This is a genomic window from Rahnella sp. 2050 (assembly GCF_040544515.1).
In the GTDB taxonomy this organism is placed as follows: Bacteria; Pseudomonadota; Gammaproteobacteria; order Enterobacterales; family Enterobacteriaceae; genus Rahnella; species Rahnella aceris.
Genome location: NZ_JBEPKE010000001.1, coordinates 1 through 922,746, shown reverse-complemented (window position 1 = coordinate 922,746; position 922,746 = coordinate 1). Strand labels below are relative to the sequence as shown.

General features: G+C 52.7%; 806 protein-coding genes, 6 tRNA genes, 19 pseudogenes and 1 other annotated feature (1 of these 832 only partly in view). Of the genes and pseudogenes, 458 read left to right on the top strand and 373 right to left on the bottom strand.

Features of this window, described 5'->3' with window-relative positions; genetic code table 11:
• A protein-coding gene (gene pyrD, locus ABIC79_RS04140) for a quinone-dependent dihydroorotate dehydrogenase (protein WP_013574863.1) crosses the window boundary here: on the top strand, nucleotides 1-478 show its 3' end. 533 nt of this gene lie to the left of the window's left edge; 478 of the gene's 1,011 nt are visible here — the last part of the coding sequence; the start codon falls outside the window, past its left edge; the stop codon is at nucleotides 476-478.
• A 184-nt stretch (nucleotides 479-662) separates the two neighbouring features.
• Nucleotides 663-1,211, top strand: a complete 549-nt coding sequence (locus ABIC79_RS04135) for a cell division protein ZapC (protein WP_013574864.1) — start codon at nucleotides 663-665, stop codon at nucleotides 1,209-1,211.
• A 30-nt stretch (nucleotides 1,212-1,241) separates the two neighbouring features.
• Here ABIC79_RS04135 and ABIC79_RS04130 read toward each other — a convergent pair whose 3' ends face one another.
• Nucleotides 1,242-2,345 carry a YcbX family protein gene (locus ABIC79_RS04130; protein ID WP_112197637.1) on the bottom strand — a complete coding sequence of 368 codons (1,104 nt, stop codon included), beginning with the start codon at nucleotides 2,343-2,345 and terminating at the stop codon, nucleotides 1,242-1,244.
• 110 nt (nucleotides 2,346-2,455) lie between these two features.
• Between ABIC79_RS04130 and rlmKL the strand changes: the two genes are divergently transcribed.
• From rlmKL to rmf, 6 genes are all read left to right on the top strand, one after another.
• A complete protein-coding gene (gene rlmKL / locus ABIC79_RS04125) occupies nucleotides 2,456-4,576 on the top strand; it encodes a bifunctional 23S rRNA (guanine(2069)-N(7))-methyltransferase RlmK/23S rRNA (guanine(2445)-N(2))-methyltransferase RlmL (RefSeq protein WP_013574866.1) in 2,121 nt (706 codons plus the stop codon).
• A gap of 5 nt (nucleotides 4,577-4,581) precedes the next feature.
• Nucleotides 4,582-6,486 carry an ABC transporter ATP-binding protein gene (locus tag ABIC79_RS04120; RefSeq protein ID WP_013574867.1) on the top strand — a complete coding sequence of 635 codons (1,905 nt, stop codon included), beginning with the start codon at nucleotides 4,582-4,584 and terminating at the stop codon, nucleotides 6,484-6,486.
• 78 nt (nucleotides 6,487-6,564) lie between these two features.
• Entirely contained in the window at nucleotides 6,565-7,839 is a 1,275-nt protein-coding gene (pqiA, locus tag ABIC79_RS04115) for a membrane integrity-associated transporter subunit PqiA (protein ID WP_369794817.1), read from the top strand.
• Complete coding sequence (pqiB, locus tag ABIC79_RS04110; protein ID WP_112197638.1) at nucleotides 7,826-9,478, top strand: intermembrane transport protein PqiB; 1,653 nt, start codon at nucleotides 7,826-7,828, stop codon at nucleotides 9,476-9,478. The genes pqiA and pqiB overlap by 14 nt, the downstream gene beginning before the upstream one ends.
• Complete coding sequence (pqiC, locus tag ABIC79_RS04105; RefSeq protein WP_354566583.1) at nucleotides 9,478-10,044, top strand: membrane integrity-associated transporter subunit PqiC; 567 nt, start codon at nucleotides 9,478-9,480, stop codon at nucleotides 10,042-10,044. The genes pqiB and pqiC overlap by 1 nt, the downstream gene beginning before the upstream one ends.
• A 275-nt stretch (nucleotides 10,045-10,319) precedes the next feature.
• Nucleotides 10,320-10,487, top strand: coding sequence for a ribosome modulation factor (gene rmf / locus ABIC79_RS04100; protein ID WP_013574871.1), 168 nt, complete (start codon nucleotides 10,320-10,322; stop codon nucleotides 10,485-10,487).
• A gap of 150 nt (nucleotides 10,488-10,637) precedes the next feature.
• On the opposite strand, the gene fabA is transcribed toward rmf, so the two are convergent.
• Both fabA and ABIC79_RS04090 read right to left on the bottom strand, forming a co-directional pair.
• Complete coding sequence (gene fabA / locus ABIC79_RS04095) at nucleotides 10,638-11,156, bottom strand: bifunctional 3-hydroxydecanoyl-ACP dehydratase/trans-2-decenoyl-ACP isomerase (protein ID WP_119261438.1); 519 nt, start codon at nucleotides 11,154-11,156, stop codon at nucleotides 10,638-10,640.
• A gap of 68 nt (nucleotides 11,157-11,224) precedes the next feature.
• On the bottom strand, nucleotides 11,225-12,991 hold the full coding sequence (locus tag ABIC79_RS04090) for an AAA family ATPase (protein WP_121019477.1): 1,767 nt from the start codon (nucleotides 12,989-12,991) through the stop codon (nucleotides 11,225-11,227).
• Nucleotides 12,992-13,201: 210 nt separating this feature from the next.
• Between ABIC79_RS04090 and matP the strand changes: the two genes are divergently transcribed.
• The gene (matP, locus tag ABIC79_RS04085) at nucleotides 13,202-13,663 is read left to right on the top strand and encodes a macrodomain Ter protein MatP (protein WP_037035996.1); all 462 of its coding nucleotides are present in this window, start codon (nucleotides 13,202-13,204) and stop codon (nucleotides 13,661-13,663) included.
• 109 nt (nucleotides 13,664-13,772) lie between these two features.
• Here the strand turns inward: matP and ompA are convergent, their stop codons facing one another.
• The gene (ompA, locus tag ABIC79_RS04080) at nucleotides 13,773-14,849 is read right to left on the bottom strand and encodes a porin OmpA (protein ID WP_013574875.1); all 1,077 of its coding nucleotides are present in this window, start codon (nucleotides 14,847-14,849) and stop codon (nucleotides 13,773-13,775) included.
• Between the two features lie 357 nt (nucleotides 14,850-15,206).
• Nucleotides 15,207-15,713 (bottom strand): SOS-induced cell division inhibitor SulA, encoded by a 507-nt coding sequence (gene sulA, locus ABIC79_RS04075; protein ID WP_013574876.1) that lies wholly within the window; start codon nucleotides 15,711-15,713, stop codon nucleotides 15,207-15,209.
• A gap of 216 nt (nucleotides 15,714-15,929) precedes the next feature.
• Between sulA and ABIC79_RS04070 the strand changes: the two genes are divergently transcribed.
• Nucleotides 15,930-16,562 (top strand): TfoX/Sxy family DNA transformation protein, encoded by a 633-nt coding sequence (locus ABIC79_RS04070; protein ID WP_119261440.1) that lies wholly within the window; start codon nucleotides 15,930-15,932, stop codon nucleotides 16,560-16,562.
• A gap of 21 nt (nucleotides 16,563-16,583) precedes the next feature.
• Here ABIC79_RS04070 and yccS read toward each other — a convergent pair whose 3' ends face one another.
• The gene (gene yccS, locus ABIC79_RS04065; protein ID WP_013574878.1) at nucleotides 16,584-18,725 is read right to left on the bottom strand and encodes a YccS family putative transporter; all 2,142 of its coding nucleotides are present in this window, start codon (nucleotides 18,723-18,725) and stop codon (nucleotides 16,584-16,586) included.
• A gap of 42 nt (nucleotides 18,726-18,767) precedes the next feature.
• A complete protein-coding gene (locus tag ABIC79_RS04060; RefSeq protein WP_013574879.1) occupies nucleotides 18,768-19,229 on the bottom strand; it encodes a YccF domain-containing protein in 462 nt (153 codons plus the stop codon).
• A gap of 176 nt (nucleotides 19,230-19,405) precedes the next feature.
• Here ABIC79_RS04060 and helD point away from each other — a divergent pair, with 176 nt between their 5' ends.
• Nucleotides 19,406-21,460, top strand: a complete 2,055-nt coding sequence (gene helD / locus ABIC79_RS04055; protein ID WP_013574880.1) for a DNA helicase IV — start codon at nucleotides 19,406-19,408, stop codon at nucleotides 21,458-21,460.
• A 66-nt stretch (nucleotides 21,461-21,526) separates the two neighbouring features.
• Here the strand turns inward: helD and mgsA are convergent, their stop codons facing one another.
• Both mgsA and ABIC79_RS04045 read right to left on the bottom strand, forming a co-directional pair.
• Nucleotides 21,527-21,988, bottom strand: coding sequence for a methylglyoxal synthase (mgsA, locus tag ABIC79_RS04050; RefSeq protein ID WP_013574881.1), 462 nt, complete (start codon nucleotides 21,986-21,988; stop codon nucleotides 21,527-21,529).
• A gap of 119 nt (nucleotides 21,989-22,107) precedes the next feature.
• A complete protein-coding gene (locus tag ABIC79_RS04045) occupies nucleotides 22,108-22,767 on the bottom strand; it encodes a DUF2057 family protein (RefSeq protein ID WP_119261441.1) in 660 nt (219 codons plus the stop codon).
• 188 nt (nucleotides 22,768-22,955) lie between these two features.
• Between ABIC79_RS04045 and ABIC79_RS04040 the strand changes: the two genes are divergently transcribed.
• Complete coding sequence (locus ABIC79_RS04040; protein WP_013574883.1) at nucleotides 22,956-23,369, top strand: CoA-binding protein; 414 nt, start codon at nucleotides 22,956-22,958, stop codon at nucleotides 23,367-23,369.
• Nucleotides 23,370-23,451: 82 nt separating this feature from the next.
• Here the strand turns inward: ABIC79_RS04040 and hspQ are convergent, their stop codons facing one another.
• Nucleotides 23,452-23,769 (bottom strand): heat shock protein HspQ, encoded by a 318-nt coding sequence (hspQ, locus tag ABIC79_RS04035; RefSeq protein WP_013574884.1) that lies wholly within the window; start codon nucleotides 23,767-23,769, stop codon nucleotides 23,452-23,454.
• A 127-nt stretch (nucleotides 23,770-23,896) separates the two neighbouring features.
• Nucleotides 23,897-25,090, bottom strand: a complete 1,194-nt coding sequence (gene rlmI / locus ABIC79_RS04030) for a 23S rRNA (cytosine(1962)-C(5))-methyltransferase RlmI (protein WP_015689626.1) — start codon at nucleotides 25,088-25,090, stop codon at nucleotides 23,897-23,899.
• A gap of 98 nt (nucleotides 25,091-25,188) precedes the next feature.
• On the opposite strand from rlmI, the gene yccX reads away from it, so the two are divergent.
• On the top strand, nucleotides 25,189-25,467 hold the full coding sequence (yccX, locus tag ABIC79_RS04025; RefSeq protein WP_013574886.1) for an acylphosphatase: 279 nt from the start codon (nucleotides 25,189-25,191) through the stop codon (nucleotides 25,465-25,467).
• Nucleotides 25,468-25,473: 6 nt separating this feature from the next.
• Here yccX and tusE read toward each other — a convergent pair whose 3' ends face one another.
• Both tusE and yccA read right to left on the bottom strand, forming a co-directional pair.
• Nucleotides 25,474-25,803, bottom strand: coding sequence for a sulfurtransferase TusE (gene tusE / locus ABIC79_RS04020; protein WP_013574887.1), 330 nt, complete (start codon nucleotides 25,801-25,803; stop codon nucleotides 25,474-25,476).
• A gap of 107 nt (nucleotides 25,804-25,910) precedes the next feature.
• Nucleotides 25,911-26,576, bottom strand: coding sequence for an FtsH protease modulator YccA (yccA, locus tag ABIC79_RS04015; RefSeq protein ID WP_015689627.1), 666 nt, complete (start codon nucleotides 26,574-26,576; stop codon nucleotides 25,911-25,913).
• A gap of 389 nt (nucleotides 26,577-26,965) precedes the next feature.
• Here yccA and ABIC79_RS04010 point away from each other — a divergent pair.
• Nucleotides 26,966-27,053 (top strand) — tRNA-Ser (locus ABIC79_RS04010).
• Nucleotides 27,054-27,248: 195 nt separating this feature from the next.
• Nucleotides 27,249-27,336: transfer RNA gene (locus tag ABIC79_RS04005), tRNA-Ser, on the top strand.
• Between the two features lie 80 nt (nucleotides 27,337-27,416).
• Here the strand turns inward: ABIC79_RS04005 and ABIC79_RS04000 are convergent.
• Entirely contained in the window at nucleotides 27,417-28,334 is a 918-nt protein-coding gene (locus ABIC79_RS04000; RefSeq protein WP_013574889.1) for an AraC family transcriptional regulator, read from the bottom strand.
• Nucleotides 28,335-28,471: 137 nt separating this feature from the next.
• On the opposite strand from ABIC79_RS04000, the gene ABIC79_RS03995 reads away from it, so the two are divergent.
• The 5 genes from ABIC79_RS03995 (at nucleotide 28,472) to ABIC79_RS03975 (ending at nucleotide 35,292) form a co-directional block, all read left to right on the top strand.
• Entirely contained in the window at nucleotides 28,472-29,362 is an 891-nt protein-coding gene (locus ABIC79_RS03995) for an SDR family oxidoreductase (RefSeq protein ID WP_013574890.1), read from the top strand.
• Nucleotides 29,363-29,560: 198 nt separating this feature from the next.
• The gene (locus ABIC79_RS03990) at nucleotides 29,561-30,649 is read left to right on the top strand and encodes an ABC transporter substrate-binding protein (RefSeq protein ID WP_013574891.1); all 1,089 of its coding nucleotides are present in this window, start codon (nucleotides 29,561-29,563) and stop codon (nucleotides 30,647-30,649) included.
• 87 nt (nucleotides 30,650-30,736) lie between these two features.
• Entirely contained in the window at nucleotides 30,737-32,506 is a 1,770-nt protein-coding gene (locus tag ABIC79_RS03985; protein WP_013574892.1) for an ABC transporter permease, read from the top strand.
• Complete coding sequence (locus ABIC79_RS03980; protein WP_013574893.1) at nucleotides 32,499-33,569, top strand: ABC transporter ATP-binding protein; 1,071 nt, start codon at nucleotides 32,499-32,501, stop codon at nucleotides 33,567-33,569. The genes ABIC79_RS03985 and ABIC79_RS03980 overlap by 8 nt, the downstream gene beginning before the upstream one ends.
• Nucleotides 33,570-33,666: 97 nt before the next feature.
• Nucleotides 33,667-35,292, top strand: coding sequence for a methyl-accepting chemotaxis protein (locus tag ABIC79_RS03975; protein ID WP_354566582.1), 1,626 nt, complete (start codon nucleotides 33,667-33,669; stop codon nucleotides 35,290-35,292).
• Between the two features lie 7 nt (nucleotides 35,293-35,299).
• Here the strand turns inward: ABIC79_RS03975 and ABIC79_RS03970 are convergent, their stop codons facing one another.
• Nucleotides 35,300-35,899, bottom strand: coding sequence for a cupin (locus ABIC79_RS03970; protein ID WP_379671846.1), 600 nt, complete (start codon nucleotides 35,897-35,899; stop codon nucleotides 35,300-35,302).
• Between the two features lie 241 nt (nucleotides 35,900-36,140).
• On the opposite strand from ABIC79_RS03970, the gene osmE reads away from it, so the two are divergent.
• Nucleotides 36,141-36,473, top strand: coding sequence for an osmotically-inducible lipoprotein OsmE (osmE, locus tag ABIC79_RS03965; RefSeq protein ID WP_013574896.1), 333 nt, complete (start codon nucleotides 36,141-36,143; stop codon nucleotides 36,471-36,473).
• Nucleotides 36,474-36,514: 41 nt separating this feature from the next.
• On the opposite strand, the gene ABIC79_RS03960 is transcribed toward osmE, so the two are convergent.
• On the bottom strand, nucleotides 36,515-38,242 hold the full coding sequence (locus ABIC79_RS03960; RefSeq protein ID WP_013574897.1) for a potassium/proton antiporter: 1,728 nt from the start codon (nucleotides 38,240-38,242) through the stop codon (nucleotides 36,515-36,517).
• Between the two features lie 194 nt (nucleotides 38,243-38,436).
• Here ABIC79_RS03960 and ABIC79_RS03955 point away from each other — a divergent pair, with 194 nt between their 5' ends.
• Entirely contained in the window at nucleotides 38,437-38,631 is a 195-nt protein-coding gene (locus ABIC79_RS03955; protein ID WP_037036572.1) for a hypothetical protein, read from the top strand.
• 50 nt (nucleotides 38,632-38,681) lie between these two features.
• Here the strand turns inward: ABIC79_RS03955 and ABIC79_RS03950 are convergent, their stop codons facing one another.
• Genes ABIC79_RS03950 through puuD form a run of 3 tightly spaced genes read right to left on the bottom strand, consistent with a single transcriptional unit; the run spans nucleotide 38,682 to nucleotide 41,411 of the window.
• Nucleotides 38,682-39,995, bottom strand: coding sequence for an NAD(P)/FAD-dependent oxidoreductase (locus tag ABIC79_RS03950; RefSeq protein WP_051931096.1), 1,314 nt, complete (start codon nucleotides 39,993-39,995; stop codon nucleotides 38,682-38,684).
• 50 nt (nucleotides 39,996-40,045) lie between these two features.
• Nucleotides 40,046-40,603, bottom strand: coding sequence for an HTH-type transcriptional regulator PuuR (gene puuR, locus ABIC79_RS03945; protein ID WP_013574900.1), 558 nt, complete (start codon nucleotides 40,601-40,603; stop codon nucleotides 40,046-40,048).
• 4 nt (nucleotides 40,604-40,607) lie between these two features.
• On the bottom strand, nucleotides 40,608-41,411 hold the full coding sequence (gene puuD, locus ABIC79_RS03940) for a gamma-glutamyl-gamma-aminobutyrate hydrolase (protein WP_015689631.1): 804 nt from the start codon (nucleotides 41,409-41,411) through the stop codon (nucleotides 40,608-40,610).
• A 373-nt stretch (nucleotides 41,412-41,784) separates the two neighbouring features.
• Between puuD and ABIC79_RS03935 the strand changes: the two genes are divergently transcribed.
• Nucleotides 41,785-43,209, top strand: coding sequence for a glutamine synthetase family protein (locus ABIC79_RS03935; protein ID WP_051931116.1), 1,425 nt, complete (start codon nucleotides 41,785-41,787; stop codon nucleotides 43,207-43,209).
• Nucleotides 43,210-43,670: 461 nt separating this feature from the next.
• Nucleotides 43,671-45,047: an APC family permease gene (locus ABIC79_RS03930; RefSeq protein ID WP_013574904.1), complete on the top strand. Its 1,377-nt coding sequence runs from the start codon at nucleotides 43,671-43,673 to the stop codon at nucleotides 45,045-45,047.
• Between the two features lie 683 nt (nucleotides 45,048-45,730).
• On the opposite strand, the gene sbcB is transcribed toward ABIC79_RS03930, so the two are convergent.
• Complete coding sequence (gene sbcB, locus ABIC79_RS03925; protein WP_015689632.1) at nucleotides 45,731-47,158, bottom strand: exodeoxyribonuclease I; 1,428 nt, start codon at nucleotides 47,156-47,158, stop codon at nucleotides 45,731-45,733.
• A 237-nt stretch (nucleotides 47,159-47,395) separates the two neighbouring features.
• Between sbcB and ABIC79_RS03920 the strand changes: the two genes are divergently transcribed.
• Nucleotides 47,396-48,493 carry an FUSC family protein gene (locus ABIC79_RS03920; protein WP_013574906.1) on the top strand — a complete coding sequence of 366 codons (1,098 nt, stop codon included), beginning with the start codon at nucleotides 47,396-47,398 and terminating at the stop codon, nucleotides 48,491-48,493.
• Nucleotides 48,494-48,660: 167 nt separating this feature from the next.
• Nucleotides 48,661-48,993: a DUF496 family protein gene (locus ABIC79_RS03915; RefSeq protein ID WP_013574907.1), complete on the top strand. Its 333-nt coding sequence runs from the start codon at nucleotides 48,661-48,663 to the stop codon at nucleotides 48,991-48,993.
• A 63-nt stretch (nucleotides 48,994-49,056) separates the two neighbouring features.
• Here the strand turns inward: ABIC79_RS03915 and ABIC79_RS03910 are convergent, their stop codons facing one another.
• Together ABIC79_RS03910 and ABIC79_RS03905 are read right to left on the bottom strand one after the other, a co-directional pair.
• Entirely contained in the window at nucleotides 49,057-50,016 is a 960-nt protein-coding gene (locus tag ABIC79_RS03910; RefSeq protein WP_037035969.1) for a D-2-hydroxyacid dehydrogenase family protein, read from the bottom strand.
• 202 nt (nucleotides 50,017-50,218) lie between these two features.
• On the bottom strand, nucleotides 50,219-51,322 hold the full coding sequence (locus tag ABIC79_RS03905; RefSeq protein WP_126124735.1) for an ABC transporter ATP-binding protein: 1,104 nt from the start codon (nucleotides 51,320-51,322) through the stop codon (nucleotides 50,219-50,221).
• 276 nt (nucleotides 51,323-51,598) lie between these two features.
• Here ABIC79_RS03905 and ABIC79_RS03900 point away from each other — a divergent pair, with 276 nt between their 5' ends.
• The 6 genes from ABIC79_RS03900 (at nucleotide 51,599) to ABIC79_RS03875 (ending at nucleotide 58,827) form a co-directional block, all read left to right on the top strand.
• The gene (locus ABIC79_RS03900) at nucleotides 51,599-52,825 is read left to right on the top strand and encodes an extracellular solute-binding protein (RefSeq protein ID WP_013574910.1); all 1,227 of its coding nucleotides are present in this window, start codon (nucleotides 51,599-51,601) and stop codon (nucleotides 52,823-52,825) included.
• 86 nt (nucleotides 52,826-52,911) lie between these two features.
• Nucleotides 52,912-54,213: a carbohydrate ABC transporter permease gene (locus ABIC79_RS03895; RefSeq protein WP_015689635.1), complete on the top strand. Its 1,302-nt coding sequence runs from the start codon at nucleotides 52,912-52,914 to the stop codon at nucleotides 54,211-54,213.
• 13 nt (nucleotides 54,214-54,226) lie between these two features.
• The gene (locus ABIC79_RS03890; RefSeq protein WP_013574912.1) at nucleotides 54,227-55,078 is read left to right on the top strand and encodes a sugar ABC transporter permease; all 852 of its coding nucleotides are present in this window, start codon (nucleotides 54,227-54,229) and stop codon (nucleotides 55,076-55,078) included.
• 4 nt (nucleotides 55,079-55,082) lie between these two features.
• Nucleotides 55,083-56,294: a glycoside hydrolase family 53 protein gene (locus tag ABIC79_RS03885; RefSeq protein WP_013574913.1), complete on the top strand. Its 1,212-nt coding sequence runs from the start codon at nucleotides 55,083-55,085 to the stop codon at nucleotides 56,292-56,294.
• A gap of 65 nt (nucleotides 56,295-56,359) precedes the next feature.
• Nucleotides 56,360-58,429 carry a beta-galactosidase gene (locus ABIC79_RS03880; RefSeq protein ID WP_015689636.1) on the top strand — a complete coding sequence of 690 codons (2,070 nt, stop codon included), beginning with the start codon at nucleotides 56,360-56,362 and terminating at the stop codon, nucleotides 58,427-58,429.
• Nucleotides 58,430-58,509: 80 nt separating this feature from the next.
• Nucleotides 58,510-58,827 carry a PTS sugar transporter subunit IIB gene (locus tag ABIC79_RS03875; RefSeq protein ID WP_013574915.1) on the top strand — a complete coding sequence of 106 codons (318 nt, stop codon included), beginning with the start codon at nucleotides 58,510-58,512 and terminating at the stop codon, nucleotides 58,825-58,827.
• Nucleotides 58,828-59,146: 319 nt separating this feature from the next.
• On the opposite strand, the gene ABIC79_RS03870 is transcribed toward ABIC79_RS03875, so the two are convergent.
• Nucleotides 59,147-60,403, bottom strand: a complete 1,257-nt coding sequence (locus tag ABIC79_RS03870; protein WP_013574916.1) for a maltoporin — start codon at nucleotides 60,401-60,403, stop codon at nucleotides 59,147-59,149.
• Nucleotides 60,404-60,680: 277 nt separating this feature from the next.
• Here ABIC79_RS03870 and ABIC79_RS03865 point away from each other — a divergent pair, with 277 nt between their 5' ends.
• Nucleotides 60,681-61,751 carry a LacI family DNA-binding transcriptional regulator gene (locus ABIC79_RS03865; protein ID WP_013574917.1) on the top strand — a complete coding sequence of 357 codons (1,071 nt, stop codon included), beginning with the start codon at nucleotides 60,681-60,683 and terminating at the stop codon, nucleotides 61,749-61,751.
• Nucleotides 61,752-61,837: 86 nt separating this feature from the next.
• Nucleotides 61,838-62,314 (top strand): DUF805 domain-containing protein, encoded by a 477-nt coding sequence (locus ABIC79_RS03860; RefSeq protein ID WP_013574918.1) that lies wholly within the window; start codon nucleotides 61,838-61,840, stop codon nucleotides 62,312-62,314.
• 27 nt (nucleotides 62,315-62,341) lie between these two features.
• On the opposite strand, the gene ABIC79_RS03855 is transcribed toward ABIC79_RS03860, so the two are convergent.
• From ABIC79_RS03855 to ABIC79_RS03815, 9 genes are all read right to left on the bottom strand, one after another.
• Complete coding sequence (locus ABIC79_RS03855; protein WP_013574919.1) at nucleotides 62,342-62,890, bottom strand: RBBP9/YdeN family alpha/beta hydrolase; 549 nt, start codon at nucleotides 62,888-62,890, stop codon at nucleotides 62,342-62,344.
• Nucleotides 62,887-63,726, bottom strand: a complete 840-nt coding sequence (citG, locus tag ABIC79_RS03850; RefSeq protein ID WP_013574920.1) for a triphosphoribosyl-dephospho-CoA synthase CitG — start codon at nucleotides 63,724-63,726, stop codon at nucleotides 62,887-62,889. Before citG ends, ABIC79_RS03855 begins: the two co-directional genes overlap by 4 nt.
• The gene (gene citX / locus ABIC79_RS03845; RefSeq protein WP_013574921.1) at nucleotides 63,704-64,243 is read right to left on the bottom strand and encodes a citrate lyase holo-[acyl-carrier protein] synthase; all 540 of its coding nucleotides are present in this window, start codon (nucleotides 64,241-64,243) and stop codon (nucleotides 63,704-63,706) included. Before citX ends, citG begins: the two co-directional genes overlap by 23 nt.
• Nucleotides 64,243-65,769, bottom strand: coding sequence for a citrate lyase subunit alpha (gene citF, locus ABIC79_RS03840; protein WP_013574922.1), 1,527 nt, complete (start codon nucleotides 65,767-65,769; stop codon nucleotides 64,243-64,245). Before citF ends, citX begins: the two co-directional genes overlap by 1 nt.
• A gap of 30 nt (nucleotides 65,770-65,799) precedes the next feature.
• A complete protein-coding gene (gene citE, locus ABIC79_RS03835) occupies nucleotides 65,800-66,675 on the bottom strand; it encodes a citrate (pro-3S)-lyase subunit beta (protein ID WP_013574923.1) in 876 nt (291 codons plus the stop codon).
• Complete coding sequence (gene citD / locus ABIC79_RS03830) at nucleotides 66,672-66,962, bottom strand: citrate lyase acyl carrier protein (protein WP_013574924.1); 291 nt, start codon at nucleotides 66,960-66,962, stop codon at nucleotides 66,672-66,674. Before citD ends, citE begins: the two co-directional genes overlap by 4 nt.
• 15 nt (nucleotides 66,963-66,977) lie before the next feature.
• Entirely contained in the window at nucleotides 66,978-68,072 is a 1,095-nt protein-coding gene (gene citC, locus ABIC79_RS03825; protein ID WP_013574925.1) for a [citrate (pro-3S)-lyase] ligase, read from the bottom strand.
• A gap of 86 nt (nucleotides 68,073-68,158) precedes the next feature.
• On the bottom strand, nucleotides 68,159-69,046 hold the full coding sequence (locus ABIC79_RS03820) for a fumarylacetoacetate hydrolase family protein (protein WP_013574926.1): 888 nt from the start codon (nucleotides 69,044-69,046) through the stop codon (nucleotides 68,159-68,161).
• A gap of 36 nt (nucleotides 69,047-69,082) precedes the next feature.
• A complete protein-coding gene (locus tag ABIC79_RS03815; RefSeq protein ID WP_013574927.1) occupies nucleotides 69,083-70,447 on the bottom strand; it encodes a 2-hydroxycarboxylate transporter family protein in 1,365 nt (454 codons plus the stop codon).
• Nucleotides 70,448-70,818: 371 nt separating this feature from the next.
• On the opposite strand from ABIC79_RS03815, the gene ABIC79_RS03810 reads away from it, so the two are divergent.
• Both ABIC79_RS03810 and ABIC79_RS03805 read left to right on the top strand, forming a co-directional pair.
• Entirely contained in the window at nucleotides 70,819-72,486 is a 1,668-nt protein-coding gene (locus ABIC79_RS03810) for an ATP-binding protein (RefSeq protein ID WP_354566581.1), read from the top strand.
• Nucleotides 72,476-73,162, top strand: a complete 687-nt coding sequence (locus tag ABIC79_RS03805; RefSeq protein ID WP_015689638.1) for a response regulator — start codon at nucleotides 72,476-72,478, stop codon at nucleotides 73,160-73,162. Before ABIC79_RS03810 ends, ABIC79_RS03805 begins: the two co-directional genes overlap by 11 nt.
• Before the next feature lie 10 nt (nucleotides 73,163-73,172).
• On the opposite strand, the gene ABIC79_RS03800 is transcribed toward ABIC79_RS03805, so the two are convergent.
• On the bottom strand, nucleotides 73,173-74,603 hold the full coding sequence (locus ABIC79_RS03800; RefSeq protein WP_013574930.1) for an EmmdR/YeeO family multidrug/toxin efflux MATE transporter: 1,431 nt from the start codon (nucleotides 74,601-74,603) through the stop codon (nucleotides 73,173-73,175).
• 233 nt (nucleotides 74,604-74,836) lie between these two features.
• Nucleotides 74,837-76,285: an AMP nucleosidase gene (locus tag ABIC79_RS03795; protein ID WP_037035937.1), complete on the bottom strand. Its 1,449-nt coding sequence runs from the start codon at nucleotides 76,283-76,285 to the stop codon at nucleotides 74,837-74,839.
• 127 nt (nucleotides 76,286-76,412) lie between these two features.
• On the opposite strand from ABIC79_RS03795, the gene ABIC79_RS03790 reads away from it, so the two are divergent.
• Entirely contained in the window at nucleotides 76,413-77,054 is a 642-nt protein-coding gene (locus ABIC79_RS03790) for a glutathione S-transferase family protein (protein ID WP_037035935.1), read from the top strand.
• Between the two features lie 66 nt (nucleotides 77,055-77,120).
• On the opposite strand, the gene shiA is transcribed toward ABIC79_RS03790, so the two are convergent.
• The 5 genes from shiA to ABIC79_RS03765 all read right to left on the bottom strand — a co-directional run bounded on the left by shiA (nucleotide 77,121) and on the right by ABIC79_RS03765 (nucleotide 82,517).
• The gene (gene shiA, locus ABIC79_RS03785) at nucleotides 77,121-78,440 is read right to left on the bottom strand and encodes a shikimate transporter (protein WP_013574933.1); all 1,320 of its coding nucleotides are present in this window, start codon (nucleotides 78,438-78,440) and stop codon (nucleotides 77,121-77,123) included.
• A 204-nt stretch (nucleotides 78,441-78,644) separates the two neighbouring features.
• The gene (locus tag ABIC79_RS03780; RefSeq protein ID WP_119261449.1) at nucleotides 78,645-79,343 is read right to left on the bottom strand and encodes an RluA family pseudouridine synthase; all 699 of its coding nucleotides are present in this window, start codon (nucleotides 79,341-79,343) and stop codon (nucleotides 78,645-78,647) included.
• A gap of 150 nt (nucleotides 79,344-79,493) precedes the next feature.
• Nucleotides 79,494-80,402, bottom strand: coding sequence for a LysR family transcriptional regulator (locus ABIC79_RS03775; RefSeq protein ID WP_354566580.1), 909 nt, complete (start codon nucleotides 80,400-80,402; stop codon nucleotides 79,494-79,496).
• Between the two features lie 133 nt (nucleotides 80,403-80,535).
• Entirely contained in the window at nucleotides 80,536-81,309 is a 774-nt protein-coding gene (locus ABIC79_RS03770; RefSeq protein ID WP_217244266.1) for an SDR family oxidoreductase, read from the bottom strand.
• Between the two features lie 191 nt (nucleotides 81,310-81,500).
• The gene (locus tag ABIC79_RS03765) at nucleotides 81,501-82,517 is read right to left on the bottom strand and encodes a LacI family DNA-binding transcriptional regulator (RefSeq protein WP_013574937.1); all 1,017 of its coding nucleotides are present in this window, start codon (nucleotides 82,515-82,517) and stop codon (nucleotides 81,501-81,503) included.
• A 244-nt stretch (nucleotides 82,518-82,761) separates the two neighbouring features.
• Between ABIC79_RS03765 and ABIC79_RS03760 the strand changes: the two genes are divergently transcribed.
• The 3 genes from ABIC79_RS03760 to ABIC79_RS03750 all read left to right on the top strand — a co-directional run bounded on the left by ABIC79_RS03760 (nucleotide 82,762) and on the right by ABIC79_RS03750 (nucleotide 86,931).
• On the top strand, nucleotides 82,762-84,003 hold the full coding sequence (locus tag ABIC79_RS03760) for an MFS transporter (protein ID WP_354566579.1): 1,242 nt from the start codon (nucleotides 82,762-82,764) through the stop codon (nucleotides 84,001-84,003).
• Nucleotides 84,004-84,021: 18 nt separating this feature from the next.
• Entirely contained in the window at nucleotides 84,022-85,455 is a 1,434-nt protein-coding gene (locus tag ABIC79_RS03755; RefSeq protein WP_314523098.1) for a glycoside hydrolase family 32 protein, read from the top strand.
• 123 nt (nucleotides 85,456-85,578) lie between these two features.
• On the top strand, nucleotides 85,579-86,931 hold the full coding sequence (locus ABIC79_RS03750; RefSeq protein WP_354566578.1) for a carbohydrate porin: 1,353 nt from the start codon (nucleotides 85,579-85,581) through the stop codon (nucleotides 86,929-86,931).
• A 291-nt stretch (nucleotides 86,932-87,222) separates the two neighbouring features.
• Here ABIC79_RS03750 and ABIC79_RS03745 read toward each other — a convergent pair whose 3' ends face one another.
• Nucleotides 87,223-88,008, bottom strand: a complete 786-nt coding sequence (locus ABIC79_RS03745; RefSeq protein ID WP_112151765.1) for a MipA/OmpV family protein — start codon at nucleotides 88,006-88,008, stop codon at nucleotides 87,223-87,225.
• 140 nt (nucleotides 88,009-88,148) lie between these two features.
• Here ABIC79_RS03745 and ABIC79_RS03740 point away from each other — a divergent pair, with 140 nt between their 5' ends.
• The 4 genes from ABIC79_RS03740 to ABIC79_RS03725 all read left to right on the top strand — a co-directional run bounded on the left by ABIC79_RS03740 (nucleotide 88,149) and on the right by ABIC79_RS03725 (nucleotide 93,453).
• Nucleotides 88,149-88,313, top strand: a complete 165-nt coding sequence (locus ABIC79_RS03740; protein ID WP_013574943.1) for a hypothetical protein — start codon at nucleotides 88,149-88,151, stop codon at nucleotides 88,311-88,313.
• Between the two features lie 26 nt (nucleotides 88,314-88,339).
• Nucleotides 88,340-89,482: an efflux RND transporter periplasmic adaptor subunit gene (locus ABIC79_RS03735; RefSeq protein ID WP_250980725.1), complete on the top strand. Its 1,143-nt coding sequence runs from the start codon at nucleotides 88,340-88,342 to the stop codon at nucleotides 89,480-89,482.
• Nucleotides 89,479-92,553, top strand: coding sequence for an efflux RND transporter permease subunit (locus ABIC79_RS03730; protein ID WP_354566577.1), 3,075 nt, complete (start codon nucleotides 89,479-89,481; stop codon nucleotides 92,551-92,553). The genes ABIC79_RS03735 and ABIC79_RS03730 overlap by 4 nt, the downstream gene beginning before the upstream one ends.
• Before the next feature lie 111 nt (nucleotides 92,554-92,664).
• Nucleotides 92,665-93,453 carry an alpha/beta fold hydrolase gene (locus tag ABIC79_RS03725; RefSeq protein ID WP_166860110.1) on the top strand — a complete coding sequence of 263 codons (789 nt, stop codon included), beginning with the start codon at nucleotides 92,665-92,667 and terminating at the stop codon, nucleotides 93,451-93,453.
• A 94-nt stretch (nucleotides 93,454-93,547) separates the two neighbouring features.
• Here ABIC79_RS03725 and sacB read toward each other — a convergent pair whose 3' ends face one another.
• Nucleotides 93,548-94,795: a levansucrase gene (gene sacB / locus ABIC79_RS03720; protein WP_153375041.1), complete on the bottom strand. Its 1,248-nt coding sequence runs from the start codon at nucleotides 94,793-94,795 to the stop codon at nucleotides 93,548-93,550.
• 299 nt (nucleotides 94,796-95,094) lie between these two features.
• The gene (locus ABIC79_RS03715) at nucleotides 95,095-96,357 is read right to left on the bottom strand and encodes a multidrug effflux MFS transporter (protein ID WP_166860114.1); all 1,263 of its coding nucleotides are present in this window, start codon (nucleotides 96,355-96,357) and stop codon (nucleotides 95,095-95,097) included.
• A gap of 36 nt (nucleotides 96,358-96,393) precedes the next feature.
• On the opposite strand from ABIC79_RS03715, the gene ABIC79_RS03710 reads away from it, so the two are divergent.
• Both ABIC79_RS03710 and ABIC79_RS03705 read left to right on the top strand, forming a co-directional pair.
• Nucleotides 96,394-97,266: a LysR family transcriptional regulator gene (locus ABIC79_RS03710; RefSeq protein ID WP_037035909.1), complete on the top strand. Its 873-nt coding sequence runs from the start codon at nucleotides 96,394-96,396 to the stop codon at nucleotides 97,264-97,266.
• Between the two features lie 54 nt (nucleotides 97,267-97,320).
• Nucleotides 97,321-97,833, top strand: a complete 513-nt coding sequence (locus ABIC79_RS03705; RefSeq protein ID WP_112151772.1) for a GNAT family N-acetyltransferase — start codon at nucleotides 97,321-97,323, stop codon at nucleotides 97,831-97,833.
• An 86-nt stretch (nucleotides 97,834-97,919) separates the two neighbouring features.
• On the opposite strand, the gene ABIC79_RS03700 is transcribed toward ABIC79_RS03705, so the two are convergent.
• Nucleotides 97,920-98,810 (bottom strand): LysR family transcriptional regulator, encoded by an 891-nt coding sequence (locus tag ABIC79_RS03700; protein ID WP_112197735.1) that lies wholly within the window; start codon nucleotides 98,808-98,810, stop codon nucleotides 97,920-97,922.
• A gap of 229 nt (nucleotides 98,811-99,039) precedes the next feature.
• On the opposite strand from ABIC79_RS03700, the gene ABIC79_RS03695 reads away from it, so the two are divergent.
• The 3 genes from ABIC79_RS03695 to ABIC79_RS03685 are packed head-to-tail and all read left to right on the top strand — an operon-like array spanning nucleotide 99,040 to nucleotide 101,752.
• Nucleotides 99,040-100,236 (top strand): MFS transporter, encoded by a 1,197-nt coding sequence (locus ABIC79_RS03695; protein WP_013574952.1) that lies wholly within the window; start codon nucleotides 99,040-99,042, stop codon nucleotides 100,234-100,236.
• A 10-nt stretch (nucleotides 100,237-100,246) separates the two neighbouring features.
• Nucleotides 100,247-101,275, top strand: coding sequence for an alpha/beta hydrolase (locus tag ABIC79_RS03690; RefSeq protein WP_013574953.1), 1,029 nt, complete (start codon nucleotides 100,247-100,249; stop codon nucleotides 101,273-101,275).
• Between the two features lie 48 nt (nucleotides 101,276-101,323).
• Nucleotides 101,324-101,752: a cyclophilin-like fold protein gene (locus ABIC79_RS03685; RefSeq protein ID WP_013574954.1), complete on the top strand. Its 429-nt coding sequence runs from the start codon at nucleotides 101,324-101,326 to the stop codon at nucleotides 101,750-101,752.
• 325 nt (nucleotides 101,753-102,077) lie between these two features.
• Here ABIC79_RS03685 and ABIC79_RS03680 read toward each other — a convergent pair whose 3' ends face one another.
• Nucleotides 102,078-102,974: a LysR family transcriptional regulator gene (locus tag ABIC79_RS03680; protein WP_119261457.1), complete on the bottom strand. Its 897-nt coding sequence runs from the start codon at nucleotides 102,972-102,974 to the stop codon at nucleotides 102,078-102,080.
• A 97-nt stretch (nucleotides 102,975-103,071) separates the two neighbouring features.
• Here ABIC79_RS03680 and ABIC79_RS03675 point away from each other — a divergent pair, with 97 nt between their 5' ends.
• Nucleotides 103,072-104,127, top strand: a complete 1,056-nt coding sequence (locus ABIC79_RS03675; protein WP_013574956.1) for an SDR family oxidoreductase — start codon at nucleotides 103,072-103,074, stop codon at nucleotides 104,125-104,127.
• Between the two features lie 21 nt (nucleotides 104,128-104,148).
• On the opposite strand, the gene ABIC79_RS03670 is transcribed toward ABIC79_RS03675, so the two are convergent.
• Nucleotides 104,149-104,352 (bottom strand): hypothetical protein, encoded by a 204-nt coding sequence (locus ABIC79_RS03670; protein WP_015689645.1) that lies wholly within the window; start codon nucleotides 104,350-104,352, stop codon nucleotides 104,149-104,151.
• A 42-nt stretch (nucleotides 104,353-104,394) separates the two neighbouring features.
• Between ABIC79_RS03670 and ABIC79_RS03665 the strand changes: the two are divergent.
• Nucleotides 104,395-104,538: pseudogene (locus tag ABIC79_RS03665) on the top strand (TolC family protein); the annotation flags it as partial.
• Between the two features lie 98 nt (nucleotides 104,539-104,636).
• Here the strand turns inward: ABIC79_RS03665 and ABIC79_RS03660 are convergent.
• On the bottom strand, nucleotides 104,637-105,119 hold the full coding sequence (locus ABIC79_RS03660; protein WP_013574957.1) for a MarR family winged helix-turn-helix transcriptional regulator: 483 nt from the start codon (nucleotides 105,117-105,119) through the stop codon (nucleotides 104,637-104,639).
• A gap of 70 nt (nucleotides 105,120-105,189) precedes the next feature.
• Between ABIC79_RS03660 and ABIC79_RS03655 the strand changes: the two genes are divergently transcribed.
• The gene (locus ABIC79_RS03655) at nucleotides 105,190-106,125 is read left to right on the top strand and encodes a quinone oxidoreductase family protein (protein WP_013574958.1); all 936 of its coding nucleotides are present in this window, start codon (nucleotides 105,190-105,192) and stop codon (nucleotides 106,123-106,125) included.
• A 488-nt stretch (nucleotides 106,126-106,613) separates the two neighbouring features.
• On the opposite strand, the gene ABIC79_RS03650 is transcribed toward ABIC79_RS03655, so the two are convergent.
• On the bottom strand, nucleotides 106,614-107,513 hold the full coding sequence (locus tag ABIC79_RS03650) for a LysR family transcriptional regulator (RefSeq protein WP_013574959.1): 900 nt from the start codon (nucleotides 107,511-107,513) through the stop codon (nucleotides 106,614-106,616).
• Between the two features lie 140 nt (nucleotides 107,514-107,653).
• On the opposite strand from ABIC79_RS03650, the gene ABIC79_RS03645 reads away from it, so the two are divergent.
• Genes ABIC79_RS03645 through ABIC79_RS03635 form a run of 3 tightly spaced genes read left to right on the top strand, consistent with a single transcriptional unit; the run spans nucleotide 107,654 to nucleotide 109,626 of the window.
• Nucleotides 107,654-108,229 (top strand): NAD(P)H-dependent oxidoreductase, encoded by a 576-nt coding sequence (locus tag ABIC79_RS03645; RefSeq protein WP_112151778.1) that lies wholly within the window; start codon nucleotides 107,654-107,656, stop codon nucleotides 108,227-108,229.
• 15 nt (nucleotides 108,230-108,244) lie between these two features.
• The gene (locus ABIC79_RS03640; protein ID WP_013574961.1) at nucleotides 108,245-108,523 is read left to right on the top strand and encodes a YciI family protein; all 279 of its coding nucleotides are present in this window, start codon (nucleotides 108,245-108,247) and stop codon (nucleotides 108,521-108,523) included.
• A gap of 44 nt (nucleotides 108,524-108,567) precedes the next feature.
• Complete coding sequence (locus ABIC79_RS03635; protein WP_354566576.1) at nucleotides 108,568-109,626, top strand: aldo/keto reductase; 1,059 nt, start codon at nucleotides 108,568-108,570, stop codon at nucleotides 109,624-109,626.
• A gap of 347 nt (nucleotides 109,627-109,973) precedes the next feature.
• On the opposite strand, the gene ABIC79_RS03630 is transcribed toward ABIC79_RS03635, so the two are convergent.
• The 3 genes from ABIC79_RS03630 to ABIC79_RS03620 form a co-directional block, all read right to left on the bottom strand.
• Nucleotides 109,974-110,597: a pyridoxamine 5'-phosphate oxidase family protein gene (locus ABIC79_RS03630; protein ID WP_013574963.1), complete on the bottom strand. Its 624-nt coding sequence runs from the start codon at nucleotides 110,595-110,597 to the stop codon at nucleotides 109,974-109,976.
• A gap of 228 nt (nucleotides 110,598-110,825) precedes the next feature.
• Nucleotides 110,826-111,365, bottom strand: coding sequence for a LysE family translocator (locus ABIC79_RS03625; RefSeq protein WP_013574965.1), 540 nt, complete (start codon nucleotides 111,363-111,365; stop codon nucleotides 110,826-110,828).
• Nucleotides 111,366-111,369: 4 nt separating this feature from the next.
• On the bottom strand, nucleotides 111,370-111,666 hold the full coding sequence (locus ABIC79_RS03620) for a chorismate mutase (RefSeq protein ID WP_013574966.1): 297 nt from the start codon (nucleotides 111,664-111,666) through the stop codon (nucleotides 111,370-111,372).
• A 337-nt stretch (nucleotides 111,667-112,003) separates the two neighbouring features.
• Between ABIC79_RS03620 and ABIC79_RS03615 the strand changes: the two genes are divergently transcribed.
• The gene (locus ABIC79_RS03615; protein WP_013574967.1) at nucleotides 112,004-112,621 is read left to right on the top strand and encodes a dTMP kinase; all 618 of its coding nucleotides are present in this window, start codon (nucleotides 112,004-112,006) and stop codon (nucleotides 112,619-112,621) included.
• Nucleotides 112,622-112,758: 137 nt separating this feature from the next.
• Nucleotides 112,759-113,241, top strand: a complete 483-nt coding sequence (locus ABIC79_RS03610) for a glutathione peroxidase (RefSeq protein ID WP_013574968.1) — start codon at nucleotides 112,759-112,761, stop codon at nucleotides 113,239-113,241.
• Here the strand turns inward: ABIC79_RS03610 and ABIC79_RS03605 are convergent.
• From ABIC79_RS03605 to ABIC79_RS03585, 5 genes are all read right to left on the bottom strand, one after another.
• On the bottom strand, nucleotides 113,238-113,933 hold the full coding sequence (locus ABIC79_RS03605; protein WP_015689650.1) for an ABC transporter ATP-binding protein: 696 nt from the start codon (nucleotides 113,931-113,933) through the stop codon (nucleotides 113,238-113,240). The two genes, ABIC79_RS03610 and ABIC79_RS03605, sit on opposite strands and share 4 nt — an antisense overlap.
• A 10-nt stretch (nucleotides 113,934-113,943) precedes the next feature.
• Nucleotides 113,944-115,632, bottom strand: coding sequence for an ABC transporter permease (locus ABIC79_RS03600; protein WP_013574970.1), 1,689 nt, complete (start codon nucleotides 115,630-115,632; stop codon nucleotides 113,944-113,946).
• Nucleotides 115,616-116,653: an extracellular solute-binding protein gene (locus ABIC79_RS03595; protein ID WP_013574971.1), complete on the bottom strand. Its 1,038-nt coding sequence runs from the start codon at nucleotides 116,651-116,653 to the stop codon at nucleotides 115,616-115,618. Before ABIC79_RS03595 ends, ABIC79_RS03600 begins: the two co-directional genes overlap by 17 nt.
• 213 nt (nucleotides 116,654-116,866) lie before the next feature.
• Complete coding sequence (locus ABIC79_RS03590; protein ID WP_013574972.1) at nucleotides 116,867-117,781, bottom strand: GGDEF domain-containing protein; 915 nt, start codon at nucleotides 117,779-117,781, stop codon at nucleotides 116,867-116,869.
• Between the two features lie 338 nt (nucleotides 117,782-118,119).
• Nucleotides 118,120-118,716, bottom strand: coding sequence for a helix-turn-helix domain-containing protein (locus ABIC79_RS03585; protein WP_241917194.1), 597 nt, complete (start codon nucleotides 118,714-118,716; stop codon nucleotides 118,120-118,122).
• Nucleotides 118,717-118,759: 43 nt separating this feature from the next.
• Here ABIC79_RS03585 and ABIC79_RS03580 point away from each other — a divergent pair, with 43 nt between their 5' ends.
• Nucleotides 118,760-119,464, top strand: coding sequence for a B3/B4 domain-containing protein (locus ABIC79_RS03580; RefSeq protein WP_013574974.1), 705 nt, complete (start codon nucleotides 118,760-118,762; stop codon nucleotides 119,462-119,464).
• A gap of 276 nt (nucleotides 119,465-119,740) precedes the next feature.
• Here the strand turns inward: ABIC79_RS03580 and ABIC79_RS03575 are convergent, their stop codons facing one another.
• Genes ABIC79_RS03575 through ABIC79_RS03555 form a run of 5 tightly spaced genes read right to left on the bottom strand, consistent with a single transcriptional unit; the run spans nucleotide 119,741 to nucleotide 125,642 of the window.
• A complete protein-coding gene (locus ABIC79_RS03575; protein WP_013574975.1) occupies nucleotides 119,741-120,514 on the bottom strand; it encodes a FadR/GntR family transcriptional regulator in 774 nt (257 codons plus the stop codon).
• Nucleotides 120,515-120,530: 16 nt separating this feature from the next.
• Nucleotides 120,531-121,316, bottom strand: coding sequence for an ATP-binding cassette domain-containing protein (locus tag ABIC79_RS03570; RefSeq protein WP_013574976.1), 786 nt, complete (start codon nucleotides 121,314-121,316; stop codon nucleotides 120,531-120,533).
• Nucleotides 121,313-123,109 (bottom strand): dipeptide/oligopeptide/nickel ABC transporter permease/ATP-binding protein, encoded by a 1,797-nt coding sequence (locus ABIC79_RS03565; protein ID WP_121019459.1) that lies wholly within the window; start codon nucleotides 123,107-123,109, stop codon nucleotides 121,313-121,315. The genes ABIC79_RS03570 and ABIC79_RS03565 overlap by 4 nt, the downstream gene beginning before the upstream one ends.
• Nucleotides 123,106-124,053: an ABC transporter permease gene (locus ABIC79_RS03560; RefSeq protein WP_013574978.1), complete on the bottom strand. Its 948-nt coding sequence runs from the start codon at nucleotides 124,051-124,053 to the stop codon at nucleotides 123,106-123,108. The genes ABIC79_RS03565 and ABIC79_RS03560 overlap by 4 nt, the downstream gene beginning before the upstream one ends.
• 14 nt (nucleotides 124,054-124,067) lie before the next feature.
• Entirely contained in the window at nucleotides 124,068-125,642 is a 1,575-nt protein-coding gene (locus ABIC79_RS03555) for an ABC transporter substrate-binding protein (protein ID WP_112151785.1), read from the bottom strand.
• 143 nt (nucleotides 125,643-125,785) lie between these two features.
• Between ABIC79_RS03555 and ABIC79_RS03550 the strand changes: the two genes are divergently transcribed.
• Nucleotides 125,786-126,436: a DUF1028 domain-containing protein gene (locus tag ABIC79_RS03550; RefSeq protein WP_112151786.1), complete on the top strand. Its 651-nt coding sequence runs from the start codon at nucleotides 125,786-125,788 to the stop codon at nucleotides 126,434-126,436.
• A gap of 297 nt (nucleotides 126,437-126,733) precedes the next feature.
• On the opposite strand, the gene ABIC79_RS03545 is transcribed toward ABIC79_RS03550, so the two are convergent.
• A tRNA-Asn gene (locus ABIC79_RS03545) sits at nucleotides 126,734-126,809 on the bottom strand.
• 151 nt (nucleotides 126,810-126,960) lie between these two features.
• Nucleotides 126,961-128,169 carry a pyridoxal phosphate-dependent aminotransferase gene (locus tag ABIC79_RS03540; RefSeq protein WP_354566575.1) on the bottom strand — a complete coding sequence of 403 codons (1,209 nt, stop codon included), beginning with the start codon at nucleotides 128,167-128,169 and terminating at the stop codon, nucleotides 126,961-126,963.
• A 203-nt stretch (nucleotides 128,170-128,372) separates the two neighbouring features.
• Between ABIC79_RS03540 and ABIC79_RS03535 the strand changes: the two genes are divergently transcribed.
• The gene (locus ABIC79_RS03535) at nucleotides 128,373-129,575 is read left to right on the top strand and encodes a glutamine amidotransferase-related protein (RefSeq protein ID WP_126124755.1); all 1,203 of its coding nucleotides are present in this window, start codon (nucleotides 128,373-128,375) and stop codon (nucleotides 129,573-129,575) included.
• Between the two features lie 59 nt (nucleotides 129,576-129,634).
• Here ABIC79_RS03535 and ABIC79_RS03530 read toward each other — a convergent pair whose 3' ends face one another.
• From ABIC79_RS03530 to ABIC79_RS03500, 7 genes are all read right to left on the bottom strand, one after another.
• Nucleotides 129,635-130,555, bottom strand: coding sequence for a dihydrodipicolinate synthase family protein (locus ABIC79_RS03530; RefSeq protein ID WP_013574984.1), 921 nt, complete (start codon nucleotides 130,553-130,555; stop codon nucleotides 129,635-129,637).
• 34 nt (nucleotides 130,556-130,589) lie between these two features.
• Nucleotides 130,590-131,774 carry a M24 family metallopeptidase gene (locus ABIC79_RS03525; RefSeq protein ID WP_126124756.1) on the bottom strand — a complete coding sequence of 395 codons (1,185 nt, stop codon included), beginning with the start codon at nucleotides 131,772-131,774 and terminating at the stop codon, nucleotides 130,590-130,592.
• Nucleotides 131,771-132,868 (bottom strand): mandelate racemase/muconate lactonizing enzyme family protein, encoded by a 1,098-nt coding sequence (locus ABIC79_RS03520; protein ID WP_354566574.1) that lies wholly within the window; start codon nucleotides 132,866-132,868, stop codon nucleotides 131,771-131,773. Before ABIC79_RS03520 ends, ABIC79_RS03525 begins: the two co-directional genes overlap by 4 nt.
• Nucleotides 132,869-132,878: 10 nt before the next feature.
• Nucleotides 132,879-134,042 carry a M20 family metallopeptidase gene (locus tag ABIC79_RS03515; RefSeq protein WP_112197726.1) on the bottom strand — a complete coding sequence of 388 codons (1,164 nt, stop codon included), beginning with the start codon at nucleotides 134,040-134,042 and terminating at the stop codon, nucleotides 132,879-132,881.
• An 83-nt stretch (nucleotides 134,043-134,125) separates the two neighbouring features.
• On the bottom strand, nucleotides 134,126-134,869 hold the full coding sequence (locus tag ABIC79_RS03510) for an amino acid ABC transporter ATP-binding protein (protein WP_013574988.1): 744 nt from the start codon (nucleotides 134,867-134,869) through the stop codon (nucleotides 134,126-134,128).
• 10 nt (nucleotides 134,870-134,879) lie between these two features.
• Nucleotides 134,880-135,593, bottom strand: a complete 714-nt coding sequence (locus tag ABIC79_RS03505) for an amino acid ABC transporter permease (protein ID WP_013574989.1) — start codon at nucleotides 135,591-135,593, stop codon at nucleotides 134,880-134,882.
• A gap of 46 nt (nucleotides 135,594-135,639) precedes the next feature.
• A complete protein-coding gene (locus ABIC79_RS03500; RefSeq protein ID WP_013574990.1) occupies nucleotides 135,640-136,458 on the bottom strand; it encodes an ABC transporter substrate-binding protein in 819 nt (272 codons plus the stop codon).
• A gap of 192 nt (nucleotides 136,459-136,650) precedes the next feature.
• Here ABIC79_RS03500 and ABIC79_RS03495 point away from each other — a divergent pair, with 192 nt between their 5' ends.
• The 3 genes from ABIC79_RS03495 (at nucleotide 136,651) to nac (ending at nucleotide 139,651) form a co-directional block, all read left to right on the top strand.
• Nucleotides 136,651-137,550, top strand: a complete 900-nt coding sequence (locus ABIC79_RS03495) for a GntR family transcriptional regulator (protein WP_013574991.1) — start codon at nucleotides 136,651-136,653, stop codon at nucleotides 137,548-137,550.
• Nucleotides 137,551-137,589: 39 nt separating this feature from the next.
• Nucleotides 137,590-138,375, top strand: a complete 786-nt coding sequence (locus tag ABIC79_RS03490; protein WP_166860130.1) for an SDR family oxidoreductase — start codon at nucleotides 137,590-137,592, stop codon at nucleotides 138,373-138,375.
• Nucleotides 138,376-138,724: 349 nt separating this feature from the next.
• Complete coding sequence (gene nac / locus ABIC79_RS03485; RefSeq protein WP_013574993.1) at nucleotides 138,725-139,651, top strand: nitrogen assimilation transcriptional regulator NAC; 927 nt, start codon at nucleotides 138,725-138,727, stop codon at nucleotides 139,649-139,651.
• Nucleotides 139,652-139,734: 83 nt separating this feature from the next.
• Here nac and ABIC79_RS03480 read toward each other — a convergent pair whose 3' ends face one another.
• From ABIC79_RS03480 to spy, 4 genes are all read right to left on the bottom strand, one after another.
• Nucleotides 139,735-140,070 (bottom strand): phage holin family protein, encoded by a 336-nt coding sequence (locus tag ABIC79_RS03480; RefSeq protein WP_013574994.1) that lies wholly within the window; start codon nucleotides 140,068-140,070, stop codon nucleotides 139,735-139,737.
• A 246-nt stretch (nucleotides 140,071-140,316) separates the two neighbouring features.
• A complete protein-coding gene (locus ABIC79_RS03475; RefSeq protein WP_013574995.1) occupies nucleotides 140,317-140,622 on the bottom strand; it encodes a YbdD/YjiX family protein in 306 nt (101 codons plus the stop codon).
• Nucleotides 140,615-142,681 carry a carbon starvation CstA family protein gene (locus ABIC79_RS03470; protein WP_013574996.1) on the bottom strand — a complete coding sequence of 689 codons (2,067 nt, stop codon included), beginning with the start codon at nucleotides 142,679-142,681 and terminating at the stop codon, nucleotides 140,615-140,617. Before ABIC79_RS03470 ends, ABIC79_RS03475 begins: the two co-directional genes overlap by 8 nt.
• 286 nt (nucleotides 142,682-142,967) lie before the next feature.
• Complete coding sequence (gene spy / locus ABIC79_RS03465) at nucleotides 142,968-143,477, bottom strand: ATP-independent periplasmic protein-refolding chaperone Spy (protein WP_013574997.1); 510 nt, start codon at nucleotides 143,475-143,477, stop codon at nucleotides 142,968-142,970.
• 367 nt (nucleotides 143,478-143,844) lie between these two features.
• On the opposite strand from spy, the gene ABIC79_RS03460 reads away from it, so the two are divergent.
• Nucleotides 143,845-145,278, top strand: a complete 1,434-nt coding sequence (locus tag ABIC79_RS03460) for an aminotransferase-like domain-containing protein (RefSeq protein ID WP_015689659.1) — start codon at nucleotides 143,845-143,847, stop codon at nucleotides 145,276-145,278.
• Between the two features lie 9 nt (nucleotides 145,279-145,287).
• Here ABIC79_RS03460 and ABIC79_RS03455 read toward each other — a convergent pair whose 3' ends face one another.
• The 6 genes from ABIC79_RS03455 to ABIC79_RS03430 all read right to left on the bottom strand — a co-directional run bounded on the left by ABIC79_RS03455 (nucleotide 145,288) and on the right by ABIC79_RS03430 (nucleotide 152,305).
• Entirely contained in the window at nucleotides 145,288-145,896 is a 609-nt protein-coding gene (locus tag ABIC79_RS03455; protein WP_013574999.1) for a KpsF/GutQ family sugar-phosphate isomerase, read from the bottom strand.
• Nucleotides 145,893-147,533, bottom strand: a complete 1,641-nt coding sequence (locus ABIC79_RS03450) for an FGGY-family carbohydrate kinase (RefSeq protein WP_013575000.1) — start codon at nucleotides 147,531-147,533, stop codon at nucleotides 145,893-145,895. The genes ABIC79_RS03455 and ABIC79_RS03450 overlap by 4 nt, the downstream gene beginning before the upstream one ends.
• 29 nt (nucleotides 147,534-147,562) lie before the next feature.
• Nucleotides 147,563-148,516 carry an ABC transporter permease gene (locus ABIC79_RS03445; protein ID WP_013575001.1) on the bottom strand — a complete coding sequence of 318 codons (954 nt, stop codon included), beginning with the start codon at nucleotides 148,514-148,516 and terminating at the stop codon, nucleotides 147,563-147,565.
• A 1-nt stretch (nucleotide 148,517) separates the two neighbouring features.
• Nucleotides 148,518-149,507 carry an ABC transporter permease gene (locus tag ABIC79_RS03440; RefSeq protein WP_013575002.1) on the bottom strand — a complete coding sequence of 330 codons (990 nt, stop codon included), beginning with the start codon at nucleotides 149,505-149,507 and terminating at the stop codon, nucleotides 148,518-148,520.
• Nucleotides 149,500-151,038 (bottom strand): sugar ABC transporter ATP-binding protein, encoded by a 1,539-nt coding sequence (locus ABIC79_RS03435; RefSeq protein WP_051931094.1) that lies wholly within the window; start codon nucleotides 151,036-151,038, stop codon nucleotides 149,500-149,502. The genes ABIC79_RS03440 and ABIC79_RS03435 overlap by 8 nt, the downstream gene beginning before the upstream one ends.
• 280 nt (nucleotides 151,039-151,318) lie before the next feature.
• A complete protein-coding gene (locus tag ABIC79_RS03430) occupies nucleotides 151,319-152,305 on the bottom strand; it encodes an autoinducer 2 ABC transporter substrate-binding protein (protein ID WP_013575004.1) in 987 nt (328 codons plus the stop codon).
• 816 nt (nucleotides 152,306-153,121) lie between these two features.
• Here ABIC79_RS03430 and ABIC79_RS03425 point away from each other — a divergent pair.
• Genes ABIC79_RS03425 through astE form a run of 5 tightly spaced genes read left to right on the top strand, consistent with a single transcriptional unit; the run spans nucleotide 153,122 to nucleotide 159,274 of the window.
• Nucleotides 153,122-154,342 (top strand): aspartate aminotransferase family protein, encoded by a 1,221-nt coding sequence (locus tag ABIC79_RS03425; protein ID WP_013575005.1) that lies wholly within the window; start codon nucleotides 153,122-153,124, stop codon nucleotides 154,340-154,342.
• A 28-nt stretch (nucleotides 154,343-154,370) separates the two neighbouring features.
• Complete coding sequence (gene astA / locus ABIC79_RS03420; RefSeq protein WP_013575006.1) at nucleotides 154,371-155,444, top strand: arginine N-succinyltransferase; 1,074 nt, start codon at nucleotides 154,371-154,373, stop codon at nucleotides 155,442-155,444.
• Nucleotides 155,441-156,919, top strand: a complete 1,479-nt coding sequence (gene astD / locus ABIC79_RS03415) for a succinylglutamate-semialdehyde dehydrogenase (protein ID WP_013575007.1) — start codon at nucleotides 155,441-155,443, stop codon at nucleotides 156,917-156,919. The genes astA and astD overlap by 4 nt, the downstream gene beginning before the upstream one ends.
• A 10-nt stretch (nucleotides 156,920-156,929) precedes the next feature.
• On the top strand, nucleotides 156,930-158,273 hold the full coding sequence (astB, locus tag ABIC79_RS03410; RefSeq protein WP_013575008.1) for an N-succinylarginine dihydrolase: 1,344 nt from the start codon (nucleotides 156,930-156,932) through the stop codon (nucleotides 158,271-158,273).
• Between the two features lie 20 nt (nucleotides 158,274-158,293).
• Nucleotides 158,294-159,274 (top strand): succinylglutamate desuccinylase, encoded by a 981-nt coding sequence (gene astE / locus ABIC79_RS03405; RefSeq protein ID WP_013575009.1) that lies wholly within the window; start codon nucleotides 158,294-158,296, stop codon nucleotides 159,272-159,274.
• Nucleotides 159,275-159,520: 246 nt separating this feature from the next.
• Here astE and ABIC79_RS03400 read toward each other — a convergent pair.
• The 3 genes from ABIC79_RS03400 to ABIC79_RS03390 form a co-directional block, all read right to left on the bottom strand.
• Nucleotides 159,521-159,610 (bottom strand) — tRNA-Ser (locus tag ABIC79_RS03400).
• 94 nt (nucleotides 159,611-159,704) lie between these two features.
• Nucleotides 159,705-159,848, bottom strand: coding sequence for a hypothetical protein (locus ABIC79_RS03395; RefSeq protein ID WP_153375011.1), 144 nt, complete (start codon nucleotides 159,846-159,848; stop codon nucleotides 159,705-159,707).
• Nucleotides 159,806-159,895: transfer RNA gene (locus tag ABIC79_RS03390), tRNA-Ser, on the bottom strand. The genes ABIC79_RS03395 and ABIC79_RS03390 overlap by 43 nt, the downstream gene beginning before the upstream one ends.
• A 395-nt stretch (nucleotides 159,896-160,290) precedes the next feature.
• Between ABIC79_RS03390 and ABIC79_RS03385 the strand changes: the two genes are divergently transcribed.
• From ABIC79_RS03385 to ABIC79_RS03370, 4 genes are all read left to right on the top strand, one after another.
• Nucleotides 160,291-161,772, top strand: a complete 1,482-nt coding sequence (locus ABIC79_RS03385; RefSeq protein WP_013575010.1) for a peptide MFS transporter — start codon at nucleotides 160,291-160,293, stop codon at nucleotides 161,770-161,772.
• Between the two features lie 125 nt (nucleotides 161,773-161,897).
• Entirely contained in the window at nucleotides 161,898-162,839 is a 942-nt protein-coding gene (ghrA, locus tag ABIC79_RS03380; protein WP_013575011.1) for a glyoxylate/hydroxypyruvate reductase GhrA, read from the top strand.
• Between the two features lie 68 nt (nucleotides 162,840-162,907).
• Nucleotides 162,908-163,648 (top strand): phosphatase, encoded by a 741-nt coding sequence (locus ABIC79_RS03375; RefSeq protein ID WP_013575012.1) that lies wholly within the window; start codon nucleotides 162,908-162,910, stop codon nucleotides 163,646-163,648.
• Nucleotides 163,649-163,708: 60 nt separating this feature from the next.
• Nucleotides 163,709-164,293: a TorD/DmsD family molecular chaperone gene (locus ABIC79_RS03370; protein ID WP_013575013.1), complete on the top strand. Its 585-nt coding sequence runs from the start codon at nucleotides 163,709-163,711 to the stop codon at nucleotides 164,291-164,293.
• Nucleotides 164,294-164,366: 73 nt separating this feature from the next.
• Here ABIC79_RS03370 and ABIC79_RS03365 read toward each other — a convergent pair whose 3' ends face one another.
• From ABIC79_RS03365 to mdtH, 3 genes are all read right to left on the bottom strand, one after another.
• Nucleotides 164,367-164,930 (bottom strand): lipoprotein, encoded by a 564-nt coding sequence (locus ABIC79_RS03365; protein ID WP_354566573.1) that lies wholly within the window; start codon nucleotides 164,928-164,930, stop codon nucleotides 164,367-164,369.
• A gap of 150 nt (nucleotides 164,931-165,080) precedes the next feature.
• On the bottom strand, nucleotides 165,081-165,728 hold the full coding sequence (grxB, locus tag ABIC79_RS03360; protein ID WP_013575015.1) for a glutaredoxin 2: 648 nt from the start codon (nucleotides 165,726-165,728) through the stop codon (nucleotides 165,081-165,083).
• Nucleotides 165,729-165,905: 177 nt separating this feature from the next.
• Complete coding sequence (mdtH, locus tag ABIC79_RS03355; protein WP_013575016.1) at nucleotides 165,906-167,111, bottom strand: multidrug efflux MFS transporter MdtH; 1,206 nt, start codon at nucleotides 167,109-167,111, stop codon at nucleotides 165,906-165,908.
• Between the two features lie 212 nt (nucleotides 167,112-167,323).
• On the opposite strand from mdtH, the gene rimJ reads away from it, so the two are divergent.
• The 4 genes from rimJ (at nucleotide 167,324) to murJ (ending at nucleotide 171,234) form a co-directional block, all read left to right on the top strand.
• Nucleotides 167,324-167,911: a ribosomal protein S5-alanine N-acetyltransferase gene (rimJ, locus tag ABIC79_RS03350; protein ID WP_013575017.1), complete on the top strand. Its 588-nt coding sequence runs from the start codon at nucleotides 167,324-167,326 to the stop codon at nucleotides 167,909-167,911.
• 10 nt (nucleotides 167,912-167,921) lie between these two features.
• On the top strand, nucleotides 167,922-168,581 hold the full coding sequence (locus ABIC79_RS03345) for a DUF480 domain-containing protein (protein ID WP_013575018.1): 660 nt from the start codon (nucleotides 167,922-167,924) through the stop codon (nucleotides 168,579-168,581).
• Nucleotides 168,582-168,593: 12 nt separating this feature from the next.
• On the top strand, nucleotides 168,594-169,505 hold the full coding sequence (locus ABIC79_RS03340; protein ID WP_013575019.1) for a Gfo/Idh/MocA family protein: 912 nt from the start codon (nucleotides 168,594-168,596) through the stop codon (nucleotides 169,503-169,505).
• Between the two features lie 193 nt (nucleotides 169,506-169,698).
• On the top strand, nucleotides 169,699-171,234 hold the full coding sequence (murJ, locus tag ABIC79_RS03335; protein ID WP_013575020.1) for a murein biosynthesis integral membrane protein MurJ: 1,536 nt from the start codon (nucleotides 169,699-169,701) through the stop codon (nucleotides 171,232-171,234).
• Nucleotides 171,235-171,296: 62 nt separating this feature from the next.
• Here the strand turns inward: murJ and argS are convergent, their stop codons facing one another.
• A complete protein-coding gene (argS, locus tag ABIC79_RS03330; RefSeq protein ID WP_112198648.1) occupies nucleotides 171,297-173,030 on the bottom strand; it encodes an arginine--tRNA ligase in 1,734 nt (577 codons plus the stop codon).
• Nucleotides 173,031-173,247: 217 nt separating this feature from the next.
• On the opposite strand from argS, the gene ABIC79_RS03325 reads away from it, so the two are divergent.
• Nucleotides 173,248-173,817 (top strand): VOC family protein, encoded by a 570-nt coding sequence (locus ABIC79_RS03325; protein WP_354566572.1) that lies wholly within the window; start codon nucleotides 173,248-173,250, stop codon nucleotides 173,815-173,817.
• On the opposite strand, the gene ABIC79_RS03320 is transcribed toward ABIC79_RS03325, so the two are convergent.
• Nucleotides 173,814-174,962: a MalY/PatB family protein gene (locus ABIC79_RS03320; protein WP_013575023.1), complete on the bottom strand. Its 1,149-nt coding sequence runs from the start codon at nucleotides 174,960-174,962 to the stop codon at nucleotides 173,814-173,816. The two genes, ABIC79_RS03325 and ABIC79_RS03320, sit on opposite strands and share 4 nt — an antisense overlap.
• A 113-nt stretch (nucleotides 174,963-175,075) precedes the next feature.
• Between ABIC79_RS03320 and cutC the strand changes: the two genes are divergently transcribed.
• Both cutC and ABIC79_RS03310 read left to right on the top strand, forming a co-directional pair.
• Nucleotides 175,076-175,834, top strand: a complete 759-nt coding sequence (gene cutC / locus ABIC79_RS03315) for a copper homeostasis protein CutC (protein WP_013575024.1) — start codon at nucleotides 175,076-175,078, stop codon at nucleotides 175,832-175,834.
• A gap of 168 nt (nucleotides 175,835-176,002) precedes the next feature.
• Nucleotides 176,003-176,506 (top strand): lysozyme inhibitor LprI family protein, encoded by a 504-nt coding sequence (locus ABIC79_RS03310; protein ID WP_013575025.1) that lies wholly within the window; start codon nucleotides 176,003-176,005, stop codon nucleotides 176,504-176,506.
• Between the two features lie 310 nt (nucleotides 176,507-176,816).
• Here ABIC79_RS03310 and ABIC79_RS03305 read toward each other — a convergent pair whose 3' ends face one another.
• The 6 genes from ABIC79_RS03305 to ABIC79_RS03280 all read right to left on the bottom strand — a co-directional run bounded on the left by ABIC79_RS03305 (nucleotide 176,817) and on the right by ABIC79_RS03280 (nucleotide 181,024).
• Complete coding sequence (locus ABIC79_RS03305; RefSeq protein ID WP_013575027.1) at nucleotides 176,817-177,020, bottom strand: hypothetical protein; 204 nt, start codon at nucleotides 177,018-177,020, stop codon at nucleotides 176,817-176,819.
• A 171-nt stretch (nucleotides 177,021-177,191) separates the two neighbouring features.
• Nucleotides 177,192-178,163, bottom strand: coding sequence for a tRNA 5-methoxyuridine(34)/uridine 5-oxyacetic acid(34) synthase CmoB (cmoB, locus tag ABIC79_RS03300; protein ID WP_013575028.1), 972 nt, complete (start codon nucleotides 178,161-178,163; stop codon nucleotides 177,192-177,194).
• Entirely contained in the window at nucleotides 178,160-178,903 is a 744-nt protein-coding gene (cmoA, locus tag ABIC79_RS03295; protein ID WP_013575029.1) for a carboxy-S-adenosyl-L-methionine synthase CmoA, read from the bottom strand. The genes cmoB and cmoA overlap by 4 nt, the downstream gene beginning before the upstream one ends.
• 136 nt (nucleotides 178,904-179,039) lie before the next feature.
• Complete coding sequence (locus tag ABIC79_RS03290) at nucleotides 179,040-179,435, bottom strand: MAPEG family protein (RefSeq protein WP_013575030.1); 396 nt, start codon at nucleotides 179,433-179,435, stop codon at nucleotides 179,040-179,042.
• A 111-nt stretch (nucleotides 179,436-179,546) separates the two neighbouring features.
• Nucleotides 179,547-180,365, bottom strand: a complete 819-nt coding sequence (locus ABIC79_RS03285; RefSeq protein ID WP_131638808.1) for a DUF72 domain-containing protein — start codon at nucleotides 180,363-180,365, stop codon at nucleotides 179,547-179,549.
• An 83-nt stretch (nucleotides 180,366-180,448) separates the two neighbouring features.
• Nucleotides 180,449-181,024, bottom strand: coding sequence for a hydrolase (locus ABIC79_RS03280; protein ID WP_354566571.1), 576 nt, complete (start codon nucleotides 181,022-181,024; stop codon nucleotides 180,449-180,451).
• A gap of 335 nt (nucleotides 181,025-181,359) precedes the next feature.
• Between ABIC79_RS03280 and aspS the strand changes: the two genes are divergently transcribed.
• The 6 genes from aspS (at nucleotide 181,360) to ruvB (ending at nucleotide 186,719) form a co-directional block, all read left to right on the top strand.
• Entirely contained in the window at nucleotides 181,360-183,156 is a 1,797-nt protein-coding gene (gene aspS, locus ABIC79_RS03275) for an aspartate--tRNA ligase (protein WP_112151804.1), read from the top strand.
• The gene (gene nudB / locus ABIC79_RS03270) at nucleotides 183,156-183,602 is read left to right on the top strand and encodes a dihydroneopterin triphosphate diphosphatase (RefSeq protein ID WP_013575034.1); all 447 of its coding nucleotides are present in this window, start codon (nucleotides 183,156-183,158) and stop codon (nucleotides 183,600-183,602) included. The genes aspS and nudB overlap by 1 nt, the downstream gene beginning before the upstream one ends.
• Before the next feature lie 25 nt (nucleotides 183,603-183,627).
• On the top strand, nucleotides 183,628-184,371 hold the full coding sequence (locus tag ABIC79_RS03265) for a YebC/PmpR family DNA-binding transcriptional regulator (RefSeq protein ID WP_013575035.1): 744 nt from the start codon (nucleotides 183,628-183,630) through the stop codon (nucleotides 184,369-184,371).
• Nucleotides 184,372-184,479: 108 nt separating this feature from the next.
• Nucleotides 184,480-185,001 carry a crossover junction endodeoxyribonuclease RuvC gene (gene ruvC, locus ABIC79_RS03260; RefSeq protein ID WP_013575036.1) on the top strand — a complete coding sequence of 174 codons (522 nt, stop codon included), beginning with the start codon at nucleotides 184,480-184,482 and terminating at the stop codon, nucleotides 184,999-185,001.
• A gap of 87 nt (nucleotides 185,002-185,088) precedes the next feature.
• Entirely contained in the window at nucleotides 185,089-185,703 is a 615-nt protein-coding gene (gene ruvA / locus ABIC79_RS03255) for a Holliday junction branch migration protein RuvA (RefSeq protein WP_013575037.1), read from the top strand.
• 8 nt (nucleotides 185,704-185,711) lie between these two features.
• The gene (gene ruvB / locus ABIC79_RS03250; protein WP_037034899.1) at nucleotides 185,712-186,719 is read left to right on the top strand and encodes a Holliday junction branch migration DNA helicase RuvB; all 1,008 of its coding nucleotides are present in this window, start codon (nucleotides 185,712-185,714) and stop codon (nucleotides 186,717-186,719) included.
• 64 nt (nucleotides 186,720-186,783) lie between these two features.
• On the opposite strand, the gene ABIC79_RS03245 is transcribed toward ruvB, so the two are convergent.
• The 3 genes from ABIC79_RS03245 to ABIC79_RS03235 all read right to left on the bottom strand — a co-directional run bounded on the left by ABIC79_RS03245 (nucleotide 186,784) and on the right by ABIC79_RS03235 (nucleotide 191,769).
• Entirely contained in the window at nucleotides 186,784-189,162 is a 2,379-nt protein-coding gene (locus ABIC79_RS03245) for a glycoside hydrolase family 3 N-terminal domain-containing protein (protein ID WP_354566570.1), read from the bottom strand.
• Nucleotides 189,159-190,571: an MFS transporter gene (locus tag ABIC79_RS03240; RefSeq protein ID WP_354566569.1), complete on the bottom strand. Its 1,413-nt coding sequence runs from the start codon at nucleotides 190,569-190,571 to the stop codon at nucleotides 189,159-189,161. Before ABIC79_RS03240 ends, ABIC79_RS03245 begins: the two co-directional genes overlap by 4 nt.
• 298 nt (nucleotides 190,572-190,869) lie before the next feature.
• Nucleotides 190,870-191,769 carry a LysR family transcriptional regulator gene (locus ABIC79_RS03235; protein ID WP_354566568.1) on the bottom strand — a complete coding sequence of 300 codons (900 nt, stop codon included), beginning with the start codon at nucleotides 191,767-191,769 and terminating at the stop codon, nucleotides 190,870-190,872.
• 118 nt (nucleotides 191,770-191,887) lie between these two features.
• On the opposite strand from ABIC79_RS03235, the gene ABIC79_RS03230 reads away from it, so the two are divergent.
• The 7 genes from ABIC79_RS03230 to ABIC79_RS03200 all read left to right on the top strand — a co-directional run bounded on the left by ABIC79_RS03230 (nucleotide 191,888) and on the right by ABIC79_RS03200 (nucleotide 200,128).
• Entirely contained in the window at nucleotides 191,888-192,661 is a 774-nt protein-coding gene (locus tag ABIC79_RS03230; RefSeq protein WP_013575043.1) for an SDR family NAD(P)-dependent oxidoreductase, read from the top strand.
• A 305-nt stretch (nucleotides 192,662-192,966) separates the two neighbouring features.
• A complete protein-coding gene (gene bglF, locus ABIC79_RS03225) occupies nucleotides 192,967-194,841 on the top strand; it encodes a PTS beta-glucoside transporter subunit IIABC (protein WP_013575044.1) in 1,875 nt (624 codons plus the stop codon).
• 22 nt (nucleotides 194,842-194,863) lie between these two features.
• Nucleotides 194,864-196,261 carry a glycoside hydrolase family 1 protein gene (locus ABIC79_RS03220; RefSeq protein ID WP_015689682.1) on the top strand — a complete coding sequence of 466 codons (1,398 nt, stop codon included), beginning with the start codon at nucleotides 194,864-194,866 and terminating at the stop codon, nucleotides 196,259-196,261.
• A gap of 168 nt (nucleotides 196,262-196,429) precedes the next feature.
• Nucleotides 196,430-197,278 (top strand): transcriptional antiterminator BglG, encoded by an 849-nt coding sequence (gene bglG / locus ABIC79_RS03215; RefSeq protein WP_121019434.1) that lies wholly within the window; start codon nucleotides 196,430-196,432, stop codon nucleotides 197,276-197,278.
• Between the two features lie 230 nt (nucleotides 197,279-197,508).
• Nucleotides 197,509-198,990, top strand: coding sequence for an L-asparagine permease (gene ansP, locus ABIC79_RS03210; protein WP_013575047.1), 1,482 nt, complete (start codon nucleotides 197,509-197,511; stop codon nucleotides 198,988-198,990).
• 134 nt (nucleotides 198,991-199,124) lie between these two features.
• Complete coding sequence (locus tag ABIC79_RS03205) at nucleotides 199,125-199,322, top strand: hypothetical protein (protein WP_013575048.1); 198 nt, start codon at nucleotides 199,125-199,127, stop codon at nucleotides 199,320-199,322.
• Nucleotides 199,322-200,128: a hypothetical protein gene (locus tag ABIC79_RS03200; RefSeq protein ID WP_015689685.1), complete on the top strand. Its 807-nt coding sequence runs from the start codon at nucleotides 199,322-199,324 to the stop codon at nucleotides 200,126-200,128. Before ABIC79_RS03205 ends, ABIC79_RS03200 begins: the two co-directional genes overlap by 1 nt.
• A gap of 20 nt (nucleotides 200,129-200,148) precedes the next feature.
• Here ABIC79_RS03200 and ABIC79_RS03195 read toward each other — a convergent pair whose 3' ends face one another.
• Entirely contained in the window at nucleotides 200,149-200,838 is a 690-nt protein-coding gene (locus tag ABIC79_RS03195; protein WP_013575050.1) for a fumarylacetoacetate hydrolase family protein, read from the bottom strand.
• Nucleotides 200,839-200,930: 92 nt separating this feature from the next.
• Nucleotides 200,931-201,725: an SDR family NAD(P)-dependent oxidoreductase gene (locus tag ABIC79_RS03190; RefSeq protein ID WP_015689686.1), complete on the bottom strand. Its 795-nt coding sequence runs from the start codon at nucleotides 201,723-201,725 to the stop codon at nucleotides 200,931-200,933.
• Between the two features lie 113 nt (nucleotides 201,726-201,838).
• Here ABIC79_RS03190 and ABIC79_RS03185 point away from each other — a divergent pair, with 113 nt between their 5' ends.
• Nucleotides 201,839-202,285: a winged helix-turn-helix transcriptional regulator gene (locus tag ABIC79_RS03185; RefSeq protein ID WP_013575052.1), complete on the top strand. Its 447-nt coding sequence runs from the start codon at nucleotides 201,839-201,841 to the stop codon at nucleotides 202,283-202,285.
• 179 nt (nucleotides 202,286-202,464) lie between these two features.
• Here ABIC79_RS03185 and ABIC79_RS03180 read toward each other — a convergent pair whose 3' ends face one another.
• Genes ABIC79_RS03180 through ABIC79_RS03160 form a run of 5 tightly spaced genes read right to left on the bottom strand, consistent with a single transcriptional unit; the run spans nucleotide 202,465 to nucleotide 209,498 of the window.
• A complete protein-coding gene (locus ABIC79_RS03180) occupies nucleotides 202,465-204,492 on the bottom strand; it encodes a CocE/NonD family hydrolase (RefSeq protein ID WP_217147247.1) in 2,028 nt (675 codons plus the stop codon).
• A complete protein-coding gene (locus tag ABIC79_RS03175; protein WP_112198090.1) occupies nucleotides 204,489-206,132 on the bottom strand; it encodes an ABC transporter ATP-binding protein in 1,644 nt (547 codons plus the stop codon). Before ABIC79_RS03175 ends, ABIC79_RS03180 begins: the two co-directional genes overlap by 4 nt.
• Complete coding sequence (locus tag ABIC79_RS03170) at nucleotides 206,129-206,956, bottom strand: ABC transporter permease (protein WP_013575055.1); 828 nt, start codon at nucleotides 206,954-206,956, stop codon at nucleotides 206,129-206,131. Before ABIC79_RS03170 ends, ABIC79_RS03175 begins: the two co-directional genes overlap by 4 nt.
• Nucleotides 206,957-206,967: 11 nt before the next feature.
• Entirely contained in the window at nucleotides 206,968-207,915 is a 948-nt protein-coding gene (locus ABIC79_RS03165) for an ABC transporter permease (protein ID WP_013575056.1), read from the bottom strand.
• Nucleotides 207,915-209,498, bottom strand: coding sequence for an ABC transporter substrate-binding protein (locus ABIC79_RS03160; RefSeq protein ID WP_013575057.1), 1,584 nt, complete (start codon nucleotides 209,496-209,498; stop codon nucleotides 207,915-207,917). The genes ABIC79_RS03165 and ABIC79_RS03160 overlap by 1 nt, the downstream gene beginning before the upstream one ends.
• Before the next feature lie 219 nt (nucleotides 209,499-209,717).
• Between ABIC79_RS03160 and ABIC79_RS03155 the strand changes: the two genes are divergently transcribed.
• The gene (locus ABIC79_RS03155) at nucleotides 209,718-209,999 is read left to right on the top strand and encodes a CBU_0592 family membrane protein (RefSeq protein ID WP_013575058.1); all 282 of its coding nucleotides are present in this window, start codon (nucleotides 209,718-209,720) and stop codon (nucleotides 209,997-209,999) included.
• Nucleotides 210,000-210,118: 119 nt separating this feature from the next.
• On the opposite strand, the gene ABIC79_RS03150 is transcribed toward ABIC79_RS03155, so the two are convergent.
• Together ABIC79_RS03150 and ABIC79_RS03145 are read right to left on the bottom strand one after the other, a co-directional pair.
• Nucleotides 210,119-211,009 carry a LysR substrate-binding domain-containing protein gene (locus tag ABIC79_RS03150; RefSeq protein ID WP_013575059.1) on the bottom strand — a complete coding sequence of 297 codons (891 nt, stop codon included), beginning with the start codon at nucleotides 211,007-211,009 and terminating at the stop codon, nucleotides 210,119-210,121.
• Nucleotides 211,010-211,034: 25 nt separating this feature from the next.
• Nucleotides 211,035-212,453: an aminotransferase-like domain-containing protein gene (locus ABIC79_RS03145; protein ID WP_013575060.1), complete on the bottom strand. Its 1,419-nt coding sequence runs from the start codon at nucleotides 212,451-212,453 to the stop codon at nucleotides 211,035-211,037.
• Nucleotides 212,454-212,621: 168 nt separating this feature from the next.
• On the opposite strand from ABIC79_RS03145, the gene ABIC79_RS03140 reads away from it, so the two are divergent.
• A complete protein-coding gene (locus ABIC79_RS03140; protein WP_013575061.1) occupies nucleotides 212,622-212,894 on the top strand; it encodes a DUF1127 domain-containing protein in 273 nt (90 codons plus the stop codon).
• A gap of 143 nt (nucleotides 212,895-213,037) precedes the next feature.
• Here ABIC79_RS03140 and metG read toward each other — a convergent pair whose 3' ends face one another.
• Entirely contained in the window at nucleotides 213,038-215,227 is a 2,190-nt protein-coding gene (gene metG / locus ABIC79_RS03135) for a methionine--tRNA ligase (RefSeq protein ID WP_259463057.1), read from the bottom strand.
• On the opposite strand from metG, the gene apbC reads away from it, so the two are divergent.
• The 4 genes from apbC to asmA all read left to right on the top strand — a co-directional run bounded on the left by apbC (nucleotide 215,221) and on the right by asmA (nucleotide 219,634).
• The gene (apbC, locus tag ABIC79_RS03130) at nucleotides 215,221-216,333 is read left to right on the top strand and encodes an iron-sulfur cluster carrier protein ApbC (protein WP_013575063.1); all 1,113 of its coding nucleotides are present in this window, start codon (nucleotides 215,221-215,223) and stop codon (nucleotides 216,331-216,333) included. The two genes, metG and apbC, sit on opposite strands and share 7 nt — an antisense overlap.
• Nucleotides 216,334-216,479: 146 nt before the next feature.
• The gene (gene udk / locus ABIC79_RS03125) at nucleotides 216,480-217,121 is read left to right on the top strand and encodes a uridine kinase (protein WP_013575064.1); all 642 of its coding nucleotides are present in this window, start codon (nucleotides 216,480-216,482) and stop codon (nucleotides 217,119-217,121) included.
• Between the two features lie 37 nt (nucleotides 217,122-217,158).
• A complete protein-coding gene (gene dcd, locus ABIC79_RS03120) occupies nucleotides 217,159-217,740 on the top strand; it encodes a dCTP deaminase (protein WP_013575065.1) in 582 nt (193 codons plus the stop codon).
• Nucleotides 217,741-217,783: 43 nt separating this feature from the next.
• Nucleotides 217,784-219,634: an outer membrane assembly protein AsmA gene (gene asmA / locus ABIC79_RS03115; RefSeq protein WP_119261472.1), complete on the top strand. Its 1,851-nt coding sequence runs from the start codon at nucleotides 217,784-217,786 to the stop codon at nucleotides 219,632-219,634.
• Between the two features lie 78 nt (nucleotides 219,635-219,712).
• Here asmA and ABIC79_RS03110 read toward each other — a convergent pair whose 3' ends face one another.
• Nucleotides 219,713-221,302, bottom strand: a complete 1,590-nt coding sequence (locus tag ABIC79_RS03110) for a TerC family protein (RefSeq protein WP_013575067.1) — start codon at nucleotides 221,300-221,302, stop codon at nucleotides 219,713-219,715.
• Nucleotides 221,303-221,764: 462 nt separating this feature from the next.
• Here ABIC79_RS03110 and galU point away from each other — a divergent pair, with 462 nt between their 5' ends.
• Nucleotides 221,765-222,652, top strand: coding sequence for a UTP--glucose-1-phosphate uridylyltransferase GalU (galU, locus tag ABIC79_RS03105; protein WP_013575068.1), 888 nt, complete (start codon nucleotides 221,765-221,767; stop codon nucleotides 222,650-222,652).
• A gap of 114 nt (nucleotides 222,653-222,766) precedes the next feature.
• On the opposite strand, the gene rfbA is transcribed toward galU, so the two are convergent.
• The gene (gene rfbA, locus ABIC79_RS03100; protein ID WP_037034876.1) at nucleotides 222,767-223,639 is read right to left on the bottom strand and encodes a glucose-1-phosphate thymidylyltransferase RfbA; all 873 of its coding nucleotides are present in this window, start codon (nucleotides 223,637-223,639) and stop codon (nucleotides 222,767-222,769) included.
• Nucleotides 223,640-223,658: 19 nt separating this feature from the next.
• The gene (gene rfbB, locus ABIC79_RS03095) at nucleotides 223,659-224,723 is read right to left on the bottom strand and encodes a dTDP-glucose 4,6-dehydratase (RefSeq protein ID WP_119261473.1); all 1,065 of its coding nucleotides are present in this window, start codon (nucleotides 224,721-224,723) and stop codon (nucleotides 223,659-223,661) included.
• Nucleotides 224,724-225,334: 611 nt separating this feature from the next.
• On the opposite strand from rfbB, the gene rfbC reads away from it, so the two are divergent.
• From rfbC to ABIC79_RS03075, 4 genes are all read left to right on the top strand, one after another.
• The gene (gene rfbC / locus ABIC79_RS03090; RefSeq protein ID WP_037034871.1) at nucleotides 225,335-225,871 is read left to right on the top strand and encodes a dTDP-4-dehydrorhamnose 3,5-epimerase; all 537 of its coding nucleotides are present in this window, start codon (nucleotides 225,335-225,337) and stop codon (nucleotides 225,869-225,871) included.
• Nucleotides 225,868-226,740, top strand: coding sequence for a dTDP-4-dehydrorhamnose reductase (gene rfbD / locus ABIC79_RS03085; protein ID WP_119261474.1), 873 nt, complete (start codon nucleotides 225,868-225,870; stop codon nucleotides 226,738-226,740). The genes rfbC and rfbD overlap by 4 nt, the downstream gene beginning before the upstream one ends.
• A gap of 123 nt (nucleotides 226,741-226,863) precedes the next feature.
• The gene (locus ABIC79_RS03080) at nucleotides 226,864-227,697 is read left to right on the top strand and encodes a glycosyltransferase (protein WP_037034867.1); all 834 of its coding nucleotides are present in this window, start codon (nucleotides 226,864-226,866) and stop codon (nucleotides 227,695-227,697) included.
• Nucleotides 227,698-227,747: 50 nt separating this feature from the next.
• Nucleotides 227,748-228,644, top strand: coding sequence for a glycosyltransferase family 2 protein (locus tag ABIC79_RS03075; RefSeq protein ID WP_037034865.1), 897 nt, complete (start codon nucleotides 227,748-227,750; stop codon nucleotides 228,642-228,644).
• Between the two features lie 69 nt (nucleotides 228,645-228,713).
• Here the strand turns inward: ABIC79_RS03075 and ABIC79_RS03070 are convergent, their stop codons facing one another.
• Genes ABIC79_RS03070 through ABIC79_RS03060 form a run of 3 tightly spaced genes read right to left on the bottom strand, consistent with a single transcriptional unit; the run spans nucleotide 228,714 to nucleotide 234,512 of the window.
• Nucleotides 228,714-232,349, bottom strand: a complete 3,636-nt coding sequence (locus ABIC79_RS03070; RefSeq protein ID WP_037034863.1) for a glycosyltransferase — start codon at nucleotides 232,347-232,349, stop codon at nucleotides 228,714-228,716.
• The gene (locus tag ABIC79_RS03065; protein WP_119261475.1) at nucleotides 232,346-233,737 is read right to left on the bottom strand and encodes an ABC transporter ATP-binding protein; all 1,392 of its coding nucleotides are present in this window, start codon (nucleotides 233,735-233,737) and stop codon (nucleotides 232,346-232,348) included. The genes ABIC79_RS03070 and ABIC79_RS03065 overlap by 4 nt, the downstream gene beginning before the upstream one ends.
• Nucleotides 233,727-234,512 carry an ABC transporter permease gene (locus ABIC79_RS03060; RefSeq protein ID WP_321187225.1) on the bottom strand — a complete coding sequence of 262 codons (786 nt, stop codon included), beginning with the start codon at nucleotides 234,510-234,512 and terminating at the stop codon, nucleotides 233,727-233,729. The genes ABIC79_RS03065 and ABIC79_RS03060 overlap by 11 nt, the downstream gene beginning before the upstream one ends.
• A 536-nt stretch (nucleotides 234,513-235,048) precedes the next feature.
• On the opposite strand from ABIC79_RS03060, the gene gnd reads away from it, so the two are divergent.
• Nucleotides 235,049-236,458 (top strand): NADP-dependent phosphogluconate dehydrogenase, encoded by a 1,410-nt coding sequence (gnd, locus tag ABIC79_RS03055; protein WP_013575079.1) that lies wholly within the window; start codon nucleotides 235,049-235,051, stop codon nucleotides 236,456-236,458.
• A gap of 119 nt (nucleotides 236,459-236,577) precedes the next feature.
• Here gnd and hisIE read toward each other — a convergent pair whose 3' ends face one another.
• The 8 genes from hisIE to hisG are packed head-to-tail and all read right to left on the bottom strand — an operon-like array spanning nucleotide 236,578 to nucleotide 243,732.
• A complete protein-coding gene (hisIE, locus tag ABIC79_RS03050) occupies nucleotides 236,578-237,192 on the bottom strand; it encodes a bifunctional phosphoribosyl-AMP cyclohydrolase/phosphoribosyl-ATP diphosphatase HisIE (RefSeq protein ID WP_037034927.1) in 615 nt (204 codons plus the stop codon).
• Between the two features lie 23 nt (nucleotides 237,193-237,215).
• A complete protein-coding gene (hisF, locus tag ABIC79_RS03045; protein ID WP_015689708.1) occupies nucleotides 237,216-237,989 on the bottom strand; it encodes an imidazole glycerol phosphate synthase subunit HisF in 774 nt (257 codons plus the stop codon).
• On the bottom strand, nucleotides 237,971-238,708 hold the full coding sequence (gene hisA / locus ABIC79_RS03040; RefSeq protein ID WP_013575082.1) for a 1-(5-phosphoribosyl)-5-[(5-phosphoribosylamino)methylideneamino]imidazole-4-carboxamide isomerase: 738 nt from the start codon (nucleotides 238,706-238,708) through the stop codon (nucleotides 237,971-237,973). Before hisA ends, hisF begins: the two co-directional genes overlap by 19 nt.
• Before the next feature lie 5 nt (nucleotides 238,709-238,713).
• A complete protein-coding gene (gene hisH / locus ABIC79_RS03035; RefSeq protein ID WP_013575083.1) occupies nucleotides 238,714-239,304 on the bottom strand; it encodes an imidazole glycerol phosphate synthase subunit HisH in 591 nt (196 codons plus the stop codon).
• Nucleotides 239,304-240,368, bottom strand: a complete 1,065-nt coding sequence (hisB, locus tag ABIC79_RS03030; protein WP_015689709.1) for a bifunctional histidinol-phosphatase/imidazoleglycerol-phosphate dehydratase HisB — start codon at nucleotides 240,366-240,368, stop codon at nucleotides 239,304-239,306. The genes hisH and hisB overlap by 1 nt, the downstream gene beginning before the upstream one ends.
• Before the next feature lie 14 nt (nucleotides 240,369-240,382).
• Nucleotides 240,383-241,516, bottom strand: coding sequence for a histidinol-phosphate transaminase (gene hisC / locus ABIC79_RS03025; RefSeq protein ID WP_121019428.1), 1,134 nt, complete (start codon nucleotides 241,514-241,516; stop codon nucleotides 240,383-240,385).
• Nucleotides 241,516-242,829 carry a histidinol dehydrogenase gene (hisD, locus tag ABIC79_RS03020; protein WP_126124767.1) on the bottom strand — a complete coding sequence of 438 codons (1,314 nt, stop codon included), beginning with the start codon at nucleotides 242,827-242,829 and terminating at the stop codon, nucleotides 241,516-241,518. Before hisD (ABIC79_RS03020) ends, hisC (ABIC79_RS03025) begins: the two co-directional genes overlap by 1 nt.
• A 3-nt stretch (nucleotides 242,830-242,832) precedes the next feature.
• Nucleotides 242,833-243,732, bottom strand: coding sequence for an ATP phosphoribosyltransferase (gene hisG / locus ABIC79_RS03015; RefSeq protein ID WP_013575087.1), 900 nt, complete (start codon nucleotides 243,730-243,732; stop codon nucleotides 242,833-242,835).
• Between the two features lie 74 nt (nucleotides 243,733-243,806).
• Nucleotides 243,807-243,928, bottom strand: a sequence feature (His leader region).
• Between the two features lie 329 nt (nucleotides 243,929-244,257).
• Here hisG and ABIC79_RS03010 point away from each other — a divergent pair.
• The 7 genes from ABIC79_RS03010 (at nucleotide 244,258) to cheW (ending at nucleotide 252,120) form a co-directional block, all read left to right on the top strand.
• Nucleotides 244,258-245,082 (top strand): SDR family oxidoreductase, encoded by an 825-nt coding sequence (locus tag ABIC79_RS03010; protein WP_112198259.1) that lies wholly within the window; start codon nucleotides 244,258-244,260, stop codon nucleotides 245,080-245,082.
• A 1,262-nt stretch (nucleotides 245,083-246,344) separates the two neighbouring features.
• Nucleotides 246,345-246,689, top strand: a complete 345-nt coding sequence (gene flhD / locus ABIC79_RS03005; RefSeq protein WP_013575090.1) for a flagellar transcriptional regulator FlhD — start codon at nucleotides 246,345-246,347, stop codon at nucleotides 246,687-246,689.
• 2 nt (nucleotides 246,690-246,691) lie between these two features.
• Nucleotides 246,692-247,300, top strand: coding sequence for a flagellar transcriptional regulator FlhC (flhC, locus tag ABIC79_RS03000; RefSeq protein ID WP_013575091.1), 609 nt, complete (start codon nucleotides 246,692-246,694; stop codon nucleotides 247,298-247,300).
• 176 nt (nucleotides 247,301-247,476) lie between these two features.
• On the top strand, nucleotides 247,477-248,367 hold the full coding sequence (gene motA / locus ABIC79_RS02995; RefSeq protein WP_112151826.1) for a flagellar motor stator protein MotA: 891 nt from the start codon (nucleotides 247,477-247,479) through the stop codon (nucleotides 248,365-248,367).
• Complete coding sequence (gene motB / locus ABIC79_RS02990) at nucleotides 248,364-249,467, top strand: flagellar motor protein MotB (protein WP_013575093.1); 1,104 nt, start codon at nucleotides 248,364-248,366, stop codon at nucleotides 249,465-249,467. Before motA ends, motB begins: the two co-directional genes overlap by 4 nt.
• A gap of 36 nt (nucleotides 249,468-249,503) precedes the next feature.
• The gene (cheA, locus tag ABIC79_RS02985) at nucleotides 249,504-251,540 is read left to right on the top strand and encodes a chemotaxis protein CheA (RefSeq protein ID WP_183065332.1); all 2,037 of its coding nucleotides are present in this window, start codon (nucleotides 249,504-249,506) and stop codon (nucleotides 251,538-251,540) included.
• An 82-nt stretch (nucleotides 251,541-251,622) separates the two neighbouring features.
• Nucleotides 251,623-252,120 (top strand): chemotaxis protein CheW, encoded by a 498-nt coding sequence (gene cheW, locus ABIC79_RS02980; protein WP_013575095.1) that lies wholly within the window; start codon nucleotides 251,623-251,625, stop codon nucleotides 252,118-252,120.
• Between the two features lie 732 nt (nucleotides 252,121-252,852).
• On the opposite strand, the gene ABIC79_RS02975 is transcribed toward cheW, so the two are convergent.
• The 4 genes from ABIC79_RS02975 to ABIC79_RS02960 form a co-directional block, all read right to left on the bottom strand.
• Nucleotides 252,853-253,998 carry a phage integrase Arm DNA-binding domain-containing protein gene (locus ABIC79_RS02975; RefSeq protein WP_354566567.1) on the bottom strand — a complete coding sequence of 382 codons (1,146 nt, stop codon included), beginning with the start codon at nucleotides 253,996-253,998 and terminating at the stop codon, nucleotides 252,853-252,855.
• Nucleotides 253,979-254,236: an excisionase gene (locus ABIC79_RS02970; protein ID WP_015689711.1), complete on the bottom strand. Its 258-nt coding sequence runs from the start codon at nucleotides 254,234-254,236 to the stop codon at nucleotides 253,979-253,981. Before ABIC79_RS02970 ends, ABIC79_RS02975 begins: the two co-directional genes overlap by 20 nt.
• A 43-nt stretch (nucleotides 254,237-254,279) precedes the next feature.
• Entirely contained in the window at nucleotides 254,280-254,444 is a 165-nt protein-coding gene (locus ABIC79_RS02965) for a hypothetical protein (protein ID WP_354566566.1), read from the bottom strand.
• Nucleotides 254,445-255,064: 620 nt separating this feature from the next.
• The gene (locus ABIC79_RS02960; RefSeq protein WP_013575102.1) at nucleotides 255,065-255,733 is read right to left on the bottom strand and encodes a LexA family protein; all 669 of its coding nucleotides are present in this window, start codon (nucleotides 255,731-255,733) and stop codon (nucleotides 255,065-255,067) included.
• 88 nt (nucleotides 255,734-255,821) lie between these two features.
• On the opposite strand from ABIC79_RS02960, the gene ABIC79_RS02955 reads away from it, so the two are divergent.
• The 39 genes and pseudogenes from ABIC79_RS02955 (at nucleotide 255,822) to ABIC79_RS02770 (ending at nucleotide 283,322) form a co-directional block, all read left to right on the top strand.
• On the top strand, nucleotides 255,822-256,037 hold the full coding sequence (locus ABIC79_RS02955) for a transcriptional regulator (protein WP_354566661.1): 216 nt from the start codon (nucleotides 255,822-255,824) through the stop codon (nucleotides 256,035-256,037).
• Between the two features lie 28 nt (nucleotides 256,038-256,065).
• Complete coding sequence (locus ABIC79_RS02950) at nucleotides 256,066-256,599, top strand: YmfL family putative regulatory protein (RefSeq protein WP_354566565.1); 534 nt, start codon at nucleotides 256,066-256,068, stop codon at nucleotides 256,597-256,599.
• A gap of 205 nt (nucleotides 256,600-256,804) precedes the next feature.
• Nucleotides 256,805-257,722, top strand: coding sequence for a helix-turn-helix domain-containing protein (locus ABIC79_RS02945; protein WP_354566564.1), 918 nt, complete (start codon nucleotides 256,805-256,807; stop codon nucleotides 257,720-257,722).
• A complete protein-coding gene (locus ABIC79_RS02940) occupies nucleotides 257,704-258,408 on the top strand; it encodes a replication protein P (protein WP_354566563.1) in 705 nt (234 codons plus the stop codon). Before ABIC79_RS02945 ends, ABIC79_RS02940 begins: the two co-directional genes overlap by 19 nt.
• A complete protein-coding gene (locus tag ABIC79_RS02935) occupies nucleotides 258,405-258,947 on the top strand; it encodes a phage N-6-adenine-methyltransferase (protein ID WP_354566562.1) in 543 nt (180 codons plus the stop codon). The genes ABIC79_RS02940 and ABIC79_RS02935 overlap by 4 nt, the downstream gene beginning before the upstream one ends.
• Nucleotides 258,944-259,276 carry a BrxR family helix-turn-helix transcriptional regulator gene (locus tag ABIC79_RS02930; RefSeq protein ID WP_354566561.1) on the top strand — a complete coding sequence of 111 codons (333 nt, stop codon included), beginning with the start codon at nucleotides 258,944-258,946 and terminating at the stop codon, nucleotides 259,274-259,276. The genes ABIC79_RS02935 and ABIC79_RS02930 overlap by 4 nt, the downstream gene beginning before the upstream one ends.
• On the top strand, nucleotides 259,269-259,430 hold the full coding sequence (locus ABIC79_RS02925; RefSeq protein WP_354566560.1) for a hypothetical protein: 162 nt from the start codon (nucleotides 259,269-259,271) through the stop codon (nucleotides 259,428-259,430). The genes ABIC79_RS02930 and ABIC79_RS02925 overlap by 8 nt, the downstream gene beginning before the upstream one ends.
• On the top strand, nucleotides 259,423-259,887 hold the full coding sequence (locus ABIC79_RS02920; RefSeq protein WP_223509443.1) for a hypothetical protein: 465 nt from the start codon (nucleotides 259,423-259,425) through the stop codon (nucleotides 259,885-259,887). Before ABIC79_RS02925 ends, ABIC79_RS02920 begins: the two co-directional genes overlap by 8 nt.
• On the top strand, nucleotides 259,887-260,261 hold the full coding sequence (locus ABIC79_RS02915) for a RusA family crossover junction endodeoxyribonuclease (protein ID WP_354566660.1): 375 nt from the start codon (nucleotides 259,887-259,889) through the stop codon (nucleotides 260,259-260,261). Before ABIC79_RS02920 ends, ABIC79_RS02915 begins: the two co-directional genes overlap by 1 nt.
• Before the next feature lie 14 nt (nucleotides 260,262-260,275).
• Nucleotides 260,276-260,971 (top strand): phage antirepressor KilAC domain-containing protein, encoded by a 696-nt coding sequence (locus tag ABIC79_RS02910; protein WP_354566559.1) that lies wholly within the window; start codon nucleotides 260,276-260,278, stop codon nucleotides 260,969-260,971.
• A complete protein-coding gene (locus tag ABIC79_RS02905; protein ID WP_354566558.1) occupies nucleotides 260,968-261,981 on the top strand; it encodes a DUF968 domain-containing protein in 1,014 nt (337 codons plus the stop codon). The genes ABIC79_RS02910 and ABIC79_RS02905 overlap by 4 nt, the downstream gene beginning before the upstream one ends.
• Before the next feature lie 16 nt (nucleotides 261,982-261,997).
• Nucleotides 261,998-262,396 carry an antiterminator Q family protein gene (locus ABIC79_RS02900; RefSeq protein WP_354566557.1) on the top strand — a complete coding sequence of 133 codons (399 nt, stop codon included), beginning with the start codon at nucleotides 261,998-262,000 and terminating at the stop codon, nucleotides 262,394-262,396.
• A gap of 97 nt (nucleotides 262,397-262,493) precedes the next feature.
• Nucleotides 262,494-262,886, top strand: coding sequence for a cell envelope integrity protein TolA (gene tolA, locus ABIC79_RS02895; RefSeq protein ID WP_354566556.1), 393 nt, complete (start codon nucleotides 262,494-262,496; stop codon nucleotides 262,884-262,886).
• Between the two features lie 302 nt (nucleotides 262,887-263,188).
• The gene (locus tag ABIC79_RS02890; RefSeq protein ID WP_354566555.1) at nucleotides 263,189-264,232 is read left to right on the top strand and encodes a DNA-methyltransferase; all 1,044 of its coding nucleotides are present in this window, start codon (nucleotides 263,189-263,191) and stop codon (nucleotides 264,230-264,232) included.
• Nucleotides 264,233-264,531: 299 nt separating this feature from the next.
• The gene (locus ABIC79_RS02885; RefSeq protein WP_354566554.1) at nucleotides 264,532-264,837 is read left to right on the top strand and encodes a hypothetical protein; all 306 of its coding nucleotides are present in this window, start codon (nucleotides 264,532-264,534) and stop codon (nucleotides 264,835-264,837) included.
• Nucleotide 264,838: 1 nt separating this feature from the next.
• The gene (locus ABIC79_RS02880; protein WP_354566553.1) at nucleotides 264,839-265,369 is read left to right on the top strand and encodes a lysozyme; all 531 of its coding nucleotides are present in this window, start codon (nucleotides 264,839-264,841) and stop codon (nucleotides 265,367-265,369) included.
• Nucleotides 265,362-265,868, top strand: a complete 507-nt coding sequence (locus ABIC79_RS02875) for a lysis system i-spanin subunit Rz (protein ID WP_354566552.1) — start codon at nucleotides 265,362-265,364, stop codon at nucleotides 265,866-265,868. The genes ABIC79_RS02880 and ABIC79_RS02875 overlap by 8 nt, the downstream gene beginning before the upstream one ends.
• 12 nt (nucleotides 265,869-265,880) lie before the next feature.
• Entirely contained in the window at nucleotides 265,881-266,105 is a 225-nt protein-coding gene (locus ABIC79_RS02870) for a type 2 periplasmic-binding domain-containing protein (protein ID WP_354566551.1), read from the top strand.
• Between the two features lie 77 nt (nucleotides 266,106-266,182).
• On the top strand, nucleotides 266,183-266,686 hold the full coding sequence (locus ABIC79_RS02865; RefSeq protein WP_354566550.1) for a hypothetical protein: 504 nt from the start codon (nucleotides 266,183-266,185) through the stop codon (nucleotides 266,684-266,686).
• A 617-nt stretch (nucleotides 266,687-267,303) separates the two neighbouring features.
• A complete protein-coding gene (locus ABIC79_RS02860) occupies nucleotides 267,304-267,843 on the top strand; it encodes a DUF1441 family protein (protein WP_354566549.1) in 540 nt (179 codons plus the stop codon).
• Nucleotides 267,843-269,942 carry a phage terminase large subunit family protein gene (locus tag ABIC79_RS02855; RefSeq protein WP_354566548.1) on the top strand — a complete coding sequence of 700 codons (2,100 nt, stop codon included), beginning with the start codon at nucleotides 267,843-267,845 and terminating at the stop codon, nucleotides 269,940-269,942. Before ABIC79_RS02860 ends, ABIC79_RS02855 begins: the two co-directional genes overlap by 1 nt.
• The gene (locus ABIC79_RS02850) at nucleotides 269,939-270,157 is read left to right on the top strand and encodes a DUF6148 family protein (RefSeq protein WP_354566547.1); all 219 of its coding nucleotides are present in this window, start codon (nucleotides 269,939-269,941) and stop codon (nucleotides 270,155-270,157) included. The genes ABIC79_RS02855 and ABIC79_RS02850 overlap by 4 nt, the downstream gene beginning before the upstream one ends.
• Complete coding sequence (locus tag ABIC79_RS02845; RefSeq protein WP_354566546.1) at nucleotides 270,154-271,632, top strand: phage portal protein; 1,479 nt, start codon at nucleotides 270,154-270,156, stop codon at nucleotides 271,630-271,632. The genes ABIC79_RS02850 and ABIC79_RS02845 overlap by 4 nt, the downstream gene beginning before the upstream one ends.
• 49 nt (nucleotides 271,633-271,681) lie before the next feature.
• The gene (locus ABIC79_RS02840; RefSeq protein WP_354566659.1) at nucleotides 271,682-273,640 is read left to right on the top strand and encodes a ClpP-like prohead protease/major capsid protein fusion protein; all 1,959 of its coding nucleotides are present in this window, start codon (nucleotides 271,682-271,684) and stop codon (nucleotides 273,638-273,640) included.
• Between the two features lie 85 nt (nucleotides 273,641-273,725).
• Nucleotides 273,726-274,052, top strand: coding sequence for a DUF2190 family protein (locus tag ABIC79_RS02835; RefSeq protein WP_223509616.1), 327 nt, complete (start codon nucleotides 273,726-273,728; stop codon nucleotides 274,050-274,052).
• Entirely contained in the window at nucleotides 274,045-274,320 is a 276-nt protein-coding gene (locus ABIC79_RS02830) for a DNA breaking-rejoining protein (RefSeq protein WP_354566545.1), read from the top strand. Before ABIC79_RS02835 ends, ABIC79_RS02830 begins: the two co-directional genes overlap by 8 nt.
• 11 nt (nucleotides 274,321-274,331) lie before the next feature.
• A complete protein-coding gene (locus ABIC79_RS02825) occupies nucleotides 274,332-274,886 on the top strand; it encodes a phage tail protein (protein ID WP_354566544.1) in 555 nt (184 codons plus the stop codon).
• Nucleotides 274,883-275,287, top strand: coding sequence for a phage minor tail U family protein (locus ABIC79_RS02820; RefSeq protein WP_354566543.1), 405 nt, complete (start codon nucleotides 274,883-274,885; stop codon nucleotides 275,285-275,287). The genes ABIC79_RS02825 and ABIC79_RS02820 overlap by 4 nt, the downstream gene beginning before the upstream one ends.
• Before the next feature lie 7 nt (nucleotides 275,288-275,294).
• Nucleotides 275,295-276,032, top strand: coding sequence for a phage tail protein (locus ABIC79_RS02815; RefSeq protein WP_354566542.1), 738 nt, complete (start codon nucleotides 275,295-275,297; stop codon nucleotides 276,030-276,032).
• 10 nt (nucleotides 276,033-276,042) lie between these two features.
• A complete protein-coding gene (gpG, locus tag ABIC79_RS02810) occupies nucleotides 276,043-276,459 on the top strand; it encodes a phage tail assembly chaperone G (RefSeq protein ID WP_223509610.1) in 417 nt (138 codons plus the stop codon).
• Nucleotides 276,460-276,479: 20 nt separating this feature from the next.
• Entirely contained in the window at nucleotides 276,480-276,794 is a 315-nt protein-coding gene (locus ABIC79_RS02805; RefSeq protein WP_354566541.1) for a phage tail assembly protein T, read from the top strand.
• Entirely contained in the window at nucleotides 276,775-279,126 is a 2,352-nt protein-coding gene (locus ABIC79_RS02800; protein WP_354566540.1) for a phage tail tape measure protein, read from the top strand. The genes ABIC79_RS02805 and ABIC79_RS02800 overlap by 20 nt, the downstream gene beginning before the upstream one ends.
• Nucleotides 279,127-279,144: 18 nt before the next feature.
• On the top strand, nucleotides 279,145-279,501 hold the full coding sequence (locus tag ABIC79_RS02795; protein ID WP_354566539.1) for a phage tail protein: 357 nt from the start codon (nucleotides 279,145-279,147) through the stop codon (nucleotides 279,499-279,501).
• Nucleotides 279,501-279,647, top strand: a pseudogene (locus tag ABIC79_RS02790) (phage minor tail protein L); the annotation flags it as partial. The gene ABIC79_RS02795 and the pseudogene ABIC79_RS02790, both read left to right, overlap by 1 nt.
• A 48-nt stretch (nucleotides 279,648-279,695) precedes the next feature.
• Nucleotides 279,696-280,316 (top strand): annotated as a pseudogene (locus ABIC79_RS25615) (phage head spike fiber domain-containing protein); the annotation flags it as partial.
• A gap of 237 nt (nucleotides 280,317-280,553) precedes the next feature.
• Nucleotides 280,554-281,159: pseudogene (locus tag ABIC79_RS02785) on the top strand (phage minor tail protein L); the annotation flags it as partial.
• Between the two features lie 2 nt (nucleotides 281,160-281,161).
• Nucleotides 281,162-281,872 (top strand): C40 family peptidase, encoded by a 711-nt coding sequence (locus ABIC79_RS02780; protein WP_354566538.1) that lies wholly within the window; start codon nucleotides 281,162-281,164, stop codon nucleotides 281,870-281,872.
• A gap of 63 nt (nucleotides 281,873-281,935) precedes the next feature.
• On the top strand, nucleotides 281,936-282,343 hold the full coding sequence (locus ABIC79_RS02775) for a hypothetical protein (protein WP_354566537.1): 408 nt from the start codon (nucleotides 281,936-281,938) through the stop codon (nucleotides 282,341-282,343).
• Between the two features lie 166 nt (nucleotides 282,344-282,509).
• Complete coding sequence (locus ABIC79_RS02770; RefSeq protein ID WP_354566536.1) at nucleotides 282,510-283,322, top strand: lipid II-degrading bacteriocin; 813 nt, start codon at nucleotides 282,510-282,512, stop codon at nucleotides 283,320-283,322.
• A 27-nt stretch (nucleotides 283,323-283,349) separates the two neighbouring features.
• Here the strand turns inward: ABIC79_RS02770 and ABIC79_RS02765 are convergent, their stop codons facing one another.
• The gene (locus ABIC79_RS02765; RefSeq protein WP_354566535.1) at nucleotides 283,350-283,685 is read right to left on the bottom strand and encodes a YebF family protein; all 336 of its coding nucleotides are present in this window, start codon (nucleotides 283,683-283,685) and stop codon (nucleotides 283,350-283,352) included.
• A gap of 155 nt (nucleotides 283,686-283,840) precedes the next feature.
• Here ABIC79_RS02765 and ABIC79_RS02760 point away from each other — a divergent pair, with 155 nt between their 5' ends.
• The 8 genes from ABIC79_RS02760 (at nucleotide 283,841) to ABIC79_RS02725 (ending at nucleotide 291,523) form a co-directional block, all read left to right on the top strand.
• Complete coding sequence (locus ABIC79_RS02760; RefSeq protein ID WP_354566534.1) at nucleotides 283,841-284,254, top strand: putative periplasmic lipoprotein; 414 nt, start codon at nucleotides 283,841-283,843, stop codon at nucleotides 284,252-284,254.
• A 57-nt stretch (nucleotides 284,255-284,311) separates the two neighbouring features.
• On the top strand, nucleotides 284,312-284,902 hold the full coding sequence (locus tag ABIC79_RS02755) for a tail assembly protein (protein WP_354566533.1): 591 nt from the start codon (nucleotides 284,312-284,314) through the stop codon (nucleotides 284,900-284,902).
• Between the two features lie 60 nt (nucleotides 284,903-284,962).
• Nucleotides 284,963-288,148 (top strand): TipJ family phage tail tip protein, encoded by a 3,186-nt coding sequence (locus ABIC79_RS02750; RefSeq protein WP_354566532.1) that lies wholly within the window; start codon nucleotides 284,963-284,965, stop codon nucleotides 288,146-288,148.
• A complete protein-coding gene (locus ABIC79_RS02745) occupies nucleotides 288,149-288,463 on the top strand; it encodes a hypothetical protein (RefSeq protein ID WP_354566531.1) in 315 nt (104 codons plus the stop codon).
• Between the two features lies 1 nt (nucleotide 288,464).
• The gene (locus ABIC79_RS02740; protein ID WP_354566530.1) at nucleotides 288,465-289,139 is read left to right on the top strand and encodes a hypothetical protein; all 675 of its coding nucleotides are present in this window, start codon (nucleotides 288,465-288,467) and stop codon (nucleotides 289,137-289,139) included.
• Between the two features lie 124 nt (nucleotides 289,140-289,263).
• On the top strand, nucleotides 289,264-289,500 hold the full coding sequence (gene cor / locus ABIC79_RS02735) for a phage exclusion lipoprotein Cor (RefSeq protein WP_354566529.1): 237 nt from the start codon (nucleotides 289,264-289,266) through the stop codon (nucleotides 289,498-289,500).
• A gap of 58 nt (nucleotides 289,501-289,558) precedes the next feature.
• A complete protein-coding gene (locus tag ABIC79_RS02730; protein WP_354566528.1) occupies nucleotides 289,559-291,070 on the top strand; it encodes a pyocin knob domain-containing S74 family peptidase in 1,512 nt (503 codons plus the stop codon).
• Nucleotides 291,071-291,133: 63 nt separating this feature from the next.
• Complete coding sequence (locus ABIC79_RS02725; protein WP_354566527.1) at nucleotides 291,134-291,523, top strand: SEN1984 family lipoprotein; 390 nt, start codon at nucleotides 291,134-291,136, stop codon at nucleotides 291,521-291,523.
• Between the two features lie 1,204 nt (nucleotides 291,524-292,727).
• On the opposite strand, the gene ABIC79_RS02720 is transcribed toward ABIC79_RS02725, so the two are convergent.
• Nucleotides 292,728-292,826 carry a YoaK family small membrane protein gene (locus tag ABIC79_RS02720; protein ID WP_148267121.1) on the bottom strand — a complete coding sequence of 33 codons (99 nt, stop codon included), beginning with the start codon at nucleotides 292,824-292,826 and terminating at the stop codon, nucleotides 292,728-292,730.
• A gap of 599 nt (nucleotides 292,827-293,425) precedes the next feature.
• Between ABIC79_RS02720 and umuD the strand changes: the two genes are divergently transcribed.
• Nucleotides 293,426-293,848 carry a translesion error-prone DNA polymerase V autoproteolytic subunit gene (gene umuD, locus ABIC79_RS02715; RefSeq protein WP_354566526.1) on the top strand — a complete coding sequence of 141 codons (423 nt, stop codon included), beginning with the start codon at nucleotides 293,426-293,428 and terminating at the stop codon, nucleotides 293,846-293,848.
• Nucleotides 293,848-295,113, top strand: a complete 1,266-nt coding sequence (gene umuC, locus ABIC79_RS02710; protein ID WP_354566525.1) for a translesion error-prone DNA polymerase V subunit UmuC — start codon at nucleotides 293,848-293,850, stop codon at nucleotides 295,111-295,113. Before umuD ends, umuC begins: the two co-directional genes overlap by 1 nt.
• Before the next feature lie 204 nt (nucleotides 295,114-295,317).
• Here umuC and ABIC79_RS02705 read toward each other — a convergent pair whose 3' ends face one another.
• The 3 genes from ABIC79_RS02705 to ftrA form a co-directional block, all read right to left on the bottom strand.
• Nucleotides 295,318-296,103: a DUF2971 domain-containing protein gene (locus ABIC79_RS02705; RefSeq protein ID WP_354566524.1), complete on the bottom strand. Its 786-nt coding sequence runs from the start codon at nucleotides 296,101-296,103 to the stop codon at nucleotides 295,318-295,320.
• Nucleotides 296,104-296,360: 257 nt separating this feature from the next.
• The gene (locus tag ABIC79_RS02700; protein WP_354566523.1) at nucleotides 296,361-297,389 is read right to left on the bottom strand and encodes a hypothetical protein; all 1,029 of its coding nucleotides are present in this window, start codon (nucleotides 297,387-297,389) and stop codon (nucleotides 296,361-296,363) included.
• A gap of 1,047 nt (nucleotides 297,390-298,436) precedes the next feature.
• Nucleotides 298,437-299,450, bottom strand: coding sequence for a transcriptional regulator FtrA (ftrA, locus tag ABIC79_RS02695; protein ID WP_354566522.1), 1,014 nt, complete (start codon nucleotides 299,448-299,450; stop codon nucleotides 298,437-298,439).
• A 114-nt stretch (nucleotides 299,451-299,564) separates the two neighbouring features.
• Between ftrA and ABIC79_RS02690 the strand changes: the two genes are divergently transcribed.
• From ABIC79_RS02690 to ABIC79_RS02635, 12 genes are all read left to right on the top strand, one after another.
• Entirely contained in the window at nucleotides 299,565-301,040 is a 1,476-nt protein-coding gene (locus ABIC79_RS02690) for an MFS transporter (protein ID WP_354566521.1), read from the top strand.
• A gap of 198 nt (nucleotides 301,041-301,238) precedes the next feature.
• Nucleotides 301,239-301,535, top strand: a complete 297-nt coding sequence (locus tag ABIC79_RS02685) for a hypothetical protein (protein ID WP_013575148.1) — start codon at nucleotides 301,239-301,241, stop codon at nucleotides 301,533-301,535.
• Nucleotides 301,536-301,543: 8 nt separating this feature from the next.
• On the top strand, nucleotides 301,544-302,137 hold the full coding sequence (locus tag ABIC79_RS02680) for a hypothetical protein (protein ID WP_037034841.1): 594 nt from the start codon (nucleotides 301,544-301,546) through the stop codon (nucleotides 302,135-302,137).
• A gap of 96 nt (nucleotides 302,138-302,233) precedes the next feature.
• On the top strand, nucleotides 302,234-303,928 hold the full coding sequence (locus ABIC79_RS02675) for a methyl-accepting chemotaxis protein (RefSeq protein ID WP_013575150.1): 1,695 nt from the start codon (nucleotides 302,234-302,236) through the stop codon (nucleotides 303,926-303,928).
• A 121-nt stretch (nucleotides 303,929-304,049) separates the two neighbouring features.
• Entirely contained in the window at nucleotides 304,050-305,720 is a 1,671-nt protein-coding gene (locus ABIC79_RS02670) for a methyl-accepting chemotaxis protein (protein WP_354566520.1), read from the top strand.
• A 62-nt stretch (nucleotides 305,721-305,782) separates the two neighbouring features.
• Nucleotides 305,783-306,655 (top strand): protein-glutamate O-methyltransferase CheR, encoded by an 873-nt coding sequence (gene cheR / locus ABIC79_RS02665; RefSeq protein WP_013575152.1) that lies wholly within the window; start codon nucleotides 305,783-305,785, stop codon nucleotides 306,653-306,655.
• Nucleotides 306,655-307,704: a protein-glutamate methylesterase/protein-glutamine glutaminase gene (locus tag ABIC79_RS02660; RefSeq protein WP_013575153.1), complete on the top strand. Its 1,050-nt coding sequence runs from the start codon at nucleotides 306,655-306,657 to the stop codon at nucleotides 307,702-307,704. The genes cheR and ABIC79_RS02660 overlap by 1 nt, the downstream gene beginning before the upstream one ends.
• 46 nt (nucleotides 307,705-307,750) lie before the next feature.
• Complete coding sequence (gene cheY / locus ABIC79_RS02655; RefSeq protein WP_013575154.1) at nucleotides 307,751-308,140, top strand: chemotaxis response regulator CheY; 390 nt, start codon at nucleotides 307,751-307,753, stop codon at nucleotides 308,138-308,140.
• Between the two features lie 10 nt (nucleotides 308,141-308,150).
• Nucleotides 308,151-308,795, top strand: a complete 645-nt coding sequence (gene cheZ / locus ABIC79_RS02650; RefSeq protein WP_013575155.1) for a protein phosphatase CheZ — start codon at nucleotides 308,151-308,153, stop codon at nucleotides 308,793-308,795.
• Between the two features lie 325 nt (nucleotides 308,796-309,120).
• On the top strand, nucleotides 309,121-310,275 hold the full coding sequence (flhB, locus tag ABIC79_RS02645; protein WP_013575156.1) for a flagellar biosynthesis protein FlhB: 1,155 nt from the start codon (nucleotides 309,121-309,123) through the stop codon (nucleotides 310,273-310,275).
• Nucleotides 310,268-312,352 (top strand): flagellar biosynthesis protein FlhA, encoded by a 2,085-nt coding sequence (gene flhA / locus ABIC79_RS02640; RefSeq protein WP_015689760.1) that lies wholly within the window; start codon nucleotides 310,268-310,270, stop codon nucleotides 312,350-312,352. The genes flhB and flhA overlap by 8 nt, the downstream gene beginning before the upstream one ends.
• 1 nt (nucleotide 312,353) lies before the next feature.
• Nucleotides 312,354-312,770 (top strand): flagellar protein FlhE, encoded by a 417-nt coding sequence (locus tag ABIC79_RS02635; protein ID WP_015689761.1) that lies wholly within the window; start codon nucleotides 312,354-312,356, stop codon nucleotides 312,768-312,770.
• Between the two features lie 476 nt (nucleotides 312,771-313,246).
• On the opposite strand, the gene ABIC79_RS02630 is transcribed toward ABIC79_RS02635, so the two are convergent.
• From ABIC79_RS02630 to flgA, 3 genes are all read right to left on the bottom strand, one after another.
• The gene (locus tag ABIC79_RS02630; protein WP_013575160.1) at nucleotides 313,247-313,699 is read right to left on the bottom strand and encodes a flagella synthesis protein FlgN; all 453 of its coding nucleotides are present in this window, start codon (nucleotides 313,697-313,699) and stop codon (nucleotides 313,247-313,249) included.
• Between the two features lie 49 nt (nucleotides 313,700-313,748).
• Nucleotides 313,749-314,051, bottom strand: a complete 303-nt coding sequence (flgM, locus tag ABIC79_RS02625) for a flagellar biosynthesis anti-sigma factor FlgM (protein WP_013575161.1) — start codon at nucleotides 314,049-314,051, stop codon at nucleotides 313,749-313,751.
• Between the two features lie 159 nt (nucleotides 314,052-314,210).
• A complete protein-coding gene (flgA, locus tag ABIC79_RS02620; RefSeq protein ID WP_015689767.1) occupies nucleotides 314,211-314,942 on the bottom strand; it encodes a flagellar basal body P-ring formation chaperone FlgA in 732 nt (243 codons plus the stop codon).
• A gap of 164 nt (nucleotides 314,943-315,106) precedes the next feature.
• Between flgA and flgB the strand changes: the two genes are divergently transcribed.
• From flgB to flgL, 11 genes are all read left to right on the top strand, one after another.
• Entirely contained in the window at nucleotides 315,107-315,517 is a 411-nt protein-coding gene (gene flgB / locus ABIC79_RS02615) for a flagellar basal body rod protein FlgB (protein ID WP_013575163.1), read from the top strand.
• Nucleotides 315,518-315,523: 6 nt separating this feature from the next.
• Nucleotides 315,524-315,928: a flagellar basal body rod protein FlgC gene (gene flgC / locus ABIC79_RS02610; RefSeq protein ID WP_013575164.1), complete on the top strand. Its 405-nt coding sequence runs from the start codon at nucleotides 315,524-315,526 to the stop codon at nucleotides 315,926-315,928.
• 11 nt (nucleotides 315,929-315,939) lie between these two features.
• On the top strand, nucleotides 315,940-316,644 hold the full coding sequence (flgD, locus tag ABIC79_RS02605) for a flagellar hook assembly protein FlgD (RefSeq protein ID WP_013575165.1): 705 nt from the start codon (nucleotides 315,940-315,942) through the stop codon (nucleotides 316,642-316,644).
• A 77-nt stretch (nucleotides 316,645-316,721) separates the two neighbouring features.
• Nucleotides 316,722-317,966, top strand: coding sequence for a flagellar hook protein FlgE (flgE, locus tag ABIC79_RS02600; RefSeq protein WP_013575166.1), 1,245 nt, complete (start codon nucleotides 316,722-316,724; stop codon nucleotides 317,964-317,966).
• A 34-nt stretch (nucleotides 317,967-318,000) separates the two neighbouring features.
• Nucleotides 318,001-318,756 carry a flagellar basal body rod protein FlgF gene (locus ABIC79_RS02595; protein ID WP_013575167.1) on the top strand — a complete coding sequence of 252 codons (756 nt, stop codon included), beginning with the start codon at nucleotides 318,001-318,003 and terminating at the stop codon, nucleotides 318,754-318,756.
• 21 nt (nucleotides 318,757-318,777) lie between these two features.
• Nucleotides 318,778-319,560, top strand: coding sequence for a flagellar basal-body rod protein FlgG (flgG, locus tag ABIC79_RS02590; RefSeq protein ID WP_013575168.1), 783 nt, complete (start codon nucleotides 318,778-318,780; stop codon nucleotides 319,558-319,560).
• Between the two features lie 127 nt (nucleotides 319,561-319,687).
• Nucleotides 319,688-320,392 carry a flagellar basal body L-ring protein FlgH gene (locus tag ABIC79_RS02585; protein ID WP_071823641.1) on the top strand — a complete coding sequence of 235 codons (705 nt, stop codon included), beginning with the start codon at nucleotides 319,688-319,690 and terminating at the stop codon, nucleotides 320,390-320,392.
• Between the two features lie 10 nt (nucleotides 320,393-320,402).
• Complete coding sequence (locus tag ABIC79_RS02580; RefSeq protein WP_013575170.1) at nucleotides 320,403-321,509, top strand: flagellar basal body P-ring protein FlgI; 1,107 nt, start codon at nucleotides 320,403-320,405, stop codon at nucleotides 321,507-321,509.
• The gene (gene flgJ, locus ABIC79_RS02575; RefSeq protein ID WP_013575171.1) at nucleotides 321,509-322,459 is read left to right on the top strand and encodes a flagellar assembly peptidoglycan hydrolase FlgJ; all 951 of its coding nucleotides are present in this window, start codon (nucleotides 321,509-321,511) and stop codon (nucleotides 322,457-322,459) included. The genes ABIC79_RS02580 and flgJ overlap by 1 nt, the downstream gene beginning before the upstream one ends.
• Nucleotides 322,460-322,599: 140 nt before the next feature.
• Nucleotides 322,600-324,252 (top strand): flagellar hook-associated protein FlgK, encoded by a 1,653-nt coding sequence (gene flgK, locus ABIC79_RS02570; protein ID WP_013575172.1) that lies wholly within the window; start codon nucleotides 322,600-322,602, stop codon nucleotides 324,250-324,252.
• A 27-nt stretch (nucleotides 324,253-324,279) separates the two neighbouring features.
• Nucleotides 324,280-325,242, top strand: a complete 963-nt coding sequence (flgL, locus tag ABIC79_RS02565; RefSeq protein WP_013575173.1) for a flagellar hook-associated protein FlgL — start codon at nucleotides 324,280-324,282, stop codon at nucleotides 325,240-325,242.
• A 304-nt stretch (nucleotides 325,243-325,546) separates the two neighbouring features.
• Here flgL and ABIC79_RS02560 read toward each other — a convergent pair whose 3' ends face one another.
• The 7 genes from ABIC79_RS02560 to ABIC79_RS02530 form a co-directional block, all read right to left on the bottom strand.
• Complete coding sequence (locus ABIC79_RS02560; protein ID WP_013575174.1) at nucleotides 325,547-326,242, bottom strand: CidB/LrgB family autolysis modulator; 696 nt, start codon at nucleotides 326,240-326,242, stop codon at nucleotides 325,547-325,549.
• The gene (locus ABIC79_RS02555) at nucleotides 326,235-326,639 is read right to left on the bottom strand and encodes a CidA/LrgA family protein (protein WP_013575175.1); all 405 of its coding nucleotides are present in this window, start codon (nucleotides 326,637-326,639) and stop codon (nucleotides 326,235-326,237) included. The genes ABIC79_RS02560 and ABIC79_RS02555 overlap by 8 nt, the downstream gene beginning before the upstream one ends.
• Before the next feature lie 359 nt (nucleotides 326,640-326,998).
• Nucleotides 326,999-327,844: an amino acid ABC transporter ATP-binding protein gene (locus ABIC79_RS02550; RefSeq protein ID WP_037034826.1), complete on the bottom strand. Its 846-nt coding sequence runs from the start codon at nucleotides 327,842-327,844 to the stop codon at nucleotides 326,999-327,001.
• Nucleotides 327,845-327,859: 15 nt separating this feature from the next.
• Nucleotides 327,860-328,774: an amino acid ABC transporter permease gene (locus ABIC79_RS02545; protein ID WP_013575177.1), complete on the bottom strand. Its 915-nt coding sequence runs from the start codon at nucleotides 328,772-328,774 to the stop codon at nucleotides 327,860-327,862.
• A 15-nt stretch (nucleotides 328,775-328,789) separates the two neighbouring features.
• Nucleotides 328,790-329,305, bottom strand: coding sequence for a GNAT family N-acetyltransferase (locus ABIC79_RS02540; RefSeq protein WP_131638827.1), 516 nt, complete (start codon nucleotides 329,303-329,305; stop codon nucleotides 328,790-328,792).
• Nucleotides 329,306-329,320: 15 nt separating this feature from the next.
• Nucleotides 329,321-330,253 carry an ABC transporter substrate-binding protein gene (locus ABIC79_RS02535; RefSeq protein ID WP_013575179.1) on the bottom strand — a complete coding sequence of 311 codons (933 nt, stop codon included), beginning with the start codon at nucleotides 330,251-330,253 and terminating at the stop codon, nucleotides 329,321-329,323.
• A gap of 201 nt (nucleotides 330,254-330,454) precedes the next feature.
• A complete protein-coding gene (locus ABIC79_RS02530) occupies nucleotides 330,455-331,639 on the bottom strand; it encodes an amidohydrolase (RefSeq protein ID WP_354566519.1) in 1,185 nt (394 codons plus the stop codon).
• A gap of 229 nt (nucleotides 331,640-331,868) precedes the next feature.
• Between ABIC79_RS02530 and ABIC79_RS02525 the strand changes: the two genes are divergently transcribed.
• The 10 genes from ABIC79_RS02525 (at nucleotide 331,869) to ABIC79_RS02480 (ending at nucleotide 341,811) form a co-directional block, all read left to right on the top strand.
• Nucleotides 331,869-332,855 carry an MsnO8 family LLM class oxidoreductase gene (locus tag ABIC79_RS02525; protein WP_015689769.1) on the top strand — a complete coding sequence of 329 codons (987 nt, stop codon included), beginning with the start codon at nucleotides 331,869-331,871 and terminating at the stop codon, nucleotides 332,853-332,855.
• A gap of 9 nt (nucleotides 332,856-332,864) precedes the next feature.
• On the top strand, nucleotides 332,865-334,202 hold the full coding sequence (locus ABIC79_RS02520; protein ID WP_121019420.1) for an LLM class flavin-dependent oxidoreductase: 1,338 nt from the start codon (nucleotides 332,865-332,867) through the stop codon (nucleotides 334,200-334,202).
• Between the two features lie 170 nt (nucleotides 334,203-334,372).
• Nucleotides 334,373-335,041, top strand: a complete 669-nt coding sequence (gene acuR / locus ABIC79_RS02515) for an acrylate utilization transcriptional regulator AcuR (RefSeq protein ID WP_119261480.1) — start codon at nucleotides 334,373-334,375, stop codon at nucleotides 335,039-335,041.
• A gap of 105 nt (nucleotides 335,042-335,146) precedes the next feature.
• Nucleotides 335,147-336,124, top strand: coding sequence for an acrylyl-CoA reductase (NADPH) (gene acuI, locus ABIC79_RS02510; RefSeq protein WP_013575184.1), 978 nt, complete (start codon nucleotides 335,147-335,149; stop codon nucleotides 336,122-336,124).
• A 192-nt stretch (nucleotides 336,125-336,316) separates the two neighbouring features.
• Complete coding sequence (locus tag ABIC79_RS02505; RefSeq protein WP_013575185.1) at nucleotides 336,317-337,288, top strand: chemotaxis protein; 972 nt, start codon at nucleotides 336,317-336,319, stop codon at nucleotides 337,286-337,288.
• 448 nt (nucleotides 337,289-337,736) lie between these two features.
• Nucleotides 337,737-338,519, top strand: coding sequence for an alpha/beta fold hydrolase (locus tag ABIC79_RS02500; protein WP_112198312.1), 783 nt, complete (start codon nucleotides 337,737-337,739; stop codon nucleotides 338,517-338,519).
• A gap of 107 nt (nucleotides 338,520-338,626) precedes the next feature.
• Nucleotides 338,627-339,190 carry a peptidylprolyl isomerase gene (locus ABIC79_RS02495; protein ID WP_013575188.1) on the top strand — a complete coding sequence of 188 codons (564 nt, stop codon included), beginning with the start codon at nucleotides 338,627-338,629 and terminating at the stop codon, nucleotides 339,188-339,190.
• 41 nt (nucleotides 339,191-339,231) lie between these two features.
• A complete protein-coding gene (locus tag ABIC79_RS02490) occupies nucleotides 339,232-339,558 on the top strand; it encodes a hypothetical protein (protein WP_013575189.1) in 327 nt (108 codons plus the stop codon).
• 10 nt (nucleotides 339,559-339,568) lie between these two features.
• Nucleotides 339,569-340,405 carry an MBL fold metallo-hydrolase gene (locus ABIC79_RS02485; RefSeq protein WP_037034806.1) on the top strand — a complete coding sequence of 279 codons (837 nt, stop codon included), beginning with the start codon at nucleotides 339,569-339,571 and terminating at the stop codon, nucleotides 340,403-340,405.
• Nucleotides 340,406-340,596: 191 nt separating this feature from the next.
• A complete protein-coding gene (locus ABIC79_RS02480; RefSeq protein ID WP_112151842.1) occupies nucleotides 340,597-341,811 on the top strand; it encodes an acyltransferase family protein in 1,215 nt (404 codons plus the stop codon).
• A 162-nt stretch (nucleotides 341,812-341,973) separates the two neighbouring features.
• Here the strand turns inward: ABIC79_RS02480 and ABIC79_RS02475 are convergent, their stop codons facing one another.
• On the bottom strand, nucleotides 341,974-342,861 hold the full coding sequence (locus tag ABIC79_RS02475; protein WP_013575192.1) for a LysR family transcriptional regulator: 888 nt from the start codon (nucleotides 342,859-342,861) through the stop codon (nucleotides 341,974-341,976).
• A gap of 467 nt (nucleotides 342,862-343,328) precedes the next feature.
• Between ABIC79_RS02475 and ABIC79_RS02470 the strand changes: the two genes are divergently transcribed.
• From ABIC79_RS02470 to ABIC79_RS02455, 4 genes are read left to right on the top strand one after another with little or no spacing between them, the layout of a single operon-like run.
• On the top strand, nucleotides 343,329-344,756 hold the full coding sequence (locus ABIC79_RS02470; protein ID WP_013575193.1) for a bifunctional 2-methylcitrate dehydratase/aconitate hydratase: 1,428 nt from the start codon (nucleotides 343,329-343,331) through the stop codon (nucleotides 344,754-344,756).
• A 48-nt stretch (nucleotides 344,757-344,804) separates the two neighbouring features.
• Nucleotides 344,805-345,947, top strand: coding sequence for a hypothetical protein (locus ABIC79_RS02465; RefSeq protein WP_013575194.1), 1,143 nt, complete (start codon nucleotides 344,805-344,807; stop codon nucleotides 345,945-345,947).
• Between the two features lie 53 nt (nucleotides 345,948-346,000).
• Nucleotides 346,001-346,924, top strand: a complete 924-nt coding sequence (locus ABIC79_RS02460) for an aminoglycoside phosphotransferase family protein (RefSeq protein WP_223509396.1) — start codon at nucleotides 346,001-346,003, stop codon at nucleotides 346,922-346,924.
• Nucleotides 346,925-346,952: 28 nt separating this feature from the next.
• Complete coding sequence (locus ABIC79_RS02455; RefSeq protein ID WP_013575196.1) at nucleotides 346,953-348,335, top strand: DHA2 family efflux MFS transporter permease subunit; 1,383 nt, start codon at nucleotides 346,953-346,955, stop codon at nucleotides 348,333-348,335.
• Between the two features lie 79 nt (nucleotides 348,336-348,414).
• On the opposite strand, the gene ABIC79_RS02450 is transcribed toward ABIC79_RS02455, so the two are convergent.
• The 3 genes from ABIC79_RS02450 to ABIC79_RS02440 are packed head-to-tail and all read right to left on the bottom strand — an operon-like array spanning nucleotide 348,415 to nucleotide 351,561.
• Nucleotides 348,415-349,332, bottom strand: a complete 918-nt coding sequence (locus ABIC79_RS02450; protein ID WP_354566518.1) for an HlyD family secretion protein — start codon at nucleotides 349,330-349,332, stop codon at nucleotides 348,415-348,417.
• A complete protein-coding gene (locus ABIC79_RS02445) occupies nucleotides 349,329-349,544 on the bottom strand; it encodes a DUF1656 domain-containing protein (protein WP_013575198.1) in 216 nt (71 codons plus the stop codon). The genes ABIC79_RS02450 and ABIC79_RS02445 overlap by 4 nt, the downstream gene beginning before the upstream one ends.
• A complete protein-coding gene (locus ABIC79_RS02440; RefSeq protein WP_354566517.1) occupies nucleotides 349,534-351,561 on the bottom strand; it encodes an FUSC family protein in 2,028 nt (675 codons plus the stop codon). Before ABIC79_RS02440 ends, ABIC79_RS02445 begins: the two co-directional genes overlap by 11 nt.
• 125 nt (nucleotides 351,562-351,686) lie before the next feature.
• On the opposite strand from ABIC79_RS02440, the gene ABIC79_RS02435 reads away from it, so the two are divergent.
• The 3 genes from ABIC79_RS02435 (at nucleotide 351,687) to katG (ending at nucleotide 356,194) form a co-directional block, all read left to right on the top strand.
• A complete protein-coding gene (locus ABIC79_RS02435) occupies nucleotides 351,687-352,472 on the top strand; it encodes an AraC family transcriptional regulator (protein WP_013575200.1) in 786 nt (261 codons plus the stop codon).
• 223 nt (nucleotides 352,473-352,695) lie between these two features.
• Nucleotides 352,696-353,721, top strand: coding sequence for an LLM class flavin-dependent oxidoreductase (locus ABIC79_RS02430; protein ID WP_013575201.1), 1,026 nt, complete (start codon nucleotides 352,696-352,698; stop codon nucleotides 353,719-353,721).
• A gap of 262 nt (nucleotides 353,722-353,983) precedes the next feature.
• Nucleotides 353,984-356,194 carry a catalase/peroxidase HPI gene (gene katG, locus ABIC79_RS02425; RefSeq protein WP_153375885.1) on the top strand — a complete coding sequence of 737 codons (2,211 nt, stop codon included), beginning with the start codon at nucleotides 353,984-353,986 and terminating at the stop codon, nucleotides 356,192-356,194.
• 59 nt (nucleotides 356,195-356,253) lie between these two features.
• Here the strand turns inward: katG and ABIC79_RS02420 are convergent, their stop codons facing one another.
• From ABIC79_RS02420 to ABIC79_RS02385, 8 genes are read right to left on the bottom strand one after another with little or no spacing between them, the layout of a single operon-like run.
• Nucleotides 356,254-357,654: an FAD-binding oxidoreductase gene (locus ABIC79_RS02420; protein ID WP_013575203.1), complete on the bottom strand. Its 1,401-nt coding sequence runs from the start codon at nucleotides 357,652-357,654 to the stop codon at nucleotides 356,254-356,256.
• 26 nt (nucleotides 357,655-357,680) lie between these two features.
• Entirely contained in the window at nucleotides 357,681-358,496 is an 816-nt protein-coding gene (locus ABIC79_RS02415; protein ID WP_013575204.1) for an ABC transporter permease, read from the bottom strand.
• Between the two features lie 4 nt (nucleotides 358,497-358,500).
• Nucleotides 358,501-359,328 (bottom strand): ABC transporter ATP-binding protein, encoded by an 828-nt coding sequence (locus tag ABIC79_RS02410; protein WP_013575205.1) that lies wholly within the window; start codon nucleotides 359,326-359,328, stop codon nucleotides 358,501-358,503.
• A complete protein-coding gene (locus ABIC79_RS02405; RefSeq protein WP_112151847.1) occupies nucleotides 359,325-360,308 on the bottom strand; it encodes an ABC transporter substrate-binding protein in 984 nt (327 codons plus the stop codon). Before ABIC79_RS02405 ends, ABIC79_RS02410 begins: the two co-directional genes overlap by 4 nt.
• 13 nt (nucleotides 360,309-360,321) lie before the next feature.
• Nucleotides 360,322-361,203 (bottom strand): creatininase family protein, encoded by an 882-nt coding sequence (locus ABIC79_RS02400; protein ID WP_112151848.1) that lies wholly within the window; start codon nucleotides 361,201-361,203, stop codon nucleotides 360,322-360,324.
• A 29-nt stretch (nucleotides 361,204-361,232) separates the two neighbouring features.
• Nucleotides 361,233-361,694 (bottom strand): RidA family protein, encoded by a 462-nt coding sequence (locus ABIC79_RS02395; RefSeq protein ID WP_013575208.1) that lies wholly within the window; start codon nucleotides 361,692-361,694, stop codon nucleotides 361,233-361,235.
• Nucleotides 361,684-362,964: an amidohydrolase family protein gene (locus ABIC79_RS02390; RefSeq protein WP_354566516.1), complete on the bottom strand. Its 1,281-nt coding sequence runs from the start codon at nucleotides 362,962-362,964 to the stop codon at nucleotides 361,684-361,686. The genes ABIC79_RS02395 and ABIC79_RS02390 overlap by 11 nt, the downstream gene beginning before the upstream one ends.
• A gap of 20 nt (nucleotides 362,965-362,984) precedes the next feature.
• On the bottom strand, nucleotides 362,985-363,959 hold the full coding sequence (locus tag ABIC79_RS02385) for a PDR/VanB family oxidoreductase (protein WP_354566515.1): 975 nt from the start codon (nucleotides 363,957-363,959) through the stop codon (nucleotides 362,985-362,987).
• A gap of 214 nt (nucleotides 363,960-364,173) precedes the next feature.
• Between ABIC79_RS02385 and ABIC79_RS02380 the strand changes: the two genes are divergently transcribed.
• The 4 genes from ABIC79_RS02380 to ABIC79_RS02365 all read left to right on the top strand — a co-directional run bounded on the left by ABIC79_RS02380 (nucleotide 364,174) and on the right by ABIC79_RS02365 (nucleotide 368,818).
• Entirely contained in the window at nucleotides 364,174-365,097 is a 924-nt protein-coding gene (locus ABIC79_RS02380) for a LysR family transcriptional regulator (protein ID WP_354566514.1), read from the top strand.
• Between the two features lie 261 nt (nucleotides 365,098-365,358).
• The gene (locus ABIC79_RS02375) at nucleotides 365,359-366,348 is read left to right on the top strand and encodes an ABC transporter substrate-binding protein (RefSeq protein ID WP_119261492.1); all 990 of its coding nucleotides are present in this window, start codon (nucleotides 365,359-365,361) and stop codon (nucleotides 366,346-366,348) included.
• A gap of 11 nt (nucleotides 366,349-366,359) precedes the next feature.
• On the top strand, nucleotides 366,360-367,796 hold the full coding sequence (locus ABIC79_RS02370; RefSeq protein ID WP_013575213.1) for an amidohydrolase family protein: 1,437 nt from the start codon (nucleotides 366,360-366,362) through the stop codon (nucleotides 367,794-367,796).
• A 17-nt stretch (nucleotides 367,797-367,813) separates the two neighbouring features.
• Nucleotides 367,814-368,818 (top strand): isopenicillin N synthase family dioxygenase, encoded by a 1,005-nt coding sequence (locus ABIC79_RS02365; protein WP_112198360.1) that lies wholly within the window; start codon nucleotides 367,814-367,816, stop codon nucleotides 368,816-368,818.
• Between the two features lie 58 nt (nucleotides 368,819-368,876).
• Here the strand turns inward: ABIC79_RS02365 and ABIC79_RS02360 are convergent, their stop codons facing one another.
• A complete protein-coding gene (locus tag ABIC79_RS02360) occupies nucleotides 368,877-369,065 on the bottom strand; it encodes a YjfB family protein (RefSeq protein WP_037034781.1) in 189 nt (62 codons plus the stop codon).
• 224 nt (nucleotides 369,066-369,289) lie between these two features.
• On the opposite strand from ABIC79_RS02360, the gene ABIC79_RS02355 reads away from it, so the two are divergent.
• Nucleotides 369,290-369,829 (top strand): DUF2058 domain-containing protein, encoded by a 540-nt coding sequence (locus ABIC79_RS02355; protein ID WP_013575216.1) that lies wholly within the window; start codon nucleotides 369,290-369,292, stop codon nucleotides 369,827-369,829.
• Between the two features lie 119 nt (nucleotides 369,830-369,948).
• Here the strand turns inward: ABIC79_RS02355 and ABIC79_RS02350 are convergent, their stop codons facing one another.
• Genes ABIC79_RS02350 through ABIC79_RS02340 form a run of 3 tightly spaced genes read right to left on the bottom strand, consistent with a single transcriptional unit; the run spans nucleotide 369,949 to nucleotide 372,533 of the window.
• Nucleotides 369,949-370,761: a PfkB family carbohydrate kinase gene (locus ABIC79_RS02350; protein ID WP_013575217.1), complete on the bottom strand. Its 813-nt coding sequence runs from the start codon at nucleotides 370,759-370,761 to the stop codon at nucleotides 369,949-369,951.
• A gap of 11 nt (nucleotides 370,762-370,772) precedes the next feature.
• Entirely contained in the window at nucleotides 370,773-371,750 is a 978-nt protein-coding gene (locus ABIC79_RS02345; RefSeq protein WP_354566513.1) for an SIS domain-containing protein, read from the bottom strand.
• Between the two features lie 3 nt (nucleotides 371,751-371,753).
• On the bottom strand, nucleotides 371,754-372,533 hold the full coding sequence (locus ABIC79_RS02340; protein WP_354566658.1) for an ABC transporter substrate-binding protein: 780 nt from the start codon (nucleotides 372,531-372,533) through the stop codon (nucleotides 371,754-371,756).
• A 234-nt stretch (nucleotides 372,534-372,767) separates the two neighbouring features.
• Between ABIC79_RS02340 and ABIC79_RS02335 the strand changes: the two genes are divergently transcribed.
• Nucleotides 372,768-373,511, top strand: coding sequence for a GntR family transcriptional regulator (locus ABIC79_RS02335; protein WP_013575220.1), 744 nt, complete (start codon nucleotides 372,768-372,770; stop codon nucleotides 373,509-373,511).
• A 14-nt stretch (nucleotides 373,512-373,525) separates the two neighbouring features.
• On the opposite strand, the gene ABIC79_RS02330 is transcribed toward ABIC79_RS02335, so the two are convergent.
• Complete coding sequence (locus tag ABIC79_RS02330; protein WP_015689776.1) at nucleotides 373,526-374,089, bottom strand: TetR/AcrR family transcriptional regulator; 564 nt, start codon at nucleotides 374,087-374,089, stop codon at nucleotides 373,526-373,528.
• 133 nt (nucleotides 374,090-374,222) lie between these two features.
• On the opposite strand from ABIC79_RS02330, the gene ABIC79_RS02325 reads away from it, so the two are divergent.
• The 3 genes from ABIC79_RS02325 to ABIC79_RS02315 all read left to right on the top strand — a co-directional run bounded on the left by ABIC79_RS02325 (nucleotide 374,223) and on the right by ABIC79_RS02315 (nucleotide 377,108).
• Complete coding sequence (locus tag ABIC79_RS02325; protein WP_354566512.1) at nucleotides 374,223-375,314, top strand: alkene reductase; 1,092 nt, start codon at nucleotides 374,223-374,225, stop codon at nucleotides 375,312-375,314.
• A gap of 60 nt (nucleotides 375,315-375,374) precedes the next feature.
• A complete protein-coding gene (locus ABIC79_RS02320) occupies nucleotides 375,375-376,157 on the top strand; it encodes an SDR family NAD(P)-dependent oxidoreductase (protein ID WP_131638839.1) in 783 nt (260 codons plus the stop codon).
• A 132-nt stretch (nucleotides 376,158-376,289) separates the two neighbouring features.
• Nucleotides 376,290-377,108 carry an oxidoreductase gene (locus ABIC79_RS02315; RefSeq protein ID WP_354566511.1) on the top strand — a complete coding sequence of 273 codons (819 nt, stop codon included), beginning with the start codon at nucleotides 376,290-376,292 and terminating at the stop codon, nucleotides 377,106-377,108.
• Nucleotides 377,109-377,307: 199 nt separating this feature from the next.
• On the opposite strand, the gene ABIC79_RS02310 is transcribed toward ABIC79_RS02315, so the two are convergent.
• Together ABIC79_RS02310 and ABIC79_RS02305 are read right to left on the bottom strand one after the other, a co-directional pair.
• Nucleotides 377,308-378,093, bottom strand: coding sequence for an NAD(P)-binding domain-containing protein (locus tag ABIC79_RS02310; RefSeq protein WP_013575225.1), 786 nt, complete (start codon nucleotides 378,091-378,093; stop codon nucleotides 377,308-377,310).
• A 92-nt stretch (nucleotides 378,094-378,185) separates the two neighbouring features.
• Nucleotides 378,186-379,637, bottom strand: coding sequence for an efflux transporter outer membrane subunit (locus ABIC79_RS02305; RefSeq protein WP_119261499.1), 1,452 nt, complete (start codon nucleotides 379,635-379,637; stop codon nucleotides 378,186-378,188).
• 89 nt (nucleotides 379,638-379,726) lie between these two features.
• Here ABIC79_RS02305 and ABIC79_RS02300 point away from each other — a divergent pair, with 89 nt between their 5' ends.
• From ABIC79_RS02300 to ABIC79_RS02285, 4 genes are all read left to right on the top strand, one after another.
• Entirely contained in the window at nucleotides 379,727-380,341 is a 615-nt protein-coding gene (locus ABIC79_RS02300; RefSeq protein ID WP_013575227.1) for a TetR/AcrR family transcriptional regulator, read from the top strand.
• Nucleotides 380,342-380,416: 75 nt separating this feature from the next.
• Nucleotides 380,417-381,526 (top strand): efflux RND transporter periplasmic adaptor subunit, encoded by a 1,110-nt coding sequence (locus ABIC79_RS02295; RefSeq protein WP_013575228.1) that lies wholly within the window; start codon nucleotides 380,417-380,419, stop codon nucleotides 381,524-381,526.
• The gene (locus ABIC79_RS02290; RefSeq protein ID WP_354566510.1) at nucleotides 381,523-384,612 is read left to right on the top strand and encodes an efflux RND transporter permease subunit; all 3,090 of its coding nucleotides are present in this window, start codon (nucleotides 381,523-381,525) and stop codon (nucleotides 384,610-384,612) included. The genes ABIC79_RS02295 and ABIC79_RS02290 overlap by 4 nt, the downstream gene beginning before the upstream one ends.
• Nucleotides 384,613-385,066: 454 nt before the next feature.
• Complete coding sequence (locus ABIC79_RS02285; RefSeq protein WP_223509380.1) at nucleotides 385,067-385,807, top strand: SDR family oxidoreductase; 741 nt, start codon at nucleotides 385,067-385,069, stop codon at nucleotides 385,805-385,807.
• 330 nt (nucleotides 385,808-386,137) lie between these two features.
• Here ABIC79_RS02285 and ABIC79_RS02280 read toward each other — a convergent pair.
• The 3 genes from ABIC79_RS02280 to ABIC79_RS02270 form a co-directional block, all read right to left on the bottom strand.
• Nucleotides 386,138-386,213: transfer RNA gene (locus tag ABIC79_RS02280), tRNA-Asn, on the bottom strand.
• A 143-nt stretch (nucleotides 386,214-386,356) separates the two neighbouring features.
• Nucleotides 386,357-387,133, bottom strand: coding sequence for a DgsA anti-repressor MtfA (gene mtfA, locus ABIC79_RS02275; RefSeq protein WP_013575231.1), 777 nt, complete (start codon nucleotides 387,131-387,133; stop codon nucleotides 386,357-386,359).
• A 247-nt stretch (nucleotides 387,134-387,380) separates the two neighbouring features.
• Nucleotides 387,381-388,904 carry an EAL domain-containing protein gene (locus ABIC79_RS02270; protein ID WP_013575232.1) on the bottom strand — a complete coding sequence of 508 codons (1,524 nt, stop codon included), beginning with the start codon at nucleotides 388,902-388,904 and terminating at the stop codon, nucleotides 387,381-387,383.
• Between the two features lie 529 nt (nucleotides 388,905-389,433).
• Between ABIC79_RS02270 and ABIC79_RS02265 the strand changes: the two genes are divergently transcribed.
• Nucleotides 389,434-390,447: an alpha/beta fold hydrolase gene (locus ABIC79_RS02265; protein ID WP_013575233.1), complete on the top strand. Its 1,014-nt coding sequence runs from the start codon at nucleotides 389,434-389,436 to the stop codon at nucleotides 390,445-390,447.
• A gap of 84 nt (nucleotides 390,448-390,531) precedes the next feature.
• On the opposite strand, the gene ABIC79_RS02260 is transcribed toward ABIC79_RS02265, so the two are convergent.
• Nucleotides 390,532-391,038 (bottom strand): phenolic acid decarboxylase, encoded by a 507-nt coding sequence (locus ABIC79_RS02260; RefSeq protein ID WP_013575234.1) that lies wholly within the window; start codon nucleotides 391,036-391,038, stop codon nucleotides 390,532-390,534.
• Between the two features lie 145 nt (nucleotides 391,039-391,183).
• Here ABIC79_RS02260 and ABIC79_RS02255 point away from each other — a divergent pair, with 145 nt between their 5' ends.
• Entirely contained in the window at nucleotides 391,184-392,080 is an 897-nt protein-coding gene (locus ABIC79_RS02255) for a LysR family transcriptional regulator (RefSeq protein ID WP_112197703.1), read from the top strand.
• 35 nt (nucleotides 392,081-392,115) lie between these two features.
• On the opposite strand, the gene ABIC79_RS02250 is transcribed toward ABIC79_RS02255, so the two are convergent.
• Entirely contained in the window at nucleotides 392,116-393,750 is a 1,635-nt protein-coding gene (locus ABIC79_RS02250) for a phosphoethanolamine transferase (protein ID WP_121019404.1), read from the bottom strand.
• Between the two features lie 361 nt (nucleotides 393,751-394,111).
• Between ABIC79_RS02250 and lpxA the strand changes: the two genes are divergently transcribed.
• Nucleotides 394,112-394,900: an acyl-ACP--UDP-N-acetylglucosamine O-acyltransferase gene (lpxA, locus tag ABIC79_RS02245; protein ID WP_041673215.1), complete on the top strand. Its 789-nt coding sequence runs from the start codon at nucleotides 394,112-394,114 to the stop codon at nucleotides 394,898-394,900.
• A gap of 43 nt (nucleotides 394,901-394,943) precedes the next feature.
• Here the strand turns inward: lpxA and ABIC79_RS02240 are convergent, their stop codons facing one another.
• The 4 genes from ABIC79_RS02240 to ABIC79_RS02225 all read right to left on the bottom strand — a co-directional run bounded on the left by ABIC79_RS02240 (nucleotide 394,944) and on the right by ABIC79_RS02225 (nucleotide 398,610).
• The gene (locus tag ABIC79_RS02240) at nucleotides 394,944-395,966 is read right to left on the bottom strand and encodes a DUF2891 domain-containing protein (protein WP_112197701.1); all 1,023 of its coding nucleotides are present in this window, start codon (nucleotides 395,964-395,966) and stop codon (nucleotides 394,944-394,946) included.
• A gap of 12 nt (nucleotides 395,967-395,978) precedes the next feature.
• Nucleotides 395,979-396,926 (bottom strand): DUF979 domain-containing protein, encoded by a 948-nt coding sequence (locus ABIC79_RS02235; protein WP_373689693.1) that lies wholly within the window; start codon nucleotides 396,924-396,926, stop codon nucleotides 395,979-395,981.
• On the bottom strand, nucleotides 396,926-397,615 hold the full coding sequence (locus tag ABIC79_RS02230) for a DUF969 domain-containing protein (protein ID WP_112197699.1): 690 nt from the start codon (nucleotides 397,613-397,615) through the stop codon (nucleotides 396,926-396,928). Before ABIC79_RS02230 ends, ABIC79_RS02235 begins: the two co-directional genes overlap by 1 nt.
• Nucleotides 397,616-397,950: 335 nt before the next feature.
• Nucleotides 397,951-398,610 carry an epoxyqueuosine reductase QueH gene (locus tag ABIC79_RS02225; RefSeq protein ID WP_112197698.1) on the bottom strand — a complete coding sequence of 220 codons (660 nt, stop codon included), beginning with the start codon at nucleotides 398,608-398,610 and terminating at the stop codon, nucleotides 397,951-397,953.
• A gap of 183 nt (nucleotides 398,611-398,793) precedes the next feature.
• On the opposite strand from ABIC79_RS02225, the gene ABIC79_RS02220 reads away from it, so the two are divergent.
• From ABIC79_RS02220 to dsrB, 6 genes are all read left to right on the top strand, one after another.
• Nucleotides 398,794-399,804 (top strand): AI-2E family transporter, encoded by a 1,011-nt coding sequence (locus ABIC79_RS02220; RefSeq protein WP_013575242.1) that lies wholly within the window; start codon nucleotides 398,794-398,796, stop codon nucleotides 399,802-399,804.
• A gap of 206 nt (nucleotides 399,805-400,010) precedes the next feature.
• A complete protein-coding gene (locus ABIC79_RS02215) occupies nucleotides 400,011-401,069 on the top strand; it encodes an NAD(P)-dependent alcohol dehydrogenase (RefSeq protein ID WP_015689853.1) in 1,059 nt (352 codons plus the stop codon).
• 200 nt (nucleotides 401,070-401,269) lie between these two features.
• Entirely contained in the window at nucleotides 401,270-401,608 is a 339-nt protein-coding gene (locus ABIC79_RS02210) for a hypothetical protein (protein ID WP_013575244.1), read from the top strand.
• Between the two features lie 99 nt (nucleotides 401,609-401,707).
• Nucleotides 401,708-402,631, top strand: a complete 924-nt coding sequence (locus ABIC79_RS02205; protein WP_013575245.1) for a potassium channel family protein — start codon at nucleotides 401,708-401,710, stop codon at nucleotides 402,629-402,631.
• 298 nt (nucleotides 402,632-402,929) lie between these two features.
• A complete protein-coding gene (gene cspE / locus ABIC79_RS02200; protein ID WP_013575246.1) occupies nucleotides 402,930-403,139 on the top strand; it encodes a transcription antiterminator/RNA stability regulator CspE in 210 nt (69 codons plus the stop codon).
• Between the two features lie 426 nt (nucleotides 403,140-403,565).
• A complete protein-coding gene (gene dsrB / locus ABIC79_RS02195) occupies nucleotides 403,566-403,763 on the top strand; it encodes a protein DsrB (protein WP_013575248.1) in 198 nt (65 codons plus the stop codon).
• 103 nt (nucleotides 403,764-403,866) lie between these two features.
• Here the strand turns inward: dsrB and ABIC79_RS02190 are convergent, their stop codons facing one another.
• The 5 genes from ABIC79_RS02190 to ABIC79_RS02170 form a co-directional block, all read right to left on the bottom strand.
• Entirely contained in the window at nucleotides 403,867-405,567 is a 1,701-nt protein-coding gene (locus ABIC79_RS02190; RefSeq protein WP_013575249.1) for a methyl-accepting chemotaxis protein, read from the bottom strand.
• A 249-nt stretch (nucleotides 405,568-405,816) separates the two neighbouring features.
• Complete coding sequence (gene rcsA / locus ABIC79_RS02185) at nucleotides 405,817-406,431, bottom strand: transcriptional regulator RcsA (protein WP_015689856.1); 615 nt, start codon at nucleotides 406,429-406,431, stop codon at nucleotides 405,817-405,819.
• A 389-nt stretch (nucleotides 406,432-406,820) separates the two neighbouring features.
• Entirely contained in the window at nucleotides 406,821-408,011 is a 1,191-nt protein-coding gene (locus ABIC79_RS02180; protein ID WP_015689857.1) for a glycoside hydrolase family 88 protein, read from the bottom strand.
• Nucleotides 408,008-409,297, bottom strand: a complete 1,290-nt coding sequence (locus ABIC79_RS02175; RefSeq protein WP_013575252.1) for an oligosaccharide MFS transporter — start codon at nucleotides 409,295-409,297, stop codon at nucleotides 408,008-408,010. The genes ABIC79_RS02180 and ABIC79_RS02175 overlap by 4 nt, the downstream gene beginning before the upstream one ends.
• 27 nt (nucleotides 409,298-409,324) lie before the next feature.
• Nucleotides 409,325-411,163, bottom strand: coding sequence for a DUF2264 domain-containing protein (locus ABIC79_RS02170; RefSeq protein ID WP_354566509.1), 1,839 nt, complete (start codon nucleotides 411,161-411,163; stop codon nucleotides 409,325-409,327).
• A 260-nt stretch (nucleotides 411,164-411,423) separates the two neighbouring features.
• On the opposite strand from ABIC79_RS02170, the gene ABIC79_RS02165 reads away from it, so the two are divergent.
• Nucleotides 411,424-412,275 carry an AraC family transcriptional regulator gene (locus ABIC79_RS02165; protein WP_112151875.1) on the top strand — a complete coding sequence of 284 codons (852 nt, stop codon included), beginning with the start codon at nucleotides 411,424-411,426 and terminating at the stop codon, nucleotides 412,273-412,275.
• Here the strand turns inward: ABIC79_RS02165 and ABIC79_RS02160 are convergent.
• Nucleotides 412,272-413,654 carry a CoA transferase gene (locus tag ABIC79_RS02160; RefSeq protein ID WP_354566508.1) on the bottom strand — a complete coding sequence of 461 codons (1,383 nt, stop codon included), beginning with the start codon at nucleotides 413,652-413,654 and terminating at the stop codon, nucleotides 412,272-412,274. The two genes, ABIC79_RS02165 and ABIC79_RS02160, sit on opposite strands and share 4 nt — an antisense overlap.
• Before the next feature lie 418 nt (nucleotides 413,655-414,072).
• Between ABIC79_RS02160 and ABIC79_RS02155 the strand changes: the two genes are divergently transcribed.
• Complete coding sequence (locus ABIC79_RS02155) at nucleotides 414,073-415,731, top strand: glucan biosynthesis protein D (RefSeq protein ID WP_013575256.1); 1,659 nt, start codon at nucleotides 414,073-414,075, stop codon at nucleotides 415,729-415,731.
• A gap of 283 nt (nucleotides 415,732-416,014) precedes the next feature.
• Here the strand turns inward: ABIC79_RS02155 and ABIC79_RS02150 are convergent, their stop codons facing one another.
• On the bottom strand, nucleotides 416,015-416,197 hold the full coding sequence (locus tag ABIC79_RS02150) for a hypothetical protein (protein ID WP_013575257.1): 183 nt from the start codon (nucleotides 416,195-416,197) through the stop codon (nucleotides 416,015-416,017).
• A 390-nt stretch (nucleotides 416,198-416,587) separates the two neighbouring features.
• On the opposite strand from ABIC79_RS02150, the gene ABIC79_RS02145 reads away from it, so the two are divergent.
• Nucleotides 416,588-417,685, top strand: coding sequence for a glycerol dehydrogenase (locus tag ABIC79_RS02145; protein WP_013575258.1), 1,098 nt, complete (start codon nucleotides 416,588-416,590; stop codon nucleotides 417,683-417,685).
• A gap of 224 nt (nucleotides 417,686-417,909) precedes the next feature.
• On the opposite strand, the gene ABIC79_RS02140 is transcribed toward ABIC79_RS02145, so the two are convergent.
• Together ABIC79_RS02140 and ABIC79_RS02135 are read right to left on the bottom strand one after the other, a co-directional pair.
• Nucleotides 417,910-419,196, bottom strand: coding sequence for a DUF445 domain-containing protein (locus tag ABIC79_RS02140; protein WP_354566507.1), 1,287 nt, complete (start codon nucleotides 419,194-419,196; stop codon nucleotides 417,910-417,912).
• Nucleotides 419,196-419,873, bottom strand: coding sequence for a LysR substrate-binding domain-containing protein (locus ABIC79_RS02135; RefSeq protein WP_354566506.1), 678 nt, complete (start codon nucleotides 419,871-419,873; stop codon nucleotides 419,196-419,198). Before ABIC79_RS02135 ends, ABIC79_RS02140 begins: the two co-directional genes overlap by 1 nt.
• Between ABIC79_RS02135 and ABIC79_RS02130 the strand changes: the two genes are divergently transcribed.
• The 4 genes from ABIC79_RS02130 (at nucleotide 419,867) to ABIC79_RS02115 (ending at nucleotide 425,397) form a co-directional block, all read left to right on the top strand.
• Nucleotides 419,867-420,157, top strand: a complete 291-nt coding sequence (locus ABIC79_RS02130) for an MFS transporter (protein WP_126124826.1) — start codon at nucleotides 419,867-419,869, stop codon at nucleotides 420,155-420,157. The genes ABIC79_RS02135 and ABIC79_RS02130 overlap by 7 nt on opposite strands.
• Before the next feature lie 79 nt (nucleotides 420,158-420,236).
• Nucleotides 420,237-421,898 carry a multidrug ABC transporter permease/ATP-binding protein gene (locus tag ABIC79_RS02125; RefSeq protein WP_037034745.1) on the top strand — a complete coding sequence of 554 codons (1,662 nt, stop codon included), beginning with the start codon at nucleotides 420,237-420,239 and terminating at the stop codon, nucleotides 421,896-421,898.
• A gap of 24 nt (nucleotides 421,899-421,922) precedes the next feature.
• Entirely contained in the window at nucleotides 421,923-422,738 is an 816-nt protein-coding gene (locus ABIC79_RS02120) for a hypothetical protein (protein ID WP_119261564.1), read from the top strand.
• Nucleotides 422,739-422,970: 232 nt separating this feature from the next.
• Nucleotides 422,971-425,397, top strand: coding sequence for a DUF3772 domain-containing protein (locus ABIC79_RS02115; RefSeq protein WP_013575264.1), 2,427 nt, complete (start codon nucleotides 422,971-422,973; stop codon nucleotides 425,395-425,397).
• A gap of 212 nt (nucleotides 425,398-425,609) precedes the next feature.
• On the opposite strand, the gene ABIC79_RS02110 is transcribed toward ABIC79_RS02115, so the two are convergent.
• The 7 genes from ABIC79_RS02110 to ABIC79_RS02080 form a co-directional block, all read right to left on the bottom strand.
• Nucleotides 425,610-428,741 carry an efflux RND transporter permease subunit gene (locus ABIC79_RS02110; protein ID WP_121019400.1) on the bottom strand — a complete coding sequence of 1,044 codons (3,132 nt, stop codon included), beginning with the start codon at nucleotides 428,739-428,741 and terminating at the stop codon, nucleotides 425,610-425,612.
• The gene (locus ABIC79_RS02105; protein WP_354566505.1) at nucleotides 428,738-429,982 is read right to left on the bottom strand and encodes an efflux RND transporter periplasmic adaptor subunit; all 1,245 of its coding nucleotides are present in this window, start codon (nucleotides 429,980-429,982) and stop codon (nucleotides 428,738-428,740) included. The genes ABIC79_RS02110 and ABIC79_RS02105 overlap by 4 nt, the downstream gene beginning before the upstream one ends.
• Nucleotides 429,982-431,235: a TolC family protein gene (locus ABIC79_RS02100; protein WP_112151881.1), complete on the bottom strand. Its 1,254-nt coding sequence runs from the start codon at nucleotides 431,233-431,235 to the stop codon at nucleotides 429,982-429,984. Before ABIC79_RS02100 ends, ABIC79_RS02105 begins: the two co-directional genes overlap by 1 nt.
• Nucleotides 431,236-431,249: 14 nt before the next feature.
• A complete protein-coding gene (locus ABIC79_RS02095) occupies nucleotides 431,250-431,585 on the bottom strand; it encodes a copper-binding protein (RefSeq protein ID WP_112151882.1) in 336 nt (111 codons plus the stop codon).
• 102 nt (nucleotides 431,586-431,687) lie between these two features.
• A complete protein-coding gene (locus ABIC79_RS02090; protein WP_015689866.1) occupies nucleotides 431,688-432,107 on the bottom strand; it encodes a hypothetical protein in 420 nt (139 codons plus the stop codon).
• 177 nt (nucleotides 432,108-432,284) lie between these two features.
• On the bottom strand, nucleotides 432,285-433,292 hold the full coding sequence (gene corA / locus ABIC79_RS02085) for a magnesium/cobalt transporter CorA (protein WP_013575270.1): 1,008 nt from the start codon (nucleotides 433,290-433,292) through the stop codon (nucleotides 432,285-432,287).
• Between the two features lie 118 nt (nucleotides 433,293-433,410).
• Entirely contained in the window at nucleotides 433,411-434,244 is an 834-nt protein-coding gene (locus tag ABIC79_RS02080) for an oxidoreductase (RefSeq protein WP_013575271.1), read from the bottom strand.
• Between the two features lie 163 nt (nucleotides 434,245-434,407).
• Between ABIC79_RS02080 and ABIC79_RS02075 the strand changes: the two genes are divergently transcribed.
• Nucleotides 434,408-435,349, top strand: a complete 942-nt coding sequence (locus ABIC79_RS02075) for an AraC family transcriptional regulator (RefSeq protein WP_119261567.1) — start codon at nucleotides 434,408-434,410, stop codon at nucleotides 435,347-435,349.
• A gap of 7 nt (nucleotides 435,350-435,356) precedes the next feature.
• On the opposite strand, the gene ABIC79_RS02070 is transcribed toward ABIC79_RS02075, so the two are convergent.
• The 3 genes from ABIC79_RS02070 to ABIC79_RS02060 are packed head-to-tail and all read right to left on the bottom strand — an operon-like array spanning nucleotide 435,357 to nucleotide 439,778.
• Nucleotides 435,357-437,039 (bottom strand): efflux transporter outer membrane subunit, encoded by a 1,683-nt coding sequence (locus ABIC79_RS02070; RefSeq protein WP_250981311.1) that lies wholly within the window; start codon nucleotides 437,037-437,039, stop codon nucleotides 435,357-435,359.
• Nucleotides 437,023-438,591: a DHA2 family efflux MFS transporter permease subunit gene (locus tag ABIC79_RS02065; RefSeq protein ID WP_013575274.1), complete on the bottom strand. Its 1,569-nt coding sequence runs from the start codon at nucleotides 438,589-438,591 to the stop codon at nucleotides 437,023-437,025. Before ABIC79_RS02065 ends, ABIC79_RS02070 begins: the two co-directional genes overlap by 17 nt.
• Nucleotides 438,588-439,778, bottom strand: coding sequence for an HlyD family secretion protein (locus ABIC79_RS02060; protein ID WP_015689869.1), 1,191 nt, complete (start codon nucleotides 439,776-439,778; stop codon nucleotides 438,588-438,590). The genes ABIC79_RS02065 and ABIC79_RS02060 overlap by 4 nt, the downstream gene beginning before the upstream one ends.
• Before the next feature lie 279 nt (nucleotides 439,779-440,057).
• On the opposite strand from ABIC79_RS02060, the gene ABIC79_RS02055 reads away from it, so the two are divergent.
• Complete coding sequence (locus tag ABIC79_RS02055) at nucleotides 440,058-440,969, top strand: cation diffusion facilitator family transporter (protein ID WP_119261569.1); 912 nt, start codon at nucleotides 440,058-440,060, stop codon at nucleotides 440,967-440,969.
• A 170-nt stretch (nucleotides 440,970-441,139) separates the two neighbouring features.
• Here ABIC79_RS02055 and phoA read toward each other — a convergent pair whose 3' ends face one another.
• From phoA to ABIC79_RS02040, 3 genes are all read right to left on the bottom strand, one after another.
• On the bottom strand, nucleotides 441,140-442,570 hold the full coding sequence (gene phoA, locus ABIC79_RS02050) for an alkaline phosphatase (RefSeq protein WP_223509329.1): 1,431 nt from the start codon (nucleotides 442,568-442,570) through the stop codon (nucleotides 441,140-441,142).
• Between the two features lie 797 nt (nucleotides 442,571-443,367).
• Complete coding sequence (locus ABIC79_RS02045; protein ID WP_015689872.1) at nucleotides 443,368-444,288, bottom strand: L,D-transpeptidase family protein; 921 nt, start codon at nucleotides 444,286-444,288, stop codon at nucleotides 443,368-443,370.
• Nucleotides 444,289-444,549: 261 nt separating this feature from the next.
• Complete coding sequence (locus ABIC79_RS02040; protein WP_013575279.1) at nucleotides 444,550-446,103, bottom strand: DHA2 family efflux MFS transporter permease subunit; 1,554 nt, start codon at nucleotides 446,101-446,103, stop codon at nucleotides 444,550-444,552.
• A gap of 81 nt (nucleotides 446,104-446,184) precedes the next feature.
• On the opposite strand from ABIC79_RS02040, the gene ABIC79_RS02035 reads away from it, so the two are divergent.
• Both ABIC79_RS02035 and ABIC79_RS02030 read left to right on the top strand, forming a co-directional pair.
• On the top strand, nucleotides 446,185-447,309 hold the full coding sequence (locus ABIC79_RS02035; protein WP_354566504.1) for an HlyD family secretion protein: 1,125 nt from the start codon (nucleotides 446,185-446,187) through the stop codon (nucleotides 447,307-447,309).
• 37 nt (nucleotides 447,310-447,346) lie between these two features.
• Entirely contained in the window at nucleotides 447,347-447,937 is a 591-nt protein-coding gene (locus ABIC79_RS02030; protein WP_217217459.1) for a TetR/AcrR family transcriptional regulator, read from the top strand.
• 59 nt (nucleotides 447,938-447,996) lie between these two features.
• Here the strand turns inward: ABIC79_RS02030 and ABIC79_RS02025 are convergent, their stop codons facing one another.
• The gene (locus tag ABIC79_RS02025; RefSeq protein WP_119262236.1) at nucleotides 447,997-450,108 is read right to left on the bottom strand and encodes a TonB-dependent siderophore receptor; all 2,112 of its coding nucleotides are present in this window, start codon (nucleotides 450,106-450,108) and stop codon (nucleotides 447,997-447,999) included.
• A 351-nt stretch (nucleotides 450,109-450,459) separates the two neighbouring features.
• Between ABIC79_RS02025 and ABIC79_RS02020 the strand changes: the two genes are divergently transcribed.
• Nucleotides 450,460-451,143 (top strand): O-methyltransferase, encoded by a 684-nt coding sequence (locus tag ABIC79_RS02020; protein ID WP_013575283.1) that lies wholly within the window; start codon nucleotides 450,460-450,462, stop codon nucleotides 451,141-451,143.
• A 6-nt stretch (nucleotides 451,144-451,149) separates the two neighbouring features.
• Here the strand turns inward: ABIC79_RS02020 and ABIC79_RS02015 are convergent, their stop codons facing one another.
• The 3 genes from ABIC79_RS02015 to ABIC79_RS02005 form a co-directional block, all read right to left on the bottom strand.
• A complete protein-coding gene (locus ABIC79_RS02015; protein ID WP_354566503.1) occupies nucleotides 451,150-453,111 on the bottom strand; it encodes a glycoside hydrolase family 3 protein in 1,962 nt (653 codons plus the stop codon).
• Between the two features lie 94 nt (nucleotides 453,112-453,205).
• Nucleotides 453,206-453,724, bottom strand: a complete 519-nt coding sequence (locus ABIC79_RS02010; protein ID WP_126124835.1) for a chromate transporter — start codon at nucleotides 453,722-453,724, stop codon at nucleotides 453,206-453,208.
• Nucleotides 453,724-454,281, bottom strand: coding sequence for a chromate transporter (locus ABIC79_RS02005; protein ID WP_173362069.1), 558 nt, complete (start codon nucleotides 454,279-454,281; stop codon nucleotides 453,724-453,726). Before ABIC79_RS02005 ends, ABIC79_RS02010 begins: the two co-directional genes overlap by 1 nt.
• Before the next feature lie 150 nt (nucleotides 454,282-454,431).
• Here ABIC79_RS02005 and ABIC79_RS02000 point away from each other — a divergent pair, with 150 nt between their 5' ends.
• Nucleotides 454,432-455,349, top strand: a complete 918-nt coding sequence (locus tag ABIC79_RS02000; protein WP_354566502.1) for a LysR family transcriptional regulator — start codon at nucleotides 454,432-454,434, stop codon at nucleotides 455,347-455,349.
• Here the strand turns inward: ABIC79_RS02000 and ABIC79_RS01995 are convergent.
• Nucleotides 455,346-455,699, bottom strand: a complete 354-nt coding sequence (locus ABIC79_RS01995) for an ArsR/SmtB family transcription factor (protein WP_013575288.1) — start codon at nucleotides 455,697-455,699, stop codon at nucleotides 455,346-455,348. The genes ABIC79_RS02000 and ABIC79_RS01995 overlap by 4 nt on opposite strands.
• Nucleotides 455,700-455,936: 237 nt before the next feature.
• Between ABIC79_RS01995 and fusA the strand changes: the two genes are divergently transcribed.
• Together fusA and ABIC79_RS01985 are read left to right on the top strand one after the other, a co-directional pair.
• Nucleotides 455,937-458,042: an elongation factor G gene (fusA, locus tag ABIC79_RS01990; protein ID WP_354566501.1), complete on the top strand. Its 2,106-nt coding sequence runs from the start codon at nucleotides 455,937-455,939 to the stop codon at nucleotides 458,040-458,042.
• A 98-nt stretch (nucleotides 458,043-458,140) separates the two neighbouring features.
• Complete coding sequence (locus tag ABIC79_RS01985; RefSeq protein ID WP_013575291.1) at nucleotides 458,141-458,329, top strand: type II toxin-antitoxin system CcdA family antitoxin; 189 nt, start codon at nucleotides 458,141-458,143, stop codon at nucleotides 458,327-458,329.
• 55 nt (nucleotides 458,330-458,384) lie between these two features.
• Here ABIC79_RS01985 and wrbA read toward each other — a convergent pair whose 3' ends face one another.
• Together wrbA and ABIC79_RS01975 are read right to left on the bottom strand one after the other, a co-directional pair.
• Complete coding sequence (gene wrbA / locus ABIC79_RS01980) at nucleotides 458,385-458,984, bottom strand: NAD(P)H:quinone oxidoreductase (RefSeq protein WP_015689874.1); 600 nt, start codon at nucleotides 458,982-458,984, stop codon at nucleotides 458,385-458,387.
• A gap of 216 nt (nucleotides 458,985-459,200) precedes the next feature.
• Nucleotides 459,201-459,628 (bottom strand): annotated as a pseudogene (locus ABIC79_RS01975) (integrase); the annotation flags it as partial.
• 246 nt (nucleotides 459,629-459,874) lie between these two features.
• Between ABIC79_RS01975 and ABIC79_RS25610 the strand changes: the two are divergent.
• The 3 genes and pseudogenes from ABIC79_RS25610 to ABIC79_RS01960 all read left to right on the top strand — a co-directional run.
• A pseudogene (locus ABIC79_RS25610) lies at nucleotides 459,875-459,976 on the top strand (DNA polymerase V); the annotation flags it as partial.
• 64 nt (nucleotides 459,977-460,040) lie between these two features.
• Nucleotides 460,041-460,490, top strand: a complete 450-nt coding sequence (locus ABIC79_RS01965) for an STM2901 family protein (RefSeq protein WP_354566500.1) — start codon at nucleotides 460,041-460,043, stop codon at nucleotides 460,488-460,490.
• Nucleotides 460,490-460,804: a DUF1493 family protein gene (locus tag ABIC79_RS01960; RefSeq protein ID WP_013575295.1), complete on the top strand. Its 315-nt coding sequence runs from the start codon at nucleotides 460,490-460,492 to the stop codon at nucleotides 460,802-460,804. The genes ABIC79_RS01965 and ABIC79_RS01960 overlap by 1 nt, the downstream gene beginning before the upstream one ends.
• A gap of 25 nt (nucleotides 460,805-460,829) precedes the next feature.
• Here ABIC79_RS01960 and ABIC79_RS01955 read toward each other — a convergent pair whose 3' ends face one another.
• From ABIC79_RS01955 to ABIC79_RS01935, 5 genes are all read right to left on the bottom strand, one after another.
• Nucleotides 460,830-461,312, bottom strand: coding sequence for an Hcp family type VI secretion system effector (locus tag ABIC79_RS01955; protein ID WP_013575296.1), 483 nt, complete (start codon nucleotides 461,310-461,312; stop codon nucleotides 460,830-460,832).
• A 301-nt stretch (nucleotides 461,313-461,613) separates the two neighbouring features.
• Complete coding sequence (locus ABIC79_RS01950; protein WP_223509326.1) at nucleotides 461,614-461,766, bottom strand: hypothetical protein; 153 nt, start codon at nucleotides 461,764-461,766, stop codon at nucleotides 461,614-461,616.
• Nucleotides 461,767-461,981: 215 nt separating this feature from the next.
• Nucleotides 461,982-462,206 (bottom strand): hypothetical protein, encoded by a 225-nt coding sequence (locus ABIC79_RS01945; RefSeq protein ID WP_013575298.1) that lies wholly within the window; start codon nucleotides 462,204-462,206, stop codon nucleotides 461,982-461,984.
• Nucleotides 462,203-462,619 (bottom strand): hypothetical protein, encoded by a 417-nt coding sequence (locus ABIC79_RS01940; protein ID WP_013575299.1) that lies wholly within the window; start codon nucleotides 462,617-462,619, stop codon nucleotides 462,203-462,205. The genes ABIC79_RS01945 and ABIC79_RS01940 overlap by 4 nt, the downstream gene beginning before the upstream one ends.
• Nucleotides 462,620-462,668: 49 nt before the next feature.
• A complete protein-coding gene (locus ABIC79_RS01935) occupies nucleotides 462,669-463,805 on the bottom strand; it encodes a YadA C-terminal domain-containing protein (protein WP_354566499.1) in 1,137 nt (378 codons plus the stop codon).
• Nucleotides 463,806-464,135: 330 nt separating this feature from the next.
• Here ABIC79_RS01935 and ABIC79_RS01930 point away from each other — a divergent pair, with 330 nt between their 5' ends.
• Nucleotides 464,136-464,462: a hypothetical protein gene (locus ABIC79_RS01930; protein ID WP_013575301.1), complete on the top strand. Its 327-nt coding sequence runs from the start codon at nucleotides 464,136-464,138 to the stop codon at nucleotides 464,460-464,462.
• A gap of 101 nt (nucleotides 464,463-464,563) precedes the next feature.
• On the opposite strand, the gene ABIC79_RS01925 is transcribed toward ABIC79_RS01930, so the two are convergent.
• Nucleotides 464,564-464,869, bottom strand: coding sequence for an EthD family reductase (locus ABIC79_RS01925; RefSeq protein ID WP_013575302.1), 306 nt, complete (start codon nucleotides 464,867-464,869; stop codon nucleotides 464,564-464,566).
• A gap of 153 nt (nucleotides 464,870-465,022) precedes the next feature.
• Here ABIC79_RS01925 and ABIC79_RS01920 point away from each other — a divergent pair, with 153 nt between their 5' ends.
• Entirely contained in the window at nucleotides 465,023-466,402 is a 1,380-nt protein-coding gene (locus ABIC79_RS01920) for a cation:proton antiporter (protein ID WP_354566498.1), read from the top strand.
• Between the two features lie 44 nt (nucleotides 466,403-466,446).
• Here the strand turns inward: ABIC79_RS01920 and znuB are convergent, their stop codons facing one another.
• Nucleotides 466,447-467,232, bottom strand: a complete 786-nt coding sequence (gene znuB / locus ABIC79_RS01915) for a zinc ABC transporter permease subunit ZnuB (protein ID WP_013575304.1) — start codon at nucleotides 467,230-467,232, stop codon at nucleotides 466,447-466,449.
• Nucleotides 467,229-467,987: a zinc ABC transporter ATP-binding protein ZnuC gene (gene znuC / locus ABIC79_RS01910; protein ID WP_013575305.1), complete on the bottom strand. Its 759-nt coding sequence runs from the start codon at nucleotides 467,985-467,987 to the stop codon at nucleotides 467,229-467,231. The genes znuB and znuC overlap by 4 nt, the downstream gene beginning before the upstream one ends.
• A 95-nt stretch (nucleotides 467,988-468,082) precedes the next feature.
• Between znuC and znuA the strand changes: the two genes are divergently transcribed.
• The 3 genes from znuA to lpxM all read left to right on the top strand — a co-directional run bounded on the left by znuA (nucleotide 468,083) and on the right by lpxM (nucleotide 471,456).
• Nucleotides 468,083-469,015: a zinc ABC transporter substrate-binding protein ZnuA gene (znuA, locus tag ABIC79_RS01905; protein WP_015689879.1), complete on the top strand. Its 933-nt coding sequence runs from the start codon at nucleotides 468,083-468,085 to the stop codon at nucleotides 469,013-469,015.
• Between the two features lie 20 nt (nucleotides 469,016-469,035).
• Complete coding sequence (gene mepM, locus ABIC79_RS01900) at nucleotides 469,036-470,370, top strand: murein DD-endopeptidase MepM (RefSeq protein ID WP_013575307.1); 1,335 nt, start codon at nucleotides 469,036-469,038, stop codon at nucleotides 470,368-470,370.
• Between the two features lie 105 nt (nucleotides 470,371-470,475).
• Nucleotides 470,476-471,456, top strand: coding sequence for a lauroyl-Kdo(2)-lipid IV(A) myristoyltransferase (gene lpxM / locus ABIC79_RS01895; protein WP_037034697.1), 981 nt, complete (start codon nucleotides 470,476-470,478; stop codon nucleotides 471,454-471,456).
• Nucleotides 471,457-471,502: 46 nt separating this feature from the next.
• Here the strand turns inward: lpxM and ABIC79_RS01890 are convergent, their stop codons facing one another.
• The 6 genes from ABIC79_RS01890 to ABIC79_RS01865 form a co-directional block, all read right to left on the bottom strand.
• Complete coding sequence (locus ABIC79_RS01890; protein ID WP_013575309.1) at nucleotides 471,503-472,723, bottom strand: MFS transporter; 1,221 nt, start codon at nucleotides 472,721-472,723, stop codon at nucleotides 471,503-471,505.
• A 98-nt stretch (nucleotides 472,724-472,821) separates the two neighbouring features.
• The gene (locus tag ABIC79_RS01885) at nucleotides 472,822-475,206 is read right to left on the bottom strand and encodes a GNAT family N-acetyltransferase (protein ID WP_354566497.1); all 2,385 of its coding nucleotides are present in this window, start codon (nucleotides 475,204-475,206) and stop codon (nucleotides 472,822-472,824) included.
• Nucleotides 475,207-475,220: 14 nt separating this feature from the next.
• Nucleotides 475,221-476,531 carry a lysine N(6)-hydroxylase/L-ornithine N(5)-oxygenase family protein gene (locus ABIC79_RS01880; protein ID WP_354566496.1) on the bottom strand — a complete coding sequence of 437 codons (1,311 nt, stop codon included), beginning with the start codon at nucleotides 476,529-476,531 and terminating at the stop codon, nucleotides 475,221-475,223.
• A gap of 13 nt (nucleotides 476,532-476,544) precedes the next feature.
• Nucleotides 476,545-478,113 (bottom strand): pyridoxal phosphate-dependent decarboxylase family protein, encoded by a 1,569-nt coding sequence (locus ABIC79_RS01875; protein ID WP_013575312.1) that lies wholly within the window; start codon nucleotides 478,111-478,113, stop codon nucleotides 476,545-476,547.
• A 633-nt stretch (nucleotides 478,114-478,746) separates the two neighbouring features.
• Entirely contained in the window at nucleotides 478,747-480,189 is a 1,443-nt protein-coding gene (pyk, locus tag ABIC79_RS01870; protein WP_013575313.1) for a pyruvate kinase, read from the bottom strand.
• Between the two features lie 234 nt (nucleotides 480,190-480,423).
• Nucleotides 480,424-481,293 carry a MurR/RpiR family transcriptional regulator gene (locus ABIC79_RS01865; protein WP_013575314.1) on the bottom strand — a complete coding sequence of 290 codons (870 nt, stop codon included), beginning with the start codon at nucleotides 481,291-481,293 and terminating at the stop codon, nucleotides 480,424-480,426.
• A gap of 407 nt (nucleotides 481,294-481,700) precedes the next feature.
• On the opposite strand from ABIC79_RS01865, the gene zwf reads away from it, so the two are divergent.
• Complete coding sequence (zwf, locus tag ABIC79_RS01860) at nucleotides 481,701-483,176, top strand: glucose-6-phosphate dehydrogenase (protein WP_013575315.1); 1,476 nt, start codon at nucleotides 481,701-481,703, stop codon at nucleotides 483,174-483,176.
• Nucleotides 483,177-483,441: 265 nt separating this feature from the next.
• Entirely contained in the window at nucleotides 483,442-484,083 is a 642-nt protein-coding gene (locus ABIC79_RS01855) for a bifunctional 4-hydroxy-2-oxoglutarate aldolase/2-dehydro-3-deoxy-phosphogluconate aldolase (protein ID WP_013575316.1), read from the top strand.
• 65 nt (nucleotides 484,084-484,148) lie between these two features.
• Here the strand turns inward: ABIC79_RS01855 and ABIC79_RS01850 are convergent, their stop codons facing one another.
• A complete protein-coding gene (locus ABIC79_RS01850; protein ID WP_013575317.1) occupies nucleotides 484,149-484,493 on the bottom strand; it encodes a RidA family protein in 345 nt (114 codons plus the stop codon).
• Nucleotides 484,494-484,635: 142 nt separating this feature from the next.
• Here ABIC79_RS01850 and yoaA point away from each other — a divergent pair, with 142 nt between their 5' ends.
• From yoaA to rnd, 5 genes are all read left to right on the top strand, one after another.
• Nucleotides 484,636-486,549 carry a DNA repair helicase YoaA gene (gene yoaA, locus ABIC79_RS01845; protein WP_013575318.1) on the top strand — a complete coding sequence of 638 codons (1,914 nt, stop codon included), beginning with the start codon at nucleotides 484,636-484,638 and terminating at the stop codon, nucleotides 486,547-486,549.
• 129 nt (nucleotides 486,550-486,678) lie between these two features.
• Nucleotides 486,679-487,380 (top strand): tRNA (adenosine(37)-N6)-threonylcarbamoyltransferase complex dimerization subunit type 1 TsaB, encoded by a 702-nt coding sequence (tsaB, locus tag ABIC79_RS01840; RefSeq protein ID WP_013575319.1) that lies wholly within the window; start codon nucleotides 486,679-486,681, stop codon nucleotides 487,378-487,380.
• Nucleotides 487,381-487,442: 62 nt separating this feature from the next.
• On the top strand, nucleotides 487,443-488,075 hold the full coding sequence (locus ABIC79_RS01835; protein ID WP_013575320.1) for a Slp family lipoprotein: 633 nt from the start codon (nucleotides 487,443-487,445) through the stop codon (nucleotides 488,073-488,075).
• A gap of 317 nt (nucleotides 488,076-488,392) precedes the next feature.
• A complete protein-coding gene (gene fadD, locus ABIC79_RS01830; RefSeq protein ID WP_354566495.1) occupies nucleotides 488,393-490,090 on the top strand; it encodes a long-chain-fatty-acid--CoA ligase FadD in 1,698 nt (565 codons plus the stop codon).
• Between the two features lie 97 nt (nucleotides 490,091-490,187).
• Nucleotides 490,188-491,309, top strand: a complete 1,122-nt coding sequence (gene rnd / locus ABIC79_RS01825) for a ribonuclease D (protein ID WP_013575322.1) — start codon at nucleotides 490,188-490,190, stop codon at nucleotides 491,307-491,309.
• Between the two features lie 347 nt (nucleotides 491,310-491,656).
• On the opposite strand, the gene minE is transcribed toward rnd, so the two are convergent.
• Genes minE through minC form a run of 3 tightly spaced genes read right to left on the bottom strand, consistent with a single transcriptional unit; the run spans nucleotide 491,657 to nucleotide 493,456 of the window.
• Nucleotides 491,657-491,926 carry a cell division topological specificity factor MinE gene (gene minE, locus ABIC79_RS01820; RefSeq protein WP_013575323.1) on the bottom strand — a complete coding sequence of 90 codons (270 nt, stop codon included), beginning with the start codon at nucleotides 491,924-491,926 and terminating at the stop codon, nucleotides 491,657-491,659.
• A gap of 3 nt (nucleotides 491,927-491,929) precedes the next feature.
• Nucleotides 491,930-492,742: a septum site-determining protein MinD gene (gene minD / locus ABIC79_RS01815; protein ID WP_013575324.1), complete on the bottom strand. Its 813-nt coding sequence runs from the start codon at nucleotides 492,740-492,742 to the stop codon at nucleotides 491,930-491,932.
• Nucleotides 492,743-492,766: 24 nt separating this feature from the next.
• Nucleotides 492,767-493,456 (bottom strand): septum site-determining protein MinC, encoded by a 690-nt coding sequence (minC, locus tag ABIC79_RS01810; RefSeq protein WP_013575325.1) that lies wholly within the window; start codon nucleotides 493,454-493,456, stop codon nucleotides 492,767-492,769.
• Between the two features lie 136 nt (nucleotides 493,457-493,592).
• Between minC and ABIC79_RS01805 the strand changes: the two genes are divergently transcribed.
• The 5 genes from ABIC79_RS01805 (at nucleotide 493,593) to ABIC79_RS01785 (ending at nucleotide 497,661) form a co-directional block, all read left to right on the top strand.
• Nucleotides 493,593-493,865 carry a YcgL domain-containing protein gene (locus tag ABIC79_RS01805; RefSeq protein ID WP_013575326.1) on the top strand — a complete coding sequence of 91 codons (273 nt, stop codon included), beginning with the start codon at nucleotides 493,593-493,595 and terminating at the stop codon, nucleotides 493,863-493,865.
• 122 nt (nucleotides 493,866-493,987) lie between these two features.
• The gene (locus tag ABIC79_RS01800; protein ID WP_126124842.1) at nucleotides 493,988-495,163 is read left to right on the top strand and encodes a lytic murein transglycosylase; all 1,176 of its coding nucleotides are present in this window, start codon (nucleotides 493,988-493,990) and stop codon (nucleotides 495,161-495,163) included.
• 26 nt (nucleotides 495,164-495,189) lie between these two features.
• A complete protein-coding gene (locus tag ABIC79_RS01795; RefSeq protein ID WP_013575328.1) occupies nucleotides 495,190-495,846 on the top strand; it encodes a fumarylacetoacetate hydrolase family protein in 657 nt (218 codons plus the stop codon).
• 107 nt (nucleotides 495,847-495,953) lie between these two features.
• Entirely contained in the window at nucleotides 495,954-496,403 is a 450-nt protein-coding gene (locus tag ABIC79_RS01790) for a YcgN family cysteine cluster protein (protein ID WP_126124843.1), read from the top strand.
• Nucleotides 496,404-496,564: 161 nt separating this feature from the next.
• A protein-coding gene (locus ABIC79_RS01785) for an IS3 family transposase (protein ID WP_126124844.1) occupies nucleotides 496,565-497,661 on the top strand; the annotation gives its coding sequence in 2 pieces (ribosomal slippage) (nucleotides 496,565-496,817 and nucleotides 496,817-497,661; 1,098 coding nt in all).
• Between the two features lie 273 nt (nucleotides 497,662-497,934).
• Here ABIC79_RS01785 and ABIC79_RS01780 read toward each other — a convergent pair.
• From ABIC79_RS01780 to nhaB, 8 genes are all read right to left on the bottom strand, one after another.
• Nucleotides 497,935-499,188, bottom strand: coding sequence for a glucosyl transferase (locus ABIC79_RS01780; protein ID WP_126124845.1), 1,254 nt, complete (start codon nucleotides 499,186-499,188; stop codon nucleotides 497,935-497,937).
• Nucleotide 499,189: 1 nt separating this feature from the next.
• Nucleotides 499,190-500,107 (bottom strand): glycosyltransferase family 2 protein, encoded by a 918-nt coding sequence (locus tag ABIC79_RS01775; RefSeq protein WP_037034667.1) that lies wholly within the window; start codon nucleotides 500,105-500,107, stop codon nucleotides 499,190-499,192.
• Complete coding sequence (locus tag ABIC79_RS01770; RefSeq protein ID WP_126124846.1) at nucleotides 500,107-500,466, bottom strand: GtrA family protein; 360 nt, start codon at nucleotides 500,464-500,466, stop codon at nucleotides 500,107-500,109. The genes ABIC79_RS01775 and ABIC79_RS01770 overlap by 1 nt, the downstream gene beginning before the upstream one ends.
• Nucleotides 500,467-501,210: 744 nt before the next feature.
• On the bottom strand, nucleotides 501,211-501,552 hold the full coding sequence (gene iraP, locus ABIC79_RS01765) for an anti-adapter protein IraP (protein WP_013575330.1): 342 nt from the start codon (nucleotides 501,550-501,552) through the stop codon (nucleotides 501,211-501,213).
• Between the two features lie 114 nt (nucleotides 501,553-501,666).
• Nucleotides 501,667-502,776 carry an AI-2E family transporter gene (locus tag ABIC79_RS01760; RefSeq protein WP_354566494.1) on the bottom strand — a complete coding sequence of 370 codons (1,110 nt, stop codon included), beginning with the start codon at nucleotides 502,774-502,776 and terminating at the stop codon, nucleotides 501,667-501,669.
• Nucleotides 502,777-503,012: 236 nt separating this feature from the next.
• Nucleotides 503,013-503,210: a hypothetical protein gene (locus ABIC79_RS01755; RefSeq protein WP_013575332.1), complete on the bottom strand. Its 198-nt coding sequence runs from the start codon at nucleotides 503,208-503,210 to the stop codon at nucleotides 503,013-503,015.
• A gap of 65 nt (nucleotides 503,211-503,275) precedes the next feature.
• Nucleotides 503,276-503,806 (bottom strand): disulfide bond formation protein DsbB, encoded by a 531-nt coding sequence (gene dsbB, locus ABIC79_RS01750; RefSeq protein ID WP_013575333.1) that lies wholly within the window; start codon nucleotides 503,804-503,806, stop codon nucleotides 503,276-503,278.
• Between the two features lie 181 nt (nucleotides 503,807-503,987).
• Nucleotides 503,988-505,565: a sodium/proton antiporter NhaB gene (gene nhaB, locus ABIC79_RS01745; RefSeq protein WP_013575334.1), complete on the bottom strand. Its 1,578-nt coding sequence runs from the start codon at nucleotides 505,563-505,565 to the stop codon at nucleotides 503,988-503,990.
• A gap of 244 nt (nucleotides 505,566-505,809) precedes the next feature.
• Between nhaB and fadR the strand changes: the two genes are divergently transcribed.
• The gene (gene fadR / locus ABIC79_RS01740; RefSeq protein ID WP_013575335.1) at nucleotides 505,810-506,532 is read left to right on the top strand and encodes a fatty acid metabolism transcriptional regulator FadR; all 723 of its coding nucleotides are present in this window, start codon (nucleotides 505,810-505,812) and stop codon (nucleotides 506,530-506,532) included.
• Nucleotides 506,533-506,653: 121 nt separating this feature from the next.
• On the opposite strand, the gene ABIC79_RS01735 is transcribed toward fadR, so the two are convergent.
• Together ABIC79_RS01735 and ABIC79_RS01730 are read right to left on the bottom strand one after the other, a co-directional pair.
• On the bottom strand, nucleotides 506,654-508,189 hold the full coding sequence (locus ABIC79_RS01735; protein ID WP_013575336.1) for a SpoVR family protein: 1,536 nt from the start codon (nucleotides 508,187-508,189) through the stop codon (nucleotides 506,654-506,656).
• A gap of 254 nt (nucleotides 508,190-508,443) precedes the next feature.
• The gene (locus ABIC79_RS01730) at nucleotides 508,444-509,274 is read right to left on the bottom strand and encodes an alpha/beta fold hydrolase (RefSeq protein ID WP_013575337.1); all 831 of its coding nucleotides are present in this window, start codon (nucleotides 509,272-509,274) and stop codon (nucleotides 508,444-508,446) included.
• 240 nt (nucleotides 509,275-509,514) lie between these two features.
• Between ABIC79_RS01730 and ydfZ the strand changes: the two genes are divergently transcribed.
• From ydfZ to dadX, 3 genes are all read left to right on the top strand, one after another.
• Nucleotides 509,515-509,733, top strand: coding sequence for a putative selenium delivery protein YdfZ (ydfZ, locus tag ABIC79_RS01725; RefSeq protein ID WP_013575338.1), 219 nt, complete (start codon nucleotides 509,515-509,517; stop codon nucleotides 509,731-509,733).
• Nucleotides 509,734-510,213: 480 nt separating this feature from the next.
• Nucleotides 510,214-511,515 carry a D-amino acid dehydrogenase gene (locus ABIC79_RS01720; protein ID WP_112151907.1) on the top strand — a complete coding sequence of 434 codons (1,302 nt, stop codon included), beginning with the start codon at nucleotides 510,214-510,216 and terminating at the stop codon, nucleotides 511,513-511,515.
• Nucleotides 511,516-511,587: 72 nt separating this feature from the next.
• Nucleotides 511,588-512,661 (top strand): catabolic alanine racemase DadX, encoded by a 1,074-nt coding sequence (gene dadX, locus ABIC79_RS01715; RefSeq protein ID WP_112198670.1) that lies wholly within the window; start codon nucleotides 511,588-511,590, stop codon nucleotides 512,659-512,661.
• A gap of 8 nt (nucleotides 512,662-512,669) precedes the next feature.
• Here the strand turns inward: dadX and ABIC79_RS01710 are convergent, their stop codons facing one another.
• Both ABIC79_RS01710 and nadE read right to left on the bottom strand, forming a co-directional pair.
• Nucleotides 512,670-513,866 carry a multidrug effflux MFS transporter gene (locus tag ABIC79_RS01710; RefSeq protein WP_037034912.1) on the bottom strand — a complete coding sequence of 399 codons (1,197 nt, stop codon included), beginning with the start codon at nucleotides 513,864-513,866 and terminating at the stop codon, nucleotides 512,670-512,672.
• 150 nt (nucleotides 513,867-514,016) lie between these two features.
• Nucleotides 514,017-514,847, bottom strand: coding sequence for an NAD(+) synthase (gene nadE, locus ABIC79_RS01705; protein WP_354566493.1), 831 nt, complete (start codon nucleotides 514,845-514,847; stop codon nucleotides 514,017-514,019).
• 467 nt (nucleotides 514,848-515,314) lie between these two features.
• Between nadE and ABIC79_RS01700 the strand changes: the two genes are divergently transcribed.
• The 8 genes and pseudogenes from ABIC79_RS01700 to ABIC79_RS01670 all read left to right on the top strand — a co-directional run bounded on the left by ABIC79_RS01700 (nucleotide 515,315) and on the right by ABIC79_RS01670 (nucleotide 532,032).
• Nucleotides 515,315-516,079 carry a DUF481 domain-containing protein gene (locus tag ABIC79_RS01700; protein WP_013575345.1) on the top strand — a complete coding sequence of 255 codons (765 nt, stop codon included), beginning with the start codon at nucleotides 515,315-515,317 and terminating at the stop codon, nucleotides 516,077-516,079.
• Between the two features lie 509 nt (nucleotides 516,080-516,588).
• Complete coding sequence (locus ABIC79_RS01695) at nucleotides 516,589-518,211, top strand: ShlB/FhaC/HecB family hemolysin secretion/activation protein (RefSeq protein ID WP_354566492.1); 1,623 nt, start codon at nucleotides 516,589-516,591, stop codon at nucleotides 518,209-518,211.
• A 36-nt stretch (nucleotides 518,212-518,247) separates the two neighbouring features.
• Nucleotides 518,248-529,191, top strand: coding sequence for a hemagglutinin repeat-containing protein (locus tag ABIC79_RS01690; RefSeq protein WP_354566491.1), 10,944 nt, complete (start codon nucleotides 518,248-518,250; stop codon nucleotides 529,189-529,191).
• 9 nt (nucleotides 529,192-529,200) lie between these two features.
• Nucleotides 529,201-529,596: a hypothetical protein gene (locus ABIC79_RS01685; RefSeq protein WP_112151910.1), complete on the top strand. Its 396-nt coding sequence runs from the start codon at nucleotides 529,201-529,203 to the stop codon at nucleotides 529,594-529,596.
• Nucleotides 529,597-529,819: 223 nt separating this feature from the next.
• A pseudogene (locus ABIC79_RS25605) lies at nucleotides 529,820-529,943 on the top strand (VENN motif pre-toxin domain-containing protein); the annotation flags it as partial.
• Between the two features lie 50 nt (nucleotides 529,944-529,993).
• A complete protein-coding gene (locus tag ABIC79_RS01680; protein WP_223510312.1) occupies nucleotides 529,994-530,362 on the top strand; it encodes a VENN motif pre-toxin domain-containing protein in 369 nt (122 codons plus the stop codon).
• Between the two features lie 111 nt (nucleotides 530,363-530,473).
• Nucleotides 530,474-531,598 carry a hypothetical protein gene (locus ABIC79_RS01675; protein WP_276524757.1) on the top strand — a complete coding sequence of 375 codons (1,125 nt, stop codon included), beginning with the start codon at nucleotides 530,474-530,476 and terminating at the stop codon, nucleotides 531,596-531,598.
• Entirely contained in the window at nucleotides 531,598-532,032 is a 435-nt protein-coding gene (locus ABIC79_RS01670) for a hypothetical protein (protein WP_013575348.1), read from the top strand. Before ABIC79_RS01675 ends, ABIC79_RS01670 begins: the two co-directional genes overlap by 1 nt.
• On the opposite strand, the gene ABIC79_RS01665 is transcribed toward ABIC79_RS01670, so the two are convergent.
• Entirely contained in the window at nucleotides 532,023-532,571 is a 549-nt protein-coding gene (locus ABIC79_RS01665; protein ID WP_013575349.1) for an RNA 2'-phosphotransferase, read from the bottom strand. The two genes, ABIC79_RS01670 and ABIC79_RS01665, sit on opposite strands and share 10 nt — an antisense overlap.
• A gap of 247 nt (nucleotides 532,572-532,818) precedes the next feature.
• On the opposite strand from ABIC79_RS01665, the gene ABIC79_RS01660 reads away from it, so the two are divergent.
• The 11 genes and pseudogenes from ABIC79_RS01660 to ABIC79_RS01610 all read left to right on the top strand — a co-directional run bounded on the left by ABIC79_RS01660 (nucleotide 532,819) and on the right by ABIC79_RS01610 (nucleotide 541,211).
• Complete coding sequence (locus tag ABIC79_RS01660) at nucleotides 532,819-533,577, top strand: hemagglutinin repeat-containing protein (protein WP_240966961.1); 759 nt, start codon at nucleotides 532,819-532,821, stop codon at nucleotides 533,575-533,577.
• The gene (locus tag ABIC79_RS01655) at nucleotides 533,550-536,246 is read left to right on the top strand and encodes a hemagglutinin repeat-containing protein (RefSeq protein ID WP_354566490.1); all 2,697 of its coding nucleotides are present in this window, start codon (nucleotides 533,550-533,552) and stop codon (nucleotides 536,244-536,246) included. Before ABIC79_RS01660 ends, ABIC79_RS01655 begins: the two co-directional genes overlap by 28 nt.
• 444 nt (nucleotides 536,247-536,690) lie before the next feature.
• Nucleotides 536,691-537,098 carry a hypothetical protein gene (locus tag ABIC79_RS01650; protein ID WP_013575352.1) on the top strand — a complete coding sequence of 136 codons (408 nt, stop codon included), beginning with the start codon at nucleotides 536,691-536,693 and terminating at the stop codon, nucleotides 537,096-537,098.
• 377 nt (nucleotides 537,099-537,475) lie between these two features.
• The gene (locus tag ABIC79_RS01645) at nucleotides 537,476-537,649 is read left to right on the top strand and encodes a hypothetical protein (RefSeq protein WP_158307032.1); all 174 of its coding nucleotides are present in this window, start codon (nucleotides 537,476-537,478) and stop codon (nucleotides 537,647-537,649) included.
• Nucleotides 537,650-537,833: 184 nt separating this feature from the next.
• Nucleotides 537,834-538,808: a VENN motif pre-toxin domain-containing protein gene (locus ABIC79_RS01640; protein WP_119261585.1), complete on the top strand. Its 975-nt coding sequence runs from the start codon at nucleotides 537,834-537,836 to the stop codon at nucleotides 538,806-538,808.
• Between the two features lie 12 nt (nucleotides 538,809-538,820).
• Nucleotides 538,821-539,069 (top strand): hypothetical protein, encoded by a 249-nt coding sequence (locus tag ABIC79_RS01635; protein ID WP_013575353.1) that lies wholly within the window; start codon nucleotides 538,821-538,823, stop codon nucleotides 539,067-539,069.
• Between the two features lie 421 nt (nucleotides 539,070-539,490).
• Nucleotides 539,491-539,727, top strand: a pseudogene (nrfD, locus tag ABIC79_RS01630) (NrfD/PsrC family molybdoenzyme membrane anchor subunit); the annotation flags it as partial.
• Nucleotides 539,723-539,869 (top strand): annotated as a pseudogene (locus tag ABIC79_RS01625) (hypothetical protein); the annotation flags it as partial. The pseudogenes nrfD and ABIC79_RS01625, both read left to right, overlap by 5 nt.
• A 238-nt stretch (nucleotides 539,870-540,107) precedes the next feature.
• A complete protein-coding gene (locus ABIC79_RS01620; protein ID WP_013575354.1) occupies nucleotides 540,108-540,407 on the top strand; it encodes a hypothetical protein in 300 nt (99 codons plus the stop codon).
• Between the two features lie 33 nt (nucleotides 540,408-540,440).
• A pseudogene (locus ABIC79_RS01615) lies at nucleotides 540,441-540,770 on the top strand (IS3 family transposase); the annotation flags it as partial.
• Nucleotides 540,771-540,986: 216 nt separating this feature from the next.
• On the top strand, nucleotides 540,987-541,211 hold the full coding sequence (locus ABIC79_RS01610) for a hypothetical protein (RefSeq protein WP_173362071.1): 225 nt from the start codon (nucleotides 540,987-540,989) through the stop codon (nucleotides 541,209-541,211).
• Nucleotides 541,212-541,420: 209 nt separating this feature from the next.
• On the opposite strand, the pseudogene ABIC79_RS01605 reads toward ABIC79_RS01610, so the two are convergent.
• The 3 genes and pseudogenes from ABIC79_RS01605 to yeaG form a co-directional block, all read right to left on the bottom strand.
• Nucleotides 541,421-541,629 (bottom strand): annotated as a pseudogene (locus ABIC79_RS01605) (integrase core domain-containing protein); the annotation flags it as partial.
• A 285-nt stretch (nucleotides 541,630-541,914) separates the two neighbouring features.
• Nucleotides 541,915-543,189 (bottom strand): YeaH/YhbH family protein, encoded by a 1,275-nt coding sequence (locus ABIC79_RS01600; protein ID WP_013575357.1) that lies wholly within the window; start codon nucleotides 543,187-543,189, stop codon nucleotides 541,915-541,917.
• A gap of 34 nt (nucleotides 543,190-543,223) precedes the next feature.
• Nucleotides 543,224-545,158: a protein kinase YeaG gene (gene yeaG / locus ABIC79_RS01595; RefSeq protein WP_013575358.1), complete on the bottom strand. Its 1,935-nt coding sequence runs from the start codon at nucleotides 545,156-545,158 to the stop codon at nucleotides 543,224-543,226.
• Nucleotides 545,159-545,763: 605 nt separating this feature from the next.
• Between yeaG and ABIC79_RS01590 the strand changes: the two genes are divergently transcribed.
• Together ABIC79_RS01590 and ABIC79_RS01585 are read left to right on the top strand one after the other, a co-directional pair.
• A complete protein-coding gene (locus ABIC79_RS01590) occupies nucleotides 545,764-546,513 on the top strand; it encodes a MipA/OmpV family protein (protein ID WP_013575359.1) in 750 nt (249 codons plus the stop codon).
• Between the two features lie 130 nt (nucleotides 546,514-546,643).
• Nucleotides 546,644-547,498 carry an aldo/keto reductase gene (locus tag ABIC79_RS01585; protein WP_112152625.1) on the top strand — a complete coding sequence of 285 codons (855 nt, stop codon included), beginning with the start codon at nucleotides 546,644-546,646 and terminating at the stop codon, nucleotides 547,496-547,498.
• 82 nt (nucleotides 547,499-547,580) lie between these two features.
• Here ABIC79_RS01585 and ABIC79_RS01580 read toward each other — a convergent pair whose 3' ends face one another.
• Together ABIC79_RS01580 and gapA are read right to left on the bottom strand one after the other, a co-directional pair.
• Nucleotides 547,581-548,450 (bottom strand): D-hexose-6-phosphate mutarotase, encoded by an 870-nt coding sequence (locus ABIC79_RS01580; RefSeq protein ID WP_119261589.1) that lies wholly within the window; start codon nucleotides 548,448-548,450, stop codon nucleotides 547,581-547,583.
• A gap of 166 nt (nucleotides 548,451-548,616) precedes the next feature.
• On the bottom strand, nucleotides 548,617-549,615 hold the full coding sequence (gapA, locus tag ABIC79_RS01575; protein ID WP_013575362.1) for a glyceraldehyde-3-phosphate dehydrogenase: 999 nt from the start codon (nucleotides 549,613-549,615) through the stop codon (nucleotides 548,617-548,619).
• A 349-nt stretch (nucleotides 549,616-549,964) separates the two neighbouring features.
• On the opposite strand from gapA, the gene msrB reads away from it, so the two are divergent.
• Together msrB and ABIC79_RS01565 are read left to right on the top strand one after the other, a co-directional pair.
• On the top strand, nucleotides 549,965-550,378 hold the full coding sequence (gene msrB / locus ABIC79_RS01570) for a peptide-methionine (R)-S-oxide reductase MsrB (RefSeq protein ID WP_119261590.1): 414 nt from the start codon (nucleotides 549,965-549,967) through the stop codon (nucleotides 550,376-550,378).
• A gap of 95 nt (nucleotides 550,379-550,473) precedes the next feature.
• Nucleotides 550,474-550,746, top strand: coding sequence for a YeaC family protein (locus ABIC79_RS01565; RefSeq protein WP_015689892.1), 273 nt, complete (start codon nucleotides 550,474-550,476; stop codon nucleotides 550,744-550,746).
• A gap of 76 nt (nucleotides 550,747-550,822) precedes the next feature.
• Here ABIC79_RS01565 and pncA read toward each other — a convergent pair whose 3' ends face one another.
• The 3 genes from pncA to sppA all read right to left on the bottom strand — a co-directional run bounded on the left by pncA (nucleotide 550,823) and on the right by sppA (nucleotide 554,490).
• Nucleotides 550,823-551,452 (bottom strand): bifunctional nicotinamidase/pyrazinamidase, encoded by a 630-nt coding sequence (gene pncA / locus ABIC79_RS01560; protein ID WP_013575365.1) that lies wholly within the window; start codon nucleotides 551,450-551,452, stop codon nucleotides 550,823-550,825.
• A 13-nt stretch (nucleotides 551,453-551,465) separates the two neighbouring features.
• The gene (gene ansA, locus ABIC79_RS01555) at nucleotides 551,466-552,479 is read right to left on the bottom strand and encodes an asparaginase (protein WP_013575366.1); all 1,014 of its coding nucleotides are present in this window, start codon (nucleotides 552,477-552,479) and stop codon (nucleotides 551,466-551,468) included.
• Between the two features lie 157 nt (nucleotides 552,480-552,636).
• Complete coding sequence (gene sppA / locus ABIC79_RS01550) at nucleotides 552,637-554,490, bottom strand: signal peptide peptidase SppA (protein ID WP_013575367.1); 1,854 nt, start codon at nucleotides 554,488-554,490, stop codon at nucleotides 552,637-552,639.
• Nucleotides 554,491-554,669: 179 nt separating this feature from the next.
• Here sppA and ABIC79_RS01545 point away from each other — a divergent pair, with 179 nt between their 5' ends.
• The 3 genes from ABIC79_RS01545 to ABIC79_RS01535 all read left to right on the top strand — a co-directional run bounded on the left by ABIC79_RS01545 (nucleotide 554,670) and on the right by ABIC79_RS01535 (nucleotide 557,701).
• Entirely contained in the window at nucleotides 554,670-555,221 is a 552-nt protein-coding gene (locus tag ABIC79_RS01545) for an NAD(P)H nitroreductase (protein ID WP_013575368.1), read from the top strand.
• A 223-nt stretch (nucleotides 555,222-555,444) separates the two neighbouring features.
• Nucleotides 555,445-557,394, top strand: a complete 1,950-nt coding sequence (locus ABIC79_RS01540; protein ID WP_183065299.1) for a DNA topoisomerase III — start codon at nucleotides 555,445-555,447, stop codon at nucleotides 557,392-557,394.
• Complete coding sequence (locus ABIC79_RS01535) at nucleotides 557,387-557,701, top strand: DUF1496 domain-containing protein (RefSeq protein ID WP_013575370.1); 315 nt, start codon at nucleotides 557,387-557,389, stop codon at nucleotides 557,699-557,701. The genes ABIC79_RS01540 and ABIC79_RS01535 overlap by 8 nt, the downstream gene beginning before the upstream one ends.
• Nucleotides 557,702-557,775: 74 nt before the next feature.
• Here ABIC79_RS01535 and ABIC79_RS01530 read toward each other — a convergent pair whose 3' ends face one another.
• Both ABIC79_RS01530 and xthA read right to left on the bottom strand, forming a co-directional pair.
• Nucleotides 557,776-558,177: a pyrimidine (deoxy)nucleoside triphosphate diphosphatase gene (locus tag ABIC79_RS01530; RefSeq protein WP_013575371.1), complete on the bottom strand. Its 402-nt coding sequence runs from the start codon at nucleotides 558,175-558,177 to the stop codon at nucleotides 557,776-557,778.
• A complete protein-coding gene (gene xthA, locus ABIC79_RS01525) occupies nucleotides 558,177-558,986 on the bottom strand; it encodes an exodeoxyribonuclease III (RefSeq protein WP_013575372.1) in 810 nt (269 codons plus the stop codon). Before xthA ends, ABIC79_RS01530 begins: the two co-directional genes overlap by 1 nt.
• Nucleotides 558,987-559,241: 255 nt before the next feature.
• On the opposite strand from xthA, the gene tyrR reads away from it, so the two are divergent.
• A complete protein-coding gene (tyrR, locus tag ABIC79_RS01520) occupies nucleotides 559,242-560,816 on the top strand; it encodes a transcriptional regulator TyrR (RefSeq protein WP_015689897.1) in 1,575 nt (524 codons plus the stop codon).
• A gap of 77 nt (nucleotides 560,817-560,893) precedes the next feature.
• On the opposite strand, the gene tpx is transcribed toward tyrR, so the two are convergent.
• Entirely contained in the window at nucleotides 560,894-561,397 is a 504-nt protein-coding gene (tpx, locus tag ABIC79_RS01515; RefSeq protein WP_013575374.1) for a thiol peroxidase, read from the bottom strand.
• A gap of 136 nt (nucleotides 561,398-561,533) precedes the next feature.
• Here tpx and ycjG point away from each other — a divergent pair, with 136 nt between their 5' ends.
• Together ycjG and ABIC79_RS01505 are read left to right on the top strand one after the other, a co-directional pair.
• The gene (gene ycjG, locus ABIC79_RS01510; protein WP_013575375.1) at nucleotides 561,534-562,511 is read left to right on the top strand and encodes an L-Ala-D/L-Glu epimerase; all 978 of its coding nucleotides are present in this window, start codon (nucleotides 561,534-561,536) and stop codon (nucleotides 562,509-562,511) included.
• Between the two features lie 145 nt (nucleotides 562,512-562,656).
• Complete coding sequence (locus ABIC79_RS01505) at nucleotides 562,657-564,291, top strand: ABC transporter substrate-binding protein (protein ID WP_112152467.1); 1,635 nt, start codon at nucleotides 562,657-562,659, stop codon at nucleotides 564,289-564,291.
• A 64-nt stretch (nucleotides 564,292-564,355) separates the two neighbouring features.
• Here ABIC79_RS01505 and ABIC79_RS01500 read toward each other — a convergent pair whose 3' ends face one another.
• The gene (locus ABIC79_RS01500) at nucleotides 564,356-565,558 is read right to left on the bottom strand and encodes an MFS transporter (RefSeq protein WP_013575377.1); all 1,203 of its coding nucleotides are present in this window, start codon (nucleotides 565,556-565,558) and stop codon (nucleotides 564,356-564,358) included.
• Between the two features lie 113 nt (nucleotides 565,559-565,671).
• Between ABIC79_RS01500 and ABIC79_RS01495 the strand changes: the two genes are divergently transcribed.
• The 3 genes from ABIC79_RS01495 to ABIC79_RS01485 all read left to right on the top strand — a co-directional run bounded on the left by ABIC79_RS01495 (nucleotide 565,672) and on the right by ABIC79_RS01485 (nucleotide 568,631).
• A complete protein-coding gene (locus tag ABIC79_RS01495) occupies nucleotides 565,672-566,607 on the top strand; it encodes a LysR family transcriptional regulator (RefSeq protein WP_013575378.1) in 936 nt (311 codons plus the stop codon).
• A gap of 79 nt (nucleotides 566,608-566,686) precedes the next feature.
• Nucleotides 566,687-567,670, top strand: a complete 984-nt coding sequence (gene zntB, locus ABIC79_RS01490; RefSeq protein ID WP_013575379.1) for a zinc transporter ZntB — start codon at nucleotides 566,687-566,689, stop codon at nucleotides 567,668-567,670.
• 283 nt (nucleotides 567,671-567,953) lie between these two features.
• Nucleotides 567,954-568,631 (top strand): hypothetical protein, encoded by a 678-nt coding sequence (locus ABIC79_RS01485; RefSeq protein WP_013575380.1) that lies wholly within the window; start codon nucleotides 567,954-567,956, stop codon nucleotides 568,629-568,631.
• 59 nt (nucleotides 568,632-568,690) lie between these two features.
• Here the strand turns inward: ABIC79_RS01485 and ttcA are convergent, their stop codons facing one another.
• Nucleotides 568,691-569,626 carry a tRNA 2-thiocytidine(32) synthetase TtcA gene (ttcA, locus tag ABIC79_RS01480; protein WP_013575381.1) on the bottom strand — a complete coding sequence of 312 codons (936 nt, stop codon included), beginning with the start codon at nucleotides 569,624-569,626 and terminating at the stop codon, nucleotides 568,691-568,693.
• Between the two features lie 103 nt (nucleotides 569,627-569,729).
• A pseudogene (locus ABIC79_RS01475) lies at nucleotides 569,730-569,906 on the bottom strand (site-specific integrase); the annotation flags it as partial.
• Between the two features lie 261 nt (nucleotides 569,907-570,167).
• On the opposite strand from ABIC79_RS01475, the gene ABIC79_RS01470 reads away from it, so the two are divergent.
• Together ABIC79_RS01470 and ABIC79_RS01465 are read left to right on the top strand one after the other, a co-directional pair.
• Nucleotides 570,168-570,401 (top strand): YgdI/YgdR family lipoprotein, encoded by a 234-nt coding sequence (locus ABIC79_RS01470; RefSeq protein ID WP_015689902.1) that lies wholly within the window; start codon nucleotides 570,168-570,170, stop codon nucleotides 570,399-570,401.
• Between the two features lie 32 nt (nucleotides 570,402-570,433).
• Nucleotides 570,434-570,676 (top strand): YgdI/YgdR family lipoprotein, encoded by a 243-nt coding sequence (locus tag ABIC79_RS01465; protein ID WP_013575383.1) that lies wholly within the window; start codon nucleotides 570,434-570,436, stop codon nucleotides 570,674-570,676.
• Nucleotides 570,677-570,792: 116 nt separating this feature from the next.
• Here the strand turns inward: ABIC79_RS01465 and ABIC79_RS01460 are convergent, their stop codons facing one another.
• The gene (locus tag ABIC79_RS01460; protein ID WP_112152469.1) at nucleotides 570,793-572,592 is read right to left on the bottom strand and encodes a sodium:solute symporter family transporter; all 1,800 of its coding nucleotides are present in this window, start codon (nucleotides 572,590-572,592) and stop codon (nucleotides 570,793-570,795) included.
• A 257-nt stretch (nucleotides 572,593-572,849) separates the two neighbouring features.
• Between ABIC79_RS01460 and ABIC79_RS01455 the strand changes: the two genes are divergently transcribed.
• The 7 genes from ABIC79_RS01455 (at nucleotide 572,850) to ABIC79_RS01425 (ending at nucleotide 583,151) form a co-directional block, all read left to right on the top strand.
• Entirely contained in the window at nucleotides 572,850-574,193 is a 1,344-nt protein-coding gene (locus ABIC79_RS01455) for an alginate lyase family protein (protein ID WP_250981163.1), read from the top strand.
• Nucleotides 574,190-576,328 carry a heparinase II/III domain-containing protein gene (locus ABIC79_RS01450; protein ID WP_217243677.1) on the top strand — a complete coding sequence of 713 codons (2,139 nt, stop codon included), beginning with the start codon at nucleotides 574,190-574,192 and terminating at the stop codon, nucleotides 576,326-576,328. Before ABIC79_RS01455 ends, ABIC79_RS01450 begins: the two co-directional genes overlap by 4 nt.
• Nucleotides 576,329-576,338: 10 nt before the next feature.
• Nucleotides 576,339-577,115 carry an SDR family NAD(P)-dependent oxidoreductase gene (locus ABIC79_RS01445; protein ID WP_354566488.1) on the top strand — a complete coding sequence of 259 codons (777 nt, stop codon included), beginning with the start codon at nucleotides 576,339-576,341 and terminating at the stop codon, nucleotides 577,113-577,115.
• A 94-nt stretch (nucleotides 577,116-577,209) separates the two neighbouring features.
• Nucleotides 577,210-577,920, top strand: coding sequence for a FadR/GntR family transcriptional regulator (locus ABIC79_RS01440; RefSeq protein WP_013575388.1), 711 nt, complete (start codon nucleotides 577,210-577,212; stop codon nucleotides 577,918-577,920).
• 252 nt (nucleotides 577,921-578,172) lie between these two features.
• Complete coding sequence (locus ABIC79_RS01435) at nucleotides 578,173-579,039, top strand: helix-turn-helix domain-containing protein (RefSeq protein ID WP_121019376.1); 867 nt, start codon at nucleotides 578,173-578,175, stop codon at nucleotides 579,037-579,039.
• Nucleotides 579,040-579,147: 108 nt separating this feature from the next.
• Nucleotides 579,148-580,446 (top strand): MFS transporter, encoded by a 1,299-nt coding sequence (locus ABIC79_RS01430; RefSeq protein WP_354566487.1) that lies wholly within the window; start codon nucleotides 579,148-579,150, stop codon nucleotides 580,444-580,446.
• Between the two features lie 47 nt (nucleotides 580,447-580,493).
• Entirely contained in the window at nucleotides 580,494-583,151 is a 2,658-nt protein-coding gene (locus tag ABIC79_RS01425) for a family 78 glycoside hydrolase catalytic domain (RefSeq protein ID WP_354566486.1), read from the top strand.
• A gap of 180 nt (nucleotides 583,152-583,331) precedes the next feature.
• Here ABIC79_RS01425 and nifJ read toward each other — a convergent pair whose 3' ends face one another.
• Nucleotides 583,332-586,862: a pyruvate:ferredoxin (flavodoxin) oxidoreductase gene (nifJ, locus tag ABIC79_RS01420; RefSeq protein WP_119261595.1), complete on the bottom strand. Its 3,531-nt coding sequence runs from the start codon at nucleotides 586,860-586,862 to the stop codon at nucleotides 583,332-583,334.
• A 514-nt stretch (nucleotides 586,863-587,376) separates the two neighbouring features.
• Between nifJ and ABIC79_RS01415 the strand changes: the two genes are divergently transcribed.
• Complete coding sequence (locus tag ABIC79_RS01415; protein ID WP_013575393.1) at nucleotides 587,377-587,658, top strand: putative hemolysin; 282 nt, start codon at nucleotides 587,377-587,379, stop codon at nucleotides 587,656-587,658.
• A gap of 50 nt (nucleotides 587,659-587,708) precedes the next feature.
• Here the strand turns inward: ABIC79_RS01415 and hslJ are convergent, their stop codons facing one another.
• Nucleotides 587,709-588,131: a heat shock protein HslJ gene (gene hslJ / locus ABIC79_RS01410; protein ID WP_013575394.1), complete on the bottom strand. Its 423-nt coding sequence runs from the start codon at nucleotides 588,129-588,131 to the stop codon at nucleotides 587,709-587,711.
• A 244-nt stretch (nucleotides 588,132-588,375) separates the two neighbouring features.
• Between hslJ and ABIC79_RS01405 the strand changes: the two genes are divergently transcribed.
• The 5 genes from ABIC79_RS01405 (at nucleotide 588,376) to ABIC79_RS01385 (ending at nucleotide 593,515) form a co-directional block, all read left to right on the top strand.
• Nucleotides 588,376-589,479, top strand: coding sequence for an ABC transporter ATP-binding protein (locus tag ABIC79_RS01405; RefSeq protein ID WP_013575395.1), 1,104 nt, complete (start codon nucleotides 588,376-588,378; stop codon nucleotides 589,477-589,479).
• Nucleotides 589,480-589,544: 65 nt separating this feature from the next.
• The gene (locus ABIC79_RS01400; protein WP_112152478.1) at nucleotides 589,545-590,825 is read left to right on the top strand and encodes an ABC transporter substrate-binding protein; all 1,281 of its coding nucleotides are present in this window, start codon (nucleotides 589,545-589,547) and stop codon (nucleotides 590,823-590,825) included.
• Between the two features lie 16 nt (nucleotides 590,826-590,841).
• Entirely contained in the window at nucleotides 590,842-591,753 is a 912-nt protein-coding gene (locus tag ABIC79_RS01395; protein ID WP_037033939.1) for a carbohydrate ABC transporter permease, read from the top strand.
• Complete coding sequence (locus ABIC79_RS01390) at nucleotides 591,750-592,565, top strand: carbohydrate ABC transporter permease (RefSeq protein ID WP_037033941.1); 816 nt, start codon at nucleotides 591,750-591,752, stop codon at nucleotides 592,563-592,565. Before ABIC79_RS01395 ends, ABIC79_RS01390 begins: the two co-directional genes overlap by 4 nt.
• Before the next feature lie 20 nt (nucleotides 592,566-592,585).
• A complete protein-coding gene (locus tag ABIC79_RS01385; RefSeq protein WP_354566485.1) occupies nucleotides 592,586-593,515 on the top strand; it encodes a metallophosphoesterase in 930 nt (309 codons plus the stop codon).
• 76 nt (nucleotides 593,516-593,591) lie between these two features.
• On the opposite strand, the gene ABIC79_RS01380 is transcribed toward ABIC79_RS01385, so the two are convergent.
• The gene (locus tag ABIC79_RS01380) at nucleotides 593,592-594,578 is read right to left on the bottom strand and encodes a 2-hydroxyacid dehydrogenase (protein WP_119262238.1); all 987 of its coding nucleotides are present in this window, start codon (nucleotides 594,576-594,578) and stop codon (nucleotides 593,592-593,594) included.
• Between the two features lie 242 nt (nucleotides 594,579-594,820).
• Here ABIC79_RS01380 and ABIC79_RS01375 point away from each other — a divergent pair, with 242 nt between their 5' ends.
• Genes ABIC79_RS01375 through ABIC79_RS01365 form a run of 3 tightly spaced genes read left to right on the top strand, consistent with a single transcriptional unit; the run spans nucleotide 594,821 to nucleotide 598,100 of the window.
• Nucleotides 594,821-597,547: a YdbH family protein gene (locus tag ABIC79_RS01375; protein WP_354566484.1), complete on the top strand. Its 2,727-nt coding sequence runs from the start codon at nucleotides 594,821-594,823 to the stop codon at nucleotides 597,545-597,547.
• A complete protein-coding gene (locus ABIC79_RS01370) occupies nucleotides 597,544-597,738 on the top strand; it encodes a YnbE family lipoprotein (RefSeq protein WP_013575402.1) in 195 nt (64 codons plus the stop codon). Before ABIC79_RS01375 ends, ABIC79_RS01370 begins: the two co-directional genes overlap by 4 nt.
• A gap of 8 nt (nucleotides 597,739-597,746) precedes the next feature.
• Nucleotides 597,747-598,100 carry a YdbL family probable chaperone protein gene (locus ABIC79_RS01365; RefSeq protein ID WP_354566483.1) on the top strand — a complete coding sequence of 118 codons (354 nt, stop codon included), beginning with the start codon at nucleotides 597,747-597,749 and terminating at the stop codon, nucleotides 598,098-598,100.
• 121 nt (nucleotides 598,101-598,221) lie between these two features.
• On the opposite strand, the gene ABIC79_RS01360 is transcribed toward ABIC79_RS01365, so the two are convergent.
• Nucleotides 598,222-598,839 carry an FMN-dependent NADH-azoreductase gene (locus ABIC79_RS01360; protein ID WP_013575404.1) on the bottom strand — a complete coding sequence of 206 codons (618 nt, stop codon included), beginning with the start codon at nucleotides 598,837-598,839 and terminating at the stop codon, nucleotides 598,222-598,224.
• A gap of 301 nt (nucleotides 598,840-599,140) precedes the next feature.
• Between ABIC79_RS01360 and hrpA the strand changes: the two genes are divergently transcribed.
• Complete coding sequence (gene hrpA / locus ABIC79_RS01355; protein WP_112152481.1) at nucleotides 599,141-603,016, top strand: ATP-dependent RNA helicase HrpA; 3,876 nt, start codon at nucleotides 599,141-599,143, stop codon at nucleotides 603,014-603,016.
• 75 nt (nucleotides 603,017-603,091) lie between these two features.
• Here hrpA and ABIC79_RS01350 read toward each other — a convergent pair whose 3' ends face one another.
• From ABIC79_RS01350 to rstA, 6 genes are all read right to left on the bottom strand, one after another.
• Nucleotides 603,092-603,973: a trypsin-like serine peptidase gene (locus tag ABIC79_RS01350; RefSeq protein WP_217216574.1), complete on the bottom strand. Its 882-nt coding sequence runs from the start codon at nucleotides 603,971-603,973 to the stop codon at nucleotides 603,092-603,094.
• A 139-nt stretch (nucleotides 603,974-604,112) separates the two neighbouring features.
• Nucleotides 604,113-604,193, bottom strand: a complete 81-nt coding sequence (ydgU, locus tag ABIC79_RS25600; protein WP_455567028.1) for a small membrane protein YdgU — start codon at nucleotides 604,191-604,193, stop codon at nucleotides 604,113-604,115.
• Between the two features lie 118 nt (nucleotides 604,194-604,311).
• On the bottom strand, nucleotides 604,312-604,680 hold the full coding sequence (gene asr, locus ABIC79_RS01345; protein ID WP_015697278.1) for an acid resistance repetitive basic protein Asr: 369 nt from the start codon (nucleotides 604,678-604,680) through the stop codon (nucleotides 604,312-604,314).
• Nucleotides 604,681-605,098: 418 nt separating this feature from the next.
• Complete coding sequence (locus tag ABIC79_RS01340) at nucleotides 605,099-606,580, bottom strand: carboxypeptidase M32 (RefSeq protein WP_131637634.1); 1,482 nt, start codon at nucleotides 606,578-606,580, stop codon at nucleotides 605,099-605,101.
• Entirely contained in the window at nucleotides 606,564-607,907 is a 1,344-nt protein-coding gene (gene rstB / locus ABIC79_RS01335) for a two-component system sensor histidine kinase RstB (protein ID WP_013575409.1), read from the bottom strand. The genes ABIC79_RS01340 and rstB overlap by 17 nt, the downstream gene beginning before the upstream one ends.
• Nucleotides 607,904-608,635, bottom strand: coding sequence for a two-component system response regulator RstA (gene rstA / locus ABIC79_RS01330; protein ID WP_013575410.1), 732 nt, complete (start codon nucleotides 608,633-608,635; stop codon nucleotides 607,904-607,906). Before rstA ends, rstB begins: the two co-directional genes overlap by 4 nt.
• Nucleotides 608,636-608,852: 217 nt before the next feature.
• Between rstA and ABIC79_RS01325 the strand changes: the two genes are divergently transcribed.
• A complete protein-coding gene (locus tag ABIC79_RS01325; protein WP_013575411.1) occupies nucleotides 608,853-609,272 on the top strand; it encodes a hypothetical protein in 420 nt (139 codons plus the stop codon).
• A gap of 66 nt (nucleotides 609,273-609,338) precedes the next feature.
• Here the strand turns inward: ABIC79_RS01325 and ABIC79_RS01320 are convergent, their stop codons facing one another.
• The 3 genes from ABIC79_RS01320 to ABIC79_RS01310 are packed head-to-tail and all read right to left on the bottom strand — an operon-like array spanning nucleotide 609,339 to nucleotide 613,099.
• Nucleotides 609,339-610,574: a c-type cytochrome gene (locus ABIC79_RS01320; protein ID WP_037033954.1), complete on the bottom strand. Its 1,236-nt coding sequence runs from the start codon at nucleotides 610,572-610,574 to the stop codon at nucleotides 609,339-609,341.
• Nucleotides 610,571-612,334 (bottom strand): GMC family oxidoreductase, encoded by a 1,764-nt coding sequence (locus ABIC79_RS01315; RefSeq protein ID WP_013575413.1) that lies wholly within the window; start codon nucleotides 612,332-612,334, stop codon nucleotides 610,571-610,573. The genes ABIC79_RS01320 and ABIC79_RS01315 overlap by 4 nt, the downstream gene beginning before the upstream one ends.
• Nucleotides 612,335-612,349: 15 nt before the next feature.
• Nucleotides 612,350-613,099 carry a gluconate 2-dehydrogenase subunit 3 family protein gene (locus tag ABIC79_RS01310; RefSeq protein ID WP_013575414.1) on the bottom strand — a complete coding sequence of 250 codons (750 nt, stop codon included), beginning with the start codon at nucleotides 613,097-613,099 and terminating at the stop codon, nucleotides 612,350-612,352.
• 347 nt (nucleotides 613,100-613,446) lie between these two features.
• Between ABIC79_RS01310 and ABIC79_RS01305 the strand changes: the two genes are divergently transcribed.
• Nucleotides 613,447-614,955, top strand: a complete 1,509-nt coding sequence (locus ABIC79_RS01305; protein WP_354566482.1) for a YchO/YchP family invasin — start codon at nucleotides 613,447-613,449, stop codon at nucleotides 614,953-614,955.
• 87 nt (nucleotides 614,956-615,042) lie between these two features.
• Here the strand turns inward: ABIC79_RS01305 and narL are convergent, their stop codons facing one another.
• Complete coding sequence (gene narL, locus ABIC79_RS01300) at nucleotides 615,043-615,693, bottom strand: two-component system response regulator NarL (RefSeq protein WP_013575416.1); 651 nt, start codon at nucleotides 615,691-615,693, stop codon at nucleotides 615,043-615,045.
• Nucleotides 615,690-617,480, bottom strand: a complete 1,791-nt coding sequence (narX, locus tag ABIC79_RS01295) for a nitrate/nitrite two-component system sensor histidine kinase NarX (protein WP_013575417.1) — start codon at nucleotides 617,478-617,480, stop codon at nucleotides 615,690-615,692. Before narX ends, narL begins: the two co-directional genes overlap by 4 nt.
• A gap of 363 nt (nucleotides 617,481-617,843) precedes the next feature.
• On the opposite strand from narX, the gene ABIC79_RS01290 reads away from it, so the two are divergent.
• Nucleotides 617,844-619,262: a NarK family nitrate/nitrite MFS transporter gene (locus tag ABIC79_RS01290; protein ID WP_354566481.1), complete on the top strand. Its 1,419-nt coding sequence runs from the start codon at nucleotides 617,844-617,846 to the stop codon at nucleotides 619,260-619,262.
• Nucleotides 619,263-619,339: 77 nt separating this feature from the next.
• Here ABIC79_RS01290 and rcnR read toward each other — a convergent pair whose 3' ends face one another.
• Entirely contained in the window at nucleotides 619,340-619,612 is a 273-nt protein-coding gene (gene rcnR / locus ABIC79_RS01285) for a Ni(II)/Co(II)-binding transcriptional repressor RcnR (protein ID WP_013575420.1), read from the bottom strand.
• A 120-nt stretch (nucleotides 619,613-619,732) separates the two neighbouring features.
• On the opposite strand from rcnR, the gene ABIC79_RS01280 reads away from it, so the two are divergent.
• The 4 genes from ABIC79_RS01280 to ABIC79_RS01265 all read left to right on the top strand — a co-directional run bounded on the left by ABIC79_RS01280 (nucleotide 619,733) and on the right by ABIC79_RS01265 (nucleotide 623,259).
• Nucleotides 619,733-620,608, top strand: coding sequence for a nickel/cobalt efflux protein RcnA (locus ABIC79_RS01280; RefSeq protein WP_013575421.1), 876 nt, complete (start codon nucleotides 619,733-619,735; stop codon nucleotides 620,606-620,608).
• Between the two features lie 105 nt (nucleotides 620,609-620,713).
• Complete coding sequence (locus ABIC79_RS01275; RefSeq protein ID WP_314523004.1) at nucleotides 620,714-621,694, top strand: alpha/beta hydrolase; 981 nt, start codon at nucleotides 620,714-620,716, stop codon at nucleotides 621,692-621,694.
• 48 nt (nucleotides 621,695-621,742) lie between these two features.
• On the top strand, nucleotides 621,743-622,672 hold the full coding sequence (locus ABIC79_RS01270) for a LysR family transcriptional regulator (RefSeq protein WP_013575423.1): 930 nt from the start codon (nucleotides 621,743-621,745) through the stop codon (nucleotides 622,670-622,672).
• 89 nt (nucleotides 622,673-622,761) lie between these two features.
• Nucleotides 622,762-623,259, top strand: a complete 498-nt coding sequence (locus ABIC79_RS01265; RefSeq protein WP_037033961.1) for a YjjA family protein — start codon at nucleotides 622,762-622,764, stop codon at nucleotides 623,257-623,259.
• Between the two features lie 620 nt (nucleotides 623,260-623,879).
• Here the strand turns inward: ABIC79_RS01265 and nth are convergent.
• The 10 genes from nth to ABIC79_RS01215 form a co-directional block, all read right to left on the bottom strand.
• Complete coding sequence (nth, locus tag ABIC79_RS01260; RefSeq protein WP_013575425.1) at nucleotides 623,880-624,518, bottom strand: endonuclease III; 639 nt, start codon at nucleotides 624,516-624,518, stop codon at nucleotides 623,880-623,882.
• Nucleotides 624,511-625,209: an electron transport complex subunit E gene (locus ABIC79_RS01255; protein WP_112152219.1), complete on the bottom strand. Its 699-nt coding sequence runs from the start codon at nucleotides 625,207-625,209 to the stop codon at nucleotides 624,511-624,513. Before ABIC79_RS01255 ends, nth begins: the two co-directional genes overlap by 8 nt.
• Entirely contained in the window at nucleotides 625,202-625,834 is a 633-nt protein-coding gene (gene rsxG / locus ABIC79_RS01250; RefSeq protein ID WP_013575427.1) for an electron transport complex subunit RsxG, read from the bottom strand. The genes ABIC79_RS01255 and rsxG overlap by 8 nt, the downstream gene beginning before the upstream one ends.
• A 9-nt stretch (nucleotides 625,835-625,843) precedes the next feature.
• Nucleotides 625,844-626,896, bottom strand: a complete 1,053-nt coding sequence (gene rsxD / locus ABIC79_RS01245; protein ID WP_013575428.1) for an electron transport complex subunit RsxD — start codon at nucleotides 626,894-626,896, stop codon at nucleotides 625,844-625,846.
• Entirely contained in the window at nucleotides 626,897-629,002 is a 2,106-nt protein-coding gene (gene rsxC / locus ABIC79_RS01240; RefSeq protein ID WP_354566480.1) for an electron transport complex subunit RsxC, read from the bottom strand.
• 1 nt (nucleotide 629,003) lies between these two features.
• Nucleotides 629,004-629,570 (bottom strand): electron transport complex subunit RsxB, encoded by a 567-nt coding sequence (rsxB, locus tag ABIC79_RS01235; protein ID WP_013575430.1) that lies wholly within the window; start codon nucleotides 629,568-629,570, stop codon nucleotides 629,004-629,006.
• Complete coding sequence (gene rsxA / locus ABIC79_RS01230; RefSeq protein ID WP_013575431.1) at nucleotides 629,570-630,151, bottom strand: electron transport complex subunit RsxA; 582 nt, start codon at nucleotides 630,149-630,151, stop codon at nucleotides 629,570-629,572. The genes rsxB and rsxA overlap by 1 nt, the downstream gene beginning before the upstream one ends.
• Before the next feature lie 40 nt (nucleotides 630,152-630,191).
• Nucleotides 630,192-630,632, bottom strand: coding sequence for a DUF2569 domain-containing protein (locus ABIC79_RS01225; RefSeq protein WP_013575432.1), 441 nt, complete (start codon nucleotides 630,630-630,632; stop codon nucleotides 630,192-630,194).
• Between the two features lie 159 nt (nucleotides 630,633-630,791).
• Nucleotides 630,792-632,159 carry an anaerobic C4-dicarboxylate transporter DcuC gene (gene dcuC, locus ABIC79_RS01220; protein ID WP_013575433.1) on the bottom strand — a complete coding sequence of 456 codons (1,368 nt, stop codon included), beginning with the start codon at nucleotides 632,157-632,159 and terminating at the stop codon, nucleotides 630,792-630,794.
• A 316-nt stretch (nucleotides 632,160-632,475) separates the two neighbouring features.
• A complete protein-coding gene (locus ABIC79_RS01215; RefSeq protein WP_354566479.1) occupies nucleotides 632,476-633,684 on the bottom strand; it encodes an FAD-dependent oxidoreductase in 1,209 nt (402 codons plus the stop codon).
• 307 nt (nucleotides 633,685-633,991) lie between these two features.
• Between ABIC79_RS01215 and ABIC79_RS01210 the strand changes: the two genes are divergently transcribed.
• From ABIC79_RS01210 to ABIC79_RS01185, 6 genes are all read left to right on the top strand, one after another.
• On the top strand, nucleotides 633,992-634,705 hold the full coding sequence (locus ABIC79_RS01210) for a FadR/GntR family transcriptional regulator (RefSeq protein ID WP_013575435.1): 714 nt from the start codon (nucleotides 633,992-633,994) through the stop codon (nucleotides 634,703-634,705).
• Nucleotides 634,692-635,870 (top strand): aminotransferase class I/II-fold pyridoxal phosphate-dependent enzyme, encoded by a 1,179-nt coding sequence (locus tag ABIC79_RS01205; protein ID WP_013575436.1) that lies wholly within the window; start codon nucleotides 634,692-634,694, stop codon nucleotides 635,868-635,870. The genes ABIC79_RS01210 and ABIC79_RS01205 overlap by 14 nt, the downstream gene beginning before the upstream one ends.
• A gap of 60 nt (nucleotides 635,871-635,930) precedes the next feature.
• Entirely contained in the window at nucleotides 635,931-637,211 is a 1,281-nt protein-coding gene (locus ABIC79_RS01200) for an ABC transporter substrate-binding protein (RefSeq protein WP_354566478.1), read from the top strand.
• A 63-nt stretch (nucleotides 637,212-637,274) separates the two neighbouring features.
• Nucleotides 637,275-638,198 (top strand): carbohydrate ABC transporter permease, encoded by a 924-nt coding sequence (locus ABIC79_RS01195; protein WP_013575438.1) that lies wholly within the window; start codon nucleotides 637,275-637,277, stop codon nucleotides 638,196-638,198.
• A gap of 10 nt (nucleotides 638,199-638,208) precedes the next feature.
• On the top strand, nucleotides 638,209-639,051 hold the full coding sequence (locus ABIC79_RS01190) for a carbohydrate ABC transporter permease (RefSeq protein WP_013575439.1): 843 nt from the start codon (nucleotides 638,209-638,211) through the stop codon (nucleotides 639,049-639,051).
• 4 nt (nucleotides 639,052-639,055) lie between these two features.
• Complete coding sequence (locus tag ABIC79_RS01185; RefSeq protein ID WP_013575440.1) at nucleotides 639,056-640,150, top strand: ABC transporter ATP-binding protein; 1,095 nt, start codon at nucleotides 639,056-639,058, stop codon at nucleotides 640,148-640,150.
• 46 nt (nucleotides 640,151-640,196) lie between these two features.
• Here ABIC79_RS01185 and ABIC79_RS01180 read toward each other — a convergent pair whose 3' ends face one another.
• On the bottom strand, nucleotides 640,197-641,489 hold the full coding sequence (locus tag ABIC79_RS01180) for an MFS transporter (RefSeq protein WP_013575441.1): 1,293 nt from the start codon (nucleotides 641,487-641,489) through the stop codon (nucleotides 640,197-640,199).
• Between the two features lie 140 nt (nucleotides 641,490-641,629).
• Between ABIC79_RS01180 and ABIC79_RS01175 the strand changes: the two genes are divergently transcribed.
• From ABIC79_RS01175 to ABIC79_RS01155, 5 genes are all read left to right on the top strand, one after another.
• Complete coding sequence (locus ABIC79_RS01175) at nucleotides 641,630-642,529, top strand: LysR family transcriptional regulator (RefSeq protein WP_013575442.1); 900 nt, start codon at nucleotides 641,630-641,632, stop codon at nucleotides 642,527-642,529.
• A gap of 167 nt (nucleotides 642,530-642,696) precedes the next feature.
• Nucleotides 642,697-643,920 carry a sugar metabolism global transcriptional regulator Mlc gene (mlc, locus tag ABIC79_RS01170; RefSeq protein WP_013575443.1) on the top strand — a complete coding sequence of 408 codons (1,224 nt, stop codon included), beginning with the start codon at nucleotides 642,697-642,699 and terminating at the stop codon, nucleotides 643,918-643,920.
• 323 nt (nucleotides 643,921-644,243) lie between these two features.
• The gene (bioD, locus tag ABIC79_RS01165; protein ID WP_119261607.1) at nucleotides 644,244-644,930 is read left to right on the top strand and encodes a dethiobiotin synthase; all 687 of its coding nucleotides are present in this window, start codon (nucleotides 644,244-644,246) and stop codon (nucleotides 644,928-644,930) included.
• Nucleotides 644,931-644,969: 39 nt separating this feature from the next.
• Nucleotides 644,970-645,473, top strand: coding sequence for a hypothetical protein (locus tag ABIC79_RS01160; RefSeq protein WP_119261608.1), 504 nt, complete (start codon nucleotides 644,970-644,972; stop codon nucleotides 645,471-645,473).
• Nucleotides 645,474-645,641: 168 nt separating this feature from the next.
• Entirely contained in the window at nucleotides 645,642-647,135 is a 1,494-nt protein-coding gene (locus tag ABIC79_RS01155; RefSeq protein WP_126124870.1) for an MDR family MFS transporter, read from the top strand.
• On the opposite strand, the gene ABIC79_RS01150 is transcribed toward ABIC79_RS01155, so the two are convergent.
• From ABIC79_RS01150 to ABIC79_RS01130, 5 genes are all read right to left on the bottom strand, one after another.
• Nucleotides 647,132-648,790, bottom strand: coding sequence for an ABC transporter permease (locus tag ABIC79_RS01150; RefSeq protein ID WP_112152227.1), 1,659 nt, complete (start codon nucleotides 648,788-648,790; stop codon nucleotides 647,132-647,134). The two genes, ABIC79_RS01155 and ABIC79_RS01150, sit on opposite strands and share 4 nt — an antisense overlap.
• Nucleotides 648,791-648,839: 49 nt before the next feature.
• Nucleotides 648,840-649,781, bottom strand: coding sequence for an ABC transporter substrate-binding protein (locus tag ABIC79_RS01145; RefSeq protein ID WP_173362096.1), 942 nt, complete (start codon nucleotides 649,779-649,781; stop codon nucleotides 648,840-648,842).
• A 77-nt stretch (nucleotides 649,782-649,858) separates the two neighbouring features.
• Nucleotides 649,859-650,608: an ABC transporter ATP-binding protein gene (locus ABIC79_RS01140; protein WP_013575449.1), complete on the bottom strand. Its 750-nt coding sequence runs from the start codon at nucleotides 650,606-650,608 to the stop codon at nucleotides 649,859-649,861.
• Nucleotides 650,609-651,295: 687 nt separating this feature from the next.
• Nucleotides 651,296-652,801 (bottom strand): L-arabinose isomerase, encoded by a 1,506-nt coding sequence (gene araA / locus ABIC79_RS01135; RefSeq protein ID WP_121019363.1) that lies wholly within the window; start codon nucleotides 652,799-652,801, stop codon nucleotides 651,296-651,298.
• Nucleotides 652,802-652,837: 36 nt separating this feature from the next.
• Nucleotides 652,838-654,517 (bottom strand): ribulokinase, encoded by a 1,680-nt coding sequence (locus tag ABIC79_RS01130; RefSeq protein ID WP_013575451.1) that lies wholly within the window; start codon nucleotides 654,515-654,517, stop codon nucleotides 652,838-652,840.
• Between the two features lie 416 nt (nucleotides 654,518-654,933).
• On the opposite strand from ABIC79_RS01130, the gene ABIC79_RS01125 reads away from it, so the two are divergent.
• The 4 genes from ABIC79_RS01125 to araC all read left to right on the top strand — a co-directional run bounded on the left by ABIC79_RS01125 (nucleotide 654,934) and on the right by araC (nucleotide 659,893).
• Nucleotides 654,934-655,920, top strand: coding sequence for an arabinose ABC transporter substrate-binding protein (locus ABIC79_RS01125; protein WP_314522999.1), 987 nt, complete (start codon nucleotides 654,934-654,936; stop codon nucleotides 655,918-655,920).
• 251 nt (nucleotides 655,921-656,171) lie between these two features.
• Nucleotides 656,172-657,758, top strand: a complete 1,587-nt coding sequence (araG, locus tag ABIC79_RS01120; protein WP_354566477.1) for an L-arabinose ABC transporter ATP-binding protein AraG — start codon at nucleotides 656,172-656,174, stop codon at nucleotides 657,756-657,758.
• An 18-nt stretch (nucleotides 657,759-657,776) separates the two neighbouring features.
• Nucleotides 657,777-658,781: an L-arabinose ABC transporter permease AraH gene (gene araH, locus ABIC79_RS01115; protein ID WP_013575455.1), complete on the top strand. Its 1,005-nt coding sequence runs from the start codon at nucleotides 657,777-657,779 to the stop codon at nucleotides 658,779-658,781.
• 176 nt (nucleotides 658,782-658,957) lie between these two features.
• Nucleotides 658,958-659,893, top strand: coding sequence for an arabinose operon transcriptional regulator AraC (gene araC, locus ABIC79_RS01110; protein ID WP_013575456.1), 936 nt, complete (start codon nucleotides 658,958-658,960; stop codon nucleotides 659,891-659,893).
• A gap of 185 nt (nucleotides 659,894-660,078) precedes the next feature.
• Here araC and uxuA read toward each other — a convergent pair whose 3' ends face one another.
• Complete coding sequence (uxuA, locus tag ABIC79_RS01105; protein WP_013575457.1) at nucleotides 660,079-661,263, bottom strand: mannonate dehydratase; 1,185 nt, start codon at nucleotides 661,261-661,263, stop codon at nucleotides 660,079-660,081.
• A 197-nt stretch (nucleotides 661,264-661,460) separates the two neighbouring features.
• Between uxuA and ABIC79_RS01100 the strand changes: the two genes are divergently transcribed.
• A complete protein-coding gene (locus tag ABIC79_RS01100; protein WP_037033972.1) occupies nucleotides 661,461-662,159 on the top strand; it encodes a FadR/GntR family transcriptional regulator in 699 nt (232 codons plus the stop codon).
• A gap of 174 nt (nucleotides 662,160-662,333) precedes the next feature.
• On the opposite strand, the gene bcsG is transcribed toward ABIC79_RS01100, so the two are convergent.
• Genes bcsG through bcsE form a run of 3 tightly spaced genes read right to left on the bottom strand, consistent with a single transcriptional unit; the run spans nucleotide 662,334 to nucleotide 665,814 of the window.
• Nucleotides 662,334-663,980, bottom strand: a complete 1,647-nt coding sequence (gene bcsG, locus ABIC79_RS01095; protein ID WP_166860295.1) for a cellulose biosynthesis protein BcsG — start codon at nucleotides 663,978-663,980, stop codon at nucleotides 662,334-662,336.
• Entirely contained in the window at nucleotides 663,977-664,210 is a 234-nt protein-coding gene (gene bcsF, locus ABIC79_RS01090; protein ID WP_013575460.1) for a cellulose biosynthesis protein BcsF, read from the bottom strand. The genes bcsG and bcsF overlap by 4 nt, the downstream gene beginning before the upstream one ends.
• Nucleotides 664,211-664,215: 5 nt before the next feature.
• Nucleotides 664,216-665,814 carry a cellulose biosynthesis protein BcsE gene (gene bcsE, locus ABIC79_RS01085; protein WP_338049983.1) on the bottom strand — a complete coding sequence of 533 codons (1,599 nt, stop codon included), beginning with the start codon at nucleotides 665,812-665,814 and terminating at the stop codon, nucleotides 664,216-664,218.
• Nucleotides 665,815-666,016: 202 nt separating this feature from the next.
• Between bcsE and bcsR the strand changes: the two genes are divergently transcribed.
• From bcsR to ABIC79_RS01060, 5 genes are read left to right on the top strand one after another with little or no spacing between them, the layout of a single operon-like run.
• On the top strand, nucleotides 666,017-666,217 hold the full coding sequence (bcsR, locus tag ABIC79_RS01080) for a cellulose biosynthesis protein BcsR (protein WP_013575462.1): 201 nt from the start codon (nucleotides 666,017-666,019) through the stop codon (nucleotides 666,215-666,217).
• A gap of 1 nt (nucleotide 666,218) precedes the next feature.
• The gene (gene bcsQ, locus ABIC79_RS01075; protein WP_013575463.1) at nucleotides 666,219-666,962 is read left to right on the top strand and encodes a cellulose biosynthesis protein BcsQ; all 744 of its coding nucleotides are present in this window, start codon (nucleotides 666,219-666,221) and stop codon (nucleotides 666,960-666,962) included.
• Complete coding sequence (gene bcsA / locus ABIC79_RS01070; protein WP_013575464.1) at nucleotides 666,959-669,574, top strand: UDP-forming cellulose synthase catalytic subunit; 2,616 nt, start codon at nucleotides 666,959-666,961, stop codon at nucleotides 669,572-669,574. Before bcsQ ends, bcsA begins: the two co-directional genes overlap by 4 nt.
• Nucleotides 669,571-671,910, top strand: a complete 2,340-nt coding sequence (gene bcsB / locus ABIC79_RS01065; RefSeq protein ID WP_354566476.1) for a cellulose biosynthesis cyclic di-GMP-binding regulatory protein BcsB — start codon at nucleotides 669,571-669,573, stop codon at nucleotides 671,908-671,910. The genes bcsA and bcsB overlap by 4 nt, the downstream gene beginning before the upstream one ends.
• A gap of 4 nt (nucleotides 671,911-671,914) precedes the next feature.
• Nucleotides 671,915-675,205 carry a cellulose synthase subunit BcsC-related outer membrane protein gene (locus ABIC79_RS01060; RefSeq protein WP_126124873.1) on the top strand — a complete coding sequence of 1,097 codons (3,291 nt, stop codon included), beginning with the start codon at nucleotides 671,915-671,917 and terminating at the stop codon, nucleotides 675,203-675,205.
• Between the two features lie 418 nt (nucleotides 675,206-675,623).
• On the opposite strand, the gene hutG is transcribed toward ABIC79_RS01060, so the two are convergent.
• The 3 genes from hutG to hutC all read right to left on the bottom strand — a co-directional run bounded on the left by hutG (nucleotide 675,624) and on the right by hutC (nucleotide 678,708).
• Nucleotides 675,624-676,463, bottom strand: coding sequence for an N-formylglutamate deformylase (gene hutG, locus ABIC79_RS01055; protein WP_112152233.1), 840 nt, complete (start codon nucleotides 676,461-676,463; stop codon nucleotides 675,624-675,626).
• Nucleotides 676,460-677,719 (bottom strand): imidazolonepropionase, encoded by a 1,260-nt coding sequence (gene hutI / locus ABIC79_RS01050; protein WP_112197382.1) that lies wholly within the window; start codon nucleotides 677,717-677,719, stop codon nucleotides 676,460-676,462. Before hutI ends, hutG begins: the two co-directional genes overlap by 4 nt.
• A 170-nt stretch (nucleotides 677,720-677,889) precedes the next feature.
• Nucleotides 677,890-678,708, bottom strand: coding sequence for a histidine utilization transcriptional repressor HutC (hutC, locus tag ABIC79_RS01045; protein ID WP_013575469.1), 819 nt, complete (start codon nucleotides 678,706-678,708; stop codon nucleotides 677,890-677,892).
• 248 nt (nucleotides 678,709-678,956) lie between these two features.
• Between hutC and ABIC79_RS01040 the strand changes: the two genes are divergently transcribed.
• The 10 genes from ABIC79_RS01040 to ABIC79_RS00995 all read left to right on the top strand — a co-directional run bounded on the left by ABIC79_RS01040 (nucleotide 678,957) and on the right by ABIC79_RS00995 (nucleotide 690,890).
• Nucleotides 678,957-680,330: a formimidoylglutamate deiminase gene (locus ABIC79_RS01040; RefSeq protein WP_354566475.1), complete on the top strand. Its 1,374-nt coding sequence runs from the start codon at nucleotides 678,957-678,959 to the stop codon at nucleotides 680,328-680,330.
• Complete coding sequence (locus tag ABIC79_RS01035) at nucleotides 680,327-680,908, top strand: HutD/Ves family protein (RefSeq protein WP_013575471.1); 582 nt, start codon at nucleotides 680,327-680,329, stop codon at nucleotides 680,906-680,908. The genes ABIC79_RS01040 and ABIC79_RS01035 overlap by 4 nt, the downstream gene beginning before the upstream one ends.
• A gap of 247 nt (nucleotides 680,909-681,155) precedes the next feature.
• The gene (locus ABIC79_RS01030) at nucleotides 681,156-682,136 is read left to right on the top strand and encodes an ABC transporter substrate-binding protein (RefSeq protein WP_013575472.1); all 981 of its coding nucleotides are present in this window, start codon (nucleotides 681,156-681,158) and stop codon (nucleotides 682,134-682,136) included.
• Between the two features lie 17 nt (nucleotides 682,137-682,153).
• Nucleotides 682,154-683,035: an ABC transporter permease gene (locus tag ABIC79_RS01025; RefSeq protein ID WP_013575473.1), complete on the top strand. Its 882-nt coding sequence runs from the start codon at nucleotides 682,154-682,156 to the stop codon at nucleotides 683,033-683,035.
• Nucleotides 683,035-683,820, top strand: coding sequence for an ABC transporter ATP-binding protein (locus ABIC79_RS01020; RefSeq protein ID WP_013575474.1), 786 nt, complete (start codon nucleotides 683,035-683,037; stop codon nucleotides 683,818-683,820). Before ABIC79_RS01025 ends, ABIC79_RS01020 begins: the two co-directional genes overlap by 1 nt.
• Nucleotides 683,821-683,943: 123 nt before the next feature.
• Nucleotides 683,944-685,494 carry a histidine ammonia-lyase gene (hutH, locus tag ABIC79_RS01015; protein WP_354566474.1) on the top strand — a complete coding sequence of 517 codons (1,551 nt, stop codon included), beginning with the start codon at nucleotides 683,944-683,946 and terminating at the stop codon, nucleotides 685,492-685,494.
• A gap of 57 nt (nucleotides 685,495-685,551) precedes the next feature.
• Nucleotides 685,552-687,240 (top strand): urocanate hydratase, encoded by a 1,689-nt coding sequence (hutU, locus tag ABIC79_RS01010; RefSeq protein ID WP_015689922.1) that lies wholly within the window; start codon nucleotides 685,552-685,554, stop codon nucleotides 687,238-687,240.
• A 173-nt stretch (nucleotides 687,241-687,413) separates the two neighbouring features.
• On the top strand, nucleotides 687,414-688,580 hold the full coding sequence (gene hisC / locus ABIC79_RS01005) for a histidinol-phosphate transaminase (RefSeq protein WP_354566473.1): 1,167 nt from the start codon (nucleotides 687,414-687,416) through the stop codon (nucleotides 688,578-688,580).
• Entirely contained in the window at nucleotides 688,577-689,728 is a 1,152-nt protein-coding gene (locus ABIC79_RS01000) for an alpha-hydroxy acid oxidase (protein WP_354566472.1), read from the top strand. The genes hisC (ABIC79_RS01005) and ABIC79_RS01000 overlap by 4 nt, the downstream gene beginning before the upstream one ends.
• A 76-nt stretch (nucleotides 689,729-689,804) precedes the next feature.
• Entirely contained in the window at nucleotides 689,805-690,890 is a 1,086-nt protein-coding gene (locus tag ABIC79_RS00995; RefSeq protein WP_241917136.1) for an iron-containing alcohol dehydrogenase family protein, read from the top strand.
• 242 nt (nucleotides 690,891-691,132) lie between these two features.
• Here the strand turns inward: ABIC79_RS00995 and ABIC79_RS00990 are convergent, their stop codons facing one another.
• The 7 genes from ABIC79_RS00990 to ABIC79_RS00960 all read right to left on the bottom strand — a co-directional run bounded on the left by ABIC79_RS00990 (nucleotide 691,133) and on the right by ABIC79_RS00960 (nucleotide 698,423).
• On the bottom strand, nucleotides 691,133-691,903 hold the full coding sequence (locus tag ABIC79_RS00990) for an SDR family NAD(P)-dependent oxidoreductase (protein ID WP_121019351.1): 771 nt from the start codon (nucleotides 691,901-691,903) through the stop codon (nucleotides 691,133-691,135).
• Nucleotides 691,903-693,225, bottom strand: coding sequence for a hypothetical protein (locus ABIC79_RS00985; protein ID WP_013575481.1), 1,323 nt, complete (start codon nucleotides 693,223-693,225; stop codon nucleotides 691,903-691,905). Before ABIC79_RS00985 ends, ABIC79_RS00990 begins: the two co-directional genes overlap by 1 nt.
• A 2-nt stretch (nucleotides 693,226-693,227) precedes the next feature.
• Nucleotides 693,228-694,568 carry a histidinol dehydrogenase gene (gene hisD / locus ABIC79_RS00980; RefSeq protein ID WP_013575482.1) on the bottom strand — a complete coding sequence of 447 codons (1,341 nt, stop codon included), beginning with the start codon at nucleotides 694,566-694,568 and terminating at the stop codon, nucleotides 693,228-693,230.
• 16 nt (nucleotides 694,569-694,584) lie between these two features.
• The gene (locus ABIC79_RS00975; protein ID WP_013575483.1) at nucleotides 694,585-695,355 is read right to left on the bottom strand and encodes an ABC transporter ATP-binding protein; all 771 of its coding nucleotides are present in this window, start codon (nucleotides 695,353-695,355) and stop codon (nucleotides 694,585-694,587) included.
• On the bottom strand, nucleotides 695,355-696,164 hold the full coding sequence (locus ABIC79_RS00970; protein WP_013575484.1) for an ABC transporter permease: 810 nt from the start codon (nucleotides 696,162-696,164) through the stop codon (nucleotides 695,355-695,357). Before ABIC79_RS00970 ends, ABIC79_RS00975 begins: the two co-directional genes overlap by 1 nt.
• On the bottom strand, nucleotides 696,161-697,168 hold the full coding sequence (locus ABIC79_RS00965; RefSeq protein ID WP_013575485.1) for an ABC transporter substrate-binding protein: 1,008 nt from the start codon (nucleotides 697,166-697,168) through the stop codon (nucleotides 696,161-696,163). Before ABIC79_RS00965 ends, ABIC79_RS00970 begins: the two co-directional genes overlap by 4 nt.
• A gap of 274 nt (nucleotides 697,169-697,442) precedes the next feature.
• Nucleotides 697,443-698,423, bottom strand: coding sequence for a LysR family transcriptional regulator (locus ABIC79_RS00960; RefSeq protein ID WP_013575486.1), 981 nt, complete (start codon nucleotides 698,421-698,423; stop codon nucleotides 697,443-697,445).
• Between the two features lie 189 nt (nucleotides 698,424-698,612).
• On the opposite strand from ABIC79_RS00960, the gene argH reads away from it, so the two are divergent.
• From argH to ABIC79_RS00915, 9 genes are all read left to right on the top strand, one after another.
• Nucleotides 698,613-700,040 carry an argininosuccinate lyase gene (gene argH, locus ABIC79_RS00955; protein ID WP_121019348.1) on the top strand — a complete coding sequence of 476 codons (1,428 nt, stop codon included), beginning with the start codon at nucleotides 698,613-698,615 and terminating at the stop codon, nucleotides 700,038-700,040.
• Between the two features lie 18 nt (nucleotides 700,041-700,058).
• Complete coding sequence (locus tag ABIC79_RS00950) at nucleotides 700,059-700,931, top strand: amino acid ABC transporter permease (protein WP_013575488.1); 873 nt, start codon at nucleotides 700,059-700,061, stop codon at nucleotides 700,929-700,931.
• Nucleotides 700,932-700,944: 13 nt separating this feature from the next.
• Complete coding sequence (locus tag ABIC79_RS00945; RefSeq protein WP_013575489.1) at nucleotides 700,945-701,709, top strand: amino acid ABC transporter ATP-binding protein; 765 nt, start codon at nucleotides 700,945-700,947, stop codon at nucleotides 701,707-701,709.
• A 38-nt stretch (nucleotides 701,710-701,747) separates the two neighbouring features.
• The gene (locus ABIC79_RS00940) at nucleotides 701,748-702,569 is read left to right on the top strand and encodes an ABC transporter substrate-binding protein (protein ID WP_013575490.1); all 822 of its coding nucleotides are present in this window, start codon (nucleotides 701,748-701,750) and stop codon (nucleotides 702,567-702,569) included.
• A 21-nt stretch (nucleotides 702,570-702,590) separates the two neighbouring features.
• Entirely contained in the window at nucleotides 702,591-703,445 is an 855-nt protein-coding gene (locus tag ABIC79_RS00935) for a polysaccharide deacetylase family protein (RefSeq protein ID WP_037033995.1), read from the top strand.
• Nucleotides 703,438-704,340, top strand: a complete 903-nt coding sequence (locus ABIC79_RS00930; RefSeq protein WP_166860311.1) for a polysaccharide deacetylase family protein — start codon at nucleotides 703,438-703,440, stop codon at nucleotides 704,338-704,340. Before ABIC79_RS00935 ends, ABIC79_RS00930 begins: the two co-directional genes overlap by 8 nt.
• Nucleotides 704,333-705,688, top strand: coding sequence for an MmgE/PrpD family protein (locus ABIC79_RS00925; RefSeq protein WP_354566471.1), 1,356 nt, complete (start codon nucleotides 704,333-704,335; stop codon nucleotides 705,686-705,688). The genes ABIC79_RS00930 and ABIC79_RS00925 overlap by 8 nt, the downstream gene beginning before the upstream one ends.
• Nucleotides 705,689-705,817: 129 nt before the next feature.
• Nucleotides 705,818-706,864: an oxidoreductase gene (locus tag ABIC79_RS00920; RefSeq protein WP_119261626.1), complete on the top strand. Its 1,047-nt coding sequence runs from the start codon at nucleotides 705,818-705,820 to the stop codon at nucleotides 706,862-706,864.
• Between the two features lie 79 nt (nucleotides 706,865-706,943).
• On the top strand, nucleotides 706,944-707,963 hold the full coding sequence (locus ABIC79_RS00915; RefSeq protein WP_013575495.1) for a bile acid:sodium symporter family protein: 1,020 nt from the start codon (nucleotides 706,944-706,946) through the stop codon (nucleotides 707,961-707,963).
• Between the two features lie 64 nt (nucleotides 707,964-708,027).
• On the opposite strand, the gene add is transcribed toward ABIC79_RS00915, so the two are convergent.
• From add to malX, 3 genes are all read right to left on the bottom strand, one after another.
• On the bottom strand, nucleotides 708,028-709,026 hold the full coding sequence (gene add / locus ABIC79_RS00910) for an adenosine deaminase (RefSeq protein ID WP_112198760.1): 999 nt from the start codon (nucleotides 709,024-709,026) through the stop codon (nucleotides 708,028-708,030).
• A gap of 207 nt (nucleotides 709,027-709,233) precedes the next feature.
• The gene (locus tag ABIC79_RS00905; RefSeq protein WP_354566470.1) at nucleotides 709,234-710,409 is read right to left on the bottom strand and encodes a MalY/PatB family protein; all 1,176 of its coding nucleotides are present in this window, start codon (nucleotides 710,407-710,409) and stop codon (nucleotides 709,234-709,236) included.
• 58 nt (nucleotides 710,410-710,467) lie between these two features.
• Entirely contained in the window at nucleotides 710,468-712,081 is a 1,614-nt protein-coding gene (gene malX / locus ABIC79_RS00900; RefSeq protein ID WP_013575498.1) for a maltose/glucose-specific PTS transporter subunit IIBC, read from the bottom strand.
• A 254-nt stretch (nucleotides 712,082-712,335) separates the two neighbouring features.
• Between malX and malI the strand changes: the two genes are divergently transcribed.
• Nucleotides 712,336-713,367 carry a Mal regulon transcriptional regulator MalI gene (gene malI / locus ABIC79_RS00895; protein WP_037034005.1) on the top strand — a complete coding sequence of 344 codons (1,032 nt, stop codon included), beginning with the start codon at nucleotides 712,336-712,338 and terminating at the stop codon, nucleotides 713,365-713,367.
• A gap of 197 nt (nucleotides 713,368-713,564) precedes the next feature.
• Here the strand turns inward: malI and ABIC79_RS00890 are convergent, their stop codons facing one another.
• A complete protein-coding gene (locus ABIC79_RS00890) occupies nucleotides 713,565-713,936 on the bottom strand; it encodes a YebF family protein (RefSeq protein ID WP_037034006.1) in 372 nt (123 codons plus the stop codon).
• Between the two features lie 221 nt (nucleotides 713,937-714,157).
• Here ABIC79_RS00890 and ABIC79_RS00885 point away from each other — a divergent pair, with 221 nt between their 5' ends.
• The gene (locus ABIC79_RS00885) at nucleotides 714,158-715,039 is read left to right on the top strand and encodes an NAD(P)-dependent oxidoreductase (RefSeq protein ID WP_354566469.1); all 882 of its coding nucleotides are present in this window, start codon (nucleotides 714,158-714,160) and stop codon (nucleotides 715,037-715,039) included.
• 158 nt (nucleotides 715,040-715,197) lie between these two features.
• Nucleotides 715,198-716,226: an isopenicillin N synthase family dioxygenase gene (locus ABIC79_RS00880; protein ID WP_354566468.1), complete on the top strand. Its 1,029-nt coding sequence runs from the start codon at nucleotides 715,198-715,200 to the stop codon at nucleotides 716,224-716,226.
• Here the strand turns inward: ABIC79_RS00880 and ABIC79_RS00875 are convergent.
• Together ABIC79_RS00875 and ABIC79_RS00870 are read right to left on the bottom strand one after the other, a co-directional pair.
• Nucleotides 716,210-716,386, bottom strand: a pseudogene (locus ABIC79_RS00875) (hypothetical protein); the annotation flags it as partial. The gene ABIC79_RS00880 and the pseudogene ABIC79_RS00875 overlap by 17 nt on opposite strands.
• Nucleotides 716,387-716,498: 112 nt before the next feature.
• A complete protein-coding gene (locus tag ABIC79_RS00870) occupies nucleotides 716,499-716,957 on the bottom strand; it encodes a MarR family winged helix-turn-helix transcriptional regulator (RefSeq protein ID WP_112152251.1) in 459 nt (152 codons plus the stop codon).
• A 201-nt stretch (nucleotides 716,958-717,158) separates the two neighbouring features.
• On the opposite strand from ABIC79_RS00870, the gene ABIC79_RS00865 reads away from it, so the two are divergent.
• Nucleotides 717,159-717,572, top strand: a complete 414-nt coding sequence (locus ABIC79_RS00865) for a VOC family protein (RefSeq protein ID WP_112152252.1) — start codon at nucleotides 717,159-717,161, stop codon at nucleotides 717,570-717,572.
• A gap of 138 nt (nucleotides 717,573-717,710) precedes the next feature.
• Here ABIC79_RS00865 and gap read toward each other — a convergent pair whose 3' ends face one another.
• Both gap and ABIC79_RS00855 read right to left on the bottom strand, forming a co-directional pair.
• On the bottom strand, nucleotides 717,711-718,721 hold the full coding sequence (gene gap, locus ABIC79_RS00860; RefSeq protein ID WP_013575505.1) for a type I glyceraldehyde-3-phosphate dehydrogenase: 1,011 nt from the start codon (nucleotides 718,719-718,721) through the stop codon (nucleotides 717,711-717,713).
• 78 nt (nucleotides 718,722-718,799) lie between these two features.
• Entirely contained in the window at nucleotides 718,800-719,789 is a 990-nt protein-coding gene (locus ABIC79_RS00855) for a GlxA family transcriptional regulator (RefSeq protein ID WP_037034011.1), read from the bottom strand.
• A 218-nt stretch (nucleotides 719,790-720,007) separates the two neighbouring features.
• Here ABIC79_RS00855 and ABIC79_RS00850 point away from each other — a divergent pair, with 218 nt between their 5' ends.
• From ABIC79_RS00850 to yqfB, 4 genes are all read left to right on the top strand, one after another.
• A complete protein-coding gene (locus ABIC79_RS00850; RefSeq protein WP_013575507.1) occupies nucleotides 720,008-720,613 on the top strand; it encodes a transglycosylase SLT domain-containing protein in 606 nt (201 codons plus the stop codon).
• Nucleotides 720,614-720,737: 124 nt separating this feature from the next.
• Nucleotides 720,738-721,100: a cupin domain-containing protein gene (locus ABIC79_RS00845; RefSeq protein ID WP_112198082.1), complete on the top strand. Its 363-nt coding sequence runs from the start codon at nucleotides 720,738-720,740 to the stop codon at nucleotides 721,098-721,100.
• Nucleotides 721,101-721,234: 134 nt separating this feature from the next.
• Entirely contained in the window at nucleotides 721,235-721,972 is a 738-nt protein-coding gene (locus ABIC79_RS00840) for a metallophosphoesterase (protein WP_354566467.1), read from the top strand.
• Between the two features lie 69 nt (nucleotides 721,973-722,041).
• On the top strand, nucleotides 722,042-722,347 hold the full coding sequence (yqfB, locus tag ABIC79_RS00835) for a N(4)-acetylcytidine aminohydrolase (protein WP_013575510.1): 306 nt from the start codon (nucleotides 722,042-722,044) through the stop codon (nucleotides 722,345-722,347).
• Nucleotides 722,348-722,396: 49 nt separating this feature from the next.
• Here the strand turns inward: yqfB and ABIC79_RS00830 are convergent, their stop codons facing one another.
• Nucleotides 722,397-723,038, bottom strand: coding sequence for an HD domain-containing protein (locus ABIC79_RS00830; RefSeq protein WP_013575511.1), 642 nt, complete (start codon nucleotides 723,036-723,038; stop codon nucleotides 722,397-722,399).
• Nucleotides 723,039-723,154: 116 nt separating this feature from the next.
• Here ABIC79_RS00830 and ABIC79_RS00825 point away from each other — a divergent pair, with 116 nt between their 5' ends.
• The gene (locus tag ABIC79_RS00825) at nucleotides 723,155-724,117 is read left to right on the top strand and encodes a GlxA family transcriptional regulator (protein ID WP_354566466.1); all 963 of its coding nucleotides are present in this window, start codon (nucleotides 723,155-723,157) and stop codon (nucleotides 724,115-724,117) included.
• Nucleotides 724,118-724,133: 16 nt separating this feature from the next.
• Here ABIC79_RS00825 and ABIC79_RS00820 read toward each other — a convergent pair whose 3' ends face one another.
• Nucleotides 724,134-724,700: a DNA-3-methyladenine glycosylase I gene (locus ABIC79_RS00820; protein WP_013575513.1), complete on the bottom strand. Its 567-nt coding sequence runs from the start codon at nucleotides 724,698-724,700 to the stop codon at nucleotides 724,134-724,136.
• A gap of 299 nt (nucleotides 724,701-724,999) precedes the next feature.
• On the opposite strand from ABIC79_RS00820, the gene ABIC79_RS00815 reads away from it, so the two are divergent.
• Together ABIC79_RS00815 and tus are read left to right on the top strand one after the other, a co-directional pair.
• Complete coding sequence (locus tag ABIC79_RS00815) at nucleotides 725,000-725,548, top strand: hypothetical protein (RefSeq protein WP_112152258.1); 549 nt, start codon at nucleotides 725,000-725,002, stop codon at nucleotides 725,546-725,548.
• A 163-nt stretch (nucleotides 725,549-725,711) separates the two neighbouring features.
• Nucleotides 725,712-726,647, top strand: a complete 936-nt coding sequence (gene tus, locus ABIC79_RS00810; protein WP_112152259.1) for a DNA replication terminus site-binding protein — start codon at nucleotides 725,712-725,714, stop codon at nucleotides 726,645-726,647.
• A gap of 64 nt (nucleotides 726,648-726,711) precedes the next feature.
• Here the strand turns inward: tus and fumC are convergent, their stop codons facing one another.
• A complete protein-coding gene (gene fumC, locus ABIC79_RS00805; RefSeq protein WP_112152260.1) occupies nucleotides 726,712-728,109 on the bottom strand; it encodes a class II fumarate hydratase in 1,398 nt (465 codons plus the stop codon).
• A gap of 246 nt (nucleotides 728,110-728,355) precedes the next feature.
• Here fumC and manA point away from each other — a divergent pair, with 246 nt between their 5' ends.
• The 4 genes from manA to fetB all read left to right on the top strand — a co-directional run bounded on the left by manA (nucleotide 728,356) and on the right by fetB (nucleotide 732,794).
• Entirely contained in the window at nucleotides 728,356-729,537 is a 1,182-nt protein-coding gene (gene manA, locus ABIC79_RS00800) for a mannose-6-phosphate isomerase (RefSeq protein WP_037034016.1), read from the top strand.
• Between the two features lie 134 nt (nucleotides 729,538-729,671).
• Nucleotides 729,672-731,213, top strand: coding sequence for a YdgA family protein (locus ABIC79_RS00795; protein WP_314522983.1), 1,542 nt, complete (start codon nucleotides 729,672-729,674; stop codon nucleotides 731,211-731,213).
• Between the two features lie 149 nt (nucleotides 731,214-731,362).
• Nucleotides 731,363-732,034, top strand: a complete 672-nt coding sequence (gene fetA, locus ABIC79_RS00790) for an iron efflux ABC transporter ATP-binding subunit FetA (protein WP_166860321.1) — start codon at nucleotides 731,363-731,365, stop codon at nucleotides 732,032-732,034.
• Nucleotides 732,021-732,794, top strand: coding sequence for an iron efflux ABC transporter permease subunit FetB (gene fetB, locus ABIC79_RS00785; protein WP_013575520.1), 774 nt, complete (start codon nucleotides 732,021-732,023; stop codon nucleotides 732,792-732,794). Before fetA ends, fetB begins: the two co-directional genes overlap by 14 nt.
• Nucleotides 732,795-732,844: 50 nt before the next feature.
• Here fetB and ABIC79_RS00780 read toward each other — a convergent pair whose 3' ends face one another.
• A complete protein-coding gene (locus ABIC79_RS00780) occupies nucleotides 732,845-733,540 on the bottom strand; it encodes a GntR family transcriptional regulator (protein ID WP_037034019.1) in 696 nt (231 codons plus the stop codon).
• A gap of 265 nt (nucleotides 733,541-733,805) precedes the next feature.
• Here ABIC79_RS00780 and ABIC79_RS00775 point away from each other — a divergent pair, with 265 nt between their 5' ends.
• Entirely contained in the window at nucleotides 733,806-734,414 is a 609-nt protein-coding gene (locus ABIC79_RS00775; protein ID WP_112152262.1) for a hypothetical protein, read from the top strand.
• A gap of 38 nt (nucleotides 734,415-734,452) precedes the next feature.
• Here ABIC79_RS00775 and ABIC79_RS00770 read toward each other — a convergent pair whose 3' ends face one another.
• The 8 genes from ABIC79_RS00770 to guaD all read right to left on the bottom strand — a co-directional run bounded on the left by ABIC79_RS00770 (nucleotide 734,453) and on the right by guaD (nucleotide 745,247).
• Complete coding sequence (locus ABIC79_RS00770) at nucleotides 734,453-736,183, bottom strand: ABC transporter permease (RefSeq protein WP_354566462.1); 1,731 nt, start codon at nucleotides 736,181-736,183, stop codon at nucleotides 734,453-734,455.
• Nucleotides 736,184-736,202: 19 nt separating this feature from the next.
• Nucleotides 736,203-737,201 carry an ABC transporter substrate-binding protein gene (locus tag ABIC79_RS00765; RefSeq protein WP_013575524.1) on the bottom strand — a complete coding sequence of 333 codons (999 nt, stop codon included), beginning with the start codon at nucleotides 737,199-737,201 and terminating at the stop codon, nucleotides 736,203-736,205.
• 24 nt (nucleotides 737,202-737,225) lie between these two features.
• The gene (locus ABIC79_RS00760; protein WP_354566460.1) at nucleotides 737,226-738,293 is read right to left on the bottom strand and encodes an ABC transporter ATP-binding protein; all 1,068 of its coding nucleotides are present in this window, start codon (nucleotides 738,291-738,293) and stop codon (nucleotides 737,226-737,228) included.
• 243 nt (nucleotides 738,294-738,536) lie between these two features.
• Complete coding sequence (gene xdhC / locus ABIC79_RS00755) at nucleotides 738,537-739,307, bottom strand: xanthine dehydrogenase accessory protein XdhC (RefSeq protein ID WP_121019338.1); 771 nt, start codon at nucleotides 739,305-739,307, stop codon at nucleotides 738,537-738,539.
• An 11-nt stretch (nucleotides 739,308-739,318) separates the two neighbouring features.
• Nucleotides 739,319-741,718 carry a xanthine dehydrogenase molybdopterin binding subunit gene (gene xdhB / locus ABIC79_RS00750; RefSeq protein ID WP_354566457.1) on the bottom strand — a complete coding sequence of 800 codons (2,400 nt, stop codon included), beginning with the start codon at nucleotides 741,716-741,718 and terminating at the stop codon, nucleotides 739,319-739,321.
• Nucleotides 741,711-743,114: a xanthine dehydrogenase small subunit gene (gene xdhA / locus ABIC79_RS00745; RefSeq protein ID WP_013575528.1), complete on the bottom strand. Its 1,404-nt coding sequence runs from the start codon at nucleotides 743,112-743,114 to the stop codon at nucleotides 741,711-741,713. The genes xdhB and xdhA overlap by 8 nt, the downstream gene beginning before the upstream one ends.
• A gap of 115 nt (nucleotides 743,115-743,229) precedes the next feature.
• Complete coding sequence (locus ABIC79_RS00740) at nucleotides 743,230-743,898, bottom strand: TetR family transcriptional regulator C-terminal domain-containing protein (protein ID WP_013575529.1); 669 nt, start codon at nucleotides 743,896-743,898, stop codon at nucleotides 743,230-743,232.
• On the bottom strand, nucleotides 743,895-745,247 hold the full coding sequence (gene guaD / locus ABIC79_RS00735) for a guanine deaminase (protein ID WP_112152268.1): 1,353 nt from the start codon (nucleotides 745,245-745,247) through the stop codon (nucleotides 743,895-743,897). Before guaD ends, ABIC79_RS00740 begins: the two co-directional genes overlap by 4 nt.
• Nucleotides 745,248-745,513: 266 nt before the next feature.
• Here guaD and ABIC79_RS00730 point away from each other — a divergent pair, with 266 nt between their 5' ends.
• Nucleotides 745,514-746,062: a YopT-type cysteine protease domain-containing protein gene (locus ABIC79_RS00730; protein WP_157962106.1), complete on the top strand. Its 549-nt coding sequence runs from the start codon at nucleotides 745,514-745,516 to the stop codon at nucleotides 746,060-746,062.
• On the opposite strand, the gene ABIC79_RS00725 is transcribed toward ABIC79_RS00730, so the two are convergent.
• On the bottom strand, nucleotides 746,031-747,203 hold the full coding sequence (locus tag ABIC79_RS00725) for an ROK family transcriptional regulator (protein ID WP_173362098.1): 1,173 nt from the start codon (nucleotides 747,201-747,203) through the stop codon (nucleotides 746,031-746,033). The two genes, ABIC79_RS00730 and ABIC79_RS00725, sit on opposite strands and share 32 nt — an antisense overlap.
• Before the next feature lie 499 nt (nucleotides 747,204-747,702).
• Between ABIC79_RS00725 and ABIC79_RS00720 the strand changes: the two genes are divergently transcribed.
• The 7 genes from ABIC79_RS00720 (at nucleotide 747,703) to ydfG (ending at nucleotide 754,784) form a co-directional block, all read left to right on the top strand.
• Entirely contained in the window at nucleotides 747,703-748,953 is a 1,251-nt protein-coding gene (locus ABIC79_RS00720) for an extracellular solute-binding protein (RefSeq protein WP_013575532.1), read from the top strand.
• A 60-nt stretch (nucleotides 748,954-749,013) separates the two neighbouring features.
• Nucleotides 749,014-749,916, top strand: a complete 903-nt coding sequence (locus ABIC79_RS00715; RefSeq protein ID WP_354566453.1) for a carbohydrate ABC transporter permease — start codon at nucleotides 749,014-749,016, stop codon at nucleotides 749,914-749,916.
• Complete coding sequence (locus ABIC79_RS00710) at nucleotides 749,913-750,752, top strand: carbohydrate ABC transporter permease (RefSeq protein ID WP_037034031.1); 840 nt, start codon at nucleotides 749,913-749,915, stop codon at nucleotides 750,750-750,752. The genes ABIC79_RS00715 and ABIC79_RS00710 overlap by 4 nt, the downstream gene beginning before the upstream one ends.
• Before the next feature lie 26 nt (nucleotides 750,753-750,778).
• The gene (locus ABIC79_RS00705) at nucleotides 750,779-751,732 is read left to right on the top strand and encodes a carbohydrate kinase family protein (RefSeq protein WP_354566451.1); all 954 of its coding nucleotides are present in this window, start codon (nucleotides 750,779-750,781) and stop codon (nucleotides 751,730-751,732) included.
• A complete protein-coding gene (locus ABIC79_RS00700) occupies nucleotides 751,733-752,827 on the top strand; it encodes an ABC transporter ATP-binding protein (RefSeq protein ID WP_354566449.1) in 1,095 nt (364 codons plus the stop codon).
• A 25-nt stretch (nucleotides 752,828-752,852) separates the two neighbouring features.
• On the top strand, nucleotides 752,853-753,908 hold the full coding sequence (locus ABIC79_RS00695) for an aldo/keto reductase (protein ID WP_013575537.1): 1,056 nt from the start codon (nucleotides 752,853-752,855) through the stop codon (nucleotides 753,906-753,908).
• Between the two features lie 126 nt (nucleotides 753,909-754,034).
• Nucleotides 754,035-754,784 carry a bifunctional NADP-dependent 3-hydroxy acid dehydrogenase/3-hydroxypropionate dehydrogenase YdfG gene (ydfG, locus tag ABIC79_RS00690; protein WP_112152274.1) on the top strand — a complete coding sequence of 250 codons (750 nt, stop codon included), beginning with the start codon at nucleotides 754,035-754,037 and terminating at the stop codon, nucleotides 754,782-754,784.
• Between the two features lie 127 nt (nucleotides 754,785-754,911).
• On the opposite strand, the gene ABIC79_RS00685 is transcribed toward ydfG, so the two are convergent.
• On the bottom strand, nucleotides 754,912-756,207 hold the full coding sequence (locus ABIC79_RS00685) for an NCS2 family permease (RefSeq protein WP_013575539.1): 1,296 nt from the start codon (nucleotides 756,205-756,207) through the stop codon (nucleotides 754,912-754,914).
• A 312-nt stretch (nucleotides 756,208-756,519) separates the two neighbouring features.
• Here ABIC79_RS00685 and ABIC79_RS00680 point away from each other — a divergent pair, with 312 nt between their 5' ends.
• Nucleotides 756,520-757,425 (top strand): LysR family transcriptional regulator, encoded by a 906-nt coding sequence (locus ABIC79_RS00680; RefSeq protein WP_013575540.1) that lies wholly within the window; start codon nucleotides 756,520-756,522, stop codon nucleotides 757,423-757,425.
• A gap of 4 nt (nucleotides 757,426-757,429) precedes the next feature.
• On the opposite strand, the gene ABIC79_RS00675 is transcribed toward ABIC79_RS00680, so the two are convergent.
• Complete coding sequence (locus ABIC79_RS00675) at nucleotides 757,430-757,756, bottom strand: YnfA family protein (RefSeq protein ID WP_121019333.1); 327 nt, start codon at nucleotides 757,754-757,756, stop codon at nucleotides 757,430-757,432.
• 132 nt (nucleotides 757,757-757,888) lie between these two features.
• Between ABIC79_RS00675 and ABIC79_RS00670 the strand changes: the two genes are divergently transcribed.
• The 3 genes from ABIC79_RS00670 to ABIC79_RS00660 all read left to right on the top strand — a co-directional run bounded on the left by ABIC79_RS00670 (nucleotide 757,889) and on the right by ABIC79_RS00660 (nucleotide 759,189).
• Complete coding sequence (locus ABIC79_RS00670) at nucleotides 757,889-758,257, top strand: DUF1283 family protein (RefSeq protein ID WP_037034037.1); 369 nt, start codon at nucleotides 757,889-757,891, stop codon at nucleotides 758,255-758,257.
• A 52-nt stretch (nucleotides 758,258-758,309) separates the two neighbouring features.
• A complete protein-coding gene (locus tag ABIC79_RS00665) occupies nucleotides 758,310-758,603 on the top strand; it encodes a DUF1161 domain-containing protein (RefSeq protein ID WP_013575543.1) in 294 nt (97 codons plus the stop codon).
• Between the two features lie 319 nt (nucleotides 758,604-758,922).
• Nucleotides 758,923-759,189, top strand: coding sequence for a YjbD family protein (locus tag ABIC79_RS00660; RefSeq protein WP_013575544.1), 267 nt, complete (start codon nucleotides 758,923-758,925; stop codon nucleotides 759,187-759,189).
• 44 nt (nucleotides 759,190-759,233) lie between these two features.
• Here the strand turns inward: ABIC79_RS00660 and ABIC79_RS00655 are convergent, their stop codons facing one another.
• Nucleotides 759,234-760,853, bottom strand: a complete 1,620-nt coding sequence (locus ABIC79_RS00655; RefSeq protein WP_013575545.1) for a rhodanese-like domain-containing protein — start codon at nucleotides 760,851-760,853, stop codon at nucleotides 759,234-759,236.
• Entirely contained in the window at nucleotides 760,846-761,451 is a 606-nt protein-coding gene (locus tag ABIC79_RS00650; protein ID WP_126124895.1) for a cysteine dioxygenase family protein, read from the bottom strand. Before ABIC79_RS00650 ends, ABIC79_RS00655 begins: the two co-directional genes overlap by 8 nt.
• Nucleotides 761,452-761,638: 187 nt before the next feature.
• Here ABIC79_RS00650 and ABIC79_RS00645 point away from each other — a divergent pair, with 187 nt between their 5' ends.
• The 5 genes from ABIC79_RS00645 (at nucleotide 761,639) to ABIC79_RS00625 (ending at nucleotide 765,984) form a co-directional block, all read left to right on the top strand.
• A complete protein-coding gene (locus tag ABIC79_RS00645; RefSeq protein WP_013575547.1) occupies nucleotides 761,639-762,532 on the top strand; it encodes a LysR family transcriptional regulator in 894 nt (297 codons plus the stop codon).
• 200 nt (nucleotides 762,533-762,732) lie between these two features.
• Nucleotides 762,733-763,830, top strand: coding sequence for an LLM class flavin-dependent oxidoreductase (locus ABIC79_RS00640; RefSeq protein WP_013575548.1), 1,098 nt, complete (start codon nucleotides 762,733-762,735; stop codon nucleotides 763,828-763,830).
• 9 nt (nucleotides 763,831-763,839) lie between these two features.
• Nucleotides 763,840-764,778, top strand: coding sequence for an ABC transporter substrate-binding protein (locus ABIC79_RS00635; RefSeq protein WP_013575549.1), 939 nt, complete (start codon nucleotides 763,840-763,842; stop codon nucleotides 764,776-764,778).
• 148 nt (nucleotides 764,779-764,926) lie between these two features.
• Nucleotides 764,927-765,649, top strand: coding sequence for a DJ-1/PfpI family protein (locus tag ABIC79_RS00630; protein ID WP_013575550.1), 723 nt, complete (start codon nucleotides 764,927-764,929; stop codon nucleotides 765,647-765,649).
• 107 nt (nucleotides 765,650-765,756) lie between these two features.
• A complete protein-coding gene (locus ABIC79_RS00625) occupies nucleotides 765,757-765,984 on the top strand; it encodes a hypothetical protein (protein WP_013575551.1) in 228 nt (75 codons plus the stop codon).
• Between the two features lie 107 nt (nucleotides 765,985-766,091).
• On the opposite strand, the gene oxlT is transcribed toward ABIC79_RS00625, so the two are convergent.
• The gene (gene oxlT, locus ABIC79_RS00620) at nucleotides 766,092-767,351 is read right to left on the bottom strand and encodes an oxalate/formate MFS antiporter (protein ID WP_013575552.1); all 1,260 of its coding nucleotides are present in this window, start codon (nucleotides 767,349-767,351) and stop codon (nucleotides 766,092-766,094) included.
• 254 nt (nucleotides 767,352-767,605) lie between these two features.
• Nucleotides 767,606-768,775, bottom strand: a complete 1,170-nt coding sequence (locus tag ABIC79_RS00615) for a serine hydrolase (protein WP_037034044.1) — start codon at nucleotides 768,773-768,775, stop codon at nucleotides 767,606-767,608.
• Nucleotides 768,776-769,233: 458 nt separating this feature from the next.
• Between ABIC79_RS00615 and ABIC79_RS00610 the strand changes: the two genes are divergently transcribed.
• Both ABIC79_RS00610 and ABIC79_RS00605 read left to right on the top strand, forming a co-directional pair.
• Nucleotides 769,234-771,540 (top strand): FdhF/YdeP family oxidoreductase, encoded by a 2,307-nt coding sequence (locus ABIC79_RS00610; protein ID WP_354566441.1) that lies wholly within the window; start codon nucleotides 769,234-769,236, stop codon nucleotides 771,538-771,540.
• Nucleotides 771,541-771,689: 149 nt separating this feature from the next.
• Nucleotides 771,690-773,633: an exoribonuclease II gene (locus tag ABIC79_RS00605; protein WP_126124896.1), complete on the top strand. Its 1,944-nt coding sequence runs from the start codon at nucleotides 771,690-771,692 to the stop codon at nucleotides 773,631-773,633.
• Nucleotides 773,634-773,760: 127 nt separating this feature from the next.
• Here the strand turns inward: ABIC79_RS00605 and cbl are convergent, their stop codons facing one another.
• Both cbl and ABIC79_RS00595 read right to left on the bottom strand, forming a co-directional pair.
• Nucleotides 773,761-774,714, bottom strand: a complete 954-nt coding sequence (gene cbl, locus ABIC79_RS00600; RefSeq protein WP_013575556.1) for an HTH-type transcriptional regulator Cbl — start codon at nucleotides 774,712-774,714, stop codon at nucleotides 773,761-773,763.
• A gap of 192 nt (nucleotides 774,715-774,906) precedes the next feature.
• Nucleotides 774,907-775,851 (bottom strand): 2-hydroxyacid dehydrogenase, encoded by a 945-nt coding sequence (locus tag ABIC79_RS00595; protein WP_354566438.1) that lies wholly within the window; start codon nucleotides 775,849-775,851, stop codon nucleotides 774,907-774,909.
• Nucleotides 775,852-776,063: 212 nt separating this feature from the next.
• Here ABIC79_RS00595 and glgX point away from each other — a divergent pair, with 212 nt between their 5' ends.
• Nucleotides 776,064-778,346: a glycogen debranching protein GlgX gene (glgX, locus tag ABIC79_RS00590; protein ID WP_013575558.1), complete on the top strand. Its 2,283-nt coding sequence runs from the start codon at nucleotides 776,064-776,066 to the stop codon at nucleotides 778,344-778,346.
• Between the two features lie 46 nt (nucleotides 778,347-778,392).
• Here the strand turns inward: glgX and apbE are convergent, their stop codons facing one another.
• Complete coding sequence (apbE, locus tag ABIC79_RS00585) at nucleotides 778,393-779,433, bottom strand: FAD:protein FMN transferase ApbE (RefSeq protein ID WP_013575559.1); 1,041 nt, start codon at nucleotides 779,431-779,433, stop codon at nucleotides 778,393-778,395.
• Nucleotides 779,434-779,547: 114 nt separating this feature from the next.
• Nucleotides 779,548-780,114 (bottom strand): DNA endonuclease SmrA, encoded by a 567-nt coding sequence (gene smrA, locus ABIC79_RS00580; protein WP_015689944.1) that lies wholly within the window; start codon nucleotides 780,112-780,114, stop codon nucleotides 779,548-779,550.
• A gap of 214 nt (nucleotides 780,115-780,328) precedes the next feature.
• On the opposite strand from smrA, the gene ABIC79_RS00575 reads away from it, so the two are divergent.
• Together ABIC79_RS00575 and ABIC79_RS00570 are read left to right on the top strand one after the other, a co-directional pair.
• The gene (locus tag ABIC79_RS00575) at nucleotides 780,329-781,144 is read left to right on the top strand and encodes a mannosyl-3-phosphoglycerate phosphatase-related protein (protein WP_112152280.1); all 816 of its coding nucleotides are present in this window, start codon (nucleotides 780,329-780,331) and stop codon (nucleotides 781,142-781,144) included.
• A 119-nt stretch (nucleotides 781,145-781,263) separates the two neighbouring features.
• Entirely contained in the window at nucleotides 781,264-782,484 is a 1,221-nt protein-coding gene (locus ABIC79_RS00570; protein ID WP_013575562.1) for a glycosyltransferase family protein, read from the top strand.
• A gap of 79 nt (nucleotides 782,485-782,563) precedes the next feature.
• Here the strand turns inward: ABIC79_RS00570 and ABIC79_RS00565 are convergent, their stop codons facing one another.
• Nucleotides 782,564-783,589, bottom strand: a complete 1,026-nt coding sequence (locus tag ABIC79_RS00565) for a TerC/Alx family metal homeostasis membrane protein (RefSeq protein ID WP_121019328.1) — start codon at nucleotides 783,587-783,589, stop codon at nucleotides 782,564-782,566.
• Nucleotides 783,590-784,029: 440 nt separating this feature from the next.
• On the opposite strand from ABIC79_RS00565, the gene fnr reads away from it, so the two are divergent.
• Nucleotides 784,030-784,785 carry a fumarate/nitrate reduction transcriptional regulator Fnr gene (gene fnr, locus ABIC79_RS00560; protein WP_013575564.1) on the top strand — a complete coding sequence of 252 codons (756 nt, stop codon included), beginning with the start codon at nucleotides 784,030-784,032 and terminating at the stop codon, nucleotides 784,783-784,785.
• A gap of 135 nt (nucleotides 784,786-784,920) precedes the next feature.
• A complete protein-coding gene (gene uspE / locus ABIC79_RS00555) occupies nucleotides 784,921-785,880 on the top strand; it encodes a universal stress protein UspE (protein ID WP_013575565.1) in 960 nt (319 codons plus the stop codon).
• 68 nt (nucleotides 785,881-785,948) lie between these two features.
• Here uspE and pntB read toward each other — a convergent pair whose 3' ends face one another.
• Both pntB and pntA read right to left on the bottom strand, forming a co-directional pair.
• On the bottom strand, nucleotides 785,949-787,340 hold the full coding sequence (gene pntB / locus ABIC79_RS00550) for a Re/Si-specific NAD(P)(+) transhydrogenase subunit beta (RefSeq protein ID WP_013575566.1): 1,392 nt from the start codon (nucleotides 787,338-787,340) through the stop codon (nucleotides 785,949-785,951).
• Nucleotides 787,341-787,349: 9 nt separating this feature from the next.
• Nucleotides 787,350-788,879 carry a Re/Si-specific NAD(P)(+) transhydrogenase subunit alpha gene (pntA, locus tag ABIC79_RS00545; protein WP_119261653.1) on the bottom strand — a complete coding sequence of 510 codons (1,530 nt, stop codon included), beginning with the start codon at nucleotides 788,877-788,879 and terminating at the stop codon, nucleotides 787,350-787,352.
• Nucleotides 788,880-789,414: 535 nt separating this feature from the next.
• Between pntA and ydgH the strand changes: the two genes are divergently transcribed.
• Nucleotides 789,415-790,368, top strand: coding sequence for a DUF1471 family protein YdgH (gene ydgH / locus ABIC79_RS00540; protein WP_013575568.1), 954 nt, complete (start codon nucleotides 789,415-789,417; stop codon nucleotides 790,366-790,368).
• Nucleotides 790,369-790,598: 230 nt separating this feature from the next.
• Here ydgH and ABIC79_RS00535 read toward each other — a convergent pair whose 3' ends face one another.
• Complete coding sequence (locus ABIC79_RS00535) at nucleotides 790,599-791,711, bottom strand: dipeptidase (RefSeq protein ID WP_119261654.1); 1,113 nt, start codon at nucleotides 791,709-791,711, stop codon at nucleotides 790,599-790,601.
• Nucleotides 791,712-791,961: 250 nt separating this feature from the next.
• On the opposite strand from ABIC79_RS00535, the gene ABIC79_RS00530 reads away from it, so the two are divergent.
• The 13 genes from ABIC79_RS00530 to dauA all read left to right on the top strand — a co-directional run bounded on the left by ABIC79_RS00530 (nucleotide 791,962) and on the right by dauA (nucleotide 809,086).
• Nucleotides 791,962-793,557 carry an ABC transporter substrate-binding protein gene (locus ABIC79_RS00530; RefSeq protein ID WP_013575570.1) on the top strand — a complete coding sequence of 532 codons (1,596 nt, stop codon included), beginning with the start codon at nucleotides 791,962-791,964 and terminating at the stop codon, nucleotides 793,555-793,557.
• On the top strand, nucleotides 793,554-794,567 hold the full coding sequence (locus ABIC79_RS00525) for an ABC transporter permease (protein WP_013575571.1): 1,014 nt from the start codon (nucleotides 793,554-793,556) through the stop codon (nucleotides 794,565-794,567). Before ABIC79_RS00530 ends, ABIC79_RS00525 begins: the two co-directional genes overlap by 4 nt.
• Nucleotides 794,564-795,490 carry an ABC transporter permease gene (locus ABIC79_RS00520; protein WP_013575572.1) on the top strand — a complete coding sequence of 309 codons (927 nt, stop codon included), beginning with the start codon at nucleotides 794,564-794,566 and terminating at the stop codon, nucleotides 795,488-795,490. Before ABIC79_RS00525 ends, ABIC79_RS00520 begins: the two co-directional genes overlap by 4 nt.
• On the top strand, nucleotides 795,490-796,320 hold the full coding sequence (locus ABIC79_RS00515; protein WP_013575573.1) for an ABC transporter ATP-binding protein: 831 nt from the start codon (nucleotides 795,490-795,492) through the stop codon (nucleotides 796,318-796,320). Before ABIC79_RS00520 ends, ABIC79_RS00515 begins: the two co-directional genes overlap by 1 nt.
• Nucleotides 796,317-797,090: an ABC transporter ATP-binding protein gene (locus ABIC79_RS00510; protein ID WP_013575574.1), complete on the top strand. Its 774-nt coding sequence runs from the start codon at nucleotides 796,317-796,319 to the stop codon at nucleotides 797,088-797,090. Before ABIC79_RS00515 ends, ABIC79_RS00510 begins: the two co-directional genes overlap by 4 nt.
• Before the next feature lie 83 nt (nucleotides 797,091-797,173).
• Nucleotides 797,174-798,727 (top strand): serine hydrolase domain-containing protein, encoded by a 1,554-nt coding sequence (locus tag ABIC79_RS00505; RefSeq protein WP_013575575.1) that lies wholly within the window; start codon nucleotides 797,174-797,176, stop codon nucleotides 798,725-798,727.
• A gap of 209 nt (nucleotides 798,728-798,936) precedes the next feature.
• Nucleotides 798,937-800,916, top strand: a complete 1,980-nt coding sequence (gene aegA, locus ABIC79_RS00500) for a formate-dependent uric acid utilization protein AegA (RefSeq protein ID WP_013575576.1) — start codon at nucleotides 798,937-798,939, stop codon at nucleotides 800,914-800,916.
• Nucleotides 800,917-801,333: 417 nt separating this feature from the next.
• Nucleotides 801,334-801,810, top strand: coding sequence for a GlcG/HbpS family heme-binding protein (locus tag ABIC79_RS00495; RefSeq protein WP_013575577.1), 477 nt, complete (start codon nucleotides 801,334-801,336; stop codon nucleotides 801,808-801,810).
• Nucleotides 801,811-801,888: 78 nt separating this feature from the next.
• Nucleotides 801,889-802,458 carry a sugar dehydrogenase complex small subunit gene (locus ABIC79_RS00490; RefSeq protein ID WP_013575578.1) on the top strand — a complete coding sequence of 190 codons (570 nt, stop codon included), beginning with the start codon at nucleotides 801,889-801,891 and terminating at the stop codon, nucleotides 802,456-802,458.
• Nucleotides 802,451-804,055, top strand: a complete 1,605-nt coding sequence (locus ABIC79_RS00485) for a GMC family oxidoreductase (protein WP_013575579.1) — start codon at nucleotides 802,451-802,453, stop codon at nucleotides 804,053-804,055. Before ABIC79_RS00490 ends, ABIC79_RS00485 begins: the two co-directional genes overlap by 8 nt.
• Before the next feature lie 22 nt (nucleotides 804,056-804,077).
• Complete coding sequence (locus ABIC79_RS00480) at nucleotides 804,078-805,400, top strand: c-type cytochrome (protein WP_354566429.1); 1,323 nt, start codon at nucleotides 804,078-804,080, stop codon at nucleotides 805,398-805,400.
• 889 nt (nucleotides 805,401-806,289) lie between these two features.
• A complete protein-coding gene (locus ABIC79_RS00475; RefSeq protein WP_013575581.1) occupies nucleotides 806,290-806,997 on the top strand; it encodes a GNAT family N-acetyltransferase in 708 nt (235 codons plus the stop codon).
• Nucleotides 806,998-807,418: 421 nt separating this feature from the next.
• The gene (gene dauA, locus ABIC79_RS00470; protein WP_037034063.1) at nucleotides 807,419-809,086 is read left to right on the top strand and encodes a C4-dicarboxylic acid transporter DauA; all 1,668 of its coding nucleotides are present in this window, start codon (nucleotides 807,419-807,421) and stop codon (nucleotides 809,084-809,086) included.
• Between the two features lie 63 nt (nucleotides 809,087-809,149).
• On the opposite strand, the gene kdsA is transcribed toward dauA, so the two are convergent.
• The 6 genes from kdsA to hemA all read right to left on the bottom strand — a co-directional run bounded on the left by kdsA (nucleotide 809,150) and on the right by hemA (nucleotide 814,567).
• On the bottom strand, nucleotides 809,150-810,004 hold the full coding sequence (gene kdsA / locus ABIC79_RS00465) for a 3-deoxy-8-phosphooctulonate synthase (protein ID WP_015689950.1): 855 nt from the start codon (nucleotides 810,002-810,004) through the stop codon (nucleotides 809,150-809,152).
• A 95-nt stretch (nucleotides 810,005-810,099) separates the two neighbouring features.
• Complete coding sequence (sirB1, locus tag ABIC79_RS00460) at nucleotides 810,100-810,909, bottom strand: invasion regulator SirB1 (protein WP_013575584.1); 810 nt, start codon at nucleotides 810,907-810,909, stop codon at nucleotides 810,100-810,102.
• A gap of 2 nt (nucleotides 810,910-810,911) precedes the next feature.
• On the bottom strand, nucleotides 810,912-811,301 hold the full coding sequence (locus tag ABIC79_RS00455; RefSeq protein ID WP_037034064.1) for a SirB2 family protein: 390 nt from the start codon (nucleotides 811,299-811,301) through the stop codon (nucleotides 810,912-810,914).
• Between the two features lie 19 nt (nucleotides 811,302-811,320).
• Nucleotides 811,321-812,190: a peptide chain release factor N(5)-glutamine methyltransferase gene (prmC, locus tag ABIC79_RS00450; protein ID WP_013575586.1), complete on the bottom strand. Its 870-nt coding sequence runs from the start codon at nucleotides 812,188-812,190 to the stop codon at nucleotides 811,321-811,323.
• Nucleotides 812,190-813,272 carry a peptide chain release factor 1 gene (prfA, locus tag ABIC79_RS00445; RefSeq protein WP_013575587.1) on the bottom strand — a complete coding sequence of 361 codons (1,083 nt, stop codon included), beginning with the start codon at nucleotides 813,270-813,272 and terminating at the stop codon, nucleotides 812,190-812,192. The genes prmC and prfA overlap by 1 nt, the downstream gene beginning before the upstream one ends.
• 32 nt (nucleotides 813,273-813,304) lie before the next feature.
• Nucleotides 813,305-814,567, bottom strand: coding sequence for a glutamyl-tRNA reductase (gene hemA / locus ABIC79_RS00440; RefSeq protein WP_013575588.1), 1,263 nt, complete (start codon nucleotides 814,565-814,567; stop codon nucleotides 813,305-813,307).
• A 262-nt stretch (nucleotides 814,568-814,829) separates the two neighbouring features.
• Between hemA and lolB the strand changes: the two genes are divergently transcribed.
• The 3 genes from lolB (at nucleotide 814,830) to prs (ending at nucleotide 817,428) form a co-directional block, all read left to right on the top strand.
• Nucleotides 814,830-815,453, top strand: coding sequence for a lipoprotein insertase outer membrane protein LolB (gene lolB, locus ABIC79_RS00435; protein ID WP_013575589.1), 624 nt, complete (start codon nucleotides 814,830-814,832; stop codon nucleotides 815,451-815,453).
• Nucleotide 815,454: 1 nt separating this feature from the next.
• On the top strand, nucleotides 815,455-816,318 hold the full coding sequence (gene ispE, locus ABIC79_RS00430; protein ID WP_013575590.1) for a 4-(cytidine 5'-diphospho)-2-C-methyl-D-erythritol kinase: 864 nt from the start codon (nucleotides 815,455-815,457) through the stop codon (nucleotides 816,316-816,318).
• A 162-nt stretch (nucleotides 816,319-816,480) separates the two neighbouring features.
• Entirely contained in the window at nucleotides 816,481-817,428 is a 948-nt protein-coding gene (gene prs / locus ABIC79_RS00425; RefSeq protein ID WP_013575591.1) for a ribose-phosphate diphosphokinase, read from the top strand.
• A 122-nt stretch (nucleotides 817,429-817,550) separates the two neighbouring features.
• Here the strand turns inward: prs and ychH are convergent, their stop codons facing one another.
• Complete coding sequence (ychH, locus tag ABIC79_RS00420; protein WP_013575592.1) at nucleotides 817,551-817,829, bottom strand: stress-induced protein YchH; 279 nt, start codon at nucleotides 817,827-817,829, stop codon at nucleotides 817,551-817,553.
• 292 nt (nucleotides 817,830-818,121) lie between these two features.
• On the opposite strand from ychH, the gene pth reads away from it, so the two are divergent.
• Nucleotides 818,122-818,712, top strand: coding sequence for an aminoacyl-tRNA hydrolase (pth, locus tag ABIC79_RS00415; protein ID WP_037034067.1), 591 nt, complete (start codon nucleotides 818,122-818,124; stop codon nucleotides 818,710-818,712).
• Nucleotides 818,713-818,803: 91 nt separating this feature from the next.
• Here pth and ABIC79_RS00410 read toward each other — a convergent pair whose 3' ends face one another.
• The 5 genes from ABIC79_RS00410 to ABIC79_RS00390 form a co-directional block, all read right to left on the bottom strand.
• A complete protein-coding gene (locus ABIC79_RS00410) occupies nucleotides 818,804-820,708 on the bottom strand; it encodes a heavy metal translocating P-type ATPase (protein WP_121019324.1) in 1,905 nt (634 codons plus the stop codon).
• 11 nt (nucleotides 820,709-820,719) lie between these two features.
• Entirely contained in the window at nucleotides 820,720-821,763 is a 1,044-nt protein-coding gene (hflK, locus tag ABIC79_RS00405) for a protease modulator HflK (protein ID WP_037034069.1), read from the bottom strand.
• Nucleotides 821,760-822,794, bottom strand: a complete 1,035-nt coding sequence (gene hflC, locus ABIC79_RS00400; RefSeq protein WP_112198688.1) for a protease modulator HflC — start codon at nucleotides 822,792-822,794, stop codon at nucleotides 821,760-821,762. The genes hflK and hflC overlap by 4 nt, the downstream gene beginning before the upstream one ends.
• Nucleotides 822,791-824,749, bottom strand: coding sequence for an SPFH domain-containing protein (locus ABIC79_RS00395; RefSeq protein WP_354566418.1), 1,959 nt, complete (start codon nucleotides 824,747-824,749; stop codon nucleotides 822,791-822,793). The genes hflC and ABIC79_RS00395 overlap by 4 nt, the downstream gene beginning before the upstream one ends.
• Nucleotides 824,750-824,961: 212 nt before the next feature.
• Nucleotides 824,962-826,443, bottom strand: coding sequence for a SulP family inorganic anion transporter (locus ABIC79_RS00390; RefSeq protein ID WP_013575598.1), 1,482 nt, complete (start codon nucleotides 826,441-826,443; stop codon nucleotides 824,962-824,964).
• 218 nt (nucleotides 826,444-826,661) lie between these two features.
• Between ABIC79_RS00390 and ychF the strand changes: the two genes are divergently transcribed.
• On the top strand, nucleotides 826,662-827,753 hold the full coding sequence (ychF, locus tag ABIC79_RS00385; RefSeq protein ID WP_112198685.1) for a redox-regulated ATPase YchF: 1,092 nt from the start codon (nucleotides 826,662-826,664) through the stop codon (nucleotides 827,751-827,753).
• A 214-nt stretch (nucleotides 827,754-827,967) separates the two neighbouring features.
• On the top strand, nucleotides 827,968-829,161 hold the full coding sequence (locus tag ABIC79_RS00380) for a tyrosine-type recombinase/integrase (RefSeq protein WP_354566415.1): 1,194 nt from the start codon (nucleotides 827,968-827,970) through the stop codon (nucleotides 829,159-829,161).
• Nucleotides 829,162-829,626: 465 nt separating this feature from the next.
• Here ABIC79_RS00380 and ABIC79_RS00375 read toward each other — a convergent pair whose 3' ends face one another.
• The 6 genes from ABIC79_RS00375 to ABIC79_RS00350 are packed head-to-tail and all read right to left on the bottom strand — an operon-like array spanning nucleotide 829,627 to nucleotide 842,329.
• A complete protein-coding gene (locus tag ABIC79_RS00375; protein ID WP_354566413.1) occupies nucleotides 829,627-832,698 on the bottom strand; it encodes a type III restriction-modification system endonuclease in 3,072 nt (1,023 codons plus the stop codon).
• A gap of 10 nt (nucleotides 832,699-832,708) precedes the next feature.
• Nucleotides 832,709-834,727, bottom strand: a complete 2,019-nt coding sequence (locus ABIC79_RS00370) for a site-specific DNA-methyltransferase (protein ID WP_354566411.1) — start codon at nucleotides 834,725-834,727, stop codon at nucleotides 832,709-832,711.
• A gap of 60 nt (nucleotides 834,728-834,787) precedes the next feature.
• Nucleotides 834,788-837,490: an ATP-binding domain-containing protein gene (locus ABIC79_RS00365; RefSeq protein ID WP_354566409.1), complete on the bottom strand. Its 2,703-nt coding sequence runs from the start codon at nucleotides 837,488-837,490 to the stop codon at nucleotides 834,788-834,790.
• The gene (locus tag ABIC79_RS00360; RefSeq protein WP_354566407.1) at nucleotides 837,487-838,188 is read right to left on the bottom strand and encodes a DUF4391 domain-containing protein; all 702 of its coding nucleotides are present in this window, start codon (nucleotides 838,186-838,188) and stop codon (nucleotides 837,487-837,489) included. The genes ABIC79_RS00365 and ABIC79_RS00360 overlap by 4 nt, the downstream gene beginning before the upstream one ends.
• Nucleotides 838,185-841,463, bottom strand: coding sequence for a helicase-related protein (locus tag ABIC79_RS00355; RefSeq protein ID WP_354566405.1), 3,279 nt, complete (start codon nucleotides 841,461-841,463; stop codon nucleotides 838,185-838,187). Before ABIC79_RS00355 ends, ABIC79_RS00360 begins: the two co-directional genes overlap by 4 nt.
• Nucleotides 841,463-842,329 carry a helix-turn-helix transcriptional regulator gene (locus ABIC79_RS00350; protein WP_502947752.1) on the bottom strand — a complete coding sequence of 289 codons (867 nt, stop codon included), beginning with the start codon at nucleotides 842,327-842,329 and terminating at the stop codon, nucleotides 841,463-841,465. The genes ABIC79_RS00355 and ABIC79_RS00350 overlap by 1 nt, the downstream gene beginning before the upstream one ends.
• A 162-nt stretch (nucleotides 842,330-842,491) precedes the next feature.
• On the opposite strand from ABIC79_RS00350, the pseudogene ABIC79_RS00345 reads away from it, so the two are divergent.
• Nucleotides 842,492-842,653 (top strand): annotated as a pseudogene (locus tag ABIC79_RS00345) (IS3 family transposase); the annotation flags it as partial.
• A gap of 17 nt (nucleotides 842,654-842,670) precedes the next feature.
• On the opposite strand, the pseudogene ABIC79_RS00340 reads toward ABIC79_RS00345, so the two are convergent.
• Nucleotides 842,671-842,790 (bottom strand): annotated as a pseudogene (locus ABIC79_RS00340) (transposase); the annotation flags it as partial.
• Nucleotides 842,791-843,050: 260 nt separating this feature from the next.
• Here ABIC79_RS00340 and ABIC79_RS00335 point away from each other — a divergent pair.
• Nucleotides 843,051-844,940, top strand: a complete 1,890-nt coding sequence (locus tag ABIC79_RS00335) for a DUF262 domain-containing protein (RefSeq protein WP_354566401.1) — start codon at nucleotides 843,051-843,053, stop codon at nucleotides 844,938-844,940.
• Between the two features lie 231 nt (nucleotides 844,941-845,171).
• Here the strand turns inward: ABIC79_RS00335 and ABIC79_RS00330 are convergent, their stop codons facing one another.
• The 3 genes from ABIC79_RS00330 to ABIC79_RS00320 form a co-directional block, all read right to left on the bottom strand.
• Nucleotides 845,172-846,644 carry a hypothetical protein gene (locus tag ABIC79_RS00330; protein ID WP_354566399.1) on the bottom strand — a complete coding sequence of 491 codons (1,473 nt, stop codon included), beginning with the start codon at nucleotides 846,642-846,644 and terminating at the stop codon, nucleotides 845,172-845,174.
• A 660-nt stretch (nucleotides 846,645-847,304) separates the two neighbouring features.
• Complete coding sequence (locus ABIC79_RS00325) at nucleotides 847,305-848,525, bottom strand: hypothetical protein (protein WP_354566397.1); 1,221 nt, start codon at nucleotides 848,523-848,525, stop codon at nucleotides 847,305-847,307.
• Nucleotides 848,526-848,704: 179 nt separating this feature from the next.
• Complete coding sequence (locus tag ABIC79_RS00320; RefSeq protein WP_122458723.1) at nucleotides 848,705-848,890, bottom strand: helix-turn-helix transcriptional regulator; 186 nt, start codon at nucleotides 848,888-848,890, stop codon at nucleotides 848,705-848,707.
• A 219-nt stretch (nucleotides 848,891-849,109) separates the two neighbouring features.
• Here ABIC79_RS00320 and ABIC79_RS00315 point away from each other — a divergent pair, with 219 nt between their 5' ends.
• Together ABIC79_RS00315 and ABIC79_RS00310 are read left to right on the top strand one after the other, a co-directional pair.
• On the top strand, nucleotides 849,110-849,625 hold the full coding sequence (locus ABIC79_RS00315; RefSeq protein WP_354566395.1) for a hypothetical protein: 516 nt from the start codon (nucleotides 849,110-849,112) through the stop codon (nucleotides 849,623-849,625).
• Between the two features lie 12 nt (nucleotides 849,626-849,637).
• A complete protein-coding gene (locus ABIC79_RS00310) occupies nucleotides 849,638-850,366 on the top strand; it encodes a hypothetical protein (RefSeq protein WP_354566393.1) in 729 nt (242 codons plus the stop codon).
• 9 nt (nucleotides 850,367-850,375) lie between these two features.
• Here the strand turns inward: ABIC79_RS00310 and ABIC79_RS00305 are convergent, their stop codons facing one another.
• The 6 genes from ABIC79_RS00305 to ABIC79_RS00280 form a co-directional block, all read right to left on the bottom strand.
• Complete coding sequence (locus ABIC79_RS00305; RefSeq protein WP_354566391.1) at nucleotides 850,376-851,302, bottom strand: tyrosine-type recombinase/integrase; 927 nt, start codon at nucleotides 851,300-851,302, stop codon at nucleotides 850,376-850,378.
• A gap of 46 nt (nucleotides 851,303-851,348) precedes the next feature.
• On the bottom strand, nucleotides 851,349-851,801 hold the full coding sequence (gene radC / locus ABIC79_RS00300; protein WP_037430720.1) for a RadC family protein: 453 nt from the start codon (nucleotides 851,799-851,801) through the stop codon (nucleotides 851,349-851,351).
• A gap of 1 nt (nucleotide 851,802) precedes the next feature.
• Nucleotides 851,803-852,264 carry a hypothetical protein gene (locus ABIC79_RS00295; protein ID WP_006324790.1) on the bottom strand — a complete coding sequence of 154 codons (462 nt, stop codon included), beginning with the start codon at nucleotides 852,262-852,264 and terminating at the stop codon, nucleotides 851,803-851,805.
• A 120-nt stretch (nucleotides 852,265-852,384) separates the two neighbouring features.
• Nucleotides 852,385-852,777 (bottom strand): DUF2787 family protein, encoded by a 393-nt coding sequence (locus ABIC79_RS00290; protein WP_286583375.1) that lies wholly within the window; start codon nucleotides 852,775-852,777, stop codon nucleotides 852,385-852,387.
• Between the two features lie 606 nt (nucleotides 852,778-853,383).
• Nucleotides 853,384-853,872, bottom strand: a complete 489-nt coding sequence (locus ABIC79_RS00285) for a hypothetical protein (protein ID WP_037430717.1) — start codon at nucleotides 853,870-853,872, stop codon at nucleotides 853,384-853,386.
• A 113-nt stretch (nucleotides 853,873-853,985) separates the two neighbouring features.
• Nucleotides 853,986-854,138: a hypothetical protein gene (locus tag ABIC79_RS00280; protein WP_006324787.1), complete on the bottom strand. Its 153-nt coding sequence runs from the start codon at nucleotides 854,136-854,138 to the stop codon at nucleotides 853,986-853,988.
• Between ABIC79_RS00280 and ABIC79_RS00275 the strand changes: the two genes are divergently transcribed.
• From ABIC79_RS00275 to ABIC79_RS00260, 4 genes are read left to right on the top strand one after another with little or no spacing between them, the layout of a single operon-like run.
• On the top strand, nucleotides 854,066-854,263 hold the full coding sequence (locus tag ABIC79_RS00275; protein ID WP_236936170.1) for a helix-turn-helix domain-containing protein: 198 nt from the start codon (nucleotides 854,066-854,068) through the stop codon (nucleotides 854,261-854,263). The two genes, ABIC79_RS00280 and ABIC79_RS00275, sit on opposite strands and share 73 nt — an antisense overlap.
• 11 nt (nucleotides 854,264-854,274) lie before the next feature.
• Nucleotides 854,275-854,802 carry a hypothetical protein gene (locus ABIC79_RS00270; RefSeq protein WP_006324786.1) on the top strand — a complete coding sequence of 176 codons (528 nt, stop codon included), beginning with the start codon at nucleotides 854,275-854,277 and terminating at the stop codon, nucleotides 854,800-854,802.
• A 14-nt stretch (nucleotides 854,803-854,816) separates the two neighbouring features.
• Complete coding sequence (locus ABIC79_RS00265; RefSeq protein ID WP_023277089.1) at nucleotides 854,817-855,176, top strand: hypothetical protein; 360 nt, start codon at nucleotides 854,817-854,819, stop codon at nucleotides 855,174-855,176.
• Nucleotides 855,177-855,206: 30 nt separating this feature from the next.
• Complete coding sequence (locus ABIC79_RS00260) at nucleotides 855,207-855,542, top strand: hypothetical protein (RefSeq protein ID WP_354566387.1); 336 nt, start codon at nucleotides 855,207-855,209, stop codon at nucleotides 855,540-855,542.
• 592 nt (nucleotides 855,543-856,134) lie between these two features.
• Here the strand turns inward: ABIC79_RS00260 and ABIC79_RS00255 are convergent.
• Nucleotides 856,135-857,463 carry a hypothetical protein gene (locus ABIC79_RS00255; RefSeq protein ID WP_354566385.1) on the bottom strand — a complete coding sequence of 443 codons (1,329 nt, stop codon included), beginning with the start codon at nucleotides 857,461-857,463 and terminating at the stop codon, nucleotides 856,135-856,137.
• 128 nt (nucleotides 857,464-857,591) lie between these two features.
• Nucleotides 857,592-858,090 (bottom strand): annotated as a pseudogene (locus tag ABIC79_RS00250) (tyrosine-type recombinase/integrase); the annotation flags it as partial.
• 113 nt (nucleotides 858,091-858,203) lie between these two features.
• Between ABIC79_RS00250 and ABIC79_RS00245 the strand changes: the two are divergent.
• On the top strand, nucleotides 858,204-861,833 hold the full coding sequence (locus ABIC79_RS00245; RefSeq protein WP_354566383.1) for a DEAD/DEAH box helicase: 3,630 nt from the start codon (nucleotides 858,204-858,206) through the stop codon (nucleotides 861,831-861,833).
• Nucleotides 861,834-862,515: 682 nt separating this feature from the next.
• Here the strand turns inward: ABIC79_RS00245 and avs5 are convergent.
• The 5 genes and pseudogenes from avs5 to ABIC79_RS00220 all read right to left on the bottom strand — a co-directional run.
• A complete protein-coding gene (gene avs5 / locus ABIC79_RS00240) occupies nucleotides 862,516-864,834 on the bottom strand; it encodes an AVAST type 5 anti-phage protein Avs5 (RefSeq protein ID WP_354566381.1) in 2,319 nt (772 codons plus the stop codon).
• A 419-nt stretch (nucleotides 864,835-865,253) separates the two neighbouring features.
• A complete protein-coding gene (locus tag ABIC79_RS00235) occupies nucleotides 865,254-867,452 on the bottom strand; it encodes a DEAD/DEAH box helicase (protein WP_354566379.1) in 2,199 nt (732 codons plus the stop codon).
• Nucleotides 867,449-868,765, bottom strand: coding sequence for an ATP-binding protein (locus ABIC79_RS00230; RefSeq protein WP_001515184.1), 1,317 nt, complete (start codon nucleotides 868,763-868,765; stop codon nucleotides 867,449-867,451). The genes ABIC79_RS00235 and ABIC79_RS00230 overlap by 4 nt, the downstream gene beginning before the upstream one ends.
• Before the next feature lie 3 nt (nucleotides 868,766-868,768).
• Nucleotides 868,769-871,078, bottom strand: coding sequence for a TerB N-terminal domain-containing protein (locus ABIC79_RS00225; protein ID WP_354566377.1), 2,310 nt, complete (start codon nucleotides 871,076-871,078; stop codon nucleotides 868,769-868,771).
• Nucleotides 871,079-871,622: 544 nt separating this feature from the next.
• Nucleotides 871,623-871,878, bottom strand: a pseudogene (locus tag ABIC79_RS00220) (Arm DNA-binding domain-containing protein); the annotation flags it as partial.
• Between the two features lie 488 nt (nucleotides 871,879-872,366).
• Here ABIC79_RS00220 and yajD point away from each other — a divergent pair.
• Together yajD and ABIC79_RS00210 are read left to right on the top strand one after the other, a co-directional pair.
• Nucleotides 872,367-872,714 (top strand): HNH nuclease YajD, encoded by a 348-nt coding sequence (yajD, locus tag ABIC79_RS00215; RefSeq protein WP_013575600.1) that lies wholly within the window; start codon nucleotides 872,367-872,369, stop codon nucleotides 872,712-872,714.
• 210 nt (nucleotides 872,715-872,924) lie between these two features.
• A complete protein-coding gene (locus ABIC79_RS00210; protein ID WP_354566374.1) occupies nucleotides 872,925-875,132 on the top strand; it encodes a TonB-dependent receptor in 2,208 nt (735 codons plus the stop codon).
• Between the two features lie 58 nt (nucleotides 875,133-875,190).
• On the opposite strand, the gene ABIC79_RS00205 is transcribed toward ABIC79_RS00210, so the two are convergent.
• The 3 genes from ABIC79_RS00205 to ABIC79_RS00195 all read right to left on the bottom strand — a co-directional run bounded on the left by ABIC79_RS00205 (nucleotide 875,191) and on the right by ABIC79_RS00195 (nucleotide 885,781).
• Nucleotides 875,191-876,375 (bottom strand): sensor histidine kinase, encoded by a 1,185-nt coding sequence (locus ABIC79_RS00205; protein WP_112198683.1) that lies wholly within the window; start codon nucleotides 876,373-876,375, stop codon nucleotides 875,191-875,193.
• A complete protein-coding gene (locus ABIC79_RS00200; protein ID WP_013575603.1) occupies nucleotides 876,372-877,070 on the bottom strand; it encodes a response regulator in 699 nt (232 codons plus the stop codon). Before ABIC79_RS00200 ends, ABIC79_RS00205 begins: the two co-directional genes overlap by 4 nt.
• 161 nt (nucleotides 877,071-877,231) lie before the next feature.
• Nucleotides 877,232-885,781: a GH36-type glycosyl hydrolase domain-containing protein gene (locus ABIC79_RS00195; RefSeq protein WP_354566371.1), complete on the bottom strand. Its 8,550-nt coding sequence runs from the start codon at nucleotides 885,779-885,781 to the stop codon at nucleotides 877,232-877,234.
• A gap of 343 nt (nucleotides 885,782-886,124) precedes the next feature.
• Between ABIC79_RS00195 and ABIC79_RS00190 the strand changes: the two genes are divergently transcribed.
• Both ABIC79_RS00190 and ABIC79_RS00185 read left to right on the top strand, forming a co-directional pair.
• On the top strand, nucleotides 886,125-886,808 hold the full coding sequence (locus ABIC79_RS00190) for an NAD(P)H-dependent oxidoreductase (RefSeq protein ID WP_354566369.1): 684 nt from the start codon (nucleotides 886,125-886,127) through the stop codon (nucleotides 886,806-886,808).
• Between the two features lie 258 nt (nucleotides 886,809-887,066).
• Nucleotides 887,067-888,617 carry a putative bifunctional diguanylate cyclase/phosphodiesterase gene (locus tag ABIC79_RS00185; protein WP_354566367.1) on the top strand — a complete coding sequence of 517 codons (1,551 nt, stop codon included), beginning with the start codon at nucleotides 887,067-887,069 and terminating at the stop codon, nucleotides 888,615-888,617.
• Here ABIC79_RS00185 and ABIC79_RS00180 read toward each other — a convergent pair.
• Nucleotides 888,563-889,564 (bottom strand): bifunctional helix-turn-helix transcriptional regulator/GNAT family N-acetyltransferase, encoded by a 1,002-nt coding sequence (locus ABIC79_RS00180; protein WP_013575607.1) that lies wholly within the window; start codon nucleotides 889,562-889,564, stop codon nucleotides 888,563-888,565. The genes ABIC79_RS00185 and ABIC79_RS00180 overlap by 55 nt on opposite strands.
• 139 nt (nucleotides 889,565-889,703) lie before the next feature.
• Between ABIC79_RS00180 and ABIC79_RS00175 the strand changes: the two genes are divergently transcribed.
• From ABIC79_RS00175 to ABIC79_RS00145, 7 genes are all read left to right on the top strand, one after another.
• Nucleotides 889,704-890,555, top strand: coding sequence for a MurR/RpiR family transcriptional regulator (locus ABIC79_RS00175; RefSeq protein ID WP_013575608.1), 852 nt, complete (start codon nucleotides 889,704-889,706; stop codon nucleotides 890,553-890,555).
• Between the two features lie 250 nt (nucleotides 890,556-890,805).
• Nucleotides 890,806-891,642 carry a transporter substrate-binding domain-containing protein gene (locus tag ABIC79_RS00170; protein ID WP_354566364.1) on the top strand — a complete coding sequence of 279 codons (837 nt, stop codon included), beginning with the start codon at nucleotides 890,806-890,808 and terminating at the stop codon, nucleotides 891,640-891,642.
• A gap of 3 nt (nucleotides 891,643-891,645) precedes the next feature.
• Complete coding sequence (locus tag ABIC79_RS00165; protein WP_119261670.1) at nucleotides 891,646-892,275, top strand: DUF1989 domain-containing protein; 630 nt, start codon at nucleotides 891,646-891,648, stop codon at nucleotides 892,273-892,275.
• The gene (locus ABIC79_RS00160) at nucleotides 892,259-892,906 is read left to right on the top strand and encodes an urea carboxylase-associated family protein (RefSeq protein WP_112152448.1); all 648 of its coding nucleotides are present in this window, start codon (nucleotides 892,259-892,261) and stop codon (nucleotides 892,904-892,906) included. Before ABIC79_RS00165 ends, ABIC79_RS00160 begins: the two co-directional genes overlap by 17 nt.
• Nucleotides 892,907-892,909: 3 nt before the next feature.
• Nucleotides 892,910-893,563, top strand: coding sequence for an amino acid ABC transporter permease (locus ABIC79_RS00155; RefSeq protein ID WP_013575612.1), 654 nt, complete (start codon nucleotides 892,910-892,912; stop codon nucleotides 893,561-893,563).
• Nucleotides 893,563-894,228, top strand: coding sequence for an amino acid ABC transporter permease (locus tag ABIC79_RS00150; protein WP_354566361.1), 666 nt, complete (start codon nucleotides 893,563-893,565; stop codon nucleotides 894,226-894,228). Before ABIC79_RS00155 ends, ABIC79_RS00150 begins: the two co-directional genes overlap by 1 nt.
• Nucleotides 894,229-894,241: 13 nt before the next feature.
• A complete protein-coding gene (locus tag ABIC79_RS00145) occupies nucleotides 894,242-894,919 on the top strand; it encodes a DUF1989 domain-containing protein (protein ID WP_354566359.1) in 678 nt (225 codons plus the stop codon).
• Between the two features lie 133 nt (nucleotides 894,920-895,052).
• Here ABIC79_RS00145 and ABIC79_RS00140 read toward each other — a convergent pair whose 3' ends face one another.
• Nucleotides 895,053-895,697, bottom strand: coding sequence for an NADPH-dependent F420 reductase (locus tag ABIC79_RS00140; RefSeq protein WP_354566357.1), 645 nt, complete (start codon nucleotides 895,695-895,697; stop codon nucleotides 895,053-895,055).
• A 105-nt stretch (nucleotides 895,698-895,802) separates the two neighbouring features.
• Here ABIC79_RS00140 and ABIC79_RS00135 point away from each other — a divergent pair, with 105 nt between their 5' ends.
• Nucleotides 895,803-896,690 (top strand): LysR family transcriptional regulator, encoded by an 888-nt coding sequence (locus ABIC79_RS00135; RefSeq protein WP_200225241.1) that lies wholly within the window; start codon nucleotides 895,803-895,805, stop codon nucleotides 896,688-896,690.
• A 73-nt stretch (nucleotides 896,691-896,763) separates the two neighbouring features.
• Here ABIC79_RS00135 and ABIC79_RS00130 read toward each other — a convergent pair whose 3' ends face one another.
• Entirely contained in the window at nucleotides 896,764-899,541 is a 2,778-nt protein-coding gene (locus ABIC79_RS00130; RefSeq protein WP_217216381.1) for a flavocytochrome c, read from the bottom strand.
• 39 nt (nucleotides 899,542-899,580) lie between these two features.
• On the opposite strand from ABIC79_RS00130, the gene ABIC79_RS00125 reads away from it, so the two are divergent.
• Both ABIC79_RS00125 and ABIC79_RS00120 read left to right on the top strand, forming a co-directional pair.
• Entirely contained in the window at nucleotides 899,581-899,760 is a 180-nt protein-coding gene (locus tag ABIC79_RS00125) for a hypothetical protein (protein ID WP_126124183.1), read from the top strand.
• Between the two features lie 359 nt (nucleotides 899,761-900,119).
• On the top strand, nucleotides 900,120-901,631 hold the full coding sequence (locus tag ABIC79_RS00120) for an anion permease (protein WP_013575620.1): 1,512 nt from the start codon (nucleotides 900,120-900,122) through the stop codon (nucleotides 901,629-901,631).
• A gap of 65 nt (nucleotides 901,632-901,696) precedes the next feature.
• On the opposite strand, the gene ABIC79_RS00115 is transcribed toward ABIC79_RS00120, so the two are convergent.
• A complete protein-coding gene (locus tag ABIC79_RS00115) occupies nucleotides 901,697-902,362 on the bottom strand; it encodes a GntR family transcriptional regulator (RefSeq protein ID WP_112152444.1) in 666 nt (221 codons plus the stop codon).
• A 187-nt stretch (nucleotides 902,363-902,549) separates the two neighbouring features.
• Between ABIC79_RS00115 and ABIC79_RS00110 the strand changes: the two genes are divergently transcribed.
• The 7 genes from ABIC79_RS00110 (at nucleotide 902,550) to ABIC79_RS00080 (ending at nucleotide 910,104) form a co-directional block, all read left to right on the top strand.
• Nucleotides 902,550-904,043, top strand: coding sequence for an ABC transporter substrate-binding protein (locus ABIC79_RS00110; protein WP_015689958.1), 1,494 nt, complete (start codon nucleotides 902,550-902,552; stop codon nucleotides 904,041-904,043).
• Nucleotides 904,040-904,885, top strand: a complete 846-nt coding sequence (locus ABIC79_RS00105; protein WP_112152443.1) for an ABC transporter permease — start codon at nucleotides 904,040-904,042, stop codon at nucleotides 904,883-904,885. The genes ABIC79_RS00110 and ABIC79_RS00105 overlap by 4 nt, the downstream gene beginning before the upstream one ends.
• A 1-nt stretch (nucleotide 904,886) precedes the next feature.
• Nucleotides 904,887-905,801: an ABC transporter permease gene (locus tag ABIC79_RS00100; protein WP_013575624.1), complete on the top strand. Its 915-nt coding sequence runs from the start codon at nucleotides 904,887-904,889 to the stop codon at nucleotides 905,799-905,801.
• On the top strand, nucleotides 905,798-907,180 hold the full coding sequence (locus ABIC79_RS00095) for a M20 family metallopeptidase (RefSeq protein ID WP_354566352.1): 1,383 nt from the start codon (nucleotides 905,798-905,800) through the stop codon (nucleotides 907,178-907,180). Before ABIC79_RS00100 ends, ABIC79_RS00095 begins: the two co-directional genes overlap by 4 nt.
• A 63-nt stretch (nucleotides 907,181-907,243) precedes the next feature.
• Nucleotides 907,244-908,242, top strand: coding sequence for a 1-aminocyclopropane-1-carboxylate deaminase/D-cysteine desulfhydrase (locus ABIC79_RS00090; protein ID WP_354566657.1), 999 nt, complete (start codon nucleotides 907,244-907,246; stop codon nucleotides 908,240-908,242).
• 1 nt (nucleotide 908,243) lies between these two features.
• A complete protein-coding gene (locus tag ABIC79_RS00085; RefSeq protein ID WP_112152441.1) occupies nucleotides 908,244-909,242 on the top strand; it encodes an ornithine cyclodeaminase in 999 nt (332 codons plus the stop codon).
• Nucleotides 909,235-910,104, top strand: a complete 870-nt coding sequence (locus ABIC79_RS00080) for a sulfurtransferase (protein ID WP_112152440.1) — start codon at nucleotides 909,235-909,237, stop codon at nucleotides 910,102-910,104. The genes ABIC79_RS00085 and ABIC79_RS00080 overlap by 8 nt, the downstream gene beginning before the upstream one ends.
• Here ABIC79_RS00080 and ABIC79_RS00075 read toward each other — a convergent pair.
• Nucleotides 910,097-911,725 carry a dipeptide ABC transporter ATP-binding protein gene (locus ABIC79_RS00075; RefSeq protein WP_126124907.1) on the bottom strand — a complete coding sequence of 543 codons (1,629 nt, stop codon included), beginning with the start codon at nucleotides 911,723-911,725 and terminating at the stop codon, nucleotides 910,097-910,099. The two genes, ABIC79_RS00080 and ABIC79_RS00075, sit on opposite strands and share 8 nt — an antisense overlap.
• 460 nt (nucleotides 911,726-912,185) lie before the next feature.
• On the opposite strand from ABIC79_RS00075, the gene ABIC79_RS00070 reads away from it, so the two are divergent.
• A complete protein-coding gene (locus tag ABIC79_RS00070; RefSeq protein WP_013575630.1) occupies nucleotides 912,186-912,758 on the top strand; it encodes a cytochrome b/b6 domain-containing protein in 573 nt (190 codons plus the stop codon).
• Nucleotides 912,759-913,317: 559 nt separating this feature from the next.
• Here ABIC79_RS00070 and gstA read toward each other — a convergent pair.
• Nucleotides 913,318-913,923: a glutathione transferase GstA gene (gene gstA / locus ABIC79_RS00065; protein WP_112152438.1), complete on the bottom strand. Its 606-nt coding sequence runs from the start codon at nucleotides 913,921-913,923 to the stop codon at nucleotides 913,318-913,320.
• Between the two features lie 130 nt (nucleotides 913,924-914,053).
• Between gstA and ABIC79_RS00060 the strand changes: the two genes are divergently transcribed.
• Both ABIC79_RS00060 and ABIC79_RS00055 read left to right on the top strand, forming a co-directional pair.
• The gene (locus ABIC79_RS00060) at nucleotides 914,054-914,962 is read left to right on the top strand and encodes a LysR family transcriptional regulator (RefSeq protein WP_217244073.1); all 909 of its coding nucleotides are present in this window, start codon (nucleotides 914,054-914,056) and stop codon (nucleotides 914,960-914,962) included.
• Nucleotides 914,963-915,075: 113 nt separating this feature from the next.
• Nucleotides 915,076-915,543: a GNAT family N-acetyltransferase gene (locus ABIC79_RS00055; RefSeq protein WP_112152436.1), complete on the top strand. Its 468-nt coding sequence runs from the start codon at nucleotides 915,076-915,078 to the stop codon at nucleotides 915,541-915,543.
• A gap of 188 nt (nucleotides 915,544-915,731) precedes the next feature.
• Here ABIC79_RS00055 and ABIC79_RS00050 read toward each other — a convergent pair whose 3' ends face one another.
• The 5 genes from ABIC79_RS00050 to ABIC79_RS00030 all read right to left on the bottom strand — a co-directional run bounded on the left by ABIC79_RS00050 (nucleotide 915,732) and on the right by ABIC79_RS00030 (nucleotide 919,809).
• A complete protein-coding gene (locus tag ABIC79_RS00050; protein WP_354566347.1) occupies nucleotides 915,732-916,049 on the bottom strand; it encodes a hypothetical protein in 318 nt (105 codons plus the stop codon).
• 28 nt (nucleotides 916,050-916,077) lie between these two features.
• Nucleotides 916,078-916,944, bottom strand: a complete 867-nt coding sequence (locus ABIC79_RS00045; RefSeq protein WP_354566345.1) for a hypothetical protein — start codon at nucleotides 916,942-916,944, stop codon at nucleotides 916,078-916,080.
• Nucleotides 916,945-917,255: 311 nt separating this feature from the next.
• Nucleotides 917,256-917,693: a hypothetical protein gene (locus tag ABIC79_RS00040; RefSeq protein WP_173362073.1), complete on the bottom strand. Its 438-nt coding sequence runs from the start codon at nucleotides 917,691-917,693 to the stop codon at nucleotides 917,256-917,258.
• Between the two features lie 50 nt (nucleotides 917,694-917,743).
• A complete protein-coding gene (locus ABIC79_RS00035; protein ID WP_112152427.1) occupies nucleotides 917,744-919,132 on the bottom strand; it encodes a sensor histidine kinase in 1,389 nt (462 codons plus the stop codon).
• Nucleotides 919,132-919,809, bottom strand: a complete 678-nt coding sequence (locus ABIC79_RS00030) for a response regulator (RefSeq protein WP_013575641.1) — start codon at nucleotides 919,807-919,809, stop codon at nucleotides 919,132-919,134. Before ABIC79_RS00030 ends, ABIC79_RS00035 begins: the two co-directional genes overlap by 1 nt.
• 206 nt (nucleotides 919,810-920,015) lie before the next feature.
• Between ABIC79_RS00030 and ABIC79_RS00025 the strand changes: the two genes are divergently transcribed.
• A complete protein-coding gene (locus tag ABIC79_RS00025) occupies nucleotides 920,016-920,852 on the top strand; it encodes a MipA/OmpV family protein (RefSeq protein WP_015689968.1) in 837 nt (278 codons plus the stop codon).
• A gap of 122 nt (nucleotides 920,853-920,974) precedes the next feature.
• On the opposite strand, the gene ABIC79_RS00020 is transcribed toward ABIC79_RS00025, so the two are convergent.
• Entirely contained in the window at nucleotides 920,975-921,724 is a 750-nt protein-coding gene (locus ABIC79_RS00020) for a hypothetical protein (protein WP_119261681.1), read from the bottom strand.
• A gap of 218 nt (nucleotides 921,725-921,942) precedes the next feature.
• On the opposite strand from ABIC79_RS00020, the pseudogene ABIC79_RS00015 reads away from it, so the two are divergent.
• From ABIC79_RS00015 to ABIC79_RS00005, 3 genes and pseudogenes are all read left to right on the top strand, one after another.
• Nucleotides 921,943-922,017: pseudogene (locus tag ABIC79_RS00015) on the top strand (glyoxalase); the annotation flags it as partial.
• Between the two features lie 271 nt (nucleotides 922,018-922,288).
• Nucleotides 922,289-922,600, top strand: coding sequence for a PTS sugar transporter subunit IIB (locus tag ABIC79_RS00010; RefSeq protein WP_119261682.1), 312 nt, complete (start codon nucleotides 922,289-922,291; stop codon nucleotides 922,598-922,600).
• Nucleotides 922,579-922,746: pseudogene (locus ABIC79_RS00005) on the top strand (NUDIX hydrolase); the annotation flags it as partial. The gene ABIC79_RS00010 and the pseudogene ABIC79_RS00005, both read left to right, overlap by 22 nt.

Genomic DNA, 922,746 nt, shown 5'->3' with positions numbered 1-922,746 from the left:
GCCGGGATTACGTTCACTGCAATACGGTGAAGCGCTGGATGATTTGCTGGCAGCGATTAAGAATAAGCAGCTTGAGTTACAGCAACGCCATCAGAAATATGTGCCTGTTGCGGTGAAGATCGCACCGGATCTTTCTGAGGAAGAATTGATCCAAATAGCCGACAGTTTAGTGCGCCATAATATGGATGGCGTGATTGCGACCAATACCACACTCGATCGTAAACTGGTTCAGGGGCTAAATTATTGCGAACAGGTTGGTGGTCTGAGCGGGCGCCCGTTGCAGCTGCGCAGCACAGAAATTATCCGTATGCTCTCTCATGAATTACAAGGGCGTCTGCCGGTTATTGGTGTTGGCGGTATTGATTCATTAACGGCGGCCCGTGAGAAAATGGCCGCAGGCGCTTCCTTAATTCAAATCTATTCCGGCTTTATCTTTAAAGGTCCGGGTCTGATCAAAGATATTGTTACCCATATCTAATATTTTTCATCCTGAAGACGAGTCAGGGGTTTATTTATTAACCCGGCTCGTCTATATTTTGTCCACTGACCGTAATTCAGGCTCAGGATTTGTCTGATATCGTTTCGTTACTGAAAAATCTATTCTTACAGATTAGCCGGTAATGAAGTCAGGCAGAGGGCATGAGGGTAAACAGGATGACGAAATGAAAATTAAACCAGATGATAATTGGCGTTGGTATTTTGATACAGAACATGACCGGCTTATGCTGGACCTCGCCAATGGCATGATTTTCCGTTCCCGTTTTCCCGCCAAAATGTTAACTCCTGATGCTTTCGGAAATATGTCATTTTGTGTCGATGATGCGGCGCTGTATTTTGATTTTGAAGAACAGTGCAAACATATTCGTCTCGCAGCTGAACAACGCGCTGAATTAGTTCTGAATGCCTTAGTCGCTTATCGTTTTTTAAAACCGCTGATGCCGAAGAGCTGGCATTTCAGTCAGCAGATGCGTCCTTTCCAGCCTGCTAATGGTCAGCTTGCTCAGGTGCAGGTGATGGAAAGCGGTGAACAGGCGACATTACTGGTGGTAGAATCCGGTGATAATGCCAGTCTGTGCCTGCTGGCGCAGGAACGGCTGACGGTCGCAGGGCGCGGCATGGTGCTGGGGGATGCTATTAAAGTGATGCATGACCGGCTAATGCCAGCAGCATTCCGCGTTGACAGGGATGATGTTTACGATCAGGCAGTTTAGTTTCCTGCCTGATCCTCATTAAATACACCTCTAGCCGAGCACGATATCCGTAGCCGGAATACAACTACACGCTAATATCGTTCCATCTTTTCCCACTGCACTCTCTTTCAGCGGTGCCACTTTTCCTTCTTTCAATATCATCCTGCACGCGCCACAAATTCCTGCACGACAGGAATAGGGGATACGTAATCCCTGCAATTCCAGCTGCTCGAGCAAAATCTGCTGATTGTTGCCGGTAAACTGCGTTCCCTGATAATTAATGCTGACGTCCTGCGCGGTGCTTTTTGGCGCTTCCACATTTTCAATGATATCGCCCGCGCAGTAAGGCCGTGGTGGCCTGGTTGCCAGCACCTGAACGCTGTCGCCTGCGCGGATCACGCCGCTGTTGCGGGCAATCATGTTCTGACCGAAATCGACATCGCCGTCGCTGGCGGTACGATAGCCCTGCAATGTTTTCAACGGTTCGCCACGCGGATGTTTGCGACCTTTTTCGATACTGACTGTGGTAAAAATACAGCGGCTGCAAGGTTTCACCAGATCGAAAATCACCTCCCCGATGCGGATCGTCTGCCAGCTGTCTTCGGCATAGGCTTGTGCGCCGCTGACCACGATGTTCGGCCTGAATTGCTCAATCCTGACACCGCCCGGACAGCGGCGCTGTAAATCCTGCATTGAGGCTTCATTGATCAGCAGATACGGGAATCCGTCAGCAAACGACAGCGGCACTTCCGGATGTTTTTTTACCCGGCGCGTCGGTTCATCGCCAACCCAGCGCAGTTGAACGTCACGCTTTAAATAGCCACTTAACCAGCGATTTACGGGTTCCGGCGCGATGAGTGAGGTAAACTGATTGCCCCAGACTTCCGTCGGCGAGTGAACGCCTGCGAAATCACGAAATTTGACTGTGATGCTTTCGCCTTCGGGCGCGGAGATCATCAGACCATCGGGCAGCAAAACCGGCGTGAACAGAACGAGGTTCGGATACTGGCGGGCTGTAATGAACATGCCTTGCGGATCGGTAATCATAAACTGGCGATCGAACGCCAGGCCGGTTGCTGTCACCAGCGAGTATGAAACCTGCAGGCCGCGCATGGATTTGACCGGGTGAACAAATAAACGTGAAAGAATGGGCACTGAAGACTGCCTCTCAGAGTGTAAAGTCTTAAGAAGAACCAGAGACTTTATGACAAGAGGCGGGGATTAGCTATAATGCGCAACAATTTTATTTTTGGTGATATGTCGATATGAACTCTTTGTTTGCCAGCACGGCGCGTGGACTGGAAGAACTGTTAAAAAGCGAACTGGAAACGCTGGGTGCGCAAGCCTGTAAAGTTGTGCAGGGAGGGGTGCATTTTGAAGGTGACGATCGCCTGCTGTACCGCAGCTTATTGTGGAGCCGTCTGGCTTCGCGCATCCTGTTGCCGCTGAACGAATTCAAAGTTCACAGCGATCTGGATCTTTATCTTGGCGTGATGGCGATCGACTGGCCGGCCGTTTTTGGCGTGGAAAAAACCTTCGCTGTGCATTTCAGCGGCCTGAATGACGAAATCCGTAACAGCCAGTACGGTGCACTGAAAGTGAAAGACGCCATCGTCGACAGCTTTACCCGCAAAATGGACGAACGCCCGAATGTGGCGAAACAGCAGCCCGACATCCGCGTAAACGTCTTCCTGCAACGTGATACCGCCAGCGTCGCGCTGGATCTCAGCGGCGAAGGCCTGCATCAGCGCGGCTACCGCGATCTGACCGGTCAGGCGCCGCTGAAAGAAAACCTGGCAGCAGCGATTGTAATGCGCTCCGGCTGGCAGGCGGGCACACCGATGGTCGATCCGATGTGTGGTTCCGGGACATTGCTGATTGAAGCGGCAATGATCGCTGCCGATCGCGCGCCTGGCTTACATCGTCAGCACTGGGGCTTTACAGGCTGGAATAAATTTGACGCTGAACTGTGGCGCGAACTGACCGCAGAAGCGCAGGTTCGTACCCGCCGTGCGGTGCAGGAAACCACGTCCCGTTTCTTCGGTTCTGATATCGACCGTCGCGTGATTGAGATGGCGCGTGCGAACGCCCGTCGCGCTGGTGTTGCGGAACTGATCAGCTTTGAAGCCTCAGAAGTTGGGAAACTGGTGAATCCGCTGCCGGAAGGCCCGGTGGGTACGGTCATCAGCAACCCGCCATACGGCGAGCGTCTGGAAAGCGAACCGGCATTGATTGCGCTGCATAACATGCTCGGCCGCATCATGAAGACCAAATTTGGTGGCTGGCAGTTGTCGCTGTTCAGTGCGTCACCGGAATTGCTGAGCTGCCTGCAACTGCGTGCTGAGCGCCAGTTCAAAGCTAAAAACGGCCCGCTGGAATGTGTGCAGAAAAACTATCAGCTGGCAGAAAACCCGACGGGTGCGGCCGGTACGCAAATGGCGGAAGATTACGCTAACCGCCTGCGTAAAAACGTCAAAAAACTGGAAAAATGGGCCAAACAGCAGGGCATTGAATGCTATCGCCTGTATGATGCCGATTTGCCGGATTATAACGTTGCGGTTGACCGCTATGGCAGCAAAGTGGTGGTGCAGGAATATGCGCCGCCAAAAACGGTTGATGCACAAAAAGCCCGTCAGCGCTTGTTTGACGTCATTAATGCCACCCTGTCTGTACTGGATATTTCATCCAGCCAGTTGATCCTGAAAACCCGTGAGCGCCAGAAAGGCACCAGTCAGTACGAGAAACTAGCGCAGAAAGGTGAGTTCCTGCTGGTTGAGGAATTCAACGCTAAACTGTGGGTTAACCTGACGGATTATCTCGATACCGGCTTGTTCCTTGATCACCGCATCGCCCGCAAAATGCTGGGTGAAATGAGCAAAGGTAAAGACTTCCTTAACCTGTTTGCTTACACCGGTACCGCCAGTGTTCATGCTGGCCTGGGCGGCGCGCGCAGCACGACCACGGTAGATATGTCCCGCACATATCTGGAATGGGCGGAAAAGAACCTGCGTGCCAACGATCTGACCGGCCGTCAGCATCGACTTATCCAGGCGGATTGCCTGTCTTATCTGGGCATGTGTGACGAACAGTTTGATGTGATCTTTATCGATCCACCGACGTTCTCCAACTCGAAACGTATGGCCGAAAGTTTTGACGTACAGCGTGATCATCTGGCTCTGATGAAAGATCTGAAACGCATTTTACGTCGCAACGGCACCATTATGTTCTCCAACAACAAGCGCGGTTTCCAGATGGATCTCGACGGACTGAGTAAACTGGGGCTGAGCGCGAAAGAAATCACCAGCCAAACCCTGTCACAGGATTTCGCCCGTAATCGTCAGATTCATAACTGCTGGCTGCTGTCCCATGCCGGCGAGGAAAAATAAAGTTTATGTCGTTAATTAGTATGTCAGGTGCCTGGCTGTCATTCAGTGACTCGCCGCTGTTGGATAACACCGAATTACACATCGAGCCGAATGAGCGTGTCTGTCTGGTTGGCCGTAACGGTGCCGGTAAATCGACGCTGATGAAGATCCTGAACCGCGAAGTGCCGCTCGATGACGGGCGTATCGTGTATGAGCAGGATTTGATTGTTGCGCGTCTGCAACAGGATCCGCCGCGCAATGTCGAAGGTACGGTGTTTGATTTCGTCTCCGAAGGTGTGTTCGAGCAGGCTGAACATCTGAAGGCGTATCACGCGATTTCGCATCTGGTTGAAACCGACCCGAGCGAAAAGAACATGAACAAACTGGCTCAGGTGATGGAGATCCTCGATCATCAGGGCCTGTGGCAGCTCGACAGCCGTATCAACGAAGTATTGCTGAAGCTGGGTCTGGATGCAGATACAGAGCTGAAATCCCTGTCCGGCGGCTGGCTGCGTAAAGCGGCGCTGGGCCGTGCTCTGGTCAGCGCGCCTCATATTCTGCTGCTCGATGAACCGACGAACCATCTGGATATCGAAAGTATCGCGTGGCTGGAAGATTTCCTGAAGGAATTCCAGGGCAGCATTATCTTCATTTCCCATGACCGTTCTTTCATCCGCAATATGGCGACGCGCATTGTCGATCTTGATCGCGGCAAACTGGTGTCTTATCCAGGTAATTACGAAGCCTATCTGCTGGCAAAAGAAGAAGCCTTACGCGTTGAAGAACTGCAGAACGCCGAGTTTGATAAAAAACTGGCGCAGGAAGAAGTGTGGATCCGTCAGGGTATCAAAGCCCGCCGTACCCGCAACGAAGGCCGCGTACGCGCTCTGAAAGCCCTGCGTAAAGAGCGTTCCGATCGCCGGGAAGTGATGGGCACCGCCAAAATGCAGGTGGTCGAAGCCGCGAGTTCAGGCAAGATTGTCTTTGAAATGGAAGACGTTTATTACAGCATTGCCGGAAAACAACTGGTGAGCAACTTCTCTGCGCAAGTCATGCGTGGTGATAAAATTGCGCTGATTGGCCCGAACGGTTGTGGTAAAACGACGTTGCTGAAACTGATGTTAAGTAAGATTCAGGCAGACAGCGGCCGTGTTCACTGCGGTACTAAACTGGAAGTGGCGTACTTCGACCAGCACCGTGCTGAGCTGGATCCTGAGCGTACGGTGATGGATAACCTGGCCGAAGGTAAGCAGGAAGTGATGGTCAATGGCCGTGCACGCCATGTACTGGGCTACCTGCAGGATTTCCTGTTCCACCCGAAACGTGCCATGACACCGGTGAAAGCGCTGTCAGGTGGCGAACGTAACCGCCTTCTGCTGGCAAAATTATTCCTGCGCCCAAGCAACCTGTTGATCCTCGATGAACCGACCAACGACCTGGATGTGGAAACTCTTGAACTCCTGGAAGAGATGATCGACAGCTATCAGGGCACGGTACTGCTGGTGAGTCATGATCGTGAATTCGTTGATAACTCGGCAACCGAATGCTGGATTTATGAAGGCGATGGCGTGATCAACAGCTATGTCGGTGGTTACCATGATGCACAGCATCAGCGCCGCAACCAGAAGCCAATCCGTCAGGCGGTGACCACGGAAAATAAACCCGCTGCACAACCTAAAGCAGAACCGGCCAAACGCACCGCGAATAAGCTCAGCTATAATCAGCAACGTGAGCTGGAACAATTGCCTTCGCAAATCAGCACTCTGGAAGAAAAAATCAGTGCCTTGCAACAGCAAATGAGCGATGCGAATTTCTTCACCCTTCCTCATGAAGAAACGCAGCAGGTGCTCACCGCTTTCGCTGCCGCAGAGCTTGAGTTAGAGCAGGCGTTTGAACGTTGGGAAGCGCTGGAAGCGCAGAAGAACGCTTAACACTGCCTCATGATTGGCAACCGGATAAAGGGAAGGCCGGTTGCCGATATTCGTAGTCTTTCCGCTGTTGAGGAGTCGATAGTGTGTTCTGACGCCCATGATCATGACCCGCACATATTATGTCCCCAATGCGATATGCTGGTGGCAATACCCGGCCTGCACATCGGGCAAAAAGCGGTGTGTCCCCGTTGCCACACTACGCTAACCTCCCGCTGGAATGAGCCTCGAAGACGTCCTGTCGGTTATGCCATCAGTGCGTTGTTCATGCTGTTGCTGGCCAATCTCTTTCCTTTCGTCAATATGAATGTTGCCGGGCTGAGCAGCGAAGTCACGCTGGTGCAAATCCCTCAGGTTCTGGTTTCAGAAGACTATGCCAGCATGGCGTCGTTATTCATGATCGTGGTGCAACTGCTCCCGGCCATCTGCATGCTGTCCATTATCATCCTCTGCCAGAGTTTCAATATTCCCGTTCGCTGGAAAGTTGTCATTGCCCGGACCTTATTCCAACTGAAAGCCTGGTGTATGGTCGAGATTTTCCTTGCCGGGGTACTGGTCAGCTTCGTGAAACTCATGGCTTATGGCGACGTGGGCGTGGGCAGCAGTTTTTATCCCTATGTCCTGTTTTGCCTTCTGCAATTGCGTGCCTTTCAATGCACTGACCGTCTTTGGATATGGCAGCACATCGAACCTGCTCCGGCGGTAGATCAGCCACTGCGCATGGGAGAAAGCGGTCTGCGTCAGGGTCTGCGATCCTGTCATTGCTGCATGGCAATTTTACCGGTTGATCAGAAAGAATGCGGCCGTTGCAAAACCCATGGTCATGCACGGCGTAAAAATAGTCTGCAATGGACAATGGCTCTGCTGGTGACCTCCGTTCTGCTGTATATCCCGGCAAATCTGTTGCCTATCATGATCACTCAGGTACTGGGTAATCCGATACCGTCTACGATTATGGCCGGGGTGGCGCTGTTATGGAGCGAAGGTTCCTATCCCGTGGCTCTGGTTATTTTGATCGCCAGTATTATGGTACCGACGCTCAAAATGATCGCTATTGGCTGGCTATGCTGGGATGCGAACAGTAATAAAGAGATCGACAGGGAACGATTACATGTCATTTACGAGGTGGTTGAGTTCGTTGGCCGCTGGTCAATGATCGACGTGTTTGTTATTGCGGTACTGGCGGCGCTGGTGAGAATGGGGCAACTGATGAGTATTTATCCGGATATTGGCGCGCTGCTGTTCGCCGGCGTAGTTATCCTCACCATGTTTGCCGCAACGACATTTGACCCAAGGCTCATTTGGGATCGTGCTGGAATGAAGTCTACAAAGGAGCCACAAGATGGCGGGAAATAACATGGCAGAGCATGACGGAACTGCCAAAGTAGAGAAAATTAAACGCTGGTCGCCAGTGTGGATCGTACCGATCGTCACTGCGCTGATTGGCGCGTGGATCCTGTTTTATCACTACAGCCATCAGGGCCCGGAAGTCACGCTGATCACTACCACTGCTGAGGGTATCGAAGGTGGCAAAACCACCATCAAAAGCCGTAACGTCGATGTCGGTAAAGTAGAGTCCGTTACGCTTAGCGATGATTTACAACAAGTTATCATCAAAGCACGACTGAACACCGGCATGGAAAAAATGCTGCGCGGGGACTCTGTTTTTTGGGTAGTGAAACCGCAAATCGGACGTGAAGGCATCTCCGGTCTGGGCACATTATTGTCCGGCGCTTATATTCAGCTGCAGCCGGGTAACAAGGGGGGAGAAAAATCAGAATATAAACTGGATGACTCCCCCCCGCTGGCTTCACCTGATGCGAAAGGGATCCGCGTGAGTCTGGAAAGTGAGCGTTCCGGTCAGCTGAGTCCAGGCGACCCGGTGTTGTTCCGGGGTTTCCAGGTCGGTACGGTGGAAACCAGTCACTTTGATCCGAAAGCACGTAACATCAAATACCAGCTTTTCATCCGTGCGCCTTACGACACACTGGTAACTGATAACGTGCGTTTCTGGAAAGACAGCGGCGTGAACTTCGATATGTCTGCCGCCGGTATGCGTGTCGAAATGGGGTCACTGACCACGTTATTTAGTGGTGGTGTCAGCTTTGATATTCCGAATGGCTGGACGCAGGGCAACGAAGCCAAAAATGGTGACAGTTATAAGCTCTTTGATGATCAGAAAAGCATTCAGGAATCGCTGTATACCCGTCACACGGATTACGTGATGTTCTTCTCGGATTCTATTCGCGGTCTGCAACCTGGCGCACCTGTTGAATTCCGTGGTATTCGTCTGGGTACTGTGGCCGAAGTGCCTTATCCGATGAATGTGGTGAAACAGCAGATGTCGGACGATTATCGTATTCCTGTGCTGATCCGCATTGAACCCGATCGCTTCGTTCAACTGCTGGGCAGTAATTTCAATATTGAAGATCATATCCGTGACGGTATTGCTCAGGGTCTGCGTGCTTCGATGAAATCCGCCAACCTGTTAACAGGGGCGATGTATATCGATCTGGATTTCTATCCGAATGAAAAACCGTGGAAAGGGCCGCTGGAAATTGGCGGGCATAAATTGTTGCCGACGGTGAGCGGAGGCTTTGCACAGATTCAGCAAAAACTGATGACAACCCTCGATAAGATCAACAATTTGCCAATCGAACCGATGATGCGCGAAGCGACAAGTACGCTGGCTGAAAGTCAGAGGACGATGAAGTCAACGCAGAAAACGATTGAGTCTCTGAACGCGATTGTCAGCAGTAAAGAGATGAAAAATCTGCCTCAGGATATGCAGCAGACGCTGATTCAGTTGAACCGCAGCCTGAAAGGCTTCCAGCCTGGTTCGCCAGCGTACGGCAATCTGGTCGGCGATATGCAGAGTCTGGATAAAACCCTGCGTGAGCTGCAACCGGTATTGAAAACGCTGAATCAGAAAAGTAACGCACTGATTTTCGCTGCCCCAGGGCAAGATGATCCTCAGCCGAAGAAGGCCAAATAATGATGAAATGGATACCTGTCGTCTTAGCATTATTCCTGACTGCCTGTAGCAGCAGTGATCAGAAAACCTACTACCAGTTGCCTGTGCTGAGCAGCACCGTAACAACAGGTAGCGTGATGTCTGCAGGTGCCGTACAGCGGCATCTGTGGGTTGAGCGGGTGAGTGTTGCTGATTATCTGGCAGGGTCAGGGCTGGTATATCAGACCAATGATGTGCAGTACACGCTGACCCAGAATAATCTCTGGGCCAGTCCGTTGGATCAGCAACTACAGCAAGCACTGGTCACCTATTTACGCCGGGACTTGCCGGGCTCGCTGGTTTCCACTCAGGCGGCGAATACCGACGATCAGGATGTGCTGAACGTTAATGTCACCGGTTTCCATGGCCGCTATGACGGTATTGTGATCGTCAGTGGCAGCTGGAGCCTGACACGCAACGGGCAGATGATTCAGCGTGATTTCACCCTGAATCTCAAGCAAAACGAAGATGGTTATGACGCGCTGGTCAGAACGTTGGCTACCGGCTGGCAGCAAGAAGCGGGCCAGATTACTGCGCAGATAAGATGACGTTTTTTTAAGCTTAATATTTTTTAAGTTAAAGATAAAAAATCCCGGTTTCTGACCTGACAGACACCGGGATTTTTTTATGGGGATCAGCCAGATGAGGGATTAACTGGCGCGATTATTTTGTGCACAATCCAATAATATAGCTCACGAATGTGACATTGGCGTGAATTTTGCGCATTGACCTCTCCTCATATTGCAGCTATTTGTTAGATGTGGACGCAGAAGCGGGCCACTGTTTTCTTTCCACCTGACCTGAATAATGAGGGATACAAGGCATGAAGAGACAAAAACGCGATCGCCTGGAACGGGCACAATCACGTGGATATCAAGCAGGTATTGGCGGACGCTCAAAAGAGATTTGTCCGTACCAATCATTAGATGCCCGATCACACTGGCTCGGGGGTTGGCGACAAGCCATGGAGGACAGGGCTGTTACCGCTTAAGCGGCTACCCTGTCAGAATAAGGAACAACCTCCGCTGTGCGCGGAGGTTTTTGTTTGTGGCAAATACCATCCCTGTTCGCTGAAAAACACGCATAAAAAACGGCGAGCCCATCAGACTCACCGTTTTATCAGACTCAGCAACAGGCTCTCTTAGAAAGCAGCCGCGTCTTTGAACAAACCCACTTTCAGATCAGTTGCGGTGTAAATCACCACACCATCAACCAGCACTTCACCATCAGCTACGCCCATGATCAGTTTACGGTTGATAACACGTTTGAAATTCAGGCGGTAGGTGACCAGTTTTGCGGTTGGCAGAACCTGACCAGTGAATTTAACTTCACCCACACCCAGTGCGCGGCCTTTGCCTTCGCCACCGAGCCAGCCCAGATAGAAGCCCACTAACTGCCACATGGCATCCAGACCCAGACAACCAGGCATTACCGGATCGCCAATAAAGTGACAACCAAAGAACCACAGATCAGGGTTGATATCTAATTCAGCTTCAACATAGCCTTTGCCATGGGTGCCGCCGTCTTCTTGCATCTTAACGATACGATCCATCATCAGCATATTGCCTGATGGTAACGGAGGGCCACCAGCGCCGAACAGTTCACTGCGGCCAGAAGCTATGAGGTCTTCTTTCGTATAGGAATCGCGTTTATCTACCATGTTCTATGTAAGCCTTATTTTAATGAAGGGCGAAGTTTAGCGAACAGCTGTAAGCTGAACAACTCCGATCAGCTGCGATTGAACCAGTTCAACCAGCGAAGAGGCCACGGATAACGCGGGCTGCCTTGCGATGTCGCCAGCGCAATACGCTGCTGAATTAATCCCAGCAGACTCGGACGCTCTTCTTCAGCTTCTTCTTCGTTTGTGTAAATCAATCCGGTCAGGATAGGTAGCGCTTCGGCTGCGTTATCAACTGCCCATAAATGAAACTGGCCTTCGCGAACGGCGTCCAGAACCTGCTGATGCAGGCACAGGTTGCGCACGTTGCTGGTTGGCAGAATGACCCCTTGTTTACCGGTCAAACCGCGACGTTGACAAACTTCGAAGAAACCTTCGATTTTCTCGTTTACGCCACCAATAGGTTGCACATTCCCAAACTGATCGACAGAGCCGGTGACCGCAATTTGCTGGTTGATCGGCTGCATCGACAACGCACTGATCAGTGCGCAGAGTTCAGCAAGTGAAGCGCTGTCGCCGTCCACTTCTCCGTAAGACTGCTCAAATACAATCGAGGCGGAAAAGGGCAGAGGCTGGTCGAGTTCTAACTCGGAAATCAGAAAGGCCTGCATAATCATCATGCCTTTGGCATGCAGATTACCACCTAACTCGGCTTTACGTTCGACGTCTGTAAATTCGCCGTCGCCGGCATGTACGACACAACTAATTCGGGAAGGTTCACCCAACGCTCGCGGATGCCCCGGATATTCCAGTACAGACAGGCCATTAATCTGCCCGACAACTTCGCCTTCTGTTTCAATGCGAATTTGTCCAAGTTCGATTTCATCCTGCATACGCTCCTGGAGATAACTCTCACGCCATGCACGTGCACCGGATGCCGCTTCAAGAGACTTAACGCTCAGCAACTCGTCTTCATTATAGAGTGCAGCTTCGCTAAGTTGGGTGTTAAGCCATACCGGATCGAGTGTCAGACTGCCCTGATCGGTGCTGTGACGAATGGCCATTTTCAGAAACTCGGGCCATGCATCAGCGGCCAGGCGTGGGATCTCAAGCTCATCAGCCAGCGTATTGACATAACCACACCAGGTTTCCATATCGCTTTCTTCCGTCAGCGGCAGGTCGGCTTCAAATTCACCATAAATGGAAGAATCCACCAACTCTGGCTCCATATCACTGAGGTCACCAAGCGATAAGCGGTCACCGACCAGAATCAGGCGAATATCCAAAGGCATCGGAGGGACTGTCACAGGTAAAGGTGTCGTCTCATCTGGTGAGACCCAATGATATTGACCTTCGGTGATCATCTGTTTCAGACGCAACCACATCAGAGGCTGCGCAATGAGGGTACGGATGGAAAGTACCAGCACACCGCCATTCACCTGGTGTACCAATCCCGGCTCCAGCTGGATCTGGTCTTTGTAAATGCGCACGCACCCGAACAGCTGTTCAGGTTCAACCCATTCACGATACTGGCAGGTCGATTTCGCCGCGAATGCATCTTCCGCTGTCTTCGCCGCCAGCAGCGTTACCTTATTGCCTTCAATATGGTAACGATTACCCGTGACTTCCGCCGGTTCAGGTAGTAAGTCGCTGACCACCTGCGTAATGCGTGACAAGTATTCGCGATTTTCCTGCGCCTTGAGCGTCATAAAACGCACACGTGAGCGGGGATGACAAAACAGCGTTAAACCATTTTCCAGCCGGGGCTGAATTCCTGCAAAATCGACAGGGGCTAACTGGGCAGCCGTTGCAAAGATTGCCTCGTAAGGCGCGGAGTCGGGCAGTAAAAGCTGCCAGTCAAGTCGGTTATTGGTCAATGTGTTAGCTGTTTTCTATAAAAAGGGAAAGTGCGATTATACAAGAATAAATCCGGCTGCATACAATGAGAGTCGTAGCGGAATTGGTCTTAGTGCACATTGCTGTACAGGTGGGCAAAAAACAACCAAAATAAGCGGTTTTATTTGGGGTGAAAATTGAATTAAAGCTGTTATGCTTAGTAAAGTTACGTGGTCACCGAAGAGTTCACGATGAAATATCAGCAACTGGAAAATCTCGAAAGTGGTTGGAAATGGAAGTATCTGGTGAAAAAACACCGGGAAGGTGAGCGGATCACCCGCCATTTGGAAAACAGCGCTGCCCAGGAATCCGTGAATCAACTTCTCAACCTGGAAAACGAGCCGGTCAAAGTGTCAGACTGGATTGTTAATAATATGAATCCGGCGCTGGAAAATCGTCTTAAGCAAACGATTCGTGCACGCCGTAAGCGTCACTTCAATGCCGAGCATCAGCACACTCGCAAAAAATCTATCGATTTAGAATTTCTGGTTTGGCAGCGTTTAGCGGGATTGGCACAAAGGCGTGGTGTCACGCTTTCTGACACGATCATTCAACTGCTTGAAGATGCCGAGCGTAAAGAGAAATACGCGAATCAGATGTCTTCATTGAAAGAAGATTTAGAACAAATACTCGGCAAGAAAGATATTGGATAGATTTGCTTTCGCGTCTCAGGGAGTCAGCTATTTGCTCTGACCGAAGGCATAAAAAAAACCCCGCCATGGCGGGGTTTTTAGTATCTGTAGCAAAAGCTAAAGCGTGTTATTAAGCCTGTGGCTGAGTAACAGTATCTTTGTAGCCTTTAACTTCGATTTCTACACGACGGTCTGGTGCCAGGCAGTCGATCAGAGCAGCACGGCCTTTAACGGAGTCACAGGTAGAACCGGTAACTGGGTTAGATTTACCTTGGCCTTGTGCAGAGATCTTGTTAGCAGGGATACCTTTAGATACCAGGTAATCTACTACGCTCTGAGCACGTTGCTCAGACAGTTTCTGGTTGTATTGTTCTGAACCGATACGGTCGGTGTAACCCAGAACGATAACAGAACCGTCTTTAGGATCGATAGAGCTCAACTGGCTGTACAGCTGATCCAGAGCCTGTTGGCCTTCTGGTTTCAGAGTCGCTTTGTTGAAGTTGAAGAGAACGTCAGATTTCAGAGTGAATTTCTTAGTCTCTACAACTGGAGCTGGAGCTGGTGCTGGAGCAACAACTGGAGCAGCTGCTTCATCTTGACCGAAACGGTAAGAAACACCTACAGACAGCATTGCGTTATCAGGACGTGCACCAACGGTAGCCGCGTCACCAATGTTGTTAACCCACTGGTAATCCAGACGGGTAGCCCAGTTTTTGGTTACTGCGTATTCAACACCAACTGCTGCCAGTGGAGAAACACCAGTGTCATGATCACTTACGCGACCATTAGCACCGTTGTTGAAGTTACCTTTAGCATCTGCACGCCAAACCATACCACCCAGACGGGTGTACAGGTCCAGATCGTCAGTCAGCGGGTAGCTCAGTTTAGCAGCCAGCTGAACGCCTTGTGCTTTGAACGCGCCGTTATTTACGCTGCCTTTGTAAGGCATACGGCCAAGCCAGTCATATCCCATTTCAAAGCCCAGGTATTGGTTCGCTTGGTAACCCAAGAACGCACCTGCACCCAGTTGGCTTTCGTGGGTAGGGCCGTTGCCGATACCGTTGTAAGCGTTTGCGAAACCAGTGTCATGGTATTGGGACCAGCCCAATTTACCACCGGTATACCAGGTGTTATCTTTAGGGGCGGCTTGCGCTACGGTAGCGAAACCTGCCAGTGCCACTGCTAATGCGATAGCTGTCTTTTTCATTTTGCGCCTCGTTATCATCCAAATAGGCAATTGAGCTTTAAGCTTTTTAAGCCCTTGGTTAAAATCCTTACGCCAAGATTATTGCTTCATTTCAGAACTTGCCACTTTACGTTGGCATTATCGAGCAACCTTGGCGTTGTAAAGTCTACAACGTGGCGCGAAACTTACAAGCTTGATGTGTTAACACCGTGGAAAAAAAGGGAAAAACGGACACATTTCTTAACGGCTTTGGCAATTTGCTGACAAAATCTGGCACTAATCTGCATTCCGGAAGCCCGTTTTTACTGGCTTGCAGGCATTATTCAGCACAAATCACTAAGTTCCGCATTATTTTCATAGGAAGATTCCTATTTTGAACTAATGGTATACGGAAGAGTGAATTTTTACTGTGGAATGATGTCCACAAGCTGAATTCTGTTCATTTGTCGGTCTCATTATGAAGCCGTAAGCACCACCCTGGCGTGCTGCAATTTGCAATCTTTCCCTCTCAGTATCACTCAAATCCGGAAGCCATCCCAACACGACACTGTAGTTACCCGTCTGCAAGGCTTTCTCCATCGCATCTACCGTCGACATCGCCGTAATTTGATTAACTTGCACCATCTTATCCACCGGCAGACCTGACTGAGATAACCAATGACGGCTCAGTTTTTGTTGAGGTGTGAGCCACAACAACCAGCGAGACTGCATACCCAGGTGTTGCAGTAAGGGCAGTAATAACTGCGCAAAAGCAGGTTGGCTCGCACTATAGACGAACTCAGTGATCAGACCATTATTCAAGGATGCAGACGTATTTACCTGTGACGGAGTGACGGGCAAAGCAAGCTGACTAAAATGATGATTTGTATGGTGTTGAGTTCGCATAATGATGTACTCCAGTGAGTTACTGTATGTATGTACAGTACTCTGGCGGTGAGCAAAGATCAACCCAATTTTTCCAAGATATCTCGCAAATTTTGAAGGCAACAGGCTGTAACGGCATTTTATGTTTGTTGGAGTTCATAAGATTGCGTATTTTGCTTTTAGCTGTTTTGGTAACTCAAAATGGAAGCAAGGGATTAACGTGAAAAGGATAACGCAATGATAAACAAATCAAAAAAACGAGTGCTTGAGTGTCTGGATATTTTTGCCCCGTTGGGTAATATTCGTTCCCGCACCCAATTTGGGGGGATGAGCTTGTCCGCTGACCGCGTCATGTTCGCCCTGGTTTCTGATGGTGAACTCTATCTGCGAGCGACCGGAGAAACCGAAACTCATTTTCGCCGCAAAAAGATGGAGAGGCTGACCTATCGCAAGCGAGGCATGGATGTGCAGTTGCGTTATTTCAAAGTGAGTGCCCGGCAATGGAGTGATCACCAGGCACTGTGCGAGCTGGGCAGATTATCGTTGCAAGGGATGTTGCGGGATATAGAGCTGAAAAAAAACAACGAAGCGGTCCGATTGAAAGATTTACCCAATCTCTCGCTGGCGCTAGAAAGGATGCTCTGGCAAGTCGGCATTGAGAACTCGGGGGACTTGCGGTTACAGGGGGCCTGCCATACCTACCTCAAACTGTGTGCCATTAAAAAAAAGAATTTAGGGATTAATTTACTGATGGCACTCGAAGGGGCAATTTTGGGCTTCCATGAAGCCGCTTTGCCGATGGAATCCAGAGAGTCATTAACTCACTGGTTTAACCATCACCAAGAGCAGCTATCAACGGTTGTGCACTAAGTTTGCGTAAGTTATCTGCAACTAGAGCCGATTTTGTGCCGGCAGGATCTTAGTATTAAGACTGGTGAGCTCAGGCAAATGAGCCACCAGTAATCCAATTTGCTGAAGCACGAGCTGCTCTTTACTGTCGATATCCGTTGTACGCATCTGAATACGTGCAGTGAGTTCACCGAGCGCGTGTTGGATGCGTTCTGCTTCAGAAGGCAGATGATGCAAAGCGCCGTCAACGCAGCATGCTGCATCATCCAGCAACCTCAGGGTTTCGGCATCATTGAGTTTTTCGCGATGGGCACCCAGCGCTGAAATGTAGCTCAGCATAGTATGATTGAGGCATAACAGGCGAAACGCCGCTTCGAGTGTCGCCGGTTCGTTATTTCTCTCAGAGCTCATGTTCGACACCACGGACGCCAGTTCGGCATCGCAATTATGCGCATCACGGCGGGCCAGACGGTACTCGAGACTGTTGTCTTTCCCCTGATGGTACTGCACCAGAATAGCATCAAGATAACGGCAATTAGCATCGAACGTTTTTCTGACCACCTTATCAAGTTGCCTGAATTTCCAGTCGGGCCATATAAAGGTCACTGCCGCCCAGGCGATACCACAACCAATCAGCGTATCGATTACTCTCGGGATAGCGACTTCAAATCCTTCGCCTAACAAATTGAAGCATAACAACACCAGAAGGGTGATGAACATTGTGGCCTGCGCGTATTGCACTGTGCGGAACGCAAAGAACAATAACCCGCTGATGACGATCAGAATCATTTGCCCGTCAACGGACGGAACGAAATACAAGATAGGGATCCCGAGAGCAATACCGGCGAGTGTTCCGATTATCCTCAGAGCTAACCTCCGGCGGGTCGCACTGTAGTTTGGTTGACAGACAAAAAGACTGGTGAGCAAGATCCAGTAGCCGTGATTTAAGCCGCTGACCTGAATGAAAACGTAGCCTACAAAGAGCACGACAGACATACGAATTGCGTGACGGAACAACACCGATTGCGGCGTAAAATGGCGGGAAATGCGCAGCCAGATATCATCAAGGCCAGTCAGACGGTCTTCCGCAAACGGGCTTTTGCCGGTCTGGTTTTCCGGCAGAGACTGCTCCGACTCGATATTTGCCAGTTGCGCGTCAATCGCATGCAGATTGCGTAAAAGATGGCGTAACGCCTGTAATGTCTCACGGTGTTCGTGATGAGATTCCAGACGTTTGAGGGCTTCTTCCAGCCGGGAAAACGCCCGTTCGAACTGGCTGTTGTGGGTATATTGCTGGCGATAAAGAATGCATTGTGACAGCTGTAAACAGGCCCGCGCCTGCATGCTCATCAGGCGCTGAAAGCGGAACAGAATATCACTGTGATGAAATTGTTCACTGAGTTTGAGGTACTGCACGTGGGACGAGCTGGCGCGCTCATGAATATCCTGCACCACAAAATAATAATGTAATGTCCGGCGGGTCCCTTTCTGGCCACGATCTCCTTTCAGCCGGGTCTGTAGCGTATTTTTTGTTTGGTTCAGTGTGGAGACCAGTTGACCGTTGGCCATGGCCAGCTCGACCAGTTGCTGGTTGTTATCTTCCTGATCGGGATCAAACAACGTTGCTTTGGCTTCAAGATAAGCCGCCAGTTGCGTGAAACAGCGTGAGATCTGATCCTGTAACGGACGGATGGGGAAAATAATATGGCCAGCCAGCGTCAGCAGGTTATACCAGATAGCACCCGCAAGCAGGATCAGCGGTTGCTGATACCAGATGTGATACATGCTGGTGCCAAGCATCGTATATATGGCGATCAGCAACGCGCCGAAGGCAATCGTGGCATAACGCTGCCCCAGGGCCCCCAGCAGGATGAATCCGCAGGTTGAAATCATCAGCCCGGGCGCAAAAAGCCACGGATAGGGGAAGAGTAATTCTATGGATGCTGAAGCAATAAAAAAACAGACCAGAGTAATCAGCAAATTGCGCAGACGGCCAGCGAGACGATCATCAAGATCGGCAAGAGCCGCAGCAACCACACCGAGTGTAAGGGGGATTGTCAGCGTGAACTGACCCAACCACCATGGCAATGCCGCAGCCCCTGTCAGCGCAATGAAAATCCTGATGTGATAAAGAATATTGCTGTTATAGGCATAGCGCCGTAAACCGGGTGCAATAGAAAGCACGAAAAACCCACCTTAAAATTCAAAAATGTTGAAACATCGCAATCAGCGAATGCGTCCGTTTTCTCTCTGACGGCTTGCATTAGCTTCACGAACTTGCTTTGCCAGCTCGACGGAAACGACCCTGCGTCCTACCGGCCAGAGTGCAATGGCAGCAATTTTAAAGTTCGCAATGCCCACCGGAATACCGATTATGCTGATACATTGCGCGATACCGGCAACGATATGCGACAAGCATAACCACCAGCCGAAAAAAATAAACCAGAAGATATTCAACAGAGTACCTCCGCCGGACAGCAACGCGCTGCGTTTTTCCGGATACAGGTCATCGACATGTACGGCTTCATTGCCAAATGGCAGCAGTGAAAGACGGGTGATTTCCCAGCAAGAACGGGTGAGTGGCAGAGTAAAGATCAGCACGATACTGACCAGCGTAGCAAGCAGCCAGGCAAGCGTGGTGAAAAAACCACCTAAAACAAAGTTAAGAATATTGAGTACGGTACGCATGGCAGCTCTTCCCGAAGAGGTTAAAAAGTTGATAAATTTCGTGTTCACATAACGCAAACATACCTCTTATTCTACTCTGTTTTGGAGCGTGGATCGCCTGCGCTTATCAAAGGTAAACTCTTAAATGCTCTTGCATGTAAAATGTCAGGAATTAAAGAAAAACACGGTGTGATGATATGGAACTGAAATCGACCTCATTCGGGAAACATCTGGCGCAGCACCCTTATAACCGGGTGCGTCTGCTTAATGCCGGCGTGGAAGTCAGCGGCGATAAACATCACTATCTGATCCCTTTTAATCAGCTTATTCAGATTCGCTGCAAACGTGGCATCGTCTGGGGGGAGCTTGAATTTGAATTGCCGGAGCAAAAAGTGGTCCGGCTGCACGGCACCGAATGGCAGGAAACACAGCGTTTTTATCAATACCTGCTCAATATCTGGCAGACCTGGAGTCTCGAGATGAGCGAGGTCAGCGCCGGAGTATTGCGCGGGCAGGTTGAAAAAATTACCCAGATTGAACAGCAAGACAAATGGTTCAAACGCATTGATCTGGCGGATGTGCAGAAAGACATTACTGAGGCATTTTCTGCGATCCCGGTGCCTGTTGAACGTCTTACTGAATTTAATAATTGTCGGGAAGATTATCAGACCTGTCTGCGCTGGCTTGAGCAGGGTAAACGCAGTGTCGACCGGCGCAATCTGGCTTGGACTGACAGGGTGATTGCTGATAACCGTGACTTTTTTGATACCGTTGAAGTGTCACCGCTCAATGACAGCCAATGCCGCGCTGTCGTGAACGGTGAAGACGCGGTGCTGGTGCTGGCTGGCGCGGGCAGTGGTAAAACGTCGGTGCTGGTGGCGCGCGCGGGCTGGCTGTTGCGCCGTCAGGAAGCGCATCCTGAACAAATTCTGTTGCTGGCCTTTGGTCGTCAGGCAGCGGATGAAATGAACGGGCGTATCAAAGAGCGTTTGCATACTGAAGGCATCAAGGCCAAGACATTTCATGCGCTCGCTTTGCAGATTATCCAGGAAGGCAGCAAAAAAGCCCCCAAAATCAGCAAACTTGAAACCGATTCGAAAGCCCGGCGCAGCTTACTGATTAAGACATGGCAGCAGCAGTGTGCAGAGAAAAAAGTGCAGGCCAGCGGCTGGCGGCAATGGATGACAGACGAACTGGAATGGACCGTTCCTGAGGGTGATTACTGGAAAAATAAATCGCTGGCGGAGCGCCTCGGAAGCCGCCTTGAACGCTGGCTCAGCCTGATGCGTATGCACGGTGGCAGTCAGGCGGAGATGATCGAAAGCGCGCCGGAAGACGTCAAAGATCTGTTTACAAAGCGTATTCGTCTGATGGCACCGCTGATGAAAGCCTGGAAAACGGCACTGAAAGAAGAGGGCGCAGTGGACTTTTCCGGGCTTATCCATCAGGCAGTCAATATTCTGGAAAAAGGGCGTTTTGTCAGCCCGTGGAAGCATATTCTGGTGGATGAATTCCAGGACATTTCCCCCCAGCGTGCACTGCTGCTTTCTGCCTTGCGTAAACTTAACAAACATACCAGTTTGTTTGCTGTGGGGGACGACTGGCAGGCGATTTACCGTTTCAGCGGTGCGGAGTTGTCCCTGACCACGGCGTTTGCTGACAATTTTGGCGAAGGAGCGCAATGCGCACTGGATACGACTTACCGGTTCAATGACCGCATCGGTGAAATTGCCAATAAGTTTGTGCAGCAAAACCCTTATCAGTTGAAGAAGCCGCTGAACAGTCTGACCAAAGGCAACAAGAAAAATGTCGTGATACTGCCTGAGGACCAGATGGAAAAATTGCTGGATAAACTTAGCGGCTATGTCACCGTTGATGAACATATTCTGGTGCTGGCGCGTTATCACCATCTTCGACCGCAAATTCTGGAGAAAGCCGCGACCCGCTGGCCAAAGCTTAATCTTGATTTCATGACGATTCATGCCAGTAAAGGACAACAGGCTGAATACGTGATTATCGTCGGATTGCATGATGGCAATGACGGTTTCCCTGCGCCCGCGCGGGAATCTTTGCTGGAGGAAGTGTTATTGCCTGAACCGGAAAACTTTCTGGATGCCGAAGAGCGGCGTTTATTGTATGTGGCGATGACGCGTGCGAAGCATCAGGTCTGGTTGCTGCAGGATAAAGAACGTCCTTCCGTCTTCGTAGAACAGCTTGAAGATATCGGTGTACCGGTCCAGCGAAAACCATAGATAAGATCAATAAAAAGCCCGGCAATCGCCGGGCTTTTTACTTTTAAAAATCAGCCTATTGAATCATTATTCTTTCAGGCGTGACCACAGATAGCGCTGGTAGTCAGGAATAGTGATTTCGACTTCAGACTGGAACAACGGAGACTGGATCAGGAAGTCAGCAGTAGACAGATTGGTTGCCACCGGGATGTTCCATACGGTCGCCAGGCGCAGCAGGGCTTTCACATCCGGATCATGCGGAACGGCATTGAGCGGATCCCAGAGGAAAATCAGCATATCGATTTTGCCTTCGGCAATCAGCGCGCCCACTTGCTGGTCGCCGCCCATCGGCCCGCTTAGCATGCTTTTGACATTAATCCCGGTATTACGCTGAACCAGGTTACCCGTCGTGCCGGTGGCATACAGGATATGCTGCGAAAGCTCAGCAACGTTTTTATCAACCCATTTCAGCAGGGTACTTTTGCAGTGGTCATGCGCGACCAGGGCTATATGTTTTTGTTTTGCGATCGTGCGGGTCGTGTATTCCATCTAATTCCCTTCAACGCGAAAGTAAAAGTGGATCACAGAATACTGAAACTCCGTTTTACTGCATAGCTCAGGGGGAATAATTCGCCGTTAAGAAGGAGGAATGCGTGATGCAGATTAAGTTATGACGCGCGTTCCTGATTATCCGGCAGTTTTAACCAGAGTAACAACCGCTCAAAGCCAGCATTCGCGGCCAGACGTGTCCACAACGGATGAAGATAAACGATAGAAATTTGAGATGTTGCGTCGGTGGCTAACGCAGATTTTTTATCCGCGCTGCCTTTGGCGAATGAAGGAACCGCCGCACGTGCGCCCGACAAATTATAAGTCATCATTAATTTTTCAGCGTCGGCAGTATGCCCGGGATTAAACATATTCAGGACGTCACGTTGTGTCGGTATCTGACGGCCTTGTTCATCAATGAGCTGATAATTCATCTGCTGGCTAAATTGTGTCGTTTCATTGTCGTTGCTCAGTTTTGGCAGAACGAAAGAAACGGAACGATTACTTTTAGCATTGAAGGTCACGATAAGGGCAGGCGAATGGTAGATTATCGGTGCCTGTTGAGTGACGGAACGGACATTTTTGCTGACCTGAAACAGAATCTGGTGCTGACCGCCATCGAGTTCGAGGCTGTCTGCACCTTTAAGGATTGCGCCAGACATCTGTTTGCCATCGATTACCAGAACATCGACATCGGGGGACAATTTAAGTGAGGTCGCTGAAGCTGACACCATCAGGCTGAGACTCGCTAATGCGACCAGCGCATGACAGATTTTCATTCCTCTCTCCTCAGATACAACGTTGCTCATCCTCTATTATTCAGGAATGACGATTGTGTGTCAAAGTTTTACAAAATGTTTTAATTTCCCACCGACGTGATCCTGCAACGGCTCTTTTTCACGTACAGACTGTCGAAATGGTCAGGCTGCGTTACACTTAATGCATACAGGCCAAAGGAGATAAACCCGTGCAAGACAACGATATCCGCAAGATTCTTGAAGAAGTGAAAACCATCGCGCTGGTGGGGGCCAGTGATAATCCCGGCCGACCAAGTTACGGCGTCATGGCGTATTTACTTTCTCAGGGCTTTGAGGTGATCCCGGTCAGTCCGAAGCTGGCGGGGCAGGAACTGCTCGGCCAGAAAGCTTATGGTTCTCTGGCAGAAATCCCCCATCCGGTAGATATGGTGGACGTGTTCCGTAATGCGGATGCCGCTTATGGCGTGGCGCAGGAAGCGATTGCGATTAAGGCGAACGTGCTGTGGCTGCAACTGGGCGTCATTAATGAACAGGCTGCTGTGCTGGCAAAAGAGGCTGGGCTGAAGGTGGTGATGGATCGCTGCCCGAAAATTGAAATTCCGCGACTGGGCATGGAAAAGTAAACGTCTGTGGATCCTGCCCGTAAAAAAACCGGCTACTGCGCCGGTTTTTATCTTTCATCTTGTCAGGAAAAAGCCATCATGCTCAGTTACGCAGTCGCGGTGCCTGTAACTGGTTACGGATTGAGGCTGCCAGGTCATCCAGCGAGGCTTGTTCAGGATGTGAACGTGCCGCTTCATGATCGATCTGAATTTCAGCCAGGTAAGTGTGAACCGGCTGACCTTCTTCATCTTCCATCACGACATGGTACCAGGGAGCGGTACGCATTGAATCATCAGCAACGACATCATTGACGTCAGGCTTATCGAGCGAATATTGTGCATCAACATCAATAACCACACCCAGATAACCTAACATTCTGTGGCGGACCTGCTGTCCGATACCGTATTTACTGGCAATCATAGTCACCTCCCAAAAATAATTCATTAATCTCTATATGGAGATAAAACGGGCTATTTCAAGTTTTGACCACGTAATCTGCTTAAAATTCGCGGGCGTGCCGCCGCAACAGCACACCGTGCTTATTTTGTCAGTTCATTACCAGGCAGGCGAACCCTTTCAGATATAGGCCTTCAGGGTAAGCGCCGGTCACCGGATGGTCGGCTGCCTGACGGAACTGCTCGACGAACTGGATCTCACGACCGGCATCCAGCGCCGCATCAGCCAGAATTTTCTGGAATAAATCCGTTGGCAACAATCCGGAGCAGGAGAAACTCAGCAGAATCCCCCCCGGACGTAACAGTTGCAACGCCAGCATATTAATGTCTTTGTAACCACGGCAGGCGCTTGCCAGCTGGTTTTTGTTCTCAACGAATTTCGGCGGATCCATCACGATCATATCGAACTGCTGGCCTTCGGTGCGGTATTTGCGCAGCAACTGGAACACGTCTTCACGCACGAATTCTGCTTTCGAGAGATCCAGTTTATTCAGTTCAACGTTCTGACGGGCCACGTCGAGCGCTGCCTGGGAGGTATCCACGTTGGTGACTTTTGTACAGCCGCCCATCAGCGCAGACACCGCGAAAGCGCCGGTATAAGAGAAACAGTTCAGAACGTTGCGGCCTGCGGCATAATTACGTGCGGCAAGGCGGCTGTCACGCTGGTCAAGATAGAAACCGGTTTTGTGACCTTCTTTAATATCCACCAGCAGGCTCATTCCGTGTTCCTGAATCGGCAACAAGGCAGGAGGCTCGTCGCCAAATACGTGTCCCTGAGCCAGTTCCAGCCCTTCTTTTTTACGCACGGCCACGTCGGAACGATCCCAGATTGCACATTCCGGATAGCAATGTTGCAGTGCAGCAATCAGCGGGGCACGCTGATATTCCGCACCGGCTGACAGCAATTGCAGCACCAGGAAATTCTGGAAGCGGTCGATAGTGATACCTGGCAGGCAGTCGGATTCCCCAGCAATCAGGCGGTAACCGTCCAGTCCGTCGCGCTTAGCGATATAATCGCGCCAGCTCTGCGCCTGTTGTAAACGGCGGATGAAGAACGCGATATCAATGTCTTCATCTTGTTTGAATGTCCAGACGCGCGCACGGATCTGCGAGGACGGCGAATAGGCGCCGCGCGCCAGCCATTTTCCCTGACTGTCTACAATATCTATAGTCTCGCCGGAATTGGCTTTACCTTCGATGCGCGAAACCGCGCCGGAAAACACCCACGGGTGGCGACGAAGAAGTGATTTTTCACGGCCTTTGGCCAGAATTAAACGTGCAGTCATAAAATTAGGTTCTGTCGGTTCGGAGACAAAAAAGAGCGACATTGTCCGGTCATGCAGGTCAAATTGCAACGAACCATACCGCTAACGGAGAGAATATTATGGCAACAGTCAGTATAGCCGCCTATGTGTACGGCATGGTGCAGGGCGTCGGTTTTCGTTTTGCGACCCAGCATCAGGCCACCGGTCTCGGTCTGACCGGTTACGCGAAAAATCTTGAGGATGGCAGCGTCGAAGTGGTGGCGTGCGGAGAGCAGGAGAAAGTAGATCAGTTGCTAGCCTGGCTAAAGCAGGGCGGGCCGAAACATGCACGTGTTGATCGCGTACTGAGTGAACCGACCGCGCCTGGCAATTACAGCGATTTTAAAATCAAATACTGAAATCTTTCACAAGCACTTCACCGGTTTCGGCAGGCCCGCAATTTTGGTTGCCTGTTTGGCCGGACCTTTCGGGAACAGCCGGAACAGATAGCGGCTGTTGCCTTTCTCTTCGCCATATTTCTGCGCCATTGCTTTCACCAGCATGCGTACGGCGGGAGAAGTATTGAATTCGAGGTAAAACTCGCGCACAAACCGCACGACTTCCCAGTGGGCGTCAGTCAGAACGATCCCTTCTTCTTCCGCCAGCAGCGGCGCCATGCCTTCCTGCCACTCCTGACTGTTTTTCAGGTAACCCTGAGCGTCGGTTTCAATAACCTGACCTTCAAACTCCAGCATACAACCTCAAACCTGTAAAAATGCGGCAGTTAGTTTAGCAAAAACGCCGGTCAGACAAAATAAAAAGCCCCGCACGCAGGCGGGGCTTCGATCCACTTCAGGCTTTATCAGTTACGTGATGACAGGCCCAGAATGCTCAGCAGGCTGACAAAAATGTTGTACAGCGAGACATACAGGCTGACGGTCGCCCGAATATAGTTGGTTTCGCCGCCATGAATAATATTGCTGGTTTCCCACAGGATTGCGCCTGCGGAGAACAAAATAAACAGGCAACTGATCGCCAGTGACAGCGCAGGAATTTGCAGGAACAGGTTAGCGATAACCGCCACCAGTAGCACCACAAAACCAGCCATCATCATCCCGGACAGGAACGACATATCTTTGCGCGTGGTCAGCACATAGGCTGAACAGCAGAAGAACACCAGCGCAGTGCCGCCCAGTGCCAGCATAATAATGTCACCGGCACCGACGGAAAGCAGCGAACTCAGCAGTGGCCCCAGCGTATACCCCATAAAACCGGTCAGCGCGAAGGCAGATAAAATACCCGCCGGGCTGTTGGCTGTGCGGTAGGTCAGGAACATCAGGCCATAGAAGCCAACGATGGTCAGCAGAAAACCGGGGGACGGCAATCTCAGAACCGTACTTGCTGTCGCAGTAATCGCGGATACGCCCAAAGTCAGTGCTAACAGGAAATAAGTATTACGCAGCACCCGGTGCGTGCTTAGCAACGAGCCAGCGCGTGATGATGACGAAGATGCAACGATACGATCCATGCGGTTCATAATAAAATTCTCACTTAAGCCCTTCATACTTTGTGTCGCAGATGCGTTGGCTTCGCCCGGTCACCCAAATCACTTACCTGTGTAAGCTCATCGGGACTCCCTCTCTTGCCGCCTTCCTGCGACCCAAATTATTTTGGGTATCTAATTGGAGTCGGTGAAAATACAAACAGGTTGCAGTGTAAGTAGTTGCGGTGCGTCATTAAAGACGTTTTACCCTTCTTTACCTGCCCGGAGCGGGGCACGGCGCGGTATCCTGACGTCAAAATCACCGAAATGATGCTTAAATCGCCGCTTGCGAACCGAATGCCTGTTTTTCAGGCAATCAGAACAGAATCAGGCTTTACAAGCGGATCGGCACTGTTTATAGTTCGCTTCGTTGCGGAGGGGTGGCCGAGCGGCTGAAGGCACCGGTCTTGAAAACCGGCGATGGGAAACCATTCGAGAGTTCGAATCTCTCCTCCTCCGCCATAAACAACACAAGAAAGCTGCTAAGCAATTAGCGGCTTTTTTTGTCTCTGTTATTTATGCCCGACTTTGTGTACGCGGTTTAAATGCTCATAAAATCAACAAACTAGACTGAAAATAATATTTGCATCTTTTTTCCGGTCTTGTATACTACGCCCCGTACTGAACGACTGAGGTCGTAAGGTACTTGTTGTTTACGGAGGGGTGGCCGAGCGGCTGAAGGCACCGGTCTTGAAAACCGGCGATGGGAAACCATTCGAGAGTTCGAATCTCTCCTCCTCCGCCATAAACAACACAATAAAGCTGCTAAGTGATTAGCGGCTTTTTTTGTATCTGAAATTCCCCCTTTGCCCCTCCACTTATTCTTCAGACGGCTTCTTTCTGCCCGTATTGCCTTGGCGAACATCCCAGTGTGCGTTTGAACGCCGTACTGAAAGCACTTTCTGATTCGTACCCAAGCGAAAGCGCCACGGCTGATACCGGTTCTTTAGTATTCGCCAGCCGGTCGCCAGCCAGCAACATCCGCCAGCGCGTCAGGTATTCCAGCGGCGCACTGCCCACAGCCTGTTTGAATTTTTGAGAAAATACAGAACGCGACATACCCGCCCGTTCTGCCAGCGTTTGCACCGTCCAGCGCTGCGCCGGGTTTTCATGCATTGCATTCAGCGCTTTGGATAACTGCTTATCGGCCAGTGCGGCAAACCAGCCGCTGGTTTCACCTTCCGGCGCGTTATCGACGTGCATCCGCAGCGCCTGTACCAGCATCATGTGCGCCATATGCTGCGCAATAAGCAACCCGCCGGGACGCTGGTCACGCAGTTCCTGCATCATCCGTTCAACCGCCCAGCGCAGGCTGGCTCTGTCGGATTCTTTTGAGATATGCACCACCGGCGGCAGCATCGCCAGCAGGGTAGAGGCGTTTGCGCCGCTGACCGCAAACCGGCTGCCGGTGAGGAAGAAATCCTGGCCGCCGTTACAGGAAACCGTTCCGCCATCCTGCGCCTGCTGGAAAATGGGCCCGGCATCGACGGACGGAAGGCTAAGATCGCTGGCCAGCCGGAACGGGCGTCCGCTGGGTAACACAAAGCAGTCTCCGGCTTTCAGATGCACTGCGCCTGGCACGGAATCGACTGCCAGCCAGCATTCACCGCGAATAATCGCGTTACATTTAATCGACTGATAATGGTCGGGAAATTGCACCGACCAGGCGCCTCCGGCTTCAAAACCTTTGGACATATAACTGCGCGGCTTCAGCAGTGATAACACATCAGAAAGAGGGTCCATCAGCGACTCCGGACGATTGCAAAGATAATGCGGACATTAGCGCATAGATCGTCTTTCCTCCAGCCCCTATATTTTATGACGTAAGTTCTGGGCTTTTGTAGCCACGACAGGTTTAGCCAACAACGGGGAAATTCGCAATGCGTGTATTTGTGACAGGTGCAACAGGTTTTGTCGGTTCTGCGGTGGTTCAGGAATTGCTGCGGGCCGGTCATCAGGTGCTGGGGCTGGCCCGTTCGGATGCCTCGGCGCAGGCGCTGACCGACGCGGGTGCCGGTGTTCATCGCGGCAGTATTGAAGATCTTGAGAGCCTCGCATCCGGCGCCGCGCAGGCCGACGGGGTGATCCACACCGCGTTTATCCATGACTTTTCGAAGTTTCTGGAAAATTGTGAAAAAGACCGGCTGGCGATTGGCGCATTAGGCGCTGCGCTGAAGGGCACCCATAAACCGCTGATCGTCACCTCCGGCACGGCGCTGGTGAACAATGGCCGTCTGGCTACGGAAAATGATTTACCCGATCCGTACGGGCAAAATCCTCGCGTGGCGTCCGATCTTGCCGTCGCTAAACTGGCAGAGCAGGGCGTGCGGGTGTCACTGGTGCGTCTCCCGCCATCGGTGCATGGCGCGGGCGATCATGGATTTGTGCCGCTGCTCATTGCGCTGGCGCGGGAAAAGGGGGAATCAGCGTATCCGGGGGATGGCGAAAACCGCTGGCCGGCGGTGAACCGTTTTGATGCCGCGCAAGTGTTTGTGCTGGCACTGGAGAAGGGCGCGCAGAATGCGATTTATCACGCGAATGCAGAAGAAGGTGTGCCATTCCGTGAGATTGCCACCCTCATCGGTAAGCACCTGAACCTGCCGGTGGTGAGTAAAAACGGGCCAGATCTGGCGGCACATTTTGGCTGGTTTACCCATTTTGCCTCATTAAATAATCCGACCTCAAGTCAGATCACCCGCGATATTTTGGGCTGGAAACCCGTACATCAGGATTTACTGACCGATATTGATACCGCCGGATATTTTAAATAATCCCCGTTTTCTGTCCTTAAAAACAGGCCATTCAGAGGGCCTGTTTTGCGTTTTCCACCGTGGTTTTTATGGTGTTAATTGCTTAAAAAACGCCACGAATCACAAATCGGGAAGATAAAAACGTTACCCTATTGCCTGTCCGATGTTATGCGTTATGTTGATTTTTAGTTTCCCAAATGTAACTAGAGGTTAACAATAATGTCGAATAAATTACGTATCTCTCTGATTGCTCTGGCTGTAATGATGTCTTCCTCTGCAATGTCTGCATTACCTCAAGGCTACCCGGCTGACTATCAAAAAATCGTCGATGCGGCGACTAAAGAAGGCAAAGTCGTGGTCTATTCCACGACTGACACCAAAGCCGCTGGCCCGCTGATCCAGGGCTTCGAGGCGACGTATCCGGGCATTAAAGTCGAATACAACGACATGAACAGCACCGAGCTGTACAACCGTTATATCAGCGAACAGGCGGCGGGCGGCACCAGCGGCGACGTGGTCTGGAGTTCCTCGATGGATACCGCGCTGAAACTGGCGACCGACTACGCGCAGGAATATAAATCCCCTGAACAGGGGCAACTGCCAAAATGGGCAGTGTGGAAAGACAAAGCCTACGGCACGACGTATGAACCGGTAGTGTTTATCTATAACAAACGCCTGATCCCGGCCGGTGATGTGCCTGATTCCCATGCGGCACTGGCAAAACTGATCGCCAGCCAGACCGAAAAGTTCAACAAAAAAGTCACGACTTACGATATTGAGAAATCCGGTCTCGGCTTCATGCTGTCCGTACAGGATTTCAAAGCCGATCCGAATTATTTCAAAACGCTGGCTGACGTGGCCAAAGGCGGCTTAGCAGTGCAATCCTCTACCGGCACCATGATGGAACGTGTCTCTTCCGGCGAAAACCTGATCGGCTTTAACATCCTGGGTTCCTACGCCGAAGCCCGCGCTAAAACTGACCCGTCACTGGGGATTTCTTATCCGAAGGATTACACCCTGGTGCTTTCCCGCGTTTCCTTCATCAGTCAGGAATCGAAAAACAGCAACGCGGCCAAACTGTGGCTGGACTATGTCTTGTCCGAGAAGGGGCAGAGCATTCTGGCCAATCAGGCTGACATTCCCTCCATCCGTAACGATATCGAAGGCAAAAATGATATCGATGGTATGACCAAAATGCTGGGCAACGCGCTCAAACCCATCCCGGTGGATGAAACCCTGCTGGAATACCTGCAACAGAAAAAACGCCTGGATTACATCAAACAGTGGCGTACCGCTGCTGCCAAGTAGTGACATATCGAAGCGCGTCACTTTCCGCCGCGCTTCCTTTTTCCTGCCTGATTTCGCTCTCCTTGTTTCTAACCGAAGGGAAGTAACATGAATGCATTGCGCAGAAAGTGGCAGAGCCTGCCGCGCGGCATTGTGGTGTTGATAACGGCGCTGGTTATCTACATTCCGTTGTCGTTCATCGTGATACAGAGTTTCCTCTCCGCGCCGTTCTTTTCGCCGTCGAAAGAATGGAGCCTCGAATCCTTTGGATTCATCTTTACTGATCCGGATTTCTACAAGGCCCTGAAAAGCGGCTTTATTCTGGCCTTCGGGCTGGTGGTCATCGCCATCCCGCTTGGCGGTATTCTGGCGTTCCTGATGGTGCGTACGGATTTGCCGGGCAGACGCGTGATTGAACCGCTGATCCTGGTGCCGATTTTTGTGTCGCCGATGGTATTAGGTTTCGGTTACGTGGTGGCCGCCGGACCGGTCGGGTTCTTTTCACTGTGGGCACAGGCGATCCTCGGTTTCGTGCCGTGGAACATCTACGACATGTCGAGCATCGTGGTGATTGCCGGTCTGACGCATGTTCCTCACGCCTATCTGTATATCTCCTCGGCGTTGCGCAGCGTCGGGTCGGATGTTGAGGAAGCCGCGCGAACCGCAGGCGCCTCGCCGTTACAGGTGATGACGGCGGTCAGTCTGCCGATGGTGCGCCCGTCGATTCTGTACGCCACCGTTTTGCTGTTCTTCCTCGGGCTGGAAGTGTTCGGCCTGATGCTGGTACTGGGTGACCCGGAAGGCAACATGGTGCTGGCGACCTATCTTTATCAGCTGACCAACAAACTTGGTACGCCGTCTTATCATCTGATGGCTGCGGTTGCCGTGGTGCTGATTTGTATCACTATTCCGCTGGTGATGTTGCAGCGCCGCCTGATGCGTACCGCCAACCGCTTCGTGACGGTGAAAGGTAAAGCGTCGCAGGCGCGTGCTTTACCGCTTGGAAAATGGCGCTGGGTGGCCGGGGCTGTGGTGGCGTTCTGGCTGACGGTGACCATCGGCGTTCCGCTGATTGGTGTGATGCTGCGTGCATTTATCTCTAACTGGGGCGTCGGGGTTTCCATCTGGGATGAACTCTCGCTCAACACGTTCCGCACTATCTGGGAACAGCCGAACCTGCTGCGCGCTATCGTCAACTCGATGGCCATTGGCGTCATTGGCGGTGCGCTGGCAGTGGCCTGTTATCTGTTTATCGGTATTGCGATGCACCGTAAACCCGACGGCGTCACCCGTTTCCTTGATTACAGCGTACTGGTGCCGCGTGCGGTGCCGGGGCTGCTGGCCGGTCTGGCTTTCCTGTGGGTGTTCCTGTTCCTGCCGATGTGGCTCGATAACGCGCTCAAATCCGGCTGGCTTTCCGGCATGCCGTGGTCACAGTGGTTGCGCGATAACCTGGTGGTCTGGTTGCGATCGTTGCGCAGTACGATTTTCAGCGTCTGGCTGGCCTATACCGTGGTGTGGATGGCGTATGGTCTGCGGCTGATTTCCTCGACACTGTTGCAGGTCGGGCCGGAGCTGGAAGAGGCGGCGCGCAGTACCGGGGCGACCCGCGGGCAGATCACCCGTCACGTTACCATTCCGCTGTCGCGTTACGGCCTGATTGGCTCGTGGCTGCTGATGTTCCTGATTTTCGAGCGTGAATATTCCACTGGTGTCTATCTTCTTTCGCCGGGTACGGAAACCATCGGCTCGATGCTGGTTTCCCTGTGGGCGGCGGGCGCCATTGATATTGTTGCCGCGCTCTCCTTTATTAACATCCTGCTGGTGGTGTTAGGTCTGGGTATTGCCCTTCGTTTCGGAGTGAAATTACATGATTGAATTATCTGTCGACAATCTGCACCTGACTTATGGTGATAATCCGGTGCTGAAGGGCGTTTCCATGGATCTGAAACGCGGCGAAGTGGTGTCATTGCTCGGGCCTTCCGGCAGCGGAAAAACCACCTTGCTGCGTGCCGTCGCCGGGCTGGAAAAGCCGGTGAAAGGCACTATCGTCATTGGCAAAAACAAAGTTTATGACGGCACACCGCGCAGCGAAATTCCGGCCGAAGAGCGCAATCTCGGGCTGGTGTTTCAGTCTTACGCCCTGTGGCCGCATAAAACCGTGTTTGAGAACGTGGCGTATCCGCTGAAATTACGTAAGGTTTCGGCGGGTGAAATTACCCGGCGCGTACAGGATGTGCTGAATCAGCTGGGCCTCGGGCATCTGGGCAAGCGCCACCCGCATCAGCTTTCCGGCGGCCAGCAGCAGCGCGTGGCGATTGGCCGTGCGCTGGTCTACAACCCGCCGGTGATTTTGCTCGATGAGCCGCTGTCAAACCTGGATGCCAAACTGCGTGAAGAGGCGCGGGTGTTCCTGCGCGAACTGATCATTAAACTCGGACTGTCGGCGCTGATGGTGACGCATGACCAGAATGAAGCGATGGCGATTTCTGACCGTATTCTTTTGCTCAACAACGGCAAAATTGAACAGCAGGGTACGCCGCAGGAAATGTACGGTTCGCCGAAAACCCTGTTTACCGCAGAATTTATGGGCAGCAACAATCGTCTGCACGGCAAAGTCACCGAAGTGCGTGAGGGTAAAGCGCGTATCGAAGGCAGCGACTGGGTGCTGTGGGGGCTGGCGGGTGAGGGGGTGCAGGCCGGGCAAGAAGGGACGGCGGTGATCCGCGTCGAACGCGTGGTGCTGGCCGACGGGCCGGGCGAGAATCAGCTGGAATTACCGCTTCTGACCAGCATGTATCTCGGTGACCGCTGGGAATATCTGTTCCGCACAACCGGCGATGATTTTGTGATCCGTGCTTACGGCACCGATGTGCGCGACCCGCAGCATTGCCGTCTGGCACTTCCCGAAAACCATGTGTGGATCTTCCCGAAACAATAAGTAATCGCAGGGAGCGGTTCAGCGCCGCTCCCTGAAATACTTCTGTCATTTCCCGCGAGTAAAATTCTGTTTCTTCTCTAAATAATGCAGAATAATCATGAATTTAACTTCTCGTTCACTTATTGGTAAAATACCATTCAACAGATTGTTTCGATCGGGTTTCATCAAACGTCCACGGGGGATCCTTTTCGGGGTAATTTGCGTTATCGCCCTGTTTTCTGCTTTGCAAATCTTCTCCACCGTGGTGCTCACCAAAATCCTGCAGGATGCACATAACAACGTTATTGCGACCGAAAGTCTGCGTCAGCAGCAAGCCGTCATGGATAAAGCCCGTATGGAACTGCTGATGGCCAGCGACAAACTGAACCGTGCCGGTATTTATTACATGCAGGATAAAGAAACCGGCTCGGTCGGGAGCTGGAACAGCCTGATGGAAGAATCGCTGGGTTCGCTTGCCGCGTCGCAAAAAGCGTTTGCACAATTCGAAGGTATGACGAAAAACGCCGATACGGCTGCCACCGAGCTGAAATCCAGCTATCAGATGTTCTACGACGGCTTGCGGGAACAGGCGAACGGTCTGCAAAAGAACAACAATATTGATTCCTTCTTTGAAGTGCCGATCCAGGCGTTTCAGGATGACTTCAGCCAGAAATATTATGCTTATCTGGCGGTTAATGAGCACACAGCGGTGTCCCTGAGCGACCGCTTACTCAACGCGCTGACGCAGGCGAAAACGCTGTTTATGGGCGCGCTGGTCATTCTGGCGGTGATTGCGGTGCTGGTCTGGCGCGGTGTGTCTGCGTGGATTATCCGTCCGTTGCAACGCATGATCGGGCACATCAGCGTGCTGGCCGCCGGGGATTTATCGCGCGATGTCGAAGATGACCACGCGCGGGTGATTGAAGTCCGCGAGCTGGGTGTCAGCCTGCGCAACATGCAGCACGGCCTGCAAAAACTGGTCAGTGAAGTGCGCGATGCCTCCTCGCATATCATGATCAATATCAATCAGATGGCAAAGGGTAACGAGGAATTATCGGCACAGGCCGCCATTCAGAGCGAAGAACTCAGCGCTGCCACTGAACACATCACCCATCTTAATGAACGTGTGAAAGAAAACGCCGCCTATGCGTTGCAGGCCAGTCAACGCGCCGAGCAGGCGAAAGGCGTGGCGACGCGCGGCGGGGAAGTGATGGGACAGGTGGATACCGCGATGAAAGAGATTGTCAGCCAGTCTTCAGAAATGAGCAGTATTGTCTCAATGATCGACAGCGTGGCGTTTCAGACCAATATTCTGGCGCTGAATGCGGCGATTGAAGCGGCGCATGCCGGACAGCACGGACGCGGGTTTGCGGTGGTGGCGAAAGAAATCGGTCTGCTGGCGCAAAAGAGCAGCCATTCGACGCGTGGCATTCACCAGCTGATTGATGATTCCGTGCAGCAAATTGATCGCGGTTCGGCATCCGTTACGGTGCTGGGGCAAAGTCTGGAAGAGATAATTCATATCTTCAACGGCCTGAGCACGTTAGTCAGTGAGATTTCGGCAGCGACGTTGTATCAGGGGCAAAGTGTTCACGATGTCTCCGAACGCATTACCGCGCTTAATCATGTGACGCTGCAAAACGGCAAACTGGCGGATCATGCGGCGGCATCTTCCCAGCAGTTGCTGGACCAGTCGCAGCGTCTGGAAAAAGCCGTGGCGCGGTTTGCCCTGACCGCCGCGTGATGCCCGGTTATTTCTGATGCCACACCAGCATGCTGCCTTCGCTGTGTCCGGTCACCGGATCCGTCGCGGGCAGCGGGACGGCGTTCACCGCTTTGGTGCGAGCCGCCAGTTGCGGCAATTCGTCATGGCATAAATCGGCTTTGATGCCCGGCGGATACGCGCCGACCAGCATAAAATCGTCATCGGCAGAAATCTGTTTATGGCCGATTCCGGCCGGAAGCAGTAACACATCGCCGACTTTCACTTCGATAATATTGCCGTGCTCGCCGCCCAGTTGCAGCTTCGCCGTACCGGCAAAAACACCCAGCACTTCAGGTGTGTTGGAATGAAAATGCGTAAAGGTATAGACGGGATAACGCCACTGCGGCGGCCAGCCGTTGGCGCGGAAAAGGTGTTCGAGATAGTCGGCATTATCGGCGGTATCAGGCGGAATGACGCGGTGATAAATCAGCACCGGTAACGTATTATTCGGCACACCGCCGTCGGGTTTATCAATCCGCAGAGTATCCATGACAACCTCCCGGGGAGTCGCGAAGCCCGTTTGGGGTATCGGCATCAGGGCTATAACACCCAGCAAAGTCACAAACCGGCGTCGATCCAAATGCATCAGTAATAGCTCCTTGTCGAGCAATCAATGGCTTACCTCTTTCATGTATAGATCAAAAAGCCCTGAATATCTTCTTTTTGCACACATAAAAATGCATGTCAGGCCGCGCTAAAAATCTCCATTCCGGTTATCAGAAAAAACTTAAAATATGGTGCAATTAATAAATAGAAGTCATATCGGCTGGCTAAATCCCTTATGTCTTCTATGCTTAACAATACAAAAATACTCAGGAGGAGAAGTTATGAACAAGAAAATGTTACTTGTGGTTGCTACAGCAGTTTCGGTACTGGCAGGGTGTCAGACTTATGACCGTGCGGCGAGTTACGTTAAAGAACCGGTAGTCAGCGATGTTAAAGTCGGGATGACGAAATCGCAGGTTCGTGCCATTGCAGGGCCACCGTCAACGGAAGCGACGCTGATCCACGCCAAAGGGACTTGTCAGACTTATGCGGTCGCCCCGCGTGATGGTAAAGCACAGACCTACTTCGTCAGCTTTAACGACACCGGTCATGTCATGAACAAAGGTTATCAGTCCTGTTCAGACTACGACAAAGACCCGCAGGCTGCTCAGTAATACGTTTTCCTTCCCCTCGTGAGAGGGGAAGGAGCCGGAATTCAAGCCTTCTGCGTCACAATCCTCACGCCGACCTTACTCACCCGATTTCCTTCCATTTCCGCAATCGTCCACGTCAGTCCGTCCCATTCGATATGGTCACCGATCACCGGTTCGCCTCCGAGCAGCTTAATGACGAAATGTCCCAGGGTTTGCGACTGATCCACGGTGTCTTCCAGATTCAGACCATATAACTGAGAAATCGCATCCAGCGGGGCATCGGCCTGCAGAATGAAATCACCGAAGAAACGATCATCAAGCACCACTTTATTGCTGTCACTGAACAGCTTGCCCAGCTCCGGTAAATCTTTTTCCTGTCCGATGACACACAGAATATCGCCTTCCTTCAGCCGTGTACTGCCGGTCGGATGCAGCATCTCTTTGCCACGGAACAGCGCTGCAATCCGTGTCGCCTGCGGCATTTGCAGATCACGCAGTGCCGCGCCGACGCACCATTTATCGGAGCCGAGCTGATACACGAACTGCTCCCAGTCGTTATACACATCGATATCCAGACCGACGCGGGAAATCGGCGTCGGTTGCGGCGGCACCAGCACTTTGGCTTTTTTGGCCGCAAAGCCTAATGACGTCCCCTGAAGCAGCAAGGAGACCAGCACGATAAAGAAGGCGACATTAAAATACAGCGTGGCATTAGGCAGTCCGGCCATCATCGGGAATACCGCCAGAATGATCGGTACCGCACCGCGCAAGCCAACCCACGAGATAAAGAAGCGTTCGCGCAGGGTAAAGTTTTTGAACGGGATCAGGCTGACAAACACCGACAGCGGGCGTGCCAGCAGGATCATCCACAATGACAGCGCCAGCGCCGCGATGGCAATCGGCAACAGATCGCTGGGCGTCAGCAGCAAACCGAGCACCAGGAACATACCAATCTGGCTGAGCCATGCCAGCCCGTCGAAGGTTTGCAAAATACCGTGACGGTTGCGGATGGGCATATTGCCGAGCATCAGGCCGCACAGATACACCGCCAGAATGCCGCTGCCTTCCAGTGACATGGTTGCCGCGTACACCAGCAAACCACCGCTGAACGCCAGCAGCGGATACAGCCCGGCCGCCAGCGTGATCTTATTAATCAGCTTGTGCAGCAGCCAGCCGCCGCCGACACCAAACACAATGCCGAGGCCAAACTGGCGCACCACATCCACCACAAACATCAGGCTCAGGCCGTGTTCACCTTTGGAAATCATGTCGATCAGGGTGATGGTCAGGAATACCGCCATCGGGTCGTTGCTGCCGGATTCAATTTCCAGCGTGGCGCTGACACGTTCGTTCAGACCTTTACCGCCAATCAGCGAGAAGACGGCTGCCGCATCGGTTGAACCGATAATCGCGCCAATCAGTAAACCCTGCATCAGGTTGATATTGAATAACCACGCGGCGGCCAGCCCGGTCAGACCGGCGGTAATCAGAACGCCGACCGTCGCCAGCGACAGCGCGGGCCACAGGGCCACACGAAAGGAAGAGGCGCGGGTACGCATGCCGCCGTCGAGCAAAATCACCGCCAGCGCCAGGTTGCTGACCAGATAGGCGGCGGGGTAATTATCAAACGCAATGCCGCCAATTCCGTCGATGCCTGCCAGCATGCCGATCGCCAGGAAAATGACTAAAATAGGGATGCCAAGCTTAGAAGAGAACGAACTGAGCAAAATGCTCGCTGCGACTAACAGGGCGCCAATAAAGAAAAGAGTATTAATCGTGCTGGCGTCCAAGAGCGTTCTCCTTGTAAGGCATGAGTGGTGCGGGGGCGTGCGGTGTCGTCATCAGTGACAATACCTCTAATTTATCAGGAAAATGAGCGCGTTGCTGAGGTCATTTAGGATTTTTATTAGTTGCACTTAAGAATAAAAAACTATGCTTAAAGATGAGCGATGTCTACGTGCAGTTCATCAAAAAGGAAACCACAATGAGTGAATTTACCGGTGTACACCGTGAGGTGATGAAAGATGGCGCGATCAAACATGTGCTTATCCGCGACGCACAAGGCAATGAACAGTCGATTGCGGCAAAAGATTACATTTCGCAAGGGATCGAGCCAGATCTGAATGAGTTGCCCGAAGTCGGCACTGACAGCGAATTTCCGGTGGCGGGTAAAGGCTGACACAGGGATTTCCCCGCAGTTAAACTGCGGGGCTTTGCAGGATGAAAGGATTACACGCCCAGGCGGTCGCGCAGGGAATAATACGCTGCGCCCAGCATGGTAAATGGCACCTGGAAATTGCGGCCACCGAAGAACGGCATATGCGGTAAACGGGCGAACGCATCAAAACGTTCGGCGTCTCCGCGCAGCATTTCGGTGATGAGTTTCCCGGCCAGATGCGTCAGCGTCACGCCATGCCCGCTGTCACCCTGCATGTAATAGATGTTATTTTCCAGCCGGCCAAATTGCGGCAGGCGCGATAACGTCAGCAGGAAATTGCCGCCCCAGCGGTAATCAATCTTGACGCCTTTAAGCTGCGGAAAGGTGCGGTTAAGTTTGGGCAGGATCACCGAATCGATATTCGGCGGATTTTTACCGCCGTAGGTCACACCGCCGCCGTACAGCATCCGGTTGTCAGCGGTGAGACGGAAATAATCGAGCAGATAATTGCAGTCTTCCACGCAGTAATTGTTGGGCAACAGTGAGAGTGCCATGTCATCCGACAGCGGTTCTGTGGCGACAATCTGCGAGCCACACGGCATGCTGAGACGCGTGAGGCGCGGCGCAAGCTGCTGACTCAGATAGGCGTTGCCCGCCAGAATCACATATTTGGCGCTGACCTGACCTTTGGCCGTGTGCACTAACGCTGGTTCGCCGTGGTCAATGCGCGTGACTGCCGATCCTTCAAATATACGCCCACCATGACGCCGCACCGCTTCGGCTTCGCCCAGCACCAGATTCAGCGGATGAAGGTGGCCGCCATTTTTATCCAGCAGCCCGCCGACGTAACGGTCGGTGGCGATTTCGCGCCGCACGGCGGTTTCATCCAGCAGGGTCAGTTCAGTATGGCCGTAACGGTTCCACAGCTTTTGCTGGTCGCGCAGTTTCGAAAGCTGGCGTGCACTCAGCGCGGCAAAAATACAGCCGGGGCGATAGTCACAGTCGATGGCATACTGATCGATGCGCTGACGGATGATGTTCGCCCCTTCAAACATCATGCTGCCGAGCATATCAGCGGTCTGCCGTCCGTAGCGGTCTTCAATCACATCAATATCGCGGCTGTAAGAGTTGACCACCTGCCCGCCGTTACGCCCGCTGGCGCCCCAGCCGACCCGTGCGGCCTCAAGCACCACCACATCGTAACCGGCTTCACACAGATATAAAGCAGAAGAAATGCCGGTAAAACCGGCACCGACAATGCAGACATCGCACTCAATATTGTCTGTCAGTTCCGGCCACGGGGCGTGGTCGTTGACAGAACCGGCGTAATAGCTGTCGGTGTGCGGCACACCGGCAGCGCGGGGACTTCCTGTTTGAGCAGTCATGATGACATCCTTCTTCGGGTTCCCGTTGCCACGCCCGGAGCCGATGACAACTAGAAGGTATTAGGGGTATGCGCGCTGACAATCCTGCAAATCCGCGTCGAAATATTACTGAAACTATGAGGGTTCGCGGTGTTAATGGCATAACTTTGCCCCGCACGCAGCGGGTAACTCTGACCGTTGACGGTTAAGATGATTTCTCCTTCTAACAGGGTGCCGACTTCCTCACCCTGATGTTTGATTTTGTCACCTGTGGTGCTGCCGGGCTGATAGGTTTCCAGCAACATGGCAACGGTATGGTTTGGCGTGCCGTTGTGGACCATGCGCATGGACACGCCGCGGCTGCCGATTTCAATTAAATCCGCCGCATTAATCACGATACGCGGCGCGTTACTTTTATGTTCTTCGGCGAAAAACTCCGAAAGTGACAGCCCGTAAACCCTCAATAACTTTTGCAACGTACTGACGGCGGGGCTGACTTTATCCTGTTCGATGGTGCTGATGGCGCTGTGTGTCAGGCCAGACAACTCGGCGGCTTTGCGCTGTGACATCCCGAGTTGCTGGCGAATTTCAGAAAGCCGGCGACCAGGCGCCAGACTGACTTCGCTCATCCGTTTATTCCTCTCGTGCGCTCCGGGCCTGATGGCCCTTGCGACAGGCAGCGATAAAAGCGTTAAACAGCTGACGCGACACCGGGTCGGTCAGACTGTGCCATTCCGGATGCCACTGCACACCAAGGGCAAACGGATGATTGCGGACACTCACGGCTTCCACCAGATTGTCCGGTGCGCGTGCTTCCACGGTCAGTATGTCACCCAGACGGTTGGCTCCCTGACCGTGAAGGGAGTTCACCTGAAACTGCTGATAATCGGGTAATAATTCCGAAAGTAAGCCGCCCGGTTCGATATGTACCGGATGCACGAGATCATACTGATTGTCGTGCGGCAAGGTGGTGTCTTCGCGGTGATCCATATAGCCCGGCACGTCCTGCACTTTACGGTGCAAACTGCCGCCGGTGGCAACCACCAGTTCCTGCAATCCGCGACAGGCGGCGAACAACGGGATTTTTTTATCCAGCGTCGCGCGGATCAACTGCAAACTCAGGCGGTCACGGCCGGGATCGGCCTGCTCCTCGACACCTTCTTCACCGTACTGATGAGGCTCAATATTGCTGGGGCTGCCGGTGAGGAAGATGCCGTCGAGACCGCGCAGAATCTGGTCTATCGCGCCTTCGCGCGCTGCCAGTTCATGTGGCAGACAAACGGGAAGGGCATCGGCGTTGAAAATGGCGTCCAGATACTTTTCGTGGACAGTCAGGGCAGGATTTTCATCAACGATGTTTTTACACATGACTACCCCAATGACCGGTCTGTAGCGCGTCTCTTTTCCCGCAGATGCCGTGGAAAATATATTGCCCATAATACCGCCTCGTTGAGTAGATGAATTGGCTGACAGTACGTGCCTCCCCGCACGTTACTGCTCAGAATATTGACCTTATATTGACCAATTTAGCAGCGCTCAGGTCGCTTTTCAAACTGATATGTTGCGGTAATGTACATGTTGCAAATAATTAATGTTAAGGCTAGGGTTAATGATATGGCCGTTATTTTGAGCAATAAACGGTTTGAGCATAAAAGAGCTTTGAGTAAAAAACTGAGAGGATCCCCACTCCATGAGAGCACAGCGTTGAACAAAGTGATGACCCGGTAAAGATAACCGGCTGGCACCCTGTTGGAGCCTGATATGCCGGAAACCAGCAAATGGCGGAAAACCTATGCAAGCGACTGAACTGATGAATGAAATTAAGAAAGAGATTAGCGGGACCGAGCCCCTCGCTAAGCACGTTGAAGAGCGAAGTAGCGCGTTCCAGGATGAAGTATCCCAATACCTGGAGCGTCACCCGCAAACCCTTCACGTCGACGTCCTGCTCACCGATCTCAATGGCTCCTTCCGCGGCAAACGCATTCCCGTCTCAGCACTCCGTAAACTCGAAAAAGGTTGTTATTTCCCGGCATCGGTCTTCGCCATGGACATTCTCGGTAATGTTGTGGAAGAAGCCGGACTAGGCCAGGAACTGGGCGAACCCGACCGCACCTGTGTGCCGGTTCCCGGAACCTTAACGCCATCGGCTTCCGACCCTGAACATACCGGCCAGTTGCTTCTGACCATGCTTGACGAAGATGGCACTCCCTTTAACGTTGAACCACGCAATGTGCTTAATCATATCTGGCAAACATTGCGCCAGCGGGGCCTGTTCCCGGTGGTAGCGGTAGAGCTGGAGTTCTATCTGCTCGACAGGCAGCGTGATGCGGAAGGCTATATTCAGCCACCCTGCACCCCGGGGACGCAGGAACGCAGCATGCATACTCAGGTTTACTCCGTCGATAATCTCGATCACTTTGCGGATGTGCTCAGTGACATTGATCGTCTGGCGCACATTCAGGGGTTACCTGCGGATGGCGCGGTGGCGGAATCCTCACCGGGCCAGTTCGAAATCAATCTGCACCACAGCGAAAATATTCTGCGCGCCTGTGATTACGCCCTGATGCTCAAACGTCTGGTGCGTCTGGTGGCGGAAAATCACGATATGGACGCCACCTTTATGGCGAAACCTTACGATGAATATGCGGGCAGCGGGATGCACATCCATCTCAGCGTGCTCGACGACAACGGTAAAAACCTGTTTGCCAATGCCAGTGGCGAAGATTCTGAACTGATGAAACGCGCGCTCGCTGGCATGATTGCACTGATGCCGGCCTCTATGGCGGTGCTGGCGCCAAACGTCAATTCCTTCCGCCGCTTCCAGCCGGGCATGTATGTGCCGACGCAGGCGTCGTGGGGGCACAATAACCGTACCGTTGCCCTGCGTGTTCCTTGCAGCGGAACCGCCGATCACCGCGTGGAATATCGCGTGGCCGGTGCCGATGCTAACCCGTATTTAGTGGTCGCCACCGTACTGGCGGGCATGCTGTATGGTCTGGACAACGATTTGCCGTTACCCGAACCGGTCACCGGTAACGGTCTGGAACAGGAAGGTATTCCGCTGCCTATCCGCCAGAGCGATGCGCTGTATGATTTTGACGATCAGCCCGCGCTGAAGAAAATCCTCGGCGAACGTTTCTCACACGTCTATCACACCTGTAAATCCGATGAACTGTTGCAGTTCGAGAGAAGGGTGACGGAAACGGAGATAGACTGGATGCTCCGCAACGCGTAGCACGGTTAACGAATACGCGCATTATGTTCAATACTGGAAAAGAATTTGTAACGCAACGCCTGTGAATGTTGTCATTCATGCGTGATTTGTGCAAAATACGCCGCACTGCAGATAACCGACGCTTAAAGGCGCCGGTTATTTTTTTTGTATATGCAGTACCCAAACTAATTCAACAGAGGCCGGACCCAGATCCGGATAGATAACAAGGTTCGTGTGCGATCCCAAATTAAAAACGGTCGCCACTATGAGGAAATGTAATATGGGGCAATACTTCAAACCTGTACCGGTGCCTGCCGGTGCTTCTGTCAGTTGCGGTCACATTCGCACAGCCTTCACCTCCGCGTTCAGCGACGTGAAGATCTACCCCCCGTTTACTGGTAATAACTCCCGAAGTTTTCCCTGTACGTTGCTTTCAGAGGCGTTTAAGCGCCCGGTGTCTGCAATCCAGGGAGGGCTGAACCATGTCTGCTAATGCATCTGCCGCTCCGGCCACTCAGCGTGTACAACTGCGTAAAACCCTGACACTGGTTCAGGTTGTCATGATGGGGCTTGCCTATCTGCAACCGATGACCATTTTCGATACGTTCGGCATTGTTTCCGGCCTGACCGATGGTCACGTCGCGACAGCGTACATCTTCGCGCTGATCGCCGTTCTGTTTACTGCCGTGAGCTACGGCAAACTGGTGCAGCGTTTCCCGTCTGCCGGTTCTGCTTACACTTACGCGCAAAAAGCTATCAGCCCGCACGTCGGCTTTATGGTCGGCTGGTCATCACTGCTGGACTACCTGTTCATGCCGATGATCAACATCCTGCTGGCGAAAATCTATCTGGAAGCCATTTTCCCTGGCGTGCCGTCATGGATATTTGTGGTGGCGCTGGTCGGCATGATGACCGCCTTCAACCTGCGCGGCATCAAGATTGTGGCGAACCTGAACAGCATTATCGTTGTGGTGCAGGTGGCGATCATGGTGGTGTTCCTGGGTCTGTTAGTCCGTGGCGTTTATATGGGCGAGGGGATGGGTACGCTGGCAACCACTAAGCCGTTCTTCAGTGAAAATGCGCATGTAGTGCCGATGATTACCGGTGCGACCATTCTGTGCTTCTCATTCCTGGGATTTGACGGTATCAGTTCACTGTCAGAAGAAACGCCAAACGCAGGCAAAGTCATTCCGAAAGCGATTTTCCTGACCGCGCTGATTGGCGGCATCATCTTCGTGGTGGTGTCTTACTTCCTGCAACTGTATTTCCCGGACATCTCGCGCTTTAAAGATCCGGACGCGTCTCAGCCTGAAATCATGCTGTACGTGGCAGGTAAGTTCTTCCAGTCCGTCATTCTGTGCTTCAGTTGTGTAACCGTTCTGGCATCAGGCATGGCCGCACATGCGGGTGTTTCCCGTCTGCTGTACGTAATGGGCCGCGATGGCGTGTTCCCGGAAAAACTGTTCGGTTACGTGCATCCGAAATGGCGTACCCCGACGTTCAACGTATTGCTGGTCGGTGTTGTGGCGATGTCTGCGATAACCTTTGATCTGGTGACAGCGACCGCGCTGATTAACTTCGGTGCGCTGGTGGCGTTCACCTTCGTGAACCTGTCGGTAATTTCACAGTTCTACATCCGTGAAAAACGTAACCGTACGCTGAAAGATCACATCAGTTACCTGATCCTGCCGGTGATTGGTGCGCTGACCGTCGGTGCGTTGTGGCTGAATCTGGAATCGAGTTCGATGACTCTGGGCTTAGTCTGGGGCGCGATTGGCCTCGGATATCTGGCGTTCATCACCAATGCGTTTCGTAAGCAGCCACCGCAGATGAGCGGTGAGATTGCGCCGGAAGCGTAATTTTTGCCCTTTGAAAAGGGCAGGAAACTTTCTTTGCAGAAAGGCCGCTGCAATGGCGGCTCTACTTTGCAGAGGTTGCTGTGATTGCGACTTTTCAAATCTGATCGAGAATATTTCGGTTTCTCACGAACGGTGATTATTGAATGTGTCGCGCCGAAACCGAACAAAGGGGGAAGTGCTTTCCCCCTTTGCAGTCCCCCCGCTTTTTTCAACACGCGCTACCGCAGGCATGACGGACATATTTCCCGGCAACAGTGAGTGGCGTAAAATGTCATCGCTTCGCGATTCCCTCATTTCAGGTGTCGAGCCTTGGGTCTCGAACCGTTCATTCGGTGCCATTTTTGATCACGCCAATACACTTTTCTAAAAGATGAAAAACAATCCGACTTTGAATTTGAGATCGTGCGGGCGGTTCAGAAATCTTGCTGAACGGAGCGGCTTCGAGACCTGTGGCTCGAAGACCGAGAGAAGGAACCGCGCAGCGGCAAGATTTCCAGCCTGTCGCTGTGCTACCTGAAACATTGTGACCAGCGAAGCGCGCAGTGAAAAAAGCGAGGAGAGTCGAGAGAGGAAAAGCACTTTCCTCTCTCGTCGGTTTCGGCACAAAAAGCCGCATGGGAACTGCTTTTGAAAAACCGAAATTCTCACTATTCCGGAAGGGGTTGTTCGGGAATCCCCAAAAATTAACCCACCAGTTTCTTCCCGTATTCAAACAGCGCCTTGAGAAGCGCCATCTTCTCAACATCTCCCTCATGCAAGTTATAGAGCGATTCAAGCTCTAAAATGTACGCCTGCACACGCTCGTCTGTGAGTTTCTCCTGGCGATGCAACATCCAGCGTTTCTGTTCGGCATCGGTCAGCGTGGCAGGGTAGTTGCGGGCGCGGAAACGAAACAACAGCGGTTCGATGCGGGAATCATTAAAGGTCAGATCCAGCGCGGGAAGGTTCTCCGGACGGGTTTCCACAATGATGCGCATGGCCGCGCGATCGGCATCGCTGAAAAAGCCGTCGTAAAGGCGGGCGTCTACGTCATCGGAAGGCGTAAACGGCTCTGCTTCAGCAAACATCGTGACCACTTTCTCGCGCACCTGCGGGTTCTGACGCAGTAACTGCAAATTCTCAAGACAACGCTGACGGTCAATACCCAGCCGTTCGGCATTTTCCGGCAACAGTGTTTTGGCCGGTGCCAGCACCGGACATTTGTTGATGTGCACCAGCTTGACCGGCAACGGAGATTGCCCGGCCTGCAACGCCTCGCGGCGGCTGTACAAACGTTCGCGCATCTCATCAGGATTGAGATCTAACAGCGTCGACATATCACCGGCCAGATCGCACATGATCACGGCGTTCTTGTTTTCAGGATGCCATGCCAGTGGTGCGACCCACGCGGTATTCCCGCGCGCCGCGCCGAACATACCGGAAACATGCACCAGCGGGGCCATGGCAGGAATGTCGATCAGGGTATTGAGTTTATGTTTGCTGCGATGCTCGAGCAGGAAGCTGAACAAACGTGGTTGCGCCTGTTTCACCAGCTTTGCCATAGCGATAGTGGCGTAGACGTCGGCCATCGCGTCATGGGCATTTTCGTGTTCAATGCCGTTGGCTTTGGTCAGATGTTCCAGACGGAAGCTCGGAAAACCGTCATCATTTTCCGGCCAGTTGATGCCTTCCGGACGCAGTGCATAACAGGCGCGCATCACATCCAGCAAATCCCAGCGGGAATTGCCGTTCTGCCAGCTATAAGCATACGGATCGTAAAAGTTGCGATAAAGGATATTACGGCTGACTTCATCGTCGAAACGGATATTGTTATATCCGACAATGCAGGTGCCCGGTACGCTGAAAGCTTTATGGATTTGCGCGGTAAACTCGGCTTCGATCAGGCCGCGTTCCAGCGCCACTTGTGGCGTAATACCGGTGATCATCACCGCTTCAGGTTCAGGCAGATAATCGTCAGAAGGGCGGCAATAAATCACCAGCGGTTCTTCGATGATATTGAAATCTTCGTCAGTTCTCACCCCGGCAAATTGTGCCGGGCGATCCAGCGCCGGGTTTTTACCGAATGTCTCGTAATCATGAAAATAAAAAGTTTTTTGCGGCTTGTCTGACATGACGGAAATAACCTTAATCAGTGCGGAATGAATGAACTCGACGGCGACTAGGATACCATCCGCCACAATGAAGTCATGACAAAATGCGCAGGCATGGAACACATCATCAAAATCTGCCCGTTGTTCCGCAATACCGCACCGATCCCCCAAATCCCTGACAAAAACCAGGGTGATCCCCTCTGGTAACTCGGCTAAACTACCGCCTTCTTTGAATTTACGCCTTACGGCAGGCTCAACGTGCGTCTCGACAAGAAAATTTCTGCGCTGGATAACGTCATTTACCGTAATTACAGAATGACTCACGCCCTGCGGATCGCGGTGGCATTTATTCTGACATTCCTGATTGTCCGTCTGACGAAAATCCCCGAAGGTACCTGGCCGCTGATCACCCTGGTCGTGGTGATGGGACCGATGTCGTTTTGGGGAAACGTGCTTCAGCGGGTGCTGGAGCGCATTACCGGCACGGTATTGGGTTCCGTTTCCGGGCTGATTGCCTTATGGCTCGAGCTGTACTCTTTTCCGCTGATGCTGGTGTGGTGCGGGATTGTGATGTTTGTCAGCGGCTATCTGACCCTTGGCAAGCGTCCGTATATGGCGCTGCTGATCGGCATTACGCTGGCGGTGGTGTGTGGCGCAGGGCCGGGCGATATGAATACCGCGCTGTGGCGTTCCGGCGATGTGATTTTCGGTTCCCTGCTGGCGCTGCTTTTCGCCAGTATTTATCCGCAGCGCGCGTTTATTCACTGGCGCATGCAGATGGCCGATTACCTGATGTCGCTGAACAAACTCTACAGCGCGTGGTTATCGCCGAATATGCTCGAACGCCCGCATCTGCACGGTAAAATGAAAACGACGATGGGGCAGATGGTCAAGATGCGCGCTCTGTTCGCTCCCGCCAGTAAGGAATCGCATATTCCGCGTGAAGTGTTTGATGCGATCCAGACCCTGAGCCGTAATCTGTTGTGCACGCTGGAACTGCTGGCCGATGCCTACTGGAGTTCGCGCGAAAGCCATTTCCTGATGCTCAATGCCCGCACGCTGCGCAGTGCGCAACTGCTGATGCTCAATACGCTGGAAAAGCTCAGTCTGATGCTGATGAACGGCACGCGAGGCGACGAACTGACGATCAATCATCAGCTCAACGAATCTGCGGAAGAGCTGAAAGCGCTGATGGCGGAAATGAATGCGGCAAATCATCTGGAAGCGCAGGTGTATGGCTACGTGTGGCTGAGCTCACAGGTGGCGGAACAACTGCGGGCTATGGGCGACCTGATCACCATGACGATGCAAAAAGAAGACGCTCAAATAATCAGCGGTAAAACGCCGAAAGCATGAAGGGATTTTTGTCTGTGGCCTAAAACGGGTAAGATGGCGTTATTGGACGATTATCTGAGCGCGCAGCCCGATCTTTGCTACTCTTCTGCTAGCTGACAGTTAAGGCAGGACAAGCGGTTGCGACAAGTCAGTCACTGAATCTGTGTAACTTAATCGAAGGTGTTAAAATGGACAATATCAATAAGCCGAGTTTCCAGGACGTTCTGGAGTTTGTGCGCATTTTCCGTCGTAAAAACAAATTACAACGCGAAATTGCTGACAACGAAAAGAAAATCCGTGACAACCAGAAACGTGTTCTGCTGCTCGACAACCTGAGTGATTACATCAAACCAGGTATGAGCATCGACGAAATTCAGGCGATCATTGCCAGCATGCGCGGCGACTATGAAGATCGCGTTGATGATTACATCATCCGCAATGCGGACCTGTCGAAAGAACGTCGTGAAATGTCCAAAAAGCTGAAAGCAATGGGCGAAATCAAAGCCAACGAAACCAAGTAGTTTCGTCGCGACCGAATACAAAAACCGGGTTGATGCCCGGTTTTTTTACGCCTGTTGTTTACCTTATTCCAAAACGCGTACCGGTTTTCCGGCCAGAAACGCCTGAATGTCTTCGACGGCTTCGGTGAAATACACCTGATAATTGCCGTCTGAAACGTAGCCCAGATGCGGCGTCGCCAGTAGGTTGGGTTGCGTTCTGAAAGGATGATCTGCCGGCAGCGGCTCGACATCAAACACATCCAGTCCGGCACCGGCAATCACACCGTTTTGCAACGCACTGAGCAGGGCGGGCTGATCGACAATCGCGGCGCGCGAGGTATTAATCAGCAGGGCAGAGGGCTTCATCTGCGCCAGTTCCTGCGCACCCAGCAAGCCGCGCGTGCGTTCGCCGAGCACCAGATGAATGGACACCACATCGCTGGTTTGCAGTAATTCTTCTTTCGATGCACAAAGTGTCACACCCTGTTCCGCCGCGCGTTCTGCGGTCAGGTTCTGGCTCCACGCACACACATCCATACCGAACGCCTGCGCGATATGTGCCATCTTCTGACCGATCTTTCCCAGTCCCAGCAGACCAAGACGTTTGCCGCTCAGGCCAAAACCCAGCGTGCTTTGCCACGAGCCGTTGTGGCGAAATGCATTATTTTCAGTCATCAGATGCCGCGCCAGCCCGAGGATCAGTGCCCATGTCAGCTCAACCGGCGCAGACTGCCCGCTGCCGGTGCCACAGACCGTCACGCCATGCTTTTTCGCCGCCGCGAGATCTATTGAGGCATTGCGCATACCGGAGGTAATCAGCAGTTTCAGTTTGGGCAAACGGGTAAACAGCGCGGCGGTGAACGGTGTGCGCTCACGCATAATCACGACGATATCGGCGTCTTTCAGGGTTTCAGCGAGGGTGTTTTCATCAGCAATATGTTCCGTCAGCGCCTGGCATTCCACCTGCGGTGCCAGTGAGCGCCAGTCAGCCAGCGAAAGGGAAACGTTCTGGTAATCATCAAGAATGCGGCATTGCAGTGGCATGGGGATCCCTTATCTGAAAATCATGATAAAGAGATATAGCACTGAAACAGCCGGGAGGTGAAGTACCCCGGTAAGCCCCTTTCCTTTATGCGGCGCCAAAGCCCTGCATCATAAAGGAAAGGGTGTGAATGAATCTGATGGGGGAAAGCCCTTTAGCGGGGAAGTGCGGGAGGAGACCGCCGCAGCGGGCGGTCTGACAACATTAATGCAGATGTGAAAGGCTCGGTGCGCTGATGCGCAGACCGTCTTCGCTGAATACCATGCAACGTTTAGCATCGAACCAGGTGGTCAGACTCTGATAAGGATTGAACGCCATATCGCCCGGCAGCAGCATTTTGAAACCGTCGGTGCCATAACACTGACCAAACAGATAGGTGCTGTTGCCCAGCCGTTCAACCACTTCGCAGTTAAATTCCAGCACGTTTTCAGTTTCCTGCGACAGCAGATGTTCAGGTCGGATGCCGAGCGTCACTTTATCGCCAACTGCCAGTTCGCTGGTGTTCAGCGCCAGCGTCAGCGTCTTCTCCGGCGTCAGGCGCACTTCGAGCCGCTCCGGCTGCCAGCTCAGCACCTCTGCAGGCAGAAAATTCATCTTCGGCGAGCCGATAAATCCGGCCACAAACTGATTCACCGGGTTGTAGTACAGATCCATCGGCGCGCCTGTCTGCTCGACTTTGCCGTAATTCATCACCACGATTTTATCGGCCAGCGTCATGGCTTCGGTCTGATCGTGCGTCACGTACACCATGGTGGTTTTCAGTTCCTGATGCAGCTTGGAAATGTGTAAACGCATATCCACACGCAGCTCGGCATCCAGGTTAGACAGCGGTTCATCAAACATAAACACCTGCGGATTTCGCACAATCGCACGACCAATCGCGGTGCGCTGGCGCTGACCGCCGGAAAGCTGTTTCGGTTTTCTGTCCAGCAAATGAGAAAGCTGCAAGGTTTTGGCAACCATCTCCACCTGATGACGAATTTCCTCTTTCGGTACGCCGTTGACTTTTAGCCCGTAACCCATGTTTTCCGCAATGGTCATGTGCGGATACAGCGCGTAAGACTGAAACACCATCGCCACGCCACGGCGTGACGGGTCGACGTCATTCACCCGTTGCTCGCCAATGTAAACGTCTCCTTCCGTAATATCTTCCAGCCCGGCAATCATGCGCAGAAGGGTGGATTTCCCGCACCCCGACGGCCCGACGAAAACGGTGAACTCGCCGTCTTCAATATCAATATTGATGCCATGCAACGTCACTGTTTTATCGAAACGCTTGACCACATTTTTAAGTCTGATGCTGGACATGTTTGACCTCATGAAGAATTCATACCGCTGATGTTTCGGACTATAACCACCTTGTGTAAGCGTTTGCACAGGCGGGTTTGAATTTTGGAGAGAAGATCACACAATGCGCATCTTTTTGTAGTGATTTATGGTGTGTAAGTTTAACGTATAACATAGTTTTTAAGGCGACATTCATCATTGCTAAATCAGATTTTAAAGGGTTTTTTGCATAAAGTGTTGATTGACTGTCGTTACGTACCCTACAAAAATGTTATACCTTCACATTCAGGAGCGACAATGAAAATTACCCACCTTACTGCCCTGGTACTGATGTCATTAAGTCTCAGCAGCCAGGCCGTCCGGGCAGCAGAGGGACAGTTACTTGTCTGGGAAGATATTAAGAAATCTTCCGGTATTTCCGACGCGGTGAAAGATTTTGAAAAAGAGAACAACGTCAAAGTCGTTGTGCAGGAAACGCCTTATGCACAACAAACGGAGAAATTACGTCTGGATGGTCCGGCAGGTATCGGCCCCGACGTCGTCGTGATCCCCAATGATCAGCTGGGCACGGCAGTGGTACAGGGTTTACTGGCGCCGCTGAATCTCGACAAAGCATTTCTTGCGAGCTTTACGCCGCCAGCATTGAACGCCTTCCAGCTTAAAGGCCAGACCTATGGTGTGCCGAAAGCGGTGGAAACGCTGGTGCTGATTTACAACAAAGATTTGCTGCCACAGGCACCGGCGACCCTCGACGAGTATTACACCTTCTCCAAAGCCGAAAGGGCGAAAGGTAAATATGGTCTGTTAGCCAAGTTTGATGAAGTGTATTACGCCTACGGCGCGATGGCCTCGATGGGCGGCTATATATTCGGTAAGGATGCTAAAGGCGAAATCAACGTCGAAGATATCGGCCTGAATAAACCGGGCAGCATTGAAGCCATTACTTACCTGAAAAAATTCTATGCCGACGGATTATTCCCGGCAGGGATTGTCGGCGATAACGGCCTGAACGCCATCGACTCGCTGTTTACTGAAAAGAAAGCGGCTGCGGTGATCACCGGTCCCTGGGCCTTCCAGCCGTATGAAGCTGCTGGCATTAACTATGGCGTGAAAGCGCTGCCGCTGTTGCCAAACGGCAAACCGATGAGTTCGTTCCTCGGCGTGAAAGGTTATGCGGTTTCAACCTACAGCAAGCAAAAACCGCTGGCGGAAAAATTCATCACCTTCATCAACCAGCCGAAGTACGCCAAAGTGCGCTACGAAGTGACCAAGGAAATCCCGGCACTGACGGCGCTGGTTAATGATCCGATGATCAAAAATGATGAGAAAGCCAACGCGGTGGCCGAACAGTCTACCCGCGCCACGGCGATGCCGGGTGTACCTGAAATGCAGGAAGTCTGGGGGCCTGCGAACAACGGCATCCAGTTGGGTGTGACTGGCAAACAGCCGGTTGATGCCGCGCTCAACGACGCGGTGAAAAATATCCAGATGCAAATCGAAGCGGCGAAAGCCAGCAACGAATAACCGGCAACGCCTGCTGAAACCCACGTATGTCTGACCGGAGGGAGTGATTTCACTCCCTCACCAGTGAAAGGAACATCTTTGTGTCTATGCGTCTTCATGAGGAAAACCAGGCGCCACTCTCTGCCAGCCACCATGCACCGGTGGCGCTGGCTGTGGCGCTGATCCCCGGTTTTGGGCAGTTTTATAACCGGCAATGGGCCAAGGGAATACTGTTTTTTATCATTCTTATTTGTTTCGCCGGCGTCTTCTATGATTTCCTGCGTCAGGGATTATGGGGTTTATATACACTGGGCGAAGAAGTGCCGCGTGATAATTCGATATTTCTGCTCGCCAAAGGCATTATCAGCCTGCTGATTGGCGCGTTCGGCGTGGCCTTTTATTACTGGAGTCTGCGCGATGCGTGGGCAAATGGTAAACGCCGCGACCAGGGGATGGAATTACCCAGCGTGCGCAAGCAATATCATTTGCTGCTGCGTGAAGGTTTCCCTTATCTGATGATTACGCCGGGCTTTATTTTGCTGGTGTTTGTGGTGGTCTTCCCGATTATATTCGGCTTCTCCATTGCGTTTACCAATTATAATTTATACCACACGCCGCCGGCTAAATTAGTCGACTGGGTGGGGTTCAAAAACTTTATTAATATCTTCACGCTCAATATCTGGCGTTCGACCTTGCTGGATGTATTGCAATGGACGGTGGTCTGGACGGTACTGGCGACTACGCTGCAATGTACGGTGGGGGTCATGCTGGCAATTCTGGTGAACCAGAAAGATTTGCGCTTCAAGGCGCTGATCCGCACCGTGCTTATTTTGCCGTGGGCGGTGCCGGGTTTTGTCACCATTCTGGTGTTTGCGGGCATGTTCAATGACTCATTCGGTGTCATCAATAACGGCATTCTGGCTGCCTTAGGCATTGAGCCTAAAGCCTGGCTGACCGATCCGTTCTGGACCAAAACGGCGCTGATCCTGATGCAGACCTGGCTGGGCTTCCCGTTTGTGTTTGCCATGACTACCGGCGTATTGCAGGCCATTCCGAACGATTTATATGAAGCCGCGACAATGGATGGTGCCAGTACCTGGAAGAAACTCAAAACCATTACATTGCCGCTGGTCTTATATTCCATTGCGCCGATTATTATCACGCAATACACCTTCAACTTTAATAACTTCAATATTATCTATCTGTTTAATAACGGCGGCCCGGCAGTGGCCGGTTCGAATGCAGGCGGGACGGATATTCTGGTGTCGTGGATATATAAACTTACCATGTCATCTTCGCAATATGCCATTGCCGCGACCATTACGATTTTGCTGTCGATATTTGTGGTCGGTATTGCTCTGTGGCAATTCCGCTCAACCAATTCATTTAAACAAGATGATATGGCGTAACCGGGGGAAGGGCATGAGTAAGAACAGCAGTATTAAAAGAAACCGGTTTATCCGCCTCGGGCTGAGTTATTTCCTGTTGCTGATTGTGGCGGTGATCATTATTTATCCGCTGATCTGGACCGTCGGCGCATCACTGAATGCCGGTAACAGCCTGCTCAGCACGTCGATTATTCCGGAGAACGTCTCGTTCCAGCATTACAAAGACCTGTTTAACGGCGAAGTGAATTATGTCGGCTGGTACTGGAACTCGATGAAAATCAGTTTCCTGACCATGATCCTGACCCTGATTTGTGTCAGTTTCACCGCCTATTCCTTCTCGCGTTTTCGCTTTAAAGGCCGCAAAGACGGGCTGATGCTGTTTCTGTTATTGCAGATGATCCCCCAGTTTTCCGCGCTGATCGCCATCTTTGTGCTGGCGCAGTTACTCGGGCTTATCAACAGTCATCTGGCACTGGTGCTGATTTACGTCGGCGGCATGATCCCGATGAACACCTATCTGATGAAAGGCTATCTCGACGCCATTCCGAAAGATCTGGATGAATCAGCGCGGATGGACGGCGCGGGCAATTTCCGCATTTTCATCGAAATCATCATGCCTTTGTCCAAACCGATTCTGGCCGTGATCGCGCTGTTTTCCTTCACCGGACCGCTGGGCGATTTCATTCTTTCCAGCACCATTTTACGCACACCGGATAAGTACACCTTACCGATTGGTCTGTACAACCTGGTCGCGCAAAAAATGGGTGCCAACTACACCATGTATGCCGCAGGCGCGGTACTGATCGCTGTGCCTGTCGCCATTTTCTATCTGGCTTTACAAAAATACTTCGTTTCCGGCCTGACGGCTGGCAGTACAAAAGGATAATCCGATGACTTTCTTTTCTAAGAAGATTTTCAACAAAAGCGCAATGGCCTGCGTGCTGCTGGCGGTGTCATTTTCCGGGGTGGCGCAGGAGGTGGTGATTAAAAAAGTCGCCAACGTTCCGGCGGATTTCATCAAAGGCGCGGATATTTCGACGCTGATTGATGTGGAAAAGCACGGCGGTAAGTTCTTCGATCAAAACCACAAGCAGACCGACGCGATGGTGATCCTCAGACAAAACGGTTTTAACTACGTGCGTCTGCGCTTGTGGGTGGATCCGAAAGATGCGCAGGGGCATCCGTACGGTGGCGGTAATAACGATCTGGCCACCACGCTGGAGCTGGCGAAGCGCGCCAAAGCGCAGGGTTTTAAAATCCTGCTCGATTTCCATTACAGCGATTTCTGGACTGATCCGGGTAAACAGTTCAAGCCAAAAAGCTGGGAGAAAATGGATTATCCGCAACTGAAAACTGCCATTCATGATTACAGCCGCGAGGTGATCGCCAGATTCCGTGCACAAGGCACCGTGCCGGATATGGTGCAGGTCGGCAACGAAATGAACGGCGGCATTTTATGGCCTGAAGGCAAAAGCTGGGGCGCGGGCGGCGGGGAGTTTGACCGTCTGGCCGGGTTGCTGAATGCGGCGATTGCCGGTGTGCGTGCGGATGAAAAAAATCCTTCTGATATCAAAATCATGCTGCATCTGGCCGAAGGCACTAAGAACGACACCTTCCGCTGGTGGTTCGATGAAATTAATCAGCGCAAGGTGCCTTACGACGTGATTGGCCTGTCATTTTATACCTACTGGAACGGTCCGGTTTCCGCGTTGCAGACCAACATGGACGACATCAGCAAGCGCTACAACAAAGACGTGATCGTGGTGGAAGTGGCTTACGGCTATACCACCAAAAACTGTGATGCGGCTGAAAACAGCTTTACCGAAAAAGAAGCCAAAGACGGCGGCTATCCGGGCACGGTGCAGGGGCAGGCTGATTTCCTCAGCGACATGATCAAAAGCCTGGTCGCCGTACCGGATCATCGCGGCAAGGGTCTGTTCTACTGGGAACCTACCTGGATCGCCGTTGACGGCGCAGGCTGGGCGACACCGGCCGGGATGACCTACATCAACGACCACTGGAAAGAGGGCAATGCCCGCGAAAATCAGGCGTTGTTCAGCTGTGACGGTCAGGTTCTTCCTTCCATCAAAGTCTTCAATTAATCCCTTTTTCCCCGGCTTGATTGGCCGGGGAGTTGATATTTCTTAAAGTTCCTAAGGACCCAAGCATGACGAAATTTCCTCTTCTGAGCAGTAAGATTTCCGGGCTATTACATGGTGCGGATTACAACCCGGAACAGTGGCTGGAAAGCCCCGATGTGCTGATTCGCGATGTCGAAATGATGAAAGAGGCGCGCTGTAATGTCATGTCAGTCGGGATTTTTAGCTGGTCAGCGCTGGAGCCTGAAGAAGGTCATTTTACCTTTGGCTGGCTGGATCAGGTGCTGGACAAGTTGCATGAAAATGGCATCTCGGTATTTCTCGCCACACCAAGCGGCGCACGTCCGGCGTGGATGTCGCAAAAGTATCCTGAAGTTCTGCGTGTCGGGCGTGACCGCGTAAAAGCACTGCACGGCGGGCGTCACAATCACTGTATGAGTTCGCCGGTGTATGCCGAAAAAGTGCAACTGATGAACAGTGCGCTGGCGAAGCGTTACGCGCATCATCCGGCGGTGATTGGCTGGCATATTTCCAACGAATACGGCGGCGAGTGCCATTGCCATTACTGCCAGACCCGTTTCCGCGACTGGCTGAAAGCCCGTTACGTCACGCTCGATGCGCTGAATCAAGCCTGGTGGAGCACTTTCTGGAGCCACACCTATACCGACTGGGCGCAGATCGAATCGCCGTCGCCGCAGGGCGAAAGCGGTATTCACGGCCTGAATCTCGACTGGCGTCGTTTTAACACCGATCAGGTCACCCGTTTTTGCAGCGAGGAAATCCGCCCGCTCAAAGCGGAGAATCCGGCGTTACCGGCGACCACCAATTTCATGGAATATTTCTACGATTACGATTACTGGAAACTCGCCAGCGTGCTGGATTTCATCTCGTGGGACAGCTATCCGATGTGGCATACCCGCAAAGATGATATCGGTCTGGCGGCGTACACTGCGATGTATCACGATTTAATGCGGACGCTGAAACAGGGACAGCCGTTTGTGCTGATGGAATCGACGCCGAGTTTCACCAACTGGCAGCCGGTCAGCAAACTGAAAAAGCCGGGCATGCATATTCTGTCTTCTTTGCAGGCGGTCGCTCATGGTTCGGATTCTGTGCAGTATTTCCAGTGGCGTAAAAGCCGCGGTTCTTCAGAAAAATTCCACGGCGCGGTCGTCGATCACGTCGGGCATATCGATACCCGTGTCGGCCGCGAAGTGGCCGAACTGGGCGGGATTCTCTCGGCGCTGGCTCCGGTGGCGGGCAGCCGCGTAGAAGCCAGAGTGGCAATTATCTTCGACTGGGAAAGCCGCTGGGCGATGGACGATTCCCTCGGGCCGCGCAATCAGGGACTGGAATATGAAAACACGGTTGCCGGACATTACCGTGCGCTGTGGTCGCAGGGCATTGCGGTCGATGTGATCAATGCCGATTGTGATTTAACCGGTTACGACCTGGTGATTGCGCCGATGCTGTATATGGTGAGGGCAGGCGTCGGCGAGCGGATCACCGCGTTCGTGCAGGCCGGCGGGCGGTTCGTCGCGACTTACTGGAGCGGTATCGTTAACGAAAGCGATTTGTGTTTCCTCAACGGATTCCCGGGACCGTTGCGTCCGGTACTGGGTATCTGGGCGGAAGAAATCGACAGCCTGACCGACGATCAGCACAACAGTGTCAGCGGCACTGAAGGCAATGCGCTGGGGTTAAACGGCCCGTATCGCGCCAGCGAATTGTGTGAAGTGATCCACCTGGAAGGTGCGGCCGCACTGGCGACGTACGGTGACGATTTCTACGCCGGCACGCCAGCCGTGACCGTGAATCTGTTTGGCAAAGGGCAGGCGTATTATCTGGCTTCCCGAAACGATCAGCAATTCCACGCCGATTTTTATACCGCGCTGGCGAAAGAAATGAAGCTGCCACGGGCGATAGCCACCGATCTGCCTGAAGGTGTCACTGCCGCACGACGCACCGACGGTGAAAGTGAATTTATCTTCCTGCAAAACTATGCCGCCGACAGCCAGACGGTGACATTGCCGGATGATTACCGCGACATGGTTCACGGCGGTATATTACCGCGCACACTGACGCTTCCGGCATTCGGTTGTCAGATCCTGTCGCGGCGTTTATCTGTTATTTCTTAACCCATTATTTTTAACAGCGACGTGCAATCAGGATTTCCCGGTTGCACGTTTTTTTTCATTCCTGAAAGAGAGTGTTCATCATGGTAAATATTAAAGACTTTATGCATGTATTCTCTGCGAAGAATAAAACGCCTGACAATGAAGTTCCGCCATCGACTGACGTGGCGTTATTAATTGATGCACTCGGCGGGCGCGATAATATTGTGAATGTCGATGCCTGTATTACCCGCCTGCGCGTGACGGTAAAAGAACTTAAGCGCGTGAACTCCGGTGCTATCCAGCAGACCGGTGCGATTGGCGTGGTGATCATCGGTCAGGAAGTACATGCGATATTCGGTAAGCAATCCGACAGCCTGAAGAAATTAATGACTGAGAAGTTTGGACTGAAAAGTAATTAAACGCTGTTGCTGAAATAATCCCAAAAATAAAGGCAGCCCGACACAAGGCTGCCTTTATTGTTTCTGCTTTTTATAAATAATAATGATGCTGCTGTGCGGAGAAAAAACGTAACGATCCCCTACAAGAGAAATTAAGTTTTTATCTGTCGCTGTATAACAATGAGGATATTTCTTTTTGTACAATATGACTTCACATTTCCAAAATTATTGGAGTTGTAGCCAGGCGGCAAGTGAACGAATCCCGATGAGCTGACTGAAGTCAGTGATTCGGGTGAGTAAACGTAGCCAACGCAGCAACAGCTTCAAGAATGAAGGAAATTTACCACCAGGCTTCCACCTGAACCCCAAAGTTCCACGTATCCGCTTTGGTATGGTCGTCAAACGTATCGCCATGCTCAGAATCATTCAGATAAGACGCGAACACACGCAATTCAGGGCGTGACATAAACTCCGGACCGGCTGCCAGACCCATCGCCAGCGTATATTTCTGACCGCCTTGCTTGTAGTTCGAGCCGTTCTTGTAATCATCTTTCTGATAGAAGGTACCGACTTCACCGATGGTACGCACGTATTCTGTCCACTGGTATTGCGCGCGGCCTACCAGAGAAACCAGCTCAGTCGTGTCGGTGTAATCCGTAATGTTTTCTGCATGGCCGTAGGTCAGCACATGGTTGAGGCTGAACTTACTGGTGATCGGAATCAGACCGGTGATGATGCCACGATAGCCGGTGGCGTCATTGGTGTAGTTCCACATATCGTACCAGCCACCGCCCTGCGAAATCATGTTCTGCGCCAGGCCCTTATCCGCGTACTGCAACACCAGTTTGTTATAGCCGCCCCACATATCCTGACTGATTTCACCGGTCAGCATCACGCCGTTATCCGCATCGTACAGGCCGCCGTACTCTTTCTGGTCATGCGACAGGTTTGGCATGGCGTAGTCGGCACCGATTTCCATCCAGGCACCGCTCCACGGTTTGATCCCGGCATAACGCACGTCGATGTAGTTAATGTTCACATCGTTATTGCCATCCACGCGGTAATCCACATCATTGGCATCGCCACGGATCCACGCCAGAGAAAGCGCACCTTCACCCATTTTCAGGTTCTCAATACCGGCACCGGCACCGGAAATGTTCCAGTATTTGGTATCGATGATGTGTAAGTCGTGGCGCTGGTAATAACGTTTACCGCCCCAGATCACTGCATCTTTATCCCACGGCACCAGTCCTTTGATTTGCAGATTCAGCTGACGCAGGCCGAACTGTGCATCATCATTCAGGGTGTTTTCATCATCATTGGAGCCGTCAGACACCATACTGACCATCGAGTCGACGTAAAAACTCACGTCGTCTTTCTTGTAAACTTCGCTGCCCAGTTCGACTTCGCCGTAGGTGTCATCTTCGTTACCCAGACGCCCGACTTTGTTTTTCTGGAACTGTTCCAGACCGCCACCGCCAGAAACCCCCAGCCCCGAACGCAGATATCCATGGAAATCAATATCATTTGCCACAGCAGGGCCCGCTGTGATGGCGAGGGAAACCGCCACAGCCAGAGTGCGTAAGTTGTGTTTCATTTTTTTTCCTTATGATTGTATGACGTTCACATTTACGAAATCTATAAGATACCCAGAAACAATAATGATCAATTTTACATATTGTGAAATGTGAGATATGTCTACAACTTATGAATTAATGATAAATCAGGAGTGATGTAAATCACGATTATATGCAATGTTAACGTATAACTTATGCAGCAACGAACGCCCGGATTGAACTTTTAAATGAGATCCCGTACGTTGGCTCGATTATCATAAGATTGAGCAAAATCACGGGCTGCTGTGTGGGGAAAGAATGAAATCAAAAAGTTCGACATTAGAAGATGTTGCCCGCTATGCCGGTGTTTCGTACCAGACGGTTTCGCGGGTGTTAAACAAATCGGCCAATGTTTCAGATGCCACGCGTCTGAAGGTCGAACAGGCCATTGAAGTTCTGCGCTATGTGCCGAACCGGCTGGCGCAGCAACTGGTTGGAAAGCAGAGTTTTACCATCGGACTGGTCACCACATCACTGGCCTTACACGCGCCGTCGCAAATTGCGGCGTCAGTGAAAAAATATGCCCATCAGGCCGGGTATCAGGTGTTGATTTCAATGATTGATGAGGACGTCAATCAGAGCATTCAGGACTCCATTAACGAGCTGAAATCACAACGCGTTGACCGCATGATCATTAACATCCCGCTGGAAAGTGCCGAGGCTGAGCGGATTTATGAAAACAACCGCGACATTCTGTGTCTGTTTCTCGATGTCGACCCGACCAGTCCGGTGTTTAACGTCTGCTTTAATCCGGCTGACGGGTCGCGTGCCAGCGTGGAATATCTGCATGATTTAGGGCATCGGGAATTTGCCTTGCTGGCGGGGCCGGAAGATTCTGTGTCTTCCCGTTTGCGTCTGAAAAGCTGGCAGGAAACGCTGGCAGAGAAGGGCATTCAGCCGGTGACCGTCATCCACGGCGACTGGAGTGCGAAAAGCGGTTATTACTGCGCGTTGCAGATTTTGCGTGAAACTCCGCAATTCACCGCCATGCTGGTGGGCAATGACCAGATGGCGCTGGGCGTCATCAGTGCGCTGCATCAGCACAATGTGGCCATTCCGCAGCAGGCGTCGATCATTGGCTACGATGACACGTACGACAGCGCATTCTTCCATCCGTCACTGACCACCGTGTCACTGGATCTCGATTTGCAGAGCAAAGAGGCGGTTGAACATTTACTGGCCGAAAGTGCGGAGGTGATGTCATCCAAAATTCTGCCTGCGAAACTGGTGGTGCGTAATTCGACCCGTGCGCCCGGGCAGCAGGATAAAGATCTCAATCAGATAGCCGATCAGCTCGATCTTCTGGCGCGGCAGTTGCGGGGCCAGTAAGAAAACGCTTTAATTCCCGGCTTATTGAAAAGCAGAATGAAATTTCCATTGAAACATCAGATGAACAGGCAAAAGGACGTGATGAAATGACGCTATGGCAGTGTTATGTGCAGGGCTGGAAAAAGTATGTGGATTTCCGTGGTCGGGCGAGCCGCAAGGCGTTCTGGACCTTTGCGCTGGGTAATTTGCTGATTATTATTTTGCTGACGATGGGCGTGTCATTCCTGTTCGCGCTGGCGGGTAATCCTTACAGCATTTTCTACGCGGGTGTCGCTTACACCCTGTTTGCGCTGGCGACGGCATTACCGTTGCTGGCGGTCGGTGTCCGGCGTATGCACGACATCAACCGTTCCGGCTGGTGGTTTGGTGGCGTTTATCTGGCTGGTATTGTCTCGCGCCTGCTGAATACGATCCTGATGCAATACGCTTCACCGGAAACCTATGTCTGGATGAAAATCACGCTGGGCATCGTGCTGGGCTGGATCCCGCTGCTGGTGATGGTTTTCCTGTGCTGCCAGAAATCACAGCCTGCGCCGACCACACAAACCCGCATTGTTGAGTAACGTCACGCTGAAAGCATTATTGCGCATTTAATCCGACAAGTTTGCCGCCAGTTGCGCGGCAAACACCTCCAGTTTTGCCAGCCCCCACGACCAGTCGCCGAATCCTGATTCCACATTGATATGTCCGGCTTCGCCGATATCTGCCAGCTCGCAGCGCCACGCCTGTGCCCAAAATTCCGCGCGGGTAAAGGTCAGCAGCGGATCGGTATGGCTGGCGACCAGCAGCCCCGGCACGGCCAGCGGTGCAGGGAGAATGTCATCACCCAGTCCGAACCGCACAGGCTCGGCGGGGGCGACCAGCATGACACCCGCCACGCGTTGCGGATGACGGTTCGCCCACACCAGACTGGCAAGCGCGCCAAAACTGTGGCCGATCAGCAGCAGCGGGGATGTCGCCTGTTTTTGCTCGCGATCGATGGCGGTGATCCAGCCCTCGAGATCAACCTGCGCCCAGTTGCGCTGTTTTATACGCAGCCAGTGCGGATGCTGCTCATGCCAGCGGCTTTGCCAGTGTCCGGCCTCGCTGTCACGTAATCCGGGCACCAGCATGCGGGTGAATTCAGGGGACGAATTCATTGCGGGAAAGCCATCAGCACGGTGGCAATCGCCAGCAAATCAGCACTGCCGCCGGGGCTGAGATTGCGGGCGATCAGGGCGCGGTCCATCTGCTGCAAATCCTCTGTCTTCCAGCCCGTTATCAGCAACCGGCGGGCGTAGTCCTGCACGAAATGTAATCCGTCCAGCCCGCCGCGTGCTACCAGATTGGTATCGGGGTTATAGGCCATCAGGCGCAGCAAAGCATTAAGACTGCGGCGCCCGGAATGGCTTTCCTGATACCAGTACGGAAAAACGTGACGGCGTAAAGTGAGGAACCCGCTCTGCACTTCGCCACGGGCACCGGTCATGCCGTGCGCCATAAACAGCCGTTCACCGGCAGTCACCGGCTGGCGGCAGCTTTGCAATTCACGTTCAACCAGCCCTTGCGTCATGGCGGCCACTTCAGCGCATAAGCGGTGGCGGGTCAGTGGCTGGCTTTGGCCGGTCAGCCTGCCTGCGGCGGTGCACAATAATCCCAGTGAAAAGATGCCGCCTTTATGCGTATTAACGCCTTGTGTGGCACCGAACATCGCCTGTTCGCAGGCTATTCCGGTCGGGCGGATGCGCGTCAGCATCGCCTGCGCCGGTTGCAGGAAATCCTGCTGACCAAGGGCGAAAAACTGATGCAGCCAGGGCGTGATGGCGTCAATGCTGCGCAGAAACAGGGGTAAATCCATGTCGCGGTGCGAGCCGTTATTGGCGCTGTCGACCAGTCCCGGTTTGGGCGTCAGCCACACTTCACGGCGCAGCGCCTCTGCCGCCAGCGTGGCGATGTCCGTGCAGGCAGGGTGTTCAGCGCGTGCGGTGCCAGCCATCAATCAGTGCCTCCACTTTAGCGATAACGTCCACGAGCGGGTGCTGACGTGAACGGGCGCAGGCATGCGCAGGACCGTCGCAAATCAGGCAGCGGCGGCTGGCATTGTCCAGCGAACGGCGGCCAACAACACCCGCCTGCGGGCAGATCACATCGAAATCCCATAAACGCCCGAGGGCATGCGATTGTTCCAGTTCAACCGTGGCCGCTTTCACTTCCGGCGCAGGATGTGCCACGCACCAGAATGCTTCGGCGCCGGTCGGCAGCCAGAAAACCTGATGTTTCAGCACCGGCCAGCCGTGTTGCAGCAGCATAACTTCGGCACGTTGCAACGCCTCGCGCATCACCTGACGCCAGGCCACGGAGTCTTTCACCGGCCCCGGCGTCACCAGCGTGAGTGAAATCAGCGGTTGTGAGAATTGAGTCAGCCAGTCGGTTTGCCGTTTGGCACGCAGTTCCTTTGCTGCCAGCAAATCCTCCAGGCTGACGCCTGCATCCGCAGGCGTCATGATGGTCATTATGCGTCCTCTTTTACCTGATGAACCACGTCGATCACGCTGCCGTCGCGATAGCGGATAACGCCCACCACACGGTCAGTGAATTCAATCGGTTTCGGTTCGCCGGTCAGGGAAATCGCCCGCTGATACAACGCTTCGATGTCCATGATTTTCATGCCAGCCTCTTCCAGCCGCTGACGGATTTCAGGACGTGCCGGATTGACGGCGATGCCGTGGTCAGTCACCAGCACATCGATGCTTTCCCCCGGTGTGACGCGGGTGGTGACGCGACGTACGACTGTCGGAATTCGGCTGCGCAGTAAAGGCGCGACGACAATGGTCAGATTGGCCGCACTGGCGACATCGCAATGACCGCCGGACGCGCCACGCATAACGCCGTCGGAACCCGTGATCACGTTAACGTTAAAGCCGGTGTCAATTTCCAGCGCACTCAGAATGACAATATCCAGTTGATCGCAGCTCGCGGCTTTGGCTCCCGGATTGGCATAAACGTTGGTAGAAATCTCGATATGCTGCGGGTTACGGCTAAGTGACGCCGCAGCCTGACCGTCGAAACATTGCGTATCCAGCAACGTTTCAATCAGGCCTTTTTCATGTAAATCCACCAGACTGCCGGTGATGCCCCCGAGGGCAAAACGGGCGGTGATCTGGTTGCGTTCCATTTTCTCTTCCATGAAACGGGTGCAGGCCGTAGCCGCTGCGCCGGAACCGGTTTGCATTGAAAAGCCCGGCTTGAAATAGCCGGAGTATTCGATGACTTCAGCCGCCGTGCGGGCGATCATCAGTTCGCGCGGATTACTGGTCACCCGCGCTGCGCCGACGCTGATTTTTGCCGGATCGCCGACCTGATCGACTTTAACGATGTAATCCACCTGATCCTGCACCAGGCTGGCGGGCATATTAGGGAAGGGCACCAGTTCTTCGGTCAGCAGCACCACGGTTCTGGCGAACTGTGCATCCACCATCGCGTAGCCCAGCGAACCGCAGCAGGATTTACCGTGCGTGCCGTTGGCATTGCCGAATTCATCGCTGCATGGCACGCCGAGAAACGCGACATCAATCTTCAGCTCGCCGTCCTGCAATAATTTAACCCGCCCGCCGTGCGAATGGATTTGTACCGGTTCTTCCATCAGCCCGTGAGAAATGGCATCGGCCAGTTTGCCACGCATCCCGGAGGTATAAATACGGGTGATGACGCCGTTGCGGATAGGTTCGATCAGCGCATCGTTGCAGGTCATCAGCGAACTGGACGCCAGCGTGAGGTTTTTAAAACCGAGCTTCGCCAGTGTGGCGACGACGTTATTAATGACCTGATCACCTTCACGGAAAGCATGGTGGAAGGAAATGGTCATGCCGTCTTTCAGGCCGCTGCGGGCGATCGCCTGTTCCAGTGAATCACAAAGTTTACGGTGCAGGCGGGCATCGGGATCGGAAAGATACGGCGTATTGCGGTGCGCGCCGTCAAAGGCAGTCAGATGCCTGAGCTGCGGATAAAGGCTGTGCAAAGTTTCAGTTAAATGACTCATTATCTTGATATTCCTGTGCAAAATTGAGGGCTAGCGACGGATGCCGGATGCACTGGCGCGTTCCAGTACCACCTGCGCATGGTTAATGATCGGGCCATCGATCATCTTGCCGTTGAGCGAAATTACGCCCAGACCCTTGCGCTCGCCTTCCTCTGCGGCGGCAATCACGCGGTGCGCATAGTCGACATCTTCCTGCGTCGGTGCGTAAGCGTTATGCAGCAGCTCAATCTGTCGCGGGTTGATCAGGGATTTGCCGTTAAAGCCCATCTTGCGGATCAGTTCCACTTCACGCAGGAAACCGGCCTCATCGTTGATGTCGGAATACACCACATCGAAGGCGTCAATTCCGGCGGCGCGTGCCGCGTGCAGCACGGCGCAACGGGCATAAAACAGTTCGGTACCGTCGCCGCGCTCGGTTTGCATGTCCATCACATAATCGAAAGCCGCCAGCGCGATGCCGATAAGACGCGGCGAGCAGCGGGCGATCGCCACGGCGTTAATCACACCAATGGCCGATTCGATGGCCGCCATAATTTTGGTGGAGCCACCTTCGCGACCGCAGTCTTTCTCGATGCGTTCGATATGCGCTTCCAGCTCAAAAATATCTTCCGGCGTATCGGTTTTGGGTAAGCGCACCACATCCACGCCCGCCCGCACCACGGCCTCGAGATCTTTAAGGCCAAAGGGGGTGCTGAGCTGATTGATGCGCACCACGGTTTCAATATCGCGATACATCGGGTGTTGCAGGGCATGAAATACCAGAATGCGTGCGGTATCTTTTTCGCGCAGCGAAACGGCATCTTCCAGATCAAACATGATGGAGTCAGGGCGATAGATAAATGCCGTGGATAACATGGCGGCGCTGGACCCCGGCAGGAACAGCATACTGCGGCGGAGTTTTTTCATCGTAATGTCTCCCAGTTAATCTCTTCAGCCTGTGCCGCACGCAGTACTGCACTTTGTACCCGGGCGCGGATCACACAATCCAGCGCACCTTTATCTTCGATAATCACCAAACCCGCGATGACGCCGAGTGCACTCAGCGTGTCATTCACTACACTGCGGATCTGGTCGCCAAATTGTTTGGCGACCTCGCTGCTGATCACCACATTCAGCTCACTGGCCGGGGCGATTTTTACCAGTAAATCGCTGGATTCAACCGTGCCTGCCAGCGCCTCCTTCACAATTTTCATCAATATTTCCTGCTGTTAACAAAGTGAGGGTGAAATAATAAGGACATCGTCATGCGCCGGTTCTGCGGGCGCAGTGGCGGAATAGTGTTGTTCAAGGTGTACATAAGTGCTGAGCGGAACAATGTCCCGGATGCGCGGTAACTGATGCGCCCGGAGCAGCACACGCACTTCTGAGGCCGAAATGGCCCGGCCGCTGGCGTGACGTTTGCGCGGCAACTCAATCACCTTCAGCGGTGGCGACGCCAGGCGTGCGGGCGCTTCCAGCCAGTCATGCATGTCGCAGTTGTACTGATGGGTCACCGGACAGAAAGGCTCGCTGCCGACAAAACGGTGGGTAATGCCTAACGCCGGTGCGATGTACTGACGAAAAATCAGCAAATCCATCACGCTCCACGCCTGATTCACCAGCCCGGCGTCCTTGAGAAAATAGCCAGGAAAAGTTGCGCGGGAGATCAGGTATTCAGAACCGGCATGTACCGTCACGTTGGGCAGGTCCGCGACACCCAGACGGACCATTTCAAGACGTTCTTTAAACGGGAAATACGACACATCTTCGCTCACCACAAACACATGCAACCAGTCGCAGGTTGCCGCTGCCTGTTCTGCCAGAAAGCGATGCCCGAGGGTGAACGGGTTGGCATTCATTACCACGGCACCGATGCGCTGGCCGCTGTGATGATGGCGTTGCAACCCGCGGCAATAATGGCTGATGCCCACCGGCGTGTTTTCCATCAGCACGGCAACGTCATCCCATTGCACCAGCGGGTAAAATCCGCAGCCGCGAAAGCGCTGCAGATTCGATGGCCGCGTATAGAGAAATAAATGGAATTTGCCGCCGGACACCGCCAGATTTTCCACTTCACCCAGCAATCTGGCGCTGAGATTTTCCCCGCGCCAGTCGGCGGCCACGGCGACGCATTTGATAGTGTTGCTGACCAGACCGGCACAGCCGACCAGCCGGCGGCCGGAGCAGGCCACCACGAACTGCTCAATGTCGTCATCCATGCCTAACTGGCTTTGCTGCAACAGGGTGCGGATATCCTCCAGCATGCCTTCCGGCGGCTGGCTGACACTGATGACATGAAAGTCCGGTTGGTCACGGCTGAACATAATGCGTTCCTGATGTCGGCTGTAAGTCAAAGCGATGTTTAAAACGCCGGGCTGAATGCCCGGCCAGTTCGGTCAGTGTTAACCGGTTAGTGGGCTGCCTGGGCATGACTCACCTGACGGCTGGCGGCAACCTTCGTGTCTGCTGCGACAATCATATTGCTGAGATGACCAATCTTTTCGATTTCTACTTCGATACGGTCGCCGGGTTTCATAAACAGCGGCGGTACGCGCTTTTTACCCACGCCGCCCGGTGAGCCGGTAATGATCACGTCACCGGCACTCAGCGAGGTAAAGGTGCTGATGTACTCAATCAGTTCGGCGACTTTGTGGATCATGCTGCGGGTGTTGTCGTCCTGCACCATGTGGCCGTTCAGCCAGGTGCGGATCGCCAGGGTGTGCGGGTCGGGGATTTCATCGGCGGTGGTCATCCACGGTCCGAACGCACCGGTTTGCGGCCAGTTTTTACCGGCGGTAAACCAGGTGTGCTGCCAGTCACGGGCGGAGCCGTCCATATAACAGCTATATCCTGCGACATGAGTAAGTGCATCTTCGCGGGAGATATTTTCCCCCGCAGAACCGATAATCACCGCCAGTTCACCTTCGTAATCGAACTCGACAGAAAGGCTCGGTTTGATAACGGGAGAGGCATGGCCGGTTTGGGAATCGGCGAAGCGGACGAACAGCGTCGGGGCCGGATTATGCTGATCAAACTCTTTACGCTTTTCGGCGTAATTCATGCCGACACAGAGAATTTTTTCCGGATTCTGGATCACCGGCAGAAAAGTCAGGTCGTCGAAATCCACATCAGCGGGCAGGGCAGCCAGCGCCTGGGCCTGTGCCAGTGCATTGCCTGCCAGCAGGGCTTTGAGGTCGGGATAACGTTGCCCGAGATGACGGCCGAGGTCGATCATGCCGCGCTCTGTCGCGATGCCGTAGGACTTGCGTCCCTGATAGAGATAACTTGCCAGTTTCATAAAAATGTCCTGAATTAAAAAAGGGTTAGCCCGGCGTCAGACAAGGAAGTTGCCAAGCACCAGCAGGGAGACTGAAACATTGATGGCGCCGCCAATGCGCGTAGCAATTTGGGCAAATGGCATCAGTTGCATGCGGTTACCCGCTGTCAGAATGGCGACGTCACCGGTACCGCCCTGACCGCTCTGGCAGCACGAAACAATGGCCACATCAATCGGGTGCATGCCAATTTTCTTGCCGACGAAGAAGCCGGTGGCGACCAGCGCCGCAACGGTGCTGACAATGACCAGGAGATTAGAAATGGTGAATGCGGCGACCAGTTCCTTCCACGGTGTGATGGCCACGCCGACGGCGAACAAAATCGGGTAGGTGACGGAAGTCTGGAAGAATTTGTACACCACCTGAGAACCTTCGAGGAGGCGGGGTGAAACGCCGTGCGCCAGTTTCAGGCCAACGGCCGCAAACAGCATGCCGACCGGTGCAGGAAGACCAATCAGTTTGTGTAACAGCATGCCCACCATATACAGCAGAACGGCCAGCAGGGCGCCTGCCGCGATGGTGGTGACATCCGTTTTACCACCGGTGCCGCTCAGCTTGCTGCTGTCAGCGGTGGCATTTTTGGAAGACGGCATCAGCTGGCCTTCGCCGGTCAGATGCGGATAGCGTTTACCTAACTGATTGAGTGAGCCGGAAATGACGATAGCGGTCAGACCCCCCAGCATCACGATAGGCAGAATGCGACCCAGCGCTACGCCCTGATCCATATGCAGGATGGCTGCATAACCGATGGAAAGTGGAATCGCTCCTTCACCGACGCCACCGGCCATAATCGGCAGGATCAGGAAGAAGAAAATCTGGAAAGGTTCCATGCCCAGCGACAGACCAACGCCCATCCCGACCAGCATGCCGACCACTTCGCCACACAGCATCGGGAAGAAAATACGCATGAAACCCTGGATCAGCACTTTGCGATCCATGCTCATGATGCTGCCCACGATGATGCAACAAATGTAGAGATACAGAATGTTGGTGCTTTTATAGAACTTGGTGGTGGATTCCACCACGACATCCGGCAGCAGGCCGTAATAGACCAGTGCGGAAGGAATGAACGTGGCGCAAATCGCTGCCGCGCCCATCTTGCCGATGAAAGGAAGACGTTTGCCGAATTCGCCGCAGGCGAATCCAAAGAATGCCAGCGTGGCGACCATGACCACGATGTCGCTCGGCAGTTTGCCGTCGAGACAATCTATTGCGATAAGCAACCCCGCCATGGCAAACAGCGGCAACGGAATAATGCCGATTTTCCAGGTGTCGAGAATGTGCCACCATTTTTCTTTTAATGAGAGCTGTTTTGCGGAAGAAACTCCCGCGGGAACAGAATAAGTGTCGTCGGTTGTACTCATGATGAATCCCCTGTGTCAATTTGTGCAGGGAGTGTAAGAGGAATAATAACCGGTAATATGTGAAGTGCCGCAAATTAGACAGGGTGTTTTAAAGGAGCGAAAGGTTTTTATGGTTTTAATTAATTTAAAAATTCGTGATGCGTTTATTTTCTCGTGGTTTTTATGGTGTTATTTGTAATTATAATATTAATGTTAATTTATCGTGAAATAGCTGTTGTGAATTATGTGTTGTGCCGTCAGAGGCTTGCGGTGCCTGAAGGTGTTCTGCGGCATGCCTCGCAACTTTGATCCTTCATTCTGACGGAAATACCGGGAAATGATAATCTTCACATACTGTTTGTTAATATCACGGTCTGGCGATAGGTTCTCCGATGCGGTTCCGTCTTTCTTTTCAGATAAAGCTTTTTGTTTATCTTGTTCTGTTATTTATGGCGCTTTTTTCGCTGACAGGTGTTTATTACTATCACGATATAGAACGTCAGTTATATGAAGATATGGGTATTCGTGCAAAAGTTCAGGCAGAGGAAATTGCACTTATTCCCTCATTAATTACCGCAGTTGAAAATAAGGACATTTCAGCAATTAACAGTTTAATGAGGAATATTTCTGCTCACAGCGATGCCAGTTATATGGTGATCGGCGATGGTAAAGCGATACATCTGTTTCATTCGATTTATGCTGACCGCGTCGGAAAAACGCTGGTCGGAGGGGACAACGAAGAAGTGCTGGCGGGTAAAAGCACCACCACCGTCCGGCTGGGTGGGATCGGGCTGTCGCTGCGCAGTAAAGCACCGATCGTGAACGCGCAAGGCAAGGTGATGGGTATCGTTTCTGTCGGCTATCTCACCAGCCACATCAACAGTCTGACCGTTGAAAAAGCCATCCGCATTTTACTGGCGGCCGCTACCTTGCTGCTGGCGTTGTTTACCTTTTCATGGTTTTTTTCACGTTCGATTAAACGACAGATGTTTGCGCTGGAGCCCCGGGAAATCGGCCTGCTGGTGCGTCAGCAAAAGGCGCTGATGGAGTCGATTTACGAAGGGGTGATCGCCATTGATGCGCACTCCCGGGTGGCGGTCATCAACCAGGCGGCCAAAAAGCTGCTCAACCTTGATGTGCCGTCCCGTGAACTGCGTGGTCAGCCGCTCAGGCAGGTGATTGCGCCGGTCAGTTTCTTTGACCCGCAGGTCATGCTGAAAAAAGACATTCACGACGAAATCTGCCTGTTCAATAACCTGACCGTGATTGCCAGTCGGGTGCGGATCATGCTGGAAGACCAGCTTCAGGGCTGGGTGATCACTTTTCGGGATTGCAGCGATATCGACCGGCTCAGCATCCAGCTAAGTCAGGTGCAGCGTTATGCCGATAACCTGCGGGTGATGCGGCATGAACAGCTCAACTGGACGGCAACGCTCGCTGGCCTGCTGCATATGGGACGCTACGATGAGGCGATTCGTTATATCGAGGCCCAGTCTGAAAGTGCGCAGGAATTGCTGGATTTCGTTTCAGAGCGGTTCTGCTCGCCAAGGTTGTGCGGTTTATTACTCGGAAAATATGCCCGTGCCCGGGAAAAAGGTGTTGAGCTCACATTCGATCCTGCCTGTGAATTAACGTATCTGCCTGCTGCGCTCAGTGAAACTGAACTGATGTCGATCATCGGCAACCTGCTGGATAACGCCATCGAAGCCACGTTACTGCGCGGCAGTGATGCCGGGCCGGTTGAAGTGTATGTCGTTTCCGGCACGGATGAGCTGGTGATTGAAGTCGCTGACCACGGCATCGGGATTGCGCAGGAGCGGCGCGAACAGATTTTTGCGCTGGGGGTGACATCCAAAACGCAAGGCGATCACGGGCTGGGACTGCATCTGGTTGCCAGCTATGTCAGCCATGCGGGCGGAACCATTGAAGTGTCCGATAATCCGCCGAGCGGCGCTGTTTTCTCGGTCTTTATTCCGGTGTGCTGCCCTGAAGAAAAGGGTGGTTTTATGCCGGTAATCCCCGACCAGAAGAACTGGAAGAGAGCAAATGATGCAAGCTGAAATGATTGACGTAATGATTGTTGAAGATGAAAACCAGCTGGCACAACTGTATGCCGAACTGATTGATAATCACCGCTGGTTGCGACTGGTGGGTGTCGCATCCACGCTGCATGAAGCGAAAGTGCTTATCGAAGAAAAGCGGCCGCAACTGCTGTTGCTGGATAACTATTTGCCTGACGGTCAGGGGATTTCACTGATTGAGGATGACCTGCTGAAGAGAACACCCTGTTCGGTGATTTTTATCACCGCCGCCAGCGACATGAATACCTGCAGTCAGGCGATCCGCTGTGGTGCTTTTGATTACATCCTCAAGCCGGTGTCGTGGAACAGGCTGCAACAATCGCTGGATCGCTTTATCCAGTTCAGCCAGACACAGCGGACCTGGAAAGTGGTGGATCAGCAAAACGTAGACAGCCTTTATCAGCTCCAGGCGAAGGATTTCACGCCGAAAGCGGGTAATAAAGGCATCGAGGAAAACACGCTGAATCTGGTGGAAGGCATCTTTATGCAGGATGCCGGACGCTGCTATTCAGTGGATGAAGTCGTCAGCGAAACGGGGTTGAGTAAAACCACTGCCCGCCGCTATCTCGAACACTGTGTGCAGAAAGGCGATTTGAAAGTCGACATGCTCTACGGGAAAATCGGCCATCCCCGCCGGATGTACCGGCGGGCATAACCGCAGTAAGTCATGCTGTCCTTTTGGCCTTCGGGTATTTCCACAACCAGCGGCCGCTGGCCATACGCCAGTAGAAAAACAGGCCGCGCACGATCCAGTCGAGGAACATTCCCAGCCAGATGCCGACTACGCCGAAACCCAGGACGATCCCGAGGAAATAGCCCACCACAATACGGCAGCCCCACATCCCGAGCATAGAAACGTACATGGTAAAGCGGGCATCACGCGCGCCTTTCAGGCCCGCAGGCAATACCCACGAGGCAGCCCAGAAAGGCATAAAGGCGGCGTTCAGCCAGATAAGGATTTTGACGACGTCGATAACATCCTGTTCGTTGGTGTAAAACCGTGCCAGCAAACCGGCAAATGGCATTGAAAGGAAGGCCAGAACACACAGTCCGAAGGTGGAAAGCCAGAAAATATGGCGCAACTGGCGCTCAGATTGGGCAATTTGCCCTTTGCCCAGACGTGTTCCCACGATAATGGTCGAGGCAGAACCCAGCGCGTTGCCCGGCAGGTTGATCAGCGCCGCAATCGAGAAGGCGATAAAGTTACCGGCAATCACATTGGTGCCCATGCCTGCGACAAAAACCTGCGTCAGTAATTTACCGCCGTTAAACAATACCGATTCGATACTGGCCGGAATACCAATGCCTAAGACTTCGCGCAGAATGTTGGTATTGAGCGGCAGAAAATAGCTTTTCAGCGAGATTTTCAGGGACGGATTGAAACCAATCATCAGCACGAAAATGACGGCCACCGCGCCGATATAACGTGAAATGGTCAGCCCCAGTCCGGCACCGATAAAGCCCAGACCGTGCCAGCCGAAACAACCATAGATCAGCACACTGCTGATCACCAGATTGAGGATGTTCATCCCGCCGTTAAGTAACATCGGTATTTTGGTGTTACCCGCACCACGCAAAGCACCGGAACCGATCAGGGCAATGGCTGCCGCCGGATAGCTCCAGCTGCTCATTTGCAGGTAAGACAGCGCCAGTTCTTTTACCTCCGGCTCGGCATTGCCGGCGATCATGTCGACAATTACATGTCCGGAAAATTGCAGAAGTATCGCCAGCAGTACGGCAAAAACGGTCATGATCGCTAGTGACTGACGTGCTGCCGCACGGGCGCGCTCGTGGTCGAGTTTACCGAGGCTGAACGCCACGACGACGGTGGTACCAAGATCGACAGCGGCGAAGAATGAAATCACCACCATATTGAAACTGTCGGCCAGACCCACGCCTGCCATTGCTTCCTTGCCCAGCCAGCTGACCAGAAAAGTACTCAGTACGCCCATCAGCAGTACGCAGGCATTTTCGAAGAAAATAGGGACAGCGAGGGGCGTTATTTCGCGCCAGAACAACGTACGGTAAGAACGCCGTTTCGGATACCAGGGCGTGCGCTCGATGGCTTTGCGCAAAGAGACGATGACGTTTTGCAAGAGAATTCCAGTGTGGAAGAAAGTAGAACAGCGTTTTAATTTATGATGGTAAAAGACTCTGCATTATGCAAAGTCTTTTTTAGGAAATCCTTAATTCCCCGCCATATTTCGTGCCGCAGATGGGGGGGCTGCGGTTAATAACCCGAATCACTGACTTAATGTCAGCTCACCGGGATTATCAAACTTGCCGCCTGCCTGCAACACGAACTCTTTTAGGGGAATCAGAGTGGTTATCAGCGGAAAGGGGGTTCGTTAAAGGTACGCAATTTGCGTGAATGCAGATGATCGCCCTCAGCGCGCAACAGGTCGATGGCACAGATACCAATTTGCAGATGTTCTGAGATGGCGCCTTCGTAGAATTTGTTTGCCTGACCCGGCAGTTTGATTTCACCGTGCAACGGCTTATCCGATACGCACAGCAGCGTGCCGTAAGGCACCCGGAAGCGGTATCCCTGCGCGGCGATGGTTGCACTTTCCATATCGACGGCGACGGCGCGGCTGAGATTAAAACGCAATGCCGAGGCGGAATAACGCAATTCCCAGTTACGGTCATCGGTAGTCACCACCGTGCCGGTACGCAGGCGTTGCTTGACCAGCTCACCCGGCATGCCGCTCATCATTTTGGTCGCGTCATACAAGGCACGTTGCACTTCAGCAATGCTTGGGATCGGGATATCCGGCGGCAGTACGGCATCCAGTACATGGTCGTCACGTAAATAAGCGTGCGCCAGAACGTAATCACCGATCGACTGTGTTTCACGTAATCCGCCGCAGTGACCAATCATCAGCCAGACATGGGGACGCAGCACCGCCAGATGGTCACAAATGGTTTTGGCGTTGGCAGGGCCGACGCCGATGTTCACCAGTGTAATCCCCGCACCGTCGCGGGCAATCAGATGATAGGCGGGCATCTGGTGTTTTTTCCAGGCCAGATCAGACACTGCCTGCTCAGGGTTTTGCGTTTCTGCCGTGATAAATACACTGCCCGCGCAGGCCAGTGCTTCATACGGGCTTTCCGGATCGGCAATTTGCGCACACGCCCAGCTGACAAACTCATCGACGTATCGGGTGTAGTTGGTGAATAGCACATATGGCTGAAAATGTTCGGTGAGCGTGCCGGTGTAATGGCGCAGGCGTGCCAGTGAGAAATCAGCGCGCAGCGCATTGAAATGCGACAGCGGGAAAGTGTCACCGGGATAATGCAGGCCGTCTGCGGTTTCATCGCCTATCTGCGACAGTTCTGTGGTCGGGAAATGCTTCGCCAGCCCGGCGCTCATCGACCGGTCAAGCGTCAGATCCGAGCCGTCAATCACATACGAATAAGGGATTTCCTGCTGTGACGGCACCACTTCAATCACCGCATCATATTCCTCTTCCAGCAGGGAAAGCTGTTCCAGCAGATAATCACGGAACAGCTCAGGATGCGTGATGGTGTTGGCATAACGGCCCGGATGCGAAAAACGGCCATAAGCGCGGGTCGGGTTTTTGGCTGGCGTCACGCCATCCCAGCTGACCCGCAGTTCCGGATAAACAAACAGCCCGGCAGCACGCGCTGTGATATCAGGCAACGTACCCTGAACGATGAAATCTTTAATCGCATCCCGCAGGGCGGCTACAGAGTCGTTATACATCTTTTCGAGCTTCTCAATCGCCTGTGAGGGGGTGAGGGACTTGTTATCCATACGCTTTTCCTTTGGGCTTCGTTTATCATCATTCATTCTAAATATGGCTTGTCTGCACGGTGTCGCCAATGTTTTATTAGGGTACAAGAGCCGGATGGTGCTTTTATGAACGAACAGGGGGAAGTGAATGATTCGGGTATGGGGCAGAAAAACGTCGTCAAATGTGCAGGCGCTGATGTGGTGTATCGGGGAATTAGGGCTGGAGTATGAGCGGTTTGACATCGGCCATAAATACGGGGGGAATGACACCCCGGAATTTCTGGCGATGAACCCCAATGGCACGGTTCCTGTGATCCGCGATGGTGAAGGCCAGCCGCTGTGGGAAACCGGCGCCATCCTGCGTTATCTGGCAGGAAAATACGGTGCTGATGAATTCTGGCCGCAGGATCCTGAACGGCGAGCCGAAACCGATAAATGGACGGAATGGGCAAAAATCAGCGTAGCGATGAATTTCACTGCGCCGGTGTTCTGGATGGTGGTGAGAACGGCGGCTAAAGATCAGGATCATCAGGCATTAGAAAAATCATTGCAGAATCTGAACAAGAAGCTGGCGATTGCCGAAGCGCAGATTGCCCGGCATGGCTACCTTGCCGGAAGCGCATTCACACTGGCCGATATTCAGTTTGGACACAGTTTGTATCGCTATTTCGATATTGCCATTGAACGGCCGTCCTTCCCGGCTATTGAACACTATTATGAAAAACTCACACAGCGTCCGGCATTTGCGGAACATGTGATGATCTCTTACGAGGAGCTGCGGGTGGTCTAAATCTGTTTCAGGTGCAAAAAAGCCCGCTTAATATTTTTAAGCGGGCTTTTCTACATGGCCGGCGGTTCAGCGCGGCGCAGGTGTCTTCATAAACATCGCCGTCAGGGCAGAAAGCAAACAGCCAGCCATCAGATAAATGGCGACGGAATGCCATTCACCGCCGGAGAAATTCAGCAATGCGGCGGCAATAAACGGTGTAAATCCGCCGCCCACGACGCTGGCGACCTGATAACCGACACCCGCACCGCTGTAGCGGTAACCTGCACCAAACATTTCCGTGAACATCGGTTGCTGGACGCAGACCACCATATCGTGAGCGATATTTGCCAGCAGCAGCGAGAAGATCACCACCCCGGCAATGGAGCGGGCTTCCAGCGCCATAAAGAACGGGAAGGCGCTCATCGCGCCGACGAGTGCGCCGGTAATGTAAATGCGGCGACGGCCGAAACGGTCTGCCAGCCAGGCGAATAACGGGATCGTCAGGCAACTGATACCGCCGACCAGCAGCCCGATATTCAGAAACAGCTCACGCGACATCCCCAGATTATGCGTCGAGTAGTTAAGGGCGAACGCCGTGACAATGTACATCGTCAGCAGTTCGCACAGGCGCAGGAGGATGATTTTCAAAAATGCGCCGGGATGGCGCAACAGCGCTTCAAATACCGGTAGCCGCTTTTTTGCTGCTTTGGGGAGCTTTTCCTGAGCACGTTCGAACTCGACCGACTCTTCCATGCCATTGCGCACCCATAGCGCGCCCAGCACCAGCACCACACTGAACAAAAATGGCAAACGCCAGCCCCAGCTGAGGAACTGCGCATCAGTGGTCAGGCTGCTGATCAGTGACACCAGTCCGGTCGCCAGCAACAGGCCGACGCCGTATCCCATCTGTATCCCGCTGCTGTAGAACGCCTTTTTACCGGAAGGTGCACTTTCCACCGCCAGCAGTGCCGCGCCACCCCATTCGCCGCCCACGGCAAATCCCTGAATGGCGCGCAAGGTGACCAGCAGCGCCGGAGCCCACCAGCCAATCGTCGCGAAAGAGGGAAGAATACCGATGCACGCGGTGGCAATGCCCATGATCCAGACGGTCATCATCAGCATCCGCTTACGACCCAGGCGATCGCCGAAATGTCCGAAGACAATGCCGCCGAGCGGGCGGAAGAGAAAGCCGACGCCGAAAGTAGCAAATGCGGCGAGTGTGCCCATTGCCGGGTCGATTTGCGGAAAAAATTCGCTGTTAAACACTAATGCTGCGGTGATGCCGTAGAGCAAAAAATCAAACCAGTCTACGACTGCGCCGACGAAACTGCCCCAGGCAGCCCGGCGGGCACGGTGATATGAAGGTATCTCCTCATCGGGGTGGGGGGCGGTGAGCATGGAGTCCATAATTGTCCTGTCTGTTCGTCAGATTTCTAAAATTTTTCGTTATTAAAATCGGTTAAAGGCCGTTTACCTGGCTGGAACGCAGCAAAATAAAAACCGCTACTGAGACTACAGCGTCAAACGTCAGGTTAAAAACGCTTTTGCAAAGCGGGAGGGCAATTTAATGCAGGGAATGTGCCGGGCGGGGTGTTAAAAAGGATTTCGCTTTCAGAACGGGCTGGCATGGCGGGCTTCGATCCGTTCTCCGCTGACGGGATGAACAAAATGCAGTTCACTGGCGTGCAGCATCAGTCGCGGAGTCTGTTCCGTGCCCGGCAGCAGGCGTCCGCCATACAAATCACAGCCCAAAATCGGGTGGCCCAGATACTGACAGTGAATGCGAAGCTGATGAGTGCGCCCGGTTTGCGGAGTCAGCAGTACCCGCGTCAGTGGCAGTAATTCGCCGTTTTCCTGCTCACGATAAAAGCGCTCAACCACCTGATAGCCGGAGCGGGCGGGCTTGCCGTGGACGGCGCAAATTGACATCAGGGGAAACAGTGCAGGGTCTTTGGCGATCGGCGCGTCTGTCACTCCCTCGTTATGTTGCAGATGCCCGCAAAGCAATGCGCTGTACACTTTGGTCACCGTGCGCTGGCTGAATTGATGGCAGAGGGCGGCATTGATAGCCTTATTACGCGCAATCACCATCAGCCCGGACGTGCCGAAATCCAGACGGTGAACCAGCGTACAGCCGGGAAATATCTTTACCAGCCGGTGATGTACGGAATCCAGATTTTGCGGATTTTTCCCCGAGAGGCTGAGCAGTCCGGTGGGTTTATTGATAAGCACCAGATGCTCGTCCTGATACAGCGTCTCGATCTGGCCATGGCACGGCGGGGCAATAAAAGTATCGATAATCGCAGACATCAGGATACCCGGATGAAGAGTGGGAGCGGATGATAACGAATTTTAAACCGGCTGGCGAATCGGTAAGGTTCGCCTGAGTAAGACAGGTCGCTGATGTTGTCGGTGCGGCTAATTTTAGTCTGCAATTCTCTGGTCAATAAACGAGATAATTCAAGTATCCAGATGGGGTTGCATCAGTTTCTCAAACCATGCATGAAAAACAGCCAGTCTCCGGGATCGCTGGCGGCGATGCGGATAGATCAGTGATACCGGCATAGACGCTGCCCGGTAATCTGGCAGGACCTCAATCAGTTCCCCTGAATCCAGAAGATGCTGAACATCGAAGCGGGGGATTTGGATCAGCCCAAGGCCTGCAAGGCAGCAGGCGATATAACTTTCTGCATTGTTAACCCCAACCTGGTGGGGGACGCTGACACTGTGTATATGTCCGTCCTTTGACTGATACTGCCAGGGTAACTCTTTACCCGTTCTTGATGAAATATAACCGATGGCCAGATGCTCCCCGACGAGATCGTCCGGCTGGGAGGGCAGGCCATGTTCGCTCAGATAAGCAGGGCTGGCGCAGTTGATCAGGGTTATGTGACCCAGGGAGCGTACGACTAAACTGCTGTCATGCAATACGCCCACACGGATAGCGCAATCCACGCCGTCCTGTACCAAATCGATAGCCCTGTCCGATGACCCCAGAACCAGCTGTAAATGGGGGTGGCACCGCAATAACTCTGGCAGGGCCGGGGCAATCAGGCGACGGGCAATGCGGCTGGGGACATCGATGGTCAGCTTCCCTGAGGCCTGGCGCTGGCTGAGCTGAAATGACTGGTCGATATCCTCTACTTCTGCCAGTAAAGGGCGCACCCGTTCGAGCAATTGCTCGCCGTCGGTAGTCAGCCGCACTGTGCGGGTGGTGCGGTGCAACAGCCTCACGCCCAGTTGCGATTCTAATTGCTGGATGGCGGCAGAAACGGAGGCTCGCGGCACAGAGAGTGCGCTGGCGGCCCGAACAAAGCTTCCCATTTCTGCGACCTGCGCGAATACGCGATATTGGTTGAACCTGTCCATCTTTAATATCTCGTTGTTATACCTGACAAAGGAAATTCGCTATTGCTCTTTGTCTGCGGCAGGGACGGGGATATTCCAGGGCCTTCAGCATATCACCCATCCTTTTTACAGTCCGATATTCAGATGTCATCGGTTATTTGGTGGTATAGCCGCCGTTGATCAGAATAGTCTGGCCGGTGATCCACCAGCCATCGCTCACCAGATGGCGAATGAAAGGCACCACGTCTTCAATATCGGTCAGGCCTGTTTTGCTGAAAGGAGAGAGTGCTGCTGCAGTTTTATGATATGCCACCGCGTCAGCGCCTTCAGCAGGATAAAAGAAAGGGGTATCCATCGGACCTGGTCCTACCGCCGTGACCGAAATACCGCGCGCGCCAAACTCTTTGGACGCTGCCCGTGTGTAATGCTCCACCGGGGCTTTCGTGCCTGCATACGCGGCGTAAAACGGGGTAAAGGCACCCAGAAGTGAGGTGACTACCGTGCAGATTTTACCGTTGTCGTTGAGATTTTTACCGGCTTCTTTGAGGAAAAAGAAAGCCGTTTTCGAGTTAACGGATGTCATCTCGTCGTATTCAGTTTCGCTTATTTCCGCCATGGGTTTTTTGAGGACTTTGCCCACGGTGTTGATAGCGATATCCGGCTTGCCAACGGCGGCGATGGTGTCAGCAAAGAGTTTTTCGACGGCTGCAGCAGTCGTCAAATCCGCCTGCAATGCCACCGCCCTGGTTCCGGCGGCTTCGATGGCGGCCAGCGTTTCATCAGCATCTGCTTTTGAGGAGGCGCTGTTGTAATGAATGGCGATGGCTTTCGCCCCCTGAGCGGCTAAATCGCGGGCGATCAAACCGCCGAGATTTTTAGCACCGCCTGCGATGATCACAACTTTGCCTTTAACAGAATGGTCTGCCATGGTGTGCTCCTTAGGTATTTGTCAGAAAGTTGAGTCTAGACATTAATCCCGTGAAAATAAGCACTCCAACGCTGAATAGACAATCCAGAAAATCAGTCTAATTCACTACCCGATAAGGTTCCTGAACGCTTTCTGCGGACAATTCTCAGGCCCGTTATATTTTCCATTCTTTTAAAAGCGGCTGATCATATTCATCTGCTTTTACTGTGGTTTTTTACTGATTCACGAAGGAGTAACGGACTTTCAACGGCCACAGTATTCTTATGGCACTCACCGTTAATAATATGAAGCGCACTAAGGCGTCCTATCTCGTAATGGGGTAATTGCACGGTCGAGAGGGGGGGTAAGAATAGATCGCCAATACCCACCATATTATCGTAGCCAAGCACCGCGACATCATCAGGGATCCTTAAGCCCTGTGACAGCAGCGTCTGATAGACCATAAATGCAATACGATCGTTTCCACACACCACTGAATCGAATTGAGGTTTGCCCTGGTTTATATGGGCCAAAAGCATGTCGGGAATATCGTGATAATGCTCATCGCCATATTCCATGTAATGGTGGTCGAGCGTATCAGGAGCTATACCGGCTTGCGTGCATGCCTGCTCCAGCCCTTTGCGGCGTCTGACAGTCGCAAGATGGTTGGCAGGCAAATGTAAGCAGAGCGGGCGACGATAGCCTGCAGATAAAAGTGCCCGCACCGCAACATACTGTCCATGTTCATCATCGGGAATATAACTCGCTACCTGCTGATGCAGGCTTTCACAGTTGGCCAGCACACAGGGGAGGTTTAACAACTTTCCGGGCAGCGGTACCTGCCGCAATCCCATGGTGGTATAGATAATGCCATCCGGGCGATGTGAGAGAAGCAGATCAACGATTTTTTCCGGGCTGTCATCGGAAAACATGTTAACCACAAAGCTGTTCCAGCCATGCGCACGTGCGGTTTCTTCGATGGAGAGTGTGATTTCCACTGAAAAGGGGGTGGTCACAGTATCAAGTGCCAGCACACCGATGGTTTTTGCAATCGCGTGAGCGCCACGTATTTTTTTTGCCGATAAATCGGGCACGTAATTAGTGGCGTCGATAGCGGACTGTACGCGAGCCAGGGTCTCCGGCTTCAGGCGTTCCGGGGAGTTTAATGCCCTGGAAACCGTCATCAGCGACACGTTTGCCAGTTTTGCCACATCTTTCAGGGATGCCATTCTTCTCGCTCCAAACTTGTCACTACGCGACAGGCTATAAAACTAACTTGCTGATGTAAAAGGATCATACGTGATTTTGGACTGCGTGTGTCGTTTGCTGTAAACCCGAAAAGTTGATCATGATCTCACACTGATAATGTTAACGTTAACTTTTGTGATTAACATCTAGAATCGCCGTAAAACGGCATGCGTTTTATTTTATGTTAACGTTATCATTTGCGCTCCACCTCAGCATGAGATTGCCATGATGAAAACCCGTCATTCTCACAGTTATCTGATACTCAGCGCTTTATTGTTCTTTTTCTTTGTGACCTGGTCCTCTACAGGGTCGTTGCTCTCGATCTGGCTACATCAGGAAGTGGGTCTGAAAGCAGGGGACACCGGGATCATTTTTTCCGTGATGTCGCTTTCCACGCTGTTTGTGCAAATTTGTTATGGTTTTATTCAGGATAAACTCGGTCTGCGTAAGAACCTGCTCTGGTTTATCACGGCATTGTTGATCTTTTCCGGTCCGGCCTATCTGCTGTTTGGACATCTTCTGAAAATTAATGTCTTTCTGGGCAGTTTTTTTGGCGGGATCTATATCGGCCTGACCTTCAATGGCGGTATCGGTGTACTTGAATCCTACACCGAGCGTGTTGCCCGCCAGAGCCAGTTTGAATTCGGAAAAGCAAGAATGTGGGGATCGCTGGGTTGGGCTGTCGCCACGTTTTTTGCCGGGTTACTGTTTAATATCAACCCGAAACTGAACTTCGCGGTCGCCAGTTGTTCTGGTCTGATCTTCTTTATGCTTTTGATGCGGTTACGCGTCTCGTCGGCACCGCACGCGATGCAGGAAGCCGTGTCAGGCGGCAAAGTCACCCTTGAGGACGCATTACGCCTGCTGACCCTGCCGCGCTTCTGGGCTCTGGTATTCTTTGTGGTCGGCACCTGTATTTACGGCGTCTACGATCAGCAGTTCCCGGTCTATTTTTCCTCACAGTTCCCGACGCAACATGAAGGGAATGCCATGTACGGTTATCTTAATTCGTTTCAGGTGTTCCTGGAGGCCGCAGGCATGTTCTGTGCGCCGTGGCTGGTCAATCGTATCGGTGCCAAAAATGGTCTGATTTTCGCCGGAATAGTGATGGCGATGCGCATGGTCGCTTCCGGTTTAGTGGAAGGCCCGCTGCTTATCTCCATTACTAAGCTGCTGCATGCCGTCGAACTCCCGGTACTGTTAATCGCTATCTTCAAATACAACAGTCTTAACTTCGATAAACGACTCTCATCCACGCTCTATCTGGTGGGCTTTGCCTGTACGAGCTCAGTGATAGCCACCGTGTTGTCCCCCCTCGCCGGCTACAGCTACGAAAAATATGGATTTGCCCAGTCCTACCTGGTTATGGGGCTGATGGTGTTCTGTATCACCTTTATTTCTATTTTCTTGTTGCGCTCAGGTAAGCCTTCTAGGGATCCACAGATACCGCAACTTTCTACTATCTGATTGAAAAGAGAGAAAACGATGACGTATACAATTGCTCATGCTGAACAGGAACTTCAGGCTAAGCACGGGAGGGTAAATCTGCGCTGGTACCCGCGCTATCACCTGGCCGCGAGGGCTGGCTGGATTAACGATCCTAATGGCCTGATCTGGTTTGAGGGTTGGTATCACGCTTTTTATCAGCATCATCCGTATTCCACCCAGTGGGGACCGATGCACTGGGGACATGCGCGGAGCAAAGATTTGCTTCACTGGGAGCACTTGCCCGTTGCACTGGCCCCGGAAGGACCGGAAGACAAAGACGGCTGTTTTTCGGGTTCGGCGGTGGTGGATGGCGATACCCTGGCGCTGATTTACACCGGGCATAAATTTCACGGCGACGCCGGTAATGACGAAAACCTTTATCAGGTGCAGTGCCTGGCAACCAGTGGCGATGGTATTCACTTTAAACGTGAGGGGATCATTATCGATACCCCGGCGGACTTGCATCATTTCCGCGACCCTAAGGTCTGGCGCGAAGGGGATAGCTGGTACATGGTCGTCGGTGCGCGCGTTGGCGATACCGGGCAAATACGGTTGTATCGTTCAGCCGACCTGCGTCAGTGGCAGGATGAAGGGATCCTGGATGAGGCAGAAGCCGGTATGGGCTTTATGTGGGAGTGCCCTGATTTCTTTACCCTTAATGGTAAACGCGTCCTGATGTTTTCTCCGCAGGGGATAGCCGCGCAGGGTTTTGAGAACCGTAATCTGTTCCAGAGCGGTTATCTGGTGGGGGACTGGCAGCCCGGCGAGCCGTTTGTTCGTACAGGAGAATTTATTGAAATGGATCACGGGCACGACTTCTATGCCCCGCAGAGTTTCCTGACGCCGGATGGCCGCCGCATCGTGATTGGCTGGCTGGCTATGTGGGAGTCGCCGATGCCGGAGCAACAGGACGGCTGGGCCGGGATGCTGTCTCTGCCGCGTGAGCTGAGTCTTGATGAGAACAATCGTCTGCAGATGCGTCCCGCGAAAGAGGTGGAAGCCCTGCGTCAGGCCTGGTTCCCGTGGCCTGTCAGTACCTTGAAAAATCAGCAGATCCTGATGGCGGAAAAAGGGGAGTCGATGGAAGTTGCGCTTCACTGGGATGGCGCACGCAGTGATGCGGAGCAGTATGGACTTAGTCTGGGGGACGGTTTGCGTGTCTATGTTGATACCCAGATGCAGCGTCTGGTGCTGGAACGCCGCTATCCGCAGTACGGATTATGTGGCACGCGCAGCGTACCGTTAGTGCCCGGCGCTCCTCTGGCTTTACGTGTGTTTATCGACAGCTCATCCGTCGAGGTATTTGTTAATGACGGCCAGGCCTGCCTCAGTAGCCGGATATATCCTGATGCCGGTCGCCGCGAATTAAATTTATTTGCCTGGCATGGAACGGCAACATTATCCGATGCCGGAGCCTGGCAGCTGGAATAAATTCTGTTCAGCGTCGCGAATAACCCGTCTTTGATGATGGGCGGGTTATTACTGCGTTTATCTTCGGGCTGTATTTATACAAAAAATGACACACTAATATAAATAATAAGAAGGTCTTTTCCGATGAATAAAATCTGGGTCGGATGTATGTTGACGTCTGTATGTACCTCAGTAGCCAATGCACAGGATACGCTTTCCCTCGAACAACGGCTGGAACAAATGGAGCAGCGGCTGAAAGTCACCGAGCAACGCGCTGCGGGTGCGGAGGCAGAAATTCGCGCACTCAGGCAGGAGAAGCAATTATCCTCCGTGGTAAACAATACACCCGCAGTTCCCTCGACTCCCGCTATTCAGCTCAGCGGGAATAGTAATATTAAATTTTACGGGGACGTTGAATTTAATATGGACGGTGCCAGCCGCACGGGTAGCCTGACGTCGGTAAAAACCAGTACAAATAAAAACTGGGCGCCCGGAGATAAAGAACGCTGGGATATGAATGGTCGTATTCTTCTGGGGTTTGATGGTCTGCGAAACGGGGTTAATGGAAAATATGCCGGATTCACTGTTCAGCCACTGGCTGATATAAACGGAAAAATGAATCTCGACGATGCGGCATTTTTCTTTGGTCAGCAGGATGACTGGAAAATTAAAATAGGTCGCTTCGAGGCCTGGGATATGTTCCCGCTGAATCAGGATACGTTCATTGAGTATTCCGGTAATACCGCCAACGATCTCTACAGTGACGGTTACGGTTATATCTACATGATGAAAGAGGGGCGCGGGCGCAGCAGCAGCGGCGGCAATTTCCTGCTCAGTAAGACACTCGATAACTGGTATTTCGAATTCAACACGCTTATAGAGGATGGCAGTTCGCTATTTGTCGACAATAACTATCACGGCAATGCGTTAGATAACCGTAAAAATGTGGTTTATGCCCGCCCGGTCGTGGCCTGGCAATCCGGCGCGTGGTCGGTTGCCGCCGCTGTCGAAAGCAACCTGGTGAACAATGCCTATGGATATCAGGATACTCAGGGTGTTTGGGTAGACCAGTCGGGCCGGACCGGTTACGGCATGACGATGAGCTGGAACACGCTTAAAACCGATGCAGAAAACGGTGCGGTTGTTAACCTGAGTACGGCTTATCTCGACGCCGCTGACGAAAAAGATTTCAGCGCAGGCATAAATGCCTTATGGCACCGCGTGGAACTGGGTTACATCTATGCGCACAACAATATCGACAAGTTCAATATGGCCGGGGTAGCCAGTGACTGTGACAGCGACTGCGCGATTCTGGCACCGGGAAAATATGACATCCACACCATCCATTCCTCATGGCACCTGCCTGATATCATGGATATGCCTGACTTCAATATTTATCTCGGGGCTTATGCCTCCTGGCTGGAATCGCCGTCGGTAAAAACCGGTAATACGGATGACCGTTATGGCGCACGCGTGCGTTTTAAATATCTTTTCTAAACAGCACCAGCCCGGGAATGTGCGCTGATTTTTCTGTGATCACACATATATTTTTTCAGTTTAAGAGGACATCCAGAATATGCCGGAAATGACCGCCGAATTGCGGAGGGGATAACGTCAAAAAGACGCAATAGTATGAGAAAATATAAAACAAAATAATTGAAACCAGCGTTGCGATATCTCCTTTCATGTGTTCTGCCTTTATTATCAGAAAGGTTGTGACTTTGTGTTTTTAGGCCTATGAAAAAGTCGCCGTTCGGGACGACTTTTCATAGGTTCATGTTCATTGCATCAGAAGGTATAAAGCACACCCAAATTGTAAGTCGTGCCGCCGCGCTTAACGACAATCGGGCTGTTACCGGCTTTGTCGTCCAGCCAGGTGTAATCGGCACTGATAACGCCCCCCCAGTGGGACGTGAACTGATGGCTCCAGGTCAGGCTGCTGTCCACGCCATAGAAACCCCCGGCCGACTGATAAGGCGCGAAGTCAGTGCGGTCGCTTTGTTCGCGGCTCACACCATAAAAGGTATTCATATAGCGCCGGTCGCCAAAGAGCGCTGCCGACTGAAGTGCAACAGTGTCAGTGTCGTTTTGCAGCGGCAGTACCGTGACGGAAGTCTGATAATGCACACCTTGCCCGTCCGTCAGTGGCAGGGTGGCTTTGCCTTCAAAAGACAACCACGGCGTTGCAGACCAGCCCACCGCGAGCGCGGTATTCATGGTCGCATCGATATTCCCCATGCCTTTGAGCTTATTCGAGCCATCCCGCCAGGTGGAATTTTTGTCTGTCCGCCCGAGGCTGTATCCCAGCGTATGTTCCAGATACAGGCCGTTATCCGCCTGCAGGTCATAACCCACGCCTTTGAGCGAATCGAAGAAAAAGGCGCCATCGCGCGCCTGAATGACCGGCCCGACCAGCCAGTGGCGCTGATCGGAACCGCTGTAGCGCGGCGCGCTTTGTGCGCCCATGCCGACGGTAAACGTCGGCGCAGACGGCGTGTTGTCGGCCATTGCCTGCAGCACTGTGGCGGACAGGCTGAAACAGGTCATCTGCAGCATTAGTTTTCTGGATGTCATTGTGATTCCTCATCACCTAAACGTTGGTTCGTAGCGGATTGCAGCCGCGTCTGAAACCCGAAGTATGAAGAGGCAGTGTCAATAAACTGTCGGGGAATTATGAAGAAACCGTCAAGACGACCTGTATGGAGACCAGGCAGATGCTGATTATTGAAGACGATGATGCGGTGGACGTGGCCGATGTTGATTTACATGCTGCACGTCCGCTGTCACTGCGCCGGTCAGCCATCTTGCAAAAAAGTGCGCATCTTGACGGTTTCTTGATGAAATATTACGGGAATCTGGACAGTGATTGGATTGAATAGCGACATCTCAATTCAGGAAGACTGTCATGGCTGTTACCTTCACCGATTATGCGCGTCACGCCGTTCGCCATTTATCCGCCACCGGTCGGATGCTTCCCTTCATTCCCGCCGCCTGTCTGATCATCGTTGCTATTGTGCTGACAGGTTGTGGTGACAAAGCCCATAAACAAGCGCCCTCTGTCAGGCCGGTGCGCACCATTTCCGCACCGCCTCCTGTTGCTTTGAGTTCCCTGATTCAAACGGGTGAAATACGCGCCCATGAAGAGGTGACGCTCGGGTTCCGGCTGGACGGGCGCATTCTGACGCGGCAGGCTGAGGTGGGGGATCGTGTGATCGCCGGTCAGGTTCTCGCCACGCAAGAAAGCGAGACCAGCCGCAACCAGTTCAGCAGTGCGCAGGCTGATCTGAACAGTGCCCGCGCGGCAGAGCAGGTTGCGGCGCTCAGTCTCAGGCGTATGCAGTTACTGATGCCTTCCGGGGCTATCGCACGCTCGCAGCTTGATAGTGCGCAAGCTGACTGGCAGGCTGCCCGCGCGAAGCGTCAGAGCAGTGAAGATGCGCTCAAAAATGCGCAGGAAAACGTGTCCTGGACAAAACTCACGGCTCCGGCTGACGGCGTGATTACCCAGGTCAGCGCGTCGGCAGGACAAGTGGTCAGTGCCGGACAGTCTGTGATCACCCTGGCCAGTGGCAGCCTGCGTGATGCCGTATTTGATGTGGCCGATCCCCAGTCTGTTCCTCAGCAAGCTGACAGCCTGTTTACTATATCGTTACTTTCGGCCCCTTCCGTGGTTGCGCAGGGGCATTTCCGCGACGTCAGCCCGCAGGCCGACCCGCAAACCCGCACCTGGCGCCTCCGCATCACCCTCGATAACCCGCCACCGGCCATGGCACTCGGTGCCAGTGTTCAACTGACACTTAACGCGTCAGGTCCGCGTCTGACAGCACTGCCTGCTTCTGCGCTGACCCGATCCGGTGATAAACCGGCGGTTTTTGTTGTTGATGAGAAAACGCTGACGCTGCATTTACGGCCCGTGGTTATCGGGCGTTACAGTACCTCTGAAATATTCCTGTCTGCCGGTGTACACCCTGGCGAAAGGGTGGTCATTGCCGGTGTGAGTAAACTTCGTGAAGGTGAAAAAGTCATGCCAGGGGAGGACAGCGAATGAAACCGTCTTCCCCGGTCGGGGCCTTCAACCTTTCAGCCTGGGCGCTGAATCATCAGTCACTGATTGCCTTTTTTATGCTGCTGTTAATGGCGGCGGGTGTCATCAGCTATGAGCAACTCCCCCGTAATGAAGATCCGGCGTTTACCATTAAAACTGCCGTGGTGTCTGCGAGCTGGCCGGGGGCAAGCGTGGAGGATACGGTTAATCTGGTCACCGATACGCTGGAGAAAAAACTGCAGGAAACGCCTTATCTTGATTTTGTGCAAAGTGAAACGCGTGCCGGGCAATCGGTTATTTTTGTGAATCTTCGCGATAACACGCCACCTGCAGAGGTTGCGGGTATCTGGTATCAGGTGCGCAAAAAGATGCAGGATATCGCGCCGTCACTGCCAGCAGGTGTGCAGGGTCCCTCGGTGGATGACGAATTTGATGACACCTTTGGCACCATTTATGGCTTTACTGCGGAAGGTTTCACGCCGCGTGAGCTTCGTGACAAGGTCGATGATATCAGCCGCAGTCTGATGTCGCTGCCGGATATGGGAAAAGCCAGCCTGCTGGGCGTGCAGGAGGAGAATATTGTTCTCGCATTTTCACCGGCACAACTGGCGGGAATGGGGCTGGATCTCCGGCAAATCACCGATGCACTGAAGGCTCAAAATGCGGTAGAACCTTCGGGGGTCTTGCGAAGCGATCGTGAAAACATTGCCTTGCGTGTGAGCGGCGCACTGACGTCGGAGCAAAGCTTGCGCGCTGTGACGCTGCATATTGCCGGGCGCTACATTCCGCTGACGGATATCGCGACCATTAGCCGCCAGGATGCCGAGCCCCCGTCACCGGCATTCCGGGTCAACGGTCAGCCCGCTATCGGTCTCGCCATTTCCATGGCTTCTACAGGAAACATGCTTTCTTTTGGCAAGGCGCTGAGTGACCGGATGGCTATGATTAGCGCACAGCTCCCGCACGGCATTGAAATGGTTAAAGTCGCGGATCAGTCGGCCGTAGTATCGCAGGCGGTAAGCGGCTTTATCCGTGTATTGATTGAGGCTGTGGTTATTGTGCTGGCGGTGTCCTTCGTCTCATTAGGCACCCGTGCCGGGCTGGTGGTGGCTGCGGCGATCCCCATCGTGCTGGCGATGACGTTTATTGGCATGATGCTTGCCGGCATCGGGTTACAACGTATTTCGCTGGGGGCGTTAATCATCGCCCTGGGGCTGCTGGTGGATGATGCCATGATAACCGTCGAGGCGATGGTCTCCCGTATTGAGGCCGGTGATTCTAAATGGCGGGCGGCAACTTACGCATTTGAAACGACTGCTTTCCCGATGCTGACCGGCACACTGGTGATGATAGCGGGCTTTATTCCGGTAGGCTTTGCTGCCTCAAGTGCGGGAGAGTATTGCTATTCTCTCTTCGCCGTGGTGCTGATTGCGCTTTTATGTTCCTGGGTAGTGGCCATTCTGTTTTCACCGCTGATCGGAACCTGGCTGTTACCTGAGAAACTGGCATCACACGCTGAAAAACAGGGCAGACTGATGCGTTTCTATCAGCGTCTGCTGAATCAGGTTTTGCAAAGACGCGTGGCGACTCTCAGTTTCGCCTGCCTTTTGTTAGGGCTTGCCGCTTATGCGACCACGTTTATGCAGGGCGAATTTTTCCCGGCGTCCGATCGCCCGGAACTGCTGGTCAGCCTTACGCTTCCCGGTAACGCTTCGCAAAGCGACACGGCACGCCGGGCGGAGAGGCTGGAGCACGCCCTGAAAGACAATCCGAACGTAGATCATTTTTCTACCTACGTGGGGTCAGGCGCGGTGCGGTTTTACCTGCCCATGGACGTGTTACTGGATGATGAGAACACGGCACAACTGGTTGTTGTCGCCAAAAGTCTGGAGGACAGGGATAAGTTACGTGCGCAACTGGACACTATTTTGGCCCGGGATTTCAGTGATATCACGACGCGCGTTTCGCCGCTGGAACTGGGGCCGCCGGTCGGCTGGCCGGTAAAATATCGCGTCAGCGGACCGGATTATGCGAAGGTCAGGCAGATTGCGCAGCACCTCGCCAGCGTTCTCGGAAACAGTCCCCGGACCCGCGAAGTTAATCTGACCGCCGGTGAACCTGAGCGGGCCATCACGTTACAGGTGAATCAGACCGCAGCAAGGGCGGCGGGTGTTTCTTCCGAAAGTCTCGCCACGTTGCTCAACACTGTCTGGTCTGGCAGCGTTGTCACCACCGTCAGGGATAAAAACCGGCTGATTGACGTTGTTCTGCGCGGGAATAAGCGCGAACGTCAGGATTTGACCACGCTGTCCGGGCTGATGATCACCACGGCAAGCGGGCAGAAAATCCCCCTGAGTCAGGTGGCGACGCCGGTCTGGGGAGTTGATGACCCGGTTATCTGGCGTCGGCAGCGCCTGCCGTTTATCACGGTACAGACGGATTTAGCTGCAGGTCTGCGGGCAGAGGCTGTTTCTCAACAACTCTCTCCTCTGGTCTCACGTATCAGGGCAAGCTTACCGCCGGAATATACGATAGAGGAGGGCGGTGTGGTGGACGAGTCGGACAAAGGCAACAGCTCGGTGTTCGCGGTGTTGCCGGTCACACTGTTTGTTATGCTGATCCTGCTGATGGTCCAGTTGCAGCGCTTCTCCCGCATGCTTCTCGCGTTGTTCATGGCGCCATTCGGACTGATTGGCGTTGTGCTGGCGATGTTGCCGACGGGTACGCCGATGGGATTTGTTGCGTTGCTCGGCATCATCGCATTAGCAGGCATGATTATCCGCAATGCGGTGATCCTCATCAGTGAAGTGGACAATAACGTCAGGGAGGGGCTTGACCGCGATGAAGCCATCAAAGCGGCGGCACAACACCGTTCCCGGCCCATATTGCTCACGGCGTGCGCTGCCATACTGGGAATGATCCCGATTGCTGAGCAGGTTTTCTGGGGGCCGATGGCCTATGCGATTATCGGCGGGCTGATCGTTGCCACTTTCGTCACGCTGACTGTTTTGCCTGCTGCGCTGAGTCTTATTATGCAGTTCGAAAATAATCGCGTTAATCAAAAGGTCAGTTAGCGATCTCTCGTGAGATAAGACATTAGTGCTATTTAAACAAGCAAATGCTTGTTTAATTGGTGAGGGATCGGATAGGTTAGTTATCCACTCACTTCACTACGGGGCGAAAACATGCCTATTTTGCATACAGAGCATGGCGATATCGATTATCAGGATATCGGTACGGGTGACACAACGCTGTTCCTTATGCCAGGCTGGTGCCAGCCAAAAACTGTCTTCAATGACTTCTCTGAACTGGCCGCTGCTTTTTTCCGTGTTGTCATTATTGACTGGCGTGGTCATGGAAAATCATCGACCGATGGCAAGGATTTTGACGGTGCGGCGTTATTAACAGACGCTTTGACACTCATTGACCATCTCGGTCTGACCCGCGTAGTACCGGTTTCCGTTGCACATGCCAGCTGGATAGCGGTTGATTTGGCCGAAAGTTTGAAAGAACGTGTGCCTGCGGTGATATTCCTTGACTGGATCATGAATCAGCCTGCAACGGCGTTTTTCACTTCAATCAACGAGATGCAGCATGAAGATCGCTGGCAGTCTGCACGGAACCAGCTGTACGAATTTTGGCTGGCAGGAAGCGAGTCACCCACCATGATCCATCATTTCAAAACCGAAATGTCTGAATCCAGCTACCCGTTGTGGCGACTTGCAGGGCAGGTGATCGCCGATGCCTATCAGACATACGGTTCGCCACTCCAGCGCCTTGAAAAACTCAAAAATCCACCGAAGGCTACCCATATCTATTCCCTCGACAGAAACGACGAATACCTTGCTTTACAACAGCGTTTCGCTATGGCGCATGATTTTTTTGAGGTGAAACGTTTGGAGAATGCCAGAACTCACCTGGCCGTGCTTGAAAGGCCGGGAGATGTATTGGCAGGGATTTTGGAATCAATATAAATCTTTAATCGTTCAGCCAGCGGGGGGCCTGTGCCGTTTTAATCCAGTTGCACTGCCTTTCCGCAAAGCGTATGCGGAAAGGCAGATCACCTCATTAATTTAAAATAATATTCTTCATCGGCGGGATATACCCATAATCAAACACGCGTTCTACAAATGAACGGTTTCCGGTCAGGACAATTTTTACGGTAGGAGCCTCTGTCCCGCCAATACGATAATTACCGTCGGTGGTCGGAACGTTATCAATAAAAGATGTCACCATGCCATTGGGCATTACGCAGTGCGAGTAAGTCTGGAAGGGCTGAGAAGGAGGATTACCTAATACCAAACCGGAGCCGTTCATCGGAGAATAAGGGCCGGTAAGGCGATCACTCAGGAAACCGTAAACACCATCAGGCCCCGTCAGACCCTCCGCATAGGTAAACTTATGACTGATCGTGAACAGGTAATATTTTCCATCCTGGAAGACAAAATGAGGGCGTTCGGTTTGATCATTGACGCCGACAGCGGTCACCAGAGGAGGGAGAATTTCCCATTCATCTCCTGAAAGATCTTTGGCGACGGCCATACCAATACAGCCCGCCTGGTATCTTGCATTGCCCACATCACGATGGTCCGGCGGAAGGGTACCCATTTCCTGTTTGCCAATGACGTGAGAACCCCGCTCACCCGCCACGTTACCTTCAAACACCATGTAGAGTTTACCGTCATGAGGATCGATAAACGGGCTTGGATCCCTGAAGTTCCAGTATGGATTCTGGCTTTCAGTCTGGTAATACACGCCGTCGGCTGAAAATAATGATTTAACCTCGTTGAAACCGGCCAGTGTTACGCCTTCTTCTGAGGTCAGCACTTTGCCTCTCACTTTTGCAATGGTCGCACCTGGCGTGACACAGGTATAATAAAGATCAATCTCGCCGTCTTCATTGAGCAAAATTGGCGTCCCTGCCCATTCGCGGGTCGTAGGGGAAACACCTTCTGCCATCACGCGGCCACCAAAAATCCAATCCTTACCCGTACGGGAATACCAGTAACAAATTTTGGCGCGTCCGTGGCGATTATTCCAGTCACTGGTAATATCATAATTTCCGTCTGCATCGAGATATTCTGAATTATTGTTATTACGCTGCGCTGTCAGCGTGAAAATAACGGACCATCCGTCGACAGAAACCACCGTGCCGTCTAATGACCTAAGCGGCATCGTATCCCAAATGAATACTTCATCACTCATAACCGGAAAATCGGCGCTAACAACAGGCTGTGTGGTGGTCGGGTCATTTTCGTTGACCTTCAGAGCATCAGCACGTGTCCAGATTGTCGGTTTATAATTTAAATTTGTCATGCAAATATCCTTTAATTAAATAGATGTTAATACTGTTTGACGTTTGAAGTCGTGAGAATATTGGCATGATCAAAAAAAGCATGCACTCAATGAGTGTTGTGCCATTATTTATACATTATTTATATAAAACTCCGGGATATGTATTTGCGGGAAGAAAATTGCATCGTTGATGACCTGTTATTTGTTAATCCTGAAAAAATTCGTTAATAGTGGAAATAATGCGCTATTTTGAACTTTGATTAATTACTCTTATTTCGAGCCAGAAATAAACATTACAACCTTCACAGCCGGTCAGAGGCTCAACGGGAGGATTGAATATGATGGCGCCGGATACGCTGTTTACGGCAGGCCACAAGTGCGGTGAGAGCCAGCAATAAAACTGAAGAGCCCAGTACTGGCTGGCTGAAACCAAACTCTGCACTTATGAAGTTGGCAAAAACAGCCGCGCTGCCTATCTGCATAAAACCAATCATTCCGGAGGCCGTGGCGGCATGACCATGCCCGCTGCTGATTGCCCCGGATATTGCCAGTGAAAGGCTGGAACCGTTTGCCAGACTGACCAGGCACATAGGAAGCAAAATAGATAAAATCCCTTTTTCTGCCGTAAACATTACTGTGGCATAAGCCAGACCACCCAGCACAAAACACATGATGCCGGCAGTAACAATGCGATCATATTGCCAGAAGTTTAAAAGCCGTTTCGTTAACACATTGGCACTGATAATACCTGCCGTTAAGGGAATATAGAGCCATCCTCGCGCCTCCTCACTCATCCCGAGCTGCGCAAATAAAAAAGGAGACTGAGTCAGATAAATAAACCATGCACTGTAGATGCAACAGACGATAAGCGTATAACGCCAGAACCCCGTATCGCCGCAAATAACGCTAAATCCTGAAAACGGCGAGGCCGTAGCAGAGATATTTTCAGGTCGCGTCTCGCGCATGAAAATGATCATCAGCATGGTAGCCATGCCGAAAATGGCGACGAAAATGAAATCCGTATGCCACCCAAATGTGGCGGCGAGATGTCCACCGATCATCGGTGCTATTGCAGGTGACAATGAGACCAGTGGATAGATGACCGAGTAGACCCTGGCAGAAATGGCTTTATTACAGGTATCCGCGATCAGCGTGCGACCAATGACGAGGCCAGCCGCTGCACCTGCCCCTTGCAGCAGGCGAAAGAGCAGAAAAGAAGAATAGCTCTCAGCAATTGCACATCCCAGCGATCCGCCAATGTAAATCGCAATGCCAGCGAGCAGTACGGGTTTTCGTCCAAAGCGATCTGCAAGCGGACCGTAAAAAAGCTGGCATATGGCCAGTGCCAGTAAATAGGCTGAAATGGTCTGAGATATCTGCGATGGATCCACTGCAAATTCGCGTGCCATATCTGGCATCGCCGGAAGATAAATATCGGACGCGATGAGACCGAACGCGCTCAGCATAGCAACGGTAATAATAAAAGAGAGTCGAGGCATAAAATTTCCGGTGTTGAAAAGGGTTATCAGCAGAAGAAGTGCGTAGCTTAACGTCTGTTTCATCCTGCTTAAATGCATTATCATGCAGGCAATACCTGCAAAAATGCAGCATGAGGAACGATGAACTGGGATGATGTCCGGATTTTCCTGGCGGTATACCGCGCAGGTACTTTACGCAGCGCGGCTGAGCAGCTTTCAGTTGATCAGACTACCGTAGGCCGCAGACTCAATACGCTTGAAAAATTATTGGGGAGTAAACTATTTTTAAAAAGCCGTCAGGGCTGGGTTCTGACCGCTGGCGGGCGAAAAATACTCTCGCTTGCAGAAGAGATTGAGCGCCTGACGGTCAGCTTTGAACGTCGCGGCTCCGGGGATGATGACCGGCTTGAAGGAGAAGTGCATGTGACTGCCACTGACTCGCTGGCCATTGATTTTGTTTTACCGGCAATCGAGCGCGTACAGCATAACTTTCCCAATATTCGGGTAAATCTGACCACCACCACACGCCTGCTGGATATCGGCCGACGCGAAGCGGATATAGCGGTACGCACCATTCGGCCAGAACAGCCGGATTTGATTACCCGTAAACTGGCCTCCAGGGAGGTGGGACTTTTTGCGACGCATAAGTATATCGACAGGTTTGGCATACCAGAACCCGGCAAAGGCTTTGACGGGCACCGTATCGCGCTTTACCAGTCAGGCATTACGCGCTCTCAGGATGGACTGCTGGCAGGAGAACCGAGACATAAAGGGCGCGTAGTGGCAGAGCTGGACTCCAGCATGATGTTAGCAACGTTTATTCGCGCAGGGCTGGCCCTGGGTGAGCTGCCAGATTATCTTGCGAAAATGTACCCGGAACTTATCCGCCTGTGGCCAGAAAGAACGCGTAAAAGCCCTTATGAGGTCTGGCTGGTTATGCATCAGGATCTGTCGCACACTGCAAGAGTCAGGGCAGTGATGAATACCCTTGCTGAAGAGTTCGACCGTTATTAAAGTAAGTTTGATATGTTAAGTCATTCCAATTTATTGCTGGTTTAAGGTTTCTGCATGAATATAAATACACGAATCGCCCACCCGGTAGATGCCAGCCTGTTGCGCAGCCTGGCTTTCAATATATATCCGGCGCACTTCAGACATATGTGGTTGTCTGAGCGCGAAATGAATACGTATCTGGAAAGTGAATTCTCTTTGTCCGCACTCAATGACGGACTAAGGGATCCAAAAGTTTGCTGGTTTCTGGCGCAAAACGATAAACCGGTTGGATTTGCCAAACTCACGTGGATCAATACGATTCCGGGAACGGCTATTTCTGGGGTATCGCTTGACCGGCTTTATCTTGCACCGGAAGCGACGGGTAAACACTTTGGAAAAGAAATATTTAAAGAAATCGTTACAGCTGCGCAAAAGCAAGATAAGAAATTTTTGTGGCTTTCGGTGAGAGAGAAAAACGATCGCGCTCGTAAATTCTATGAAGCTTCAGGCATGCGACACATAACTGATACTGACTTCAGAACGGAATCACAGATAAGTAAGTTGCACATCATGGGCATGGAAATTTAGACGCCATATGTCGGCCTGCCACTGGCTAACATAACAAGACCTGGTCATCTCTTCGCTCATCGTTGCCTGAAGGCCCGCGGGCTTTTCTATGCCTTGTGGCGTAAGGCATCAGCGACCAGTGAAAATGCGGGTGAGGGTTGCTTACGGCTGGGATAATACAGGTAATAGCCGGGAAATGGCTGGCACCACGGTTCAAGTACGCGTATCAGGCGCCCCTCCTCAATATGTGATTCAAACTCTTCTTCCGGCAGAAAAGCAATGCCAAGCCCGGCTAATGCCGCGTCCACCATGTGTGCTGACGTATTAAACGTCAGTTGCCCGGTAACCCGGACATTTACCGGGCCTTCTTCATTGTCGAACTCCCAGACGTAAAGTCCCCCTGACGTCGCTTGCCGCATATTAATGCAGTTGTGCTGGAGAAGGTCGTGTGGCGTCTGCGGCATCGCATGGGTAGCAAAATACTCAGGCGATGCAACCGCAGCCATTTGCAACTTCGGGCTAATCGGTATCGCTATCATATCCTTATCAATGGTGTCACCCAGACGGACACCCGCGTCAAACCTGTCGGCGACGATATTGCGAAAACCGTGGTTAGCATCAAACTCCAGTCTGATATCCGGATAGTGTTTCAGCAGAGGCGATAATTTGGGCAACAGTATGGTTTTCAGAACATGGGGGCCGCAGGTGATGCGAACAGTTCCTGCGGGTTTATCACGCATCTCAGTCAGCATGTCTAACTCGGCGAGTATGCCATCAACATGATCGCCTATGGTCAGTAGCAACCGTTCTCCGGCAGAGGTCGGCGATACGCTACGGGTTGTACGCGTCAGCAGGCGAATTTGCATATCCTCTTCAAGTGCCGAAATCGCCTGGCTCAGTGCGGATTGGGTGACGCCCAGCTTTGCAGCGGCGCGGGTGAAGCTGCTTTCACGGGCAACCGTAATAAAATAAAGAAGATCGTTCAGGTTGCGTTTCATAAAGTCCTTCCCGCCTTATTAATAAGTAATGCTTATAAGCCCATTCAGTATCCATTAGCTAGTAATGATGCACACCGCGTGTAAAATTTTCAACAAGAGCTTATTCCGCGAGGGAAGATTAACGCTCTTATTTTTTCATCTTTATTTCACGTTTTATTTTTTACGTTATTTCTGCGAATAGCGTTCAGCGGGTGTGCAAATAACCCTGGATTATTGGGAATTACTATTTATGTCCGCATTGCCGAGTCATACAAAACGTCAAAAAGAGCACGCTTACTGGAGCGGGGTTTTCGCGATGACGTTATGCGTCTTTGCACTCATCGCTTCGGAATTTATGCCTGTGAGCTTGCTGACGCCGATATCAGCCGATTTAGGTGTCAGTGAGGGACGCGTGGGGCAGGGGATCGCGATTTCCGGTCTGTTTGCGGTACTGACCAGTCTCTCCATTTCTGCGCTGGCCGGAACACTCAACCGCAAGGTATTGCTGCTGAGCATGACGTTGCTGATGGCCGTTTCCGGTGCAATTATCGCGCTGGCACCTGGTTATCTGATTTACATGGTGGGCCGCGCATTAATTGGTATCGCGATCGGAGGATTCTGGTCACTTTCTGCCGCTACGGCTATTCGCCTGGTTCCGGCGCATCGGGTTCCCCGTGCACTGGCTATTTTTAACGGCGGTAACGCGCTGGCAACCGTTATAGCCGCTCCGCTGGGGAGTTATCTCGGGTCTGTCATCGGCTGGCGCGGGGCGTTCTTTTGTATCGTTCCGGTGGCGGTCATTGCCTTTATATGGCAGTGGTTCAGCCTGCCTGCAATGACCACGGAGAAAGCCGATAAGGGGACTGCCAATGTTTTTCGTCTTTTTGCTAACCCGCTTGTGGCCGCTGGCCTTACCGCCTGCGGATTGTTCTTTATGGGGCAGTTTTCCTTATTCACCTATTTGCGCCCGTTCCTCGAGACAGTCACGCAGGTAAATATCACCACGCTGTCGCTCATTTTGCTGACCATCGGTATGGCGGGCTTTATCGGCACCCTGGTGATTGGCACGTTTTTGAAGACCGCCTTTTATCCCACACTTATCACCATTCCCTTGCTGATGGCTGCAATCGCCGGGGCGCTGATTGCTTTTGGAAACAGTGTATGGGTCGTTGCGCCGTTGCTGGGGTTGTGGGGATTAATCGCCACGGCGGCCCCCACCGGATGGTGGACATGGATTGCCAGAACCCTGCCGGAAGATGCGGAGGCGGGCGGAGGTCTTATGGTCGCCATCGTGCAACTGTCAATCGCTATGGGCTCCACTCTCGGGGGTTTTGCCTTTGACCATAGTGGTTATCAAAGCACTTTTCTCATCAGTGTCATTTTACTCGTCATCGCGGCTGCCCTGGCTTTATTAACGTCACGTAAAGATATCCATCCAACCCACTGAGGATTCATCAATGAAAGTATTTACCCTGCTGTTAGGGCTGTTAATCAGCTCGTTTGCTGCGACAGGAGCCGATATGTCTAACGGAGCAGATAACTTTTACCAAAGCGATAAGGTCACCCGGCAAAAAGTGACCTTTAAAAACCAGTATCAAATGAAAGTCGTCGGTAATTTGTTTATACCGAAAGGGATGAAGCAAGACGTGCAGCATCCCGCTATTGTCATTGGTCATCCGATGGGGGCGGTGAAAGAACAAAGCTCAAATTTGTATGCCCAGAAACTGGCGGAACAAGGGTTCGTGACGCTGGCGATTGATCTTTCCTTCTGGGGGGAGAGTGACGGCAAACCCGGTCATCTGATTTCCCCTGAAATCTATGCGGATGACTTTAGTGCTGCAGTCGATTATCTCAGCACTCAGCCTTATGTTGATCCGCAGAGAATTGGTGCACTGGGTATCTGTGGTAGCGGCAGCTTCGTTATCAGTGCAGCCAAAATTGACCCGAGAATGAAGGCCATTGCCACCGTCAGCATGTATGACATGGGGTCTGTGTTCCGTAATGGTCTTAATCATTCCGTGACGCCTGAACAGCGCAAAGCGTTTATTAAGTCGGCTACAGAACAACGGCTGGTCGAGTTTAAAGGCGGCGATATTGCCTATATTCCCGGAACCGTGAACAAGCTCGATGATTCAACCTCTGCGGTTCAGCGGGAATTCTTCGATTTCTATCGCACATCACGGGGGGGTTATACGCCACAGGGCGAGAAAGAAGAGCTGACAACAAAACCGATGCTGAGCAGCATAGGGAAGTTTATGAACTTCTATCCGTTCAATGATATCGAAACGATTTCTCCGCGCCCGATGCTTTTCATCACCGGCGACCAGGCGCATTCGAAGGAATTCAGCGAAGATGCTTACAAACGTGCCGGACAGCCGAAAGAGTTGTATATCGTCCCGGGTGCTGGCCATGTCGATTTGTATGACCGTACCGATTTGATCCCTTTCGCCAAGCTGGCGTCATTCTTTAAAACTCACCTCAGTTAAACGCCAAAGCCACATCCTGCCGGGTGTGGCTGCTCTTCCGGAGGTCATGTGAAATATTTACTCACGAGCCTGCTTTGGGTGTGCGCTTTTGCAAGCCATGCCGACACCACACTGCGTAAGGATAACGTCATGAAGGCGAGAATGATCATTAATGGCCAACCATTTGAAGTCAGAATTCATGACAATCCGGCGGCTAAATCCTTTGTTAATATGTTACCTCTGCAACTCGAAATGACTGAGTTAAATGGTAACGAGAAATTTGCCGAACTGCCCCATCGCTTGCCTTCCAGCCCGGTGCGGCCGGGGACCCTTCATGCCGGTGATCTCATGTTGTACGGAACGCAAACATTGGTTTTATTCTATGCCTCATTTGACTCTTCATATCGCTACACCCCCATCGGGAACGTTGTAAATCCCGGGACACTCCCCGCGATGGGGGATACAGATAAAATAGAGGTAGAGTTCAGCAGACAGTAATACAACGATATTGATATCGCAGGAAGTTTCTGCATGCACGCTTTGCCGTCGTCTATTGAGAAACAGAGCGTAGCGGTGCCCCCGCGCGCAGTCCCGCCATCACCATGTCTATGAGCCAGGTTAAAGGGAACGCAAATTCCTTTGCCAGATCGCATAAGCCCCGGTCAATAAATGCGTCAATCAGCGCGTTACCCACAGTGAGGGTCTTCCACTCTCTGAATTGAAGCCGGCGTTTGTGGGGGGAGTTCATGTTGATGGGAGGGAAGGGGTTGGGCGTATTGACTGTCAACCGGAAGGCACGAGCCGTATTTTTATGAAAAAAGCATTATAGAATGCGTAAAGGCTCCGTCATCTCAGGCAGTAATTGTTCGATTACAGTGATAATGCTTCTGACCCTCTGCGGGATAAAGCGGGCGTCCGGGTAGACCGCATAGAGGAAGCGATCAGGTAACCGGTAGGCGGGTAAGACCGGAACCAGCGTACCGGCTTGCAAAGCCCTGGCCGCGAGCGGTAGCTGCATGCCACCGATACCCATGCCTGACTCTATCGCCTGTAACAGCGCTTCACTGGTATTAGCCCGGAACACGGTATTAACTTTGATGTCGATAGTTTCACTATCAGAAACTAACCGTAGTGGTGCCTCCGGCGCGATGCCGCTGAATCGCACATGTGGATGTGCCGCCAGCTCACTCACAGAATGAACCGGTTTAAAACCGGGGGCGGCAAAAAGCGCCGTTTCAATACGTGCCAGCACGCGCGCCGCATGCGTTTGCGGAGGCTCATGGGTCAAGCGCAGCGCGACATCCACCCCTTCAGTGACAAGATCGGCGATGCGGTCATCAAGTGAAAGCGTAAGGTGCAATCCTGAGTTCATTTTCTGAAGCGTCAGCAGATGGGGTAAAAAGAGCTGGCCCAGCCCGCTCGGCAATTGCACATGAACCCTGCCATGCCAGTGGTGATCGGCAGGGTTCAGACGCCTTTCTGCTTCCCGCATGGCCTCCAGCAAAAGCTGCATATCACGCCGGTAACTTTCTCCCTGCTCAGTAAGCGCCATCACACGCGTTGTACGATGCAGCAATACCACACCGAGCTCCTCCTCAAGTGCGGCAATCTGCTGACTGACCGCAGATTGCTTCATACCGCTCTGGCGGGCGGCTGCAGAAAAAGAGCCTGCTTGTGCTACGCGCAGAAAGGTGGCAATGGCATTGAGCTTATTATTCATTTAATGATTCTGCTTATAAGTGCCATCAGTTTCATGGGATATGTGTGAAAAAAATAATATATCACACTGTATCTGTCACCTTCTCTGGAGAAACACCATGAATAAGACGCAGCAACAAAAGGTCGCGCTGGTCGCCGGCGCCAGCGGTATTGTCGGCAGCCAGCTTGTCAAAACACTTCTGCAAAATGAGTGGGAGGTTATCGGGCTGAGCCGCAATGCATTATCTCACCCTGATAATATTCAGGTTGTAAACGTCGATTTACTGGATGCGCAAAACAGCGCGCAGGCACTGCAACCACTCAGCCGCATCACCCATATTTTTTACAGCGCCTGGGTGAACGCCGCGAACTGGACAGAAATGGTTGAACCGAACGTCACCATGTTGCGCAATCTGGTCAGTAACATTGAGAAAACGGCACCCCTCCAGATTGTAAGCCTGATGCAAGGATACAAAGTTTATGGCGCACATCTTGGACCGTTCAAAACCCCGGCGCGTGAAAGCGATCCCGCCATACCCGGCGCAGAATTTAACGCGGCTCAGCTCACATGGCTCAGCCATTTTCAGCGTGGGAAAACGTGGCACTGGAATGCAATCAGGCCGGGTGTGGTTGGCAGCGCGGTGCCCGGCAATGCCATGAATCTTGCAATGAGCATCGCACTGTATGCGTCGCTGTGTAAGGCTCAGGATTTACCTCTCCGCTTTCCCGGTTCAGAACAAACCTGGCATAGCATCGTTGATCATACTGACGCCGGGTTGCTGGCAGAGGCGACATTGTGGGCTGCAACCTCGCCTGCGGCAGAGAACCAGGCTTTCAACGTGAATAACGGTGACATCTGGCGCTGGAGCGAGCTCTGGCCGCATATCGCGCGCTGGTTTGAGCTGGAATACGCACCGCCGGTCCGGCTGTCATTTCATCAGTTGTTTAAGGACTACCGCACGACATGGCGTGAACTTGCCGGGCAGCGGTTGATGGAAACTGACATTTTACAGCTGAACGACGGGAGTTTTGCAGATTTTGTGTTTGGTTGGGATTACGACATGTTTGGTGATGGCAGCAAGCTGCGCCGGGCAGGCTTTACCCGTATGCAGGCCACCCACGAAATGTTTTTCAGCCTGTTCACGCAACTGAGAGCGGCACGCATTATCCCCTGACAAAGCACCGGGCAGCATATTTCAGATTAAGCTGCCTATTGCTCCTGCCAGAGGCTCTACGAATTCGTCATAATGACGATCAACAATTTCCGGAAGACGTACACCCTCAGTCAAAGACAAGCGCAGCATTTGCTGGATTTTTTTGTCCTTTGATATTTTCTCAAAGGCAAAGAGAAGCCGCTGACGCAGGCGTTCAGCGCAAGTGCCTTTGAATGAGTCAGACATGCTCAACACATCACGGTAGGGTTGGGAATGGTGATGAGCCATCGCTATGCTAACGGTGCGACGGACTACCTGAATGTGCTGGATGCGCAGCGGACATTATTCTCTGCGCAACAGTCTCTGATTCAGAGCAGACTTTCGCAGCAAAACAGTCTTATTACCCTTTACAAGGCCTTGGGAGGAGGGTAGGAGCGTGGAGCTGTAGACTAGCGGACCCTGCCATGTACGGCTGTTTACGTGCAGGCTAAGTTTATTGCGCACTTCGCCTGCATATTCATAAGTCCGGATCAAACGGACTTAATGGGTTCCAATGCATTAAAATCATGAACGAAGTTTTTCAATAATCTTTCGAATTCGACGCGGTCATTGTCCGGCCAGCTATTGAAGATGTCGTTATAAATGAGTGCTCGCGTGTGATCGATTTTATCGGTCATCATTTTTCCTTCAGGCGTAACGACCGCTTCGTTAATTCGCTTATCTTTAACATTTCTCTGTCGATGGGTTAGGCCCATTTGCCCGAGTTTAGTTACCTGACGGCTTACCGTCGTATAATCCCGCCCCACCCGATCAGCGAGTTCTCCTACACCTATAGGGCCAAAGCGGCCTATCAGGACCAGCAGTGGAAATAATGCACGGTCAATATTAATACCGGAGTTTTTTATCATTATTTCATCACGTTGCGGCCGATTGAAAGCACCGACGATAGCCAGCAACGTATCATGTAAATCATCAAAATAATCGGGTTTATGTGTATTTTGCACTCTTTTCATTGACGGCATCCGGGAGTGGGAATAATGTGTGCATTGTACACATATATTTCTTGAGCTAAAGGTGAACTTAATGAAAGCAGCACTTGTTAATGGCAAAGGCGAAACGCCGATTTACGGTGATTTCATGGACCCTCAGGGAGATGAGCAGCATATAGTGGTCAACGTTAAAGCCGCTGCAATCAGTCAACTGGCCAAGTCGCGGGCCGCGGGAACACACTACAGTTCAGCAATGGAATATCCGTTTATACCCGGAATTGATGGCGCAGGTTATCTGACTAACGGAGACCCGGTCTTTTTTTTCGCATTGAGCTCCCCTTTTGGCAGTATGGCTGAGATGACCCTGGTTACGCCTAAAAGTATTGTGCCGCTCCCGGCAACACTTGATCTCTCAATGGCAGCCGCCATTGGTAATCCCGGAATGTCATCCTGGACAGCATTAACGCGCAGGGCGCAGCTGCGAAAAGGGGAAACTGTTCTCATCAATGGCGCGACAGGCACCTCCGGCGGTCTGGCGGTGCGTATCGCTCGTCACCTGGGCGCGGGGAAAATCATCGCGACTGGGCGTAATACTGAAGTCCTGGCGAAACTCCGTACTCAGGGGGCTGATATCACGCTTACGCTGGATGAATTATCGCATGAACTCCCGGCACTCATGGAACAGGGTGTTGATGTCGTTTTGGATTATCTCTGGGGGGAGAGTGCGCTTGATATTATGAAGTCTGCCGCTGCCGGAGGTGCCAGACTGGTGCGTTTTGTGCAGATCGGCTCATTAAGTGGACAAGAAATATCATTACATAGCAAATTACTACGCTCATCAGGACTGACCCTGATGGGGAGCGGACTTGGCAGCGTATCTGATGCTGAACTGGTCGCTTCGGTTGGTGAACTATTACAAGCTGCTGCTTTGAGTGATTTCTCAGTCCCATTTCGTATTCGGCCATTAAGCGAAGTGAATGATGCCTGGAATGAAGATGACAGCCGTTGCCGTACTGTTTTCAATATCTGATGTTAAACAAATGCAGTCTGGTCCTTAGCGGGTTTCTCAGAAATGGCATGGAAAAATCATAAAGTTACCTAAATGCTAATGCATGGAATCTGTGGCTGTCTTCGGAAATTTCACACTCACTGATTGCATCAAAGCCATAAAGGCATAGTACCGGAGCATGAAAAGCAAGAAGCCCGCTGAGTTTCCTAAGCGGGCTTCTTAAATTTGGCTCCTTTGACTGGATCACTTTTGCCATGAGCTGGCTAATAAATAAACTAAATTTGAATTCTTATCCTGTCAAAACCACCAAAAGACTGAGGTAACATCGCACCTGTCATATTTATCAACGGCTTAACCGGTACTTTGAGGGATCCGAAATTTCACAGACCTCCGGGTGGTCGGCCAGTTATTGCTCCTGACCTTAACGGCTACGGCGCACGCAGCGATATACCTGTAGCGCTGTTTAGCGCTTCAAACGGATGTGGACCTTTAACAGGTTATGTCGTCAGCTATTTTTTGGTTTTCATCATTAAAAAATCAATCAGCGCTTTGACTCGTTTTGCCTTGCCGGTGTTTTTTAAGTAGTAGAGATAAACCGGTGGATAGGTCTTCCAGTAAGGCATCATCACCGGGATAAACTGCTCTTTATCGGGCTGCAATTCATACACCGGCTCAAACAATCTGCCAATTCCAAGACCGCTGCGTATGCCATCTGCCATGACATCAATATCATTGCTGATGAGCTGCCCTGGCATCTCAACGGTTAATTGCTGACCTTTATCTTCCAGCATCAGAGGGAGGAGGCGGTTATTGGTAATAAAGCGGTAGCCGATGAGTTGATGCTGATGCAAGTCCGCTGGCAGTTTGGGCGTACCGTGTTCCGCGAGATAGGCCGCAGAAGCATACAAACCTTCACGAAACGGTTTCATCAACGGGCGGGCCACAACACTCTCTTCAAGGATATCGCCAAAACGAATGCCCAAATCAAAACGTTCATCAACCATGTTTACTGTTCCGTCATAAACGGATATCTCAAGCTGTATTCCGGGGTAGCTCTGGCAAAACTCTGCCATAAAGGGCTTCAGGATAAGCAGGTAGGCAAAGCGTGACAGCGTAATTCTGACCAGCCCGGAGGGTTCCTGATTCAGGTCTTTGATGCTTTCCACCGCACTTTCCAGTGACGCCACAGCCCGCGATGTCTGTTGCAACAATTGTTCCCCGGCATCCGTCAGCTCAATGCGCCGGGTGGTGCGCACAAAAAGCGGGTGACCAATATGCTGCTCAAGCAGTTTTAGCGCTTTGCTGACCGAAGGTGGCGTTATCTCAAGTTTCCTGGCCGCAGCAGTGATGCTGCCTTCACGGGCGATGCTCTGGAAAATACGGATTTGGTTGTAAATGACATTGTTCATGGCGACATCCAGCAGAGGAAACAAAGTTAGATTATTAGCTATTGGCTAAGAGTGTATGAGCTATTACTGCTCTAAAAAACAGAATCAGGGTTGGTTATACTCACTTACAGTAAAACAAACCCCTGTTAAAGAAGCCAAAAATGCAAAATGTACTGATTATTTCAGGTCATCCGAATCTTAGTGAATCCATTGGTAACGCCACTATCCTGGATGAAGTCGCAAAAGCGTTGCCCGGGGCCAAAATTCGCTTTCTTGATGCTCTGTATCCTGACTACCGGATCGACGTGGCACGGGAGCAGCAAGCCTTACTCGAAGCTGATGTGATTGTCTGGCAGTTTCCTTTTTCATGGTATTCAGTGCCGGGGTTAATGAAGTTGTGGATTGATCAGGTATTAGTTCACGGCTTTGCCCATGGCTCAACCGCAAAACTGGGTGGCAAAAAGCTGATCATTTCCTTTACCGCCGGAGCACCAGAGGGCCTGTATTCCCCTGAAGGTTTGTTCGGTCACGACATTCAGCAATACATCACACCGTTTGAAACCACGGCACTGCTGTGCAATCTGGATTGGCAGGAGCCGGTTTACACCTTTGGGATGAGCTATGCAGGGCGTGATGAAGCTAAAGTCCTCGAACAGAAAGCACTGGCAAAAGTTCATGCCGCGCGTCTGATTACCGCGATTAAAGAAACTACCCCTGCTTTAAAAATGGCTGTGTAAAGGAGAAGAGGGAAAATGTATCTCATCAATATTACGGTGAATGGCGATATCACGGCTGTTCAGCATGAGGCGCTTTTCACACGCCATGTCAGTTGGTTTCAGCAGTATTTCAATGCAGGCAAGTTTGTTCTCATCGGTCCCTATTCCGATCGCGAAAGAGCAGGGGTGATTATTGCTCAGACTGAAAGCCGGGAAGAGCTGGACGCTATTCTGAGCGAAGACGCCTATCACCCCAATCTCGCTGAATATGAGATTCGTGAATTCATCCCGAAAATGGTGGGCAACTGGCAATAACAGACGTCGCAATTTTCATTAAATAACGTGGCAGGGAGATGATTATGCAGTATGTAAACCTGGGGCGCAGTGGCCTGAAAGTCTCACGACTGTGTCTGGGATGCATGAGTTACGGCGAACCGGAACGCCTTCCTCAGCCGTGGTCGCTTGATGAAAGTGCTTCGCGACCGTTGATTCGCCAGGCACTTGAGGCGGGAATTAATTTTTTTGATACGGCTAATATTTATTCAGGTGGAAGCTCAGAAGAAATTGTTGGTCGGGCGCTACGCGATATGGCGTACCGGGATGAAATTGTCGTCGCTACTAAGGCATTTTTCCCATGGCGTAACTCACCCAATACCGGTTTTCTCTCGCGAAAATCGCTGTTTCAGTCTATCGATGACAGCCTGACCCGGTTGGGTATGGATTATGTGGATCTGTATCAGATTCACCGTTTTGATCACGGCACACCTGTTGAAGAAACCATGGAAGCACTTCACGATTTGGTGAAAGCCGGGAAAGTTCGCTATATCGGTGCATCCTCAATGGAAGCCTGGCGTTTTGCAAAGATGCAGCATGTCGCTGAGCGTAACGGCTGGACGCGCTTTGTCTCTATGCAACCGCAATACAATTTACTGTACCGGGAAGAAGAGCGGGAAATGCTGCCGCTTTGTGGGGATCAGGGCGTGGGTGTTATTCCCTGGAGCCCGATGGCGCGCGGCAGGTTGACCCGCGACTGGAGTGAAACCACCACCCGAACGCAGAACGACGTCTTTGCGCTGAAAATGTATGAAAATGCCGCGCAGCAGGACCAGAAAGTGGTTGAGGCTGTGGCGCAGGTGGCCACCGGGCGGGGTGTTCCTCGTGCACATGTTGCACTTGCATGGTTGCTGTCAAAATCAGTGATTAACGCACCTATAATCGGTGCCACTAAAGCGGAGCACCTGTCCACCGCCGTGGAAGCACTTAAGCTGACATTATCGCCAGAAGAAATTGCAGCGCTGGAAGCACCGTATGTTCCTCATGTTGTTGATGGCATCGTACCGCCACTGCCTGAACAAGCGCCACGACTCTCACCCTTGCGAATCAACCAGGGAGCTGAGTGCGATGAAAATGGATTGTGAGGGTGGCGCGGTTAACGCGCCTTATCAGCAATAGTGGCGCAAAATTTAATGCAGCCGAAAAGAGAGGGTCATTGATGAAAGCCGGGATTTCTTTATCACTTTTGTTGGCTCTGAGCTGTTCTGCTGTTGCGCAGGGGCAAAAAGTCACTGCTCTGCCCGGCAAGCAGGGCTGAAAAAATTAATTCAATTCTGAAGTTCACAGGGTTCATCTATCAGATGAAAGATTGCCTGAGGGTTAAGGATTGTCAATCCAGGTTCGCATTCCCTGCGTTTCTCCGGGGTATCAGGGGATTGTTGGCTACTTCGGCATATCGATGCTGATGTTATTTAGTCGCCCAACATTACAATCAGTAAAGTGTGTTTTTCAATCGCTCCGGCAAGGCCTCGTCGTAAGCCAAACCATCAATTTCTGACTGTGAGATCATACTCAGGATACTTCCTGTGCTGGGCAGAGCCTGCCTGTCAATTTGTGCGGCAGGATCCCAGAGTTTTGAGCGAATGATCGCTCTGCTACACTGGAAAAAAACGCTTTCCACTGAAATGCGCAATACCGTTTTAGGGGATTGATTATTGATTGCGAATTTATCCAGCAAAGCCGGGTCTTTACGTATTTCAGCTGTGCCACTTATACGCAAAGTTTCGCCAATGCCGGGAATTAAAAAGAGAAGCGCAACCCGATTGTCATTTAATATATTGCGTAGACTATCAATGCGGTTATTACCCCGGCGGTCAGGCAAAAATAAAGTTTTAGCATCCTCGATGTAAATGAAGCCTGCAGGATCACCTCTTGGCGATACATCCAGACCATCAGGTCCCGATGTTGCAAGCGCCACAAATGTTGATGCCTCAATAAAGGGCCGGTAGGCAGGATGAATATGGTCTGTCACCTTTGTTAAAGAAGGCTTTGCTACCGCACCGTAAAGTTGCTCAAGCTCATTACTATCAGTAATGAGCATTTTTTCATCAGCCATCTCATTCACCTCCATTGATTTCAAAACACAATGCATGCTGATATTTATAGCAGATGCTTTTTTATTTGTTCATTTTTATGGCTAATAAGTATTTATTTTCCAGGAGTAGCGTCAGCTCTTCGCTCAGAGCCGACGTTTCCAACGTAGCGGGCCGGTTAGTGCCAAATTCGGACATCCAATAGCTCTTATAAGCACACTTTTTCCAGTGCTATCTAACATGAATGTTTATTATTGCACGGTCATCGCCAGTCGAATCCCAACTGCAGTAAAGGCCAGCGCTACACCCCAACGAATGCCGGTCATCACCCTGTGATTTCCTAATACACTATGACTAACAGCCGAAGCAAAAATGCCATACAGAGAAAACACAGCAAAAGTCATGGCCGCAAAAATTGCAGAAAGAATCAACATGCTCTGTGTGGGGTGTACATCCCTGGCGGCGATAAACTGCGGAAGAAATGCCAGGAAAAATAGCGAAAGCTTGGGATTAAGAAGATTGGCAACCACAGCCTGCTGTATCAAGGCGCGATGAGATAACGCCAACCCGGGGCAGTCAGCAGATAAAAGTGTCTTATCCCGTAGCGTTTGCCACGCCATAAACAGCAGGTAAGCCACACCGGTATACAGGGATTTTTGCCCGCCGCTGTCCATCAAACCAATGCCGAACTGGTCGTGAGTATGCCGCCCAAAAGAGATATCGCTGTTGGCGTTTACCGCCTCGATACCCGCTACAGTAAGGGGGAGAAGTTGAATGGTATGTTGGCGCATGATGTCAGCGTTTTTCCTGTCGCAGCTGGTCGTGTTGCTCGAGTTCATAATCGATAAACGCACCGATCATTGTCCGGTAGACCTTTTCGATAATCACTTCGGGAAGTCCTGCTTCAGTGGCCTGTTGACATACCTTGTCGATGACCTGTTGGACGCGGTCAGGCGCGCGAACGGCTGAGTGGTCAATTTTGAAAGCTGCTGCAGCTTTAACACATTCGCTGCGTTGCGCGATCATCTTAACCAGTTCGCGATCAATCTGATCGATTCGATTTCTAACATCTTCAATTGACAAAAAATTCATCTTCAATCCACCTGACTAGTACATGAGTGTGTCAGCTTACATAAAATTTCGATTAAATACAGTTTTGAACCTGAAAGGTTCTGGCTGAGAGGACGATATATAAAGTAAAACTTATCCAGAAGCTCGCTGCTATTGGCATGGTGATGAATTTGTGAGGCTTAACGTGGGATGTTTTCCGTTTGCTAAGCGGATCCCTTAAACTACACCGTGCAGGTCACAACCCGTGAGTCAGAACCCTTGCCGGAATGTTCATCAGTGTCTGTTCATCTGAAGGAAATAAGATGCTTTTGCCAGATTTGAGCTTTACAAAAACCCTGTATCAATCGTCATTTCAGGAATGAGTCGTCCGTTGTTTATTTCTCTGGATGGGCCCAAGGGGGTCGGCAAAACCACACTGTTGGAGGCCATGACGAAAGTACTCAGGGCTGACAACAAGAAGGTGGTCCGGCTTTGCGAGAAAAAAAGCGATCCTTACAGGAGGGAAACAATGGCCCTCGTGAACAGGCTCGCCAGAAATCCCGCCCGGGATTTGGAGCTGGAGGTTTGTGAGCGCTTTGCTGATAGCCGTGCATGGATTTCCCGGCATGTGCTGACTAAACAGCCACCGGACAGCATTATCTTGATGGATCGTTGGTACCCGTCGGAAGCTGCGTTTCGCCGGATGGTTCCATTTGCAGAGATTTTACAGCTTAACATTGAACGAAATGTGAGAATGCCAGACCTGCATGTCGGGGTGGTTACCGCGCCTGATATTTCATGGGCGAGGGCCGCAGCCCGACCGCGTGGGCTAAGTAGTACGGTGATTCATAAGCTGGAAGATCATGTCGCCTGTACCCAGGCGTTCGAGCGGGAAGTTGCAGATCACGGCTGGGTTTTATGCCGTAATGAAGGAATGATCGAAGACGCAACCATGCAGGTTATTTCTGAGATCTACAGAGTGCCCGGATGCCCATAGTCATCGGTTTTGCGGGCAGACTCATTGAACCGGTGCTGCGACTGACTCTATCTTACTCATCGCGACGCGAGGCCTTTAGCACGTCGGTTTGTTTTTCTTTTCGTTCGACTTTGCCAATTCCCTCTGAGGAGCCCGACATGATCACCTTTCATCAACTCACCGCCACCAGTCTGGATGGCCAGCTCATCTCTATGGCCGACTATGCGGGTAAGCTGGTTCTGGTGGTGAATACCGCCAGCCATTGTGGCTTCACGCCACAATACGCAGGCCTTGAAGCGCTCTACAAGAAGTACGCTGCACAGGGTCTGGTGGTGCTTGGTTTTCCCTGCAACCAGTTCGGTAAGCAGGAACCCGGCGGCGCCGACGAAATCGCGCAGACCTGTCACATCAACTATGGTGTGAGCTTCCCGATATTCGAAAAAGTGGAGGTCAACGGCGCTGCTACGCACCCGGTGTTTAGGTATCTGAAAAACGAATTGCCCGGTGTACTCGGTGGGCGGATCAAGTGGAACTTCACTAAGTTCCTGATCGGACGCGACGGCAAACCGCTCAAGCGTTTTGCACCGTTCACCACCCCGGAGAAAATGGAAACCGTAATACTTGCTGCACTTGAAATCTAAATGTTCGCGTAATTCGAATCGTCCACCTTTATTTTGTGATATTCACCCTGTTGCACATAACCAATATGATCTGCCATCAATTGCGCTTCTTGCTCACTGTGCGTCACCAGAAGTGCCGTTTGCCCGGCTTCACGCAGAATATCGCGCACCTCGCCGCCGAGTCGCTCGCGCGTTTTTTTATCCAGACTGGAAAAGGGCTCATCCAGCAATAGGATCTCTGGATTCGGTGCCAGCGCGCGAGCCAACGCAATGCGCTGTTGTTGCCCGCCGGAGAGTTCGTGGGGATAGCGGCTGGCATGGCTATGCAATTCCACCAGTCTTAACAGCGCCGTCACTCTGGCTTGTTGCTCCTCACGCGGTATCCTTCGCAGGCCAAACGCGACATTCTGTTGAGCTGTCAGGTGTGGGAATAACGCATATTCCTGAAAGACCATGCCGACATGACGTTTTTCTGGCGGCAGATGAAGACCTGGCCCGGCAACGCGATGCTGTGAAACATAGATCTCACCGCTTTGCAGCCGTTCAAACCCGGCAACGGCACGCAGCACCGTGGTTTTCCCGCAACCCGAGGCTCCCAATAAGCAAGCAAGCTCCCCCTCACGTACTGACATTGAAAATCCTTTCAATACCGGTTGCTGGCCGTTGTCATAAGCCACATGCACATCCTGAAGGCGTAACGCAATTTCTGACATGGTGGTTCCTTTAGCCGTGGCGAGTCATCTGATGACGCACCAGCAATATAACCGGCAGCGTGCCTGCGAGAACAATCATTAAGGCGGCAATGGCCCCTTCTTCATAGGTTCCACGAGCTGCTTCTGCATAGAGTAACGTTGCCAGCGTCTCGAAGTTTACCGGGCGTAAAAGCAAGGTTGTCGGCAGTTCTTTCATCGCGTCGGCAAAGACTAATAATGCGCTGCTAACCAGCGCTGGGCGCAGCAACGGGAAGTGAACCCGCACGAAAGTCCCCGCACCATTTTCCCCCAACAAACGCGACGCTTGTTCCAGCGAAAGAGGGATACGGCCAAGCCCGGAATCCAGTGCGCCGATGGCAATGGCCTGGAAGCGCATCGCGCAGCAGATAACCAGCAAGATACCGGCGGACATCAGCGGTAAGCCGCGAATATCCATTAAATCTGCCAACCATTTGTCTGCTGCCATTGCCGGAGTGAGAAAACCAATCGCCAGAATGGTGCCAGGCACCGCATAGCCTAAGGACGCAAGGCGCATTACGCCGCGACGAAAGCCCGACATCGTGTTATCTGCGGCACTGTGCCTCGCGCTCCAGGCCACCAGTAAACTGACGCAAACCACCACCAGAGTGGTGCCTGCCGCCAGCGACAGCGTATTTTGTAAGGCTGAAAGCAACGAAGGGGAGAGGGGATTTTCTTCACCTAAACGCTTTGCGCTTTCCCAGGCTAAAAATACAACCGGTGCGAGGAACCCCAGAATAACCGGTAACGCAATAACCGAGCTGAGCAGCCATCCACGCCAGCCGCGTACTCTGGTAGGTTGAATCTCTCGCAAGCTGCGGCTGCTAAGGCCTTGTTTTCTGCGACCATAAAATTCCAGCGTCAGAATGCAGAAAATAAACATCAGCATCATGCAGGCGATTTGCGCGGCACCGGCAAGATCGGAACGCGAAATCCAGGTGGTGTAGACGGTGACGGTTAACGTTTGTACGCCAAGAAATTCAGATGCGCCGATATCATTGAGCGTTTCCAGTAGTGCCAGGCTGATACCGACAGCCAGCGCCGGGCGAGCCATCGGCAGGGCAACACGAAAGAAAACACCGGCAGCGCTGCAACCCAGGGTACGAGCGGCTTCCAGCAAATGTGCAGGTTGGCTGATGAACATCGCACGGGTCGTCAGATAAACGTAAGGATACAGCACTAAGCCGAGCAGAATAATGGCGCCGGGCAGGGAGCGTAAATCCGGTAAACGGAACTGCCGCGGACTGTCGAAGCCCAGCAAAAAACGAATGAATGTTTGTAGCGGGCCAAGGGGATGCAGCAGGTCAAGCCAGGCAAAGGCCACAATATAAGTCGGCATGGCTAGCGGCAGCAGTAACGCCCAGCTAAGTATTTTGCGTCCGGGGAAATCCCATGCTGTGACCGCCCACGCGCTGCCGACGCCAGTCACCCCCACGATCACGGCGACACCTGCCAGCAAAAGCCCGGTATTTTTCAACACCGAAGGCAGCACAAAAGTAATGAGATTATCCCAGTGCGAGAAATCAGCCTGTGTCGCCTGCCAGATTAGCGCAACGATAGGTGTGAGTACGCCAAGCGCAATACCTAGCGCGGCAAGATGCAGCGGCGTTAATAATGACTGCGGCCCGGAAACCAGGCCGCGTAACGTCGGAAGACGAAGTGATTTATTGATCGAATCCAACTTTATCTACCAGCAGGCTCGCTTGTTTACGGTATTTCACCATCTCGGTTAACGGGATTTTATCGACATCGATTTCACCGATGGTGGCGGTGATCACCGGATCAAGCGCCACACCTTTCAGCACCGGGTATTCAAAGTTCGCTTTGGCGTATTGTTGCTGGGCGGGTGCGGAAACCAGATATTCCATCAGTTTTACGGCATCAGCTTTGTTCGGCGCATAACGAGCCACTGCAGCACCACTGATATTCACGTGCGTGCCGCCTTGTTCAAAGGTAGGTTTCACCACTTTAATGGCATCGCCCCACTTACGCGCATCGGTGCCTTCTTTGGCGTTTTTCATATGGCCGATATAGTAAGAGTTTGCGAGGCCAATATCGCAAATACCGCCGAGGATATCGCGAGCAACGTCACGATCGCCGCCAGTCGCTTTACGTGCCAGATTAGCCTTCACACCACGCAGCCACTCTTCGGTTTTCGCTTCACCGTGGTGGGCAATCATGGCGGCAATCAGTCCGGTATTGTAAGGATGCTGGCCGGAGCGAATACACACTTTGCCTTTGTATTCCGGGCTGGAAAGCTGTTCGTAATGCCAGTTATCCATCGCCAGCGATTTCTCGGCGTAAAGCACGCGAGCGCGCATCGAAAGCGCAAACCACTGATTATCTGCTCCTCGCAAGTTTGCCGGAATAGCCGTCTTAAGCGTTTGTGACTCCACAGGTTGTGTCACACCTGCTTCCACTAAATCAATGAGATTTCCTGCATCTACCGTCATTAGCAGGTCGGCAGGGGAGTTCTGGCCTTCCGCTTTAACACGTTCGAGCATGCCATCCTTGATGTAAACCGTATTGACTTTTATGCCGCTCGATTGTGTCCAGCTATCCAGCAATGGCTGGATCAGACCGGGTTCGCGAGTGGTATAAAGCGTCAAAGTATCTTGGGCGAAAGCCGGAAGGCTGACGGAGAAAACCAGAGCCGATGCAAGCGTGATACGGCGCAGTCCGGTGCGAGGCAAAGCATTCATCGTTGATATCCCAGAGTAATTGAAACTAATTGTGACCCGGGCAGGACAAGATCCCTGCGGCATGCGCACAATAAATGATAATCACTCACAGTTACAATCATTGCAAAGTGTAAATGATTCACATTTACACAACTTTAATCAACGCGATGATATGGCCGGACACGGAATCGGGAGGGCTTATGCAGGGGGATTGATACCCGATCGTTGTATCTCTTACTCCTCCACCCATTCGACACGATTTCTTCCAGAGTGCTTCGCCTGGTACAACGCGATATCTATACGTCGGAACAAGCTTTCCTGGCTTTCATTTTCTTTTTTTATCCCGGCACCGATGCTGACGGTGAAGCGAATTTCATCATTAATCACTAATTCTCTGACATGAACTAATATTTTTTCGGCCATTAATCGTGCTTCTTCAAATACTGACGTTTGCACGATGACGGCAAATTCTTCTCCGCCGACGCGGGCGGCGATGACGTTATTTTTAAAGAGTTCACTGAGCATCAGGCTAAAGGCTCTCAGGACATCATCGCCAATGTAGTGGCCGTATTTGTCATTTATATTTTTGAAGAAGTCAATATCGATTAAAAAGACGTAAACACTGACATTATCTAAGTCCATAAGGGCGTTTTTAAAATAACGACGATTTGGCAAACGTGTAAGCTCATCACGGAATGAATTAATACTCATATCCGAATATTTATTATTCACATAACGTACGATGAAATAGATGCCTGCCGAGACGCAGACCATACCTGCCAGCTTACTGAGATCCTCAAGATAATACCCGACCCACATCGGCTGGCGAATAATTTCATCCATCAGATCAAATGCTGCAGACACAATCCATATCATCAGCCCCGCGTTTATCCATCGGCGAAGACTGGTTTTCAATAATAATCGATTAAAGTTCCACAAGATAAAGTTAAGTATCAGCAATTGGATGCCATCAAATATCCAGCCAGAATTTTGTATCCAGGAACCCTCGTTCTGTTTTGTAGAAAATGCGACAAGATTAAACACCATAACAAAAATACACAGCATCACCGATAATGCCATTGGCATATACAGAATTTTACGTGATTTGTTTTTAGTAAAAAGTCCGCTTTCATACTTCAAAAATGGCATAGTTAGTCCCTGATACAGGTAGATACTAAAATCAGATTTCGGGAGTGTCAGACTCTGACCTTCTTATTGTCTGAGAAAGCGCCGCAACACGCACAAAACAGGCTGAGTGATGATGGGGGATCAATCGGGACTTCTTCTTTATCAGATGAGCCAGCAAACTGTCAAGATGACAGTTTAGGCGTGACATCGGGGCGTGAGCAGGCTGACCCTGCCCGAGACTGCTCACTCTCGCACGCTGTTTTTACAAGGTTATTTAGCGCACCTCGAACTTTCCTCACCGGGCTGACCGGTAGCCGAACTACTCAGAATCACACCCGGGGAAACAGCAGCCACTGTTTTCAGCGGCCTTTCTCATTTACCGTCATGGTAAACACGGTCACCTCCGTGCCACTGTTCATATAGGCATGCGGCGCGTCTGTTCTTGCAACCGCTGCACCCCCGGGGCTTATCACGTAAGTGGTGTCGCTGACGACGAGCGTCAGGGTCCCGCCGGACACATGAAGCAGTTCACTGGTGCCTTCCGGATGGCCGGGAGACTCAAAGGTTTCCCCGGGGTAAAGCACCCACTCCCACAGCTCGACCATGTCCGGCCCGCTCGTGCCCGCAAGCAGGCGCGCGCTGCCACCTTTTTCTCCTTTCCAGAGTACGGGAATGTCACCGGCATTGATGAGATGAACTGCGGGCTTGCCAGCTACGTTGACAAAATCGGCCACGGAGACGTTCATCGCAGACGCAAGGCGGCAGAGCAGGGCAATGCTGGGGTTGGCCCGGCATCCTTCTATCTCAACCAGCATTCCCTTACTGACGCCCGCACGGCGGGAAAGCTCATCGAGCGACATTTTTTTCTGGCTGCGGTAAAGCTTTATGCGCGCGGAAACGGCCTCGTTTATTTTGGCTGCATCGGCGTCGGTCGTTATATTGACTTTACTGGTCATCGGTCATTATTATGTAATAAATCAGTCATTACAGGATTATCCTATGCCAGCCGTGTCACCGTCAATCAGCCCTGAAATTTACCGCATCGCACCGGGTTTTCGTGCGCTCAGCATCTGCGTGAAAGCGGCCCCCGTGGCCGATGAGCGGGTGGGGGAAGTCGCGCTGCGGGAAGCCTGCGAGGCCGCTCAGGCCGGGCAGCCTGCCTGGGCTGAGGCCCACCTCAGCGCATGGGCGGAGGTATTCCGCGCCTTCGGTGCAAAACCTAAGCGTACGCCCTGTTCGGCAGAAGCCCTGAGAAAGCGCGTCATAAAGGATGGCACGATGGCCGCTCTCGATCCGGTGGTTGATCTGTATAACGCGGTCAGCATCCGGTATGCCATTCCGGTAGGTGGTGAAAACCTTGCGGCTTACGCCGGGATGCCGCAGCTGGTTGTTGCTGACGGAACCGAAATTTTTGACACTATGAAAGACGGTCAGCCGGGAAGCGAGTCACCGGAGGCGGGAGAAGTTGTCTGGCGCGATGACACCGGCGTGACCTGCCGCCGGTGGAACTGGCGACAAGGCGTCCGGACGCGGCTGAGCGTGGCAGACAGCAGCATGTGGTTCATCCTTGAGAGCCTGCCTGAAATGCCTGTGGATGCGCTGCATGCGGCCGGCAGAATGCTGACAGACGGCCTGGAAAAAATGATGCCCGGGGTGCGCTGTCAGACCGTTCTTATCAGCAACGTATTGTCTGACGCGGAATAACTTTTGCTCTCCTGGCGCGGCCAGCCACTGTCGACAAGGATATTTATTCCTTCGTCTGTCTGAATCAAATATCCCGGTACAGGTATATCACCCGGCTGCATAGTCCCCAGGTAAAGCATGTACAGGCGCATGACATTTTCTCTTATTTTCATCAGCATAATAAAAATAGATGAATATCTGGCTGCTCACAACACCAGCGACAGCCATACCTCTGTTCTGATCTAACTTCCGCTTAAGCGGGATACTTACACGCTGAAACAGGTTTCAGAAGACGCGTCACTCCGCCCGGTCGCTCAAAAAACGCTCCTCAAGCGTGGCTTCCAGCCCAAGCATGGCGTCTTCGGCATGCTGCATGTGTTCGGTCATGATCTGCTGAACGGTGGCGGCATCCTGACGGCGCATCGCGTCGATCAGGCGATATTGATAATCAATACCGACGCTGCGCGCCACCGGCTCGGGGCGCTGGTAAATATCTTTGCAGACGGCCAAATCTTTGAGCAGACGTTGCAGGAAATGGCAGATAAACGCCAGCAGCACGTTGTCAGAATAACTGGCCACCACGCCGTGAAAATCCAGTTCGGCCATGCGCTGTTCCCAGCGTTCAGCTTCGTCAGCGGGTTCATGATCGTAGACGGCAATCAGCTGATGCAGTTGCACGAAGCCTTTGGCGTCGATATTGCCGATGGCGCTGACCGCCACCAGAGGCTCCAGCGCTTTGCGCAAGGCGTAGATATTGCTGATGGAAAGCTGACGGGTAAACAGATAATTGGACAGCAAACTCATGGCGCGAGACTCGGTCATTGAATCAATAAACGCACCGCCACCGGGGCCGGTTTTGGTGCGGATCAGCCCCTGAACCTCTAAAGATTTCAGCGCTTCACGCACAGTGCCTTTGCCTGCGGCATAACGCGTTATCAGATCTTTCTCCTGCGGCAGACGGTCGCCGGGCAGCAGATTCTCGCTGATGATGCTCTCTTTGATGGCATCGACAATTTCATCAGTGCGCTTGCGGCGTACCGGTTCCGGTTGGTGTGTCATTTCAATACTCATAAATCCCTTCATTGATTTAAACCCTTGGCGCACTGGCCAGAAGACGTTGCGTGTAGGCGTGCTGCGGTGCGTTGAACAACCGATCATTATCCGCGCATTCTACTAAATCACCGTGATACATCACCGCCACGCGATCGGCAATGGACTCCACCACCGCTAAATCATGGCTGATAAACAGATACGACAGACCGAACTCACGTTTCAGGCGATCGAGTAATAACAAAACCTGTGCCTGTACCGATACATCTAAAGCACTGACCGGCTCGTCAAGCACCAGAATACGGGCCTCGGCCGCCAGTGCGCGGGCAATCGCTAACCGCTGAGCCTGACCGCCAGAAAACTCATGCGGATAACCACTGAGCGCGTCGGCAGGCATCTGCACTGCCTCCATCAATTCCAGCATTCGCGCTTTACGTCGCATGGTGGGGTAGGCGCATAAATAACGCAGCGGCACATCCAGCGTATCAGCGATGGTTTTTCGGGGGTTGAGCGAGGCCACAGGATCCTGAAAAACATACTGAATCATCTGGCCGAAGGCTTTGTCGCTGCGTTTAGCATGTGTCGACATCGCTTCGCCCATCAGTTTAATGGTGCCGGACGTCGGACGTTCCAGACCGACCAGCATTCGCGCCAGCGTACTTTTACCTGAACCACTTTCACCCACTACCGCCAGCGTTTCGCCTTCAGCCAGATGCAGAGATATCCCTTTTACCGCTTCAACCTGCAGTTTGCGGCCGGAGAACCAGCCTGAGGTACTGCCGAAGGTTTTCACCAGCCCGTTGACTTCAATCACGTTGCTCATATTGCCCCCGGCTGTGGTTTTGAGTTGGCATACAGTTCGCCGACCTGTTTGAGGAAATCGCGTCCCTGGCCGAGTTTCGGCACGCTGGCAATCAGCCTGCGGGTGTAATCATGCTGCGGGTCCCGCAGCACTGACCGGGTTTCACCGCTTTCAACAATTTCGCCGTTACGCATCACTGCCACCCGGTCGCAAATCTGGGCGATCACGCTAAAATCATGAGTGATGAATAGCAGCGTCAGGCCACGTTCACGACGCAGCTGTTGCAGCAGCTCGAGAATACGTGCCTGTACCGTGACATCCAGCGCGGTAGTGGGTTCATCGGCGATGATGATTTCCGGGTCATTGGCCAGTGCCACTGCGATGCCGACACGCTGACGCTGCCCGCCAGAAAGCTGATGGGGAAAGGCGTCGAAGCGCGCCGCAGCCTCATCAATTCCTACGCTGTGGAGCAGCGTCAGTGCTTTCTCTTTAGCCAGCCGGTTTGACAGCGGCTGATGGGCCTGAATGGCTTCAATGATTTGTGCGCCAATGCTGAACTGAGGGTGCAGGGTGGTCAGCGGATCCTGGAAAATATAGGCCACCCGCGCGCCGCGGCACTGTTGCAGTTGGCTTTGCGTTCGCGACAGCATCTCTTCGCCGCCGACGTAAATCGCGCCAGCGGTGATTTCTCCCGGTGGGGAAGATACCAGCCCCATCACGGACAGCGCAGTGACGCTTTTTCCAGATCCGCTCTCCCCAATCAGCCCCAGACATTCTCCTTTGGCAACGTAAAAACTTACGCCTTTGACCGCTGCGACGGATTGTTTTCCCGAGCGGAAATTCACTTGTAAATCCACCACTTCCAGCAGCGCATTCTTGCCCTGTATGGCAGAGGGAACGCTGGCACGATTGACCGTAGTGACGGCTTTCCCGCGCAATAGAATGCCGGACTTCAGGCGTGGATCGAGCAGGTCGCGCACGCCGTCACCCAGCAGATTAAAACTCATGACAAGAATGAAAATCGTCAATCCAGGTACGATGGAAACGTGCGGTGCGCTGAACATCTGTGCGCGTCCCTGACCCAGCATCGAGCCTAAATCAGCGTTGGGTGGCTGGGTTCCCAGTCCGAGGAACGACAACCCGGCGGTCTCTAAAATCATCCAGCCGACGGTGGTTGACATGGTGACCACCACAACCGGCATCATGTTGGGTAGCACTTCGGTCAGCAAAATTTGCAAATGATTTTTGCCCGACAGCCGCGCCGCCTGAATAAAATCGCGCTGACGCAGGCCAACGGTCAGACCGCGAATATTACGGGCGAAGAAAGGAATATTCACCACCGAGATGGCGTAAAGCGCATTGAGCAGTCCGGGACCCAGCACCGTGACGATCACCAGCGCCAACAGTATATAAGGGAAGGCCATCAGCATATCGATCAGGCGCATCAACAGGCTGTCGGTTTTACCTCCGGCATACCCGGCGACCAGACCAATCAGTGTACCGAACAGTGCGGCCAGCAGCGTGGCGCAAACTCCCATTGCCAGTGACACGCGGGTTCCCCACAGCAGGCGGGAGAGCATGTCCCGGCCCAGCGGGTCTGTGCCGAGCCAGTGGCCGGGCGAAAACGGTCGCAGCAGACGGTTGAGCAGATCGGTGGCGTCAGGGTCTGGTAACGGCAGCAACGGCGCGGCGAGGGCGGCACCTGCCACCAGCACCAGCATGATCAGGCCGAGCGTGGCCAGCCGGTTGGCCAACAGCAGCGCCCACAACGGCTGGCGATGACGAGGCGTGACAGTGGTGATGTTCTGGCTCATGATTTTAACCTCGGGTCGAGAAGCGCCTGTAAAATGTCAGCACACAGGTTGATCAGTACATAGGCCGCAGCGGCAACCAGCACGCCACCCTGTACCAGAAGCAAGTCGCGGGTGGCGACGGCTTTCACCATCATTGCGCCAAGCCCCGGCCACTGAAATACCGTCTCTATATAGACCGCGCCGCCGAGCACAAAACCGGCCTGAATACCGATCACCGGAATGACTGACACCAGCGCCATACGAAAGGCGTGCTTATAGATCACTTTGCGCTCGGACAGGCCTTTGGCGCGGGCGGTACGAATGAAGTCCTGACGTAACACTTCGAGCATCGCGGTGCGGGTCAGGCGAGCGATAACGCCGGTGGCAACAATCGCCAGCGTAATAGCGGGTAAGGTCAGATGATGCAGCAAGTCGAGCCAGCCGCCACCGGCCCAAATGGCATACATACCAGAAGCAGGGAACCATTGTAGCTCTACGGCGAACAGCATGATCAGCAGCAGACCAATCCAAAACGAAGGCATGGAAATTCCCAACAGCACCAGCAACGTAATGATGTGGTCGCCCAGGCCAAACTGGCGGACGGCGGAGAGTATTCCGGCCAGCAGCCCCAGCACGGTGCTTAACAGCAGTGCGCAGCCTCCGAGCAACAGCGTGGCGCCAAAACGCTCCATCACTTCATCAATGACCGGGCGATTAAGCACGTAAGAACGGCCAAAATCGCCGTGCAAAATATTGCCCGCCCAGATCAGATATTGTTGATAGAGCGGTTTATTCAGCCCGAGTTCCTGATTGATCCGTGCGACGTTTTCCGGCGTGGCCCAGGCACCGAGCAACGCCTGAGCCGGATCCCCCGGGATCATTGCCATAATCAAAAAAACAATCAGCGACAACCCGATAAACACCGGAATGGTCGAGAGCAGCCTTTTAAGCACGTAACTCCCCATAAGTTTCTCTCCGATTACTGTTTGGTTACCCGGTTGAGCAACAGATTGAAATTCGGTTGCAGTGCGAAGTGCTGAATTCGTGTGGAGGTTACGGCGTTCTGTTTCCAGTTGGCGACGAAAATCCACGGTGCATCGTCATGTACGAGCTGCTGCACCTGCCTGTAAAGCGCGGCGCGCGTTGCGGTGTCTGTGGTCATGCGCGCTTGTTGCAACAGATTGTCCACCTGCGGATTGCTGTAATAACCGGAGTTAAAACCGCCTTTTTTCGGCCAGGCGTCGGTGCGTAGCGTCAGGAAAGGTAGGGTGTCAGGGTCGTTGGTCATCCAGGCCATTTCCGCCATATGGGTGTGATTGTCCAGACCGGCATTAACCTTCGATAGATAGGTATTCCACTCATAGGTCTGGAGCGAAACATTCAGACCTACTGCTTTCAGGTCAGCCTGAATGGCGGTGGCCATCGGGATGGGATCCAGCATGCCTGATCCCCCCTCGGCGACGTAGAAGGTCAGCGTTGTCCCTTCTGCTCCGGCGGCTTTCAGCAGTGCGCGGGCTTTAGTCGGATCATAAGGATAGGGCGTCACCTCTTTATTGGCCGCCCAGTTAAAGGCGCGGGGGATCGGGCCCTCGGCTACGTCGGCCGAACCCTGCAAAATTTTATCTGTCAGCGACTGTTTATTGATGGCGTAATTCACCGCCTGCCTCACCCGCACGTCGTTAAAGGGTGGCACTTGTGTATTGAGCATCACGTACCAGACGTGTGGGCCGGTAGTCTGGTACAGGCGGAAGCGGTCACTTTTCTCCTTGAACAGTTTCACCGTGTCAGGAGGCACTTCTACCATTGCATCAATGCCGCCGGAAAGCATCTCGGCGACCCGCGTATTACCATCGGTGATGGGGCGGAACACCACGTTTTGTACCGCAGGTTTACCGTCCCAGTAATCACTATTGGCCGTCACCACCACGCGCTGATTGGCTTTCCATTCTGCAAAGCGGAATGCGCCAGTGCCGACCGGGTGACGGCCAAACTCTTTGCCGTATTTTTTCACTGCCGCTGGTGACACGATAAGGCCGGTTGGCGTGGCGAGGTTGGAGAGAAACGGTGAGAACGGCTCTTTCAGCGTAAAGACCAGCGTATTTTGGTCCGGTGTTTCGATGTTTTTTATCGAAGAGAAGAAAAACGACAACGGGAAAGGCCCGGTGTCATGCCACGGATTTTTATCATCCAGCATACGGTCAAAGGTAAATTTCACCGCATCGGCATTAAACGGTGTTCCGTCCTGAAATTTCACCCCCTCGCGCAGATAAAAGCGGTAAGTAAGGCCGTCGGGACTGATTGTCCAACGGGTGGCCAGCGCCGGTTCGATATCCAGTTTCCCCTCACCGTTACGCACCAGTCCGTCGTAAACGTTCACCAGAATGCGCGAGTCGTTGGCTGCGGTAGCAACCTGTGGATCCAGCGATTGTGGCTCAGCCACCTGACCAATCAACAGCGCATCCGCAGGGGTTCTGGCCTGCACCTGAGCCTGCCACGACAGCGCAAAGAGACAAAAACAGATTGGCATAAATGACTTTTGCAAAGCTGGCAGCATATCGACCTCGTCGCTTAATAAAACGCTATGTGGAAACCTCAGAAAAAAATCAGGCGTTGTCCTGTTTATTATTTATGCGTATAAATTAACTGAATTGCAATAATTTATACGTATAAATTTAACCAGACTGTCGCGGAGTACTTATGACTTTTTCAATCGTGGCGCGGGACCCACACTCAGGTGCGGTGGGTGTCGCCACCGCTACCGCTGGCCCTGCCGTGGGTGCATTGGTGGTACACGGACGTGCGCAGACCGGCGCGATTGCCACCCAGGCAATGACCAATCCACTTTACGGGGAGCGGGGTCTGACGTTGTTACAGCAGGGGGCCGATGCGGCATATACATTGAAAAACCTGCTGGCGCAGGATGCGGACGCTGCCCGAAGGCAGCTACTGATAGTCGATAATCAGGGCAATACGGCGCAGTGGAGCGGGGCAGATTGCGGAGTCTGGGCCGGAAGCATCGCGGGGCATCAATGTGTCGTCGGTGGGAATTTACTGACTGGGGAACGAACGCTGTTTGCGATGCTGGAAAATTATCACCTGCAAACTGACCTGCCGCTGGCCGACCGCCTTCTGGGGGCCATGAACGCCGGTGCGCAGGCCGGCGGCGACCGGCGCGGGCTTAAATCTGCGGCGCTGAAAATCTGGTGCGACCGCCAGTATGCCAGCGTTGATCTGCGCGCTGACTGGTCCGATGCGCCGTTGGAGGCGTTAGCGGAGATTCTGCAACAGACGCGCTCTCCTTCTCATGCCGATTTTTTTTCCGCCTTACCGAAAGGCCAGCTGCGTTAATCAGTCATAAGATTGCATAAAGGTACAGGCCATGAGAATCAGAAACATTAAAGGGTTTTGCGGGTGATTTTAATTTGCGGATTTTTGAGTCGTTAAGAGATATTTGGGGGTCACTGTGTCATCGAACTCACCTGACCCCAAATCTGACCACCAAATTTTCCCGGCGCCGAGGGAAAACTGAAAATGCATCAGGACTATTTTCACACTCACTGATTGCATCAACGCCATACAGGCCCGGGCTCCGGGCATAAAAAGCAAAAATCCCGCTTAAGTTTCCTTAAGCGGGATTTTCTAATTTGGCTCCTCTGACTGGACTCGAACCAGTGACATACGGATTAACAGTCCGCCGTTCTACCGACTGAACTACAGAGGAATCGTTGGAACGGGGCGAATAATAGCGACTGCCCCGTGGCATGTCAAAGGGGAAACTGAATAAATGTGTGCGTTTGCTGATACTTTAGCCAAGTTGTTGAGAATAGAGTCAAAAAGGCCCGTTTTCATATTGAAGCAGGCCTTTTTCGGTCTTAACGCAATTCACGACAAGCGCGGGTGATTCGCTCGCAGGCTTCCTGCAACCGGTTGTCATCGATGGCATAAGCAATACGCAAATAACCCGGCGCACCAAAAGCAGAACCCTGAAGCGTGGCGACATGGCCTGATTTCAGCAGATAAGCTGCAAAATCTTCATCTGTTCTGAGAATATCGCCTGAAGGTGTCGTTTTACCTGACATCCCCTGACAATTAGCGAAAACGTAAAATGCGCCCGGCGGCGTTTCGGCACTCAGGCCGTCAATGGCATTCACGCAGTTCATGATCAGGGCGCGACGGCGCGTCAGGATGTCGATCCAGTCCGCGATGAATGCATTGCCCTGTTCCAGAGCGGCAACAGTCGCGGCCTGAGAAATGGAGCTGGGGTTGGAAGTGCTTTGCGACTGCAAAATTTGCATGGCAGAAATCAGCCACGCGGGGCCGCCCGCATAACCCAAACGCCAGCCGGTCATTGAATAGCCTTTAGAAACACCGTTTACGGTCAGGATCCGCTCTTTCAGACGAGGTTCGACTTCGGCGAGTGTGGCGAAAATACCGGGCACAAAACAAATTTGTTCGTAGATGTCGTCTGCCATCACCAGCACCTGCGGATGCTCCAGCAGAACGGCGGCCAGTGCGTGGAGTTCGTCAGCTGAATAGACTGCCCCGGTCGGATTGTTCGGGGAGTTGAGGATGACCCAACGTGTTTTCGGGGTGATTGCGGCGGCTAAAACTTCCGGCTGCAATTTCCAGCCATCACTTTCCAGACAATGAACAATCCGCGGTTCACCTTCCGCCAGTGCCACCATATCCGGATAAGACACCCAGTAAGGGGCCGGGATAATCACCTGATCGCCAGACGAAACGGTGGCCAAAAGTGCGTTGAAAATGAGTTGCTTGGCGCCACTGCCCGCGATGACTTCATCCGGGCGGTAGCTGATCCTATTTTCACGATTAAACTTAGTCATGATGGCGTGTTTAAGCGCGGCGGTACCGGCAACGGCAGTGTATTTTGTGTTACCTTGTACAATCGCGTCGATGCCGGCCTGCTTAATATGTGCGGGAGTATCGAAATCCAGCTCACCTTCGCCCAGGTTGATGACATCAGTACCTGCCGCGCTGAGCGCACGAACCTGGTCGGAGATCGCCGCTGTCGGCGAAGGGCGCACGCGACGCAAACGAGGTGCAAGAAATTCAGCAGACATTGTTTCCCCTGTATGAACAATAACAAAATTGTATTATGTGAATCATTAAAACCAATTTAAACTTACCATTCTTCTTTTTGCTTTGCTCATAATTTCTTCGTGCTGAGCGGTATTTTACTGACGGAAACGGCAGGGCAGCGGGTATGGCTGGCGGTGAGCCTGCGGGCTGTCTGAACTTTTCATTTATATTTCAAGGTTGTCTTATGGCTTTTATTTTTGTTGCACATGACACACCTGAGCCGTCGCTGTACGGTGCGATGGCGGCAATACTGGCGGCACAAAAGGATTTACCGCTGGCGCATCTGCCGGTGAGCTGGGATACCGCACGCTACCCTGATGCCTGCCAGCACGTCGTTGGTGAAGGGCAACGGGTAACCAGCGGGTTGCTTTGGGCAGAACGGCTGATTTTGCAAAGTGCCGGTAAAGTGATGAAGCTGGAAGAATTGCTGAAGACGTATGGCACCGGGGATGTGGTGATCCCCCTCGGGCCAATGCAGATCATTCAGTTCACTCAAATTGCACAGCAGGTTCGCGAAAACGCGTTTGACTATGAATTGATTACGGTTGAGCGCGAAAATCAGGGGTATATGTTCAGGCGGCACGGACTGACGGATGAAGCCGCCGGATGCTGGTGGCGTGATCGTTATGGGCGCTGGATAAATCACGATACGCCGCCACAAACCACCACTTCGCTGCGTATCGCGCTGGTCGGTGCGCAGTCCGAGCAGTGCACGACCTATCCGGCCACGCTCGCTGCGCTGGGTGATGCCGCGGATGCTTTATCCGTGTCGCTTGATATGGTGTATGCCGCGCCCCAGGTGCTGGAAGATCATCTGCATGAGGTGATGGAAAACGTCGATGGTATTTTACTGCCGGGCGGATCCGCGATGTGTAATGTTACCGGACAGATTTGTGCCGCACATTACGCCCTGAATCGCCATATTCCCATTCTCGGCTTGTGCCTGGGCATGCAAACCATGACTACGGCCATCGTGCAGAACATGATGGGTTCTGCGAAAGCCAATCTGGCGGAAGCGGATCCTGATGCTGATATTAAAACTTTTGTGCCGCTGACGAATACGCCAACATTGCCGGTTCACCGCCTCGGGGATCATCGGATGCATTCCCGCCCCGGCAGCCGGTTGCATGAGATTCTTGGCGATGAATTTATCGTGCGCTACAACCACCGTTTTCACCTTGCACCTGAACTGAAACCGGATCTGGAAAATCACGGATTACTGATCAGCGGGACCGATGCCACCGGCAAGATTGCTGACGGAATCGAATTCACCCGCCATCCGTTTTACCTCGGCGTGCAGGGCCACCCGGAGTTGTCATCACTGCCGGTGAAACCTCACCCGTTGCTGATAGCTTTTCTGAAAGCAGCGTCAGCTCAGCACGGATAAATTGACGGCACCATGAAAAATCCCCGCCTGCAAAGACGGGGATTTTTGCTTAAAGCGGGTTACTTCAGGGTGACGCCGGAGCGCGGATCGGCGGCCAGACGGCGCAGTTCCTGCTCCACCAGCCCGATCACATCAGCTTGCAGATCAATCAGCGGGGCGCGGACATGGTGGCCGTCAAAACCGCGCAGGTTCATGGCCGCTTTTACCAGTTGCGGCTGACCGAAACGGCGGGCCAGCGCCCGGTACGGATACCACAGACGGTGCAGTTCGCGTGCTGTGCTGGCATCGCCGCTTTCCAGCGCACGATAGGTTGCCAGAATAATTTCCGGCAGAGCGCCGCTGTTGGTGGTGCTGATGCCGTCAAAACCACACATCATCGGCCCTAAAAATGCCAGATCGGAGGCGCAGAACAGACGCAGACGCCCGCCAAGACGGTTGGCAATCTGATCGATGGCGGTCGGGTTCAGGTCACCTTGTTTGATACCCACCACGCCGTCGATGTCGGCCAGTTGCTCCAGCACTACCGGCGGCAACGTAATGCCGATACCCGGTGCGTTATACACCAAAATACCGGTGCGTGATAACGGTGCCATCTGTTTGAAGAAGCTGATAATTTGCGCGTCGGTCACTTCAGAAACAAACGGCGGCGTGACCATCGGCAGGCCACCCAGATCGCCCGCCAGTTGCGTTAAATCACGCACGACACGGACATCTGAACCTGCGCTGCACAACATCACCGGCACGCGGTCACCGACCACTTCCATCACATGGCGGAACAGCGTGGCGCGTTCGTCGGCGGTCATCGCCGGGAATTCACCGTACGTGCCGCCAATCAAAATGCCGTCATAACCGAGGCCGATGACCCGCTCAATGTTGCGGGATAACCCGGCAAAATCAAACTCGCCGCCCGCCGTAAAAGGCGTCACGGTAATATTAAAAATACCTTTCAGGCGCGCCTGACTTTCACTGATGTCTTTCATTTATTCAATTCCCATCATCTGGTTAAAAGCAAAATCAAAGTAAGGTCAGCGGACGATCCACTGTGCCGAGGGCGCGATAGCCGGTTTCGGTCACCACAATGGTTTCACTGACACCGACGGTGAATTCGCCGTAAATGCGCAATGCAGGCGGAATGTGGAAGGTCATTCCCGGCTGTAATTCGGTGGTGATGCCGTTGTAAAGGCTGAGGATCGCGCCTTCGCCCCAGTCCGGTGCGAACGAAATACCAATCGAATAACCGGTGCGTTTTTTGAAGTTATCGGTATAGCCAGCGCGGTCGATAACGGCCTGACAGGCCAGATGCGGCGCTTCGCATGTCGCGCCCGGACGGATGGCATCGAGTGCAGCCTGCAACGCTTCCTGACAGACTTTTTCCATTTCCAGCGCCACGGCTGGCGGTTTGCCGAGCCAGGCGGAGCGCATCAGGGCCGCGTGATAACGGTCATGAGTGGCGGCCATTTCAAGGAAAATCGGGTCGCCCCCGAGAATTTTACGGCGTCGCCATGTACCGTGCGGCACACCGGTGCGCGGGCCGCTGGAGACCAGCGGTTCCATGCCCATATATTCGGAACCGGCGGCAATCGCTGCCCCCATCATGGCGGAAACCAGGTCGTTTTCTGTCGCACCTGCGGCAATCGCCGCGCGGCCTGCCAGCATGCCGGCGTCAACGTAACGGGCGGCGTGCGCCATTTTTTCCAGTTCTGCGGCTGATTTCACGGCGCGCAGTTGCTCGATAACACCAGCCGCATCGTGGATCGTGCCGATTTCAGCCTGTAAGGCTTCGTATATTGCGATCGGCAGAAACCAGCCGCGTTTATCGATCCCGATCCGGCTCTTCATCCAGCCACGCGTTTTCAGCACATCGAGCAGGAAATTCACCGGATTATCGCCATCGGTATAAATCGCCGCGTCGCGGATAAAGGTGTTGGAGATGAAGTTGAAATACTCAAGCTGGCGGATAACAAACACCGGATCGCCTTCCACCGGCAGTACCAGCGTCTGGAAAGTGTAATAGCCCGGTGTTTGCTGACCTGTCAGGTAAAAGATGTTTTCCGGCCCGGTGATCACCATCACGTCCAGACCGGCTTTCACCAGTAACTGACGCGCCTTCGCCATGCGCTGCCGATATTCTTCTTCGTGAAATGCAGATTCTGCGCCTGGCACGACGCGGCCCGTATCGGGTAATGATGTTGCTGTCATTGTTCAAACTCCTGAATAAATTCTGCCTGGGAAGGGGTGAAGCGGATACCCAGCCCCGCGCCCGGCGGGCTGCTGAGTAACCCCTGATGATAGGAAAGGCCGTAAACCGGGTCGTTACCCAGCCCGTCGGCACCGTAAAGTTCGGCGTAAGCGGGCTGGCAGGCGCGGGCGACGTGCAGGGCGGCGGCGGTAGCGGCACCGCCTTCGTTCATCTGACCAATCATGAAGGGCACGCCCGCTGCCGTAAGACGTCGTGCGGCAGCCATTGTCGGCGCAATGCCGCCCATTTTGACCAGTTTGAGATGCGCCATAATCTTGCCGTTCAGCGCCAAAATGCGTTCTAAATCCGCCTCGCTGCTCATGCTTTCATCGAGCATCAGCGGCACCGGACTGGCTTCGGCCAGCGTCGGATAATAGTGCGCATTAGCGTCAGAAACCGGCTGTTCGAGATAACTCATGTCAAACTTCGCCAGCGAGATTAAATGGCTGCGCGCGGCTTCCGGCTGCCATTGGCCGTTGGCATCTGCGGACAAACTGATTTCGTGCCCGAAACGTCGGCGCAGCGCACTGAGCCGTGCTTCATCTTCTTCGAACGAAGCCACGCCGACGCGCAGTTTAAGCTGTGTAAAACCGCGATCCACATACGCCGTCGCCTGTTGCAGCATCTGCGCCATCGGCGTCCAGAACAGCGTCTGGTTGGTGTGATAACTCACCGTTTCGCTATTATCTGCGCCCGCCAGTTGCGCCACGCTGATGCCTTCCTGACGCGCGATCAGATCATGCAGCGCGATATCCAGCAGCATGCGTGTCGGTGCCAGAAAATCCGCCAGCCGTTGCGGCAGATTGAGCAAAATTGTGCTGGCAGGCTGACTGAGATCCAGTTGCTGCAACGCACGGATCACATCACTCAACACCCGTTCGGCGCTGTAACCATTGAGATACGCCATGTTGATGCGCACTTCGCCCAGCCCGTTGAAGTTTTTGTCTTCAAGCAGCAGATACAAGGTGTCCAGCCCCGGCACACTGCCCGACGAGGCGGTATAAAGTTGCAGATGCGGATACCGCAGGTCGGCGCGATATAATGTCGCTTTCACCGTTTTCCCCTCAGCGTTTGAGCATTTTTAAGGCGACATCGCAGTAAATTTTGCTGCCTGCTACGAATTCATCGATGGGGATAAATTCATCAGGTTTATGCGCGACGGCCAGCGAACCGGGGCCGATGATGATGCCTTTAGTGCCCAGACTGCGAAAATGCACCAGATCGCATCCTCCCTGAAAACCGAACGGGCCGGGTTCAGGATTGCCCTGCGCGGCGCAGGCTTCAACGCCCGCCCGCACAATCGGATCGTCAGAATCGGTTTCGGTCGCACCGCCGGTGGTGGGTTTGTAGGTGATGATTTCACTGCGCACACCGAATTTTTCCTGCGCCAGTTGCAGTAAATCCTGAATTTCCTGTTTCACGGCGTTTTCGTCTTCGCCCGGCACCATACGCCGGTCGAGCAATAATTCGCAGGCGCCCGGCAGCACGTTATCGGCATGTCCGCCGCTAATGCGCGTGACCGTCAGGCTGGCGTTACCGACCAGCGGATGGCAGCGACAACGCACGGTATGTTCATGCGTTTCTTCCACCAGACCGAGCAGTTGCGCGGCACGGAAAATAGCGTTCTCGCCCAGCTCCGGTGTGCCGGAATGCGCGGTGACGCCATGAACGCGAACCAGCGGACGTAAACTGCCTTTGTGCGCCGAGTATGTGGTGTTGGACGTCGGTTCGCCGATCACCACGTAATCGATATGCGCCGGGGCTTCACGCACATAAAACTTCGCGCCTTCGCTGGCGACTTCTTCGTCGGCGACAAAAATCGCCATCAGTGTGCCGCGCCAGTCATTGCGGTTGGCCGCGAGCCAGCGCATGGCTTCGATCATGGCGATCAGCGGGCCTTTAGCGTCGCAGGCTCCGCGGCCATACAACCGCCCGTCGCGTTCGGTGAGGGTGAACGGATCCTGCTGCCAGCCTTCACCGGCCGGTACGACGTCGATGTGGGTATTAAAGGCAAAGCACGGGCCGCTGCCGTTTTCCAGCCTGCCAATCACGTTGGTGCGTCCCGGTGCGTACTCGCTGAGCGTCATGTCGAAGCCGATGTCGCTGAGCATGGCGCTGATAAGCTCTGCGGCCTCGCGTTCACGTCCCGGCGGATTTTCGGTATTGATCGCCACCAGTGCGGCAAGATCGCGTTTCATTCTGCTGATATCGGGCGATGAAAGACTCATCGGTGTCTCCTGAAAACAGTGTTGTGGCAAAAGTCAGGCCCCTGGTGAGGGCGCAATAGGTGTTTTGAGAGTGCTGAAAAGGATCAATGTAAGATTTGATCTAAGAAACGTTGTGCCCGCAGGCTGACATCGCCGCCGAAGAATTTTTCGCCGGTCGCGTTTTCGATGATTTCGCCGTTTTCCATAAAGACGATGTGATTGGCTGCACGTTTCGCGAAGCCCATTTCATGCGTGACCACAATGCTGGTCATGCCTTCGGCGCTGAGATCGGCCATCACGTCGAGCACTTCGCGGATCATTTCCGGGTCGAGCGCCGAAGTCGGCTCGTCAAACAGCATCAGTTTGGGTTTCATCGCCAGTGCACGGGCAATGGCGACACGTTGCTGCTGGCCGCCGGAAAGTTCATCCGGGAACGAATCGGCTTTATCAGGAATTCGTACTTTGCCGAGCAGTTCCAGTGCCTGCGCCTCGGCTTCACTGCGGCTGACGCCCAGCACGGTCATCGGCGCGAGCATGATGTTTTCGGCCGCCGTCAGATGGGAAAACAGTTCGTAGTTCTGGAACACCATGCCGATGTCACGGCGTAATTTATGCGGCTCGATACTGGCGTGGGTGATGTCCTGATTGCGAAAGAAGATCGACCCCCCCTGGATCGGCTCCAGCAAATTGATGCAGCGCAGCAGGGTAGATTTGCCTGAGCCTGACGGACCAATCAGCACCACGGTTTCGCCCTGAACCACATTCAGGGAACAGTTTTTAAGCACGTGTTGTGCGCCAAAATGTTTATCGACGCCGATGATTTCCAGAACCGGTTTGGATTGACTCACGGACTTCTCCTCAGTTTGGCGTGCTGCTGCGCAGCAGGCGTTCAGTCAGTGACAGCGCGGGTTTCTTGCGCTTTTTCGGATCAAGCGAACGTTCCAGCCAGGCCTGTCCGACCATGAATACGGAAGTCAGCACCAGGTAGTAAATACCTGCGGCGCACAGTGCTTCGAAATATCGGAAGCTGGCGCTGGCGGTCTGATTGGCGATAAGCAGCAGTTCCTGCACGGCAATCACCGACACCAGTGCGCTCGACTTCAGCATGCTGATCATCTGATTGCCCATCGGCGGCAACACGATGCGCGCGGCCTGTGGCAACACAATCTTGCGCATGATCTGGCTCTGAGTCATGCCGAGCGCCATCCCCGCCGTTCGCTGCCCGCTGCGTACGGCCTGTAAGCCGGAGCGTAAAATCTCCGCCATATACGCCCCTTCATTTAAGGACAACGCCATCACCGCACAGGTGAAAGCGGAGAAGCGCAGGCCGAAGGTCGGCAGGACGTTGTAAACGAAAATAATCTGGAACAGCACCGGTGTGCCGCGAAATAACCAGAGATAGAAGAAGGCCAGAACGGATCCCGCCCGGAAGCGGGATTCCTGCAGCAGGGCCAGCACCAGCCCCGCAATAATGCCAAAGAACAACGAGCACACCGTTAACAACAAGGTCATTAATGCGCCCTGAAAGAACGCCGGTGAGAACAGGTATTGCCAAACAAGATCAAGTGACATGAACTTTCCTCAACGTCAGGGCAACGCTTTACTTAACATCACGGTTTCAGAAAATGGACACCGAAGCCGGGAACTGCCATTTGCTGATGATTTTTTGATAAGTTCCGTCTTTCACCACGTCCTGAAGGCCTTTTTCCAGCAGCGATTTCATTTCGGTATCGCCTTTACGCACGGCAAAACCGATGTGCGTGTCTGCTTCAAACTCAGCGCCGACGGCTTCGAAGGTATCGCCTTTTTCACTCAGCAGCGCCACAGCACCCGGCGTTGACAGGAATTCTGCATCAGCACGTTTTTGTGCCACTGCGACGGCGGAATCCGTGGCAGCCGGGAAGGTCAGCACGGTCAGCGCCGGTTTTTTCGCATCCAGACATTTTTGGTTGTCTGCACGCGCCTGACTTTCTTCAATGCCGCCCAGCGTCACGGCGATGTTTTTGCCGCACAGGGACAAATCACGACCGGTGATTTTTTCCGGATTGCCTTTCGCCACAATGACGCGGCTGCCGATTTTCAGGTACGGCACAAAATCCACCTGCTCAGAACGGGTCGGGTTGATGTACATCGCTGAGTTGATGATATCGAGACGTTTGCCCTGCAACGCGGGGATCAGTCCTTTGAACTCCATCGACATCGGTTCCGGTGTCAGCGCCAGTTTTTTCGACAGGGCGGTGATGAGATCGATATCGAAACCGGTCAGCTTGCCATCTTTAGTAAATTCAAACGGCATGAACGTGGCGGCGGTGCCATACGTCAGATGACCTTTACTGACCAGAACTGGCGCAGCAGCCTGGCTGAACAACGGGGCACTCAGGCAAATAGCGGCCAGAGAGACGGCGGCATATCGACGCAAAAAAGCTTTTTTTGACATGACAGACTCCAGTTTCCCATGAGCAGGATTGCTCTTTGTGTCTCATTAAATACAATTAAATTTGTGAGTCAAGGCTCTTTTTTGGTGCATTAATTGCACGATTTGGGGGCTTTGTAACCAGACTTCACCATCCTCAAGGCTTGTGATATTGTACAAACCTAAACAACAAATACTTTCAGGTGCTGCTATTCCATGACCCAAACTACGACAGCCAGCGGAAGGCGTCTGGCAAACCAAATCCTTGACCTGATACGTGAAGCAAAATTTGAGCCAGGTCATCATCTCAGGGAGCAACAACTGGCTGATATGCTCGGTGTGTCGCGTACGCCGGTGCGTACTGCCCTGAAATTACTGTGTGAATTAGGCATTATCGAAGCGCGGCGCAATCAGGGTTTTTTCCTGCTGAAAGCCTTCGATGAACTTCAGCGCATCAGCATTGATATCCCCGCCAGTAATGATCAGGATTTATACGAGCAACTGGTGAAAGACCGTATCGCCGGAAAGTTGCCGGATTCCCTGACGCAGACGGAAATCGCCCAGCGCTATGACGTCGATCGTGGTGTGCTGGCGCGCACGTTGCTGCGTCTGGCGGAAGACGGGTTGATCGCCCGCAACAAGGGGCATGGCTGGTCATTCTTACCGACCCTGAATACCGATGTAGCGCTGAGTAACGGCTACGGATTCCGTCTGATGATTGAGCCGGGTGCGCTCATGGCGGCAGGTTTTCACGCCGATAAAAGCGCGCTGCGCCGCCTGCGGATGCAGCATATTTATCTGATTACGCATCCGGATATTCTGGCCGTTGATGGCCGTCAGATTTTCGAAACGGACGCCACCTTTCATGAAATGCTGGCGGAGTTCAGCGGCAATATTTTTGTTTTACAGGCAATTCAGCAGCAAAACCGGCTGCGCCGCCTGCTGGAGTTCGGCAGTTACACCAATAAACAGCGTGTGCGCGAATGGTGCGAGGAACATGTCGCCATCATCGACGCCGTGCTGGAAGGGCGGATGGAAGCGGCGGCGGACATGATGCGCAGCCACCTGCAATCGGCTTATCAGATGGTGCTTAACAAAGTCAGCAAAGTGGGGTGATCCGCTGTTTTTGTCTTACATAAACCAGAGGAAAAAGTGATGGATTTTGGTATTCAGGGCCGCGTGGCGCTGGTCAGTGGCGCAGGCGGCGGTTTAGGCCGTGCGATGGCCATTGCCCTGGCAGGCGAAGGCGTTCAGGTGGCGGTTTGCGGGCGAACGCTGAGTGCGTTGCAGGAAACTGTCAGCATGATTGAAAAACAGGGCGGTACCGCGCAGGCGTGGGTGCTGGATCTGACAGCACCGGAAAGCTTTGATGATGTGCTGATGCAAATCCGCCGCACATTCGGACCGGTGGGTATTCTGATAAACAACTCAGGCGGGCCACCGCCGACGAAGGCGGCTGGCGTCGCGCCGGATGCGTGGCAATCTCAGTTCTCCACGATGGTGAGTTCGCTTATTCAACTGACCGATAAAGTGCTGCCGGATATGCACAATGCGGGCTGGGGGCGGATTATTACCAGCACGTCGTCGGGCGTGATCGCGCCAATTGCCAACCTCGGCATGTCGAATACTTTACGCATGGCGCTGGTCGGCTGGTCGAAAACGCTGGCCTCCGAAGTGGCGGGTGACGGCATCACGGTTAACGTGATGGTGCCGGGGCGTATTTCCACGCAGCGTCTGGGTCAGCTTGATGCCGCACGCGCCGGGCGGGAAGGGACATCGGTCGAAGAGGTCGCGGCAAAAAGTGCCGCCAGCATTCCGGCAAAACGCTACGGTAAACCGGAAGAGTATGGCGCTGTGGCGGCGTTTCTTGCCAGCCAGCAGGCGTCATATGTAACCGGTTCGGTGATCCGCGTCGATGGCGGCATGATCCCGTCAATATAAACGCGACGTCAGGACGTGATGCTGCGAATCTGTTTCGTGGCATCGCTGTTATTAACCCTGCTAATTTATAAGGGTGACCTATAAGAATGCATGATATTGGTGCATCCTTCTTTATCAGCGCAGTGAATTCCCTCTGAGATTCCCCGCGCCCTCCGTTTCCCACACGTCACGCGTAATAGTTTTCTCTTATATTTTGCGGTATTAGCCTCTGAAGCAGGCGTTTTTAATCTGCGTGCCGGAGATTGGCGTAAATCTTGCTTTTATCAGTCACGCTAATCGTTTGCGTAGATAACTTACCTTCATAACAACAGTCCAGGGTTATCCCTTTTCGCGCAAAATGGAGACAGAGATGAATCTCAGACGTCTGAAATACTTTGTGAAAATCGTCGATATTGGCAGTCTGACACAGGCCGCTGATGTTCTGCATATCGCCCAACCGGCATTAAGCCAGCAACTGGCGACACTGGAAGGGGAATTGCAGCAACAATTGCTGATTCGCACCAAGCGCGGCGTCACTCCTACCGAAGCAGGTAATATTCTTTATTCCCACGCCCAGGCCATTTTGCGCCAGTGCGACCAAATCCACAGTGCCGTGAATAACGCCGGACAATCGCTTAGCGGACAGGTTTCTGTCGGCCTTGCGCCGGGCACTGCCGCCTCCGGGCTGGCGTTGCCGTTGCTACAGGCTGTCCGCAAGCAGCACCCGGGCATTCTGCTGTATCTCAACGAGAATTTCGGCACTGCGCTGGGCGATTTAGTGCTCAACGGGCGCATGGATATGGCGGTCTTTTATGGCACCAGCGTGGCCTCAGGGTTGAGCAGTCAGCCGCTGATGAAAGAAGATTTGTATCTGGTCGGCGCGCATTCTGTGCCGAATCCGGGTAAATATGTCGAACTGGCTGAGGTGGCAAAACTAAACCTGTTCATGCCGCGTTCCCACAATGTCACCCGCCGTCTGGTGGATGATGCGATGGCGTTGCGCCGTTTAAGTGCCAATATCATTGGTGAAATTGAATCTTCCGCCACGCTGACTGCCGCCGTTGCCAGCGGTCTGGGGGCGACTATTTTGCCTGAATCCGCTGCCCGCACCATGACGGGTCCGGCTAAAGCCTGGATGTCATGCATCAGCAGTCCGGCGATTCAGGTTCCGCTTTCGCTGTGTGTTTGTGAAACGCTGGCGTTATCGCAGGAAGCCATGGCGGTGAAGAAGATCCTGCTGTCTCTGGTTTTCGAACAGACGGCTCCGGTGGCAGAGCCGATGTTAGTGGCGAGTTAAGCGGGGCGTTAATATTCAGCCAAACAGAGCAAGGTAAAAAAATCCCCGGCGTATAGATTTTGCCGGGGAAGAGGTGAATGCGCTTATTTAGACGCCGGACTGTAGTTGTCAACAAAGCCAGCGATTCTCTTACCGATAAGGGTGAGAAGTGGCCCGGCAAATACCCCGCCCAAACCGGCAATGACCAGTAACCGGTCATCGTTGGCGTTGCGTGACAGAACGAAAATACTCAACAGCATTCCGCTGAAGCAGGAAACAACAATCTGCAACAGGCATGCCCTGATTTCATCCAGGATGGGTTTCCGCTGCCTGAGCATGATATAGCGAACAATCCCGCCCCACGCCGCCATTCCAATGACGCAAAGTACAATACGGTGATCCATCAGGAGGATGTCCCGGATATGTGTTGCCTCGATCATAGTGATGCCCTCAGAAGTAAAAATGAATTCTCAATAAAACTAATGCGGCTAAATTATCACCAGATACGAGGGGGCTAAAATCACAAGACAACACATTTCACTGTGAGGTTTTCAGGCTGACATCACCGGGCAATTAAAAAATATAAAAGGCTTTGCATTTCAGGTGGTGTGACGACACCTTCCCCTGTGTGAAGAGGAAGGTGTAAAACACGACATCGTGACTGAGCCGGAGGGGTCACTCTGATGTCAGCACGGACACTTCCCCATTTTCCCGCCTTCGCTCGGGAACCGGGCTTCAAGGCATCGCCGGTGGAATTCGCGTTCGGTCATCGGCGTCATTTCCGGGTGTCTGACCTTCATGTGCCGGACATAATTCTGATAATCCTGCACGCCGACCATCAGGCGAAAACTCTGAGCAGTGCGTTTTATCGCCAGTTTCAGCCAGCCGGTCACATTGTGTGGTTTGGGCTGCACGGTGAACAACGGCTGACAGCGGATGACGTGTAACGCCGCAGGGCGCGCGGTTTTAAATAATGCTCTTGAATCAGACATGGCGGGCCTCGCGACGTTGTACAACAGCCGTTTCATGCACTGTCGGTGTGCTCGATTGCAGCGCGCGACGGATAACGAAGAACGCTGAAATCAGCATGGTGACCGCCACCAGCATAAAGAATCCACACAGGATGGCGTTGATCTGATTGTTCAGCACGATGGTTTGCATGTCCGCCAGCGTTTTGGCCGGTTTAATGATTTCGCCGCTGTCGATCCCGGCAGAGAATTTCTTCGCCTGCGCCAGGAATCCAATCGACGGTTTTTCGTGGAAAATCTTCTGCCAGCCCGCAGTCATCGAGGTGATAAACAGCCAGATAGTCGGCAAAATCGTGACCCATGCGTAGCGCTGTTTCTTCATTTTGAACAGCACCACGGTGCCCAGAATCAACGCCATCGAGGCCAGCATCTGATTACCAATACCAAACAGTGGCCACAGAGTATTAATGCCGCCCAGCGGATCGACGACACCCTGATAAACGAAGAAGCCCCAGCCCGCAACCGCGACGGTGGTACCGGCGAAAGTGCCGATCCACGAACGGTTATTTGCCAGCGAAGGGACGGCGACCCCCACCAGATCCTGCACCATAAAGCGGCAGGCGCGGGTACCGGCATCCACTGCGGTCAGAATAAATAAGGCTTCGAACAGGATAGCGAAGTGATACCAGAAGGCCATCATCGCGCGGCTGTTAAACACATCGGTGATGATGTGTGCCATCCCGACAGCGAAGGTTGGTGCGCCACCGGCGCGGGAAAGGATTGACTGCTCGCCGACATCTTTGGCTATTTGCGTAAGAATGTCTGGCGTGATGACAAAGCCCCAGCCGTTAATCACCTGTGAAGCGCTCTCTGCCGTGGTGCCGATCAGCGCCGCCGGAGAGTTCATCGCAAAATACACCCCCGGGTCGATAACCGACGCACAAATCAGCGCCATGATTGCCACGAACGACTCCATCAGCATCGCGCCGTAGCCGATAAAGCGGATATGGCTTTCGCGCTCAATCAGCTTCGGCGTTGTGCCGCTCGAGACCAGCGCATGGAAACCGGAAATCGACCCGCAGGCGATAGTGATAAACAGGAACGGGAACAGGCTGCCGGAGAATACCGGGCCGCTGCCGTCAATAAAGCGCGAAACCGCTGGCATTTTCATCTCTGGCATAGCAAAGACGATACCGACCGCCAGCCCGACAATGACGCCTATTTTCAGGAACGTTGAGAGATAATCGCGCGGTGCCAGCAGCAGCCAGACCGGCAATACCGAGGCAATAAACCCATAGATCACCAGCACCCAGGTCAGCGTGGTGCCGTGCAGGGTAAAGAACGGTCCCCAGTAAGGATCCGCCGCGACGTTGCCGCCGTAAACGATGGCGAGCATCATCAGCACGAAGCCAATCACCGACACTTCTGCAATTTTCCCCGGACGCAGAAAACGCATATAGATGCCCATAAACAGGGCAATGGGAATGGTCGCGGCAATGGTGAACAGACCCCACGGGCTATCGGCCAGCGCTTTGACGACCACTAACGCCAGCGCGGAAAGAATGATAATCATCACGCCCAGCGCGCCGAGCATGGTGATCACGCCCGCGAAACTGCCCAGTTCCTGCTTTGCCATTTCGCCCAGTGAACGGCCGTCACGACGGGTGGAGATGAACAGGATCAGGAAGTCTTGCACCGCACCGGCGAGCATCACGCCGACCAGGATCCAGATCGTGCCCGGCAGGAAACCCATTTGCGCAGCCAGTATCGGGCCGACCAGCGGACCCGCGCCTGCGATGGCGGCAAAGTGGTGGCCGAACAAAACCCATTTATTGGTCGGCACATAATCCAGCCCGTCGTTACGACGCTCGGCAGGTGTCATGCGTTTGTCATCGAGTTCGAAGACTTTTTCGGCGATAAACAGGCTGTAGAAACGGTAGGCAATGCTGTAACAGGCAACGGCAGCGACCACCAGCCACAGGGCGTTAACATGTTCGCCCCGGCTCAGGGCCAGCATTCCAAAGGCAAAAGCCCCGATTAACGCCACCACCAGCCAGGTTATCCCGGACTTGACGCTTTTCATGATGTACAACTCCTTATGAGTGGTCCGGTGATAGCCAGCCACTTTTTATGTCGAGAGTGTGATGTGGAGAGGTAAGGGTCGCATGGCCGAATGCGGTTGCGACTTTGTTGAATTACTGTTTAAAAATAATGTGTTTATACAGAAAAGTATGAAGTTAAAGATGAATTTGTGATGGGGCTGACGCTTTGCGCAGAGAAGACTGGTCGGATGACAATAAAGTTGTGGCGGGTAAGTAAAAAAGCAAAAAAACCGGCCACGGGGCCGGTTTTCCTGTCTGGTCAGTCAATTATTCAGCGGTTACTGGTTTTTCCTGACCCGGTTTGTGGTCACGCATCTGTTCCATTTTGGCCGCGCGGTTCTGGTAGTTCTCATTGAACTGTTTTTTCTGCTCTGGTGTCAGCAGGTTATACATTTTGTTCTCTGCGCGGGCACGGTCGAGCATACGATCAGACTGTGCTTTGGTAATGGTATCAATCTGCGATTTCACCTTGGCTTCATCGAAGCTGTCGGAAGCCACCAGGTTGTGCATCTGATCCATCTGGGCTTTCATCGCTGCGCGGTCAGGGCGCGCGCCGCTGTCTTTCATGATTTCTTTCATCTGCGTTTTCTGCTGCTCAGTCAGGTTCAGCGCCGCAAACGGGTTCATATGTTGCGGTCCTTTATGATGCAGCATTTTGCCGTGCGTCGCGGTCGCGGCGTCAGTGGCCGGCGTGGCTGCGGTTTCAGCAGCAAATGCGAAAGAAGCAGAGCTCAAAGCCAGAGTTGAAGCCACAATCATTGCGGTAAGTTTACGCATAATTAAATTCCTCATTGGAGATTCAGGCAATTCGCCCGTTTTGTTTCGACGAAAACAAGTCTACGCAATCCAATGAATAGTAATGCGGTGTGGATGTAAAAGAGTGAAAGGCGTGGTGTTACTTTTCCAGCGATCGTGGAGAAAGTGTTTAGAAAGCGTAAGGTTGCGCGAACAGGTGTGAAGGGAAGCTCAGATAAATCTGAGTAATGCGATGAATTAACACATTACCATGGCGAATGTTTCGCCGCCATACCTCCCGGGTAAACATTGATTGCTGTTGATGAGCAGTTTACTCCGGGGAAAAGCGCAAAATCAGGCATAATAGTTATCATTTGATTAACACTTCCTATAACAGTGCTGATGAATTATGACTCAATCCCGTTATGAAACGCTGGCGCGTACGTTGCGCAGACAAATTGATACGCAGGTCTGGTTGCCGGGCGACCGGCTGCCTTCCTTACGTGATACCTGCAAACAGTCTGGCCTGAGTCTGATGACGGTTTTGCAGGCCTATCAGTTGCTGGAAAGTCAGGGGGTGATTGTCGCGCGTCCGCAGTCCGGTTATTACGTGGCAGCGGGTATACAGCGGCCGGTGCGCCCATCACCCGACGGGTATTTGCATGCTGCAGAGCAGGTGGACGTCAATGACGCCATTTTCGACATTCTCAAAGCCGGGCAAGATCCCGCCGTGGTGCCACTCGGTTCCGCGTTTCCTGATCCGACACTTTTTCCGCAGCCACGTCTGGCGCGTTCCCTGGCCAGCGCGGTGCGCCGGATGTCCCCGCACAGCGCCATTGCGAATCTGCCACCGGGTAATGAAGAACTGCGCCGCAGCATTGCACAGCGCTATGCACAAAATGGTATTGAAGTCGCGCCCGATGAAATCGTCATTACGTCGGGTGCGATGGAGTCGCTCGGGTTAAGTTTGCAGGTGGTGACAGAGCCAGGTGACTGGGTTGCTATCGAATCGCCAGCTTTTTACGGCGTATTGCAGGCGATTGAACGGCGCAAATTAAAAGCCATCGCCATTCCGACTGACGTGCGTTACGGCATGGATCCCGATGCGCTGGAACAGGCGCTGAAACTTTATCCGATCAAAGCCTGCTGGCTGATGTCGAGTTTTCAGAACCCGCTCGGATGCAGTTTGCCGCCGGAGAAAAAAGCACGGCTGGTGAGTATTTTGCAGGGACATAAAGTGGCTCTGATCGAGGACGACGTATACAGCGAACTGTATTTTGGCAGCGAACGAACGGTGCCGCTGAAGGCGTCAGATTATCGCAGCGACATTCTGCATTGCTCATCGTTTTCGAAATCCCTCGCACCGGGCTTTCGCGTGGGCTGGGTGGCGGCGGGGGCTTATGCTGAACGTATTCAGCGCCTGCAACTGATGAGCACGTTATCGGCCAGCGTGCCGGTTCAGCTGGCGTTAGCCGATTATCTGCAAAAGGGGGCGCAGCAGGGAGGTTACGATACCCATCTGCGACGCTTACGGCGTGTGCTGGAACAACGGCAGATGGCGATGCGTCATGCGATTCTGGCGGAGTTTCCGGCGCAGGTGTCGGTGACGCAACCTGCAGGCGGCTATTTTCTGTGGCTGGATCTGGGTGACAATGTGGATGCGGCGCGGGTCTATCAGCGCGCGCTGACAAAAGGCGTCAGCGTCGCGCCCGGCACCATGTTTTCTGCCGACAAGCGCTTCAGCCATTGCATCCGTATCAATACCTCTTTCGAATGGGGGCCGCACACCGCGCGCGCCATCTCCATTCTGGCGGCGCTGGTGGCGGAAGAGATTAAAGGTTGAGGATGTTGTTCACAGATCCTGCTCACGCAGCGTCTTGCCCACATTTCCGCCCGGATGCACTTTCAGCAGGCTTTGCTGATCGAAGCCGTTACGCAGCATGATATTGCCGCACAATGCATCGAACACCGCCAGCACCAGCACCACAGACGTGGTGGCCAGCATATTGAGCGGGTCGATTTCCCGCCGGATATGCGTTTTCACCACCAGCGTGGCGGCGCGGGCAATCGCCGAATCCAGATTCTCCGTCACACTGATGATTGCCACACCTTTGGCTTTCAGCGTCGGTAACAGGCGCGTCAGCTCTTCAGAATTGCCGCCACGGGAAATCAGGATCATCAGGTCGTTGCTGCGCATAAATCCCAGGTCACCGTGGGCGGCATCGGTGGCGCTCAGATACACCGCCGGTTGCTCGACGCACGCCAGCATGTGGGCTATTTTCCGCGCGGCAATGCCCGACGTGCCGACGCCGGTGACGGCAATTTTGCCCGTGCAGCCGGTGACCAGCGTCAGTAACTGCTGCCATATATCAGCATCGAGATGATGCTGTAACGCCAGTAATTCCTGACTGTAGGTCTGCCAGCCCTGACACGCCAGGGTAAATTCTTCATCCGCATTCATTGGGTTTCCCCCTGCATCAGGCGGCGGTATTTCATGCTGTCGTGGTACATCTCATGAAATACGCGGTATTTACGGTCGTAATACTCTTTAATTTTGTTGGTTTGCGGTGTCACGGTTTTGCCGATGCGGCTCATGGCGGCCATCGCTTCTGGCAAAGAGTCGTAGGCGCCCGCCGCGACGGTGCCCATCATGGCACTGCCGAGCAGCATCGCTTCGCTTTCTTCCGGCAATAACATCGCGCAGCCTGTGGCGTTGGAATGCTCCTGAACAAACACCGGATTTTTGGTGCCGCCGCCGCTTGCCATCATGGTATCAATGCGATATCCGCTCTGATTCATGGTCTCGATAATGTGGCGGGTGCCCAGCGCCAGCGCCTGAATGGTGGCCAGATAATGCAGCGCCATGTCTTCCGGCGTACGCGAGAGTTTCAGGCCGGTCAGCGTACCGGTCAGCGTCGGGTTAGCGCGCGGTGAACGGTTGCCGTGGAAATAGGGCAGCATATGAATGTCTTTGGTCAGGAAGGCAATATTCTCCGGTTCACCGGCCATTTTTCGCAAAATGCCGTTGAGCACTTCATAGATGGTTTTGCCGCTGTCTTTGCCCTGTTTCAGTAAATCCTGATAACACGGATGCGACTGAATCACATGGTCAATCAGCGCCCCGGTAGTGGATTGTCCACCTTCGTTCAGCCAGTAATCAGGCAGAATGGCCGAATAGTATGGCCCCCAGATACCGCCGATATAGCGTGCGCTGCGGGACATCGCCATATGTGCCGTGGACGTGCCACCAATCAGCGCGATGCGGTTGTCGAAATCGGCCGATTCACCGGAGGCGCCGCTGGCACCGAGAATACCGAGGCTGCCTGCGTGGGCATCGATAATGGAAACGCTGACGGCGGTACCGGCCATCAGCCCCATTTCTGCAGCGGCACGCTGGGTCAGACCGTGTCCGAGCGGTTCACCCATGGTTTTCACTTCGCTGCCGATTTTCGCCGCGTTGTTTTCCAGTAAATCTTCCAGTCCGATCTGACGGAAATAGCTGGGATCCCAGCGGTCTTCATGGCCGATATACGTCCATTTACAGACGGTAGAACACAGCGAACGGGTAGTGTCCTGCGTGGCGCGCCAGGTGAGAAAATCCGGCAGGTCGAACAGGTGGCCGACGTTGTTCCAGGTGGTGGGCATATGCTGTTTCAGCCACAGCAATTTTGGCGTCTGCATTTCCGGCGAAATAATCCCGCCGACGAATTCCAGCACACGGTGACCGGTGGCGTTGATGCGCTCGGCCTGAGTAATGGCGCGGTGATCCATCCAGACAATAATGTTTTGCTCGCTGCGCCCGGACGGGCTGACGGTCAGCGGCTTGCCTTCTTTATCCAGCACTACCAGCGAACAGGTGGCGTCGAAACCGATACCTTTCACCTGAATCGGGTTGATGTCCGCCTGATTGACCGCGTCTTTCACGGCATTGCAAACGGACTGCCAGATCTCATCAGAAGATTGCTCAACGAAATCGGCTTTCGGGCGGTACAACGTAATCTCACGGCTGGCCTGGCCGACCATGCGACCGGTCATGTCGAAGACGCCCGCGCGGGCGCTGCCGGTTCCTACGTCTACTCCAATAAAATAACTCGCCATGTTCTTTCCCTTCGGTAAAAAGCTTTTGCTTAAGATTTTCTGTTTTGCAGAGCGATAAACAGGATCAGGACGCCGCCCCACAGAGCCATTGTCAGGTAACTGCTGACGCCCATCAGGTTCAGGCCGCTTTCCAGCATTTGCAGGACGATCAGCGCCAGTACCAGTCCGATGACCCGCCCGAAGCCGCCGTCGGGGTTAATTCCGCCGAGCACGGAGGCCAGAATGGTTACCAGCAAATACGAGTCACCGTAGCCTGCTTTTGCCGAGTTAAATTTGGACATCATCAGCAGTGCCGCGCCCCAGCCGAGCAGGGCGGAAAGCACATACACCGCGATGGTCACTTTGTGCGTATTGACGCCACTGAAGCGCGTGGCCTGTTCGTTGGAACCCATCAGATACAAACTGCGGCCAAGCGTGGTGTGTTCGAGTAAAACCCACAACAACAGCGCCACCAGCAGGAAAAGCAGCAGGGCGACGGGAATGCCCAGCAGACTGCCATTGCTCAGATACTGAATCGCCGCCGGGAAGCCGGAAATCACCGCGCCGTTGGTCAGCAGAATATTCAGCCCGGCGATAAGTGTCATGGTGCCGAGCGTTGCCAGAATCGGCGAGACACCGATATACGCAATCAGCGCGCCGTTAAGTACACCAATGACAACCGCGACAGCCAGACCGGCGAGCATCGCCAGCACGAAATATTGCGGCTGATCCGGATGTGCCACCAGAATGGCCGCCATGACCAGCGAACAGGCATTGGCACCGGCAATGACTGAAAGGTTGATACCGCCGGTGAGCATGGTGATGCCCATCCCCAGCGCCAGCATGCCCAGAATCGGCAACTGCGAAGAGATCGACTGGAAATTACCGACGCTGTAGAAACTGCCGCCCAGCGTGAATGAGAACAACACGGCAACGGCGACGATGATCAGCAACTGCAAACGGATGATGCGGTCGCCGGGGAAGAATCGGTTTAAGGTTGTCATGTCACATCCCCTTTGCCAGTTTGCGTTTTTCATTCCACGCGGTGCTGCTGATGCTGACCAGAATGATCACGCCGCTGAAAACCTGATGCCAGTAAGACGAAATGCTCAGCAAAGTCAGACCGTTTTGCAGGAAGGCCAGCAGCATCACACCGAGAATGGTGCCGGTGAGCGAGCCGCGTCCGCCGGTCATGCTGGTGCCGCCTAAGACCACCGCCGCCAGTACCGTCAGCTCATAACCGAGCAGTGAGTTAGGTGCCACCGACTGCGTAATTTGTGCCTGCACCACGGCGGCGATACCCGCCAGCAATCCCATAAAACCGTAGACGTAAAAATGTAGCCGCAGGATGTTCAGACCGAGACGCGACGCGGCGTCACGGTTGCTGCCCATCGCGTAAATCTGACGTCCCACGCGGGTGCGGTTCATCAGCACGCCGGTGGCGATAATCACGCCCAGCAGGCTGAGCAGCGGCAGCGTCAGGCCATAGTCATAGCCGTCGGCAGCGGTAAAGGAGAACCAGTTAATGCCGTTCATAAACCAGTCAGGAAAACCGTACAGCCAGGTGCCGTTGGTCAGATACACCAGCAAACCGTAGAACAGGTTCAGCGTGGCGATGGTGATAATAATGGCCGGAACGCGCAGCCAGTAAACCAGAAAACCGTTCACCAGCCCGAGTAACAAACCGGTACCCATCGACATGGCAAACGCCAGCGGAAAGCTGCCGCCATGATGAATGATGTAACTCGCCATCACGTACTGACCGATGGAGGTGACGGCCGGGAAGGAGATGTCGATGCCACCGGCGATCAGCACCACAAACAGGCCACAGGCCAGAATACCGAGAATGGCGTAACTGGTGGCGACATCGGTCAGGTTGCCGAGCGTCATAAATTCACTGGTGCTGACACTCAGGCCAATCACCAGCAGCAGAACCAGTAATCCCAGCCAGAATTCGTGCTGAGAAAACAGTTTCGAGAGAGATTTATTATCCATTGATCGCCTCCGCAATTTGCGCTTCGCTGCTCTGGTGTGGGGCGAATTCCGCCACCAGTTCGCCTTTGCGCATCACCAGCACGCGGTGACTGTTGTAATAAGCTTCCGGGATTTCATCGCAAATCATCAGCACCGCCATGCCGGACTCCGCCAGATCACGTGCGATGCGATAAATCCCTTCTTTGTTGGCGATATCGACACCCACCGTGGGGGAGTCGAGGATCAGGATATGCGGTTGCGTCGCCACCCATTTGGCGATAGCGATACGCTGCGCATTGCCGCCGGACAGGGTTTTCACTGGCAGGCCGCTGTCCGACACTTTAATGTTCAGATCACGGATCAGGTCTTTCACCACTGACGCTGCTTTGCGGTGATCCATCAGCCCTGCGCGGGTGTGCAACTTGTCGAAAATCGACACCAGCGTGTTGTCGTAAATGGATTGCTCCATGATCAACCCTTGTGTCAGACGGTCTTCCGACACATAAGCAATACCGTGGCGGATAGCATCGCGGTTGCTGTGGAATTTCACCGCATTGCCGTTAACGCGGATTTCCCCGCTGTCCGGCTGGCTCATGCCAAACAGGCTCAGACACAGCTCGGTTCGCCCTGAACCGAGCAGACCGATAATCGAGGTGATCTCGCCCTGACGCAGCGACAGCGAAATATCCTGATACTGGCCTTTGCGGCTCAGGCGGCGGACTTCCAGCAGCGGCGTCACGTCTGCGGGCGCACGGTGCGGCAGATGACTGTAGGTAAAACGCTGTCCGGTCATCAGGAAGGCCAGCTCATTGCTGTCGAGTTCGCTGGCCGGATAGGTGCCGACCAGTTTGCCGTCACGCATCACGCTGATACGGTCAGCGACTTCCATCACTTCATCAAGACGGTGGCTGACAAACACCACGCAAATACCGGCGGCTTTCAGCTCATTCACCACCCGCAGCAGACCGTTTACTTCGGTGCGGGTCAGTGAGGCGGTTGGTTCATCCATGATAACCAGACTGGCGTCAGCGGCGATTGCGCGGCATATTGCCACTAACTGACGGTCTGCGATCGACAGCTTTTCGACTTTACGATCCGGGTCCAGAGAGACGCCGACGCGTTGCATCGCCGCGACCGCTTTTTTGCGCATTGCCTCGCGATGTACCCAGAAATCGCCGCCCGGTAAATAACGGTGAATAGCGATATTTTCAGCCACCGATAAATTCGGGAATAAAGATAAATCCTGATAAATAACCTGAATGCCGTAATAAGAAGAAAGTTGTGGTGTCAGGGTATGAAATAATTTCCCGTCGAGGGTAATTGCCGCCCCTTTTTCCGGCTGATAGACCCCGGAAATGACTTTAATAATGGTGCTCTTGCCGCAGCCATTCTGACCCGCGAGGCAATGCACTTCGCCTTTATTCAGCGTCAGGCTGACATTATCCAGCGCTAATACGCCGGGGAATTTTTTACTGATTTTTTCGAGGCTGATAAAGGCCTCAGCAGGGGCAGGGGACGTGCGCGAACTGGACGACGGAGTGAGAGTATTCATCACATTATCCTTACAACATACCCTTCATACTTCGCGCTGTGGATGCGTTGGCTGCACTCGCTCACCCGAATCACTTACTTATGTAAGCTCATCGGGATTCACTCATTTGCCGCCTTCCCACAACTCGAATTATTTAGGGTATAAGTTTTCAATGTCTGATTAGAAATTCAGATACGGCACAGCAAACATCGCCGTATCTGTTTCTATTTGCCTGGTGTGGCGCTGGAGATAAATTTATCTCCGGTAAATATCCGGTAAATAAAAGCATTAAAAAGTTAAATCAGAAGCCAAGTGATTTCGCATTCTCTGGTGTGACTTCCAGAATTTTATTAAAGCGGATCACATGCTTATCCATATCCACATCAGCTTTGCCCAGCCCGTCAATGCTCAGATCTTTAGTCACTTCTTTACCCTGCAACATCTGGTCAGCAACGGTGACTAAGGCGTAACCGGCATCTTTCGGATCCCACAACAGCACTTTCTTAATATCGCCACGCATCAGATAGGGTGCGGCCTGAGCTGGCATAGCGATACCGACAACGGCAATTTTATTTTTCGCACGTTTCTGCTGAACGGCCTGACCGGCACCGATCGGGCCGAGCGAACCGAAACCGATAATCCCTTTCAGGTCAGGATAGGTTTTCATTAAATCGAGCGTCGTGGAGTAAGACTTATCGATGTTTTCTGCGACCGGCAGGCGTGAAGTGACTTCATGCATGTCCGGGTATTTTTCTTTCTGATATTTAATGGCGGCATCAGCCCATGCGTTATGCAATGGCACGGTCAGGGAACCGACATAAATCGCATAACCGCCTTTGCCGCCCATATCTTTCGCCAGCTCGTCCATATTGGCTTCGGCATATTTCTGGCTGTCGATGGTTTCGATATCCCACTGACCAATCTGCTGATCGGGAGATTCATGTGTTAACACCACGATGCCCTGATCACGGGCTTTTTTCAGCACCGGCTCCAGCACTTTGGCGTCGTTCGGTACCACGATAATGGCGTCGACTTTTTTGGCGATCAAATCTTCAATCACTTTGACCTGCTGTGCCGGATCCGGCGTGGATGCGCCTACCTGATAGGCGTTGACATCCAGTTTCTGCGCGGCTTCTTTTACGCCGACTTCCATGCGGGTGAACCAGGGAATACCGGTGACTTTAGCGACGACGGCAATGTCATAGGGTTTGGCGGCGAACGACGGTGTTGTGAATAACATGCATGCTGAAACCACACATGCACTGACTAATGCGAGGTTAAATTTCATGTCTGTACCTTTCTTATGAGGTTCTGTTTTGGTGTAGGGAACGGGTGGTGGTTATTTATTCCACATTCAGAGATTAACTTAAGGGGAAAGCTGTTTTCGCGTGGTCGTGAACGGAATGTGATCAAAGCCCTAAAATGTTAAATTAAGTGGTTTTATATGTAAAAATTAAGTTAATTAAAAATATAAAAACCATCATAGCCTGGGATTTGATAAATGTTACCGATAACAATTAAACAAAAAAATACCTAATATTTAACAATTAAGAAACATGAGAAAGTCATAACGGTCTTTTTTCTGAAAGAAAGACCGCGTGGTTTTTTTTATTTGCACAGACTGTGAGCAGCGTCACGGGACGCGGGTGCGCCAAAATCGTGCGCTGTTGCACCTTTATCTGGCATTGCTCTGCACTGAAGCGCGGGTGATCCGCGCCGGATCACAATCCTGCATAAAACATTCCACCCGAAATCAAAATATTTCCCTGCATACTCATTCTTGTGCCCTCGTTGCTGCAAAAGGGGATTTTTTCTTTTATTCATTTTTTATGCAATTAAAGTGAATAACAGGCGATATTAAGTGGTTGTTTTTTCTCGATGTCATTTTTTTTATTCACTTTTTTCCTTTGCTGGCATGAAGACTGCAATCTATGATGAGACTGAGTGAAATTATTTGTTAACTTTTAAATAACAAATTAGTAACTGCCATTTCTCGCCAGCGCGATTGCCCGCTAAATGTGCAAAAACATCGGAACCCGGTGCACTTCCTGTCTGTATGGGGGACGGGGGTGTGCACCCTGAAATCAGCGAAAAAGAGGTTTATATGGAACACCAACAGCAACCACAAAACGTCAGCCGCCAGAACTTTGATGACTGGATGGTGCCGGTTTATGCCCCGGCGGCGTTTATTCCTGTGCGTGGCGAAGGATCCTGGCTGTGGGATCAGACGGGTAAAGATTATGTCGATTTCGCAGGCGGGATTGCCGTGAATGCGCTGGGACATGCGCATCCGGAAATTCGTAAAACCCTGCATGAACAGGCGGATAAAGTCTGGCATCTGGGCAACGGCTACACCAACGAACCGGTGCTGCGTCTGGCGAAGCAACTGATCGACGCCACCTTTGCGGACAAAGTGTTTTTCTGTAACTCCGGCGCGGAAGCCAACGAAGCGGCGCTGAAACTGGCCAGGCTGTACGGTAATAAATCCGGCGGCGAAAAGAATGAAATCATCGCCTTCAAAAACGCGTTCCACGGCCGCACGCTGTTTACGGTGACGACCGGCGGTCAGCCGAAATATTCAGAAGATTTTGCGCCTTTACCGCAGGCGATTACCCATCTGCCGTTTAACGATCTGGCCGCCGTTGCCAGCCAGATTTCTTCCCGCACCTGTGCCGTGATTGTCGAACCGATCCAGGGCGAAGGCGGTGTGGTACCGGCAGAGGCCGGTTTCCTGCAAGGTCTGCGTGAGCTGTGTGACAAACATCAGGCTGTGCTGATTTTCGATGAAGTACAGACCGGCGTCGGGCGTACCGGCGAGCTGTATGCGTATCAGCATTACGGCGTGGTGCCGGACATTCTGACCAGCGCCAAAGCGCTGGGCGGCGGTTTCCCGATTGGCGCGATGCTGACCACTGACCGCTATGCTGCGTTATTCCAGCCGGGCACGCACGGCACCACTTACGGCGGTAACCCGCTGGCGACGGCGGTGGCGGGCAAAGTCTTCGAGCTGATTAACACGCCGGAGGTGTTGTCCGGTGTGCAAAAGCGTCATCAGTGGTTTGCCGATGGTCTGAAACGCATCAATGACCGTTATAAGGTGTTCAGCGAAGTGCGCGGGCAGGGGCTGCTGATCGGCGCTGTGATGAGTGAACGGTATAAAGATCAGGCCAAACATCTGAACACGCTGGCGGCAGAAGAAGGACTGATCGCCCTGATTGCCGGGCCAAATGTACTGCGCTTTGCGCCATCACTGATTATTCCGGGCGCGGATATTGAAGAAGGGCTGAACCGCCTTGAGCGGGCTGTCGCGCGCCTGTGCGTGTGATTCTTTGGGATAAATGAGGTAGAGCATCATGATGTTGATTCGACCTGTGCGGCCCGGCGATCTCGCCGATATCCTGCAGTTGTCAGGCAAAACCGGCATCGGTTTAACGTCTTTGCCCAAGGATGAAGCGCATTTACGCGGGCGCATTGAGCGCTCAGTGGCGACCTGGGAAGGTCGCCTGGAAAAAGGCGAACAGGGCTATCTGTTCGTGCTCGAAGACACCGAACAGCAAAAAGTTGTCGGCGTCAGCGCTATTGAAGTGGCGGTCGGGCTGAGTGAGCCGTGGTACAACTTCCGCCTCGGCACGCTGGTGCACGCCTCCAAAAGCCTGAATATTTATAAGCCGGTGCCGACGCTGTTTCTGAGTAACGATCACACCGGTTATACCGAACTTTGCACGCTGTTCCTCGATCCGGACTGCCGTCACGGCAAAAACGGGCAACTGTTGTCGAAGGTCCGTTTCCTGTTTCTGGCGGCATTTCGTGAGTATTTCTCCCGCAAGGTAATTGCGGAGATGCGCGGCATGTCTGACGACAGCGGCCATTCCCCGTTCTGGGACAGTGTCGGGCGTCATTTTTTTGGTATGGAATTCGCCGAAGCTGACCGTCTGACCGGCATGGGACAGAAATCCTTTATTGCCGAACTGATGCCAAAGCATCCTTTATATACCGAATTGCTCAGCCATGAGGCCCGTGAAGTGATCGGCGAAGTACATCCGCAAACCGCCCCGGCGCGTGCCGTACTTGAAGGTGAAGGGCTGCGTTACGAAGGTTATGTGGATATCTTCGATGCCGGTCCGACGCTCGAAGGTGAAATCGATCAGTTACGCGCCGTCAAAGAAAGCCGTCTGTTGCCAGTGCGGCTGGCGGAACACCGCAGCGGTCGTGATGAGCCGCTGTACCTGGTGGCCAACGAGCAATATCAGCATTTCCGCGCCCTGCTGGTGCCGGGCGGAGATTCAGCCGATTCACTGACGCTTAATTCCCGCGAGGCTGACATGCTTGGCCTGCGCGAGGGCGATACCCTGCGCGCCGTGGCGCTTTTCCCCGGCGATAAACCGGCTCCTGCAACCCCTATTCTCAAAAAGGAAAGTCTCGCATGATGCAACCTGCACTTTTTATTCAGGGCCAGTGGCGCAGCGGACAAGGCGCGCAACTGAACAAAACCAATCCGGCAGATAATACGTTGTTGTGGTCGGCACTGAGCGCCAATGCGGAAGATGTCGATGCTGCCTGTACAGCCGCCCGCACGGCATTTCCCGCCTGGGCACGTAAAACCGTGGCCGAACGCGCCGAAGTGATTCAACGTTTTGCGGATTTACTGACGGAACATAAAGCACGGCTGGCGGAAATTATCAGTCTGGAAACCAGCAAACCACGCTGGGAGACGCTGACCGAGATTCAGGCGATGATCGGCAAGGTGTCGATTTCACTGGAAGCCAACCAGCAACGCACTGGCGAGAAACACACCGCCATGCCCGACGGTGAAGCCGTGCTGCGCCACCGGCCGCATGGCGTGCTGGCGGTTTTTGGTCCGTATAATTTCCCCGGACATCTGCCGAACGGCCATATCGTTCCGGCCTTGCTGGCGGGCAACACGCTGGTCTTCAAACCGAGCGAACTGACGCCCAAAACTGCCGAGGAAACGGTGAAATTGTGGCAACAGGCCGGGCTGCCGGAAGGTGTGCTGAATCTGGTACAAGGCGGTCGTTCGACCGGTGAGGCGCTGGCGGCCTGCGGCAATATCGACGGTCTGCTATTTACCGGCAGCGCGGGCACCGGCTATCAGTTGCACCGCCAGCTCGCCGGTCAGCCTGAAAAAATTCTGGCGCTGGAAATGGGCGGCAACAACGCGCTGATTGTCGAGCCGGTAGAAGATATTGATGCAGCGGTTAATCTGACTATTCAGTCGGCGTTTATTTCTGCCGGACAGCGTTGTACCTGTGCACGCCGTCTGCTGGTGAAAGAGGGCGCGGCAGGTGATGCATTTATCGCGCGTTTGCTCGATGTCACCATGCAACTGCGCGTGGGCGGCTGGAATGATGATCCGCAGCCGTTTATGGGCGGTGTGATTTCTGACGTGGCGGCACGCAATATGCTCAAAGCACAGGACGAACTGCTGGCGCTGGGCGGTAAACCTCTGCTGTTGCTGACGCGCCCGGATCCGCTCAATACCCTGCTGACACCGGGGATTATCGATCTGACCGGTGTGGCGGGCATTCCTGATGAAGAATACTTCGGCCCGTTGCTGAGCATTTACCGTTACAGCGATTTCGATAATGCCGTCGCCCTCGCCAATCAGACCCGTTTCGGGCTGGCCACCGGGCTTATCTCTGCTGAGCGCTCTCAGTTTGAGCAGCTATTATTGGAAGCAAGGGCGGGCATTGTGAACTGGAACAAACCGCTGACTGGCGCATCGAGCAACGCGCCTTTTGGTGGCATCGGTGCTTCAGGCAATCACCGCCCAAGTGCTTATTATGCGGCGGATTATTGTGCCTGGCCGATGGCCTCGCTGGAAACAGACAAGCTGGAACTCCCTGCGACGCTGTCGCCTGGTATTGATTTCCGTACAACCTGAGGAGACAGCAATGTCTGGATGTGAAGCAAATTTTGACGGCTTAGTCGGGCCGACGCACCATTACGCGGGGCTGTCGTTTGGCAATGAAGCTTCGACTAAAAACCAGAATGCGGTGGCGAACCCGCGTCTGGCGGCAAAACAGGGCTTGCTGAAAATGAAATCGCTGGCCGATCTCGGTTTTGCACAGGGGATTTTGCCGCCGCATGAACGTCCGCATCTGAGCACATTGCGCAAAATGGGTTTTGGTGGCAGCGATCGCGAAGTGCTGACTAAAGCGCAGGCTTATTCGCCGCGTTTGCTGTCGTCACTGAGTTCGGCGTCTTCCATGTGGGTGGCGAATGCGGCCACGGTGTCGCCTTCGGCAGACAGTGCAGACGGGCGTGTGCATTTCACAGTTGCCAACCTGAATAATAAGTTTCACCGGGCCATTGAGGCAGAAACCACGTCTGCCATTTTACGCGCGACCTTCCATGCCGATAAATATTTTGCCCATCACGATGCGCTGCCGCAGGTGGCGGCGCTGGGGGATGAGGGCGCGGCAAATCATAACCGGTTATGCGGTGAGTACGATAAACCCGGCGTACAGGTGTTTGTTTACGGACGCGACGGGCTGGCGACCGGCGACAACGAACCGGTGCGTTATCCGGCACGTCAGACCCGTTTAGCCAGTGATGCCGTAGCGCGTTTGCATCAGCTTGATGAAAAGCGCACGGTGTTTATTCAGCAAAATCCGCAAGCCATCGACAGCGGCGTTTTTCATAACGACGTCATTTCTGTCAGCAACGGCAACGTGCTTTTCCATCACGAGCAGGCGTTTGTGAATTCAGGCAAAGCGCTGGAGGAAATTCGTCGCAAAATGGCGGCGCTTGAGCTGGATTTCCACCCGATTGAAGTGCCGCAGTCAAAAGTGTCTCTCGACGATGCGGTCGCGACGTATCTGTTTAACAGCCAGCTCCTGACCAAATCCGACGGCAAAATGATGCTGGTGGTGCCGGAAGAGTCCCGCCAGCACACCGGCGTCTGGACGTATCTTTCAGCACTGAAAGACAGCGGTGGCCCGGTTGATCAGATTGAAGTGTTTGATCTGCGTGAAAGCATGCGCAACGGCGGTGGCCCGGCGTGTTTGCGCCTGCGTGTCGCGCTCAACCGCAACGAACTTAATGCAATCAATGTGGCTTCGCTGATGAGTGACAGTCAGTTCACGCGGCTCAATACCTGGGTGGACACGCATTATCGTGACCGGATGCAGGCCAAAGATCTGGCCGATCCACAGCTTCTGACCGAAGTGCGTACTGCGCTCGACGAACTGACCAATATTCTCGGGCTGGGTGCGATTTATCCGTTCCAGCGCTGAGCCATCACAGGAGTGAATGTATGTTTGATTTACTGGCGACGACGCTTGCCGGTGATGCGGTGAAAGAACCTGCCGGACAAACCGAAACGCTGGACTGGCAATGGCGTGGTGAAGGCATTCTCGAGCTTTCACCGCGGCAGCCCTGCGAGGCGGCGGTGGTGATTTCCGCCGGTATTCACGGTAATGAAACTGCGCCGGTTGAACTGCTCAATCAACTGGTCAGCGAGTTGCTGTCAGGCGAAAGGCTGTTGCGGGTCCGGCTGCTGGTGTTACTGGGCAATCCGCCGTCAATGCGTGTCAATAAGCGGTTTGTGGAGGCTGACATGAACCGCATGTTCGGCGGGCGTCATGCGCGTTATACACCGAATGATGAAACCCGCCGGGCGCAGGAACTCGAACAGGTGATGGCGTTGTTTTACCGCAGTGCCACGGCGGCGGGAACCACGCAGCGATTCCACTATGATTTGCACACGGCGATCCGCGGATCAAAACACGTGCGCTTCGGGCTGCTGCCTTTACAAAGTCGTCCGAAAAGCGAAGCGATGCTCGCCTGGCTCGACGCCGCCGGGCTGGATGCGCTGGTGCATCACCGTTCGCCGGGCGGTACTTTTACGCATTTCAGCAGCGATGTTTTTCAGGCCGACAGTTGCACGCTGGAACTGGGCAAAGCGCTGCCGTTCGGCAGTAACGATCACGCGCAGTTCACCGGTATCCGCCGCGCGCTGCAAACGCTGGTGAGTGGCGAACCGATGCCTGCCCGTGACGCCGCCGCGCCGCTGGTGCATTACCGTGTGGTGCAGGATGTGATCCGGTCACAGGAAGATTTCGAGTTATTTGTCCCGGCAGATGCCCTGAATTTTACAGCGTTCAGGCAGGGGTTTGTCATTGCTAAAGAAAGCGGTAAAACCTACAAGGTTGAAGCAGAGGAAGAAGTCGTGTTATTCCCGAATCCGAATGTGGCGCTGGGGTTAAGGGCAGGGCTGATGCTGATGAAAATGTGATGAGTAAAAGCACCGCAGTAGCTGCAAAACCCCCTCCCAACCTCCCCCTTCGCAGGGGGAGGAGCAGGGCAAAAACCCGCTTACGGTGCGCGCAGAGTAGAACGCGATCAGCTCCCTCCCCTGCGAAGGGGAGGGTCGGGGTGGGGTATTAATGGCATCTCAGCCGCAACTCATTCCCTTTATCGGGATGCGTTGCACCAAAAGAAAAAGGGTCCTGATTTTCATCAGGACCCTTTTTCTTTAATTTGGCGGTGAGAGAGGGGTTCGAACCCTCGATACGATTTCTCGTATACACACTTTCCAGGCGTGCTCCTTCAGCCACTCAGACACCTCACCGTGTTCGTTACAGCGCGCGCGTTGCAACGGGGCGCTACTATAGGGAGACCGCCGCGAAGGGTCAAGAAAATTTTCAGCGTTTTGTGTCAGGCGCTCAGAGTCTGTTCGCCGGGAGAATGCCGTGGCTGGCGGATTTTGAAAGCGCCCAAAAACAAAAAAGGCTCTGATTTTCATCAGAACCTTTTTTGTTTAATGTGGTGGAGAGAGAGGGGTTCGAACCCTCGATACGATTGCTCATATACACACTTTCCAGGCGTGCTCCTTCAGCCACTCAGACACCTCTCCAGTCGTCGGCTGCACCGCAGTGCTGCTGACCGGCGCTAATGTAGGGAAAAGTCGCCTCACCGTCAACACTCTTTTGCAGGTTCCATGCCGTTTAGACAAACTTAGAGCAATCTGATGATTTAAAGAGCAAAAAATGCGTTAAGGATGAACAGCCGGTATCTGGTTGCAGGGCGTGATTAAAATTGCTTATCAGAATGCATAAATAAGTAGAATTTTTGCATGAAAGCACAATTATCCCGCAAACACTTTTTGTTACGGCTAAATAGCAAGATATGTTGTGGTAATCATTCAGGGTAGCGGTATAACAATGCACTCTGAAAAAATGCTTCGCATAAGAACTGTACAAGTCATCCTTTGAAGCAGGGTTATTTATCACATAAGGGCAGGGGTTATTCTTGAGTCAGTCAAATAACGCGACCGCGTCGCAACACCGGACGGCAATTCCTGCCGGAGCGGGCACATTATTCTTCGTTCAGACATTCGCAACGCTCGGCTTTGCGGTGCTGTATTCCACGCTGGTCCTGTACGCCACCAAAAAACTCGGTTTCAGTGAAGATAACGCCAACGCCATCATGGGCGTGTTCGGCGCATTCAACTACGGGCTGCATATGTTCGGCGGCTACCTTGGCGGGCGTTATCTCAGCAACCGTAATCTGTTCGTGCTCGGCATGGTGTTGCAGGTCTTTGGCTGTGCGCTGATTGCGCTGGAAGGTGTGACCGGGTTGTACTGGGGATTAGCCATGTTCCTGACCGGCAGCGGACTGAATGTGACCTGTCTGAATATGATGCTGACCCAGCGTTTTGCACCGGACGATGACCGCCGTGAATCGGCCTTCCTGTGGAATTATGCCGGGATGAATCTGGGCTTCTTTATAGGCTTTGCGGTCGCCGGTTATTTCCAGCTCAGTGAAAACTACCGCGCGCTGTTCCTGTTCGCCACGTTAGGGAATGTCGCGGCGATTGTGGTGACACTTTCCCGCTGGTCGATTCTGGCCGATATCAGCACGCCGCTGAAAGAGGCCAGCCGCAGCCAGTTACTGCGCCGGATGGCGGTCGGTATTGCCATCCTGATTGTACTGGTGCCGGTTATCCGCATGTTGCTGACCCACGCAGAATTCAGCAGTTATTTTGTGGTCGCGCTGGGCATTGTGATTTTCGCATTAATGGCGCTGGTCACTTTTCGCCATCGCGATGCGGATGAACGCCGCCGCATGAAGGCGTATCTGCTGCTGGCGCTGGGTTCGTTAGTTTTCTGGACACTGTATCAGCTGGCACCCATGGGGCTGATGCTGTTCTCTGAAAACAACATCAACCTGAATGTATATGGTATCCGCGTGGCACCGCAGTGGATCCAGAACATTAATACCGTGGTTATCGTGATCGGTGGGCCGCTGATGGCACTGTGGTTCAACCGCCTGCGTCAGCGCGGCTGGAACATCGATATTCCGGCGCAGTTCTCCGCATCCCTGTTCTGTATGGGGCTGGGCATGCTGGTGCTGCCGTTGGGTATTCATCTGGCGGGCGGCGACGGCCTGGTGGCGTTTAAATGGATTGCCCTCAGCTATCTGCTGCAAAGCATCGGCGAACTGCTGATTTCACCGATCGGTTACGCGATGATCGGCAAGCTGGCACCGCCGCGTTATCAGGGTGTGATGATGGGCTGCTGGATGATGGTCACCGGCGTGGCGTCGGTGCTGGCCAGTTACATTTCCGGGCTGATGCCGCAGAACGCGGGCAGTACGCCAGCGCTGACCAATCCGGGCTACAGTCAGGTGTTTAATGCGCTGGGCTGGGGTTCCGTTATCACGGGTGTGGTGCTGCTGGTGCTTATCCCGCTGCTGCGCCGGATGATCCACCGTGAGCCGGTTGCCGCCTGATTTATTCGCAGTCTCCGTCACTCACTTCACAAGCCCCGAATTCCGGGGCTTGTTCTTTTTTACGCCACAGGGTTGCATCCCGATGATATTCAGGGAAATCTATCTGTTCACAGGAGGCTTCCCCGATGAACATTATTTTTTACCACCCTACATCTGATGCAAAACCCTGGATTGACGGAATAACAAAAAGATTACCGCAGGCCAACGTGCGTGCGTGGAAGGCGAATGATCAGGACCCGGCAGATTACGCGCTGGTCTGGCGGCCACCGCATGCCATGCTCGCGCCGCGCACGATGCTGAAAGGTATTTTCGCGCTGGGGGCGGGAGTGGATGCCATCCTGACACAGGAACAGCGTCAGCCGGGCACATTGCCCGCCGGCGTACCGTTGCTGCGCCTGGAAGATACCGGCATGGCGTTGCAGATGCAGGAATATGCGCTGGCGACGGTATTACGTTATTTCCGCCGGATGGATGAATATCAGCTCTTCCAGCAACAAAAACAATGGCGCCCGCTTGTTCCGCATTCACGCAGTGAATTCATTATCGGTATTCTTGGTGCCGGTGTGCTCGGCAGCAGCGTGGCGAAAGCACTGGTGGATATGCAATTCACCGTGCGTAGCTGGAGCCGCAGCGCCAAGTCGCAGGAAGGCGTAGAGAGTTTCTATGGTGACGATCGGTTGGCAGCGTTTGCCAGCGGCTGCAAAGTGCTGATCAATCTGTTACCCAACACGCCGCATACCGCCGGTGTTCTCAATCATAAACTGTTCACAAATCTTTCGCATAATGCGTACCTGATTAACCTTGGTCGTGGCGGACATCTGGTGGAAGGCGATTTGCTGCGTGCGCTCGACAGCGGGCAGATTGCCGCTGCCACGCTCGACGTTTTCGTTGAAGAACCGTTGCCGGGCATGCACCCGTTCTGGTCGCATCCGCGGGTCAGCATCACGCCACACGTCGGTGCGGATACGTTGCCGGAGCAGGCGATGGACAGCATCGTGAGTAACATTCTGGCGATAGAGGCAGGGCGCGAGCCGACGGGACGTGTCGATCCCGGCCGGGGTTACTGATATTCATCTGCTAACATTATAAATGCTGCGGTTATGTTGCCGCAGCGGAATACTTTCAAGGAGAGTACATGCCTTACCCGGTTGATTTACATATGCATACCGTTGCCAGCACCCACGCCTACAGCACGTTACATGATTACATTGATGAAGCCGCCGAAAAGGGCATTAAGCTGTTTGCCATCACTGATCATGGTCCTGATATGGCTGATGCGCCGCACTACTGGCATTTTATGAATATGCGGGTCTGGCCGCGTCTGGTGAATGGCATCGGTATCCTGCGTGGCATCGAGTCGAATATTAAAAACATTCATGGTGATATCGACTGTACCGGCCCGATGCTCAAAGAAATCGACGTGATTATTGCCGGTTTCCATGAGCCGGTGATGCAGCCCGTCGATAAAGAAACCCATACCGCTGCGATGATTGCAGCGATGGCGGGGGGTGAAGTGCATATTATTTCGCACCCGGGCAACCCGAAATACCCGATTGATATTCCTGCTGTGGCGGCGGCTGCCGCGAAATATAACGTCGCGCTGGAGCTGAATAACTCATCGTTTATTCATTCACGTGCGGGCAGCGAGCCAAATTGCCGTGCGATTGCGCTGGCAGTAAAAGAAGCCGGTGGCTGGCTGGCGCTGGGGTCAGATTCGCACATCGCTTATTCACTCGGGGGCTTTGAACATTGCGAACGTATCCTGCGTGAAATTGATTTTCCGCAAGACCGTATTCTTAATGTCAGCCCGCGTCGTTTCCTCGATTTTCTCGAGGCCCGGGGTCGCGCGCCCATTGCTGAATTAAGCGAACTGTGACATTGTCGCGACCAAATTGCGGGGGATTAACCCTTTTCATTGTCTGAGCAGGTTACTGTTATGAATGAATTTTCGATTGTCTGCCGCGTGCTGGGCACGTTGTTTTACCGTCAGCCGCAGGATCCGTTGCTGGTTCCGTTGTTTGGTCTGATTCAGGACGGAAAGCTGCGTGAACACTGGCCGCTGGAGCAAGATGCATTGCTGATCCGCTTGCAGGAAAGTGCCAATCCGCAAGCGCTGGCCGCTGAATTTAACCGTCTGTTTGTCGGTTCAGAATGTGCGGTATCGCCGTTCCGCAGTGATTACGTTGACGGCGCAAATGAAATGGATGTGCGCACATTCCTGCAACAGCGCGGTATGCCGCTGGGCGAAACGCCTGCTGATCATTTCGGTGCCATGTTACTGGCCGCCTCCTGGCTGGAAGATCAGTCGCAGGAAGATGAAGTCAGCGCGCAAATTACGCTGTTTGATGACTACCTGTTCCCGTGGTGCGGTAAATTCCTCGGTAAAGTGGAAGCCCATGCAACCAGCGGTTTCTACCGCACGCTGTCTGAAATCAGCCGCGAAGCCTTGCAGGCGATGCGCGACGAACTCGAAGAGCAACTGCCGCCGGATCTGGATGACGCGGAAGAAGACGACCAGTAATCCTGAACACAGCATGTAAAAAGCCCGGCGGTGAGTCATCACGCCGGGCTTTCTTATTATCGGTTTACTCAGACTAATCAGTAAAAGGTATCACCAACTGACCCGGTTTCACTTCAATTCCTTTCGCCAGTTTCTTCGCCATCGCTTCACCTTTGCTGTGATCGCCATTGAGCACATAAACCGGACGCTGGTTGAAATAGGTGTTCAGCGAATTGTTCAGATAAGGCATCAGGCCTTTCATCACGTTGTCCATTTTCTCAGGCTTGATGGTGTAATCCACCACCTGCATATCCCGCAGGAAAATGGCGCCTTTCTCGCGATCATAAGTTGGATGCGCTTTCAGGGTCAGGCGCATATCGGCTTTCTGCGGGCCGAACAGTGAGGATACATCGACATGGGCGTCGCCGGTCAGCGTCACGATACCGGGTTCAGCCCGGCCAATCTGGCTGCTGAGATTGGTCAGCACCAGTTTGGCATCCACCAGTCCCGGAACGCCCAACTGTTTTTCAAAGTTGTTGTTCTTTTGCAGGTAATCATTCACCTGCTGCTCACTGATGGTGTACTGCGTCAGTTGATTACAGCCTGCCAGTAAGCTGGCACACATCAGTACTGCGGCACCCAGAAATCGCTTTGTCATTCTTCCCTCATTACGTAAAAACTATTTCGTCAGCATGACCGTAAAGCATCATGGCTCCAATCAGACAACGCTGATTAGCCTAAGTGCTGAAGGGAGGGAATAAAAGGGAAAATTGCCGGAAGCGGACTTCCGGCAAAAAGTATAACGGGCTTAGCTTGCGAGACGGGAGAGAAGATTTACCTGAGTCTGTTTCGCCATATTATCGCGGTAGGCCTGAACCCGTGAAGGCCAGTCGATGCCTTGCACAATCGACAGCGAACGCAGCAACGGCCAGAGATTAATGTCATCTTCGGAAAGCTCGCCGTTCACCGCATTCGGCTCGACGATCAGTTTGTCGAGTGCGCGCAAATCCTGACTGATTTTCTTCACCAGACCTTCGGAATGTTGCAGATGCTCCTGAAAACTGCCGCTGGCAGCCTGCTTTTTATCGGCGAAGTATTTACGGGCTTCCGGCGTGGAGAATTCTTCCAGTGGTGCGGTGGCAAAACGCGGCAACAACAGACGTCCGGTATATTCAGAAACCTGACGCAACCACGCGGCAACAGACGCGTTCAGCGGGCCGGTCAGCAGCGGTTTACCGTCACTTTTGTCGATGTAATGCACGATATCCATACTTTCCGGCATGAAGCCGCCATCCTCTTTTTGCAGGACAGGCACCATCTTTTTACCCACCATTGAAATGGGTGTTTTTTCATCGTCGTTGAGCAGCACCTTGATCTCAACCGGGATGTTCTTCAAACCGAAAATCATGCGGGCTTTCACGCAGAAAGGGCAATGTTCGTAAACGTAAAGTCTCATAGTACGTAGCTCCTGTTATCGCCGGCGGTGACCTGTAGGGTGCATGAAAACTGCCGGATGTAGGTTCGGATTTTGTCTAACGCTATGATTCAGTATGGGTATAGATGGATGTGAGATCAAACCGCATTCTCTGGAACGCGGTTTCCATCAGGGTACTGCATAAGAAATTACGGAAGATCAACTGCCGCTGAGCATGGCCGGTTCGATGCGGCGCAGGTTGAACTGCCAGTACAAACCGGTGAGGGTGATGAAGCCAACGACGCCGAGTAATAACCACGGCAATTCAGGCAGTTCGAGCGCACGGCCGGTGTCGTACATCCAGCCGCCACCGGTATAACCGATGACGCCGCCCAGAGCCAGTCCCAGACGGCTGAAGCCCATGTAGCTGCCGCGTGCGCGGGCGTCGGCCAGAGATGCACCCAGGGTTTCACGCGCCGGTTCGGCGATGATCGAGCCAATGTAGAAAAAGCCAATCAGCAATAATAACGGATTGATTGAGGTAACCAGCCCGACCGGCAGCAGGCTCAATGTCATGATCAGCAGACCGAACATCAGGCGCTGTTCAAGACGGAAACGTTTTTCGCTCCAGCGGGCAATCGGATACAACAGCGTCAGCGACAGTACGGCTTCAATGGCGTACATCCATTTCACCGCCGACGGGCTGCCCGCGACATCATTGACCGCAATCGGCAACATCAGCATCACCTGCACGGTCAGCATGTAATAGCCAGTCAGCGTCAGCACGTAGGCCAGAAAACGACGGTCGCGCAGCACGCGCATCATGCCTTCGCGCATAGGGGTGCGCAGGGTGGAAATGCGGTAAGCCGGTAACAGCCAGGCGTTGCAGGCCGCGGCCAGACAAAAGATTGCGGCTCCGGTCCAGCACACGTAATGGAAATCATATTGCAGCAGCCAGCTACCGATCAGTGCGCCAATGACGGCACCCGCGCTGTCCTGCATCATCATCAGGGAGAAGAAGCGGCTGCGCTCGTGCGGACGGGTCAGTTTTATGACCAGCGCGGTACGCGGCGGATCAAACAACGTGCCGCCAAGACCGGAGAGAATACACGAACAGACCAGGATCCACGGTTGATCGGCCATCGCCATCGTGGCAAAGCCTGCCGCGCGCAATAACATGCCGGTGATAATCATGGGTTTCGCCCCAAACCGGTCAGCAATCGCCCCGCCAAAAATGCCCAGTCCCTGTTGCGTAAGCTGACGAACGCCGAGTGCCAGGCCGACGGCCATTGCCGCCCAGCCAAGCTGATCGACAAATCGGATCGAGATCAACGGAAAAACCACGAAAAAGCCTAAAATAACCAGCGCGTTGTCTAATAACAGAAAATACTTACCCAAGCTCCGAGCTTGTGATACCAGAGACATGCTTCACCATGAGCGATTATATGTATCCTGTCCGGCAGATACAGAAAGGAGAAAAGACCGTTCCAGTCTGAACCGGAAACAGGCATTTAGATAGGGCGCTATTGATAATATTTTTTTATCGTCAAGCCGCGCTCTGACTGGCAGAATTAGCGGTGATCTGTCGTTTCCTATAAATTCTATTTATCGACCCATGCGGGATGTGGAGGGAAGGGATGTTTGGCTACAAATCTGCCGTGCCAAAGGTGCGGCTTACCACTGATCGGATGGTCCTGCGCCTGGTTCATGACCGTGATGCGCACCGGCTGGCTGAATACTACGCTGAGAACCGCGCGTTTCTGAAACCGTGGGAGCCGGTCAGGGATGAAAGCCATTGTTATCCCTCAGGATGGCAGGCGCGTCTGGGGCTGATTACCGAGATGCAAAAACAAGGCAGTGCGTATTACTTCATCCTGCTCGACCCCGATGAAAATCGCGTGATGGGCGTGGCGAATTTCAGCAATGTGCTGCGCGGTTCTTTCCATGCCTGTTTCCTCGGGTATTCGCTCGGCCAGGAATGGCAGGGTAAAGGTCTGATGCAGGAAGCGTTGCAGACGCTTATCCGCTATATGCAACGCCAGCAAAAAATGCACCGCATCATGGCCAATTACATGCCGCACAATAAACGCAGCGGCCAGCTTCTCGAACGTCTCGGCTTTGAACGCGAAGGTTACGCCAAAGATTACCTGCTGATTGACGGCAAATGGCAGGATCACGTGCTGACGGCATTAACCTGGCAAGAATGGACACCCCCGTCCCGATAAGGAGAGCAACATGAAACACGAACTCAGCGCCCGGGAGGCCCGTGTTGTGGGCTGTTTACTGGAAAAACAACTCACCACGCCAGAACAGTATCCGATGACCCTTAACGGCCTGACCACGGCCTGCAATCAGAAGACGAACCGCGAGCCGGTGATGGAACTGAGCGAAAGTGACGTTCAGCAAACGCTGGATTTGCTGCTGCGCAAACACATTATCCGCACCCTGAGCGGCTCACGTACCATGAAGTATGAGCACCGTTTCTGTAATTCTGAATTCGGCAATCTCAAATTTTCCCCGCAGGAAGTGGCGGTGGTGACCACGCTGTTGTTGCGCGGCGCACAAACGCCGGGCGAGTTGCGTACCCGCACTAACCGTCTGCATGATTTCTCGGACGTTGCCGAAGTTGAACAAACGCTGACTGAACTGACAAACCGCGAAGACGGCCCGTTCTGCGTGCGTCTGGCCCGAGAACCCGGGAAACGTGAAAGCCGCTATATGCATCTTTTCAGCGGCGAAGTCAGTAATGTGGCCAGTACCCATGAAGAACCGCTGTTCAGCGCCGAGGCACAAAGCGCTGATCTGACTCTGATCGCGCGCGTGGAAACACTGGAAGCTGAAGTGGCGGAGCTGAAACAGCGTCTGGAAAATTTGTTGCAACATCTGGCTGATTAACAGGAGCGGGTTGTGAGTAAATTACGTATTGGTGTTATCGGGCTGGGTGGGATTGCGCAAAAAGCCTATCTGCCGGTGCTGAGTCACGCTGAAAACTGGACGCTGGTCGGCGGGTTTTCCCCGAATCAGCAAAAGGCGCAGGCCATTTGCGACAGTTATCGTATGGCGTGTTTTTCCCGCATGGATGAACTGGCAGGGCAGTGTGACGCGGTTTTTGTGCACAGCAGCACCGCCAGCCATTTTGAAGTGGTCGGGCAATTGCTGGCGCAGGGCGTGCATGTGTATGTCGATAAACCGCTGGCTGCTGAACTTGAGCAGGCTGAGCAGTTGGTTGAACAGGCGCGCAAGACAGGCAAAACGCTGATGGTCGGCTTCAACCGTCGCTTTGCACCGTTGTATCGTCAGCTCAAAGATAACATGCAGAGCGCTGCATCTTTGCGCATGGACAAACACCGGACGGATAGCGTGGGGCCAAACGATCTGCGATTCACCTTGCTGGACGATTATCTGCACGTGGTCGATACCGCGCTGTGGCTGGCAGGCGGTAATGCCAGTCTGGAAAGCGGTCTGATTCAGATTAACGAAGCGAATCAGATGTTGTACGGCGAACATCATTTCCTCTGTGGCGAAACGCTGGTGACGACATCGATGCATCGCCGGGCAGGGACTTTCCGCGAGAGCGTGCAGGCGGTGACTGAAGGCGCGGTGTATCAGCTGGACAATATGCAAATCTGGCGCGAGGAACAGCAGGATATTCTCACACAACTGCCGGTACCGGGCTGGCAAAGTACCCTGACACAGCGCGGATTTGTTGGTGCCATTGAACACTTTGTGGCCTGCGTGAGTAATCAGACGGCGCCGGAAACCAGCGGCGAGCAGGCGATTTATGCGCAGGCAATGATCGAGAAGATTCTGAATTCTTAACAAAAAAGCCGCGCGGGATGGCGTGGTTAACACTCTATAACAACATAAAACAACTGCCGGTGGCTATTGTATTGCGGATGCGTAGACTAAGCGCATCTTTGAGCCATGCGGCTTCATCTCTCACGCCTGCTGATGCAGGCGTGATGGTTTAACTATTTGATATACATGTAAACCGGTAAACAAGAAAAGTGACATGAATCTACTTAAATCTCTGGCAGCCGTCAGTTCCATGACGATGTTTTCACGTGTATTAGGTTTTGCCCGCGATGCCATTGTGGCACGTGTATTTGGTGCCGGAATGGTCACCGACGCCTTTTTTGTGGCGTTCAAATTGCCCAATTTGTTGCGACGTATTTTTGCCGAAGGTGCATTTTCACAGGCGTTCGTGCCAATTCTTGCCGAGTACAAAACTCAGCAGGGCGAAGAAGCTACGCGCACCTTTATTGCGTATGTCTCCGGGTTGCTGACGCTGGTTCTGGCGATTGTCACCGTGCTGGGCATGCTCGCGGCGCCGTGGGTGATTTATATCACTGCGCCGGGTTTTGTGGATTCACCGGACAAATTTGCGCTCACCAGTTCTCTGCTGCGGATCACCTTCCCGTATATCCTGCTTATTTCTCTGGCCTCGCTGGTCGGAGCGATACTCAACACCTGGAACCGCTTCTCAATACCGGCGTTTGCGCCGACCTTCCTGAACGTCAGCATGATCGGTTTTGCGTTATTTGCCGCGCCGTATTTTCACCCGCCGGTGCTGGCGCTGGCCTGGGCCGTGGTGGCCGGTGGCTTGCTGCAACTCGGTTATCAGCTGCCACACCTGAAGAAAATCGGCATGCTGGTGCTGCCGCGCCTGAACCTGAAAGATGCCGGTGTATGGCGCGTAATGCGCCAGATGGGACCGGCGATTTTGGGTGTTTCCGTCAGCCAGATTTCACTGATCATCAACACGATTTTTGCCTCGTTTCTTGTCTCCGGCTCCGTGTCATGGATGTATTACGCTGACCGCCTGATGGAGTTTCCTTCCGGTGTGCTGGGCGTGGCGCTGGGCACGATTTTGCTGCCTTCGCTGGCGCGAAGCTTTTCCAGCGGAAATCACGGTGAATACAATCGCCTGATGGACTGGGGCTTGCGTCTGTGTTTCCTGCTGGCGTTGCCAAGTTCCGTCGCCCTGGGGATTCTGGCCAAACCGCTTACGGTGGCATTATTCCAGTACGGCAAGTTCAGCGCGTTTGATGCTTCGATGACGCAACGTGCACTGGTGGCCTATTCCGTCGGGCTGATGGGGCTGATCGTGGTGAAAGTGCTGGCTCCGGGCTTTTATTCACGTCAGAACATCAAAACACCGGTGAAAATCGCCATCATTACCTTGCTGATGACGCAGGTGATGAACCTGGCCTTTATCGGCCCACTCAAACACGCGGGGCTTTCCCTGTCGATTGGTCTGGCCGCCTGTCTGAATGCTTCGCTGCTTTACTGGCAACTGCGTAAGCAGGATATCTTCCAGCCTTTGCCGGGCTGGAGAGTGTTCCTGATTAAGCTGATTGTCGCGGTGGTTGCCATGTCAGCAGCATTGCTCGGCATGATGTGGCTGATGCCTGCATGGGATGTGGGGGGAATGGCGTATCGTCTGGCGCGTCTGGCGGCAGTGGTTGCTGTCGGCGTAGTCGCTTACTTTGCCGTGCTTGGCCTGCTGGGCTTCAGGGTGAAAGAATTTGCCCGTAAGCTGGACTGACGCAGATTACAGAAACACAAAAGGGCGCATGAGCGCCCTTTTTTAATATCTGCGACCGTGCGTTACATGCGTTCTACGGTTTCGATACCCAGCGTATCCAGACCGGTTTTCAGCGTGCGTTGTGTCAGCAGTGCCAGTTTCAGGCGGCTGTTACGGCTGGTTTCATCTTCTGCATTAAGGATCGGGCAATGCTCGTAGAAGCTGGAGAACAGGCCAGCCACGTCGTACAGATACGCACACATGGTGTGTGGCGTGCCTTCGCGGGCGACAACGGTCAGTACTTCTTCGAACTGCAACAGACGGGTCGCCAGCGCAGCTTCACGTTCCTCGCTCAGTACAACCGGTTGAGTCAGACTGTTCACGTCGATGTCTGCACGTTTAAAGATAGAGGCTACGCGGGTATAGGCATATTGCATATACGGCGCGGTGTTACCTTCGAACGCCAGCATGTTGTCCCAGTCGAAGATGTAATCGGTAGTACGGCTTTTTGACAGATCAGCGTACTTGATTGCGCCGATACCCACCGCGTTAACCAGTTTTTCCAGTTCCCCGGCGTCTTTCATTTCCGGATTCTTTTCGGTGATCAGCTTACGTGCGCGATCAATCGCTTCATCCAGCAGATCAGACAGTTTCACCGTGCCACCTGAGCGGGTCTTGAACGGCTTACCGTCTTTGCCCAGCATCATGCCGAACATATGGTGTTCCAGCGCCACGGAATCGGGCACGTAACCGGCTTTACGCGCTATGGTCCATGCCTGCATCAGGTGCTGGTGCTGACGGGAGTCGATATAATACAGCACGCGGTCGGCCCCGAGTGTTTCGTAGCGGTATTTCGCGCAGGCGATATCGGTGGTGGTGTACAGGTAGCCGCCATCTTTTTTACGGATGATGACGCCCATCGGATCGCCTTCTTTATTTTTGTATTCATCAAGATAGACAACAACCGCGCCTTCGCTGTCGACGGCCAGACCTTTGGCCTGCAGGTCGGAAACGATGCCCGGCAGCATGCTGTTGTACAGGCTTTCACCCATCACATCGTCTTCGGTCAGGGTGACGTTCAGACGATTGTAGGTTAGCTGGTTTTGCTTCATGGTCACGTCAACCAGCTTGCGCCACATCTGCAGGCAGTATTCATCGCCGCCTTGCAGTTTCACCACGTAGCCACGCGCCCGCTCGGCGAAGGCTTCGTCTTCGTCATAGTTTTTCTTCGCCGCGCGGTAGAATTCTTCCAGATCAGCCAGATTCATGTCACCGGCGTTTTCGTTCTGTACTTTTTCCAGATAGGCAATCAGCATGCCGAACTGTGTACCCCAGTCGCCAACGTGGTTAGCGCGGATCACTTTATGGCCGAGGAATTCATTGGTGCGCACAGCCGCGTCGCCGATAATGGTGGAGCGGATGTGGCCAACGTGCATTTCTTTCGCCACGTTTGGCGCAGAATAGTCGATGACGATAGTTTGGGGTTCAACCGGTGTGATGCCCAGTTTTTCATCGTTCAGGGCGCTGTCTACATGCGCAGCAACAAAAGCAGGATCCAGGAAGATATTGATGAAACCCGGCCCGGCGATTTCGACTTTATTCGCGATGCCGCTCAGGTCTAACAGTTCAACGACTTTCTCTGCCAGTTGTCGCGGTGGCATACCGAGTTTTTTTGCCACGGACATAACACCATTAGCCTGATAGTCGCCAAACTGAGCTTTAGCGGACTGACGGACTTGCGCTTCGCTGTCGGCTGAGGCGCCTGCAGCGATCAGCGCCTGGCTGACTTTTTCTGAAAGAAGTGACTGAATATTCACCGAAGTACCTTTATTTAGGAATGTGGTTGTTTGCTGTTCATCCCATGGTGGACGAACCTAAAATGATGCGTGTTTATATCATATTAGCCTTGCGGCGTCAGTATCACCGCACGTCCGGGCTAAGGAAAACGCGATTGTGCGGCATGTCTCTGGCAACCGGATGAAAGGCTGTGTAAATTACCCGACCCTGAAGATCTGCAAACGAAAACAAGATAGGATGACCGCCATGAATCACGTGCCGGAGTTACAGGATTTAGCTGATGATTTACCGCGCTTTGTCGACGTACTGACGGCGTTCGCTGCAAAATTGCACATTAATCTGGATGGGTTTCACGCAGATCATATTTCAGTGCGTTGTCATCAGAACACGACGGCGGATCGCTGGAAAACCGGCCTGGAAAAGTGCGGCAGCCTGTTGAATGAGACCCTGATTAACGGCCGGCCAATTTGTCTGTTTTCGCTCAACGAACCTTTGCAGGTCGGGCCGCTGAGTATTGATCTGGTCGAGTTACCATATCCCGGCGATAAACGTTACCCGCACGAAGGCTGGGAACATATTGAGATTGTCCTGCCCGGTGCTGAAGACGAATTATATACACGGGCGCTGGCGCTGATTGCTGATGAAGCGCTAATGACGCCCGGTATTAAGCTGAAACAAAGTGCGCCCAAAGGGGAGAACGAGCGTTTGCCTAACCCGACGCTGGCGATCACTGACGGCTCTGTGACCATCAAATTTCACCCGAACAGCCTGCGGGCGATTGTCGCCAGCGAAAGGGAAGACGGTTAACGTTGCAGCGTCAGTAACGCCGCTTCCATGCGATCCAGCGCTTTTTCCAGTAACGCGCGCTGGCAACCCAGATTGATACGCACATAAGCCGGTGCGCCAAAATCAGCGCCACCTGAGAAACCGACCCCGGCGTCCACGAAGAAATGGTAAGGGTCCTGCACCGGCAGTGCGCTGGCATCAATCCAGCCAAGGTATGTGCCTTCCGGCGCCAGCATGCGCAATCCTGGCATAGCGTTGATTCTGGCTGTCACCCGTTCGCGGTTACCTCGCAGGTATTCGAGCTGTGCGTTAAGCCATTCCTCGCCATCGCGGTAAGCGGCGGTCGCGGCGACATACGCCAAAATATTGACGTGCGGCACAATGCCGTGACTGGCCTCAAGGAATTTCCGGCGTAGTTCCGGGTCAGGAATAATCGCCATCGACGCGCCCAGACCGGCAAGGTTGAAGGTTTTGGACGGCGACATCAGCGTGATCGAACGCTGTTCGGCATCGGCATTGAGTGAGGCGAACGGGATGTGTTTCAGGCCCGGTTCGAGGATCAGGTCACAGTGGATTTCATCCGAACACACCACAAGATCGTGACGTTGCGCGAAGGCCTGCTGTTCGAGTAATTCCTCGCGACGATACACCGTGCCACCGGGGTTATACGGGTTGCAGAGCATCAGCAGCTTTTCGCTGCCATCCAGTAGATTGTCGGCCGTGGAAAAATCGGCCACCCAGCGCTGTTGCTGCTCAGTTACATTAATGGATTTAAACTGACGCCCTTCAGCCTGAGCCGCCTGCATAAACGGCGGATAAATGGGCATGGGCATCAGACTGGAGTTTTGTGGTGCAACAGTGGCGCGAACGGCGACGTTTAATCCGCACACCAGGCCTGGTAACCAGACGATCCATTCGGGCTTAATAGCCCATTCGTAACGATCCGCCAGACGTTTTACCACTAAATCAATGAGTTCCGGCGGTGTGAAACCATACCCAAATACGCCTTCTGCGACACGTTGCTGCAACTCTTTGATAACCTGAGGCGGAGAAGTGAAGTCGGTATCGGCAACCCAAAGCGGTATCACATCCTGATTATTGTATTTATTCCACTTAACGCTATCACTGTGACTGCGGTCTACCCATAAATCAAAATTGAGTGTCATAGTTAGCTTTCCTAAGCAAACAGATTGGGTGGGGATGCTCATCTCAAAGCCTACGCGACATGGCCGGCTGCAGACAAGTGTTGTAGCATAATGCCGTAATCAGGAGAGATCACATGACTAAATTAGAAGTGTGTTGTTACAGCGTGGACTGTGCATTGACAGCAGAACAAGCCGGGGCCGATCGTGTTGAATTGTGCGCCAGTCAGGCTGACGGGGGCATTACGCCGAGTTACGGTACCCTCAAACTGGCAAGGGAAAAAGTGACCATCCCTGTACATCCGATTGTCCGTCCAAGGGGGGGTGACTTTTGCTACAGCCAGAGTGAATTTGAGGTGTTGAAAAGCGACATCGCTTGTATTCGCGATCTCGGCTATCCGGGTCTGGTGGTCGGCATGCTGGATGCGGAAGGGCATATTGATATGGCGAGAATGTGGGAGGTGATGGCGCTGTGCGGCGATATGGCCGTAACATTCCATCGCGCATTCGACATGTGCCTTAACCCGAAGATTGCACTGGAGCAGTTGACTCAGTTAGGGGTGGCGCGCATTCTGACCTCCGGGCAACAACAAAATGCTGAAGTCGGTTTACCGATGCTTCGGGAACTCAATCAGCTGACGCGTGGTCCAATTATTATGGCTGGCGCGGGTGTGCGTCTGACGAATTTGCAGAAGTTTGTGGATATCGGGCTGACGGAGTTACACAGTTCAGCAGGGCGTCAGGTGAAATCCGCCATGCGCTACCGGAAAGCCGGTGTCACTATGAGTTCTGATACTGACTTTGATGAATTCAGTCGTTATTGCGTGGATGGCGATATTGTTGCCGCAATGAAAAGCACATTGCAGTTTGACGATGAAATATCCCGCACGGCGTAATAACTCAAAGATTTAACCGGGTCACACGACCCTTATTGCGTCGCCCTGCGCAAGTACCAGGCCCCGTCATGTTGGCGGGGCTTTTTTTGTGCTCCTGATTCTGCTGTCGTTGCGTAATTGATTCGGATAATCTGTCTGCTCATCAAATTGTTACCGCCGGACAGGGACATGAAAAAGTTAGTGATTACTCTCGCGCTGTTGGGATTTACGCACTCATTATTTGCCGCTGATAAACAACCCAGCAGTGTTCTGGATAATGGTGCTGAGACATTTGCCATTGACTGTGCAGGCAACCCTCAGCAAACGACGCTGGATATGAACGATTGTTATGCGGAAAAAATCGACAAGCTGAATTGGGTGAAACAGACGTACCTTGTGGCGGCCAGAAAACGTATTGAGCAAACGGCTACAGGTCCGAACCCGGATCCTGACGCAGCAGCTGTGCTGAAAGCGTTTGATGAGGAAACTCAGGCGTGGGATGCGTTTGAAGAGAAAGCCACTTTTGCGACGTACACTGACTATCAGGGCGGGACGATCAGAGGCGTGATGTCGCTGTCGCGGAAAATGGAACTCATCGAGTTGCGTGTTAAAGATATCTGGAGCAACTGGCTGCAATATCAGGATTCAACGCCAGCGGTATTACCCGAACCAAAATTTAAAGATGACCATTAATCCGGTTTTCTTGGCCTGAAAAAGCGCCCCGGGCGGCGCTTTTTATGACGGGCAACACCTCAGCCCCAGGTCAGTAGCGCCACACCGAACATTCCTGCTTTCACCACCAGGCACATCACGAAAAGGCCTAGAACAATAACAGCCCGATCCATGAGGAATCGAATTCTTCTGCGCATTAATTTCTCCACGAAATACTTGCGTACGGATAAATTGGTTGGCCGAATTTATACACGAAATGCTATGAATCAATCCAATGATATAGCGTCAAAACGTGGAGCTTTACAAAGGGCTGTGGCTGACGCGGAAATAACTACTTCTCGTAAAAGTTTTTTATTCTGATAGCGACGTCAATATTTGCCCAGTGCAATTCGTTTTCCTTGTGCAGACTGCTGCTGCCATCTTCCCAGGAAACGTAATACGACACGATGTCGTGCTCTGATTCAAAAGTATTCATCACGGTACCTTTGATATCGCCAGATCTGTGTTTAACGATGCTGCCTTTAGGGAACTTCATACTTCCTCCCGTAATGCGAACGACGATCTCCGTCATAACAAACCGATAGCCTTCTGAAAGGTTAGACCTTTTTACAGCGTGATGTACAGAGTGACGTGACTGAAAGTGAGGATAAAGTGTGAGCAATGACTTCCGCCAGACAGGAAGATGTCTGGCGGAGGAGGAAGGTCGTTATGGTTTGCGGGCGATGAGCAAAGCGCGGCGAGGAGCCGGATAGCCTTCGATAGTTTTGGTCGGATCATTCGGGTCGAGGAATTCAGCCAGTGATTCGCTGGTCATCCAGTCGGTACGGCGCTGTTCTTCAAGTGTCGTGACGCTGACATCCGCAATACGCACATCCACAAAGCCGCATTTGATCAGCCAGTTTTTCAGGGCTTCAGCAGAAGGGATGAAATAAATATTCCCCATCTGCGCGTAACGGTCACCCGGCACCAGGACCTGCTCGCTGTTACCTTCGACAACCAATGTTTCGAGCACCAGTTCCCCTTCGCTGACCAGCTGATTTTTCAGTTGCAGAAGATGATCTAATGGCGAACGGCGGTGATACAGCACGCCCATAGAAAAAACGGTGTCGAAAGCGTTCAGCTCGGGTAATTGTTCGATGCCCAGCGGCAGCAAATGTGCGCGCTGATCGCCCCCCAGTAATTTACGCACGGCCTCGAACTGACACAGGAACAACTGCATCGGATCGATACCCACCGCCAGATGTGCGCCTGCACCAATCATGCGCCACATGTGATAACCGCTGCCGCAGCCGACATCTAAAATCGTGCGGCCAGCAAGGGAGGAAATGTGCGGCAAAACGCGATCCCATTTCCAGTCAGAGCGCCATTCAGTATTGATTTCAACGTCGTACAGCGAGAATGGTCCTTTGCGCCATGGCATCATATTACGCAGCAGGTTTTCAATCCCTTCGCGCTGACCGGCAGGCAAAGGGACTTCCATATTGGCGCTGACGCTGTGCAACAAATCCAGACGTTCCGGCTGCAACAGCGGCAAACGATCCACCGAGTTAAACCACAGTTTGAATTTGCCGTGCAGAGATTCTTTCTGCCACGCGGTCAGTTGCGAAGGCAAAGTATTGAGCCACGGACTTAACGGCCCTTTGGCGATAACGCGGTAAAAATCACCGAAATCAATCATTGTGCTTCTCCGGCTTTCAGCGCAATCAGTGAGCCGAAATTAAAACACTGGAACCAGACTTCCGTGTGCTGGAAACCGGCCTGATGCAGGCGGGCTTTATGCGTTTCGACGGAATCGGTCAGCATAACGTTTTCGAGCATGCTGCGTTTCTGGCTGATTTCCAGCTCGCTGTAGCCGTTTGCACGTTTGAAGTCGTGATGCATATTGAACAACAGTTCGCCGACGTCTTTGTCTTCGAAGCTGAATTTTTCTGACAGCACCAGCGCCGCGCCCGGACGCATGCCCTGATACACCTGATTCAGCAAACGCTGGCGGTCAGCCGGTTCGAGGAATTGCAGGGTAAAGTTGAGCACTACCATCGAGGCATTTTTCAGCTCGATATCGAGAATATCGGATTCGATCACGCTGACCGGTGTATCCGCACGGAAAGCATCAATGTGACGACGGCAGCGTTCCACCATGGCGGGAGAGTTATCGACAGCAATAATTTCGCAACCCGGCACCTTAATGTTACGACGCATCGACAGCGTGGCAGCACCCAGCGAACAGCCCAGATCATAAACATTGGAGTCGGGCTGAACGAAGCGCTCGGCGAGCATGCCAATCATCGAAATAATGTTGGAATAGCCCGGAACAGAGCGTTGGATCATGTCAGGGAAAACTTCCGCGACGCGTTCATCGAACGTCCAGTCGCCAAGCTTATCTATAGGTGCAGAAAACAGCGTATCGTGGTTTGCCATAGCGGTGAGTCAGGCCAAAAAGAATGTGGGTAAAAAGTTGAGGGCAGATTTTAGCAGATACTGGCGCAGGCAGATACCTGCGCGCCTGGGAGTTGTTTCAAAAGGGCATCAAATCTGTCTGGCAAATGTTCCGTGCTCAGTCAAAGTTGAGGAATTGCGACCACGGCAGATAGATAATATTGATCACCACCATCAGCACCAGAGAAATATAGGTGGCAGCCATGCCATTACGGCGCCAGGCAAATTCGCGGTTTTTCAGCCCGTAATAATGGAATAACCGGCCGAGGATCAGTAACAGGCCGCAGGCGTGTACAGTCCATATCGCCGCGCCGTTCATTTCCATATACAACAATAATAAACAGCCAATCGGCAGATATTCTACAGCGTTGCCGTGTACACGTATGGCGGTTTGTAATTCGTAGGATCCGCCGTCGCCGGTGGCGATACGGTATTGCATCCGCAGACGGACAACATCGAAAGAGAGTTTGATCAAAAGTATGGCGGCAAGCACGACATATAACGCGCTAATCATGATGACTTCCTTGGTTATTCCCTGTATCCCGGCGGAACAGCACTGATTTTCCGCTGCGTAGCCATGATAACGGGAAGGCATAAAACTGTCGTCAGAAAAACCTGAATATTCTTAGAACAACGCATCCTGCTCCGGCCAGTCCGGCGCGGGCTGGACCGAAGGAATGTGCTGACGCAGATCCTGCCACAGGTAGCGTGCCTGCTGGGGCGCGTCGGAACAATCGGGCGTATGAATAAACAGATACGGTGACAATCCCTGTGATTGCCAGTCGCTGAGTTTTGCAATCCACTGGCCGAAAAGTGGACGGTTTGCCTCAAGACTGTCGCCGCCGATAAAGCGGACAATCGGGCGGGAGGATGTCGCCAGCGCGTGCAGCGGCAGTATCGGTTTTTTGCGTTTGGCTTCGAGCACCGCTTCGGTGGTGGAGGTTGAGCTGTGAACCGGGCGACTGTCAAGGATCGCACGATTAATGCCGCGCAGATGTAATCCCTGATTCAGCGCCCGTTCTTCCTCACCTTTATTGAAGAAATCCGCATGGCGCACTTCAACGCCGTAATCGAAACCGGCGGGCAGGGCATCAAGAAATTGCCACAGGCGATCAAGATGTACGGGCGCAAATGCGGCAGGAAGTTGCAGCCAGAGCTGGCCGATGCGTTCACCGAGCGGTTCGAGCGTGCGGTAAAACATATCGACGTCTTCCTGACAATTCGCCAGTGCGGCTTTATGGCTGATGATGGAAGGAAATTTAAAACAAAAACGGAAAGACTCAGGCGTCATATCACGCCAGCGCATCACCACTTCCTGTTTGGGCAGGGCGTAAAACGTGGTATTGCCTTCGACGCAATTGAAGTACCGCGCGTAATCGGCCAGATCACGTAAACCCATCTTTGCCCAGGCGCTGTGATGCCATTGCGGTAAACCAATATACATATCGATGCTCCCTTTTCCGGGCCAAATCCCAAATAAAACGCCGCCTCAGCGGGCGGCGTTCAGGCATGAAAATCAGGGTAACGTTACTCTGGTAACGCAGCAAGCACTTCGGCAGTGGAACGTACGCGGCTGATACGCGGGAAAATAAACTGCATGCTGGACTGATGATGGTCATTGTTGTGTGCGCTGCACGCATCTTCTGCGATCACCAGTTCATAGCCATGTTCCCAGGCATTACGGGCCGTAGATTCCACGCCGATGTTGGTGGAAATACCGGCAAGCACGATGCTTTTAATGCCGCGGCGGCGCAGTTGTAAATCCAGATCGGTGCCGTAAAACGCGCCCCACTGACGTTTGATCACCAGCAGATCGCTGTCGGTTACGCCCAGTTGTTCCGGGAATTCCCACCAGCTTGCCGGTAAACCGCCTTCCGGCGCAGCCGCAGGGACATCAACCGGTTGTTTCAGCGCTTCGTCAAAAGAGTCAGACCAGCCCACGCGCACCATGACGACCGGCGCACCCAGTTTACGGAAACGGGTTACCAGTTCAGTGGCATTATCCAGCACCTGCTGTGCGGTGTGCGGGCCGCCTGCGAACGGTAAAATTCCTTTCTGTAAGTCAATCAGTACCAGCGCGGTGTTTTTTGGATCAAGTTTCATGTTTAGCTCCCGGTTTTCAAAATGGGTAATGAGAGAAAGGAATCATTTAGTGCGTGTACAAAGGGGATTGCGTGAGTCTATGCTAGCGCGGGGAGCAAAAAGATATAATTTTGTTAAATTATGTGTAGCCAGCAACACGAGTGAATTTCCGCGCCAGCGTTGACGTGTTCGCACTTATCCTTCGCCGGAAATTCCTTTATAATAGCCGCCTTTTTTCGACCTGAATAAAACCCATTCCGTGCGCTGCTGAGTTTTGCGGCGGGCGACCAGAGTCAATAACCGTTTCTGTGCCTGTGAGCCATGAGGCCGGGTAGTGGGATCAAAAGGATACCGTTATGCGTACTGTATATTGTGGAAAACTGAATGCGTCCAATGTGGGCCAGGAAGTAACATTGTGTGGCTGGGTTAACCGTCGCCGCGATTTGGGTGGTTTGATTTTCATCGATATGCGTGACCGCGAAGGCATCGTTCAGGTTTTCTTCGACCCCGATCAGGCAGAAGCCTACAAGCTGGCGTCTGAACTGCGTAACGAGTTCTGCATCCAGTTAACCGGCACCGTGCGTGCACGTCCGGAAAGCCAGTTCAATAAAGACATGGCGACCGGTGAAGTGGAAGTGTTCGCCAGTAATCTGAACATTATCAACCGTTCAGAATCGCTGCCGCTGGACTCCAACCACGTCAACACTGAAGAAGCGCGTCTGAAATACCGCTATCTGGATTTGCGTCGCCCTGAAATGGCTAACCGCCTGAAAGCGCGTGCAAAAATCACCAGCTTCGTACGCCGTTTCATGGACAGCCATGACTTCCTCGACATCGAAACTCCGATGCTGACCAAAGCTACACCGGAAGGCGCGCGTGACTATCTGGTGCCAAGCCGTGTGCACAAAGGTAAGTTCTACGCCTTGCCGCAGTCTCCTCAGCTGTTCAAACAACTGCTGATGATGTCTGGTTTTGATCGTTATTATCAGATCGTAAAATGCTTCCGTGACGAAGATTTACGTGCTGACCGTCAGCCTGAATTCACCCAGATCGATGTGGAAACCTCTTTCATGAGCGCCGAACAAGTGCGCGAAGTGATGGAGAAACTGGCCCGTGAACTGTGGCAGGAAGTGAAAGGCGTGGATCTGGGCGACTTCCCGATCATGACCTTCGCAGAGGCCATGCGTCGCTACGGTTCTGATAAACCGGACCTGCGCAACCCGATGGAAATGGTGGATGTTGCGGACCTGATGAAAAACATCGAGTTCAAAGTGTTTGCTGATCCGGCCAACGATCCGAAAGGCCGCGTGGCTGCATTGCGCGTTCCGGGCGGTGCCTCCCTGAGCCGTAAACAAATTGACGAATACGCCAAATTCATCGAAATCTACGGTGCGAAAGGCCTGGCTTATATCAAAGTGAATGAAGTGGCGAAAGGCCTGGAAGGTATCCAGAGCCCGGTGGCTAAATTCCTGAATGAAGAACTGCTGGCTGCCTTGATCGCACGCACTGGTGCACAGGATGGCGACATGATCTTCTTCGGCGCAGCCAGCGCGAAGATTGTGACTGACGCGATTGGCGCACTGCGCCTTAAAGTCGGCCGTGACCTGAAAATCACTAAAGAAGACATGTGGGCTCCGCTGTGGGTGATCGACTTCCCGATGTTTGAAGACACTGACGAAGGCGGCCTGAGCGCTATGCACCACCCGTTCACTGCACCAAAAGACATGAGCGCAGAAGAACTGGCAGCGAACCCGGTTTCTGCTATCGCTAACGCCTACGACATGGTGATCAACGGCTACGAAGTGGGCGGCGGTTCTGTGCGTATTCACCGCAGCGAAATGCAGCAGACCGTGTTCAGCATTCTGGGTATTAACGAGCACGAACAGCGCGAGAAATTCGGCTTCCTGCTCGACGCCCTGAAATACGGTACGCCTCCGCACGCCGGTCTGGCATTTGGTCTCGATCGTCTGGTGATGTTGCTGACCGGCACGGATAACATCCGTGACGTGATCGCCTTCCCGAAAACTACCGCTGCGGCGTGTCTGATGACCGAAGCGCCAAGTTTTGCCAACCCTGCGTCGCTGCTGGAACTGGGCATTGCGGTTGTGGCGAAAAAAGAAGTGACACCAGACACAAATACAGAGAATAACTAATGAGCTATAAGCGTCCTGAGTCGATACTGTGCGTCATCTACGCCAGAAACACCGGCAGGGTGCTGATGCTTCAACGAAAGGATGACCCGAATTTCTGGCAGTCGGTGACCGGCAGTCTGGAAGACGGGGAATCCCCAAATCAAACCACGCAGCGTGAAGTCATGGAAGAGGTCGGTATCGACATTGCAGGTGAAAACCTGACTCTGCAGGACTGCCATCGCTGCGAGGACTTTGAAATATTTGCGCATTTGCGCCATCGCTATGCTCCCGGTGTGACCCGCAATAAAGAACATTGGTTCTGTCTGGCGTTACCCGACGAGCGTGATGTGGTTCTCACCGAACATCATGCGTACCGGTGGCTCGATAAACTGGCAGCGGCAGCGCTGACAGTCTCCCCGAGCAACCAGCAGGCGATTGAAGAATTTGTAAACTATTCGGTCTGTTAAGACTTTAGACTTTTTGGAGATATTTATGGCAGGTCACAGTAAGTGGGCCAATACCAAGCACCGCAAAGCGGCGCAAGATTCTAAACGCGGCAAAATTTTTACCAAAATCATTCGTGAGCTGGTTACCGCTGCGCGTCTGGGTGGCGGCGATGCGGGTTCAAACCCACGTCTGCGTGCGGCTATCGATAAAGCGCTGTCCAACAACATGACCCGCGATACCCTCAACCGGGCTATCGCACGTGGCGTGGGCGGTGACGAAGACACCAACATGGAAACCATCATTTATGAAGGTTACGGTCCTGGCGGTTCAGCCATCATGGTTGAATGTCTGAGTGATAACCGCAACCGTACCGTGGCAGAAGTGCGTCATGCCTTCACCAAAACCGGTGGCAATCTGGGTACCGACGGTTCCGTGGCTTATCTGTTCTCCAAAAAAGGCGTGATCACTTTCGCTCCTGGTCTGGATGAAGACGTGCTGATGGAAGCCGCGCTTGAAGCGGGTGCTGAAGACATCATTTCTTACGATGATGGCGCTATCGATGTGTTCACTGCCTGGGAAAATCTGGGCGAAGTGAAAGATGCGCTGGAAGCCGCCGGTTACAAAGCTGATTCCGCTGAAGTCACGATGATCCCATCGACCAAAGCCGACATGGATGCAGAAACTGCACCTAAACTGTTGCGCCTGATCGACATGCTGGAAGATTGTGACGATGTGCAGGAGGTTTACCACAACGGTGAAATCTCCGACGAGATCGCAGAAACCCTGTAATCTCAGTGCCGCCGGTGGCTACCACCGGCTGGCTATCCTGTTGTCCCTCAGCAGTTTATACTCTCCCCAACTTTCCAAAAAAACGACAACACAAGGCGTTGACTGGCTATGGCTATTATTCTGGGGATCGACCCCGGTTCGCGTATTACCGGCTATGGCATTATCCGCCAGACAGGGCGTCAGCTCAGCTATCTCGGCAGCGGCTGCATCCGCACCGTGGTGGACGATATGCCGGGACGTCTGAAACTGATTTACGCCGGTGTGTCGGAAATCATTACGCAATTTCAGCCTGATTTTTTTGCCATCGAATCCGTGTTTATGGCGAAGAACGCTGACTCCGCGTTAAAGCTCGGGCAGGCACGCGGTGCGGCAATTGTCGCTGCTGTCAATCAGGATCTGCCGGTGTTTGAGTATGCGGCGAGGCAGGTCAAACAGACCGTGGTCGGTACCGGTGCGGCAGAAAAAGCGCAGGTTCAGCATATGGTGCGGTCAATCCTGAAATTACCGGCTAACCCGCAGGCCGATGCCGCCGATGCGCTGGCAATTGCCATAACGCATTGTCATATGAGCCAGAATGCTATCCGGCTCAGCAGTGACAAATTACAGATGGCGCGCGGACGTATGCGATAGACGCCGCAAGTCCATTAGGCTGGATATCCATCCAGCCTTTTTTATGATATAAACATCGCTGCTTTTGACCTGATAAGGAAAATGAACGTGATAGGCAGACTACGAGGCATTATTCTGGAAAAACAGCCCCCTTTGGTGCTGCTTGAAACCAACGGCGTGGGCTATGAAGTGCATATGCCGATGACCTGTTTTTATGAATTGCCGGAACTGGGTCAGGAAGCTATCATCTTCACGCAATTTATCGTCCGTGAAGATGCCCAGTTGCTCTACGGATTTAACGATAAACAAGAGCGCGCGCTGTTTCGCGAGCTGATTAAAGTCAACGGCGTTGGGCCGAAGCTGGCGCTGGCGATTCTGTCAGGCATGTCGGCGCAGCAGTTTGTCAGTGCGGTAGAAAAGGAAGAAATCACCGCATTAATTAAGTTACCTGGCGTCGGTAAGAAAACCGCAGAACGCCTGGTCGTCGAAATGAAAGACCGGTTTAAAGGATTAAACGGTGATCTATTTAACAATCATACTGATATCACGCTACCTGCATCGGCGTCGAAAGCTAAAGAATCTGACGCCGAAGGCGAAGCCGTTGCAGCCCTGATATCCCTCGGATATAAACCACCGGAAGCCAGCCGCATGATCAGCAAGGTGGCCAAACCGGGCGCAGAATCTGAAACGTTGATTAGAGAAGCGCTGCGCGCAGCGCTGTGAGGTAAACGATGATTGAAGCTGACCGCCTGATTTCTTCCGAAGTTTTCAGTGAAGAAGAGGTCATTGACCGTGCGATCCGCCCGAAGTTGCTCAGCGAATACGTTGGACAGCCGCATGTGCGTTCGCAAATGGAAATCTTTATTCAGGCGGCTAAGCAACGCAAAGATGCGCTCGATCACCTGTTGATTTTCGGACCGCCGGGACTGGGTAAAACCACGCTGGCCAACATCGTGGCGAACGAGATGGGCGTGAATTTACGTACCACGTCGGGGCCGGTGCTGGAAAAAGCCGGTGATCTGGCCGCGATGCTGACCAACCTCGAGCCGCATGATGTGCTTTTTATTGATGAAATCCACCGTCTCTCACCGGTCGTCGAAGAAATTCTCTATCCGGCGATGGAAGACTATCAGCTGGATATCATGATTGGTGAAGGTCCTGCGGCACGCTCCATCAAACTCGATTTACCGCCGTTTACCCTGATTGGTGCGACGACCCGCGCCGGTTCCCTGACGTCACCGTTACGTGACCGTTTCGGTATCGTACAGCGTCTGGAGTTCTATCAGGTGGCTGATTTGCAGCACATCGTCGGGCGTAGCGCCTCCTGCCTCGGGCTGGAGTTGTCGGAAGAGGGCGCGCATCAGATAGCCCGCCGTTCACGCGGAACGCCGCGTATCGCTAACCGCTTATTACGCCGTGTGCGTGACTTCGCGGAAGTGAAAGGCGACGGTACCATTAATGGTGATGTGGCTAACGGCGCGCTGGATATGCTGGATGTTGATGCCGAAGGTTTCGATTACATGGACCGCAAACTGTTGCTGGCCATTATCGATAAGTTCAGCGGCGGGCCGGTCGGGCTGGATAACTTAGCCGCGGCGATTGGCGAAGAGCGCGAGACGATTGAAGACGTCATCGAACCCTTCCTGATCCAGCAGGGGTTTATTCAGCGCACACCGCGCGGGCGTATGGCGACCAATCATGCGTATAAGCATTTCGGTATTGCCAGAGAATCTGAGTAACAGATCTCCTGAGCATAAAAAAACGGACGCCCTGAGCGTCCGTTTTGCTTTCCCTCATCAGGTATTAACGACTGACTTCACAGCGGCTGACCATCCGCCAGTTACGTGGCAACTCGCGTACTTCACCCGCCAGAATCACCTTTCCTGTTGCATGAATATCGGCGCTTGAAGAGCCCACCTGAACTTCAACAGAACCCGGTTCGACGATGCGCTTACCGGCGTGACTGGTGAAATTCAGCATATCGGTCGGAATGCTGAAACTGAGCGTCGCAGTTTGTCCGGCATCCAGTTCAACGCGTTCAAAGGCTTTGAGTTCCTGCATCGGGCGTACCAGTGATGCCACACAGTCACGCAGATAAACCTGCACCACCTCGCTGCCCGCCTGATTTCCGGTATTGGTGACTTTGATTTGTACTGCAATATCGCCATTTTCGATGGCGACCGGTTGCTGATTGAGTTGCAGGTCGTGATAGCGGAACGTGGTGCCGCTCAGTCCGTAGCCAAACGGGTATTTTGCGCCAAAGTGGAAGGCGATCGGCGTGCCGCCACTTTTCAGTTTGTGATTGTAGTAATACGGCATCGCACCGGCGCTTTTCGGTACGGAAACCACCAGCCGCCCGGACGGAGCCTGTTTGCCACTGATAATGTCGCTGATGGCGCGTCCCCCTTCCTGTCCGGGTGCAAATGCCATCAGGTATCCGGCGACTTTTTCTTCCAGCCCGCCAAGGGAATACGGACGACCCCCGGTCATTATCACAATGGTCGGTTTGCCGGTTGCGATCACGGCTTCCAGCAACTGCTGCTGAACGCCCGGCAGTTGCAGGCTGTCTGTATCAGAGCCTTCGCCGACAGTACCGCTCTGGAATAAACCGGCCAGATCGCCGACAAACACCAGCGCGACGTCACTTTCCTGCGCCAGTTTTACGGCCTGCGGGATCAGCGCGGTACTTCGTGATACCGGCGAGTTTTGCATGGGTGTTGCGGCATCGCCGGGGAAGACCGGCGCGCCCGCTGTGCGTTTTTCAAGAATATGGCAACCTTTGGTATAACGGATATTTTGCTCGCCGTAGGCGTCACGCAAGGCCTGTAACGGCGTGGTGATCTGTTCCGTCTGCGCTTCCATTTCGCTGATGATCAGATGCACCGGGAAACTGTAACCGCTGAGCAACGCCAGAGGATCATCTGCCGTCGGGCCGATCACCGCGATTTTTTGGCCGGATGTGGGTTTCAGCGGCAGAATGCCATTATTTTCCAGCAGAGTGATTGAGCGGACCGCGGCTTTCCAGGCCAGTTCCCGCGTGGCAGGTTGCTGAAGCTGCGGCTCAGGCTCAATGGCGTAAGGCTGTTCAAACAGGCCAAGGCGAAATTTTTCAGTCAGCACGCGTGCGACAATTTCGTCAATTTTCGCCATATCAATCAGGCCACGCGAAACGGCATCCGCCAGATGTTGTGCGCAGTCACCTTTCGGTAATTCAATATCCAGACCCGCATTGAACGACAGCGCGGCGGATTCGGCATCGTCGTGGCTGACACCGTGATGCTGATGCAGCAGGCTGACACCACCGTAATCGGCAACAATCAGACCGTCGAACCCCCATTGTTCACGCAAGATTTCGGTCAGCAGGAAGTGATCGCTGTGGCAAGGCTGACCATCAATGTCGTGATATGCAGGCATCACCGAACCGGCATTCGCCAGCTTCACCGCCATCTCAAACGGCAGCAGGAAAGTGTCATTCAGCTCGCGAAAACCAAGATGAACCGGCGCATGGTTGCGCGCGCCTTCGCTGAAAGAGTGCCCGACATAATGTTTCAGCGTGGCCAGCAGGTCCCGCGCTTCGCCCTGTAATCCGCGCACGTAAGCGGTCGCCATCACGCCGACCAGATACGGGTCTTCACCAAAGGTTTCTTCGGTACGTCCCCAGCGCACATCGCGCGACACATCCAGAACCGGTGCCAGCCCCTGATGACAACCAACGCTTTGTGCTTCCTGACGGATAGCACCTGCAATTTGCTCCATCAGTTGCGGATCCCACGTTAAGGCGTAGCTCAGGGACGAGGGAAACAGTGTGGCGTCTTTGCACAATAAGCCGACCAGACATTCTTCGTGGAACATCGCCGGAATACCCAGCCGGGTGTCTTCTACCAGCGTTTTTTGCAGCCGGTTCAGCGCCTGTACGCCTTCTGCCGGGCTGACCACGTGCGTGCCGAGCGGACGGGTGATTTGCCCGGCGCCAAGTGCCAGTTGCTGTTCCAGCGCCTGACTCTGTTTGTGACCAGAAAAATCATCGCTCAGATCGGTACGTTCTTTGTGATTGCCGTTGCTGTCGAGGATCAGCCAGAACGCATGCATCTGCGCGAATTTTTCCTCCGGCGTCATGCGTGCCAGAAGATCGGCGACGCGGCGGGCAACGGGCTGTGAAGCATCCTGATAAAGATAAGTCATCTTACATCTCCTTGATTAATCAAAGGGCGTGAACCGCTGAGCACGGGGTCATCGTCGCCCCCGAAAGAACGTCGCGTTGCGAGGGATAAGGCGATAGTTTGCATGGTGCGGCTGTTGAGTTTGTAGGTAAAAAGCAGCGCGGCCATCAGCAGGAATAACGCACAGGGCACCAGTGTGAACAGTGAACTGATGGTCAACATCACCGAAGCACTTTGCGTGGCGCCGTTCGGCAGGTAACCGACCATACCAAGCACCCAGCCGACGATGGCACCGCCCAGTGCCAGCCCGAATTTGATGGCAAACAGCGCAGTGGAGAATACCAGCCCGTCAAGCCGGCGGCCGGTGCGGGATTCTTCGTGATCCACAACGTCGGAGAACATCGTCCATTGCAGCGGCGTGGTCAGGTTTTGGATAAAACTGAACACAAGATTCAGGGCGAAAATAAGACTGACGGAAGGGGAGGGAATAAAGAAAATCGCTGCATTACACACCACAAAAGTCAGAATTGTCCATTGATAGGATTTAATCCGGTCGAATTTACCCAGTATTTTCTCAGACAATAGTGCGCCAAATAACGAGGCGATCATGCCAAAAACAATAAAATTAAAAATCAGATCCGGGCGGCCTAGCACATATTTCACATAATACATGGTGGCGGAACCACGGATAACGACGGCACATAATAGTAAGATATTAAAAATAAAAACAATGCGCCATTGTGAGTTATTCCACAGTAATTTCAGGTCGCTCAGCATTGAACCGGAGGTGTCATTGCGCGGTTGATAACGTTCACGCGTCAGTCCGAAACAACAAAAAAATAATACGATACCGAGTAATCCCATCAGGCTCATGGCATAGAAATAGCCTTTCTGCGGGTTACCTGCGCCGAGTTTTGCCACCAGCGGCAGGGCGATCACTGTCACCACCAGACCCCCGACAAATGACAGTCCGAAGCGCCACGACTGCAGCGAATGGCGTTCGCGCGGGTCGAGTGTTAACGCCCCCGGCATGGCACAATACGGCACATTGATGGCGGAATACACCAGGCTGAGTAATGTATAAGTGACTGCTGCATAAATAATTTTCCCGGTCGGTGATATGTCTGGTACATAAAATGTGATCAGGCAACAGACCCCAAACGGTATTGCAAACCACAGCAGCCACGGACGGAATTTCCCGTAGCGTGTTGTGGTGCGATCAACCAGCGCACCGATGCAGGGATCTACGCAGGCATCCACGGCGCGTACCACTAAAAATAGTGTGCCCATGATCGCGGCGGGTAAACCAAAAACATCCGTGTAGAAATAAGCGAGAAATAAAGTCGCAGTTTGCCAGACCAGCGCACTGGCCATATCGCCGAGTCCGTAGCCAATCTTATCTTTTACTGAAAGAACCGGAGTGATCACCATTATTTGTTACCTGCTTTCTGTAAGGAGAGATAACCGACGGAAAATAATTCATGTCTTTAACGGAAAAAAAGATAAACAGCCTGGGAAGTAAAATGGTGCCAAAAGTATTGTGAATAGAACTCAGGTAAACAATTGAGGAAATGAATATGCAATTTACGTTTTTTGATTTTGTTTTTTATTTGTGAACGGGATCAAACTGACGGCGGTGTTTGCTTCATCGGCGCGGGGATCCGGACTGGCAAAGGCCCGCGTTGAGCGGGATGCCATCTCCGGTGAATGGGCTGAGACAGGGGGGTTATCACTCTTCCTGCCAGCGGAAATAACCGGTCACCGCTTTTAATGCGGCGGGTAACTGGCGGTGGCCGGGGTAATAGAGAAAGAATCCGGGAAAGGTGACCGACCAGTCTTCAAGCACCCGGATCAGCTTACCTTCCGCCACCAGCGCATCATGTTCAGCACTCTGCGCGCTGTACACCAGCCCGATTCCATCGAGCGCAATGCGGGTCATCATGCTGACGCTGTCGACCACCAGCGGCCCGCTGACGGGCACGGTAATCTGTCGCCCATTTTTTTCGAACTCCCAGCGGTACAGCGAACCGCTGGCAATTTCCCGACGCCCAATGCAGGCATGGTTTTTCAAATCGGCAGGCGTTTGTGGTTGCGGACAGCGGGCGAAATAATCCGGCGAACCGTACACCGCAGAGTGAAAATCGGCGGTCAGGCGTACCGCACTCATGTCCTGCTGAACATCGCCCCGGATGCGTACGCCTGCATCAAACCCCTCACTGATGATGTCCACGAAACCGTCATTGGTGGCAAGTTCCAGCGTGATATCCGGGAACGTCTGACAAAATTTGGGCAACTGCGGCAGGAAAACCATGTCAGCAGCGATGCGTGGCGTATTAATACGCACCGTGCCTTTGGGTATCCCCCGTAAAGCGTTCACTTTCTCCATCGCATCAGAGATGACTGATAATGCTGGCACCACTTCCGCCAGCAATGCGTAACCCGCTTCGGTGGGCGATACCTGCCGCGTTGTGCGGTTCAGCAATCTGACGCCCAGACGCTCTTCCAGCGAACGTAAGGAATGGCTCAGCGTTGAAGCGGTTAAATTTAGCCGCGCCGCGGCTTTGCGGAAACTCTTCTCTTCCGCTACGGCGACAAATGCTCTCAGTTCTCCGAATTCGTGGGTGCGCATCAGTTTCCTATTGATGAATAAAAGCCAGTAAAGCATGCGATATAACATGGCTTATTCACAATAATCAATGCGCTTATAGTCAGGCCTCGGTTTGGAAAATTCATCAACGGAGAAAAATATGTCGCAAACATTACGGTTACAGGGGCGGGTTGCGCTGGTCACGGGCGGTGGCTCAGGCATCGGGCGGGCAGCCGCACTGGCGTTTTCACGCGATGGTGCGAAAGTCGTGGTGGCAGGAAGACGGGAAACGGCGCTCCAGGAAACGGTGATGATGATCCGCGAACGGGGCGGTGATGCCCTGGCGGTGCCGACCGATGTGTCAGACAGCGCACAGGTCCGGCATCTTATTGCCGCGACGCTGGCGCATTACGGGCGACTGGACGCCGCGTTTAATAATGCGGGTGTGGAAGGTTTTGCGCCAGTCAGTGACATGACAGAAGCGGAATTTGACCGGGTGATTGCCACCAATCTGAAAGGCGTCTGGCTGTCAGTGAAATATCAGCTGGAAGCCATGACCGCCGCAGGGCGTGGCGGTGCGATTGTGAATACCTCCTCCTGGCTGGCGCACGGAGCCAGTATTGGCTCTGCTGCGTATTCCGCCAGCAAAGGCGGGCTTGACGCGATGATCCGCGCTATAGCGCTGGAAACCGGTGCGCAGAATATCCGCATCAATAACGTTAATCCCGGCATTATCGATACCCCGATGGCGCGGCGGATGGGCGCAAATGAAGAAACGCTGATCCCTTTTGTACGCCTGACACCCGCAGGGCGCGTGGGCGAACCGGCAGATGTCGCGGATGTTGTGGCGTGGTTGTGCAGTGATGAAGCGCGATTTGTGACCGGTCAGAATCTGCTGGTCGATGGCGGATTTACGGTGGCGGGGCTGCGTTAGTCAGGACAAAAAAGACCGAGGCTCAGGGACGGGCGTCAGTCTGCACAAATTCTGAAGCCGATCACAATTTCATCATCCGGCGGATATTACGACTTGTTTCTGTTTCCGATTCGCCAGAGAATCCGTTTCAGAAAGCAGGATTGTTACTGTCTGACAGGCAAAACCTAAACTTCTCGTTTCTTCGTGTATGACGAAGAGACCGGACGTTTAGGTTTTTTTTTTGGCCTGAATTCAGGGGCAGGCCGCCCCTTTGAAATACAACGGCAATGTCGTGCACGACGCCCTTACTCTGATGAGATGACACTATGGAATACAGAACATTAGCCGACGAAATTCTCCGCGGAGTGGGCGGAAAGGAAAACGTCAACAGTGTGGTGCATTGTGCCACCCGTTTACGCTTCAAGCTAAAAGATACCCGCAAAGCCGATGCTGCCGGGCTGAAAGAAAATCCGGGCGTGATCATGGTGGTCGAGAGCGGTGGTCAGTTTCAGGTGGTGATTGGCAATCACGTCGGTGCCGTCTATGAAGCGCTGGTGAGAGGCAGTGCGCTTTCAGACGGCAGCGATGACGACAGGGGTGATAACGGCAGTGTGTTTGCCCGTGCCATTGATGTCATTTCCGGCATATTCACGCCGTTTATCGGCATTATGGCGGCATCGGGGATCCTCAAAGGTTTTCTGGCGCTGGCGCTGGCCTGTGGCTGGATGGTACCGGAAAGCGGTACCTATAAAGTCTGGTTTGCCGCCAGCGACGCTATGTTTTATTTCTTCCCGCTGGTGATCGGTTATACCGCCGGTAAAAAATTCGGCGGTAATCCGTTTGTGACCATGATGATTGGCGGCGCGATGGTTCACCCGCTGATGATCGCCGCATTTGATGTGCAGCAGTCCGGCGCGCACAGCGAGCATTTCTTAGGCATCCCGCTGGTCTTTATCAATTATACCTCTTCGGTCATTCCGGTGATTCTGGCCGCGTGGGCATCGAGCTGGCTGGAAAAGCAGTCGATGAAAATTTTACCCGGCGCGCTGCGTAACTTCATCACACCGCTGATCTGCCTGATGGTGATTGTGCCGCTGACATTCCTGGTTATCGGGCCGGTCGCGACCTGGGCCAGTCAGCAACTGGCCCATGGCTACCAGTTTGTTTATCACGTCAGCCCGATGGTCGCCGGTGCCTTTATGGGCGCACTGTGGCAGGTCTGTGTGATCTTCGGTCTGCACTGGGGGCTGGTGCCGTTGATGATCAACAACTTCAGCGTGCTCGGCCATGACACCATGCTGCCGCTGTTACTGCCTGCGGTGATGGGACAGGTTGGTGCGGTCGCGGGTGTGATGCTGCGGACCAAAGATGTCCGTACCCGAGCATTGTCAGGGTCGGCGATCAGCGCCGGGATTTTCGGTATCACGGAACCGGCGGTGTATGGCATCACCCTGCCGCATCGGCGTCCTTTTATTTTCGGCTGCGTCGGCGGTGCGCTCGGCGCTGCGGTGCTCGGTTACTTCCAGACCACGGCGTATTCCTTCGGTTTCCCCAGTGTCTTCACGTTTACCCAGATTATTCCGCCCACTGGTTTTGATAAAACAGTGACCGCCGGGATTGCCGGCACCCTGATTGCGCTGTTGTTTGCCGCACTGGCGACTTATTTCTTCGGTGTAAAACAAGAAGCGGTCGCGCCGGAAGTCAGCGAAAAGGCCCAGGCCGATGCGTTACAGGCGCCGCGCGGCAAAACGCTGATCGCCAGCCCGATGAGCGGACCGTGTATCGCACTCGACACAGTGAAAGATCCGACATTCGCCAGCGGCCTGCTGGGTAAAGGTGTGGCCATTGTGCCTGTCGCCGGAAGGGTGGTCTCACCGGTAGACGGCACGGTGGTTTCACTGTTCAAAACCCATCACGCCATCGGAATTGAATCGGCAGACGGCGCAGAAATTCTGATCCACGTCGGCATCGATACGGTGAAGCTCGACGGCAAATTCTTTACGCCACACGTTGACGTCGATGCGGTGGTGAAGCAGGGCGATTTGTTGCTGGAATTCGACGTGCAGGGGATCACTGATGCCGGTTACGACCTGACAACGCCGGTGCTGGTCACCAACAGCGACGATTATCTCGACGTCATTCCGGCCGGTGTCGGACAGGACGCCAGCGAACAAACCCTTTTACTGACTTTATTACGCTAACGAACAGAGCCAGGAGGTTCATATGAACAAGCCATTTCCAAACGGATTTTTATGGGGCGGAGCCGTTGCCGCTAATCAGGTTGAAGGGGCTTACCTGACCGACGGTAAAGGCTTATCCACATCGGATCTGCAACCGCAGGGTGTTTTCGGCCCGGTGCAGGAACGCACGGAAGGGGATTTCGGCGTGAAAGATGTCGCCATCGATTTCTACCACCGTTATCCGCAAGATATGAAATTGTTCGCTGAAATGGGTTTTACCGTATTGCGTACCTCAATCGCCTGGACGCGTATCTTCCCTCAGGGGGATGAATCGCAGCCGAACGAAGCGGGGCTGGCATTCTACGACCGACTGTTTGATGAGATGGCAAAATACGGTATTACACCGCTGGTGACGCTTTCTCACTACGAAATGCCGTACGGCATCGTAAAAAAACACGGTGGCTGGGGCAGCCGCGATACCATCGGTTTCTTCGAGAATTACGCCCGCACGGTGTTCACCCGTTATAAAGATAAAGTCAAACACTGGCTGACCTTTAACGAAATCAATATGTCGCTGCATGCGCCGTTTACCGGCGTCGGATTGCCGGAAGACAGCAGCAAACAGGATATCTATCAGGCCATTCACCATCAGCTGGTTGCCAGTGCCAAAGCGGTAAAAGCCTGTCACGAGATCATTCCTGACGGCAAAATCGGCAATATGCTGCTTGGCGGAATGCTGTATCCGCTGACCTGCAAACCGGCCGATATGATGGAAACCTTGCAGCAGAACCGCGACTGGTTATTCTTCGGCGATGTTCAGGTGCGTGGCGCGTATCCGGCTTATATGCCGCGTTTCTTTAAAGACCGCGGCATGGAAATTAATATTACTTCTGAAGATAAAGCCGCGTTGAAAGAAACCGTCGACTTTATCTCATTCAGTTATTACATGACCGGTTGTGTCACCACGGATGAAGAACAAAATATTAAAGCGCGTGCCAATATATTAAATATGGTGCCCAACCCGCATCTGCAAAGTTCCGAATGGGGATGGCAGATTGACCCGGAAGGGTTGCGCTTCTTAATGAATGAGCTTTATGACCGTTATCAGAAACCGCTATTTATTGTGGAAAACGGTTTGGGTGCGCGGGATAAAGTCGAAGCTGACGGCAGCATTAATGATGATTACCGTATTCAGTACATCAATGACCATCTGGTTCAGGTGCGTGAAGCCATTGAAGACGGCGTGGAAGTGATGGGTTACACCAGCTGGGGACCGATTGATCTGGTCAGCGCCTCGAAAGCGGAATTCTCCAAGCGTTATGGTTATATCTATGTAGACCGCGACGATCAGGGCAATGGCACGCTGGAGCGCCGCCGTAAGAAAAGTTTCTTCTGGTATCAGGAAGTGATTAATTCAAACGGTGCGTCATTAACATCCTGATCTGATCCGGTCTGAAGGGACTTAAGGCCATCGTCACGTTTTGAGGGCAAAATTTACGTCTGACTGAGGATCGGATCTGGTAAAATCATCAGGCAGATCCCAAGACTGCGGCAGACAAAACCTGATCATCCATACGGACGATCAGGTTTTTCTTTTCAGGGAGTTACAATGAAAATCGCCAAAATACTCAATAATAATGTGGTGGTTGTCGTCAGCGGGCAGCAACGTGAACAGGTGGTGATGGGACGCGGGCTGGCGTTTATGAAGAAAGCCGGGGATGAGCTGGATGAAAGCAAAATCGAGAAAATTTTTGCCCTGCAGAATGACGAACTGGTCGCGCATCTGACGGAGTTGCTGTCGCATATTCCGATGGAAGTGATGACCACCTGTGATCAGATTATTTCGCTGGCGCGGGGACGGCTGGGGAAATTGCAGGAAAACCTGTATATCGCACTCACCGATCACTGCAATTTTGCCATCGAACGGCAGAAGAAGGGCGTGCCGATCAGCAATGCCTTGCTGTGGGAAACCCGCCGTCTGTACCCGAAGGAATATGCCCTCGGGCTGGAAGCGCTGGAGATCATCGATTCCCGCCTCGGCGTGCGATTGCCGGTGGATGAAGCCGGTTTTATTGCCCTGCATCTGGTCAATGCGCAGCTTAACGGCGAAATGCCGGAAGTGGCGCAGATTACCCGCGTGATGCAGGAAATCCTCAATCTGGTGAAATACCAGCTGCGTATTGAATACGACGAGGAGTCGCTGAGCTACCAGCGCTTCGTCACCCATCTTAAATTCTTCGCCCAGCGGATGCTCAGCCGCACGGTGGTGGCCGACGATGACATGACCCTGCACGTGGCGGTAAAAGAAAATTACCCACAGGCGTGGCTGTGCGCGGAAAAAATCGGCGATTATCTGGCCGCGCAATATCAGCGCGAACTGACCACGGAAGAAATTATGTATCTCTCCATTAATATCGAACGGGTGAGAAAAGAGTGTCTGCCGAAAGAATCGTCCTGAGCGCACGCAAGCGCAAAATTTGCTGCGCGAAATATGACTGTTCACAATTTTTAATGACGGTTTTTTTTGCCACGGTTAGTGAGAACAGGTAGCATCCTTCGCCGTTATTGCACCAAAACAGTTCCGGCTAAAAAAACTACAGTGGGTAAACCCCATAAACGGCGAGGCTTGCAATCGTTTGCTTGCAGCACCCGGCGTCAGGTGAAGGTTATTTTGGAGAACAACTCATAATGAAGTCTCATAAAAAAACGGCAGAGGCGAAGCACGCGGCTAAACGGCGCTGGCTGGACTCTCACGATCATGGTTATCACAAGAGTATGGGCAACCGTCAGGTTCAGATGATTGCCATTGGTGGTTCTATCGGTACCGGTCTGTTTCTCGGCGCGGGTGCGCGTTTACAGATGGCGGGTCCGGCGCTGGCTATCGTGTATGCGGTGTGTGGTATTTTCTCATTCTTTATCCTGCGTGCACTGGGCGAACTGGTTTTACACCGTCCGACCAGTGGCAGCTTCGTATCCTATGCCCGTGAATTCCTGGGTGAAAAAGCGTCTTACGTAGCAGGCTGGATGTACTTCCTGAACTGGGCGATGACCGGCATTGTCGATATCACCGCAGTGGCTCTGTACATGCACTACTGGGGAACCTTCGGTGATGTTCCGCAATGGATGTTTGCGTTGGGCGCACTGGCGATAGTGGCAACCATGAACATGATCGGCGTGAAGTGGTTCGCTGAGATGGAATTCTGGTTTGCGCTGATCAAAGTGGCGGCGATTGCTATCTTCCTGGTGGTTGGCGTGGTGTTCCTCGGCACCGGCAAACAACTGGACGGTAACACCACCGGTCTGCATCTGATTACCGACAACGGCGGTATTTTCCCGCACGGTCTGTTACCGGCGCTGGTTCTGGTGCAGGGCGTGGTCTTTGCGTTCGCGGCCATTGAGCTGGTCGGTACGGCGGCGGGCGAAACCAAAGATCCTGAGAAAGTGCTGCCGAAAGCCATTAACAGCGTGATCTGGCGTATCGCTTTGTTCTACGTCGGCTCCGTGGTGTTACTGGTGCTGTTGCTGCCGTGGAATGCCTATCAGGCGGGCCAAAGTCCGTTTGTCACCTTCTTCAGCAAGCTGGGCGTGCCTTACATCGGTACCATCATGAATATCGTGGTTCTGACTGCAGCGCTGTCGAGCCTCAACTCCGGCTTGTATTCCACCGGTCGTATTCTGCGTTCCCTGTCGATGGGCGGTTCAGCACCGAAATTCATGTCGAAGATGAGTGCGCAGCAGGTGCCGTACGCCGGTATTCTGGTCACTGTCGGCATTTATGTGATCGGTGTAGTGCTCAACTATTACGTGCCTTCGCAGGTGTTTGAGATTGTCCTGAACGTCGCCTCACTCGGCATCCTCAGTTCATGGGCTTTCATCATTGTCTGTCAGATGAAACTGCGTACTGCAATCAAAGAAGGTCGTGCGAAAGACGTTTCCTTCAAAATGCCGTGGGCACCGGTGACCTCGTGGCTGACGCTGGCCTTCCTGGCGGGCGTTCTGATCCTGATGGCGTTTGACTACCCGAACGGCACCTACACGGTGGCGACCATTCCGGTGCTGATCATTCTGCTGGTACTGGGCTGGATAGGTCTGCGCAAACGTGCTGCTGAAGTGCATGCCGAACAGGCTGCGCAGGAAGAAGCACATCAGGAAAGTATTGAAGCGAAGTAATTCGTTTCGCAGATTCCAGCAAAGGGCTGCCGTCATGGCGGCCCTTTTTCATTCCTGCCCGTAAAAAATCTGAAACAGCCACAATGTCTCTTTCCTTTGACTAGGCTTATTCTTTTATGATGAGAGGCAAACCTATGTTGAAGATTGTTTTACAAATATTTTCCAGCCCGGAAAAATTTCTCGGACTGTTCAGTGCCGCAGACATGGAAAATACGCTGGAAGAGGGCGAGCGTATTCTGATTGATGAAAACGGTACGGCATCAGTCAATCCGGCTAATCAGGAGATGCAGCAAGACTTTGCCCGCCACGTCAAACGCATGAGCGTGCTGTAATGGCGACAGCCGTTTTCATGGTGTTAATGGTCTGCGGCTACTGGTATACCACCCGCGACATTTCATCGCGCTTCAAACTTAAACGCACCTTTGGCTGGGACGTCTATTTTCTGGTGGCGCTGTATGGCTGTATTTTTGTCCTGCAGGGTGTACTGGTCATAGCACTGCTATATCTGGCGCTGTGGGGGATTTCCGGTGTTATCAACTGGCTGCCCGCCTTGCCGCATCTGCATCAGGATGTGCACTACCAGCGTGATTTCATTAACTGGAGTTTCTTAGGCATTCAGGCACCGGTGGTGATTATGCTTGCCGTCTCCGTGATGCTGTGTCTGGTCCGCACTACCTGGTCACCGGGCTTGCGCCTTAATACTGCCGGACGCAGAGAGTTGTACAAACAACTTACCCGCGCCAACGGCGTGGAAGGGCTGTTGTATCAGTGTATGGAAGAGGGCGATATGGTATTCATCACCCTGCAGTCGCGGCGTGTTTATATCGGCATGGTGCATACCGCAAGGTGTGAAACAAGTTCGTCGGACAATGTGGTCGTGATCCCGATGGTCAGCGGTTATCGCGATAAAGACACACTGGAACTGCGCGTTGAGCATAATTATGCCCGCTATTATCAGGAACATGGCATCACGCCGGTATCAGATCCGGTGAGCGCGCTGAAGTTTCGTAAGGTGATTTTACTGAGCCAGATAGAAACGCTGTCGCTGTTTGACCCGTCAAGTGCCTGTGCGTTCGAGAAGCTTATTCCGCTGGTTGAAGAAGAAATGGCCCGGAAAATTGGTGAGAAGGACGCCTGAAATAAGGCGTCCTGCATGCATTACACGATAGTGAAGCTGAAATCACTCAGACCTTCGATGCCGCCGGTGATCACATCACCGCGCACTACCGGACCCACACCTGCTGGCGTACCGGTATAGATCAGATCACCGGGCTTGAGTTCAACCGCCTGAGAGAGATAGCTGATGACGTCCGCTACCTGCCAGATCTGGTCGCTCAAATCACCGCGCTGACGTTTTTCACCGTTCACATCGAGCCAGATTTTACCGGCAGCCGGATGACCTGTCTGACTCACGGGTTGCAGCGGATTCGCCGGTGCGGAATCATCAAACCCTTTGGCGAAATCCCACGGACGTCCCAGTTTCTTGGCCTGCGCCTGAATATCACGACGGGTTAAATCTACGCCCACGGTATAACCCCAGACGTGTGACAGTGCGTCTTCAGCGGCAATATCTTTACCGCCTCTGGCAATCGCAACGACCAGTTCTACTTCATAATGCAGATCGTCGGTCAGCGTCGGGTACGGCACATTGCCGCTGGCGGGAACCACGGCATCCGCCGGTTTGCCAAAAAAGAAAGGCGGTTCGCGGTCAGGATCATGACCCATCTCACGGGCGTGCTCGGAATAGTTACGGCCAACACAATACACGCGGCGCAACGGAAAGCGGGCGCTCTGGCCTTCGACGGCGAGAGACGGAACTTCGGGTGCAGCAATTACATATTCAGTCATCGTATTCACTTCACAAAGTTATCGAATTAACATATTTGCAAAGCGAATCAACATTGACCAGTAAATTTATGTTACTGGTCAATGTGTCACTGTCAGGCCTTGTAACGCGGTGCGGCGTGAGCCTGCAGGAAGTTCGGTACCATTGCACTGCGCAGGGCATCAAATTCATCCCACTGTTTTTCGTCCTGCAATGGCGGAATGGTGATTTTTTCTTTGCGGTCAAAGCCCAGCAAGGCGGCATCCACCAGTTCACCCACTTCCATTACACCCGGCACTTCATCGATATTTTTGCCCGAACGTTCCCAGATTTCTGTACGCGTTGCGGCAGGTAATACGGCCTGAACGTACAGACCGCGCTCGGCCATTTCAAATTGCAGCGTCTGGCTGAAAGTCAGCACAAAGGCTTTGGTGGCGGAATACACCGCAGATTGCAACTCCGGCGTCAGCGCCATTACCGAGGCGATATTAATAATCGCCCCGTCTTTATGCTTGATCAGACCGTCGAAAGCGACGCGTGAAAGACGCGCCACCGAGGTGACGTTCAGGGTGATCAGATTCCCGATGGCGTCGGCATCGCTGTTTTCAAAACCGGCTTTCAGCGAAGCCCCGGCGTTATTGATCAGCAGGGAAATCTGCGGTGTTGCACGGATAAAATCCTCAACGCGTGCCAGATCTTCGCTGCGGGTTAAGTCTGCGGGTAACACGGTGATTTTTACGCCGGTTTCATCCTGCAGGCGTTCAGCCAGTGCTTTCAGGCGCGTTGCATCACGGGCAACCAGCACTAAATCATAACCGCGTTTCGCCAGACGGTCGGCGTAAGTGGCCCCGATGCCGCTTGATGCGCCGGTGATTAAGGCCACGGACTGAGTGCGAATTGTATCTGACATAGTAGAACCTCGGTGTTGGATAGGGTGGTTTAATAATAAAACCAGGTGATTTTTAGCACTGGTGGTTTTATAATGCAACCAGATTTTTTAAACCGCATTGAGCAGGAAGTGCCATGAAACGAACCCGTCTGGAAAACACGCCTTGTCCGGCTGGCCGCGCGCTGGATCTCATCGGTGACTGGTGGACGTTGCTGATTGTCCGCGATGCGATGTACGGCCTCTCACGATTCAGTGAATTTCAGCGCAGTCTGGGGGCGGCGAAGAACATTCTCAGCTCCCGCCTGAAAGCGCTGGTTGCCGAAGGCATTATGAAGATTGAACCGGCGGCAGATGGTTCGGCGTATCAGGATTACGTGCTGACGGAAAAAGGGCTGGCGCTGCAACCGGTGCTGGTTGCGCTGGGGCAGTGGGGAAGTGAATATCTGTTTGAAGCCGGCGAAGCCTGCACGCAACTGGTAGATATCGAAAATCGCCAGCCGCTGCGTAAGCTGGAAATCCATGCGCAGGACGGGCGGGTGCTCGAAAGCCGGGATATAAAGGCGATTATTCCTGAATCTTGATCGAGAATTCGGTCGACTCCCTCCCCTGCGAAGGGGAGGGTTGGGGTGGGGTATTAAAGTTAAATCAATAAGTTGAAGTTTACTTAAACGAGGTGTCAGCCCTTAAAACCCCCTCCCGGCCTCCCCCTTCGCAGGGGGAGGAGCAAGGCAAAATCACGGCTTATGGGAGCAAAAAAACATTACCGCGCAATCCTCTCGTGCCAGTATTTCGTGAATTCCTCTTCGCCGTTCAGGCTGACCACCATATCGCCGCTGACGATAAAGTGCGTCAGGTCGCTGCGTAGTTCGAGGGTGATTTCTGCTTCCATCCACCAGCCTTCACGTCCCATCTTCATAGTCTGCGTCAGCAGATAGCGCGCGGATAACGGATCACTGTTACTGACCGTCAGCTCGCGCCGCAGATTGTGATCGACCGTCGTGTCGATATCATCGAAGCGGTAAACGCCTTCACCGAAAACGCCACCCACGCCGTTGGTCACGCTGGTCCAGCTGTCGGTGAGGAAATCGTAAGTGATGTTGCGATCCACGCGCCCTGGCGACAGCACAGTTTGCGGTGTCAGCGGCGCGCTTTGTGGCTCAGCAATCGGGCCGTCGATGGATACCGGCTGTTCGCACACCGGCAGGCTGAGCTGCGCGCTGTGCAAATCCAGCGTCAGCGTGGCGACCTCCGCCATCGGCCAGATCATCGGCCAGAAGGTGGTCGCCAGCGAGAGTCGCATCCGGTGACCGGTGGCAAAGCGGTGTGCGATACCATCCAGTTGTACCGGTACTTTGACTTTCTGACCGGGGATAAGCGGCACAGATTGATCATGGCCGTGCAGATGCGACAGATTCAGCCAGCCGTGCGTGACACGGTTTACCGAACCGTCCGGTGCAACGTCAGAAAGCCGGACGTACAACATCGCAGCCGGTTTATCGCTGCTCAGTTCGACGGTAAATTCCGGGAAGCCAAAAATGGTCAGCGGCTCGGCCAGCGGTTCGCCATCAAAGATTTCTGCCATGCCGTCATCGACACGCTGATCCGGTGGCATTTCGCCGGGCACACCGGCCCCCATCCATTCACCGGCCATCAGACCGTGATTCTGCGGTGAACAGATATTGATAACGCCTGCGTCAACATCCGGCTGAGTATTGAGCTGGCCTCGTGTGAGCCAGCGCGGGATGTGATTGATATTGCTGGCGGTGCCGCGATCAAATCCCACCCATTCACCACGGCTGACCGGACGCATCGCCGAGGGCGGCTGGCTGTCCTGCAACCAGGTCTGGATCATCGGGCCTGCCATCGCGCCGTTGTCTTCGCCTTTCAGCCAGTGATCCCACCAGCGCACGGCTTCCTGCAGGAAACCGATCGCCGGTTCCGGTGTGCCGTCCTGCGGATAGATATGCGCCCACGGACCGAGAATGGCGCGGCGTGGCACTTTCAGATTGTCCATCAGGCGGAACACTGCATTGCTGTAGGCATCCGCCCAGCCGCCGATGGCCATCACCGGACACTGAATGGCGGACCAGTCTTCGCACACCGAACCATGCTGCCAGTATGCGTCGCGCAGCGGATGTTCCATCCACAATGCCGGGAAGAATGGCATGTTTTCCAGACGGTTCAGCCAGTCTTTGTACCACCTTTCACCGACCAGTGCGGGGTCGGAAGGTCGGCTCTGGTACGCCAGCATGATGCCGCCCCACCAGAGATTGTCATTAAGCAGGCAGCCGCCTTTGTAGTGAATATCGTCGCGGTAACGGTCGTCAGTTGAACACACGGTGATGATGGCTTTCAGGGCGGCAGGGCGGCGGGCGGCGACCTGCAGGCTGTTAAAGCCGCCCCAGGATTTCCCCATCATGCCGACGTTGCCGCTGCACCAGGGTTGTTCGGTGATCCACTCAATCACCTCCAGCGCATCGTCCTGTTCCTGCAACAGATATTCATCCGCCAGCAATCCGTCGGATTCGCCGCTGCCGCGCATATCCACGCGCACCACGGCGTAGCCGTTACCGGCGAAAAAGCCGTGCATCGGTTCGTCGCGGGTGCGGGTGCCGTCGCGTTTGCGGTAAGGAATGTATTCGAGAATGGCCGGAACCGGCTGGTGTTCAGCGTCATCCGGCAGCCACAGGCGGGCAGCGAGACGTGTGCCGTCACTCAGCGGGATCCACAGATGTTCAGTCACGGTGACGGCGTGAGGGAATTCAGTCACGATGCGTTTGGTGCTCATAAGACTCCTGTCGAAGAAATGGCTGCCGCAGGAAGCGCCGTGCCGCGCAGGGCGAGAACCTCGTCCAGCCAGCTGGTGCGCATTTCCGGTACGGAGGTCAGCAGTTTTTCAGTGTAGCTGTGCATTGGCGCGCTGAAGACCACGTCGGTATCGCCGCTGGCGACCACCTGACCCTGATACATCACCGCCACCTGATGGGCGATCCGTTTTACCGTGCCCAGATCATGCGTGATAAACAGATACGACAGCCCGAGCTGTTGCTGTAAGCGGCGCAGCAGATTCAACACTTCTTCCGCTACCAGCGGATCGAGCGCCGACGTGGCTTCATCGCAGATAATCAGTTCCGGCTGTGCGGCCAGTGCGCGGGCGATACAGACGCGCTGCTTCTGCCCGCCGGAAAGCTCGCCGGGACGACGGTCGATCAGTTTAAGCGGCAGTTCAGTCAGGCGGAGTAACTCTTCCACGCGCTCGCGCACCTGTTTTTTGTTCATCCCAAAGTAGAAGGTCAGAGGACGGCCAATGATATCCAGCAGCGTCTGACGCGGATTCAGCGCCACGTCAGGCAACTGATAAATCATCTGCATACGGCGCAGCGTTTCTTTATTGCGCTGGTGAAAATTATGCGAAAGCGCAATGCCGTCGAAATCCACCGTACCTTCGGTGTCGGGTAGCAATCCGACCAGCGCCCGTGCCAGCGTACTTTTGCCGCTGCCGGATTCGCCGATAATCGCCAGCGTTTTGCCACGCGGCAGTTGCAGGCTGACGTCGTGTACCACCCGTTTACCATTGTAGCCGGTGCTCAGTTTTCGCAGGGTCAGCAGCGGCTGACCGGCAGATTCATGACCATCGGCCAGCGGTGTTAGTGCGTGTTCACGCTCTGCCACCAGACGCCGCGTATATTCCTGCTGCGGGTTTTCCAGAATGGTTTGCGTACTGCCGGTTTCCACCTCTTTGCCGTGGCGCAGCACCATAATGCGGTCGGCAAGTTGTGCGACAACGGCCAGATCGTGGGTGATATACAGCGCGGCGGTGTTGAATTCACGCACCAGTTTGCGCAGCATCACCAGCACTTCAATTTGCGTGGTGACGTCCAGCGCGGTGGTCGGTTCATCCATGATCAGCAAATCAGGTTTACAGGACATCGCCATCGCGGCCATTGCGCGCTGAAGCTGGCCGCCGGAAAGCTGATGCGGATAGCGTTTGCCGATGTTTTCCGGATCCGGCAAATCCAGTGAGCGGAACAGTGAAATTGCCCACTGGCGGCTTTCTTCTTTGTTCATCAGACCGTGGCGGATCGGGCCTTCGCAGACCTGTTTTTCGATGGTCAGCGCCGGATTAAATGACGCCGCCGCGCTTTGCGCCACATACGCCACGCGCCTGCCGCGCCATTCGCGCTTTACGCTGGAAGGCTGAGAAACGATATCGGTGCCATCCAGGAAAACTTCGCCACCGGCAATGCGGCAGCCCTGACGCGCATAGCCTAACGCTGCCAGACCAATAGTGGATTTCCCCGCCCCGGATTCACCAATCAGACCGAGCACTTCACCCGCCGCCAGTTTCAGGGAAATATCCTGCACCAGCGGCGAACCGTCGAGGGTTTCGATGCGCAGCCCGCGCATTTCTAAAATTGTGCGTGTCATGCTTCATCTCCATGCGGCAGACTATTCCGCGCCAGCAGCCAGTCGACCACCAGATTGACGCCAATCGTCAGCAGGGCAATCGCTGCTGCCGGATATAACGGCGCGAACTGACCAAAGTTAATCGCCTGCGCATTGTCGCGCACCATGCTGCCCCAGTCGGCATATGGCGGCTGAATGCCGAGACCTAAGAAACTTAAGCCCGCAATAAACAGGAAGGTAAAGCAGAAGCGCATGCCAAACTCAGCCAGCAGCGGTGGCAGGGCGTTGGGCAGAATTTCTTTGAACAGCACCCAGCGTAACCCTTCACCTCGCAGACGCGCTGCTTCCACGTATTCCTGACAAACAATCGCCTGCGCCACCAGCCGTGCCAGACGGAACACGCGGGTGGCGTCGAGCAGGGCGATGGTTAGCACCAGTACGGGAATGGACGTGCCCATCACCGACAATACGATCAGCGCGAAAATCAGCACCGGAATCGACATCACGGTATCGACGATACGTGACAGCACCACATCCACCCATTTGCCGTAAATTGCCGCCGTAAAGCCGGTGATAATGCCGATGATAAAAGAACTGAAAGTGATGGTCAGCGCGATGGCAATGGTGGTGCGTGCGCCAAACAGAATGCGGGAAAGCATGTCGCGCCCGAGACTGTCAGTACCAAACGGCGTGGCGGCGGAAGGCAGCAGCCAGATGTCGCCGACCTGTTCGGTTTCGCTGTGCGGGGCGAGCCATGGCGCAAAAATAGCTGCCAGCAGGTTCACCGCAATAATCACAATCCCTATCCAGGCCGACAGCGGGATGTTAATGAAATATCGGTTCATGTGTCCCCCTTTTAGCGCGCATGGCGCAGGCGTGGATTGCACCAGATCGCCAGTAAGTCGGCGGTGGTGTTGAGGAAAATGTAAGTGCCGCCAAACAGCAGGCCACAGGCCTGAACCACCGGCAGGTCGCGCTTGGTTACCGCATCCACCATGTATTGCCCGATACCCGGATAGACAAACACCACTTCCACCAGGATCACACCGACCACCAGATAGGCCAGATTGAATGCCACCACGTTGATGATCGGTGCAAGGGCGTTTGGCAGCGCGTGCGCGACCACGATGCGCCAGCGCGGAATGCCTTTAAGCACCGCGCTTTCAATATATGGGCTGGCCATCACCGCAGTGACTGAGGCGCGCGTCATGCGCAGCATGTGTGCCAGCACCACCAGCGTCAGGGTGAGCATCGGCAGGGTGCAGACGTAAAGCCGGTCGATGAACGACGAACTGCTGTCGACCATTGCCAGACTCGGGAACCAGGTCAGACGAATGGCGAAGGCGATCACCAGAATGTAGCCGACAAAAAACTCCGGCACCGAAATGCTGATGAGCGTCAGGGTATTTGCCAGCCGGTCAAAAACGGAACCGCGCCAGATGGCTGATGCGATCCCCAAACCGACAGCCAGCGGAATAGCGATCACCGCAGCGTATCCGGCGAGGAACAGCGTGTTCGCCAGACGTGGCAGCAGTTCGTCGCTGATGGCGCGACCGTTCGCCAGCGAATGCCCTAAGTCGCCGTGCATAATACCCGCCAGCCAGTGCAGATAGCGCAGCACAGACGGTTCATCCAGCCCGAGTTGCAGGCGCAACGCGGCAACGGTTTCAGGCGTGGCGCTCTGGCCTAAAATGGCCGTCGCGACGTCGCCGGGCAGCATTTCCGTGCCGATAAAAATCAGCACAGAAACCAGCCACAGCGTGATAATGCCTAACAGGATCCGCTGTAAAATCCGTTTTTTCATCATGCCTCCAGCCAGACGCGCTCGGCCAGACGACCACCCATGAAGTTGAACATCGGATGTGGCCTGATACCGCCGACTTTTTTGCTGGCTGCATCAAGATAATCGCCAAACAGCGGGATCATTGCACCGCCGTCGTCGCGCACGATACTTTGCAGTTCACCATAGATTTCAGCGCGTTTGCCTTCATCAAGCAGGGAACGTGCCTGCAACAGCAGGGCATCAAACTTCTCATCTTTCCAGTGGGTGTCGTTCCATTTGGCAGTCGACTGATAAGCGGTGGAGAACATCTGGTCAGCCGTCGGACGTCCGCCCCAGTAACCCATGCTGAACGGGGCTTTCATCCATACATCGTCCCAGTAGCTGTCGGCGGGCTGGCGTTTGATGTTGACCTGAATGCCGCCTTTTTGTGCTTGCCCCTGGAACAGGGCGGCCGCGTCGAGCGCACCGGCAAAAGCGGCGTCAGAGGAGGACAGTTCGATGTTGAGATCCGTCAGACCGGCTTTTTTCAGGTAGAACTTCGATTTGTCCGGATCGTAAACGCGCTGTTCCAGGCTGTGATTGAAGAAGCGGTCTGTCTTCGGGATCGGATGGTCGTTGCCCAGCGAACCGTAGCCGCGCAGCACGGTATCGAGGATTTTCTGACGGTCGATGCCGTGTTTAATTGCCATGCGCACATCGTTGTTGTTGTACGGTGCGACGCTGCAATCCATCAGGAAGGTGAAATGCTGACCGCCGGATGAACGCACAATGTTCAGTGCCGGGCTGCGTTTAAGGAAATCGACGGTTTTGAAATCGACACGGTTAATCGCGTGAACCTGGCCGGAAATCAGGGCATTGGTGCGGGCGGTCGGGTCGTTGATGACCAGCACTTCCACGGCATCAACAAAGGCGCGATCCGGCTTCCAGTAGTTCGGGTTGCGCTTGAACAGCGATCGCACGCCCGGTTCGTACTGATCAAAGATAAAACCGCCGGTACCGATCGGATGCGACCAGTCGGTAAAGCCGTTGGGTACCACCACCAGATGGTAATCCGCCAGCAGATACGGCAGGTCGGCGTTGCCACTTTCAAGCGTGATCAGGATCTGGTTGTCGCCCTGTTTGGTCAGACCGGTAATCGGGGCCAGTTGAGTTTTGATGGCGCTTTTGGATTTGTCGCCGCGATGCAGGTTGATGGAATAAAGAATGTCATCTGCATCCAGTTTTTTACCATTATGGAAGGTGACGCCATCACGAACGGTAAACACCCACTCGGTGGCACCGGGTTTGGCTTCCCAGGCGGAGAACAATTCAGGCGTGGCTTTGTTATTTTCATCAATTTCAATCAGGCCGTTCATCAGCATATATGCCTGATTTAATGGCACCCAGTCGCTGAATAATGTCGGGTCCAGCGTATCACTGGTATTTCCCCCTGACATACCCAGTTTTAATATGCCGCCTTTTTTCGGCTCAGCAGCAAAAGCAGAGAACGGTGAAAAGCCCATAGCACTGGTAATACCCACAGCGGAAACGCTGGTAATAAAGCCGCGACGGCTAAGTTGTGCATCCTGCATTAATTTCGTCAAAGGGGAATTATTATCTTTCATTAATTATCTCCATAGTACGTGCTGGAATTTTATAGGTGCAGGCGAAATACCCCGGGTGTTTCTAAATTGGCGCAATGGATTGCCTTGATGATTTATATCAAAACCCCCTGTTGAACTTGCATGAGAATTTATCATGAGGGTATGCGAAAAATGCGCGGCAGAACACCCTGAAAAGCTTTATTTTTCTCAGCTATCAACGTCTGGAAAGGGAAGTGACCGGTGGAACTGCATACGGTTGTCGGTTTAATTGGCGTGTTTTGCTATCTTCTGGCTTATGCGCTGGTTCAAATGCGCAGGCTAGCGGTTGATGCTAACAGTTACGCCTATCTTAATATAATCGGCGGCGTGTTTGGCCTGTATTCGTTAAGTCATGATTTCAACCTTGCATCCTGTATTTCGCAGTCATGCTGGCTGTTATTCACATTAATTGGTATGAATTCTGCGAGAAAACGCAGATATCTGGAGAAAAACAAAATACCGCCAGCCGATGTCAATTCATAATATTTTATTATGACGTCGGATTATTATTATTTTTCATAAATCACTGTGAACATGATCTCGTCAATCCTGCTGAATATTCATTGCCAGACCGGATATCCGGCCTGGCAAATTCATTCACTTTACGGCTGTTTTAACCAGTTAATGACTTTATGCACCACAGGTTTGAGGAACCGGTCCTGCGGCGTCAGCATGTAGCATTTTCCGGCGGCAGCCAGTTTGCCGGGATGTGCGGCGACCAGTTGGCCGTTATTGATGTAATCCTGCACCAGTCCTTCCCAGCCCAGCAAAATCCCATCTCCCAGCACCGCCGACTGCACCAGAAACGGATAGTTGTTGGCCCGCCATGTTCTGCGCGGCGTGACGAAGCTGACGTCCTGCGACGCAAACCAGTCGCGCCAGCCGGTCCATTCGCGTTGCGGGTCATCCTGAATAAGCAATGTCTGTTCAAGTAAATCGGCGGCGCTGGCGTCAGGTGGCATACGGCTGAGGAATGACGGCGAGCACATCGGATAACAGACTTCGTCAAACAGCGCCTGTACGTGATAACCGGGCGGTGGCTCGCGCAGATAGAAGATAGCCAGATCAAATTCTGATGACTTGAGATCTGAAAAGCTGTCGGAAATCTTCATGCGGATTTGCAGGTCGGGCAGCAACTGGCGCAACGAGGAAAGACGCGACGAAAGCCACAGGCCGCTCATGGCGCTGGTGCAGGCCAGCGTGACCTGCGGCAAACCGTTCCAGCCCATGACTTCCGCCGTGGATTGCGAAATATCACCCAGTAATTTACGCACTTGTTGCGCATAGGTTTCACCGCGCGGCGTCAGGGTCGTTTTACGCTGGGCGCGCTGGAAAAGCTTACAACCGAGCATTTCCTCCAGTTGAATGATCTGGCGGCTGATGGCGCTTTGGGTAAGATTCAGCTCGTCGGCTGCCCGGGAAAAACTGCAATAACGCGCCACGCATTCAAAAGCCACCAGCGTGTTCAGTGGCGGTAACGGTTCTATCTGCACGGTAAAAGTGTCTCCGGATGGACGTTTAGCAGTTTTCCAGCATCTGAGAAATCGTCAGGCCCACCTGCTGGATGGCGCGTTCAGTTTTTGCTGTCAGGGGCTGTGCATAATTGATGCGCAGGCAATTGCGGTATTTGCCAGAAGCAGAGAATATCGAACCGATGGCAATTTGCACTAAATGCTCTTCGAGCAGCCGGTTCAGCCGCTGTGTATCCACGCGTTCATCAAGTTCGATCCACAGCAAAAAACCGCCCTGGGGGCGGCTAACCCGGGAGCCGCACGGAAAATATTTCATCACCCAGTCAGTCATGGTGCACAGATTGCGCTGGTACTGGTTACGTATCCGGCGCATGTGCTGCAGATAATGCCCCTGTTTGATGAAATCCGCGATAGCGATTTGTGGCAGCGTAGCCGAGGCGCCGGTGGTGATGTATTTCATGTGCAGCGCACGGTCGTGATAGCGACCCGGCGCGATCCAGCCGACGCGTAAACCGGGCGCCAGCGTTTTGGAAAACGAACTGCACAGCAATACGCGGCCATCTTCATCGAAAGAGGTAATGGTGGCAGGGCGCGGATACTGATACGCCAGTTCACCATAAACATCGTCTTCGATAATGGCGATATCGTAGCGTTGCGCCAGACGCAGCAGGCTTTTCTTACGGTCATCAGGCATGTTGTAACCGAGCGGATTATTGCAGTTGGGCGTCAGTTGTATGGCTTTGACCGGCCACTGTTCCAGTGCCATTTCCAGCGCTTCCAGACTGATCCCGGTCACCGGATCGGTCGGGATTTCCAGCGCTTTCATGCCAAAACCTTTAAGGGTTTGCATCGCCCCGTGAAAACTCGGCGAATCCACCGCCACGATATCGCCGTGTTCGCAGACCGAACGGATGGCGATAGACAGCGCTTCATGACAACCGGTGGTGATCAGAATATTGCTGGCATCCATATGGCTGCCGCTGTCAATCATCAGACGGGCGATCTGTTCGCGTAATTCTTCTGAGCCGTAAATGCTGTCGTAATGAAACGCGTTGAGATTCTGATGCTGGCCGGCGCGCCCCATCAGGCGGCTGAGGGGCCTGAGCGTGGCAGCCGTGACATCCGGCGAGCCCCGCCCGAGCTGCACCACGCCGGGACGGTGCGGGGACGTAATCAGTTCGAGTACCTGATCCCACTGGGAAATATCCACCGGACGTTGCGTCGGGCGGCAAACCGCCGGAAGCGCTGCCTGCAAGCGTGCATCTTTGACAAAGTAGCCTGATTTTGGTCGTGCCTCCACCAGCTGTTTTTCTTCCAGCACGCGGTAGGCCTGCTGAACCGTGCTGACGCTGACGCCATGTTCACTGCTTAACACCCGCACCGAAGGCAGCCGGATACCCGCCGGATACAGCCCCTGCTCAATACGGTCACTCAAGACATTTGCCAGATTTTCGTAACGATTCATTATCTTTTCCTCAACGCCTGCGCAAAGAAAGCAGTACAGATGGACACAATCTAACGCTGAATCTGTCATCAGATCCAGATCTGTATGGTCGAAATATAAAAAAACTGAATCTGTAATGTTTTTACTGTTTGTAAGATCCTGATGTCAGGTCGTCAACGGGAGCAGAATATGAAAAATATCATTGAAGAACGGCAGTTTGCCGGATGTGAGACACGCGCTTGTGCTGATATCTTGGGGGCGGATAGGGCAGTACAGATGCCGCAAAAAAAGAGCGGATGGATAAAACAGTTGTTTGCTATCGTGCATGGCTGGAATGAGCGCCGCGTCAGCCGCAAGATTTTGCATTCGCTGAGTGCTGATCAATTGAAAGATATCGGGCTGGCGAAATCGGATATCGACAGAGAGTATCCGAAAGCCATTTGGCCGAACTGGCCGAAGTGATTATGCTCCCTCCCCTGCGAAGGGGAGGGCCGGGGTGGGGTATTAAGGTCAAAAAATAAGCTGAAGTTTCTCCAACTCTTTATTTTGTCTGTAAAACCCCCTCCCAACCTCCCCCTTCGCAGGGGGAGGAGCAGTCATGAGTTTTATTTAACCTGCATACCCGGCTGTGCGCCGGAATCCGGGCTGAGCAGGAAGATGTCTTTTCCGCCTGGGCCCGCCGCCATCACCATTCCTTCAGAGATGCCGAAGCGCATTTTACGCGGTGCGAGGTTAGCGACCATGATGGTCAGACGGCCTTCCAGTGCTTTCGGATCAGGATACGCAGAGCGGATACCGGAGAAAATCTGACGGGTTTCACCGCCCAGATCCAGTTGCAAACGAAGCAGTTTGTCTGAACCTTCCACGAAATCAGCGCTCTTGATCAGGGCAATACGCATATCCACTTTGGCGAAATCATCAAACGTGATGGTTTCCTGAATCGGGTCATCGGCCAGCGGACCGGTTGTCGGTACTTTGGCAGCTGCGATGTCTTCTTTCGAGGCATCAACCATCGCGGTGACTTTATCCAGTTCGATACGGTTAAACAGCGCTTTGAACGGATTTACCTGATGCGACAACAATGGTTGGGCAATCGCGTCCCAGTCCAGTGTGGTATTCAGGAAGGCTTCTGTGCGCTCTGACAGTGAAGGCAGAACCGGCTTCAGATAGGTCATCAGTACGCGGAACAGGTTGATGCCCATTGAGCAGATGGCCTGCAGGTCGGCATCACGGCCTTCCTGTTTTGCGACAACCCACGGTGCCTGTTCATCGACATAACGGTTTGCCAGGTCAGCCAGCGCCATGATTTCGCGGATTGCACGGCCTGATTCACGGCTGTCATACGCCTGAGCAATGCTTTCAGCGGCATCGGTGAAGGTTTTGTACAGCGTTTCATCGGCCAGCGTGTCAGCCAGTTTGCCGTCAAAACGTTTGGCGATGAAACCGGCATTACGTGAGGCCAGGTTAACCACTTTGTTCACGATATCAGCGTTAACGCGCTGCACGAAATCTTCCAGATTCAGGTCGATATCGTCGATGCGTGAAGACAGTTTCGCGGTGTAGTAATAACGCAGGCAGTCCGCATCCAGATGGTTCAGATAAGTGCTGGCTTTGATGAACGTGCCACGAGACTTGGACATTTTTGCGCCGTTGACGGTGACATAACCGTGCACAAACAGGTTGGTCGGCTTGCGGAAACCGCTGCCTTCCAGCATGGCAGGCCAGAACAGGCTGTGGAAATAAACGATGTCTTTACCAATAAAGTGATACAGCTCGGTGGTGGAATCTTTTTTCCAGAACTCGTCAAAATTCAGGTCACTGCGGCGGTCGCACAGGTTTTTGAATGAACCCATGTAGCCGATTGGCGCATCCAGCCAGACGTAGAAATATTTGCCCGGCGCATCAGGAATTTCAAAGCCGAAGTATGGCGCATCGCGTGAGATATCCCACTGTTGCAGACCATGCTCGAACCACTCCTGCATTTTGTTTGCCACTTGTTCCTGCAACGCGCCCGAACGGGTCCACGCCTGCAACATCGCGCTGAATTCAGGTAAGTCAAAGAAGTAGTGCTCGGAATCACGCAACACCGGCGTCGCACCGGAGACCACAGATTTCGGGTCAATCAGTTCCGTCGGGCTGTAGGTTGCGCCACACACTTCACAGTTATCGCCGTACTGATCCGGTGATTTACATTTCGGGCAGGTGCCTTTAACGAAACGGTCTGGCAGGAACATGCCTTTCTCAGGATCGTACAACTGCGAAATGGTGCGGTTTTTGATAAAACCGTTTTCTTTCAGACGACCATAAATCAGCGCAGACAGCTCACGGTTTTCGTCGCTGTGCGTGGAGTGATAGTTGTCGTAGCTGATGCCGAAGCCGGCGAAATCTTTCTGATGCTCCTGGCTCATTTCGGCAATCATCTCTTCCGGCCTGATACCGAGCTGCTGCGCTTTCAGCATGATCGGGGTGCCGTGTGCATCGTCCGCACAGATGAAATGCACTTCATTGCCGCGCATTCGCTGGTAACGGACCCAGACGTCAGCCTGGATGTGCTCGAGCATGTGACCGAGATGGATGGATCCGTTGGCGTACGGAAGTGCACAGGTTACCAAAATTTTTTTCGCGACTTGAGCCATAGTAAGAGCTTGCTTTCTGTAGTTGAAATCAGGGGCATTGATGTTAACCGAAAGCGCCGCCCCGCGTAAACAAACGGGGGATCTCCTTACGTGTGTTCTGTTATGCTTATGGATAGATAAATAGTCTGATAACCCCCTTTCAAGGAGCCGGGATGACATCTCAATCCCCACAGCAGACCACACCCGCAGGGCTGCGCGCACTCGTGACCGGCGTACTGGCCACCTTCCGCCATTCCACACTGCAAAAAGATTTGCCCGCGATGAAAGCGTTGCATCACTGCGTGTTAATGGATGACGTTTTACATATTGATCTGACCCTGCCGTTCGCCTGGAACAGTGGTTTTGATGTATTAAAAGAACAAACCAGCAGCGAATTGTTGCGGGTGACCGGCGCTTCGGCCATTCAGTGGAATCTGCGCCACGATATTGCCACCATCAAACGGGCAAACGATCAGCCGGGTATCAAAGGTGTGCGCAATATTCTGGCGGTCAGTTCGGGTAAAGGCGGGGTAGGGAAATCGACCACGGCGGTGAACCTGGCGCTGGCGCTGGCAGCAGAAGGTGCCAAAGTCGGTATTCTGGACGCCGATATTTACGGCCCGTCAGTACCGAATATGCTGGGCACTGAGGAAGAACGCCCGACCTCGCCGGACGGCGTGCACATGTCGCCGATTATGGCACACGGCCTGGCGACCAACTCGATTGGCTATCTGGTGACGGATGAAAATGCCATGGTGTGGCGCGGGCCGATGGCCAGTAAAGCGCTGATGCAGATGCTTCAGGATACGCTGTGGCCTGATCTGGATTATCTGGTCATCGATTTGCCGCCGGGTACGGGTGATATTCAGCTGACGCTGTCGCAAAACATCCCGGTTACCGCCGCCTTAGTGGTCACGACGCCGCAGGATATTGCGCTGCTCGATGCAATGAAAGGCATCGTGATGTTTGAAAAAGTGCATGTGCCGGTTCTGGGGATTGTAGAGAACATGAGTATGCATGTGTGCAGCAACTGCGGGCATCACGAACCGATTTTCGGTACCGGTGGCGCACAACGTCTGGCTGAGAAATACCGCTGTGATTTACTGGCGCAATTGCCGCTGCATATTTCGTTGCGTGAAGATTTAGATCGTGGTGAGCCAACAGTTGTTTCCAATCCTGAAAGTGAATTCACGGCAATTTACCGTGAGCTGGCGGCAAAAATTGCGTCACAACTGTTCTGGAAAGGCGATGCCATCCCGACAGAAATTGCCTTCAGAGCCGTTTAATCCCCCAACTCTGTGAATTATTGCCTGATGTCAGCGATTACACAGCCTTAACGCTGGCATCGGGCAGTGTGTTGTACTTATAATTGGCGCGTTCAAAGCATATATCTGTGCTTGCCTTCCAACTTCCAAATCAGGTCTTTAATTTTATGTCTGACAAATTCCATCAGTGTGTCATCGTGGGTATCGCTGGCGCATCTGCTTCGGGAAAAAGCCTCATCGCCAGTACGTTATACCGTGAACTTCGTGATCAGGTCGGTGATGAGCATATCGGGGTGATCCCGGAAGATTGCTACTATAAAGACCAAAGTCACATGACCATGGAAGAGCGGGTCAAAACCAACTACGACCATCCCAGTGCGATGGACCACAATTTGCTGTTCCAGCATTTACAGGCAATGAAGTCTGGTCAGGCGATTGAATTGCCAAGCTACAGTTTCATTGAGCATACCCGTCTGCCTGAGACGGTGACCCTTAAACCGAAGAAAGTGATTATCCTGGAAGGGATCCTGCTCCTGACCGATGCACGTTTGCGTGACGAAATGAATTTCTCCATTTTCGTCGATACTCCGCTGGATATCTGTCTGATGCGCCGTATGAAGCGTGACGTCAATGAACGTGGTCGTTCGATGGATTCTGTGATGGCGCAGTATCAGAAAACGGTTCGTCCAATGTTCCTGCAATTTATCGAGCCTTCAAAACAATACGCAGACATCATTGTGCCGCGCGGCGGCAAAAACCGGATTGCGATTGATATCCTCAAGGCTAAAATCAGCCAGTTCTTCAATTAATCGCGGAACAATCCGTTAAAACCATACCGGAGATACGATGAGACTTTGCGACCGAGATATAGAGGCCTGGCTGGACAGCGGCAAATTAGGTATTTCACCCCGTCCTCCGGTCGAACGGATTAATGGTGCAACGGTAGATGTGCGTCTGGGTAACGGATTTCGCGTTTTCCTCGGGCACAATGCGGGTTATATCGATCTGAGTGGCCCTAAAGACGAAGTCAGCGCTGCACTCGATAAAGTGATGAGTGATGAGATTGTGTTGCCGGAAGGCGAGGCGTTCTTCCTGCATCCGGGCGAACTGGCACTGGCGGTGACCTTTGAGTCTGTCACCATTCCTGACGATCTGGTGGGCTGGCTGGACGGACGCTCTTCACTGGCGCGTCTCGGGCTGATGGTGCACGTGACCGCACACCGCATTGATCCGGGCTGGCAGGGGCGTATTGTTCTCGAGTTTTATAATTCAGGTAAGCTCCCGCTGGCGCTTCGCCCGGGAATGTTGATTGGCGCGCTGAGTTTTGAACCGTTATCCGGTTCTGCTGCACGGCCATACAATAGCCGTCAGGACGCGAAATACCGCGACCAGCAAAGCGCTATTGCCAGTCGTATTGATAAAGACTGATTCTGTTTTTTATCCGTTTACCGGATAAAAACGTGAGGAAGGCATGAGAAGACTCCTGACAACACTGGTGATTTTACTGGTGGTTATCATTGCCGGTATGACTTCGCTGGTATTCCTGATTAACCCGAACGATTTCCGCCAGTACATGGTAGAGAGGGTCGAGGTGAAAAGCGGCTATCAACTGGCTATCAACGGTTCCCTGCGCTGGCATGTCTGGCCGCAGCTCAGCATCATTGCCGGACAGACCTCTCTGACCGCGCCTGGGGCTAAGGCACCGGTTGTCAGCGCTGAGAACATGCGGCTGGATGTCAAACTCTGGCCTCTTATTTCTCATCAGCTCGCGGTTAAGCAGGTTCTGCTGAAAAACGCCGTCATTCGTTTAACGCCGGAAACGGAAGAGAATCAGCCCAATGCACCGGTCGCACCTTCTACGCCAACGCCTGTTGCGCCCGGCGCATCCGAACTTGAAGCGGGCTGGAAATTTGATATTGATAAAATCAGCGTGGCTGACAGTTTACTCATCTGGCAGCGCGGTGATGACGAGCAGATCAACGTGCGTGATATCAATCTGGAAATGGAAAAGAATGACAACCGTCAGGCTAGTATCCAGCTTTCAAGTCGCATAAACCGCGACCAGCGCGATCTGTCGTTCACCATGAAAGCCGACCTGGATATGCAGCACTATCCGCAGGCTGTCGCTGCCAGCATCAGCAAGTTCACTTATCAACTGAACGGTGCCGATATCCCGGTGAAAGGCCTTCAGGGGAATGGTTCCATGCAGGTGAGCTATCAGCGTGATAACAATATGCTGACGCTGAACCAGCTGGCGCTGTCGGCCAATGATAATCAGATCTCCGGCACGGCCTCTGCGAAGCTGGGAGAACTGGCGGATTATCAGCTCAATTTAACCGCTGATAAGCTTGATCTTGATGCGCTTTCCGGCTGGCAGCCTGATACGCAGGAAGAATCGTCGCAAACCGCGCAGTCTGTGACGTCAGCACCCGTTATCGCCCGTGATGTGGATGAACAGCCAAACGGGCTGAATGATTTGCAAACCTTCAATGCTACCCTGGCGCTGAAAGTTGCTGATCTCACTTATCGCGGTATGAAAATCCAGAACCTTGCCCTGAATGCGGTCAATCATCAGGGCCAGGTTTCCTTGCCGGCATTTAGCGGCAACCTGGGAACAGGGCGCTTTTCTCTGCCAGGCACCCTGGATGTCACGGGGAATAAAATTCAGGTCCATCTGACACCGGATGTGGACAGCATTGAACTGGGTGATTTACTGACAGCTTACGGGTTACCGAAAGTCCTTACCGGGAGCTTCTCTATGCAAGGGAATGTTAACGGAGAAGGGTTGTCGGCCGTTGATTTTGCACGGCGATGGCAAGGCGAGGGGCAGCTTTCAATGGATAACGCGCGTCTGAATGGCCTTAATATTCAGCAACTCATTCAGCAGGCGGTCAGCCGTAATACCAGTAATGTTCAGGGGCTTGAAAAGTATGAGCACTATAGCCAGATCGATACGCTGAAAGCGCAGGGACATCTGGCCGAAGGTACACTGACGCTGAATAATCTTGAAGGTCAGTCGCCAATGGTGTCTGCGAAAGGTGACGGAACAATCGATATGTCGAATCAAAAGGTGGATATGAACCTGCTGATCCGCGTTACCGGTGGCTGGAAAGGTGACAATAATCTGATCAATACCCTGAAAACGACAGACATCCCGTTGCGGGTTTACGGACCCTGGGCTCAGATGGGATATCAGCTGCAGGTGGACCAGATACTGAGGCGTACGTTTGAACAAAGCGCTCGCAGCGCCCTTCAGAACTGGGTCGACAAGCGTAAGGACAGTAAAGAAAAAAGCGATGTTGAGAAATTACTCAACAAATAATCTCTTTTCTAAGCCAATTCTGAGCATAAACAAAACGGGGTGCCATCGCAGGCACCCCGTTTTGTTTACAGGATTGAGTCAGACTTCGTAATCGTCTTCAGAGGCGGTATCAGGTGGCGTGATCTTCACTTTTAAAATGCGGTGACTGCTGACTTCTAAAGGCTCAAACAGATAGTCATTAATGTGTATCTGCGCGCCCACCTGCGGGATACTTTGGGTATATTCCATCAGCAGACCGGCCAGCGTGTGATATTCCCTTTTTTCATCCACCGGCAGGGAAATATACATCACCAGATCGTCAAGCGGCATGTAGCCGTTGGCTATCCAGCTTCCATCCTCCTGCTGCTGGATATCATGCCGTGCATCAGGCGTTTCGTCAGACTCTGGCAGGTTACCGGCAATGGTTTCCATCACATCCGTCAGGGTCACGATCCCTTCGACAGAACCAAATTCATCGACCACGAAAGCAAAATGCGTTTTTGCCTGGCGGAATTGTTCAAGGGCCATCAGCAGAGAAAGCTGTTCCGGGAAAATCAGAGGCTGGCGGATCAGCGCCTTAAGATCCAGTTCATTTTGCAGCAGTTGTTGTTTGAGCAGGTCGACAACGTGCACAACGCCAAGCGGTTCGTCGGTGGAGCTGTCTTCGGTGACCAGCATACGGGTATGTTGGTTATCAGCGATTTGCTGCGTCAGCACGTCGACAGGGTCATTAAGTTCAAGATGGTCTACGTCGTGGCGGGAGGTCATTACGCTGCTGACGGTGCGTTGCCCGAGTCCCAGCACGCGTTCAATCATGTGACGCTCCTGCTGGTTGAAAATTGCATCTTCTTCGTCAGCGCTGTCTGCAATCATGTTTGAGGAGTGAGCATCAAGTTCGGCTTCTTCATGTTTGCCACGCAAGACGCGCAATACGGTTTCTGCAGTGCGTTCACGCAGAGAGCGGCGCGAGGATAAAAAGCGTTTGCGGTTAAACTGTGCCAGCTGATTCAGCCCTTCAATGATCACGGAGAAACCGATCGCGGCATACAAATACCCTTTCGGGATAACATAGCCAAAACCTTCGGCAACCAGGCTGAAGCCGATCATCAGCAGGAAACTGAGACATAAGATGACGATAGTCGGATGCGCATTCACGAAACGTGTCAGTGGTTTACTGGCTAACAGCATCAGGCCGATAGCAATACACACCGCCACCATCATGACGGCCAGATGCTCAACCATCCCGACCGCGGTAATCACTGAGTCGAGTGAAAAGACCGCATCCAGCACGACAATCTGAGCAACGACCGGCCAGAATTTAGCACCGCGCTGCTGATGGCTTTGTTCTTCATCTTTGCCTTCGAGTCGTTCATTAAGCTCCATCGTCGCCTTGAACAACAGGAATATCCCCCCCGCAAGCATAATCATATCGCGCGCGCTGAACGGATGCCCGAGCACGGCAATAAGAGGGCGGGTCAGTGTCGAAAGCCAGGAAATGCAGGCCAGCAGAAGTAAGCGCATGACGAGGGCCAGTAAAAGCCCGGTGACGCGAGCCTTGTCACGCTGCTGACGCGGAAGTTTTTCCGCCAGGATGGCAATGAAAATGAGATTGTCTATCCCCAGGACAATTTCGAGAACTACCAGGGTCGCAAGCCCGGCCCAAATCGAGGGATCGGCGATCCATTCCATATTGCGTTTTTCACCTTTGGTTACACGACGATTGTCGCACGTTGAATAATGGGCGCCAGCGCCCCAAATTTCAAATCTAAAACAGCGGTCTAGGCAAACTGGCAAGGGGGCCCGGGGGAAGAAGGATGAGATGTGATAAAAAGCCGTCAGGACTGATTTGGAAAGCAGCAAGTTACGATTATTAAATCACCGAACAGGTATAACATTCCTAAAAATAAGCCTTTAGCTTACTGTTTGGTGCGGCTTACTGGTATCGTAACTGAATTAACATAATCGTGTTTGAGTCCTAAAGTCATGAGTATGGTCTCCCTAAACCAAATCACAGAGACTATACTCATGGAAGAACTATCGGATTGGGAATTTAAATCAATTTTACAATTTCAGTTCAGAGAAATCCCTGACGCGTTTGGATGGTAACTGACTGAATTTACACACCATAGGTTTCAAGGAGTATCCTTTACAATGTTAAAAGCTGTTATCCCTGTTGCCGGTCTGGGCACACGTATGTTGCCAGCGACGAAAGCCATTCCAAAAGAAATGCTGCCTATCGTCGATAAGCCTTTGATCCAGTACATCGTTAATGAATGTGCTGCGGCGGGCATCAAAGAAATCATTCTGGTCACACACTCTTCGAAAAACGCGATCGAAAACCACTTCGATACCTCTTTCGAGCTGGAAAGTATGCTTGAATCCCGTGTGAAACGTCAGCTGCTGGAAGAAGTGCAGTCTATCTGCCCGAAAGGCGTGACCATCATGAACGTACGTCAGGGGCAATCAAAAGGCCTTGGGCATGCGGTTCTGTGTGCAAAACCTCTGATTGGTAATTCTCCTTTCGCGGTTATTCTGCCAGACGTTTTGATGGATGATTCCACCAGCGATCTGCGTAAAGATAACCTTGCTGCCATGCTTCGTCGCTTCCAGGAAACTGGCAACAGCCAGGTCATGGTTGAAGAAGTGCCGGAGAAAGACGTTTCCAAGTACGGTATTGTTAACTGCAACGGCGTAGAAGTTGAGCCGGGCGAAAGCGCGCCAATGACGGCTATCGTTGAAAAGCCGGAACTGAAGGACGCGCCATCAAACCTTGCGGTTGTCGGCCGTTATGTTCTGTCCGAAGCTATCTGGCCACTGCTGGCAGTGACACCGTACGGTGCAGGTAATGAAATTCAGCTGACTGATGCCATTGCCATGCTGATGAAAAAACATACTGTTGAAGCCTTCTCCATGACTGGCCGTTCACATGACTGTGGTGATAAGCTCGGTTATATGAAGGCGTTTGTTGAGTATGGTATTCGCCATAACACGCAGGGCGAAGCGTTCAAGGCATGGTTGAAAGAGTTTGCCGAAGAGTAAAAATTGATTGACTTCGAGCAATAAAAAGCACCGAATTTTCGGTGCTTTTTTTTATCTGAAGTGATATTTAGAAAATAATTCAGGCCGGACTAGCCCATCAGCCTGAATTTATAATCAGTTATGTTCGTTAAGTAGTTGGGTCAGATACGCGCCATAAGCAGTTTTGCTCATTAATGCAGCTTGTTCAGCAACACGCTCTTTGCTCAACCATCCTTTACGAAACGCAATCTCTTCCAGACAAGCTACTTTAAAACCTTGTCGTTTCTCAATGGTGTGGACGAATTGTGAAGCCTCAATCAGGCTATCATGTGTTCCTGTATCGAGCCACGCAAAACCTCGGCCCAGAAGCTCCACTTGCAATTGACCTTTCTCAAGATACATTTCGTTTAATGTCGTTATCTCAAGCTCACCACGATGAGATGGCTTAACTTGTTTAGCCATTTCAACGATATTTTTGTCATAGAAATAGAGTCCGGTCACTGCCCACTGAGATTTTGGTTTTAATGGTTTTTCCTCAATGGAAAGTGCTTTAAAGTCCTTATCAAATTCAACCACGCCAAAACGCTCGGGGTCTTGAACCTGATAGCCGAAGACTGTTGCGCCCGTTTCTCGTTTAGCAACGGCTTCAAGCTGTTTGCCAAAGCTTTGACCAAAATAGATATTGTCGCCAAGAACAAGTGCACAACGTTCGCCGTTTATAAACTCTTCACCGATGATGAATGCCTGGGCAAGGCCGTCTGGAGATGGCTGTACTGCATACTCGAGTTTAATGCCGAATTGAGAACCATCACCCAGTAAGCGTTGAAAGGATGGCATATCTTCAGGGGTAGAAATCACCAATATTTCATTAATACCTGCCAGCATAAGCACAGATATTGGATAATAAATCATCGGTTTATCATAAATCGGTAACAGCTGTTTCGATACACCGCGGGTTAGGGGGTACAAGCGTGTGCCTGAACCGCCAGCTAAAACGATACCTTTCACTAGATTCTTCTCCTTAAAATTAGTTAGTCAAGCCAAGACGTTCACCGGCATAAGAACCATCCTGAACCCGGCGCCACCAATTTTCATTGTTCAGATACCATTCAACCGTTTTACGAATTCCGCTTTCGAAAGTTTCTTGTGGTTTCCAGCCTAACTCTTGCTCGATCTTACTGGCATCAATGGCGTAACGCATATCGTGACCAGGACGATCTTTCACAAATGTAATCAGTTCGGAGAACTTGGCGATCCCATTTGGTTTTGCGGAAATCAGTTCATCGAGCAACTCACAAATGGTTTTAACGACGTCAATATTTTTGCGCTCATTGTGACCACCAATGTTATAGGTTTCGCCTACGACACCCTCGGTAACCACTTTATAAAGTGCACGGGCATGATCTTCAACATACAGCCAGTCGCGCACCTGTGCGCCATCACCGTATACCGGTAATGCTTTACCTGAAAGTGCGTTAAGAATGATGAGTGGAATGAGTTTTTCCGGGAAATGATAAGGACCGTAATTATTCGAACAATTTGTCACAATAGTAGGGAAGCCGTAAGTGCGCTGCCAGGCTCGCACTAAATGATCGCTGGAGGCCTTAGATGCAGAGTAGGGACTGCTTGGCGCATACGGCGTCGTTTCAGTGAAAAGATCCGTTGTGCCGTGCAAATCGCCATACACCTCATCCGTTGAAATATGATGGAAGCGGAAAGCCGATTTTTCCTCTTCAGGCAGAGAAAGCCAAAAATGTCGGGCTGCTTCCAGAAGCACATAAGTGCCAACAATGTTGGTTTCGATGAAGGCTGCCGGGCCATCAATCGAGCGATCAACATGGCTTTCAGCAGCAAGATGCATAACAGCATCCGGTTGGAAGTCAGTAAAAAGAGTATCCAGTTCTGTGCGATCACAAATATTTGCCTGCGCAAACTGATAGCGGGGATCAGATGATACGGGAAGGAGTGACTCAAGATTGCCCGCGTATGTGAGGCTATCGACAACCAGGACACTATCCTTTGTATTATCAATAATGTGACGAACAACTGCTGAACCGATGAAACCGGCACCACCGGTGATCAAAATTTTCATATATACGTACTCATTTATTAAGTGTTAGCTTTTTCACATGCCCAAAAAATCAGCTATTTCGCTTTTGTCGCGAATAAGAACATAGCGTAGCGCAGAGTTAGTGTAAGCGCAGCTATAATCAGGTGATTCCTGCATTTTCATGCTAAATATTTCTGCAAGCTATATTTAACTAAAATATATCAACGGTCTGTTTGAAAAGTACCCTGCTGTTGTGGGGGGCACACACACAAAATCTTCTGCCAGAACTGGACAGGTATCATATTACTTGTGACTCAGGGTTCTTGTAGGAATTGTCCAATTTGCAGCAAAAACTTGGTTTCAGAGAGGGGGGGCTGTCTCATTATCGGTCACGGTGCTCTGCTGGTCAGTGTATTGCAAATTGCGGATGAGTTTGTAAGCAACGAACCGTATAGTAAAGATACAGTTAGCCGAGAAATGAACTTTTAGCCAGATTCTGAGTGAGCCGCAATAGGCATTTGTGGTACGATTTTTTAGAAAATGGGAATGGCTGAATGCTTCATAAATGGAATTTGTAAGAACGGCATCAACAACCGTTTATACAGCAAAGGTAACGTGTCGTTGGATAATTGCATAACGAGTGAGCTATAAAAATGAATGTTATTGACACAGAAGTTATTGGCGTAAAATTAGTAGAACCTAAAGTTTTCGGTGATGATCGCGGATTCTTTTTGGAAACATTTCAGCAAAATCGCTACAAGGAAATGTTAGAAATCGATCTGGATTTTGTTCAGGATAACCACTCCCGTTCATCGAAAAACGTTCTTCGTGGCTTACATTTTCAAACGTCTAAACCGCAGGGCAAGTTGGTTCGTGTTGTCCGTGGTGAAGTATTTGATGTTGTGGTTGATATCCGTCCAGAGTCCGCAACTTTCGGTAAGTGGGTAGGTGTATATCTTTCGGAAGACAATAAGAATCAGCTGTGGGTACCACCCGGTCTTGCCCATGGCTTTGTGGTGATTTCAGACTTCGCCGATTTTGAGTATAAATGCACTGATTACTATGATCCTCGCAATGAAGGATGTTTGATCTGGAACGATCCTGAAGTCGGGGTAAAATGGCCTGTTGAAAGCCCATTACTTTCGGAAAAAGATGGTAAAGGTAAATCGTTCGGAGAGCTTTTCAAATGAGAGTCTTGCTGACGGGAGCAGAGGGGCAACTGGGGCGCTGTTTTAGTGATCGCGCTGGCGAATCATTGGAAATATTAGCCACTGACAGAAAGCAACTTGATATTACCGACCTTGTTGCAGTTCAAAAAGTTATTGATAGTTTCAAGCCTGATGCCATTGTTAATGCGGCAGCTTATACCGCTGTAGATAAAGCTGAATCTGATTACGATGCCGCCTTTGCCATTAACTGTCAGGCTGTCAAGAATCTGGCAAGCCAGGCCGGTAAGCTCAATATTCCTTTCATCCATGTTTCAACGGATTACGTGTTTAATGGTGAAAGTAAAATTGCCTACAGTGAATCAGACAACTGTGACCCTAAAAGTGTCTATGGGGTGACAAAGCGGGCTGGTGAACTGGAAGTTTTACAATCACCTAAAGGGATTGTGATCCGCACATCGTGGGTATTTAGCGAATATGGTAATAATTTTGTTAAAACAATGCTTCGCCTCGGCGCTCAACGCGATGCTTTGAGTATTGTCGGTGATCAGTACGGTTGTCCAACTTATGCGGGTGATCTGGCTCAGGCTATTATCGAAATACTGTCGATACCTAATTTCAAGCCGGGTTTATATCACTATAGTGGCGATGAAAGCGTTAGCTGGTATCAGTTTGCCCTGAGTATCTTCGCCACTGCGCATGCTTCAGGTTCATATCCCCGGATACCGGCATTATCTTCGATTACTACTGAAGAGTATCCAACACCGGCTGCTCGTCCGCGTTATTCAGTCATGAATACCAATAAACTGAATGCTGCAGGTATTGCACCAGGAAACTGGAAGAAACAACTGGAAACGATTATCCCTAAAATATTGAATGAAGTCAGTGCATAAACGTCGGACGGGTAATTGAGGTTGGTTCAGCCTGCCTCAATTAAATATCAGTGTTAAAAATCATTTCTGTTTTTGATTGAATATAAAATCCCCTCACATATCAGGGGATAGGAAGTGTAAATCATGGTTGCTGACTTAGTGAAATCAGACGTCATTGCCTCGATCGTCTTATTCAATCATACCTATGCCCAGATTGAGCGTACTATCAATTCTCTGCTTCGTGAGCCGCAGATAGCCAAGATTGTATTAGTTGACAATGGTGGTTGCGGCTGGGCATTTTCCCTTAACAATCCGCGTATTATAGTTCTTAAATCCAACAAAAACTGTGGCTTTGGCCACGGGCATAACCAGGCAATGGCGGAGTTTCTACCTCAGTGTGAGTACTTTTTAATCTGTAATCCCGACGTATATTTTAATGAGGGCGTTGTTTCTTATTTATTGGAAGAGTGCCGTTGTCATGGCTACAAATTTGTTTCTCCTCCAATCCGTTATTCAGATGGCTCCAAGCAATATAGCTGTAAACTCTTGCCGACTCCGCTGAATCTCTTTTTAAGACGTTTCATGCCGTCGTTAGCGAAGAAAATGGATCAGCGATATGAAATACAAGATGCCGATTTTAGCAGGAACTTTTCTGTCCCTTCGGTTTCGGGTTGTTTTATGCTAATTTCTTCTGATTTATTAATAAAGCTCAAAGGTTTTGACGAAAGGTACTTTATGTATCTTGAAGATGTTGATCTATGTCGACGAGCGCTGGACCATACTGAAATAATGTATTGTTCAGGTAAAGAAATCATTCATGAGTTTGGTAAGGGGTCATACAAAAATACATCTTTATTAATGTGTCATATTAAATCTTCGATCCTTTATTTTAATAAATGGGGTTGGATTTTTGACAGGAAAAGAAAAGAAGTCAATAAAACTTGCCTGTCCGCGCTCCCGGTGTGTACAAAGAAATGAGTCACGTCATACCTGACGGTTTTGGTTGCTGGGAAATAGGGAAGTGATGCATGTTGTGTGAAAAAATAAAACCGGCTGCCGTTATTGTCTCTTATCAACCGATAATTAATGACCTCATGCATCTCATTGATTCACTCAAAAGACAGGGTGTCGAATCTATCGTCGTGGATAATGGCAGTCTGGGCCGTGAAAAATTTGCAAACTTACGCGAGATTTGCGTCTTTATTGAGCTTGAAAAAAACCTTGGGATTGCGGCAGCACAAAATATAGGTATCAGAAAGGCAGAAGAAAAGGGCGCTGAGTACATCGTATTCTTTGATCAGGACAGTAAAATTGATGAGAATTACATCCGAGCGCTGACACAAGATTTTTTGAGAGTCAGACAATATGACTCCAAAATAGCGACTATAGGACCAGTGTTTACGGATTCCAGGCATGGTTTTTACTATAAAGTTATTGATATTAATCGGTTTGGTTTACGTAAAAAAATAAATCCTGAAAATTATAGTGCCCCTTTTGCAACATCACTGATTATTTCGTCAGGGTCAATGATACCTATCGACGCTATACGTCAGATAGGCTATATGAATGAATCACTTTTTATTGATTATGTCGATACGGAATGGTGTTTGAGAGCAACTAGCCAAGGATACACTATTTATGTAGGGACCTCTGCCCGTATGACACATTCTATTGGCGATAAGATCGTTAGATTTTTCATGTTCAATATTCCCGTACATTCGCCATTCAGAAGATATTATCGTGTACGTAATGCTTTCTTTTTGTTACGAATGAAGCATGTACCTAAACTGATGGTCGTTCGTGAGTTTATTTTCAATTTTATACATCAGGTTATTTTGATTCTTACCCAAAAGAGTAAAAAGAGAGAATACCTACATAGCTTTTTACGAGCTATTAAAGATGGTTTCTTAAATCGCAGACATTGACGTGTATTACTTATTCAAATGATAAAGCCAACAATTGTTGGCTTTATCTGTTTTAAATGCTAGATAAACTTAGTCAGGAATTTTAGTGCTTAATATTTTATCAAAAATATGCTGTAATTCGACTGCTTGTTGTTCAAAGGTAGTAATTGTATTGCTCGGCAATACAACTTCACCTTGCGCATAGCGCTCTGAATAGATAGCAACTGTTTTATTAATGGCTGCATATAGAGCTTCACCTTTATCCTGAAGAGGTATGATAAAACCATTTTCCCCCTCAATAATGTCTTCAGTCACACCACCAGCATCCGTGACGATGACCCAGACATTACGGATTAACGCTTCTCTAACCGTTAGGCCAAAACTTTCCTTCCATTGAGTAGGGAAAAGTAATACATCAATATTGGAGAAGAAATCGTCAATATTTTGCTGAGTATATCCAGGAACAAGAATAGTATTGTCGAAGAAATCAAGCTCAGACTCCGTGAAAGAGGAATACCCAAGATTTGTTGTATTATCGACAATGCTAAGGCTGATGTCTTTATCTGAAAGCTTAGTGAATGCCTTGCGGATAAGGTGGAAACCTTTAACTTCAGTATTACCGCCAACGTAGCCAAATCTTAGTGTGTTACCTGAGCGTACATGCTTGGTGCTTTTAGGCTTCAGGATGCCATTTTTATTAATAATGACATCTTTAAAGCCATTGGCAATATGGAAATCGGCAAAATATTTGCTTGGTGATAATATGGCTGCTGCTGCATTGAGAGTTCCTCTTACCCGCGAATCCCTAAGGAAATTGAAATGCTTATTAGCAATGTTTCCAGTCTCACGCTCAGCATCAATCATCGCCTGACCGACATAAACGCCATTTGTGTCAATCATAAACTGGTTTGTGCTGAGCCACCATGCGTCATGAAGGGTAACAACATATGGAACATTAAATTGATTACATATGTCTAACATGCTGACACCCATTCCCTGAATACAATGGAAATGAACAATATCTGGTTTAGTGACCTTTACAATATCTTCAAATACCGACGTGATATTTAGGTTATCAAAGCTTTCTCTTGAGCTTAAATTATCCGGAATGCCAATGCCAAATGCATTCATTCCATCAGTTTCATAGCGCTTACATTGGTACGATGCTACGTCGCGGTCAGAAAATGCAGTGACCACATGTACAATTGTTCCGTTATTACGAAGCTCTTTGTTAATTTCCTGAGCAACTATCGTTGCACCACCGAATGAACGTGGGGAATAATAACAGTTCACGGAAAGAATTGTTTGTCGTCTTTTTTCACTAAAAATATGGTCAATAAAAGGTTGAACTTGATCTTGTGCAATACTCACTGGTGAATAGTGAGACATTACATTTTGATAGGCTCTTTCACCTATTTCAATACGTTTTTGTTTATCTTCAATTAATGAACTGAATGCCATGATCCATTCAGATTCACTGTTGCAAAGATAACCATTTTTTTCATGCATGATGGCCTGAGTAAATGCAGAGCGCGGTGAACATATTGATGGTATATGAAGTGATGAGGCTTCAATATATTTGATATTGCTTTTTGAATCGTTGAAAATATAATTTTCCAGTGGTGCAATACTGATATCGCATTCAGAGAGTAGCACCAAATACTCTTCATATGTACAGGTAGGGAAAAATTCTACCTGTGAGATATGTTTTGATAAATAATCGGGTAAATCCAGTTGACCGATCACTCTAAATTTCACATTAGGATATTTTGCCAAAATTACTGCAATAGCCGGTGCCGCTTCTTCAAAATCAATATTATGTGTATTAGTTCCTGAACCGTAAACTATACGTACATATTCATCTGACTTAGTTGAACTTATTGCTGAATTATTGATCTCATCGGCCGTCACCATAGTTTGGTGATCAAGCGCATTTTCGATGATTACAACATCTTTTACTCCGGCTTCCTGCATTGCTTTTGCCAGGCCGGGAGTCGAGGCGATACCACCATCGCAGGCCAACATAGTGCTCCGATAAAGTGTTGCACCATTGATGAGATCTTTTAAAACAGTAGGATCAAGGCCCTGAAGCGTTTTACTGTTTCTCAGTATCTCTTCATCAAAAATTAGGTCATCAACGTCCCAGTAAGTCTTAATGTTCAGTCTCTTCGCTTCGGCAATCACATGCATGACACTTTCGAAGCCTGGAACTCGGTAGAAAATGACCACGGAATGCCGCTGTAATGCTTCGAAAGCCCCGGCGATATCATTCCAGTCTAGAATATTGCACTCATATCCTCTTTGGCGGAACATTTCTTGTTTTTGAAGTACACGATATTTTTTGCATTGAGGAATACTGAGTTCCCCAATGATTAGTACCCGCGGCACTAAAATCTTTTCGGCGGGTAACGTGATCTGTTCTTTTAAAATAGGGTAAGTCGGGTGAATAAAGTTTTCAGAGGGCAGGTGATGCGCAACTGAGCGTAAGCGTCTGCGGATCCCCATAAGTCCATCTCGGCGATAAACTCCGACTGCTTTTCTGAATGTGCTGGATACGCCGCCACCTCGTTTAATAGATGGACCAATTAGACGAGAAAGTAATTTTGCTCTGCGCAGGCTAATGAAGAACCAACGAATAGGCTTGGTTATCTTCCAGCTTTTCGATTTCCAGATTTCATTAATTTGTTTTTCTAAATCAATGACTCGGCTTTCGAGTTGAGATGCACGGTTTTGTAAATGGCTCGTCGTTGAATTGGCCTTGTCGAGTAAATGATGCAAATCCACATTATCAGCCAGGACTTGCATACATTTTTCCTGAACCTTACTGTTCTCTGCTTTGAGCTGTTCTAATTCATGCAGGCTCTGCTCATGCTCTGTTGTCAGACTGGCTAAGCTTTCGTTCATCTCAAGCCACTGGGCAGCAGGAGAATGCAGCATGGTAGACCAGATATTGTCATTCTGAGGGGGGGAGTTAAGAAGAGTTTTGTGGTAGTTCTTGTTACCCACAACAACGGACTCTTCCTCCCCGGCAATGTATCGCTCACCCAGAATGTTCTGTTCATGTTCTTTTTTGCGGATGACGCAGATAGAGTTTATAAATTCGACAGAATGAATTTTTGATAAAATTTCGTCATCGATTTCAACTTGATAGTGCTCTTTAAATTCATCAAGTACGCTTCCGGATGCTTTATCAACTCCCCAGTGCTCATGATTGATGATATCGACAAGTCTTTTGAAGAACGAAATGGAAGAATAGGGATGGTAGATACCCCCTTCGTAATTCTCCCAGTAACTACAATGCAGGTCCTCAGCAATAAACACACCGCCATTCCTAATGGTGCCGAAATATTTACAAAAGGCACGAATAATATCAGGTGATGTATGCGAGCCATCATCGATAACAATATCGAGTTCAGGTTGGAAATTGATAATTTTTTTACTGGTGCTCTCGGAGGTGGCGTCTCCCACAAAAACGCTAATGCGAGGATCGGTATATTCTAAATTTCCGCATAACTCGTCGATATCACAACCAATAATTTTTTCAGCATGAGGGAAATAGTTTGACCAGGCTTCAAGAGATCCGCCGTTCTGAACACCAATCTCAAGCATGGTGACTGCTTTATTACGATAGGGAGCCATGATGTTATCGTAAGCATCAAAATAAATATTCCATTTATCTGAAATTTTACCTGTGCTTTCTTCGTACAAATCGTAAAGTTTTTTCATACTATGGCTCTCAGATCAACTTTTGAAAAATTAATACCAACCAGTCCCCAGCGAACTTTGCTTGAAGAGACATTTATAATAAGGGCATCATGCAGGAAATGGTGCTGAACATGATCGTGAATATCACCATTAGCAAGTGATGCCATGACGACATATTGACCGTTAGGCAGCATGGGGAGTTTAAATTTAAATTCTCCCTCAATATTCTGCCCAGGTTCAATTTCTTTTGGATGTAAGTTGGTGAAAGGGAGAGTATTCTCACCAAATAAATCCTGACCTAATCTGTCTTTGACAATAAAACCCAGAATAGGGCGGTCAAAATGGGTTTCAACTTTGGCTTTGATCACCAACTTGACGGATTCTCCACCCTGATACACCGTTTTCGTTTCATTGTTATAAGTGGTCAGTTCGACAGCGGTAATCTCTCCGGCACCACTTTTCCAGCCATTCGCTTGACTCAGATTATCCGTAACCTTAATTTTACTTTCGTAATCGAGAAGTATTGGCTCATTAGCTTCGAAGGCTTCGTCAAGAGCCTGATTGGCATTTCCGGTCGATTCCGCTAATGCCTGGAGTTTGGCATCCTCACCGTAGACTTCCTGCAATGTGTACTGCAGGTAATCTTCTGCGATTTCTTTGGCTGATCCCGTTTTTACTAAATCACCTTTATGAAGCCATACGGCATCCTGACAAAGATTCAGTACCGAGTTCATGTCGTGGCTGACAAAAATCAGTGTACCCGTTTCTTTAAATTTACGAATAAAACGCATACATTTTTGCGTAAATACTGCATCACCAACGGCAAGTGCTTCATCAATAACCAGGATGTCAGCATCCACATGCGCAATGACAGCAAACGCAAGTCGTACATACATTCCGCTTGAATAATTTTTGACTGGCTGATCGATATGCTCGCCAATATCTGCAAATGTTTCAATTAAATGGAATCGTTTCGTCACTTCTTCACGACTTAAGCCATAGAGCGAGGCCGCCATGTAGACGTTGTCACGCCCGGTAAATTCGGGGTTAAAACCTGCCCCCAATTCTAAAAGGGCAGCGACCTTGCCCTGAACAGTGACATTACCAACCGTTGGGTTTAATGTTCCACAAATCATCTGAAGGAGTGTGGATTTACCTGAACCATTGCGGCCAATAATCCCTACAGTTTCCCCTTTGCGTACTTTAAAGGAAACATCCCGTAATGCCCAAAATTCTCTAAAGAAGTTTTTGCGACCACGAAAAAATATTTGTAGGAGGCGATCCCGGGGTTTTTCATAAATTTGATAACATTTCCCCAGACCTTCGACACTAATAGCAATTTCTTCTGTGCGGACATCAATATCTGCAGCCTTAACGTCTATCGAAGAATCGATGGAATTACAAGACATCGGCAAACCCCTTTCTTGTTTTTTGGAACCATGCAAAACCGAGCCAGGCTACCAGGCTACAAGCTGCAAAATAAATGCAGAAAGAACTGATCTTTGGGATCCCACCGAAGTACAGAACGTCGCGCATTTCAGCGATAGCGGGTGCCAGCGGATTCATCTTCAATAAAGGACGATAATGTTCCGGCAATGCTTCAATAGGGAAGAAAATTGGCGATAAAAACATCAGGACTGTCGTCAGTACCGCAACAAGTTGTGAAACGTCGCGTAAATAAACACCCAGGGATGCCAGAGCCCAGCTCACACCAACAGAAAGCAGAACTAATGGAATAATTGTTATCGGGAGTAACAGAATAGTTAAATGCGGAACTCCGACGACGAAAATGTAGAAGATGACCCAGACGATGATGCTGATCATTGCATGAAATAGTGCTGAACCGACCGACACCCAAGGAAGGATTTCTAAAGGGAAAACAACTTTTTTAACATAGTTAGCATTAGCAAGTACCAGACCCGGCGCACGATTGAAACAGTCTGCAAATAAATTGAAAACTATTAGCCCTGCAAACAGTATAAGTGCAAATTCTGTTTTTGACTGACCACCACCTGCCCATCTCGCATTAAATACGACACTAAAAACGAAGGTATAAACGGCCAGCATAAATACAGGGTTAAAAAACGACCAAAGTATACCCAGCATTGAGCCTTTATATCGCCCAACAACTTCCCTTTTGACCAGGTTATAAATTAATGCTCGGTTGCGTACAGCGCTTGCCACGAATTCTCGGGGGGACGCGTTGAAAGATTGCATTAGGCAACTACCTCATAACTCATAAAAACCTCATTATGCTTCTACTATAGGGGGTCTTAATAGACAACACTTTACCCTTAGCCGGTAATTTTAACCCCAAAGTTGGGCTAAAGGATACATGCCTTATGTTGGTTTATCCCCTCAGATAAATCTAACTTGTCGCAGCCCCAATTGGAGGAGGTAACTTTATATGCCAATCGTACAGAAACGCTGCTCTAAGCGGCTTGATAGAGGCAACAAAACTTTCGCTGTCACTTTAGCTCTTTTTTACCTGCATTCCCCACATGTTACCGGTAAAGTAAAGCTGGCCTCTGAGAAGGGCGAAGCAGGGGATTGCTGGCATGTGCGATCAGAATATTGTTATGGCTGCAATAGGTTCACCCTTCGCCATTCTCATGTACAATGCTTGTGTTCATTTGTATGGCTCAGTGCAGTTAAACTCACTGTTTACAGGGGTTTAGACTAAAAACTGGGCGATCAACTATTTCAGACAGGAGTTGCTAATGTCCAAACAACAGATCGGCGTTGTCGGTATGGCGGTCATGGGCCGTAACCTCGCGCTTAACATTGAAAGCCGTGGTTATTCCGTTTCCATTTTTAACCGTTCAGGCGACAAGACTGATGAAGTCATCGCTGAAAATCCGGGTAAAAATCTGGTTCCGCACTACACCGTCGAAGAGTTTGTTGACTCGCTGGAAAAACCTCGTCGTATCTTGCTGATGGTGAAAGCCGGTGAAGCAACTGATAAAACCATCGCATCCCTGACTCCGCACCTGGATAAAGGCGACATCCTGATCGATGGCGGTAACACCTATTACAAAGACACCATTCGCCGTAACCGCGAACTGTCCGAGCAAGGTTTCAACTTCATCGGTACCGGCGTTTCCGGCGGTGAAGAGGGCGCACTGAAAGGCCCGTCTATCATGCCTGGCGGTCAGAAAGAAGCCTACGCGCTGGTAGCACCTATTCTTGAAAAAATCGCAGCCCGCGCTGAGGATGGCGACGCTTGTGTGGCTTACATCGGTGCAGATGGTGCCGGTCACTACGTCAAAATGGTTCACAACGGTATCGAATACGGCGACATGCAGCTGATCGCAGAAGCGTATTCTCTGCTGAAGCAGTCCCTGAACCTGAGCAACGAAGAGCTGGCGACCACCTTTGCTGACTGGAACAAAGGCGAGCTGAGCAGCTACCTGATCGACATCACCAAAGACATCTTCACTAAGAAAGACGAAGAAGGTAAATACCTGGTCGATGTGATCCTGGATGAAGCAGCGAACAAGGGCACCGGTAAATGGACCAGCCAGAGCTCACTGGATCTGGGCGAACCACTGACGCTGATCACCGAGTCTGTGTTTGCCCGTTACTTGTCTTCCCTGAAAGACCAGCGTGTTGCGGCTTCTAAAGTACTGTCCGGCCCGGCGGTGAAACCTTTCTCTGGCGACAAAGCGGAGTTCATCGAGAAAGTGCGTCGTGCTCTGTATCTGGGCAAACTCGTTTCTTACGCGCAAGGCTTCTCACAGCTGAAAGCCGCATCAGATGAGAACAACTGGGATCTGAACTACGGTGAAATCGCGAAGATTTTCCGTGCGGGTTGTATTATTCGTGCACAGTTCCTGCAGAAAATTACCGATGCGTATGCTGAAAATGCCTCTATCGCTAACCTGCTGCTGGCTCCGTACTTCAAAAACATTGCTGATGAATATCAGCAAGCGCTGCGTGATGTCGTGTCTTATGCCGTTCAGAACGGTATCCCGACGCCAACCTTCTCTGCTGCGATCAACTACTACGACAGCTACCGTTCTGCGGTTCTGCCCGCCAACCTGATCCAGGCACAGCGTGACTACTTCGGTGCGCATACTTACAAACGTACCGACAAAGATGGCGTATTCCATACCGAATGGTTGGATTAATTGCCTGACCGGCACGTGTTAAGCGTGCCGGTGTTGTCACGTCGAGACAAAAAAAGCCGCCAATGCATCAGCAAAGGCGGCTTTTTTACGTCTGAACTTTTACTTTTGAATTTTCGACGTTATTTCTTATGACGCTGACGCAGATTCTCAATGACCGCACTCAGGTTCAGATCCTGATCCTGCAGCAATACCAGCAGGTGATAAATGAGATCTGAGGCTTCGTTTTTCAGTTCAAAGCGGTCGTTGACGGTGGCGGCCAGCGCAGTTTCAACGCCTTCTTCACCGACTTTTTGTGCGATGCGTTTGGTACCGCTGGCGTAAAGTTTGGCGGTATACGAGCTTTCCGGATCGGCGGTTTTGCGCGAGGCGAGCAGTTCTTCGAGCTGATACAGAAACGCCCAGTCGGTTTCAGCAGGGTGGAAGCAGCTGTTATTGCCTTTATGGCAGGTCGGGCCAACCGGATTGACCAACACCAGCAGCGTGTCGTTATCGCAATCCGGGGTGATGCTGACGACGTTCAGATAGTTTTCTGACGTTTCGCCTTTGGTCCACAGACGCTCTTTGGTGCGTGAATAAAACGTTACCTTGCCGGAAGACTGCGTAACGCCCAGTGCTTCCTGATTCATATATCCGAGCATCAGCACTTCACCCGACACCGCGTGCTGGATGATGGCTGGCATCAGGTTATCCACTTTTTCCCAGTCGAGCTGGCTAATCTGTTCATCGGTCAGCAGACCGGTTTTTACATCCTGATTACTCACAAGCGGATCTCCACGCCATTTTCGGCCAGGTAGCTTTTCAGCTCGCCAATATTAATAATTTGTTTGTGGAACACGGAGGCGGCCAGTGCGCCGTCGACCTGTGCTTCGCGGAAGGCGTCAAGGAAGTGTGACATGGTCCCCGCGCCGCCCGAAGCGATCAGCGGAACATGACACACTTCGCGGATCATCTTCAGTTGCTCAAGGTCATATCCGTTACGCACGCCGTCCTGATTCATCATATTCAGCACAATTTCACCTGCGCCGCGTTCCTGCACTTCCTTCACCCAGTCGATAGTCTGCCAGGTGGTGATCTTAGTACGCGCTTCATCACCGGTAAACTGATGAACCTGATAAGTTCCCGTCTCTGTATCGTGCCACGTATCGATACCCACGACGATACACTGTACACCATACCTGTCGGCAAGGCGGGTGATCAGTGTCGGATCCGCCAGGGCAGGGGAATTAATAGAAATCTTATCTGCACCAAACTGCAAAATCTGGCTGGCATCTTCAAGGCTCTTAATGCCACCCGCCACGCAGAAAGGGATATCAATAACTTCAGCCACGCGCGATACCCAGCTTTTATCCACTACGCGGCCGTCGCTTGAGGCGGTGATGTCGTAGAATACCAGTTCGTCCGCGCCTTCCTGCGCATAGCGCTGCGCCAGCGGTACGATATCGCCGATGATTTCGTGATTGCGGAACTGTATTCCTTTGACGACCTGACCGTCTTTAACGTCGAGGCAGGGGATTATCCGTTTTGCCAGCATGAAATTGCCTCCGTCACATTAAATTTACCGTCGAGCAATGCGCGCCCGACAATCACGCCTTCCACACCGCTGTCACGCAATGCAGCGATATCATCCAGTGAGCCGATACCGCCTGAAGCCTGAAACGCCACCTGCGGATAACGCGCTGTCACTTCACGATAAAGTTCGACGTTGGAACCGGCCAGCGTGCCGTCACGGGAAATATCGGTGCACAGCACATGTTTCAGGCCGAACGGCAGATATTGCTCGACGACCTGTTCCAGCGTGGCATTGGAGTTTTCCTGCCAGCCGCTGATGGCCACCTTTTTGGTACCTTCGGCATCGATGCGTACATCCAGTGCCAGCACCAGCGCATCCGCGCCGAAACGGCTGAACCAGCCCTGCACGGTCGCCGGATCTTTCACTGCAGTCGAACCGACCACCACGCGGGTTGCGCCAGCGTTAAGCAGTGCTTCAACGTCCTGCTCATTACGGATGCCGCCACCGACCTGCACCGGCACGGAAACACCGGCCAGTAATTTCGTCAGCAAAGGGATCTGGCGTGCAGCCGGATCTTTCGCGCCGGTTAAATCGACAAGGTGCAGAACTTGCGCACCTTGCTGCTGATAATCCTGCAAACGCGGTAACGGATCATTGCCGTAGTCACGTTGCTGACCGTAATCGCCCTGATGCAAACGCACCACGCTGCCTTCGATCAAATCCAAAGCGGGAATAATCATGCTGTTTACATCTCCAGAAAGTTTTTCAGCAACTGTGCGCCCGCGGCACCGGAACGTTCGGGATGAAACTGCACGCCGAAGAAGTTGTCTTTTTGTACGGCGGCGCTGAAGGGCTCGCCGTAAAGTGTCTGAGCGACCGTGTTTTCGCATACCGGCATGGCAAATCCGTGGACGAAATAGAAGTAAGCATTTTCATCAATGCCGCGGAATAAATGGCTGTCGGCGTTGGCGGTGACCTGATTCCAGCCCATATGTGGCAGCGGCAAACCAAGGTCTGGCATGCGCTGCACCGGCGTCTCAATAATACCCAGTGTATCGATACCGCCATTTTCTTCGCTCGATGAAGCCAGCAGTTGCATACCCAGACAAATGCCCAGCACCGGTTGGGTGCAGGCTTTGATCAGGTCAATAAGCTCACGCTGTTCGAGCTGTTCCATCGCCGCCTGCGCCGTGCCGACGCCCGGTAAAAACAATTTGTCAGCCTGCAACACAATCTCCGGTTCACGGCTCACCGTGGGCTCATAGCCCAGACGCTGAACTGCATATTTCACGGAAGAGAGGTTGGCACAGCCGGTATCAAGGATAACGACATTCATCACAGCACTCCTTTCGAGCTCGGCAGGGTGTTGCCATCCACACGAATTGCCTGGCGCAGTGTGCGGCCAAAGGCTTTGAACAGGCTCTCAACACGGTGGTGATCGTTCTTGCCTTTAGTACGCAAGTGCAGGGTACAGGCCATCGCATAAGACAGTGAACGGAAGAAGTGTTCGACCATTTCCGTGCTCAGGTCGCCGACGCGCTGATAGTTAAATTCAGCTTTGTATTCCAGGTGCGGACGCCCGGAGATATCCAGTGCACAGCGAGCCAGACATTCATCCATTGGCAGTACGAATCCGAAACGGCCAATGCCACGTTTATCGCCCAGCGCTTTGTTCAGCGCTTCGCCCAGCGCCAGTGCGGTATCTTCCACCGTGTGGTGATCGTCGATATATAAATCGCCTTTCACTTCGATGTTCATACGAAAACCGCCGTGCGTAGCGATCTGATCCAGCATATGGTCGAAGAAACCGACACCGGTACGGATTTTGCTTTCACCTTCGCGATCCAGCCAGACATCCACATCAATGGCCGTTTCCCGCGTTACGCGGTTAACTTTTGCATGGCGGTCACGTTGAGTCAGTTGCTCTGCAATCGTCGCCCAGTTCAGCGTATCGCGCTGATAACGCAGCCCGGCGATACCCATATTGGCCGCCAGCTGGATATCAGTGTCACGGTCGCCAATCACATAACTGTTTGCCGTGTCCAGCACGCCGCTTTCCAGATAACCCGCCACCAGTTTGGTTTTTGGTTTACGGCAATCGCAGTGATCGGCTGGCAGGTGCGGACAAATCAGCACCTCGTCGAAAACGATGCCCTGTGAGGTCAGGATCTGCATCATCAGGTTGTGCGGCGGGTCGAAGGTTTCCTGCGGGAAACTGGCGGTGCCCAGACCGTCCTGATTGGTGATCATCACCAGTTTAAAACCGGCATTTTGCAGCGCTAAGAGTGCCGGAATGACGCCCGGCTCGAGGGCCAGTTTGTCCAGACGGTCGACCTGAAAATCTTCAGGTGGCTCGGAAATCAGGGTACCGTCGCGGTCGATGAACAGTGTTTTTTGCAATAACGGACTCTGGCTCACATGTGCTCCTTGCGGGGGCTATTTTGATTATCATTAAGAGTGGATGCGGTAGCGCCAGGTAAAGGCTGCAGGGCGGTGATCACCCGTTGCAGTTCTTCCCGGGTACCGATTGTGATCCGCAGGCAGCCGGAAAGTCCCGGTTGCTTGTTCTGGTCACGCAGGATAATGCCCTGATCCCAGAGGTTTTTAAAGACGGCACTTGAAGCGTAGAAGCGGACGAGGACGTAGTTAGTGTCGCTGGCAAAAACCTCTTCAACACAGGCGCATTTTTCCAGTTCTTCCCGCAACCACGCGCGGTTTTCCGTCACTTCAGTCACCCGCTGACGCATTATCGCCAGCCCTTCCGGGCTCAGCGCCTGTGCAGCGATATCGGCTACAGGCGTAGATAAAGGATAAGGCGCGATCACTTTCATTAATAAACCAATCAGGTCGCTGTTGGCGAGCGTGAAGCCGCAGCGCAAACCGGCGAGGGCAAACGCTTTGGACAGCGTGCGCAAAATCGCCAGGTGCGGATATTCCTGCAACCAACCCGACACTGTCGCCTGTGGGCAGAATTCGATATAAGCCTCATCGACTGCGACAATGGCGCGTCCGCGGGTCATTTCCAGCACAGCACGTATCTCTTGCGGATCGATGATATTGCCGGTCGGATTATTCGGGCTGCACACATAAACCAGTTTCACGCCATCCAGCGCGGCTTCAATGGCCGGGAGATCCAAAGACCAGTCGGCTTTTGCGGCCACGGTGCGGCCTTCCACGCCAATTGTCTCGGCGCTGACGCTGTACATGCCGTAAGTCGGCGGGCAATAAAGAATAGCGTCTTTGCCCGGTTCACAGAATGCGCGGATCAACAGTTCAATGCCTTCGTCTGCGCCACGGCTGACCAGCACCTGTTCCGGGTCAACACCCGCATAAGCTGCGTAACGGTTGATGACCAGCGCAGGCTGACATTCCGGATAACGGTTAAAGGTCTGCTGCGTCAGTTCAAACTGTGGCGCGATGGCGTATTCGTTAGCGTTAAGCCACACATCACCGTTGCCGCCGAGACGACGTGCGGACTGATACGGGGTCAGTTCCTGCACATTCTTACGTGCCAGCGCCTGAACGCTGAGGGTGTTTTCATTGCTCATCAGCGTTGCTCCTTTAAAGCGTTAACGCGCAAAGTCACGGCATTTTTGTGTGCGGTCAGTTGCTCAGCCTGCGCCAGGGTTTCGATGGTAGTTGCCAGACCGAGCAAACCTTCAGGCGTTAACTGCTGAACGGTCATGCGTTTCTGGAAATCTGCCAGACCGAGGCTGGAACAGGTGGCCGTGTAACCGTAAGTCGGCAAGACGTGGTTGGTGCCGGAAGCGTAATCGCCTGCGGATTCCGGTGACCAGTCACCGAGAAATACTGAACCGGCGCTGGTGATACTGTCGACCAGTTGCTCCGGCTCACGGGTTTGCAGGATCAGGTGCTCCGGACCGTACGCATTGCTGATTTCGATACACTGCGCGATGTCTTTCGCCACAATCAGACGGCTGCTTGCCAGTGCCTGACGGGCAATCTCGCTGCGGGATAATGTCTGCAACTGGCGTTCAACGGCTTCACCAACCGCCTGCGCCATTTTCAAATCCGGCGTCAGCAAAATCACCTGAGAATCGGGGCCGTGTTCTGCCTGAGAAAGCAAATCAGAGGCGACAAAGTCAGGTGTCGCGCCACTGTCGGCAATCACCAGCACTTCTGAAGGCCCGGCTGGCATATCGATTGCCGCGCCGTCCAGGCTCTGACTAACCTGACGCTTGGCTTCGGTGACGTAGGCATTGCCCGGCCCGAAGATTTTCGCCACACGCGGCACGGTTTCGGTGCCAAAGGCCAGCGCGGCAATTGCCTGCGCACCGCCAAGCTGATACACCTCTTCCACGCCACACAGTTGAGCGGCATACAGAATTTCATCGGCAATCGGCGGCGGAGAACACAGCACCACTTTCTGGCATCCGGCAATACGCGCCGGGGTCGCTAACATTAATACGGTGGACACCAGCGGCGCAGAACCGCCCGGAATATACAGACCCACGGACTGAATAGGGCGGGTCAGTTGCTGGCAACGTACGCCGGGCTGGGTTTCGATATCCACCACAGCCAGTTTTTGTGCCTGATGAAAGGTATCGATATTGCGCACGGCATGTGCCATCGCCTGTTTAACGTCCTCACCTAAACGCGCGGCCGCTGCCCCGATTTGCTGTGCAGTGACGCGCAATTCCCGGACTTCAGTTTTATCAAAGCGGGCGCAAAACTCGCGCAGCGCACTGTCACCTTCACTGCGCACGCGGCGCAGGATTTCACTGACAGATTCGGTAATACGGTCAGACGCCGAAATTGCCGGGCGTGTCAGCAGCTCGCGACGCTGTTGTTCGTCGCATTGCTGCCAGTCAATCGGGGTAGTGAACGCGTCAGGCTTCATGGCTTACTCCATCATTTTTTCGATTGGCAGAACCAGAATGGAGCTGGCGCCGAGCGCTTTCAGTTTCTCCATCGTTTCCCAGAACAGGGTTTCGCTGCTGACCATGTGCATGGCCACACGTTGCTGATCGCCTGCCAGCGGCAGAATGGTCGGACGCTCAGCGCCCGGCAGCAGGGCAACGATCTCATCAAGACGCTCACTTGGCGCGTGCAACATAATGTACTTGGATTCGCGTGCCTGAATAACGCCCTGAATACGGGTCATCATTTTGTCGATCAGCAGTTGTTTCTCTTGTGGCATTTCGCCGTCGCGCTGGATAAGACAGGCTTTGGAGCGATAAATCACTTCCACTTCACGCAGGCCGTTGGCTTCGAGCGTGGCGCCGGTAGAGACCAGGTCACAAATCGCATCCGACAAACCGGCGCGCGGGGCGACTTCCACAGAACCGTTCAGCAGGCAGGATTTGAAATCGACGCCTTTTTTATCGAGATATTGCTTGAGCAGGTGCGGATACGAGGTGGCGATGCGGGCGTTTTGCAGGCTTTGCGGACCGGTATACTCCGTGTCCAGTGGCGTCGCCAGTGACAGACGGCAACCGCCAAAATCCAGACGACGCAGGGTGAAATAACGCGGGTCTTCGCCCTGGGCGCGGCGGCTCAGCAACTCTTCTTCCAGCACGTTTTCACCGATGATGCCCAGATCCACCACACCGTCCATCACCAGCCCCGGGATATCGTCATCACGCACGCGCAAAATGTCGATCGGCATGTTTTCTGCGAAGGCGATCAGACGCTGTTCCTGCAGGTTGATTTTGATCCCGCAGCGGGCCAGCAGTTCGCGTGATTCATCGCTCAGGCGACCCGACTTTTGCATTGCTATCCGTAAACGTGTTTTATCCAGCATGATGACCTCAGTTTCTTAATTATTTATCGTAAAAATCGTTTGTTTAAAGGCGTTAACTTCAATCCGTCAGGCCAAAAAAAAAGCCCCCGGAAGAAATCTTCCGGGGGCTATCTCTGCGTTCTGCGCCACTGGAAGATCTAAACAGTCTCCCAGCACCAATCGCCTGAAAGACTAGTCAGGGTGATGGTGATGACGGTGGTTAATCAGAACGTTTGTCATGTCAGTTTCTCAGTATGTTCATTTATATGCCGCGTGATTCAGATTTGAATCATTCGCCACACATATCAAATTCGCTGCCAATAAAACTAAACTATCGGGCGGTAACAGCGCAACCTTTTTTTCCGATGATGAGTTTTTCTTATCTGCAGCAGGGTTTTCATCGAATAAATGAATGATCTGTTAACAGAGGCAGAGAAAACCTTACGCAGGCTGAACCGGGAAAAGGTGACATTTGCTAGTATAAAGGAAGCAGTATCAGCAGTGGGTGATGTGATGCCACATGCCAATGAAACAACGGAGCGAAGTATGAAGAAGGTTTCGATTATCGGACTGGGCTGGCTGGGAATGCCACTGGCGATGGCGCTGGCTTCAAAAGGTTATCAGGTGGTCGGCAGTAAAACCACGCCGGATGGGGTAGATGCCGCCAGAGCCGTGGGGATCGAGTGTTTCCCGCTGGTGTTTACGCCGCAGATGGAATGTGTGGCGGAAGATCTCGATCAGTTGCTGAATGTCGATGCGCTGATCATTACCTTGCCTGCGCGCCGGACGGTGGACGGCAGCGAACTGTACTTCCAGGCGGTACAGCTGTTAACCGACAGCGCGCTGGCGCATAACGTCAAACGCATTATTTTCACCAGCTCGACATCTGTTTACGGCGAAGGAGAGGGTGTGGTGCGTGAGGGGTCGCCGCTTGAACCGGTCACGACCAGCGGAAAGGTGCTCAAAGAACTCGAAAACTGGCTCCATGGTTTACCCAATACGTCTGTCGATGTACTGCGTCTGGCCGGTCTGGTCGGCGGCGATCGCCATCCGGGACGTTTTATGGCCGGAAAAACTCAGGTGAAAGGCGGTCAGCATGGTGTCAACCTGGTGCATCAGGATGATGTGATTGCCGCGATTGCGTTGTTACTCAGTCTGCCGAAAGGCGGCCATACGTATAACCTGTGCGCACCTGCTCATCCTGCCAAAGCGGAGTTTTATCCGGCGCTGGCCAGACAGATGGGGCTGGAGCCGCCGACTTTTGCTGAACAAGCTTCAGCACAGAAGGGCAAAATCGTCGATGGTGAGCGAATCTGCAAAGAACTTGGCTTTGAATATCAGCATCCTGATCCGCGAACCATGCCTTTTTAATCACCAAACGCGGTGTAGATAATTTCACGTTATGACCTGCCGGAAATTTCGGCAGGTTGTTAAGTGTCTGCTGCATTAACGTTCGGAAAACCCCTTTCTCATGTGCAGGAAACTATTCATTTATCCTGCAACGCCTATTTTATCCTTCCGTTTAATTAGCCGGTTTAATGGCGGTACATTTTTTAAGCTTGCTGTCTAATATTCTTCTGACAGCGTAGTTAAAAATGCGTTTTAATCGCCAATCTGCAGGTGAAACTGGCGACAGATGCTGGTTTGGTAATAAAATTCCTAGTCGTGCGTTTTTTATTTGCTATTGCGCGGTATAAAGCACTTTTTTAAGCACAATGATTAAAGTTTTCCTGAACAGTTGCCGATAGGTTAAGTTCGGCACCACTATGCCATTCCATCACTTCTTCTTATCAATCCGGCCTTGTTGCTGGATGTTTCCGCGTGTCCGGTCATAAATTATTACAATAATTGTCTTTTTATTTCTTAAACCGCGTGCTTGCTCACGGTTTAAGAACAATTCGCGCTTAATTTCCTCACAAACCATTAGGACAACTCCCCGAAAACCCTTGTGCTGACTGGGTTGAGTGTATTTAGCACAATGATCATGCTATTTGAAATTTCCAGCATAAATAGCTGCATGAGAAGTTATTAATTATTATCTGTGCTGTTCATTTGGCTTTGGTTGGCCTTTGTACAAATTGATCTAAAAAAGGCTAAAAAAGGCTGTCTGAAGAGAGCTTTTTAGACGCTTTTTTACTTTTGGCTTAAAAATGCGCAGATTTTTACGATAAATTGCACTTTCAGAAGCAAAATAAAGTTATAAAGTGTGATCTCTATCACACTTTATTCAAAATTCGTCAACGGTAAGATTGTATGTATAAAGGAAACGGGGTTAGAGTTGCAGCGTAGTAAGATTATTCCTAATAATGTATGTAAAAGCGTTTCACTGAATGAGGCGCCATCACAGCAACGGACTCTGCCAGTACACCAAAACTAAAGTGTTTTTCGATTACTTAGCAGTGCAATTGTCACAATTAATTTAGTTTACATCAGGAACAACTTTGTATTGGCGGTGAAGTAAATACCGCGGGATAAATCTAATAATCATCGTGAGATTTATTAATCAGCCAATGATCCAATTGTTTTGATAGTAAAAAATACTCCTGTCACGCCGGGTAAAACTCTTGCTGCATGGAATATGTCTATCAATCCGCCGTCTTAAAAAAACGGCATCGGTAATGGGGTAGAACAGAATGTCCGAATTGCTTAAGCACATATATGATATCAACCTGTCATATTTACTGTTGGCGCAGCGTTTGATTAACGACGAAAAGGCCTCAGCGATGTTTCGCCTGGGGATCGATGACGTTATGGCAGATACCCTGAGACAGCTGACGCTGCCTCAGATGGTGAAGTTAGCTGAAACGAACCAGCTTTTGTGTCAGTTCCGCTTTGATGACAGCAAGACAATTGAACGCTTGACCCAGGAATCGCGGGTGGATGACTTACAACAAATCCATACCGGTATCTTGTTGTCCAGCCATCTGCTGAAAGGCCTGGCCGCGAAAGAAAGCGGCGCGATGAAGAAAAGGGCGTAGCTATGTCTGGTAAAGATGCGTCAACCAAGCCAGCAGAAAAAAGTATTGTTCAGGAAGCACGGGACATTCAGCTGGCTATGGAACTGATTACGCTGGGTGCCAGATTGCAGATGCTGGAAAGCGAAACGCAATTAAGTCGTGGCCGACTGATTAAATTGTACAAAGAGTTGCGAGGAAGTCCTCCCCCGAAAGGCATGTTGCCGTTCTCTACTGACTGGTTCATGACCTGGGAACAGAACATCCATTCCTCCATGTTTTACAACGCTTACTCTTTCCTGCTAAAGAGCGGCCACTGTAATGGCGTGGAGGCGGTGATCAAGGCTTATCGTTTATATCTGGAACAGTGTCCTGAGCAGCCGGGGGAAGCGCCGATCCTTGCGCTGACCCGTGCCTGGACGTTAGTACGTTTTGTCGACAGCGGCATGTTGCAGCTTTCAGCGTGTAACTGCTGTGATGGCTCATTTATTACCCATGCACACCAACCCCGCCACGGGTTTGTTTGCAGTCTTTGCCAGCCCCCGTCCCGAGCAGTAAAAAAACGTAAACTTTCCCCGCAGGTTGCCGATATAACATCTCAAGAGCTGGACGAACAGGTCAAGCACGCAGTTTGAGATAGTTGGGTAGCAGTAAGTCGTTCTGAGCGGTGGCTACCACCGCTCATCAATTCCCCCCTAACATCTCAGCCATTCTCTGACACTTTTTATGCACGTTTCTACGGCACAAATCGGTCAGGCACATGGCGCGCGCTTAACCTCGCCCTAAAACCACATCGAATTAAGGATTCATCGTGCTAGTGATAATAGGTTACATCGTGGTGTTGGGCTCTGTGTTCGGCGGTTTCATGCTCGTCGGCGGTGAGCTGGGCGCGTTATACCAACCCGCAGAATTGCTCATTATTGCCGGTGCCGGCATCGGTGCCTTCTTCGTTGGTAACAACGGCAAAGCGATCAAATCCACCATGCGCGCGCTGCCGCAGTTGTTCCGCGCATCAAAATACAATAAAGCGTTGTATATGGATCTGATGGCGCTGCTTTACCGGGTATTAGCCAAATCACGCCAACAGGGGATGCTGTCGCTGGAAAATGACATCGACAATCCGGCCGAAAGCGACATTTTTGCTAATTATCCGCGCATCCTTGCCGATAAACAGTTAGTCGAATATCTGACTGACTATCTGCGCCTCATGGTCAGCGGCAACATGAATGCCTTTGAAATTGAAGCGCTGATGGACGAGGAAATCGAAACTTACGAGCACGAGAGTGAAGTGCCGGCGAACAGCCTGGCGCTGGTGGGTGACTCACTCCCGGCATTCGGTATCGTCGCCGCGGTAATGGGGATCGTACATACCCTGGCCGCTGCTGACCGACCTGCCGCAGAACTTGGGGCGCTGATTGCCCACGCGATGGTCGGGACCTTCCTCGGTATCCTGCTGGCGTACGGTTTTGTTTCTCCGCTGGCCAGCGTGTTACGCCAGAAGAGTGCTGAAAACGCCAAAATGATGCAGTGCATCAAGGTGACTTTGCTATCGAGCATTAACGGTTATGCGCCACAAATTGCCGTCGAATTTGGCCGTAAAACGTTGTACACCTCGGAGCGGCCTTCCTTTATTGAACTGGAGGAACACGTTCGCCAGGTCAAGTCGCCGGGTCAGAAACAAACTGAAGAAGAAAAAGTATGAAGCATCAGAGCCATCCAATCGTTGTTGTACGCAAGAAAAAGAATAAACACGGCGGAGGGCATCACGGCGGTTCGTGGAAGATTGCTTACGCTGACTTTATGACAGCGATGATGGCTTTCTTTCTGGTGATGTGGCTGATTTCGATCTCCAGCCCTAAAGAACTGGTGCAAATTGCCGAATACTTCCGTACCCCCCTTGCGGTGGCGATCACCGGCGGGCCGCGCAGCAGCGATGCTACCAGCCCGATCCCGGGCGGTGGCGAAGACCCGACCGTACAGGACGGGGAAGTCCATAAAATGGAGCAGTCGCAGGGGGCGAGTAAGCGTGAGTCGGACGATTTACAGCGGTTGCAGCAAAAGCTGGAAGACATGCTGGCGTCGGATCCGCGGCTGAAAGATTTACGTCCACACCTGATGATTAACCTGACCGAGCAGGGTTTGCGCATTCAGATTATCGATAGCAAAAACCGCCCGATGTTCCAGCTTGGCAGCGCGATTGTTGAGCCGTACATGCGCGATATCCTCAGGGCGATTGCCCCGGTACTGGATGGTTTTCCGAACAAGATCAGTCTGGCGGGGCATACCGATGACATGCCGTATGCCACAGGTGAACGTGGCTACAGCAACTGGGAACTGTCGACTGAGCGCGCGAATGCTTCACGTCGCGAGATGATGAGCGGCGGCCTCAGCGAAGGGAAAGTCCTGCGGGTGATGGGCATGGGGTCTTCCATGCAACTGAAAAACCATCCGGCAGGTGACGCCATCAACCGTCGTATCAGTATTTTGGTCCTGAACAAACACGCGGAAGAAGCGATTGAACGGGAAAACAGCGAGGGCGAGGCGATCACGATCAGTGACGCTGGCGAGCTGCAAAGACAAGTACAAGGCACACAAAAAGTGCCGGCATTAGCACCAAAAATGAGTTCGGCTCCGGCAGCTCCGGCGTTAGCGCCACAGGCAAACCCGGCACCGGCCACACCAGAGAAAGCACCATCAATACCCGGGATTGAGACGCAGACGCCAGTGACACCCTCGGCAGGCGCTCAACCTGCGACGGCAGCTCCGGCTGCCGCGGCGGGCACGGCACCTGCGACACATTAACAAGCCGCGATTCACAGCAGAGGTGATCACGTGAGCATGGATATTACTGATTTTTATCAGACATTTTTTGATGAAGCAGACGAGTTGCTGGCGGACATGGAACAACATCTGTTGTTACTTGATCCGCAGGCGCCTGACATTGAGCAACTGAATGCGATTTTCCGCGCAGCGCACTCAATCAAAGGCGGTGCAGCCACGTTTGGATTTACGGTTTTACAGGAAACGACTCACTTACTGGAAAACCTGCTCGACGGTGCTCGTCGCGCTGAAATGAGCCTGAGCACCGACATCATCAACCTGTTTCTGGAAACAAAAGACATTATGCAGGAGCAACTCGACGCCTATAAATCTTCCCGGGATCCTGACGCAGAAAGCTTTGAATATATCTGTGCGGCCCTGAGACAACTGGCCCTCGAAGCGCAACAGGCGCGTGAACCTGTGCCTGATCTTCACGTGGTTGAAGACCAGACAGCGGCACAATCTGTCGCGACAGCGCCGGTTGCACCCGCTGCCGGTAAGGGCGATTTGCGCGTTCGTCTCTCCGGCCTGAAAACACAGGAAATTCCTGTGATGCTGGATGAACTCGGCAATCTCGGCGAGATAAAAGATCCGGTTCAGACTGATGACAGCGTGGAAGCCACCCTGGTCACCACGGTTAGCGAAGACGACATTATTGCCGTGCTGTGTTTTGTGCTGGAGCCGGAACAAATCAGCTTCACTCACGCCCCGGCAGCGGTTGCTTCTGAGGCCGTTGCGGTTGCCGCATCCGCGCCTGTTGTGGCGGAAGTGGCTGCAGCACCGGCGGTCGTCGCCCGTCAGGCTCCGGTACTGACGGCAGTGCCGAACAGCGAACCGGCGAAAGCCCGTGCACCTAAAGCCCCTGAATCCACCAGCATCCGTGTTGCTGTTGAAAAGGTTGACCAGTTGATCAACCTCGTGGGCGAACTGGTGATCACCCAGTCCATGCTGGCGCAGCGTTCAGATCTGCTGGATCCGGTTGTCCACAGTGACCTGCTCAACAGCATGGGCCAGCTCGAACGTAATGCCCGTGATTTGCAGGAATCGGTGATGTCGATTCGTATGATGCCGATGGAATTCGTGTTCAGCCGCTTCCCGCGTCTGGTGCGAGATCTGGCCAGCAAACTGAATAAGCAAATCGAACTGACACTGCTCGGCAGCTCGACCGAACTGGATAAGAGCCTGATCGAACGTATCATCGATCCGTTAACGCACCTGGTGCGTAACAGTCTGGATCACGGTGTGGAAACGCCGGATGTGCGTATTGCCAATGGTAAAGAACCCACCGGTAACCTGACGCTTTCTGCGGAACATCAGGGTGGCAATATCTGCATCGAAGTGATCGACGATGGTGCCGGTCTGAACCGCGAACGTATTCTGGCGAAAGCCGCATCGCAGGGCATGAATGTCCATGACAACATGAGCGATGAAGAAGTCGGCATGCTGATCTTTGCCGCAGGCTTCTCGACTGCAGAAAAAGTCACTGACGTTTCAGGCCGTGGTGTCGGCATGGACGTGGTGAAACGAAACATTCAGGAAATGGGTGGGCACGTTGAAATCCATTCCCAGCAGGGCAAAGGCACCACCATCCGTATCCTGCTGCCACTGACGCTGGCGATCCTCGACGGGATGTCAGTGAAAGTCGGTAAAGAAGTCTTCATTCTGCCACTGAACGCGGTGATGGAATCTCTGCAACCGCTGTCAGAGGATTTGCATCCGATGGCCGGTGGCGAACGTGTTCTGCAGGTGCGCGGTGAATACCTGCCGCTGGTTGAGTTGTACAACGTCTTTGATGTTGAAGACGCCAAAACCGAAGCCACGCAGGGCATTGTGGTGATTTTGCAGAGTGCAGGGCGTCGCTACGCGTTGCTGGTTGATCAGTTGATTGGTCAGCATCAGGTTGTGGTGAAAAACCTGGAAAGCAACTATCGCAAAGTACCGGGCATTTCCGCCGCCACTATTTTGGGCGACGGCAGTGTGGCGCTGATCGTGGACGTGTCTGCATTGCAGTCACTGAACCGCGATAAATTAGCAACAGGCTCCACCGCCGCATAACAAGCAAAGCTGCCGGTGACCGCAAGGTTGCCGGGTGTGAAAAACTCAGGCCGATTTAAAGATAAAAGCAAAGGTGAACAACATGGCAGGACTTGCAACCGTGGCGAAAATTGCGGGCGAAACAGTAGGTCAGGAATTTCTGATCTTTACTTTAGGCGATGAAGAATACGGCATCGATATCCTCAAAGTGCAGGAAATCCGTGGATACGATCAGGTAACCCGTATTGCTAACACCCCGGCCTTTATTAAAGGTGTCACTAACCTGCGCGGCGTCATCGTGCCGATCCTCGACCTGAGGGTGAAATTCGCTCAGGAAGATGTGATTTACAACGAAAACACGGTGGTGATTGTACTTAACTTCGAAAACCGCGTTGTCGGGATCGTGGTTGACGGCGTATCAGACGTGCTGTCGCTGAGTCAGGATCAGATCCGCCCGGCACCGGAATTCGCCGTGACCATGTCGACGGAGTATCTGACGGGGTTGGGTTCGCTGGGTGACCGTATGTTGATCCTGGTGGATATTGAGAAGCTGCTGAGCAGTGAAGAAATGGCACTCGTTGATAGTGTGACGAAAATTTGATTTTCGTTTTTAAGGTCAAGGTCAAGGTCAAGGTCGTGGGCTCGCCGCCCACACTGGCCCAGAGACCCGCAATCGCGCGGGCCTCTGGACTCCACGCTTTTTTCACTGCGCGCTGTCGCAGGCACGACGGACATGTTCTGTCACCGTAGCGTGTGGCGCAAAATCTTGTCGCTCCGCGATGCCTTCTCCCGGTCCTGAAGCCCCCGGTCTTCAGGCCGCTCCGTTCAGCAAGATTTTTGATCACGCCAGTCTCGATCGAATAAAACCCTCGTTCTGATTCTTCCTGTTAAAAATAAGGGCAGAAGTTTTTTTTCTTGCTCGTTCCCCGGCGAAGGGGAAGGCCGGGATGGGGTATTAATGGCATCTCTGAACTGACCCTCTTTTTTGCACTGCTCCTAACTCATTGATTTAATGAGTGCACGCGAACACACAAAAAAAGAGGGTATTTCTGCTAAAACAGGAATAATCTCTTGCGGTTCAAAGCCTAAAGCTGTAAACCCAACGTTCACTGCCGGATAGGCAGCTTAGAAAGTAAAGAACTGGTATCACAAGTGGCTATGGCTGTTCACTGCCGGATAGGCAGCTTAGAAAGAAATAGTCGAGCGCGTGCCAGAACCCGACGAGTTCACTGCCGGACAGGCAGCACACGAATGCAATAACTCACTGTTTTTTATTTAAATAAATTTCATCTCCAAAATCCCTCCAAAACTCTTCCCCAAAACCGATTGATAATTAAACGGCGATGACGATCCACTTTTCTTTGCGCTCGTCATGATAGAGCTCAGTCATCTTCGCTGAACTATGTCCAAGCAATTCCTGAGTGTTGATCCCCTGAGCTTTATACAAGCGTTCAGAAAGAGAACGTTGTTCGTGAAATGTCGGCGGGGTTTTACCCTTTTCAATTTTAATTTTTGCGCAATCCCGGGCTTCGGCAAATCGCTGTGTTAATGATCCTTCAGCCACAGGTGAACCCAGCGCCGAACCGCCGATGACTGTTGAGTTATGGACAAGATGTTTACTCAGCACACGGTCGCGACATTTGTTGATCACATCACGAACACTCATGTTGATGGCGTCACATCGCAACGAGAGGGGGATCGCTATCCGGATTTTTCCTTTACCTTTTCCCTGGACAATATGAAGCATGTCATCCCAGATATCAGAGAATTTCATTTTTACTATGTCGCCACGCCGCTGGCCAGTAACTACAGCGAGCAGCATTGCATTGCAGATGTACGGTGACCTACGTTCTGCTTCGTGATAGATCGCCCACCAGTTCTCGAGCGTGAGTCGCTGTCTGGAGACTTCATCCAGTGGTTTACGTGTGGCCAGTGCCGGATTAAAGCCGGGCGGAACCTCACCGGCAAACTGTGCTTCCTTAAACATGTCGATCCATGCAGCTCGCATGACCTGTGCCATTCTTGTTTTATTTGCATCGACATATTCGTTTATCAATGCAGCCATCTCACGTGCGCCGAACTCTTTGAGCAATGTGTTTTGAGAACGAGCCGAGAGAAGTTCAGCACATGCTTTGCGCCCCCTGGCAGTAGATGATGCCAGCTCTTTTCGCTGCACACGTCGGTCAAGGATGGCTTTGTATTCTTTCACCCATTGCTTTAATCGCATGTTCTGAGCATTTGGTTCGGCTTTTTGTTTCGCAATATCTATCAGGGCGAAAGATTGAGAAGTTAATTGCTCAGCCGTAATGCGATTCATTTCAAGTGCCGCTGCATGCGCGGCATCTGAATCCGTACCAAAACCAATAAACTCCCCCGTAATGGGGTGACGATATTGCCAGTACGTTTTGTTGTTTCGCTTATCCAATTTGCAATACAAGTTCGGTGTTGAAATGTTGTATTTACGGGGTCTTGCTGCCATTAAGTGCTTTCTCCACTAAAGTGCGGGCGCTGGCAGGGAGATGGTTCGATATTTCGACCCGTTCAACCATACCAACAAACCTGGCTTCCTCATCAACAACCCATCGGCGACCTTGCTTAACGGCTGGCGGATATGTTTGCCGCGTTTTCGCAATACGGTGAAGGGTGGCTTTGCAGGGAGGTTCTTTGAAGCCATTTGGTCCTGCTGCCCATTCCGCTAAAGAAACTAATTGGCCCATACTATTACTCCACACGTTTAGTTATAGCCGGCTGCACACCGGTTTACTGACTGACCCGAAATCGGCCGTAATATTTCCCAGCTCGCCACCAGAGCATTTTCATACCCGGCGGCATTGCTGGTGCAAACTCAACTGGGACAAACCACAGATTCAGCATTCTTTTCACAAAAAAACGCCTGACGAAATGCGAACGGGTTGTTTCAATCATGGCTGCATTCCTAAATAAGTAATTCCCAGATTTCGGCGTGAGCGAATCCCTTGCCAGCATTGGCAATTAAATTTCAGTAATAACGATTCACTAAATGCCCCAGTGGACCAGGGCATTTAAGGCCGCGCTATCAGGCTTTGAATTCGCCGATACAGCGGCGCACACCGCGAGAAATTACTCACACACATAGACAAGGGCGGCCGGTAATGCACAGGGCGTGCTGGGTGGGTGCCAGCGACCCTTGTCTATGCCTGCGAAAAAATTGGCGGTGGTCATGATCAGAACACTATCTTCGCTCCCCCTGATGTTGGATGGTTGAAGAGTCATGCCACCGCCGAAAGACAGCTACATACAGCAATTATCGAGGTTCCACGTCGATCTGAATGGGCGGCGGGAGTCGAACCCGCAATCGGGTAGGGAACCCGACCATCACCAGGATGCTTTGCACAACGGGAAGAACACTGGGACTGTGGTCATATTGGGTTGATGGTAAGTGAGTCCCTCAACCCCCAGTGTTCTTTCCGTTGTGCCTGTTCCTTGTGGATACATTATGTATCCATGGGGTACATTGTCAAGGCGAAAAAAAACCTGCCGAAGCAGGTTGCGGGATAATAATTTCTTTAGGCTCTGTAACGTCTTGGTTTTCCTGAGAAAACAACGGTGCCGATTATTGAACAATTACCATCAATTTTTATGTACTGCTCGGGCCAGCCCTTGTTTAAGGCTTTCAGATATTTACTCCCCGCATCTTCTACGAGTCGTTTGAACGTTGTCTCGCCGGAATCAAGCAGCAAAGCGATCACATCATCACCATGAACAGGTGCAACCTCTGGATCAACGAAAATCATATCGCCAGGACGATACTCGTCGATCATTGAATCGCCAATGACTCGAAGAATGTAGGTCATAGAGCCGCAAGGGACCGGGCAGGGATATGTTTCGGATAAACTCAAATCTACCTCGGAATAACCAATCTCAGTCCAAGCCCCAGCCTGCACCCATGAAATCACCGGCACCATTTTGATGGTGAGTTCGGTGTCAGTGACATCCGGAGCTGAAGTAATATTCGTGGCCTGATGTTCCTTGTCCAACCAGCCATCTGGCAAATCAAAACACTTTTCAATGTGACGTGCCAAATCATCCCCAATTTTTTTCGTAGGATTCTTTCCGATCACTCGGCTGACTTGGGTTGGCTCTCTTTCGATTAGGCCAGCAAAGGAAGAATTTCCCCCGGCACTATCTCTGAGCTTCCTGGCGTTATCCCGCCGGATTTCATCGTTTGTCTTCATACACTCATTAAACTTCGTGTACCTAATGGGTACAAGTATCTTGCGGGTTCATTTAAATAGTGCATAATGTATCTCGGAGGTACATATGATTAAAAACTATTGGGATGCTTTAACAAAACCAGAGCAAAACGCCCTGGCTAAAAAAGTTGGTAGCAGTAGTGGTTATCTCAGACTCGTTTTCAATGGCTACAAAAAGGCAGGTTTTTCCCTTGCTCAACGCCTTGAAGAAGAAACTGCTGGCGCTGTTACCAAGAGTCAATTACGGCCTGATATCTACGGGAATACTACTTCTCAAACGGCCTGATATAAACCACAAAACGAGGTAATGCCTTGTGGACAATAAAAACTATCCCGCTCCAGAAGACATAACAACAGCAATGCACAAGCTGATCACGTCATTTCCTGGTGGATATGGCGCGATGTCTCAACGGCTGGCGCATAACGGGACTCATAACGCCCTGAGCAATCGCGTTCGTCAGGTTGGTGGCCAGATGGTGCCATTCGGTATGGCGATCATGATGGAGCAAATTTCTGGGCGCTCTGACATCACTGAAGCTATGTGCCGGATCAACGGCGGAACCTTCGTTAAGTTCCCAGATATTGAGGAAATGGGTAACGAAGAGCTGCTGATTAAGTTCAATGAGTTGCTGGCAGCGCTGGGTCAATTTGCAAAGGCTCACAACGAATTCACCTCTGACGGTGTTCTGGATCGTGACGAAAGCAAGCGGATGAGGATCAAGGGGTATCGAGTTCAGAGTTTGGTGGCGGAAATCATGGCTGTGACAGAACTGCTGTTTGGAGAAGGTGACGCCTCAGGAGTGCAGTCCCGAGGCGTCGGGTGCGCATCAATTAAACGTGTGGAGTAATTAACGCATGAACAGTGTAAACCGCGTTCGGCCTGCCGTGCAATTTCAATGTGTCTCACTGCGACCATGTGTGTATGTGCAGATAGTACGGGAGCCGGGAAAACCGGACAACCACAAGGTTGTGCCTGCTTCTGTGGTTCTGAAAAAGTGGATTGAATTTTATGTCGCTGGCTATCTGGCGCGAATTGCAAAGGCAGGATAAATCATGAGCGTTAAGTTATCCGCATACGTCTGGGATGGTTGCGCTGCTGCCGGTTTGAAGGGCGTGAAGCTTCTGATTATGGCGCGGCTTGCTGATTTCTCAAACGATGATGGGATCAGCTATCCGGGCGTGGATACGATTGCTCGGCAGACTGGGGCTGGTCGCAGCACTGTGATTACGGCAATCACCGAACTTCAGTCAGATGGGTGGCTGGTACGCAAAGAGCGCCGCAAAGGCAATCGCAACCAAAGCAACTTGTATTACTTGAACGTTAAAAAGCTGCGTACTGCTGCCAGTGCTTTTTATGCTGACGGTTCAGAATCTGAACATTCAGAATCTGAACGTTCAAAATCTGAATGTACAGAATCCGAACGTTCAGAAAACAAGAAAAATTCCGATTTTGACGGTTCAGAATCTGGAGGGGATCCGTCAGTAAATTCAAAACAAGATCCATCAGATAATAAAACCCTTAGTCAGGCCGCTGCGCAGCCAGACGATAGCAGCGATGAAAGTTTTCTTGCTCTTCACCCAGAAGCGGTGGTGTTCAATGCCAAAAAACGCAAGTGGGGCAGCGAAGACGACTTGACCGCTGCCGAATACATCTGGCGAAAAATAATCCAGATGTACGAACGGGCTGCCGAATGCGACGGCGAGATTGCCCGACCGAAAGAACCGGACATGACCCTGTGGGCCAACGAAGTCCGCCTGATGTGTACTGTCGACGGTCACACACACAAGCAAATCTGTGAACTATTTGTCCGCGCTAACCGCGACCCATTCTGGTGCAAGAACATCCTTAGCCCGTCGAAACTCCGCGAGAAATGGGACGACCTGACAATCAGATTGAGCTGCAATGCCATAGCAGGCGCGGCATCAGAACCGCACTGGAACAGCCCTGAAGCATGGGAGAACACCCTGTGAACAAAATGATGATGGCAGTTAAAAACCGCGACGGCGCCGCGCTGGCCAAACTGATGCCAGAAGAGCAACCGCAACGCGTCGTGAACGCTGACGCTGAGAAGTTGGTCGATGTGCTGTTCACCAACCTGATGCAGATTTTTCCCGCTGCCAGGCAGACTGCACTGAGTACCCCGGCTGATGTGGCGGCAGCAAAGCGTCAGTGGATCATGGCATTCGTTGAAAGCGGCTTGACCACACTGGAACAGGTTCAGGCTGGCATGCGCGTTGCCCGCCAGCAGGAAACAGACTTCTGGCCGAGCTGCGGCAAGTTCATTGGTTGGTGTAAGTCTGGCGCTGCTCAGGCTGCTGGCCTGCCGTCGGTCGATGAGGTCATGGCCGAGTTCAACCAGTATTGCGCCCGCCGCGGCGACTACAGCACCCCAGCGGCTTACCCGTGGTCAGCGCCGATCATGTACTGGATTGTGACCGACGTTCGCCGCCTGATGTTTCAGAACAACTTAACCGAAGGCGAAGTCCGCAAGTCCGTACAGCGCCAGCTGATCATCTGGGCAAAACGCCTGGCGAAAGGTGAGCAGGTCCCAGCACCGGTTGTGATGCTGTCCGCGCCAAAAGCGCCAGCCGGTCCAACCCCCGCACAGATCATGTATGACGAGTATCTCCGGAAAAAACGGGAGGGCTGGTTATGACATCAGAATTCGCAAGCACCACACCGATCGAGCATAAAGACCGCTGGCAGACGCCGGTAGAATTCTTCACCGCGCTGGATCTGGAATTTGGTTTCTATCTCGATGTTGCCGCCGACCACCAGAACGCACTGTGCGCCCGGTACCTGACAGAAGCAGATGATGCGCTGGCCACTGAGTGGGAAAGCTACGGCGCAATCTGGTGTAACCCGCCATACAGCGAGATCACCCCGTGGATTGAGAAGGCCGCCGAGCAATGCCGTGCCCAGCACCAGGCGGTGGTGATGCTTTTGCCCTCCGACACCTCAACCGGTTGGTTCTCGCTGGCGCTGACTACCGCCGACGAAATCCGCTTTATCACTGATGGTCGCTTGTCCTTTATCAATGCCGGTACCGGCAAGCCAGGCAAGAACGGCAACAGTAAGGGCAGCATGCTGGTCATCTGGCGCCCATTCATCAAACCACGCAGCCAGTTCACCACGGTTTCGCGTGACGCGCTGATCACTGCTGGCGCTGATTATCTTCAGGAGGTGGCGGCATGACTAAGAACCAAAAAATTAGGCTCCAGTTCATTGATGCAATGTTCGCAGTGCACGGACGCGTCAGCAGGGCTCAAATTATTGATGTCTTTGGCGTTGCAATGGCTTGTGCATCAAAAGACCTCACTGCTTATACCAAATTAAATTCTCAGGTTTATTTCAGTCATCAACATCTCAGTTATCTCTGCCGGGAATATTTTATGCCGGTTGAAGGGCTTTTGGATTTGCCCGCCGTTAAATTCCTGGAAAGCCTCAGCATTGTTTTTGCTGTGCCTAATCTGGCGCTTGAAGAAAATGTCATGCCAATTCCACGGGCGGTCAACCATGAATGAATTCCAGCAAATCTGGCTCGATGCCTATCGCGGATATCTTAAAGCTGCATCTTATACAGGTGAGTTGTGCCCGTCGGATTACACCGCAGCACGGGAACATGCTGATGCTGTACTGATCAGTCTGATCAAAGCAGGGGAGGTGAATTGTGATTGATGAACCGAAAGACGACAGCGAAAACGTGTTGGCCTTCACCAAACGCTTTGAATCAAACGCTGATATCAAAGAAATGCTCAACCTTGTCAAAGCCGATAAGCCAGAGCATGCGCCATATCGTTGCGGCCATGTGAATGTTTTGGTTGATGAACACCTTCGACAGCTTACATGTCGGCGCTGTGGTGCGGTTGTTGATGCGTTTGACTGGATCAACGCGCGCGCAGAGGGAGAGCAGAAGATTGACTGGGAACTCAAATCCCTGCGGCGGGAAGTTGTTGAACATCGGGAAGGCCTTGAAAAGCTTAAACGGGAAGAGCTGAACACGCGAAATCGCATTAAAAACGCCGAAGGCAAGCTGGCGAAGATCAGCATGGAAATCGCCAACAAGAGCATTGCCGCCGGTATTCCAGTCGCCGCCGTCACCCGCGACACCTATACCGACGCGGAGAATTCATGATGAAACTGATCCTGCCATTCCCGCCGAGCATCAACGGTTACTGGCGCTCTACTAAAAAGGGCGTCCTGATCAGCGAGCGTGGGCGGATCTTCCGGTCGAACGTGTTGGCGGCGATTTATCAGCAGTTGCGCAGCCGTCCGCCCGCGCTGCTGACAGAACTGGATGTGCATCTGGTTCTTTACCCACCGAACAGGGCGAAACGCGATTTAGATAATTTCCAGAAGGCGCTGTTTGATGGCCTGACCCATGCGGGGATCTGGAAGGACGACAGCCAGGTCAAACGCATGACAGTTGAATGGGGAGAGGTAACGAAGGGTGGTAAGGCAGAAATAACGATTACTGATTTCAAAACCGCCGGTGTGCAGCCGGTTTAACGTGTGGAGTGATTATGTCGAACAGTTTGCTGTCAGGAAAAGTGGTAACGATGTCGAGCCGTGAGATTGCTGAGCTGGTGCAAAGTAAGCATAGCGATGTGAAACGGTCAGCTGAACGGCTCGCAGTTGGTGGAATTTTAAGCGCGCCGTTGGCGCACACCCCCTATTTTCATGAGCAAAACGGTCAGGAGTATCAGGAGTACTGGTTCAATAAACGTGATTCGCTGGTGCTGGTTGCCCGCCTGTCGCCTGAATTCACCGCCGTGGTAGTGGATCGCTGGCAGGAACTGGAATCGAAAAGCCAGTTACCCCAGTCATTGCCGGAAGCTTTACGACTTGCTGCTGATCTGGCCGAAGAAAAACAGGTGCTGGAATCACAGATGGCGCTGGCGGCCCCGAAAGTGGAATTCGTTGATCAGTACGTGATGGCTAAGGGTTCTATGGGATTCCGCGCGGTCTGCAAATTGCTGCATGCGAAAGAACCGGAATTCAAGATGTTCCTGCTCGAGAAAGGCATTGTTTACCGGTTGGAAGGCCAGTTGACGCCAAAGGCCAATCATTTAGAGGCAGGCCGGTTCCAGGTGAAAACCGGTACCAGCCAGCAGAATCAGCATGCGTTTCGCCAGGCCAGATTCACGGCAAAGGGCGTTGAATGGGTTGCCGGGCTGTGGGCTGGTTATCTGCGACAGAAACAGGAGGCCCACGCGTGAGAGCATTGTTAAAACCGTATCCTCAGAGGGAACTGGGGATCGTGCAGTTCGCGCTGCCAGCGGACATGGTGAAGTTCTTCAGCAGTAAACGCCTGCTGATCACCAACGAACCCACTGACCTGCATACCATGCCTGACGGTCTGGTACCGGTTGAAGCCCAGTCACTTTCGCGGGATCCGCGCCTGTCTGGTTTTCTGTCGTCTCCGGCGGTCATTGCCAAAGTCGGCGGCATGGCGGCACTGACGCTGTGGGTTAAGCGCCACCGCGTCTGTCAGTGCCCGGATTACAACGGAGAATACCATCACCATGAGCTGGTACAGGTTCCGCGCGGTCTTGGCGTGGTCTGTCTGTGCTGGGCGCATGACAACGAGTTTCGGGAAAAAGAATCGCCAAAACTGGATGCGACCGCGCTGGCGAACGCCGCCGAATTTGTGACTGAGGCAATCCGGTACCGGTATGGTCTGCCTGACGGCCGTCACCTGACCTTGCCAGAATTGTGCTGGTGGGCAGTTTCGAAAGGGCTGGTTCACCAGCTGCCGGAAGAAGTGGTCTGCGCGGCACTGGGAATGAAATACAACCCGCCCGGCGGCCAGCGTAAAGAGGCTGACGTCAACCCGTGGGAGAAGCAACCCCGTGAAGAACTGGCGAACAACATAAAACCGGTGCTGGCGCTGGCAATCGATCCGGAAACGAACGAATCCTATATGCTTCGCCCGAAGCGCCGCCGGTACGAAAACGCGAAATACACCAAATGGGTAAAGCGCCAGCCATGTTGCGGCTGTGGGAATGGGTCTGATGATCCGCACCACATCACCGGCAATGGATTTGGTGGAATGGCGACAAAAGCGCATGACTTGTTCGTGATCCCGCTGTGCAGAGGGTGTCACGACTCACTTCATAAAGATGTAGCCGCTTGGGAAGCAGAGCACGGTACACAGGAACACCTGTTACTGACGACATTAGACCGCGCGCTGGCGATGGGTGTTATCGCTACCGGCAAACAAAAGTAAAAGTGTGGAGAGAATAATGCGTGATATTCAACTGGTACTGGCTCGTTATGGCGTGTGGGCTCGCGATAATTCCGGCGTGAACTGGTCGCCGATTGCCGCGGGCTTTAAAGGTCTGCTGCCGACTGAATCCAGCAAGGTCGAATCCTGCTGTGATGATGATGGTCTGATTGTTGATGCCGCGGTAGGGCGTTTGGCCGCCGTCCGTAAACCGGAAGAGGTAACTCTCATCATGCTGCATTACCGCTTCGGTCTGTCCAAACGGAAAATTGCGAGGATGTACAAGGTGAGTGAAGGCCTGATCCGCCAGCAGTTGCAGGTTGCTGAAGGCTTCGTTGATGGTTGCCTAGCGATGACCGGCGCGGTATTGGAAATGGACGCTTACACCCAGAAAGTCCGAGTCGCGAAAGTCGCTTAAAAAGTTCTAGTGCGCTACGCAAAAACTCTTGTAACCTGTTAAGAGTGGTCACGTAGTCACAAAGCTTAGACAATCTCAGGTTTCATAAGGAAATGATGTGAAAAAACTCCTTAGTTTATGCGCTCCCCTTGTTTTGACCGTGCTTATAACCTCCGGCTGCACTAAGTCGAATAGCGTAAGAATTCTAAACAAACCTATCAAGTCCGAATGCCCATCCTCTACTTCTTTGGGAATAGCGTGTTACGGTGGCGAGATTAAAAAAGCTATAGAAATTAAATTTCCTCACGCTGAGCGATTTGCTGGACGCTCTTGTAGTTTAAAGATGCATCTTGAACGAGATGGCACCTTAACTGATGTGTCTGTTCTTGAGGGGGACCCGGCACTCTGTGATGCTGCGATGGCTGCACTAAAGCGAGCTGATTTACCTCAACCCCCGAGTGATGAAGTTTACCAAGTTTTTGAAAATGCTCCGCTAGACTTCAAGCCATAATCAATTTTTCTGGTTGGGTTTGAGATAAAATTAGAATTATTTATTGAACAAGGCTGCCAAGTTGGCGGCCTTTTTTTATGTCCTCAATTCGGTTGTGAAGACACCAGCAGCGATAAGTTTTATTAAATGAAAAAAATGCCCCGGCATCTGCCAGGGCTTAACTGTTTGTGGAATGGGCGGCGTACATGATGCTGATAACATCGTGCACGCCATTCGCCCGTTAGTTGGTCACGAGCGAACCGAGGCCCATTGCTGATGTGCACACAGCAAATGGAGCCTATCAAAAAGGGCGTCTCTGATCTATGAAAAATACTGTAAATTTAAACAGTATAAATATTATTTGTGCTGACTCACTCCAATACATCAAAACATTACCTGATAACTGCATTGACCTGATAGCAACTGATCCTCCGTACTTTCGGGTTAAATCATGCCAATGGGATAATCAGTGGCCTGATGAATCGGCTTACCTTGCGTGGCTGGATGTGATGTTTGCAGAGTTTTGGCGGGTATTGAAACCATCGGGCAGCCTATATGTTTTTTGTGGTTCGCGCTTAGCTGCTGACACTGAGTTGCTGATGCGTGAGCGGTTCAAAATTCTGAACCATATCATCTGGGCTAAACCTTCTGGACCTTGGAATAGGCAGCACAAAGAAGACTTGAGGTCTTTCTTTCCAGCCACTGAGCGGATCCTCTTTGCTGAGCATTACAGCGGTCCGTATAAAGGTAAGTGCTCCAAATACTCAACTGAGTGCCAGGAGCAACGCAAAAACACGCTTAAGCCTCTGGTGGAGTATTTCAGCAATGCCCGCAAAGCTTTAGGGATCACAGCGAAAGAGATTCATGAGGCAACCGGCAAGCAAATGGCTTCGCATTGGTTTAGTGAAAGCCAGTGGCAATTGCCGAGTGAAAAGGACTACTTAGCGCTTCAGACCTTATTTGAGAAGGTTGCCCGAGAGAAACATGCCCGGCAAGAATTGGAGCTTCCTCACCATCAGTTGGTAGAGGAATATCATTCTTTGTCTCGGCATTATGCGGAGCTGGTGAATGAATTGAAACGCCTCAGGCGTCCGTTCGCGGTTACGAGTCTCGTACCCTTTACAGATGTTTGGACATATAAGTCTGTCCAGTATTACCCCGGTAAACACCCGTGCGAAAAACCAGCCGAGATGATGAGAGATATCATCAGCGCCAGCAGTAGGCCGGGTGATGTAGTTGCTGATTTTTTCATGGGGTCAGGTTCCACGATAAAAGAGGCAATCAAGCTGGGACGTTTCGCGCTGGGCGTGGAACTCGAAGAGGAACGTTATAACCAAACGTTGGAAGAAATTTTCCCGAAAAATTGAGGGTTAACGAATTTTATCGTCTTTTAGTTCACGTTTCGAAAAAAAACCTCACCTCTGTTCCAAACAGTAGATGAGGTAGCCAATCTTCGGCCAACACCAGGGAAGTCAAAACAGTACAACTTTAGTGTGTAACTGTTAAATATTTTTTAAGTGAAATTAAGGGCTGCCAAAGGGCAGCCTTTTCCGTTTTTAGCGGCCAGTCAATCAGCTAGCCATTCAACTTTCGCAAAGTGACTGAGCCGCTAATTCCTTCTTTTATTACGACTACGCACCCAACCGGCAGACCGGAGGGGGAGACTATGAAAATGGACCAAAGCTCAGGAAATATCGTCACGCAGTTCTTTGCGTGGTTCGCTGCGATAGCGGCCGCCTGCGGTTTCACCACACAAGACATGATTTACATGCTGTTTGGCCTAATCGGCGTGATCATTTCCTTTGCGTCGTATGTCAGTGGTCGCCTGGACGCCCGCAAGGCACGAAAAGAAAATGAAAAACGCACCAAAATTGTCAGTGACTATCTTGACGATGCGCGTGCCAAACCAGCTCACGAAAAACCAGCAGCCGCAAAGGTGATCAGCGAAGCGCTTTCAAAAGCGGAAGGCTGATATGGCGAACATTAAAACAAAGCTCAGCGCTGCGATGCTAGGGCTGATTGCTGCTGGCGCTTCTGCACCGGTGATGATGGCTCAGTTTCAAAGTGAGAAAGAAGGTACGAGCCTTACTGCTTATGCAGACCGCGGCGGGGTTTGGACAATTTGTGGCGGCGTCACACGCGTTTACGGCAGGCCTGTTGTAAAAGGTCTGAAATTAACCCGAACACAGTGTGACGCCATCGATAAAGCAGAACAGGCCAAAGCGCTGGCATGGGTTGATAAAAACATTCATATCCCGCTGACCGAGCCCCAGAAAGTCGGTATTGCGTCGTTTTGTCCGTGGAACATCGGCCCTGGCAAATGCTTCCCTTCAACGTTCTACCGAAAAATTAACGCTGGTGACCGCCTTGGTGCATGCGCAGAGATTAAACGCTGGATCTGGGACGGTGGGAAAGATTGCCGAATTCGGGCGAACAACTGCGCCGGACAGGTCATCAGGCGTGATCAGGAAAGCGAGCTGACGTGCTGGGGGCTGGATGAATAACAATTTTTCGATCGTGTTGGTCTTCGTGGTTGGCGTGGCGCTGACCTGGTGGATTGAAGGAGTACGCTGGGACGCCGACGTGTCAAAGCTGAAAGCGAACCACACCGCAGAGCTGAAGAAACAAAGCGATCAGGCAGTGATTGACCTGACCAATCAGAAGAAGCGTACCGAAGCAGCTATGGCGGCTTTCGAGGCGCTGGACGCTAAGCACACGAAGGAAATGGCAGATGAACACGCCAAGAATGAGAAATTGCGCGCTGATGTTGCTGCTGGTACTCGCCGGGTGCGAATCGCCGCAGCAAACCTTGCCACCTGCAACCTCACAAGGGACAGCACTGCCGGCAGCAGCAGCCTGGGCGATGCAGTACAAATCGACCTCACGCCAGCAGGTGGATCAGTTGTTCTCAGTCTCAGAGAGTCAACCAGCAGAGACGCCGAAGTAATTCAATACCTTCAGGGTTATGCCGCTGAAGCCCAGAAACGTTGCAAAATTAACTGACAGGTAAAAGCCATGACCGTAAAAGCAAAATTCCGTTGCCATTTCATTCAGAAAGCAGATGATGACTCAAGCCGCACCATTCATATGAGTGCGGTCATTTCCGGCAGCCATGAAAACGAGGCCTGGTCTAAGCTCACGCCGGGCGGCCAGATTCAGATGCATATTTCAAACCCTGACGCATTCAACCAGTTCGAACAAGGCAAGGATTATTACGTCGAAATTCAGCCAGCGGGTTGAGTAGGAATTACAAAAGGTATTCACTGTTTACTTGCGGTCATGCACAATTGTCCCAAATCAACATTTTGGGATTTCAAATGAATTACGTATATCAGCTGCTGGTAGGTCTATTTTCTGGATGCTTTGCTGCTTGGGTAACCACCTTTTTTGCTTTAAGGCGTTTTTATAGTGAAAAGTGGTGGGAAAAAAGGGCTACAGCATTGATAGAGCTGACTGATGCAGTTTATCAACTTAAGCTGCTGCAAGAATATAATTATGACCTCAGGGATTATCATCGTGGTCCACCGGAAGATTCTCCTGATTTTGTAGAACTCTCAAAAGAACAGTTGGACGAAATGGAATTAGCAGCAGCAAAGGCTAGGAAATTAATTGCTAAATATAGCCAGGTCGGTCCATTACTTATAACTGATAAACTATCCAAAATATTAATAAGCTACGTTAATGAGGAGAAGAAAGTTGACTTTGATGTCCATTATAAAGGATGGGACTATGAAGAAGCCAATGAGCACCTTTTAATGATGACTAAAAAACTTTTGAATGATTTGCTTCAAGCATCAAGGGAAGAGTTAAAAGCAAAATAACCGCCTTTTGGCGGTTTTTTATGTCTGTGAAAGGTGGAAATTATGCGATTAACCGTTCTGGATGATGACCCTGGCATAAAATACACCCTGACCCTCGTATCAAAGTTTTTCTCGATGGCGTTGAGGTTAAGCACTGCGTCACCGCCGATGATGAGAAGAGTGAGGTAATCATCCTCGCGTCAGATGAAAATGGCTTCATGCTGGCTTTAAATGGCGAAGTTAAATACCAAGCCCTTCACGGAATTGTTCGGATAGAGCGTCAAGACTAACCCAATCAGGAGCTTTTTATGCAGGCCACTATTGATGGTGTCCCGTATGCGCCTGCGTGCAATTCGGGTTCAGGTTACCAACTAACATCGAAAGTAGTTTCAAATGAAATGATTAGCAGTGAAAGGTACTCCCGGAGGGAGGCCTCTCCACGGGGCGGCGGACTCGCGGAAAACGGCTAGTTTTCGTATTTTGATCACATCATCAGCAGTTGATGTATCACAATGATATTTCAGAAAAAAACATTGGCCTATCTGAGGGTGATAAAATTTATCTTCACCACGTTAAATTCTTTAGTGTTTTGTTTTTAAAGATATTTTTAGGCGTTGAGGTGATTGTGTGAGGTGGTGATGGAAAAGGTGGGTGATCTTGCTGAGGCGTTTAATTGGAGTATATCCAAGATTTCTGAAGCATTTTCAATGGATAGGGCAACAGTCAGAAAGAAAATTGTTGAAAATGATATTCAGGCTGCGGGGAGTTCTCGTGGTAATCCGACCTACGCACTTAAAGATGTTGCCCCTGTTTTGTTCGCCAGTGCCTGTAAAACTGATGAAGACATTAGGCATGATCCTTCACTCATGATCCCTAAAGAACGTAAGGATTGGTTCCAGTCGGAAAACGAGCGTATCAAGCTGGAAAAGGAACAACGCAACTTAATACCCGTGAATGAAGTAGTAACAGTCTATTCCGCGATGACAAAAGCAGTAGTTCAGGTACTTGAGACAATCCCAGATATTTTAGAGCGTGATTGTGCTTTAACACCCCAGGCGGTATCTGCAGTTCAGGCATCAATTGATGATTTACGAACGACGCTATCTGAAAGATCTTATCACGCCTGCGCTATTGACCTTATGAGAGATAAAGGGGAGGTGATTGCCGAGGAGGATTAATGGCATACGCGTCAGCGGAAAAGATAGGTCAGGATATTTCACTCATCCTCCGACCACCTCGCCGTATAAAGGTATCTTCAGCTGTACATAAATATATGCGAGTGCCTAAAGGTGCTGGTAATTCCGTTCCTTGGGATCCTAATGTTGCCCCCTATGTTGTCGAACCCATGGACATGCTGGCTTCGAGGGAATATGACGCGGTGATATTTGTTGGCCCGGCCCGTACCGGTAAAACCATCGGGCTGATTGATGGATGGGCTGTGTACAGTATTGTTTGTGATCCATCTGACATGCTTATTGTTCAGATGACCGAAGAGAAGGCAAGAGAGCACAGCAAAAAGCGTCTTGATCGTACTTTCCGCAGTAGCCCCGAAGTGGCAAAAAGACTCAGCCCACGTCGCAATGATAACAATGTGCACGACAAAATATTTCGTGATGGATCATTCCTTAAAATAGGCTGGCCCTCTATTAATGTTATGTCGTCGTCAGATTATAAATTTGTTGCACTGACGGATTACGACCGCTTTCCAGAAGACATTGACGGTGAGGGCGATGCGTTCGCTCTGGCCTCAAAACGTACCACAACCTTTATGTCATCCGGCATGACGTTGGTGGAGAGTTCGCCAGGTCGTCAAGTCACAGACACCAAGTGGCGGCGAAGTTCACTTCATGAAGCACCGCCGACCACCGGCATTCTTTCATTATATAACCGCGGCGATCGCCGCCGCTGGTACTGGCCTTGTCCGCACTGCGGCGAATATTTTCAGCCATCGAAAGATGTGGTGCAGGGCTATCAGAATATTGTCGATCCGGTGGTTGCCAGTGAGGCGGCATTCATTGAATGCCCACATTGCCGCGGAAAAGTCACAGCAGACCAGAAGCGCACTCTTAATCAGAATGGCGTCTGGCTTCGCGACGGTGAGCAGATTGACCGTCATGGTGTGATTACGGGTACCGCGAGACGTTCCCGCATTGCTTCCTTCTGGATGGAAGGCCCCGCAGCGGCATATCAGACCCTGTCCCAGTTGGTCTATAAGCTGCTTTCTGCCCAGCAGGATTATGAGGCAAACAGCAGCGAAGAAACCCTCAAAGCGGTGATCAACACTGACTGGGGCCTGCCTTATATTCCACAGTCGAGCGTCGAGCAGCGGAAATCCGAAACGCTCATGGCGCGCGCCACCGTGGTAACCAAGCGTACGGTGCCCGACGGTGTGCGTTTTCTGGTACCGACAGTTGACGTGCAGGGCGGCCGCAACCGGCGCTTTGTGGTGCAGGTGATCGGTTATGGGGCGCATGGTGAGCGGTGGATTGTCGACCGATACAACATCAAACAGTCGATGCGCACGGGGCCTAATGGTGAAAGCCTGCCTATTGATCCTGCTGGATACCTGGAAGACTGGGACTTGCTGCGCACGGACGTGCTGGATAAGACATGGCCACTCAACAGCAATCCAAGCATATCAATGCCCGTGCTGGCGATGGCCGTGGACTCCGGCGGTGAAGACGGGGTGACCGGTAATGCCTATGAGTTCTGGCGCCAATGCCGCCGCGATGGCGTCCACAAGCGCGTTTATCTCTTCAAAGGCGACAGCACCACGCGCAGCAAGCTGATCACCAAGTCATTGCCGGACAATACCGACCGTCCTAACCGGCGGGCGGAGGCCCGCGGCGACGTGCCGCTCTACCTGCTACAGACCAATATGCTCAAAGACCGGATCAGTAATGCGCTTCAGCGCGATACGCCGGGGGCTAACTACGTTCACTTTCCTGACTGGCTGGGGGAGTGGTTCTATGACGAACTGACCTATGAAGAAAGGGGGGCTGACGGCAAATGGACGAAGCCAGGTAAGGGGGCAAACGAAGCATTTGACCTGATGGTATACGCCCATGCGTTGGTGATTTTGCGCGGGTACGAGCGGATAAACTGGGAAAAACCGCCTTCATGGGCACAGCCCTTTGAGCAATCCACACCCAGCACGCATTCAGATCCCCAACCCATTCCAGCCAGCAGTAATCACAAAAAACCGAAAACAACCCGCGCCAAGACAGAGGATAAACCTTCTGCCTGGGCGCCATCGACATCAGGAGGCTGGGTATGAATCAGGCCGATATTGAAGACATGATCCAGCAGTATATGACCGCTGAACGCGCCGTTCTGCAGGGGAAATCCATCACCTTTAACGGACAGTCCATGACGATGGAGAACCTCAGTGAAATTCAGAAGGGGCGGAACTACTGGGAGCGCCGGTTAAGCACGATGCTGGCGGCGCAGCGCGGGCGACCGCAGTACCGGCTGGCGAGGTTCCCGCGATGAGCCTGATTGATGATGCCATTGGCCTGTTTTCACCGGGCTGGAAAGCCTCCCGGTTGCGGTCCCGTGTGGCAATCAATGCCTACGAGGCAGCATTACCGACGCGCACGCACCGGGCGAAGCGGGAAAACCGCAACGCAAACCAGCTCACGCAGTTTGCTGGCCGGTCAATCAGGGAGCAGGCGCGCTGGCTGGACAATAATCACGATCTGGTGATTGGCCTGCTGGACAAACTCGAAGAGCGCATTGTCGGCGCGCGCGGAATTGTGGTTGACCCCCAGCCCATCCTGAAAACGGGGCTGGTGGCCGATGAACTCTCTAAACAGATCCGGGCAGCCTGGGCGGAGTGGTCTGTTTCCCCCGATGTGACAGGACAGTTTACCCGGCCTGTCCTTGAACGGCTGATGGCAAGAACCTGGCTGCGCGACGGTGAGGTTTTCGGCCAGATGGTCCGGGGTTCTGCACAGGGACTCACTCCGACGGCCGATATTCCTTTTTGGATCGAGGCGCTGGAGCCAGACTACATTCCGCTGGAGATGAACGATACCGGGAAGGGGATTTGTCAGGGGATCTATCTCAACAGTTGGGGATGCCCGACAAAGTATGTCGTCTACAAAAATCTGGTGACCTCCGGCGTTGCACTGGGCAATACCAAGGAAATTGCTGCAGACGGCATGATGCACCTGAAATTCATGCGCCGTCTTCATCAGGTCCGGGGAAACAGCCTGCTGTCCGGCATCCTGATCCGCCTGAGCGCGCTGAAAGAGTATGAAGATGCTGAACTGACGGCCGCCCGTATTGCTGCTGCGCTGGGTATGTACGTGAAAAAAGGCGACGGGCAATCCTACGGCGATGCCGGTGGTAATGACAAAGACTCCCGCGAACTCAACATCGAGCCCGGGATGCTCTTTGATGAACTGGAGCCCGGCGAAGAAATCGGAATGATTAAATCGGACCGGCCGAATCCCAACCTTGAGACGTTCCGCAACGGGCAGCTCAGGGCGGTAGCCGCCGGCAGCCGCAGCAGCTTTTCCAGCATATCCCGTAACTACAACGGCACTTACAGTTCTCAGCGTCAGGAGCTGGTGGAGTCCTTTGAAGGCTACGGCATTCTTCAGGATGCATTTATTGCCGCCGTGACCCGACCGATGTACCGCAGCTGGTTGCAGATGGCGATCACCGCGGGCGTGATCAACATTCCGCCCGATGTGGACATGGCGACGTTGTTTAATGCGGTCTACAGCGGGCCGGTGATGCCGTGGATTGACCCGATGAAAGAGGCCAACTCGTGGCGCGTGCTGTTGCGCGGCGGCGCGGCAACGGAAGGTGACTGGGTCAGGGCGCGCGGCGCGAATCCGGGCGATGTAAAACGCCGCCGCAAGGCGGAGGTCGATGAAAACAAAACGTTAGGTCTGGTCTTCGACACGGACCCGGCAAACGATAAAGGGGAAGCCAGTGCGAAAGAATCGAAGAAATAAACTGGGTGCGTCACCCAAAGCCTCCGCGGGGGACAAAAGCTGGTTCCGCATGAAGGCCAGCGGTGACAAGACTGCTGATATTTATATTTATGACGAGATTGGTTACTGGGGCGTGACCGCCCGTCAGTTCGCCAGCAGCATGAAAGCGCTGGGCGATCTGGACCATATCAACCTGCATATCCACTCGCCGGGCGGCGATGTCTTTGACGGCATTGCCATTTACAACCTGCTTAACAGCCATACGGCGAGCAAAACCGTGTATATCGACGGTCTTGCCGCCTCAATGGCCTCGGTGATTGCCATGGTGGGCAATCCCATCATCATGCCTGAAAACGCCATGATGATGATCCACAAGCCCTGGGGGATCACCGGCGGCGATGCCAACGACATGCGCGACTATGCCGATCTGCTGGACAAAGTCGAGGCCGTGCTGATCCCGTCCTATGCCAAAAAAACCGGCAAAACCCCTGACGAACTTGCCCTGATGCTGGGTGAGGAAACGTGGATGACCGCGCAGGAGTGCCTTGAGCACGGTTTTGCTGACCAGATTTCTACCGCGGTGCAGGCAATGGCCCGCATTAATTCAAAACGTATCGAGGAATTCGACGCTATGCCAAACGCACTGAAAAACATGATCACCAAGCCGAAAGCGACGACTCAGAATCAGCCGGAACCGCAGAATCCACCTGTTGCGCCTGTTGTTCCTGGCCCCGCAGCGCTGGATGAAAACACCATCCGAAATCAGGTTATTGCCGCGCAGAAACAGCGCGTCACGGGGATCAAAGACCTGTTCGCGATGTTTGGCGGCCGCCATCAGGAATTACAGGCGTCATGCATTGAAGATATCGACTGCACGGTCGAACAGGCCAAGGACAAGCTGCTGGTGATGCTGGGGAAGGATGCCAGCCCGTCGAATAAAAACGGTGGCAATGCGCACATTCATGCCGGCAACGGGAATTTCACCGGCGACGGTATCCGCCAGGCGCTGATGGCGCGCGCAGGCTACGAAGACCGGCAGAATGACAACGTGTATAACGGCATGACCCTGCGCGAATATGCGCGCATGTCGCTGACCGAGCGCGGCGTCGGCGTTGCGGCTTATAACCCGATGCAGATGGTGGGGCTGGCGATGACCCACACCACCTCGGATTTTGGCAATATTCTGCTGGATGTGGCGAACAAATCTCTGCTGCAAGGCTGGGAAGAGTCACAGGAAACCTTTGAAGCCTGGACGAAGAAAGGGCAGCTCTCTGACTTTAAAACGGCGCACCGCGTCGGGCTGGGCGGCTTCCCGTCGCTGCGTAAGGTACGCGAAGGGGCGGAATACAAATACGTCACGACCACCGATAACAGCGAGACCATTGCGCTGGCCACCTACGGTGAAATTTTCTCTATTACCCGTCAGGCCATCATCAACGACGATCTGAACCAGCTGACCGACGTGCCGATGAAAATGGGCCGCGCCGCGAAGGCCACCATCGGCGATCTGGTGTATGCCGTGCTGACCGGTAACCCGAAATTGTCAGACGGTAAGGCGTTGTTCAGCAGCGATCATAAAAACCTGGCAACCGGTGCCATTGACGTCACGAATCTGGATGCGGGCCGCCAGCTGATGCGCGTTCAGAAAGAGCCAACCACCGGCCGCACCCTGAATATCCGCCCGGCGTTCCTGCTGGTGCCAACCGCCCTCGAAACCGTGGCAAACCAGACCATCAAATCTGCCAGCGTGAAAGGCGCCGACGTTAACGCCGGTATCATCAACCCGATCCAGAACTTTGCGACGGTGATCGGTGAACCGCGTCTGGACGATAACAGTGCCAAGTCCTGGTACCTGGCCGCTGCACAGGGTATGGACACCATCGAGGTGGCTTATCTCAACGGTGTCGAGCTGCCTTACATCGATCAGCAGGAGGGGTTCAGTTCTGACGGTATTGCGACGAAAGTGCGCATTGATGCCGGTGTTGCGCCGCTCGATTACCGCGGTCTGGTGAAATCTTCCGGCCAGTAATCCTCCTCCCGCGTTGCCCGAATGCCCGTAAGGGCTTTTTTTATACCTAAAATTCGCCCCCTTCCGGGGCGTCTGGAGTTTTTCAATGGCTAAGAATTTTGTACAGGAAGGTCAGACGATTTCCATTACCAACACCGGCGCTGCCACCATCGAGAGCGGCGACCCCGTGGTACTGGGTTCCCTGCTGGTTGTCTCTCTGGTGGATATTGCCCCGAATGAAACCGGCACGGGCATGGCCGAAGGGGTATTCCTGCTGCCGAAAGTCTCCGCCGATGCGATCCCCGCTGGCACAAAAGTGTATATCGCGGACGGTGAAATCCAGCTGGCGTCTGCGGATGCCGTGGCCGCTGGCATTGCCTGGGACGCTGCCGCCGCGGGCAGCACCGTCGTTGAAGTGAAAATCAATGGCTAACGCCTTTGATGCGTTGGCCGCGCGGATGGATGCGGTCACGACCGCGCGGTTTGGGCGGGAGGTGGTAATCAATAGCACCGTGTTTATCGGTGTTGAAAGCCATTTTCTGCCCGAGATGGGGCCGATGAGCGGCGATGGCCTGTCTGTTGTGGTTTTTTCTCCCGATTACCGGCCGCACCGTAACGATCAGGTGGTTTATCAGGGAGAAAGTTACATCGTCACCCGTCATCAGATGTTTAACGGGAAGCCACAAATCTGGCTGGAGTAAGGGGAGGGAATATGACCATCAAAGGGCTGGAGCAGGCCATCGCCAATATGAACAGTATCAGTTCGACGGCCGTTCCCCGCGCCTCGGCGCAGGCGGTTAACCGGGTGGCGGGGCGGGCCATCAGTCGCAGCAGCAGCACGGTGTCGAAGGAAACCAAGGTGCCGAGAAAGCTGGTCATGCAGCGTGCAACACTGAAAAAGGCCACGATAAACAGGCCGGTTGCCACGTTAAAAATCAACCGGGGTAATTTACCGGCCATCAAGCTGGGCGCGGCGCAAATGCGTGTTTCACGCCGTCAGGGCAACCTGCGCGGGCAGGGCAGCGTACTCAAAATAGGCCGCTTTACCTTTCGGAATGCGTTTATTCAGCAACTGGCTAACGGCCGGTGGCATGTGCTCCAGCGTTCCGGGAAAAGCCGGTACCCGATTGAGGTCGTGAAGATACCGTTAACCACCCCACTTACGGAAGCGTATACCGCAGAAACACACCGTCTGATGCAAAGCGATATGCCGAAGGAAATGGCTTCCGCCCTGAAAAATCAACTGAGGCTGATCATTAAACGATGATAAAGCACCCCAAAATACGCAAAGCCGTGCTGGATGCGCTGAAACTTTCGGTGACCGATCCTTCCGTCACCTGGTATGACGGCCGCCCGAGTTTTCTGACCGCTGAAGACCTGCCCGCCGTTGCCGTCTACCTGTCCGGTGCTGAACCCACGGGGGAAACCCTTGATGAAGATGAGTGGCGGGCGACGCTTCACGTGGAGGTATTTCTTAAGGCGGTGAGTCCTGACACGGATCTCGACCTGTGGATGGAACAAAACACTTACCCCGTTGTGGGTGACATTCCGGCGCTTTCAGACCTTATCGAAAACATCACGCCCGAAGGCTATGACTATCAGCGCGATGATGAAATGTCGACGTGGGGCTCCGCTGACCTGCGTTACACCCTGACTTACTTAATGTGAGGAATTTATGACCACACAACTCGAACCGACCAAAGGCGCGGGCACCACCCTCTGGATTTACACCGGCAGCGGCGATCCCTACGCCAATCCGTTATCGGATCAGGACTGGACCCGGCTGGCGAAAATCAAGGAGCTGACGCCGGGAGAAATGACGGCGGAATCCTACGACGACACGTACCTCGATGATGCCGACGCCGACTGGAACGGCACGGCGCAGGGGGCCAAATCTTCAGGGGACACGTCGTTTACACTGGCCTGGAAGCCCGGCGAGAGCGGGCAGCAGGATCTGGTTAACTGGTTTTACGATGGCGCAGTGCGCGGGTACAAAATTCGTTATCCCAACACCGCTGTTGATGTCTTCCGTGGCTGGATCAGCAGCCTGGGCAAAGCGGTGCCGGTAAAAGAGGTGATCACCCGGACGGTGAAAATCACCAATACGGGCAAACCGGCGCTGGCCGAGAGCAATCAGACCGCTGCAGTACCCGTGACCGGCGTGACCGTCACGCCGTCAACCACCAGCGTGGTGGTCGGACAAAATGCGGTGATCACCGTGGCGGTGCTTCCGGACGGCGCGACAAACGGCGCGTTTAATGTTGCGTCTGCCGATCCGACCGTCGCCACGCTGACGGTGTCGGGTAATACCGTCACGGCGAAGGGCCTTAAAGCGGGCACGACACAGATCATCGTGATGACCAATGACGGCCAGAAAGTGGCTATCTGCACACTGACCGTCACGGCGGCATAACGGAGCGAGCATGTTTTTAAAATCAGAACTGTTTGAGTTCAACGGGGCAAACGCCACGCTGTACGAGCTGTCGGCGCTGCAGCGCGTCGAGCTGTTGCATTATCTGGCCGCGCAGGAAAAAGCGTTGCCCAACGATGAGCCCGACGAACAAATCCTGTCAGCCGCGCTGGTTGAACTGAATATCCGGGCGGGTGCGATGGTGGTGGCCATGTCCCTGTGGCACAGCGAGTCGCCGAAGCCGGATATTCACGACCTTCAGCAACAGGTGATGAGCACATGGCCGGTCGAGGCCATCGGGAAAGCGGATACCCAGGTCAAAGTGCTGTCGGGCATGATGGCAATCACTCAGACAACCGGACAGGAAGCCCCGGAGCCCGAAGTATCCGAAGGATCAGACAGCCAAGGGGAAACAGCGGAAAAGCGCTAACCCGTGAAAAGGACTTTGTCATGAAGCTGGCGCGTGAGTTCAGACGGCCTGACTGGCGCGCCATGCTTGCTGATATGTCCTCCAGCGATCTGGAGGAATGGCACCGATTTTATGCGTCCCATTACTTCGACGATGCGCTGCTTGATGCACATTTCGCCGCGCTGAACCTCAATATTTTGTCGCTGGTATGCGGGGAAAACGATCTTAACGTGGGTCATTTCAGTCTGCTAAAACCTCACGTCGTGGAAGAGCAGCCGGATCCCGATGATGAACAGTTAATGGCTATCGCAGAAGGTCTGTCAGGAGGAGTCCGCTATGGCCCAGCCAGTGGGTGATTTGGTCGTCAGCCTCGATGTTGATGCCGCAAAATTTAATGAACAGGTCAGTTATGTACGCAAGCAATTTACCGGTTTAGGGGCGGACTCGACGAAAGCCGGGACGCAGGTTCAGCAGGCATTCTCTAAACAGGAGCTTGCGGCACAGCGTGCGGGTATTTCCATCGGGCAATATAAACAGGCAATGCGGATGTTGCCTGCTCAGTTCACCGATATTGCCACCCAGCTGGCCGGCGGGCAAAGCCCCTGGCTGATCCTCCTTCAGCAGGGCGGTCAGATTAAAGATTCGTTTGGCGGGGTCGGGAACGTTGCCAAAATACTGCTGACATACATTACGCCGCTCAATGCGGCTATCGGCGTCGCTGCTGCCGTTTTTGGCAGCCTGGGCCTGGCGGTTTATAAAAGTCAGCAGGAGATTGCCGAAGCCAGCAAGATTATTCAGGAGTCCCTGGGTTTAAGTGGTGGCGCAGCGGAAAAGCTGGCGCAAAATATCCGGGCTATTGCCGATTCTTCTGGCGCGTCGATTAAAAGCGTTGCCGATCTCTTCATCACCACAAAAGATGGTGCTGACGAAGCCACGCGGAAAATGATTGCGGTCGGCTTCAGCTATCTGGATGCCAAAGCCAAGGTCAGTGAATACAAAGACTCATCTGATTTTACCAACCTCAACACCCAGATCGAAGCGCACCGGCTTAAGGTTCTCGGTATTCCGGATGCGTGGACGGACGCGGAAGAGGCGGTCAGAAACTATTATTCGGGGGTGAATTTAGGCAAGCAAAGTGCGGCATTGGGCGGTGCTATTGATCCCATCGTTGGCGTTCTTGAGCAGGCGAAGCAGTTAAGGGGGGACCTCACAAAAGCCACGACAGACGGGAACCTGGCAACACAGAAATCCGTGGAGTGGATAAATAAGGAATATCTGGCCACGGATGCTGTTGCAGGGGCTGAAGCGAAACTCAAAGAGGCACGGGAACAGTCACGGAAAATTGCCTTTTCGGGGGATGCGACCGCTATCGCGAATGCGCAAAAACTCATTGCCCTGCGTGAGAAAGAAGTCGAGCAGGCAAAGAAACGGCTGGAACCCAAAAAACAGCGGGTCACCACGTCTGCGGGAGACCGGGCAGAAGACAGCGCGCAGGGGGACTTACTGAGTCTGCAGGCACAGCTTAAGGTGCTGCAGCAGCATACCAGCGTTAACGATGTTATCAGCCAGCAGCGCAAGGATTTGTGGCAAACCGAGAATCAGTACGCCGTCCTTGAACAGGCAGCCAGCAGCCGGCAGTTATCTGCACAGGAAAAATCCCTGCTGGCGCATAAGGATGAAACGCTGGAGTACAAGCGGCAACTGGCTGTACTGGGCGATAAGGTCGTTGCCCAGCAAAGGCTGAATACACTTTCCGACCAGGCGGACAAATTTGCCCAGCAGCAGTCGGCAAAACGCGCGGCTCTGGATGCCCAGGCAGGGGGCGTCTCCTCGCGTCAGGCAGATCGCGCCGCCACCCTGCAGCGTCTGCAGGAAGCCTATGCGTTTAACCCCTCTGCCCAGCAGCGCGTCCTGCAGGAGCAACAGAAAACGTATGATGCAGAAGACGCCCTGCGGTCAAACTGGGTCGCGGGTGCGAAACAGGGCTGGGCGGAATACGCTGAATCTGCGACGGATGTTTTCACGTCCGTGCAGCAGGTGGCTCAGTCCGGGTTTAACGGGCTTACAGACCAGTTGAACAGTCTGGTCACTACCGGCAAGGCCAGTTTCAAAGACTTCACCTCATCCATTCTGAAAATGATTGTTAACGTGATCGACCGTCTGCTGGTGGCCTATGCCATTCAGTCAGCCATGGGATGGGTAACGGGAAGCGTTTCTGGTGGCGGTAATGCAGGGACGGCAATCACCGGCGGCAGCTATAGCAACCTGCAGCTTGCTTATAACGGCGGCTACATCCGCGAGTTTGACGTTGGCGGCTACACCGGGCACGGCGGAAAGTATGAACCCAAAGGCATTGTTCACGGCGGGGAGTTTGTATTCACCAAGGAGGCGACCAGCCGTCTGGGCGTTGCAAATCTCTATCGTATGATGCGGGGCTATGCGACAGGGGGATATGTGGGCGGCGTACAGACGCCAGTTGGCGCTGCAGGAAATATGAGCGCCGGAAGTCCTGTATTTCATAACACCATCATCCTTCAAAACGACGGTACAGCAAGCGCTAAAACCTCTGGCAGTAACGATGAGATGAGTAAGGCGATGATGAATATGCTGGACCAGTTCTGTCAGAAAAACATCACCAATGCTTTGCGCCCCGGTGGCCAGCTCTTCAATGCAATGAAAACCCGATAACCCCTTTATAGGTATCCCATGGCAATCGACATTTTCACGTGGCCCACCCAGGTCGCCAGCCAGCCTTCGACTGAATATAACCGGACGGTTAGAAAGGCTCAGTTTGGGGATGGCTATGCTCAGATTTCTGAGGAGGGTATTAATTCGGAAATGATTAAATTTCCCTATTCCTATCGCGGCCCGCTCATGACCTCACTCGCCATCAGAGATTTTTGCCGCAACCATTGCAGCAAGGCCTTTATCTGGACGCCGCCACACGGTGAGAAAGGGTTATATCGGGTAGCCGCTGATTCTATTCGTATGCAACCAAACGGAAAGTTACAGGCAACCATCACAGCAACGTTCGAGCAGGCCTATTCTGCGACGGGGGGATAATGTCATTAAACAGTGATTATCAAAAACTCGAGCCGGGAAACACTGTCCGGCTTTTTGAGGTGGACGGTACCGCTTTTGGCACCGGCGAAGTCCTCAGATTTCATAATTACAATCTGGCTTACACCGAAGATGAAATTGCCGCGGCTAATCCACTGAGTCCTATCAATTTGACAGAAACCGCGCTGGATAATCGTGTGACATTCCAGCGCACTGGTGCGGCCAGTTATATTGGTCAGGATGGGAAAATCTACCAGGCAGCGGCTAACCAGTGGCCGCTTGAACTTGGCGGCAGAACTGAACCTGAACCAGCATCAACAAACTTGCTGACATATTCGAATGCCTGGGCAAATGCCGCATGGTTAAAAAGTAATGGCTCAGCAGTCAGCAACGCAGTGACTGCACCGGATGGCACGCAGAATGGGACTAAATGGATCCCCAACACCCTTAATAACACACACCCTATTTACAGAAGTTTTATCCCCTCTCCGAATACTGATTACAGCTTTTCTGTATTCATTAAGGATGCAGGATATGGATTCGCGACGATATCAATTGTGCAGGCCAGCAACTTAGTTCAACAAAATTTGGTCACGGTCGATCTGAATGCTGGCGTTATTTTGCGCGCAACAGATTTGACAAGATGTTCGATTATTAAGCTGGCTGATGGGTGGGTAAGGGTCACGGTAACATCGACGACGGCGGCCACGATCAGTGGAGATATCCGACCAGCTGTCTATCCAATGGCCACATCCAGCACCACATTGATGACCGGGGATGGTGTGAAAGGAATAGCAGTTTGGGGAGCGCATTTTGAACAGAACAGCGCGCCGACAAGCTTAATTTACACATCAGGAACAATACAGACTCGGCCAGCAGCGACAGCCGTCATTCCGGCAAACGGAGCATCCGGCGTCAAGATAACTTATTCAACAGGCGAGACAGCCAGTCTGTCTTTCGGGTCCGCCGGTTCAATTGCGCTACCTGCAGCAACCAAGCCGTGGGGCACCCGTTATATCACCAAAATTGAATATATTGGTGGGACGCCGGTTTACGACGAATCAAAACTGCCTGCAAAATCCATCTGGTGGCAGGGCAATGAATATTCAGCCTGGCCGGTTCAAATTGAAGGTATTGAGGCTTCAACCAGCGGCAGCGGCGCGCAGCCGAAACTGACTGTGGCGAATCTTGACGGGTCGATTACTGCGTTGTGTCTGGCTTACGATGACATGCTTCAGGCTGTGGTGACGATTCACGATACGCTGGCACAATATCTCGATGCACGAAACTTTGCCGGAGGGAATTCCACGGCGGACTCCACGCAGGAAAAGCTGCAGGTTTTCTACATCGACAGCAAGAGCATGGAAACCAACATTTCTGTTGAGTTCACGCTGACCAGCCCGATGGATTTGCAGGGATTGATGATCCCAACGCGGCAGCTTCATTCTCTCTGCACCTGGTGCATCCGTGGCAAATACCGTTCAGGGGATGGCTGCGATTACGCTGGTACCAACTATTTCGATAAGCACGGCAATCCGGTTAGCGATCCCTCGCTCGACGTGTGCAACGGTACGCTGAACACGGGGTGCAAGCTTCGCTTCGGTGCAAACAACGAATTACCGTTCGGCGGCTTCCCGGGCACCTCTCTGATTAAGAGCTGATTATGCGTGATAAAACCCTGCAGGCTATTTTTGAACATGCCCGGCAGAGCTACCCGCACGAATGTTGTGGCGTGGTAGCGCAGAAAAGCCGGGTTGAGCGTTATTTTCCCTGTGCCAATCTGGCAGCCAATCCCACCGAAGATTTTCATCTTGATCCCGTGGGTTATGCTGACGCCGAAGACTGGGGAACGGTTATTTCCATCGTTCACAGTCACCCTGATGCAACGACACAGCCCAGCGAACTGGATAAAGCACAGTGCGATACAACCGAATTACCCTGGCACATCGTGAGCTGGCCGGAGGGGGATTTTCGTACCATTCAGCCGCGCGGTGAATTGCCCTTGCTCGAGCGACCGTTTGTGCTCGGGCACACCGATTGCTGGGGTTTGGTCATGAGCTATTACCGGCAGACACACGGCATTGTGCTGACCGATTACCGCGTGGATTATCCGTGGTGGGAAGACGATCACTCAGATAATTTCTATCAGGATTGCTGGTATGAATGTGGGTTTCGCGACTTCAGCGGGCCACCAGCGCCGGGCGATATGGTGATCATGCAGGTTCAGTCCAATAAGTGGAATCACGCCGGGATCCTGCTGGAAGGCAACATGCTACTGCACCACATGTACGGCATGCTCAGCAACCGAGTGCCGTACGGTGGGTACTGGCAGGAACGTACAGTGAAAATTGTCAGGCACAATGATCTGTTATAAATATTTAGCCTTACAATACTCCTCTGTTACGATGTAACGAACTGTTACTTAAAGAATGGGAATATGAAAAAAAATATCTTTCTGGCGATGCTAATTATGACATCGGTTTTTATAACAACTGGTTGTGCGCCAAAGCCACCTTCACAGGTTGAGATTTCAAGTGCTAATTATGGAAGCTTACCTGATGACTATCAGCAACAAATAAAAAATTATATGGCTTCCGCATTAAAGGACCCGGAATCGGCAAGGTATACATTCGAGCAGCCTTTTAAGGCCTATTCGCAAGATGGATCTATGGCGTCAACGAGTGGTGGAGTGATTTATGGATATGCGTCCGGTGTTCAGGTCAATGCCAAGAATAGCTATGGTGGTTACACAGGAAATCAGCTTTACGTATTTATGTTCTCGAATGGAGTGATGTACGACTCTACTCTGAACTTCAAGTTCGGGCGTGTGCACAGGGTTCCCTGATAGTACAAAAATTGCTGTATAAAAACCCTCTTAGGAGGGTTTTTGCTTATGGAAAGGGGTTAATCTTAGTACTTTATTTGCAATGGATGACACAACACTTATGGATATCTCAATTTGATTTGTTTCGATATAAATATTACTCATTACATCAACAAGAGAATGCATTATGAGTGATACAATGACCATTGTGGCTCCACCTACTCCAAGTACTTTCCAAGGTAACGGTTATTCAAATTTTGGGTTTGAAGCACAAGGACCTAATTCAGGCCAATTGTTCCTTCAGGTAACGCTGCCATATTATCAGTCCTCAAGAATGGCTGAGAATTGTGCTAAATCCATAGCACACTACATGGATACGCATGATCTTAATGATCCCAAAACCATGCAATCTGTAGCGTCTGGAATTGCTATATTCTGCTATGCAGATACACGACTTGTTAAACAGCCCAAAATGTCAAACTATGATGCAGTTCATCAAGGACCAGGCGCTGCTAAATTTAACTACAATACCCAGAGCGTAAATGAGTTAAGCGGTACTGCAATGTCTTCCATTGCTGCATGGGCTCATTATATGTGGGGTGATGGTAAAGAACGCTTTGTGAAACTTGAAAACATCGGTCTTCGTATCCAACCTAATCAGATCGATCCGGTGATGAATATAGTAAACAGTGGTCGCGTAGGTACTTTCCAGATTGCTGAAAACTTCAACCGAAATACCATGCTAGATGGCATCATCCCGGCGTCATATCTGGGGAATGTAACTTTAAAAACTGAGGGGAAACTGACTATTCAGTCCAGTGGTGCATGGACTTATGATGGTGTAGTCCGCGGGTATAATGATATTTACGACGCTAACCCTAGTACTTTCCGAGGACCTATGGGGGAGTTTTCAACAAAAGTACTTAATTACACGAAAGGCAAACCCTACCAAATTTCTATGCCGGGGCAGGTTGCGGTTAAAGGTACAGGTTTTCGATAAAAAATAGCCACCGTAAGGTGGCTTATCTTATTTTGAAGAATATTCAATTTCACCGTTTTTGCATTGGTACGTTGCAAAATATTCTTTAGAAGATTTCTCTCCCTTCGCGGTGAATGGAAGGAGAAAAACATCGGTAATTTGCACTTTGCCCTTATCAAAGTTGAGCTGTGGCTTAGATGTGCCTAACAGAGTAAGGTCGTTTGTCCAACGCTCAATGCGTTTATGATAATAGTCATCTTTTACCGCGTTTATAGCCTGATCGAGAGTGATGTTGCTACACACTGACTTTGATGCGCTGGCTGCGGTGGAAATATTCATTAACCACAATGCCGTTAATACCATAACGATAAATTTCTTCTTCATACCAATCCTTTACTTTCACGCAGTAAGTATGCTTCTTCAAATGGATACTTATCAACCTCATTCATACAACTGTGTAATGTTAGCAGATATCACTGATTTTGCGGTTTAAAATTAAAAGTTTCCAGCTATCATTACTGCCTGAACAGAGAGGGAAAATGATGAAAAAACTACTCATAGCAGTGCTGGCGCTCGGGCTGGCGGGGTGTTCGACAACGCCAGTATCGTCAAGTCTGGCAAAAGAGGTCAGTGCATCCTCTTCCTACCAATTTAAACAAGGATATGTGCCTGTAACAATCATTAGGGATACAGGAATGGTTGCTGGTGCGTGTGCAATAACCACTTTTATTAATGGTAATAAAGTTGCTGAATTGAATACCGGAGAAAAAGTTGTCGCATACGTAGAGCCTGGTGAAGTGATTGTCGGTGCCGGTTTTGTAGGCTCTGGCCTATGCAATGGGGCACCAAGAAAAGAGCGGGAATTTATAATCAAAGAAGCAAAACCGCGGACCCTTCGCATATTTATTGATCAAAGTGCAAACGTAGACATTTTGCCAACGACAGAATCGTAAATAAACCAATTCACGAACTAAGCCAGCCTAAGTGCTGGCTTTTTTTATGAGGTAAATATGGAAGAAAAAATGACTCGGATTGAACTCGGCGGGGCTCTTGGGAAATTATTTGGGAAAACGCACCACCGTCTGATCCGAACGGTTGGAGAGGCAGGCAGGGCACTGAGTTGTACAATCCAAGGTTTTGAACGTTATATGAATAATAGTAAAAACCGTGGTGTTACATATGCAATTTTCAGAGGAAAGAAAAACCTTGGGGAGGATGATTTAGATTATCCGGTCACAGGTGATGTGATTCGAATAACGCCTGTAATTATTGGTAGTAAGAAGGCTGGCGCTTTACAAACGATTTTGGGGGCCGTCATTGTAGCAATCGGCGTTGTATTAAACTTCACCCCGTTTGCCGCTGCTTCTCCTTATTTGTATCAAATCGGTGGCGCAATGGCTCTTGGCGGCGTCATTCAGATGCTTTCCCCGCAGACCTCTGGCCTCGCCAGTAAGCAGGATGCAGATAACCAGGCTTCCTATGCCTTCGGCGGTGTCACGAATACGGCTGCTCAGGGCTATCCTGTTCCGCTTCTTTATGGAAAACGCCGGATCGGCGGCGCGATTATTTCCGCCGGTATTTATGTCGAAGACCAGCAATAACCTCATCACCTAATCCTTACTTCTAAGGTCGCTTCGGCGGCCTTTTTTTATGGGCGCAATATGGCAACCGCAACCAAAATAAAAGGCCGCAAAGGTGGCAGCTCTTCATCCCGCACGCCCGTAGAACAGCCAGATGATCTTCAGTCCATCGCGAAGGCAAAACTGCTTATCGCTTTGGGTGAGGGGGAATTTGGCGGCGGCCTGACTGGGCAATCAATTTTTCTGGATGGAACGCCGCTGCTTAATAGTGACGGCTCGAGTAATTTTAGCGGCGTGGCGTGGGAGTTCCGCGCCGGGACGCAGGCGCAATCTTACATTCAGGGATTGCCGGGCACGGAAAACGAAATTAGCGTGGGCACTGAGGTAAAAAACACGGTTGCCTGGACACACACCTTCACCAATACCCAGCTTTCCGCTATTCGTCTGCGCCTGAAATGGCCGTCTTTGTTCAAGCAAGAAGACGATGGGGATCTGGTTGGGTATTCGATCAATTACACCATCGAACTGCAAACCGACGGCGGAGCATTTCAGACAGTAATCAACACAGCGGTTACTGGCAAAACCACGTCAGGATACGAGCGCAGCCATCGCATTGACCTTCCACCGGCTGGCACCACCGGGACAATTCGTCTGCGCAAGATTACTGCAGATGCGAACAGCGCAAAGATTGGCGATGCAATGACGATCCAGAGCTACACGGAAGTCATCGATGCAAAACTTAGATATCCGAACACCGCACTGCTGTATATCGAATTTGATTCCAGCCAGTTCAATGGTTCGATCCCTCAGATTTCATGCGAGCCACAGGGGCGCGTTATACGCGTGCCTGATACCTACGACCCGGTAACACGCACGTACAGCGGAACATGGACCGGCGCTTTCAAGTGGGCATGGTCAGATAACCCTGCGTGGGTTTTCTATGACCTTGTGGTCACTGACCGTTTTGGCCTAGGTAACCGGCTTACCGCGGCGAACATCGACAAATGGGAACTTTACCAGGTCGCACAATATTGCGATCAGATGGTTCCGGACGGTAAAGGCGGTAACGGCACAGAGCCGCGTTATATCTGCAATGTTTACGTACAAAGCCGAAACGACGCCTATACGGTTTTGAGAGACTTTGCGGCGATTTTCCGCGGCATGACGTACTGGGGCGGGAATCAGATTGTTGCCCTGGCTGACATGCCGCGTGATATCGATTACAGCTATACCCGCGCGAACGTCATCGATGGCCAATTCAGTTACTCGAGCAGCACGACCAAGACCCGTTACACAACGGCCCTTGTGTCATGGTCTGATCCGGACAATGCCTATGCTGATGCTATGGAGCCAGTTTTCGAGCAGGATCTGGTTACGCGCTACGGGTTCAACCAACTTGAACTGACGGCTATTGGCTGTACCCGTCAGTCAGAGGCAAACAGGAAAGGGCGCTGGGGTATCCTGACCAATAACAAAGACCGGGTGATAACTTTTGGTGTCGGGCTGGATGGCATGATCCCGCAGCCGGGTTACATCATTGCGGTTGCCGATGAAATGCTGTCGGGAAAAGTGACCGGTGGCCGCATAAGTTCGGTGAACGGTCGTGCTATTACTTTGGACCGTGTGCCGGATGCTGTCGCCGGTGGACGGCTGATTTTAAACCTTCCATCAGGAGCAGCTCAGTCACGCACAATTCAGTCGGTGTCGGGGAAGGTTGTCACCGTCACCACGGCTTACAGCGAAACACCAGAGTCCGAAAGCATCTGGGTAGTTGAGTCAGACGAGCTGTATGCGCAGCAATACCGCGTGCTCAGCGTGGCTGACAACAACGACAATACGTTCACCATTTCCGCGGCGTATCACGACCCGGATAAATACGCGCGCATCGATACCGGCGCCATTATCGACGAACGCCCGATCAGTGTTATCCCGCCGGGCAGCCAGTCTGCCCCTGCAAATATTCAGATCGGCTCTTATTCTGTGGTCAATCAGGGGATCAGCGTACAGACCATGCGGGCTACGTGGGACGCGACGGCTAACGCTATCGCTTACGATGCACAGTGGCGCCGCAACGATGGGAACTGGGTAAACGTTCCGCTCAGCTCTACCACGTCGTTTGAAGTGCCTGGCATTTACGCGGGTCGTTATCTGGTGCGTGTGCGTGCCATTAACGCAGCGGAGATATCAAGCGGGTGGGGTTATTCGGTTGAGGTTACGCTGACCGGTAAAGAGGGTAATCCGCCGAAGCCGGTAGGTTTCACGGCCACCGGTATTAACTGGGGGATCCAACTTACCTGGGGTTTCCCGGAAAACACCTCTGACACGCTAAAAACTGAGATTCAGTACACGCCGAACTCTGATCAATCTAATCCGCTGTTGCTGTCCGACGTTCCCTATCCGCAGGCGATTTATACGCAGTTGGGATTGCGGGCCGGTCAGGTATTCTGGTACCGCGCTCAGCTGGTGGATAAAACCGGAAATGAGTCGGGCTATACCGACTGGATCCGGGGGATGGTGAACGACAATGCAGATGATTATCTGGGCGATATTGCTTATGACTTCCTGAGTTCTGCCGATGGTGACCGGCTGACGGGTGATATTGAAACCAACATTGATGCCATCCTGCAGAACGCCTTAAACCTCAACTCAACCATTGATCACCAGTTCGCTCAGAACGGTGAGGTTCGCGCTGATATTCTGACTGTAAAAACTACCATTGCAGAAGTTGATAAGGGGCTGGCAGATCTGACTACGCAGGTGCAGGCGCAAATCGGAGATGTGACCGCAGCGCTTGAAGACAAACTGACAGCTGTTGTTGATGCCAGCGGCGCTTCAGCTATTTACACCCTGAAAACGGGCGTGCGGATCGGTGGAGTGATGTACAACGCCGGGATGTCTATTGCCGTACTGGCGCAGGCAGGCCAGCCGGTGGTTACGCGGGTGGGCTTTAACGCCAATCAGTTTGTGCTGATGTCGGGATCAGGTGACACGCAGTATTCACCCTTTGCCGTGGTGAACGGCCAGGTGTTTATCAGTGATGCGTTTATCCAGGACGGGACGATTACCAATGCGAAGATCGGCAACTTCATTCAGTCTAACAACTACGTAGCGGGTGTATCCGGCTGGCGTCTGGATAAGGGCGGTACTTTCGTGAATTACGGTTCTGGTTCCGGCGGCAAGATGAAAACCACTAACACGACGATCAGTGTCGCTGACGCCAGCGGTGTACTGCGAGTCCAAATTGGTGAGCTGACAGGAGTATTCTAATTGGCTAACTACGGTATTCAAACATGGAGCGCCTCGGGAACGCCGAATAATACGGGTTTAGTAAAGATCCTGATATTGGGGTCGGTCTATCTCTCCAAAGACCAGGTATCTGGGTCATGGTCGTATTCGGTACCGCCAGGTTATAAGGTGGCCGCAATGCAGTCGCCAGTTATGGGAGCCGAGCTTTCATCAGCCCGACGCAAAATAACCACGACAACGACTGGCGTCTCACTTTCGAGCGCCGGTGCAGATTATTCAACCGGTACATTCACGGCGGCTGAGGGTTGGCTGATCGTCTACTTAGTGAAGCAATGACATGGCAAATTACGGGGCAATACTGGTCGATGAGTACGGTATTCCGTTCTCAACACCAGACACGACGCCGATGAGTCTGGTCTCAAAGAATGTGTACAACTTTGGCGGAAGCGGAGGTGATATTAATTTGGCCGTATCCGTATCCAGCCCCTTTGTTGTCGCCTTCAATTCCGATGTAACCGGTGTTTATGGAAGGCTGAGTAATAATAACGGTGTATACGCACTCACGGTAGGCAGGCTTGCTGGTGGGAGTGTGGGAAATGTCACTGTTTATATTTTTGGTATCGTCATCCCTCAGCCCAAACCGGCGTGGGGGATTGCGATAAACAATGCTGAGGGACAGTGCATACTGACCAATGAAACCAAGGTCATGAATCCACCCATCGCTGTTGGAACGCCGGGTAATCCAGCCAACCTTGGATACAACATAGATATCACACTCAGCGGGAATTACGCGGTAATGCCGCAGATGACTGGCTTAATGGTAGGTGTCATTCATTCTGGGGGTGCAACGCGCCCTTTCCAGTCACCCATTCAGACCTATGCATATTTCAACGGTTCAACCACTCGAATATCCTCTACACAGACAGTCAGTCCGGGAGGAGATCAGCTTGAAAATGTTGGCTATGCAAATTCAAACGACATGATATATACAATTGAGGTATCCGCTTATTAATCAATGTGTTGCTACCTACGATCGTTTTTAACGATCAATTTCTATTAATTGATCTATTAAACCAATTATACCGTCATAAATATCGTTGTTATCGTTCCGGTATCAATATTCAAGGGACAGAAAAATGACAAAAATCATGATGGCAATTGGTCTGGCGGTTTTGGTCTCCGGGTGCTCAGGCATCCTTGAGAAGCAGCACCCTGTCTGTAGTGGTACGGCGCTCATTGGCGGGCAAGAAACGTCGGTGCAGATTTATGGCGTCCGCCGCGCCGCTAATCAAACTCAGTATCAGGCTGGCGATCCGTTCGGCTGGCGCTGGGTCAGTAAAACTAATTTCATTCGCACAACGTGCGATAAATGATGCAACCCTAATCATCTAAAACCCGCTCCGGCGGGTTTTTTTATGCCTGGAGAAAAACATGTCGGCAGGAACCATCGCATTAACCAATAACTCAGCGGCAGTGACCGGTACCGGAACGGCCTTTACCACAGATTTAAAAGTGGGAGATTTCATTGTCGTTATTGTCGGCGGTGTGACTTACACGCTTGGCGTTAAAACGATAACTTCAGCAACAGCATTAACTCTTATAACTTCCTATGGTGGACCGACGGCTACAGGTAACGCATGGACAGCGGTACCGAATGCGACATTAGTCGGCATTACTGCTCAAGTGGCAGCAGATGTGGCAAAAGCCATCCGTGGCCTTAATCAGGACAAGGCCAACTGGCAACAGGTTTTCAGCGGAACGGGCACAATCACGGTGACGCTGCCGGATGGTTCCACTTATACGGGGCCAGCCTGGAATGGTATTTCTGCAACTTTGGCAAAAGCCTACAATGACGGCGGAATTCTCAATGCAACTGTCACGCCGAACTCTCTTGGAAACACTGCCGACTTCAATATTTATTATCAGACGGCCAATGCTAACGCGATAATTGCGAACGGATATCCAATAGGGAAAGCCGGGACATTATTCGTGACCAAATCAGCGTATGGCTGCCAGCAGATGTATATCACTTTTCAGGGTGAGGCTTTTGTTCGTGGGCTCACGGGTAATTTCAATTCGGCCGCACCGAATTGGTCCGATTGGTGGCCCATTTTCACAGGTAAGAGCACCATTCCTGTGGCAAATGGTGGTACAGGTGCAGCCACGGTCGCAGCAGCTCCCTTTGCGCCCAAAGCATCACCTGCATTTACCGGTGACGTATCGATAGACGGCAAATTAAGTGTGACATCAAGCATATCGGCGGCAGGTTCGTCAGTGGGTTCTACAGGTGTTTATACGCAGGGGGGCACTAGCCCGGCAACCCAAGGCACCTATATGGGGTGGAACAAAACAGGTCTATCGGGTGGTTCCGACTTCATTTGTAACCGAGGCCTCGGCGATGGTGGCTTTCGCTTTCGCTTAGTGAACAGCACCAACACAGCCGTTATCACCGAATTCACTATGCTCAATACCGGGCAGGGCATATCTACGGCTGGCTGGGCGGCAGTGTCGGATATTGATGTAAAACGCAATCTGCAGGAAATCGAACCTGAGGAGGCGCTGACCGCTCTCACTTCATGGCGGACATGTTCATGGGACTACTGTGATGTACCAAGCGGTTACGACGAAGACGGCAAAGTCACTGCGGTAACTAAGGGGGCTAAAGGTTTTGGTTTCATTGCGCAGGACGTCCAAAAAGATTGTCCTGATGCAGTCACATTGACTCAAAACCCGCAGCTTTATATCGACGAGGAAGGGGAGCTCTTCGCGAAAGAGGATACGCTATCGCTCAACACCCTTGGGGTATCAGCTGCATATTCCGGCGCTGCGATAAAAGCATTAAAGAAACGCAATGAAGACCAGGCAGAACTTATCGCGGCCTTATCTGAACGTTTGAAAACGATCGAAACAACGCTTGTGATTAACAACGAACCTGCTTCATAACTTTCTTTCCTTGCCGCAAAGCTCTGTTACGATGTAACACTTGTTACTTTTGGGGATAGGGATATGAATAAGAAGTGGTCAATAGCATTGGTGGTTTTGTCAGTTTTAGTTGTTAGTGGATGTGCCTCTTCAGGCAACAAACATTTGCAGAAAGAAACTGAGACTAGTGTTCAAACTAAAATCCAGGAAGGGAAAACAACTAAAACGGAAGTAAAAGGAATGTTCGGATCGCCAGATTCGGTTAACTTCACCGATGGTGGCAAGGAGGTTTGGAAATACACTTTTGCTAAAGTAAAAGTCAGCGGCAAGTCTTTCATTCCTTTCTACGGATTGTTCCACAATGGTACGACAGGTACGAAGAAAGAACTGACGATCCTATTTGATGGGGATAAGGTTCAGAAGTATACGATGGCTGAGTCAGCAATCGATACCAAGTCCGGATGGGCTGATTAATCGCAAAAAGAAATCCAAACTACCCTCTTAGGAGGGTTCTTTATTGGAAATAAATCCTATGGTCCTGACGGAAATTGGATAATCGCGAAAAAGAGCCCGCGACAGGCGGGCAATAAACATCAGTTTTTGCATTTGAAATATGTTTGGGTAGAACGAACTAAGAATAGCTGGGTAATAATTTACCAATCAAAAGAATAGATAACCATAAATAGCTGTGTTCGTTGCATGGTCAGTATTGGGGCGCTAAAAAGCCCTCGCGAACGAAGGCCAGTGAATTATCACTAAAATTTAGTTACATGGTGGGAGGCTTACTCCCCAAAAAACCTTAACATGCCAAATATATAGTAACGTAAAGTAACAAAAAAAAGCCCGCGTTAGTAGCGGGCCATCAGTAGGTAATGTCATGGCCTTGGCAGGCTTGCTGATCTTGCGTCAGCTGATATCAGAATAGTCCTGTTGCTTTAAATTACTACCTCTCTGGCAAAAAAAATGCCCGCAGAGGAGCAGGCAATTAACTTGATTGGCTTTCAAGGGAATATCCTTGCATCTGCAAATTTGTACAGACTACTCACTTTAAAACCTCCCACAGTAACTAAATGTTTTTATTATTAGTAGATGCTAAATAGTGGGTTTTGCACATGATTGGGGTTAATGGCGCGGCATTGAGAAGTAAATTATAGGAGATTCAGATTTAAACCATGGTAGGAGAAACAAAAAACCGGCTCGGTGGCCGGGTTTGGTCGCTACTTTGATGTTAATTTAAGAACTCGTTCTGATAGACCCTTAATACGTTATTAACACTAACTATGTGAGATTAATTATCCTGCTCTTTGCTGCATGTATGCGATCTCACCGGCTCAGGCCATAAATCAGTGTCCAACATATCCCATAGCTAAGATGAGAACTGCTATGCATGTAACCCTACTGGCGCGGACTATCTGACCTCGGTCTTTTCTATAGATAGCAAAAACTAGGGTAGGTAATGCCCAAATCATTAGAACTAAGCCAATTATTGAGTAAACAGACATTAACTTTTCCTTAGTCACATACCCATCCGACTCAGAGCGAGGATACCTGAATACCCCCTTTATACCCACACCCCGTAAAGAGCCGTACCAATTAGACCGATAATCGTAGCGAGTAGCACTGCGGCTAAAAACCACATTAATTTACGGTACGACATCTGCAATCCTAATATATTCTTTCAGCCACCTGGCATTGCAGCACCACTAGCGAAGAACCACACCATGAATCCAACTGCACCGATTAGCACGATAATTGGGGGGATAAATTTCAGATTCATCAAGATTTCTCAGTTAATTTTTTTCGGTCATAGACCCGGATAGGTACCATCAATTACCCAGGCAAGAACGATGACAATGACCATAATGCATAGCAATGAAGGGATCATCAGGTACTTCTTCATAATGCACCTCATAGATCATCAGATCTGACGACGTTCCGGCCTTAAGATTGTTATGGATTTCATCATAAACGTAACACATAGCAGCGCAAACACTGGGAATATATCAGGGGATAGTAAGATAGAAAATTTTATGGATATGGTTTGGGACATGCAAAAAAAACCTCCGTTGGTGACGGAGGTTCTCTCAACAGAAGGAGCCGCGTATCTTTTACGTATCCTTTTCTGTCCAGATGGTGTCAGTGTTGAGTCCTAATGTTACTCATAACTTACTGTTTTATATGAGTTTGTCCCTGCACTGTCCTATCTAAATTGGTGGAGCTGGGGGGATTTGAACCCCCAGGCAATGGCGAACCGGCCTCATAACTATCTTTCCTTGTCGATCAGCGGCATAAAACATTCACACGTTTCCTTACTTCACAATCAAAAACCCTTATGATTATACTGTATGCATGAACAGTGTTGTGCGAGTGTGACTTATGAATATTTATTATCCAATCCCTGACCCAATTAAGCTTTCTTTGCCTTTCTTCCAAGACAAGGTGCAGGCCGGTTTCCCATCACCAGCTCAGGATTACATTGAGAAAGGTATTGATTTAAATGAGCTTTGTGTAAATCACCCCGCCGCGACTTACTTTGTAATGGCAACGGGCATGAGCATGGTGGATGCGGGCATCTATGAGGGATCATTGCTTGTGGTTGACCGTAGCCTGCAGGCAAAGCACGGCGACATAATCATCGCTTCATTGGCAGGAGAATACACAGTCAAACGGCTTTGTACGCATCCAGTCTTCCAGCTTGTGCCTATGAATCCAGATTTCCCCCCAATTGTCTTACATGACGGCGGTGATGAGTTGGAAGTCTTCGGCGTCGTCACCTTCAGTATTAACGGGTTTCAATAATGTTTGCTCTGGCTGATGTGAACAGCTTCTATGCCAGTTGCGAAACGGTGTTTCGCCCTGACTTACGGGGACGACCCGTCGTCGTTCTAAGTAACAATGATGGTTGCGTAATAGCCCGCAGTATAGAAGCAAAAAAATTAGGCATCCGAATGGGCGAGCCATTCTTCAAGATGCGTGACATCTTCGAAAAGCATAAGATTGTTACCTTCAGCAGTAACTACGCGCTTTACGCGGACATGAGCTCACGGGTGATGACCATTCTGGAAGAAATGTCTCCAGCTGTGGAAGTCTACTCAATAGATGAAGCATTCATGAATCTGCAAGGGATTAGTAATTGCCAGAATTTAGAAGAGTTTGGGCGTGAGGTGAGGGCCAAGGTTCTTCAGTGGACAGGTTTGACCGTAGGCGTTGGAATTGCACCGACTAAAACACTCGCCAAACTGGCTAACTATGCTGCAAAAAAATGGACGAAGACCGGTGGTGTCGTTGATTTATCGTTACTGGCTCGTCAAAGAAAACTGATGGCTCTTGTCGAGGTTGGGGAGGTTTGGGGAATCGGACGCAGAATTTCTAAAAAGCTAAACGATATGGGAATTACAACCGCACTCCAGCTTGCAGATACGCCTACACCACTGATCCGCAAACATTTCAACATAGTTTTAGAGAGAACTTTGAGAGAACTGCGTGGGGAGCCTTGCTTAGAGCTTGAGGAGTTTGCTCCAACCAAGCAGCAGATCGTCTGCTCTCGTTCATTTGGTGACCGCGTGGCCGAATATGACTTGATGCGTGAAGCTATCTGCAGCCATGCAGTGCGGGCAGCAGAGAAGCTGCGCGGTGAGCATCAGTACTGCCGGTACATCTCTGCATTCATCAAAACCAGCCCGTTCGCTATGAATGAAGTCTATTACGGCAAAACTGCAGGTACAAAACTGCAGATACCTACTCAAGACAGCCGCGATATAGTAGCCGCTGCCACGCAGTGCCTGGATGCAATCTGGCAAGATGGTCACCGGTTCCAAAAATGCGGTGTGATGCTGGGTGACTTCTACAGTCAGGGAGTTGCCCAACTTGGCCTTTTCGACGAGTACAAGCCACGTTCTAACAGTGAGCAACTCATGGCCGTTCTCGATGGCATAAATCACAGCGGGAAAGGGCGGGTGTGGTTTGCTGGACAAGGGGTACAAAAAAGCTGGGAAATGAAACGCCAGATGCTTTCTCCTGCATACACGACTCGTTTTAGCGACTTGATGAGGGTAAAAGTTTAAATCCGCTTACTAGTGATTAGCTCAATGAGCTGCAGTAGCGGGGCATGTATGGGGCATAGCATTTGCATTGACGTGCATCTTAGTGCAGAGCATTGCCCGAACAAAAAGCATAACTCATTGAAATAACGCGTATATGCAAAGACGTGCATACTTAATGAAAAAGGCTCAATACCGAATATACGTATTGAGTCTTAACTATAAAAGCTAACTTTTGATTTCATCAAAATTGATGTCCCAAGTTTTAACATTAGTATTACATTGTAGGACTTTACAATCAGGCAAACTTGATTTAATTTCGTTGGATAAAGCTCTTGAGTGATTTTTATTATATGAGTGGCTACTCCCAATATATATTTCTTTAATGCTATTTTTATTAATTTTCTGGATTCCCCGGTCATTGTATTCCCCCTTGCAGTTTCGATGAATATTTCGAACAACTCTCACCTCTTCCTCGTATGACCAGTGCGATGATTTATATAGGAATGCTCTTTGTAAAGCCTCTTGGTATTGAGGATCATAATGGAATTTCATGCCTTCTATTAATTCGAGATTCTCAGATTCAGAGAAAGCAGTCGTAGGTTTAGTTGTTGTATAAATTACACTGCCAAACTTAGCAGGTATTATATTGCTGCCTTCATCATTCAATCCTGATTCATTAATATCGATGCCTATAACCATCCCCCCGTGTGCAGTATTATTCTGACCTAAAAAAATTACGTTTTCATGGTGCATTCTTTTTCCCCACCCATAGTGGGCCCACATTAAAGGGTTGGTTGGGGATCTTGATAAGGAAAGGATTCCATAACACATGCTTATTTTTAGGTGGTTTAATGCGTTCCCTTCATCTGAATATTTCCGTTCATTTGATTCATAAAATGCGCTTGTTACTTCAAACGGATCATTGAAATCATAAGGATTTGTAAACTTGACGGTATGATTAGCGAGAATCTTTCTAGCAGTTTCTAAATCAACATATTTATATAAAATCATTATTAAGACCCCTGCTCAAGGAAAGATAAAATTATTTCAGTCAGCATATTATATTTCTTATCAAAAGCACAAAACTAGTAAAAAAAGAGCCCGCGTTAACGGCGGGCTATCAGAAGATAGGCACTCATAGCACCTTGGCAGACTTGCTGATCTTGTGTCAGCTGTTCTGAGAGTAGTTCGAATGTAGTGAAACGCCAGATTGCAAGCACAAAAAACCCGGCGCGGTAGCCGGGTTCAGATTGAACATGAGAGAACTATTATTCCGTCACGCTTGATAAGTTTGCCTGTTCAATAACTCCGCCTCTAACCTTGAAATTACCTTGGATTTTCACGGCCGATGATTTTTTAAAAGCATCAAATAAGATGGCGACTTCCTGCGGTTCAACGAAGCTAAGATCCACGTAAACAATAAAACTGGCTTCGCTCCCCACCTGATGGCAGGTGACAGTCAACTTGTCTGGACCTTTTTTGATAGCATCAATTTCAACTTCAAGAAGTTGGTCCTGATGCTCAGGTTTCTGGATAGGGTTGCTCACGTAGTTTTGAATATCCTTCTGAGAAAGCTCAACCTTCCCAGCTGCACCATTAATTTCTACTTTATCTGCATCTGTTAAGGGTTTCATCAGACCCTCGTAAGCCTTAGCTGAATGTAACTTAATACCTTCTACAACAGCCGACGCATCAGAGGCAGAAGCATCGTTTTTATGGATAGCATCGAGCATACCGTCTCTGAGGATGATCATTCGCTCATTCTCGGTCTTAGCTTTAGCCTCGTCCCTTTTCGCATCGATTTGCTGAACGGCTACGTCGTGCTTTGCTTCTATTTGGGTGTAGACGAGCGACCCGCCAGCTAAGGAGAGTATTAGGATAATCATGCAAGCAGTTTTTTGTGTCCCGCTCATACCTTGTGTCATCTTAGAAAATGCCTCACCACAAGCTTTTGTAAAGTCAGTAAGCGAAGCTAAAAGGTCGGTGCATCCAGGCTTGATTTCAAAAACAACTTCTAAGAGTTCCCTGTCTGCGTTTTTAAGATAGCGCAAATTATCAGTCTTGTACTTAATAAGACAGTAAGTTTTGAGAAGCTCATTTTGAAAATCGCACAGGCCGTAACATAAAGAGGAAGGCAAAGTACCATTGTACTTATCTTCGTCACCATAGATCTTTATCTGGAGAGGTTTTAGATTTGAAAAATCAAGGTCTTCAACTTCAACATCTTTGCCATCCTGAAGAAGCTGAAGCACAGCCTCCATGTCGGAAAGGTTTTTTATTTTAATTAATTTATCCATTTTCGCTCTATGACATTATCCTGGCAAATGTATTCGCGCCCCAATCTATGTCAAGTACGCATCTGTGTGTATTCAATCGGCAAATGCCGAAAAGCTCTTGAGTATCATAGATCCGAAAGGATGCTGCACAAATACTGGGGAAATATCAGGGGTAGTAATCGAACATTTCACTTTGGCGGTTTGGTAAAGATGAAAAAAAACCTCCGTTGGTGACGGAGGTTCTCTCAACAGAAGGAGACGCGTATCTTTTACGTATCCTTTTCTGTCCAGATGGTGTCAGTGTTGAGTCCTAACGTTACTCATAAATTACTGGTTTATATGAGTTTGTCCCTTCACTTTCCTATCTAAATTGGTGGGGCTGGGGGGATTTGAACCCTCCATCCTGATGCTTTAGACAAGAGCATTAGCATAAATGCAAATGCGTTTATCCAGTACCGAGCTTAGCTCGGAGTGGACAGCCAAGGCGCCTGCAAACACGCTTACTATTCCAGCCCATACGGTTTCACAGAAACATGAAGCAATCATTAGGGTAGTACGGAATATTTTATTCATAGGCTTTTCCTTATTAGCAAGATTCATCAAAACAACACTTATGACGCGTGGAATTGTAATGATTAGTATTGTTAGAAGAGCCGGAATAAAATGCGTATTCATGAGAATTGAACTCATGCTACTGGATAAACACACTTCTTAATTAGAATACCTTTCCTGAAAAATACAGTCAATAATTCATCCCCAAAACTATTTTTAACTATATGAAGTTAAAGGAATTAATTTAATGTTAAAAACCTTTGAACTATTCCTAAGAAACTTGCTCATCCATATGATTTTAAATGAAAATGTAGGTAATTCGTTGAGCTGCCGGATAGGCAGCTTAGAAAACACAGCCCACCATAATTTTGCGTATACGTGGGTTCACTGCCGGATAGGCAGCTTAGAAATCCCGCGCCTGTGTTAATGCGCCTGGCGTGTCGTTCACTGCCGCACAGGCAGCTTAGAAATGCGTCACCAGGGCGGCGAAAGTCCACTGCCGCCAGCCCCCAAAACTCATCCCACCAAATCCCGTTCAACAAACGTCTTGCGCCATTGTGTCGGCGACATGCCCAGCCGCTGGCGGAAATGATGACGTAAAGTTTCCGGCGAACCGAAACCGGCCTGTTCGGCAACGCGGTCAATACTCAGTGTGCCGTTTTCCAGCAGGGCGCAGGCTTTTTCCAGCCGCACGGTCAGCATCCATTCTCCCGGTGTGGTGCCGGTAGCATCATGGAAGCGGCGCAGGAAGGTGCGGCGGCTCATACCGGCTTGTCTGGCGAGCTGATCAATCACCAGCGGTGTATTGAGATGGCCGCGTAAGTCATCGAGCAAGGGCGCCAGCGTTTTTGTCTGATGCCGTGGTACCGGTTGCTGGATCAACTGAGCCTGATTCCCTTCGCGCAGCGGCGGCGTCACCATGCGGCGCGCTGTACGGTTAGCGACTTCGATACCATAATCACGGCGGATCAGATGCAGACACAAATCGACGCCCGCCGCACCACCGGCAGAGGTGATGATGCTGCCTTCATCGACATAAATCATGCCGTGCTCAACCTGCACGTCAGGGAATTTTTGCGCCAGAACATCGGTGCTGTTCCAGTGCGCCGTCGCGCGTTTACCGTCCAGCAAACCCGCAGCGGCCAACACGAAACTTCCCGCGCAGATCGACACAATTCTTGTCCCGTTGTGATGGGCTTTTTGCAGCGCAGCAATCAGCCGCTCAGACGCCGGTTCGTGAATGCTTCGCCAGCCGGGGATCACAATCGTACCGGCGTCTTTCAGCAGTTCCAGCCCGCCATCCACCACCAGCCGCACGCCGCCTTGCGCGCCGAAAGTCCCTTCTTCTACCGACGCGACGGCTAACTCGTACAGCGGTTCGCCCGTGAGTTCATCGGCACGGCCAAAGGCTTCGACGGCGATGCCAAACTCGAAGGTACACAGACATTCATAAGCCAGCAGCACCAGTCGCCGGTTGGGCGCAGCGGGATGGCGGGAGGAAGACATCAGCGGCAGATCAACTTTTTGCATGAAAGGATAACCCTCAGGTTGGCACGATCTTGACGATACATGGCATACCGGCAGATTTCTACTCTGACGCCAATCTTCCATGCTATGCGTCTCTTATCCCCGCAGGATTTAATCATGAAAAACACACTCGCACTGATGGCGGTTTGTCTGGCCGCCCTGATGTCGGGGCTGGAAATTTCCAGCGTCCCCGTATTATCACCGGTACTCGAACAGGAACTGCATGCCAGTTTCCGCGAGCTTCAGTGGATCATGAACGCTTACACGCTCGCCTGCACCACGGTACTGATGGCGACCGGTACGCTGGCAGACCGCTATGGACGGAAACGTGTTTTTATCATCAGCATTACAGCGTTCGGGCTGACCTCGCTGATGTGCGGTCTCGCCGGTAGCGCACAATGGCTTATCGCAGGACGTTTTCTTCAGGGACTGAGCGGCGGCGCAATGCTGACCTGCCTGATTGCGATCCTTTCCTCGCAGTTTCCGCAAGGGAAAGCGCGCAGTCAGGCGTTTGCCGCATGGGGGATTACGTTTGGTTTCGGGTTAGGGTTCGGCCCGATCATTGGTGGCACGCTGGTCGCCTGGCTGAGCTGGCGATGGGTGTTTCTGATCCACGTTGTTATCGCCGTACTGACCCTGATTCTGGCGCTGAAAAACGTGGTGGAATCCCGTGACGGACAGGCTAAAAAACTGGATCTGGGGGGATTGATTACCCTTTCGGTCACGGTCTTGGGCGCGACGTTCCTCATTACTCAGGGCAGCAGTCTGGGCTGGAGCAGTGTTACAGCAGGCGCTGTTCTGCTGGCTACCGCCGTCAGCGCGGTGATGTTCATCCGCATTGAAAAACGCCATCCGCACCCGATGTTTGATTTTTCGGTCTTCCGCGTCCGGGCATTTTCTGGTGCGCTGATGGGGTCGGTAGGGATGAATTTCAGCTTCTGGCCGCTGATGATTTATCTGCCGGTGTATTATCAGGGCGGGCTGGGTTATGGCAGTGTCGCTACCGGTATGGCACTGCTGGCTTATACGTTACCCACGTTGCTGATGCCACCGCTCGGTGAAAAACTGACAACACGTTTTGGCGCGTCACGTCTGATCCCGCTGGGATTATTCACAATAGGCGCAGGTTTTATGCTGATGCAAATCGCCGTCGTTCATCACCTTAGCCTATTGCCGGGTGCGCTGCTGGCAGGCATTGCGCTGGGGCTGACCAATACACCGGTCACCAATACCACGACCGGCTCTGTTGCGGCCAACCGCGCGGGAATGGCGTCGGGGATTGATATCAGTGCGCGCCTGATTACCCTGGCGATCAACATTGCGCTCATGGGAAACCTGCTGGTGGCGGGAATTGCCGCGAGCCTGAAAAAAGTCATGCCCGCAGCAGGGGAATTATCTTCGCTGGCAGAACGTATTGCAGGCGGCTCAGCCATTGAACCCCTGCAAAGCGCACAGATTGCGCAGGCACTGACTGATGGCTTTGCAGGCATTCTGCTCTATGGCGCGGCAGGCGTATGGGTACTGGCACTTCTCAGTTATTTGCTTTTTAACGGCAGGGGGCGGCGTAAAACGGTGTCTTGCGAGCCGTCCTGAGTTTACAAATCCGCGTTGCATATCGTGCAGCGCGTTTTTGCGTAATGTCTTCCATTTGTCTGAAAAATAATCATTTTCCCTGCGCATCTTTTTACTGAATATGGCGTGATAGCCCTGCGGGACGGGGCTTCACGGAAATAGTCGTGATGCAAAATGATAATTTGATTAAGTACGACAACTGGCGTACATTGAGGGCTCATGAGTTTCAGAGAGATCAAATGGAAGGTGATCGAATGTTTGAAGAATGGAAATATTGAATTTGAGGCAAGACGCGGGATTCAGCTTAAGAATTTGTTAAGTACGGGTGACATCTCGCCCTTTGAAGTGGCTGCCTTAATCGGCAGGGCATCCGGAGATCATTATCAGGTTCGCCCCTACCATTTTGACAGCAGTATTGATGTCCACATCATCACCGTCAGTAGTGCCGGAGTACCCTGGTACATCAAGTGGTATTTTACAGAGCCCACCAGTGTTTTTATCAGCGTTCATCATTAAGGAAGAATATGATTATTTATAAAGTCGGGGACGAGAAAAAGGCGATGTGTGGTGTCTGTGAGGCTTTTCGCATTGTCAGCTATCAGCTGCGCGATGTGCCGTTTGATGACGGCAGCGGTATGGTGAAAAATATCATTGCGGGCGTATGTAAAACCTGCGACAGCGTTGCGGTGATCCCTTTTCAGTCTGTGCCTGCCATCAAAAAGCAGTTGCAGATACAACGCAAAGCCGTGGAAACCCGTGTGCCTGCGCACATGATTGATCTGCTGAACATGGCGAGTGCGGAATTGGGGGCAACCCCTGATTTCGTGCCGTTACTGCTCAAATATTATATTCATCAGCTGGCATCAAACCCTGAAGCGGCCCTGCGCCTGGTGACCTTGCTGACGTCCGAACTGGCGACCGGTCTGGCCAATAAGCGCCTTTCCCTGAAAGGGCGCGAGATCGGTAATGATATCGAAAAACTCAAATCCCTGTCCCAGATCGACAACACCACAGAGTTACTTAAAGGCGTGGTGCTGATGATTCATCACGACCTTCTGGTCAATCCGGATGCCCATCGCATCGCAGTTTTAAAGAGTTTTGTCGCCACCGTTGCCTGATCACTTCCCCCGAAAAAATTTGACCCCCATCACATAAAGTTCCTGTTCTTCCTGCCGATAACTGTTCCAGATAATTCTCATTTGAAAAGGAACAACATGTTTAACCGTATGAAAGTGGTCACGGGCATCGTGATCTTACTGGTGGTCTTCGGTGCTTTACAGTTGGTATCCGGTGGCCTGTTCTTTAAATCGTTAAAGACAGACAAAGATAATTTCACCACGTCTCAGCAAATCCGTTTACAACAGGCAGAATTTAACGCCAGCTGGATTTATCTGCTGCAAACCCGCAACACCCTGAACCGTGCGGGTATCCGTTTCATGCTCGACGCAAATCAGATGGGCAGCGGCGCAACGGTCAAAGAACTGATTGATACCGCCACCAAAGATCTGCAAATCGCCGATCAGCACTTTGCCAGTTATCAAAAAATCCCCGCTGATGCCAGCCAGAACCCGCAATTTGCCGCCGACGCCAAAAAGCAATATCAGGTGCTGCATGACGCGCTTTCGGAACTGATTGAGCTGATTGGTCTGGGGCGTATCAATGACTTCTTCGAACAACCGACTCAGCAGTATCAGGACAACTTCGAAAAAGCTTTCGTCACCTATATCGATCAGAACGACCGTTTGTATAACGAGGCGGTGAAAGTGAGCGAGAATTCCTTCACGCATGCCATATGGATGCTGGGTACCGTGTTGATTGTGCTGGCGATTTTCATCCTGCTGGCCTGGACTGGCGTGCAACGCATCCTGATCCATCCGCTGAAAAATATCGTCGATACCATCCGTAAAATTGCAACCGGTGATCTGACGCACGAAATAGTCGTGAAAAGCCGTAATGAAATCGGCCAGCTTGCCGATAGTCTCAAGTACATGCAGGACGAACTGATCCGCACGGTCTCTGGTGTACGTCATGGCGCTGATGCAATTTACAGCGGTGCGAGCGAGATCTCCGCAGGCAACAGTGATTTATCTTCACGTACTGAACAGCAGGCGTCTGCGCTGGAAGAAACCGCCGCCAGTATGGAACAGCTGACCGCGACCGTGAAACAGAACGCCGAAAACGCCCGTCAGGCCAGCCAGCTGGCACTGAGCGCGTCCGAAACCGCACAGAAGGGCGGGAAAGTGGTAGCAAACGTGGTCGATACCATGAATGACATCGCCAGCAGCTCGAAAAAGATCACCGACATTACCGGTGTGATCGACGGGATTGCTTTCCAGACCAACATTCTGGCGCTGAACGCCGCCGTTGAAGCGGCGCGTGCCGGTGAGCAGGGCCGTGGATTTGCGGTCGTGGCCGGTGAAGTCCGTACCCTGGCGCAACGCAGCGCGCAGGCAGCAAAAGAAATTAAAGGGCTGATTGATGATTCTGTCAGCCGCATTAATACCGGTTCAGTGCTGGCGGAAAGTGCCGGTGAAACCATGCATGACATGGTGAATGCCGTTACGCGTGTGACTGACATTATGGGCGAAATCACCTCGGCATCGGATGAACAAAGCCGCGGGATTGAGCAGGTCGCACAAGCCATCACTGAAATGGATCGGGTGACGCAGCAGAACGCCTCACTGGTTGAAGAATCCGCGTCCGCTTCTGCGGCGCTGGAAGAGCAGGCGAGCCTGCTGACGCAATCAGTGGCCGTGTTTACGCTGAGCCAGACCGCAAATAACAACGTGCGCCAGAATCCGGCATCTTCGGCGAGGCTGTCTCTGTTGACTCCGAACCTTTCTGGTTCTAAAGCCGGTAAGGGTGGAGCGCAGGGAACAGATTTAACCGAAAACTGGGAAACCTTCTAAGCACGTACATAACATCGCGACCCGAAAGAGTCAGGTTTGCCGTTAACGCAAAGGCAGTCCCGAGTATGTAGGGTATAAGAATAAAGGTGCCGGTCTGGGCTGGCACCTAATGAGGTTATCCATGTTTAAGCACATCCGTGTGTCCACCTGCATGTTTTTGTTATTGATAGTGTTCTTTGTTATGCAACTGGTTAACAGCGGGTTATCGCTGCAGGCCGCCCACACGGATAAATTGAATTTTGAGCAGATATCCAACACCGCTGAACAGCGTGATGCGCTCAGCCAGTCCTGGTCTTATCTGTTGCAGACCCGTAATACCCTTAACCGCGCGGCAACGCGTCTGGCGCTGAAACAGCCCCAGGAAAACATCACTCAGCTGATGTCGGATGCCAAAGCCAGCCTGAAAAAGGCCGAAGACGCTTACGCTGCATTTCTGGCTCTGCCCCGCAGAACAGAAAAAGCGGTGGCACTGACTGCTGTGAACAAGGCGAGTTATCAGCAACTGCACGATATGTTGCAGACGCTGACTGAGATGCTGTCCAGCGGCGACATGAACGGTTTTCTGAACGGTCCGGCGCAAAAGTATCAGGATCAGTTCCAGAAAGATGTCGGTGATTACACTGCCTACGTCAGTGCCCGCTTCGGGGAAGCGCAAACGCAAACCGCAGCGTCTTACCAGAATGTCATGATCAACACTTCCGTCGCCCTGGTTCTGCTGATTGCCCTGACGGTACTGGCGCTGGTGGTGACCCGCCGCATTCTGTTTACTCCGCTGACCATTATGCGCGGACATTTTGACCGCATCGGGGCCGGTGATATCTCTTCGCCCATCGTTGCAGAAGGGCGCTACGAAATTAAAGTCATGCTGGAAAGCCTGCAGCAGATGCAAACGTCGCTGGCAGACACCGTCCGCACCGTGCGTCACGGCGCTGACACCATGTTCTCCGGCCTGAAAGGGATCGCGGCGGGCAACACTGATTTGTCTTCACGGACTGAACAGCAGGCGTCGGCGCTGGAAGAAACCGCAGCGAGCATGGAACAACTGACCGCCACCGTGAAACAGAATGCCGAGAATGCCCGTCAGGCCACGCAACTGGCACGCGATGCGTCGAATACCGCAGAAAAAGGCGGTGAACTGACCGGCAACGTGGTGAAAACCATGAATGATATTGCAGGCAGCTCGAAGAAAATCAGCGCAATCACCAGCGTCATTGATGGCATTGCGTTCCAGACCAACATTCTGGCACTGAACGCGGCGGTTGAAGCGGCACGTGCCGGTGAGCAGGGCCGTGGATTTGCGGTCGTGGCCGGTGAAGTACGAACCCTGGCACAACGCAGCGCACAGGCCGCGAAAGAAATCAAAGCACTGATAGATGAATCTGTCAGCCGCGTCAGTCAGGGTTCCCAACTGGTTGAATCCGCCGGAAATACCATGGATGACATCGTTCGTGCTGTCACCCGCGTAACTGACATCATGGGCGAAATCGCCTCGGCGTCTGACGAACAAAGTCGTGGCATCGAACAGGTATCGATTGCCGTGACCCAAATGGATCAGGTTACACAGCAAAACGCCACACTGGTTCAGCAGGCCGCTTCCTCCACGCATGCGCTGGAAATCGAGTCTGAAAATCTGACCCGTGCGGTATCGGTGTTTCGCCTTGCCACCACTGACGGCGCAGGTCAACGCCGCAGCGGACAGGCTCAGGGCCTGACATCCCGCCAGGTGGCCCAACCCGCATTACTTCCGGCAACCGCAGGCGCGGTATCGGCAGATAACTGGGAAACATTCTGATACCAGATGAAGAGTGAATTGGGTACCCGTTACACCACCTGTCCCTCTAATGGAGCTGCACCATGAATCAACCAGGCTCGCCAATGAGTGCTGATAACACTTCGATCATGGCACAGATGATCCAGCGTTTACCGCTGTCCGATACCCATTTCCGCCGGATAAGTGAGCTTATCTATCAGCGCGCGGGTATTGTGCTGGCGGATCACAAACGCGAAATGGTCTACAACCGCCTGGTCCGGCGGTTGCGGATACTCGGGCTTAATGATTTCACCAGCTATATGGCGCTGCTGGAAAACGACAGCAACAGTCCGGAATGGCAGGCGTTTATTAATGCGCTGACCACCAACCTGACGGCGTTTTTCCGCGAAGCGCATCACTTCCCGATCCTGGCAGAACATGCCCGTTCGCGTCCGAACAGTTACAGCGTCTGGAGCACGGCGGCGTCGACCGGCGAAGAACCCTATTCCATCGCCATGACGCTGAGTGAAGCGCTGGGGCCGCGGATGGCAAGCTGCCGCATTCAGGCCAGTGATATCGATACGCAGGTGCTTGAGAAAGCCACCGCCGGGGTTTATCGCCTCGAAGAACTGCGCACGCTCAGCCCGCAGCAGTTACAGAAATTTTTCCTCAAAGGCACAGGCCCGCACAGTGGCCTGGTGCGTGTGCGTCCCGAACTGGCGCAGATGGTGGCTTTCCAGCAACTGAATCTGCTGGCGAACCAGTGGCAGCTGAACGGTCCGTTTGATGCAATTTTCTGCCGTAATGTGATGATTTATTTCGATAAAGAAACGCAGGAGAAAATTTTACGCCGATTTGTTCCGTTACTTAAACCGGGTGGCCTGATGTTTGCCGGACACTCCGAAAACTTCAGCCAAATCAGCCGGGAATTTTATTTGCGCGGTCAGACTGTCTATGGCCTCGCCAAGGAGAGGTAATGAATAAAATCAGAGTGTTGAGCGTCGATGACTCGGCGTTAATGCGTCAGCTGATGACTGAAATCATCAACAGCCATCCGGATATGGAAATGGTCGCGACCGCCCCCGATCCGCTGGTGGCGCGTGATCTCATCAAGAAATTTAACCCGGACGTGCTGACGCTGGATGTTGAAATGCCGCGTATGGACGGCCTGGATTTTCTCGAAAAGCTGATGCGTCTGCGTCCGATGCCGGTGGTGATGGTCTCCTCACTGACCGGCAAAGGCTCGGAAATTACCCTGCGTGCACTGGAGCTTGGCGCGATTGACTTTGTGACCAAACCGCAACTGGGTATCCGTGAAGGTATGCTGGCCTACAGCGAGATGATTGCCGATAAAATCCGCACGGCCTCAAAAGCGCGTCTGAACAAAAGCGTCAACATTGATCAGCCGCGTATTCTCAGCCATACGCCGCTGCTGAGCAGTGAAAAACTGATTGCCATCGGCTCATCAACGGGCGGCACAGAGGCTATCCGCCACGTGCTGCAACCGCTGCCGCCGACCTGTCCGGCGCTGATGATTACCCAGCATATGCCACCGGGTTTCACCCGTTCTTTCGCCGACCGTCTGAACAAGTTATGTCAGATCACGGTGAAAGAAGCGGAAGACGGAGAGCGTGTTTTGCCGGGCCATGCGTATATCGCACCGGGTGACAGACATATGGAACTCACGCGCAGTGGCGCCAACTACCAGGTTAAGTTGAACGACGGTCCGGCGGTGAACCGCCATCGTCCGTCGGTCGACGTTTTATTCCGTTCGGTGGCGCAGTTTGCCGGACGCAATGCCGTTGGGGTGATCCTGACGGGAATGGGCAATGACGGCGCCGCCGGCATGCTTGAGATGCACCGGGCAGGGGCTTACACCCTTGCACAAAACGAAGCCAGTTGTGTGGTGTTCGGTATGCCCCGTGAGGCTATCGCCACCGGTGGCGTAAACGAAGTGGTGGATCTCAGCCAAATCAGCCAGCGGATGCTGGCGCAAATATCAGCCGGTCAGGCATTACGTATTTAATTTTTCAGCCTTGTGCTGGGTAGCAAACCTTAGGAGTAGATAAAACATGGCCGATCCAAATCTGAGATTTCTGGTAGTAGACGATTTCTCTACCATGCGTCGTATCGTGCGCAACCTGCTGAAAGAGCTGGGCTTCAACAACGTTGAAGAAGCAGAAGACGGTGTTGATGCGCTGAACAAACTGCGCGCCGGGGGCTTTGACTTCGTGGTATCCGACTGGAACATGCCCAACATGGACGGTCTGGATCTGCTGAAAACCATCCGTGCTGACGCTGCGCTGGGCAAGTTGCCGGTGCTGATGGTAACCGCAGAAGCGAAGAAAGAAAACATCGTCGCCGCCGCACAGGCCGGGGCCAGTGGTTATGTGGTTAAACCCTTTACCGCCGCCACGCTGGAAGAAAAACTGGGCAAAATCTTCGAAAAACTGGGCATGTAGGAGTCCGTATATGGCAGAGATACCAATGCCTGCAAATGATGCAGCAACCGCGGGCGAAATTATCGCCCGTATTGGGCAACTGACCCGTATGTTGCGTGACAGCATGCGTGAACTTGGTCTGGATCAGGCCATTGCTCAGGCAGCCGAAGCAATTCCGGATGCCCGCGATCGTCTTGATTATGTTGTTACCATGACGGCTCAGGCGGCTGAACGCGCCCTGAACTGTGTTGAGGCTGCGCAGCCTCGTCAGAACAAACTTGAATCTGCCGCGAAGAAACTTGATAAGCGCTGGGATGAATGGTTTGAAAATCCGATTGAATTATCGGATGCCCGCGAGCTGGTCACGGACACCCGCAGCTACCTGAAAGAAATCCCTGAGCACACCAGTTTTACCAATGCTCAGTTGATGGAAATCATGATGGCACAGGACTTCCAGGATCTGACCGGTCAGGTCATTAAACGCATGATGACCGTGGTACAGGAAATCGAAAATCAGCTGTTAATGGTGCTGATGGAAAATATTCCTGAACAACAGGCTAAAGCGAAGCGCGAAAACGACAGCCTGCTGAACGGCCCGCAACTCGATTCCAACGGTGTCGGTGTTGTGGCCTCACAAGAACAGGTAGACGATCTGCTGGATTCATTAGGTTTTTGATGTGCCAGCACGTCAGCAATAAACACCTCTCCGTCTCGCACTGAGGGGTGTTTTTCTTATCTGAAATTTTTACAAATAAATTCATCTGCTGAATAGCCGCCATTTTTCCTCTCTAATTCACCAATAAGACTTCGCCGCTTTTGTCATGCTATCCCTGCGTCATTGAATCTGTAGCGTCGTTCGTTCACCCGAATCACTGACTCATATCAGCTCATCGGGATCCTCTCGCTTGCTGCCTTGCTACAACTCCAGTGACGTTGGGAGTTTGCATGAAATTGTGCCCGTCGTGTTTTACATGCCGGGTAAACCCTGACAGGAACCGCCGGTGGCTGAAGAAAGCGATCTCGAAAAAAGTGAGGCCCCCACCGCACACCGGCTTGAAAAAGCGCGTGAGGAAGGGCAGATACCGCGCTCGCGCGAACTGACCTCAATTCTGATGCTGGGAGGCGGCTTAACGCTGCTGTGGATGTCGGGCGAATCTATGGCGCGGCAGCTTGGCGTGATGATTTCGCAAGGTCTTAAGTTTGATCACGGCATGGTCAGCGATGACCGGCAGGTTTTGCAGCAGATGGCGACGCTGCTGGGCCGCGCAGTCTGGGCATTATTGCCGGTGATCGGCGGCCTGATTTTGATCGCACTCGCCGCGCCGCTGTTACTCGGCGGCCTGATGTTCAGCGGTAAATCCTTTGAGTTCAAGTTCAGCCGTATGGATCCGATTGCCGGTTTGAAACGTTTATTCTCCGGTCAGGTGCTGGCGGAACTGCTGAAAGCCGTTCTGAAAGCCTTGCTGGTCGGCACCGTCGCCGGGTTGTATTTGTGGCATAAATGGCCGGACATGATGCGGCTCATGGCGCAACCGACCATTCCGGCGCTGGGTGAAGCACTGAACATGGTGGTGTTCTGCGGGCTGATGGTGGTACTGGGATTAACGCCGATGGTGGGTTTCGACGTGTTCTGGCAAATCTGGAGCAACCTGAAAAAGCTGCGTATGAGCAAGCAGGATATCCGCGACGAACATAAAAGTCAGGAAGGTGACCCGCACGTTAAAGGGCGTATCCGCCAGCAGCAACGTGCGATGGCCAGGCGCCGCATGATGGCCGATGTGCCAAAAGCGGACGTTATCGTGACCAACCCGACGCACTACGCCGTTGCGCTGCAATACAGTGAAAACAAAATGAGTGCACCGAAAGTACTGGCGAAAGGCGCGGGAGACGTGGCGCTGCGTATCAGGGAACTCGGTGTCGAGCACAAAATTCCGATGCTGGAAGCGCCGCCTCTGGCGCGTGCGCTTTACCGGCACAGTGACATTGGTCAGCAAATTCCGGCGACGCTGTATGCCGCCGTGGCTGAAGTTCTGGCCTGGGTTTATCAGCTGAAACGCTGGAAGCGCGAAGGCGGGCTGATCCCGAAAAAACCTCAACATTTACCAGTCCCTGAAGGTCTGGATTTTGCAGCAGGAGAGAGTGATACCCATGGCTAATCTGGCCGCGATACTGCGTTTACCCGCCAACTTTAAGTCCGGACAATGGCAGGTACTGGCAGGCCCAATTCTTATCCTGATCATCCTGTCGATGATGGTGTTGCCGTTACCACCGTTCATCCTTGACCTGCTGTTCACCTTTAACATTGCGTTATCCATCATGGTGTTGCTGGTGGCAATGTTTACCCAGCGCACGCTGGATTTCGCGGCATTCCCGACCATTCTGCTGTTTTCCACCTTATTACGTCTGTCGCTGAACGTTGCCTCAACCCGTGTGATCCTGCTGGAAGGGCATACCGGCGGCGCGGCCGCGGGGCGGGTGATTGAAGCCTTCGGTCACTTCCTGGTCGGCGGCAACTTCGCCATCGGTATCGTGGTGTTTATCATCCTGGTGCTGATCAACTTCATGGTTATCACCAAAGGTGCCGGGCGTATTGCCGAAGTGGGCGCGCGTTTTGTGCTTGACGGGATGCCCGGCAAACAGATGGCGATTGACGCGGATCTGAACGCCGGTCTGATTGGCGAAGACGAAGCGAAAAAACGCCGCAGCGACGTGACGCAGGAAGCGGACTTCTACGGTTCAATGGACGGTGCAAGTAAATTCGTGCGGGGTGACGCCGTTGCCGGTCTGATGATCATGATCATCAACGTCGTCGGCGGCCTGCTGGTGGGTGTGTTGCAACACGGTATGGATCTCGGCCATGCGGCTGAAAGTTATACGCTGCTGACCATCGGTGACGGTCTGGTTGCGCAGATCCCGGCGCTGGTTATCTCTACTGCAGCCGGTGTTATCGTCACCCGCGTCGGCACCAACGAAGACGTCGGCGAGCAGATGGTGACCCAGTTGTTCCGCAATCCGCGCGTCATGATGCTGAGTGCCGGTGTTCTGGGTTTACTCGGTATGGTGCCGGGCATGCCGAACTTTGTCTTCCTGATGTTCACCGCCGGGCTGCTGGCGCTGGCGTGGTGGACTCGCGGTCAGGAGCTGAAAAAACCGGCCACCGCAGCGGCCGCACCGGCCGTGGCAGACAACGGTAAACAAATGGTAGAAGCCAGCTGGCAGGACGTTCAGCTTGAAGACCCGCTGGGTATGGAAGTGGGCTACCGTCTGATCCCGATGGTGGACTTCGCCCAAAACGGCGAGCTGCTGGGACGTATCCGCAGTATCCGTAAAAAATTCGCACAGGAAATGGGCTATCTGCCGCCGGTTATTCATATTCGCGATAACCTCGAACTGCCGCCAGCGGGCTACCGTATCCTGATGAAAGGCGTGGAAATCGGCACGGGTGCGGCGCATCCGGGCCGCTGGATGGCGATCAACCCGGGCAGCGCGATTGGCGAATTGCCAGGCGAAGCGACGGTTGATCCGGCATTCGGGCTGGCGGCGGTCTGGATTGAACCTGCTATGCGTGAGCAGGCACAGATTCAGGGTTATACCGTGGTGGAAGCCAGTACCGTGGTCGCAACGCATCTGAATCACCTGATCAGCATGCACGCCAAAGAGCTGTTTGGCCGTCAGGAAACGCAGGAACTGATGGAACGTGTCACCAAAGAAATGCCGAAGCTGACGGAAGATTTCATTCCGGGCATCATTTCCCTGACCAATATGCACAAAGTGTTGCAGAACCTGTTATCTGAACGCGTTTCGATCCGCGATATGCGCACCATTGTTGAAACACTGGCGGAATATGCCCCGAACCAGCCGGATCCTAACGAACTGACGTCCGTGGTGCGTGTTGCGCTCGGCAGGGCGATTACCCAGCAGTGGTTCCCGGGCAGCGGTGAAGTGCAGGTTATCGGACTGGATACCTCCCTGGAACGTCTGCTGTTACAGGCGCTGCAAAGCGGCGGTGGTCTGGAACCGGGTCTGGCTGAACGTTTGCTGACCCAGTCCGAGGCGGCATTACAACGTCAGGATATGCTCAGTGCGCCACCGGTTCTGCTGGTGAACCACGCACTGCGTCCGCTGCTGTCACGCTTCCTGCGCCGTTCACTGCCCAATATCGTCGTGATGTCGAATCTGGAAATGAGCGACAGCCGCCAGATCCGCATGACCGCCACCATCGGCGGTGAATAACATGCGCCGCGCCACACTGTTGTTGCTGACCACACTGAGCCTGCCCGCGCTGGCCGCGTCCGGTTCATGGTCCGATACCCAGCGCGGCGTGGTGCTGCAAAACCGTGGCGTGATGATGTCGTCGGGCGCGTTAGCCCCGCCGGCATCCGCGCCCGTGCGCAGTTCTGGTTCCGCAACCATCACAACCCTAAGCTGGAAATATGAAGTGCTCGGCGCAAGACCCGCCGGTTTACAGGTCAGACTCTGCAACACCATGAATCACTGCATCAATCTGGACGCCGAAGGCGGGGTGACAAAATCGTTTTACGGCCAGTCCGCCACTTCACCATTAAGACTGGTTTATTTTGTCCCCGGCGCTGGCGCAATGAATACGCCGCTGCGGGTGATCAGTAATGAAGTGATCGTGAACTATAAGTAAGCCCTCCACCGGCTCTAGTAATCCCTGAAAACCTTCCGGACGCCGTCTCCCATTCTCAATGTTTGCCCATTTTATCTGTATGGATGTTCAGCTATCACCGGAACTCATCTGGCCGGGTCGCTACACCAGGATCACCTGTAACTGAGAACGGCTCCCTCCCCTGCGAAGGGGAGGGTTGGGGTGGGGTATTAAATAAAAATCAATATGTTGAAGTTTGCACTGACCAGGTGTTAGCCCTTAAAACCCCCTCCCAACCTCCCCCTTCGCAGGGGAGCCAGGCAAACCGCGCTGACAACTTATCTGAACCGGGGGCAGGGCAAAGCCCAGCAGGCAAGCCATTCTGCTCATCAGACGGGTGGAAACAGATCGGGATAAATCAGAAGTCTGGCTAATCTGACAGAGGTATCAGCAGAGGTCGGGATGTGAATCGCGGGGAAATACGAATACGGAGGGGAAACCGTTCCCCTCGTCTGGCGTTAAACGGAGATCTTCCTGACGGTTTGCCCCGATACGGTTTCCTGCCCGTTCGGTCCGTAGAATTTCTGCGTCTGACTGGCGTTAAGGATCGCCAGCGCCTCGGTGTTATAGGCGATTTGTTTGCCCAGTAACATGCCGTTGTGACGATTTATCTGACTCAGCCTGGCGGTCATTTGCACAATATCTTGCCACATCGCGGCGATTTCCGGCTGACTCTGCCCTTGTGGATCTGAGTAGGGTGCGGTTTGTCTGAGGCGTTCGTCATGCTGACGACGCTGTTTATCAAGATAGTCTACCGTGGCTAACAATGAACTTTTCTGCTCGGTTATATGCTGCAAGGCTGCACCATTTACGCGGCCAGAGCACAGTATCGTTTGTTCGTGATTAATCACCTGATCCAGCGCTTGCAACGTTTCAACCAAGGTAGTCATGGTCTTGATAAAGTTCTTCATCGGGCCTTATTACCTTCCAACTTTTTGTCTTCACACTGAGGTCTTCAGCTTAAAGACCTTTGAGATAATCCTGCGTGTCCTGTAACAAAGCATCAGCGATTTTGCCGGTATCCATCGTCAGTTTACCGTCGCGGATAGCTTGTTTCAGTTCTTCGACACGTGCCGTGTTAATGTCCTGCGCACTTGACTGAGTCAGAGATGCCTGTGCTGAACTCAGGGTCACCGCCGTACCGCTGGTGGTGGTGCCAGAAACAGTGCCTTCTTTACGCGTGTTCTGTACTGAAGCTTCAGACGGTTCGCGTTGCTGGATCGAGGTTAAAGGTGAAACACCTTGAGTACGATCGATAGCCATAAATTTCTTCTCCAGTATGGGGATCAGGGTTTTGAACATCTCATGAAAACCCTTAAAAATGCCGTCGCGGACGACTCTGATACGTGTGTTATCGACATGTGGCGAAATAACTTTAGCTTTTATTGCAGCTTTTTGCAGAACAACGGCTGCACTTTAGGATTATATCGTCACTGTCACAGACCCATCTGAGCCTACTGTTCCGTTCACAATTGCACCTGACGGCATTCTGATCCGCACTGATTCATTCGCTGCAGCATTGTTCATCGCCTTACCGGCACTCGATACATTAAAACCACTGCCTGTTGCCTGAACCTGAACTTCCTGCCCCGCATGCACCATCCACGGACGGCGCAGCATGGATAAGGTTAACGGCTGGCCGATGCTGATGTTTCGCAGCGTGATGCCATTCACCGCCTGTTGACTGTCAAGAATGGTTTTCGGTGGCAGCAGATCCAGTCGCCCGGTTTTTTGTTGCATATCGGTTTGTGTCAGGTGAGCGCCCGCTGGCACGTTCTTCGCCGCCACCCAGTACGTTCCGCTGACCTGCACTTTGGTCTGTACGTAACTTTTCTTGCCGTTACAGTTCACCGCCACGGAGACATTGCCCCAGGTGCGACTGTTCGGTGAAAGCATAAATTGTGGTGATAAACATTGGGGCTGACGCGCCGCCGGGGTGTTCACGACCACGGTCACCTGCATTCCGCTTTCAGCATATTGCTGGCGGAAGAACTGCTGAATTTGCGAGGACAGCAGTGTATCGCTATTGGACGAGGCCGGCACGCTTTTGACTTGCACTGGCAAAGACTGCGCATAGCTCACAGCACCAGACGTCGCACCGGTCATGATGCAGCCCAGCGTAATGCCTGTACGACATATTTTCAGCATGTTCATTCGCGTTTTACCTTTGTGCCAACCTACTACTGGCCACAAGTCTACGCTCACTTTGCAATTCCTAAAGGGACAAATAGCGCCCGATTTCATGCTTATTCAGACGATAGCCAGTTGACACTCGCATTTATGCTGTCGACTCCAAAATCTCACTTTGCGGAGGGCGCATGCTCGACAAATTGAACGCCGCACTACAGTTCCAACAGGAAGCGCTCAACCTGCGCGCCCAGCGGCAAGAAATTCTTTCAGCCAATATCGCTAACGCCGACACCCCCGGGTATCAGGCGCGCGATATCGATTTTGCCAGTCAGTTGCAGAAGGTGATGGAGCAGGGGCGTGCGAGCGGCAGCGGCATCTCCTTGTCTCTGACGTCTGACCGCCATATCCCGGCGTCCAACGTACAGCCTGCTGATATGGATCTGATGTACCGGATCCCTGACCAGCCATCGGCAGATGGCAACACGGTCGATATGGACCGTGAACGTACCAATTTTGCGGATAACAGCGTGCGCTATCAGACCGATTTGACCGTTCTCGGCGGGCAAATCAAAGGGATGATGTCGGTGCTGCAAGGATAATAGCCCATGTCAATGCTTGGTATTTTTGATATCGCCGGTTCTGCGCTGGCCGCGCAGTCTCAGCGCCTGAACGTCAGCGCCAGTAACATGGCCAACGCCGACAGCGTCACCGGCCCGGATGGTAAGCCGTATAAAGCGAAGCAGGTGGTTTTCCAGGTGGATGCGGCACCGGGTCAGGAAACCGGCGGCGTGAAAGTGGCGCAGGTCGTTGATGACCCGGCACCCATGCGCATGGTGTATGAGCCGGGCAATCCGATGGCGGATGCAAAAGGCTATGTGCAGATGCCAAACGTAGATGTGGTCAGCGAAATGGTGAACACCATCTCCGCTTCCCGCAGTTATCAGGCCAACGTCGAAGTGCTTAACACCACCAAGTCGTTGATGATGAAAACCCTCACTCTGGGGCAATAGCGGAGCGAATCATGGCAATTACCACGTCGATAAATGACACCACTGATAACACCACGATCGCCAGCACCAGTTCCGGTGGTTCGTCCACAACCGGAACCAGTTCTGCGGATGATTTATCCAGCAGTTTCCTGACCCTGCTGGTCGCCCAGCTGAAAAACCAGGATCCCACCAATCCGATGGATAACAGTCAGCTGACCAGTCAGCTGGCACAAATCAGCACCGTCAGCGGGATTGAAAAACTCAATACCACGCTGGGCAGCATTTCCGGACAAATCACCAGTGGTTCATCTGTTCAGGCAAGTTCATTGATCGGTCACGGCGTGATGGTGTCCGGCAGCGCAATTCTGGTCGGCAGCGACACTGACGGCACTGTCAGCACCACGCCATTCGGATTTGAACTGGAAACGGCCTCCGATACCACCACCGCTACAGTCAGCGACGCCACCGGTAAAGTGGTGAAAACCATCACGCTGGGCTCCCAGACTGCCGGTGTGCACAGCTATACCTGGGACGGTACACAGGACGATGGCACCAAAGCACCGGATGGCAGCTACACCTTCAGCATCAATGCCCTGAACAATGGTCAGCAAATGGTGGCGACACCGCTGAACTATGCGCTGGTCAATGGTGTAACGACAGATTCAGCCGGGAATACCGCGTTGGATCTGGGCGTACGCGGAACCGCGAAAGTCGATTCTGTACGCCAGATTTTGTAAGTGAGTCACTCAGACCGCTCCCTCCCCTTCGCCGGGGCAGGAGCTAAAAACACTACACACAGTACAATGGAGCTAACATGAGCTTTTCCCAAGCAGTCAGCGGCCTGAGCGCGGCATCGACTAACCTCGATGTGATTGGTAACAACATTGCCAACTCCGCGACCGTCGGTTTTAAAACAGCCACCGCCTCTTTTGCCGATATGTTTGCCGGTTCCCAAACCGGTATGGGCGTTAAAGTCGCCGCTGTCACTCAGAACTTCAATGACGGTACGACCACCAACACCTCCCGCGGTCTGGATGTGGCCCTGAGCGGCAACGGTTTCTTCCGTCTGACGGACACCAGTGGCGCGGTTTATTACTCCCGCAATGGTCAGTTCTCACTGGATGCCAACCGTAATCTGGTGAACATGCAGGGTCTGAGTGTCACCGGTTTTCCGGCCACCGGCACCCCCCCGACTATCGCCGCAGGCGCACAGCCGGTTGCCCTGAACATCCCGACCACTCTGATGAGCGCGAAAGCCACCACGGTGGGTACGATGGTGGCCAACCTGAACTCAACGGATACGGCGATACCGGCCGCCAAAACGTTCAGCAGCAGCGATGACACCAGCTACAACTACGTCAACAGCATCACCACCTATGACTCACAGGGTAATGCTCACGATAACAACGTCTACTTCGTGAAAACCTCTGCGAACAACTGGGATGTTTACGCGCAAGACGGCAGCGTCACAGGTTCAACAGCCGGCAAAATTGGTGCAATGCAATTTGATACCAGTGGTGCGCTGGTGAGTACCACTAACGCCGCAGGCGTCGCCAATGCCGGTCTGGCACTGACGTTGCCAATGAACACCGCGACTAACGGGACGGTGACGCCACAAACCGTTTCCCTGGATTTCACCGGCAGTATCCAGCAGAGCACCGGCAGCGACAGCATCGGTTCCCAGACTCAGGATGGTTATGCAGCGGGTCAGATGACCGGTTACACCATCAATGACGACGGCACAATCTCCGGCACTTACTCCAACAACAAAACCCAGTTACTGGGCCAGATTGTGCTGAGTAACTTCTCTAACCCGGAAGGTTTGAAATCTGAAGGCGACAACGTGTGGACGGCTACCGCGTCTTCCGGCCAGGCTGTGACCGGTATCGCGGGTCAGGGCGGTTTAGCGTCAATGACCAGCGGCGCGCTGGAATCTTCCAACGTCGATCTGAGTGCGGAACTGGTCAACATGATTGTTGCTCAGCGTAACTACCAGTCGAATGCGCAGACCATCAAAACTCAGGACTCCATCCTGAACACGCTGGTTAACCTGCGTTAATACGCGTTTTATCACCTGAGAACAGGGCAGCATTATGGATCACGCTATCTACACCGCAGGCGGCGCAGCCAGCCAGACGCTGGTTCAGCAGTCGGTGACGTCGAGTAACCTGGCTAACGCCAATACACCGGGCTTCCGCTCGCAGCTTTTAGCGATGCGCGCAGTGCCGGTAGACGGTGAAAGCCTGCAAACCCGCACGCTGGTCACGGCATCCACGCCGGGCGCAGATATGACGCAGGGCAAGCTGAACTACACCGGCCGTCCGCTGGATGTGGCTTTACAGCAGGACGGTTTCCTTGCGGTGCAGATGCCTGATGGCTCTGAAGCCTATACCCGTAACGGTGACATGCAAGTGTCACCGACTAACCAGCTGACCGTTCAGGGTCATCCGGTGATGGGGGATAACGGCCCGATTGAAGTTCCGCCGAATTCTCAGCTCACGGTTTCTGCGGACGGGACCATTGCCGTGCTTGAAGCCGGTGCTGACCCCAACACCATGGGCCAGCTCGGTAAGCTCAAGCTGGTGAAAGCGGCCAACAATGAAGTCACCCGTGGCGATGATGGTATGTTCCGGCCAACGCCGGCGACCGTTCAGGCACGGGGTGCGGCTTTACAGCCTGACCCGACTATTCACGTTATGCCCGGAACGCTTGAGGGCAGTAACGCGGATCCGGTTTCAACCATGGTTGACATGATCGCCAACGCCCGCCGCTTTGAGATGCAGATGAAAGTCATCCACAGCGTCGATGAAAATGAACAGAGTGCCAACAATCTGCTGTCAATGAGCTGATGATGGCAGAGGAGTAATGACATGATCCCATCGCTGTATATTGCGAAAACCGGTCTGGATGCCCAGCAGACCAATATGGATGTAATCGCCAACAACCTGGCGAACGTCAGCACCAACGGTTTTAAACGCCAGCGTGCGGTATTTGAAGACCTGCTTTACCAGACAGTCCGTCAGCCTGGTGCGCAGTCTTCTGAGCAAACCAACCTGCCATCCGGTTTACAGATTGGTACCGGTGTGCGTCCTGTTTCTACTGAGCGTTTGTTCTCGCAGGGCAACCTGTCGCAGACCAGCAACAGCAAAGACATTGCCGTCAAAGGGGAAGGTTTCTTCCAGGTTCAGTTGCCGGACGGCACAACGGCCTATACCCGTGACGGGTCTTTCCAGGTTGATCAGAACGGTCAGCTGGTGACCTCCAGTGGTTATCAGGTTATTCCTGCGATCACCGTTCCGGCGAATGCGCTGAGCATGACGGTCGGGCGTGACGGTATCGTGAGTGTGACCACGCAAGGTCAGACGGCGGCACAGCAGGTGGGGCAACTGACGCTGAGCACCTTCATCAACAACAGCGGCCTGGAATCACTCGGTGAAAACCTGTACCAGGAAACCCAAAGCTCCGGCGCACCAACCGAAAGCACTCCGGGTCTGAACGGCGCAGGTCTGCTGTATCAGGGTTATGTGGAAACCTCTAACGTCAACGTGGCGGAAGAACTGGTCAACATGATCCAGACCCAGCGTGCTTACGAAATTAACAGTAAAGCCGTGTCCACCTCGGACGAAATGCTACAGAAACTTTCCCAGCTGTAATGTTTGGCGGTTGATTGAAAACAAGAGGGCAGGGGCGGAAACGCTTCTGTCCTGAACCGGTTCAGATCCCTACCAGGTCGATTTTTTAAAGGCGATAACTGTGGTGACCAAAAAAAACACGTCGGTAATGACTTCTTCTAAAGACCGACCAGGCAAGCTGGTGCTGCCGCTGTTAATCACGTTACTGGCGAATGGCTGCGCGTATATGCCGCATACCCCGCTGGTACCCGGAGCAACCACAGCGACCCCTGCGCCTGCGGCACCGCCGGTTCCTAACGGTTCGATTTTCCAGTCAGTTCAGCCGATGAACTACGGTTATCAGCCTCTGTTTGAAGACCGCCGTCCACGTAATGTCGGCGACACGCTGACCATTGTCTTGCAGGAAAATGTCAGTGCAAGCAAAAGCTCCTCAGCGAACGCCAGCCGCAACGGCGCGACCAGCTTTGGCGCAGCGACAGCGCCACGTTATCTGGAAGGTCTGTTCGGTAATGCCCGTGCCGACCTCGATATGACCGGTGCCAACACCTTTGCCGGTAAAGGCGGCGCAGCGGCCAATAACACCTTCAGCGGCACCCTGACCGTGACGGTTGGGGAAGTGCTGGCAAACGGCAACCTGAAAGTTGTCGGAGAGAAACAAATCGAAATTAATCAGGGAACTGAATTTATCCGGTTCTCCGGTGTGGTCAACCCGCGCACCATCAGCGGTTCGAACGCCGTTATCTCCACGCAGGTGGCAGATGCACGCATCGAGTACGTCGGGAATGGCTACATCAATGAAGCGCAGAACATGGGCTGGTTGCAGCGGTTCTTCTTAAACTTATCGCCGTTATAACGAGGCAATCATGCGAAAACTCCTTTCCGGTATTCTCTGTCTGGCGATGTCCGCCCTGGTGGTACTGCCCGCATCCGCCGACCGTATTCGTGATCTGACGACGGTACAGGGTGTGCGTGATAACGCCCTGATCGGCTACGGTCTGGTGGTGGGCCTTGACGGTACCGGTGACCAGACCACACAAACACCTTTTACCACCCAGACGCTGACTAACATGTTGTCCCAGCTCGGTATCACGGTACCGGCAGGCACCAACATGCAGTTGAAAAACGTGGCGGCGGTGATGGTCACCGCCAAAATGCCGCCGTTTTCGCGTGCCGGTCAGGCCATCGATGTGGTGGTTTCATCCATGGGTAATGCCAAAAGTATTCGCGGCGGCACCTTGCTGATGACCCCGATGAAAGGGGTGGATAATCAGGTTTACGCACTGGCGCAGGGTAACGTGCTGGTCGGCGGTGCAGGCGCTTCCTCCGGTGGCAGCAGCGTGACAGTTAACCAGGTTTCAGGTGGGCGTATTACCGGCGGGGCAACCATTGAACGCGAATTGCCGAGTACGTTCGGCACCGAAGGCGTGATCAGCCTGCAACTTAACGACGAAGATTTCAACCTGGCGCAGCAGGTCAGTGACGCCATCAACCGTCAGGGAATGGGGGTGGCGTCAGCGCTGGATTCCCGCAATATTCAGGTGGTGGTGCCGCGTGGCAACACCTCTCAGGTGCGCATTCTGGCGCAGATCCAAAATATCGAAGTGAACGTCGGGCCGATGGATGCGAAAGTCATCATCAACTCCCGTACCGGTTCGGTGGTCATGAACCGCGATGTGACCCTGGATAACTGTGCGGTTGCACAGGGCAATCTGTCTGTGGTGGTCGATCGCCAGAACGATGTCAGCCAGCCGAATACGCCATTTGGCGGCGGTCAGACGGTAGTGACGCCGAACACCAATATTTCCGTACGCCAGTCCGGCGGGTCGATTCAGCAGGTGCGTTCCAGTGCCAGCCTGAACAACGTTGTCCGTACCCTGAACGCGTTAGGCGCGACGCCTATCGATCTGATGTCCATTCTGCAGGCGATGAAAACAGCCGGATGCCTGCGTGCTGATTTGGAAATTATCTGATGAGCGATCTGATGTCGATGTCAGGGGCGGCGTATGACACGCAATCCCTTAACAAACTGAAGCGGGATGTGGCGCAGGATCCTCAGGCGCACATCAAAGAAGTGGCGAAGCAGTTTGAAGGGGTGTTCGTGCAGATGATGCTGAAAAGCATGCGTCAGGCACTGCCGCAAGGGGGGATTCTGGATAACGAATCCACCAAACTTTATACATCGATGTACGATCAGCAAATTGCTCAGGACATGTCCGACAAAGGGCTGGGCATGGCCGACATGATGGTCGAACAACTGACCGGTGGCAGCAAGCAACCGTCAGAACTGGCGGGAACGGTGCCGATGGCGCTGGACGGCGAAGTGCTGAAAACCATGCCGTTGCAGGCGATGGAACAGTATCTGCGCAAAGTCATTCCGACTGCGCCGGACCGCACCACCGGCGGCGCACCGTTGCCAGCCGACAGCGGACAGTTCGTTTCCAGCCTCACCATTCCGGCACAGGTCGCCAGTAAAGACAGCGGGATTTCGCATCAGCTGATCATGGCGCAGGCCGCGCTGGAATCTGGCTGGGGGCAGCGCGAGATCCCGACTGCCGACGGCAAACGCAGCTTCAACCTGTTCGGTATCAAAGCGGGCAGCAGCTGGGACGGTCCGACCACCCAAATCACCACCACGGAATATACCAGCGGCGTGGCGAAAAAAGTGCAGGCCAGTTTCCGCGTGTACGGCTCCTATGTGGAAGCCATCAGCGACTACATCAAATTGCTCACCAACAACCCGCGTTATGCGCAGGTTGCCTCGGCCAGTACTCCTGAACAAGCCGCGCATGCCTTGCAACGAGCAGGTTACGCGACCGACCCGAATTATGCCGACAAACTGGTGAGTGTGATCCAGAAAATCAAAGGCGCGGGCGAGCAGGCGGTGAAAGCCTATAGCCATGATTTAAAAGATATCTTCTAGACCCGCAAATCCTCGTTTTTTTTCTCAAGTTTTAGCGGTGCAGGCCGATAACACGATCAGAATGGGAAAAGGGGAAACCCCCGGCTCAGCTTCCTTAATTACACGGTGGTAAAAAGTCACCGGCAGCCAAAAGGTCACTCATGTCCAGTAGCTTAATTAATACCGCAATGAGCGGACTGAACGCAGCGCAGGCGGCGCTCAGTACCACCGGGAACAACATCGCTAACGTGAGTGTGGCCGGTTATAACCGCCAGACCGCCATTATTACGCAAAGTAATGGCATCTCTACTCCTGCCGGTTATATCGGCAACGGTGTGACGGTGACCGGTGTGAATCGTGAGTACAACTCTTTCGTGGTGAAGCAGCTTCTGGGTGCCAGCGCAACCGGCAGCGCGCTGTCAACGCAGCTTGATCAGGCCAGCTCTATCGATGACCTGCTCGGCGACAGTTCCACAGGTATCGATGCCACCATGTCGACCTTTTTTAAAGGCCTGCAAACGCTGACCAGCAATGCCAGCGACAGTGCGGCTCGTCAGGCAGTGCTGGGTGAGGCACAGGGTTTAACCGCGCAGTTCAACAGTTCAGCCAAATACCTGAACGACATGAATACCGCCGTTAACCAGCAAGTCACGCAGAATGTTGACCAGATCAACACCTATGCGTCGCAGATTGCCAAACTGAACAGTCAGATCACCGCGACGCGTGGCAGCACCGGACAGGAACCTAACGCCTTGCTCGATCAGCGTGACCAACTGGTCAGTCAGCTGAACAACGTCACCGGTGTGGTCGTGACCCAGCAGGACGGCGATACTTACAATATTTCATTCGCCAACGGCACGCCGCTGGTGAGCGGCGGCAACGCCAAAACGGTGGTTGCGATGCCGTCCAGTGCCGATCCTTCCAAACTGACGGTCGGCATGACCCAACCGGACGGTTCGGTTTCTGAAATTCAGGAAAGCCGTCTGACCACCGGTTCGCTCGGCGGCACGCTGGCTTTCCGTAAAGACAACCTGGAACCGGCCATTAACCAGCTCGGGCAACTGGCGCTGGCGCTGTCTGACAGCTTCAATACCACCAACAAAGCCGGTTTTGACCTCAACGGTGACGCGGGGACGGACTTCTTCTCCTTCACCGGCGCGACCACGGTCAGCAACACCAAAAATACCGGCAGCGCCCAACTGAGCGTGGCATATACCGACACGGCCGCGGTGAAAGCCAGCGATTACACCATGGCTTACAACGGCACCAGCTGGGATGTAACCCGCGTTTCCGACGGGGCAAAAATCACCCCGACGGCGGGCACCGACAGCAACGGTGATCCGACGATGAATTTCGATGGCTTGTCGGTTTCCGTCACCGGCACGCCGAATACCAATGACAGCATCACCATCAAAACGGTCAGCAATGTTGCGGGCAGCATGAATCTGGCTATCAGTGATTCTTCATTGATCGCCGCAGCGGGTGCGGCAGACAGCGGCGTGAGTGACAACACCAACGCGCAGAAACTGCTGAATCTGCAAACCGCGAAACTGGTGGAAGGTAAATCCACCCTGTCGGGCGCATACGCCAGCATGGTAAGTAACGTGGGTAACCAGGTTTCCACGCTGACCACCACCAGCACCTCACAGGCGAATATCGTCACGCAGCTCACCGCTCAACAGCAGTCTATCTCCGGGGTTAACCTCGATGAAGAATACGGCGATCTGCAACGTTACCAGCAATATTATCTGGCGAACGCGCAGGTCGTGCAGACGGCTTCGACGATATTCGACGCGATCATCAACATTCGCTGATCCCAGAACTGATAAGGAACTGATGCCATGCGTCTTAGTACCAATATGATTTACAACCAAAACATGAATGCGGTACTGGATGGTCAGAACCGCTTCCAGGCGACCGGTTTACAGTTGTCGACCGGCAGCAAAGTGAGCAAGCCTTCGGATGACCCGCTGGCGGCGTCGCAGGCGGTGCTGGTACGGCAGGCGCAATCGGAGAACAGCCAGTTTTCCGTGGCCCGTACCTTTGCTAACCAGAGTATGAGTCAGGAAGAGTCGATTTTAAGCAGCGTGACCTCGACCATTCAGGATGCACAGACGTTGATCGTTCAGGCCGGTGACGGTTCTTTAAGCGATGACGACCGTTCTTCTCTGGCGACTAAACTGGACAGCCTGAAATCGCAACTGGTGAACCTGGCGAACAGCACCGACGGTAACGGCCGCTTCATCTTCGCCGGTTACAAAAGTGATACTCCGCCTTATACGCAGGACGCCACAACGGGTGCGGTAACCTATTCCGGGGGCACGACGTCTATTACTCAGCAGGTTGATACCAGTCGTACCATGACCATCAACCATACCGGTAACCAGATTTTTAATGCCTTAACCGGTGATGCGAAAGCCGAACCGGACGGTTCTCCGAGCGAATCAGATTTATTCAAAACCATCGACGGTGCGCTGACTGCGCTGAGAACGCCATCGGCGGATAACACCACGGATACGCAATACACCGATGCCATCGATAAAGCCAACCGTGGCCTGAGTAACTCACTCAACAACGTGCTTTCCGTGCGTTCAGAGTTGGGTACGCAGATGTCCGAACTGGATAATCTCGATACACTGGGCGACAACCGTGATGTATCGAACTCGACCAAACTCAGTAATCTGGTCGATACCGAATGGACCTCAGCAATTTCGACCTACACCTTGCAGCAGGTTGCGCTTCAGGCATCCTATAAGACCTACAGCGCCATGCAGGGTATGTCACTGTTCCAGATGAATTCGTAATACTCTCCGGCGCGTAAGTTTACGCGCCAGGCTCCATCTCTTCGTTATCGCTGCCTGTCTGCTTTTACGGCAGACCGGCAGATTCTTTTCTGACTGTACTTAAACCGGGTACTTTCAGCTTTGTATGTCACTTTTTCTAAGGTTTAAGTGACATACACTTTTTCCTCGTCCTGCTTCAAATTGTCTCTGCGTTGGCTGCCTTCGTTCACCCCAGTCACTTACTTATTGTAAGCTCCCGGGGATTCGCTCAGTTGCCGCCTTGATACAATCCGAACCCGTTAGAGGAATCTGTGCTCGTTATAGGTTAATGACCGAAGAGGGCGAGAAGGACGGGGAACAGGAACGGGGCGAGCAGGGAGGTGATGATGCCGCAAATCACCAGCGCCAGTGAACTGAATGCGCCTTCCTGATAATCCATTTCTGCACAGCGGGCGGTACCCAGTGCGTGTGATGCGGTACCCATCGCCAGCCCGCGTGAGGCTTTGGTGGTGATCTTCAGAACATTCAAAATCGTATGACCAAAGACCGCGCCGAGGATGCCGACGAAAATCACGCACACGGCGCTGATGGCCGGAATACCATTGATCGACTGCGCGGTGGCCATGGCAATCGGCGTGGTGACGGATTTCGGTAATACCGATGCGGCAATTTGCGGCGTTGCTCCCATCCATAATGCAATCGCGGTGCCGCTCACCATCGCCACCACGCTGCCGATAAAACAGATACTGATGATGGATTTCCAGCGGGCGCGGATCTGATGCAGTTGCTCGTACAAGGGAAACGCCAGCGCCACGACGGCGGGTTGCAGCAGATCATTGAGGATCTTGCTGCCCGCGAAATAGCGCGCGTAAGGGATATGGGTGACCAGCAACAGCGGAATGATCACCACCATCGACATCAGCAGCGGGTTGAGCAGCGGCATTTTGAGTTTAATAGCGAGCTTACGGGTGGCGAAAAACACCACCAGCGTCAGCGGCAGCGACCACAATATATCAATCATTTTTATCCTCCGCTTTATCCGTCACCGCACCGCGTTCGCCATGGATATAGTGGGAACAGTAGGCGACAACCAGCAATACAATCAGGGTACTGACCAGACACGACACCACCAGCGGCCCGAACTGCGTGCGCAGTTGCTCGTAATAATTCATGACCCCGACGCCGATAGGGACGAACAGTAACGCCATATAGCGAATCAGAACATTACAGCCCGGTTTGACCCATTTGAACGGCAGAATTTGGGTTGAAAGCAAACCAAACAGGATCAGCATGCCGATGATGCTGCCGGGAATGGTGAGCGGTAAAAGAGATGAAATCGCATTCCCGGCGAATAAACAGAGATAAATCAGAATAAACGCCCGAACATATTGGAATACCAGAGAGATTGCGGTGCTCATGGTGTATCACCCAGTTGAATAATGTATTCATCATACAATTAAGATGTGATCTGCGCCACAAAACGGAGTATGAAATTTAGGAATGAAGTGTATTCCAAAATGGCGTTTGGTAAACGGGGAAAATACGGATTGTGGGTGGCGGGCGATTCAGAAAGCTTGCTGAATGAGAGGTTCCAGCCTGTCGCGGTGATACCTGAAACATAGCCAGCGAGCGGATCGCTGGTTGAAAAAGCGAAGGGAGATCCGGGAGGGAAAAGCACTTCTCCCTCCCGGGCGGTTTCGGCGCAGCGCGTCAAATGAGCACTGCGGGTAAGAAACCGAAATATTCCCGGTCTTAAGAAATACTAAATTTGCCAGTCTTAAAGCACCTTCTCCAGAAAAGCCTGGGTTCTGGCATGAACCGGCCGTTCCAGCACCTGTGCGGCAGCGCCGCTTTCAACCACGCGACCATCCACCATAAACACCACCTGATCCGCCACCTGGCGCGCGAAGCCGATTTCATGGGTGACGACCACCAGCGTGACGCCCGACTGCGCCAGCTTCTTAATCACATCCAGCACTTCGCCAACCAGTTCGGGATCGAGGGCGGACGTCGGTTCATCAAACAGCATGACTTTAGGATTCAGCGCCAGCGCACGGGCGATGGCGATGCGCTGCTGCTGTCCGCCGGACAAATGACGCGGCCATGCGTGCGCTTTTTCGCGCAGACCGACCGTGTCGAGCAGTTCACAGGCACGGGCGATGGCGTTTTTGCGGCTCAGCAGACCGTGAACCACCGGCGCTTCGATGATGTTATCCAGCACCGTCATGTGCGGGAATAAATTGAAATTCTGAAAAACGTAACCGACATGTGTGCGCTGTTTGAGGATGGCGCGCTCTTTCAGTTCATACAGCGTATCGCCTTTGCGGCGGTAGCCGATGTAATCGCCGTCAATCTGAATAAAACCTTCGTCGACGCGCTCAAGATGGTTAATCGTGCGCAGCAGGGTCGATTTCCCCGAGCCGGACGGGCCGAGGATCACGGTCACGGTGCCCGGTTCGATGCGCAGACTCACGTTATCCAGCGCTTTGTGCGCGCCGTAGTATTTGCTCAAATTATTGATTTCGATGCGCCCGACGGTAGCAGCCTGAGGTTTGCGTGGAAACAGCTGCTCAACAGGCGCTTCCTGCGGGCGGTTAACGAATAAATCAAAGGCTTCTGACATAGTGCTTTCCCTTTATTAAGAACGGGCGACGCGCCACTGACGCAGGCGCTGCAAGGGTGTCGGCGCGACCTGACGCACGGTGCCGCGGGAGAAATAGCGTTCGACGTAATACTGCAAAACCGACAGCACGGTGGTGATCAGCAGATACCAGATGGTGGCGACCATCAGCAGCGGGATCACCTGCTGTGTGCGGTTGTAAATCACCTGCACGGTGTAAAACAGTTCCGGCATCGACAGGACGTAAACAATCGATGTGCCTTTCGCCAGGCTGATCACTTCGTTAAAACCGGTCGGCAGAATTGAACGTAACGCCTGCGGCAAAATGATGCGGAAGGTCCGGCGGTAGGCCGGTAATCCCAGCGCGGCCGCAGCTTCATGCTGGCCGTGTTCTACCCCTAAAATCCCGCCGCGAATGATCTCGGCGGTATAGGCCGACTGCACCAGCGACAGACCGAGCACGGCGACGGAAAACTGATCCAGCAAATCCACCGTCGGGGTGCTGAAAAAGGAAATCGTGGTGAACGGAATGCCGAGCGAAAGGTTGTCGTAGAGATAGGAAAAGTTGTAGAGAATGATCAGCACCAGCAACAACGGCAGGGAACGGAACAGCCAGATATACCCCCAGGCCAGTGCGTTCAGTAAATAGGATTTCGACAGGCGGGCGAGGGCCAGTGCCGTGCCGAAAATCACCCCAAAAAGGGTGCCCAGCAGCGTGAGCAACAGGGTTTTGCCAAGCCCGGACAGGATCACCGGATCAAAAAACCACTGACGAAATACGCCCCATTCCCAGCGGGAATTCGTGGCAATCGACTGGATGATGCCCAGCAGAATAAACGCCGAAAAAACCGCACCGGCAAGACGCCACGGATAGCGCGCGGGCACCACTTTCAGCGGCGGATGATTCACAGATGAAGGGGCATTTTCGCTCATCATTTTCTCTTTCTGTTACGTTGCAGATGACGTGACCGGCACGTCCGCCTTCAGCGTTTTGGTAAACGGCAGGCGCCCGTCATACGGTGGCCGGGAATAGACCTCCGGATCGAGGCGGGTGTCGAATTGCGGCTGATAACCGCGGGACAAATACAATCCGACCGCTTCGGGCTGGCGGAATCCGGTGGTGAGAAATACCCGCCGGTAACCGTACGCGGCTGCGCGACGTTCCAGTTCATGCAGGATTTTTTGTGCCAGTCCCTGACGGCGCAGCGCGCGGTGAGTCCAGATGCGTTTGAGTTCGGCAGTCTGCTCGTCGTAGCGTTTGTACGCGCCCATTGCAATGGGCGCGCCGTTTCTCAGCAGAACAATGAAGGTGCCATCGGGCGCGGAAAACACGCTGTCATCTTCCGGCGGCTGGCTCGAGAAGAAATCGCCGTAACGGTCGCGGTATTCACCGAATAATCCTTCGATGACCGGCGCAATCAGCGGGTCTTCCGGCACGGTCTGAATGAAAATATCTTCGCTCATCGTTTCTGCTCCTGATCAGTCGCCCAGCCCCGGCGGGTTAATTTCAGAGTGATCGATTTTCTCGACGCTTTCGCCCCAGCGGTCCAGCACTTTGATATAAGCCCCGCTGGCAATGGCGCTGTTCAGCGACGCCTGCACGGCATCCACCAGGCCATTCCCTTTTTTCAGCGTCACAGCGATATTGGCGGTTTTCGGCCAGCCGCCCGGCACCGTGCCGACCAGTTTGGTTTTGCCGGTCAGCAACGCTTTATACGCGCCGGTGACGTTCGGGCCGAACGTGGCATCGGCGCGACCGGACTGGATAGCCAGCGTCGCGGCAGCGTCATCGGTGACATATTGCGGTTTCAGCGCCGGTAATCCTTTGGCCTGATTCTCTTTGTCCCACGCCAGCAACACGGCTTCCTGATTGGTGCCGGAGCCGACAATAATGCGTTTACCGGCGATATCCGGTGCAGAAGTAATGGATGTGATTTTGCTGTCGCTTTTCACGTAAAAGCCCAGCGTGTCCTGACGATAGGTGGCGAAATCAAACTTGGTTTTGCGGTCTTTGGTGACGGTAATGTTGTAGATGGCCGCATCGTATTTCCCCGACGTCACGCCCAGCGGCCAGTCTTCCCACGAAGCCGGAACCACTTTGAGCTTCAGACCTAAACCGTCGGCGACCAGACGGGCGATATCCGCCTCGCTGCCGATCACGGTTTTATTGTCACGGGCGTACAGCCCGAAGGGTGGGGCGCTGCCGAGCACAGCCAGCGCCACGGTCAGCGTACCCGGTTCGACAAACTTAAAGTTGGCCGGGATTTTTGCCACGGCTTCCGGGCTTTTCGGTGTATTCACCGGCGTTTCATTGGCAATCAGATCAATACCTGGCGCGGCGTATGCCGCTGATGAAAAACTTAATATTGCCGCGATGGCGGTGGCTGTGATGGTTACGCTATGTTTCATCATTATTATTTTTACCCTGCATTCTTATTTTAAGGGGTGATGACCGTGAGGTGACGCTTTCACTATTCCCGAGTGTTACAGGGATGTAAAACAACAAAATTAAATAATCAAAGAGAGAAAGTGGAAATACATTGCGCCGGAAATTTTGCACGAAAAATGCCCGGAATATCCGGGCGTGAGGAAATAAAGTCAGGTATGAAAAGGTTATTTTCCGGTTAATTCACTCAGCGCTTTTTCTGCCAGTTGCTGGAAATAATTCGCCGCCGGGTAAATAGCCGACTCATCAGGATTAAATTGCGGATGATGCAAGCCGAAATCGCTGGCAGAGCCGATGCTGACAAACGCACCCGGCACATGATGCAGATAAAATGCAAAATCCTCTCCACCCATTTGTGCCTGCGCCACTTGCGCGTTATAGCCAAATTCCGCAGCGGCCTGTAAGGCAAAGTCTGCCCAGCGCGGTGTATTCACCACCGCTGGCGGCCCGCCAAACCAGTGCAATTCGGCCTTCGCCCCCAGCGCATCTGCCACCCCGGTGATCACCTTGCGTATCCGCTGAGGGATTTGCTCGCGGATCCCGTTGCTGTAGGTGCGCACTGTGCCTTCCAGTTCCACGGTTTGGGGTAATACGTTCCAGGTGTTGCCGCCTTCAATACGGGTGACGCTGACCACTGCCGCCTCCTGAGCGCTGACGTTGCGGCTGACCACCGTTTGCAGCGCGGTCACAATGTGGCTGGCGGTGACAATGCTGTCGGTACCTTCTTCCGGATGTGCGGCGTGCGCGCCTTTGCCGGTCACGGTTATCTGGAAGCGGTCCACGTTGGCATAAAATGCGCCGCCTTTTGTCTCAAAGGTGCCGACCGGCAGTTCTGGCGCATTATGCAGGCCGAAAATCGCATCAACGTTTTCCAGTGCACCGGCTTTAATCAGTTGCGACGCACCGCCAAACCGTTCTTCAGCAGGCTGGAAAAACAACCGTACGCGGCCCGGTAGCTGGTCTTCCCTTGCTTTAAGCAGATGGGCCGCGCCGAGAATAACAGAGGTATGAAAATCGTGGCCGCAGGCGTGCATCACGCCGGGTTGTTGCGAACTGAACGGCACACCGGAGGCTTCTTCAATCGGCAGGGCATCGATGTCACCGCGCAGGGCAACAACCGGGCCGTGTTTCGGGCCAATTTCAGCCACCACGCCGGTTTTCAGCCCGAGCGATAAAATGCGGATCCCGGCAGCATTCAGCCATTGGGTAATCTTTTGCGTGGTCACAAATTCCTGATTGGATAATTCAGGATGCTGATGTAATTCACGGCGATAAGCGATGAGTTGTTCTTCCAGTCCTGTCTCATGTCGGGGGGCAATGCTATTTGTTTCTTCGGCAAGTGAAATGCTCATGGCAAATAACCTTATTGTCTGAAAATGATTGTTAAAGATAGGTAGCAAGTCATTTCATGCTAGTCAGACAGAAGCCAATCACTAAATACTCAGTCGCTATAATTTATAGTCGTTTTGCACAGTGGCCTGCATAGCAAAATACTGACTATAGAAACGTGTTTTTATTATTTAGCTTTGAACTTATTTCGTGGAACTCTTTTTATCACAACGGATAAAAAGGGATGCGCAGGTGAATTACCGACTGAGTTTATTAGATCAAAGCCCGATTAATGACGGGCAGACCGCTGCGCAGGCGCTAGACGCCACGCTGACTTTTGCGCTGGCAGCAGAAAAACTGGGCTATCACCGTTTATGGGTGTCAGAACATCACGATACTGAAAAGCTGGCCGGTAGCTCGCCGGAAGTGTTGATCGCCTGGCTGCTGGCGCGCACTTCCCGGCTGCGGATCGGTTCCGGCGGGGTGATGCTGCAACATTACAGCCCGTATAAAGTGGCAGAGAATTTCCATCTGTTGTCATCACTGGCGCCGGATCGCGTGGATATCGGCATCGGCAAAGCGCCCGGTGGTTTACCCCTGTCAACCAAAGCGCTGCGTGCCCACGCACCGGCCGAATCATCGCCTGGTTTCCCGGCGCAGTTACAGCAACTGACACATTATCTCACGCATCTGGATGACCATCTGGCGGGCACAGAAGCCCGTGCGTTGCCGCGTCCGCCGGTGGCACCGCAGCGATTTTTACTCGGTGCCAGCAAAGAAAGCGCGCGTCTGGCCGCGTCACTGGGCTGGAACTTTGTCTTCGCCGGTTTTATCAATGCTTCAGCGCAAGTGATGACCGAATCGGTGCTGGCCTTCCACGAATATTCCGCCGGACAAGGGCAGGCGCTGGTCAGTCTGGCGGCCCTGGCGGCACAAACCCGCGAGCAGGCCGCTGAACGGGTGACCGGCCAGCATAATTTTCGCGTCACGCTGGGCGACCGGCACGTTACGGTCGGTTCCCGCGAACAGGCTGAAGCCTTTGTGCGGCAGTCTGGTGCGACGCAATACCAGATCGAACAGCAGCAAATCAGCGTGCTGCACGGCACGCCGGGCGATATCCACGAGCAACTGCGCGATATTCAGCGCCGCCTGTGCGTGAACGAATTTGTTATTCACACTCCACTGACTGAAGCCGGTGTGCGGCTGAAGTCCATCGAATTGCTGGCTGGCCAGCTTTAAGGAGATTTCATGAGCCATTCAAAAAGTATCAAGCTGGGTCTGATGTTGCACGGTGCGGGCGGCCACATGAATTCGTGGCGTCACGAAAAAGCGCCTGCGGATGCCAGTGTCAATTTCCCCTATTTCCGTGATTTAGCCTTGCGCGCCGAAGCGGCTGGTTTTGATTTCCTGTTTGTGGCCGACGGATTACACATCAACGAAAAATCACTGCCGCATTTCCTCAACCGTTTCGAACCTGTCGCGTTGCTGTCTGCGCTGGCTTCGGCCACCCACAGCATCGGGCTGGCAGGCACTATTTCAACTTCGTACAGCGATCCCTTTACCGTCGCACGTCAGCTGGCGTCAATAGATAACATCAGTCAGGGACGGGCGGGCTGGAACGTGGTGACTTCGCCGCTGGCCGGTTCGGCGAAAAACTTCGGCAAAGACCATCCTGAACATGCGCTGCGCTATCAGATTGCCGAAGAATACATCAGCGTGGTGCAGGGACTGTGGGATTCGTGGGAAGACGGCGCGTTTGTGCGTGACCGCGAAAGTGGTGTGTTCTTCGACGCGGCGAAGCTGCATAAACTGAATCATCAGGGACAGTTTTTCTCGGTCGAAGGGCCGCTGAATATCCAGCGTTCACCGCAAGGGCAGCCGGTGATTTTCCAGGCTGGCGCGTCGGATGCCGGTATCGCGCTGGCGGGTAAATCTGCCGATGCCGTTTTCACTAACGCCCGGACGCTGGAAGAAGCACAGGAATATTCTGCAAAATTACAGGCACAGGTCAGCAAAAATGGCCGCCATCCGGTGGGGATTTTCCCTGGCATCAGCCCGATTGTCGGCAAAACCGAAGAGGAAGCCGAGGCCAAATATCAGTATCTTCTGTCGCTGTTGTCACTTGACGATGCGCTGGCCTATCTCGGGCGATTTTTCGATCACCATGATTTCAGCCAGTATCCGCCGGACGGCCCGTTCCCTGAACTGGGCGATTTAGGTCAAAACACTTTCCGCTCCACCACCGACAGCATCAAGAAGCTGGCGCGGGAGGAAAACCTGACGCTGCGTGAAGTGGCGTATCAGACCACGCTGCCGCGCGGCGAATTCTTCGGCACGCCTGAGCAGGTCGCCGACCAGTTGATCCGCTGGGTGGAAGAGGGCGGTGCCAGCGGATTCATCATCAGCGGACCGGTACTGACCGAAGCGCTGGACGACATTACCCGGCTGGTGTTACCGGTGCTGGAAGCTCGTGGCTACTGGCATCCCTCGCAGGCAACGACGTTGCGTGAGCGCCTGAATATTCCGTTCAAAACCAACCGTTACAGCGTGCAGGAAACCCGCCGCGAGACAGTGAACGAAAAATAGTTACAACATACTCATGCTGTATCACAGGCCCGCTCCGGTAACTCCGGGCGGGCTTTTTGCTTTGCAGGTTTTTTAGGTCCGGGACTTTTTACCCTGTAAAAACACTCACGGACTTGCCCGCCTAAAAAATTGGGCGTAGGCTTTCTGCAATTAAAAAACGATCGGTCTAAATGATGAGTGCTGAGCTTTCTACTGAACCTGACGTGCCAGTCAAACCGCGCCGCGGGCGTCCGCCGAGAACGGCACGCGAGTTTGATGATACGCGTGAAGCGCTGATCCGTTCGGGGCTTGAAGTGATCACCGAAACGGGCTACCTGTCGGCAGGCATCGACGCGGTGATTAAAAACATCGCGGTGCCGAAAGGATCGTTTTATCACTATTTCAAAAGTAAGCAGGATTTCGGCATGGCCGTTCTGACGGCTTACGGATCATTTTTCGCCCACAAACTCGACAAGTTTCTGCTCAGGGCTGAGGTGTCACCGCTGCAACGCATCGGTGCGTTTGTGACCCATGCCGGTGAGGGAATGGCAAAGTTTGAGTTCAGACGCGGCTGTCTGGTCGGCAATTTATTGCAGGAATCCCCGCTGTTGCCGGAAGATTTTTCGCAGAAACTCAAATCGATTTTGGGCGAATGGGAAGGCCGTGTTGCCACCTGTCTGGAAGAAGCCCGTCAGGCCGGAGATATCGCATCAGTCATGCCGCCTGCGCAACTGGCGCAGATTTTCTGGTCTGGCTGGGAAGGCGCGGTGATGCGCGCAAAACTGTACCGCTCGGCCGAACCGCTGGATCAGTTCTGGGCGTATTTCCGTCATACGCTGCAGTCACCTGTTCATTCATAAACTCGTCGGCCATAAATTCAAAAAATAGCACCTGCAATCATTACGTGAGTCATCGCATACCTCATGACAAAAACTTTAATCTCCTGAAATCATAAAGGGAAAAAAATGAAAGCATTGGTTCTGGAACAACAAGACAAGGCCACGCTGGCCGAAGTGAAAGAGATTGCGCTGCCGGACATGGCGGCAGGCGACGTACTGGTTGATATCAGCTGGTCAGGGCTGAATTACAAAGATGCCCTGGCCATCACCGGGAAAGGCAAAATCATTCGTCAGTTTCCGATGGTGCCGGGCATTGATTTTGCCGGCCATGTCAGCCGCAGTAACGACCCGCGTTTCTCCGTCGGGCAATCCGTCATTCTCACCGGCTGGGGCGTCGGCGAAACGCACTGGGGCGGTCTGGCGGAGCAGGCTTGCGTCAAAGGTGACTGGCTGGTCGCGCTGCCGGAAGGTCTGGCTGCGCGCAATGCCATGATTATCGGCACCGCCGGTTTCACTGCCATGCTGTGCGTCATGGCGCTGGAAGAGGCGGGCGTGACACCCGAAAGCGGCACCGTGGTCGTGACGGGTGCCAGCGGCGGCGTGGGTAGTACGGCGGTGGCCTTGTTGCATACACTCGGTTATACCGTGGCTGCGGTGACGGGCCGTGAATCTACGCATGACTATCTGCGTAAACTGGGTGCCAGCGAAATTCTCTCCCGCGATGATTTTGCAGAGACCCGTCCGCTGGAAAAACAAGTCTGGGCCGGTGCGGTCGATACCGTCGGTGACAAAGTGCTGGCTAAACTGCTGGCGCAAACCAACTACGGCGGTTGCGTGGCGGCCTGCGGTCTGGCCGGGGGCTTCAACCTGCCGACGACCGTGATGCCGTTTATTCTGCGCAACGTCCGTTTGCAGGGGGTGGATTCGGTTTCGGTTCCCGCTGAACGCCGTGCTGCCGTCTGGGAGCGTTTACTGAATACACTGCCGGATGATTTTTATCAGCAGGCCGCGACGGAAATTACCCTGGAACAAGCTCCGGCTGTCGCAGCCGATTTCCTGAACAATAAAATTCAGGGACGGACGCTGGTAAAAATCGGCGGCTGACCCTTTTTGCCCGGTATTTCCGTGATACCGGGTGCTTTCCCTTCAATTTTCTCCCCGCTATAAAGAATTCCTCCTGAGCGGCCGATATAAAGAATGTCCCTCTGAGAAAAAAGAGAATGGAATTCCTTATTTTCCGAATGACGTACAGCACAAACATAGTCAAAAACGAATAACAACAGGCATGGGGAAAGTATGGATAATTTTCAGAAAGAAATTGATGAGAGAACCAATCTCACTTCATCAAACCGGTTTGAGCTTTTGCTGTTCCGTCTGGGGACCTCTCCGGATGATGAGCAATCTGAACTTTTTGGTATCAACGTTTTTAAATTGCGCGAAATCGTGCCGATGCCAACGCTGACCAAAGCCGCCGGAATGGTCTCGCCGATGATGGGCATGGCGAACATCCGTGGCGAAATTATTCCGGTCATCGACCTGCCTGCCGTGGTGGGATGCGTACCAAAAACCGGCCTGAACATTTTGCTGGTCACCGAATATGCGCGCAGCACCCAGGCGTTTGCGGTGGAATCCGTAGACGACATTGTGCGTCTTGAATGGAGTCAGGTGCTGGCCGCCGAAGCCGGTGTGAAGAGCCGCAACATCACCAGTATTGCGCGTCTGGACAGCGATAAATCCAGTAACCGTCTGGCGCTGGTGCTCGACGTTGAACAAATTCTCCATGACATTATTCCCAACAGCAATATCAACATGGATAAGAAGAAAACCAGCGCGTTTAAACTCAAGCCGGGTACGGTGGCGATTGTCGCCGAAGACTCTAAAGTTGCCCGTCAGATGCTGGAAAAAGGCCTGAACATGATGGAGATTCCGGCGCAGATGCATGTCACCGGTCTGGAAGCCTGGAATAAAATCCGCAAAATGGCCGAAGAATGCAAAGCCCAGGGGCTGCCCATTTCCGATAAAATCTCCTTTGTCTTAACTGATCTGGAAATGCCGGAAATGGATGGCTTTACGCTGACGCTCAATATCAAGCGTGATGAATTCCTGAAAAATATTCCGGTGATCATTCACTCTTCATTATCCGGCAGCGCCAACGAAGATCACGTGCGTAAAGTGGGCGCCGACGGTTACGTGGCGAAGTTTGAAATCAACGAACTGGAAGCGGCTATTCATAAAGCGCTGGATGCGAAGAAAATCGCCCATGTGTAATTTCATCAAACACTGATGTATAAAAAGCCCGTTCTCTTGTGCGGGCTTTTTATTATCAGCGGCATACCGAACAACGTGCAGAAAAATTATTGCCTGCAATTCCTGCTGCGCAGCATTTCCCCGGTCAGTCTGTTTCTTCGCCACGTTTTCCCCTATTAAGATCCACCCCGTATCTACAATTTCGATAGTGATATCGAAATTATCCATTAGAGCGACGATAAGAATTGTTCTAATAATAACAGCGTTAACAACGTATTTAAGGCTGACCCTCATAACGAAAAAATTTATTTGTATGAAACTGAAAAAATAATATCAGCATGTCGTTATGAATACGTTGCGACTATGGCGTAGCAGAATTCATGGTTCTATAAGCAGGACGAGACGTCGGATCAGGTAATGCGTGACGGAGAGCCGACGAAACAGAAGCATAAAGAATATGGAGTATTAAATGTTTATCCGGCCACTTAAATTAACTCAGCACGTCGATGTGCAGGGTTCTGAAAATGCAACGACATTGGTACTTCTTCATTCTTTGGGGACGGATTTGCACCTTTGGGATTTGCAAATGCCGCGTCTGAGTGAGCGTTATCGTGTTATTCGCCTGGACATCCGTGGGCATGGATTAAGCGCAGTCGATTCCCTGCAGTTTTCAATGTCAGATTTGGCCGACGATGTCGTGGCGGCGCTGGATCATCTTCACATCAATGAGTTTTATGTTGCCGGGGTCTCAATCGGCGGAACAATAGCGCAATGGATTGGGTTCAAGATCCCCAAACGAGTTCAGGGAATGATCATTGTTGATACTGCACTGGTGAATGCCGCTCCGCCTTCGCTCTGGCGCGCCCGGGCTGAAGATGTATTTCACCACGGTGTTGAGCATCTCGAAATGGGGATTCTAAGCAAATGGGTCACACCGAAATTTATCGACTCGCCCTACGCGGAGGGTATGAAACAGATGTTGCGCCGCACTTCGGTTGAAGCCTTCGCGGGTTGCTCTTATGCCATCGCCGACACCGATCTGACCGATATGAATATTCCGGGGGTAAGGGCTGTGGTGGTCAGAGGAAGTGAGGATCAACTTACGCCTCCGGACTACGCGCAACGTCTGGCCGACAAGCGCAATGCCCAATTGCATACCCTACCCGGCGCCGCCCATTTACCGAATTATGAGCAACCCGAAGCGCTCACTGATGAAATCATCTCGTTCATTGATAACAAGAATACGCATTAACAATCAGCGCAGGCAGTCAGCGCCTGTAAGGACGTACGGGCGCTGTTAATGAGCAAATCTGGCATGGCAGACGATGAAAAGTCTGATGCGCGAACGGAGTAAATTCTATGAATCGTCGGTTATTTATTGGTGGAAGTCTGGGCTTGTGCGCGGGTGTTGCAATGCTTCCGGCTGCCTTCAAAGGGGTAATGGCTCAGAGAGATATTATCGAGATGCAACTGGAGAGTGGAACCGTGAGCATCCGCTTATTTCCCGATTTGGCCCCCGGGCATGTTGAACGCATAAAATCGCTGGTACAGGCCAAATTTTATGATGGCATGCCGTTTAACCGGGTCATAGAAGGCTTTATGGCACAAACGGGTGACCCGATAAAAGATACAGGGCTGGATTACACGAAATTACCGGCGCTGGCCGCAGAGTTTAACCGATTGCCTTTTGAACGCGGTACCGTCGGCATGGCCAGATCACGGCATCCGCACAGCGCCCGTCATCAGTTTTTCATCACCTCCGCGAGGGCGGGTTTTTTAGACCAGAATTACACTGCTTTTGGGAAAGTAACGAGTGGCATCGAGTTAATTGACCAACTCCGCCGGGGGGCTTCGGACATTGGCACGGTGGTCAATCCCGATGTCATAAAAAGCATGCGATTAGTGTCTGTCAGAGCCGTATAAAATAACCTGGCGGCGTAAATATCCATTCGAAGGAGTCGAAGATGCCCAGTATTACTCTCTATACCGCTGCAAGCCACCGGTTAGATGCAGAGGCCTTTGCGGAATTTTCAACGGCTTTAGCCCGTCTCGCCATAGAGATCCTGAAAGCGAAAGAAAATAATATTCACATCAGCTACCTCACCGCAGAGATAGGTTTTGGCACACCGGTCTATTTCGAAGCAAGACTACGCCAGGAAGTTTTCCGAACCCTGTCGGTGTTGGATGAATTCATGCATCAGGTTGATTTATTAATTAAGGAGAAGACAGGAGTCATAGCGAGAATTCGCTGTTTCTCTTTTGAAGCGGGTAATATTTATGCAAAGAACTAAGGAACGGATTATGAATGTTAATTTTCCAACAAGAGATCTCGGCGATATATCGGTTACTGCGGTAAGTGATGGATATCTGCATGTCGACTTCGGAATGCTTTCAAATGTGGATGAGGACGAGTGCAAGGAAATTCAGCGCAGTGCACAAGTCAGTGAACTCAATGCGGTGCATATTAATACTTTTTTAGTCCGCCAGAAGGGTAAAAATATTCTTATCGATAGCGGGGCAGGAGGCGTTAAGGGCTGGGGCGGCAAACTGGTTGCTAATCTGGATCTGCTGGGGATACAACCTGGCAATATTGACGCGGTATTACTCACACATGCCCATCCTGATCATATTGGCGGATTGTTAAACGCAGAAGGTGAGGCTGTATTTGCTAATGCCGAATTGATCATAAACAGCGATGAATTTAATTATCTGCAAGATGATGAAAATTTCGCTGCCGTCAGTGACCGCGTAAAAGGCAATTTCCTGCTGGCGCGAAGTATATTCAAAAAGTATCAGAAAAATCTTCGTCTCATCGATAAAGGCGAGGTATTTCCTGGTGTTTTTGCGATCCCGCTGAAAGGTCACACGCCGGGTCATACAGGTTACCGGATTGAGGGTAACAGAGATAGCCTGTTGATTTGGGGTGATATTGTTCATTTTCCTCATATTCAACTGCTAAAACCGGATGTTGCCATTGCCTTTGACTATGATCCTCAAATGGCGGCAGAGACACGTTCCCGCATACTTGAAAGCGTGAGCTCGGACAGCGTTCTTGTCGGTGGTATGCATTTTGGCGAACAAGGATTTGGTTATATTGAAAAACGTAAATCCGGATACGTGACCGTCGATATCCACTAGTTAAAACTTTCATCAGAACGTTCTGCTCTGAAAATACTTTATTTCCTGACCGGCAACGCAACGGTTAATTATTGGTAACCGGTCAGGCTCTGCTTAAGTTGCTTTGCCGCTATTTATTTTTGCTGTGTAACATTGTCGCTATGCTACTGAATAAATCTTCCGGTATAAAATACTATCCTCAGGGGGACACCATGAATCCTGCAATAAACAGAGAAATAAGTATTGATGCTATTCATGCTGACGCCATTGAAATGGCGGGGAGTCAGCCAATAACAACCGGGAAATTACCCCCGCAGACCAAACTTCCATCGCTTACCGGAAGCAGATTCTGGGCGGCTTTATTAGTTTTTTTATTTCATTCATCGCTACCCAGCGATCTCGCTCCCTTTTCAGATCCAACCATACAGCACATTTTCACCGTTATTGTGGGTAAAGCGGGCTGGCTCGGCGTTTCATATTTCTTCATACTCAGTGGATTCATTATGGTGTGGTCTGCGAGAGATAATGACACCGTGGGAGATTTTTACCTGCGACGTTTTGCAAAGATTTACCCTACGCATTGTCTGACCTGGGCTATAGCATTCATTATTGGTGCCATGAGTATCTATCAATATAAACTTTGGTCATCAAACCTTCTGTTATTGAATACCTGGGTTGATGATGTTCACTATTTTTTCGTCGGTAACAGACCCAGCTGGTCTCTTTGTATAGAAGCGATGTTTTATCTTTCTTTCCCCTTTCTTTTCAGGGTAATGAAGACAATACCTGAAAAATTCGATTTAGCCGGATTAATAATAGTAACGGCGGCATCCTTATTGGTTCAAACATATATTTACCTCTGGGTTGAGCCGGACAAGATGATGGGGGCGTTTCCGATCTCGCAGCAACACTTTTGGGTTTCGTATATTTTTCCCCCATCACGCATATTTGAATTCCTTGCCGGTATGTTTGCAGCCCGGCTGCTGATGAACGGACGAATGCTCGTGCTGACGAAAACGGCGTCGTTTACCCTGCTTGCAGCAACTTACATCGGTTCCATGTATATCCCTTACCAGTTCAGTATGAGCGTGGTTTTCATCATCCCGGTGTGTTTATTAATCGTTTCGATTGCGGGTGATGATTTAAAATACCGAAACACTCTGTTAAACAGTAAAACATCGGTGTGGCTAGGAGAAATATCCTATTCCTTCTATATGGTTCATTTCTTAGTGCTCTTTTATTTTTTGAATCTTACGGCAGGAAGAAAGTTTAGCTTACCGGAGGGAATTGCGCTTATCGCCGTCGCGTTGGTTTTATCCGTCTCATTTGCCTCTTTTTTATATAAGTACTTTGAAGTGCCCGTGATGAAATTAATACTGGAGAAGTGCAGAGCGAAAGCCTTAGTGGCTCTGCGTAAACCTTCATAACAGATAGCGGAGTATTGATCATCTTGTCGTCAGAATACGACGAACGGGGGAGAGCAGGCTTATTGGATGGGAGGGCATACGGCAGATGTATGCTCTCCCATTTGTATTTGAGATGAGGGAATTTCACTAACATGGGGAGTGTACGTGTGGGCTACGAATGCCTTAATAACCGATATTGTGCAGCCGGGGATCCTGAAAAAGTGAGGTCATTATGCCTCTGAATTTAGTGCTATCCAGATAAGGTGAATCTGTACGATAAACAAGCTCTATTTTGAAGTCATTGAACTGGCCACTGAGTTCATGAATTTTTATCTTATTTTGTACCTCGCCGCTGATAGAACAACGTAAAACTAACGACACGCCTTTGCCGGCAGCGATGCTGGAGAACAGTACGGGATAGGAACCACATTCTACCACCCGCTTAGGCGTGATATGCCCTTCATTAAAAAGAACATTATAATTGCGGGTAGTGGTTGCACATTTTTTGCTGCTGAGTAAAAAAACTTCGCCATCCAGACTGGAGATGTCTTTAATGGTGGGGTAATTTTTCTCTGTAATAATAACCAGTTCGCTGGAGAGTAATATGGAGCGTGCATGTTGCGTGTTTGAAAAACCTGCACCGATTATTACCGCATCAAATTCGTTTTGGTCGAAGGCATTAAGCAAGCTTATGGTGTTCCCAATCGAAATATCGATATTCCAGCCCAAATCATGACCTAAATCGATCAGTGAACTGACAATATAGGGGGGTAGACATTCGATTATGCCAATACGTATATTCAGCTGGCTATTTTTGGAGTGGGAAATGTTGTTTTTACAATCATCCGCAAGATTCAATATTTTAAGTGCGTAGTCATAAAGTATCTGGCCTTGCGCAGTCAGTGAGCACCCATCGGTTTTTCGATCTAACAGGGTGACATCCAGATTATCCTCCAGGCTCCTGATTCGGTGGGAAATACTCGATTGCACGCGATTCAGACGCTCGGCTGCCTGGGTTATGTTCCCTGTCTCCACGACTGTCACGAACGCAAGAAGTTCACTTAGCTTCATTTGAGACCTCATGCTAAAAATTAGTTCACCGTCACAACAATTATTTATATTCTGTATTAGTGAGTTTGTCACTATGTTTTAAAATCTCCGCTCCGGGCTACCACTGCGGGCACTGCGTGGCCACATCAGGGTGCGTGTCATTATTATTACCTTTCCGGCAGACATTAATTCTGAATTACGAATTTCAACAACAGACTGTGCTTATTTTCATGCTCTGTAACTCATGCTCATTTCCCTGAACTTCCCGTCCTCCTCAGCAGGCATTTTGTCAGGGCATCAATACTTTCGATGAATGCCTCGATTTTATTCGCTGGTCTTTTATTGCCATGCCCATTACGATTTTATGAGTGATGGAGAGTATTCTCATATAAATCAACGCGTTGTCTATTTCTATTATCTGGATATATATATTACCGGATCTCAATTACGTGTATTTCGACAATTCATTTTTGTTTATGGGGTGAAATATGGCGCATGCAGAGTTTGATGAGGTAATGGTTGAGCTGGTTGACTACGCCTATGAGCGGACAACCTTTGATAATGAGACTTTACGCCTGGCGCGTTATTGTCTGCTGGATTCGATAGGTTGCGCAATTGCCGCCTCTGCCGATCACGACTGTCTGAAACTAATGGGCAGCGCTCAGTTCAGCAAGAGCCAGGCGGGTGTCCCGGTTGTCGGTACCGGACTCAGACTGGGACCGATCGAGGCGGCCTTTCATATCGGTTCGATGATCCGCTGGCTGGAGTTCAATGACACCTGGCTTGCGCAGGAGTGGGGGCACCCGTCCGATAATCTGGGGGCCATCCTGGCTGCCGCAACCTGGCATAGCCTGACTGACGGTAATCAGCCGCCCGCTGATATGACAGCCGTCCTGAATACGATGATTCGTGCTTATGAGATCCACGGCGTGCTGTGTCTGTCGAACTGTTTTAATGCGCTGGGGATTGACCATGTGGTGTTGGTGAAAGTGGCTTCTGCCATCGCCTCAGCTCAACTCCTCGGCTTGTCAAAAGACCAGGCACTGAGTGCACTGTCCAACGCTATTATCGACGGTCACTCTCTCCGAACCTACCGGCATGCGCCAAATGCCGGTACCCGTAAGTCATGGGCCGCCGGAGACGCCACGGCGCGTGGCCTGCAACTGGCGCTGTTCGCGCAAACCGGTGAAATGGGTTATCCCACCGCGCTGACGGTCAGCCGGTGGGGATTCAATGATGCTGTTTTGCGGGGCAAACCCTTCAATCTGTCGCGCAACCTGTCAGATTTTGTCATTAAGAACATCTTGTTCAAGGTTCCCAATCCCGCTGAGTACCACGCCCAGACTGCTGTAGAAGCGGCCATTAACCTTCGGGAACGGATACTGGCAGCCGGGTTTACGTCTGAGAGCATCGAGTATGTGCGGGTAGAAACAACCCGACCGGCGATTCAGATTATTGATAAATCAGGGCCGCTGAATAACTCCGCCGATCGCGATCACTGTCTCCAGTACATGGTTGCCGTGGGGCTGCAGACCGGAAATCTGACGATTAAAGATTTCCACGAACCGCTCGCCAGCGATCCTCAACTGGATGCACTGCGATTGAAAATCACCTGCACTGAACGCCCTTCCTTTACAGAGAGCTACTACGACCCTGATAAGCGCGCCATTCCCAATGCGCTCTATCTGAAGTGTCATGGCATGACTGAAGAGATCTCTGAAACCATTGAATATCCGCTCGGCCATGTTCGTCGCCGTGAAGAGTGTTTCGGGGCGCTGCTGACGAAATTCCATCTGAATCTTTCAGACAGCCCGCTGCGTGACCGCGCCCATATTCTGGCCGAAACCCTGATTTCGGAATCGAAGCTTGATGCCATGTCCGTCACTGATTTGCTGAAAATGTTCTCCTGGGACTAGGCCGCATTTAACACATTTACCTATATTCATTTAGCGCGAGGTGATGAAGTGAAAAAAGCCATATTAGTGGGTTGCGGAGCGGAGATCGGCGCGAATTTGCTGATTCAGAATGATCCGGCGAAGGATGGTTTTGTTATTCAAACCGTCGTCACGAATCCTCCTTCTTTAGATAAACATTATCCTGAACTGCGTCCGATAGATGGCATTGTGGCCCGTCTGGCGATGGCGCATCCCGGCATCCAGTCTCACACCGACATTATCGATCATGACACCCTGCGGATCGACGGTCGTGAGGTTCACTTTTTCTTTGGTGATCTTGCCAAAGATCTTCCTCCGCAGACAGGTCGCTTCGACATTGGCTTTATCGCAACCAGCAAGCTGGATATGGACAAAAACAGCCCTGTCGCCCGCAACATGCAAGAACTCGCGGACGTGGTGCTGGGCGTTGCAGAGGCCAACGAACTGCCGAGTATCTATGGCTGTCTGGAAGATCTGACCCGCGATGATATCGACACGATACAACGCCAGGTGGTCGGTTCGGGCATGTATTGCCTCGGCTCCTGCCAGACCAATGGCATGCATGCCTCACTGCGCGTACTCACCGAGGCGCTCAGGGCTATCCAATGCAACGCCTCGCATATTGTGTCGGTTGAAACCGATATCGTGCATCCGGATACGCCTAACGGTGTACTCGGCACCCGATCGTTTGAAGGACGCCTGCAGGATGCGCGCGACAATCTCCGTCCGAGCTTCTCACAAATTGCCATGAGTCAGGACAAGGTGATGCCCTGGGCACCGTTAGTGAATACCGTCTCATTACGCGCGCCTGTGCATGCACCCGGCTATCAGATTAACCGTTTCATCGTTAAGGATGGCGGTGCGTTAACCACCGGTCTCATTGAGGCGGCGATTGAGCGGGTGAGCGGGACGCATCCTCATGTTGTGAAAGCATCGCGGTCACCGTTAGGAAGCCGTGCATATGCCTTCGAGCGCCGGTGTTCAACCATTCTTTCCGATCAGAATCACTTGCTCATTCTCCGGCCAGCCTATCTGGCCAGTCAGAATTTGAGTGAGGTCATCATCCAGTCGTTTGTTAACAACACCGTCGGCTACAGCGCTGTGGTACGTGCTGTAGCGCGCAGCCTCGCGCTTGGCCTGCCAGTGGCAACTTTCCAGGGGATTGAAAAATGACAAGCTCACATACTGTAGATTTTTTGAGTTCAGGCTTCGTTGTGAAGACGGCCATGTCCGAAATGTTCAATGGCAAACTGAAAGCCGAAGTCGATCAGATCCGGGCATTGCACGATATTTATCCGGAACTGATGGTGCCGGTCTTGCACGACGGGCTGGCAGCCGGGCGGCAATTTTATATTCTCGAGAAGATGGATTCCCTTCCGCTGTCCAGGATCGTCTTTGACGAACAACGGTCGCTGGCTGAGCGCAGGATGATCGTCAGAAACGCACTGGAAAATGTACAGAAAGCGATCAGCCTGGAATCAGAAACCTCGTCGGCAATAACCCACGAGATGCCCGCCAGATTACAGGAAGAGTGGGAAGGCACGCGCTTCGCTCATGAGCTGTTTGATAAACCTATTCTGCTTAACGGGGTGCGTTTCAGTACCACGGCCCGGGAAGTCTATGAAAGAGCGCTGGAGCTGGCCCGGACTGAAGAGTTCAGATCGGTAGAAAAAGCCCATTTCAATTTTCACTTCGGCAATGTGCTCTATAACGAGGAGCATGCTCAGACACGTTTCATTGACCCTGACTTTTCCGTCCGCGGGCTGGATCCGCTTTTCGGCTTCTCGCGGTTTGCTTTTTCGTTCTGGCATGAGCTTGCGGCAGAGGTAAAGGATGCAGTCAAAATGGTCCCGATGGCGGATGCACTGATGTTCGTGCTGGCGAAGCCGGACTACGGCAGCATTCTTAGCGAGATCCCTGAGTTAGGCGGTATTTCCGGCCTGCTGCCGCTGATGGGGGAAAGTATGCGCAACCGGTTCTATGTCCTCACCACCTACTGTTTCCTGAGGAGTATCCGCATCAACGGCAGTAAACAGCCCTGGAAAGCGCCGCGCTCTCCCGTTGTTGCCAGCCCGGAAGAAGTGCTGATGCTGGGCCTGCTGGCCTACCTCGAAGGACCGGTTGCTGAGGCTGAAAGCCTCTGTGCGTAATTTCAATTCAATATAGGATGATAAGGATATGTCGCTGGTAAGCAGTAGTCCCTTAGAACAAGGATTTGAGGCGCCAAGGCGCTATCTGGCGGCTGCCGCCATTTTGATTGGCGTGGTTATGGCGGCGCTGGACAGTTCCATCGTCAATATTTCCTTGCCCTCTATTGCGGAGGCTTTACGGGTAGATTCAGCCTCTGTCATCTGGGTGACCAACGCCTATCAGGTTGCCAGCGCTGCAACGATGTTGATCTGTGCATCGCTGGGTTCGAGGATAGGGGAGCGGCGCTTCTACACCGCGGGCATGGTGCTGTTTACGCTGGCATCGCTGGGCTGTAGCCTCTCCCCGACCTTCGGCATGCTGGTTGCCATGCGTATACTTCAGGGGGTGAGCTATGCGGTCATGATCAGCGTCGGGCTGGGTCTGTACAGGGTTATCTTTCCGCCGCATACGTTGGGCACCATTTTAGGGCTGAACGCGCTGGCTTTTGCGGTGGGGACGGCCATCGGCCCGGCGTTAGGCGGCCTGATCATCTCTTATCTGGACTGGCCATGGTTGTTCTATATCAATCTCCCGCTGGGTGCACTTGCCATTGTCTTCTCCCTGATCTCCCTGGGCGTCGATACTGAGAAGGAAAAAGGCTTCGACTGGGGAGGTGCGGTGACCTCAGCCGTCGCTTTAGGGCTGATGGTCATCGCTGTGGATCAGATCGGGCGCTGGGATAGCCGCATACTCATGCTTTGCGGCGTCGCCTCGGTGCTGCTGCTGGCCATCTTTGTCAGCGTGCAGACGCGCTCAAAAAGCCCGTTGTTGCCGCTCGATATATTCCGTTCAAGGCGGTATACCTTTGCGGTGATCTCTTCTGTCTCAATGTTTGTGGCACAGGGGATGGCGCTGGTGGGGTTGCCCTTTGTACTGCAGCATGCCTATCACTATTCGGTGCTGGAATCGGCGTTCATCTTTACACCGTGGCCGGTTGCCGTTGCAATCTGCGCCCCGGTGGCGGGCAGGCTGTCCAATCGTTTAAATCCTACCCAGATATCGACAGCCGGCGTGGTGATTTTCTCTCTGGGTTTAGGATCTCTGGCTCTGTTGCCGCAAGCGGCGACGGTGAATGATTTTCTCTGGCGCGTGGCGGTTTGCGGGATTGGCTATGGACTGTTCCTGCCGCCGAATAATAAAGAGATGTTCTCGAATGTGGCACCGAACCGAACGGTCACGGCCTCGGGGGTATTGTCAACCGCCAGGACAGCAGGGCAATCCATTGGTGCGGCGCTGGTCGCGATGGTTATTGCACTGTTGAACGGACTGACGGGGCAGGCGGGGGCACAGTTCGCCGTCTATGTCTTCGGGCTGGCCTGTCTTATCTCTGCGCTATCTTCTGTCTCAAGTATGCTGCGCCTGCACCGTTAACAGAGGTTATGCGTTATGCCCGCCGCAGGATAAATGCCATCCTGCGGCGGCTTTTCTGACGGATGGGTTATTCAGGCATTCACCGTTCAGATGACAAAAAATCCGCATACCCTGCTTTAGTGTCCGCGCTCTTTGACGCGTTAATGGCGATGCTGGCAGTCATGCCCGCCACTAATTCGACCCCGTTGGGCAGATGATCAATATGGATGCGTACCGGAATACGCTGAGCGAGTCGCACCCAGCTAAACGTGGAATCTACATCCGGCAGGCCCTGGCTACCGGGTGCGTCATTGCTATCATCTATCCCGCGACCAATGCTTTCTACGTGGCCTGTCAGCGCAGGTGCATATCCCATCAGCACGATTTTTGCCGTGCTACCGACATGAATACGCTGCATTTTCGTTTCCTCAAAATAACCCACTACCCAGAAACTGCTGGCATCAATAATGGCAACTTTTGTCTCCCCCGCGTTGGCATAATCGCCGGGACGCAGTCTCAGATGCGTGACATAGCCGTCTGCCGGAGAATGAATTGTCGCGCGGGAAAGATTGAGTTTTGCCAGTTCCAGCGCGGCCAGTGCCCCCTGATATTCCGCCGCCGCAACGCCCGCCGCACTGCTGGTATTTTGTATATCTTCTTTAGAGATTACCCCGCTAATCTGACTGCGACGTCTGGCAGCATCCTGACGCATTTGCATTTCATTTCGCTTCGCATCAACCTCAGCCTGAGCGCTGAGCACCGCCAGTTTCAACCATTGCGGATCGATTGAATAAAGAATATCTCCGCGATTAACCCATTGGTTATCCATCACGGCAACGCGGTTTACCGGCCCGGAAACATCTGGCGTGATTTGCACCACATCTGCCCGTACCCGACCGTCACGCGTCCAGGGCGTCTGTGCATAATGTTTCCACAGCATGAAGGCAATAATGGCTGCCACCATGACGGCGCTTAGTGTAAATATATAGCGGCCTAACAGCGAAAAAAATGGTTTCATACTGATAATCCTGACGCGTCCAGCCCCTGCATTAACAAGGCAAAGATAATAATAAAAGTCGTGAAATCAATGAGCGGCCGGCAGGGTAAACGCCGATAGAATCTGCTAAAAGATAAAAAGGGTGTGATTAAAATCGTGCCGGAAAATGCCATCAAAGCCATGACTAATAAGCCAGGCAAAAAGACGCCACCGATATTAATGTCAGTAATCATGTGACTGTTCCTTATCCCTCTCTTTTAATGCACAGTTTTTTAACGCACAGTGCAGATCAATAATATGCTCAATAAGAGCGTGCGGTTGTTGATGTGAAACCGGCGGGTTAATGGCGAGTATCAGGCTAATACGTTTCTGTAATTCACCGGGCTGCGCACCGCGGGCCAGCAGGTTGAGAAGTGTATTTACCTGTAATGCGGTTTCTCCCTCCAGCTTATTCAGTGAGCGTTTTAAATAAGTCACTGCAAGTCCAATATTTAAATAATGCAGCAGGCTATTTAGCACCGAGTCCGCCGTCTGGTTACTGCGCGGGAGCCGGGGCAGGATCAGGGCAGTTCGATCTATCATCAGATTCACCCAGGCCACATCATTCATGGATGAGAGACCCTTTGCGCGATATCTGATGTCACGGCGACATCGGTGCAGCAGACGACGGATAGCAGAATCCGCCTGTACGGTCTGTAATAAACCCATACTGACCACGGCATAGCCGGTTGCGGCAAATAACGCGACCGCCGTGTTGATGGCAGTGGCAAAGTCACCACTGTAGCGCGCGCCTAATTCAGACAAGATGGGCAGTGTCAGCGTGATGCCCATAGCCATGAACGTGGTGGGCGGTCTGGCCTGCAGAGATCCGGCCAGCAAATAAGCAGGCGCAAGTACCGCAACCAGCACACTAAATTCGGTCACCTGGGGAAGAAGGATGAAGCTATAAATCAGGCTGATAATCACGCCATAGACGGAGCCTGCAATATATTTAACGATATGAGGAACCGGCGTGTCGAAACTGCCAAATAATGTGCAGCAGACGCCGAGAATCGATACCGCTGTGGCGCCATCGGGCCACGCGGAGTAAATCCACAGCAGACAGCCACTGAAGATGATGGCAAACGCCCCCAGCGCAGCACGCGCAGCCGTAAAATGATCCCGGTGATAAACGTAACCTTTTGCCTCTTCGGCTCCATCAATCATATGCTCAGGTTTGGCCAAAAGGAGGGCATGAGAAAGCTGTTCGCATTGCTGCAAAAGCATGATTGTCTCTTCCAGCCGTTTGACAAAATTAACGCGCAGCGCTTCTTTAAAATTTAATTCGTCAGCGGATGACCGTTGTTGCAACGCCACACAACGTCGCCGCAGCCTTTCAGCACCGGCCTTACGCGCGGTTGAATCCTCACAGGCGAGCCAGTCTGTGATCTCACGGACCAGCGTCGCAATGCTGTCCGGTAAGAGGTTTAATTCGTGCAGATAATCATGTAACTGGTTACTCACAACTAAGAGCCGCGACAATCTGTCATGTATTAACTGACGTGCTTTACGTGATGATTTTGATATCGCGAAGTCATAGGGCAGATGATGACCAAACCCGTCAAGGGACTGTAACGTCAGCGCAAGCTGAAGCTGCTTTTCTTTCTCGCCGGCTTCTCTTTTTAACGTGTCAATCACCATCCGGCGGGCATCACGCTGTGTTACCGCGAGCTTGCTGTTGAAAAGACCCGTAATGCGTTTGGGTATGACATAGCGGTGGATAAAGCTGGCACACAGGATCCCGATCATGATCTCCTGTACCCGGGTGATGGCGATGTCAAAAATCGCGCCGGGTTCGAACACCGCAGGAAAACCAATAAGACTTGCCGTGTAGCCCGCCAGAACAAAAGCATAGGCGCGGGGGGTACGGTCAAGCTGCGAAAAATAAAGGCAAAGTGTTATCCAGCCGGTCAGTACCAGACTGCAAATTATCGGTGTGTTGACAAAATTGGGCACAATCACCACCGTCATCGCCGCGCCTGTGATCGTGCCCGTCAGGCGATAAACGCTTCGGCTCAGTGAGGCACCGACGGACGTCTGCGAAACGATATAGACAGTAATAATTGACCAGGAAGGCCTGTCCAGACCGACAGACAAAGCGATGTAATAGGCCAGCATGGCAGCGGTAAACGTCTTGGCTGAATATAACAACGCATTCGCATCGTTAAGAAGCAAGGAGGAGGGGAATGCCCTGCGTAAAGAGTTGAACATGAGAGTAATGGCCCCTGGCAAGCGGTGGTGGCAAAAGAGTCATTTGCGTATACCGGCAATTATTGCCAGATTACTCAGGGGTGGAAATACTCTATACTGCCAGAAAATACCTGAATCCGGCCAATATGACGCTTTCCCGCGACGTTATTTCACTTTTTGATCCCGACTCCACCGGCTGTGCGGCTGTGGCGCGCCACATTGATTTCACCGAGTACGAAGCGGAAGTCCCCGTTCACACCCATCGAAAGGGACAGTTCATCCTTGCCCTTTATGGTGCGGTAACCTGTCGGGCTGAGAATGACATATGGATTGTGCCGCCTCACTGCGGCGTATGGATCCCCGGAGGAACTCCCCATAGTGCGAGAGCCACCTGGAATGCGCATCTCAGCTATTTATTTGTTGAGCCGGGAGCCGCCGCACTACCAGAACAATGCTGCACATTTGCTGTTTCTCCCCTTATTCGCGAACTGATTAGTCGTCTGGTCGGGGAAGATGCGCATTACCCGCCGGACAGCCATGCGGCACGGCTGGCACGGGTCACGCTTGATGAACTGGTGAATATGCCGCAGCAGAATTTTAATTTGCCGGTCTCAGAAAATCCCAAAATACGAGAGATGGCCGATGCGCTGGTCAGCCATCCGCAAGACCGCAGTACATTGCGTGAGTGGGCAAAACGCCTGGCATTAAGTGAACGTTCCCTTGCACGACTTATGGTGCGCGAAACAGGGCTTTCATTCGGACGCTGGCGTCAGCAACTGCATTTGATTATTGCGCTACGGGGGCTTGCCAGCGGTCAGTCCGTACAAAATGTGGCGAATGAATTAGGCTATGAGTCAGTCAATGCTTTCATCACCATGTTTAAGAAGTCTGTCGGCTGCACGCCTGCGCTCTATTTTAGTGAAAGAAAATAAGCCTGATACGGCCCGCGGACGATGACCTTCAATGCGCCGTGGCGAGGCATCTGCTGCCAGAAGCCGCAAAATTCCCCGTTGTTAATCAAATAAACTGAATCAGTATGTTAAACAAATGATATTTATTCTCATCCTGAGTCGCGTAAAGTAAACCCATCACTAAGCCCTGTTCCGCATGACAGAGACAGGGCACCGGTTTACGGATTATGAGGATGAAGACGCTATGAAAAAGATTGGATTTTTATCATTCGGGCACTGGACGCCATCCCCCCAGTCGGGCACGCGCTCGGCGGCTGATGCCTTATTGCAATCTATCGATCTGGCTGTCGCAGCCGAAGAACTGGGGGCCGATGGTGCTTATTTCCGGGTGCATCATTTTGCGCGCCAGCTTGCGTCGCCTTTCCCGTTGCTGGCAGCCATCGGCGCGAAAACCCGCAAGATTGAGATCGGTACCGGCGTTATCGATATGCGCTATGAAAATCCGTTGTATATGGCGGAAAGCGCCAGCGCTGCGGATCTGATTTCCGGGGGGCGTTTACAGCTCGGTATCAGCCGTGGTTCGCCTGAGCAGGTCATCGACGGCTGGCGCTATTTTGGTTATCAGCCGGAAGAAGGCGAAACGGAAGCCGATATGGCGCGCCGTCATACAGAGAAACTGCTTGATGTCCTGCGCGGCGAAGGTTTTGCGAAACCTAATCCGCAACCGATGTTTGCGAATCCGCCGGGTTTGTTACGCCCTGAACCCTATTCTGCCGGGCTGCGTGAACGTATCTGGTGGGGCGCGGGCTCGAATGCTACCGCCGTCTGGGCGGCGAAACTGGGCATGAACCTGCAAAGCTCCACGCTGAAAGATGATGAAACCGGCGAGGCGTTCCATATTCAGCAGGCGCAGCAAATTCGCGCTTACCGTCAGGCCTGGGCTGAGGCGGGGCATGAGCGTACACCGCGTGTGTCCGTCAGCCGCAGTATTTTCGCCCTGATGGATGACCGCGACCGCGCGTATTTTGGCGGCAGCGGCGATGATGGCGACAAAGTCGGCTTCCTCGATGAGAAAACCCGGGCGATTTTCGGCCGCAGCTATGCGGCGACACCGGACAGATTGATCAAATTGCTGAAGCAGGATGAAGCGATCGCCGAAGCCGACACCTTATTGCTGACCGTTCCGAATCAGCTCGGCGTCGATTACAACGTGCATGTGATTGAGTCAATCCTCAAATATGTCGCCCCTGAAATGGGCTGGCGTGAATAATCGCTGAAGAAAGTTTCAGAAACCCAAAGCCCGCATGAGGAAACTCAGGCGGGCTTTTTGCATTTTGAGACGCTGACAGAGAAACCTCTGTCAGTCAGGGGCTATTCTATAATCAGAGCGGGTGGCATTTTGGTGATAAAACCCGCAAAAATCGCGTATAAGTCCTAAGGCAAAATCTATCAAATACATAGGGTGATTCAGATGTGACTGGTTTCAATCCGCGTATAGAGTAGCAATGAGACTACATAACAGGAGTGTGAGCATGAGCAGTTCTATTGATGAAGAAGCAAACGACGCAAAGCCAATTGTTGAAGCAGACAGAGAAGCCGGTGCCGGTAAATGTCCTTTCCATGAAGGAAACTCAAATAAAGCCTCTGGCGGCGGGACAACTAACCGTGACTGGTGGCCTAACCAGCTCAGGGTTGACCTGCTGAATCAGCACTCAAATCGCTCAAACCCGTTGGGCGAATCCTTTGATTATCGTAAAGAATTTGCCAAATTAGATTACTCCGCACTGAAAGCCGACCTCAAAGGGGTGCTCACTGCGTCGCAGCCCTGGTGGCCGGCGGACTGGGGCAGCTACATCGGTCTGTTCATTCGTCTGGCATGGCACAGCGCCGGGACGTATCGCTCCGTCGACGGACGCGGCGGTTCCGGTCGCGGCCAGCAGCGCTTCGCCCCGTTAAACTCCTGGCCGGACAACGTCAGTCTGGATAAAGCGCGCCGTCTGTTGTGGCCGGTGAAACAAAAATACGGTCAGAAAATTTCCTGGGCCGATCTGTATATTCTGGCGGGTAACGTCGCGCTGGAAAACTCCGGTTTCCGCACCTTTGGTTTTGGTGCCGGGCGTGAAGACGTCTGGGAACCGGATCTGGACATTAACTGGGGTGATGAAACCACCTGGCTGGAACACCGCCATCCTGAAGAGCTGGCCAAATCGCCGCTGGGCGCAACGGAAATGGGGCTGATTTACGTCAACCCGGAAGGGCCGAATCACAGTGGTGATCCGGCGTCGGCTGCGCCGGCCATTCGTGCCACGTTCGGTAATATGGGCATGAATGATGAAGAGATTGTCGCGTTGATTGCCGGTGGTCACACACTCGGTAAAACACACGGCGCAGGTCCGGCCGATAATGTGGGTGTTGACCCGGAAACCGCACCGATTGAATCACAAGGTCTGGGCTGGAAAAGCAGTCACGGAACCGGTGTCGGTGCGGATGCCATCACCTCCGGCCTGGAAGTTATCTGGTCGCAAACCCCGACGCAGTGGAGCAATTACTTCTTCGAGAACCTGTTCAAATACGAGTGGGTGCAGACCCGCAGCCCGGCAGGGGCGATTCAGTTCGAAGCCGCTGATGCGCCGGACATTATTCCTGATCCGTTCGATACCTCAAAAAAACGCAAACCGACCATGCTGGTGACCGATCTGACCCTGCGTTTTGATCCGGAATTCGAGAAAATTTCCCGTCGTTTCCACGGTGATCCGCAGGCCTTTAACGAAGCTTTTGCCCGTGCATGGTACAAACTGACCCACCGCGATATGGGGCCGAAAGCCCGTTACATCGGACCGGAAGTGCCAAAGGAAGACTTAATCTGGCAGGATCCGTTGCCGGTGCCGGTCTATCACCCGACGGCTGGCGATATCGCGCAGCTTAAAGAAAAAATTGCCGCTTCCGGCCTGAGCGTCAGTGAACTGGTCTCGGTGGCGTGGGCGTCAGCGTCGACCTTCCGTGGCGGTGACAAACGCGGCGGTGCGAACGGTGCGCGTCTGGCGCTGCGTCCGCAAAGAGACTGGGAAGTGAATGCCATTGCAGCCCGCGCACTGCCTGCTCTGGAAGCTATCCAGCAGTCATTCCAGAAGGTGTCTCTGGCGGATGTGATCGTTTTAGCCGGTTCGGTTGGTATTGAAAAGGCGGCGAAAGCGGCTCATATCGACATCGAAGTGCCTTTCACGCCGGGTCGGGTGGATGCGCGTCAGGATCAGACGGATATTGAGTCGTTCGAACTGCTTAAGCCTAAAGCGGATGGTTTCCGTAACTACCGTGGCGAAACGGCCAATACATCGACTGAAAATCTTCTGATCGACAAGGCTCAGCAACTGACCCTGACCGTGCCGGAATTAACGGTGCTGGTCGGCGGATTACGTGCGCTGGGGGCTAACTACGACGGCAGCAATCTGGGCGTGTTCTCGGAAAAAACCGGTGAGCTGAACACGGATTTCTTCGTCAACCTGCTGGATATGCGTACCGAATGGAAACCTGTTGATGGCTCCGGTGAGCGTTTTGAAGGTCGTGATCGCGTCAGCGGAGAAGTCAGATTCGCCGCCACGCGTGCCGATCTGGTGTTTGGCTCGAATGCCATATTACGTGCCAACGCGGAGGTTTACGCCAGCAGTGACGCCAAAGAGAAGTTCGTGAAAGACTTTGTCGCCGCCTGGACTAAAGTGATGAATCTGGACAGATTCGAGCTTTGATCTGAACTGATCGTTTGAAAGCCAAAAGCCCGCTTAAATTTTATTAAGCGGGCTTTTTTTCAGTCACGCAATAAAAGAGGATTGTTATCTAATTCCAGGGTGTCGCGTACCTCCCAGCCCCTGAGCTTGCCGGGGTTAAGTAACCCGTCGGGATCAAGACACTTTTTAACCGAAACGACGTCAGGTTTAATTTCTCCCTGTTTACCCTCTTCAATGCGATAAACATGCGGGTTATTTATTTTCACGTCATTATCACGGAAGATTTTCATTATTTCGTTCAGTCTTTCTTCGGTGGAATAACGCACAAGTTGTAAACCGCTGGCGGTGATATTGCCGTCATTGTCACGCAGGAACTCAATGTGCGAAATCACCTCGTCGCCGAACAAAGCCGCCATATCGATAATCTGCTGGCGATAATTCGTATAATTAAACGCCGTCTGTAAATAGGTCAGGGTGCTGTCAATTTTCAGCGCGTGCAGCGTGGTGTGGTTCCAGCAATATTCCATCAGCGACGCATTAGCCTCACGCGCCGCGTCGGCAGACTGACGCACTGCGCTGTGCCCGTGGTACTTTTCCAGCAGATGGGCGCAGAAACCTTCGCTTTCCTGCGCAATCACGCTGATCACCGCATGCTGGCTGGCCTGATAATGCCCGTTCAGATGACTGAAATAAGACGGGATCGGCGCGGCAAACAGCGCGAGCTGGCGTTTGACCAGCCCCGGTGAACGGGCAACGGCGTTGGCATAATCCAGTGCGTCGGTGAAGTCGTCGAACACGTCCAGCCGTTCAATCCACTGATGAACCGGTGCCAGCGCCAGTTCAACCTCAAGCACAATGCCGTTGCTGCCATACGCGTGATGCAGCAGCAATGCCTGCGGGGCGGGCACATGCAGAATGCGCGGTTCGGCTTCCATGGTCATGACTTTTACGCTGAGCACATTGCCCGGTGCGCCGAGCGGGCCGTAGTTGATCGAGCCGATACCGCCAAAGCCGCCGCCGTAAAGGCCACCCAGGCTGGCGAGCCGGTAAGTGGAGGGCATGCAGCGCAGTTCCCAGCCTGCCGGACGGGTCAGGGTTTCAATCTCCGCCAGCCGGATCCCCGCCTGTGCCCGCACCACACCGTTAGCCAGTTCGCAAACCTGATTAAACCCGGTCATGTCCACCAGAATTCCGCCTTCCAGCGGCACCAGTTGGCCGTAGTTGCCGGTCGCGCCGCCGCGCAAAATCAGCGGTAACTGGTGCTGAACGCAGGCTTTCACCAGCAAAATCAGCTCTTCTTCGCTGCGCGGCCTGACCACGGCATCGGCCTGTTTGTCTTCCAGTTGCCGCTTGAGCACCGGGCTGAACCAGTGAAAATCACGGGAAAGGCGTTTAACCTTCGGCGCCTGTAAAGTCCAGTCGAGATCAGGCAGCGCCTGCTGAATCAGGGCGAGCACCTGTTGACGTTGTTCGCTGTCCATATTCTTCCTGCCAAAAATGAATGAGGTTAATGAGATTGCACGGCTTCGCTTTCATGCCAGGCGCTCAGGGCGCGCCTCGAAATCCACGACATCACACCAAACAGCGCGATACCGGTGAGTGAAATTAACAGCAGGGCGGCAAACATCAGCGGGATGTCGAGCTGATAGCCCGCCTGCAATATCTGGTAGGCCAGACCGGTGTTATTGCCGCCGGTGCCCGCCACGAATTCAGCCACCACGGCACCAATCAGCGACAGGCCACTGGAAATGCGCAGCGCGCCGAAAAAATACGGCAGCGCAGAAGGGATGCGTAAGCGGATCAGGATTTGCAGACGGCTGGCGCGGCTGAGCTGGAAATAACTCAGCAGGCCGGGCGAGACACTGCGCAACCCCTGCGTGGTGTTAGAAATGATCGGGAACACCGCCATCAGCGTCGAACACACCACCAGCGACAACGTGGTGTCTTTGACCCAGATGATGATCAGCGGCGCGATAGCGACAATCGGCGTCACTTGTAAAAACACGATGTACGGGAACAACGCGGTTTCAACAAAGCGGTTCTGCACCAGCACGAAAGCCACGACCGAACCGATGACGATAGAGAGTAAAAACGAGATCAAAGTGATTTTCAGCGTAAACAGCAGTGACATGGTCAGCGTACCGAAGTTGGTCCACAGGCTTTCCAGCATCACTACCGGCGAAGGCACCAGAAACTGGGGGATTTTGAAATAACTCACCCAGCCCTGCCACAGTAAGACCACCACAATCGCGACCACAGCCGGATACAGCACCTTGCGAAAGGTTTGGTTATTGATCCACGGAGAGGATTTTTGAGTTTGCATAGCGTTACTCCATACCCGATTGGCTGGCTTGCAGCAGGCTGTCCTGCAACTGCTTCGCATAGCGTGAAAATGCCGGACTGACGCGGAAATCGTCGTTGCGCGGGAAGGGTTCGTTAATGGCGATATCTTCCACTACCCGCCCCGGACGGGCGGCCATCATGATCACCCGCTGCGACAGAAATACCGCTTCGTGAATCGAATGCGTGACGAACACCACCGTCAGCCCCTGTTCCCGCCACAGGCGCAGCAGATCGCTGTCGAGCTTGTTGCGGGTGATTTCATCCAGCGCACCAAAAGGTTCATCCATCAGCAGCAGTTTCGGACGCGTCACCAGCCCGCGGGCAATGGAGACGCGCATCTGCATGCCGCCTGACAGTTCGCGCGGCAGGACTTTGGCAAATTTCCCCAGCCCCACCAGTTCCAGTGCTTCACTGACGCGGGTATTGGCTTCGGCTCGCGGCACGCCCGCCAGATCCAGCGGCAAACGCACGTTGTTCTGCACGTTGCTCCACGGCATCAGCGTGGCTTCCTGAAACACGAATGACAGCGGCACCTGCGCTTTTTCACGGCTGTCGCGCCGCCACAGCACCAGTTTGCCGTCGCTGGGTTCCGTCAGCCCGGCGACCATTTTCAGCAGCGTACTTTTGCCACAGCCCGACGGGCCGAGCAGGGTGACGAATTCACCCTGATTGATGGTCAGATTGACCGGCAAAAGGGCGCGGGTGCCGTTGCTGTAAATTTTCTCCGCCGACAGCACTTCGATGGCAGGCACGGGCGGAGGATTGGCTGAGCGGACATCGCTCATCACGGTCAGTTTGGGGGCTGAATTCATGGCATAACCTTCGCGTCTTTGATCATGTCGAGGGTATAAGTCTGCTCAAACGGCACTTTATCCGCGTCGATCAGCTTGTTTTTCACCAGCATGTCCCAGGTCTTTTTCAGACGCGGTTCAGTGATGATGCCGATACCGCCGGTTTGTGCGTCGCCGCCGGTCACCAGCTCATACTTCTTCATCTGTGCGATGCCGAAGGCAATCTGGTCTGCCCCCATACGCGGGTTGGCCTGGGTGATAAGCTGGTTGCCCGCGGCCGGATCCTGCAAGTATTCCTTCCAGCCCTGCATCGAGGCCTTCACGAAAGCGGCCACCGCTGCCGGGCGTTTTTTAACAGTATCCGCCATGCAGATAATCGAGTTGCCATACGGCGGATAACCCCAGTCACTGAGCATGTAGACGTAGAACGGTTTGCCGCCTTTTTCGATCGAGAAAGGTTCGGAGGTGACATAACCCTGTTGCACCAGATTATTGTCTGCCAGGAACGGCTGCACGCTGAAGGTGTACGGGCGGATTTTGGCACTCCCCAGCCCCAGTTCACTTTTCGCCCACGGCCAGAAAGAGGTATATGCCTCGGTGGCCAGCAGGAAGGTTTTGTCTTTCAGTTCCTGACCTTTCTCCACTTTGTCGTGGCTGATAAACACCGTCGGCGAATGCTGGAATACCGTCGCGACTGTCACCGCATGCACGCCTGCCTGCCAGGTTTCCAGCGCCTGACCGTTGTCGCCGAGCGTACAGTCAGCCTGTCCGGCGGCCATCAGTTGCATCACGTTGACCTGCGGGCCGCCCATTTTGATGCTGACATCCAGACCGGCGGTTTTGTACAGCCCTTTGGCCTGCGCCTGGTAAAAACCGCCGTGCTCCGCCTGCGCGTACCAGTTGGTCAGGAAGGTAAATTTCTCTTCCGCCATGCTGGTGGCAGAAACCCCGGCCAGCAGCACGGCCAGCAGGCTGTAAGTGAAGGGACGCTGTGTTTTCATCTTGAGAATTCCTTTATTCAGAGGCCAGAGAAGACGAAGGAGGAGTGAAGCTGGTTTGCACAAAGCCGTTCCAGTGGTGTTTTCCCCAGGTTGGCTCGCTGCGGGCTTTCCATTGCATGTGATGGATTTCGGTGATCGCCTGCGCCCAGCTTGCCGCCAGCGAATCGAGGATCGCGTGGCCCTGTTCAGCGGTTGCGCCGGTCGGGTCGCCAATGACGCCGCTCGGGCCAAAATCATAGGAAGCCCAGGCAGCGGCAGGGCGGCCAGATGACAGCGTCGGGCACGGGAATTCCGGCGGATAATTGGCGACGGCATGTTCGATGTGAACACATTCCGGTGCCAGCGCCAGCATTACAGCGGTTTCGCTGTGACCGGCATGCATCGCCATTTTCTGCTCCTGCGCGCTCAGGAACTGATTTTCCACGTTGGGCACGCGGAACACGTCGTGAGGGATCATGATCATGTCGCCGTGACGCAGGCGCATTTCCCGCGAAGCCATTTGCAGCACCTGCGGTTGTCCGCCGTGACCGTTAATCATCAGCAGCTTGCGGAATCCGGCGCGATACAGGGATTCGGCAATTTCTAAAACCGTCTGCAACAGCGTGTCGCCGGTTAAGGTCAGCGTGCCGGGGAAATTTAAATGTTCGTCAGATTTGCCGTAGGTGATGGGCGGAATAGCGTAAGCCGGAATAGCTTCCGGCAGCCGCGCCAGCGCATGACCCGCCACGCCGGAGGAGATTACGCTGTCAACCGAACACGGCAGATGCGGCCCGTGCTGCTCAATTGCACCGGTCGGTAAGACGATCACGGTGTTGGCTTTGTCGGGCAGAGCGGCAATGGCCGTCCAGCTCAGAAAAGGGAGAAAACGCGCTGCGGGAATATAACCGTTAATCATGCTGTGCCTCGTGGTCGGACATTTTAGGGTTAGCGGGACTGGGGTAACCAGGCGGTGGCTTCCACCTCAATCAGCACCCCGGCATCTGGCAGCATTTCGCTGACCTGCACCACGGTGGAAACCGGCGGCTGCCCGGGATAAAAGAGTTTTCTGACCCGGCTGTAATACGGGAAGTGATCGAGATTGCGAAAATACTGCACCAGCTTGATCACATCGCTCATTTGCCCGCCCGCGTCTTCAATGGTGTGGCGGATGCTTTCGAGCACATACCAGCTTTGCGCCAGAACCGGCCCCTGTTTGGCGTCAGTGGAGAATTCGCCGGTTTCGCCCAGCAGCAGGCGTGCTTCGGCGGGGATATCCTGAAAACCGCGCACGATGGTCGCCGTCTGCGGGTTAACGGGAATAATGCCGGAGAGAAAAACGAAATCACCGGCACGACGCCACGCGGCATATTTGGCGAGCGGTTTTCCCGCTCCCGCTTCAAGACTCATGGGATAACTCCTGATTCCAGGTACGTTGGTGCGTCAGCCTGCCATGGTGAATAACCAGACGGGCCGCGCTGTGTAAAGGCCAGGTCAGGCTGTCGCTGCCCGGAAAGAGAACCAGCGTGGCGTCGCTGCCGGGCGCAAGCGGCAGGACGTTCTGAGCCTCACCGGTCAGCGCGCCGACATCGCAAATAAGCCGTGACTGCTGATCAAAAACGTTTTCAAGCTGAAGCGCGAACAGGGCGCAGCTCAGCGTATCCAGCGGGTCATAACTGCCCGCCGGACAAAAGGCGTCCTGTACGTTATCGCAGCCAAGCAGCATCGGAATACCCGCCGCCTGTGCTTCTTTCAGCAGGGTGATACCGCGCTGGCGCGGCGTGCGACTTGTGACGGCGTCCTGCAACAGCAGGTTGGTCATCGGCAGCGCAATCAGCGTGACGCGCTGCGCCGCCAGCACACTCAAAATCTCCTGCGCCTGTTGTTCACTGCCGGAAGCCAGCGCACAGCCGTGGCTGCAACAGATATGGCCGCTGAATGTGCTCTCCGACAGGTAATCCGCCAGCCAGCTCAGGCCGTGTGCCACCGGCGAAAGCTCCTCGTCGATATGCAAATCCAGATTCAGTTGCCAGCGTGCGGCGCTGTGCATCAGGTGGGTCATCGCCGCCGGATCCCAGTTTGAGGAGTGGATAAATCCGCCCAGCAGGCAGTCTTTTCCGTTTTGTGCCACCGCGCGGGCGATGCGGTCAGCCGCTTCGGCATCGGCGAAAAAGCTCAGCGGTGCCAGCGCCACCCGCTCCAGCGTGACACCCGGTTGCGCCATCCCGCTCAGCTCAAGCCAGGCCTGCGGTGGCTCCACGTCAAACCAGTCAATGTGAGTGCGCAAACGGGTCACGCCGTTCGCCGCTGCCCAGCTCAGTGCCTTGCCGGCACGCTGGCGAATGTCAGCCGCCGTCCAGTGCTGACGGTCCTGATGCAGGGTTTCAATGGCCGCCAGCAGACCGGGTTTTGACGGGCGGCTGCGGGCAAGGGTGAAGGTTTTATCGAGATGCGCATGGGGTTCAACCAGCCCCGGTAACGCCAGTGCGCCGTGTGCGTTCCACAAATCATCTTGTTCTGGCTGATAAGGCGTCATGGACGCAATTTTGCCTGCATCAAAACGCACATCTGCCGTCACCGGTTCGCCTGCCTGCAAAGGCCATCCGTCGGGCAGCAACCACGCGGGGAGGCGAACGTTAGCAATGCCATTAAGGGTTGCAGCGGGGGTGGGAATGTTCATCGTCAGGCTCCGCGTGGACATTACAGGTCGAGGACCAGAACGGGACTTTTGGATCGCGAACAGCACAGCGTTATCTGCGTGTTCTCCGCTTTCTCTTCTTCAGTCAGCACGCAGTCGCGGTGATCGGGAATACCGTCGATCACGTCAGTAATACAGGAGCCGCAAATACCCTGTTCGCACGACAGCATAATATCGACTCTGGCACTTAATAAAATTTCAGCAATCGTCTGGTGCGGGCCGACTAAATAACGTTGTCCGGTGGAGTTAAGCTGAATATGAAATGCCTGGCTGTCGGCTTCATTATTCAGATTCGCATTACTGAACCGTTCGAAAGATAATTGATTTTCCTGCCAGTGATGGGTCTGCATAATGTCTTTAAGCCGCTGAATAAATCCGTCCGGGCCGCAGGCCATTACCCGGGTATTCTCATCCGGCTGCAACAAACTCAGTGGCGTGTTATGGCGCAGGGAATCGTTTGCACTGCTGTCATGAAAAAAGACGTGTTTCGCTAAGGCAGGCGCGGTTAAACGCGGCAGATACGCAATGTGCTCCCTGTCTGAAACAGAGTAATGCAGTTCAAATTCAATCTGTTGCTCAGCCAGGTGTTCCGCCATCGCCAGCAACGGCGTGATGCCGATCCCCCCGGCAAACAGTAAATATCGCCCGGCCTGTGGCAGCGGAAAATGATTGCGCGGTGCCGAGATCATCAGGTTATCGCCGGGGCGGAAATGATGATGAATGAAGTGCGAGCCGCCGGTGGAGTTTTCCGCCAGTTTGACGCAAATTTCATAATATTCACCGCTGCTGTTTTCACTGCACAAAGAATACTGGCGCGGGCCGAGTTCGGGAATAAAAACGTCAATGTGTGCTCCCGGTAAATAAGCCGGTAATAAACTTCCTTGCTGCGCAACAAGCTGCAGGGAAATATTCCCGACACCGTTGATATTGGCGGTTTTAATTGTGACAGGGATTAATCCGGCATCTTTCATCGTCATTTACCGTATTGACTCTGGTGAAACATTCATAAAAAGGGGAGTCGGTCCGTTTGCCGCATAACCCGCTGTCTTAACGCGCATTACTGCGCGGAGCCGGCCTGATGAGCGGTGAAACGATTGTTCCCGTTGCAATGAAAGCTACGTTATTGTTATAAAACTGTTGCGTCCAGCGCTTTGATTCGCACATCCCGTTGCATAAAAGAGAGCACTCATTATGTTCGCATTCTCCCGGTTTCTGCTGTACTTCACTGAGGTCGCCCGCCAGGGATCGTTCCGTAAGGCCTCGGAAACCCTGCACGTTGCCGCATCGTCAATTGACCGGCAGATATTGCGGGTTGAAAAAGAATTAGCCATGCCGCTGTTTGAGCGACATCCCACCGGGCTGCGGCTGACGGCGGCGGGCGAGCTGTTACTGCATGCTGCCAATAACTGGAAAAAGGATTTCTCGCGTGTCTGCGAACAGCTCGACGATCTGCGCGGGTTACGGCGCGGACACGTGCGCATTGCCACCATCGATGCCATCAACCGGCAGTTTTTCTCGTCGATGCTCAAAAAGGTGCATCTCGAGTATCCGAACATTTCATTCACCCTGACCACCATGAACAACGTGGACATCCAGCAGGCGCTGATGTCGGGCGATGCTGATTTCGGACTGATGCTGAATCCGCAAAGCTCCCGCGAGTTGCAGGTGCGGGCTTTTGCCGAAATCGATTTGGGTGTTGTTGTGCCGAAAGGGCATCCGCTCGGGGGCAGAAGCGGCGTGCGTTTTAATCAGTGCATGGAATATCCGTTTATCCTGCCCGCCGCGCCGCTGATGCTGGCCGAGCCGGTGCAGGCGCTGATGAATATCAACGGCGACATGATTCATGAGGTCGCGGTATCGAATAACATCCACATGATCCGCTCGCTGATTAAGGAGAGAATGGGCATCGGTATTCTGTGCTGGCTCGATATCATGGATGAGGTGAAAAGCGACGAACTGCAGTTTATTCCGCTGACCGATCCGCAGTTAAAAACCTTCACGCTCTCCCTGTGCGTCGCCCCTTCACGACAACTTTCTCTGGCCGCTTCGATGATGCTCAAACAACTGGAGATGTTATTCAGCCAGATCCAGACGCCGGGGCGCGACCGGCGCTGATTTGCACTGATTTGGTGCCTGGCGCTCTGTGATGAATCAAAGGTTGCAGGGCGTGAGACGTAATTATCCCGACAAGGCGCAGGGAAAGCGCGTCTGCGAAGTTGGCATCGTTTTTGTATAGTTAAACGTGAGTAGAAGCGGTCAGTGCAGGCAACTGCGCGGGACATTGCTCAGCAACCATTTCGCGGTTCATTTTGAGCCGGTCAGGGGGCTGAGCCGCGTTTGCTTATCCTCCCTCCGGCGATGATTAGGAGAGGAGCAATGAAGTCAATTTCCCGCATTCCCCTGTCTTGCTGCGTGCTGAGCACGCTGATTGCTGGTGCTTTCTCACTGTCGGCGCAGGCCGATGAGAAAATCGCGCTGCTGACTTCCTGGTACGCGCAGGCTGAACAGGGCGGCTATTATCAGGCGCTGGCGACGGGCATTTACAAACGTTACGGGCTGGATGTCAGTATTCAGTCCGGCGGCCCGCAGATCAACGGCATGCAGTTACTGTTGTCAAAACGCGCGGATGTGATCATCGGTTATGACCTCCAGTTGCTCGAATCCGTGCAGCGTGGTTTTCAGGCCAAAGCTATCGCCGCTCCTTTCCAGTTCGACCCGCAGGGTTTACTGACGCATGCGTCCGTAACGTCGCTCGACGGCCTGAAAGACAAAACCATTCTGGTGTCCAGCTCCGGGCAATCGACCTGGTGGCCGTGGCTTAAGGCGCGTTATCAGCTCAGTGATTCTCAGGTTCGTCCGTATACCTTCAACATTCAGCCTTTTGTCGCCGACGGGAACGTGGCGCAACAGGCGTATGTCAGCTCTGAAGTGTTTCAGGCGCAGAAGGCTGGCGTGAAATCCAATTTCTTCCTGTTCTCGGAGCACGGCTATCCGCCTTACGGTGGCATTTTGATCACCCGCCCGGAACTTATCAGCAGCCGTAAAGACGCGATGGCGAAGTTCGTACAGGCGTCGATGGAAGGCTGGGTGAGTTATCTGCAAAATCCCGCGCCGGGTAATGCGCTGATCAAAAAGGATAACCCGAAGATGACCGACGACCTGCTGGCCTGGGGTGTTGAGCAAATCAAAGCGCACCACCTGATTGATGGCGGCGACGCAGCGACGCAGGGCTGGGGCACCATGACCGAAGCCCGCTGGCAGAAAACCCGTGATTTCATGGTGAACGCCAAACTGCTAAACGCGGATACCGACTGGAAGCAGGCGTATACCACCGAATTTGTTGAGCACATGCAGGTTAAACCCTGAGGAGTGTTGCCATGTCATCTGACTCTTTACTGATTAAAAATGCGCACGCCATCCTCACCGGTCTGCCGGGAGAAGCCGCGCGTCACGCCGGGCCGGATATCCGTGTGCGTAATGGCGTCATCGAGGCGATCGGCCCCCTGACGGCGTTGCCCGGCGAGCGCCTGATTGATGCCCGCGATTGTGTGGTCTATCCGGCCTGGGTCAATACGCATCATCATCTGTTTCAGTCATTGCTCAAAGGCGAACCGCAGGGATTGAACAAAAGTCTCACTGCATGGCTAAGCGCGACGCCTTACCGCTTTCGCGCCACGTTTGATGAATCCACCTTTCGCCTCGCGGTGCGTATCGGCCTGACCGAACTGCTGCGTTCCGGCTGCGCCACCGTGGCGGATCACAATTATCTTTACTGGCCGGATATGCCGTTCGATACCTCGGAAATCCTGTTCAGTGAAGGGGAGGCGCTGGGCATGCGCATTGTGTTGTGCCGGGGCGGCGCAACGCAGGGGCGGGCGATTGAGCAGGATTTACCGCAGGCGCTGCGACCGGAAAATTTCGACCACTATATGGCGGACATGGAACGGCTGGTTGGCCGCTATCACGATCCAAAACCGGCGTCTCTGCGTCGTGTGGTGATGGCACCGACGACGCTGCTGCATTCGGCGCCCGGTGCGCAGTTGCGTGAAATGGCGAAACTGGCGCGCAGTTTAGGTATCCGGCTGCACAGCCATTTGTCAGAAACCGTGGATTATCTCGATGCGGCGCGCGCTAAATTCGACATGACGCCGGTGCAGTTTTGTGCGGAACACGACTGGCTGGGGGACGACGTGTGGTTTGCGCATCTGGTTAAGTTACTGCCGCAGGAGATTGCGATGCTGGGGCAAACCCGTACCGGTATCGCGCACTGCCCGCAAAGTAACGGGCGTCTGGGCAGCGGCATCGCTGATTTGCTGGCGCTGGAACAGGCTGGCGTACCGGTTTCGCTGGGTGTTGACGGCGCGGCATCCAACGAAGCCGCGGATATGCAAAGTGAAGCGCATGCCGCCTGGCTGTTGCAGCGCGCCCGAAAAGGCATGCTGGCGAAGCCGCGCTATGACGGCGGCACCTTTGAGGGCGGCGGCGATGCGGCATCCATCGAAGACGTGGTGCGCTGGGGCAGCGCGGGCGGGGCGCAGATCCTCGGCCTGCAACAGAGTGGCACCGTGCAGGTGGGCATGCTGGCGGATATCGCCATTTACCGGCTGGACGACCCGCGTTACTTCGGTTTGCACGACATGGCAATCGGCCCGGTGGCCTGCGGCGGCCGCGCCTCACTGAAGGCGCTGATGGTCAATGGCCGCGTCATCGTCGAAAACGACGTCATTCCCGGTCTCGATCTGGACGCCATGCGCCATGAGGCAATGTCTGCCGTTCGTACCCTGCAACAGCGCGCTGCGGGCCAACCTAATTGATTCTGAAGGATAAAAAAATGACACAATCCACTCACACATCATCAGCTCAAACACAAGGCTATGCATTACAGGAACTGGAGAAAGAAGCGGGAATGGGCGCGATGGGCGAAGAGACATTTACCCGCGAAGTGCGTTGCATCGATCTTTCAGATTTCGAAAACCGTAAAAGTGAGATCGCCGACGAACTCTGGCGTGCAGCGGTGGAAATCGGCTTCTTTCAGGTGAGCAATCACGGCATTGCGCTGGCCGATATCCGTCAGGCATTCAGCATGACAGAAGATTTCTTCTCGCTGCCCGACGAAGTCAAAGCGCAGTATCCGCTGGCGCGTAACGCCGGTTGGGAAAATAAGTCTCAGGTACGTCCGTCGACCCGAACGCCGGATCAGAAAGAGTCCTACCAGATCACCCGTCCGCTGATGGAGTCGCTGTGGCCGGGCGAACAGGAACTGCCAGCCTTTAAAGACACCATGCTGAGTTTTGAATCGCAATGCTGGCAACTGGGCATGAAATTGCTTTCCTGTTTTGCGCTCAGACTGGGTTTCCCCGAACACTTTTTCGAGCAGGCACACAATCCTGATCAGCAAACCTATCAGAGTACGCTGCGCATGTTGCACTACTATGCCACTGAACAATCGGAACAAGGGATGTGGCGTGCCGGTGCGCACACGGATTTTGACTGTCTGACGCTGCTGTTCCAGCGTCCCGGTCAGGGCGGCTTGCAGGTTTGTCCGGGCAAGGATCGCGAAAGCCAGCAGTGGACCAGTATCGAACCGCGCGAAGACGTGATCACCTGTAATATCGGCGACATGCTGATGCGCTGGAGCGACGATCAGTTGCCCTCCAATTTCCATCGGGTGAGAAGTCCGCTGCCCGGCGAATATCAGGGCGCGCGCTATAGCCTGGCGTTTTTCTGTCAGGCTAACAAAGACGTCGAAATTCTGGGGCCGCAGGCGAAGTATCCGGCCATCAGCGCGGAAGCTTATCTGCAACAGCGTATTCAGGCGAATTTCGCTAAAGGGTAAGCGGTCATAAAAAACAAAAAGCCCGCTGAGTTTACTCACGCGGGCTTTTTTGTCTCTGTCAGGCGGTGGTATTGATATTGCGACCGATTGCCGGATTAGCAGGTAACGCGGGGATCGAGTCAATCATGCTGGTCACTGCCGTCTGCTGACTATCCAGCGACTTTTTCAGCAGGATATTGTTGACCTGAGTGCTGGTATCCAGACTATTAAGGCCGGTCGCCAGCGATGCAATTTGCGAAACATCCATTTTGTTCTCCTGTTCGGTACAACATAAAAGGAACTGATGCGGGCGTGAAACTGAAAGGTTATCGGCAGTTTCCGTAATAACTGTAGCGATAAATACAGCAGACCTGGCAGCCGCTTAAAGACGCTCCCGATGCCGCACGCAAGTGGAAAAGGCTCTGTAGCCTGTATCGCCTCAGGAATTACGGTTATAATCGCACAAATTATTCAACGGATTTAGAAACGAAAATGACAAAACTCTCCTTACAAGAGCAACTGCTGAAAGCAGGATTAGTCACCAGCAAAAAAATGGACAAAGTGCAGAGAACGGCGAAAAAATCACGCGTTCAGGCGCGCGAGGCCAGAGAGGCGGTGGAAGAAAATAAAAAAGCGCAGATGGAGCGTGATAAGCAACTGAGCGAACAACAAAAACAAGCTGCCTTATCTAAAGAGTATAAAGCGCAGGTGAAGCAACTGATTGAAATGAACAAAATCGTCATTTCAACAGGCAATATTGATTTTAACTTCACCGATAATAATCTGATTAAAAAAATGGTGGTGGATAAGACCACCCAGTCTCAGCTGATTAGTGGTCGTCTTGCCATCGCGCGTCTGGTTGCTGATCACAGCGGCGAGACGCAATATGCCATTATCCCCGCAAGCGTTGCGGATAAAATTGCCCAGCGCGATGCCAACAGTATTGTATTAAACAGCGCGCTGAGTCAGGAAGAGCAGGATGAAGAAGATCCGTATGCTGATTTCAAAGTGCCGGATGATTTGATGTGGTAGTTCCGCTTGCCCGGCGCTGCCCGTGACGGATAATGACACTCAGTTACGGGCATCTGCCGGGGCGTCTGAATACAGCCACTTTTCTGCCGCCGCGCGGATCCGGTGTTAACCTGAGACGATCAGTAGGGGATGCCCTCACCAAAAGCGCCGTCAGTTAAACAAATCTCTGCTGCGAAAAGGGCGCCCTGACGCAAGCTTTGGGACAGCGTATCGCCTTTAACATGCGCCAGCAAAAAAGCCGTGATAAAAGCATCTCCTGCCCCAAGCGTGTCTGCCGGCGTGATATTTTCCGATGGCTGACTGATCCAGATACTGCCATTGAACAGTAACGCCCCCTCAGACCCGCGCGTTGCAACAGGCAGGCGACATCCCGCATGCCATGCCGTTTCCAGTATCTCGCGGGTTTCTTCCATGCTGCGTTCAGCGCATGAGAAAAACCCGTAGTCTAACTGACGACATAACGGGCCTATCTTTCCGGCATCAAAATCATCAGAAAAATCATAGGATAAGCTGCCGGGTAGCATACTTAATTCGGGCAATAGCGCATCAACATAGCTATAAGCGCTGGTATGTATCAGCGAAAACTGACCTAGCCAGGGCATATCGGTTAACACAAAATCCATCGACGTCGTCTGCCGGATCCCCCCGGCGTTGGAGTCAATAAACCGTCGCTCCCCCTGATCAACGGTCAGACTGGCATAACCATTTTCACCCGGTACGACCCGGCAATGAGAGGTATCAATCTCCCTTGCTGCCAGGACGCGGCGAATATGTTCTGCCGCGCTGTCGTCGCCGAAAACGCCCAGATACGCCGCATTTGCGGATAATAAGCGGGCGTACACACTGAAGTTAAGCGCGTTTCCTCCCGGATAACCGATACCTGTATGGGTATACCTGTCAATCACGTTATCGCCCAGGCCAAGTACTCTCATGTTGTCATCTCCTAATAAGCGACCTGTCCCATGTATCGTCGTGTTTCCAGCGGATGTTGACGTATCTTCGCTAATGCCGCGCGATATTCGCACATAACACTGTAGAAGAGGACGGGGTTAAAATACTCCACCACGCTGGCGGGTATGACGCCAAGCCCCAGCTCTTTTGCATCCACAATTTCCACCTTATTTCCGTACTGCCGAAGGAAATCGCGCACTCTTTCATCAAGTGCCCTGGTGCGGCCTTCGTTCATCATCAGGATCCAGGGGGTATTCATATCTGTCACTTCAAACGGACCATGGAAGAATTCGCCGCTATGAATTGATGCCGCATTCAGCCACTGCATCTCCATTAATGAACATATGGCAAAACCATAAGCATGTCCGTAGGAAGCCCCGCTGGACAGAATGTAAAAAAGTGATTCCCGGCTGTAGCGCTCAGCAAAGGCGGCGCAGCGCGCCTGAACCTGCTGTCTGGCCCGGAAGATAATCCCATCAATTTGCGCCATGCCTGCCTGGAAATCGGCATATCCGTCATAACCCCCGGTCTGTTGCAAGGCTTCGACGCAAAGACTCAAAATGATTGCCATCGGGTTATTAATCACCTGGCTGTCATCTCCCCAGGCATAAAGCAAATTACTGTCAGAAAAGCCGATAAGGTCTGCATTTTCATTGTGCGTCAGTGTCACCGTAACGCTGCCCCGGCTTTGGGCCAGTTTGGCCGCTGCGACAGACTCTGCGGTATTCCCGCCATGTGAGCAAACAATCGTCAGGGATTGAGGGCCTAATGTCTTTGGCGCGGCATGAACAAACTCGTTTGCGGTCATCATGTAACTGTGTAAAACCGTCGACTCACTGTTAAGAAAATAATTTGCCGGATACATATCCACCAGCGACCCGCCGCAGGCCACAAGAAACACCTGGCTCAGTCCTCCCTGCGGGAGGAAGCGCTGTTCGATAAGAGAGGAGATAATTGCTGAAGTATTCATAAATCAGTCACCGTACACATTGAAATTGAAATATTTTTTAGCCAGCCGGTCATAAGTACCGTCATTGCGTATCGCCTTAATCGCCCCGTTGAGTTGTTCCAGCAGTTCGCTATTTTGCTTCGAAATGCCAATACCGGTACCCGGGCCAAAAATGGCATCATCTTTTACCTGCGGTTCAATCAGGCTGAAATTCTTTCCCTGGGGTTTGTCCAGCAACGCGGTGGTCACCACCGTCGCATCGTCCAGCGTCGCGTCCAGACGGCCGACGACTAAATCGGCGTAAACTGCCTCTGCTGCGGGATAGGAAACCAGTTCGACGCCTTGTGATTGCCAGTGTTTCTTCGCGTAGGCTTCGAACACTGAGCCTTGCTGCACGCCCACACGCTTACCACGCAGAGATTCGGCCAGAGGTTTGAGGCCGCTGTCTTTTGAAGCCACCAGATACGCCGGTGTGTTGAATAATTTATCGGAGAAGTTGATCGCTTTTTTACGCTCATCTGTAATCGACAACGAAGAAATAATGGCATCGAATTTACGCGCCTGAAGCGCGGGGATCAGACCATCAAATCCGTTTTCAACCCAAACACATTTCGCCTTGAGCTGAGCGCAAATCGCATTACCCAGATCAATATCAAACCCCTGCAGGCTGCCATCGGCAGCTTTAAACTCAAAGGGCGGAAATGTCGCGTCAGTACCAAACCGGATTTGTTGCTGCGCTGATGCGTGACCGGAAAACCCGATCATCGCAAGGCCAAGGGAAAATAGGGCAAGCGTTTTTTTCATCATTCACTCCCGTTAAATATACCGTAAAATGTACCATGAAAGATATACGCCAGCAGGTAAGAATACGCAATCAATTTAATGATTTTAATCAGGTATAATAATAAGTTATGATGTTATGGTCTGTTTTTTTATCGGCGACTACCGTTCTGTGAAGGATATTTCCGGTGACAGATCAACGACTCATTGGCTAGAATAACTCCTGTTTTTTAATTTTATTGGGCTATAAAACAGACCATGACTGAGTTAAGTGAAAGTAAACGCCGCCCGCGGAAAGCCTATCTGGCGGCCAGGCAGGTGCTGCTGAATTTGTTAAACACGGAATTCAACGAAGGCGATCAAATTCCGGCAGAACGTGATCTGTCGGGCCTGTTGGGTATCAGCAGGATGACATTACGAAAAATTACAGATGAGCTTGTGAGCAGCGGAATGCTGGAAAGGCGGGGAAACCAGGGGACATGGCTGACTGAGACCACGATACAGCGGCCACTGACGCAGACAATCGAGCACGGCATCAGCAAAATCACGGAGTTAAATGGTGCGGTAGCGGGCAGCCGGTTGATTTATTTTCAGGAGGCCCAAGCCAGCCCGCGTATTGCCGCATTACTAAAAATTCAGGCTGGCGACCCTTTGGTGATGATTAAACGCCTGCGTCTCGCTGACGGTGAGCCTTTTTGTCTGGAAACCAGCTACCTGCCAAGGGCGATTATTCCGGACCTGACCGCTGAGATGCTTGAGCAGAGCGGTTCGCTGTATCGTCTTCTGGCAGAAAACTACGGTGTTTTAGGCGTTTCAGACGAAGGCACGCTCCGCGTGACCCTAATGAATGAAGAAGAACAGACGTTATTAAATGCACAACCCCATAGTCCTGCTCTGGTGTATCGGGGGGTGATTACTGACCGCTTGAATCAACCGGTTGAATATTTAGTGTCAGTAAACCATCCCCAGCGGGTGACATTTCGCATAAGCCACGGGAAATAGGTTTCAGTTCAGGCTCATGAATCACCAGACATCCCGGTGCTCAAAATCCGGCTGCGGCAAACCTCCAGAATCTCATCCGCAAGAGACGAATCATCAGGGCAGGCGCGGGATAACACCAGCGCACCGACAAGATGGGCAATCGTGTCAATCAGGTCGGCACGCGTGCTGCCTTCCACCTCTTTTTCGTTTCCTAAAACTGCCAGCTGACGTTCAATTCCGGCGGCAAATGCCGCCCTGATTGACGCAGACTGACGGGCTGTATCGGCGCCCAGTGCCGACATCACGCACCCCTTTCCCATATCAGCCCGATGTTGTCGGGAGAGGTAGTATTCAATAAATTTTTCCCGGTCTACACCTGCCGTGCTTTCTGCGGATCGCCTGAAACCGCAGCTCATCGCCTCCGACATCAGATCAGCCTTGGAACCAAAGTGTTTGTAGAACCCGCCGTGGGTTAAGCCTGCCGCAGACATCAGTTCCGCCACGCCCACGCCATCGTAACCGCGCTCACGAAAAAGTTCTGAGGCCGTTTCTACAATGCGCATCCGGTTTTCCCGAACCTGCTCTTTTGACACTTTCATGCTTTCCTGCCCCTCTCAAAAATAGGGTTTAAGTATACATTGATGATGACCATAATCAAACCGGTTGACTTTATAGATGATGATCATCATCATTATATTGACCTTTGACCCACCACTTAGCAGGCGAATAAACATGACCAACCGACCACTATTTCAACCCTATGATCTTGGCTCAATAACACTGGCCAACCACATCGTGATGGCACCGCTGACACGTAACCGGGCCGGAGCGGGGCTGGTGCCGGGCGAACTGGCGGCGACCTACTACGCCCAGCGTGCCACCGCAGGATTGCTGATTACCGAAGCGACGCAGATCTCCGCACAGGCGCAGGGTTATCAGGATACACCGGGGATCTATACACAAGCTCAGATCGATGGCTGGCGCAAAGTGACTGACGCGGTGCATGCCAAAGGCGGGCGCATATTTGTACAGTTATGGCACGTGGGACGAATTTCGCATGTCGATTTACAGCCCGGTGGCGCTGCGCCGGTTGCGCCGTCCGCCATCCGTGCTGAGACCAAGACCTTTGTGAACAATGGTTTTGCTGATGTCTCTGAACCACGTGCGCTGGCGTTGCAGGAAATACCGGGGATTATCGACGATTTCAGAAAGGCATCGGCCAATGCCATTGCCGCCGGATTTGACGGCGTAGAGATCCACGGCGCGAATGGATATCTGCTGGAACAGTTCCTGAAAGACGGCGCAAACCAGCGTACCGATGAATACGGCGGCTCTGTCGGGAATCGTGCGCGCCTGCTGCTGGAAGTCACGGCGGCCGTAAAAGATGAGATCGGCGCAGAACGCACTGGCGTACGCATTTCACCGGTGTCACCTGCTAATGCGATTTCATGCAGTGATCCGCAGCCACAATATGATTACCTCGCTGAACAACTCGATGCATTGGGCATTGTGTACCTCCATGTGGTTGAAGGTGCGACGGGCGGTCCGCGTGATGTATCACCGTTCGATTACGACTCCCTGCGCCGGCGTTTTAAAAACACCTACATCGGCAACAATGGCTATGACCTGGAACTGGCGTCCGCTCAGCTTGCGCAAGGTAAAGCCGATCTGTTCGCGTTCGGTCGTCCGTTCATCTCCAACCCGGATCTGGTTGAAAGGCTGAAGACGGGCGCGCCTCTGGCCTCACTCAATCCTGAAACTCTTTATGGCGGTGGCGCAGCGGGATATACCGATTACCAGTCGCTGACGGAGACCAGCAAGTAAAGCCCTACCTACATCGCACATTGCGGATTTTGTTTACACATTAAGAAAGAAGATCAACTTATGACTAAAGCTTCAGTTCTCATCACAGGCGCATCCACGGGTATTGGTGCTGTTTACGCGGAACGGTTTGCCCGCCGGGGCCACGACCTGGTTCTGGTCGCGCGCGACAAAGCGAAGTTAGAAACACTGGCCGCGCGTCTGCGACAGGAAAATGGCATTTCTGTCGACGTTCTGCCTGCCGACCTCACGCAAACGCGTGATTTAGCCGCGGTCGAAGCCCGTCTGCGTGAAGACACACGGATTGGCATTCTTATCAATAACGCGGGTATCGCGCAGTCCGGCAGTTTTACCGAGCAGACGCCTGATTCGATAGAAAGCCTTATCGCGCTTAACGTCACCGCCCTGACCAGACTGGCCAGTGCCGTGGCACCACGCTTTGTGCAAGCGGGGGGAGGATCGATCGTCAACATCAGTTCCATCGTCGGACTCGCCCCGGAATTTGCCATGACGGTTTACGGTGCAACCAAAGCCTTTGTGCTTTTCCTGTCTCAGGGAATGAATGTCGAGCTGTCATCTAAAGGCATTTATATCCAGGCGGTGCTCCCTGCGGGCACTTATACGGAAATCTGGGACCGGGCGGGTATCGACATCACTAACTCGGCAAAATTCATGGAAGTGGGCGAGTTAGTGGATGCCGCACTGGTGGGGTTTGACCGCCGTGAACTGGTCACCATCCCGCCTTTACATAATGCTGCCCGCTGGGACACCCTCGATGCTTCACGTCAGGCGCTGCTCTCAGACATCAAACAAGATGAAGCCGCTGAACGATATAAAACACGGTAATCAATGAGGTGCACTGTGCAGAACGGTCTTCCGGCTGTTCTGCACAGCGGTAAATCCGACATAAATCCCTTACAGCCTGTCCTCTCATCAGCGATGAGAAACTTTAAACACATCATGAAGGCCTTATTCAGCATGACAAAAAAACGTGTAGCACTGGTTACCGGTGCGTCCTCAGGTATTGGCGAAGCGTCTGCCTGTAAACTTTTAGCCGCTGGATTTACTGTATATGGCACGAGCCGGCGTGGTTCACAGGCGGGAAAACATCCGTTTCCGTTACTGACGCTGGATGTGACCGACGACGCTTCTGTCGGGGCCGCCATTGAGGAGTTGCTGGGTCTGGAGGGGCGGATCGATGTTCTGGTGAACAATGCGGGCTTTGGGGTCGCTCCGGCGGCGGCGGAAGAAAGTTCTGTCGATCAGGCCAAACACATTTTCGACACCAACTTTCTGGGCATCGTCAGGTTGAGCCGGGCAGTGATCCCTTATATGCGCCGTCAGGGCAGCGGACGCATCATCAATATCGGTTCGATACTCGGCACCGTTCCGTTGCCGTATGTGGCACTTTATGCGGCCAGTAAGCATGCGGTGGAAGGGTATTCGGGCGCACTGGATCATGAACTGCGCACGCAGGGCATCAGAGTTTCTGTCATCGAACCTGCTTACATGAAAACACAGTTTGAAGCCAATAATATCGAGCCGGATGCCAGGCTTGAAGAGTATGACCAGATCCGGGCTAAGCTGACGAAAGTGGTGAGCAAGGCAATGGCTGAGGCGGAAAGTCCGGAGGTGGTGGCTGACGTGGTGGTTAAAGTGGCTCAGACTTCACGTCCGAAGATTCGCTATACGGCGGGAAAGCTGGCAGGTCAGTTGAATTTTATTCTCAGATTCGCCCCTGCGTCATTCCTGGATAAGGTGGTGCGCAAAAGTCTTCAGCTTGATGCGAAAAAATAAATGAAGAATAAGACGATGAAAGCATTTACGTTTAAACGCTACGGTAAATCCCCTGAGCCGTACACTAATAAGATATCTTTGACTCTGACGCCTGTTTGGCGCGGGCGGATGCGCCGGTTAATCCTGAGGATTTTAGCGGTCAAAAACGACACTCTGAGTTCGGAGTGTCATTCGACATTGGAAAAAAGAGTATTTCATTTCAGCGGGTTATTTGCGCAGCGGGGTTTTCCTGAATTTCCGATAAAACCGTATCAGAAGCCACATGCCAGGGGGTAAGCGCCGCCATTCGTGCAAGAACCTCAACCCCCTGCGACATACCGGGTGCAGCAGATGACATATCCTGCCCCAGTTCCCCGAGGTTGATGGACGGGTGATAACCCGCATATTCAGCACAGTCTTTCAGACCGTTAAGGACAAGCTGGCGGGCAGTGTCATCCGCCATACCTTTCCCGGTCAGCCAGCACGCTAAGCCCTCCGCCAGAAAATAAAAGCCATGACTCATACAAAGACTGACCGTGGCTAAGTCAAAGTCCGGCTCGTCAGGCAATACGGTCAGGGGGCCCAGCAGGGAAAATAAACGCTGAACCTCTTGATCAGCACCAGTCAGGATCACGCTCGATTTATTGATTTCAGCGGCGAAGGAAAACATCAGTCTGACACAATCAGTGTGTCTGAATAGCTTTCGCAGACTCTGTGATGGCAGCCCCGGCACCAGTGAAACCAGCGTTTGCGCGCTTCGCAACTGCACCTGATTTGCCATTTCATTCAGAGCATGGCGATCTACGCCGGTAATAATGACATCAGTCTCATTGATGACATCCTGGTAACTGTCCAGCGTCCAGCAGGGGAACTCTCTTCCCAGCTTGCGCGCGCGTTCGTTGTTTCCCGAAACCAGAAATACCTGTGCATCAGGCGCGGCAAGAAACAATCCTCGTACCAGTTTTTCAGTTAACGCGTCTACCTCCAGAATACCTATCCTTTTCATCAGTCCCCCGGTTATCAGTACGGCTCTGTCGTGTTATCAACGGTAAAAGGTCGTCTCGTCTGTGACACAAGTAAGGGAAGATCTGCGGCATCTTATGGTGTGGCCGTTTCCGGTGGCTGCCAGCCTCCGCCGAGCGCCCTGAACGTTGCAACAGCCGCGCGCGCAGATTCTGTCTGCGCCTGCGCCCTGGCGTCGGAAGCCTGTAACAGGTTTTCATCGTTGTGCAGGACGTCCATCAGGCTGGCCGTTCCCTGCCGGTAAGCGATAAAAGATGACTGGCGGGCGCTGGCCAGGGCGGTTTCACCGCGGGTCAGCGTGGCGGCCTGTGTTTCACGATTGACCAGAGCAGAGAAAGCATTTTCGACGTCTTCGGTGGCGCGTAATACCGACAGGCGATAGGCCGCGAGCGCTTCGGCTTCCTGGCCTTTCGCCTGATCTATCTGGGCGTTGATGCGACCAAAGTCGAAGAGCCGCCAGCGCAGTCCCAGCACGGCTGCCGACTGGCTGGCACCGCCGGAGAACAGGTTGTCGCCCGACACAGCCGTTGCGCTGCCGAGCAGGGCACTGAGTGAAAACTTCGGATAATACTCACTGACCGCCACGCCGATACGTGCACTCGACGCCGCGAGATGGCGCTCCGCCACGATAATATCGGGTCTGCGGCGCAACAGGTCGGCAGGTGTGCCCGTTGAAGTTATCTGCGGAGCCTGCGGTATGGCACCCGGCAACGCTAACTGACTGCGATGGGTGCCGGGAGGCGTGCCAAGCATGACATCTAATGCATTCATGGCCGCATCAAGCCCGGTACGGAGAACCGGTACGGTTGCCTGAACCTGCGCCAGTTCCCCTTCGGTCTGGCGAACCTGATACGCCGGAGCCAGTCCTTTAGCATTCAGGAGTTGTACCTTTTCCAGCAGCTCCTGCTGCGTACTGACCTGTTTCTCCGCGATGGACAGCCGGGTCTGTAATCCGCGCAGGGTGATATAGGTATCGGCAGTCTGAGCCGCGACGGCAAGACGGGTGGCGGCGACGCCCGCTTCGGAAGCCTGATAGTCAGCCAGTGCAGCCTGACGCCCGCGTCGCAGCCCCCCAAATACGTCAATCTCCCAGCTTGCGTTGAGATCGGTTTCATAGCTATTGCCGTAGCGATTATAATCCGGCGTTGCGCTGAGAACCTGACCCAGCGGGGTTTCGGCCGACTGATACGCGCGTGCCGCTTGCCCGCTGACGTTCCCTGAAGGTAACAGCGCTGCTGTGGCCGCGCCCAGTCCGGCGCGTGACTGGGCCATGCGGGCGGTGGCCTGTGCGAGATCGAGATTCTGCGCGAGGGCGTCGGTAACGTACTGACTTAACAGGGGATCGCCGAAGCCGTCCCACCAGACGGCAAAACTGGCGGGTCTGGAGGCGCTTCTCTGCTGGACGGCAGACTGTGCCTGATAGCGTTCAGGAAGGGGGGCATCCGGGCGATGATAATCCGGCCCGACGGCGCAACCCGCCAGTAAGGCGCTGCTCACCACCAGTGCAAGAGTACGGAGGGGGAACATTGATATTCCTTGAGTCAGTTTTGAAGTGTGACTACATTACCAAATGGTCACTCGTTGTCAATCAGGGCTCATTGAGCTAAGCTGGAAAAATGACTAAACACATAAATGTACATCCCCCAAGGGGGCCATCAGATCACAGTGTGCGTGATCAGGTCGTTGACGCTGCCACAGAGCATTTCGGGCATTTTGGTTACGAGAAAACCACAGTGTCAGAACTGGCTAAATCAATAGGGTTTTCAAAATCCTACATCTATAAATTTTTCGATTCCAAGCAGGCGATCGGCGAGGTGATCTGCACTAACCGGCTGGCGATGATCATGGCGATTGTCAATTCAGCGATTGCAGATGCCCCGTCGGCCTCCGAAAAGTTGCGGCGTTTATTCAGGGCACTGACTGAAGCCGGCAGTGATTTGTTTTTTCACGATCGCAAGCTTTATGACATTGCTGCCGTGGCGGCGCGGGATAAGTGGCCGTCGGCAGAGGCTCATGAAGAGCGTCTGAGAACACTGATTGAACAAATCATTGTTGAAGGGCGGCAGGCGGGCGAGTTTGAACGAAAAACGCCGCTGGATGAGGCGGCGCACGCGATATATCTGGTCATGCGGCCTTACATCAGTCCGGTACAGTTGCAATACAATCTGGAAACGGCACCGGCGGCTGCGGCACTCCTGTCCTCACTGATACTGAGAAGTCTGTCACCCTGAGTGGTGACTATTGACATTATTGGTCACTAGTCTGAGAATGCGGTTACTGTCCTGCTAATTCAATTAAGGGAACCCATGCTCAGGCTTAATCCTGCCACCTTTGCTGTTTGCCTGTTGCCGCTTGCCCTTGTGGCCTGCGGCGACTCTTCCGGTACCGACGATCCCCGTACTCAGCCTCCTCTGGTCAGATCTGCGACCGTGGTGAGTGCTGCCGATGCCTCCCGCGCATTTACCGGCGTTGTTGTCGCCCGGATTCAAAGCGACCTCGGTTTCAGAGTGCAGGGCAAAATCCTTGAACGCCTGGTCGATACCGGCCAGACCGTTAAACGCGGTCAGCCATTGATGCGTCTGGATCCGGTTGACCTGAGTCTGCAGGCACAGGCTCAGCAACAGACCGTCGCGGCGGCACGGGCCCGTGCAAGACAAGCGACTGATGACGAGGTGCGCTATCGCGGTCTGGTCGCTGCAGGCGCAGTGTCGGCATCGGCCTACGATCAGATAAAGGCCGCCGCGGATACGGCCAAAGCGGAACTCAGTGCGGCTCAGGCCCAGGCCAATGTGGCGCAAAACGCCACGGGCTACGCCGTGCTGCTGGCTGACGCCGACGGCGTGGTCATGGATACGCTGGCTGAACCCGGTCAGGTTGTCAGTGCCGGGCAGCCAGTGGTCCGGCTGGCCAGAGCAGGGCAACGCGAGGCCATCGTGCAGTTGCCTGAGACGTTACGCCCGGTTGCCGGAAGCGAGGCCGAAGCAACGTTGTACGGTACCGGTAAACAGGCTGTCCCTGCGAAACTTCGGCTTCTTTCCGATGCGGCAGATCCGCTAACCCGTACCTTCGAGGCGAGATATGTACTTGAGGGAGCACTGGCGAATGCCCCGCTGGGATCCACCGTGACGCTGCATATTGCAGACGATAAATTACCGGGCCAGGTGATGCAGGTGCCTTTAGCGGCCATCTATGATCCGGGCAAAGGGCCGGGTGTCTGGGAGATTTCGGGTAAGCCCGCCAAAGTGTCATGGCGGCCCGTGCAGGTGCAGGGATTGGGTGACGATGCGGCGAGGGTGACCGGTTCCCTTAAGCCGGGAGAGCAGGTGGTCGCTCTCGGGGCGCATCTGCTGCATGACGGTGAGGCCGTACGCCTGGCCGAACAAAGCGATGCCAGCGTCGCCGGGAGCCAGCCATGAGCGCGGGGCGATTCAATCTTTCTGCGCTCGCCGTGCGTGAGCGCTCAATCACGCTGTTCCTGATTATCCTGATTACCGTGGCCGGTATTCTTTCGTTTTTTGAACTGGGACGGGCTGAAGATCCGCCGTTTACGGTCAAGCAGATGACCATTATTTCTGCCTGGCCGGGTGCCACCGCGCAGGAAATGCAGGATCAGGTGGCTGAACCGCTGGAAAAGCGTATGCAGGAGCTGAAGTGGTATGACCGCAGCGAGACGTACACGCGTCCCGGTCTGGCTTTTACCATGCTTTCGCTGAAGGACAGCACACCGCCTTCACAGGTGCAGGAAGAGTTTTATCAGGCACGTAAGAAGCTGGGGGATGAGACCAAAAACCTGCCAGCAGGCGTCATCGGGCCAATGGTCAATGATGAATTCTCTGACGTGACCTTTGCGCTCTTTGCGCTGAAGGCCAAAGGGGAGCCACAGCGACTGCTGGTGCGCGATGCGGAATCGTTGCGCCAGCAAATTCTGCATGTGCCGGGGGTCAAGAAGGTCAATATCATCGGCGAACAGGCCGAACGCATCTTTGTGTCGTTCTCGCATGACCGGCTGGCCACGCTGGGTATTTCGCCTCAGGATATTTTCTCCGCCCTCAACAGCCAGAACGTCCTGACGCCCGCCGGTTCGATTGATACCAAAGGGCCGCAGGTCTTTATCCGCCTGGATGGCGCCTTCGACAAACTGGAGAAAATCCGCGAAACGCCCATCGTCGTACAGGGCAGAACCTTGCAGCTTTCTGACGTGGCAACCGTTGAACGGGGCTACGAAGATCCTGCGACCTTCCTGATCCGCAATCAGGGTGAACCGGCGCTGCTGCTGGGCATCGTTATGCGCGACGGCTGGAACGGTCTGGATTTGGGTAAGGCGCTGGATGCGGAAACGGCCAAAATCAATGAGGGCATGCCGCTGGGCATGACCCTGACCAAGGTCACCGATCAGTCAGTCAACATCAGCTCCGCCGTTGACGAGTTCATGATCAAATTCTTTGTCGCGCTGCTGGTGGTGATGGTGGTGTGCTTCGTCAGTATGGGCTGGCGCGTGGGCGTGGTGGTTGCCGCCGCGGTGCCGCTGACGCTGGCAATTGTCTTTGTGGTGATGGAGGCTTCCGGCAAAAACTTTGACCGTATTACCCTGGGCTCGCTGATCCTGGCGCTCGGGTTGCTGGTCGATGATGCCATCATCGCCATCGAGATGATGGTGGTGAAAATGGAAGAGGGCTACGACCGCATCAAAGCCTCGGCCTATGCCTGGAGTCACACGGCAGCCCCGATGCTGGCAGGCACGCTGGTCACCGCCGTCGGATTCATGCCCAACGGTTTTGCCCAGTCCACTGCCGGTGAATACACCAGCAACATGTTCTGGATTGTCGGTATCGCCCTGATTGCTTCCTGGATTGTGGCGGTGGTGTTTACGCCTTATCTGGGCGTGAAAATGTTGCCGAAAATCAAAACGGTGGAGGGCGGGCATGCGGCGATTTACGACACCCGTCATTACAACCGTTTTCGCCGGGTGCTGACCCGCGTCATCGCGCGCAAGTGGATAGTCGCCGGTACCGTTATTGCCGTCTTTACGGTCGCTATACTTGGCATGGGGCTGGTGAAAAAACAATTTTTCCCGACCTCTGACCGCCCGGAAGTACTGGTTGAAGTGCAGATGCCTTATGGCACTTCTATTGAGCAGACCAGCGCCACCACGGCGAAAATCGAAGCCTGGCTGAGAAAGCAGAAAGAGGCAAAAATCGTCACGTCCTACATCGGGCAGGGGTCACCGCGTTTTTATCTGGCCATGGCGCCTGAGCTGCCTGATCCGTCGTTTGCGAAAATTGTCGTGCTGACGGACAGTCAGGAAGCACGCGAGGCGCTCAAGTTCAGGCTACGTGAAGCGGTGGCCAGCGGCCTGGCACCTGAGGCGCGCGTGCGTGTGACCCAACTGGTGTTCGGTCCGTATTCTCCTTATCCGGTGGCCTACCGGGTGATGGGGCCGGATCCTGATAAACTGCGCGAAATTGCAGACAAGGTCGAAAAGGTGATGCAGGCCAGCCCGATGATGAGGACCGTCAACACCGACTGGGGGCCGCGTGTACCGGCGCTGCATTTCACGCTCAATCAGGATCGCCTGCAGGCGGTGGGGCTGACATCGAATGCGGTCGCACAGCAGCTTCAGTTCCTGCTTTCAGGGGTTCCGATCACCTCGGTGCGTGAAGATATCCGTTCGGTGCAGGTGATGGGGCGGGCGGCAGGAGATATCCGGCTTGATCCGGAAAAAATCGCCGGTTTTACCTTAGTGGGTTCTTCCGGCCAGCGCATTCCGCTGTCGCAGATCGGGGAGGTTGAGGTGCAAATGGAAGATCCTGTTCTGCGCCGTCGCGATCGTACGCCGACCATTACCGTGCGGGGAGACATTGCCGAAAACCTGCAGCCGCCGGATGTCTCCACGGCAATGATCAAAGCGTTACAGCCGGTCATTGATACGCTCCCGGCCGGATACCGTATCGAGCAGGCGGGTTCTATTGAAGAATCCGGGAAAGCCACCGAGGCGATGGCACCGCTGTTCCCGATCATGATTGCCATGACGCTGTTGATTATTATCCTGCAGGTGCGGTCAATGTCGGCGATGGTGATGGTCTTCCTCACCGCGCCGCTGGGGCTGATTGGGGTGGTGCCAACGCTGCTGCTCTTTAACCAGCCGTTTGGCATCAATGCGCTGGTCGGCTTAATCGCGCTGTCGGGCATCCTGATGCGTAACACCCTGATCCTGATAGGGCAGATCCATCACAACGAACAGGAAGGGCTGCCGCCATTCCATGCGGTGGTGGAGGCAACAGTGCAGCGGGCCAGACCGGTGTTGCTGACGGCGATGGCGGCCATTCTGGCGTTTATCCCGCTGACCCACTCGGTGTTCTGGGGAACGCTGGCTTATACGCTGATTGGCGGGACGTTTGGCGGCACTATCATCACGCTGGTCTTCCTGCCGGCAATGTATGCCATCTGGTTCAGGATACGGCCCGATGAACAACAGCAGAACGCACGGACGGAATTAGCGTAAGCAGTCCCGGACGAATGGCTGAAGCGTATTTTTGTCGTGCAGTCTCACCACAGATCCTTGTCACAGGGCAAGGGTCTGTGGTTTTTCCCGTCCCGGCTGGCTTTTCTTGAGCAGCAGGGCATTCTTGCGAGAGTGCCCGGCCCCGACGACAGGCGCAAAGATTTCTGCACGCTGACCGAGAAAGGCCTCGACCTCATTCCTGTCGTGCTCATTTCTGCGAGTGCAGTGAGCGGAGCTGAAATCAGATTGCGGGTGTCCGCATCTGTTATTGTTATGTTGCTGGTTTGCGGATCGCCCGGGTATTTGGAATTCAGTCTTTCAGATCATTAAGCAAAGGAAACAGTACTTCTCCGGCTTTAACTGCCGGTAGTTGTGAAGCCCTCAGAAGGGATGGGCAGTAATGGAGTTCTTTCGTAAGGTAAATGGCGGTTATAACGATTAAAGGGGAGTCATTATGGGAAGATTTCACGGTAAACGTGTACTTATAACGGGGGGCACCAGCGGTATGGGGCTGGCAGGAGCGCTGCGAATTGTGAAAGAGGGTGGACAAGTTGCCATCACAGGGCTGAGTGAAGAACGTCTGGCCCGGGCCCGTAAGCTGTTGCCGGACACTGCACTGATCCTGAAAAGTGATGCTGCAAGTGAGGCAGATATTGATGCGCTCGCAACGGCAGTCTGCGGCTGGGGGCACCTCGACGGATTGTGGCTGAATGCGGGTTACGCAGAGGTTGGTGCACCGGAATCCGTTACGGCCGACGCCTTTAATCGCATGATGAATGCCAATGTTCGCGGGCCTATGCTCCAGCTTGCATCACTTTCCAACATTTTGAACCCAGGTGCATCAGTGTTGGTCACTGCATCGTCTTCAGTCTATGAAGGTGCGCCAATGACGAGCTTATATGCTGCAACAAAAGGTGCCGTTGTCGCCATGGTAAAAAGCTGGGCCGCCTCGCTGGCTACACGCAACATTCGCGCCAACACGCTGGTGCCAGGGCCTGTCGAGACTAATTTTAGACACTTCATGCCCGAGGAGTCTCGGCAACAGTTTGAAGATTTTGTAGTAAGCCAGGTGCCTCTCAGACGAGCCGGTACAGCTGATGAAGCGGCTGCCGTCGCACTTTTTCTGCTCTCAGATGATGCGTCTTACGTAACCGGAAGCCAGTACGCTGTGGATGGCGGACTGGTTCACTTGTGAGTTCAATCTGCCTCAGCGGCTTATTAACCGTATTTTCACTCATTGGTTTATAGAAATTACGGATGCCGGGGCAACGTGTTTAAAGGATTTTTGCGGATGGTTTAATTTGCGGATTTTTGAATCGTTAAGAGATATTTGGGGGTCACTGCGTCATCGAACTCACCTGACCCCAAATCTGACCACCAAATTCTCCCGATGCGGAGGGAAAACTGAAAATGCATCGGGAAGGTTTTCACGTTCACTGATCGCCTCAACGCCATACAGGCAGGGGCTCCGGCGTATAAAAAGCAAAAGGCCCGCTTAAGTTTCCTTAAGCGGGCCTTTCTAATTTGGCTCCTCTGACTGGACTCGAACCAGTGACATACGGATTAACAGTCCGCCGTTCTACCGACTGAACTACAGAGGAATCGTTGGAACGGGGCGCATAATATCCAGAGGGCTGCGGAGTGTCAACGCTAAATTCGTCAAAAACGTCCGACTGCTCAGCAACTAATCAATGTCGCCATAAAAGGGTACTTTACTGCGGAAAAATGTCCGTCAAAACGGAATTTAACAATCGCAGCGCTGACCGCGAAGTTGCCTTGCCAGCGGGTCCTGTTGATAAAAACGGCTGAAATGGCCGTATACCAGCGGAAAACGCTCTGAAAGTAATTCTGGTGCACTAAAGAAATACTCTGACAGTACCGCAAAACATTCGGCCGCATCGGTCGCCGCGTAGGCGTCCATGCTGGCAGCCTCTTCGCCGACAGTGTCGATTTCATCCTGCAGATTTTGCATCGCGGCGTGTAAATCGTGTTCCCATGACACCACCTCACGCAGCGGAATAGGCGGAATACCCGTGACTTCGCCGCCGTTGCGCATATCCAGTTTATGCGCCGCTTCGTGGATGATCAGGTTAAAACCAGAATTGTCGAATGAGTCCTCGATGTCCTGCCAGTTGAGTACAATCGGGCCCTGATCCCAGCTTTGTCCGGCATGAATTTGTGAACCGGCATGCACCAGCCCGTTTTCATCCTGCCAGGGAGCATCAACCACGAACGGGGAAGGGTAGAGCAGGATTTCGTGAAAGCCATCGAGCCAGGAAGCGCCCAGTTCCATCACCGGCAGCGCAAAAAGCAGCGCGATACGGGCCTGCATCAGTTCAGTCAGCTCAACGCCTTGCAGAGGAACCAGCCTTTTTTGTTGCAGCAACTGGCTGGCGACCTGAATCAGACGCAGTTTCTCATCTTCGTTGAGGCAAGATAAAAGTGGGATATTCAGCGCGTCATTCCAGGCGTCTGATTTCTCAATTTTCAGTTCATTCGCTTTCCACGGCCACTTAATCATCATCTTGCTCGCAAAGTGATCATTCTGATTGTCAGCAGGGTTCTCCGCCAGAGTACTCCAATACAAGTAACTTCAACAAGTTAGCTTAGTTATCGGACTCATCCTGTATGGATGTTACACACCGGCAATTTTTTAGCAAAAAGCACAGACATCTTATAAGACGCAGCTCACGTTATTAGTCTAGTCACTGAGTCACGAATGTGCCCGCAGTATGAAGAGATAGCGCCCGCCACAGGCTGCATGAAAATCAGAGCCATTTCCGGATAAAATCGGCGGGCGGTACAGGCTTTCCGAAAAAGTAACCTTGCAGGAATTCCAGCCGGTACGGGGCAAGATAATTTACCTGTGTCTGGGTTTCAATGCCTTCGGCCACGATGATCATTTGCAGACGTTTAGCCAGGTCAATCACGTTATCAACAATGTGCCCGGCCAGCGCGTCTGTACCAATCCGGCCTATGAAACTCTGGTCAATCTTCAGAATATCAATGTGGAATTTTTGCAGGTACGCCAGGCTGGAATGCCCGGTGCCAAAGTCGTCCAGCGCGATCAGCACGCCCATCTGGCGAAGTGTGTGAAACAGGCTGGAGGTGATTTCACCCGGCTCGATTAATTCACGTTCAGTCAGCTCAAGCACCAGATTGATCGGGTTCTCCCTGAAGGCATCAATAAATGCTTTGCAGTCTTCAGCCAGTGAGAGGTCTTTGAAATGGCTGGCGCAGATATTGAAACCGAAATGGAAATTTTTAGGCAACTGTGCTGCCAGCGGGCCGAACTGTTCACGTACCTGCGTCATGATGAGGCGCGTCATGGGCACAATCAGGCCGCTCTCTTCTGCCAGCGGGATAAACTGATAAGGCGGGATCAGCCCTGATTGCGGATGCTGCCAGCGCATCAGCACTTCAGCGCCGGTCACCTCATGCGTGGTGCCATCCACCACCGGCTGTAAATAAGGAATGAACTGTTTTTTCTCCAGCGCTTCTCTCAGCGCCGCCGTCGGGCTGCCGACACGGCCGAGCAGACTGTAGGTCATGAAAGCGATAAATAAGCTGAGCAGCGGGAACAATATCAGGCTGACGGTGGCGTAATCAAAAACATAACCCCAGTGGTCACTGGGCCGGATCACTAAGCGAATCGCGTAGGGGTAGTTCTGAGAAGCAAGCTCCATACGTTCACCGTCCGGCCAGCCTTCACCGGTGTGAATGCTGCCATTGCTGTCCATCCACTGGTCGCCTACCTGCAATACCAGATAAGCGTGAGTGCTGAGCAACGACAGGATGTTGTGCAGAAAATAGCCATCCACACCAACCAGCACGCCGCTGCCGTTAACGTCATGACGATAGGCAATAAGAGGATGATCGGGCGTGATGCTGTTGCCACGCATCAGCATTAACCGTCCGTCGATATATTTGTCGGTCGAGATATTGTCAGCACGCGGGCCGAATAAGGAGGCGCAGTAAATCGTATTCTGGCGGTAGAGGTTGACCGTGCGGACATTGGGCACTTTGGCTACCTGCCAGCGTAGCGCCTGCACGGTGTTGGCATCGCAGGGGACGCCAATCAGATTCTCAACGGCACTGGTGGCAATGGCGGCATTATCCAGCGTCATATCCACCAGCCTCACTGACTGTTGCAGGTTTGCGGCGGTATCACGGCGTAATCCCTGAGAAGTTTGCCACGAGATCGCCAGTATGCCGAGAGCAGCAACAACAAGGAATGCGAGTAGTGAAAGGCATATTCGGACAGAGCGTCGGGTTAACCAGTTTAGGGCCAAGGGTATCCCCCAGTGAGAGTCAGAGAGCGGCATTTTGTCCCGTTAATATACCTCATAGTCCCGCTCTGCGGTGTGGAGCTTTGCGAAGAAGATTCGGTATGGCACTGATTTAAAGGTGACGTTTTGCTCAAAAAATACCTATCTGAACCGATATTTCTACCCTGACAATATATAAAAATAATTTTTTAATTAAATGATGGGTTTTTTATATCATTATGCTTGTGTTTATACCCCGCCGGGGAATATGTGATATTTATTATGTTAAGAAAGATGGAATATTCCCTGTCCTTATGAATAATTATCTCAACAGGTGTCTTAAGTCAGAAATGAAAAATATCTTTGCTTCACACTGACGAAAGACCTTTATTAACGTTAAGTGATGGGTCAATCATAAGGTGTGAAATATGTCTGAGAATAACGCCATATCACAATTATCCGGAATGTTGGATAAGTGGTTTTCCTGACGGCGTAAAGTTTGTAGCATAAGGCTTTACGCCGTCGGTTCCGTGAACACCACCAGGACAACCCCATGCTTCCCCGTTTTAAACTGCTCTTTTGTGCTGCTGTTTTATCGTTCTCCTTCTCCGGCGCGTCAATGGCTGCCGATGCGCCTTCTTACGGTCCGCAATTGCAGGGATTTGATTATCCGTTCCCGCTGAAACAATTCTCTTTTAATTCCCAGGGTGCCCCGCTGCAAATGGGGTATCTGGATGTGCCGCCCACCGGGCACAAAAATGGTCAGACCGTGGTGCTGATGCATGGCAAGAATTTCTGTGCCGCGACCTGGGGTGACACTATTTCGGCGCTGGTCAGTAAAGGCTACCGGGTTATCGCGCCCGATCAGGTCGGGTTCTGTTCGTCGACCAAACCTTCGCATTACCAGTACAGTTTCCAGCAACTGGCGACCAACACGCATGATTTGCTTAAAAGTCTGAAGATTACCAAAGCGGTGATTGTCGGGCATTCGACCGGCGGTATGCTGGCGACGCGCTACAGCCTGATGTATGCGCCGGAAGTGTCGAAACTGGTGCTGGTGAACCCGATTGGTCTGGAAGACTGGAAAGCTAAGGGCGTGCCGTATCGTACCGTCGATCAGTGGTACGACCGTGAGCTGAAAACCTCGGCGGAAAGCATTAAACAGTACGAACTCAAAACCTATTACGTGAATAAGTGGAAACCGGAATACGACCGCTGGGTCGATATGCTGGCAGGGCTGAACAACGGGCCGGGGCATAAACTGGTGGCCTGGAACTCGGCACTGATATACGACATGATTTTCACGCAGCCGGTCTTTTACGAATTCAAAAACCTGCGTGTACCGACCACGCTGATGATCGGCACGGCTGATACGACAGCCATCGGCAGCGATATTGCGCCGCCTGCGGTAAAAGCAAAAATCGGTCATTACAACGTGCTGGGTAAACAGGTTGCGAAGCTTATTCCGCACGCGAAACTGATTGAGTTTAAAGGTCTGGGCCACGCACCGCAGATGGAAGAACCGGAAAGATTCAATGCGACGCTGCTGAAAACGCTGGCGCGCTGATGTTCCTGTCCCCCTGAAACGGTATTCATGAAAAAAACCGCAGTCATGACGGACTGCGGTTTTTTTATGTCTGCGGGTTAACGATTAACGCAGATTGTCCGGGAAGTTAGCCGGTAACTCGCTGGCAGCGCAGTCGATCACAGTGTCATTGTCAGCGCCGCAGTCACGGACGAAGGTAATGGTGGCGAATTCGTCGATGACTTCAGTCGGATAAGCGGGTCCGGCATCGCGGTAAGCATTCATCAATGGAATATGTTCGTTCTGGAAGCACACGGTTTTTTCCGGATTGTTCATGATCCAGCGTGGGAAGAAAATGGTGCCGTGGAACACGTTGTCGCCCAGATTTACAATCAGGCTGACATCTGTACCGGTCGGTTCTGTCCAGGAAATTTTGTACACATCAGAAGCCACACGCACGATATAGGCTTTCTGGTCTTTCACCCAGCGGTTACCGACCAGCCCGCTATGGATGCGGTAATCCAGCGTTTCGGCATTTTTCACATAGATTTCATAATTCCAGCCGTTGTCGTAAGTGTAAACAACGTGTTTGCCGATGAAATTGCTCAGGTCATGTTTATCAAAGTTGCTCATGGTAATTCTCCTTAATGCAGTAACAGGTGAAATGTTTTGTTTCGATGAGGAGAATATTACGCGCTAAAAAATTGATAAAAAAACGCTGATTTCAGATGGAAATAATCTAAAATTTAGATGTGTTTTACCTAAAGGGAGTAAAAATATGGCACTTCCACGCACCACACTTGAGCAGTGGGTGGTATTACAAACGGTGATTGAACAAGGAAGTTACGCGCAGGCCGCAGAGGTACTGAACCGCAGTCAGTCTTCCGTCAGTTATGCCCTGAGTGGGTTACAGGAACGTCTCGGTCTGCCGTTGCTGGAGATTCATGGCCGTAAAGCGACGCTGACGGAACAGGGGCGGGCGTTGCTGATGCAGGCCACGCCGCTGATTTCCGCCTTTTTGCAACTTGAGCACCGTGCCGCCGGGCTGAAAGACGGGACGCGCACCGAACTGAGCCTGGTTGTCGACAGTGTCTTTCCCAAATACCGTCTGTTTCGCGCACTCAAAAATTTTCAGCAGCAGTTTCCCGATACCCGTGTTCATCTGACAGAAATTCTGCGCGGCGAAAGCCTTAAGCAATTAAATGAACGATCAGCGGATTTATACATCACCACACTGGCACCGGAAAATGCGATACAGGGGCGCTTCCTGCTCGACGTGGATTTTGTGCCGGTGGCCAAAAGCGATCATCCGCTGATGAGCCTCACCGTTCCGCTGACTGCGCAGGATCTGGCGCGTTTTCCGCTGATTAGCGTGGCCGACCGGCACGCGCCGCGTGCAGAAAATGTGTCATCCGGCCCTGTTGCCAGCTGGACATTCACCACTGTCGGGGCCGCAATGGAAGCCATTGCGGTGGGCGTGGGGTACGGCTGGCTGCCGCTGGAAAGTGTGGAAAAAGCGCTGGAGAGCGGTTTGCTCCGCCGACTGGAATTATCAGCCAGAACGGTGCGGCAAACGGCTTTGTATATGGTGATGGATAATGAATCTGAGCGGTTTGATAAAACGGTCAGCACGCTGGCAAAAAGCATTCTGACGGAGTGCGGTTTGCTGCCATAACGTTCTGGCAGCAAACCGTTTCAACAGGGGCGTGATTACCTTTGTGATGTACGACAGGCTGCCAGAATATCCAGTTGCGGATCACGTTCCGAGGTTTGCACGTCCATCGCGCTCAGCACGGTGTGGAACAGGTTATCCTGTGAAACGTCTTTGTTCACGGCATACGATTTCAGGCATTGCAGATCAATTCCCTGCGCTTTCACATAACCGCTGGATAACCAGAACAGCATCGGCACGTGTGTCTGTTGCGCCGGTGCCACGCTGTAAGGCGTGCCGTGCAAATACAGGCCATTTTCACCCAGCGATTCGCCATGGTCAGAAAGATAAATCACGGCCACGTTGTACTTATCCTGATACTGCTTCGCCTTCTCAATCACCTGCGACACCGTGTAATCCGTGTAAAGCAGGGTATTATCGTAGGTATTCACCAGTTGTTCCTGAGAACAGTTTTCAATATCGCTGCGCGGGCAGTCAGGCATAAACTTACGGAATTCCTGCGGATAGCGTTTGTAGTACGTCGGGCCGTGGCTGCCGATCAGATGTAAGCCAATCAGCGTATTTTTGCCGTCAGGTTTGATGTCGTCATCGATATTCTGCATCAGCGCCATGTCGTAGCAGGTATCGCCATCACAGTATTTACCGTCTTTTTTTGTATCGATGGTGATATTCGGCACACGGTCGCATACGCCTTTACAGCCTTCATCATTGTCTTTCCAGAACACCGAAACACCGGCTTTATGCAGGATATCCAGCAAGCCTTCACTGTTACGGGCGCGGTTGGCGTCGTAGCGGGTGCGCTTCATATTCGAGAACATGCACGGCACAGAAATCGCCGTTGCCGTGCCGCATGACGTCATTTTATTAAAGAACACCACGTCAGGAATAGCCTGTGTGTACTGATTAGTCGGTTTGGCGTAACCCTCAGATGACTGATTTTGCGCCCGCGCGGTTTCCCCAATCACCAGGAACACCAGATTTGGTTTCTGCCCCGGTTGCTGCACCAGTTTTGCATCGTTGCCAATAGTCTGGAACGGCATTTTCGGCGTGAAGTAACGGTGATTGATGTACTGGAACGCGCTGTAGAGGTAGTTTGTCGGCACAATTTCCAGATTCAGGGTGCGGTTGTTACGGCCTACAGAGGCGTAATCTTTGTAAAAAATCCCGGCAATGGAGGCAACCACCAGCAATGAAATCACCATCGACACCAGACGGACACCGAGACGGCGTAACGGCGTTTTTTCATAGCTGACCGGTGTCAGGAAAAGCAAAATAGCGGGCAAAACGCCGGTGAAGACAAACCACAGTATCACTTTCAGATTCAGGTAAGACGACGCTTCAGCCGATTGCGTCTCGAGAATATTTTCGATCATGCCGCGATCAAATACGACCTGGAAGGTCATCATCGCAAAACTGGCGAGGGCACTGACCGGCAGCACGATAATAAAGAATGGCTTAAGCAATGGACGAAAGCTGAAAGGGGTGAACACAAAGTTCAGTGCGGCAAACAGCGCAACCGGAATGCTCAGGGCAAAAGCCAGGTTGTACGCGGGCAGTGCATGTAAGATGTGATAAAAATGCAGCAAAATCGGCAGATTAACGATAAAGGTAAAATACAGGGTCAGCAGTAAAGTCAGCGTAAAGTAGCTAATCTTCGGAAATATAGAGCGCAATGAAAACTCCCAACAGGGTGGTGGTAGCAGCGTTGATGTGAAGGAAACATAACGTATAGAAATGAATATCCAATAGAATATTCATCCAAGCTTAAGAAAGCCTTAATCTACCTGTCATAAAATTTTCATTATGCAGCGTTTCCGAAAAGGTTCAGAAAATAAAAAAAATATAAGAGACCGCCTTTTCGATCCTGAAGCCTTATGCTGTGCCGTGTAGCGATGCGGATGTTCAACGAAACACTCCCCTTGTTTAAACCTCTCTGAGTGCGTTTCCCTCCGCTCATTTTGATCTTTCCCTGATTATGCCTGTCCGGTTTAATTCACTACTGACTGCCTGCTGGCTGTCAGAAGGATGTTCGTGTTGATTTCATCTTCGGCCACAATTGCGGCCAGCAGTATCATAGAGCCAGGTGTCATTATCGGCCCGCGAGTGGTTATCGGGCCTTTCTGCTTTATTTCCGCCGGTGTGCAAATCGGCGAAGGAACACACATTTCTTCTCATGTCGTTATCAACGGCAATACCAAAATTGGCACGGATAACCAGATTGGCATGGGCTCATCCATTGGCGAGATCAGCCAGGATTTGAAATACGCCGGAGAACCCACCGGGCTGGAAATCGGCAATGGAAACCGCATTGGCCGCCACGTGACACTGCATCGCGGCACCGTGCAGGGCGGTGGTATGACCCGGATCGGGCACCTGAATGTGTTTGAAGGGGGCGTGCATGTCGGCCATGACTGTCAGATAGGAAATGCCACGTTTATCGGCGAACACAGTGCTCTGGCGGGGCATGTTTCATTAGGCAGTGATGCCCGGATTGATGCCCTGAGCGCGGTGCATCAGTTTTGTATTATTGGCACGGGCGTCCATCTCCTTGCTAATACCTGTGTGGTGCAGGACGTGCCGCCTTTTGTGATAGCGGGGGGAAATCGCGCGGTGCCGAAAGGGATAAACGAGCAGGCAACGGAATTTTGCCGGGCCGGAAAAGCGCAGCAAAATGTCATCCGCTATCTGTACGATTTGCTTTATCACCAGCCGGAATCGGTGGAACGGGTGAAGGGGGAAATTGAGCAGCTCAGCGCGGAATATCCGTTACTGTGCCACTTCAATGCATTTTTCCTTGATTCAGCGCGCGGGATTATTCGCTAACGATTTCACGGAAACCCTGCGGCTGAACAGAGGAAGAGGGCTGTCAGGCTTCGAGTGCCAACAGGGCAAAGGTCGCCAGCCAGTGTTCGCCCATGTAGGTGCTGTCGAGATGGTTCAGCGCGCTGTGCAGATGGGCTTCTGCCGTCTGGCGCAGCAAGGCCGCACGCGGATCGCCCGCTGGCAGCGCAGAGGCCAGCGAACGCTGACACCAGGCGCGGCTGAGATTCAGTCCGTCCAGATGGCCAATTTTACCGTCACTGCGGTCAGTGACCGTGGCGGGGGTGAAAAGCGTGGCAGGCTGGCTGTGAGCCAGATCCGGCAGGAAACGGCCAAACCAGGTCACAAATGCTTCGCCCGGCAGAACGCGCCGCATCAGTTCAGCCTCCATCAGGGAGGGTGACAGGAATTCATCACCGCCCGGTTCCCACGCCTGACAATGCACATCTTGCAGATGCCAGCGCAGCGCCGTTTCTTCGATCAGTTCTGCCAGTTTGTGATGCTTAACGCAGCTCGCATAATCAAGCGTTAATGCCAGCGCAAACGCGGTGTTGAAATGGCTGCCGACCCGCAGGGGATAGGTGGCTTTGGGCAAAAACTCACTAAAACTCTTTTCGAAGAACCGGCTCATCGGCGCCAGCGTTTTTGCCCATTCAGCAGCCTGCGGCAATGCCATCTCATGCAATTGCTGGCTCAGCGCCAGAAACCACGCCCAGCCATACGGTCTTTCAAATCCGGCATGTTGCGGTTGTTGCAGATAGGCCATTTCACCGGCGACGTTTTCTGGCGTGAAATGCTGGCCGATCACCGCAATGATTTTTTCAGCTTCCGGTAATTGCGGAAAACGATCCAGCAGGCGCAGCAATAACCAGTATCCGTGCACGCAGGAATGCCAGTCATAGCTGCCGTAAAAGACCGGATGTAACTGGCGTGGCGTTTGCGCATCTGCCGCGCTGCTCATGGCATGCATGAGTTTGTTCGGGAATTCACGGGTTAAATGATTCAGCGCCAGTGAGGCAAAACGGGACGCCATCTCTGGCGTCAGGGCGGTACTTTGTTGCGTCGTCATCGTCTTTCCTTATCAGAAACGGAACACAAAGAAATACATAAACGCGGTATTCACCAGCAACAGCAATACACCGGTTTTCCACTGCGCTTTAATCACGCCATTCTTGTCCTGCAATTCGAGCAACGCCGCAGGCACGATATTGAAATTGGCCGCCATCGGCGTCATTAAGGTGCCGCAGAAACCGGACAACATGCCGATCGCGCCCATAATCGCCGGATTTCCACCCAACTGGTTGACGATGAGTGGCAGCCCGATCCCCGCGGTCATCACCGGGAAGGCGGCAAAACCGTTGCCCATGATCATGGTGAAAAGTGCCATGCCGAAGGTATAGGCAATCACAATCGCCAGCGGTGAGCCGAGCGGAATGATGTTTTTGACCAGTTCCGATACCACGCCACCGACCCCCGCCAGCGCAAACAGCGCGCCGAGTGCGGCCAGCATCTGCGGCAGAATAGCCGCCCAGCCGACGGTATCCATCGTCTGTCCGCCCGCTTTCACGGCTTTGACCGGCGAATCACGCAGCATAACCAGCGCCACAATAAAGGCCACCAGCGTGCCGAGTACCAGCGAAATCAGCGTCACGTTTTTGGCTTCCACCAGCGGCGTGTATTTCAGCGTCAGGGTGCCGATCAGGGTCACAATCGGGATCAGCAGGGCGGGAATAAACAGTTTGTTGCCGAAGCGTTTTGCCCCCGCTTCGCGTTTTTCGACCTGTCCGGGCTGCTCACTGTCTGATTTGCCTTTACCCAGTTTCCCGCTACCGGCGATGACCGCCAGTAAAATCGCCATACAGCCGGTCACGAAGTGCGGCAATTCAGCGCCAAACAGGAAAGTGACACCGTAAATGCCCCAGAACAGCGCGTTGACATAACGGCGGGAATGGCTTTTATCGCGCACGTTGAAGAACGCATAGGCGCAGAACATCAGGCCCGCAAGAATATAAACAGTCTGCAGGTTAATCATTTCGCTGCACTCCCGTGATGAACGTCGAGGCGTTTAGCCAGCGAGCGGTCAAGCAGCCATAACCGTATAAAGTGGATAATCAGCGCAGCAATGGCGGTAGGGATCGCCCAGACAGACAGATGCAGCGGTTCAACGTTAATGCCGTACTGTTCCAGAAAACCTTTGATCAGCAGGATAGATTGCACGGCAATGAAAATGTCTTCACCGAAGAACACCGCCACGTTATCGGCGGCTGCCGCGTGAGCACGGATTTTCTGTCGCACATCATTAGGCAAATCGCCGTATTTGGTGGTGGCCGCAGCTTCAGCCATCGGCGCTATCAGCGGGCGAACCATCTGTGCATGACCGCCCAGCGAGTTAAGCCCCAGTGCGGCGGTCATCTGACGCAGGAAGAAGTACAGCATCAGCACACGGCCGGTAGTGGCGGCATGCACTTTGGAAATCAGATGACGGGCCTGTTCTTTCAGGCCGCTGCGTTCGAGGATCGCGATCACCGGCAGTGTCAGCCAGATCAATCCCATATAGCGGTTATCGGTGAACGCTTTGCCGAAGGCGCTGATGATGTCGATGGTATGCATGCCGCCCGCCAGACCGGTAGAAATACCGGCCACGGTCACCACTAATAAAGGATTAAACCGCAGTGCAAAACCCAGCACGACGATCGGAATACCAATTAAAACCCACATATTTTGTCCCTCAATAATGTTGTGTTTGTTTTATATTTTTAATGGATCTGAACAGCGCTATACGCGGGTAATAACTGCGTGTTATTACTTAGAATTAATGCGTATATAAAAAGCGTGAGGCGGAAAGTAACAAGCGTTAACGGTGAACGCAAGATGCAAAGGCAGGGGAGGTCATAGGAAATTATTCTATGAATCTGATGTTTAGCATTCTGACGAAATAAATAACTGGTATGGAAATAGTGACTGGCGTATCTGACAGGGCGCGGGCGAAATAACAGAATAAATAACCCGGCCTGATGGACGGGTATAACAAAAAGAGAGGGGCTGGGGCGGGGTTATTCGCCGTCTTCGTCGCCGTAATATTTCACACCGAGTTTGATTAAGTCCCGCCCCTGAGATTTACGGTGTAAGTTGCTGTCGCGCAGGGAATAAACACAGCCGCAATATTCCTGCTGGTAAAAGCGTTCGCGTTTGCTGATTTCAATCATGCGCGCAGAGCCGCCTTTTTTACGCCAGTTATAATCCCAGTAAACCATGCCCGGATAAGGCGCCGCCGCGCGTTCGCCACTGCCGGTAATTTGCTTCATGTCTTTCCAGCGGGAAATCCCCAGACAACTGGTGATGGCGCTGAAACCATGTTCAAAGGCGTATAACGCCGTACGTTCAAAACGCATGTCAAAACACATGGTGCAGCGCACGCCGCGCTCAGGTTCATTTTCCATGCCCTTCGCCCGCGCAAACCAATTATCGGTGTCGTAATCTGCATCAATAAAAGGAATGCCATGCTGTTCGGCAAATCGCATGTTTTCTTCTTTGCGCAGAAGATATTCTTTCTGCGGGTGAATATTCGGGTTGTAGAAGAAAATTGTATAGTCGATCCCCGATGCCTGAATGGCTTCCATCACTTCGCCCGAGCAGGGTGCGCAGCAGGAATGCAGTAATAATTTATCGTGCCCTGCAGGCAGGCTCAGTTTATCGCGGATTAATTCAGACATACTTTTCTCCAGACTCTCAGATTTTCTTTACGACTTTTTCAGGGGGATAATAAAAGAACCTCCCCGCCAGTCAAAATTTTCTTAACTGTTTAACTTACCGGAGGATTGTGCGCCGGCGTTCAGTGCTATGATGTGACCACGTCAGGGCAAAGCCCGGTGAACAGAGATTTAAGGATACAGGCAATGCAGATTATGAGATCGAATCAAATTCGCTGGCTCAGTGTGTTGATTGTGATGGGCGGGCTGTTACTGATTCTTCCTCTTCATTTACTGGCATGTTTTATTGCCGGTTTTTTAGTGTTTGAACTCATCAATGCGCTTACCCCGTACTTTCAAAAAATCATCAGTGGCGAACGTGCCCGCTGGGTGGTGGTGGCCATTATCGCGACCCTGGTGATCAGTTGTCTCACGCTGGCGATTGCGGGCATTGCGGATTTTCTGATGGAGGATATGCGTAATCCGGTGGCGTTTAACGCCATGGTCTCGCATCTGCTGACTGACGCACAAAGCCGTTTATCGCCGGTATTACTGCATTATTTACCGGCGAATATTGAAGAGTTGCAGCGCAGTTTCCTGCAATGGCTGCGTGAACATATCGTGATGATTCAGGCCGTTGGCAAGAATGCTGCCCACGTTTTCCTGACCATGATTATCGGTATGATCCTCGGTGCGATTATCTCGCTTCAGCAGCCGCGCAAGGGCGAACTGAACGCCCCGCTGAAAAAGGAGCTGTTGCAGCGGATGCATTTGCTGGGCGAAGCCTTCCGTAACGTGGTCTTTGCGCAGTTCCAGATTTCCCTGATCAATACCGTGCTGTCAGGTATTTTCCTGTTTGGCATTTTACCGCTGTTCGGCATTCATCTGCCGCTGGCAAAAACGCTGGTTGTCGTGACCTTCGTCTGCGGGTTGCTGCCGGTTATCGGTAATCTGATTTCGAATACGCTGATTTTCATCGTCGGCCTGTCGCTGTCGCTGTGGGTCGGCGCGCTGGTGCTGGCGTATCTGATCATCATCCACAAAGTGGAATACTTCCTGAATGCCCGCATTGTTGGCAGTCGCATCAAGGCGAAATCCTGGGAGGTTTTACTGGCGATGCTGATCTTCGAGGCGGCGTTTGGCATACCCGGCGTGGTCGCTGCACCTATCTATTACGCTTATCTGAAAAGCGAACTGAAAGAAGCGGGTCTGATTTAATCCTTTCTTAAAACGTGGCGCTTTGCGGGCAAAGTGCCACTGTTTAGTCTCTGCACAATCCCGCCTGAAAATCCTGAAATAAACAGATTCAGGCAAGTAATGGCGAGGATCGTTATATCAGTAAGTCATCTTAAACCGTCATAATTTTGCGGTGCCTGCCTTTTCTGCGGGCATGAAGTATTCCGTAATCCAATCAGGAGATAAAAATGACGCTTAACGTTCGTGGTTTCGCTGCACTTTCAGCGGATGCGCCTCTTGCGCCTCATAATTTTGTTCGCCGTGACCCGCGTGATACCGACGTTGTGATCGACATTCTGTACTGCGGTGTTTGCCACTCTGACATCCACCAGGCGCGTAATGAATGGCATCAAAGCATTTATCCGATGGTTCCGGGGCATGAAATTATCGGACGCGTGAAACAGGTTGGCGCGAAAGTCTCTGGCTTCAAAGTGGGCGACACCGTCGGTGTCGGTTGTATGGTCGATTCTTGTCAGCATTGTGAATCCTGCGCGGAAAGCCTGGAACAGTACTGTGAAGAAGGCGCTACCATGACCTATAACAGCCATGATCGTCATGACAATATGATGACCTACGGCGGTTATTCCGAACAAATCGTGGTTTCAGAAAAATTCGTTCTGCGTGTTTCTGAAAAACTGGACATCAAATCTGCTGCACCGCTGCTGTGTGCCGGTATCACCACGTATTCTCCGCTGAAACACTGGAAAATCGGTAAAGGTCACAAAGTGGCTGTGGTGGGCCTGGGCGGTCTGGGTCACATGGGCCTGAAATTTGCCAAAGCACTGGGCGCAGACGTGACGCTGTTCACCCGTTCCAAAGGCAAAGAGCAGGAAGCTTACCGTCTGGGCGCGGACCACGTGGTGCTGTCTACTGATGAAAAACAAATGGCCGCCGTAAAAAGCCACTTCGATTTCATCCTGGACACCGTGCCTAATCCACATGATCTGAACCCGTATCTGGACACGCTCAAACGTGACGGTACCCATATTCTGGTCGGTTTGATTGAGCCAGTCGAGCCTGCGCTGCACAGCGGCAAACTGGTTATGGGCCGCAAAACCGTCGCCGGTTCCCTGATCGGTGGTATCGCTGAAACCCAGGAAATGCTGGATTTCTGTGCTGAGCATGACATTTCCTGTGATGTGGAAATGATTGACATGCAGGACATCAACGGCGCGTACGAACGCATGCTGAAAAGCGACGTGAAATACCGCTTTGTTGTTGATATGGCGTCATTGAAAAACGCCTGAAAGGCCGTATTGCGCTGCGTTGATTAAATAAGCAGCTAAATAGCGACCTGATGTGCCTGTCCGGCTTACGACTCTCTGTGTAGAAGAACCCGGCAGGGCGGGCGCATTGTGGCGAAATTTACTCTTTACACGTTTCTGTGACTTCTCGGCTTGAAAGCGCGGTGGTATCCTGCTGCCTTTCGCCGGGCGAAGGAAAACCAGTGGCTAAGAGTTTTGACGAACTCATCAGAGACATGGATCTGATGATTGAACATGTGGACAGGCTGAAAAACTTGCCACCACGGGTTGCTCAACCAGCGGCCTCTGACAAACCTGCGTACGATTCTTTCGGTGAGATTTTCGCGCTGAAAGCTGTCATGCGGGCTTTTATCTCTTCAGTCGACACTATTGTTAAAGTGCAGATTGCCAAGAAAGTTGAACAGGATATCGGCCATCTGGAGAATACCGTGCGGTCGATTGGCGGCGGCAGTGCAGACGCAGACGACGTCGCGCAAATCACGGCATATGTTCGTCACGCGGTGTCTGAATTAATGGATTAATTCTCCGTGGCGTCAGTCAACGCCGGTCGCACAGTGTATTTCACCAATACCTTGTGCGACCGGCGTTTTTTTTGGACTTTTTGTCCGCAGGCGCGGGCGATGAAAAGCGTCTATTCTTGCCATAATTCCTTTTTGCTGGTGCCGGTTATGTCTCAGGATTACCGCTTTTTTGCGTCAGCCCGACGCCGCTGTTATGCCCTTTTATTTGAACACCGCACCCGCAGCGGCCGCCGGATGGAAATATTCTGGATCCTGGCGTCACTGCTCAGCGTTCTGCTGCTGTTTATCGAATCCAGTGCATATGACTTGTTTCCGGCGACACCCAATATCATCCCGTTGTTCGGCCTGGTCGAAATGGGGTTTACCGCGCTTTTTACGGTGGAATACGTCTTACGGGTGGTCTGTTCGCCGCGCAAAACCCGTTATCCGGTGAGCTTTTTCGGCATTATCGATCTCTGCACCATTCTGCCCATGTACATCCTGTGGATGCTGCCTTCCTTCGCGGGGGCGGGGAATCTGGAGATCCTCATCCGCCTGCTGAGAATTTTACGTGTGCTGCGGGTACTGAAATTGTTGCGCTACATGAGCGACGCCGGGGTTTTATGGCGCAGCCTGATGCGTGCGAAACGTAAGCTCTGCATCTTCTTTGGCTTTGTCGCCATTATTCTTTGTCTTTTCGGCGGGCTGATGTTTGCTGCCGAAGGCGGCAACGGCGGATTTACGTCGCTGGGCGCGTCTGTTTACTGGGCCGTGGTGACGCTGACGACGGTCGGATACGGGGACATTACACCGCATACTGCACTGGGAAGAATGCTTGCGTCGGTGCTGATCCTGCTGGGGTATTCGATCATCGCCGTGCCGACCGGGATTTTAACGGCTTATATGTCGCAGGAATTGGAAAAAGGGCGTGCTGCCCGTTCTTGTCAGACTTGTCTGCATTCTGGCCATGAAATAGATGCAAAATTTTGCGCACATTGCGGAGCGGTCTTAGCGGCCGATAAACCACAACCTGTTGAAAAATAGCCTGATAACTGTACATCTATTGAACTGTTCGGTACAAAATTAGACTAATTTCGCGCTTTACCGCAGCATTGCATTAAAAAGAGTTGCTATTAAAGGGCAGTCATGAGTAAATACATACCGGCCTGTGGTACAGACCTATTTATGCACGACATCCTGAGTAAAGTTGTTCCAATTTAAAGCGTTATCCATGATAACCCTGCTCTGACGAATTTCCTTCTTAGTGCCTCCATAAGTAACGACTGAAATCCGGCTATAACATGCCCATGGTGGCGAAATTTATTTTTAAAAGGTAATTCTTATGTCAATGATGAAAGGTCAGGTTAAGTGGTTTAACGAGTCTAAAGGCTTTGGCTTCATCACTCCTGCTGACGGCAGCAAAGATGTGTTCGTACACTTCTCCGCTATCCAGGATCAAGGTTTCAAGACCCTGGCTGAAGGCCAGAACGTACAGTTCACTATCGAGAACGGTGCTAAAGGTCCGTCTGCGGCTAACGTTACCGCTATCTAATCTTACTTTACCGCTGTTTCAGCGATAAAAGTACAGATGACAAAAACCCGCATGCGCGGGTTTTTTTACGTCTGTTGTTTGTCAGTTAACCGCTTATCAGTTAACCGTATCGTTGATACGCCGTTTGTCATTTCTGCGAGCGTCTGCTGTTTTATCCGGCGGTCTCTGGCAAAAAGATAAAAAAAAGCCCGCATAACGGCGGGCAAAATATTTCTTATGACATTCATTATGTACTTCCTCGGGGGGTAAGCACACCGCCAGTATAGAGAAAATGAAAGTCAGGATTCTTGCTTCAATTCGTTAAGAAAATGAAAAGGAGTCCCGCAGGGGTATTTTACCGTTTCGCATTATCTTTCCTTTCATGCCATGCCTTTGTGCGGTGGTCTGTACTACAATAATCATAATTGAAAACCATGGGATAACCTGATGAAAGTTAATGATCTTGTGACAGTGAAAACCGACGGCGGGCCGCGCCGCGAAGGTAAAGTATTAGCCGTAGAGGAGTTTTACGAAGGCGTCATGTATCTGGTTTCGCTGGAGGAATATCCGGCGGGCATCTGGTTCTTCAATGAAGGCGACACCAAAGACGGCACGTTTGTCGAACCACGTGAAGGTTCTGAATAACGTTTACGCTACATCCGTTACGAATAAAAAAATACCGGGGCAGAAGGTTTGCCACCGGTATTTTTTTACTTATTGCCCGTCCGGAATAACGCTGACGCGACTATCAGAACGTTTCCCAGTTCGGCTCATCGTTCACCCCTTTTGACGAACGGGAAGCCGGGCCGGGCAGGGCGCGGGATGATGCCGGGGACTGTGGCTGCGCACTGCGTGTGCTGCCATCCAGACGGAACACCGCGACAGCCTGTGTCAGGCGCGCGGCCTGTTCTTCCAGTGACGCGGCCGCCGCTGAGGCTTCCTGCACCAGTGAGGCGTTTTGCTGCGTGACACCATCCATTTCCGACACCGCCTGGCTGACCTGACTGATCCCACGACTTTGTTCATCCGATGCGGAAGCGATTTCGCCCATGATGTCCGTCACATGGCTGACCGCGGTGACAATTTCTGACATCGTGTCACCTGCATCGCCCACCAGAATGCTGCCTTCGCCGACGTAATCGACGGATTCTTCAATCAGCGCTTCGATTTCTTTCGCTGCCTGTGCACTTCGTTGTGCCAGGCTGCGCACTTCGCTGGCCACCACCGCAAATCCGCGCCCCTGTTCACCGGCGCGTGCCGCTTCCACGGCGGCATTGAGCGCCAGAATGTTTGTCTGGAAAGCGATGCTGTTGATCACATTGGTGATTTCAGCAATTTTGGTCGAACTGCGGGAAATTTTATCCATGGTACTGACAACCTCCGCCACAATATTCCCGCCTTTTTGCGCTTTATTGGAGGCGTCGGCGGCCAGTTTGCTGGCGTGGTGGGCGTTTTCGGAGTTCTGTTTCACCGTCGCCGTCAGCTGTTCCATGCTGGCAGCTGTTTCTTCCAGTGCCGCCGCCTGTTGTTCAGTTCGTGATGATAAATCGGTATTGCCCGAAGCAATTTCTGTCGACCCCTGATAAATAGACACCGCGCCTTCACGTACGGTCAGCACCGTTGACGCCAGCGAGCGTTGCATTTGATCTACGTTGTTACTCAGTACGCCGATTTCATTCCGGCCATGTGCCCGGGTGGGCTGCGTCAGATCTCCCTCGGCAATTTTCTGAATGCGCATCACCATCCGGTTCAGCGGATGAATAATCACTTTGCGCATGACCAGATAAGTGATGAAGGTCAGGACCAGCGCCAGCAGGAACCCGCCGCCCATCAGGGTATAACCGAGCACGGCATTGCGCTGCGCTTTATCATTGATGGTGTTAGCGGTTTGGGTGCGATAGGCAATCGCCGCCAGCAGCGGGACGTTATTGGCGAGATCCAGGCCACGTACTGTTTCTGCTTCCTGAGAAATCACTTCTTCGAAATGTGCCTGTTTGGCCGATTCCAGCATCGGCGCCATGCCCTGAGTCAGATAGGCGTCGTAGGCTTTTTTCAGCGGTTCATCGAGCGCCCGATCTTTATCGGTTTTATTTGGCCGGTTGATATACATATCAAACGAGGTTTGTGACTGTTTAATGCGGCTGGCAGCGTCCTTCAGGTTTTGGCTAAACACATCCTGATCGCCAATACGCGCGGCTGCAGCGGCCTGAATCAACAGCAAACGTGCGGTACGCAGATGGTTTGAACTGTTGGAAAGCGCCAGACGGATTTGCAGCTCCTGGGTGGCGTTTGCCAGCGCGGCATTACTTTGCTTCAGAAAGAAACCGGAGGTGCCGATGGACACAGCAAAAAGGAAAAGGATCCCGGTAAGAATCAGGCTAATCAGGGTAACAAGGCGAATATTGCTGATAAAGGAGGTTCTGGTCGTTAACTGTGTAGGAGTATCCATTTTATTTTGTTCCGCTCAATTGATCCTGTATACCGCCTGTTCCGGGCGGTCAGTGACAGCGATAAAGGCATTGCCAGCGGGCAAGTCCGGCCTTGACGAAAAAAACGCCATAGGGTGTCATCGGCATTCCGGCGCAGGGATTCAGTTTATATTTGTGGCGGAGATCTCATTTTCAGAGATTAACGACGATTTCTACAGGCCACACCGTTGCGTAGCCTGTAGCAGGAGGCCGAAAAAGAAGGGCGGAGGTTAATTGACGTAGATGCCGTTGGTAAGCTGATCACATAAACGGACGACGTGATAAATAATATGTTTATTCGGTGATTTTATTTTCCTTTTAATATTTCCCTTATAGGAAGACACCGTTTTGGTTTTAATTTGTAATTTATCGGATATTTCAATGGTACCGTTGCCGGACATCCACATCTTGAGCATCGCTGATTCAGAACGGCTGAGCATCACGGGCCGGGTATCGAGCATTCCGCTGCTGGCAGGATCCTGCGACTGCGGCAATAACGGATGATTGATTAACTGCTTAAGGGTATCGGCCTTAATGGATTTCGACGTGATAATCACGTTCTTACGCACAAAAATATACTCTTCAAAATGAATACGCGTACGGGACATAAAAATAAAAAACAGCGTATCAGGGTATTCGGTGATCAGTTCTCCCAGACGCTCTTTATTACCTGAATGAGGCGATATGCAATCCTCGTTAATAAACACAAGGGAAGGATTCAGTTTGCTGCAACCATTGAGAAGCTGCTCAAAATGGCTGACGTAACTGATGTCTTGTTCACTGGCGAGAAATTGTTGCAATCCGAGACGCGTATACCGGCATGGATCCAAGATTATCGTTTGCATAGTAAGTCCCCATAGGACATCCCTGTTCTGCATAATGATTGGATTCTTTGGTGTCAGCACAAAAGGCACAAACTGCATGCTGACTCTACTTTTTGCATGAAATCTGTCCGGTTGGAAGTGATTTTTTTACCCCGTAAGAGGTAGGAAGGGGTTTGGTAAATTTGGTTTATGTCACAATTTATTTTGTGACTGAACAAAAAAATGACTCGAATTAAGACTATTCTTAATGGATGTAAGGACATAGAAGAAAAGCTAATTGATTATGATGTTACAGTAACACTCTTGAAGACATAACAATATGCTGATAACCCTGCGTATGCTTAAAAACAATTCACGAATGAAAATGGCAGGAAAAGCGGACGCAGTGCGTAAACACTGCGTCACAGAGATTACCAGTAGGACTGCCAGCATTGCGTCACGCGTGTCAGCGCTTCGACATAAAAATAGTCCCCCCAGCTGCAACACTCATCTACGCCTTTACCGCTCGCCATGTGATAGACAGAATGCTTAAGCAAACCGTCACAATCCTCCTGATCACCGGTAAGATAATTCTCAGTCAGTGAGTCCATCATGCGCAGCGCCATTTCTTCATAGCACGCACGTTTATCATCGGTGGCTGGCAGCGCGGTGGCCAGACTCAGCAGGCCGCAGACCGCAATAGCCGCAGCCGAACTGTCGCGAACGGCATTGGTGCCAAGCAGTGCAAGATCCCAGTGGCAGACATCGTCTTCCGGTAAGCGGTTAAGGAAATAATGCGCAAGACGCCGTGACAGCTCAACCTGATCTGCATCGCCGGTATAACGATAGCTGAGCAGAAAACCGTAGATGCCCCAGGCCTGACCCCGTGACCAGCAGGAGTCATCAGCATATCCCTGATGCGTATTACCAAAACGCGGCTCGCCGGTCACGGTATCCATGTAATAGGTGTGATAGGTCGAGGCGTCCGGGCGGACAATATATTTCGCCGCCTGTTCTGCATGGGCGCGGGCAGCCTCGGCGAAACGCGGTTCACCGGTTTGCTCACTCGCCCAGTACAATAAAGGCAGATTCATATTGCAGTCGATAATCATGCGGCCAGCCTGTTCCGGGTCATTTAAATCGCCCCACGCCTGAATGATTTTCGCCTGGGTATTAAAACGCTCCATCAGCGCTTCAGCTGCGAGGAGTGCAAAACCGCGCGCCTGCCGGTTGCCGGTCAGTTTATACGCGCTGACGCATGAGAGGCTGTAGAGAAAACCGAGGTCATGCGTCGCGGTATCAATGCGGTTGGCGATACGGTTACCAAACGACGTGACCTGTTTTTCTGCCGCCAGCCGGTAACGATCATCGCCGGTCATTTCCCATGCCAGCCATAGCTGACCGGTCCAGAAACTGGTGGTCCACTCCACATTCTCTGTCAGCGGGTAATGGCCGTTTTCGCAGGTTTCCGCCGGGAACTTATTGCCGAACTTCTCCAGATTGCGGGAAATTTTGCTGAGCACCGTCTGGCGCGCGCGCTGCATCTTTTGTGCAAAGGCGATCTTATCCAGCTGATTCAGTTCCACGGGTAACAACGTCTCTTTCGCGATGGTGATAGTCATACCTTCTCCCTTTCCATTCCAATAGTTTCAACTTCAACCTGTTCAGCCGGTACGGGTGTGCCTGAGCGCAGGCTGTGGCAGGCCGATAACGTGAAGGCGGAAATCAGCGTAAAGCACAGTGCGATACCGCCCATAATCAGATAAGTGTGTTCAAAACCGATGCGGTCGTAGAAGTAACCAGCAGGGGGAGCGACCACAATCGAGCCGACATAAATCATGGCCTGATAGCCCAGCAGATACATGGTGGCGTTGACGCGTTTGCTGAAATGCTCGGCGATGTACTTAAACACTGACACCAGCAGCAGCGCGATTTCCAGCCCGTAGAACGGCTTGATAATGGAAATCAGCAGCGGATCGTTGGTCAGCCCGGAGGCAATCAGGCGTAATCCCACCAGTGCACCGACCAGCAGCAGGCTTTTCTTGGCGCCGAAATAATTCACCAGGAAAGGGATCACCATCATCATCAGGAATTCGAGGCCGGACTGCACGGTGCTCAGATAACCGTACCAGGCGTTGCCTTGCTCTTTAGTGTCGAAGAAGGTGACGAAATAACGTGAAAATTGCTGTTCGGCGACAAACATCATCCACGCCACACCGGCGACATAGAGCGAGAACATCCAGAACTTGCGGTTTTTGAGCAGTAAAATCACATCGCTGAACACGATCTTTTGTTGTGAAATCACGTCGTTATCTTTGAGTTCTTCATCACCGATTTTCAGCGACAACAGCACCGCCAGCATGACCAGCGAGGTGGCGCTGCTCAGCCCGAAGTTCCAGGCCGGGGAGAGATTAAACAGCACGCCGGAGAACGACGCGGCCAGCGCCCAGCCCAGCGAACCCCACATGCGGACCTGCCCGAACTCCATGTGATACAGGCGGCTGAAGCGGTCGGCGTAAGATTCGGATGCTGCGACACCGGCGTACCAGCCGAGGCTCAGATACAGCGCACCGACGATAATCCCGAGCATCAGATGGCTGTCCAGCAGGGGCTGATAAACGAAAATAAAGAACGGTGCCATCAGGGCAGAAACCAGCACGACAAAGTACAGCAGAGATTTGCTCATGCCGATTTTGTCCATGATATAGCCGTAAACCGGCTTCATGATCACCGCGAACACGCCGTTAACGGCAAACACGGTACCGATACTGACACTGTCGAGTCCGGCTTTTTGCCCCAGCCATAAGGCATATAGCCCGAAGCTTGAAGACCAGGTGAAGAAATACAGGAATATAAAGCTGCTCATTTTGTAGTAAGCCGTTTTACTGGCTGTTTTTATGGCTTTCATAGTGACTCCTGAAACGGATCCTGAGGATTAACCTAACGTGATGTGCCCGCTGTTACCCTGATATTGCCAGCGCAATTGTTGCCCCTGACGACTGACTTCCGGCCCGGCCAGCGCGCTGATATCACGGGTAGCAGACGCACATACGGCGCATATCAGCCAGTGAGAACCGGCAGGCAGTGACGATTTCAGCACCGGAATGGCGGCGGTTTCGGCGAACATAATGCTGCTGTTGGGCGGGGTGATAACGGCGGAGGCTTCGCGTGGTTCGCTTTCTTCAAGTGCGACAATCCGGCTGACGCCGTTGCGTGCCGTGACTGTCACACCATGTTTTTCTGCCGACAGCTGTGTTTGCGTTGAAGGTTCCTGCATTACCGCGAAACCGCCTTCGGCCGTCTCCAGCGGACGCTGATTCTCGATGTGATGAACGCGCAGATGCCAGTCACCGCAGGGGAGCAGCCAGGTACGCACGGCAACGTCGTGCCACGGCAGCCAGCGGGAGTAAATCATCTCGCCGGTGATCCGTGTCTCTGCACAGTCCCGACGTCCGCGGAAATAACCGTCACTTTCCGAGAACATCAGCATTGAATCGCAACCGGCATGATTCAGCCCGTACCTGCCACGATCTAAAGTGAATCCGAACTGGCTGGAATAGGCGAATTTGGTGTATTTGGCTTCGGTATTCACAAAGTTATTCAGCTCAAGCTGCCCGGATGTCAGCATCACGACATGCTGGCCTTCGGTATCGCGGGTCAGGATCTGACTGGCATGAGGAATACAGTAAGCCGCGGGCAGTGCGGGAAGCGGGGCTTCTTCTGCCTGCCAGAAGGCATCGTCCGGCGGCAATGCCAGCACCAGGAACAGTTTGCATGCCCAGTAAGGTGAACCCGGCGCGTTATAGTCTTCAGCCATCACCAGATTTGGTGTGTGGTAACCAATGCTGAGCACGCCGTCGCGGTCGAAAATCGGCTCTTTTAGCCAGTGACGCAAATGACGCAAAATCAGCCCCTTGATAATACCCGGGCTGAACACCTCCAGTTTGCTGTACGCCGCCGCACTCCAGAACGCCGCTTCGGCAAAACGATAAGCCAGGCTACGTCCGAAAGGCACCGCCGCGCCGCCTGCTGAAAACATCGTAATGAAATCCTGTGCGAAACGTTGTGCGCGTTCACGTAACATGGCCGCACGCGGCGCATCCACATCGGCCATATTCTGTGCATACAGCAGCCCGTAATAATGAAACGCCATCGAAATGTAGTAATCACGCGGCCTGCCGGGACCGTCGGAATACCAGCCATCGCCCAGATAATATTCTTCCATCAGCGCAAATCGGGCCGCCACGGCTTCCTGATCCCAGGGTAATCCGGAGACTTTAAAACCCATCTGCACCATGACCGGGAAGAAATTCCAGTTATTATTCGGGATGGTGGCATCACGTCCCTGATTCAGCCAGTCAGCCAGATTCTGTTGCTCCTGCGCGCTGAAATGCTGCAACAATTGCTTGTTCAGCAGCGTCAGCCCGACGCCAAACGCCGCCATTTCCACACAGCGCTGATCAAAATCACGGATTTTCCCCCAGTATTGCGGATGCTGCGGATCGGTACCGAAACGAATGGCATTCAGATAAAAAGGCAAATCTTCACATTCACCGCCACCCGCCAGCAGCGGGAATATTCCCCACAACATGCGTGACAGCGCTTCCATTTTGGCAATCTCTTTGCCGTAATGGGGGGTGGAATTGCCCAGACTGATTCCGCTTTTGCCTTCTTCCGTATAAGGCGACACCGCCGCGAGCAATTCTTGCAAGAGATGCTGCACATCATCGCGGGTCTGTAACGGATTATTGATGTTCACTTTTTTCGGCGTCATAAAAACTCTCCCGGTGATGTGAGGGAAGCAGAAAATAAGGGTTTATTAATTTGAAATATTATTTCAATTCTCTGTGCTGCGAGTGAAATATAGAGAACTGAAAATCGCTGATTGTTACGTGCTTCACAGAATGGCGTGATTTTTGAAATTGTGATTACCAAACCACGATTAAAACGGCTTAAATTATAAAAAACTGACTGAAAATTGTGTTTTGTTGTCCTTGCCGTTAATGACGTAAAAATGAACTGAGGAAAACAGGAATGCCGGTATCTGATTATCTGGAACGCATTGCCCTTAATGAACGTCAGGTTTCCTTTAACCGGATGAACCGTGGGAGTGCTAATTATTTCCACTGGCATCAGTGTCTGGAGTTACTTTTCGTCAGTCAGGGTTACGGCATTGTCATTGTGGATAATCAGCAATACACGTTGCGCCCGGGACGGTTGTTTGTCTTTCCGCCTTTTAAACTGCACAAAGTGTTTGTCGAATCCGGTGAAAAGAACCTGTATTTGCGCACTACCATTCATCTGGACCACCAGTTGCTGGATGGCTGCCTGCAATCGTTCCCGCAACGCCGGGCACGGTTCGCAAGTTTGTGGGATGCCGACCGCGCGGCACACATTTATGATCTCAGCGAACATGCCAGCCATATAGAAGTCATTCTCGAGCAGTTCAATCAGTTGTCTGAAGCGCAGGCCGATCAGTGGGAAGAAATTACCCTGCTGATTTTGCAACTGATGGCCTTTATGCCCGCAGAGGACGCAATGCCGAAAACCATCAGCCGGACAACGGCCTCTAAAGTGATGCAGTGGATTGAAGAAAATTACGTGCAGAAGTTTTCTCTGGCGCAGCTCTCAGCGGCCATCGGGTTGTCAGAAAGTTATATCTCGCGGGTTTTCGGGCAGGAAACCGGGGGCTCCATTCAGGATTACCTTGCCACCCGGCGGGTTAAAAGGGCATGTGAATTACTGCGTTCCACCGACCGTTCGGTCGAAGAAATCGGACTGCAATGCGGATTTACTGACGCGCCGTATTTTATTACCCGTTTTAAAAAGATGATCGGCAAAACGCCGTTGCAGTATCGCAAGGCGGCATTTTCTCTGACGACTTAACGCCAGCTGGCGGGGGCAGAGCCGAGCGGTGAAGCCGGGAAGCGCCAGTGTAATGTCGTATTTTCCAGACGAACAGGAGGAAGCAAACGCCGGGCATTGCCCCAGACCGTACGTTCCTGTTCGGGTAAAAAGTCGGCCGGATCCGCGGATTCAATCAGTGGTTCGCCGCTTTCTGCTAAGGTGCTATTTTCCATCAGTTCGCGGGCAGTACGTGCCAGTGAAAGGCGGCATTCGCTGCCCTGACCGGTTTCCATACGTTGCGCCAAACCCTGCAGCACTGCCGCAGCCATCAGATAGCCGGTAGTGTGATCCAGCGCCTGAACCGGCAGCGGAACAGGCTTGTGACGACCGGAACGCTGCATTCCCTGTTCAGCGATCCCGCAGCTCATTTGCACCAGACTGTCAAACCCGCGCCGTTCGCGCCATGGTCCGCTCCAGCCATAGGCATTCAGGCACACATCCACCAGCCCTGGCGCAATCGCGCGACGTTGTTCACTGCCGTAACCCAGTTTGTGCAGCGCGCCTGCGCGATAGCCATGCACAATCACATCCGCGTCCCGCAGTAATTCTTCGAAACGGTGCCGGTCCTGCGGGTTATGCAGGTTCAGCCGCGCACAGTGTTTACCCAGCGTGACATCCGCTTCCTGACTGGGTTCATCCCAGCCAAAGGGATCAATGCGTAATACATCCGCGCCCAGTCCTGCGAGAAAACGCGTCGCCACCGGCCCGGCGATAATCCGTGTCAGATCGAGTACTTTCACGCCCGCCAGCGGCTGTTGCGGGGATAATTCCCAATGCGGCGGTGCCACTTTAACGGACAACGCATGCTGAAAAAGAGGTTCCGCGTTCAGCGATTTTCCCTGAACATGCTGCTGCCATTCTTCCGGGCTGAGCATCTGCGCGGCACATCCACCTGCCCGCACCACGGCGTGTTCCAGTGCTGCTTTTTTCCACATCACCACCCGCAGCGCCAGCGCCTCGCGGTTTTCCGCTTTGCCGAGCAGTGTTTCAACCACCTTACGGTGCGCGGGGGCATTGGTATGCAAACGGATCCAGCCGTCTGCCGTGGCGTAATCACCCGCCAGACTGTCCCAGGCTGGCGGTATTTCCCAGCCGTCAGGCCGGATACTGGTTTTACACCACAGCGAGGCCAGACGGCGATCCACGGTTACGGCATCGTGTTTGCCGTTTCTGAGGGCGACCAGTTGCGACACTGCGATTCCTGCCAGCGCAACAGAGGCGGCAATCAGCGGGGTTACCGGATAATAAGAGGGAAGATTTCCGGCACCGCTGACATGGAGCGTGCAGGGGAGTGAAATTTTGCCGGTTAACTGCGCGTATAGCGCACGGGCTTTCTCCTGAATCAGTTCATCGGACATGCTGAAACCTCATGCAGTAAAACAAAAAATCACAAAGCGATGAGATTTCAGCATAGCAGGGCGGGCACAAAGGCGTGCTAACCCGGCGCGGATAACACGCTGAATCATGAGTGATAGTAACCTTCCGGTAACAGAATGTTCCTAAAGTCACCGGGGGGTTACGCACCTCAACAGGGCAGGAATTACGGCTAAAACCGGCGTTTCTGAAAACCGGCTCATCCCCTGTCATACGGGGGATGAGCACTGTCATAAGCGCTAACTTTTTCAAGTGAAATATTAGCTGAATGCATTCAATTTCTTGTACTCGGCTTGTGAATTTTACGTTAGCCTTAGGGTCGAAAATTCTGAATACGCGGGGACTGCGTTTTTGTGACGAAGCCCCCGGATTTTTTTGCCCAGTACAGGAAACGATTCTGGCATGGAACGAAGAGCATTTATTAAAGCATCTATGGCATTCGCCGCCTGGTGTGGTGTGCCGGCTATGTCCACACTGTTCACCCGTTCCGCAGAAGCGGCAGAGGCGAATGTGGCAGACGGCGGCGAATTGCCGTTTGATTTCAACGCGCTGAAAAAAATGGCGAAAGATTTGGCTGACAAGCCCTACGGTGGCGCGCCGCAGCCGTTGCCGAAGACGCTGGCTGAACTCACGCCACAGGCCTACAACGCGATTCAGTATGATCATGCACATTCGCTGTGGAATGGTCTGCCTGACCGTCAGCTTGATGTGGAACTGTTTCACGTCGGCATGGGCTTCAAACGCCGCGTGCGCATGTATTCTGTAGATCCGGTGAAACACATGGCGCGCGAAATCCATTTCCGCCCTGAATTGTTTAACTATCACGATGCCGGTGTGGATACCAAACAACTGGAAGGCTTCTCAAATCTTGGTTTCGCCGGTTTTAAAGTCAATAAAGCCCCTGAACTGACGCGCCGCGACGTGGTTTCCTTCCTCGGTGCCAGCTATTTTCGTGCAGTAGATGATACCTACCAATATGGCCTGTCAGCCCGTGGTGTGGCGGTCGATACCTTTACCGATCAGCCGGAAGAATTCCCTGATTTCACCGCATTCTGGTTTGATACGCCAAAACCTGGCGACACGACTTTTACGGTTTACGCCTTGCTGGACGGCATGAGCATTACCGGCGCGTATAAATTCGTGATCCACTGCGAACCGACCCGTGTGGTGATGGAAATTGAAAACCATCTGCATGCCCGCGAAGATATCAAACAACTGGGCATTTCTCCGATGACCAGCATGTTCAGTTGTGGCACCAGTGAACGTGGCCGTTGCGACACCATCCACCCGCAAATCCACGATTCTGATCGCCTGGAAATGTGGACCGGTACCGGTGAGTGGATTTGTCGCCCGTTGAACAACCCGCAGCGATTGCAGTTCAACGCCTTCAGCGACAACAGCCCGAAAGGTTTTGGTCTGTTGCAACTTGACCATGAATTCAATAATTATCAGGACGTGATTGGCTGGTACAACAAGCGTCCGAGCCTGTGGGTAGAACCGGTCGGGGACTGGGGGAAGGGCGCCGTCAATCTGATGGAAATCCCGACTACGGGTGAAACCCTGGATAACGTGGTGTGCTTCTGGCAACCGGAAACACCGGTGAAATCCGGTGCTGAATTTAGTTTCAGCTATAAGCTGTACTGGAGTTCCGTACCTCCTCACCGCAGCCCGCTGGCGAATGTGCTGGCGACCCGTACCGGTATGGGCGGTTTCCCGGAAGGGTGGGCGCCGGGTGAGAACTATCCGCAAGTCTGGGCGCGTCGTTTTGCTATCGATTTCATTGGTGGCGAGCTGAAAGCCTTTGCTGATAAAGGGATCGAGCCGGTGATCAACGTCTCGGCGGGTAAAATCAAAAACATCGAAATTTTGTATGTGCAGCCGTTCGACGGTTACCGCATCCTGTTTGACTGGTATCCTGACAGCGATTCAGTCGCGCCGGTCGAGCTGCGTATGTTCCTGCGCAACGGCCAGACTGCGCTGTCTGAAACCTGGCTGTATCAGTATTTCCCGCCAGCGCCGGATAAACGCAAGTACATTGATGACCGTCAGATGACGAAGTAGTCCCCGTCATCCTTCAAACCGCAGGTGCGTTGGCTGCATTCGCTCACCCGAATCACTGACTTTAGTCAGCTCATCGGGATTCGTTCGTTTGCCGCCTTCCTGCAACTTGAATGATTTAGGGGAGTTGTCATTAATAAATACAAAAAGCCCCGACTATTCGGGGCTTTTGCTTTTTTTCTATTTTATTTTTGCAGATGAACCCAATACAGGCACGTGCAAAATACTTCCACGGGTAAAGCAAGGGTAACGCACGACACTTAACTGATGAAGGGCAAGATGGCAATCAAAACGCCTTCACCAACATTCCGTTCTGTGGCTGCTGCTGCGGATTTCGCAGCGCCATGTCGAAAGATTTCTCGATCTCTTTCAACTGTTGTAAAAATTCGTTCGGCGAAAAGTCGTGTGGTTTGCTGCTCATATAGGCAAGCGCCAGTTCTTTGGCGTTATAGCGCTGAAAGTTGTACATGCTGTTCCTTATTAATTTCAGAAATATTAATGGAATGGCTAACAGCGAGCTGGCTAATGACCACTGCTTACGACGTGCTGCCAATGCGATGAATTCTACGGGGTTTACTGATAAGGGAAAGTCGCTTTTATTGATGCATTCAATAGTTAAAAGCTAACAGACTGCGCTTTATCTATCAGCGATGAATCATGCGAATTTTAATAATCATTAAGAGGTATTAAATCGTTCAAATATGAATTGTCTTATTATTTTAAACTTCCGCATTAATTGAAGAAATTCTTTGCGAGTCATGCTGTTAATGTGAATTAAAAGGGTTGGGCTTCCTGTCATGCTGCGTTACCCTCGGAGGGTTATTCACTTTCACATTATCAACGAAAAGAGGTTTTTATCATGAGTAAATTTATCTTCTCTTCGCCAAGAAAATACGTTCAGGGCAGCGGTGTACTGGATGAGTTAGGGGATTATCTGCCCGACCTGGGGGGAAAATCATTCCTGATTGCAGATGATGTTGTTTGGGGAATTATCGGTGACCGCGTACAGAAATCATTGAAAAAAGCGGGCGTAGAATTCCACTACGAGCGCTTTAACGGTGAAGCCTCTGCCAGCGAAATCACCCGTCTGGCAGGTATCGCCCGTGATGCGGGAACACAGGTAGTGGTTGGGCTCGGTGGCGGTAAGACGCTCGACACGGTTAAAGCCATTGCAGATGAACTGAAACAAAACGTAGTGATTGTGCCGACCGTTGCCTCTACCGATGCGCCGTGCAGTGCGCTGTCGGTTATCTACACCGATGAAGGCGTTTTCGAATCCTACCGTTTCTACAATAAAAACCCGGATCTGGTGCTGGTGGATACCCATGTTTGCGCACAGGCACCGGTACGCCTGTTCGCCTCCGGTATCGCTGACGGCCTGGCGACCTTTGTTGAAGCGCAGGCGGTATTGCGTTCTCATTCCCAGTCTATGGTAGGCGGCGACCCGACTATCGCCGGGATGGCCATTGCCGAAGCCTGCGAAAAAACGCTGCTGACTTACGGCTACAGTGCTTACACCGCAGTTGAGCAGAAACTGGTGACGCCAGCGGTTGAAGCTGTGGTGGAAGCCAACACATTGCTTTCCGGTCTGGGCTTTGAAAATGCCGGTCTGGCGGGGGCGCACGCCATCCACAATGGTTTTACTGCGATCTCTGGTGATATTCACCACCTGACGCACGGTGAAAAAGTGGCATACGGTACATTGACGCAGATGGTGCTGGAACAACGTCCGGACGAAGAAATCGCGAAATACGTGCGCTTCTACCGCGCCATCAAAATGCCAACCACGCTGAAAGAAATGCATCTGGAAAACGAATCTTTCGCCAATCTGGTGAAAGTGGGTGCGCTGGCAGGCGGCGAGGGCGATACGCTGGGCAATCTGAACCACAACCTGTCTGCCGAAGATGTGGCGAATGCCATTCTGGCGGTGGATGCGTTCAGTAAAACTGTGAAGTAATTATCGGCTTGTGCCTTTGGGAAAAGTGAGGCATGCGGGTGGTAAGGCGAATGCACACGTTAACTCATTCATTTGTCTTTAATACCCAACCCTCCCCTTCGCAGGAGAGGGCGCCGGTCGGGCTATTTCCGGCCTGGCTTTTTGCTACTCCCCCTGCAGAGGGGGAGTCTGAGAAGAGGTTTTAAGGACCAGAACCGGGGTAAAATACAGGTTGTTCAGGCGCCTTAAATCCGCGCCATCACCCAGGGAATCGCCACCGGCAGTTGTGACAGCAGGTAAAGCACCAGGCCGATAAAGGCACCGACCAGCGTGCCGTTGATGCGGATAAACTGCAAATCCTTACCGATATTCAGTTCTATTTGCCGCGACATATCGCGCGCGTCCCAGCCTTTCACTGTGTCGCTGATGTGGCGGGTCAGGAATTCGGCGAATTCCGGCGCGACTTTCTCTGCAATACTTTCCATCTGCTGATTCAGCGAGAGGCGCAGCTTTTCGTCCTGCGCCAGCGCATTACCCAGCCATTGCCCGGATTCGGTGACTTTGGCGAACACCTGCGAATCCTCGCTTTCTAAATCTTCTTTCAGCCAGTTACGCATATCGCCCCACAGCTGCAAAACATACGTATTCAGCTTTTCGTCATCTTTCAGATACTGTTTGATCTCTTCAGCTTTCTGCGCGGTCGCCGGGTCATTTTGCAGCTTCCAGATAAAGCTTTGTACCGAGCGATCGAAGCCTTTGCGGAAAGCGTGGGTTTTATCGTTGCCCATATCGTCGAGCACGGAATTCACGGCATTGGAGACCATATCCGCGCCGTTGCGCCCCAGCCAGCCGGTGGGCAGTAATTTGGCGGTCAGCGGATGTTCGCGTTTCATCCAGCCGACAATCTGCGCGGAGATAAACTGCCGCGTGCTGTCTTTTGCCAGCAGGATTTCCAGCTGATCCATCGCCTGATCCAGCAGTTCCTGATGGCGGCCGTTTTTGGTCAGGCTTTCCAGCAAGGTGGCAATCGACGCCGACAGGTCGATTTTGTCGATCACCCGGTACAGCGCACGGCGGATAAGCTGGGCGATGCGCTGATCGTCAGTGACGTCCAGAAAACCGCGGATCATCTTCACGGCATATTTGGCAAACCGTTGTGCGTTGTCGGGCGCGTTCAGCCAGTCTGTCAGCATCCGCGCCGGGTCATGCTGGCGGATCAGTGTGATAAGTGTGGCGGGCGCGAGGAATTTCTCCTGCACGAACACCGCCAGATTATCGGCAATCTTGTCTTTGTTTTTAGGGATGATCGCCGTATGCGAGGCGACAAACGGCACCGGCACGCGGCGGAACAGTGCCACGACGGCAAACCAGTCAGCCATTGCCCCGACCATCGCGGCCTCGGAAATGGCTTTCAGACCGGACACCCAGAAGTTGGGCGGCAGGAAAAGGGTGATGACAAACAGGGCGGCGGCAACCAGCAGCAACCCCAGCGCGTTACGTTTACTTCGGCGAAGTTCTTGTTCTTTATCCATTACCTCAGTTTAGGAAGCGAGCGGCGGACTGTCAGCTTTTTTCTTGCGATTGCGCCACTTGCCGTGCAGTGCGCGATAACCAGTTGCCGGAACGCCGCCAGCGCGGGTGTTTCTCCGTCCTGACGCCATGCCATATGGATTTCAGCAACGGCGTCGGGATGGCTGAGCGGGCGGAATTCTATGTCGGGAAAGGCCAGCTGGCGGGCACTGTCGGGTACAATCGCCAGCCCGACACCGGCGCGCACCAGCCCGAGAATAGTGTGAGTCTGGCTGCAATGTTGCACGTAATGCGGCACGACGTTGGCCTGTGCAAACAGCCCGGCGATACAGTCGTAAAAGTATTTTCCTTCGCTGGCGGAATACATGATGAAAGGTTGTCCGGCAAAGTCCCGCAGACGGAGGCGTGGTTTGGCGGTCAGCGCGGATGAAGCAGGCAACGCAACGCATAAAGGCTCACGCAGTACGCAATGATAGGCCAGCGGAAATAACGTCACCGGCTGGCGCACAAAGCCGATATCCAGCGTGCGCGCCGCCAGTGCCTGAAGCTGGGCTGACGACACCATTTCCTTCATTACCAGCGTGATTTCCGGCAATTCCTGAGCTGCCAGCGCGATAATCTGCGGGATTTGCCAGTAACTTTGTTTCCACTGATGCGGCGGTGATTGCGTTGATGACACTGGCGTTTTTTGGCAAAGGTTTACCGGCCATCGGCTGGGCAGTGATGTCAGATACCGCGCCGGAGAAAATGATCGGCCTGAGCGGCGGGGTGTTTAACTGCCTGGGTAACGTTGCGGGGATTATTACGCCCGTAGTGATCGGTTATATCGTCGCGGCAACCGGCTCCTTTAACCTCGCGCTGTGGTTTGTCGGCGCACACGGTTTGCTCGGCATGTTTGGCTATCTGGTGGTCGCCGGTAAGTTCGAGCGCATGGTGATCCGCCAGGATACGCGGGTAAAATGAGAATTGTTCTTGATATGACAATGCGTGTCATTAAACTGCGTGCAGCATCATTTACCTGCATTCAGAATGAGAAAAATTCATGGAGTTGTTACGTGTTGTCTTTAAGCAATACCGCTGGCCGTTTTTAGGGGTGATGGCGCTGAGCCTGCTCAGCGCCGTTCTGGGCATCGGGCTGATCGCGTTTATCAATCTGAAACTGATTGAAACCACCCAAGGCTCGCTGATGGTTCTTCCGCAATTCCTCGGATTACTTCTGTTGCTGATGGCGGTCACGTTAGGCTCTCAGCTGGCGCTGACCGTGCTCGGTCATCACTTCATTTACCGTCTGCGTGGCCAGTTCATTAAACGTATTCTCGATACCGATATCGAACGCATCGAGCAAATCGGTAATGCGCAACTGCTTGCCAGCCTGGGCAGCGACATCCGTAACATCACACTGGCGTTTGTGCGCCTGCCGGAGCTGGTGCAGGGGATTATCCTGACCCTTGGCTGTGCGGGATATCTGGCCTGGCTGTCACCGGAAATGCTGCTGGTGACGGTCATCTGGCTGTTGATCACTATTTTCGGCGGTTTCAAACTGGTGTCGCATGTTTACCGTCATCTGGCGAAAGTGCGTGATGCGGAAGACAAACTGCAAACCGATTATCAGAAAGTGATCGAGGGGCGCAAAGAGCTGGCGCTGAACCGCGAGCGTGCGCGCCATCTGTTTGATGATGTGTACCGTAAAGATGCCGAAGAATATCGTCATCACATCATCCGCGCCGACACCTTCCACCTGAGCGCCGTGAACTGGTCGAATATCATGATGCTGGGCGCGATTGGCCTGGTGTTCTTCATGGCGAATACGCTCGGCTGGTCGGATACCGACGTTGCCGCTACTTATTCCCTGACGCTGTTGTTCCTGCGCACGCCAATGTTACAGGCTGTGGGTGCGCTGCCGACGCTGCTCAGCGCGCAGGTGGCTTTTGGCAAACTGAAAGCATTGAAACTGGCGGAATATAACGCAGCCTTTACCCCCGCCATTGTCGCGAAAAAGTGGCAAACCCTTGAACTGCGCGACCTGACCTTCAGTTACGCAGGCAAAGAAGAGGGCGCTGGTTTTGGCGTCGGTCCGCTGAACCTGACGATCACCCGTGGCGAGCTGGTATTTTTGATTGGCGGCAACGGCAGCGGAAAATCGACAATGGCGATGTTGCTGACCGGCCTGTATCAGCCGCGTTCCGGGCAAATCCTGCTCGACGGCGTGCCGGTCACCGCCGAAAACGCCGAACAATACCGGCAGATTTTCTCGGCGGTGTTCACCGACTTCCACCTGTTTGGTCAGCTCATGGGTCCGCAAGGCGAGATGCCGGACCCGCTGCTGGTGGAAGACTGGCTGCAACGCCTGAAAATGAAAGAAAAACTCCAGTTCAACGGCAATGAAGTGACCAATCTGCAACTGTCCGCCGGACAGCGTAAACGGGTGGCGCTGTTGCTGGCGGCTGCCGAAGGGCGTGATTTCCTGCTGCTCGACGAATGGGCGGCCGATCAGGATCCCCAGTTCCGCCGTACCTTCTACCGTGAGCTGTTGCCACAATTGCGTGATATGGGTAAAACCGTGCTGGCAATCAGCCATGATGATCACTATTTTGAACACGCCGATCGTCTGCTGGAAATGCGACAGGGCAAATTGCACGAACTGCACGGGCAGGCGCGTATTGACGCCAGCCGCGATGCGGTCGCACAGATTGGAAGTCACTAAATTGTTTACTGAAGGCAAAGGAAAATGAACTGGAATGAAGTGATGGTGTGGGGCATCAGCGGTGCGGTCATTGGCTCGCTGATCGGGGCATTACACAAAAAAGGCAAAATTGGCCGGGTACCTGCGGTGATCTTATTTCTGGTGTTGATCATCGGCGGTAACCTGCTGTGGGGGGGCGTCATCAAACCGCGTCTTGCCGGTAACAGTGAAGAGCAGAAAATCGATCAGGCGCTGGCCGAATTGCCGCTGTACAACACCATCAGAATGCAGGAACCGGCACTGTATGCGCAGATCCGCAGCAATATCCTGAATATGAAGAAAGAGGGTAAACCGCAGCAGGAAGCCATTGATACCGTCAAACCGATGGTGTCATTGTTACTCTCGCAACGCATCAGCCACGCACCGGACGCCAATGTGAACCAGGCGATGCAGGTAAATCTGGAAGAAATGCAGACGCTGCAGGCACGCAAAGACGGCAGTTGCTTTAAATTCCTTTATCCGCAGGTCAGCGGCGGCGTGAATACCGCACAGGTGCTGCCACCGGAACTGTTCCGCAAAGATCTCGACACCATGAATGATTTACTGCTGGCGACCGGCAGCGGGCAAACGGTTATGCCCACCCCTGTGAGCACGGAAAAAGTGGTGCAGATGATGGTGCCGGTGCGTGAAGCCCTGGCCAGTATGTACGGAGAACAGTTGCAGATGTTTAATGACCTGACCAAACCGGATATCGATCGCGAAAAAGTGTGTGAAATTTCCATCAGCCTGTACTCCGGCATTCTGGCGCTCCAGCCTGCGGAGTCTGCGGCTATACTTCGCCAGATGCTCGGTCAGCACTAACCGTCATCCCTCAGGCTGCCTCTGCGTTAGCTTCGTTCGCAAACCCCGGTCATATACTTATGTATGCTGCCGGGGATTTGCTCAGTCGCTGCCCTGATGCACCCCGAATGATTTAGGGTTATGCACCGCAGCCTGAGAAGCAGAAAATCCCTACTCCTTTTGGCACGAGAAAGCGTATCCTTAGCCGGATTTTTCAAACAATAATTTCCCGAACTCCCGGAATCATCCTTCTATGCAAAAAATGTTAAGAGTGCCGTTGTTGCTGGCATTGTTGTCATGTCTGCTGATAACGCCGGTGCTGAGTCAGGCTGACGAAAGTACAGGCCAGCCTGCCACGGCGGAACAACCGGTTAAAGTGAACGTCACGACCGCGTTACCGGCATTACAAAAGCGTCTGGATCAGCTGAAACAGCAGGTCTCTTCGGCGAAAACCGACAAGAAATTTACCGGCCTGACTGATGCTGCGCAGAAACTGGCCGAAGATGCCGACAAACTGACGGGTGCGCTGACGCCGGATCTGGCGCAGGTGCAGGCACAGCTCGACGTGCTGGGTCCGGCGCCTGCACCGGGCACGATCACGGAAACACCGCAAGTGATCAGCCAGCGTAATAAGCTCAACAACAGCAAAACGCTGCTGACCACGCAAATCGAGCAGACCAAAGCCATCTCCCTTGGTGCGCAAAACCTGTCTTCGCAAATCGCCGGATTACGTCGTGATGCACTGAAAACCCAGATTGCGCTCAATACCGGCAGCATTCTCGGAGGGAATTTCTGGGCACCGCTTATTACGCCAAACGATGATGATGCGGCGCGTTTTGATGACTTCGGTTCGCAGGTTAAAGACGCGTGGATGCAGGCGTGGAGCGAGGAATGGCGCATCGGCACCGCAATTTATCTGTTACTGGCGCTGGTGATTGGCCTGGCCGGTCGCCGCGTGCTGGACAGACCGATGAACTGGATCCTGCCGCGCTGGTTGCCGCAGGGGCGTTTCCGTCGCAGTTTTCTGGCCTGTTTTACTACGCTGAGCACCACCCTGACGCTTGGCATCAGCGTTCAGTTGCTCGGGTATATTTTCACCCGTCTGCCGGATACCTCGCCGTGGGTGACGGAATTTGCCGGACAACTGGTTGAACTGACCTATTTCTCCGCCGTGATCGCCGGTCTGGGGATTGCATTACTTTCCAATAACCATCCGTCGTGGCGTCTGCCGGGCATTGCCGATCCGCTGGCAAAAACACTGGCATCATTCCCGGTTCTGCTGGCGGGCTTTATTTTCCTGTTCGGTATCATCGAACAGCTGAATAACCTGGTCGGTGCCAGCGTCTCAGCAACGTTATTTGGCAACGGACTGGCGGCGTTACTCGTGGCGCTCAACTGCCTGATCGCGCCAGTGCGTATCAACCGTATGCGTCGCAAGATGAAGGCCGAAGGGGAACAGACCGAAGCACGTTCCACGCTGGCCGGGCTTATCCATCTGGTGATAAGCCTGACGGCGTTTGTCATCCTGATGGCGCTGCTGATTGGTTATATTCCGCTGGCGCGTTTTGTGACCTTCGAACTGCTGTGGATCGGGCTGGTAGTCAGTTGCCTGTATCTGCTGATCCACTTTGTCGTGGACCTGTGTGAGAGTCTGTTTGCGCCGACCACGCACAGCGGCAAAATCCTCAAAAGTACGCTGAGCGTCAATGACCGTCACCTGTCACTGGCTGCCACGTTATTCTCGGCAATCGGTAAAACCGGACTGCTGCTGATGGCCGCCGTCGCGCTGCTTAACGGTACTTTCGGCACGACGACGCCGCTGGAGCTGCTGGCAAAAATCGTCGATATCTGGGGCGGTAAAGGTCTCGAAAGCATGAACATCATTCCGGCGCACGCGGTCAACGCGGTGCTGTGTCTGGTGGTCGGCTGGTATATTTTGCGTTCCGCACGCAGGTGGCTGGATAACGATTTCCTGCCAAAAACCATGATGGATCGCGGTATGCGTGCCTCGCTGGTGACGCTGTTCACCAACGTCGGCTACGTGCTGATCATCCTGCTGACGCTGTCTTCGCTGGGCATCGAATGGAACAAACTGGCGTGGATCGTCAGTGCCTTGTCGGTCGGTATCGGTTTTGGTTTGCAGGAGATTGTGAAGAACTTCATCTCCGGTCTGATCCTGCTGACCGAACGTCCGGTGAAAGTGGGGGATTTGATCAGCATCAGCGGTGTGGAAGGGGATATCCGCCGTATCAATGTCCGTGCAACTGAAATTCAGCTAAGCGATAAATCCACCGTGATTGTGCCGAACTCACAATTGATTTCGCAGAACGTGCGTAACGCCACCATGGGTAACGCGCAGGGCGTGGCGACTATCACGTTGACCTTCCCGCTGGATATCGACCCGGAACAGGTTAAGACATTGCTGCTGGAAGCCTACAACTTGCACGAATCCATTCTGGAAAACCCACCGGCCTCGGTCAGCTTTAAAGAACTGGGACCGACCGGGATTGTGCTGAGTGTGACAGGTTTTGTGAACAGCCCGCGCATGGTCAGCGGTACGCGCAGTGATTTGCTTTACGAAATCCTGAAAATGCTGCGGGCCGCGGGGATCAGTCTGAGTCAGACGCAGACGATGATTCTGGAGAAACCGGCAGAGAGGATCGTTCCGGTTGAGGAGTAAAATCCAAAGCATGATCCGGTCGACTCCCTCCCCTGCGAAGGGGAGGGTTGGGGTGGGGTATTAAAGAAAAATCAATAAGTTGAAGTATACCTTGACAAGATGTTAGCCCTTAAAACCCCCTCCCGACCTCCCCCTTCGCAGGGGGAGGAGCCAGGACAAAACCCTAAGAATGATCCGTTCGGCTCCCCGCTGCGAAGAGGAGGGGCTTTCCCTTAAACTTTTTTATTCCTTCTCCGATGCATCAGCAAATACACCGCCGGGATCACCAGCATCGACAACAACGGGGCACTCACCATGCCGCCGATCATCGGCGCGGCAATACGCTGCATCACTTCTGAACCGGTTCCTCCGCCCCACATGATCGGCAGTAAACCCGCCATGATGGTGGCAACAGTCATGGCTTTTGGCCGGACGCGCAACACCGCACCGTGGTGAATGGCGTCGCACAGTTCTGCCTCACTCATATCCCCGCCGGCTTTTTGCTGACGTTGCACTGCCTGATTCAGATACAGCACCATGATCACCCCGAACTCGGCGGCAACCCCGGCCAGGGCGATAAACCCGACGGCGGCGGCGACCGACAGATTGAAACTCAGCAGGTACAACAGCCAGACGCCACCGGTCAGGGCAAACGGCAGTGTCGCCATGATCAGCAGGGCGTCGCGCACGCTGCTGAACGTCACGTATAACAGGACGAAGATGATCAAAAGTGTCACCGGTAGCACGATTTTCAGTTTTGCCGTGGCGCGTTCAAGATACTCGAATTGCCCCGACCAACTGACTGTCACCCCTTCCGGCAATTTTACCTGCTGGTTGACCGCCTGTTGCATGTCTTCGACGGCAGATTTCAAATCTCGTCCGCGCAAATCCACATAGATCCAGTCTGAAAGACGGGCATTCTCACTTTTCAGCATCGGCGGGCCATCGGTGACGTTGACGGATGCCAGCGCCGACAGCGGCACCTGTGCGCCGGAGGCGGTCAGCACCGGTAAATCCCGCAGCGCCTGCACGTTGTCGCGCAGCTCACGCGGATAACGCAGGTTGATGGGATAACGCTCGCGGCCTTCCAGCGTTTCGCCGATATTTTCCCCGCCGACCAGCGTTGAGACCAGCGACTGTAATTCAGCCACCGTGACACCGTAACGTGCCGCTTCACGCCGGTTAATATCAATATCGACGTAACGACCACCTTCCAGCCTTTCGGCCAGTGCCGAGGTCACGCCCGGCACCTGTTTCACGATATGCTCGATCTGCTGGGCGATCTGCTCGATTTGTGCAACGTTATTGCCGTTCACCTTGATGCCCACCGGGCTTTTGATGCCGGTGGCCAGCATGTCGAGACGGTTGCGGATAGGCGGCACCCAGACGTTGGCGATGCCGGGCAATTTCACCGCGTTGTCGAGTTCTGTCACCAGTTTGTCCGGCGTCATGCCCGGTCGCCACTGGTCCCTCGGTTTAAAGCGGATGGTCGTTTCGATCATGGTCAGCGGCGCCGGGTCAGTGGCGCTGTCGGCGCGTCCGGCCTTGCCAAATACACTGGCGACTTCGGGCACAGTTTTGATTAACCGATCCGTCTGCTGCAACAACCGTGCGGCTTCGCGGGCTGAAATCCCCGGCAGCGTCGACGGCATATACAGCAGGTCGCCTTCATCGAGCGGCGGCATAAATTCACTGCCCAGTTTTGCCAGCGGATACAGAGACACCAGCAGGAACAGGCCGCTGAATAATAGCGTGGTTTTCGGACGTTTCAGCACGGCAGAAAGCACCGGCTGGTAGGCGGCAATCAGCCAGCGGTTGATCGGGCTGGCATTTTCATCAGGAATTTTGCCACGAATAAAATAGCCCATCAGCACCGGCACCAGAGTGATGCCCAGCCCGGCAGACACCGCCATCGCGTAGGTTTTGGTGAATGCCAGCGGGGAGAACATCCGGCCCTCCTGTGCTTCCAGCGAAAACACCGGAATAAACGACAGGGTGATGATCAGCAAACTGCAAAACAGCGCCGGACCCACTTCCGTGGCGGCACGCTCAGACACCTTCCAGTAATCCGCCGACGCAGGCTGCTGGCCGGGATGATCGTGCCGCCATTGCTCCAGCACCTTATGCATATTCTCGATCATCACAATCGCCGCATCGACCATGGCGCCGATGGCAATCGCGATACCGCCGAGCGACATAATATTGGCGCTGACCCCCTGATAATGCATGACGATAAACGCGCCGAGAATACCGAGCGGCAGGGTGATGATCGCCACCAGCGCCGAGCGGAAATGGAACAGAAACAGCGCGCAGACCACCGCGACTACCGCGAATTCCTCCAGCAGTTTATGCGACAGCGTTTCGACGGCGTTTTCAATCAGCGGCTGGCGATCGTAGACCGGCACGATTTCAACCCCCGCAGGCAGCGTGCGGGCGAGGGCATGTAGCCGCTCTTTCACCGCCTTCAGGGTTTCCAGTGCATTTTTACCCGAGCGCATAACAATCACGCCGCCCGCCACTTCGCCTTCACCGTTAAGTTCCGCCACGCCGCGCCGCAGTTCAGGGCCGGTGCGGACGGTGGCGACATCCGCCAGCAGCACCGGAATACCGCTGTTGACTGTCACGACCACATTGTTGAAATCATCCAGACTTTTCAGATAGCCGGAGGTGCGCACCATGTATTCGGCCTCGCCCATTTCCAGCAGCGAGCCACTGCTTTCCTGATTAGCGTTTTGCAGCGCGGTCACCAGTTGCTGATGTGTCACGCCCCGGGCGCGCATCCGTTGCGGATCGGCCACCACCTGATACTGACGCACCATGCCGCCGATGCTGGCGACCTCAGAGACATTCGGTACGGTTTTCAGGTCATAACGCAGCGTCCAGTCCTGCAGGGCACGAAGTTGTTCGAGGCTGTGTTTGCCGGTTTTGTCGATCAGCGCGTATTCATAGATCCAGCCGACGCCGGTGGCATCCGGCCCCAGCGAGGCTTTGGCTCCGGCGGGCAGTGAGGATTGAACCTGACTCAGGTATTCCAGCACGCGGGAGCGCGCCCAGTAAGGATCGGTACCATCATCGAACAACACATAAACATAGGCATCACCGAACATCGAAAAGCCGCGCACGGTTTTCGCGCCGGGCACTGACAGCAGGGTGGTGGTCAGCGGATAGGTCACCTGATCTTCGATGATTTGCGGTGCCTTGCCCGGATAACTCACGCGCACGATCACCTGCACATCGGAGAGATCCGGCAGGGCGTCGAGCGGCGCTTTCTGCAATGACCAGATGCCCCAGCCCGCCATCATCAGCGCGGCGAGTAACACCAGCAGCCGGTTCTTCAGCGACCAGCGGATCACAGCGGCAATCATAAATCACCTCCGTGCTGGTGCGCGTCCGGCGCGGGGGCGTCGGTGGCAGGCAGTGCGCTGCGCAGGCTGGCTTCGGAGTCGATCAGGAACTGTCCGGAGGTGACAACAGACTGACCTTCTTCCAGGCCTGAAAGTACCTGCGTCCAGCCATCACGCGTCACGCCGATGGTGACCTTCTGCGGGGTGAAATGTCCGTTGCCGTCGTCGAGCAGCACGGTATTGCGGCTGCCGGTCTGGATCAGCGCTTCCTGCGCAATGGCCAGAACCGCCGTCTGCGCACTGACATCCGGCGATAAATTCAGGTACATGCCGGGACGCAGTTTTTCCTGCGGATTATCAATCACCACGCGGGCTTTCAGCGTACGGCTGACGGCATCCACATCCGGCAGCAATTCGCTGACCGTACCGTGAAATATCTCGCCCGGCTGACTGTCGGCACTGGCCGTAATTTTGCCGCCGATCTGGATCTGACTGGCGGCAGAAGGCGGATAATCCATCACAATCCAAACCTGTTTCAGACTGGTCAGTTCGAACAGCGGCTGTGTGGCGCTGACCTGCGCCCCTTCACGCACGGAAAGCAGGCTGATATAACCGTCTTCCGGCGCGACTACGTCGATGCGGGTTTGCGGCTGACCGGTTTTATCGACGCGGCGCAGAATGTCTTCCGGCATAAACTGCAAAGCCAGCCGCTGACGGGCGGCAGCCGTCAGGCTGCGGTCGGCAAGCTGACGCACGGCCAGATATTCCTGCTGCGCGGCGGTCCAGTCGGGGATCCACAGTGTGGCCAGTTTCTGACCTTTTTTCACAGGCTGCTGGCTGGCAGCGACGTAAAGTTTTTCGACTAAACCATTCGCACGGGCGGCGACCGTGCGCAGGCTGCGTTCATCGGCGCTGACCGTGCCATACACATTAAGCGGTGCGGAAATCATCCGTCGCTGTACCTTTTCACTGCGCATACCGAGATTTTGCTGCTGACGGGCGCTGACCGTCACACCGCCGTCATCCGTGGCTTCATCGGCGTAACGCGGCATCAGATCCATATCCATAAAGGGCGATTTGCCCGGTTTATCGAAACGCTGGCCGGGCGTCATCGGGTCATACCAGTACAGCACTTTGCGTTCGGCCGGAGCAGCAGAAGCCTGCGTTTGCGCTGCAGGGCTGTGACGGCCAGCCACGTAACCGGCGGCGAGTGCGGCCATGATGGCGACGGCCAGCAGGCTGTAAGTTTTAGCGGAAGTCATTAATGAATCTCCTGGGGGGCCAGATAGCGCAGGGCGACCCAATAGCGGGCCACTTCCAGCCCGGCATTGCGTTCGGAAATCTGGCTGTCGATCAGGTTGCGGCGGGCGTCGAGAACGTCATTCAGGCTGCTTTTTCCGGCGCGATACTGTGCCTGAATCACGCTGATGCGTTGCTGTTGCAGGGGAATAACGTTGTTTTTTTGCCGCTGCCATAACGTGGCGGCGGCCTGATATTGCGCCAGCAAACTGGTCAGTTGCGCCTGATGGTCGCGCATCAGTTGCGCCAGCCGGTCATTGCTTTCCATTGCCATCGACTGATCGGCGGCGTGATCTTTATCCTGACGCGAAGCGGTAAACAGCGGCAGATCGACGGTAAACATCACCCCTGCCAGATCTTCATAACTGTCGGCACGATGGGCGTAATAGACTTCCACGCCGACATCCGGCAGCGCCGCAATGGCCGACTGGGAAGATTTCGCCTGCGCCACATCGGCTTCACGCCGAGCCTGAATAATTTCAGGATGTTGTTCGACGCTTGTCGCCTGTAACGCCTGTGGAGGAAGTTCGGTGAAAGGCGGAATGGCACCGTTAATTTCAGGCTGATCGATGCCGGTCAGCTGGCTTAAGCGGGTGCGCGCCAGTTGAACATCCCGTTCGGCTTCGGTCAGTTTGTCTTGCATGCTGATGAGCGTCAGGTGCGCGTCCAGCACCGAGGCGGGCAGCGAACTGCCGCTGCTGACACCGCCCCGCTGAACCCCAATCTGGCGCTGACTTTCGTCCACCAGTTTTTGTAATTGCGAGACGGTTTGCCCGCCGATGGCCAGTTCCATCCAGGCCAGCGCCGCATCGCGTTGCAAACGTGCCCGGATACTCTGGCGGGTAGCCGCCACTTCCCGGGATTCTGCACGCAGCGTGTCGGCTTTGCGCTGGCGCTTATCGCTGCTGATGTAATCCTGCATGATGCCGATACGTTCCATCGTCATCCCTTCACGGGTAAACCGGTCGGTGTTGCCGCCGCTGACCGGCAGGTTTTCGATACCGAATTTCAGCTTCGGATCCGGCAGTTGCATGGCCGAATCGGCACGGTTATCCAGCGCATTGATCTGGTGACGACTGGCAGAAAGCTCGGCGGAATAATCCTGCGCAGCGACCAGCGCCTGCGGCAGGGTAACGGGTGTGGCAAACGCGCTGACCGGCACAAAAGCCAGCAGCCATTGCCACGTCATCCGGTGATGGCGCGGTAAAGTCAACATGGTGAATCTCCCGGTCAGCGTTTCAGCGGTGTCAGTGTCTGTAACTGATAAGCGGACTCAGTTTTGACAAAGCTAAAGGTGACCGGCGTACCGGCGGGCAGGGAGTTGGCGGCGATCTCCGGCGGCAGACGGAAATTCATGGTCATGGCCGGCCATTTCAGCGCAGGAATGGCGTGATGGGAAATCCCCACGCGATCAGACTGCCACTGAGTGATCACGCCTTCGGATTCATAGGCCTGCATATTATGCTGCATCGCCATAGCATCGTGATTCATTGGCATAGCATCGGCAAAAGAATAAGCTGAAATAAAGAAAAGACTTGCAGTAAATACATTTAAAATTGCACGCATGGGAAATACTCCAATACTGTCATTAGATAAAAACTGGCCATTAATCTGGCAAAACAATTTCATTTAATATTGAGTGCGGAAAAACACTCAGGACAGCAGGGGCTATTCTCTGTATCGGCAGAACTGAACTTCAGCGGGAGGAGGAGTGACGGTTGGCGCAATCCAGTCCGCGGTGGTGACCGCTGTGCTGGCATCGACGGTGAGCATGGCTAATGCCGGAGCGACGGGCAATGCCACCAGTGGCACGGAACCACTGTCAGACTGGGTTCTTTCAGGGGCACAGTGCTTCTCACACAACAGCGACTGACTCTGCATGTGCTCTGGAGAATCAGGCATTTGCATGGTGATGTTATGTGCCATGGCGGTGTTTTCCACCGGCGGGCGCATATCGCACTGATGGCTGGCGAGCGCCAGTTGGGCATTCAGGACAAGCCAGCATAACGCGAACAGCAACACACTGACCCGCTTGCCGGGCAAGCGCAGCGAATGCATGAACTGTGAAATCGCGAAACGAACTGACATGATGAATATTATTTCCGTAAGGAAGATGCGACCGAGTATATAAGGAAATAAGGCGAAGAGGAAAGGACAAACAGAATAAGTCAGGATTAAAATTGTCAGGATAATTAAAGAACGCGAATAACAGCGGTTTCTGTTATTCGCATGTTAATTAACGTGTGTTTTCAGGTGATAATTAACTTACAGCCAGCCTGATTTTTTAAGCTTCCAGTATAACCACACACAACCGGCGACAGTGACGCCCAGCGTTACCGGATATCCCCACCAGTCATCCAGCTCCGGCATGTTTTTGAAGTTCATGCCGTACAGACTGAAAATCACTGTCGGGATCGCCAGAATCGCGCCCCAGCCCGCCAGTCGCTGTACCACTTCGTTCTGATGCACCGACACCAGCGCCAGATTCACATGCATGGCGTTCGACAGCATTTCGCGCACATCGTCCGTCGTGCGGATCACCTGATTAGCGTGGTCCTGCACATCACGCACATAAGCCCGCAGGCTCTTAGGCATCAGTTCTTCGTAGTGATGGCTGAGCTGATTACAGATATCTTCCATCGGTACCGCGGCGTTGCGCAGCGAGAGCAGATCCCGCCGCAGACTATAAACCTGCTGCACCGCCTGCTGATTAAAGGTGTTGCGGAACATCAGTTTTTCGATGGCATCAAACTGTTCGGTGTATTGATGCAGGATTTCCAGATAGTTATCCACGATGGAATCGAGTACGCAATACAGTGCATAAGCTGGCCCTTTACTCAACATTTCCGGGCGTTCTTCGGCGTGTTTACGGATTTCTTTATAGCTGGATGACGCACCGTGACGCACGGTGATCAGAAAGTTTTTGCCGAGAAACAGGTGTGTTTCGCCGTACTCGATGGTTTCATTCACTTTCTGCGCAGTGTGCGTAACGATAAACAGCGATTCGCCGTACTGCTCAATTTTCGGTCGCTGATGGGCGGTCAGTGCATCTTCAATCGCCAGGTCATGCAGACCGAATTCTTCCTGAATGCTGCGCATATAGGCATCTTCCGGCTGCCACAGTCCGAGCCAGACAAAGGTATCGGGCTCTTTCAGGACTTCGCTGATGTCTTCGACCGTCACATCCTGCAATCGTTTACCGTCGCGGTAAGCCACGCTGTTAATCACTGAATCACAGCTGGGTTTTTTATCTTCGTTGGAAATGGAATTCATTGTTTTACCCGATTGTTATTCAGACGAAAATCCTGCCCGCAGGCAGGACGATTTCAGTGTCTGAACAGAATAGCGCAGTCTCCGGGAAATGCGCTGACGGGATCTTTAAAAGAATGTTTCAGCCATCGGCAGACCGGCTGACCGTTTCCCAGATATCGATATCCTCACGCATTTGTTGCATCTTTTCCCTGACAAATTTAACGGCGTCACTGCCGAGTAACAGCGAGGCAGGCGGCTCAGGCGCATCGAGCAACTGCAACATCGCTTGTGCGGCTTTTAGCGGGTCGCCCGGCTGATGACCGCTGCGTTTTTCCCGCGTTTCCCGCACGGGGTCGAAACTGGCATCGTAATCACTGATGGCACGCGGTGAGCGCACCATCGAACGTCCCGCCCAGTCGGTACGAAAAGACCCGGGCTGAATGGCCGTGACGGCAATATTGAACGGTTTGAGTTCTTTGGTCAGTGTTTCAGAGATCCCCTGCAAGGCGAATTTACTGCCGCAGTAATAGCTGATGCCCGGCATTGTAATAAAGCCTCCCATCGACGTGATGTTAAGAATATGTCCACCGCGGCGCTGACGAAAATACGGCAGGAAGGCTTTGATGACCGCAACCGCGCCAAAAACATTGACGTCAAACTGATGCAGCGCCTCGCTTAACGGCGACTCTTCCATAATACCTTCATGCCCGTAACCGGCATTGTTGACCAGCACGTCAACGGCGCCGATTTCCTGTTCCACGGCAGCCGCAAGCGGGGCGATGGCCTCGAAATCAGTGACATCCAGCATGCGACCAAAACTTCGGCCGGGGACCAGCGCGTCAAATTCTGCGCAGGCTTGTGCATTACGCAGCGTGCCGACCACGCGATGTCCTGCTTTCAGGGCTTCTTCTGCCAGCGCACGGCCAAATCCGCTGCTGACGCCGGTGATGAATAGTAATTTTGACTGACTCATACAAACTCCTCAGTAAAAAGCGGACTTGCAGAATAGGGGGGACAACAGCAAATCCGTAGCCCCGATCCTCTCTGATGTTTGCCTGTTCCTCTGAGGCGTCTGGACGCAACTGATTCCCGGTGCGACACTTCATTCACTTTCCGCTGCATATTTTCAGGTTCATATGACGTTTCCATCTTTGACAGTGACTGAGCAAATGATCGTGCTTTTGGACCAGCTTACGCCCCATGAAGGCTACAACCTGACGACGCTGGCAGATGTGCGTTTTTTACGTTCAAACCGTCCGCTGCTGCGCACGCCGGTTTTGTATGAGCCGGGGATCGTGATTGTGGTGCAGGGGAGAAAACGCGGATTCTTAGGTAATGATGTCTATTTGTATGATGCACAGCATTATCTGACCGTATCGGTGCCGGTGCCTTTCACCATGGAAACTGACGCCACCGCCAGTGAACCGATGCTGGCAATTTATCTGCGGCTCGATTTCAGTCTGGCGGCAGAACTGATGTTGCAGCTCGATGCTTATGACGCCCCGCAGCCGGAATCGCCGAAAAGTATGGTGTCGAGCCTGATGGATGACGCGATGCGGGCTTGCGTATTACGTTTTTTGCAGGTGATGGCATCTCCGCTGGATGCAAAAATTCTGGGCAGGGCGATGATGCGTGAGTTGTATTACCGCGTGCTGACCGGTGCTCAGGGCGGCACGCTGCGCAGCGCACTGACCCTGCAAGGGCAATTTGGCAAAGTGGTAAAAGCCCTGCGAAAACTGCACGCAGAATACCACTCGCATCTGGATGTGAATGCGCTGGCAAAAGAAGCGGGGATGAGCCTGCCGACGTTTCACAGTCACTTTAAAACCGTCACTGATACGTCGCCGATGCAGTATCTCAAGTCCACCCGTTTGCATCAGGCCAGATTACTGATGTTGCGCAATAACCTGACCGCCTCGGCGGCCAGCGCACAGGTAGGCTATGAAAGTGTGTCGCAGTTCAGCCGCGAATTTAAACGCTTATTCGGGCTGACGCCGGTGAGAGAAGTGGCGCGGATGAGGCAGAATTTTTCATTGCCTGCCCCGTCCACGCCGTCAGATTTTATCTCTTCACATTAATAAGGCGTTACGGTGTCACGCCAGACGTGGTTTGTACCTTCACATCCGGCGTGGCTGCCGGACCAAAGACGGTGTAGGTCGGCAAATCGACGTTCTGATACGGCTCCCAGCCGCCGCCTAACGCTTTATACAGCGAGACCAGATCGGTGCTGGTTTTCACTTTCGCTTCAGCGGATTGCTGATGCGCCTGTGCCAGCTGGCGCTGGGCATCAAGCACGTTGATAAAGGTAGAAAGCCCCTGACGGTAGCTGTCGCTCGCCAGATCAAAGGCGGTCTGTAGCGCTTCGGTAGTCTGGTCTAAACCGCTGACCTGATCCTGATCGGTGCGGTAATTCACCAGCGCATTATCGACATCCTGCAACGCTGTCAGCACGGTCTGGCGATAATTCAGCGCCGCATTCGCCTGTTGCGCACGGGAAAGATGCACGCTGGACACCAGACGTCCGCCCTGGAAAATCGGCAGGGAAATCTGCGGGCCAAAGGAGTAGAAATGGCTGCTCCAGTTGTCGAGATAACTGACGTCTGTGTTACGCATGCCGAACTGGCCGGTGAGCGAAATACTCGGGAACATCTGCGCGACGGATACACCAATATTGGCGGTTGCCGCGTGGAGATCAGCCTCGGCTTTGCGTACGTCCGGACGACGGCGTGCCAGCTGTGAAGGCACACCGACCGGCACGGCAGCGGGCAGGGCAGGCATCGGTTTAGGGGCAGAAAGTTCAGCATCCAGCGAGCCAGGCGTCTGACCGAGCAACACGGCCAGTCCGTTCATCGCCTGACGTTCCTGCGCCTGATATTGCGGCAACTGGGCGCGCAGGGAACCCAACTGTGCGCGGGCATTTTCGACATCAAGCTGCGGTGACAGCCCGTTTTGCTGACGGTTTTGTGTCAGATCTAAGGTTTGCTGCGCGACATCGATTTGCGTCTGTATCGCCGCCGTTACGCTTTGCGCGCCACGCAGTTGCAGATAGGCACGGGCGACCTCAGCTTCCAGCGAAACTAATGCATCGTTGCGTTGTTCTATGGACGATTGCGTCTGGGCATTGGCGGCTTCGACCTGACGTCGTGTGCCGCCGAACAAATCCAGCTCCCAGCTGGCATCGAAATTGCCCTGATACAAATTCACCGGCCGCGTAGCCGTGTTGATCGCGCCGGAGGCTTCCGGTCCGAGATCGTCAAGTTGTTGCGAGGCGCCGCTGGAATCGAGAATACCTTTCAGACCGAGCTGCTGACGGGTCATTTTCGCGCTGCCCTGCACCGATGGCAGCCAGGCGCCTTCGGCCTGTTTCACCTGCTCGCGGGCACCGGCGATACGCAGTACTGCCTGTTGCAGGGAAATATTCCCGGCAATCGCACGGGTGATCAGGCTGTCGAGTTGCGGGTCATTAAAGGCTTTCCACCACAGCGGATTTGGCTCCGAGGGCAGGGCAATCGATGCGCCGTCTTTGTCTTTCGGCTGGGTCATATCGTTATAGGCCGAGGGTGTCACCGGATTCGGCTTCTGATAATCCGGGCCAACGGAGCACGCTGCTAATACCAGCGTTAATGTCGAGAGAGTCAGAAAACGGGTGCCTGAATGTAAAACCCCCTTCCGGCCCCGGCCTTCGCAGAGGGTGGAGCAGGACGGCATCACGGATGGCTGATTTCTCAGAGTAGAGCTTTTCTTGTTCAACTTAATGTGCTCCGGCATTACCTTCGCTCTTAACTGGCGAAAGCAGGAAACAAAACGGGATCAAAATAACGGCGACGATGGCGCAATAACCGAATACGTCGATGTAGGCCAGAATGCGCGATTGCGAAATCATCTCCTGATACATGCGCACGGTCGCCAGTTGCATCGGGTCGCCGACCACGTGGGCAAAATCACGGATCGCCTCAGCGCTTTTGCTCACCGCCTGATTAAACTGTTCATTGAGCGGCGACATGTTGTGCGCCATATGCGCACTGTGTGCCTGCGTTCGCTCGGTGACACCGGCTGTCGCCAGCGAAATACCAATCGACCCCGCGACGTTACGGAACATGGTAAACAGCGCGGCAGCGTCGGCGTTCATTTTTTGCGGGATGGTAATAAATGCGATAGTGGTCAGCGGCACAAACAGGAAACCGAGCCCTATCGACTGCGCGCTGCGGTACAGCACCAGCGTTTCAAAATCGACATCAGGTGTCAGCGTTGCCGAATAGATAAACGAGGCCGCCAGCAGGAAGAAACCGAAGGCAATGATGTAACGCGTTTGTACAACGGGCATCAGCTTCAGCACCAGCGGGATCGACAGCACGATCAGCACCGCGCCCGGCGACATCACCAGCCCCGAGAGTGTGGCGGTGTAACCCAGTTGCTGCTGCGCCAGTTGCGGAATGACCACCGAACTGCCATACAGAATCATCGCCATACCGGCCATCAGTAAACCGGCGACAGCAAAGTTTTTATCCTTCAGACAGCGCAGATCGACCACCGGTTTTTTGGCGTACAGCAACCAGTAAACCGCGCCGACAATCCCGGTGGCCGCCAGCACAGCAAAGGTGACAATAAAGCCGGACTGGAACCAGTCATCGTCTTCGCCGCGATCCATCATCACCTGTAAGCAGCCCAGACCCAGCGCAATCAGCCCGATACCGATGTAATCAATACTGAGTTTGCCTTTGGCCTTGCGCTCCCACGGCGGATCTTCCAGCAGCTGATAAATCGCCAGCAGGGCAATAATCCCGACCGGAATATTGATCAGGAATACCCAGCGCCAGCTGAAGTTATCCGTGATGTAACCGCCAAGTGTCGGGCCGACGACCGGCGCGACAATAATGGCAATCGATGAAAGGCCAAACGCTTTGCCGCGATCTTCCGGTTTAAAGTAATCCAGCAAAACCGATTGCTGGATCGGCTGCAAACCGCCGCCGAAAAAGCCCTGCAGGATGCGGAATAAGATCATCTGCCACAGTTCGGTGGCGATGCCGCACAGGAAGGAGCAAACGGTGAACATGCCGATACAGATCAGGAAGTAAGTTTTGCGGCCCATCACGCGGCTGAGAAACGCCGAAATCGGCAGCACGATACCGTTCGCCACCAGATAGGACGTCAGCACCCAGGTCGATTCGTCATAACTGGAAGATAATGAACCGGCGACGTGCGGCAGCGCCACGTTAACGATAGTGGTGTCCAGGATTTCCATGAACACCGCAATGGTCACGACGGCGGCAACTGCCCACGGATTGGCCTTGGGTTTCCAGTAGCTGCGATCTTCATTCATTCGACGGTCACCGTCGGTTCGACAGACAGACCCAGCGGCAGAGGGTGATTCTCATCAAGACCGCTGTCGATGACGATTTTCACCGGCACGCGCTGAACGATTTTCACGTAGTTGCCGGTGGCGTTTTCAGCCGGGAAGGCCGAGAAGCGCGAACCGGTACCTTGTTGAATACTGTCAACGTGGCCGTGAAGTTTGATGTCCGGGAAGGCATCGACGGTAATTTCTACCTTGTTGCCGGGGCGCATGCGTTCGAGCTGCGATTCTTTGTAGTTTGCGGCGATCCAGATATCTTTTGAAACCACTGAGAACAGCGAGGTGCCAGCCTGAACCAGCGTACCGAGCTGCACATTACGCTTGGTGACGTAGCCGTCGAACGGTGCGCGCACCTGCGCATAGGAGAGGTTGAGCGTCGCCGTTTCCAGCTGAGCTTTCGCCTGTTCAACCTGTTGCTGACGAGCTTCGACGTTGGTTTCAGCCTGACGGATATTCAGCTGTACCTGCGCGGCAACCTGCACCTGCGCTTTGGCATTTTCCAGATCAGCGGCTGCAGAACGCACCTGCGCGTTGGACGTATCAATATTTTGTTGCGTGGTGGCACGCGGGTCTACGCCGCGCTGACGACGGAAATCGGCAGTGGCATTCAGCAAATTGGCTTCCGCCCGCGTCTGCTGGGCTTTCGCCTGAGCAAGCTGCGCCGGATATTGTACTTTCGCCAGATCGTATTGCGCCTGCGCCTGATGCAACTGCGCGACCGCCAGACCGAGCTGAGCCTGTGCCTGATCGCGCTGCGCGGCCGCGTCACGCGGATCGATTTCCACCAGTAAGTCGCCTTTCTTCACGAACTGGTTATCTTTCACCGCAAGATGAGTGACATAACCGGCAATTTTCGGCGCGATGGTGACGGCATCACCTTCGGTAAAGGCGTCATCGGTGCTGACCTGATCTTTGGTCATCAGCCACCAGACCAGTGCCACGACCACCATCACCACTACCACAATCCCGAGGATGATCAGGGGTTTCTTGCCGGGGCCTTTACGCTTTTCATCGTTATCCTGTTTACTGTCGTCGGGATTTTTCTGGTCTTTGGGATCCTGAGTGTGACCTCCTCCTGATTTTACCTGGCTGGAATCGAGTTCAGTATTTGCGTCGCCGGACGCGGAGGGCTGTGTCTTGTTATCGTTTGTCATAATGCTCTTCTGAATAGTGCTCTTCTGATTATCGGCCGCCACGCGCCGGAACAAAGAAATCTTGTTTTAAGCTAGAACGTATTGATGTAAATGCAAGTAAATCCATGTCAATTAACCTTAGGGAAAGCACAAAGATCCAAACCATAGGGAACGTCTTAAAAGTTGGAAATGGGTTATAATGCCGGGCTGGTATTTGTATTTTTCAAATAAAGTTGATTCTCTGCTTCAGGACATTTTTGTGAAACATTCCCAACAACAACCATTCTTGTGGGTCAACCCATGACCCGTCCCGCGCCTTCCTATAAAGGCCTGACACGTATTGCCTCGCTGGTGTCGCTGTGCGTCGCGCTGATCCTGGTTTGCGTCAAAGTCTGGGCGTGGGCCGCCACCGGTTCGATTGCGCTGCTGACCTCTGCCGCCGACGGTCTGGTCGATGTACTGGCCTCGATGGTGACGCTGATCGGCGTGCGTTATGCCATCCGTCCGGCAGACAAAGGCCACCGTTACGGCCACGGCAAAGCCGAAGCTGTGGCCGCGTTTGTACAGGCGCTGTTACTGGGCGGCGCGGGGCTGGTGCTCGGCGGTGAATCCATCGGGCGCATCATTAATCCGGAACCCCTGGCGCAGCTCGGTCTTGGTATCTGGGTGATCATCGGCAGTTCGCTGGCCGCCACCGGGCTGGTGCTGATGCAAACCTATGTGGTGAAACGTACCGGATCAACGGCCATCGCGGCTGACCGCGCGCACTACATTACGGACGTCGCGGTGAATATTGCCGTACTGCTGGCGCTGATTTTCGAGCGTTACTTCGGTTGGACGCGTTCCGACTCCATCGGCGCACTGTTGATTTCCTTCTATATGATCTGGAATGCGCGCGGTATGGCGGCAGATGCACTGACCCAGTTGCTTGATCGCGAACTGAGTGCAGATGACCGCAAGCGCGTGAAAGCGGCAGTATTAAGTGTTGAAGGCGTGCGCGGTGTACATGACATTCGCACCCGCAACGGCGGCGACCGCGTATTTGTCGAGTTTCACGTCGAGGTTGATGGCAATCTGACGGTGGATGTCGGGCACGATATCGGTGATGCGGCTGAAATGGCGGTGAGCAAGTTGTTTAAGTCTGCGGATGTGACGGCTCATCTGGAGCCGGACGGGATTGATGACGACAGACTGGATAATTTATTGCACTAAGGTCAAGGTTGTGGGTTTGCTCCCTCCCCTGCGAAGGGGAGGGTTGGGGTGGGGTATTAAATAAAAATCAAAGAGTTAAATTTTTTTAGTGTCAGTATTTACCCTTAAAACTCCTTCCCGTCCTCCCCCTTCGCCGGGGGAGGAGCAAAGCAAAACCCTCATTTTCAAAACTATTGCGCTTTAATCGCCATGGCATCCCGCATGGTATAGAACAAATCCGTCTGATCCGTCAGACCCACCACATTCGCCGCATGCGGGCCAAACGCGGCAATACGCAGCTGCGTCCCGGTGTGTCCCTGTGAATCATCTTCTGAGTTGCCGTAGCTGATAGTCATCGGTGCACCGTCCCTGGTGGTCAGCGTCTGGGTCAGACCGGGGGCTTTGGCATCGGATTCGATAATCTGGCTGGAATGGGCGTGGTCGGCGGTGACGATAACCAGCGTGTTGCCGTCCTGACGGGCGAACTCCAGCGCTTTTTGCACGGCCTCATCCAGATCCACCGTTTCACCGAATTGTCCGCACGGATTAGCGGCGTGATCCTGTTTATCAATCGATGCGCCTTCAACCTGCAGGAAGAAACCGTTCTGATTAGCTTTCAGCAAGTCGATGGCTTTTTCAGTCATGGCGGCAAGCGTCGGGATGTCAGCGGTGCGCTGCGGATTGGCTTCACAGGTGACAGCCGGTTTATCAATGTTGCCGTGATAAGTGGCTTTCGGACCCTGCCAGCGCACCGGCATGTTGCCTTCGGAGAACAGGCCAAGAACCGGTTTCTTCTGGTCTGCCTGCGTGATGGCACTGAGCTGTTCTGCGTTTTCCACCCAAACATAACCCTGTGTCAGCGCCTGTTCTTTGAGGGATTTATCCTTAAATTCACCGGCTTTCGCCAGCTGGCTGAACGATTTTCTGCCGCCGCCCAGCGTGACATCAGCGCGAGCCTGCAACAACTGTTCCGTGATCGAACCGCGTCCGCCATTTTCCAGCGCGTTGCTGGCGCATTTCTCTGCGGTTTCTTGCGGGCCGTAGCACTTGCGTGAGGTCACATGCGCAATCTGTGCGGCCGGCGTTGCATCCTGCAATTCTGCGGTGGAGACGTTGCCGGTGGCCTTGCCTGCGGCTTTGGCGATCTCAAGAATGGTCTGGTGATCTTTGCCGTTTACATCCACACCAATCGCGCCGTTATAGCTTTTAACACCGGTCGCCCAGGCGGTGGCTGATGCGGCGGAATCGGTCACGTAACTTGGTTTTTGCGTTTTCTTATCCACAGAATAATGCGTGTACTGGCCGGTCAGCGGCAGGGCATCAATGCCTTTGAAATAGCCGCCTGCGCCTTCTGCATAGTTACGTGCAGACGTGATTTCAGAATCACCCATGCCGTCGCCAATCAGCAAAATCACGTTTTTCACCGTTTTGTCTGACAACGAGGCTTTCAGCGCTGCTGTCTGATCACCGCTCAGACGGCGGGCACCACCCGGTTCCGTCAGCACGCCTTTTGCCGCCCGGTCGGTCAGCGTGTCGGTGTCAGCGGCGAGGGTGGAGGCAGAAGCGGAAAGCAGCAGGGCGGCAGTGACTGCGCGGGCGACCAGAGATACGGATTGTTGCATTATCAAAACTCCTTTTTATAAACCATCGGAAATAAAAATATACATATCGATATTTTTTGTTACCGGAAGGTTAAGGGAGAGTTGTGACGTTTTAATGACAGGCGCCGGACTGGCCGTGAGACTGGGTTTTAACTTTAACTTTAACTTTAACTTCAACTTCAACTTCAAGGTCAAGACCTTGGGTTGCCACCCAAACTGGCCTTAAGAGGCGCCTATCGCCGCGCCTCTTAAGAATCTCCGGCTCTTTTACTGCGCGCTCCGCTCGCTGGCTATGTTTCAGGTAGCACGGCGACAGGCTGGAAATCTTGCCGCTTTGCGGTTCCTTCACTCGGTCCTGGAGCCTCTGGTCTCCAGGCCGCTCCGTTCAGCAAGCTTTCTGAATCGCCCGCGACTTTTTAAAGAATGAAGTAAGTGAGGTTGTGAAGTAAAAGCCTGAGGCCGGTTCCAAAATATCGCCTGAGGAGAGGTGGAAAACCGCGCGTCTTTTTGCGCGGGTTGTAACCCGAACGAAGGGAACCGTGCAGCGGCGGGATTTTGCGGCTATCACTGCGGCTGATGAAACATAGCCAGCGAGCGGAAGCGCTTGTTGAAAAAGCGAAGGGAGATCCAAGAGGGAAAAAGCACGTTTCCCTCTTGGGCGGTTTCGGCGCTGCCCGATAAGTGATCACCGTTATTGAGAAACCGAAACTTTCTCGGTCAGCTTTTCAGTGCAACTGAGAAGCCGCCTTTGCATCGGCACTATGCAAAAAAAAAGCCCCGATGTACGGGGCTTTTTCACAACAACGTCAAAGACGTAATCAGTTGATCTGTACCGGCATACCGGAACGCATCTCGATAGCGCGCTGAACAACAGTCTGGTTGACCGCCGGATCCATCGATACGCTGCTTGCGCTGCCTGCCAGAGTGATTGGCAGTGGCTGCTGAGAATCAAACTCTTCCTGGTTAGAGGACAGCGGGTTGTGGATCTCAATATAACGTTTGCCGTCTGGTTCCACGGTGGCTTTCACCGGCTCGTTGATGAACTGAACGCGGGTGCCTTGCGGGACGTTGTCGAACAACCATTTGATGTCAGCATCACGCAGACGCACACAACCGTGGCTCACGCGCAAACCGATACCGAAATTGGCGTTGGTGCCGTGGACTGCATACAGACGCCCGACATACAGCGCGTACAGCCCCATCGGGTTGTCCGGACCCGCAGGGAAGACGGCTGGCAGGAATTCGCCACGAGAAGCATATTCTTCATGCATTTTCGCCGTCGGGGTCCAGGTCGGACCGGCTTTTTTACGCTGAACGGTAGTCACCCAGTTCATCGGGGTGTCTTTGCCCAGTTCACCGATACCGATCGGCAGCACGACCACAGTATTGGTGCCTTTCGGGTAGTAATACAGACGCATTTCAGCGCTGTTGATCACGATGCCTTCGTGCGGGGTTTCCGGCAGGATCAACTGCTGAGGAATGGTCAGCACGGTGCCCGGGGTTGGCAGGTACGGGTCAACGCCAGGGTTAGCTTCGAGCATGTTGCTCAAACCCATCTGGTATTGCGCTGCAAAATGTTCCAGTGGCAGGCTGCTGCCCTGCGGAACAGTAACTGTGATGTTTTCACCGACCAGACGACCATTATTGGCCGGAAGAGGGTAGACCACAGCAAAAGACGCCTGGCTATATGCAGCAACTGCCAAAACCAGGGTAAGGATTGCGCGAATGCTCATTTTCATATTTTCGTTGGTCGTTAATGCCACACTGGCAGTTGTCAGGATGTTGATTCCCCCCGATCCGATAGAAACCGGCCGGAGGAATAGTGTACTTGCACATAGCACTTGAAAGGGATCCGGTATGTGTAACGAATCGCATTTCAGGGCCGCTAATTATAAGGATTTATTTCAAACAGGCCAAAGCTTTCTCACCTTGTTAGAAAAGTTCCCTGCCACAACCGCATTTTTTGCGGCAGCCTGCACATTTCCTTCACATTCCTGACCTTATTTACGGCAAAACGGCACCATAACCAGTGCGGCAATAAACATCCAGGCCATGACCTGAAAGATGTCGTTGAACGCCAGCGTCAGCGATTGCGCCGCGACTTTCGCCCCAAACACGCCTTTCGCCATCAGCAATGCCTGAGCGGTATCAGGCGTCAGGTGACCGATTTTTTGCGCCAGCGATCCCATCACTTCCTGCGCATGATCCCCGTATTGCCCCAGCGATTCGCCGAAACGTGCCGCATGAACGCGGGTCCAGTCCTGCAACCAGGTATTCACCGTGGCAATGCCAATCGCGCCGCCGAGATTACGCATCAGGTTAAACAGCCCGGAGGCGTAGCGCAGTTCCGGCCCCTGAAACGCGGTCAGCGCCATGTTCACACTCGGCACGATGCACAACATAATGAACAGGCCGCGCACCACCTGCGGCCAGAAAAACTGTTCTGCTCCCCAGTAAGGGGTCACGGCGGTCGTCAGCCATAAACTCAGTGCGAAACCGGATAAACCCACGGTGATCAGTATCCGCCGGTCAACGCGGCTGATTAATCTGGCGGCAATAATCGTGCTGAAGAATTGCCCGACACCCACCACAAACACCGTTGTACCGATTTGCAGGCTGTTGAAATCGCGGATGCGGCCGAGGAAAACCGGCGTCAGATATGTAGAGGCATAAAGACCAAATCCAACCACCAGATTGAACAGGCAGGCGAAGGTGAATGTCGGGTCACGGAAGGGCGTCAGGCGTACGATCGGGTTTTTCGAATAAAAGGATCGTTCGAGAAACAGCACAAAGGCCACCAGTGAGAACCACGCCGAAATCTGGATTTGCGGATCGCTGAACCAGTTCTTGCGCGGGCCTTCTTCCAGCACATATTCCAGACAACCGAGCGCTATTGCCATCGATAATAAATGAATCCAGTCGATACGTTTAAGCATCGGATAGTCCGCTTTATCCACATGAATAAACAGCACGGCACCGGTGGCAACCAGAGCGCCGGGCAGAATGTTGATGAAGAAAATCCAGCGCCAGTCGAGTAACTGCGTGACTATGCCACCCACAGTCGGCCCAAGCGTGGGGGCCAGCACGCTGACCATGCCGAGGATCGCCGGGATCAGTGCCTGCTGTTTGCCCTGAAACATGGCGAAGCCGGTCGCGAATACTGTCGGTACCATCGCGCCGCCGGTAAAACCCTGCAACGCGCGAAAGAAGATCATCGACTCGATATTCCACGACAATCCGCATCCGATGCTGCTGAGGGTGAACAGCGCCGCCGATGCGCTGAACAGCCAGCGGGTGGAAAGTGCCTGCGTCAGAAAAGCCGAGAACGGGATCATCACCAGTTCGGCGATCAGATACGAGGTTTGTACCCAGCTGATTTCATCCGGTCCGGCGGAAAGCCCGGCCTGCACATCGTTTAACGAGGCGGCGACAATCTGAATGTCGATGAGCGCCAGAAACATACCGAACGCCATAATGCTGAAAATCAAAAACTTACGTGATGTCGGATAATCCGCAGGCGAAAGCGTCGCGGCTGGAGTCAGGGTGACAGACATGGCTATGAGATCCCGGGGACTTGTTTATATGATGGTCATCATATTAATATGATGACCATCATACAATGAGTGAAATTAAAAATGAGTGAAGCAACAGCAGATGAAGGGAGCCCGTCCCCGGCAGTAAAAGCCACTAAACGGTCAAAGCGGATCTTTGTGGTCAGCGGTATTGCGCTGATGGTAGCCCTGAGTGGCGCTGCATGGTTACTGGCTGCGCCCGCGTCGGAATCCACGGATGATGCCTATCTGACGGCAGACACCACCAGCGTTGCGCCAAAAGTAAAAGGCTTCGTTTCGACGGTGCTGGTGCGTCATAACCAGCGGGTGCATGCCGGCGATAAACTGGTGCTGATCGACAGCGAAGAGTTTACGGCTCGTCTGGCGTCTGCGCAGGGAGAACTTGAAGATGCCCGCGCGCAGGTAGCGCAGCAGGAAGCGGCGTTGCTGAGCCAGCAGGCGCAGGAACAACTGGCACTCACCCAAATCGAAGCCGCGCGCACGGCGATCCGTTCGTCGCGTGCGGAACAGCAACATGCTGAAGCCGAGCAGCAGCGTTATCAGTCGCTGGCGGTCAGCGGTGCCACATCACGTAATGATGCCGACCGGTATAAAACGGTGGCGGTGACGGCAGAACAAACCTCGGCGCACGCCGCGGCGATGCTGGATGTTGCCCAAAATCAGGCGGCGGTGACACACGCCCGGCGGGCAGAAATTCAGGCGGCGCTGGCACTGGCGAAGGCCGCTGTGGTGAAAGCGCAGGCGGCACAAGCGCTGGCGCAGCAGGATCTCAATCACACCACTATTGTTGCTGCCATCGATGGCATAGCGGGAAACCGGCAGGTACAGGTTGGCGATTACGTTACACCCGGTCAGCGGCTGATGACGCTGGTACCGGAACAGGGCATTTATGTGACGGCCAACTTCAAAGAAACACAGACCGGCAGAATGCAGCCGGGACAACGTGCGGACGTGCATGTGGATGCGCTGCCGGGCGTGACGTTTCGCGGTGAAGTCGACAGCCTTGCGCCGGGATCAGGTTCGACGTTTGCATTGCTGCCATTTGAGCCGGGCACGGGCAATTTCACCAAAATTGTTCAGCGGGTGCCGGTGCGGATCCGGCTTGACGCTGGTCAGCCAGATTTAGCGGCGCTACGCCCCGGATTATCCGTGGATGCGCGCGTTTCGTTAACCGATGCGGTCAGGTAAGCTATGACAGCAATTTTCTGATTATCAGGGTGTTATTATGCGCTATGAGAGTGAACATAAACCTAAAATCCGCGAGCGGATCCTGAAGGAGGCGGCGAAAGACATCCGTACCAAAGGGCCGTTGCAGGTCAGCGTGGCAGGTGTAATGAGCAAAGCTGGCCTGACGCACGGTGGGTTTTATGCGCACTTTGCCTCAAAAGAGGCACTGATTGAGGCCGCCATCGGGCAGATGTTTAATCAGGTTATGGCCCGCTGGGATAAAGAAAATCAGGGGCTGACGGCGCAGCAGCAACTGGCAGGGTATATCGATTTCTACCTGTCGCCCGGGCACCGCGATAACCGGGCGCAGGGCTGTCCGGTGTCGGCGCTGGCCTCTGAAACGCCACGCTTGTCCGCGCCCTGTCAGGCAGAGTTCGCGCGCGGCATCGAACGTATCCGTGGGATGATTATCCGCCAGTTGACAGCGATGGGCGTGGACGACCCGCAAACGCAGGCGATATCGGTCAGTGCGGAACTGATGGGCAGTTTGTCGCTGGCACGTTGTGAGCCTGATCGTGAAGTTTCAGATGCGTTGCTGGAAAGTGCGAAGAAAGCGCTGAAGGCGCGGCTGAATCTTGCAGAAGAATAAACCGTATCCGGGCGATTCACAGACCTCCCCCTTTTCAGGGGGAGGCGCTGAAAAATCTATCAGAAATCATACCCTACCGTAGCAACCACGGTACGTTCCTGACCCCAGTAGCAGTAGCTGGTGCCGTAACAGGCTGCGACATATTTCTTGTCGAACAGGTTGTTAGCATTCAGCTGCACATACGCGCCTTTCAGTTGCGGATTGAACTGCACCAGATTCATACGCAGTGACGCATCAACCAGCGTGGCAGAAGGCATGTGGCGGGTATTTTCGTTATCCGCCCATTGTGTGCCGATGTAACGCACACCTGCACCCATATCCACACCAATCGGCGTGTTGTACTGACCCCAGATGGAAGCCATTTGTTTTGGCGTCACATACGGCGTGTTGCCGTTGTTCTCAGCCGCATCACGGATACGCACTTTGTTGTAGGTGTAACCGGCCATCACGTTAAAGCGTTCAGTAACCTGTTTCTTAGCTTCCAGCTCCAGACCCTGTGAGCGGATTTTACCTGCCGGCTCGTAGTAGCTGCCGACTACCACGCGGTTACCCACGTCTTTTTGCGTCAGATCATACAGCGCCGCGGTGTACATATCGGAAGTGCCGACCGGCTGGTATTTGATCCCGGCTTCGTATTGCTCACTCTGCATCGGTTTCAGCAGCGTGCCGTCAGCGCCTGGCAGGGCAGATGGCGTCATCGCCTGGCTGTAGCTGACGTACGGTGAAATGCCGCTGTCAAAGGCGTACAGCAGGGAAGCGCGGCTGTTGAAATGACTGTCTTTACGTTCGCTGTTGCTGGTGGTGCCGTAGATGCTTTCGTAACTGCGGCTCGAGGTTTTCAGTGTGTCGTAACGGCCTGACAGGGTCAGATACCATTTGTTCCAGTTCATCTCATCTTGCAGATAGGTACCCATCTGCTCATAACGGTTTTTACCGCGTTTATGACTGTAATAATCCAGTGCATCACCGCCAACGCCAGTGTACGGGTTGAGGTTTTCAGCGTAAGCAGCGTCAGATTTCACATCATTGATAAAGTGGGAGTAATCGAAACCGATCACCACTTTATGTGCCAGTTCGCCGGTCGCGAAATCCGCTTCGAGCTGGTTATCAATCGCAAAAGTATCCAGCGAGGACTTCTCACCGGAATAATAACGACTCATCTCGGTACGGTCCGCATTCCAGCCCGCCTGATACACCTGATCCAGTTCGGTGTTGGAATGGGTGTAGTTGGCATTCTGGCGGAATGACCAGACGTCGTTAAACGCGTGCTGGAATTCGTAGCTGTAGATTTGCTCCCAGCGTTTGAACTGGTTGCGGGTGCTTTCGCCATCGAAGAAACCCCGGCTCAGTTTCTGCCCGTAGAGGCTGCCGTCAGCCGGAACCGCGGCGTGGTAGCCACCGGACGGATCTTTTTGCAGATACGCGCGCAGTAAAAGCGAGGTATTTTCATCCGGCGTCCACAGCAACTGTGGCGAAATCGCGTAACGCTCTTCACGCTGGTGATCGTACTGCGTATCGCTGCTGCGGGTCATCCCGGTCAGACGGAATGCCAGCTGATCGTTGATGGCGTTGGTGTAATCGAACGCGCCGCCTTTGGTGTTTTGCGTGCCACCGGAAAGCTGGAAGTGACCTTCTTCAGCAAACTGCGGGCGCTTGGTGGATTCCACCACCACACCGCCGGGAATGCTCTGGCCGTAAAGCGCAGAAGACGGTCCTTTCACCACATCAATACGTTCCAGGAACCACGGATCAACCTGAATGGAGTTATAGGTCGAGCCATCGCTCAGGATCCGCAGGCCATCGAGGAAGGTGTTGTTGACGTCACCGCCGTGGAAACCGCGCAGGGAAATGGTGTCATAACGCGTTGCGCCGCCGGCAAAGTTGGTGAATACGCCTGGCGTGTAGTTCAGTGCAGCGTTAACCGTGGTGGCGTTCTGGTCAGTCATTTGCTGACGGGTCACAACAGAAACGGCCTGACCGGTGGTGATCAGCGGCTGATCCGTTTTGGTCGCACTTTTACTGGTTTTCGCGCTGTAACCCTGCGTCGGAGCATCGGCGGTATCCGCAGGCGCGGCTTTGACAATGACGGTGTCTTCAGCAGCCATTGAGGCAACCGGCATTGCCAGCGCGCACATAAGCACCGAGCGTTTGAGGGGGAAAGCCAACAACATATTCATAATCCCTATAAATAACTCAATAATGATTGAGTGATTAATTGATGCGTGTGTAATAAACCCAAAAGCCAACATGTGTTCCGCACAAAAGCGTGACGTGCGAAGGGCAGTCACTTAACCGAAACGTGACGGATGTTAAACTTAATGATAATTGTTATCATTATTATTTTACAAATTCAAGGGAACTTTACGCCAAAAATGTGAAGTGACGCATTTTTAACCTGATGAAAACGAGGGTTTTTTAATCACAGTAATAAAAATCTGAGCAAAATGGCCGGAAGTGATTAGGGTTAATAGTGAGTTTTTTAATCATGTTCTCTATGTAAAATTCACGGCCGGGAGGCGAAAATGGGTCAGGGGAGTCCGGAGGAATACAGCAGGAAATGGGCAGCGGTTGACAACTATCTGGTGAGTCATTTAGTGGACAGCGATCCGGTTCTGGATCAGGTACTGAAAAACAATCATCAGGCCGGTTTACCCGCACACGATGTAGCACCCAATCAGGGAAAATTACTGGCGCTGTTCGCCCAAATCATCAGCGCACAGAAAGTCTTAGAAATCGGCACGCTCGGCGCTTACAGCACTATCTGGCTGGCGCGGGCGTTACCGGCGCGCGGAAAAGTCGTGACGCTGGAAGCCGATCCGCATCATGCGCGCATCGCACAAACCAACATTGAGCTGGCCGGTTTGCAGGATAAAATTACCTTACACACCGGGCCTGCGTCAGAGACCTTGCCCACGCTCGCGGCGGAAGCGCCGTTTGACCTGATTTTTATTGATGCCGATAAACCCAGCAATCCGCTTTATCTGGAATGGGCGCTGAAATTGTCGAAACCGGGGACATTAATTATTGGCGATAATGTGGTGCGGGACGGCGCGGTGGTGGATCCGCACAGCGACGACGCCCGGGTGCAGGGTGTGCGTCGCTTTATTGAGATGATTGAACAGGAACCGCGTTTATCAGCGACCGCGCTGCAAACCGTCGGCAGCAAAGGCTGGGACGGTTTTGTGCTGGCGCGGGTCACCGGTTAACAGGGCTTAACGCGCCAGACCAAAGCCAATATCAAACAGCGGATTTTCGCTGTCATGTGGCATATCGGATTGTTGTCTGAGCACGGCTTCTTCAGACGATGGCAGTTCAAACGGCAGCTTACCGGTATAGGCTTCGGTGCTGGTCAGGCGCGTAAACAAAACGGTATCGCTGACACCGAAATTGCCGATAATCACTTTCGCTTTGTCCTTCACGTTGGTCAGGATCGCCGGACGGTCGAGATAAACGGTGACGATTGTCGGCACTGCTTTGCTGGCTTTCACGATCGCCTGATAATCCGCGTTATCATCGGTAAAGGCCAGCGAGCCTTCGTGATGGCGCTTGCCAAAGAACCAGGCTTTATGCGGTTGCTCGTACGGGGCATGGGCGCGGATCAGCGCAATATCGGCTTTCTCCGGCGCATCCACCACGGTAAAACCGGCTGCCGTTGCGGCCTGCGGTGCTATGCCGTACAGCCAGATCTTTTTGCCTTTTTTCAGCGGTAATACATCATCGGTATTTTGCAGCAATACCAGTGAATGTCCCTGCGCCGAATTGGCTTCTTTTTGCCAGTCAGCGCGCCCGACGGTTTGGGTGGCTTTCTGCACATCGACATACGGATTTTCAAACAGTCCGGTCTGGAATTTTTGCTCAAGAATACGCACAACAGATTCATCCAGGCGCTGTTCAGTCAGTTGCTTTTCATGCACTGCGCTGACCAGCAACTGTGAGTCGGTCACGCCGCCAAACTGATCGACACCCGCCAGCACCGCCTTCACGAAACGCTGCTGCGGCGTCAGATTCTCGACACCCCACGACATGCCACCGGGCACCGGTTCTTTACCTTCCGGCGAACCGTTCAGGCATTCGTTTTCGCAATTGCTGGTGATCAGCCAGTCGCTGAGAATGACGCCTTTGAAACCGTATTGTCCGCGCAGAATGTCGGTCAGCAACTGATGACTGAATCCGGCACCGACCTGTTCGAGCGGTTTGCCGTCCACGGAAACATTTTTCAGGATTGAATATGTCGGCATGACGCTGGCAACATTGGCTTCAAACGCGCCGGTAAACGGATAGATGTGTTCTTTGAGATTATTGCCGGGGAAGACGGCGTTTTTGCCGTAGACGTTATGGCTGTCAAAACCGTTCTCAGCCGCGCCATAGCCGACCCAGTGTTTGACCACGGAAATCACGCTGCCCTGATTTAGTCCGTCAGGACCGTTTTGCATCCCTTCGATATAACCCCGCACCATGTTATGCACCCGTGTCGGATCTTCGCCGAAGGTGCCACTGATACGCGCCCAGCGCGGCTCTGTTGCCAGATCGGCTTGCGGTGAAAGTGCCTCACGGATACCGACGGCCAGATATTCCTGACGGACGATATCGGCGTAACGGCGGGTGAGTTTCTCATTGCCAATCGCCGCCAGTCCTAAGGTTTCCGGCCACCGGGTGAATTTACCGGAAGAGGTACTCGCACCGACCAGATACTCGAATGAGTTACGCGGGTCGCTGCTGACGGTGACCGGAATACCCAGGCGCGTCTTTTCGGCAATCTGCTGCAGTTTATTGTTTTCTTCCGCCATCATGGCGGGGTCGTTCGCCGAAAGCCGGGTGATCAGGCTGTTGACCTTCGCGCCGGCAATCATCTTTTCCGCCGCTGCCATGTCATAATGCGTGCCTGCGCCGATCGGGCTGTTGGCCGTCGGTGCCGAGCCATGCATCATCACCCCGGCTTTTTCCTCCAGCGTCATGCGTTTCACCAGATCCGCTGCTCGTTCTTCCGGCGTCAGTCGCCAGTCTTCATAAGGTTCCAGTTTCCCGGAATGATCGAGATCTTTGAACTGTAAGCCGTCGACAGTCAGCAGCGTCACTTCGCGCTGGCTAAGTTCCGGTTGATTATCGGCGGCAAAAACAGAAGGTGAGGAAAGCAGCAGGGCAGCGACAGCAAGGCTCAGAGGTTTGATTTTCATCATCGTCCTTAATGGTTGATAACTATAGAAGAACTCAATTCCCAATCAATAACCTATTTGCCAGCTGAATGTTGCGATCTGCTTCGCAATGATGTCAGCCGAATGCCAGTCCGAGCACCGCGCCAACGGCCAGTACCCATAACGGGTGGATACGCTTACTGAGCGCCAGCAGGGTACACAAGGCGATCACTCCCGCAAGCGTCAGCGTGGTGGCTGAGGCTTTGGCGATCAGTAATCCGCTCGACACCACCAGCCCGACAGTCACCGGCACCAGCCCGCGTTGCACTATCTGCCGCCACGGACGGTCTTTGTAACGTTTCCAGCCGCCCATCACGACAAGTGTAATGATTGACGACGGACCAAATTTTGCCAGAGAAGACACCAGCAATCCTGACCATCCGGCAACCTGCCAGCCAATCAGCGGCACGATCATCATATTCGGGCCGGGAGCGGCCTGTGCCAGGGCGAACAGCGCACTGAACTCCTGCGCACTCATCCAGTGATGCACCTGCACCACTGCACGTTGCATCTCGGGCAGAACGGTATTTCCGCCACCAAATGCCAGCACGGAAAGTTCGGTAAATAACAGGGCAAGAGAAAGTAAAACTGGCATCAGAATTTACTCCTCGCGCAGATGAAAATACTGACCGGGGCCAGCACCAGCATGACCGGCAGCATCGGGATCCGGAACACGGCAATTGCCATTACGCCGACGGCAACCAGCAAAAGTTGCAGCCATTTCCCCCGCAAAGGAGCAAGCATTTTGATGCCGGTCGAGAGCAGTAAACCGGCCGCCGCCGCCGCCATTCCGGCGAACAGATGTTCCACCAGCGGTTCATTCTGATAACGTGCATACACCAGGCCGAGCAGCACCACACAAATCGTCGGCGCGAGAATAAGCCCGAGTAGCGCCGATAATGCGCCGCGTAATCCGCGGAACTCCATCCCCAGCGCGACCGACAGGTTAATGATGTTGCCGCCGGGTAAAAACTGGCACAACCCGAGCAACTCGGTGAACTGAGCGGCGGTCAGCCAGTGGCGTTTATCCACCAGCATGTGTCGCGCCATCGGCAGCACGCCACCGAAACCGGTCAGGCCAAGGACGAAAAAGCCCATAAACAGTTGCCTGCAATCGGGTTGCGGCGCGGTATTTTCTTCTGTCTCAGGCATTAATTTTTCCTGCGTTTGCGCTGACATTTTCACACTCTCCCTCAAAAGTAATCCAAAGCCGCCAGAGGCGTAAATTCTGTTAAGGATCATGCGCGTGGATGTGCCATGATGTCTAATGCATTTATTAATGGCTAAAGATACCCTGAAGGTATGGTTATGATTGAACTGAAACGTCTGAATGCGTTTGTTACCGTGGTGGAAGCGGGCAGCATTACCCGCGCCGCAGAATTGCTGTTTATTCAACAGCCGCCGCTGACGCGCCTGTTACAGGGACTGGAGCAGGAATTTGGCATCCCTTTATTACAACGCTTGCCGCGCGGGGTGATCCCGACCGAAGCGGGTGAAGTGTTAGTGCAGGAAGCCCGTGCCGTGCTGGCACGTGCCGCTCAGCTCAGCGCTGCCATGCACCGTGCCGCGCAGGGCGAACAGGGTCGGATCCGCATCGGTTTCACCAGCTCGGCCGCGCTGCATACTTTTGTGCCCGCGCTGTTGCGCCGTTATCGGGAAATTTATCCGGCCGTCAGCACTCAGCTTGAGGAAAGTGGCAGTGGCGAATTGCTGGCCGCCGTGGTGGCGGGCGAGCTGGATGTCGCTTTTGTGCGCATGCGGGTCAAAGATATGCCGGAGTTAGAGATGGAAAAGGTACTGGAGGAACCGATGTGGGTGGCGGTTCCGGCCGGACACAAACTGGCGTCGCAACCAGCCAGTCAGCCACTCAGACTCGAAGATCTGAGTAACGAGCCTTTTGTATTATACCGCCGTCGCGCCGGTCAGGGATTGTACGATGCCATACTGGCGGCGTATGTGCGTGCCGGTTTCAGTCCGCATATCGTGCAGGAAGCGCCACGTTTAACCTCTTGTCTGAGCCTGGTCGGCGCCGGACTGGGGATTTCTATTGTGCCGGAATCCATGACCCGGCTGGGCGGGGACGGGGTGATATTTTTGCCGCTGGACGCCGCGACACAACTCAGCGCACCGTTATATCTCGCGCGGCGCGAAGACAACCATTCATCGGCTATAATCAATACGTTTTGCGATCTTGTAAAATCGCAACTGACGGCTCATTAAAGGTGCTGCTCGGAAATGTGTTTCTGGGTGGATTCCAGTGTAATGCCGTCGGATTCGATGGCGCTGAGCAGGGAATCGAGCAGGCCGGGGAAGCGGGCATCCAGATCTTCGCGGCGCAGCGAAAGCAAATTGGCACGACCGTCAGGGCGCTGCCAGATAACGCCGCTGTCACGCAATACGCGCCAGTGGTGCGTCAGCGTCGATTTTGACAGGCCCTGTAATAAGGTTCCGCAAGGATGCTCGCCACCTTTTGCCAGGGTGCGCACCACGGCCAGACGTAACGGATTACCCAGCGCAGTCAGAACATTTTCGAGGCGGATCTGCTCGCGCTCAGGATGGTTGGCTATCATATTGTTCCTTTACTTTAACGACGCTCATCGGCGGCCGCGCAATATAGCCTATCCCTCTGCTGCTGTACAACGCGACGGCCTCTGACCAATTTCATCGATAGAATAAATTTATTGTACGAATATACACGTACAATTGTAGTATACTCTCCGCATTAAGAAGTTTAGTACTCATTACTTTGTGACGGGATGTGAAAACCACTCTCCGCCAACTTAGCCATCAACCAGTAAGGACGTTATATGGCTCGCAAAACGCCAATCGAGCGCTACCGCAATATCGGTATCTCAGCACACATCGACGCAGGTAAAACCACCACCACCGAGCGTATTCTTTTCTATACCGGCATGAATCATAAGCTGGGAGAAGTGCATGACGGCGGTGCGACCACAGACTGGATGGCTCAGGAACAGGAACGCGGCATTACCATTACGTCAGCCGCCGTGACCTGTTTCTGGCGCGGGATGGATCACTCCTTCGATGAGCACCGCATTAACATTATCGACACCCCGGGGCACGTGGATTTCACCATTGAGGTGGAGCGTTCCATGCGCGTTCTCGACGGTGCGGTGATGGTATACGACGCCGTGGGCGGCGTGCAGCCACAGTCTGAAACCGTCTGGCGTCAGGCCAATAAATACAAAGTGCCGCGTCTGGCGTTCGTCAACAAAATGGACCGTCAGGGCGCAGATTTCTTCCGTGTCCGCCAGATGATGGTTGACCGGCTGAAAGCCAATCCGGTGCCGATTGTCATTCCGATCGGTAAAGAAGAGCATTTCACCGGCGTGGTGGATTTGCGCAAAATGCGCGCCATTTTATGGGATGACGCGACACAAGGTATGACCTTTACCTATGAAGCCATCCCGGCAGAATTGCAGGCGCTGGCAGAAGAATGGCGCGAGAAAATGGTGTCGGCAGCCGCTGAAGCTAATGACGCGCTGATGGATAAATATCTCGAAGAAGGCACGCTGACTGAGGATGAAATTACCGAAGGGCTGCGTCTGCGCACTATCGCCGGTGAAATCCAGCCGATGCTGTGCGGCAGTGCGTTCAAGAATAAAGGCGTGCAGCGCATGCTCGATGCCGTGATCGAACTGATGCCTTCTCCGCTGGATATTCCACCGGTGGCGGGTACAGACGAAGACGATAACGACGTTTTCCGTCACTCTGATGACAACGAGAAGTTTTCGGCGCTGGCATTCAAACTGATGACTGACCCGTATGTCGGCCAGCTGACGTTTGTCCGTGTTTATTCCGGCGTGCTGAAAAAAGGCGACAGCGTGTATAACCCGGTGCGCGGCAAGAAGGAACGTATTGGCCGTATCGTGCAGATGCATGCCAATGACCGTATCGAGATTGACGAAATTCGTGCTGGTGATATCGCCGCCTGTGTGGGGCTGAAAGATGTGACGACCGGTGAAACCCTGTGCGACCCGTCGGACATCATTACGCTGGTGCGCATGGAATTCCCGGATCCGGTAATTTCGCAGGCCATCGAGCCGAAGACTAAAGCCGATCAGGAGAAAATGGGCATCGCGCTGTCACGGCTGGCGTCAGAAGACCCGTCGTTCCGTATCCGCACCGATGAGGAATCCGGCCAGACGATCATTTCCGGTATGGGCGAATTGCATCTGGAAATCATCGTCGACCGTATGAAACGGGAGTTCGGCGTGGAAGCCAACATCGGCAAACCGCAGGTAACGTACCGTGAAACGGTGCGCAAAACGGTGACTGATGTCGAAGGGAAATTTGTGCGTCAGTCCGGCGGTAAAGGTCAGTACGGCCACGTGGTCTTCACGCTCGAACCATTGCCGGCAGGCACAGGTTTTGAGTTTGTGGATGCGACCAAAGGTGGCGTGGTGCCGCGCGACTATATCCCTGCGGTTGAAAAAGGGGTCACGGAAGCGCTGAACAACGGCATTCTGGCCGGTTATCCGGTGGTCGATGTGAAAGTGACGCTGACCTTTGGTTCCTATCACGAGGTCGATTCCTCGGAAATGGCGTTCAAAATGGCGGCGATCTTTGGTTTCAAAGAAGCGGCGAAACGTGCCGATCCGGTGATTCTGGAACCGATGATGAAAGTGGAAGTGGAAACGCCGGAAGAGTATGCCGGTGGCGTGATGGGCGATTTATCGTCGCGTCGCGGTACGGTGCAGGGCATGGAAGAAATCGCGGGCGGTGGCGGTAAAATTATCAAAGCCGAAGTGCCGCTGTCTGAAATGTTCGGTTATTCCACCGTTTTGCGGTCGATGTCGCAAGGTCGTGCAACCTACAGCATGGAGTTCAATCACTATGCCGAGGCACCGCGCAATGTGGCCGAAAACATTATTGCGTCGCGTGGTAAATAAGCAAAACCGGCGTAATCTCCGTCAGAGACAAAACGGTCCGCAAGGGCCGTTTTTTTTGGTCGTAGAAAAGACAGCTGAAATTACTAAAGGAACTTGTGATGACGTGCTTAGTAAAAGGAATTAAAGAAAACCCGGCGATTTTTGTAAAAGACGCTAACAGTTTAGAAACAAACCAAAGTCTCCAAACTGATTCCTGGGAACAATCAGAAAACGCAGAAGCTATTGATACATGTAATGAATTTACAAGTAGAGCAGGGCTGTTTTCAGAGGGGCGTGGCGTGCTTTAACAGGCCTGTAAGGAATTTAAGGCGCAGAATTCTGCGCCTTATTTTACGCGGTTATTTAGCTGACCAGTTTACTGACGATGGTCGCCACATGTTTGCCCTGATGTACGGCAATCCGTAGTTCTTCTGCGCTCGGCTGGCGCGAGCCGTCGCCACCGGCGATGGTGGTGGCACCATAAGGTGTACCGCCGCGAACCTGAGAAATATCGAACAGTTCAGGTGTGGTGTAACCGATTGGAACGATAATCATGCCGTGGTGGGCGAGGGTGGTCCAGGTTGACGTAATGGTCATTTCCTGACCGCCGCCGGTGCCGGTTGAGCTGAATACACTGGCGACTTTGCCTGCCAGTGCGCCTTTGGCCCACAGGCCGCCGGTCTGATCAAGGAAAGTGCGCATCTGGCCAGTCATGTTACCGAATCGGGTCGGTGTGCCGAAGATGATGGCATCGTAATCGCCGAGTTCTGCGGGGGAAGCGACTTCTGCCGTCTGACCGGTTTTACCACCGGCAGCCTTAAAGGCTTCTTCCGGCATGGTTTCAGGGACGCGTTTTATTGTGACTTCAACACCTGGAACGCTGCGTGCGCCTTCTGCAACACTCTGCGCCATCGTTTCAATATGACCATACATGGAATGATAGAGAACCAGTACTTTTGCCATCTTTAACTCCTGTTGAGGTGATGTTTTTACCGTATCCTGCCGGGTTTTGGAGCCGGTAATACGGGCGAAAAATTCGCTTAAAAATCCCACGTTTACTCCTGCGCCTGTAAGGCGTTAGTCATGAGCAAGAGAGTCCATCGTCCGCGCATAAGGCGTGAGTTACAAACGCAAATTTTTGAACAGACTCATCAATTAATTAGGGCAATTAAGCTTATTTTATACAGCCCCTTTTACTCCATGGGGCATGCATGGGACATAACTGCTTAGCTTCTGGTTTAGCATCGTCACCTGATCAGCGCTGCTTTCCGGCATCCAACTGCCATAAACGTTAAACACCATCTGGGCGCTCGAATGTCCCATCTGTGATGCGATGAATGACGGATTTGCACCCGCAGAAAGCGACCAGCACGCATAGGTGTGAGAGACTGATAGGCCTTGCGGCATTTTAAACCTGCGCGTTTCAGTGCCGTTTCCCAGATTGCGCTGAGGGAACCCACTGCATAATGATAGCCGGAGTTTTCATTGTGGCGCATTACTCTTGGGCTGAAAACGAAAGTACAGGCATGGGATACTGAACGGCCATATTCCCGCAATTGAACATCTATTCGATGCTGCTTTGTCCCCCTGGTTAATCGTGCCTGACTTCAACCTGGTTAGCGCGATCAATAAATCTTCTGTTACCCAGTCATTAGGCTCTAACTGAATGATGTTGTGTGTGCTCATTTCAAACAGCTCCAATGATCTTTATGAAGATGACCGGCCAGCAGAATAGGGCTGAAGGTAAAAAAACGGAAGCGGGCGAAGAAATGCTTGCCGCTCCGAAATACATCAAAGATCAATGGGTTCTATCCGGCATCCCTCGATCAGCCTGAAATAGAAACGCTTATTGTGGGGGGGATCTTGAAGGAGAGGCGACGATAATTTTCGGCGTCGTTACGCATATCATCAATGATGCGACGACCGATGAGTTTGATGATATTCCGTGTATTTGATTTAATTGCCTGCTGAAGACGCAGGGTTTATTCTAAAACCCTTCAAATCAAAAGGATATTGAGAATGGATACAACTGAAACGCTAAACGGAACATACTTCTATCACGGTCATGCCAACGTAACGAAAGAAGAGCTGTTCTGGCTTATCTTCATCGAATCTTTCGCAGACCATAGTGGAATGGCTGTTGAAACTGCCGCAACCATTATTGCAGGTCAGCCAATTTTACCTAAGCGCAAGGTACTGGGGGCTAAAGGCAACAAAACCAGCATAGCGTCGAAGATGGCAAGACGCATTTTTAATAATGCAAGATTCCCTGACGGAATGCGTATTGAATCATTGGTACTGGGCGAGGTACGCCATACGAACAAAGTCGGTGCTGTCGTCGGCCGCGCAGTTCCTTATTTTGGTTACGCTCAGGCAGTAGTAATGGTTGCTCTTGTGGCAAGGGATACTCGTAAAAAATACAACCTCATTGCGTATCCTCAAGACCGTGTGGCGTGGACGTACTTCTGATGGCAATTGATGAAAGTGAGATTCTTCAATACATCACTGAAAATTACAGTGAACGGAAGAAACCGGTCAGCAAAGACTGGACTTTTAGAGAACATTTTTACTTTGTACCGGAAGAACTGGAAGAAATGCTTTTAGATTTATTCACACGGTATAACATCAAACACGACAACTTCAACATTGATGATTATTTTCAACCCGAATTACCGTGGTGGTGGTTTAGGCTGCGGCGGGAGTACAAAGAAAAGTCGTACAAGACTCTTACTGTTGAAATGATTATTGAGTCTGCAAAGGCTGGTAAGTGGCTTTACGATTAAGGGGCATAGCGCCCCTTTTTTCACATTAAGCCGTCTGGCGGTCGTTCCAGGAGTCGGCAAAAATAATGTTGCCGTCGTTATGCTTCCACGTAATTTTCTCGTAGCGTAACTCTACTGTTTCAAGATGGTTGTCCTGAGTATTATCACCAGTTGCCATAGCTGGAGAGATGGACACTATCCGAACTTTTTCGAGCAACATGTTGAAATACTCAACTTCCTGGCCTGCGTCGTTAATCCGGTACCATTTAATCTCGGCAGATTCGAGACTCTGGCCTGTTGCCACCGCTTTATAAATATAGGGGCTTGAACAGTCGAAGTCCTTCACGATCAGTAAAGGGGAGTGCATGCGGGTCCCCGTTACTTTACCCGTCGCGTTATCCGTAGGGATCATCAGGTTGTGATGGAATCCCTTAACCTCGATGCTGTATTCCCGACCGTTAACATCCACACCGCCTTTGATCAGCGCGCCGCCGTCATCCTTCAACCATAAATATGCTGGTATAGCCATTATTCAAATATCCATATAAAAAGGGTGGGCAATGTTAAAACAACCTGAACGGTATTTGCACGGTTAATTTGACTTAAGTTCGCCCTGATGTGAGCGCAGTGATATGAAGAAAAAACTGGGAGCTGCTGCTGTGTAGTTTAAAAGGTATTCTGATTCTGTATGAGCAGGGGGCGAGCAATGGGGCACCTGTGGGGCAAAAAAAATAGTCAAATATCGCATAAGTTTGTCGTTGGCGATTTTGGCTGATTCTAACCAACTGTTATTTAATGCGCTTTTGGGCGAACTTTACCGATTTTTATTATCATCCGATCACAGTTTCAATATGACCATACATGGAATGATAGAGAACCAGTACTTTTGCCATCTTTAACTCCTCATGAGGTGATGTTTTTTCCGTATCTTGCGCGGGTTTCTGACCTGCAATACGGGCGAAAAACCCGCTTAAAAATCCCACGTTTACTCCTGCGCCTGTAAGGCGTTAGTCATGAGCATGAGAGTCCATCGTCCGCGCATAAGGCGTGAGTTACAAACGCAAATTTTTGAACAGACTCATCAATTAATTAGGGCAAAGGTGCAGAGAAGGCGGTTTCGCACCTCTATATACTAGAACAGAAGTGCGGGACTGGCGGGAGAGGAGGGCAGGAGATATAAAAACGTAGTCAGAGTGCATTATTCTCTTTCTTTTTCCCAACTGACCAGAATTGAGATTTCATCAGGTTGCGCGATGAATTTACTGAGTGTGGCGGTATGACCGTCTTTCATCATGACCGATACAGCGACGCCGGTCACCCCGTCGGTCAGCGGGGTTTCCTCAACGCGCTGTAACATTTTCAGGCAGGTATATTGCTGCCCCGGTGGTAGATGTCTGAACTGATCGGTGTGGTGCTTTTTCATATCGGCGTCCTTCCATAAATTTGCCCGTCACGCATCAGAACCAGCTTGTGCGTGCGCTTGTAATAAATCGCTGTGAAAACGCCTTTGCGATAGACCTGAGCATCTGCGTTATCTTCATCAAGATATGCGGCGGTCCCTTCGATATATCCCTGTTTATCCGCAGGAAAGATTTTGACGTCGATACCTTTAATGCGCGCATGCACGATCTTTTTAGCGGCCTGGGCATATTGCGTGGAGGCATTTTCCATTGCCTGCTTAAGGGCAACACTCTGAATGGCGGTCTGACGATTTTGTTCAGCCATATAACAGGTATCTTTGGAGACGCCCTGTGACTGGCAGTCAGCCATTCTTGAAGCCTGAGTAGAGCAACCGGAAAGCAGGATAATGGCTGCAAAAACGATAAATTTTTTCATTGAGATTTACCTGAAAGGGAAGAACGGGGGACGGAGCCCCCGGAACGATTTACCAGCCAACGCTCACGCCAGCGCCATAACCAAAGTTACTTTGCGTGTCGTCGGAGACTGACATTTTGACAATGGTGGATCTGCTGGCATGGAATGAAGCGCCAACGGACAGGGCGTTTTGCGCATCATAACCGCCGACACCGGCACCCACCGCGAACTGTTGGGATTCCTGCACCTGAGGGATATTGGCCTGCGCCATAGCGGAAGCCGATCCGGCAGCGGCTTCTTTTTTGTTGTCATCAACCTCAGATTTTAACGCGGAGAATTTTGAGTTGGTGTAGTCCTGAGACTTCTGCAACACCTGAGCATCTGCGGCAGCACGGCTGTGAGATTCAGAGAGAATTTCGGCGTGATTTTGTTCAGCTTCGGCATTCAGGGCAGTGATCTGTTGGTCGTAATAGCTTGAACGAACCCTTATATCTTGTGAATAGGGGGAGGAGCCGGGCTGCGATGTAATCCCCTGTTTTTTGGGAATAACAGGATTCTGCTGCTCTGTCGTGTTAACACTAACGGGATTCCCGGTAGGGTCATTTTTGGCCGGAGTGATCAGCACAGGATTCCCGGTAGGGTCATTTTTGGCCGGAGTGATCAGCACAGGGTTCCCGGTAGGGTCATTTTTGGCCGGAGTGATCAGCACAGGATTCCCGGTAGGGTCATTTTTGACCGGAGTGATCAGTACAGGGTTACCAGTAGGGTCATTTATAACAACGCCATCTTTAGCGGGTTCTGCGGGGGTTAAAGTAATTAACGGCACGGTTTCTGTTTTTATTGGCTCAGCCATCGAAATTTGGTCTACCGGAACTGTCGAGGTTCCGTTGTAGTAAGTATTGTTCAACAGGTAGTCGTGTACCTGCTGGAAACTGGTGGCGCTTTCAATTCCCTGTTTTATGTAATTTGGGTAACTCTGATGTGCGGAAAGATACTGATTAACTGCATCCGTTTCTTGCGATGTGAAGGCCGCACTGGCTGATTGTATGAAAGTTACAGAACTAACCATCAGTAACGACCCTGCAAGCATCCTGCAAAACGTAGCAGCAGAGATTCCAAATGGCTTCGTGAGGATCTTATTCTCGCGATTAACTTTGCGATTTGCAGCGGCGCTATGTTGAATTCGTTCTGAAACTTGTGCAGTCATTTGTTTTTTCCGATATTGAAATAAGTATCTGTTAGCGACAAATAAGAAGCATTATCAGAACGCTCTTTCTGTCTCTTTACGAAAATCATACATGCGGTGAATGTGACTTGCTTCACGCATTCAACGAACGTTTGACTTATGTCAAGAAACGTAAAGTTATAGCGCTACATGAATTTGTTTCACTTAGCTTGTTTGTTTGTAGCTAGCAGACACTAATCTTTGTGTCAGTGACACTGAAAATCAGGAGTTCTCGTAGCGAATAGCGACGGGATGGAATATCTATGAGATTCCTGTACAATGAGCAGGGTTATATAAATTGGAGATAAGTTTATGGCAGATAACGCAAATGAGTTCCTGGACTATGTCCGGAGGCTGGATATCGACCAGCCCGCGTTGTGTATCCTGTTGGGACTGCCTCGCAGCACGCTAAATAAGTGGATCAACGGCACTGTGACGCAGATCCCACAAGTGGCGGTAACGGCAATCAGAATGCTGTGGTTTATGCGTAAGAGTGATGAAGCACTGTTTGAAAAGTGGGCAATGGTGCAGGATTTTGGCGTCACCGCCGATTATGCGGTCAATGATAAGGCGCAGGAGTTTTTGCATACCATCAGGCGCGAGCCGAGTGCGCCAATCAAAAAGTTACTGATGAAATAATGGCGCTGGCAGGGTTTTATACAGCGTCCACACGACAATAAAAAAGGCGGCTAACCTGACGGGTTAATCGCCTTTTTTACCTTCAGGGCAGGGTGAATGGCTCAGACAACGACGTCGAAAATCATCTTCACGGGTTCGATATTGGTGAAGTTTGCCACGTCAGCGACAAAATCCGCAGCATTGTCTTTCATGCCTTTTTCAAAATCTTCCATTGAGTTGCAATAGATATGGCAGGCGGCGATGAATGGCGACTCAGCCGGAGCGCCCTCAGGCATTTTATCAATAGCGTAAGAATGGCAAAACTCGCCCATGCGGCGTTTGATCAGCGGTAAATGCACATCACGATAATAATCATGATCAAAGGTTCCGTTTTCGATATTTGGATACAGCACACTGTATTTAATCATTTTATGACTCGTCTTTTCCCGGATAAAAATCAATTTTAGCCTACCGGCTAAGAATACACCGCGCCATTTGTGCCTGATGTTATTTATCTGAAAAATCATTCATCTGCATACATGTACTATGCTTAATAGATTGATATTTAGTATGGGATAGACATGGGATTTTTAGGTTGGACAGCGGCGGTCGGAGGACTGCTATTGATTATGTCACTCGCATCGGGGTGGATTTCCCGCGGTCCGGTGACGACGTTTGGTTTATATCTGGCCGCAGGGATCGTCTGCGGTCCCTGGGTTTTGGATTTACTGCATATCGATCTGGTGGCGTATTCCACCCTCACCGCACATTTCACTGAAATCGCCATGGCGGCGTCATTATTTATTACCGGACTGAAACTCCGGTTGCCCTTTCGCGCACAAAGCTGGCGCGTCGGTGTGTTACTGGCTTTTCCTGCCATGTTACTGACCGTCCTGTGCGCCGCGGCTATTGCCCATTACATTACAGGTATTTCATGGCCACTGGCTCTTGCGTTGGGTGCCATCATTGCGCCGACGGATCCGGTGCTGGCCAGCATGATTGCAGTGAATGATGCCAATGATGATGACGGACTCAGGGTTGCACTTTCCAGCGAGGCGGGGATGAATGATGGCTCCGCGCTGCCCATCCTGATGCTGGCGCTGATGTTGTTTACCGCGCATGAAGGATTATCTTCACAAGAATTGTGGCACTGGGCATGGCGCGATGTGATCTGGGCATTGCTCGGCGGGCTGGCAATTGGCTTCGCGATGGGGAAACTGGTCGGGCTAAGTGCGACGCGTTTTCACAGCCGTCAGCGTACGGTCGCACCGAGTGATTTTCTGGCGTTGTCACTGATTGCGCTCAGTTACGCGGCCGCACAATCTCTTGATGCTTCCGGTTTCCTTGCAGCCTTTGCCGCCGGTGTCGGGTTGCGCAGCGCGGAAGTGCGCGTGGTCTCTTTGCATCCGCCGGAGGATCTGACGGACGGGTCGCGCCCGCCACCCGCTGAAGGCATGGTCAATCCACACCAGCGTCATTCGATGCAAGCTGAAATGCCGCGCAATTCGATCGGACTGATGGTGGGTGATGCACTGTCATTTGGCGATACCATTGAGCGGATTTTTGCCGCCGGGATTGTCATGGTGCTCGGGATAACGCTGGCGGAACACTGGGAGCCGATGGGGCTGTTGATCGCTGCGCTGCTGTTTATCGTCATCCGTCCTCTGGCTGTTTATATCACGACAATAGGCGTACACGTGCCCAAGGGCAGGCGGCTGATGATTGGCTGGTTTGGTATTCGCGGTATCGGCAGTATGAACTATATCGCTTACGCCTGGACGCACGGATTGCATGGCGCGGACGCCAACTATATGACCAACATCGCGTTCACGGTGATTGTCACCAGCGTGGTGATCCACGGCATAACCGTATCACCGGTGCTGCACTGGCGGCAGGCAAGGCAGGAAGCAGCGCAGGAAGAGCGGGAGGCACGGGAGAAAAGCCAGGAAGAAAAGGCATAAAAAACGGACGCTCAGGGCGTCCGTTTCTGTTTCTGGCGTTGCGGTCAGGCAATCTGTTTTTTACTGAGGCTGAGCATAAACAACACCGCAGCGCACAGCACGACAGAAGGGCCAGCAGGCGTATCATAGAATGCAGAGAACGTCAGGCCGCCGGTCACCGCAATGATGCCAACCGCTACCGCGACGCAGGCCATTTGCTCAGGCGTTTTAGCGAAGCGTCGCGCTGTCGCGGCGGGGATAATCAGCAACGAGGTGATGATCAGCGCGCCGACGAACTTCATCGCCAGACCGATCGTCAGCGCTGTTACCAGCATCAGGACGATACGTGTGCGTTGCAGTTTTACGCCATCAACATGAGCAAGTTCCGGGCTGATGGTCATGGAAAGCAATGCCCGCCATTGCCAGCACAGCACCGCAATCACCACCGTTACGCCAGCACCAATCATCCAGATGTCGCTGTAGGTCACTGACAGCAAATCACCAAACAAATACGCCATCAGATCCACACGTACGCCGGACATCAGGCTGACCACCACCAGACCGAGTGACAGGGCGCTGTGCGCCATAATTCCGAGCAGGGTATCGACGGCCAGATGCGGTTTCCGCTCGAGCACCACCAGTAACACGGCCAGCAATAACGTGACGGCGATAACGGTATAGAAAGGATTAACATTAAGCAGTAAGCCAAACGCTACGCCGAGCAGAGAGGCATGGGCCAGCGTATCGCCAAAATAGGACATGCGGCGCCAGACGACAAACGAGCCCAGCGGGCCAGCGGCAATCGCCAGCAATACACCCGCCAGCCAGCCGGGTAATAACAGCGCGATCATGCGTCACGACCTCCGGTGTTGCGCAAAATTATCTTTCCCTTTAAATCATGACGATGGTTGTGGTTGTGACGGTAAATCGCCAGTTGCTCGGCGCCACGGTTACCGAACATCGCAATAAATTCCGGATGCGTGGACACTACTTCCGGCGAGCCGGAACAGCAGATGTGCTGGTTCAGGCACAGCACTTCGTCCGTTTTCGCCATCACCAGATGCAAGTCATGCGACACCATCAGCACCGCGCACCCCAATTCGCAGCGCAGGCTGTCGATCAGGTTGTACAGCGCCAGTTGTCCGTTGACGTCAACACCTTGCGTCGGTTCATCGAGCACCAGTAACTGCGGGCTGTTCATTAACGCACGCGCCAGTAAAACACGCTGATTTTCGCCGCCGGAGAGTTTTTGCATCGGTTGATCCAGCAGGTGCGCAGCCTGTACGCGTTTGAGCGCGGGCAGAATATCGCTTTTCTTCACACCGGGTTTCAGTCGCATAAAGCGGCTGACGGTCAGCGGCATGGTGGGATCAAGATGAATTTTTTGCGGAACATAGCCGATACGTAAACCGGGTTCGCAAGTCATCGTGCCTTCTGTCGGCGCAATCAGGCCAAGCACAACGCGCACTAATGTGGATTTCCCTGCGCCATTCGGGCCGAGAAGGGTCAGAATTTTCCCCGGTTGCAGGCTTAGCGAGATGTTGGACAACACGCGTCGCGAACCGAAAGTCACTGAAATATTTTGGAGCGTAGCTAATGTGGGCATGTCATAGGGTCTTGCAGAACAAATCGGATGTTATAATATTGCGTTTCGCTAAAAATAACCAGTTTTCCCCCAACCTGAAGATGAGTTCACTCAGCATGATACAGAAAAAAAGCGTTAAACGGATGTTTCTGGCAGCCGCAATATTGAGTTCAGGCGCGGTTTTCAGCACGCAGGCCGTGGTTCTGGCTTCCGTACGCCCGCTGGGTTTTATCGCATCAGCCATTGCCGATGGTGTTATGCCGACGGAAGTGTTGCTGCCGGACGGCACATCTCCACATGATTTCGCCTTACGCCCTTCGGATATTGCACGCATGCGTAGCGCCGATCTGGTGGTGTGGGTGGGGCCGGAAATGGAAGCTTTCATGACCAAATCTGCGGCGCAGTTGTCGCCGAACCGTCAGGTGGCCATCGCGACGTTACCGGCAGTGAAACCGCTGCTGATTAAGGGCAGTGATGATGACGAACATGAGGCTGATCATGACCATGATCACGATGACGCTGATCATCATCATGGCGAATACAATATGCATGTCTGGCTGTCGCCGGAAATTGCCCGCGAGGCTGCTATTGTGATCCATAACAAGCTCGTAGCGCTGGTTCCGCAAAAAAAGCAACAATTAGATGCAAATTTATCTCATTTTGAAGACACCTTGACAAAAGCTGACAAAAACCTTGGTAGTATTCTGCAACCTGTTCAGGGTAAGGGATATTTTGTTTTTCACGATGCCTATGGCTACTTTGAAAAACACTTCGGCCTTTCGCCACTTGGTCACTTTACGATCAATCCCGAAATTCAACCCGGTGCACAGCGATTACATCTCATTCGAACACAGTTGGTTGAGCAAAAAGCGACCTGCGTTTTTGCTGAGCCACAATTCAGGCCGGCCGTCATAACGGCTGTTGCCCAGGGAACAAAAGTGCGTATGGGCACATTGGATCCTCTGGGGAGCAGCATTGCACTGGGTGCGGACAGCTATGTGAACTTTTTGTCACAGCTGACGAACCAGTACCTGAGCTGCCTGAAGTAAGCTAAAAGGACAGAATTTAAGTGCAGCTGATAGCCCGATCTATCGCTCTGGCGTATAGCAACCTTCCACGGCCCCATCGCATTATGCTGGGGTCTCTTACCGTCGTCACACTGGCTGTGGCCGTATGGAAACCGTTAGCTTACCACCCGGACAATGACCTTTCTGATACCCGACCGCTGGTTAAAAATATCACACTTGATAATCAGCAACTGCGTTCACTGCTTCCCGAAGCCAGCGAACCTATCGACCAGTCTCCCCCCGCTGATGATGACATTCCGCAAGATGATCTTGACGATAAAACTGTCAATGAAGCGGGCGTGCATGAGTATGTGGTTTCTACCGGCGATACCCTCAGCAGCATTCTGAATCAGTACGGCATTGATATGTCGGAAATTGCTGCGCTTTCTGACGCCAACCGTGATTTACGTAACCTGAAAATCGGCCAGCAGATTTCCTGGACACTTAACGATGCCGGGGATTTACAGCGTCTGACGTGGGAAAAATCACGTCGCGAAACCTATACCTTTGACCGTTCCGGCAATACCTTCAAATCGTCTCTGGAAACCCTGAAAGGGGAATGGAAAGACTCCGTATTGAAAGGGACGCTGAACGGCAGTTTTGTCACCAGTGCCAAAGCGGCAGGGCTGAGCAGCGCTGAAGTCAGTGCTGTCATTAAGGCGCTGCAATGGCAACTCGATTTCCGTAAATTGAAGAAAGGCGACGACTTTGCGGTACTGATGTCCAACGAGGTGCTGGACGGTAAGAACGAGCAAAGTGAATTGCAGGCAGTGCGTATGCGCACTGGCGGTAAAGACTACTACGCCGTGCGCGCCGAAGACGGTAAGTTCTATGACCGTACCGGCAGCGGGCTGGCGAAAGGTTTCCTGCGCTTCCCGACGGGCAAACAGTACCGCGTTTCGTCTAACTTCAATCCGCGTCGTCTGAACCCGGTGACCGGGCGTATTGCGCCGCACCGTGGCGTCGATTTCGCCGTTCCTGTCGGTACGCCTGTTCTGGCGGTGGGTGATGGCGAAGTGGTCGTTGCCAAGAACGGCGGCGCTGCGGGTAACTATGTGGCCATTCGTCATGGTCGTCAGTACATGACCCGTTATATGCATCTGCGTAAACTGTTGGTGAAACCCGGTCAGAAAGTGAAACGGGGGGATCGCATCGCGCTTTCCGGCAATACTGGTCGCTCAACCGGCCCGCATCTGCACTTTGAAATGTGGATTAACCAGCTGGCTGTGAATCCGCTGACGGCTAAACTGCCGCGCACCGAAGGGCTGACAGGTAAAGATCGCAGTACTTACCTGGCCACCGTTCGTCAGGTTGTTCCTCAACTGAAGCTGGACTGACCGTTCAGGATCCCCTTTTGCGCTTAATGTTGTGAGGCAGTGATTTATTGCAAAATAAATCACTGCACTTATCATTAAGGCAGAATTTGTCATAAGAGCCTGAGCATGCAGCCAGAAAAAGAAAAACGATCTACCGTAGAATTTATTCCGCAGTTTCAGAAAGCCTTCTATTATCCGCGTTACTGGGGCGTCTGGCTGGGCGTCGGAGCGATGGCCGCAATGGCGTATCTGCCCGCAAAGGTTCGTGACCCTATATTAGGCAGTCTTGGCCGTCTGGCCGGAAAGTTTGCGAAAGGCGCACGTCGTCGTGCGCAAATTAATCTGCTGTACTGCCTGCCGGAAACCTCTGAAGCGGAGCGTGAACATATCATCGATGAAATGTTTGCCACCGCGCCACAATCCATGGTGATGATGGCTGAGCTGGCGATCCGTGACCCCAAAAAAGTCATGCAGCGCGTTCACTGGCACGGCAAGGAAATTGTCGATCAGATGCATGCCGAAGGTAAAAATGTGATTTTTCTGGTGCCACATGGATGGGCTGTGGATATTCCGGCGATGCTGATGGCCGCTGACGGACATCCGATGGCCGCCATGTTCCATAATCAGAAAAACCCGCTGACCGATTATCTGTGGAATACCGTTCGCCGTCGTTTTGGTGGCCGGATGCATGCGCGTAATGATGGCATCAAGCCGTTTATCAGTTCGGTGCGTCAGGGATACTGGGGCTACTATCTGCCGGATCAGGATCACGGTGCTGAGCACAGCGAGTTCGTCGATTTCTTCGCGACCTACAAGGCGACATTGCCTGCGGTAGGACGCCTGATGAAAGTGTGCCGTGCGTCGATCATACCGTTGTTTCCGGTGTATAACGGCCACGAACAACGTCTCGATATTTATGTGCGCCCGCCAATGGATGATCTGGCAACTGCCGATGATAACCGCATTGCGCGCCGGATGAATGAGGAAGTGGAAGTGCTGGTCGGGCCGAATCCGGAACAGTACACCTGGATCCTCAAGTTGCTTAAAACCCGCAAACCGGGTGAGCCTGAGCCCTATTCACGCAAAGAGCTTTATCCCAAAAAGTAACGGTAAAAAGATTTGAAAAAGCTGAGGCTCACACCTCAGCTTTTTTTTATGCTTTTTCAGGGATACGTTTGAGAAACACTGCAATCAGCAATGTGCCGGTGACACCGGAAATCATGCCTGCCAGCATAAAAATGCCGTTGCCCAGTGCGAAATACAACTGCTTTGCCACTTCTATACCCGCCGCAAAAACCACAATGGTGAGCAGCCCAAGTGCAGCGGCGACCGTGCCTTTACCGGTCGGGCTGGAAAACAGCGTCAGGCGGTAAAGCCCGGCATTTACCAGTCCCGAGCCCAGCGCATAGAGGCTCAGCCCGCCAATCATCCAGCCCCAGGCATGTACCATAAACAGCGCGGCATAAGCACTGACTGCCAGACCGAGAACTATCGGCGCGAGACCGAGCCAGACAGGCGTGCGGATATTCACTTTGCCACTGAGTTTGCTGAGCGTGATGTTACCGATAATCAATCCGGTAAATACCGGCACTTGCCACCATCCGTACTGTAGCGGCGTCATTCCGCCATCCTGAATCAGTAATACCGGCGACTGCGCCACCCACGCCAGCAACGGCAGGGTGATCAACCCGATAGACAGCGAACCGAGCACCACGCCTTTGTTGGTGAAGACTTCGCGGTAATCGGTCAGTAGCCTGCGCATTGAAAAACGCTCCCCGCGACCGCTGGCGGTTTCCGGCATACTGCGCCACAGCCCCCAGAATGAGAATGCAGAGACCAGTGAGAACAACGCAAACATGGCTTTCCATGGTGCGTAATGAATAAACGCCGCGCCAGCCAGCGGCCCGAGCAGGGGAGCGATCAGCGTGATGTTCGCCATCAGCGCCATCAGTTTCACGCTCATTGTTTCACTGAACGCTTCCTGAATGGCGGCATAACCTACCGCGCCGATAAAGCACAGGCTCATCCCCTGTAAAAAACGCATCAGAATGAACTGTTCAATGTTTCGGGTGAAAACCGTCAGCAGACAGGTGACGGTGAAAAAGGCCACGCCTGTCAGCAGCACCGGCCTGCGGCCAAGGCGGTCGGAAAGCGGCCCGAGCAACCATTGCAGCAAAATACCGCCGCACAAATAAGCGGTTAGCGAGGTTGAAACCCAGTCGGCACTTGCGCTGAAATCACTGATCACCTGCAGCATACCCGGCTGGATCATATCGTGGGCAATATAGGTGGCGAACTCGAATAGCACCAGCGACAGCGGGAACAGCCACTGGCGGAAATTCAGCCGCGAAGCGGGTTCGGAAACGGACGACATAACCTTAATTCTCCGGGTCTTAAAATCGAAAAAGCGCGGCCTGTGAAAGCCGCGCTACTATTCATGGCATTAAAGCTTCATCAGATTAAACCGGGTTTTCAGTAGCGGTTAGCATAGGCCGCAATCGGGTTTTCCAGCGTGCCGGCGAATTTCAGGTTCTGCGCCGGATCTGACAGGTTGATCATCTGCTGGTTATTCGCCAGTTGCAGACGGTTCAGGCATGAGTGCGTAAACTCGGCGCCAAACATGTCATAACGGGCAAATTTCTCCGACAGTTCCGGATACTGAATTTGATAGTCGCGTACCACTTCGGCTACCACCTGCCAGAACTGCCCGGCAGGATAATTGCCATGTTCTTCCAGAATACGGGCGATAAAGCGGAATACCCCGGCAAAGACGTCAGTGAAAATCGACAAAATTTTAAGATTTTCCGGTACGTCCACCGCCAGACGTTTGGCTTTTTCCGGCAGGCTGGCGTCGGGGTTCATCACCGCAATTTCCTCGGCGATATCCTTCATGAAAGCATTCACCGGAATATTGTTTTCGAACCGCAGGATCAGGTTTTCACCATGCGGCATAAACACCAGGTCGTACTGATAAAAGCAGTGCAGCAGCGGGCTGAGATAGGCGTGCATGTAGCGTTTAAGCCAGTCGCCGGTGGCCAGACCGGATGATTTGATCATCTCGATAATCAGTGCATCGCCGTGTTTATCGGTGTGCAGCAGGGCGGCCATGGTCATCAGACGCTGATTTGGCTGCAACAAGGCGACCGGGTTTTCGCGCCACAACGCCGCAAACATTTTCTTGTACGCGCTGTCGCCTTTGATGGCTTGCTCGAAATAGTGATTGTGGTAACCGAGTGACGCCACTTCCTGCAAAATGCTGAAACCGGTGGATTGCAGATACGCATCGTTTTCGACCAGATCCGCCAGCCATTCATTAATGCCCGGAGTGGTCGCCATATAGTAAGGTGAAAGCCCGCGCATAAAGCCCATGTTCAGGATCGACAGCGCCGTTTTAACGTAACGTCCTTTCGGACGGCTGGCATTGTAGAAGGTGCGGATTGACTGTTGTGCCAGATAGTTATCATCACCTTCACCGAGATAAATCAGAAACTGACGGGCGATATCCGGTGCGAAGACGGTCAGTAATTTGTTCTGCCACTGCCACGGATGTACCGGCATGAAGTAGTAATTTTTCGGGTCGACACCTTTATCAACCAGCTTTTGCGTGAAAGCACAAATCTGCGCTTCACCCAGTTCTTCCGCGATCAGTTTTTCATACGGTAAACCTTCGACACTGGCGAAATGTGCTTTGTCATGATGAACCGCCACCCAGACCAGTTGCAGTGGATTGGCCGCTTCCGGCGCGTAACGGACATAATCACCGGCATCAAAACCGATACGGCCGTTGTTGGCGATAAAGCTCGGATGGCCTTCGGTCATGCTGGTTTCGACGGTTTGGAAATCGGCCTGTGACAGTTGTTTCGCTGTGGTGTGATTGTTTGCCAGTTTGTAGGCACTGCTGTAAAGCGTGCTGCTGATTTCTTCCAGATAGGTCGGCAGCATGGCCTGGGAAATACCAATTTGCTCGGCGAATTCAATGATAAATTTAACCGCGTCCAGCGGCTGCGGGATAAAATTATCCAGACGCTGAATGCTGTCGAGATCAATCATCCAGTCATTCAGAGGCAACTGGCGGGCACGGAAACGATATTCTATTTCCGAGGCCGGTACTGCCAGCTGATAGTCAGTCCAGGTGCCGGTCGTTTTCAACGCCTGCGGCGCGAGCAGACGTTCATGGGTCAGTTCCGCCAGGCATTTTCGCAGCAGCAGGGCATTCGCTTTTGCCCAGATTTCCGGTCGCAGGTGCTCACCGGTTTGCAGAGTTGCAGGAGTCATGGTGTGTTTTTCCTTCTGGCTTGCCTGAAAAAAATCTTCACGCTGGCAAAATGCCAGCCATGCAGTTTTGTGTGTCAGTTGAATTTGTTTCTGATAGCGGAAACCGGCGCGCTTATTCAGCTTGTGAATCTTTTCGTTACGAACATCCGGCTCGACCACTACGCGGCGGACTTCGGGCTGGCTGAACAGGTATTCCATCACGGCCGAGAACACCTGCCAGCTGAAGCCTGACACCGGTTTTTCGGCCGGTGACAGCAGAATATGCATGCCCATATCGCCGGGCCGGACGTCGTAATGTTCATGCAACGGGTCATCCTGAACCGGATAGCATTCGATGAGAAATTGCGGCTGACCGTCTATTTCGCCCATCAGCGCCGCCAGCGGTTTACCGTGAGTCAGGTTGCGATAGAAGCTGTCGACTTCTGCGAGGGTACTGTTCTGCATTCCCCAGAAATGTGCGTAGGGCTGCGTCATCCAGTCATGTAAAACGGCGGCATCTTTCTCCAGCGCCAGCGGGCGTAAAGACAGTTTTCCTGCGTCGCGCTGGCAGGAGAATACGGCGGTTGAAATGGCATCAGACATGGGTAAATTCTCCGTTAGTTTGCGCCAGGGATGCGGGACCCAAAGGTCTGGAAGGCGATGGATTTCTCCAGCGGATACACTTCAGTGCCGAGCATCTCGCGGATTATGGTGCTGTTGCGGTAGCACGCCATGCCCAGATCCGGAGTGACGAAGCCGTGCGTATGCAGCTCGGCGTTTTGTACGAAAATCTGGTTGTGCGCATCGATGCTGTAATTGCGCCTGACGGCGTAACGGCCCGCGTCATCCCACTGAATACGGTTGTAAATGCCTTCAACAAACTGCGGTGGCTGATAGCCGTAACCCGTTGCGAGGATCACGGATTCCGTGCGGTGTTGGTATTCCTGTTGTTGTTCGTGGTGGAGCAGGGTCATTTCCAGTTCGCCGCTGCGGCTGCGGGTCAGTGCTTTCAGTTCCGAATGTGTATACAAATTGACATTCAGCGGGCCGTCGAGACGTTTGACGTACATCAGATCATAAATGTCGTTGATCAGACTGATGTTAATGCCCTTATACAGGCATTTTTGTTCACGATTGAGCTGATCGCGCTTGCTCATTGGCAGCGCGTGGAAATAATCGATGTATTCCGGTGAGGTCATTTCCAGCGTCAGTTTGCTGTATTCCAGCGGGTAGAAACGCGGGGCGCGGGTCACCCAGGTCAGGTGGTAATCGTGCTTATCGATATCAGAGAGCAGGTCATAGTAAATTTCTGCGGCACTCTGGCCGCTGCCGACCACGGTAATGGATTTCGAATTCTGTACCTGCTCTTTGTTCGGCAAATAGGCCGAGGAATGATGCACGTTCCTGCCGGCATCCCGCGCACAGGCGGGTATCCACGGCGACGGTCCTGTACCGAGAACCAGCCTTTTGGTGCGGTAAATCTGCTTTTCGCCGCTTTTGGTTGAGCGCGTTTCAACCAGATAGCATTCCTGCACGGCATCCCAGGTGACCAGTTCCACGCGCGTGGAGAATTGCAGGCTGGTCAGTTGGCTGCATGCCCACTGGCAATACTGATTGAACTCTTTACGCATCATGAAGAAGTCTTCACGGATGTAGAACGAGTAAAGTTTTCCCTGTAATTTCAGGTAATTCAGGAAGCTGTAAGGGCTGGTCGGATCGGCGAGAGTCACCAGATCTGCCATGAACGGCGTCTGTAAATGCGCGCTTTCCAGCATCATACCGGTGTGCCAGTCGAAGCTGTCATTCTGGTCTAAAAACAGACCGTTCAGCTCTTTCACCGGTTCAGTCAGACAGGCCAGCCCGAGGTTAAACGGGCCGATGCCCACGGCGATGAAATCATACGTTTGGTCGTTTGAATGGATATTCATGGTGCGGCTCCTTTTACCGGTTTTTCGCGGCGCTCAGCGCGCTGGCAGTCAATTCTTTGCCGTAATGCGTGATCAGGCTGAGCACATCGGCAACGTCTTCCCTGGTGGTGGTGGGGTTCAGTAAGGTGAATTTCAGATACTGACGCTGATGCACTTTGGTACCGGCGATAACGGCGCTGCCGTCGCGGAAAATGGCCTTGCGGATCCCGGCATTGATTTCGTCAATCTGTTCATGACTCATGGAGATACGCGGCACAAAACGGAATACCAGCGTGCTCAGTTCCGGTTTATGCAGCACTTCGATATTCGGATTTTGTTCCATCATCTGATGCGTTTCTGTTGCGCGTGCCAGCAGCACATCAAATGATTCCCCCAGTGCTTGTTGACCCATAATGCGCAACGTCAGCCACATTTTGAGGGCATCAAAACGTTTGGTGGTCTGGATACTTTTGTTCACCAGATTTGGCGTGCCTTCCAGTTTCGCACTCAGCGGATTCAGGTATTCAGCGTGGTGCGTGACGTGCTCCAGATGGCTGTGATCGTTAACCAGGAATGCGCTGCAGCTCACCGGCTGGAAGAAGGATTTGTGATAATCCACGGTAACGGAATCGGCCAGATGGATCCCTTCAATGCGCTGGCGATGCTGAGGTGAAACCAGCAAACCGCAGCCGTACGCGGCATCAGCATGCATCCAGATTTTTTCCTGGCGGCAGATTTCAGCGATCTCATTCAGCGGGTCAATGCTGCCAAAGTCGGTCGTACCGGCGGTTGCCACGACCGCAATTGGAATCAACCCTTCAGTGTGGCAGCGCTCAATTTCCTGACGGAGCGCGGCAATATCCATACGGAAAGCGCTGTCGCAGGCGACTGGCACCACGGCGTCATAACCCAGGCCGAGCAGGGCAGCGGATTTCTGAATACTGAAATGGCTGACCTGTGAACTGAAAATACGCCAGTGGTTGGCTTCCGGCGGCAGCCCCTGGTACTTGATGCTGTGTTGCGGGCGGGTGCGTTTGCAATGACTGTCTCGTGCCAGCAGCATTGCCATCAGATTAGACTGCGTACCGCCGCTGGTGAAAATACCATCTGACTGTGCGCCAAAACCGATCCGGGCGAGTGTCCAGTCAATAACTTTTTGCTCGATGAGTGTGCCGCCTGCGCTCTGATCCCAGGTATCCACAGAGGAGTTGATGGCGCTGATAAACAGTTCCGCCAGTTGGGAAGGTACTACGGTCGGACAGTTGAGATGCGCGAGGTATTTCGGATGGTGGAAATAGACCGCGTGCTGAAGATATAAATCATCCAGTTCTTCCAGCGCCAGCCGCGTTCCGTCTAAAGGTTTGGTCAGGTCAATATGGCGAAATTGCTCGGCTAATTCAGCCGGAGAAACGCCGGAAAAAGGTTTCTCAGTATGGTTAATATGGGTTTTAATTAATTCGAGGCCTTGCTCAATCAGGGTCTGCCATTCAGAAGTGCTGTTCTGGTTAAAAATATAACCTTTATTTTTGCTTATATTCGCCTGAGTGATTGTCAGGTCTTGAGTGCCGGATTGCATTAATTCCCAGTTATTTATCTGGCTCATTCTGGATCCTTTTGGTTAGTCCTTTTCATCCTCAGCAGGCGTGGGGCGGCCACCCGGATAAAGTCAGGATTTAGCAGTGAACGTAAGCATCAGCAGGCAGGGCTGATGGCCATGCCTGTAAAGTGTATGGTTAAATATTTTATGTTATAAAAAATAAGCAGTGATATGTCTTGTTTGGATTCCTTAGTGCGGACTTATACAAGGTTTTAACGATTGAGAATTATTATAAATGCAAATCATTATCATTCAATAACGACATTGAACATTTGCCCATAACAGAACTTTTTGATTGTTTAATGTGATGCATGTCACATAAATTTCTGAAGGATAAGTACGGAGTACACATTCCTATGAGATGAATCTGTATTTGTTATACGTTTGCTGACTTAAAAGAAGGGTTGTCTTGCGATAAAAAGTTATATTTAAGCGCAATGTTTGTAGGTGTAATGAATTTTCATCACGCAATGATTTATGCAGTGAACCTGATTATTTCAAACGAATGGCAAAATAATGATCAAATTAAGACTGTTCACTGACCAGCAGGAGGGAGTAATAGATTCAGGGGCAGGACGAAAATAAAAAAGGCCGATCACGATGATCGGCCATATGTTTATATCTTATTACATTTCACCATTATTCTACACGCAGTATGCGGCTGGTATTGGTGGTACCGACGGTACTCATGACATCACCCTGGGTGATGATCACCAGATCGCCTGACAAAAGGTAACCTTTATCACGCAGTAAATTCACGGCATCCTGTGCGCCCGCTACGCCGTCATTTGCGCTGTCGAAGAAGACAGGGGTAACGCCGCGGTAAATCGCGGTCAGATTCAGTGTGTGTTCGTGGCGCGACATGGCAAAGATCGGCAGGCCGGAGCTGATACGTGACAACATCAGCGCGGTACGCCCGGACTCGGTCATGGAAATGATCGCCGTGACCCCTTTCAGGTGGTTTGCCGCGTACATGGCGGACATTGCAATGGCTTCTTCGATGTTATCGAATTCCACGTCCAGGCGGTGTTTGGAAACGTTAATGCTTGGGATTTTTTCTGCGCCCAGACATACGCGCGCCATGGCTGCCACAGTTTCAGCAGGATATTGACCGGCAGCCGTTTCCGCTGACAGCATGACCGCATCTGTGCCATCGAGCACGGCGTTCGCTACGTCCATCACTTCTGCACGGGTTGGCATCGGGTTAGTGATCATCGATTCCATCATCTGGGTCGCAGTGATCACCGCGCGGTTCAGCTGACGTGCACGACGGATCAGTTTTTTCTGGATACCCACCAGCTCAGGATCGCCGATTTCAACACCCAGGTCACCGCGGGCCACCATCACGACATCGGATGCCAGAATGATGTCATCCATTGCTTCATCTGACGCCACCGCTTCAGCGCGTTCGACTTTAGACACGATTTGCGCATTACAGCCTGCATCGCGTGCCAGACGGCGCGCGTAGTTAAGATCTTCGCCGGTGCGTGGGAATGAAACTGCCAGATAATCTACGTCCATTTTGGCCGCAGTAATAATGTCTGCTTTATCTTTCTCAGTCAGCGCTTCGGCAGAAAGACCTCCGCCCAGCTTATTGATGCCTTTATTGTTAGACAGCGGGCCGCCCACGGTCACTTCCGTGAACACTTTCATGCCCTGAACTTCGAGTACTTTTAGCTGCACACGGCCGTCATCAAGTAACAGAATATCACCCGGCACCACATCAGCTGGGAGACCTTTATAGTCGATGCCGACTTTTTCTTTATCGCCTTCACCCTTGCTCATGTTGGCATCGAGCAGGAATTTGTCACCGATATTGAGGAAAACTTTACCTTCTTTGAAGGTCGATACACGGATTTTCGGACCTTGCAGATCGCCAAGAATCGCGACGTGGCGGCCGAGACGCGCGGCTATTTCACGCACTTTGTTAGCGCGAAGAATGTGATCTTCAGCGGTTCCGTGGGAGAAATTCATACGCACAACGTTCGCACCAGCAGCAATGATCTTCTCAAGATTATTGTCGCGGTCAGTTGCAGGGCCGAGCGTGGTAACAATCTTCGTTCTTCTGAGCCTTCTGGACATGCCTAACTCCGTTAACTGATGAAACATGGTAATGCAAAAAAACAGCGAGCCCACATTGGGTTTAGGTGTAATTGTAATACAAAAGGGTTTCACCTGTGTGACCCGCTGACCTCATGTCTGACATTTACCCTGCGCACTTTGCGCGTAGATTTCCCGCCAGACTCCCTATTAAATCAATGATGATTTGTTCATATATTTTATGAATGATTTGATGTGCCGACTCGCATGACGAGCTTACTCCGGCAGGTTAGGGACAACCATTCCCTTATCAAAGCGCGATTCTTTCAACGCTTCTTTGACCCGCTTCAGGTTATCTCTGAATTTTGCACCACGACGCAGCGTAAACCCGGTAGCCAGCACATCAATCAACGTCAACTGAGCGATTCGAGAAACCATCGGCATATAAACGTCGGTATCTTCCGGAACATCCAGTAACAGAGCCAGCGTGGCCTCATGCGCCAGTGGCGTATTAAAGGACGTGATGGCAATGACCGTAGCGTCGTTTTCGCGGGCAAGTTGCGCCAGCTCGACCAGATTTTTGGTGCGGCCGGTGTGGGAAATCAACACCACCACATCGCCTTCGCTGGAATTCATGCAACTCATGCGCTGCATGACGATGTCATCGAAATACACCACGGGAATGTTAAAGCGGAAGAATTTGTTCATGGCATCATGCGCCACTGCGGCCGATGCGCCCAGCCCAAAGAAAGAAATCTTTTTCGCCTGGGTGAGTAAATCGACTGCGCGGTTGATGGCAGCGATATCGAGAGTATTTTTCACCTGATCGAGGCTGGCCATAGCGGATTCGAAAATTTTGCTGGTGTAAGCGCTGACGCTGTCGCTTTCATCCACGTTACGGTTCACATAAGGTGTGCCGTTTGCCAGACTTTGTGCCAGATGTAATTTAAAATCTGGAAACCCTTTTGTGTCGAGGCGACGGCAAAAACGGTTTACAGTAGGTTCACTGACGTCCGCCATGCGGGCGAGAGTGGCAATACTGGAGTGGATTGCAATGTGTGGGGATGCCAGGATCACTTCGGCGACTTTGCGTTCTGACTTGCTCAGAATGTCAAGGTGGGTCTGGATTTTTTCCAACGTATTCATAAGCATGACACTCATAGGTTTCAACGATTTCTTTGAAAAGAGGAAATCGTGTTGATTTGATGAAAATATACTACGCGCTTAATGCTGTTGGCAGCGTCAGTCAGGCGAAAAAACGCTTTTTTTGTCAGAGTTTGACCGGGATCTAACTTTCAGTATGGTAAATTCTGTTCAGTTTTGTCATAAAATTACAGAATGTGGTGGGTTTTACTATCCGCTGAGACATTTATGATAAAAACAAGCTTTTCCGCAGAGTTATCCCCCTGTCAGAACATGGTTTACGGCTCACGGGCAATCAGAGTACATTGTTGCTGAAATAAAATTACAATATGTACCCGAGATAATTCGAGTTGCGGCTCACGCACAGCAACCAGAAATATGTTAGGTATTCCTGCATTGAGGAGAAGAACATGGCGGTAACTCAGACAGCCCAGGCGTGTGATCTGGTAATTTTCGGTGCAAAGGGCGATCTTGCGCGCCGTAAGCTGTTGCCTTCCCTGTATCAGTTAGAGAAAGCGGGTCACATTCACCCGGACACCCGCATCATCGGTGTCGGACGTGCGGAATGGGACAAAGCGGCCTATACCGAAGTGGTCAAAGAAGCACTGACCACCTTCATGAAAGAAAAAATTGATCCGGAACTGTGGGATAAGCTCAGCGCCCGTCTTGATTTCTGTAACCTTGATGTCAACGATGTGAAGCATTTCAAAGTGCTGGGCAAAATGCTTGACCAGCAAAATCGCGCCACCATTAACTACTTTGCGATTGCGCCAGGCCACTTCGGTGCGATTTGCCGCGGTCTGGGCGAAGCAGGGCTGAACAAAGAACCTGCGCGCGTCGTGATGGAGAAACCACTGGGACACTCTCTGGAGTCTTCTCAGGTTATCAACGATCAAGTCGCGGAATACTTCGCTGAGTCCCAGGTTTACCGTATCGACCACTATCTGGGTAAAGAAACGGTACTGAATCTCCTGGCACTGCGTTTCGCTAACAATCTGTTTGCCAGCAACTGGGATAACCGCACCATTGATCATGTGCAGATCACGGTCGCTGAAGAAGTCGGTATCGAAGGCCGCTGGGGTTACTTTGATGACGCGGGTCAGATGCGCGACATGATCCAGAACCACTTGCTGCAAATTCTGACCATGATCGCCATGTCACCTCCGGCTGATCTGAGCACCGACCGTATCCGTGACGAAAAAGTGAAAGTGCTGCGCTCACTGCGTCGTATCGACCAGTCAAACGTGCGTGAAAACACCGTGCGCGGCCAGTACACAGCCGGCTTCGTGCAGGGCAAAAAAGTCCCTGGCTATCTGGAAGAAGAAGGTGCGAAAAAAACCAGCAGCACCGAAACTTTCGTGTCTATTCGTGTGGATATCGACAACTGGCAGTGGGCGGGCGTGCCATTCTACCTGCGCACCGGTAAGCGTCTGCCGAGCAAATGTTCTGAGGTCGTGGTGTATTTCAAAAACCCGGCGCTGAACCTGTTCCGTGATTCTTACCAGCAGTTGCCGCAGAACAAACTGACTATTCGTCTGCAACCGGACGAAGGTATCGAGATCGAAGTGCTGAACAAAGTGCCGGGTCTTGAGCACAAACACCGTCTGCAAACCACCAAGCTGGATCTGAGCTTTACTGAAACCTTCAATGAACAGCATATTGCCGATGCTTACGAGCGTCTGCTGCTGGAAACCATGCGTGGAATTCAGGCGCTGTTCGTCCGTCGTGACGAAGTGGAAGAAGCCTGGAAATGGGTCGACTCCATCATGAACGCATGGGCTGCGGAAAGCGAAGCACCAAAACCGTATCAGTCCGGGACATGGGGGCCGGTGGCTTCCGTGGCGATGATCACCCGCGACGGCCGTTCCTGGAACGAGTTCGAGTAACGAATAATTTATTGAGTCATTACTCCCCAAAATAATTGGAGTTGCAGCAAGGCGGCAAGTGTGTGAGTCCCGATGAGCTGACATGAGTCAGTGATTCGGGTGAACAAGCGCAGCCAACGCCGCTGCGGCTTCAAGTATGACGGGGAGAGTAGTATCGTCCAATCGGGTGTGGTCGGTTACTGGCAGGGTTTAAATTCTGCTGGTCCCTGTGGCAGGGGCGCGCCATCAATCACAACGGTGCCTGCGGGCATGAATGGAGAACAAGATGAAAAACTGGAAAACAAGCGCGGAACAAATTCTGACCTCAGGGCCGGTTGTTCCTGTGATTGTTATCAACAAACTGGAGCATGCGGTTCCGCTGGCTAAAGCGCTGGTTGCGGGTGGCGTCCGTGTGCTCGAAGTGACGTTGCGCACCCCATGCGCGATGGATGCGATCCGTGCCATTGCTCAAGAAGTGCCGGACGCTATCATTGGCGCAGGTACGGTACTCAATCCAGAGCAACTGGCTGAAGTGACCGAGGCGGGTGCCCAGTTTGCGATTAGCCCTGGCCTGACTGATGCTTTGCTGAAAGCAGCCAATGCCGGTTCTATTCCTTTAATCCCGGGGATTTGTACGGTATCTGAACTGATGATGGGGCTGGATGCTGGTCTGCGTGAATTTAAGTTCTTCCCGGCTGAGGCCAATGGCGGTGTGAAAGCGTTGCAGGCGATTGCCGGTCCGTTCCCGCAGGTGCGTTTCTGCCCGACTGGCGGGATTTCGCCGGCGAACTACCGTGATTACCTGGCGCTGAAAAGCGTGCTGTGTATCGGTGGTTCATGGCTGGTGCCAGCCGATGCGCTGGAAAGCGGTGATTACGCACGCATTACTGAGCTGGCGAAAGAAGCGGTCGCCGGTGCAAAGATCTAAAACAGCGACGTGCTGAAAATGAAAAACCTCCCGCGGGAGGTTTTTTTATGTCTGCTGATCAGTGCTTAGCGTGCGGCAATGATCTTGATTTCAATTTTATATTTCGGATTCATCAGGTTAGCCTGAACCGTGCAGCGTACCGGTGCATTGCCCGGTGATACCCAGGCATCCCAGGCTTCATTCATCGCCGGGAAATCTTCTTTATTGACCAGAAACAGTGTGGCATCGAGAATTTTGCTCTTATCCGAGCCCGCTTCCGTTAGCGCAGCATCGATAATGGCCAGCGTTTCTGCGGTCTGGTCTTTTGCATTCGCGTCCAGATTTTCCGGCACTGCCGTGTAATAAATGGTGTTGTTATGGATAACGATGTCGGACATCCGTGGCTCAGGTCGGATACGCTCGATGGTCATATTATGGCTCCAGTTAGTCACTTTTTTATGATGCCGCTAAGGGTATCACAAAGGATGAATACGTTGGATTGGCAGATGGCGGTGGTAGTCGGGGCGAGGGATTGGCATAATCACTGCTGATCCGTACAGGTAGAGAGACAGAGTGACAGACGATTTCGCAACAGACGGCGCACTGGCGCAGAAAATTGAAGGTTTTAAACCCCGTGAACCTCAGCGTCTGATGGCGCAGGCTGTCAGCAAAGCCATCAGCGGTAAGCAAGGGCTGGTGGTGGAAGCCGGTACTGGTACCGGTAAAACCTACGCTTATCTGGCACCGGCATTGCGCTCCGGCAAAAAAGTCATTATCTCCACCGGTTCGAAAAACTTACAGGATCAGCTTTATTCCCGCGATTTGCCCAAAGTCGCCAGGGCGCTGAATTTCAAGGGCCGTCTGGCGCTGCTGAAAGGGCGCTCAAACTATTTATGTCTGGAACGTCTGGAGCAGCAATCGCTCTCCGGCGGCGATCTTGCCAGCCAGGCGCTCAGCGAACTGGCGCATCTGCGTCACTGGTCGAGCAGCACGGAAGAGGGCGATATCAGCACCTGCACCGTGGTACCGGAAGACAGCTTTGTCTGGCCGCTGGTGACCAGTACCAACGACAACTGTCTGGGGAGTGACTGCCCGCTTTACAAAGAATGCTTCGTGGTAAAAGCCCGCCGTAAGGCGATGGACGCCGATGTGGTGGTGGTGAACCATCATCTGTTTATGGCGGACATGGTGGTGAAGGAGAGCGGCTTTGGTGAGCTGATCCCCGAAGCTGACGTGATGATTTTCGACGAAGCCCATCAGATCCCTGACATCGCCAGCCAGTATTTTGGCCAGCAGGTCACCAGCCGCCAGCTGCTTGATATGGCAAAAGACATTACTATTGCTTACCGCACGGAAGTCCGTGACTCTGTGCAGTTGCAGAAAAGCGCTGACCGGCTTAGCCAGAGCACGATGGATTTCCGTCTGGCGCTCGGCGAGCCCGGTTTTCGCGGCAATCTTCGCGATGTTCTCAGTCAACCCGCCATTCAGCGTGCCTTACTGTTGCTCGATGACGCGCTGGAACTTTGCTACGACGTGGTTAAATTGTCCCTCGGCCGTTCTGCGTTGCTGGATGCGGCTTTCGAGCGCGCCACGCTTTACCGCAACCGTCTCAAACGCCTGAAAGATGTGTCGATCCCCGGTTACAGTTACTGGTACGAATGTAATTCACGCCATTTCGTCCTGGCGCTGACTCCCTTGTCGGTGACCGACAAATTCAGCGAGATGATGAAAGAAAAACCGGGGGCGTGGATTTTCACCTCGGCAACGCTTTCGGTGAACGATCAGCTGCATCATTTTACTGAGCGTCTGGGGCTGGATGAGGCAGAAACGTTGCTGCTGCCGAGCCCGTTCGATTACGCCAAACAGGCGCTGTTGTGCGTTCCGCGCTTTCTGCCTGAATCAAATGTGCAGGGCAGTTCGAAACAGCTGGCGCGGATGTTGCGCCCGCTTATCGAAGCTAATAAAGGCCGCTGTTTTTTCCTGTGTACGTCTCACAAAATGATGCGTGAACTGGCGGAAGAATTCAGGGCCAGCCTGACGCTGCCGGTTTTGTTGCAGGGCGAAACCAGCAAGGGCCAGTTGCTGGCGCAGTTTGTCGAAGCCGGTAACGCATTACTGGTCGCCACCAGCAGTTTCTGGGAAGGGGTGGACGTGCGCGGTGACGCGCTGTCGTGCGTAATTATCGACAAACTGCCGTTCACGTCGCCTGATGATCCATTGCTCAAAGCCCGTATTGAGGATTGCCGTCTGCGCGGCGGAGATCCGTTCAATGACGTACAATTACCGGATGCTGTCATTACGCTTAAACAGGGTGTCGGACGTTTGATCCGTGATACGGATGATCGCGGGGTGATGGTGATTTGCGATAACAGGCTGGTAATGCGTCCGTATGGTGAAGTTTTCCTCAACAGTTTGCCGCCGACACCGCGCACCCGTGATCTGGCACAAGCGATCCGCTTTTTACAGAACGCTGAAGAGCAGAATTAGCCCTTTGTTTATGCTAAGATGCCGCCCCGAAAAAGGTTCTTGTACCCGTCATATTTCACGTTGCAGATGCGTTGACTGCGCGCGAGGTATTGAGGGTATAACTTATTAATTTCCCGCCTGAGGTTTGGCATGTCCACGCGAATTTTAGCAATTGATACGGCGACAGAAGCCTGTTCGGTTGCGCTTTACGATCAGGGCGAAACGCTCGCTCATTTTGAACTCTGCGCCCGCGAACATACGCAGCGCATTCTGCCGCTGGTGCAGCAGATCCTCGCCGAAGCGGGGCTTTCCCTGAAACAACTCGACGCACTGGCCTTCGGCCGGGGACCGGGGAGTTTTACCGGCGTGCGCATCGGCATTGGTATCGCGCAAGGCTTATCGCTCGGCGCGGAACTGCCTTTGTTGCCCGTCTCCACCTTACTCACCATGGCGCAGGGTACTTACCGCCAGACCGGCGCGGAACAGGTGCTGGCAGCCATTGATGCCCGCATGGGCGAAGTGTACTGGGGTGAATTTACCCGCAATACACAAGGTGTCTGGAGCGGTGAAAATACCGAGACGGTCATCAAACCTGAACAACTGCTGGCGCGTACCGTTGAGCGAAACGGGCGCTTTGCCACCGTGGGTACGGGCTGGGAAGCCTATCCGCATTTACTGGGTGAATCCCCGGCGGCGGATTTATTTGATGGAAAAATGTTACTGCCGCAGGCGGAAGATATGTTGCCGCTGGCGCTGCAGCTCTGGGAAAACGGTATTCGCGTTAATCCGGAAGATGCTGAACCGACTTACCTGCGTAATGAAGTTACGTGGAAAAAGCTGCCAGGCCGATAAGTCATGGCAACTTGTGCATCAAAAGACGGTCAAAATGAAGAGTTTGCACAGGAGTCATCGTAATGCGTAAGTGGTCTGTTGTTCAGCAGTTATCAGGTGTAACGGGTAAGAAAATGGTGCGGAGTGCTGTTGCACTCAGCGTGTTGGTATTATCAGGGTGTGTCACCGTGCCCGATGAAATTCGTGGGACCACGGCTACGCCGCAAATGAATTTACAGGCCGTGCAGGGCGCGCCGAATTTGTACGTCGGGCAGGAGTCGCGTTTTGGCGGCAAAGTGATTGCCGTAACCAACCTGCAAAACAAGACGCGTCTGGAAATCGCAACTGTTCCGCTGGATGACGGTGCTCGCCCGATTTTAGGGGCAGCATCACGCGGACGCATTATGGCTTACATTAACGGTTTTGTGGATCCGGTGGATTACCGCAATCAGTTAGTGACCGTCGTCGGGCCAATTACCGGCGTGGAAAAGGGTACCATCGGCCAGACGTCTTATGATTTCGTTACCGTTAATGTCAACAGCTACAAACGCTGGCGGATACAGCAACAGGTCGTCATGCCTCCGCAACCTATCGGCCCATGGGGCTATGGTTTTGGCGGGCCGTATGATTCCTGGGGGCGGGGGTTTGGGCCCGGTTGGGGGCCCGGCTGGTATAATACAGCACCGGCCCGGGTCGAAAGCGTCGTCACCGAATAGACCGCCGCCGCCGCGTGGAGCTCCGCCTTCTCATGGCGTGCTTCCCCCGGCAACAGTAAAACCGGCAGCGACGCATTCTGTTGTGCCGCTGTCCGGGAAATGACCTGAAGAGAAGCGTTGTTAAGGCGGCTTAATTGCCGCCTTTTTATTTTCTGCCATGGACGGTTGACAAAGTAAGGGCACAGAAAAAGTGACCCGCCTCTCAACCTCGACATTGTTTGAAACGCAACTGGTAAGCTGAGTTAAAATATTGTTAAAGACGTGATAAAACTCGTCGAATAGAGACGGCAACAGAACATGATTTCAGGAGTGATACCTTGGAAAAGGTTTGGCTAAAACGATATCCGGCAGATGTTCCTGAGAACATCGACCCTGACCGCTACAGTTCGCTGGTCGAGATGTTTGAAAATGCTACGTTGCGTTACGCTGACAATGCGGCATTTATCAACATGGGCGAGGTGATGACTTACCGCAAGCTCGAAGAGCGCAGCCGTGCTTTCGCCGCCTATTTGCAAAATGAGCTTGGGCTCAGGAAGGGCGACCGCGTTGCCCTGATGATGCCGAATCTGCTGCAATACCCGATTGCCCTGTTTGGCGTATTGCGCGCCGGCATGGTGGTAGTCAACGTCAATCCTCTGTATACGCCGCGTGAACTCGAGCATCAGCTCAACGACAGCGGTGCCAGTGCCATTGTGATTGTTTCAAACTTTGCACATACCCTGGAAAAAGTGGTGTACAAAACCCAGGTTAAGCATGTGATCCTGACCCGAATGGGCGATCAGCTTTCTGCGGCGAAGGGGACGCTGGTTAACTTTGTGGTGAAATATATCAAACGGCTGGTGCCTAAATACCATTTGCCGAATGCGATTTCCTTCCGCACCGCCTTACAGCGCGGACGTCGTCTGCAATACATCAAGCCCGATATCATTAATAATGATCTGGCGTTCCTGCAATATACCGGCGGAACGACGGGCGTGGCGAAAGGGGCGATGCTGACCCACCGCAACATGCAGGCGAATCTCGAGCAGGCGAAAGCGGCCTACGCGCCGTTGTTACAGACGGGACATGAACTGGTGGTAACCGCACTTCCGCTGTATCACATTTTCGCACTGACAGTGAATTGCCTGCTGTTCCTTGAACTGGGCGGTAAAAGCCTGCTCATCACCAATCCGCGCGACGTGCCGGGGATGGTCAAAGAACTCGGGAAATATCCTTTCACGGCTATCAGCGGCGTGAATACATTGTTCAATGCGTTGCTCAATAATGAAGATTTCCGTGAGCTTGACTTCTCCTCGTTGCGTCTTTCTGTCGGCGGCGGAATGTCGGTGCAGAAATCAGTGGCAGAGAAGTGGGAAAAACTGACCGGTAAACATCTGCTGGAGGGTTACGGACTGACAGAATGTTCACCGCTGGTGGCGGGTAACCCGTATGATTTGAAACATTACAGTGGCAGTATCGGTCTGCCAGTGCCGTCCACGGAAGTCCGTCTCGTGGATGATAACGGCCAGGATGTCGGGCCTGGCCAGCCTGGCGAGCTGTGGGTTAAAGGCCCGCAGGTTATGCTGGGTTACTGGCAACGGCCTTCCGCCACCGATGAGGTGCTAAAAGATGGCTGGTTATCGACGGGCGATATCGTTACAGTGGACGAGCAGGGCTTCTTACGGATTGTTGACCGTAAAAAAGACATGATTCTGGTTTCCGGTTTCAACGTTTACCCTAACGAAATTGAAGAGGTGGTTTCACAGCATGACAAGGTACTCGAAGTTGCCGCCATTGGCGTGCCGGATGAGTCGTCGGGTGAAATCGTCAAAATTTGCGTGGTGAAGAAAGACCCATCACTGACCAGCGAAGAGCTTCTCGCACATTGTCGTCGGTTATTAACCGGTTACAAAGTACCGAAGATTGTCGAGTTCCGCGACGAGTTGCCGAAGTCAAATGTCGGTAAAATTCTCAGAAGGGAACTTCGTGATGAGCAGCTGAAACCGAAAGCCACTCCGAAGCAGGATGCGGCATAGCGGATTGCCTGTTCAGTCAGAAAGAGTCAGATTCTTAACGCCGGCGATGTCCGGCGTTATCACGTTATAACGCAGTAATGATTAAGAGAATGATGTTTTGAATTATGAGTTGATCACCACCAATGACGCGCTGGAGCAAGTCTGTCTTCAGGCCAAAGCGCACAGTAAAATTGCGCTGGATACCGAATTTGTCCGTACCCGCACGTATTATCCGCAACTGGGGCTCATACAGTTATTCGATGGCGAAAGGCTGACGCTGATCGACCCATTGCCAATCACCGCCTGGCAACCCTTCATTGATTTGCTGGTTGATCCTGATGTCATCAAATTCCTGCATGCCGGCAGCGAAGATCTGGAAGTTTTCCTGAATGCCTTTGGGGTGATGCCTTCGCCGCTGATTGATACGCAGATCCTCGCTGCTTTCAGCGGGCGCCCGTTGTCCTGTGGTTTTGCACGTCTGGTGGCTGAAACCACCGGCGTTGAGCTGGATAAAAGCGAATCGCGCACTGACTGGATAGCCCGTCCGCTGAGCGAAAAGCAATGCGTCTATGCTGCGGCTGACGTGTGGTATCTGCTGCCGCTGGCCGATCAACTGATGCGTGAAACACAAGACGCAGGGTGGATGGATGCCGCGCTGGATGAATGTCTTGCTCTGTGCCGCCGCCGTAAGGAAGTGCTGCAACCGGAACTGGCTTATCTGGAAATCAGTAACGCTTTTCAGTTGCGTCCACGCCAGTTGGGATGCCTGAAGTTGTTAGCCGCGTGGCGCCTGAACCAGGCCCGTCAGCGTGATCTGGCCGTTAATTTTGTAGTACGTGAGGAAAACCTCTGGCAGGTGGCGCGCTATCAGCCAACGTCGCTGGGCGAGCTGGAAGCGCTTGGTCTGAGTGGCCCGGAGATTCGCTATCACGGGCGTACGTTGCTGGCGCTGGTGGAGGAATCGAATGCACTGGATGAAGCTGAACTGCCCGCACCGATTTTGAACCTGATTGATCAGCCGGGTTACCGCAAAGTCTTTAAGGATATTAAGGCACTTATTCAGACTGTCAGTGAAGAGAGTAAACTGAGCGTTGAAATGCTGGCATCACGTCGCCAGATTAATCAGTTACTGACCCATCACTGGAAGTTAAAAGATAAAGAATCACAACCTGAATTAATCAGTGGCTGGCGCGGGAAGTTGTTAGCTGAAAGACTGAATGAAATTTTGAGCAATTATTGATTCCTTCTTTTAAGAAGGAAAGTGAATATGCGTTAAAAAGAGCGGGCAATTGTCCCGCTCTTTTTATTTTATATTTCCCGATAACGCTTAATCCTAAAATAGCGGCAATCAGGCCAGTCTGGGGATATTAAATTCCAGCTAAAATGAGAGAAGTCTTAATCAAGAATTATCAGGAATAAGCACAAACAGACGGAAAAAGAACCTGTTTAATGGGGTTATATACAGTGGTTATTTCGGGGCGGGAAGAGAATAGCGGAAGGGAACGAGATAAAAAGCAGTAGCCCCCTGAAAAAACAGGGGGCGCTATGCTGAAAAAAACACCTGCGAACAAAGCAAACAGACTGCTGTCATTTAGGCGTTTCTTCCGATTCTGGCAGGGTGACGTTAAGTTCCAGTACGGAAATATCGTCACCTTTTTGCTCGAACTGAACCTGCAACATTTCTGGGTCAATCTTAATGTACTTACAGATGACCGCCAGAATGTCACGTTTCAGTTCAGGCAGATATGATGGTTCACTATCCCCTCGACGCCGTTCGGCTACGATGATCTGTAGCCGTTCCTTGGCTATATTGGCTGTCGATTTTTTGCGGGACAGAAAGAAATCTAACAATGCCATGGTTTATCCCCCAAAAAGGCGTTTCAGGAAACTCTTCTTCTCTTCCTCAATGAAACGGAATGCACGTTCTTCCCCAAGCAGACGGCTGACAGTATCGTCATACGCTTTCCCTGCATCGGATTCCTGATCCAGAATGACCGGCTCGCCCTGGTTGGACGCACGCAGTACAGACTGATCTTCCGGGATAACCCCGATCAGAGGAATACGCAGGATTTCCAGCACATCTTCCATGCTCAGCATGTCGCCACGGCTGACACGGCCCGGGTTGTAACGGGTAAGAAGCAGATGTTCTTTGATAGGCTCTAAGCCTTGTTCCGCACGGCGAGATTTTGAAGACAAAATGCCCAGGATGCGGTCGGAGTCACGAACGGAAGAGACTTCTGGGTTGGTGGTGATCACGGCTTCATCGGCGAAATACAACGCCATCAGTGCGCCGGTTTCGATGCCCGCAGGGGAATCGCACACCACGAAATCAAATTCCATTTCGGCTAAATCGTTCAGGATCTTCTCAACGCCTTCGCGGGTCAGTGCGTCTTTATCACGTGTTTGCGAAGCCGGAAGAATAAACAGGTTTTCGGTGCGTTTATCCTTGATAAGCGCCTGATTCAGCGTGGCATCACCCTGGATCACGTTAACGAAATCATAAACCACCCGGCGCTCACAGCCCATAATCAGGTCGAGATTACGCAGACCGATATCGAAATCGATAACTACAGTCTTTTTGCCTTTTTGAGCTAAACCGGTAGCAATGGCCGCGCTTGAAGTGGTCTTGCCAACGCCCCCTTTACCCGATGTAACAACTATGATGCGTGCCATGAATGGATTCCTTGTCAAAAGGGCTTAGTTTAAAGGTTGTATGGTTAACACATTATTTAACAGGCTGAGGCGCGCTGCCTGACCGAGATAATCGGCCGGGATTTGATCACTCAACCAGTATTGCCCTGCGATAGAGACTAGTTCAGCGCCTAACTGCGTGCAAAAAATCTGACAATTTGCATCGCCTGCGGCGCCAGCCAGCGCTCTGCCTCGCATCATGCCGTAGATGTGGATATTGCCATCGGCAATCAGTTCCGCACCTGCGCTGACACTGTTGGTCACGATGAGGTCGCTGTTACGGGCATAAATTTGTTGGCCGGATCTGACCGGAGTACTGACAATGCGGGTTTTAGCCGGTGCATTGTCGGGCACGACAGGAACCGGTGGTTCTGCAGCGATACGCTGTGCGCGGCCTTCACTCAGCAGCGGTAAACCGGTGCGGGAAAGTGCGCGTTTTTGCGCCTCATCTTTGCAACCACTGATGCCAACAATGCGAAAGCCTGCAGAAGCGACAGCCTGTTGAATGTCTTTCCAGTTTGCTTCACCGGTCAGTGAGGCAACGTTGATAACAACAGGGGCATTTTTCAAAAAGGCTGGAGCTTGCTCCACTTTTTCCTGTAATGCCTGGTAAATAACCTCAGGTTGTGAACTATGTAAATGAACAACCGATAAGGTAAAACTGCTGCCTTTTAGTTCTATTGGCGATTGTGACATCTATCCTGACTCAGTCTCAGCAACTCTAAATCCCCGGAATACCACTCGGGGGGCGATATTCCGATGTACGATAAGCATGTTATAGTTACAGTTATATCTAGGCAAGCCACCGTTTCAATAAAATAGAGTTAAAAAAATGCTTTGTGTGATCTATAGAAGTACTAAACGCGACCAGACTTATCTGTATGTCGAAAAAAAAGACGATTTTTCCCGTGTGCCTGAAGAATTACTCAAAGGTTTTGGCGTGCCTCAGTTCTCAATGATGCTAAACCTGGCAAACCGTGAAAAACTTGCCACAGCAGATATTGCTAAAGTGCGTCAGTCGCTGGAAGAGCAGGGTTATTATCTGCAGGTTCCACCGCCGGTAGAAAGTTTATTGAATATTCATCTGAACGACGCCAGTAAATAACGCATTCCTGACATTTGTCTCGGCACTCCTCGAACTTTCAGACGGCATGACTTGCATTCATCTTGGTCGTGCTCAAAGCTTATAGCGATGAATCACTTGCAGAAGTCAAAAGGAAGAAATTGATGAAATTGTCGGCACTGGCCGTGTTAACACCGCTGATCATCCTCAGTGGTTGTGCAGCACAGAAAGCTACCTCAGGGCAACCCTCTACACCATCCACTGCGGCAACACAGCCTGCTGCTGCCGCACCGGCAGCGCCTTCTGGCAAAACGTCTCTGGCTGAACAGGGGCGGGACCCCGCGGAATTCCCGGCTTATGTCGAACAACTCAAAGCACAGGCGCTCTCACAAGGGATCCGCCAGCAGACCATCGACAGCACCTTCGCCAACATTCATTTTGTTGACCGCGTGATCAATTCAGATCGCAATCAGCTCGAAAAGAAAATTACCCTCGACGATTATCTGACACGCGTTCTACCTGAATGGAAGATTAAACAGGGGCAGGAACAGCTTCAGAGTAATTTGCCTGCGCTGACAAAAGCCAGCGAACGTTATGGGGTTCAGCCGCAGTACATTGTGGCGTTATGGGCGATGGAAAGCAGCTTCGGCAAAATTCAGGGTAAAGAGGATGTATTCTCTGCGCTGGCCACACTGGCCTTCGAAGGACGTCGTGAAGCCTTCTTCACCAAAGAATTTATGTCGGCGCTTAAAATTGTCGATTCCGGTAAAGCCACCAGCGACATGATGAAAGGTTCCTGGGCGGGTGCGATGGGGCAGTCGCAGTTTATGCCAAGTTCTTATCTGACTTACGGCGCTGACGGTAACGGCGACGGCAAGATAGACATCTGGGCAAACACCGATGATGTTTTTGCTTCCACGGCCAATTATTTGGCGAAAGAAGGCTGGAAAGGCGATCAGGGCTGGGGCCAGGAAGTGAAATTACCAGCTAACTTTGATGGCGTTCTGTCGGGGCTGAAAAATAACCAGATGCATCCGGCCAGCTACTGGCAGCAGCGCGGCGTGACGCAAGTTGACGGCAACCCGCTAATGTCGACAGCGACCCGTTCATGGATTATCACACCGGATGACACGCAGGGGCGCGCGTTCCTGGTTTACGATAACTTCCGTACGATCATGCACTGGAACCGTTCAACCTATTTCGCGCTGAGTATCGGCATGATGGCGGATGGTATTATGGGCTCGCAGTCACCGGTGGCTTCCGGCGATTTAGCACCGGCGACAACTCCGGCGCCTTCTGCACCGTTAGCGCCAGCACCGCATAATCCGTTCAGCGGCTGAAATTCCTAACTTCAAGGAGTAGCTGTATGTACCAACACAGAGACTGGCACGGCGCATTACTGGATTTTCCGGTCAACAAAGTCGTGTGTGTCGGCAGTAACTACGCCGATCATATTAAAGAGATGGGCGGGCAGAAAGCGGCGGAACCGGTGTTATTTATCAAGCCGGAAACCGCTTTGTGCGATTTCCGCCAACCCATCGTCATCCCGAAGGATCTCGGTGCGGTACATCATGAAGTCGAACTGGCGGTACTTATCGGCACACCACTGAAGCAGGCGACGGAAGATCGCGTCGCCAATGCTATCGCTGGTTACGGGCTGGCACTTGACCTGACGCTGCGGGATTTGCAGTCGACGTTCAAACAAGCCGGACAACCCTGGGAAAAAGCCAAAGGGTTTGACGGTTCCTGCCCGATGAGCGGATTTATTCCGGTAAGTGAATTTGGTGATGCACAACAGGCTGAACTGCGGTTAGAGATCAATGGAGAAGTGCGTCAGAGCGGGAATACCCGCGATATGCTGACGCCGCTTCTGCCGCTGATTGCCTATATGAGCCGCTTCTTCACGCTGCGCGCGGGCGATATCATTCTGACCGGTACACCACACGGCGTCGGCCCGCTAAAAGCGGGTGATGAAATTGTGGCTACACTTAATGGTAAACAGGTAAGTTCCCGCGTGATCTGACGGCGTTTTTCCTCTCCGCCGGAACCCATTTCCGGCGGCTTTACTTGCATCTGCAGGCTAAAGCGTCTATATAAGCACCCTCATTTTCTTTATACCGGATGCACATTATGACTGAACCCGCTTTTTGGCAGCACAAAACGCTGTCTGAAATGACCGACGAAGAATGGGAAGCATTGTGCGACGGCTGCGGACAATGCTGCCTGCATAAGCTGATCGACGAAGACACCGATGAAATCTATTTCACCAACGTCGCCTGTAACCAGCTCAACATCAAGTCTTGCCAGTGTCGTAACTATGAACGTCGTTTCACGCTGGAAGAAGATTGCATTAAACTGACCCGCGAAAACCTGACAACCTTCGACTGGCTGCCGCCAACCTGCGCTTATCGCCTGATCGGCGAAGGACGCCCGCTGCTTCCCTGGCATCCGCTGCTGAACAAAGCATCGAAATCGGCCATGCATACAGCGCAGATCTCCGTACGCTACATCGCCGTGCGCGAAGACGACGTTGAAGACTGGCAGGATCACATCCTGAATAAGCCAAGCTGGGCGAAGTAACTACCTGAAGTGATTGAAGAACTTCATCACTGTGATATAGCGCGGGGTATATACGGGGCATCACCCGTAAACGCTGTACAGTGATCTCCTCCCTGAAAGCAGTGCCAGTCTAAACTGAAGTATCCGGTCTTTCTTTCATTTCACTGAGAGGCATATCAACCATGAAAAAGACCCGTTATACCGAAGAACAGATAGCCTTTGCCCTTAAACAGGCCGAAACCGGCACTCGGGTGGAGGAAGTGTGCAGAAAGATGGGGATTTCTGAGGCTACTTTTTACAATGGGAAGAAGAAGTTTGGCGGTATGGGCGTGACAGAACCGCGTCGTCTGCGACAGCTGGAGGAAGAGAATCACCGCCTGAAACGGCTGGTCGCCGATCTCAGTCTGGACAAGGAAATGCTGCAGGACGTCATCTAAAAAAAGTTCTGAGGCCGGTGCAGAAACGCGAGGCGGCCGAATACCTGCTGGCGGCGTACCGCATCGGGGTTCGCAGGGGATGCCGGCTGATGATGCAGAGCCGAACGGTCTACCACTACCGCAGCTGCCGCGATGACCGGACCTTCACGCAGCGGATACGGGAGATTACAGAAACCCGCATTCGTTATGGTGTGCAGCGGATCCATATCCTGCTGCGGCGCGAGGGCTGGCTGGTTAACCACAAGAAAACCCATCGGATTTACTGTCTGGAAGGGCTGAACCTGCGGTCAAAACACCCGCGGCGGCACGTGACGGCCAGGCACAGGCGTATCCGCCCGGCCGTGACCGCTGTGGATCAGTGCTGGAGCATGGATTTCGTTGCTGATAATCTGTTCAACGTACGCCGGATCCGTGCCCTGACTGTAGTCGATAATTTTAGTCGTGAATGCGTGGCGATCGAGGTAGGCCAGGGACTTCGCGGTGACCATGTGGTCGCGATGGAACGGTTCAGGCAGACACAGCAGCGTGTACCACAGCGGCTACAGACGGACAACGGCAGCAAATTTATCTCGAAAGCGCTGGATCGCTGGGCGTATGAAAACCGGGTAACGATGGACTTCTCACGCCCCGGGAAGCCCACAGATAACGCCCTGGTTAAGTCATTTAACGGCAACCTGCGTGATGAATTTCTGAACGTGCACTGGTTCCTGTCACTGGAAGATGCTCAGGAGAAGATCGAGCACTGGCGGCAGGAATATAACCAGTATCGACCACATTCCTCGTTAAATAACCAGACTCCTGCAGAATTTATCCGAAGCCTGCAAACAGGCCCGGATCTCTGATTTATCCTGGCACCGATATTGGGAAGGGATCATTCTTTATCAACGGAACGTCAGGTATTTCAGTACGAGTTGATTACACATCGGTAGGAAAATAAAAAAAGGGCCATCAGGCCTAATGCTGGTCACTTAAGGAAATGAGGCCCGTGAATTTGGGCCTTCGATGAAGAAAAATAGCGCTATAAGCCTGATTCCTTCATTATCCTTTGAAGCACAAAAATGAATTTGTATTCATAAAAATGCTTAACTGACTGGCATTACCATCATGCCCTTATTTTATTTTTTATGTAGATGCATGCTCCATCCAGGCGGGTTGATGCGAATCTGCATCGACTCTCCTGTCGGCAATGCATTGAATGATTTTATATCCTCACGATAACCCACCTCGGCCATTGGTGGTATTGAGAACCCACGTAATAAAACAGTAAGTGCCATGATGGAAATTATCATAAGTGGCGCCAAAGATTTGGGGGAAATTCGGCTCACTACATAAAGAAGAAGAGAAAAAAATGCAAAGTTGGTGATGAAAAAGTATCTTTCACCTCCCCCAGGGATCAGTAAAGTTGGCCACTGCGGCTGATCAAGGCTCATCATAGGCTTTGCCAGTGCAAACCCGATCATCAACACCGGGAATAAAACCGCCGATTTAAAACGCCACCCACACCTAAAGAAGAAAATAACCACCAGAAAGATTAGTGCGATGAAAAGCAAGATGTTCAGTACATGCATAGACCCCATGTCTGAAATTCGGTCGTTCATAAAGAGCGAACCACCTATCACACGGTAACTTATGACATCGGCCAAGAGACTAAAGCTTGCTCCTAGGGGGGCTGAAGACCTACCGGTGTCAGAGGAGTTCAGGATAGCTGCGACCTGTATAATGCAACACACGACCATGGTGATATCAAAAGCATTGATTCCCTTTATAGCCTTGACAATACCTCCACGCTGAGACACTCGCTTAATCAGCAGACATGGCGCAATGAATACAACAAAAGGCCCACTGAGAGAACTGATAATTAGAAGTGTAAAGTCGTGTATCTTCCAGACTACCTCTTTACCATCATCAGCCAGGACAACAGCCATAAGGTATAGAGATAAGTACCAGTGAACATTTGTAATGTTCACATATCCTTCAGTCAGATTTGGCATCAGCAAAAAATATATAACTGCCGCGATTCTATAAGGCATCCTTATAAAGGACATTCTTCCAGATAAAACAAAAAGCACAAAAAAGCATCTAATGCTTATCGCTATAATGTTGGCAACCAATGCAGCATTTGAAATCCCAGTAAGTATTGCCATTCCATAAGTGATTCTTGATATGGTTTGATAATATCCATTTTGCGGGTAAATTAGCGAGTTCCAAAAACCATTATTATAAATATTCTCCATCCATATTTTTCCATCCTCTGCCCAAGGCTGCGCGTTGAAAATTATGTCTGGTCTACGAGATACGATTACGGAAAAGACAAAAATAAATAATCCCGCCACCGCAATATATTTTTCTAAACGACTAAATCCGTTCATTTTATTCTTTATCCGACTTAGAAAGTATGTATCGTGGGCGTTTTTTTGTTTCAATGTAAATCCTACCTATATATTCACCAAGTACACCAATTCCTATAAGCTGTATACCACCTAGAAAAAGAATAGAAACTAAGATAGATGGATATCCAGCGACTGGATTTCCCCATATAAGTTTATCTATGATCATCCATGCGCCATAGACAAACGATAGAGCTGCGACGAAGAATCCTACGTATGTCCATATTCTAAGTGGTAGCGTGGAGAATGATGTAATCCCCTCAAGTGCAAGATTCCATAATTTCCAGCCGTTGAATTTTGTCGAGCCAGCTACGCGCTCGTCTCTTGTATATTCAACAATCTCAGTTCGGCCACCTACCCATGATAAAACTCCTTTCATGAATAAGTTTCGCTCTGGCAGAGACTTAATATTCTCTACGACAGCACGTGACATTAATCTGAAGTCGCCAACGTTTTCCTCTATTTTAGGATAACTTATCATGTTATGTAGCCTGTAAAACCATTCAGCGCTTTTCCGCTTGAAATGGCTGTCTGATAGTCTATCAGATCGTTTAGCTAGAACAACATCTGCTCCGTCCTGCCACTTTTCAATAAGTCTGGGGATAACGTCGATGGGGTCCTGAAGATCAACATCGATTGGGATTACTGCATCTCCCGTTGATGCTTCAAGGCCAGCGAACAAAGCTGGTTCTTTACCAAAATTTCTTGTAAAGCACAGCGAAGTGACAAGAGGATCAGATATTGTCAATGCAGTAATAATTTTTTTTGTATTATCTACACTTCCATCGTTGACAAAAACAATTTCCACTTCATATTGCGACAACTGCTCGCGGACGGTTCGATAAAAAATATCGATTGTATCCTCTTCGTTGAATACTGGGACTATAAGAGATATTTTCATTATTCCTCCCTAAATATTATAAATGTTGAATACAGAAACCCAACAATTAGACTTATTGCTGAAAATACTATCAGAGTTAATACTGGATTAAGCTCAACCTTATTGCCAAAATAACCGCAGGCCAACGAAATCGATCCCATAAAACCGACATAGAGAAAGTACTTTGTAGCTGTATGGTCAACCTGATAAGTCCACTTGGCGTTAGCAAAAAAACTAAACGTGACAGCGACACAAAACCCAGAGAAGTTACTTACCATTTGGTCATGACCGAATGAAAAGTATACAGCAGCAAATGTTAGCCAGTGGATTGCTGTGTTAAGTCCGCCAATAAATGCATATTTAACAAAAATCTTTAACATGGTTATAGTCAGATTATGAGAGATTGCAGGATCCTAGCATTTGTTGCATAGAACGCAAGGAAGCGTAAAGAATTGTTAGTTGTATTTCGTGCTGGCAAAGATTTTCACCTGCTTGAATAAATAAAAGTAATTTTTATTAACCACCACGCCATCCTTACTAGTACCTTCACAAGCAAGGAAATACATGATTATACTGTATATATAAACAGTTTTTGTAAGGTGATATATGGGCAAGGATTCTAATTTTGACATCGTATACCGTGGTGAGCCGCGCGACCGGATACCATCGGGCAGCTATGTCTTCTTTCAGCGTCGCAAGGAGCATGGAGGGGGTATTGGCTTGGTCAGGTTTACGATGACTGGTTTGGGTTTGTTATCGAGGAGCCGGTATCGCCCAGGCGAGGAATGGAGCATTTGATACTGACGAGGGGCAACCACGAGGGAATCATGGAGTTTGATGACAGTCTGGACAACTTCATGCTGAAGGGGGAGTAAAATGAGCATCAGGGCATATTCGGGGCAAAAAATTACCGCAAACCGATGTTACTACGTGCCAAGCAGCGCTTCAGTTTGCGGTAATACTCTGTTTAAACCGTGATTAAATCTTACTTCACATCACTTTGCTTCCCGACACCTGCATGCCATGAATAAGCCAAGCTGGGCCAGATAACCGATTTTGCCCGCAATCAGAAAACAAAAAGCCCCGGCAATCATTGCCGGGGCTTTTTATTACGAATTTTTACACTAAATCTCAGAGTCGGGTCTGACACCGTTCATGGCGCTGAGTGCTTCGGCATCCAGTTCAGGATCTTCTTTATCAATCAGTCGGGTCAGTTCAATGAGTGCCTGGAATTGCTCGAACAAAATCTTAGCGTCTGATTTAAGCATCTCATCAGCAGAGTCCAGCACTGAGTTGATGGCTTTGTTCACGCTTTCGATAATTTCCTGGGGGCCGCCATTTTTGCCGACAGTTAAAAATATAGCACTCAGCAAAAGGGACTGAGCCTCAACCTGTGCGGTAAGTTGCTTGGAATCCGCTTCCATGTGGGAGATTTTTGCGACCATACTTAAGATGATATTTTTCATTCATTGCCCCTTCAGACAAAGAGTATCTATTGCTTCTTATTTCTACGCCAGGTTATGAAAACTTCATAATCATATTTGGTAAAACTCGGTGGATTGTCGCAGTTGCTGAGAGCCTCAGGCATCTGGATGGTTTTTCCCTTCTTCGATAAAGTCTTCATTAATCTCATCGGTATTGTTCTGATGATCCCGGCCGGAAAGAATGTTCCAGCAGGCGATGAATAACGCGGCAATCAGCGGGCCAATCACGAAGCCATTGATGCCATACACTTCCATACCGCCAAGTGTGGTGACCAGGATAAGATAATCCGGCATTTTGGTGTCTTTGCCGACCAGCAGCGGACGTAACACGTTATCCACGATGCCGATGACCACCACGAAGAAGGCCACAATAAAGATCCCCTGCCACAGCATCCCGGAGGCGAAGAAATAAATCGCCGCAGGCACCCAGATAATGGCTGAACCCACTGCCGGAATGATCGACAGGAACGCCATCAGAGCACCCCAAAGCAGGCTTCCGTCCAGACCGGCGATGTAAAACGCAATACCGCCCAGCGCGCCCTGTACAACCGCCACCACAACGGTGCCTTTTACTGTCGCGCGAGAAACTGCTGCAAACTTCATAAACAGATGATGCTTTACATACCGTGACAACGGCAGGGTGGCGAGTGTCAGATTGACCAGGTAAGCGCCATCCTTGATCAGGAAGAACAGGATATACAGCATGATGCCGAAACCCACGACAAAGCCGAATGTGCTCTTACCTATTACGAAAACGCTGCCAGCCAGATACTGACTACCTTGCAGTGCCATATCAGAAAGTTTTTTCTGAATCTCAGCGGTGCTGTCGAGATCATGGTCTGACAGGAAGTGCCGTGCCCATCGTGGTAAATGATGGATGAAATCCGCCAGGATCACGGGCAGCTGTGTCTGATTTCCCTGCAGTTTGGTATAAACCGCATTGAATTCAAGTGCCAGCGACGAGGTTATAATCGCCAGAGGGGTGAAGACAATCAGACAAATAATCAAAACGGTCAGCAGAGAGACCACACCGTTGCGATCACCGACAACCTGTTTCAGCCGATTTTTTAACGGATTGAAGATGACGGCGAGAATAATGGCCCATAGTACGGAAGAGTAGTAAGGCCTTAATACATCGAAAAAAGCCAAAGTTACGATAAAAAGAATTGCGATGAAAAAGCCTTTTGAAAAACCTTTAATGAACATTTTTGTTCCTCTGATAAATCTTTTAGCCCTCGTAGCATAGAATGCATTGACGAATTTACAAACGTAGGTCTTTTTTTGTGCAGTGTGTTGTGTGCAGAAGGGGGAAGGGGGGAATCTTACCTCTGATCAAAAGCAACGCCGGGATTAATGGAACTCCGCCATTGCACCCGCGTTAATACCTGTCATTCCATTTCCGTTAAACGTCACTGTCGATTTCTATCCCTGATGTTTAAATTTTATTTAAACAGACCGTATAACACGAAACCAGCGACGACCCAGAAGGCGACGCAGGCTCCAACACAAATGATCCAAATGGCCCAGACGGGAAGATTTTTCATTGCACGTTCCAATAATGGTAATAAAAAGCACAGAGGCAGAAAGCCCGTGTTGACCGGGCGCTGCAGATAATACATCACGTCTGTTTTGGAAAACATCTTCTCCTCCACAGACATAAAAAAAGCGCCATCAGAGGCGCTTTTCCGTGTCAGCAAGGACTGAATTAACGACCAAATAAATCGCGACGTTTTGGTTTAACGAACTGAGCCAGCAGCACCAGAACAGCAATCACCATAAACACGCTGAAAATCACGACCAGCCACTGTGGCATGCCCAGTGACAGGAATTCCCACTGTTTTTCTGCACAATCACCGCTGGCGATAAACATCCACGGGAACCATTTGTCCAGTGGCAACCAGCTTGGGAAACGCGCGGCAAAATCACAGGTGGCGAACGGAGAAGGGTGCAACTGAATCATGGTGTGTTCCCATGACAGGCGGATACCTTCGTAAGCACTGTAGAGCCAGATGAGGATCCCGGCATAGCGTAACCATGTGGAAGGTGCGATAGCACCGACGAGGCCAGCCAGCAGAATACCCATCAGAGCACAACGTTCATAAATACACATGACACAGGGCTTAAGTAACATCACGTGTTGGAAATACAATGCAACCAGCTCAAGTGCCAGTGCAGTCAGAGCCATCAGAAGCCATGCACCGCGACCTTGTGAACAGCGGTTAAGATATTGCAACATAGAAAATTTTTCCCTGCAGTTAGCTACTGACACGCAGTGTAAACCAATTGCTTGCTGCTGCCAGCCTGTCCGAATCAATATTCGGTAAATAATTAATATAAATCGGACAATTCGACTTTAAATTCTGTAATTTCCTGAGTGAAGGTGCTTACAGGAGATTACTGACTCAATCTTTCCTTCATCAATGCACCGGCATGATCTCAGTTACCGGGGGCAAACTCAGCCATCCCATGTCGCTGTACCACTGGGTCATATCGGGCAACAGATACTGAACACACAACAGGCCGACGAGTGTCATGACCACAGTGTACGGCAATGCCATCCAGACCATCCTTCCGTAAGAAAGCCGGATCAGCGGTGCAAGGGCAGAAGTCAGCAGGAACAGGAAGGCTGCCTGACCATTGGGTGTCGCCACTGAAGGCAGGTTGGTGCCGGTATTAATGGCCACGGCCAGCATCTCAAATTGTTTCAGATCGATAATGCCATTTTCCAGCGCCGATTTGGCTTCATTGATGTAGACCGTACCGACGAAAACGTTATCTGAAACCGATGAGAGCAAACCGTTGAACAGGTAAAAGAGTGAAAGCTGATTGGACGGTGCAGCCTGAAGCACAAAATGAATGATCGGGCTGAACAGATGCTGTTCGACGATCACGGCAACAATGGCAAAAAATACCGTCAGCAGGGCAGTGAACGGCAGTGAATCCTGGAATGCCTTGCCGATGGCATGTTCATCCGTCACACCACATAACGCGGTTGCAAAGATAATCACCGTCAGGCCGATCAGGCCAACCTCAGCGAGATGGAATGCCAGCGCAACAATCAGCCACACACCAATCACCGCCTGCACAGCCAGTTTTATACGCTCCTGCTTCGTGTTGTTCTCGCTGTTCTTTTGATCAAACTTTTTAAGCACTTCATACACCGGATGTGGCAGTTGCGCACCATAACCAAACCAGCGGAAGCGTTCTACCAGCGCACATACAATAAATCCGCAGAAAAAGACCGGCACGCTGACCGGCGACATGCGGATCAGAAAATCGATGAATTGCCAGCCTGCGCTTTTCGCGATGATCAGGTTTTGCGGTTCGCCGACCATCGTCATCACGCCACCCAGCGCGGTACCGACACCGGCGTGCATCATCAGGCTGCGTAAAAATGCGCGGAATTGTTCAAGCACAGCCTGATGCTGCTGATTGCCGGTAAAAGAGCTGTCGTCATTGACCTCAGTATTTTCATTCTGATTTGAAGCAACGTTGTGATAAATGGAATAAAAGCCCACTGAAACGCTGATCACCACGGCAATAACGGTCAGTGCGTCCAGGAATGCGGAAAGAAAGGCGGCAGCAAAACAAAACGCCAGTGAAAGGGCAATTTTATTGCGCAGATTCAACAACAATTTGGTGAACACGGTTAACAGCAACTGCTTCATGAAATAGATGCCAGCGACCATGAAAATCAGCAGCAAGATGACTTCCAGATTAGCAGACACTTCTTCGCGGATCCGTCCTGCGCTGGTCATGCCGATCATGACGGCTTCGATGGCGAGCAATCCACCCGGCTGAAGCGGGTAGCATTTAAGCGCCATACCTAATGTGAAAATGAACTCAATCACCAGCAACCAGCCCGCGATAAAGGGACTGATGAGGAAGAAAATCAGCGGGTTAACAATCAGAAAAACCAGAATTGCTATTTTGTACCAGTTTGGTGACTGGCCAAGAAAATTCTTTATGAATGCGCGGCTGTAGGTTGTTTCCATATTGCCCAAAGGTCCTTTATATATATTTTATTAATGTTTCAAAAAGATAGGTAAGTTTAATCGTCTGACTGGATTTTTCAATAATAAAGGGCGATGCAATAAATCCATGAAAAATGTGAAATTCTGTCAGCCCACCCACAGTTTCAACATTACTTCCGTCGGGACGCTATAACAGGGCATTTTCATCTGGTATGATGAGATGAACTATATCCCTAATAAAAGCCCCACACGGAACGACAAACACATGGTTATTAAGGCACAAAGTCCTGCCGGTTTTGCCGAAGAGTATATCATCGAAAGTATCTGGAATAGCCGCTTCCCTCCGGGTTCAATTTTGCCTGCTGAAAGAGAGCTTTCAGAACTCATTGGTGTAACCCGAACCACATTGCGTGAAGTGTTACAGCGGCTTGCCCGCGATGGATGGTTAACCATTCAGCACGGTAAACCGACGAAAGTGAATAATTTCTGGGAAACATCCGGCCTGAATATTCTTGAAACGCTGGCGCGTCTGGATCATGACAGCGTACCGCAGCTGATTGATAATTTGCTGTCTGTGCGTACCAACATCGCGACGATCTTTATCCGCAAGGCGATGCGTACCAACCCGGAAGAAACCCAACAGGTTCTCGCGAAAGCGACTCAGGTTGAAGATCATGCCGAAGCCTTTACGGCGCTCGATTACGGCATTTTCCGTGGTCTGGCATTCGCCTCTGGCAACCCGATTTATGGTTTGATCATCAACGGACTGCGCGGTCTTTATACGCGCGTCGGACGCTATTACTTCTCCAATCCTGAAGCGCGCAAACTGGCGATCACTTTCTATAAAAAGTTGTCTGATATCTGCCACGAGAAAAGCTATGAGCAGATTGTGGATTGTGTGCGTAATTATGGCCGTCAGAGCGGTGAAATCTGGCACAGCATGCAGGGTGCTATGCCGGGTGACCTGGCCGAACAAAAACATCGTTAATTCCCTATATCCTTCAAACAGTCTCATCGTTGGCTGCCTCGATATAATTTGAAGGATTGAGGGAGCCAGTAATAACAAAAGGGCGCTTAGCGCCCTTTTTTAATGCCTGAAAATGGAAATTTTACAGCGGTGTCGGACGTGGCGGGCAACGTTCGAGTAACTCGACGCTGCCGTCTTCATTGAGTTGCTCGATAAAGACATCGAAGCCCCACAGGCGGTGGACGTGTTTCATCACTTCACGGCGGCTTTTATCAAGCGGTGCCCGGTCCTGCGGAATGTAGCGTAATGTCAGCGAGCGGTCTCCGCGCAAATCCACATTCCAGACCTGAATATTCGGTTCGTGATTACTCAGATTATACTGCGCCGACAACTCCTGACGAATTGCACGGTAGCCTTCCTCATTGTGGATCGCGGCGATTTCCAGATAATTATTGTGATCGTCATCGAGCACCGTAAACAGACGGAAATCACGCATCACTTTCGGTGACAGGAACTGGCTGATGAAGCTCTCGTCTTTAAAGTCACGCATCGCAAAATGCAGCGTGTCGAGCCAGTCTGAACCGGCGATATCCGGGAACCAGTAACGGTCTTCCTCCGTCGGCTCCTGACAGATACGCTTGATATCCTGCATCATCGCGAAACCCAGAGCATACGGGTTGATACCACTGTAATACGGGCTGTTATAAGGCGGCTGATACACCACATTCGTGTGACTGTGCAGGAACTCCAGGATGAAACGGTCGGAGACTTTTCCTTCGTCATACAGATGATTCAGGATGGTGTAATGCCAGAATGTCGCCCAGCCTTCGTTCATGACCTGAGTTTGTTTCTGCGGATAAAAATACTGGCTGATTTTACGCACAATGCGCAAAATTTCTCTCTGCCAGGATTCCAGCAGAGGTGCATTTTTTTCCATAAAATACAACAGGTTTTCCTGCGGTTCCGGCGGGAAACGTCGCGCCTGTTCTGGTGCGTCTACACTGTCTTTGCGTGGCAGCGTTTTCCACAGAGAATTCACCTGACTTTGCAGGTATTCCTCACGGCTTTTTTGCCGCGCCAGTTCTTCCTGCAGGGAGATTTTTTGCGGACGTTTATAGCGGTCAACGCCGTAATTCATCAGCGCGTGACAGGAATCCAGCAACCGTTCAACTTCATCGACACCATAGCGTTCCTCGCATTCACTGATATAACGCTTGGCGAACAGCAGGTAATCGACGATGGAACTGGCATCGGTCCAGCTTCTGAACAGATAGTTATTTTTGAAGAAAGAGTTATGCCCGTAGCAGGCATGGGCCATCACCAGCGCCTGCATGGTGATCGTATTTTCTTCCATCAGATAAGCGATACACGGGTTGGAGTTAATGACGATTTCGTACGCCAGACCTTGTTGTCCGTGCTTATACAGCTGTTCGGTTTCGATGAATTTCTTCCCGAACGACCAGTGAGTGTAATTGATCGGCATGCCAATGCTGGAATAGGCATCCATCATTTGTTCGGAAGTGATGATCTCGATTTGATGCGGATAAGTTTCAAGCCGGTAGGACTTCGCCACCCGGTCAATCTCTTCGAGATAGGTTTGCAATAACTCAAACGTCCAGTCCGGTCCATCGCTAAGACGTTTGTCCTCAGTTTTTTGCTTTTGGGTCACTGTCGTCATAAGCCGCACCCTCATTCAGTTATGGACGCTACAGAGTGTTTGATTCACAACCTTTTCTTAAGATTTCGCACGTCCATTGATAATCGTAGCTCAATCTGAGTGTGTCGTTAGATAAACACCATGAATCCATTCCTCAACAAATCTATATCCTTAAGGCCGGAGACTGTCAATCGGCGGGCAATAAAGAGCCCAAAGCCGCGTACAGTCTGGCTTTGGGCGAACAATATCAGGAGACAGGCGCAAACAGCGGGGGATTAACTGCGGATAAATTCTAACAAATCCTGATTTATCTGATTCTTGTGTGTGCTGCACAGACCATGAGATGCGCCCGCATAAACCTTACCTTTGCCATTTGGCAACAACTTAAGCGCAGCTTCGCTGGAGGAAGCGGGTGGCACAATCTGGTCATCATCACCGTAAATCACCAGCGTCGGGATCGTCATCTTCTTCAGGTCTTCGCGCTGATCGGTTTCAGAAAACGCTTTAACACAATCATAAAGTGCTTTTATTGAACCCTGCATACCCTGGAGCCAGAAACTTTGGCGTAAACCTTCTGACACCTCAGCACCGGGGCGGTTGAAACCATAAAATGCGTCGGGTAAGTCCAGGAAAAATTGGGAACGATCTTTCGTCACACCGCCACGGATACCATCGAAAACAGAAAGAGGTAATCCTCCGGGATTGAAATCCGTTTTGATCATAATCGGTGGCACTGCACCAATTAACACCGCTTTTGCCACCCGTGAGGTGCCGTGCCTGCCAATATAACGGGCAACTTCGCCGCCGCCGGTAGAGTGCCCGACGTGTATCGCGTCTTTGAGATCCAGATAAGCCGTCAGTTCGGCCATGTCATCTCCGTACTGGTCCATATTATTGCCTTCCCATGACTGAGAAGAACGCCCGTGTCCGCGGCGGTCGTGGGCAATAACGCGATAACCATGTTCTGCCAGAAACAGCATCTGATCTTCAAAAGCATCCGACGACAGGGGCCAGCCGTGACTAAAAACCACCGGCTGTCCGCTGCCCCAATCCTTATAAAAAAGTTGTGTACCATCTTTAAGCTTCAGAAAGTTTGAGTTATTCACAATCGACTCCTTATTGCTGAAAATTGCTGAAATGAACGGTGCAAAACAGAAACCGATTGAAGTGTAGGTCAGTAATTGCGTCGTTGCGATATGAGTCACATTTTTAAAATGGCAACGTGGCGGGACAGGGTATGAAATTTAACCTGATACTTAGCAGGGTTTATATATTGAAACTTAATTTTTACGGGTATAGCATTAACCCGCTATTGTTTGTTATTGATGCTTTAGGAGGTCAAGAAAATGGTAAATACCTTTACTTATGATAGATATAGAAATCGTATCGGCCAGGGCGTTCGTGTAATGGATGCCGAAACGGGCGTTACCGGCAAAATTACCGCGTTCAGGGTGAAATCGAGTTCACCGGAAGAAATTCGCCGCGAAAGTTGTGTGCAACTGGAAGGGCAGACGGGCCTGTTTAAACCTGTCTCTCTGATGAGACTGGAAACGACGTCTGCCTGATTTTTTCTGTTACGCCGGTAAATTCCCGCAATATAAGGCCACTATGAATAGTGGCCTTAATGTTTTACGCAGCCACTTCGGCTTTGCCTCGTTTTATAAATCCCCGTTCAACCTGAACGTCAATTCTCCGCGCAGCGTGAGGGAATATCACATGCCTGTTTTTTTGTGGTGTTTTATTCCGACAATTGGCTTGTATACAAGAATAAAAACCTGCAGCAAAACTGCCCCTGATGCGTCGGGAGTCTTGTGACATCAATGCAATCAATGCTGTCATTACGCCATAAATTTCTTGTCGCATGGCCGGAATGTTGCGGAATATCGTTATTTATTTCTGGCTATTGAAATAAATGCTGTCATGAACGATAAATAAATGTGAAAGACCTCACGGTTGTGAGTGCCTGTGTTGGTGATTTTTCTCAGTCAGGTTAATTTCCTGTCATCAGAATATTATGCTTTGTTTTGTCGTGGAGTGGAGTCGATATGCGTGTGGTGATTTTAGGCAGTGGTGTGGTCGGTGTCGCCAGTGCATGGTATCTGGCTAAAGCGGGTCATCAGGTGACGGTTATTGACCGCCAGTCCGGCCCGGCAGAAGAAACCAGTGCGGGTAATGCAGGACAGATCTCACCGGGCTATGCTGCGCCGTGGGCGGCTCCGGGGGTTCCGGTCAAAGCCGTCAAATGGATGTTCCAGAAGCACGCGCCTCTGGCGATTCGCCTCGACGGAACACAGTTCCAGCTTAAATGGATGTGGCAAATGCTGCGTAACTGCAACATGGACCACTATCAAACCAACAAAAGCCGCATGGTGCGTCTGGCGGAATACAGCCGTGACTGCATGAAAGCGTTACGCGAAGATACCGGCATTCAGTACGAGGGACGGCAGGGTGGCACGTTGCAGCTTTTCCGCACCGCGCAGCAGTTTGAAAGCGCAGCCAAAGATATTGCGGTGCTGGAAGACGCCGGTGTGCCGTATCAGTTGCTCGAATCCAGCCAGCTGGCGACTGCAGAACCGGCGCTGGCTCAGGTTGCGCACAAACTGACCGGCGGCCTGCGTTTACCCAATGATGAAACCGGCGACTGCCAGATGTTTACCCGCAAGCTGGCAGACATGGCGCGTCAGGCGGGAGTTATCTTCGAATTTAACCGCACGGTGGATAAGCTGCATATTGAAAATGGCGAAATCACTGGCGTGCAGTGTGGCAATGAGATCGTCAAGGCGGATGCATACGTGGTGGCATTCGGATCGTATTCCACCGCGTTGCTGCGTGATCTGGTCTCCATTCCGGTTTATCCGCTGAAAGGCTATTCCCTGACGATTCCGATTACTGATCCGGCTTCTGCGCCGGTGTCTACCGTACTGGATGAAACCTATAAAATTGCTATCACCCGTTTTGATGACCGCATCCGCGTCGGCGGTATGGCGGAGATTGTCGGCTTCAACCTGAAGCTGGCGCAGGCGCGCCGCGAAACGCTGGAGATGGTGGTCAAAGATCTCTATCCGAACGGCGGCAACGTCGAACAGGCCACGTTCTGGACGGGGTTGCGTCCGATGACGCCGGATGGCACGCCGATTGTCGGGCGTACGCGCATTAAGAATTTGTATCTCAATACCGGCCACGGCACGCTGGGCTGGACGATGGCCTGCGGCTCCGGGCAGTTGCTCTCGGACATTATGTCCGGCGTGACGCCTGCGATCCCATCCGATGATCTCTCGGTTGAGCGTTACAGCCCGGATTTCATTGCCCGTCCGGCTGGCCCGCACAAAATGCATCCGGTAGGCTGAACCTGCTGTAATCCGATCCCATGCGGGGTTTGATACCGCATGGTTTTTACTTTGCTTATTGCCGGAGCTGGTATGCCTCGCCCGATTTCAGCCACATTGTCTCAGTCTGCGTTAACTCAAAACCTGAACATCATTCGCGGTTTTGCCGCCAACAGTAAAGTCTGGACGGTGGTGAAAGCCAACGGCTACGGCCACGGTATATCCCGTATCTGGCGCAGTTTATCCGCCACTGACGGTTTCGCTTTACTCGATTTCAATGAGGCGATTTTACTGCGTGAGTCCGGCTGGCAGGGACCGATATTACTGCTTGAAGGTTTTTTTACCGCAGAGGATCTGGCTATTGTTGATCAATATCGCCTGACCACGGCCGTACACAGCGAATGGCAGATAAAAGCCCTTGCGCAGGCCAGCATCAGCCTGCCGGTCAGTATCTACCTGAAAGTAAACAGTGGCATGAACCGCCTGGGTTTTGCGCCTGAGCGCGCCGGTGCTGTCTGGCAGCAGTTACGCGAGCTGAAGCAGGTGGGGGAAATCACGCTGATGAGCCATTTCGCCACCGCTGACAGTGTGGAAGGTGTCGATGCGCAGATGAGTGTGATTAACCTCGCCGGGCAAAACATTCGCGGCCCGCGATGTCTGGCCAATTCCGCTGCGACGCTGTGGCATCCGCATACACATCATGACTGGATCCGTCCGGGAATTATTATCTATGGCGCGTCGCCAAGCGGTGAGTGGAAAGATATTGCGCATACCGGTCTGCAACCGGTAATGACGCTTAAAAGTGAGCTGATTGCCGTACAGGAACTTAACGCCGGTGCGCGCGTGGGTTACGGCGGGCGTTACAGTGTAACTCGTCCTCAGCGTATCGGCGTGGTGGCCTGTGGCTATGCGGACGGATATCCGCGCCATGCGCCTTCCGGTACACCGGTTTGGGTAGACGGCGTGCGAACGACGACGACGGGCACGGTTTCAATGGATATGCTGGCTGTGGATTTAACGCCATGCCCGCAGGCGCAGATGGGTGCGCCGGTTGAGTTGTGGGGGAATAATTTACCGGTGGATGACGTGGCAACAGCGGCCGGTACGCTGGGTTACGAACTGCTGAGTGCGCTGGCACCCCGCGTACCGGTGTCGACAATCGGTTAAAAAACGTATTACTGTCCCAGGCGGGTCAGCTGGCCCGTCGATTTTTTGCTGGCGCGTCGAGCCAGCATCGCCAGACATCCTCCTGCCAGCATCACCAGCGACAGACTCAGCTTAGGCTGCAACGGTAATGCCATCGCGATAAAACCAAGTAGTGCACCGCCCGCCATTTGCACCGAACCTGCCAGTGCCGAAGCCACGCCTGCTTCACCGGAGAACGGTTCCAGCGCATAACTGGTGGCCGGGCCCATCAGGAAAGCCAGACCGGCACAGGCGCTGGCGACTGGCACCATATACAGCCAGGTTGCTGTTTGTTCCGCAGGCGGAACCAGCGTGATCCCAGCGATTAGCCCGAGACAGCCAATAAACATCAGGATGCCGCCTGTTTTCAGACATACCGGACGGCCCACTTTGCGGATAATCCGGTTGGCGATAAAGCTCATCCCCATGATCCAGAATCCGTTTGCGCCGAATACCAGTGAAAACTGCAGTGGCGTCAGCCCGGCAGTGTTCATCAAAACGGTCGGCGCCAGCGAGACATAGGTCAGCGCCATACCCATTGCACCTGCATTCACCAGAGCAAAAGTAATGAAGCGCGCATTGAATAAAATGCGGGCGTACTGACGGAATGGCAGGCCGGTGTTGGTCTGCGTATCAGCAGGGCGAGTCTCAGGCAGTTTGAATATAACCAGCAGTAAGACAGCCAGTGTATAACCGGTTAATGCCCAGAACGGCGCACGCCAGCCATAATATTGCGCGATCAGGCCGCCGATCAGCGGTGCCAGTGCCGGAATGATATTCAGCGTGCCATTGAGGAAACCATACGCACGGGCGGCATCGTTGCCACTCATCCGGTCGCGTACGCCGCTGAAAATCACCACGGAAGTGCAGCACACTGCCAGTCCCTGAATGACGCGGGATAATAAAAACATCCACGGTGTTACGGAGGTCGCGGCAACTATCGCCCCTGCCAGATACACCATGACGCCGATAATGGCGATCGGGCGACGACCAAATTTATCCACCAGCGGACCGGCCACCAGTTGTCCCAGCCCCATCACCAGAATAAATAATGAAATCGAGGACTGAATGACCGCCTCGGTGCTCTGTAAACCGAGCGCGATGGCGGGAATGGCGGGCAGGTACAAATCAATACCTAAAGGGCCAAGCAGCACCATGCTCAGCAGCAGGAAAAGGAATTTTTGCATTGAAAACATCACTGTCAGTCATCCGAAAGGAGGCTAAGGGTAATGATTTCGTTAATGAATGGAAAGAAGCTTGTGATAATCAGACCGGCGGGCGCTGTGAATAAAAACGGACACCCGCAGGTGTCCGTGATCTAAGCGGTGACGAAAGACTTATTTTTTCTTCCAGAAATCATCAAACACCGTGATCGGCGGCTGACGTTTATGTTCAGTGCGCAGGTACCAGCCCTCAATGATGGTGGCATATTTATCGTCGATTTTCTTGCCTTCCAGATAGTCGTCGATCAGTTCGTAAGTTACGCCGAGTGCGGCTTCATCTGGCAAGGCAGGGCGGTTATCTTCAAGGTCAGCGGTCGGGGCTTTCGTATAGAGATGTTCCGGGCAACCCAATTCTTTGAGCAGGGCTTTTCCCTGACGCTTGTTCAGACGGAAAATCGGGTTAATGTCCGTGCCGCCATCACCGTATTTAGTGAAGAAACCGGTCACGGCTTCGGCAGCATGATCAGTCCCGACCACCACGCCTTTTTTCATCCCGGCGATGCTGTACTGCGCTTTCATGCGCTCGCGGGCCTTTTCGTTGCCTTTAATGAAATCGCTCAGTTCAATACCGATTTCACGTAAGGTCGCTTCGCTTGCCAGGACGGCACTTTTGATATTAACGGTCAGAACCTGATCTGGCTGGATGAACGCAATGGCATCCTGGCAGTCCGATTCATCAGCTTGCACGCCATATGGCAAGCGCACCGCAATGAACTGGTAAGCGCTATCATTTGTTTGTGCGCGTAATTCGCTAATTGCTGTTTGGCAAAGTTTGCCGGTAAGAGTAGAATCTTGCCCGCCGCTGATACCCAGAACCAGTGTCTTGATGAACGGGTGGGCCAGCAGATAACTTTTGAGAAAATCGACGCTGACACGAACTTCCTGTGCGGCATCGATGTGGGGTTTGACGTGCAGAGCCTGAATAATCTCTTGTTGTAAAGCCATGACCACTCCTCCTGAAGGCTGCCTTCGAGGAACCCGAGGCAAAAATAAGACGTTATCAGGACAAAACTACCCCGCATCGCTCAAAAGGACAAGATTCAGCGACGAGTTAGGCGGAAATCTGTACGCTGCCGGCTCGCAATATTTCGAACCAAAGTGGCAGGAAGACGTAAAGTGTGGCGCGTAATGAACCATTTCCATTCCTCATTGAAATAAGAAATCAATGCAAGAAAGGGTAATGATTTTGTATGTTTCTATTGCCGGAAATATATGTCACTCGGAACTATCCAAAAAAGCCGCTTTATTAAGATATTCCGGGCTGAGTGCGTTATATTTGTTGCGGTAGAAATATTTGTATGCATATGCCATCGAAATGGAGTTGCCAGGCTTGATTAACGGATCCTAATTAATGGCATAAATCGTGTGGTTCCAGTCTCGTTATTTGCCTTAAGTCTTATTGGGGAAACAAAATGTTTTTTCGGGTTGTACGTCGTTTACCAGCTTGTGCCGTAGTCTGCGGTGCAGCGCTGTTCAGTATTTCAAGCCTTGCAGACACCACCATCTTCACCGCGTTAGATGATCCGGCTCAGGCGAAAAAGCCGTTCGAGGGCAATATTCAGGCGGGTTACAGTGCGCAAACCGGTAACACCAGCAACTCCACGCTGAATGCTGATACCACCATGACCTGGTTTGATACCAACACGGCTAACAGCCTGTGGGGTTCTGCGCGTAACACCTCTTCTTCCGGTGTGCGTTCATCCGAGAAGTATCAGGCCGGTGCCCGTACGCGTTATAACCTTGACAACGCGAACTATATTTTCGGTCAGGGGAGCTGGCTGAGCGACCGTTATAACGGTTACCGTTCGCGGACTGTGGGCGCTGTCGGTTATGGTCGTCAGATCTGGAGCGGCCCGGTTCATACGCTGAACCTGGAAGCAGGTCCTGGTGTTCGTCATGATGAATTCGAACAGGGCGGTAACACCACTCGTGCGCTGGCTTACGCTTCAGGCACTTACGGTTACCAGATCAGCGACACTGCGCGCTTCACGCAGGGTGTTTCTGTATTAGCGAACGACGAAACTACGCTGAACTCAGAAACCGCGCTGACCGTTGCGATCAACTCCCACTTCTCGTTGAAAGTGGCGTATGACGTAACCTATAACACCAAACCACCAGCCAGTGCGCCGGATAAAACCGACACCGTGACGTCTGTAAACCTGGTGTACGGTCTGTAATTTCCCCCGGGGAATTATGCAGAAAAGCCGGAGGAGAAATCCTCTGGCTTTTTTTATGGGTTATTTTTGCCAGCATCTTGCACTGAATTTTAAATAAGCGGATGGCTATTAAGCCTCCCGATTATATTCCCTGTATCCTGCTTGTAAGCCACAAGAAAATATCCCTGAAGGCCACAAACGGTGCTGGCAGGGGCAACAGAATGAATACCCCTATAAACCATGATTTCTTATGTTTCGCGCTATGCTTCTTGCAGAATTTTTTTATAAACTTAAAAAAAACCTAAAGTAAATCTTATCCCTGCCGATAGAAACCGAATGTTTAATCTTAAATCAATGCCATAGCCACTTCTGATGCTGTGTTTTTGAGGCGTACAGGCAAGCGGTTCTGGCCATAGAAAACACCGGATATGGAAATCATAAGCTTTCTTACACCATTAGCCCGCACTGTTTCGGCGTGCGCGTGTCTTTCCCTGCGGTGGCGAGTTTCCTGCCTGCTGGTACTTACCGGAATGTTTTCCCTCACCGCGCAGGCCGCGCCGCTCAGCCCCGCCGACCGCGACAGTATCGAACAGCAGCAGCGGCAACTTCTGCAGCAGAACCAGCAGCAGCGTCAGGAACTGGAGCGCAGCACGTCAGTCGCCCCCGCTCCGCAAACTCCCGTACACTCCGGCGGCCCGTGCTTCGATATTCACGACATTACCCTCAGCGGCGCAGACCATATGCCCGCGCGAATACAGCAAAAACTGACCCAACCCTATCTGCAACAGTGCCTCGGCATTGGCCAGATTAATGCCCTGGTGAAACAGGTCTCTGACTGGTATATCGGCCAGGGCTATATCACCAGCCGCGCGTTTCTCACCGAACAGGATTTATCTTCCGGCACGCTCAGCCTGACGGTGATGGAAGGCAAACTCGAAGCCATCAAAATGGAAAACCAGCGCGGCGCAATGCTGGCGATGGCGTTTCCGGGGCTGACCGGCAACATCCTTAATTTGCGTGATATCGAACAGGGGATGGAGCAGATTAACCGGCTGCGCAAAACGCCGGTGCAGATTGAAATCCAGCCCGGCAGCCAGCCGGGATACTCCATCGTCAACCTCACCTCAAAGCCTGAGTTTCCCCTGCAGGCCAGCGCCGGTTTTGATAACTCAGGGCAGAAAAGCACCGGCACCGGACAGGTCAGCGGCTCGCTGACCGGCAATAACCTGCTCGGGCTGGCGGATCAGTGGTTTGTCAGTGCGTCACGCAGCAGCGACGGCGCAAGCGACCACGACGCGAAAAGCGTGCAGGCGGGCGTTAATCTGCCTTACGGCTACTGGCTGTTCGATTACAACTACAGCTACAGCGACTACCTGAGCACCATTGAATCGCAGGGCTATCTGTGGCGCTCCACCGGCGACAGCCAGGCGCACCGCTTCACGCTTTCCCGCGTACTGTTTCGCAACGGCGACATGAAAACCGCCGCCAGCCTCGGGCTGACGCACCGCCTCAACCGAAATTATCTCAACGATGCCCCGCTGGAAAGCAGCACCCGCAGCCTGACCAGCTGGACCGCCGGTATCAATCACAGCCAGAAACTCTGGGGCGGATACGCCACGCTTAACCCGGCGTTCAGCCGTGGCGTGCCGTGGTTTGGCGGCGAAAACGATGAAGATAAAAATCCGGATGCCCCGCGTGCGGAGTTCTCTAAATGGACGCTGTCCACCAGCTATTACCGGCCTGTCACGCAACGCATTACCTGGCTGACCAGCGCCTACGGCCAGTGGGGCGATGACCGTCTTTACGGCAGCGAACGCCTGACGATTGGTGGCGAAAGCTCGGTGCGAGGTTTCAAAGAGCAATACCTCTCCGGCGACAACGGCGGCTACTGGCGTAATGAGCTGGACACTCAACTGTTCGCCATGCCGGGGCTCGGACAAATCAGCAGCGTAACGGCCCTCGACGGCGGCTACCTGCAACGCAGCAATCACGACACCAATGCGTCCGGCACCTTATGGGGCGGGGCGGTGGGTTTATCGAGCAGTAACGCACATTTCTCCAGCCAGTTTACCGTCGGCTGGCCGCTGAGCTATCCGGACTCACTGGCACCGGATCGCGTCACGGTCTACTACCGCATCGGTTTTGCACTTTAGCGTTGTACCTCTGCATAAGAGAGAAGGAATTCGGCGATGAAATCGATCACAGAGCAACCGGTCGCGTTATGGCGTAAAGCGCTGGCCTACGGGCTGATGGGCTGGCTGGTCTGGCAACCGGTGATGCCTGCATTTGCGGCGGGTATCACGGTAGCCGAAGGCAACACCCGCACCGATCAGGCGGGTAACGGCGTGCCGGTGGTGAACATCGCCACCCCGAATCAGGCCGGGATTTCGCATAATAAATACAACGATTTCAACGTCGGCCAGCAGGGCCTCATTCTCAACAACGCCACCGGCAAACTGACCCAGACTCAGCTGGGCGGGCTGATACAGAACAACCCCAATCTTACGGCAGGTCAGGAAGCGAAGGGCATCATTAACGAAGTGGTGTCGTCGAACCCTTCGCAGCTTAACGGCTACATGGAAGTCGCCGGTAAAGCCGCGAACGTCATGGTCGCCAACCCTTACGGCATCACCTGTAACGGCTGCGGCTTCCTCAACACCCCTAACGCCACGCTGACCACCGGCAGGCCGGTGCTGAATGCGGACGGCTCGCTGCAATCCCTCGACGTCACGCAGGGCGCGATCACCGTTGAAGGTCAGGGGCTGGATGCCCGCACGAGCGATTCTTTTTCACTGATTTCCCGCGCCGCGCAGATTAACGCCGGGCTGTACGCCAGAGACCTGAACGTCACCCTGGGTGCCAACCGTGTCGATGCGCAGGGCAATGCCACGCCGATATCCGGCGCAGGCGTACCGGCGGTGGCGATTGACACCGGCGCACTCGGCGGTATGTACGCCAACCGCATTCATCTGGTTTCCAGCGACAAGGGCGTCGGGGTCAACCTCGGCAACCTGAATGCCTCGGTCGGCGATATGCAGATTGATGCCAGCGGCAGGCTGACGCTAAGTAATGCGACTTCCACCGGCAAGCTGACGGCGAATGCGCAGGCTATCGCGCTTAACGGCACCCAGCAGTCGGGCGGCGATATGGCGCTCAACAGTCAGGGACAACTGGCCGTTCAGGGGAGTCAGGTGACCAGCGGCGGCAATATCACGCTGGCCGCTGACCAGCTCAATTCAGGTAATACCGCGCAGGTGTCTGCGGCAGGCAATATTCATGCTACCGCCGGTAATGACAGCCAGTGGCAGGGCAAGTTGACGGCGGGGAAAGATCTCCAACTGAACGCCGGGGATCTGACCAATAACGGGCTGATCGCCGCAAACGGAAACGCCCGTATCACCACGCAGCGGCTGACCAATACCGGCACGCTGCAGGCACAGGGGACGCAAGATCTTCAGGCGACAACGCTGGATAACAGCGGGGTGGTGCAGGCCAGCGGTGCCCTGACCCTCACCGCCGGAGAAACGCAGCTTGGCGGATTGCTGTCGAGTGACAATCAACTGACCGGGCGTTTCGGGCAACTTTCCACCCTCGCAGGGTCGCAAATTCAGTCCGGTACCGATGCGGATATCGGCGTGCAGGGCAGTGCGGTACTCGGCGGGAACGTCCGCGCCGGACAAAACCTGCAGCTCAGCAGCGGCTCATTGAGTTCGGCCAGCAGCGCTAAGCTTTACGCTGTCGGGAATGTGCAGGCGGAGGCGGGCAATAACGGTGTGTGGAATGGCAGCCTGACGGCGGGCGGTAATCTGGGCGTCAGTGCGGGCGACATGACCAACAATGGCACGCTGGCCGCCAGCGGCAACACGCAGCTCGCCACGCAAAAACTGACCAACGGCGGCCTGATCCAGGCGCAGGGTACACAGATCCTGAACGCCAGCGAACTGAACAACAGCGGCAAAATGCAGTCCGGCGGCGCGCAAAACATCACCGCCAATACCCTCAGCAATCAGGGGCTGATCGGTTCACAGCAGGGGCTGGGGTTGCAGGTTGCTGACCAGATGACCGTGGGTGAACAAGGCTCGCTGTTTGCCGGTGACCGGCTGAACATCGGCGGCGGTCAGATGATTGTCGACGGCACGCTGACCGGCAAAAATGGCCTGACGCTCAACAGTAATTCCCTGAACGCCGGGCAAAACTCGCTGATCACCAGCCTTGGCGATATTCAGTTTACTGCCGCGCAGCAGACGCTGGGCGGCCAGTTGTCGACCTCCGGCAACGTCGGCCTGAACGCTACGGATCTGTCCGTCGGGGCGCAGGGTTCCGTTCACAGCGATAAAGATTTATCCCTGACGGCAACCGGCAGCGCCACGGTGGCCGGTGCGCTCGACGGCAACACGCTGGAAGCCGGTGGCGGCACATTGCAGGTGACCGGCACCGGTTCACTGGCCTCCACGGGAGATATGCAGTTATCCGCCCGCCAGCAGCAGCTCGACGGTACCATCAGCGCGGGCAATAATCTTTCGATTAACGCTGACCGGCTTAATGCCGCACAGGGTGGTAAAACCTCGGCACAAAATGACGTGCAGGCCACGGTTGCCAGCGGCGGGCAGTGGTCCGGCAGCCTGATTGCCGGACGTGACCTGAACTTTACCGCACACGATTTCAGCAACGGCGGCACGCTGGCCGCCAACCGCAACGGGCAGTTCAGCTTCGGCACCCTGACCAGTAACGGCCTGCTGCAATCCCTCGGCACGCAGCAGCTTGACGGCGACACCTTCAATAACAACGGCACGGCGCAGTCCGGCGGTGACCAGACGCTGACCCTCAGTCAGTTCAACAATCAGGGGCTGACCGGCACCCGCGGCGACATCATACTGAACGCGCGGGACGGCGTGACCAACGGTGATGCGGCAACCTTACTGGCCGATGGTCAGCTGACGCTCAACACCGCCCAGGCAGATCTGGGCGGCACGCTGACCGGCACGCAGGGTGCAACACTTAACGCCACCGCGCTGACCACCCGCGCCGGATCGGTACAGTCCAGCCAGGGCGATGTGAACCTCAGTGCGGATACCGCGAACTTAAAGGGTTTTCTCTCCGCAGATGGTAACGCGGCGCTGACCACGCAACAGCTCACCACCGGCAACGGCTCGCAGACGCAGGGTAAAAACGCGCTGGGGATCAGTGCGTCTGAAAAAGCCGATCTGGCCGGGAAACTGGTGACACCGGGCACGCTGACAGTTCAGGCCGGTACGCTGACCAACGGCGCGGCGCTGGGTGCGGACAATGTGGATATCACGGCCAGCTCGCTGACCAACAGCGGTGCCATCACCGCCGACGACGGCCTGCATGTGAAAGCCGGTACGTTGCAGCAGCAAGGCAGCCTGTCTGCGCAGAACCAGATGACGCTGGAAGGCCAGACGCTGGTCAATCAGGGCAACGTGTCGGGCGGTAACGTCGGCGTGAATGTCACCGGCAGTCTGACCAATCAGGGCACCGGCGTGATATCGGCGGGTAATGGTCTGACCGTGACGGCACCGGTAGTGACCAACAGCGGCCAGCTTCTGGCACAAACCGTCGGCGTGAATGCCATGGGTATCAGCAACAACGGGCTGATGCAGGGCAACGGCGGCACCACGCTCACCGCCAGTACGTTAACCAACGGTACGCAGGGGCAGGTATTGTCCGGCGGCACGCTGGGTGTGCAGGCAGGCGATACCCAGAATCAGGGACGTTTACAGGGCAGCCAGCTTAATCTTACCGGTAACAGCCTGACCAACGGCGGCACGGCATTAGGCACGAATGGCCTGAACGCGCAGATGCAGGGGGATCTCGCCAACAGCGGCAGCCTGCTCTCTTCCGGTGATGTCACGGTGAACGCCGCCACGCTGGAAAACAGTGGCCAGTTGCTCAGCGATAAAACCGCCACGGTGACGGCTGACCACGTCAGCAACACAGGACAGATCCAGGGCGACACGCTCGCGCTTACGGCGAACAACGCGGACAACAGCGGCAACCTGATTGGCCTGAAGGGCCTGACGGCGCAGCTGCAGCAGGATTTAACCAACGCCACGTCCGGCAAGATGCTGACGCAGGGCGCACTCACCGTCACCGCCGCGCACGTCACCAACAACGGCAACTGGCAGGCCGACAGCGCCGATGTACACGCCGGTCAGTTAGATCTTAACGGCGCGATCCAGACCGCCTCGCGCGCCAACCTCAACCTGACCGGCGCGCTCAACACGCAGGCGCAGGGCAAAATCATCTCAACCGGTCTGGCTATTTTGCAGGCGGCGAACCTGAATAATCAGGGGAACTGGTCGGCGGATAACCTGACCCTTACCGGCGGTGTCCTGACCAGCAGCGGCGGTATCAGCGGTGTCAGCGCGCTTACGGCCACGTTCAGCGGGCAACTTCAGGTTCAGCAGGGCGGCACATTACTCAGTGGCGGCACCGCCACGCTGAACGCCGGGAATATTGCTAACAGCGGCACTCTTCAGGCCGGTAATCTGACGCTCACTACCAACAGCATTTCAAACGCCGGGCAGTTACAGGGCCAGCAAAGCCTGCAGGGCACGGTACAAAACGGCATCACCAATCTGAGCGGCGGCACCGTACGCAGTCAGGGGACGTTAGATTTGGGCGCACAATCGCTGCTCAATCAGGGTCAGCTGCAGGGCGACGGCGTCAGCCATCTGACCCTCACCGGTAATCTCAACAACCAGGGCACCTTACTGACCGGCGGCAGGCTGACAGTGTCTGCACCGGTGCTGACCAACAGCGGCACGCTGCAGGCACAGGGCCTCACCATGACCGGCGGCACGCTCAACAACAGCGGTACGCTGACCGGACAGGGCGACAGCGCACTGAACGTCACGCAGATGACCAATCAGGGCCAGCTTCAGGGCGACCGGCTGACGCTTACCGGTAACGAACTGCATAACACCGGCACCGTATTGGGCAGCCAGTCACTGGGGCTTAACGTTCAGAACGCCGACAACCAGGCGGGCGGCAGACTTTACAGCGCAGGCAACCTGACGCTGGTGACACCGGTGCTCAATCAGGCGGGCAGCCTGCTGGCGCTGGGGGATATGACGCTGCAACTCGGTTCGGGTTTTACCCAGACCGGCACGCTGGCAGCGGGGCAGAACCTCAACCTCAGCACGCAGGGCGACCTGAACGTGCTCGGCACCTTGCAGGGCAACGGTATCCAGCTCAGTTCCACGGGCAACTTTACCAACAGCGGTCAGTTGCGCGGTGGCGGCGGTACGGTGGGCGTGGACGCCAGCAACATCCAGCTCAACGGCAGCGGCAGCGTACAGTCCGGCGGGGATATCCGCCTGGCCAGCCGTGGCGTGCTTAACAACAGCGGCTTTGTCGGCGGGGCGGGCAACGTGGTGATGTCCGCAGCCGGGCCGCTTGCCAACAGCGCACTGCTGTACGCCGGTAACAACATGCAGTTGCTGGCCGACAGTATTCACAATAACTACGGCGATATTCTGGCAGGCAACAGCCTGTGGCTGCAGCGGGACGCGGCGGGCAACGCCAACAGTGAAGTGGTCAACACGTCGGGGGATATCGAAACCACCAACGGCGATATCACCATCAATACCGGCCATCTGCTGAATCAGCGGGACGGTTTGAGTGTGTCCGGTTCCTCTCAAACGCCGGTGGATGCGCCGTCATGGTTGGGGCAAAGCTCCGTGACCATGAGATTAGGGGATCTCAACGAAAGCGACCTCGGTTATTACACGGTATCGGTCAGAACTGGCGGAAGTATGGGACAAGGTAACGGTTCCGTTGATGACCATTTTTACCTTGCGCCGAAAGCGACGGCTGCAGAAAAGAAATATCTGGTCAGTACCTCAACCGTTAATGCTACCGCCTCAGGAGGCGCGGGGCGTATTGCTTCAAACCGCGATTTAAATATTGCAGCCAGTAATGTAGATAATATCGCCAGCAATATTTTGGCAGGGGGAAACATCACCCTGTCCGGCAGTTCTTTGAATAATCAGTCTTATGAGAATGGCGTCCAAAATGAATATCTGACCTATAAATATACGGGCGTTACAGCCACTGAGAGCTTCGATAAACTCCACGGCTTAGCTTACTTTGACCCTGACTGTGGCAACTGCTATTACGTTGATGCCGATACTAAAGTTACCTATCAGTTAGCGAACGGCGCAACTTACGAAACCCTCAGCACCGGCGAAGGCCTCCGCTCAGTTATTCAGGCCGGTGGGGCAGTTAACGCCAGTTTCAGCAATAACATCAGCAATACCACGACCTCCGCTAACGCAGGCGGTTTATCCCATGCGATAAGCGCCCCGTCTCTGAACGGCACGTCGGGCCTGCAACAGGTCAGCGGTTCGCAAAGTAAACAACTGGCATCCGCACAAAACCTGACCGTCGGCTCGGTACAGTGGAACAATTCCGTCACCGATGCGTTAAAGCAAATCGGCAATCAGGGCGCTGCACTGACGGATTACCCGCTGCCGACCGGCAATAACGGTTTGTTTGTGGCGAGTCAGGATCCTTCCAGCCCGTATCTGATCACCACCAACCCGCAACTTGGCGGGATCGGTAAAACCGATCCGTCACTGTTCAATGCGCTGAACGATTACCTTGCGCGACCGACGTCTGCGATATCTGCCGTGGGCAAACAGGCCACCCCGGGTGGTACCGGCCTGACCTCTGCGGCCTTTTCTGCAACGCCGGTGGCAGGTCAGGTTGTCCATCCTGCGGTTCAGCCTGGCACGCCGTCCAACCCGCGCATTGAAACGGCACCGGTCTATACCGACGAGAGCAAGTTCCTCGGCTCGGCCTACTTTATGGACCGGCTGAAGCTGACGCCGGACTATGACTACAAATTCCTCGGCGATGCCGCCTTCGATACCCGTTATGTCGATAACGCCGTGCTCAGTCAGACCGGACAGCGCTACGTCGGCGGCACAGGGTCAGACCTCGCGCAGATGCAGTATCTGATTGATAACGCCGCCGAACAGCAGGCCGGTCTGGGCCTGCAACTGGGCGTCAGCCTGTCGCCGGAACAGGTCGCGGCGCTGACCAAAAGCATCGTCTGGTGGGAAAAAACCACCGTCAACGGCCAGACGGTTCTGGCACCTAAACTCTATCTTTCTGCTAACGACACCCACGCGGTGACCGGCAGCGTGATTTCCGGGAACACCGTCAATCTCGACGCCGGGCATATCGTCAACGCGGGCAGTACCCTGCAGGCCCAGACGCAACTGGCGGCAAAAAGCAGCAGTTCGCTGGATAACCTTAACGCCGGGCTGATTGCTTCTAACGGCAGCCTGCAGCTGAGCGCGCTGGGCGATATCAATAATATCGGTTCTTCGATTAGCGGACAGACCGTGGCACTGGCCTCGGTCAGCGGCGACATCAATAACGTCACGCAGGCGCAGCAGTGGACGGCCGCGCCGACCACCAGCAAAAGCAAAACGTCTCAGCTGACCTTCAGCCAGACCCAGACCGGCGACGTGGCCGGTATCTCGGCCACTGACGGGCTTTCGCTTACCGCCGGTCACGACATCAACAACACCGGTGCCCGACTCACGGCGGGCAGTGACCTGCAACTGGTGGCGCTGAACGATATCAGCATCACTGGCAACGCGCTCAGCACCAGCAAAACCACGGCGAAAAGCAGTACACAGACCACCGACAGCCAGGCCAGCACGGTCAGCGCGGGCGGTAATTTATCGGCCAGCGCGGGACACGACCTGACCGTGGCGGGCAGCGCCGTCACCGCCAAAGGCGACGCCACGCTGGCGGCAGTCAACGACATCAATCTCAACACGATGGATCAGAGCAGCCATCAGACCAGCGGCAAAAATCAGGCTGACAGCAACAACGCCACCCGCACGGTGGTGAGCAGCGGCGGTGACCTGACGCTCAGCGCCGGGCGCGACCTTAACTCGCAGGCGGCGCAACTCACCGCCGATCTCAACGCCTCACTCAGCGCCGGTCGCGACGTCAACCTGAACGCGCATCAGACCAGCACCTACAGCGAAACCCACGGCAGTAAAAGCGTGAGTATCCGCGAGAATGTGGGGCAGGAAGGGACAGCGGTGGTCAGCGGCGTAAGCACCAGCATTGCCGCCGGGCGTGACATTACGACACAGGCCGCGCAAGTACAGGCCACCGGCGACCTGGCCCTGAACGCCGGGCGGGATGTGAATATCACCACCGCACAGGAAAGCCAGTACAGCTACGACGAAAAAACCAAAACCAAAAAACACCTGTTCTCCGGCACGACCACGCATACCGTTGCAGAGGACTATGCCACCACAGAGAAAGCCTCGCAGCTGAGTGGCGACAAGGTGTCAATTGTTGCCGGGCAAGACCTGACGGTGAAGGGCTCGTCCGTGGTGGGTGACGGGGATGTGACGCTGAAAGCGGGGAAAAATGTCAATATCCTTGCAGCCACCGATACCAGTTCCAGCTACCGCCTGAGCGAGACTAAAAAAAGCGGGCTGATGGGCACGGGAGGTTTTGGTGTAACCATCGGCAGCGCACAATCGCGACATCAGCTCAATGAAGAGGGTACCACTCAGAGTCAGAGTGTCAGCACTATTGGTTCAACCGGCGGTAACGCAAATATTATCGCGGGTGAAAAAGCACATATCAGCGGCGCGGATGTGATTGCCGATAAAAACCTGAACGTTGTCGCGGGCGAAATTGTGGTTGACCCCGGTAACGATCTGTTGAGACGTAAAGAGAGTTACGAACAGAAAAAGAGCGGTCTGACATTGTCAGTGTCCAGCCCGGTGACCGATGCCATTCTTGCAGCGAACAGCACACTCAAACGAAGTGGGGAGGTCAGCGACGAACGGCTGAAAACGCTGTATGCCGTGCAGGCGGCAGATAACGCATGGATAGCTGTCGCGGGTGCCTCTTCCATGGCGACTGATGTAGCCCAGGGCAATCTGAACGCCGTGAAGGTGGAACTCAGCGTAGGTTCGAGTAAAAGCTCATCTGAATCCAGTTCTACACAAAATCAGGTACGCGGCAGCACCCTCAGCGCAGGCGGAAATACCACGCTGGTGGCTACGGGTAACAAAGGTACCAGCGGTGATCTTCATATCAGCGGCAGCGGTGTGACAGGCAATAATGTCACTCTTGTGGCGCAGAATGATCTGCTGCTGGATGCCGCATCGAACAACACCGAGCAAACCAGTAAGAATAACAGCAGCGGCTGGAATGTCGGTGTGCATATATCGCTGGGTCAGGAGACGGGAATTGGCGTGTCGGCCAGCGGTTACCAGTCAAAAGGAACGGCTGACGGTAAGAGTACCGAATATGTTAATACGCGGGTCAACGCCAGTGATGGGCTTAGCCTGAGCAGCGGACGGGATACGGTTATTTCCGGTGCGCAGGTGTTGGGTGAAAAAATCACTGCTGAGGTGGGTCGCGACCTGACGATAACCAGCCTGCAGGATACTGACGAGTACCACAGCCAGCAGAAAAGCGTGAGTGGCGGCGCCAGTTTCACTTTCGGGTCAATGACCGGTTCAGCCTCACTGAGTATTAATAAGAGCAAAACCGACAGCGACTACGCAAGCGTTGGTGAGCAAAGCGGGTTGTTTGCCGGGGATAAAGGGTTCGATATTACGGTAGGCAACCATACCCAACTGGGTGGTGCAGTCATAGCGAGCACTGCAACAGCCGATAAGAACCTGCTTGATACCGGTTCGTTGGGTTGGAGCGATATCAATAACGAAGCGCAGTACAGTGCCAGTAGCCAGGGGCTTGCCGGTGGCTTTTCATCGGAAAAAAATAATAAAGGCGAGCGGGTTAACGGCGGCGGCGTTGTCCCTGTTATTGGTGTTAAGAGCAGCGGTGACGCTTCAGGTACAACGCAATCGGCCATTGCTGCGGGCAGTATCGTCATCCGAGACAGTGAGAAGCAGACGCAGGATATTGCAGGGCTAAGCCGCGATACCGACAACGCCAATGGTCATATCGATAAGATTTTCGATGAGAAGAAAATTGCCGAGCAACAGGAACTGGCGGCGTTGTTCGGGCAGATGGCGAACTCAGCTGCCGGTGATCTTGGTGAGGCGATGGGCTGGGGACCGAATAGCCCCGAAAAAGCCGCGATCCACGGTGTGATAGGTGCAATCCAGGCGAGTTTCGGCGGCGGCAATGCGCTGGCCGGCGGGTTGGCCGGGATGAGCAGCGAAGCGTTTAGTCAGATGGTCGATACTTATCTGAGTAACAACACACAACTGGACCGCAATGAAAGAGGGGCTATCACCCAGTGGGCCGCCACGTTAAGTGGTAGTGCAATTGGCGGAATTATTGGCGGAACGACCGGTGCACAGTCCGGTGCAGCCGTCTCACTGGATGCTGAACGCTATAACCGCCAGTTACACCCGGATGAACGAGCTGAAATCAAAAAGCTGGCAGGCGGAGACGAAGAGAAAGAGCAGCGACTGTTAGCTGAAGCCTGTCGCCGGGTAGATTGCGCGGCTGAGTTTGCGCTGGGTTCAGAGCAACGGGCCTATTATGAAGCGCTGGTAAAAAATCAGGCCGCGACGCCAGAAGAGCGTAAAGCGCTGGACAGCTACTGGGTTACACAATTTAAAGAAAGTTACGGTAACTATCCGGGTTATGCAGGGACGGAAGACAAGCAACTGTTCCAGTACGGCGAAGCGGATAAGCTCAACGACAGCCAGCAGTTTGTACGTAATCAGTATGTGGTTGAACTGAGTAATAAGCTGGGTGTTGAGGTTGAGACAGCGCGTCAAATGACCGAAGGGATGTCGCTGGCTATGCTGGTTGTGGCGGCGAAGAACGGGAAGAGTTTACCGGGTAGGGGGGCTAATAGTTCCGTTAGTGGCCTGAATCTGAATAAGTCGCTGGCAAGTGAGGCTCAGTTGGCTGAGCTATCCAGAAGTGGAGGGACTTCAGTGGCTGGTCATGGATCTGGTGCCGTGCTGAAAGACTCTGCCCGTTTAGTTGCAGAATATGGTGGAAAAACAGCCGACTGGAGTAAAGTTAGTAGTCAAAGCTACAAAGCTGTTGATGGTACTGTTTTCGAAATCCATGCTTACCGTAATGCGGCTACAGGCCAAGTTGTTGAGCCAAAAACGATAGCGATAAAAAAATAGTGGGACGTTATGAAAGTAAAATGCCTTGCGACTAACCTAACAGCACAACAGAAGACAGTGCTCGGCTTAATGGATAATCAAGATCCTCAGTATCCATATATTGTTGGGCAAACTTATACGGTTTTGGCTATAAGTAGCAAAATTGGTGTTAATGCGGGAACATTGCTGCAATTACAAAAAATACCAATGGATTATATTATATCGGTTCCCTTATGCATTTTTGAAATCGTTGATAACCGTCCATCGCAATACTGGAAGATCCAAAAGCGTAGTGAATACGAAATATCACTTTGGCCGGAGGAGTTTTATCAGGAGTACTTCCATGACGATCTAAGTGACGGAGTCCCAGAAGTCGTTGAAATCTACAAACGCGTTGTTGAACGATTAGAAAAAGAGTTTGATTAATCAATAATCCCGGCTCACTTCTGAGCCGGGATATTTTTACGTGTCACTCAGCAGCTCGGATCACCAGTTGCCCGCGTTCTACAGCAATGGTAACCAGAGTATCAGTCCCAAATGTAAGTATCCCAGTCAGTTACCCTTCAGGTGCAGGCCGTCCGTGCGGCTATAACACGTGGCCATTTTAGTGGCGCGTTGCTCATGAAGAACTCTGGCATAACGCACCCTTACTCAACTTAACGGCGCTGTGATTGCCTCGACGGAACAGCCTCAATATCGGCACGCTGGGCTGGACAGATATCCAGAATGAAGCGGATTACAAGGCCCGCAGTGTGGGGATTTCTGCCAGCGGGAAAACGGGAAGGTTATCAGCGGAGCACTTGCCGGGCTCACCGGAGGCGATATGGGGCAGGCGCTGGCGGGCGGGCTGGCACCTTATCTGTCTCAGGAGGTAAAAAAAGTCACGGGGGACAGCGCTGTCGCTAACACTGTTGGGCATGCGCTGGCCGGGGCTGTGACAGCCTATATTCAGGGTGGCTCAGTGACGGGCGGCGCAGCAGGCGGTGCTGCGGGAGAATTAGCTGCGAAAATCATCATCAGTGCATTTTACCCCAATACCAAACCAGAAGATCTGACGGAGGATCAGAAGGCAAATGTCAGCGCATTAAGTACATTAGCTGCCGGTCTGGCGGGTGGTGTGGCCGGGAATTCGTCATTGGCAGGCGTGCAAGGGGCGATATCCGTGATAAAGAGGGCAAGACCGATCAAATAAATCAGATGATCCCGCCGCTCCCGACGATGGCGTTTAGTAGCGGTAATGCCAGTGGTACGCCCCGCTCTGCTGTAGGTAAGTGGTAGTGCAATTGACGGAATTATTGGCGGAATGACCGGTGCACAGTCCGGCGCAGCCGTCTCACTGGATGCTGAACGCTATAACCGCCAGTTACACCCGGATGAAGTAGCCCGGATCCAGCAATTGTCCGGTGGGGATAAAGATAAAGAAGCGCGTCTGAAAGCGGCGGCCTGTGCGTTGGTGAAATGTTCCGCTGAGTTTGCGGAAGGTTCTCCGGATTATGTGAAAGCGCAGGCGCTGGAGCAGTTAGGTAACAGTGATGCGTATGCCAGTGAGCGTACAGTACTGGCATCACAGAGCGGTAACCAGCTGATCTACGCAATGGGCAGCTATGCCAGCGCCAGTTTGCCGATGTTCGGGTATTCGGTTAGTGATCAAACCGGGGATGCGCTATCCCACTACGGTGTGGGGACGCGTTTAGGTGGCCTGACGCAATTTACCGCCGGGGAACTCCAGGCGGTGGGTGGGGCAGCAATATGCACGACCACCGCGGGTGTAGCTTGCCTGGCAGGCGGTTATCTGGCAGCCTCAGGGATAGATACGGCTAATGCAGGCTTTAACACCTTCCTGTCTGGTGTCAACCAGAAAACCAGCGGTGCGTATTTGCTGGAAGGGTTGGGAGTCTCTCCACAGTACTCGGAAGGGATTTACGGCCTGACGCAGGTGGGCGCGGCGGGGATTGGCGGAGTAGGAAAAGCGACGTCAGTTACTGCCGATGTGGGTGCAAAAGGCGCTGGCAGTGTCACATTCCATGCGGCGGATGATATTCGGTTCTCGCAAAATAGCTTTTCATTCAATAAAACTGACCGAGACACGGGTAAAAATTACACATACGACGATTTGGTACAAAGCATGCGGACTAATGGTTGGAAAGGTGATCCAGTTGACGTCGTTAAAATGCCTGATGGCAAGCTGACTAGCATGGATAACACTCGAATTGCCGCGGCCAGAGAGGCGGGGATCGACGTTAAAGCTAGCGTCCGTGGATTTGATGATCCATTGACGCCAGCTATTCAAGAGGCTAGAGGGTGGCAGAATTTTAATACTTGGGGTGAGGCCATTACTGGTCGTATAAACAAACAGTCAGGGGGGTTTTCTACTTCTAATCCTTACGGTTCAACAGAACCACCACGTATTTCTGGAGGTGCTAAATAATGAAGCCTTTTTTGTACGACCTTCCAATTTTACCCAATAGTTTTGAATTCCCTGTTGATTATTTAGATGTGGTTTTAGCTGATGAGTTTTTAGATATAGAGCCTTGGCGGCTTCTATCGAAAGATATGGCGACATCTCTTTTTTATTACAGCTCGATGCTTTTGAAGTTTTCGGGGGCTGCCCTGGTTCCCTTTGCAATTATTCAAGATGAGTCAGGGCTGTATAATGATGGCTGGGTTGTTCTTGCTTGTTTTGATGGGGGAGGTAAGGATGGCACTACGGGTGTCCGGATTTATGATTATTCAAAACCGAAGTTAAGTCCTTGGGATAATTTGTCTTATTCTGGTTTCTCTGAATGGTTTAGTGCTGCCAAAGAAGAGTCTTCCCGCTATAAAGCCGAGCAAGTCGAAGACAAAGACAATGGCTATTCCTGATATATGAAAAAATTGGGGACATGGTTCGTTAACCATACGCCATTCTCAGCCTGAAAAAAGTTGAATCCCTGTTGGTGCATCCGCAGGGCTTCAACTTTTAGCACCGCAGGCTTTCCATATCGCTGTCCGACAGCTACGGCTGTGGTTATGTCTTGTGATAGATGCACATGGTGACGTGAACCTGCAATCAATCCTTGCTGAAGAATAGATTCAAGAAAGCGTGTTGCAGTGCCATGGTAGAGGAATTCTGGCGGTTTTTTCTCCATATGTTGAAGGTTCACGTCTGGTGTTGAATGTCCCTGAACTGCACGAATACGCTGGCCATCTTCGGAGAGAGTAAAACGTTTCTTATCACTGCTATTTACTACTGTCTGAATTATTGCCTGATCAAGTACGCGGCCTTCTTTCGCCGCGCCGAGAATCAAAGAATTGATATCTGCCCAGCCTTCTACATCAAGTTGCAATCCGATGGTGTCAGGTTTATGACGTAAAATATAACTTAGAAATTTACTTATTTCGTTAAGCATCTTGCTGTCCATGATTGCCCTAATTATGTTTGCCATGGGTGTGATGCCTGAGATATTAGCACACCCAAAACACGTCTCTTCCACGTTTTGTAATGCACACTGAATAGACGTCCCTGCCCATAATTCTGCATAATCCCAACATCCAAATTAAATCTTCAAACTCCGTCAGACGTTGACTTTAAAAAACATCGCTGGCGCACTCAAAATCCTGCTGAACGAATGGTCTTCGAGATCTGTCGGAGACCACGCAGGCAGCGCCGTGACCGCCAAAGGCGACGCCACGCTGGCGGCAGTTAATGACATCAACCTCAACACGATGGACAAGAGCAGCCATCAGACCAGCGGCAAAAATCAGGCTGACAGCAACAACGCCACCCGCACGGTGGTGAGCAGCGGCGGCGACCTGACGCTGAGCGCCGGGCGCGACCTTAACTCGCAGGCGGCGCAACTCACCGCCGACCTCAACGCCTCACTCAGCGCCGGTCGCGACGTCAACCTGAACGCGCAGCAGACCAGCACCTACAGCGAAACCCACGGCAGTAAAAGCGTGAGTATCCGCGAGAATGTGGGGCAGGAAGGGACAGCGGTGGTCAGCGGCGTAAGCACCAGCATTGCCGCCGGGCGTGACATTACGACACAGGCCGCGCAAGTACAGGCCACCGGCGACCTGGCCCTGAACGCCGGGCGGGATGTGAATATCACCACCGCACAGGAAAGCCAGTACAGCTACGACGAAAAAACCAAAACCAAAAAACACCTGTTCTCCGGCACGACCACGCATACCGTTGCAGAGGACTATGCCACCACAGAGAAAGCCTCACAGCTGAGTGGCAATAAAGTCTCCGTTGTCGCCGGGCAGGACCTGACGGTGAAAGGTTCGTCCGTGGTCGGTGACGGGGATGTGACGCTGAAAGCGGGGAAAGACCTCAGCATTACCGCCGCCACAGAGGAACAGTCCAGCTACCGGCTGAGTGAGAAAAAACCAGCGGCATGTTCAGCGGAGGCGGTCTGGGCGTGACGTTCGGCAGCAAATCCTCGCGTCAGCAAATCAATCAGGACGGCACCACCCAGAGCCAGAGCAGCAGTGCCGTCGGCAGCACCGGCGGCAACGTGAATCTGATTGCCGGTGAACAGGCGCATATCGGTGGCTCGGATGTGAACGCTAAAAATGACGTCAACATCGTCGGCGGCTCGGTCACGGTTGACCCCGGCAATGACATGCTGACCCGCAAACAAATCTACGAGCAGAAACAAAGCGGCCTGACGGTCTCGCTGTCGAGCCCGGTGACGGATGCGCTGTTGTCGCTCACCAGCATTGCCAAACAGGCCTCACAGACCGGCGACGGCCGAATGAAAGCACTGTATGGCGTGCAGGCGGTGGAGCAGGGCTGGATGTCCTCGATGGACGGGACCGCAACGCAGGCGTCTCAGTTGATGAATGGCAAAGTGGATGGCAACCTGGTCCAGTTGCAGGTCAATATCGGTGCGAGTAAAAGTAAATCCACTTCCGAACTGGAACAAAATCAGGTCACTGGCAGCACGATTACCGGTGGACGTAATGTTGCCATCGTTTCGACAGGTGCCAATGGGCAAAGCGGTGATATCACTATCACCGGCAGCGGTGTGACGGGAAATAAAGTCACGCTTGCTGCGCAGAACGATCTGCTATTGCAGGCCGCGACGAATAACAGCAAACAGACGAGTAAAGACAGTTCAAACGGCTGGAGTGTCGGCGCGCATATCTCACTGGGTAAGGAAACCGGCATTGGGGTACAGGGTAATGGGTATGCTGCGAAAGGTTCCTCGGACGGTGAAACGACGGAATACGTCAATACCCGCGTAAATGCCAAAGATAACCTGATTTTAAGCAGCGGGCGTGACACCGTACTCTCCGGAGCGCAGGCGCTGGGCGATAAAATCACGGCAAATATCGGGCGTGATTTGACGCTCACCAGTCAGCAGGATACCGACGACTACCAGAGTAAACAGCAGAGCATCAGCGGTGGATTCAGCTTCACCTTTGGGTCGATGACCGGCTCTGCTTCCCTGAGTATGAGCAAGTCTAAAACCCAAAGTGAATACGCCAGCGTGGGCGACCAGAGCGGGCTGTTTGCGGGCAATCAGGGTTATGACATCTACGTCGGTGACCATACACAACTGAACGGTGCCGTGATTGCCTCGACCGCTGATGCGGCCAATAACAGTCTGAATACAGGGACGCTGGGCTGGGACGATATCCAGAACAAGGCAAACTACAGTGCCAGCAGCGTTGGGGTCAGCGCCGGTTTCTCATCCAGTAAAGACCAGGGGGACGTGCGGCACAATGCAGGGGGTGTGCTGCCGGTGATGACCAATGCCAGCGGCAGCGCATCGGGCACCACCCGTTCAGCGGTTGCTGATGGCAGCATTACGGTGCGTGATACCGGCCAGCAAACGCAGGATGTGAGTACGCTGAGCCGTGATACGGAGAACGCCAACGGGCATATCGATAAAATTTTCGACAAGCAGAAAATAGAAGAAAATCAGGCCGTGGCGCAGGCTATCAGCCAGGTGGGCGTCCAGACGATGCAGAACGTGGTCATGCAGGCGCAGGTGAATGCACGAAGTGACGCGCTCGCAAGATTGTCAGGCACGGCGGAGTACAATAAAGCTTCACCTGCAGACCAGCAGAAAATGCTGGAGAACTCGCCGGAATACATTGCAGCAGAACAAAAGTATGGTATCGGCAGCCCGTTCTGGACGGCGGGCACGGCGATATCAGGCGCGCTGGCAGGCTTAACCGGTGGCGACATGAGCCAGGCGCTGGCGGGCGGGCTGGCCCCTTATCTGTCCCTGGCCGTGAAGGCGGCGACCACAGACGCCAAAGGCAACGTTAACGAAGTCGAAAATATCACCGGGCATGCGCTTGCCGGCGCAGTGGTCGCCTATCTGCAGGGCGGTTCTGTGTCGGGCGGTGCAGCCGGGGCCGCGACCGGTGAACTGGCTGCGCAGTTGATTGCGAAAGAGCTGTATCCGGGAGTAAAACCGGAAAACCTGACGAATGATCAAAAAGCGAATGTCAGCGCACTGAGCACGCTGGCGGCCGGTCTGGCGGGTGGCGTGGCCGGTAATTCGTCTGTGGCTGCGGGGACGGGTGCGGTTGCCGGGAAAACGGCAGTTGAGAATAATGCGGAGAGTGACCTTAGCAAATTCGAAAAGGATGCAGAAGAGTTAAGGAAAAAGGAGAATGAGATATTTGGTGGGCTTCCTGACACTGAAAATCCTGAGCTGACACATAACGTAGTAAGTCCAGGATTAGGAGTAGGTGTTGGGATTGGTGCAACAGGAACAGGCAAAAACGGGGGTGGAGTGAATGGCGGAGGAACTTCAACACCTAAAGTACCGACTAACTTGCAACCTTTCACAAACCCGGCACAAGGTCCTGTAATCCCCTCGGACTGGGTGAGCAAACCAGGTAGAGTAACCGGAAGCATAATTTATTATCCTCCTGGTACTGACCCGAGTAACCCTGGCAGCTCGTATATTAGAGTTATGCCGCCTGGCTCAACTCCGGTACCTGGGTTAGAAAATGGTTATTGGATATCGGTCAAAAATGGTCAGCCGACGAATCCTGCCACAGGCGGTACCGGCACTCGTGGGGAAACGCACATTCCATTACCAACAGAGACGATGCCACCAAAAAGATGAGGTAGCAATGATTAGTAAAGATGAACTTCATGAGTTTGAGCACTCTATATTTACCGGAATAACAGTTGGAATTGGGTCTATGATTTTATTATTTTCGTCTAGTACCCGAGTATTGATCCAATGCCCATTCCTATGCGGTCGAAATGAACGGCCACATTTAGGTCATGGAGAAAATATAGAAACAAGTAATTTACTTTTTCCTCTTCTTAATCATGAGGTTAAAAATTGCTCACTCCTGGGTAATAAAAGATTGAATTTATGCTTTGACGATGGAAGTTATATATGCATAACTCCAGAAAATAACGGGTTAGAATCTTATGTAATTACGACTAGCCAAGGTGATTATCCGATAATTACTTACTGATTAATAACCTAAGCCAAGTCGTCGGAAGAGCCTGTGCATGCCTTCACTGTTGAATGAAGGTTCTGAAAGTGAGGTGTGAAATGACTAGTGAACGAGAGGCTTTAGAAAAAATTCTGGGCGGAAAAATTGAGCAATCGGACTCTCGAAGTGTACCTGGTGTTACGGTTGTTGATGGGCAGCAAGTTGTTTATTTTTCGGATGATGGGAAAAACAAATTCCGAAAACAATTTAATAACGTAACGTGCTTTTCTGAACCTCCGAATGCCGTTCGAGGTGGGGTAAATGATCGAGGGTGCAAAGTCACCCCGCCCTCGGGTCCTCTTTTTCACGCGATTTCCTATCATGGTGATCTTAACGGTTGGAAAAAAGATATTGAGATAGGGGCAAATGGCCTTGCTCTATTACTCGCTCAAATCGAAGGTGAACAATTTGTTATTTCTGATGGGCGCTCGTTCCCTCTATCAGATTGTAAAATAGAGTTTTCTTGATGGTTAGGCGCCTCAATCGCTTTTTTGCCATGTCTCCTGACCAAGGTTTTTAGGGCTAATCAGCCTGATGTGAAGGGAAATGGTTTCGGAGGTGCCAAAAAATCAACCAATTGCCTATTTTCTGACTCGGAATCCGGATTTTAGGCGCACAGTTCCTGAGTTTGTCCCCGCAACCATTCTTTTGCATCACTGATGCAGCCTGTCTGACGGCAATTTTGTTACCCACGTATCCCCGCTAGGGCGCCGAAAAACGTAGTCGTTCACCACAAAGAATGGCAGATATGGATTAATGAATAGTATACAACTTAATGAATATTAAAGAAAAATACCCTTATTTATCATATTTATTAAGGTTCTACCTTAACTAAGATTTTGAGGTGCTGTTTGGTAATGCGAATGAAAGATTGGCAGCATATAAGGCTACTGAGACTGCGGAAGAGCGGCAGCAGATGAAAGCAGAGATAGATTATTTGCTGGCACTTTCTCTATCAGAAGATGAATTACAGGACATACTGCTTAACAAAATTGATTGTAACTATTATTACCCATAACGAATGGCGTTCTTCGGAAAAATGGCTGAAACACATATATAAACAAATGAACTGAAAAGATCCCGGCCAAGTTGCCGGGATCTTTTTATCAATTACTCAGCAGGCCTGATCACCAGTTGCCCCGTTCTACGCTAATGGTAACCGGCGTATCAGCGGAGCGCTTGCCGGGCTCACCGGTGGCGATATGGGACAGGCTCTGGCGGGCGGGCTGGCACCTTATCTGTCTCAGGAGGTAAAAAAAGTCACGGGGGACAGCGCTGTCGCTAACACCGTTGGGCATGCATTGGCCGGGGCTGTGACAGCCTATATTCAGGGTGGCTCAGTGACGGGCGGCGCAGCAGGCGGTGCTGCGGGAGAATTAGCTGCGAAAATCATCATCAGTGCATTTTACCCCAATACCAAACCAGAAGACCTGACGGAGGAGCAGAAGGCAAATGTCAGCGCATTAAGTACATTAGCTGCCGGTCTGGCGGGTGGTGTGGCCGGGAATTCGTCATTGGCAAGCGTGCAAGGGGCGATTGCTGGGAAGACGGCAGTGGAGAATAATGCACTTAGTAGTCTTGGGGACGTTTTTGGTAGCCAAGGTAGTAAGTATTTTGAAGGTGCAGCCTCTTTAGAAAAAGAGCTTTTGCAAGATCCCAATCTGACGGATCAAGAAAAACAGAAAATCCGTGACCAATATATAAAAGGTGATCTACCTGAGGATGTTATCAAGGCTATCTTGGAAAATAATCCAGGATCAGACACTGTGATGTCATTATTGAATGCAAAAAATCCAGAAGATTATGCGTTAGCATTATTAAGTACATTACCAGCTGAGCGAGCATTAGCCTTAATTGGGAAATTTGCAAAAGCTGCTCCAAAAACTGGTGTCTTTAATATAGCTGAACGAGTTTACGATCAACTAAATGACCCAAGGTTGGGGAGTTTGTCTGGGAAATTTAACGCTGCAGACCTGCAAAAGCTTGTTAACAACCCCGATGCGGTACGTGTTTATGATGCAAGAAGCGGTCATATCAATGTAATACAAACCGTTGATGGAAAGCTTTTGCGCATTACTGTACCAAATAATGAAATGAAGATAATATCTGTCGGTCCTATCAGGCCAAACCAAGTGAAAAATCTTATCGAGAAAGGTTCTTTTGTTCCTTTACCTTGAGGCGCAATGAGTATGGCAAAAATACATATTGAAGAAATACAAAAATATCTTGCGGCACGAGGTGAAAAAGATGCATTACCTCATGTGAACAACGGAGAGGGTTATTTCCTTGAAATCCGATTTGATGATCAAACGCTGAAGGCTTCACACTGTGTAGATGAGGAGCTCAAAAACAAAGTTATTACGGCTGATTGTCCTTACGGAGCGGTGACAATTATTTTTGGTGAAGACGGGCAACTTGTATCTTTAGATTTAAGTTGATTACTCAATCCCGGCCATCGATCCGGGATTTTACTTTATATCCTCAGCGGTTCAGCTCTGGCAGGATAACCAGTCGTTCGCGCACAGCAACAACAATCACTGTGACCACGCTGAATCAGCCGCCGAGTCGCCGAACTTGATGTCCGCCTCTCACGAATCGCATCCCAGACTGCTCAAGGGAAAGTAGAGATCATTCACGATGCTCTCATTGACGGGTGGACTGCTGGGCCTAATCATCGGAGCCGCGCTGGGACTGACTGGCGCTGGTGTTCGGCCTCGGCATGGACATACGTCATGCAACGCCTGTGGCGCTGCTCGCCGTGGGCGTTGCAGCGACCCTGGGTGCTTTGCGGGGATTGCGCAAGGGAGTTGTTCGGTATAGAGCAGCAATGATGCTGGCTGCTGCTGGCGCCGTGACGGCTCCGCTACTCAATGGCTGGCGTTGGCAAGTGCATTCTCAGCGGTGGGGTTACTGGTATACACTGGTCGCGAAGTCTCTGTGGTACAAGCCCGTCCAATTTGGTTTAGCTACGCTTTCCCGTTGGTGATGTTTCTCAGTGCCTTTTCGGCCTTTTTCGCACTACTAATCGTGTCGAACCGCGAGGACAGGTCGTTAGAGCGAAAACTGGCTTTGGGGCAACTCTGTGCGCTGCCCGCTCAATCGTGCAGAAGATTACTATCTGCGTGTTGCCGCCAACATCGCGTTTATGGGTAAAGCGCCGGTTGCGCAGGCAACGGTAGACGATGTGACGCTCACCGGAGTGAACCAAATGCTCCCCTTCATCCAGCAAACGCTAAAACGGGTGATAACCCAGTCCTAGAGCCGCCTGTGCAAACAGCTCACCGCCATACTGACGCTTCTGCACTTTGGTTGAATACTTACAATTGTGCCAGCAGGAACCAAAATGCAAGTTGGGAAAGTTGCACCTCAGCCGCAGTTTGGAGCATCAAGTTCTGGTGGGGTTCAGTATGAGCTTTTAGATCGTATACCAGCGGCATTATTAGGTAAGCCAATACCTTTAAAATGAGATTATTGAAATGACTGACCAAATTGTGAACGAGTTAAGTGTAAAAGATGGAAATAAAGTAGTGCTATATGATCGGCTCGATATGGAAAGCATCTATGGCAGAGAGCAATGCGCCAGAAATGTTTACTTGATTGATGCGAGTGCTCAAGTAATTTGGCAGGTTTATAGTGAGTATGATTCTGAGGGGAATCCTTTCACAAATATCAGTGTAGATGATCTAGGTAATATTACGGCCTATCGTTGGGATGGCGGACTATATTTTATAAACGGAAATACTGGTTTTGCAAAACCTCAAAAACTAATTAAGTAGTTATGTTTCAAATTATTTTCAGTCTCTGGGGGTTTGCTGTATCATTCGGACCAATGTAGGCACTATACTGGTAGTAATTTCAAGCAGTTACTGTGGAGATATCAGATAAAGCAAAGCCTGGGTCGCCGGGGGAATTGCTGGGAGCATCAACAGCCTGATGGAACGTTTTTTTAGAAGTCTGAAAACAGAATGGATGCCGGATAATGGATACGCTAATTTTAGCGAAGCCAGCACAGCGATAACGAATTACATAACGGGATATCACAGCCAACTCAAAACTCATCAATATAATGGTGGTTAGTCGCCCAACGAATCAGAACGATTGTTCTGGAAAACTCTAAAGCCGTGGCCAATTTTTGTTGACCACTACACAGCCAGAACGGAAGGCCCTACTCGGGGGGCTTCTTTTGTTACAGAGTTTGATCCTAAAACGGGCAGTACGAGGCAGTGGATGGAAAGCTATGATCATTCAGGGGAGGTAATCCGTGTCCACCCGAAAAGTATTAATGGCCAATCGGTTGATGCTCAGCACTACCCTCCGACCGGAGCAGAATTAAAGAATTGGGGGCAGCAATGAGCATGGAAGACGTAGTGGCTGATAGGCTTGAAAGAATAGTTGCGGATGGGTTTGATATTTTTAAAATATCAAAAGAGGCACTTGATATTTATCAAGATCCAAGTTTTTCACTCACGAAAAAGTTAGATTTTGCGTTGCTGTCACTAATTGCAATGGTCGAAGGGCCAGAGTTTGAGATGACAGAAAAAGAGTTTCATGAATTTTTATCTGATATTCGACAGATGTAGTCTCTTCAAAATACCTACATTGGTCAGGCACTATCGACACCGGCCTTGCGCCGGTGTTTTTGCACCCATTCTGTAACCTTCTTGCACTCAAGCTATATCATTTTTGTAGTCCTTTTTTCTCCTCCCTTGTAAGCACACCTGTTTTACTTCCACGCACTTTTTGAGATTTCCGGTTTCTGATCCCTTCCCAATATCTGTGCCAGGATAAATCAGAGATCCGGGCCTGTTTGCAGGCTTCGGATAAATTCTGCCGGAGTCTGGTTATTTAACGAGGAATGTGGCCCATCATGGTTATGTTCCTTCCGCCAGCGATCGAGCTTTTCTTGCGCATTCTCGATCGACAGGAACGAGTGGATATTCAGGCATTCCTCAGACTGCCATTGAACGATTCGAACAATGGGTTATCTGCAGGCATGCCGGAGAGAAGTCCTTAGTAACTTTATTTTCGCATGCTCATCACTTTTGAAATGATTTGCCAATAAATACGTTCATAAATGGTGATATTTACTTTTTTAATCAATAAATTATTTTACTCACTGTGCTGTTGCGTCATATGAAACGGTATAGTTTGGACGTATGGAAAGAAAATCTTCACCAAAACGAAGAGTAATTTATTGATCTCATTGAAAGGGAATATGCACTCAAAAGTGAAGGGAAACAGCCAGTAAAAGTAACTTAACCGGCTGTTTTTAAAGACTAAACATTAATGATCCTGAACCTGCTTATGAAACAGCTCCCTGAATACCGGATAAATATCTTCCTGTTCACGGATATGCTGCATGGCGAAATTATCGAATTTCTCCTGTAGCACTTCGTATTCACGCCACAGCGTCTGGTGGGCGCGGCGGGTAATTTCGATATAGCTGTAATAACGCACCATCGGCAGGATCTTCTGTGCCAGAAGCTGATGGCAGAGCGGGGAGTCGTCAGCCCAGTTATCGCCATCGGAGGCCTGCGCGGCGTAAATATTCCACTGCGCCGGGTCGTAGCGTTCCTGAATGACTTCATCCATCAGTTTCAGTGCACTCGAAACGATGGTCCCGCCGGTTTCCTGCGAGTAGAAGAACTCCTGTTCATCCACTTCTTTAGCCTGTGTATGGTGACGGATATAGACCACGTCGACGTTCTTATACGTCCGGCTCAGGAACAGATAGAGCAGGATATAGAAACGTTTGGCCATGTCTTTGGTTGCCTGATCCATCGAACCCGAGACATCCATCAGACAGAACATCACCGCCTGGCTCGAAGGCTCGGGGCGACGTTCATAGTTACGGTAGCGCAAATCAAAGGTATCGATGAACGGCGTTTTGGCGATTTTTGCCCGCAGCTCAGCAATCTCTTTACGCAGCCGTTCTTCTTCCAGTAATTGTGCTGGTTCGCTGTGCTCGACCTCGGTCAGCGTCGATTCCAGCTCACGCAGCTCGCGTTTTTTACCCGCTGTCATCGCCGTGCGGCGGGCCAGCGAGTTTTGCAAAGAGCGCACCACACTGATATTGGCCGGTACGCCATTAGACGTGTAACCGGAGCGGTGGGTTTTAAATTCATTCAGCTGTTTATGCTGGTTTTTTCTCAGGTTTGGCAGCGCCAGATCTTCAAACAGCAGATCGAGATATTCGTCCTTTGAAATCTGGAATGAAAACTCATCTTCGCCTTCACCATCCTTGCTGGCATCGCCCTGACCACTGCCACCGCCACCGCCCCCCTGCGGTCGTTCGATGCGGTCATTCTGCACAAAGTGATCGTTGCCGGGATGAACACGGTGGCGCAAGCCACCGCGACCCTGATGAAACATGGGCTCGTTGATATCGGAATTGGGGATCGAAACGGATTCCCCGCTATCCACGTCGGTAACCGAACGCTTGTTGATGGCCTCGGCAATCGACTGTTTGATTTGCGACTTATAGCGGCGCAAAAAGCGCTGGCGGTTCACCGCGCTTTTATTCTTGCCATTCAGCCGACGGTCAATAAAATACGTCATATTTCCCCCAAACGACGTTGCCAACGATCTTCTGTTACGAGGATTTTCTTACGCGCAGGTACCATTCACACAGCAGGCGTACCTGTTTGCGTGTGTATCCTTTCTCCATCATTCTGTCGACAAAATCATCATGTTTTTTCTGTTCATCTGTCGACGTCTTGGCGTTAAACGAGATAACTGGCAGTAATTCCTCGGTATTTGAGAACATTTTTTTCTCAATGACCGTGCGCAGTTTTTCGTAACTGGTCCAGTTTGGATTGCGGCCGCTGTTATTGGCGCGGGCACGCAGCACGAAGTTGACGATTTCGTTACGAAAATCTTTTGGATTGCTGATCCCGGCCGGTTTTTCGATTTTTTCCAGCTCGGCATTCAGCGATTCACGGTCAAACAGTTGACCGGTATCCGGATCGCGGTATTCCTGATCCTGGATCCAGAAGTCAGCGTAGGTAACATAACGGTCGAAAATGTTTTGTCCGTATTCTGAATAGGATTCCAGATAAGCAGTCTGGATCTCTTTGCCGATAAACTCAGCGTATTTCGGGATCAGATAGCCTTTCAGGTGCTCCAGATATTTTTCAGCGATGTCCTGCGGGAACTGTTCGCGCTCGATTTGCTGTTCCAGCACGTAGAACAAATGCACCGGGTTGGCAGCCACTTCCACATGGTCAAAGTTGAAAACACGGGAGAGAATTTTAAACGCAAAGCGCGTCGACAGCCCGTTCATGCCTTCATCCACACCCGCATAATCGCGGTATTCCTGATAGGACTTGGCTTTCGGGTCGGTATCTTTCAGGCTTTCACCGTCATACACCCGCATTTTGGAATAACTGCTGGAGTTTTCAGGCGTTTTCAGGCGCGAGAGAATCGAGAAGCGCGCGAGCGTTTCCAGAGTTCCCGGTGCACAAGGAGCATGCGAGAGTTCACTGTTGCTGAGCAGCTTGTCGTAGATTTTCATCTCTTCAGACACGCGCAGGCAATAAGGCACTTTCACGATGTACACACGGTCAAGGAACGCTTCATTATTCTTGTTGTTACGGAACGTCACCCATTCAGATTCGTTGGAGTGCGCCAGAATAATGCCGTTGAACGGCAGGGCGGAGATCCCTTCGGTACCGTTATAGTTACCTTCCTGTGTCGCCGTCAGTAACGGGTGCAGCACCTTAATCGGTGCCTTAAACATCTCAACGAATTCCATCACACCCTGGTTTGCGCGGCATAAAGCACCGGAATAACCGTAAGCATCCGGATCATTTTGCGCGTGGTTTTCCAGTTTACGGATATCCACTTTCCCGACCAGTGCGGAGATGTCCTGGTTGTTTTCGTCGCCCGGTTCCGTTTTGGCGATGGCGATTTGTTCGAGAATCGACGGCCAGACTTTCACGACTTTAAACTTCGTGATGTCCCCCCCGAATTCATGCAGACGTTTTGCCGCCCATGGCGACATGATGGTGCCGAGATAGCGCGGAGGAATGTTGTATTCTTTTTCCAGAATATGCGCATCTTCCTGCGGATTGAACAGGCACAGCGGATGGTCGTTTACCGGGCTGCGTTCGCCGTTGGCGCTCAGCACGTAAATCGGTACACGTTGCATCAGGGATTTCAGCCGTTCGGCCAGTGACGATTTACCGCCACCCACCGGGCCCAGTAAATAAAGGATTTGTTTCTTTTCTTCCAGACCCTGCGCGGCGTGTTTCAGGTAGGAGACAATCTGTTCGATAGCCTCTTCCATGCCGTAAAATTCTTCAAATGCAGGGTAACGTGCAACAACACGGTTCGAGAATAAACGCGACAGGCGTGGTTCAAGCGCGGTATCTACCATCGCTGGTTCACCGATTGCCATCAACAGACGTTCCGCCGCATTGACATAAGCACTGCGATCTTGCCGTGCAATGGTAAGAAATTCCTGCAGTGTGAACTCTTCGTCCTTGGCAGCCTCATAGCGCTGGCGATAATGGTCAAATATGTTCATACGATGCCCGTCCTTCGTTATTTTACCCTTCGTCTTTGGAACCGCACCTTCGTTGGCTTCGCTTGTTCACCCGGGTCACTTAACTGTGTAAGCTCATCGGGAATCATTCACTTGCCGCCTTGCTGCAATTCCAATGATTCGGGTAACGCACAGGTTAATGAGAGCTTTTTTCAGCGCTCCCGGAAGAAAGATCTCCCACCTGAAATACAGCAACCCTTATGCCAACTTGCAAAACCCCTTGGAAAGCGACAATCTCGATGGTTTGAGAACTGTCTTTATTCGGTGGGACGGGCAACCGTTCAGGCTAAGTCTTTCATCTATTTATAAGCGTAGTTTGGCATTAAGAAAATTTCCTCTCTGGTTTTGGCGTTTTTTAAGTCATATCAATGACTCAGTTGTGCGGAATGCTCTGAAAAGCCTTACAGGACGTGCCCTGCAGAGCGGAAGTTGTTTCTTTAGTCATTTTTATTTCATATTTTGCAGTTAAATTGTGCGATCGCCCCGGTTTTTCTGGATATGTCTTTTTATAGACCCAGAATTGCTAAGCGTGACGTTTAAGGTTCATTTACACTAGCGACGTTTTTTTACTTAATGGAATTAAGACAATGAAAATGATCAATCTAAAAACACTGTCCATCGTTAGCGCGGCAGTGCTTTGCAGTCATGCTGCCGTGGCGGGAACCTGGCAGGCGGGTGCATCTGCGCTGGTCGCTCCGGATCCGTACCGTGGTAATAATGACCACGTATACCCGGTACCGATCATCAATTACGACAATGATGATTTCTATTTTCACACCCTGATGGCGGGCTATTACCTGTGGAATGATGACGCCAACAAACTGAGCGTCACCGCCAGCTATTTCCCGTTGAGCTTTGACCCAAGCGACAGCGACGATAAGCGCATGAAGCGCCTCGATAAACGTCACTCAACGCTGATGGCCGGTCTGGCTTATTCGCATAATGCCGAGTGGGGTACCCTCCGCGCCAGCTTCAATGCGGATACGCTGGATACCAGCAATGGCATGACTGCTGATCTGGCTTATCTGTATGCCATTAAAGGCTCTAACTGGGCTGTGGTACCGGGCTTTGGTGTGACCTGGTTTAGCTCGAATCTCACCCAGTATTATTATGGCGTGACCAAAGACGAATCCCGTCGCAGTGGCTTCCATAGCTATTCCCCGAACGACAGCTTCAGCCCGTATGTTGAAGTCTCCGCAAAATATAACTTCACGCCAGCATGGCAAGGGTTCGTGACCGGTCGCTACCTGCGTCTGTCCAGTGAAGTGACCGACAGCCCGATCATCGAAAATAACTGGACTGGCGTGTTGTGGACGGGTGTGACTTACACCTTCTGAGGCAATGCACCATCATGGTGAACATATTGCACATTAGTGGGGCGTATCGCCCCATTTGCACATTTATAGATCAGTAAATTTTCAAAGAATCGAATTAACTTTTCAGCTATGACCCAACCGGAGGAAACAGATGAAAGCGAAGACCGTGCAATTGCCTGATGGCACGACAGTACCCGCAATCGGACAAGGTACCTGGTATATGGGGGAACGGAACAGTGATCTCCGTGCCGAAGTGAAGGCCTTGCAGCAAGGGCTGGATGCCGGTATGACGCTGATCGACACTGCAGAAATGTACGCGGATGGCGGTGCGGAAAGGGTGGTCGGTGAAGCGATATCCGGGCGGCGTGATGACGTGTTTCTGGTGTCAAAAGTGTATCCGCATCATGCCGGTGGCGCGAAAGCGATCGCCGCCTGTGAGCAAAGTCTGAAGCGTTTAAAAACAGATTGTCTAGACCTGTATTTGTTGCACTGGCGTGGTTCGATTCCGCTACATGACACTGTCACGGCGATGGAAAAATTGCAGCAATCCGGCAAAATCCGGCGCTGGGGTGTCTCTAATCTTGATACTGACGATATGCAGGCGCTGTGGAAAATCCCCGGAGGCAATGCATGCATGACCAATCAGGTGCTGTATCACGCGGCAGTCCGTGGCATTGAGTTTGACCTGCTGCCGTGGTGTGAGGAGCACAGCGTTCCCGTTATGGCCTATTGCCCGCTGGCGCAGGCCGGCAAGTTACGTCACGACGTCCTGACTGCACCGGTGATGCAGGAAATCGCCAACGCTCGGGGTGTCAGCAGCGCGCAGATTGCTCTGGCCTGGGTAACGCGCACCGGTAACGTGATCGCTATTCCTAAAGCGGTACAACCGCAGCACGTGAAAGATAATGCGGCGGCGCTGACGCTCAGCCTGACGGCCGATGAAATAGCACGAATTGACACAGTATTCCCGGCACCGAATCATAAAACGCCGCTGGATATGGTTTGAAGTCAATCATTCACATCGGTCATCAGACGATAAAAAGGGGCCATCTGGCCCCTATGTCATCTTTGCTGCAAACCTAAACCGGTTATTTACGGACAGAGAAGGTCACTGCCAGACGCGCTGGCGCGGCATGCGTAGAGGTGTGTGTATGAGAAACTTGCGCCGTTTCAACGCACACCATGGTTTTATATCCGTCATCCGGCATATCAGCCATGCTCACCGACAGTGCAGAACCCGGATTCCAGGCCACCACATCGGCGTTATTTTCATGTGCGACAACCAGCGTACGTTTCAGAACCGGATCAACGATTTCGCTGGTGGCTTGCGGCTGGGTGTAGATGCGGTCAGTCTGGCCCGTGAAGGTCAGATCACCGTCTTCCTGCTTGGCTTTTGCGCCATCGACTTTATCAATAAAGCTGTTGCCCAGGCCTTTAATAGTGACATCGGCGATGTCGCCAATGTTGAAATAGGTGTGCAGGGCGCTGTTGGCTTCGAAATCACCGGTCGACTCCAGCTCGATGTGGCAGGTTGCCCCGAGCGTGAAGCGTGCCGTCAGCGTGAATGCATGCGGCCATAATTCCAGTGTTTCAGGGGAGCTTTTCAGCGTTAAGGTCAGTACCACATTTTCGTCAGTTTCTTTGTGGTCAGTCAGTTCCCACGCAACGTTACGTGCAAAACCGTGTGAGGGTTTGCCCGCCGGACCAAACCACGGCCAGCAGATAGGGATACCGCCACGAATCGCAACGCCTTCTTTGAACGCGCTGGCGCTGCTCATCCATAGCACCGGCTCTTCGCCTTCAGGCTGCCATGCCAACAGATGTGCACCTTGCAGGGCAATGGCAGCACGGACTTTCGGATGAGTCACAACGAGTACCGGCAGTTCGTCGACAAGACGCTGGCTAACGGAGGTAGAGATTTGGTTTACGATCGGAAGAGAAAAGAGTTGTTCTGTCATTATCTAAAATCCTGTCAGGGTTAAACAATTACGATTTTGAACCAAGACTACACATGAACCAAACCCGTCTGTTTGATCGCACTCATGTGCTGATAAAAAAGTGCATCCGACAGAAAGCAAAAGGGCGACTTGCGTCGCCCTTCAATCAGTTCATTCACATAACCAATTATTTGGAAACGTGAGCGATCAGATCCAATACTTTGTTTGAATAGCCAGTTTCGTTGTCGTACCAGGAAACCAGTTTCACAAAGTTGTCGTTCAGCGCGATACCTGCTTTCGCATCGAATACGGAAGTCAGTTTTTCGCCGTTGAAGTCGGTAGATACTACGTCGTCTTCGGTGTAGCCCAGAACGCCTTTCAGATCGCCTGCTTCAGAAGCTGCTTTGATTACTGCGCAGATTTCTTTGTAAGACGCTGGTTTTTCCAGACGTGCAGTCAGGTCAACAACAGAAACGTTAGGAGTAGGAACGCGGAACGCCATACCCGTCAGTTTACCGTTCAGAGCTGGGATAACTTTACCTACTGCTTTAGCAGCACCGGTAGAAGAAGGGATGATGTTCTGGGATGCGCCGCGGCCGCCGCGCCAGTCTTTGTGAGACGGGCCATCAACGGTTTTCTGAGTTGCGGTAGTTGCATGAACAGTGGTCATCAGTGCTTCAACGATACCGAAGTTGTCGTTGATAACTTTAGCCAGTGGTGCCAGGCAGTTAGTGGTGCAAGATGCGTTAGAAACGATTTCCTGACCTGCGTATTCTTTATGGTTAACACCCATAACGAACATTGGGGTGTTGTCTTTAGAAGGACCAGTCAGAACAACTTTCTTAGCGCCTGCAGTGATGTGCTTACGAGCAGTCGCATCATCCAGGAACAGACCAGTAGCTTCAGCTACAACGTCAACGTTAACTTCATTCCATTTCAGGTTAGCTGGGTCACGCTCAGCGGTAACACGGATGGTTTTGCCGTTAACAACCAGGTGACCGTCTTTAACTTCAACAGTACCGTTGAAACGACCATGAGTTGAGTCGTACTTCAGCATGTATGCCATGTAGTCCGCGTCTAACAGATCGTTGATTGCTACGATCTCAATGTCAGAACGTTCTTGAGCAGCACGGAAAACAATGCGACCGATACGGCCAAAACCGTTGATACCTACTTTGATAGTCATATATTCCACCAGCTATTTTTTTAGTGAATAAAAGGTTGGTTGTAAAATTACAAAAACCTTGCTGAGCGTCAAGCGGAATCGTGTCAATTATTGCTGTAAGTCAAAGCGACGACCTACTCTTGCTCGCTTATTGCACGTTCCGTTTTTAAATCGGCTCACAACCACATGGGGGCGAAAAACAGAATATAAAGAGCCGGAAGATCAGGAGTGTGATCGCCATCACAAGTTGCAAGCTGGCTAACGCTGATGCCATACAGTTTAGGACAAAACGGGCAGACTCGTTGTTAATTTTTTGTTATTATAAACTGTTATTTAAGTTGATTTTTATATTCGTCAGAGAACGAGAATCATGAGCATTGAAGCCAAATCTTCCCCTACACTTGACCAACTCACTGAAATTCAACGTTATGTCACGCAGGAGCACGGAACAGAACCTCCGTTCTCCGGAAAATTGCTGCACAACCACCGCGAAGGGATTTATCATTGCGTGGTCTGCGAGTCAGCGTTGTTCTACTCCGATACCAAATACGATTCCGGCTGTGGCTGGCCAAGTTTTTATCAGCCAGTTAACCCTGATGCGATCAAATATCTCACTGATAATTCGCATAAAATGGCGCGTGTCGAAATCCGCTGTTCCCGCTGTGAAGCTCATCTGGGGCATGTTTTCCCGGATGGCCCGAAACCGACAGGTGAACGTTACTGCATAAACTCTGCCTCAATGAGCTTTACGGATGGCAAAAGTGGCAATAAAACCCGCGGTTAGTTCGCAAGAAAATGGTGATGTAATTTTACCGACAAAATCGATTCAGCTATTATTCAAAACCGTTTGAATAATACAGATGAACACAAGGTGCTCAGATGGAAATTAATCAACTTATTGATGTAATGACGCCGGAAATTTACGCACGTCTCGCGCAGGCAGTTGAACTCGGAAAGTGGCCGGACGGTGTCGCGCTGACGCCGGAACAGAAAGAGCACAGCCTGCAGGCCGTGATGCTGTATCAGTCGCGTCACAATGTTGATGCCCAGCACATGAGCATTGGCACGGACGGGCAGATTGTCACCAAAAGCAAGCAGGAACTGAAACAGCAATTTACGCAGGATACGCTGATTAAACTGAAGCCGGAGTAAGTGGGCGGGTTGCGAAAGTGCTGTTTGCTGATAAAGGCGCTGAAGCGCCTTTATCAAGTCAGACGGGAAGACAAATTCAGCCTGTTACTGCCTCAGAGGTACTGATTTTTGCCCCTGCTTTACGCATCGCTTCAACCGCTTCAGCACTGTCTTCGGGTTGCAGATTGACGCCACGGCAACCGTCGGTCAGCAGTGTCACCTGATAACCTTGCTCCAGCGCATCCAGCACCGTGAATTTCACACAGTAATCCGTCGCCAGCCCCATCACATACACATGTGTAATCTGCGCCGCTTTCAGCCAGTCATTGAGCATCGTAGCAGCACGATGTCCGTTATCGAAAAACGCACTGTAACTGTCGATGTCAGGATTGGTGCCTTTCTGCACCACAAAATCCACCTGCGGCAGATTCAGCCCCGGGTGAAATTCAGCGCCCGGTTCACGCTGAACGCAGTGAACCGGCCACCAGACTTGCGGCAGACCGTTCAGTTCGCCCGACGTCCAGGGCTCCGCGTGGGAATTCACCGCAAAGCTGCGATGTCCCGCCGGATGCCAGTCCTGCGATGCCACCACGGCGATGTCATGGCTTTTACACCATGTCATCATCTTATTGGCAACCGCAATCGTGGCGTCGCCGTCAGTCACGGCCAGCGCGCCGCTGCGACAAAAATCATTTTGCAGATCGACCAGCAACAAAGCAGATTTCATATCGCCCTCTTATTTATTCGGTGAGTTCGCCGCGCAGGTTTTGCTGCATCAGTTCGCGGATTTCCTCGGGAGTGTGTGACTGGCTGAGCAGATAATGCAACTTGGTCAGTGCCGCTTCCACGGTCATATCAAAGCCGCTGATCACACCGGAATGGGCGAGGGCGTTGCCGGTGGCATAGCCGCCCATGTTGACGCGCCCTGAAATACATTGCGTCAGATTAACCACCACAATGCCGCGCTCAGATGCGTCTTTCAGCACTTTCAGCAGGTCGCCTTTTTGCGGGGCGTTACCGACACCGTAGGAGCGCAGGATCAGCGCTTTTACCGGTTGCATCAGGAAGTTTTGTACCACTTCGGCGGAAATGCCCGGGTAGATCGTTACCACGCCGATCGGTTGTGGCGTGATGTGATGCACTTTCAGCTTCGCCGCAGGCACTTCAGGCAGTGACGGCGTGGAAAGTCGGCGGATGTGGATCCCGGCTTCCAGCAGCGGCGAAAGGTTCGGTGAGGCAAAGGCATCGAAACCATCTGCGTGCGCTTTGGTGCTGCGGTTGCCGCGATACAGACGGTTGTTGAAGAACAGGGTGACTTCGTTGACCGGATGATTCGCGGCGATATACAGCGAGTTCAGCAGGTTGATCTGACCATCAGAACGCAACGCTTCAAGCGGAATCTGTGACCCTGTCACAATCACCGGTTTGCTCAGATTTTCCAGCATGAACGACAGTGCAGAAGCGGTGAATGCCATGGTGTCGGTGCCGTGCAGGATAACAAAACCGTCGTAGTCGTCGTAATGCGCCTGAATATCGTCGGCGATGTGCTGCCAGTCTTCCGGCGTCATGTCGGAGGAATCCATCAGAGGCGCGTATTCCTGAATGGTAAATTCAGGCATCTCAGGGCGATGGAATTCAGGCATCAGCGCCAGCTGACGTTGTAAATGGCCGGACACCGGAATGTAACCCTGTTCAGAACGCTGCATACCGATTGTGCCGCCGGTATAGGCAACGTAAATAGATTTTTTAGTCATCGAAGATGTTCTTTTTTAGAAAGGTGAAAGCAACTGCGCTAAGTATAAAGGCTTCGTGGCTGACGTCCCACCCTAAAAAAGCCCGGAGTTCTCAGCAAGAAGCTCCGGGCTGTGCATTAAGGCGATTCTTTATCCCACATTATCCCAAAACGGAACGTTACTTCACATCACCACAGGTCAGGCAGAGTGCGTAACGGTTCTGCGGATCGTTCATGTTGCTGAACAGGTCAGCCTGTGATTTCAGCGCCATGGCCATTTTGCTCACCGGCGCAGGCAGATACGCCTGGATTGCCGCTGGCAACATAGCGTGGACCGATGCGCTGACCTGCGAGAATACCAGGTCGCTCAGGCTTGGCTCGCTGACATACCAGTTCAGTTGCCATTTTGGCAGTTTGGCCAGTTCAGCGGCTTTCTTCACAGCGTCATCGAAATCACCCAGCTCATCAACCAGGCCATTGGCTTTGGCATCTGAACCGATCCACACGTGGCCCTGGGCGATCTGGTCGATCTGCTCAGGCGTTTTGTGGCGTGAATCGGCAACCAGACCGAGGAAGGTTTTATAACCGTTCTCGATATTGAGTTGCATCATCTGCGAGAACTCCGGCGGCAGCGCTTTGGTGGAAGCGATATCCGCCAGCGGTGACGTTGCCACGCCGTCGGTATGCACACCCGCGTAATCGAGCGTGTTCTGGTACGTGTTGATTACACCAAAGATACCGATGGAGCCGGTGAGGGTGCTCGGGCTGGCGATGATGTAGTTGGCTGGTGTTGAAATCCAGTAACCGCCGGATGCCGCCATACCGCCCATTGAAACCACAACCGGTTTACCTGCGGCTTTCGCAGCCGCGAGTTCGGAACGGATGACTTCAGAAGCGCTGACGCTGCCGCCCGGGCTGTTAACGCGCAAGACAATCGCTTTCACTTTCGGATCCAGACGGGCATCACGAATTTGCTGTGCCGTGGTGTCGCCACCGACTGCGCCCGGTTGTTCTTCACCGTCGTTAATTGCACCGGTGGCAAAGATCACCGCGATTTGCGGATCGTTGTTGTCCGGTTTTGGCTTCGGCGAATAATCGTAAATGCTGGTGTAATTAAAGTCTTTGGTGTCTTTGTTCCAGCCAAAGGCTTTCACCATCTCGTTGTCGGCTTCGGTGCGTGACGCCAGTGCATCAACCAGCTTGGCTTTCAGCGCATATTGCGCCATATCACCGCCGGTTGCCTGCATACCCGCCAGCACGCCCGCCGCACCCGGGAACAGTTGTTCGGGCGTGATCTGACGGTTGGCTGACACGGTATTGAGATAGTTGGTCCACAATCCGCCAATCCAGCGGCTGTCTGCCTCACGGGCGTCAGGAGACATATCATCACGGATCAATGGCTCAACGGCAGATTTATAGGTTCCGACGCGGAAGATATTGGTGGTGACTTTCAGCTTATCCAGCAGGGATTTGTAATACAGATTGTTAGTGGCAAAACCGTGAAGATCGACCGCGCCCTGCGGCGACAGATAGATTTTGTTGGCGTAACTGGCCAGATAATATTGTGACTGGTTATAGCTGTCGCCGATGGCGTAAACCGGTTTGCCTGCATCGCGGAATTCACGCAGCGCTTTACCGATGTACTGCAGTGAAGACTGGTCGGTGCCGGTGAAATCGGTCAGCTGTAACACAATCCCGGTAACGTTTTTGTCGTCTTTAGCGGAGCGGATGGTCTCGACGAGATCAAACAGCGAGTTCTCCTGCAAGCGGCTGCTCGACGTGCCCAGCAATTCGCGGCCCCACTGACGGACTTTATTATTGACGGAAGGCTTGTCGACCACTGAGCCGCTCAGATCAACCAGCAGTGCACCTTGGGTCGTTTCGACAGGCTTGTCCTGCACGGCATACCAGATGCCAACACCAGCCAGAATAATGAGAATAAGGAATACGTTGAGAATGAATTCTCTGACGAAATTAAGAAGACGCCAGGTCCACTTAAAAAAACCGGCGATAATTCGCCACAATGTGCGCATGGTCTCTCCAACAAGACAGATAAGTCCCGCTATCCTAATGACCCGCCAGAAAAATGTCAGCTTTAAATCATGTCAGAGTTTGGCAGTGATGCATTATCTGAAAGCCAGTTGACCGTTGGAAAAAGGCGTTACGATTATGTTAACGTAATTCAAATAGCAATTATTCTCAGGAGAATATCATGGACGCTTTGGACTTATTACTTAACCGCCGTTCTGCTTCCCGCCTGGCTGCACCGGCACCGGCCGGTGAAGCGCTGCAAAACATCATCCATGCGGGTATGCGCGCCCCGGATCACGGTGCCCTGCAACCCTGGCGTTTTGTCATTGCTGAAAACGACGGCCTGACCCGTTTCAGTGAGGTGCTGCGCGCGGCCGCCATAAAAGACGGCGCGGATGAAAAAGCCATTGAGAAAGCCACGCAGGCGCCATTGCGCGCACCGCAAATTATTACCGTGATTGCCGTGTGCAAAGAAAGTCCTAAAGTACCGCAATGGGAACAGTTGCTTTCCGCCGGTTGTGCGGTTCATGCCATGCAGATGGCTGCACTGGCGCAGGGTTTTAACGGCATCTGGCGTACCGGCGCGTGGACTGATCATCCGGACGTACGCAAGGCATTCAAATGTGGTGAAAACGATAAAATCGTCGGTTTCCTGTATCTCGGTACACCGCAACTGAAAGCCAGTTTGCAGGTGATCCCGGCCGACAGCACGCCATTCGTCACGCATTTGTAAAATCAGACCGCTCACTTATCAACCGGTTTTGATCGGCCTTTTCCGATTAAACCGGTTTTTTGCTGCCTAAATGAGCGACCGCCGTCGCGGATCCTTGTAACCATCTTACTAATTACGCCGTCAGCGGCTAACATAGCCACTCTGCATGATGAGGACGTAGTGAAATGAAGGGTGGGATAATGGAAATCTTTGTCGCGATTACACCGCAAACAGGTGCCTGTTGATGCGTCTGTTCATTGCCGAAAAACCCAGCCTTGCCCGCGCGATTGCGGATGTCCTGCCGAAACCTCATCGCCGGGGCGATGGTTATATTGCCTGTGGCAACGATCAGGTGGTGACCTGGTGCGTCGGCCACTTACTCGAACAGGCGCAGCCCGATGCCTACGACAGCCGCTTTGCGCGCTGGTCGCTCGCCGATTTGCCGATCATTCCTGAAAAGTGGCAGCTTCAGCCGCGTTCTTCCGTCGCCAAACAACTCAACGTGATTAAACGCTTATTGCTCGAGGCCTCGCAGGTTGTCCACGCCGGTGACCCGGATCGCGAAGGGCAGTTGCTGGTGGATGAAGTGCTGGATTATCTCGAACTGACGCCGGAAAAACGTCACGCGACCCAGCGCTGCCTGATTAACGATCTCAACCCGCAGGCCGTCGAGCGTGCTATTGAGCGGTTGCGCGACAACCGTGATTTTATTCCGCTGTGTGTTTCCGCGCTGGCCCGCGCCCGTGCCGACTGGCTTTACGGCATCAATATGACCCGCGCCTACACCATTCTGGGGCGCAACGCCGGTTACAACGGCGTGCTCTCCGTCGGACGCGTACAGACCCCGGTTCTCGGACTGGTGGTCCGTCGCGATGAAGATATCGAAAACTTCGTGCCGAAAGATTTCTTTGAAGTAAAAGCGCATATCGTCACACCTGCCGAAGAGCGTTTTGTCGCGCTGTGGCAGCCGAGTGATTCCTGCGAGCCGTATCAGGATGAAGAAGGGCGATTGCTGCACCGTCCGCTGGCCGATCATGTCGTGGCGCGTATTGCCGGACAACCGGCGATGGTCACCGGCTATAATGACAAGCGTGAGAATGATATTGCGCCGCTGCCGTTTTCACTCTCCACATTGCAGATTGAAGGCTCGAAAGCCTTTGGGCTGAGTGCTCAGCAAATTCTTGATATCTGCCAGAAATTGTACGAAACGCACAAATTGATTACGTATCCGCGTTCGGATAGCCGATACCTGCCAGAGGAGCATTTTGCCGGGCGTCATGCCGTGCTGAATGCCATTGGCGTTCACCGGCCTGACCTGATGCCACAACCGGCAGTGGATACCGATTTACGTAACCGTTGCTGGGATGACAAAAAGGTTGATGCGCACCATGCGATTATCCCGACGGCGCGCAGCAGTAACGTCAATCTGACGGATGACGAACGCAAAATTTACGGCCTGGTGGCGCGTCAGTATCTGATGCAGTTCTGCCCGGATGCGGTTTACCGCAAATGTGTTATCGACCTGGATATCGCGGGCGGTAAATTTATCGCCAAAGCGCGTTTTCTGGCCGAGGCGGGCTGGCGCACGTTGCTGGGCAGTAAAGAACGCGACGAGGAAAACGAAGGCACGCCACTGCCGGTGGTGGCCAAAGGTGACGAACTGTTGTGCGAGCGCGGAGAAGTGGTTGAACGCCAGACCCAGCCGCCGCGGCCTTTTACCGATGCTACATTGCTTTCCGCCATGACCGGGATTGCGCGTTTTGTGCAGGATAAAGAACTGAAAAAAATCCTGCGTGCGACAGATGGATTAGGTACGGAAGCAACGCGTGCCGGGATTATCGAGCTGCTGTTCCGCCGCGAATTTTTGTATAAGAAAGGGCGCTATATTCATTCCAGCGATACCGGCCGCGCGCTGATCCACTCGCTGCCGGACATCGCCGCCCGCCCGGATATGACCGCTGACTGGGAATCCACGCTGACGCGTATCAGTGAAAAGAGCTGCCGTTATCAGGATTTCATGCAACCGCTGGTCGCGACGTTGCAGAATCTCATCATGCAGGCCAAAACGAACCGGGTGTCTTCGGCATTCCGCAGTCTGCCTTCCAAACCGGCGGGCGCTGTGGCGAAAGGCAAAAGCGCCCCTAAACGCCGCAAAGCGAGTACCAAAGGGAAGGAAGCAAACAGTGATGAATAATGTTTTTATCCGTAAAGTTCTGATGGCAGCGCTGATCAGTTCCGCGTTGCTGGCTGCACCGGCGATGGCGAACCGCAGCAATATCGGCAACGGTACGGATGTCGTTGTGCCATTGCCGCCGCAAATCTGGCAGAACAGCGGCAACAACAATAACAGCGCGCCAACCTGCCACAATTGCTGTATCTACAACAACCAGAGTTACAGCGAGGGGGCCGTTGTCACGGCAGACAGCGTGGTCCTGCAGTGTTCCCGTGATCCGAATGTGGTGGGCACCAACGAACTCAAATGGCAAGTGTTGAAGAAATAACGCTTTCTTAAAATGTTCAGACAAAAAAGGCGCGAAACTGGCAACAGTCCGCGCCTTTTTATTTGCCATGATCGCTAACCGGCAAATTTTGCCAGATAAGCTTGTGCCAGCGGGATATCCGCCGGTGCCAGTTCAAACGACAGCACCTCATCCGGCGTTACCCAACAGATTTCAGAGTGACACTGTAACCTAATCTCGCCGGTAAACCCGCTGACCCGCCAGCCATGCAAACGAATTAACCGTTCAGACTGTTGCACAACGCTGGTGGCGATGAAATCTTCCACCGTGGCAGTGATGCCCATTTCTTCCTGCAACTCGCGCACTAATGCAGCAGGCTGGCTTTCCCCGGCTTCGACTTTGCCGCCGGGAAATTCCCACAAACCGGCCTGATCGCCGGACGCATCCCGACGGGCAAGCAGCAATTTGCCCTCGCGCTCAATCAGGGCGGCGACCACGTCAATCGTTTTCATGGTCATTACTTCAGGTCGAACGTCGCCCAGATTGGCGCATGGTCAGACGGCCTTTCCATCCCGCGGATATCGTAATCAATCCCGGTGGCGATACAACGCGCGGCCAGCGGCGTGCTCGCCATGATCAGATCAATACGCAGACCACGGTTTTCATCAAAGCCGCGTGAACGGTAATCAAACCACGAGAATTTATCAGCGGTGTCGGGGTTGGCGGCACGGAAGGTGTCGATCAGACCCCAGCCTTTCAGGCGATCCATCCACTCACGTTCTTCCGGCAGAAACGAACATTTACCGGTGCGCAGCCAGCGTTTGCGACTGTCTTCGCCGATACCAATGTCCAGATCGGTCGGGCTGATATTCACATCGCCCATCACCACGACCGGATTGTTCACCGACAAACTGGTGGTCAGGTAATCCTGCAAATCACGGTAAAACTTCTCTTTTGCCGGGAATTTAGTCGGATGGTCGCGGCTTTCACCCTGCGGGAAGTAACCGTTGATGACTGTCAGAATGCCTTGTGGCGTTTCGATATCGGTCATGATGATGCGGCGCTGAGATTCTTCATCATCACCGGGGAAACCACGGCGTACAGCGACGGGTTCTTGCTTGGTCAGCATGGCAACGCCGTAATGGCCTTTTTGCCCGTGATAAAACACGTGATACCCGTGCTGGCTGACTTCTTCCAGCGGGAACATATCGTCATGCACCTTGGTTTCTTGTAAACCAATAACGTCAGGCTGGTGCTGTTCGATTATTGCCGCAAGCTGATGTGGACGTGCGCGCAATCCATTGATATTAAAGGAGACGAACTTCATAGTCGGGAACCATTTGGCGATGAAATCAGAAGGGCGATAGTAGCAGAAAAAGGCGGGATGGCGAAACCAACATGTGCCGGATGCTGTCAGCAGAAATCACTATGAAAGCAAAATCCTTACCCGATCATCATGGCAGTCAGATGTCATTCAGCGAATTATTTTGTCAACTTTTCGTGACAGTCTCTTCTTCCGGTGTACATGAAAGAGTATTATGCCTGCAGCGATTTCCGCACCGGCAGAAAAAGGTCAACACTGATGCGTCTGGAAGTTTTTTGCGAAGACCGCCTGGGTCTCACCCGTGAACTCCTCGATTTACTGGTTTTACGCAGTATTGATTTACGCGGTATCGAGATTGCCTCGATTGGCCGTATTTACCTGAATTTTTCCCAACTGGATTTTGATACTTTTCGCGCCCTGATGGCTGAAATCCGCCGCATTGACGGCGTGACGGACGTCCGTACCGTGTCGTTCATGCCTTCCGAACGGGAGCATCGTGCGTTACGCGCTTTACTGGTTTCCATGCCGGAACCGGTTTTTTCCATTGATATGAAAGGCAAGGTCGAGCAGGCCAATCCGTCGGCGATGGCATTGTTTGAACTTGATGAAGACAAAATCCGCAATGTGACAGCAGCGAATCTGATCACCGGTTACAACGTCACGCGCTGGCTGGAAAGCGAAAATGCCCAGCCACACACCGAACGTATTGTGATCCGCAGCCAGGATTTCCTGATGGATCTCACGCCAATACATGTGGATGACGAAGACGAAAAAGGCGGAATTGCCGGCGCCGTCGTCATGCTCAAATCGGCTGCCCGCATGGGACGTCAGTTGCAGGATCTGACTGTTAACGATGACAGTGAGTTTGACCACATCGTCGCAGTCAGCACCAAAATGCGTCACGTTTTGGATCAGGCGCGTAAACTTGCCATGCTGGATGCGCCGCTGCTGATTGTCGGTGATACCGGCACCGGTAAAGATTTACTGGCGCATGCCTGCCATCTGCGCAGTGCACGCGGCAAAAAACCTTTCCTCGGTCTGAACTGTGCGTCGCTGCCGGATGACGTCGTAGAAAGTGAGCTGTTTGGCTACGCGGCAGGCGCTTATCCGAATGCGCTGGAAGGCAAAAAAGGCTTCTTTGAACAGGCTAACGGCGGCTCCGTGCTGCTCGATGAGATCGGTGAAATGTCGCCGAGAATGCAGATCAAACTGCTGCGCTTCCTCAATGACGGTACGTTCCGTCGCGTGGGTGAAGAGCACGAAGTGAAAGTGGATGTCCGCGTGATGTGCGCCACTCAGAAAAACCTGGTGGAACTGGTGCAGCGCGGCGAGTTCCGTGAGGATCTGTATTACCGCCTGAACGTGCTGAGCCTGACACTGCCACCACTGCGCGACCGTCCTGCGGATGTGATGCCGCTGACTGAACTGTTCGTGGCGCGTTTCTCGGATGAACAGGGGATGCCGCGTCCGAAACTGTCTTCACAGCTGGCGAATTACCTGACGCACTACGGCTGGCCGGGCAACGTCCGCCAGTTGAAAAATGCCATTTATCGTGCGCTGACGCAACTGGAAGGCGGAGAGCTACGCCCGCAGGACATCGTTCTGCCGGACTTTGACGCTGAAGTGACGATAGGTGAGGAAGCACTGAACGGTTCGCTTGACGACATCAGCAAACGTTTCGAACGCTCCGTGCTGACCCGGCTTTACCGCACTTATCCGAGCACGCGTAAACTGGCGAAACGTCTGGGCGTCTCACACACGGCTATTGCTAACAAACTGCGCGAATACGGCCTCAGCAGTCGTCGTGGCGAAACGGGCGACAGCGACGAGTAATTCCCGGTTCAGAAATTATGCACAATAAAAAAGCAACGGATTACGCCGTTGCTTTTTTTTCATCTGCTAAGAAGTGATTATTTCAGCACAGCCAGCGCAGATTCATAGTCAGGCTCAGTGGTGATTTCATTCACCAGCTCGCTGTACAACACGTTATCCTGACCATCCAGCACCACAACCGCACGGGCAGTCAGACCGGACAACGCGCCATCGGTAATGCCCACGCCGTATTCGGATTTGAAATCACCGCCACGCAGGGTGGACAGGGTAATCACATTGGACAGGCCTTCCGCGCCGCAGAAACGGGACTGTGCGAAGGGCAGATCAGCAGAAATGCACAGCACCACAGTGTTGTCGATGTCAGCCGCCAGCTGGTTGAATTTGCGGACGGACGTGGCGCAAACGCCGGTATCGATGCTTGGGAAAATGTTCAGGACTTTACGTTTGCCCGCGAAGCTGCTCAGGCTGACATCAGAAAGATCTTTAGCGACCAGGGTGAAAGGCTTAGCAACATCGCCTTTCTGAGGGATTTTGCCTGCAACGCTAACCGGGTTGCTTTGAAAGTGTACTGTCTGGGTCATGATTATTTCCTATTTCCATTTGAGTCAAACGGCTTTCAGTTTAGGGGAACAATGCTATGTTGGATATAGATTATTTGTTAATAAGTTGTATGTATTGATTGTATCCCGCAGGGCGCATTTCACTATTGGAGACGCTATGAGAAGTGTTCGCTTTTATCCTGAAGCCTGGCCGTTACATACGCCGTTTGTGATCTCCCGTGGCAGCCGCACTGAAGCGCGGGTGGTGGTGGTCGAAATAGAAGAAAGCGGCATTCGCGGCGTCGGGGAATGCACGCCGTATCCGCGTTATGACGAGAGCGAAACCTCGGTAATGGCACAAATCGCCAGCGTCGTTACCGCTATAGAACAGGGTGCCAGCCGCGAAAAACTGCAACAGATACTTCCGGCAGGCGCCGCCCGCAATGCGCTGGACTGTGCGCTGTGGAACCTTGAATCCCAGACCAGTGGCCTGAATTTATGGCAACTGACCGGCACTGAACCGCTGCCTTCCATCAGCATGGCGCAGACGGTGAGTATCGGTTCGCCGGAAGCGATGGCGGAAGCGGCGCTGGCCTTGCAGCAAAAGGGGGCGACTCTGCTGAAAATCAAACTTGATGACCGCCTGATTGCCGAACGGCTGGTGGCGGTGCGTGCCGCCGTGCCGAACGCCTCGCTGATTATCGATGCCAATGAAGCCTGGCAAAGTGACGGACTGGCGGCTCGCTGTCAGTTGCTGGCTGACCTCGGCATTCTGATGCTTGAACAGCCGCTGCCTGCCGGTGAGGATTCGGTACTGGAAAACTTTATCCACCCGCTGCCGATTTGCGCTGACGAAAGCTGTCATACGGTTGAAGGCTTACCGGCGCTGAAAAACCGCTATGACATGGTGAACATTAAACTGGATAAAACCGGTGGACTCACCGGTGCACTGGTGCTGGCAGAAGCCGCGCGTGAACAGGGTTTTGAGATTATGCTCGGCTGCATGTTGTGCACGTCACGGGCGGTTCGCGCAGCATTACCGCTGACGGCGGGGGCTAAGTTTATTGACCTTGATGGCCCGACCTGGCTGGCTCAGGACGTCGAACCGGCCATGAAATTTCACTGCGGTGGCATTGACGTTGCCGGTTCGGACTGACTTCGCCCGGCTTTTTATTCACCAAACCCGGCGGTTTTGTGCGCGAAGGCAAATCTGTAATGATTTCTTATAGGGAATTATTACCGGTAATGATAAAACTCGTGAATGTTTCAGGGCGTAGCCCTTTGTCAGTTCAGGAGAATTTATGCTGCAGGGAAATCCATTTCCGCTTTTATCGTATTCCGCATGCGCCGCGCTGGTGGCGCTGACTGCCAGTCAGGCTATCGCCGCTCAGGTTCCTGCCGGTTCCCAGCTCGCTACCAAACAGGAAATTGTCCGTCACATTAAAGACGAACCCGCCTCACTGGATCCGGCAAAAGTTGTCGGCCTGCCGGAAGCGCAGGTGGCGCGTGATTTATTCGAAGGGCTGGTGAATCAGGACGCCACCGGGAAAAATATTCCGGGCGTGGCGGAAAGCTGGCAAAACCAGAACAATCAGGTATTCCTGTTCACTTTACGCAAAGACGCCAAATGGTCGAACGGCGATCCGGTGACCGCACAGGATTTTGTCTATAGCTGGCAGCGTCTGGTGGATCCGAAAGGGTCATCATCCGGCGCGTGGTTTGCCGGGCTGGCCGGCATTGCTAATGCGGATGCGATTATCGCCGGGAAAATGCCGGTGGATAAACTGGGTGTGACCGCCGTCAGCCCGACGCTTTTACGCGTTACTCTGGATAAACCGGTGCCTTATTTCGTCAGTCTGCTGGCGAATTTCAGCCTGTTCCCGGTGCATAAAGCCACTGTTGAAAAATACGGTGATGAATGGACTAAACCGGGCAATCTGGTGGGTAACGGCGCGTATGTGCTGAAAGACCGCGTGGTCAATGAAAAGCTGGTGCTGGAACCGAACCCGTATTACTGGGATCATGCCCGCACGGTGCTGACGAAAGTCACCTTCGTGCCGATCAACAAAGAATCCAACGCCACGAAACGTTATCTGGCCAATGATATCGACATCACCGAGTCCTTCCCGAAAGACCAGTACAAAAAATTGCTGCATGATTTGCCGGGGCAGGTTTACACGCCGTATCAGCTCGGCACTTATTATTACGCCTTCAATACCCGCCGTGCGCCGACCGACGACGTCCGGGTGCGTCAGGCGCTTTCACTGAGCATTGACCGTAAAATTATTGCTGAAAAAGTGCTGGGCACGGGCGAAAAACCGGCGTGGCGCTTTACGCCGGATGTGACCAACGGCTTCAAACCGGTTGAAAGTGAGCTGCAGCAATATTCACAGGAAGAACTGAACGCACAGGCGAAAAGCCTGCTGGCGGCGGCCGGTTACGGCCCGTCAAAACCGCTGCATCTGACGCTGCTGTACAACACCTCGGAAAGCCATCAGAAGATTGCCATCGCAGTGGCATCGATGTGGAAAAAGACGCTGGGTGCCGATGTGAAACTGGTGAATCAGGAATGGAAAACGTACATCGACAGCCGCAACACCGGTAATTTCGATGTGATCCGCGCGTCCTGGGTCGGCGATTACAACGAAGCCTCGACGTTTCTGTCGCTGCTGACGTCCACACATAACGGCAACATCAGCAAATTCAGCAATGCGGAATACGATAAAGTCATCAGTGACGCCAGCCGTGAAACCAGCGAAGCGCGCCGCAATAATGACTACAACAAAGCCGAGCAGATTATTACCGGGCAGGCACCCATTGCGCCGATTTATCAGTACACCAACGGCCGTCTGATCAAACCCTGGGTGAAAGGCTATCCGATTAATAACCCGGAGGATGTGGCTTACAGTCAGGAAATGTACATCCTCAGACATTGATATTTCTGACGTAAAAAAGCGCCCGCAGTGAATAGCTGCGGGCGCTTTTCTTTTATCTCATCTTTCAGTTTTTACGGCTGAACAGACGTAGCAAGAGTGCCGCACCTGCCGCAATCGTTGCCAGCGCCACCACACCCGTCCAGCCACCGGTTGCCAGCGCTTTACTGCCCAGCGCCGCACCGGCTGACATGCCGATAAACACCACGGTGAACAGCAGGGCATTCAGTCTGCCGCGTGCCGCTGGTTCAAGGCCATACACCAGCGTCTGATGTGCCACCAGCGTGGCCTGAATACCTAAGTCAAAACCGATGGCGCTCAGCACAATCAGCGCCAGCTGAGCGTGCGGTGACAACAGCGGTAACAGGAACATCGCCGCAAAAGAAATCATCACCAGTGCTGAACCCATTTGCGTGACCCGCGCCGGGCCTTTCTTATCGGCTAACGCACCGGCCAGCGGCGCAGCTAATGCCCCTGCTGCACCCGCCAGACCAAATGCCCCGGCCACCGCGCTGCCCAGATGGAACTGTTCGTTAAGCATAATCGCCAGCGTTGACCAGAAGGCACTGAACGCGACGGACAGCAAACCCTGAGCCAGTGCGGCATGACGCAGTGTTTTATAGTTTTTCCACAAGCCAAACATCGAGTGCAGCAGACCGGCATAACTGATACGTGTATCCGGTTTGAAACGCGGCAATACCCGCCAGAGCGCAACGCCAATCAGCGCGACGCTCAGCGCCGCCAGCTGATACATCACCCGCCAGCCAAAATATTCGGCCACAAAACCACTGAGTACGCGGGAAAGCAAAATCCCGACCAGAAGACCGGTCATCACCGTGCCGACCGTTTTCCCCCGCTGTGCAGCTGGCGCCAGATGCGCCGAGGCGGGCACGATATCCTGCGCCATGGTGGCACCGATACCGGTGATCAGGCTGGCGACCAGCAAACCGTGAATGCCTGGCACAAAACCACACAGCAACAACGCAGCGGCCAGTAAAATGCTTTTCAGCAGAATAATGGTGCGGCGGTCATGGCGGTCACCCAGCGGAATGAGAAACAGAATTCCCAATGCGTAACCGGCCTGTGTGAGCGTCGGAATCAGACCGACGGATGTGGTGCTGGCTTGCAGATTACCGCCCATAATGCCGAGCATCGGCTGGCTGTAGTAAATCGAGGCGACGCTTAACCCCGCACCGGCGGCCAGTGTAAAAATGATTTTGCCCGACAGGGCGGATCCCTCAACATGGGATGTGCTGGTAAGTTCTGACATAACGTGACCCCTGAATAATAAGTTTGTAGCCGTAAGTGCGTGGAATGCATTCTTCACCCGAATGGTTATAAGTGGTAGCCTGCGGAAAGGTAAAACTGTTATACGTGAGGCGTATGAATACACCCGTCACCAGCGGTATTGACCGTATCGACCTGATGCAAACTTTTGTGCGTATTGTGGAAAGCGGCAGTTTGTCTGCGGCTGCGGCGCAACTGAGCACCAGCCAGCCGACCGTCAGTCGCCGTTTGCAGTCACTCGAGCGCCTGCTGGGCGCGAAACTTATCCTGCGCACCACCCACGCGATGAAGCTCACCGACGACGGCCAGCGGTGTTATGAGCAGGCAAAATTATTACTCGAACGCTGGGTCTCGCTGGAAGATCAGCTAAGCGGGGCGGGTGATGAACCGGTGGGGACCCTGCGGGTGCGTGCGCCGCATGCGTTCGGACAGGACCAGCTGATCGCGCCGCTGACCCGTTATTTACAGCGATACCCGAATCTTTCCGTCGACTGGATGCTGAATGACCGCACGCCGGACTTCATTTCTGAAGATATTGACTGCGCCATTCAGGTGGGGAATGTTGCCGATCCGTCGATGGTGGCCATTTTGCTGGCCGAGGTGCCACGTATTGTGGTGGCGACGCCGGAACTGCTGCGGCAGCATCCGGTTACCCGGGTCAGCGAACTGGCAAAATTACCCTGGATTTCTTTCAGCACGTATTACCGCAACGAATTTACGCTAAAACATGACAATGACGGCAGAATGGAAAGTTGCAACATTGCGCCGCGTATGGCGACTGACAGTTTATACGCCATGCGTAAGGCCGCGTTGTCGGGATTAGGGGCGGGCATTGTGTCTGCGTGGATCGTCAAAGAAGACATCGCCGAAGGACGTTTACAGCGCGTATTACCCGGCTGGAACGCCTTGCCGCTGCCGGTTTATCTGGTCTATCCGTATTCCAGTTATTATCCGGCGCGCCTGCGCAAATTCCTCGAAATGATGCGCGGCGTGATGCCTGAACTGGCCGAAATGCAGACACCCGGCGGGTAGAAACACTCGGTTATGTCGCGAAACTGAGAGACTTAGCGCTAAACTTAAAACAGATAACGAAGAAAAAGCGAGGAATGTCGTGGAAGTCATCAAGGGAAAAGAACTACAGGTTTCGGATGCCGTTTATGCTTTCCAGATGGACGGACAGGGCGGCGTGAACGATATCAGTCCGCTATGTGTCGCCAGTGAAGATAAACCCTGCTGGTTGCATCTTGATTACACGCTTCCTGCCAGCGAACAGTGGATCAACAGCACGCCGGTGTTACCGGATACCGTGCGCGAGGCACTGGCCGGGGACAGCGTCCGCCCGAAAGTTATGCGCGTAGGCGAGGGCACGCTGATCACCTTGCGCAGTATCAATCTTAATGCGGATGCGCGGCCCGATCAGCTGGTCACCATCCGCGTCTACCTCACCGATAAAATGATTGTCTCCACGCGGCACCGGAAAGTGTTTTCCATGGAAGAGATGATCGGGGATATGAAGCAAGGCAGCGGGCCGCGGAATACCGGACGCTGGCTGGTGGAAATTTGTGATGCGCTGACCGATCACACCAGTAATTTCATTGAAGATCTGCACGATAAAATTATCGATATTGAGGATGATTTGATGGAGCAGCAGGTGCCGGAGCGGGGTGCGATGGCGTTGCTGCGCAAACAGCTTATCGTTTTACGTCGCTATATGGCGCCGCAGCGCGATGTGTTCTCCCGCCTTGCCAGTGAACGCCTGCCGTGGATGAATGACGATGACCGCCGTCTGATGCAGGAAATTTCCGATCGGCTGGGGCGCGGACTGGATGATCTGGATGCCAGCATTGCGCGTACTGCCGTGCTCTCGGATGAAATCAGCTCACTGTTGGCCGATTCACTGAACCGCCGCACTTACACCATGTCGCTGCTGGCGATGGTCTTCCTGCCTGCGACGTTCCTGACCGGTCTGTTTGGTGTCAATCTGGGCGGTATTCCCGGCAATACCTCGCCGTTTGGTTTCGGGATTTTCTGTGCCTGTCTGCTGGCGCTGGGCGGTGGTGTCGCACTGTGGATGAAAAAAAGCCGGTGGCTGTAGAGCATTAACTGGCTGAAAAAAAGCCAAAAAAAAGCCGGTCATAAGACCGGCGTCGTTCGAATTAAATTGTGCTATGCATTAATTCTAAAAATTTGGAAATAAGACAATATGGAGCACAACGCCCATCGCTTGACGTTGCATTCACCTGCGGAATAGATACTGCACCGATTCAGCCATTCTAATGTTGATTTCGCTCAATCTTTTTTAAGGTTTCTCCCCTGCGGAAGGCCTGTACAGGCATTTTTGCTTGCCTGCCTTATTTTCGACATAACAGGAGATTGCTGTGCATACCCGGGAAATGATTCATCAGGCGTATGAAAATACGACCACTAAAACATCCGGCATCTGGAAAAACCACCGCGACACGGGCGAAATCCGCACTGAGCCTTTTTATCACCCGACGCGGCTTGCCATCACCAGCGGTCATCGCGCAGGCCCCCGGATGGCGGGGTTACTGGCAGACTTAGCCACCGCTGCGCAGGGGGATCTGCTGGCCGATGTGGCGCAGGTTAACGGCATGCATTTCACTTTTTTCGCCATCACGCAGGCGCTGTATGACCGCCCTGAAGACGCGGAAGGCCTCGCGGATCTGATCAGCATTTTTGAACAGTATTGCCGTGGCCATGTTATGCAGATCAGCGATTTGCGGCTGGTGGCTTTACCGGATCAGCTTCTGCTGGCCGGATTTCCGGACGCGGAAAGTTTGCGGGTGAGACAGGCGCTGGTTGAGCATCTGCTGAATACGCCGTGGGCAGCCAGGATCAGAGAGCGATTCCCCAACACGGAAATCCCGCAAGTCTTCTGGCACAGCACCTTGCTGCGTTACAGCGCGCAATATCTGCCTGAATCGCTGCGTGTCTGGTTCCATGAAAACCGGCAGAAAGACTTTGGCTCGCTGAGTTTGCCGGTGAACCTTGTCATGACTAATTACAACTGGACGGAGACGTTCACACTAGCCTGATAAACAAAAAGCCCGCATTGCGCGGGCTATAAGATTCACAGTGAACGCTGCGCGGGAGATTATTTAATTTCCAGCACGTTCAGACGCTCAACCGGCACCGCCGCTTCATCTTCATCCGGCTGCCAGCCAACAGGCTGCATCGGCATATCTTCACGGTCAAACGCCAGATCTCCACCGTCGACTACGGCATCGCCATGACGGATCCCTTTAAAATCGAACAGATTCATGTCATTGAGATGCGAAGGCACCACATTTTGCATCGCGCTGAACATGGTCTCAATGCGGCCAGGATATTTTTTATCCCAGTCTTTCAGCATGTCGCCGATAACCTGACGTTGCAGGTTTGGCTGCGAGCCGCACAGGTTACAAGGGATAATCGGGTATTCGCGCGCAATCGCAAAACGTTCGATATCTTTCTCGCGGCAGTATGCCAGCGGACGGATCACGATGTGTTTACCGTCGTCGCTCATCAGTTTTGGTGGCATTCCTTTCAGCTTGCCGCCGTAGAACATGTTGAGGAACAAGGTTTGCAGAATGTCATCGCGGTGATGGCCGAGGGCAATCTTGGTACAACCCAGTTCCGTCGCGGTGCGGTACAAAATCCCGCGGCGCAGACGTGAACACAGGGAACAGGTCGTTTTGCCTTCCGGGATTTTATCTTTGACGATGGAATAGGTGTCTTCGGTGACAATCTTATATTCCACACCCAGCGCGTCTAAATACTCAGGCAGGATGTGTGCCGGAAACCCCGGTTGTTTCTGGTCAAGATTGACCGCCACCAGTGAAAAATTCACCGGCGCGCTTTGTTGCAGGTTGCGCAAAATTTCGAGCATGGTGTAGCTGTCTTTTCCGCCGGAAAGACAAACCATAATGCGATCACCTTCTTCGATCATACCGAAGTCAGCAATTGCTTTCCCAACGTCACGGCGCAGGCGCTTTTGTAGCTTGTTGAGGTTGTACTGATCTTTTTTATTAACTAATTGATTATCTGACATTTTTTTATGTTCGATTCGTCTGGTGGCGCAGCAGGGAAAACCTGCAACGCGAGTTTCTTGTTCAGCATACCGGTCGGGTCGCTTTCATGCTCCAACTGCCGATGATAAAAGGCGGGTTTGTTCCCGCAGTCAGCATCCGGCATGCGTTCGTGTGGCGCGTATGATACGGATTACGCCGTGAAATGTCAGCGCGTTTTATAGCAGCATTCCGGCATGCTCCGCTTGGGGAAAGGGAGTTGCAGGTCTGGAAGAAGAGGCGACCCTTATTTTCGGTGTCATAACGACAAATAAACTTTCAGATGTTCATGAGTACTTTCGGTCATCTCCGGCCAAGAATCGGCAAATTTTTCAGGCAACAGTTTAGGTTATTTTACCTGTCCGCAGAGGGGAAGCGGGGCTGTTTAAGGGATTTTGTGCCTTGAATGACACACCTGTGATGAACGTACGGGGCAAATACAGATGTTTCTCAATGAACAAGCTGAAATGCTAACTATGCTTACTAAACGCATTGTTAAATCAGAATCACTTTCAGGAGAGAAGTATGAACAGGAAAAACCTTATTGCCGCGTCACTTGCCGCTGTATCCATTCTTTTTGTCGCAGGTTGCGCGTCTAATCAGGCGATTAAAACTACGGACGGGAAAACCATCGTCACAGACGGTAAACCTCAGGTAGATGACGATACCGGTCTGGTGTCTTATAAAAATGCCGAGACGGGTAAAACCGAGCAGATCAATCGCGACCAGGTTAAAAATATGAGTGAACTGGATAACTGATTTATCCGGAAATTCTGACAAAGGAGAGAATGATGAACAGGAATTTATTGCCTCAAAAAATGCTTTTGCCTTTAGCCGCTATCCTGTGTGTCGCAGCGCTGTCTGGCTGTACCCGCACGAGTTATGCGATTCAGACCAATGATGCGCGAACCATCATCAGCGACGGTAAACCGAAAGAAGCAGATTCCGGTCTGCTGGAATATACCGACGCCAATGGTGTGAAACAGCAAATCAGCAAAACTGAAGTGAAACAGGTAACAGAACTTCCGAAGTAAATCCGGTGCGTAATCTTTTTTTGTCTGATATTAAAACCCGCTGCTAAAGCGGGTTTTTTATGAACGGATTACCGCAAACCGTTGCCCAAATCTCTGCATTGGTTTTCTCATTGCCCCTATCTTTGCGACGTCACCACATTGCGTTTTAATGCTTTTTTGGCCAGTGCGGCTTTCATGCCTTTTTCTGCGCTGCGGTGCAATATCCAGCCGAACAGCAGAACTGACAGGGCGCACAGCAGGAACAGGAGCCGTCCCCACAACGGATTCGGCACCAGCACCATCAGCAGCAACCCCGCGCCCATGTACATCGAAATACGGCCGATTTTATCGCGCTGCAGGCGGTCAAACTCATCTTGTTCATGGTCGGCATAGACGGGTGTCTCCATGTCAGAAAAGAACTGCTGGCGCTGAGTTTCCCGCACCGTATCGGACTCGCGATAGAACAGGGTGGTCAGACAGAAGAACCCGCCGGTAAACACCAGGTGCGCAAAGATATTCCACATGATCGCCACATCCAGCAGTTCACGTGCCGTCAGGGTGATCCCCAGCAGACGGGCGACATCCGGCGCGGTGAACAGGTTCGCCACCACATAAGACACACATAATCCGAATAATACGGTGACCCATGCCGCCCAGTCCGGCGTTTTACGGATAAACACACCGAGGAACAGCGGCACCACAATCGGTGCCTGCATCAGCGTGCCGACTTTCATCATCAGGTCGAACAGGCTGACTGTCTGCATGGTGTGCATGTATTGCGCCACCAGAATGACCAGTACGCCATTCACCACGCAGGCAATCTGGCCGACGCGCAACTGATATTTGTCGCTGCGTTCACTGTCGCGGTTAATGACCGGCGTCCAGAAGCTGCGTACAAAAATCCCGGAATTACGGTTCAGTGCACAATCCATAGAAGACATGGTGGCGGCGAACAGTCCGGCCATCAGCAGGCCGACGGTGCCCACCGGCATGGCGCGTTCTGCAAAAATCAGATACACCGCATCGGTCGCGTTTTTGCCCAGTTCCGGATGCGCGGTTGCCGCGTCAGGATAAAGGATCGCCACCGCCCACGGCGGAATGAACCAGATAATCGTACCGACCAGCATCAGCACTAACGCGAACAATGCCGCCTTTTTGGCATTGAAACTGTCTTTGGCATTCAGGAAGCGGTAGGAATCCTGCAGGTTATTGATGCTCTGCACATTCTTGATAAAGAAGAACAGGAAACAGGCCACCAGCAGGGAAATATAATGCGGGCCAACGTCAGGGCCGGTAATGAAGCCGGAAGGAAACTCCGTCACCAGTTTCACCGGGCCGCCGACTTTAAATAACGCCACCACTGCGCAGGCAATGGAAATAATCGCCACCACCAGCGTCTGCACAAAATCACTGGCGACCACGCCCCACGCCCCACTCAGCAGCGAAATCACCAGCACCACGATGCCCGTCACCCATAGCGTCAGAGTGATGTCGTGCCGGAATACCGCGCTGGCAAACACCGCCAGGCTGTTCAGCCATACGCCGGCGCTGAGAATGCTCAGCGGAATGATCATCCAGGTGAAAAACTGTTCATTACCTTTGCCGAAGCGATGGTTGATTGCCTCGGTTGCGGTATCAACACGCAACTGGCGGAAGCGGGCGGCAAACCACCACCAGGCGATCAGATAGCCGAACACGTTACCGGCAAACACGCTGACGACATTGAAACCGTAGCGGTAAGCCTGACCGGCCGCACCGGTAAATGTCCAGGCGCTGAACTGGATCATAAAGGCGGTCGCGCCGACCATCCACCAGAGCATTCGCCCGCCGCCGCGGAAATAGTGACTCGAGGAGCCGGACGCCATTTTTTTGAAGGCATAACTGATGGCAATCATTAAGACGAAGTAACCGATCATGACCAGAACGTTGATATCCATTGTCGTTACTCTCTTGTTTGTAGGGTGAGATGTTTTTTGGTTATGTATTGAGCAAGCGTAGAAGAGGGAATTGAAATTAAAAGTCGGACAAATAAGAAATGCTTAGTTTGTTATCAAATTGTGATTCTGGTCACTTGTTTGGCCTAATATCGGCTTTTAAGTCAATTCTAGCTGGCGAAAATGAAGGTTCATTGCTTTATTAGTATGACTAAAGCGTGAAATCTCAACGGGGAAATGGCGCGGAGCCGGGAGAATACATGACGTTAATGCTGTGCAGTAATGGAAAAGGAGTGACGGCCAGCCTGGTGCTGTTGCTGACGCTGATGACGGGTTCTGCCGGAGCACTGGCTGCGGAACCGGCATTTTTGAATACGGCGCAAATGTCTGTTGTCCGCCAGCAACTGCACGATCACCGTGCGGCACCGCAAACGGCGGAGGCGTATCAGCACTTGCTGGCCGCGGCGGATTCCGCCCTGAACAAGCCTGAGCTGAGCGTGACCGACAAAGGCATGACGCCGCCGGGAGGCTCGAAGCATGATTATCTCAGCCTGAGTGCGTACTGGTGGCCGGACGACAGCACACCCGACGGGCTGCCGTGGGTGCGCAAGGACGGTCATGTGAATCCCGCCAGTAAAAACGACCAGAGTGATGGCGTGCGGCTGGCCGATTTTACCGCACGGGTGCAGAACCTGACGCTGGCGTGGTATTTCTCCGGCGAACAGAAATACGCCGATAAAGCCGCCAGCCTGCTGCGCACCTGGTTTATCAACCCGGAAACGCGCATGAACCCGAATCTGAATTATGCGCAGGGCGTGCCGGGCATTTCGCCGGGACGTAACGCCGGTGTGCTGGATGGCCGCTATTTCTCCACCCGAATTGTCGATTCGTTAGTGCTGTTGCGCGGAAATCCGGCCTGGACAGATAACGACGAACAGCAAATGCGGGCGTGGATGCAGGATTATCTGCAGTGGTTGCAGGGCAGTAAAATCGCGAAAAAAGAAGGGCGAACGGAGAACAATCACGGTAACTGGTATGTGACACAAGTCTCCGGTATTGCCTGGTATCTGGGCGATAAAGCGCTGACTGGCGACATGGCGAAACTGATGAAAAGCAAGCTGGATGTGCAACTCAAACCCGATGGCACGCAGCCTGCCGAGCTGGCGCGCACGCGTTCGTTTCATTACAGCTACTTCAATTTGCAGGCAATCAGCATGATGGCGGTGCTGGCGCAGAAAAACGGCATTGACCTCTGGCATTACAAAACACCACAAGGCGGCAGCGTGCTGACCTCGCTGGATTTCATGGCGCGCTTTACCGATCCGTCAGTGCCCTGGCCATACAAGTCACTCGATCAGATCCGTGTGCGTCCGGTGCCGTTGCTGTCCTGGGCGGATAACGCTACGGGTGAAAACCGTTACGAACAATACATCCGCAGCGCGAAATTCACCTTGCCGCCAGCGGTGAAACCGGCTTCCGGCGGATACCACGAAGACCTGACCCGTGGCGCGGTGATGGAGGCTGAACGCGAAACCTGGCTGCTGTCATTGCCATCGTTTGCGGCAGGATATGTCGCGCCACAGCCTCAGGAGATGCATAAATGAATCACTGGCAGCCGTTGCAGATAAGCGCGGGCGAAGCGGATGAACTGCGCGGACAGATTAATGCAGATTCTCCTTTGGGTGCGGCGCTGCGTGCGCAAATCACCACGCTGGAAAACATGCTCGTGCAGCCGCTGACGATTCCCGGTCACGGCGAGGCCGGTGGCCCTGAGCATACGCAGCACAAGCAAAACTATCTGGGAATCAATCTGGCGGGGCGTTTAGCGCTGATCACCGGTGAGCCACGTTATGGCGATTACGCGCTGGCGCTGCTGACCGGTTACGCCGACATTTATCCCTCGCTGGGCAGCGCGACCAGCAAAGACAGCAATGCGCCCGGTCGTTTGTTCCATCAGACCCTGAATGAAAATATGTTCTGGCTGTACGCCGTCGAAGGCTACCACTGTGTGATGCCATCGCTTAGCGCGGCTCAGCGGGAACATATCGAAACTAACCTGTTTCAGGTGATGGCAGATGATGCGCTGAACCGGCATAGCCGTGATTTCGATATCGTGCATAACCACGGTATCTGGTCGGTGGCCGCAGCGGCGATCAGCGGTTATGTGCTGGACGATGCATCGCTGGTAGAAAAAGCCTTATATGGCCTGAAAGGCGACAGTGAAAGTGGTGGATTCTTTGCCCAGCTCAGCCAGCTTTTTTCGCCGGACGGTTATTATATCGAAGGGCCGTATTACCACCGCTTTGCGTTGCGTCCGTTGTTACTGCTGGCGGAGGCCATTGAACGGCGTCAGCCGGATTTACAGATTTATCAGTTCCGTGAGCAGATTATCCGTAAAACCTGTGAAGCCCTGATGCAGACCGCATTCCCCGACGGCGTCTGGCCTGCGCTGAATGATTCCTCTAAAACCATCAATATCCGTGATGACGGCGCGGTGATCGCCGCCAGCGTCTGCTATTCCCGCTATGGCCACAATCCGCAGTGGATTGCTGTCGCACAACAACAGCAAACGGTGTGGGTGAGTGCGGCCGCGCTGAAACTCTCTGCTGCCCTGAAAAAAGCCCCGGCAACGCCCGTGGACTGGGGCAGCGCAGAACTGCGCGATGGCCCGCAAGGCACGCAGGGCGGCATCGGGATTTTACGCAGTGACGCAGAAAATCAGGACATGGCGCTGATGTGGTACGGCCAGCACGGCAGCATTCCCCGCCTGCATTCGGCGCTCAATCACGGCCACTTTGACGGCCTGCATCTTAGCCTGTTCAGCGGCGGACGCGAGTTCCTGCGTGATTACGGCTTTGGCCGCTGGGTCAACGTCGAGCCTAAATTCGGTGGCCGCTATATTCCTGAAAACAATAGTTACTGCAAGCAGACCGTCGCGCATAACACCGTGGTGGTTGACGGGCAAAGCCAGAATGGCGGCAACAGTCTTGAGGCCGAAACACGCTGGGGCGAACCGCATTTCTTCGTCACGGGTAATCCGGCCTGTCAGGGGATGAGTGCGCGGCTTAATGATTATTATCCGGGGGTGAACCAGCAACGGACGGTGCTGATGCTGAGCCTGCCGGAACTGTCTTCGCCGCTGATCGTCGATGTGTTCCGGCTTACCAGCCATGAGCCGCACCAGTACGATTATTGCCTGCATCATCTCGGTCAGTTTGTCCGCACTGATACCGCTCTTGATGCTGCCAGCCAGCTGACGCCACTCGGCGAAGATCACGGCTATCAGCATTTATGGGATTGCGCGAGGGCTGATATTGCGGCGGGAGATTCGGCCTTATTCAGCTGGCTTGACGGCGACAGTTACCGCACCCTGGTCAGCGCCTTTCCCTACGGTGGCGAACTGATTGTCGCCCGCACCGGTGCCAGCGATCCGAATTTTAACCTGCGTAATGAACCCGCTTTACTGCTGCGAACCCGGGGAGCAAACGCCATTTTCGCCAGCGTGTTTGAAACCCACGGCTATTTTGATGAAGCCAGCGAAACGTCCCTTGACGCGTGTGGCAAGGTTGAACGCGTCAGCGTGGTCAGCCATGACGACGTGCAAACCGAACTGAATATTTACTTTGCCGCCAACCGGACACTGAACGTCCGCATCAGCAACCGCGCCGCACCGGCTGCGGAAGATGCGTTCAGCGTGGCGTGGCAATCCGTTTCACCTCTGAACATCCCTGAATCATAAAGGAGTCACTATGTTTAACGATTTGAAAGGTCAGCGTGTTTTGATCACCGGTTCAACCAAAGGTATCGGGCTGGCGGCGGCGCAGGCATTTGCCGCAGCGGGCGCAAAAGTCGGGATTAACGGCCATCGTCATGATGCCAGCCTGGACAAACTGGCGGCTGATATCGCTAAGAACGGCGGCGAAGTGGCCTATTTTGGTGCGGATGTGACGAAGTCGGCCGAGTGCGAAGCGCTGGTGGCGAGTTTTGTCGAACGCTTTGGTGGCATTGATGTGCTGATTAATAACGCAGGCGGCCTGGGCGGACGTCAGGGGCTGGAAAGCATTGACGATGATTTTTATGACCATGTGATGGATCTCAATGCCCGCTCGGCGCTGATGGTCACAAAATTTGCTATTCCGCATCTGCGTCACGCGGCGAAACAAAGCGGCAAAACCACATCGGTGATCAGCACCGGTTCGATTGCCGGACGCGAAGGCGGCGGGCCGGGTGCCAGTCTCTACGCCGCCTCAAAGGCCTGGCTGCACAATGTGCACCGCAACTGGGTGAAAGAATTCACCCGGTACAATATCCGCTTTAACGTGATCGCGCCGGGCACCATCGACACCGTTTTTCACGCGGATAAGAGCGCAGAAGTGCGCGAAAAAATCGCCGGCTCCATCGCCATGGGTCGTTTCGGCACCGCTGAAGAACTGGCGCCGTCTTACCTGTTTTTCGCCTCGCACGCCTGCAGTGGTTACATCACCGGCCAGATTCTGGATGTGAATGGCGGCCAGATGGCGCCGTAGCGCACAGTTCGGGTGTTTCAGTGTGGCGGGGGCATGCAGCGCGCCGCCACCTGAACTATGATGTCGGCAATCTGCACAGGAAAAAGGGAAGAGCATGACGATGCAGTTTGAAACCGCCGCAGGCATGACCCGTGGCCTGAATACCCATATCGCCCGCGACATCGCCCGCAAAATTCTTTCGGGCGAACTGGCGTCAGGCGCGATACTGCCGAGTGAAATCGAGCTGGGCGAACAGTTTGGCGTCAGCCGTACTGCGTTGCGTGAAGCGCTGAAACTGCTGACCTCCAAGGGATTACTGGAGTCGCGGCCAAAAATCGGCACCCGCGTGAAAGAGCGTCCGCAATGGAACATGCTGGATCCGCAGTTGCTGGAGTGGATGCAGGGCATGGAAGCGACGGAAGATATTTACCACCAGTTTCTGGAATTTCGCAAAGCGATTGAACCGCACGCCACCGCGCTGGCGGCGGTGAACGCCAGTAAAGAGCAACGCATTGAACTCTCAAGAATTTATCGCCAGATGTGTCACGTAGCCGAAAACTTCGATGCACAACATTGGGTCGATATCGATACGCAGTTCCACCGGATGATTTTCATTTCCTCCGGAAACTGTTTTTACGTGCCGTTCGGCAACGTGCTGACCACCATTTTCAAATGGTTCTTTGAGTATTCCTCAAAAGAAGGGGGCATGTGCCTCAGTGAACATAAACGTATTTACGAAGCGATTATGGCTGGTGACGAAGGTGCGGCATTTTCTGCCTCGCTGAGTCTGATGAAAGGGCATAAGCACCGGTTGCATCAGACATAACGTTCAGCAAAACCGTTTCATGCCGTTCCTCCCGATGCGCAGATCTCTCTGCGCATTTTTTATGTCTGATGATCCTCAAATGAGCTCACTGATACAAAAATGAAACAAACGTCACGGGCGGTTACGCCCCAGTGCCAGTGGGTTATATAGACTTGTCATAATTATTACGGTCTAATCATTTTATCAGGACATAACATTTTATGGCGCAGAGTGATTAACGATATTTATTTTAGTTATTAACCCGGTGAATATATGAAAATACTCAAGGTCAGTGATTTCTTTCTCTCGGAACATCATGCTTTCAGTTTATTCGATATGAATCGCCAGTCGATGGAAGATGTACACGGGCATGAGTTTGATGAGCTGGTTATTGTCCGCAACGGCAGCGGGTTTCATATAATCAACGACCAGGCAGAATTTATTCATAAAGGCGATTTTTTCATCGTCAGGGCTCATGATGTCCATTGTTATGAATCCACCAATAAGCTGTCAATTACTAATATTTTGCTCCATAAAGAGCGCCCGTTTTATTTTCTCAATAACATTGGACAACTGACGGCGGGGATCAAAGATTATACTGCCTCGATAAAAAAGCGGCGTGCAGGATTAACGGACGGTGAACTGACGAAAGTTATTGAGCTGACCGATAAAATCACCCGGCAAAGTGATGCCTGTTACGACAACGCCTACTTTGCCACAGCAGAGTCTTATTTATTTTCGATGATGGTCATCCTGTACCAGTGTGCAACCCGCAGGGAATGCCGGGCCAGCCCGACAGATTCCGGCAAGCGACATCTGCTGAATTATTTACGCGAGAATTACACATGCAGCATCAACTGGGATTATTTATGTGAAGAAAGTGGTGTGGCAAAAAGAACGATGTTCAGATTTATAAAAGAGATGACAGGATTTACACCTGAAAAATTTCAGCAGCGTTACCGTCTGTTAAAAACACAGGAATTATTGCGTACCTCAGATTTAACTGTCGGGAAAATAGCCACCGTGTGCGGTTTTTCCACCCCATCACGTCTGACGGAAGCCTATAAAAAAGAGTTTCACAGAACACCCTCGCAGGAGCGAATGAGAGTCAGTAATAGTGTGATTAAAACGCGCTATTAAAAACAAAATTCAATAATAAGAATTAATAATATAAAACCATAACAGCACTAATAATTCAGGATAACTCACGGACTTTTTTATTCACCATTACCTCTGAATGACATTATTATGTCAACCACTAAACAACCTAATCCCTGGTACGTCGGGGTGGTTTCCGGCATGGCGTCATATATTGATTCAGCCGCGATTGTTTCAAACGGAACGGCCCTGGTTATTTATCAGAAAATGATAGGGACAACATCAGCTCAGATAGGCATACTTTCTGGCATATTAACCCTGAGTATTGCACTGGGTGCATTTCTGGGCGGCAGACTGGGGGATTGTTATGGCCGACGCAAAGTGTTTATTGTCACCATGGCAATGATCATTATCGGTACGCTGCTGCTGGCATTCGGCAATACCTTTCCGGTGCTGCTGACTGGCACATTGTTGGTCGGGTTAGCTACCGGTGCAGACTTACCGGTATCACTGGCGACCATTGCTGAAGCGGCGACGGATAAAAATCGCGGGAAAATTATCGGATTGTCGAATCTGCTGTGGTTTTTGGGGATTGGCACCACGATGGCAATTTCTGCCATGGTGGGCGACTGGGGAAGGCCCGGTGCGCAGATTATGTATCTGCATGTCTGCGTGGTGGCCGTCGTTCTGCTGGCGTTGCGCTGTACGATCCCGGAGTCGCCTTTATGGCTGATTGCCCGAAACGAACGGCGTGCAGGCATTGTCACGGTGCGTGCGCAGAAAGCGTCGTTTAAAGATCTTATCCACGGGAAATATCTGTGGCCGTTTATTGCGTTGTGTCTGTTCTATACTTTTACCAATCTTGCAGCGAATACCGGCGGTCAGTTTGGGACTTATATTGCAGTTAACGTAGTTGGTATTTCCGTCGGGCAACACTCGCTGTGGAACCTGCTGACCATGCCGGTCGGGGTATTTGCCGGGATCATGTTTATGCGCTTTGTCGATACACCGAAACGTATCCCCGCGTTTATTTTGGGGGCATTTTGTTTCGCGGGAGGATTCTTCCTGCCGGTAGTATTTAACTTTTCACCCGTATCCTGGTTCTGTTGTTTATTCTTTACCGCGATAGGCAGTGGTCTGGCCTTCGAAGGGATAATGAAAGTCTGGTCGCAGGAATCCTTCCCGACCATGCTCCGGTCTACAGCACAAGGTATTATCGTCGCTATTTCCCGGTTGTTATGCGGTGTGCTGGCATTCATTACGCCACTGCTGCTTGATGCCGGTCCGCTGGTATTGTATTTCATCTTATCCTCTACGGTGGCTTCCGGTTTATTGATCGGCTGGATCTGTTTCCACGGCAAGCAAAGGAATGAATTTAACAGCGAAGCCGGTACGGTTATTAAAGAACCGGCAACACAATATCCGGCATCCGCTATAAAGCAAATCTAGTTGTTTATTTTACCGCTCAGGCAACATTACACGAGGAGTAAGGCATTATGCTCGCAGTGATCAGACTTACAGTAAATCAGGAATCTGCATTGCACGGTGTGCAGGAACTGCCTGTATTAGGCTGGGAAATTGAAAGCCATAACAGAAATGTCCGGCAAACTGCTTACCGGATCCAGATCAGCCAGGATCAGAATTTCGATAATATCCTGCTTCGCGGCGAATGGCAGGAAAGCGAATGTTCAAATAATGTTTCCCTGACGGAATTAATGCTCACATCCTCGCAGCATTATTTTATCCGTGTACAGGTACGTGATAATTATGACGAAACCAGTGCCTGGAGTTCACCTGCGGAGATGATTTCCGGCGTGCTGTATAGCCATGAATGGCTGGCTGATTTTATTACCGCCGAAACGTCGGCAGATAAAGACAATTCCGGCGCAACATTATTGCGAAAACCTTTTGTTCTGAACCGTGCGGAAGATATTCAGTCTGCCTTTATTCATGTCAGTGCACTCGGACTTTATGAATTACATCTCAACGGTCATAAAGTCGGAGAAGATGCCCTGACGCCAGGCTGGACGAGTTATCACCATCATTTACTTTATCAGACTTATGATGTGACGGGACATCTGGAAAAAGGCGAAAACGTTATTGGCGCTATTGTCGGTGCGGGCTGGTACAAAGGCGATATGGGCTTCAGCCGTCATCGCAATTATTATGGTGAACGGAGCGCGCTTATTTCCCAACTGGTCATAAATTATAACGATGGCTCGCATGAAATTGTGGTCAGCGATGAAAGCTGGAAAGGGCAGGATTCCGCCATTCTGTTTTCAGAAATCTATGACGGCGAAACTTACGATGCGCGCAGGGAAATCCCCGGCTGGTGCGTGAAAGGGTTCGCAGAGAAGGGATGGCGTCCGGTCAGTCTGGCGATGCATGAAAAATCCACACTGGTGGCGCAGGGAAGCAACAGGGTCAGGAAAATGGGAGAAATTAAGCCTGTTGCGCTGCTCACCACGCCGCAAGGCGACACAGTCATTGATTTTGGCCAGAATCTCAGTGGCTGGGTAGAGTTTACGGTCAGCGGCAAGGCGGGCGATAAAGTCGTGTTACGCCACTTTGAAGTGCTGGACGCAGAGGGCAATGTGTATCTCGATAATCTGCGTTCTGCCCGACAGCGCACTGAATATGTGCTCAAAGGTAAAGGGGCAGAAACCTGGCATCCGCACTTCACCTGGCAAGGTTTCCGCTTTGTGAAGGTTGAGGAATATCCGGCGCAGTTGGATCTGAATAACTTCACCGCCATTGTTTTGCATTCCGATATGGAGCAGACCGGGTCTTTCGCCTGTTCAAACCCGGATCTGAATCAGTTACACCACAATATTCTGTGGGGGCTGAAAGGTAACTTTGTCGACGTGCCGACGGACTGCCCGCAACGTGACGAGCGGCTTGGCTGGACGGGGGATGCGCAGATTTTTTGCCGTACGGCGAGTTATCTGATGCAAACCCGCAATTTCTTCGCCAAATGGCTGACCGATCTTCGTTATGACCAGACGGCTGAGGGCGGTGTGCCGCACGTTATTCCGGATATTCTGACCGGTTACTGTGGTCAGGACCGCCTGTTGTCTGAAGGCGGAACCCATTCTGCCTCGGCCTGGGCGGATGCCGCGGTGATCAACCCGTGGACAATGTACCTGATGTATGGCGATACCAACGTGCTGGAAAACCAGTATGCCAGCATGAAAGGCTGGATTGATTTCATGACCGCGCATGCGGAAAATTACCTCTGGCATTACAAATTACAGTTTGGTGACTGGGTGGCGCTGGATGCCAAAGAGGGCAGTTATTTCGGTGCTACCCCAAACGACCTGACCTGCACGGCGTATTACGCTTATTCCACGCAATTGTTCGCCAAAGCCGCCAAAGCGCTGAATCGTACTGAAGACTATCAACATTACACTGCCTTGCATCAGGCGATTGTCCGTCGTTTTCAGGAGGAGTTCTTTACGCCATCGGGTCGTCTGGCGGCCAGAACGCAAACCGCGCATATTCTGGCACTGTACTTCAATCTGGTCCCTGACGAATTCCGCCAGCGCACCACCGATACGCTGGTTGAATTGCTCAACGAGCACGACGGGCATCTGGTGACCGGCTTCGTCGGCACGCCGTATTTCTGTCACGCACTCAGCCAGAATGGCCGTACTAAAGAAGCCTGGAATTTACTGCTGAAAGAGGATTTCCCTTCGTGGCTGTATCAGGTGAAAGCCGGTGCCACCACTGTCTGGGAACACTGGGACGGCATTAATCCGGACGGCAGCATGTGGAGCGCGGACATGAATTCCTTCAATCACTACGCTTACGGCGCGGTGGGGGAATGGCTCTACCGCGTGGCGGCAGGGATTGAAGCTGATGAGGAACAGCCCGGATTCAAACACGTCATCATCAAACCGCAGACCGGCGGCGGCCTGAGCTGGCTGGATACCCGCTATCAGTCAATCTATGGTGCGATTGGCGTACGCTGGGAAGTCAGCGGTCAGACCGTCTTCCTTAATGTCACGGTTCCGGCAAATACCTCCGCCACCGTGGTCCTGACGGACGGTCAATCTGTGCAGGAAGCGGACGGGATTGATTTTGTGCGCTGCGCACAGGGATACACCGCTGAGGTGGGATCGGGGGAATATCGGGTGGAATACCGGTTAGTTTAGTGAGGTCGCTTGTTTGCTCCTCCCCCTGCGAAGGGGGAGGTCGGGAGGGGGTTTAGCAGACAAAACGGCCGTCAAAGCACAGGTTAACTTTTTGATTTGTCTGTGATACCCCACCCCAACCCTCCCCTTCGCAGGGGAGGGAGCCGACCGCGTTTTTTTCTCAACTCACAGTTTAAAAACTCAAGACTCCGGCTCGGTCTTCTTCCCCGCCAGCATGGCTAAAAAGTCATATTTAGCCTGTAACTCTTTCTCTGCCACCGCATACAACATCTCTGCTACTTCCGGCTGTTGGGAGTTCAGTCTTCTGAACCGTTGTTCATTATTGAGCGTATCGGTCAGCCCGCTGGAAGGCGGTCTTGAATCGAGGGCCAGTGCCGGTTTGCCTTCTTCGACACGACGCGGATCGAAGCGGTACAGTGGCCAGAAACCGGTGGTAGTCAGTTGTTTCATCTGGTCGTGACTGAGCGCCAGATCATAGCCGTGTTCCTCACACGGGCTGTACGCGATAATCAGCGACGGCCCCGGATACGCTTCGGCTTCCTGAATGGCTTTGACGGTCTGGTTAAGCTGCGCGCCGAGTGAAATCTGCGCCACATACACATGACCGTACATCATCATGCTTACCCCCAGGTCTTTGCGTGATTTGCGTTTTCCCTGTTCTGCGAATTTCGTGACTGCACCGAGCGGAGTCGCTTTCGACTGCTGTCCGCCGGTGTTGGAATAACACTGGGTATCGAGCACCAGCACGTTGACGTTTTCGGTCAGGCTTAAGACGTGATCCAGTCCGCCGAAACCAATGTCATACGCCCAGCCGTCACCGCCAATCAGCCAGATGGATTTATCCACCAGATAATCGGCATCGGTGGCTAACTGACGCGCATCCGGCGTGTCGATGTCTGCCAGAATTTTACGCAGCGCCGTGACATGCCCGCGTTTCACTTCAGGCGTGGACGTGTCATTGCGCAGGCCACCGAGGACGTCCGCCGGAATATGTTCCGCCAGCGATGCAACCAGACGCAGCACGCGGCGGCGGTGCTGATCCACCGTCAGACGAAAGCCCAGCCCGAACTCGGCGTTGTCTTCAAACAGTGAATTTGCCCATGCCGGACCGCGACCTTCGGCGTTAGTGGTGTACGGCGTTGAAGGCAGATTACCGCCATAAATAGACGAACAGCCGGTGGCATTGGCGATCAGCAAACGGTCGCCATAAAGCTGGGTCAGCAGTTTGATGTAAGGCGTTTCGCCACACCCGGAGCAGGCACCGGAATACTCAAACAGCGGGGTGATCAGCTGAGACGTGCGGATATCAATGCGTTCCAGCGTGGTTTTATCAATCTCCGGCAGTTTGAGGAAGAAATCGTAATTGGCGCGTTCTTCTTCCAGATGTTCGATGCGATCCGCCATATTAATGGCCTTGATGGACGGATCCTGACGGTCTTTCGCCGGACACACTTCAACGCACAGATTACAGCCGGTGCAGTCTTCCGGTGCGACCTGCAACACGTACTTCTGACCGCGCATGTCGCGGGATTTCACATCCAGCGATTGCAGGGCAGGCGGCGCATCTGCCATAAATTCCGGCTGAACCACTTTGGCGCGGATCGCCGAGTGCGGACAGGCGGCGACGCAATGATTGCACTGGGTACACAAATCCGGTTTCCAGATCGGCACTTCTTCGGCAATGTTGCGTTTTTCCCATTGCGTGGTGCCGGTCGGCCAGGTGCCGTCCGGCGGGAACGCGGAAACTGGCAGGGCATCGCCAAGACCGGCCAGCATGGTGGCGGTGACAGTTTTGACGAAATCCGGTGCCGCATCGGAAACAATCGGCGGGCGTTTGCGCGGATTTTCCGGAATAGCCTGCAGCGGCACGGAGACCAGTTCTTCCAGCGTAGCGGCCAGCGCCATCCAGTTGCGGGTGACGATCTCTTCGCCTTTGCTGCGGTAACTGCGGGCAATCGCGCCCTGCAATTCGGCGAGCGCCTGTTCGCCCGGCAGGATCTGCGTCAGGTGGAAGAACGCCATCTGCATGACGGTATTAATGCGCGCGCCGAGTTTGCATTCGCGGGCAATTTTGGCAGCGTTAATCACATAGAAACGGGCTTCGCGCTGGATAAGTGTCGCCTGCACTTCCAGCGGTAAACGCGCCCAGACTTCATCAGCGCTGAACGGCGTATTGAGCAGGAAAATACCGCCCGGACGCAGACGTTCTGCCATCTGATACAGGTCGATAAACTGCCACTGATGACAGGCAACGAAATGCGCCTGACTCACCAGATACGCGGATTTGATCGGCTTTTCACTGACGCGCAGATGCGACACCGTCAGGCCACCGGCCTTTTTGGAGTCGTAGACAAAATAACCCTGCGCATACATCGGCGTGCTGTTACCGATGATCTTGATATTGTTTTTGGTGGCCGACACCGAACCGTCGCTGCCCAGGCCATAGAACAGGGCCTCGAGCGACGCGTGCTGCGGCAACGCTTCTTCCACCACCGGCAGGGAAAGGCCGGTGACGTCGTCATAAATGCCGACGGTAAAGCGCGGACGCGGCTGGCTGAGCGACAGTTCGCGGAACACCGACAGCACGCAATCCGGCCCGAATTCTTTCGAGGATAATCCGTAACGGCCGCCGCTCACTTTTGGCAGTGAATCGCGTTCGCCACGGGAATAGGCTTCGGCCAGCGCGGTCATCACGTCGAGGTATAACGGTTCAGCCAGCGCGCCCGGCTCTTTGGTGCGATCCATCACCGCGATGCTTTTCACACTTTGTGGCAGCACGGACAGCAAATGTCCGGCGCTGAACGGACGGTACAGCCGGACCTTCAGTACGCCGACTTTTTCGCCACGGGCATTCAGGGTTTCAATCACTTCTTCGGCGGTGCCGATGCCGGAACCCATCAGCACAATCACCCGTTCGGCTTGCGGATCGCCAACATATTCGAACGGCTTATATTCACGGCCAGTCAGGACGGCAAAAGCATTCATCGCATCAATGACGTGCTGGCCGGTGGCGTTGTAATACGGATTGGTGGCTTCGCGGGACTGGAAATAAGTGTCCGGGTTGGCGGAAGTGCCGCGGATCACCGGATGGTCCGGCGACAGAGCACGGGCGCGATGCGCATCAATCTGCGCCTGCGGCAACATCTGCTGGAGCGTGTCATCACTGAGCGGGGCAATTTTGTTGATTTCGTGCGAGGTCCGGAAACCGTCGAAGAAATGAATAAACGGCACGCGGCTGTTGAGACTGGCAACCTGAGAAATCAGCGCGAAATCCTGCGCTTCCTGCACGCTGGCGGCAGAGAGCAGGGCGCAACCGGTCTGGCGTACGGCCATCACATCCGAATGATCGCCAAAAATGGACAGCGCGTGGGTGGCTACGGTGCGCGCAGCGACATGCAGCACGAACGGCGTCAGTTCACCGGCCAGCTTGTACAGCGTCGGGATCATCAGCAACAGACCCTGAGACGAGGTGAACGAGGTCGACAGTGCGCCGGTCTGCAACGCGCCATGCACGGTGGAAATCGCACCGGCTTCCGACTGCATTTCCATTACCGTCGGGACATCGCCCCACAAATTTTTCTTCCCTTCGCCTGACCAGGCACCGGCAATTTCGGCCATGGTTGAACTGGGGGTGATCGGGTAGATAGCAATCACTTCGTTGGTACGATAAGCCACGGAAGCGACTGCATTATTACCATCAGTGGTGATCATGGAATACCTTTTTTGCTTTGCTCACAATGGCAGCCAGCGGAAAAGTCGGTTGCTGGCGGGAATGTTAAAAGCTTAGCAGAGGGCGGATTAATCGATTTATCCTGATTGTGTGCAGGGCTATTTCGGCTGATATTTTAAGCGGTTACTGAATAACCCGAGGCGCTGGGATTATTATTAGCTGTCGTGCAGAAGCCGGTTCGGGACAGCGGCTAAATAGGGGCGTGAAGGGCGCGCGCGTGATGATTAATGAATATCTTTCGACAAATTCAGTCAGCATATAAGCGCCTTATCATTATATTTTCCCGCGAATGCAGCGGGAAAAGCGGTTAATTACTGTTGGTTTTATGCGTTAAAGAAATAACCGGCCGAAATAAAATGTGTCTGAGTGTTTAAATTTGAGATTATTTTAGGAAAAAGTTGATGTTATTTTGCCGAAAGGCTCGACGCAGGCGAAAAACGTCGGATATGATGGCGATTCGCAAAAAAATCCCCGTCATATTCAGGAGCAGGACAGATGATCACTGCGTTTCGCGTGTTACTGGCCGCCGGTGTGCTGGTGTTAGCCGCATGCAGCAGCCACGACGATTCGGCTGACGTTCCACAAAAAGGCAACAGCGTTAATATCGGGCAACGTACCGTTAATATGGATAGCCCGGCGTATGCAGCCTGTTCGATGGCGGGCGGGCAATTACGGATGGCGCCGCAACTTGATGGCAGCCGCGTCGGTATGTGTTCGATGGCTAATGGTCGTCAGTGCTCGGAAAGTGCTTTGATGCAGGGTGTGTGTAAAGCCTGATAAACGCCAGACAGTCGTCTGGCGTTTTTGCAGTTAACGTGGCAATAAATTTACATCCGGTCTTTCAGACGATAAATCAACTGGTGTTTACCCTGTTTCAGGGTCAGTTTGTTTTCCTGCAAGGTCAGCGCCGCGCCGTTATTGAGCACATCGCTGATCACGTGATCCCACTTATTCAGGTTTTCATCCGGGCACATCATCATGGTGGATGCCAGTCCTTTCACGGTCAGCACGTTGTTTTGCAACTGGCCCTGACCCATGAAGTTATTACACATTTTTCCCGAAACGTGCATGTTTGAGCCGAACTCAATGTCCGGAATGCGCCCTTGCGCGGCAGGCACCGTCTGACCATCGACGCTCAGCAACTCAAAACGGTGATGCTGCAAATCGGTCTGTTTAACGGCGGTATTCTGATTCATGCTGCACGCCCCCAGGGTCATCGCGGCGGCCAGAACAAACAGTGACTTCTTCATCTTCTCTCCTGAGAAATATTCCTTTGGCACTCGCCATGTCGATATATTCAACTGACTTATGCAATATTTGTTGGCGTATTATAGCGTGAATGAATGGGAATTTTAAGCCCTTAACTCCCTCCCTCTTCGCAGGGGGAGGGGCTTAAAACCTTGTCCGTCTTTATCCCGTCATCTCCCGATCATAAAAGCGTCATTTTAGCCCGATAGGTTATGCCCATCACCGGTCAGAGAGACTTACAGCGGCATGAGCTACCTATCACTGCATCACATCCGGAAATCCTGGGGGACGAAAGTGGCCCTCAATGACATCAGTTTTGATGTGGAAGAGGGTGATTTTATTGCCTTGCTCGGTCCTTCCGGCTGCGGAAAATCGACGTTATTACGCACCATCGCCGGGCTGGAAACGGCGGAAAGCGGTACGTTGTATTTTCAGCAATCCGATGTCACGTCGCTGGCACCCTCGCAGCGTAAACTGTCGATGGTGTTTCAGTCTTACGCGTTATTTCCGCACATGAATGTGCGCGAAAATCTGCTTTTCGGCCTGCGTGCGCGTGGCGAAGACAAGCGTCATTTTGCATCGCGGCTGGCGGACGTCAGCAGGCTGATGGAACTGGAGCCGCTGCTTGACCGCTTACCTTCGCAGCTTTCCGGCGGTCAGCAACAGCGCGTGGCGCTGGGCCGGGCGGTGATTGCCAACAACAGGCTGTGCCTGATGGACGAACCGCTTTCCAATCTCGACGCCAAACTGCGCCAGAGTATGCGCCGCGAAATCCGTGCAATTCAGAAGAAGCTCGGCCTGACCTTATTGTATGTCACGCACGATCAGACCGAAGCGATGAGCATGGCGGACAAAATCATTTTGCTCAACGATGGCCGCATCGAGCAACACGACACCCCGGATAACCTTTATAACAACCCGACCAGCATTTTTGCCGCGCAATTTATCGGTGCGCCGCCAATGAATATTCTGCCGCTCGAACGCCGGGGGCAGCATCACTATCTCGCCGGTACGCCGCTGCCGGTGGTGGAAAACCTCAACGAAAACGCCCTGAGTCTCGGCCTGCGCGCCGAAGATATTCAGCTGATTTCGCCTGAACACGCCAGCCTGACCGCCCGGGTGGTCAGCCATGAATACATGGGGGCGGACACCCTGGTGGCCTGCGCACTTGCCGGATATCCCGAGCTAATGACCGTGAAAGTCGCGGGCATGAAACGCTTTGCTGATGGTCAGAGGGTCGGTCTGCAATGGACCACGGGCGCACAATATTTTTTCATTACAGCAGACGGAAAACGCTGCTTCCACGCTGAGCAATCCTGTTTACCGTCAGATCACAGAGTTGCTGTGTAGTTGTCATTTTTTGCCGTTATTCACTTTTATTGACTCATACAACGCCTATTGCCGAAGGGAAAACTATGTCATCTGTTCACCGTTTTTCACGTCTCGCTACCGCCGTTCTGCTCATCTCCTGCACCTCTGCTTTTGCGGCAGATCCGGTGAAATTACAAATGTATTACCCGATTGCTGTCGGCGGGAAAATCAGTCATACGGTGGATACGCTGGTAGAAGATTTCCAGAAAACACATCCTGATATCAGCATTCAGCCGGTGTATACCGGTGATTACGCCACCACCGTCACCAAAGCGCTGACGGCGTTTCGTGGCGGCAATGCCCCGCAAATTGCGGTGATCGGCGATATTGAAGCGTATTCCCTGATCGACGCGGGCGCGATTTTGCCGGTCAGCGATCTGGCGAATGACGCAGACGGTAAAAAATGGATAGACGGCTTCTATCCGGCCTTTATCCGCCACATTCAGGGCAAAGTCTGGAGCATTCCGTTTCAGCGTTCGACGGTGGTGTTGTACTGGAACAAACAGGCGTTTGAGAAGGCGGGTCTGAATGGCGACACGCCGCCTGCCAGCTGGCAGCAGGTGGTCGATTTCGGCAAAAAACTGGTGGTGCGTGACGGTTCTGAAGTGAAGCAGTGGGGCATTGAAATCCCGTCCACGCCGAACGGTTACTGGAATTTCCAGGGGATTGCGGCCACCAACGGCAGCCATCTGGATAATGGCAAAGGCACGGCAGTGACATTTGACACACCCGCCAATGTGGAAGCCCTGCAATGGCTGACCGATCTGTCGCAGAAAGAAGCGGTGTCACCGAAGGGCACCATCGCCTGGGGCACCACACCGCAGGACTTTATCGACGGCAAAACGGCGATGATGGTCACGACGACCGGCAACCTGACGACCGTGCGTGAGAACGCGAAATTCCCGTTTGGTGTGGCGATGCTGCCGGAGAAAACGCAGCGTGGCAGCCCGACCGGCGGCGGTAATCTTTACGTCTTCAAAAACACCACGCCGGAACAACAGAAAGCGGCACTGGAATTTATCCGCTGGGTTTCTGCCCCTGAACAGGCGGCGCGCTGGAGTATCGCCACCGGTTATGTCGCGACATCGCCTGCTGCGTGGGAAACCCCGGTCATGCAGGATTATGTGAAACAGGTGCCGCAGGCGCTGGTGGCACGCGAACAACTGAAATATTCGCAGCCGGAACTCTCGACCTATAACAGCGTGCAAATTCAGGAACTGATGAACCACGCGATTGAAGCTGCGGTCACACAGGCAAAAACGCCAGCAGACGCGCTGAGTTCGGCGCAGAAACAGGCTGACCGCCTGCTGAAACCGTATCAGTAAGCGCGAAAGGAACAGCATGAGCACATTTCACGCGGTTCTTCCGGCCACCCGCACACGCGGGTTGTCATTACAACTTTACGGCTATCTGTTGCTGCTGCCCGCGCTGGGTTTTCTGCTGCTGTTTACCCACTATCCGGCGCTGGCAACGGTGTGGGAAAGTCTGTTCAGCGCTGCCCGCAGCGGGCATCCGCCGCAGTTTGTCGGGCTGGATAACTACCGTGCGCTGCTGGACGACGATGTGTTTATGTTGTCGTTACGCAACAATCTGCTCTACGCCCTTATCACCATCCCGCTGTCGGTTGCCCTTGCGCTGCTGATGGCGCTGGCGGTCAACCGCCGTCTGCGCGGCAATGCGCTGACCCGCGCCGCTTTCTTTATTCCTTCGCTGCTGCCGATGGTGGCGATTGCCAATCTGTGGCTATTTTTCTATACGCCGCAACTCGGTTTGCTCAACAAAATGCTGGCGCTCTTTTCGCTACCTGCGGTCAACTGGCTCGGTGAACCGGGCACGGCACTCTACAGCCTGATGGCAGTTTCAGTCTGGCGCGAGGCCGGGTTCTTCATGATTTTCTACCTTGCCGCATTACAGCAAATCGACCCGCGGCTGGCCGAAGCGGCAGAAATCGAAGGGGCATCACGGCGCTATTTCTTCCGCCGGGTACAGTGGCCGCTGCTGATGCCAACCACATTATTCGTGCTGATCAACGCCTCGATGAATGCATTCAGGATTGTCGATCAGGTGATTGCGATGACCAATGGCGGGCCGAACAACAGCACCAGTTTGCTGCTGTTTTACATCTACCGCACGGCGTTCAGTTACTGGGATTTACCGGCTGCGTCGGCAATGACCGTCGTGTTACTGGTGATCCTCGCCGTCATCGCGCTGATTAAATTCAACCTGCTGGATAAAAGGGCGCATTATCAGTGAAATCGTTTTCTTTCAGCCGCCTGATCCTGAATCTCGCCATCTGGCTGGCGGCGTTACTGTGGTTTTTACCGGTGCTGGTCGCGGTCTGGGTGGCGATTCATCCGGCGTCAGTGCAGGGCAGTTTTTCGCTGTTTGCGCCGCTGACTTTTCAGAATTTCATCAACGCCTGGCAGGCGGCACCTTTCGCGCGCTACTTCATGAACACTACTTTGCTGGTGATGATGATTGTGGTGTGCCAGCTGATTCTGGCGACCCTGGCGGCTTACGCGCTGGTGCGGTTTAAACTGAAAGGGGCAGGCTTTATCTTCGCGCTCATTTTGCTGCAACTGATGATAAGCCCCGATGTGCTGATCCTGAACAACTACAAAACCATTGGCGCGCTCGGGTTGCGTGACACGCTGGCGGGCATCGCGCTGCCGTATTTTGCCTCGGCGTTTGCCATTTTCCTGCTGCGCCAGACGTTTAAAAGTATTCCGCTGGTGCTGGAAGAAGCCGCCATTGTGGAAGGCGCCAGCCGGTTTTATATCCTGCGCAAAATCTATATCCCGCTGGCGAAACCGATTTATGTCGCTTTTGCACTGGTTTCCATCAGCTTCCACTGGAACGATTTTCTCTGGCCGTTAGTGATCACCGATTCCGTCAAAGTGCGGCCGGTGACGGTCGGACTACAGTTGTTTTCCGCGCCGGAGCAGGGCGTGCAATGGGCGCTGATCAGTGCCGCCACCCTGATGACCGTGTTGCCACTGCTGGTGTTATTTCTGATATTTCAGCGTCAGTTTGTTCAATCCTTTATGCGGGCAGGGATCCGTTAAGATCCCGACAGGAGAATGTTATGGCCGTCACCACTTTATCCCCTTTGATATCCGAACGGCAGGCGCTGGCGCTGGGCAACGTGAGTGCATTTTATCAGTTGCCGGACGTTCACGATGCGCTGGTCACTGGCACACGGCTGCGCTTCGGGCTGATTGCCGACCCGCAGTATGCGGATGCCGAACCCCAAAAAATCCGTTATTACCGCAACAGCCTGAATAAACTGGCCACCGCCATCAATGAGCTTAATGATCTCAAACTCGATTTTGTGGTCACGCTGGGTGATCTGGTGGACCGCGACTGGAGCAGTTTTCAGGCCGTTCTTGCCCGTTATGAGGCGCTGCGCCACCCGCATGCGGCGGTGATCGGCAACCACGACGCGCAGGTGATTTCCGAGCATCTCGGGGCGCAGAAACCGGCCATCGGTTTACCGAAAAGTTATTATTCGTTCCGTTTGCCGGGCTATCGTTTTCTGGTCATCGACGGTAACGACGTCAGTTTGTATTGCAACCACGCCAATGCCGATGACCGCCAGTTAGCAGAATATATGCTGGAAGAACTGACAGAATGTCAGCAGTCGCAGGCGCAGCCCTGGAACGGTGCGGTCGGGCCGAAACAGCTTGAATGGATTGAGAAAAACCTGCTTGAGGCGCGTGAGCAGTGCGAGGTGGTACTGGTTTTCGGCCATTATCCGCTGACACCGGTTAACAGCCACAACCTGTGGAATTGTGAAACGCTGGTGGAATTGCTGTGCCGTTACGACGTTCGCGCCTATTTCGCCGGCCACGATCACCGTGGCGGTTATGACCGTGTAGACAATACTGATTTTATTACGCTGAAAGGCATGGTCGACGGCGAAAGCAGCCTGCCATTTTCCTCGGTCACGCTGGCTGATGATGTCCTGACCCTCACCGGCTACGGTCCGGAAATCAGCCGGGTGCTGAGCCGCTGAGTGTGTTGCAGCGCAGATGCAGAAAGTAAAAAGGCTCACCGGAGTGAGCCTTATAATGATGATGCTGATTACGTGATTAAAGCAGGTTCGGGCAGACCACACCTTTCGACAGCTGATCAATATTCAACAGCGTCGTTTCTGAAATGCTGGTCAGTGCGTCGCTGGTCAGGAAGGCCTGATGGCCGGTGAACAGCACGTTGTGGCAGGACGACAGACGACGGAAGACGTCATCAAGAATCACTTCGTTAGAATTGTCTTCGAAGAATAAATCGCGTTCATTCTCGTAAACGTCCATGCCCAGTGCGCCGATTTTTTGCTTTTTCAGGGCATCGATAGCCGCAGTAGCATCCAGTAATCCGCCACGGCTGGTGTTGACGATCATCACACCGTCTTTCATTTTGGAGAAGGCTCCTGCATTAAGCAGATGATGATTTTCCGGTGTCAGCGGGCAGTGCAGCGAAATGACATCGGATTCGGCATACAGCGTATCCAGGTCGACATACTCCGCGCCGAGTTCGAGGGCCAGCGGGCTGGGATACGGATCAAACGCCAGAATGCGCATGCCGAAACCTTTCAGGATCCGCATCGTCGCCACGCCAATTTTACCCGTACCGATAATACCGGCGGTGCGCTGATACATGTTAAAACCGATCAGACCTTCCAGCGAGAAGTTGGCTTCACGCGTGCGTTGATAAGCGCGATGGATGTGGCGGTTAAGACACATCATCATTCCCACTGCATGCTCAGCCACCGCTTCCGGCGAATAAGCCGGTACGCGCACCACCGAAATTCCCAGTTCTTTTGCGGCATCTAAATCGACATTGTTAAAGCCTGCACAGCGCAGTGCCAGCGTTTTAATGCCCAGAGAGGCCAGTTCCTGCAGCACTTCGCGGCCGCCATCGTCATTCACAAAAAGGCAGACTGCATCGGCACCTACCGCCGTTTTCGCCGTTTGCGGGGTCAGCAGAAAGTCGAAAAATTCCAGTTCATAGCCATAATGCGCGTTAACCAGTTCCAGATATTTCCGGTCGTAATTTTTAGTACTGTAGACAGCCACTTTCATGGTGTTTCTCCGCAGTGAGTTTGAATCTCTGGCGAAACGGCTTCCGCATGTTTTATAAGGAATAAACAGTTTCAGAAACAATTCGCAATATGCCATCAAACTAGCAGAGCGCAGGAAGGCAGACAATTTATCCTGTGCTATTTGATTCAGGTGCTCTGGCATTCCTGTCATCAGTTGTTACGCTAATTATGATATCTTGCGGGCGTTTAGATCATTTAGTGAAGCATAAGACAAGGCAAGTCATGAGGAACGGACTGAAGAAAAGCGCGCAGATACTCCTGAGTATAGTGGTGATTATTGCGCTGCTGTTGTGGGTGTTATGGAAAACCGTGCCGCGCTGGTTGCCCGTTGTTGCCAGCCACTGGTTGCCGGGCGGAACCCAACTGGTGCTGAGTGGTTCTCCGCACTGGTCGTACGGCGTCCTGCAACTGCCGGGCGTGCGCTATCAGGCCGGGGACTGCACGCTCGCGACGGCACGAAATGCCCGCCTCAGTCATAACACCGGCCAATGGGCGCTGAAGCTTGATGCGCTGACGGTCGATACCGCCTGTCTGGCAAAACTGCCCAAAAGCGAAAGTCAGTCAACGCTTTCCCTCGCAGAGATACAGCAACTCCTGCCTGCCGGTGACGTCAGTATCGGCCAGCTTTCTGTGACGCCGTGGCAGCATTACGCTGCCAGTGTGCAGCTCAGTAATCTGGACGGCGTACAACATCTTTCTGTGAATGGCGATGCCCTGAAACTTGACGCCGTGCTTGACGGTAACCGTCAGCTTGCCATCCGTTCATTCAGTCTGACGCCGCCGGGCAGTACGCAGCCGGTGACGCTCAGCGGTAAACTGCTGCTGCCAGCGAATCTCGATCATCTGCCTGAATCCGGCGAACTGCACGCCGAAATGCAAACGGCGCAGGTGCCTCAGCCGCTGGACATTACGCTGAGCTGGCAGGTAACCGACGGTATTCTGACGCTGACCGAAAAGGGCAGTGATCAGCCTCTGGCGATGCTGCCATGGAAACTCAACAATAACGAATTACAGATCACGCAGGGACAATGGCGCTGGCCTTATGCCGCACAACCCCTGGCAGGGGGCGTAAATCTGACGCTCAGCGACTGGTCACCGGCGTTTGATCAGACCCACATTACCGCAAGGCTGAATGTGCTGACGCAGGGCCACAACGGCAAGGCCAACGTGGTGCTGACGCTCGGGCCGGGACGCATTGGTTTACTCGACAGCGATTTAGGTTTCCGCCTGACCGGTCAGGCAAATTTACAGACCACGTCTCTGAGTGCGTCATTGCCCGGTCAGCTCAGCGGCTCGGTGCTTAACCCGACGCTTTCATTGCGCAGCGGTTCGCTGTTACGGGCGTGGGGTAAGCCGACGCCGGAACTGACCATCAGCGATGCGCGCTGGCCACTGGCGGGGGTCAAAGTCTCCGCAGAGGGCGTGAGCGGGCCGTTGCAAGCGATCCTCAAAGCACGTCACAGTTTCTGGGGCGCGTTTGATCTGCATCTCAGCGGGAAATCGCTGGCGTTCTGGCCGGACATTGGGTTGTGGAATTTCAATTACTGGGGCAACGGGCATCTGCCGCCACTGAACGGCCGCTGGGACATGTCTGGCAAAGGCCAGTGGCACGACAATCTGATCAGCATTAATTCGCTCTCGACGGGCTTTGACCGCCTGCATTACGGGCTGGCAGATGTCGATGCGCCGCGCCTTACGCTCGAACACCCTTTGATCTGGAAACGTCCGCCATCCGCCCGCTTCAAACCGCAGTATCCTGATGAGCCAACGGCGTTTAAAGGGGACATCAGACTGGTGGCGAAGAAGATTTCGCTGGCGAACGGCGGCTATCTGCCGCCCGCCACGCTGACGTTACAGCTCAGCGGTGGCAGCCCGGACAGTTTCATCATGCGCGGGATGCTGGATGCCAAACCGATCGGCCCGATCCGGCTCAACGGGCGCTGGGATGGCGAACGTCTGCGCGGGGAAGGCTGGTGGCCGAAACAGCAACTGACCGCGTTCCAGCCGCTTCTCACGCCGGATCTGAACATCAAATTACGTGAAGGAACCTTCTATGCGCAGTCGGCATTTTCGGCCGCGCGCGGGCAGGGATTTGTCGCGGGTGGTCACTGGGTGGTGAAAAACGGGGGCTTCTGGATGCAAGACGGCGACCTGAGCGGGCTGGATTTCAGCCTGCCGTATCGCCTTCAGGATCAGGTCTGGCAGCTCGGCGTGAAAAAGCCGGTGACGCTGCGTATCGGCGAAGTGAACAATCTGGTCAAAATGCAGAACGTGACGGCCGATTTACAGGGACATTATCCGTGGAGTGAACAAACGCCACTGACCCTGAGCAATCTCGGCGTCGATATATTGCGTGGTCATCTCAGCTTGTCGGCGCTGCGTATGCCGCAGCATGATGCGGCTGTGCTGAAGCTGGAAAAAATCAATCTCAGCGAACTGTTTACTGCGCTGAAACCCAAGCAACTGGCGATGTCCGGTGTGATTTATGGTGAGTTGCCGCTGTATGTGGAAAATCCGCAGTGGATCATTCATAACGGTTGGATCAGAAACGACGGCAGCCTGACGCTGCGCCTCGACCCGCAATTTGCCGATGCAATGGCCAGCGGCAATTTCGCCAACAATATGGTCATTGGCCTGCTGCGCTATCTGGAAATCAGCCGTTCCGATGCGCAGGTCAGTCTGGATAATCTTGGTGTGCTGACCATGAAGGCTAAAGTTGACGGTGTGAATTACACCGACACGACGCACGGTGGCGATAAAGAAAAACGTGAAATCGTCCTCAATTATTCCCATGAGGAAAATATCTATCAGCTTTGGCGCAGTTTGCGTTTTGGCGACAATCTTCAGGAATGGCTGCAACAGCAGATGTCTTTGCCTGCTGATGCGCTGTCAAAAAATCCGTCTGCGGCGGGACAGAAAAAGGATCCAACAGTGAGGAAGGAACAATGAAATTGCGAGTTGTCGGCCCGGGCGTGGCGCTTTGCGTAATGATGCTCAGCGGTTGCGTGCCGCGTATCGAACTGGCCGCGCCGAAAGAGCCGATCACCATCAACATGAACGTGAAAATCGAACACGAGATCCATATCAAAGTGGATAAAGACGTGGAAAATCTGTTGAAGAATCAAAGCGATTTATTCTAGGAGCCACTATGTCCGCGATATTTTTCAATAAGAACAGCATCAGGAGAATCAGCCTGATGTTACTGACGGGTGGTTTACTGTTTTGCAGTCAGGCGTTCGCGTTAACGCTCAATGAAGCCAAACAGCAAGGGCGCGTGGGCGAAACCTTGTCCGGCTATCTGGCACCGCTGAAACAAGACGCCGACAGTGTCGCGCTGGCGACAAAAATTAACGAGGGGCGCAAACAGCAATACGAACAGGTGGCGCGGGACAATAACGTCAGTACCGACGATGTCGCCAGACTGGCCGGACAAAAGCTGGTCGCCCGTGCCGGGAAGGGCGAATATGTGCGGGGCATCAACGGTAAATGGTTGCAGAAGTAAGCAGAGGATCGCAGGCAAAAAAAAGCGCGCCTTTCAGCGCGCAATAGCTTTATCACAACATCATCTGAGCGGAACGGACAGATTCTTAAGTGAATGGGTGCTCAGATTGTGATAACGATAATTATGCAGCAGCCAGTTCTTTGATGGCGGCATCGATTGCTGCTTTCGCATCAGTCTGTGCTTTGGTCGCCACTTCAGGACCGTAAGCAATACCTTCCGCGTAAACGAATTCTACGTCGCTCATCCCCAGGAAGCCCAGGAACAGAGACAGGTATGGGGCAACCAGGTCGCTTGGGGTGTCTTTATGAATACCACCACGGCTGGTCAGAACGATAACGCGTTTACCTTTCACCAGGCCTTCAGGGCCTTTCTCGGTGTATTTGAACGTCACGCCAGCACGGGCAACCAGGTCGAAATACGTTTTCAGCTGAGTCGGGATGTTGAAGTTGTACATGGGTGCAGCGATAACGATCACGTCATGCGCCTGCAGTTCGTCAATCAGGGTGTTAGACAGCGCCAGTGCTTCTTCCTGACGTGGCGTCAGTGGTGCATCGGAAGGACGCAGTGCGCCAACCAGTTCGCCATCTAATACAGGGACTGGGTTAGCCGCCAGGTCACGAACTGTCACGGCAGAACCGCTGTTTGCAGACTGATACTGTGCAATCAGGTAATCGGCCAGTTGATTTGACTGAGAGAAGTTAGCCAGAATGCTTGATTTCAGAACGAGTACTTTGCTCATTAGTGAGTTCCTTAACTGTGTGATACATAGGGAATGGTTTTTTATAACCAGAACGTCCCCCGAATGGAACTTACTTTATTCACAAAGCTTATTCAGTGATAGCGCAATATTTAGAGACCTATCATCGATTTTTTTGAACAACTTTAATCCTGCGGCGTAATCACCCGTTTTCAGCATGTTCAATACCTTGTGTTAACATAGACACAAGCAGGCAAGGCTTAAACCTTCCTCATCACCCATTCAGATTCAGCTGGCGCAGACGTTTTGCTCTCCGGCTGACATGCAACAAGGAATTGTGAACGTGAAATCACCGCTCGCGGCATTATCAGCGCAGTTAGACGGGCTGATGCTACGTGACCGGCAACGCCTGCAACGCCGTTTGCAGGGTGCCAGAAAGATTGATAAACCTGAAGCACTCGACGCGTTAAGTGCTGAAATCCAGACCGCCATCAACGAGAGCCTGAAGAAAGTCAGTGCCCGTGAAGCCTCACGGCCAAAAATCAGCTATCCGGAAAACCTGCCGGTCAGCCAGAAGAAAGAAGACATCTATAACGCTATCCGCGATCACCAGGTAGTGATTGTCGCAGGTGAAACCGGCTCCGGTAAAACCACACAGATCCCGAAAATCTGTATGGAACTCGGTCGCGGGATTAAAGGCGTGATTGGTCATACTCAGCCGCGACGTCTGGCGGCGCGTACTGTGGCCAACCGTATTGCCGATGAGCTGGATACCACGCTGGGTAACACGGTCGGTTATAAAGTTCGCTTTAACGATCAGGTCAGTGAAAACACCCTCGTTAAGCTCATGACCGACGGTATCTTGCTGGCGGAGATCCAGCAGGATCGCATGCTGATGCAGTACGACACGCTGATCATCGATGAAGCGCATGAACGCAGCCTGAATATCGACTTTATCCTCGGTTACCTGCGTCAGTTGCTGCCAAAACGCCCCGATCTGAAAGTCATTATTACCTCGGCGACTATCGATCCGCAGCGGTTCTCGCGTCATTTTAATCATGCACCGATCATTGAAGTTTCCGGCCGGACGTATCCGGTTGACGTGCGTTATCGCCCGATTGTGGATGACGCAGATGATGTGGATCGTGACCAGTTGCAGGCGATTTTCGATGCGGTCGATGAACTCGGTCGCGAAAGCATGGGCGACATTTTGATCTTCATGAGCGGTGAGCGTGAAATTCGTGATACCGCCGATGCGCTGAACCGTCTGGATTTGCCTCACACCGAGATTTTGCCGCTGTATGCGCGGCTGTCGAACAGCGAGCAGAACCGCGTATTCCAGTCGCACTCCGGTCGCCGTATCGTGCTGGCGACCAACGTCGCCGAAACCTCGCTGACCGTGCCGGGTATCAAATATGTCATTGATCCCGGCACCGCGCGTATCAGCCGCTACAGTTTCCGCACCAAAGTGCAGCGCCTGCCGATCGAACCGGTTTCGCAGGCGTCGGCTAACCAGCGTAAAGGCCGCTGCGGACGTGTTTCCGAAGGTATCTGTATCCGCCTGTATTCCGAGCAGGATTTCCTCTCGCGCCCGGAATTTACCGACCCTGAAATTCTGCGCACCAATCTGGCTTCCGTCATTTTACAAATGACCTCGCTGGGGCTGGGTGATATCGCTGCATTCCCGTTTGTTGAGGCGCCGGACAAACGCAATATTCAGGATGGCGTCCGTCTGCTGGAAGAGCTGAACGCCATTAATAACGCCGTCGATGGTCGCTATACGCTGACACCGCTCGGTCGTCAACTGGCGCAGTTGCCGGTGGATCCGCGTCTGGCGCGCATGGTGCTGGAAGCACAGAAAAACGGCTGCGTACGTGAAGTGATGATCATTACCGCCGCGCTGTCGATTCAGGATCCGCGCGAGCGTCCGATGGAAAAACAGCAGGCGTCCGATGAAAAACATCGTCGCTTTGCCGACAAAGACTCTGATTTCCTGGCATTCGTAAACCTGTGGGATCACCTGCAGGTGCAGCAGAAAGCGCTGTCTTCTGCACAGTTCCGCAAATTGTGCCGCAGCGATTTCCTCAACTATTTGCGCGTGCGCGAGTGGCAGGACATTTACACCCAGTTGCGTCAGGTAGTGAAAGAACTGGGGCTGCCGGTGAACAGCCTGCCCGCTGAATACCGCGAAGTTCATTGCGCATTGCTGACCGGTTTGCTGTCGCATATCGGCCAGAAAGATGCCGATAAGCAGGAATATACCGGTGCACGCAATGCCCGTTTTGCGGTGTTCCCTGGCTCCGGATTATTCAAAAAACCGCCGAAATGGGTGATGGTCGCCGAACTGGTGGAAACCAGCCGCCTGTGGGGGCGTATTGCCGCGCGTATCGAACCGGAATGGATCGAGCCGCTGGCTCAGCATCTGGCGAAAAGCAGTTACAGCGAGCCGCACTGGGAAAAAGCCCAGGGCGCGGTGATGGCGACGGAAAAAGTCACGCTGTACGGCCTGCCGATTGTGGCGGCACGCAGGGTGAATTACGGCACGATTGATCCGGTCGTGTCACGGGAACTGTTTATCCGGCATGCGCTGGTGGAAGGCGACTGGCAGACCCGTCATGCGTTCTTCCGCGCTAACCTGCGTCTGCGCACCGAGGTCGAAGAACTGGAACACAAATCCCGTCGTCGCGATATTCTGGTTGATGACGAAACCCTGTTCCTGTTCTACGAACAACGCATCGGGCAGGAAGTGGTGTCGGCGCGTCATTTTGATACCTGGTGGAAAACGCAGCCGCAGGACAGCCTGAACTTTGAAAAAAGCATGCTGATTAAAGAGGGCGCGGGCAATATCAGCGCTCACGATTACCCGAACTTCTGGCATCAGGGCAATCTCAAACTGCGCGTGACCTATCAGTTTGAGCCGGGTACCGATGCTGACGGCGTAACGGTACATATTCCTTTACCGCTGCTCAATCAGGTGAGTGAAGAAGGTTTTGACTGGCAGATCCCGGGCATTCGTCGTGATCTGATCATGGCGCTGATTAAATCGCTGCCAAAACCCGTTCGCCGCAATTTTGTGCCTGCGCCAAATTACGCGGATGCCTTGCTCGGGCGCATCAAACCGTTCGAGATGCCGTTGCTGGATGCGATGGAAAAGGAACTGCGTAAGATGAGTGGCGTGACGGTGTCACGTGAAGACTGGCAGTGGGATCAGGTGCCCGATCATCTCAAAATGACGTTCCGCATTGTCGATGATAAAAACAAAACGCTGCGCGAGGGCAAAGACCTGGCCGCGCTGAAATCTGGCCTGAAAGAGCAGGTTCAGCAAACGCTTTCTGCGGTGGCTGATGACGGTATCGAACAACGCGATCTGCATGTCTGGAGCTTTGGTACCTTACCGGAACGCTACGAACAAAAGCGCGGCGGCTATGAAGTAAAAGCTTATCCGGCGATTGTGGATGAGAAAGACAGCGTAGCGATCCGCCTGTTTGACAGTGAACTGGAACAGCAACAGGCGATGCTCAGCGGGATGCGGCGCCTGCTGCTGCTGAACATTCCTTCACCGGTCAAATACCTGCATGAGAAGTTGCCGAACAAAGCCAAGCTGGGGCTGTATTTTAACCCGTATGGCAAAGTACTGGATCTGATTGACGACTGCATTTCCTGCGGCATCGACAAACTGATTGCGGAGTCCGGCGGGCTGGTGTGGCGTGAAGAAGATTTCGCAAAACTGCATGAGCATGTGCGCGCCAACCTGAATGATACGGTGGTGCAGATTGCGATTCAGGTGGAGCAAATTCTGACGACCGTTTTCAGCATCAATAAACGGCTGAAAGGACGGATCGATATCAACATGGCGCTGGCGCTTTCAGATATCAAAACCCAGATGTCCGGCCTGATTTATCGCGGTTTCGTGACGCAAAATGGCTGGAAACGTCTGCCGGATACGCTGCGCTATTTGCAGGCCATTGAACGCCGGATGGACAAACTGGCAATGGATCCGCACCGCGACCGTGCGCAGATGCTGAAAGTGGAAAACATCCGGCAGCAATGGCAGCAGTGGTTCAACAAACTGCCGCCGGTGCGTCAGCAAAGTGATGAGGTGAAAGAAATACGCTGGATGATTGAAGAACTGCGCGTCAGCTATTTCGCTCAGCAACTGGGCACGCCGTATCCGATTTCGGATAAACGGATTTTGCAGACCATGGAGCAACTGGTTTAACCGGTTCTCAAAACTAAAAAACCGCCTGATACACGAAGGCGGTTTTTTTATGCTCTGAAATGCTGATGCTTACGGTTACTGAGCGGGCGTCGTTACCGGCGTGCTGGCGCTGATCACGCCGGAAGACAGCGTATTCAGGGCATCGCGGATGGCCGGAACGGCCAGCGCACGGTTATCGGCCAGATAACGGTCTTGTGCCGCTGGCGCGGAACTTTGAATCGCGACCAGCGACCAGCCATCGGCATTTTTCAGCAGCAGCGGTGAGCCGCTGTCGCCCGGCAAAGTATCGCAGCGATGCGATAACACACCCGGTTGCGCCCATCCGGTGATCAGACAATCCTGATGTACATACAAATCATCCAGATGATCTTCCGGGTATCCAGCCTGGGTCACTTTCCTGCCTTCCTGTTTCAGCAGAGCGGTCAGGTTGTCACGGGAGCCTTCCCACAATGGCAGGGGTTTGATCGGCAATGCCAGCTTTTCATCTGTCAGGCGAACCAGTGCGAAATCAAACGGTGCCGCTTTAGGCGGAACAATCCAGCCATCGCCATCCGCTTTCAGTTTCTTGCCCAATTTCGGATCCACCAGCGTTTGTAATGCGGTGATCTGATATCGCCATTTCTGATCATGAGAAATGAATCTCAGCGCCACGACTTTGTCTATTTTGCCCGGAGGCGCCAGCACACAATGGCCCGCCGTGAGGACAAGATGTTTAGAAATGAGCGTCGCGGTGCATAAATTGCCGCTCTCGGTTTCAATCTGCCCGATGGCCTGCCATGGCCAGTGCGCCGCCGCAGCCACAGGTGTGCGCTGATCGTGACCAAAGAAAAGGGCCGTTTTTTCTTTCATGCTGATGGAAGGTGTGTCGGAATCTGCATCATCAGGAGAGTCTGCATGTACAAGGGTACTGGCGGTAAAACAGAAAAAGCACAAAAACAGCGGTAACGCGATGCGCATAACATTCTGACCTTGAAAACAGGGAGAACCCGGGAAGCCGTAATTATGGAACGATTATAGACGGTTATGTTTCGTGGTGGATATATTTGTCTGGTAACTCAGCCTTTTGAGCCGATGACGGGCGTCATCGCGGGGTATCTCAGAAGTAGAAGAACAGGGTGATCAGACCGCAAAGGATCAGGGAACACAGGGTGATTTCGAACAGGTAGCGGCGCAGCATCTTCCATCAGTACCTCAAGATAGAAAACCGGAGAAAAAAACACCCGGCGAACCGGGTGTTAAATCATCAGTCTTGATAATGGTGAGTAGATACGCTCACAAAGACTTTTACTGACTACTTATGCTGCTGGAGTTGCTTTTGCAGCTGGAGCCGCTTTTTTAGCGTGTTTCACGTGTTTTTTAGCAGCCTGGGCTTTCTGAGCTACTGGTGCAGCTTTCTTAGCATGTTTCACGTGTTTTTTAGCAGCCTGCGCTTTCTGAGCTACTGGAGCCGCTTTCTTAGCGTGTTTCACGTGTTTTTTAGCAGCCTGCGCTTTCTGAGCTACTTTCTTGTGAGTTTTGTGCTTAGTCACATGCTTGGCAGCAGGTGCTGGAGCAGCGGTAGTTGCAGCAGCAGCTGGCGCCGGAGTTGCAGTAGTTTCAGCAGCGAAAGCGACAGAAGACAGACCCATTGCAGCGGCTACAACCAGAGCTAATACTTTTTTCATCTTTAATTCCTCAGAATTTTTGTTTAAGTGTCCACCCCACTGCGGGGCCGGTATGAAGAATACTAGGCGTGTTGGATCTGGTTGTCCGTGAGTGATTGGTTTCGGTGTGTAACGGAATGTACAAAGGAGGGGGGCGTAATAAAATCAGGAAATTACGGTGAAATTGGAGGATATAGCGATGGGGTTGCTACGGGGCAGTGGATCGCGTGTTTGCGTTTAATGCAAACTTCAACTTATTGATTTTGCTTTAAAACCCCACCCCAGCCCTCCCCTTCGCAGGGGAGGGAGCGGACCACGTGTTTGCTCCTCCCCCTGCGAAGGGGGAGGCGGGGAGGGGGTATTAATGGCAACTTCCCTTTTAAAGAAAACTTCAACTTATTGATTTATATTTAAAAAATCGACAACGCACGCCTTCCGCCTACAAGTATCGCCCTTCAAGATGCGCCCGGAAGAACGCCGGATTCAGCGTTTCGCCTGTCGCGTTTTTCATCAGCTGATCTGTCGTGAACCGGCTGCCGTGCTGCCAGATATTCTGTTGCAGCCACTGGAACAGGGCGGTCAGGTCACCGCGGACAATGTCATCCTGCAACGTCGGAATGGCTTTGTTAGCCGTCTGGAACAACTGCGCGGCGTACATCGCGCCGAGGGTATATGTCGGGAAATAACCGAAGCCACCATCGGTCCAGTGGATATCCTGCATGCAGCCGTCGCGGTAGTTGCCGACAGTGTCGATGCCAAGATATTCCTTCATCTTTCTGTTCCACAGGGCCGGAATATCATCAACTTCTATTTCACCTTCCATCAGCGCTTTTTCGATTTCATATCGCAGAATGACGTGGGCCGGATAACTCAGTTCATCGGCGTCAACACGGATAAGGCCCGGCTGGACGTGCTGGTTCAGCTTCATAAAGTTGCTTTCATCCAGCCCTTCACGGTGACCGAATTGCTCGATAACCAGCGGATACACAGATTTCAGGAACGGCTCGCTGCAACCCAGTTGCATTTCAAACAGCAGGCTTTGTGATTCGTGAACACCCATCGAACGGGCGTTGGAAACCGGCTGGCCCAGCCATTCTTTTGGCAGGTTTTGCTCGTAACGTGCATGACCGGTTTCGTGGATAACTCCCATCATGGCGCTGAGGAATTCATTTTCATTGTAACGTGTGGTGATACGTACATCCTGCGGAACCCCGCCACAGAACGGGTGCGCGCTGACATCCAGACGACCGGCATCGAAATTAAAACCCAGTTTACCCATCACTTTCAGACCAAGCTGCCGCTGTTTTTCGATGTCAAACGGCCCCTGTGGCGCAATACGGGTTTCGGATTTTTGCTTTTCAACCACGGTTTGTAACAGGTCCGGCAGCCAGGTTTTCAGATCGCCAAACAGCACATCCAGCTTCTGTGAGGTCATGCCCGGTTCGTATAAATCGAGCAGGGCGTCGTAACGGCTGATGCCCGCAGCCTCGGCGCGCAACTGTGCTTCCTGACGGCTCAGTTTAACCACTTCTTTCAGGTTATCCGAGAAGCCTTCCCAGTCGTTCGATTTACGCTGGATACGCCACGCCTGCTCGCAACGTGCGCCGGCCAGTGATTTTGCCTGTACCAGGCTTTCCGGCAGCAAAGCCGCCTGCTGATAGTGACGGCGCATTTCGCGCAGATTGGCCTGCTCAACGTCATTAAGTTGTTCGCCGCTGGCCTGTTCCAGCCATTCACCGACCTGTTTCGCCGTGAGGATCTGATGCGTCAGCACGCTCAGTTCAGCCAGCGCTTCCGAGCGGGCCTGTCCGCCTTCCGGTGGCATCATGGCCGCGGCATCCCAGCCTGCAATAGCCGACAAATGGCCGAAGCGGGACAAACGGGCGAAGGTGTCGTGTAATTTTTTATAGGCGATGGTCATTGTGGCTCCCTTCCTGATTTTCGTGATTAGGCTGTTCTGCAGCCAGATTGAATGTGGGTTTTACCGGCCAGCTGAAACGCAGACTGGCACCGCCGAGCGGGCTGCCGTCAACGGCGATACGTCCCTGATAAGCGACGGCGATGGAATGGACGATTGCCAGCCCCAGCCCGCAGCCGCCGGTGGCGCGATCACGGCTCGGGTCCAGGCGAACAAAGGGCTCAAAGATGCGGGTACGTTCTTCCGGCGGGATGCCCGGCCCGTCGTCTTCAACCTGCAGGCAGGCGAGTTCACTGTCTAACCACAGGCTGACGCGCAATGTCTGTTGTGAATAGCGCAGACCGTTATTGACCAGATTGTCCAGCACACGCTCCATCAGACGTAAATCCACACCGCCGAAATCGGCATTTTGCGGCGCGTCATAGAGAATGGTGCGTTCGGTGATCAGCCGGAAATCATCGACTTTGTCTTCCAGCCATTCGGCCAGATTGACTTTTTCCAGGTTAAGCGCCACCTGCGGACGGTCCAGACGTGCATAAGTCAGCAATTCGTCGATCAGCGCTTCAAGCTGCCCGATATCGCGGTTGATGGCATTTTGTTCCGACTCCGGCAGGTTTTCACTGATCGCCAGCCGGTAACGCAGGCGGACCAGCGGCGTACGCAGCTCATGGGCGATACCGTCGATCAGGAGTTTTTTACTGGCGACCAGCGTACTGATGTTGTCTGCCATCTGGTTAAAGGCCACGCCCAGCCGGTTAAGGCTGGAGGTGGAATCAAAATCAATACGTTCGTCGAGATGGCCGTTACCGAGGCGCAGCGCGGAGTTTTCCAGCCGCAGCAAATCCTGCCAGTGCGGGCGCATCCACAGGAATACCGGCAGGGCCAGCGATAAACCGATGAAGATCAGCAACCCCAGATCCAGCAGCCGCATTTCATGCATATAAAACAGGTACGGAATGGGGCCGACCACCAGCACGTAATGGCTGCGCGGCACACGCTGAATGAAAGTGTATTCGTCATCAAGCGCAATAATTTCGCCGTCTTTAAGACGTTGATCCAGCACAGGGCTGAGTTTGCGTTTTCCGAGCGGCTCGATATGCAGTTTGAAAGACAGATTCAGATCCAGCGTATTGATGGTCTTGTTCCAGTCTTTAATCGGAATTTCCCGCAGTTCACTGCGCATCAGGTAGAGCGAACTTTTCATCAAATCGTTCATGGACTGACGGCCGGTACGTTCAGCGGTGACTTTGTAAACCAGTCCGACCAGCATCGCCATCACCAGAAAACAGACCAGCAGTAACAGAAAGAACTGGATGAAAAGCTTTTTCATTCCTGTAACGTCTCCCAGGCGTTGGGAGCAAACAGATAGCCTTTATTGCGCACGGTTTTGATGCGAAATGGCTCAAGGGTGTTGTCATACAGTTTGCGACGCAGGCGGGAGATCGCGACATCAATGCTGCGATCCAGCCCGTCATAGCTGACCCCGCGAAGGTTTTTCAGCAGCGCTTCGCGATCCATAATGCGCCCGGCGTGTGTTGCCAGTTCCCACAACAAATCAAAGTCGGAGGTAGAAAGAACGATCGTTTCATCCACCAGCGTCACTTCGCGGTTAACCGGGTCGATGCACAACTGACCGAAATGCAGGGCATTGCCGCTTTTGAGCGTCTGAACCGGTTGTTCATTTTGGCTATTCTGCGCCGGACTCTGACGTAAATGCAGCCGCAAACGGGCCAGAAGTACCGCTGGTGGCGTTGTTTTCAGGATGTAATCACTGGCGCCCATTTCAAGCGATAAAATGTGGTTCATGTCGCTGTCGAGCGATGTGAGCAACACAATCGGGCCGGGGAAAATCGGGCGTAAATCGCGGCATAATGTCATGCCATCTTTGCCCGGCAGCATGATATCGAGCAGAACCAGATCGGGTTTTTCTTTTTCAATACGCGCCTGCGCGGTATCGCCACGCGGTTCAACCAGCACGTCGATATCGTGTTTACCCAGATAGGCGGCGATCAGGTTGCCGACTTCTGCATCATCTTCTACAAAAACGATTTTATTCATTGGCTTGCTGCTTTAAGAAATCCGGTGATTAGCATAGCGTGACCCGCAGGGCGACGCTATCGTGCTAGCGTAATAGAACATGTCAGTTTCCGTTACGGAAAGCACCGGAAGCGACTGGCAAAGTGTTAGTGAATTATGCCATTATATAGCTGAATATCTTCGGCGTTATACATTGATTAAATAATTGATTGACCCTGACCAGGAAGAGGAAGAGGGGATGAATGAAAACCGCCTGGTACCCGATGCGCGCAGTCAACAAGCATCCTTTGACTACATGGAATACTTGTCCGCATCCTGCAAAAAGAAATGGAGTTTTGTCGACGCTATTTATGGCGTGATGCCGTTCTTTGGCATGGTTCTGAAATCCCGTTCGAAAAAAGAAAAATCCAGGCAGGAAGCGTTGCGCGCACTGGCCTTACAGGTAGTTTCCACCCAGGTCAGCGACGAGACCAATATTGTCCGGCTGATTGAACTGGCTGAGCAGCAGAATATGTACAGCATTGATATTAATCTGCCGTACTCGCTGACTGAAGAACAGCTCACTGCAATAAAAGTAGAATGCAAACATCTGGTGCAATTAAACCAGAATAATGATCATCTGTTAGTGCAGATTATGCAGATGCCTCCCCGGCACTGATTTCTCCGTGATGCATTCAAAATAAAGGCCGCTCTCGCGGCCTTTAACATTTCAGCAAATCCCTGCTTATTTCTTCAGTTCTGCGCGTAACTCTTTCACGTCTGAGGCAGAAACCGGCGCGGCGGCATTTCCCCAACTGTTACGGATATACGTCAGCACGTTAGCGACATCAGCATCGCTCATGTTGGCATCAAACGATGGCATCGACGGCGCGGTCGGTTGGCTGTCGGTAGCCACCGGACGGCTGCCCGTCAGCACCACGCGGATAAGCGACGTGGCGTTGGTCTGGTTGATGAGCGGTGAATCGGCCAGACGCGGGAACAGACCTTCCTGACCTTTTCCGGCTGGCGTATGGCATGCGGAACACCGGTCAGCATAGATATTTTTCCCGGCCACCATCGCCTTATCATCGGCTTTCACCGGCGCAGGGGCTTTGCTGCCGCTGTCATGACCGCTGTCTTTCAGGTACACCGCCACGGCTTTGAGATCAGCATCCGTCCAGTGCTGAGACGAATTAGTGACTTCTTCCGCCATCGGACCGGAAGCGATATCGAAACGGTTAGACCCGGTTTTCAGATATTGCATCAGATCTTCCTGCGTCCAGTTGCCGACACCGGTGTGCTTGTTGCTGGTGATGTCCGGCGCGACCCAGCCTTCTACCACTGCGCCTTGCAGGAACTCGCTGTCCTTGTCGCCGCCAATCATATTTTTCGGTGTATGACAGGTGCCGCAGTGTCCCAGACCTTCAACGATATACGCGCCACGGTTCCATTCCGCTGATTTATCCATCTGCGGTTTGAATTCGCCTTGGGTGAAGTTCAGCCAGTTCCAGCCCATCAGACTGGTTCGCACGTTGAACGGGAACGGCAACTGGTTAGTCTCGACTTCGTGATGCACCGGTTGCAGGGTTTGCAGATACGCCCAAATGGCGGCGTTATCTTCGCGGGTTACTTTGGTGTAGGCCGTGAACGGCATCGCACCGTAAAGACGTTTGCCGCCGTGGCCGATACCTTCGGACATCGCGCGCTGGAAGTCATCGAACGTCCATTTGCCGATACCGGTTTGCACATCTGGCGTAATGTTTGCGCCGACCAGACGGCCAAACGGTGTTTCAATCGGTACGCCACCGGCGAAAGGTTTGGCATCCGGCGTGGAGGCGGTATGGCAGGCGGCGCAGTCGCCCACCGTTGCCAGATACCGGCCACGTTCCACCTGTTCGAAAGAGCCGTCGCCTGCCGCGTGGGCCAGCCCGCTGATGCTCAAAGCCAGTAAACCGAGTGAGAATGAGGTTAACTTTTTCATGCGATCATCTCTCCCGGTTTTTTCAGATAGTAGTTACGGATTGCATGGGCGGCTTTGAACGCCAGCGCGCCGACGGTGCCGGTCGGGTTATAGCCAGGGTTTTGCGGGAAGGCAGAGGCGCCGACCACAAACAGATTAGGCACATCCCAGACTTGCAGATGTTTGTTTACCGAGCTGGTGGACGGATCCGCGCCCATCACAAATCCGCCGACCACGTGGGAAGACTGATACGGCGTACCGTTCCAGTGGCCTTTCATCGGATTAGCGACCAGCTGACGCGGATTCATCGCCTTGGCGATTTCGGCCACTTTACCGGTGCAATACGCGGCCATTTTCAGATCGTTTTCCGGGAAATCGAAGGTCACGCGCAGCAGCGGGCGACCCAGACGGTCTTTATAGTTCGGATCCAGCGACAGATAGTTGGTTTTGGTGGTGTAGCTGCTGGCCTCACAGCCGATCGACATCGAGCTGAGATAGTTGGCGACCGTGGCTTTTTTCCATTCGCTGCCCCATTTCGGCGTTCCCGGCGGAACAGGGCGGTAGCCGATGGGCGCACCGCCGATGGGTGTGACACGGATACTGCCACCGCCAAAGAAGCCCAGACCACTGTGATCGAAGTTGTCATTGTTGAAATCGTCGATGCCCATCCCGACCGCGCCTGCACCGATGAACGGGTTAAAGTTTTTGTCATCGAAGAACAGTTGCACACCGTTGGCGGTCTGATAAGCGTAATTACGGCCCGTGGTGCCGCTTAAGGTGACCGGGTCATAGGGTTTACCGATACCGGAAAGCAACATCAGACGAACGTTTTCGAAGGTAAAGGCACTGACGATCACCAGATCAGCCGGTTGTTCCCACTCGTCACCGGACGAGTCGATATAGACCACACCTGTGGCGCGTTTACCGGTGGAATCGGTCAGCACCTGCATCACTTCACAGTTGGTGCGGGCTTCGAAATTCTCCTTGCGGATCAGTGCCGGTAATACGGTAGTGATGGCGCTGGCCTTGGAATAGTTCGCGCAGCCGTAGTTGGTGCAGAAGCCGCAGTAGGTACAGGGTCCCATTTTTACACCGAGCGGGTTGGTGTAAGGCTCGGAAATCAGGGAAGAGGGCACAGGGAACGCTTTGTAGCCCATATTGCGCGCGGCTTCAGCAAACAGTGTCGGGCCGTAAGGCTGATCCATCGGGCGGGTCGGATATTCAATCGAGCGCATCCCTTCATACGGGTTACCGCCGTCATGATGTTCGCCGTTCACGTTACTGGCTTTACCGGAAACCCCGGCCAGACGTTCGAAAGAGGCGTAATGCGGTTCCATTTCGTCCCAGTCGGTGCCCCAGTCTTGCAGAACTAACTCTTCCGGGATGGCGTTCGCGCCGTAACGTTCAGTCAGATGGCTTTTCAGGCGGAATTCATCTGGCTGAAAACGGAAGGTGATCCCCGCCCAGTGGTTGCCTGCGCCGCCGGTGCCGTTACCCGGATGGAAAGATCCCCATTCGCGCATCGGCAAAGCCGTTTGCGCCGGATTGTTGCGGATGGTGATGGTGTTCTGACGGGTGCGTAACATCAGTTCCTGACGGGTGTTGTAACGCAATTCATCGGTAACGGTGGCTACGTTGAAATCGCGCGCCGTATCACGCCACGGACCGCGTTCAATCGCCACCACATTCAGACCTTCGTCGCACAATTCATTGGCGATGATCGAGCCAGCCCAGCCGAGTCCGATCACCACCACGTCGGTTTTGGGTAATTTTTTTGCCATAATATTGTTCTGCCCTTAGCTTTTCATTTTCCATGCGTCGCCGCCGGAAATGCTCAGCGGTTCGAGATCGAGTTTCTGGTTATGTTTGCCGACATATTCGCGGTAGTCGTAGCGTGCGCCAGGAAAGCCCAGCATTTTCCACGACACCATATTGCGGTTACCGCCATAAATCGGGTCAGCGAAGAAACCTTCCATCGTGTTCTTAAGTGCAATGGCGAAGAACAATTTGGAATCGATCCCATCAAGGGCAATTTTTCCACTCTCAAGGCCTGACAGGATTTGATCCTGTTGGTCACCGGGCAGATCTTTGAATAATTTCTGATGCTGTGACCGGGTGTATTTATCCAGTGCGGCCAGACCAAGACGGTAACGCTGTTGCGGAACCAGCGGTGACTGGTCACCTTGTTCCGGTGTACCGTCCTGGAAAGGGCCTTGCATATAGAGGCGGGAATAAGTGCCGTAGAATCCGGCCAGCTGACGGTCGATAAACACTGCGCATCCGGCATCTTTACCGCCCACGCTCAGGTCATCGGCGGGCACCAGACGGTCAACAATAGCTTCCATAGCAGCGGCTTCGGCGTCGGTGAAGAACGCCCAGCCATCGGTCTCAATCTGCGGCGGCGGGCTGGCGTCAAAGGGGCTCCACACGGGCGTGCCTTTGAGCGTCACCGCGTTTGCGGCTTTGGCGGCACCCAGTACTGCGGAGGCGGCCGTGAAGGAGAGAATTTGTCTGCGGGTCACGCCGGGCAAGGTTTTTTTGCTCATTTATGTTCCCTGTTGGTATACATCACTTTAAGGTCCGGACGCACTCTGCCAGGGCAGTCGGGTGGCGTCGGGATAATCGTTAACCTGCTAAGGATAAATGAAAACAGACTGTAAAGATAAATGGTTGGTTTGTTAAAAATGTTATCAAATGTGTGCAATGATATCTCTGGTGTTATTTTAGGTGATATTTTTTGTGATGTGACGGCAAATCATCCATGTATTCACTATGGAAATGAATTGGCATGATTTCATTTAAGGAAATGATGTATGTGGCCGTTCGTGGCGTGAAGGTTGAATTATGCTGACCGTGCGGTAAGATCAAACCTTACGGGCAAAATGTGTAAGGTATGACTGACGTCACAGATTTTTTTTCTGATTTATTGAAGCGATTTGCAGGCAAGACCTGCGCCTCTTTGCTGATGGCTGGGGGAACCGCCTTCTATGCTGTAAGCGCCAGTGCGCTGACGGCAGAACCCACCGAATACGGCGCACTCAGCTATAACCTCAGCGGTTTTCTGCCTGCCAGCGACGAAAGTTCTGTCTTTAACAATGGCACCCCGACCCAACCGTCTCAGACGTTACCGAGCCTTGGCAGCCAGTATATCCATAACAATACCGGACCGACGGCCACTGAAAAACAACTTGCTACCACGCTGAAAGAGCTGGGAGCCACCACTACGGACAGCGATGATCCCCTGCGTGTGCAGGCGGAGACGCTGGCGTTGAGTCAGGCCGCGAAACTGGTGCAAAAAGAAACCAGCAGTTTGCTTTCGCCGCTGGGAACAGTCAGCACCTCACTGGATATGACCGGGCGTAATCTTGACGGCAGCTCCGGCCGGCTTTTCAGCCCGCTATATAATTCTCAAACCAATCTGGTTTACAGCCTGATTGGCCTGCAAAGCGAGACGGATGCCACTGTCGGTAATTTCGGCCTGGGCCAGCGCTTCAACACCGGCGCGTGGATGCTGGGATATAACGCTTTTGTGGATAATGATTTCGATCATCAGCTGACGCGCGGCAGTCTGGGCGCGGAAGCCTGGACAGATTACCTGCGTTTCTCCACCAATTATTATCATCCGTTTTCGTCCTATAAAGCCGACAGCAGTACGTCTGCGCAACTGCGCCGTCAGGCGCGTGGCTATGACATCACCACCAAAGGCTATTTACCTTTCTATCGCCAGTTGGGGGCTTCGCTGAGTTATGAGCAGTATTTCGGTAATCAGGTGGATTTGTTCGGCAACGGCACGCGGCAGAGTAATCCCTCGGCGGTGTCGTTTGGCGTGAATTACACACCGGTACCGCTGGTGACGGTGATGGCCGAGCATCAGGCCGGGCAGGATGGCGATAATCAGGATGTGGTGAAACTGACCCTCAATTACCGGCTGGGTGTGCCGCTGGATCAACAATTGTCTTTCCGGAATGTCGCGGCAGCGCGCTCGCTGCGCGGAAGCCGCATGGACATGGTCGATCGCAATAATATGCCGGTGATGGAATTCAAACAGCGTAAAACCTTGTCGGTGTTTTTAGCCACGCCGCCGTGGTCATTGCAGCCGGGTGAAACTGTGCCGCTGAAACTGCAACTGCGCGCGCTGAATTCAGTGGTGGCGCTGAGCTGGCAGGGCGATACGCAGGCGCTGAGCCTGACGCCACCCGCGAATAACCGTAATCCCGATGGCTGGAGTGTGATTGTGCCGCCGTGGGATGATTCCCCGGACGCCACCAACATTTATCGTCTGTCGGTGACCGTGGAAGACAGTAAATCGCAGAAAGTGACGTCAAACTGGATCACCCTCAATGTATCCCCGCCGCTGACTGCGCAACCGCAATACGGCAACGACGCGGGGCTGAATTTCTGATCGAGCCACTGCACTGATGGTCTGGCTTTTTGCTCCTCCCCCAGCGAAGGGGGAGGCAGGGAGGGGGGTTTAAAGGCTAACACCTTGTTAAAGCACATTACTCTGCAACACCCATACCGCCGCTTCGACGCGGGATTTGAGTTTCATTTTTTTCAGCAGATGTTTGACGTGCACTTTCACCGTGCTTTCGGTGATATTCAACCGGCGGGCGATCATTTTGTTCGGTAAACCTTCAGCGATCAGTTTGATGATGTCGCGTTCGCGCGGCGTCAGGGACTGAATATCGCGGTCACCGCTCGGGCGGCTTTCACGCAGGCTGGCGGCAAGCACCGGCGTCAGCGCTTCGCTCAGCACCATCTTCCCGGCGGCGGCGTTATGCAACGCGGCCAGCAAATCTTCCGGTTCCATATCTTTCAGTAAATAACCATCCGCGCCACGTTTCAGGGCTGTCACCACGTCATCTTCGTGATTCGACACGCTGAATACCACGATACGACCGGAAAGCGAGGTCTGGCGCATGCTGTCGAGGGTATCCAGCCCGTTCATGCCCGGCATATTCAGATCCAGCAGGATCAGATCCGGGTCGAGCTGTTTCGCCAGTTCAACGCCTTGTTCGCCATTGCTGGCTTCGCCAATGACCTTGAGACGCGAGTCCAGCGCGATCAGCTGTTTCACGCCGTTACGCAGCATAGGATGATCGTCAATCAGCAAAATAGTGGAAGGGGTGATGTCGTTCATACTTGCTCCTGGGGATTGACAGGCAGGGCTTCCGGACGGAAACGCACCGTGACTTCTGTGCCGCCATCCGGGCGTCGGGCGACCCGACAGCTGCCGTGTAAGGTACTGGCGCGATCCTGCATGATGATCAGGCCATAATGATTTTGTCGCTCGACGTCCTGTGAAATGCCTTCGCCGTTGTCACAAACACACATGTTGATTTCGCCGTCATGACAGTGCAGTGAAAGCGATACCTGCGTGGCGTTAGCGTGTTTGTAAACATTGTTCAGGGCTTCACGGGCGATGTGCAGCAGGTGAATACCCTGATTGGCCGGCACGGAACGCGGCGGGATCTGGTAATCAAAACCGATGGACAAACCCATGCGGCGCGAGAATTCATCCACGGTATGTTGCAGCGCAGCACGCAGGCCGGGAGTATTGAGCGTCAGTCGGAACGTGGTCAGCAGTTCCCGCAACTGACGATAAGCGGTACTCAGTTCCTCACGCATTTGCTGCAACAGATTTTTATCTTCTTCAGAGAACGTGTCAGCGTGCATTTGCAGGCAGGCCACCTGAATTTTCAGGCACGACAGCGATTGTGCCAGCGAATCGTGCAGTTCGCGGGCGATGGCTGAGCGTTCTTCCATCAGCATTAACTGCTGCTGATGTTCTGCCTGACGCGCCAGCATCAGGGTGCTGGTGAGCTGTTCCAGCAGGGTATGTAGCAGTTGCTGCTGATCGTCATCCAGATACTGGCCCGGCGGCAACTGTGCCAGCAACACACCGTAATTTTCACGATCGTCGCGCAGGCTCCAGCTCAGGGATTCGCCGCCGTCATCCGCATGTTCACCGACCTTAGGGCTGTCAGGCTGACGGGGTGAAGCATGGCTAAATTCATTGAACACTTCCACACTGTTATTTTCGTATTGCCGCAACTGAATGCCGCTCAGCGGAGTCAGTGACTGTAACTCTTTCAGCACCGGCTCCATGCGCACCTCAAGCGGGTCGCTGGTGTGAAGCTGACGGCTCACACGGTACAGATAATCCAGCATCTGATTTTTTTGTTGCAGGTCGGCGGTTTTTTCTGCCACGCGCTGCGCCAGATTATCAACCATCTCCGCCAGCGCCAGCGACATGCTGTTAAGCGAATCGCCGAGAATATCCATTTCATTATGCGCATCGCCATTCGCCACACGTTTGCGCTGATAGCGGTGGCTGAAATCCCCGGCGGTAATGGCGCTGGCCTGTGCGAGCAGGCTTTTCCAGGGCGTTAACAGATGGCGGCGCAGGAACCAGATGGTCAGCGCCATCAGTAATACAGTGACCGCCACCAGCCCGCGCTGAATCAGCGAAATCTGTTGCAGATGGTATTCGGTTTTGTACTCAAGTGCGGCGACCAGCACATCAAGCTGGCCGACAAATACGGCGATATTGGCTGATACATCTTGCGGATGCTTAGCCGCCAGAAGCTGGTCGCGCAGGGTAGTTTGCCAGTACTGACGTAACGCCAGAAACTGCGGTTGCAGGTTTTCGCGCTCTACCGCCTGTAATAAATCGGCGCTGCTTTCGTCAGCTTCCATCTGGCTGATATAACGGGCACTGGTTTCGCTCAGAGGGACCTGCGACAACAGCCGGTAACTCTGCATACGCAGTGAACCTGCTTTATTAATCGCATGGGCGTTGCCTTCGATACTGCCCGCCATCCACGCCGCCATGCTCATTCCGCCAATGCCCAGAAGGCCGAGCAGCAGCATCAGCAATGTGATCTGGCTGATGAGCGACAAAGAAGGCAGTGCGCGTTTAAACATGAATAGTATTTCCTGAACCTATATCGAAAGCTGCGGATACCGTGCCGGGCTGACGCCAGCCTGTACAGAGTGGGCATTTTTTATGATCAGAGGAAGTTTCCCTATACCTCTTTATGGTTACTCCTTTATTTCCATCTGATTTATACCTTCATTAGATGAAAGAATATTTCTTCATCAACTTTATGAATACTAGCAGTTTATTCTTTTTTCACCGGATACTCACAAAGGATTCATGGTCATTTTTCCTGCATTATCCACCTGCGATTGCGTTGATTTGTATCAACATCCTGAAGCGGGGCTCTACCTAGTGTGTGCGACATAACTTAATCATTACAACAACAATGCGTTGCCACCGAGGTACACATGTCACACACATCAGTTTCACCGACGGAAAAACCGTCACGCCTGCTGCAGGACTGGCGTCCGGAAGATCCGGCCTTTTGGGAAAAGACCGGGCATAAAGTGGCCAGCCGTAATTTATGGATTTCCGTGCCTTGTTTGTTGCTGGGATTCTGCGTCTGGATGCTGTTCAGTCTGGTCTCCGTTAACCTCAATAAAGTCGGTTTTAACTTCACCACGGATCAGCTGTTTATGCTGACCGCTATTCCGTCCGTGTCCGGCGCACTGTTACGCGTGCCTTACTCCTTTATGATCCCACTGTTCGGCGGCCGCCGCTGGACAGCCATCAGTACCGTGTTTCTGGTGCTGCCGTGCCTGTGGCTGGGTTTTGCGGTGCAGGATACCAGCACGTCGTATAACGTTTTCCTGATCATTGCGCTGTTGTGCGGTTTCGGTGGAGCAAACTTCGCCTCGAGCATGTCCAATATCAGCTTCTTCTTCCCGAAAGCGAAGCAGGGCGGCGCATTAGGGATCAATGGTGGTCTGGGTAATCTGGGCGTGAGTGTGATGCAACTGGTTGCGCCGCTGGTCATCTCCCTGGGTGTGTTTGCGGCTTTCAGCGATAAACAAACGCTGGCGAACGGTGCGGACATGTGGCTGCAAAATGCGGCGTGGATCTGGGTACCCTTTTTGATCATCGGTACGCTTGCTGCCTGGTTTGGTATGAACGATCTGGCGTCTTCTAAAGCCTCAATCCGCCAGCAGTTGCCGGTGCTGAAACGCGGTCATCTGTGGATCATGAGCATATTGTATCTGGCGACTTTCGGCTCATTTATCGGTTTCTCCGCCGGTTTTGCGATGTTGACTAAAACCCAGTTCCCCGACGTTAACATCCTGCAATTCGCCTTCTTCGGCCCGTTCTTTGGCGCGCTGGCGCGTTCTGCGGGAGGCATGCTGTCAGACCGCCTTGGCGGTATTCGCGTAACCCTGGTGAATTACATCGTCATGGCGTTTTTTGCCGGTTTACTGTTCCTGACCTTGCCGGTCGGCGGCGCGGGCGGCAACTTCCCGGCATTCTTCGCGGTATTTATGGTGCTGTTCCTGACGGCCGGTTTGGGCAGTGGCTCCACCTACCAGATGATTGCGGTGATTTTCCGCAAACTCACTACTGACCAGGCTAAAGCGCGTGGCGCCAGCGATGATGAAGCGCTGCGTGAAGCGGTGACGGATACTGCTGCGGCGCTCGGTTTTATCTCTTCAATCGGCGCGATTGGCGGTTTCTTTATTCCTAAAGCGTTCGGGACTTCACTGGCGCTGACCGGTTCACCGGCTGGCGCGATGAAAGTCTTCCTGGTGTTTTACGTGGTCTGTGCGCTGATCACCTGGCTGGTGTACTGGCGCAAACTAAACAAAGGTTTTGCCACCAAACAAGTCAAAAGCTAATCGCGATACTCAGTGACGGAAATATAAAGAAGGGGCTTCGGCCCCTTTTGGCGTGATCAGACCTGCGGCACAGGAGGTTATTTCACGTAAGAATTCAGCACGCTCAGTACGACGTCCAGATCGGCCTCACGTTTCACAACATCTTCTTCATGAACAATATGCTCAGTCAGATGGCCTTTAATCACTTCCCGCATCAGGCCATTCACCGCGCCGCGGATCGCGGCAATTTGTTGCAGAACAGCCGCGCATTCATGGGGCTCATCCAGCATTTTATTTAACGCCGCCACCTGACCCTGAATTTTGCTGGTACGGGCTTTCAGCTTCTGTTTATCGCGAATGGTATGGGACATCTCACTTCCTCCGTGACACCAATGACGGCGCGATCATATCATTTTGTGGATACTGGGGGGGTGTATTTAATACTGGGGGGGAGTAGAATCCCAGCGCCTACCTTATCGGGAATCATTAACATGAATGACTTTTCTACCCTTTTACAGCAGGGAAATGCGTGGATCTTTATACCCAGCGCCATATTGCTGGGGATTTTGCACGGGCTTGAGCCCGGCCATTCGAAAACCATGATGGCCGCCTTTATCATTGCGATTAAAGGCACTGTCCGGCAGGCTATTTTACTGGGGCTGGCGGCCACGGTTTCGCATACTGCGATTGTCTGGATCATCGCGTTTGGCGGCATGTATCTCAGCAACCGGTTCACCGCAGAGGCTGTCGAGCCGTGGTTGCAACTGGTGTCTGCGGTCATCATCCTGGGCACGGCGGCATGGATGTTCTGGCGTACATTTCGTGGTGAACAACTCTGGAAGAAGGAGCACGCGCACGGGCATCATGCTGATCATGACCATCATCACGGACATTCCCGCACGCATGCGAATGTTCAGCGTCACGTTCAGCCCCGGGGACTTAATAACCTGCGCGGCATGAAGCGTATCAGCCTGTCGCCGCAGGAATATCAGGACGCCCATGAACTGGCGCACGCCAGCGATATTGAGCGACGTTTTGCCAGCACGGAAGTGACTAACGGGCAGATTTTATTTTTCGGTCTGACCGGCGGGCTGATCCCGTGCCCGGCCGCCATTACCGTGCTGCTGATCTGCATCCAGCTTAAACAACTGGCGCTGGGAGCGACGATGGTGGTGTGTTTCAGCATCGGACTGGCGCTGACGCTGGTAACTGTAGGCGTGGCGGCTGCCGTCAGTGTCCGCCAGGCGGCTAAACGCTGGAGCGGTTTAAACACGCTGGCGCGCCGGGCGCCTTATTTTTCCAGTGTGCTGATCGCGCTGGTGGGGATTTATATGGGCATTCACGGGGTTATGGGCTTAACCTCCTAAAAAATCTTAACGTAATCAGTCATAAGCAATAACAATTCAGACTTTTTAAAACCGGCTCAAGGCGTTATAAATGACGGGATGATAAACGGATAAATGGATCCCGCCATGAAAACTGCCCACCTTGTTGACCCCGAACTGCGCCCGTTACTGGATCTGATGCCAGAACGCGTGCTTGCAGCCTCCGTTCTGCCTGCCATGCGCGAGCAACGTCAGACGGCGGCGCTGGAAAGTCTGTTACAGGATGATGGGTTGCCGGTAACGGTTAGTCAGCATCACATTTCAGGTGGCGAAAATGCGCCAGCGGTGCGTGTCGTGGTGATTTCGCCGCAGCATGAACGGAAAGGCCGGATGGGTATTCTGCATATTCACGGTGGCGGTTATGTGCTGGGCAGCCCTGAACAGTCGATGCCGCTGACCCGCCCGACGACGGCACAGCACGAATGCGTCATTGTATCGGTAGATTACCGTCTCGCGCCGGAAACGCCATTCCCCGGCCCGCTGGAAGATTGTTATGCCGCGCTGATCTGGATGACCGCACAGGCAGAGGCGTTGGGTATTGACCCTGCACATATCGGTGTGATGGGTGACAGCGCCGGTGCCGGGCTGGCGGCCTCTCTGGCGCTGCTGACCCGCGACCGGGGCGGTCCGACACTGGCGTTTCAAAACCTGATGTATCCGATGCTCGACGACCGCACTGTGACCGATCCCAACCCGAATCCGGTGACCGGCGAATTCTCCTGGACGCGCGAGGACAACCGTTTCGGCTGGCACGCCTACCTCGGTCACGAAGCCGGTTTGCCGGATATTTCCTGCTACGCTGCGGCTGCCCGCGCAGAGGATCTGAGCGGATTACCACCGGCCTGGATTGGCGTCGGCTCAATTGATTTGTTCCTCGATGAAAACATCGACTATGCCCGCCGGTTAATCCGCGCTGGCGTGCCGGTGGAATTCAGCATCTATCCGGGCGGATTCCACGGTTTCAACGGCGATCCGGCCTATGCACTGGCCCGTCGCGCCCGCAAACAACGTCAGGATGCCTTAGCCGGTTTTAATCCGCTGCGTCATTATCATGACTTTGGCTTATAATCAGCAGCAATCGATAAGGCATAACAACCGGCTGAATTAGAAAATAAATTGGATATCAAACAACTTATCTATCTCTGTAACCTCGAACGCGAACGGCATTTTGGCAGGGCGGCGGAAGCCAGCTTTGTCAGCCAGCCGACGCTGTCGATGCGTCTCAAAAACCTCGAAAAAGAGCTCGACCTGAATCTGATCAATCGCGGTAATAACTTCGAAGGTTTTACCGCAGAAGGTCTGCGGGTGCTGAGCTGGGCGCGGGAAATCGTGGCTGTCTATGAAGGCCTGAAACTGGAAGTCGAATCGCTGAAACAGGGCATGAGCGGGACATTGCGTATCGGCGTGATGCCGCAATGCAGCGTGTCGCTGGCGCAACTGATTAAGGCGGTCAGCGAAGCGCATCCGGGACTGGATTACCGCGTGGCAGAAGTCAGTGCTGATCAGTTGATTGAAGCGCTGAGCAGCCATTCGGTGGATGTCGGTATCGGTTTCTTTGAGTTCTCGACGCTCAATGAGCTGCGCTTCCAGCTGGTGCCGCTCGATGACGGCGGTGTTGACGTGGTGTATCACCCGGATCATTTCCCGCAGTTACAGGGCATTGAACGGATAACCGCCGAACAGGTTGCCGCGCTGCCGTTGTGTCTGTCTGAACCGAGCCGCTATTTCCGCCGGTATCTGGATAATTTCTTCCGCCAGGCCGGACTTGAGCTGCATCCGCGGCTGGAAAGCACGTCTATTTTCCAGCTGATGCAGGGCGTGTTTGTCGGAATTGGCTGTGCGCTGGTGCCGCGTGGACATCTGATTGATGAAATGCATCCTGCACTGAAACGTTGCCCGCTGGATATCACGCCGATGAGTCGTCATGCCGCGCTGGTCGTCGCCGAAGCGGGCAGGGCAACGCCGCTGGCGCAGCATTTCTTCACCGCCGCCGGGCTTTGGCTGGCGCAGCAGGCGCTTAACAAGTCGTCAAATGTGGCGCAATAAAGACGTTCTGTCCGGTATTCCTATTGATGTAATGAAACTTTCAGCCCAAGCTTTGCCGCAATACTTATGTGAAATGGATGGAGTAAGACATGAAAACATTGAAAGCCGTTGTTCTGGCGATGGCCTCTGCGGGTATTTTGCTTTCAGCAGGTGCACAGGCTTCGAATAATCTTCTGGGACAACTGCAGCAGGCCGCCAACGAAGGACTGAATGGCACCAGCAGCAAAACCGGTTCTGCCGGCACCACGTCTTCGCTGACCTCGCTGCTCAGTGGCGGCGACAGTGCCCTGACGTCGACCAGCGCGAACAACGTCGCAGGTGTGTTGCAGTACTGCGTGAAGAACAACGTACTTTCCAAAGCCAGCACTGAGAATGTGAAAGATCAGTTGCTGAGCAAGCTGGGCATCCAGACAGCAGAGGGTGCTGAAAGCCAGGATTATCAGCAGGGTCTGGGTGGTTTGCTGAAAACCGGTAAAGATCAAAGTGTGGATCTGAATAATCTGGGGAGCGGGCTGACGCAGGTGAAAGAGAAAGTGAAAACCAAAGCCTGTGATGTGGTGCTGAAGCAGGCGAAATCGTTTATTTGATTGCAGAGGCCGCTGCAATGGCGGCTTTTAACTTCAAATTCAAATTCAAGGTCAACACCGTGGGCATCGGCCCACACCGACCAGAGACCCGGTAACGCGCGGGCCTCTGGACTCCGCGCTTTTTCACTGCGCGCTCCGCTGGCGCAAGGGACATGTTCTGCTGTATTGATGAGTGGCGCAAATCCAGGTGCTGCGCACTACCTTCTCTCGGTCTTCGAGCCACAGGTCTCGAAGCCGCTCCGTTCAGCTGGATTTTGAGCACGCCATTGAACTCTCTAAAACAGAGTAATTTTGTTTTTTGAATTTAAGATCCTGCGGGCGATTCAGAAAGCTTGCTGAATGAGAGGTTGCAGACCATAGGCTGCAATCCCGAAACGAAGGAACCGCGCAGCGGCAAGATTTCCAGCCTGTCGCTGCGGTTGCTGAAACATAGCCAGCGCGCGGATCACATGTTTGAAAAAGCGAGGGGAGTTCAGAGGGGAAAAGCCTTTCCCCTCTGGTCGGTTTCGGCACGAAAGGCCGTGTGATAACCGTTATTGAGAAACCGAAATTTACTCAATTCTATTTAAAGCTTTTAAAGCTTTTAAAGCCATTTAAAGGGATCCAAAGGGAACCCCCTTTCACTCCGCATAAACCTTCTCTTTACTCTCGCACAAATCTTCGATCAAACATGACCCGCACCGCGGCTTACGTGCAATGCAGGTATAGCGGCCATGCAGGATCAGCCAGTGGTGGCAGTCGAGCTTGAACTCGGCCGGAACCACTTTCAGCAATTTCTCTTCGACGTCATCCACGGTTTTACCCGGCGCGAACTTCGTGCGGTTACAGACGCGGAAAATATGCGTATCCACGGCAATGGTCGGCCAGCCGAAGGCGGTATTGAGCACTACGTTGGCGGTTTTGCGGCCAACGCCAGGCAGCGCTTCAAGCGCGGCGCGGTCTTCCGGCACTTCACCATGGTGTTTTTCCAGCAAAATACGGCAGGTTTTAATCACGTTCTCCGCTTTGGCATTAAACAGGCCAATGGTTTTGATGTATTCCTTTACGCCGTCCACGCCAAGCGCCAGAACCGATTCCGGCGTGTTGGCGACCGGATACAGCTTTGCTGTCGCCTTGTTCACGCTGACATCGGTAGCCTGCGCAGAAAGTAATACCGAAATCAGCAGTTCGAACGGGGTGGTGTACACCAGTTCGGTAGTGGGATGCGGATTGTTATCGCGCAAACGGCTGAGAATTTCGGTGCGTTTTTCCTTATTCATGAACGCTTCCCTTTGGCAGGCTTTCTTCCACCACAACGTGCTGTGCCGCTTGCCGTGCTTTCATACGCTGATCAATCAGATATTTGCCGGCCAGCAGCAGACCGAGGCCGATAAATGCGCCCGGCGGCAGCATTGCCAGCAGGAACGGGTTATCCAGATGCAGCACTTCGACGCGCAGCACTTTCGCCCAACTGCCGAGCAACAAATCAGCGCCATTGAACAGCACGCCGCTGCCGAGAATTTCACGCATTGAACCCAGCACAAACATTGCGCAGGTTGCCCCGAGACCTGTCATGGCACCGTCGAGGGCAGCCAGATGCACAGGGCTGCTGGCGGCGCAGGCTTCGGCACGTCCGACCACAATGCAGTTGGTCACAATCAGCGGAATAAAAATCCCCAGCGCCTGATACAGACCGAACGCGTAGGCGTTGATCAGCATCTGCACGGTACTGACCACCGAGGCGATAATCAGCACGTAAATCGGGATGCGGATTTCATCCGGGATCCACTTACGGAATGCGGAAATCATGGCGTTGGTACAGGTCAGCACCAGCGTGGTCGCCAGCCCTAAACCGAGGGCATTGGTGGCAGTCGACGTCACGGCCAGCAGCGGACAAAGCCCCAGCAACTGCACCAGCGAGGAGTTATTGGTCCACAGACCCTGAACGATTATCTTTTTGGCTTCACTCATCACGGGCTCCACAAGGGGTGAGGTGGGAAAGCTGAGACGGTACCGTCCCGATAAACAGCGCCGTACGTTTTACCGAGCGGACGACGGCGCGCGGTGTAATGGTCGCACCGGTAAACTGATCAAACATACCGCCGTCTTTCTTCACCGCCCAGCGCTCATCGCTTGCACCATTGACGGTCTGATTGGCGAAATGTTTGATCCAGTCGGAAATGCGCACTTCAATTTTGTCACCCAGCCCCGGCGTTTCGTGCTGTTCCAGCACGCGGGAACCGTAAACTTTGCCATGAAAATCAGCCGCCACCAGCAACTGAATCGCACCGGAATAGCCGTCAGGCGCGGTGGTTTCAACCACGGCAGCCACCGGCTGACCATTTTTGCGCGCCAGATACAGACGGTGCGGTGCCATGCTGCCAAGTGACTCATCAGTGACGTTGTAACATTCGTTTTGCATATCGTTGTCGTACACGCTGGCCGGGATCACCTGATCAAACAGCGTTTTTTGCTGTAACAGCGCCTGATGTTCAATGGTCGGCTTGGTCATCAGGTTGACCAGTGCCGTCATACCGGTCATCAGTGCGCCAAAGAAAGCCAGGATCAGGCCGTGGCGTCGCATTGTAGCTAACATAATTCTTCCTCAGCGATGCCCGTAAACGCGTGGTTGTGTGTAGTGATCAATCAGCGGCACGGTGATATTGGCCAGTAAAACGGCAAAAGCGACACCATCCGGATAACCGCCGTAACTGCGGATCAGCCACACCAGTAAACCAATCAGTCCCCCGAAAATCAGGCGGCCTTTCGGGGTGGTGGATGCCGTCACCGGATCCGTGGCAATAAAGAACGCGCCCAGCATCGTCGCGCCGGAGAACAGTCCGATCAGCGGTGAAGGATAGTTTTCCGGTGCCAGACCCCACGCGATACCTGCGCAAATGACCAGCATGCCTAACATGGCGGCCGGAATATGCCAGCTGATGATTTTGCGCCACATCAGGAACAGGCCACCGGCCAGGAATCCGAGGTTAATCCACTGCCAGCCGAGACCGGCCAGTGTGCCGCTAAACAGCGGCGTCCCGAGGATCTGATCGGCGGTATGGCCGGAGCGCAAACCGGTTTTAAATGCATCCAGTGGTGTCGCCTGCGTCACGCCATCCACGTTCATGTTCAACTGATACGCGGTCAGATCCTGACTGTTATGGCCGGTGAAAATGGTCAGCAGCGTGTCGGTGAATCCGACGTGATGATGCTGTAAAACATCCGGCGGCAGCCAGGTTGTCATCTGAACCGGGAAAGAAATCAGCAGCACCACATAACCTACCATGGCCGGGTTAAACGGATTCTGACCAAGACCCCCGTAAAGTTGTTTGGCGATGATGATGGCGAAAATCGTGCCGAGCACCACCATCCACCACGGGCCCAGCGGCGGCAGGCTGATACCCAGCAAAACGGCTGTCAGCAGGGCACTGTTATCGCCCAGGCGTTTTTTCACCGGCAGTTTGCGCAACTGTAACACCGCGCCTTCTGCCAGCAGGGCAATGACGATAGCGAGCGTCAGCTGAATCAGCGTGCCGTAACCGAAGAACCAGACCTGAGCGAGCAGGCCGGGAATACACGCCAGAATCACCATCATCATGATGGTACTGGTGTTCTGGCGATTATGCGTAAAAGGTGAACTTGCAATCCTGAAGGCCATCTATTCCTCGTTCGACATTGTCTGAGCGGCTTTACGGGCCTTAACTCGGGCGATCGCAGCCGCTACAGCGGCTTTGCGTGGATCGCTTTCTTGTTGTGATGTTTCTTTTTCTTCCGGTTCAGCGTCCTGCGCTTCACTCAGCGCAGCGGCTTTTTTGGCTTTGGCACGCGCGATGGCAGCCGCCACCGCCGCCTTGCGTTTGTCGTCTGCGGAAGGCTGTGCAGGTGACGTTGTCACGTTTTCTTCAGTGCCCGCAGGTTGCGCAGCAGCGGCCTTTTTGGCTTTCACGCGGGCAATGCCGGCGGCGACAGCAGCTTTGCGATCGTCGTCAGCGGAGGGCTGTGGTGCAACGTTCAGTTCGCTTTCTTTGGCTTCCACGACAACGCCGTTATTACTGGCTTTCTTCGCTTTCACGCGGGCAAGAGCGGCTGCCACGGCGGCCTTACGATCGTCTTCTGCAGATGGCGGCGTTTCAGGCACCGGCTCAGAAGCCACCGGGATTTCCTGCTCAGCGGCGGCTTTCTTCGCTTTCGCACGGGCAATGGCAGCGGCCAGCGCCGCTTTGCGCGGATCGGCTTCGGCCTGTTGTTCCGTGGCTTTTTCAGCGACAGGTACTTCTTTTGCTGCGACGTCGTCCAGCTTCACTGCCGCTTTCTGATGTTTCTCTTCACGCGCTAATTTCTCACGTTCCATACGCGCCTGTTTGGCTTCGAAACGGGCTTTGGCTTCGGTGGCCCGGGCAGTCTCTGCATCGATGGCACGGATTTCGGCCTTTTCCTGACGGTAATATTGCACCAGCGGAATATTGCTCGGACAGACATAGGCACAGGCGCCGCATTCGATGCAGTCGAACAGATTATGCTTGCGCGCTTTTTCGTGTTCTTCACCTTTACTGAACCAGTAAAGTTGCTGAGGCAGTAAACCGGCCGGACAGGATTCCGCGCACAGGCTGCAACGGATACAGGCTTCTTCCGGCTCCGGCTGACCCAGTTCGGCGTCAGACGGCGCGAGCAGACAGTTGGAAATTTTGACCACAGGCACATTGAGCGATGGCAGGGTGAAGCCCATCAGCGGGCCGCCCATGATCACCATCTTTTTATCGCCCTGCGGTTGTAACTGGCCTTCCTGCATCAGGTGTTCAATCGGCGTGCCCAGACGCGCCCAGACGTTACCCGGTTTTGCCATCGCTTCGCCGGTCAGCGTGACCACGCGTTCGATCAACGGTTCGCCGTCAATGATTGCGCGTTTAATGGCAAACACGGTGCCGACGTTTTGCATCAGTACGCCGATGGACGACGAGTGATGGCCTTTCGGCACTTCGAGGCCGGTCAGGATTTTGGTCAGCTGTTTGGCACCGCCGGACGGGTATTTGGTCGGAATGACCCGCAGTTCGAAACGCACTCCGTCGGAGATTTCAGCGCTGATCGCGGCTTTAAGCGCGGCAATCGCTTCAGGTTTGTTGTCTTCGATGCCGATCAGCACCCGTTCAGGATGCAACATGTGGCAGAGGATGCGCGTGCCCTGGAGAATTTCCATGGCATGTTCCTGCATCAGCCGGTCATCGGCAGTGATGTAAGGCTCACATTCGGCCGCGTTGAGGATCAGTGTGCGGGTCGATGTCAGGCCACCGGCTAATTTGCTGGCGGTCGGGAAGCCTGCGCCACCCAGCCCGGCAATACCGGCCTGACTGATGCGCTGATTCAGTTCATCAGCAGAAAGCTGGCGGTAATCGGCAATGAATTCGCGTTCGCACCAGGTATCAAGGCCGTCGGCTTCAATCAGCACACAGAGTTCTTTCAGACCGGAAGGGTGCGCGGTGATGTGCGGTTCGATGGCCGTGATCACGCCCGACGTCGGCGCGTGAACCGGCACGGTACGGCCACGGCCAGTGGTCAGCGGCTGACCTTTTAACACAGGGTCGCCGGCTTTCACACACAGCTCGCCTTCAGGGCCAAGGTGTTGCTGAAGGGGGATGATAAAGCGCTCAGGCAGCGGCACGTTGCGCAGCGGAACGTGGCTCGACTGAGTCTTCATTTCCGGCGGATGAATACCGCCGTCGAAGTCCCAGACTTTGTCTTTTTTGAGCGCCGCAAACAGATTAAACATGTTACTCCGCATGGATGACCTGAACCGGAATGGATTTCAAATCCCACTTCCAGTTTGCGGTGGTGGTTTTTACTGGCAGCATTTCGATGCAGTCCGTCGGGCACGGCGCGACGCACAGGTCACAGCCGGTACATAAATCAGTAATCACGGTGTGTACGGCGCGGGTGGCACCCACGATGGCATCCACCGGACAGGCCTGAATACACTTGGTGCAGCCGATGCAATTGCTCTCGTCGATATAGGCGACTTTACGCACCGGGACAGCAGCCGCAGCGTCTTCACCCATCGGCTGCGGCTCAACGTTAAGCAAGGTCGCCAGCTTGAGCATGACGGCTTCGCCGCCCGGCACGCATTTATTGATGTTGTCACCATTGGCGACCGCTTCGGCGTAAGGCTTGCAGCCGGGATAGCCACATTGCGCACACTGGCTTTGCGGCAGGATATCGTCAATCTGATCGACAACCGGGTTGCCTTCCACGGCAAAACGGCGCGAGGCGTAACCCAGCAGCAGGCCAAAAACCAGCGCCAGAGCGGTCAGCGCGCCAATCGCTACCCATAATTCAAACATTAGAATTTCACCAGACCTGTGAAGCCCATAAAGGCTAATGACATCAGGCCAGCCGTGACCAGCGCAATCGAAGAACCTTTGAACGGTGCCGGGACGTCAGCCACCACCAGACGTTCACGGATAGCGGCAAACAGCACCATCACCAGCGAGAAGCCCAGTGACGCAGCGAAACCGTACAGCGCAGATTGCATAAAGTTGAATTGCTGGTTGATGTTCAGCAGCGCCACACCGAGCACGGCGCAGTTGGTGGTGATAAGCGGCAGGAAGATGCCCAGCAGGCGGTACAGAGACGGGCTGGTTTTGCGCACCACCATTTCGGTGAACTGCACAACAACCGCGATCACCAGAATAAAGGCCATAGTGCGCAGATAGACCAGCCCCAGCGGCATCAGAACGAAAGTGTTGACGATCCACGAGCAGATATTCGACAGGGTGATCACAAATGTGGTGGCGAGACCCATACCGATAGCGGATTCCAGTTTTTTGGAAACGCCCATAAACGGGCACAGGCCAAGAAACTTAACCAGTACGAAGTTATTTACCAGCACAGTGCCGACAAAAAGTAATAAATAAGAGGTCATGACAATTGCCCGGACATAATAAACATTAAAAACCTCAGGGTTATTCCGTGAAGGTTTCTTTTACCCGCAGTGAGCGCTTGAAATAAGGCACAAAGACGGCGGCGGCCAATAAAGGTAACAATAAGTTACGCACGGCCAAATCATCGGTAACCGGTGAGAATGCAAAGGCTTTTACCGCCAGAAGTACTGTGCACAATAACCAGATAATATACATTTTGGGTAACACGCTGGCGCGCTTACAGAATTGCAGCAATACCGCGACGGTAAATAACCCCATCGCTAACGTGGTCACCACCGAGAAATACCATTGCAGGGTAAATGCCTGGGAGTTGGTGATGAGATATTCGCGCGATTCCGGCATAAATAACGCCATTGAAAACAGAAACAGCATTAATACCACGCTCAGCAGCGTCACAATCAGATACGCCATCGGGGCCAGTAGCCACCCGCCAATACGTTTATAACCCGGATTATTCAACATAAAAGCTTTTCTCACGCTGGTTTTGCTATCAAATCAGCACAGGGAAACTTCCCCGACCTTCAAGGCGCAGTAGCTTAACCTGTGAGAGGCATTCTCGTTATCGTATTTATGTGATCAATGATCCCCTTCGCTCAGGAAGGGGATTTAAATAGAAAGGCTTTAATGCACCGGCACCAGAATTTCGGTGGCGACAATTACCACAATCAGGCCAACCAGCACGGGAACGGACGTGCGTTTGACGACTTCGAAAGGCGATATTTTTGCCATACCGGCCACGGCCACTATGACGCCCGAAACAGGGGAAATAGTGCGACCCAGGTTGGATGCCTGCAACATCGGGATGACCAGATATTCCGGGTTGATGCCCATTTTCGCGGCCAGTTTCGGGATAAGTTCGACGAAGGCGTAAAACGAAGCATTACCGGAGCCGGTGGTCATGGCGGCGAGCACGGTGATGACTACCAGCACCAGCATCATGACGATGCTGCCGGAGCCAAAGTTTTGCGCCAGTCCTATCAGGCTGCTGATGAACCCGACGGTGCTCAGCCCCTGAGCAAACACGCCCGCCGCGACCAGCAGCATCACCACGTTGGCGAATGCATCCGCCATGCCGCGATAAGCCACGTCCAGTCCGGCGAATACCGCTTTGCCGTTACGGTTACGCACGGTTTCAATCAGGGCGGTCAGTAACATACAAATCACCAGAATGGTGATGATATGCAGATTGGGTCCCCATTTACCGTCAAAAATCAGCACACCGATAATCGGCGTGAAAGGCAAAATAGCGTAGAAAGCCGGAGCATTGGTTTCAATGACATCGTCAGCATTGGAATCGACAGCATCTGCCAGCACGGAGGTATCGCGTTTATCCAGATAGCGTTGCCAGAAGAAGTGCGCGACCGCCATCGCCGCGATGGCAGCAATCGAAATCGGCAGGGTGACTTTAAAGGCAAAATCCACCAGCGGCATATTCGCCGCCTGCGCCGCCAGCACCACATCACCTGAGGTAGGGGAAAGAATGATCGCCGCAGGAGACGCACAAATCGCCGCCGCCGCGCCCCGGCTGATGCCGACGTTAACCATAATCGGGAACAACGTTGCCATCAGTAACACGCCCAGACCGGTCGCCGAAGACACGGCCAGGGACATCAGACACGCCAGAATATACGCCGCAACCATCAGAATGTACGGTGAATTGATCATCTGTAACGGGCGCGACGCCAGTTTGACGACCACATCGTTGGCACCAATATGGGTCATATAGGCTGCGAAACCGCACAGCATCATGATCATCATCCCCAGATCGCCACCGCGGCTCATCAGCAGAATTTTGACGTACTCAACGATATCTGTCGCATTCCAGCCGGTACTTTTGGTGCCTTCCGGCAGGATGCTGTGACCCATGATGGCGCTGATAATCAGCAATAATAAGCCGCCGACCATCAGAACGCCGGTGGGTGAATAGCCTTTAATGATATAGCGGCCGACAAAGACGGCGACTACCAGCCCGATCAGTAATTCCAGCATTATTGTGTTCCCCGAGATTAAATTTGGATCCAAGTGAAAGGCGGGCACTTTGCCGAAATAGTTCACCGGGCGTTATGACGCTTATCAATTATGGGTGATGAAAAAGCGGGGAATATTTAAATTTGTGATGCCTGTTCAGAAGAGGATTCGGTACGGCTCCTCCCCCTGCGAAGGGGGAGGCGGGAGGGGGTTTTACGGGCTTACACCGCGTTTGAGCAAACTTCAACTTATTAATTTCGCTTTAATACCCCACCCCAACCCTCCCCTTCGCAGGGGAGGGAGTTGACCGTGCACATCAATACGTTTGCCTGAAAAATCAAAGCTTCGGGATTTCCCGATAAAATCCCACGCCGATGAGGCGTCCAAACAGGAAAGGTATAAATTTCCGCCCGCGCAGCCACGCTTCCAGCCGTGAAGGGGCACGCTTCCTTTGTTTCTGTCCTGCTTTACTGATCATGATCTGTAATGCCTGCGTCGCCCACGTCGGGAACGCGCGGCGGCGCTGGATACGTTTTAAGTGTCGCAGCGTCAGGCGTCCGGCCTTCAGCGGTTCAGTGATGATATTCGCTGTCGCCACCGCATCCTGAATCGCCAGATTCACGCCGACGCCGCCAATCGGTGACATTGCATGTGCCGCGTCGCCGATGCACAACAGACCCGGTTTAGCCCATTCTTTGAGACGGTCGATGCGGATCACCAGCAAGCGTACGTTTTCCCAGCTGAGAATATCGTCGGCTAAGCGCTGGCGCTCTAACGGCGACACTTCCGCCAGCAGGTCGAGAAAAGGCGCGATGCCCTGTGCTTTGAGCGCATCCAGGCTGTCTTTCGGGATCGAATACCCACACTGCCAGTAATCACCCCGGTCGATCATGATGAAGTTTTTCTTTGGCCCGCGATGCCCCATCGACCACTGAGGATCATCCGGACGTTTGGGAATTTTCAGCCATAACACGTCACGTGGCGCGCCATAACGGCGGATTTCCATCCCGGCCTGTTCGCGCACGATGGAATTACGCCCGTCGCAACCGACGACCAGATCCGCATCAAAATGCTGCGTTTCGCCATTCACTTCAGCAAGAACGCCGGATACCTGGCATTTATCCTCCAGCAATGACAGGACCTGCGCGTTATGAATCAGCCGGAAATTGGGCAGTTGCGCAGCCTTGCTGGCGATGAAGTTGAGAAAATCCCACTGCGGCATAAAAGCGATAAATTTGCACTGCGTCGGCAGATGACTGAAATCCGCCAGCGTGGTTTCCTGGCCGTTGATCTCGCCAAAAAGCTTTTCAGCGCGCTGATGCGGCAGGGCGAGGAATTCGTCGAGAAAACCCAGTTGCCAGATGATGTCCAGTGTAGACGGATGAATGGTATCGCCGCGAAAATCGCGTAAAAAGTCGCTGTGCTTTTCCAGCACGGTGACGTCAATTCCCTTTCGCGCCAGAAGATATCCCAGCATTAATCCTGCGGGGCCACCGCCGACGATGCAGCAGGACGCTGCTGCGGAGGATTCAGTGTTCGGTGTCATTCCAACCTGCCTGACGGGATGAATTTACATGATAACAATTATCATTTGCACACGTGGGCGTCAATTCATCCCGTGCTACATCACAGAACATTTCCTGCACAGCGTCGTAACAAAACTCCATGTTTTTGCACCACCGCGATCTTGTCGCTGCTTTCCCGTTTGGGATGAAATTTACTCATTGTGTCTGTAAATCATTCGCTTAACGGTTGTTTTTAAAACTGGCAGATAAATTGCAAAGTGGTCCACAGGTTGAGTTGTTGGGCCAATTATGGCCGATGTTTGCACAAGCCAAAGTGCGGAGAAGCCAATGAACGGCGACATAAATTTATTGCATCCGATTGCGCCACAACAAAGCGACACGCTGGTGCTCGATGCGCTGACCCGCTATGTGGCGCAGTCCGGCACCCGTATCGGCGAGAAATTGCCGCCTGAGCGCGTGCTGGCCGAAGGGCTGGCGGTGAGCCGTAACACCGTACGCGAGGCGCTGAAACGCTGGGAAGCGCTGGGGATTATCGTGCGCAAAAAAGGCAGCGGCACGTTTTTGCAGTCTGAAATTACCGCCAACGACAGCTTTCTGTCCCTGCGCTTTAAGAATGACTCAGCCACCATGCTTCATGCACTGGAAGTGCGCCGGATCATTGAATGCGAGGCTTCCGCGCTGGCGGCGGTACGTGCGACGGAAAGCGATTTGCTGTTTATCGAACAGAAGCTGGATGTGATGGAAAAAGTCCATCTGAGCGTCGGTTCCGCCGGGGCAGAAGACTGGCAGTTTCACGCGGCAATCTACAGCGCGGCGCACAATCCGCTGCTGCTGCAAATGGTCGGCGGCATTTATGACCTGCTGCATGCCTTTTTTGAATCGCCGCCTGAGCAGGCGCTGTTCAGCGACTCTTTTCCGCTGCATCGCATGTTATTTGAAGCCATTGCGCGCCGTGAACCGGAAAACGCGCGCAGGCTAAGCAACGACATTCTGAACATAACTGAACGTGACATGAAGGAAGTGATCAATGCAGCAAGATGATAAGAGCCAGCCTGTTGAGTTAGGGGAAAACACCCGTTTAGTGCACGACGCCCGCCACGATCGCGGAGCGATTTCGCCGCCCATCTATCAGTCTTCGTTATTCAGTTTCACTGATTATGACAGCATGATTGCCCGTTTTCGCGGCGACAGCGACCATGCTTTGTATTCCCGCGTTGATAACCCGACCGTCGTCGAATTGCAGAAAAAAGTGGCGCAACTCGAAGGCGGCGAAGCTTGTCTGGCGTTCGGCAGCGGCATGGCGGCGATCAGTAACGCCATTCTCAGCGTGGCCGGTCCCGGCGATAAAGTGGTGTGCGTGAATCACGTCTACCCGGACACCTACCGTTTCCTGCGCGGTTTCTGCACCCGTTTTCAGATTGAATCACAGTTTGTCGATGGCGGTTCACTGCCCGCGCTGGAAGAGGCGATGCAGGGCGCGAAACTGCTGTATCTCGAAAGCCCGAACAGTTGGGTGATGGGCGAACAAAATCTGCGGGCCATCGCGGAACTGGCGAAAAAATACGGCGTAATAACGATGATCGACAATAGCTGGGCGTCGCCGATTTTCCAGAAGCCACTGGCTGCGGGCATCGATCTGGTCATTCATTCCGCGTCGAAATACATCAGCGGGCACAGCGACGTGGTCGCCGGGCTGGTGATTTCCAGCCAGGAACGCATCAGCGCCATCAGTCGTTATATCAGCCCGTTTTTAGGCGGCAAACTTTCTGCCAATGAAGCCTGGCTGCTGCTGCGCGGCCTGCGCACGCTGCCGCTGCGTATGCGCCAGCATCACGAAAGTGCGCTGGAACTGGCGCGCCGGTTGCAGGGCTATTCGCGCATCACGCAGGTGAATCATCCGGGACTTGACCCGTTGCCGACTTCCACGCTGACCGGCTACAGCGGTTTGTTCTCCTTTGAGCTGAGCGAAGGCATCGATATTCCGACGTTCTGTAACGCGCTGAACCTGTTCCGTATGGGGGTCAGTTGGGGCGGTTTCGAAAGTCTGGTGATGCCAGCCATTTCTGTGCTGAATCAGGCGGGCGAATTCAACTCGGCAATAGATTTCGGTGTGTCGCCCCGCGTGATCCGCATTTCTATCGGGCTGGAAGAGACCGAAGATTTATGGCGTGACCTGAAAAACGCCATCGAAAGCGCCTGTTCCTGAGGCCTTTGTTCAAAGACCGTTCCTGTGTTCCGACTTTTTTCACCGTGGAGAATCAAGATTATGCGACACCCGAAACGTCATGTGCTCAGCCTGCTGGCGCTCAGCGTCAGCCTGTTTTCCTGCGCCAGTTTTGCCGCCACCAAACTGACGCTGGTGGAAGTGATCACCAGCCCGGCGCGTACTGAAATGCTGCAAAAAATGTTAACCGCTTACAAAACGCAGCACCCTGATGTCGAGATCGACGTGGTGTCGCTGCCGTGGGGACAGGCGTTTGAAAAGCTTGGCACCATGATCCAGAGCGGACAATACCCGGATGTGGTGGAAATGCCGGACACCTGGCAAGGGCTGTATGCCAGTAACGGCATGCTGGCTGATCTCGAACCGCGGCTGAAAGGCTGGTCGGGCACGCCGGATCTGACTGACAAAACGCTGACCATGGCGCGTTCTTCCGGCGGCACCGCCACCATGATCCCGTACGGTTTTTATCTGCGGGCCATGTTCTGGAACAAAAAACTCTTCCAGCAGGCGGGTCTGACCGAGGCGCCGAAAACCATGGACGAGTTTATGGCGGATGCGAAGAAAATCAGCGCGCTGGGTAACGGCATCAGCGGTTATTGCATGCGCGGCGGCGTCGGCGGTACGAATGCCTGGATGATGTTTATGGCGGCGATGAACGGCTCGCCGGACTTCTTCGACAAAGAGGGCAACAGCACGCTGACCAAACCTGGTGCGATTAAAGGTGCGCAATTCCTGGTGGATATGTACCAGAAGGGTTATGCGCCAAAAGACAGCGTCAACTGGGGCTTTAACGAAATCGTCTCCGGATTCTATTCCGGTAAATGCGCAATGCTCGATCAGGATCCGGACGCGCTGATCGCCATCAAAAACAGCATGAATCCTGACGATTTCTCGGTCGCGCCAATGCCGCTCGGGCCGAACGGCAAAGCCTATCCGACCATCGGTTATACCGGCTGGTCGATGTTCAAACAGGGCAAACATCAGGATCAAAGCTGGGATCTGATTTCCTTCCTCAGTAACAAAGAAAACAACCTCACCTGGTCGAAATTTGTCGGCACCTTACCGATTTATAAGGGCGCAGAGCAGGATGCGTATTACCACGCGCCGCAGTTTGCAGGCTGGTTTGCCGAGCTGAATAGCCCGGATTACATCCCGCTGACTATGCCAACGCACCTCAAAGGCTGGGGCTATTTCAACTCGGTGATTGTGAAAGACAGTTCGCAGGAAGCGCTGCTCGGCCAGAACGACACCGAAAGCATGGTGAAAGACTGGGCGAAATACCTGACCAAAGAACAGAAAGCCTGGCTGGCTGCGCAAAAGTAAACCGGATAACTCCGGCGCGAATCTGCTGCCGGAGTTCGATATTCTTCTCAACGGAGACGCGTCATGATGTTGGAAGTTTCACCGCCAGACACCGCTGCCGTGCCGCGCTTCCCGCGTTTGCGGGCGCTGCTGGAACCCTGGGTTTATCTCAGCCCGACGCTGGTGCTGATCGGCCTGTTTATCTTTGTTCCGATGGCCATCGGTATTTCCTATGCTTTTCAGAACATCCAGTTGCTTAACCCTTTCGATACCGGCTGGGTCGGGCTGGATAACTTCCGCACCATGTTTGATGACCGGCATTTCTATGCTGCGCTGCGCCATACCTTCAACTGGACACTGACTTCACTGGTGTTGCAGTTCGCGCTGGGGCTGGGGTTAGCCTTATTGCTCAACCGTGAGTTTCCCGGCCGCCGCTGGGTGCAGGCGCTGGTGTTTCTGCCGTGGGCGGTTCCGGCGTTTCTCTCCGGCCTGACCTGGGCGTGGTTGCTCAATCCGGTGATTGGCGTACTGCCTTACTGGCTGGCTGATCTGCATATCATTTCCGAGCCGTACAATATTCTGTCTGATCCGCAACTGGCGCTGTACGGCCCGGTGGTGGCCAACGTCTGGTTCGGCATTCCGTTTTTCGCCATAACGTTGCTGGCGGCGTTGCAGTCGATTCCGAAAGATTTGTACGAAGCGGCGGCAATGGACGGGGCGACCGGCTGGCAGCAGTTTCGCAAAGTTACACTGCCGTTTCTGGCACCGATGATTGCCATCACGGTGATGCTGCGCACCATCTGGATTGCGAATTTCGCCGACCTGATTGTGGTGATGACTGACGGCGGCCCGGCGAATTCCACCTCGATTCTGTCGAGTTTCATCTTCACCACTGCGTACCGCAAACTCGACTTTGGTTATGCGTCGGCGATGGCGGTGTTCCTGCTGGTGCTGATGACGCTTTACGCGCTGGTTTTACTGCGCATCCGCCATCAGTTGCTGAAATAAGGAGGCTCATATGAACGCATTGTCATTCAACGCGTGGCTGCGCAAGGGCGGACACCGGCTGGGGATTTTGTTTTACCTGGTGTTCGCGCTGTTCCCGATTTACTGGCTGATCAAAATCTCAATCACACCGGACAAACTGCTCTACAGCGAAGGCGTGCGGATGTGGCCGGGTGAGATGACGCTGACACATTTTCAGCGGGTGTTTACGGAAAGCCAGTTTCCACTGTATTTCTTCAACAGTCTGATTGTGTCATTCGGCACGGCATTTCTGACCACGATCATTGCTGCCGGTGCAGGCTTTGCATTTTCCCGTTTCAGTTTTCGCGGCAAAACGGTGATGGCCGCGTTGCTGCTGTTTACGCAGATGTTCCCGCTGGTGATGATCCTCGCGCCAATTTACAAAGTAATGGCACCGCTCGGCCTGACCAACAGCCTGCTGGGGCTGGTGCTGATTTACACCGCCTTTAACGTCCCTTTTGCCACGTTCCTGATGCAGTCGTTTTTCGACAGCATTCCGAAGGATCTGGAAGAGTCCGCGATGCTGGAAGGGTGCAGCCGCTTTATGGCGCTGCGCAAAGTCATCATCCCGCTGACGTTACCGGGCATGGCGGCAACGTTAGGTTTCGTGTTTACCGCCGCGTGGAGCGAATTGTTGTTCTCGCTGATGCTCATCAACAAAAACGAGGTGATGACGTTCCCGGTTGGCTTACTCAGTTTTGTGTCGAAATTCGCGGTTTCATGGGGCGACATGATGGCGGCGGCCGTGCTGGCGCTCATTCCTGCCTGTCTGTTCTTTGCGTTCATTCAGCGTTACCTGGTTCAGGGGCTGACTGCGGGTGCGGTTAAAGGATAATTTTATGGCTCAGATTACGATTTCCGATCTTCAAAAACGTTACGAAAATGTCGAAGTGTTGCGACATATCAACCTGACCATTAAAGACGGCGAGTTTGTGGTGCTGGTCGGGCCGTCCGGTTGCGGTAAATCGACCCTGCTGCGCACCATCGCCGGGCTGGAACTGGCGACGGCGGGGGACATTCATATTGGTTCGCGTCTGATGAATCAGGTGGCGCCGAAAGACCGTGACATTTCAATGGTATTCCAGAGTTATGCGTTGTATCCGCACATGACCGTGGCGCGCAACATGGGCTTCAGCCTCGAAGTGCAAAAACGCCCGAAAGCGGAGATTGAGGCTGCGGTAAATAAAGCTGCCGATATCCTCGGACTGACCGCGCTGCTGCATCGCCGCCCGAAAGAGCTTTCCGGCGGGCAGCGTCAGCGGGTGGCAATGGGCAGGGCGATCGTGCGCGAACCGCAGGTGTTTTTGTTCGATGAACCGCTTTCCAACCTGGATGCGCAGTTACGCGGGCAGATGAGGATTGAAATCAAAAGCCTGCATCAGAGAATGAAAAACACCATTGTTTATGTGACGCACGATCAGGTCGAAGCCATGACGCTCGCCGACCGTATCGTGGTGCTTAATCATGGCCTGATCCAGCAGGTCGGCACGCCGCTGGAACTGTACGACACACCGGCCAATAAATTCGTTGCCAGCTTTATCGGGTCGCCTTCAATGAATTTCATCAACGGCACACTGGAACTGGGTGATTCTGCACCGCAGTTACGGATTACGCCGGAATTAACGTTGCCGGTGGATCCTTCAATCATGAATCTGCAAAGTGGTTCAGAGGTGATTTATGGCGTCCGCCCTGAAGCCATTGTGCTGTGCGAAGAGGGTGCGCCGGGCGCCGTGCCGCTGGACATCACGCTGATTGAACCGACCGGTCTGAGCGAACTGATCCACGGTAAATTTGGCCGTGAAAGCCTGAGTGTTTACAGCATGGTGAGATCGGGTGCCGCGCCGGGGGATCGCGTGTGGGTACAGATTGATACTGCACGAATGCAGTTGTTTGAGGGAGATAGCCAGCGGCGGATGGGGAAATTAGGGGAGTAGATTTTGGGTTTGCTCCTCCCCCTGCGAAGGGTGAGGAGCAAACAAGTTAAACCGCTTTCGCCTCAGATAAGCTCATCAGCTTAAAGCCGACACCGACACCGGCAATCAGCATCAAACTGATAAACCCGGTAATCCCGTACCAGCCAAATGAGTGCCAGAAGAATCCGCCTGATGTCCCGGCGACGCTCGACCCTGCGTAATAACTGAAAAGGTATAACGAGGAAGCCTGTCCTTTTGCGCGGCGTGCACGACGCCCGATCCAGCCGCTGGCGACGGAGTGGGCGGCGAAGAACCCGCCGGTAACCAGGATCATACCGATGAAAATCAGCCAGACCGGCGAGAAGGCGGTGATCAAAATCCCCAGCAGCATGAGCGCTGTTGCGCCGATCAGCACCGGGCCGCGGCCATAAACACCGGTCAGCGCACCGGCTTTCGGCGAGCTGTAGGTACCCATCAGATAGACCACAGAGATAATGCCGACAATCGCCTGGCTCAGATTGTAGGGCGATGAAAGCAGACGGTAACCGATGTAGTTAAACATGGTCACGAAACTCCCCATCAGCAGGAAACCTTCGGCGAAAAGTAGCGGCAAGCCGCTGTCGCGCCAGTGCAGCTTGAAGTTAATCAGCAGCTTGCGTGGTTTCAGCGAGCTTGCCCGGAAATGTTTTGACGGCGGCAGAATGCGCCAGAACATAATTGCCGCCGCGAAAGCGAAGAAACCAACGACGGCAACGGCGATACGCCAGGAGAAGAAATCCGTCAGCACGCCGCTGACTAAACGTCCGCTCATGCCGCCGATAGAATTTCCGCTGATGTATAAGCCCATCGAGAAAGCGACCACGCTCGGGTGGATTTCCTCACTGAGATAAGTCATGGCGACTGCCGCCACGCCGCTCAGCGACAGGCCGATCAGCGCACGCATGATGAGAATGCCATCCCAGCTTTGCATAAAGGAACAGACCAGCGTGCAGCCCGCAGCGAGAAATAACGCCACCACCATTACTGATTTACGCCCGACGGCATCAGAAACTGGCCCGGTGAACAGCAGGCCAATCGCCATTAAACCGGTGGACAACGACAACGACAGGCTGCTGGTGGCCGGTGAAACGCCGAAATCATGCGACAACACCGGCAGAATTGGCTGGACGCAATACAGCAGGGCAAACGTCGCCAGACCCGCTGAAAACAGCGCAAGGGTGACGCGGATAAATTGCGGCGTACCACGTTTGATAAAAGGAGTTTTAAGTCCGGAGCGGGCGACGGGGGTTTCAGGATTTAACTCGTCGTCGTTAACTGAATCACTGGCTGGTGCAGCGGAAATCCGCCGGGAGGTTTTCACTGGAAGTCCTTAATACGGGGGCTGTAAAACTTAATTTTAAAATGTATAAGAATTTTAACGCTGCGAGGTTTATTGTCTAATATATTAATCAGTCAAAAACGATATGTTTAAAGTATCAATCGGGCGAATTAATCCACATCATGAACCACATCGAACTGCGTCATTTACGTTATTTCATCGCTGTTGCCGAGGAACTGCATTTTGGCCGGGCAGCGGAACGTCTGCACATGTCCCAGCCGCCGCTGAGCCAGCAAATTCAGGCGCTGGAAACCCATCTCGGCGCCGCGCTGTTTTACCGCAACAACCGCAGCGTGCGGCTGACGCAGGCGGGACAGGCGTTTCTGCCGGAAGCCCGGCAGATTTTGCAGCGTGTCGGTGAGGCGTCCGCTCAGGCGGCACGCATTCATCGCGGCGAGTCTGGCAATCTGACCCTCGGGCTGACCTCTTCGGCACCGTTTTTACGTCGTGTTTCCCGCACCTTGCACCGTTTTCGTCTGACCTATCCGGATGTCAATATTCGCATTGAGCAGCTCAACAGCAAACAGCAGATCGAACCGTTACTGGAGGGAAAACTGGATCTGGGCATTATGCGTAATGGCGAGTTACCGGAGGAGCTGGAACACCATCTTGTGCTGTCCGAGCCGCTGATTGCTGTGGTGCACAAAGACCATCCGCTGAATGCGCTTAAAGAGGGTGAACTGACTTTTCAGCACCTTGCCGATCAGCCTTTTGTGTTTTTCTCCAAAGATGTCGGCACGTCGCTTTACGACGATATACTCGGCCAGCTCAAAGTGCAGGGGATCACGCCGTATATCACTCAGGAAGTCGGCGAACCGCTGACCATTATCGGCCTGGTCGCGGCCGGTCTCGGGGTGTCAATTCTGCCCGCTTCTTATCTGCGTATTCAGGTTGAAGGGGTGAGGTATTTGCGATTTGGCACGCTACAGGGCACGACAGCGCTTTGGCTGGTGAATCACGCACGGCGTCCTGCGACTGCCGCAGCCCGGGCATTTATGGATTTGTTGTTACACGAAGAATAAGGAGGCGAAGTCAGAAGATGCTGTATTTCCAGTCAATTCTGAGCGTGTTTTCGCGCAATTTGTGCACCAAATCACATAACGAATCAAATAGTTGACGACATATAACAAAAACTCCAACATAGCCCTAATCTTTATTTTGAAGCGCGAAAATAACAGGAGTTCCTTGAGTGATCCCCGACGGGCAACCAGGACATATAGATCAGATAAAACAAACCAATGTCGGTGCTGTGTACCGCCTGATAGATCAGTTTGGTCCTATTTCGCGCATTGAATTGTCAAAAAAAGCACAACTGGCTCCTGCCAGTATCACCAAGATAGTTCGTGAGTTAATCCAGGCGCATCTGGTGCTGGAAACTGAATTTCAGGATCCCGGTAGCCGCGGGCGTCCGGCCATTGGTTTAGCGCTCGATACGCAGGCCTGGCATTATCTTTCAGCACGTATCAGCCTCGGTTCCATTACCCTGGGTCTGCGTGATCTCAGCAGTAAACTGGTGGTAGAAGAAGTCCTCCCGCTGCCGGAACAGGCGTCGCAACCTCTGCTTAAACGTATTATTTCGGAAATCGATCAGTTTTTTATCCGTCATCAGCGCAAACTCGAACGTCTCACCGCCATCGCCATTACCTTACCGGGCATGATCGACGCACGGCGTGGCATTGTGCACCGCATGCCGTTTTATCATGACGTGTTTGATATGCCGCTGGGCGACACGCTGTCTGAGCACACCGGTTTGCCGGTGTATGTGCAGCACGATATCGGTGCCTGGACGCTGGCCGAGTTGCTATACGGTGCCTCCCGGGGCTGTAAAAATGTGGTACAGGTGGTGATTGATCACAACGTCGGAGCCGGGGTGATCACGGGCGGGCGCGTGTTGCACGCGGGCAGCAGCAGTGTGGCGGAAATCGGCCATACGCAGGTCGATCCTTACGGCAAGCGCTGTTATTGCGGCAATCACGGTTGCCTTGAAACTGTCGCCAGCACTGACAGCATTCTTGATCTGGTTCGTCAGCGGTTAACGGTCCCGGTTCCGGCCAGCTTACTGCATGGTGTGTCGCTGACTATCGAGGCCGTGTGTGATGCAGCAAACCGTGGCGATCAGCTAGCGCGTGATGTGATCATCAGCGTCGGACAAAGCGTTGGACGCATTCTGGCGATCATGGTTAATCTGTTTAATCCGGAGAAAGTGCTGATCGGCTCACCGCTGAATTTATCTCAGGATATTCTCCATCCCGCGATAATGTCCTGTATTCAGCAGCAATCGCTTCCCGCCTATAGCGAAAATATCAAACTTGAATCGACACAATTCTATAATCAGGGAACGATGCCCGGCGCGGCGTTAGTGAAAGATGCGTTATATAGCGGATCCCTGTTAATTAAATTACTGCAAGGCTAATATCCTGCAAAATTGAAGTTACTTCTGCATTGGCTGCATTTGTTCGCCCGAATCCTTGATCTTCGTCAGCGCATCGGGACTTTCTTCCTTGCCGCCCTGTCATAATTCCCATTAATTGGGATATATCATTAACCTGTGTTGGTAAATAAAAAAATATAAGCCCTCGGCATTAACTGCATGGACAGTCAACAAAACATTGCGCTAACGCAAACCGCTCTCATCCCGCATCGCCTAGACTTTCTGTCGTGACTTTGTCTCTGGCGGTGTGTTCTTACCGGAGACTATCTTTCAATAAGACGGAGAGATCCCGGAGCCTGAATTCCATGTTAACGCACTTTTTCGTCACGGGTACGGATGCCCGTGTAGGTAAAACCATTGTCACACGTGCCTTGCTTCAGGCTTTAGCCGCGCAGGATCGCTGCGTTTTAGGCTATAAACCTATTGCAACAGGCAGTCAGGAGCTGGCCGACGGGGTTCGAAATAAAGATGCGGTAACGCTCCAGCAGTCATCTTCAATTTCTTATCCTTTTAATAAAATAACTCCGCTGGCATTAGCTGATGAAGATATTTATGCCAGCCAGGTCCCTGAAAATGTTTTTGAAATAATGACTAACGGTCTTAATTTCATGCGTAAGGAGGCTGACTCCGTTGTAGTTGAAGGGTGCGACGGCTGGAGAACATTGATCACACCGCATCTTTTATATTCGGACTGGGTCCGCCAGCAAAATATGCCGGTAGTATTAGTGGTAGGTATTCAGGAAGGTTGTGTCAGCCATGCGTTATTAACCGCGCAGGCGATTATTGCGGATGGTTTACCACTGCTTGGTTGGGTGGCGAACCGCATTAATCCCTGTCTGGCTCACTACCAGGAAACGATTGATGCGCTCAGCGCCAATATTTCCGCACCGCTGCTCGGTGAAATTCCGTATTTACCTCGTGCGGAAAGCCGCGATATGGCGAAGTTTATCGACCTGTCCAGCTTTAACCTGGAAATGGTGATTAAAGTATGAGGCTGACGGTTTTTTAAAATTTATCATGGATGGTATTAAGTGATTGAAAAACAGCAATATTCAAAATTGAACAGCATGTTGCTTAAACGCAAAATGATGAAAGTGATCGACCCTAAATGTGTCGATCAGGAGCCCGCTAATCCGTTATATGTTTATGAAGTTATCCGTGAGGCGGCGGGAAATTATAAACTTGTTAATATAATGGATCCTCAACGCACCCTTGTACCAAATGGAGGTGGCTGGGTGTTTGCTATCATGGATGATGCTCCGGGGGCTGTTATTTGCGGCAAGGCAGATTATCAAAATGTCCATGGATATACTTCTCTTACGGGTATCTGTGAACATAAAAAAGGGGGAGTGATAATAGAAAGGGAACGCGGAGTTTATTTCGCTGGTGAGCTCGTATTTAGTGCCGGGCGACTGACGCGCTGGACTAATGGTAGTGGACATTTTGCTCCCTCCCGGTCATTGGCTTTTTCCAACTTATTAGCCCCCGTACGCCTCACTTTACCCATCCATTTATTCAGGCCAGAGGACGCATAATCGCTTTCTCAATAAATCATCTTTTTTAGTCAACACTTATAACTGATGTTGTCATAATTAAACTGTCCTTAACAGGCGCTGTGTGCAAACCCGGCGCCTCTTTTTTGTCTATAATTTGGTATCTGCCTGCGTGCACTCATCAAAACAATGCTAAAGAAAACAAAGAACATGGCCGTCAATCATCCTGAAGTAAAGTCTGCTGTTAAATCTTCTCACCGACCTCTAATCCTTGCCGCCTGCATGTTGTCGATGTTTATGGCCGCCGTAGAAGTGACCATTGTCGCGACGGCGATGCCGACCATTATTGGCGATCTGGGTGGGTTCTCGCTGCTCGGCTGGGTGTTTGCCGTCTATCTGCTGACGCAGGCGATCAGCGTACCCATCTACGGGCGGCTGGCGGATTTGTATGGTTGCCGGAAAATGTTTTTCATCGGTACCACGCTGTTTCTGATCGGCTCTGTTCTGTGCGGATTCGCCCCTTCGCTTGGCTGGATGATCGGCTTTCGTGCCCTGCAGGGACTGGGTGCAGGGGCAATCACGCCGATAGCCACCACGCTGATTGCCAATGTGTACGGCCCGCAGGAAAGGGCAAAAGCGCAGGGATATTTGTCCAGCGTATGGGGCGTTTCGGCGATTGTCGGCCCGCTGATGGGAGCGTTTATTGTTTCCCATTTTCCGTGGGCGGTGGTGTTTTGGGTGAACGTGCCTGTCGGCCTGGTGGCGATGATCATTCTGGTGAAATACCTGCCGCCGGACGGACAGCGTAAACCACATAAGCTGGATCTGGCCGGTACCGGTTATCTGACCCTTTCTGTCGCGGCCTTACTCCTGGCGCTGTTGCAGGCTGAAGTGCTGGGTTACTGGGCGTTGGCACTGATGGCATTAGCCGTTTGCAGCGTATGGCTGCTTATCCGCCAGGAGCGTAAAACGCCGGAGCCTTTGTTCCCGCTGGCGCTGTGGCAAAGCAAAGTGATTATTGCCGGAAATGTTGGCGGGTTGATCATTGGCGCCACCATGATGGGTATCAGCGCATTTTTGCCAACCTATGTGCAGGGCGTACTCGGCGGAACGCCGTTACAGGCGGGCACCACGCTGGCGCTGATGTCGATTGGCTGGCCGCTGGCGAGCATGTTCAGCAGCCGTCTGATGCAGGCGACTTCATACCGTGCAACGGCGGTCATTGGCGGATTATTGCTGGTCGGCGGAAGTCTGGCGCTGTTGCTGCTTTCGCCATCGTCCGGTTTGTGGATGGCGCGTCTGGCGGCATTTTCGATTGGCGCGGGCATGGGGTTGTGTAATACCACCTTTATTGTCTCGGTGCAAAACAGCGTTGAACCGGCTATCCGCGGCATCGCGACGGCCTCAACACTCTTTACCCGTATGCTGGGTTCCGCCATTGGCACCGCGGTGCTTGGCGCAACGTTGAATCTGAATCTGCAATATCGTCTGCCGCAGGTAAACGATCCGGTACAGCTGTTGATGGAGAAAGCCACCCGCAGCGCAATGGATAGCCAGCAACTGGGTGCTCTGACCGACAGCGTGGCGGCGTCGCTGCACTGGGTATTTGTGGTGTCTGCAGTGATTTCGGTACTGGCAGTCGCCGCCGGTTTACTGATCCCCTCCGGTGACCGCCCGCACGCTGAACCGCAGCGGGAAAGCTAAGCCGGGGGCCGTTGTTGCAGCCTGACCGCAATCAACATCAGCGTCAGGCTCAGCAGCACTGCAACCGACGCCATCGCCATCCCGTCGCCCACCGAACCCTGTTCAAACTGACGCCAGACATACACCGATACGGTCTGTACGCCCGCCGGTGAAAGCAGCAGGGACGTCACCAGTTCCCGTGACGCCACGGCAAAAACCATCATCATTGATGCCAGCAGGCTCGGAAATACCAGCGGCAGCAGGATCAGACGCAATGTCTGCGCCGCCGTGGCACCGTGCACCCGTGCGGCGGCGTCCAGATTGCCGCCAATCTGCTTCAACGCGGCGCTGACATAACGCACCGGATAAGGCAGCAACAGGCAGCAGTAAGCCAGCAGCAGAATTCCCCAGGTGTTGTACGGCGTCACCGGCCAGAAACTGCGGTTCCAGGCCAGAATCAGACCGACACCCACCACAATCCCCGGCAATGCTGCCGGTAACAGCGATAAACCGTCGATAACCGCCGCACCGCGAATTTTTCGTGCCACTACCAGCCACGAGGCAAGAAAGCCGGTCGCCCCGGCGATCAGCGCGGTACCCAGCGCCAGACTGAGGCTGGTCGACAGCGCACTCAGCGCGTCGCCGTGCGCGGCAAACAGATTACTGAAGTGGCGGAAGGTCAGATTTTGCCACGACAGCCCGCCGGACAACGTGCGGGAAAACGCCGTGGCCAGTGTGGAGACAATCGGCAGTGCGACGGCAACCACGGCCACCGCTGTAAACAACATCAGCACCGGAATTGTCCAGACTCCCGGCGTTTTTTGTGTCACGTCCGCCGGTTTGCCGGTCACGCTTTCCACATTCTTGCCCGCCAGCACTGCACGCTGAACGCTGTACGCACAAAGCGCAATTGCTACCAGCATCAGCGACAGCACTGCCGCGCCGGGCAGGTCGATCGGCCAGTCGGCAAGGCGCTGTTCGATGCCGGTGGTGAGCATCAGAATGCCGCTGCGCGAACCCAGCGCGCCGGGCACGCCGTATTCTTCAATCGACAGCGTAAACGCCAGTAACAAACTGGAGGCCATTGCCGGTAACGCCATGGGTAAAGTGATGCGCAAAAATGCCCGCCACGGACCCGCACCATGAATACGCGCAACATCTGCCAGACGACTGCCGCTGGCGGCCATGCTGCGCGATACCGCGAAATACACGACCGGAAACACATTCAGCGTCATCACCATCACCATGCCCGGCAGCGAAAACAAAAAATCATTCAGATGCAGCCACGGCAGCAGTTGCTGGACATAACCGTGGGTCTGTAACGCCAGCATCCATGACAGCGCGGCAATATACGGCGGTAAAAGGAAGGGCACCAGAAACAGGATGTCCCACAGCGCGGCGGCGGGTAGCACGAACAGGCCGCGCAAGGCACCTAATGGAATGCCAATCAGGCCGCTGCATATCGCCACGCCCAGACCGACTTTTAATGTTGTCGCGAACAGTTCACGTAACTGAGGTTCTTGGAAAACACGGGAAAATGCACTGAACGGTGCCGAATAACTGCCGGCATCCAGATGCGGAAAGACCGCCTGTAAAATCACAAAACTGACCGGCACCGCGACCAGCAGTAACAGCGCAATGCCCGTCATGCCCGGCAGGAAAGCATTTCTATTCATTGATTAAATCTCAGAAGCGGGCTGCTTTTTCAAACAGCCCGGGAAGGGATTATTGCTGTCCGAACAGTTTCGCGAAGCGGTCGAGAACGTCTTTACGTGATGCGGAAGCCTGTGATGCTTCCGGTAATAATTTCAGCGATTTAAACAGCGGGCGTTTGGCGTCGATATCCGTACGGGCTGGCATCAGCCAGGCATCGGCGACCAGTTTCTGGCCTTCAGGCGACAGCGCGTAATCGATAAAGGCTTTGGCTTCTTTGGGCTGCTGGCTGGATTTGAGGATCATCATCGGGCGCGGGGCGATAACCGTTCCGCTGCTCGGGAAAATCACTTTGACCGATTCACCGTCCTGCATACTGGCGTAAGACACATAATCAACCGCGCCAAATACCGCAGCTTTCGCGCCCTGTAAGACCGGCGTCAGCGCCTGTGCGTTGGGTCCGGCGATAATCATGCCGTTGGCTTTCAGATCCTCAAACAGTTTCCAGGCCTGTTGCGCGTGGGCATTTTGTAGACCGATCAGCAAATCCAGAGACGCCCCGGAGAGAGACGGATCCGGCGTGGTCACTTTGTCTTTGAATTCCGGTTTGGCTAAATCGCCCCAGTCTTTAGGCTCGGTCGTCCCACTTTTTGTGTTCCAGACGATGCCCAGTGCGGAAATACCCTGAGCGACGTAATAGGGGGTTTTAAACTGCGCGGGAACCTGTGCCGCATTGGGGCTTTGGTATTCAAGCAACCAGCCACGTTGTTCGAGATCGGTTGCGGTATCCCAGGATGCTGAGATAAGTATATCGGCCCGCGGGTTGGCCTGTTCGGCTTCCAGGCGAGCCATCACTTTGCCGGTTGTTGCCTGGAACACATCGACTTTTACGCCGGTTTGTTTTTCATAGCCTGCCGCCAGTTTTTTTGCCAGCGAGCCCGGCCCGGCGGTGTAGAGCGTCAGTGCCTGAGCGTTGCCTGCCGCCATTGCGAGAGAAAGAGTCATTGCTGTCATTACGCCTGTTTTGGTACGGGAAAACGTTTTGGAGGTTTTGTTGTGTGTGCGGGTCATCATTTTCATTCCATCAAAGGTTAAGCAACAAAAGGTGAAACAACGGAAGGGTCAATCTGGTCAATGCTGGCGATCGCGCCTTTGTCCATGCGCGCAATGCGGTGAGCGAGTGCGTGAGCCTCGTGCTGATCGTGGGTGACATACACCGCCGTGGTGCCGAGCTGGCGCAACAATGTTGCCATTTCCTCGCACAGGCTTTCCCGCAGGTCGCGGTCAAGATTCGACAGCGGCTCGTCGAACAGCAAAATGCGTGGCTCAGCCACAATGGCGCGGGCGAGGGCCACACGCTGTTGCTGACCGCCGGAAAGTTCGGCAGGGCGGCGGGAGACAAAATCCGCCAGTCCGACGCGCTCCAGCGCCGCCATCACTTTCTCCTGCTGTATCGCACCGCGGATGCCGCGCATCTGCAACGGAAACGCGACGTTCTGGCGCACGGTCATGTGCGGCCACAGGGCATAATCCTGAAAGGCCATGCCGAGATTGCGTTTTTCCGGTGGCAGACTGATTTTCCCGCTGGCGACAGTGACACCATCAAAGCTGATTTGTCCTGACGCAGGATGGAGTAATCCCGCCAGCATTTTCAGCAGCGTACTTTTTCCGCAGCCGGAAGGGCCAAGCAGGGCGAGGATCGTGCCTTCCGGCACGGATAAATTGACGTGATTGAGTACCGGGTTGCTCCCAAAGAAATGGGACACCTGATGGACAGAGATCGCGGGGGGAGAAGACATGCGCGCAGGCGCATTCCCGCTGGCTGTAGCTGGAATGATCATGGTTGGTACTATCCTCTTTGGGACTTATTAGTGCAGGTGAGGGTAAAGGGGGAATGTGACGGACGGATGACACCTTTTGGAAAGGTGTGGAAATTGCCCTGGCGGGCGGCCGCCAATTCAACTTCAAAACCGTGGGCGTCGGCCCACACCGACCAGAGACCCGGTAACGCGCGGGCCTCTGGACTCCGCGCTTTTTCACTGCGCGCTGTCGCGGGTATGACGGACATGTTCTGGCGCATTGGTGAGTGGCGCAAATCCAGGTGCTTCGCACTGCCTTCTCTCGGTCTTCGAACCACAGGTCTCGAAGCCGCTCCGTTCAGCTGGATTTTAAGCACGCCAATCCACTTTTCTAAAAGATAAAAGACATTTTGCCTTTGAATTTAAGATGGTGCGGGCGTTCAGAAAGCTTGCTGAATGAGAGGTTGCAGACCTGAGGCTGCAATCCCGAAATGAAGGTACCGCGTAGCGGCAAGATTTCCAGCCTGTCACCGCGGCAACTGAAACATAGCCAGCGAGCGGAGCGCGTGTTGAAAAAGCGTGGGGAAATCCAAAAGGGGAAAAGCACTTTCCCCTTTTGGGCGGTTTCGGCGCAGCGCGTTAAGTGATCACCGCACGTAAGAAACCGAAATTTACGCTAACTCGCTTTAGCAGTGTAAGCCGCCATTGCAGCGGCCTTCTGCAAACAAATCAGCGACTGCAAAGTTTGTAATAAACTTCATTCCACCGGATCTGATTCTTGAAGTCCGGCAACGTCGTGTCGTTATCGATCACCAGCAATTCAATCCCGGAAAATTCCGCATATAACCGCAGCGCGTCAATATCCAGTGCCTGTGAGAACACGGTATGGTGCGCGCCGCCGCCGAGGATCCACGCTTCTGCCGCTGTTGCCAGTGATGGCTGGGCTTTCCAGATAGCGCGGGCAACCGGCAGTTTTGGCAGCGGGTGTGGCTGTTCGATGGTATCCACCAGATTGACCAGCAGACGGAAGCGGTCGCCCATGTCGATGACGCTGGCATTGACCGCCGGGCCTGCCGGTGTGGAGAAAATCAGACGCGCCGGATCCGCTTTACCGCCTATGCCGAGATATTGCGCATCGAGCAGCGGCTTCTCTTCTTTGGCAATCGACGGACACACTTCCAGCATGTGCGAGCCCACCACCAGATCACCGCCTGGTTTGAAGTGGTAGGTGTAATCCTCCATGAAAGAAGTGCCGCCTTTCAGACCGCTGGCCATGACTTTCATGATGCGCAGCAGGGCAGACGTTTTCCAGTCACCTTCGCCACCAAAGCCGTAGCCTTTCTGCATCAGACGCTGGACTGCCAGCCCGGGCAGTTGTTTCATGCCGTGCAGATCTTCAAAGTTGGTCGTGAATGCCCCGAATTTACCTTGTTCGAGGAAACGGGTCATACCAAGTTCAATTTTGGCAGCATCCAGCAAGTTTTCACGACGTTCGCCGTTAATTTTTACCGCATCCGTCAGGCGATAGGTGGCTTCATATTCTTCCACCAGCGTATCGATGTCGCCTTTGCTGACTTCGTTGATTACGCTGACCAAATCACCAATTCCGTAGGCACTGATGCTGTAGCCGAACTGGATTTGAGCGGCAACTTTATCGCCTTCGGTGACAGCAACTTCACGCATATTATCGCCAAAACGTGCCACTTTCAGGTGCTGGCTTTCGTTTTTGGCGGCAGCAACGCGCATCCACTGGGCGATACGGCGGTGAGATTCACCGTCCTGCCAGTGACCGGCTACCACGGTGTGTTGCTGACGCATACGGGCACCGATGAAGCCGAATTCACGGCCACCGTGCGCGGTCTGGTTCAGGTTCATGAAGTCCATGTCCATGGTTTCCCATGGGATTTCAGCATTGAATTGCGTATGGAACTGCATCAGCGGCTTATGCAGGATGCTCAGCCCGGCAATCCACATTTTGGCCGGCGAGAAGGTATGCAGCCAGGTGATGATGCCCACGCAGGCGTTGTCATAGTTGGCTTCACGGCACAATGCGGTGATTTCGTCCGGCGTGGTCACCAGCGGTTTGAGCACCAGTTTTATCGGCAAACCGGCTTCGCTGTTCAGGCTACTGACCACCTTCTCGGCGTTCTCTTTTACCTGACGTAATGCCTGCGGACCGTACAGATGCTGACTGCCAATGGCGAACCACACTTCGAGATGTTTAAACGCGTCCATTTATTACTCCTGAATATCGGATAGATGAAATACGGGTTAATGCGCCGGTTTCGCTGCAAACAGCGGTTCAGTCGTGGCACACCATTGCTGATAACGTTCGTACAGGCGCTGATACTGCGCGACGCGCTGCGGATCTGGCGTCAGCGTACGTTCGATGCTGCAGGCCATTTTTTCCTGTGCGGCAGGAACATCTTTGAACTCCCCGGCAGCGACGGCGGCGAAAATCGCGGCACCCAGTGCGCAGCACTGATCGGAAGCGACAATTTGCAACGGACGGTTCATCACATCGGCGCAAACCTGCATGATGACCGGCGATTTACGCGCGATGCCCCCGAGCGTCAGCACGTTTTCCACCGGAATATCCTGCTGTTCGAAACATTCCATGATGGCGCGCGCGCCAAAAGCGGTCGCTGCGATAAAGCCGCCGAACAGTTCAGGTGCTTCTGTGCCCAGATTGATATCGGTAATGACACCTTTCAGGCGCTGGTTGGCAAACGGTGTACGGCGGCCGTTAAACCAGTCGAGCACCAGCGGCAGATGATCCAGTTTCGGATGAGCGGCCCAGGCCACAGTGAGATCGGTCAGCAGATTTTTTTGCAGGCTGGTCAGTTGCGGTGCCATTTCCGGATGGGCTTTGGCAGCCTGAATCAGCGGCCAGCTCAGCAGACGGCTGAACCAGGCGTACATGTCACCGAAAGCGGATTGTCCGGCTTCCATCCCGATCATGTCCGGCACGACGCTGCCTTCCACCTGTCCGCAGATCCCGGCGATAGCACGGTCGTTTACGCGTTCTTTATCGGCGATCAGGATGTCGCAGGTAGAGGTGCCGATCACTTTGACCAGCGTATAAGGCTGTGCGCCCGCGCCGACTGCCCCCATATGGCAGTCGAATGCGCCGCCCGAAAGCACCACACTGGCGGGTAAGCCAAGACGTTCTGCCCATTCAGGTGTCAGTGTGCCAACAGCCTGTTCGGCGGTGACGGTGTCGGTAAACAGCGGATAGGGCAGATGTTCAACCAGCAGCGGATCGAGGGCGGCAAAGAACGCTTTTGGTGGCAGGCCGCCCCATGACGGATGCCAGAGCATTTTGTGTCCGGCGCTGCAACGTCCGCGCACCACTTTGTCCGGTGCGGTGGTGCCGGAAAGCAGGGCGGGCACCCAGTCGCACAATTCAACCCATGACGCGGCTGCTTGTTTAACCGCAGCATCAGCACGGGAAACGTGCAGGATTTTCGCCCAGAACCATTCTGAGGAATAAACGCCGCCGATATAGCGGGAATAGTCGGGGAAATCGCCGCTGCGACACAGACGGTTGATCTCTTCCGCTTCTTCTATTGCCGTGTGATCTTTCCAGAGCACAAACATGGCGTTCGGGTTTTCGGCAAATTCCGCTTTCAGCGCCAGAATGTTGCCTTCTTCATCGACAGGGGCCGGGGTTGAGCCGGTGGAATCGACGCCGATACCCACCACGCGCGCAGCCCGCTCGCTGCCCAGCCGTTGCACAACGTTTTTAATCGCCTGTTCCATTGCCTCTATATAGTCGAGCGGGTGATGGCGGAACTGATTTATTGCCGCATCACAATAGCGACCTTCATTCCAGCGCGGATAATAAACCACATCGGTTTCCATCTCGGCACCGGTCTGACAATCCACAGCCAGGGCACGGACGGAATCGCTGCCAAAATCAAGACCAAGAGCAATCGCACCTTGCGTCATTCTTTTTCACTCCTTCAGGTTTGCCGTAGTCATTACGGCGGCGAATCGAATTGCTCTAACAGTAGGAGGATGCAAAAAAGTGAGTGAGGAGGCGTTAGCTGGAAGTATGCACAAATCTGCTCCCAATGATGTTTCTGTGAGGTTGGTCAAATGTTAGCGTTTGGCTAAAATCGCTATATCTATGCACAAACCTGCTGTTTTCCCGCCGTGTGATAGCGCTCTACATTCCGCTGCAAAATTACCGCTAAAACTTAACCCGTCTTACAAGAGAGTGTGACGCAAATCCTCTATAAACTGGACTTCGCCGCACTTTCACTTTGTTTCTTTACGCTACTGATAACGTTTTCACGATTGCGGCAAACCACCAGATTTAAGACTGTGATTGTGAAAAACAACAATAAAAGTCGGAGAACATCATGCATAAATTCACTAAGGCATTAGCGGCGGTCGGGTTAGCTGCCCTTATGTCACATTCAGCTATGGCAGCCGAGAATCCGAAGCTGGGCTTCCTGGTTAAACAACCGGAAGAGCCGTGGTTCCAGACTGAATGGCGGTTCGCAGATAAAGCCGGTAAGGATCTCCACTTCGACGTCATTAAAATCGCCGTGCCGGATGGTGAAAAAACGTTGAATGCAATCGACAGCCTGGCGGCCAACGGGGCGAAAGGTTTTGTCATCTGTACGCCGGATCCGCGTCTCGGCCCTGCCATCATGGCGAAAGCGCGCAGCTATGACATGAAAGTGATCCAGGTGGATGACCAGTTTGTGAATGCCAAAGGCAAGCCAATGGAAGAAGTGCCATTAGTCATGATGGCCGCGACCAAAATCGGCGAACGTCAGGGGCAGGAACTGTACAAAGAAATGCAAAAACGTGGCTGGAAAGTCGCTGATACCGGCGTGATGGTCATTACTGCCGATGAACTCGATACGGCGCGCCGCCGCACCTCCGGTTCAATGGAGGCACTGAAAGCTGCCGGTTTCCCGGAAAAACAAATCTACAAAGTCCCGACTAAATCTAACGACATCCCGGGCGCACTGGATGCCGGTAACTCCCTGCTGGTGCAACATCCTGAAGTGAAAAACTGGCTGATCATCGGCATGAACGACAACACCGTATTGGGTGGCGTGCGTGCAACCGAAGGTCAGGGCTTTAAAGCGGCTAACGTGATCGGCATCGGCATCAACGGTGTGGATGCAGTGAATGAGTTGTCAAAAAGCGCCCAGACTGGCTTCTACGGTTCCCTGTTACCTAGCCCGGATATCCACGGTTACAAAAGTATCCAGATGCTGAATGAATGGGTTACCAAAGGCGTTGAACCACCGAAATTTACCGAAGTGACGGATGTTGTCCTGATTACCCGCGACAACTTCAAAGAAGAGCTGAAGAAGAAAGGTCTTATGTGATCTTCAGATGTGGTTGAAACAAGCAATACCCCTAAATAATTCGAGTTGCAGGAAGGCGGCAAGTGAGCGAGTCCCGATGAGCTTACATAAGTAAGTGATTCGGGTGAGTAAGCGTAGCCAACGCATCTGCGACTTGAAGTATGAAGGGGAGAGACGCTGCTGCAGAACGGACGACAGTTTTAAATAGTTTGAACTGTTTTCTGCTTTGCAGTGGCGTGCATCCATACTTACTCAACTTCCAGGTAGCCACTATGACTCAGCAATCTTTCGATAATAAGACGCCTTTGCTGACACCGTCACTGACGGAGTTTGATGCGGCCAGGCCGTATCTGGAATTCCATGACATTGGCAAAACTTTTCCGGGCGTGAAAGCGCTGGACGGTATTTCATTCAATTGTTACGCCGGACAAATTCATGCGCTGATGGGCGAAAACGGAGCGGGGAAATCCACCCTGCTGAAGATCCTCAGCGGGAACTATCAGCCTTCCCAGGGCAATATTCATATCAAAGGCCAGCCGGTCGCGTTCAGCCATACCACGGATGCGCTCGATGCCGGTGTGGCGATCATTTATCAGGAACTCCATCTGGTGCCGGAAATGACGGTAGCAGAGAACATTTATCTCGGGCAGTTGCCGAGCAAACACGGTTTTGTAAACCGTAAATTGCTGCGTTACGAAGCCAAACTTCAGCTTGAACATCTCGGGCTGGATATCGACCCCGATACACCGCTGAAATATCTCTCCATCGGCCAGTGGCAGATGGTGGAAATTGCCAAGGCGCTGGCGCGGAATGCCAAAATTATTGCATTCGATGAACCTACCAGTTCGCTTTCTGCACGCGAAATTGAACAATTGTTCCGTGTTATCCGTGAGTTACGGGCGGAAGGGCGTGTGATTTTATATGTCTCACATCGTATGGAAGAGATCTTTGCATTAAGTGACGCCGTCACCGTTTTCAAAGACGGACGTTACGTTCGCACCTTTGACGACATGACGCAGGTGGATAACAGCAAGCTGGTGCAGGCGATGGTTGGCCGTAATCTCGATGACATTTACGGTTACGCGCCACGTCCGCACGGCAAAATTCGCCTTGAACTGGATGAGGTGAAAGCACCGGGCGTGAGAACGCCGGTCAGCCTGACGGTACGTCAGGGCGAAATCGTCGGCCTGTTCGGGCTGGTGGGTGCAGGGCGCAGTGAGCTGATGAAAGGATTATTTGGTGGTACGCGTATTACCGGCGGTACCGTCCGGCTGGACGATGTAGCGCTGAATATTCGTAAACCGGCAGATGCGATCCGCCAGGGCATCATGTTGTGCCCGGAAGACCGCAAAGCTGACGGCATTATTCCTGTGCACTCGGTGCGCGACAACATCAACATCAGCGCCCGTCGCAAAACGGTGAAAGCAGGGTGCCTGATCAACAACGCCTGGGAAGCGAAAAATGCGCGTAAACATATCGATGCGCTGAATATCAAAACCCCCAGCGACCAGCAACTGATCATGAACCTTTCAGGGGGTAATCAGCAAAAAGCCATTCTGGGCCGCTGGTTGTCGGAAGAAATGAAAGTCATTTTGCTGGATGAACCAACGCGGGGTATCGACGTTGGCGCCAAGCATGAAATTTATAATGTGATTTATTCACTGGCAAAACAAGGCATTGCGGTGCTGTTTGCGTCCAGTGATTTACCGGAAGTGCTGGGTCTGGCCGACAGGGTGGTGGTGATGCGCGAAGGCGCAATCTCCGGCGAACTGTTGCATGACGACGCCACCGAAGAAAAAGCGCTGGGGCTCGCTATGTTGCGCACGCCAGTTCTTGATTCTGCCCATGACGCTGCCTGACTGAGGAGCAAAAATATTATGTCGAGTATGACAACCAATTCAGCCAAACCGGATCAACCTTCAGCAGCCTCACGCGGCGGCCAGGGTCTGATGCGTATCTGGGACAGTTACGGCATGTTAGTGGTGTTCGCCGTACTGTTTATCGCCTGTACCATTTTCGTGCCAAACTTCAGTTCTTTCATCAACATGAAAGGGTTGGGGCTGGCGATTTCGATGTCCGGCATGGTGGCCTGCGGGATGCTGTTCTGTCTGGCTTCCGGTGACTTCGATCTGTCTGTTGCATCGGTGATTGCCTGTGCGGGCGTCACCACCGCCGTGGTGATCAACATGACCGAAAGCCTGTGGATCGGCGTTGCTGCCGGTTTACTGCTCGGGATGCTGACCGGTTTGCTCAACGGTTTTGTTATCGCCCGTCTGAAAATCAATGCGCTGATCACCACGCTTGCCACTATGCAGATTGTGCGCGGTCTTGCGTACATCATTTCTGACGGTAAAGCGGTGGGCATCGAAGACGAACGTTTCTTCACCCTCGGTTATGCCAACTGGCTGGGGCTGCCTGCACCTATCTGGCTGACGGTCGGCTGTCTGATCATCTTTGGTCTGTTGCTGAACAAAACCACCTTCGGGCGTAACACGCTGGCGATTGGCGGTAATGAAGATGCGGCGCGTCTGGCCGGTGTGCCGGTGGTGCGTACGAAAATCATCATCTTCGTGCTGTCCGGGCTGGTATCAGCGGCGGCGGGGATCATTCTGGCGTCACGTATGACCAGCGGCCAGCCGATGACCTCACTGGGCTTCGAGCTGATCGTTATCTCTGCCTGCGTACTGGGTGGCGTTTCCCTGAAAGGCGGTATCGGTAAAATTTCCTATGTGGTTTCCGGGATCCTCATTCTGGGTACCGTGGAAAATGCCATGAACCTGCTGAACATTTCTCCGTTCTCGCAGTATGTGGTTCGTGGCTTGATCCTGCTGGCGGCAGTTATCTTCGACCGCTACAAACAGAAAGCGAAAAAGACCGTTTAATCTGGTTTTGTGATAACGCTTTCACGCAATCATCACGCGGCATTTAACGCTATTACGGGTTAAATGCCGAAAAAACGCGTGGTTGTTCACAATTTAGCAACCTTTACTGGCAGCGTTTTCACTGCCGATTAGAATAGATGAAAAGTCCATAGTCCAGTGAAGTTTCAGGAGGTTCGATGTATCACCGTATGATTCAGGATCAGCAGCAAAATCCGCTGTTACCGGGTTACAGTTTCAATGCCTATCTGGTCGCCGGTATGACACCTATCCTTGCTGACGGGCCACTGGATTTCGCCATCGACCGTCCGGGTGGAATGAAAGGCTACATTCTTAATTTGACGGTGAAGGGGCAGGGTAAAGTCTTCGACGGCGAAGACACGTTCTACTGCAATCCCGGTGATCTGCTGTTATTCCCACCGAAAGCCCGCCATCTTTACAGTCGTTCTGCCAACGCTGACTCCTGGTATCATCGCTGGGTGTATTTCCGCCCGCGCGCCTACTGGGCAGACTGGCTGGAATGGCACACCAAAACCCGCGATGTCGGGCGTCTTTCTTTACCGAATAATACCTTGTTGCTGGAATTTGACCGTCTGTTTGCCAACATCGAACAAACGCAAAAATCGGGGCGACGTTTTTGCGAAGAGCTGGGGATGAATCTGCTGGAACGTCTGTTGCTGCGTGCCATGGAAGAAGATCCGCAGAGTCCGCAGAAAATCATGGACCCACGTGTCATCGAAGCCTGCCAGTTTATTACCGGCAATCTGGCGGGTGAGCTGCGTATCGATGAAGTCGCCCGCCATGTTTGCCTCTCACCATCGCGGCTGGCGCATTTATTCCGCGAACAGGTCGGGATCAACATCCTGCGCTGGCGCGAAGATCAGCGGGTGATCCGCGCCAAACTCTTATTACAGACGACGCAGGAATCCATCGCGACGATTGGCCGCGTGGTGGGATATGACGATCAGTTGTATTTCTCGCGGGTCTTCCGTAAACGGGTGGGGGTCAGCCCGAGTGATTTCCGCCGCCGGAGTGTGGAGATTAACTATCCGGCCAAGCCGTATAAATCACATCCGTGGCCTGAGCATGAAAATGCCGTGGCGTATCATTTTTGAGTTTTTGCCTTGCTCTTCTCCCATAGCAGGGGAAAGTCAAAGCACTGAACCGCTCCCTCCCCTGCGAAGGGGAGGGTTGGGGTGGGGTATTAAGGTCAAATAAATAAGTTGAAGTTTGCTTTGGTATAGGTGTTAGCCTTTAAAACCCCCTCCCGTCCTCCCCCTTCGCAGGGGGAGGTGCAAAATTATTGATTAAAAAAACTCTGTTTCAAAGCCCGCTCCACACCCCGCAGTTCTGCCAGTCCCCGCAGACGTCCAATCGCCGAATACCCCGGATTGGTTTTCTTATGCAAATCATCCAGCATCTGATGGCCGTGATCCGGACGCATCGGGATAGCGCGCAGATTGCCAGCGCGGCGACGTGTTTGTTCTTCCGTCAGAATCGCTTTGATAACCGCCACCATATCCACATCACCATCTAAATGATCGGCTTCATGGAAGCTTTCCGGCACGTCTTCGCGCTGGGTGGCGCGCAGATGGATGAAGTGCACGCGGTCGGCGTAAGTGGTCATCATTTTCACCAGGTCATTATCTTCACGCACGCCGTAAGAACCGGTGCAGAAGCAAAAACCGTTGTGGATACTGTCGACCGTTTCTTTCAACCACTGCATATCTTCAATGGTGGAGATAATACGCGGCAGGCCGAGAATAGGGCGCGGTGGATCGTCCGGGTGAACTGCCAGACTTAAACCGCATTGCTCGGCAACCGGCACAATGCTGCGCAGGAAATGCGCCATGTTTTCGCGCAGTTTGGCTTTGTCGATACCGTCGTAAGTCGCCAGACGCGCACGGAACTGGTCCAGCGTGTAGCCTTCTTCCGCACCCGGTAAACCGGCAATGATGTTAGACACCAGCTGATCTTTCTCCGCCTGCGTCATCGCCGCAAAGTATTCGGCTGCCTGTTTTTGCTCATCCGCGCTGTAATAAGACGTCGCGCCTTCGCGTTTCAGCAGATGCAATTCAAAGGCCGCAAATGCGATATGGTCAAAGCGCAGGGCGCGTGAACCGTCCGGCAGCAGATAGCCGAGGTCCGTGCGTGTCCAGTCGAGAACCGGCATGAAGTTATAGCAGACCGTATAGATGCCGCATTCCGCCAGATTACGGATAGATTGCTGATAGTTAGCAATGTGCTTTTCAACATCTCCGCTGCGGGTTTTGATTTCCTCATGCACCGGAATGCTTTCCACTACGGACCACACCAGACCTTTGGCTTCAATTATCGCCTTACGTTTCTTTATCTCTTCTACCGGCCAGACTTCACCGTTAGGAATATGGTGCAGGGCGGTAACCACGCCGGTTGCGCCAGCCTGACGCACATCATCAAGTGAAACCGGATCGTTCGGGCCGTACCAACGCCATGTCTGTTCCATGTGTTTTCCTTAAAATTGTTAACTGACTGTCTGAATGTAGTTGACGCAGGGCCGGTGATAAGTTCAATCTTAATGCGCGGTCTGGTCAGGTGGTCTGCTGGTCAGGCCATCAGACCGACATATGATTCAGCATCAAACCGAACATTAATGTGACCGGGATAACAGATCTGGGATTCAGCATGAACACGGAGAAAATAATGGCATTACCCACCCTTAAAGTTGAACGGCTGTATCGCCAGATTTCTAATGTATTGATTAACTGCATTAATACCGGACAGTTTGCCCCGGGCGCGATGATCCCGTCTGAACGGGATTTGTCTAAACAACTTGGCGTCAGCCGTTCATCTATCCGTGAGGCATTGATTGCGCTGGAGATCACTGGCTGGGTGGAAATCCGTACCGGCAACGGCGTGTACGTCAGCGACCCGTTGCCGCAGGCCACACCTGCGGTGCAAACGGTAAGTACCGAAGAGGAATTCAGCCTGCAATCGCTGGTGAAAGCGCGTCAGGTTTATGAATCTATGACAGCAGAACTGGCGGCGATTAACGGCACCGAAGAGCAGCGTGAAAAACTGAGAGCTATCGCCAGGGAATTAAACGAACTGAATGCCAATAACGACGCTTTTCTCGAAGCTGACCGCCGTTTCCATATGATGATCAGCGAAATGACCGGCAACGAAGTGCTGCACGATATGATGGGATATTTGTGGGATAAACGTCGTTCACGTCGGTTTATGCGTCTGGAGAGTCATTACACCGAAGTGGATTTTGCCCGTGAAATGAATGCCGATCATCAGGGGATTTTAGACGCGATTCTGGCGCAGGATGGCGCAGGGGCGAAGGCAAGAATGAGCCGGCATTTACAGCATGTGTATGACCAGTTATTTGCGGAATAAATGCAGAAAGACGGACAACTCCCTCCCCTGCGAAGGGGAGGGTTGGGGTGGGGTATTAAGGTCAAAATCTAAACCTGAGGTTTACTCTTACCCGGTTCTAGCCCTTAAAACCCCCTCCCGTCCTCCCCCTTCGCAGGGGGAGGAGCAAACCAAAACCTTGCTTACCGGTTTCATTCAGCTCGGATACGGCACCCATCCCCCGCCATTCAGGCGAATATAGATTTTCCCCTGATATTCCATCACCACTGAGTTCTCATTTTCAGATACCAGCGGCGTTTGTGGCAGGTTCGAACCGAAGGTTTTCCAGTCCATCGTCGGGCTGGTAAACACTTTGCCATCGACTGCGCGGGCGACCATTTCTGAAATCGCCTGATAGCTGCTCTGGCCGTCAATTTTCATTGGTGATGGCGCGTGCGGTGCCTGCATCCCAAAGAATTTCACCCCGACAGGAATATGGGTAATGCCCGGACTCGGGATATCACGCAGACCCGAGATTTGCATCTTGTCGCCCACCAGCGCGGCGCCGTGTTCAGGCACCACCACCAGCATCACTTTGCGGCCGGATTTATCCAGCTGATCCATAAAGATATTCAGCTGATTCAGCAGAGTTTGCGCACGGTTATGATAATCCGCGCCCTTATTGCTGCCCACGTAACGGTTGCCGTCATGCAGCGGAATCAGGTTAAAGAAGGTTGCGGTGCGTGCGGTACCGGCTTTCTCCTGATTCTCCAGCCAGCGGGAGAACAGTTGTCCGTCGTTGAAAATCGGTGAGCCATCAAAGGACGTCAGCTCATAACCCAGACCGGCCTGGGACATCAGCGGAACTTTCATGTCAGCATCATCACGCAGGTTACCGATGTAATTACCGAACACACCCGTATGGTCCATTGCCAGCTGAGGCGTGAAGCCCAGACGCGCGAGATCGTCAAACAGATAACACTGCTGACCGGCAGGCTGATACAAATCATGATGCGATGTCTGACCGCAACTGGCGCGCAGCAGGCGGATGGATGCCGGGCCGCTGTAGGCTGTGGCTGAATTGAAATTGCTGAACACAAAATCAAAACGCGACCACAGCGGTGAATTCGAAAGATTCACGGCGTCCAGATCTGACCAGGCCAGCGAACAGATGTTGATCACCAGCAGGTCAAACGGCTGTGCATCGGCAGGAAGTGCGTCGGGGAACTTCGTCGCCTTACGCCGTTCGTTTTGGTAGAACTGCTCTAAATAAGCGTTCAGGTTGGCATTGGTTGGCGGGCCGTTCACGGTGTTATCAGTGGCTGATGGCGCAACGGTCACTGGTGTCGTTACGGCATTTTGGGCGATAACCGGTGGCGGCGAATGTGCGAAAAACGGTGTGATCAGCCCGCTGAGGTTAAGCCACAGCAGCGCAATGACGGTAAACGTGGTCAGCCGGATCCACTGGGATATAAACAGATAACCGACCAGCAAAGCGAAACCGATGGCAATCCACTGCCAGTTGATAAAGCGATCGGCCAGTTCGAGCAGATAACTGAAACTGAAGCCTGCTACGTCCGCCCCCTGATTGACAATTGAACGCCAGCCAGGCAGCCAGGTATCGTGATACAGCAACGCCAGCCCGAAAGGCAGGGCAATCCACTGTCTCCAGCGGTGCAGGCGCAGCGAACGTAACGGGAATAGCAACACGGCGGCAAAGACGACATTGCTCAGGGCATCAAAATTCAGATAACCCTGTGAAAGCAGAACAAATTTGAGTAAAAAATAATAGTTCCAGGCACCGAGGCCGCGCCAGGATTGCCAGATCCGCAAACGCGGCGAAGAAGATTGCGATTCGTTCATAGTGAAGTTTTGGATTTTCCTGTAGCCGCAGAAGTTTCAGGCAAAGTAGCGGAGCGTTTGCGGTTCTTATTGATGCTGCTGATGGTCATGGGGGTTAAATAACGCGGCGACAGAAATCGCGTCGCAAAGCGGTTTTTCCAGCGCGGCAAACGGCTACGCAGGGCATATCCCAGCGGGATAAAAATCACCGCCGCCAGAATAAAGATTTCGATAATATCCTGAATATCCATCTCTTTTACTCCCGCGCCTGAATAACTGGCGTATCGCTCACGGCCAGCGTGATGGGAACGGGCTGATGAACCTGGGCACGTTTTAAAGGTTCAGTTTTATGCGCCACAAAAGGCTGCGCTTCAGACACCGGATTTGCCATCGGCGGCCTGGCGGCCAGACGCAAAACTTCCGTGCGGATATCCAGCTCCTGACTCCAGAACGTCTGGCTGGTGAACACTTCTTTGACCGGCAGATTAAACAGAAACGCCAGTACATTTTCGACGTCGCTGACCTGACAGTTCGACAGGAACAGATACAGATGACGCCCGGTAACGGTCAGAATATCGCCGTCGCGGCGCAGAGAACACAAAGACATCGCCTGCTGCGGGCTGATCCCGGCGGCAGGGCGCAGCGAAATTAAAATGCCCCGGGATTCCGTCGCCAGCGCGGCGTGATTCCAGATATCGTGCATGACTTCGCAGAAAACCGGCAGTGGCAGATAACCCTTATGATGCGTGGGCAGACGGCTGTCGAGCAGCAGCCCGATATCATCCGGCACATGGCGGGTATAAGTGAGATTTTGCAGGTCATCGAGCAAGGTCAGAAAGTTGGAGAGGCGCGCTGCTTGTGGCACAACCAGATTCGCACCACAGGCCTGGAGCAGACGCTGATCGACATAGCGCAAAGAAGAATTCATTTCGCGCACGACAATTTTTAAACCATTGCCACGCTGCATGCGTAAACGATGAACCTGACGGGCCAGCACTTCCACTTCGTCATTACCGGTGAGGGCGAAAATGACCGTCGCCGATCGCGCATGTGCCGCGCGCTCGCTCAGCGCCTCATTATCATCGAACAGGAACCAGCGTTCTGAAAGTGCAGGTGCGCCTTCAAGCACTGAGCGTTCGGCCAGCAGCATCCACTGATCATCGCCGGTTTGTTCGGAAACAGCGGCAGAGGCGTTCTTTTGAATTTCCCAGCCGGTCAGGCGGCGCGTCAGTGGATAAAGCGTATTAGCTTCTGCCCCCAAATTGTCATGCCACCAGGAAACGCCCCACTGGTTCGGTTCAACATCTGTTTTCAAATCCGCAAGACCGCATATATTGCGATGGTATAAATGAAGCTGAGTTTTAACCGCATTAATACCGGCTCCATAGCAGATAATAAGGATAGTTGCACCTTTATTATTGACACATGCGCTCATTTCACTCAGCCAGCGGACCCATTGTTTATCATTTACTGCCTGCCAGGTACTGACCGGAAGTAATAGAATCATTAATGAGGCTGAGTGAGCAGGCAAACGATTAATATCCGCTGCAAGAGAGAGAAATGCTTTCTTCCCATTCGCTAACAGGTAATAAAACGTTTTTTTCTGATATTTTTTTAAATAAATGAGAAGGATATCATCGTCAGATAGCCTGTTTTCTTGTGCAGTGCAAATTAAATTGTGCTGTGGGAAAAAAACGTTGACCGGAACTTCACCTTGCTGAGCCTCAACCGTTTGTCCGCAAAGATGATAAGCGGCTTCCTGACTTTCGGTGTTAACCCAGTAAAGCCCCTGAGCCTGCATCCGGGCTAATCCATTCCAGAATTGCTTCATGCCCAATGAAAAGGAGAGTGCCATATAGTTAATCTGCTTGTATCGTTTTTGATTAAAAGTCTGCTTGGGACACACTGAGAAATGTGAGTATAATAAATTCTATCATTGCTACATTAAATAATCATAATACTTCACAATAATGTTTGATACTAAAAAGCCCAGACAGGTAAGCGCATTTTGGCTGTCGTGGTATCAGTATTTAGATTGAAGCAGGGAGAAAGAATCGGTGGGAGCCAATATTGTAGACCCGGAGGAATCCGAACCGACGAAAGATGATGATTTCTTTGCACTGAGTCACCTTTTTTCTTTGTCAGAATTAAATTATGTCGATATAGCCCGTAAAGAAAAGATTCCGCAACTAATGTCCCGCTGGCCGCTACTGGCTGAGCTGGCGCAATACGGTGAACGCGGCGCGGAGAAAAAATAATATGGCTGTCATTGCCTTACAGGGAATTCGTGGCGGTACGGGCACCACTTCAGTCACGGCTGCACTGGCCTGGGGTCTTGCGCAATTAAATGAAAAGGTTCTGGTCATCGACTTTTCACCGGAAAACTTACTGCGATTGCACTTTGGTATGCCTTTCGCTCAGGCTCGCGGATGGCGCTATGCGCACAATACAGGAGAGCCGTGGCAAAACTCCGCACTGCGTTACCACTCTCATCTTGATTTCCTGCCTTACGGGCATGCCACGACCGGCGACGCCAGTCAGCCGGATTTTGACTGGCAAAAGGCGATCACTCAGCTTAAAAATACCGGCGTATATGACTGGATCCTGATCGACTCTCCGGCAGCCGATCCGCTTACCGCGCAAAAAATTGCCGACAGTACGGTAGTGCTTCTCCACGCCGATACCCAGTCACACACCCGTTTACATCAGTATGTGCTGCCAGCCAACGGGCGCTATCTGCTCAATCAGTTCATTCCTTCCAGTCAGTTACAGCAGGATATTTTGCTGTTATGGCAGGAAACTTTGCCCGTTTTGATTCCGGTAATTCTGCACCGCGACGAAGCCATGGCGGAGTCACTGGCGGCGAAACAACCGGCAGGGGAATGGAATAGTAACAGTAAAATCAGTCGCGAAATTAACACGCTGGCGAACTGGTTCCTGCTGCATTTGCGCCATTCAGGGGATGTGCATAGCCAGACAATGGGGCGGAGTCCGGAAAAATGAACCGCGTGCTCAACCTGTTTCTGGTGCCGCCGGTAGTTTTCGAATTACAAAACCGCTACCGGTACTATCGCGCCAGCCACTCCTCACGGACCGCCGCTGGCGTAATGATTTTCTGCGTGGCGCTTAGCTGGCTGTTTTTGCGTTTTGAATCCCCAGTCTGGCAGCGTGTTAAAGCACAACGCACCCGCTGGTATCCGCAAATTTCGCCGTCGCGCCCGCGTCTGGCCGATCCGCTGCGCTATATCGTGCAAAGCCTGTGGTTGCTGATCATCCTGCCTGCTGAAAGCCGGCGCGGGCGTGTGATTCACACCCGCTGGCCACAGCAGTTGCGCAAAAAAGTCCATTTGTGGCTCGAATTATTACCTGAACAGGTCACACACAGTCCGCTGGAAATTAAGGTCACGCGCCGTATCGGCAAAATGAGCCGTCTCGGTAAACGTATTCTGGTCTGGATGACCGCACTGGTGGCGCTCACCCTGGCGATGTTCTGTATTTCTCAGCCTTTTAGTTACATCGCACAGTTCGTCTTCGTGGTGCTGCTGTGGAGCATTGCGATGATTATTCGCCGTATTCCGGGCCGCTTCCCGGCGCTGATGATGATCGTGTTGTCGCTGACCATTTCCTGCCGTTATTTATGGTGGCGCTACACCTCAACGCTGAACTGGGAAGATCCGCTGAGTCTGATTTGCGGCCTGCTTCTGTTAGGTGCGGAAACCTATTCCTGGACGGTGCTGGTGCTGGGCTATATCCAGACCCTCTGGCCGCTCAACCGTAAACCGGTGCCGATGCCTGCAGATGTCTCGACGTGGCCGACGGTGGATCTGCTGATCCCGACGTATAACGAAGATCTCAGCGTCGTGAAACCGACGCTGTACGCCGCGCTGGGTCTCGACTGGCCCCGGGACAAACTGACCATTTATCTGCTTGATGACGGCAACCGGCAGGAATTCGCCGATTTTGCCCATGAAATTGGTGTGAAATACATCGCCCGTGAAACGCGTGAAAATGCCAAAGCGGGCAACATCAATAACGCACTGAAACAGGCGAAAAGCCAGCTTGTGGCGATTTTTGACTGCGACCACGTGCCGACCCGTTCTTTCCTGCAACTGACGGTCGGCTGGTTCTTTAAAGATAAAAAACTCAGCATGTTGCAAACGCCGCATCATTTTTTCTCGCCCGATCCGTTCGAACGTAATCTGGGCCGTATGCGCCGCACGCCAAACGAAGGCGAACTGTTTTACGGACTGGTGCAGGACGGCAACGACCTGTGGGATGCCAGTTTCTTCTGTGGATCCTGCGCCGTATTGCGCCGCGATGTGCTTGATGAAATCGGCGGTATCGCCGTAGAAACGGTCACTGAAGATGCGCACACGTCTCTGCGGATGCACCGCCACGGTTACACGTCGGCGTATATTCGTATTCCGCAGGCGGCGGGGCTGGCGACAGAAAGCCTCTCTGCTCACATCAGCCAGCGGATCCGCTGGGCGCGCGGCATGGTACAGATATTCCGCCTCGACAATCCGATGTTTGGTAAAGGGCTGAAGCTGGCGCAACGGTTGTGTTACGCCAACGCCATGTTGCATTTTCTGGCCGGTATTCCGCGCCTGATCTTCCTCACAGCGCCCCTGGCGTTTCTGCTGCTGCATGCTTACATCATTTATGCACCGGCCGTTGCCATCGCACTGTATGTCTTGCCGCACATGATCCATGCCAGCCTGACTAACTCCCGCGTACAGGGCAAATACCGCCATTCGTTCTGGAATGAAATCTACGAAACCGTGCTGGCCTGGTATATCGCCAGGCCGACCACCGTGGCGTTGTTTAATCCGCATGCCGGGGCTTTCAACGTCACGGCCAAAGGCGGCCTGAATAAGCACGCTTACGTTGACTGGAAAATCAGCCGCCCGTATCAAATCCTGATGTTGCTCAATCTGGCCGGTTTATTCTTCGGTGCCTACCGCATTGTCTATGGCCGCCCGGATGAAATCCTGACGGTGCTGGTGAGTATGGCGTGGGTGATTTACAACATGATTATTCTGGGCGGGGCGATTGCCGTGGCGTTCGAATCCAAACAGGTGCGTCAGGCACATCGTGTAGAAGCCAGAATGCCCGCGTCACTGTTAAAACCCGACGGACACATTTATGTCTGCACCATTCAGGACTACTCCGACAACGGTGTCGGACTGGAAACCCCGAGCGCAAGCCAGTTTCATGCCGGTGACAACGTCACGTTACTGCTTCACCGTGGACAACAGGAATATACCTTCCCGATGCAGATCAGCCGCGTGTTTGGTGAAAACATCGGCATGCAGTTACTGCCATTAACCACCCAACAACATATCGATTTCATCCAATGTACGTTTGCCCGGGCCGACAGTTGGGTATTACGCGAAGACAACTTCCCTGAAGACAAACCGATGGAAAGCCTGCGTGAGGTGCTGGGGTTGGGGATCCGTGGCTATCTGCGGATGCTGGACATCGCCCCGCAACGCTACCGTCCGCTGGCGTCCGGAACCCGAACGTTTGGCCGCTGGCTGCTGTCTTTCGCTCCGCGTAATCCGCCGCTTGCCGTTCAGCCTGATGAATACAACCTGATGATGACAAAACAATGAAAAGACTTCCGTTAACCACTTTTATGGCATCTGCCTTGATGACATTGGCGTTGGGTTCTGTGGCTCCGGCCTTCAGTGAACAGACGCCTGCACCGGTTGTACCGGGCAACGCCACGCCTGCGCCTGAAGTGACCCTGCCGATGGTGGCGCCTGCGGTAAACCCGATGATTATTCCGGGTGCGCCGGTGCGCAGCGTGACATTACCGTTTGCCGATGTGGCACCGCGGCCGGGTGCCATCACCTTGCGCGGTATTCAGCCGAACGGACAGATTGAGTTCGGTGTGCGCAGTGACGAAGTCGTGACACAGGCCACACTGAATCTCGAGTTCACGCCGTCGCCATCGCTGATCCCGGTTCAGTCGCATCTTAAGGTGTATCTCAACGACCAGCTGATGGGCGTTGAAGTGATTGATAAAGACCAGCTCGGCAAGAAAAATCACCTGCAGATGACCATTGACCCGCGTTATGTCACCGACTTCAACCGCATCCGTCTGGAGTTTATTGGTCACTACCAGAACGTCTGTGAAAACCCGGCGAACACCACCCTGTGGCTGGAAATCGGCAAGGGCAGTTCGCTTAGCCTGCAATATCAGAAACTGCCGCTGAGCAACGATCTGGCACATTTCCCGGTACCGTTCTTTGATGCGCGCGACAGTCGTCCGCTGAGCCTGCCGATGGTCTTTGCCACGTCTCCGGATGCCGGCCAGCAACAGGCAGCGGCAATTCTGGCCTCCTGGTTCGGCACCAAAGCCCAGTGGCGCGGGCAATCCTTCCCGACGTTGTATAACCAGTTGCCGGACAGCCACGCGGTGGTGTTTGCAACCAATGGCAAACGCCCTGATTTCCTCAAAGAATTGCCGCCGGTGAAAGGGCCGGTGGTGCAGATGATCAGCCGCCCGGATAATCCGTACATCAAAATGCTGCTGATCCTCGGTCGTGATGATCAGGACTTACTGACGGCAGTAAAAGGCATTGCGCAGGGGAATATCCTGTTTCGTGGCGAAACGATCGGCGTCGATAAAGTGGACAGGATCCAGCCACGCCAGCCGTATGACGCGCCAAACTGGGTGCGTACCGATCGCCCGATGAACTTTGGCGAACTGAAACAGTATGCGGAACAGTTACAGTCTGACGGCATCCAGCCGAATCCGATCACGCTCAACATTAATCTGCCGCCGGATCTGTTCCTGATTAACAGCTCCGGTATCGATATGCGGCTGAAGTACCGTTATACCTCGCCACAGCTGAAAAACACTTCTCGCCTGAGCATCAGCCTGAATAACCAGTTTGTGCAGGATCTGACCCTGAAAACCGGACACGATGAGGATTCACAATTACTGCATCTGTCCCTGTTACAGGGGCTGCTGGATGGCAGCAAAGACCTGAATATTCCCGCGCTGAAACTGGGTGCGGTTAACCAGATGCGCTTCGATTTTGACTACACCTCGCTGCTGGCGAGCGGCACCGAAGGGCGCTGTGAAACCTATAACACCGTGCCAAATCATGTGGTGATAGATGACAGCTCCACTATCGACTTCTCCGGTTACCGCCATTTCATGGCGATGCCTGACTTGCGCGCCTTCGCCAACGCCGGTTTCCCGTTCAGCCGCCTGGCGGATTTATCCCAGACGCTGCTTGTGGTTCAGCCGCAACCGCAACCGGTTCAGTTAACCACGCTGCTTGATACGATGGGCAATATTGGCGCACTCACCGGTTATCCGGCGCTTGGCGTGGGGCTGACCGAAGATGCGGCAAAAGCAAAATCCACCGACGCCGATCTGCTGGTGATCGGCAATCTGCCTGCGGATTTGCGTGACGACAGCATGCGCGATGAGAAAAAGGCCAGCTTACTGATCGAGGCAGCGCGCGATGCGGTGAATACGCCAGTCCGCCAGACATCGTTACCGGATAACACGGCACCGGCCAGCGATGCGCGGGTGGATGCCAGCGCGCAAATCAGTGCGCAAGGCCCGATTGCGGCGGTTGTCGGGTTACAGTCGCCGTACTTTGATCAGCGCAGCGTGGTCGCGCTGATGGCAAACGGTCAGCAGGGCTTCGAAATGCTGAACAAGTCGATGCAGGATAGCAAACAGAGGGCGCAGGTCTTTGGCTCGGTGGCGGTGGTGCGTGATTCCGGCGTCAGCAGTCTGAAAGTCGGTGATACCTATTATGCTGGCCATTTGCCGTGGTGGGAGCGGGTATGGAACGCCCTGGCGAACCATCCGGTATTGCTGGCGGTTATGGCGGTGATCGTGGTGATTCTGGCAGCAATCCTGTTGTGGACCGGTTTGCGTTCTCTGGCCCGTCGTCGTCTGTCTGATGATGACCAGGAATAAGTCCGTGAACACACAGCGCACAAACCTGTTTTTGCGCAGCAGACTGGCCCTGACGATAGGGCTGGCCTTGCTGGCTGCGCCTGCGGTTGCAGCCCCCGTTGTTTCACCGGAGCAATGGTTACTGGAACAGGTGCGGGTCGGTGAAGCCAGTCATCAGGACGATCTGGTGCGTCAGTCCCTGTTTCGCCTGGAATTAATGGATCCGCAAAACCCGAAAGTCATGTCCGCCCGTTTACGTTTGCTTCTCCGCGAAGGCGATCAGGCCAAGGCACAGCAGCAACTGGAAAAAATTAAACAGGTTTCGCCTGGTTCGGATGAATACCGGCAGGCGCAGCTGAGCCTGAAAATCGCCTCCCCGGAAATGCAGCAAAAACTCCAGCAGACGCGGTTACTGGCAACGGCAGGGCGGCTCGATGAAGCCAAAGCGCAATATGATGAGTTGTTTGGTGGCCAGCCGCCAACGCTGGATCTGGCAGTAGAATACTGGCAACTTATTGCGCGGCTGCCGGGGCAAAAAGCCCGTGCGCAGTCACAGCTTCAGGCGCTGAATAATCAGTATCCGGGTGATGTGCAGTTACGTCTGCAACTGGCGCAGATGGCGTTTGATGAAGGGGATAACGCCAAAGCTGTCGGGCTGATTAAGCAAATCGCCGCCACCAATGAAGGGCGTTCTCCGGCCGCTGATTTATGGCTGCAGAAGATTAAAGACCAGCCTGTGGGCAACCCGAGCGTCGATGCCTTGCAACAGTTTATCGCCACGTTCGACACCGGTCCGCAGGTGATTGCCGCGCAGCAGGAACTTCAGCGCCAGCAGGCGTTACTGGCCGATCCGCGTTATCAGGCGCGACTCCGTGGTCTGGCGCAGATTAATAATGGTGGCTCCACCGGCGCGATTGCACCGCTGAAGCAGGCATTGCAGGCGCAACCTGACGATGCTGAAGTCCTCGGTGCGATGGGGCTGGCTTATTCCCGCGCCGGTAACCGCCAGCAGGCGCTGACTTTGTTTCAGCGGGCGAAAGCCGCCGAAACAGATGGCTATAACGCGGGTAAATGGAACAGCCTGATCCGGTCCAACAGCTACTGGCTGAAAATCGAACAGGGCGATAAGGCATTGAAAACCGGGCTGCTTGATCAGGCCGAAGCGGCTTACAACCAGGCGCAACGTCTGGACTCCCGCGACCCGTGGGCGCAGATCGGGCTTGGGGATGTGGCGGTTGAGCGTAAAAATGACACGCAGGCGGAGCAGGCTTACCGCCGCGCACTGAAGCTGGAGCGCGATAACAGTAGCGCCCAGCGCGGGCTGGCGAATATCTATCAGCGTCAGTCACCGCAAAAAGCGCTGGATTACATTAATTCATTGCCTGGTGCATCGCAGGCGAAACTCAGCGATAAACAGCGTGGCCTGCAAAGTGACGTTGTCACTGCGCAGGCGCAAAAATATGCCGCCGAACACAACTGGAATCAGGCTGCGAACCGCTATGGCGAGGTACTGAAACTCAATCCGGACGATGTCTGGACGACCTACCATTATGCCAGTGCCCTGCGTGAGGCGGGTGAACCGGCGCAGGCGGATGCAGCTTTTGCACAGCTTGCGGCGAAGCGTCCGGTGGATCCGCAACAGGTTTACGCTTATGCGTTGTATCTGTCCGGTTCCGATCGTGACGACGCCGCACTGCGCCATCTTAATACCTTGCCGCAGGCGAAATGGGACGACAACATGCGCGAAATGGCGCAGCGCATTCAGCTCGGTAAAACCCTGACCGCCATTGATACTTCCCTTGCTGCCGGTAATACCTCGCAGGCGAAACAGCAGTTGCAGCAGGCTGATCTGCATGAACTCAGCCTGAATCAGCAACGACAGGTCGCCATGGCCTGGCGTGATGTCGGTGAAACCACCAAAGCAGCGGCGCTGTTACAACCCTTGAAAACGGCTGCGCGTTCGCAGCCGGACGGACAAGACAAGGCGCTGATTTATCGCAACGCCGCCAACCTTGAGCAGCAACTCGGACAGCCACAAACGGCGCGTCAGGATTACGCACAGGCGATGGTCGCCAGCGGCATCACCGGTCAAGTGCCAGAAGATAACGACAGCTATACGCGCCTGACCCGCAACAATGCCACGGATGACTGGCTGAAACGCGGTATCCGTTCAGACGCGCATGATCTGTACCGGCAGCAGGATGTGAATTTCACGCTGGACACCGATTCGTGGACATCAAGCGGCACGCCGGGGAAATCTGATCTCACGGCCAACACCACCATGTTGCAGGCGGATATGCCGGTTTATCAGGGGCGCGGATTCCTGCGGGCCGACTGGGTGCGGATGGATGCCGGAACCTTTGATAACGAAGACGGTAATTACGAAGCCAGTTTCGGGACCTGTAGCGATCAAAACTGCCGCCGTTACCGCAGCCAGAACGCCAATGGCGTCAGCCTTGGCGCAGGATGGGAAAATGACAAGTGGAAAGGCGATTTAGGCACCACGCCACTGGGTTTCCCGGTTGTAGACTGGGTCGGCGGGCTGGCTTACAGCGGTGACTGGGGCGATATCGGCTGGACGACCACGGTGTCGCGCCGTCCGGTTTCCAGTTCGTTACTTTCTTTCGCGGGCGCAAAAGATCCGGGTACCGGCACCACCTGGGGCGGCGTTCGCGCGACCGGTGCCAGCCTGGGATTAAGTTACGATCAGGGGCAGGCTAACGGCGTGTGGGCTGATCTCAGCGCGCATCAGCTGACCGGTGAAAATGTCGAAGACAACACCCGCGAACGCCTGATGGGGGGCTATTACTACAAAGTCATTAACGAAGATAACCGCCGCGCGACGGTGGGGCTCAGCTCCATGCTCTGGCATTACCAGAAAGATCTCAGCGGTTACACGCTGGGACAGGGCGGTTACTACAGCCCGCAGCAATACTTCTCACTCTCCGTACCGGTCAGTTATCGCCAGCGCACGGAGAACTGGTCATGGCAGCTTGGCGGTTCGGTCTCCTGGTCGCGCTCCTCAACCAGCGATCAGAAACGCTATCCGATCCAGAATCTGATCCCGGATTCATTACCGGATAAAAATGCTATCGAAACCGGCAGCAGTGGATCCGGTTTTGGCTATACATTGCAGGCACTGCTCGAACGGCGTGTCAGTTCTCACTGGACCGTCGGCGGGGGGATTGATATTCAGCAGGCGAAGGATTACACGCCAAGCCACTTTCTGCTCTACGCGAGATATTCGATGAGCGGCTGGCAAGGGGATCTGGATATGCCGCCGGAACCGTTAGTGCCGTATGCGGACTTTAAATAATGCCAGACCGGGCATTAGGGCGGTTTTTCGCTTGCAGCGAGGGCTTGATCGAGACAATTTCGGTTTATTAACAGCGGTTATGGCGGTTAAACCTCAAGACCTTGGGCTCGCCGCCCAAACTGGCCCAGAGGACGCGTAAGCGCGCGCCCTCTGGACTCCCGCGCTTTTTCACTGCGCGCTTCGCTCGCTGGCTATGTTTCAGGAACCAAGGCGACAGGCTGGAAATCTTGCCGCGTTGCGGTTCCTTCACTCGGTCCTGGAGCCTTTGGTCTCCAGGCCGCTCCGTTCAGCAAGATTTCTGAATCGCCCCTGGCTTTTAAAAAAACAAAACAATTTCGGCGCGAAAGGCCGGGTGATAACCACAATTGAGAAACCGAAATAATCTCGATCAAGCCTTAGCGGCCAGCGAAAAGCGAAATTAAACAGCGCTTTGTTTATACCTGTCCGTCCCCCCCCATCTCACCATTCCTTCCAGCAACTGTTTCAATAACACCTGCAATTCAGCCGCCTTATCAGGCGAGTAAGCAAATGGCTCCATCTCCTCCATGTAATTCACCTGCGCCAGCTCAAGCTGAACAGCGTGAATATCCACATCAGGCTGGCCGTAAGCCCTCGTGATATATCCACCCTTAAAACGGCCATTAAGCACATGGCTGAAGCGGGTTTGTTGCTGGCAGGTTCTCTCAAGGATTTCACTCAGCGCCGGTGAACAGCTTGCGCCGCTGTTGGTGCCGAGGTTGAGATCCGGTAACTGGCCGTCGAAAAGACGCGGGATCACCGATGCAATGGAATGCGCATCAAACAGCAGTGCATAACCGAATTCCTGTTTCATGCGCGCCAGTTCTGACTGGATTTTCTGGTGATACGGTTGCCAGATTTGATCCAAATATTGCTGGCGTTGGGTATTTGTCGGCGTCATGCCTGGTTTGAAGGTCGCGCGACCATCAAATAACGTCTCGGGATACAAACCCGTGGTGGCAGTGGTATACAGCGGTTTATCGTCGGAAGGCCGGTTGAGATCGATAACGAATCGTGAATACTGGCCAACCAGAATGCTGGCACCCAGTGAGCGCGCAAAATCGTACAGTTGCGGGATATGCCAGTCGGTATCGGAAAGCGGCAGGGCGGCTTCGCTCAGACCGCTGGCGACTTCTGGCGTCAGATGTGTACCTGCGTGAGGGATACTGATCAGTAACGGCGCTGTCCCCTGGATAAAATGGTACGGTTCAGCGATAACATTGGCAGTTGAAAGGCTCATGAACGGAACTCTCCTCGTACTTCTCCACGAAAAACAACAGTGCAGGGCAACTGACCGCCCAGCCAGTAAACCAGCCCGGCAGGACGCGACAGTGGCCAGTGTATAAAGTCAGCGACTTTGCCCGCTTCCAGCGTGCCGTGCGTGTCCTGTAAACCCAGCGCACGTGCACCATGGCAGGTGATCCCGGCCAGCGCTTCTTCAGGCGTCAGGCGGAACAAGGTACATCCCATGTTCAGCATCAGACGCAATGAAAGCGCAGGCGATGTGCCCGGATTGGCATCACTGGCCAGCGCCATCGGCACCCGATGTTTGCGGAACTCATCCACCGGCGGGCATTGTGTTTCGCGCAGCAAATAATAGGCCCCCGGCAGTAATACGGCGACGGTGCCGCTGGCGGCCATTGCCTGAGCATCTTCTGCTGTGGCGTATTCCAGATGGTCGGCTGACAGCGCATGATGTCGTGCAGCCAGGGCGCTACCATGCAGGGAAGACAGTTGTTCGGCGTGTAATTTAACCGGTAAACCTAAGGTTTTTGCGGCATTAAACACCCGTTCAACCTGTGCCGGTGAGAACGCCAGATGTTCACAAAAGGCATCGACGGCGTCGGCCAGATTTTCACTGGCAACCACCGGCAATAATGTGTCGCAGATGAGGTCAATATAGTCATCAGCGCGTCCTTTGAATTCCGGCGGCAGGGCATGAGCGGCAAGGCAGGTGGATTTCACCTCGACTGGCAGCATGACACCTAACCGGCGGATCACCCGCAGCATCTTCAGCTCGCTCTCTACACTCAGCCCGTAACCCGATTTAATCTCAACACAGGTTACGCCTTCGGCCAGCAAGGGCTGTAAGCGGAACAACGCCTGAGCCAGAAGTTCATCTTCGGTGGCCTCGCGGGTGGCATTGACGGTGGAGAGAATTCCCCCACCGGCTGCGGCGATTTCTGCGTAGCTGACGCCGTTCAGCCGCTGTTCAAATTCTGCGCTGCGGTCGCCGCCAAATACCAGATGCGTATGGCAGTCAACAAAGCCCGGCGTGATGATCCCACCGCTGAATTCATGCTGTGTGGCGCCTGCGAAAACCGGACAATCTGCGGCAGGGCCGGTCCAGACGATTTTCCCGCCTGCGACAGCAATCGCCCCGTTTTCAATCAGGTTGTAATGGCCGTCCTGCATGGTGACCAGCGTGGCACCGCGCCATACGCTGTCACAACGGGAAGGGGGTTCGGAAAAAGAAGGGGATATCGCTACCGGCATGACAGGCTCCAGGCTGAATTCATCTTGTATAGACAACTAAAGTCAACCTAACGCATAACCGTTAAACCGGCAAGGCACCCGGCGATAGTTTTTTCTTATTACGAGACGTCTTCCAAAATTTGAACGAAGAGATAGCGGCCGTACAAAGCCGCCATTAAGGTGTGCCGGAATCAGCCGTGGCTGGTGAAACGTCCAAATAATTGATAGCGGGAACCCGGGTAAATCAGGCGCGCGGAAGTCACTACGCGGCTGCCGCTCCAGGTCCGGCGGTGGATCAGGAGACAAGGCTCATGTTCATTCAGTTGCAACAGCTCGCGTTGCTCATCGCTGGCGCTGATGGCTTCAACGCGATGTTCACCCGCCGTCAGCGGCGCGATTTCCATCAGGTACGTATAGGGCGTCTGCTTGTTCAGCACCTGTTGCAGATAATCGGGTGCGGTTTCCGGGTTCACAAAACGGTCTTCAATCTGCACCGCGACGTTGTTTTCGTAATGAACAATTTGCGAATAAAACATCATCGTGCCAGTGGCGATACCCAGTTGCAGCGCCTGATCGGCATCCGCCAGCCGCGCTTCACACACCAGAATCTTGCTGTCATGGCGATGACCGCGCTGGGCAATTTCATCGGCAATGTTGTGCACTTCCAGCATCGGCGTGTAGGCCTTGGCTTCGGCCACAAACGTGCCGACTCCCTGCATGCGGATCAAAAAACCTTCGCTGGTCAGTTCACGCAAAGCACGGTTGATGGTCATACGGCTGACGCCAATTTCATTGACCAGCTCACTTTCAGAAGGTACCCGCTGATGCGGTTTCCAGACACCGGCGCGGATCTGGCTGATGATCGCCTGTTTCACCCGCTGATAAATCGGTGCGGGTGTATCGCTCATCGCGGCCGCCAGTTCGGACAATGTCTGCTGCGACACGCCCTGTTGTTGTGTGACCTGATGTGGCGCGGCACCATTTTGAGAAAGTGGTGTGGGCTCCGACATGTCTCTTACCTCACTCAATGAAATTCCAGAAATATTGGGAAAGCTTGCCTGTTCGCCCGGCATTTTCCATCAGTGGAAAGTAAACGGAAAGGGCGTGACGGAAAACTAAATTTATAAAAAAGGGTTGTTGCAAGTTTACAGCGCAATCAGGCATATGTATATGTATAGACAAGTCGGTTAAAAGTTTTGCAATTGTTTCCGTAAAATTGCATTTATGTTTCTTCTTACTGTTCAGGAATGATGCTGTTATGCCTGCTTATTTTGCTTCACGCGCCTTACTTTCAGATGGCTGGGCGCATAACGTGCGGCTGGACGTCGATGCAGCCGGAATGCTGACTGCAGTGACCCCGGACAACGATGCGCAGGGGTGTCTTCCCCTTTCCGGCCCGGTGGTTCCGGGCATGCCGAACCTCCATTCGCACGCCTTTCAGCGGGTGATGGCCGGGCTGGCGGAAGTCGCCGGTGATCCGCAGGACAGCTTCTGGACCTGGCGTGACCTGATGTATCGCATAGTGCAGCGCCTCACACCTGAGCAGGTGGGTGTCATTGCCCGTCAGTTGTATATCGAAATGCTCAAAGGGGGTTACACGCAGGTGGCTGAATTCCACTATCTGCATAACGACATCAGCGGTCAGACTTATGCCGACCACGGTGAAATGACTGCCCATCTGAGTGAAGCCGCGTCACAAACCGGCATCGGACTGACCATGCTGCCGGTGCTTTACAGTTACGCCGGATTTGGCGCGCAACCGGCACAGGCCGGACAGAAACGGTTTATTCAGGATACGGGCAGTTACCTCAAACAACAGGAAATTATCCGCAAACAACTCAGCGGTAAAAGCCTGCAAAATCAGGGATTGTGCTTCCATTCCCTGCGCGCAGTCACGCTGGAACAAATGCAGCAGGTGTTGCAGTCCGCAGATAAAAACCTGCCGGTGCATATTCATATCGCCGAGCAACAGAAAGAAGTGAACGATTGTCTGGGCTGGAGCGGGCAGCGCCCGATTTCCTGGCTGTATGACAATCTGGATATTGATTCCCGCTGGTGTCTGATCCACGCCACGCACGCTGACCGTTTCGAGCTGGCGAGCATGGCAAACAGCGGGGCGGTCGCGGGGTTGTGTCTGACCACCGAGGCTAATCTGGGCGATGGCATTTTCCCCGGCGTCGATTATCTGGCGCAGTCAGGTCGATGGGGGATCGGTTCCGACAGCCATGTCTCCCTGAACGTGGTTGAAGAACTGCGCTGGTTTGAATACGGGCAACGCCTGCGTGACCAGCGACGTAACCGGCTGACGACCTCTGCGCAAAATTCTGTAGGCGATGTGCTGTATACGCAGGCATTACAGGGCGGTGCACAGGCTTGCGGCGCGGCTATCGGGCAGCTTTCTGCGGGGTATCGTGCCGACTGGCTGGTGCTCGACGGGCAGGATCCCTATCTTGCCGCCGCAAAAAACAGTGAACTGCTCAACCGCTGGCTGTTCGCCGGTAATACCGGGCAGATCCGTGATGTGTATGTCGGCGGTATTGCGCGCATTGTGAACGGCCAGCATGAACAACAACAGGCTGCGGCGGCGGATTTCCTCGCGCTTCTCCGTCAGCTGGCGGGGGACGTTGCATGATTGCCTGGCAACATTTCACCTTCGATGACCTGCCGGTCAGCCCGTGGCGTAACGGCGGTGGCGAAACCCGCGAAATCTTCAGTTTCCCTGCCGGTGGCCATGATTTTGACTGGCGCGCCAGTATTGCCACCATCGCACAGGATGGCCCGTTCTCGACATTTCCCGGTATTGACCGTTCCATCACCTTGCTGAGCGGGGAAGGTGTGCATTTGCAGGCACAGCCTGATGTCGATCACTTACTCGTTGTCGCTGGTGAGCCTTTTGCCTTCAGCGGTGATACTGCGCTCCATGCCCGCCTGCTGGGGGGAGTGACAACTGATTTTAACATCATGACGCGACGTACTGAATGTGCTGCACGGGTGATTGCCGCACGTGAACACCTGACGGTGACGCGGGAAAAAGGTGGCGTGATTTATGTCATCAGCGGGATGTGGCAACTGGCGGATGGCCCGCTGCTGAGGGCGGGCGAGGGATATTACTGGTCTGAGACAGCGGCACAATCGCAACAGGGTTCCGTGAGTCTGACCCCAGTTGCTCAGCAACAGAGATGCCTGCTGTTGTGGGCGGCGATCACCTGATAAATACCTTACAAGATTGCGCTAAAAGGGAGCATGGCGCGCACCTAATTGATTCATCAGCCCGCGCAAAACGTCCCATAACCGGCGCTGAATGTTGTAAAAGTGCATGTGCAGAAACTGGCATAAAGCTTGCTTAAATATTGTCGACTGACTTGTATAGACAAGAATATACAGTAGCGTAATTTGCCTGTGGCTTTCACTGCCACAGGCATTTCCCCCGAGACAGATACTTTGGCAGGAGTGGCAGATGAGCAACATGATTTCCAGGGCTGTACTGAAGCGTTCGTTGTCTTTGTTAGGGCTGGCAGTGGCGCTGGGTAGTGTGACAGTCAGCGTGGCGCAAGCGGCGAACACGCCGGTTGCTATTGGTATTTCTGGCTGGACCGGTTTCGCACCACTGACCCTGGCAGACAAAGCGGGCATCTTTAAAAAGAACGGTCTGGATGTCACGCTGAAAATGGTGCCGCAGCAGTCGCGTCATCTGGCCATCGCTTCCGGTTCCCTGCAATGTGCGGCGACCACCGTGGAAACCTATTTAACCTGGAACGCCAGCGGGGTGCCGATCAAACAAATCGTACAGCTGGATAAATCTTACGGCGCAGATGGTATCGCGGTGCGTAGCGGTATCAACAAGATTACCGATCTTAAAGGCAAAACCATCAGCGTGGATGCACCGGGTACGTCTTCTTACTTCCTGCTGGCGTGGATCCTCGATAAAAACGGCATGACGATGAAAGACGTCAAACTCGCCACGCTCGGGCCGGATGCCGCTGCGCATGCCTTTATTGCCGGACAGAATGATGCGGCAGTGACCTATGAACCCTATCTTTCCAACATCCGCCAGAGCCCGGATAAAGGGAAGATTCTGGCAACCACGCTGGAATATCCGATGGTGATGGACACGCTGGGCTGTACGCCAGACTGGCTGGATAAAAATCCTAAAGCCGCTCAGGCGCTGGTGAACAGCTACTTTGAAGCGCTGGATATGATCAGGAAAGAACCGGAGAAATCCAACGAGATCATGGGCGCAGCAGTGAAAGAGACCGGCAAACAGTTTGCAGAAGAATCCAGTTATCTGCGCTGGCAGGATCGTGAGGCCAATCAGAAATTCTTCAGCGGTGAAATTGTGACCTTCACTAACGAAGCTGCGCGCCTGCTGACTGAGATGAAAATTCTGCGTAAAACGCCGGATATCAATACGTTATATGACGCGAAGTACGTGAAATAGCCATGAAGGACCGCGATATGAACAGCCCTGTCAGCCAGACAGCAGAACAACATATGACTTCGCAGTCAGCCTTACGCGAGCCGGCACCGTTGCCGGCAAGCAAAAAAGTCTGGCATAACCCGATGATGGTGCCTTTGCGTCCGGTCGCGTCGCGGCGTCGCTGGTTTCTCGGGTTCTGTTTCTTTGTGCTGTTTTTTGCTGTGTGGGCGCTGGTGACGTTTACCGGCCTTGTTTCCCCGACATTCCTCGCCAGCCCGGCGAGCATGTTGCAGGAAGGGATTTTACTCTTTACCGATTTTGATTTTACGACTGATATAGGCATGACGGTAATGCGCGTGCTGGGCGGCTTTATTCTGGCCTGCGCCATTGCCGTTCCGCTCGGCATCCTCATGGGGTCTTACAAACTGATCGAAGCTTTTTTCGAACCGTTTGTGTCCTTTTGCCGGTATCTGCCTGCGTCAGCGTTTGTGCCGTTGCTGATCCTGTGGGCGGGTATTGGTGAAATGCAGAAAGTTCTGGTGATTTTCATCGGCTCTTTCTTCCAGATCACCCTGATGGTGGCGGTAACCGTGGGGGCAGCGCGGCGTGACCTGGTGGAAGCCGCGTATACGCTGGGTGCCACCAACCAGAGTGTGGTGCGCAGGGTGATCATTCCCGGTGCGGCACCGGAAATTGCTGAGTTGCTGCGCCTTGTGCTCGGCTGGGCATGGACTTATGTCATTGTGGCGGAGCTTATCGGATCCTCGAGCGGTATCGGACACATGATTGTTAACAGTCAGGCACTGCTCAATACCGGGCAAATGATCTTCGGCATTATTGTGATTGGTTGCATTGGTTTGCTCTCCGATCTGTTGTTCAAAGCGGCCAACCGTCGGCTGTTTGTATGGAGTTCATTGTGATGAGCCATCCGAAACTGAGTGTCCGTCAGGTGGAACGTATTTTTACCGGCCCGAAGGGCGAGAAAACGCAGGCGCTGTTGCCGGTGGATTATCGGGTTGATGAAAACGACTTCATCACCATTCTCGGGCCTTCCGGCTGTGGTAAATCCACGCTGCTGCGCATTGTCGCCGGGCTGGATCAGCCAACGCGTGGCGAAGTGTGGCTCGATGGTGAACAGGTGGACGGCCCCGGTGCCGATCGCGGCATGGTGTTTCAGAGTTATACCTTGTTTCCGTGGCTGACCGTTGAACAAAACATCCGTTTCGGTTTGCAGGAGCGTGGCGTGAGTAAGGCAGCGCAAAAAGAGCGCAGCGACTACTTTATTAATAAGGTCGGGCTGCGGGGTTTTGAGCAGCACTTCCCGCGTCAACTTTCCGGGGGGATGCAGCAACGCACCGCCATCGCCCGCGCACTGGCGAATGACCCGAAAATTTTGCTGATGGATGAGCCTTTTGGCGCCCTGGATAATCAGACCCGCGTGATGATGCAGGAACTGCTGTTATCGATTTGGGAATCCTCGCGCAAAACCGTGTTGTTCGTGACACATGATATCGACGAAGCGATTTTCATGGCTAATAAGGTGGCGATTTTCAGTGCCCGGCCGGGGCGGATCAAAACCGAAGTGGCGGTTAATTTCCCGCATCCGCGGGACTACACCCTGAAAACGTCGCCGGAATTTATGGCGCTGAAAGCGCGGGTTACCGAAGAAATTCGCACCGAAACGATGCAGGCAATGGACCACTGATTTCACCACCCCGCATCTGTACAGAATAGATTGTAGATTCGTTATGTAATGCGTAAATACCCGGCGGGCTACGTCCTTAGCCGGGTTTACTTCCGGTTTCACTTGTCTATACAGGAATAGATTATGGCTTCTTCATCCAATGCGTTAACCCTTTGCCGCCTGCAACCAGGTCATGTTGATCTGCCGATGCTGCGCAAGATTTATCAGGGCAATGTCCGCCTTGAACTGGCTGAGGAGGCGCGCGCAGGCGTGCTGGCGTCGCAGGAAACGGTCACCCGCATTGTTGAGTCGGGGAAAGTGGTCTACGGCATCAATACCGGTTTCGGCAAGCTGGCACAGACGCGTATTCCGGCGGAGCGTCTGGCGGAACTGCAACGCAATCTGGTGTTGTCGCACAGCGTCGGTATCGGCAAGGATCTGGCGGATAACGTGGTGCGTCTGGTGATGGCGACCAAAGTGCTGAGCCTGTCTCGCGGCCATTCCGGCATCCGCATTGAGGTGATCGACGCACTGATTACCTTGTTCAATGCCGGTGTTTATCCGTGTATTCCTGAGAAAGGCTCCGTGGGAGCATCCGGTGACTTAGCGCCGCTGGCGCATCTCTCCCTGATGCTGATTGGTGAGGGGCAGGTCACGGTGCAAGGCGAAAAAATGTCGGCGACTGAAGGTCTGGCGACGGCAGGCCTGAAGCCATTTGAACTTGGGCCGAAAGAAGGGCTGGCCCTGCTTAACGGCACACAGGTTTCCACCTCGCTGGCGTTGTCCGGTCTGTTTGAAGCCGAACGCGTATTTTCTGCCGGACTGGTGGCGGGCGCATTGTCGCTGGAAGCCATCAAAGGTTCCGTAAAACCGCTGGATGCACGCATTCACGAAGCCCGCGGCCAGCAGGGTCAGATTGGGGTGGCGGCGGCACTGACCGAGATCCTTCGCGGGAGTGACATTGTCACGTCTCATGCAGATTGCGGCCGCGTACAGGATCCGTATTCCATCCGCTGTGTACCGCAGGTGATGGGGGCTTGTCTGGATAACCTGCACCACGCTGCCCGTATCCTGCGCATTGAAGCCAATGCCGCTTCTGATAATCCGCTGGTGTTTTCCGAAAACGGTGACGTGATTTCCGGCGGTAACTTCCATGCCGAACCGGTGGCTTTTGCTGCCGACATCATCGCGCTGGCCGTCGCTGAGATCGGCGCGATTTCCGAGCGTCGTATGGCGTTACTGCTCGATACCGGGCTTTCCGGTTTACCGGCGTTTCTGGTCAATGACGGCGGTGTGAACTCCGGCTTTATGATTGCGCAGGTTACCGCAGCGGCGCTGGCGTCGGAAAACAAATCGCTGGCGCATCCGGGCAGCGTTGACAGCCTGCCGACCTCGGCGAATCAGGAAGATCATGTATCCATGGCAACCTACGCCGCCCGCCGTCTGGGTGACATGTGCTTTAACACCAGCGTGGTCGTGGGCATTGAAGCGATGGCCGCCGCACAGGGTATTGATTTCCTTCGTCCGCTGCAAAGTTCAGCGACGCTGGAAAATGAAATGAAAGCTATCCGTGAAAACGTGGCGTTTCTTGAAAAAGACCGCCTGATGGCACCGGACGTTGAAATGATGCGTCTCTGGGCTTCCCGCGAGCATTGGCCTGCGGCGATTGAAGCGCTGCTGCCAAGCTTTGCCTGATGACTTTTGTCCTGTAAAGATTGATTCAAACACCCTATTTCAGAGAAGGAAATGATGATGAACGCTCCACAAAAAACGGCCATTGCCCGCGTTGTTCGTGCGCCACAGGGCACGGAACTGAGCTGCCAGAACTGGCTGATTGAAGCGGCATACCGCATGATCCAGAACAACCTCGATCCGGATGTCGCTGAGCGCCCGGAAGATCTGGTGGTTTACGGCGGCATTGGTAAAGCAGCGCGCAACTGGCCGGCGTTTGAAGGCATTCTTGACAGTTTACGCAAGCTGCGTGAAGACGAAACGCTGCTGGTACAATCCGGCAAGCCGGTTGGCGTTTTCCGCACCCATACCGATGCGCCCCGCGTGCTGATTGCCAATTCCAACATTGTGCCGCACTGGGCAAACTGGGATCACTTTCACGAACTGGATAAAGCTGGCCTGATGATGTACGGCCAGATGACCGCCGGTTCCTGGATTTACATCGGTGCGCAGGGCATCGTGCAGGGTACTTATGAAACCTTCGCGGAAGCGGGACGCCAGCATTACAACAGCGACCTGCGCGGCAAATGGATCCTGACTGCCGGTCTGGGCGGCATGGGCGGCGCCCAGCCACTGGCGGGCGTGCTGGCCGGAGCCTGCGTACTGGCAATTGAATGTCAGGAATCGCGCATCGATTTCCGTCTGCGCACCCGTTATCTCGATTACAAAGCACACAGCATTGATGAAGCGCTGGCCATGATTGAAAAAGCCTGCGCCGAGAAAAAAGCCATTTCCGTGGGACTGCTGGGCAATGCCGCAGAGGTGATGCCACAACTGGTTGCCCGCGCAAAAGAAGGCGGTCTGCGTCCGGATATCGTCACTGATCAGACCTCGGCACATGACCCGCTGAACGGCTATCTGCCGGAAGGCTGGAGCCTGGAAAAATGGCAGGATGCGCGACTGTCAGATCCGCAATCGGTGGTGAAAGCTGCCCGTGCGTCGATGGCCAAACACGTTCAGGCAATGCTCGATTTTCATGCGATGGGCATTCCGACGGTCGATTACGGCAATAACATCCGTCAGGTTGCCAAAGACGAAGGCGTGGAGAATGCCTTTGATTTCCCGGGTTTTGTGCCTGCCTATATCCGTCCGCTGTTCTGTGAAGGCAAAGGCCCGTTCCGCTGGGTGGCGCTTTCCGGGGACCCGGAAGATATCTACAAAACCGACGCCAAACTGAAAGAACTGTTCCCCGACAACGCAAACCTCATTAACTGGCTGGACATGGCGCGCGAACGTATCGCTTTCCAGGGGTTACCGGCGCGTATTTGCTGGCTGGGGCTGGGAGAGCGCCATATTGCCGGTCTGGCATTCAATGAAATGGTACGTAACGGCGAGCTGAAAGCGCCGGTGGTTATCGGCCGCGACCATCTCGACACCGGTTCTGTTGCCTCACCAAACCGTGAAACGGAAGCCATGAAAGACGGTTCTGATGCAGTTTCCGACTGGCCGCTGCTGAACGCTTTGCTCAATACTGCGGGCGGCGCAACGTGGGTCAGTCTGCATCATGGCGGTGGCGTCGGGATGGGCTTCTCGCAACACGCCGGAATGGTGATTGTGGCTGACGGTACCCGGGAAGCCGATGCCCGCCTTGACCGCGTGCTGTGGAACGACCCGGCAACCGGTGTGATGCGCCACGCAGACGCTGGCTATGAACAGGCAAAAGACTGTGCTGAACGTCATCACCTGAATTTGCCAATGCTCGCAAAGTAATAATGGTAAGTGATTAATTCATTGAGACATTAAATTGAACAAACCTCACGGGCAGTGGCGCAGGCCGTTGCCCGTTTTGTTTCAAAAACATTCGGAAAATGCTGCAAAAAGTGGCGTAAAAATCCGCTGATTTACGGCATACTCGGGAGCATATCTACAGTGTGAGGTAAGTAATGGCTTCAGATCTGGCAGTTCTTGATTCGGCATTTAAAAAGCAGCAACAGCTTCTGAAAAATCTGGCAAGGCCCGGGGCGCGGTCACTGAGCGTTTATAACGCCGGGCTTTCGGCTGATGCTGTGCAAAAAAAATACGGCGTGACTCATATTGCCAAACTGGCCAGTAATGAAAACCCGCTTGGTGCCAGCCCGCAGGTGGTGGTGGCGTTAGAAGCGGATGCGCGTTTCAGTGCGATTTATTCTGATGCATCGAGTGCGGTGCTGCGTGACGCGCTGGCAGCAGATACCGGCGTGGCAGCCGAAAATATTGTTATCGGCAACGGTTCCGAAGACATTCTGCATATGCTGGCGCTGGCGTTTCTTAACCCCGGCGATCGTGTTGTGACGCTGATCCCCTCCTTTGGTTTACACGAAATCTTCCCGCGCATGATGGGGGCGGATGTCACGATGGTCGGCGTGAATGCACAGCAGGAATTTGATGTTGAAGCCTGGGAAACCGCACTGCGCACACCGGCCAAAATGTTGATTTTCAGCAACCCGTCCAATCCGGTGGGCTGCATGCTTAACCGGGAAGGATTCACCCGTATTATTAATGCTGCGCCAGCGGATTGCGTCCTGGTGATTGACGAAGCCTATTTCGAATATTGTGAAACCGACGCTGCCTATCCTGACAGTCTGCTGGTGCTGGCTGAGCAGCCACGACCGTGGATTGTGTTGCGGACTTTCTCGAAAGCGTACGGGCTGGCCGGGCTGCGGGTGGGGTATGGTTTTGCCAGTCACCCTGAACTGGTGAATTTGCTGGACAGGGTGCGGACACCTTTCAACATCAACCGTTCGGCGCAGGTGGCTGCCGTGGCGGCATTGCAGGATAAACAGCATGTCCGCGACAGCATTGCGCTGGTCACCGCACTGCGTGAGGACATGGCGGCCGAACTTACCGCGCTCGGTTTTAACGTCGCCTCATCCTATGCCAATTTCCTGTTCTTCGATTGCGGCCGCCCGGCTACGGAACTGGCACAACGCTTGCTTACTTATGGCGTGATTATCAAACCCTGGCGTGAAACCGGTTATGAAAACTGGATCCGCGTGTCCATCGGTAATGAACAGGATAACCGGCAGTTTATCGACAGCCTGAAACGTATCCTGACGGAGGAGGCGGAGTGAAACGTGCTGCGCTGAACATTGACGATCTGCGCCGGCAGGCGAAATGCGCCTTGCCCCGTTTTGCGTTTAGCTATGTTGAAGGCGGGGCGGATGATGAGCAAACGCTGCAGGATAACCGTGAGGTTTTTGGCCGCTGGCGCTTTATTCCACCGGTACTGAACGATTCAAGCCAGCGCGATTTGTCCGTCACGGTGTGCGGGCAGCGGCTTTCTGCACCGTTACTGATTGCACCGACAGGCTATAACGGCATGTTGCGTTTCGGCGCAGATACCATGCTGGCCCGTACAGCGAAACGTGCGGGTATCGCCTATATCCAGAGCACGGTTTCAACCGCTTCGCTTGAAGAAATCGCGGCACAAAATCTGCCACAGCACTGGTTTCAGTTGTATGTGCTCAAAGACCGGAGCGTCACCACCAGCCTGCTGGAGCGGGCCAGAGCAGCCGGTTGCACCACGCTGGTGGTCTCGGTTGATGCGGTGCATTTCGGTAACCGCGAAAAAGATAAGCGTAATTACCGGCGGCCGATGAAGCTATCGGTGCTGAGCATGATTGATGTCGCGCTGCATCCGGGCTGGGTCTGGCGAACCTTAAAACCGGCAGGAATGCCTGGTTTCGGCAATCTCAAACCCTACGTTCCGGCAGATAAACAACGAGGAGCGGGCGGGGCGAGCTACTTTTCAGCGCAAATGGATACCCGTCTGAACTGGGAAACCCTGCGCTGGATCCGCAGCCAGTGGCAGGGCGCATTGTTGATCAAAGGGATCCTCGCGCCGGAAGATGCACAGCTCGCTTTTGCGAGCGGTGCCGATGGCATTGTGCTGTCAAATCACGGCGGGCGTCAGCTCGACGGTTCGGTAAGTGCACTGGAAGTGCTGCCGGAAATCCGCAAGCTGTGCGGTTCGCAGGCGACGATCCTCATCGACAGCGGTTTTCGCCGTGGCACTGACGTGGTGAAAGCCCTGGCGCTGGGCGCGGATGCGGTGCTGCTCGGCAGACCGATGTTATATGGTGTCGCCGCAGCCGGTGAGGCGGGCGCGCAACGGGCGCTGGAGATTATTTTGCAGGAAGTTGACCGCACGATGGCGCAGCTTGGCTGCACGTCGGTTCGCCAGCTTGGGCCGCATTTGTTGCGTCAACAACCCTATTGATTTGAAGTAATAACAAAAACATCTTCAGAGAATTTTCATCAGACCCGTCAAATACAAAAATCACGGAGAGGCAGTTATGCAGGCACAGAATATTATCTTCCCGGCGCAAATCCTGCGCGGACCCGGCGTTATCTCTCAGCTTGGTGACATTTGCGCACTGCTGGGTACGCGTGCGCTGGTGATTGGTGGCCATCAGGCACTGGCCGCCGTGGGGGATAAAATCCGCCACCAGCTTGAAGGTTCCGCCGTGGAACTGGTCGGCAGCGAATGGTTCGGCGGGGAAAGCAGTGAGGGCAATATCAGCCGCCTGGCTAAAATCGTTAAAGATAAAAAAGCCGATATCGTGATTGGTGTGGGTGGCGGCAAATCTCTTGATACCTGCAAAGCCGTTGGCGTGGAAACCAATGTGCCGGTTGTGACGATTCCGACGATTGCCGCGACCTGCGCCGCCGTCACGCCGCTGACCATCCGTTACCATGACGACGGTCATTTCCGGGATTTATTCCCGCTGCCACAGGCACCGGCTTCGGTGATCATCGACAGTGAAATTCTGGCTGTTGCCCCGTTGCGCTGGCTGGCTGCTGGCCTTGGCGACACGCTGGCAAAATGGTATGAATTCCGTGCCATCAGCGGTCATCACGGCCAGCTGAGCGGCGTCGCACGTTCTTCCAGCGCCAACAGCCGGATCTGCTATGACCTGATCGAATCTTACGGCCCTGTGGCCTGCGACGCCGTCCGCGCCGGTAAACCGAACGCCGGGCTGGATCAGGTACTCGATGCTATTTTCATGTTTGCGGGCCTGACATCGCTGATGAGCAGCGGGGCACATGCCGCTGCTTCCCACGCCATTTATGAAGGTTTCACGGTCTGTGATAAAACCCGTGAATTCGGCCACGGTCTGCTGGTCGGCTTCGGCAACCTGTGCCTGCTGGCGCTGGAGAACCGCAGTGATGAGGAACTGCTGGAAGCCGTCAGACTTGCGCAAGCCTGCGCTGTGCCGCTGCGTTTGAGTGAGATAGCCGATCTTAATGAGGATGAGCTGGAAAGTATTGTGCAGGCATCACTGCATGCGCCGGATATGGCGAATATGCCGGGACAGGTGACGGCGGAGGCGCTGTATGCGGCAATTGCAAGGGTGGAGGAAATGGGGGCGAGAATTTAAGGATTTTTAGAGTTTCAGGTGTGTCGTGCAAGCTTTAACTTATTGGTTTTTCATTAATACCCCCTCCCGGCCTCCCCCTTCGCAGGGGGAGGAGCAAAAGCCAATCCCACAAGCAACCCGGTCGGCTCCCTCCCCTGCGAAGGGGAGGGTTGGGGTGGGGTATTACAGACAAAACAGTAACTTATGTACACTCCGGTTGAACGCCGAGCTTGCACGGGGCCTGAGCCAACCCGTGTCTGACATCAGATCCCCGCCAGATATCCCCCGTCCACATAGAGCACCTGCCCGGTGATATACGCCGCGGCCGGGCTGCTCAGAAATACCGCTGCGCCGATCAGATCTTCCAGTTCGCCAAATCTTCCCAGCGGGATCTTTGCCTGCATCTGCCGGCACCAGGCGGCGTTGTCATAAAACTCAGCGGTCAGGTCTGTTTTGAAATATCCCGGTCCGATGCCGTTCACCCGGATGTTTTTACCGGCCCATTCTGTTGCCAGAGTATGTGTCAGGCCGACCATCGCCGATTTAGATGCGCCGTAAGCAGCAGCGCCGGGCACGCCGACCTGGCTGGTCAGGGAGCACAGATTAAGGATGCTGCCACCGCCATTTTCAGCCATCAGCCGTGCTGCGGCCTGGGCGCAGAAAAATGCGCCTTTAAGATTGGTGGTCAGAATGCGGTCCCACAGCACTTCGTCGACATCCATCGACGGGCATAACTGTTCAGTACCGGCATTGTTAACCAGCACATCCGGCGGTGCGGGCAGGGAGGCGAAAGCGTCGGCAAAAGTGGCGGGCTGCGTGACGTCCAGTACCAGCGGCGTGGCGTCACCGCCTTGCTGGCGGATTTGTTCGCAAACGGCATTCAGCGTGGTGATATCACGCCCGCAGACAATGACGCTGGCTCCGGCTTGTGCCATACCTGAAGCCAGGGCCTGACCAATGCCGCGTGAACTGCCGGTGATCAGTACCCGCCTGCCTTGCAGCGAGAAACGTTGCAGGGAGAAAGGAGAGGCCATCAGGGTCTCCCCACAGGGCTTATCCGCGCCAGCCAGTCGCTGAACTCATCGGTATCTTCGACCGGTTCGCTGCCGAGCATGACGGCCATTGCCAGCCCGAGGGCGGAACTGGTTGGCGTATGGCCGCTGAAACCTCCGGCGCGTAAATCCAGTACCAGCGTCGGGCAGCAGAACATGGCGAGCCGGAAGATCCGCTGCCAGTGGGGTGGCAGCCAGCCGTGGCGGGCGAGTTGCGTCAGTAACGGCTGCCAGTATTCCTCGCCTTTGTCGCGTAAAAACGCTGCGCGCAGCGGGGTTAACTGCCAGTTATGATCGACATATAACGTGTCGCCGCGACGCATCACGGTCACTTTGTAAAGTTCGCCGCAGCGTGAAGGTTCATACAGCCACAGCGGATGGGCAAAAATGTTGTGGAATGTGGCTTTGATTTCCGCCAGTAGCGCCGGAATATTACGACCGGCAAACGCCGGGTCGAAGCTGACCAGTTGCGGGATTTCCTCCGTGGTGTCGTACCAGACGTTGGCATTATGCGCGTCACCGTGCGCGGTAATCACCCCGTGATCGGCCAGTGCCGCCGGTGCCAGGCGGACGCCTGCTTCACTGAATAGTTGGCGTAAACTGTGCTGATAAGCCACGCCGTTGATTACCCATCGCAGGTTGCTCAGCGTCTGCCATTCCAGTTCCTCATCTTCCAGCCGGAAGGTTTTACCGACGTAAAAACGGGCCACGCGACCACCAAAACCCGCGGTGATTTCCGGGTTTTCCGGAGAAATTAGCCGGTGATAGAACAACTGATGGACAGGTTCGGCCGCCACCGCACTGACTGAGCCGGGTTTCAGCGTCGGCAGGGTATGGGTCAGAATATCGCGGTCAGCGCGGCGCTGTGCCTCTTCGATTTCCGCTTCCTGGTCCCACGCCTGCTGCTGTTCGATATCGCGGCAGATGTCCGCCATGCGCCGGTCATGGCGCAGGGTGTACATCAGAATCTGACGCCCCGGCTCGCCGCAGGCATAGACAGGAACATCCACGCGAAAGCCGCTTTCACGCAGCAATTCTGCGTTGTAATACTCCTCGATGGTTTTATCTTCGCCTTCTTCATTGTGATATTTGAAGAACAGGGCGCGGCCATCCTCAAGGGTCACGGTGCCGTTGAGAGAGTTGAGGCTGTACTGATCGCGGTTGATGGTGAGCTGACCGGCAGCCACGCCGGTGACTTCGCCGATAAGCTGGCGCAAAACGTCTGCCGCCTGCTGCCATTCTCCCGCCTGCACTAACTGACGCGCCTGCGCGGCCAGCGGTTCACTGCCCGTCATATTGCTCATCGTTACTGGCCTTTTTTGTTGATGATCTCAGTGCGTAAAGCCGATACCGCCAGCGCGTGGCCGGGGAATCCTTCATACAATGCAAAGGCGTGTGCTTTATCGGCCAGCGGCTGATAGCCTTCGCGGGTGACATAGCCTACGGAGATCCGTTTCATGTAATCGAACACAGACAGCGGCCCGACGGTTTTCGCTGCGCCATTGGTCGGCAGAACTGCGTTCGGTCCGAGGACGAAATTCCCCAGCGTGATCGGTGTGTAATTGCCCAGCAGGATTTCACCGGCATTGCGGATTTTGCCCATCACGGCCATCGGCTCTTCGGCCAGAATTTCCAGATGTTCCGGCGCGTACTGATTAACAAATTCAACGGCTGCGGTGAAATCTGCTGTCAGCACCACGCCGCCGTGGGTTCCGCATAATACGGCCTGTGAGAATCCGGCCCGTTTTTCATCGAGCTGCGCCCAGTAACCGGGCAGTGCGGCGATGGCCTGTTCAGCGACCCGACGGCTGCTGGTGACCAGATACGCCGAAGAATCCGGGCCATGTTCTGATTCGATGATCAGATCCAGCGCTGCCAGCGCACCGTCCACGGTGTCATCGGCGAGGATCAGGCTTTCGCTTGGACCGGCAGGAATGCCGGGGTCGATCAGATTCGAGAGTTGACGCTTGGCGGCCACCACCCACGGGCTGCCGGGGCCGACTATCTTCAGGCACTTCGGCACGGTTTCAGTGCCAAATGCCACGGCAGCGACACCCTGTGCGCCGCCGCATTTGTACACTTCGGTAATGCCAACCAGACGAGCGGCCACCAGCGTGGCGTCATCGACTTTGCCGTCGGGGCCAGGCGGGGTGATGACAATGGCACGTTTTACACCTGCGACCACCGCCGGAATGGTGGTCATCAGTAACACGCTTGGGAATGAGCCTTTGCCGCGTGGCACGTAACAGGCTACGGAATCGATGGGCACATGGCGGTCACCGGCAAAGGCGCCGGGGCGGATTTCTTTCATCCACATGTCTTCCGGTTTTTGTGCTTCATGGAAGGCGCGGACGTTTTCGACGGCGAAACGGATCGATTCCACCACCTGCGGATCGAGGCGTTCAAACGCCGTTTCGAATTCCGTATCTTCCGCCAGAATGCTCATATGCGGCGCGGTAACGCCGTCGAAATCGCGGGCAAAACGGCGCAGGGCGGCATCGCCTTCGGTACGCACCGCTTCAATGATCGGCGCAACGCGCTCAGTGAAAAACGACAAATCGGCTTCCGTGCGTTTGAACAGCTCCGCTGGCAGTTCAGACGAATCACTCAAATCATGAAAAGTTACGGCTTGAAAAGGTGCAGACATGGTCAATCTCCGGTTATCAGGCCAGCGCAGCGCGGGGATGGCCGCTGCGGATAGTGTGCAGGACCTGGCGTTGCAGATCAGTGAATTCAGGGCTGGCGGTCAGTTCCTCACGGCGCGGACGCGGTAACGGCACGTCGTAAGTCGCCGCAATCGTGCCGGGACCCATCACCACAATGCGGTCAGAAAGGTATACCGCTTCTTCAATATCGTGGGTGACGAACATGACGGTCAGCCGGTGTTGCTCCCAGATGCCGGTCAGTAATTCCTGCATCTGATGGCGGGTCATGGCATCCAGCGCGCCAAAGGGTTCATCCATCAGCAGGATTTTAGGGCGGTAAGACAGCGCACGGGCGATGGCGACACGCTGTTTCATGCCACCGGAAAGCTCCGCGGGCCAGGCATCAGCAAACTGCGTCAGTTGCACCAGTTCGAGATGCTGACTGGCTTTTTCACGGCATTCCGCGCGGCTGAATCCGGCGGCTTTCAGCGCAAACTCAATGTTCTGACGCGCTGTCAGCCAGGGCAACAGGGTGTAAGACTGAAATACCACGCCACGGTCAATGCCCGCGCCGCGAATGGTTTTGCCATCCACCTGAACGTCGCCGCTGTCGTAATCCTCAAGCCCGGCAGCAATCGACAATAAGGTGCTTTTGCCACAGCCGGATGTGCCAACCACCGAAACAAATTCATTGTCCGCCAGTGTCAGGCTGATGTCGTGCAGCACTTCGCGCGTTTGTTTGCCAACCTGAAAACTTTTGTGCAGATGGGAAATGGTTAACACCGACATCAGGCGCGCCTCTTGTTGTAGCGGAACAGCACGCGCTCAAGTGCACGCATGATCTGATCGCTGATTAAACCCAGAATACCCAGCAGCAGGATGTAGCCGATGATGGTGTCAGTCTGGAAGAAACGTTGCGACACCACGATGCGGTAACCGAGCCCGGACGTGGATGCCACCAGTTCGGCCAGCACCAGCCACGTCCACGCCCAGCCGAGACTGATGCGCAGTGCGTCCCAGATACCCGGCAGTGCACCGGGTAAAACGATGCGGAACAAGATTTTGCGATCCGGCATGCCTAACGTGCGGCCTAAACCGACAAAATCGCCGGGCACCCGTTTCACGGCGTCGATCACCATCAGAACCTGCTGGAAGAATGTACCGATCCAGATAATCAGGAATTTCTGCACATCGTCGGTGCCGGTCCACAGAATGGTCAGCGGCACGAACGCCACCACCGGCATGTAACGGATAAAGTCCACCAGCGGTTCGGTCAGCGCTTTGAAGAAACCGTAACAGCCTGCCAGCACGCCAATCACAATCGACATCACTGAGGAAATCGCGAAGGCGATACTGATGCGGTACAGGCTGCTTTTAATGTCGCTCCATAGCGTGCCGTCCTGCGCCAGACTGACCATTTTCAGCCAGACATCGGTCAGTTTGGGCAGGAAAATCGGCGGGATCGCGCCGCTGCGGGTTGCCAGCCCCCAGGCAAGAAACAGGATCACGAACAGCGTGACCGCAATGCCGACGAACACTTTGCGCGACGGCAGGCGGCCAATCACCATCAGATTGAGCGGTTTACGACGCGAACTCATGGCAGGCTGTTCACGAAGCTGGCGTCAATCACCCCGGCGGCGGTTACCGGTTTAGGAATAAGCCCGGCGGCGGTGGCTGCTTTGAGCACGTGGGCGAAGGTCTGGTCGGAGAAGGAATGGCTGAGCACCTGTTTGTTTTCCGCCAGCGAGTAATATTTCACGCCGTCAAACGCGGTTTCCAGATCTGCAGGCGTTGCGCCAACCGCTTTGGCAATGATGGCGCGATCCGCTGTGGTATTGGCCTGGTAGTGGGTCAGGGCGGCGTCCCAGCTTTTAATCAACGCAGCGATTTGCCCCGGTTTTTCTTTCAGTACGGAATCACGGACCACCAGCACATCGCCAATCAGGCCGGGATCGGAAGAGCCGCTGTAGAGCATTTTCAGCGACGGGTCCTGTTTTTTCGCGGCAGAAATATAGGGTTCATAAGTGACGGCAGCAGTGACGCGTTTGGCAATCAGCGCGCTGCCCGCAGAATCGGCTGGCATCGGCACCGGTGTGATATCACTCCATTTCAGACCTGCAGAATTAACGGCGCTGTGCAACAGAATGTCGCTGGTGGTGCCTTCTTCAAAGGCCACCTGCTTGCCTTTCAAATCTTTCAGCGTGGTGATGTCTTTGCCCACCAGCAGGGCGTCAGCGGTTTCACTTTGATCCAGTAACAGCACCACTTTGATCGGCAAACCGGCAGAGACCATCGCCATCGCGGTATGTGTGGCAATGTTTGCGCCGTCGATCTGGCCGCTGGCTAAGGCGGCGTTGATGTCTTTATCTTCGGCGAAGTTAATGATATCGACCTTCTCCAGCCCCTGTTGTTTAAAAATGCCCTGACTTTGTGCGACGTGCCACTGGCCGTAACCCAGCCAGGGTTCAATGCCCATTTTGAACGTGCCCGCTTCGGGTGCAGCGGCGGAGGTGCTCAGGCTGAATGTGCTGAGTGCGCCAAGACAACAGGCCAGAGCCAGTTTGTTTTTGAAGAAACCCGTAAAGGTCTGAGAAGGTGACATAATTTCCTCGCTTGGTGTGGGAAGAGAAAAAGACGGCCAATAAAAATCCTAATGTGCAACCCTGTATAGACAAGTGGGTGAAGCAATTACTGCGCCACAGTTGAAATCGCAGAAGGAAATCATGCAGGGCTTTGATGTTATACATTTTTAGATAATTAATGAGAAGAAGGTAAATGAACTTATAATTAAAAGTGATAATCCGCACCACAACATGACTTTCTTTGCACCTTCAGGGTGCAGAAAAACAGTGATATACAAAGGGTGCATAAGCCGGTCAGCTGGCTCTGGCTTCAGGAACGGGGATTAATGCCTGTTTAAGGGCGTTGTAAAATAACGTCATCACCGAATTAAACGGTGCGCCTTTTTTCAGTACAAGGCTGAACGGTGTGGCAATTTCAATATTCTCCGGCATCAGTGCGCGGAGTTTATTTCCGCCCATAAATGCACTGGCGTAATGTTCAGGCAGAAATCCGAGATAATTTCCCGTCATCAGCAGCATGGTGACGGCTTCGACTTGTACCGCAATGGCGTGCGTGGAAGTGACATCCGAAAAGATATTTTTTTTACTGTGATTGGCGTAAAAATGATTCACCATGTGCGACGATTTGATCTGTGATTCTTTTATTTCAGCGGCAGGGACGCTGAACAGCGGATGCTTGTCGCCGCAATAAAGATAAGCCATTTCATGATAGAGGAAATAGTAATCAAACTCCGGTTTTTCCTGATACACCGGCATGATGCCACAGGTAAAACGTCCGTCGATAATCCCGCGTTCAATCTCGTCCAGCTGAGTGGCGTGCAGGCGAATACTGACCTTCGGTGCCTGACGGTAAATCTCACCCAACGCACTGACTACGGGCGATTGCGGGTCAGTGATGGTGTTATCGATGATGCCAATATTCAGCTCGCCAAACAGTTCATGACGGGCGTGATTGAGTTTGTCGCGAAACTGATTGATGGATGAAAATAAATCAAGGCAGGCCTGATAAGCCACTTTACCGTGTTCGGTTAAATAAAATCCTTCGCGTCCTCGGGTGCAAAGTTTCATGCCAAAACGGATTTCGAGATCAGAAATTTGTTTACTGATCGCCGCCAGGCCAATATTCAGTTCATTGCATGCGGCGGTAAAGCCACCGGCTTCCACAACGGTTTTAAAGACGCGCAAAAGTTTTAAATCGGCGACGCCAAGGCTGTGCTGGTTAATATCACTTTTTGCGGGTGATGTGTTTCCTGATTTGGAAAGTGGACTTTCCATAATTAATATTTACCCCCGCCTTTAAAATCTACACCATCAAATTCACGTAGCCTCACTCGTTATTACCTTGCAAGCCTCAGATTGTGCAGTGTCATTTGTCATGTTGCCGGAAGGGTTTTATTTTCTCTTACCGTCAGACATGCCACCGGATCCAGGTTTGCAACATTTATGCCATACAAGGAAAAAATTATGTCGCAACAGCCAGAATTACTGTGGGGAGCACGCTTCAAACACGGGCCAGCCGCCGCATTAAGCGCATTATCGCGCAGCCCGGAATATTATTTTTCCCTTGCCGAATATGATCTGGAAGGGTGCCGCGCCCATGCGTATGAATTAAGCCGCGCCGGTTTACTCGACGAAAATGAAACCGTCCTGATGGTGGAGGCTATTAAACAACTGGCGAAGGATTTCCGTGCCGGGATTATTCAGCCGGTTCAGGGGGATGAAGACGTTCACACGTTTATCGAACGCAGCCTGACCGAGCGGCTGGGGGAACTCGGCGGCAAGCTGCGGGCAGGGCGTTCACGTAATGATCAGACCGCTAACGATTTACGCCTCTACCTGCGCGACCACGCCCGCAAGATTGTGGCGGCATTGCTCGAACTTCAGACTGCACTGGTGAAGCAGGCGGAACAGCATATTCATACGCTGGCACCGGGTTTTACCCATCTTCAGCAGGCGCAGCCGATTGTGTTCGGGCATCAGCTGATGGCGCATGCGCAGTCCTTTTGCCGTGACATTGAACGCTTTCAGGACTGGGATAAGCGTTGCGCACTGTCGCCTCTGGGCGCGGCGGCGATGGCGGGTTCTGCGATTGCCCTGCACCCGGAACTCTCCGCCAAAGATCTCGGTTATGACGGTGCCTGCGAGAACTCGATTGATGCCGTAGCCAGCCGGGATCACGTCGCAGAATTCCTGTTTGCGGGCAGTATGCTGAGCGTCAATCTTTCCCGCATCAGTGAAGAAGTGTGTCTGTGGGCATCGCGCCAGTTCCGCTGGGTTGAACTGGACGACGGCTACGCCACCGGCAGTTCCATCATGCCGCAAAAGAAAAACCCGGATATCGCTGAACTGACGCGCGGCAAAAGCGGACGGCTGATTGGCAACGTCACCGCCATGCTGACCACCATGAAAGGCCTGCCGCTTTCCTATAACCGTGACCTTATCGAAGACAAACGTAATGCGCTGGATACCGTCGAACAGTTGCTGTTAGTGCTGCCTGCGATGGCGGGCATGATCGATACCATGACCGTCAATGTTGAGCGTTTACGCGAACAGGCACCGGAAGGCTTTACGCTGGCGACTGAAGTGGCCGACTGGCTGTCGCGCCGTGGCGTGCCGTTCAAGGAAGCCCACGAAATCACCGGCAAACTGGTGCAGGTGTGTGAGCAACATAATCTGGCGCTGCACGAAGTCAGCGACGCGCAGTTACTGGCAGTAGATGCCCGCCTGAGCGCCGACGTGCGTGAATGCCTGACGCTGGAAGCGGCGATCAACGCCCGCAGCGGCAAAGGCGGCACGGCGCCGGTGCGGGTGGCGGAGCAAATTGCGCGGCTGAAAATTCGTCTGCAGGCGCAGGCGAACTGGGCTACAGGCTACGCTGGCTTGTCTTTATAACCGGGCGGGAGAAGGCTTATGACCCCTTATCAGAAAATGTCGGAAAGCGCGAAAAGCGCAGAGATTGATCTCAGCGAATATCACTACGTGCCGCAACGTTATTACGGCCGGATTTTTGCCTCGGTGGTGATCCTGCTGCTGCTGGCGTTGCTGGTGAATGCCTTTGCGCACGGCAAAATCGAATGGCAGTACGTGGCGCAGTTCCTGACCGCCAAAGCCATTCTGTTCGGGCTGGGCAATACCATTGTGATGTCGGTGCTGGCGATGGCGCTGGGGATCGTGTTCGGGGTGATTATCGCCGTGATGCGCATGTCGCAAAACCCGGTCCTGCGCAGCGTGGCGATGGGGTATACGTGGATTTTTCGCGGCACCCCGCTGATTTTACAACTGTTGCTGTGGTTTAACCTGGCGCTGATTTTCCCGGTCATCGCCATTCCCGGCGTATTCAGCATTCAGACCGTCGATATCATGACGCCGTTCACCGCCGCGCTGCTCGGCCTGAGCATTAATCAGGGCGCGTACACCTCGGAAGTGGTGCGTGCCGGGCTGATCTCGGTCGATCTCGGGCAGTACGAAGCCGCGAAATCCATCGGCATGACCCGTCTGCATGCGCTGCGGCGGATTATTTTGCCCCAGGCAATGCGGGTGATTATCCCGCCCATTGGTAACGAATTCATCAGCATGGTGAAAACCACCAGCCTTGCCAGCATGATCCAGTATTCCGAAGTGCTCTATAACGCGCAGACCATTTACTTCGCCAATGCGCGGGTAATGGAACTGCTGTTTGTGGCGGGCATTTGGTATCTGGTGGTGGTGACCGTGCTGTCGCTCGGGCAGAACCGTCTGGAACGTTATTTTGGCCGTGGCACCCGCCGCCGCACCAGCCACTGACAGGAGCCTGACCATGAAAAGTATTATCAAAGCCGTCAACGTCAATAAGTACTTTGATCAGTTTCAGGCGCTGAAAAACGTCAATCTTGAGGTTAAACACGGCGAAGTGATGTGCATCATCGGGCCTTCCGGCTCAGGGAAAAGCACATTTCTGCGCTGCATCAATCAACTTGAGCGCATCGACAGCGGGGGCGTCTGGGTCGATGACGAACTGGTCGGTTACCGCATGGACGGCAAAAAGCTGTATCCGCTTAACGACCGGCAGATTGCCCGTCAGCGGCTGAAAACCGGCATGGTATTCCAGCGTTTCAATCTGTTCCCGGACAAAACCGCGCTGGAAAACATCATCGAAGGGCCGTGTCAGGTGCTGCTGCGTCCGGTGAAAGAGGCGACGCAGGAAGCGATGGCGCTGCTTGAACGCGTCGGGCTGGCGCATAAGCGTGATGCTTATCCGCTGGAACTTTCCGGCGGCCAGCAACAGCGCGTGGCGATTGCCAGGGCGCTGGCGATGAAACCCAAAGTGATGCTGTTTGATGAACCCACCTCGGCGCTCGACCCGGAGATGGTGGGCGAAGTGCTGGCGGTGATGCGCGGCCTGGCGGCAGAAGGCATGACCATGATTGTGGTTACGCATGAATTAGGTTTCGCGCGGGAAGTGGCAAACCGCGTGGTCTTCATGGACGAGGGCGGAATTATAGAAAGTGGTAATCCGGAAGACATTTTGCTCAACCCGCAAAATCCACGGACGCAGAACTTTATTTCTGCCGTCCTGATCTGACCCTTTTGACGTTAACTTTTGACTATGGGAATGCCTTCATGAAAAAAACATTGTTGTCCCTCATTACCGCTGGCGTGCTGCTGAACGGCGCTGTTTCTGTCGCCAGCGCGGCGGAGCTGAAGCAAAAAGACGAAATTAAAGTGGCGATGATGCCGAACTATCCGCCGCTGGAATTCAAAGATCCGGCCACCGGTAATCTGACCGGCATGGATTACGATCTGGGCATGGAACTCGGCAAACGCCTGAACCGCAAAATCAGCTGGCAGGAAATCGGCTTTGAACAGATGGTTAACGCCGTCGCCACCCATCGTGTCGATATGATTTTATCCGGTATGACCGACACCAAACCGCGTCAGGACATCGCCACGTTCGTCGATTACTACAACAGCGGACCGCAGTTCTATACCACCGTCGCGCACAAAGAAATCAATACCATGCTGGATTTGTGCGGCAAGAAAGTCGGCACCAGCCGCCGTACCACATTCCCGGCTGAAATTGCGGCCTGGAGTGAAGCTAACTGTGTTCCGGCAGGTAAGCCCGCCATCGTGGTGATTGGCGCGGAAGGCACGGCGGATGCGCGCACCCAGTTGCGTCAGGGGCGTATTGAAGGCGTGGTGCAGGGCAGCGAAACCCTGCCGTACATCATGAATCTGGAGAAAGACACCTATAAACCGCTGGGCAAAGCTTTTGCCTATCAGGTGACCGGTATGGGGATCAGCAAGGACGATCAGCCGCTGATTGACGCGGTAAAAGGCGCGCTGACCGACATGATCGCCGACGGTACCTATCTGAAAATCCTCACCAAATGGGGTTTGCAGGATGGTGCAATCCAGGAAGTGACCATCAATAAAGGCAAATAACCTCAGGTGACGGACTGACTCATGACGATTTCACAACAGGCGGCCAGTTTATGGCCGCAAAACAAACGCGGCTGCATGGCGCTGGCGTTTGACCTCGACGGCCCGACCGGTGATGCGATGCTTAACGGCACCCTCTGGCAGAAAGCGGATTACTTTACCTTCGGCGCTTACGGACCCTACCGCGCGCTGGAGCGCATTCTTGATTTGCTTGATGACCACCAGCTTCCGGCGACATTTTTCATCCCCGCGTGGGTCGTGGAGAACTGGCCGAAACAGTGTCAGGCGATTGTCGGACGCGGCCATGAAGTGGCGTATCACGGTTACCGTCATGAGTCTTTTTACGCCATCAGCGCGGAGAAACAGTTGTGGGTGATGCAGAAATCCCGCGAGATTTTCTGGCAGTTTCTGGGCATCCGTGCCGAGGGTTTTCGCACGCCTTCCGGTGACTGGCATGCAGAAACCCCCGCCATGTTACTGGAGGCGGGCGTGACCTATTCCAGCAGTATGCGCGGCGACGACCGGCCTTATCTCATCAACGTTGCGGGGCATGATCGCCCGCTGGTGGAAATCCCGGGCCGCTGGGAAATGGACGATTACGCTTCTATTGCCTATACCCGCGAGCCGAATTTCCCCTCAGGCTTAGACCGTACCGCCAGCTATGAACTGACGCTGGATAACTGGTGTCGTGAATTCGATGGCGCAATGGATGAAGGGCTGAGCCTGACCACGTTGTTCCATCCAAAAATCAGCGGAAAACCCGGACGCATTATGCTACTTGACGCATTTTTTGCTCACCTGAAAGCGCGGGATGACGTGTGGTTTGCACGTTGCCGGGACGTCGCGCACTGGTGGATGCAGGAGCATGCCAATGACTGAACAAAACTGGCCCGCAGGTTACCGCTCTGCGGTGGTGATTACTGTTGATTTCAATGATATTCACGGCATTCTCAGTCAGGTGCCTGCGGTGGCCGGACGCGAAAAAACGCTGTCCGTCTGGCGTTATGGCACGCTGCGCGGCATCGACAGGCTGCTGGGTTTGCTGGAGGAGAAAAACCTGCGCAGCTCGTGGTGTGTGCCGGGCATGGTGGCGGATGAAAACCCGCAGAAGATCCGTGATATAGACCGTGCCGGTCACGAACTGGCGAGCTGTGGCTATGAATTCGTCCATTTTGACGGCCTGTCGTTGCATCAGCAAACTGACAGCCTGCAACGGGGTAAAGCGGCGCTGAAAGCGCTGACGGGTAAAGTGCCACGCGGCTTTCGTTTGCCCGCCGGTAACTGGGCGCCGGGCTTTGCGGATGTGCTGGCGGATGAAGGATTCAGCTGGACATCCGGCTGGCGCGGTGATGATTTACCCTATTTCCAGCCGATGCAGGATGGTCTGGCGTCGCGGCTGGTGGAACTGCCGCTGCATTATGAAATGGAAGACGAGCCGTATTTTGCCTTTAACCTCAGCCCGGCGGTGCCTCCGGCGCAGTCGCGGATTGCCTCTTACCGCCATACCCTCGGCAATATGAAGATGGATTTCGACGGCTTCCACCGTTTTGGCCTGTGTTACGTGCTGCGCCTGCATCCGGAAGTGATCGGCACGGCAGGGCGCATTGGTATGCTGGCGGAACTGCTGGATTACATCACTTCGCACCCGGACGTCTGGGTGGCGACGGCCGGCGAAGTCGCGGACTGGTGGTCGCAGAATCAGCCGCAAAACGAGGCGTCGCATCCGGCGCAAATCTGGATGCAACACACCGCGCCGGGAGTCAGCTATGAGTAATGTTTCACAACAGCAGGTTCTGGCCGGATTCGTGGTGAATACCCGTTTTGAGGATTTGCCGCCACGGCTTGTTGAACGCGCCAAACGGCATATCCTCGACACGCTCGGCGCGGGGCTGGTGGGATCCGCCAGCGATGTTGCAAAACAGGTTGCGGCGATGATCCTCGGTGAAGGCGCATTGCCGCTTTCGTCGGTGTGGGGCTGTCGCGAACTGACGTCGCCACGCAACGCCGCGCTGCTTAACGGCGTGGCGGCGCATGCGCTGGAACTTGATGATACCGGCGGTTGCGATCATTCCGGCGCGGTGGTGATTCCGGCTTTGCTGGCAGTACTGCCGTTATGCCCGCAACCGGTCAGCGGAAAAGCGTTTATCACTGCGGTCGTGATCGGTTATGACGTGGCGCGCCGCGTGCTGGAAGCCTGTGGCGGATATTCACCACATAACGGCGCAGGCTGGCATTCGACATCCACCTGCGGCGTGTTTGGTGCGGCGGCGGCAGCCGGAAAATTAATGGGGCTGAATGCGGCGCAAATCAGTTCGGCGTTAGGCATCTCCGGCAGTTTCAGCGGCGGCTTGTGGGCGTTTATCCACGACGGTTCGCAGAGTAAAAAACTGCACGCCGGACGTGCTGCCGAAGGCGGTGTGCTGGCCGCGCTGAGCGCCAGGCAGGGCATCAGCGGCCCGTCGCAGTTATTCGGGGATAAATGGGGAGGATTCCTTTCCACGCTGGCCCCTGCCAGTGCAACGCCGGAAGCGCTGACCGCGCAACTGGGGGAAATCTGGAAGCTGGAACGTTGTTCCATCAAGCCTTACGCCTCCTGTCGTGGCACGCATTCAGCCATTGACGCCACCGGCATTTTGCTGGAAAGACTGAATGCCGGCGCGGCGGATATCGAAAAAATCGTTGTGCGCTTGTGTCCGTTCCTCAACGGCATGTGCGGCGACAACGAAATCGCCACGCTGGCCGCCGCGCAGATGAGTATCCGCTACGCTATCGCCGCCCGCGTGGTCTTTGGACACGCAGGGCTGGCGGCGTATGACGCTGATAAACGTCAGGATCCGGCCTTGCTGGAGATGATCCGCCGGATTGATTTGCGGGAAGACGACACCCTGAGCGCCGACGGCGAGCCGGATGTCACGCTCTTCACCCGTTCTGGCCAGTCGCAAACCCTGCGGGTTGATGTCGCGCTAGGTGCACCGGGTAATCCGGTTTCTGATGAGCAACTTAAACAGAAGTTTATCTCGCTGGCGACACGGGTGATGTCGGAGGAAGAGGCAGAGAGGATATGGGAGCAGGGGATGCGGCTGGATCTGGCGCGAGATATTAATGCGTTCATCGGGCGGTAACTCCTTCCCCCTTCGCAGGGGGCGGTGCAAAGAGACAGGGCAAATTTTTCACTTGTTCATCCTGCGTGGCTGGTGTCAAATCAGATGATTAGACTCCAGCGGGTAAGACCGTTAAATAAAGGAAATCCTATGACCCAGACCCTGCGTACCGGCCTCGTCGGCTACGGCTTCGCCAGTAAAACCTTTCATTCACCCCTGATTGATGGCACGCCCGGCCTCGAGCTGGCGGTGGTTTCCAGCAGCGATGCGGGCAAAGTCCATGCGGACTGGCCCAATGTGGAGGTGGTAGATTCGCCGGAAAAGCTGTTTGCCGATGCGTCCATTGAACTGGTGGTGATCCCGACGCCCAACACCACCCATTTCCCGCTGGCGAAACTGGCGCTGGAAGCGGGTAAGCACGTTATCGTGGATAAACCCTTTACCGTAACACTTGAGGAAGCCCGCGAGCTTGACGCGCTGGCGCGTGAAAAAGGCAAGGTGCTGTCAGTATTTCATAACCGTCGCTGGGATTCAGATTTCCTCACGGTTAAAACGCTGATTGAAGAAGGTGCGCTCGGCGATATCGTCTATTTCGAATCCCATTACGACCGTTACAAACCGCAGGTTCAGCAGCGCTGGCGTGAAAGTGATGCGCCGGGCAGCGGCATCTGGTTCGATTTGGGTTCGCATCTTCTGGATCAGGCGCTGCAATTGTTCGGACTGCCGGAAACGTTGCAGGCGGATCTGGCTGTACTGCGCCCCGGCGGTAAAGCCGTGGACTATTTCAACGCGGTGCTGACCTATCCGCGCCGTCGCGTGGTGCTGCACAGTACGGTGTATGCGGTTGCCGAAACTGCGCGTTTTATCGTGCAGGGCGAGAAGGGCAGCTACGTGAAATTCGGGCTGGATCCGCAGGAGGACCGCCTGAAAGCCGGTGAACGTCTGCCACAGCCTGACTGGGGATTCGACAAGCGCGATGGTGTGATTACGCTGAGCCACGACGGCGTACTGGCGGAAAAATCGCTGCTGACCATTCCGGGCAATTACCCGGCTTATTATGCCGGGGTGCGGGATGCCATTAACGGACAGGGCGACAATCCGGTTCCGGCGGCGGATGCTATCCGTGTGATGGAAATGCTCGAACTGGGGATGCAGTCCTCAGAACAACAGGCGACCCTGAAAGTCATCAAGAACTAACACGTCGTCTACGCTTCTTAAGTGTCACTTTGGTGGCACTTTTATTTTTCATTTGTTATTCACTTTGCAAGGAAGGTTCATGTCCTGGTTACAACGTCTGAAAATCGACAAGTTTTTGCTGATCCTGGTTTGTGTTGTCGTGGTCGCCTCATTTTTCCCGTGTGAAGGCATTTATAAAACCTTCTTCGGTTACCTGACCACGGCCGCTATCGCGCTGCTGTTCTTTATGCACGGTGCGAAGCTTTCCCGTGAAGCGATCATGGCGGGTATCAGCCACTGGCGTCTGCACGTAGTGGTGTTTCTCAGCACCTTCGCGTTGTTCCCGCTGCTCGGTCTGGGGATGAAATGGCTGGTGCCGGTGGGGATCCTGACGCCGACGTTGTACTACGGTTTCCTGTATCTCTGCGCACTACCTGCGACCGTGCAGTCTGCGATTGCTTATACTTCGGTGGCGGGTGGTAACATTCCGGCGGCTATTTGCAGCGCGTCGGCATCCAGTATTCTTGGCGTGTTCCTCTCGCCGGTGCTGGTCGGCCTGCTGATGCATACACAGGGCGGCACCACTGACACCCTGCACGCCATCGGTTCTATTGTGCTGCAACTGATGGTGCCGTTTATCATCGGGCATCTTTGTCGTCCGCTGATTGGCGGCTGGGTACAGCGTCACAAGAAAATCGTCAACGTCACTGACCGTTCATCGATTCTGCTGGTGGTATATGTGGCGTTCAGTGAAGCGGTGGTGCAGGGGATCTGGCATCAGATCAACGGCTGGTCGCTGCTGGCGATCCTCGGCTGTTCTGTTGTTCTGCTCACTATTGTGCTGATCATCAATACTTACGTGGCGCGTCTGTTTGGTTTTAACACCAAAGATGAAATCACCATTGTGTTCTGCGGGTCGAAGAAGAGTCTGGCGAACGGTATTCCGATGGCGAACGTGCTGTTCCCGGCTGCTGCAGTAGGGGCGATGGTGCTGCCGCTGATGATTTTCCACCAGATTCAGTTGATGGTGTGCGCGGTACTGGCCTCACGCTATGCCAAACGTGTGGCACGTGAAGAAGCCGCGGCACTGCTGAAGAAAGAAGAAGTAAAAACGGTTTGACAGGTTGAATCGAAAAGAAAAGGGCGGAGATTATTCCCGCCCTTTTTTATTGTCACAGAAAGCGTTACGCCGATACTTTGTCGCGAATGGCCTGCTTTTCAGCGTCGGTCAGGAACGCCATGGTCAGGCCGTTTTCCTGTGCCTTGCGGATCTCGTCTGGCGTCAGCCCGGCAGCCGGTGCGGCGACGTTATATTCGTTAGCAATCTCAATGCCCTGAACCGCCGGGTCATCGGTATTGATTGAAGCCAGCACGCCGTGACGCAGGAAAATCGCCAGCGGATGCTGCTCAAAAGAGGCCACGGTGCTGGTCTGTATGTTGGAAGTCAGGCAGGATTCGATACCAATCTGATGCTTCGCCAGGAAATCCATCAGTTGCGGATCCTGTGCGGCTTTCACGCCGTGACCGATACGCTCTGCGCCCAGCTCGCGGATCGCCTGCCAGATGCTTTCCGGCCCTGCGGCTTCACCGGCGTGCACGGTAATGCGCCAGCCTGCGTCACGCGCACGGTTAAAGTGGCTGAGGAACAGACTGCCGGGGAAACCCAGTTCATCACCGGCCAGATCCAGTGCGGTAATGCCGTCGCGGTGCGCCAGCAAACCCTCAAGCTCTTGCTGGCAGGCATCTTCACCAAAGGTACGGCTCAGAATGCCAATCAGACGCACATCGATATCATGATGTTGCTGACCTTCGCGGATCCCTTCAATCACTGCTTCCACCACGCCAGCGACCGGCAGTTTGTGGTTCATCGCCATGTAATACGGGGAGAAACGCAGCTCGGTATAATGCAGACCGGCACGCGCCGCATCTTCAACGTTTTCTTTGGCGATACGGCGGCAGGCATCGAGATCGCCCAGCACTTTTACGCCCCAGTCGAGTTTCTGCAGAAAACTCACCAGATCCGGTTCGGTATGCATCACCTGGACATGCGGGCGCAGGGCTTCAAGTTCATTGGCAGGCAAGGTCAGGTTAAACTGACGGCCTAAATCGAGAATGGTTTGAGCGCGGATGTTGCCATCAAGGTGGCGGTGAATGTCGGTCAGGGGAAGGCGTGTGTCGATCATGGTGTGCACTCATTATTATTGAAATGTGCGGGGCATTATAACTGTATTTAGTTGCGCAACAAGAAGGGTTTTGAATTTGCTCCCTCCCCTGCGAAGGGGAGGGTTGGGGTGGGGTATTAAAGAAATATCAGGAGGTTGAAGTGTGAATCGACCAGGTGTTTGCCCTTAAAACCCCCTCCCGTCCTCCCCCTTCGCAGGGGGAGGAGCTTAGACCAACTCCCTGATGGCATTGATTAATTTTTCAACACCCGCTTCCACCTTCGATCTCGGACAGCCAACATTCAGGCGCAGGAAGCCGTTGCCTTCTTCGCCGTAGGTATAACCCGGCATGATGGCGACTTTTTGATGTTCGATCAGCTCATTTTGCAGTTGATTATCGTCAAGCCCGAGCGGGCGCAAATCAATCCAGCCCAGATAGGTGGATTGCGGCGGCTGCCAGTTGAGCTGCGGGAAGGCGGCGTTCAGTTGTTCCGCAACGTATTGCAGATTGCCCTGTAAATATTCCCGCAGCGCGTCAAGCCAGGGTTCACCGTGATGATACGCGGCAACGTGCGCATGAATGGCCAGCACTGCCGGAGACGATAAGCCATCGCAGGATTTTAGCTGCTGCAGATACGCCTCGCGCGGGGCCTGATGGCTGATCAGGCCGTAAGCGCCGGTCAGCGCCGGGATGTTGAAACTTTTCGAACCGGACGTCAGTAACGCCCATTCACCGCGTGCGACTTCATTCCACGGCGTATGGCGGTTTTCGCCCCAGACCATATCCATGTGGATTTCATCACTGATCACCCGCACGTTGTGGCGTTCGCAAAGTTCTGAGATGAGCGCCAGTTCTGTACGCGTCCAGACTTTACCGGTCGGGTTATGCGGGCTGCACAGCAACAGCAAAGTGCAGGCCGGTTGCGCCAGCAGACTTTCCAGATGTTCTGCGTCCAGCGCCCAGTCGTTAGCGTTTTTAATCAGCGGACAGGCCAGCATCTGGCGCTGATTGCCATCCACAACTTTGAAGAAGGCGTCATAGGCGGGCGTAAATGTCACCACGCCGTCGCCCGGCTGGCTCCACTGGCGGATCAGTTGCGCAACCATGTAAATCACTGACGGGCCGTAAACCACCATTTCGCGGTCAATCTGGCTGTTAAAACGTTGCTGATACCAGTGCGCCACCGCGCCGAGGAAATCATCGTGATGCCAGCGGCTGTAACCGAGCACGCCGTGTTGCAGACGTTTTTGCAGCGCATCGAGAATGCAGGGCGCGGCGGGGAAATCCATGTCGGAGATGGTAAATGGCAGTAAGTCTGCACTGCCGAAACGGTCAGCAACGTAATCCCACTGGGTGCACCAGGTGCCATGACGGTCGGTAACGGTGGAGAAATCAAAAGTCATTCTTTTCACTCCTTGAATAAAGCAGAAAAGGGCGACCGGAGTCGCCCTGTTAATCATATTACGCGATAGCCGGTTCCGGCGCGGGCTGACTCGCCGCGGTGCGGATCAGGTAATCAAGTTCATCTTTCACTGATTGCACCTGCGGACCAATCACCACTTGCAGATTGTGTTCGTTAAGATGCACAACACCGATGGCGCGGTTGGCTTTCAGCGTGGCATCGTCGACCAGCGACATATCTGCCACGGAAAGACGCAGGCGGGTGATGCAGTTATCCAGAGAAACGATATTACCGGCACCGCCCAGCGCGCTCAGAATAACCGGCACGTTGTAGCCAGATTTACTGGAAGACGGCACCGCTGCGGCAGCAGGCATGTTCTCAGATTCCCGGCCCGGGGTTTTAATGTTAAAGCGGGTGATGGAGAAGCGGAAGATGGCGTAATAAGCCGCGAACCAGATAGCCGCCACAACCGGCACCAGATACCACTTGGTGGCAGTGCCGTGCAGGATACCGAAGACCACAAAATCGATGATGTTGCCGTCAGTATTGCCGATGGTCACACCCAAAACTGACATGATGGTGAAGCCCAGACCGGTCAGAATGGCGTGGATCACGTACAGAACCGGCGCAACAAACAGGAACAGGAATTCGATCGGTTCAGTGGTGCCGCCAACCACACAGGCAACCACGCCGGAAATCAGCAGGCCTTTAATTTTATGACGGTTTTCAGGTTTCGCGCAGTGGTACATCGCCAGTGCAGCACCCGGCAGGCCGCCGAGGAACGCAGGCATTTTGCCCTGAGAAAGGAACTGTGTCGCGCTTTCAGAAAAACCGTGCGTGGTCGGGCAGGAAAGCTGCGCCTGGAAGATGGTCAGCGCGCCGCTGACTTCGCGACCACAGACATCCAGCGTACCGCCAGCTTCGGTGAAGCGGATCAGTGCAACCAGAATGTGATGCAGACCAAAAGGTAACAGCAGACGCTCGCCGGAACCGAAAATCATCGGACCAAATACCCCTGCGCCCTGAATCAGGCGGCCCAGACCGTTAATGCCAGCAGCGAAGAAAGGCCAGATCAGCGGGATAAGCAAACCGACCAGACCGAGCACCACCGTGGTGACAATCGGGACAAAACGCGTGCCGCCGAAGAAGGCCAGCGCATCCGGCAAACGGATCGTGTTGTAGCGCTCGTGCAGGATGTACACGATGATACCGACAATCACTGCGCCCAGAATACCGGTGTCGATAGACTGAATGCCGAGGATCATCTGGATATTATTGGCTTTCAGCACCATCGGGTCGACGGTCGGCAATGTGCCGTTGGCGGTCAGGAAAAAGTTAATCGCCAGATTCAGCACGGCGAAACCGACGAAGCCGGAGAAAGCCGCCACACCTTTGTTTTCACGCGCCATGCCCAGCGGGATAGCGACAGCAAACATTACCGGCAGGAAGCTGAAGGCAAACGATCCGACTTTGCTCATCCAGACGAAAACCAGTTGCAGGATCGGATTCCCTAATGCGGGGATCAGCGTCACCACATCATGACTGCTTAACGAACTGCCGATGCCCAGCATGATGCCGCAGAACGACAGCAGGGCGACCGGAAGCATGAAAGTTTTCCCCAGGCTTTGGAAGAATTCCCAAAGTGTGACACGTTGTTTTTTATTTGCAGGCATACCCGCTCCATGAGTTGTTTTATTAAGCTGCTTTTGATGGCGGCTAAGATAAAACGTTTTACCTAAATAATACGTGTCGTACCTCACAATATTTAATGATGCTTGCACTACGCTGGTGAAAGGAAGGTTAAACGTTTTACTCAAAGAGTGGAATTAGGTATAACTGTCTGACCACGCTAATTATTCCAGCCTTCGAGTAAAGCGGGCGGGCAGGGATCCTGTTTCATGGCATTTCAAATCAACGGCAACACCCGATGAACCCTAAAAAAATCACGATCGTAGATGTGGCGCAGCACGCGGGAGTGTCCGTGACCACGGTTTCACTGGTGCTCAGCGGCAAGGGACGGATTTCCCAGACAACCGCAGAACGGGTTAACCGGGCGGTTGATGCGCTGGGTTTTGTGCGCAACCGGCAGGCGAGTACGCTGCGCGGCGGAGAATCCGGCGTGGTCGGGCTGATAGTCCGCGATATCTGTGAACCGTTTTATGCCGAAATGACCGCCGGTCTCAGTGAGATGTTTGAAGCGCAGGGCAAAGTGTTATTTCTGCTGCAAAGCGGCCCGTCCGGTAAAGGGCTGATGCGTTGTTTCGATACGTTGCTGACCCACGGCGTGGACGGCATTGTGATCGCCGGTGGCGTGAATACCCTCGGTGGGTTGAGAGAAAAGGCCGAAGAACATGGCGTCCCGCTGATTTGTGCCGCGCGCTCCGGGGGTATTGAGGGGGTTGACGTTGTCCGTCCCGATAATATGCTTGCGGCGAAAATGGCCACGGAATATCTGATCAAACAGGGCCACAAACAAATCGCCTATCTTGGCGGATTGAGCAATTCGTTAACCCGTGCCGAACGTCTCGGCGGCTTCTGCGCCACACTGCTGCAATACGGTCTGCCATTTCGCACTGAATGGATTATCGAATGTGACTATCAGCAAAAATGTGCCGCCGATGCTGCCGAAACCTTATTATCCCGCTATCCGAAAATCAGCGCGATTGTCTGCCATAAATCTTCTGTCGCACTGGGTGCCTATTTCGGCGTTCTGCGCACCGGCGCACAAGTCGGCGGCGGGGCAGTAGACAGTTTCTTCCAGCAAAAAATTGCCCTGATAGGTATGGAAGATGCACCGGAATCGGAGCTGACCGAGCCTCCGCTGACCTCCATTGCGAACTCCGCACGGGAAATCGGCCACGCAACGGCCAGGCGCTTGTTGCTGAGGATTGGCGGGCAGAATCTGGAAGCGCAGAATATTATTGTGCCACCGGGGCTGGTGGAGAGGGAATCGGCTTAGCTGATGCCTGAGCGGGCGCTCCGGAGCGCTTTTAAATTTAGAATCCAGGTCAAGGTTGTGGGTTGCCGCCCACAGTGGCTCAAAGAATTTGAAACGAACCCCCTGGAATCCTGCGTTTTTCTCACTGCGCGCTGTTGCCGGAGTCTGTGTTCCAGCGGGCGGGGTGACGGCCGCAAGCCCAGGGTGTTCGGCTGGATTTATTCCACCGTCGAATATTTCACGTAGTGATTGGAACAGTTAAAGTGCGCGACATAACCCAGGGTGCCGTTCGGACCTTTCGCGCTGAACGGGATGTTATAGGTCCCTTTGTCTTCTTTAGCGTCATCGCTGATGAAATTCAGAACCGGCACCGACGTGCCCATGTTGTCTTTATCGTTGCCCCAGTTAGGGATACGGTTTTCCATGTAATCACGGGTGACCGTATCGATGGCATTGTCCTTGCTGATATCGGCACACGCGCCTTCTGTGGAGCGCTGCATCCACCACGGGTAGATATACACAGAGCCCAACATCAGCACCATCAAAACGAAAATGACTGAAACAATCCCGATCAAAACAACTTTACTCATAATGCTTGCCACTCCTGAAAATTATCAGTCAAATCATAAGCTGCCTGAATAAATCAATATTAAATGCCAGGCGCGAAAGCGCGTATGTTACGCCACTTACTCAGCAGAGGTTAAGTAATATCAGCCTTTCTGTTGCATTCGCTTACAGAAGCCAATGCCCGGACAGCGCGCCGGGGTGTTAGCCTTTTTACAACATACATTGTTTACGTAAGGAGTCAGGCATGAGTCAGCAACAACCCACGGTCGCCGTACTGGGGCTGGGCGCAATGGGGCACGCGTTCGCCGCTAACCTGATCAAAAAAGGGTTCAATACCCGCGTCTGGAACCGGACGGCTTCACGGGGTGATGATTTGGTGAAAGCCGGTGCGACACGCGGCCGGACACCGCGTGAAACCGCTGAAGGGGCGGATGTGGTGATTACAATGCTGTCCGATGGCAAAACGTCCCTTGACGTTTATCAGGGTGACAACGGTTTGCTTGCCGGCCTGAAACAGGGCGGCATTATCGCTCAAATGGGAACGCTCGGTGTAGACGCGACTGAATCGTTGATGACGTTGATTAAAACGCTGCGTCCTGATGTGGTGTTCTTTGATGCACCGGTTTCCGGGACGAAAGCACCGGCCGAGCAGGCGCAAATTGTGGTGCTGGCCAGCGGGGATCGCGAAGCGGGTGCGGCTATTGAGCCGGTATTTGCCGCCATTTCCAAAGCGACAAAATGGCTGGGCGAAGCCGGGCGTGCATCCAGAATGAAACTGGTGGTCAATGCCTGGCTGATTGCCATGATGGAAGGTATCGCAGAAACTACGCAACTTGCCGAAGCGCTGGGTTTCACCCCCGACGATCTGTGGAATGTGCTGGAAGGCGGTCCGCTTGCTGCGCCGTATATCAGGGGCAAAATGGAGATGTTCAAAAGCGGTGATTACACCCCGCAGATGCAGCTGACCTGGGCCCTGAAAGATATCAATCTGGCGCTGGAAGCGGGCAGCAATCTTGAACTGCCGATGATGAAACGTATCAGTCAGACCTGGCAGGGTGCGGTCGATGGCGGTTATGGTGGGAAGGATCTGGCGGTGGTGTATCACTATCTTGGCAATAAGTCTTAAGTCATTAAAAATCAGCGGCCTGTCCACGGAAGGGCTGGCTGTTTTCTGCCTCTCATTCATAACCCTGAAGTATAAACCAGACCATCTGGCTATTGGTCTGTCATCCGGCAACCGTGATAGCGTTGATAATTATTAATAACATCACGGCGGACTACGCGATGAGCCAGACATCCCCCTCTATCCCTCTGATCGATTTCAGTCAGTTTTCTGCAACGCCCGGTCAGCGGGAAGCGTTCCTTGCGCAACTGCGTTATGCGGCGCGTGAGATTGGTTTTTTCTACCTGAAAAATCATGGCGTTGATGCGCAGTTACTGAAGGATGTTCAGCGGGTTGCCCGACAATTCTTTGCACTGCCCCAGGAAGACAAACTGGCTGTGGCGATGATCAACTCGCCACACTTTCGCGGTTATAACCGGGCCGCCTCGGAGATTACCCGGGGGCAGCCGGACTGGCGCGAACAGTTTGATCTCGGTGCCGAGCGGCCAAAACTGCCGGTCACAGAGAGTACGCCTGCATGGGCAAGATTGCAGGGGCCGAATCAATGGCCGGAAGCATTGCCGGAATTGCGCCCGCTGTTACTGCGCTGGCAACGGGAGATGACGGCCATGTCGCTGCGTCTGCTGCGGGCTTTTGCCCTGGCGCTGAAACTGCCGGAAGACGCGTTTGATCCGCTGTATGGCGAAAAGCCTAATGAACATATCAAACTGATCCGTTATCCGGGGCGCACGGTGGGCGCCGGAAATCAGGGAGTCGGTGCGCACAAGGATTCAGGATTCCTCAGTTTTCTCTTGCAGGATGAACAGCGCGGTTTACAGGTGGAAGTGGAAGAAAACCAGTGGATCGACGCGTTTCCGGTCCCTGATACGCTGGTGGTAAATATCGGCGAGTTACTGGAACTTGCCACCAACGGCTATCTGCGCGCTACGGTACATCGGGTTGTCTCGCCACCGGAAGGCGGCGAACGCTTGTCGCTGGCATTTTTCCTTGGCGCTCAGCTTGATGCTGTTGTGCCATTATTCCCGTTGCCCGCAGAACTGGCGCAGGAAGCGCGGGGAGAGGCAAGCGATCCGCTGAATCCGTTATTCCGCGATGTGGGTTTCAATTATCTGAAAGGGCGGCTGCGCTCACATCCTGACGTGGCACAGCGCTATTATTCCGATTTTCCCGGGGCTAATACTGCTGGCTGACCGGGGCCTGTGCAGTATCTACGCTGACCATGGTGGACATGCCCGGACGCAGACGGTTACTTTGCTGCTGTCCCGGTTCCAGTTCAATGCGCACCGCGATACGTTGTGAGATTTTGGTGAAGTTACCCGTCGCGTTATTTAACGTCGGTGATATAGCCTGACACCTGGGGGCTGAGCAGGGTAACGTTGCCACGAATAATAACGAGTAACAAATCAGTAACGGAAGTGACTATTGCAGGCGGGAAAAGCTATAAAACGTGAAAAATCGCCAATTAAAGCGCGGCGATATTGGCAGTAATACTGGCGAGAACACCCCGGGCGATATCCACATCATTTTGCGGAATACCTTCCATGACGCGGATCAGAATGTCATCCGTCATGATGCGTACCTGATTTGCCAGCTCAGTTCCGGTTTCTGTCAGTCTGATATCTTTCGAACGACGATCGGTTTCTCCGGGGCAGCGTTCCAGCAGGCCCAGCTCGGCGAGGCTGTCAAACAGGCGAATGGCGGTAGGGTGTTCCACTTCCAGCAACGCGGTCAGTTCACCCTGAGGCAGGCGTCCGCTGGCGGCTTCCAGATGTAATAACACTTGCCCGCGAGCCAGTGTCAGGCCAATAGTTTTGAAACGGGCATCACAATAAGTCCGCAACTGACGGCCGATATGAATGGTTTCAGGCAGGAAACGGACGGCAGGAGAGGTGGCTTCCGGGCGGCGGCGTAATATGGTCACAGGAGATCCTCAACGTCGGGGATTAGCAGGTTCTGAGACGTCAGATTAGCACGATAAGCAACATTTATCAGAAAAGGACGGGTGCCATTAACATTTTGAGACAAGTGGAAGGGTTATCTAAGTAAAGTTTCCGGAAACTATTTATGCTATCCGGAAAGCCATTTTACCTGTTTGCTTTATCCCTCTGACGGAGAAAATACAATGCAACCTGTCATCAACATGATCACGCTGGGTGTTAAAGACCTGGCCGCTTCTACCGAATTTTATCAGCACGGACTGGGCTTTCCAAAAGTGGTTATCGATTCTGAAGGTGTCAGTTTTTTTGAACTGGCAGGTGCCTGGCTTTCTCTGTTTCCGTGGGACGAACTGGCAAAAGATGCGCAAGTCAGCCCGGCAGGGAATGGTTTTCGCGGTATGGCGCTGGCGCAAACGGTGGCCAGTGAAGCTAAAGTGGATGCCATTCTGGCTCAGGCAGTCAGTGCGGGAGGTAAAATGATTAAACCGGGACAGAAAGTGTTCTGGGGTGGATATTCGGGTTATTTCGCCGATCCGGACGGACATCTGTGGGAAATCGCCTATAACCCGTTTATGACCATCGGGCCGCAGGAGAAATGACGTTCATTCCTGGAGCAAGAAATAATTAATTAGTTACAACATACGGTGTGTTTTATTAAAAATGGTGATCGTCTTTGACATATAAAAAGACACCGCATAAAGCGGTGTCTGTCATTATTCTGGCAGGAAAAGAGGAGGTTATAAACCGCGTTTTTCCATTAACAGGGCCAGATCGACCAGGCGGTTTGAAAAGCCCCATTCGTTATCATACCAGGCGAGAATTTTCACCAGCTTGCCGCCAATCACCAATGTTGAAAGCCCGTCAATAATGGATGAACGCGGATCACCGCGATAATCGCTCGACACCAGCGGCTCCTCGCTGTAACCCAGAATGCCTTTAAGCGGGCCGGATTCAGCCGCCTTACGAAACGCGGCGTTAATTTCTTCAACAGTCGCTTCGCGTTTAAGGTTAACGGTTAAATCGACGATGGAAACCACCGGCACCGGAACTCGTAGTGAATAACCGGTCATGCGTCCGTCCAGTTCCGGGATAACTTTCCCGATCGCTTTCGCTGCGCCGCTGGAATACGGAACAATGGAAACCGCGGCCGCACGCGCACCCCGTAAATCTTTTTCAGGTTGATCATGCAACGCCTGGCTGTTGGTGTAGGCGTGTGTGGTGTTCATCAGGCCGTGTTCAATGCCGAAGGTCTGATGCAGAACCTGAGCGGCAGGGGCCAGACCGTTGGTGGTACAACTGCCGTTGCTGACCACTTTGTGTTTTGCCGGGTCGTAATCGCTGTCATTAACGCCCATCACAATAGTAATGTCATCATTTTTGGCCGGTGCGGAAATAATGACGCGTTTTGCTCCGCCCCGGGTGATGTGAACTTCCGCTTTGGCTTTTTCAGTAAAGAAGCCGGTAGCTTCAATAACGATATCAACGCCCACAGAGCTCCACGGAATTGCAGCGGGATCCCTTTCTGAGAAAACGCGTACCGGTTTTCCATCAACCCGTAATTCGCCTTCACCCGCTTCGACGTCAGCTTTTAACGTGCCTGAGAGTGAGTCATATTTCAGAAGATGAGCGAGAGTCTTACTGTCCGTAAGATCATTAATTGCCACCACCTGGAAGTCATCCCGCCCGAGTGCGGCGCGCAAAACATTCCGTCCAATCCTGCCAAAACCATTGATACCTACTTTGACCATGATGAACTCCTTAGTTATCTGCTTTACAGTTAATCTAGTACGCAGGAGGATTGGCGTAAATGACAATAAAAGATCAATTTACGCCAAATATCTGGAGCAAAAGCGTTCTCTGTATTCTGTCGGTGTCAGTTGTAAATTTCGTTCAAAAACGCGGCGCAGGTTCAGCCCGCCGCCGAAGCCGGTCGTGAGGGCGATACGATCTATGTTTTGTGTTGTTTGTTCCAGAAGCTGTCGCGCGGCACTCAGCCTGACTTCCTCAACATATTTTGCCGGGGTTATGCCGGTTTCGCGTGTGAAAACGCGCGTGAAGTTTCGCGGACTCATCGCGACACGTTCAGCAAGGTTTTCGACAGATAAATCGCTGTTGAGATTCTCAGGTAACCAGGCCTGAAGTTCGCGGATAGAGCCATTGCTGGCCTGATTCAAAAGATAGCGGCTAAATTGCGACTGTCCACCCGGACGCCGGAGAAACATCACTAAATCCTGAGCTACATTTTTAGCGATGCTGAAACCATGATCTTCTTCGACCAATGCAAGAGTGAGGTCAAAGCCGGAGCTGACGCCACCTGACGTCCAGACCGGACCGTCCTGAACATACATCGGGCCGCGTTCCACGGTCACCTGCGGGTATTGTGCCTGCAGGGTGTCGATCAGACGCCAGTGTGTGGTGGCGTGTCGGCCGTTGAGTAATCCCGCCTGGGCGAGCAACACCGCGCCGCCACAAACAGATACCACGCGGCGGGCATGCGGCGCAGCCTGTTGCAGCCAGCGGACAACGTTTGAGCCTTCTTCTTCAGATAAGCCTTTACCGGTGACTAAGATAGTGTCGCGGGTCAATGTAGGGTCAAGATCGCATAACCGGTGATCTGCGAGAAGGTTAAGCCCTGAGACACCGTGAATCACACGGTGCGGTTGCGTGGTGGCCACAGTCACCTGATAAGGCGCAATTTTGGAATCAGACGTGGCGTGGAGAGGCAACAGACGATTCGCCTGCATGAGGATATCAGCAATGCCTGCTGCTTCGAATAACATGCCCCCGTCGGGGACGATAATCAGGAATGTGTTCATGGCATTAAAAATACAATGTGTATTAAATAAGTCAAATCTGCGAATGCTGTTATTGAATCACTCAGCCAGTAAATTAACGTGAAAGCAGGGCGCAGGGACCGGATTTCGCACTTTTGATACCGTTGAATGTCAGAAAATCCCTCATAAATACATGACCCTGAGTGACGATAACGGTATCTTATCAGCCGGAGAAACGTTCATTTAGATCCTGGAAGATTATGATTTCATTATTCAAAAAAACTTCACAATTCAGCATGTTGGTTATGCTGATGATTTTGGCTGGCTGCTCGGGCAAACCTCATTATAAGAAATACGACACGCATGCCTTTGATGATGAGATTGAAGATGCTGCCGATGAATACAAAGTTGACCGTAAACTGGTGAAGGCAATCATTCAGGTCGAATCCGGATTTAATCCCAAAGCAGTCAGTCCATCTAATGCTATTGGTCTGATGCAGCTGAAAGCATCGACCAGCGGTTGCGACGCGTATCGTTATAAAGGTAAACGCGGTTGCCCGGACGACGATGATTTGCTGGATCCGGAAACCAACATTGATCTGGGAACGGCATACATCAGTGCATTGCAACGTCAGCAACTTAACTGGATTAACGATCCGCTGACGCGCCGTTATGCCACAGAAGTCGCGTATGCCAACGGTGCGGGAGCGTTACTTAGAACGTTTTCCAGTAACCGGCAGACGGCAATCCAAATGATTAATCAACTGACGCCGGAAGCTTTTAACTGGCATGTTCGTCAGTATCATCCGGCGCCGCAGGCACCCAGATATATGGCCAAAGTCGAAAAAGCCTATGCCGGTTTATAGTGTTTAGAGCACTGAAAAATGGACGTGCTACGTGAAATCCGCAGTAACAACTATGCTGTTCAATTCTCAGAATTCACGTAGCGCGATCAATTTGAAACCCTGAAAGTCCGGACGGAGGTGGTGAATGCCAGATAACATATTCACAGATATTCCTGAAGCTGCACGCAATGGTGAAGGCGAGACCTTTGAAGAGTTGCTGACACGACCCGGTATTCGTATTGAGCGGATTATTTCCACAGGACAAGCCAGCCCGACGGGATTCTGGTATTGCCAGACGCATGACGAATGGATACTGATCTTGCAAGGTTCGGCTGGTTTGAGGTTTGATACCGAAACCGAGGTGCGCATTCTGAAAGCAGGCGACTTCGTGAATATCCCGTCGCTGTGCAGACACCGCGTCGAATGGACTGAACAGAATGGAACGACCATCTGGCTGGCCATTCATTACGGTGAAAAAACGTTGAACGAAGCAGGTGAGGCAGAATGAGGAAAATGATGGCGTCTGGTGCGTAAGTTGATATCCTATTTAACATAATATACATTATGCGCACTTTGATTATCCGTTCTATATCCTCTACATTGTTCTTATTCTGATAACGGGAAATCCTCCCGGAGGTTTTGGTGATTATCGCTCAGGTGTCTGACATTCATGCCGCAGAAAATAATGATAACCTCGCACGCTTTGAACGCGCACTGACGTGGATTGATCTCATTACGCCTGACGCCCTTGTGCTGACCGGTGATTTGATTGACGACAACTGGCGTGATGGTTATGCCGCTATCGCCGCTCAGCTGAATAAAAGATCTTACCCGTCATTCATATTGCCCGGTAATTCAGACGACCGTGCAGCAATGAAATCAATTTTGCATTGCCATTACTGGTGCAATTCCGGCGAAAATGACGCGCTGCATTTTGTCGCGGACATCGGTGAACTCCGCCTTATCGGCCTTGATACCACCATCCAGGGAAATCCCGCAGGAGCCATTGGCGAACATCTGCCGTGGCTGGCCGATAATCTGATCAGCGACGGTCCCGCGGATTCCATTCTTTTCATGCATCATCCGGTTATCCGCAGCGGCATTCCGCCTTTAGATCAGATAATGTGTCGCGATGTGGTAAAACTGGCTGAGTTTTTAAGTGGGCATCCGCGAAAACCCATCGCTATCTCAGCAGGTCATGTTCACCGGTCAATGGCCGGTCAACTGGCCGGAATACCGGCTTATATTTGCGGCTCCATCTGCCCGGAAAATCCTTTGTGGTTTGGCACGGCAATTGTTCCTCCCGTGAACAACTTCTTGTCATTTATGATTCACAGATACAATGACGGTGAGATGGTTAGCCACCCTGTCCTTCTTTAATATCTGCCTGATATATGCGCACGCTATACCATCAACCGGACGTTCTCTCTATTTAACGCAGGAAACCTCATGAAAAATATCACTTTTTACAGTCGTTTTGAGGCTGACATTCTTGCTGGCCGTAAAACGATCACCCTGCGTGAAGCCAGCGACGCGGATTTTACAGCAGGCGATCAGGTTCGCGTCAGCCGTTATGAAGATGACGTGTTTTTCTGCAACATTGAAATTATCGCTGTCACTGGTGTACAGTTCGACGATCTCAACGATCAGCACGCGGTGCAGGAAAACATGACACTGGAAGAACTTAAACAGGTCATCAGCGAGATTTATCCGGGGCTGAAATCACTGTTTATGATTGAATTTCGTCTTCTTTAATTGCGTGTGGCGCGCCGGGATCCCTTCTCCACGCGCCCTTTTCTTCTCATCAGCCATTCCAGCGGGAATTGCGGATCACTGAACAGAAATTTCCTTTGATAAAATCGGGTTCTTTATCAGCAATGACGTCGGCTTTGACATTGCCGAATGTGGTCTGCGGCTTGTGTTTAATTCCGTCATAAAATGCCTGAATAATATCTTCCTTGAACGCCGGTGTCCGCGGATGCGCTTCGACAACCGCATTACGTACGCTGTCATCGTAGCCCTGATAATTGATGCCGAGTACGTCCATTTCCACACCTGAAGTCACCAGTGCGATCACCGGATCCATAAATTCAGGGATGCCCGGCGTGGTATGCAGCGCAATGGCGGTCCAGACCTTATCGATGTCCTGCGTGCTGATGCCGTGCTGTTGCATAAACTCGCGTGCGGCATTGGCGCCGTCAACTTCAAAGCGTTTATCGCAACTGCAATTTTCGTGTGTCAGCCCCACATCGTGGAACATACAGCCAATATAAAGCAGCTCATGATCAACCTTTAGCTGACGTTGTTGCCCGGCCAGCGCGGCCCAGTAATATACACGGCTGGAATGATGAAACAGTAAATCGGATTCCATATCACGGACCCGTTCTGTTGCTTCACGGGCCATTTTGCTGTCGGGAATGCGGATACCCTTAATGTTCAGAGTCATAGTATTTGTCCTGTTGGGTTGAATAGAGTCAGCATAAGCGGCAAGATAAATGTCATCAATCATCGTAATATGACGTTATGAGACATAATTGTTCATTTGCGACAGGAAATATTCAAATGCCAAAACACATCATTATTCTCGCCGTGCCGGGCGTGCAACTTCTCGATGTCTCCGGTCCGCTGGATGTTTTCGCTGAAGCCAACCGGCAACGCGGCCGCGACGTTTATACCCTGAGCGTGATGGCGATTGGCGACGATCCCGTTGTACGCACCTCTTCCGGCGCGCGTCTGTTTGCAGATCTCACTCTTGCAACCCCACTTCCCGCTGCCGTCGATACTTTTCTGGTCGCAGGCGCACCTGTGCTTGAGACATTCCTGCGGGATGAAAAATTAAAAGACGGGATCCGTACCTGGAGCCACCATGCGAAGCGTTTTGGTTCCGTGTGCAGCGGTGCGTTATTACTTGCCGCCGCCGGGTTGCTTGACGACCGGCGCGTGACCACACACTGGTCCGTCGCCGCAAAGCTAAGCGAAGAGTATCCGCGGGTGAATGTCGAAGCTGACGCTATTTTTATTGCCGAGGGTGAGCTGAGAACGGCAGCAGGTGTCACCTCCGGGCTGGATTTAGCCCTGAATATGGTGGAAGAAGATCTTGGACGGGAAACCGCGCTGGATGTCGCTTCGCAACTGGTGATGTTCTTCAAACGTCCCGGCGGGCAGTTGCAGTTCAGCCGCCATGGTCAGGCGTCGCTGAGTGGCCGGTCAGCATTACAGGACGTACAGCGGTGGGTGATGAATTCGCTCGACCAACCGCATAATGTGCAAAGCCTGGCTGTTCATATGGGGATCAGTGTCCGCCATCTGACGCGTTTGTTTAATCATGCGCTGCGGCAATCACCGGCAGAATGGCTGGAACAGCAACGGATATTTCACGCGCGGCAACTGCTGGAAACGGGGGAAATGGCGGTGAAGCAGGTTGCGGCACAGTGCGGATTTTCCAGCGTTGATATCTTGCGACGTGCGTTCGTCAGGCAATTATCCGTGACACCGTCACAATATCAAAAGCAGTATTCCCGTTGAAAAAACCTTCGAGAAATCAGGCTTCTTTTGCTACCTGAGCACGCCGGAAACAATCCGGATGATGGGTATTAATCAGGCCGGTAGCTTCCAGCCAGGCATAGACTATTGTCGGGCCGACAAACTTGAATCCACGCTTTTTGAGATCTTTTGAAATCTGATCAGACAGCGCATCTTTAGTCGGAACTGGCCCGGTATGCTGAATCGCCTTCCCGCCGATTTGCGCCCAAATCCACTCACCAAAATCTTCACCCGCTTGCTGCATGGACAGATAGGCCCGGGCGTTGCTGACAACCGCCGTGATTTTGCTGCGGGAGCGGATAATATCGGCGTTATTCACCAGCCTTTCGATGTCTTCTTCGGTAAATTCAGCGACTTTCTCGGGTATAAAATCGCAGAAGGCCAGGCGCAAGGCATCCCTTTTTTTCAGCACGATCCGCCAGGATAATCCGGCCTGAAAGCCATCAAGCATCAGCTTTTCCCACAGTGCCCGGCTGTCACGTACCGGCTTGCCCCATTCATCATCATGATAGTCAATCATCATCGGGTCACTCGTGCCCCACGGGCAACGGATCAGATCTGTCATCGCGAACTCCTGAAAGCAGAAAGTTCTTTATTCTAACCTGACCCGTGCATGGAAGGGGTAAACTTCTTCTTCACCCTGCTGAGCGACTATCACACTGAATTTAATGATTTCACAGATGTTTATGTGTGCACATTTATTGGTTATGGGTATCACCGAATGTTGTAACTAATTTATGAGCCATGATTTTGCATAAATGAAATTCTATCCCCCGGTCTTTTCGGTGGCAGAGATTGATTTACGTCATCATCCTTTTTGGGCATAGGAATTATATTACGCTTCTTTATAAACAGGATGGAACCATGTTTAGTCGTTTAGGTCGTATATTTAGCCCCGCAACACCCCCTCACGGTAAAGAAGTTGAGAAGAACCAAACCTTTCCGCAATCCTTTATTTCCAAAGGTAATTCTTGTGCTTATAGATACGATTCGCGCGGGCCGGAAATAATAGAAGCTCAGGGATTTTTTGGAACAATCAGCCGGGATAACACAGAGTTTCGGGTATTTGGAGATAACACTGTCTTTGCCTCCAGGACGAAAAAAGGGGCAAAGGCTTTCCTGAAAACGAGAACTTTCATGGGGAAACAAAATTTTCAATACCTCTATGAGATCAATATATTAGGAAAGCGTAGCTTTTCATTTGTTGAAAACTACAAACGTGATCAAAATGCATTAATCGAGGCGATGTTAGCTTCCTTACCGGCTGAATTAGTGGCGAGCATGCCAGTTAGTGAGGCTCGTGCCCTGGCGCACAGTGCTCTCATTCGCGACTTTAACAGCGTTGATGAAATTCAAATTGAAGCGCCAATTTCAACCCAGCGAATAAAACATATTGCCACCACCTTAGTGTGATTATCTAAAACTTTCCGGACGGTTGCTCATTGAAATATCCTAAGCATTGAGTTTCTGTCTGGTTAAATTGTTTATAGGGGAAGTTTATGATTTCCCTATTATTCAGGTATGTACATTTTCCCATTTTGCCCTAAACTGTATGTTGTAACTAACCGGAGGGTTTATGGCGGATTATGATTTAATTGCCCGGATGAACGGCTGTTTTAACGAACTGGAAATGGCATTGCAAGATTTGGGGAATTTCCTGGGGCAACTGGAATTATTGCAGGCGCGGGTATTTACCTTGCCTGAAGTAGTGAAAGGCGAAGAGCATAATCCGGCGGACAAAATCACTGTCATGCCTCACACCGGCGAAACCGCACAGCAACTGGCATTACAGCATTTTCAGCGGTTGTTTATTCATCATAATAACGAGAATGTCAGCAGTAAATCCGCCGTCCGTTTACCCGGTGTGTTGTGTTATGCCGTGGACGCCGCGGAGCATCAGTCTGCCCTGCTGTTGATTGAAGAAGTGAATAAGCTGAAAGCTGAGCTGGAACATATCGTGACCGTCGAGTCCGGTCTCGCCCGTGAACAGCGTTTTGAGTTTGTACATACCCACCTTCGCGGCCTGATAACGCTGAACGCTTACCGTTCGGTGACGTATCTCAATGACCCGGACTCCGTGCGCTTTGGTTGGGCGAACAAACATATTATTAAGAACGTGACCCGCGATGAAGTTCTGGCACAACTGGAAAAGAGTCTGCATGCCGGACGCGCTGTCTCGCCTTATACCCGTGAGCAATGGATGGAAAACATTAACCGCGAGATGATAGACGTGAAGCGTTTGCCCGAACACGCGGCGCTCAAATTCAAACGCCCGGTGAAAGTTCAGCCCATAGCCCGTGTGTGGTATCGCAACAACCAGAAACAGGTGCAACACCCCTGCCCGCTGCCGCTGATTGCGTTATGTCTGCGTTCGCCCATGATGCAACTTCCTAAGTTAGGGGAACTGCATGATTACGATGTGTCATCCGTGAAGCATAAATATAAACCGCAGTCGCAGCCACTGAGCCTGCTGATCAAACGTCTGCATCTTTATACGGACCATCCGCTGTAAGCCGCTCAGAACGTGAAAAGGTCCGGTTGCCCGGACCTCGTTTCACATGTAAATAGCAGGCTGTTTACGCTTTCATGCTACCGACCATGGCTTCAGGCCGCACCCACTCGTCGAACTGTTCTTCGGTCAGATAGCCGAGTTTCAGCGCCGACGCTTTCAGGGTCAGGCCTTCTTTATGTGCTTTCTTGGCGATTTCCGCCGCCTTGTCATAGCCAATATGGGTATTCAGCGCAGTCACCAGCATCAGCGATTCATTCAACAACTGGGTAATACGGTCACGGTTAGGTTCAATACCGACCGCACAATGCTCGTTAAAGCCGCTTATACCATCAGCCAGCAAACGAACGGATTGCAGGAAGTTATGGATGACCAGCGGACGGAACACGTTCAGCTCAAAGTTACCGGATGCACCGCCGATGTTGACTGCAACGTCATTTCCCAGCACCTGTGCGCACAACATAGTCATCGCTTCGCACTGCGTCGGATTGACTTTGCCCGGCATAATCGAGCTACCCGGTTCGTTTTCCGGAATCGAGATTTCACCAATGCCGCAACGCGGGCCGGAAGATAACCAGCGCACGTCGTTGGCGATTTTCATCAGTGAAGCGGCCAGCCCTTTCAGCGCGCCGTGGCCATGAACCAGTGCGTCACAGGTCGCCAGCGCTTCAAATTTATTCGGGGATGTCACAAACGGTTGTCCGGTCAGTTCTGCCAGTGCTTTCGCCACACGCACGGCGTATTCCGGGTGCGTATTCAACCCTGTACCGACTGCAGTTCCGCCCAACGCCAGTTCGGCAATATGCGGGATGCTGTTTTCAATGTGCGTCAGGCTGTGTCCCAACATGGCTACCCAGCCGGAAATTTCCTGCCCCAGTGTCAGCGGTGTGGCATCCTGCAAATGCGTACGCCCTATTTTCACAATGTCACGATATGCCGTGGCTTTATCGGACAGCGTTTTGTGCAACACTTTCAACTGCGGGATCAGGGTTTCGCGCAGTTCAATCACTGCCGCAACGTGCATGGCCGTCGGGAAAACATCGTTGGAGCTTTGGCTCTTGTTCACATCATCGTTCGGGTGAACTTTACGTTCTTCGCCGCGCACGCCACCGAGAATTTCACTTGCCCGGTTAGCCAGCACTTCATTCATATTCATGTTGGTCTGGGTACCGGAACCGGTCTGCCAGATGGACAGCGGAAATTCGGCAGAATGCTTGTCGGCAAGCACTTCATCGGCAGCGGCAATAATGGCGTTTGCCCGCTCAGCAGGCAGTAACCCGAGGTCCATATTGACGCTGGCTGCCGCACGCTTTGTCAGTGCCAGCGCGTGAATCAGCGCCGTTGGCATTTTTTCAGAGGAAATACGAAAATGCTCGAGGGAACGTTGCGTCTGTGCGCCCCAAAGCTTATCTGCCGGAACATCAATTGGCCCCATTGAGTCTTTCTCAACGCGTGTAGATGCCATTACTGTCTCCTTAGATGCTTATTACGATGATAAATCAGTTTTTTTGCAGGTTACTGTTTGCCGCACGCGCTCCCACGCATCCGTTGGCGGCCTGTTGATTATAGTGACATATAAGCCGGGCGTATAATTGGATTCGATCCCCAATCTGAAAATGCATGCCAGCCGCACTTTTTGGGCCTTCGCAGTTGTAAAGCCCCCTTCGTCATTGTTTACTAGTCGGCAATATTTTCTATTCAGGATGAAGCAATGCAAAAGATGCATAACGGTGTACAAAATTACGCCTGGGGCAGCAAAGACGCGCTGACCAAACTCTATGGAATTAAAGATGCAGAAGGCCGTCCGATGGCTGAACTGTGGATGGGGGCTCATCCGAAATGTAGCTCTCAGATTGAGAACTCCCGTGGGGAGAACCTCTCTCTGCGCGACCAAATAAGTGCCGGACTGTCTGCGCAACTGGGCGAAAAAGTGGCTAAGCGCTTTGGCGAATTACCTTTCTTGTTTAAAGTGCTGTGCGCTGATCAGCCGCTGTCGATTCAGGTGCACCCGAGCAAAAGTGCGGCTGAAATCGGTTATGCCAAAGAAAATGCTGCCGGTATTCCACTGGATGCCGCCGAGCGTAACTACAAAGATCCGAACCACAAACCTGAACTGGTTTATGCCCTGACCCCTTTCCAGGCCATGAACGGTTTCCGCGAGTTGCGCGAAATTGTTTCATTATTGCAACCCGTGGCCGGTGCGCATCCGTTAATTGCCAGCTTCCTGACGTCTCCGGATGTTGATCACCTGCGCACGCTGTTTGCGGGCCTGCTGAGTCTGGAAGGTGAAGATAAATCCCGTGCGCTGGACGTGCTGAAATCCGTTCTGGATGAACAACAGGGTGAGCCTTGGGACACCATCCGCAGTATTTCTGAATTTTATCCTGATGACAGCGGCCTGTTCTCCCCGCTGCTGCTCAACGTAATCACCCTGCAACCCGGCGAAGGCATGTTCCTGTATGCCGAAACGCCGCATGCCTACCTGAAAGGCGTCTCGCTGGAAGTGATGGCGAACTCCGATAACGTGCTGCGCGCAGGTCTGACGCCGAAATACATTGATATTCCTGAGCTGCTGGCGAATTTGAAATTCAACGCCAGACCCGCTTCTGAATTGCTGACCACGCCGGTTGTCAAAGGTGCGGAACTCAACTTCCCGATCCCGGTCGAAGATTTTGCTTTTTCAATTCACAGCCTCTCTGCTGAACCGCAAACGCTGGAGCAGGACAGTGCGGCGATTGTCTTCTGTATTGAGGGTCAGAGCGTTCTGGTGAAGAACAATCAAACCCTGGTTCTCAATCCGGGTGAGTCGTGTTTCCTGTCAGCCGATGAGTCACCGGTGACTGCCAGCGGCAACGGCCGCATAGCACGCGTGTTCAATACACTCGCGAAATGAACAGTTGATTAAACAAAATGGGGCTAAACGCCCCATTTTGGTGATTTTTTTGCTGATTCAGCTACACTCTGTAGACTAATAACGCCGGAAGGCGTTTTTTATTTTCGGGACATTTCATAAGGATAAACAGAGATATGAAGAAGTCGTTAGTCGCTGTAAGCGTCATTGTAGTCCTTGGCGCGGCCTGGACAGGCGTCTCGTGGTATACGGGCAAGCTGATCGAACAACATATGGATGAACAGGTTGCGGCGGCTAACAGCCAGTTGCAAAGTGCTTATCCGAAAGCCGGGCTGAAAGTCAGCTATCAGGATTATCAGCGCGGGCTGTTCAGCAGCAAAATGCGCATTGTTCTGCAACCGGAGCCTGCTGCCGCAACGGCGGGCACCAGCGTACTGAAAACGGGTGACGAAATTGCCTTTATCGAAACTATCGATCACGGCCCTTTCCCTGCCGCTCAGCTGAAAAAATTCAATCTGATCCCAAGCATGGCTTCTGTTCATTCAGAGCTGCAAAACACGCCAACGGTGAAAGGTCTGTTTGATGTCACCAAAGGCAAATCTCTGGTCACGATTGACACCCGCGTTTCCTACAGCGGCGCAAGTTCCTCGGCGGCTGACATCATTCCTGTGACGTATCAGAAAGATGAAAGCCAGCTGGCCTTCTCTGGCGGTAAAATCAATGTCGATGTCGACAAAGATCTGACGGCCATGAAGCTGGACGCCAGCACCGACAGCATCGCTCTGACCTCTAAAAATCAGTGGGGTCAGCTTGAAAAAGTGACCCTGGCCGGTTTCAGCATGGACAGCGACACCAAACAAGGTAAGTTTCAGGTCGGCGTGGGTGATCAAAACCTGACTGTGAAGCAAATCCTGGTGAACGTTGACGGCAAAGATGCCGCTTCGCTGGATAACTTCAAACTGGTGAGCAAATTCTCTGAAAATGGCAATAACATCGCCGGTCAGCAGGATTACACCCTCGACGCACTGAAAATTCAGGGTGCAGATTTCGGTTCAGCCAAACTGACACTGAAGCTGGATAAACTCGATGGCGCGGCGATGAAACAGTTCGCAGACAACTATAACCAGCAATCCCGCGCACTTCTGCTGCAACAGGGTCAGATTGATCCGGCTGTTTATCAGCAACAGGCTACCGATTTACTGCTGGCTAACCTGCCACTGCTGCTCAAAGGCAATCCGAGCATCAGCATTGCACCGCTGAGCTGGAAAAATAGCAAAGGCGAAAGTAACTTCACCCTGCAACTGGATCTCAAAGATCCGGCCGCAACGCCGGCACAGACTCAGGATCAAATGCTGTCTCAGTTGGTAAATAAGGTTGATGCCAAACTGACTATTCCTCTGCCGATGGCCACTCAGGTCACCACGCAGGTGGCTCAGCTGGAAGGTTACAGCGCAGACGACGCCGCTAAACTGGCACAGCAGCAGGTTCAGGGTCTGGCAGCGATGGGTCAGATGTTTAAACTGACCACGGTGAAAGACGATACTATTACCAGCAGCTTCCATTACGCTGACAATCAGGTTGACCTGAATGGCCAGAAAATGACATTGCAGGAATTCGCCGGTCTTTTCGGTATTCTGGGTGGGCCGGCAGCGCCGGCAGCAACCCCTGATCAGGAAAAGCCAGTGGCTCCGGCACCTGCACCCGTCCCGGCTCAGTAATCTTCTTTACATCTCCCCCCTGCCAGGGGGGAGGTTGGAAGACGGTTTTACAACCGAACTTTCTGCCAGCGTTAACCCACACCCCATCCCAACCTTCCCCTCATGAGTGGGGAAGGCGTAAAACCTCCGCTACCAAAGGATTCTCAGGCGTGACCACTCCCACTGACCTCCTTCGTCTGCAAGACGTTTCTTTTACACTCAACCATATCCCGCTGCTGGAACCTGTTTCCCTCGCCCTGAATCCGGGGGAATTTACCTTACTGACCGGCCCTTCAGGGAGCGGGAAAAGTACGTTGCTGAAGATTATTGCGTCATTGCAAAATCCGACCGGTGGAAATCTTTATTTCAAAGGCGAAAATATTACGCAGATCAAACCTGAAGCGTACCGCCAGCGCGTATCGTATTGCTTCCAGACACCGTCGTTATTTGGCGAAACGGTTTACGATAACCTCGCCCTGCCTTATCAGATCCGCAATAAAAAACCTGATGACGGGCAGCTTCGTGACTGGCTGAAACAGGTAAATTTATCCGAAGACATGCTGACCAAACGTACGCAGGAGCTTTCCGGCGGGGAAAAACAGCGCATAGCATTGCTGCGCAATCTGCAATTTATGCCGGATATTTTATTACTTGATGAAATCACCAGCGCGCTGGATGAAGAGAATAAAATCAACATCAACGACATCATTGCCGGGCTGGTTGAGAAAGAGCAGATCGCGGTGTTATGGGTGAGCCATGACCTGAACGAAATCCGCCACGCCAAAAACGTCATTACCCTGACCCGTCATTCATCAGGAAGCGCGTCGCATGAATCAGCATAATATTACCAACCAGTCTCTGGCTCTCGCGCTGATCCTGGTCGTCGTCGCCCTGCTCGTCAGCAAGAAAGAAAAGCTCGGACTGGAAAAAGACATCATCTGGAGCGTTGCCCGCGCTATCGTACAACTGGTGATTGTCGGCTACGTTCTCAAATACATTTTTGATATCAATAACAGCCTGTTAACCGTGCTGATGGTGCTGTTTATCTGCGTAAATGCGGCGCTGAATGCCAAAAAGCGCAGCCGTAATATCGATAACGGATTTATCATTTCTTTTATCGCCATTACGGTGGGTACCTCGCTGACATTAATGATTCTGATCCTCAGCGGTTCGATCGAATTTCTGCCCATGCAGGTGATTCCGATTTCGGGGATGATTGCCGGGAATGCGATGGTGGCAGTAGGCCTGTGTTACAGCAACCTTAACCAGCGTTTTCTCGATAATCAGCAAAAGATCCTCGAGATGCTGAGCCTCGGCGCGCCGGTAAAAATGGCTTCCGACCGGATTATCCGTGACAGCATTCGTGCCGCCATGATCCCGACCGTTGATGCAGCGAAAACTGTCGGGATTGTCAGCCTGCCGGGCATGATGTCCGGGCTGATTTTTGCGGGTATCGATCCGGTGAAAGCCATCAAATATCAGATTATGGTGACCTTTATGCTGCTGGCGACTGCGAGCTTATCGACGATTATTGCCGGTTATCTCGCTTACAAACGTTTCTACAATGACCGTGCGCAGCTGCGCGATTTGAAATCATCGTAATACGTATCCTGCCCGCGGGTCGGAAACCGGCGGGCAGGATTTTTCAGGCTTTATAAATCAGACAACGCCTGACGCAGATTCACCTCTCCGGCGGCCTCGTCATCAAGATCCAACACCCCTTCCAGATCGTCCAGATGTTCCTGCATAATTTCAGCGGCCTGCGTATTATCCCCCGCTTCAAGTGCATCGATAATCGCCTGATGTTCATCACACTGGCACGACGGCACTTCGTTACGCTGGTACAACGACACAATCAGGGAACTGCGCACCATCAGATTCGACAGAATTTCACTCAGTACATCATTGCCCGAAATTTCCCCGAGAATGAGATGAAATTCACTCAGCTCACGCACAATGGCGCGCCGGTCTTCAGATTGCACAGCTTCACGCTCTCCGCGCAGATGGGTACTAATGCGGTGACGGTGACGCCGGATCACGTCCGGCCCGATGCATTCAACGATCGCCCGTTCGATAGCACGACGGGCGATAAACACTTCACGCGCTTCTTTGGCGGTGGGCTGCGCCACCATTGCGCCACGGTTAGGTTCGATGGTCACAATTCGCTGCATTGCCAGACGCTGTAACGCCACCTGAACGTGGTTACGGTTAGCACCCAGCGCGTCAACAAGCTGTGATTCCACCAGCCGGGTGCCCGGACGCAGGCGTTGTTGCGCGATGGCTTTAGACAGAACATCGACAATGCGCTGAACTTCCAGCTGCTTGGCGGTTGTAGTTTGATTACTCATGGATTGCTAAGTGGCCTCTCTCTGGCAGTTTCCGTGCAACCTATCACCATCTGCTCGCGTTCGTCATTAGTAAATGACGTGGGGTTTCAAATCATGCGAGAAATCCCAATAAATAGCACATAACATTCATAATAATTATCATTCCCGCACGCATTCACAATATCCCTGTTATCACCTTCCGTATCCTTGCAGCACCTCACGCTACGCAGAAAAATGTTCAGAACACGTGAAGTATGCACGCCAACGTATTGAAATCAGGACAATAATGAAACACACATTTTTTAAACACTTACTCAATTTTATCTTATTAGCCCTGGGAGCCATTTGTACCGCGCTGGTCATCTGGCTGGATGTGGCCATATTTAAAGACGGTATCCAGGAAATTTCCGCCACTGAGTTCCTTCAGGAACTTTCACTGCTGGCCATCAGCGCGTTGTTTTTCTTACAGGCCAAAAAACATCCGGCATTGCGGGGAGGTATGATCCTGATTGGCGGGTTCTTCTTCTGCATGCTTATCCGCGAACTCGATGCCCTGTTTGACCTGATCCACTACGGCTCATGGGTGTATTTCGCCAGCCTGTTCGCGGTCTATTGTATCGCCTGGGCCTGCATCACGCCGAAAACCAGCCTGCGCGGATTGTCAGCTTTTCTGGTTCATCCGGCCTGTCACTATATGGTTTGCGGTCTGGTACTGATCCTGGTGTTCTCACGGGTCTTTGGGATGAATATGATCTGGAAAGTGGTGATGCAAGGCGAATACGTACGGACAGTGAAAAATATTGTCGAAGAAGGCACCGAACTGATGGGTTATCTGTTGTGTCTGGGGTCTGCAGTTGCTTTCTGGCAGCGCAGTGAGCCACTGAAAACCCTGTAAAATCCTGCCTGCTGCGGATTTTTGCAGCAGGCAGAATTTCAGACGCGCCACGGCAATACGCCTTCCGGCAGTCGACGCGCAAACAGCGACGCAAGCAGCATAAAGACCAGCACCACACCAATCATCAGGCACCCCACGGCTGCGGCCAGCGTGGAAGAACCGCCTTCATCAAGAAACACAATCATCGGTCCGAGCGTTTGCGTACCGGATGTGACCAGCAGAATCGACACCTGAATCTCATTCAGTGCGGTCAGGAACACCAGAATCGTGCCCGCCATGGCCGACGGCGCCGCCAGCGGCATCACTATATCGCGCATCCGTTGCAGGAAACCGGCACCAAATATTTGTGCGGCCTCATCCAGCGAACGCTCGATTTGCGCAAAACCGGCCAGCGTCGGACGAAGCACCAGTGCCATAAAACTGGAAAGATAAGCCGCCAGGATAATCCATACCGTGCCGTAAAGGCTGATATGCACCAGTGGCAACGGTTTGAGGAAAAACAGGATCGCCGCAATTCCGGTCACTATCCCCGGCAACGCGTAAGCCAGTTCGGTCGACAGTTGTAAAATACGCACCAGCCGCGTTCGCTGCCAGCTCAGGAAATACGCCAGAAACAACGAGGAAAGTGTCAGGATCAGCGCAGTCATCACGGTAAGCCCGAGGCTGGTCATAAAGGCATGGCGGATTGCCGGATACCCGAACAGCGCATTGGCATAATTGCTCAGCGTCAGACTCTGCAAGGTCAGTGCCTGACCAAAACCCGTGGTCAGGGACGTGGTCATCAGCGCGGAAAGCGGCAATAACAGCGTCAGCGACATCCACAGCCAGGCCGCAATTTCTGCCGGTAAACGCCATCGCCCCAGAGACTGATGCAGCGCGCGCGGCGTCCCCGTGACACGCACATCCTGCCGCCCGCCCAGCCAGCGGCTGAACATCAGTCCGGCAAGCGTAATAGCGGCAATCAGCAGCGAAAGCACCGCCATATCCGTCAGCGCCGACGCCCCCACGCTGTTGAGTTGCTGATACACCAGCGTGATCAGCGTCGGGATACGACCGGGAATGCCGAGCATTGCCTGAATACCAAAATTACCCGCTGCGGTGACAAACGACAGTGCCGCACCGGCAAAAATAGCCGGGCGCACCAGCGGCAAAATCACGGTAAACAATACCCGCCACGGTTGTGCCCCACCGCTGCGCGCGGCCTCCACCAGTTCGGCTGGCAACCTGCGCAACCCGGCCCGCACCATCAGGAAAACCAGCGGCGCATTGTGCAATCCCAGCAGAACAATAATGCCGGTCAGCGAATACAGCGGCGAAGTCGAACCGGCGGGCAACGTTAACCCCAGCCACAGCAATACCGGACTGGATGGCGAAAGTGCCTGAACCCACGCCAGCGCCGTCACCTGCGGCGGGATCATCAGTGGCAGAATAAAAGTAAATACCCAGGCCTGCTTACCGCGCAAATTAGTCAGCGCGATCAGCAGCGCCGCCACCGTACCCAGCACCATCGCCAGAAAAGTTGAGACGACAGCAATCGTTAGTGTATTCAGCGTGGCAGTCAGGACTTTTCGTGTGCCCAGTAAATGGCTGAGCCGCGAGATGTCCGGCGCACCTTCAGGCGCCATTGCCGCCCAAACCAGTCGCATCAGGGGCGCTATCGACAATAACCCGATCAGCAACGTCAGTGCCCAAAGCACGCACTTCTCGCTGCCCGGCCAGAACCGACGCGAGGGGGTGGCGCGGCGCTGAATTTCACTCATCACGCTCATCTGGCTGTCCTTTGGGCTGTCAGCCACCGAAGATTTCAGTGAATTTCGCGCGAACTTCTTTATCATCCGCCACCGCTTTATCCGAATCCAGCGTCAGCAGCTTAATCGAATCCAGCGGTGCAAAGCCTTCAGGTGCCGCAATGCCGGATTCAATTGGCCGGTTACCTTGTTTCGCAACCAATTGCTGGCCCTGCGGTGAGAGCATGAAATCAACAAACGCCTTCGCCGCAGGCACGTTATGTGCCCCGGAAAGAATGGCTACCGGCTCAGTCACAAATGAAGCCCCCTCTTTCGGATACACCAGATCAATCGGCGAGCCCTGCTTTTTAGCGCGGATAATATCGGCATCGGTAATCACGCCATACTTCGCCATGCCACTCGCTACCGCTTTCAGCGCCGGGCCGTTGCCACCTTCCGGGGTAATGCCGTTCTGCGCCAGTTTCTGATAAAACGCCCAGCCGATGTCCGGCGTATTAATGGCCGTATGCAGGTGATACAACGCCGCCCCGGAATACAGCGGGCTTGGCACGGCCACCTGACCTTTGTTTTGCGGTTCGGTCAGCGCCATCCAGCTATCAACCGGTGTGGCGTTTTTAGTGTTGTAGGCAATGACCGTGGCGATAATTTTGGTGCCAAACCAGGTTTTATCTTTGTCGTAAAAATCCGGGCTGATATTTCCCACCGGCGCATCGGTATAGGCCATCAGTTTGCCGTCTTTTTTCAACGCGCCCAGATTGATGGAATCCGCAACCAGCAGCACATCAGCTTTTACGTCCCCGGCCAACATTTCAGTTTGCAAAACATTCATCAGTTGCGTCGTGCCGTTGCGCGTCCACTCCACCTGCACATCCGGATAAGCCGCCTTGAAGGCGTCAATCGTTTGCTGGGCAATTTCCGGTGCCTGAGAGGTATAAACCACCAGCTTTCCGGAGGCGGCTTCGGCAGCATTTGCCTCTCCCTGCGTGGCGCAAATCAGCAATGCGCTCAAGGATAACGTGATGGTTTTTAAAATATGCATAGCCCTGTCCTTAGAATGAGAAAATTATTGGGGAAGGATCCAGCCGTCGGCAATGACGAAAGTGACAATGTCACTCACGTAACTATCGGGCGAAAGAGAGGAATGAAGGGAAAGCTTCAGCGCAGGCGTGTTTACCGGCGCGACGTCAATCTGGTGATAGCCGCCGCGGTAAATCACCCGGGTGATCCGCGCAGCGATGCCCGGTTCGCCGTGCTGAGCAAAACGTAAATCCGCAGCATGGACACACACCTGCGCCTCACTCACCGTTGTCTGATGTGCCGGAGCCCGTAACCGGATACGCATACCGAAAACATCGGCCCAGGCCGTGCCGTTTTCGGCGGGTTGAATATTTTTTGCCGGGATAACGCGACCCTCGTCGATAAAGGTCGCGACCATAGCGTTGGCTGGTTCACGGTACAGCGTTTGCGGCGTAGCAAACTGCATCACTTTGCCCTCGTTCATCACCACGACACGGTCAGCCATCGCCATCGCTTCCTGCTGATCGTGGGTGATATACAAAAGCGTTGCGCCGGTGTGCTGATGAAAACGCCGGAACTCTTCTTCCATCGCCGCACGTAAATGCACATCAAGATTTGCCAGCGGCTCATCCAGCAGCACCACGCCGGGGCGTGTGACCAGGCAACGTGCCAGTGCCACACGTTGTCGCTGACCGCCGGACAAATCGGAAGGACGGCGTATGGCGTAATCGCTCAGCCCCACCAGCGCCAGCGCATCCTGCGTTCGCGTGCGTCGTTCATGGCGATCCATCCCCGCCACTTTCAGGCTGTACGCTACGTTTTCCTCCACCGACATATGCGGCCACAGCGCGTAGTTCTGAAACACAATGCCCAGATCGCGCTTTTCCGCTGGGACATGGACGCCGGTGGATGAAAACAGTCGTTCACCGACGATGATTGTGCCGCTGTTTACCGGCTCGAATCCCGCGATGGTACGCAGCAACGTGGTTTTGCCACAACCTGAGGGACCGAGCACGGCAACAAACTCACCGTGATGAATATGCAGCGAGACGTCATTGAGCACCGGCTGAGTGGTAAAGGATTTACTCAGGTGGGAAATCTGTATGGCAGACATGCGTCGGATGTTTCCTCAAAGCGGCACTGGCCCGTTCAATGAGGAAACAAATTACTGCGGTTTTGTGACTGTTTTATGAACCGGTGGCGAAGGTTTGGTTCGACACGACATGGCAGGAGAAGACATAAATGCGATATAACTTCCTGATTAAAATGAATCACTTCCTTTTAATTAAAACACATTATAAATCAATGCAATATCTGAAGAGTTCTGAATAGAAAAAAGATTATCTATAAGAAACAATCATTTTCCATACGCGGCGATAAATTCTCCGGCAATCGCCACGGCAATTTCTGCCGGGAGTTTGCCGCGCACATCGGGCAGCCCCACCGGGCAACGCATTCTCGCCAGTTGCTCAGACGAAATCCCTTTGCCCGATAAACGGTAATCAAAGCGTTTACGCTTGGTATCCGAGCCAATCAGGCCAAAGTAGCGGAAATCGCCGCGCTTCAGGATGCGCTCACTCAGGGCGAAATCCAGCTGGTGATCGTGCGTCAGCACCATGAAATAACTGTCAGCGGGCATCTGCGCCACCGTGCTTTCGGGTTCCTCATCCACGAGGCAGGTGACTTGCGGGTCCACCCGTGCCGGAAACTCACTGGCGCGGGCATCTACCCAGGTAATGCGACAGGGTAAGGTGCTGAGAATGTTCACCAGTGCCCGCCCGACATGACCTGCGCCGTAAACCACAACGTGCGGTTGCGGTTGCCCCAGCGGTTCAAGCAACACCGACGCCATGCCTCCGCAACATTGTCCGAGCCGCGCCCCTAATGAAAAGCGTTCGAAGCGGCTGGTTTTCGCACCCTGCTGCAACATCTCGCGGGCAATGGCTGTAACCTGAAACTCAAGATTGCCGCCGCCCAGCGTATAAAATTGCTGGTCAGCGGTGATCACCATTTTGCTGCCTGCATCACGCGGCGTGGAGCCCTGATTCTCCACCAGCGTCGCCACCACGCACGGTTCTCCGCGACGTTGCAGGTCATGTAAACGCGTTACCCAGTCATCAGTACGCATGAGAACCCCCGTCAGCCGGCAATTTTTGCGGTAGCCATAGCGGAATAAGTGACAACGTCACCCTGAAAATGCATCTGATTTATGGCGTTAAGCACTCTTTCCGGCGTGGCAGGTGCATCAAGGTGCGGATGTACACGATAACCGGCCAGGCTGGCGACGGCATCTTTGATGGCACACCAAACGGATATCCCGAGCATAAACGGCGGTTCACCCACGGCTTTGGAATGGAAAACGGTATCTTCCGGATTCTTACGGTTCTCCACCAGTTTCACGCGCAGATCCTGCGGAATGTCGCCAATTGCCGGAATTTTATACGCCGCCGGACCACTGGTCATTAAGCGCCCTTTGTCATTCCACACCAGCTCCTCCGTGGTCAGCCAGCCCATGCCCTGCACGAATCCGCCTTCCACCTGACCGATATCAATCGCCGGATTCAGTGAGTCGCCGACGTCATGCAGAATGTCTTCCCGCAACAGCCTGTATTCACCGGTCAGCGTATCGACCAATACTTCCGCGCAAGCCGCGCCGTAGGAGAAATAATAAAACGGATGCCCGGCGGCTTTACTGCGGTCATAGAAAATCTTCGGTGTTTTGTAATAGCCGGTGCTGGACAGCGGCACCTGATTCAGCCAGCACTGGGTCGCCACCTGTTCAAAACTGAAATACTGATTTTTAACGCGCACCTGACCGTTGCTGAAGGTGATGTCAGTTTCCTGTGCATCATGAACACGCATCAGCATCTCAACCATGCGCCCTTTGATGATTTCTGCCGCGTTTTGCGCCGCTTTACCGTTCAGGTCAGCGCCGGATGACGCTGCCGTCGGCGAGGTATTGGGCACTTTACCGGTATCAGTCGCGGTGATCTGAATCCGGGTGATATCCACCTGAAACACCTCAGCCACCACCTGCGCGACCTTGGTATTCAGCCCCTGTCCCATCTCTGTGCCACCGTGATTGAGCTGAATACTGCCGTCGGTATAGACCAGCACCAGCGCGCCTGCCTGATTGAGGAAACTGGCGGTGAAGGAGATACCAAATTTTACCGGCGTCAGCGCCAGCCCCTTTTTCAGATAAGGGTTGCTGCGGTTAAATTTCGTGACAGCGTCACGTCTTGCGGTGTATTCCGCGCTATCTTCCAGTTGCTGCGTCATCTCCTGCAACAGGTTTTGCCCGACGGGCTGGTGATAATGCGTAACGTTGCGGGCTTCCTGACCGTAGTAATTATTTTTGCGTACCGTCAGCGGATCCAGACCCAGTTCGCGGGCAATATGATCAACGATGTGCTCAATCGCCACAATGCCCTGCGGGCCGCCAAATCCGCGGTAAGCGGTGTTCGACGCCAGATGAGTTTTACAGCGATAACCGGTGATCAGCGCATCGCCGAGGTAATAGGCGTTATCGGAATGGAACATGGCGCGATCGACGATAGAACCGGAGAGGTCCAGCGAATAACCGCAGTTGGCCGCCAGTTTAATGTCGATACCGTGAATGACGCCGTCATCGGTAAATCCTACGTCATAGCTGACATGAAACGGATGGCGCTTGCCGGTGATCAGCATGTCATCCTGACGCGACAGCCGCATCTTTGCCGGACGTCCGGTCAGATGCGCCGCCAGCGCGGCAAGGCAGGCTGCACCAGCGGCCTGCGTCTCTTTGCCGCCAAAACCACCGCCCATGCGTCGCATATCAACCACGACTTTGTGCATCGGCAAATCCAGCACCGAGGCCACCAGTTTCTGCACTTCTGTCGGATGCTGTGTCGAGCTGTATACCAGCATCGCGCCGTCTTCGCCGGGCATCACTGAGGCAATCTGCGTCTCGAGATAAAAATGCTCCTGGCCGCCAATTTCCAGTTCGCCCTGTAAACGGTGCGGCGCACAGGCCAGCGCCATCTCAGCGTCACCGCGTTTATGCTGATGCGGTTCTTCGACGTAATGTTCCAGCGCCAGCGCCTGTTTTACCGTCAGCACCGCGTCACGCGGCTGATACTCCACTTTCGCCAGCGCCACCGCCGCCCGGGCGGCTTCCATTGAGGTTGCCGCCACCACCAGCACAATCTGGCCGACATACTGCACTGTGCCCTGCGCCATCAGCGGATCGCCATGGGTCAGCGGTGCAATGTCCAGATTGCCGGGCACATCCTGTGCAGTCATCACCCGCACCACACCCGGTACGGCGTAACAAGGTTCGGTATCAATATGCAAAATGTCAGCATGCGCATGAGGGCTGAGCAGCGGCACCAGATGCAACTGACGGGGGAATTCCAGCCGGTCATCGATATACACCGCTTCACCGCTGACGTGTTTCTCCGCGCTTTCATGTTTCTGGCTTTTGCCCACGCCGCTCTGCAACCCCGTGCGGAACAACGCTTCCATCTCAGCCTGAGAAAGTGATGGTTTCGATTCAGACATAATGTGTTACCCGCATCAGTGTTTCAGGAGAAGTCATTTCGATATGGCAGCGGCGCAGCAGATTTTTCGCCACCTGCATGCGGTATTCCCGGCTGGCACGAAAATCACTGATTGGCGTGAAATCCAGTTCCAGCGCCTGACAGGCCCGCTCGACAGTTGCCGTCTGCCACGGCTGACCAAGTAATTGCGCCTCACAGCCGCTGGCCCGTTTCGCCACTTCCGCCATGCCGCCAAACGCCACGCGTGCATGCACCACCACGCCATTTAGCACTTCAATATGCAACGCCGCGCAGACCGCAGAAATATCGTCCTCCAGCCGTTTCGACACTTTATAAACCCGTAACTGGCGTGCCGCCGGGGTATTGCGGGGAATGCGGATTTGTTCAATAAATTCGCCCGGCTGCAACGCAGTTTTGCGATAACCGAGGAAGAACTGATCAAGCGGTAACTCCCGTTGTTCAGCGCCACGCCGCAGCAGCAGCGAAGCGCCGAGCGCCAGCAACACCGGCCCGCCGTCACCGATTGGCGAAGCGTTGGCGATATTGCCGCCGAAGGTCCCCTGGTTGCGAATTTGTTGTGATGCAAACCGTTCAAGCAACTCGCCAAACGCCGGGAACTCTTCATGTAAAAACGGCATACAGGCGCTGAGTGGCGCGGCTGCGCCAATATGAATAGCCTGACCGGTCAGCGTAATTGCCTTGAGTTCGGGAATATGACTCAGCGAAATCAGCTTCGGCAGGCGCTGATAACGTTGTGTGACTTCCAGCGCCAGATCGGTACCGCCTGCCACCAGACGGGAATCCGGGCACGCAAGATAACGTCCGGCCAGTTCATCAATAGTCACCGGCTGTTCAGTCGCGGATATCGCGGCGAGTTTTTCCAGCGTTTGCCGGGCATCAGCATCAAACTGATCGGCCTGCGGGGCTTCACAAATGGCTTTCGCTGCATCCATGATTGGCCGGTAACCCGTGCAGCGGCAAAGATTGCCGGAAAGGGTTTCCTGCACGCCTTCAACCGTAAAAACAGGTTTATTTTTTTCCATCGCAAACAGTGACATCACAAAACCCGGCGTGCAGAAACCGCATTGCGAAGCGTGATTATCCACCATCGCCTGCTGTACATGATGAAGCTCGCCGCGATGTTTCAGATCTTCAACCGTAATAAGCTGTTTGCCATGCACCGCAGGCATAAACGTCAGGCAGGCGTTGACCGTGCGGTATTGCAGTTGCTCACCCTGCTTTTCTGCCAGCACCACCGTACAGGCGCCGCAGTCACCGGAGGCACAGCCTTCTTTGGTACCACAGCGCCCTGCATCGCGGCGCAGATATTGTAATACCGTCGTGTCAGCGGGCAGATTTTCCGTGTGGATCCTGCCGTTCATCAGAAATTGGATCATGATCATATCCTTCAAAAATCACTGGTTTGCTCCCTCCCCTGCGAAGGGGAGGGTTGGGGTGGGGTTTTAAAGCAAAATCAAAAAGTTGATGTATGCTTTGACTGGGAGTTTGCCCTTAATACCCCCTCCCGGCCTCCCCCTTCGCAGGGGGAGGAGCAAAGGCTTTACAGCCATTCAGAATCAGTGTCGTAACCTCACCAATAATGTGTTCACGCGCCTGTTCATCGCCTTCGAAATTGCCGTACATATGCTTCACCTGCACCGCAAAATCGGCGTAATACTGCGTCACCGCCCAGATATGCATGATGAAAAGACGGGCATCCAGCGCACGGATTTTCCCCTGCTCAATCCACTGATGGATCAGGTTCTCTTTGCCGGTGATATTCTGCGTGGCCAGCGGCCAGTATTTATGCAGATAGTGACCGCCGCCTAGCACCTCACTGGTGAAAATGCGCGACAGTTGCGGCTGATCGAACGAGAAATTCAGCTTATTGCGGATATAACGGCTGAGCACCGCCTCGGGTTCGCTGAGGGACGGGTCGAACTGAATGATATCGCCCCAGACTTTCAGCACTTTCTGCAAGAGCTCTTCGTACAACTCTTCTTTGCCCGCGATGTAGTAATGCAACTGGGCTTTTTTGATCCCGGCGCGCTGAGCAATGGCCTGAGTGGTTGCCCCCTGAAAACCTTTTTCACTGAATTCTGCAATGGCCGCCGCGTGGATATTTTCCAGGGTGCGTTCACGCGCAAGGCGGACTTTGCCGCCGGTATCACTGTTCATCATGCTGAGAGTTCCTCCCGCTGAGCATCCCGTACATACGCCGGTTCGCCGTCAACGTAGGTGCAATACACATTACGGTCATCACCCAGCGTCATCAGCACAAACAGCTTTTCAGCCAGCGTTTTACTGTTGGTGGCACGTAATTTTTGCAGCGCACTGACACCCGGTTCGAGCACCACAAAATCAGCCTCTTTACCGGTACTAAAGTTGCCGATTTTATCGTCGAGGTGCAGCGCCCGTGCGCCGCCGAGTGTGGCGTGATAGAAGGCTTCGAATGCAGATAAACGGTAACGCTGCAGTTGTCCGACTTTGTAGGCTTCTGACAGCGTTTCCAGCATGTTGAAGGTGGTGCCCGCACCGACGTCCGTGCCCATGCCGACGCGAATTTGTTTCTGCCAGGATTTCTGCAAATTAAACAGACCGCTGCCCAGAAACAGATTAGACGTCGGGCAAAAAGCGATAGTCGAATCGGTGTCGTGCAGGCAATCCCATTCACTGTCATCCAGATGCAGACAGTGTGCAAACACGCAACGTTCGCCGGTCAGTCCGTACTGATGATAAACGTCGAGATAATGCTGATGTTCAGGGTGCATTTCTTTCACCCAGGAGAGTTCGGCGACGTTTTCGCTCAGATGGGTATGCATGTACACGTCGGGGAATTCCTGCTTAAGCAACCGCACTTTTTGCAGCAGTTCAGGCGAAGATGTCGGCGCAAAACGCGGCGTCAGCGCATAGCTCAGACGCTGGCGGTTATGCCAGCGCGCAATCAGCCCGCGCGTGTCGCGTTCACTTTCTTCAGGGGTTTCCAGCAGGGCGTCGGGGGCGTTTTTGTCCATCATCACTTTGCCCGCCACCAGCCGCATATTGATGTCGGAGGCTTCTTTAAACAGGGCATCGACGGACTGCGGATGAACGGTGCCAAACACCAGCGCCGTGGTGGTCCCGTTAAGCAGCAACTGACTGATGAAGAATTTCGACATGCGCCTGGCGTAATCCGCGCAGTGATATTGTTGTTCGGTCGGGAAGGTATAGCGCGTCAGCCATTCGAGCAACTGCTCGCCGTACGCGCCGATCATTTCGGTCTGCGGATAGTGAATATGCGTATCGACAAAGCCCGGGACGATCAGCTTGTCGCGATAATCATCAATTTCCAGAACAGCGGTTTTACGTGCCTGCGCCAGCTTGCCCTCACCTTCCTTCCAGCTTCCCAGCCAGATGATTGTGCCGCCGCTGAGCAACATCAGGCCGTCTTCGATATAACGCACCTGCGCTTCTAAATCTTCCGGCCGTAATACCGGCTCGCGGATATCGAAGAAATTTCCGCGGACGGCGCGGGTGATGATCTGACTCATGGCATTGTCCTTCTCTGCAACATTCTCGTTCACGATTGATAACAGAACATTTGCAAAGCTTATGCCAAATCTGACCAACCGGTCAGATCAAAGAGTCAGACCGGTTGGTTCGAAATTTCAATACCGGATCGAAAATAATTCATTTAGCTATGCCAGACATCTTCTGATGCGTGCGTGTGATAACATTTAGCCCCATCAGAAATCATTAATTAATCTCTATCTTTATGACTACAAAACACATGACATGTAATTTTCATCTTGACCAGATGGCATTTTTAAAAACACAAACCAGGGATATATCAGTTTCAGGTTATGGCGTATGTGCCGGGATGGTAAGTTCATGGATCCAGCATGAACTTTCTGAGAAACCTCAATCTTTTTTATTCTATAAAAACACTTATAACTTTATTTCCCGCCAACGCGCATTAACGTGTAAGTACCTGATATCTGGAAAAATAAACCTGGCTTTCAACAGCGACTTATTTTACCCGATAAGACAAGTTGATTTAAAAACAAATGATTTTCAGTCATTTGCAAGATCCACCATCAGGGGTGTTTTCAGTATCGTTGTTTATTCAAAAAATGGTTACTCACACTGCATTGGCATGAGCATACATAAAGGGACTTATAAAATATTTGACCCCAATCTGGGTGAGTTTGAGATAACAAAAAGCAGAAGTTTTTCTTCTTTTATTTGTCAGGACTGGATATCAAAAAAATATCCCCCTTCACGCACACCCTATTTGCAGATAACACAATATAAATCAAAGCACTTAAACATCACTACTTCAACAGCACTTCATATTGCGGATTGAATTCATCAAATATTGGCAACGCGGCAGCACCGAGCGCGGGTGTGTCGCTGCCGGACATCCCGAGGCGAATGCGTGCACTCTGCGCGTACCGGCTACGCACCGAATTATACAGGGGCGTCAGGCGCTTAATCAGCTTTTCCACCAATGGTTTAGGCATGGTGCCGCCGATAATCACGCTCTGCGCATCGAACACGCATTCCATAATATTGATGGCCTGGAGTGCCGGTTCGACGGCAGTATCAAGCCATTTATCGAACACTTTTTCATCGACTTTCAGCAGATCTTCGGGCATGGCCGACATCGGATCCAGTCCGCAGGCTTCATACGCCGCCTGCAAAGAAACATAACGTTCGAGGCAGCCTTTGTTGCCGCAATAACATTCTCGCCCGCCCGGTTGCACCACAATGTGGCCGACTTCGCCCGCATTGTGTGCATGACCGGTGTAAATCCGTCCGTCGGTGAAGATGCCGGCACCCAGCCCGGTGCCGATATACAGATACACAAACGACGATAATTGCTTGGCAACACCGTGAAAACGCTCACCGATTGCGGCTACCGTCGCATCGTTTTCCAGCGTAACCGGCCAGCCGGTCGCGGCGCTTAAACGCGCTTCAATATCAATATTATCCCAGCCGTGCAGCGTGGTCGGCCCTTGTGAGGAAATCCCTTCTACGCCAAACGGCCCCGGCATCACCACACCCACGCCTAATATTTTTCGCCAGTCAATTTTCACCTGTTGGCGCATTTCTTGCAGAACCTGATCGATAAGAGCCAGCGTGGGCTCTGGCTGCGGTTTCTGTACATGGATCAGTTTGCGAAAGCGAACAGTTCCGGTCAGATCCACCAGCACAGTCAGCAGCGACTGATGATCAAGATGGATGCCTATTGAATAGGCGCTGTCAGGATTGAGTGTCAGTGGCGTTGCTGGCTGACCACGCCCTCCCGCACGGCGCGGCAGGTGGGAAGACAGGATACCCGCCTGCTCGAGTTCGGTGGCAATGTTGGAGACCGTTTGGGGGGTGAGCGACGTCAGCCGGGCGATTTCAGCGCGGGTCAGTTCACCGTTAAGGCGAATGGCTTCGATCACCACCCGACGATTGTGAGCACGGGCGTGCTCAAGATTGGTACCAGACGTTGTTATCACATCCCTCTCCACGGTGAAGACCTTGCGGGCAGTATGTGGCGAGTGATTACAGCAATCAAATTGATTTTATTAACCCGTCATACTTCGTATTGCAGATGCGTTGGTTGCGCGCACTCACCGCCTTCCTGCAACCCGAATTATTTAGGGTTAACCTGGGATGATATGAATATGACGGTGGCATCACAGCTTTGAATGTTATTGCCATGTTAATAATAATCGCCAGTCACTATTTAGATTTGAATCATCCGTGTAGCACACGTTTTATACCCAAGATAATTCGGGTTGCAGAAAGGCGGCAAGCGAGTGAATCCCGATGAGCTGACATAAGTCAGTGATTCGGGTGATGGAGCGTAGCCAACGCATCAGCAGCCCGAAGTATGAAGGGTAAATCCGGCAGGGACGCAGGGACTGGCAGAATTATGCCTTCCCATTTTTTTTAGCCGATTAAAGCAATCAAATTGATTTAATAAACCTAACCCTGTTTCGGAGAATGACGATGAGCCTACGATTTACCCCTGCGGCCACCCTGTGCGCCCTCTCTGCCCTCACCCTGGGATATTCCGCCAGCGCGCTGGCCGATACGACGCTCAGTGCCTTATTTATGACTCAGGCGGCGTACAGCGAAGCGGATATCCGCGCAATGACCGCCGAGTTCACTAAACAGCATCCGGATATCAAAGTGAACCTGGAGTTTGTGCCGTATGAAGCCCTGCACGACAAAATCGTCGCCGCACGCGGTGCCGGTGACAAAGGTTATGACGTGGTGCTGTTCGATGCGATCTGGCCTGCTGAATTTAACAAATACGGCCTGTTGCAGGATGTCACGGCGCGTATTCCGGCTGAAGAAAGCAATAAGATTTTTGACGGCGCGATTTCTACCGTGACCTACAAAGATAAACGCTGGGGGATGCCGTGGATCCTCGACACCAAATATCTGTATTACAACAAAGCCATGCTGGCCAAAGCCGGGATCACTACCCCGCCCGCCACCTGGGCTGATGTTGAAAAGCAATCTGAGATCCTGAAAGAAAAAGGCATCGTGAAATATCCGCTGGTCTGGAGCTGGTCACAATCCGAAGCGCTGTTGTGCGACTACACCACGCTGGTATCGGCGTTCAAAGGGGATTTCTACAAAGACGGCAAGCTGAATTTCACCAATTCCGGCGCGATGAAAGCCATCAGCTACATGAAAGAGACGCTGGATAAAGGGCTGACTAACCCGAATTCGCGTGAATATCTGGAAGAAGATGTGCGTAAATCGTTCTCCAACGGTGATGCGGCTTTCGCACTGAACTGGACCTACATGTACAACATGGCGAATGACCCGAAACAGAGCAAAGTCGCGGGTGACGTGGGGGTCATTCCGGCACCGGGTGAAACCGCCGGTGGCGCATCCGGCGTTAACGGGTCGATGGGATTGGGCATCGCCAAAGCCAGCGCACATCCGGACCAGGCATGGGAATACATCAGCTACATGACGTCGCAGCCAGTGCAGAACAAATACGCCAAACTGAGCCTGCCAATCTGGAAATCGTCTTATGAAGATCCGGCGGTGCAGAAAGATCAGGAGCAGTTGATCGCGGCGGCGAAAACCTCGCTGAATGTGATGTTGTCGCGCCCGGTTACAGCAGATTACTCCCGTCTGTCGAACATCTTGCAGCAAAACATTCAGGCGGTATTGCAGGGTAAAACCCCGGCTCAGGATGGTATGGAAGCCGCAACCAAAGCCGCTGATCGTTTACGTTAAGTTTTAAAGCCAACACTATAATAGCCCGCCCGGTTCCGGCCGGACGGGCTGGGAAAAGATATGCTGACATTACCCCAACGCGAGAAACGTCAGGCCTGGTTGCTGCTTGCGCCCATGCTTCTGATGATGTTCTTACTGACCGCCTGGCCGCTCGCCCGCACGTTGTGGCTCAGCTTTACGGATGCCGGGTTAATCGGCGACGGTTCTGCGCCCAACTGGGTGGGGAGCGAGAATTTCATCTATGCGCTGACGGATCCGGATTTTCGCGCCGCACTCTGGCGGACGCTCTATTTCACTGTCGTCTCAGTAATTATTGAAGGCATCATCGGCGTGCTGGTCGCGCTGTTGCTGAACCAGCCGTTTTGGGGACGCAGCGCTCTGCGCGTGCTGGTGATTCTGCCATGGGCATTGCCGACTATCGTCAACGCCACCCTGTGGCGGCTGAACTTTAATCCCGATTACGGCAGCATTAATGCCCTGCTTTCTCAGCTCGGGCTGATTGACGCCTACCGTAGCTGGCTCGGCGATCCGTCTTCGGCGATCAATGCCGTGATGTTCGCGGATATCTGGAAAAACTATCCGCTGATCACCCTGCTGGTGCTGGCGGCGCTGCAAACCATTCCGGAAGATTTATTCGAAGCCGCACGGCTCGACGGCGCATCGGCTTTCCGCCGTTTTCGTAAAATCACCTTACCGGCGATTGCCGCACCGCTGGCCGTCGCGCTTGTCCTGCGCACCATCGACGCCTTCAAAATCTTCGACATCATTTATGTCATGACCCGTGGCGGGCCGCTCGACAGCACCAAAACCGTCAGTTTCTTTGTCTATCAGGAATCGTTCAGTTATCTGCGCGCTGGCAGCGGTGCTGCGTACGCGATACTCATGACGCTGATCTGCGCACTGCTGATCATGATTTACATGGTGATGTTACTGCGTCAGCGCCGTTCAGGGAGCAGCGAATGAAACAAAAAATCCGGCTCGTTTTACGTTACTTTGCGGCGCTGATGGTGGCCGTTTCGATTCTTGCCCCGCTGCTGTGGATGTTCCTGATGAGCGTCAGCTCGGCGGAAGATCTGACCCGCATTCCGCTGGAATGGCTGCCGCGCCACTGGGATTTCAACCGTTATACCCGCCTGCTGACCTTACAGGCCGGAACGCCCGGCGCGCTGTTCCTGCATGCGCTCGGCAACAGTGTGCTGGTCGCCTGTGGTGCCACGCTGGTGTCGTTGTTGCTGGCGATACCGGCGGCCTATAGCTTCTCGCGCTATCCTGGTCGCGACGGCTGGCTGTTTGGCAGCCTGGCGATTTACATGGTTCCGCCGGTGGCGTTTGTGCTGCCGCTGTATTTCATCCTGCAACAGCTTGCGCTGCTCAATACCCATCTCGGGCTGATTCTGGTGTATTGCTCGATGATCCTGCCGTTCCTCACCTGGATGCTGAAAAACCAATTTGACGCGCTGCCGGTGGATATCGAACAGGCATCGCGTCTCGACGGGCTGCGTTACTGGCAAGTATTGCTGCGCATCACCCTGCCGCTGGCAAAACCGGCGCTGGGTGCATCGGCGATGTTTGGCTGGTTGCTGGCCTGGGATGAATTTTTCTACGCCCTGCTGTTTACCAACAATATCGACGCCCAGACGCTGCCGGTCACCATCGCCGGATTCACCGCCGGGCGCGCCACTGACGACGGTCTGATTGCCGCTGTCGGGATCCTTGCGGCCATTCCGCCGCTCTTTATTGCGCTCTGGCTGCAAAAAACCATGGTCAGCGGGTTGACCGCCGGCGGCAGCAAGGGCTGAAAATGAACATCAGGGAAACCTCATCAATGACAACAAAACCTCTGACCCGCGCCACGCTGTATGTGACGGGCAATATCAACGTGGATTTGATCATGAGCACGTTGCACGAATGGCCGAAAAAAGGCACGGAAGCGATGCTCGAAAGCAGTTCACTGCGCCCCGGCGGGTCGGCGGGAAACTGCGCGCTGGCACTCTCTGCGCTCGGTTCCCCTTTTCGTCTGGTGGCAAATCAGGGCAATGACCAGTTCAGCGGCTGGCTGGCAGGTATGTTCCCGGAAAGCGCCTCACGCTGGCCGACCTGCGATTGCGAAACCTCGCTGACCTTTGGCGTGACACATCCTGATCACGAAAGAACATTTTTCAGCAATCAGGGACATATTGTGCGCCTGTCCATGCAGGACGTTCTGGGGCAAATCCCTGAAACGGCACAGGCCGGAGACTGGGTATTGCTGTGCGGCACCTGGCTGTGTACCGCGCTTTACACTGACTATCCGCAACTGCTGGCAGTGCTGAAACAGCGTGGTTATCAGGTGGCTGTCGACAGTGGCTGGCCGCCGGAAGACTGGAGCGATGCGTTACGTGAACAGGCGGCAAAATGGCTGCCATTCTGCGATGCGCTGCTGATCAATGAAGTCGAAACACTCGGGCTGGCAGACGCCACCACACTGGACGCCGCCGCGCTGACGTTGCTGGAGCAGATGGCGGACAACGCCTTTTGCGTGGCGAAATGCGGACCGGAGGGGGCGCGTCTGTGGGCCAAAAATCTGACGCTGCATCAGCATGCCGAACCGGTCGGGGTGGTCGATACCATCGGTGCCGGAGACAGTTTTAATGCCGGGTTTTTATCCGCGCTGATTTATGGCCTGCCGCCTGCCACGGCGCTGCAATGGGGGGTTCGTGTTGCCGGTTGTGCCATCAGCAGTTCCCCGCGCCGTTACCCTGACTGGCAATCACTTTTTGGCCTTGTGGAGAAAATCTAAATGGCTCTGGTAGAACTGATAAAAGTCGCCAAACATTATGGCAAAGTGCAGGTGCTGAAACCGCTGGATCTGACCATCCCTGACGGCAGTTTCACCGTGCTGGTCGGCCCCTCGGGCTGTGGAAAATCCACCTTACTTCGCCTGCTGGCCGGGCTGGAATCCCTGTCTGACGGCGACATTCTGCTCGATAAACAGCAGATCAATAATTTTGACCCCGCCGATCGTGATATTGCGATGGTATTCCAGAGTTACGCACTGTATCCGCATCTTACCGTGGCCGAAAACATGGCATTCCACATGCAGGTGAAGAAAGTGCCGAAAGCCGAACAACAGGCCAAAGTGCTACAGGCCGCAAAAGTGCTGGGTATCGATCACTTACTGAAACGCCTGCCGAAAGATTTGTCCGGTGGCCAGCGCCAGCGTGTGGCGATGGGTCGTGCGCTGGTGCGTAATCCAAAAGTGTTTCTGTTCGATGAGCCCCTTTCCAACCTCGATGCCCAGTTACGTATGGAACTGCGCGCCGAAATCAAATCGCTGCATCAGCAGTTCCGCACCACCACGGTATATGTGACCCATGATCAAATCGAAGCCATGACGCTGGCCGATAATATCGTGGTGATGAAAGACGGTTTTATCGTACAACAGGGCGACCCGTTGTCGATTTACGACAAGCCGGTAAATACCTTTGTGGCGCGTTTTATCGGTTCACCGCCCATGAATCTGCTCAGCGGCGTCTTCCGCAATATTGACGGTCAGCCAGGTGTGAACTGTAATCAGTTGTGGTTCGCACTGCCGGAGAAGTGGGCATTGCAGGCGCGGCAGGCTGAGGGAGAACCCGTCACGCTCGGCCTGCGTCCGCACGATTTAAAACCGGCAGAGCACAGTACCCAACCTGCCGCCACATTACGGTTGCTGGAAGTGACCGGAGAAAGCAGCCTGTTGCACATCGACTGGTGCGGTTTCCCGCTGCACGTTCAGTTCGCCGGACGCGCCCGTATCAGCGCCAGTCAGCCGCTGTATCTCGATGCCAACCGCGAGGCGATCCATCTGTTTGATGCCCAGACCGGTGAACGGCTGGCAGAGGATCTGCGGTAAAAATGACTCTCAATGGAGATAAACTATGGAATACCGTCTGTTAGGCCGGTCTGGCCTGAAAGTTTCAGTTCTCAGCCTGGGTACCATGACGTTTGGTGGTCAGGGGAAATTTGCCAAAACCGGGCAAACTGACGTTGAGGCCGCACAACGCCAGACAGGATTATGTCTTGATGCCGGGATTAACCTGTTCGATACCGCCGATGTCTATTCTGGCGGTGAATCGGAAGTGATCCTCGGTAAAGCACTGGGCAACAAACGTCACGACGTGCTGGTGGCCAGTAAAGCCCGCTTTCCAATGGGTGAAGGCCCGAATGACCGTGGTTCGTCCCGTCATCATATTCTGCGCGCTTGTGAAGCCAGCCTGAAACGTCTGAACACGGATTATCTGGATTTATATCAGTTGCATGAATGGGACGGCCTGACGCCACTGGAAGAAACGCTGCGGGCGCTCGACGATCTGGTCAGCAGTGGCAAAGTGCGTTACGTCGGTATCTCTAACTTCTCCGCCTGGCACGTGATGAAAACGCTGGGCGTGGCCGACGCTAACCACTACATCCGCCCGGTCAGTCAGCAAATCCATTACACCCTGCAGGCGCGTGAAGCTGAATATGAGTTGCTGCCTGCCGCGCAGGATCAGGGGCTGGGCGTGCTGGTCTGGAGCCCGCTGGCAGGCGGCCTGCTTTCCGGTAAATATCGCCGCAATCAGGCGGCACCGGAAGGCACCCGTCATCTGGCCGACTGGGGCGAACCGCCGGTGCGTGATGAAAGTGCGCTGTACGACGTGGTCGATGTGCTGGTGGACATCGCCGAAGCCCGTGGCGTTTCTGCGGCGCAGATTGCGCTGGCCTGGCTGATTGCCCGTCCGCAGGTGACCTCGGTGATTGTCGGGGCGCGCAACGACACGCAGTTGCAGGATAACCTGCTCGCCGCTGATTTAACCCTCAATAACGAAGAAATTGAACGACTTAATCAGGTCAGCCAGTTACCTTTGTTGTATCCTTACTGGCATCAGGCGCAGACCGCACCGGATCGCTTGTCTGTAGCGGATTTATCGCTGATCGCGCCCTATCTGAAAAAGTAACTGCAACAAAATGATACGCACTGAGACCGGTTGACTATGCCGGTCTCGTTATTTTTGTGTTAATACTTAAAGAGTTTCTTTAGTGGGCCTCGTGCACACCTTGCTTAAAAACTGAGGAATACCGGGATGATTATTTTTGTTACCGGCGCAACTGCCGGATTTGGTGCTGAAATCGCACGTAAATTTGTTAAAGAAGGCCATAAAGTGATTGCTACCGGTCGCCGTAAAGAGCGTCTGGATGACCTGAAAGCCGAACTGGGAGACGCGCTGTACGCTGTTGAACTGGACGTGACTAACCGGGCTTCTATTGAAGAAGCTATTGCCAGCCTGCCTGCTGACTGGCGTAACATTGATGTTCTGGTTAACAACGCCGGTCTGGCACTCGGTCTGGAAAAAGCGGATAAAGCCTCGCTGGAAGACTGGGACAAAATGATCGACACCAACACCAAAGGGCTGGTGTACATGACACGCGCCGTGTTGCCGGGCATGGTTGAACGCAACACCGGGCATGTGATAAACATCGGTTCCACCGCAGGCAACTGGCCATACGCAGGCGGCAACGTGTATGGCGCGACCAAAGCGTTTGTGCGTCAGTTCAGTCTGAACCTGCGCACCGACCTGCATGGCACCCACGTTCGCGTCACCAATATCGAGCCGGGCCTGTGCGGTGGTACTGAATTCTCCAGCGTGCGCTTTAAAGGCGACGACGAGAAAGTCAGTAAAACCTACGATAACACTAATCCGCTCACCGCAGCCGATGTAGCCGAATCCGTATTCTGGGTATCCACCCTGCCGGCACACGTCAACATCAACAGCATCGAAATGATGCCGGTCAGCCAGTCTCTCGCCGGTTTGCAGGTACATCGCGAAGGGTAATATTGCGCCCTGACTGACACGAAAAGCAGCTCCGGCTGCTTTTTTATTATCTGCCTTTTATCAGTGCGCACAAAAAAGGCGCGGCAACCTGCCCGCGCCTTTCCGACATCCGGCAACCGAAAACGTATTACGCGCTCAGCCAGCCCAGTTTAATCACAAACAGAATCGACAAGACGATAAGCGCAGAATTCAGCTCACGCCAGCGACCGGTCAGCAGTTTTGCCAGCGTCCAGGTGATGAAACCAAATGCGATACCGTTGGCGATGGAATACGTGAACGGCATGGTCAGCGCAGTCACGGTAACAGGCGCTGCCACGGTGATGTCTTTCCAGTCGATTTCAGCCAGGCCAGACGTCATCAGAACCGCGATGAACAACAGAGCCGGAGCCGTTGCGAAGGCCGGAACGCTGCCTGCCAGCGGAGCGAAGAACAGGCTCAGCAGGAACAGAATAGCCACCACAATCGCCGTCAGACCGGTACGTCCGCCAGCGCTCACGCCTGCTGCGGATTCGATGTAGCTGGTGGTGGTTGAGGTGCCGAGCAGTGAACCGAACAACGCCGCCGCACTGTCAGCGACCAGCGCACGGCCCATTTTCGGGATATTGCCGTCTTCATCCGCCAGCCCTGCGCGTTTGGTCACGCCAATCAGGGTGCCGGAGTTGTCGAACACATCCACGAACAGGAACGCGAACACCACGCTAATCAGCGAAACGTTAAACGCGCCTTTGATGTCCAGTTGCATGAAGGTTGGCGCAATGGAAGGTGGCATCGACATTACGCCGCCAAACGGCGAATAACCCAGCGCAATCGCCAGAACGGTCACGGCCAGCACACCGATCAGCACCGCGCCGGTGATTTTACGCGCTTCCAGCACCACAATCAGAATGAAACCGAGCATCGCAAACAGCGGCCCCGGCTTGGTCAGATCGCCCAGACCGACCAGCGTCGCCGGGTTAGCGATCACGATACCGGCATTTTCCAGCGCAATCAGCGCCAGGAATAAACCGATACCCGCCGCAATGGCCGAACGCAATGGCAGCGGAATACTGCGGATAATCCATTCGCGGATTTTAAAAATCGATAACGCGAAGAAAATACAGGCTGAAAGGAAAACGGCCCCCAGCGCGATCTGCCAGGTGTAACCCATATGCAGCACCACGGTGTAGGTGAAGAAGGCGTTTAAACCCATGCCCGGAGCCAGTGCGATCGGGTAGTTGGCGATAAAGCCCATCAGTGCGGAACCGATTGCGGCAGCAAGACAAGTAGCCACGAAAACCGAACCTTTATCCATCCCCGTCGCGCCCAAAATAGACGGGTTAACAAACAGAATGTAGGCCATTGCTAAAAATGTAGTGAGTCCAGCCACAATCTCAGTCCGCACGTTAGTACGGTGAGCTTTTAACTTAAATAGTTTTTCTAACATGAGAAGGAATCTCTTGGTCGCGTGATCACTTTCAGTCTGGTGATCAAAAATGCACGCTTGTTATTAGTGTTGTTTTTCAAAACACACGCGCGCGCACCAGCAGAACGAACGCCACAATTCGTCCCACCATTATCCCGTGGAATACGGCACGCGAGCCTAAACGTGTTTTGACGAACCCTGTCATTGCCCGTTTTGCCTGTAAAACAACCTGAGGTGATTGTTTTACAAAGGGGCATCGCACAATCTAGGAAAAATGAGTGATGCAGTCCATAATAGTTATCTCACTTATTCACTGCATAAATTAGTACACCCATGTCGCCATTCTCCCGTTTTTCGCAATATTTTACCGAAGTCGCCCGAACAGGAAGTTTGCGCAAAGCGGCAGAAGTGCTGCACGTCTCGGCTTCAGCCATAAACCGGCAGATCCTGCAGGCTGAACAAACGCTGGAAACCCCGCTGTTTGAACGCTTGCCGACAGGCCTGAAACTGACCTCAGCAGGCGAAATTTTATTCGATGACATCCGCCGCTGGCGGAAAGAATTTTCCCGCACCCGCGAACGTTTCGATGAAATTCAGGGACTGCGACGCGGGCATGTCACCATCTCTATGATTGCCGCTCTCAGCGAAGGCATGGTGGCGGAACTGATTGCCGACGTGGGCGCAGAACACCCTTACCTGACGTTTGATATCCGCATCGAAGACAGCCGGAACATCAGCGAACAGGTCAGTTCAGCGGAAGTGGATTTTGGATTGTTGCTCGATCCCGTCGAACATACCGGGCTGGAAGTACGCGCTTTTGCGGAATTACCCATCGGGATTGCGATGCCGGTGGGCCATAAACTGTCGCAGAAGGAATCGTTGTCGTTCAGTGACATCGCCTCCTACCGGCAGATCATTCCCTCCGAACCGCTGATGGTCAATGCCCGCGCCAGACTGCTGTATAACCGCTATCAGTTACTGGAAACGCCGTCGATCGTCTGTAATGACGTGCGCATGATGCGCGAACTTATCCGCAAAGGGGCCGGTGTCGGCGTGCTGAGTTTGTTAGATGTATTGCCAGATTTACAGGAAAAGCGACTGGCGTTTGTGCCGCTTCAGGGCCGCAGCGCCAAACCGCTGACGCTGGCGTTGTGCGTTGCCCCGCGCCGCCAGTTATCCCGCGCGGCGCAAATTGTGATTCAGAAAGTGATTGTGCTGATGGAAAGATTATCGCAATAGCCGTTCACGCCGTTTTCCAGCCAGAAATGATGATCAGCATCCCCGCCAGAGCCACACATGCGCCCAGCCAGTCGGTGGCGCTGAGCTTCACGCCATCGACAAACCGCAGCCACAGCATGGCAGTCATGACATAAACCCCGCCGTAAGCCGCATACACCCTGCCGCTTGCCGCCGGATGCAATGTCAGCAACCAGACAAACACCGCCAGGCTGAGCGCCCCAGGCAATAACAGCAGCACATTTGCCCCTTTGCGCAGCCAGAGATAAGGTAAAAAGCAGCCAATGATTTCTGCCAGTGCGGTCGCAAAGAACAGTAAAGACGTTTTGAGCATAATTGGGCCAGGTTTACAGTCCGAAGTTCAATAAGATATCAACCAGTTTACCGGCAGAGGGTGACGTCATTCGGCCGGATGTTATAATGCAATTATTCGCCTGAGCGATGTGTAAATTAAAAGGATGAGCTGATGAATACAACGTTTAAATCCCGACTGACCCGCAGCATTCTGCCTGTGGCTTTGCTGGCTATAACCGCCAGCTGGCAGGCGCCTGCACTCGCGGCCACCAATTGTGCGGGCGGAACCTGTGTCTTTGGCGGTACCGGCAATGATGCCATGACCAACGAAGAAGCACGTCAGAGCAAAGAGCAATGGAATGAAACCCAACGCCTGCGCGCCATGAAAAACCAGCGTAACGAGAAAGACTTCTCCAAATACGACAATTCGATTGATCTGCGCGACAAGTGTCAGGCCAGCCAAAACATCAATGCGTACTGGGAACCGAACACTGAGCGCTGCCTTGACCGTCGTAATGGCCGTCAGTTACTGGCTCCGTAAATCCTATCTGCTAGACTCATAAGTACACTGGTTTTCATAAAAGGAATGAATGATGAAAAAGACACTTTTAGCGGGTCTTGCTGTCGTTATGTTCGCACCGCTGATGGCACAGGCTTCCTGTGAAAGCGTAAAAGCTGACATTACCCAGAAAATCGTGGCAAACGGCTTGCCTGAATCAGGGTTTAAACTCGATATCGTGCCAAATGATCAGGCCGATCAGGCTGGCGGGCAGGTCGTGGGCCACTGCGGCAATGACAGTCAGAAGATTGTGTATACCAAAACCGCCGATGCGGGTGACAGTTCAGCGGCAAGTCCTAAGACCGGGACCAGCCAGGATTCACAGTAATATTCGCGGTAATGTCGGAGCGGATATCACCGGCGGTTTATCACTTGCAGTGAAAGCCCGATGACCTGATCGGGAACCTTTCGGTTTCTTAATAACAGTTATCATACGATCTTCGCACCGAAACCACCGGGAGAGAAAAGTGCTTTTTCCCTCCCGGATATCCCTTCACGTTTTCAACACACGCTGCCGCTCCGTTCAGCAAGCTTTCTGAAACAACTGCCTTTTAAAAAAACAAAACAAGTAAGGTGATGAGTTGCAGCGACTCCTGCCACCATTTCGACTACAATGGTAGCCACTTTCCTCACAGGATGCGGTAAAAATGAAAAGACTGACCCAACAAGATATGACGGAAAGCGAACAGCGTGAGTTAAAAACACTGCTGGACAGAGCCCGTAAAGCACAGGGCCGTGAGCTGACGAATTCGGAAAATAACCGGATTAAAGATGACTACATCGATACGTTGATGGCAGAAAAAGAAAAAGTCGCTGCGAAAGCGCGGGCCGAAAAGCGCCGTAATAAAGCCGTTCCAAGCACTTCTGCAACATACGACTGGACAGCCCGCACTCATCCGCGTGGTCGTCGTTAAACGTTAACTGAACCTCTGCGTTCCTCACGCAGAGGCCTCAGCCCTCAGGCTTCCAGTAATCTGAAACCGTGCGTTCCGTCTTTTTCCAACTGCCCGACCAGCCCGTATTCCCAGTCCAGATAATCCTGCATCGCCTGCGGGCTGACATCCGTGCCTTCGTACGGACGACGATATCTGTCTTGCGCGTCGTCCAGATAAACAGAATCCCCCCGCTCAAGCAGCAACCCGTGGTCGATCCAGCCCACCGTGCCTTTCTCCAGCAAATAAACGGGTTTGCCGGTTAATCCGGCCACTTCCGTGACAGCGTAACGTGCCAGCAAACCGCTGGTGCAGGTGACAACCCAACGCGCTTTCTGCGGTTGTAAGGCAATAATTTGCGGGATATTGCCCCGTGTTGTCCAGACCGCACCCGGAATGCGCCGGTTACGGAAATTCGCGCTGGTGGTGAGATCGAGAATGCCGGTATTACCCTCACTCAGCCAGTTCAGCAGTTGTTCCGGTTTGACAGATTCCACAGCCGGTGCGGGCGCAACCCGGGCTTTCCAGTCGCCTTGTTCAGTCAGATCTTCAGCCCTCACTTCGGCGATATACACTTCCCAGTTCATCTGTGCCAGCCATGAGGCCGCCATGCGCGCACGCACACCATCATTATCCACCAGCACTATTCGCGCGCCACGAACGCTGGCATAGTGATCGGTTTCCTGAACCAACTGGCCACCGGGAACGTGTCGCGTGCCTGCCAGATGCCCGGCACGAAACTCTTCTGCCGTGCGCACGTCAAACACGTATAACGTGCGGGAATCATCCTGTTGCCAGTTACGTAATTGTGACAACGTCACTGAGCGCACGCCCGCGCGTAAAGCCAGAGTTTGCGCGCCTTTCAGCGCAACCCTGCGTGAGGCTTCACTCAGTGCCGGAAACTGTTTATGTTGCAGGTGCGACAGTGCCTGCCCCGCCAGCGTCCAGCCAATCGTACCGTTACGCAATGCAGACACCGGCTGCGTAAATCCGGCATTAATCAGAGATTGCGTGCCGATAATGCTGCGGGTACGCCCCGCACAATTGATGATCACCTGCGTGTTGTCATCAGGCACCACATCTTTCAGGCGCAGCACAAGTTCGCCTCCCGGTACGCTCACGCCGCCCGGAATACTCATCACCTGATATTCATCAAAACGGCGCACATCCAGCACAGCAATGTTTGCCCCCTGCTGTTGCAATGCCAGCACCTGTTCCGCACTCAGGGACGGTGTCTCGTAATGATGTTCAACCCATTCCCCGAAGGCTTTACTGGGCGCGTTCACATCAATAAATATCTCACCGCCCGCTTCTTTCCAGCCAGCCAGATCACCGGCCAGCAACGCGATATTCTGATACCCCAGCGATTTCAGCAATTGAGCCGCCCGCATGGTTTTACGCTCGCCGCGCTGCACGTCATAAAATTCACCATTGTCATACAACGTAATAGCCGTCAGACGGTTTGGTATGCGATCCAGCACTTCCAGTTCGAGTTTAGACAAAGCCAGATTGGCAGCAAATAAGGGATGTCCGGTGGCAAAGGCCGCTTCTTCACGCAGGTCAACCAGCGCCACATCCTGTCCTTCGAGCAACGCCTCGCGGAGTTCAGAAAAATGGCGCAAAGGCAGTGAATATGAATCAGTCATGATTTTTCTCTTTTGACAGGTCCCAGATATTGGGAAGGTGCGGGCTGGAGTAGCCGGAAATAAAGGTTTTCCCGGTGCCGTCTGGCAGATAAACCGCCCGTGAAACCGCACCGATATTGCCGCCGTAAACATGAATGCTGACCGAGACCTGTTCCTTGAAAAAATTGCTGACCTGGTGGATATCCAGCTGATCGGGGGAGATTTTCCCGACGTCGCCAACGTGCAGCGTAATGGGATTTCCTTCCGGTTGCAGCGTTCCGTCGGGGTGGCGGGTATAATTCTGGCTGACTTCTGCACCGCGCAGCATACCTATCAGCCCCCAGACACGATGGTCATGCACCGGTGTTTTCTGCCCCGGCCCCCAGACAAAACTCACCACAGAAAAACGCGACAGCGGATCGGCGTACAAGAGATATTGCTGATAATGTTCAGGATGAGGCTGCGCAAACTCCTCCGGCAGCCAGTTATCTTCGCCGATAAGACGGGTCAGCAGTTCGCTTCCCTGCGCCAGTATTTGCGTCTGACCGTGCGGTTCCTGCACCAGCCGGGTGAAGTCCGCCAGAAATTGTCTCAGCGGCGCGAGCTGTAAAGTCGTCATCACTTTCCTCATACTTCATCACTGTTTCCGACAGGTTAGCATCGCCATGATCCAAGCAAAATTCATTTTATGGATAAGCTAATATGCAAATCACACATAAAAATGTGCATCAGGATCCAGCGTCCGCGTGAAAATTGTTTTATCCTGCCGGCAGCCGTTTTTACGTTAATCCTGACGCTGAGTGCCTATGAAAATTGAAGACCTGACTGCTTTTGTCGCCGTTATCCGCCTGCAATCTACCCGGCTTGCTGCCGATGAGCTGGGGCTGACACAGCCGGCAATTACCCGTCGGGTACAAAATTTTGAAGAATCGCTGGGCATTCCGCTGCTGAACCGCCAGACCAAACCCCTGAAACCCACGCTGATGGGCAACCGTGTTTATCAGCAATGCCGTCATATCTTGCGTGAGGTGGATGCGCTCAGTGATTTGGTTGCCGCCGACAGTCCACCTTCCGGCCTTCTGCGCCTTGCCGTGCCACAAAGCCTGAGCGAAAGCAGTCTGTTGCCTGCCCTGAAAACCCTGTCTGCGCAATTTCCGCAAATCCAGCCGCGACTTTCCAGCGGCTGGGGCGACGAATTATTGTTACGGATACAGCAGCAGGAACTGGAAGCGGCGGTCGTGCTGTTCCCTGCCAGTAAGCAATTCCCTGAGGGTGTCGAAAACCAGCCGCTGGGTACGGTCGATTTAGTGGTTGTCGGCCCGAAAGCACCGCAGGCTTTGCCACAACGTCTGGAAGATTGTTATCAGCACGGGTGGATCCTCAATCCGCATGGCTGTGGTTTCCGCGCCGCCCTGCAGCGCGCGCTGACTGAACAGGGTTTACCTTTGCTCATCAATCTTGAGGCGTTTGGCACGACCTTACAATTATCCCTGATTGCTGAAGGGCGCGGCCTGGGGCTGATGCCGCGCGCGCTGGTAGAAAAACATGCACTGCGCCCTGAACTGGCGCTGTATGACCTGAAAGATTTCGCCCCCCGCAGCCAGTTGTGGCTGATTTATCCCAACGTTCCTGCGAGTCAGGTACCGGCGATTGATGCGTTTGCCGCCGCGATTGCTAACGGGTTGGATTGTGGCAGGTAGTGATTATGGGATTGCCATCCGGACTGGCATTAAGGTCAACCCCCTGGGCGCGGTGCCCAAAGCAACACCTGTTCATGCACATTTTTTATATTAGCTTATGAAGATAATGAATTTCTCACATAGTAAGTTGCCGTTTATGGTGATAACTCCTGCCAGCGCAGACCTTCATCCGCTGGCCTCATCCCGAGGAGTGACAGCCTATGAGCGTGCAATTTATTGGTATGATCGGACACCGTCTGGCTTCTGAAATCATCCCACCGACCGGCCCGATTTTCGATAAAAAATACATTTCCGATTTCGCCAAAGCCCATGAAGATGCTGGCTTTGACCGCATTCTGGTGGCCTATGCCTCCGACCAGCCCGATGCTTTTCTGGTCACCGCGCACGCCGGGGCCAGCACATCCCGCATTCATTTTCTTCTGGCTCACCGGCCGGGATTCGTCGCGCCGACCCTCGCCGCCCGTAAGCTGGCGACCCTCGACCACCTGCTTGATGGTCGCGTGGCAGTGCATATCATCAGCGGTGGCAGCGATGCGGAACAACGCCGTGACGGTGATTATGTGGCGAAATCCGGCCGCTATCAGCGCACGGATGAATACATCGATGTACTGAAACAGAGCTGGTATTCAGAAACCGGTTTTGACCATCAGGGTGAATTTTATCAGGCGGAAAATGCTTTCTCTGCCATTAAGCCCTGTCAGAAAAAACTGCCGGTATTTTTCGGCGGATCTTCCGATGATGCCATCCGTGTTGCAGGTAAACAGGCGGATGTGTTTGCGTTATGGGGCGAGCCGCTGGCCAGTGCGGCAGAAACGGTGGAAGCGGTAAAAGCCTCTGCGGCAAAACACAACCGGGATATTAACTTCAGTATTTCCTTCCGCCCTATCCTCGGCAAAACAGAAGAAGAAGCCTGGGCGAAAGCGGATGAAATTCTCACTAAAGCCACCGCCCTGCAAGCTGAGAAAGGTCAGGTGCTGGCAGCCAAACCCCAAAGCGTGGGAGCTCAGCGTTTACTGAAAGCCGTCGCGCAAGGCGATCGTCTCGATTCCTGCCTGTGGACCGGCATCGCCGGGCTGATTGGCGGCGGTTCCAATTCTACGGCCCTGGTCGGTACGCCGGAACAGGTCTCCGATGCACTGCTGAAATATTACGATCTGGGCATCACCACTTTCCTGATCCGCGGCTTTGATCCGCTGAATGACGCCGTCGAATACGGTAAGAGTCTGATCCCGCTGACGAAGCAGAAAATCGCTGCGCGGGAAGCCCGAAAACACACCGCCGTGACTGCCCTGATTTAAGGAAACCCGATGCGACTGAATGTGAGAAATCTTCTGCTGCTGGTCACGCTGACCGGCGCTGTGTTCGCCACAAATGCCGAACAAATTACCCTGCGGGTCGCCGATCAGAAAGGCAACATGCGGGCACAGCTGGAAGCGGCAAATAAGCTGGATAAGCTGCCCTATAAAATTGAATGGTCAGAGTTTCCGGCTGCTGCGCCGCTGGCAGAAGCGCTGAATGCACAGGCGGTAGATGTGGGCATCATCGGTGATGCGCCGCTGTTATTTGCACAGGCCGCAGGTGCGCAGGTAAAAGCCATCGCCGTGGATAAGTCAGACGCCTACGGCACCGCGCTGCTGGTGAAACCGGACAGCCCGGTCAAAAGCGCCGCGGATCTGAAAGGCAAAAGTATCGCGACCAACCGCGGTTCCATCGGACATTTTGTCGCGCTGAAAGCCCTTGCCTCTGCCGGACTGAGCGCCAAAGACGTCACGTTCCGCTTCCTGCCGCCAAGCGATGCGAAGCTGGCACTGACGCAAGGTTCAGTGGATGTCTGGGCAACGTGGGAACCCTACACCGCCTTCGCTGAGACTCAGGATCATCTGCGTGTGGTCGTAAATGGCCGCGGCTTGTGGTCGGGTAACAGCTTCCTTGCCGCGACGGATACGGCGCTGAAAGATAAAGCTAAACGCGAGGCCATCGCTGACTATCTGCAGCGCCTGAGCGATGCACAGATATGGGCGTATAAAAATCTGGATGCGTACAGCGAAAAACTGGCGAAAATCATCGGCTTCCCGCTGGACGCTGCAAAGCTGGGGTTCGAGCGTCGTAAATCTTACTGGCAACCGATAGATGCCGCAACCGAGACGCAGCAACAGCAAACAGCAGATTTCTATCACGCGCAGGGATTATTGCCCGTCGCGCTGAATGTCAGCGGCACCTTTGATCATTCGTTCCTGCTGAAATAATCGCGAAGAAGCGTAACGCCCCCCTGTTACATCACTTCCCGAAAAATCGGGGAGTGATGGGTAGTCATACGCAGGTTAATTGACTACTCTGCTTAATCACTTCCTTTATCAATCTGACCTCTGATGTCTGGCAACCGGGGACCATTAAATGAGCGACTTTCCGGCTTTATCAATCGGCATGCTTTTGTTTCCGGAACTGACCCAATTAGATCTGACGGGGCCGTTTGAGGTCTTCGCCAGAGCCCCGGGGGCCAAAGTCCATCTTATCTGGAAAACGCCGGAACCCGTGACGTCTGACCGGGGCCTGCGTATTTTACCCACTCATACATTTGAAAATTGCCCTGAACTGGATGTCATCTGCATCCCCGGCGGGCCAGGCCAGATAAAACTGATGTCCGATGATGAGACGCTCACTTTTATCCGCCAGAAAAGTGAAAATGCCCGGCTGGTGACGTCAGTATGCACCGGTTCTCTTGTGCTGGGCGCAGCAGGCCTGTTGCAGGGGTACAAAGCCACTTCCCACTGGGCTTCGCTTGACCAGCTTGAATTATTGGGGGCCGAACCGGTTAATGAACGCGTCGTCAGGGATCGCAACCGGATCACCGGTGCGGGGGTAACGTCAGGCATAGACTTTGCCCTGAATGTCATTGCCGATATCTATGGCAACGACATAGCGCAAGGTATTCAGTTGCAAATGGAGTACGACCCTGAACCGCCCTTTTCGTCAGGTTCTCCCCGTGTGGCATCCGCGAAACACGTTGAACAGGCACAAAAACAGATGGCTTCCTTTATTGAGACAAGGCGCCTCGCGACAGCCGCAGCAGGGCTTAAACTACGCAAAGGCGAGTTTATTAATACACAGATAAGCTAAGTTTTCAGCGAGTTGAAGAAACTGTGAACTGTCGCCCTGCAAGAAAAGCCCGGACGTGGTTAATAGAAGATGTCGCCCGAAATCAGGCTTAGCTAACAGGATGCAGCATGGAAAATTACGCCAACAAAAGCGGTGATTCACAGGTTGTCAGCTTCCAGATTGATGCCAACTCGATCAAAATCCGCTTCAAGAACAATCACGTTTATCTCTACGATATCCGCCATCCTGGCCCCGAACATCTCGAAAAAATGAAGGAACTGGCGCGCGCCGGTTGGGGTTTAAATACCTACATTGAAAGCGAAGTGAAAACGGATTTTTCTTCGAAAGTGTTTTAGGCCGTTCGGGGCGTCCGTGAGCCGGTCGCCCCGCTGCTTTACTTGAATTACAGCTTGTTAACATTCCTCTGTGACAACGTCTCCAGACCCCGCTAGTTTAGGATTATTCAGTCACGGGCTGCCTGCATAAAACGGGCACGCCAGGGTTTCAGTACCCAGAGCGCCAGAATGGCGGTGACAAAATCCAGCGTGATGGCGCAGGTGAATACAATATTCCATCCGCCCGTGTGCTGATAAATCAGTGCCGCAAGCGGGCCGCCAAAAATGGATCCTATGCCCTGCGACATATACAACCAGCCATAATTGGCAGTGGCATTCTGACTGCCAAAGGTGTCGGTCAGCGTTGACGGGAACAAGGAAAAAATTTCTCCCCAGCCAAAAAACACCACGCCGGACAGCAGAACAAACAACACAGCATTGTCGCGGCACATCAGCCACAAAATCATCGCACAGCCTTCCAGCGCAAATGCGATAAACATCGTCTGCTCACGACCAAATTTATCCGAAATAAAACCGAACAGCGGGCGTGTCAGCCCGTTGGTAAAACGGTCAATGGTCAGTGCCAGCGGCAACGCGGCCATGCCAAACACCACCGCTTCCGTGATACCAAAATCATGGGCAAACACCGCCATTTGCGAGGTGACCATCAGCCCTGAAGTCGACATCATCGCCATCATGAAAAACATCAGCCAGAACAAAGGCTGTCTGAGCATTTGTTTCGGACGGTACTGTTTGCCTTCCGTCACCATGACCGGCACATCCTGACGCTCGCTGAGCGACGGCGGCAGCCGTAATCCCTGGCTGGCCAGAAAACCAATGACGGCGAAAATAACGCCAAAGATAATCAACGTACTTTCCAGCCCGCGACTGGTCAGTGACGTCGAAACAGGGAACGTGGTCAGAATCGCCCCCATTCCGTATCCGGCAGCCACCATTCCCGCCGCAAAGCCACGTTTATGCGGGAACCAGCGCACCATCAACCCGACGACACCGACATAAACAATGCCGGTACCCAGTCCGCCGATGCAGCCATAGACCAGATAAAGGCCGGTAATACTGCTGACTTGTGACGCCAGTACCCAACTGAACCCTGATAACAGCGTGCCGATTGAAATCAGTTTCCGCGGGCCAAAACGTTCAATCAGGCTGCCCTGAAAAGGAGAAAAGAAGGTTTGCAGAATTATCAGTAGCGAGAACGTAACCTGTAACTCTGCCAGCGGAACCCCCAGTTTAAGCGCGAGCGGTTTAGTCAGCAGAGTCCAGACATATTGCGGACTGGAAATCGCCGCCATGCAAATCAGCCCCAGAACTAACTGCCGCCACCGTGCGCTGGCCGCGATTGTCATGGGCATATTCAATGTTGTCATTCGTCGTCTCCCTTATTTCCTGTCAACGCCAGCCAAAGATTTTTAACATTGCTAGCAAGAAATAAGTTCTCAGCAACAAACATGCCACATTGATTCGATGGGATTTTCAGGTAATTACACCTGCCCTGTCCGACGGGGAGGAATAAAGATGTCGCCCCGGTGCCGCAGAATGGTCAACTGTGGTGCAGCAGGTGCAAAAAAAGAGCCTGCTTTTCGGGCAGGCTCTTTTTGCGTTTTGACCAGCGGAACAGGTGTTAAATTTTCAGTTTCACGTAATCAATCGCACGGCTGATGATCCCGCCTTCTGCGACATCTTCCAGTGCTACCAGCGGCACGGTTTTGATGACTTTGCCGTTATCTACGATATTAATACTGCCGAGCTCCTGACCTTTCTTCAGCGGCGCGTCAATCTGCGGACGGGTCAGCACGTACTGGGCTTTCAGTTTATCGGCATCGGCCTGCGGCACGCTGATAAAGACATCACTCAGTGAACCGACCTTCACCTGTGCATTAGCACCAAACCAAACATGTTCGCTGGAAACGGTCTGATCAGCTTTGAAAATCTGTTTACTGGTATATTCGCGGAAACCCCAGGTCAGCAGTTTGCGCGCCTGTTCTTCGCGGCCTTTTGAGCTTTTACCGCCCATCACGACGGCGATCAGACGACGGTCGCCCTGCGTCGCAGAGGCAATAATGTTGAAACCGGCGCTTTCGGTATGACCTGTTTTCAGGCCATCAACCTGCAGGTTTTTATCCCACAACAGGCCGTTACGGTTTTGCTGAGTGATGTTGTCATACGTCAGCGATTTTTCAGCATACATATGATATTCCTCAGGTTCCCCGCCGATAATGGCGCGGGAAAGTTTCGCCAGATCATAAGAGGTGGTGTATTGCCCCGGCGCGTCCAGGCCATGCACAGTCTCGAAATGGGTGTTGGTCAGCCCCATGCTCACCACGTACTGATTCATCATTCCTACGAATGAATCCTGGCTGCCCGCCACATAATCGGCCATGGCCACGCAGGCGTCATTACCGGAAGTAATGATGATGCCGCGGATCAGGTCACGCACGGTGACATGGTCACCTGGCTTTAGAAACATCAGTGAAGAACCGGCCAGACTTTTATTGCCAGCGACCCAGGCTTCCTGCGGTACCGTCACCACATCATCCATGGTGATTTTTTTATGATCTAACGCGCGGTCAATGACATAACCTGTCATCAGTTTGGTCAGGCTGGCCGGGTTACGGCGTTCATCCGGGTTGCCGGCGGCCAGCACATCACCGCTGGCATAATCCATCAGCACAAAAGAAGCGGCGTCAATGCTTGGCGGCACGACAGGGAAATCCAGTGGCGCGATAGCTTTCGCACTGCCTGCGGAGAACATCAATACACAAGATAAAACACTCATTACACTACGTTTCACTGAATCTTCCTTAAACACGCCATATTGCCGGGCTATTATTAAACTCGGCAATATATCAAAAACCTATGGGATAAAATCTGCGGCATAGGTTGCACTAAAACCCCCTGCAGAAAAACCCTTAGTCTTTTGCTAACCATTTCATAGTGAAACGGTTCTGTTACAACTTGCGTTAATTTCCACCAACACCTGCCACTGAGCCTGCAATCAGGTTTTATTATCACAACCCGCTGTTTTCAACAGGGATGAAATACGGTGATGCGCCCCTTTCCTTGCGGGGAATTTCCGTTATTCCCCGATATTTCCCTGCGATAGAGGATTCCTATCGCTCCATCACAGCATTCGATTAGACGTTCTTGTCACCCACTCCTAAACTTGTGACATAAAATTAACAATCCGGTTAACAACTCATCATCCGGTTTGTTCACAGACAAGACAAAAACCACCTGCGAAGCATAACTATGAAATTCAAAACTGAGATCAAACCCTACCACGGCGCGGCCGGCGGCTGGGGTGCACTGGAATCCACCACCCGTTTCGTCTTCGACAGTAAGAAAGTCCTTTCTAACCTGCGTAACCTGATGCGTGTTAACAAAGGTCGCGGTTTTGACTGTCCGGGCTGTGCCTGGGGAGACGATAATCACAGCACATTCAGCTTCTGTGAAAACGGTGCGAAAGCCGTCAGCTGGGAAGCCACCCGCAAAGCCGTCGAACCAGAGTTCTTTGCTCAACACAGTGTGAGTAAGCTGCGTGCACAGAGCGATTATTTCCTGGAATATCAGGGGCGTCTTACCCATCCGATGCGTTACAACCGCACCACCGATCATTACGAGCCTATCAGCTGGGATGCCGCATTCTCACTGATCGCCAGCCATCTTAACGGGCTGGAAAGTCCCGATCAGGCAGATTTCTACACCTCCGGCCGCGCCAGTAACGAAGCCTCTTATCTGTATCAGGTGTTCGGCCGTATGTTCGGTACCAACAACTTCCCTGACTGTTCGAACATGTGTCACGAAGCCAGCGGTGTGGGCCTCAAACAAAGCATCGGCGTCGGTAAAGGCACTATCCGTCTGGATGATTTTGAGAAAGCAGACGCCATTTTCGTCTTCGGCCAGAACCCGGGCACCAACCACCCGCGTATGCTGCACAGTCTGCGTCATGCGTCTGACCGGGGGGCAAAAGTGGTCAGCTTTAATACCCTGCGTGAACGGGGTCTGGAACGTTTTGCCGATCCGCAAAAACCGCTGGAAGTGGTCACACCGAAAGCGGGTCGCATCAGCGCCGCCTATTACCAGCCAAACCTTGGCGGCGACATGGCTGCCGTGCGCGGTATCGTTAAAGCGTTATTGCAGACACACCGCGAACGTATTGCTTCCGGTCAGCCTTCCCTGTTCGATGAAGAATTTATCGCGGCAAACTGTGCCGGTGTCGATGAGTATCTGGCCGTGGTCGATGCCACCAGCTGGGAAAAAATTACTGAACAGTCAGGTCTGAGTGAACAGGACTTGCGCGAAGCGGCAAGCATTTATATGAACGCCGAACGGGTGATTTGTACCTGGGCGATGGGCGTGACGCAGCATAAACACTCTGTGCCGACCGTGCGTGAAATCACCAACCTGCAACTGTTGTTTGGTCAGCTTGGCAAACCTGGCGCCGGGTTGTGTCCGGTGCGCGGTCACAGCAACGTGCAGGGTAACCGCACCATGGGTATCGATGAGAAAGCGCCAAAAGCGTTGCTCGATGCGATGGAAAGCCACTTCAAATTCACACCACCGCGTGTCCCGGGTCATAACACCGTAGAAGCGCTGGAAGCCATGCTGCGTAAAGAAGCCAAAGTCCTGATCTGCCTTGGCGGTAATCTGGCGGCGGCGGCACCGGATACTCCGCGTACAGAACAGGCGCTAAGCAATCTGGATTTGTCCGTTCAGATCAGCACCAAACTGAACCGTACACACCTGACGCCGGGTGCAGAAGCGCTGATCCTGCCAACGCTGGGCCGTACCGAACTGGATATGCAGGCGACCGGTTCGCAGTTCATCACCGTTGAAGACTCCTTTAGCATGGTACATGCCTCCGAAGGCGTAGGCATTCCGTTATCCAAAGAACTGCGTTCTGAAACCGCGATTGTCTGCGGTATCGCCAATGCCGTTCTGGGTGATAAATACCTCGACTGGATGGCGCTGGCTGACGATTACAATCTTATCCGCGAGCATATTGAAGCCACCATTCCGGGCTTCCGGGATTTCAATGCGCGCTGCGATATCAAAGGCGGTTTCTATCTCGGTAATGCGGCAGCAGAGCTGAAATTCAACACCCTGAGTGGCAAGGCCAATTTCAGTGCATCACCGTTGCCTGAAGTGCTGATCCCGATGGGCGACCAGAATGCGCCGTTCACCCTGCAAACGTTACGCTCTCACGACCAGTACAACACCACCATTTATGGCCTCGATGACCGTTACCGTGGTGTTTACGGCCAGCGTGAAGTGTTGTTCATTCACCCGCAGGATCTGGCGGACTTGGGCCTGAAAGACGGTGAACTGGTGGAAATCGAAACGCTGTGGAACGACGGCATTGAGCGCAAAGTGACCGGTTTTAAACTGGTCAGCTACGATATTCCACGCGGTAACCTGGCGGCTTATTATCCGGAAACCAACCCGCTGGTGCCGATGTCCAGTTTTGGTGACCAGACCCACACCCCGACCTCCAAAGCCGTACCGGTGACTATCCGTCGCTGCGAACAAAAAGTGGACCTGCAACGTATCGCATAAGTCGTACTTGCGCGACATCGCGCAAATCTCCCCTTTCGCTTCAGGGTTATGAGGCGAAAGGGGCAGATGCCGCTTGCCCGAAGGGGTCAGATCGCGTAAAACTGTCTGCCGCTAATCGAGCCACATTAACCCCCAATTCTCTGGACGATATGTTTCAAGATAACCCGCTGCTCGCGCAGCTAAAACAGCAACTTCACTCTCAGACTCCGCGTGTCGAAGGCATCGTAAAAGGCACTGAGAAAGGCTTTGGCTTTCTTGAAGTAGACGGTCAAAAAAGCTATTTCATTCCGCCTCCGTACATGAAAAAAGTCATGCACGGGGATCGCGTTATCGCTTCCCTGCAAACCGAAAAAGAGCGTGAAGTCGTCCAGCCGGAAACATTGGTTGAACCTTTTCTCAGCCGTTTTGTTGGCCGCGTAACGAAGAAAGACGACCGTCTTTCTATCATTCCGGATCATCCTTTATTACGTGATGCTATTCAGTGCCGCGTTGCCCGCAACATCAATCATGAAGTGAATGACGGCGACTGGTGTGTGGCTGAAATGCGCCGTCACCCGCTGAAAGAAGGCGACCACAGCTTCCAGGCTGAAATCACCGAATGGATCACCACCGGCGCCGACGATCTTGCGCCGTGGTGGGTCACGCTGGCACGTCATAACCTTGAACGTGAAGCGCCGAAATCTGACATTGCCGAGCTACGCGATGAAGGCCTGACCCGCGAAGACCTGACCGCCCTGCCATTTGTCACTATCGACAGCGGCAGTACGCAGGACATGGATGACGCGCTGTATGTGAAAGACAACAGCGACGGCACCCTGCAAATGACTGTCGCAATTGCTGACCCGACGGCTTACGTCAGCGAAGGCAGCGAGCTGGACAACATTGCGAAAAAACGCGCATTCACCAACTATCTGCCGGGCTTCAACATCCCGATGCTACCGCGTGAATTGTCCGATGATATCTGTTCCCTGTGGCCGGACGTCAGCCGTCCGGTTCTGGCGTGTTCTGTCACGGTAGGCGCAGATGGCACACTGGGCAGCGACATTCGTTTCTTCGCGGCGACTATCGAGTCGAAAGCCAAACTGGCTTATGACGACGTGTCTGACTGGCTGGAAGCGGATGAGAAAAGCGAATGGCAACCGGCCAGTGAGGTGATCGCCTCACAGATCCGCCTGCTCAAACGCGTCTGCGACGTGCGCAGCGCATGGCGTACCGAACATGCACTGGTATTTAAAGACCGTCCTGATTACCGCTTCGTGCTGGGTGAGAAAGGTAACGTGCTGGAAATCATCGCCGAGCATCGCCGCATTGCTAACCGCATCGTTGAAGAATCGATGATTGCCGCCAACGTCTGTGCCGCTATCGCCCTGCGCGACAGCCTCGGTTTCGGCGTTTATAACGTGCATACCGGTTTTGATCCTCTGCTGGTGGAAAACGCGGTCACCGTGCTGCAGGCGAATGACGTTGAAGCCAACGCTGAAGAACTGCTGACCCTGCCGGGCTTCTGCGCTCTGCGCCGTAAGCTTGATGCATTGCCAACCCAGTTCCTCGACAGTCGCATCCGTCGTTTCCAGACCTTTGCAGAAATCAGCACCACTCCGGGGCCGCACTTCGGCCTGGGGCTGGAAGCTTATGCGACCTGGACATCACCTATCCGTAAATACGGCGACATGGTGAACCACCGTTTGCTGAAAGCGATGATCCTGCAACAGTCTGCTGAAAAACCTCAGGACGACATGACCATTCAACTGGCAGAACGCCGTCGTGCCAACCGCATGGCCGAGCGCGATGTCGGTGACTGGTTGTATGCCCGTTACCTGGAAGATAAAGTCGGCACTGACGTTAAATTCAGTGCTGAAATTATCGATGTCACCCGCGGCGGCCTGCGCATACGTCTGCAAGATATCGGTGCCGTGGCGTTCATCCCTGCTCCGTTCCTGCACAGCGTGCGCGACGAACTGGTGTGCAGCGCCGATACCGGTACTGTCCTGATTAAAGGCGAAGTGGCCTACCGCCAGAGCGACATCATTGAGGTGAACATTGCTGAAGTTCGCATGGAAAACCGCAATGTGATCGCCAAACCGGCAGTCTAGGTTTCGCTTTTAGCGAAGGGAAAAAACCGGTCTCATGACCGGTTTTTTTATATGTAAAATTTACCTAGCTCCGTTAGCTCCCTCCCAGCCTCCTCCTTCGCAGGGGGAGGAGCGAAAAGCTTGCCCCTCAGATCTGATAGTCAATCACCGGCTCGCCGCCCGTCGCAAATACCTTCTCTTTGATCTCATTCACAGAAAGACCCGGATTACACAACTCAATAAACCGCCATACGTAGTTTCTCTGCAATTGCGCTTTCTTCAGTCCCAGCCAGACCGTATTGGCTTCAAATAAATGCTCGGCATTGATCAACTGCAGGCCGGTATCACGGGCGGCTTCAAATGCCTTATCTGCCAGGATACCCACGCCCAACCCCAGCTCGACGTAGGTTTTAATCACATCAGAATCCTGCGCACTCAGCACGATATCGGCGGTCAGCGCGGCACGGCTGAAAGCTTCATCGAGACGGGAACGGCCAGTGATACCCTGACGATAGGTGATCAGTGGTTGTTCGCTCAGATGTTGTAACGTCAGCGGGTGTTGCAACGTCAGCGGATGCCCTTGCGGTACGACAATTGCGTGATGCCAGCGGTAATAAGGAAACGCGGCGACTGACGGATCATTCATCAGCTTTTCGCTGGCGATGGCGACATCCGCCTGCCCGCTCAGCAGCATTGTCAGCACTTCCTGTGGCGAGCCCTGATGCAACTCGAGGCGTACACCCGGATAAATTGCACGGAAGGCTTTGATGACTTTAGGCAAACTGTAACGCGCCTGAGTGTGAGTGGTGGCGATGGTCAGCACGCCCGCGTCTTCTTTAGAGAAAACATCCGCAAGACGGCGGATATTCTGCGCCTCATTGAGAATTCTCTCGGCCACTGCAAGCAACTCTTTACCCGGCTCAGTCAGCCCCAGTAAGCGCTTTCCACGACGGATAAATATCTCAACGCCCAGCTCATCTTCCAGCTCGCGGATATGACGGCTGACACCTGACTGCGACGTGAACAGCATGTTCGATACTTCGGTCAGGTTGTAATTGCATCGCGCTGATTCCCGTATAATTTTGAGTTGTTGAAAGTTCACCGCTGTCTGCCTCTTTGCTTGCCGAAAACCCTATTGTTACGATCTGTTGCTATGCCAGACAAATAAGAAAAAGCGGTTACTTATGCTTTTTACGACTATAGAAATCAGGTGTCTGTTTTTTGGCCGCCATAAAAAAACGCCGGCAAGCAGCGTTTTTAAAGCATTCTCAGCAATACGGTAACAATCAGCGCCTTACTCAGGCACCGGCGTCAAGACCGGTTTGCCGCCAAAATGCGCCTCAAGATTTGATAACACCAGGGTCAGCATATTTTCTACTGATTCCGGCGAACGCCCCGCGACGTGCGGCGTGATCACCAGATTATCCAGCGTGAGCATTTCTGCCGGCACCTGCGGCTCGCCGTCCACCACATCCAGTGCGGCACCGGCGATTTCGTTATTGTGCAGGCTGGCAATCAGCGCGGCGCTGTCCACCACACTTCCCCGCGCAATATTAATCAAAAACCCTTCCGGCCCCAGCGCGCGCAGAATATTGCCATCCACCAGCCTGGCGGTATTTTTGCCGCCCGGCGTCGCCACCACGAGATAATCAGCCCACTCAGCCAGCTCAGTGATGGTGAGGAAATAACGGTACGGGCTGTCTTCCAGCGAACGCCGGTTGTGATACCCGATCGCCATATCAAATCCGCCCGCCGCGCGGCGGGCAATCAATGCACCGATATTTCCCAGCCCGATAATTCCCAGACGTTTACCCGCCATTCCCGGCGTATTCCAGCGCGTTTTTTTCCATTCTCCCGTACGTACAGCGGCATCAAACTGCGGGATTTTCCGCGTGACCGCCAGCATCAGCGCCAGTGTATGGTCAGCGACAGAAGCGTTATTGGTGCCGGGGCCATTCGTGACGTGAATACCGCGCTGTTTTGCAGCCGCGACATCAATATGTTCAAACCCTACACCCTGTGCACAAATGATTTCCAGCGACGGTAACGCGTCCATTTCAGTTGCACTTAGTCCGATGCTGCCAATGGTTAATACCGCACGGATTTGCTGAGCAATCTGCGGATTAAGGTTCGCACGTTGTTCAGGCGTCGTCGCAAAAAAGAGAGTAAAACCGGCCACTTCGAACCGGTCAGGATAGCCAGCATCAAGTTCAACATGGCTGAGCAACGCGATGGTCATGGAGATTCCTCTGGATAAAGTCAGACAATAACTAGCAGGCTAGCTTTTTCGCTTTCACTATCGACGAAGCCCTTCCTCTTGTACAGCTTTTCGGCGGTTTACGGGAGAAGTTACGAAGTCCGGTCTACACTCGTTGTTATCGTCTGCGTGAACGCAGACGGCCCTTTTCGGCAATTTTTGTCAGATTTCCCTGAAACGGAGTGACGTCAAGTATGGCAAAGGCCCGATCCAGCAAGATAAGTAAACCTGCCGTAACAACGGAAGCAATCCGCACCCTTCCGGCGCATTTACAGGTTGATATTGCAGTAGATGAGTTTGGCGTACGTATTATCGAGCCTTACAGCGACGGTGAAATTGTGCGCAGTTTCGATTCCGGACACACCACACGGGTACGCGAAGGACTGCCGGTGCCTCTGGGGGCGACCTGGGACGGGCTGGGCGTAAATTTCGCACTGTTTTCAGCCAACGCCACCAAGGTAGAACTGTGTCTTTTTAACGAAAACGGCGAGCAATATGATGTGATCGAACTGCCGGAATATACCGATGAAGTCTGGCATGGTTATCTGCCGGATGCCCGTCCTGGCCTGCTGTATGCCTATCGCGTGCATGGTCCCTATGCGCCGCACGATGGTCACCGGTTTAATCCCGCCAAGTTACTGCTCGACCCTTACGCCAAGCAGATTGTCGGCGAACTGAAATGGGACGATGCTCTGTTTGCCTATGACCTGCAAAGCCCAAAGAAAGATTTGCACATCGATAACAGTGACAGCGCACCGTTTTTGCCTAAATGCCGGGTGATTGATCCGGCATTCTCGTGGGCCCGTTCACGTAAAAGACATATCCCCTGGGAAAAAACCCTGATTTATGAGACGCATGTACGCGGCTATACCATGCGCCATCCGGCAGTACCTGAGCATTTGCGCGGCACGTTTTCCGGCATGAGCACGCCGCATATCGTGGACTATATCCGTTCTCTCGGGGTCACGTCTGTCGAGCTGATGCCGGTCCACGCCTTCACCGATGACCGGCACTTGCAGGACAAAGGTCTGCATAATTTCTGGGGCTACAACACGCTGAGTTTCTTTGCGCCGCATCCGCAATATATGGCAACGCATACCGTCAACGAATTCAAACAAATGATCGCCACCCTGCACGCTGCGGGTATTGAGGTCATTCTGGATGTCGTTTACAACCATACCGCTGAAGGTAACGAGCTGGGTCCGACGCTGTCTTTTAAAGGTATCGATAACGCCAGCTATTACCGGCTGATGCCGGACAATAAGCGTTATTACATTAACGATACCGGTACCGGTAATACGCTCAATCTCAGTCATCCGCGCGTATTACAGATGGTCACAGACTCGCTGCGATACTGGGCAACCGAGATGCAGGTCGATGGTTTCCGCTTTGATCTGGCGACGATCCTCGGACGTGAAAGCTATGGCTTTGATGAGGGCTGCGGTTTTCTCGACACCTGCCGTCAGGATCCGATCCTCAGTCAGTGCAAACTGATCGCCGAACCCTGGGATTGCGGTCCCGGCGGCTATCAGGTGGGCGGCTTCCCGCCGGGCTGGATGGAATGGAACGACCGGTTCCGCGACACGGTGCGCAAATTCTGGCGTGGCGACGAGGGCCAACTGGCGCAGTTTGTCACACGGCTTTCCGGTTCAGCAGATCTGTTTAATCACCGGGGCCGCAAGCCTTATGCTTCCGTGAATTTTATTACTGCCCATGATGGTTTCACGCTCAATGACTGGGTGTCGTATGCCAGTAAACACAACGAAGCGAACGGCGAAGACGGCAAGGATGGCAGCGATAACAATATTTCGGCCAACTATGGTGTGGAAGGCCCGACTGACGATCCGGCCATCAATGAACTGCGGTTGCGGCAAATGCGTAATATGCTGGCGACGTTACTGCTTTCTCAGGGAACGCCGATGCTGCTTGCGGGTGATGAATTTGGCCGCTCGCAAAACGGCAATAATAACGCCTATTGTCAGGACACAGAGATTGCCTGGGTGAACTGGGATATTGGAGACAAAGGTCAGTCGTTGTTGCTATTCACCTACCGGCTCATTGCCCTGCGTAAGCGCTTCCCGATATTGCATCGCGGACGTTTCCTGACGGGCGCATTGCATGAAAAACTGGGAGTGAAAGATGTCAGTTGGTTCCAGCCACAGGGGCCGGAAATGACGGATGCGGCATGGAAAGATCCGCATGCCAAATGCATTGCGATGCTGCTTGACGGGCGCGCCCAGCCCACCGGTCTGGTTCGCCAGGGCTCACTAAGCACCGTGTTGCTGCTGTTCAACGCGTCACACGAAGACGTGGTGTTCACCTTGCCTTCGGTGGCGCACGGTGAAAGCTGGCGACATATTTTCGATACCTTCCAGCCGGACGACATCAACGAGCACAACTTTGAGTTTGGCCGCGAGTACGTCTGCACCTCCCGCACTGTCGTGTTGTTCGAGCTGATCAGCACCGCGAAACACTAAGACTTTGGCGCTGCTTCAGACAAGGAGGATCTGAAGCAGCGAAAACCTACTCCGGATCTTTCAGATAGGCTTTGAATTGTGGAGACATGTAGCTTTTAAACGTGTCGCCTTCTCTGGTGATGAGATACACCGCCAGATGCTGTTGCTCAGCCAGCGCCAGCGCTTTCTTCGTGCCAAGTACCATCAGGCCGGTATCCCAGCCATCCGCTTCCAGTGCGGTCGGTGCAATCACCGTGGCTGACACCAGCTTGTGCGTGATCGGCGAACCGGTCGCCGGATCAATGATGTGTGAAAGGCGTTTGCCGTTCAGTTCGTAATAATTACGATAACTGCCGGAAGTGCTGATCCCCATGCCCTGCAAATCAACAATCGCCTGCACCGCAGTTTCTTTGTCCGTCGGTTTCTGAACTGCCACCTGCCAGGGTTTATCCTGCGCGTTATGCCCGCGGGAAACCACCGCTCCGCCGACAGACACCAGATAATTGCTGATGCCGTTGCCTTCTATTAAACGTGCCAGATGATCGGTAGCGTAGCCTTCGCCCACGGTCGAGAGATCGACATACATCCCGGGTAAATCTTTTTGCAGGTACTGCCCGTCATTTTGCTGGATCACTTTAAGATGCTGTAAACCCGTGCGGGCGCGGGCGGCATCGATTTGCTCCGTTGTCGGGATTTTTACCGGCTGTTTGTCCGGCCCGAATCCCCACAGATTCACCAGCGGGCCGACAGTAATATCCATCGCGCCACCGGTCAGCCTGCCAATCCGGATGGAGGTAACAATCGCATCGGCCATTCCTTCACTGATCGGCTGCGGCACGTTGCCCTGATACTGATTAAAACGTGACAGTACGGAGTCATCTTTGTAAGTCGACAGCTGATGATCGTCTTCTTTAAGCTGTGCTTCAATTTGTTCGCGCAGCGCCGGTTCCCGGTTTTTATCCACTCCTGCCAGACTGACACGATAAAACGTGCCCATAGTTTTGCCCTCAATCACCAGCGGCTCAGGAATATGACGATCACAGGCAGATAAAAGGCTGACGCCGCACAACACAAGTGTACAGCGCAGATAAACCGGTTTTGAGAACATGGAAGTAACTCGATTAAGTGCCCGTCGCCGGGCATGAAAAGTATCAGGACAGTAAGGGGTGATGCTTAAACCACGCTGCAACGGACGCACCGTTGAACCATAGCGCAATAAAAATTACCGGCTGCGCTTGGCGTGGCGCTCCCAGTTTTCCTGTTTTGCCTGCGCGGTTTTCTTTAGTGCGACATAACAGGCTCCTGCACCGCCATCTTTCTGAACAGCGACGCAAAACGCTTGCACGTCATCCAGTTGCTGCAGCCATTTGGCAATATAACTGCGCACAATATTCGCATGACTTTCGTCTTCGCGGCCACGCCCATGAATAATCAGCAAGGTGCGTAAATTTTCAGCCTGTGCCTGACAGAAAAAGGCAAACAGTTCCTGACGGCACTGCTCAACAGGTTTGCGCAACAGGTTCAGGCTGGCTTCCAGCGGGTATTTCCCCTGCCGGAGTTTATCCAGCACTCCCTGCTGTACGCCATCGTGTTTGTATTCGAGAGGGTCATCGCATGGCTGAATATTCAGAAAGCCGGTAGTCAGCGGATTCTCACGTATTTCCGACTCAGGGTCTGCACTCACCTTGTGCCCCGCAACTGAGTTTTTGAGGTAGACCACCCGTTTATCCGACGCCAGTGGCTGTACACCTGCCATCTCCTGACTGAATAAATCATCATCTTCGCTCATCTGCTTACCTCTTTTTCAGCGGGGGGACTGCACCAAATTATCGCCATAAACCCGCTGCGGGTAAAGTCACACGCCTGCGGAAATGCGTCGGTAAAAATTCCGGAAATGCCCTGCCCGCCGTTAAAACTCATTTTTATATCTATACTTAGCTGCTGGGGAAGAAGTAAACCAGTGAGCTTGTGCTTAGGTTCCCCGGCACAATTGAGGAGAAAAAATGCCTTACCTTGATGATCCCTTGATTATTTTCACTGACCTTGATGGCTCACTGCTCGACCATCATGATTACAGTTGGCAACCCGCGCAGCCCTGGCTGGATAAACTCTCGGTGGCCCAGATTCCGTTAATTTTAACCACCAGTAAAACCTCAGCAGAAGTGGCGGAATTACAGGCTGACCTGAATCTGACACAGCAGCCTTTTATTGCAGAAAATGGCGCAATCATTCATCTGCCACCTGACTGGCGGGATGAGGACGCCGCGCCGTTTCACCTTTCCGGCGCGAGTTATCGCGAGATCCGCCAGGTTTTAGTGGAACTACGCCAGCGTTATGATTTTGAGTTTCGCGGCTTTGGTGATGTCACGGCGAAACAGGTCGCAGTCTGGACCGGACTGGCGGTCAAGGACGCGGCACTGGCGATGCAACGTGACGCTTCTGAACCGCTGATCTGGTTCGGTAATGATCTGGATTTCGCGCACCTGAAAAAATGTCTCACGCGCGAAGGCCTGTCACTGACACGCGGCGGGCGTTTCTGGCACGTAATGGGGGCTGGTGCCGGTAAAGGTCAGGCGGTGCAATGGTTAACGGCGCGCTATCAGCAAAAACGCGGTCATCCGGTGTTAAGCATAGGTCTGGGAGATGGCCCTAATGATTTATCTATGCTGGAAGCGGTGAATTACGCCGTGGTGATCAAAGGCCATCATGAGCATGAAATGCCGCTACAGCGAGACGATGTGACACAGGTTTTTCGCACCGATGAATTTGGCCCGCGCGGCTGGAGTCAGGGGCTGAATCATTTTATTACCCTTCTCTGAAGGAAAAATGGAAAAGGTAAAATACTTTATTAACAGTTGGTTTCCACATTGTTTATCGTTCTGTGTTTGCAGAGAAGACTTCCAATAATTTTATCTATTCTAAAATTGGAGAATACCGTATGAGCGATTTTTATCAGGATGGTGTCATTACTAATTTTCATAATCTGACGAACCGCAAAGTCGAAGAACTGGAATACGATCTGCAGGTGTTCTCCGGCCGCCGTTCAATGGGATTAATATTACCGTCGTTATTTTCAGAACTGGAAGGTCCGGCGCTGACGCGCATTGTCGACGAGCTGACGAAAGTCCCGTATCTGGAAGAAATCGTTATTGGTTTAGATCGCGCTGACCGTGATCAATTTTTATTTGCCCGCGAATTTTTCTCCCGCCTGCCGCAGCGTCACCGCATTTTATGGAATGACGGTCCGCGCCTGACTGCACTGGATGAGGAGCTTAAGAAAGAAAACCTTTCCCCGAATGAACCGGGCAAAGGCCGCAATGTGTGGTTTTGTGTCGGCTATACGCTGGCCTCGCGCCGCACCTCAGTGGTCGGGCTGCATGATTGTGACATTGTCACGTACAGTCGCGAGATGCTGGCTCGCCTGATGTATCCGGTGGCCAATCCCAACTTCCATTACGATTTCTGCAAAGGTTATTACGCCCGTGTGGCAGACGGGAAATTCAATGGCCGCGTCGGTCGCCTGCTGGTTTTCCCGTTGCTGAAATCCCTGCAAATCGTTTACGGCCACTCTGATTTTCTTGAGTATCTGCGCACCTTCCGTTACCCGCTTTCAGGTGAATTTGCGATGCGCACGCATGTTCTGAACGATTTGCGCATTCCGAGTGACTGGGGGCTGGAAATTGGTGTGCTGTCAGAACTGCACCGTAATACGGCGACCAAGCGTATTTGTCAGGTGGATATTGCCGACAATTACGACCATAAACACCAGCCGATGTCAGAAGAGGATGCGTCTAATGGTTTACAGCGCATGAGTATTGATATCACCAAAGCGCTGTATCGTAAGATGGCTATTCTCGGCGTGAATATTACCAGTGAGTCTTTCCGTATTCTGAAAGCGACCTATTATCGTAATGCGCTGGACATGATCGACGGATTTGAAAATGACGCCAAAATGAACGGGTTAACTTTTGACCGTCACAGCGAGGAATCGGCGGTAGAATTATTCTCAGGCGCGATCATGGAAGCCGGTCAGGCTTTTGTGGATACGCCGAGCGAAAAGCCGTTCATTCCAAGCTGGAGCCGTGTGCAGTCCGCCTTCCCGGACATGCTGGACCGCATTCATGAAGCAGTCGAAAAAGATAATGAAGGCGATGTGTAACGCCTTTTAAAAGAATTACCGCAGAAAGTAAAAACGCTGCAATCGCAGCGTTTTTTTATGCATAAATTTCAGACTGGCGTTACGCGGCTTCTTTTTTCCCTGGGAAAAGTAAGCTGGCAATGATGCCTAACGCCAGAACACCCAGCACCACGTAAAGGCTGGCTAATGCGCTGATTTCAATCCCGTGATGCCACAGATGGTTACTGGAATTCAGTGCCAGTTTTGCCGCCACGAAGAACAGCAGGAAGATCACTGATTTCTCCAGATGCACCAGATATTTACGCAGAGCCTCGAGCACGAAATACATCGTACGTAAACCAAGCACGGCAAACATCATGGCGGAATAGACGATCAGAGGTTCACGGCTGACAGCGATGACGGCAGGTACGCTGTCAAACGCAAACATCAGGTCTGAAATTTCAACCACAGCAATGCACAGCAATAACGGCGTTGCATAACGTACGCCCTTCTTCACCGTAAAGCTGAAGCCCTGATTTTCCGGCTTCGCCAGTTCAGCTTCTACCTGCTCACTGCTGACCAGAAAATGTGGCCCCACCAGTTTCGGGAACACCGGGAAGAAACGACGTACCATACGGTTAGCAATATGATCGGAGTAATCATCATTTTCTTCATCATCGCTGGAGGCGCGCATCATCAGAATAGCGGTCCAGAGAATGACAACGGCAAACACCATTTCCACCCATGGCCCCAGCGCCAGCAGGCTGGTACCAATCACCACGAAAATCCCCCTGAAGACAATTGCGCCAATCACGCCCCAGTAAAGAATGCGGTGACGATAGCCATCCGGCACTTTAAACCAGGCAAAAATGGCCATAATCACAAACAGGTTATCAATGGAAAGCACCTGTTCCAGCGCATAACCGGTAAGGAAAAGACTGGCGACTTCTTTGCCGTGATGGATATATAAGAATCCGGCAAAACCAAGAGAAACAGCGATCCAGAATAGGGTCCAAAGGGAGGCACTTTTCAGGCCGATAGGCTTATGACTGCGGTGGGCAAAGATGTCAGTCAGCAGCGCCGCAACAGCTACAACGATAAAAACAAGCGTGGTTTCAAACGGAAAACCCAGAGAATCAGACTGCATTACACCTTTCCTAAAGTAAACGAAAGCTAAACGAATTCAGCCATTGTAAGCGGTTGTGAGGTGAATGGGTATCAAAGTCGATCCGGTACGGCGTTTTATGCCATAATCCGATGCGTCTTTTACGGCAAGAATTGCAAAAAACCTTGGTCAATAACGAACCAAAACGGATAATGAAATAGACGTTTTCTCTCCTAAATTGATTCAATCTACTTATTCTCTAAAATTTAAATATTCTTTTTACTGATAATTTGATCCAGCTTTGAATCTCATTGATTCTCAATTGGGCTTAATTCTCAGTGCAGATCAAAATAATGAGAAAAAAAACCCGTTAAAAAACGGGGTTTTTTAACATTTCGCCCTTTTAGCTACTTATAGCTACTTATCACTCGCTGCAAAAGATGTTAAAATTGACCCATATCAATATTGCCAGAGTGACTCTTATGATCCCGGAAAAGCGTATTATTCGACGTATCCAATCTGGTGGCTGTGCAATCCATTGTCAGGACTGTAGCATCAGCCAGCTTTGTATTCCTTTCACGCTGAACGAACATGAACTCGATCAGTTAGACAACATTATTGAAAGGAAAAAGCCGATCCAAAAAGGTCAGGCATTGTTTAAAGCCGGTGATGAACTGAAGTCTTTATATGCGATTCGCTCAGGCACCATCAAAAGTTACACCATCACTGAGCAAGGCGACGAGCAAATCACAGGCTTCCATCTTGCGGGCGATTTAGTGGGTTTTGATGCCATTGGAGGCTTACAGCATCCAAGTTTTGCGCAAGCGTTGGAAACGTCTATGGTTTGTGAAATTCCGTTTGAGACCCTCGACGATCTCTCCGGAAAAATGCCGAATCTGCGCCAGCAAATGATGCGCCTGATGAGCGGTGAGATAAAAGGCGACCAGGATATGATCCTGCTGTTGTCGAAGAAAAATGCTGAAGAACGACTGGCTGCATTTATCTACAACCTCTCCCGCCGCTTTGCGCAACGTGGTTTCTCTCAGCGCGAATTCCGCCTGACCATGACCCGTGGCGACATCGGTAATTACCTCGGCCTGACCGTGGAAACTATCAGCCGTTTACTCGGTCGTTTCCAGAAATCAGAAATGCTGAGCGTAAAAGGTAAATACATCACCATTGAGAATCATGAAATGCTTTCTCAATTAGCCGGTCAGTCTGCTCCGGTTTCTGCCTGATAAATATTGAGTCGGATCTGCAAAGAATAATTTGTTGATCCGACTCAATTTCTCCTCTGTCCGATTGCTTAATCTTGGTTTACTCTGTACTTAATACACTGACCGCCGTTCTTCTACAGGTGTTAAGGAGTCCCCATGGCTAAGTATCAGAATTTACTGGTTGCTATAGACCCCAATCAGGATGACCAACCCGCGCTACGTCGTGCCGTTTATCTGGTGCAACGTAATGGCGGCCGCATCAAAGCCTTCCTGTCGATTTATGACTTCTCCTATGAGATGACCACCATGCTGTCGCCCGACGAACGGACCAGTATGCGACAAAGTGTGATCAGCGAACGGGAAGAATGGATTAAAGAACAGTGCCGGTATTATGTCGAAGCTGGCATTCCCATTGATGTCAAAGTTGTCTGGCATAACAAACCTTTCGAAGCCATCATTCAGGAAGTCGTTTCCAATAATCACGACTTGTTGTTGAAAATGGCTCATCAGCATGACCGCCTTGAGTCTGTTATTTTCACTCCGACTGACTGGAACTTACTGCGTAAATGTCCGTGTCCGGTATGGATGGTAAAAGACCAGCCGTGGCCGGAAGGCGGCAAAGCGGTGGTTGCTGTCAACCTTTCCAGCGAAGAACCTTATCACGACCCGCTCAACATTAAACTGGTGAAAGAGACCATTGAGCTGGCGTCTCACGTTAATCAGACGGAAGTCCATCTGGTCGGCGCCTATCCGGTTACGCCAATCAATATTGCTATTGAACTGCCGGACTTCGACCCAAGCGTATATAACGACGCCATCCGCGGTCAGCATCTGATCGCGATGAAAGCGTTGCGACAGAAATTCCAGCTTGATGAAAAATATACGCACGTGGAAAAAGGCCTGCCGGAAGAAGTCATTCCTGACCTTGCAGAGCATTTGCAGGCAGGTGTGGTTGTTCTTGGTGCGATTGGCCGCACCGGCCTTTCTGCCGCATTTTTGGGGAATACTACCGAACAGGTGATCGACCATCTGAAATGCGATTTGCTGGCAATCAAACCCGATGATTTCGAATGCCCTATTACGTCAGATGACGACGAAGAAGATGAAGACGAGTAAAGTCTGATTCATACAAAAAATAAAGGCCAGTCAACTGACTGGCCTTTTGCATTACGGATTTCGATTGATTACAGCGCGCGCAGGATTTTCTCTACGCTTTCTTTAGCATCGCCAAACAGCATTTGGGTATTTTCTTTGAAGAACAGCGGGTTCTGCACACCGGCATAACCGGTATTCATTGAACGTTTAAACACAATCACGTTCTGCGCTTTCCACACTTCCAACACTGGCATACCGGCGATTGGGCTGCGCGGATCTTCCTGCGCGGCCGGGTTCACGGTGTCATTGGCACCAATAACCAGCACCACGTCGGTATCGCTGAAATCATCATTGATTTCATCCATTTCCAGCACGATGTCATACGGCACTTTTGCTTCGGCCAACAAGACGTTCATGTGGCCCGGCAGACGCCCCGCAACAGGGTGAATACCGAAACGCACCTTGATGCCTTTCGCGCGCAATTTCGCCGTGATGTCATGCACCGGATACTGTGCCTGAGCAACTGCCATACCATAGCCAGGAGTGATGATTACTGAGCTGGCATTTTTGAGCATATCAGCCACATCTTCCGCGCTGGCTTCGTGATATTCACCCATCTCTTCAGCATCACCGGTAGAAGAACCGTCAGTACCGAAACCGCCTGCAATCACACTAATGAACGAACGGTTCATGGCTTTACACATGATATAGGACAGAATTGCACCGGAAGACCCCACCAGCGCACCGGTGACGATCAGCAGGTCGTTGCTGAGCATGAAACCTGCCGCAGCTGCAGCCCAACCGGAATAGGAGTTCAGCATGGAAACCACAACCGGCATATCCGCGCCGCCGATGGAGGACACCAGGTGCCAGCCAAACGCCAGTGCGATCAGGGTCATGATCAGTAATGCGAGAACCTGCAGCCCTACGCTTTCAGTGCGAACAAACATCACCATCAGCAGGAAGGAAATGACCAGTGCAGCCAGATTCAGTTTATGCCGGTGTGGCAATGCCAGCGGTTTGGAAGAGATGATCCCACGCAGTTTGCCGAACGCCACAATCGAACCGGTAAAGGTCACTGCGCCGATGAAGATACCGAGGAATACTTCGGTCAGATGGATATTTTCCATCACGCCTTCCATCGGCACAACACCGTGATCCAGATAGCTGTTAAAGCCCACCAGAACCGCCGCCAGACCCACGAAGCTGTGCAGAATCGCCACCAGCTCAGGCATTTCGGTCATTTCGACTTTACGCGCCAGATAAACACCGATCGCACCGCCAATCACCATAGCAACGATGATCCAGCCAACATTGCCGGAGTCAGGTCCAAGGATGGTCGCGATTAACGCGATCGCCATCCCGGTGACACCGAAAATGTTACCCTGCTTGGATGTTTCATGTTTTGACAACCCAGCCAGGCTGCAAATAAACAGAATTGCGGCAACAATATATGCTGCTGTTACTAAACCCCCAGACATATATTCCCCTTAGTTCTTACGAAACATCTTCAGCATGCGCTGAGTGACGGTGAATCCGCCGAAAATATTGATACTGGCAATCAGAACTGCGACGAAGGACAGGAAACTCACCCAGCCGCCGTGACCGATTTGCAGTACGGCACCGACCACGATAATCCCGGAGATGGCGTTAGTCACCGACATCAGCGGGGTATGCAGCGCATGACTGACATTCCACACCACGTAATAACCGACCACGCACGAAAGCGCGAATACGGTAAAGTGGGAAAGGAATTCTTTCGGGGCAACGTTCGCCAGCCAGCCAAACAGCACAATAGCCACAGCCATAATGATGAATTTGGTCCACGGCGACGCCGGTTTGGCTTCAACTTTGGCAACAGGCTCTGCGGCTTTCGCAGCCTGAGGCTGAGCAGAGACCTGAATCGGCGGCGCAGGCCAGGTGACTTCGCCGGATTTCACGACTGTTACACCGCGCACAACGGTATCTTCGAAATCAATCTCGATTTCACCGTTCTTCTCTTTGCACAGCAATTTCAGCAGGTTAACCAGGTTGGTGCCGTAAAGCTGGGAAGACTGCGTGGGCAGACGACTTGGCAAATCGGTATAGCCGATAATCTTCACGCCGTTTTCAGTGGTCGTGATTTTGTCTGCTACTGTCAGCTCACAGTTACCGCCTGTCTGAGCCGCCAGATCGACGATCACACTGCCCGGCTTCATAGAGGCAACCATCTCTTTGGTGATGAGCTTCGGTGCAGGACGGCCAGGGATCAACGCGGTCGTGACGATAATGTCCACTTCTTCGGCCTGCGCCGCAAACAACGCCATTTCCGCTTTAATGAACGCTTCGGACATCACTTTGGCATAACCGTCGCCGCTGCCTGCTTCTTCCTCGAAATCCAGCTCGAGGAATTCAGCGCCCATACTTTTGACCTGCTCTTTCACTTCCGGGCGGGTATCAAACGCACGGACGATAGCACCGAGGCTGCCAGCTGCACCGATAGCAGCCAGCCCAGCCACACCGGCACCGATAATCATCACTTTTGCCGGTGGCACTTTACCCGCAGCAGTAATCTGCCCGGTAAAGAAACGACCGAACTCATGCGCCGCTTCAACGATCGCACGATAACCGGCAATGTTAGCCATTGAGCTCAGGGCATCAAGGGATTGCGCACGGGAAATACGCGGCACAGAATCCATAGCCATTGCCGTCACCTGACGGTCGGCCAGTTTTTGGATCAGATCAGGGTTTTGCGCAGGCCAGATAAAGCTGACTAACGTGGTTCCCGCCTGTAATTTATCGATTTCATCGTTTTCTGGCGCATTAACCTTCAAAACGATATCTGAGTGCCATACATCATCACCGCTGACGACTGATGCCCCCGCTTGCTCATAAGCCGAGTCTTCAAAGCTGGCTAACTTACCGGCCCCCTGTTCGATAGCGACCGTAAAGCCGAGTTTCAACAACTGCTCCACCGTTTTCGGCGTGGCTGCAACCCTGGCTTCATTGGTCAACCGCTCTCTTGGTACACCAATACGCATAGTATTCCCTTCACCCTTTTCATTGATGATTTTTGTCATCGACATAACAATTCAAGTACAAGCCCGTCGGTTCATAAGCCACCGAATTTTATTTTTTCAGGCTGACTATAACCTACTGAATATCTAATCAATAATCTACGTATCACAGCGATAGACAGGTAATTAATATTAAAAAAGTCGATATGGTCCGCAAACCTGCTGCAAACCCTGAGAAACAAGCCTTTAATCCACCTCATAACAACCGTAACACCGGATCAATCACTCAGGATCCTTCTACCATAACCCGCTCGGACTGGGCATAAAAGTTAGAAAATAGTGAATAATTAACATTTATTTCACTACTTGGATTATTCAACAAACTTATATAAGTTATGCGCAGTAATAAAAGTGATGTGATATACCGGTAGCACACGCATTATTGCCATAAATTGCTGAGACACTTGGCATTGTTACATGCAATAATCGTCCGCTAACCTGTTACACATCAAGAATTCAGCACGTTTCAACATTACTGCGCAAGGTGGAAGGATTTTTTATGAAGCTGACAAAAACGATCATCGCATCGGCCCTGTTTTCTGTTTCTGCGCTGTCTGCTGCACATGCCGCGCAGGAAATTAGCCCGCAGAAAGCCGCAGCCATCAAGCCTTTTGATCGCATTGTTATTACCGGGCGGTTCAACACGCTGGGCGACGCCGCTGACGCCGTTTCCCGCCGTGCCGATACGCTGGGTGCAGATTATTTTTATATTCAAGATACCAACAGCACTAACAATAGCGGGAACTGGCGCGTAGTTGCAGACATCTATAAAAAAGATGCGCCAGAAATCAGCAATGATCCTCACTACCGTGTTATCAACGGTGTGGTTGAGCTGCCTAAAGATGTTGCTTACGGCCTCGAACCTTTCGATACCGTCACCGTGAACGGTTTCTACCGCAGCCAGCCAGACGTCAACGATGCCATTACGAAAGCAGCGAAAGAAAAAGGGGCGTATTCCTTCTTCATCGTTCGCCAGATTGATGCCAACAGCGGCGGCAACCAGTACATCACTGCATTCATTTATAAGAAAGATGCACAAAAACGTGTTGTTCAGTCTCCGGATGCTATCCCTGCTGATTCTGAAGCCGGTAAAGCAGCACTGGCAGCGGGCGGAGCAGCAGCAGCCAAGGTCGAAATTCCGGGTGTGGCATCCTCTGGTAGCCCAAGCCGTGATGTTGGCCGTTTCTTTGAAACGCAGTCATCAACTGGTAAGCGTTACACTGTCACTGCCACTAACGGTGCAAAGATTCAGGAAGTGAATGACGTAACTGCCGCACAGATGGTTCCGTTTGATTCCACCACTTTTACCGGCCACTTCAACAGCACCACGGATGTTTCGCAGGAAGTCGCGAACCGTGCGGCTGCCAAGGGTGCCAAGTTCTACCACATTACCCGCCAGTGGCAGAACAAGAGCGGTGGCAACCTGACTGTAAGCGCAGACTTCTTCAAATAAGTCTGAATGACAGACAGCAAAAAGGCAGCCCAGGTGGCTAATGCTGGTCACTTAAGGAAATGAGGTCCGTGAATTTGGGCCTTCGATGAAGAAAAATAGCGCTATAAGCCTGATTCCTTCATTATCCTTTGAAGCACAAAAATGAATTTGTATTCATAAAAATGCTTAACTGATCGGCATTAGCCCTGGTGGCTGCCTTTTTTTTTGCCGCGAACGCCCTTGCGGCCCGCTTAGTTTCCCCAGGTACGTTCCAGCACATTCACCCAGTTTTTGTAGCAGATTTTTTCCAGCAGCGCATTGCCGTAGCCCGCTTTGCGCAGGGCTTCAACCAGCACCGGTAACCCGCGCACATCCTTCAAAAACGGTGCCATCGATGCGCCATCAAAGTCTGATCCCAATCCGACCCCCTCCTCACCCAGATGCTCAACCAGATAATCCATGTGACGTACCATAATATCGGTGCCGGTATCATCACTGCGTTTACCGTCTTCACGCAGGAATGGCACCGCAAAGTTCAGCCCGACGAAGCCCTGGCTTTCTTTGATGGCGTGCAGCTGCTTATCGGTCAGGTTACGTGACTGCGGGCAGATACTGAATGCGTTGGAATGGCTGGCCACCAGCGGCGCATCACTTAATTCAGCCACCTGCCAGAAGCCTTTTTCATTCAGATGAGAGAGGTCAATCATGATGCGTTTCTGGTTACAGGCTTTCACCAGACGCACACCCGCCTCTGTCAGCCCCGGTCCGGTATCCGGTGAGGTCTGATATTTAAACGGCACACCCTCACCGAAGATGTTCGGACGACTCCATACCGGCCCCAGGGAACGCAGCCCCATGCTGTAAAGCACATCAAGATTATACAAATCCTCATCAATTGCCTCGGCGCCCTCAATATGCATAACCACAGCTAATGCATGGTTATGCATTGACTGCCTGATCTCCTGCGCGGTACGACAAATTTTCACCTTGCCCTGCGATTGCGCTTCGATTCTCAGCAGGAACGCCATCATGCCAAATGTGACATCACGTGCAAAATCGAAAGAAGGTGTAGGGGAAAAATCAGGATGTTTTTGAGTACCTTCGGGCAGAAAACGGGGGTCCACTGAACGATCCGGCACGCTAATTGCTAGATCAATATCCGGAGTCGGCACCCAGGCGGCGAAAAGCCCGCCAGCAAAGCCTGCTTCACGACAGCGCGGCAGGTCCAGTTGTCCGCTGGCGGGCCCCTGAAGGAATGCGCGTTCAGGATCCTGATGATGTTCTGTCCAAAGTTGCAGCAAAACATCGTTATGTCCATCAAAAACCGGCATTAATTCTTCAGTTCCGTGCGCTACGTTATTCATAAAAAAGGTCTACCTTTGATTAAGCATGACTAAGACAACGGAGATTTGTTCATGCGGGGTGCAGTAATGGAGTCATGCTGCACCAGCTTTGAACAAACACAGTACGCTTCACATTAGTTTTTTCGATATGAAACGTCGACGAGTGCAAAGCAACCGTTTTTCATTTAAGCCAGTTGCCCGGAGTTAAGTCAAGGGTTTGCCACCGTAATTTTTAATTTTACTTTTATATATCAACACGATGGGAGTAGTTATGGTTACCAGGCGTCAATTTGTTACCGGTTTTTCCGCAATACCTGTGCTGTCCTACCTGAAATTTGATGCCGTGTTTGCTGCCACGCCGGCATCAATACTGGTCATGGCTATTCAGCTCGACATCATTACCAGCCTTGATCCGCATGAAAGCTTTGAGTCCGTGGGCAGTGAAATTACCGGTAATATGTATCAGCAACTGGTGAAACCTAAACTGGCCTCCCCTGATGAAATTGAAGGCGATCTGGCAGTGTCCTGGACGGCTTCTGACGACAAAAAAACCTTTACCTTCAAGCTGGATCCGAAAGCCAAATGGGCCGATGGCAAACCGGTTACTGCCGAAGACGCCGCTTTCTCCCTGCAACGCGTTGTGAAACTCGATAAGAGCCCGGCCTACATTATTAATCAGTTTGGTTACACCAAAGATAACGTCGAGAGCCTGATTACCGCGCCTGACGCCGAAACGCTGGTGATCAAAACCGCTGAACCGGCATCTGAATCCTTCCTGTTGTATTGCCTGACCGCCAACGTCGGCAGTATCGTGCAAAAATCCGCCTGTCTGGCGAATCAGACCGGTGACGATTTGGGTAATGCCTGGCTGAAGAAAAACAGTGCCGGTTCCGGTGCGTTCAAGTTGCGCGACTGGAAAGTCAGTGAATCCGTGATTCTGGAAAGCAACAAGAACAACCCGCACGCAGGCAAAATTCAGCGCATCATCATGCGCCATATTATCGACCCTTCCGCTCAGTTGCTGATGCTGCAAAAAGGCGATGTGGATATCGCCCGTAACCTGACCACCGAGCAGTTGCGTCCGCTGATCAACGACAAAAACTTCACGCTGGTACAAAAAGGTATCGCCGGCACCTTTATGTTGTCTGCCAATACCGCGCATCCGAATCTGGCTAAACCGCAGGTCTGGCAGGCGATCAAATGGGCTATCGATTACGAGAATATCCAGCAGCATATCGTGCCGCTGACCCACAAAATCCATCAGAGCTTCCTGCCTGAAGGTTTCCCGGCGGCAGTGAACACCATCATGTACAAACGTGATGTGGCAAAAGCCAAAGCCTTGCTGGCCGAAGCGGGTTTCCCGAATGGTTTTGAAATCACCTTAGATCACTACTCCGCTTCACCTTCTTCTGACATCGTGCAGGCATTGCAGTCTAACCTCGCCGAAGTGGGGATTAAAGTGACGCTGCTGGCTGCGGAAAGCCGTCAGGTACTGACCAAAATGCGTGCTCGTCAGCAACAACTGGCAATGACCCAATGGGGCGCGGATTACTTTGACCCGAACTCTAACGCCGAAGCCTTCTGCAGCAATCCGGATAACACCGACGCCGCCAAGAGCCGTACGCTGGCATGGCGTTGTAGCTGGCAGGATAAGGAAATCTCCGATCTGAGCACCCAGGCGCTGAAAGAATCGGATCCGGCCACCCGTATCAAACTCTATGAAGAATTGCAGACCAAACATATGGAAAACAGCCCGTTTGCCATCATGCTGCAACCAACCATGACCGCCGCCTGCCGCAAAGTGATTTCCGGTGTGGTACTGACTGTAATGAGCACCAGCCCCTACGAGAAGGTTGTTAAAGCGTGAGCAAGAGACTCAAAGGATTTCTGAGTACCTGCATCAGCGTTTGTCTTACTTTGTTTGGTCTGTCGGTAGTGACTTTCTTTATCGGTCGCGTAATGCCGACGGACCCGGTTCTGGCTGCGGTTGGCGATAATGCCCCGCAGGCAGTGGTCGAACGGGTTCGTCATGAAATGGGGTTGGATCAGCCCCTCTGGTTGCAGTTTTTCCATTATCTCAGTCAGGTATTCCACGGTGATTTAGGGCGCTCTGCCCTGACCTCCAATCTGGTCACCACGGATATCGCCCGGTTTTTCCCCGCCACGCTGGAACTGGCCACGGCGGCGATCATTATCGCCGCCATTGTCGGTATTCCGCTGGGCGTCTGGGCCGCCACCCGTCAGGGCAGCTGGATTGATCAGACTATCCGCGTGGTATGTCTGGCCGGTCACTCGCTGCCGGTGTTTGTGCTGGCGCTGCTCAGCCTGCTGATTTTCTACTCTGCGCTGGGTATCGCGCCGGGGCCGGGACGTCAGGACATCATTTATCAGGACATGATCCCGCAGGTCACCGGCTTGCTTACCGTGGATTCTCTGCTGGCCGGTGACATGGGCGCATTTTGGGATGCCCTCGCCCATATGGTGCAGCCGGTGCTGATCCTTGCGTATTTCAGCATGGCTTATATCACCCGCATGACGCGTACTTTCATGCTCAACGCACTGGGCGGGGAATACGTGATCACCGCCCGTGCCAAGGGGCTCTCGGCGCAACGGGTTATCTGGAAACATGCCTTCCCCACCGTCGGCGTACAACTGATCACCGTGCTGGCATTGACGTACGCGGGCCTTCTCGAAGGCGCCGTGGTCACAGAAAACGTCTTCTCCTGGCCGGGTCTCGGACAATATCTCACCGTGTCGCTGATGAATGCGGATATGAATCCGGTGATCGGCTCAACATTGCTGATTGGCGCGATTTATGTGCTGCTCAACCTGCTGGCTGACCTTCTCTACCGACTATTGGATCCCCGCGTAAAATGAGCACTTTACCTGTCATACCTCAACCCCGCGCGGGCAGCCGCGCCTGGCTGCTGGCCGACACGCCGCACACCCGCACGCAAGCCGTCTGGGGCCGTCGTTACCGCATCTGGCTCGGTCTGCGTAAAAACCCGCTGGCAGTAACCGGCCTGTTTACCGTGCTGATTGTGTTGCTGATTTCCCTTTGCGCGCCGTGGCTGACCAGCTACGACCCGGGCGCACAGGATCTGGCGCATCGTCTGGCAAAACCGTCTTCCCTGCACTGGCTGGGAACAGATGAACTGGGCCGCGATACCCTGAGCCGTATTCTTTATGGCGGACGTATCACGCTCGGAATGGTGATTATAGTGGTGGCAATTGTCGCCCCGCTCGGCCTGCTGATTGGCTGCGTGGCCGGTTATGCGGGCGGATTACTTGACCGTATTCTGATGCGCATCACCGACATTTTTCTGGCCTTCCCGCGTCTGATTCTGGCACTGGCCTTTGTGGCTGCACTGAAACCCGGCATCGAGAGCGCTATTCTGGCGATCGCCCTCACCGCCTGGCCGCCGTATGCCCGCCTTGCACGTGCAGAAACCATGCAGGTACGCGGCACGGATTATATTGCCGCCTGCCGTCTGACTGGCGCAACACCTGCCCGCATCGTGCTGCGCCATATCATGCCGCTGTGTGTGCCGAGCCTGGTGGTGCGTATCACGCTGGACATGAGTTCGATCATTATCACCGCTGCGAGTCTGGGCTTTTTAGGTATGGGCGCTCAACCGCCATCGCCGGAATGGGGGGCGATGATTGCCACTGCCCGCCGCTTCCTGTTCAGTGAATGGTGGGTACCGTTAATTCCGGCCATTGCCATTTTTGTGACCTCTCTGGCGTTTAACTTCCTCGGCGACGGGCTGCGTGACGTCCTCGATCCTAAGGAGCAATAATGCTGGTTGATATCAAAGATCTGCATATTACGTTTCAGACCAACAGCGGCAGTTTCGATGCCGTTCGCGGCGTATCGCTGTCATTGGGTAAGGAGAAATTTGGCATCGTAGGCGAAAGTGGTTCGGGTAAATCCCTGACAGCACGTTGCCTGATGAACCTTCTGCCTTCCAGCGCCAGGTGCCGCGCCGAAACGCTGTCTTTCGACGGCATCGATTTGCGCAATGCCAGCGAGAAGCAAATGCGTCAGATCCGTGGCAAGCGGGTAGGTTTCATTTTGCAGGATCCGAAATACTCGCTCAATCCGGTGATGCCGATCGGTAAACAGGTGGCCGAAGCCTGGCAAACGCATAAAGGCGGCTCGAAAAAACAGGCCATGAATGCAGCAATTGAACTGCTGGATCAGGTGCGTATCCGTGAGCCGCATAAAGTGGCCGAGCGTTATGCCCATGAGGTATCCGGCGGCATGGGGCAGCGCGTAATGATTGCCATGATGCTGGCTCCTGATCCGGAACTGATGATTGCCGATGAACCGACCAGCGCCCTTGATGCCACTGTGCAGGCTGAGATTTTGCGTCTGCTCGATGACCTTGTATCCAGCCGCGGCATGGGGCTGATTCTGATCAGCCATGATTTGCCACTGGTATCGAAATTCTGTGACCGCGTGGCCGTCATGTACGCCGGGCGTATCGTCGAAACGTTACAAGCCGGTAATTTACTGAAAGCTCAACATCCTTACACCCGCGGGCTGCTGGAATGTCTGCCGTCGCTGAAACATCCTCGGGACAGACTGCCAGTGCTGGTGCGTGACGAAGCATGGAAAACCTCATGACAGCAGAACTCCCTCCTCTGGATAACAGCAAAATAATCCTCAATAACCTGCGCATCGCGTTCGGCGATACCGAAGTGGTGAAAGGCGTGAGTTTCAGTGTCGCGCCCGGTGAATGTTTCGGCATCGTGGGAGAAAGCGGCTCGGGCAAGTCCACCATTTTACGCGCACTGGCCGGGCTGAATCAGTCCTGGTCCGGCGGGATGGTGATTGGCGGCGAAGATCAAGTGCCGGTGCGCCAGAAACGCTTTTTCCGCCGCGTGCAGATGGTATTTCAGGATCCGTACGGCTCGCTGCATCCGCGCCAGACCATTGACCGCATTCTCAGCGAACCGCTGATTGTGCACGGTTTTCTGAATATCGAAAAACGTATCACTGATGCGCTGGCCGAAGTCGGCCTGCCGCAGACGGTGCGTTTTCGCTTCCCGCACCAGCTTTCCGGCGGTCAGCGTCAGCGGGTCGCAATCGCGCGGGCGATGATTTCAGAACCGGAAATTTTACTGCTCGATGAGCCGACCTCGGCGCTGGATGTCTCGGTGCAGGCGGAGATCCTCAACCTGCTAAGCGACCTGCGTGAACGCCGGAAACTGACTTATATTCTGGTCAGTCACAATCTGGCCGTTGTTACGCATCTTTGCACCAGCATTGGCGTAATGATTGGTGGTGAAATGGTCGAACTTCTGAGCGCAGACGATTTACGGATGGGCAACGTCAGCCATCCGCACACAGCCGAGTTACGATCGTTAAGTCTCAGTTTAGAGGAGCCCGGATAATCGTTCCTGCCGTGAACGTATTTGGGTTTCGCGGGCAGCCCGGGCTGCCCACTTTTTCACTGAAAGACAGTCAGGAGACGTTAATGACATCCACCGAACAGTCTGCATTACAGTGGCAGGCGGCTGAAGAAACAGCAAAACGCATAACTAAAAACTGGGATAAACCCGGAGAACCGGGCGGCGCGATCACCCTTTTTGACAGTAAAACTCTCCGCAGTTTCGCGACCGGAGGGCTGGCAAACCTCAGCACATCGACACCTTTCAGCATCGATTCTGTTGTCCGCTATGCCTCTGTCACAAAACATATTTTCGCCACACTGGCCTTGCTGAAAAGCGATGCCAGTCTTTCGGTGAGTGATACCCTTGGTCAGCATTTACCGCAACTGAAAGCGCCGATGTCACAAGTGACCCTCGGGCAGGCGCTGGACATGACCGCAGGCCTGCCGGACGTGCGGGAAACCCTTTCGCTGCTGGGTATTTCTGTTTATAACGTCAGCGAAGCCAGTGCCATTATGGAATTTCTGGCGCAGGACGGCGCTCTGAACTTCACAGCAGGGACTGAGATTTCCTACAGCAACACCGGTTACCGGCTGGTGGAAGAAATCCTCAAACAAAAAGGCATTTTGTTTGAGGATCTGCTGCAAAAGTATATCGCGCAGCCGCTGGATATCGCTTTCCATGCGCCGGAAACCTGGTTCGATGTCGTCCAGGACCTGGTGCCCGGTTACTGGCAGGACTCCACCGGCTGGAAAACAGCCGTCGCAGGTTTGCATCTGTCTGCATCCGGTAGCCTGACCGGCAGCGTACGTTCGCTTTCAGTATGGCTGCAAAGCCTGCTTTCACAAAACGGACCGGGCGCGGGCGTACTGCAAACGCTGACAGAACAACGTTATCTGCAAGGCGACATTCCTTCCGCTTACGGGCTGGGCATCACCTCGACGAAAATCGGTGAACATACGGTTTACGGCCACGGCGGTTCCCATGCCGGTTATAAAACCTATTTCCTGCTTCATCCTGAGCTTGATGCAGGCATTGCGCTGGTCTCCAATCGCGAAGACACCACAGCGTTTACCCATGTGCTGGAAGTCATGTCGTCACTGTTAGCTGCGCCGCTCCCGGCGCGTAGCCATGCATTGCCGGATGGTGTATACGCCAGCATTGCCGAGCCGTACTGGCTAAAAGTCAGCAATGGCACGGCCAGTTATCTCGGCGCTGCCGATAACCTCTATCAGGGCGCGGACGCCGACGAGGCCATCACCCTATCCGCGCACATGCCGATGCGTTTGCGTTGGGACGGCACCGCCATTCAGGGTGAAATCGGACACGCGCCGCGTTACTTTACCCCGGTGGAAACCAATGATTGCCTGAAAATGGTTCAGGGGCGCTGGTATCATCCCCAATCGAAAGCCGCCTTTGATATTGAGGGCGATCAGTTGCTGATGGGCGTCGGCACGCTGCGTGCCAGCGGCCAGTTAACATCGCTGGGTGCGGGGCGTTTGCTGGTGGAACTCCCTGACGGACCGTGGAAGAAAAACTTCTGTCTTTATTTCCAGGGCTACAACGTCCGGCTGATTTCCAACCGCAGCCGCGTGCTGAGTTTCCGTCGTGATGAATGCCGCAGCAGCTGGCATCCGTAAAAATAACCTGCGAAGCGTTGTCCTGCAAAACGCCGCCCCGGCCCACGTCTGGCGGCGTTTTTTTAAACTCCCTCACTGTAACAACACGTCAAACTGTGACGCACCTCAAATAAACCCTGTGTTTGTATCCATTAGGATGACAAACAAACCCATAGTATTTGTGTGGTCTATGAGAGACCACAGCAAACTAAAATGCCGACAGGGTAAAAATGAACCAATTTATTATTGCTGATTCTCAGGCTTGCATAGGTTGTCGCGCCTGTGAGGTCGCTTGCGTCTTGTCTCACAATGAACAATGTTATCCGTCGAAAGAACAGTTTACCCCGCGCATTCATGTCATCCGGCAAAACGATCGGCATAGCGCCGTGCTATGCCGTCAGTGCGAAGATGCCCCGTGTTTACAGGTTTGCCCGACAAACGCATTCGTTCGTCGTAACGACAGCATTCAGTTGCTGGAAGAACGCTGTATCGGCTGTAAAACCTGCGCCGTGGCCTGTCCGTTTGGCGCCATTGATATCGTACAGCATGAGAGCTATCCGCTGACCGGCTTACCCGCCGCGGCAGCCGTGGCGCATAAATGTGATCTGTGCAATGACAGCCCGGACGGACAGGCATGCGTCAATGCCTGCCCGACACAGGCACTGCATCTCATCACCGATCAGGTCATTGCTCAGAACCGCGCTGATAAACAATACCGCGCCGCCATGGGCCGGAATCCACAGGTTTCGCTGACCAGCAAATCAGCGGCCGTATTCGCCGCCGCCCTGGCACCACCGCGCCTCGATGCGGCAAAAGCCCCGCTCACCGAACGTAAAAGCACGTTTAATGAGATCTATGCGCGCTTTACACCGATGCAGGTTGAAGAACAGGCTGGCCGCTGTCTGCATTGCAGTGATCACCCTTTCTGCGCCTGGACCTGCCCGCTGCATAACGATATCCCACAATTACTGGCGCTGGCGAAACAGGGACACATTCTGGAAGCCGTAGAGCTTTCGCACCGCACCAGCAGCCTGCCGGAGATCTGTGGCCGCGTCTGCCCGCAGGACAGGCTTTGCGAAGGCGCCTGCACTTTTGATAAACAAGGCTCAGTGAGCATCGGCAATATTGAGCGCTATATTACCGATACCGCGCTGGCACAAGGCTGGAAACCCGATCTTTCAGAGGTTATTCCGCGTAATTATCGCGTAGCCGTGGTGGGTGCAGGCCCGGCCGGATTGGGCTGCGCTGACGTGCTGGCGCGGCATGGCGTAAAAGCCGTGGTCTTTGATCGTCACCCTGAAATCGGCGGCCTGCTGACCTTTGGTATTCCGGCGTTCAAGCTGGATAAAAACGTGCTGGTCAGACGCCGGGAAATCTTCACTGAAATGGGCATTGAGTTCCGGCTCAATACCGAAATCGGCGTCGACATTCAGGCGGAACAACTGCTGGAAGAGTTCGATGCAATATTCTTAGGTGTGGGTACGTATAAAGCGATGAAAGCCGGACTGGAAAATGAAAACGCGCCGGGCGTTTACAGCGCCCTGCCGTTCCTGATTGCGAACGCCAAACATCTGATGAATTTGCCCGAACTGAAACATGAGCCTTATGTCAGCATGGCGGGAAAACGCGTGGTCGTGCTCGGCGGCGGCGATACGGCGATGGATTGTCTGCGCACGTCGCTGCGCCAGAATGCCAAAAGCGTGATTTGTGCGTATCGCCGCGATGAAATAAGCATGCCGGGCTCGAAGAAAGAAGTGAAAAACTCACGCGAGGAAGGGGCTGAGTTTATGTTTAACGTTCAGCCGGTGAGCATTGAGCTGAATAACCGGGGCGAAGTCTGCGGTATCCGCTTAGTCCGTACCGCCCCGGGAGAACCGGATGCCAGCGGCAGACGCAGACCCACACCGATTGCCGGTTCTGAATTCCTGCTCGAAGCGGAAGCGGTCATTATGGCATTTGGCTTTCTGCCGCATGCTATGCCGTGGCTGGATGAACTGTCGGTGAGGCACGACGAACAGGGATTGTTACAGGCCCCGCATCACAGCCGCTTCCCGTATCAGACCAGTCACCCGCAGATATTTGCAGGCGGCGATGCGGTGCGGGGCGCCGACCTGGTGGTGACAGCTATGTCGGACGGACGACAGGCAGCAAACAGCATTATTGCATCGCTGGATTTCCGTACACCGGCTCTCAGACCGGCGGCCCATTAGCCCTCCCGTTTCTTTGCGCTGTCGGCAAAATACAAACCTCCCTTTTCGGGAGGTTTTTTGTTAACAGGATCACATTTAATTAATATAAACGGATCATCTGGTTCGTAACAGCACAAAATGTTCAGTCCTTATCCAACAAGGCCTGCAGGCCCGCTTTGCTCATAATATCCGCACAAAATCTCCCGGGAATTAATTTCCCAGCGCAACCGTCACTTTTGCTGTTTTGTTAATTGAATTAACATCCGCGAAACAAAAACCAATAACGCCTTTGTTCGTGTGGCATTAAGAAACACACCAGAGTGTTCCCCCCGTTAACGTTATTGTTTTTAATTCTATTGATTTAAAACACTTATTTAAAAAATCTTATTCGAAAAATACGTCAAGTCATGTTTTGCTACTGCTACAAGGGATGAGTCTATGTCTGTTAAAAAAACCACCACACAGGCTTTACTGTGTGCCACCACGCTTTTCTTCTCCGCCACTTCCGCTTTCGCCGCCGGACATCCTCCGCTGGATAACGCGCAGGCAGCCAAAGTCATCGACAGTGTGAAATCCACTCTTGCAGAACAACACAGCACCGGTTGCGTCGCGGTAGTTGATGCATCTGGTTCATTACTGGCCTTCCAGCGCCTTGACGGTTCTCCGGCCGGTTGTGTTGATGCGTCCATCGGCAAAGCGCGCACTTCCGCGCTCTACCACACTCCTTCGCTGAAATTCATGCAACGCCTGCAGGGTGGCGAAACCACCGTATTGGCGATCCCAAATGCCGTGCCGCTGGGTGGTGGATTCCCGCTGACGATTAACGGTGAAGTGGTGGGCGCAGTCGGTGTCAGCACACCGAAGCAGGACATCGATAATCAGTCATCAGAAAAAGCAGCCAGCGTCCTGAAATAACAGGCACTTTCAATTACTCCTTCTTGTTGACGGCCACGCCCATGGCCGTTTTATACGGAACATTTACGGACTTTCAGCATGATCAATCTCTCTCGTCGCCGGTGGATACTCGGCACTGCGGGCGTCATGGTTGCGGGTATCGGTAGCCAGATGCTGGGCGGTGGCGTATTTGCTACCCTCGCCCATGCCGCGCCACCGCTGGCTTCAGCTGTGACAATGCCAGACAGTTTTATGGCACTTTCTAAACAGCTGACCGGCATGGACAGGCTCGAACCGCACCTCGCTCAGGCACTTTACAGCTGGCTGCATCAGTCGCAGAACAACGCGCAGCTCGACTCACAACTCGGTACCCTTTCAGCACTGATCACCGCACACCGCGGCGTGGTGGGTGATGATTTACATCAGCTTCTTGCACAGCAACCGGCAGAGCTGGCGCAGTTGTATCAGCAACTGGTCAGTGGCTGGTATCTCGGTGTGGTCGGTCAACCCGGCAGTCAGAAATGTATCGGATTTGAAAATATCGTCAGCTATCAGTTGCTGAAAAATAACCTGCTGCCGCCGAGTTATGCGCCGGGTGAACCGAATTTCTGGGTCAACAAGCCTGCTGCACTGCAACAAAATTCCACGGAGGTGATTGCTCATGGCTGATGCACTGAATGCAGATGTCGTTGTTATTGGTGCCGGTATCGCCGGTTCGCTGGCTGCGCTGAAAATGGTCAAAGCCGGCGTTTCCGTGCTGATGCTCGATTCCGGGCCGGTGATCAAACGAGACGAAGCGGTAGAACTGTTCCGTCAGTCACCGCTCAAAGGCGACTTTACCGAACCCTATCCGCCGAAACCCTGGGCACCGCAACCGAAATTCCAGCCGAAAGATAACAATTATCTGATCCAGAAAGGCCCGGACCTCTACGCTGCTCAGTATCTGCGCGGTGTCGGTGGCACAACCTGGCACTGGGCGGGACAGGCGTTTCGCCTGCTGCCAAATGATATGAAAATCAAAACGCTGTATGGCGTGGGTCGTGACTGGCCAATCAGTTATGAAGATCTGGAGCCGTATTACACCGAAGCCGAAATTCAGATGGGCGTTTCCGGTGACGACGCGCTGGATTCACCGCGTTCACAACCCTATCCGCTGCCGGGTATTCCGCTGCCCTACGGTTTTGACCGCATCAGCAAACGCATTGCCAAACTCGGTTACGTATTAGGTATCGGCCCGCAGGCGCGTAACAGTATTCCTTATGACGGTCGTCCTGCCTGCTGCGGCAACAATAACTGTATGCCTGTTTGCCCGATTGATGCGCAGTATCACGGCGGTATTTCGGCGCGCAAAGCCATCGAAGCCGGTGTGCGCGTGATTGCCAACGCCGTGGTGTACAACATCGAAGCCAGTGACAGCGGCGAGATCGTGGCTGTGCACTATCTGGATGCTGACAAAGTGGCCCATAAAGTCACCGGTAAACGCTTCGTGCTGACCGCCAACGGCATCGAAAGCCCGAAACTGTTGCTGATGTCCACCAGCGATAAATACCCGAATGGTATCGCCAACAGCTCCGGCATGGTGGGTCGAAATCTGATGGATCACCCCGGCACCTCTGTTGAGTTTTACGCCGACGAGCCAGTGTATTTCGGCCGCGGCCCGATGCGCCCGGGCAGTATCAATAATCTGCGTGATGGTGATTTCCGTCGCGATCGCTCTGCGTTACGTATCGACGTCGCCAATACCTCGCCGGTGCGCTATCTGACTGAACGTCTGGTGCGTCAGGGTTATTACGGTAAAGCGCTGAACGACAAACTGACCTATCAGTCCGAGCGTTTTATTCAGCTGAAATGCCTGCTGGAAATGCTGCCGGAACCGGAAAACCGTGTGGTGTTGAGCAAAACCGAGAAAGACGAATGGGGTATTCCGCGCCTCGAAGTGCATTACAAATTCCCGGACTACGTTCACCGCGGTTATGACCAGTCGATGCTTGATTTTCAGAAAATCGTCAAAGAAATGGGCGGCACCGAAGTGGTGTACAGCAAGCGTGGGGTGTACGACAACAACCAGCATATTACCGGCACCATGATCATGGGCAGCGACCCGAAAGATTCCGTGGTGGATGGTGATTGCCGTACGCATGACCACCCGAACCTGTTCATCGCCGGGACCGGCATTATGCCCTCTGCTTCAACGGTGAACTCCACGCTGTCGGGAACTGCGCTGGCATTGCGTATGGCTGATACGGTGCTGAAAAGCCTGGCCTGATTGATTTTCTGAGGACTGAGTAATGAAAATGAAATTCATGCTGGCGTTGCTGCCGTTAATGGTCGCGGCTAACGCCGCCCGGGCTGATGACACAGCGGGCAACGCAGATTTAATTAAGCGCGGTGAATATCTGGCGACAGCCGGTGACTGTACCGCCTGCCATACTGCGCCGGGGGCGGATAAAACGGCAAAATTCGGCGGCGGTTATCCGCTGGCGTCGCCTTTCGGGGTGATTTACGGCACCAATATTTCTTCTGACAAACAGTTTGGTATTGGCAACTGGACGGACGATGAATTCGTGCGCGCGGTACGTGACGGTGTCGGCAAAGACGGACAACAGTTGTATCCCGCTATGCCTTACGACTCCTTCACCAAAATGAAACGTGAAGATGTTTTAGCGATCAAAGCTTATCTGATGTCGCTGCCAGCGGTACATTCCGCTGGCCCGCAGACGGATTTGTCCTTCCCTTTCAACCAGCGCTGGGGCATGCGCGTGTGGAAGCTGTTTAACTTCGACAAAGGTGAGCTGAAAAACGATCCGTCCAAATCAGCGGACTGGAACCGTGGTGCTTATCTGGTGGAAGCGCTGGAACACTGCGGCACCTGCCATACGCCGCGCACGCTGACCATGGGCATGGACACCGACAAAGCGTTTTCCGGTGGCGATTTAGGCTCATGGGTAGCTTTCAACATCACGCCGGATAAAAATGCCGGGATCGGCAACTGGTCGCAGCAGGATCTGGTGACTTACCTGAAAACAGGTTTTGTTGCCGGTAAGGCGTCAGCGTCAGGGGCGATGTCAGAAGCCATTGAGCACAGTCTGCAGCATCTTTCAGACAGTGACCTGAACGCGATTGCCACCTATATCCGTTCCGTCCCGGCAATCGGAGATGACAAGCAAACCAAACCGCGAGATGCATGGGGTGAGCAGAATCAGGATATTTACCCACTGCGCGCCGAAGGCCAGACAATCGACCAGTCAGCCGCCGCCCTGTTTAATGCCAGCTGCGCAGCCTGTCACGGCAAAGGCGGTGAAGGCAGCGGCGAGGGATTCCATGCCTATCCGTCACTGTTCAGCCATACCAACACCGGTTCTTACGACAGCCGCAATCAGGTTTCGGTCATCCTCAACGGCGTCCAGCGCCACATGGATAAAGGCGAAATCATGATGCCGTCGTTTGCCAGTCAGCTCGATGATGACCAGATTGCGACGCTGAGTCATTACGTCAGCACACAGTTTGGCAATCCGGCGGGAGCCACGGTCACCGCGAAAGATGTGGCGAAGATGCGTAAAGCCGCTGACCTGCCCTATCCGCCGAAAATTGAAGATGGCACGCAAAAATAATTCACGACGGTGAAAGCTAAACAAAAGGAGCCGCACAAGGCTCCTTTTAATTGTGAGAAGGTTAAAGATTTTGATATACCAATAATATTACCACTGTCCAAATATTCGACTGAATGAGACTTATTCGTACGGCAGAGCAATAAATAAAAATATGATAGAAAATAAAAAAAAGCGCTGATACATCAGGCTATCAGCGCCAAAAACTTCATTATTTATACTACTGCATCCAGACGTTCCTGAACTTAATAAGCATAGTCTACATTTTAATAATTTGTATGCCTCATTTTCATTATCCTGATCAATTTAATTATTTAGCCCTGTCAACATGTCATTACGCGGAAAACTCAAAAAACGAATACAAATAATTTACGCAAATCATAAAAACCTAAAAATAATATGATAAAACCAGAATAAAGCAGAGGGCAATTATAATAAAACGAGGAATAACAACGTCATTTAACATTAGCCTGCTAGTCACAACATCAATACATCCCTGTGATCTGGCGCACTATTTTGAATAGTACCCGATAACGCCGTGAAAATTAAAGTACATATAAATCAAACTATTGAGTTTGATTTGTGATAATTAATGAATTTCGACCTAAGGTAAATTATTTTTTTACCGATAAATATTTCAGCTACAATGCACCCACACCAGGGAATGCTAAAATAATATAAGAAAACATATGGATATGTTAAATAAGGATTTTATTATGTTAACCAAACTGACTTTCAGAAATCTTTCAAAAAGAATGTATGGCGTTCCAGATTTATCGTATTGATTATTATCATCACTGGTGTGTCACTTTGCTGTATTCAGGTTGAGTTCATTTTGTCTACTGTCACCCGGCGACACTTTTATAAATTTAACCACGCATGAAGGTTTATAATGACGGAAGTAAATGTTTACGGACAAGAATTGGGTCAATCACTCCCCGACTGGCAGCCACGCTCGCTCCCGCAAAAAGTTATACTTAGGGGGAAATATTGTCTGCTTGAGCCGATTGATCTCAAACATAGCCGGGATTTATTTGACGCCTGGCACAGTATCGATGACGAACGTGACTGGACATACTTTCATATTAAACGCCCCATCACGATCAGACAGTGCGATCACTATATCGCCTCACTTTCCGCAAGCAAAGATCCGCTTTTTTACGCGGTGATTAATTTGTCCACGGGTAAGGCCACGGGCTTTCTCGCGTTGCAACGAATGGACCCTGATAACGGATCTGTAGAAATTGGCTGGGTTAACTGGTCACCACTTATGAAACGGACCTTGTGCAGCACAGAAGCCATATTTCTTTTACTCTCTTACACCCTGGAAACACTCCAGTATCGCCGGTGCGGTTGGAAATGTGACAGCCTGCATCAGGCCGCCATCAGTGCGGCTGAAAGACTTGGATTTACCTATGAAGGTACGCTCAGACGGACACAAGTCTCGAAGGGGCATAGCCGTGACATCCGCTGGTACTCCATTATTGACGAGGAGTGGGATGGGATCCGTCGGGCCATGGAAAGTTGGTTAAGCCCTTCCAACCTTGATGACCGAGGAAAGCAAAAGTATCCGCTGGCAGAGTTTATGCCTCACCCGTAGCAGGTAAATGGGGAGAGACCAAAACCAATCCTGATGCAGACTATAGCCTTCGTCTGCATCGGGCGTTTTTCGTGTAGATCCGCTGATTCATCAACAGCCTATCCGGTTGCCGGGATTATTTTTAACTACATCATTACCGTATGTCCGGCACAGATAAATGCATCCTCCCGGGCTTTTTCAGGCTGATTTCGGGTATTAAGTTAAATACAGATGATGAATGCCATAATTATATTCACGCATGAAATATCTGGCGGCACATCACATGGCGAACAATTACACTATAAGGGCGGCAACACGCCTTTGTGTAAGCAAGGCTTGATTTATGTCTACGCGTAGTGGCCCTGAAAGGCGTAGGCTACCGTTTTTCCGGTGAAGGAATACCGGGTTAATATCCATTCTTCTGTCAGGTGATTTACATCCTATGAATACTTCAGGAAGACGCCATATCAGGCCTTTCAGCGCACTGATAGACGCCTGTTTTCGTGAAAAATATACGCTTCAACGCTTACTCAAAGATGCCATTGCTGGCGTCACCGTGGGGATCATCGCCATCCCGCTGGCCATGGCGCTGGCCATTGGCAGCGGTGTACCGCCGCAATACGGGCTGTATACGTCGGCCATTGCCGGGATTGTCATCGCTGTTTTCGGAGGATCACGTTTCAGTGTTTCCGGCCCGACGGCGGCGTTTGTTGTCATTCTCTATCCAGTCTCACAACAGTTCGGTTTGTCCGGTTTATTGCTGGCTACGCTGATGTCTGGTTTTATGCTCCTCTTCATGGGGCTGGCGCGATTTGGCCGGTTGATCGAATACATACCGCTGCCTGTCACGCTCGGCTTTACGTCCGGTATTGCGATCACCATCGGCACCATGCAATTTAAAGATTTCTTTGGCCTGACGATGGCAACGGTGCCGGAACATTATCTGAGTAAAGTTGCGGCGCTGGTCATGGCGCTGCCAACGCTGGATATCGGCGATGCCGCGATAGGGATCGTGACGCTCGGTATATTAATCCTCTGGCCAAAACTGGGATTGCGCGTGCCCGGTCATCTTCCGGCTCTGCTGGCGGGTTGCGCGGTGATGGCCATTTTCATGCAGGCAGGACACCCTGTCGCCACCATAGGTTCACGCTTTCACTTCCTGCTGCCTGACGGTTCGCAGGGCAACGGCATTCCGCCTATTTTGCCGCAATTCGCCCTGCCGTGGACTCAATCCGATGGCAGCGGACTGAGCTGGTCTCTGGTGCAGGCGCTGCTGCCTGCTGCGTTTTCCATGGCAATGCTGGGCGCGATTGAATCCCTGCTCTGCGCCGTGGTGCTCGATGGCATGACCGGCAAAAAACACCATTCGGATAACGAACTGATCGGTCAGGGTATCGGCAACATGGTCAGCCCTTTCTTTGGCGGCATCACCGCTACAGCGGCGATTGCGCGCTCTGCGGCTAACGTTCGCGCCGGTGCAACATCTCCGGTCTCGGCCATTATTCACTCGCTGCTGGTGATCCTCGCCCTGCTCATTCTCGCGCCGTTGCTTTCATGGTTGCCGCTGGCGGCGATGGCGGCGTTATTGCTGATGGTGGCGTGGAATATGAGCGAAGCGCATAAAGTGGTGGATTTACTGCGCCGTGCACCGAAAGACGACATTCTGGTGATGCTGACCTGCATGAGCCTGACGGTACTGTTCGACATGGTGATTGCGATTACCGCAGGTATCGTGATGGCGTCGCTGCTGTTTATGCGCCGTATCGCCAAACTCACCCGCCTGACGGAAGTGATGGCCGACATACCGGAAGATACGCTGGTGCTGCGTATCAATGGCCCGCTGTTCTTTGCTGCGGCGGAACGTATCTTCAGTGAATTGCAGGTGCGCAGCGAAGGCAAGAAAGTGATCATTCTGGTATGGGATCGCGTTGCCGTACTCGATGCCGGTGGCGTCAGTGCATTACGCAACTTCATCAATACCTTGCCGGAAGGCACAGAACTGCGAATCGCTGAGATCCCTTTCCAGCCGCTGAAAACCCTGGCCCGCGCCAGAATGCAGCCGGTGGAAGGCAAACTGAGTTTCCACAGTTCTTTGCACGACGCGTTATAAACCTGCGCGGTAAACGGAAAAGGCGACCCGGAGGTCGCCTTTGTTTTATCTGAATAGGTCAGATTACTTGCTGGTATCGAGCGCCGGGAAGCTTTTCACCAGATCGTCGATGGCTTTCATCTGAACCAGGAACGGTTCCAGTTTATCAAGCGGCAAGGCTGACGGACCGTCGCATTTCGCGTGAGCAGGATCTTCGTGCGCTTCGATAAACAGACCGGCGATACCTACCGCCATACCGGCACGAGCCAGTTCAGCAACCTGAGCACGACGACCGCCAGAAGCAGCGCCGAAAGGATCACGGGTTTGCAGTGCGTGAGTCACGTCGAAAATCACCGGATGACCGCCCGTAGCATTGATCATCACATTCATGCCCAGCATGTCGACAACCAGATTGTCATAACCGAAGTTACTGCCGCGATCGCACAGAATCACCTGATCGTTGCCGCCTTCTTTAAATTTGTCGACGATGTTGCCCATCTGACCGGGGCTGACGAACTGTGGTTTTTTCACGTTAATTACTGCGCCGGTTTTCGCCATGGCTTCAACCAGATCGGTCTGACGCGCCAGGAATGCAGGTAACTGGATCACATCAACCACTTCAGATACAGGCTGCGCCTGCCAGGATTCATGCACATCGGTGATGATTTTCACGCCAAATGCTTTTTTCAGCTCCTGGAAAATTTTCATACCTTCATCCAGGCCCGGACCACGGTAGGAATGAATAGATGAGCGGTTGGCTTTATCGAAAGACGCCTTGAACACGTAAGGAATGCCGAGTTTCTGCGTCACAGTGACGTAATGCTCGCACACACGCATCGCCATATCGCGCGATTCCAGTACATTCATCCCGCCGAACAATACAAACGGCAGATCGTTGGCGACTTTGATGTCCTGAATGCTAACCACTTTATGTTTCATGCTTTGGCCTTTTTAGTGATAAATCTTTCACCCGAAAATAACATAACTCATTGTTCTGTCATAACTTTGCGGATGTGACGTAAGGTAAGTATAAATTAGTGCAACGTAACTTGTTTGTGCTCAATCGAATGGATCTGCACTTTAATCACTTCTGAAATCGGGTCTTCCGGACACTGCTCAACAAAATAATTGAGATCAGAAATCGCCACATGGTCGCATTCCAGCTGAGCATAAATCAGCCCGCGATCGCGGATTTCATAGGGGTCTTCCGGGTCAAACTGCAATACCGTTTCACTGGCGCGCAGAGCCAGTTCGAACTGTTTTTCTTCCATCAGCGCGGCTTTCAGCGTATCAAGCATTTTGCGGACGATCAGCGTGTTTTCCGCTTCTTCCAGATCGTCATCTTCTATTTCCGCCATTACGCCCAGATTGCCTTTCAGCCATACGCTGAGCATATGCTCATTGAGCGTATCGCCGTTGATCGGATTAAGCAGCCACATTTCTTCGTCGAGCCAGTCAGCACGCAAGATAAGCTGAGTGGGGAAAATCACCGGCATCAGCGGCAAACTCAGTTCATGCGCAATGTGCAGAAAAATCACCCCCAGTGAAACCGGTGTGCCCTGACGCGAAGACAGCACTTTGTCGATCCAGATAGCATCAGACAGACGATAAACGCCGCCAGCGCCCCCAAAACCCCAGGTGCGGTAAAACAGTTCAATCAACACTTCGAGCTGCTGATCCTGATCAAGCTCTTCAGGAACGACACGGCGGGCTTCATCGACCAGTGACTGTAACTGGTGGCGAACGTCGTCCGCATTGAAATCGAAACGCACGGCTTCCGTTACTTTGATCACCCCGGTACTGAGCCGGGCGGTGTTAAATTCAAAATCAGCAAGGGTACTCATAGTTATCCCATTAGCAGCGGTATTTTCGTCAGCGCCAGTTTAAGAATCAGATACAGGCAAGCGAGCGCCAGAATAAAGGCCAGCCAGCGGATGTTCTGACTGACTGGTCGCTTGCTCAGGGCCACAAAACCCAGCGCGATATAGATAATAACGCCAAAAATCTTTTCGGTCAGCCAGGTTCCCTGAGGGCTGAACGGATAAAAGTGTGTGATGAAGATAAGCGAAATACCACTTAATAACAGCACTGTATCCACAATATGGGGAACAGTCTTCACCCAGCGTTTCTGCATCATAGCAGAACCTGCCCATTTCCAAAAAAATCGTAAAACAAACAATGCAATACTCAGGGTTATAGTGAGCAGATGCAGATTCTTGATCCAGACATATGCCATTGTCCGTTTCCTTTGAAATTTAAATTCTAACCAATTGATTTTCTTCTGATCCGTGTAGCGGCTCCCACTGCCCGAGGCTGACACGATCGTTATCGCCATAATCTTTTACCGTCGCGATATGCTGATAACCGGCATCGCGCAATAACGCCTGCACGTCAGTCGCCTGCTGCCAGCCATGTTCGAGCAGTAACCAGCCGCCTTTGTGAAGATACGCGGGTGCCGCCTGAATAATATGCGCCAGATCAGCCAGACCGGCATTTTCTGCCACCAGCGCGCTGGCGGGCTCAAAACGTACATCACCCTTCGCCAGGTGCGGATCGGCGGCATCGATATACGGCGGATTACTGGCTATCAGCGCGAAACGTTCACCGGCTACCGGTGAAAACCAACTGCCCGGCAAAAATCGCGCATTCAGGATATTCAGCTTTTGCGCGTTGTGTTGGGCGAGGCGTACAGCATCCGGTTGCAGATCGACACCGGTAACCTTGCAATCCGGGCGTTCACTGGCCAGCGCCAGTGCAATCGCACCGGTTCCTGTGCCGAGATCCAGTATGCTGACGGGTTGAGAAGGCAGACGGATCAACGCCTGTTCCACCAGGCATTCGGTATCAGGACGGGGAATTAATGTCGCGGGAGAAACAGACAGTGGCAGCGACCAGAATTCTCGCTCGCCGGTCAGATAGGCAACGGGTTCGCCCTGCTCACGTCGCGCAAGCAGAATTTCCAGTTGTTGAAGTTGTCCGGCTGTCAGCAGCGTTTCGCCAAAAGCCATAATAAAAGTTCTTGCCCGGCCGGTCACAAAACCAAGCAAGATTTCAGCATCCCGCTTCGGGCTTTCACCCGCAGCAAGACGGCGGGTGGCATCACGCAGCCAGGACTGAAAATCCATCAGTCCTGCTCAGATAGCGCGGCGAGTTGATCGGCCTGATATTCCTGCACGATCGGCTGGATCAGACTGTCCAGTTTACCTTCCATCACTTCATCCAGACGGTAAATCGTCAGGTTGATGCGGTGATCGGTAACACGCCCCTGCGGGAAGTTGTAGGTACGGTTGCGATCAGAACGGTCGCCACTGCCGAGCAGGTTACGGCGCGTCGAGGCTTCTTCTGCCTGACGTTTTGCCACTTCCGCAGCACGGATACGCGCGCCCAGCACGGACATCGCTTTGGCTTTGTTTTTGTGCTGTGAACGTTCATCCTGACATTCCACCACGATACCGGTTGGAATGTGGGTAATTCGAATCGCGGAATCCGTGGTGTTAACGTGCTGTCCGCCAGCGCCGGATGAGCGGAAAGTATCAATGCGCAAATCGCCGGCGTTGATTTCCGGCAGCTCGGCTTCCGGAATTTCCGGCATCACGGCAACGGTACAGGCGGAGGTATGAATACGCCCCTGAGATTCGGTTTCCGGTACACGCTGAACGCGGTGGCCGCCTGACTCAAATTTGAACTGGCCGTAAGCGCCCTCGCCACTGATTTTGGCGATCACTTCTTTATAACCGCCGTGTTCGCCTTCGCTGGCGCTCACGATCTCTACACGCCAGCGACGCATTTCGGCGTAGCGGCTGTACATACGGAATAAGTCACCGGCGAAAATAGCCGCCTCGTCACCGCCGGTTCCTGCACGAATTTCCAGGAAACAACCGCGTTCATCGTCCGGATCTTTTGGCAGTAACAGAACCTGTAATTTTTCTTCGAGTTCTTCGATATTGGCTTTGCACTCTTTGATCTCATCCTGCGCCATTTCGCGCATCTCAGGATCGTCGAGCATCATCTCAGCGGTTTCTAAATCTTCCTGTGCCTGACGCCAGGCCAGAAAACATTCAGAAACAGCCGTTAACTGTGAATATTCGCGGGAAAGACTGCGGAATTTATCCTGATCGGCAATGACGCCGGCATCGCCAAGCATCGCCTGCACTTCTTCGTGGCGCTCTTGTAACGCTTCCAGTTTGGCAACAATAGAAGGCTTCATGCGTGGTGTTTAACCCTGTGAGAAAAGGAGAACTATTGCTGACCCAGCCCGAGGCTGTCGCGTAAAATTTGCAAACGCTCCACATCACCGTCGCTGGCTGCCTGTTGCAGAGAACGGGTTGGTGCGTGAATAAGGCGGTTTGTCAATTTGTGGGCTAATTCATGGATCACCGCTTCGACGTCAGCGCCCTGCGCAATGGCGGCAAGAGCTTTTGCTTGTGCGTCGGCGCGAATAATATCAGCACGCGAGCGATAATCACGAATAATTTCAACGGCTCCCTGCGAACGCAGCCAGGCCATGAAGTTTGAACTCTCCTGCTCAACGATAGTTTCAGCCTGAATGGCCGCCGCTTTGCGTTGTGCAAGATTGTTTTGAATGATGCTGTGCAGGTCATCGACGCTGTACAGATAGGCGTTCGCCAGTTTGCCGACTTCCGGTTCAATATCACGCGGAACGGCAATATCCACCATCAGCATCGGCTGGTTACGGCGGGCTTTTAACGCGCGCTCGACCATGCCTTTACCAATAATCGGCAGCGGGCTGGCGGTAGAACTGATAATAATGTCCGCTTCAGCGAGGCGGGAATCGATATCCTGCAGACTGATCACTTCTGCGTTCACTTCCGTCGCCAGCACCTGCGCACGTTCACGCGTACGGTTGGCAATCATCATGTGGCGGACATTATGCTGATGCAGATGACGCGCCACCAGTTCGATGGTTTCACCCGCACCGACCAGCAAGACGGTTAGCTCAGAAAGGGATTCGAAAATCTGGCGTGCCAGAGTACAGGCCGCAAACGCAACAGAAACGGCGCTGGCGCCAATATCAGTTTCAGTACGCACACGCTTGGCCACGGAGAAAGATTTCTGGAACAGACGCTCCAGTTCACCGGAAACCGCCCGTCCGTTTTGCGATTCGGCGAAGGCTTTTTTAACCTGCCCCAAAATCTGCGGCTCGCCTAACACCAGTGAATCCAGTCCACTTGCCACGCGCATCAGATGGCTGACGGCTTCATTATCATGATGCCAGTACAGGCTTTTGCGCACTTCATCTTCACTCAGATGATGGTAATCGCATAACCACTTAACCAGTTGCTCCTGCAGGTTTTCCTGTTGCTCAACGCTCAGATACAGCTCAGTGCGGTTGCAGGTAGACAACACGACACCGCCCTGCACCAGCGGTTGCTGGAGCAGACTGGAGAGCGCCTGATCGAGGGTCTCGGGTGAAAATGTTACCCGTTCACGCAGAGACACCGGGGCGGTTTTGTGGTTGATACCTAATGCAAGCAGGGTCATAGGGAGAGCGATTATCGGCTTATACTTTATAATAGTATGGGTTTACGTCTGTTGGGCATTCTACAAGATGCGCGAGATCAATAAAAGGCGAACAGCATCTTCGGTTAAATCCTTTTACACATCAGCATTGTCCCAAAACCTTTCAATCGCCGATCATCTGCACAGGGTTGAGATCACCCCTCGCGCGGGCTGTGCTAAACTGACGCACGCCACATTTGCCCTGGCATCCCATTTCGCCAAAGCACAAAGGATTTTATCTGTTATGCCAATGCGTAAAGCACACTTTGTTCGCCTTCTTCCTCTTGCAAGCTTAGTCCTTGCCGCCTGTTCGATTAACGCGCCGAAAGGCCCGGCGACCAGCCCGACTTCACCGCAGTGGCGTGAACACGAAGCTCAGGTTAAACAACTCGAGCATTATCAGACCCGCGGTTCTTTCGCTTATCTTTCCGATAAACAGAAAGTCTATGCCCGCTTCTTCTGGCAACAATATTCCCCTGACAGCTACCGTTTATTGCTGACCAATCCGCTGGGCAGCACGGAAATGGAATTAAAAGTGCAAAGCGGTATTGCGCAGTTGACCAACAATGAAGGCAAGCATTACACCAGTGATAATCCGGATGACATGATCCAGAAACTGACCGGCATGTCGATTCCGCTGGCTAATCTGCGTTTGTGGATGCTCGGTTTGCCGGGTGACGGCACCGATTTCACCCTCGACAGTCAGTACCGCCTGTCACAAGTTAAGTTCACGCAGAACGGAAAACCAGGCACCGTGGTGTATCAGAGCTATGACGAGGATGCCAAACCGTCCCTGCCGCAGCGTCTGGAAATGACCCAGGGAGAACAGCGTATCAAGCTGAAAATGGATAACTGGACGCTAAACTGAGATGACGCAGCAATGGTGGCCTTCTCCGGCTAAACTCAATTTGTTCCTTTATATCACCGGCCAGCGCCCGAATGGCTACCATGATCTGCAAACACTGTTTCAGTTTGTGGATTACGGTGACAGCCTGAGTTTTAAAGTCCGCGACGACGGCGATATCGTGCTGACCACGCCAGTTGAAGGCGTTGCAGATGACGAGAATCTGGTGGTACGCGCCGCCCGTCTTCTGCAACAGCACGCGGGCACGTCTCAGGGGGCAGACATTACCTTGCAAAAACGAATTCCAATGGGCGGCGGTCTGGGCGGCGGTTCTTCCAACGCCGCCACTGTGCTGGTGGCACTGAATGCGATATGGAATTGCGGCCTTTCTGATACCGAACTGGCTCAGATGGGTGTGACGCTGGGCGCGGATGTGCCGGTCTTTGTGATGGGCCATGCTGCTTTTGCTGAAGGGATTGGCGAGATTTTGCAGCCGGTCGAACCGGCGGAAAAATGGTATCTGATCGCCCATCCGGGTGTCAGCATTGCGACGCCGGTGATTTTCAGCGATCCGCAACTGACCAGAAATACACCAAAACGCACTGTAAATGTGCTTTTAGACACGCCTTACGCAAATGATTGCGAACCGATTGCGAGAAAACGTTTTTACGAGGTTGAACAGCTACTTTCTTGGCTGTTAGAATACGCGCCGTCGCGACTGACCGGAACGGGTGCCTGTGTGTTTGCGGAATTCGACACCGAGTCTGCCGCCCGTCAGGTTTTAGACAAAACACCATCGTGGAGTCGGAGTTTTGTCGCACAAGGTGTTAATATCTCGCCGTTGCACCGTTTTCGTGACGTCTGGTTGAGAACTGCGGGCAAAGCGTAGAGAGTCACGGTAGTTTTGTGTCTGTTCTTTGCCAGCCAATTATTCAACAGATTTAAGTAGTAAGATTTAGAAGTATCGTGAGCATAATGCTTTGGTACCGCTCACCGCCCGGTGGTGCCAAAAGCCAATGTCTTCCCTGGACGCAAGCCTGAGGTTCTTCTCGTGCCTGATATGAAGCTTTTTGCTGGTAACGCCACCCCGGAACTAGCACAACGTATTGCCAACCGTTTATACACCAGCCTTGGTGACGCCGCCGTCAGTCGTTTCAGCGACGGTGAAGTAAGCGTGCAAATTAACGAAAATGTACGTGGCGGAGATATTTTCATTATCCAGTCCACCTGCGCGCCTACTAACGATAACCTGATGGAACTGGTCGTAATGGTTGATGCCTTACGCCGCGCCTCCGCTGGTCGTATCACAGCCGTTATTCCTTACTTCGGCTATGCACGTCAGGATCGCCGGGTGCGTTCTGCCCGTGTGCCTATCACCGCTAAAGTTGTTGCTGACTTCCTGTCCAGCGTCGGTGTTGACCGTGTTCTGACTGTAGACCTGCATGCAGAGCAGATTCAGGGCTTCTTCGATGTCCCGGTAGACAACGTGTTCGGCAGCCCTATTCTGCTTGAAGACATGTTGCAACAGAACCTGGAAAACCCGATTGTGGTTTCTCCGGATATCGGCGGTGTTGTTCGTGCCCGTGCTGTGGCAAAACTGCTGAACGATACCGATATGGCTATCATTGATAAACGTCGTCCACGCGCAAACGTTTCTCAGGTGATGCACATTATCGGTGACGTCGCTGGTCGTGACTGCGTACTGGTTGATGACATGATCGATACCGGCGGCACGCTGTGTAAAGCTGCCGAAGCACTGAAAGAACGCGGTGCTAAACGCGTATTCGCGTATGCCACCCACCCGATTTTCTCCGGCAATGCAGTGGAAAACATCAAAAACTCCGTCATCGACGAAGTGATTGTCTGTGACACCATCCCGCTCTCCGCTGAAATCCGTGCACTGAAAAAAGTGCGTACCCTGACCCTGTCAGGCATGCTGGCTGAGGCTATCCGCCGCATCAGCAATGAAGAATCCATTTCTGCGATGTTCGAGCATTAATCATTATGCCCCTGTTTTCAGGGGCATTTTGTTTTGACAGAACCTGAAATGCAAAAACCGTTATCGTGTGAGCGACAACGGTTTTTTTATTACCAAAGAAGCCAGATTACAGCCTGATAAACTCAGGAATGACGGTGTGACTTACCGTTCGTGCAGCGGGAATCAAAGTGACGAACCCACCAGTACCTGTCTGCAACACGCTCCTGTCCACCGACTCTGGCTCCCGCCAGCCATAAAATGGCGCCGACGAAGATGCTACCAATTGCGCCATGCGCTAAAAATTGTGGTAACCCCAGTTCAGGCATCTGATTCAGGATGGAATAACCAACACCACCGACCATTGTGAGCAAACCGAGTCCCATCAGGCCATTGCCGATTATTCTTGCGGTTTTACGTTTCATAAGTCACCTCCAGTTGTCGATAGTCTTAGCATCACTGCTGTCTTGTCTTTTCCTGCCTTTAACTATAGACGTCCCATCCGGTTCACTTTGCGGTCACGATCACAGACAGAGAACATTGAATGACAAATCTTTACGTTTTCCAGTCAGATACGTTCGGAAAGTGAATAGTCAGACACGTAAACTATTCAAAATCTGGCACATCAGGCGGGTTTGCCCTGTCTGATATTTGGCACAGCCCAAAGTGACAGGTAAACTAGCGCGCTAAACCTCACCGGATAAAGAAGCGAACATCGTGAGCAGCATTAAATTGATCGTTGGACTGGCCAATCCCGGCGCAGAATACGCCCAGACCCGCCATAATGCCGGCGCCTGGTACGTCGACCTTCTCGCACGCCAGCACAACCAGCAACTGAAAGAAGAAAGTAAGTTTTTTGGTTATACCGCCCGCCTTTCTCTGGCCGGTCAGGACGTCCGTCTGCTGGTGCCGACCACCTTTATGAACCTGAGTGGCAAAGCGGTTCTGGCGATGGCGCAGTTCTATCGCATTGAGCCAGATGAAATTCTGGTCGCGCATGACGAGCTGGATATCCCGCCGGGCATGGCGAAAATCAAGCTGGGTGGGGGTAACGGTGGCCACAACGGCCTGAAAGATATTCAGAGTAAATTCGGTAACAACCCGAACTTCTACCGTCTGCGTATCGGTATCGGGCATCCTGGCGATAAAAGCAAAGTGGTGGGATTTGTGCTCGGCAAGCCGCCAGCCAGTGAACAAAAGCTGATTGACGACGCGATTGATGAGTCGCTGCGCTGTACTGAGTTGCTGATGAAAGAAGGTTTGGAAAAAACCATGCGTCGCCTGCATACCTTCAAAGCTGAGCTTTAACCGCCGCTTTTGACAAGAGTGTTAGCCAGGTGCAAAAGAATCGAGCCTGGCTAACACCTGAAATTTTAGAAATATAACTAACCGACTTTATTTAAAGCGGCTCATCAAAACGCAGCAAACGCCCCGCATTCCCCAGCACCAGCAAAGTGCTGAGATTATGCAGCAACGCGGCAATCAGTATGCCCCCCACGCCTAACCACCCCATCGCGGCCGCCGCCATCACCACCAGCGTCCAGCCCAGCCCGATGAACACATTGATTTTCAGCGTCCTGCGGCAGGCACGGCTCAGTCGAACACAGGTGCCGAGACGGCGTAAGTCGCTGCCGATCAGCACCACGTCGGCGGAGGCGAGCGCGATATCACTGCCGCCCGCCCCCATCGCAATCCCCACCACCCCAGCCTTTAGCGCCAGCGAATCATTAATGCCGTCACCGACCACCATCGGGCGGTAACCCTGCACAATTTCAGCGGAGACCTGATGCAGTTTATCTTCCGGTAAAGCCTGCGACACCACATCACTGATGCCCAGTTCTCCGGCAATACGCTCAGCCACGCTGGCGCGATCGCCGGTCAGCAGCAGTTGTCGCTGCAGGCCAAGCTGACGCAGTTCAGCTAACGCCGTGTGCGCCTCAGGCCGCAATGAATCTGCCAGCAACAGCCAGCCGAGAAAATGCCCGTTCAGCGCCAGACCAACCAGCGGCCCGTCATGTTCAGGTACGACGGTCATCGCGATAGTGTTCTGGCTGAAGAATGCCGGGCGCCCTAACAACGCCTCGCCTTGCGCAGTTTGCGCCCGCACGCCCATACCCTGCTGTTCCGACACGTCTTCCAGCGGTAAGTATTGTTCACGCGGCAGTAACTTAGATAGCGCACGGCTGACCGGATGGCTGCTCGCCGCGCCCAGACTGGCCGCCAGACTGAGCACGGCGTCAGAGGATTGATGCTCTGCCAGCACCGTACGTTGCAGATGCAGTTCACCGTGGGTCAGCGTGCCGGTTTTATCCACTACAATGGCATTCAGATCCGCCAGTTCCTCAAGAAAAGCGGAGCTGCGGATCAGAATGCCGTGACGCGCGGCAACAGCAATACCAGCAATTGCGGTGGCGGGTGCGGAAAGCACCAGCGCACACGGACAGGCCGCTACCAGTACCGCCAGCATGGCGTGAGCATCACGGGTGATAAACCAGGTCGCCGCCGCAATCAGCAAAATCAGCACCAGATATTGCCCGGCGTAACGCTCGAGCAAACGGGTGATCGGCGGTTTGGCATGCTCCGCTTTTTGCATCAACGCAATCACTTTTCCGAGCGTAGCATCCGCACCGGTGCGCGTGACTTCAACGCAAAGCAATCCGTCGAGGTTGATGGCACCGCCGAACACATCGTCACCCGCGCAGGCTTCCTGTGGCACCGATTCGCCGGTGATCGGTGCGGTATCGAGACTGGCGCGACCTGATAACACACGGCCATCGGCGGGCAACCGGTCACCGGCGCGCACTTCAATCCGGTCACCGGTTCGCAACCGGTGGTTATCGATTTCCTCAATCTCACCATCGGGCAAAACCCGCCGGGCGCGGCTGCGGGTCAGATGGCTGAGCGCATCGATGGCTTCCTGCGAACCGATAACGCTGCGCTCTTCCAGAATATGACCAAAAATCATAATGCCCGGCAGCAACGCGGCGGTCATCAGGTCTCCTGTGGCCCACGCGCCAAGCATAGCCAGCGCAATCAACTGATCGGTGACGCCGTGCAGGCTCGGGCTGCGCAAACTATAAATTGCCGAGCGCAGCACAGGAACTGCCACCAGCAATGACGCCACACCAAACAGAATTTGCCCGACATCACTTTGCTGTGGAAACAACCATTGCCAGATCCAGCCGCACAGCAGCAGACCAAACGCCGCCATCGCCAGAAGCAGCTGTACAGCCATGCTTCGCTGTTCATGGCGCGTTAACAGCACGCTTTTCGCTGCCGGTTCTTCAGAAGTAAAAGAAGTCACAGGGCAATACCTCAGGGTTGAGAGGATGGACGGTCTGGCCCCGGCAGGATCAGATGTGCATCGTCATGGGGATCAACGGCAGTGACGCCGCCCGCATGGGCAAGGATTGCCGGCATCCGTTCACGCCACAGACGCCACAGTAATTCAGGTGAATGATCATTCGCCAGTTGCACCACAGTTGCAGTCTCCGTGGAAGCCCGGGCTATCTGTTCGCTGGCTTTGGCATGGGAGACCTGTAAGGTGCGATCTGCCGCCTGAACCGCCTCCTGATGCACACTGGCAGCCTCATTACTCGCGCTGGCGATGTTCTGATCCGCCTGCTGACTGGCTGTCAGTACGGCATTAAACGCCTCAACCGCCGACGGTGGCAGAGAAGACTGCACGTCAACGCGACGGACTTCGATACCGGAGTTGCTGCCTGCAGCTCTCAGGGCGGCGAGTTGCTGATTAATGCCCTGACGTAAATCGCCACGCAGCCGTTCCCGTCGTTCGGCGATATGGCTGTCGTTACCCACCATTTCCGGCCGCGCGACCAGAATGGTATCCAGATCGCGTGAGGCACAAATCGCCACCGCCGCGTGCTCGGTTAAACGATCCAGGGCCGGTAACACGTGTTCACCCTGCAACACAAACGCCACCGGATCGGTAATCACGTAATACACCTGCACATCCAGCTGAACCACGCCGGAATCACCGGTCAGCAAATACCCAGCGCCCGCGACGGCATCACTTTTCTCGCCGCCGGTATTGGTCCACGCAGGCACAATGTTTTCTCTGAGCAACGCGGTCACGTGATGCTCGATTACCCGGTCAGCGGCGGGTAAAATTTCTACCTGCTCCAGCGGTTCCGGCCACGCCAGCAACAACCCGGCTCCCGCCGTGCGGGAAACCGCACCAAAGCGCATCACCACCGCGCGCTTATCCGGCTCTATCTGCCGCACATTGGAGAACAGCCAGTTCGCGGCGGCAATCAGCGTCATGGCAAACAGCGCCAGACAGGCTATGCGTCCTGCCTGAAACCACGCATTCCCCTGAAAGCGGGACAACGGATTCATGGCCGCAGCCCGTTGCTGGCGGCGGGCAAGGCGGGCGGACCTTCAACCAGTTGCCGGAACGGTGCGGCATCAGTGCGCAGCACCAGCCGGGTGCCCGGCGTGATCACGCTGTTGAGCGTGTCAAGCGAGCGCAACAAATCGTACAATTCGGGGTTACTGGTCCGGGCTTTAGCGTATATCGCCGCGCTCTGAACCTGCGCCTGCGCTTCAATATTGGCTGCGCTGACCGACGCATCGGCCTTAATCACACGGGCATCGCGTTCGGCGGAAGACCGGATTTCAGCCGCCTGACGCTTACCTTCGGCGGACCGCTCGGTGGCAATGGTTTCCCGTTCTGCCCGCATGCGATCCACGGTGGCATCTAACGTCACCGACGGTAATGTCAGCCGTTCAACGCCGACCTGCACCAGTTCAATGCCATAGCTGTCGAGCAACTGGCGGGCTATCTGATCATGCAAATGCTGTTCAAAACCGGAAAGGCGGATTTTACTGGCATCAGTGTTAACCAGATCAGCCAGTGCAAAACCGCTGGTGGTGGTTTCCAGCGCCGAACCAATAAACGTTCGTATCTGCGCGGCGGCCATATCCGGCTGATTTTGTACCGCGCGGATAAAACGCTGCACATGCTGAGGATCGTTTTTCACCTGCCAGACAGTATAAGCCTGAACAATGATCCGCAGACCGTCACGGGTGCCGACATCCTGCAACCCACTGGACGTGGTGCGGATACGTAAATCCACCGGGATCGCGGTCTCCAGCGGCACCGGCAGATGCCATGCCAGCCCCGGTTGCAACAGCACACGCACCGGATTACCAAAGCGCGTGATCACCATCGCTTCGCCGGAACGCACCTGCACCAGACAGGCGGTGGCGGCAATCAGGGCCACCAGTACGATAGCAATCGTAACCCGTCGCCAGAGTCCAGGGGCCGCCGGGCCGGAATGATGATGGTGATGTCCGGCACCGTGATGATGTCCGCCATGTGCATCGTGATCGTGTCCGTGGGCTTCAGGTTGTTGGGAATCATTCACCGGGTAGTCTCCGCGTTGACAGAATGCGCCGCTTTATCCGCTCCGGGCGTAAATGGCAGGGTAAAATTTCTCAGATCCAGCACCGGCGAAGTCCCGCCGCCAATACGGTGATCAACAATCAGAACTTCCGGATGCTGCTGCATCGCCAGAATCAGCTGACTAAAATAACGGTCGGTCAGGAACGACTGTCCGCCAGCCTGATACGCCTGATTTTCTGCGTTAAAGCGCAACGCCATGACCTGCGCCTGATCGAGATTTTCGTGGCTTTGTGCACTGGCGGTATCCTGCGCCAGACGGGCAAATTGCTGTGCCGCATTGAGTTGCTGCGCGGCCTGCCCTTTCTCTCCGGCGATGGCGCTTTGGGCCAGAATTTGTGCCGCCTGTACGCTGTGATAAGCATCCGCCGCACCCGCAGGTGGATGGATTGATTCAATCACCGTAGCCAGCAGTTCCACGCCGCTGTTGAGATGATCAAGCTGGCTCTGTACTTTCCGGCCAATATCTGCGGCAAGGCGTGTCTGATCACTTCCCAGCAGGCTGTCGAGCGTACGCGAGGAAAAATCATGCACCAGCACCTGGTTGGCAATACTGCGGATCAGCACCGGCATATTGTCGGTGTGATAGAGGCTCGCCATCGCCGCGCCGTCATTCATGGCGATGCGGTACACAAAGCGGACATCCATATTCATGATTTGAAAACTTTGCCTGTCACGGGTGGCACTGGCGATGATTTGTGATTTATCGCTGCTGTGGCCGGAGTCCCACAGACGGTTTGCGCTTTCAGGCGCCGGGCCTTCGGCGGTATCAGCCACCGTGACCGGTGTGGTGGTGACCGGTTCTTCGGAACCGGTGGTGAGTTCATGTACTTCGCCGTTATCAACCATCCGCGTACGGCCAAATGGCCACGGCAGACCCGCATGTAAACCGGGTTGTCGGACCGCCACCGGTTTGCCGAAGGATTCATAAATTCCGCGCTGGGTCAGCGGCACCTCGCTGATGCCCGTCAGCAGCCAACCGGTCAGCAACAAGATTGCGGCCAGCGGTAACAGTGCACGGCGCATAAAATGAAACGCCCAGATCTGACGAAGATCGATACCAAAATGCTGATGCAGTTCGTTTTGCACAAACTGTAACGGACGCGGCGGCCAGCAAATCTGCGCGGCCAGCAGGCTGCCCGCAATAAACTCCGGCTCTTTATCCTCACGCGGCGGCGAAAACATCGCCATCAGCGCCCGCAGGAAAAGCTCCAGCGCCACCAACCCCGGTAATAATCCGGTGAGCATCAGCAGGTGAGCTGGCCACACCGAAGCCTCACGGGCAAACATCAGGGCTAATGCACTCAGCAAAAACACGCCAATCATCATGCGCATCATCGGTGCGAGCTTTGCTGTTTCCGGCCATTCCAGCGGGTTTTTTAGCGTCCAGTGACGCTCCAGAACCAGTACAGCAAAGGCGCAGAGAATGAATACCGAACCGGCAAAATACCCCGCCTCACCGGCGTCATTGGCCGGTATTGGCAACTGCCATAACACACTGATGAGCACAATTGCGGCAAACGCAGGAAGCGCCTGGAAGAACACATGCGCGTCAACATAACGTAAAACAGGACGCATCCAGGGGCGGGAAATCAGACGTTGGGAAAATCCGGAAGACGCTTCCGGCATGGCGGTTTCAACAGCAGGCGCAAATTGTTGCGTCCGCCAGCGGGAGATACGCCGGGCACATTGCAGGGAGGCAGCGCAAACCCACATCGCCGCCATGATGTTGCCGGTCACCCAGGGCCACACCGATGCCGGAGAGACCAGATACAGCATCAGCAAGATCAGATACATCACGCTGCTGATCACCATAATGGGGTTGATCAGCCCGCTCAGCCAACGCGTGTGGGTGGCGGCAGACTGAAAGCGCAGCTGTTTACTGGCGTTATCCGTCCCGGATACTTTGTCTGTACTCATGTCCGCTCCGGCAGTGGAAAAAATACCCCGCAGCGCAGGCCTGAAGCCAGTTAGTGCGAAGTTGACCGGGCGTAACGGTATAACATTACAGAATTTTCAGCGATATGAATTTGGCCGCTTTTTTGCCCCGAATTGTAAGCATTTATCTTTAAAGGGCCACAAGCGGGTGAATAACGAAAAAGGTGCCGTTTTTAAGCGACACCTTTGAGGTTTCAGAGATTATCTTCAGCCACGTAATATTGCGGATCGTCGAGTTCGTGAGAACAGAATGGCCCGGCTTTTTTGAGCAAACTCACGCAATCATTGCTCAGATGACGCAGGCGAATGGTTTTACCGGCATCGAGATAGCGCGTGGTCAGTTTATCAATCGCCTCCACTCCGCTCGAATCCATGACCCGCGTACCGGCAAAATCCAGCACTACATTTTGCGGATCGTTTTCAGGATTAAACAGCTCGGCAAAGGTCGCGGCAGATCCGAAGAACAGCGGCCCGTCCAGCTTATACACTGCCAGGTCGCCTTTAGTTTTATGCTCTCGCACACGGATACGCGCCTGCTGCCAGGCAAAAACCAGCGCAGAGATAATCACGCCACTGATCACCGCCACGGCAAGATCGGTGAAAATCGTGATGACGGTGACAATCAGCATCACCAGTACATCAGCTTTAGGCATGCGGCGAAGACGGCGCAGCGAACTCCACTCAAAGGTGTTGTAGCAGACCACCAGCATAATGCCCGCCAGCGCTGCGACCGGCAGCAAGCCAATATAACCGGACAAACTGACCACAAACAGGATCAGTAAAATGGCGCCGACTGTACCGGAAATTCGCCCCCGACCGCCGGAGGTGAAATTAATGATCGATTGCCCAATCATCGCGCAACCGGCGAAGCAACCGAACAGACCGCAAATCGTATTCCCCGCGCCCTGCGCAATACTTTCACGGTTGCCGTTGCCCTTCTGATGACCCATTTCATCAAGCACGGTCATCGTCAGCAGCGATTCAATCAGGCCAACCAGCGCTATCACTACCGCATAGGGCAGCACGACTTTCAGCATCTCAACATTGAAAGGCGCAACCGGCAGGCTGAAGTGTGGCAACGCCCCTGAAATATCTGCCAGGTCACCCACGCGCAAGGTGTGCAGGTTAAAACCGATCGCTACGGCCGAAACGACAATCAGCGCTGCCAGCGAAGAAGGAATAATTTTGGTCAGTTTCGGGAACAGCACCACCACCAGAATCGCCAGCAACACCAGTCCGTACATCAGCAGTCCCTGCCCGGCAATCATGTGCAACTGCGCCAGCATAATGACAATTGCCAGCCCGTTCACAAAGCCGTGAACCGCAGGTAACGGCACCAGCCGGATAAATTTCCCGAGGCGGAAAACACCAATCAGAATCTGAATCACCCCGGCAAAAATGGTCGCCCAAAGCACGTATCCCATACCGTGTTGTGCCGCCAGACTCATCAGCACCACCACAATGGATCCCGCTGCACCGGACACCATGCCCGGTTTACCGCCGAACAGTGCCGTCACCAGCCCGATAATAAACGCCGTGTGCAAACCGACAATCGGCGACAATCCGGCAACCAGTGAAAACCCGACCGCTTCGGGGATCATTGATACCGCCACCACAAATCCGGCCAGCGTTTCGTTCTTCATTTCAGACAACTTCAGACCACGCGGATTAAACATAAAACATCCGGTACATTTCCCGATCAGTTAAAAAATTGTGACAAGTATCTAAAAATGAACCAGGCGAGGCAAGGTTTATCCTGTGTACTGACAACAGTGGCGGCCACAAGCGGATCGAGATAAATGCGGTTCTCGTGTATAATGCGGGGAATTGTGGTCATTACATCGTGCGGTTATATTTAATCGTTTGATAATTAAGATATTAAGGTGAGAAAAACATGGGATTCAAATGCGGTATCGTCGGCCTGCCGAACGTCGGTAAATCTACTCTGTTCAATGCGCTGACCAAAGCGGGTATCGAAGCAGCAAACTTCCCGTTCTGCACCATCGAACCGAATACCGGTGTGGTACCAATGCCCGATCCGCGTCTCGACCAGTTGGCCGAGATTGTAAAACCGCAGCGTATCCTGCCAACCACCATGGAATTCGTGGACATCGCGGGTCTGGTCAAAGGCGCATCTAAAGGTGAAGGTCTGGGTAACCAGTTCCTGACTAACATCCGTGAAACTGAAGCCATCGGCCACGTTGTGCGTTGTTTCGAAAACGACAACATCATCCACGTTAACAACAAAGTGGATCCGGCTGATGACATCGAGGTTATCAATACCGAACTGGCATTATCTGACCTCGACACCTGCGAACGCGCGATTCACCGTGTGCAGAAACGTGCCAAAGGCGGTGACAAAGATGCGAAGGCAGAACTGGCCGCACTGGAAAAATGCCTGCCACAGCTGGAAAACGCTGGCATGCTGCGTGCACTGGATCTGACAGAGGAAGACAAAGCGGCCATCCGCTACCTGAGCTTCCTGACGCTGAAACCCACCATGTACATCGCCAACGTTAACGAAGACGGTTTCGAGAACAACCCTTACCTCGACGTCGTACGCAAAATCGCAGAGGCCGAAGGCTCCGTGGTCGTTGCTGTTTGTGCAGCGGTTGAATCTGACATCGCCGAACTCGACGACGCTGACCGTGAAGAATTCATGGCTGAACTGGGCATTGAAGAGCCGGGCCTGAACCGCGTGATCCGCGCCGGTTACGAACTGCTGAACCTGCAAACCTACTTCACCGCTGGCGTGAAAGAAGTTCGTGCATGGACCATCCCTGTCGGCGCAACGGCTCCGCAAGCCGCAGGTAAAATCCACACTGACTTCGAGAAAGGCTTCATCCGCGCACAAACCATCGCGTTCGAAGACTTCATCACCTACAAAGGTGAGCAAGGCGCGAAAGAAGCCGGCAAAATGCGTTCAGAAGGCAAAGACTACATCGTTAAAGATGGCGATGTGATGAACTTCCTGTTCAACGTCTAAATAAAATGTGTTGTCTCATGGGGTTTCATTCAATCTCATGACTTTCACAAAAAATGTTTAAATCCACGCATTTGCGTGGATTTTTCGTTTCATAGCGTCTCAAATAATTCCGTAGAAGCGCAGTCAAAAATGAGTACGTAGGTGAGTACATCAAACTTCCATCTTTATTTTTAGTGAGTACAATAACGGTATAATAAATACACAAGGAATTGTTATGCTCACTGATACTCAATGCCGCACAGCAAAAGCGAAAGAAAAGCTTTATCGTCTCAACGATTTCAATGGCTTATACCTTGAAGTAAAACCTAATGGCAAAAAGGCGTGGCGCTATCGGTTTAAACTTAACGGTAAATCCAGCATGTTTGCGCTGGGTGAGTACCCGACGGTTAAACTTGCCGAAGCTCGCGAGAAATGCGAGCAAGCGCGTAAACAAGTCGCGAATGGAGTTAGCCCTACTCAGGCTCGCCAGTTAGATAAGATCCGCAAGGTCAATGACGCATCCAACACCTTTGAGCTAGTCGCTAAAGAGTGGTTGCAGATGAAAGACTGGGCCGAAATCACCAAAACGCGGCGACTAGATATGCTTAAGCGTGTGGTTTTCCCCGCAATAGGTAAGCTCCCTGTCAGGGAAATAACCCCGCACCACATTCTAAAAATTCTTCAGGAAACGGCTAAGCGCGGCGCTCCGTCCGTTGCCGCTGAAGCCCGCCGCACCATTTCATCGGTTTTTGAACTAGCAGTAGCGACGCTCAGAGCAGATAGCGATCCTGTCTGGCCAGTGCGTAAGGCGATTCCGGCAAATAAAACGCAGCACAAACAGGCATTGTCTCCGCAGCAAATCGGGAAGTTATTAGGCTGTTTTGACAACAGTCGCGGCTCATACCAGGTTAATTATTGCATGTGGTTAATGTGGTGGACGCTAGCGCGTCCAGCCGAAGCCACCGAGGCAGCATGGGCCGAATTCGATCTTGATAACGCATTATGGATCATTCCGGCAGCGCGCATGAAAGCTCGTAAGGAACATGTTATTCCCCTTCCCTACCAAGCAGTCAAAATGCTCAAAACGCTGCAAGGATTAACCGGGCATCGTCAGCATCTATTTCCAGGCAGAGATAATCCGCTAGGGCCAATGACATCACATTCTCTGCGTCAGCTACTGAAAAGCCTCGGCTGGAGTGGTATTTATAGCCCGCATGCTACCAGAACAACAGGCAGTACACGTTTAAACGAGATGGGCTATCGACCTGATGCTATCGAGGCTCAACTTGCCCATGCTGATACCAATAATGTTCGCCGCGCATACAACCATGCAACTTATCTTGATGAGCGTAAAGTGATGATGCAGGAATGGGCTGATAAGCTTGATGAATGGGTAAGATGCGCTGACAGCAGGGCTGCTGTTTCGTAACCGATGATGCATTGGCGTGTTAATACTGACATTAAAAGATTATTCCATAAAGGTAAGAAAACACCATTTATTATCCTGAATTTATTCAACTCCTTAATTATAAAACATTCGTTGAGCGTTATACTTCTAGGTCCTCAACCATTCTAACCAACATATTTATGAGTAAGTACCACGTTTTGGCAATGAGAGTTAGTATAGGAAAGTATCTGGGGTGAAAGTTCTGGCCAATATGTTAGGGATTGATACTTCATAGGGCATAAATGATGCGCAATTTCTCCAATTCGAATATTTATTTAAGCCCCCTTTTAAGTTCAACGTTCTTTTTGAAATTTCCTGCTTTTCAGCTATCAACCGATACTCGTCCGGTGTCATGCACACCGGACGAAAGTTCAGATATGGCCATATGCTTCAGTGGCAATTTGTGTACTCCATAATCTCACCACCACATGGCCAATACTGAGTATTTTATTTCACTACTTCCATCAGCTTACCAAAGCTATCCACTACGTCATACTTCACGTTTTCTGGAGCAAACTTATTATTGATCTCATCGAAGAACTTACGGGCACATTTTATCTTGGTGGCTTCAATAGGCCGTAAATCCAATGACGACATGGAGCCCTTGGTCTCAGCAACGAAATACACATGCTTGACCGAGCCTTCTTTAAAGGAAATGGCCCAGTCGGGGTTGTAATCGCCGACAGGGGTTGGGATCAGAAAACCACGTGGCAACTTGGCATATACCACCACATCCTTGCTGGTATCCAGCTCTTCGACGAACTTGCGCTCAATCGCAGAGTCGGTAAGCACGTAGTCATAGATGTGATTTTGCAATTTATTCCCGGCCTTACTGAGATCCTGTTTGCTCTGACCCGTGGTAAAGATGTCCAGATCAAACTTGTCTTCTAGCGTGTCATAAGCCAGATGTTCGATGATGACATTGGCCTTTTGTTCGTTGACCAAGCGAATGGCTTCGGCGATGAAGCTTTCCGGGTTACTCTTGAATTGTGCGAAGATGTCAGCATTAAGGCCTTTTAGAATTTCGGCAACGGTTCGTCTTGTAAGCAAAGTCCCCTCTGCTAACTTGCCAATCAGATCGTACTGCACAGCGGAGTGGATGGAGGCGTTGTGCGATTCTGTTTCGGTAACTTTCAACTCGAAGGCATTACCCTTTTTGAGGTCATCGTAAGTTGCCGTATCAGCCTGCTCGCCACGGTGAATGGTGTATTGCAACGGCGTCACTCGCAACCCAGCATTCTTGTCATTGAGCGCCTTGATCGCATTGTTCACTAGCTCAACATCATCAAACAACACGTTGTAAGTAGCCTTGCGATTGATTCGCCCCCACAGCGCCTTGAATTCCTGCTTTTCAAAGTTGGCGTTGGTCTGAAGTCTTTTGGGCTTGCGACCATCGTCTATCTGCATGAGTTGGCTTTCGCTGAATACGCTATCAATCAGCTGGAATATCTGCTCTGCATAGGGCTGCAGTTCATCCGGCAATGCCTCCAGCGTGCCGTCTTTCTTAGCTTGATGGTACTTCTCCGTGATATTGCGTTTCTTATCGACGTAGCCGTTCTGGATCAGATAAAACTCGATGTCCGTGGCCTGGTCGTCCGATACCGTAATCGGGCCTTCCTTCGTGTTCAGCATCTTGCCCGTGAAGTAGGCCTTGTCCGCCACACGCGGACGAGCTGACAAGGACTCGCTAATGTCCTTCTGCAAGGCGGTCACGAAGTCCTTGTAACTTTCGCTGGCCACGACTGTCAGTACGTTAATGTCATGAACAATGGACGGGTGATCCATGCGATCACCATTTTGATTAACGGACAAACGCAGGCCGCGCCCGACCTCCTGGCGACGTGAAATGGTGTTATCACTATGCTTGAGCGTGCAGATAACAAACACGTTCGGGTTATCCCAGCCCTCACGCAAGGCCGAGTGTGAGAAGATAAAACGCACCGGCTCAGCTAGTGATAATAACCGTTCCTTGTCTTTGAGGATCAGATCATAAGCATCTACATCATCCGACAAGCCCGCATTTTCACCGCGCGCAGCGACCTTGGGATCGGTAAGGCGCTTGCTCTTCTTGTCGATGGAAAAGTAGCCGCTGTGCGTCTTATCGGCCGCAATGCGGCGTAGATATTTAGCATAAGGGGCATCCCCCTGCATAAACCCATTATCAAAGGCTTCTTGAAGATGCTTAGCGTACTCTTCTTCAAAGATTTTTGCGTACTCGCCTTTTTCATCGGCAGCAGAGTAGTCCCGGTATCGGGCTACTTCGTCGATAAAGAACAACGAGAGGACCTTCACCCCTTTATCGAAGAGCTCCATCTCCTTGTCAAAGTGCGCCTTGATCGTCTCACGGATCTGAATACGGCGCAGCGCTATCTCGGAAATATCACCAGTCGCATCACCCACCGTCAGCTCTACGCCATTGGTAAAGCTCAAGGTGTCCGTATTGGCATTTATGTCCGATACCACAAACCCATCGCGGTATTGATCCAGCTCGTTCGATAGCACAAACAGATTGTCACCTTTGCCCAGCTTGCGGGTGACGCGCTTGATGTTGCCACCGCTGAGTTTCTGTTCGAACTCCACAACCGCGACTGGCGGTTTTTTGTTTGAGATTTCGATGGCTTGTAAATAGAAATAGGCATTGGTTCCCGCCAGTCCCTTCACCGAGATCCCGCGCACCTCAATCTTCTTCACCAGCTTCTGGTTGTAGGCATCAAGCGCATCCAGGCGGTGGATCTTGTTGTGAGTGGTCTTGTGGGTAGCGGAATAGCGCAACACCATCAGCGGTTTGAAATTTGCGAGGGAATCCAGCGTCTTGCTCCCCTCCATCCGCTGTGGCTCATCGAGGATCAAGATGGGCCGGTTTGCGCTGATCACATCGATCGGGCGACGTGACTGAAAATCATCGAGCGCTTCGTAGATGCGGCGATTATCTTTGCCGGTGGCGTTAAACGCTTGTACGTTGATCACCATGACATTGATACCGGCATCGGAAGAAAAACTCTCAAGATGGTGTAGCTGCTTAGAGTTGTAAATGAAGAAGCGCGCCTTCTTGTGGTAGGTCTCCTGAAAGTGCTCAGCCGTGATTTCCAACGACTTGACCACGCCTTCGCGGATAGCAATGCTCGGTACCACTATGACGAACTTGCTCCAGCCGTACTGTTTGTTCAGCTCGAAGATTGTTTTGATGTAGCAGTAGGTCTTGCCCGTACCTGTTTCCATCTCGATATCAAGATTTAACTTGGCGACCTCAGTCTTAACCAAGTCCTTCGACAACGGCAGGTTTTGCTGACGCTGGGCGAGTTGGATGTTCTCCCGTAAGGTATCCTCACTGAGGGTTAGCTCAGCATTTTTAAAACCGCTATCTAGCGCAAACAGATCACCCATGCCGTTTTTGGTATTACCAGGGTCAAGGCGATAGCTCATGGCCGCATCAGAGGCCGGTGGCTGCCCCTGAAAAATATCACTGACCGCCTGCACGGCTGCAGCCTGATAGGGCTGATGTTTGAATTTAAGTTTCATCACGCGCCCCTCAGATGCATTTCACTTCGGTTGCGGGTGACAAGAGCTTGAAGATCTGCTCTACGTTGATTTTGATCGCACTGTTCTTGTAGCCCGCGTCGCGGAACACAACGCGCAGCGGCTGATACTTGGCCAGTTCCTTCACAAACGCTTCGTCGATGCTGCCGCTGGCGTCGAAGCAGGCGGCCAGCGCATTGCCATCGACAAAGAACACATCTTTACCTTGAATAGACTGTTTGTTGATGGGCAGGGCTAAGTCGACACCCCAATCCAGCATTACCTGGAACAGCAAATCCTCAGGCGTGCGGTCGGGCTTGATATTGTCAACGAACAGATCGAACTTGGCATTGTCGAGCGCGTCAGGCGAGTAGTAAACGTCGGCCATGTTGGATGTTTCAACTTTAAAAACGCGGAAACCAATATCTCCACCCCACCCATTAAGCACCTTCCCAGCCAATGTCAATTTCCCTGCACGACGAAGTCGCTCTTTAGAAATTTCAGCGATAGTCGTTGGTCGATCAAGACCATTGAGTAGGCGAATTGCATTCTGCGTAATTTTCTTTGCTGCGCCGGTAGCAACAGTCAGCGTCTCAAGTAGGTTCTCCGCAATTTGGACTGATATCCAACGGCAGTTACTTCCACTTGATCGATTTAGTGCCCAAATTGCGTGTGCCGTTGAGCCTGATCCTGCATAAAAGTCCAAGACGATATCGTTATCCTTGACATTCATTGCACGAAAGAAATCAGCAAGAAGCAATTCGTCCTTGGGATTTGTAAAAATCTTCTCTCCAAACAAGTCGCGCAACCTATTAGAAGCGGCTCTGCTATCCAAAACCCTTAGGCTTGTTAGGCTTACATACTCAGTATTTTTTAGATAGGTTTTTAGGCATGGAACAGTTGACTCGTCCGGGCCGAAATGGACTCGATTTTCTGAAATGAGCTGAACCAGCTTTTCCTTTGGGCAGAACCAGCCTCGGGATGGTTGCTTGACTTTTTTTCCTGTAATTGGGTGGTCTACGTCGTACACGTATTGACCATCGTTCGGTCCCGAGATATTGTCGGGAAAGTACACGCCCCGCTCATCCATCCAGCTGTAGTGTTTACTATCAAGAATGGGGCTGGATGCTGGTAATTCTTTCTGCCAGTCGAGTGCGGCCTGATGGATCTTTTTCCAATCAAAACCAAAATCTTTCTTAAAGCCTTCAAACGCTTTATAAATTTCATCAAGCCCTTGCTTTTTTTCAAGCCATTCGCCGCTGTTAGCTTGTTTATCTCGGACATAAACCACAAAGTACTCGTGTTGAACGGAGATAAACGATTGATCGTTCTTACTGCTATTTTTCCAAACAATCTCGCCACAAAAATTCTGACTCCCAAATATTTCATCGCAAAGTCTACGCAAATTAGAGTGTTCGACTTCATCTATGGAAATAATCACAACGCCGTCTTGTCGCAGAAGATTTCTGGCAATAATTAGACGGCTATACAGGGAGCTCAGCCAAACGGAATGAAATCGTCCGTTCGAGTCACGATTAGCGACGAGCCGATTTCCAATTTCATCGGTTTGAAGAGAGTGTGAAAAGTAATCTTCTGTTGTCTCAGAAAAATTATCCCGGTAAACAAAGTCTTTTCCAGTGTTGTACGGCGGGTCGATATAGATCATCTTAACCTTGCCGAGATAGGTCTCCTGCAGCAACTTCAGCGCATCGAGGTTATCGCCTTCGATGAACAGGTTCTTCGTCGTATCGAAGTCTACACTTTCCTCACGCACCGGGCGCAAGGTCTTGGCAATCGGCGCATTGGCCGTCAGCAGCGCCTCACGCTTGCCAGGCCAGTTCAGGTGGTAGCGTTCCTGTGGCCCCTCGACAATCGAATCGGCCAGTTCCTGCCGCAATTGGTCAAAATCTACCGCCAACTTCACGCTGCCGTCTTCGCCCTTGGCTTCGGTGACGCAGCCTGGAAACAGATCACGAATACGGGCAATGTTGTCCTGCGTAAGATTGGGTGAATGCATTTTTAGCTTTTCCATGTTCTTTTCCTCTGGTCGCCAGTATTTAGCGGCTCATAACTCAAGTTCGTATTGGTATGGTCAGTCGCCTTGTTGCCAGCCCTGGCAAAAGTGCGGGCGCAGACTTTCGATGGCGGATGGCAAGCTGCCCTGGCAGGTCACGCCCAGGTAGGTGGCCGCGCGGGTGGTACCGACGTACAGGTATTTGTCGAACAGTGCCGGATGCAGCGTGGCGAGCTGGTCAATGCTGACAAAGAACACCGCCTCGAACTCCAGGCCTTTGATGTGCTGGATGTCGAACACGCGCACGTTGCTTTCCTGCCCCACAGCCTGGCCTTCTCGGCAGGCGATGACCTGAATGTTGTGCTCCGCCAAGGCTGTGTTGAGTGCTTCGGCCAGCGGAGCAACCTCATCCTCGGTGCTCACAAAAATGGCGGTGGATGGCAACTGGCCGACAAAGCGCTCAATCTCGCGAATGCGATCTGCCAGCCAACCGACAATGGTTTCTGTGTTGGTCGCGTGCTCCAGCAAGGCTGGCGCAACGCCTATGCTGTCCATATGCGCAGGCAAGCTGGCGTTTTGCTCGGAGCCACCGACGGCGCGGATCATGTCGCGAGCCAGATCGTTCAGTTGCTTGCTCTGCCGGTAGGAGACCGTGATCTCCTTGATGTCGAAATCCGCAAAGACCCAATTCAAATCGTCGACAGAGCGTGCGCCCCAGGTGGTCAGACGCTGATTAAAGTCACCACAGGCAAAAAATGAGCGCAGTCGTGGATGCGCCAGCGCCGCCATGCTCGCAAGCTGTATGGGCGAGAAGTCAGTGGCTTCATCCACCAGGATCTGGTTGCAGTAATGCCCCAGAATGGGCTGGAGCGATGACCAGGCGGGGCTATCAATGTTGCGCTGAACGTTGGGCCGACTGAGCAGGTCGCCTGCGGCGCGCAAGATCGCAAGCAGTACGATGTCCAACTCCAGGGGGTGGATGTCGCGCGCCTCAAAGCCTTCGTGGCGATACCAGGTGTTTGCCGGTTGGCGTTCGCGCCTGAATGCACGGTAGCGCTTCGGGATGCCCTCGAGGTAGCGTTTGACCGGATTAACGAAGCGGCGTGCACTGGCCTGCACCAGAAGGCTTGCACCCACCTCAACGCGATCCGCTTCTGTCAGACCTCGCTCCCCTAACCACTCGATGATTTTGCCATTGCGAGAGGTTTTGCTGACTGTGCGCTTGGATGCTGCTGCCCGGGCTTGGGCGCGTACCGCTTGCATGTAGGAATTGAGCGCGGCGGTACGACCTGTGCGGGATGCTGTGGTGTCTTCTTCTTCATCGGCATCCGGGTCGTCCTGGTCGTCCGCTTCAGTCGCTTGCGCTTGTTGGAGGCTGTCGATCACGCGGGCCAACTCATCCAGAAAAACTCGGTTGCGGTTGAGCTGCAGGTTGAGTGCGGCTTTGATCTTGGCGTCAGAGCCTTCCTTGAGACTGCTGACGAGCATCTGTACTTTGGCAATCTCCACCGCCAGCGAGCCAAACATTGCAACCAGCGCGCCATCGGCTGCCCGCGACAAGATGTCTTGCAGGTGTGCACCGAGACTTAGGACTTCGGGATTTTCGGCATCGTGGAGCTGGGTTGCAGCTTCACGCAGCTCCTGCACGTAGGTCTTGCGCTGCCATGCATCGAAATCGTCAAACCATTGAATGGGGCGCTCTAGTGCGGAGTCGGTCAGGCTGGCCAGTCCGTCTTTCAGGACAAAGGTACCGCCGCCGGAAGCCCTTCTGAGGACGCCGAATACGTTTCGGGCCAGCTCGCGTCGATAGTCTTGCCACGTTCTGATGCGCTGATCCGATGCGGGAACACCTTCACGCGCAAATGCTTCCTTGAGGTACTGCTTGAGCAATTCCGTGGGCGTGAACATCAGCCAGTTGTTGGCGTGCGCAATGCCTTGGGCTGAAGCGATTGTTTCAACCAGACGTTGTTCGCCTTCATCCAGGTAGGCGGTGTCGATTTTTTGGCCGAGGCGGCGGATCAGGGTGGTCGTCTTGCCTGTACCTGGCGGGCCCAGGATGAACAAGCGCTTGTCAAGCGGGAGGCGGAAAATCTCGTCCTGGTATTGATCGAGGATGGGCTGATCCCGCAGTCCCATCTTGGTGATAACGCTGCGGCGAACGCCGTCGATGATGTTGGCCCTGGCGGTCTCTTCGGCCAGCAATTGGCCCAGAATGTCTTCGGTGACTTCCTCCCCCGCAACCTCGGTCAGCAGCGCACGCAGCGACTCGATGGTGAACGGCCCGAAATGCTCGGCTTCAACGACGGTGTCACGAGAGTCCCACCCATCGGCAAGCGCATTGGGGCGGAGATGTGCTCGCTCAATGACGGTTAAATAACTGCCGTCTTTGAGCTCCAGCTCTGCTCCAACAGGTAGGGATGCAAGTCGTCCTTTTTCTGTTCGATAACTAGTGTGATTGATAAATCCTGTTAAAGGAATTGCCCGACAGATATAGAACGTCTGTCGATTTCCTGTGTCGTCCTCAGCAACGACACGAGCAATAGCTGGCTCAGATGCCAAGGTCTGATAGCTCTCTCTATTCACTTGGCTAATCTGACCTAGATTCTGAATAGCCGAGCTAGACGTCATCGTATTGATACTTGCCAACGCTTCTGAGCCCAATGTCCGCCCATCGTGCAGCTTGCCCCTAGCGGTTTCAGCGATGCTTTCGAGTTGCGCCAACGCTTCACCAGCGATCTGCTCGATGTGTATCCTTGACTCATCATTCAAGCTCTGTGTCATGCACTCTCACTCCCGGTCAATTCTTCAAGTTCTTTTTTAAGCTGCCGCAAATGCGCGTTGATCTCTACTTTGCGGTTGAATTGCTTTTCTTTGGCAAGTCTGCTGGCAGCTTTCTCAACCTCACGCTGCTTGGCTTCAACCAGTTCGACGCGTACGACCAAGTCAGCGAGACTTTCTCGTGGGCGCGCAGGCGTGGGGATTAGGCGGTGAAGCGTCTGCTCATACAAGCCGCCCAGGTCGAGTGCTAAAGGCATGGCGGCGCGCTCACAGTCACTCGGCAACCAGCCTGTCGTAAAGTAGTCACTCATGACCCAACGGCTGGCGTCTGACTCATTCGGTCGTTTGTATGCAGCGATCACCTTTGTTCGGCCATCAAAGCTCAGCTCGAAGATGATGGGAAACTGCACCGCGCCATCGATGCAACGCAAAACGTCCAGATTCAGCTCCGATGTCTTGAGCTGGATTGAGAAAATCTGAAGCTCTGGTACTCCCGGCCTGGCGGGCAGGTTGATCGTTTCCGGAGCCAACTTGTATTGCCAGACGATTTGCTCCACCTGCTCGACGAACAAATCCTTCAGTCTTGTACTGGCGCCGCTGTGTTCGTAGATCTTATTCTTTGGCAGGGTACGACCAAAGACAGCCTGCTTCGGATAGTTGATGAACGCGGTATTCGACTCAAATCGCGCAGACTGACTCATCCGGCCTCCTGAATCACGATGAAGGTAATCAGTTCGAAGTCGTCCAGTCCGACGATAGTATTGACCAACGCGGTGGTCTTTCCGCTGCAGAAGAGGCTGTCCAGATCCTTCTCTTCCTTCACCTCGATCATTGAGCGGATGGCCTTGCCAAGCAGGTCCGAATACATCTGCATCTTGCGGCCATCGGCCGTTTCCTTATTGAACAGGAGACAGGCATCTGTAATAGGCTGGGCTTGTCCCTTGCAGCAGGTGCGAACCAGATCCAGCAAACGTTTGACTTCGGTGTGATCGTGAATGACTTCCCCCTCGCGATTAATATAGACGAGGTAATAAGGGTGCAGGCGGTTGTGCTGACTGACGTTGACGCTTGGATTCCGGTTGCGTAGCGTGAAGATCACACCCGGGCGTAGGCCCATCTCCGGCTTGGCAGGCACTACGGCGTGCATCCCGCTTGGCACGTTGCTCAATTCGCCATTGACCTTCACATAGTTGAGCAAGTCCATTCGGAAGTCATTGAGCCCGAGATCAGTAATCGACACTCCGGTTTTCAGGTCTTCCAGCTCAATCACTTCCTCTTGCAAACGTCGCAATTGCTCTTTGCGATAAGACACATCGTTGGCTTGGGCGCTCAGCACATTGTCGTCACCGGTGGCTGTGACATCGGCAATCATCATTCGGCTCTCAACCCGTTCCTTCAGGTTGATGTATTCGTCGAGCGAGATGTCTGGCCAGTAGTTAACCAGTTGGATGCTGCTGTTGGGTGAGCCGATGCGATCCACACGGCCGAAGCGCTGGATGATGCGCACGGGATTCCAGTGGATGTCGTAGTTGATGAGGTAGTCGCAGTCCTGCAGGTTCTGGCCTTCAGAGATACAATCGGTGCCGATCAACAAATCTATCTCTGCCGCCTCATTTGGCAGCACGATCGCTTTCTCCTTCGAGTGTGGCGAGAAGAGGGTGAGCAGTTCCTGGAAGTCATAGTTCTTCTTGAGCGTGCTCTTCGGCGCCCCTTTGCCGGTGACTTTCGCACTGTGCAAGGTCTGTGTGGCCAGCAATTCCGGAGCCAAATTGGCATACAGATAGTCAGCGGTGTCGGCGAAGGCGGTGAAGATCAGCACCTTCTTGTTGCCGGGATTCAGCGGTGCTGCGATCTTCTCCAGAACAAGTGTCTTGAGATGCTGCAGTTTGGCATCATCGGCTGCCGTGATCTTGTTCATCGACGTCAGCAAGGCATCAATGATTTCCAGATCGACCTTCAGCTCGTGCTCCCAAGAAGGCAAGTCCATATCGGCGAGGCTGATTTTGACCTTGCCACCGATCTCACTGTCGCCATTGCTTGGCAGGTCGTCGTCCACGTCGAGGTTTTCTAACTGGTCGGTCAGGTCATTTATTCTGCTATCAATGCCACTGAGGCCGCCAGTCTCATTGAAAGTGCTGATCTTGGCCAGCGTATTAGTGTGGTTTGCGCGCAGGGACTTGAGCGTCAAGCGGAAAGACTCAATCGAGCTTTCCAGGCGCTTGAGCAGGTTGGTCGTCATCAATGCCTGCAAACTCTTTTCACGGTCGATTTGTTTAAGCTTGCCTTTCCCTGCAACCTGAGTGTCATACATCTCCTCGTACTTCTTGAGCCGACTGGGCAGGATGTAGCTGATCGGGGCGTAAACAGCGAGCTTGAGTAAAGACAGCTGCTCGAAAATTTCGTTGAAGCTCATCACATCCGTTCGCTGCGTGAGCGGACTGTGGAACGACAAGGGCTTGCGGCGCTCGGGGAATTGGCCGATTTCCTTGGTGTCGTAGAAGGTCTGAATATGCTTGCGCGAACGTGCGATGGTGACGCTGTCGAGCAATTCGAAGAAGTCGAAGTCCAACGAATCCAGGATAGCCCGCGCTGTGCGCTCTTCCGATGGAAGCTTTGCCCATGCATTGAAGCTGGCCTGCGCACCACGGAAAATCTCCTCTACCGTCTTACCGGTACGCAGCTTCTTGCTGAGGTTTTCGGAATCGCCTTCGTAGGCCAGTGCCAGTTGGTTGCGTAGGTCATTGAAGCGGTTGTTCACAGGGGTGGCCGAAAGCATTAGCACCTTGGTTTTCACGCCCTGCTTGATGACTTTGTTCATCAGCTTCTGGTAGCGGGTTTCCTTGTCCTTGTAGACGTCATTGTTGCGGAAGTTGTGCGACTCGTCGATTACGACAAGGTCGTAGTTGCTCCAGTTGATGCGATTCAGCGGTGTGCCGAACGACTCACCGCTCGTGCGGCTGAGGTCGGTATGACAAAGCACGTCGTAGTTGAACCGGTCGCGAGCAAATATGTTGGTCCTGAGGTTGCGGCTGTAGTTCAGCCAGTTGTCCGCCAGCTTCTTGGGGCATAACACCAGAACTGACTTGTTGCGCAGTTCGTAATACTTTATCACGGCCAGCGCGGTAAAAGTCTTGCCCAAGCCCACGCTGTCGGCCAGTATGCAGCCGCTGTAGCTCTCAAGTTTGTTAATGATCCCGGTGGCAGCATCTTTCTGGTAATTGAAGAGTTTGTTCCAGATGAGCGTGTCTTGATAGCCCGTGCGGTCGTTCGGCAGGACATCCTCGTTGATGTCGTCCAGAAACTCATTGAAGATATTGTAGAGCATCATGAAGTAGATGCTCTCGGGCGAGTTTTCCTGGTAGACGGACGCAATGTGGTCGCAGATCTGCGCCGTTACATCCTCCAGCTTCTCGGGGTCTAGCCAGATCTGGTTAAACAGACTGAGGTAGGTCGCCGTAAACGTCGGCTCGTCCATTTTGTTGACGAGGTTAGAGACAGCGTTGCCCTGCTGGTAGCCGAGGTCGACGGCGGTAAAGCCGTGCAGTGGCATGTAGGCAGTATCTGCAGCAGCAGCTTGAACACAAGCAAACTGTTGCATCGGTGCCTTACTGCGATTGGACTTGAATGTTGCCTTGCGCCGCATCCAGTCCGCGCACTCTTTTGCAATTGCGCGCTGGGTCAGTTTATTGCGTAGCTGAATTTCGAACTCACTCCCGTACAGACTCCGTTCGCGGTCGGTCTTCGGTATGTGGAATTCTTTGCGTTCCTTACGAATCTTATCGGTAACCTCGTTAGCGGTGAACGTCGGCGAGGTAAAGATGAATTGCAGCTCTTCGATTTTTTCCAGCTCTGCTTTGAGCGCTTCGAACGCGTACATCGAAAAGCAGGATGCGGCGATCTTCAGGCGAGCGCCAGGTTTGAGCGTTTGCTTTAGGTCGTCTCCGAGCAAGCGGTTGATATTGTCGATCAGTTCCATTAATAGTCAGCCTTCTTAGTGGCGCTATAACCGGGTGCCAGCAACGCATTATTTACGCCGTAAATTGCAAGATGATCTTTGAGCCATAATCGGTACTCCGGTCCACGAAGGCAATGATCGGGCGAGCAGTCCACCCGCCAGCGTAGCAACATATAGCCCACCACCGCCGCGCGAACGCGTATCCTGATCGAGTCATCGGTCATCCCGTAGTCCATCTTGATAATCTCGGGGCGCTCAACACTTGGGTGCGGAACGAAATCCAGCTCGACGATGCGCGTCCACTGAATGTCATTATCCGGTAGTTCGTTGGCCTGAGGCTCCTCGTCGAGTAATGTTGGTGCTTCGATGCGGGTGACGATGAAATCCCGAAACTCCCCACTCTTACGATCATACGCCCGGACGTGCCAATGCAGGCCGGTATCTACCAAGGCAAAGGGTACAATGACCCGCTCGGACTCGCCGCTGCTCATCGAGTGGTAGCGGATGGCAACAGGTCGATTTGTGTGAATAGCGCGGCAAATCGCGGCTAATACATCCATCTTGGGGATGCTCAGGGCTGCGGGGGATTCGCATGGTAGTAGCGCCTGCATTAGGCCGCTCACGCCATCGCCAAAGCCGAGAGCCAGCGCCGACAGAACGCGCTTCGATGCGTGCTCGAACAACGGGGAGAATGCCTGCCCAATGCGATAGATCTTGTTGCTACCATCGAAGGTGAGGTTATGCGGCACGATTTCTCGGTACAATGCCAAATCGCGTGTGGCCCCTGCCGGAGCCACACCGAAGCGCTCAATAAGATCTGGACGACCAATCTCACCGAAAAAGTAGAGCCGAAAATCGATGTAGGCCAGCCGCTCGCGCTGAACCATACTCAAATCCTCAAGCCGCTTAGAAGGGGAACTAGGCATAAATCATCGCTATGGGGAGCAATGAAAATTGAATACGGTAATCCATAAAGCGCTCTGATTGTCATCAATTTGATGACAATCTTGCATTAATACTAATGTAACAGCAAGAAGATGTTTATCTGTGGCCATTCTATTTCCATCGTTGCAACATGTCTCGATATCACCACTCATAGTCTCTACGGAAGGATAAAGAAGTACGGTCCGAACTCTTCCAATAACAAAGAACTGTCAGATACTCAGGCTGAGATCCGCCGACTTCAAAATGAGCTGAAGCGAGTTACTGACGAATTTTTTACCGAGGCATAAAAACTTTGTGTGGTGATATCTAAGCGAATGGCAACATCTGGAATGTTATAGTCGTGGTCAACAATCTGTTTGACGGCTTCAATTTTGAACTCTTCAGGATAAAGCTCAATGCTTATCAGTAAGTCATCTTAAATGAGTCTGATGAGTATGTTAAACCTGCGGTGATTCATATACTTTATACCCATTTAATTTGCAATATTTTAATGAAGTCAACAAGATGAAATGATTATAATAAAATCATAAGTCCCATTTTTTAATTTAAGCAATTCACCTAATGTATCCCTATAAATTGATTGAAGCTGTGAAGACTGGATTTGTGCCGTTTCTGAGGCTGAAATATTTTTAACTGGTATGTCGTACTTTATATAGGTAACCCATGAAATCCGAGACGCTAAATGTCCATCAAATTTTTCAGGATCGCCGACAATACTGCGTTCCCTTTTACCAACGTGCATACGTATGGACACAACGAAATCAGTGGTCCGCCTTGTTGGAGGATATAACTGAAAAAGCACAGGCCCGCTTCTCAGGTATAAAACCAACCCCCCATTTTCTTGGTGCAGTAGTGCTTGAACCACAAACAAAGAGCGGCTTACTGGGAGTTGATACCCTGCATATCATTGATGGTCAGCAACGATTAACTACCCTTCAATATATTCTTGCGTCTATACGACTGGCTCTTCATGCAATTGATCTTTCCGATTTAGAAATGCTTGTATTGCCGTGTCTGAAAAATACAAACGAAGCAACAATGCGGAATAAAGAGGTTGAACGCTTTAAGTTATGGCCAACATTTCGTGATCAATCTCATTTTATTCAATGCCTTAATGTTGATCATGTTGATGACCTTCGCAAGGTATTCCCTGATAGCTTCACGTTAAATGGCACACTGCGTAAGCATTTTAACCATCCTCCTTCACTGGAGGCGTTATGGTTCTTTAGTCATGCCTTTATTAAATGGATTAGCGCGGAAGGTCGCTCTCCACAAGAAAATGCTATCGCGCTGATTGAAGCGGTCCTAACTGACCTGAAACTGGTCAGTATATCTCTTGAGGCAGAAGATGATGCTCAAATCATTTTTGAGACATTGAATGGCCGTGGGGCTGAGCTTCATGCGACGGATCTTATCCGTAACTATATTTTTATGCGTGCAGAGCATGATAATGTTGATGCCGCTGCATTGTATGAAAATGATTGGAAACCCTTTGAAAACCCGTACTGGACAGAAAAACAACGCCGTGGTCGCATCAACAAACCTCGTCTGGAGTGGTTAATTCACTCAACACTGCAAGCAGAAAAGCAACGTGAAGTAGACCTGTCCCGCCTTTACAATGAATATCGGGACTATGTAGGCAAGGAATCGTCGTCAAGCCGAGCTGACCAGCAGGTCGAACTTCTTAATCGATATGCTTTGCAATATAAAGAACTGATTAGTGGTGTGGATACAACTCCTATTGCATGCTTTGGCCGTCGCATCGCCGCCTATGACATGACCACAATTTATCCACTTGCGTTACTGATCTCAGTCGCTAGCATCACTGATGCTGAAAAGACCGCCATGTACAACGATCTTGTCTCGTTTGTAGTGAGAAGAGCGGTGTGTGGCCTTACTCCAAAGAACTACAACAATGTGTTTATGAATGTCTTGCGCCACTTAGCTAAAACCAGCATCTCCAGTGCTGAGTTGCGCAGCACCCTTAAGAGCCTTAATGGTGAAGCCGCACGTTGGCCCTCTGACTCAGAGTTTCTTAATGCCTGCATCACCGCACGACTTTACCCAGGCAGGCTCGATGCACAGAAGATTCGCTCAATGCTGACCGAGATTGAGGGAGAACTTCGTCGTCAGGTTAAGACCGAGGAGCCGGTGGTTCCAAATCTCTCCAGTCTCGATATTGATCATCTAATGCCTCAAAACTGGTTCTCACATTGGCCTCTAGAAGGCGGACATACCATGACAGATTCAGACGCTACTGCAGTGAATCAGATTGTTCTGACCGGTGCAGAGCTAACACCCGAGCAACAGCTTGTCTGGAAGCGGCAACAAGCGATCGCTACGCTGGGAAATCTGACCTTGCTTAACCTAAGTGTTAATCGTTCGGTCCAACATTCTGCATTTCTTAATAAACGGGATGGTCTCATTACCCATACTAGCCTACGCTTGAACATACCATTGATAATTTTGGATAAATGGGATGAGGATAAGATCTTTTCCCGGGGTGAGTTGTTGGGAAATGCTGCAATGAGGGTGTGGTCGAAAGTCGATTAATCATCATTTTCGTCCTACGTATCTCTATGTCGGCTTTTACTGTCAAGAACCGACATTCAACTATGCGAGTTGAATGCCCTCATTTCAGTTTGGCAACACTGTTTTAAAGTTGGACTGGATTTAGCTCTTTGCCAGTCAATATTGACGTTTACCCCTCAATAAAAGCCGACTTGACTGAACGCCTAGCTATACACATCATTTTAGAGTCAAAGTCTTACTGAGTGACTCCCCTTAATGCTTTTTCTCAATCAAAAGGTATGGATGGGACCAGTCAGTGACCTCTTCATATGAAACAAACCCATCGTGCTCCAATGCGCAAACACCTTTATGGGCGGCAACATAATCATAGACAGCCTTACTTTCAAGCCCCTGTAACATGTGCGACAACAGCTTTCGTCGCATAACATCTGACTTCCAACGTTTACGCGCTGTCACATCTTTATAGGTAATGTTGAATGGCTGCCCTACCGCATTGGTAACGCATTTGCCATAACGGTTGGTCAATGCTGCGCCTTCGTAGTGATCCAGCAGTAAAGCCAGATCTCGCCGTAAAGGTTTTAGAAGGCGCTTCCAGCGTTTCAGTACTCGCTTTGCTTCTTTCTTGCCTAGCTCACGATTCAACAATCGGCAGGTGATGGATTTAAGTGATAGCGTAACGACCCCGGCGTTGAATACGCTGGAGAACCTAAATTGCTTTACCAGCTCCTCCGCGACACGTAACACCCGGCAGATATAGCTCGTTTCCAGAACTTCCAGCGATTTGGCCGAAATGCCAATATTCAAGAGCTCATGTCGAAGTATCTCAAGCTGGCATCCCTTAATATCATAGTTATGTCCCCGCGCTAGGCACGACCATTTCATATCAGAAGGCAGACTCTGAAAGCCTGTGCCAATTTCAAAGGATCTACCGCCGATGTACGCCGTTTTATACGATTGCTTGTAAGAAACCGTCAATGGCGATTCTTTAACCAGTTCCACGCCTGTTTCAGCTAGTCGTGACAGGAAGTTGAAAATAAATATTTTGTTTTTCTTTGTGGGATGTTTGCGATGATATTCCAATAATGCATCCAGATTAATTTCTAGCGGCTCAAGGTTGTTCCACACACCGACTACCAGTTCCCTGAAGGCAGCATTAGGGATCTCACGTTTAGACTGTTTATTTTTATGATGTTGACCGCGTTCAATGGCAACTCCAATCAAATCATCAAATGAGTAGCTTTTACGCTTGGTGAAAATGTCAGTCAGATAATGGTAGCGATCTTTACGGCTAAGGTATGCCTCGCGGTTGTTGCCAAACAACTTACGTAGAAAACGTTGAGAAACTGCATACTCTCGGCATGAACTTTTAGCATTGGAATACCCGGTTAGTTTAATAATTCCCGCTCTTACCAGCGCCTCCATTGCACGCTCATGGGTCGGCCCACTTTTCTTAAATACGCCGGGAAGTTTCTTCCTGCCTAGCACAAACGGTACTGGCACAGAATATGACCATTGCTTATTCGCTTTAATTTTTGCTTTTTTCTTGTTTTTACGACTACAGGTAGCGACACATATAACATGCTGAAGAAATAAAGATATATTACGATAAAAAGGACGCTTTAGGCTTGGCATACCATTATAAGGAATACTGAAAACGATCCTCTTGAAATAAAATAAAGTTGAACCTGTTACAAGGATATTATTTTGCGTGATATATGAATTCATAATTCACCTGTATATTGAGATCAAAGCACCATGCCCTGACCCCGTTTATTTACAACTGAATTACGCAAATCTTACGTGAACCCAACAAGGTTCAGATGGTTATTAGATGATAATATCATTGGAGGCTGGTGCCTCATGATGGCTGATACTGGATAATGGCTATAGTATGTAATGACATATATACAATAACATAGAGATAGAGTGTATACAGAGCATGTTACACACCGCTATGTACCTTGCAGACGCAAATAGCGAATAAATATCAGCTCAGCCAGAATGGGATTAGCGAATACGTAAAACGTTTCCGGTTATAAACCGGTACAACTTCCACCCGGTGATATTTGATAGCGGTTGTAGACGCATGTTATTTTCTGAGTTTCGAGCTTTTGAAACCTCTACATCGTTCAATACAGCCGATCCTTGAAGCCATCAGAATTAGGTAAAGCCATTACCGATTTCTCCCTACCATTATACGAGATCCGAATCCAATACAAAACAACACCGGTAGTTAGTCGGTTTACTGCGATCAAACTCAGCAACAATGAGCGGTATTAAGGGAGAAATTCGAGATGCAAGTAATATGAAGAACCACCTCATCTGGCGTAAAGACAAAGATATGGCGGCCAAAAGACCACCACAAAAGTAAGGATTAAATCGAAACTAGCGTTTTAAGCGCTTGCGCCCCTCACCTTTTTGACTTCGTATTCTGCGCTTTCGCTTCCGGATATTCTCCACAAACTGGCTAACGCCCATTTCTTCCTTGGTCGCAAATTCTGGCTTTAATGCACCTATAATCAGCCCCAACTGAGCCATACAAACAGGCCAAAACGACCAGACCTCTTGTTTGTTGAACAGCTCTACCTCATTAAGCTTCAGAAGGCTGCTGAACTTACGAGCCAGGCGTCCTTTTGAATCACCACGCCTTAACACATCTATCCATGCTTTGATGCCATTAGTTTTGGGCCGGTCATTGGTAAAAACAGCATTCATAAGTTCGCCCTCCAGTTTGCGCTTATAAATCTGAAGGCGCTCAAAAGGGTTATTGAGCTTTCCAAGGTCAGACAACATCAGTGCTTTTTGCCTGAATCCACGTTCACCGGGACCAATTGACTCAGGTTGAATACGTATTTCTATACGCAGAAACTGGGGATACTCTCCTTTGTCAATTTCAAGGAAAAACTCCCGCTTACGCTTCCCCTTTTCATAAACATATCTTGCATGCTCAGAGAATGTGAGTCGCTTAAATAAAGCAGCATCTATTTTTCCATAAATTAACCCTGACAATTGGGAGTCTGCTGCTCCAAGAGATAATCCGGGCAGCCCTTGGGGCTTATCGTGGTCTTTATAAACTGATGATTGTTTCAATCCCCAAAGATATTCATTCAACTTGCACCCATAGATATCTAGAGCAATATCCAGCCGGGTGACCCATGCTCGCTTCAGCAGTTGATTAAAAATCTCACCGAGACGGTCAACCAACCACTTAAGCAGCAAATCCATCTGTTTCCCTGTCATGTGCTGAGGATGAAACTGAATACTGAATCCACCAGTTCCTGCTGTTTTTGGTCCCCACATGAAATATGCCAACATTGGTGCATCAGGTTTATTACGTGAAATACACAAACCATATTTATAAGGGTGACGTGTTCCAGTTGCGTTCCGTGGTGATTTCTCCTGCACAAGAAAGTTTTTCCACCCCTGTCCCAGTAAGGACTGTAAATTCTGCATAAATTCAGCTTTCTCCTCATCACTATGGAAACGGGATACCATTGAAAGCCAGTCGATGCGAAGCTTCATCTTATGCCAGTAATAACTATCGCAAATCTTATTTGATGTATTAAATTCAACATTCTTCTTATTAAGCAACTTGTTCTGTTTCATTGGTGTTCCTTATCAGGCGTTAACCCGATTGAGGAACAGAGAGCATCAGCAACCCATCAGCTATAAGTAGTAATCTTGGTGAACACATTCTTTAGTTTAACCAGCGTCAGCGTTGGCTGATACATTCCCTGTTCATGGTTATACGTGTGTGAATAACGTGCTGTTAGACGTTCATGCACTCACTGAACACGCTGGCGATCAGCCAGCCACTGGTTAACTTCATGTTCGTAGAAACCTACCGAACGGATACCGATACGGACCTGCCGGGGGAATTCATTACGCTGGAGCATCCTGTAGAGTGAAGCCCTGCTCATGGCGCAACGTTCAAGAACTTCCGGGACTTTAATGATCTTCATGACTGTCATAACAAACCTACCTAAGTTACGCATCGGCTGATGCGAACAGGCTTTTACAACCATGAATTTGGTGAATTTTCGTCTCACATGACAGTCATAAAATTGAATTGGCGCGTATGACCGTCATAAGCATTGCATCCTCTATAAGGTAGTGAAGGATTATTCTTGACCGTCATAATTATGACGGTCATGATAAGATGCTATTCGCAATTGACTTGGAGAGATGAAATGCCAAAGCAATACAGCACGAAAACGCAATCCCCTTCACAGAATGATTCTGACCAAAGCAGCCCCAAACAGGATAGTCGAACTAAATTTTATAAGACTTTCGGCCCTACAATAGAAATGAACGTACATGAAGACACGCGTGAGCGACTGCGCGAAATTGCAGAGTTTTTAGAGGGTGAAGATTATGCTGAGAAAACCCGCGGGCTTGGTTCTGTTTACAGAAAAACAGTAAATGATCTCATTAATATTTTTTATATTGATTGTATATTCGAAGCCAGAACAAAATCTGCCAAAGCCCTTTGGAAACTTTACCAAAAAAATTATGAATTGCGTGTTGTTGACAACTTAGAAAAGAAAGAACGAATTAAATCTCTCTCATTAGAATTCCCAAACCCAATTCAGCTAGAGAAAGGGTTGCTTACACCCAGCGAGAGTAAATGGAAATTATCTGAAATAGACAAATTAGATGATCATCGTTGGGTAATAAATACTCTAGAAAACCTTAACAATAAATAAAAAAGGTGTGCCATGGCTCATATGCGTGACGAGTTCCCTGAAAAAACGAAGAAGATACTACAGGAAAGAGTTGCTAATCGTTGCTCCAATCCCGGATGTAACTGTCTTACCTCTGGCCCTAATTTCGATGCAGAAAAGGCCACTCGCATAGGTGTTGCGGCGCATATAACAGCCGCTGCTCCGAATGGTCCCAGATTTAACACATCTCTTTCAAGTGAAGAAAGAAAACACATATCCAATGGAATATGGCTCTGCCAGAATTGCGCAAAGCTCATTGATAGTGATGAGCAAACCTACACTGAACACGCCATTCGTAGTTGGAAAAGTGAAACAGAATGCAGGATAAGAAATGAGCTTGAAGGCGGAAATTTACTCGACGAGGATACTGACCTTCAGGGGTGGTCATGTGGCCATTGCAATACTTTTGTTGCCGAAGGACAGATGGTATGTACAGGTTGCCAGGCTGAAGTAGCATATCACGCTACGAAGTATGAAGTGATTGAAGCCAGGAAACTCGGCGGATTATTTGGGGCAATGATAGGCGGGATGCTTAATTTTAGTGTGCCAAACCTTCTGAATTCATACTTTAATCTGAATATTCCCAATAACTGGGGGCTTGGTTTGTATTCATTATTCATTGTCGCAGTACCAGCAATTATTGGCGCTCTGCTTTTAGAGGAAATTAAACACAGCCAATACCGGAATAAACCACCACGTTTTTTTCGTCAACGCAATATTTGACCTTGAAAATTATTCAAATATTCGCCTGCTTGCGCTGATTTTCATGCTATCACCGCGGCAGTCATAACGCGTTGTGGTTGATATATCTCTATGGCCTGCCAGCTGGCGTACAGTGTTGATATCCACACCTTGCTCCAGTAAACGGGTGATGAAGGTGCGCCGCATATCATGCGGGGTAAACCGCGCAATTCTAGATGTTTGTTGTAACTCAGTCAGGATTCCCGTTAACCCGGTTGTTGTCAGCGACTGACCGACTATTTTATCGTTACGCTGAATTCGGCTAAACAGCGCATTTTCAGCTTCGTTTGCGCTGACTTTAAGCCATGCGCGGATAGCTTTATCCACTGTTTCCGCCACGTGAATTTCACGGTATTTCCGCCCCTTCCCTTGCCTCACCGTCAGGATGCCGTTGCCATAGTCCCGGCGCTCAAGTTTGACCAGTTCCCCGGCCCGCAGGCCAGTTCCACAAAGTGTCAGCACAATGGCGGTATCACGGTAGCGACGTACCAATTGCGGATGCTGTTTTGCCGCCTGAATCAGCGCACGGATTTCCTGTTTGTCTAGCGCCCTTCCTTTACGCTGGATATCACCGTTCACGCGCTTAACTGACCGGATACGTGCCAGCGTTTCGGCATTCATGCAATTCAGGTTAAAAGCCGTCTGCGCCACACCCCTCAGCGCTGATAATGCCATGTTGACCGACGACACGGCGTAACCGTCATCCAACAGTGCCGCGCGCACTTTAGCGACAGCGGCGAAGTTAAGTTCCTCCCATGGGTAATTATCAGCATCCGCACCGCGTTTAATTATGCTGGCGCTGCGGTTTAACAAGCTGGTGATACCCCGTCGCCCCGATGGTGCCAGACCGCTGATATAAGCATCGAACACGGTGGTTTGCACCACCGGCACGATCTGACGTAACGCAGCCCCGCTCATGCGTATAACCCGTGATAACGTACATTAAACCAGGTAACTTTCAGCATCACACCAGCCCCCGTTCAGCCATTGATACCGTTTCAGTCCCCGCCACGATAAAGTGATCAAGTAACCGCACATCCAGCATTTCCAGCAGTTCCTGAAGCTTTTTAGTCAACTTGATATCACAACGGCTGGGTTCAGGCTCGCCGCTGGGGTGGTTGTGGACAAGGATGGCTGCGGCGGCGTTATGTTCCAGCACACGCTTGATAACTTCGCGGGGGTGAACGCTGACCGAGTTTAATGTGCCCCTGAACAGGATTTCGCGGTGCAGCAGTTGATTCTGATTATCGAGCAGGATGATGCCAAACTCTTCATGTTCAAGCGGTGCCAGCTCAACCATCACGCACCGCCGAACATCATCAGGGGAACAGAGCTGAACCCCACGCTGGTAGTACCGGCTTATAATGTCGCGCGCCTGGTCAAGGATACGGTTTTCACGCTGGGTAAACATGGTCATTTCAGAACTCCCGTTCAATTAAGTAAATGGCGTCGGGAAACAGCTGGCGGCGGGTTACGCCAGTACGCAGGGAGAAAGCTTTACGGGGCATTGAAGTTCGCCCGTTGCTGTCGAAGAAACAGAGCGTTTCTTCATCTATTTTGACCAGAAGGGACCAGTGAAACTGGTCGCTGAGCATAATCAGGCGGGAATGGTCAGTGACGTCAAGAAACCGCTGCATTTCCCTGAAAAGTCGCCCGTCTGATAACCCTCGCTTCCCTGCAAAGGGTTTGGTGATTTCAACCGGGAACTGGCGGCTGTAATGCCCTTTCTGCAACACCTGAGCTATCAGCCAGTCTAAACGGTCTTCTTCAATCCCTTCAGTCAGCCATTCATGCAAAGGCCAGCGCTGCTGGTAAGCCTGAATAAGCCGGTTCATTAAGGGGCGTCGTTTCACTCTGCCGTCATACAGCCAGCTCAGCATGTTAACTACGCAATAAGCACCGCAAAGACAGTCCAATTCGCCCTGTTGAGACGCACGTATCCCTCTGTTATCAGTCACAGATAATTCTCCATGTCAGTAGTGATGATTAGTAAAGAGGGATTAGCTTTCCCACAGGACGGTAATGGTGTAGACGTTCATGGCGTGATACTGAATAAAGTTGGATTGCCAGAGTTCAAATAACTCCCTTCCGGCGTTAACAGGCAGATCACCAACATGGGCAAGAAAGACATATTGCTGACTCCAGCTAATATCAATTTCCTTTTCCAGTTCGGGGTATACGGTCCCCATATAACCGAAGTCGGTGATGTAATCAAAATACCATTCATCATTGCGTGAAATAAGTCGTATTTCGACAGGATGGTAACCGCCCTTTTCAGCGCTATAACTCAGGTCTTTAAATAAAAGACTGACAGCGACTATTCTAGCTTTATGCTGTGGGGGATTTACCATCTCTTTAAATATGACGTTAATTAATTCCTGACTGACGGGCATAGTCAGCCCTTCCTGATGTATTTTATTCACTTTAATCCCATGTATTGGTTGACGGATAGTTCATTAACTTCAATCAATGGAGTGTCAACTGAATCAAGTCTGTGCAAATCATACTTATATGCCCATTCATTGACTGCCTGATAAGGACGCACACAATCAATCCAGTATCATTTCATATAACTTGCCTCACAAAAGGCAGTGTCGTTAATGTCTATGCCATAATACTTAATAAAGAGTTTATTAACTACTTCCTGCCATTGTAATAATGAATACACAATATCCCCTGTCAGATATAGTCATAATGGTGTTCTTTAAATACAGTCAACCCTCCAGTGAAGGATTAACAAGAATGAACGTTTAAAGGATATGATGATTTAAATGGCTGGCTGCAATTAATAACACTACCCAGCAATGAAATTATACCAAAAATATACTTTTATTGCAAATAATAACAATAAGAAACCAGTTCGCAATTCAGAACGGAAATAACTGAAAACAGATTTTTATTCATTAATAAGTAATGGCATACTTTACATTCCGCCATGTCAGACGGGCCAGGGTTCCGGGGTGGTTCCTTCTGTCTGACATGGCGGAAAACTGACGCTATCACACCTTCCCGTTCAGCTTTTCAAAGAGGCGCTTACGCTCATCTTCGGGCAGCTTCATGATTTGTACCGCCAGTTCAGAAACATTGGGCCCCTGAGACATCAGATCGTCCTTTACCAGCCTGAGGGCCTGCTCCATCAGTTGCGCCCGCGAAGCTGGCGACATATTGCGATACAGCTGCACCCAGAGGCTTAGCTGGCGATCACTGTCGTTGAGAGTAAACGCTTCGCCCTTAGCCCTGTTTCTCTCATCATCAAGCGACATTGTGGCTGCGCTGATATGGTAAACAACGCCTTTTCCGGCAGTCCTTTTACGACGTATTTCCGGGTGCAGGGATGCCAGCTTTTCCAAGCGCATTCTCGCACCGCGAGGCGTACCCGGCATCCCCTCTATATGAGTGAATTCCTCTGCTGTCAGCCAGTCTTTAGCCTCTTCAACAGAAGCTTCAGGATGAGTAGGTATAGCCGAAACTGTTCTCTTACTGCTCATATAAATTTCACCAGATATCAATGCGTTAATATGAAGACCAACAAATAGATACCAAAAGAACTTGAAAGGTATCTTTTATTCGCATTTAATATCCATGTACTGATTCCATGGAGTTAATACTGTGCGTAACTCAACAGCATCGCAGAAAAAGCAGAGCAAAGGAAGTTCAGGGAACTGGCATCGTGCCGATATTGTGGCAGCACTTCACAAGCGAGGGTTAACGCTGGCGTCACTGTCACGCAGTCACGGCCTTGCGCCACGTACATTAAATAATGCCTTAGAGCGTCATTACCCCAGAGCTGAGCGCATTATTGCCGGGGCTCTGGATACGACACCGGAAACATTATGGCCGGAAAGGTATGCCCTTAAAAATGGACCTAATAGCAGGTAAAGGATGCAGCCATGGCAACCACCATCACTGAAATAACGGAATACTTTGAGTATTTTTTCAGTTCTCTTTATCGCAGGGAGTTCGTCAAAACCCTGCGTCTGAACGAATGTAGCGAGCGGGAATTACTGCCTCTGGTACGTTGCTATTTGCTGGGTTGGTTTGCAGATAATGTCTCACCGGAAGTAAAAAGCAAGCTGCCAGGAACTGTATCCGGGCACGGTTACATTGATTTTGTCATTGATGATGTAGCCGTTGAGTTTGCAGTACGTAAACCAACTGCGGCACGTTCGAATGTCTCCGCAACTGTAAATAGCACTGAAGTTAAAAAGTTGATGAAGCACGACGGAAAAGCCTTGCTTGTGCTGTTTGACTTCTCTGACACGCCCTACTCAGAAGAACAGATTGAATCTTTCCGCAACTGGCCCTCTCTCGGTCGAGGGAATCATCGCAAGTCCGCATTCAACGTCGTTTATTTCTTTGTGGGAAAACGCAGACCGCTGACACTGGGAAAAATCACCAAAAACATCCGTATCACTTAATAGAGAATTAATTAATGAACAGAAAACTGTTGGCCTTATTGATAGCAGCCATAACGCTACCTGTCGCAGCAGCGCAGTACGTAAAACCCGGAGCGGTTCTAACCCTGAATCCGGGAAAGGGCAATGCTAAATTCAACATTAATGCCTCAACAGGAGATGGCTCAGGCGTATGCAATATGGAAGGGACGGCAAACCAAATAGCTGCCGGAGAAAGCCAGAAGCGTCGCTGGATCTGGAATGACAATACCAGCCAGTGTGTTGCAGTAATTAGTGAACTGAAAAACGGTAAGGCCAGCGTGATGACTCGTGGTTGCGAAGGCTACTGTGGGATTTCTGCGGCAGGCACAATGGATGGTCTATTTAATAAGCAGTAACAAATACCTTAATTAACGAAGGAATCTTAGATGAAAAGAACAATGCTTCTGGTATTAATAGCGGCTGGTTTGTTGGCTGGTTGTGGTGAGAAAACGCCGAAATGCAGTAGTGATGATGCTAAAAATCTAGTCGTAGATATTGCCAGAAAGACAATCGAGAAAGGGATGACACTGGATAAAGATGTGCGTATTTCTGTTGAAAATGTCAGAACAATTAGCTATAAATCAGGGCTTGATGTCTATCAGTGTGCGGCTGATTTAACGTTTACAAAACCAGACTTGCAAAATTCCCTACCAATCACCTACCGGATACAAAAAACTGATGATAATAAGGGTCAGTTCTATATAAACGTATCCGGGTTATAATCACTGAATAACATTCGGGTTCCTTTTGGTTGAAGTAATTCATGTTTTATTCCAAAAGGAAACCCCATGAAAAAGATTATCATATTTATCATTATGGCTATTATCACATTTGGTTGGTTCGTTACACACTATACAACTGAACCAGAAAAATATCTTCCTGCTAGCTCCCCCTTCATTATAAAATCTAATCTACCAGGAACTTGCAGGATCAGCGCCATAGGAACTATTGACGATTCAAAACGAAGTACTTCTGTCATCGCATGCAGGTTAAAATTGTATACGGATTACTAATTTAACATACTAGCTTTATGAATTTTAGGCACAAAAAAAATAGCCACAATATAAGTATTTTAAATTTTCAACAGATACTCCTTGAGATAAGCAAGACAATCCACATAACTCACTCCGTTTGAGTAATATATCCATTTTGAGGATTTTCATATCGCTCAGCTTAGATTAACCTCCCTTTACCAATAAAACCATTAATACATTTCTATTTCTAAACCCACCTAATTACATCGAGAACAAAGCTCAGCTGACTCCACAAAGATAATAAAGTCAGCTTACCAAAAGACCATTATCTTTCGTATAATTAAACCGTACTTAGTAACTTTGGCAATAGCTGACTAAACTCTTTTGAACTAATGACTTTAGTATTGGAACCGATTAAGGAATAGATAATATTCCCTCGTTTTTTTAGTTTCGCGTCATCGGTAACAAAATAATCAGTAATGCAGGCATGTATCAAGTGACTATTATCGCGATAGCTACTATAGATTTTCTTAGCATTGTCAAGCCTGACAGATTCTGTCTCGAAATTTATAAAATCGAACAAATTTAAAATATCTTCGATAAGTTTGTTTTTTTCTTGCAGGGTTGTTTCACGCACTTTTCCAGAATTAATTAAATCAGCTATTAGCTGATTATTTCCAAAATTTCTTTCTATTAATTCAAATCCTGGAATATTAACCTTACCATCGTCATTGAAAAACTTGATTGGATCTTTACATATTTCGTTGTAGAATTCTCTTCCTTTCCTCAGTTCAGGATAATTATGATAATGTTCGATGACTTTGACAAACCTATGAGTTTCGAATGTTTTAGTAAGTTTTGAATATTTTTTAACTCTCTCTATTGTCTGGGATATTGGTTCAGTGACAAAACAAAGCCCATTTTCCATGACACCAACCATCTGATGGTTGGTGATTTTCAAAAGATTGTCGAGATACTCTTCAAGGAAAAGAGGATTCATGTTAATTGAATCTTCTACTAAATATGAACTATAAACGAAAGAAATGACATTATTTTTCTTAGCCTGAAGGCATTGCTCCATACATTTTCCATGATTCGCAATATAAGAAACCGCGTTTTGATCTAGGTAGATACTAGTTCCTTTAATTTCAATAGACGTATAGTTAATATTATTATCATTAATGACATGGCAATTATTTAGAAATCGATCCGTCAGATCGGAAGAATAATAATTAAGCAAGGAGACTCTGAAGTCACGGACAATTTCATTACCTTTACAGACATACTCTTTGAATTTCCTAAAATCTTCCCCATCTAATTTCTGCATAACCTTAGTATCATGCTTTATTAAGCTACCGAATATCTGAAAAGAATCCCCCATCCTCAACTTATATATATCAACTAGTTTTAATATCAAAAGATTGTAATCATCATTCAGTTTTGCAACATCGTTGTATAATGTATTCCATATATTAATAACAAGTTCGTAGTCAACGCAAGGTGAACGATTTGAAAATTTTAATAACTGTTCTAGTTTTTCAGCTAACTCGTCTACAATTCGAAATTCTTTAGTTGTCTGTATACCGCTCAAACACTCTAAATCATCAAAACATTCCATTAATTTATTAAAAAGAATATTCGCCATTGCTTGCTGAATTACATCTTTCATCTCACACTCCTTCGTTAATCATGAAAAATCATTTCCCCTGAATTCACCACTGGACTTCAACTAATTTCCGCCCATATCCCTCCAAACTGCCAATCTTTATTAACTGATAATTTCCTCTGGAATAGCTTCTAAAGCAACTTATCCAAATAATCCGCCCACACCTGCAACCACTTCCGGCACTCAGCATCATACTTATAAAGATTATAAATTCCTTCAACACCGCCACGTGTATGCCCCAATACGGCCTCAGCCACCTCATTTGGACACTGTAAACGAGATAAGCCCGTTCGTACTGTACGACGCAGATCGTGCGGCGTCCAATGAGGTATATCAAGCATTTGACCACTTTCACGTAGACGCCATGAATTTTCAGTTAGATACTTCTGCTGGATTGGCTTCTTTGTGGCTTGCGAAGGGAATAGATATTTGTCAGAGGTAAGGCGTAGAACCTTGAGAAAGTCGATTGCCTGATCAGATAACTATACGTAGCGCTCTATCCCTGTTTTGGCTTCTCGCAGATGGTAAATGAATGATGCCTTTTTCAAAATCGAAGGCCTCCGGACTGACGCCGCCGAGATGACTGTGGCGCCGGGCCCGATTGTAGAGCACTTCAATGTAATCGAAGATAAGCATCTCACCGGGATCTGGATCTACGTCATGAGCGCAAGTTAATAGTTTTAGAAATCAAGCTAATTAGCATAATATCTCTTAACTGAAGGGATATGGAGCCGCAGAAATAAATGAAGACACGGCAGTATGCGCAAAAATCAATCTTCGATCTGGAAGCAATCTTCGAACAGTCCCGCAACAATGTTAGTGAACTTGAACAGCTGTTGAGCGAGCTGACTTTTCGCAACACTGCCAGGGCGCGGACTCTGACGTCTAAAATCGAGCAATCTCTAACTGCAATTAGCGACCGCAGCGAGGTCGCCATGTCGGCTTCCAGCCCATCAACATGTAATCTCGATTCGGCGTCCATACAATTTTCTCAAGCAGTGCCCCACAATGCACCTGCAACTGTAGAGCAACTGCAACCGAAGGCTATCCCAGACACTGCCATGCGACAGCAATTCGACAAAGGCCAAATCGATCTAGGTCCACTGCCGTCTTTCTCTCCGTCAGATAAAGCAAATGATGCGCGAGCAATACTGGCAGCATGGACAGCCCTCGAAGCACTATCGCCTCAAGGTTATAAACGCCCAGAGGATATGGCAACCGGCGACCGCTCCAGGGTTGCTCTATTGGAGCGAGGTGTTCCATGGGGACCAAATGCCCGCAGTAAGCCCAGTTATAAGCTTTATTTCGAGGTCGTCCTCGGCTCCATCGCTCTCGACAAGGCGACGGACGAGCTGGTCAAGGTTTTTGGCGAGGATGAGGAGCGTTCACGCCCGGACGGTAAGAAAGCGGCCATCGGCTCGATCCTGATCGACAAAGAAGGCTATGTGCTTGAGGACAAAGGCGTTGCCGTTTCCAGTTTTGCCTGGGCACTCAAGCCGGCTCTCGACCTGAAGCTTGGGAGCTTAGGGAATTGGCCGAATGTTGAGCCGCGCATTATCGAGCATCTGGATCGAATGGTTCGCCGCCACAACGAGGATGGAGAACCCATACCGATCGATTTGGATGTCGTTCTTAACGCTTATAGATGGCTTGTGTCTCAGTTCGGTGTACCCGAACATTTGGTTGAGCCACCCACATTCGCGATTAAGGTGTTTCATCATTTCAAGGCCAAGGCGCCGCCTGAACCTTCGTTACTGAATTCCTTCTATCTTGAAGATCTCGGTGAAGCAACCAAATTGCTCGAGACGGGCAAAGCCGGAGCCGGTTTGCGCCGCTACATGGGAATTGGCAGGCCTGAACAGAAAATCGACGTGCTATCGCCCATTTCCGCAGTTGAGCCATTCGTCGCACCCTCGCTCATGCCGCAGGCTCGTTGGCCTTCGAAAGGCGGCCATCCACTGGTGCTGCTTCAACAGGCTGCCGTGAATGCGGCGCGTGCTGAGCTGAATGATGCTCCAGGTATCATCGGCGTCAATGGGCCTCCGGGAACCGGAAAGACCACTCTTCTGCGAGATATTGTCGTTGGGTGCATTCTTGATCGGGCCACGGCGATGTGTGGCTTCAATAAACCGCAGGATGCCTTTTCCACAACAGGCGAGAAGCTGGCATTCGGTTCCAATGCATTCCTGCACTTCTACAAGTTACATGCATCCTTGAGGGGCCATGAGATCGTCGTAGCCTCCTCCAATAACAAAGCGGTCGAAAACGTCAGTAAAGAGCTTCCTCTCAAGGAAGCCAATGGTCGCCATGAACAGATCGCCTACTTCCGGTCCATCAGCGACCTGATTGCGAATCCCAAACGCGCCGGCTATTTCGAAGCCGAGGCCGAGGGGGACATCCCCTCCGACCCTGTCGAAACCTGGGGATTGATCGCCGCGGCTCTCGGCAAGAGCAGCAACCGAGGCGCGTTCCAGCAAAGTTTCTGGTGGAATGAAGACGGTGGTTTCCTTACCTACCTGAAAGCAGCTCGCGGCTTAAACGTCTTGCGTGAGATCAAGGACGAGCAAACTGGCGAAATCATCGATCGCGTGATGCCCAGCGTGGTCGTCAATGAGCGGCCCAGTACCAACGAAGCGGACGCTTTAGCGGCCTGGCGGAAAGCACGAACCGTTTTCCTTAAACTCAAGGAGACGGTAGACGCCGAAATCGCCAGCATCGAAGAGATGCAACGGGATATCCAGGCGCTCAAGGGAGCGACCACCGAACTTCAAAGGGTGGAACAGCGTCGTACGAGTCTGAATGAAGCCGTCGAAGAGGCACACCAGACTGCTGAATCCTGCCAACGGGAGCATGAGAAGGCAAAATCGCAGATCGAGCAGGATAAGATCATGCTCGACAGCCATCTTGCTGGCCGTCCAGGTTTCTTCTCCCGTTTGTTCGCGACTGCGGCCTGGAAGTTGTGGAGATCGACACTGCAGAAGCTCTCGGCGACCTTGCAGCAATCAGTCTTACGGGCGCAGGAGACAGACGGTGCCCTGGAGCTTGCAAGGACTGAGTGGAGCAATACTAAGTCCCAGTTACAGCAACTCGACCAGGAAATTTCCAGCAAATGTCAGGCTGTCTCGAAATTGAAGGCAACCGAGGCAGAGGCACGAAACCGCATGGGAGACAGGGTCGTTGATGAGAGATTCTTCGAGCGCGAGCACGAGGCTATCCACCTGACTGCGCCATGGCTTCCCGATGAGGTTCATCGCCTGCGGGAGGATCTTTTCGCCGCTGCCCTGACTGTGCATAAAACGTTCATCGATGCTTCGGCCAGCCGCTTGCAACACAATCTTGGGCTATTGATGTCGGGCATGGTGGCTGGTGCCTTCCAGTCTTCCGCTCACCGTGAACTTCTCCCCGACCTTTGGTCGAGCCTTTTCATGGTTGTGCCGACCGTGTCCACGACATTCGCCTCTGTTCGGACGATGTTCGGGGATCTGCCACCAGAGAGCATTGGCTGGCTTCTGGTAGATGAAGCGGGCCAGGCCGTTCCTCAGGCAGCAGTTGGAGCTATCATGCGGGCAAAGCGCTCCATCGTGGTAGGTGACCCGTTGCAAATCCCACCTGTAGTTTCACTTCCTGAAAAGCTGAACGCCGAAATCTGCAAGTTCTTTGACATTGACCAAGTCGAATGGTCTGCCCCCGCAGCATCTACGCAGACCCTTGCTGATCAGGCATCGCGCTTCAAATCCACCTTCGTCATGGACGTAGGTGATCGAGAAGTCGGGCTGCCACTTCTCGTTCACAGGCGTTGCCAGAACCCAATGTTCGACGTTTCTAACTCCATCGCGTATGCCAAGCAAATGGTCCATGCTGTCGGGCCTAAAAGACCTGGATCTATCGGCTCGGCATTGGGAAGATCTCGCTGGGTGGATATCAATGGCGATGCTGAGACGAAGTGGTGTCCCGATGAGGGCGAAGCGGTTGTACGAATGCTAAAAGAGCTGGCAGCATCGGGCATTACAAATCCAGACGTATTTATCATTACACCATTCAAGATCATAGAGCAGAACATGCGTCGGCGTCTCGACAGAGAAACCGACCTGCTGCGAACGTTCGGCGTAAAGCTGGATGAATGGTGCCGTGATCGTGTAGGCACAATCCACACGTTCCAGGGCCGAGAGGCGGACACGGTAATCCTGTTGCTGGGTGCGCCGAAAGCGAGTCAGCAAAGGGCGCGTCAGTGGGCGGCAAGCCCGCCAAACATAATCAATGTAGCCGTCTCACGCGCCAAGCAAAACCTGTATGTGGTCGGCTCGGCTGCTGCATGGGCAGGGGCGGGAACTAGTCTTCAGGTCCTGCATCGTCAATTGGCACAATCAGCCTGACAATCTCCGAGGTGGCCCTCATTGTTGAGGGCTCATCGCGACTCATTTTTGGCTTACTTCAGTAATGGGCTGGCCTCTAAATGTCAAAAGCTGACATTGCTCACATAATAGTCAAGTAGTCACTTTTCACCGCCCATCCAAGCTTGATAATTCTTACCGCTCCCCTTATATCCACACTGAGGAATAACCTCTGACATGGCTAAGGAGTACGATTATGGGGCTTAAACCTGGTCCAAAACCAATTGCAAAATCAACAGGAAAACCCGATCAACGCAGACGTGATAATAAGGATACACCCGGTAATACCCCAGGACTGAAACCAAGCAAATCAACTGGGAAGTAATCGTTCAAGGGTATGGAGAATTCATCTATACCCTTATCTCATTAAATCTGTCTGCTCTAGCCCGTTTGTGCCAAAAGCGGAAGAATTTAACATTGAGATAAATTTCAAAAAATCAGAGCGATTGTCTTACAGTTCTTTTATTAAAAGGCTTATTTACAAGCCAAAAATAACTATCCGCTGCCTGTCAATGCTTAAGTGTAAATATATTGGCAATAAAATAATGACATAGCTGAAAAACAATCTTATTAGCTCAGATTAATACTTTTCGGGATAAGGCTCTTAAGAGTTTAATAAATGACAAGGGAATGAGTTACTTGCCATTTATTAATTTAAGGATGATTATTTCTTACGACTCTCATAGAAGTTAATTAATTCATTAACTTCGTCCTTACGAGGAAGGAGTTCTATTAATGGATTATCCTTAAGATATTGTATTGCATATCTAAAGCCACCATCATTTTTATCCATCATTTTGTTTATGTGCCTTGAGTTATTATTATAATTCCGGATGGATTCTAGGCTACTTTCAAAGAAGCTCAGCGCATATATTTTATCATTATTTATAGATAGAGCCCTTGCAGACAACTGCGCTAATACTAATGTGGCACTGTAATAAGTTTGATTTTTAAACTCGGCACTATCGAGTCTTACTTTGCTTGCATAACTCATTCCTTCGACGAGGTCATCAATTGTGTGTGCCGATATTAATTCTGACTTAGCCCTTTGTAACCAGTAGTGCATATCTTCACGATAGGTATGTGCAATTTCCTTATATATGTCCCTGATAAATTTATGGACGTTTTTTCCATTCCCAAGTTCATTTAGTTTATCAAAGCTTATAAGGTTCCTTGATGCTGCAAGAAATCCTTTTGACGCAAGAGATATTATTAAATCAGATACTGTTTTATAAGATGCAGGATTCTTATCAATATACTCACTGATAACTCTTAAAAGCCAGGATGGTGAATTGCAGATTATAACTCCACTTGGATCTGTGTTAGTTGACTCCAATTCAAATAATCTATCATTTTGCGAAATAAAATTCTGAATATCAAAATATTTATTGTGACTGTTGATATGACCATATGTGGCTTTATTAAAAGCTGCAATTAAAATCAAAACAAACATTGAATCTTCATCAAATTGCTTATTAAATAAATTAGAACCACTTAGTCTATTTTTATACTCGCTATAGTATCGATAAGCAAAATTCAACAACGTTTCTGAAGATTTATAAAGTGGTAGCCCCTCAAAAGAAAGCTTATCATTGAGATAGTTACCTTCTTCATTAATCAAGTTATTTTTAATCTGAATTTCGGTATGTAATATCTTTTTATCCTTTAAATCCTTTAACTTGAATCTATATAACTCTGCGTCACCAAAACTCGAGCATAAAACAACTTTGTTACTAGGATGCACCCTTGTGGTTAAAATTTCATCAATGCTTTGTGCATTAAAGAAATTAGAGTCGAAAACGAATATATGATTCTCGAATTTTATCAATGAGTTTTTAATGGAAGGATCGAATGTGTCAGTCGAAGAGTAATAAGAGGCATTATATTCTTTTTTTGCCTCAATAATTTGAAATAAAAGTACAGATTTTCCGCTGAAACGTCGACCTGTAATTAGGATATAGTCATGATTACGTAGTGCTTTAATTGCATCATCACAGACATCTCGTTGAGAAAAAGTTATAGAATTTCGCAGGATTCTTTTATTATCCACTATTTTAGTTACAGGGCCTCCATTAGCGAATAAATTTATAGCCTCTTCTTTCATTAACTTGGAGTCATCGAGTTCGAAACTTCTTGTGGGGGATTTTCGCTCAACATTCTGAAGTGTGTTATTTAACCATTGATATATCTGATCGTAAGTGTCAAAGGTAATTACTTTTTCGATGCCGTACTCCGAAAGAGCTATTTTTTCTTCTAAATTTAAATATCCTTTCTTCAAATAAATTGATTTCTTAAATGGTGTGCTTCTTGATAAATGCATTAAATCAAGCTCTCCATCAAGACTGCAACCTATGAAAAGGAAAGCTGAGTTTTTGGCTTCCTCAGATAAAAAGGATAGCATGGATTTATTTTCTTCTATACTGTGTGCATATTCACGCCAAGTAAATATCAGATTTTGATCTTCGTATTTAATAAATTCAGTAATATCGCCATGAATTTTGAATAGACACTTATTAGCAGATATAAATTCTCTCTGAACTGCTCGATTTGGATGCAGAATTTTGTATTTCCTATTAACGTTTTCTATAGCATCGTCAATATTAAACGTGAAAATATGAGGCCAATCTAAATTTATTATTTTTGTCTTTTCGTGATCAGAGAGTTTACACTCTGAAAAAATGTTACCTAATAATGTCTTCGATTTTCGTTTGGGTATATATTCCTCCATATTTAGAAGTCCAAACGCTTTTTTAAGCTGGCTGATTCTTAAAATTTCATCTATTTCTGTTTGTGTTAACCCTTCTTTTTCTGCCGCTATATTCCTAATCAACTCCGTAAATTTAATAGCATCAGGAACTTTACCATTTTTTGCTCTAATATCTCTAGTAAATCCACTGCCAAAAAAAGGTATCAATTGAGAAGCCTTAAATAAAGCCACAATCTCATTCTTCAAGTTTGGTTCAGTATGATGTTGTACTTGCATTTTATCCTCGGTACAATTTGAATTGTAAGTTTAGCTCAGCATAGTTATTTTAGATGCCTGTTCGCTAGCAAACATCCAGATATTGTAAAAAAACCTGTTAGTTTTATCAACTCTTGGCTTAACTCATTTCACTCTAGGAGTGATTAATAATCTGGTTTAGATCAGGAACTAACATTTAAGTTATAAACCTAAGTTTAAATATATATTGTATTGCAAACATGAAACATGATCTAACCCAGTGCCTCTCAAAAGTTAGGTCATTGAAAAAGAACTCATGAGGGCTTTATCCATTTGCGCTCCTCACTCAAAGCAGACCATATGACCTCGATTTCTGGCAGATTCCAGCCAAGAGTGAACATTGCTAACATCATTCGGCCTCGATCTATGGGAGAGCCGATCGCCCTTATTGCTTAGCTAGTTTACTTAAGATGCTGCTTGAACCAAACACAAGTCCCCTCAATGTCATACGCTTTTTCCCCAAATCCTTTCGCAAGCAGGGATTCTGGTAAATACTCGTCGTATTTATCCAAGAATTTTTCTGGAACATCTGCGGCAAGATCAAATGCAGATGGTAAGCCTGACAACAGCATTTTTTTAAGCGCCTGTTGAACAGTTGCTACACTTGCATCATCAATCTCTATAACTCCAGCAAATGAATTTGTTTTAAAACCACAACGTATGAGCAAAGCAGTGATCGTATTCACAACTTTATCCCCCATCCAGGGTATTACGTAACAATGTTGTCCACTCGTAATAAAACACTCATTTTGAAGTTTAAAACGCTGAAAGTTACTACAGCCTTCCGCAAATAGGTTTCTGGCGGCAGTATCGGCATAATCTACTTTCTTGCTACCTATTGCTATGCGGTAATCACCTTCCCTATAGATAGCGAGCATTTCCTGACGAACGGCATCATGAACAGACATACCTCCCCCACTAAATTGTGGTGGCTGACCGCCTTTGGTTGCCTCTACATAGATAACTTTTTTCTCTGTCTCGATCTCTGTCACTTTCCAGCGCCGCCCACCGAAGATGATGTGTTGGTCTGGTAGCAGTGGGGAGTCCACAGGCACTGTTCCAAGGGTTCTGTTTCCGGTGACAATGCGGAACTCTTCTGGTGTATTGAACACGGCATAAAAAGTGTAATGGTTAGTCAGTTTCTCCCCCTCTGCCCCAACAACCATTTCGCCGCTAGCAAGTTGAGTGAGTAGGCCACATGCTCCCATATGTTTAAGCAGGCTTTTGAAATCGTTTAAATCTACATTTCTGAACGGCCCTGTCTGGCATAGTTGTGACCAGAGCTGGTCGGCGCGAACTCCACCCCATTGTGCGGTAATTGCAAGAATCTGGTGTAGCAGCGTGGAGTAATGCATCTGCCGGGAATCGGCAGGCTCAAACCATTGTTTAGAGATCATCAACCTGATCATTGCCATCGATTGCACCAACTGGAGTCGTAGGTGATCAACGATACTGCTACTCACAGTAAGCTCATTTTCTGTAATTAGCATTCTGAGTACTGATGGGGAATCGCGTCGCCCAGAACGCCCCATACGCTGGCGCAAACTGGAAACAGAATGCGGAGGCGTAACTTGGATAACCGACTTAACCTTACCGATATCAATTCCCAACTCAAGCGTCATTGTACAAACAGCTGTTGTGGGCAAATTTCCTTTCTGAAGACGAGATTCAAGCGCCTCACGTAATTCCTTGGCAAGGGAACCATGGTGGGGGAAAAATTCATTCGGAACAATTTGTTCCTCACACATGTCGCTCAGCGTTGCCGCTATGCTTTCAGTGCGCTTTCGGCTGTTTGCAAAGACCAAATGAGAATCGCCACGGCAAAGTCTAAAAATGTCAGCGCAAACGTCATGTTCAGCTGAACTCTGATGTTCTTCCTCTTTTTGGATCACTCGCTCCAGGTACCCTTTGACCTGTACCTGAAGAGTGGCCGTGCTATTACTATCTGTAACAGTTACGCAGGGGAGTCGTTTGTCCGGGCGCAACATTTCGGGCACTTTCTCCAGTTCCCCCAGCGTGGCACTCAACGCAACGCGGGGAATTGGATTTACCTGGCGTCCTAGCACATGGTCAATTCTATTGAGCAGAGAAAGCAGCTGTACACCACGCTCTGAGCCAATAAAAGCATGAAACTCATCAATAACGATGTATGCGACTGAAGAAAAAGCCTGTTTGAGCCAGCCCATTGAATTTATGAGCAAAGACTCAAGTGACTCAGGTGTAATCAGTAAAATGCCAGCAGGATTCGTCCGAGCCTTTTTCTTTTTGCTTTGTGGTACATCCCCGTGCCAGGGAGTCACTGGCATTTCCAATGCATCTCCAAGGCTCCCAAGACGACGGTACTGATCGTTAATCAATGCCTTCAACGGACTGATATAGACGATGCCAAATCCATTCGTGAGATCTGCAACTACCGAACAGGCAGGAAGAAAGAAAGCCTCTGTTTTACCCGCTGCTGTACCTGCACTGATTAGCACGTCTCGATCACGGGCTAAAATTGCCGGGATAGAACTCTCCTGCAAGGGCCTTAATGTAGACCACCCCTGCTTGTAAACCCACTTACGGACGCGGGGATCGAGGCTATCGTAGGCACTGCTCATAGTTTGAAGTTCGCCAGTCCGTCGTCGTCATCGCTTTCCTCCGTAGTGGCGTCATCCATATCGCTGGGCCTGTCCTCTTCAATCGCCACACCCTCGATTAGTGTTTGCCAGTTCATCGTTCTGTTTTGTTCCAGCACGGCCAGCATGTCCAGGAAACCTTTTATGGTATTACGGGGGGTACGGAAGTAAGCGTCTCCAATGGTTTTACTACAGTGATGCAGGAATCCAGTCAGTGCCTCATCTGGTACCAGATAATTCTCTGGATCTCCACCTGCATAAACATGACGAAGATTTCTCAGCAAAATATACAGTTCCTCAGGGGTGAGGCTGGCAAGATGCAAAGTGGGGGATGAGTAGTCAATCACTCCTGCTTTTTGCGCGAACCGGTTTTCCGCCAGACGCGACTGGAGCGCCTCATAGCTGTAAAGACCTTTACGCGGATCGAAAAGAAACTCTGGCGTCCCCCCGAGGATAAAACCAATGTTCTCGGCTGAACCTTGCAGGCAGTCATTCAGTATCCGCAAAATCTGTTCGTAGTTCGCTGTTCTTGCTTGCGTATTATTCAGCTTAAAGAGGTTCACCATTTCGTCGAGGCTGACCAAAAGACCAGCATAGCCTGCCTGGCGGACAAAAAGGCTCATCAGCTTCAAAGAATCATAGAATGAAGCGTCTGAGATAATAGTCCGAACGTCGAGATCGTTACGGGCATCAGTTTTGGTGGTGTACTCTCCCCGCAACCAGCGAATAGCATTGGATTTTAGCGTTTCGTTATCCTGCTCATGCCCGCGCCAGAATGCATCAATGACCTTCGCAAAGTCATATCCACCCACCATCTCTGACAGAGCTGCCAGGCGTTTATGAATAACTGATGAAACCTCGGAGCCGTCCGTGTCCGCTTCCTTTCTTGCCTCCGTAACGAATCTTTCAACAACGCTAAGTAACGCATTACCATCCGGCTTGTTTCTGGTGGACATGTTTTTCATAAGCTCAGAATAGAGATTACGAGCCTGACCTCCCGATGAGTGAATGCGTCTGTCAGGAGAAAGGTCTGCACTGACTGACACCAGCTTCTTCTCTAGCGCAATAGAGCGCACAACACTCAGAAAGAACGTTTTACCAGAACCATATTCACCGATGATAAGTCTGAAGCTTGCACCACCGTCAGCAATCCTCTCAATATCTTGGTGGAGAGCGGTGATCTCGTTCACGCGGCCAACCTGGATATGCTGAATGCCTATCCTTGGCGTTACACCTGACTTAAGTGACTGAATAATAGCGTCACGTTCTTTCACTCTTATACGTGTTACAGACATTCACTATCCCTCTAATTCTTTGGCAATTTCCAGGTCAACCCAGATATCATCATCGGCATCGTCCAGTACTGGAGCATCAACCACCGCATAGGACCAGTCATTGATCACCTCAAGCGCACCGCCGAGCATCAAATTCAAATTTCCGCACAATTCTGTCGCCTCTTTTCGGGACCACTGTTCTTTCTCCAGCAAACTGCGATAAAGCTGGCTATGTGCGGAGTCAAGCCCCCCCGCCTCCGTTGATGAGGCTGGAGCGCTTTCTGGCTCTTCCGGTTCTTCTTCGGTGAAAATTGTGTTCAGCAATTTACGAACATCATCCGTGGCAGATTCGTGGCGGGCAAGTACATTAGCATCCAGTGTGAACCCTGCTGCTGTCTGATCAGTTGGTACAGACGAGACGAGATCATGTTCAGTTGCGGAATGCTGATGGATATTGCTCGAGACAGATGAGGGATCCAGCCCCAAACTTGAATAAATCTTCTCAAGCTGTTTGATTTCAGCAGGCGCTATCGTCCCATCCGAACAGGCAACACTAACGATAACCTTACCCACAGCAGCTTTTTCCGCGGCCCCCATCAACTCAATCCTGCTTTTCATTCCTGTCATATTGGCTGGGGTATGAAGTTGCCACGTTAAATACGCATGTAGAGAGCGTTTTTCATCATCGGTGAAGCCAGGATTGTTGTTGATGGCATTCTCAAGCACTTTCTGTTCAGCTTGATCAAGAGAATCGTCAATCAAGGCGACCATCGCCCCTAATCTGAGCGTCATTACGGCTGAGATAAATTCAGGAGAAGGTGAGAAGCGTCCATCTTCGGCGGCATGGAATAGAACAAGTGTCCCATCAACATCCGCCTTCACATGGTGATAATACGGGTCAGGTGCCACACCGTAACCCATCTTCAGAGCAAAGGCCTGCATCAAATCGGCCTCTTTTTTATTGATCTTATTGGGGCAACTGGCATTCATATGTGCCCAAAAGTCAGCAACTGAGACTAACCCCTCCTTGACGAGGATCGCCTCATCAGCCCAGCGTTTGAATGAGCTTAATATTTTTTCTGCACTTTCATTAACGATCTCTGAAGGGAGCAACATAATTGCAGCCGTATCATTGACTGACGTACCTTTCCTACCAAGGTAGCGACTATAAGCATCAAGTTCATCCGTACATATGTCGGCAAGAGCCATAATTTTCTGGACAGGGCTCTTCAACGCACTTGGATCCGGCAGGTCGGGAACAGGAAGTCGAACACCTCGCAAACTAGGACTTGCTGGTGTGTAATCTAACCTTAGGCGCGTTTTATTCGCCTTAACGACCATCCCTTCACCATATTTGAGGGTGTAACGCCGTTTGAAAAGCGCAGCAAACTCTTTAGCACAGCGGCGAGCCGGGGTACGCAGCGAATACTCGGTGTGGTTTATTACCCAGTTCAACGCCAGTTCAGCTGATACAGGAACTCCTTCATGTACAGTTTTTGCCAGAGCCAGCTTAAATTGCATGCTGTTGCTGAAACCTGAATTGCTATCGAGCTCAGTGGCTAAGCCCATGTTCGGGCGCAGAATAGACATGGCTTCGAGTAATTGGGTCGAATATCCACGGAAGGAGCGGTTCTCAATGAATACCGATCTTAACCGAGCGACTTCATTGAACAGATTACGGAACTCAGCATCAGGGAATTTTGGGTCAGTGGAATCTACGAGCGCTTTTCTTTCCAGGCCGTAGAGGTAGATAAAAACATAGCCGATAGGACACGATGGATCAGACCTATCGCTGGCAAGCCAACTGACATACGCACCGCGTGCTTCTGGGGAAAGAGAGGAAAAACTGGGCCAGTATCCTAATGAACTGTCCTCGTAAAGATAAGCAGTAGGTTTTATCTTACATGTGTCATCAATTAATGATGCCTCACTTCCATCGTCATAATAGCCGCCTGATTCCTGACCGGAGGGCTTCATGCGTTGCCCCACGTAAATGTGGCCACCGCTAATTGCTACACCAGCCACAGTTATCATCTCACCCGGAAGTACCCATCGAGCTAGTGCACCTGCTGACTTTGAGGTGTTCCGGTAATGATTGGTTGTCAGCCGAAGTTCAACACCCCGGCCACCGCTCAATGTAAAAGTTGCAAGATTATCGTCTTCACTATCATCGTTTCGCACAACCGCCTCTTTTTTCTTGATGTCAGCGAGCCATTCTTTTGGCGGTGCTTTCACGGAGCTTGAAGCATAAGACTTTGGAGATTTACGTTTTTTCTTTCTAAAAAACAACAAGTAAATGACTAAAATCGCCGCCAGAAACTTCAATAACTCCATGATATATAACCTTAAAATCATTCCTCACGCACACTCATAAGCAGCAATGAAGGTTGAGCAAGTGGATTAATCTCAAAATAATACGTCTAAATCGCAAGGGTTCAAACCAAAATGCAATCAAAATTAATTTATTGATTTAAAGGAAAATAATTATTGATTAAGCATGCTTTTCAAGCAGAAATTTTGAAGGTATGCGAATGCTTGTGAGTCATTCGCATCAGAATGAAGTTGAATTGGTTCTGCATAAACATACGAGTAGCTGTTACATGGATGCAGAGCTGGCGGCAATTATCCTTATCTATTTGCTCTCAGAACTGACTCTGCTAACGGGAAATGAGTTCACCGACGGCGAACCGTGCAGAATGCATTTCATACTCTAGTGACACGAACAAACCACACAGTAAGTTTCTGTATAAAATTCCTACGCTGGTGACGTTCAACTTCTTGAGCACGGATTTCCTCCTGTTCCTTTTGTTTCTGATTGGTTAGCAGCGTCGGATCTCTCTGCAAAAATCCTCGGTAGGCTGATTCGGCAATGAGGGCATCGGGCTAGTTTCTCTTCTCTCTTCGCTACATTGGGGCAATCCCAACAGCAATGCCCCTTTTAGCCTCTTCACGTTTACTACGAGCATCAGCCAAAGTCACGTCGGGATAAACCCCAAGAGCAAGCAACTTCTCCTTGCCTACAACACGGTACTTAAGCCGCCAATAATCAAAAGGTAAAGTCCCCCACCATCAGAGAGTTTGTAAGGTTCATCTTTTGGCTTTGCGGTATCAACCTGACGGGCGTTAAGTTTCATTGGGGGTATATCCATAAGACCGAACAGCACATACCCCAAATGTACCCCCATATGCATGTATATTTTGGGGAGTGTCAGTAGACGTCAGAATGCAAGCGAGAGCTGGAAGATGCTGATTATAATGGTTTTCAGTGAACTGGAGTAGACTTTGAGAGATACTTGATTGGTGCGATAATAGGAGTAGAACCTATGAGCTTCGCCTTACGAAAGCAAGCCAACTCCAAAATGAGTACAAGAATGAGTATTCTAAAGACTAATTTTTAAATAAAACATAAATATCAATAAAATATAATTAAAATCACGGTTTAACGTCTGAACCGAACTTCAGTTTCCGCTCCACACAGAATCCACGCCCTTGCGTGGATTTTTCTTTTTTATCCCCCCCTAAAATCGCCCTCAGCTCCCTCTTTTATTTCTCCTTCCGCTCTGTTACGGGATATATTAAGGGCACTATCGTAAATTTTCTCTTTGTAACGGGTAACATCTCAATGGCACTGATCCCAAAAAACTACCAGCGTCTGGAAAGCGGATATCGCGAGAAAGCGCTAAAAATCTATCCGTGGGTGTGCGGACGTTGTTCGCGGGAGTTTGTGTATTCAAACCTGCGTGAATTAACGGTTCACCATATCGACCATGATCATACCAATAATCCGGAAGATGGCAGTAACTGGGAGTTGTTGTGCCTGTATTGTCATGACCACGAACACTCGAAGTACACAGAAGCAGATCAGTACGGTTCAACGGTGGTGGCCGGTGAAGATGCGCAAGATGATGTCGGTGCCGCCACCTACAACCCGTTTGCCGATTTACAGGCGATGCTGAATAAGAAGAAATAGGGTCGATTGCGCTCCGCTCCTCCAGCAAAACTAAAAACCCCGGTATTCACCCAAATCCACGCGATGCCGTGGATTTTTTATGATGAACGAGGCGATTTCCGCCACATAAGTTAGTCCCCTGATATTTTTCTTGCATCCCAAAACGCCATGCGCATAATCGCAAATTCAAATAATAATGATTCTCAGTCCTTTTTACATTAGGGTTACATTATGCGCGAAAAAATTTCACCCACAGGGTTTAAACCGACCCTGCTGGCACTCTTCGTCAGCGTAAGCTGCATGCCTGCGATGGCGGCCACCGCCCCTGCTCCGGCGACCAGCTCAACGGCGGCGACAGGCGATACCATGACTATCGTCAGTGCGCCGGATAATGAATTCAAACCCGGCGGCAATGAGCTGGTTCCGGCCTATCTGGACGGTCAGGTCGCGCATGGTGGTCGCCTCGGCATGCTTGGCGAACAGAAGGCAATGGATGTGCCGTTTAACGTCATCGGCTTCACGTCAAAACTGATTCAGGATCAGCAGGCGCGGACCATTGCTGACGTCGTGCGCAATGATGCCACCGTCCAGAACGTGCAGGGATACGGCAACTTCGCCGAAACCTACCGCATTCGTGGCTTCCAGCTCGATGGCGATGACATGACGTATGGCGGATTGCCGGGCGTGGTGCCGCGTCAGGTGATGGATGCGTCGTTAATCGACCGCGTAGAAATCTTTAAAGGTGCGAACGGATTACTGAACGGCGCGGCGACAAGTGGCGTAGGCGGCATGATCAACCTCGAGCCGAAGCATGCGGATGACGCGCCACTGACCCGTGTGGGCGTGGATTACACCTCCTCTTCTCAGGTTGGTGGCACCCTGGATCTGGGCCGTCGTTTTGGCGATGACAACCAGTTCGGTGTCCGTCTGAATGCCGTTAACCGTGAAGGCGAAACCGGTATTGATGGTGAGAAAAAACGCACCACCGCAGCCTCACTGGGCCTCGATTATCGCGGTGACCGCCTTCGTACCTCTGTGGACATGGGCTATCAAAAGAAAACCTTCCACGACGCCCGTCTTGGCGTGAATATCAGTGGTGTGGATTTCATCCCTAAAGTGCCATCCAACAGTCACAATTACAGTCAGGACTGGGTATACAGCAATATTGAGTCCGAATTTGGTATGGCCAAAGCGGAATATGATGTGACTGATGACTGGACAGTGTATGGCGGCGTTGGCGCACAGCATTCGCATGAAACCGGCGACTATGCTTCCCCTGCGCTGAAAGATGCTGACGGGACGGCAACGATTGGTCGTCTGGATACCAACCGCATCATCAATAATTTCAGCGGAATGGCGGGAATTCGCGGCAATTTCGATACTGCCTTCATCACCCACAAGGTGAATTTTGGTTATTCCGCCCTGACTTCACGCAATAATACGGCGTGGCGTATGGCCTACGGTGCCAATGCTGAAAACACCAATATTTATCACACCACGAATGTCCCGAACCCGACACCTAATCTGTCTGGCGGTAATTATGACGACCCGCTGACCACCGGGCGTAACCGGACTCAGGGCTATCTGTTAACCGACACGCTGGGCATCCTGGATGATACCCTGTTGTTCACCGTCGGCGCACGTCATCAGAAAGTGATCGTCCGTAATTACAGCAATGCGACCGGCGCTGAAGACGTGTCATCACGTTACAGCGACAGCCGCTGGATGCCGACGTACGGGGTTGTGTATAAACCGTGGCAGGTGATTTCCCTGTACGCCAACCACACCGAGTCTTTACAGCCGGGCGATGTGGCACCGAATAACGCGAAAAACTACGGTTCGACCACCGGCATTGCCCATTCAAAACAGAACGAAGTGGGTGTAAAAGCGGACTTCGGGCGTGCAGGCGGTTCACTGGCATTATTTGAAATCAAAAAACCGTCAGGCATTTTGGACAGCAATAAATTCTACAATCTGGACGGTGAACAACGTAACCGGGGCGTGGAGCTGAACGTCTTTGGCGAACCGGTGCTGGGCCTGCGTCTCAACGGCAGCGCGACCTGGATTGATCCGGAAATGACCAAAACCCAAGACAACACCTATAACGGTAAAGATGCGATTGGCGTGCCGCGCTACAACCTGGTGCTGGGTGCGGAATATGACATCAAACCGGTTGACGGCCTGACGGCCACCGCGCTGGTGAACCATTCCGGCTCACAGTGGGCAGACTCAGCCAACACGAAGAAAATCGACGCTTATTCCGTTCTGGATCTTGGCGTGCGTTACCGCACCAAAATCAACCAGAATGATATGGTCTGGCGTGCCGGTGTTGATAACGTGACCAATGAAAAATACTGGTCAAATATCGACAGCACCGGAACCTATATTTATCAGGGAAAAACGCGCGCGCTCAAAGTCTCCATGACGTACGACTTCTGATACGGATATAAAAAGGGGATGCATTCAGCATCCCCTTTTTTATTGCCGTGCGAATTTTTTATTGGCTGTTTTCCGGCAGCGGTAAACTGACCGTGACCATCAGCCCGCCGTGCGTTCTCTTCTCCGCATGGATCCCCCCGCCGTGCGCTTCACAAATCGCACGGGCGATGGATAAACCCAATCCGCTGCCCCCGGAATGTCGTGCGCGGGAAGAGTCCGCCCGGCTGAAGCGTTCAAACATAACAGGCAGAAAACTGTCATCCACACCCGGACCCTTGTCCCGGAACGTTATGTCATAACCGCCATTGCGGGGCGCAATGGCGATGTCCAGACGCCGTCCTTCCTGCGCATAACGCAGCGCATTTTCCATCAGAATGGTAAATACCTGCCCGAGCCGGAACGGGTCACCGACATAACGGCACGGCGTCTCCGGCGTCAGGGCGATGTCAAAACCGGCTTTCGTCGACTGAGGTTTCAGCCAGGTCATCCGCTCGCGCAGCAGATCTGCCAGATCCAGTTCTGTCTTGCTGAGGTTAAGCTGACCGGCATCCGCCAGCGACAGCAGATGCAGTTCGTCGATCAGACGGTTCAGATGCAAAAGCTGTGTCATCACCATCTGCAATTGCTGCGGCTCCGGGCGGAAAACACCGTCCAGCATGCCCTGTAAACGCCCCACCGCCGCCGTGAGCGGTGAGCGCAGTTCATGCGCCATCGCCACATGGGAGGCCCGCAGCTCCCGCTCATAACGCGAAAGTTGCAACATCATGGCGTTAAAATCATCCGTGAACTGAATCAGTTCCGCCGGCGCATTTTTCACCGGCTCAGCCCGCGTATTAAAATCTCCCTGCGTGACCGCACGCGCCACCTGGGCCAGACGGCTGAATTGTGACGAAAGCGGTCGCGCGGCTTTTAATCCCAAAATAGCGATAAACGGCGTCACCACGACGACCAGGATGCCAACCATGATCCAGTCGGCCGAGGCGATGGAGGGATCGGAGTAACGCGCCCCCCAGCCCTGATCGACAATCTCATGAAACCGCGCAAGATTAAGATCCGGATTATCCCGCAGCACGTAAAACTCTGCCCTGAGTGCGGGAGACATATGGTGCAATACCCAAAGATTCTCAATGACAAAACGCAGCCACATGCACAGAGCAATCACAACGACACTGCCGATGGCCAGCGTCAGGATCCGCACACAAATCCAGCGCCACAGGGACTGATAGTGAGAGTGGTGGTTCATGGCTGTCTGAACCGGTAACCGACGCCGCGCACATTAACTAACACGTTAACGATGCCTGCAGATTCGAGTTTTTTACGCAAATTATAGACATGCGTATCGACCACCCTTTCCAGCGCCTCGCTTTCCGGCAGGCAATGCTCCAGCAAATACTGACGTGAGAACGGGCGTGTTGGTGCCCGCATTAATGTGCTCAGTACGCCAAATTCTGTCGGGGTTAGATCAAGATAATGCGGTTCGCCCGAGGCAGAGCTAACCGCCGCCGTCAGCGCCCCGACATCCACGTCGAGACCCTGCCAGCGCAACACAGCAGACGTGTTGTTTTCGTCTGTCGCCACACGACGCAGTACCGCCTGCACCCGCGCCACCACCTCACCGGGGTTGTAAGGTTTGACCACATAATCATCCGCACCGAAGCGCAGCGCGCCAATTTTATCGGGCATGTCGCCCATCGCCGTCACCATAATCACCGGCGTGCTGCTTTCACGCCGCAGCGATGCCAGCACATCAGTGCCGCGCATCCCGGGCAGCATCACATCCAGCAAAATGAGATCCGGCTTCCAGCGCAGCGCATGCTCCAGCCCGGAAACACCGTCACCGGCAATCTGTACGTCATATCCTTCGCGTTTTAAATACGCATCGAGAACGTCTGCCGCATCGGCATCATCTTCAATAATCAGGATCCGCTTTGTTTGCATTGAGTCGCCCTGGCTGTTTCATCATAAATTCCCGGCAGTTTACTGACCCTGCCTCTCCCGACTTCCGGTTTCAGATGCGGCTGCAATCCGCTACGAACCATACGTTTAGATGATGAGGAATCACAATGATATCCATAAAACTAATGCTTCACATTACCTGTTTACGCATTTTCTGCCCGGCTCCCCAGTTCGACCACCACCTGATGCTCGTTACCGTCATCCGTCAGCGGGATCAGATCACCGTCCAGGGCATGGCCATCCAGCGTGACACAGTAGTCGCCGGTGTTGTGCCGCACCGTTATCAGGTAACGGCTGCTGCCTTGCTGATACGTCACCGTGATTTCCGGCCACAGCGCAGGCAATTTGCTGTGGATGGCGATAGCATCGCCATGGCGTGTAATGCCCAGCAATGATTCGGTGATCAACCGGTATGTCCAGCCCGCAGAACCGGTATACCAGCTCCAGCCCGCGCGACCGCTGTGCGGATCGACCGAATAAATATCGGCGGAAATCACATACGGTTCCCCTTTATAGCGGCTGACCGCCTCCGGCGTGAGGCTGTGATTGATCGGGTTAATCATCGACATCAGTTCCCAGGCGCGTTCGGTGTTGCCCTGTCGGGCAAACGCCATCACCGCCCAGATAGCTCCGTGGGTATACTGCCCGCCGTTTTCACGCACACCCGGCAGATATCCGCGGATATATCCCGGATTCGGGCCGTTGCCGTCAAATGGCGGCGTCAGTAATCTGATCAACCCCGCATCGTTATCGACCAGACGCTGATCGACTGACCGCATGGCGCTGGCGGTGCGTTCAGGTGTACCGGCTCCGGAAAGCACCGACCAACTTTGCGCGATAGCATCTATCTGGCATTCGTCGTTCATATGCGAACCCAGCGTTTCACCGCTGTCGAAATAACCGCGCAGATACCACTCACCGTCCCACGCATGGTTGTTGAGGTTTTGCTTCAGCAGCGCCGACTGCTCGCGGCACAGGGTGGCGATAGCGATGTCCTGGCGCTCTTCTGCCAGTGCGCCATAACGTTGCAGAACGTCGTAGAGGAAAAAGCCCAGCCAGACACTTTCCCCGCGCCCGCCCAGCCCCACCAGATTCATGCCGTCATTCCAGTCTCCCGCGCCCATCAGCGGCAGTCCGTGCTCACCCATTTTCAGACCATGCTTCAGCGCACGCACACCGTGCTGCCAGAGACTTTCCTGCGTTGCGCTGACCTGCGGTTGCTCGTAGAACGACTCCTCACCTGCCTCCAGCAAACGTGCCTCGAGATAAGGCACGGATTCTTCGGCAATGCCATGATCGCCGGTGACCGTGATGTAATGGCTGATGGCCAGCGGCAGCCAGAGATAGTCGTCAGAACAGCGGGTACGCACGCCGTTGCCGGTTGGCGGATGCCACCAGTGCTGGACATCGCCTTCAATGAACTGCCTCGACGCACATAAGAGGATCTGTTCGCGCATCCGTTCCGGCGCCGCGTGGCTTAGCGCCAGCGTATCCTGCAACTGGTCACGGAAACCGAACGCCCCGCCGGACTGATAATAGCCGCTGCGCGCCAGGATCCGGCTGGCTAAGGTCTGGTAAATCAGCCAGCCGTTGGCGAGCAAATCAACCGATTTATCCGGCGTGGTGATCTGAATTTTATCCAGCACCTGATGCCAGTGATGATGAATGCGATCCAGCTCAGCCTGCGCCGCGCCTTCCTCAAGATACTGATGAATGAGCGCTTCGGCATCTGCGGCATTCTGCCCCAGACCCAGCGCGAAAATAAAGGTGCGCTGGTCACCGTCGATAAGCGTTGTGGCCGACTGCACCGCGCCACAAGGATCCAGCGCCGCACCGGTTTTATCGGAAAGACGCTGATTTTTCATGGCTGCGGGCATGGCCGCAGAACCGGTGCGACCAAAGAACTCGCGACGGTCACCGCTGACCGAGCAATGTGCGCCGGTGACCGCAAAGAAAGCGGTGCGTTCAGAACCGTTGCTGGTGTAATGATTGGTCGCCAGTACGCCGCAACCTTTTACCACGTGCGCTGCCGAGGTCACGATATGCATCGCGGACTTGGCACGTAAATCCGCCATCACCCATTCGGCATAACCGGTCACCGACAATCTGCGCGGCCTGCCGGAGAGGTTAGTCAGGGTCATGATAATCAGTTTGACCGGCGCATGTTCGGCAACTAATACCGTCATTTCACTGGAAATGCCCCGCTCGGTATGTTCGAAGCAACTGTAACCGAAACCATGGCGGGTGACGTAACCGCCGATGCCGCGAACCGGTAACGGTGCAGGCGACCAGACGCTGCCGCTGTCCTCATCGCGCAGATAAAAGGCTTCGCCGGAACTGTCGCTAACCGGGTCATTTTCCCACGGCGTTAAGCGGTATTCGTGGGCATTTTCATACCAGGTATACGCCTGCGCGCTTTCTGAAATCACCGTACCAAAGCTGGCATTTGCCAGCACGTTCGACCACGGGGCAGGCGTGGTCTGACCTTCGTTAAGCACAATCTGATATTCACGACCATCCGGCGAGAAACCGCCCAGCCCGTTGAAACAGGCCAGTTCACGTGGCGGCGACATCACCGGCTGACTGTCATTGACCGTACGCACCGGCACCAACGCGGGCAGGGAAACGAGCGGTGTTTGTGTCCGCTGATTCAGCTGATCGTCCAGACTGCCACGGCGGTCGTCGATCACCACATGCGCCACGCTCATCAGCAGCATGCGGTCATCCGGTGTCATCTGCTCGCCGTTACGCACGAAAATTCCGCCCGGAATATCGGTCTGGCTGGAACCCGCGCCGGATGCCACCAGGCTGAGGATCTGGTTTTGCAGCGCCTGCTGATAACCGCCGGAATCATTACACAACAGCACCAGATCGACTTTTAATCCTTTCAGACGCCAGTAATGGTGCGCACGGATCAGCAACGTCACCAGCCCGATATTTTCGTTGCTGGTCATGGTCAGCAGTACAATCGGCAGATCGCCGGAAAGCGACTGTCCCCACAGACCGGATTGCCCGCGACGGTTGGCGGCGACCGACTGTGCATCGCCGCGCATTTCCTGACTGGCAAAAATCAGCGCCCCCGCCAGACGGTTAAACAGCCCGGCATCATCTTCCGAGGCATTAAGCTGGCGCAGCACTACCTGACTGTGCGACCAGGCGATTTCAAATACCCGGTCAGCAATATGATGGTCGCGATATTTTTCCAGCAACATCAGGCTTTGCAGGCGCGTGTCGCTGATGCCGTAAACCATGTCGATAATCACCGGCACACCGGGTCTGAGCCGGATGCGCTGACGAATCGCCATCACCGGATCCAGCACCGCACCGGCACTGTTACCGAGTGTTCCGCCCTTCTGCATTGCCTGCGGACTGGCGGCGGTATTGCCACGCCCGATAAAGGCCGCGCGATCGGTTTCAAATGACGTTTCCCGTTCCACCGCACCGTGGATAGCCATCATGTGGAACATCCACGGACAGGCCTCATCCGGTTCGCGTGGTCGCCGGTGACACAGAATCCCCTCCTGCGCAGGCACCAGTTCGGTTTGTACAAACAAATTACTGAACGCAGGATGGGCGGCGTCGTTGGCGGCGGGTGCCAGCACCACTTCGGCATACGTGGTGATATCCAGCGTACGCGAATGGCGGCCATTATGCGTGACCGTCATACGGCGGATTTCGACGTCATCTTCCGGTGATACCACGATATGCGTCTGCAGGGTCAGCAGGCCGCGGGTACGGGTAAACTCTGCGCCAAAATCGGTCAGCACCGCGTGGTAGGTTCCCTTCTGTTTACCGAGCGGTTGCCAGGTATTACTGGTCACTGCACCCGATTCAGGATCGCTGACGTAGCAGAAGATGCCGCGGTTATCGCGGGTGGCATCTTCGCGCCAGCGGGTCAGGGTCAGGTCTTTCCAGCGACTGACACTGCCGCCCGCCTGCGTGACCATCAGATGGTAATGGGTATTGGAAAGCAGCTGAATTTCCGGCGACGGGCTGTCGACGTCGGTGAATTCACGCAATTCCACGTTCACTTTTTGCAGCATATTGTCGTGCGATTCGAAGTGACGACGCGGGCTGTAAAGCTCGACGGCATCCGGCACGCGTTCCTGTAACAGTAAACGGGCGGACTGGAACGCCGCGTTGGCCGCAAAGCGTGCGGTCATCGGCGCGCCGAGCAACACGTTAGCCAGCGCCAGGAATCCCATGCCCTGGTGGTGCGCCATGTAGGAACGCACCACGATGTAAATCTGCCCGCGCACCAGACGTGACGGGCTGTAATCCAGTGCATCATAGAAACCGTATTCACCGCGGGCGCCGCAATTCTCCAGTTCCAGCAGATTCACACAGGCTTCCTGCGGGCGGATCATCAGCGCCATCATCGTTGCGTAAGGCGCGACGACCATATCTTCACCCAGGCCGCGTTTAAGACCGAGGCCCGGCACACCGAAGGCGTGATACTGGTAGTTCTGGTTGAGATCAAAGGCCGCATACGCTGATTCAGAAATCCCCCAGGGCACGTTATTTTCTTTACCCCAGGCAATTTGCCGGTCAACGGCGGTCTGACACATCTGCACCAGCAGCGTATCGGGATACGCTGGCATCACCAGTTGTGGCATCAGATATTCAAACATTGAGCCGCTCCACGACATCAGCGACGGCTGTTTGTCGATCACGGTGAACAGGCGCCCGAGGGCGAACCAGCTTTTTTGCGGCAACTGATTGGTGGCGATGGTGACGTAATTCGTCAGACGGATTTCCGAAGGCAGCAGATCGTACTTTCCGCTGTCCATTTTATGGGCGTCACAATTGTAACCGACGGTCAGCAGGTGGGTATTTTTGTCATACAGGAAGCGGAAATCCATGTGCGCATGCTCGTTCAGGCGCTGTTCGAGTTCACCGATGATGTCCAGCCGCTGACGCGCCAGCCCGATAGAGCGGGATAACAGCGGTGACGTCCGGGCATCCTGTTGCGCCAGCCAGTGCAGCGTTGGCAGCGGTTGATTTTGAGCCTCCGCCGGCAGCGCCCCATAAAAATCTGACCACTCTTTAATGCCGGTCGCGAGCTGTGTTGCCAGCCGTTGTTGCCAGCCCTGCGCCGACGCAGCGATCAGGCCGTGCATATCCTGCAGGTAGGTAATACTTTCAGCGGCTTTGGCTGCGGTGGTCTGTTTCAGGCTTTCCCGCAATTTAGTCATCAGCAGTTCGTCGGTCTGGCTTTCCGCCATGTTCAGCGTATCGGCCAGCCCGGCCAGCCACGCGGTCATATTCAGCGCGGGCTGCGTGCGCCATAACCGTAATCCGCTGCTGAGCGTCAGCAGATGCCCGGCCAGATTGCCGCTGTCAACGCTGGAAATGTAGCGCGGATTGAGCGGTGCCAGCGTGCGCGTGTCGTACCAGTTATAAAGATGACCCCGAAAATGCTCGAGTTTATCCAGCGTATCGAGTGTCTGGCTGGTACGTTCCAGCACCTCACCCTGCGTAATGTAGCCGAAATCCCACGCGGTGATATTCGCCAGCAACGACAGACCAATGTTGGTTGGCGAGGTACGGTGCGCAATCACCGGCTTCGGAATTTCCTGGAAATTGTCGGGCGGCAGCCAGTTTTCCTCAGCGTTGACGAACGTTTCGAAAAAGTACCAGGTTTCACGTGCGGTCTGACGGAGGAAACGCTGTTGCTGCGCATCAATGCCCGGTTTCTGCCTGACGGCAGGCCGGCTCATCCAGCACATCACCAGCGGCGCGACAAGCCACAGCAGACCCAGCGGCAAGGCAAACCACAGTAACGGCGGATGCGCACCGGCGGCCAGCATAATCACGGCCACACCAGCCAGCAGATTCGCCCACATCCGGCGATAGAAATAGACCTGCGAGTGCGCACGGGATTTTTCGCCGATATTCACACTCGCCCATTCATGCAACATCCTGTGGCTGACATTCAGCCGCCACAGGGTCAGCAAAATGGCGTGTATTGAATACACGGCTTCGTGCGGCAGAGTCATTAACTGGAGCAAAATCCGCGAACAACGGCTGAGGGTAGCGGATGCCACACTTTTCAGATGGGCAATGACCTTGCGGCGTGAGCCTTTGTTGAAGAGATCCAGCACCAGCGCGACCACCACCGGGAAAAGTAGCATACTGGTGATAAAGCCCAGCCAGTAAAGCTTGTTCGGCACCAGCAACAGCGTGCAAAAAATGAGGGTCAGCAGCGCGGGAGCGATAAGGCTGCGGCGCAGGTTATCGAACAATTTCCAGCGGGAAAGCGTGGTCAGCGGGTTGCGGGTCCGCGTGCCATCTTCCTGCGTGACACGAAAACCCAGCCAGTTCAGCAATTGCCAGTCGCCACGGATCCAGCGGGTTTTACGCGCCACATCCGCCAGATAATGATCCGGATACTGCTCGTATAACACCACATCGCTGAGCATGCCCGAACGCGCATAACACCCTTCCAGCAGGTCGTGACTGAGCACTAAATTTTCCGGGCAGGTATTTTCTGTTGCCCGGATGAACATATCAACGTCGTAAATCCCTTTGCCGACAAATGAGCCTTCGCCGAATAAGTCCTGATAGATATCGGAGGACATCGACGAATACGGATCATTGCCCGGCACGCTGCTGCATAATGCGGCGTAACGCCCCTGCCCGTTTTCGGGGATTTCTTCGGCCAGGCGGGGCTGAAGAATGGCGTAACCCGAAATCACCCGCTGGCGTTCAGTGTCATAAACCGGATGATTGAGCGGATGGGCCATGGCGGCGACCAGCTGATGTGCAGTCGCACGCGGCAGCACCGTGTCGCTGTCGAGGGTGATCACGTATTTCACCTGGCGCAGTTGCGCCTGTGTGCGGCCTTCCACCCGGGAGAACGGCTCACCTTCGCCGCGCAACCAGCGGTTCAGCGCATTCAGCTTGCCGCGTTTGCGCTCATATCCCATCCACACGCTCTGCGCCGCATTCATTTCACTGTCGCGATGCAACAACGTAAATAACGGCCCTTGTGCGTCGGTATAGCGTCGGTTGAGGGTCTGGATCTGCTGCGTGGCGTAGCTCAGCAACGCATCGTTGTCCTCGTTGTGCTGTTCAGGGTTGTCGTGAAAATCGGTGAGCAGCGCAAAATTCAGGTGTGACAGAACATTGCCGAGATAACAGACTTCGAGGCTGCTGATCAGTGCATCAATATTTTTCCGGCTACCCAGCAGACAGGGGATCACTACCAGGGTACTGGCGTGTTCCGGGATGCCGCCGACGAATTCCAGTCGGGGCAGCGGTTGCGGTGTGCGGCTACGGGTGGTGATTTCACTGAGCAGATTCAGCGCAAACTGGCTGGCGACCAGCACTACCGGCCCCAGTAACAGCCACCATGCCCAGTGCATGCCGGGATGCACGGTGTGATATAGCACCTCGGCGGTGATGGCGGTGGTCAGCAGCAGCAGGCTGCCGAGCCACGAAAGCAGCGGTGTCTGGCTGAGGCGGCTGCGGATGCGGGTTTGCAGCGAAAACCTCACCTGCAAATCTTTCTCCAGCGTCTTGCGCCCGGCATCAATCAGATAGTAACCGACATGTTGTTGCTGAAAGGAATCCGTTGCCTGTTGTGCCAGCGCCACCGCGCGGCTGGCGACAAACGCCTCATCGTGCAGGGAATGGCGCGACAACTGTTCAATCTGATGGCGGTAGTTATCGCGGGTATCAAAGTGCATGGAGGCATAAATACCGGCCGGATCCTCACGCAGGACTTTCTCCACCACGCTGAGGTTTTCGGCGAATTCTGCCCAGTCCATTTCGGTCAACTGCCGCAAACCCATAATGCTGTTGCTGACAGAAAGCTGGCTGGCAGCAAGCTGCTGATTAAATTTATCGATCACTTCACGCTGGGTCAGCCCGACTTCACTCAGCCGCTGCTCTACCCAGGTCAGCGGCAGCGCCAGCATCGAACCGTGCCCCTGCAACCGGCGCACCAGTTCGGCCACGAAAGCGCTGCTACGCGGCGGATTGGTGCGCGCCATATCAGCAATCACGATGATCTGACTGGCGGGATCGTTTTCCGCGCTGTCCTGCAATTTATTGACCCAGAAATCGGCCAGATTACGTTCCTGCTGCGCATTCGCCACTTCAATACTGACCCGGCGTAAATTCTCGATCAGCGCCAGGCGCAGCATACCCGGAAACGCCCATAACTCCCCGAGCGTCAGCGGGCGCACACTCTGATAAGTCGAGAGAAAACGGGTCAGGGTTTTGATGTCCCACAGGCCGTCGCTGTGGCTGACAACCTCGGTCGCAATGTCATAAATGCGCGGGCAGGAATGCGGTAAACCCAGTGAAGGCAACCCCTTGCCAAAGTTTTTCGGTAACAGCTGGCGCACCAGGCGGATTTGTTCTTCGATCAGATAGAAGTTATCGAGTAACCATTCACCGGCCGGGGTAATGCCCGCTTTTTCTCCACTGCTGAGGATCAGGCAACTGCGCGTTAAAACCTTTTCGTTATCGTCGAGGCGCTTTAGCAGGTAGTAAGGAAGTTTTTTGCCGGAGAGTTTGTGGGAGAGTGCGAGTTTGCCGCCGAACCGTTCCATCTGATCTGCGGAGAAAAGCTCGGCGCTGATCGGTACGGGGTGCGCCAGTGCGCTGGCGCGATGACGCCGGGTATGGCTAATAACAGGGGGTGCTCTTTTAATTTTGAACCAGTTAATCACAGCATTTTTCATGTCAGCATACCTTAGGCGGACCCGATAAGGCAGTTGCCTGAGCTGCGATGAGAGTTCACTTGATAAGAAAATGGGTAAGGGACAGGGAGGCCGAAAAGATGAGTCACCCTCAGCGGGCAATTAGATTCATAGTAGCCTGTTTACAGGGATAGCGTTGAGTTTATTTTTTCGCCAGCGGCTGACAACTGTGTGCTAACCCTGCAAATTTTCACTGACGGCGGTCTTTATCAAGGCTCAAAAGTATAAACTCCCGGATTCGGTTCATGCGATTATCGGGCGGCTATTTGGGAATAATTGTCACAGGCAATCCCCCGCTTCCAAATTTATCCTTCAGGAAAAAAAGATGACGACCTTAAACGAAAAACTGGCATGGCGATACGCAACCAAGAAGTTTGATGCGGCCAAAACGGTTCCGGCTGAAAAGATTGAAAATATTATTGAGGCCGTGCGTCTGGCACCGACCTCAAGCGGTCTGCAACCCTTCGAACTGCTGGTAGTCACTAATCCGGATATCCGCGCAAAAATCCGCACCGTTGCCTGGGATCAGGCGCAGGTCACCGACTGTTCTCACCTGCTGGTGTTCGCGGCATGGGATGACATCACGCCAGAACGCGTGAACATGATGTTCGACCTGACCAACGAGGTTCGCGGTTTTAAAAACGAAGGCTGGGAAAACTACCGCCAGAAACTGCTGAGCATTGTCGCTGAACGCGGTACCGAAGCGAATTATCAGGCTGCTGCACGTCAGGCCTATATCGGTCTGGGCGCCGCGCTGATCGCCGCCGCGTTTGAAGAAGTGGATGCGACGCCAATGGAAGGGTTTGATCCTGCTGCCGTGGATGAAATCCTGGGCCTGAAAGACAAAAACCTGCGCAGCGTGGTGATCCTGCCGCTGGGCTACCGCGCCCACGAAGGCGACTGGCTGGTGAACCTGAAGAAAGTTCGCCGCAGCCGTGAAAACTTCGTCACCGAAATCAAGCAATATCAGGCCACCGGCCCTGTCCGGCCGGTGGCCTTCATACCCTAAACACAGACGTACCTTACTGATGACATCCTGATTTTATTATCATAAATCCCCCTGACTTCACGCTTATAAGGTCATTTACGGACGATAAAAGCTTTCCGCTGTGCCGTTGCCCAGAGTGATCACCCCCGCAAAAATCATAATAAGTAGCCCCTTTATTTAAAAAAAACCTTATCCGGGCTAAATAGCCCCATCAGAATGCCGATAACACATGCAGATAAATGATTTTACTGACTCTGTTAACTTATTTTGAGGTTGCATATGTTAAAGAAGCTTCGCAATAAGGCAAAAGTCGAGCTTTATGTATGGATAGGGATACTCATAGCAACCTATTTATTTTCCCTTTATTTTAATATGAATGAAGTTTTCTATTATTTTTTTAAGGCATATGAAGTCTATAATTTAGATGAAGTTTTCATCGCCCTGAATATAACGGGTTTTCTTGGGCTGATTTTTTCCTTTGTAAAAATAAAAGCAATGGAAAAGGAAATAGCAAGGAGAATGGAAGCTGAAAAGAATTTTCATTGGGTTGAATGTCATGATCCGGTAACAGGGCTGCCGAATACAATCATACTCAACTCCACCATCGCACAATATAACCACGAAAACAAAAGTAGTTTTGGTGTGTTCACCATTGAAATAAACAGACTGAAGGATATTAATGATATTTTCGGTCATGACTATCATGATGAGATATTTAAGATCGTAGCAGAAAGACTGCTGAATATTTTCCCTGGCTGTGTTTATAAATTAGCCGCCGATGATTTTCTTGTCCTGAGACCCAATATTGACAAAACCGACCTGACCTCACTGTCCGGGCGCGTTATGCGTAGCCTGTGTTCACCGGTTAATCTGGATGGATTCACCTTCAATATTTCAGCCAATATTGGTATTTCACGATCCCCGGAAGATTCGTGCGATCTTAAGAAAGTGATTCAACAGTCCGATTGTGCAATGCATGTTGCTAAAAAAGCTGGCAGAGAGCAGATCAGGGCATTCTCTGCGAGCATGGAAGAATCTTTATTATCCATGGCACAACTGGAACGTGATTTTAAATCAGCCTTGAAAAACAAAGTTTTTGTGAGTCATTACCAGCCTTTGTTGGATCTAAAATCAGAAAAAATCATAGGCTTTGAAGCCCTTGCCCGATGGGAAATCTCGGCGGGAAAGTTCATCCCGCCGTCGAAGTTCATTGCGCTTGCTGAAGACACAGGAGCAATAACAGAACTGACAGAATATCTCTTACGGGAGGCATGTCTTGAAGCGCTAAAATGGCCATCCGACAAACGGTTGTCCTTTAATCTTTCACCTTTACTTTTATGTGACAAAAATCTTAAATCAAGAATTATAGGTATTCTTGATGATGTGGGTTTCCCGCCAGAACAACTGGAAATTGAAGTCACGGAAAGCGCGCTGTTTAGCGACAGACATCTGGCCCGATATACACTTAAAAGACTCCGTGACGCAGGCGTTAAAATTGTTCTCGATGATTTTGGCACCGGATACTCAAGCCTTTCTCAGCTCTGTGACTTTCCCTTTGATACATTAAAAATTGATAAGAGTTTTATTGATACATTCCAGACTAATGAGAAACAGAATAAGATTGTTTGCTCTATTCTCTCCCTTGCCAACGCCCTCAACGTAAAAGTGGTTGCTGAAGGCATTGAATATAAAAGTCAGCTGATTATTTTACAGGAACTCGGCTGTGATATTGGTCAGGGCTATTTCCTCGGAAAACCGGTTCCTGCAGCAAATATTCATAAATCAATAAAATCGCCTTTAACTGAAGCTGAAAAGGTCACAGCGGAATGAAGCGGTGACCGGCGGGTGAACTGTTGTTCGGTCATCGTCATGCCCCACTGGTCGCCCTGCCATTCTTTCAGCAGTTCGAAACCAAAGGATTCATACAGACGTCGCGCAGCATGAAGGCCGCTGAAGGTCCAGAGCTGAACAGCGTCGAATCCGCGCCCGTCGCAAAACGCTATCGCTTCACTGAGCAGTTTTCTGCCCATGCCCGTTCCCCGGCAGCGGTCATCAAGAATAAACCAGCGCAGGTGGGCTTCGTTATTTCCCAGATCCTGACCATCGATAGCCACTGAACCGACCACCCGCCCGTTGCTGACCGCCAGCCAGACCTGGTTGCAGGGTTCATGCAAACGCCCGCAGAACTCGGCCAGTCCGCTGGCAACCTTTCCCTCGAAGAAATGCCCGAAGTTGTAATTACTGGCGTAATACGTGCCATGCATTTCCGCAATCCGGCCAATCATGCCCGGCTGATATCCCGTGACGATTTCAATGTTGTGTTGGGGCGCGACCGGGTCCCCGTCGCGACAACGTTCAAGGGCGCGGGCATACGCCGCCAGGCCTTTTGCGACGGCCTGTTGCTGCGCAGAATCCAGATTTTCCAGCGCCTTGATCACGCGCATCGCACCGTACTCATTGATCCGCCCGACCGTCTGCTTGCCCTTTTCCGTCAGTATCAGTTGTTTCACTCTGGCATCATTTTCCGACGGCACTTCCTGCAGTTCACCCGCTGCCAGCAAACGGGCAAGCATGCGGCTGACGCTGGATTTTTCCAGCCCGAGGATCTGCACCAGTTGCGCGGCGGTCATGGCGCCCTGATTTTCAATTTCCACCAGGCTGTGTACGGCAGAAGGTGAATATTCTGTGGCCGCCAGCGTGGCGTTCATAAAACCCAGCTCGCGTACCATAAGGCGCGAGGAGGAACGGATTTCTTCGATTAAGGCGTGATCTGGCATGCGTTTACCCGGGATTTTGACTGATAGTTGTATAATACAACCATCATCCCCGGTGCACTGTCAATACCGCGATAAAGATTGTGCATGACAATCCGGCACGTTCTGTGCAGGATGAGTTTTTTCTTTCCGGGGATCATTCATGAGCGCAAAAACGGCATCGCTGGAAAGCCGTATCCGGCAGCAATGGGATCAGCTTTCGTTGCACGAACAACGTTTAGCCGATGTCCTGTTAGCCGCGCCGGGCCAGCTGGCGATGAATACCGCGACTGAACTGGCGCAGAGCGCGGGCGTATCCAAAGCGACTGCCACGCGATTCTTTCGCCATATCGGTTATGAAAGTTACGATGCTGCCCGCCGTCAGGCGCGTGAAATGCAAAACAGTGGCTCGCCTCTGTATCTTCAGGCCGCACCCAGCGCTTCGCCCCTGGGCACGCTGATACAAAATCATCTGGAAAAAGAGGTCTCCAGCCTGGTGAACACGTTCCGTTTACTGGAAGATGACCAGCTTGAAGCCTGCGTGGAGGCCATTGCCAACGCGAAGCGTGTGGTGGTGATGGGCTGGCGTCACAGTCAGACCATCGCCATGCTGATTTACCGCGACCTGATCCACGTTCACCCCGACGTACGCCTGCTGCCGCGCGCCGGTGATTCGCTGGCAGAACATCTGGCAGCGCTTGGCCCGCAGGATGTGGTGATCTGCGTCGGGCTGCGCCGTCGTATGCCTGCACTGGAAACCGCCATGAGTGCCCTGGCTGACATGCAGGTGCCGATGCTGTATATCTCCGATGTGCTGGCGGGTAAACCGGCGAAATATGCCAACTGGGTCTTGCGCTGTCATACCGACGTTAATCTGATTTTCGACAGCACCGTGGCGCTTTCCGGCGTCTGTAACCTGCTCTGTTCACTGGTCGCCCGTCGCATGGGTAAAACCGGCAGCTACCATCTCGCCACCATCGAAACCCTGCACCAGAGCCTCGAAGAACTGGAGTAATGCGCCGCACTGGCGCAACGGCTGAACACTTATCCCCAAATCAGTGCAGCGGCGGATCTTTCCGCCGCTTTTTCACGCCTCCTGATGAAACCTGAGAAATATAAATATTAAAACAAGAAACATTTGTTTCTCATTGATTATGGAAGAAAAAAATGTTTCCCGTCATATTCAGGCTGCGACTGATTAAAAAAGTGGCATGGAAACTGCTCTGTGGTCAGTGACATTTCACCAACACCAGGGAATCACCATAATGAAAAAAATAGCATTGCTGATCGCCGCTTTAATCACTGCTGGCGGGGCTGGCACCGCACAAGCTGACACCCTGTCAGACATCAAAAGCAGCGGTAAAATCACCGTCGGCATCGACCCGACCTTCCCGCCTTATGAATTCACCAACGATAAAGGCGAGATCACCGGCTACAGCGTGGCGATCATGCAATCTTTCGCCAAAGACCTCGGCGTGAAACTGGAGTTTCAGAAAACCGCGTTCAGCGGCATTCTGCCCGGCCTGATCTCCGGCTCATTCAATGCCGAAGGTTCTTCTCTTAACGTCACCGCCGAACGCGCCAAAAAAGTGCTGTTCACGGTGCCTTACAGCAAAACCGTCAATGGTGTGCTGGTGCGCGAGGCCGATGTGAAAAAATTCAGCGGCAAAACGTTGTCGCCGGAACAGTTGTCTGGTCTGAGCGGAGCCGTGAAAAGCGCCAGCGTGCCGGAACAGTTGCTCAAGGGCTTTAACGAAACGCTGACCAAAGAAGGCAAGAAGCCGATCACCATCATCAGCGTGGATACGCTGGATCAGACCGTCAGCACGCTGATGACTAAACGCGCCGATTTCGTGTTTGACGACATTTCGGTGCTCGCACCGATCGTTAAAAAATACCCGAACAAAGTGGCTCAGGTTGGCGAAGCTGGCCCGTCACAGTGGATGGCGTGGGCAACACGTAAAGACGACACCCGCCTGAACAAAGCCATCAGCGATCATATTTTGGCGATGCAGAAAGACGGCGAACTCACCACGCTGCAAAAACAGTATCTCGGCACCACCTTTACCGTGCCCGCCAGCGATTTCATTCCTCAGGAGTAAGTTATGTGCCAATCCCTGCTGACGGTGCCCGCCGGTCACGGCAAAACCTTTACCGTGAACAAAGGGCAATTTATTACCGTCATTGATGCCGAAGGTCAGCAGGCCGCCGATTTTGTGGCCGTGAATGCCGCTGATCTGAATGAAAAACTGTCGCCGGTGCATACGCGTCAGCATCTGCGCTCGCTGTTCTTCAAACCCGGAGATGCGCTGTGGTCGAGTGAAAACCGCCCGATGTTGCGCATCATCGCCGACACCATTGGTATTCATGACGCCAATGTTCCGGCCTGCGACCGCACGCGTTTCAGTATCGATTTCGGTGTTGAAGGCCATCGCAACTGCGTCGATAACCTGCTTGAGGGCATGAAGGCACAGGGCGTGACCTATTTCAGCCTGCCGGAACCGTTCAACCTGTTCCAGAACGGGCCGGTCACCGCCGATGGCCGCATGGAAGTCACTGACCCGAACAGTAAAGCCGGTGACTGTATTGTCTTTGAAGCGCTGTGTGACCTGATTTGCGCAGTGTCGTCCTGCCCGCAGGACATCATTCCCGGCAACGGTTTGCAGGTCACGCCGGTTGATATTCAGGTCAGCAATCATTACCACGGGGAGATTCAGCATGCTGTTAATGCGTGAGGCCTGGGCCGAAAGTGAAGTCCGTCCGCTGGCCGGGCCGGTGGATATCAAAGCCGGTGAGACGGGCTCCATTCGCGTGCTGCGCGGGCAACTGTTGCGCATCACGGCAGCGGGCGAAGGTGCGGTGGCCGCACTGTTTGGCTTCAGCCTGAGCGACCCTGCTGTCTGGCTGTCGGTTCATCACACCCGCGTATTCAGCAACAGCTATCTGCTGGGTTCTGGGATGCGTCTGGTGAATAACCGCCGTCGTCCGGTAATGGTGCTGGGCAAGGACAGCGTAAAACGCCACGACCTGCTGCTGCCGGGTTCGACCACCGCATGGCTGGCTGAGCGTGGTTATCAGGGGGATGGCTGCATTGAGTCGGTAAAAAGTGAACTGGCACGGCTGGGCATGAATGTGCCGAAACTGCCGGATCCCATCAATCTGTTCATGCACGTCCGGCTGACGCGAGAAGGTGATATTTTGCCGGAAACCAACCGCACGCAGCCGGGCGACAGCATTACCTGTCGCGTGGTGGCCGATACCGTCTTTGTGGTTTCTGCCTGCTGCACCGGTATTGAAGGCAACGATAAACCCGCGCCGCTGAAGCTTTCGGTCGCGGAAAATCTGTCAGCATTTGACGAGGAATAACGCATGTTGGGGCTGGATGACCAGGTGATTGCAGCACTTCCCGAATTAGGCCATGGCCTGCTGATGACGCTGACACTTACCTTACTGGCAGCGCTGCTGAGCCTGGTGTGCGGGCAAATCATCTGCTTTATCCAGCTACGCAATGCCTGGCTGTGGCGCGTCACCGGGCGGTTGTATGTCAGCCTGATGCGTGGCACACCGGCTATCGTGCAGCTCTTTGTGGTGTTCTTCACCCTGCCGCGTCTCGGCCTCGGCGGTCAGCCAATGCTGGCGGCGGTGCTGGCGATTGGCCTGAACAGCGGGGCGTACGTCGCGGAAATCTTGCGGGTTAATCAGAGTCTGGTGACCCGCGGACAACGTGAAGCGGCGCGCACGCTGGGGCTGAACCGCTGGCTGACGTGGTGGTATGTGATCAACCCGCAGGTGATCCGCGCCAGCCTGCCGATGCTGGTGAACGAGTTTACGATTTTGCTGAAAACTACGCCGCTGGCGTCCGTGGTGGCGCTGACCGAACTGACCTATGCCGGACAAATCGTTATCGCCCGCACTTACGACGCCACTCAGGTGCTGTTGCTGGTGTCAGCCGGGTATCTGCTGATCGCCCTGCCGCTGATCAGCGCGGTACGGCATCTGGAAGCCAAGCGGAGGATGGCGTAATGGACTGGCAGGCAATTCTTACCGCATTACCGTCGCTCGGCGCAGGCATGATTGCCACGTTAAAACTTTGTGCCATTGCGGCGATCTGCTCGCTGTTATGGGGCACGCTGATGGCCGTCGCGCTGATGCGTGCCCCGCCATTCTGGCAACGGTTGCTGCATCTTTACACCAGCCTGACGCTGGCGCTTCCACTGCTGATCGTTATTTATCTGCTCTATTTCGTCCTGCCGGAATACGACATCACCTTAACCTCGCCGCAGGTCGGCGTGCTGGCACTGACGTTATATTACGCGCCGTATATCGCGCAGGTCGTACGCTCGGCGATTGAGATGTTACCGCGCGGCCAGTGGGAAGCCTGTCGTGTTTTAGGGCTGAGCCGCACGGAACAACTTCGCGACGTGGTGTTGCCACAAACGCTGCCGCAGATGTTATCGCCACTGGTCGGGCTGATGATCGGCCTGATTAAAGACTCCGCCCTGCTGTCGATTGTATCGGTGCAGGAGTTTATGTACGCCGCCAAACAGGCGATTTCTGAGACTTACGCGCCGCTGGAGATTTATCTCACGGTCGCGCTGTGTTACTGGGTGCTGAACAGTCTGATTGACTGGCTGGCGCGCCATATTGAATTTCGCATGACGCGCTACCGTCGCAGCATGCAACATTAATCAGGAGAAAAAAATGTCGGCTGAATTTGAGCATCGTGACATCCAGTTGATTGCCGCCCGCCACGGTAAAGCCGTGCGTCTGGCGAAAGGCGAAGCCGTGCAGGTGGTGAATTTGTACGGCACCCAGGTGGTGGATTGCTGGGCGTATAACGCCGAAGACGTCAGTGAATATATGTGTATGGAAGCCACCCGTGTCTGGAACCAGCGGCTGAATCCGCAGGTCGGTGACAGCTTTATCACCAGCCAGCGCCACCCGATTCTGACGCTGGTCGCCGACACCTCACCCGGCGTGCACGACACCTTTATGGCCGCGTGCGATGCGCGTCGTTACGAGTTACTCGGCTGCACCGAACCGCACCGCAACTGCCACCACAACCTGTTTGAAGGCATGGCGGAACTGGGCGTAACACTGCCGCACGGCAATCTGGCCTCGTTCAACATCTTCATGAACATTCAGGTTCAGCCGGATGGCCGTACCCTGAAAACCTTGCCGGTGGTGACGCGTCCTGGCGACTACATTATCCTGCGCGCCGAAATGGACTGCTACGTCGCCTTCTCCGCCTGCCCGCAGGACATCGTCAGCATTCAGGGCCAGGGCGACAACACTCCGCGCGATGCCGAATTGCGCATTCTGACCGCAGGCTTCCCGCAGGTGAAATTGCAGGGCGCGTGGGTGCCGGAGGGGGTTTAAAAGCAGAAGAAAAGCCAAACTCGCTGATGGCTTGATCAACGCTTCCCCCGGTGAAGGGGGAAGTTGGGTGGGGGTTTTAAACGTTATCTCAGCCTAAGCACATTTAAAATTTCAGAGGGATAAAACCACCCATTTATCTTCTCGCAGGTTCCGGCCTTACTGCGCCTTCCAGCACTTCCCGTAATTCACTTTCGGTCATCCGCACACAATAAGACGGCATGCCGCGCTGGAAGCGCCAGCCTTCGGAAAGAGCGCCTGCATCGACGGCGTCAAAACCAAAGGCGTCATACAGCGCGATCACCGCCTTTTTCGTTTCCGCATCATCACCGGCTACGGGCAGAGCGCGACGTTGCGGGTCGCCAGCGGGTAAACCGTCGTTTTCGAGATCGGTCATCTGAATCGCATTGAATGCTTTGGTGATTTCTGAATGCGGCAGGAAGCCCGCGAGATATTCGCTGGTAGTCGTTGTCTGATCGTCCAGTTCTGCCACCTGACCGTCACGTTCAGGGTAATAATTTACGGCATCGATGACCGGTTTTCCGGCAATCTCCGCCACGGGCAGTTGTCCGACAGCCGTCAGTGGCACGGCAATCACCACGATATCGCCAAAAGCAGCCGCTTGCGTCGCGGTACCGATTTCGCAACCGATCATCGGCTTCAGGCTGAACAACGTCTGAGGACCGCGAGAATTACTCAGCATCACCTGATGTCCGGCTTTGATCGCCAGTTTTGCCACCGCCCTGCCTACGAACCCTGCACCCAAAATGCCTATTTTCATGATTCTTACCTTTCATTTTGTTGTCGATAGGGTAAGAATAATTCCACACTTAACATTGATAAATCGCCACCGCAGACATAAACAAACAACAAACAAGAGGGAATCATGGATCGCTTAACCAGCATGAACGTGTTCGTCAGAACCGCTGATCTGGGTTCTTTCGCGGCAGCAGCAGAAGCGTTGCGTATTTCCCCGCAGATGGTGGCCAAACATATCGCCCGGCTGGAATCGCGGCTGGGGACGGCACTGATCAACCGCACGACGCGGCGTCAGCACCTGACAGACATCGGGCGCAGTTATTATGAGCGCTGTAAAATCGTACTTTCAGAAGCCGAAGCGGCGGATGCTATCGCCCTCGAAATGAAAGTCACACCTTCCGGCACGTTACGGGTGAATGCGCCCGTCACCTTCGGCACATCGTCACTGGCGCCATTCATTACACAGTATCTGGCGCAGTATCCGGAGACACAGATTGAACTGACGCTCAGCGACCGCATGGTCGATCCGGTCGAGGAAGGCTATGAGGTGATCCTGCGCATTGGCGAACTGAGTGACAGCCAGATGATTGCTTATCCGCTGCGGCCATACCGGCTGATTGCCTGTGCCTCGCCGGGCTATCTTGCACAAAATGGCGCACCGGAAACCCCGGCGGAACTGGCGACGCATTCCTGTCTGGTTTACGGAATCTGGTCGCCACAGGCCCCCTGCCGCTGGCAATTTTACCAGGACGGGAAAATGCAGGAAATCCATCCGCAGGGCCGTCTGCGCTCGAATGACTGGCGCGCACTGCTGCATGCTGCCGTCAGCGGATATGGCGTGACGCTGGGGCCGGAAGATGTGCTGCGCGAGGAGATCAACGCCGGACGACTGGTGCAGGTATTGCCTGATTACGACGGACCTTCAAGACCCATGCATATCCTCACACCCGCCGGTCTGCGACAGACCGTGAAGATCCGCAGTTTTATTCAGGCGGTGCGGGAGGCTTTCGGCTGAGGCATCCGTTCCCCATAAAAAAACCCACGCTCACACGTGGGTTTTTCATTTTAAAGCATTAACCTTCTGTCGCTTACCGCTTCGCCAGCGCCGCCGCATTCTTACCGGCGAGAATGCCGAAGATAATGATATCGGCGACAGCGTTACCGCCGATGCGGTTTGCGCCATGGATGCCGCCGACCACTTCGCCTGCGGCCCAGGCACCGGTGATCACCTGTTTTTGCGCATCAAGCACGGCGGTATCCGGGCTGATGGTCACACCGCCCATGGTGTGATGCACGCCCGGCGCGATGCGGATAGCAAAGAACGGCCCCTGATTGAGCGGATGGCGCAGCGCAGTGGTACGGCCAAAGTCTTCGTCCTTTTTCTCCACCACAAACAGATTGTAGCGCAGCAGGGTTTCCGACAACGTGTGAGGATCCATATTGAGTTTTACTGCCAGTTTCTCCGGCGTTGGCGCGCTTATCACAAAGCCTTTGGCGATATACTCGTCAGCCGCTCTGTTATTCGACCGCACCTGTTCATCGAAGATCACCCACGCACTTTTCTCCGGTAAGGCGATGATTTCAGCCGAGACTTTATCGCGGGTTTCCATCTCGTTATAGAAACGCTTTCCGGCCTGGCTGATCAGGATCGCGCCGCCGCCGCGAATGGCTTCGGAAATCAGATAAGACGTGGTCTGTTCCACCGTCGGGTGGATCTGGATTTCACCCATATCCACCGTGTCCGCGCCCAGTTTCTGTAGCAAGGCAATCCCGCTGCCGGTCGCACCCGCATGGTTGGTGGTCACAAAACCATCCAGTTCCGGGCGATATTTCACCACCATCTCGCGGTTAGCACTGAAACCGCCGGTGGCGACAATCACGCTTTTCGCATTCAGAATGCGGCTGTCATTATATTCATCCACCACTTTCACGCCGGTCACCACGCCGTTTTCGGACAGGATTTCGGCGACGGAGGTTTCAAGCAGCACTTCGATATCGCGCTTGTTGATATTTTTCACCAGGCCGCTGATCAGGAAACCACCAACGGCGGAACGATCCGCCGGACGGTGTGTACGGTCGATACTCATCCCGCCGGTGATGGTGATGTCATTCAGTTCAATCTCTTTCGCCGCCAGCCATTCGACGGCTTCCGGTGCCAGTTCCACAAACTCTCTCAGCAGCACCGGGTTGTTTTTGAACTTGCCGCCTTTCAGCGTTTCTTCATAGAACAGGTCTTTGCTGTCTTCAATGCCTTTCAGTTTCTGGAAACGGGTTTCTGCGGCGTTCATCCCGACGGAGGCTTTGATGGTATTGCCGCCGATAGTGGGCATCTTCTCGATAATCACCACATGCGCGCCTTCGTCGTGCGCCTGAATCGCTGCAGCCAGTCCTGCGCCGCCGCTGCCGATCACCACAACGTCGTAGTTTTGCGGTGCCTGCGGGTTGCCGCCTTCTTCGATGACGTGTTCTTTGCTGGAAGTTGCCAGCGCGCGGGAAACGGCTTTTTTCAGCGCCTCACTCTGGGTGGTCGCACCGGTAATGGCATCGACGTGCGGGCTGTTGGCGACCAGCATGCGCGTACGCAGGCTTTCGAAGGTGGTCGTGAAATCGACGTCCAGCGAGTCGTCTTTCACCAGCGCGATATCGGTAATACGGTCAGTGTCGAGCGTGACGCTGATTTTCAGTTTCAGCGCTTCGGCTTCGACTTTCTCCTGATACACCCCGGCTTTGTATTTACGGCCGGTGACGCTGGTGTCGCGGATCATGGCGTCAACCAGAGAGAAGCGCCACAGCGGTTCAGGGATGTTCAGTTCTTCGCGTTTATGGCTGTCGATAAACAGCTCAAGATGATCGTTATTGACGATGCGGTCAGCCCAGTCCGGATAAGCAATACAGGCTTTACCCACCGCGATCAGATCAAAACCGTATTCCAGCCCTTTTTCGGCATCAGCTTTATTGATCACGCCGCCGACGCCAATCACCGGCACTTTAGCCAGTGTTTCAGAGCGCATGGCACGGAATTTAGTGATCAGCGGCGTCGGGTCCTGCGTATCGACGATAGAGGGACGCAACAGTTGTCCGACCGAGAAATGCACATAGTCCAGCCCGCGCGCAGCGAGTTTTTCCAGCAGATACATCGTGTCGTCAAAACGGATGCCCGGCACTTCCAGCTCTTCCGGCGAAAAACGGTAGCCGATAATGAAGGAGGCGTCGGCAAAGCGCTCTGCCATTTTGTGGGTGATGTCGAGCACTTCCAGCGGGAAACGGGCGCGTTTGTCGCGGTCTCCGCCCCATTTGTCGGTGCGCTGGTTGGAATTCGGCGAGTAAAATTGCTGGATCAGATAGGTGTTTGCGCCGTGGATTTCCACACCATCGAAACCGGCTTTAATGGCGCGGTTAACGGCATCACCAAATTTGGTGATCATGGTTTCCACTTCTTCGCCGGTCAGTTCTTTTGGCCGGGTCGCGCCTTCACGGGGTGCAGCGATGGCGCTTGGGGCGACAGGCGTACGGCCGCCGATCAGCTCCGGTTCCACCATTCTGCCACCGTGGTAAATCTGTAAAATCGCTTTCGAGCCTTTGGATTTAATGGCATCGGCAATTTTCTTCAGACCGGCAATTTTGTTATCGCTGTCGATAGCGATAGCACCCGGAAACGCCGGGCCCATGCGGTCAATGAAGCAACATTCGACGATGATTGTGCCGATGCTGCCAGCACGGTCACGGTAATATTCCACCAGTTCACTGGTGACGGTACCGTCATAAAAGCCGGTGCAGGTAGTCATCGGGGCCATCAGCAGACGGTTTTTCAGTACCGCACCGTTTGGCAGCGTGAGCGGATTCAGTACCGGTGTCAGCTTATTCATTATGATCAACTCCGAAATCTGTAAGTCTTGAATTTTTCCATGACCGCATTACTTACCGTAAAAAAACTACGTTTAATTAAGCAATCCGAAGCAGGCGAATATAGAAATCTGTTAGCTAATTTATTTGCATCAGGCGATGAAATTGGCGTTATAAACGTGCTGAAAACAGGAGTTGTTTATTTATCCGACACAGAAACCCATGCCACCTTCAATTGTTAATGATGAGTTGACAAAAATCAACATTAGAATAACATAAAAAATCTCACCTTCAAAATCATAGAGTTGACTGCAACAACTGGCGTTTACGCAAATTTACTCTACATTCACTTAAACGGATTATTTCGATAAATAAATAACCACACTTATTGTAATGATACCGTATTGATATAAGTGAATGTATTGCGTCATTCAGGCTAAGAATAAAAGTAACATCTTAATTTCGTCACAGTGGACCCGCTGTCATTGCGTACCGCTTAACGCATTTAAGTTCGAAAGAAATTAATGGTTTTCCGAATCAGAACACCATCTTTGATAACCGTGGCGTAACGCTCACACTCAATTACGGGCAGACAAAATTTATGAAACCCACATCGACATTGAATGTTCCCGGCAAGGCCGATCCGGCCTCCGGGGGACTAAAAAAACGTCTGATTATGTTGTTCCTGCCGGTGCTGGTGGCGGTGCTTTTACTGCTGACGCCGGTCCCCGCCGGGCTTGAACCCTATGCGTGGCATTTCTTCGCCATCTTTGTCGGCGTGATTGTCGGCCTGATTTTCGAGCCCTTGCCCGGCGCCGTGATCGGCCTGACCGGCGTGGTGGTGATCGCCCTCTTCAGTCAGTGGCTGTTATTCAGCCCGGCCGAAATCGCCAACCCGAAATTTAAAATGCCCACCGAGGCGTTCAAATGGGCGGTGAGCGGCTTCGGCAACTCGACGGTCTGGCTTATTTTTGGCGCGTTTATGTTTGCCGCAGGATATGACAAAACGCAGTTTGGTCGCCGTCTGGCCCTGATCCTGGTGAAATATCTCGGCCGTCGCAGCCTGACATTAGGTTACGCCATTACCTTTGCGGATCTGTTGCTGGCACCTTTCACGCCGTCCAATACCGCACGCAGCGGCGGAACCATTTACCCGATCATCGCCAACCTGCCGCCGTTATACGGCTCCAAACCCAATGATCCGAGTGCGCGCAAAATCGGTTCTTATCTGATGTGGGTGGCGATTACCGCCGCGTGTATCACCAGTTCGATGTTCCTGTCGGCGCTGGCCCCGAACCTGCTGGCACTGGCGCTGGTGAAAAGTATCACCGGCTTTACGATTTCCTGGGGTATGTGGTTCCTGGCGTTCCTGCCGCTGGGGGTGCTGCTGATCCTGACCATGCCTTTGCTGGCCTACTGGTTCTATCCGCCGGAAGTGAAGATTAATGACGAGGTGCCGCGCTGGGCGAAAAGCGAACTCGACAAACTGGGTAAGCTGTCGCGTAACGAAATCCTGCTGCTGATCTTTGTGTGTTCTGCGCTGCTGATGTGGATTTTTGCCGCTGCGTGGATTGAACCCGCGCTGGCTGCGTTGCTGGTCGTGGTGCTGATGCTGTGGACCGGCGTGCTGAACTGGAACGATATCACCAGTAATAAACCGGCCTGGAACACCTTCGCGTGGTTTGCGACGCTGGTCGCGCTGGCGGATGGTCTGGCCCGCGTTGGTTTTATTGCCTGGCTGGGTAAAGAAGGCGGTCAGTTACTCGACGGATTCGACCCGCAGGTCGCCGCTGTTATGCTGCTGATTGCGTTCTTCCTGCTGCACTACCTGTTCGCCAGTACCACGGCGCATACCACCGCGCTGTTACCGGCGATGCTGACCATTGCGGCGGCTATTCCGGGCATCAATATGCCGGTTTACTGCCTGATGATGGTGACCTCGCTGGGCGTGATGGGGATCATCACCCCGTACGGCACCGGCCCGAGCCCGATTTATTACGGCAGCGGCTATCTGCCAACCAAAGACTACTGGCGCCTCGGTACCATCTTCGGCGCGATTTTCCTCGGCGGCATGATGCTGATTGCCTATCCGTGGATGGTGCTGATGTTCTGATGAACGACCCTGCCAGACTGCGTGTTGCAGTCTGGCAATGCCACCTGACTCCCGGCAACCGCCCGTCACTCCTGTAGAAAATAATGCTTACCGAGAATGGCTGCGCCGTCATCAATCGATTTGTGGATAAGCTTCACGCAGCGTTTAACATCGCCCGCTTCCAGCGCCACCAGCAGTTGATCGTAATTATGCTGGCCCTGCGCCATATGCGGTGACTGCGGATAAAGATAGTTAAAACACGGACCAATCTGCACCCACAACTGCTCAATCAGCGCGGTCAGCGTGGGCATCGCGGCCATTTCATACAGAGTGAAACGAAACTCCCGGTTAGCCTCTAAAGCGTCCTCAACGTTATTTTCCACTTTCGCCGCCATAAATCGGGTATTCAGCGTTTTCAGCAAAGCGAGGTGTTGCGCAGTGATCTGCCCGCAGGCTTGCGATACCGCCAGCCCTTCAAGATTTTTGCGGATAAGGGTGATTTCCTGATACCGCGCCAGCGCAATTTTAGGCACCAGAAAAGCCTGTGCAGGCGTCGCATCAAGCGCGCCCGCCGACACCAGACGCAGCAATGCTTCGCGCACCGGCGTCACGCTGGTGCCCAGTTTTTCAGCAATTTCTTTGGTCACCAGCCGCGCGCCCGGTTTGAGTACGCCGACAATTAATGCCCCTTTCAGTTTGGCCTCCACCTGCATAGTGAGGCTGACACGCTGCGCTTTTTCCATCTCAAACATCTGACGTTTTCCTTTAGCAAAATAATGGCTTTTCTTTTGCGGTTTAATCTGTAGCTTGCCAAAAATACATTATATAGGATATATCATGTATTGAGGAATTGAATACTGATTGACCGTTTTTGTGACGCACAACCTTCACGTTAATTCCGTCAACTCTTCTGGCGGCTTCACTTTGGGAATGACCGTAATGAGAATACCTGCCTTTAAACCGGCTTCACTGGCCCTGCTTATCAGCCTGACGACACCGGCTGCTTTCGCCTCTGAACTGGTGATCGCCCAGCCAGCTTCCGCCACGGCGATGGACCCGGGTTTCCTGAAAGAGTCTGCCACACTGGTGGATAACCTCTTTGATACGCTGGTGCTGCGCGACGCCAATATGCAGTTGCAACCGGGGCTGGCGACAAGCTGGAAATCACCCGATGATACCACCTGGGAGTTCACCCTGCGTCAGGGTGTGAAGTTCAGCGACGGCGAGCCGGTCAATGCGCAGGCGGTAAAATTCTCTATCGACCGTATTCTGGATCCTGCGAATCACGCGCCGACCATTTCGTATATCCGCACCATCAAATCCGTGGAAGTTACCGGCGATTATCAGGTGAAAATCCACACCACCGGCCCCGACCCGCTGCTGCCAACCCGCATGAGTCGCTACCCGACCTATATTGTGCCACCGGCGTATGTCACCAAAGTCGGTGCTGCGGAATTTGCCCGCAAACCGGTGGGTTCCGGCGCGTACACCCTCACCGCATTTATTCCCGATGAAAAAGTGGTGATGCAGGCCAATCCGGATTACTGGCGCGGCAAGCCCGCCATCGATACCGTCACCTGGCGTCCGATCCCGGAGGCCACCGGGCGCATCACCGCCCTGCTGACCGGCGAAGTACAACTGGTTGATGGCGTACCGGCCGATCTGGTGCCGGCGCTGAAAAATAAACCGGGCGTGCATCTCGAACAGGTAAAAAATGGCGGACTGACCATTTACCTCGGACTGAAGAACGACCAGAAACCGCTGAATGATGTGCGCGTCCGTCAGGCGTTATCACTGGCGCTGAACCGCACGGCCTATACCCGCGATTTACTGCACGGTTTCGGCACGCCGACCGGCACCATGGCCGGACCGAAAGATTTTGGCTATGAGGCGATCCCTGCACCGGCGCAGGACATCGCCAAAGCCAAAGCGTTACTGGCAGAAGCGGGCTATCCGCAAGGCTTCACCCTGCGCTTCCAGGCACCCCGCCGTTATATTGCCAGTGCAGACGTCGCCCAGGCGATTGTGCAGGATCTGGCAGCCATCGGCGTGAAAGCGCAACTCGAAGTGCCGGAATGGTCGGTCTATACCCAGCAGGTCGCGGCGCAGAAACAGGCACCGATGTACATGCTGGCGTGGGGATCAACACAGACGCTGGACGCCGATGCCGCGCTTTATCCGATCCTGCACTCCGGCGAGCCGTATTCCACGGTGAACTCGCCTGAACTGGATGCCCTGCTGAACAGCAGCCGTACCACGGTCGACCCGGCCAAACGTGAGAAGATTTTGCAGCAGATACAGCAGGTTGTCGCCAGTCAGCAACCGCTTATTCCGCTGTACAAAGAAGATTCCCTGTATGCCAGTGCCGACAACGTGACCTTCACCGGCCGCGCCGATTCGCGGATCCCGCTGTTTGACCTGAGGATGAAATGATTTCACTGCGTACAACCCTGCAAAGGAAATCCCGCCGCCGGTTTTACGGCGACGGGCTCCTCGGCGGACTGTTGCTGCTACTGGTGATTGTTCCGGCGCTGCTGGCGCCGTGGCTGCCCCTGCCGGATCCGCTGACCAATGATCTGGCTGCGGCCTTTTCCTCGCCGGGCGGCCATCATCTGCTGGGCACCGATCAACTGGGGCGCGATTTGCTGTCGCGTATTTTATCCGGTACGCGGCTTTCGCTGATGGTGGTGTTGCTGGCAGCGTTAATTGCGGCGGTGACGGGCTCGGCGCTGGGCATGATTGCCGGTTATACCGGCGGCTGGCTCGACGCGCTGATCATGCGCCTGATGGACATCCAGCTGGCGGTGCCGTTCATCCTGCTGATCTTACTGGTGATGGCGCTGTTCGGCGCGTCACTCACCAATATCATTGTGATCATGGGCGTGACCAGTTGGGCGATTTATGCCCGTGTCGCCCGTGCCAAAACGCTGGAAATCCGCGAGCTGGAATTTATTGAATCGGTCAAAGCCATGGGATTTTCCACCCCGCGCATTTTGCTGCGCCACGTGCTGCCCAATCTGATGACCCCGCTGATCGTGCTGCTGACGCTGGATATTCCGCGCCTGATCGTGCTGGAAGCGTCGATTGGTTTTCTCGGCATGGGCATTCAGCCGCCGACGCCGACGCTCGGTAATCTGATCGGCGAAGGCCGTTCTTATATGCTGCTCGCACAGTGGCTGGTGCTCTGGCCGGGGCTGGTGATTGCCGCACTGGTGATTGGCTGCAACCTGCTCGGCGACAGCCTGCTGCGTAAAACCCACACGAGGCTCGACTGATATGCTGCGTTATATCTTGCAACGCCTCGGGCAGTCAGTGCTGGTGATGTTTGGTGTGTCACTGCTGATTTTTTACAGCCTGCACCTGACCGGCGATCCGGCTGCGGTCATGATGCCGCCGGGCTCCAGCCAGCAGGAAATCGACAATTTCCGCCACAGCATGGGCTTTGACCGTTCACTGACGTGGCAGTACTGGCATTATCTGACCGGTGTTTTACAGGGCGATCTGGGCGAATCACTGCGCTACAGCCAGCCGGTCACCGAACTCATCGGCCAGCGCGTTCCCGCCACCCTGCTGCTGGCCATTACCGCGTTACTCTGGAGTACCGTCGCCGGTTTGCTGCTCGGTATCGTCAGCGCGTTATATCAGAACACGCTATGGGATCTGGTCTCACGCCTGCTGGCCTTCAGCGGTCAGGCGGTGCCGGTGTTCTGGCTTGGCCTGCTGCTGATCATCGCCTTCAGCCTGAACCTGCGCTGGTTGCCGTCCGGCGGTTATGGCAGCGCCAGTCAGCTGGTGATGCCTGCCATCAGCCTCGGCGCGTATTATATGAGCGCCATTGCGCGGCTGATCCGCGCCAGCCTGATTGACGTTCTGCAACAAGATTACATCCGTACCGCCCGCGCCAAAGGGCTGAGCCGCTGGCGGATTGTGGTTCGCCACGGTTTACGCAATGCGCTGATCCCGGTCATTACAGTGCAGGGAATGTATTTCGCCTCGCTGCTTGGCGGTGCGCTGGTGACCGAAATCATTTTTGCCTGGCCGGGTATTGGTCGCCTCGCCGTTCAGGCGATCCAGAACCGTGATTTCCCGCTGGTACAGGCCATTGTGCTGCTTGCTGCATTGGTGTTTGTCGGCATCAACCTGATTATCGATTTGCTCTATGTGGTACTCAATCCGAGGATCCGCCTGTGACACATCCCGTTCCCCCTGCGCTGCAACCGACGCTCGATTTACTCAAGGCGATGACGCCGTTCGCCAGTGTTTCCGGCCAGCTCAGCCCGCAGCGCGAACTGGCACAGTGGCTGGAAGACTGGATCCGCCAGAATCTGCACGGTGTGCCGGTATTGCCGGTCAGCCAGCAGAACGACGACAACACGCCGCCGCTGGTGCACATGCGCATTGAGCATCAGGCGGCAAAAACGCTGGTGCTGTACAACATGTACGACGTGATGCCTGCCACGGACGAAGGCTGGGAATTCCCGCCCTTCACCGGCGGTATTACCGAATGGCCGGGCACCGGTGCGGTGTATATCGCACGCGGCGCAGAGAACAATAAAGGGCCACTGGCAGGCATGCTGATGGCGATAAAATCGCTGTGTGACGCAGGCGGGCCGGACGTTAATCTCGAGATCATTCTCGAAGGCGAGGAAGAAACGGGCAGTGGCCGGTTACGGCGTTACCTGGCGCAGGAACCCTGTCCGGTGCCGTCCGCCGGGGCGGTATTTTTCCCTTCGCTGTGTGAATACGGCGGCGGCGCACCTCGCGTGTATCTCGGTTTCAGCGGACTGAGCGGCGGCCGTTTACGGGTCAGCGGCGGCGCATGGGGTGGCCCTCACGCGGCTATCCATGCCAGTAACGCCAACTGGATTGCCAATCCCGTCTGGCGGCTGGTTCATGCCCTTCATGCCATTGCACCCGCCGAAAACAGCGGCGTCATCGCCCGTCAGACGGTGGATGAACCGGCAAACCGGCTGCTGCATACCCTGGCGCAACAGTTCAGCATCAGCGATGAACTGCACTTTCGCCGCAGTGAAAAATTATCGGTCAGCGGCGATACGCTGGCCTGCCTGCAACAACTGATCAACGGCGCGGTGCTCAACATTTCAGTAATCTGCAGTGATCCGCAACAGGCACGGGGCGTGATCCCGCACAGCGCCAGCGCGGAACTCGCGCTGCGCGTACCGCCGGGCATTGACGGTGAAAACCTGCTGGCGGCAATCCGCCAGACGCTCAGCCGGGCGGAATTCGACGGCGTGGAACTTGAGCTGGACGACAGTTACCCCGGCCACCGTTTCCCGCGCAACAGCCCCGGCGTCGATGCCCTGCTCGCCAGCTATCAGGCTCAGGGCGCGCAACCGCAGGTCTGGCCGTGGGCACCCGGCTGCGCACCGGCGTATACCTTTGCCCGCATCGCACCGGCCTTTCTGATTGGCGGCCTCGGCCACGGCGGCAATGCGCACGGCGTGAATGAATTTGTCACCCTGCGCGGGCTGGAACGCTTTCAGCAATCCGTCACCGACTGGATCCGTTTTTACGCCCGCGACACCCCTTTTTCTGCTTTGCCGGAATAATCCGGCGAGGCTTTGCGTCAACATCCGGGAATGTTTTAAAAGATAATCACCAGGAAAATTATGATGAAACAAGCAAATGATTTTGAACGTGTTTCACTGGGATTCTTCCCCACACCGCTCGAACGCCTGAGCACACTCGGCGACTCACTCGGCATCACGCTGGATATCAAACGTGATGATTACACCGGCTTCGGCGGCGGCGGTAATAAAGTCCGCAAACTGGAATATCTGATGGCCGATGCCTGCCGCAAGCAGGTCAATGTGGTTATCACCACCGGCGGGCATCAGTCCAACCATGCCCGGATGGTGGCGGCGGCGGCGCGTAAGTTCGGCATGAAACCGGTGCTGGTGCTGCGCGGCCATCAGCCGGAAACCTATCAGGGCAATCTTCTGCTCGATAAGCTGTTCGGCGCGGAGCTGGAGTTTCTCGATCCTGACGGCTATTTCACCCAGATTGAAGGGGCGATGAATGCCCATGCCGACGCGGCACAGGAACGCGGTGAAAAAGCGCTGATTATCCCGCTCGGCGGCGCCACGCCGCTCGGCGCATTGGGTTATGTGCGCGCTATCGAAGAAATGGACGCCCAGCTTAAAGAACGTCATCAGTTGCCGCCTGACGTGATTGTCGCGCCGACCGGTTCCGGCGGTACGCTGGCCGGGCTGTATGTCGGCGCACGTAAATACTGGCCGGACACCAAAATCGTGGGTATCAGCGTCAGTGCCAAAGCGGAATGGTTCCGGACACGTATTTCCGCCATGGCGCAGGATTGTGCTGATTTGCTGGAATGGCCGCAACACTGGACGCCTGACGATATCTGGATTGAAGACGAATTTGTCGGCACCGCCTACGGCGTGCCGTCTGACGGCGGCATTGATGCCATCTACCGCGTTGCGCAGGCCGAAGGTTTGCTGCTGGATCCGGTCTACACCGGCAAAGCCATGCACGGGCTGATCAGTCTGGTGGAGCAAGGCAAAATCAGCGCCGGTTCACGGGTGATTTTCGTGCACTGTGGCGGCTCACCGGCGCTGTATCCGTTTGCACAGACCTTGCTGGAGCACTGAGATGACGCAGGGTTTTCGCTATCTGAATCAGCGGGATGTCATGGCGCTCGGCGGTACGCAGGCGCAGGCCGCGCTGGATGATGTACGTGACGTTGTCACCTTAATGCGCCAGCAACAGACGCAGATGCCAGCGGAAACCCACGTCAGTCTTGCTGGTGCGCGGGGAAAAGCCTACGCGCTCCCCGCCTGCGTAGGCGGTCGTTTCAATGCCGCTGGCGTGAAATGGACGGCACATCGCCCCGATGCCCACGACGGGCTGCCGCAGGCGATGGCGATGACGCTGATTAACCGCGCAGATAACGGTCTGCCACTCGGGCTGGTGGAAAGCGCCGCGCTGACTGCCGCCCGCACAGCTGCCGTCTCGGCGCTGGCGTTACGCCATGCCGCACCGCGTCCCGTACAGCGCATTCTGCTGCTTGGCACCGGCGTGCAGGCCACGGCGCATCTCGATATGCTGCGTCAGCTTTTCCCGGACCTGCAACAGGTCAGCTGGTGGAGCCGCAGCGCATCTGCTTTTGTCCCAGACAGCGACAACCTGCCGTGGCCGCTGGTCCGAATCACCGGTTTACCGCACGCCTGCGCACAAGACATCGACGCCGTAATCACCTGCACCAGCGCCGCCGAACCGCTGCTGGGCGCGGAGGCAATCCGCCCCGGAAGGCTGGTTATTCAGGTGGGTTATCACGAAGTCGCGTTTGAGGCGATTGCCCTCGCCACAAAAGTGGTGGTCGATTTGTGGGGAGATTTCTGCGAAACCAGCGCCAAAAGCCTCTTCCAGATGTACCGCGCCGGGCAATTTTCGCCGGATCGCGTTGATGCTGATTTAAGCAATCTGCTGCTCGATGGCTGGCGACCTGCGCCTGATGACAGTGTGTATTTCTCCTCGTTTGGCCTCAACGTTTTCGACATCGCCCTGGCGGCCCGCGTGCTGGCACTCGCGCAGCAGCGGGGAACCGGCACGCTGTTACCGCTTTTTCCGGAGTCATTTTACCTTGCCTGATTACTCTGCTTTCCCCTTGCCGCGCATCATTATCAGCGCCGCAGAGCTGCGTGAACGCCAAAAAAATGGCGAACAGTTTGCGCTGATTGATGTGCGTGAGATCGCTCAGTGGCAGGCCGCAACCCTGCCGGGCGCGCATCATCTGAATGTTTATGATTACTTTATTCCCGACAGCACTGAAGCCGGTGTGAACAGCCTGTTCAATGCCTTTCAGCGTGCCTGGCAGTCGCTGGACATCCGTGACAACGTCACACCTGTTTTCTTTGAACAACAGGTCGGTATGCGCTCCCCGCGCGGTGCGTGGTTTGCGCTGTGCGGCGGCATCTGCCAGCCGCTGGTGCTCGATGGCGGGCTGGATGCCTGGCAACGCGCAGGCGGCGAGCTGATGCCGGGAACCGGCAACAGCGCAGTGATAAGCGCAGAAAATCCGGATTACCGTGCGCCAGACAGTACGGTGATCGCGCAACTTAATTCGCTGACGGCCACGCGGACGGAAGTGCTTGCGGCACAGGCGTCCGGCGCACAAATTCTGGACGCCCGGCGTCCGTCAGAATTCAGCGGTGAATTTGCGCATGAATGCTGCCACCGGGCAGGAAGAATTCCCGGTGCAAGATTGCTGTTCTGGGAGGATGTGGTGCATAACGGCGCGTTTCAGGATGCCGGAGAAATCCGCCATCGCGCGGAGAAAGCCGGACTGCATCCCGACCGGCGGATCATTATTTATTGTCACCGGGGCGCACGTGCCGCCACGGTATTTACCGCCCTGCAACTGGCGGGTCACAGGCAACTGGCCATTTATGTCGGATCCTGGCATGAATGGGCGGAACATCCTGAACTGCCCCTGCTGACGGGTTTTAACTGACGTTGCGCAGTTGCAACGCCTGCCTGATATCCGGCGCTGCCGCCAGTAAAGTTTGCGTATAAGGATGCTGCGGCGCGCCCAGCACCTGCGCCGTAAGCCCGCTCTCCACGATTTTGCCGTGATAAAGCACCACCACGCGGTCGCACACCTGTTTTACCGCAGCGAGATCATGGCTGATAAACAGCACGGTCAGGCCGAGTTGTCGCCGGAGCTCATCCAGCAATGCCAGGATCTGCCCGCGAACCGAGAGATCTAACGCCGACACGGCTTCATCCGCCACCAGCAGTTCCGGCTCTAACGCCAGCGCACGGGCAATCGCCACGCGCTGACGCTGACCGCCGGAAAATGCGCCGGGCAACCGGCTGGCGTGGTGCGCTTCCAGCCCCACCAGCGTGAGTAATTCATCTACCCGCGCCTGAATCTGCCCGGCAGGACGCAATTTCCAGACACGAAGCGGCTCAGCAATTTGCTCACCGATGGTCATTTTGGGGTTCAGACTGGCGTACGGATCCTGGAAAATTATCTGTGCGCGGCTGCGCATTTTCTGCCGCGTGGCGTGACTGGCGCGGGTCAGGGAAACGCCATCAAATTCGATATCACCGCTGTCAGTTTCCGTCAGGCCAATGATCGCCCGCCCCAGCGTGGTTTTCCCCGAACCGGATTCGCCGATCAGCCCCAGAATTTCGCCGCGACGGATATCCAGCGACGTCGGAAAAAGCACCGTTTGCCGTTTTGCCGGTATGAAAGGTAAACGCTGCGCCTGCGGATAGCTTTTGGTCAGTTCACGCAAACGCACCAGCGGCGATGCCGCGCTGATTTCTGCGCTGAACGGACGCGGTTCGGGCTGGGAAGCGGCGATCAGTTTGCGGGTGTAAGGTTCCTGCGGATCGGTCAGCAGTGTTGCCACCGGCCCTGCTTCCACCAGATTTCCCTGATGCATGACGTAAGCGCGGTCTGCGTAACGCGCCACCACGCTCAGGTCGTGGGTGATCAGCAGCACGCCCATCTCCATTTCCTGCTGCAATTCCAGCAGCAACGCCAGAATCTGTGCCTGAATGGTGACATCCAGCGCAGTGGTCGGCTCATCGGCAATCAGCAGCGACGGCTTACAACTGATGGCGCTGGCAATCATGACCCGCTGACGCATGCCGCCGGAAAGCTGGTGGATATACTGTTTCGCCCGTTGCTCAGGATTCTGGATCCCGACCCGATCCAGCAAAGCGATGGCCTCACGGTGCGCCTGCTTCCAGCCCAATCCCAGATGGCGCACCAGCACTTCAGCTATCTGTTCACCGACTTTCAGCACCGGATTCATGCTGGTCATCGGTTCCTGAAAAATCATCCCCAGCCGTTTACCGCGCACAGCCGTGTCAAACGCGCCCTGCGGGCTGGCAATCTGTTTATCAGCCAGCCAGATTTCACCGCCCGTCATACTCACACCCGGCGGCAGCAATCCCATCAGCGCCAGCGAACTCAGCGTTTTACCGGAACCGGATTCCCCCACCAGCGCCACCATTTCACGGCAATTCACCTGCAGGGAAAGCGGTTTGACCAGCGGTAATCCGGCATCGGTATGAATGGCGAGGTGGCGAACGTCGAGCAAGGGTCTGGCAGTCGTCATGGCGGTGATCCGGCGAAGAATTAAGCATTGAGAATATATCGTATATTCTCAGCCGACAACCTTAAAGACCGCCGTCGATAGATTAATTTCTGCTAATTAATCATGATTTATCAGGGTTTCACCCTCAGTCACAAAAACCTGCCGGCTGCCTGCCGGAGGGATTCGCAGAAAAGGCAGGTTAAGGGTATGCATGAGGAAATAATGTCGTCGGGCTGAAATGACAGCAACAGGGGGGCGTTATTTGCCAGATAGCATAAATAATCCCGGCAAAACGCGTTTGCCCATGGGTTCAGTTAATAGGCCAAAATGCCGATGGTAATAATAATAGTTATCACTTCTCAATATTTATTGCCACGTTGACGGAATGAGAACGTGTTGGCAAATAATTTTAAAATTAAGGTTAAGCTAATAATTCTTTCGTAAGATTCAGAATGTCGATCAATCCATTAAGGCAATCGCTATGAAATCACGAATTTGGAATATGTTACCCCATGAGTACGCCCCTTTTTTTCGTGCCCTGCACATCGTTGTGGCACTTTTAATACTTTCACAAATTATCAACTCCAACTTTACTGAAACTGAAGCGCTTGCCGGGCATGGCCTGGACAGCGTGATAACCTGGGTGCATGTAATTTCCGGGTCAGGGCTGATTATCTGTGGCTTCCTGATGCTTGGCTGGATGATGACCCAGAGAGGTTTTACTTACTATTTTGCCTGGGCTAAGCTGGATTTTGAGGGTATTAAACAAGATATCAATACGCTGATGAAATATCGCTTACCTGAAGCCCATTCCGGTGGCATTGCCAGTACTATTCAGGGGCTTGGTGTTCTGGCGTTATTATGCGTAGCCATATCGGGTGGATTATGGTTCTTACTCAATACTGTTGAATCTGATTTAGCGGATAAAATTATCGGGTGGCATAAGTTCCTTACTACTTTTATTGAAGTCTATTTTTATGCGCACGGTGCAATGGGGATTTTACACCTGTTAATTGAACGATATAAAAACCACTCACCGGCTATTAATGATTAACTTATTGCAGGCTGAGTCATGACATTTAATCATTTTTAATGATGTGATATCGCCTTTGGCGCGAAAAGCCACGCTCGCTGGGGTTGGCCGCGGATGAGGCGATCTCCTGTCGTTTATTGCCCCCCTGAATGCGCAATTATTGTTCCGGCCTGAATGCATCAGGCCTCAAGAGACCTCCGGGCAAATGCTGTCTGTCAAACCTGCTCCACCGTACCGGGGCTTCCTGAAGCTGTAACGCGACCAGATTCCCCCGTTCTGCCCGCGAAAGTCTCGCGCTGGCCGCAGAGTTCTAAATCTCTTTCACCCGGGACGAGTCGTACACCTCCTGGGCCCGTTCCATTTCTGCTCCATGCTCCAGCGCCCATTCGTACAATGCAATAAACGTGAGAATTAAAATCGACCATTTATTAGTGATGTTCTCAAGAACAGGACGGGTATTAGCTGTAACGTCCGCTCTGGCACTAAACGCCCCACAAAAAGGATGTCACTGGGCAGCGGGAAGCGGATCTTTTGCTTTGCATCTGTCAGACATTTGCATCCGCCATAAGCTTTATCGGGCTTATTGAGATGCTTCTGCAAGTAAGGCAGCCTGCACGGCAGGACGCGCATTGATATTTGCCATATACGCCGTTAATACAGGCCAGCGATTCAGTTCGATGGAAAAGAATTTACACCAACCCAGCACGGTGAAAAGGTAAGCATCAGCAACGCTGAACGAGGGGCCCGTCAGATAGGCTTTTTCATTGAGCGTATCCTGCAGAAAATCGAACCGCCGGAAGAGCTTTTCACGAAAGATCGTTCTGACGTCTTCAGGCAATGTGGAGTTGAACAGCAGTGCGGAGCCCGCATGTATTTCACTGGTGATAAAGTTTAGCCATTCCTGCAGACGCACTCGCGCCCAACTGTCCGCTCGCGGTGCCAGCCCCCTTTCCGGCTTCAAGTCAGCGAGGTATTGCACAATGGCCGGCCCTTCGGTGAGTATCTGACCATTGTCCAGTTCCAGCGCGGCGACATAGCCTTTTGGATTAATGATACGGAAGTCACGTCCGTCTGCGGTGAGCTTGCTTCTGTTGTCCACTTTGACCAGTTCAAATTCAAGCCCGAGCTCACGCAACACGATGTGGGGTGAAAGCGAACAGGTGTCAGGGGCGTAATAAAGTTTCATGGTCTCTCCGATAAAATTGAAAAGCTTTTTAGCAATGTGCTGGCCGTTCCTGAACACACTGTGCGTAATGTGTCTCGTGCTGTAAAATTAATGATTCATAAATTAACTATTAGCTGAGCTACTGATACCTATGATGAATCTTTTGCACTGGCGTTTACTGGTCGCCGTGGCGGATGCCAGCAATATCTCACGCGCCGCTGAAGAGGTGGGAATGACTCAGTCCGGCGCCAGTCAGGCTATCGCTCAGTTAGAGGCTTCACTTGGGTTCCCGGTGTTTACGCGTGAGCGTCGACACATCGGCGTCACCGCGCTGGGTGAGCAGGTTATCGAACAGGCAAGGATAATGCTTGAACGGCTGAACGCCATCCGCGTGCTGGCTGATGAGAGCCGCGGTTTAAAGGGCGGACGCATTCGCCTCGCCAGTTTTCCCTCTGTGACGTCCACATTTTTGCCTGGGCTGCTGCGCGACTTTAAGCGTCTGCATCCGGGCATCGACGTGGTGGTACTGGAAGGTACAGACGAGGAAGTGGAGGAATGGATTGCAGCAGACACTGTGGATCTGGGTGTGGTCATGAATCCCGAACCGGGACGAGCAGACGTTGTATTGGGACAGGATGCATGGGTGGCGGTCATGCCATCCCGTCATCCGCAGGGACAGAATGCAAAGGCGGATGGCATAACGCTAGAGGCACTGGCAGGCCAACCCTTTATTCTCGCGACAGGCGGATGTGTCGTTAATGGAAAAAGTCTGATGGAGCAGGCAGGCTTGCAGCTCTCTGATGTACGCGTAAAAGTACGGGATTGGGTCAGCGCCTGCATGCTGGTGCGTGAAGGCATGGGTGTGACGCTGATTCCGGAATCTGCCCTGCCAGCTGAATTGCGAGGCCTGTGCGTGCTGCCGGTGACACCTTCTATACACCGTGAATTTTGTCTTGTCTGTTCGCCATCCGGAAAGTCTTCTGGTGCGACACAGGCATTACTGCAAGGGCTGCGTAAAAGAGGATGTACACATTTTGATTATTCTATCCAGTGTCAGTAACCTGGCAGTTGCAACGTCGAACTGGCGGCGCTAATCCGACGTTAATGAGTCACAAAGCTGCACAGCCTGTTATGTTGCACATCTTAGTGGCAGCCGAGCTTCAAGGAGTTTAGATGAGCAAATCGCCTGACATCACCGTTGGGTTCCGCCGCGCGGAAGAAAATGATGCGGAATTGGTTCGTGAGATAGTTCTTGCGGCCTATTCCAAATGGATTTCGGTCATTGGTCGTGAACCGACCCCGATGAAGGCCGATTTTAATAAAGTCGTCCGTGAGCATGACATTGACCTGGCCATTGTTGCAGGGGATGTCGTCGGCCTCATCGAAATATGTCTCCATGCTGATCATCTTTGGATAGAAAATGTTGCGGTACATCCTCACCGGCAAGGAATTGGAATCGGCCGGAGATTACTGTCGCATGTTGAAAGTAAAGCAGCTCAAGCGGAGATTGGGGAAATTCGCCTGCAGACGAACGAAGCATTCGAGGCGAACATTGCATTATATGCGGCGCTAGGATATGAAATCGATAGACGTGAACCATTCATGGGTGGAAAGACCGTCTTTATGAGCAAAAAATTGTAGCGGTTACTAACACTGCCCCGAAACAAAGATTTCTTGAATCATTTTAAGGTGCATAGCTACTCAGACCTATCCGCTAAAGGATCAAGGGCAGCTTTGAGCGAAAAAAGGACGTTTAAGTGTTCTGACATTAGTAGTAAATCTATAATGACGGCCCATTTGAAATGGGTGTTTCCAATATTATAATTGATTCAAAATTCTTTTTTAATTATGACGTCATATGAATCTAAAGCGACTTGATAATTAGAAAACATCTGATTGACTGCCCAGTTAAGTGAAGAGAATTCAACCAGCGCTTTTGTGAAAGTATGAGAGTAAATTAATGGGCCGCCTTTACTTCTCATTTCCGATAAGTATTTATCAGTGATGAATTTAAATTCTATTTTGTATTTATCGGCAGTTTTATTCAAAATTTCACAATCGAAAAATAAATATATAGAATAAAGCCCCAACATAAATGCAGTGTAGATTTCAGGGTCATCAATGAGTAAAGTGTAAGGATAAAACAAAGAATTATCCTCTTCATTTTTGAATTGATTAAGTGAAAAAAAATGCTGGTTTTTTTAATTTTTTCAAAACTGAAAAATCGACATTGTCTTGATATTTAGAACCATGATAAAAACTTAAACAGTATAACCCGCCCTCTATTTTTGAAAGGTTGTACCCGGTATGCTTTGAATCTGTGAAGTGCTTATTAAAAAATTCTTTATTACTTCTTTCATCTTCACTCATCGTAATTCTTTGGCTAATAACTTCTCCCCCTCTAATAGTCGTGCTGATATCTTTCTCTAAGTAACTATGAATTTCTTGCATGTTTTTCAGTTGTTTATTTGCCTTAACTCTACATGCCTCGCTGTTTTTTATTTCCATAATAAAAGGAATTTCCTTATCCATCAGGGTAAGATCTCCATAACGCATAATACTTGTCAAATCATTTAAAAGTGCTTTGGAACCGATGTCAATAGCATAGCGGAAGCATTTAAGTTCGAGGTCAAGGCCATCTTTACCATGAATATCTCCCGATAATTCTTTAAGGTTATTTGAATTTGAAGAGTATGAATATGCTCTTAGATCCCCTTTATCATAATAAAGGTGAGGGAGGGAATTTCCAATATTCCTCAACCATACCTTTAGCTCCGTCAACTCATCTAACTGCAAGATGGTTTTATTTATTGAAGATTTTATTTGTAAGGAGATTTCTTTCGTATTGGCAGGGTTTTTCTTCATGCGTTTAAGGTTTTTTAACCTAAATTTCCTTGTGTTAAATTTGCACTCTACCCAGTGATGGTATTCAAGTAGTTTTTCTTGAATGTCGCCAAGAACTTTTACATTATTTTTATCTTGTTGAAGTTTGTTGATTTCAGTTTTTATACTCAGCAGTTCATAATAAAATAATCGTTTCATTTTCAACCAAATTCCAAGTAATAATTGACAAAACTATATCATCAAAAAACTAGTCAACCAATAGACAAAATTCGATAAAGTTATGGTAGGAATTGTTATCGTCTTTGTTATCAAACAAAATTTTTGCACTGTCCGATTTTGGCACAGAGCAGACAAACACGTGACGCTGAAGGTTTGCTGAGAGCGAACAGCAGACGTTCGCAGTTGTTCTCATTACTGATGAAGGCATTACTTAAATCGCGGTGTGTAAATCAACGGGGGATTAAGTCATATGGCCTGAGATGCTTCACGGTATTGACGAGAGTGTCGTTCTAGCAAGACCTATCGCCGTCAGCCCAGCGCTTGATATCACTTATATTTGGCGACCTGATGCCCACACTCAAGATGTTCTTGGTTGTGTATAGGCTGACCTGTGCTTTGTCCCCATCATGTCTTTCTATTTCAATTAGCGTGTTGTTAATCAACAGTCCCTGCGCAAGGAGCTTTTGATTGATCTCACCTTCATTGCGCTCACCGTCAAACTCGCTTAATACGATGACCGGATTTCCTGAATATGCCTCATATTCCAGGCACTGCCTTGCCATGTGCCTTAAGGTTCGATAGGTATCGGAGGGCTCCGTCTTGCTCGTGAAGCTGCCGTCATAGGATGATTGACTGCTTTTTAATTCGCTGACGGTTATGGCGCACCCGCTGATTGAGATAGAAAATAATAGTGTAGACAGCGTCAAATATTTCAATTTCAACTCCATTGTTCTGACAGAGGCCCTCCGCTGGGCTGGTATCAAAATCATGTTTTCTTTCAGGCGGACTTGTGGTTTGGAAAGTCAACAGTAACCATGAGCCCACCTTCTGCAGACGTACTCAGGCATACGCTGCTGTTGTGTTGCTGCGCAACCGCTTTGACTATGGCAAGCCCCAGTCCACTCCCGCTTTGTATCTGATTGGGATCGCGAAAAAACCTATCGAACACGCGCTCCCTCAATTCAAATGGAATGCCGGGCCCTGCATCTGAAACACGTAGCTGAGTAGATTTATCAAGTGATCGTACATCTACCTCAACCCGTCCGCCCTCAGGGCTGTACTTCACGGCATTTTCAATTAAATTATCAATCAGCGACATCAGGCGTTCCCTGACGCCTGTGATCCAGACTTCATCATCAGAGTAGAATTCGAGCTCAATCCTGCGCTCAGCCGCCAGCGGTGCCAGTGCAGCCATTCGCTCTTGTATGAGCGTTGTCAGCGGCACAGGCTCCATAACAGTGTCAATGCGCACTTCGCTGTGCATCATCAGTAGCAACTGATTGACAAGACGCGCTGCACGGCTATTGCTGCGAATAATCCCTGCAAGCAACTCCTGTTGATTATTACTGCTTACATAGGACTGCAACGCCTCCACATTGATTCGCATCGCAGCCAGGGGGGTACGCAGTTCGTGAGCGGCATCTGCAATGAAAACCCGTTCCCTATCAGAACTCTCTTGTACCCTGGCAAGAAATAGATTAGTAGCGTCCACCATTTGGCGAAGCTCCATGTGCTTTGGCACTTCTTTTAAGGGAGAGAGATCTTCTGAAGTTCGTAAGGAAATTTCATTTATCACCTTGTTCCAGGGTCGCATTGCAATACGGATTGACAGCCACGCGGGAAACAAAAGAAAAGGAATGCACACCAGTAGCGGCAATATGTAGTATCCACGCGAGTTCAGGTATATAAAAAAGTTCCAGCCTCCGGCAGGCGTGACAAGTGTTACCTCCGCATCGGATCTCCCGGACTTGAGAGTACGGCTAGTCCAGGTGCGACCTTCACTCTGAATGCTCTGAATTTTCCCATACAGGGTGTTTGTCACCCCTGACGGAGCGCCATCAGATGAATAAATTATCTCTTTATTCTTCCGAACGATTAGGCTGATTGACAGTTTAGGATCTTCACCTCCGCCATAACCTTCCCGCAACGCTGTGCTGAACTTTTCCAGCACCGCGTTGCGATCCTGCGGGCGATCATCCATACGATCAACCAATGTAAGAATGGTTTCGTAGGTATTGCTGCCCGTTAGCATCGGGGGGCTACGCAAGTTCTCCCACAAAATGTAGGTCAGAAAAAGACACCAAAGCAGTGTAAGCAGTAACATCTGGGCGATCATAATTCGCCGTACGAGCGTTGGAGTTCTCAGGTGGCGCCAAAAATTTCGCATCAACCAGCCCCTTTCTGAATCGGTACGGTATCAATGACATACCCTACGCCCCTCACCGTTCGGACATAACCGTCGCCGATTTTGCGACGTAAATTACCCATATGCACATCGAGTGCATTGCTCATATTTTCTTTTGCGCCGAATATCCTTTCTTCCAGAAACCTTCGTGTAAGCACGCGATCAGTGCGCATCATTAAAGTTTCAAGCAGCGCGTATTCACTTGCCGTCAACTCAACATTCCGCGCGCTCACTGTCACGCGACGAGTCGGCACGTGGAGAGATAACCCACGAATTTCTATCACCTCATTCTCAAAACCGTAACTGCGTCGCGCAAGTGCTCTTACCCTGGCCAACAACTCGGCGAGAACAAAAGGTTTGACGAGATAGTCGTCAGCACCGGCATCCAGCCCGCACAGGCGATCCTGCAGAGTGCCTCGTGCGGTCAGAATGATGACGGGGATCCCCTTGAGCTGCTGGCGCAAGTACGCCATCAGGCTCATGCCATCGCCGTCGGGCAGTCCGAGGTCGAGCAACACAAGTTCCGGCACGCAGGCATCGAGTTGATGCAGCGCATCCACTTTGCGGCGAACCCATATGACATCTAATCCTTGATCTGCAAGGGCAATACGTACGCCGTTGCCGAGATCCAGGTCGTCTTCGATGAGGAGAATTTTCACAATAGTTACGTTATCAACGGTGAATGAAGAACGTCTGAAGAAAAAAACGGTATCAGGAAATTTATCAGGTTTGTGTCACCGGTACGTGCTTAAGTATTTCTTCATTTTTAGCTCATGAGAACTTTAGGGTGCGTATTCAAACTGAGCGTTCTGGCGTTTAAAACCCGCTTGTATCGTAATCGTTTGAATCCATAAGGACTTCTTTAATGAGCAACTTCGAACTGCGTCATAAGTTCCCCTATTCACTCTCAGGACGCACCCTGATAAAAATGCTGCCGGGCGCGCTGCTGGCGTTACTGGCCACCCCAACACTTGCGGCAGAACCACAACAGGGTAACGCCTTAACGTTGGGAGGAGGCGTGGATGTTACGCCACTTTATTCTGGTTCGGATGAAAACCGCGTCACGACAGCCCTGGTGCTTGATTACTCGATGCATAATGGGTTCTTCGTGAGTACCACGCGCGGTATCGGTTACGGCAACAGCACCGGCAAGCTGGATTACAGTACTGCGCTGAGCTATCGCGCAGGCCGTAAGGATCATGACGTGGACAGCGACTCACTGAGCGATGGCAGTGACGACTTGCGGGGTATGGGCGATGTCAAAGGCTCGGCTATCGGGGCATTGGGTCTGGGGTATAAGGTCACCGACTGGCTTCATTTGCAATTGCAGGCTGAGGTGCCGTTTTCTCAGCGGGACAATGGCGCGGCCCTGCATTTCGGCATTATCAGCCCGCTTTATAGCTCATCGGAAAATACCGTGACGATGGCGCTGACCAGCAGTTGGGGAACAGGCAACTATATGCAAACTTACTACGGGGTAAGTTCATCACAGTCAGCCGCATCGGGGTTTAGTCAATATGATGCCGGTTCCGGGATTTATGCCTATTCACTGAATATGGACTGGACACACAAGTTCAACCAAGACTGGAGCGTGGTTGCCGCAACAGGCTTTACGCAGTTGGCTGGTGATGCACGCAACAGCCCGATTGTTCAACGAAAAGCATCGCCCACTGGAAGCTTGAAAGTGACATATAGCTTCTGAACGTAGTTCGATTGCACTGTCAATAAATACACACTCGATCCGCCCCGATACAGATGATGGGGCGGTACTCACAAAGGACGTAAGGATTTCACTTAAAGAAAGCTCAAGCATTGTTGTTTCTCCTAATTACAGTAACTGGCAAAAATAACGTGCTTATTTCTCATGGAGAGAACCCATTGAGAAGCTGAAATGGCGTAGTGAATGTTTTTTATACCAAATTTTTCCAAGTCTTCCGGAGGGTATGAAAACCATTTCTCCGGAAATCTTTCTTTATAGTCATCTTTTAATTGCGGACAAAATGACACCCTGATGTTCACACCAATTCTTCTATAGAATGCAATGTCATCATTTTTTAATTTTTTAAATTCCTGAAGCATAAAAAAATCATCTTTAGAAATATTTCCTGATACTGTTACTTCTCTCTCAGGGCCGTTGACACCACCATGCCACAGAAGATATGAATTATTACCTAGATATTTATTCTTCCCGGCCGGGAAAATATAGTTAGCACAGGCAGAAGCGCAAACACTACGTACATCAACACTGAGGCCATTTTTGTAGATGTAGTCACCTATCTCCATAGCATTTCTGGCATCACCACCAATGCTATTTATAGATATTTTTTTGATGTCATGATTTATGGTTAGATTCAAAACAGCAACGTAAGAAGTGTCTGTAATTTTTCCATTATAATAAAGCACATCCCCCCTGCTATATATTTCAGGAGGATCTAAAAGAGCCTTCACGTCCGGGAGATCGATCTCCTCATATGCTCCACATGGTGCCGGGGAAAATAAAAAGACAATCAAAAATGCTGAAGCCATCACTTGATGATTAAAAATGGAAAAAATACTAAAATGGACATGTCTCATTATTTTGAATTCCTTTTCACAACATAAATGGAAAATTAAATATGCAAATCATTTTGACACGTATTTTTTTGTTTCTTTACGGCAGGAGGATAGCCACATTTTCTTTGTGTAATGTATTCTCTAAAATCGCCTGCTTTAAGTAAACAAATGTAAGTGAATGTGTTTTTCATCAATTTTTTTGAATAAAAAACTAAAGTGATTGCACAGAACTATGAGCGCAAACAGTCACTCGGCTACTCAGCCCTGAAGGGTTGCTTACCGGATTTACTTTCACCCCCTGGCTCCGGGGTTAATCAATGTCCGCTTTAGGCACCAAACTGCTGTAGGTGAAGCCCATCAGGCTGCTTCGAGCGAACAGCTGACAAAAGGCCCAATGACGAAACGTCGTAGACAAGCGGCTGCACAAAAGATCCAGATGCATCCCGTCAGTCCAACAATACGGCAGGTTCGTCTTTCCTGAGTTACATCAACTCTGCTGGAGATTTGTCATGCAAATAAGATGCAGAGCTCGTTTTATGAGCATGTCGAGTATTATTCTGTGAACAATTCTCAGGAGGTAAAAATATGAAAAAGCTTCTGATATGTTGTTTGTTTGGTAATACAGCAAATTCTCTCGCCAAAAGGATGCAGTTGCTGGCAGAAAAAAAGGACTACAATCTCATTATTAGCGCTGTGGGTCTGGATAATTTTGCCAGTGTAGCTCCCGCTTTCGACGGTTTTCTGATTGCGCCACACATTCAGTACAAGGTCTCCGAGATTGAAAAAATTGTCGGGGACTCTCGTTCAATTGCAATTATTGAAAGTCTGCCCTATGCGTCACTCAACGCGGAGAAAGTTTTAGCGTTTGTGATGGAACAGATGCAGGACCGCAGATAGCATCCAGAACCTTCACAATGATGCTACCAGGTGGGGAGACTGTTCTTGCTAAAGAGCATTTCTTTATTATTAATACAAATAAATCAGATATTGATCGCTCAAGGTGGAGTAGCAACGAAAAAAATGTTATTCGCGATCATTACTGG

Bases quoted from the DNA above. Each gene is read 5' to 3' on its own strand.
- ABIC79_RS01500 (WP_013575377.1), bottom strand. From the start codon at position 565,558: ATGTCAGAACTTACCAGCACATCCCATGTTGAGGGATCCGCCCTGTCG.
- ABIC79_RS03645 (WP_112151778.1), top strand. From the start codon at position 107,654: ATGCAAAATGTACTGATTATTTCAGGTCATCCGAATCTTAGTGAATCC.
- ABIC79_RS02690 (WP_354566521.1), top strand. From the start codon at position 299,565: ATGAAAAACACACTCGCACTGATGGCGGTTTGTCTGGCCGCCCTGATG.
- ABIC79_RS00880 (WP_354566468.1), top strand. From the start codon at position 715,198: ATGAGCCAGACATCCCCCTCTATCCCTCTGATCGATTTCAGTCAGTTT.
- yqfB (WP_013575510.1), top strand. From the start codon at position 722,042: ATGAAAAATATCACTTTTTACAGTCGTTTTGAGGCTGACATTCTTGCT.
- flgK (WP_013575172.1), top strand. From the start codon at position 322,600: ATGTCCAGTAGCTTAATTAATACCGCAATGAGCGGACTGAACGCAGCG.
- ABIC79_RS03070 (WP_037034863.1), bottom strand. From the start codon at position 232,349: ATGAAAAAACTTTACGATTTGTACGAAGAAAGCACAGGTAAAATTTCA.
- ABIC79_RS03950 (WP_051931096.1), bottom strand. From the start codon at position 39,995: ATGACTGCTCAAACAGGAAGTCCCCGCGCTGCCGGTGTGCCGCACACC.
- ABIC79_RS00200 (WP_013575603.1), bottom strand. From the start codon at position 877,070: ATGCAAACAAAGCGGATCCTGATTATTGAAGATGATGCCGATGCGGCA.
- ABIC79_RS00100 (WP_013575624.1), top strand. From the start codon at position 904,887: ATGCTGCGTTATATCTTGCAACGCCTCGGGCAGTCAGTGCTGGTGATG.
- tyrR (WP_015689897.1), top strand. From the start codon at position 559,242: ATGCGTCTGGAAGTTTTTTGCGAAGACCGCCTGGGTCTCACCCGTGAA.
- ABIC79_RS02010 (WP_126124835.1), bottom strand. From the start codon at position 453,724: ATGCCAGTTTTACTTTCTCTTGCCCTGTTATTTACCGAACTTTCCGTG.
- ABIC79_RS00115 (WP_112152444.1), bottom strand. From the start codon at position 902,362: ATGTTTGAGATGGAAAAAGCGCAGCGTGTCAGCCTCACTATGCAGGTG.
- ABIC79_RS00515 (WP_013575573.1), top strand. From the start codon at position 795,490: ATGCTGGTTGATATCAAAGATCTGCATATTACGTTTCAGACCAACAGC.
- ABIC79_RS02005 (WP_173362069.1), bottom strand. From the start codon at position 454,281: ATGCCTGAGACAGAAGAAAATACCGCGCCGCAACCCGATTGCAGGCAA.
- astE (WP_013575009.1), top strand. From the start codon at position 158,294: ATGTTTGATTTACTGGCGACGACGCTTGCCGGTGATGCGGTGAAAGAA.
- ABIC79_RS02175 (WP_013575252.1), bottom strand. From the start codon at position 409,297: ATGAAAGCCATAAAAACAGCCAGTAAAACGGCTTACTACAAAATGAGC.
- ABIC79_RS02385 (WP_354566515.1), bottom strand. From the start codon at position 363,959: ATGACGATGAAAGATGCCGGATTAATCCCTGTCACAATTAAAACCGCC.
- ABIC79_RS01960 (WP_013575295.1), top strand. From the start codon at position 460,490: ATGGCAATTGATGAAAGTGAGATTCTTCAATACATCACTGAAAATTAC.
- ABIC79_RS03655 (WP_013574958.1), top strand. From the start codon at position 105,190: ATGAAAGCAGCACTTGTTAATGGCAAAGGCGAAACGCCGATTTACGGT.
- ABIC79_RS03610 (WP_013574968.1), top strand. From the start codon at position 112,759: ATGATCACCTTTCATCAACTCACCGCCACCAGTCTGGATGGCCAGCTC.
- ABIC79_RS03505 (WP_013574989.1), bottom strand. From the start codon at position 135,593: ATGTCACTTGATCTTGTTTGGCAATACCTGTTCTCACCGGCGTTCTTT.
- ABIC79_RS03750 (WP_354566578.1), top strand. From the start codon at position 85,579: ATGAATAAAATCTGGGTCGGATGTATGTTGACGTCTGTATGTACCTCA.
- ansP (WP_013575047.1), top strand. From the start codon at position 197,509: ATGAAGTCTCATAAAAAAACGGCAGAGGCGAAGCACGCGGCTAAACGG.
- ABIC79_RS03230 (WP_013575043.1), top strand. From the start codon at position 191,888: ATGTCGCAAACATTACGGTTACAGGGGCGGGTTGCGCTGGTCACGGGC.
- ABIC79_RS00865 (WP_112152252.1), top strand. From the start codon at position 717,159: ATGCAACCTGTCATCAACATGATCACGCTGGGTGTTAAAGACCTGGCC.
- ABIC79_RS00630 (WP_013575550.1), top strand. From the start codon at position 764,927: ATGAGCGACTTTCCGGCTTTATCAATCGGCATGCTTTTGTTTCCGGAA.
- nhaB (WP_013575334.1), bottom strand. From the start codon at position 505,565: ATGGAAACAACCTACAGCCGCGCATTCATAAAGAATTTTCTTGGCCAG.
- ABIC79_RS02040 (WP_013575279.1), bottom strand. From the start codon at position 446,103: ATGTCTGTCACCCTGACTCCAGCCGCGACGCTTTCGCCTGCGGATTAT.
- ABIC79_RS02330 (WP_015689776.1), bottom strand. From the start codon at position 374,089: ATGAAAGTGTCAAAAGAGCAGGTTCGGGAAAACCGGATGCGCATTGTA.
- ABIC79_RS01700 (WP_013575345.1), top strand. From the start codon at position 515,315: ATGTTTTTTCGGGTTGTACGTCGTTTACCAGCTTGTGCCGTAGTCTGC.
- ABIC79_RS02960 (WP_013575102.1), bottom strand. From the start codon at position 255,733: ATGAAGACAAACGATGAAATCCGGCGGGATAACGCCAGGAAGCTCAGA.
- ABIC79_RS03460 (WP_015689659.1), top strand. From the start codon at position 143,845: ATGACTCAATCCCGTTATGAAACGCTGGCGCGTACGTTGCGCAGACAA.
- nudB (WP_013575034.1), top strand. From the start codon at position 183,156: ATGAGCTATAAGCGTCCTGAGTCGATACTGTGCGTCATCTACGCCAGA.
- ruvB (WP_037034899.1), top strand. From the start codon at position 185,712: ATGATTGAAGCTGACCGCCTGATTTCTTCCGAAGTTTTCAGTGAAGAA.
- ABIC79_RS01365 (WP_354566483.1), top strand. From the start codon at position 597,747: ATGTCCGCGATATTTTTCAATAAGAACAGCATCAGGAGAATCAGCCTG.
- ABIC79_RS02075 (WP_119261567.1), top strand. From the start codon at position 434,408: ATGACGTTTCCATCTTTGACAGTGACTGAGCAAATGATCGTGCTTTTG.
- ABIC79_RS02700 (WP_354566523.1), bottom strand. From the start codon at position 297,389: ATGGATAAATTAATTAAAATAAAAAACCTTTCCGACATGGAGGCTGTG.
- hisC (WP_121019428.1), bottom strand. From the start codon at position 241,516: ATGAGCAATGAAAACACCCTCAGCGTTCAGGCGCTGGCACGTAAGAAT.
- ABIC79_RS03760 (WP_354566579.1), top strand. From the start codon at position 82,762: ATGATGAAAACCCGTCATTCTCACAGTTATCTGATACTCAGCGCTTTA.
- wrbA (WP_015689874.1), bottom strand. From the start codon at position 458,984: ATGGCAAAAGTACTGGTTCTCTATCATTCCATGTATGGTCATATTGAA.
- ABIC79_RS00885 (WP_354566469.1), top strand. From the start codon at position 714,158: ATGAGTCAGCAACAACCCACGGTCGCCGTACTGGGGCTGGGCGCAATG.
- xthA (WP_013575372.1), bottom strand. From the start codon at position 558,986: ATGAAGTTCGTCTCCTTTAATATCAATGGATTGCGCGCACGTCCACAT.
- xdhC (WP_121019338.1), bottom strand. From the start codon at position 739,307: ATGCGTACTGATGACTGGGTAACGCGTTTACATGACCTGCAACGTCGC.
- yeaG (WP_013575358.1), bottom strand. From the start codon at position 545,158: ATGAACATATTTGACCATTATCGCCAGCGCTATGAGGCTGCCAAGGAC.
- ABIC79_RS03740 (WP_013574943.1), top strand. From the start codon at position 88,149: ATGCTGATTATTGAAGACGATGATGCGGTGGACGTGGCCGATGTTGAT.
- smrA (WP_015689944.1), bottom strand. From the start codon at position 780,114: ATGAGCGAAGATGATGATTTATTCAGTCAGGAGATGGCAGGTGTACAG.
- rimJ (WP_013575017.1), top strand. From the start codon at position 167,324: ATGTTTGGCTACAAATCTGCCGTGCCAAAGGTGCGGCTTACCACTGAT.
- lolB (WP_013575589.1), top strand. From the start codon at position 814,830: ATGCCAATGCGTAAAGCACACTTTGTTCGCCTTCTTCCTCTTGCAAGC.
- cor (WP_354566529.1), top strand. From the start codon at position 289,264: ATGACAAAAATCATGATGGCAATTGGTCTGGCGGTTTTGGTCTCCGGG.
- ABIC79_RS02260 (WP_013575234.1), bottom strand. From the start codon at position 391,038: ATGAGCAACTTTGATAAACATGACCTGAGCAATTTCATCGGCAAACAC.
- ABIC79_RS02130 (WP_126124826.1), top strand. From the start codon at position 419,867: ATGACACTGGCGTTTTTTGGCAAAGGTTTACCGGCCATCGGCTGGGCA.
- ABIC79_RS02935 (WP_354566562.1), top strand. From the start codon at position 258,405: ATGACATCAGAATTCGCAAGCACCACACCGATCGAGCATAAAGACCGC.
- helD (WP_013574880.1), top strand. From the start codon at position 19,406: ATGGAACTGAAATCGACCTCATTCGGGAAACATCTGGCGCAGCACCCT.
- ABIC79_RS03535 (WP_126124755.1), top strand. From the start codon at position 128,373: ATGGCTTTTATTTTTGTTGCACATGACACACCTGAGCCGTCGCTGTAC.
- ABIC79_RS00670 (WP_037034037.1), top strand. From the start codon at position 757,889: ATGAATACAACGTTTAAATCCCGACTGACCCGCAGCATTCTGCCTGTG.
- ABIC79_RS02900 (WP_354566557.1), top strand. From the start codon at position 261,998: ATGCGTGATATTCAACTGGTACTGGCTCGTTATGGCGTGTGGGCTCGC.
- ABIC79_RS00640 (WP_013575548.1), top strand. From the start codon at position 762,733: ATGAGCGTGCAATTTATTGGTATGATCGGACACCGTCTGGCTTCTGAA.
- pqiC (WP_354566583.1), top strand. From the start codon at position 9,478: ATGATGAAATGGATACCTGTCGTCTTAGCATTATTCCTGACTGCCTGT.
- ABIC79_RS00610 (WP_354566441.1), top strand. From the start codon at position 769,234: ATGAAATTCAAAACTGAGATCAAACCCTACCACGGCGCGGCCGGCGGC.
- ABIC79_RS02285 (WP_223509380.1), top strand. From the start codon at position 385,067: ATGGGAAGATTTCACGGTAAACGTGTACTTATAACGGGGGGCACCAGC.
- ABIC79_RS00920 (WP_119261626.1), top strand. From the start codon at position 705,818: ATGACCCAGACCCTGCGTACCGGCCTCGTCGGCTACGGCTTCGCCAGT.
- ABIC79_RS02845 (WP_354566546.1), top strand. From the start codon at position 270,154: ATGAGCCTGATTGATGATGCCATTGGCCTGTTTTCACCGGGCTGGAAA.
- ABIC79_RS02550 (WP_037034826.1), bottom strand. From the start codon at position 327,844: ATGTCAGAAGCCTTTGATTTATTCGTTAACCGCCCGCAGGAAGCGCCT.
- dadX (WP_112198670.1), top strand. From the start codon at position 511,588: ATGCCTCGCCCGATTTCAGCCACATTGTCTCAGTCTGCGTTAACTCAA.
- ABIC79_RS03495 (WP_013574991.1), top strand. From the start codon at position 136,651: ATGACCCAAACTACGACAGCCAGCGGAAGGCGTCTGGCAAACCAAATC.
- ispE (WP_013575590.1), top strand. From the start codon at position 815,455: ATGACGCAGCAATGGTGGCCTTCTCCGGCTAAACTCAATTTGTTCCTT.
- minE (WP_013575323.1), bottom strand. From the start codon at position 491,926: ATGGCATTGTTAGATTTCTTTCTGTCCCGCAAAAAATCGACAGCCAAT.
- ABIC79_RS03370 (WP_013575013.1), top strand. From the start codon at position 163,709: ATGAATGAATTTTCGATTGTCTGCCGCGTGCTGGGCACGTTGTTTTAC.
- hslJ (WP_013575394.1), bottom strand. From the start codon at position 588,131: ATGAAGAAGTCACTGTTTGTTCTGGCCGCCGCGATGACCCTGGGGGCG.
- ABIC79_RS03570 (WP_013574976.1), bottom strand. From the start codon at position 121,316: ATGAGCAACGTGATTGAAGTCAACGGGCTGGTGAAAACCTTCGGCAGT.
- ABIC79_RS02680 (WP_037034841.1), top strand. From the start codon at position 301,544: ATGATTATTTATAAAGTCGGGGACGAGAAAAAGGCGATGTGTGGTGTC.
- ABIC79_RS00140 (WP_354566357.1), bottom strand. From the start codon at position 895,697: ATGAAAATAGGCATTTTGGGTGCAGGGTTCGTAGGCAGGGCGGTGGCA.
- xdhB (WP_354566457.1), bottom strand. From the start codon at position 741,718: ATGTCTGAATCGAAACCATCACTTTCTCAGGCTGAGATGGAAGCGTTG.
- ABIC79_RS00190 (WP_354566369.1), top strand. From the start codon at position 886,125: ATGACGACCTTAAACGAAAAACTGGCATGGCGATACGCAACCAAGAAG.
- cheR (WP_013575152.1), top strand. From the start codon at position 305,783: ATGAATCAACCAGGCTCGCCAATGAGTGCTGATAACACTTCGATCATG.
- dauA (WP_037034063.1), top strand. From the start codon at position 807,419: ATGAATACTTCAGGAAGACGCCATATCAGGCCTTTCAGCGCACTGATA.
- ABIC79_RS00260 (WP_354566387.1), top strand. From the start codon at position 855,207: ATGAAAAGAACAATGCTTCTGGTATTAATAGCGGCTGGTTTGTTGGCT.
- ABIC79_RS01205 (WP_013575436.1), top strand. From the start codon at position 634,692: ATGCAGCAAGATGATAAGAGCCAGCCTGTTGAGTTAGGGGAAAACACC.
- ABIC79_RS01145 (WP_173362096.1), bottom strand. From the start codon at position 649,781: ATGACAGCAATGACTCTTTCTCTCGCAATGGCGGCAGGCAACGCTCAG.
- ABIC79_RS02530 (WP_354566519.1), bottom strand. From the start codon at position 331,639: ATGAGCATTTCACTTGCCGAAGAAACAAATAGCATTGCCCCCCGACAT.
- rstA (WP_013575410.1), bottom strand. From the start codon at position 608,635: ATGAATAAAATCGTTTTTGTAGAAGATGATGCAGAAGTCGGCAACCTG.
- ABIC79_RS00815 (WP_112152258.1), top strand. From the start codon at position 725,000: ATGTTTAGTCGTTTAGGTCGTATATTTAGCCCCGCAACACCCCCTCAC.
- ABIC79_RS02170 (WP_354566509.1), bottom strand. From the start codon at position 411,163: ATGACGCCGAAAAAAGTGAACATCAATAATCCGTTACAGACCCGCGAT.
- ABIC79_RS01835 (WP_013575320.1), top strand. From the start codon at position 487,443: ATGCGTAAGTGGTCTGTTGTTCAGCAGTTATCAGGTGTAACGGGTAAG.
- hisD (WP_126124767.1), bottom strand. From the start codon at position 242,829: ATGAAGCCTGACGCGTTCACTACCCCGATTGACTGGCAGCAATGCGAC.
- ABIC79_RS00765 (WP_013575524.1), bottom strand. From the start codon at position 737,201: ATGCATATTTTAAAAACCATCACGTTATCCTTGAGCGCATTGCTGATT.
- ABIC79_RS03425 (WP_013575005.1), top strand. From the start codon at position 153,122: ATGGAACACCAACAGCAACCACAAAACGTCAGCCGCCAGAACTTTGAT.
- ruvC (WP_013575036.1), top strand. From the start codon at position 184,480: ATGGCTATTATTCTGGGGATCGACCCCGGTTCGCGTATTACCGGCTAT.
- cheA (WP_183065332.1), top strand. From the start codon at position 249,504: ATGGATATTACTGATTTTTATCAGACATTTTTTGATGAAGCAGACGAG.
- ABIC79_RS01155 (WP_126124870.1), top strand. From the start codon at position 645,642: ATGGCCGTCAATCATCCTGAAGTAAAGTCTGCTGTTAAATCTTCTCAC.
- ABIC79_RS02965 (WP_354566566.1), bottom strand. From the start codon at position 254,444: ATGATTGAAACAACCCGTTCGCATTTCGTCAGGCGTTTTTTTGTGAAA.
- ABIC79_RS00310 (WP_354566393.1), top strand. From the start codon at position 849,638: ATGGCTCATATGCGTGACGAGTTCCCTGAAAAAACGAAGAAGATACTA.
- ABIC79_RS02220 (WP_013575242.1), top strand. From the start codon at position 398,794: ATGCAGATTATGAGATCGAATCAAATTCGCTGGCTCAGTGTGTTGATT.
- hutG (WP_112152233.1), bottom strand. From the start codon at position 676,463: ATGAGCCTTTCAACTGCCAATGTTATCGCTGAACCGTACCATTTTATC.
- ABIC79_RS01600 (WP_013575357.1), bottom strand. From the start codon at position 543,189: ATGACGTATTTTATTGACCGTCGGCTGAATGGCAAGAATAAAAGCGCG.
- ABIC79_RS02480 (WP_112151842.1), top strand. From the start codon at position 340,597: ATGAATCCTGCAATAAACAGAGAAATAAGTATTGATGCTATTCATGCT.
- ABIC79_RS02865 (WP_354566550.1), top strand. From the start codon at position 266,183: ATGAATTACGTATATCAGCTGCTGGTAGGTCTATTTTCTGGATGCTTT.
- ABIC79_RS00950 (WP_013575488.1), top strand. From the start codon at position 700,059: ATGACCCCTTATCAGAAAATGTCGGAAAGCGCGAAAAGCGCAGAGATT.
- galU (WP_013575068.1), top strand. From the start codon at position 221,765: ATGTTAAAAGCTGTTATCCCTGTTGCCGGTCTGGGCACACGTATGTTG.
- ABIC79_RS02060 (WP_015689869.1), bottom strand. From the start codon at position 439,778: ATGACAAACGATAACAAGACACAGCCCTCCGCGTCCGGCGACGCAAAT.
- ABIC79_RS01225 (WP_013575432.1), bottom strand. From the start codon at position 630,632: ATGTTGAATAATCCGGGTTATAAACGTATTGGCGGGTGGCTACTGGCC.
- ABIC79_RS02890 (WP_354566555.1), top strand. From the start codon at position 263,189: ATGAAAAATACTGTAAATTTAAACAGTATAAATATTATTTGTGCTGAC.
- ABIC79_RS02475 (WP_013575192.1), bottom strand. From the start codon at position 342,861: ATGAAGCTAAGTGAACTTCTTGCGTTCGTGACAGTCGTGGAGACAGGG.
- ABIC79_RS00740 (WP_013575529.1), bottom strand. From the start codon at position 743,898: ATGATGAACAGTGATACCGGCGGCAAAGTCCGCCTTGCGCGTGAACGC.
- ABIC79_RS00305 (WP_354566391.1), bottom strand. From the start codon at position 851,302: ATGAGCGGGGCTGCGTTACGTCAGATCGTGCCGGTGGTGCAAACCACC.
- ABIC79_RS02155 (WP_013575256.1), top strand. From the start codon at position 414,073: ATGGAACGAAGAGCATTTATTAAAGCATCTATGGCATTCGCCGCCTGG.
- ABIC79_RS03560 (WP_013574978.1), bottom strand. From the start codon at position 124,053: ATGGGGAGTTACGTGCTTAAAAGGCTGCTCTCGACCATTCCGGTGTTT.
- ABIC79_RS03490 (WP_166860130.1), top strand. From the start codon at position 137,590: ATGGATTTTGGTATTCAGGGCCGCGTGGCGCTGGTCAGTGGCGCAGGC.
- ABIC79_RS01215 (WP_354566479.1), bottom strand. From the start codon at position 633,684: ATGACACCGAACACTGAATCCTCCGCAGCAGCGTCCTGCTGCATCGTC.
- ABIC79_RS01920 (WP_354566498.1), top strand. From the start codon at position 465,023: ATGGGATTTTTAGGTTGGACAGCGGCGGTCGGAGGACTGCTATTGATT.
- ABIC79_RS00010 (WP_119261682.1), top strand. From the start codon at position 922,289: ATGAAAAAGCTTCTGATATGTTGTTTGTTTGGTAATACAGCAAATTCT.
- ABIC79_RS02660 (WP_013575153.1), top strand. From the start codon at position 306,655: ATGAATAAAATCAGAGTGTTGAGCGTCGATGACTCGGCGTTAATGCGT.
- ABIC79_RS01290 (WP_354566481.1), top strand. From the start codon at position 617,844: ATGTCACACACATCAGTTTCACCGACGGAAAAACCGTCACGCCTGCTG.
- fetB (WP_013575520.1), top strand. From the start codon at position 732,021: ATGAATCAGCATAATATTACCAACCAGTCTCTGGCTCTCGCGCTGATC.
- osmE (WP_013574896.1), top strand. From the start codon at position 36,141: ATGAACAAGAAAATGTTACTTGTGGTTGCTACAGCAGTTTCGGTACTG.
- ABIC79_RS03650 (WP_013574959.1), bottom strand. From the start codon at position 107,513: ATGAACAATGTCATTTACAACCAAATCCGTATTTTCCAGAGCATCGCC.
- ABIC79_RS02145 (WP_013575258.1), top strand. From the start codon at position 416,588: ATGAGTAAATTTATCTTCTCTTCGCCAAGAAAATACGTTCAGGGCAGC.
- ABIC79_RS00320 (WP_122458723.1), bottom strand. From the start codon at position 848,890: ATGACAGTCATGAAGATCATTAAAGTCCCGGAAGTTCTTGAACGTTGC.
- sppA (WP_013575367.1), bottom strand. From the start codon at position 554,490: ATGCGCACATTGTGGCGAATTATCGCCGGTTTTTTTAAGTGGACCTGG.
- ABIC79_RS00130 (WP_217216381.1), bottom strand. From the start codon at position 899,541: ATGAATAAGCTGACACCGGTACTGAATCCGCTCACGCTGCCAAACGGT.
- ABIC79_RS03375 (WP_013575012.1), top strand. From the start codon at position 162,908: ATGCCTTACCCGGTTGATTTACATATGCATACCGTTGCCAGCACCCAC.
- ABIC79_RS02770 (WP_354566536.1), top strand. From the start codon at position 282,510: ATGAGTGATACAATGACCATTGTGGCTCCACCTACTCCAAGTACTTTC.
- ABIC79_RS02055 (WP_119261569.1), top strand. From the start codon at position 440,058: ATGACCCGTCCCGCGCCTTCCTATAAAGGCCTGACACGTATTGCCTCG.
- iraP (WP_013575330.1), bottom strand. From the start codon at position 501,552: ATGAAAAATATCATCTTAAGTATGGTCGCAAAAATCTCCCACATGGAA.
- ABIC79_RS02025 (WP_119262236.1), bottom strand. From the start codon at position 450,108: ATGTTGTTGGCTTTCCCCCTCAAACGCTCGGTGCTTATGTGCGCGCTG.
- umuD (WP_354566526.1), top strand. From the start codon at position 293,426: ATGAATATTTATTATCCAATCCCTGACCCAATTAAGCTTTCTTTGCCT.
- gapA (WP_013575362.1), bottom strand. From the start codon at position 549,615: ATGACTATCAAAGTAGGTATCAACGGTTTTGGCCGTATCGGTCGCATT.
- rfbC (WP_037034871.1), top strand. From the start codon at position 225,335: ATGAATGTTATTGACACAGAAGTTATTGGCGTAAAATTAGTAGAACCT.
- ABIC79_RS02765 (WP_354566535.1), bottom strand. From the start codon at position 283,685: ATGAAGAAGAAATTTATCGTTATGGTATTAACGGCATTGTGGTTAATG.
- ABIC79_RS03635 (WP_354566576.1), top strand. From the start codon at position 108,568: ATGCAGTATGTAAACCTGGGGCGCAGTGGCCTGAAAGTCTCACGACTG.
- ychH (WP_013575592.1), bottom strand. From the start codon at position 817,829: ATGAAACGTAAAACCGCAAGAATAATCGGCAATGGCCTGATGGGACTC.
- ABIC79_RS02910 (WP_354566559.1), top strand. From the start codon at position 260,276: ATGTCGAACAGTTTGCTGTCAGGAAAAGTGGTAACGATGTCGAGCCGT.
- ABIC79_RS03660 (WP_013574957.1), bottom strand. From the start codon at position 105,119: ATGAAAAGAGTGCAAAATACACATAAACCCGATTATTTTGATGATTTA.
- dsrB (WP_013575248.1), top strand. From the start codon at position 403,566: ATGAAAGTTAATGATCTTGTGACAGTGAAAACCGACGGCGGGCCGCGC.
- ABIC79_RS02445 (WP_013575198.1), bottom strand. From the start codon at position 349,544: ATGATTACTGACATTAATATCGGTGGCGTCTTTTTGCCTGGCTTATTA.
- ABIC79_RS00705 (WP_354566451.1), top strand. From the start codon at position 750,779: ATGACAACAAAACCTCTGACCCGCGCCACGCTGTATGTGACGGGCAAT.
- rfbB (WP_119261473.1), bottom strand. From the start codon at position 224,723: ATGAAAATTTTGATCACCGGTGGTGCCGGTTTCATCGGTTCAGCAGTT.
- ABIC79_RS01590 (WP_013575359.1), top strand. From the start codon at position 545,764: ATGAAAATGATCAATCTAAAAACACTGTCCATCGTTAGCGCGGCAGTG.
- ABIC79_RS00850 (WP_013575507.1), top strand. From the start codon at position 720,008: ATGATTTCATTATTCAAAAAAACTTCACAATTCAGCATGTTGGTTATG.
- ABIC79_RS04135 (WP_013574864.1), top strand. From the start codon at position 663: ATGAAAATTAAACCAGATGATAATTGGCGTTGGTATTTTGATACAGAA.
- pntA (WP_119261653.1), bottom strand. From the start codon at position 788,879: ATGCGTATTGGTGTACCAAGAGAGCGGTTGACCAATGAAGCCAGGGTT.
- ABIC79_RS01930 (WP_013575301.1), top strand. From the start codon at position 464,136: ATGGCAGATAACGCAAATGAGTTCCTGGACTATGTCCGGAGGCTGGAT.
- tsaB (WP_013575319.1), top strand. From the start codon at position 486,679: ATGTCCACGCGAATTTTAGCAATTGATACGGCGACAGAAGCCTGTTCG.
- ABIC79_RS01755 (WP_013575332.1), bottom strand. From the start codon at position 503,210: ATGTTTTCCAAAACAGACGTGATGTATTATCTGCAGCGCCCGGTCAAC.
- ABIC79_RS00505 (WP_013575575.1), top strand. From the start codon at position 797,174: ATGACATCCACCGAACAGTCTGCATTACAGTGGCAGGCGGCTGAAGAA.
- ABIC79_RS00390 (WP_013575598.1), bottom strand. From the start codon at position 826,443: ATGTTTAATCCGCGTGGTCTGAAGTTGTCTGAAATGAAGAACGAAACG.
- ABIC79_RS03240 (WP_354566569.1), bottom strand. From the start codon at position 190,571: ATGGTGATCACTCCGGTTCTTTCAGTAAAAGATAAGATTGGCTACGGA.
- ABIC79_RS00985 (WP_013575481.1), bottom strand. From the start codon at position 693,225: ATGAGCAATATGACGGGCAGTGAACCGCTGGCCGCGCAGGCGCGTCAG.
- ABIC79_RS02825 (WP_354566544.1), top strand. From the start codon at position 274,332: ATGACCATCAAAGGGCTGGAGCAGGCCATCGCCAATATGAACAGTATC.
- ABIC79_RS03775 (WP_354566580.1), bottom strand. From the start codon at position 80,402: ATGGACAGGTTCAACCAATATCGCGTATTCGCGCAGGTCGCAGAAATG.
- ABIC79_RS00530 (WP_013575570.1), top strand. From the start codon at position 791,962: ATGGTTACCAGGCGTCAATTTGTTACCGGTTTTTCCGCAATACCTGTG.
- corA (WP_013575270.1), bottom strand. From the start codon at position 433,292: ATGAATTCCATTTCCAACGAAGATAAAAAACCCAGCTGTGATTCAGTG.
- ABIC79_RS01195 (WP_013575438.1), top strand. From the start codon at position 637,275: ATGATGTTGGAAGTTTCACCGCCAGACACCGCTGCCGTGCCGCGCTTC.
- ABIC79_RS03195 (WP_013575050.1), bottom strand. From the start codon at position 200,838: ATGACTGAATATGTAATTGCTGCACCCGAAGTTCCGTCTCTCGCCGTC.
- ABIC79_RS00280 (WP_006324787.1), bottom strand. From the start codon at position 854,138: ATGTACGTGGCGCAAGGCCGTGACTGCGTGACAGTGACGCCAGCGTTA.
- ABIC79_RS00775 (WP_112152262.1), top strand. From the start codon at position 733,806: ATGAAACACACATTTTTTAAACACTTACTCAATTTTATCTTATTAGCC.
- ABIC79_RS01030 (WP_013575472.1), top strand. From the start codon at position 681,156: ATGAGCAACATGATTTCCAGGGCTGTACTGAAGCGTTCGTTGTCTTTG.
- fnr (WP_013575564.1), top strand. From the start codon at position 784,030: ATGATCCCGGAAAAGCGTATTATTCGACGTATCCAATCTGGTGGCTGT.
- araA (WP_121019363.1), bottom strand. From the start codon at position 652,801: ATGGACGCGTTTAAACATCTCGAAGTGTGGTTCGCCATTGGCAGTCAG.
- ABIC79_RS03910 (WP_037035969.1), bottom strand. From the start codon at position 50,016: ATGCCACTGCAATGCCGCATTCTTGATGATTACCAGAACGTTTCCCTT.
- ycjG (WP_013575375.1), top strand. From the start codon at position 561,534: ATGAGAAGTGTTCGCTTTTATCCTGAAGCCTGGCCGTTACATACGCCG.
- ABIC79_RS03185 (WP_013575052.1), top strand. From the start codon at position 201,839: ATGAAACGAACCCGTCTGGAAAACACGCCTTGTCCGGCTGGCCGCGCG.
- bcsQ (WP_013575463.1), top strand. From the start codon at position 666,219: ATGGCTGTCATTGCCTTACAGGGAATTCGTGGCGGTACGGGCACCACT.
- mtfA (WP_013575231.1), bottom strand. From the start codon at position 387,133: ATGATTAAGTGGCCGTGGAAAGCGAATGAACTGAAAATTGAGAAATCA.
- asmA (WP_119261472.1), top strand. From the start codon at position 217,784: ATGAGAAGACTCCTGACAACACTGGTGATTTTACTGGTGGTTATCATT.
- kdsA (WP_015689950.1), bottom strand. From the start codon at position 810,004: ATGAAACATAAAGTGGTTAGCATTCAGGACATCAAAGTCGCCAACGAT.
- ABIC79_RS03080 (WP_037034867.1), top strand. From the start codon at position 226,864: ATGGTTGCTGACTTAGTGAAATCAGACGTCATTGCCTCGATCGTCTTA.
- aegA (WP_013575576.1), top strand. From the start codon at position 798,937: ATGAACCAATTTATTATTGCTGATTCTCAGGCTTGCATAGGTTGTCGC.
- ABIC79_RS02925 (WP_354566560.1), top strand. From the start codon at position 259,269: ATGAATGAATTCCAGCAAATCTGGCTCGATGCCTATCGCGGATATCTT.
- hisC (WP_354566473.1), top strand. From the start codon at position 687,414: ATGGCTTCAGATCTGGCAGTTCTTGATTCGGCATTTAAAAAGCAGCAA.
- ABIC79_RS03680 (WP_119261457.1), bottom strand. From the start codon at position 102,974: ATGAATAATAAGCTCAATGCCATTGCCACCTTTCTGCGCGTAGCACAA.
- rsxD (WP_013575428.1), bottom strand. From the start codon at position 626,896: ATGGCCTTCAGGATTGCAAGTTCACCTTTTACGCATAATCGCCAGAAC.
- ABIC79_RS01375 (WP_354566484.1), top strand. From the start codon at position 594,821: ATGAGGAACGGACTGAAGAAAAGCGCGCAGATACTCCTGAGTATAGTG.
- ABIC79_RS00970 (WP_013575484.1), bottom strand. From the start codon at position 696,164: ATGAGTTCGCGTCGTAAACCGCTCAATCTGATGGTGATTGGCCGCCTG.
- ABIC79_RS00145 (WP_354566359.1), top strand. From the start codon at position 894,242: ATGTCGGCTGAATTTGAGCATCGTGACATCCAGTTGATTGCCGCCCGC.
- narL (WP_013575416.1), bottom strand. From the start codon at position 615,693: ATGAACGACATCACCCCTTCCACTATTTTGCTGATTGACGATCATCCT.
- ABIC79_RS02265 (WP_013575233.1), top strand. From the start codon at position 389,434: ATGCTTCCCCGTTTTAAACTGCTCTTTTGTGCTGCTGTTTTATCGTTC.
- tus (WP_112152259.1), top strand. From the start codon at position 725,712: ATGGCGGATTATGATTTAATTGCCCGGATGAACGGCTGTTTTAACGAA.
- ABIC79_RS02585 (WP_071823641.1), top strand. From the start codon at position 319,688: ATGACTTCTTCTAAAGACCGACCAGGCAAGCTGGTGCTGCCGCTGTTA.
- ABIC79_RS01130 (WP_013575451.1), bottom strand. From the start codon at position 654,517: ATGACGCAAGGTGCGATTGCTCTTGGTCTTGATTTTGGCAGCGATTCC.
- astA (WP_013575006.1), top strand. From the start codon at position 154,371: ATGATGTTGATTCGACCTGTGCGGCCCGGCGATCTCGCCGATATCCTG.
- ABIC79_RS03440 (WP_013575002.1), bottom strand. From the start codon at position 149,507: ATGGATAATAAATCTCTCTCGAAACTGTTTTCTCAGCACGAATTCTGG.
- ABIC79_RS02015 (WP_354566503.1), bottom strand. From the start codon at position 453,111: ATGAAAATCAAACCTCTGAGCCTTGCTGTCGCTGCCCTGCTGCTTTCC.
- ABIC79_RS02840 (WP_354566659.1), top strand. From the start codon at position 271,682: ATGAAGGCCAGCGGTGACAAGACTGCTGATATTTATATTTATGACGAG.
- ABIC79_RS03995 (WP_013574890.1), top strand. From the start codon at position 28,472: ATGCGTGTATTTGTGACAGGTGCAACAGGTTTTGTCGGTTCTGCGGTG.
- minC (WP_013575325.1), bottom strand. From the start codon at position 493,456: ATGTCACAATCGCCAATAGAACTAAAAGGCAGCAGTTTTACCTTATCG.
- ABIC79_RS00235 (WP_354566379.1), bottom strand. From the start codon at position 867,452: ATGAGCAGTGCCTACGATAGCCTCGATCCCCGCGTCCGTAAGTGGGTT.
- ABIC79_RS01505 (WP_112152467.1), top strand. From the start codon at position 562,657: ATGCTGCAGGGAAATCCATTTCCGCTTTTATCGTATTCCGCATGCGCC.
- cutC (WP_013575024.1), top strand. From the start codon at position 175,076: ATGACTAAATTAGAAGTGTGTTGTTACAGCGTGGACTGTGCATTGACA.
- bcsE (WP_338049983.1), bottom strand. From the start codon at position 665,814: ATGGCACTCTCCTTTTCATTGGGCATGAAGCAATTCTGGAATGGATTA.
- ABIC79_RS01855 (WP_013575316.1), top strand. From the start codon at position 483,442: ATGAAAAACTGGAAAACAAGCGCGGAACAAATTCTGACCTCAGGGCCG.
- gstA (WP_112152438.1), bottom strand. From the start codon at position 913,923: ATGAAACTTTATTACGCCCCTGACACCTGTTCGCTTTCACCCCACATC.
- ABIC79_RS02390 (WP_354566516.1), bottom strand. From the start codon at position 362,964: ATGAACATTCCCACCCCCGCTGCAACCCTTAATGGCATTGCTAACGTT.
- ABIC79_RS02165 (WP_112151875.1), top strand. From the start codon at position 411,424: ATGCCGGTATCTGATTATCTGGAACGCATTGCCCTTAATGAACGTCAG.
- add (WP_112198760.1), bottom strand. From the start codon at position 709,026: ATGATCGACACACGCCTTCCCCTGACCGACATTCACCGCCACCTTGAT.
- ABIC79_RS00495 (WP_013575577.1), top strand. From the start codon at position 801,334: ATGTCTGTTAAAAAAACCACCACACAGGCTTTACTGTGTGCCACCACG.
- ABIC79_RS01805 (WP_013575326.1), top strand. From the start codon at position 493,593: ATGCTTTGTGTGATCTATAGAAGTACTAAACGCGACCAGACTTATCTG.
- uspE (WP_013575565.1), top strand. From the start codon at position 784,921: ATGGCTAAGTATCAGAATTTACTGGTTGCTATAGACCCCAATCAGGAT.
- ABIC79_RS02110 (WP_121019400.1), bottom strand. From the start codon at position 428,741: ATGATTGCCGCTGTGATCCGCTGGTCGCTGAAGAACCGGCTGCTGGTG.
- sirB1 (WP_013575584.1), bottom strand. From the start codon at position 810,909: ATGAGTACCCTTGCTGATTTTGAATTTAACACCGCCCGGCTCAGTACC.
- ABIC79_RS00150 (WP_354566361.1), top strand. From the start codon at position 893,563: ATGGACTGGCAGGCAATTCTTACCGCATTACCGTCGCTCGGCGCAGGC.
- ABIC79_RS00285 (WP_037430717.1), bottom strand. From the start codon at position 853,872: ATGAGCAGTAAGAGAACAGTTTCGGCTATACCTACTCATCCTGAAGCT.
- ABIC79_RS02080 (WP_013575271.1), bottom strand. From the start codon at position 434,244: ATGAGTCAGTCAAAATTACTATTCATCACCGGCGTCAGCAGCGGATTT.
- ychF (WP_112198685.1), top strand. From the start codon at position 826,662: ATGGGATTCAAATGCGGTATCGTCGGCCTGCCGAACGTCGGTAAATCT.
- hisF (WP_015689708.1), bottom strand. From the start codon at position 237,989: ATGCTGGCAAAACGGATAATCCCCTGCCTCGACGTTAAAGACGGTCAG.
- ABIC79_RS02070 (WP_250981311.1), bottom strand. From the start codon at position 437,039: ATGCCGGAGCACATTAAGTTGAACAAGAAAAGCTCTACTCTGAGAAAT.
- ABIC79_RS01720 (WP_112151907.1), top strand. From the start codon at position 510,214: ATGCGTGTGGTGATTTTAGGCAGTGGTGTGGTCGGTGTCGCCAGTGCA.
- ABIC79_RS02545 (WP_013575177.1), bottom strand. From the start codon at position 328,774: ATGAGCGAAAATGCCCCTTCATCTGTGAATCATCCGCCGCTGAAAGTG.
- puuR (WP_013574900.1), bottom strand. From the start codon at position 40,603: ATGAGCGAAGTCAGTCTGGCGCCTGGTCGCCGGCTTTCTGAAATTCGC.
- rcsA (WP_015689856.1), bottom strand. From the start codon at position 406,431: ATGCAAACGATAATCTTGGATCCATGCCGGTATACGCGTCTCGGATTG.
- astB (WP_013575008.1), top strand. From the start codon at position 156,930: ATGTCTGGATGTGAAGCAAATTTTGACGGCTTAGTCGGGCCGACGCAC.
- ABIC79_RS03265 (WP_013575035.1), top strand. From the start codon at position 183,628: ATGGCAGGTCACAGTAAGTGGGCCAATACCAAGCACCGCAAAGCGGCG.
- ABIC79_RS02850 (WP_354566547.1), top strand. From the start codon at position 269,939: ATGAATCAGGCCGATATTGAAGACATGATCCAGCAGTATATGACCGCT.
- ABIC79_RS00090 (WP_354566657.1), top strand. From the start codon at position 907,244: ATGAAACAAGCAAATGATTTTGAACGTGTTTCACTGGGATTCTTCCCC.
- ABIC79_RS03690 (WP_013574953.1), top strand. From the start codon at position 100,247: ATGAAAGTATTTACCCTGCTGTTAGGGCTGTTAATCAGCTCGTTTGCT.
- rlmI (WP_015689626.1), bottom strand. From the start codon at position 25,090: ATGACTGCACGTTTAATTCTGGCCAAAGGCCGTGAAAAATCACTTCTT.
- nth (WP_013575425.1), bottom strand. From the start codon at position 624,518: ATGAATAAGGAAAAACGCACCGAAATTCTCAGCCGTTTGCGCGATAAC.
- ydgH (WP_013575568.1), top strand. From the start codon at position 789,415: ATGAAGCTGACAAAAACGATCATCGCATCGGCCCTGTTTTCTGTTTCT.
- ABIC79_RS03895 (WP_015689635.1), top strand. From the start codon at position 52,912: ATGCGTCTTCATGAGGAAAACCAGGCGCCACTCTCTGCCAGCCACCAT.
- ABIC79_RS03795 (WP_037035937.1), bottom strand. From the start codon at position 76,285: ATGGATAACAAGTCCCTCACCCCCTCACAGGCGATTGAGAAGCTCGAA.
- ABIC79_RS03540 (WP_354566575.1), bottom strand. From the start codon at position 128,169: ATGTCTGCTGAATTTCTTGCACCTCGTTTGCGTCGCGTGCGCCCTTCG.
- ABIC79_RS02580 (WP_013575170.1), top strand. From the start codon at position 320,403: ATGCGAAAACTCCTTTCCGGTATTCTCTGTCTGGCGATGTCCGCCCTG.
- ansA (WP_013575366.1), bottom strand. From the start codon at position 552,479: ATGACTAAAAAATCTATTTACGTTGCCTATACCGGCGGCACAATCGGT.
- ABIC79_RS02970 (WP_015689711.1), bottom strand. From the start codon at position 254,236: ATGGGCCAATTAGTTTCTTTAGCGGAATGGGCAGCAGGACCAAATGGC.
- ABIC79_RS02875 (WP_354566552.1), top strand. From the start codon at position 265,362: ATGAATAACAATTTTTCGATCGTGTTGGTCTTCGTGGTTGGCGTGGCG.
- ABIC79_RS03725 (WP_166860110.1), top strand. From the start codon at position 92,665: ATGCCTATTTTGCATACAGAGCATGGCGATATCGATTATCAGGATATC.
- ompA (WP_013574875.1), bottom strand. From the start codon at position 14,849: ATGAAAAAGACAGCTATCGCATTAGCAGTGGCACTGGCAGGTTTCGCT.
- cheY (WP_013575154.1), top strand. From the start codon at position 307,751: ATGGCCGATCCAAATCTGAGATTTCTGGTAGTAGACGATTTCTCTACC.
- bcsF (WP_013575460.1), bottom strand. From the start codon at position 664,210: ATGGATATTCAGGATATTATCGAAATCTTTATTCTGGCGGCGGTGATT.
- ABIC79_RS01985 (WP_013575291.1), top strand. From the start codon at position 458,141: ATGACGTGCTTAGTAAAAGGAATTAAAGAAAACCCGGCGATTTTTGTA.
- ABIC79_RS01935 (WP_354566499.1), bottom strand. From the start codon at position 463,805: ATGACTGCACAAGTTTCAGAACGAATTCAACATAGCGCCGCTGCAAAT.
- ABIC79_RS03625 (WP_013574965.1), bottom strand. From the start codon at position 111,365: ATGCGCCAACATACCATTCAACTTCTCCCCCTTACTGTAGCGGGTATC.
- rcnR (WP_013575420.1), bottom strand. From the start codon at position 619,612: ATGTCCCATACCATTCGCGATAAACAGAAGCTGAAAGCCCGTACCAGC.
- puuD (WP_015689631.1), bottom strand. From the start codon at position 41,411: ATGGGCAATATATTTTCCACGGCATCTGCGGGAAAAGAGACGCGCTAC.
- ABIC79_RS00335 (WP_354566401.1), top strand. From the start codon at position 843,051: ATGAAATCCGAGACGCTAAATGTCCATCAAATTTTTCAGGATCGCCGA.
- citF (WP_013574922.1), bottom strand. From the start codon at position 65,769: ATGAGTCATTTAACTGAAACTTTGCACAGCCTTTATCCGCAGCTCAGG.
- ABIC79_RS01665 (WP_013575349.1), bottom strand. From the start codon at position 532,571: ATGGACAGCAAGATGCTTAACGAAATAAGTAAATTTCTAAGTTATATT.
- ABIC79_RS00510 (WP_013575574.1), top strand. From the start codon at position 796,317: ATGACAGCAGAACTCCCTCCTCTGGATAACAGCAAAATAATCCTCAAT.
- pntB (WP_013575566.1), bottom strand. From the start codon at position 787,340: ATGTCTGGGGGTTTAGTAACAGCAGCATATATTGTTGCCGCAATTCTG.
- ABIC79_RS03165 (WP_013575056.1), bottom strand. From the start codon at position 207,915: ATGAAAAAACGGATTTTACAGCGGATCCTGTTAGGCATTATCACGCTG.
- ABIC79_RS00925 (WP_354566471.1), top strand. From the start codon at position 704,333: ATGAGTAATGTTTCACAACAGCAGGTTCTGGCCGGATTCGTGGTGAAT.
- ABIC79_RS01315 (WP_013575413.1), bottom strand. From the start codon at position 612,334: ATGGCAAAAAAATTACCCAAAACCGACGTGGTGGTGATCGGACTCGGC.
- malX (WP_013575498.1), bottom strand. From the start codon at position 712,081: ATGCCTGCAAATAAAAAACAACGTGTCACACTTTGGGAATTCTTCCAA.
- hutC (WP_013575469.1), bottom strand. From the start codon at position 678,708: ATGTCGGAGCCCACACCACTTTCTCAAAATGGTGCCGCGCCACATCAG.
- ABIC79_RS03455 (WP_013574999.1), bottom strand. From the start codon at position 145,896: ATGAATGCGGATGAAGAATTTACCCTGGCGTGTCAGGGCTGGCAGACC.
- ABIC79_RS00070 (WP_013575630.1), top strand. From the start codon at position 912,186: ATGAAATCACGAATTTGGAATATGTTACCCCATGAGTACGCCCCTTTT.
- glgX (WP_013575558.1), top strand. From the start codon at position 776,064: ATGGCAAAGGCCCGATCCAGCAAGATAAGTAAACCTGCCGTAACAACG.
- ABIC79_RS00035 (WP_112152427.1), bottom strand. From the start codon at position 919,132: ATGCGAAATTTTTGGCGCCACCTGAGAACTCCAACGCTCGTACGGCGA.
- ABIC79_RS00570 (WP_013575562.1), top strand. From the start codon at position 781,264: ATGAGCGATTTTTATCAGGATGGTGTCATTACTAATTTTCATAATCTG.
- uxuA (WP_013575457.1), bottom strand. From the start codon at position 661,263: ATGGAACAGACATGGCGTTGGTACGGCCCGAACGATCCGGTTTCACTT.
- ABIC79_RS02325 (WP_354566512.1), top strand. From the start codon at position 374,223: ATGACCAACCGACCACTATTTCAACCCTATGATCTTGGCTCAATAACA.
- ABIC79_RS01385 (WP_354566485.1), top strand. From the start codon at position 592,586: ATGGCCGTCACCACTTTATCCCCTTTGATATCCGAACGGCAGGCGCTG.
- flhC (WP_013575091.1), top strand. From the start codon at position 246,692: ATGTCTGGTAAAGATGCGTCAACCAAGCCAGCAGAAAAAAGTATTGTT.
- ABIC79_RS01265 (WP_037033961.1), top strand. From the start codon at position 622,762: ATGAAAACATTGAAAGCCGTTGTTCTGGCGATGGCCTCTGCGGGTATT.
- ABIC79_RS03075 (WP_037034865.1), top strand. From the start codon at position 227,748: ATGTTGTGTGAAAAAATAAAACCGGCTGCCGTTATTGTCTCTTATCAA.
- ABIC79_RS02945 (WP_354566564.1), top strand. From the start codon at position 256,805: ATGAGCGTTAAGTTATCCGCATACGTCTGGGATGGTTGCGCTGCTGCC.
- ABIC79_RS03640 (WP_013574961.1), top strand. From the start codon at position 108,245: ATGTATCTCATCAATATTACGGTGAATGGCGATATCACGGCTGTTCAG.
- ABIC79_RS01965 (WP_354566500.1), top strand. From the start codon at position 460,041: ATGGATACAACTGAAACGCTAAACGGAACATACTTCTATCACGGTCAT.
- ABIC79_RS00915 (WP_013575495.1), top strand. From the start codon at position 706,944: ATGTCCTGGTTACAACGTCTGAAAATCGACAAGTTTTTGCTGATCCTG.
- cheW (WP_013575095.1), top strand. From the start codon at position 251,623: ATGGCAGGACTTGCAACCGTGGCGAAAATTGCGGGCGAAACAGTAGGT.
- ABIC79_RS02150 (WP_013575257.1), bottom strand. From the start codon at position 416,197: ATGTACAACTTTCAGCGCTATAACGCCAAAGAACTGGCGCTTGCCTAT.
- ABIC79_RS02495 (WP_013575188.1), top strand. From the start codon at position 338,627: ATGAATCGTCGGTTATTTATTGGTGGAAGTCTGGGCTTGTGCGCGGGT.
- avs5 (WP_354566381.1), bottom strand. From the start codon at position 864,834: ATGCAAGTACAACATCATACTGAACCAAACTTGAAGAATGAGATTGTG.
- ABIC79_RS01955 (WP_013575296.1), bottom strand. From the start codon at position 461,312: ATGGCTATACCAGCATATTTATGGTTGAAGGATGACGGCGGCGCGCTG.
- citC (WP_013574925.1), bottom strand. From the start codon at position 68,072: ATGTTCAGCCGTGACCAACCGGACTTTCATGTCATCAGTGTCAGCCAG.
- cmoB (WP_013575028.1), bottom strand. From the start codon at position 178,163: ATGATTGATTTCGGTGATTTTTACCGCGTTATCGCCAAAGGGCCGTTA.
- ABIC79_RS03935 (WP_051931116.1), top strand. From the start codon at position 41,785: ATGAATGAAATTAAGAAAGAGATTAGCGGGACCGAGCCCCTCGCTAAG.
- ABIC79_RS01435 (WP_121019376.1), top strand. From the start codon at position 578,173: ATGAAAATACTCAAGGTCAGTGATTTCTTTCTCTCGGAACATCATGCT.
- ABIC79_RS01150 (WP_112152227.1), bottom strand. From the start codon at position 648,790: ATGAATAGAAATGCTTTCCTGCCGGGCATGACGGGCATTGCGCTGTTA.
- ABIC79_RS03675 (WP_013574956.1), top strand. From the start codon at position 103,072: ATGAATAAGACGCAGCAACAAAAGGTCGCGCTGGTCGCCGGCGCCAGC.
- ABIC79_RS03175 (WP_112198090.1), bottom strand. From the start codon at position 206,132: ATGACACGCACAATTTTAGAAATGCGCGGGCTGCGCATCGAAACCCTC.
- ABIC79_RS02595 (WP_013575167.1), top strand. From the start codon at position 318,001: ATGGATCACGCTATCTACACCGCAGGCGGCGCAGCCAGCCAGACGCTG.
- ABIC79_RS01325 (WP_013575411.1), top strand. From the start codon at position 608,853: ATGAATGAAAACCGCCTGGTACCCGATGCGCGCAGTCAACAAGCATCC.
- ABIC79_RS02030 (WP_217217459.1), top strand. From the start codon at position 447,347: ATGCGCTATGAGAGTGAACATAAACCTAAAATCCGCGAGCGGATCCTG.
- ABIC79_RS02870 (WP_354566551.1), top strand. From the start codon at position 265,881: ATGACCGTAAAAGCAAAATTCCGTTGCCATTTCATTCAGAAAGCAGAT.
- ABIC79_RS03500 (WP_013574990.1), bottom strand. From the start codon at position 136,458: ATGTCAAAAAAAGCTTTTTTGCGTCGATATGCCGCCGTCTCTCTGGCC.
- ABIC79_RS03180 (WP_217147247.1), bottom strand. From the start codon at position 204,492: ATGAGCACCAAACGCATCGTGACTGAATTCCCTCACGCCGTCACCGTG.
- ABIC79_RS01995 (WP_013575288.1), bottom strand. From the start codon at position 455,699: ATGATAGCCAACCATCCTGAGCGCGAGCAGATCCGCCTCGAAAATGTT.
- ABIC79_RS02560 (WP_013575174.1), bottom strand. From the start codon at position 326,242: ATGATTGATATATTGTGGTCGCTGCCGCTGACGCTGGTGGTGTTTTTC.
- ABIC79_RS02435 (WP_013575200.1), top strand. From the start codon at position 351,687: ATGACGCTTTCCCGCGACGTTATTTCACTTTTTGATCCCGACTCCACC.
- ABIC79_RS00795 (WP_314522983.1), top strand. From the start codon at position 729,672: ATGAAGAAGTCGTTAGTCGCTGTAAGCGTCATTGTAGTCCTTGGCGCG.
- ABIC79_RS00845 (WP_112198082.1), top strand. From the start codon at position 720,738: ATGCCAGATAACATATTCACAGATATTCCTGAAGCTGCACGCAATGGT.
- ABIC79_RS03780 (WP_119261449.1), bottom strand. From the start codon at position 79,343: ATGTCTGCGATTATCGATACTTTTATTGCCCCGCCGTGCCATGGCCAG.
- ABIC79_RS03860 (WP_013574918.1), top strand. From the start codon at position 61,838: ATGACGCTATGGCAGTGTTATGTGCAGGGCTGGAAAAAGTATGTGGAT.
- cheZ (WP_013575155.1), top strand. From the start codon at position 308,151: ATGGCAGAGATACCAATGCCTGCAAATGATGCAGCAACCGCGGGCGAA.
- ABIC79_RS00730 (WP_157962106.1), top strand. From the start codon at position 745,514: ATGGCATTTTTAAAAACACAAACCAGGGATATATCAGTTTCAGGTTAT.
- asr (WP_015697278.1), bottom strand. From the start codon at position 604,680: ATGAAAAAAGTATTAGCTCTGGTTGTAGCCGCTGCAATGGGTCTGTCT.
- ABIC79_RS02215 (WP_015689853.1), top strand. From the start codon at position 400,011: ATGACGCTTAACGTTCGTGGTTTCGCTGCACTTTCAGCGGATGCGCCT.
- ABIC79_RS01865 (WP_013575314.1), bottom strand. From the start codon at position 481,293: ATGAATACGTTGGAAAAAATCCAGACCCACCTTGACATTCTGAGCAAG.
- ABIC79_RS02295 (WP_013575228.1), top strand. From the start codon at position 380,417: ATGCTCAGGCTTAATCCTGCCACCTTTGCTGTTTGCCTGTTGCCGCTT.
- ABIC79_RS03755 (WP_314523098.1), top strand. From the start codon at position 84,022: ATGACGTATACAATTGCTCATGCTGAACAGGAACTTCAGGCTAAGCAC.
- ABIC79_RS02455 (WP_013575196.1), top strand. From the start codon at position 346,953: ATGTCGCTGGTAAGCAGTAGTCCCTTAGAACAAGGATTTGAGGCGCCA.
- ABIC79_RS04000 (WP_013574889.1), bottom strand. From the start codon at position 28,334: ATGGACCCTCTTTCTGATGTGTTATCACTGCTGAAGCCGCGCAGTTAT.
- ABIC79_RS02375 (WP_119261492.1), top strand. From the start codon at position 365,359: ATGAAGTCAATTTCCCGCATTCCCCTGTCTTGCTGCGTGCTGAGCACG.
- ABIC79_RS02100 (WP_112151881.1), bottom strand. From the start codon at position 431,235: ATGTTGACTTTACCGCGCCATCACCGGATGACGTGGCAATGGCTGCTG.
- bcsB (WP_354566476.1), top strand. From the start codon at position 669,571: ATGAAAAGACTTCCGTTAACCACTTTTATGGCATCTGCCTTGATGACA.
- ABIC79_RS01675 (WP_276524757.1), top strand. From the start codon at position 530,474: ATGACCGGTGCACAGTCCGGCGCAGCCGTCTCACTGGATGCTGAACGC.
- ABIC79_RS02830 (WP_354566545.1), top strand. From the start codon at position 274,045: ATGGCTAACGCCTTTGATGCGTTGGCCGCGCGGATGGATGCGGTCACG.
- ABIC79_RS03580 (WP_013574974.1), top strand. From the start codon at position 118,760: ATGCCAGCCGTGTCACCGTCAATCAGCCCTGAAATTTACCGCATCGCA.
- nac (WP_013574993.1), top strand. From the start codon at position 138,725: ATGAATCTCAGACGTCTGAAATACTTTGTGAAAATCGTCGATATTGGC.
- bglG (WP_121019434.1), top strand. From the start codon at position 196,430: ATGAAAATCGCCAAAATACTCAATAATAATGTGGTGGTTGTCGTCAGC.
- ABIC79_RS03160 (WP_013575057.1), bottom strand. From the start codon at position 209,498: ATGAAAGATAATAATTCCCCTTTGACGAAATTAATGCAGGATGCACAA.
- aspS (WP_112151804.1), top strand. From the start codon at position 181,360: ATGCGTACTGTATATTGTGGAAAACTGAATGCGTCCAATGTGGGCCAG.
- ABIC79_RS00265 (WP_023277089.1), top strand. From the start codon at position 854,817: ATGAACAGAAAACTGTTGGCCTTATTGATAGCAGCCATAACGCTACCT.
- bcsA (WP_013575464.1), top strand. From the start codon at position 666,959: ATGAACCGCGTGCTCAACCTGTTTCTGGTGCCGCCGGTAGTTTTCGAA.
- ABIC79_RS02400 (WP_112151848.1), bottom strand. From the start codon at position 361,203: ATGATTAACGGTTATATTCCCGCAGCGCGTTTTCTCCCTTTTCTGAGC.
- ABIC79_RS03730 (WP_354566577.1), top strand. From the start codon at position 89,479: ATGAAACCGTCTTCCCCGGTCGGGGCCTTCAACCTTTCAGCCTGGGCG.
- flgE (WP_013575166.1), top strand. From the start codon at position 316,722: ATGAGCTTTTCCCAAGCAGTCAGCGGCCTGAGCGCGGCATCGACTAAC.
- ABIC79_RS01370 (WP_013575402.1), top strand. From the start codon at position 597,544: ATGAAATTGCGAGTTGTCGGCCCGGGCGTGGCGCTTTGCGTAATGATG.
- ABIC79_RS03710 (WP_037035909.1), top strand. From the start codon at position 96,394: ATGAACTGGGATGATGTCCGGATTTTCCTGGCGGTATACCGCGCAGGT.
- ABIC79_RS00645 (WP_013575547.1), top strand. From the start codon at position 761,639: ATGAAAATTGAAGACCTGACTGCTTTTGTCGCCGTTATCCGCCTGCAA.
- ABIC79_RS00825 (WP_354566466.1), top strand. From the start codon at position 723,155: ATGCCAAAACACATCATTATTCTCGCCGTGCCGGGCGTGCAACTTCTC.
- ABIC79_RS02405 (WP_112151847.1), bottom strand. From the start codon at position 360,308: ATGAAAACACAGCGTCCCTTCACTTACAGCCTGCTGGCCGTGCTGCTG.
- ABIC79_RS02460 (WP_223509396.1), top strand. From the start codon at position 346,001: ATGTCCGAAATGTTCAATGGCAAACTGAAAGCCGAAGTCGATCAGATC.
- ABIC79_RS00830 (WP_013575511.1), bottom strand. From the start codon at position 723,038: ATGACTCTGAACATTAAGGGTATCCGCATTCCCGACAGCAAAATGGCC.
- dcuC (WP_013575433.1), bottom strand. From the start codon at position 632,159: ATGCTGGAATTACTGATCGGGCTGGTAGTCGCCGTCTTTGTCGGCCGC.
- ABIC79_RS01445 (WP_354566488.1), top strand. From the start codon at position 576,339: ATGTTTAACGATTTGAAAGGTCAGCGTGTTTTGATCACCGGTTCAACC.
- ABIC79_RS03745 (WP_112151765.1), bottom strand. From the start codon at position 88,008: ATGACATCCAGAAAACTAATGCTGCAGATGACCTGTTTCAGCCTGTCC.
- ABIC79_RS01400 (WP_112152478.1), top strand. From the start codon at position 589,545: ATGTCATCTGTTCACCGTTTTTCACGTCTCGCTACCGCCGTTCTGCTC.
- ABIC79_RS00395 (WP_354566418.1), bottom strand. From the start codon at position 824,749: ATGAGTACAGACAAAGTATCCGGGACGGATAACGCCAGTAAACAGCTG.
- tpx (WP_013575374.1), bottom strand. From the start codon at position 561,397: ATGACCCAGACAGTACACTTTCAAAGCAACCCGGTTAGCGTTGCAGGC.
- ABIC79_RS03245 (WP_354566570.1), bottom strand. From the start codon at position 189,162: ATGACTTATCTTTATCAGGATGCTTCACAGCCCGTTGCCCGCCGCGTC.
- ABIC79_RS00650 (WP_126124895.1), bottom strand. From the start codon at position 761,451: ATGACGACTTTACAGCTCGCGCCGCTGAGACAATTTCTGGCGGACTTC.
- ABIC79_RS01425 (WP_354566486.1), top strand. From the start codon at position 580,494: ATGCTCGCAGTGATCAGACTTACAGTAAATCAGGAATCTGCATTGCAC.
- pyk (WP_013575313.1), bottom strand. From the start codon at position 480,189: ATGTCCAGAAGGCTCAGAAGAACGAAGATTGTTACCACGCTCGGCCCT.
- ABIC79_RS00195 (WP_354566371.1), bottom strand. From the start codon at position 885,781: ATGAAAAATGCTGTGATTAACTGGTTCAAAATTAAAAGAGCACCCCCT.
- ABIC79_RS04060 (WP_013574879.1), bottom strand. From the start codon at position 19,229: ATGCGTACCGTACTCAATATTCTTAACTTTGTTTTAGGTGGTTTTTTC.
- araH (WP_013575455.1), top strand. From the start codon at position 657,777: ATGTCGAGTATGACAACCAATTCAGCCAAACCGGATCAACCTTCAGCA.
- ABIC79_RS03990 (WP_013574891.1), top strand. From the start codon at position 29,561: ATGTCGAATAAATTACGTATCTCTCTGATTGCTCTGGCTGTAATGATG.
- ABIC79_RS01495 (WP_013575378.1), top strand. From the start codon at position 565,672: ATGAATACACCCGTCACCAGCGGTATTGACCGTATCGACCTGATGCAA.
- ABIC79_RS00990 (WP_121019351.1), bottom strand. From the start codon at position 691,903: ATGGCCTCTCCTTTCTCCCTGCAACGTTTCTCGCTGCAAGGCAGGCGG.
- ABIC79_RS00185 (WP_354566367.1), top strand. From the start codon at position 887,067: ATGTTAAAGAAGCTTCGCAATAAGGCAAAAGTCGAGCTTTATGTATGG.
- znuA (WP_015689879.1), top strand. From the start codon at position 468,083: ATGATACAGAAAAAAAGCGTTAAACGGATGTTTCTGGCAGCCGCAATA.
- ABIC79_RS03715 (WP_166860114.1), bottom strand. From the start codon at position 96,357: ATGATAATGCATTTAAGCAGGATGAAACAGACGTTAAGCTACGCACTT.
- matP (WP_037035996.1), top strand. From the start codon at position 13,202: ATGAAATATCAGCAACTGGAAAATCTCGAAAGTGGTTGGAAATGGAAG.
- ABIC79_RS03220 (WP_015689682.1), top strand. From the start codon at position 194,864: ATGAACAAGCCATTTCCAAACGGATTTTTATGGGGCGGAGCCGTTGCC.
- ABIC79_RS01565 (WP_015689892.1), top strand. From the start codon at position 550,474: ATGGAAATTAATCAACTTATTGATGTAATGACGCCGGAAATTTACGCA.
- mdtH (WP_013575016.1), bottom strand. From the start codon at position 167,111: ATGTCTCTGGTATCACAAGCTCGGAGCTTGGGTAAGTATTTTCTGTTA.
- ABIC79_RS00105 (WP_112152443.1), top strand. From the start codon at position 904,040: ATGATTTCACTGCGTACAACCCTGCAAAGGAAATCCCGCCGCCGGTTT.
- rmf (WP_013574871.1), top strand. From the start codon at position 10,320: ATGAAGAGACAAAAACGCGATCGCCTGGAACGGGCACAATCACGTGGA.
- ABIC79_RS01940 (WP_013575299.1), bottom strand. From the start codon at position 462,619: ATGAAAAAATTTATCGTTTTTGCAGCCATTATCCTGCTTTCCGGTTGC.
- ABIC79_RS00125 (WP_126124183.1), top strand. From the start codon at position 899,581: ATGACCGCATTACTTACCGTAAAAAAACTACGTTTAATTAAGCAATCC.
- ABIC79_RS00890 (WP_037034006.1), bottom strand. From the start codon at position 713,936: ATGAGTAAAGTTGTTTTGATCGGGATTGTTTCAGTCATTTTCGTTTTG.
- ABIC79_RS00655 (WP_013575545.1), bottom strand. From the start codon at position 760,853: ATGACTGATTCATATTCACTGCCTTTGCGCCATTTTTCTGAACTCCGC.
- ABIC79_RS02410 (WP_013575205.1), bottom strand. From the start codon at position 359,328: ATGAATTCAGCCCCCAAACTGACCGTGATGAGCGATGTCCGCTCAGCC.
- ABIC79_RS00170 (WP_354566364.1), top strand. From the start codon at position 890,806: ATGAAAAAAATAGCATTGCTGATCGCCGCTTTAATCACTGCTGGCGGG.
- ABIC79_RS01465 (WP_013575383.1), top strand. From the start codon at position 570,434: ATGAACAGGAATTTATTGCCTCAAAAAATGCTTTTGCCTTTAGCCGCT.
- ABIC79_RS02505 (WP_013575185.1), top strand. From the start codon at position 336,317: ATGGATAATTTTCAGAAAGAAATTGATGAGAGAACCAATCTCACTTCA.
- ABIC79_RS03980 (WP_013574893.1), top strand. From the start codon at position 32,499: ATGATTGAATTATCTGTCGACAATCTGCACCTGACTTATGGTGATAAT.
- znuC (WP_013575305.1), bottom strand. From the start codon at position 467,987: ATGCCCACATTAGCTACGCTCCAAAATATTTCAGTGACTTTCGGTTCG.
- ABIC79_RS02535 (WP_013575179.1), bottom strand. From the start codon at position 330,253: ATGATGAAACATAGCGTAACCATCACAGCCACCGCCATCGCGGCAATA.
- rsxC (WP_354566480.1), bottom strand. From the start codon at position 629,002: ATGTTTAATCTGTTTGCGGCGCTCAAAAAAGACAAAGTCTGGGACTTC.
- ABIC79_RS00110 (WP_015689958.1), top strand. From the start codon at position 902,550: ATGAGAATACCTGCCTTTAAACCGGCTTCACTGGCCCTGCTTATCAGC.
- ABIC79_RS03765 (WP_013574937.1), bottom strand. From the start codon at position 82,517: ATGGCATCCCTGAAAGATGTGGCAAAACTGGCAAACGTGTCGCTGATG.
- ABIC79_RS04045 (WP_119261441.1), bottom strand. From the start codon at position 22,767: ATGAAAATCTGTCATGCGCTGGTCGCATTAGCGAGTCTCAGCCTGATG.
- ABIC79_RS00995 (WP_241917136.1), top strand. From the start codon at position 689,805: ATGCAGGCACAGAATATTATCTTCCCGGCGCAAATCCTGCGCGGACCC.
- ABIC79_RS00675 (WP_121019333.1), bottom strand. From the start codon at position 757,756: ATGCTCAAAACGTCTTTACTGTTCTTTGCGACCGCACTGGCAGAAATC.
- ABIC79_RS02685 (WP_013575148.1), top strand. From the start codon at position 301,239: ATGAGTTTCAGAGAGATCAAATGGAAGGTGATCGAATGTTTGAAGAAT.
- ABIC79_RS00360 (WP_354566407.1), bottom strand. From the start codon at position 838,188: ATGAGTCAGTCTGCGCGATTTGAGTCGAATACCGCGTTCATCAACTAT.
- flgL (WP_013575173.1), top strand. From the start codon at position 324,280: ATGCGTCTTAGTACCAATATGATTTACAACCAAAACATGAATGCGGTA.
- dsbB (WP_013575333.1), bottom strand. From the start codon at position 503,806: ATGTTGCAATATCTTAACCGCTGTTCACAAGGTCGCGGTGCATGGCTT.
- ABIC79_RS03875 (WP_013574915.1), top strand. From the start codon at position 58,510: ATGGTAAATATTAAAGACTTTATGCATGTATTCTCTGCGAAGAATAAA.
- ABIC79_RS01430 (WP_354566487.1), top strand. From the start codon at position 579,148: ATGTCAACCACTAAACAACCTAATCCCTGGTACGTCGGGGTGGTTTCC.
- ABIC79_RS03310 (WP_013575025.1), top strand. From the start codon at position 176,003: ATGAAAAAGTTAGTGATTACTCTCGCGCTGTTGGGATTTACGCACTCA.
- ABIC79_RS01540 (WP_183065299.1), top strand. From the start codon at position 555,445: ATGCGTCTGTTCATTGCCGAAAAACCCAGCCTTGCCCGCGCGATTGCG.
- ABIC79_RS01690 (WP_354566491.1), top strand. From the start codon at position 518,248: ATGAAATCGATCACAGAGCAACCGGTCGCGTTATGGCGTAAAGCGCTG.
- ABIC79_RS03595 (WP_013574971.1), bottom strand. From the start codon at position 116,653: ATGAATGCTTTGCCTCGCACCGGACTGCGCCGTATCACGCTTGCATCG.
- ABIC79_RS02395 (WP_013575208.1), bottom strand. From the start codon at position 361,694: ATGAGTCTTGAAGCGGGAGCGGGAAAACCGCTCGCCAAATATGCCGCG.
- ABIC79_RS02290 (WP_354566510.1), top strand. From the start codon at position 381,523: ATGAGCGCGGGGCGATTCAATCTTTCTGCGCTCGCCGTGCGTGAGCGC.
- ABIC79_RS01685 (WP_112151910.1), top strand. From the start codon at position 529,201: ATGAAAGTAAAATGCCTTGCGACTAACCTAACAGCACAACAGAAGACA.
- ABIC79_RS02930 (WP_354566561.1), top strand. From the start codon at position 258,944: ATGACTAAGAACCAAAAAATTAGGCTCCAGTTCATTGATGCAATGTTC.
- hutU (WP_015689922.1), top strand. From the start codon at position 685,552: ATGAACGCTCCACAAAAAACGGCCATTGCCCGCGTTGTTCGTGCGCCA.
- ABIC79_RS01585 (WP_112152625.1), top strand. From the start codon at position 546,644: ATGAAAGCGAAGACCGTGCAATTGCCTGATGGCACGACAGTACCCGCA.
- ABIC79_RS00940 (WP_013575490.1), top strand. From the start codon at position 701,748: ATGAAAAAAACATTGTTGTCCCTCATTACCGCTGGCGTGCTGCTGAAC.
- ABIC79_RS00565 (WP_121019328.1), bottom strand. From the start codon at position 783,589: ATGCAGTCTGATTCTCTGGGTTTTCCGTTTGAAACCACGCTTGTTTTT.
- ABIC79_RS03890 (WP_013574912.1), top strand. From the start codon at position 54,227: ATGAGTAAGAACAGCAGTATTAAAAGAAACCGGTTTATCCGCCTCGGG.
- ABIC79_RS02315 (WP_354566511.1), top strand. From the start codon at position 376,290: ATGACAAAAAAACGTGTAGCACTGGTTACCGGTGCGTCCTCAGGTATT.
- flgD (WP_013575165.1), top strand. From the start codon at position 315,940: ATGGCAATTACCACGTCGATAAATGACACCACTGATAACACCACGATC.
- ABIC79_RS02380 (WP_354566514.1), top strand. From the start codon at position 364,174: ATGTTCGCATTCTCCCGGTTTCTGCTGTACTTCACTGAGGTCGCCCGC.
- ABIC79_RS00935 (WP_037033995.1), top strand. From the start codon at position 702,591: ATGACGATTTCACAACAGGCGGCCAGTTTATGGCCGCAAAACAAACGC.
- narX (WP_013575417.1), bottom strand. From the start codon at position 617,480: ATGTTTAAACGCGCACTGCCTTCTTTGTCGCTCATCAGCCAGATCACA.
- ABIC79_RS03565 (WP_121019459.1), bottom strand. From the start codon at position 123,109: ATGAGCCAGAACATCACCACTGTCACGCCTCGTCATCGCCAGCCGTTG.
- ydfG (WP_112152274.1), top strand. From the start codon at position 754,035: ATGATTATTTTTGTTACCGGCGCAACTGCCGGATTTGGTGCTGAAATC.
- ABIC79_RS03435 (WP_051931094.1), bottom strand. From the start codon at position 151,038: ATGAATACTCTCACTCCGTCGTCCAGTTCGCGCACGTCCCCTGCCCCT.
- ABIC79_RS01795 (WP_013575328.1), top strand. From the start codon at position 495,190: ATGTACCAACACAGAGACTGGCACGGCGCATTACTGGATTTTCCGGTC.
- sacB (WP_153375041.1), bottom strand. From the start codon at position 94,795: ATGACAAATTTAAATTATAAACCGACAATCTGGACACGTGCTGATGCT.
- ABIC79_RS02540 (WP_131638827.1), bottom strand. From the start codon at position 329,305: ATGAGCGAAGATATTTTCATTCAGACCGTGCCGGAAGACCCGCTGATT.
- ABIC79_RS03470 (WP_013574996.1), bottom strand. From the start codon at position 142,681: ATGAAAAGCGTCAAGTCCGGGATAACCTGGCTGGTGGTGGCGTTAATC.
- ABIC79_RS03705 (WP_112151772.1), top strand. From the start codon at position 97,321: ATGAATATAAATACACGAATCGCCCACCCGGTAGATGCCAGCCTGTTG.
- ABIC79_RS03305 (WP_013575027.1), bottom strand. From the start codon at position 177,020: ATGAAGTTCCCTAAAGGCAGCATCGTTAAACACAGATCTGGCGATATC.
- ABIC79_RS03140 (WP_013575061.1), top strand. From the start codon at position 212,622: ATGAAAAATATCATTGAAGAACGGCAGTTTGCCGGATGTGAGACACGC.
- ABIC79_RS01310 (WP_013575414.1), bottom strand. From the start codon at position 613,099: ATGAGCAAAAAAACCTTGCCCGGCGTGACCCGCAGACAAATTCTCTCC.
- ABIC79_RS01695 (WP_354566492.1), top strand. From the start codon at position 516,589: ATGTTTTCCCTCACCGCGCAGGCCGCGCCGCTCAGCCCCGCCGACCGC.
- ABIC79_RS00780 (WP_037034019.1), bottom strand. From the start codon at position 733,540: ATGAGTAATCAAACTACAACCGCCAAGCAGCTGGAAGTTCAGCGCATT.
- xdhA (WP_013575528.1), bottom strand. From the start codon at position 743,114: ATGATCCAATTTCTGATGAACGGCAGGATCCACACGGAAAATCTGCCC.
- ABIC79_RS01360 (WP_013575404.1), bottom strand. From the start codon at position 598,839: ATGAGCAAAGTACTCGTTCTGAAATCAAGCATTCTGGCTAACTTCTCT.
- ABIC79_RS03585 (WP_241917194.1), bottom strand. From the start codon at position 118,716: ATGACCAGTAAAGTCAATATAACGACCGACGCCGATGCAGCCAAAATA.
- ABIC79_RS00350 (WP_502947752.1), bottom strand. From the start codon at position 842,329: ATGGTTCAGCGCGAGCGGCTGGCCTACATCGATTTTCGGCTCTACTTT.
- yajD (WP_013575600.1), top strand. From the start codon at position 872,367: ATGGCACTGATCCCAAAAAACTACCAGCGTCTGGAAAGCGGATATCGC.
- ABIC79_RS02190 (WP_013575249.1), bottom strand. From the start codon at position 405,567: ATGGATACTCCTACACAGTTAACGACCAGAACCTCCTTTATCAGCAAT.
- ABIC79_RS00965 (WP_013575485.1), bottom strand. From the start codon at position 697,168: ATGTCACCTTCTCAGACCTTTACGGGTTTCTTCAAAAACAAACTGGCT.
- cmoA (WP_013575029.1), bottom strand. From the start codon at position 178,903: ATGGCAAACCACGATACGCTGTTTTCTGCACCTATAGATAAGCTTGGC.
- hemA (WP_013575588.1), bottom strand. From the start codon at position 814,567: ATGACCCTGCTTGCATTAGGTATCAACCACAAAACCGCCCCGGTGTCT.
- acuI (WP_013575184.1), top strand. From the start codon at position 335,147: ATGAAAGCATTGGTTCTGGAACAACAAGACAAGGCCACGCTGGCCGAA.
- ABIC79_RS03200 (WP_015689685.1), top strand. From the start codon at position 199,322: ATGGCGACAGCCGTTTTCATGGTGTTAATGGTCTGCGGCTACTGGTAT.
- ABIC79_RS01210 (WP_013575435.1), top strand. From the start codon at position 633,992: ATGAACGGCGACATAAATTTATTGCATCCGATTGCGCCACAACAAAGC.
- nadE (WP_354566493.1), bottom strand. From the start codon at position 514,847: ATGGCTTTACAACAAGAGATTATTCAGGCTCTGCACGTCAAACCCCAC.
- ABIC79_RS03870 (WP_013574916.1), bottom strand. From the start codon at position 60,403: ATGAAACACAACTTACGCACTCTGGCTGTGGCGGTTTCCCTCGCCATC.
- yccA (WP_015689627.1), bottom strand. From the start codon at position 26,576: ATGGATCGTATCGTTGCATCTTCGTCATCATCACGCGCTGGCTCGTTG.
- ABIC79_RS02860 (WP_354566549.1), top strand. From the start codon at position 267,304: ATGGAAAAGGTGGGTGATCTTGCTGAGGCGTTTAATTGGAGTATATCC.
- ABIC79_RS03885 (WP_013574913.1), top strand. From the start codon at position 55,083: ATGACTTTCTTTTCTAAGAAGATTTTCAACAAAAGCGCAATGGCCTGC.
- ABIC79_RS00155 (WP_013575612.1), top strand. From the start codon at position 892,910: ATGTTGGGGCTGGATGACCAGGTGATTGCAGCACTTCCCGAATTAGGC.
- ABIC79_RS02300 (WP_013575227.1), top strand. From the start codon at position 379,727: ATGACTAAACACATAAATGTACATCCCCCAAGGGGGCCATCAGATCAC.
- manA (WP_037034016.1), top strand. From the start codon at position 728,356: ATGCAAAAGATGCATAACGGTGTACAAAATTACGCCTGGGGCAGCAAA.
- shiA (WP_013574933.1), bottom strand. From the start codon at position 78,440: ATGGACTCCATGCTCACCGCCCCCCACCCCGATGAGGAGATACCTTCA.
- hisH (WP_013575083.1), bottom strand. From the start codon at position 239,304: ATGAATGTCGTTATCCTTGATACCGGCTGTGCCAACCTCTCTTCCGTG.
- flgC (WP_013575164.1), top strand. From the start codon at position 315,524: ATGTCAATGCTTGGTATTTTTGATATCGCCGGTTCTGCGCTGGCCGCG.
- flgM (WP_013575161.1), bottom strand. From the start codon at position 314,051: ATGGCTATCGATCGTACTCAAGGTGTTTCACCTTTAACCTCGATCCAG.
- ABIC79_RS01890 (WP_013575309.1), bottom strand. From the start codon at position 472,723: ATGTCGTCCGTTTCCGAACCCGCTTCGCGGCTGAATTTCCGCCAGTGG.
- ABIC79_RS00160 (WP_112152448.1), top strand. From the start codon at position 892,259: ATGCTGTTAATGCGTGAGGCCTGGGCCGAAAGTGAAGTCCGTCCGCTG.
- apbC (WP_013575063.1), top strand. From the start codon at position 215,221: ATGACATCTCAATCCCCACAGCAGACCACACCCGCAGGGCTGCGCGCA.
- ABIC79_RS03815 (WP_013574927.1), bottom strand. From the start codon at position 70,447: ATGAGTACAACCGACGACACTTATTCTGTTCCCGCGGGAGTTTCTTCC.
- udk (WP_013575064.1), top strand. From the start codon at position 216,480: ATGTCTGACAAATTCCATCAGTGTGTCATCGTGGGTATCGCTGGCGCA.
- ABIC79_RS00255 (WP_354566385.1), bottom strand. From the start codon at position 857,463: ATGAAAGATGTAATTCAGCAAGCAATGGCGAATATTCTTTTTAATAAA.
- ABIC79_RS01640 (WP_119261585.1), top strand. From the start codon at position 537,834: ATGGGACAGGCTCTGGCGGGCGGGCTGGCACCTTATCTGTCTCAGGAG.
- ABIC79_RS03905 (WP_126124735.1), bottom strand. From the start codon at position 51,322: ATGTCCAGCATCAGACTTAAAAATGTGGTCAAGCGTTTCGATAAAACA.
- ABIC79_RS03865 (WP_013574917.1), top strand. From the start codon at position 60,681: ATGAAATCAAAAAGTTCGACATTAGAAGATGTTGCCCGCTATGCCGGT.
- ABIC79_RS01545 (WP_013575368.1), top strand. From the start codon at position 554,670: ATGGACGCTTTGGACTTATTACTTAACCGCCGTTCTGCTTCCCGCCTG.
- ABIC79_RS00355 (WP_354566405.1), bottom strand. From the start codon at position 841,463: ATGGAACTGATCGACAATATCAACCGCTTGCTCGGAGACGACCTAAAG.
- ABIC79_RS02360 (WP_037034781.1), bottom strand. From the start codon at position 369,065: ATGGATGTTTCGCAAATTGCATCGCTGGCGACCGGCCTTAATAGTCTG.
- sulA (WP_013574876.1), bottom strand. From the start codon at position 15,713: ATGCGAACTCAACACCATACAAATCATCATTTTAGTCAGCTTGCTTTG.
- ABIC79_RS00855 (WP_037034011.1), bottom strand. From the start codon at position 719,789: ATGAACACATTCCTGATTATCGTCCCCGACGGGGGCATGTTATTCGAA.
- ABIC79_RS03430 (WP_013575004.1), bottom strand. From the start codon at position 152,305: ATGAAATTTAACCTCGCATTAGTCAGTGCATGTGTGGTTTCAGCATGC.
- ABIC79_RS03205 (WP_013575048.1), top strand. From the start codon at position 199,125: ATGTTGAAGATTGTTTTACAAATATTTTCCAGCCCGGAAAAATTTCTC.
- ABIC79_RS00700 (WP_354566449.1), top strand. From the start codon at position 751,733: ATGGCTCTGGTAGAACTGATAAAAGTCGCCAAACATTATGGCAAAGTG.
- ABIC79_RS03285 (WP_131638808.1), bottom strand. From the start codon at position 180,365: ATGTATATTGGTTTACCGCAATGGCATCACAGCGCCTGGGCAAAGATG.
- ABIC79_RS03620 (WP_013574966.1), bottom strand. From the start codon at position 111,666: ATGAATTTTTTGTCAATTGAAGATGTTAGAAATCGAATCGATCAGATT.
- ABIC79_RS01255 (WP_112152219.1), bottom strand. From the start codon at position 625,209: ATGAGTGAAGCCAAAAAGATAATCGTTCAGGGTCTGTGGACCAATAAC.
- pncA (WP_013575365.1), bottom strand. From the start codon at position 551,452: ATGAAATCTGCTTTGTTGCTGGTCGATCTGCAAAATGATTTTTGTCGC.
- rstB (WP_013575409.1), bottom strand. From the start codon at position 607,907: ATGAAAAAGCTTTTCATCCAGTTCTTTCTGTTACTGCTGGTCTGTTTT.
- ABIC79_RS01670 (WP_013575348.1), top strand. From the start codon at position 531,598: ATGAAGCCTTTTTTGTACGACCTTCCAATTTTACCCAATAGTTTTGAA.
- ABIC79_RS02740 (WP_354566530.1), top strand. From the start codon at position 288,465: ATGGCAAATTACGGGGCAATACTGGTCGATGAGTACGGTATTCCGTTC.
- ABIC79_RS02820 (WP_354566543.1), top strand. From the start codon at position 274,883: ATGATAAAGCACCCCAAAATACGCAAAGCCGTGCTGGATGCGCTGAAA.
- ABIC79_RS02755 (WP_354566533.1), top strand. From the start codon at position 284,312: ATGGAAGAAAAAATGACTCGGATTGAACTCGGCGGGGCTCTTGGGAAA.
- ABIC79_RS00820 (WP_013575513.1), bottom strand. From the start codon at position 724,700: ATGACAGATCTGATCCGTTGCCCGTGGGGCACGAGTGACCCGATGATG.
- rsxG (WP_013575427.1), bottom strand. From the start codon at position 625,834: ATGTTAGCTACAATGCGACGCCACGGCCTGATCCTGGCTTTCTTTGGC.
- rfbD (WP_119261474.1), top strand. From the start codon at position 225,868: ATGAGAGTCTTGCTGACGGGAGCAGAGGGGCAACTGGGGCGCTGTTTT.
- ABIC79_RS02805 (WP_354566541.1), top strand. From the start codon at position 276,480: ATGAAGCTGGCGCGTGAGTTCAGACGGCCTGACTGGCGCGCCATGCTT.
- ABIC79_RS00180 (WP_013575607.1), bottom strand. From the start codon at position 889,564: ATGCCAGATCACGCCTTAATCGAAGAAATCCGTTCCTCCTCGCGCCTT.
- grxB (WP_013575015.1), bottom strand. From the start codon at position 165,728: ATGAGACTTTACGTTTACGAACATTGCCCTTTCTGCGTGAAAGCCCGC.
- rlmKL (WP_013574866.1), top strand. From the start codon at position 2,456: ATGAACTCTTTGTTTGCCAGCACGGCGCGTGGACTGGAAGAACTGTTA.
- ABIC79_RS03530 (WP_013574984.1), bottom strand. From the start codon at position 130,555: ATGAAAGACATCAGTGAAAGTCAGGCGCGCCTGAAAGGTATTTTTAAT.
- ABIC79_RS02090 (WP_015689866.1), bottom strand. From the start codon at position 432,107: ATGTCAGTTCGTTTCGCGATTTCACAGTTCATGCATTCGCTGCGCTTG.
- ABIC79_RS03450 (WP_013575000.1), bottom strand. From the start codon at position 147,533: ATGGCGAGTTATTTTATTGGAGTAGACGTAGGAACCGGCAGCGCCCGC.
- argH (WP_121019348.1), top strand. From the start codon at position 698,613: ATGTCGCAACAGCCAGAATTACTGTGGGGAGCACGCTTCAAACACGGG.
- katG (WP_153375885.1), top strand. From the start codon at position 353,984: ATGAGCAGTTCTATTGATGAAGAAGCAAACGACGCAAAGCCAATTGTT.
- hflK (WP_037034069.1), bottom strand. From the start codon at position 821,763: ATGAATCCGTTGTCCCGCTTTCAGGGGAATGCGTGGTTTCAGGCAGGA.
- mgsA (WP_013574881.1), bottom strand. From the start codon at position 21,988: ATGGAATACACGACCCGCACGATCGCAAAACAAAAACATATAGCCCTG.
- ABIC79_RS03805 (WP_015689638.1), top strand. From the start codon at position 72,476: ATGCAAGCTGAAATGATTGACGTAATGATTGTTGAAGATGAAAACCAG.
- ABIC79_RS01735 (WP_013575336.1), bottom strand. From the start codon at position 508,189: ATGACGACAGTGACCCAAAAGCAAAAAACTGAGGACAAACGTCTTAGC.
- ABIC79_RS00205 (WP_112198683.1), bottom strand. From the start codon at position 876,375: ATGAACCACCACTCTCACTATCAGTCCCTGTGGCGCTGGATTTGTGTG.
- ABIC79_RS03550 (WP_112151786.1), top strand. From the start codon at position 125,786: ATGACTTTTTCAATCGTGGCGCGGGACCCACACTCAGGTGCGGTGGGT.
- ABIC79_RS02440 (WP_354566517.1), bottom strand. From the start codon at position 351,561: ATGTTCAACTCTTTACGCAGGGCATTCCCCTCCTCCTTGCTTCTTAAC.
- ABIC79_RS00635 (WP_013575549.1), top strand. From the start codon at position 763,840: ATGCGACTGAATGTGAGAAATCTTCTGCTGCTGGTCACGCTGACCGGC.
- ABIC79_RS00625 (WP_013575551.1), top strand. From the start codon at position 765,757: ATGGAAAATTACGCCAACAAAAGCGGTGATTCACAGGTTGTCAGCTTC.
- ABIC79_RS02320 (WP_131638839.1), top strand. From the start codon at position 375,375: ATGACTAAAGCTTCAGTTCTCATCACAGGCGCATCCACGGGTATTGGT.
- ABIC79_RS02750 (WP_354566532.1), top strand. From the start codon at position 284,963: ATGGCAACCGCAACCAAAATAAAAGGCCGCAAAGGTGGCAGCTCTTCA.
- ABIC79_RS01305 (WP_354566482.1), top strand. From the start codon at position 613,447: ATGACTGACGTCACAGATTTTTTTTCTGATTTATTGAAGCGATTTGCA.
- ABIC79_RS02975 (WP_354566567.1), bottom strand. From the start codon at position 253,998: ATGGCAGCAAGACCCCGTAAATACAACATTTCAACACCGAACTTGTAT.
- ABIC79_RS01620 (WP_013575354.1), top strand. From the start codon at position 540,108: ATGACTGACCAAATTGTGAACGAGTTAAGTGTAAAAGATGGAAATAAA.
- ABIC79_RS03790 (WP_037035935.1), top strand. From the start codon at position 76,413: ATGATTCGGGTATGGGGCAGAAAAACGTCGTCAAATGTGCAGGCGCTG.
- ABIC79_RS03695 (WP_013574952.1), top strand. From the start codon at position 99,040: ATGTCCGCATTGCCGAGTCATACAAAACGTCAAAAAGAGCACGCTTAC.
- ABIC79_RS03555 (WP_112151785.1), bottom strand. From the start codon at position 125,642: ATGCTGCCAGCTTTGCAAAAGTCATTTATGCCAATCTGTTTTTGTCTC.
- ydgU (WP_455567028.1), bottom strand. From the start codon at position 604,193: ATGCTGCGCCGCTACCTGTTCGAAATCACCCTGTGTTCCCTGATCCTT.
- ABIC79_RS01880 (WP_354566496.1), bottom strand. From the start codon at position 476,531: ATGAATATCCATTCAAACGACCAAACGTATGATTTCATCGCCGTGGGC.
- ABIC79_RS03290 (WP_013575030.1), bottom strand. From the start codon at position 179,435: ATGATTAGCGCGTTATATGTCGTGCTTGCCGCCATACTTTTGATCAAA.
- ABIC79_RS02125 (WP_037034745.1), top strand. From the start codon at position 420,237: ATGGAGTTGTTACGTGTTGTCTTTAAGCAATACCGCTGGCCGTTTTTA.
- dcd (WP_013575065.1), top strand. From the start codon at position 217,159: ATGAGACTTTGCGACCGAGATATAGAGGCCTGGCTGGACAGCGGCAAA.
- ydfZ (WP_013575338.1), top strand. From the start codon at position 509,515: ATGGTAAATACCTTTACTTATGATAGATATAGAAATCGTATCGGCCAG.
- ABIC79_RS02255 (WP_112197703.1), top strand. From the start codon at position 391,184: ATGGCACTTCCACGCACCACACTTGAGCAGTGGGTGGTATTACAAACG.
- nifJ (WP_119261595.1), bottom strand. From the start codon at position 586,862: ATGATCACCACTGATGGTAATAATGCAGTCGCTTCCGTGGCTTATCGT.
- ABIC79_RS00975 (WP_013575483.1), bottom strand. From the start codon at position 695,355: ATGTCGGTGTTAACCATTTCCCATCTGCACAAAAGTTTTCAGGTTGGC.
- ABIC79_RS01380 (WP_119262238.1), bottom strand. From the start codon at position 594,578: ATGAAAGTGGCTGTCTACAGTACTAAAAATTACGACCGGAAATATCTG.
- ABIC79_RS01190 (WP_013575439.1), top strand. From the start codon at position 638,209: ATGAACGCATTGTCATTCAACGCGTGGCTGCGCAAGGGCGGACACCGG.
- hspQ (WP_013574884.1), bottom strand. From the start codon at position 23,769: ATGATTGCCAGTAAATACGGTATCGGACAGCAGGTCCGCCACAGAATG.
- ABIC79_RS01655 (WP_354566490.1), top strand. From the start codon at position 533,550: ATGTTCAGCGGAGGCGGTCTGGGCGTGACGTTCGGCAGCAAATCCTCG.
- ABIC79_RS04070 (WP_119261440.1), top strand. From the start codon at position 15,930: ATGATAAACAAATCAAAAAAACGAGTGCTTGAGTGTCTGGATATTTTT.
- ABIC79_RS03985 (WP_013574892.1), top strand. From the start codon at position 30,737: ATGAATGCATTGCGCAGAAAGTGGCAGAGCCTGCCGCGCGGCATTGTG.
- ABIC79_RS01850 (WP_013575317.1), bottom strand. From the start codon at position 484,493: ATGACCATCGAGCGTATCCGACCTGAGCCACGGATGTCCGACATCGTT.
- ABIC79_RS00315 (WP_354566395.1), top strand. From the start codon at position 849,110: ATGCCAAAGCAATACAGCACGAAAACGCAATCCCCTTCACAGAATGAT.
- ABIC79_RS02115 (WP_013575264.1), top strand. From the start codon at position 422,971: ATGCAAAAAATGTTAAGAGTGCCGTTGTTGCTGGCATTGTTGTCATGT.
- ABIC79_RS01610 (WP_173362071.1), top strand. From the start codon at position 540,987: ATGGAAGACGTAGTGGCTGATAGGCTTGAAAGAATAGTTGCGGATGGG.
- ABIC79_RS00120 (WP_013575620.1), top strand. From the start codon at position 900,120: ATGAAACCCACATCGACATTGAATGTTCCCGGCAAGGCCGATCCGGCC.
- ABIC79_RS00375 (WP_354566413.1), bottom strand. From the start codon at position 832,698: ATGAAACTTAAATTCAAACATCAGCCCTATCAGGCTGCAGCCGTGCAG.
- ABIC79_RS01450 (WP_217243677.1), top strand. From the start codon at position 574,190: ATGAATCACTGGCAGCCGTTGCAGATAAGCGCGGGCGAAGCGGATGAA.
- ABIC79_RS03320 (WP_013575023.1), bottom strand. From the start codon at position 174,962: ATGACACTCAATTTTGATTTATGGGTAGACCGCAGTCACAGTGATAGC.
- gpG (WP_223509610.1), top strand. From the start codon at position 276,043: ATGTTTTTAAAATCAGAACTGTTTGAGTTCAACGGGGCAAACGCCACG.
- ABIC79_RS03975 (WP_354566582.1), top strand. From the start codon at position 33,667: ATGAATTTAACTTCTCGTTCACTTATTGGTAAAATACCATTCAACAGA.
- ABIC79_RS03575 (WP_013574975.1), bottom strand. From the start codon at position 120,514: ATGAGTATTGAAATGACACACCAACCGGAACCGGTACGCCGCAAGCGC.
- ABIC79_RS02675 (WP_013575150.1), top strand. From the start codon at position 302,234: ATGTTTAACCGTATGAAAGTGGTCACGGGCATCGTGATCTTACTGGTG.
- gap (WP_013575505.1), bottom strand. From the start codon at position 718,721: ATGGTCAAAGTAGGTATCAATGGTTTTGGCAGGATTGGACGGAATGTT.
- citE (WP_013574923.1), bottom strand. From the start codon at position 66,675: ATGAAAAAACTCCGCCGCAGTATGCTGTTCCTGCCGGGGTCCAGCGCC.
- ABIC79_RS02120 (WP_119261564.1), top strand. From the start codon at position 421,923: ATGAACTGGAATGAAGTGATGGTGTGGGGCATCAGCGGTGCGGTCATT.
- ABIC79_RS01025 (WP_013575473.1), top strand. From the start codon at position 682,154: ATGAACAGCCCTGTCAGCCAGACAGCAGAACAACATATGACTTCGCAG.
- ABIC79_RS01680 (WP_223510312.1), top strand. From the start codon at position 529,994: ATGGGGCAGGCGCTGGCGGGCGGGCTGGCACCTTATCTGTCTCAGGAG.
- astD (WP_013575007.1), top strand. From the start codon at position 155,441: ATGATGCAACCTGCACTTTTTATTCAGGGCCAGTGGCGCAGCGGACAA.
- ABIC79_RS02940 (WP_354566563.1), top strand. From the start codon at position 257,704: ATGGGAGAACACCCTGTGAACAAAATGATGATGGCAGTTAAAAACCGC.
- ABIC79_RS03395 (WP_153375011.1), bottom strand. From the start codon at position 159,848: ATGAGCAATCGTATCGAGGGTTCGAACCCCTCTCTCTCCACCACATTA.
- ABIC79_RS00370 (WP_354566411.1), bottom strand. From the start codon at position 834,727: ATGGAAAAGCTAAAAATGCATTCACCCAATCTTACGCAGGACAACATT.
- ABIC79_RS03475 (WP_013574995.1), bottom strand. From the start codon at position 140,622: ATGTCTGATTCAAGAGCATTATTTAAAACCGCGCGCCCTGCGGCGTTA.
- hutI (WP_112197382.1), bottom strand. From the start codon at position 677,719: ATGCCGGTAGCGATATCCCCTTCTTTTTCCGAACCCCCTTCCCGTTGT.
- ABIC79_RS00905 (WP_354566470.1), bottom strand. From the start codon at position 710,409: ATGACTTTTGATTTCTCCACCGTTACCGACCGTCATGGCACCTGGTGC.
- lpxM (WP_037034697.1), top strand. From the start codon at position 470,476: ATGCAGCCAGAAAAAGAAAAACGATCTACCGTAGAATTTATTCCGCAG.
- ABIC79_RS00325 (WP_354566397.1), bottom strand. From the start codon at position 848,525: ATGAAACAGAACAAGTTGCTTAATAAGAAGAATGTTGAATTTAATACA.
- ABIC79_RS02370 (WP_013575213.1), top strand. From the start codon at position 366,360: ATGTCATCTGACTCTTTACTGATTAAAAATGCGCACGCCATCCTCACC.
- ABIC79_RS02340 (WP_354566658.1), bottom strand. From the start codon at position 372,533: ATGAAAAAAACGCTTGCCCTATTTTCCCTTGGCCTTGCGATGATCGGG.
- ABIC79_RS03970 (WP_379671846.1), bottom strand. From the start codon at position 35,899: ATGCATTTGGATCGACGCCGGTTTGTGACTTTGCTGGGTGTTATAGCC.
- rsxA (WP_013575431.1), bottom strand. From the start codon at position 630,151: ATGACCTCTTATTTATTACTTTTTGTCGGCACTGTGCTGGTAAATAAC.
- ABIC79_RS00490 (WP_013575578.1), top strand. From the start codon at position 801,889: ATGATCAATCTCTCTCGTCGCCGGTGGATACTCGGCACTGCGGGCGTC.
- ABIC79_RS00665 (WP_013575543.1), top strand. From the start codon at position 758,310: ATGAAAAAGACACTTTTAGCGGGTCTTGCTGTCGTTATGTTCGCACCG.
- ABIC79_RS00210 (WP_354566374.1), top strand. From the start codon at position 872,925: ATGCGCGAAAAAATTTCACCCACAGGGTTTAAACCGACCCTGCTGGCA.
- ABIC79_RS03145 (WP_013575060.1), bottom strand. From the start codon at position 212,453: ATGAATCGTTACGAAAATCTGGCAAATGTCTTGAGTGACCGTATTGAG.
- ABIC79_RS02880 (WP_354566553.1), top strand. From the start codon at position 264,839: ATGGCGAACATTAAAACAAAGCTCAGCGCTGCGATGCTAGGGCTGATT.
- bglF (WP_013575044.1), top strand. From the start codon at position 192,967: ATGGAATACAGAACATTAGCCGACGAAATTCTCCGCGGAGTGGGCGGA.
- ABIC79_RS01020 (WP_013575474.1), top strand. From the start codon at position 683,035: ATGAGCCATCCGAAACTGAGTGTCCGTCAGGTGGAACGTATTTTTACC.
- ABIC79_RS01040 (WP_354566475.1), top strand. From the start codon at position 678,957: ATGCCTGCTTATTTTGCTTCACGCGCCTTACTTTCAGATGGCTGGGCG.
- ABIC79_RS01440 (WP_013575388.1), top strand. From the start codon at position 577,210: ATGACGATGCAGTTTGAAACCGCCGCAGGCATGACCCGTGGCCTGAAT.
- ABIC79_RS00595 (WP_354566438.1), bottom strand. From the start codon at position 775,851: ATGACCATCGCGTTGCTCAGCCATGTTGAACTTGATGCTGGCTATCCT.
- ABIC79_RS00135 (WP_200225241.1), top strand. From the start codon at position 895,803: ATGGATCGCTTAACCAGCATGAACGTGTTCGTCAGAACCGCTGATCTG.
- ABIC79_RS02355 (WP_013575216.1), top strand. From the start codon at position 369,290: ATGACAAAACTCTCCTTACAAGAGCAACTGCTGAAAGCAGGATTAGTC.
- ABIC79_RS03110 (WP_013575067.1), bottom strand. From the start codon at position 221,302: ATGGAATGGATCGCCGATCCCTCGATTTGGGCCGGGCTTGCGACCCTG.
- ABIC79_RS02885 (WP_354566554.1), top strand. From the start codon at position 264,532: ATGAAAATGGACCAAAGCTCAGGAAATATCGTCACGCAGTTCTTTGCG.
- spy (WP_013574997.1), bottom strand. From the start codon at position 143,477: ATGCGTAAACTTACCGCAATGATTGTGGCTTCAACTCTGGCTTTGAGC.
- ABIC79_RS03810 (WP_354566581.1), top strand. From the start codon at position 70,819: ATGCGGTTCCGTCTTTCTTTTCAGATAAAGCTTTTTGTTTATCTTGTT.
- ABIC79_RS01530 (WP_013575371.1), bottom strand. From the start codon at position 558,177: ATGACCATGAAAACGATTGACGTGGTCGCCGCCCTGATTGAGCGCGAG.
- ABIC79_RS02020 (WP_013575283.1), top strand. From the start codon at position 450,460: ATGGGTCAGGGGAGTCCGGAGGAATACAGCAGGAAATGGGCAGCGGTT.
- ABIC79_RS02520 (WP_121019420.1), top strand. From the start codon at position 332,865: ATGAGCCATTCAAAAAGTATCAAGCTGGGTCTGATGTTGCACGGTGCG.
- ABIC79_RS00605 (WP_126124896.1), top strand. From the start codon at position 771,690: ATGTTTCAAGATAACCCGCTGCTCGCGCAGCTAAAACAGCAACTTCAC.
- acuR (WP_119261480.1), top strand. From the start codon at position 334,373: ATGATGAGTGCTGAGCTTTCTACTGAACCTGACGTGCCAGTCAAACCG.
- murJ (WP_013575020.1), top strand. From the start codon at position 169,699: ATGAATCTACTTAAATCTCTGGCAGCCGTCAGTTCCATGACGATGTTT.
- ABIC79_RS00380 (WP_354566415.1), top strand. From the start codon at position 827,968: ATGCTCACTGATACTCAATGCCGCACAGCAAAAGCGAAAGAAAAGCTT.
- sbcB (WP_015689632.1), bottom strand. From the start codon at position 47,158: ATGTCAGACAAGCCGCAAAAAACTTTTTATTTTCATGATTACGAGACA.
- ftrA (WP_354566522.1), bottom strand. From the start codon at position 299,450: ATGCAAAAAGTTGATCTGCCGCTGATGTCTTCCTCCCGCCATCCCGCT.
- ABIC79_RS02705 (WP_354566524.1), bottom strand. From the start codon at position 296,103: ATGATTTTATATAAATATGTTGATTTAGAAACTGCTAGAAAGATTCTC.
- zwf (WP_013575315.1), top strand. From the start codon at position 481,701: ATGGCGGTAACTCAGACAGCCCAGGCGTGTGATCTGGTAATTTTCGGT.
- minD (WP_013575324.1), bottom strand. From the start codon at position 492,742: ATGGCACGCATCATAGTTGTTACATCGGGTAAAGGGGGCGTTGGCAAG.
- flhA (WP_015689760.1), top strand. From the start codon at position 310,268: ATGGCTAATCTGGCCGCGATACTGCGTTTACCCGCCAACTTTAAGTCC.
- ABIC79_RS00480 (WP_354566429.1), top strand. From the start codon at position 804,078: ATGAAAATGAAATTCATGCTGGCGTTGCTGCCGTTAATGGTCGCGGCT.
- ABIC79_RS00025 (WP_015689968.1), top strand. From the start codon at position 920,016: ATGAGCAACTTCGAACTGCGTCATAAGTTCCCCTATTCACTCTCAGGA.
- ABIC79_RS01800 (WP_126124842.1), top strand. From the start codon at position 493,988: ATGAAATTGTCGGCACTGGCCGTGTTAACACCGCTGATCATCCTCAGT.
- ABIC79_RS02635 (WP_015689761.1), top strand. From the start codon at position 312,354: ATGCGCCGCGCCACACTGTTGTTGCTGACCACACTGAGCCTGCCCGCG.
- ABIC79_RS02230 (WP_112197699.1), bottom strand. From the start codon at position 397,615: ATGTGGGTTTTAATTGGTATTCCGATCGTCGTGCTGGGTTTTGCACTG.
- ABIC79_RS00225 (WP_354566377.1), bottom strand. From the start codon at position 871,078: ATGGAGTTATTGAAGTTTCTGGCGGCGATTTTAGTCATTTACTTGTTG.
- flgB (WP_013575163.1), top strand. From the start codon at position 315,107: ATGCTCGACAAATTGAACGCCGCACTACAGTTCCAACAGGAAGCGCTC.
- ABIC79_RS00290 (WP_286583375.1), bottom strand. From the start codon at position 852,777: ATGCCCGTCAGTCAGGAATTAATTAACGTCATATTTAAAGAGATGGTA.
- hisA (WP_013575082.1), bottom strand. From the start codon at position 238,708: ATGATTATTCCCGCTTTGGATTTGATCGAAGGCAGCGTGGTGCGTTTG.
- ABIC79_RS02065 (WP_013575274.1), bottom strand. From the start codon at position 438,591: ATGAATGAAGATCGCAGCTACTGGAAACCCAAGGCCAATCCGTGGGCA.
- ABIC79_RS01790 (WP_126124843.1), top strand. From the start codon at position 495,954: ATGACTGAACCCGCTTTTTGGCAGCACAAAACGCTGTCTGAAATGACC.
- ABIC79_RS02780 (WP_354566538.1), top strand. From the start codon at position 281,162: ATGCGTGATAAAACCCTGCAGGCTATTTTTGAACATGCCCGGCAGAGC.
- ABIC79_RS01280 (WP_013575421.1), top strand. From the start codon at position 619,733: ATGAATGACTTTTCTACCCTTTTACAGCAGGGAAATGCGTGGATCTTT.
- ABIC79_RS02795 (WP_354566539.1), top strand. From the start codon at position 279,145: ATGGCAATCGACATTTTCACGTGGCCCACCCAGGTCGCCAGCCAGCCT.
- ABIC79_RS01395 (WP_037033939.1), top strand. From the start codon at position 590,842: ATGAGCACATTTCACGCGGTTCTTCCGGCCACCCGCACACGCGGGTTG.
- ABIC79_RS03955 (WP_037036572.1), top strand. From the start codon at position 38,437: ATGAGTGAATTTACCGGTGTACACCGTGAGGTGATGAAAGATGGCGCG.
- ABIC79_RS00535 (WP_119261654.1), bottom strand. From the start codon at position 791,711: ATGAATAACGTAGCGCACGGAACTGAAGAATTAATGCCGGTTTTTGAT.
- ABIC79_RS01455 (WP_250981163.1), top strand. From the start codon at position 572,850: ATGACGTTAATGCTGTGCAGTAATGGAAAAGGAGTGACGGCCAGCCTG.
- ABIC79_RS03590 (WP_013574972.1), bottom strand. From the start codon at position 117,781: ATGCCATTTTTGAAGTATGAAAGCGGACTTTTTACTAAAAACAAATCA.
- ABIC79_RS02720 (WP_148267121.1), bottom strand. From the start codon at position 292,826: ATGAATCTGAAATTTATCCCCCCAATTATCGTGCTAATCGGTGCAGTT.
- ABIC79_RS00485 (WP_013575579.1), top strand. From the start codon at position 802,451: ATGGCTGATGCACTGAATGCAGATGTCGTTGTTATTGGTGCCGGTATC.
- ABIC79_RS02310 (WP_013575225.1), bottom strand. From the start codon at position 378,093: ATGAAAAGGATAGGTATTCTGGAGGTAGACGCGTTAACTGAAAAACTG.
- ABIC79_RS00230 (WP_001515184.1), bottom strand. From the start codon at position 868,765: ATGTCTGTAACACGTATAAGAGTGAAAGAACGTGACGCTATTATTCAG.
- citX (WP_013574921.1), bottom strand. From the start codon at position 64,243: ATGACCATCATGACGCCTGCGGATGCAGGCGTCAGCCTGGAGGATTTG.
- ABIC79_RS00770 (WP_354566462.1), bottom strand. From the start codon at position 736,183: ATGAGCGTGATGAGTGAAATTCAGCGCCGCGCCACCCCCTCGCGTCGG.
- ABIC79_RS03735 (WP_250980725.1), top strand. From the start codon at position 88,340: ATGGCTGTTACCTTCACCGATTATGCGCGTCACGCCGTTCGCCATTTA.
- ABIC79_RS03630 (WP_013574963.1), bottom strand. From the start codon at position 110,597: ATGGCTGATGAAAAAATGCTCATTACTGATAGTAATGAGCTTGAGCAA.
- ABIC79_RS03855 (WP_013574919.1), bottom strand. From the start codon at position 62,890: ATGAATTCGTCCCCTGAATTCACCCGCATGCTGGTGCCCGGATTACGT.
- ABIC79_RS00680 (WP_013575540.1), top strand. From the start codon at position 756,520: ATGTCGCCATTCTCCCGTTTTTCGCAATATTTTACCGAAGTCGCCCGA.
- ABIC79_RS03170 (WP_013575055.1), bottom strand. From the start codon at position 206,956: ATGAACCGATATTTCATTAACATCCCGCTGTCGGCCTGGATAGGGATT.
- fusA (WP_354566501.1), top strand. From the start codon at position 455,937: ATGGCTCGCAAAACGCCAATCGAGCGCTACCGCAATATCGGTATCTCA.
- citD (WP_013574924.1), bottom strand. From the start codon at position 66,962: ATGAAAATTGTGAAGGAGGCGCTGGCAGGCACGGTTGAATCCAGCGAT.
- ABIC79_RS03280 (WP_354566571.1), bottom strand. From the start codon at position 181,024: ATGAAACTTGATCCAAAAAACACCGCGCTGGTACTGATTGACTTACAG.
- ABIC79_RS03915 (WP_013574907.1), top strand. From the start codon at position 48,661: ATGGACAATATCAATAAGCCGAGTTTCCAGGACGTTCTGGAGTTTGTG.
- ABIC79_RS02800 (WP_354566540.1), top strand. From the start codon at position 276,775: ATGGCCCAGCCAGTGGGTGATTTGGTCGTCAGCCTCGATGTTGATGCC.
- gnd (WP_013575079.1), top strand. From the start codon at position 235,049: ATGTCCAAACAACAGATCGGCGTTGTCGGTATGGCGGTCATGGGCCGT.
- ABIC79_RS01175 (WP_013575442.1), top strand. From the start codon at position 641,630: ATGAACCACATCGAACTGCGTCATTTACGTTATTTCATCGCTGTTGCC.
- flgG (WP_013575168.1), top strand. From the start codon at position 318,778: ATGATCCCATCGCTGTATATTGCGAAAACCGGTCTGGATGCCCAGCAG.
- ABIC79_RS02035 (WP_354566504.1), top strand. From the start codon at position 446,185: ATGAGTGAAGCAACAGCAGATGAAGGGAGCCCGTCCCCGGCAGTAAAA.
- bcsG (WP_166860295.1), bottom strand. From the start codon at position 663,980: ATGAACGAATCGCAATCTTCTTCGCCGCGTTTGCGGATCTGGCAATCC.
- ABIC79_RS02730 (WP_354566528.1), top strand. From the start codon at position 289,559: ATGTCGGCAGGAACCATCGCATTAACCAATAACTCAGCGGCAGTGACC.
- ABIC79_RS00475 (WP_013575581.1), top strand. From the start codon at position 806,290: ATGACGGAAGTAAATGTTTACGGACAAGAATTGGGTCAATCACTCCCC.
- ABIC79_RS00960 (WP_013575486.1), bottom strand. From the start codon at position 698,423: ATGGAAAGTCCACTTTCCAAATCAGGAAACACATCACCCGCAAAAAGT.
- ABIC79_RS01775 (WP_037034667.1), bottom strand. From the start codon at position 500,107: ATGAAAATATCTCTTATAGTCCCAGTATTCAACGAAGAGGATACAATC.
- ABIC79_RS01100 (WP_037033972.1), top strand. From the start codon at position 661,461: ATGGCATTACCCACCCTTAAAGTTGAACGGCTGTATCGCCAGATTTCT.
- ABIC79_RS03065 (WP_119261475.1), bottom strand. From the start codon at position 233,737: ATGTCTTGTAATTCCATCGATTCTTCGATAGACGTTAAGGCTGCAGAT.
- ABIC79_RS00175 (WP_013575608.1), top strand. From the start codon at position 889,704: ATGAGCGCAAAAACGGCATCGCTGGAAAGCCGTATCCGGCAGCAATGG.
- ABIC79_RS00685 (WP_013575539.1), bottom strand. From the start codon at position 756,207: ATGTTAGAAAAACTATTTAAGTTAAAAGCTCACCGTACTAACGTGCGG.
- ABIC79_RS00365 (WP_354566409.1), bottom strand. From the start codon at position 837,490: ATGACACAGAGCTTGAATGATGAGTCAAGGATACACATCGAGCAGATC.
- ttcA (WP_013575381.1), bottom strand. From the start codon at position 569,626: ATGTCAGATAATCAATTAGTTAATAAAAAAGATCAGTACAACCTCAAC.
- ABIC79_RS02450 (WP_354566518.1), bottom strand. From the start codon at position 349,332: ATGAAACCATTTTTTTCGCTGTTAGGCCGCTATATATTTACACTAAGC.
- ABIC79_RS01320 (WP_037033954.1), bottom strand. From the start codon at position 610,574: ATGAAAAAGTTAACCTCATTCTCACTCGGTTTACTGGCTTTGAGCATC.
- ABIC79_RS02485 (WP_037034806.1), top strand. From the start codon at position 339,569: ATGAATGTTAATTTTCCAACAAGAGATCTCGGCGATATATCGGTTACT.
- ABIC79_RS02835 (WP_223509616.1), top strand. From the start codon at position 273,726: ATGGCTAAGAATTTTGTACAGGAAGGTCAGACGATTTCCATTACCAAC.
- tusE (WP_013574887.1), bottom strand. From the start codon at position 25,803: ATGCTGGAGTTTGAAGGTCAGGTTATTGAAACCGACGCTCAGGGTTAC.
- ABIC79_RS01635 (WP_013575353.1), top strand. From the start codon at position 538,821: ATGGCAAAAATACATATTGAAGAAATACAAAAATATCTTGCGGCACGA.
- ABIC79_RS00715 (WP_354566453.1), top strand. From the start codon at position 749,014: ATGCTGACATTACCCCAACGCGAGAAACGTCAGGCCTGGTTGCTGCTT.
- ABIC79_RS01710 (WP_037034912.1), bottom strand. From the start codon at position 513,866: ATGCAAAAATTCCTTTTCCTGCTGCTGAGCATGGTGCTGCTTGGCCCT.
- ABIC79_RS03700 (WP_112197735.1), bottom strand. From the start codon at position 98,810: ATGAAACGCAACCTGAACGATCTTCTTTATTTTATTACGGTTGCCCGT.
- ABIC79_RS01125 (WP_314522999.1), top strand. From the start codon at position 654,934: ATGCATAAATTCACTAAGGCATTAGCGGCGGTCGGGTTAGCTGCCCTT.
- ABIC79_RS02045 (WP_015689872.1), bottom strand. From the start codon at position 444,288: ATGAAAATGAGCATTCGCGCAATCCTTACCCTGGTTTTGGCAGTTGCT.
- hutH (WP_354566474.1), top strand. From the start codon at position 683,944: ATGGCTTCTTCATCCAATGCGTTAACCCTTTGCCGCCTGCAACCAGGT.
- rsxB (WP_013575430.1), bottom strand. From the start codon at position 629,570: ATGTTTGAATTATGGGTAGCGATTGGCGCGCTGACCGCTCTGGCGCTG.
- flgJ (WP_013575171.1), top strand. From the start codon at position 321,509: ATGAGCGATCTGATGTCGATGTCAGGGGCGGCGTATGACACGCAATCC.
- ABIC79_RS02430 (WP_013575201.1), top strand. From the start codon at position 352,696: ATGAAAAAGATTGGATTTTTATCATTCGGGCACTGGACGCCATCCCCC.
- ABIC79_RS01275 (WP_314523004.1), top strand. From the start codon at position 620,714: ATGAAAACTGCCCACCTTGTTGACCCCGAACTGCGCCCGTTACTGGAT.
- ABIC79_RS02490 (WP_013575189.1), top strand. From the start codon at position 339,232: ATGCCCAGTATTACTCTCTATACCGCTGCAAGCCACCGGTTAGATGCA.
- ABIC79_RS02225 (WP_112197698.1), bottom strand. From the start codon at position 398,610: ATGTCTGAATTAATCCGCGATAAACTGAGCCTGCCTGCAGGGCACGAT.
- ABIC79_RS03445 (WP_013575001.1), bottom strand. From the start codon at position 148,516: ATGACAACCTTAAACCGATTCTTCCCCGGCGACCGCATCATCCGTTTG.
- ABIC79_RS03190 (WP_015689686.1), bottom strand. From the start codon at position 201,725: ATGTCAGATACAATTCGCACTCAGTCCGTGGCCTTAATCACCGGCGCA.
- ABIC79_RS02365 (WP_112198360.1), top strand. From the start codon at position 367,814: ATGACACAATCCACTCACACATCATCAGCTCAAACACAAGGCTATGCA.
- motB (WP_013575093.1), top strand. From the start codon at position 248,364: ATGAAGCATCAGAGCCATCCAATCGTTGTTGTACGCAAGAAAAAGAAT.
- msrB (WP_119261590.1), top strand. From the start codon at position 549,965: ATGAGCATTGAAGCCAAATCTTCCCCTACACTTGACCAACTCACTGAA.
- fabA (WP_119261438.1), bottom strand. From the start codon at position 11,156: ATGGTAGATAAACGCGATTCCTATACGAAAGAAGACCTCATAGCTTCT.
- ABIC79_RS03515 (WP_112197726.1), bottom strand. From the start codon at position 134,042: ATGAGTCTTTCATCGCCCGATATCAGCAGAATGAAACGCGATCTTGCC.
- ABIC79_RS02305 (WP_119261499.1), bottom strand. From the start codon at position 379,637: ATGTTCCCCCTCCGTACTCTTGCACTGGTGGTGAGCAGCGCCTTACTG.
- ABIC79_RS02500 (WP_112198312.1), top strand. From the start codon at position 337,737: ATGTTTATCCGGCCACTTAAATTAACTCAGCACGTCGATGTGCAGGGT.
- ABIC79_RS01580 (WP_119261589.1), bottom strand. From the start codon at position 548,450: ATGACAGAACAACTCTTTTCTCTTCCGATCGTAAACCAAATCTCTACC.
- ABIC79_RS02345 (WP_354566513.1), bottom strand. From the start codon at position 371,750: ATGAATACTTCAGCAATTATCTCCTCTCTTATCGAACAGCGCTTCCTC.
- ABIC79_RS01460 (WP_112152469.1), bottom strand. From the start codon at position 572,592: ATGGATATCAACGTTCTGGTCATGATCGGTTACTTCGTCTTAATGATT.
- ABIC79_RS00295 (WP_006324790.1), bottom strand. From the start codon at position 852,264: ATGCTGAGCTGGCTGTATGACGGCAGAGTGAAACGACGCCCCTTAATG.
- metG (WP_259463057.1), bottom strand. From the start codon at position 215,227: ATGTCATCCCGGCTCCTTGAAAGGGGGTTATCAGACTATTTATCTATC.
- ABIC79_RS00045 (WP_354566345.1), bottom strand. From the start codon at position 916,944: ATGAAACGATTATTTTATTATGAACTGCTGAGTATAAAAACTGAAATC.
- hisG (WP_013575087.1), bottom strand. From the start codon at position 243,732: ATGCTGGATAAAACACGTTTACGGATAGCAATGCAAAAGTCGGGTCGC.
- bioD (WP_119261607.1), top strand. From the start codon at position 644,244: ATGTTAACGCACTTTTTCGTCACGGGTACGGATGCCCGTGTAGGTAAA.
- araG (WP_354566477.1), top strand. From the start codon at position 656,172: ATGACTCAGCAATCTTTCGATAATAAGACGCCTTTGCTGACACCGTCA.
- prfA (WP_013575587.1), bottom strand. From the start codon at position 813,272: ATGAAGCCTTCTATTGTTGCCAAACTGGAAGCGTTACAAGAGCGCCAC.
- ABIC79_RS02630 (WP_013575160.1), bottom strand. From the start codon at position 313,699: ATGAAGAACTTTATCAAGACCATGACTACCTTGGTTGAAACGTTGCAA.
- oxlT (WP_013575552.1), bottom strand. From the start codon at position 767,351: ATGACAACATTGAATATGCCCATGACAATCGCGGCCAGCGCACGGTGG.
- ABIC79_RS01945 (WP_013575298.1), bottom strand. From the start codon at position 462,206: ATGAAAAAGCACCACACCGATCAGTTCAGACATCTACCACCGGGGCAG.
- ABIC79_RS03880 (WP_015689636.1), top strand. From the start codon at position 56,360: ATGACGAAATTTCCTCTTCTGAGCAGTAAGATTTCCGGGCTATTACAT.
- ABIC79_RS00660 (WP_013575544.1), top strand. From the start codon at position 758,923: ATGAAAAGACTGACCCAACAAGATATGACGGAAAGCGAACAGCGTGAG.
- ABIC79_RS04120 (WP_013574867.1), top strand. From the start codon at position 4,582: ATGTCGTTAATTAGTATGTCAGGTGCCTGGCTGTCATTCAGTGACTCG.
- ABIC79_RS03480 (WP_013574994.1), bottom strand. From the start codon at position 140,070: ATGATCGAGGCAACACATATCCGGGACATCCTCCTGATGGATCACCGT.
- ABIC79_RS02420 (WP_013575203.1), bottom strand. From the start codon at position 357,654: ATGGACAGCGAACAACGTCAACAGGTGCTCGCCCTGATTCAGCAGGCG.
- ABIC79_RS02335 (WP_013575220.1), top strand. From the start codon at position 372,768: ATGACTGAGTTAAGTGAAAGTAAACGCCGCCCGCGGAAAGCCTATCTG.
- ABIC79_RS01140 (WP_013575449.1), bottom strand. From the start codon at position 650,608: ATGATCATTCCAGCTACAGCCAGCGGGAATGCGCCTGCGCGCATGTCT.
- ABIC79_RS00520 (WP_013575572.1), top strand. From the start codon at position 794,564: ATGAGCACTTTACCTGTCATACCTCAACCCCGCGCGGGCAGCCGCGCC.
- ABIC79_RS00270 (WP_006324786.1), top strand. From the start codon at position 854,275: ATGGCAACCACCATCACTGAAATAACGGAATACTTTGAGTATTTTTTC.
- ABIC79_RS03525 (WP_126124756.1), bottom strand. From the start codon at position 131,774: ATGACAGCAACATCATTACCCGATACGGGCCGCGTCGTGCCAGGCGCA.
- ABIC79_RS02095 (WP_112151882.1), bottom strand. From the start codon at position 431,585: ATGCGTGCAATTTTAAATGTATTTACTGCAAGTCTTTTCTTTATTTCA.
- ABIC79_RS03345 (WP_013575018.1), top strand. From the start codon at position 167,922: ATGAAACACGAACTCAGCGCCCGGGAGGCCCGTGTTGTGGGCTGTTTA.
- ABIC79_RS00695 (WP_013575537.1), top strand. From the start codon at position 752,853: ATGGAATACCGTCTGTTAGGCCGGTCTGGCCTGAAAGTTTCAGTTCTC.
- ABIC79_RS02555 (WP_013575175.1), bottom strand. From the start codon at position 326,639: ATGAGCACCGCAATCTCTCTGGTATTCCAATATGTTCGGGCGTTTATT.
- ABIC79_RS01340 (WP_131637634.1), bottom strand. From the start codon at position 606,580: ATGACCATCGCCTATAAAAAATTACACGACACCTTCGCCCGTTTGTCC.
- ABIC79_RS02855 (WP_354566548.1), top strand. From the start codon at position 267,843: ATGGCATACGCGTCAGCGGAAAAGATAGGTCAGGATATTTCACTCATC.
- ABIC79_RS01760 (WP_354566494.1), bottom strand. From the start codon at position 502,776: ATGTTCATTAAAGGTTTTTCAAAAGGCTTTTTCATCGCAATTCTTTTT.
- ABIC79_RS03770 (WP_217244266.1), bottom strand. From the start codon at position 81,309: ATGGCAGACCATTCTGTTAAAGGCAAAGTTGTGATCATCGCAGGCGGT.
- ABIC79_RS00055 (WP_112152436.1), top strand. From the start codon at position 915,076: ATGAGCAAATCGCCTGACATCACCGTTGGGTTCCGCCGCGCGGAAGAA.
- ABIC79_RS02180 (WP_015689857.1), bottom strand. From the start codon at position 408,011: ATGACTATCACCATCGCGAAAGAGACGTTGTTACCCGTGGAACTGAAT.
- ABIC79_RS00710 (WP_037034031.1), top strand. From the start codon at position 749,913: ATGAAACAAAAAATCCGGCTCGTTTTACGTTACTTTGCGGCGCTGATG.
- znuB (WP_013575304.1), bottom strand. From the start codon at position 467,232: ATGATCGCGCTGTTATTACCCGGCTGGCTGGCGGGTGTATTGCTGGCG.
- umuC (WP_354566525.1), top strand. From the start codon at position 293,848: ATGTTTGCTCTGGCTGATGTGAACAGCTTCTATGCCAGTTGCGAAACG.
- ABIC79_RS02470 (WP_013575193.1), top strand. From the start codon at position 343,329: ATGGCGCATGCAGAGTTTGATGAGGTAATGGTTGAGCTGGTTGACTAC.
- ABIC79_RS02160 (WP_354566508.1), bottom strand. From the start codon at position 413,654: ATGTCCGATGAACTGATTCAGGAGAAAGCCCGTGCGCTATACGCGCAG.
- ABIC79_RS02415 (WP_013575204.1), bottom strand. From the start codon at position 358,496: ATGCAAACTCAAAAATCCTCTCCGTGGATCAATAACCAAACCTTTCGC.
- ABIC79_RS02240 (WP_112197701.1), bottom strand. From the start codon at position 395,966: ATGACGACGCAACAAAGTACCGCCCTGACGCCAGAGATGGCGTCCCGT.
- ABIC79_RS00930 (WP_166860311.1), top strand. From the start codon at position 703,438: ATGACTGAACAAAACTGGCCCGCAGGTTACCGCTCTGCGGTGGTGATT.
- ABIC79_RS00245 (WP_354566383.1), top strand. From the start codon at position 858,204: ATGAAGACACGGCAGTATGCGCAAAAATCAATCTTCGATCTGGAAGCA.
- ABIC79_RS02140 (WP_354566507.1), bottom strand. From the start codon at position 419,196: ATGGATAAAGAACAAGAACTTCGCCGAAGTAAACGTAACGCGCTGGGG.
- radC (WP_037430720.1), bottom strand. From the start codon at position 851,801: ATGACCATGTTTACCCAGCGTGAAAACCGTATCCTTGACCAGGCGCGC.
- ABIC79_RS00060 (WP_217244073.1), top strand. From the start codon at position 914,054: ATGATGAATCTTTTGCACTGGCGTTTACTGGTCGCCGTGGCGGATGCC.
- cspE (WP_013575246.1), top strand. From the start codon at position 402,930: ATGTCAATGATGAAAGGTCAGGTTAAGTGGTTTAACGAGTCTAAAGGC.
- ABIC79_RS01770 (WP_126124846.1), bottom strand. From the start codon at position 500,466: ATGTTAAAGATTTTTGTTAAATATGCATTTATTGGCGGACTTAACACA.
- ABIC79_RS03235 (WP_354566568.1), bottom strand. From the start codon at position 191,769: ATGCGCACCCACGAATTCGGAGAACTGAGAGCATTTGTCGCCGTAGCG.
- prmC (WP_013575586.1), bottom strand. From the start codon at position 812,190: ATGGATTTTCAGTCCTGGCTGCGTGATGCCACCCGCCGTCTTGCTGCG.
- ABIC79_RS02205 (WP_013575245.1), top strand. From the start codon at position 401,708: ATGAAAAGCGTCTATTCTTGCCATAATTCCTTTTTGCTGGTGCCGGTT.
- araC (WP_013575456.1), top strand. From the start codon at position 658,958: ATGTATCACCGTATGATTCAGGATCAGCAGCAAAATCCGCTGTTACCG.
- ABIC79_RS03010 (WP_112198259.1), top strand. From the start codon at position 244,258: ATGAAGAAGGTTTCGATTATCGGACTGGGCTGGCTGGGAATGCCACTG.
- ABIC79_RS00760 (WP_354566460.1), bottom strand. From the start codon at position 738,293: ATGTCTGCCATACAGATTTCCCACCTGAGTAAATCCTTTACCACTCAG.
- ABIC79_RS01780 (WP_126124845.1), bottom strand. From the start codon at position 499,188: ATGAACGGATTTAGTCGTTTAGAAAAATATATTGCGGTGGCGGGATTA.
- flhD (WP_013575090.1), top strand. From the start codon at position 246,345: ATGTCCGAATTGCTTAAGCACATATATGATATCAACCTGTCATATTTA.
- pqiB (WP_112197638.1), top strand. From the start codon at position 7,826: ATGGCGGGAAATAACATGGCAGAGCATGACGGAACTGCCAAAGTAGAG.
- fadR (WP_013575335.1), top strand. From the start codon at position 505,810: ATGGTTATTAAGGCACAAAGTCCTGCCGGTTTTGCCGAAGAGTATATC.
- fumC (WP_112152260.1), bottom strand. From the start codon at position 728,109: ATGGCATCTACACGCGTTGAGAAAGACTCAATGGGGCCAATTGATGTT.
- ABIC79_RS00075 (WP_126124907.1), bottom strand. From the start codon at position 911,725: ATGACGACTGCCAGACCCTTGCTCGACGTTCGCCACCTCGCCATTCAT.
- ABIC79_RS02725 (WP_354566527.1), top strand. From the start codon at position 291,134: ATGAATAAGAAGTGGTCAATAGCATTGGTGGTTTTGTCAGTTTTAGTT.
- ABIC79_RS02670 (WP_354566520.1), top strand. From the start codon at position 304,050: ATGTTTAAGCACATCCGTGTGTCCACCTGCATGTTTTTGTTATTGATA.
- ABIC79_RS03900 (WP_013574910.1), top strand. From the start codon at position 51,599: ATGAAAATTACCCACCTTACTGCCCTGGTACTGATGTCATTAAGTCTC.
- ABIC79_RS01470 (WP_015689902.1), top strand. From the start codon at position 570,168: ATGAACAGGAAAAACCTTATTGCCGCGTCACTTGCCGCTGTATCCATT.
- ABIC79_RS00330 (WP_354566399.1), bottom strand. From the start codon at position 846,644: ATGAATTCATATATCACGCAAAATAATATCCTTGTAACAGGTTCAACT.
- hisD (WP_013575482.1), bottom strand. From the start codon at position 694,568: ATGTCTGCACCTTTTCAAGCCGTAACTTTTCATGATTTGAGTGATTCG.
- citG (WP_013574920.1), bottom strand. From the start codon at position 63,726: ATGGCTGGCACCGCACGCGCTGAACACCCTGCCTGCACGGACATCGCC.
- ABIC79_RS03325 (WP_354566572.1), top strand. From the start codon at position 173,248: ATGACCGCCATGAATCACGTGCCGGAGTTACAGGATTTAGCTGATGAT.
- ABIC79_RS00575 (WP_112152280.1), top strand. From the start codon at position 780,329: ATGCCTTACCTTGATGATCCCTTGATTATTTTCACTGACCTTGATGGC.
- ABIC79_RS01405 (WP_013575395.1), top strand. From the start codon at position 588,376: ATGAGCTACCTATCACTGCATCACATCCGGAAATCCTGGGGGACGAAA.
- ABIC79_RS01875 (WP_013575312.1), bottom strand. From the start codon at position 478,113: ATGAGCCAGATAAATAACTGGGAATTAATGCAATCCGGCACTCAAGAC.
- ABIC79_RS03930 (WP_013574904.1), top strand. From the start codon at position 43,671: ATGTCTGCTAATGCATCTGCCGCTCCGGCCACTCAGCGTGTACAACTG.
- ABIC79_RS01185 (WP_013575440.1), top strand. From the start codon at position 639,056: ATGGCTCAGATTACGATTTCCGATCTTCAAAAACGTTACGAAAATGTC.
- ABIC79_RS01535 (WP_013575370.1), top strand. From the start codon at position 557,387: ATGAATAATGTTTTTATCCGTAAAGTTCTGATGGCAGCGCTGATCAGT.
- ABIC79_RS00040 (WP_173362073.1), bottom strand. From the start codon at position 917,693: ATGGAGTTGAAATTGAAATATTTGACGCTGTCTACACTATTATTTTCT.
- ABIC79_RS01925 (WP_013575302.1), bottom strand. From the start codon at position 464,869: ATGATTAAATACAGTGTGCTGTATCCAAATATCGAAAACGGAACCTTT.
- ghrA (WP_013575011.1), top strand. From the start codon at position 161,898: ATGAACATTATTTTTTACCACCCTACATCTGATGCAAAACCCTGGATT.
- ABIC79_RS02775 (WP_354566537.1), top strand. From the start codon at position 281,936: ATGAAAAAAAATATCTTTCTGGCGATGCTAATTATGACATCGGTTTTT.
- ABIC79_RS00165 (WP_119261670.1), top strand. From the start codon at position 891,646: ATGTGCCAATCCCTGCTGACGGTGCCCGCCGGTCACGGCAAAACCTTT.
- ABIC79_RS01415 (WP_013575393.1), top strand. From the start codon at position 587,377: ATGATCACTGCGTTTCGCGTGTTACTGGCCGCCGGTGTGCTGGTGTTA.
- ABIC79_RS02000 (WP_354566502.1), top strand. From the start codon at position 454,432: ATGGTTATGATTGAACTGAAACGTCTGAATGCGTTTGTTACCGTGGTG.
- ABIC79_RS02760 (WP_354566534.1), top strand. From the start codon at position 283,841: ATGATGAAAAAACTACTCATAGCAGTGCTGGCGCTCGGGCTGGCGGGG.
- ABIC79_RS00085 (WP_112152441.1), top strand. From the start codon at position 908,244: ATGACGCAGGGTTTTCGCTATCTGAATCAGCGGGATGTCATGGCGCTC.
- ABIC79_RS00455 (WP_037034064.1), bottom strand. From the start codon at position 811,301: ATGGCATATGTCTGGATCAAGAATCTGCATCTGCTCACTATAACCCTG.
- ABIC79_RS03820 (WP_013574926.1), bottom strand. From the start codon at position 69,046: ATGAAACTGGCAAGTTATCTCTATCAGGGACGCAAGTCCTACGGCATC.
- ABIC79_RS01035 (WP_013575471.1), top strand. From the start codon at position 680,327: ATGATTGCCTGGCAACATTTCACCTTCGATGACCTGCCGGTCAGCCCG.
- ABIC79_RS02350 (WP_013575217.1), bottom strand. From the start codon at position 370,761: ATGAGAGTACTTGGCCTGGGCGATAACGTGATTGACAGGTATACCCAT.
- ABIC79_RS00720 (WP_013575532.1), top strand. From the start codon at position 747,703: ATGAGCCTACGATTTACCCCTGCGGCCACCCTGTGCGCCCTCTCTGCC.
- malI (WP_037034005.1), top strand. From the start codon at position 712,336: ATGAACCCTAAAAAAATCACGATCGTAGATGTGGCGCAGCACGCGGGA.
- ABIC79_RS00020 (WP_119261681.1), bottom strand. From the start codon at position 921,724: ATGAGACATGTCCATTTTAGTATTTTTTCCATTTTTAATCATCAAGTG.
- ABIC79_RS03615 (WP_013574967.1), top strand. From the start codon at position 112,004: ATGAGTCGTCCGTTGTTTATTTCTCTGGATGGGCCCAAGGGGGTCGGC.
- flgA (WP_015689767.1), bottom strand. From the start codon at position 314,942: ATGAACATGCTGAAAATATGTCGTACAGGCATTACGCTGGGCTGCATC.
- ABIC79_RS03605 (WP_015689650.1), bottom strand. From the start codon at position 113,933: ATGTCAGAAATTGCGTTACGCCTTCAGGATGTGCATGTGGCTTATGAC.
- guaD (WP_112152268.1), bottom strand. From the start codon at position 745,247: ATGAGTCAGATCATCACCCGCGCCGTCCGCGGAAATTTCTTCGATATC.
- ABIC79_RS01350 (WP_217216574.1), bottom strand. From the start codon at position 603,973: ATGCGCATCGCGTTACCGCTGTTTTTGTGCTTTTTCTGTTTTACCGCC.
- ABIC79_RS02815 (WP_354566542.1), top strand. From the start codon at position 275,295: ATGACCACACAACTCGAACCGACCAAAGGCGCGGGCACCACCCTCTGG.
- ABIC79_RS02915 (WP_354566660.1), top strand. From the start codon at position 259,887: ATGAAACTGATCCTGCCATTCCCGCCGAGCATCAACGGTTACTGGCGC.
- ABIC79_RS01885 (WP_354566497.1), bottom strand. From the start codon at position 475,206: ATGTCTGATGCCATTTCAACCGCCGTATTCTCCTGCCAGCGCGACGCA.
- yccX (WP_013574886.1), top strand. From the start codon at position 25,189: ATGGCAACAGTCAGTATAGCCGCCTATGTGTACGGCATGGTGCAGGGC.
- ABIC79_RS03365 (WP_354566573.1), bottom strand. From the start codon at position 164,930: ATGACAAAGCGATTTCTGGGTGCCGCAGTACTGATGTGTGCCAGCTTA.
- ABIC79_RS02105 (WP_354566505.1), bottom strand. From the start codon at position 429,982: ATGACTTCCGCTAAAACTTACAGCCTGCTGGCCGTCGCCATCATGGCC.
- ABIC79_RS03670 (WP_015689645.1), bottom strand. From the start codon at position 104,352: ATGTCTGACTCATTCAAAGGCACTTGCGCTGAACGCCTGCGTCAGCGG.
- phoA (WP_223509329.1), bottom strand. From the start codon at position 442,570: ATGCAACAATCCGTATCTCTGGTCGCCCGCGCAGTCACTGCCGCCCTG.
- ABIC79_RS01650 (WP_013575352.1), top strand. From the start codon at position 536,691: ATGACTAGTGAACGAGAGGCTTTAGAAAAAATTCTGGGCGGAAAAATT.
- ABIC79_RS00945 (WP_013575489.1), top strand. From the start codon at position 700,945: ATGAAAAGTATTATCAAAGCCGTCAACGTCAATAAGTACTTTGATCAG.
- ABIC79_RS01200 (WP_354566478.1), top strand. From the start codon at position 635,931: ATGCGACACCCGAAACGTCATGTGCTCAGCCTGCTGGCGCTCAGCGTC.
- apbE (WP_013575559.1), bottom strand. From the start codon at position 779,433: ATGTTCTCAAAACCGGTTTATCTGCGCTGTACACTTGTGTTGTGCGGC.